We start from the raw sequence: 922,746 nt of genomic DNA, 5'->3' as shown, positions 1-922,746 counted from the left end.
ATGTACGCTCGCCTAACGCTTGCCCTGTTCCTGATTGTTAGCCTCGCGACGCTTCCCGGCTGCTGGAGCCGCAAAGAACTGAATGAGCTTGCCGTCGTCATGGCCCTCGGGATCGACCTTCACGAAGAAGGGTACGCCGTGTCCGCGCAGGTCATGAATCCGAGCGAAACCGGAACTCCAAAGGGGAATTCGTTGGGAAGCTCGCCCATCGTCACCTACAGATCGGTAGGGAAGACGATTCCGGATGCCCTTCAGCGGATGCTGAGCGTGGCGCCGCGCATGCTGTACCTGTCGCACATCCGGGTTCTGGTGTTCGGAGAAAAGCTCGCCCGCCGCGGGGTGAGCGACGCGCTCGATTTCATCTCCCGGAGCCATCAGCTGCGCACCGATTTTTTCATGCTGGTCGCCAAAAACGCCGAGGCATCGGACATCCTGGAAGTCGTTACGCCCTTCGAGCACGTTCCGGCAAGTTCCTTGTATACGTCCATTCTTATCTCTCACCGAAAATGGGCCGCGACCGGCAAGGTGACGTTGCAGCAGTTTGTGACGGAGCTCGAAAGGGGGGGCTCCAATCCCGTTTTGTCCGGGGTGCGGTTGCGCGGAAGCCTGGCTGACGGCGAGTCCGTGGACAATTTAAAAGAAGTAACGCCGAAAACGTTGATTCAGCATGCCGGATTGGCCGTCTTCAAGCGAGACCGGCTTGTCGGCTGGCTGGGCGAGCCTGCCAGCAAGGCGGTCAATTACCTGTTGAATGACGTGGAGTCCACGGCGGGATTCGTGGCTTGTCCGGGAGGGGGCGTCGTCGGTTACGCCGTGAGCCGCGCGAAAAGCAAGATCGATGTCGCGACCGGCAAGGACGGAAAGCCCGAATTTACCGTTAAGCTAAAGATCGAAGGAGATCTCAATACCGTGCAATGCAAGATCGATCTTCATCAGCCTTCCAGCATCGAGGAGATCGAAAAGCGGCTTGAGCTTAAATTTTCCGGCAATGTGGAAAATCATATCGAAGAAGCGCAAAAAAAGTACGGTTCCGACATTTTCGGCTTCGGCGAGGCGCTTCACCGCCAAAATCCGAAAGCGTGGAAACAGTATCGCGGCGATTGGGACGAGCGTTTCAAGTCGGTCAAGATCGGCGTAAGCGCCGACGTGAAGGTCCGGCGGACCGGCTCGATCGTCCAGCCGCTGAAACGGGAGATGAACAAACGGTGATCTGGAGCCTGATCCTGGTTCTGTTTTTGCTTGCGACTCCCGCATTGGAGTTGACCCGGTCAAGGAAAACCCGGTCGAAGCGGGATACCGCGGTTTTCTTTGCCGTATGGGGATTGGCGCTGGCGGCGGTGCTCGCGGATATGGCCGAATGGCCGGGATTAAGGCCCCTGGATTGGGTCCGCGCCGTCATGCAGCCGGTAAACGCCCTGATTTCATAAAGCACGGGAGCTGACGGGATGAACAAACATATGGAGATGACGGCAAGACAATTTTTTGTTTTAACGTTCGGCTTGACCATCGGCACATCCATTCTCGTGACGCCGGCCGGTTTGGCCCAGGGAGCGAGGGAGGATGCCTGGATCGCTTCTTTATGCAGCCTGGCGACCAATATCGTCATGGTTGCGCTGTATATCGCGCTGGCCCGGCTATATCCGGGAAAAACGATGTTCGAAATCAACGAAGCGGCGCTGGGCAAATGGCCGGGCAAAGCGTTGACGCTGCTGTATTTGTTCTATTTTCTCATTCTTACCGGCACGCTGCTCGGCAATCTGGGCTTTTTTCTGTCCACCGAAATGATGCCTGAAACGCCGATTGAGGCGATTCAGCTCCTGTTTTTGATTGCGGCCGTTATGTGCGCCCGCCTGGGAACGCTCATTTTGGCTCGGGTCGGCGAGCTGATGTTTCCGTGCATCGTCTTTTTCTTTCTCGTGCTCGTCGTGACGCTCGTTCCGCAAATCGAGTGGAATTATATCAAGCCGGTCATGGAGGACGGCTGGAAACCGGTCGTTAATGCCGGATTTCGCTCCGCGATGTTTCAGGAGCTGGTCGTGCTGCTGATGTTTTTTCCGCTGACCGGGGAGAAGAAGGGCGGGGAGAAAGCGTACTTGGGAGGAGCGCTTTCCGGCGGGCTCGCTCTCGGAATCATCGTGCTGCTTTGCGTGCTTGTCCTCGGCATCGAGCAGACGGAAAACAGCGCCTTTCCGGCCTATGCGCTGGCCAAGGCGATCAATGTAGGTAATTTTTTCCAGATGGTCGAAGGCATTTTGATTACCATTTGGATTTTGACGTTTTTCATTAAAATATCGCTGCTCTTTTTGTCCATCCTGAACGGATTGCGGACCCTGTTCGGCATGAAAGACCACAGCGTCCTGATCTATCCCTTGGCCGTCCTGTTTATCGTCGTCGCCTGGAATACTTATCTCAATACCGTTTATGTCGGGGAAATTATTCAAAAGGTATGGGCCGGATACTCGCTGTTTTATTTGCTGCTGTTTCCGTTCGTTCTGTATTTGGTCGGCCTCGTCCGGACGAAGCTTTCGAAGTCGGGAAGATCGTAAATTTGAACAAATATCCCGCAACAATTTAGTCGCGATTACAATAAACCTCACACAAAACTTTCAATCGCGCGCAAGAACGGATAAGATAGGATCATAATCACATTCGATGTCTTGTTTCATTACATCAATTCGCCTCCTGCGGTCTGCGATGAAAGGTATGATCTATATGAGTTTGGAAGCTTTGAACGAACGAGTCAAAAGCGATCTTTCCTATTTGGCTTTCGGAGGGGCGAACTGGGTCCATCCGCGTCGTCATTCCGACGGCCGCGTATATGACGTCGTGATCGTCGGCGGGGGACAAAGCGGCCTCGGCATCGCGTTCGGCCTGCTGCGCGAACGGGTTTCGAACATTCTCGTCATCGACGAAAACCCCGAAGGAACCGAAGGGCCGTGGGAAACGTACGCTCGGATGGTAACGCTTCGCACCCCGAAGCATTTGACCTCCATCGACCTCGGCATCCCGTCCTTGACGTTCCGCTCCTGGTGGGAAGCGCAGTTCGGCCCGGAGGGCTGGGAAGCGCTGGACAAAATTCCGCGCGGAGACTGGATGAATTATTTGCGCTGGTATCGGAAGGTGCTCGGACTGCCGGTTCTCAACGAAACCAAGCTGAACCTGATCGAACCCGTCGGAGAAGGGCTTCACCGCCTGCATGTCGAAGGCGCGGGCGCGCCGTCGGCATCGCTGCTTGCGCGCAAAGTCGTGCTGGCGACCGGCATCCAGGGCGGGGGGGAATGGCACGTGCCGTCTATGATTGCCGACCGTTTGCCGTCCCGCCTGTATGCCCATACCTCCAAAGCGATCGATTTCGCCGCGCTGAAAGGGAAAAAGATCGCCGTTCTCGGCGGCGGGGCATCGGCCTTCGACAATGCCAACTTCGCGCTGGCGGAAGGCGTGGGCGAGGCGCACGTTTTCGTTCGGCGCCAGGAGCTGCCGCGCATCAATCCGATCCGCCAAATGGAAGGCTCGGGCATGATCGAACGATTCCCGACGCTGTCGGATGCCGAAAAATATGCGGTTATTTCCCATTTTTTCAAGCATAATCAGCCGCCGACCAACGATACGTTCAACCGTGCGGCTTCCTGGCCGGGCTTCCGCCTTCACCTGGGCGCGCCTTGGCTGAATGTGGAAGAAGCGGGCGAGCAGGCCGTCGTCACGACGCCTCAAGGCAAGTTCGCGTTCGATTTTCTGATTATCAGCACCGGCTTGATGACCGATCCTGCGCTGCGTCCGGAACTCCGGCTGGTCGAAAGCCATATCGCGCGTTGGGGCGATCGTTACAAGGCTCCGGCGGAAACGGCCAATCCGTTGCTGGACGCCCATCCGTACCTCAGTCCGGGCTTTGCGTTTTTAAGCCGCGGCGAGGAAGGAAAGCCGCTGCTGCACGGCCTGTTCTCGTTCACGTATTCGGCGCTCGTCAGCTGCGGGGTATCCGCTTCGGCGCTTTCCGGCATGAGATACGCGATACCGAAAATCGTATCCGCGATCGCGGACCAGCTTTTCCTGGACGACCGAGACGCGATTTTAAGCCATTATTTCGCTTATAACGAACATGAGTTTGTCGGCGAATGGCCGCTACCGGAGCAGGCTTGACCGAATGGGCGCAAACGAAAATAGCGGATCGAGCTTTCGGAACACGGGGGAGAAGTCGGGGCTTCTATAACCCGAATTTCGGTACGGCTATTTCGCGAAGCGAAATCGAACGCGAATCGGAAGCTCCGGGAATAAGCTCCTCCTTTTCCGGGGAAACTCCCGACAAGCAAGATGGATGATGCTTGAAGCAGGAGGAGCGAAAATGGCCAGAAGAGGGTCCAGACGGCATGTCGTACCGGGAGCCGAGCAAGGGCTGCGGGAATTCAAGGCCGAAGTGATGAAGCGGGAAGGATACCGGGTCGATCCGAACCGTCCCGACGACGTCAAGTACGAAGTCGCCGATTCGCTGGGCGTTCCGCTGGAACCCGGCGGAAACGGGGAGCTGTCGACCGAATCGGTCGGAAACGTCGGCGGAAGAATCGGCGGCCCGATGGTGCGCGAGCTGATTCGGCTGGCCCAGGAGCAGCTTGCGAAGCGGTCGAAGGAGTAAGGCAAAGAGCATGGCGCGCAGCCGGGACAAGCGTCCGGGGAAGGCGCCATGCTTTTTTTAAATAGGGACGGGAAGTTAAACTTCACCGTGCGAAAGCGCTCTGGCAGCTTGCGTGGCATGAGAACGCCGCTCGCGTTATCCAATCTGAAGCCGGTTCGGCTCTTCGCGGGTCCAGTTGAGTCGTGATGACTCACCTCACCCCGCCATCCGCATGCAGCGTACGCAGTAGAGTAAAAATGACTCCTTTCATCGCCTCCGAGCGCACGCAAACGGTCCTGAGTCGTGTGCCGGTCGTCTTGTTGGCCAAGTAGCGCACCGGGTGCGCTACTTTCGCATCGCTGCTGCCAAACTCCCTCCATGTAACGCACTGGGTGCGCTACATTCGCCATGCCAGCGTGAAATGGCCTCCATGTAGCGCATTGGATGCGCTACATTCGCCATGCCAGCGCCAAATGGCCCCCATGTAGCGCACTGGGTGCGCTACATTCGCCATGCCAGCGCCAAATGGCCCCCATGTAGCGCACCGGGTGCGCTACATTCGCCATGCTAGCGCCAAATGGCCTCCATGTAGCGCACTGGGTGCACTACATTCGCCTTGCCTGCGCCAAACTCCCTCCATGTAACGCACTGGGTGCGCTACATTCGCCTCGCTGCTGCCAAACTCCCTCCATGTAACGCACTGGGTGCGCTACATTCGCCTCGCTGCTGCCAAACTCCCTCCATGTAACGCACTGGGTGCGCTAAATTCGCCATGCCAGCGCGAAATGGCCTCCATGTAGCGCATTGGATGCGCTACAATCGCCTTGTCTGCGCCAAACTCCCTCCATGTAGCGCACCCGGTACGCTACATTCGCATGGGCAGTGCCAGGCCAGCGTTAGCACCGGTCAGGGTTCGGCCGGTTTTTCTTCTTTTTCGGCAGATGCGCAGAGTTGTCGGCCAGCTTGTCCCCGAATTGATCCAGCCGGGAAGGGGAGGACGCCGGTCCGTCGTTATCCGGCTTGTTGTTGCGTCCCGTCATCGTCGTCACCTCGCTTTCGGTAAAAATGTCCGTCTCGGAGAGTTTTTCCAAAAAGCGTTCCATCATACCCGCACCCGCATTCGACCTTCAGGAGTAGGGGACGGCGGCAACCGCAAATGCTCCGGAAAGCAAGGACGAGCTGCGGCGAGAGTGCCCGGGCGGCCGGAGTTTCATCCTGATCCGCGGGATTAAAGCGACCGGCGCTTGAGCCCTTGCTCTGACGTTTCGACATCAATCGGTTTCGAACTCCCGGTTTTTTCTTGAGGATATACGCCGGGCCGTCCCGGAAGCCGAGTACGGCGGCTCCCGGGACGGCCCTTTGCTTACTCCCGATCTCGATAATGCTCGTCCACCGCATCGTAAAGCTTCGCCTGCTTCAAATAGCGCTTCGGCGCCAGAAAAGTGACGGTAATGACGCCGGGGTGGCGGCCGATTTCGATCGAGCCGGTAATCGTGGCCCGGTTCATGATTTCCGGAACCGTGACGTCGAACAGCTTGGCCGCGCGGGCGAGTCCGTTGTCGGTCGCTTCGTTCAACGATTTGCCCGTTCCGACGACGGACAGCGGGAGCGAGGTTTCCGTCTTCTTCAGCTTCCATTCCTTCGCGAGCGCTTCTGCCGCGAGCCGTTCCGCCGCGGTAAGGGGCTTCGCCGTATAGGGCAAATCCTCTACGTTCGGCAGCAAAATCGGTCCTTCCAGGTTCACGCCCTTCAGCACGCGAACCTGCAAATGGACGATTCCCGCGACGTCGGCCGTATGCCCGGCAATTTCGCCGTCGCCTTGCATCGCGTGCATATCGCCTAGGTAAACGCCGCCGCCGGGAACTTTGACCGGGCAAATGACGGTCGCGCCGGCGCGAACCCGGCTGATGTCCATATGCCCGTCCGTGCGATGCTCGTTCAGCTCGTCCTCGGTCACGGCATACGCATGCGGCGCGCCGACGAGAAACGAGCCGAAATCGCCGGCATTGTGCGAATCGGGCAGCGCCTTGGAGGGCGTCGTGCCCAACTGGCCCAAAAACGGCCTCATCCGGGCCACGACGCCGACGAGATCGTGCGGGGCGAACGTGACGATCGGGTTTTGCACCGAATGATCCGGCGTTCGCATATAGCGGCGGCCGTCCTCGGCAATCCGCTCGGCCGCTTCCTTCGGGAGCGTGACGCCGACCAGGCCGTCTTTATCGAAAGCAATCGTATAACCGTTCGTAAAAACGAAAGGCGTAATGTCGGAATCGCAGCCGGAGCAGCGCACCGCTTTCGGGCCGATGCCCTTGACGACCGTTTCCGGATGCAGGGTGCCGCACTCCGGGCATTTCACGGCGACGAAAGGATCGCCCAGAAACCGGCCTTCCACCGGCTTGTCGTTCCCCGACGAAGTGGCGATCGAGGTCACTTCGATCGATTTGATATGGATGACGATCGCGTCGCCGACCTCCGCCCCTTCGACATAGACGGGCTTCGTCACTTCGTGGCCGCCCTTCAGGCACGGCGTGATCATCGGGCCCCAGCATCCGGGAGCCGTGTTGGCGATGATGCGGCCTCCGTCCTTGACCGGGCCCAGCATTTCTTTTTCAGGGTCCAAAATGCCATCCGTGAAGGTGTTGACGAACAACGTTTCTACGGCTTGGTTCATGTATTCCGGCCTCCTGTTTATGAAATGTACCGCTTCGTTCATTATATAAGAAAAATTTGGCAGGGGATAGGCAGGATGATGCTGCTAATCGATTCAAAGGCATAGGACCTTGGTCGCGATGCGCCGAGCGGCATCTGCATATTTCCCCTCGGATTTCCTATTTTTCTCAAATATTTTTTCTTGTATGATTATGGAATGTATAGGAAAATGCCGAAATCCTCGGCCGATCACCATGAATTTTTTGGAGGGGCAACAATGAACAAAAGAAGACCGACGGCAAAAAAGGTTTGGATCGCTTCCATCGCTTTCGCGTTAAGCTTCGGTGCGGCTATTCCTTGCGCAACGGCGGCGGACGCGGATTTCATCGCCCGGATGACCGGACAATACGACGCGTTCGAGCAAAAGCATCGCGAAACCTACAATCGTTATCTCCAAGAAGAACGAAAATTGTACGATACGTATCACGCACAAATGACTGCGGTCTACGACAAGCTTTTGCGGCTGGCCCAAGAGGATTTGAACAACATGACGTCCGTTCTTGAAAACGATATCCGAAAGCTGAAACAAAGCTATGACGACAACATCGACGCGTTCCGGGCGTACGAGAGGGCGGCGGACAAGGACCGCGCGGGCGAGCCGATGGACCTGTACGAAGACGCGATGGATCCGAATCAAGCTGGAAGCCCGATGGACCTTTTTGAGGACAGCTTGAATCCCGATTCCGCGGGCGAAGCGACGGATTTGTACGACGACGAGCTCGATCCGAATTCGGCGGGCAGCGCCCTGGATCTGTACGAGGACGACGTGAACCCCAGTTCGGCCGGCGGCGTCATGGACGTTTTCGAAGACGTTTCGTCCGTCCATTCGGCCGGAAGCGTCATGGACCGTTACGAGGACGGAGACCTTTCCCTGGCCGAAGCGGAAAAGCTGATGGCCGAAGCGCTGGCCAAGGCGGAAGCCGATATGGGCAAGCGGATCGAAGAGACGAAAAAAGCGGTTCAAGCAAGGAAAAACGAGTCGCTGCGGGACATTCGCGATGCGTGGCTGAACGCGAAAAACTCGATTTTGCAGCAGCGCGAGAAAGCGATCGCCGAGGCGTCCTCCGCGCGGGAGAAGCTGACCGGAACGGGCATTCAATTCGAGCCGCTCGTTCCGGACGACTGGATTACGGTTGTCGTCGACGGCGATTTCATGATTTTCGAGCAGCCGCCGGCCGTCGTCAGCGGCAACACGCTCGTTCCGATGCGGGCGATTTTCGAAAAGCTCGGGGCCACCGTGGTCTGGAAAGCCGCGGATCGGTCGATCGCCGCCAAAAAAGGAGAGACGTCCATCTGGCTGCAGCTCGATAACGCGAACGCGAAAATCGGCGGCAGCGCCGCGAAGCTCGATGCGGCGCCGAGGACGATGAACGGCAGCACGATGGTCCCGCTCCGGTTCGTCAGCGAAGCGCTCGGCGCGAAGGTCGATTGGGACGAGACGCTGAAGACGATCGCGATTGCGTCCGCGTAGAAGGACTTCCATTACGAAGAACCGCCGGAACGGTCGATCCGGCGGCTCTTTCTTTTTTTTCGGTCATATCGCCGGGCCTGTACAAATAAAATGATGGAAAGGACGGAGCGCAATCGGCTAACGCAATAGAATTTTGAAAACGGGAACGAGAGGAGGGAGCGGGAATGGACCGGGAGGCTCCGGACATCGCCATACTGGGCATCGGCACGGCCGTTCCGAACTATCGGCTGGATCAATCTGACACTTCGCGAAGGTTGGCGGAGGCGCTGGGCGAAAATTCCGATCCGGCCCGCTGGGCCAAGCGAATATTCAGGCAATGCGGAGTGGAAACGCGCTATACGTGCGAACCGAACTTGCTCGAACCGGCATCTAGGTGCCGCTACTTTCCGCAAACGGGCGAGCCGGCTCCTTCGACCGCGGAACGGATGAAGACGTACAGGCGGGAAGCCGTGCCGCTCGGGCTTCAAGCGGCCAGGCAAGCGATGCTGGACGGCAGCGCGAAGGCATCCGAAATTACCCACCTGATTACGGTCAGCTGCACGGGGCAGTTTCTTCCCGGGCTGGATGCCGTTATTAGCCGGGAACTGGGACTTTCGCCGGAAACAAGCCGGATCCCGCTTACGTTTCTCGGATGCGCGGCCGGCTTGAAAGCCGTAGGGTTGTCGCTGCAGGTCGTCAGGGGGCAGCCGGACGCCAAAGTTTTGATCGTCTGCGTCGAGCTTTGCACGCTGCATATTCAGCCTTCCGCCGGGCGCGAGGCGTTGTACGCGGCTTCTTTTTTCGGCGACGGGGCATCCGCCTGCATCGTCGGTTGTCCCGGTCCGGACGACCGGGACGTTTTTCGGCTCGACGGCCATCGATCCGTTCTATTGCCGGAATATGCGGAGGAGATGGTATGGGAAGTCGGCGATTACGGGTTCGATCTGTACCTCTCCCCGGCGATTCCGAAGCGGATCGGCGGGTGGATTCCCGCGGAGATCGCGCGGTTTTGCGCCGGAGACGCCCGGCCCGAGCTGTGGGCGATTCATCCCGGGGGCCGCGGAATCGTCGACGCGCTGCAGGAGGCGCTGGAGCTTGACGACGGACAAACGGGGCCGAGCCGGACGGTTCTCCGTCAAAACGGCAACGTATCGTCCGCCACCATTTTATTCGTGCTTCGCGAGATGAAGCGGGAGTTAAAACGAAAAGAATCCCGCGCGAGGCCCGCGATCGGACTCGCCATGGCATTCGGTCCCGGCCTCGCGGCGGAAATGCTCAAATTCGCTTATGTGCCGTCCGTCATGCCGCAAGGCCAAGGCGCGGCGGCGGCCGGAGGCGCCCTTGCTTGACCGTTTGCGGCAGCGGGCCGAACGGCCCGAGCTGATGGACGATTTTTCGCGCGGAGGGACCGAACTGAGGGTCGCCCTGCGGCACCTTCGCAGGCTGAACCGGCTGTTCGGGGCCGCTTCGCCGACCCTGTACGGCGTCAGGCGATTATGGGAGGAAGCGGGCCGGCCGGGGCGCTGGACGCTGCTGGATATCGGGGCGGGCTCGGGGGATGTGAACCGCCGCCTGCTAAGGTGGGCGGATCAAAACCGGATCGACCTCCGGATCACGCTGGCGGACAGGACGGAGGAAGCCTGCGAGGAGGCAAGGCTTTTGTTTCGCCGCGAGCCGCGGGTGACGGCGATCAGAAGCGATTTGTTCGCTTTGCCGGAAGCTTGCGCCGACGTCGTCACCGGAACGCAGTTCGTCCATCATTTCGCGGCGAGCGAGCTTCCGCGAGTGGTCGGGCGCATGCTCAGGTCCGCCCGCTTCGGCGTCGCGATCAACGACATTCATCGGCACTGGATTCCGTGGACCGCGGTTTGGCTGGCGACGAGAATTGTGTCCGGCAACCGGTATATCCGAAATGACGGTCCGCTGTCGGTGGCAAAGGGCTTTCGACCGGAAGATTGGGACGAGCTCGGAGCGGAGCTGGGGATTTCCGGCGCGTTCTATTCCTGGCGGCCTTTGTTCCGCTATGCCGTCGTCATTCGCAAAAACGAAGCCGGAACCGGCAAACGGGGTTGAGAGAATGGAGCGCTTTCGGGATGTGGCCGTATTGGGGGCGGGGGTTGCCGGGAGCGCCGCCGCCAAAGCGTTGGCGGACAAGGGATGGGACACGCTCCTTCTCGACCGGCATTCGTTCCCGCGGCATAAGGTTTGCGGAGAATTTCTTTCGCCGGAAGCACAAGGAACGCTGCAGGCGTTGGGATTGTGGGACACCGTAACGCCGCTTCGGCCGAGCCCGATCGATCTTGCGCGCTTGGCCTTCGAACGCGGCCGCCCCGTGGAAATCCCGCTTCCCGGCAGCGCCTTCGGGATCAGCCGGCATGCGCTCGACTTCGCGCTTCACGCCGCGGCGCAAGCGTCGGGAGCGGAGGTGCGGACCGCGACGGCGGTGCTGTCCGTCGCTCCCCGCGAGGCGGGCTATGCGATCGAGACGAGGCAGGGGGGAAAGGTTGTCACGCATTACGCGCGGGCCGTCATCGCCGCGTGGGGGGGCCATCGCCGGCCGGAGCTGTTCGGCAATCGATCGGGGAAAACCGGAAATACCGCCTACATCGGCGTGAAGTCTCATTTTCAGGGAATCCCTTCGGAGCCGGCCGTCGAGCTCTATTTTTTTGCCGGAGGCTATTTGGGCATTTCCCCCGTTGAAGACGGGATCGTCAATGTGGCCGCGCTGCTCGAACGGAACGCGTTTCATGGAAAGGCGACGTCGATTCCCGGCTTGCTGGAAGCGGCAATCGGCCAAAACGCCAAGCTGCGGCAGAAGCTTGCCCGAGCCGTCCCGGTTCCCGGCGCGCAGGCGGCCGTCGCTCCGGTCGGGCTAGGCCGCAAGCCGGTTTGCTGGGACCGGATCCCCCACATCGGGGACGCTTCGTTCCTGCTTCCGCCGCTGTGCGGGGACGGCATGTCGATGGCGCTTCGTTCGGCCCAGCGATGCGTTTTCCAAGCCGACCGCTATTTGCGGGGGGAAATTTCGCTCTCCCGCTGGCGGAGCGAATACATATGCGCGATTCGGCGGGAATTCGGAGGGCCTTTGCGGTGGGGACGGCTGCTGCAATGGCTGGTGGGCGTGCCGGGCATGCCGCGGATGCTGCCTGCGATCGGACGTCTCGCGCCGAAGCTGGCGCAGAACACCTTTCGGGCGACCCGCTGGAAAGACAACGGATCGTAAGTCCGTCATTTCGTTGCGCGGGGGAGATCGGCCATGGGCGGTTGCCGGCTAGTCGTCGTTCCGTTTCGGCATCCGAAAGCCGTCATTCTGATCTGGCTGCTGCTTGCGGCCTTCTTCGGATGGAACGCCCAAAAGCTGCCCGAAGCGCTGAAAGACCACGGGCTGACTCCGAACGGAAGCCACGCCCGGGTGCAGCAATTATTGGAGGAGAACTTTCATATCGCGAAGGATCCGGTCATCGTCGTTTTCGAGAACCGGACGGATGCGCCGGAAGACGTCTTTCGCCGGTTTATCCGGCATGCGCTTTCGCGGCTGCAAGGGATCGACGGGCTGACGGAAACGGTATCCCCGCTCGACGGGGAAGGGATGCTCCGCGGAAACGTCGCATACGCGCTTCTGGTCTTTCGCCAGCCCGCCCATGAATTAAAGCCGGCGCTGGCGGAATTGCGAAGCCGCTTGCCGGCCGGCGGCGGCATGACGGCGGCGCTGACCGGCAAAGCCGTCGTCCAGGCGGACGTGAACCGGGCAAGCGAGCGCGATTTGCGAAAAGCGGAGCTCTTGGGCGTTCCGCTTGCTTTCCTCGTTCTTTGTTTCGCTTTCGGAGGAGCCGTCTCCGCGGCCGTTCCCGTCATCACGGGCGTCGTCGCGGTTGCCGTCGCGATGGGCATGACGGCCTGGATCGGGACCAAGCTCGAGCTGTCCAACTTCGTGCTCAATGTCATTCCGATGGCGGGACTCGCATTAAGCATCGATTTCGCGCTGATGCTCGTCAGCCGGTTCCGGGAGGAAGCGGCTCGGGCTTCGCCCGAACAGGCGTGGGCTCTAACTGCGAAAACGGCCGGGAGGGCCGTCGTCTATTCGGCGGCCGGCTTTTTTGTCGGCCTGTGCGGGACGCTGTTCATTCCCCTGCCGATGTTCCGAAGCGTCGCGGCGGGGGCGATGGCGGTACTCGGGGTCTCGGCGCTGCTTTCCTTCACCCTCGTTCCGGCTCTTCTTGCCTTGCTGCGGGCGCGAATCGCAGCCGAAGCCGGGAGGCCCGCCGGAAACGGGGAGCCGGCGGCGCTTTGGCGCGCGTGGCCGAGCTTCGTGCTGAGGCGGCCCGTCCGCATGGCGCTGCTCGCTTCGCTTGCGCTAGCCGGCTGCTTGCTGCCGTTAAGCGGCATGAGGGTCGCCGTTCCGGATGCCGCTTCCTTGCCGCGCGGCTACGACTCCCGAATCGCCGCCGAGATTTTCGAAGCGAATTTCGCTCCGCCGTCCGCTTCGCAAGTCTACTTCGTCGTGCAGGGGCGGGGCGACCGCTTGACCGAAGCGGAATGGCTGCAGGCGCAAGCGCTGGCGGAGCGCCTCGCGGCCGATCCGTTCGTTCGCCGGGTCGATTCGGTCTTTTCCCGCCAGGCTTCTCGGCCGTACGCGAACGGCAACCGGCTGCTTTTCTACGTGACCGTCGGCGGGGAACCGGCCTCCGGGGAAACGATGGACTGGCTCCGCAGCCGGGAACGGGACGGAGAGACGTCCGATATCCGGTACCTGATCGGAGGCGAAGCGAAGTATGAGCAGGAAGTGTACGATGCGATTTTCCGAAACCTGAAGCGCGCGCTGCTGTTTATTTTTGCCGCAAACTTCGTCGTCCTGTCCGCCGCGTTCCGCTCCGTCCTACTTCCGGCGAAAATGATCGGGATGAACCTGCTCAGCATCGGGGCTTCGTTCGGCATTTTGGCGTGGCTGTTCGAACGGGGGGCTTTCGGCATGGAGCCGGGTCCCGTCGCGATCATGATTCCCGTCTTTATATTCGGGCTCGTCTTCGGCATCAGCATGGATTACGGGGTGTTCCTCGTGTCGCGCATTTACGAGGAATATCGGCGAACGGGAAACAACGACGAGGCGATCCGGGTCGGTTTGGCCTCGACGGGCCGAATCATCACTTCGGCGGCGGCCATCATGATAGCGGTCACGGCGCCGTTCGCATCGGGCGACGTCGCGGGGGTCAAGCAGCTCGGGATCGGCATCGCGGCCGCGATTTTCATCGATGCGACCGTCATCCGGATGATCCTCGTCCCCGCCTTGATGAAATGGCTGGGCAAGTGGAATTGGTGGGCGCCGGGATAGTATACTACGGCTATGACTCTTATTTTTCATTTGGAGAAGCGATATGGGATTAAGGGAGCGGAAAAAAGAAGAAACGAGAAAGACGCTGCTGGAACAAGCGGGGGCGCTGTTCGCGGCCAAAGGCTACCAGAACGTCACCACGGCCGAAATCGCCCGGGAAGCGGGCATCGCGGAGGGCACGCTGTTCAATTATTTCCGGAACAAAGGCGAATTGTTCGTTGCGGCCGTCATGCCCGAGCCCGCCATCGAGACGTTTCGCGGCGCCGAATTGGAAGATCCCAGTCCTCGTCGGCTGGCCGCGGCCATCGTGGACATGCTGGACGGGGAGCTGTCCCGGTTCGAGCGCGTGGAGAAACGGATGCTGCAGGATTATTTTGCCATCGTATATGGCGGCGCTTTGGCGGAAAGCGCGGAGGCGCGGGCGGGGTTGTTCGCGGCGGACGAGCGGATGCTGGTTCGGGTGCGTTCGTTTCTGGAAGCCCAGAAACAGGCGTTTTCCGCGCGGATGGCGGGTTTCGATGCGGATCTGGCGGCGTCCTGCATCTTCGGCTGCGTCGTCACGCTGATGAATCAATACGTGCTGATCGAGGGGTATTCCTATGCGCAATTCAAGAAAACGATGTTCGACCAGATTTCGTTCATTTTGACGGGGCATGTGGCATCGCCGTAAGTGCCTGCCAAGCATCGCTGCGCCATTTTCGGCCGGCGGTGTTTTTTTTGTTCGGAAAATGCCGGATGACAGAAGCGAGTTCATCGAGTATACTCAAAATATGAGTGCACTCATAAATGTTGCAGTGAATCAGGGAAGGAGCGGGGAAAAGTGAAAAGCCGGGTTCGGATTGAATGGGAGTACGACGGGAAAACCGATTTCTCCTCCGGAACGGGGGCTTATCCGTCGGAGAAAGCGTTGGGGCTTCTTTCCGCGGCCGTGATCCCCTGTTTTTTGCTCTATCTGGCGCATTCGGGCGCGGTCGAATGGAACGCCTTGCAGCTCGCCGTCGCGCTCCTGCTCGCGTTTGACGTCGGCGGCGGCCTCGTTTCGAACGCGCTGAATTCGTGCAAGCGATTTTACCATACCCCGCCGAAGAAGAAGGAGGGCAAGCTCGGCTTTGTTTTGAAGCATCCGGTCCTGTTCAGCGTCTTCCACGTTCATCCCGTCGTCGCCGGTCTGCTGTTCGGGGAGCGGGACTGGACGTTCGGCCTGCTCTGGTACGGTCTGTTTCTGGCCTCCGTCGCCGCCGTGTTGCGAACGCCACTTTATTTGCAGCGTCCCGTCTCCATGCTGCTGATCATGCTGTCGTTTTTGGTCAACGCGTACTTGATCGAGCCGATCGCCGGCTTCGAATGGCTGATGCCGCTGTTGTTCATCAAAATCGTGTACGGCCATCTTGTCAGGGAAGAGCCTTACCGCAAGTAAGGAGGAAATGCCTTGAAAACAGTGCTCGTGGCCGGGGCGTCCGGCTATTTGGGGCGTTACGTGGTCCGCCGTTTTAAAGAAGAAGGTTATTGGGTCCGGGTGCTCGTCCGCGATCCCGCCCGCCTTAACGCGAGGGGGGCCCATTTGGAGCCGGCGATCGGGGAGGAAGCGGACGACGTCTTCGTCGGCGAGATTACGCGGCCCGAAACGCTTGCGGGCGTATGCGACGGCATCGACGTCGTCTTTTCTTCCGTCGGCATCACCCGTCAAAAAGACGGTCTCGCCTTCGACGACGTCGATTATCAAGGAAACGTCAACTTGCTCCGAGCCGCGCAACGAAGCCGAACCGCGACCCGGTTTCTGTTCGTTTCTGTTTACGAAGCTTCGCGAATGCTTCATCTGGACATCGTGAACGCTCGCGAACGTTTCGTTTCCGAATTGGCCGCCTCCGGCTTGTCTTATGCGGTGATAAGGCCTACCGGTTTTTACTCCGACCTTGCCGGGCTGCTTCGCATGGCGGAACGGGGCGTCGTCTTCCTGATCGGCGACGGCCGATATCGCCTGAATCCGATCCATGGGGCGGATCTGGCGGAGCTTGCTTTCCGGTCGGTCGGGCGCCCGGTCCGAATCGTTTCGCTGTCTCCGCGATTCGTACGCATCGCGCTCCGACTGCTGAAGCCGTTCCATAAAAGGCTGCACGGAACGCTTTCCTTTTTCGCGGAGGCGATGCAGATGGATCTGGTTGCCCCGAGGCATGGAAATTATCGGTTGAAACCGTATTTCGATCAGGTTAAGCTTGTCATGAGAGAGACGACCGAAGGGTCGGCCATCGAATCGGAAAAACGGGAGGAATCGAAAATGAAGACGATTAGCCGAATGATGGATCATCTGTATTGGGCGAACGGGCGCATGCTGGACGCGCTCGATGCGAGCAAGACCGAAAACAAAGACATTCTCAAGCTGGCCCGCCACGTTGCCGTCGCGGAGCAAGTATGGCTTTCCCGCCTGGAAGGGAGAGGCAGCACGCAGTATGCGTTATGGGAAGACGCGGAAGACGTGGCAACGCTGAAAAAGATGTTCGCGGAAAACGAAAAACAGTACAGACAATATATCGGCCGGCTCGAGGAGCGCAACCTGGACGAGATGGTCGAATACGCGAACCAGAGCGGCGTCCCGTTTCGAACTTCCGTCCGGGATATTTTGACGCAAGTCGCCCTGCACGGCCAATACCATCGCGGCCAAATCAACCGGGCGCTGAGAGGCGATTCGGCGGAGCCCGTCCAAGTGGATTTCATCACGTTCGCAAGGCTGGAGCAGTAGCAAGCCCGGTCCCGTCAGAAGGCTTGAAGGGCAACGAAAACGGATGCGATCATGACGATCAGTCCGCCCGCCTTGCACATGAAGTAATAAAAGTCGCTCGGTTCGGGATCGTTCACCCAAAGCCTTTAAGACAAGGAAAAAAGAATATCCTGCAATTTCCGGTAACGATAGCCGCACCGCCCGAAAATCAACAGAGCCAGCCCCAGGAACAAAAAGCCGGGCGAACCGGGCGCACGGTGATACTCTTATGTAAGTTTTGAAATCCGCACAGAAAAGTCGAAGCGCCGCATAGGGGGCTTCGACTTTTCTGTGCGGATTTCACTTTTTGCGCTGCAAGGCTTTACGGGTCCGATTGATGTTCGATTCGAATTGAACGTCGATGCGCGCATAGACGCCGTCAGGATTGCTTGCGGACCTGTCCGCATTCGAAGGGAAATTAAAAGCGGCAATCACGATATCGTTTCGGCCTCTGCGAAGGAAGCGGACGATATCGAACGATCTTCCCGGATTAAAAAATGAGGAATTGGACTGCGGGTTATCGATCGTGACGGCTCTTCCGTTAATGAAGACGATGGCGTAGTTGTCAACGGCCAGAAATAAGGTTGCGCTGTCTATTTCTTCGATATCCCTGTTGATCAGGAATCTTCTGGCGACCGCGGCCGCCGGTCCATTCGGGTCGTTTCGTCCCCAAACGTAGGATCCGCCTGCCTGCGGCGCTACCCATGCCGGGTTTCGATCGATTTGAAGCGCGTTTACCCAACTGCTATTTGTTTGGATAACGGTTCTCGTCTGCTTGACGACGGCGGGCTTTTGCGAATTCAACGATTTTTGGGCGGAGACCAGCATGCTGCTCACGCCGGAGGCGGAGATTCCGGTTCGTTTTGCGGGCGCTTGAACTTTTTTTCGCAGGGTTTGCCTGCTTTTTTCCGCGGTTTTTCCGACAGCTCGTTTGTACAAGTTTATCCCACTTCCCTTCAAGTTGTTCCTTATCATCAATATGAGACTAGCAGCCGTATGGAGAGGGACAAATGAAAGAGTCGAAATTCATCATTTTTCATGGCTATGGAGGGGAGCGTTTCTGCGGATGGGCAGGCCGACGAGAGCATCCGGAAGAAAAATAACGCGTTCGACAAGAAACCCTCTTGCTTCCATGCCCGAATCGCTTACAATAGAAGGGAATTCCGATGGGGAGAGGAGCGATAAGTACATGCAGTATACGTATCTCGGACGTTCGGGGCTCAAGGTCAGCAAGCTTTGCCTCGGCACGATGAATTTCGGGGCCGAAACCGACGAGAAGGAAGCGTTCCGGATTATGGACGCGGCGCTCGATTCGGGCATCAACTTTTTCGATACGGCCAACGGCTACGGAGGCGCCGGGCATCAGGGGCGGACGGAGGAAATTATCGGACGCTGGTTTGCCCAAGGCGGCGGACGCCGGGAAAAGGTCGTGCTCGCGACGAAGTTTTACGGCATCATGGGCGACGAAAACGACGGTCCGAACGACGAACGGGGACTGTCTGCGTATAAGCTTCGCCGTCATTTGGAAGGCTCGCTGCGCCGGCTCCGGACCGATCATGTCGAGCTATATCAAATGCATCACGTCGACCGCAACGTCTCCTGGGACGAAATTTGGGAGGCCTACGACGTCGCGCTGTACCAAGGCAAAATCGGATACGCGGGCTCGAGCAACTTCGCGGGCCGCGATCTCGTCAAGGCGCAATACGAAGCGGCGAAACGCAACAAACTAGGACTCGTGTCCGAGCAGCATAAATACAGTCTGCTGTGCCGGCTGCCCGAGCTGGAGGTTCTGCCGGCCGCCGAGGAGCTGGGCATCGGCGTCATCGCCTGGAGCCCGCTGGACGGCGGCTTGCTCGGAGGCAACGCGCTGCGGCCCCTTCCCGGATCCAACCGGTCGGGCAACCCGGACCGCGTGGCGAAGCACCGGCCGCAATTGGAAGCGTTCGAGAAGCTGGCGCGGGAATTCGGCGAAAGCGAGGCCAACATCGCGCTCGCCTGGACGCTGCTCCACCCGGCGATGACCGCCCCGATTATCGGGCCGCGGACGCAGGAGCAGCTGGAATCGGCGCTGAAAGTCGTCGACATCGAGCTGGATGCGCCGACGCTGGAACGGCTGGACGAAATTTTCCCCGGTCCCGGCGGCGAGGCGCCACAAGCCTACGCCTGGTAAACCGCGCAAAAGGCAGCTCGTTAAAAAAGCTTTCCCGAAATCGGCCTCCGCGCCGTCCGGGAAAGCTTTTTTGATCCCCGGGGATGCACTCCACCGCCATAACTTTCCCAATGCTCTTCAGCGAGGTGAAGAACTGTAAATTCCGCCAATGTAAAAAAAGACGATCTTGCAGCCGCCAAGGCCGCAAGACCGTCCTGCGTTCATACCGAGATTTCCGCCCACACCTCGTCATCGACATGCAGCGTAATTTGGGAAGAGTAGACGCGCTGGTTGTATTCCGTTTCCATATAGCGCATGATCGCTTCCTTCAAATTCGCTTCCACCAGAAACCGGCTGCGGCCCTGGATCCACGTCTCGGCCGTGAAGCCTTCGTGTTCTTCCCACGACAGCTCCACTTCAACGGCCGTAACGGGAACTTCGTACCGCTGCGCCATGTTCAGGCAAACGGCGTTTACGATCTCGTCCATCGTAATGCGCATTGCCAATTACCACCTGTTGGCGTCTTGCGGGCGGTGCTGCTCGTCGCGGCGCTTCCGGAAGTATACGAATGCGGCGCGGATCAAGGCGATCACCGCGACGATCGCGAGCACGTTGACGAGCAGTCCGAGGATTTCGCCGAAGAAGCCCATTCCGCCGAACAAGCCGCCGAACAGCAGGCCCGCGAGACCGCCGATCATCATGCCCTTCATGAAGCTGCCGCCGCTGAAAAAGCCGCCTTTTTGCGTCGCGGTCGAGCCGGCCGTCGTTCCGGACGACTTCGTTCCGGTTCCCGAGTTGCTGCTTTGCACGTTATCCTGGGCTTTGGAAGGCGTTTGCGAAAATGACTTCTTGCCGAACGATTTTCTCGCGGCGTCGGCCGAGTCGGCCGGAACCGTTACCGCGACCGTAAAGGCGAACAATCCGAGCACGAGCAAAAGTTTCTTCCACATGTAATGCGATTCCCCCTGCAAAAAGTGATAGTTGGTGTCATAATGGATATACGGATCATATCGTTCGCGGTTTCAAAAATAATAATTCGCGAAATGGATTTTCGAAGGAGCAAAACGAATGGCGAATTCCCGTTACCCGGAAGAATATATCGAATACCTGGCGGAATATTTCGGTTCGCGCGATTTTTTCGAATGCCATGAAATTATGGAGGAATATTGGAAAAAGACGCCCGATTCCGAATGGTCCGTCTGCTGGCTGGTGCTCATCCGCCTTGCCGTCGTCCAATATCATGCCCGAAGGGGGAACGGGGCGGGGGCGGCCAAGCTTCTTGCGAAAGCGTCCGGAGAAGTCCGTCCCGACCTGATGGACCGCCTGGGACTTGACGGCGCCGAACTTGAGCGGATGATCAAGGACAAGCTGACGGCATGGAGCGGCGGCGATGCGACCTATGAAGAATTCGAGCTGCCGATCGCGGACCCGGAGCTGCTGAGGCTCGTTCGCACCCGCTGCGAAGAGAAAGGCTGGGGCTGGGCGACGCCCCGGCAGCGCGTTCCGGACGACATCGTTCACCGCCACCTTCGGCGGGACCGCAGCGAAGTCGTTTCGGCTCGCGCCGCCGCGGCCGAGCTGAAGGCCGCAAAGCGAGAGAAGGGCGAATGAATCCGGCGAGCGGAGCGGATTCGAACGGCGGCGGATGCCGTCAGGCGGACGTTCGGGCGGCAATTCCGTTTCGTCCGCTCTTATCGGCATCCCCTTCGCTCAGCACGGCTTCCGCCGGCTCGGAAGCCGGGAGCGCGGCATTTTGTCGGCATCGCTAGCGGGTAGATCTGCGCTTTGTCGGCACCCGCAAGCGGGAGCGATCGACCGGCGCGAAGCTTCTGAACGAAGGGGATACCGATAAGGAGAAAAATACGCGTGAATGGGACCATGAACCATCGCCCCCCAAAAAAAGAACCCCCGCCTGAGAGGAGGGACCGAACGACGCCGCTGCGAGCCCGCAAACGCGGGTTGGGCGACGACGGTCCGGCAGGTCCGCTTCAAGCAAGGGGGATTAGGCTCCCTCCGATTGCCGCTCCAAATATTCGTACCCGTTCGTGACGAGCTCGAGCTTGCCCGTTGCCGGATGGATGATCAGCCCGTGAACGGGGGTGCCCGGCGGCAGCAGCGGGTGGTTGCGCACGATGCCCACGCTGTTTTCCACGCCTTCCCGCACGTTTTCGAAGCCTTGGAGCCAGCGGTTGAAGTCGACTCCGGAATGGCGCAGCGTCTGGATGACTTCCTTCGAAATGCCGCGTTCCTGCATATGGCCGACGACCCGGTTCGGATCGAGGCCGGTCATGCCGCAATCGTGGTGGCCGATGATGAACACTTCGTTGGCGTTCAGCTCGTAAAGCGCCACGAGCACGCTCCGCATGATGTTGCCGAACGGCGCCGTAATGATCGCGCCCGCGTTTTTGATGATTTTGGCGTCGCCGGAGTGCAGGTTCAGCGCGTTGGGCAGCAGCTCCGTCAGCCGGGCGTCCATGCAGGTGACGACGACGATCCGCTTGTCGCCCTGGCGGCCGGGCGTCAGCTTTTCGTAATTTTTTTGTTCGACAAACGCTTCATTGTAGGCCAAAACCTCTTCCAATCTCCGCATGCTCGCTCACCTTTCCTTTAAAAACATATTTCCTTCCTGCTTCCATTAAAACGTGTTTCGAACTTCTCTCCGGTCGACGACGGCAAGACGGTTCGTGTAAATTTGGCCGTCGCTCAGCAGCCGGAAGCGGCGTCCCGCGGCATCGTAATCCACTCGCATCCGTTCGTCGAAAAACACTTCGTGGCGTTTCTCGTACCAGACCCGGACGGGGCCTCCTTCGGCCTGCACGTCGTCCGCAAGCGGAGCTTCCACCGCCCACAAAGCGGGCACGCCGCTGACCGCGCAGCCGCAGCCTTCCGAGTCGTACACCAGCTTCCAAACGGGCCCCTCCGGCCCGAATTCGGCCCGCAACGCTTCCGCGGCTTCGGCGCTCCAATCGATCCTGATCATCGTTGTTTCTCCTCCCGCCGTGGCGTTTTTCCCAACCGTTCCCGCAGCCGATCGCTATGTTGATTATAGTTTTCCCGACGGGTATGATCAAGGGGGGATGACTCCAGTACGGAAAGGATGGACCGGGATGGATACGCCAAACATTCGTTCGGAAGAACTCAAACGTTTTTACGAATTGACCCGCAAGCTGAAGCAGTATGAGGAGATATTGGGAGTCGTCTATTGGGATATGCGGACGGGGGCTCCCCGCAAAGGAATCGGGCTGAGATCCGAAGCCGTCGGGACGCTGTCCTCCGACATGTTTCGGATCGCGACGTCGGACGAGATGGGCGAGCTGTTGGAGCGGTTGTCCGAGCCAGGTACATACGAAGCGTTGGAGGAAACGGACAGGCGGCTGGTCGAGGAAACGAAAAAGGAATTCGAGCGCAACCGCAAGCTGCCGCCCGAGCTGTACCGGGAATATGTCGTCTTGACGTCCCAAGCCGAATCGGCTTGGGAGGAAGCGAAGGAAAAGAACGATTTTCCGGGCTTTTCTCCGTATTTGGAGAAGATCATCGCGTTCAACCGCCAGTTTATCGAGCTGTGGGGCGCAAAAGGCACGCCCTACGATACGCTGCTGGACATGTACGAGCCCGGCATGACGACGGCGGAGCTGGACCGGTTGTTCGGCGAATTGAAGGCGCGGCTCGTGCCGCTGGCGGAGGCGATCGCGAGCGACGGAGTTCGCCCGGATACGTCGTTTCTGCGGGGAACGTTTCCGGTGGAGGCGCAAAAGCGGTTTAGCCTGTTCGTCCTGAAGGAAATGGGCTACGATTTCGGCGCCGGTCGGCTCGACGAAAGCGTCCATCCGTTCGCGACCGGCTTGAGCCCAGGGGACGTCCGCATCACGACGCGCTATTTGCCGCAGGACTTGACCAGCGCCTTGTTCGGAACGATCCACGAGGGAGGCCATGCGCTCTACGAGCAAAATATTTCGCCGCAGCTGGCGGGCACGCCGCTGGCCGGGGGCACGTCGATGGGCATCCACGAGTCGCAATCCCGCTTGTGGGAAAATATGGTCGGCCGCAGCCGCGAATTTTGGCGGCATTATCTTCCCGAGCTGCGCAGGCATTTTCCGGGACAGCTCGAAGGAACGGACGCCGAGGCGTTCTACCGCGGCATCAACGTCGTCGAGCCGTCGCTGATCCGGATCGAAGCGGACGAACTGACCTACAACCTGCATATCCTCATTCGGTACGAACTGGAAAAAATGCTGTTCAACGAAAACTTGCGCGTCGCCGATTTGCCGGAGGCGTGGAACGCGAAATACGCGGAGGCGCTCGGAATCCGCCCCGCGACCGATGCAGAGGGCGTCCTTCAGGACGTGCATTGGTCCGGCGGTTCGTTCGGCTATTTCCCTTCCTATTCGCTCGGAAACATGTATGCCGCCCAGATGATGAACGTCGCGCGGCGCGAGCTTCCGGACCTTGCGGCGAACATCGCCGCCGGCGAGCTTCTGCCGCTCAAAAGCTGGCTCGCGGAACGGGTATACCGGTTCGGCAGGCTGCTTCGGCCGTCCGAAATCATCGAGCGCATCAGCGGGGAAAAGCTGCAATCGAAGTACTTGTGCGACTATTTGGAAACGAAATACCGGGACATTTACCGTTTGTGAACCGATGTCCGAATCGGAGCGCTTCCGGCCGCCGCGCGGCGAAGCGTTCCTTTTTTCTTCAAAAAAGACCGTTCGAAAACCCGCCTTATCTACGAATCTTGGTCATGTCTTGGAAGCCGGGTCATACAATGAAAGTGAGGCCCGTATGCACGGATACTTTTTTGTCACTCTAGACGAATGTCCTGCATAGACTTAATTGACTTGAAACGTATGGAGGAGGTCTATCGAATGGCTATTGCGGATAAACGGCTGCAACGACGGGAAATCATCACGAAAGCAGTTTGCGGCAAAGGCCGGAAATTTCAGGCAGTTACCCACACCGTGACGCCGCCGCACCACCCTTCCAGCATTCTGGGGGCCTGGATCATCAACCATCAGTACGAAGCGGTCAAATCGGGGGACGGCATTGAAATCGTCGGTTCTTACGATGTGAACATCTGGTATTCCTACAGCAAAAACTCGCAAACCGACGTAGCCAAAGAAACGATCTCCTATGTAGAGCACGTTCCGCTCTCGTATGTGGATCCGAGGCACCGTTCGTCCACGGAGGAAGTGTCCGCCGAGGCGACGCAGGAGCCGAATTGCGTGGAAGCGACGATCAGCTCGAACGGCGCCTCGGTGCTCATTCGCGTGGAGCGCGAATTCGCCGTGGAAATGGTGGCCGAGACGAAAGTGGTCGTCGTCGTCGATCCGACCGGCTTCGAGGACGAAGACAAGGATGCCGACTTCGGACTTGCGGAAGGCGAATTCGACGATCTGGATTCGGATTTGCTGGAAGAAGACGATTTGTAAGCGGCCCGGGTCAGGGGCGGTACTTAATTCTATGCCTACGCGAGCGGATTGTCGAGGGCGGATGCCCGGTCGAAAAAAAATCGGCAGCCTATTTCGGGCGGCGCGGTCAGCGTTCGGCGTGCGGAAGAGAAGTTTCGGACGGCAGGAAACGCAACGCGTCGGGGTGCAATCGGGGAAGGGTCATCCGGTTTCGGCGTCGATTCGCCGACGGGACGGCCCTTCCCGCGCTTTTGGCGAAGGGGGAGACCGGTGAGCGGCGGCCAAGCGGAAGGGACGGTATGGCTGTGCGGAGCCCGGGGGACGGACGGCGGGCTGTCCGGCGCGGGCTTGCGCCCGTGGAAGCCGGGGGAGAAAGTCGGGCCTCGCGACGCCGTCATTCCGAACGGGGGGCGGGCTGCCTTTCCGGCCGGACAAGCGGAAGGAGCCTGGCTCTGGAACGCGAACGCCGAAAAGGCCGCGGCACTGGGGGCGGCGGAAACGGCCCGCAGGCTGGAGCGGGAAGGCTTCCGGACGGCGTTTTCCGATCGGAAGCCGCGGCCCGGAGCCGCCCGCGCTTCGGCCCGCGGCGGGGAGCTTCGGGGAGCGGACGCCGGCCTTGCACGGGCGGCGCGCGCGTTTGCCGTGACGGTGTTCGGGCTGCAAGCGGTCGAAATCGATCCCCGGCCGGAGGAAACGAAAGCGGGACGGGAGCTCGGGCGAAGGTTGGAACGGGCGTCCGCGCGGGCGCTCTACGCGCTGGGCCTCGATATGGGCACGGTCAAATGGGAGGTGGACGGCAGAGGCCGACAAGGCGCGGTCGTCGAAATCGGCCCCGCGCTGCGTCCCCGCGCGAAAGAGGCGGCGGCGCGGCTCGCCCATGCGGCGGCAAGCTTCGCGGAGGCGTGGCGCCGGGAGACGGGAGCGGGGGCATGCGCCGTGCTCGGGGCCGACCCCGAATTCGTGCTGTTGTCGCCGCGGGGGAAGCTGGTACCCGCGGCCCGTTTTTTCGCGCCGGGCGGCGCCGTCGGCTGCGACAGCGTCGTCATCGGCGGCGCGCTGCGCTGGCCGCTCGCCGAGCTCAGGCCCGCGCCGTCCGCGGAGCCGCGCGTACTCGCCGCGCGGCTGCGCAAGCTGCTCGCCGACGCGGCAAAACGAACGGCCGGCGCGGACGTGTCGTTCCGCGCCGGAGCCGCGCCCGCCCGCGGCGTTCCGCTCGGCGGGCACCTGCATTTCAGCGGCGTCGCGCTGACGGGCGAGCGGCTTCGCGCGCTCGACAACGCCGTCGCCTTGCCGCTGCGGCTGCTCGAGCCGCCGGAAGCCGGGCGGCGGCGGCCGCGGTACGGCGCGCTCGGCGATTTCCGCCCGAAGCCGCACGGCGGCTTCGAGTACCGCGTGCCGCCGAGCTGGCTCGTGTCGCCGCTGCTCGCGCGAGGCACGCTGGCGCTCGCCAAGGTGGCGGCCGAGCACTCCCGCGACCTTGCGCCGCATCGCCCGCTCGACGATGACGCGATGCGCGACGCCTTCTACTTCGGCGACCGGCCGATGCTGCTCGCCGGCTTCGAACGGGTCCGCCGCGCCGTCATGGCGACGAGCGGCTATGCCCGCTACAAGGACGATATCGATCCGCTGTTTCGCGCCATCGCCGCGGACAAACGGTGGGACGAAAGCGCCGACCTCCGGGACAAATGGAAAATCGCTCTTGCAGGCGGCAAGCATCCGCTCAAACCGGATCGGGTTCGATAGGTTCCGGCATGTTGCCGGTATAGACCGATCGGGGACGGAAGATGCGGTTGACGCGGGCCTGCTCCAGCAGGTGGGCCGTCCAGCCCGCCATTCTTGCCGCCGTAAACGTCGGGGTGAACAGTTCGGGCGGAAGCTTCAGGGCGCGCAAAATCGCGGCGGCGAAAAACTCCACGTTCGTATGCAGGCGGCGTCCGGGCTTGTATTCCGCGAGCAGGCGGACGGCGGTCTTCTCGACAAAAAGCGCCAGTTCGAACGACGCTTCCCGGCCGGTCAGCCGAAGCGTCGCTTCGCGCAGCGCTTCCGCGCGGGGATCGGTCGTCTTGTAGATCCGATGGCCGAAGCCCATCAGGCGGCCTCCGCTTTCGAGCACGCCGCGCATCCACGGCTCGGCGCGCTTCTTCGTCCCGATCGCCTCCAGCATGGCGACCACTTCGTACGGCGCTCCGCCGTGCAGCGGTCCGCCCATGGCGCCGATCGCGCCGCTGACGGCTGCGCCCATGCCCGCTTGCGTCGACAGGATGACGCGTCCGGCGAACGTCGAGGCGTTGAGCCCGTGCTCCATGCCGAGGACGAGATAAGCGTCCAGCGCGGCGGCATGCGCTTCCGCGGGCGCTTGTCCGGTCAGCATGCGCAAGTAGTTGGCGGCATGGCCGAGCCCGGGGTCGGGTTCGACTTCGGCGAGCCCCGCCGCTTTGCGCGCCCGGTACGCAATGATCGTCGGCACGACGGCCGTCAGCCGCTCGGCCTCGGCCGGCGACGGCGGCCATGCGCCGCCTTCCATGGCGCCGATCGCGGCGATGGCGGTTTGCAGCGCGCCCATCGGCCCGGCCGAATCGGGCAGCAGGTCGAGCAAACGCTTGACGGCGCCGGGAAGCGTCCGGCCAGCGGCCAGGCGTTTTTTCAGATCCGCTTCTTCCGCCGCATCGGGCAGCCTTCCGTTCCACAGCAAAAAGGCGACCTGCTCGAAGCTTTTGGAAACCGCCAGCTCCTTCGCCTCGTACCCGCGATAGACAAGCCGTCCGCGCTCTCCGTCGACCAGGGAAATGTCCGTTTCCGCCGCGACGATTCCTTCCAATCCGGTAACGCTGGCCATGTTTTGCCCACCTCTTTCATTTGAATTGATAACAGTATATTCGAAACGATCGATTCGAGGAATTTATAATTTTCTTTCTATGTTATAAATAAAATTTATCAAAAATCGCTTTCGCGGTTGCGTCCGGCGGCCTGAAGCGGATGTCCGTCTTTTTTGCTATAATAGATTCATATTTTTGAAACAATCAGGCGCGTGCTGGAGGTTCTCGATGGCAGGTTATACCCCGATGATGCAGCAATATTTGGCCGTCAAGGAGGAGGCGCGGGACGCGCTCCTGTTCTTCCGCCTCGGCGATTTTTACGAAATGTTTTTCGAGGACGCCCTGACGGCTTCGCGCGAGCTCGGCCTTACGCTGACGGGGCGCGGAGGCGGCCAGGAAGAGCGGATTCCGATGTGCGGCGTGCCCCATCATTCCGCCGAATCGTACATAGTCAAACTGGTGGAAAAAGGTTACAAGGTGGCCGTTTGCGAACAAATGGAAGATCCGGCCGTTACGAAAGGCATGGTCAAGCGGGAAATCGTCCGGATCGTCACGCCCGGCACCGTCATGGAAACGAAATCGCTCGGCGAAGGCGCGAACAATTTTCTGGTCGGGGCGGCCGAGGAAGACGGCCGCTTCGGGCTCGCGGCCTGCGATCTGACGACCGGCGAGATGTACGTCACTTCTTTTCCCGCCGGCAAGGAGAACATCCGCAACGAGCTGAACGTGTACCGTCCGCTCGAAGCGGTCGGGGACGCGGCCGCGATCGGGTCGATGCGCGGGGAAGCCGCGGCTTCGGGACGGAATTTGCTGTTCACGGAACGCGCCCTCGACGGGAAAGAGGACGAGCGGCTGCGCAGGCAGTTCCCGGAGGAGCAATGGGATCGCCACGAACGGGTGCGGCGGCTTGCGGTCGCGCGGCTGATCGCCTACCTGGGCGAAACGCAGAAGCGGTCGCTCGGCCACTTGCGCAAGATCAGGCCGTACGAGCAGCAGCAGTTCATGGCGCTGGACGCGTTTACGCGCCGCAATCTGGAATTGACCGAGACGGTGCGCGACCGCTCGCGCAAAGGCTCGCTTCTGTGGCTGCTCGACCAGACGAAGACGTCGATGGGGGCGCGCTTGCTCCGGCGCTGGATCGACCAGCCGCTGCTGGACCGGCGGATGCTGGACGAGCGGCTGGACGCGGTCGAAGCGCTGCACGGCAACTGGATGCTGCGCGCGGAATTGCGCGGGGAGCTGGCCGACGTCTACGATCTGGAGCGGCTCGTCGGCCGGATCGCTTACGGGACGGCGAACGCCCGCGACCTGAACGCGCTGAAGGCGTCGCTGCGGAAGGTTCCGCCGATTCGCGGGCTGTGCGGCCAGCTTTCGGGCGGGCCGCTCGCCCGGCTGGCCGACGCGATGGATCCTTGCGCGGAGCTCGCCGATGCGATCGCCGCCGCCATCGCCGACGAGCCGCCCGTCGCGCTGCGCGAAGGAGGCTTGATTCGCGCGGGCTTCGACGCCAAGCTCGACGAGCTGCGGGAGGCGAGCGTGAACGGCAAGAAGTGGATCGCGGAGCTCGAGCGCCGGGAGCGCGAAGCGACCGGCATCAAATCGCTGAAAATCGGCTTCAACAAAGTGTTCGGCTATTATCTCGAGGTGACGAAGGCGAATCTCGGCGCTTTGCCGGAAGGCCGGTACGAGCGCAAGCAGACGCTCGCGAACGCCGAACGGTTCGTCACGCCCGAACTGAAGGAAAAGGAAGCGCTCATCCTGGAAGCCGAAGACCGGATGATCGATCTCGAATACGAAATTTTCGTCTCGCTGCGCGACCGGATCGCCGCCGAAATTCCCCGCCTCCAGAAGCTGGCCGAGCAACTGGCCGCGCTGGACGCGCTGCAATCGCTGGCCGAGGTGAGCGCGGAACGCCGGTATGTGCGCCCGAAGTGGAACGACGGCTACGGCCTTCGCATTCGGGAAGGACGGCACCCGGTCGTCGAAGCGGTCGCCGAAGGGACGGCGTTTATCGCCAACGATTCGGCGCTTTCGGCTGAGGACGGATCGATCTTGCTCATTACGGGCCCCAACATGGCGGGCAAGAGCACGTACATGCGGCAGGTGGCGATGATTTCGATCATGGCCCAAATCGGCTGCTTCGTGCCGGCCAAGGAAGCGGAGCTGCCGCTGATCGACCGGATTTTCACCCGGATCGGGGCGGCGGACGACCTCGTCGGCGGGCAGAGCACGTTCATGGTCGAAATGAAGGATATCCAGGTGATGACCGAGCAGGCGACCGACCGCAGCCTCGTCATTATCGACGAGCTGGGCCGCGGAACGTCGACGGACGAGGGGGTGGCGATCGCGCAGGCGGTCATCGAGTACGTGCACGACGTCATCGGCTGCAAGGCGCTCGTCTCGACGCACTTTCACGAGCTGGCGCACCTGGAGCGAACGCTGCCCCGGCTGCGCAACGGCTGCATGGCCGTCAAGGAAAGCGAGGACGGCGTGACGTTTTTGCGCAAGCTCGTTCCCGGCGCGGCCGATTCCAGCTACGGCATCTATTGCGCGGAGCTGGCGGGACTCCCGGATTCGATTGTCTCGAGGGCGTATCATCTGCTCGAAGCGGGGGGTACCGCCAATTTGCCGGGCGCGCCGGCAAGAAGGCAAGCCGCGGCTTCGCTGGAGGCCGCCGCCGCGGGGAACGCCGAACGAGAGGCGGCCGAGAGCGGACAGGGCGAGACGGATGCGGCGGAACGGGAGAGCGGCATCCGCCCATCCGGCATCCGCGAGTCCGCGGCGCCGGCGTATTCGTCGCCGCCGGCCTTGGCAGCCGAGGACGCAGCATCGGCCGGCCCGGTGCAGCTGTCGATGTTCGCCGAGCCGGCTCCCCCGGCGGACAAACCGCGCAAGGCGCAAACGCACGGGGACAAAATTTTGGAAAAGCTTCGCAAGGTGGACGTCATGCGCCTCACGCCGCTGCAGGCGCTGGAATGGCTGAACGACGTCAAAAATCAATTGGTAGAGAGCGGGGATGCCTAATGAAACCGGTGACGCTTTGGCGCCGATTCGCGTCGCTGCTGCTCGCGGTCTCCTTGACCGCGGGGCCTTCGGCCGCCGCATTCGCGGAAAGCTCCGCGCAATCCGATGAAGTTCGCGAGCTGCTGGAGCAGTACCATTTAAGCAAGCCGGCGGATTCGACATTGGACGAAGCGGCCATCAAAGGCATGGTCGAATCGTTGAACGATCCTTACACGGAATACTTTACCCAGGAAGAATGGACGGCTTATTCCGGCAGCCTGGAGCAGAAATTCATCGGAATCGGCGTCAAACTCATCGAGGAAAAAGGAGCCGTCTACATCCAGGACGTGATCGGCGGCAGTCCCGCGGAGCAGGCCGGAATACGCGCCGGCGACAAAATCGTGTCCGTCGACGGCCGATCGGTCGCCGGCAAGACGTTCGCGGAAACGCAAAGCGAAATTCTCGGCGAGGAAGGCTCTAGCGTTTCGATCGGCATTACGCGTAGCTCCGGCTCGCACGAATTCACGATGGTCCGCAAGCCGGTGCAGCTGCCGACGGCGGCAGGCGTCTGGATGGGCGACGGGATCGGGTATTTGGATTTGGAGGGCTTTTCGTCGGATGCGTACGACAAGTTCGCGGCCGAGCTTGACAAGCTTGAGCGGCAGGGGATGAAAGGGCTTGTGATCGATCTGCGGGACAACGGCGGAGGCTACACCGATCAAGCGCAAAAAATCGCCGCCCTGTTTATCGAGAACGGGGTTTTGGCGCATATGATCGACCGGGAAGGCAACGACAAGGCGATGGTCGTGGAAGGAACGTCCAAAAGCTACCCGATCCGCGTTCTCGTCAACGGCAACAGCGCCAGCGCCTCGGAGCTGTTCGCGGCGGCGCTGCAGGATTACGGAATCGCGAAGCTGATCGGCACCCGCACGTACGGCAAAGGGGTCGTCCAGCAGATCATCCCCGTTTCGTCCGGCGGCGTGCTCAAGGTTACGGTGGAAGAATACTATACGCCCAAAGGCTACAAGGTGGACCGGAAGGGACTGGCGCCCGATACGGTCGTGGCGGGGGCGGCCGAACAGTTGATCGCGGGCTACCGTTCCGCGGGGGGCGGCTCGCTCGCGCTCGCGATCGGCGAGGGCTCGGTAACGGTGAATCGCGTGCGCATGGGACAACCTTCGGCGGCGATCCAACAGAGCGGCGTTTGGTACGTCGGCACGAAGCTCGCGGCGGCGATCGTCGGCGCGAGCGTGTCGTACGATTCCTCTTCGAAGACGGTGTTTTTTAAATCGGAAAACGCCTTGAACAAGGTCAAAACGAGCGATTCCCGGATGCGCAGCGAAGGCGGCGCCTCCTATATCGATGTCAGGCTTCTCGCCAAATGGTACTCCGGACTGACGTTTTCGGCCGCCGGCGGGGTGCTGAAGATCGGGTATAAAGGATAACGCGGAATAAGGGGGAGTACGGGATGGGAGTCATTCGGCTGTTGGACGATCATCTGGCGAATCAGATAGCCGCAGGCGAAGTGGTCGAAAGACCGTCCTCCGTGTTGAAGGAATTGATCGAAAACGCCGTCGACGCCGGAGCGACGACCGTCGACGTGACGGCGGAGGACGGGGGCCTGGCGCTGCTGCGGATCGCGGACAACGGCTCCGGCATTATGGCCGAGGATTTGCCGACGGCGTTCGAGCGCCACGCCACCAGCAAAATCGCAAGCGGCAAGGACCTGTTTCAAATCGCGACGCTCGGCTTCAGGGGCGAGGCGCTTCCGAGCATCGCGGCCGTCGCGAAAGTTCGCTGCGTCAGCGCGACGGATTCCGGCGGGCTCGGCCGGGTGCTGGAAATCGAAGGCGGAGCCGTCAAAAAGCACGAGGACGCCACGGCCCGGCAGGGGACGGACATGACCGTCCGGGAGCTGTTCTACAATACGCCTGCGCGGCTGAAATATATGAAGACGGTGCAGACGGAGCTCGGCCATCTGTCCGACGTCATGTACCGGCAGGCGCTCGCCAGGCCGGACATCGCGTTCACATTTACGCACAACGGTTCGGTTCTGCTCCGAACGCCGGGCAACGGCGATTTGCGGCAGGTGGTGGCCGCGATCTACGGCAATGCGGCAGCCAAAGCGATGGTGCCGCTTGCCGCCGAGCACCCCGACTATCGGCTGACGGGGCTCGCCGCGCTGCCCGTGGAAACCCGGGCGAACCGCAACGCCATCACGGTGCTCGTGAACGGACGCTACGTCCGCAGCGCCGCCGTTACGCAGCCGCTGCTGCAAGCGTACCATACGCTGCTGCCGATCAACCGTTTCCCGCTGGCGGTGCTTCATTTGCGGATGCATCCGTCCTTGCTGGACGTGAACGTCCATCCTTCGAAGCTGGAGGTCCGATTCAGCAAGGAAAGCGAGCTGCGCGCGTTCGTCGAGCAAGCGGTGCGCCAGGCGCTCGGCGAGCAGGCGTACATCCCGTCCGGCACGGCGGTGCGGCAGACGAAGACGCCCGCCTGGGTACAGGAGCAGCTGCGCTTCCGCGAAGCGCCAAGCGATCCGTCGCCGGCGTCGGGCGGCGAGTCCGGCGCATCCGGGGCCGCAGCGCCGAACGCGCCGGCAGCCGGCGGAACGGCCGCGGCGGAGGCCGCGACGCCGGACTTGGCGTCGCTCGCGCGCACCGCGCCGCCCGCCTTCGGCGGGAGCGCGATGTCCGCCCGCTACGCGGATGGCGCTTCGCCGGAGCCGCACATCCGCGAAACCGAAGCGGCCTCGTCCTATGAGGCCGCCGGGCAACCGGCGGACGGCGGCGGGCCCGAAGGCCGTCCGGAACCGGGCGCCGGCGGCAGCCGTCCGCGGGCGGCGCGGCCGGACGGAAGCGGCGCTTTCGGCGGCGAAATGCGGCAAGGCGCCTCCGCTGCTGCCCCGAGGCAAGCGGGGACCGGGGCCTTCTTCCCGGACGGGTCGGGCCGGCCGAAGGCGTCCGGACTTCCGGAACGGGTATGGGAAGCGGCCTACGCGGCGCCGAAGCGGGATCCGAAGGCGGAGTTTCCCGAGCTGCACTGGATCGGACAGCTGCACGGCACGTACATCGTCGCCCAGAACGAAACCGGCCTGTACCTGATCGATCAGCACGCCGCCCACGAGCGGATCAACTACGAATATTTTTTCGAGAAATTCGGCCGTCCCGAGGAGGCGAGCCAGGAGCTGCTGCTGCCGGTGACGCTTACGTTCGCGCCGGACGAATTCGCGGCGCTCCGGACCCGGTTGCACTTGTTCGAGCAAGTCGGGGTATATATGGAGGATTTCGGTGGGAATACCTTAATCATACGGGCGGTTCCCCACTGGTTCCCGGACGGGGACGAAGCGGACATCGTCCGCGAGATGGCCGAATGGGTGCTTCAGGAGCGGGGAGTCGACCTTCCGAAGCTTCGGGAAAAGGCGTCGATCCTCACGTCCTGCAAAGCGTCGATCAAGGCGAACCAGTCGCTGACGAGGGAGTCGGGGGAGGCGCTGTTGCGGCGTCTCGGCGACTGCAGGCAGCCGTACACGTGCCCGCACGGCCGGCCGATCGTCGTCAGCTTCACGACGTACGAGCTCGAGAAAATGTTTAAGCGGGTGATGTCGTGATCGTTACGACGGCCGAGCGGCCCGATCGGGAGATGATCGAGAGGGCAAGGCGGCTTGCCGGCGAATTTTCCTGCCGGTTCGCGCCGCGAAGGCGCGAGACGCTGGCCGGATTGCGGCGCAAATACGCCGACGCCCGGGACGGCGTGCTCGTCGCGGGCGCGGACGGCTTGCGCTTCGTCGCCGGCGACGCGCCCCCGCTGTTTTATCATCCGAGCATGGCGTTCATCCGCGTCAAGCGGTTGAGGGACGGCGGCACCGACGCGCTCGTCGAGGCCGCGAACGCGAAGGAAGGCGACGCGGTGCTGGATTGCACGGCCGGGCTCGGCGCGGATTCGCTGGTGCTGTCCTACGCCGTCGGCGAGAAGGGGCGCGTGACGGCGCTGGAGGCGTCGCGGCTGCTGCACGTCATCGTGCGCGAAGGCCTGCGCGAGTACGACAGCGAGCTGGCGGACGTCAACGCCGCGATGCGGCGGATCGACGCGGTGTGCGCCGACCATCTCGAATATATGTCGGCGATGCCCGACAAAAGCGTGGACATCGTCTATTTCGACCCGATGTTCACCGTGCCGGTGGAGGCCGCAAGCTCCCTTGCGCCGCTTCGGGCTTACGCCAAGGACGAGCCGCTCGCGGAGGAGGCGCTTCGCCAAGCCCGCCGGGTCGCCCGCAAGCGGATCGTCCTGAAGGAGCACCGCGAAAGCGGGCAATTCGCGCGGCTCGGCATCCGCCTCGTCCGGCCTTCCGGCGCCGCGATCGCATATGGAGTGATTTCGATTCATGACGAAAACGACTGACTCAACGACAAGCGGGAAACCAAGGCCCGGCAAGGATGAGAGGCTGCCGCTGCTGGCGCTCGTCGGCCCGACCGCCGTCGGCAAGACGGCGCTCAGCCTCGCGGTCGCCCGCGCCTTCGATTGCGAAATCATCAGCGGCGATTCGATGCAGGTGTACCGCGGAATGGACATCGGCACCGCAAAGCTGGAGCCCGAGCATCGCCAAGGGATCCCGCATCACATGATCGACATTCTCGATCCGGCCGATCCGTTTTCGGTCGCGGACTTTCAAGCGCGCTGCGAAGAGACGATCGCCGACATTCACGCGCGGGGCAAGCTGCCGTTTATCGTCGGGGGAACCGGCCTGTACGTCGAATCCGTTTGCTACGGGTACAGCTTCCGCGAGGAAGGCGGCGATGCCGAATTTCGGGAAAAAATGAGCCGCTGGGCCCAGGAGCACGGAGCCGACGCGCTACATCGCAAGCTTTTCGACGTCGATCCGGAAACCGCGGCCAAGCTTCATCCAAACGACGTGCGCCGGGTCGTCCGCGCCCTGGAAATCTATGAAACGACGGGCCGGCCGCTTTCCGAGCTGCAAAGCCAGCAGAGGGGCGACGATAAAGCTTCTCCCTACAAACTCTGCCTGATCGGGCTGACGATGGACCGGGCCGAGCTGTACCGGCGCATCGGCCTTCGGGTGGACGAAATGCTCGAGCAGGGACTTTTGGATGAGGTGAAGCGGCTGCTCGCGGCCGGCGTGCCGCGAAGCGCCGTGTCGATGCAGGCGCTCGGCTACAAGGAAATGGCGTCCTACCTGGCGGGGGAGCTGGACTACAAGGGAGCGGTGGAGCTGCTCAAGCGGGATACGCGCCGTTTTGCCAAACGCCAGCTGTCCTGGTTCCGACGGATGAAAGAGCTTGAATGGGTGAGTCTCGAGAAGGAAGAAAAAGACCGCAATCTTTTAACGGAGATTTGTGATATAATAGCAGGAAAGTTTCTCTGCGATCTTGAATATACTTGTCAATAATCTTTTATGGCGATGGGGGTTACCGGTAATGAACAAGTCCATTAATATCCAGGATACGTTTCTCAATCAATTGCGCAAAGACAGCGTCCCGGTCACGGTTTATTTGACCAACGGATTTCAAATCCGCGGCGTCGTGCGCGCCTTTGACAATTTCACGATCGTTATCGACAGCGAAGGCCGCCAACAAATGGTCTATAAGCACGCGATCAGCACGTTTATGCCGCAGCGCAACGTATCCCTCCAGCAGCAGGACACGGGTTCGGAAGCCTGAGCGGGCACCCCGTTCACGGCGGAAAATGAAACTTTTCGCCCCCACACTACGTCTAACCGAATAGACCGGCCACCGAGCAACCCCTTGGCGGGTTGCTCCTTCTTTTGGTCCGGCGGGAGAGAAAAATAGAGAAACCGACTGTTAAAAAGGGGGAAACGCACCATGAGCAAGACCGCACCGCCCGCGAAAAACACCAAGCGCTCCGGAAAGAAGGGAGCCAAGCAAAAGCGCAAAACCGGCTGGATCTGGCTGCTGTTCGTCCTTTTGTTTTTCGCCGTTTGCGCCGTCCTCGGCTATTTGCTCGTCATTTTGAACGGCGAACGGATTTTGAGCCAAAACATGAACAAGTTGAACGACATGGATAAAGCGACGATCATCGTCGACAGCAACGGCAACGAGCTGGATAAATTGTACGTTCTCGAAGGGAACCGGGAGTACGTCCCGATCAGCGAAATCCCGAAGCTGCTGCAGCAGGCGTTCGTCGCGACCGAGGACAAGCGCTTCTACGAGCACAGCGGCGTCGATCTGTTCGGCATCGGCCGGGCGCTCGTCAAGGATATCATCGCCCGCAGCGCGGTCGAGGGAGCGAGCACGATTACGCAGCAGCTCGCAAGGAACATTTTTTTGAACGCGGACAAGACGCTGTTCCGCAAAGGCACGGAAGCCTCGATCGCCCTGGCGCTCGAAAACCATAAATCGAAGGACGAGATTCTGGAGCTGTATTTGAACCGGATTTATTTCGGCAAAGGGCAATATGGCATCAAGACGGCCGCCAAATACTATTTCGGCGTCGACGATCTGAACGACCTGGAGCTGTGGCAAATCGCGACGCTGGCTGGAATGCCGAAAGCGCCGAACACGTACAACCCGGTGCGAAATCCGGAAAAATCGATGGAGCGCCGCGCCGTCGTCCTTACGCTCATGGAAGACCAGGGGATCATAACGGAGGCCGAGAAGCAGCAGGCGATGGCCGTCGAATACGATCCGAGCGTCGTGCCGGAGGACAGCTCCCAATACGCCGCGTTTCTCGATTATGTCGTCGAGGAAGCGCAGGACGTGCTGGGCAAAACCGAGGAAGAGCTGCTCACGGGCGGCTACACGATCAAAACGACGATCGATACGGCGGCCCAGACGGTCGTCGAGAAGGCGTTCTCCGACCCGGACAACTTCGAGGAGAGCGCGGACGACATCCCGATGCAGGGCGCGATGGTCATCATGAACCAGCACGACGGCTCGATCGTCGCGATGGCCGGCGGACGGGATTACAGCACGAAAAACCTGAACCGCGTCTACAGCAAGCGCCAGCCCGGCTCTTCGTTCAAGCCGATCGTGTCCTACGGCCCCGCGCTCGAAACCGGGGACTGGTACCCGTGGTCGACGCTGCGGGACGATAAAGTATGTTACGACAACGGCAAGTATTGCCCGACCGACTCCAACCGAAACAAGTACGTCGGCCCGATCAGCATGAAGGATGCGATCCGCGATTCCGTCAACCAGCCGGCCGTCTGGCTGCTGAACGAAATCGGCGTCGGCACCGGCGTCGAATTCGCCAAGAAGCTCGGCATCGAGCTCGGGGAAAACGACCGCAATCTGGCGATCGCGCTGGGGGGGCTTTCGGAAGGCGTCACGACCGTTCAGATGGCGAACGCGTATGCGGCGTTCGCGAACGGCGGCCTGCTGCAGACGCCGCACACCATTTCGGAAATTACCGATTCTTCCGGCGAGGTCGTTTACTCCATCGAAACGCCCGGCGACAACCGCGTCATGAGCGAGCAAACGGCTTACTACGTTCGCGAGCTTCTGGAAGGCGTCGTTTCGGGCGGCACCGGCAAAAGCGCGAAAGTGAGCGGACGCACCGTCGCCGGGAAAACGGGGACGACGCAGCTCGGCATCGAGGGGATCGATTCCGGCGGCAACCGCGACGTCTGGTTCGTCGGCTTCACGCCGGAGCTGACGGCCGCGGTGTGGATGGGCTACGACAAGACGGACGCGGAGCATTACGTGAAGAAAAGCAGCGGCCAGGCCGCTTCGCTCTTCTCCGAGGTCATGACGTCCGTGCTGAAAAATTACGAGAAAAAATCGTTCCCGGACGCCGGCGACGTCCAGGAGGAACCGAAAGGGCCGGACGCCGTGACCGGGCTTGCCGGTCAATACAATACGCAGAATGTCGCGGTCGAATTGACCTGGAGCCCGGTGGAAGGGGACAATATTACGTACAAGATTTACCGCAAGGAAGCGTCGGAAGCCTCCTTCGCGCTGTTGGCCGAATCGGCCGAGCCCGCCTTCGACGATTTTGCCATTTTGCCCGACAAGACGTACACGTATTACGTCAAAGCGTACTCTTCGGCGCTCGACGCGGAAGGGGCGCCTTCGACCGGCGTGAGCGTCACCGTGACGAGCGACCTCGAGCTGCCGCCTGAAAACGGCGAGGGCGAAGGGGAGCAGCTCCCGCCGGAGAATCCCGGCAACGGCAACGGCAATGGGAATGGCAATGGGAACGGGAACGGCCAAGGCGAAATCGGCAATGGCAACGGCGAAGGCAATGGAAATGGAAATGGCAACGGCAACGGTGAAGGCAATGGAAATGGCAACGGAAACGGTCAAGGCAACAACGGCAACGGCCAAGGAAACGGCAACGGAACCGGCGAGCAAGGAAACGAAGGCGGCGACGGAGCATGGGGAGATATCCCGATCGAATCCGAGGCGCCTGCGGACCCCGCGACCGTTTCTCCGCCGCCCGAACAGGGTACGGTACCGCTGAACGATTCGGAAGAAGCGTTGAACGTGCTGCCTTCGCCATAACGGATTTGAAGCCGGAGGTTGACGCGATTCGGGGGCAAGCGTTCGCTTGTTCCCTTTTTCTTGAGCAAAGGAGCAAAACGATGAGAGGTTTAAAAGTGGAGAACGAACGCGAACTGAACGATTGCAAAGCAATCCGCAAGGCCGTGTTCGTGGACGAACAAGGCGTTCCCGAACGGCTGGAATGGGACGAATACGACGAGAATCCGCAAGCGTGCCATCATTGGCTGGCCCTCGACGACGACGGCCGGCCGGCCGGTACCGCGCGCTGGCGCGAATACGAGCCGGGGACGGCCAAGCTTCAGCGAATTGCCGTCTTGCCCGCTTATCGCGGAAAGTCGGTCGGCCGGCTGCTGGTCTCTTCGATGGAGGAAGAGGCAAGAGCCCTCGGCTGCGCGAAGGCCGTGCTGGACGCCCAGTGTTCCGCCGAAATGTTTTACCGCAAGCTGGGGTATGCTACAATTTCCGGCGAGCCTTTTTACGACGCGGATATTTTGCATGTCCGGATGGAAAAAAGCCTCGTTTGACCAAGGCCGGAACGGCCGATTCGCTCCGTTTGCTGGTGACGGGAGGTAAGTTGTGGTAAGCTTTGTTTAAATCTGCTTACCGGGGACGAAGAAAGCCTATGAAACGAAAATTTTCCGACCGGGCCAACTGGCGCCGGATTTTAAAGAAGAGCTACGCCTGTTTTCCGCTCGACGAACCGCCGTTTCGCGGGTTTCTGACCCTGTACAAAATACACGAGCTGCGCGATCCGCTGTGGAAGGAATACAACGGCCGGCGCATGTGCATTGCGGACAAAGGGTATTTGTGGATGCAGCATTTTCCGCGCGGGGAGCATTACGTCGTGACGACGATGTTTGACGATAAAGGGCAAGTCGTCCAATGGTATATCGACGTTTGCAAAACCCAGGGCATGACCGACCAGCAGGTTCCCTGGTTCGACGATCTTTATCTGGACATCGTGGTGTTGCCGACGGGCGAGACGCTGCTGCTGGACGAAGACGAGCTGGAAGAAGCCCTCGACGACGGGCTGATCAGCGAACGCGATTCCGTCATGGCCCAAAGGACGGCCGACAGGCTGCTGACCTTGATCCGGCAGAAACGGTTTCCCTACTTCGACCTGAGCCGGCAGCACCGGACGACGATGCTGAAGCGTCTGGGCTGGGAGGCCGCGCAGCCGGAATGAACGAATCCGTTGACGTTCGCGGACCGCTTTCCCGAATGCGGCGAAAGCCGAGAGGAGGCAAACGCCGCCTGCTCCGCGTTTTGCTGCGCGTCTTTCTGCTTGGGGCGGCAGCTCTCGCGCTGTGGTGCCTCGCGTTGTTCGTCGTCATTTTCCGCTACGAGGGGCAGCCGGCGGCAGGAGCTCCGGCGAAGTCCGATACGGCGATCGTTCTCGGCGCCAGCCTGTGGAACGACGTGCCCAGTCCGGGGCTGGCGGAACGCCTGGATCATGCCTTCGAACTTTACCGGGCCGGAACGGTTCGGCATCTGCTGCTTACCGGCGGGCTCGGCTCCGGCGCAACGATTACCGAAGCCGAAGGAATGCGCAACTATTTGCTGGACAAGGGCGTTCCCGCGGAAGCGATGGAGCTGGAAACGAAATCGACCAACACCTACGAAAATTTGAAATTTTCCAAAAGCATCATGGAAGAGCGGGGCTGGAAAACGGCCGTCATCGTCACGCACCAATATCACGGTTCCCGGGCCGGCGATATCGCCGAATTTCTCGGGTACGATCCGGTTCAGGTCAGCGTGACCGAAAGCGAAGTGCTGCAAATGAGCTACCACCGCACCCGCGAAGTTCTCGCCTATACGAAATGGCTCGGCCAAAAATGGCTGTTGCATGGAGGGTGACCCGCCCGAATACATTGAAATAGCGGCGCAACAAGCCGACTATGGCGGGGGCGGAGGTAGTGCGTTTGAATACGAGAGCAGAAACGTCCGAAATTCGGCATTCGGCCGCGGCAAGGCCGTCCCGGCAAATCAACGTCGTCCTGCGAAAGCACGATTCGCTTGAGCCGGCAAGCGCGTTGGGCGCGGAAGCCGCGCGGGCGCTGCCGACCAGCGGACCGTGGCTGGAGTTTCAGAGAGAACTTGATGCGATGGTCGGCCTGGACAGCGTCAAAGAGCTCGTCTACGAAATTTACGCCCTGCTGCAAATCGCGCAATTTCGCGTGGACGCGGGGCTGCAAAATCCGGCTCACGTGTACCACATGATTTTCAAAGGAAACCCCGGCACGGGGAAAACGACGGTGGCGAGACTGCTCGCCAAGCTGTTTCAAGGGATGGGCCTGCTGACCAAAGGCCATCTGGTCGAGGTCGAACGCGCGGATCTGGTGGGCGAGTATATCGGCCACACCGCGCAGAAGACGCGCGACTTGGTCAAGAAGTCGCTAGGAGGCGTGCTGTTCGTCGACGAGGCGTACAGCCTGGCGCGCGGCGGGGAGAAAGACTTCGGCAAGGAAGCGATCGATACGCTCGTGAAGGCGATGGAGGATTACAAAAATCAATTTATTCTCATTTTGGCCGGGTATACGATGGAGATCGATATGTTTCTGATGACGAATCCGGGCTTGCCGTCGCGGTTCCCGATTCGGATCGAGTTTCCGGATTACTCCATCGATCAGCTCGTGCAAATCGCGGAAGGCATGGCCAAGCAGCGAGATTACGCCTGGATGCCGCAAACGCTGTTCAAGCTGAGACAGCTGATGGCCGCGGAAAAGCAGGAGTCGCCCTATCATTTCAGCAACGCGCGTTTCGTGCGCAATATGCTGGAGCGGGCGATCCGCAATCAGGCCGTTCGGCTGCTGAACCAATATCCGAACGGCTCGCCCGGCCGTCAGGAGCTGCTGTCGCTAAGGCCCGAGGATTTGCGCGCGGAGCCTTGAGACGGAAGCGGCGTTGACGCTGCCGCGAGCTTCCCGGCGAACGGGCTTTCGCCGGGACGGATATTCCGGCCCGATCGGAGAAGACGGCTAGTAAAAGGTCAAGACAGAAGGAAGTTGGGGGAATTCGATTTTAATGAAGCCGAGTACATATGAAACGGGCGCCGGAAGGCGGGAGCGGGCGCTGCTCGTCAGCCTGGTCACCGACGCCAGCGCTAGAAGCGGCTCCGATCCGGAGCAATCGCTTGCGGAATTGGTGAACTTGGCCGAAACCGCGGGCGTCGAAGTGTCCGGAACGATGATGCAATACCGCGACGTTCCCGACTCGAAATGGTTCGTCGGCAAGGGCAAGGCGGAGGAAATCAAGCGCCGGATCGCCGAGGAGAACATCGATACGGCGATATTCGATCAGGAGCTGACGGGCGCGCAGGTTCGCAATCTCGAGGATGCGCTGGATGCCAAGATCATCGACAGGACGCAGCTCATCCTCGATATTTTCGCCGGGCGGGCGAAGACGCGCGAGGGCATTTTGCAGGTGGAGCTGGCGCAGCTGACGTATTTGCTTCCGAGGCTTTCCGGCCACGGGAAAAATTTGTCCCGGCTCGGCGGCGGCATCGGCACGCGCGGACCCGGCGAAACGAAGCTGGAGACGGACCGGCGGCATATCCGCAACCGGATCGGCGAGCTGAAACGCCAACTGCAAGAGGTGACCGCGCACCGCGAACTGCATCGGGAAAGAAGGAAAAAAGCCGGCGTCGTGCAGATCGCGCTCGTCGGCTATACGAACGCCGGCAAATCGACGCTGCTCCGGCAGTTGACGAACGCCGACGTGCTGGCCGAGGACAAGCTGTTCGCGACGCTCGATCCGACGACGCGGACGCTGCGGCTCCCCGGCGGCAAAGAAGTGCTGCTGACCGATACGGTCGGTTTTATCCAGAATCTGCCCCACGATCTCGTCGCGGCGTTCCGGTCCACGCTGGAGGAAGCGAACGAAGCGGATTTGCTTCTTCATGTGGTTGACGCTTCATCGTCGATGCGGGACCGGCAGCGCGAAGTGGTGGAGCAGGTGCTCGCCGAATTGGGGGCGGCGGCAAAGCCGACTCTGCTCGTTTACAATAAAATCGACGCCGTATCGGCGAGCGATTTTCCGCTGCTGAGCGGCGGGGGCGACGCGCTTCGCATCAGCGCAATGGATCGGCGGGATTTGGACAGGCTGCTGATGAAGCTGGAAGACGCGCTGCCCGGCGACCGGTGCGTGTTGCGGATTCCCGCGTCGCGCGGCGACTTGGCGGCGCTTGCCTACCGGGTCGGCGACGTGAAGGAGCAGCGGACGGAAGACGATTGGCTGCTGCTCGACATTCGGCTGAATCATGCCGACATGGAAAAGTGGGGGCGCTTGTTGGAACCTTTTCGAGTGGACAACGTAGAAAAAGAGACTAACGAAAACCCGGTCGAACCCGGTTCGGACTAAAGATTGGAGAGCTTGTTAGCAATGGCACAATGGAATGGGCAATGGGACAGCCTGGAGAAGTCGGCGGAAGAGAAGGCCGCGGGGAAATTGAAGGAAATCGACGAAATCGCCCAGCGCAATCAGTGGAAGGTCATTCGGGCGTTTCAGCGGAACAAGGTGAGCGATTTTCATTTCGCATCGTCGACCGGGTACGGATATAACGACCGGGGGAGGGAATTGCTGGACGAAGTATACGCCGAGGCGTTCGGAGCGGAAGCCGCCCTCGTTCGCCCTCATTTCGTATCGGGAACCCATACGATCGGCATCGCCCTGTTCGGCGTTGTGCGTCCGCAGGACGAAATCGTGTTCGTGACGGGCAAGCCGTACGACACCCTCCACAAAGTGATCGGAAAGCCCGGGGACGGCACCGGCTCCCTTGCGGACTGGGGCGTCCGCTCGGTCGTCGCTCCGCTTCGGGAGGACGGGAGCGTGGATTGGGATGCCGTTCGCGCGTCCGTGACGGAGCGCACGAAAGTGTTCGCCATTCAGCGCTCGCGCGGCTACGATTGGCGGCCTTCCTTCACCGTCGCCGAGATCGGCGAGATGGTTCGGCAGTTGAAAGCGATCAAGCCGGACGCGATCGTCTTCGTCGACAATTGCTACGGCGAATTTACGGAGGACAAGGAGCCTCCCGAAGTCGGCGTCGATCTGATCGCCGGATCGCTGATCAAAAACCCTGGAGGCGGACTTGCGGCAAGCGGCGGCTACATCGCCGGACGGCGCGAGCTGGTCGAGCTGGCGGCTTACCGGTTGACCGCGCCCGGAATCGGGGGCGAAGTCGGCGCGATGCTCGGAACGACGCGATCGATTTTTCAAGGGTTGTACATGGCGCCGCTGCTCGTCAGCCAGGCGGTAAAGGGCAGCGTGTTCGCGGCGGCCGTGTTCGAATCGCTCGGGTTTGAGACGCATCCCGCCTGGAACGACGACCGGACCGACCTGATCCAGGCGATCCGCTTTACGTCCGCCGAGCATTTGATCGCATTCGTTCAGGCCATTCAGAAATCCGCGGCCGTGGATGCCCACGTCGTTCCCGAACCGTGGGACATGCCCGGATACGAGCACCCGGTCATTATGGCGGCCGGCACGTTCGTGCAGGGGGGCAGTCTTGAGCTTTCGGCGGACGCGCCGATCCGCGAACCTTACATTGCGTTTATGCAGGGCGGCCTAACGTACGCCCATGTCAAGCTGGCGGTCCATCAAGCGTTATCGGACTTGCGGGAACGCGGACTGCTCTGACCGGAATCGACACGAATCCGTCAATTTGCGAGAAGAAATTTACGCCTTAAACCTTACATTCCTTGACACGTATTTGTAATGAGGGTACAATGGAAGTGTTTACAAAATTTATGCTTGATGATGGAAGGTTGATGTTATGGCTGGGGACGAGATACGCAGGAATATGGCGCTGTTTCCGATCGGCATCGTCATGAAGCTGACGGACCTGACGGCCCGGCAAATCCGGTACTACGAACAACATGAATTGATTCAACCGGCCCGGACGGCAGGCAACCAACGAATGTTTTCTTTTAACGATGTCGAACGTCTGCTGGAAATCAAAGCGCTAATCGAGAAAGGCGTCAATATCGCCGGAATCAAGCAAGTGATGATCCCGGTAGGGGAAGACAGCGACGACAGAACGATCATAAACGAGCAAACCGAAGTCAAGCGGCGCGAGCTGTCGGATTCGCAGCTGCACCGCATGCTGAAGCAGCAGCTGATGCAGGGCAAGCGCCCGGGGCAGGTGTCGCTCATTCAGGGCGAGCTGTCGCGTTTTTTCAAGAACAAGTAAACGTCTTCCCGATCTGAGAATCCAGAATTTTTGAGGAGGTTCCCATGAGCTACACGCGCGAGGATATTTTGCGGATTGCCAAAGAAGAGAACGTTCGATTCATCCGCTTGCAATTTACCGATTTGATGGGAATTATCAAAAACGTCGAAATTCCCGTCAGCCAATTGGAGAAGGCGCTCGACAACAAGATGATGTTCGACGGCTCTTCGATCGAAGGCTATGTAAGAATCGAAGAGTCCGACATGTATTTGTACCCGGACCTGAGCACATGGGTCGTATTCCCTTGGGTGACGGAAGACAAAGTCGCCCGCCTTATTTGCGACGTATACATGCCGGACGGCACGCCGTTCGCGGGCGATCCGCGCGGCATTTTGAAACGGGTGCTGGAGGAAGCCGCCGAGATGGGCTTCACCGCGATGAACGTCGGCCCGGAGCCGGAATTTTTCCTGTTCCAGACCGACGAGAAAGGCAATCCGACGACCGAATTGAACGACCAGGGCGGTTATTTCGACCTCGCGCCGACCGATCTCGGCGAGAACTGCCGCCGCGATATCGTGCTGACGCTGGAGGAAATGGGCTTCGAGATCGAAGCTTCGCACCACGAGGTCGCCCCGGGCCAACACGAAATCGATTTTAAATACGCGGACGCGATCCGTGCGGCCGACCAGATCCAGACGTTCAAGTTAGTGGTCAAAACGATCGCGCGCCAGCACGGCCTGCATGCGACGTTCATGCCCAAGCCGTTATTCGGAATCAACGGTTCCGGCATGCACTGCCATCAATCGCTGTTTACCGGCAGCGAGAACGCGTTCTATGACGAAAACGACAAGCTGGGCCTGAGCACCGTCGCGCGCCAATACATGGCGGGCATCTTGCACCATGCTCGCGGACTGGCCGTCATTACGAATCCGACGATCAATTCGTACAAGCGCCTCGTTCCCGGATACGAAGCGCCGTGCTATGTCGCCTGGTCGGCGAGCAACCGCAGCCCGATGATCCGGATTCCGGCTTCCCGCGGACTCAGCACGCGCGTCGAGGTCCGCAATCCCGATCCGGCCGCCAACCCGTATTTGGCCCTGGCGGTCATGCTGAAGGCGGGCCTGGACGGCATCAAGCGGAAGCTGCCCCTTCCGGCGCCGGTCGACCGCAACATTTACGTTATGACCGACGAAGAGCGGATCGACGCCGGCATTCCAAGCCTCCCGGTCGACCTGCACGAAGCGCTGAACGAGCTGATGCGCGACGAAGTCATCTGCGACGCTCTCGGCGACCACGCGTTGAGCTATTTCTACGAGCTGAAAGCGATCGAATGGGACATGTACCGGACCCAAATTCACCAGTGGGAGCGGGACCAATATTTGATGACGTATTGAGAAACGAACGATGGAAATCCCTTGGCGCTTCGGCGCCGGGGGATTTTTTCGTGTACGGCCTCGGACGCATGATGTTCCGATCCAAGGCCATACTGATACGGAATCGTCGCCGCAAAGGCGGACAGGAGGGGATAGGATGAACACGCAGCGCGCATCGGAAATCGCCGAATCGCCGATCATGGCGAATGTGACGCTCGACGGAACTCCGGTTTACATCCAGCATGTCGACGAGGACACCGAAATGGCCCGCGTGTTCCCGCTGGACCATCCGGAGCGGGAATTGAGCGTGCCGGTCGGCGAGCTGGCGGAACAGCCGGCGGAGGAATAGGAACGCGCAATAAAGAGAGGCCGCTCGCCCGGCATCTGCATGCCGGGAGGGGCCTCTTTTTGCCGATCAGACTTTAATATCCAGCTTGCCGCCCAAATTCGGATCGAGGCTTTGGCTCGCCATTTGCACGAACATTTGGCCCTGGATTTCCGCCTGGTTTTTCGCCATCGCCAGCACTTGGATCCCCACCGATTGCTTGAGCGCGGATTGACTTAACGAGATCGATAGAGCTCCGACGTCCATTCGTTCCACCTCCCCCTGCATTCATTATCGGATGCGCTAAACAAAAGATGAAGTTTCTAACATGCATTTAACATTCGGATAACAATTCCATTCTTTTAAATGTCGGTTCGTTTTGCTAACATTAATTTAAAAAAAGCAAAGGATTTGTGCGGAACATGTCTCCCCCAACATTGGAAACAAGGGCCTATCAGGAACTTCGCCGGAGAATCATCGCGGCGGAATATTTGCCCGGCACGCTGCTCTCGGAAAACGATCTTGCCGAGCAGCTGCAAATGAGCCGGACGCCGATCAGGGCGGCGATTTCTTTGCTCGTGACGGAAGGGTTCGTCGAATCGTTTCGCGGGCGCGGGGTTATGGTCAAGGAAATTTCGTTTCGCGAATATGCGGAAATGATCGAAGTGCTCATTTCGATGCAGCTTTACGTCATCAACACGGCGGAAAGACGCGGGTTGACGTTCGACCTGCAGGCGCTCGGCAGCCATCTCGAGCGTCAAATCGAGGCGAAGGAAGCCAATGACGTCCCCGGCTATTACGAAAGCTTTCTGCTGTTTGTCGAAACGATCATTCGAACGATTCACAATCAGCACATGCTGGGCGTGCTCGAGCAGACGAGAGGCCGATTTTTATTCAAAATCATTTCCTATCGCAAGCAATTCCCGCAGCATAAGCCGAGCAAATCGCTGGAATCGAACCGGAAAGCGTACGAGGCGCTTGTCAGGGGAGATCTGGAAGCGGCCAAAGCGGCGATTTTGGAAATTTATACGGTGACTTATGAAAGTTTGATTATGAACGGAATTATATAAAGAGAACGACGGGCTTTTCGAAGCTCGTTTTTTATTTTTTTTCTATAAAATTTAACAAAAAGGAGTCGGTTCGTTAACACACAACTTACATACAACCTGCACACTGTTTATATGGCCAATATTGAAATTCGGAAAGGAAGCGTAACGAAAATGACGACCTCATTGGATCGCAAGCGCAACGAAATGTTTATTGACGAAAGCCGGTTCGCCACGGACAAGCGTCCGTGGTTCGGGCAATTGCCCGAAGGGTTGAACGGAAACTTCTCCTTCGCCGTTATGGGGGACCGCAGCGGCATGATGACCGCCGGAGTGTTCGAGCAAGCGCTGGAACTGCTGAAAGATTTGAGGCCGGATTTTGTCCTCTTTGTCGGGGACCTGGTGGAAGGCTACTGGAAGGACGCCGCGAAAGCGCGCGAAGAATGGGAGTATATCGACGGTCAAATCGCGGCGACCGGCTTGCCGTTCTTTCAGACGGTCGGCAACCACGATTACGGTACGCAGGCGATGGTCGACGTATGGCGCGAACGCAAAGGAGCGGATTACTACGCGTTTCGGGTCGGCGATACGCTTTTTCTGACGTTGAATACGGAAGATCCGTTCGAAGAGATGTCGGACGAGTTCATCGATCTGGTCAAGCGCGCGACGGAAAAGGTACATCGCGAGCCTGAGCGCACGCTGGACTATATGAAGGAGTTTTACGACGAAATCGTCAGCCGCCTGACCCCGGACCAATTGCAGGAGATGTCGAAAGTAGGTATCGGAATCGGCGACCGGCAGCTGGCGTTTTTCGAGAAAGTGCTGGCCGAAAATGAGGACGCAAGGCATACGTTCGTCAGCATGCACAAGCCGGGCTGGAAGTCGGATAGCCCGGAATTCGCCCGTATCGAATTGCTGCTGGGCGATCGGCCGTATACCGTTTTTGCCGGACATTTTCACTCGCTCGAGTTTTCGCGTCAGGACAACCGCACTTATATTCAGTTGGGCCGCACCGGAGCCGCCGCGCATGGAACCGAAAGAGCGGACGACAACCTCATGTTGTGGGTGAATGTTCGCGACGGCAACGTTTCCTATCGGGTCATGCATTTGGACGGGGTAACCGGCATCGAAGCTTACGCTCCTCGATCTCACGGGCATACAGAGGGATGACCGGATGGAGCCGGTCGATATCGGCTCCTGATTTCGAAAGACGCCTGCCGCTCGCGGTGGCATTGGCGACATGTATGCCGCCATGCCGGACAACGCATGCAAAAACACGCCCGATACGGGCGTGTTTTTGCATGTTATGACTTTGTAAACAAGCGGATGACATACGCGATCGCCGATAAAATGACGCTGATCAAAATGCAGGTGACGATCGGAAAATAGAAGCGGACGTTCCCTTTCTCGAACGATAGATCCCCGGGCAGCCTGCCCAGATTCAGGTACCGGCCCGCGACCATCCAGATCAGCCCGACGACGATGAGCAGAACGCCGGCGCCGATCAGCAGCTTCGGCATGGAATTCACAGCATCACCCATTCCCAGAAATTGGACCCCGCGATCGGATTCGGAACCCGGGCGGGAAAAGCCGGATAAGAGGATGAGGCCTTGGCGCGGGCTTGGCCGATCAATGGAAGTTGCGAATAAGCCCGACCACTTTCCCGAGGATGGTTACGTGCTTGAGCCGAAGCGGTTCCATCGTGCTGTTCTCCGGCTGAAGCCGGATATGGTCCTTCTCCTTGTAAAACGTCTTGACCGTCGCTTCGTCGTCCTCGGTCATCGCGACGACGATGTCGCCGTTGTTGGCTGTCTGCTGCTGGCGGACGATAACGTAATCGCCGTTGAAAATGCCCGCCTCGATCATACTCGAGCCGATGACCGACAGCATGAACACCGGCTGATCTCCCACCATATGAACCGGAAGGGGGTAATATTCCTCGATGTTCTCCGTGGCGGTAATCGGGACGCCGGCGGTCACTTTGCCGACGAGCGGAACGTGGCGCACCGAACGCGCGAACGGGTCGAACTTCTCCTCGTCGTCGCCAAGGATTTCGATGGCGCGAGGCTTGGTCGGATCGCGGCGGATCAGGCCCTTCTTCTCGAGGCGATCCAAATGGCCGTGCACGGTCGAACTGGAGGCGAGGCCGACGGCTTCGCCGATTTCGCGGACGGACGGCGGGTAGCCCTTGTCTCTTACTTCGTTCTTGATAAATTCCAAAATCGCTGTCTGGCGATTCGACATCTTCGACACGCCGAAGCCCTCCCCGAATGAAATAAGATCTCTTTAGTAAATAATAACATAGAACCGGAGTTCGCACAAACATTCGTTCTCCGGGAACAAATGTTCCGAAAAACGCTTGATTCAAACGTATGTTCGTGTTATTCTGTGATCAGAACAAACGTTTGGGGTGAGCTCGATGGTTCAAGTATGGGTAATGAATTCAACCAATAGCTCTGTACATAAGCGCAACCGGCATGCCGCAGGAGAAGGCTCTCGTCCGTCAACGGCGGCTCGTTCCTTCAAAGCGGCTAGAGTTCTGTTCTTTCTTTTTTCTTTCTTCGTTTTATTTGCCGGCTTCAGCTTGTTGCGCTCGTTTGCCGAACCGGAGTCGATTCCGGAAGCCTCGGCCGTCGAGAGGTCGGTTGTCGCTTCGTCCGGCGACACGCTTTGGTCTATTGCGTCGGATTTCAAGAAGGACGGGATGGATACCCGGGAAGCGGTCCATCGCATTATGAAGCGAAACGGCCTTTCGGCTTCCTCGATTGACGACGGGCAGAAATTGATCATACCTGCCGACGTCCTTCCATGAGTTTTGGAAACGGCGCGCGATCATATACGTATATCTTAAGGTCGGCCCGCAAACGAGGGCGGCCTTTTTCGATTGTCTTCGCCTTGACAGCGGACAAAGGAAAATGTCAAAGTATATAGAAGGATTAGCGGCACGGAAGGGGAGTGAACGCAAGATGCAGGAGCTGATCGCCAGAATTAACGAGCTGTCTCGAAAACATAAATCGGTCGGTTTGACGGAAGAGGAAAAAGTCGAACGCGATAAGCTGAGACGCCAGTATTTGGGCAACATCAGGCAACAGTTTCGACAGCAGCTGGACAGCATCGAATGGACCGACGAACCGCCGCCGCCCAAGCATTGACGCACGATTGGAAGCAGCCGAAGGAGGAGCCCGAATGTCCCGCTCATGGGAGAGAATGATCGAACGCAATCAGAAACAGGTAAACAAGCGCCGCAAAAAGGAAGGCAAGCAAGCGTTGACGGCAGCCGGTTCCAAAATCGAGAAATTCAAGGGACGGAGCTATTTCGCGCCGATTTTGCTGTTGCTTGTCGCGGCGTTTTTTATTGTCGTCTCCCAGCCGTGGTCGGACGCCTACGAGCAAAACGCGACGCTGTTTTGGCTGACGGTCGTCGCTTACGTTCTGCTTGCGTTGGTTTATTTTTTGCGTCGCCCTTATTTGTCGATCGCGAAGGATGCTTTGGAAACCCGGCGCTTTACGGGGTACAAGCGGTTGAAGCCGGCGGAAATCCGCAAAATCGTGCAGCAGCCCGGTTATATCATCGTTGAAACCGTGAAAGGCGGGAACTGGGTGTTTTCCCGTTTCAAAAACCTTTACCCGATCGAGGAAATGGGCGAACGCCTGCGGGAATATGCGATCGCGCACAAGATCGAATGGGAGCAACGCGAAACGGTCAAAGCGCAGAGCGATAAGGAGAAGTGGACCGGAAAATGACGATCAAAGCGGTACTGTTTGATTTGGACGATACGCTGCTGTGGGACGAGCGCAGCGTCAAAGAAGCGTTTGAAGCGACCGCAAGCTGCGGAGCGGAGCGCGCGGGCTTGACGGCCGACGCGCTGGAAGCGGTGGTCCGCGCCGAGGCGCGCGGACTTTACGAGAATTATGAAACGTATCCCTTTACCCAAATGATCGGCATCAATCCGTTCGAAGGCTTGTGGGGGAATTTCAGCGGCGGCGAGCACCCGATGTTCCGCAAGCTGCAAGGAATCGCGCCGGGCTACCGGCGGGACGCCTGGACCCGAGGGCTGGCCGCGCTCGGCGTCGATAACGCGGCGCTCGGCGCGGAACTGGGCGAGATGTTCGCGTCGGAGCGGCGCAAGCGTTCGCACATTTACGACGAGACGTTCGAGGTATTGGACGAGCTGAAAAAGTCGTACAAGCTTCTGCTGCTGACGAACGGATCGCCCGATCTGCAGCAGGAAAAACTGGACGGAGCTCCGGAGCTCGTTCCTTACTTCGACGAAATCGTCATTTCCGGAAACTTCGGCGAAGGCAAGCCTTCGCCCCGGTTGTTCGAATTCGCCCTCGGCCGGCTGGGCATCGAGAAGTCCGAAGGCGTTATGGTCGGCGACAAGCTGACGACGGATATTAAAGGGGCGAACGGCATCGGCATGACGTCGATCTGGATTAACCGCCACGGGACGACCCGGGACGACGAGATCGTGCCGGCGTATGAAATCGCCAGCCTGACGGAGCTCCCGAAGCTGCTCGAACGTCTGTCCTCTTAACGAAACGATGATTTGATCGAACGGATTCTTTCCGATCGCGAACAGAAAATCCCCGGCCGTCAAACCTTTGGTTTGAGCGGGCCGGGGATTCTTTCGATGTGCGGTTCTCTAAAGGTCGCAGCCGACCGGATTATTTTACGAATTCCGGATCCTGGAACGGGTGCGCGATCCAGCCTTCGGTTTCGATGAACAAACGCACGGCGACGACTTTGCGGGATTCCGTCAGCGTAAAGAAGTGCGGATTGCCTTCCGGAACGGAAATGACGTCGCCGGCCGTCAGAATGACGTCAAAGTAGCCGACGGAATCGTCGCCTTTGATGATGAAGATGCCTTCGCCCGCGGCGATGGCGCGAACTTCGTCTTCGGTGTGCGTGTGAACTTGCTCGAATTTTTTCAGCAATTCTTCGATGTTGGGCGTAGCGTCCGAGAGGGCGACGATGTCCCAGGTTTTGTAGCCGCGGCGGCCGGCCAGGTCGCGAATTTCGGCGTCGAACGTGGACAGGATTTCTTGCTTGTCCTCGTCGGTCAGGCTGAAATTTTCCCGCAGGCGTTCCGGCAGCTTGGACGGATCCCAGTGTTCGTACAGTACGCCTTGCTTCTCCAGGAAGGCGCCGACATTCGCTTCTCCTTCGATCAACTCGTTCGTATTGCGAACGCGAATTTTAGCCATGGTTAATTCCTTCTTTCCCCATAAGAATTAGAGTAATTGTATTATAAACCAAAGTTCGCCGCCTGTCGACGTGATACGAGCATCTTTCCGAGTTCATCCGATTCTGGTAGTATAAAGGTTAACGATTTTTTCAGATGGAGGAAAGTCGCCCAATTATGACTTTAACGTATATGAAGCCGTCTTTGCAAGAGGAGATGGCCAAGCGCATTTTGATACTCGACGGTGCCATGGGCACGATGATTCAACAGGAAAATCTCGGCCCGGAAGACTTCGGCGGCGAGGAGCTGGAAGGCTGCAACGAGATGCTCGTGCTTACGAGGCCGGACGTCATTGCCAAAATCCACGAGGCTTATTTGGCCGCGGGTTCGGATATTATCGAGACGAATACGTTCGGCGCGACCAGCGTCGTGCTCGCGGAATACGATATTCCCGAGAAAGCGCGGGAAATCAACCTGGCCGCGGCGAAAATCGCCAGAGAAGCTTGCGAACGCCATTCGACGCCGGACAAACCGCGTTACGTCGCGGGCGCGCTGGGACCGACGACGAAGACGTTGTCCGTCACGGGCGGCGTCACCTTTGAGCAGCTCGTCGCTTCCTACCGGGAGCAGACGGAAGCGCTGCTCGAAGGCGGCGTCGACGTGCTGCTGATCGAAACGTGCCAGGATACGCTTAACGTGAAGGCGGCCGGCATCGGCGTCAGGCAAGCGTTCGAAACCGCGGGACGCAAAGTTCCGGTCATGATCAGCGGCACGATCGAGCCGATGGGGACGACGCTGGCCGGCCAAAGCATCGAATCGTTCTACATTTCGCTGGAGCACCTCGATCCGATTTCCGTCGGCCTGAACTGCGCGACCGGCCCGGAATTTATGCGCGATCACATCCGGACGCTGGCGGGCATTGCCGACCGCGCGGTCAGCTGCTACCCGAATGCCGGACTCCCGGACGAAAACGGGCATTACCACGAGTCCCCGGAATCGCTCGCCAAAAAGCTCCGCGCGTTCGCCGAGCAGGGCTGGCTCAACGTCGCCGGCGGCTGCTGCGGCACGACGCCGGCCCACATCGCCGCCATGGCGGAAGCGATGAAGGACGTCGCGCCGCGCAAGCCCGAGGGCGCGCACGCTCCGGCCGTATCCGGCATCGAGACGGTATACGTGGAGGACGGCGGCAGGCCCTATATGGTCGGCGAACGGACGAACGTGCTGGGCTCGCGCAAGTTCAAGCGGCTCATCGCGGAAGGCAAGTACGAGGAAGCTTCCGAAATTGCCCGCGCCCAGGTGAAAAGCGGCGCGCAGGTGATCGACATTTGCGTGCAGGACCCGGACCGCGACGAAGCGGAGGACATGAAGCGTTTTCTCGAATTCGTCACGAAAAAGGTGAAAGCCCCGTTCATGGTCGACACGACCGACCCGGCGGTTATCGAGCTTGCGCTCAAGTACATTCAGGGCAAATCGATCATCAACTCGATCAACCTCGAAGACGGGGAAGAGAAATTCGAGAAGGTGATGCCGATCGTTCACCGGTACGGAGCGGCCGTCGTCGTCGGCACGATCGACGAGCGCGGCCAGGCGATCACCCGGGAAGACAAGCTTGAGGTGGCCGTCCGGTCCCGCGATTTGCTCGTGAACAAGTACGGCTTAAAGGAAGAGGACATCATTTTCGACCCGCTCGTGTTCCCCGTCGGGACGGGCGACGAGCAATATATCGGTTCCGCCAAGGAAACGATCGAAGGCATCCGGCTGATCAAGGAAGCGATGCCGAAATGCCATACGATTTTGGGCTTGAGCAACATCTCGTTCGGCTTGCCCGAGGCGGGCCGGGAAGTGCTCAATTCCGTTTTCCTCTACGAATGCACGAAAGCGGGCCTGGATTACGCGATCGTCAACACCGAGAAAGTCGAGCGCTACGCGTCCATCCCGGCGGAGGAGCGGCGGCTTGCGGAGGAACTTCTGTACAACACGAACGACGAGACGCTTGCGGCGTTCGTGGCGTCGTTTCGCGACAAAAAAGTCGAGAAAAAGGCGAAGGCCGAAAATTTGACCTTGGAGGAGCGCCTGGCCGGATACGTGGTGGAGGGGAGCAAGGACGGCCTGCTTGCCGATCTCGACCTGGCGCTGGCCAAGTACAGCCCGCTCGAGATCATTAACGGCCCGCTGATGGACGGCATGACGGAAGTCGGACGGCTGTTCAACAACAACGAGCTGATCGTGGCGGAAGTGCTCCAAAGCGCCGAAGTGATGAAGGCGTCCGTCGCTTATCTCGAGCCGCATATGGAAAAGGCCGATTCCGCCGTCAAAGGCAAAATCATGCTCGCCACGGTCAAAGGCGACGTTCACGATATCGGCAAAAACCTGGTCGAAATCATTCTTTCGAACAACGGGTACAAAATCGTCAACCTGGGCATCAAGGTGCCGCCGGAACAGCTGATCGAAGCCTACCGGGCCGAGAAGCCCGACGCGATCGGCCTTTCCGGCCTGCTCGTCAAGTCCGCCAAGCAGATGGTGCTCACCGCGCAGGATTTGCGCAATGCGGGCATCGACGCGCCGATTCTCGTCGGCGGGGCGGCGTTGACGCGGAAATTCACGAAAACGCGCATCGCCCCCGAGTACGACGGCATCGTGCTTTACGCCAAAGACGCGATGGACGGCCTGGATTTGGCCAACAAGCTGAGCAATCCGGAACAACGCGAGCAAATGGTGCAGGAGCATAAAGCCGCTTTGGCGACGCTGACGCTTGCGGACGAGGAGAAAAAAGAGCAGCCGGAGTTGACCCGGGCGCGGCGGTCCAACATTTCGCCGGATGCGCCGGTGTTCTCGCCGCCGGACTACGACCGGCATGTGCTGCGCGACTATCCGCTGTCCCACATTTTGCCGTACGTCAACCTGCAAATGCTGATGGGACATCACCTCGGACTCAAAGGGAACGTCGACGAGCTTCTCGCCAAAGGAGACGAAAAGGCGGTTCAACTGAAGGAAACGGTCGACGGCATCCTGCTGAATGCGGAAAAGGAAGGCTGGATGAAGCCCCAGGCGATGTACCGGTTTTTCCCGGCGCAATCGGAGGGCAACGACATCCTCGTTTACGATCCGGAAGACCGCTCGCGGATTTTGCACCGGTTCACGTTCCCGCGCCAAGCGGTGGAGCCCTATCTGTGTTTGTCCGACTTTTTGAAATCGGTCGAGAGCGGCATCATGGATTCGGTCGCCTTCATGGTCGTCACGGCCGGCCCGGGCGCGCGCGAGCAGGCCGAAGAGTGGAAAAAGAGCGGCGATTACTTGCGCTCCCATGCTCTTTCCGCGTCCGCGCTGGAAGTGGCGGAGGGGCTTGCGGAACGCGTACACCAGATCATCCGCGACTTGTGGGGATTCCCCGACCCGGCGGAAATGACGATGAAGCAGCGGTTCGGCGCGAGGTACCAGGGCATTCGGGTATCGTTCGGCTATCCGGCTTGTCCCGACCTGGAAGATCAAGGGCCGCTGTTCGCCTTAATGAAGCCGGAGGATATCGGCGTCGAGCTGACGGAAGGGTTCATGATGGAGCCGGAAGCTTCCGTCTCCGCCATGGTGTTCGCCCACCCGGAAGCGAAATATTTTAACGTCGATAAAAGTTAATGCCATAAAATAAATGCCCCGATCCCATGCCGCCGCGCGTTTCAGGCGCAGGCTGAGGATCGGGGGCTTTTTTTGGGGGCGGGCATAAATGGGGAGCGATTGCCCCTCGGGACGTTCGTTACTCGTCTCCGGCTTCCGCTTCGTCTTTAATTTCGCTGCGGTACCGCTCGATGCTGTTGCGCCGGCGCGCGTTTTTGTCGGAAATCGATTCGGCCTCTTCGGGGCTGATTTCTTCCGCGTGCTCAGCCAAATAATCCTCGGCATCCTCGAGATTGCCGATCGTATGTTGAACGGCTTCCTGCAAATGCTCCACGTTATCGGAACGGTCGTCCGGCTTTGCCATCGCTTGTGCATCCTCCCGTCGTGATGGTTTCGTTATCGATTCGGAAGCGGCTGCTTCCCGTCGATAGGATAACTAATGGCTTCGCGTTCTATGCGGAAAGAGCGGTCGGAGGAAACGATGTATCGTTCGATTCGGATGATAAGGAGCGCAGACGGCTAAGAAGGGGACTGGATGGACTGTTGGGCGGTAATGCGGACGCGTGGCGGCAAAGAAGGGGACTTACAGGGGCGGAAACGAGAGCGCTGGAGGGACATGAGGATCGTTTAAGCGTTTTCGGGATCGCGAGGGGATAAAACTTTTCCCGGGAAAGCGCAGGACCCGACATTCGGTGTCGGAATAGTCAGAAAATAGAGTTTTTTTATTCCCGCCTGCGGTCTTCTGTCGGCAAATTCGTTCGATTCGACAAAGCTTTATCCTCGCGGATGCGTTGCCGTGCGAACGTATATTCTGTACAATGGGAAATATCGAACGAACGGCGGGGGAGAAATCAACATGAATCCATGGACGGGGAAAGCGGCGACGGTGGAAGAGTGGCTGGACATGCTGCGAAGCCACCCGGAAATCATGGCGAACGTGACGCATTGGCATACGCAGCCGGCGAGGGAAGCGCGAACGGTTCCGTTTCCCGAGCGGCTTGCTCCGAAGCTGGAGCAAGCGCTGCGGAGCAAAGGAATCCATGAGCTGTACACGCATCAGGCGGCGGCTTACCGGGCGGTCCGGGAAGGGAAGCACGTCGTGACGGTCACGCCGACCGCGTCCGGCAAGACGCTGTGCTACAATTTGCCGGTGCTTCAGCATTTGCTGGCCGACGACAGCGTGCGGGCGCTGTACCTGTTTCCGACGAAGGCGCTCGCCCAGGATCAGGTCGCGGAGCTCCAGGAGCTGGCGAACCGGATGGAGGCGGACATCAAGACGCATACATACGACGGCGACACGCCGCCGACCGTCAGGCAGGCAATCCGCAACGCGGGACATATCGTCGTCACCAATCCCGACATGCTGCATTCGGCCATATTGCCGCATCATACGAAATGGGTCAAACTGTTCGAGAACGTGAAGTACATTGTCATCGACGAGCTTCACGCGTACCGGGGGGTGTTCGGCAGCCACGTCGCCAACGTCATTCGCCGGTTCAAGCGGATTTGCAAGTTTTACGGCAGCGATCCGCAGTTTTTGTGCGCCTCGGCGACGATCCGCAATCCGAAGGAGCACGCGGAACGGCTTGTCGGCGAGCCGGTCGAGCTCGTCGACGACAACGGGGCGCCGTCCGGCGAGAAGCATATGGTGTTTTATAATCCCCCGGTCGTCAATCGGCAGCTCGGCATCCGCAGATCGAGCGTGCTCGAATCCCAGCGGCTGGCCGCGCTGCTGCTGAAAAGCGGCATCCAGACGATCGTGTTCGCGCGCAGCCGGGTGAGAGTGGAAATCTTATTGACCTATTTGCAGGAACTGGTCAAAAGGGAGCTCGGACCGAAATCGATTCGCGGCTATCGCGGCGGCTACCTGCCCAAGCTCCGGCGGGAAATCGAGCACGGGCTGCGCACCGGCGAAATCCGGGGCGTCGTCAGCACGAACGCGCTGGAACTGGGCATCGACATCGGCCAGCTGCAGGCGTGCGTGCTGAACGGGTATCCCGGTTCGATCGCGAGCACGTGGCAGCAATCCGGGCGGGCGGGGCGCAGGCATACGAGCTCGGTCACGTTTCTGGTGGCCAGCAGCAACCCGCTCGATCAGTATTTGATCCAGAATCCGGATTATTTTTTGGGAAGGCCGCCGGAAGAGGCGCGCATTCATCCCGACAACCTGCTGATTTTGCTCGATCATGTCAAATGCGCCGCCTACGAGCTGCCGTTCGAGGCCGGCGACAAGTTCGGAGGCGAGAAGCTGACGGACCTGCTCGAATTTCTCGCCGAGGAGAAGGTGCTGCATCAAACGGGGGATCGCTGGTATTGGATGGAGCAGGCTTTTCCCGCCAACAATATATCGCTCCGGTCGGCCGCCCAGGAAAATTTCGTCATCATCGACATGACTGAAGGCCACAAGGTGATCGGCGAAGTCGACCGGTTCAGCGCCCCGACGCTTATTCACGAGGAAGCGATCTATTTGCACGAAGGCGTGCAGTACCAGGTCGAGAAGCTCGATTATCCGGAGAAAAAAGCGTACGTGCGCAAGGTCGACGTCGATTACTTCACGGACGCCAACATGGCGATCGAGCTGAAGGTCCTGCAAGTCGACCTGGAGCGCCGATCGGGCCGGCTCTTGCGCCAGTACGGGGAAGTGGCCGTCACGAGCCGCCCGACGATTTTCAAAAAAATCCGTATGCGCACGCATGAAAATATCGGCTCGGGCCCGATCCATTTGCCGGAGGAGAACCTGCACACGAGCGGCTACTGGTTTTCGTTCGCGGAAGAAGCCGAGGCGGGATTGTCCGCCAACGACATGCAGATGGCGCTGCTCGGACTCGCCAACGTGCTCGTGCATCTCGCTCCGCTTCATTTGATGTGCGACCCGCTCGACATTCGGGTCGTGCCGCAGGTGAAGGCGCTGCACTCGAAGCGGCCGACGATTTTTTTCTATGACCGGTACCCGGGAGGCATCGGCCTCAGCCAGCGGTTGTACGAGAAGCACGACGAGCTGCTTGCCGAAGCCGGGCGACTGATGGCCGGCTGCGGCTGCATGAGCGGTTGCCCGGCTTGCGTCGGGCCGATCGAGGAAGTCGGCTTGCTCGGCAAGGAGCTCGCGCAGAAGCTGCTCGCCCATGCGAAGGAAGGTGCGGCGACGTGAGCGGGGGACTGAGGGAGCGCCTGCTGCGGCTGCGCCCGCAATCGCCAGCCGCGGCGTCGACCGGGTCGGCCGCGGCGGCCGAAGCGTACGTGAGCGGGCGGCAAGCGGGAGCGGAAACATATGAAAGCGGACGGCAAGCGGAAGCGGAGGCTTTGCATCCCGCGTTCATCCGTCTTGGCGTGACGGAAGAGACCAACGCCCACGGCAGCTTTCTGCTGCGGAAAATCGAATACCCGCTGCATTTCCGCCACGGGCGCTACGCGCTCGGCGAGCTGCAGGCGAAAGCGCGCTACCTGGCGCCGGTGTCAGATCGGCAAAACAAACAGAACGAAGCGGTGCTCCATGGGCCGATCGAGCCGGAGCGGCTGCTTTTTCTCGACACCGAAACGACGGGGCTCGGCATCGGAGCCGGCAATGTCCCGTTCATGATCGGCATCGGCTGGATCGAACCGGATAGCGGGCGGTTCGTCGTGGAACAAACGCTCATCCGGCATCCCGGCGAGGAAAGGGCCATGCTCGCTTACTTGGCCGGGCGAATGGCGAACCGCACGCATCTGGCGACGTACAACGGGCGCACGTTCGATTGGCCGGTTCTCGTCAACCGGTTTATTTTGAACGGATGGAGGCGGACCGGTCCCGAGCCGGGCCATCTCGATTTTCTTCACCCTTCCCGGGCGCTGTGGCGCAATACGCTCGAATCGTGCCGACTAAGCCGGATCGAAGAGGAAAAACTAGAAATCGACAGGGGCGAGGACGTGCCGGGTTCGCTCGCTCCTGCTCTGTACATGCAGTTTTTGAACGACGGCGACGCCGATGGCTTGCAAGGGGTTTACCGGCATAACGAGCGGGACGTGCTGACGCTTGCGACGCTGGCCGTTCATTTCGGCGCGCTGCTGGCAGACGGGGAAGAGGAAGGCGCAGACGATTTCGAGGCGCCGGCCGGGGCCGAGGAGCTGTACCGGACGGCGGCATGGCTGGAAACGCACGGCGCCGCGAAAAAATCGGCCCGGCTGTACGCCCTGCTCGCCGCGAGCGAGGAACCGCAAACTGCCCGGTGGTGGCTCCCGGTCGCCGCCCATTACAAGCGCCTCGGCCGGTTCGACCTGGCCGTTCCGCTGTGGCGGCGGACCGCCGAACGCGCCGAGCGGGCCGCGATTCCGTCGTACGACGCCCATATCGAGCTGGCGATGCATTACGAGCATCGGCTTAAAGATTACGGAGGCGCTTTGGAGCTGGCCGAGCGGGCTCTTGATCTGGCGCTTCGCCGACCGCCTGCGGCGGGCGGCGCCGCCCGGAGCCGGCAGGAACGGGAAGAGCTGCAGCGGAGAATCGAGCGGCTCAGGCGAAAATCGGGGTTAAATCGGGGTTAAATTTAACGCCGTTCCCTTGTCATTTTCCCCGCAATCGGGGTATTGTAGGAAGAACGGACCGCGGTTCCCGATTTTTTCAGGTTAGGAGAGTCAGGCATCATGGAAGCATATCCGATTCGACCGCCGGAACGGACGCTCCCCAAGGCGCTGCTGTTCGATTTGGACGGCACCCTGTACAAAGGGGATACGCCGATCCCGGGAGCGGACAGGCTCATCGCGAAAATGGAGGAAATCGGCCTGCCTTGCTGGTTCGTCACGAACAATTCGACGCGAACGCCGGCACAGGTCGCGGACCATTTGAATAAAATGGGGATTCCGGCGTCTGCCGGCCAAGTCGTCACGTCGGCCCAGGCCGCGGCCGAATATGCCAAGCGGCATTATCCAGGCGCGCCGGTCTTTCTCGTCGGCGAGCACGGCATCCGGGAGGCGCTTCGGGAAGCCGGGCTGCGGCTGTTGGACGAAGCGGACGAGACGGATGCCCGGCTTGTCGTTCAAGGCATCGATCGCGCCCTCACGTTCGACCGGCTGACCGTCGCCGTGCGCCATTTGCTGCGCGGCGCGGCGTTTTTGCTGACCAACCCCGATCGGCTGCTCCCGATGGGCACCGGCTTGCTGCCGGGCGCGGGAAGCATTGCGGCGTTGCTCGAGGCGGCTTCCGGCACGAAGCCGACCGTCGTCGGCAAGCCTTCTCCGATCTTGATGGATTACGCCTTGGCCCGTGCCGGCGTATCCGCGGGGGACGCCTGGGTCATCGGCGACAACCCCCATACCGATATTGCCGCCGGAAAGGCGGCCGGCAGTCTGACCGTGCTCGTGCTGACAGGCTTGTGCTCGGAAGCGGATTGGAGAATCCGCTGCGAGGACGCGGACGTCAAGCCCGACGGCGTATGCGCCGGCCTCGATCAGCTGGCGGATTGGATAACGAACGATCGATAGTTTGGGCGGTCGCCGGCAGTTCGGAACGCTTCGTTCCGACGGGGACTACATACTTTTACAACATAAAGCAAAGGAATGACTTCAACATGCCGGAATGGCCGGAGATGGAAACTTATCGGCGATTGCTTTCGCCTCTCGTATGCGGTCAGACGATCGTGAACGTCGACGTCAACCGCGAAAAAACGATAAACGAACCCGAAGAAACGTTTCGCGGCGCTTTGACCGGCCGTAAAATCATGTTCGTGGAGCGTCGCGCCAAATACCTGCTGTTCCATTTGGACGACGGCAACCGGCTGCTGCTGCATCTGATGCTCGGCGGATATCTGGTTTACGGAACGGAAGCGGAAAAGGACGATTCCCGGTTCCAGGTCGTCTTTGCGCTCGAAGATGGCAACCGGTTGTTTTTCGGCGGGCTTCGGCTGGGGTTTCTTCACCGGATAACGGCCAAGGCGGCAATCGAGCAGTTTCGCGAGCTCGGCCCGGAGCCGTTCGATCCGCGGCTTACGGAAGAGGCGTTCGTTCTGAAGCTGGCCAAGAAGCGCGGCAAGCTGAAGCCGGCCCTCGTCGACCAGAAATGGCTCGCCGGCATCGGCAATTGCTATTCCGACGAAATTTGCTTCGAAGCCGGCGTCGTTCCGTTCGCCGACATTGCGTCCTTGACGGACGATACGAAACGCAACGTTTATCATGCGATGCGAAAAGTGCTGACGGAGGCTGCCGAAGAGGGCGGCTACATGGACAAAAAGCTGACCGCGAACGACACGCTGACCGGCGGCTACGACGATAAATGCAAGGTTTACGACCGCGAGGGAGAGCCGTGTCCCCGCTGCGGCGGCACGATTCAGCTTGCGACGATTTCCTCGCGCAAAATGTTTTACTGTCCGAGCTGCCAGGGGACGCATTGACGCATGTTTGTCGGCAGCCATGTGAGCACGAGGCGGGGATACCGGGAAGCGGCGCGAACGGCCGCGGCGATGGGCGGCAACGCCTTTCAGTATTTTCCGAAAAACCCGCGCAGCCTGCAGCTCAAAGCGTTTGACCGCGCCGAAGCGCAGCGCTGCGCGTTATGGTGCCGCGATAACGGGGTCGTTTCCGTCGCGCACGGCCCCTATCCGGTCAATCCGGCGGCGGACGGGGAGTCAGCGGAGCAGATGGCCCGCAGCACGCTGAACGATTTGGCGATCGCCGAGGCCTGCGGCTCGATCGGGGTCGTCGTTCATTTCGGCATGTATAAGGGTAAAGACCCTTTGCTCGGCTACACCCATATCATACAATGGTTAAACAAGGTTCTCGGGCAGTGGAACGGGACGGCAAAGGTGCTGCTGGAAAATTTGGCCGGCGACCACGGGGAGATGGGGACGACCCCGGAAGAGCTCGTTTCGGTCCGCAAGCTGTGCGAGCGGCCGGAAGCGATCGGATTTTGCCTCGATACGTGCCACTTGTTCGCAAGCGGCCACTGGCGCGGACCGGATTGGGACGAGTTCGTCGCCAGAGGCCGTGAGGCCGGATTCTGGGAACATCTTGCCGCGGTCCATTTGAACGATTCGCGATATCCGGCGGGCATGCGGCGGGATCGGCACGCGCGGATCGGCGAAGGGGAAATCGGCGCGGAGGGCTTTGCCAACCTGCTCCGGACGCCCGAAATCCGCCGGGTGCCGCTTCTGCTGGAGACGCCGGCGGACGAGGACGGAACGCACCGCAGGCAAATTGAGCGGGTACGAGAGCTGGCGATTGTGGGGGATACCGAATGATCAACGTGTTTTTGGACGACGTCCGGCCTTGTCCGAAAGGATTCGTCGCCGCCCGTTCGGCAGACGAGTGCTTGCTGCTCCTTGCCGAGGAGGACGTCAATTTGCTTTCGCTCGATTTTGAGCTCGGCTACGGCGAACCGAACGGGCTTGCGGTCGTGCAGGCGATGATCGCTCGCGCGATATACCCGAAGGAGGTCTACGTGCATTCCTCCAGCATGATGGGCAGGGCCCAAATGATCCGCGCGCTGCGCGAGGCCAAACCGCCAGCCGTCATCGTGCACGACGGCCCGATGCCGGCGTCCGTGCTCGAGGCAGCCGCGCGGCAAGCCGAGGGCGGAGCCGGGGCATGAAGGAATGGGACACGGCGTCATGGAGGAAGGAACTGGAAGCGGCGGAGGCTCCGTTCGCGCTTTTCGTGCATACGCCTCTTTGCGGAACCTGCTCGGTTGCCCGCCGGATGCTGGGCGTGGCCTGCGAGGTGCTTCCGGGATTGCCGATTGCCGCCGCGAACTTGAACGTCATGCCGGAATTGGCCGAACGGTTCCGCATTCAGAGCGTTCCTTGCCTGCTTCTATGGGAACGCAAAGGGGAAGTACGCAACGCGTACCGCTTCGGTTCGGTTCAGGAGCTGGTTGAGCTGCTCCGCCCGCTGCGGATCAAGGCGCTGTAAGAAGCAATGCCTGCTCCGCCGGTCAAGCCTTGGGCGGGCAGGCTTCTTCGGACCGCAACGCAATCGTACCTGGAATTGGGGAGAGGAAGGAAATAGATGATCGAACTTAAGCAGCTGACGCTTCGACGCGGCCAGAGGGATATTTTGCGGGGAGTCGACTTGACGGTCAAGGAAGGCGAGCAGTGGGTGCTGCTCGGACGCAACGGCTGCGGCAAAACGACGATGCTGGAAATGATCACCGGCTACATGTTTCCGACGACGGGGACGGTCGACGTGCTGGGCAACCGATACGGTCAGGTCGACGTTCGCGAAGTGCGAAAAAAGATCGGCTATATCGGGACGACGCTCATCGAGAAGCTGACGCTTCGCGATCCGCTGTGGGAAATCGTCGCAGGCGGGGCCAACGCCTATTTGCGCGTTTACGAGGCGGTGTCGGACGACGTGCGCGAGCGGGCGCGGGAAGAACTGGAGCGGGTCGGCCTCGCCCATCTGTCCGAGCAGCCGTTCGGGACGCTGTCGCAAGGAGAACGCAGGAAAGCGCTGCTTGCCCGCACGATGATGGCCGATCCGCGGCTGCTCATTTTGGACGAGCCCTGCGCCGGCCTCGATCTGTTCGAACGGGAAAAATTCCTCGACTCGCTGGAACGCTTGTCCCGCCGGAGCATGTCGATGCTGTACGTGACGCATCATATCGAAGAGATTACGCCGATGTTCACCCATGTGGCGTTAATGGCGAAAGGGCGCATCGTCGCTTCTGGGCGGAAGCGGGACGTGCTGACGACCGAGCTGCTGCGCATCGCCTACGATCTCGACGTCAAAGTCGATTGGCAAGACGAACGCCCCTGGATTCAGGTTGGAAAGGAACGTTAGGATGATGGATTTTATCGGAACGGCCAATCCCGGTTTCGCTCCTTACGCGATGGACGAGCTCAAGCGCAAGCATCCGGAGGTTGACGTTTCGGGAATCGCGCCGGGCGAGACGTTCCGGATCGGCTGCCCGAGCCGGACGCCGGACGAGTGGCTCGGGGAGCTCCGACGGGACGAGCCGATCTTTCTGCGGCATCTGTTTCCGGTCGAGGCGGAGTCGGCGCTGGGCGAAGACGCGGATTCGATCGCCGAAACGATGATCGGCTTCGCGGCTTCCTGCGCCGATCGCGTCCGTGGCGCGACCGTCGCCGTGCAGGTCCGCAAATCGCAGGACAGCCCGTTTCCGTTCGGCTCGGCCGAAGGCCGCGATTTGATGCGGCCGGCGCTCGAAGCGGCCGGAGCGGAAGTCGCCGCGCGGGATACTCGCTGGATCTTGTCCGTATACGCCTCGAAAAAGTCGCTTTACATGGGTTTGTCCGCTCCGGAGGATAATTTGTCCGACTGGCCGGGCGGCGCCGTTCGGTTCCGCCGGGAGGAGGGGCTGATCTCGCGCGCCGCCTTCAAGCTGCTGGAAGCGGAGCGGACGTTCGGGCTGCCGCTCGGACGTTTCTCCCGCGCGCTCGATCTGGGCGCCGCCCCCGGCGGCTGGACGTCGGTATTGCTGGAGCGGGGGCTTCACGTCACGGCGGTCGATCCGGCCGAAATGGCGGATTCGCTGGCGGGCCATCCGGGCCTTGCGCACTTGCGCCGCAATGCGGCCGAGCTGTCGTTTCCGCCCGGCGCGTTCGATTTGCTCGTAAGCGATATGAGCTGGGATCCCCGGCATACGTGCCGCATCGTTTCGGGCCTTGCGCCCGCGCTCGTTCCGGGGGGGGCGGCGATCGTGACGTTGAAGCTGATGCACCGCAAGCCTTTGCAGACGATTTCGCAGCTTGCGGAAGAATACGCGAAAACGTTCGACATCCGAAGGATCAAACAGTTGTTTCACAATCGCGAAGAAGTTACAATGTGGTTAAAACGCAGAGCATAACGGTTCATGCCGGGAAAGCATCCCGCGCCAGAAGCTCGGCGGCTTTGGAACGAAAGCCGGCCGCCAGCTTCGGGCGCGGTTTTTTTTGTCGATTTGGTGAACGCGAGCCGAATCGGTCAGGGCGGCGGACTTAAATTTGCCGGCCCGTTCGAAACTTATAACGATAGGGAGCGTCGAAAATGATGGCAGAACCTTTCGAACCGCAATCGACCGAACCGGACCGCCTGTTCGCCGAACGTTACCGGATCGTATCGCAAATCGGGCGCGGAGGGATGGGATCGGTCTATTTGGCGGAGGACCGGCGCCTGGACGGAAAGCTGAGAGCGCTCAAATTTACGCGCCCGCTGCCCGAGGAAAGGGAATGGTTCATCGCCGAAGCTCGCATGCTGGCGAGGCTCGAGCATCCGAATTTGCCGCGCATCGTCGATTATTTCCCGGCGGACGCCGGCAGCGAAGCCTGCATCGTCATGGATTATATCGCGGGAGAAACGCTCGAGGCGATATTGGCCGGGCACGGCTCGGGACTGCCGTTTCCGACGGTGCTCGGATGGATGGAGCAGCTTGGCTCGGTGCTCCGTTACCTCCATGCGCAAGAGCCTCCCGTCGTTTTCCGTGATTTGAAGCCGGCGAACGTTATCGTGGACGGACGGGGGCGGGCGGTTCTCGTCGATTTCGGCATCGCCAGGCATTACCGTCCCGAAGCCGCGTCGGATACGCTTCGCCTGGGGACGCCCTGGTTCGCCGCGCCCGAACAGCTGCGGGGCGGCCAGTCCGATTTCCGGACGGATCTTTACGGTCTCGGAGCGCTGGCCTACCATTTGCTGACCGGCGGGGATTACGCCATCCGCCGGCTGCCGGCCGACCGGATGAGGCTGCTGCGCGCGGCGGTTCCGCCCTTGTTCGCGGAATGGCTGGAGCGCCTGCTGGCCGACGATCCGCGGGAACGCCCCGAAAGCGCGGCGCAGGTGCTGAAGGAATTGAAGTCGTTTGCCCTCGATGCGGAAACGGGCAACCTTTCGGCTCGGGCCCGGGACGGCGTCGCCGTATGCGCCATCGTGTCCGCCTATCCGGGAGCGGGGGCGACGACCGCGGCGCTGGATTTGTCCGCCCGGTTGTCGGAGCTGGGCGCCTCCCATGCGCTTGTCGAATGTCCCGGCGGCGATCCGGAGCTGTTTCCGCGACTGGACGGCGGCAGGAGAATGCCGGGGCGGGCGGCGTTCGCGGATCCCGCCGGCGAGCGGCCGGTACGTCCCGCCTGGAGGGAGGGAACGGCGCATTATTTTCCTCTGCATCCGCGGCAAACGTCCGAAGCTCGGCCGGAGGAGGCTTTCGCCCACTGGCTTCGAAAGCTGGGGACTCCGATCGTCCTTGTGGACGTGTCCAGCCGCTGGGACTTCGCCGGCGCCTCCGATTGGCTGGTTCGGACCGCCGATTCCATTCTGCTGGTGGCCGACTGCATGCCCGCCAAATGGAGCGAACGCCGTCAGCAGGCATGCGCGAACCTTCAGGCGGCGGCTTCGGAGCGGGGCGTCTTTGCCGCCTGGATCGCCAATCGGGACCATTCGTTTCCCGCGCGGAAGGAGTGGCTCGGCCTGTTTCCGAAGCGGCCGTCCGTTTTCCTGCCGCAGCTCCCGGCGGAATCGGTCGTCCGTGCGATTTGGGACGGCGAACCGCGCGTGTCCGGAAGGCGGGAGGACGGCGAATGGGACGACCTGATCGCCAGGCTGTTTGCCCCGGAGCGAGCCGCGAAATCCCGCTGACCGGCCTTCCATTTTCGGCCAATTCGCCGTCAGCCGTCGAAGGATGGAGCCCGGCGTGTTACAATAAAGAATGCCGGCCATTTTGGCATGAATGTAAATATGCAGAAACAAGCGATAAATATATCCCACTTGGCTGCGAGGTGAAACGATGAGCGAGAACATTTTGATTATCGAAGACGAAGACAGCATCGCGCGCATCCTGGAGCTTGAACTCAAGCATGAAGGCTATGAAGTGAGCCGCGCCAACGACGGAAGAAAAGGCCTGGAAATGGCGATCGAGGGCGGCTGGGATCTCGTGCTTCTCGATGTCATGCTCCCCGGCCTCAACGGCATCGAGGTGCTGCGGCGCTTGAGACAAAACGATCATGCCGTTCCGGTCATTTTGCTGACGGCCCGGGATACCGTTCCGGACAAAGTGAGCGGCTTCGAACACGGAGCGAACGATTACGTGACGAAGCCGTTCGCGATGGAGGAATTGCTTGCCCGGGTGCGGAACCTGCTGCGGATTTTCAAGGCGTCCCGCGAAGGCGAAAGCGAAGACGTCATCAAGGTGTGCGACTTGACGATCGAACTGATTACCCGCAAAGTCACGCGCAAGGATCATGCGATCGATTTGACCCCGCGCGAGTTCGAACTGCTGCTCTACCTGGCCCGCTTCAAAAACGAGGAGAAAACGCGGGAAGAAATTTTGTCCGACGTTTGGGGTTACGAGTACATCGGGGATACGAACGTCGTCGACGTCTACATCCGTTACTTGCGGCAAAAAATGGACAAAGGATACCGGCATAAGCTGCTCCACACCGTTCGGGGAGTCGGCTATATGCTGAAGGAGCCGGACGCATGACGCTTCGTTCGCGGTTTACGCTTTTTACCGTATTCTGGTTTATTTTTATTTTGCTATTGTACAATATTTTCGTTTATTTTCTGGTCATTCGCGTGGCGACCCGCGGGGAGCTGCAGGTCATCGCGAACAAAACCGACCTCGTGGCGGAAACGCTCCGGAAAAACGACATGGCCGACCTGGAGGACCCGAAAGTACTCGGCGACATGTACAACTCCAACGAAATGATTCGCATCGTGACGAAGGAGCTGGAGGTCGTCAACCGAATCGGGGACCCCGAGCTGCTGACGATATCCCAGAACGTAAGCAATGTCATGCGCTCGGAAACGATTCGCCTGAACGGGCAGCGGGTGCTTTACGTGTCCGTGCCGCTGTACGAGCAGGGCGATTTCGTCGGCGTCGTCGAAGGGGCGCGGCGGCTGACCTCGCTGGACAGCTATTTGCAAATTTTGCTCGGCACGCTTAGCGTAACGAGCGTCGGCGCCATCGTGTTCGCGATTTTCGGAACGTACTGGTTCACCTCGCGCCTGACCGGCCCGATCGGTCAGATGGTGCAGACGATGCGGGAAATCGACCGAAGCGGCAAGCTGCACAAAGTCCAGATGGGGCGCGAGGAATCGCTCGAGCTCCAGCAGCTTATTCGCGCGTTCAATCAGATGATCGATCGGCTGGACCGGACGATCGAGCGGCAGAAGCAATTCGTGGCGGACGCTTCCCACGAACTGAAAACGCCGCTCACCGTCATCGGCAGCTATGCCGACATGCTGAAACGGTGGGGGCGCGACAACGCGGAAGTCCGGGACGAGGCCATCGAGGCGATCGCCGCGGAGACCGAGCGGCTGAAACGGCTGACAAGGTCGATGCTCGCGCTGGCGGAAGCCGATCAGGGCGAGTGGCTGAACAAGGAACGCTTTGAGCTTGTCGGCGTCGTCAGCGATCTGGCGGGCGTCCTCGGCACCGCGTTTCACCGCGACATTCGCGTCCACGCTTCGGCGTCGTCCGTGCAAATGGTCGGCGACAAGGAGAAAATCCGGCAAATTTTGCAGATCATCATCGACAACGCGATGAAGTACAGCAAAGAACCGATCGACGTGCGCATCCGCCATGAGCGGCATACCGTCAAGCTGGAAGTGACCGATTACGGAATCGGCATTCCGGAAAGCGAAATCCCGTTTTTGTTCGAACGGTTTTACCGCGTCGACGAAGCGCGTCACCGCTCTACGGGCGGCAGCGGGCTGGGCTTGTCCATCGCGAAGCGCATCATCGAATTGCACGAAGGGACGATCGAGGTATTCAGCAAATCCGGCAGCGGGACGACGATCGTTATCAAGCTGCCGCGACACGTGTAAAAACGTCATTCCCGGCGGCGGTTGCCGGGGAGGCGTTTTCTTTATTTGCGGCAAAAGGAAAAAGTTGCTCGGCGCCGCAATTGAACTATAATTAGGTACAGGAAAGGATGGGACCTTATGAAAATGAGAGTATCCGCCGTGCAGTTCGCGCTGCGGGACGTTCGGGACTGGAGCGAATTCGAGGAGCAAGTCAAGCATTACGTGCGCAACGCGTCGGAGTACGGCGCCGAATTCGTCCTGTTTCCGGAATTTATGACGACGCCGCTGCTGGCGATCGGCGATGAGACGGGAAACGGTCAGCCGATCGAACGATTGACGGAATATACGGACGCCTATACGCGGCTGTTCGAAGGGCTAGCCCGCGAATACGGCATGTACATCATCGCCGGCACGCACGTGACGAAGGCGGGCGAAAGCCTCCGCAATACCGCTTTTCTGTTCGCTCCCGACGGCACCGTGTTCAAACAGGACAAACTGCATATCACGCCGACCGAAAAGGAAGCCTGGAACGTTTCGCCCGGCGAAGGCGTGCAGGTGTTCGATACGCCGTTCGGCAAAATCGGCTTGCTCACCTGCTACGATATCGAATTTCCGGAAATCGTCCGGATCGTGCGGGCCAAGGGGGCCGACGTCGTGTTCTGCCCTTCCTGCACGGACGACCGGCACGGCTTTTACCGCGTTCGGTACTGCTGCCACGCGCGCGCCGTGGAAAACCAAATCTACATCGTAACGACGGGAACCGTCGGGTCGCTGAGACGCGTCGATTTTATGCGGGCCAATTACGGACAGGCGGCGATCATCGCCCCGAACGACATTCCGTTTCCGCCGGGCGGCATCGTCGCCGAAGGCGAAATCAACGCGGATATGCTGGTGACGGGCGATCTCGATCTGTCGCTGCTCGCCGGCGTCCGCGAGGCCGGTTCGGTGACGACGTGGCGGGACCGCCGGACGGATCTGTACGCCGATTGGAACTGACCGGTCGGGCGCCGCGTTTTTCAACGGAAAGGGGTTGATTTCCATGCGGAAAAAATGGATCGCGACCGACGGCGAAACGATGAAGCCCGCGCTCATCCGCAATTATGCGAAACCGGATTTTCACGCGTTGATCGAAGTGCAGGCGGCCAGCTTTCCGCCTCCTTTTCCGGCGGATTTATGGTGGAACGAGGAACAGCTGAGCGAGCACGTCTCGCGGTTTCCCGAAGGCGCATTGTGCGTGGAGATGGATGGAAGGATCGTCGGGTCGATGACGGCGCTCAGGCGCACGCTGCGGGACGAAGAACGCCACGATTGGGCGAGCGTCACGGACGAGGGCTACATTCGCAACCACGAACCGGACGGCGACACGCTTTACATCGTCGATATTTGCGTTGCCCCCGCTTACCGCAAGTTCGGGCTCGGCAAATGGCTCATGCAGTCGATGTATGAAACGGTCGTGTTTCTCGGATGCCGGAGGCTGCTGGGCGGCGGCCGCATGCCCGGGTATCGCGCGGTAGCGGACCGATGGACCCCGGAGCAGTACGTGGAGCAGGTCGCGCAGGGCCGCCTGAAGGATCCGGTGCTGACCTTTTTGCTGCGCTGCGGTCGAGTGCCCGTCGGAGTCGCGCATGAATATCTGGAAGATGAGGATTCGGCCAATTGCGCGGCGCTTATGGAATGGCGCAACCCATTTTGGAACGAATGAAGAAGGGATGAAAACGCTATGCTTACCTACTATCGGATTACATCGGCGGAAGACCCGGTTTTCGCCAAAATGCACGAATTGATGGGCAACGTGTTTCCCCCGGAGGAAGTGCTGGCGTTCGAGCTGTGGAAAGAGCCGCTGCAGGATCCTTCGATTCACGTTTATGCCGCGCTGCTGGACGGAGAGGTCGTCGGCGCGACGGAATACCGCTACCGGCCGGAATTTCGCGTGGCGATGGTCGATTTTACGATTATCGGGCGTTCCGGCCATGGCATCGGCCGGTTTTTGCTTACGGAGCGGGAGAAGGATCTGGCGCGGCTGCAGCGGGAATCCGGGACGCAGTCTCTCGGCACGTTCGCGGAAATTTACAACCCGTCGGAAGCGGAGACCGCAAAGCTTGCGTTCGGAGGCGTGCAGCCGATGCATCCGGCGGTGCGGCGCGAGGTGCTGTCGCATATCGGCTTCCGCAAGCTGGATTTCGACTACGTGCACCCGTCCTGGGATCACGAAGGCAAAGCGGTTCGCGGGCTCGATTTCTGCTTCCGGCCGGCCGACGATTCCGCGGAGTCGGTTCCGTCGTCGCTTGTCGCCGGATTTCTTCGCTGGTACTATTCGGCGCTGCCGAACAAGCCTCGGGAATGGACGGATATGGTCGCTTCGCTCGAGCGGACGGAACACGTCCGGCTGCTGCCGATTTAGGAGAAGAAGCGGATGAACATTACGTTTTTGGGCAACGGCGATTCGATGGGCACGCCGCGCGTCTATTGCGATTGCGACGTATGCGGCGAAGCCCGGACAACCGGGGACAACGTTCGCTTTCGTTCCGCCGTCTGGTTGGAATGCGAAGGCGAGTCGCCTCTTTTGCTCGATTGCGGTCCCGATTTCCGCGCCCAAATGGAGCGGCTCGGCGTTCGCCGGGTTACGCAGGGATTGATCACGCATGCGCACTTCGACCATATCGGCGGCCTTGTCGATTGGTCCGACATGTGCCGGTGGCGGGAAGAGACGGCGAAGCTGTTTGCGCCCGCCGAAGTGCTGGATGAAATCGTCCGGCGATTTCCGTGGCTCGGGGAGCGGCTCGACATGATCGCGAACGACGGGGGGATGACGTACGGAAGCTGGCGCATCACGCCGTGGAAAGTGAATCACGGGAAAAACGGCTTCGCCTACGCCTACCGGTTCGATCAACGCGAGACCGGCTATGCCTGGGCGTATTGCTCCGATTCGTTCGATCTTTCGCCAGCCGAGAAGGAGCCGCTGCGCGGTCTGTCCTTGCTCGTCTTGGGCACCAGCTTCTACGAGGAGCCGTTTCCCGCGGAAACCCGTTCGCTTTACGATGTGAAGGAAGGGTTGGATCTGGTGCGGGAAGTAGGGGCCGCGCAAGCGATCTTTACCCATTTGTCGCACGATATCGATGTCCGCCGGGACTACGGGCTGCCCGCTAACGTCCGGCTCGCCCTCGCGGGCTTGGCCGTTCGGGTCGGCTAGTCCCGGCTGCGGATTATAAGCAGCTTGCCGCTTGCGATCCGGATCGTGCCGTTGTCCTCGGCCAGCTTGTTGCTGATGCCAAGCGACATCCCGATCGCAAGCGTAGCGTTGTCCAGCGGATAGGCGAAGCCGTCGAGGGTGATGCCGGTTACGACAGGCGTCAGCGGCAGCAGCGATACATAAGGGTAGCGATCGTCCGCTTCGAGCCGTTCGACGCCGCCTGTCTCGGCTTCCAGCAAGCGAATTTCGTTGTTCGCGTCGGTCAATTTCGCATTGCAGCCGCAAGCCGCGGCCGTATTCAACAAATGAACGTTGGCCAGGCTGTGATCGAACCGGGTGCCGAGCCCCCCGATAATGACGACGTCGCGGAAGCCTCTTTTGATCGTCTCGCGCAACGCCAGTTCCGTATCGGTCCAGTCTTTGTCGATGGCGTCGAATTCGCGCGTCTCCCCGGCTGCGTCGCGGATCAGCTCCAGCTCCTCGGCGCCGACCGAATCGAAGTCGCCTAACGCCAGATGGGGCGGATACCCCCGTTTCGCCAAAAAAAGCGCCCCGCGATCCGCGCCGACCAAGTAATCGTTCGGACGGATGACGGAAATCGCCGAATCGTCAAGCGCGCCGCCCGTGAAAATAAGCGCGCGGGCAAACGTTTGTTTCGTCATGAAGCCGCAGTCCTCTCCTGCCGTTATCGATGTTGCTGCCGTTCATCCTTCAGTATAGCGCGTCTTCCCTTCGATCGCTAACCAAAATCCGTCATTGCCGGAGCGGAGAGTTAAAGGTACAATACTAGAGGTCGAGATTGTGAAAATCCGATAATTTTCACGCCTTTTTAGCTCGAATGTTTGTTTTTTCGACGGGTATTTGGTTGGAAATGACAATTTATGACTTTGGATTGTGCGTTTAGCGTTCACTATGCATCCGGCTGGAGGATGTCTCGGAGGGAAACGTCGCTTGGAAGACATGTTCTTTTTGTTCAGTTTCATCGGAACGATCGCCTTTGCGGTCAGCGGAGCGATCGTCGCCATGGAGGAGGAGTACGACATTCTCGGCGTGTTCGTGCTCGGGCTCGTGACGGCGTTCGGCGGCGGGGTCATACGCAATTTGCTTATCGGCATTCCGGTCACGACACTGTGGAGCCAGGGGTTGTTTTTGTGGACGGCCGCGATCGCCATTCTCGTCGCGTTCATGCTTCCCGAAATCTGGATTCGGCGGTGGCGCAAAAGCGAGGCTCTGTTCGATGCGATCGGGTTGGCCGCTTTTGCCATCCAGGGAGCGCTTTATGCCGAAAATGCGAATTTGCCGCTTAGCGCGGTCATGGTCGCGGCGATGCTGACGGGCATCGGGGGCGGCATGCTTCGCGACTTGATGGCGGGGAGGAAGCCGCTCGTTTTGCGCGACGAGATTTACGCGGTTTGGGCGCTGGCGGCCGGCTTTGCCATCGAGGTAGGGAAGCTTGGCGGCACGTGGGAATTGCTCGCGCTTTTTTTCGCGGTCGTGCTGCTCAGGATGCTGTCCGTGCAGTACCGCTGGAAGCTGCCGAGACGGAGCATTCGGGACGTTCACGGCTATTCGAAAGGATATGAAGCATGAAAAAATATCGCGTTTTATTCGTTTGCTTGGGCAACATCTGCCGCTCGCCGATGGCGGAAGCGGTGTTTCGCAGCCGGGTCGCGGCCGCGGGGCTGGACGATCGCATCGAGATCGATTCGGCCGGGACGGGGGACTGGCACGTAGGAAAGCCTCCCCACGAAGGAACGAGAAGGCTGCTTGACCGGCACGGCATCGGATACGACGGCATGCGGGCCAGGCAGCTGGCGCCGGAAGACGGCGGTCAATGGGATTTGATCGTCGCCATGGACGCCAGCAATGAGAGGAACATTCGGCAAATCGTCGGGGGATCGGCTTCGGCCGAGGTGATCCGCTTTATGTCCCTGCTCCCGGAGCGGGGGGTAACGGATGTGCCCGATCCGTACTATACCGGCAATTTCGAAGAGGTATACGAAATGGTGGATGCCGGATGCGAGCGGCTGCTGGAGCGGGTCAAAGACCGGCTCGCGGACGGATAGGGATTCGCGCGGCTCGATGCGCCGGACGTTGCAGGAAGACGGTCCGGCCGAACGGAGGGAAACCGCTCTTTGCGCCAGGATAGCCGGCGCGGAGGGCGGTTTTTTTCGTGTGCAGCCGGGAGAGCATGATCCATCGGTTAGTTTCCGGTGTTTCGTTTTCGCAAGGCGGCGATTGGTTGGATGAAATCCAGGTCTGTTGATTAACCACAAAATGGCAGAAAAAAGCCTACATATGCGCGTTCGGCCCGACGAAAGCGGCCAGCGCTTCCGGCAGCTCCGCCTGCCAAAATCCCCATTTGTGCTCGCCGTCTTTCTCGCGGTAATCGACGTAGGCGCCCCTGTCCCGCAACAGCCGGCTCGCTTCGCGATTCAGCGCGACGAAATCGAACGTTCCCGTGTCGGATTCGAACGCGGTTTCCTGCAAGCCCACCGTCATCCAGACGGCGAGGCCGTCCAGCTTGTCGTTATTGACGATTTCCGCGACGGATCCCGCATAATAAGCGCCGGAAAACGAAAGGACCCGGGCGAACAATTGAGGGTAACGCAGCGCAAGCGACAAGCTGACGGCCCCGCCCAGCGAATCTCCGGCAAGCACGCGCTCGTCCGGCGTCCTTCGCACGGATACGTTGCTTTCGACAAAGGGGAGCATTTCTTCGGCGAAAAAGCGGACGTACGCGTCGTTGCGCTCGCCTCCCGCCATATATTCGGAGGTGCGGATTTTTTTGTCGACATCCACGCCGACGACGACGAACGGCTCCCAGCCGTCGTCCAGGATCAGCTTTTGCGCGATTGTCGCGATTCGGCCGAATTGAAAGAAATCCTGACCGTCCTGGCAGTAGACGACGGGGTAGCTGAGCAGCTCCTGGTAGCCCGGCGGCAAATAGATGCGGATATCCCGGCTTCCTTCGGGCAAAATCCGGCTGGGCACTTCGTGTCTGACGATCGTTCGCTTGAATAAATGGGAGTCGTTCATTGCTGCAACCTTCCTTTCCATAATAGGCAACTCCGGGATCGGACGCCGCTCGCGCGAGTATGGCCGTCACGGCGTATGGGAACACCATAGGGAGGAGCGTCCTTTTTTGCGCGTTGGCGGCGCCGCCGGTTTTTTTGCGATTCAGAAAGGAGATGTACCTGTCCTTGTCTGAATTTTTTCCGATAAAACGACATTCTCCGTCCGAAGGAACGGCGAAGTCGATTTTACTTGCCGGACGAACCGTTCGCGATTCATGAAAATTCGTCATCGCGGTTTTTCGTTCCCGCCGTTTCGCAACCGTCGATTATTCCTGTAAGCACAACGGTTAAAGCTTGTTTGTATCATTTTGTTATAGTAATGAAAACAAACTGTACTACAAACATGAAACGAATAAAAAACAAGTAAAATCGGGGAAAAACGGCTTTTTTTCTTTGACCATCGACTCTAACAGAGCTATAATAATTCTATAACAGAAAGCCCTCTTCCACAATTCAAGACGAGGTGATCGATAATGAGTAAAGGTTCTCTGGACGCACCGGCTAAGCCGGGCCAAGCTCAAGCGCACGAGGTGCGGTCGGAAAATGTGATTCCACTGCAAATATTGTCTCCGGAAGGCGAAGTTGTCAACCCGGAACGTCTTCCCGATCTGTCCGACGATCAATTGAAGGAAATTATGTATCGCATGGTGTTTACCCGCACGTGGGACGACCGCGCGGTCAATCTGGGACGCCAAGGCCGTCTCGGGTTCTATGCGCCGGTATCCGGCCAAGAGGCGACGATGGTCGGCAGCGAATACGCGCTCGAGAAATCCGACTTCATCTGCCCGGGCTACCGCGACATGCCGCAGCTCGTCTGGCACGGACTTCCCTTGTACCAAGCGTTCCTCTATTCCCGCGGCCACCAGCACGGCGGCCAGATTCCGGAAGGCGTCAACGTCTTGATGCCGCAAATCATCATCGGCGCGCAAATTTTGCACGCGACCGGAATCGCGATGGGCTACAAGCTGAAAAACGAGAAAAACGTCGTCATCGCCTACACCGGCGACGGCGGTTCCTCGGAAGGCGATTTCTATGAAGGCCTGAACTTCGCGGGCTCCTTTAAACTCCCGGCTATTTATTTCGTTCAGAACAACGGCTACGCGATCACGACGCCTTACGCGAAGCAAACGGGCGCCCAATCGATCGCCCATAAAGCTTTGGCAGCCGGCATCCGCGGCGTGCAAGTGGACGGCATGGACGTGCTCGCCGTCATTTCCGCCGTGAAGGAAGCGGCCGACATCGCCCGCGAAGGCGGCGGCGCGACGCTGATCGAAGGCTTGACCTATCGTTTCCGTCCGCACTCGATGTCCGACGACGCCACCAAATACCGCACGAAGGACGAAGAAGCGGAATGGGCGCTCAAAGACCCGATCGTGCGTTTCGGCAAATACCTGGAAGCCAAAGGCCTCTGGTCCGAGGAAGACACCGCGCGCGTGAAAGAAGAAGCGAAGGCCGCGGTTGCCGAGCATATCAAGAAAGCCGAACAAACGGAGAAAATGACCGTCCCCGGCCTGATCGATTCGATGTTCGAGCAAACGCCGCCGAATCTGGAACAGCAAAAAGCGGATTTCCAATAAATCGTGACTAAGATGGGAGAGTTAGCAACATGGCTCAAATGACTATGATTGAAGCGATTAAAGACGCGATGCGGGTCGAGCTGAAGCGCGACCCGAACGTCGTCATTTTCGGCGAGGACGTCGGCCATGTCGGCGGCGTGTTCCGCGCCACGGAAGGCCTGCAAGCCGAATTCGGCGAAAATCGCGTGTTCGACACGCCGCTCGCGGAATCCGCCATCGGCGGTCTTGCGGTCGGTCTTTCCGTTCAAGGTTTCCGCCCGATCGCGGAAATCCAATTCGTCGGCTTTATTTTTGAAGCATTGGATCAAATGTTCGTCCAAGCGGCCCGTCTGCGCTATCGCTCCGGCGGACGCTACAACGCGCCGATCGTGTTCCGCACGCCGTTCGGCGGCGGCGTCAAGGCGGCGGAGCTGCATACCGACGCGCTTGAAGGGCTCGCCATGCAAACGCCGGGCATCAAGACTATCGTTCCTTCCAACCCGTACGACGCGAAAGGCCTGCTGATCTCCGCCATCCGGGAAAACGATCCGGTCTTTTTCATGGAGCACCTGAACTTGTACCGCGCGTTCCGCGACGAAGTGCCGGAAGGCGAGTACACCGTGCCGATCGGAAAGGCGAAAGTCGTCCGCGAAGGCAAGGATGTCACGATCATCGCGTACGGCCTGATGGTCCATACCGCTCTCAAAGCAGCGGCAGAACTGGAGAAAAACGGCGTGCAGGCGGAAGTGATCGACCTGCGGACGCTCATGCCGCTCGATATCGAAACGATCGTCGAATCGATCAAAAAGACGAACCGCGCGATCGTCGTGCAAGAAGCGCAAAAGTCGGCCGGCGCGGCCGCCGAGATCATCGCCCAAATCAACGAAAACGCGATTCTGCACCTGGAAGCGCCCGTGCTTCGGTGCGCGCCTCCGGACACGGTGTATCCGTTCGCGCAAATCGAGGACGTTTGGCTGCCGAACCCGGCCCGCATCGTCAAGACCGTCAATCAAGTGCTGCAGTTCTAATCGGACAGGAGGTTTTGCTTCGTGGCAAGATTCGAATACAAGTTCCCGGAGCTCGGCGAAGGGCTGCATGAAGGCGAAATCGTCAAAATGCTCATCTCCCCCGGCCAGACGGTAACGGATGAAGATATCATTATGGAAGTCCAAAACGACAAGGCGATCGTGGAGGTTCCCTGTCCGGTCAACGGCAAGGTGCTTGAAGTGCTCGCCAAAGACGGGCAAGTGATGCACGTCGGCGAAGTCGTCGCCGTCATCGAAGCCGAAGGCGATCTGCCGGAGGAAGCTTCCGCTCCGGACGACCACATCGGCGGCAACGCCTCGACGGGCGGCGCCGACACGCAAGGGCAGCCTGCTCAGGCTCCCGCAGCCGAACCCGCCGCTCCGGCCGCGGCTGCCGCGCAAGCGCCCGCCGCCGAGCCGAACAAGCTCGTGCTGGCGACGCCAAGCGTGCGCAAGCTCGCCCGCGAGAAGGGCGTCAACATCGCCGAAGTGAACGGCACCGGCAAAAACGGCCGCATCACCCGCGAGGACGTGCTCGGCTTTACCGGCGCGGCTCCGGCCGCGGCGCAAGGCGCGGAGGCGGCAGCTCCGGCTTCCGCTCCGGCAGCGAAAGCCGCCGTGCAGGCAGGCCCGGGCGTCGAGGAGCGCGTTCCGTTCAAGGGCATTCGCAAAGCGATCGCCAACGCCATGGTCAAATCCGTTTATACCGCTCCGCACGTCACGCTCATGGACGAAGTGGACGTTTCGGCGCTCGTCGCGCTGCGCAGCCGTTCCAAGCCGGTCGCCGAGAAGAAAGGCGTCAAGCTGACGTATCTGCCGTTCATCGTCAAGGCGCTCGTTGCCGCTTGCCGCGAGTTCCCGGCGCTGAACGCGATGATCGACGAGGCCGCGAACGAGATCGTCTACAAGAAGTACTACAATATCGGCATCGCCACCGACACGGACAACGGCTTGCTCGTGCCGGTCGTCTTCGACGCCGACCGCAAGAACATCTGGACGATCGCCAACGAAATCCGCGATCTGGCTACGCGCGGACGCGAAGGAAAGCTCGCTCCGAACGAGATGAAGGGCGGTACCATTTCGATTACGAACATCGGTTCAGCGGGCGGCATGTTCTTCACGCCGGTCATCAACTTCCCGGAAGTGGCGATTCTCGGCGTCGGGCGCATTTCCGAGAAGCCCGTCATCAAAAACGGCGAAATCGTTCCGGCATCCGTCATGGCCTTGTCGCTTAGCTTCGACCATCGGATTATCGACGGCGCGACCGCGCAAAATTTCTTGAACTACATCAAGCAGCTGCTCGCCGATCCCGAGCTGCTCGTTATGGAGGTATAACCATGGTAGTAGGAGACGCTTCTATCGATATCGACCTTCTCGTCATTGGCGCAGGACCCGGCGGGTACGTGGCCGCCATTCGCGCCGCGCAGCTCGGCCAGCAAGTCATCATCGCCGACAAGGCGAAATGGGGCGGCGTTTGCTTGAACGTCGGCTGCATCCCTTCGAAGGCGTTGATCAATTCCGCGCACCATTACGAAGAAATGCTGCACGCCGACAAGTACGGCCTGTCCGCAAGCCATGTCGCGGTCGACTTCGGCAAAGTGCAAGACTATAAAAACTCCGTCGTAAACAAAATGACGGGCGGCGTCGAAATGCTGCTCAAAGCGAACAAGGTTCAAATGTTCAATGGCGAAGTGATGTTCATCAACGAAAACGAAGCCCGGCTGTTCAACGACCAGGAATCGCCGCGCTACCGTTTCAAAAACTGCATCATCGCGACCGGCTCCCGTCCGATCGAGCTGAAGGCGTTCCCGTTCGGCGGCCGCATCCTGTCCTCGACGGAAGCCCTGTCGCTGCAAGAGCTGCCGAAGAGCCTCGTCGTCATCGGCGGCGGCTACATCGGCATCGAGCTCGGCCAAATGTACGCCAAATTCGGCACGCAAGTGACGATCCTCGAAGGCGCGGACACGATTCTGCCGGGCTTCGACAAGGACATGAGCCAGCTGGTCGTCAAGAAGCTGAAGAAAAACAACGTCGAAATCGTCAATGGAGCGCTTGCCAAGAGCGCCGAGCAAACCGACAAGGACATTACCGTCACGTACGAAGTGGGCGGAGAGACGAAGTCGGTTACGGCCGACTATCTGCTCGTAACGGTCGGCCGTCGTCCGAACACGGACGGAGAGCTCGGTCTTGACCTGATCAACATCAAAATGACCGACCGCGGCCTGATCGAAGTCGACGACCAATGCCGCACGAGCATCCCGCACATTTACGCGATCGGCGATATCGTGCCGGGCGCGGCGCTCGCGCACAAAGCTTCCTACGAAGCGAAGGTGGCCGCCGAAGCGATCGCGGGACTTCCGTCCAAAGTCGATTACAAATGCATCCCGGCCGTCGCGTTCTCCGATCCGGAATGCGCAAGCGTCGGCTACACGGAAAAAGAAGCGAAAGAAAAAGGCCTGAACGTCAAGACGAGCAAGTTCCCGTTCGGCGGCAACGGCCGCGCGGTAACCCTCGACGGCGCGGACGGTTTCATGAAGATCGTTTCCGATGCCGACACGGGTCTCGTGCTCGGCGCGCAAATCGCCGGCGTAGAGGCGTCCAACATCATCGCGGAGCTTGGCCTTGCGATCGAAATGGGCGCCACGGTCGAGGATATCGCGCTGACGATTCACGCGCACCCGACCCTCGGGGAAATTACGATGGATGCGGCCGAGCTCGCGCTCGGACACCCGATCCACACGGTCGCTCCCCGCAAATAAATGAACCTTTGACTCGTTCAAAACCGCCCGATCTTTACGGTTGGGCGGTTTTGCTGCACCTCAAGGAGGATTTCCGATGCATTTGCCCGCCAAAAAGATGAGTTCGTCCCGTTCCATTAAAACGAGGCTGGTTTTTCCCGGCGACACGAATTACCACGGCACGATGTTCGGCGGCTCGCTCATGCAGGACATCGACGAAATTTGCGTCATCGCGGCGATGCGCCATTGCGGAAGGAGAGTCGTCACAGCCTCGACGGACAGTCTCGACTTCATGTCGCCCGTGCGTATGGGCGAAGCGATCGAGCTGGAAGCGTTCGTTACGTGGACGCATCGCACCTCGATGGAGCTGTACTGCGTCGTGAGGGCGGAAAATTTGGAAACCGGCGAACGCAGAGTGACGGTCACCGCGTTCAGCACGTTCGTCGCGGTGGACGAGAACGGGAAGCCGGCCGAGGTGCCGGAGGTCGTTCCCGAAACGGAAGCGCAGCGCAAGCTTTTCGAGAGCGCGCCGGAGCGTTACGCGGCCCGAAAAATACGGAGGCAGCAGCGTTATTCGTCGACAGAAGACCGCAGAGAGTGATACAATTAGATATAAAACACAAAAAAGGTGTGTTCGGTTTGCGCAACTATTTGGAATTGCTGAAGGATATTCTCGAGAATGGAACGAAGAAGGAAGACCGGACGGGGACGGGGACGATCAGCGTGTTCGGGCGTCAGCTTCGTTTCGATCTGTCCGAAGGATTTCCGCTCGTGACGACGAAGCGCCTTCACCTGAAGTCGATCGTTCACGAGCTGCTTTGGTTTTTAAAAGGGGAAACGAACATTCGCTATCTGAAGGAGAACGGGGTCTCGATTTGGGACGAATGGGCGGACGAAAACGGCGATCTCGGACCGGTATACGGCTCGCAGTGGCGGGCGTGGGAAGCTCCCGACGGCCGGAAAATCGACCAGATCGCCAACGTGATCGAGGCGATCAAGCGCAATCCGGATTCCCGGCGGCATATCGTCAGCGCGTGGAACGTGGCGGAAATCGAGCAAATGAAGCTGCCGCCGTGCCATTTCGTCTTTCAATTTTACGTGGCGGGCGGCAAGCTGTCGTGCATGCTGACGATGCGCTCGGTCGATACGTTTTTAGGCCTTCCGTTCAACATCGCTTCGTACGCGCTGCTCACCCATATGGTGGCCCAGCAATGCGATCTGGAGCCCGGCGAATTCATCTGGTCCGGCGGAGACGTGCATATCTACAGCAATCACCTGGAGCAGGTGAAGCTTCAGCTCGAGCGGGAACCGTTCGAACTGCCGAAGCTCGTCATCAAGCGCAAGCCCGACAGCATTTTCGACTATGCGTTCGAGGATTTCGAATTCGTCGGCTACAAGCATCATCCTTCCATTAAAGCACCTGTCGCAGTTTAGGACCTTTATGGTATGATAGGACTATTGACTGATCAAAGGGGGTCGTGCGGATGTCCGTCACGTTGATTGCCGCCGTGGCCCGCAACGGGGTTATTGGCGCGGACAACGGTTTGCCATGGCGCCTGCCCGCGGACATGGCCTTTTTCGCGGCGCAGACGATGGGCAAGCCCGTGCTGATGGGCAGCCGCACGTTTCGTTCGCTAAAACGGCCGCTGAAAGGCCGGACGAACGTCGTTTTGTCGCGATCGATGGCGGAAGCGCCGGAGGGCTGCGTTCTCGTCCGGTCGATCGAGGAGGCGCTGAAGCGTTACGCCGGCGAACCGTTGATGGTCATCGGGGGAGAGGAAGTGTACCGACAGACGCTGGATCGGGCCGACCGGCTGCTTTTGACCGAAGTCGAAGCCGAGGTGGACGGGGATGCGTTTTTTCCCGAATTCGACAAGTCGGCATGGCGCCTCGTCTCCCGAACGCCGGTCGCCGCCGACGAGAAAAACGCCTGGCCGTTCGCGTTTTGCGAATACGTTCGCGCCGCCGATGAAAGCCTTTAAAGAAGAATAGTGCAAACTATTGAGAGGATAATCCATTCTGAGTCATCGGAATGTTTGATAGCATTTTCTATCAATAAGCAAAAAGATGAACTTGTGAACAATCGACAGATGGAGGAATAAATGATGTCGACGCCTACGGGTTTTATGGAATATAAAAGAGAGCTTCCGGGCGATCGCGATCCGCTAGAGCGCATTAAGGACTGGAACGAGTTCCACCGGATGTTCTCCGAAGATCAGCTTCGCACCCAAGGGGCCCGCTGCATGGACTGCGGAACCCCGTACTGTCATACCGGCATCGAGCTTGCGGGCAACGCTTCGGGCTGTCCGGTCAACAACCTCATTCCGGAATGGAACAACCTCGTGTATCGGGGATTGTGGAAGGAAGCTTACGAACGCCTTGCCAAGACGAACAACTTTCCGGAGTTTACGGGACGCGTCTGCCCGGCTCCGTGCGAAGGCTCCTGCACGGTCGGCCTGATCGGCGATCCGGTCACGATCAAGACGATCGAACAAGCCATTATCGACCGTGCGTTCGAGGAAGGCTGGGTCGTTCCGCAGCCGCCGAAGACGCGCACGGGCAAGAAGGTTGCCGTCGTCGGCTCCGGCCCGGCCGGCCTTGCCGCCGCGGCGCAACTGAACAAAGCCGGCCACACCGTAACCGTCTACGAACGGGCGGACCGCCTCGGCGGATTGCTCACCTACGGCATCCCGACGATGAAGCTGGAGAAGGATATCGTGCAGCGCCGCGTGGATTTGCTTGCCGCGGAAGGCATCACGTTCGTGACGAACACGGAAATCGGCAAAGACATTTCCTCGAAGCAACTGCTGGAGGAGTTCGATTCCGTCGTGCTGTGCGGCGGGGCGACCCGGGCTCGCGGTCTGGGGAACATCGAGGGCGCGGATCTGAAGGGCATCTACCCCGCAATGGATTACCTGAACTCGACGATCAAGAGCTATCTCGATACCGGCCTTGCCGAAGGCACGTACATTTCCGGCAAAGGCAAGCACGTCATCGTCATCGGCGGCGGCGACACGGGCACCGACTGCGTGGCCACCGCGCTCCGTCACGGCTGCGAAAGCGTCACCCAATTCGGCACCCATGCGAAGGCGCCGCTGACGCGCGATCAAGTGAACAACCCTTGGCCGCAATTCCCGAACGTGTACACGCTGGACTACGCGCACGAAGAAGCGAAAGCTTTGTACGGCGAAGATCCGCGGGCGTTCTCGGTGCTTACGAAGAAGTTCGTCGGCGACGAGAACGGCAACGTGAAGGAGCTTCACACCGTGCAAATCCGCCGCTACGTGGACGAGCAAGGCCGCAAAATTTACGAGGAAATCCCGGGCACCGAAAAAGTATGGCCGGCCGATCTCGTGCTTGTCGCCGTCGGCTTCGAAGGTCCGGAACGGACGATCATCGACGAGCTTGAGCTTGAAACGGACCGCCGCTCCAACGTGAAGGCTTCGTATGGTAAATACAAGACGAACGTCGACAAAGTGTTCGCCGCCGGCGACATGCGCCGCGGACAAAGCCTCATCGTGTGGGCGATCAACGAAGGCCGCGAAGCCGCTCGCGAAGTCGACAAGTATTTGATGGGATCGACGATGCTTCCGTAAGAAGACGGGAATCATAAACGGATTGACGGGGGTTGTTCCGGAGCGCTTCGGCCGCTCGCCGGAGCAGCCTCTTTATTTTGCGAAAGAGAGGCCTTCCAAGGTCCTAAATTGACCGTACCGTTTGAAGGGAGAAATCGGCATGATCCGTTACGGAGACGAAAGATTCCATGAATTGCGTTTCGCATCCTTCGAGCCGCGAGTCGAGCGCAGGGACGCGATGTGGGTGGATGTCGAGCTTCGGTTCAAGCTGGCCGAGGGGAGCGCCGTTCCGGACGATTTGATCGATCTTACGGCGCTCGTCATTTGCACGCACGGAGGCGATCCGATCCAAATCGTTCCGCAGGACGAAGGCATCGATTGCGAGTACCAGTTCACGGTTTTTGAAAAAGAACAGATCGAAGCTTTCGTGCGAAGCGGGCCGGTGCAGTCGGCGATCGCAAACGCGGTATCGGGCTGAAGGCGGCCGGGACCCGCTTCCCCCAAAACTTTCCTTTGTGGTACACTTGGACAAGGAGAGCCGAACGGAAGATGGGGGAAGGACGAAGATGGAAAGCTCAGCGCTGCTGTCGCCGACGGATGTTCGCGTTATCCGCCGTTATGTCCAAACCAAATACGAGCCTTTGCCCGGCAGCCGCAAGGCGGAGATCGTAGCGGACGCGGTTAGAAACGCCTTGTATCGACGGCTGCCCGATTTGCCCGAAGCGGTTCGCAAACGGCTCGCCGACGAGCTGATCCGGCGCTGCCTGGTGAAAGAGCGGCGCGAGGTCGGCCTGGAGGACGTGCTGGACGCTTGCGCCGAGATGCGGCCGCTCGGAGTCGATCTGGTCGGGCCGCTGTTGCGATGGGCGAACGAGCGCTCTCCGGGGCGCTGGAGCGCCGGGGAAATCGCCGCGAGAATAAGCGGCGGCGGGACGGCTTCTCCCGCGGCGGCGATGGAGCGGCCCGCGGCGCTGCCGGACGATCGGCGCGCGGCTTCTACGATCGGTTTTGCGGGAAGCCTGGCGCCCGAAGAGTCGGAACCGGCGGCTGTCGGGAGGAGGCTCTTTCCGCCGCGTCGGCAGGCGATCGGCGTTCTGTCGCTGCTTGCGCTGGCGGGAGGGCTTGCGGCGGGCACGATGATTTCGGTCGAAAGCCGGCAGGGGGCGGAACGGGCAAACGTGCCGGTTCCGGCTCCGGCCGAGACGGCGGCCGTCCAAACGCCGATCGAAGAAGACGCTGGCATGCCCGACTGGCTGACCTACGAAGAGTTCGATGCCGAAGCGGTCAAGCAATATTTGCGCGGCCGCGATTCGATGCTGGCGGACGAGCCTTATTTCGGAGCGATCGTGGAAAGCGCTCGCCGCTACGACGTGCATCCGCTGCTGCTGTTTGCGATTACCGGACAGGAGCAGGGCTTTGTGCCGAAATCGCACGAAAGGGCGGAGCGAATCGCCAATAATCCGTTTAACGTGTTTCACAGCTGGCAGGACTACAACACCGACATCGCGGATTCTTCCGCGATCGCCGCCAAGCTGATCGCCAAGCTGGGCAAGAGCAGGCCGGAGGGGGCCGAACCTTTTGCCTGGTTCAACCGTACGTACGCCGAAGATCCGAAGTGGTCGGACGGCGTTCGGCAAATTTTTGAAAAATTATCGGAATTATAAAAAGGAACCGGAGCGACTTCAGCCCGGTTCCTTCATTTTGACCAAGTAATTTCCGATGGCGGGAGGCACTTCGTTGAGCGAAGATAATGTAATAAACGCGCCTTGCGGCGAAGCTTCGATCGGGATGACGTTATAGGCCCACTCTTCTTCCCGCTTCAAATAAATCGAGTGAATGCCGCATTCGAGCGCCGGCATGACATCCGTTCGCAGCGAATTGCCGATCATCCAGGTGCGATCCAAATCGAATCTTCCGCTTTTGAGGATCGCGCGCAAAGCGGTCGTGTTCTTGTGCTGGCGAACGTAAATGCGGTCCTGAAAAAAGCGTTCGAGCCTCATTCGTTCGATTTTCCGGCGTTGAATCGCGGGCTCGCCCCCGGTATACAAATGAAGGCGATGTCCCTCCGCAATCAAAGTCTCCAGCGTTTCCTCCATATGCGGATAAGGCTCGACTTCGTGGTCGTAAACGCTGATTCCGAGCTGCCACAGCCATTGTTCGCGCTTGGCGTCGACGTCCACGCCATGCCGGCCGGCATAAAATCGGTACGTATCGACAAACGATTGCGGAAAGTGCTCGCTTTGGAAGCCGAGTACTTTGACTCCGGCGATATCGATTTCCGTATGCTTCTCGACAATGCTTTCCCTCGTCGCCCCGAACGGCGAAAACCATTCGAGCATCGCATCGGCGAATTGCTTCAACACTTCGTGAAAATATTTGTTGCAATAAATCAGCGTATCGTCCAGATCGAACAAAATGTTTTGCTTCATATTTTCGACTCCTTCAAACCAAACGTCGGATGTCTGGCTAATTCAGCATATCGATCCGCCTGACGGAAAGTGTCGGCGGGTCGACCGGGATGTATTCATTATCGCCTTGAATCGGGCGTTTGTAAATGAAGGGGAGGAGGCACACTACGTTGGTGCATGGTGAAATCATGCCAAAGAAGGGGAAACAGGAGGCGAATACGATGCCCAAAAATCGCAGCACGAAAGCAGACGACAGGCAAAATCTAGCGAATCGGAAGGAGGAAGCCGTTACGCCGAAATCGAACAAAATGTCGCGGCTTCCTCCGAACCTGAACCAAATCGACAAGAACGAAAATTCGTAGAGCGGCGTCGTCAAGCGTATTTGCGGATTTTGTCCTGAAGGTCTCTCCGGATGAAGGCCAGTCGCTGGCGCACATAAAAATCGTAACTGCCCCCGCTCAGCTCGCGGGGGTTTACCATGTGCCCGTTATCGTTGTCGACAATAATCAACTTCCCGTCGGAGTAAAATTTGAAGGTCAGATCTCGTGACGGGCGGGTTCCCCTCGAAGGCTCCAAATACCGGAAATGTTCGCAGGTTACCATCCATCATTCCACCTTTGCCCAAAAGGATACAGAACGGATGTTCTTGTTTTTATTATAGCAAACATTTGTTCGTATGGAAAGGCGTTCCGTAATGAAATAAACTAGATTTATAGAAAAAAGCGAAGCACCACTCGCGGCAGAAGGAGTCATGGCGGCAATGATTACGATCAAGGGCTTGTCCCGCAAGCTACCGCAAGGAAAAAAGGTGTTGGAAGGAATCCATGGTCAACTCGAGCCGGGAACGTTCCTGGCGATTGTCGGACCGAGCGGAAGCGGCAAGTCGTCGTTGCTTCGCTGTCTGGCGCTGCGCGATCCGTGGACAAGCGGCGAATATTGGTTCGACGGCCGAAACGTTGGCCAAAGCAACGCGATCGAAAAGTGGAAGCTGCGCAGGCAGATCGCGTTTTTGGAGCAGAAGCCGATATTGCACGAGAAAAAAACGGCGCTGAAAAACGTCCTGATCGGGGCGGTCGGTCAAGTGTCCGCGTTCCGGAGATTTACGGGCATGGTTCGCAACGACGATTACATGGGCGCGATGGAAACGCTGGAGACGGTCGGCTTGATCGACCGCGCGCATCAGCAGGCGGAAAAGCTGAGCGGCGGCGAACGCCAGCGGGTGGCGATCGCGAGGGCGATCACGCACGGGGCGAAGCTGCTCCTCGCCGACGAACCGGTGTCGGGACTGGATCCGCATTCGGCGGAGGATATTATGGCGCTGCTGCGGAAGCTCGCCAAAGAAAACGGAGCGACGATCGTAATGGCCTTGCACCGGCTGGAGCTGGCCGAAAAGTTCGCGGACGAAATTTGGGGGCTCAACGGCGGAAGGCAAGTGATCGAAGCGCGGGGACGCCGGCTGACCGCGGCGGAGAAGGCGAAGCTGTCTTGACGCCGGAAATTCGCCCGCTCTCGTTCGCAAGAGGAGATGGGCCTCGCGATTCGGCTGGAGGCGGAGCGCTTCCCTCCGGAAACGGCGGCGGCGCGGAGGCGTACCGGTGTCGATGGGAACGGTTTCATCAAGACGGACTTTGCTTTGCGGAAACCGGCGTCTTCGGCTGCCGCAGGGCGACGCACGCATGAAATGACGATGACGTTCGATGAAAAAAACGGACGCGCGCCTCCGCAATGGCGATGGCGCCCTTCCGGACATGCGCGCGTCGCGATTCGCCTTATTCGGCGGACGGCGGCGTCTCTTGCCCGGAAGCGTTGCCCGCGTCGTCCTGCCGGGCCAGGTCGTGCAGCGACGTTATCGGCCCGTGCGGATGCTGAGCTTGCTTGCGGCTTTTCCAGGCGCTCTCTTTTCTTCGTTTGGACGAAGTCAACCGTACCACCTCCCGGTCGTCGTGTTCGCTTGCGTACCTATCGTGGCACGCGGGACGGCCGCTTATACTTCAAGCGGAATTGGATGGAGGGAACGAAACGATATGTCGACGGCAACCGTCCGTTTTCCGCTGCTTTCGGTCAATGTTTCGCTGGCGGAAACCGGGGTATACAAAAATAAGGAAACGAAATCCGGCATTTTCAAAAAGGCGGTGAAAGGACCGACGCGGCTTGGCCTGACGGGACTTCAGGGCGACGAACAGGCCGATCTGGTCAACCACGGAGGACCCGACCGGGCGATTTGCGCGTATAGCCGCGCCCATTACGGACATTGGGAAAAGGTGCTTCGCCGCAAGCTCGACTACGGGGCGTTCGGGGAAAATTTCACGCTGGATCGCGTGACGGAAGCCGACGTTTGCATCGGGGACGTATACGCGCTCGGGGCCGTCAAGCTGCAGATCAGCCAGCCCCGCCAACCGTGCTGGAAGCTGGCGATGAAATGGGGGCTGGACGAGCTTCCCGCGCTCGTGCTGGAATCCGGAGCGACGGGGTTTTATTTTCGCGTGCTGGAGACGGGGGCGGTCGACGCCGGCGAGCTCGTGTTGCTCGATCGTCCGGAGCGCGCCGTGACGGTCTCCGAAGTGAACCGGATCATGTTTTTCGACAAAGGGAATGCCGAAGGCATTCGCCGGGTGCTTCAGGCGGATGCGCTGTCCCAGGGCTGGAAGGATAAATTGAGCGCCCGGCTGGGCAAGCTGAGCGGGGAGGGATGATATGTTTCGGGAGTGTACGGTCGTCGTTACCGGCGCGGCCGGCGGCATCGGCCGCCATCTGTCCCGGGCCTACGCGGAGCGCGGGGCAAACGTCGTGTTGGGCGATACGGAGGACAGCGGCGGAGCCGAGCTGGCGCGCGACATTGGGGCTTCCGGCGGCAGCGCGGCGTTCGTCGCCGGGGATTTGACCCGTCCGGAGACGGCGGCGGAATGGATGGACGCCGCGATCGCGGCGTTCGGGCGGATCGATATTTTGATCAACAACGCCGGAATCGGCATATGGAAATCGCCTTTGGAATTGGAGCTCGAAGAGTGGGACCGCGTGCTGCAGATTAATTTGCGCGGAACGTTTTTGTGCTCCCGCGAAGCGGCAAAGCGAATGAAGGAAGGCGGAAGGGGCGGCTCCATCGTCAACATTTGCTCCACGCGCCATGCGATGTCCGAAGCGAATTCGGAAGCTTACGCCGCCTCCAAAGGGGGGATCGCGTCGCTGACCCATGCGCTGGCCGTTTCGCTGGGACCCGACCGGATTCGCGTCAACGCCGTCAGCCCGGGCTGGATCGAAACCGGCGATTACGCGGCTCTGCGCGAACGGGATCATGAGCAGCATCCGGCCGGGCGGGTCGGAACGCCGGACGACATCGTCCGGGCTTGCTTTTATTTGACCGATCCGGCCAACGACTTCGTGACCGGCATCAATTTGACCGTCGACGGCGGGATGACGCGGAAAATGATTTACGAGCCGTAAAAAGGCGAAACGCGAGCGAGTTGCGCGGAAAGCAGGCAGCGGCGCGCAAGAAGGAGGAACCCGAAGTTGAACGAAACGTTATCCCTGCTGATGAACCACCGTTCGATACGCCAGTTTGCAAGCGATCCGATCGGCGAGGACAAGCTCCATGCCATCGTCGCGGCCGGCCAGATGGCTTCCAGCTCGAGCAACGTTCAGGCATACAGCGTCATTGCCGTCACCGAGCCCGGGCTGAAGCGCCGCCTGGCGGAGCTTGCCGGCAATCAGGCGTACGTCGAGCAGTGTCCGGCGTTTCTCGTCTGGTGCGCCGATTTGCACCGGCTTCATTATTGCGCCGAGCTTCACGCTCCGGGCGAGGCGACGTTCGAGGATTCGGCCGAGAACCTGCTGGTCGCGACGATCGACGCCGCGCTGGCGGCGCAAAACGCGGCGGTGGCTGCCGAATCGCTCGGGCTCGGCATCGTCTATATAGGCGGCATCCGCAATCGGATAGCGGAAGTGTCCGAGCTGCTCGGGCTTCCCGATCGGGTATACCCGGCATTCGGCATGTGCGTGGGCGTTCCCGCCCAAGAGCCGATGCTCCGGCCGCGTTTGCCGCTCGAGGCCGTCCTGCACCGCAACCGGTATGACGCGGGCAAAACGGCCGGGCAAGTGGAACGCTATGACGAAACGATGTCGGCTTATTTGCGGGAGCGGACGGGAGGCCGGCAGGATACGCCCTGGTCCAAGCAGATGGCGGACCGGCTCGCGAAGCCGACCCGGATGCATATGAAGCCGTTTCTGGAAGAGAAGGGATTTTTGCGACAATAACGGGGATAGACCGGGTTTGCCGTTCGCTGCGGGTCGGAATTTTTCTCTAGGCTAAGAGGTTTGGCGAACGATTTCGACCTGAACGGATAGAAGCTTCGTCGAGGCGCGCGGTGCGGCTTTCGGCCTCAATCGGAGCGTCGGCTCAAGCAAAACCTGCAAGTTCGCAGGAATTTTCCTCAGCCGGTCGAATTGCTTAAAGAGAATGCCGCATCCCCGGCTCTCAGCTTTGAGCAAGCCGCCGGCCTCAAGCTTCCGGCTTCGGGTCCCGCATGCCGAACGCACTCAGAAGCGCCAGGGCGCTCATCAAGGCGCCGTACAGGAACAGGTTGGCGATGCCGCCCGGCACGTCGTCGCCCGCGCGGCTCAGCAAACCGCCCATAATTGTCACCCCGACGGACGTGCCGATGTTGCGGACGAACATTTGCAGCGACGTGGATATCCCTTTGTCGTGAGGGCCGACGAACTGCTGCGCCCCGATCGTCGTGACCGTGAACAGCAGTCCGTAAGCGATCCCCTGCACGGTCATCGCGGTCGTCACGTAGGCAAAGCCGGCGCCTTCGCGAAGAAACAGCAGCATGACGCCGGAGACGACCAGAATCGCGTTGCCGATCACGATCAGGCGGCTGTAGCCGTACTTCAGCACCCATTTCCCGGCGGGGACCGCGGTCAGCATCCAGCCGGCGGACATTCCGAGCAGCGACAGTCCGCTGACAAAGATCGAATAGCCTTCGTCCTGCAGAAACAGCGGGACGAAGCTGGACGTGCCGAACAGAGCCGCGCAGGCGAGCAGAAGGTTGAAGGCCATCCACCGGATCGGCCTGATTTTGAACAAGGACAGCGGAACGACCGGAGACGGGTGCTTGCGCTCGAAGAAGAAAAACCAGGCCAGAAACCCGAGGCCGCAAACGGCGAAAACGAGCGCGAGGCTTGCCGGCTCGACGACCGTAACCGACAGCAGCAGGCTGACTCCGAGCGTAAACAACGCCGCGCCATAGACGTCGACGGACGCGCGTTTCGGCACGTAGCCTTCCTTGTAGGCGAACAGCAGCGCCCATGCGATCAGGCAAAGCGGAATGTTGATCCAAAAAATCCATCTCCAGCCGACGGTTTCCACGAACAGGCTGCCGACGAGCGGCGCGAGCACCGCAGACAATCCCCACATGCCCGTAAACAAAGCCTGAATTTTGCCGCGTTTCTCGACCGGGTACAAATCGCCGGCGATAATCATCGGAATCGGCGTAATCAGTCCGGCACCGATTCCTTGCACCGCCCGGTACAACACGAGCGACAGCATGCTGTCGGCGAAGCCGCAAAGCAGCGAACCGGCCAAAAAGACGAACAAGCCTACGCTATAGACCGTCTTGCGGCCGAACATATCCGAGATGCGGCCGGCAATCGGCGTCAACACGGTGCAGAAAATCATGTAAGAAGTAAAGGACCAGGCATAAAAGCTCATTCCGCCAAGCTCGTCGGCAATGGTCGGCATCGTCGTATTCGTAATCGTCGAATCCATCGAGGAAACGAGCATGGCGATGACTACGCTGGTCATGGCGGCCGTGCGGCTGGCGGGCCGGACGGTCGCCGAGCTGGTCGACATTTCCATTCCACTCCTTGCGGCAAACTATCAAATGTAGCTATTATAACAGTCCGGTATAGGTTAAGGAAGATGAACGCGGCGTTACGCCAAAAAATAAAGCGCTCCCTTTCTGGTTCCGACAGAAGCCGGGCAAGCAAAAAGATGCGATGCGGACCATAAAGATTTAATAAGTTGAATAAGGAGCGGCTAAAAGGAGGCGCTGACAAATGCCATACGTGCTGCGGAATCGCGTTAACGGAGAATTGTTGTCGCATGTGCGTCCGGGCGGGGAAGAAACCGCGCGATTGATGCTGTGGAGCGTTTTGCCGAATGAAGACGAGAAGCTGGAAGGACTGGAACGTTCGGGGAAAATCGCCCTGCTGCCGGAGAATAACGCGAGCAAGGGAAGGCATGCGGCCGAGTGGGAATTGGTGCAGGAAATCGGCCGTTGGCAGCCCGTCGAGCTGCGGGAGGAGCAAACGAAGCTTGCCGATGCGCTGCTGCTTGCCCGCAAGGGAAGAAGCGTGTATATGCGGAATGACGAACTTGTCGCCGAATAGGACGGCCGCCGAAAACATAATGCGGACGCCCTGGATATCCAGGGCGCCCGGGAACGAACGGGTCAAAGGCCATTCATGATCGTGTCGCGAAAAATAGTTAACGGGGTTAATGTTTTCGTTCCCAAGTCGCCCGCGAACACGGCGGCGATGTCGGCCTCGGGGACCAGGATCAGAAATTGTCCCGCGAAGCCTTGCGCGAACACGACGCGCGGACGGGTCTCTTGCTTGGCGCCGTCGGCGTCGATCCACCAATGATACCCGTACAAACCGTGCCGGCCCGTGGCGGGCAGGCGGGGAAGGGTGGACGTCTCGATCCACTCCCTTGAAACGACGAAGTCCCCTTGCCAGCATCCGCCGGCAAGCAGCAATTGTCCGATTTTCAGCAAGTCCGCCGGACGGAGCTTAAGGCCGAACCCGCCGATCGAAATGCCTTGGCGATCGGACGGCCAATCCCAGTCGTCGATGCCGAGCGGAGCGAACAAATGCCGGCCGGCATAGGCGGACGCCGTCATGCCCGTCGCTTTCTGGAGGACGGCGCTCAGCAGATGGGAGCATCCCGAATTGTAAATCATTTTTTTTCCGGGAGGGTCCGTCATTTTCGCGTCGAGAACGAAGCGGATCCAGTCCGTCTCATGCTCCCCCGGCGGCGGAAGGCTTCCCCACGCTCCGGCTTCCTTCCACTCCATGCCCGGCGACATGGACAGCAAATGCTCGAGCGTAATCGCCCTTTTATCGGGCGGGACGCCGTCGACGAAGTCGGAGAGTAGGGCGCCCAACGAAGGAAGCTCGCCCCGCTTTAGCGCGATGCCGATCAGCAGGGACAGCACGCTTTTGGTGACGGAATTGACTTTATGCGGCTCCCGCTCGAATTCGGGTTTGCGGTAATGCCGGTAAACGAGACGCCGATTCCGCAGCACGAGACAGGCATCGATTTTGACTTGGCGGATCCGGTAGTCCAGCTCGTCCAGCGCCGTCGGGCGCAGCGAATACATGTTGCCCATTCATCCCCCGCCTTGATTACAGGATTAAATCGCGAAAAGACGCCGGGCGTCCTGTCGGCTTGCGGTTAAACGTACATTCTTTTTTAATAATAGCTTATCGTTGGCATCACGTCCGTCTTTTTATGCTATAATGAGAGACAATGTACGCTTGCATCTGCAGCACTGCGGGAGGGAACAACTGATGATTCGGCGTTTTGTCATCGAGGCGGTCATGCTGGCCACGTACGGCCAACTGCTTCTGCCGAAACGTCCTGTCGAATACAGGATTCCATATTCAACGGTTATGGAGCTGTACGATATGAAGGACAGCCCGGAGCCGATCATGCCGGAGCCGGGAGACGACGAGTACGTCAAGGCCAGAATCGAAGAAATGATAAGCTATTTCGAAGATCCGTTCAACCGGAAAAAGCTCGAGCGAGCGCTGGTCGCGCCGTGGCGGGAAAGTCCGCCCCTGCCGATCAACGAGCACGTCACGCTCATTGTCGTCAACGCGGTGGAAAACATGCAATACGGAGAAATGCTGGACCCGATCGAAACCGAGCTCGTCCTAACTTCGTTGCGCTTGCAATGTCCGATTTTATCGGATCAGATCGAGTTTCAGGACAAAGTCATCCAGAACAGCATTCCGGTGCTGCTTTACGATATCGACGACTTTGAATTCGCGCTCGAGGAAGACGTTCCGAGTCCCGACGGAACTTTCAAATAAAGCGGGTATCCAGGAAGCTGCCGAAAGTTCCGGCGGCTTTTTTTTCGTTTCTAACCGTTTGTGTTCCACCGGCCGGAAGTATGATAAAATAAAGCGGATTCGATCTCAATTTGAGGAGGAACTCTCGTGCTGGTTTCGACGACGAATAGCGTGGAAGGTCACCGCATTACGAGTTATTACGGTCTTGTTACGGGCGAGGCGATTTTGGGCGCCAACATCGTCCGCGATTTTTTGGCTTCGATCACCGATGTGATCGGGGGCCGTTCGGGTACATACGAAAATAAATTGAAGGAAGCCCGCGACACGGCGATTTCCGAAATGGTGGCGGACGCCCAGCGGATGGGCGCGAACGCGATCGTCGGCGTCGATCTCGATTACGAGGTGATCCGCGACGGCATGCTGATGGTGACGGTCAGCGGAACCGCCGTGCTGGTGGAATAAGACGGAACAGGTCGGGGCGAAGGCGAACGGAGGCCGGGAACGGCCGCAGCCCGCGCATTAATTTCGCAGCGCAAGCAAATACTGGGACAAGACTTAGCGAAAAAGGCGGGTGCTTGTCCCATGTGTCAACGGTTTTCCTTAACGGCCGAATTGCCGGAGCTGAGCGCGAAATTCGGCATCGGCAGGGTGGAGAGCGAATATCGTCCGCGTTACAATATTTCGCCGACCCAGACGATCCCGATTATCGTCGAGGACGGCAGCGAGCGCGTGCTGTTCGACGCCAGGTGGGGCTTCATTCCCTACTGGTCCAAAGACGCCGTCAACGCGGACGGCCGGTCCGTCGGCGACCGGTCGATTTTCAAGCGCATCGTCAACAAACAGCGGTGCGTCATCCCGTGCAGCGGCTTCTACGGCTGGATGACAAGCGGAAAAGTGCGCCAGCCGGTCCGGTTCGTGTTTCGCGATCGGCGAACGTTCGCGGTTCCGGGATTTTACGAGGTGTGGCCGCGCGTTTACGAAGCCGAAATCCGCGCCTGCACGATGGTGACGACGGCGGCGAGCGGCATCGTGCAAGGCTATGCCGACCGGATGCCGGCATTGCTGGACGAAGACGGCATCGACGCATGGCTGAGCGAAGGGAACGTCGAGTACCGCAAGGTGTTTTCGGCGGTGCGGGAATTGTCCGAACGGGACTTGGACATGTATCCCGTAGGCGCTTTCGTGAACGATGCGGCGAACGAATCGCCGGCCTGCGCGGAGCCGATCCAGGCGGCGTTCGCGGCATTGCGCAGATGAATGACGAAGAGCCCCCGCAACGATCGTCCGCGCGGGGGCTCTTCATTGGCGAAGGGGAGAGAATGTTGGACAAGACCGTAAAGGTCGTTTTGTTGTCCGGCTTTTTGGGCAGCGGGAAAACGACGCTCCTGAAACGCCTGGTCGACGAGGCCGAAGCTAAGGGGCTGAGATCGGCCGTACTGATGAACGAGGCGGGGGACGTCAATTTGGACGGGCTGGCCGTGGACGCCTCCATCCCGATGGCGGAAATGCTCGGCGGCTGCATATGCTGCACGATACGCGCCGATGTCGGCGTGGAGCTGATGCAGCTCGCGAAGACGCACCGCCCGGATATCGTCTGGATCGAATCGACCGGCATCGCGCATCCGCTGGAAATTATGGATGCCGTATCGGACGCCTCCATGTACGAGAAAATCGAGCTTGCCGCTGTCGCGACGGTCGCGGATGCGCGTCATTTGCTGGACCGGGTTCGCATCGGCGGCGGCAAAACGCTGAAGCTGATGATCGAGCAAATTCGCGCCTCGACGCTGCTCGTGCTGAACAAGACGGATCTGATCGGCGAAGCGGAGCGGCTCGAACTGATCGATTGGCTTCGGGGCTGGAACGCGGATGCGGAAATCGTGCCGGCCGTCCGCTGCGATCTCGGGTTTTCGTTTATCGAAAAAGGACTCGGGGAAGGCGGGCGGGCGCACGGGCCGAATCCCGGCAAAGGCGGGGGCGCCGATCGGGACGAGCCCGAACGGGAACCCGGCCAACGCGAGCAGGACAGCGAGCATGACCTCACGCACGAACATGACCACGAGCACAAGCACGACCGCGATCATGCGCACGTTCACCATCATATCGGAGCGGCAACCTGTTATTTGGACGGACCGCTGGACAGCCATGCCTTCGAAAGCTGGCTTCGGGCGTTGCCCGACAACATTTACCGCGCCAAGGGAATCGTCACGTTTCGCGACACCGCCAGCCGGTTTTTATTTCAGTATGCGTACCGCGAGCTTGATTTTATGCGGATCACGCCGCAAAAGACGGTCCACGACGTGGCCGTCTTCATCGGCGAGGATATTCCGAAACGGGAGCTCGAACGGGAGCTTCGCCGTTTGGTCGAATCCTCGGGCGCATAAATGGTTAGCGTCGGCGGCTCGGCGTTCGGTTACAGGACGCGTCTTGCCGTCGTGTAGTGGTCGTCCCACCAGCCGGAATTCAGGTTCGAAATCGTCACGCCGGGCGAGCCGTACGTGTGCATAATTTTGCCGTTGCCGATATAGATGGCGACGTGGTGAACCGGCGAATAGAAGAAGACGAGGTCGCCGGGCTTCAAGTTGCTGCGGGAGACATATTTGCCGACCTTGGACTGCGCGTTGGACGTGCGCGGCAGCGTGATTCCTTGCAGGCCGTACAAGTACTTGGTGAACGACGAGCAGTCGAAGGAGCTCGTATTTCCGACTTTGGCGCCGAACTTGTACTTGACGCCGAGATATTGCTTGCCTTTGGAAATAATCTTGCTTGCCTTGCTCGTGGACGATACCGTCGCCGCGCTGGCTTTGGCGGGCGCCGCTTCGAGCGCTCCGGTGAACATCACCGAAAGGGCGATGCCGGTAGCGGCAATCGTTTTGAAAATCGCTTTATTCGTCATCATAGAGGGAACCTCCTGAGTCGTTGTTGTTTTGGACATGCTCCACTATATCACGTATTTCTTAACCACCATTTCCCTCTAAGAGATTCGAAGCTTGGCAGGACTGGATGAAACTCGGTTCATGAGAAAAACATAAGAAAATTTTCATTTTTGCCTGAAAATAAAAAAAGAAAGGGGGAGACCCTATGGAAGTCGAAATCATCGGCGCGGAATTGAAGCACGATGAAGTGCAGGGGTACGTGGGGCAGGTCCGCTTTTCCGTAAAAGGGCACAAGCAGCCGTACGAAATGACGCTGCAGAGCGACAAGGGAAGCGAGTGGAGTTATTCGCTGCTGTTTTTGAACGAGTCGGGGGACGAGGACGAAATCGTGGCGGTGGAGGACGAAATCGACCGCAACGACGAGTTGTTCGAGCGGCTCGTGGCGGCGGCCCAGGATGCCATGGCTTAACGGCTTTAAACGAAACCGGCCGCAGTCCGCGCTCCGTAACGGAGCCCGAACTGCGGCCGGCGACAAAAGCTTCGATTATTTGACGACCAGGACCGGAATTTTCGCGTGTTGGACGACGTTATGGCTGACGCTCCCCAGCACGAATTCGCGAATGGCGCCGAGTCCGCGGCTGCCGGTTACGATCAGATCGACCCCGTTTTGCTCGGCGAAATCGAGAAGGGTGCGCGATGGATCGCCTTGCAGCAGGTGATATTCGGCGGAAACGGCGTCGCCCGCGATTTCTTTCGCCGCTTCGAGCCGCCGGTACGACTCCTCTTCGTATTGCTCGGCCCAGGTTGGCGGAGCGGTGATGAGCATGTCTCCGGAATTCATGATCGGAAGCCTGTAGACGTGTACGACCGACAATTTGGAGCTTGCGGCTTTTGCCAATTCGATGGCATGCTCCAACGCTTTGCGGGAAAGATTCGACCCGTCGAATGCGGCTAAAATGTGAGTGTAGCCCATCGCAAACACCTCGTCGCTGGATTGGATTTTATGGCCTGCCTCTATATTAAACCACTTAAAATGAAAACGAAACGCAAAACGGGAGGACCCGCCTCCATTTCTCAAAAAATTCGCACAATTTTCTTCGAATATTCGGTTGATTTCCTGCGATTGGTAAGATAAAATAATTGATCCGTGTTCAAAGTCGCAGGGAGGGTCGAACATGTCGTCGGAATCGAGATTCATGGAAGAAGAGAAACGGCTTCGGGAAGTCCGCGGCCAAATCAGGGAACAGCTTAACGCCATCGGTCCGAAATATACGGGCAACGACTACACCGAGCAGGTGCTGGACGCGCACCGACAGGAACGCAAGGCGCGGCTGACCGTCAGCGATCGGGAACCTTACTTCGGGCGGCTCGATTTTCGCGAGGAAGGAAAGGACGGCCCGTTGCCGATCTACATCGGCAAATTCGGCGTCAGCGACGAAAAGACGCAGCAGCCGCTCGTCATCGATTGGCGGGCGCCGGTTTCCAGTCTGTTCTATTCGTTCGCCGGCGGCGATCCGCGGTTCAATACGAGTCGCCCGAAGGAACGATCGGCGGAACGGTTTCGTTGAAACGGAATTTGCTTATTCGCGAAGGCGAACTGCAGCGAGTCGTCGACAGCTATGCCGAAGGCCGGGACTTGGGCGGAGTGACGGACGAGTTTTTGCTGCATCGGCTAGGAGAAAGCAAGGACAACCGGCTGCGGGATATCGTATCGACGATCCAGCAGGAACAGGACGCCATTATTCGTACGGAAAAAAATAATCCGGCTCAAGCTGCTTTACCGCGGCAGGCTGACTCCGCTGATCGGGCCGGGTGAGGAATAGCCCGCGATTTGCTATAATCTTCTAGCGGATGATATCGATCAAAGGGGCCTAGTAACGATGAATTGGAGAATGCTGCTCTTTGCCGGCGGAATGCTGGCTGCCGTCGCTCTCGTCAATTTTTACATCGGGTGGCATTTATCGCTCTGGATCGCGGCGCTTTGGCCGGCGTTCGGCGAGGCGTCCGGATGGGCGACGGCCGCGTATTGGGCCGTCTTTTACGCGGTCGCCTTGTCCTATCTGGGCGCGCGGCTGCCGATTCGCCCGCGCTTCGTCGGCCGCGGGCTCAAAGTCGTCGGCTCCTACTACTTCGCCGTGATGGAATTTTCGCTCCTGCTGCTGCCGATCGCCGATCTCGGGGCGGCGGTTTTGCTTCTGGCGGACCGGTACGATCCGGCGTACGCGGCGTACGCCGGCACGGCGGTCTCCGCCGCGCTCGCGGCGCTGATGGCCAGAGGGTCATGGAACGCCTGGAATCCGATCGTTCGAACGTATGCGATGGAAGTGGACAAAGACGCGGGCGAATACGAAAGCGTGACGGTCGCCGTCGCCTCCGACCTGCACTTGGGCAACATCGTCGGCAACCGGCATCTGGACCGGCTGCTGCGGAAGATGGAGGAGATCAAGCCGGATCTCATCCTGCTGCCGGGCGACGTCATCGACGAAGACATCGAGCCGTTCGTCCGCAACGAAATGGACAAAAGGCTAAGCAGGCTCAAGGCGCCGCTCGGGACGTACGCGGTGCTCGGCAATCACGAGTACTACGGCGGACATATCGAGGAATACGCGCGGAGAATGGGCGAAATCGGCATCCCCGTTCTGCGCGACGAGACGGTGACGGTCGGCGGAGGCATTCAAATCGTCGGCCGGAAGGACAAAACCGCGGAAGCCGGGGGCGGACGGCTGCCCATCGCCCGGTTGACGGAAGGGCTCGACGCGGGAAGGCCGATCCTCGTCATGGATCACCAGCCGTACCAATACGAACAAGCCGCCGCGGCCGGCGTCGACGTGCTCGTATCGGGACATACGCACCGGGGGCAATTCGCTCCGAATCACTTCGTGACGCGCCGGTTGTTCGAATTGGACTGGGGGTATATGCGAAAAGGCAGGATGCACGCGGTCGTCTCATCCGGCTTCGGCACGTGGGGGCCGCCGATTCGGCTTGCCAGCCGATCCGAAATCGTCGAGCTGCGAATCCGCTTTACGGCCGTCAAGTAATAATAATCTGTTTGATTTGAATGTCCCGTTCCCGGGTCAAATCGATAAACCGGCCGTCTACCTGGACGAGCGGATGCTCTTCGTCGTGCGGGTTGCGGTAGACGACGACGCCTACGCTGTCATCGGTCAAGACGACCTGCTGGCCGACGATTTTATTCGTAATGTTCTGAATGAATACCGAGACGATATTCGGATTCAGTTCGCCGAACTGGCCGTTTTTCATCTGGGCGATAATGTCGTAAAACGGCACCGGTTCGTGGTATGGACGCTTGGAGGACATGGCGTGGAAAATATCCGCGACCGCGACGATGGAGCTGAAATAATCGACTTTTCCTTTCGTAAGGCCGAGCGGGTACCCTTTGCCGTCTTCGCGTTCGTGGTGTTGCAGGGCGGCGAGGGCGATGCGGGGATTCAGCCCTTTACGGTCCTTGAGCAGATCGTACCCGTAAATCGTATGTTTTTTGACTTCTTCGTACTCTTCCTTGGTCAACTTGCCGGGCTTGTTCAAAATTTCGGATGAAATCCGGACTTTGCCGATGTCGTGCAGCGTTCCCGCCATCGTCAGCATCGTCAGTTCGGGCCCTTCGATGCCGAGCCATTTGCCGATCAGGGCGGAAAGGATGCCCACCCCGATATTGTGCTGGTATGTATAATCGTCCTTGGCTTTGATCGTTTCGAACAATTCGAATACGTTGCCCGTTTCGGCGGCTTCCTGTACGATCGGGAGAACCTGCTTGCGAAATTCCGCGAGCGGAACGTCCCCGCTCATGCGAACCTCTTCGAACAGCAGCTTGGAAGCGGATACGGAATCGCTTACCAGTTGGGCGCAGCTTTTTTGGGGCGGTTTGGCCGGCGCGACAGCCGATGTGTACACGGACAGCAGATCGATTTTGTGGTTGATCAGCAGCTCTACAACTTCGAGGTTAATCGTCGTATTCGCGGGAACGATCGTAACGCCGTACGCGTTCACGACATCCTGGGTGAGGACTTGGCCTAGCAAGTGATTCACGATTCATCCCCCTTGACCGTCAAATGTAACGCCGCCTATATTTTACCATGTGGAGGGAAGAATTGTCGAATAATATCGAAAATGATACCGAAAAGCGGCGCGGAAACGAAATTTCCGGCGCCGCTTTTCGCGTCGAAGAGGATAGTTGCGGCGCTCAGCCGCGTTCGGGACCGGCAAGCCGGCTGACGGAGCGGCGGACGAGCAGCTGGGACGGAAGAACGATTTTTTTCCACGGTCCGGCCGATTCGCCTTCTTTGATCCGGTCGATCAGCAGCTGCATGCCGAGATAGCCGAACTGGTAGGCTTGCTGCGAGATGACGGTCAGAAACGGATCGATTTCCGCATAGGCGGCCCATTCGTCGAACGAAACGACCGACATGTCGTCGGGCAGCTTGCGGCCGCGGGCGGAGAGGGCGCGAATGACCTCGACGGCGAGCACGTTGTTGCCGGCGATGATCGCCGTAACGTCCGGCCGCAGCCGCCCCAGCCACTCCTCGATTTCCGTCAAGTCGCTGTGCGGCTCGAAGCTCGTCTCCAGCACGTCTTCCTCCTCGTATTCCAAATCGTGCAGTTTCAACGCTTCCCGGTAGCCTTCAAGGCGCTGCCTGGCCGTCGAAGCGGCGAGCGAACCGTTGATCATGGCGATCCGCCGGTGCCCCATGTCGGCCAAATGCCTGACGAGGGTCCGCGCGCCTTCCTTGCTGTCCCCGAGCACGATGTCGCTTTCGACGCCGGGAACCTCGCGGTCGAGCAGCACGAACGGAACGCGATGCTTGCGGAGCGCCTCCAGGTGGGGGAGGGAGGCGTCTCCCGCGGGCGCGACGAGTACGCCGTCCGCTCGCAGCTTCAGGATCGTTTCGATGTAATCCCGTTCCTTGCTCAATTTCTCGTCGCTGTTGCCGAACAGCAGCCGAAAGCCGTGCTTTTGGGCGACGTCCTCGGCGCCGCGCGCAAGCGTCGTGTAGAACGGGTTCGTAATATCGGTAATCAGCAGAAAAAGCATGTTCGTTTGCTGCAGCACGAGACTGCGCGCCATCTGGTTCGGGACGTACCCGAGCTCGTCCATGACGCGCTTTACTTTGGCCCGCGTTTTGTCGCTGATTCGGCCAGTGTTATTGATAACTCTCGAAACCGTCATCGCCGAGACGTTCGCTTTTTCCGCAATGTCATAAATCGTAACCATCGGAACTGCTCCTTCACGGACAAACGGACACAGGAATCGGCCTGACGTCCGCCATGCGGCGGGGCGAAAGGCTTATCCGGAAAAGCCCGGTTGCGTCCAAATGCATAGATCGGTCTTCAACTTTATTTTCATCTTACAAAAAAGGAGCATTGACAGCAAGACAATCCGTTGTTACTTTAGAGTTATCGATAACATAAACTCATGTTTTGGGGAGGCATTTTACATGACGGATTTCAGTTTTCGCTGGAAAAGCGGCTTTCCGAAAATCGGCATTCGCCCGACGATCGACGGAAGGCGCAGAGGCGTGCGCGAGTCGCTCGAAGATCAAACGATGAATATGGCGAAAGCGGTTGCAACCCTGCTGTCCGAACATTTGCGCTACCCGAACGGCCAGCCGGTGGAATGCGTCATCGCGGACGCGACGATCGGCGGCGTGGCGGAAGCGGCGCAGTGCGCAGAGAAATTCGCCCGCGAAGGCGTCGGCGTATCGATCACCGTAACGCCGTGCTGGTGTTACGGCACGGAAACGATGGACACGGATCCGGCCATTCCGAAAGCCGTTTGGGGCTTCAACGGAACGGAGCGTCCCGGCGCCGTTTACTTGGCCGCCATTTTGTCCGCCCATGCGCAGAAAGGGCTGCCGGCCTTCGGCATTTACGGCGAGCAGGTGCAGGATGCCGGAGATACGTCCGTGCCGGATGACGTCAGAGGCAAATTGCTCGCATTCGCCAAGGCGGGACTTGCCGTCGCCTATATGCGGGGCAAATCGTATTTGTCGATGGGCTCCGTGTCGATGGGAATCGCGGGCTCGATCGTGAACGATGCGTTCTTTCAGGAATATCTCGGCATGCGCAACGAATATATCGACATGTCGGAGTTCGTCCGCCGCATGAACGAAAATATTATCGATCCCGCGGAATACGAGAAAGCGTTTGCATGGGTGAAGGAGAACTGCGTCGAAGGTCCCGACAACAATCCGTCCCATCTTCAGCAATCCCGCGAGAAGAAGGATAAGGATTGGGAGACGGTCGTCAAGATGACCCAAATCGCCCGCGACCTGATGATCGGCAATCCGCGGCTGGCCGAGCTCGGCTTCGCCGAGGAGGCGCAAGGCCACAACGCGATCGTGTCGGGCTTCCAGGGGCAGCGTCAGTGGACCGATCACTTCCCGAACGGCGATTTTCTCGAAGCGATGCTGAACTCTTCCTTCGACTGGAACGGCATCCGCGCGCCGTTCATCGTCGCGACCGAAAACGACAGCCTGAACGGCGTCGTCATGCTGTTCGGCCATTTGCTGACGAATACGGCGCAGATTTTCTCCGACGTGCGGACGTACTGGAGCCCGGAATCGGTCGAACGGGTGACCGGCTATCGGCTCGAAGGCGCGGCGGCGGGCGGCATTTTGCACCTGATCAATTCCGGGTCGGCCGCGCTTGACGGCACGGGAGAGCAGTCGAAGGACGGCAAGCCGGCGATGAAGCCGTTCTGGGAAATTTCCGAGGAAGAAGCCGCGAATTGCCTGAAGGCGACCTCGTGGCGCCCGGCGTCAGTCGAATATTTCCGCGGGGGCGGTTATTCCTCCGACTTTCTGACGCGCGGCGGCATGCCGATGACGATGTCGCGCCTCAACATGGTCAAAGGCATCGGACCGGTGCTGCAAATCGCCGAGGGCTACTCGGTCGACCTTCCGCAGCACGTGCACGACACGCTCGACAAGCGGACGGATCCGACGTGGCCGTCGACCTGGTTCGCTCCGATTCTGACCGGGGCGGGCGCGTTCCGCAGCGTGTACGAAGTGATGAACAACTGGGGCGCCAATCACGGTTCGGTCAGCTTCGGCCATATCGGCGCGGACCTGATCACGCTCGCCTCCATGCTGCGGATCCCGGTCAGCATGCACAACGTCGCCGAGGAGCGCATCTTCCGCCCGCGGGCCTGGGGCCTGTTCGGCACGGCGGATTCGGAAGGCGCCGACTACCGCGCCTGCTCCAATTTCGGTCCGCTGTATAAATAAACGCATCGGAGGAACTTATGAGCGTCACGGACATTCGCAACGAACTGTGCAAATACGCGCGCAAAACGGTCGCGAACAAGCTGGTCGTCGGCCCCGGCGGCAATATCAGCGCGCGCTTCGAAGGTAAGATGTATTTGTCTCCGAGCGGCTTCGCGCTGGACGAAATCGCGCCGGAGCAGTGGGTAGAGGTGGACATCGCGACGGGCGACATCGCGGACATCGGCCTCAGGCCGTCGTCCGAAGTGCTGATGCACCTGTACGCGTACCGGCAAAATCCCCAAATCGGCGCCATCGTGCATACGCACCCGCCTTACTGCATCGCGTTCACGCTGGTGGAGCGGGAGCTGCCGGTCATGTTTCCCGACCAGGCCGCCTTGGTCGGAACGACCGCCTACGTGCCTTACGTGCTGCCGACGACGGATAAGCTGGCCGACGCGGTCGTCGCCAAGGTCGACGACTACAGCACGATTCTGCTCGGCAACCACGGGCTGGTGACGACCGGACGGAATTTGCGCGAAGCGTACTACCGGACGGAGGTCGTCGAGGAAAGCGCCAAAATCTATCTGATTTCAAGCGCCATCCGCGAGCCGAAGGCATTGACGGATGAGGAGTACAAGGAAATCGCGTCGCTCGAAAGCGAAGCGTACCGGATCGAATTGCTGCAGAAAATGAAATGACGGCCGACTGCGGCATATCCTGACGGGAGAGATGGACATGACAGCAGATTTTGAGAAGGCGGGGCTGCCGGAGGACGGCGCGGCGTCCGGACGGCCGGGGCCGAAAGCGACCGCGCTCGCCTTCGACCTCGGCGCGGGCAGCGGAAGGGCTTTGGTCGGAACGCTCGAAGCCGGGGAAGACGGGGCGGAGGCGCTCCGGGTGACGGAAATTCACCGTTTTCCGAACGAAGCGATTCGCATCGGCGAGCACCTGCACTGGGATATTCTGCGGCTTTTTCAGGAGATCAAGACGGGCATCCGGTTGGCGTTCCGGGACGGCTTTCGGCCGGAGACGCTGGGCATCGATACGTGGGGCGTCGACTTCGGGCTGCTCGACGCGAACGGCGAGCTGCTCGGAAATCCGTATCATTACCGCGACCCGCAGACGCAGGGCCTGATCGAGGAAGTCGTCTCGCTGATCGGCAAGGAGGAATTGTTCCGCCAGGGCGGGCTGCAATTCATGCCGTTCAACACCGTATACCAGCTTTACGCGATGAGCAAAGCCCGTTCGCCCAAGCTCGAAGCGGCCGAAACGCTGCTGCTCACGCCGGATTTGCTGCTCTACTGGCTGACGGGCGTCCGGATCTGCGAATTTACGATGGCGACGACGACGCAGCTGTTCCTCCCGCGGGAGCAGCGCTGGAACGTCGAGCTCATGCGCCGGCTCGGCATTCCGGAGCGCATTTTCCTTGCGCCGGTGCCGCCGGGCACGCGGGCGGGACGGCTGACCCCCGCGGTGAGCGAGGAGCTCGGCGTTCCCGCGATCGAGGCGATCGCCGTCGGCACGCACGATACGGAATCGGCGGTTGCCGCCGTTCCGGCAGGAGACGGGCCGTTCGCCTATATCGTGTGCGGAACGTGGTCGCTGCTCGGCACGGAGCTGGCCGAGCCGCTGCTCTCCGCCCGGACGATGGAGCTGGAGTTTTCCAACGAAGGCGGAGCGGGCGGCACGTACCAGCTGCTCAAAAACATTATGGGCTTGTGGATTTTGCAGGAATGCAAGCGCGAATGGGAAGAGGAAGGGAGCCGGACGACGTATCCGGAGCTGGTCGAAGCGGCCCGAAATGCCGAACCGTTTCGCAGCCTGATCGATCCGGACGACGCCGTCTTCTACGCGCCTCCCGATATGAACGAGGCCGTTCGCGATTTTTGCCGGACGACCGGACAGCCGGTTCCGCGAACGCCCGGGGAGACGGCGCGCTGCATTCTGGAAAGCCTGGCCATGCGCTACAGACAGGTGCTGGAACAGGCGGAGAGCTTGACCGGCGAATCGTATGCCGGCCTGCACATGGTCGGCGGCGGCATCCAGAACGAGCTTCTGTGCCAGTTCGCCGCGGACGCTCTCGGGCGGCCGGTTTGGGCCGGCCCGGTCGAAGCGAGCGCGATCGGCAACATGCTGCTGCAATTCATCGCGACGGGCAAATGCGCGAATTTGCGGGAAGCGCGGAGGCTTTCGGCCCGCTCGTTCCCGGTGCGGGTTTACGATCCGCAACGCGCCGAGCAATGGAACGCGGCCTATGAGCGGTATACGGCTCTGCAAGCGCCGCGGGCGTGACGATTGCCGTTCGCCCCGCCGAGACTCGCCGTTTTGGATCGGGCTTCCCGTTAACGAAAAGAAGGGGTTGTCTCCCGAGTCGCCGAAGCGACCCGTGACAACCCCCTCTTCTATTGACCGGAACGCCAACCGTTTCAGAGGGCGCGTTCGGCGAAATAATCCGCCAGTCCGTCGGCGATCGCTTTGACGGCGTTTCGCTGGTAGCTGTCCGTGCGCACGATTTCCTCGTCGTTCGGGTTGGAGAGAAACCCAAGCTCCAGCAGGGCGGCGGGGCGGTCGTTCTCGCGCAGCACGTGGTAATTGCCGAACGAAACGCCGTTGTTTTTCAAGCCGATGCCGTTCCCGAGGCGGTCGGCGATCGAGCGGGCGAGACGCTCGTCCTTGTCCGCATAATAAAAAGCGAGAGTTCCCGACGTCTTTTTTTGCGATGAATTATAGTGAATGCTGACAAAAGCATCCGCCTTGTTCGATTCGCTAACCGCGACTCGCTCCGACAGCTTCGGATTGCTGTCGTTCGACGTCCGCGTCATCAACACCTTCGCCCCGCGGGCGGCAAGCTCGTCCCGAAGCAGCTTGGCCGTCGTCAAGTTAAGCTCTTTCTCCACCGTTTCAAGCGTCGTGCCGATCATTCCGGGATCGCCGCCGCCATGGCCGGGATCGACGACGATCAGCTTGCCGCCGAGCTTGCCTCCGCCGCCGGCCGAAACGGTTGTCGGGGCGGCCTTCGGCGACGATCCGTCTCCGAGCTCGACGTAATCCTGCGATACCCAGCCGGAAGCTTGTCCGGACAGCCGGATGTTCAGCCAGCCGTCCTCGGCCGCAAGAACGGTCACGGCGTCTCCTAACGTCAGCCCGGCAATGACGGGATAGGACGTTCCCGGCCCTTCGCGAACCCGCAGCGAGTCGGCCGTTACCGTCCCTTGCCGCGCCTTGCCTTCCGTGCCTTCGGAGGAGGAGGCTTGCGACGTCTTTCCTTCCGCGGCGGCTCCGTCCGCCTTTTTCAAAAAATATCCCGCAGCCCAGCCCTCGATCTTGCCGGTCTCGATCCGGTACCATCCGTACGCTTCTTCCGTCACCTCGACCCGATCGCCCCGATTGGCGATGCCGACGATTTCGGCGTCCTTGTCCGCTTCGCCGCGAATGTTCAGGTTGTCGGCAAACACGATATATTCGCCCGCAACGTTCGCTTCTGCCGTTCGGAAGGCGGGGAGCATCAGCAGGAGGCAGAAAATGGCGATTCCCCAATATGTTTTTCGCATCAGCATCTCCTTGGTCGGTAAAATATAGTAGATTCGAAGTGCCAGATACATAGAGTATACCAGAGGAGCGCCATGTCTCGTTACCTCCTAAACTCCTGTTTTTATCCTGAAAATAATTGAAAGATTAGAGGCAAGCGGGCTTCTGGAGCAAATCGGAACGTTTACGTGCTTCGCCTTGCGAAAAAGTTTTGGGGAAAATTGGGGTAGAGGAGGGGGCGCTCAAGCGGAGGGAGCCTATGTTGGAATTTGTCCAATTAAGGGAGCGGAAAACGGGGTAACCGTTATCCAGAGTGGATTTTATCCAACGAAAAGCTTGGAATTCAGGTGAAAACGCCGATAAGGTCTCGCCAGATTGGACAAAATCCAACGAAGATGACGTATTTCGTGAAAAAGCCGGTTTTGATTGGACAAATTCCAACCAAGCTCCGCCAAACCCGGCACAACCCCTCTCGATCCGAACAACGCCGCACAACCCCGCACAACCCCGCACAACCCCGCACAATCAATCCCTCGGTTAGCTGCCGAAGCAAACGTTGCCGGAACGGATTTCAGCTATATATGTTACACTAATAAAATTATATATTGTGTCATAAATCGAAATATGTTATATCATATAAGAGAATAACCGTCCCGGGGAAGGAGAGGGAGCAAATCGAATTGACGTCAAGACAGCTGGAGATCGTCGAACTGGTCACCCGGCACGCTCCGATCACGGGAGAGCAAATTGCGGAGCTGCTCGGCGTCAGCCGACCGACGATTCGTTCCGATCTGTCCGTTCTGGTCATGCTCGGTCTCGTCGACGCCAAGCCGAAGGTCGGCTATTTTTTGGGCACGGCGGCGAAGCGGGAGCGGGGAGCCCAAGCCTCGTTCTTAAAATGGAAAGTAAAGGACCGGATGAGCCGGCCGGTCGTCATCCGCGACAACACGACGGTCAACGACGCCGTCATCAGCTTGTTCGTGGAAAATGTCGGGAGCCTGATGGTGATCGACGAGCAAGATACGCTCGTCGGCATGGTGTCGCCCAAAGATCTGCTCAAGTTCGCGATCGGCAACGCCAATGCCCCGACGATTCCGATCCGGATGGTGATGACGAAATTCGCGCAGCTCGTGACGGTCTCTCCCGAAGAGACGGTGCTCGAAGCCGCCCGAAAAATGATCGACCGCCAGGTCAATTGCTTGCCCGTCGTGCGGGCGAAGGACGGCGAAAGCGAAGGCGGCGGGCTGGAAGTGATCGGCCGGATTACGAAAACGAATATTACGCAGGCGATGGTCGAAATGGCCTCGGATCTTTAATCGGGTAGGGGGGAGAAGCGGTTGGCGCTGGACAGCCAAAAAATGATTTACGCCTGCTCGGATGCGCTGGGGGAAACGGCGGAAGCGGTCGCCAAGGCGACCGTTCGCCAATTCGCCACCGAAAGCGTGAAAATCAAGCGCTACGGCGGCATCAAGCATGAGGACGAAGTGAAGGGCATCATTCGCGAGGCGGCTCGAACCGGCGGCTTTATCGCCTATACGCTCGTGCAGCCCGAATTGCGCGAGACGATGAGGGAGGAAGCGATCCGGGCGGGCGTCAAAGCGATCGACGTGATGGGGCCGATGATGCAGGCTTTTATCGATACGTTTAACGATTCCCCCAAATATCAGCCCGGCTTGCTTCATGAAATGGACGATCATTATTATCGCAAAATCGAAGCGATCGAGTTTGCGGTCCGCTACGACGACGGGAAGGACGTGCGGGGACTGCAGCAGGCGCAGGTCGTGCTGGTCGGCGTTTCCCGCACCTCCAAGACGCCGCTTAGCATCTTTCTTGCGCATAAGGGCATCCGAACCGCAAACTATCCGATCACGCCGGAAGTGAAGCCTCCGGACGAATTGTTCGCGCCCGGCGACCGGCTGATCGTCGGCCTTACGATGAATCCCGAACGGCTGCTGAAAATCAGGACGGAACGGCTGCGGGCGCTCGGCCTGCCGGTGCACGCCCATTACGCTTCGCTGGATCGAATCGAACGGGAGCTGGCGTTCGCCGCGGCCTTGATGGAGCGTCTCGGCTGTCCGGTCATCGACGTGACCGAAAAGGCGATCGAAGAGACGGCCGGCCTTATTATGGAACGATTATCGGATAACGGATAACGGATACGGGGGGGTAAACGATGGAACGAGAACTGGCATTGGAAATCGTGCGCGTCACGGAGCTGGCCGCGCTTGCCTCCGCTCCCTGGATGGGGCGAGGCGATAAAAACGGGGCGGACGGCGCGGCGACCGCCGCGATGCGGGCGATGTTCGACACGGTGTCCGTCCGCGGCACGGTCGTCATCGGCGAAGGTGAGATGGACGAAGCGCCGATGCTCTATATCGGCGAGGAAGTCGGCAGCATGAACGGTCCCGAGGTCGACGTGGCGGTGGACCCGCTCGAAGGCACCGAAATCGTCGCGAAGGGCCTCAACAACGCGATGTCGGTCATCGCCGTCGCCAACAAGGGGCAATTGCTGCACGCCCCGGACATGTATATGGAAAAGCTGGCCGTAGGCCCGGAACTGGTAGGCAAGCTCAGCCTGAGCGACCCGATCGAAACGACGCTGCACAAGGCGGCCGCCGCCTTGGACAAGAAGGTGTCGGAGCTAACGGTCATGCTTCTCGACCGGCCGCGTCACGAGTCGCTCGTAAAGGCGCTGCGCAAAGTCGGCTTGCGGATCAAGTTTCTGTCGGACGGGGACGTGGCGGGAGCGATGGCCCCGGCGTTTCCCGAAGCCGGCATCGACTTGTACGTCGGGTCTGGAGGCGCGCCGGAGGGCGTGCTCGCCGCCGCGGCGCTGAAATGTTTGGGAGGCGAGCTGCAGGGAAGGCTGATGCCCGCCGACGGAAACGAATACGAGCGCTGCGTCCAAATGGGCATCGAAAATCCGTACCGGATTTTGACGATGGAGGATATGGTCGGCAGCGAAGACGTGATCTTCGCGGCGACCGGCGTCACGCCGGGCGAGTTTCTCGGCGGCGTGCGCTACATTTCGGGCGAAAGGGCCGAAACGCATTCGATCGTCATGCGCGCGAAGACGCGAACGATCCGTTTCGTCCGCTCTCTCCATTATTTGCCGAACAAGTCGCTGTTGGCGGCCATTCGATAAGCAAAGGACTCCGCAACCCGCTTGCCTTCGAATCGCCGATCGCAAAGAAGCCGTTCCCTTGACATGGAAGCTGCCGCGGTTCATCCGGGCAGCCTGAAAAGGGCGGCTTCTTTGCGCTGTCCGGTTTTCGCGGGAAAAGCCGGCGCGTGGCTTTAAAACGGCAAAGAGACCGAGGCGAAGGTTGAGAAGCTTCCTTCGGCCGGTCTCCTTGCCGTCAGTTTTCGAACTTGTATCCGACTCCCCAAACCGTTTTGATATGCTGCGGTTCTTTCGGATTGAGTTCCAGCTTTTTTCTTAAATTCGTAATATGGACGTCCATCGCCCGTTCATTGACGAAAGAATCGATCCCCCGGACGGCGTTGAGCAATTCCTCCCGGCTGAATACTCGTCCCGGGTGCTGGGTGAACAGCTTCATCATTTCGTACTCGGAAAAAGTCGTCTCGATCGGCTTGCCGTCCAACACGATCGTTCTGCGGTTGAAATCCAGCGAGATTCGCTCCTTGTGCGTCTCCGGTTTTCCCGCGTCCCGGTAAAAGGGAGACATGCGGCGCAGCACCGCCTGGATCCGCACCTTCAACTCCTGCATGCTGTAAGGCTTGCACAAGTAATCGTCCGCTCCGGCGCTGATCGCCTGAATGCGGTCGGTGACCGCGGTTCGCATCGACGTTACGATGATCGGAAGCTTGGAACGTTCGCGGAAAGCCGAGCAAAGATGCGTTCCTTCGGCGTCGGGAAGCATAAGATCGAGAATCAGCACGTCCGGCTCGAACCGGGACAGGGCGGCAAAGCCTTCGCCCGCGCTTTCCACGCGTTCCACTTCGAATTGTTCTTCGGACAAATACAGCGTCAACATCTCTCCGATGATCGGGTCATCTTCAACGACCAAAATCTTCGTCAACGGAAATCTCCACCCATACGAATTGTTAGATTAGCTAATACTTTTCTCAAACTTTGATATGGAGCGAAAAACCGCCTGCAAGCGCTCCTCCAGCTCCCGAATGTCCGCTTCGAACGTTTCGGGGCCGTCTGTTCGGCGCAACGCCGCTTCCAGCCGCGTGGCTGCGTCATAGACGTCGTCGGCCGCAAGATGACTCGACGATCCGCGCAGCGTATGAAGCTTTTGAGCGGCTTTCAAATAGTTTCCCGTTTCGATATCGGCTGCCAAAAGGTCCGCAATATTGGCATATCTTTCCCTGAATTTCCGCAGCAAATGCAAATAAACTTCTTGCCTTCCGTCGAGTCTCGCAAGCGCGGCGGCGACATGAAGTCCGTCCAGCGCGGGCAAGGAAACCGGAGGGCCGGCGGGAACGGCGCCGCTTCGCTCCGGCCCGCTCCATCCGAACCACCGGTTCAGGACGGCTTGCATCCGGTTGAGGTCAAGCGGCTTTGTCAGCACCTCCTGAACGCCCGCCGCCAGGCACTCTTCGTGCTGTTCCATCGAAGTGTCCGCGGTCAGGATGACGATCGGCGTCCCGTTCAGCCGTTCGTCGGCGCGAATGCGGCGAACCGTCGTCAAGCCGTCCATTTCCGGCATATGCAGATCCATGAGGATCAAATCGAACCGGCAGTTTTGCAGCAGCCGCAGCGCTTCCATTCCGCTTGCCGCGGCAACGACCGGACAGTTCAGCTTTTCAAGCATTTTCGAGGCGATCAATTGGCTGATATCGTGATCGTCCACGAGCAGCACGCCTTGCCGCGAACCCGGAGAAGAAGGGGGGAGCAAGGGGATTTCCGCTGCCGTTTCGGGCGTGGACTCGGGCAAAACGAGCTGCCGAATCGTCCGGTAAAGCAGATGCCTGTCCGCAGGCTTAACCAAGACGGCGTCGGGCTTGAACCCCTCTTCGAGCTTTAACAGCGCCTGGCGCCCATACAGCGTCGTATACGATACGATGAAGATGCCCCGCTCGCGGCACAGCCTGCGGATTGCGGTCCAGGCCGCAAACCCGCGCATTTGGTTCATTTCCATATCCAGAATGAGCAAGTCGTACGCCGAATTTCGAACGGCGGCAATCGCACCCTCCAGCGAGGCGACGCCGTCCGCGCTGCAAAATCGGGCCAAATCCGCGAGAAATCGCTCTCTTGCCGCCGCATGATCCTCAACGATGAGCACCCTGCAAGGCAGCTCGGGAAGCGGAACGGGCGAGATCCTCTCGGTCGCAAGGCGCAATCGGAAGCAAAACTCGGTGCCCGCCCCGGGTTCGCTTTTCGCTTCCAGTCGGCCGCCCATCAGCTCCACGACCGATTTGGCGATGACAAGACCCAGGCCCGTGCCTCCGTACTTGCGGCTGATCGATTTGTCGGATTGCTCGAAAGGTTCGAAAATTTTCGCCATTGTCTGCTCGGTCATGCCGATGCCCGTGTCTCGAACTTTGAAGCTGAGCTCGATTTCGGTTTCTTTATTTTCCTCCAGTTCGATGGAAAATTCGATTTCGCCGCGTTCGGTAAATTTGATGGAGTTGCCCAGCAAATTAAGCAGAACCTGCTCGATCCGCCCGGCATCTCCCACGATCGTGTCCGGAATGGCCGGATCGACGGTTACGAGCAGATCCACCGGTTTTTCACCGAGCAGCACGCGCGTCGTGCGGTTGATGCGATGAACGAAATCGTCGACGTTGAACGGCAGGCTTTCGATGGCCACCTTGCCCGCTTCCAGCTTGGAGAAATCGAGCAGATCGTTCAGCGTCCGCAGCAAATGCCGGGAGGAAGCGTCGATTTGATCCATGTATTCCCGATGCAATTCGGAAAGCTCCGAACGTTCGAACAAATCCGTCAAGCCTATAATCGCTTGCAACGGCGTTCGCAGCTCGTGGCCGACTCTCGCCAGCAAAATGCCCATATCGTGAATCGTCTCCGCGTTCGCTCCGGCGGAAAGGCCGGATTTCGCGGCGTCCAGCATTTCGGCTAAGTCGGCCGCGATCGCCGCGAAATAATTCGAACCGTCATGGATGCAAAGCTGGTCGACGAGCGTCATGACGAGGATCGCGTGATTGCCGTCGCCGTTTCGCACTTCAAGTCTGCCCGTCCAAAACCCGTTCAAGCGGGCTAGCCGCATTCCATGCAGCAGCGTTTCGTATTGCTCTTCGGACATAAGCCGCTGCAAGGAATGAGGGCGATGGCCTGCAATTCCCAGCATGTTTCTGCCGGCTTCGTTCACGAATAAAATCGATCCGTCGTCGCGAAACGCGGCGATCAATTGATGCGGAGAATCCGCATAGCTTGCCATTTTCGCCCGAATCGCCTGCCAATAACGAACCGCGCTTTCAAGCGGGTCCATTCTTTTTTTCAGGAATCGGCGGAGAAAAAAAATAAAACCGAGTTGGGCGGCGAGCGCCGCGACAATAACGACGGCATATCCCGGCCAACCGAATATCGCAAACAACAAACGTCCCGCGCCCCATCCGACGACCAGCAAAAACAGGGAGGAAGCCGGAACGAGAACCGCCACCATTGTAATGCGAATCGACCGCATCATGCAAATCCTCCATCGGAAGTATGAGAGAAACTAATACTTGTCAAACAACATTTCGGCAATTCATTTAATGCTTTGGCATTATGATAGAAAAGCATAAGCTTTGCGACACATATCGACAAGACCTTCGACAAAGGAATTTGATGGGAGCCGATCTACCGAATGGATGGAGAACGATGTGACTTGAAATCCGCAACGAACGTTTCAACGGGCAAAACCAAAACATCGTTAAGAAATGGGGACATCCAGATGCTAACCAGCACCTATGCCAGCAATTACCCAAGCTCGTTCTCAAGCAGCATCGTGACGGACGGCAATCACAAGACGACCACGCTGCTGAATCCGATTTTTTTATCGTTCGCGCGCAATAACAAGCTGACGCCCCGCGAAACGCAGGTCATGAAAGTGCTCGTTACCGAAGGCCTGCGGAACGACGATATTGCAGCGCTTTTACATATTTCGCCCAAAACGTTGAAAAACCACCTGGCCTGCATGATGAAAAAAACGCGCACTTCTTCGTCCCGGGAGCTGCAGGCGAAGTTTTTCAATTATGCGATGCAGGCGCTGATCACGAGCGGCTGAGCGTCAACCCCATGCTGCCGGCATCGGGTTGCGGCGGCGCCCCGCGAAGCTTCGTCGATGTTTCGGATCGGATCAAATGCCTTATGAGGCGTCTTTGCCGCAACGGCCCGTGCGGCGGAGCGCCTTTTTTCGTTGGGCTGCCTCTCCCGGAAGTCCACCCTTCCGGCGTCAACCGCGGCGCCATTCGGACTTGTGTTATAATGGAAGGGATGAAGGGAGTTCGAGGCGTCTTGATCGGACAACGACAATCGCCGCGCGGGCGATTCGCTCCGACGCCCTCCGGCTATTTGCACCTGGGCAACGCGGCCAGCGCGCTGCTGGCCTGGCTGCAAATCCGGTCCGAGCGCGGCACGTTTATTTTGCGGGTGGAGGATCTCGACAAGCCCCGCTGCAAGCCGGCGTACGCAGAGGCCCTGATCGACGATTTGAAGTGGCTCGGGCTCGACTGGGACGAGGGGCCGGACAAGGGAGGGCCTGACGCGCCCTACAGCCAGAGCGAGCGGGGAGAGCTATACGAGCTTGCGCTCGAGCGGCTGCAAGCGGACGGCTGGCTGTACCCGTGTTATTGCAGCCGTGCCGATCTGCTGTCGGCGGCCAGCGCGCCGCACGGCGTCGCGGCCGAGGGAGGCGCGTATCCGGGAACGTGCCGGAGACTCGGGCCCGAAGAACGGCAGGAACGGGCCCGCCGGAAAACGCCCTCGCTGCGCTTTGCGATGCCGGACCGGGAATTCCGCTTCGCGGACGGCATCGCCGGCTTGAGGGCGTTTCCGCCCGGCGCGGGAGGCGATTTCGTCGTCAAGCGCGCGGACGGCATCGTCGGCTATCAGCTTGCGGTCGTCGTCGACGACATCGCGATGAGCGTCACCGACGTGCTGCGCGGATGGGATTTGCTCGATTCGACCCCGCGCCAGCTCGCGCTGTACGAGGCGCTGGGCGCCAATCCCCCGCGGTTCGCGCACGGTCCGCTTTTGCTCGGGCCCGACGGCAGCCGGCTGTCGAAGCGGCACGGCTCGGTTACGCTCGCTTCGCTGCGGGAGCAGGGCGCGGCGCCGGAGAAAGTAACCGGTTTTCTGGCCTGGCTCGCCGGCGTCATCGACCGGCCCGAACCGGTTCGGCCTTGCGAGCTGACGGACGCTTTCGCGCTGGGGCGAATCCCGCGGGAAGCGGTTGCGCTGCCGGAACGCTGGCAGGAAAAATGGATATCGTCCTAAAGGACTTCGAAGGGGAATCGGCGTTTGAACATGGAAGATTGGAATCATTCGCGGCTTACGCGGCAGCTCGCGTTTTTGACGGAAATCGATAAAATCAAGACGGTGCTGCGCCGAACGCTGCTGCTGGACGGAAGCAGACGGGAAAACGACGCCGAACATTCGTGGCATATCGCGCTGATGGCGGCCGTGCTTATGGAGCATGCGGATGAGCCGAAGCCGGACTTGCCGCGGGTGATGACGATGCTGCTCGTGCACGATCTCGTCGAGATCGATGCCGGCGATACGTTTGCTTACGATTTTCAAGGCTTGAACGATAAAGCGGCCAAAGAACAGCGCGCCGCCGACCGCATCTTCGGCTTGCTGCCCGGCGACCAGGCCGAGACGTTTCGCGGACTGTGGCGCGAATTCGAGGACGGCGCGACGCCGGAGGCGAAGTATGCGGCCGCGCTCGACCGGATGCAGCCGGTCATTCACAACTATTTTACCGAAGGCCACAGCTGGCAGAAATACGGGGTTAACCGCTCCCAGGTGCTGAAACGGCTGGAGCCGGTCCGGGAGGCGTCCGCAACGCTGTGGGCGTTCATGAACGAGCTGGTCCGGCGGGCGGTCGACAAAGGGTATCTGAAAGGCGATCCGGAGACGGAGGGGGAATAGCATGCCGCATTTGATCGGGCGGAAGATCAGGCTGAGGGAGTACCGTCTGGAGGATCTCGTGCCGATTCGCCGCTGGGTGAACAATCCGGACGTGGTTCGGTATTTGTCGGACATTTTTTTGTTCCCGCATACGCTCGAAGACACCGAAGCTTATTTGCGCGCCAAGATGGAGCAGAACCGGGACGACAACCGCGGCTTCGTCATCGCCGACGCGGCGACCGAGCTGTTCATCGGGCAAATCAATCTGGACGGCATCGATTGGAAAAACCGTTACGCGAAAATCGGCATCGTCATCGGCTCCCCCGAGCATTGCGGCCAGGGCTTCGGAACCGAGGCGATGCGGCTGCTGATCGACTTTGCTTTCGACGAGCTGAATTTGAACCGGCTGGAGCTGGAAGTGTACGACTTCAACGAGCGCGCCCGCCGCTGCTACGCTTCTTGCGGCTTCAAGGAAGAGGGGCGGCTTCGGCAGCGCCAGTTCAAGGACGGGCGGTACGCGGATGTCATCCTGATGGGCCTGCTCCGGTCGGAACGGGTCGCCTGGGCGGACTGACCCTTTATTTGTAAACGTATTCCCGACTCTGTTATTCTTGTAATTGGAATCGAATCTAGCATTTATTCCAAGGAGGAGAATATCCATGGCTTTTACGCTTGCGATCGGTGATTCCGCCGTCGACTTCCGGCTCCCGGCAACCGACGGACGCACGTACTCCCTTCAGGATTTCGCCGATGCGAAAGGGCTCGTCGTGTTTTTCACCTGCAACCACTGTCCGTTCGTGATGGGGTCGAAGGAAGTGACGCGTGCCACGGCAGAGAAGTACGCTCCGCACGGCATCCGGTTCGTCGGCATCAATTCGAACAGCGTCAACACGAAGCCGGACGACTCGTTCGCCCACATGGTGGAGCTGATGAAGGAAGAAGCGTTTCCTTGGATTTATTTGCACGATGAGAGCCAGGCGGTCGCGAAAGCTTACGGCGCGCTTCGGACGCCGCATTTTTACGTGTTCGACGAGGACCGCAAGCTGATCTACACCGGCCGGGGCGTCGACCAGCCGCGCGACACGAGCAAGATGACCGTGAACGACCTGGACAACGCGCTCGCCGAATTCGTGCAAGGCAAACCCGTATCCGTGCCTTTGACGAACCCGATCGGCTGCAACGTGAAGTGGGACGGCCAGGACGAGCACTGGATGCCCGCCGAGGCGTGCGACCTGGTTTGACGGCGCGATCGGCCTTGACGTTTTTGCCAAGCTCCTTCGACGCTTCAACGGCGCGGGGGAGCTTTTGACGAACCGGCTTTTCTATGAATCTATGTTTGGCGAATCTATCGAACCTTCGGGAGCAATCGGGGAGAGACTTGAAAATGGTGAAGCTTTTGGGGAAAAGGGCGCTGGCGGCCGCGCTGGGAGCGGCCTTGTTCGGCACCTCGCTGGGGCTCGGGGCACCTGCCGCGGAAGCGGCGGGGAGCGCAGCATCCGCCGTCGAAATCCGGCTGGACGGCTATGCGCTGCCGTTCGATGCCGCGCCGAAATTCGTTCAGGGGACGACGCTGGTGCCTTTCCGCGCGATTGCTGAAGCGCTCGGCATCGACGTCGCTTGGGACGCCGCGGCGAAAACGGTGCTGGCGACCGGCATCGGAGCGGACGGCGCCGACGCGAAGGTGGTCCTTCGCGTCGGGAAGAAGACGGCGCAGGTAAACGGAGCGGAGGTCGCGCTCGGGGCCGCGCCGGCCGTGGAGCAGGGGAGAGTGCTGATCCCGCTCGCGTTTTTCAGCCGCCAGTTCGGCGCCGCGGTCGACTGGAATTCGGGCACGCGCGTCATCTCGATCGAGTCCCCTCGGCGGGAAATGCACGTGCAGGCTTTTTACGCGATTCGATCCTACGATCAGATCGCTCGGCTGGATACGCTCGACTCGGCGGCGTTCGGCTGGACCCGGATCAACGCCGACGGCGAGCTGGTGACGGACGGCGCCGACTTCTATTGGCCGGAAGCCGACGGCGACGTGACGCCCGAATCGATCGTGAGCCGCGTAAACGGCCAGTCTTCGGACGCCTACCTGATGGCTTTCGCGGTGGACGGACAGCGCGAATTGACGAAGGCGCTGACGGACGAAACGCTGCGGGCGCAATCGATCGAAAAGCTGGCCGCCCTCGCGAAGGAAGCCGGCTTCGGCGGCATTATGCTCGATTACGAGGGACTTGCGCTGACCGACGATCCCGCGACGGTGCGCAAGCAGCTTAACGATTACGTCAAGCTGCTGTCGGAGCGCGTCAAGGCGGACGGCCTCAAGATCGCCCTGGCGGTTCCGCCGCCGAACGGCTCCTATAAGGGCTACGATTACGGAACGCTGGCGAAGTACGCGGATCATCTCGTGTTGATGGCCTACGATTACGGCGCCAAGGGAAATCCGGACCCGATCGCGAAAATCGACGAGGCGATTCGCCTGACGACGGCCGCGGGCGTGCCCGAAAGCAAGCTGCTGCTCGGCGTGAACGTCTTCAACGAAAACGAGAACACGCTCGTGCCGATCGTCGGCCTGGCGAAGCGCTACGGCTTGAAGGGCGTGTCGTTCTGGAGGCTCGGGCTGATGTCGGAAGCCGAGATGGCTGCGATCGACCGGATCGTCGTTCGGGAAGGGGATTGACGGCATGCCTGTCGACGCCTTGCTGGCGACGTATTTTCCGGGCGGCGGCTGGAAGGCGGAAGCGGGGCTCGCGGGCTTGAACAATACGACGCGTTACGTAACCGTCGGCGGGCAGCGGCTGGTGCTGCGGATTTACGAAACGCACCGGGACGCGGGAAAAATCGCGTTCGAGCACGCCTTGCTGGCGGAATTGGCCACAAGGGACACGGCGTTCCGCGTGCCGGTTCCGCTTGCGCATCCGTCCGGCGCGACGTTCGCGAAGCTGGAGGACGGCAGCGGCCGCTTCGGCTGCCTGTTCCGCTATCTCGAAGGCGAGCGGCCGGACAGCGCGAACGGCCGGACGGCGGAAGCGGTCGGCGAGACGGTCGGCGAACTGAGCCTGAATCTGGCGGCCGTTCGCATCGATTTGCCGCCCCAATACCCGCCGTATTACGAGATGGATGCGGCGCATCCGTCCTGCCCGCAGGAGCGGATCGCGGCGTTTTGCGCCGCGCCGCCGCTCGCGTTTCGCGGGCAGCGGGCCGAGCTCATGCTGCTCGCGGAGCGGCTGCGGCAATTCCGCGCGGTCGCGCCCAAGCTGCGGGGGCTTCCGCATCAGCTCGTCCACGGCGACGTGAACGACTCGAATTTGCTGGCGGAGACCGGACGTCCCGACCGGATCGCGGCCGTGCTCGACTTCGAATTTTGCACGCGGGACGTTCGCGCGATGGAGCCTGCCGTCGTTCTGTCGGGACTGCTGGATACGGAAGGCGCGGCGGACGCCATGACGGCGTTTGCGGACGGCTTTCGCCGGCGCGTCCGGCTGCTGCCCGAGGAGGCGGAGGCGATTTTGCCGTTGGTCGAGCTGCGCAAGCTCGATGTGTTCGTGCATTTTCTCGGGCGGCGGCTGGACGGCGTGGACGGGGAGGAGACGCTCCGGCAGCAGATCGATTCCGCCGCGAACGGATTGAATTCGCTCCAACGCCGCGCCGGACAAGTGATCGCGTGCTGCCGCCGGCTCGTCGCGAACGGCGCGTGAGTTCGCACGGCCCACGGAAGGCGCCGCAAGGGCGGCGCCTGGTGCGGGCAAAATCGGCGTAACGATGCGAGGCCGCAAGTCGGGCCGGCATTCTCCGCTATTCCGCCGAACGCTGCCGGTCGATCGCTTCTTCCATCGTTTTGTCCGTCAGGTGCGCGTAAATTTGCGTCGTTTCGGGCGAAGCGTGGCCGAGCTGCTCCTGGGTTTTGTACAGATCGTTGCGCAAGTAATAATCCGTCGCGAACGAGTGCCGCAGCTTGTGGACGGACAAGTACGGCTTGCCGAACCGTTTGGCGTATTTGATGACCATTTCCTGAATGGCGCGCTTGGTCATGCGCGAGCCTTCTTTTTTGCCGTTCGCCACGGCGAGAAAAAGGGCTTTTTCCCGTTTGGGCGCCTTGTACCGCGTCTCCCGCTGCTGCAAATAGGCTTCCAGGTCGGCCACGGCTTCTTGCCGGAAATAGACCGGCGTTTTGAACGTGTCGTCGTTTTTGCCTTTGCGAAAGACGTGGGTCAGCTTCTTTTTCATATCCAAATCGTCGATATTCAGATTGACGACTTCGGACACCCGCAGCCCCGAATTGAGAATAAGGCTGACGATGCACGCATCTCTCGCGGCGTTCAGCTCATGCGCGTACAGCGCCTGTTTGTTGCCGGCCACGTCGGCCGCATAGTCATGCTTAATATAATGGATAAATTCCGCGATTTCTTCTTCCTGAAGCAGCTTGCCTTCCAGCTTGGCGGCCGTGTCCTTCGGCTTGTGCGCCCGCTTGATCGACACCTTGGCCATCACGTTGCGCTTCAGCAGCGGGTAGAAATTCTCGTCCTCCGCGATCTGGCTCAAATAATGGAACAAGGAGCGCAGCGACGAAAGCTTGCGGGAGATCGTCGTCCGGCTGTTCGCGTGCTCCTTCCGCGCGGCGAGAAACATGCGGTAGTTGTCGATGCTGTCCATATGCAGCTTCTCCAGGTCGAGCAGCGGGATGTCGGACATTTTCCCGGCGCTCGTCAAGCCCTCCGCCATCAGCCACGAAAAAAACGTTTCGTAATCCCGCACATACTCGAGCAGGGAGGAGGGGGACAGGTCGGGCAGCTTGTAGTTGACGAACTTCTCGACGTACCACGGCATCGAAGGAATGCGCCGGTCCAACTCTTCGCGGTCTTTCTTTTTCTGCAGATTCATAGGCTCTCCCATAGCGCTTGCAGCGCAAAATTGATTAGTTTACATAATTATTGTTATGTAGTTTAAAGTGGAGCATCGTGCCGGTTTTTCAGATGACAGTTATCAAGACTAGTATATCATGGGAGAAGCGGATCGGGCCTTAATTTAATGCCTTAAAAAATTAATAGTATAAATGATCTGGAATTCTCAAGAGCTTCCGTTCCTTGACGGAAACGGATGCGGCATCCCCTTCGGGCGGTGTAGGAGGAAGCTGGCGCGTCCCGGCAGAGGCTCCTATAATGAAGGTAACCGAACGGAACGAAAGGAGGGAGCGGGGATGGCCATCGTTCAAGTGACGATCGTTCCTCTCGGCACCGGGAGCACGAGCGTAAGCGAATATGTCGCGGCGGTGCAGCGAGTGCTGGAGGAAGCGGGCAGCCGCGTACGCTACCAGATGACGGCGATGAGCACGATTATCGAGGGGGAGCTCGACGAGCTTCTTTCCGTCGTCCGGCGGATGCACGAGGTGCCGTTCGAGCATGGCGCTTTGCGCGTTTCGACGACGCTGACGATCGACGACCGAAGGGATAAAGCCGGCTCGATCGAACAGAAGATGACGTCGGTCGAGCAAAAGCTGCGGGCGGAACGGAAGTAAGAAGCGCCGGCGGCGGAGCGCGCGCGACGGAGCGGCGCGGCCGCCGGCAAATTAAGTTTTGCTAAATCGAGCCGAATCTCGTAACATTCGCCGCGACGCGACGTCTAATAGTCGAGGCGTCGGAACGATGCTTGATTTTGTTGCCGAAAAATGGAGGATCGGGAGTGATGAACGTTCGCAGGCGGTTTTACAAAGGTTCGGTTTTATTGCTCGTTTTAGGTTTGCTGGGTTCCGGCTTGCTGGCGACCTCGGCCCGGGCGTCGAATTCGATCGCGATTTTCATGAACGGGAAAAAGCTGTCGAGCGACGTCGCGCCGTACATTGTCCCGAAAGAGAACGTGACGCTCGTGCCGCTGCGGGTCGTCAGCGAAGAGCTCGGCGCGGCCGTCGAATGGAACGCGGGAACCCGAACGGTCGCGATCCGGCTTGGACAAACGACGATCGCGATGCAAATGGGACAAAACCACGCGACGGTCAACGGCGGGAAAATCGCGCTGGATACGACCGTTCAGGCGAAACAGGGCCGGACGATGGTGCCGCTGCGTTTCGTCGGAGAACAGCTCGGGCTTACGGTGAACTGGGATTCGGCGACCCGCAGCATTTCGCTGTTTTCGGGCGCGGGAACGGGAGGACCGCCGGAAGGCGTGGTCGGCGCCTGGATTTCGACGGTTTACAATTTGGATTGGCCGTCGGCTTCGTCTTACGGGAACCCGACTCGACAAATGGATGAGTTTACAGCATTGCTCGACTCGCTGCAAGGGATGGGAATCAACACCGTATTCGTTCAGGTGCGGTCGGCGGGGGACGCGATGTATCCTTCGGCGCTCGCGCCCTGGTCCAAATCGCTCACCGGCTTTCAAGGGCTCGATCCGGGCTACGATCCTTTGGCGTATATGGTCGAGCAGACGCATCTTCGCGGCATGAAGTTCGAAGCTTGGTTCAATCCGTTCCGGGCGACGGTTGACGGCAATGCGGCGGCGCTGGCATCGAACCATGTCGTCCTTTCGAATCCGGAGTGGATCGTTCGCGCCGGAGGCAAAGATTATATCAACCCCGGCATTCCCGAAGCGCGGCAGCATATTATCGATGCAATTCTGGAAGTCGTGAACGGCTACGATATCGACGGCGTGCACCTCGACGATTATTTCTATCCGTCGGGGACGGCGTTTGCCGACGACGCGGCGTTCGCCGCCTATAACAGCGGCGGCTTCGCCGACAAAGGCGACTGGCGGCGCGACAATATCAACCGGTTCGTGCGCGATCTGGGCGAAGCGATCGAACAGGCGAAGCCGCAGGTCAAGTTCGGCATCAGCCCGTTCGGCGTTTGGCGCAACAAAAGCGCGGACCCGACCGGTTCCGACACGAGGGCGGGCGTATCCGCCTACGATGACATGTATGCCGACGTAAGAACGTGGATTCGCGAGGAATGGATCGATTACGTCGCTCCGCAAATTTACTGGAGTCTCTCGTTTTCCGCCGCGCGGTACGATATGTTGACCGACTGGTGGGCAAACGAGGTGAAGGGCACCGGCGTCGAGCTGTATATCGGCCACGCACCGTACAAGCTGGGCACGGCGGAGACGGGCTGGCAAACGGCGCAGGAAATCGTGAACCAACTGAAGTACAACGAAAACGTGCCGGAGGTTTCGGGGGATCTTTTCTTCAGCGCCAAGGATTTGATCAAAAATCCCCTTGGCGTGATCGAAGCGCTTCGGAACTATTATCAAACCGGGTAATGAAATCGATGGGCATCGGGGGAGCGGCGGCGCTCCCTTTTCAATCTGATCGCGCAAGTCGGAGGGATGAGCATGTCCGGTCGCAATCCGCTCACGAAGTCGCAATCGTCGGCATTGAAGCATATTGCGGCATGCGCCGAAGCCCGGAAACGGGATGCTTTGCAGACGATCGAGGAAATCCTTTATATGAGCGACATTCCTCGAAGCGCGTACGAAACCGCTCTCGCCAAGCTCCGAAAGCATGCGAGGATCGCGCTGCATTTTCACCCGGACAGGCTGGACAGCAGGATGATGACCGTTGCCGAAAGCCTGCTGGCGGAGGGGAAGTACAAGAGCCAATTCGAGACGAAACTATCGAACGGCAGCCTGACGGCTTTCCCGGGCGGCGAACGGGACCGGTGGGAGAACGACTTGTTCGAAGGCGCCTACCATTCGCAGGAACGGGCGGACGGGGAGCGGCCGAAATACGGGGCGCTCGATTTGACGCTGCGACCGGACGGACCGGCTTCGAGGTTCGGCTCCTGCTATTTTCTGCTGTCTCCGAAAGTTTCGCGGCGTAGCACCTACACTTATCTGGATTCGCACCAGAACCCGAAGGAAAAAGGCACGCTCGAGGAGTTGGACGACGTGATGGCCGCGCTGTTGAAGGACGCTTTTTTCGGGGAGTACGCCATCGGCGAAAAAAACGCGACGCCGCGCAAGCTGATCGAATTATGGTCGGCTCGCCTGGAAGAGCCGTTTCCCGAGCCTTCGATGGGCGCGGCGAATCGCAATCTGAACCATTATATTGAAGCGCAGGTTCACGGGGAAATCTCTTTGCGAGAAGACGCGGTGGCGCTCGTTGCCGATCCTTCGTTCAAAGGCACTCCCGTCGGGGGCACTCTGGAGCGTATCGGCGAGAAGTACGGCATCGATCTCTATTGGCATATGGGGTTCGTTCTGCCGGCAAGCGAGGTGCCGGGAGACTTCCGGGGGCCGGCGATGCCGTCGCTTGCCAGGCGCATTTCCCGCAACGGCCTGATCGACGCGAGCGCGATCGGAGCGGCCGCGGCGGATTTAAAGCGAAATCCGGAAGGGTGGAAGGATCGCGGGACCGAAGCGGAGGCGCTGCAGGAATTAAAACTGCTGTGGCATGTGCTGGTCCGGTACGGGAGACCGTTTCGGGAGTTTCATCGCGGTTGAAGTTTCGAGAGGCAGCGCAAAGCCGCGGAAGCGAATCTCTCCGCGGCTTCTTTTCGCAGTATAAAGGGGTCCATCCAACATTTTGACGAAAATATACTCTAAGGATTTTTCTATATAAAAAAGCCAACGTTTCTTATACTTAAGGAATCACCGACTATTTGAGGTTGATCTTATTTCCGATTCTTTTCTCTTTTATATTCTTGGTAATCCCCCTAGCCCTTGCAAAGTAGGGAGGGTTTGCTTCTTTTGGATGGAATCATTTGGATAGATTGAGGCTAATAAATTTCAAGGTTTCTTAGCGTACGCTTTCCGCGTTTTGTTGGCAATACCCCGGTTGACTGTCCAGGGCAAGGGGAGCGAAAACCCGTCCTCCTGCATATATCAAACATAGGGTAGCTACACCTCCTCGTATAATCAGTTTAGAAGCTCATCTCAAGCGAATTTCCAGTTGATCCGGACAACCGGAAACAGCTTAGATGAATTTCCATATGATGATCATCAACTCAGCGGCGGTGGTGGATGATGTAGCCGAACCCGTACCGCAGCCCGAAGGGCGAGGAACGGAAGTCGGGGAGGCGAAGCCTCTGTCCTCCATCTCTTCGGATCGATCCGGACGATTCGAAGAGCCCGCCGTTTGAGAAGCCCCTGGCTTCCTCATCCGCTAGTTTTTGCTTCACCCGTTTTATCCCCTTCTTTGGATGGGGAAGTCGGGGAAATCTCAAAAAACTGATTCACAATTTGTGCTCTAATCGCAGAATGGATTTGCCATTGCTGTTTCTTTGTCATGCGCTTTTCCACAACTGAATACATGCAGCGTTCGAATGCGAGAGGTCGCATGGCAAGCGAACGCCGCTTTACAACTCGGAACTGTCCGTGGAACAATGGGATCGACAAGCTTGATCTCGGGAGACTTCTTTCCCTCCGTGCAGACCGCAAGGTACTGCTTCAAAAGCCTGCTACCCGGATCCACCGCTCAGATTCTGACCGCTAGTTGCGCCCTCATGCGGGATGGGGGAGTAGCACCCCGCAATTGTCTTCCCCATGGGTGAGTGCTGATGACGAGGCTGCAGCAGGTGGTTTCCACGGGCACCCAGGTCCGAGTCCGGCTTGATTTTGTGTACAAGCACCCGAGGAGGTGAATCCCATGTCCCAAATGCTGATCGGTATAGACGTAAGCTTGCGTTCCCACCATGTACAATTCATGGCGGGGGACGGCCGGAAGCTGGCCTCTTTCTCCGTCACCAACGACCGACACGGGGCCGATACCCTCATTCGTCGGATGCTGGATACGGCGGCGGAAGTGGGGTGCCAAACGCTTCGCATCGGGATGGAGGCGACATCCAATCTTGGATGGCACCTGGCCCACTACTTAAAAGACCAACTCGCTCCTTATGAACCCAACGTTCAGGCTCAGGTTTACGTCTTGAATGCTCGTAAAGTGGCTCGGTTCAAGAAGGGCTATGATACCCTTCCCAAAACCGACCGCATTGATGCCTGGGTGATTGCAGACCATCTGCGTTTCGGACGACTGCCTCACGATATGAATGAAGTAGTCCAATACCAAGCCTTGCAGCGTCTGACTCGCACGCGCTTTCACCTCATCCACAGTATCAAGCGTGAAAAAGCGTATTTCCTGAATCAGGTGTTTCTGAAGTTCAGCGGGATGCGGATCGACAATCCGTTCTCGGACACTTTCGGCGCCACCAGTCTGGCTGTGATCCAAGAGCTGGATCCCGAACGCATCGCGGAGATGCCCATGGAAAAGCTGATTGAATTTCTTCAGGAGAAGGGCAAAAAACGTTTCGCCAATCCGCAAGAAATCGCGGAACTGTTGAAAAAGCTGGCCCGCTCTTCGTATCGGTTGGATAAAGCCATGAGTGATCCGGTCAATATCTCGTTGTCCGTCACCCTCAGCGTCATTAAGAACATGGAGGCTGAGGTCAAGAAACTGGATAGACAGATCGACAAGATCATGAAAGGCTTTCAGCAGACACTGACATCCGTCAAAGGCATCGGAGCCGTGTATGCAGCCGGAATCCTGGCCGAGATCGGTGATATTAGCCGATTTGATGATCACAACGCATTGGCCAAATTCGCCGGTCTGGTCTGGAACAAGTACCAGTCCGGAGATTTTGAAGCTGAAGATACCGAGCGCGTGATGACCGGCAACAAGTATCTGCGCTACTACTTGGTTGAAGCAGCAGATAAAGTTCGCAAATACGATTCGGAATACGAAGCGTTCTACCACAAGAAATTTAACGAAGTTACGAAACACCAGCACAAACGAGCACTCGTCCTTACCGCACGCAAATTGGTACGGTTGGTCTTCATGCTACTGAAGACCAAGAAACTGTACACACCACCGGAGAGGAGGAATTAAACCAGATTCCTGATTTTTTCTCCACTTCCATTAGACCCGCCCAAACAGTCGTCTGAAAATTCCGTCTATTGGCTGGGTCAGGTTTCGTATTGCCTTTTTTAGGCTCAAAACAGATTTTTCCCAAGTTTCCTTCCAATTTTCATTGATCAACCCCTTGACATTCCACCGCTAGGCTTTGTCATGGACCTTACCTTGTCTTGCCGAGAGCGAGACAAGGTCTTTTTTTGCCCATTTTCTGTGTATTTGATAGATGGACAAAAATTTATAGGTAGATTCGCCGTTTCCGAGTTAATAGCAGGCAAATATACTAAAGGGTAGTCAACTACCCCCATCAAAGGAGAGGATAGAAGTAATGACAAAGGAATTTAGAAAAAGAAAAACAACCTGCAAAAAAAAATCTTCCCAGCAAACAGCGTGTAGCTGTCATCGTAAAAAACACAAACACCGCAAGCCGCCTGTCAAAGTGACGATTTCCTTAGCCAAGGCGATCGACAAGGCGATTGCCAAAAGCCTTGCTAAAAACCTTGCTAAAAACCTTGCTAAAAACCAAGCTCATGCCATTAGTAATGCCACAAGCACAAATGATAACGACAGCGGATCCACCATTAACGATCAACTTACAAGCGAAAGTGGCGCTAAAAATCATTCGGAAAGCGACAGCGACTCGAAAATTTTCGAAAAAGTCGATAACCAAAGTACGGCAACGAACGCCACTAATACCGATAGTGACTCTACCATTAACGAAACGGTTAATTCCACCAGTGGTGCAACCAACACCAGTGATAACGATAGTTCGGCTACTGTCAATGACACATTAACAAGCACAAGCGGCTCGAACAATACCTCTAATACCGATAGTGACTCTACCATTAACGAAACGGTTAATTCCACCAGTGGTGCAACCAACACCAGTGATAATGATAGTTCGGCTACTGTCAATGACACATTAACAAGCACAAGCGGCTCGAACAATACCTCTAATACCGATAGTGACTCTACCATTAACGAAACGGTTAATTCCACCAGTGGTGCAACCAACAACAGTGATAATGATAGTTCGGCTACTGTCAATGACACATTAACAAGCACAAGCGGCTCGAACAATACCTCTAATACCGATAGTGACTCTACCATTAACGAAACGGTTAATTCCACCAGTGGTGCAACCAACAACAGTGATAATGATAGTTCGGCTACCGTGACCGATACATTAACCTCAACTAGCGGCTCGAACAACGCATCAGACGCCACCAGCACTTCGTCATCGGGTGATAGTACCTCCACCAATGGAGATAATACCTCCACCACAAGTAGTGGTCCTGCGGCCAACTCATCGGATACGGACGCCACCAGCAGCTCAGGTGATAGCACATCAACGAATGGTGATAATACGTCAACCACAACAAGTGGTCCTGCAACAAACTCATCGGATACAGATGCTACATCGAGTGCAGGTGACAGTTCCTCAACCACTGGCGATAATTCATCCACAACCAGTGCCACTGCCACCACAGGTGATAACACCTCTACGCCTACAGCAACAGCGTCGACAGGCGATAATACTACCACCAATACCTCCAATGCTGACAACTCTTCAACGAACGACAACGCAAGCACCGCCAACAGCACGTTAAACTCCACCAGCTGCGCCACCAACGAATCCACGAATACCAGTGAATCCAACAACACCTTTGACTACAACAGCGCCTTAGTGAGCACGGCAAACGGGTTAGCGAGCTCGGCAAACAACTCGGCAAACACCGTCTCCAATGGCAACAACTTCACCGTTGGCAATCAAATTCAAATTAGCGACAATTCCGTGCTTTTAGCCTTATTGCTTTTGTTTTGCAAATGCCGTACCTGCTGTAACTGTCAGCCTTCTAGCGGATCAACAAGCGGCTGTACCTGCGGCACGTCGGGGACGACGAATTTGGAAGGGATTATTTCCAAACTGCTCGATGATGAAAAAAATAAACAACAGCGCATTTTTGATATGTTAAACCAAAATAATTCAATCGCTTAAGGAGGCGTTTACCCATGCTTGAAAACAGTTCAAAAACCACGTTCACGATGTCTCGCAAAAACGGAGAAACCACACTTTCGGTGGCGATCAACAATGGCAGCGACGAAGAAAAAAATATTAACATGGTCGTCAAAGACAGTGCAAACGGCAATGTATTGCCAAGTGTGATCGATGGCACAGCCATCGACAACGGGGTGACGCTGGAACCTAAAGCAATCAAAAACATGGTGATTGATACCACAAACGCCATCGGGCAAATTCTCGTGGAAATGGCAGGTGCAGGGAGGATGACAATGCGTCAAAAAAGTTCGTCATCCGGTGGCAAAACAAGCAACATCATCGAATTGATATTAAAATAAAAAATATGCTTCGTGAAGTATCGCGCAGAAACGATTCCTATAGCGCGATTCGTTGCCGATTCATTTGCTGCACGAGTGTTTCCTCGGTTGCGCAAATCGTCTCTACGAACCATCATGAAGGAATGATCTCCTAATATTAAATGACCGCTAATTAAGATTAGCGGTCATTTGGTGTTTTCAAAGCATACACTTGATGTCCGCTAATGTTTCGGTTAAAATAAGAATATCATGTCCGCTAATGTAAGACAAGATTTGGAGGCTTTGCTAATGAGAGAAACACCGGGGATTTCGGAACAGGGCGATCAGACGATTCAGGACTTCATTCACGCTCTCACCACCCACGAAGATTTGAATCCCAAAACACTAAAAGAGTATGCAAGCGACCTAAAACATTTCATCGGCTGGTTTGAGACCGCCTACCACCAAGAGGAAGAGATTATATTTCGAATTGAAGATGTGGCTACTCCAACATTAACGCGATATAGGGAAGCAGCACAAAAAATAATGGAATTGAAACCGGCGACCATTAACCGGCGGCTTATTACCCTGAAACGTTTTTTTGAATGGGCCGTGTCAGAATCCAGGATTCGCCGCGACCCTTCGAAGCCGGTTAAATTGGTTCCGGAAGAAAAGGTAAGCCCCAGACAGATGACAGACAAAGAAGAAGCTGCTTTGGTTGCTGCGGCCGAGCATGGCGGTTCTCTTCGGGATCAGACGATTCTAATCGTGATGTTTCACACGGGCTTACGAAGCATGGAAGTGTGTGACTTGGCTCCCGGAGATATTCAAATCGGTAAACGTAGTGGTCAGCTTACGGTCCGATCCGGAAAACGAAATAAACAGAGGGAAGTTCCTTTGAACGCCACGTGTAGAGTTGCTTTAGAAAAATATCTGGCAGAACTCCCTCCGCACAGTCCTTTTCTGTTTCCATCTGAAAAGACCGGCGATCGATTAACCGAACGTGCTTTACGTCATTTAATTCAAAAATATATGAAAGCAGCCCGGCTCGAAGGATTGAGCGCCCACGATCTACGGCACCGGTTCGGCTATGTGATGGCAGAAAACACGCCGTTGCACCGCTTGGCGCAAATTATGGGACACGATAGTCTGGACACAACGATGATTTACGTCAAGGCAACCCGTGCGGATCTGCAAGCGGAAGTCGAAAAAATAGCTTGGCAATAGGGGGATGAAGTACGATGTACGCGAGAGTAAGGGAACTGCTAACTCCGGAGGAACGGCTGCATTATTTGCAGATACCGCCTGATCTTGGCGAATGGGAATTGGGCACTTATTTCACATTTACACAGCATGACCTTGAAATCATACAGCAGCGGCGAAGAGATTATAATCGACTCGGCTTTGCCGTGCAGCTGTGCGTACTTCGTTATCTCGGCTGGACACTTTCTGATACAAAAGAAGTGCCGGTTCAAATTCTTCGTCATATTGCAAAGCAAATCAATGCCGATGTGGAGTCTTTTGCATCTTACGGCGACCGAGAAGCAACGAAGTACGAGCATCTGGATGAGATCCGGAAAGAATATGGCTACCAGACATTCACCTTGAGCGAATATCGTTCTTTGTGCAAGCATCTATTTAGCCATGCAATGGCAAACGGCAATCCCTTACACCTGATTCAACTCGCACTCGAAGATTTACGTAAGCGTAAAATCATTCTCCCTTCAATGGCTACAATTGAAAGAGCCGTTTGGGAAACGCGCAAACGAACAGAAGAAAAAATATTCAAGCTGCTCAGCAGTTCACTGACAGAATTACAAATTGCTAAGCTGGATCGCGTCTTAACCACCATGCCGGAAAGTAGCAAAACCTACTTAGCATGGTTAAGGGAAATTCCAGGTACTAGCTCTCCGGATTCTTTTTTGAAGGTGATTGAAAAACTCGAATACTTACGCGACTTGCAGCTGCAAGTCGATACGAAAGGCATCCATCCGAACCGTCTACGTCAACTTTCTAAAATCGGTTCGCGTTACGAACCTCATTCTTTCAGACGTTTTAATGATCCGAAAAAGTACGCGATTTTAGTAGCGTACCTATTGGAACTAATTCAGGATTTGACAGACCTGGCTTTCGAGATTCATGACCGGCAGATTATGATACTGCTTTCCAAAGGGAGAAAGGCCCAAGAGGAACTTCAAAAGCAAAACGGTAAATCGATCAACGAAAAGGTTGTTCACTTTGCCGATCTTGGAGCCGCTCTTATTAAGGCCCGAAGCGAAGGCATTGATCCGTTTGTTGCTCTTGATGCCGTCATGCCGTGGGATCAGGTCGTCGCATCCGTGGAGGAAGCTAAACGGCTGGCGCGACCAGTTGATTACGACTACTTGGACTTGTTAGAAAAGAAATTCTATGCGCTCCGAAAATACACGCCAACGCTGCTAAAATCGTTGGAATTTCGGTCAACTAAGTCCGCAGAGCCGCTAATGAAGGCGGTCGATATCATCCGGGATATGAATGAAACCGGGAAGCGGAAGGTTCCGGAAGGCGCGCCGCTGAACTTCGTTTCGAACCGCTGGCAAAAGCACGTTTACGACGATGACGGAACGATCAACCGGCATTACTACGAAATGGCTGTCCTGACAGAGTTGCGGAATTACGTTCGTTCCGGGGACGTGTCCATAGTCGGAAGCCGTCAGCATAAGGATTTCGAGGAATACCTTGTTCCGAAAGCCGATTGGAATGGCATTGATCCTAACGCTACAAAGCTTGCCGTCAGTTTGTCCGCAAAGGAATATCTTGAAGAACGGATTGAAGCACTTCTTCAAAGATTAAATTGGGTTTCGGATCACATCGATGAGCTGGACGGAGTAAATTTGGAGAACGGGAAATTGCACATTGAGCGATTGGAGAAAGATGTTCCCGATGAATCCCGAAATTTCAGTCTTTCCCTCTATGAGCTGCTACCACGAATTAAGCTTACGGATCTGCTCATGGAAGTAGCCAACTGGACGAATTTTCATGAGCAGTTTATTCACGCTTCCAGTAACCGCGCTCCGAACGAGGAAGAAACAACAATCCTTATGGCTACCCTTATGGCAATGGGAACGAACATCGGGCTTACGAAGATGGCTGAAGCCACGCCGAGCATTTCATATCGGCAAATGGCCAATACAGCTCAATGGCGGCTGTACGAAGACGCGATGAATAAAGCGCAAGCTGTTCTTGTCAATTTTCATCATAAGCTGGCGCTGCCTTCATATTGGGGGAATGGCACTACCTCCTCATCTGATGGAATGCGCGTCCAGATCGGTGTATCGTCTCTTCACGCAGATGCGAATCCTCACTACGGGACCGGAAAAGGAGCAACGATATATCGCTTCGTGAGCGACCAGTTTTCCACGTTCTATACGAAAGTCATCAATACGAACGCTCGGGATGCCGTACACGTCATCGACGGTTTGCTCCACCACGAAACGGACTTGTCCATTGAGGAGCATTATACGGATACGGCCGGTTACACCGATCAAGTCTTTGGTTTAACGCATTTGCTTGGATTTCGCTTTGCGCCGCGCTTACGCGACTTGGCTGATTCCAAGCTCTACGCTATCGGAAAACCGTCCATTTTCCCTAAATTGGAGAAGCTGCTTCGCGGACAGATTAATACAAAGATCATTCAAGAGAACTACGACGATGTACTCCGGCTGGCTCACTCCATCCGGGAAGGAACCGTTTCAGCATCACTCATTATGGGGAAAATCGGTTCCTATGCAAGACAAAACAGCTTGGCTACCGCGCTGAGAGAAATGGGGCGTATCGAGAAAACGATCTTCATTCTGGATTACCTTTCGAGCGAGGCGCTGCGGAGAAAAATCCATCGGGGGTTGAACAAAGGAGAAGCCATGAACGCATTGGCCAGAGCGATCTTCTTCGGCAAACATGGCGAACTGCGGGAACGTGCGCTACAAGATCAGCTCCAACGGGCAAGTGCGTTGAACATTATCATCAATGCAATTAGCGTTTGGAATACCGTCTATCTCCAGCAGGCAACTGAACACCGCAAAAAGCAAGGTAAGCTTCAGGAAGAACTGCTAAATCACATTTCCCCCCTTGGATGGGAGCACATCAATTTTCTAGGTGAATACAAATTCAACTTCAAGCAGAATACGTCTCTCAACTCATTACGACCGCTGAAACAACAGGAAGGTGAGTGATCGGTAGTCCGGGCGGTGTAGCCCGGACTATTGGGCTTAGAGTAAGAAAAAACGCTAAGCCAGGTACATCCGAAGGCTTAGCGTATATTATCGTTAAAATGTTGGCGGTACCCCTATAAAGGTTATGGTTGACTGGACAGGCAATCGGCAAGCTGCTCGAACGTTCCCTCGAACCCTCTTCCGCCGAATCGCCGTTAAAGCGTGCCGGAAGCTTGCTTCAAAAGCCCGGACAGCGTGGCGAGGTCGGGGGAGTCGCCTTCCCGCAATTTGATCCACTTCCGTTCGGCTGGCCCATCGAATCCTTTCGGAAAGTCAATCCCGATTGCGTTCATGATCATGAACGCAATCGCGTCTTTGGAAGGAGAAATGATGGCTGCATAATGTCCGTTTTTCAGAAAGTGCGGCTTCTTGTACTGAATGCGTTCTTCGGCTTCCGGAATGGGAGGTTTTCAGGACCGGGGAGGTTCGGCTCCAGTTTGTCTTTCCGGACGCCAAAATGTTTACATAATATAAGTTATGAAAACTATTATTCGAACTCTTAAGTTATACTTAAGAAACTTTCGAATCTATCGCTTCGTCAATTCTACTTGTAGTATGATTTAGGGAATGGATGGAAACGAGAGGGGCGTCAAAAAGTGACAGTTGGCGGGAAAAGAAGGGCCGCAAGGCTCATTTGGTTCGGTCTGGCGCTCGCGTTGGCCGCGGCTGCGATCGCGGGGTTGCGTCCGGCGGCGGCGGCAGCGGCCGGGGAAGGCATTGAGATTACCGCGGAGGTCGGACTGGGCGGGATCGTGAAGGAAGGGAAGTGGACACGCCTGTCGATCACGGCCGTCAATGAAACGGATCGGGCTTTAAAAGGGGAGCTCGTTTTCTCGGTCGTTCAGCCGAACGGAGGCTACAATCAGAGCTTTTCCGTGCCGGCGGAGCTGCCGCAAGGAAGTCCGGTCGTACTGGAGCTGACCGTGCCGGGCACGAGCTACAACGAAAACAACAACAAGCTGGCGTTTCGGGAAGAGCGCTCGGGCGACGAAATCCCGCTGACGGGAAAATCCTTTCTGGTCGGATCCTCAACGGCCAACACCGTCGTCGGCGTCGTATCCCGGGATCCGGATACGCTCAATTTTTTGCCGATTCTCAATCAACGGGGCTACAGCCTGCAAGTCGTTCCGATCGAGGATCAAAAATTGGCGAATAACGCGATGCAGCTCGGCTCGTTCGATTTTCTCGTTTTGAACGATACGGCGACGGGCGGCTGGAGCGAAGACCGAATCGCGGCGGTTCGCACCTGGGTTCAAATGGGGGGCACGCTCGTCGTTTCGGGCGGCGCGGGCTACGCGAAAACGGCTGAAGCGTTCAAGGATATCGTTCCCGTCGCCGCGGATGGCACGGCGGCGCTTTCCTCCGCCGATTCGATCGTCCAGGGCGGAGACGGCAAGGCGCTGGATCTGGCGGGGCCCGTCACGGTTTCGACGGGTACGCTGCAAGCGGGCGCTACTTCGCTGTTGAATGAAGGCGAGATCATTGTCGCGGCGGAGAGAAAGTACGGAAAAGGGCGCATCGTCTACGCGGCGTTCGACCCTTCGCTTGAGCCGTTTGCTTCCTGGAGCGGAAATTCCGCGCTTTGGGCGCGGATGTTGAGCGGCTCGCTCACCTCGTATTTGCATCAAAACGTCAACGGTTTCGGCTATAGCAACGGTTATTGGGAAGTGGACAACGCGCTGAACGCGTTCCCTTCGCTGCGATCGCCGCAGTTCAACTTGCTGCTCGTCTTTTTTCTTATTTATATCGTGATCGTCGCCCCGGGCGTATTCCTGACGCTTAAGGCGGCGGACAGGCGGGAATGGGCCTGGTGGATCATTCCGGCGTTGTCGGTCGTTTCGAGTCTCGTCATTTATTCGATCGGGTCGGCCGACAAAAACCAGACGATGACGCACAGCTTGCGGACGATGGAGCTCGCGGGCGACGGCCGCGCCTTGCGCTCGGCCGACGTGGCGGTGTTCGCTCCCCGCGGAGGCACGGTGGAGGCCGGGTTCGAAGCCGATGTTACCGTTTTGCCGAATAGCGATGAAAGCGGCACCGGCAACATTTCGACCAATCGGATGAACCAGACCGCGCGAACCGAGCCGGACCGGGTAACGGCGGTTTGGAACCGCGTCGAGTATTCTTCCGTCCGGAAGGCGCGGCTGGAATACAACGAGGAATCGTCCGGCCACGGCCAATTCGACATCGCGGCGGAAGAGCTCGGGGCGAACCGGAAAATACGCGTGACGAACAATACGGAAGCCGATCTCAAGAAGGCGGCTTTGCTGGCGAACGGCAGAGTCTATTCCCTGGGGGATCTTGCGAAAGGAGAAGCCGCAGAGGCAACGGTGCCGACGTACTTACCTTCTTACGGCGTCTTTTACGATTACGGCTATCAAATGTTCCCTTTTACGGGAGGACGGGACGAGTATTCGCGGCATCGCGGCATGCTGAACGCCTACTTGCAGGAACAGGGCTCTTTCCGGCCGGTCATCGTCGGCTTCAGCGAGGATAGCGAGAGCTGGTTCGAGGTCAACGGAAAAGAAGTCAAGTCGGACAACCTGACGCTTTGGGTGCAGCCGTTCGAGCCGGATATCCCGGGAACGGGGGCGGCGACGATTCCTCCCGGCTCGATTTTGCCGGTGATGACAAGCCAATCGCTAGGCGAGTTTTCCTACGGTTCGGACGGCATGGTCGGATTGACGGACGGAAGCATCGAATTCGAATATCTCGTGCCCGGCGCGGCCGAAACCGAGTTCGAGGAGCTGACCGTGCATTTTTCGGACATGGGACAGGGCGGACAAATGGTTCTTTCGGTATGGAACGACGTAACGCAGCAATGGGATGAGATCGATCGAACGAGCAACTTGGTCCGGCTGCCGGAATCCGCGGATACGTATATGACGGCCGCGAACGCGGTCCGGATGAAGCTCGAGGTGACCGGTTCCGTTCATATCGCGCTGCCGGAGATCGGATTGAAAGGGAAGGTGAACTCGTAATGGAAACGTCTCTTGCGCAGAAGCCGTCCGCGGAAACGAAAGAGGTGCCGATGATCGAGACGCGGTCGTTGTCCAAGCAGTTCGGCAGCTTCCAGGCGCTGAAATCGCTCGATTTGACGATAGACAAGGGCACCGTATTTGGCTTCGTCGGTCCGAACGGAGCAGGCAAGTCGACGACGATGTCGATTTTGGCGACGCTGCTCGCGCCGACGTCGGGCACGGCCATGGTGGACGGGATCGACGTGACGGAGCACCCGAAGGAGGTCCGCAAAAAAATCGGCTACATGCCGGACTTTTTCGGCGTTTACGACAGCTTCAAGGCGACGGAGTATTTGCATTTTTACGGGGCCAGCTACGGCATCGGCAAGGCGGAGCGCAACAAGCTGATTCCGCAGCTGCTCGAACTGGTGAATCTCTCCGACAAAAAGGACGCTTACGTCGACACGCTTTCGCGGGGGATGAAGCAGCGCCTGTGCCTCGCCCGCTGCCTCGTGCACGACCCCGACCTGCTCATTCTCGACGAGCCCGCTTCGGGGCTCGATCCGCGGGCCCGGATCGAAATGCGCGAAATTTTGAAGGAACTGAAGGATATGGGGAAGACGATTATCATTTCCTCGCACATTTTGCCGGAACTCGCGGAAATGGTGGACGAGATCGGCGTCATCGAGCACGGGCAGCTGGTCGCGCACGGCAACGTTCAGGATATTCAAAGCCGGCTGCGGGTAAAACGGATTCTGACGATCCGCAGCGCGGGGCAGGACGAAGAGCTGGAAGCGGCGCTCAGGGACCGGCCGTTCGTGAATCGGATTTTCCGCGACGAAAAGGGCGTGCAGGTGCATTTCGGCGGCCAGGACGAGGAGCAGGCCGAGCTGCTGGCCGAGCTGATCGGCCGCGGCTTCCGCCTGATCGCCTTCAGCGAAGCGCAAACGAATCTCGAGGACGTCTTTCTGGAAATTACGAAGGGGAACGGGGGAGAAGCATGAGCGGCAAGCAAGCGGAGGCCAAAGCAGGGCGGAACCTGCGATCGCTGTTCGTCAACCCGGTGCTGAACAAGGAAATCATGCTGCGAATGCGTTCGCTGCGTTCGATGTGGGCGTTGTTTTTCTATTTGCTGGCGATCGGGATCGGCGCGCTCGGGTTCATCTATATCAACGAGATGGACGGAGGCGGCGGCTTCAATCCGAATACGAGCCGGACGATGTTCATGTTCATCAGCATCGCCCAGCTCGGGCTGATCGCCTTCATGGCGCCGGGACTTACGGCCGGCATCGTCAGCGGGGAGCGCGAGCGGCAAACGCTGAATTTGCTGCTGACGACGCAGCAGTCGTCGACGAACATTATCGTGAGCAAACTGGTCGCTTCGCTCGCTTTTATGGTGCTTATCGTGCTGGCGACGATGCCGGTGTACAGCATCGTGTTTCTGTACGGAGGCATCTCGCCGTCGCAGCTGCTGCTCGTGTTTCTCTTTTACTTGTTCACGATGGTCGTTCTCGGCTCGCTCGGCATCCTGTTTTCGACCTTGTTCAAACGAACGATGATTTCCGTCATCGTCTCCTACGGCGTCACGTTGTTCATTTTCGGAGGGACGGCGTTTCTGTATTTGATTGTGTTATCCATCATGCAAAACACGTACGGGAACGGGCAGACGGACTACGGCTGGATCGGGTACATCATGGGCTTAAATCCGGTGGCCGCCCTGTACAGCATTTTCGATTCGGAAATTTCGCGGTCGGTATTCATGGTTTATCGCTCCGGCGGCTTGAGCGGACAGGATGCCCCGATCCAGTTGTGGCAGCAATTCCTGATCGTGTATTCGATCGTTTCCATCGGGGCGGTGCTGCTTAGCATCCGGTATATCCGACCGATTTTAAAAAAGAAGCGCGCAGGCAGGTAATGTGTTGGAAGATTGGCAGGCTGTTAATGCGGTTAAATACATTCGATTAACCTCATTAATTATGTTGCGAGAAAAAAGCGAAAGCCTGCCGGGCAAGGAACGTTTTGGGAAAGTCTCAATTATGATTAATGTCATTAATTAAAGAAGCAAAGCGCGGGGAGGTGAAGAAATGGGCGAAGGCCGCAAGCTTTCGGAGCTGTTGAAGCGGGTTCGCTGGCGAATGTTGCGACTTCGCGCCGCTGCGGGCGGGGCGATCGGCTTGCTTGCGGGCAGCGGCGCAGGGGTCGTTCTCCTGCTCGCGGCACGGTTGGTGCCGATTCCGCATGCCGAGTGGATCGCCGCGGCGCTTATCGCCGCCGGCGCAATGACCGGCGCGGCCGTCCGCTTGGCGGGCGGCGTATCCGACCGCGAAGCGGCGCTTATGATGGATCGCGGACCGACGTCCGATGCCGTCGGAACGGCACTCGCGAATTTGCATAGCGAGCTTCCGATTGCCCGGCTGCAGCGCGAGGAAGCGGTGCGGCTCGCCGGCGAATACGTCGCGGGCTTGAAGACGAATTTGCCGGGACCGGGAAGACGCGGGGGCGCAAGGTTCGCCGCGCTGACGGGCGCATCCTGGCTTGTTCTGGCCGGTCTCCTCGCGATCCCGAATCCGATGGACGAGCGGATCGAAGCACGTTCGGCGGTAAATGAGGAGCTGGCTCGGCTGGATGAACAAGCGGATGAACTGGAGCAGCGGCTCGAGCAGCTGCCCGCATTGGAACCTGCCGCGAAGGACGGGCTGCTAAAGCCGCTGTCCGAGCTGCGCGAACAGTTGGGAAGGCTGGAAAGCCCGGCGGAAGCGCAACGCGAGCTGGAAGAGGCGAAGCGGGAGCTTGAACGGCTGGCGGCGGAGCTGAAGCTGCGGGAGACGCGGCTGAGCGAAATGGCCTCGCGAATGCAGGCGTCGCCGCAGCTCCGCGAGCTTGGGCAGGCGCTGGAGCGCCGCGACGCCGAAGCGGCTTCGGAGGCGATCGACGGGCTGCGCGGCGAACTGCGGCGGCTTAGCGAGCAGCAGAAGGCGGAGCTCGCCGAGCTTTTGCGCGAGCTGGCCGACGCGCTGCCCGAGGGAACGGAAGCCGATTCGGACGCAGCGTTGAAGGAAGCGCTGAACAAGGCGGCGGAGCAAGCCGCGAGCGGGGAGCCGGAGGGCACGGGAGCGGAAGACGCGCTTGCCGGGCTGGGCGAGGCGCTCGCTCGCGAGCTGACGGCGGAAGAGCTGGCGGCCCTCGCCCGGCAAATGGCCGGCGGACTTGGCGCAAGCTCCGCCGTGTTGGCCGATCAAGCAGGCGGCGCAGCGGCGGGAACCGGTTCCGCTTGGGCCGGGGCTTCGGGCACCGGCGACGCTTCGGGCGGCGCAAGCTCAACAGGCGCCGCGGGAAATCCGGGAGCCGGCGGCGAATCCGGCGGCGGGAGCGGCGAAGGAGAGGGAGCCGGCGCGAGCCCGGGCGCGGGAGGCAACTCCGGCGGCGGTTCGGAAGGCGAATCAGGTTCGGGTACGGGGGCTGGCTCGGGTTCCGGGGTCGGAAACGGCGCAGGGACAGGATCCGGAACAGGCTCGGGTTCAGGCTCCGGCAGCGGTGCAGGGACGGGATCCGGCTCGGGTTCAGGCTCCGGCAGCGGTACGGGGTCTGGCTCGGGTGCCGGCAGCGGGGCAGGAGCTGGAGGCGGTACGGGCGCGGGCTCCGGTTCGGGCGGACTTCAAGGCGGAACGGGAAGCGGCGGCCGTTCGCTCGTCACGACGCCCCGAGCGATGGAAGGGTCCGGCAACGCCGCGACGGACGGCGGTCCGTCCTCGGGCGGCCGGGTCACGGAGGGCGATACGTCGCCGATGCTGGATGGCGGAGCCCAAAGCTATGAGGAGGTCTACTCCAGCTACGCGACGGACGCCCGCAGGGCGCTGAACCGTTCGCAGCTGCCGGAATCGATGCAGCAGCGGGTGCGCGATTATTTTGAAGAAATTCAGCCGAATCGATAGATTTTAACTACATTAAATAAATGGCGGAGGGGTACGGATGATTCAATCCAAAGCGCAGGTGGAAGCGGCCGTCGAACGTTTCGAAACGCTCAGGCGGGAAGTGGGGCGGGTCATCGTCGGCCAGCAGGATGTCGTCGAGCAGCTGCTGTGGTGCGTCGTGGCCGGCGGACACGCCCTGCTGGAAGGAATTCCGGGCCTCGGCAAAACGATGCTTGTGCGTACGCTTGCCGATGCGCTCGAGCTGTCGTTTTCCCGCATCCAGTTTACGCCCGATCTGATGCCGACCGATATTACCGGCACCCAGCTCGTCGAATTCGGTCCGCAGGGCAGCGCTTCGTACCGGTTTCAACCGGGACCGATATTCGGCCACCTGGTGTTGGCGGACGAGATTAACCGGGCGACGCCGAAAACGCAGAGCGCCCTGCTCGAAGCGATGCAGGAGCGAACGGTGACGGCGGGCGGCGAGACGCGAAAGCTCCCGTCTCCTTTTTTTGTGCTGGCTACGCAAAATCCGGTCGAACAGGAAGGAACCTATCCGCTGCCGGAAGCGCAGTTGGACCGCTTTTTGCTGAAAATTCATGTCACCTACCCGACCCGGGAGGAGCTGAAGGAAATCGTCAGGCGCACGACTTCTTCCGAAAGCTACCGCGCCGACAAGGTTGTCGATTCCGCAACGATCGCCGAATTGCACGCTTTCTCCAAAGAGGTGCTCGTCTCCGACGAGGTGCTGGATTCGGCCATTCGCGCGATCATGTTCACGCATCCGACGGAGCCGGAAGCGCCGGAGCTCGTCCGCAGGTATGTCCGGTACGGTTCGGGACCGCGCGGCATCCAGGCGCTCATCTCCGTCGCCAAGGTGAGGGCTCTTGTAGAAGGGAGGCTTCACGTTTCCTGGCCGGATATTCGGGCGGTCGCGGTTCCGGCTTTGCGTCACCGGCTCGTACTCGGCTATGAGGGAGAGGCGGCGGGAATCGCCGCCGACGAAATCGTCGACGCCGTGCTGCAAGCGGCGGAGGCGCGGCGATGACGGGAGCGGAGCGGGGGGCTGGTGGATCGTTTTGGCTCGACCCGATGCTGCTTCGCAAGCTGGAGCAAATTTCCGTCGCATCGAAGGGCCGGACGCGCGGCACGATGCAAGGGAAACGGCGGTCTCGCGCGCTTGGAGGCTCCCAGGAGTTCGCGGACTACAGGCCGTACGCTCCCGGCGACGACATCCGGCGGCTGGATTGGAACGTGTACGGAAGAACCGGAAAGGCGTACATCCGCCAGTATTGGGACGAACAAGAAATGGCGGTTCGCCTGTATGTGGATGCGTCCGAATCGATGCGGTTCCGCTCGATCGGCGCGGCGGAAGGGGACTTGCCGTCGTCCGGGACGAAATGGGCGTACGCGCTTCGGCTCGCGGCATGCGTCGGGTACGCGGCGCTGGCCGGGGAGGATCGCGTGTCCGTCGCCCGTTTTACGGATTCGGTGGAATCGAGCCTGCCGCCGCTGCGGGGGAAGGGCTCCGCAAGCCGGCTTTTTGCGTATCTCGAAGGCGAGATGAGCGCGAAGCCGGCAGCGGCGGGCAGCGACGATTTGAGCGCAGCTTTTTTGGCGCCGGGCGTTTTGCCGCGGACTCCCGGACAAGTCTGGCTGCTAACGGACGGGATGTACGAGTTCGGAATCGATCGGACGCTGGACGCTTTCGCCGCGGCGGGACAGGAGGTTGCCTTCATCCAGGTGCTCGGCAAGGAGGAGCTGTCCCCGGCGTTGTCGGGCGAGCTGACGCTGATCGACGCCGAATCGGGGATCGCCAAGGAAGTCGCGATCGGCCCAAGCGTATTGAGGACTTACGAGGCCGCGCTCCGCGAACATAATGAATCGATTCGCCGGATGTGCGCCGAACGCGGTTTTGCCTATGTTCTCGTCGATACGTCCGTGCCGCTGGAACATACGGTCGCTTATGTGCTGCTGGCGCAAGGGTTGTTAAAAAGATAACCGCTTCGGCCGGTAATGGCTGATCCGTGTGCGCTTATTCAAGCGATGACTGTCTGAGCTGGAACCGGTAGACGCACGAGTTTTCGAGCGGTGATGGCCTTGCCGAACACTTAGCCCTGTGAGCTGTATAAGTGTTGACAGCTTGCACGAGAAGTGACTTTCGCAAGAGTTGTTTGAGCGATGATTGTGTTCGGGAGAACGGGTGATGACGTGGATATTGGGGATTGCGATGACAGGGGGCAGATTGTCGAGTTGGTTTGGCTGCCTGATTCCCCCTGGGGCGTCATTTAATTTATGGCGTTAATTGAATTTGCCGATAGTGCTATTGTTTTGTTTTTAAAGTCTCTTGTCGGTATCCCCTCTCCTCAGAAACGGTATTTTCCGGGATAGGGTGCCAGTCAAAACGGTCGCGCCGGGCCGTTATTCGGCTAAACCGAGTCCAAGTTCGCAAATAACGGTCGCTTGAAGCCGTTATCGAGGAGCGGAGGGCAGGATTGGACGGAAGGTAGGCAAATAACGGCAGCAACAGGCCGTTATTGATGCTCGAAAGGCGAGATTGGACGGATAGAATACCAATGGCGGCCGCCTCGAGCCGTTGTCGATGCGCGGAGGGCGGGATTGGATGGAAGGTAGGCAAATAACGGTTGCACCGGGCTGTTATCGATGCGCGAAAGGCGGATGACCTCGCCGGGACGGCAATAAACAAACGGGAAAGGGGGACGGGGCATGGGCTTTCAATCGCTGGCCGGGATTGGGTTCGCGGCTTCGCTGCCGCTGATCGTTCTCCTCTATTTGTTAAAACGGACATATGTCGATACGCCGGTTCCGAGCAGCCTGCTATGGAGGCGGGCGCTCCGGGAGCAGGAAGCGAACCGGCCGTGGCAAAAGCTGCGGCGCCGGCTGCTGCTGCTGCTTCAACTGCTGGCGGCGGCTCTCCTGACGCTTGCGCTGATGGGGCCGTACGCGTCGGGTACGAGCGGCTCGGCGCGGCCGGTTGCCGTCGTGCTGGATACCTCGGCCAGCATGACGGCCGTCTCGCCCGAGGGAGACGGCGCGCAATCGGCGCTGCAGCTTGCGAAGCTGCGAATCGCGGAGTGGCTCGCCGAGCAGCCGGGCGCGAGGCCGGTTACGCTGATCGCCGCGGGAGATCAGCCGGTCGTTCTCGCGTCCGCGCAAAGGGATCGCGAGGCGCTCGAAGCCGCGCTCGAGGCGGCGCGGCCGAATTACGGCCGCGCGGATCTGGCGGCGGCGCTGTCGCTTGCGGATGCGACGCTTCGCGGCGAGGCGGAAGGCGAAATCTGGCTGCTGACCGACGGCAAGGCAAGACAGCAAGTAGAGGCAAGCGCGGCCGGCGAGGTTACGGCGAACCCGCTTCGCGTGACGGAGATCGACAGCGGCCGGGCCAATGTGTCGATTGCGGCATTCGGCGTGCGCGGCGAAGCCGGAACGGACACGGCGGCCGCCGTCGTCACGCTGATGAACCGCGGGCTCGAGCCGTTAAGCGGCACGCTCGCCGTTCGCGCCGAGGGCGTTCCGGAGCCGGCCGAAGAGTCGGCGACGTTTGCACTGGAAGCGGGCGAGCAGCGATCCTTCCGCTTCGACCGGCTTCCCGCCGCCGAATTCTACATGGCGACGCTCGGCCGGATCGACGGCTACGCGGCGGACAATACGGCTTACGCTTTTTCCGCCGCGCAGGCCGCCGGCCGGGCGCTGCTGGTCGGCGAAGGCAATTTGTTTCTGGAGAAGGCGCTGCAGCTGGCGGGCGTTCAAGTCGTGCGCGCCGATCCGGCCGGCTTCGAACCCGACGGGACGATCGCGGACACTGTCGATTGGGTCGTGCTGGATGGAGCGGACGAGGAGACGCTTGCGTCGGATGAATGGCGGAAGCTGATCGGCTCGAAGCCGGTATGGCGAATCTGGTCGGCGGAAACGCCTCCCGCAGGCGGAGAAGCCGTCGCGCCGGCGAACGGGGAAGCCGAAGTCGGGGACCATCCGGTCGTCCGGTATTTAACGTTCGGCGACGTGCACATATCCCGGCTCGTCAAGCCGGCTCCCGGCTCGCCCGCATTCGGCGATCCCGTCGTGACATACGGGGGCGTTCCCGCCGTCTACGCGGGAATGACGGACGGGAAGCCGGGGCTCGTTTTTGCGTTCGGCTTGCAGGATTCGGATTTGCCGCTGCGGACGGAGTTTCCGATTCTGATCGCGCAGGCGTCGGAATGGATGGGCGGGGGATCTTCGGCGAATCTCGGGCAGGCCGTCGCCGGAAGCCAGCTCGACGTGCAATTCGTTTCCGAAGCGGCGGATGCCCGTTGGAAGGCGATAGCGGCGGAGGAGGGGGTTCCGACAACGGAGCAGGAGACGACGGCCATTGCAAGGACGCCCGAAGGGGGCTTGTCGGGCTTGCAAACGGCGCCGCCCGTTCCCGGCCTGTACCGGCTCTCCATCCTGGACGCCTCCGGGCGGGAGCTGGCCGGTCCGCTGCTTGCCGTCGCCGCGGATCCTGCCGAGAGCATGGCGGCTCATGGTTCGGAAACGGAAACGGGCGGACAGCCGGCAACGGAAAACGAGGCGCCTGCCGCAGCCGACGAAGTTGCGATTCTGGAGGACCGAACGTCGTTCGTTCCTTGGATTGCGGCCGTTCTGCTGCTCTTGCTTGCGCTGGAATGGGGGGTGTACCGACGTGGGACTGTCGTTTGATACGCCTTGGGCGCTGCTGCTGATGGTGCCGTGCGCGATTTTCGTATGGTGGACGATCCGGCACACCCCCCGGCTGACGGGAGGACGAAAGAAGCTGGCCGTTGCCGTCCGGGCGCTCATTCTCGCGCTGCTCGTCGCCGTTGCGTCCGGACTTTCGCCTTACTTGCGCATGGACCATCGCGCCGTCGTGTTCGTGGCCGACCGCTCGGCCAGCGTCGGAGAGGAAGAGCGGCTCGCCGGCTGGATCGGAGAGGCGCTTGCCGCCAAAGGCGACAGCGATCGCGCGGCCGTCGTCTCCTTCGGCTTGAACGCTTCGGTGGAGCGGACGCTGTCGGTCGACGAAACCGACGTCTTTTCGCTTCGGACCGAAGCGAACGATTCTTTTTCCAACATTGCGGGCGGTCTGCAGCTTGGTTCGGGCTTGCTTGGCGAAGGCGGCAAAATCGTGCTTTTGTCGGACGGGGAAGAGAATGTCGGCGACTTGCTCCGGCAGGGCGAGCTTTTGAAAAACCGGGGAATCGCCGTCGATGTCGTCGCGCTGCCGAAACGGGAGCTGAGGGATGCGGCGGTCGAGTCGCTTCGGGTGCCGGCGGATCTGAACGCGGGCGAAAAATTTTCATACGAAATTACGGTTTCCAGCACGTTCGCCGGCGAAGCGGAGCTTCGGCTGTACGAGGAAAATACGGAAAAATTCCGCAGCGTCGTCGCTCTCGAAACGGGGGAAAACCGCTTCGCGTTCCAGGATGTGGCCGAAACCCCCGGCTTGCATCGCTATCGGGCGGAAATTTACGCCGCCGGGGACGAGAGAGGCGAAAATAATGCGAACTACGCGTTCAGCCGCGTCGACGGCTTGCCGCGAGTGCTGATCGTCGAAGGAGAAGAAGGCACGTCCGGCAACATGGCGGGAGCGCTCGAGGCGTCGCTTATTCCGTACGATATCCTTTTGCCCGAACAGCTTCCGGCGGAGCTGGCCGATTACGCGAGGTACGACAGCATCGTGCTGAACAACGTGCCGGCGACGCGGATCGCGGAAGCGCCGATGATGCATCTCGGGGCGGCCGTCCGCGACTACGGAATCGGGCTGGTCATGGCCGGAGGCTCGGACAGCTACGGTCTTGGCGGCTATTACAAAACGGAAGTGGAACGGGCGCTTCCCGTTTACATGGATTTGAAGGGCAAGCGGCAAATGCCGTCTCTCGGCCTCATTCTCGTTATCGACAAGTCGGGCAGCATGGACGGCGGCAAGCTGGAGCTGGCGAAGGAAGCGGCGCTGCGCACGGTCGAGCTGCTGCGCGAGGACGACACGGTCGGCGTCATCGCCTTCGACGGCTCGCCTTGGTGGGTTCAGGAGCCGGTGAAGCTGACGGACCGGGATGCCGTCGCAAGCGTGATTCAAGGCATCCGGCCGGACGGCGGCACGGAAATTTATACGGCCGTAAGCAGCGCCTTGAGCCGAATGCTGGAGGTCGAGGCGCAGCGCAAGCATATTATTTTGCTGACGGACGGGCAGTCGGCGGGGAACGGGAGTTACTCCGCTTTGACGGATACGATGAACGATAACGGCATTACGATGTCGACGGTCGCCGTCGGCAACGGGGCCGATACGGCGCTGCTGGAACGGCTCGCCGGCGATGCGAACGGGCGCTACTATTTTACGAACGATCAAAGCACGATTCCGTCCATCTTCAGCCGGGAGACGACGCTGATGTCGCGGACGTACATCGTCGAAGATCGCTTCGTTCCCCGGCTCGGCAGGGCGGGCGATTGGGCTTCCGCTTTCGCCGGGGGCGTGCCGGCCGTCGACGCCTACGTCGCGACGACGGCCAAAGAGACGGCCGACGCCGTCTTGCTGACGCCGATGGGCGATCCGCTGCTCGCGCGCTGGCAGTACGGATCGGGCCGGAGCGTCGCCTGGACAAGCGACCTGAAAGGCGAATGGGCGGGCGAGTGGACGGGATGGGACCGTTTCCCGGACGTTTTTGCCCAATGGGTCAAATGGACGTTTCCGCAGTTTAACGGCGCTCCGTACGACGTGGAGGCCGATTGGCAGGGCGGAGAGGGCAGCGTCACGATCCGGGAAACGACCGCCTCGGCCGGGAGCGCGACGGAGCTGAACGCCGTGGTCACGGGGCCGGACGGCGAGCGGACGGAGCTGACGCCGCTGCCGGTCGCGCCGGGCGAGTATGCGGGCGGCTTGCCGCTGTCCGGTCCCGGCGTCTATATGATGCAAATTGGGAAAAACGGGGAAAGCGGCGGAACGACGAGCGGCTTCGTCATCCCATACGCTCCCGAATACCGGCTGACGGAGGGCGGCGGGGAGGACAAGCTGCGGCGGCTGGCGGAGCTGACGGGCGGGCGCGTGCTGGACGCGGCCGAACCCGGCGAAGCGTTCGCGGGCGAGCGGATCGCGCATCGCCGAACGATCGACATCGACCGGGCGCTGCTCGTCGCGGCGCTGCTGCTCTGGCTGCTCGATATCGCCGTGCGCCGCGTTTCGCTGCCGTGGGGCCGGGTTTCGGCCTGGCTGCGCGAACGGCTGCCTTTCGGGCGGGGCACGGTCGCCGGCGGGGCCGGGCCGGCGGCCGCGGATGCCGCGCTTGCCCGGCTGCAGGAGCGGAAAAGCCGCTCGCGCGCCTCCCGCTTCGGCGGGGCGGGAACGGGCGCGTCCGGCGCGCCGGCCTCGAACGGGTCCGCCCCGCAACCGTCCGCGGCGAAACCTTCCGCCGCCGGGTCCGCAACATCCGGACCGGCCGCGAGCCCCCCGCCCGAGCCGGAAGCCCCCGCTTCGGCCGCCGCGTCCGGTATCGCGGGCAAGAGCAAAAAGCCGTCGCCGCGGACGGAACCCGAACGGACGCCCGATCGCCGGACGCCGCCCCAAGCTCCCGCGCCGGACAACCCGGCGGCGGAAGAAGATGCGATGAGCCGGCTGCTCGCGGCCAAAAGGCGCAACCGGCGCTAACCTCGAACGAGAAGGCTTGAGAAGGCTTGAACCTGAATTTTTCGCGTACGGGATGGAGGTTGTCAGCTTGGGCTGGATCCGTATGACAAGCGATCAAATCGAGACGGAACACATTTGCTGCGCGCTTGGGACAAAATCGTACGAGCGCGCCGTAGCCGAGAAGAAGCAGTGGCTCAAAGACCGGATGGACGAAGGATTGGTTTTTTATCGCTTGGATGAACGCGCGAAAGTTTTTATCGAATATATGCCCGCCGAAAAGGCGTGGGTGCCGATTTGCGCGCCGAATTTCATGTACGTCCATTGTTTGTGGGTTTCCGGCAGGCATCAAAACAACGGGTATGCGAAGCAACTGCTGGACTACTGCAAAAACGACGCGATCGAGCGGGGGATGGATGGTATCGTCCATATCGTCTCGAACAAGAAGCTCCCTTTTTTAAGCGATAAAACGTTCTTCGAACATATGGGCTTCGAGGCCGTCGATCGGGCCGAACCCTATTTTCAATTAATGGCGTTAAGATGGAACGAACGGGCCGTCGTCCCCACCTTCAACAAACGGGCGCGGCTCTCAACGGATGACGAAGGCATCTCCGTCTACTACACGGCTCAGTGCCCGTTCGCCGTCGGCGTCCTCGAAGAACTGAGCAAAGTGGCGGCGGCAAGAAACGTTCCGTTTCAAGCGCATCGCATGACGAAGCGCGAAGAAGCGCAAAACGGGCCGACGATTTGGACGACGTTCGGCCTGTTTTACGACGGGAAATTCGTGACGCACGAAATCGTGAGTCCGAACAAGTTCGACCGGATGCTGACCCGGCTGATTGCGGAAAAGGGATAGTACCGACGAAGCATGATAGAGCAGGCCAAAATGAAAAGAGTCTCATCGAGTCGCTCGAAATGTTTGCTTGGAAAAACGCCCGGAAAGCCAACTGACCATGGCTTCCGGGCGTTCAACATTTAATGGGGTTAACGACCAATCGCCTGCTTACTCGTTCAAATACGTGTCGATCCGGTTGGCGAGCGCCCCGGAGACCGCTTCCGCCGTCTTGCTGCCGGAGAAGAAGGCGGCGGTTTCTTCGGCGATCATGCCCAGCACTTTCGGATCCCGGTTGCCGTACTTGCCGACGGAAGGAATGAAGTCGAGCACCTTTTGAATATCTTCATCGGTGATCGTCGGCTTGACTTCTCCGGATTCGTTGCGAAGCGTGATTTTCGGGCCGTCTTTCCCGCTTGCGCTTCCTTCAAGCAGCTGTCTGGTTTCGGTCAGCTTGGCGCTCAACGCGGCCTTGTTCACGGGAAAGTTCATCATCGCCTGATCGGCCTGCATTTCTTCGGAAAGCAGGAACTTGACGAAGGACCATGCCTCGTTTTTGACATGCGATTTGGCGTTCAGCCCGAGCACCTGGTTCGATTTGAACGGAATGCCTCCGCCGTCGCCCGTTCCGGGAGGCTGGAGCATGTTTTTTTGTCCGCTCATCGTAGGGACTAACAGAGCGTTCATCGGCGAATCCAGACTTTCGGAGGAGAAGGCCGTATTTTGCGCGCCCATCATGTCCGCCGTCGCCAGACCGTCGTCGTATAGCTTCTTGATCTTCTCCATGTACGCTTGGAATGCGGCTGCATCGAAGGAAGCGGAGCTTCCGTCCCGCTTGACCAATTGATCGTAGGTCGTTTCGACGAGGAAGGCGAGCAGCATCTCCGGCGACATTCTGGAAATTCCGTATTTCCCGTCGGCTTTCGTTTTGTTTAATAAATCGACGAATTGATCCCATGTCCATGTTTGTTGATCGAGACCGTTTTGCGTTAAAAACGCCTCGTCGCCGAGCATAACTTCCAGCGCGAAAGAGGTGGGGATGCCGTACCAGCCAGTATCGTCCGTAACGGCGCTTAAGACGTTCTCGTAATAGTCGGATTTCGCAAAGTCTGCATCCTGTTCGGCCAGTTCGTTCCAGTCGGCGAGCAGCCCCTTTTCCGCATACTTGTCGATAGGGAGATATTCCGCCGAGATGATGTCCGACGCCTGACCGGACATTATCGCCGTATTGACGCTGTTCGCGTATTTTTCGATGTCCTCCGCATTCGTTTCCGAACCCGCTTTCCATTCCTTCTTCACGATCATTTGATCCCCGCCGCTCGTATCCGCGGGCACGGTTTCGACGATTTGAACGTCGATGTCGGGGTGGGCGGCTTCGAAAAGCCGCTCCGCTTGCGTCAGAAATCGGTCCTTCGTCATGACGGACATCGTGACGACCGTTTTGCCGTCCGAGGTTTTCTGCGCGACGCCGGGGGCGGCCGGCGTTTCGCCCGCGTTCCCCGATTCGTTTCCGTTTTGCCGCTGTCCCGAGCATGCCGCGAGCGCGGCGCATAGCAGAAGAAGACCGATCGAATGCCAGCCTTTTGTCCGTTTTTTCATTTCGTTTCCTCCCTGTTTCAATCCTAAGTTTTAAGTTCAGGATGAATATCTGACGCGATCTCCGTCGCTGATCGGCTCGCTTGCGTCCGTTACGAAGCGCTCGTCCGGCATCAGCCCGTCGGCGACGACGGTGTCGCCGTTTTCATCCTTGACGGTCACATACGTTTTGCTGACGTAATGGGCGGCGCCGAGCGGTCCGTCTTTTTCCGTCAGGGTAAAGACATAATAGCCGTTGGTGTCGCTATGAAGCGCGGATTTCGGGATTTGCAGGCCGAAAGACGGGCTTTGGTTGCGGATCTCGACGGCGGCTTTCAGGCCCGGCGACAAGTCGGCGTCCTTGAGCCCGAACGTAATTCGCTTGTTGGCGTTGCCGTCGGCATCGGCCGCCGCGTCCTCGATGTTCGAGATGATCCCGTCGACGTTCCGCGGCGGCGTCTCGTCCAGCTGAACGGACACGCTGTCGCCGATGCGAAGCATGGAGGCTTCGTCGCTGTCGGCCGTAATGGAAAACGTATAGCCGGAGACGTCGTCGGCGACGGAGACGGCCGGCTGTCCGCGGTTAGCTGCGACGCCCTCGGAAACGTTGATCTCGGTCACGATGCCGTCGACGGGGGACTTCAGCGTGCGGCCTTCGTCGATCAGCTTTTTCAGGTCGTCGATTTCGCGCTCCAGCACCTGCATATCGAGCCGATGGATTTCGATGTCCCGTTTCAGGTTCTCGACGCCGGCTTCGTCGCCGCTCCGCAGCATCGTTTTCAATTGGTCCGTCATCTTGCTCAATTGCAGTTGCTTCTGTTTGTAGCGGGTCTGCTGGTCCTCGAGCGTTCGTTCGGTCGAAGCCGTGTCGAACTCGACGAGCGGATCGCCTTTTCGGACCCGGTCGTTTTTCTCGACCCGAATGTTCTCGACCGTCCAATCTCCCGAGGCGAATAGCTGCGCGACGTGCGCAGGCTCGAGAAAGCCGTCTCCCGTCACGATCAGGTCGAGACCGCCCGTGGCGGGCTTCTCGACGGACACTTTCGGCAGCGAAAGCCCCTGAATCGTGTTGGACAAAAACGTCAGCGCCAGCAAAGCCGCGAAAAAGAGGCCGATCGTCAGGCGAAGCGTCTTTTTGCGTCGTTCCGTTTGCAAGCGGTTCTCCTTTCTTCGGGCTACCCCTTGATTCCCGACATTTGAATGCCTTCCACCAGATGCTCTTCGCCGTACAGGAAAATGAGCACCATCGGCGTCATGTACAGCACCGACGAGGCGAACGCGACGCCTCCGGCGCCCTCCGCAATACTTGCCAAATATACGGACAGCGGCTGGCGAATCGGCTCCGTCAAAAACAGGAGCGGCTGTTCCACCATGTTCCAGTTGTCCACGAACGACAGCAGGAAAAGCGCGGCAATGCCGGGCTTCGCAAGCGGCAGGGCGATGCGGGCAAACGCGCGAATGGGGCCGGCGCCGTCGATTTTGGCCGCTTCGAGGTAAGGGGCGGGGACGCCGGCCATGAACTGCCGCATGAGAAACACGCCGAACGGCGCGAAGATGCCGGGCAGGACGATCGCGCCGTAGCCGCCGAGCAGGCCGAGTTTTTCCGCCACGAGGTAATTCGGGACAAGCGTGACCTGAAACGGCATGAGCATCGTGAGCAAGTAAACGAAAAACAGCTTGTCCCGGCCGGGAAAGGCGAGCTTGGCGAACGCGAATCCCGCCAGCGTGCCGACGACGGTTTGGCCGATCACGATCGGGAGCGTGAGCTTCGCCGAATTCCAGAAATGCAGCAGAAACTTCGGCCGCTTCAGCAGCACCTCTCCGAATTGCGAGAGCGTCGCGTTCTCCGGCACGAGGCGGATGGCGGCGTACTTGCGCGCGGCGGTCTGCTCCTCGCCGCTTAGCGCCTCGTAATGGCGGCCGATTTCCGCTTCGGACATGAAGGCGTTGGCGACGGTCAGCACGACGGGGAACAGCACGGCCAACGCGATCGCGAGCAGAAACGCCAGTTTCAGCGCCATGATCGGCTGCCGCAAAGCGGTTGCCATCATTCCGTCATCCCCCTTGAACGCGCCTCCAGCCGGAACAGCGCGTATATCGTCGCTCCGATCACGATCGCAAGCAAAACGGCCGCCGCCGTCAGCTTCGAATAATTCAGCGCCTGAAACATGTTGTTCATAAAGTGCTGCAGCGTGTAAAGGCTGTCGTGCGGATAGGCGCCGGCCACCAAATACGTTTCGCGGAACACTTTGAACGATTGGACGATGCTCATGACGACGACGAAAAAGGAGGTCGGCGCAAGGCCCGGCCAGGTGATATGCCGAAAGCGGCTCAGCCTGCCCGCGCCGTCGATCGAAGCCGCTTCGTACTGCTCCGCCGGAATGTTGGCGAGTCCCGCCAGAAACAGGACGAGGTTGTAGCCGGCGTTTTTCCAGAGAAATACGGCGAGCATGACGACGAACGCCCATCTCGTGTTCATCCAGTCGACCGGAGCGAATCCCCAATGGGCCAACAGCCCGTTCAGCGCCCCGTTCCAATGAAACAGCGTTTGCCACACCAGAATGACGGAGGCGACCGGGACGACGAGCGGCAGCAAAAACGCCGTTCGAAGCGGCTGCCGAAGCGGCATGTTCGCTTGAAGGAGCAAGGCAAGCCCGAGAGAAACCGCGAACAGCAAAGGGACGCCGACGCCGGCGAACGCCAGGGAGTTCGCGAACGCTTTGCGAAACGAATCGCTGGCCCATAGACTCCGGTAGTTCTCGAAGCCGGCGAAATTTCCGTTTGCGGGATTGTCGATTGCCGAATAATACGCGACCGAACCGAACGGAACGATGAAAAACAGCAGAAATCCGGCCAGTCCGGGAGCCAGAAACAGCAGCACGTACGGCGCGTCCCGCCGGTAATGTCGGCGAAGCCGGCTCAGGTTCATCTCCTCCTTCCTTCGGGCGGCTCCAGGCGCCCGGATGCATTTCGCTCATCATCATAGCCGCGCTATGTGACAGCCGTGTGACAGGCCGGGGCGTGACAAAGCCGAACGGCCCGTCTTACAATAAAGCTGCATCAAAAGCGGAACGGTTCGGGGAAGGGAAGGATGAGCTTGAAGCCGAAGGTGTTGATCGTCGAGGACGAACGGCGGATTCGGGAATTGATCGCCGATTATTTGGAGGAGGAAGGCCTGGGCTGGCGCGAATGCGCCCGCGGCGACAAGGCGTTGGAGGCGTTCCGGAAGGAAGCGCCCGATCTCGTGATTTTGGATATTTTGATGCCCGGGCTGGACGGGTATGACGTGTGCGAAGCGATTCGCGCCGAATCGGACGTGCCGATCGTGTTTCTGACGGCCAAGTCGGAAGAGGACGACAAGCTGCTCGGGTACGATCTCGGGGCCGACGATTATATGACGAAGCCGTTCAGCCCGAAGGTGCTGGCGGCGAAGGTGAAGGCGCTCTTGAAGCGGGCGGAGGCCGCGAAAAAAGCGGAAGGCGGGGGCGCGGCCGGCGAACGGCTGGATATGGGGGAACTGACGCTGGATGTGACCGCGAGGGAAGCGGCGCTTGAGGGCAAGCCGCTGACGCTTTCGCCCAAAGAGTTCGACCTGCTGCTGCATTTCGTCCGCAACCGCAACCGGGTGCTCAGCCGCGACATGCTGCTGAACGCGGTGTGGGGGTACGACTACGAGGGCGACATCCGGACGGTCGACACCCACGTGAAACGGCTGCGTCAGAAGCTGGGAGACCGCGCGGAGTGGATCGCGACGCTGAGGGGCAATGGGTACCGGATGAAGGTGACGCCGTGAATGCGGTCGTGAAAAACTGGAAGCACTCCGTCGCGCTCCGGCTGTTCGCCATTACGTTTCTGGTCGTCATGCTCATTCTTGGAGGACTGCTGCTGGTGCTTGCGGGAAGCTTTTCCTCGTTCTACGAGCGCCGCCAGATCAAGGACATCGCGGCGCAAATGAACGTCGTGCGGGACCGGTTCGTGTTGGAAGGCGCGGCGTTGTCCGGAGCGGGATTCCCCCCGTATTTCTTCGAGTTCGAGGACGATTACTATGCCACGATCGCCCTGGTGACGTTTGAAGAGGGCGGCATGCTCATTAGGCGAGGAAGACCGGCCGAAGAGGAGGCCGAAGCGATGGAGCCGGGCGTGTCGATATGGCCTTCCCTTCCGGGCTACGGTCCCGGGGAGGAAGATCGCCAATTCATGCTTGGCCTGCAGGAGTGGCGCCAGGATGAACAAGCGTTCGCCAAGGTCGTCCTGCAGGGGGAGACGCTGGTGTACCGCGCCAAGGGGATCGGGGAGAACCGGGCCGGGGCGGACCAGCTGATCGTCGTCGCCCCGGTCGCGGCCGAGGGACAGACCGTGAACGTGCTGTTCGCCGTATCATCGCTTCGGCCGGTCATCGGGGCGGCAAGCGTCATCCGCGACTTTTCCGGGTACGCGTTCGGCGTGGCGATCGTGCTCGTTCCGCTTCTCGCGTTCCTGTATGCGCACGTGCTGACGAAGCCGCTCCGCTCCTTGAACGAGCTGGCCGGGAGGCTCGCTTCGCTCGATTTTTCGCATCGCTTCCGGTGGCGCCGCAAGGACGAAATCGGCGAGCTTGCGCGGACGTTCGACTTTCTGGCGGATAACCTGGAGCGGGCGCTGTCGGAGCTGCACGAGGCGAACGCCAAGCTGCGCAAAGATATCGAGAGGGAGAAGCGGCTGGAGCGGATGCGGCGCGATTTCGTCGCCGGCGTTTCGCACGAGCTCAAGACGCCGCTCAGCCTGATCGGCGGCTATGCGGAAGGCTTGCGGGACAATATCGGGGACGGGGCGAAGCGGGAGCGCTATGCGGACGTCATCATGGAGGAGACTAGGCGCATGTCCGCGATCGTCGGCGATATGCTGGACTTGTCCCATCTCGAGGCCGGGCAGTACCGGTTGAAGCTGGAGACGTTCGATGCCGCGGAGCTGCTCGAGGAGGCGGCGGAACGGGCGGAAGCGCTCGGGGCGGAGCATGGCGTACGGGTGAGATTGGAGCTGACGGAAGATGCGGACGGCCGCATCGAAGTGGCGGCGGACCGGTTCCGGATCGGCCAGGTGCTGACCAATCTGGTGACGAATGCCGTTCGGCACGCGCCGGAAGGCGGAGCGGTAACGCTGACGGCTTTTCAGGCCGGCGGAGAATGGTTTTTCCGGGTTCACAACGAAGGCGAGCCCATACCGGAGGAGGAGCTGCCCCGCATTTGGACGCAATTTTACCGCGTCGACAAAGCGCGGGACCGCGAGAGCGGCGGAACCGGGATCGGGCTTGCCATCGTCAAGCAAATTCTCGATTTGCACGGCAGCCGTTACGGGGCGCGCAACGAGCGGGGCGGCGTGACGTTCGCGTTCTCGCTTCCTGCGGCGGCGGGCGCCCGACAGCCATAGCCGAGCGAAAGAGGCTGCTGACATGCCGGCATTTGCGGTAATCTTTCGCAATAGCGGCCTTTCTCGACCGTTATTTTGGTTGGGCGGGGCTTTCCGGCCTTGCACCGGCTAAGTAGCGGCCTCCAAAGTCCGTTATTTGTTCATGGAGGGAAATCTCGCAATAGCGGCTTCCCGTAACCGCAATGACATACGAGCACTCCTGCAAAGAGCAAAGTCGGTCCTTCAGGCGGTTCCGCAAATGCTTTTGTATGATATTTCACACAAAAATTCACCATTTACCCCTTCCGCGAAGGCATTTGTACGATTTATCATACAAAGTCAGCCCTTCAGGCGATCATGCACACAATTTTGTATGATATTTCATACAAAAAACCATTATTTATCGCTTTCAAAAAGATACTTGTATGATTTTTCATACAAAGTCGGCCCATCTGGCGGTTCTGTTTTTGCTTGGCAGGATCTTCTGGCTTCGGGAACGTCCGACCTCGACAAGACGCTGCCGGAATTTCTCGACAAGTTGAAAAAAGCGGGGGCCGAAAAGATCGTTGCCGAAAAGCAAAGGCAGCTGGACGAATGGAGAAAGACAAACGTCTGACGGATTTCGTTAAAAAGCGATTTGACACAGGCCGGGTTTTTCTAGTATCATAAATTCTATATTTTTGGGAAAGAGGTTTTTTGCGCGCCATGCATGATTCGGATGACCCTGACAGTAGCAACTGCGAGTCTGAGCGAAGCAACAGCGTTTTCTTGATGCGATGGAATAAGATTCAAGAAATAACAGGCATAACCTGCGTCCGCAAACCGGACGGCGGGTTATGCCTTTTCGTTTATTTCTTGGCTTAGAATAAATCAATCCGGGTTCAGGAGATGGGGGAAATGAGTTTCGGGAACACGAACTTATCGGTCCGAACGTTTCATGACGACGAAAAAAGCAAATGATTGAATTATAGCGGAGGGGGCGACATCTTTTGTTCGAATTATTGATCATCGTTGTTCTTATTTTGATTAACGCGTTTTTTGCCGCGTCGGAGATTGCGCTGATTTCGCTTAACGACAATAAAATTCGGCTGATGGCCAAGCAGGGCCATCGCAAAGCGAAGCGGATCGTCGGTTTGCTGGGCGAGCCGAGCCGATTTCTGGCGACGATTCAGATCGGCATCACGCTTGCCGGATTTTTCGCCAGCGCCTTTGCGGGCGAAAGCTTCGCGGGCGACCTGGCGGATTATTTGATCGGTCTGGGCGTCTCGATTTCCCCGGCCGTGTTGAGTACGATTTCGCTGATCGTCATCACGCTGGTACTCTCCTATTTTCAACTCGTTCTCGGGGAACTGGTGCCTAAACGCGTGGCGATGAAAAAAGCGGAAGCCATGGCCATGTTTGCGGCCGATACGCTATACGTTCTTTCGAAAATAACGGCTCCGTTCGTGAAGCTGCTGACGGCCTCGACCAATATGCTCGTCCGCTTGTTCGGCATCGATCCGAATGCCAACGACGAAGAGGTGTCCGAGGAAGAAATCCGGATGATGCTGGATACCGGAACGGAGCGGGGGACGATCCAGGCCAGCGAAAAGCTGATGATCAACAATATTTTCGATTTTGACAATATGACCGTGTCCGACATTATGACGCATCGGACCGACGTGCTGGCGATCCCGATCGATGCCGACCGGCAAACGGTGGCGGACCTGGCGGCGAACGAGCAATATACGCGCTATCCCGTATACGAGGAGTCCATTGACAACGTCATCGGCATTTTGCACATCAAGGACTTGATCCGCTACATGCGAAACGAAGACGATCGTCCGTGGAACTTGCTGGAGCTCGTGAATACCGCTTACTTCATTCCGGCATCGAAGAAGACGAACGTTCTGTTCGAAGAACTGCAGCAGAACCGCGTCCATATGGCGATTGTCGTCGACGAATACGGCGGCACGGCCGGGATCGTGACGATGGAGGATTTGCTGGAAGAGATCGTCGGCAATATTTACGACGAGCATGACGACGACGAGCTTGATTTCGAGGAGATCGAGGAAGGCAGCTATCTGTTCAGCGGCACGATGTCTCTCGACGATGCTCAGGATGTGCTTGGCATTCGCTTGCCGGTAGAGGAGTTCGATACGCTCGGCGGATTCATGGTCGGCCAGCTGAAGCGGATTCCGACCAATCAGGAGAAGCCGCAGTTCGATTACGGCGGCTATACGTTCGCCGTCCGCGAAGTCGGCCAGCGCCGGATCCGCAAGCTGGCGGCCTTCAGAATCGCCGGCGCGGCGGCTGGGAATGAGGCGGCGGCCGACGAAGGCGCCGGGCGCGAGGAGTAGCTTTTTGCGTAACAGGGCCGCGACACTGATCGATCCCAAATGGTCGAACGGCGTCGCGGCCCTGTTTTATTCGTTAGACCGTAACGTTCAAATAAGCGCCCATTCCGGTTCGTTCAACGATTTCGGCGAGAAATCCGCCGTTAATAGTTTACATAATAATAAATATGTATTATTAAAAAAACAATCGTCATTTGGTCGATACAATTGAGAAAGGGAATTTTTCAATTATCGAAACGGATTGCTTGAAGAAAAGTTCTCAGGAATATTTCATTGTGGCTAGGAAGATTTGAGGAGAGCTTCAAGGTATATAATCTTTTTCACAAAACCCGTATTTTATACATATGTCGGTATGTGTCGAAGGACTCCGACCAATTGCTTCTTTCTCGTATTTTTGTCTAATGACACAAATCACTCCCCAATGACCCCTCAATAAAGGGTTTGACACAAATGCGCCCTCAATCATATAGGTAAGCGTCAAATAGCCCCCACCTAGCGGTCGAGGTCCGCGGGGCGCTCTTTACCGACTACTGCGAGCATTCGTGAGAAAACTACATTTTACCGAGGGAGCGCAACAAAGGCCGCTGATCAATCCCATCGGCAGCCTCGTTTTCTTGGGTTATTAAGCTGTCGTACCCTTTACGGAGCAGTATTGCTGATCTGCTTTAGAAACCCGTTCTTTGAGGCTGTATCAATTAATTGCAATATCTCTAGACTTGCGGCGTAGTTAAACCTATACCATTGGTTTTCATTCCCTTCATAAATCAAAACTTCAGGATCCCCATCAACTGGTAGGGATCTAGCTAAAGAATAAATGTCAAAACGTTTGATGCTGTCCCCTTCTAGGTCTAAAAAGTCATATTGTCCAGCTTTATAGTAGTCACCAGAGTTGGGGAGACTACTCGGGGATAAATTAGAAGGTGCTTCAACCTTCTTGCCTTTGTTTTCTACAAAAATATTATATATTACTTCATTATAGCTATTCCCATTGATTTGATTTACTACGCTGCCCATAGTCAGGTAGTATTCTTGTTGCAATGCTTTCACCGTCACACCATCGATAATCAATGGCTTGGTTTCGACGGTTACTGCATTGTTACTATAACTGACATCGGAACCGAACGCCTCTGCAATAAAACGAAGCGGAACCATCGTGCGATTATTCTTTAGATAGGGTTTAGCATCAAACAGCACCGTTTTACCATTTATGACTGCCTTATTGCTATTCAGCTGTAAAATTACCTCCACATTGCTTTTTGTGAGCACGACTGCCGAATCCAACCAGTTGACCGTAGCTCCCAGATTTTCACTGATAACACGTAGAGGTACCATAGTTCGGTTATTCTTCATATCGGGACTTACATCGGAGGAAATGGCGATCGTTGTGGCATCGTCTTGATTTTTCATAAGTATTTTCACGGGTTCGGCGGCGTAAACGGATGATGCGAAGATCAGAAGGCATAGCGCGGCAACTGCAGAGATAAGCTTTTTCAAAACGTTCACTCCTTATCTGATGTATTTCTTATGGTTAGACGTTGAAGGTGTGGTTAAAGTTGTTGCGGCCTAAAGTACATCCACATCCTTTATTGAGCAAATCTGCCCTTTCGTATTATGAGGTCAGCCAGTTATTACTGGTTGATCCTTTTTTATTTAGGGTCGACGATTGTGGGTAGCCGGGTCGAACGTACCTGCCCGTGGGACCTGATCCCGTCAGCTATAATGTTCACCCCCTACTTGTTACTACCATGTTTGAGGCTGGTTGGGACTCAGATCCCGTACCTGGAGGAACACCGGTACCCATACATCGTCATTAATCCGCTGATCTCCAATCGATTAAGAAAAACAAATCTTCGCAAGGTGAAGACGGATGCCGCGGACGCTTACCTTCTAGGTGAATTGTATTACAAAGAGGAGTTTCAGAACTTTCGAAAAAGAGGAGTTCAACTGCTTAATTTGCGCTATTTAACACGTCAACACGAAGCCCTGTCGAACATGTGCGTCCAAACGAAATTGCAATTCCAAGCGGTCCAAGATCAGGTTTTTCCTGAATATAAGGGCGTGCTCGGAGCCATTTACTCTAAAGTATCGCTTCAGTTCTTAAGCCAGCTCCCCACTTCACAAATGGTTTTACAGACTGACGTGACACTGCTCAAATCCAGCATTTCCTCCCTGCTTTCTTCAAGGCGGGGGCGTTCTGACGCTTGGATTGATGAACGTGCTCAAAGGCTTCTGGAAGCGGCTAAAAAAAACCCGTTCAAACATACTATGTATTCGAGCCACCTTGTTAATTTAAGGATGCTTATAACCCTAATCCTTCAATACCAGGAGCATCTTGCTGAATTGGAACAGTGTCATCAGCCACTTTAATTGACGGTAGATTCGGAACCGCCAATGACGGTGGCTTTTTGCTTTCCTCACCGCCGTTTCGGAGACAATTATATTTCGCCTTTGTTTGTCGGCGTAAAAAAACTGCTCCGAAGAGCAGTTAGAACAGCGGTCGGACGCGGTACTTGGCATGTCGGTGGAGCCAGAACTTCGAATTTCCAAACTTCACGTACCAGTCCGTATCGAGCTCAAGGTTGGATGGCAAGAAGTGCTTTCCTACTTGAATCATCACGGCATCACCACAACGTAGCGAGCAAAGCAACTCTTCTCCATCGTACACGTTCCAACGCTCGGTATCTCCATGAAATCGTATCTCATTCATATTTGTCATCCCTCACTGTTCCTTAAATTCAGCTAGGATCCTCGTCACATGGACGGTATCAATCATTTTGTCTTTTCGCAGCACTGCATCCAGAAGCGCAGCGGTGCAGACGTTATTTATCTCTCGGCATATCCCCCGAGCATGCGCGTATATGGCGTCCATCGCTTCTGTCGTAAACACCGGCCCTGTATTTCCGGCAACCTCCAATTGGTGGGAGATGTAATCGCGGCACTCCTCGAGCGACAAGCCTTCCAAATGAAAACGCACGTTCATCCGCTGTGTAATCGGCTTGAAGATTCTCAGTTGCAACGTGGCCTGTAGTTCCGGCTGTCCAATGAGCAGCAGGGCAAGCGGCGAAATCGAGTCCATACGAAAATTCGTCAAAAAGCGTATTTCTTGCAGCATGTCTCCTGAAAGCAGGTGCGCTTCATCCACGACAATAACGGCGACCTTCTGCTGGTTCTCGTACAAATCCCATACGAGGTGCTGGAATTGCCGTTTGGCTTCGCTGCGCAGAAACTTGGGCGGCAAGCCGAAGTGGTGGAGGAGTTCACGGTAAAAGTCCCTTGGTTTCAGATTCGCATCCGACAGATAGATAAACCGGTACTTGTTCGGATCCAGTTGGTCTTTCAAGTAGCGAACGGCTGTCGACTTGCCGCAGCCAATTTCACCGGTGACGCAGCCAATCGAGCGAGTCATCACCATATACTGCATCCGTGCTACACATTCTTCGAATCGCTTGGAGCGGTGCAGATGCCGTGTTTCAATCTCCCGGGTGAACGGAACGCGCTCCCACCCGAAGAAACCACGAATCATGAGCGATTCACCTCTTTCATCGCTCGCGAAAGCGCAGCGCCTTGCGCTTCGCGGGTCTGCCGTTTCTGTTCTTCCACCAATAATTCCACATAGTTGAGGCCCGTCTTCGGCGGTTGCATGACGGCCTTCGGTTCATCCTGCTTCGGCCGGTTTTTCGGATCGCGGAGCTTCATTGGCTTCGCGTCTTCATAGCGCTGGCCGTCCTTCCACACCTGGATGACGGACAGGTCGTGCGGATCGAATCGCACCTGAATCTTCGAGCCGGCAAGCTCTGTCTGGACCTCGAATATCGTGCCCAGCAGCGAGATGCATCCCGTTTTGTCCACTTTGCGGGATTCCTCCAGCAAGAATACTTCTATGAGTTCATGCGGCGGCAACATGCGAATCGGGTGGTCGTCTTTTTGGTATCGGTCGACTGGGCGCTGCTTAAAGCTGTTGTGGACTTTCTGGTGGTAAGCAATCTCAAGCCACGCCGAGAAGAATCGATTCAAATCGTTAAGCGTCTGGATCTTCCCTTGTTCAATCAGGTCGTATGCCTCCGGCACAAAGCTCTGGTCGACAAATCGGAAGAACTTTTCTTGCTTCCCGCGTCCCATAGGACGTCCGGGGCGAGTATGCTTAAGCTCTGCCCCCAGTCGCCCGCAAATCCGCTCAAAATGGTGTGAAGAATAGATGGCGCCGTTATCGACATAGATCATTTCCGGCACTCCGTTCTTTAAAATCGCCTTCTTCAGGCAATCCTCCAGCCGGGCCACACGTTCCTCGAAATAGAACTGGCCATGCACAACGAAGCGAGAGTAATCGTCAATGAAAATAACCAGATAGGCCATGACCTTCTTGCCGGGCTTGTCCGGATGCGGAAGGTAAAGGGTATGCTGCACATCGCCTTGCCACATGCTATTTCGGTGCGTGGCTTCAAACCGGCGAAAGTGGCTCCACCCCGTATTCAGTAACGCTTTGCGCGTGACGCCGCGGCGGCGAAGCTGCTTGCTAAGCGTGCTTTCTTTCAGGGTGCCGGGGGCCACGAATGCCGCCAGTTCCAGAATCGCAATAATCTGCCTGACGCTTCGGCCGGGTTGCTCCTGCTTTAAGGCAATCGCTTTGGCAAGCACATCCTCGGGGATTTCCCTGGTCGTGAGTTTGTCTGCTCGGACGGAGGGCAACAGCGCCTCCCATCCGCCTTCGCGATACGCTTTTAAATATCGCTCAAGCGTTCGTAGACTAATTCTCCTTCGCTGTCCCGACGACGTTTCATACTCATGGCTTACAATTTCGCGCATCAACGCCATCTGTTCTCCGGGATCCAATTTGCGGCTAACCAGTGATGCAATTAAGCCATAACGGAAGTTGGCTTCTTGCTGCCTTGCTTGCTCATCCATGCTAAATCTCCTCTCCCTGTGGTCTATGAGAGTATCGCATAGACGCTAGAAGCCAGGGAGGGCGCATATTTTGTGGGATCAGGAGGGCAACTTGCCGTCCAGGCGATTTTTAAAGCAATTTTGGAGGCGATTTTCGTTTGCCTTGCTCCTTGGCGGTGGATGCTGAAGGGATTTATAAGCGTGATGCTACAGGTAACCTCGCATTTAGAAACGTCCAATAGCCCCGTCTGGATGCGCCAGCGGGGATGAATCGGGGTAACAGTTTGTCCAGCCAATCCAATGTATCCATTGGCGTTGGGTTCATCATGGTGGGGTAAAGGTGGAGCATATCCGTGTCGTCCCCCTGGGCTACGAGTTTCCCAGCAACCCATAGTGCTGCATCCGCTGCGCGGCGCAGATGTCTTGCCCACCAGCGTTTCAACGTACGGCGGCTATAACGCACGGCAGGAGTTGTTGTGCTTTCTGTCGTCTGCCGCCAAGAGAATCCCTTGTGCTTGCGCTTTAATGCCGCTTCTCGCACCCAAGTCGCATACCGGGCCCATGGAATCAGGAACTCCGGCAGGAGGGAGATTGTTATTCTACAGGTAGGACAATATCGACGGTAGATCGGGATCTGGATGACCTCATGCTTCGTCACAATTCCTCGCCAATAACGACCGTGTTTATGGAGAAGCCGACCGCAGTTTTCACAGCAGAGCTGGACGTCAGGAGATTGATTTCCGAATGTGCGTAAATAAGCCTTGCAAGAAAGGCCGAAATAAAGTATTTTTGACATGATGAAGTGAATGCTCCCGGGGATCCTCGCCAAAGGTTCGGGAGCATTTTCCTTTTTAATCGACAATAGCCTAATCCACCGTCATTGTACAGAAGGGATTAGGCTATTGTCGGCTGTTTATTCGGTTTGGCTCCGCCACACCGAATGGCGAATTCATGCCTTTTTCCCGCCATAAAGTCAGGCGGCGAACATAATAGACGGGCAGCTTTTGCATGAAACTCTAAAAGTCCGGTGATTTAGGTCAGTTGTAACCGTCTCTTCGGCATAAAAAAAGAGGAAAACAACCCAACCAGCGCCGAAATGAGCAGGTCCGACACTGCCTCCATCATCACGGATTTCGGTTTTGGACATGCCAAAACACCGGTTTGTGGTCGCTTTTTCTTAAACCGGCACAGTCTTTTCAGATTTTGAACGATGGCCGTGAGCACCGCCTGCTCTTGCATGCAGTCCAATCCACGGCTCCGTGCGCGGCCCAGGCCATGCGCGACTTTGCTTTCGGCAAACACATGCTCGCACCGCGTCCGCAACTTTTGCAGATGACGGTAAGAACCCATAAGCTGAATTCGTTTGGCTTTGTTTCGAATTTGGATTTCCCGGATTTTGGCCAGCCGTTTGCGTTGTTTCTCCGGATCGTTCGTTTGACGTTTCCAAGCAGGTACATCTTCCAGTGTCAGGTTGCGAAGCGAAACCAGGGGAACAATCCCTTGCTCGAACAACGCTTGCAGATAATCTGTCGTACCGTAGGCTTTATCGGCAGAAAGCGTCCGAATCCGGATTTGCGGATGGGCAAAACGGATCGCGAAGAGCTGCCGCAAGCTCGTTTCACGCTCAGCCGTTCCGGACGCGATGCTCGCTTGCGTAGACAGAATGACGCCGGATTTGATATCCGTCACATCATGCACCAAATACCGCAAATGCGCTTCCTGACCGTTGCTCTTTTTGTACAAGCGGGCATCCGGATCCGTTACGCTGCGGTGGGTCTTGTTCGAGAACGTTTTGCCATGAAAATCTTCATGCGTCGCTTCGTCTTCCAGCAGCCGCTCTTTTTGCGCGGGCGGTGCGGGCGGCTGTCGGTCATCATCGGAATCATGGGCGACACCACCGGTCTCTTCATCTTGCCGGGCGATGCGAGCCAAATAGTCTTCAATCGACTCCACCGGGGCCAGGGTGATTTCTTTCAAGCTGTGAATGGATGCGTTGGCCCGTACCTGGGTGCCGTCGACGCCGACATGCACATCGGGTTGGACCAGTCCCGCGGCGATGCACTGATCGACGACATGTTTCATCAGCTTCTCAAAAACACCGTGCGTTCGCCACAATTTCCGGGTCTTCACCAAGGTCGTCCGATCCGGCAGGGACGGCCGCGATGAGTCCGGGCGCACGACGGATTCGAAATCCAGTCCGCAAAACCACAAATAGCCCGCATGCATGGGCAACAGTTGATACAATTCCCGTTCGGAATGGTTGAACAAATACGAAAGCAGCATCAGTCGAACCATCCGCTCCGGGTCAGCCGCCGGGCGGCCGGTACGTTCCGTATATAGAGGCGCCACCCAATCATGAACGATGGAAAAATCAAGCGCTTCGTTCAGTTGGCGCAGGATGTGCTTTTTCGGCACGAGTTCATCCATATCCACGAATTGGAACATCTGAGGCTGGATAGCCGATGACTTGCGGGCTTTCATACCTAATCACTCTTTCGATAGTCGTGTTACGATATTAATTCGACAAAACCGTGATAAAAGCCTGCTTACGCGGACTTTATCACCGGACTTCTAAACTCCAACCATATTCCTGAATCCTGGATACTGTCCCAACTGAAGGCACGCGGCAAAAAGTTAGAGGACGTATTCTACGCCGTAAAAGGCAGCAACGGTCAACTTTATGTGGATGATTATAAGGATAATATTCGGCATCCAGTTGATGTGGAATAGTATTGATTATAAATAGCTACCTGAGATTCAACGTAATCAAATAATTATATTTTGCAGCGTGCTTTAGCTCATCCAATATGATACCATACACCGTATCTTTATAGATGCCAGCAGGCAATCCAAACCAGATGTTGCGGTATTTTTCCACCGCACCCAACTCCCCCATCAAGGCCCGCTGTAGACCCTCTATATAGGATTGCACCCGCTCATATTGCTCACTACTGATGCCTACAATTTCCTGTCCCGTCAAAGCCCGATACATCGCTCTATACATTTTATTGTGGCCGCGCTCATCGTTACGGATGCTTTCTATAATGGCCACCTGTTCTTTTGAGGGAGCCAGGTTGATCAATTCATCGTAGAACAACTCATCGTTACGCTCCCCTTGTACCGCTTCCTTTATCATTTGGACTGCTTTCGGAAATTCTGTGCTCCATATAGGCACAAAATCGACTCGCATATAGTATGGACTTCCCCAGTAAGAAGGCACTTGATACAATTTTGTCTCCTCCCAACGTCAGCTTATTGTTTATAGGAAAGTATATGAGCATCTGCCCATATCGGTTCCTAACATTAGGGGAAAATGACGTTCCGTGTACTTACAGGTTAAAATAACCGGTTGGGTCGAGTAACACGTTCTATATCAGCTTAGAGTAGAAATAACGCAAAGCCGGACATGATCACGGGGCTTAGCGTATATTTTCGTTAAAATGTTGGCGGAACCCCTCGAAGAAAACAACAAGCTCCGGGAAGCCATGTCACCCGAGAACCGGCGTTATTACGAGGACATGGTCGTTTATATCCGCAGCAGCCGTTTGCAGGAAGCCAAAAGCGAGGAGCTATTGCTTGAGATCGCCCAGCATTTGTCGGAAGCCCAAGCCCGGGGCCGGACGGCCCGGGACGTGTTCGGCGACGATCCGGAGGCCTATTGCAAGGAATTGGTCGCGCAGCTGCCTAAAATGAAGGGCTTGAGCGCGCTGCAATTCCATCTCGTCGTCCCCTGGATTACGCTGACCTGGTTCTTCTTCGTGCAGGCGGCGGCCGGATTCATCGCCATGTGGGTCGGAGGGCCGTCGGAGCGGATAACGCAAGTCGGGATATCCACGATCGTCATCATGGCCTGCAGCTCTTATATCCTGATCCATTCGTTGCTTTTTCGTCATCGGACTGGTTGGCGCGAAGCTGCTGCTTGCAAGCAAATAGTCCCGGGACCATCCGTCCGGTTCAAGCATCGGCTTCCGATCGCCCGTCTTCTGTCCGTTCGGCGAGCTTAGGCTTCCGGGGCGCCGGCTCGCCCCCTTCGGGACGACCGCTTCCATAGCGGGGACAACTGCACGAAGATCACGGCGAAGCCGGCCAGCAGCAGTCCGGACAGCTCGATCGCCGACAGGCTCCGATGAAAAACGAGCACATCCAGGGCTGCGACCTCCAGCAGCATCAGATTGTTGATGAGGCTGCTTTCGTAGGCCCGCAGCCGTTTTTGGCTCCACGTCCAAAGCGAGAAGGCGAACGCTCCGTTGATCGCCCCCAGCCATAACAGAATGCCCGCAAGCGGCCACGAGAAGCTCGGCACCCCTTCGAGCGCAAATCCGACGGTCAGCATGCCGGCGGCGCCTATGGCCATCGGCGCAAGGACCAGCTCTCCCGGCTGCGCCCTGCCCGTCTTCAGCAAATGTCTCGATAGCGCCAGATGGACCGCGTACCCGACGCAAGAGGCCAGAATCAAGAGGATGCCGCTGAAATGGCCCCCGCCAAAGTCCCATGGGTAATAAAACAGGACGATCCCCGCCATCGCGGCCGCGATGCCCAAAAACGACGAACGGCCACGAATTTCCCGTAGCCAAATCATGTCCAGCGCGACCAGGGCCGTCGTATTGCCGACTGCCAATACCATGCTCGTCTGCGTCGGCGTAACGAACATTTGGCCGGCGTACTGCAATCCTTGCGCCATCAGATAGCCGGTCGCGCCGAGCAGAATATAATGCGCGCTCCTTCCGCCGGCGCAGCCGGTCCTGACGCTTGCCGCGCCGTTCGCCGGCGCGACGCGATCGCGCGCGCCAGCAGCAGCGCGCCTGCCGACACCGCGTATCGGAGGCCGGCCAAGGTGAACGGTCCGACGCCGTGCTCGAACGCGAATTTGTTCAGAATATACGAGGTCGACCACAAGAGCGTGACCAGCACGGCCGCGCCGACAGCGATGACGTATCGATCTCTATGCCCTTCCGGCGAAGCGTTGGCAAGGCTGCCGGCGCGAACGCGATCCGGCGTGCTCATGGCCGCCTCATCGCTCCGTTCGAGGCGAGCCATTCCCCGATGCATGTCGCCGCCAGCGCCAGCGCCTGCCTGCGATGATCATGGGGCTCGACGACGTCCGGTCCGAGCTCGGCAATCGTGCGTCCGCCCGGCAACTCGAAGATGCGGGCATAGCCGTCCGCCCGGTCGCCGCGCGGAGCGAGCGCGATCCGTCCGCGCAGCTCGCCGCGGCCTGCCCAACTGCCGCCGTCGGGAAAACGGACGGCCACCGCGCTTACGAACGCTGCGCCGCGACGCGCAGGCTCGACGCCCGTCAGCCGCTCGAGCAGCAAGAGGCTGCGGTCGTCATCGCTCCCGGGGGCCCAGCGGGCCGTGCGGACGCCGGGCTGCCCGCCCAGCGCATCGACGCACAGCCCCGAGTCTTCGGCGACGACGATACGGTTCTCCGCTTCTGGAATGGCATGCGCCTTCAAAAGCGCGTTCGCCTCAAACGTATCTCCGTTTTCGTCCACGTCTTCCGCTTCGCCGGGGCGCAGAGGCCTGCTTTCGACGGACAAGCGGTCGAACCCTTGCGACAACCATCGCATTTTCTCCGGATTCCAAGTCGTCAGTACGATTTCCATGTTCTGCTCCTCCTGTTTCCATCCTTGCGTGAACGTTCGTCCACTCTCATTGTAGTTGGAAAAGGGGGAATAAAAAGTGTAAACTACTTTCGACAGATCTTCCCCTTTTTTTTAAACGGAGGTGCCTCCTTTGAGGCTGGCAGAGCATTTCTTCAAGCTGCGGCAACTATTCGGCGACCTGGAAGCAGGTCGAGCTCTCGAGACGACTTTGGATCAATTGGCCGACGTATGGCACTGCACCCCGCGCAACGTCAAGTGGATTCTCCGCCGCTTGAGCATGGCCGGCTGGATCGCCTGGTCTCCGGGGCGAGGGCGCGGCAACCGCTCCACGCTCGCGCTGACCGCCTCGGGATCGGATGTTGTGCTGCTGCTCGCGCAGGAAGCAACGGACAAGGGACGTTTGCAGGACGGGATTCGCCTGCTTGGCGAACACGGGGCCGGCGAAGACATGCGCGAGCGTTTTGCGCGCTGGCTGGAAGGACGGTTCGGCTACCATATCGACGCCGACGAGAACCGCCAGACCGACACGCTTCGTCTTCCCTTCTACCGCGCCATGCCCAATCTCGATCCGGCCTGGACGCTGCGCCGTACCGAGTGGCACATGGTCCGGCAAGCGTTCGATACGCTCGTCCGCCGCGGCGACGACGGCCAAACGGTTGTTCCCCATCTGGCTTATTACTGGGAATCCGACAGCACCGGGCGAATCTGGACGTTTTATTTGCGCAAAGGCGTGCTCTTCCACGACAAAACCGAGCTCCGCGCCGAAGATGCGCGGTACACCCTTGAGCGATTGACATCGGCGGAATTCGGAAGAACGGAATGGACGGAGCTGCCTTTGGCAGGGATGCGAACGATCGGCCCTTACGGTCTCGAGATCAGGCTGCGGCGGCCGTACTGGCTGTTGCCGCAGCTGCTCGCTTCGCCTCGCGCCTCGATCCTTCCCCGATCGGCGGCGCGGTCTCGGGAATTCGCCAGGCTTCCGGTCGGGAGCGGACCGTTTCGCGTAACGGAGAACGGCGACTCGCAGATCGTTCTCGAGGCGTTCCCCGCCTATTTCGCGGGCCGGGCCCAGCTCGACCGGGTCGAGCTGTGGATATTGCCGGAAACGAGCCATCGCCCGTCGGCCCTGACCGAGCTCGACGGGGAGACGATCCCGTATATTCACCCCTTTCAACTTCACGGGGGGAGCGGCCATCCGCCCGACATCGAACGGGTCGAGGCCGGCTGCACCTATTTGACCTTTCAGCGGAACAGACCGGGACCGCTGGAATCGGGCGAGTTTCGGAACTGGCTCATCCGCGCCGCCGATCCGAACCTGATGAACGCGGAGCTCGATCCCCGGAAGCATCGTCCGGCTCGCAGCTTTTTTCCCGAATGGAGCCTGATGGAGATGGAGATGGAGACGGAGCTTCGGAACGGCATGAAGCGTCGGACGGAGTTGGGGCCTCCCCCGATTTTCCCGGAGCGGCCGTTGCGGCTGCTGACCTACCGCATCCTGAACGATTCCCTTGAGCGAAACGCCCGCTGGCTGAGGGATCGATGCGCGGCCGCAGGGGTCAAACTCGAGGTCGAGGTACGGGACTATGAGGATTTTATTCGGCCCGAGGCGATCGATGAAGCGGATCTCGTCCTCGCCAACGCGGTCGCGGACGAAAATCCGGTCGTCTCCTTCCTGCGCCTCATGTACGACGACCGTCATGTCGTGCGCAGGCACCTCTCCTCCCCCGTTCGGGAGCGTCTGCATGCCAGGTTGCTGGAGGCAGAAGCCGAACCCGAACCCGGCGAACGCATCCGGCTTGTGCGGGAAATCGAACGGTGGCTGAGCGACGAAACGGCGCTGGCTTTCTTGTACCATTTGAAGCAGATGACCTATTTCGACGAGCGTCTGATCGGGGTGCAGGTCAATCCTTACGGTTGGGCGGATTTTTACCGATTGGCGCTGCGACCGTTCGCGTCAAGGCGATGATTCGTCGCTTCGATATTCCAGAATGTCCCCGGGTTGGCAATCCAGCGCTTTGCAAATGGCCTCCAGAGTCGAAAGCCGGATCGCTTTTGCCTTCCCGTTTTTCAATATCGAAAGGTTCGCCATCGTAATTCCGATCCGCTCCGAAAGCTCGGTTACGCTCATTTTCCTTTTCGCCAGCATCACGTCAATATTGATGATAATGGCCATATTTTTCACCTCAGACCGTTAGATCGTTCTCGGATTTGATATCGATGGCATTTTGCAGCAGCTTCTGAAGAACGGCGGCAAAGACGGCAATCACGATCGAACCGAACGTAATGACCAATCCGATCGCCACGATTCCCGGGGCGTCGTCTTGATCCGCCATGAGGTACAGGAACGGCAGGATGGCGACATACAAGATCGTGATGAGGATGGCGCAGCGTTTGATCGTTTTTAAGGCCTTGATGGATAAATCCGAGAACGCTTCGTTTTTGTCGATATAGGTTAAAAGCCGCAGAGCCTGATACAAGGCAACGAAAAACGGAATCGCCGAAACGTACATGCCGGTTATAGCGGGATACAGCCAATAAGCCGGAAAATAATCCGCCGTTTCATAAGCGAACCTGGGCAGCCCGAAGATGCACAAGGCAAGGACGGGGATGGCAATCAGAACAACGGCGATTTTCAAAAAAAGAGTTTCCGGTTTCATCAAAAACACCTCGCATCGGGAATGGTCCCTTTGAATGTAACACGAAATTTATCGATTTACAATAAATATTTATTCTTTATCGCTGATGCCTGGGAAAATTCAGTAAATTCTTCAGCCAAGCCTAAAAATTCGTCAAATGACAACGCTTTCAATTGTGCGATACTTCACTTGCATCCGAAATGGTTTGACGTTCCCGGTTGCCGCCTGGCCCTACTTTACCGCAAGAAGGTGGCGTTTGCGGCTTCCATCTACCTGAATTTCTTCACCCATCATTTTTGGATCGACGTTCGCTGGTGGCTGTCGGCCTTGGTGCTGGTCGTATTTTGGCGAACATGGGTGACCTACGAGGTCGGTAGTCGCCGCTACCGAATGCCGTTCGCCCTCTCTTTCGTGCTGATCGGCTTCTTTATTTGGATCGCGGAGAATGTCGCCACCTTTTTTCGCGCGTGGGAGTACCCGAATCAATCCGGCGCCTGGCGTCTCGTTCATTTCGGCAAGGTCAGTTCCTGGCTTCTTCTCGTCATCGTCGGCTTCCTGATCGTCGCCGCGTTGAAGCAGGTCAAGAAACAGCGCCCTGCGGCAGAACAGGAAAGCCGCGCTTCCTTTCTAAGAGGGTAGCTTCGTCGATGAGCGTGGTGCGGCGGAGCTTCTGGATTTGGTCTCGTTAGTTGCGATTGCAGCGACGGCTCATAAACTTCTCCGCATCGTACGGAAAAAAGAAAACCAGGCCTTCGTCGCCCGGCGGCCTGGTTTTCTCCCTCGCGGGAGGGAATCAGCGATCATTTTGCACTACACTGAAACCTTCTTGTAAAGGTTCCCGAAAAAAAATCCGCCCCGAACGCGGGACGGTTTTTCAAACAAAGCCGATCACAAATCCCCTAATGTGTTCGCCGTCAGAACGGACAAGTATGCACTCACAAGCCCCAATAGACTGAGAGTCGCGTACATCGCATCCGGATTCACCGAAATTTGAATCAGACCGAGCAAGGTTGGAAGCTGAATGATGGCGACGGCGAAAATGACCGTCGGGACGACCGCCCTCCGCCAAAGCCCGAAGCAAAATAGCGGAATCAGGGAAGCAAGAGCGACAACGAGGGAATGAATAATCGCCCGAAACGCATAGACCGCAATGTCGGCCAACGAGGGTTCCCCGGCAATCACGCCCAGCGCCCGATCGAGCGCGTAGGTTGCGATGCCGGCAAGCGCGAAAGAGATAACCGTGCAGATGAAAACCGCCGAAACGATAAACATCGCTTTCGCCGTGACCAGCCGCTTCCGGCTGATCGGGTATCCGAAGGAGAGCGCGATCGTTTTATTTTTATACTCTTCGATAAATACGTGATTGATAAGAGAAGCCCCGAACATAACAAACCCCATTTGAATCGGCAGCATCAGCGCCATGGCATTGGAATAGCTTTGGTTGAAATCGGCGGTCGGGAGGTCGGCAAATACGACTTTTAGAAAAAACGTCGGCAAAAACGTCAGGATCGCCCAATAAATGATCAATTCGCCGATGACTTTTTTTCGTTCCAATTTTCTCCATTCAAGCTCCATCAGCTTAATCAAGCCGATCTCCCCCTTGAATCCGATGATAAAAGTAATCTTCGAGCGTGCTCGTATGTTTCCGGATCTCCTCGACTTCAATCCCTTGCGTAATGAGCAGTTTTGAAATCTCGCCCGTGGACAAACTTGCGTCATAAATCCGGATTTTGTTGTCCTGTACGATTTTCAGATTTGAAAGCCGAAGGTGATGTTCGAGCAAATAAACCGATTTTTGCACGTTCGAGGCGACGATTTCAATATAATCGGTCCGCATCTGTCTAACATCCGGCATGGATACTTCGTCGGCCAATCGCCCGTGCCGAACGACGCCGATCCGGTCCGCCACCTGTTCGATTTCCCCCAGGATATGGCTGGAAAGAAGAAACGTAATGCCGTATTCCTTGTTCAGCGTTTGAATCAATTCTCTCATGTCTTTAATGCCGATCGGATCGAGGCCGTTGGTGGGCTCATCCAGGACGATCAGTTCCGGCTTCGTGATCGCGGCCCGCGCGATGCCCAGCCGCTGCTTCATGCCCAGCGAAAATTCCTTGACCTTCTGTTGTTCGACTCCGTTTAAATCGACCAGGCCCAGCGCATCGCGAATCGCCTTTTTGTCGTAAAAGCCTAAATATTCGCAGTGAAGCTCAAGATTTTGCATGGCCGTCAAGTGCTCGAAAAAGATCGGGTATTCGATAATGCTGCCGACCCGTTTCAACCCTTCTTTGGCGGTTTCGGCGAGTTTTTTTCCGAACAGCTCAATCTCTCCGGAAGTGGGCAGGACGAGTCCCGCGATCATTTTCATGATCGTCGTCTTCCCGGCGCCGTTCGGTCCGAGCAAACCGTAGATCTCGCCTTTTTTTACCCGAAGATTTACATTCGATACGATCGTTTTCCCTTTTGCTGTTTTCGTAAGTTCGTAAGTCCGAACGATGTCGCTCATGAGCCGAGCCTCCTGCGATTTCAATTCGTTTCTTTCGGTTAACTTTATCTTAATGCGGAGAATGAAGATTTTTCTTTCTCAATCCTTACATGTTTCTTACGAAAAAAGAGATGTTCGTCGGAACATCTCCCGGGCGTTTTTAAAAAGTCAATTGTTTAAATGTGCAGGTAAACGTCGTTTTCTCATGCGGCGAGCTGCTCAGCCGAATCGTCCCCTTCATTTGCTCCGTCAGGCGCTTGGTAATGCTGAGGCCGAGACCGCTTCCTTGGAACTGCGGGTTCCGGGCGTCATCCAACGTATAAAGTCTTTCGAATACGCGGTCCTGGTGCGCCTCGGTTATGCCTTTCCCCCGGTCCCAAACGTCGACGGCAACGAATTCCCCTTCTTCGCGAAGCGTCAAGCCAAAAACGCCCCCGTCGCTTCCGTACCGGATCGAATTGGAAATCAGATTGCCGAGAATTCGCTGCAGCGCGTGCTCGTTGCCGAGAATGTAGATGGGCCGTTCCGGGATTTCGAGCTCGACCTGAAGATTTTTCGAGACCAGCAGATCGTAAAACTCGAGCACGCTTTGCCGGCAGACTTCGTTGAGGGCTAGTTTGCTTAAAGGGATTTCGTAATCTTCCGATTCGATTTTGACAAGGTCGAAAAACTGATTGACCAAAGCAATCAGTCCGTTCACTTTCTCGTTCAGCCTCGACACGGTCTGCTTCTTTTCTTCTTCGCTCATCGGGATTTCCTGATTCAGTTTTTCCGCATACCCCAGAATGACGGTCAGGGGGGTTTTCAAATCGTGGGACATGTTGGAGATCATTTTCCGCAGACTGTCCTTCGTTCGGGCGTAATCCGCCATGATCTTCCGGTTGTGATCCAGCAAACGATTGATCTGGACGAGCAAAAGCCGAAGGTCGGCCTGGCCTGTTTGGAAAAGCACCTTCTCGGCCGTCTCCCGGTCCAGGATGTCGCCGATTTTATCCGTAATGTCCCGGAGGCGGCGGCTCCTTTTTTTTCCCGAAACCCATTGCCACCCGACGATTGCAGCCAAAACGCCGATGAGGACGTATAAAATGATCGCCATCGCCTACTCGCCCATTTTATATCCGATTCCCCAAACGGTCCGAATGTACCGGGGGTTCGACGGATCCTCTTCGATTTTTTCCCGAAGTCTCCGGATATGCACGTTAATGACGTTTTCATTCCCGTAATAATCGTCTTCCCAAATCAATTGATAAATTTGCTCCTTGGTGAACACTCTGCCCTGACGGGTCAGAAACAGCTTCATAATGTGAAATTCCTTGGATGTGAGCTGTACCGTTCGTCCCCCGACTTGCGCGGAAAACGCATGCATATCGAGAACGAGATCCTTGAACTGAAGCGTATGGACGGCCGGCTCGTTTTCCGGCCGGATATACTGCGTGGCCCTGCGGATGGCAGCCTGGACACGAGCGGTCAATTCGATCATGGAGAACGGCTTGCTTACATAATCGTCCGCGCCGAAGCCCAGTCCGAGCGCCTTGTCGAGATCGCTTCCTTTTGCCGAAATAATCAGGACGGGGACGACGCTCGTTTCCCGAATTCGTTTCAGCAAATCCATGCCGGTTACTTTGGGAAGCATCAAATCGAGCAGGATCAAATCGAATTTCTCCTGTTGAAAAAGAGCAGCGGCTTCCTCTCCGTCATGCGCCGTAAAAACGGCGTAGTTCTCCCGCTTCAAATGACTTTCGATCAACTGGCTGATCTCCCTGTCGTCCTCGGCAAGCAGTATTCGTTTCGGCATAAGTCAAGTTCCCCCAACGCAAGGCTTGTTAATGTTCGTCCTGTTTATTATACAGGCATTTTCCTGTCGCGGGGCGCGAGAGTATTTTGAAATTGAAGTTGAGAGTCCTTTTGTCTTATCGTGATTTCAAAAGGAGGGAGATCCAATGAAGTTTTTCCGGGGCCGTAAATTTCTCGCGGCGTTTACGCTCGCGATCGCGCTCAGCGCGGTTACGGCGGGGGCGGCCAGCGCGTTGCCGCGCCAGACGGCATCGACTTACTACCAGTGCTCGGGCTGGGGAGAGTGCTTGGAATTCGCATATTGGCATGCGTTTCTAAGGTAAAAACAAGAGAGGGCCGTTCCGGAGGCAAATATCGCAATCCGGGGAACGGCCCTCTTTACTCGGTTATCAAATCATGGGCTAAACGCTCAAAGCCTTTTTTCAGATAACGGTAATAAGTGCTTGGGGAAAGGCTGAGACGGGCAGCTACAACTTCGTGCTTGCCGATTTTTTGGATATAGGCGAGCCGGATAGCCTGCGCCAGAAGTTGGTCCTCCTCCGTCCCCCTGCTCATTTGCTCCAGGCCTTCCGACAGCGCTTTGCGGACTGCGGCGGCAACCGAGCCTTCCGTCAGGGCCATTTGCCTGATTTTGTTCGAGCCCTGCAGCGTGCGAAGGAGATGAGGTTCGAGTTCGAGAGCCTGAGAGTCGTTCAACGCTTTTTTTAGCAACACTGAAATTTCCTGTACGGAAACGGAACCTTTCGGGTTGTCCGAAAACAGCCGCTCGGTCAGCGGATCCGATAGCTCCCTCTCCCGCAAGTCGAGTTGATAAGCGCGCACGGGGGTCCCGTTCGTATAACGGGAATCCGCCCATGGCAGCCGCTGGAAACCGATTGAAGCATAAATATCCGCAAAATAGGCGATCGGCGTCAGAGTCGTAATCAATTTATCGGCCAGATTCAATAACAGGTACCGCAGGAGATAGCCGAAGATGGAGGGGTCGAAATCGGGAAGCTTGCATCCCAACCAGATCAGGTATTCCTTTTCCTGCAGCGGCGATTGAGAAAGATAGGCGCGAAAGATAGGGTTTTCTTGAAAAATCGATCGGGTTTCCGGTTTCAGCGGAACCAGAGCGTAAAACGCCGCAAGCCGGCCGTCCGCCCAAAAAACCGTAAAGGACGACGGTTCCGCTTCCCAGACCGCGCGAAAATAGCTTTCCTGATGCGTCTCGTCCGGCAAATAAGGCGGAATCGTGGAGGTCCAATCCCGATACATCTTCCCCATTGCGGGCAAATCCGTGTCGTCCGCCGCGCGCACCTCCACCTGAAAGCGTTCCCCCTGGCCGCGAAAGCCGTAATTGCGGAGAAGCTCGTTATCGTGCAAATAAAGCAGTTCGACCATCAGTTGTCTTTTTAGATCGGCCGGCGCCGCGGCAAGCCGTCTCTGCAGGAAGAATAAAGCTTTTCGCCGATACAGGTCGTAGGTTTCCGGAGCGCGGTTGCGCAAATCCGCTTTTATCCAATCCCTGACGGCATCGACGACGCTCCACCCCCCTTCGTCCGATAAGGAGACAAACGGCAAACCGGTAAATTCGCGGAAGGCTTCGTCCGGGATTTCCTGTCCCGCTACTTCTTCCAGCATCTCCTGATCGAAGCGCCAGAAAATGGAGGCCGCATCAAGCAACTGTTTTTCAAACGAGTTTTTCAGATCCTGCAAAAGGACGGTGCATAAGGACTGGATCATTTGCCTCTGCAAGGAACCTTCCCGAAGAACTTCCGGCCCGTTCCGCAAAACGGCATCGCAGGCAAGCGTCAGAGCCAAAGGAATTCCCTTGGAAAATCTCTCGATGGCATCGCGCGTTTCATGATCCTGAATGCCGCGAGATCGGGTATATCGATAAATCGCGCTGCGGTTTAACGGTCCCAGCTTGAGGTTGTATACGAGACCGGTCCAGCCCGGAGCCCGCAGCCATTCCCCTTCCAACGGATACCTTCCCGCCGTGCAGACGCGAACGCGAACGGAAAGCCGAGGAAGCCAGAAGTCGCGCAGCCATTTTTCAATCGGTTTGCATTCCTCGAACGAATCCAAAATCAAAACGAAGCCTTGCCGGGCAACGGCTTCCCGGTTCAGAACCTCCGCAAGAGCGGCGCCATCGTCGGCCGTTTCGGAAACGGGAAGCTCCCACCCTTTTTCGATCAGCCGCATGCGCAATCGGTTCAGAAAGTCATGGGGAGCATGCTGCTCCTCGCCGCCAATCCACACGGTCGCCTCGCCGGTTTCCCTAGCAAAGCTTCGAAGCAGACCGGTCTTCCCGATGCCGCCCGGCCCGTGCAAATGCACAAGCCGCCAATTTTCATGGTCGGCGGCTAGTTCTTTGCGCAGGAGCGCCAGCTCGCGCGAGCGTCCGACGAACCGTTCCTCTTCGTTCTTCATCATCACATCCCGAATGCGAACCATGATCCGGCCCCCAATTTTTCATCGTCAAATCCTTTAATGAACTTCGACGCAGGGGCTGGAAATCCTTGTTAGTTGAACCGGTTGCTCGACTGTTCAATTAAACCCGCCGTTTACGCGAATGGTCTGTCCCGTTATCCAGCGCGCTTTGTCGCTGACCAGCAGCTCGATCGCGTTCGCGATATCCTCCGGTTCCCCCAGCCGTCCGAACGCATTCATTCGGCGGTACGAGTCGATCAACGCCTCCGATTTTCCGTTCAGGAACAGCTCGGTCGACACTTGACCCGGCGCGATGCAATTGATGGTGATATCCTTGGGACCGAATTCCTTCGCCAATTGACGGGTCAACTGCTCGACCGCACCTTTCGTTGCGGCGTAGACGCTGTACGTCGGAAGCATCGCGCCCGATACGGAAGTCGAAAAATTGAGGATCGTGCCGCCTTCCGACATGCTCTTCATCGCTTGTTGGCAAGCGAAATAAGTCCCTTTCACATTGATCGCGAAATGCCGGTCGAACATTTCCTCCGTCACGTCCGCGAGAGCCGCGCATTCCATGATGCCGGCATTGTTGACCAGAATGTCCAAACGTCCGAATCGCTCGAGCGTTTCCGAGAACAACGCTTCGACTTCGCTCACTTTGCTCACATCCGCGCGGATGGCCGTCGCGACGCCGCCGAATCGTTCGATGGTTTTTACCGTCTCGCCCGCTTTTCCTTCATTCGAGGAATAATTGACGACGACCTTTGCGCCGGATTTCGCCAATTGGACGGCTGCCTGCCGCCCGATGCCCCGCGACGCTCCGGTGACGATAGCGACTTTTCCGTTTAAACTCATGTTTCTCTCTCCCTCAATAAATTAATCTTTTCTCCGTTTTTCTCGCATTTTCTCAGGATTTCAACTTTGACATCCGAGGCTCCCTTGGATAAGATTTGACGCGGAGCGAATATTTGGGATCGACCTGTTGGCGGGAATAGAGGTGGGGACCACCCCACTTTTTGAAAGCCGTATGGTCGCATATGGATCTCCTCATGTGCCCTTGCGGTTTACCCTCCCATATCTCCCTGGGTCGTTGCCCTTACATTCCTTCGTTCTACCTCTCAAGGGGTGGAGGCCAGGTTAGCTCCTTTACGGGGTCGTTGCCCTAATGGAATCGATTACTCCCAGCCTATCCGTGCTTCGTTTGTCAAAGATCAACATGTGTGTAAGCGATGAAACCAAAGTGAGTTATCCATCTGTGAATGAATTAAGCTGCCGCTTGCAATTGAGCCTCCCGATGGGGGCCGAGTACTTTGCTGACGTCATAGTTCTTCTGTTTACGGCCTAGCTCAAACATGACTCGAATGAGCTTGCTCGAAATCGCAATCATCGACTGCTTTTTTTTCAGCGGATTATCCCGGCGCGTCGTGGAGTACAGGTGCAGTGCGAGGAACGCCGGATTTGGGGCAAGCAAGGTCAGTGCAGACCGGTACAGCAAAGCCCGGAGACGACAACGACCTCGCTTGCTGATGGTCGTTTCCCCTTTGTGAAGCCCGGAGCTGTTTTCTCGCAGGCTGAGACCGGCGTGACGAACGATTTGCCTGCTGTGATCGTAGCCGCTCAAGTCTCCGACTTCCGCCAGGAATCCTGCCACAGTGATGAGGCCGATACACGGAATGCTCATCATGTGGGTGGCGCCCGGAATCTGTTCCACCAGATCCGCCACATGCTCCATCAGTTGTTCGATCTGCCTGCACAGCATGGCGTACTGTTCCAAATACATGGCTAGCTCATGTTTGGCCGCCGTAGCGCCTTCCGTGAGGCCGATGGACGTTTGGGCTTTCCGGTAGAGCAGTCCCGCTCTCTTGGGGCCCACAGCTCGTTTCACATCGTTCTTCTTCCAAGTCGCCACGACTGTCGTTTCGCCGGCGGAGACGACGTCTTGTGGCAGCGGAAAGTGTTGCAACGTAATGAGCGAGGCCTTGCCTTCCCAGTCTTTAAACACTTGCCTATATTCGGGAAAGAAGCGATCCAGCCAATTGTGGATTCTTCCTTTCACCCGATTCAAATCCCCGCATAGACGGTCACGCTGGTTCATCAGTACACGCAGGTCGGCGTAAACACCCTCCGGCAGCTGCGGCTGTGTATAGCGTCCGTCGATGACGAGTTTGGCGACGACCTTCGCATCTTTGATGTCGTTCTTGGTCGGCGAGTTGTCGTCGAGTTCCTTGCTTTTCTTGACGTGATGCGGATTCACGAGCACCACTTCGATGCTGCGCTGCTTCAGGAAGTGAAACAGCGGGAACCAGTAGTGCCCGGTGGGCTCTACGCCAAGTAGTACGTCCGTCAGTCCATGTTCTTGCTGGATGGATTCGGCCCAGGCCAACAAGTCCAGTAGGCCATTCTCGTCGTTCTGGAACAGGCAACGCTTACCGAGCTCAATGCCACGGTAGGTGAAGGCCCGAGCGACATGGTTGTGCTTCGCGATATCCGTCCCGATGACCAATGTTGTTTCAGAAATTCTCGAAATCCGTTGATTTTGCTTGCTCGATTGGTTAAACTTCATAGTGAGCGTCCTCCTCTTAATTAGGGCAGTGAATGTGCACCATTCCGAGACCCAGCATACAGGAGGCGCTTTTTGTTTTGCAAACCGCATTTTAATTCATTACAGGAATGGCTCCTTTGACGATCGATTTGCATCAAACGGCCCTCGACGGCCTCGTTCAATCGCTCGACGAGCTCCAGCAGCTCGAGCGGCTCATGGATGACGTAATCCGGACGCTCGCTTTCGTCGGCGGGCACGTGCGGATAACGCGGGGTCCAAGCGAGAAAAACCGAGGCGATGCCGAACGCCCGGGCGCCTTTGACGTCCCGGCTCAGGTTGTTGCCGACCATGACGATCCGGCCGTAGTCGGCCTCTCCGAGATCGAGCGCCCCGACGGCCGCCTTGAACATGCGGCGGTCGGGCTTGGTCGCCTTGATCGTCTCCGAGTAGATCATCGCGTCGAAATAATCGTAAATGCCGTTCTGCGTCAACGTATTTTTGAACGACTGAGCCGCCCCGTCCGCCACCAGCGCGAGCGTATAGCCTCTTTCGTAGAGCGTTCGGACCGTCTCCTTCGCTCCCGGAATCAGGTCCGCCCGCAGCACGATGCCGTTCTCGTCCTTCACTTCGCTGCCTTCGTCCACCAGCGTATCGCCGCAATCCAGAAACACGACGAGAGCCTTTTTCTCCCTCATTCCGCCGCCTCCTTTTTCGTTCCGATCGCGCCCGGAAGCGCAAGCTCCCCTGCATAATGACAAGCCGCTAAACGCTCCGGCATGATCTCCCGCAACGGCGGCGCCTCCCGCTCGCACCGTTCGGTCCGGAACGGACAGCGCGGGTGAAACGCGCAGCCGGAAGGCGGATCGGCCGGATTCGGCACCTCGCCTTCAAGCAGCAGCCGCTCGCGCGCAAGCTCCGGATCCGGCAGGGGCACCGCGGACAGGAGCGACTGCGTATACGGGTGCAGCGGACGCGCAAACAGCTCGTTTTTCGGCGCCAGCTCGACGATCCGGCCCAAATACATGACGGCCACCCGGTCGGACAAATGCTCCACGACGGACAGGTCGTGCGAAATGAATAAATAGGTCATGTTCAACTGTTCCCGCAAATCCTTCAGCAGATTGATGATTTGCGCCTGAATCGAAACGTCCAGCGCGGATACCGCCTCGTCGCAAACGACCAGCTTCGGCTCGGTGACGAGCGCCCGGGCGATGCCGATCCGCTGCCGCTGGCCGCCGGAAAAGGCGTGCGGGTAACGGCGCAAATATTGCGGATCGAGCCCGGTTTTCGCGGCGATCGCGGCCACGCGCTCCTCCAGCTCCCGGCGCCCCAGCCGGGCATTCGCCCGCAGCGGCTCGCTGATGATGTCGAAGACGGTCATCCGGGGATTGAGCGAGGAATACGGATCCTGAAAAATGAGCTGGAGCTCTTTGCGCAGCCGCTTGTACGTGCGCTTGTCCGCCGATAAAAAATCGACCGTCTCCCCTTCTTCCGGCGTGTACAGCACCCGGCCGGAGCTCGCTTCGAGCCCGCGGACGATGCAGCGTCCGAGCGTCGTCTTGCCGCAGCCCGATTCCCCGACGAGGCTGAACACTTCGCCCCGCCGGACCTCGAACGAAACGTCCGCCACCGCCCGAATCGGCGCATTTTTGCGCTTTCCCGGGTAAAGCTTCGTCATTCCTTCCACCTGAAGCAGCGTTTCAGCCATCCGATTCCATCTCCTTTGCCTCGCCGCCGGGGATGCGGCGCGCTTCGCCTTCCGAGCTCGCTTCGGCCGCCTCCGCCCCTCCGTATAGAAAGCAGCGGACCCGGTGCCGGTCGCCCGCGAGCGTTTCCGGGACGATATGCCGGTTGCAAAGCCCCTCGATCCGGTCCGGGCAGCGCTCGTAAAACCCGCACATCGGGGGGCGTCCGAGCGGCAGCGGCACCGTGCCTTCGATCGAGGCCAGCCGGCTCTCCCCGCCGCCGATCCTCGGAATCGAACGCAGCAGCCCCTTCGTGTACGGATGCTTCGGATCGCGGAACAGCTCGCGCACGGGCGCTCTCTCGACGATGCGTCCCAAGTACATGACCGCTACTTCGTCGGCGGTTTCCGCGACCACGCCAAGATCGTGCGTAATGAACAGGATCGCCATGCCCATTTCCCGCTGCAGCTGCTTCATCAGCTCGAGCACCTGCGCCTGAATCGTGACGTCGAGCGCCGTCGTCGGTTCGTCCGCGACGAGCAGCGCGGGCCGGCACGACAGCGCCATGGCGATCATGGCGCGCTGCCGCATGCCGCCGGAAAATTCATGCGGATATTGGCGAAACCGCTGCTCGGGCACGGAGATGCCGACGCGCCGCATCATGTCGAGCGCGATTTCTTTCGCTTCCTTGCGGCTGCGGGTACGGTGCAGCAGCACGTTCTCCATGATTTGATCCCCGACTGTATGCAGGGGCGAAAGCGCCGTCATCGGCTCCTGGAAAATCATCGACACCGTGCCGCCGCGCACGGCGCGCATTTCCTTGCCGTTCGGCTTCAGTTTCAGCAGATCGAAGCGGCCGGACGCGCCCGTTTCGCCTTCCGGCGCAAGCCAGATTTCTCCCTCCGTCTCGGCGTGCTTCGGAAACAGCGCCAGCAGCGCTTTGCCCGTCACGCTTTTGCCGCAGCCCGACTCGCCGACGAGCGCAAGCGTTCGCCCGCGGGGGATCGCAAGGTCGATCCCGTTCACCGCCTGCACGATGCCCGCCTCCGTCCGGAAGCCGACGCGCAGCCCCTTCACCTCGGCGGCCGGCAGGTCCGCACCGGGGGCCGCCCCTTCTTTCGTTACGCCGGCAGCTGCCGGTCTCGCCCGCGCCATTTGCGCCACCTCTTTTCCTTCGCTTTCCTGCCGCTTTCGTGGCTGTAAGGATCCGCCGCGTCGCGAAGCCCGTCCCCGAGAAAATTGAACGCCAACACCGTTACGATGACGAAGAGCACCGGAATCAGCTTCCAAGGATACAGCGCGACGTTTTCGATCTGCTGGGCTTCTTGCATCAGCACGCCCCAGCTCGTGGCGGGCGAACGGATGCCGAGCCCGAGAAAGCTCATCGCCGTCTCCCCGATGATCATGCCGGGAATGGCCAGCGTCGCCGCGACGACGAGATAGCTGATGAATCCGGGAACCAGATGGACGAAAATGATCTTCAGATCGCCGACGCCCGCGATTTTTGCCGCCGTGACGTAATCCTCGTTTCGCAGCGCGATGAATTTGCTGCGGACGACGCGGGCGAGTCCGGTCCATTCGATGAACGCCATGATGATCGTGATGTACACGAACATTTCGACCACCCCGACCCGGGGCGGAATCGCCGCGGCTAGCGCCATCCAGAGCGGCAGCGTCGGAAACGACCGGACGATGTCAATGAAGCGTTGAATGACCGCATCCGTGCGTCCGCCCGCGTAGCCCGATATGCCGCCGATCAGCAGGCCGAGCACGAAGCTGATCGCAACGCCGACCAGCGGCACGGTCAGCGATACCTGGCTTCCGAGGACGACGCGGGAGAACAAATCGCGCCCCATGCCGTCGGTGCCGAACAGAAACAGCCGGCCGGGCTCGTCGACTCCGAACAGGTGCACGTTCGTTTCGAACAGCCCGAGAAAGGAATAGCTTTCGCCGCGAACGAACAGCTTGATCGGGTACGTTTGCGACGGATCCTCGACGAACCGCTTGCGCAGCGTTTCCGGATCGCGCTCGGACTTCAAGCCGTAGACGAACGGCTGGAGATGAAACTTTCCTTCGGCATCGACGAACCGGATTTTCGTCGGCGCGCTGTTCATGTACTCGCTGCTGTAGCTCTCGAGCCCCTGCGGCGCGATGAAGTTGCCCAGCAGCGCCATCAGATAGAGCGCGGCCAGCACGATCAGGCTGATCCGGGCTAGCCGGTGACGTTTCAGCTCGCGGTACATCAGGCGCCAATGAGAGGCCGCCCGCTCCGGCTTCGCCGGCCTTTCTCCGCGCAGGAAGCGGCGGCGCGGCGCCGTTTTCGTCTCGACGCTCATGCCCCGGCCCCCTTCCGCTCGAGCCGGATCCTTGGATCAAGCCACGCCAGCAAAATATCCGAAACGAGCGTCCCGATCAGCGTAAAGACAGCCATCAACAGCAGCCAGCTGCCGGCCAGATACATGTCCTGGCTGAGCAGCGCCTTGTGCATGACCGGCCCCTGGGTAGGGAGATTCAGGACGATCGCGGTAATGGTCGAGCCGGTGAAAATCGTCGTCAGCGACCAGCCGAGCGTGCTGACGATCGGATTGATCGCGGCCCGCGCCGCGTATTTGAGCAGAATGCGCCGTTCCGGCAGCCCTTTGGCCCGAGCCGTCGCGATGTGGGGCTTCGACATCTCGTCGAGCATTTGGCCGCGCATGACGCGGATCAGCTCGCATGTATTGGAAGTTCCGATGACGATAACCGGAATGATCATGTGCTGAAACAGATCGGCCCACTTGGCGGCCGTCCACGGAGCGTCCGCGAATTCCGGCGAAAACAGGCCGAGCATCGGATCGCCCCACCACTTGAACGACAGGAACATCAGAATGATCGCAAACAGGAAGTTGGGCATCGCCATGCCGAGAAAGCCGATGCCGGTCGCCAAATAATCGAAAAAGGAATAGGGCTTCACCGCGCTCAAAATCCCGATCGGGATCGCGACGATGTACGTAAACAGCATCGACAGTACCGACACCAGCACCGTAATGCCCATGTACTGGCCGATGATGTCCGATACCGGACGATTGTAGCTGAGAGAATACCCGAAATCGCCTTCCGTGACGATCCCCCAAATCCATGTCCAATACTGCTCGTACCACGGCCGGTCCAGGCCGTACGACTCGCGGAGCAGCGCGAGCGCCCGCTCGTCCATGATTTCGCCGCTGGTCGCCATTTTGGCGGCGTAGCCGCTGACGAAGTCGCCCGGCGGCAGCTGGATGATGAAGAAAACGATCATGGACACGACGAACACGACGGGAACCATGACCAGCGTTCGGCGTGAAATGTAGCGAAGCATCGGGCCGATAACTCCTTCCGGAATTTCAATAAAAAGCCAGGGGGCGTTCGGTTCCGTTCTATCGGCTCCTTCGTCCCCCTGGCATTCGTCGTTGGTCAAGGTCCGGCTAACTCGGCCTCGGGATTACGACTCCAGGAAGAACTGAGCCGGATGCGCGTGTCCGAGTCCGCGGAATTCGTCCGAGCTGACGAGCGTCGGCACGTTCCGCAAATTGTTTTTCGCCACGACGAGCACCGGCGTCGGTCCCGTGTAGCCGATGACCCATTGGTTTTTCTGATGCAGCTTGACGATTTCGTCGGTCCACTTTTGCACTTCTTCTTTCGTCTTCGCGGCCTTTACCTTGTCCCAATGCTCGAGAATCTTGGCGATATCGCCTTCCGGCTTGACGCCTTCCTTCCCTTGCGAGGAGGTGTACAGCCCGTAGTGTCCGAACCACGGCGTGATGACGCGCAGCGGCACGAGCTCGTCCGGACGGAACGCCACGTTGACGATGCTTACCGTTTTGACGGCCACCGGGATTTTGTTGGCGTACTTCAGGTCGAAATACGAGCCCTGATCGACGATTTTCACGTCCGTTCTCAGGCCGATCGCCTCGTAATACTTGCGGATCAACTCGATAAATTTCTCGTTGTCAGCCGTATCTTCCTGATAAATCGTCAGCGTAAGCGCGGAACCGTCCGCAAACGTCCGATACTTGTTGGCGGAATCCCACTTCAGGCCGATTTCGTCTAGAAGCCGGGCGGCGCGCGCCGTGTCGTACTCCACCCACTGCTGCGCCCAGCCTTCCTGATAATTCGGCAGGCCTTCCGGCACCGAAGCCTGTCTCGGCTCGCCGAGTCCGTTCGTGATGATCTCCGACACTTCCGTGCGGTCGACCGCGACCGACAGCGCTTCGCGGAACCGGATGTCCTGGAACAGCTCGCGCAGCTTCGGATCCTCCGTCGTCTGGTTCAGCTGCACGCCCGTGCTGGACCAATTCGGCGTTGTCCACGGAATGACGCGGTAGCCGCCTTTTTGCTCGTTTTCTTTCAGCACCGTGAAGTCGGTAAAATCGAACGTCGTGATTTCGACGTTTCCGGCCATCGTTTCGAGCAGTTTATGGCTCTTGTCCTGCATTTTCGTCAACACGATGCGATCGATGTACGGCAGCTGGTTGCCTTCGGCGTCCGTCTTGAAATAATAAGGATTGCGCTCCATGATGAAGCGGTCGCTGTTCATGTCGTTTTTGGCGACCCAGGCGCGCAGCGTCGGGCGCTGCGAGTACAGCCAGTAGTAATAGCCCGTCCATACGCCGAAGTTTTTCAGGTCCTCGAAGCCGTATTCCTTCGCCTTCGCAAGCGCCGCCTGCTCGCCGATAAATTCCGGCAAAATCGTTTTGTAATAGTGGGCCGGCGCGAAAAACCATTTGTTGTCGATGGCCAGCCGCTCCAGGAACATGACGTTCGGGTGCTTGAACGTAACCTTGACCGTGTAATCGTCCACCTTGGTTACGTCCGCGCGCGCTTTTTCCCCGGTGACGGGGTCGACGGAATAATAGCAGTCGTAAAGCGCTTTGCCGAACGTTTCGGGAAGGAGCATATGCTCCCAGTAAAAGATCACGTCGTCGGCCGTGAACGGCACGCCGTCCGACCATTTCATCCCTTTGCGCAGGTAGATGAGATACTCCGTCGAGTCCGCGTTGACATCGTAGCCTTTGGCGACGTTCGGCTCGACGCCGGTCCCCTCCTTGTTGAAGCGGAACAGGGCCTCTTCCGTCGGCAGGCCGATCGACCATTTGTCGTCCGGTCCGTTCCAGGGGAAATTCCATTCGCCGCCGTACTGTCCGATTTTTTCGACGACCGGCTCCACCATAATGTCTTCCTTGGCCGGCAGCCGCTCGGCGACGTTCGCCAGCGTCCCCGCTTTCACCAGCTCCGCCAGCATCGGCGCTTCCTTGTAGTCTCCGGAGCCGGACGCTTGTCCGCTGCTCGAAGTCGGCGTCTGGGACGCCGCCGTTTCCGTTGCCGGCGCCTGCGTCCCGCTACCGTTCGTTGCCGTTTCGTTGCCCCCCGTGCACGCCGCAAGCAAAGCGATGACGAGCACCATGACCATACATCCGTAAGCCGACTTGAACCGCAAAGAAATCTCCCTCCGCTCTTTTAATGAAAACACTTCTATTTTCACGTCGGCTCGCTTCGTTTCATGAATCCGACGGGAAAATCGACCGAACCGGACCGCAGGAGGCCCTCTCTACGAGCTTGCTTTGGATGATCACTTGCTTGACGAGCTTTTCCTTGGCCTTCAGCTGTTCGATCAGCAGCTTGGCCGCCTCCTGCCCGAGCGTCTCGCCGTTCAATTCGATGCACGTCAGGGGCGGATTGAACTCGTTCGGATAGACGGTATCGTTGTTGAAGGCGATAACCGACACGTCGCGGGGGACCGCCAACCCCAGTTCGGACAATGCGCGGTACACGCCCAACGCGATCTGGTCCGTATCGGCGATGACGGCCGTAATCCGGGCAAAGCGCCGCAGGAATTTTACAGCCGTTTCGTAACCGTACTCGATCGAGCTGACCGCTTCGTCCCGAAAGACGGAAAATCGTTCGTCCGGCGCAAGCCCGCGCTTCTGAAAAGCCGCCTCGTAGCCGGCCCTGCGGTCCTGGCTGACAGTGTGCTGCTTGACCGCATTGATGAGCAAAATATTGCGGTGTCCCAGTTCGAGCAAATGGGCCGTCGCCGCTTCTGCCGCCATGACGTTGTCGTTGTTCACATAGGACAGGTTCGATTCGAATTTTTTCGGCGGCTTGCCGATGATCGTCATGATCCGCCCGCTTGCCGCGCGCTCTTCAATGCGCTTGTCCGACGTCGACGGGTCGAGAATGATCTCCCCGTCCGCCGGGTCGGAGGTCATCTGCGTCACCTGGTTTCGGAACTCGTCGGGCAGCGTGTCGATCAGCAGCCGATAGCCCTGCCGATTGCACTCTTTCAATACGCCGTTAAAAAACGAGAGATTGTACTGATTGAATTTCACCTTCCGGCCGTCCATCACCAGCCCGATGATCCGCGTTTCCTTCGTGACCATGCTTCTTGCGAAATAGTTCGGCCGGTAATTGAGCTCCCTGGCCGAATTCAGCACGCGCTCTCGCACGGCTTCGCTGATCGCTCGCTTGCCGCTGAACACGTTCGACACCGTGCTTTTAGAAACGCCTGCCACCTTTGCCACATCGTTCATATTAGGCATACTCTTTCCTCCGCTTCCCAATATGGATATTAAACTAGTTTTGTAAAACGAAGATTATAAAGGATGAAGACTTTTTTTAATTTTTCGTGTTGATCGGTCCGTTTTGTTAAACTAGTTTAACGAAAGTCCACCAGGGTTTAGAGATGATTCGTACTCAGCTCCCGGGCCGTATTTGGACCCGTTCAAACGAAATAACGGCCTCGCGAGGCCGTTATTTGTCGCCTTTCCCGATATTTCGCGAACAACGGTCTCTTGCGACCGTTAATTCAGTTCCCCGGCCGTTTCCCCGAGTGGCGAGTTCCGGGAACCATGTCGCTTTAACACGCCCAGACAAAAAAATCGTTTCACCTTCGCTCTCCTAATCGGTACGATTAAAGAGTATGATTCTCGTCGAGCGAATTCGCCAAAATGATGTAGATGATAAAGGAAACGGGCAAGGTCACGATGAAAATGAGCCGGATGCCGAATGAAGAAATGCCAAAGAATTCCGCGATTCCCCCGCAAACTCCTTGTATGGATTTGTTTCGGGAGGATCGCTTCAATTTGGTTTGCATCAAAGATATCTCCCCGCACTAGAAAATAGTTCATAGAAAAGAGTACGCTTGAATGATTAATCGAATGATTGTACGATATGTAAAATATTCGCTCCGCGCCCAGCCTTTCCTTCCCTTCTCGCCAGAAAAAAAGCCGCCGATTCGAGCCAGCAGCCGCAATGGTAATCCCTCTTCATTCTCCATCATCCGATTTGGCAAGCTTGCATTCGATAATCATGTTCGATCCCCCCTTAAAAGCATGGAAACCGATTCGATGACTTTTTGTTTGACCTCTGCCGATATAAGAGGACTCATCTTAATAGCGGCATCCTCCGTAATTTGGTGCGTTTCACTCTCCGACACGCGGCCCGGATACAAGGTGTTAGTACCGGTATTGAACGCCTCGCCAATCGGTGTACAAGAAACAAAGCATCCTTCACAGCCGAACTCGCGTCCCGTCCTCCAGCGGCTCTTCGCTCTCCACGACGATGCGGTCGAACTCCGACAGTCCGGAGACGACGGCAGCCGTTCGATCGTCCGCGCCGGATAGTTCGACATTTGCGCGCTCGGCGTAGTAAGCGTTGCCCAGCGGACCGGTTCGCTCCCGAATGACAAACGCATAGGCGCCGTCCCGATCCCATCGAAGCGCACGGCTGGAAACGAGCAGCGCGTCGCCTTCTTCCCCGGCGGCCAGCTCCAACCGAACGCGCTCCCCGCCTCGCAATGCCTCGTCCCTTACGACGATGCGCAGCAGTCGAATCTCCTCCGCAAGCGCCGCTTCCGTTCCCGTCCCCGAATCTGAAGGCGTTCAGCGCGCCGTTCCAATCGAAAACGATTTGCCAGACGGCGACGACGGAGGCGACCGGCACGACAAGCGGCAGGACGAAGGCGGTTTGCAGCCAGCGGCGAATTGCCGGACGCGAGTCGAGCAGCAGAGCGATCAGAAGCGACGCCGCGGTCAGTAACGGAACGCTGAGCCCGGCAAAAAGCAGCGTGTTGATCGCCGCCCGGCGAAACGAGCCGCTGTCCAGCACCTCCCGATAATGGGCGAACCCGACGAACCGTCCGCCTCCCGTCGGATCGACGAACGATTCGTACAAGCCCATCGCGAACGGAACCGCATAGAAAACCGAGAAGCCGGCAAGGCTGGGCGCAAGAAACAGCAGCGCCGCGACGCCGTCCCCGCGCGTTCGGAAGACGTCGAAATATCGCTTATTCATTGAGATAAGTCGTCACTTTGTTATGAATGAGCTTCGCCACGGCTTCTGCCGACTTCTGCCCGCTGAAAAAGGCGGGGAGTTCGCTAAACAGCGTCGATTCGATTTGGGGCGGAATGTCGGCTTTCGGATGCACCGCCCGGGCCAGCAGCTCGTCCAGAGCCGCGCGGTCGGCCTCCGTCACGGGAAACGTTTTGCCGGTCTCCGCGTCAGCCAGTTCCCCCGCCGCCACCAGCTCGTCGATCCGTTCCTCGTAGGCCGACTTGTTGATCGGAAACCCGTAGGCCTGTTTTTTTTCGTTCATCAGGAATTTCAGGAAGTCCCAAGCTTCCGCCTTGACGGACGAGTTCACGTTGATCGCCACGTTGTGAGCGGTGGAGAAAAATCCTCCCGGCGCCATGCCGTCCGCTTTCGGGTTCGCGTAAAACTTCGGATTCTTTTGGTAGACGGATTCGTTCAAGACGCGGAAATAATCTTCGACCGAAGAAAGGGTCATATCGATGAAGTACGATTTTTCGAAATTTCGCGCATCCAGCGTCAGCGCCTTATTCGTTTCCATGTCGCGGATCTGGTCGAGCAGCCCGACAAACAGCTCGCCTTCGAAATTCGCCTGCCGGTTCACTTCGTCCACCAGCGCCGGATAGTTGCTGCTGACCAGATCGTAGACCAGGTTTTCCGGCGCCTTGTAGACATAGCCGTATTCGTACTCCCCGGCCTCCGCCAATCGGCTTCCCGTCTCGCTGAATTGCGCCCAGTTCCAGCTTTGGTCGTCGAACGCGACCCCGGCTTTCTCGATCGCCTGCCGGTCGCCGATCAGTCCGTTCAGCATGAACGACAGAGGAATCGCGTACAGATTGCCGTCCGGATTCACATTGTCGAGAATGTTTGCAAAATACCGGTCGGCTTCGAACGTCGGATCGCCCGCGATCGCTTCGCTCAAGTTCAGCAGCAGACCTTTGCCCGCATACTGATCTGTCGGCAGCCAAGTCATGTCCAGCAGGTCCGGGCCTTGGCCCGCCAGCATCTCGGCCCCCGTCGTCATGCGGAACTGCTCCAGCAGCTTGCCGTCGAGGTCGTTCATCCCTTTGCGCAAATAGTTCACTTCGATCGTAATGTTCGGATGCAGCTCCTCATACTTCCGCTTTGCTTCCTCGTATACTTCGTTGTAGTCGTAAGCGGAAAAAACGACCGTTTTCTCTTCGTCCGTCGCAGGCGGTCCAATGGGTGCTTTTCCGGATCCGGCGCCGGACGGTTTCGGCGTCGCATTCGTTTCCCCGTTCGCCGCATTGGTCGAACCGGACGGCTTCAGGCTTTCTCCCCCGTTTCCGTTCCCGCTGCACGCGGCGGCGCTCAGGACAAGCAGGCAGCAGGCTAAAGCAAGCAATATCTTTCTCATCTCGGCAAATTCTCCTTCTCCTTTTGGACTGGATGATGTCATCATTGTAGCCGTCGGCCGTCAAGACCGAATGGAGACGAGATCAAGATCGGATAAAGATTCGAAAAAAAACGCCCCTCCCGGGGGCGCCTTCTCCGCTGCCGTTATTCCGCATGCATGTCCAGGTAAAAATAAAACGCGACGCCGTCTTCCGTATTCCCCGCGCCGTAAGGAACGCCATGCAGCTCGAGAATGTTCTTCGAGATGGCAAGTCCGAGCCCGCTGCCGCCTTCGGAACGTCGGCGGGACGAGTCCCCCCGATAAAAGCGGTCCCACACTTTATCCAGTTGTTCGTCCGGAATGCGGGCTCCCTTGTTTTCCACGCGCACGAGAACGCGCTCTCCTTCGCGAGCGACGAGGATGTCGATTCGCTCCTCTTCGGGCGTGTACTGGATGGCGTTGTTCAAAAAGTTGACCGCCACCTGCTCGATGAGCCGCTGGTTCGCCACCACGACGGCGGGCTCCAGGCTCGCCTTCAGGCGCAGCCGCTTTTCGGCGAGCTTCAGAGCCAACTGCTCGCAGACGGCTTCGACGGACTTTTCGATCGGGAACGGCTCCGTTTTCAACCGGTACGTGCCCGACTCGTACTTGGCCAGATCGAGCATGTCCGCGACGAGCAGGTCCATCTTGTCGACTTCCCGCTCGAGAGCGGCAAAGTAATAATCCCGCTTTTCGCCGGCTACTCCGTCCTTCAGGATCGAAAGGCAGCTCTTCATGACGCTTAGCGGCGTCTTCAGCTCGTGGGATACGCCGGAGATGAATTCCTTGCGCGTCGTTTCCAGCCGTTTCTCCTTTTCGATGTCCTCCTTCAACTGGCCGATGTGCGCTTGCAAGCTGCTAGACAACGTGTTGATGCTGAGGGACAGCTCCCCGATCTCGTCCCGCGAAGAAATCGGCACCGCGGCTGTAAAGTCGAGCTCCGCCAGCCGTTTCGTCGTCCGGTTGATGGCGAGCAGCGGCCGGGCGATTCGAATGGCGTGATAGAGGGCGACAAGCACGATGAGTACCGTCGCGAACGCGACGACATAGACATAATAATCCTCTACCATTCGCACCGCTTCGTCCACCGGCTGCAGCGAAACGAGCGCGACCAGGTACGCAGCTTCACCCCGGTCGTTCATCAAAGGTCGAACGAACCATTGATACCGGACGTCGTTCTGCTCGAAGTCCGTTGTCAGAGCGTCGGCTTTCATTTCTTCGCCAAGCAGCAGATCGACGCGGAACTCTTCGATTCGGTCCAGGAAAAGCTCATTGTCGCCCGGCGATTCGGATCCGTCTTCCGGAAGCTGCATCCGAACGTTGTCCACGATCGCCTTGGATGCCGTAAACTCGAATGGCGGCGGGGCTTTTTCCTCGGCATACCGCCGTTTATACTCCCCAACCAACTCATCGGTAAGGGACGCCAGCCGTTCGTCTTTCCAGCTTGCGCCCAGTTCCGGCGCTTCGAGCGCGATCGGCAGAAACAAACCTGTCCGCTTGATGCCCTGGATGATAATATACGTTCCCCGCGCAAGCGCCGAAATGTCCGCGTTCGCGCCGTCCTCCGGAACGAGGGCATCCAGCGGGACCCGGTACGGCGGCCCGTCCGGATCTTCGGCCAGCTTCGTCTCCAGGTACATCGTTTGACGCGGATTTCCATACTCGTCCAGCACGGTTGCCCAAACGCCATGGTTTAGATCGAGATTCCGCTCCAGCTTCGCGATGTCGGCCTCGTCGCCGACCGCGTACTTCTCCGCGAACGACCGCAGTTCCGCCTCGATGTCGGCGACTTTCCGGTTGATGTAGTATTCTTTGAAAAAAAGCGTTTGACCGACGTATATAACCGCTAGAATAAGAGAGCAAAGCGCGGTCGTCAGCCCGAACAGCTTCCAGACGATGCCGACCCTCATCGTTCGCCCCCAAACTTGTATCCGGCACGGACGACGGTTGCGATTAGCGACGATTTTTCCCCTAGCTTGGCTCGCAAATTGCGAATGTGCGTGTTGATCGTCCGGTCGTCCCCATCGTACTCGTATCCCCAAATTTTCCGAATGAGCTGCTCCCTTGTCACGACGATGCCGTGGTTTTGCATCAGATACGCGAGAATTTCGATTCCGTATGGGTCAGACCGATCAGATCGCCCTCCACCGTCACGGTCCGGGACGGAAAATGCAGATGCACGCCTTGCAGTCTCAAGGAGTCGCCCGCATAGGATGGGGCCCGAAGGCGCGCCCGGCTCTCGAGCAGCCGCTTCGCTCTCGCCAGCAGCACCGGCGGGCTGTACGGCTTCGTCACGTAGTCGTCGGCGCCGAGCTCGAAGCCGAGCAGCGTGTCGTCCTCGTCCGCGCGGGCCGTCAGCATGATGATCGGGACGTCCGACGTTTTGCAAATCCGCCGGCATACGGACCAGCCGTCCAGTCCGGGAAGCATGATATCGAGAATGATCAGATCGACCGCACGGTCGCGGCAGAGCGCCAACGCCTCGTTGCCGTCTCCGGTCTCCAGCGCTCCATAGCCTTCGCTGGCGAAATAATCTTTAAGGACTTCCCGCAAAATCGGTTCGTCTTCGACGATCAGAATCGTTTTTTCCGACATGTGCGCACCGCCTATAGTCGCATCGAATCCCGATGCCAAGTCTTCCCCCATTGTCGCCGTTAGGAAATGGCTCGTCAACTCCCGGGTTCTGTGCCTGCAAGGATGATAAGCGCGCATTTTGTGATGAACTGTTGACGATATTGTGCCTTTTTTCCGACCTCAATCGAGATATTCCTTTGTTACGATTATAACGCGAACGCGGACGGGAGCGCCCGAAAGCGCAATTAACGTCCCGGTCAATAAAATTGAAGGAGTGATTCCGATTGACGCTTCAAAAAATACGGTAACGGTTCAGATCGCGCTTTTCGACGGCTTTGATCTTCTGGATGCCATCGCGCCCTACGAGGTGTTTTGCGCCGCCGCGATGTATGCGGAAAACGCGTTCAGCGTGGAGTTCGTCACCGCCGAAGGACCGAGGCTCGTGACCAGCGGCATCAACGGGTTAAAAATCGAGGCGACCGGCGCATTGAACCCGGAACGCGCAGGCATCCTTCTCGTGCCGGGCGCTTCCGGCGACGTCGAAGGAGACGGCCCCGATTCGATCCCGGCCATTCTGGGTCGGGCCGCGAATACGGACTTGACGAGGCTGGTTGGGCAGGCGCTGGGGCAAAAAGACATCGTAGTCGCCACGGTATGCGGCGGTTCCCTGGTGTTGGCCATGGGAGGATTGCTGGAAGGCAGGCCTGCGGTAACGAACCGTCTGGGCATGGATTTGCTTGGAGCCGCCGGAGCGGTCCCCGTCCCGGCACGCGTCGTGGATGACGGCAACCTGGTTACCGGCGGCGGCGTCACTTCCGGGCTCGATGTCGGGCTTTACCTGGTGGAACGCGAGCTAGGCCCCAGAATCGCGCACGAGGTCGAACGGTTGTTCGAGTTTGAAAGGAGAGGGACCGTTTGGCGAAATGCCGGAATGGCGCCCGGGAGTTCGAAATTTTCGAATGACGGCGCCTCGAACACCGCATCGGAATCGACGGGTGAGATGGACGGCGTTCCGGATCGAAAAATCGGGCATCCGTCCGCTTTCGACGGGGATTGGGACACGACCGTCGTTACGCCGATCGGAAAGCTTCAGGTCAAGCTCTCGATCTCGGCAAGCGGCGGGTTGATTCGAGGCAAGGCAACGCAAGGAGGCGAAACGGTCGAATTTATAAGCCCCGAGTTTCAGGACGGAAAGCTTGTCTGGTCTCTTCGAATCGCGAAACCAATTCGCTTGAATCTGAGATTCGAAGTTGCGGTCGACGGAGACCGGATGACCGGAGTCGCCAAAGCCGGCATGCTGCCGGCATCCAAATTAACGGGAAAACGGATTTCCTAAACGGAAGGATCGGATCTGAAAATGAAAAAAATGTTTGGCTTGCTCTTGTCGATTACGCTTATGCTTAGCCTGGTCGCCCCTGCCGGAAGCGCAAAAACAAAAGAGGAACGGGATGCTCCGAAGGATGGAAGCCTGCATGTTCAAATCGTGCTTTTCGACGGGTTCGACCTGCTGGACGCATTGGCGCCCTATGAAGTTTTCGCCGCCGCCGGCATGTATTCGGGAGATGCGGTTACGGTGGAATTGGTATCCGCGGAGGGCAAGCGTTTCGTTCCGAGCGGTTTGAACGGTCCGTCCCTCGAAGCGCAAGCCGTATTGGATCCGAATCGTCCGGGGATTATTCTGGTACCGGGCGCTTCGGGCAAGCCGGCAGGAAATTCGGAAGATGCCATCCCGGCTATTTTAAAGCAGGCCTCGGAGACGGACTTGCCTAAACAGATGAAAAGGGCTCTCCACAATGAGGACGTCACCGTTGCTACCGTATGCGGTGGTTCCTTGCTGCTCGCGATGAAAGGGTTGTTGAAAGACAGATATGCGGTTACGAATCAGATCGGCATGACAGCGCTAGGAGCTCTCGGCGCCATTCCGGTAGAAGCGAGAGTCGTCGAAGACGGTCCTCGCCTCGTCAGCGGAGGCGGCGTCACTTCGGGACTCGATGTGTCCTTGTATTTGGTCGAACGCGAGTTAGGACCGCAAATCGCCAATGCCGTCGAGAAGTTGTTTGAATACGAGGCACGAGGAACGGTATGGAAAGCGGAAGGCATGGCGCCGATCGATTTTAACGCGAGTCAGTAAGCCCCTGAAGTAAAATAACAGGCCGGATTGGCAGCGGCCCTGCATTTTGGATCGCTGCCGATCGGGCGCTCGACGGCAGCGTTCAGGAGAAACGTCCGTGCCGCCGGCGAAGCGCTTTGAATAAATGTTATATTTAGGATATACTGGAGCCGACATGCGAAAACTTCGAATGTCGGCTCGCATTTCTTTTTTGCCTCAAAGCGTCGAGGAGCGAAATCGTTCAGATCGAATTCAAACGTACAAATTATAAATCTGCCTCAGCGTATAGGGGCGGTCCGGGTCGTGCTGGCCGTTTTTGCCGACGACCTTGACATAATAGGTATTGCTAAGGGAAGTCGTATAGTAGCCTACGTTTTCCGTCGACTCGGACGTCGCGGACGAGGAGACAAGGTTGAAGTTCGCATCGTACAGGTACAGATCGTAATCGGCGCCCTCCGGATTGACGAGCTGGAACAGCGTGAGCCGTCCGCCGGAAGCCTTGTAGTAATCCGCGTCCGTCGGCGTGGAGATATACGAGGTAATGTACCGGGAATACGGGAGGCTCGTTGCGGTCGAAAACGAGTCGTTCGGCTCGTAATTGTCCGCCGCGTATGCCGAGGTTGCGGATGCAAACGTGGCGGCAAGCACCGTCGCCAGCAGCAGGTTCCGTTTTTTCATCGTTCATCTCTCCTTATAAAACACAAATATTAGTCGCTTTTCTATTATATACTAATTCATAAGCAAATTGATAGATTGCAAAATCGGTTTTAGCGTTCTCAGCTGGTTCGGCATAGGGGGGGCGATTTGGTTTCACCGGATTCCGTCCGATCAAATGCAGCTCTTACAAAAACCTGCGAATCTGCATCCTTTTAAGCTGAATCGACCGGCAGAGGGTGAAATTCATGCGAATGCGCAGGCTTTGCCTGCGCAAACGTCCCGTTTTGGCCTGTTCGTACGAAAAAAAAGCATTTTCGCATGTTTGCTCCCGCGAGTCATCTGCGGTTCTTAGGAAAACCTTCATCATTGCAGGTCTTTCATCCGATCGCCTCTGATCCGCAAACAAAAAACACGCCTAGCCGGCGTGCTTTTCGAGTCGATTCCGCTTCGTCTACGTTCGGACGCCCCGGCTGCGCTGTTTCATTCGGTCCCGGTAATGCTTGGGCGTCAACTGCTCGTGCTTCTTGAAAATTTTGATGAAATAGCTCGTCGATTGATAGCCGATTCTCTCCGAAATTTCTTCCAGGCTGAGCGAAGATTGCAGCAGCATTTCCTTCGCTTTCTTCATCCGGCATTCCGTGACGTAATCGATAAAGTTGATGCCCAGCTCTTCCTTGAACAGCACGCTGAAATAGCTGGCGTTCAGGTGAACGCGGGCCGCCACGTCCTTGATCGGAAGCGCTTCGTGGATATGCTCGCGAATGTATTGAACCGCCTTTCCGATGGCGGCGTTGCCTGGCTCGTCCGAAATCGCCGCCTCCTCCCGCTCCCGGGCGGGCAGCCGATCATTCGGCAGCGGGATCGACAGCGCCTTCTCGACCGCCTGGACGAGCTGATCCTGCTGCACCGGCTTGAGCAAATAATCCGCAACCCCCAGCCGCAAGGCGCTGTGGGCATAATCGAATTCGGCGAATCCCGTCAGCATGATGCAGCGGATCGGATTATCGTCGCCGCGAAGCGCTTCCAGCAGCTGAATGCCGTCCATGACGGGCATCCGGATATCGGTCAGCAGCAAATCGTAATCGTTCGCGCGCAAGCGATTCAGCGCCTCGGCCCCGTTTTCGGCGCTGTCGATCACGCCCCGGCCGCCGCCCCATTCCTGAAGCGTAAAGGTGACGCCCAGCCTTGTATTCGGTTCATCTTCGACGACGAGAATCGACGGAAACTTCATGGCTTCTCCCCCTCGTTCGCCGGCAAGGTCAACGTTACCGTCGTCCCGCCGGCCTCCCTGCTCTCGATCCGCAGGCCGTACGGCTTTCCGTATTGCAGCTGCACCAGCTTGTGCACGTTGAAAATCCCGATGCCCCTGCCGTTCATCATCAGCTCCGTTTTCGTCTCCTTGCGCAGCCGGCCGCGAATCTCCTCCAGCCGTTCGGCGCTCATGCCGACGCCGTTATCCGCGATGACGACCGTTACGGTCTCCCCTTGCAAGGAAGCGGTTACCGTCACGAGTCCGCCCTGGCCGAGCGGTTCGATGCCGTGCACGATCGCGTTTTCCACCAGCGGTTGAACGGTCAGCTTCGGAATCCGGCAGGCGGCCGCGGCCGGATCGACCGCGATGTCCACAAGCAGGCGATCTTGCCAGCGGAGCTTCATCAGGTCCGCGTACCGTTTGACCTGTTCGATCTCCTCCGCTACCGTAACGCTGCCGTCGCCGCCGTGCCGGGAATGGATCGTGTAACGGAACAGCTCGGCAAGCCTGACGATGGAGCCGGACAGCTCCTTCTCTCCCTTGCGGATGTGGGCCCAATAGATGGAATCCAGCGTATTGAACAGGAAGTGCGGGTTGATCTGCGAATGAAGCGCCGTGATCTCGCTTTTGCTCTTCATCAGCTCGGTCTCGTACACCGATCGGATCAGGTGATTCATTTGCCGGACCATCTGGTTGTATTTCGTATTCAGCTGGTTGACCTCCCGGTTGAAATAAAGCTCCGGGTTCTCTCTCAGCGTCCCTTCCTTGCCTTGCTGCATGACGCGGGTCAGCTTCTGGATCGGACGCGTGATGAGCAGGGACAGCGAATACGACAGCAGGGCGAACAGCGCCGCGCACGCGAGGCTGGCCCACAGCATCACCTTCCGGATCAGCCGGATATCCTCCGTGACTACTTTTTTGGGGAGCATAATTTCCAGCCGCCAGTCGGTTTCCTTCACGTTTTTGCTCACGACGATGTAGTCCCGCCGTTTGGCCTCGTCGTCGGGCAGCTCTTGGGCCGCACCCGATTCGGCGGACAGGATCTGATCTTCCTCATCGAACAGAACCATGATGCTGCCCTTCAGCTTCGCCGCATCCCGGTCCTTGTCGATGAATTCGATCAGCGACGGCTTGACCCGGACGACCAGGTAGCCTCCCTTGGCATAATCCAGCTTCTCCAGCTTGACCTGTCTTATCGCCAGCAGGTACTCGGAGTTCTCCGGGTCGCGGGCCAGCCAGACCAAGGCGCCCGCCCGGTCGCTTTCATCGGCTTTCGCGACGATCCGGCTCCCCGCCCTGGCTTCTACGGTTTTATCCACGATCGGATAAATGCTGGAGCCGAGCGAAAACAGCTCCATATCCTGAATCGTTTCGGAGTAGACGATTTTGTCGTACAGGATGCGGCGGATTTTCATCCGTTCCTCGTATGTCGCCTCGCGGCCGTTCCGTTCCTCCAGGAGCCGTTCCTGTATTCGTTCGTCCATCGCCAGCTGCAGCGTCAGCACGTTGATTTCGCTAAGGAGAGATTCGAGGCGCCCGCTCATTTGGTCCGCGATCTCTTCGGCAAATTGGGCCGCGTTTCGCTTCTGCACGCCCGACAGCAGCGCATACAGGCTGCCGACGGCGACGAGCAGCACGATCGTCATCGCGACAATGAAGCCCACGAATATTTGTCCTCTTGTTTGATCCAGTCCCAATCGTTTGAGCAGACGCATCTTCTCCATGTTCCCTTAGCTAATCGCGGTTTGATCCGGGTAAATCATGATTTTGATGCTGGTGTCCTTCTGGGTGCGTGCCATCTCGACCGCCTCCCGGATGTCCTCCAGAGCGAAGCGGTGCGTAATGACCTTCTCCACGTCGAGCCTGGAGCCGGAAAGCGCCTGGATAGCCGCCGGATACGTATTGGCGTAACGGAACAACCCGCAGACGTCGAGTTCGGCGTCGATCAGATGGTTGATGTTCACTTCCAGCTTGTCTTTGGCCGGCATTCCGACAAGCACGACGCGTCCGCCCCGCCGGACGGTCGTGATCGCGTCTTCGATCGCCCGGCCGTTGCCGGACGTCTCCACCAGCACGTCGGCGCCGTGCCCGCCGGTCGCTTCGGCCAGCTTCAGCCCGACGTTTTCGCTGCTCGGATCGAACACGGCGGTTGCGCCCATCCGCAAGGCGAGCTCGCGGCGGAACGGCACGACGTCGGTCGCGTAAATTTCGTTTACGCCGTACATTTTGGCCGCTTGCACGGCGAGCAGGCCGATCGGTCCGAGTCCGGTGACCAGAACGCGGTCGGAGGGCTTCACCCTTCCCCGGTTCATCGCATGAATGCCGACCGAGAACGGCTCGATCAGCGCCCCTTCCTCGAAGCTCATCGAATCCGGCAGCTTGAACACGAAATCGCTGCGGATCGCCACGTATTCCGCCCACGCTCCGTCCACGGGAGGCGTCGCCATAAAGACGACGTCCGGGCACAGATTGTACCGGCCGGATTTGCAATAGCCGCAGCGGCCGCACGTGACGCCCGGCTCGACCGCGACGCGGTCTCCAGCCGCTACGTTCGTCACCTTGGCCCCGGTTTCGACCACGACGCCGGACAGCTCGTGACCGAGAATGAGCGGAGCCTCCACGACGTACCGGCCGATCTTGCCGTGCTCGTAATAATGAACGTCCGAACCGCAAATTCCGATGCAGAATACTTTCAGCAGCACCTCGTCCTCTTTGGGAACCGGAATCGGAACCCGTTTCACTTCGATGTCCAGCGGCCGATTAAGAACGGCCGCGTTCATGGTGTTGGCGCTCATCGTTTTTATCCCCTTCCCGTCTTAAACCGGCTGGCGTTCCGGCTCGCGATACGTGAAATAAGCAAAGTCCGCATGCTTGCCGGAACCGCTCAAATCCTGCGCGCAAATGCCAATGAACGCTCCGGTAAACCCTTGGTCGATCAAATAGCCGTCGATGATCGTCTCGGCGTTCTCGTCCGATATTTTTCCGGCATCCAGCACGGGACCGATGGGCGTCCAGTCGGTCCCGTCGGCGGAATAGTAGAACGCGAACTTTTCGCCATCCGCCTTGGCCATCAGATGAACCCGGCCCCAGCCTTCGACGGACACCGGCGCTTCCAGCGGCTCGTCGTAAACGCCCCGGTCGCTTGTCATCAGGCGCAAGCACCGTCCGGCGTCCTCGTCCCGGCTGATATGCAGGTAGTAGTAATTTTTATTGTTGTAATAGTAAATCAGGCCGGCCATTTGCTGATAGTGCTCGGGCTCGAATTCGACCGCCGTCTTCGCCTCCATGACGAACGATTGCTGACGGCGCGCCAACAGGCTCTGCCTGAAAGCCGAGTAAAGCGATTCTCCTCCCTTCAGGCGCAGAAAACCGGGACGCTCCCGCAGCGTCGCCCAATCCTCGCCGACCGGCCGGCGCAGCGACGCCAGGTGCATGCTCAGCTTGCCCAACGCGAACAGCTCCTCCCCGGGCTCTTCCCAGGGGTGCTCCGGCAGATCGGGCGCTTGTACCGTCACGTACGGGCTGTTGCCGCCTTCGGCCAGCCGCAGCCAGCCGTCCTCCGTCCACTCGACCCGCTGCAGCGCGGTCTCCCGTCCCAGATTGCACTGCATCGAAGGACGCAGCGGCCTGCCGCACAGGTGTGCAATATACCATTCGCCCCCTTGCGTCTCGACCAGGCTCGCATGGCCCGCTCGCTGCAGCTCCAGCTCCGGCTTGCCGGCGGAGGTGAGGAGCGGTCCTTGCGGATCGGCTTCGTACGGGCCGAACGGAGACCTGGAACGGGCCACCGTCGCGGCATGGCCGAACCTCGTCCCGCCTTCGGCGGTCAGCAGGTAGTAATAACCGCCGCGTTCGTACAAATGCGGCCCTTCGGTCAGGCCGAGCTCCGTCCCGCGGAAAATATTGCGGACGGGGCCGACCAGCTTCCGCTCGCGGACGGAATATTCCTGCATCGCGATGCCGCCGAACGGGTTTTTGCCCTTGCGGTGGTCCCACACCATGTTGAGCAGCCATTTTCGCCCGTCCGAGGCGTGGAACAGCGACGGGTCGAACCCGCTGCTGTTCAAATAAACCGGATCGGACCAAGGGCCGTGAATATCGGTCGCCGTCACGAGATAATTGTGCGTGTCCTTGAACGGCCCCAAGTGGCTTTTAACGTCCGTATAGACCAGGTAGAACACGCCGTCCGCATAGCTAAGGCACGGCGCCCAGATGCCGCCGGAGTCCGGATTGCCCAGCATTTGGAGCTGGCTGGGCCGCGTCAGCGGATGGCCCAGCAGCCGCCAGTGCCGGAGATCGCGGGAGTGGTGAATTTGCACGCCGGGAAACCACTCGAACGTTGAAGTGGCAATATAGTAATCGTCCTCGACCCTCAGGATGGACGGGTCGGGATTAAACCCGCGCAGAATCGGATTGCGGATAAGAGACATTGGCGTTACCTCCTCTATGAAGCTTTACTTGATGTCCGAGAGGATCGCCTGAATGTCGGCATCCTTGCTTCCGGCGATGGCGCCGACCGCGTTCAGGAACTGCTCGGCCCGTTTGGCGTCCAGTGTCTGATCGTAGTAGCCGAAGAAGCCTTCCAGGTTTTTGCTGATCGAGTCGTCGTAACGGAAAGCCAGCGGATGCATGTTGGCTTCGTCCAGGCCCGGATTTTTCATTGGGCTGATGTTCGCGCCTTCGTTGATGGCCTTCCGCTGCTCGGGGCTGGTCAGGAAACGGACCGCCTCGTAGGCCGCGTCCTGATTAGTGCCGGAGGAGATCGCCATGCCCGCGCCGAAGCCGCCGTGATAGACGTTGACGCTGCCCGTTCCGCCTTCGACCGCCGGGAAAGACACGAAGTCGACTTTTTCCGCAAAATCGTCGCCCAGGAACGCTTCCATCGCCCATTCGCCCTGCAGGTACATCGCCGCGCGCTCATTGGTGAACAAGGCTTCCGCCGCCGCATAATCGAGGCCCAGGAATCCGTTTACAAAAGCGTTGTGATCCACGGCCAGCTCCCTCAGCATTTGGCCCGCCTGCACGAAAGAATCGGTAGCGAAATCGGTTTCGCCCGCTTTCGCCTTCTCGAACGGCTCGGTTCCGCCGACGCGCTGCGCCAGATAAGCGAACCAGTGCAGCAGCGGCCAACGTTCCTTGCCGGCTACCGTGATCGGGGTAATGTTTTTGGCGTTCAATTGATCCACCACGTTCAGCAATTCCTCATACGTTGTCGGCGGGGTCAATTGATTTTGCTCGAAAATTTCTTTATTGTACCACAGGGATACGCCGCTGAACAGTACGGGAATGCCGTAGGTTTTGCCGTCGTACGTAAACGTCTCGAGTCCGCCCGGAAGCACGTTGTCCTTGAATTCGGCGTCCTGGTCCAAATACGGGGTCAAATCGCCCAGCAAATTGTTGCTCACGAGCGTATCGAACGTCTCGCCGCTCCAGTAAGCCAGAATGTCCGGAAGCTGGTTGCCGGCAATCGCGACCTTGACCTTCGTTTTCAACGCTTCATCCTCGAAAAACTCCGCCTTCACCTGAATGTCCGGGTGAGCGCCGTTGAATTCGGCAATCGACTTCTCGATGATTTCCCGGTTGCGGGTTTCCATGCTCCACATGGTCAATTGCGTCACGTTGTCCGGCGCGCTTTCCGCCGCATTTTGATTGCCGGCGCTGCTGCCGCAGCCCGCAACGATCCACATCGTAAGTGCGAGTAAAACGAGTGCTGCTTTTTTCATCGTTGTCCATTCTCCCTTTTGTTGATCTTTAACATATAGTCGATCCGGTGTCAATGACGCGGCGACGGCGGACGCCGCCCGGGGATGGCGACCCCGAACGGACGGCCTGCTTAAGCGCTCTCATTCAAGCGGGCGGAGAAACAAGCCATGCACAGCTTGTCTCCTGCATCGCTAGCCTTTGACGGAACCGGCCACTACCCCTTTTTGCACATACTTTTGAAGGAACATATACATCACGATGACCGGCGTCGTCGTCATGACGAGCGCGGCGCTGATCAGCGAATAATCCGCGCTGAAATTGCCTTTGAACATCATCAGTCCGAGCGGCAGCGTTTTCAGGGAATCCTGCGAAACCATAATCAGCGGGAAAATGAAATCGTTCATAATATTGAAGAACGAAAGAATCGTCACCGTGGCCAGAATCGGCTTGGCCAGAGGAAAATAAATTTTGAAAAACGACTGATAAAGGTTGCAGCCATCGACAAGCGCCGCTTCCTCCAGCTCCTTTGGCACCTCGGCGAAGAAGCCGTAGGCGAGAAACACCGCGATCGGCAAATTGAATCCGATGTACGGGAAAAACAACGCCCAGAACGTGTCGTACGTTCCCGTCTCGTTGGCGATCGCGAACAGCGGGATCAGCGTGCTGTGCACCGGAATCATCATGCCGAGCAGAAACGATCCGAGCAGCAGCTTAGAGCCTTTAAACGAACGCACTGCCAGATAAAAGCCGATCATTGTCGATACGATCAGCAGTCCGATCACCGAGAATACCGTAATATACAGGCTGTTGAACAAATAGCCGCTGATCCCTTCATTCCAGGCGTTCGCGAAATTCTCGAAGTTCCATTCCAACGGAAGCCCCCAAGGATTCGCAAAGTATTCCTTGTTGCTCTTGAAGGAGGACAGAACCATCCACACGAACGGATATCCCGTCAACACCAGGTGGAACAAAAAAATGAGATAAATGACCGTGCGGCTGAAGAGCTTGCCGCGGCGCGGCTTCCGCCGCGTCCGTACCGCGCCTTCCGCCGTTTGCCGGAGTTGAGCTTGCGCACTGCTCACATCCATTCTCCTCTCCTATTGGAATTTGGCGTTCCCTTTGCCGAGCGCCTTCGTAATGATCAGGGCAAGGAAGAGGCCGAATGCCAGCAAGAAGGTCGAAATCGTACTGCCGTAGCCGTAATCCATGAGCCGGAACGCGTTATTCATCATGTAGCTGGCCAGCACTTCGCTGGCATGGTTCGGTCCGCCGTTCGTCATGATGTAAATCAGGTCGAAGTATTTCAACGAATTGATGACGCAGTTCAGAACGGTGAAGGTAATGGCGGGCCAGATGAGCGGAATCCGAATCCGGAAAAAGATTCTCCACTCGCTCGCTCCCTCCACTCTCGCCGCTTCCAGCACTTCGTCGGAAATGTTTTGCAAGGCCGCGAAATAAACGACGATGTAGAAGCCGATAAACTGCCAGGCGACGACGGCGATGACGGAAAGGAGCGCCGTTTTTTCGTCTCCGAGCCAGGAGTGCGCCCAGCTTTCCAATCCGAGATTCACGAGCAGGCTGTTCAGCAGACCGAAATTCGGATCGTAAATTTGCCCCCACAAAATGCCGAGCACCGCGGTGGACAGCATGACCGGCGTGAAATAAACCGTTTTCAAAAAGTTTGAACCTTTAAGTCCGACACTGAGCAGCACGGCAAGCAGCAAGCCGACCGGCAGTTGGATCAGCAGCGCTCCCAACGTCAGATACAGCGAATTTTTGAGCGCCTGCCAGACGACGGGATCTTGCGCCAGCCTTAAATAATTGTCCCCTCCGGCAAACGCCATCGGCGATACGCCGTCCCAATGAAAAAAACTGTAGTACACGCTCATCAGGATCGGAATGACGATGATGCCCAGGAACACCGCCAACGCCGGACCCGTAAAGAAAAGCCCGCCTGCAAATCTGCTCCATCCTTTCTCTCGCATTGAATCTCTCCCCGCTGCTAAGATTGCGCTTTCAACGATCACATGGACTATCTTAGCAACAAATGCCCCGCTTGTTATGGAACGATGATTGGGAAAAATAAAACATCGATTGGAAACGCGTTCATGGATCGGATCTTGTCGGGCGCAGGGGCCCGCTCTGTCTTGACAACCGGCTGGCGTTATCGGATAATCCGACTGACGAACGTTCGTCATTCATTTTTGACGAAAAGAGGATATGCCATTGACGATCCATTCGATTAAAGCGGCCGCGCTGCAGCAGTTTGCGTTAAAAGGATACGAAGCCGCTTCGCTGGATAAAATCGCGCAGGAAGTCGGCATCAAGAAGCAATCGCTATATTCCCACTTCAAAAGCAAAAACGACCTGTTTTTGACCGTATTCGCGGAAGCCGTCGCACGGGAAACGGCGTTCGCCGACGATTATTTCGAGCGGACAAGCGCCGGAGGTTCCGACGGGGATCGGCTCTATCGCTTCATCGAACAGTTTAAGAGCCGCTATCAGGAGGATTTGAACCTGAGGCTGATTCTCTACTCGGGCTTCATGGTTCCGGATCAGCCGGCGGAACAGGTCGAGGATGCGGTGACCCGTTACTTCGAGCATCTGGCCCGAAAGGTTCGCGAGCGCATCCTTGGCGACCCGTCCATCGCGCCCGGAGTCCCGGTCGACACCGCCGTGTTCGCTTATATGAACATGCTCGAGGGGATGCTGGTCGAACTGATTTACGCGGGGACGACGACGTTCGATGCGCGTCTGCAGGCATCTTGGGACGTTTTTTGGCGGGGAATCCGCTAGAGAGCCCGCCTCTAAGGCGCGGGACGCAAATCCCGCGCCGAAGGGCGCTCGCCTTAATCGAAAGCCGCCAGCCATACATTCCGTTTTCCCCGCCGAATCAGCGCGAAGCGTCCGTGCATGCGCTCGTCCGGCCCGATGATGAAATTCGGATCCGTCACCCTTTTCCCGTTGATCGTCACGGCGCCGGCCCGGATTTCTTCCCTGGCTTGCCTTTTCGAAGGAACGGCCTTGGCGGCGATCAGCAAATCCAGCAACGCGATCGGATCGGAGCCGAACGTTGCCGACGGGATGTCCGCAAGCGCCCTTTCCCATTCTTCCGCGGTCAGCGCCGCGGGCTCCTCCCGAAACAGAACGCCTGATAGATTCCTGCACCTCTCCGCTTCCGCTTCTCCGTGCACGAGCTTCGTCACTTCGAAGGCAAGCATTCGCTGCGCCTCGCGCGCTTCCGGATTTGCGGCAGCCGCTCGTTCCCGTTCGATAATTTCCTCATGGCTCAGGAAAGTGAAATAGTTCAGGAAACGGATGACGTCCGCATCGTCGGTTTGGATCCAAAATTGGTAGAACTCGTATGGAGACGTCAGCTTGGGATCGAGCCAGACGGCTCCGCCGGCGGTCTTCCCGAACTTCGTCCCGTCGCTCTTCATGATCAACGGCATCGTTAACCCGTACGCGCGCTTGCCGCCGCCCAGCTTGTCGATCAGCCCCAAGCCTGCCGTAATATTTCCCCACTGATCGCTGCCGCCGATCTGCAAGCAGCAATCGTATTCCCGAAGAAGAAATTGAAAATCGTACGCCTGTAGCAGCATGTAACTCATTTCGGCAAAGGAAATGCCGTGCTGCAGCCGCGACTCGACCGTTTCTTTGCCAAGCATGTAGTTGACGGTGAAACGCGTGCCGATCTCCCTTAAAAACTCGACGACGTTGACGGAGGCGAACCAATCGTAATTATTGAATACCCGGGCCGGATGGGTTGCGGATTCGAAATCCAGAAACGTTGACAATTGTTCCCGGATGCTTTGCGTCCAATGCTCGACCGTTTCCTTGTTGTTGACCGGCCGTTCCGCCGATCGTCCCGTCGGGTCTCCGATCAGCCCCGTTGCGCCGCCGACAAGCGCAAACGGCGTATGGCCGGCGAGCTGAAACCGTTTCAACGTCAGGATCGGCAGCAAATGTCCGATGTGCAAGCTGCCCGCGGTCGGGTCAAATCCCGCGTACAAGCGGACGTTCCCATTGTCCAGCTTCGCTTTTAACCCTTCCCAATCGGTGCATTGATGTATCAATCCTCTGAACTGCAAATCGTCGATGAGGTTCATTCGTTCCCTCTCCTTTCGAAATCAAAAAAGCCGCTCCTCTAAAGGAGCGACTTCGATCGCGGTACCATCCTTTTTCGAAGATCCGTCGGACCTTCATCTTCATCACATAACGGCGTGTCCCGTCCTGTTCGGCAGGAAGCTCCGGGGTGTAATTCGCTAGCGCATGTTCGCCGATTCGCACCGATCATCGGCTCTCTGAAGAAGGGATGCGCCGCTTTGGAAACCCATCAACGCTTTTTCGAATATGAAGCTTACGAACGTTCGTAAGCCCAGTATGGCATACCGCCCTCGTTATGTCAACGCGCAAATTCCGACTTTGGCCGCGCTGCCGAGCATGTCCTATCCCATGCGTGATTAGGACCATTTTCCCGATTATGGGATCTTTACCGAAAACATTGCGATTTGTAATTCGGATTACAGACGAAAAATCTATCGGCCTTTACGATGGTAAAGGTTTTTTTATTCCACATCCAAAAGCAAGGGAGAATGCACGCACATGAAAACACGTACTCGCAAACTGATTTCCGCAGCCGCAGCCGCAGCGCTGTTGGCCGTACCGCTGACGGCAAAAGCCGCCGAAGCATCCGGGGCGGCCGCCGCCGATTCGCAGAGCCCTCCGACGAAGCTTGAAACCGAGGGCGACTTCGCCGCCCTGCAATTCGGCAAGAAAATATTCGTCCATGACAAGAATGGCCAGCTGTTCCAGACGAACGGCAAATACCATGACGGCGAACTGCTCGACCTGTTCGTACTGCCCTTCGGCCCCATGCAGGTGCCGTTCATTCTGGTCAACAACGACAATTCCGGCGCCTACAACGTCTACAGCGACCTGTGGCCGGAATTCGCGAAAGGCAAGGAGCAGGACACGATCGAGGAATATTACAGCGGCCGCGTGTTCAACAAGGCGAAATCGCTGATCTTCAGCAAAACGAAGCACCATTACGCGGCGCAAAAAGGAGACGAAGCGATCGCTTATACGGCCAACGATTTCGGCGACCTGACGAAAGGCTACCATGAATCGATCCGCATCAAAGGCAAGCTGCGCGGCCTCATCCTGTTCGATTGCTGCCCCTATCTCGTCGTCGAAGACGAGAACAAGCAGCTTATCGTCTACCATGCCGGCATGAACGGAGCGGAACAGGCCGGCACCATTGAAATCAAGGCATAACCGCTCGGTTCGGGCGCGGCGGTTTGCAGAACGGGCGGTACGACGATCACCATGCCGTTATCGTCCTTGTCCATGGTTGCGAGCGCTTCTTCCTCGGAGGATGTCAACTCGGCTTGAAAGGCGCTTGTTGCGTCAAAAATCGGACAGCCGCATTGCTGTCCTCCGAACTTTCGCTCACATCCTCCGCTCGGAGCTGGTCGATGCGCGCGGTCGCGCCGATGAAAGAGGAGGCCGAATTGCTCGGTGGTTAGACCGAACTTCTTCGTGTCCGTCGCGAACACTCGGTGATGGAGCGCGAATTTTGCAAACAAAAAATCCGCGGATTCCGCGGATTCTTCGTCTTATGTCAATCTGTGCAAGTTACGGTTGCTGCTCTCCCGGCCGCCTGGCTGATAAGGCATGCCCGGGAACGTATCGGAGAACACGAGACTCGTATCGCCGACCTGCAAATGCGCATGCATGACGCGATCCTTCACGTCGTCCGTCATTGGATGATTCGGATCCGCGGGCATATCCGGCCCTTATTTGGTCCTCACCAGCCGCAAGCTGTTGAGCGTCACGATCAGCGTCGCTCCCATGTCGGCGAGAATCGCCAACCATAGCGTCAGCCAGCCCGGCACGATCAGCGCTAACGCCAACAGCTTGATTCCCAGCGAAAACGCCACGTTTTGTTTAATTACCGCGAGCGTTTTTTTGCTTAAACGGATCGCGAAGGGAAGCTTTCGCAAATCGTCTGCCAGCAACGCGATGTCGGCGGTCTCGAGCGCTGCGTCCGTCCCCGCTCCGCCCATCGCGATGCCGACCGAGGAAGCGGCAAGCGCGGGCGCATCGTTTACGCCGTCGCCGACCATGGCTACGCTCGGGTAGCTCAGCCGCAGCTTCTTGATCATTTCAAGCTTTTCCTGGGGAAGCAATTCCGCTTGAACCTCCGCCACGCCCAATTGATTGCCGATCGATTTCGCCGTCGCTTCATTGTCGCCCGTCAACATGATCGTCTTTCGAATCCCCATCGAACGAAGCTCTTCGATGACGGCTTTGCTCGAATCCCGCACCGCGTCGGCCACCGCGAACAAGGCCATCACGGCTTGCTTCGTGCCCAGCGCCATCACGGTTTTTCCCTCGCTTTGCAGCGTTTGGATTCGCTCGCGCGCCGAGCCGGGAAACTCCGAGCCGAGCTCATCGAAAAGCTTGGGACTGCCCATATAATGCATCTGTCCGTTTACCAGCGCCTGGATGCCTTTGCCCGTTATCGAGCGGAAGCCGTCAACGGATAGCGGGCGTTCAATGCCCGCTTGAGCGGCTTTCCTCGCGATCGCCGACGCCAACGGATGCTGGGAGCCTTTTTCCATGCCGGCGGCAATCGCGAGCATCTCCCTTTCGTCTCTCCCGCCGAACGATTGCATGTCCGTTACTTCCGGGATTCCCTTGGTCAACGTGCCCGTTTTATCGAACGCCACCGCCGAAATGCGCCCTGCTTCCTCGAGATGGATGCCGCCTTTGATCAACACTCCGTTTCGGGCCGCATTGCCGATCGCGGTGACGATGGAAACGGGGGTGGAAATGACCAGGGCGCACGGACACCCCACCACAAGCAGCGACAGTCCGCGATAAATCCACTCTCCCCATTCTCCGGCGAACAACGGCGGAAAAACGGCGATTCCGATGGCCAGAGCCATGATCGCCGGCGTGTAATAGCGGGCGAACCGGTCTACGAACGCTTGCGACGGCGCCCGTTCGGCTTGCGCCTCTTCCACGAGGTGAATGATTTTGGAGATCGTCGTATCCTCGACGCGCTTCGTAACCTTGACCTCGAGCAAGCCTTCCCCGTTCAGCGTGCCGGCGAAGACTTCGTCGTCAACGTCCTTGGCTACGGGCACGGATTCTCCCGTAATCGCGGCCTGATCGACCGTCGACGTCCCTTTGACGACGACGCCGTCCATGGCGAGCTTTTGACCCGGCTTGACGATCATGACGTCCCCGACCCGGATATCCTCGACGCTCGCCGCCAACTCGGCGGAGCCGCGCCGGATCAGCGCTTCCTTGGGCGCAATATCCATTAACGCACGAATGGATTGACGCGCCTTTTGCATCGAAAAGCGCTCGAGCGCTTCGCTTACCGCAAAAAGCGCCACGACGACGGCGCCTTCCCCCCACTCTCCGATGCCGGCCGCGCCGACGATCGCCACCGTCATCAGCGTGTTCATGTCGAACTGGAGACGAAACAGATTTTTGATCCCTTTCCGAAAAAGCCCGTAACCGCCGACGAGAATCGCAACTCCGAAAACGAGCGCGGACAGCCGGCTTTCTTCCCCGTAAGCGAAGGCAAGAAGATATCCCGCGGCCGTCAAGAGGACCGAAAGCAGCACGTTCCCGTTCGTTTTCCAAAAAGGTTCTTTTTTCTCCGCGAACCGTTGTTTTTCCGGGACGACTTTCAGATGTTCAAACGCGCCGGCTTTTTCCAGCTCCTCTACGGTCGCGTTTCCGAATACCGTGATTTTGGACGCGCCGAAATTCACCTGGGCATCTGCAACGCCCGGCAAGCTTTTTACGTTTTTTTCAAAAATGCCGGCACAATTCGCACAGGTGAATCCTTGTACGCGGTAAACCTGTTTGTCTTCTTCCTCATGTTGTGGCATGCGCCGTCAACTCCTCGCTATGGGTTGAAGAAAGCAAAAGGATGTCACGTATATGATCGTCCTCCAGGGAGTAGAAAACCAGCTTCCCTTCCTTGCGGAATTTGGCCAATCCGAGCTGCCTTAGCATGCGCAGATGATGCGACGCCGTTGCCAGCGTGGAACCGATAATATGGGCCACGTCGCACACGCATAGTTCATCTTCCATGCACAGGGCGAACGCGATTTTCATGCGGGTCTCGTCCGCGAGCACTTTAAAGATCCTGACCATGCCCGGGATATCCTGCCGCTGGAGAGCATGTTGTACCTTTCGCACTTTCGGCTCGTCATAACAATAAATTTCGCAGCTGTCTTTCACTCGGCACCTCCGACACTCAAACGATGGCTTGATTATTGCGATCGTAACATAGCGATTATCTTTCAGTCAAAATCATTTGAATGATCGATTGAAAATCGGCAAAATAAAGCCGTCAAATGAATTGACGGCACTAAAGTTTAATGACATTAATATTTAAGGGATCGGTCTTTAACCCTCCAAATCTACGACAACCGCCAGCTCCTCCAGGTAAACGGGAGCGTTAAACCGAGGCGTGGAAAGGAAAACGGAATCGGTTTTCCTTACGTTAGAAAATGTCAGTTGATATCTGTGATCGCGGCCCTGGATGCGAATAGGCGTCCCCTTATCGAACGGCTTTCCCTTTTCGTCCTCAAGCCATATTTCATTCGCCTGCTCGAATAGGCGTTCTCCCTCGACTTCGTAAGTAAGCGTTAAGTTGTCGTCTTCGAATTTCTGATCTACGACGGTTACGGAACCAGCCTTCCCTTGGGATAACGTGATCGGCGTCCCCTTCCATTCTCCGTCTATTCGGGTCGTGGAATCGGAACCGACGAGATAGGGTGTGATCGTCAAGCTCTCAGGCACGGTTTCGAGCGGTTCGAAGTCATACACGAAATGTTTGTCATCCGAGGTTCCGCCGCCGTGACCGCCGATAGGCTGTAGAACGCGCCCCTGGTCATCCTGCACCTTGAATTCCCAAAACGGTGAATCCGTTCCGCGAAGCCGAAAGGAAAGTTTCGTTGAAGTCGGGTACAAAGCCATGTCCTCATATTCGACTTCGACATCGTTCCAGGTTCCGGTCTGGGCGATTGCGAACAATTGATTTTCGCCCTTGCGCTCGACGGGAATCTTGGCATAGATCGCGGCTTCGTCGCGAGACAAGATGCCAAGCGTAAAGACGTCGGGCAGCGGATCGTCCACATGAAGGCTTAACGTTCCCGCATACGTTCCGTCGTCCAATATTTTCGTGCTGGCTCCCCCGGAGAAGCTTGGCAGCCTTTTCCCGTCGACCGAGAACGTCACATCTTTTACGAATCCCATCGGATCCTTCGCATCGGCCGGCGCAATCAAGCCCAGGCTGATGCTCGAGCCGTCGTAAAGGCTCTCGGTAATCGTCATGGCATAATCATCGATTTGAATCTGCCGGCCCACGTTCGTCGTCAAATTCAATTGGCTTCCTCGTTTCGTGCCGACGTCGCCGACCAGCTCGAATACGGAGCCGATGACGGGAATCGATTTCATCGCCTCGGCAAATGCCGGAGACAGAGCCGTCAGTCCGAAGGAGAGAACCAGGACTGCCGCTGCCGCCGTCGTGCCGAATCGAAGCCCGAACGATTTTTTGCGAGTTCTTTTGAGCTGATCAAGCGTCAGATGAATACGCCGGTCGACTTGCTCGGGCAACGATGCGTTCACCAGGTGATTTAATTCCCGCTCCCATTTTTCCATGGATATCCCTCCTGCTTGCTCCAAATGCTGCGCGCATGCTCGCGAGCGCGGCGCAGCTGCGTTTTGATCGTGTTTTCGGGTTTTTGATAGATTTCGGCCAACTCTTTGATCGAGAGATCGTCGATGTGATAAAGCTTCAGGAGGATGCGGTCTTCCTCCGGGAGCGTCTTAAGCAGCTGCTCCAGCTCGACTTTTTCGAAGCCGCTCTCCTTTGCGGAAGGCGCCGTCCATTCGTCGAGCTCGATAACCTTTCGATGTTGCCGGAGAATTCGGTTGCACTCGTTGATGACGATCCGCAGCAGCCACGTTTTGAAGTAGGCCGGCTCCCGCAACGTTCGAATATTTTCAAAAGCTTTCAGAATCGCTTCCTGAATGGCGTCCGCGCAATCCGCATCGCTTGCAAGCAACGTCCTGGCCACCCGATACATGATGACTTTGTGCGCGCGAATCAAGTGCTCGAAGGCGTGAGGATGGCCTTTTGGGGCCTTTTTCACTTCCTTTGTCATGTCCATAATATCCCCCCCTCCGATCGGACGTATATTAGATGCGCAAATATGCGGCGCGGTTTCAAAATCATTATCTGAATTTCATCCGCCGAATGACTCTTTCGGGCCATAGCGCCGCCGCATCCGCAATGCTAAAATGAAGGCGATTCATCGCGGCCAAAACGTAATCCGGATTGAATCGGAAAAAGCCGAAGGTCCCGTCCAGCTCGTGCCCGGAACCTTCGGCTTCGGGTCAAGAGGGATTCCCGATGCGCAGGAGCTGTTGGATCGCGCCGAAATGATAGGCAACGTGCGCCGAGCTTGCGATCGCCTCGACCGTCGTTTTTTCGTCCCATTCCGTTTCGGCGGTCATCACATGATGCATCCATGAGTGAGCTTCATCTTGCAAACGCGCGATAAGACCCCGCCATTCCGGTTCCGTGACCGTTTGCAGTTCCCAGCTTTTTGCCCAATCCTCGTCCGCGAATAGAGCTTCCCCTCTCGACTTTCGATTCAACAGCTCCAGACTGAACCGGAGATGGTTTGCGTGAGCGGCGATGCTTGCGCGTCCGGGAATCCGGATGGCCGAAGCTTCGGCTCCGCTCAAACGTCTCAAGGAATCCAGCAAGCCGTTTCCCTTACCCGGATTCAGCACCCAGGTAAACCGGCCCTCCTCCGGACCGTCGATCAGCTCGGCCAGAAGTAAATGCAAGCTGCGTCGCACCCCGTTTTGTTCGCTCATGTTCGTTAATGCCCCTCCTCCGACGAAATTTGTGGAATACCTCATTTTATCATCCAATCCGCAAAAAACACGATCCCCCCGCCCTAATGGCGAAGAGATCGTGCCTTTATCGAAAAGCGTATTTCATTCCCGCGAGAACGTTCGGATCGAATTCCGGTCCCTTCCCTCCGGGTCAATGGAATAGAAGTCGATTGCGGATGCCGGAGGGGGCTCCGATTCGCTCCCGAACTTGCACGCCCTTGTTCCGAACGGCAAGGAGCTGTTCCGACAGCTCGCGGAACCACGCTTCGTCCTTCGTCGTCAGCGCCATGTCGATGAAGTTCAGGATGCTGCTTTCATCGTCCGCGGCGAACGCCGGCAGCGTACGGACGGCCCGGTTTTGAAGCGTCAAAAGCTTTCCGACGGCGGCTTCATGATCCGATTCCGTCACGAGAAGGCTCACCGTACCTTGTTCTATCTGCATCGAATCGATGAATCCGCGAACCAGCTCGCCTTGGCTCGTATGCCCCGACACCCAATCGCCAATTGCAAAGTTCATGATTGCCACCGCCTTTTGCCTGAAATTTTAAAAAACGGTCTTAATACTGTAATGATAATTATTACAGTACGAAAAGTCAAGCTTCGGCTTCTATCGGGAGCGCGAAGATGTCAGCATGGAAAATTGTTCGGCCAGGAAATGCGGCGAATAAGGCATGTCGTTGCGCAGCCAGGAAATGATCACGCCGATCAAAGCGGAGGAACCGAACCAGATTGCGATATCCCTTCGAACCGTCAACCCGGAAGCCAAAACGTCTTTCTCCGATTTTTCCAGTCTTTCCGTAATCATTTCAGACAGCAGCTTGGACAGCCGTTCCGTGAAAATCGGAAGACGCTTCGTGGCGAGAACGGCTTTGTAAAACTTCGCGTTATGGGCAATATGCTCCAGAAGCTCGACTAATGTCGCTTCCTTGCCTTCGGGAGAAGCCTCGGCGCTTTGGGATTTGCCGTGCAGAATCCGGCTGAAATCCTCGTTCATTTCATCCGCCAGCTTTTCCATCATGTCCGGTATGTCCCGATAATGAAGATAAAACGTAACGCGGTTGATCGTGGCGCGCTCCGCAAGCCGATTGACCGAAATTTTTTCCACGTCCATCTCCTGGAGCAATTCGACGAAGGCATCCCTCAGCAATTGGCGCGTGCGCAAGATGCGAGGATCGATACGAGTCGTTCGATTTTCCAATCGGATCCATCCCTTCTGCAGCAAACTACAATTTGCTCGAAAATGTCGTAAATCTGCCGCATAAACGACTGAAAGCGAAATCAAAATGGACTTCTTTACAGTCTGCGATAATCTGTCGCTTGTAAACCTGACGGGCCGGGAACTAAACTAATTTATGCAGTGTTAATTATACGACACTTTGTAAATCTAGTCTATGACTGAAGCGGAAGGAAGGATCAAGTTGAGTAAAGACGGCACGACAGCCCGCAGCGCGATCAAGAGGGGCCCTGTTTTGTTCGCCATGATTTTGGGCGCCTTTTTGGCTACGCTGAATCAAACGGTCATGACCGTTGCCATCCCGGAACTGATCGGAGAATTCAAGATTGCGGCGGCAACGGCCCAATGGTTGACGACCGGCTATATGCTGGTAAACGGAGTTTTGATCCCGATCACGGCGTACCTGATGCAGCGCTTTTCCACTCGCCAGCTTTTCCAGGCCTCGATGTGGATCTTTCTTGTCGGCACGATCGTATCCGCCTTGGCGACGAATTTCCCGGTCCTGTTGACGGGGCGCATGATCCAGGCAGCCGGCGCCGGCATCACTATGCCGCTGCTGATGAACGTCATTTTGACGATTTTTCCTCCCGAAAAGCGCGGCGCCGCAATGGGCATGGTCGGGTTGGCGATCATTTTCGCCCCGGCGATCGGACCGGTCGTTGCCGGTTACATTCTGGAAAGCTTTGCATGGGAAACGATGTTTTACGGGATGATTCCGTTAACGCTCATCGTCATCGTTTGCGGCATGATTTATTTGAAAAATGTATCAGAAAAGGGGCATACGAATCTCGATGTTCTCAGCGTCGTCTTCTCTACGGTCGGGTTCGGCGCTATGCTGTACGGCTTTAGCCGCGCCGGCAGCGAAGGATGGTCGAGCGCCGAGGTGATTTCGACGATCGCCGCGGGCGTTGCGGCGCTTGCCCTGTTCGCCTGGCGGCAGCTCGTTTCAAGCCATCCGCTGCTGGATCTGCGGGCCTTCAAATACAACATGTTCTCCTTGACGTCCGTCATTAACATTGCGGTTACGATGGTCATGTACGCGGATATGATGCTGCTCCCGCTGTACTTGCAAAACGCTCGCGGCTATACGGCCCTCGAGTCCGGTTTGCTCATGCTTCCCGGCGCGATCGTCATGGGTCTTCTCATGCCGGCCGCCGGCAAGCTGTTCGACCGATTCGGCGCCAAATGGCTGGCTGTGACCGGTCTACTCATCACGATCGTCACGACGATCGGTTTCATCGACTTGACGGAATCGACCAGCTATACGTATCTGGTGCTCATGTCGACAGGCCGCCGCATCGGCATGGCCCTGCTCCTGATGCCCATTCAGACGGCCGGGCTCAATCAACTGCCGTCCAGGCTGCATGCGCACGGCACCGCGATCTCCAATACGATTCGGCAAGTGGCCGGCGCTGTCGGCACCTCCCTGCTCGTCACGATTATGACGAACCGGACTCAAGCGCATTTAACCGACATGATGACCGCCGGGGGAACGGATGGCGCTTCGCAAGAGCGGATGACTCTGGACGCCACGATTCAAGGCATCAACGACTCGTATGTCGTCATTGTCGGATTCGGCGTCATCGCGCTTCTTCTTTCATTCTTTATTCGACGCGGGACGCAAGCTTCCGAAGATACGAACGATAGGAACGAAGCCGCGGTCAAGCGAACGGCAGCGGAATCCCGATAGCCTATGCTGGACGTACAATAAACAGGGAGCAGGAACCCGTTATACGGCTCCTGCTCCCTTCAATGTTTATAAGGATGCTTCCTCCGCTTTGTAAATGATCAGAATGGCGCTTCGCTGCGTCTCCGAATTCCGGTTAAATCTTTTGACGAAGGAACCGTAGCGTATATCTACGACCTGCTCGTCTTATTCGTATCCGAAAGAATGCTGCTTTACGGTGATCCAGTATTTTTCGCCGGGGCAGTCGATTTCCGTGCTGTATCCGGCTCTCGAGAGCAGAATTCGCTGGCCCACCGGAGACAAAAACGAAATGCGTCCCGAATAGGGGTCGACATCCATAGGCAGCACGATCGATAGCTGTTCGTCCATCCGATCCGTCTCGTTTCGGACGATTACGTTCGACCCGATCCACACCAAGGTATCCGGCCCCTCGCCGCTTGTTCCGTCAAGGCACCTTTTCGCATGCCGGCAGTACCTGTCCACGAAATCTTTGAGCGGGCGTTTGTCCCCGGAACTCGGCAAGGCGTTCAGCAGCTCGTTGATATTTTTATCGAAATAGTCCAGTTGGCTCGACAGGCTATCCCTGAAACGGTTCGTCAGACTATGGCTCATCGTAGATATGCCCCCCCATCTTCGTTGCCCGGTACTCAAAGTCCGTTATGATGCGTTTTTTCATCCCTATCGATCCTTTCCGCATTGTATAGAACGAAGACACCCCGCCCCGTTAGGCGAGATGCCTTCATTCGTTTAAGATATAACACACTTTCCAATATAATTCAACTATTCATATATTTACATTTAAAGGCAAACGACCTATTAAAAGTGGACGATCCCATTTATTAAGCCCTGATGCAAAGCGGTTCTGTTGGCGATCGTCGCATGGCTTGCCACGGTTTCACCAACACGGGCGAACGTCCATATCCTGTAGGAACGCAATAGCGAAGGAGAGGTTGGATGGTTAAACTGACGTTGGCCGAAGCGAAGCAGCTATTGGAAGTCTCGGAACGAAAAGCTCGGCAAATGGGATTAAAATCCGACATCGCGATCGTCGACGACGGAGGAAACCTGATCGCTTTTCATCGGATGGACAATGCCCGGATCGCGGGCATCGATATTGCTATCGGCAAAGCCTGGACCAGCGCGGCCATGCAGATGCCGACTGCCAATTTGGCCCAATCGGCGCTCCCGGGAGGAGCGACTTTCGGCATCAATACGACCAACCGGGGGAGGCTCGTCATTCTCGGCGGGGGAATTCCGCTCGTTCGCGACGGGGAAATCGCGGGCGGCATCGGCGTAAGCGGCGGAACGAGCGCCCAGGACGTCGAGGTCGCGAACGCAGCCGTTCAGATTTTCGAACAAGCGCGGTATACGGGACTTCCCTCCTACGCGAATGCATGGACGGGGTTTATGCAGCGCTCCCGCAATTAACGGAACGGACGGGAAAATGGAATGGAAAACGGCACATTTGCCGTTTTCTTTTTTTGTTCTAGACCGTCTCGTCTGCCGAACGGTGCTTCGGCATGCCGTCATCTCCGTTCAGCGGATAGCCCATCGCCTTCTGGATATAATAAGAAAAGTTTGGATAAGAAAGGCTTAGTGATGATATGTTTGTCAAACTGATTGCCGGGCTGTTTCGCCAATCGAAGAACGGCGGCAAACGGGAGAATAACGCGCCCTCCGTCCCCTTGCCGGAGAAAGCTCTGCTTGGCGTGCCGCTGCGCGCGGCTGTCGCCGCAGCCTGCGCCAAAATGGGCCAAAGCCCCGATTTTATCGCGAAGGAAATCGGGCGGGACGAAGAAGGAATGCCGCTGGCGGCCGTATTTTACATAGAAGGCCTTGTCGATGTGATGAAAATAAGCGAAACGATCGAAACGTTGGTCCGGGTCGCGTCCGGGGCGTCCGAAGCCCCCCGCTCTCCCGGCTTGCTTCGACAGAGACTGCTGGATCGGGTCCATTCCGGAGACACGGTCGCCGTTCCGACGGAAGAAGCGTTTTATTCGGCCGTTTTGGCCGGTTCGGCGGTCGTGCTCGTCGACGGATGCAGCGAAGCCTTTTCCGTCTCCGTTCAGGGCGGAGATAAACGAAGCATCGAAGAGCCGTCTTCGCAAACGGTCATTCGCGGGCCGAAGGAAGGCTTTACGGAGGTGTTGTCCACCAATCTGACGCAGGTTCGGCGCAGACTCCGGACGACGCAGCTGCGCATCGAACACCGAACCGTCGGCCGCTTCACCCGGACGCAAATCGCGATTGCGTACATCGAGGGCATCGCCAATCCGGCCGTGCTCGCGGAATTGCGCAAGCGGCTCGATGCCATCGACATCGACGGCGTTCTGGAAAGCGGGTACTTGGAGGAGCTGATTCAAGACCATACGTTTACGCCGTTTCCCACCATCTTAAATACCGAGCGGCCGGACGCCATCGCCGGTTACCTGCTGGAGGGCCATTGCGCGGTGCTGGTCGACGGCACGCCGTTCGCGCTCGTGCTTCCGGTCACGTTTTTCAAGTTTTTCCTGTCGAGCGAGGATTACTACCAGCGATACGATTTGATTACCTTTATCAGGGCGATTCGCTTCCTGTCCTTTTTCGTCAGCTTGCTGCTTCCATCGCTTTACGTCGCCATTACGACGTTTCAGCAGGAGATGCTGCCGACGACGCTGCTGATCAGTCTGGCCGCGCAGCGGGAAGGCGTTCCGCTTCCGGCTTTGCTCGAAGCGCTGCTCATGGAGCTGACGTTCGAGGTCATCCGCGAGGCCGGGGTGCGCATGCCGCGGGTCATCGGCCCCGCCATTTCGATCGTCGGCGCGCTCGTGCTGGGACAGGCCGCGGTCCAGGCCGGACTCGTCTCCGAGGCGATGGTCATCGTCGTCTCGTTTACGGCGATCGCCAACTTCGTCATCCCTTCCATCTCGATGGCGGCGTCCGTCCGGCTCATCCGTTTCGGCCTTATGCTGCTGGCCGGTTCCTTCGGGCTGTTCGGCGTCTTGGCGGGGTTGGTTCCGCTGCTGATCCATCTGGTTTCGCTGACGTCGTTCGGCATCCCCTATTTTCTCCCGGTCGCCCCGCTGTCGCTGCAAAATCTGAAGGATGTGTTCGTCCGCGTTCCCTGGAAAGCCATGCGAACGCGGCCGCAGCTGATCAGCGTCCTCAACCGAACGAGACAGCAAACCGGCGAATCGAACCGCAAGGAGAAAGACTGATGCCGAGATCCGTTACCCTGTTGTTGATGTGCGCCGCGTTCTGCCTTGTTCTTGCCGGGTGCTGGGACCGCAGGGAGCTGAACGAGCTCGGCATTACATCCGCCACCGGCATCGATTGGGCGGACGGGAAGTGGAATGTTACTTATCAGGTCGTCGTTCCCTCCGGCATGTGGTCCGGCGGAGGCGGCGGAGGCGGCGGAGGCACCACCCAATCGTCGGTCCACGTTTTCACGGCGGAAGGAAGGACCCTTTGCGAAGCTGCTAACAAGAGCAACCTGGAAATTCCCCGTCAACTCTACTTTGCGCACACCGATGCTATCGTCATCGGAAAAGCCGCCGCCGAACATGGCCTTTCGGAAGTGGTCGATTTATATTTGCGCAGCGTTCAGGCACGCGAGACGGTGATGATGGCGGTAACCGAGGGACGCGCCTCCGACATATTGAAGCTGTTCGTGCCGCTGGAAAAGCTTCCGGGAGACGCGTTAAATAAAATCATCTCGAAGGAGGAACTGAATTCCGGCTATTATCCGGCCGTCCGGGTGTTCGATTTTGCCCAAAGCCTGTATTCCGATTCGCGCGCGATCGGGGTTCCGGAACTCAATCTGATGGGCAAACGGGACGCCAAGTCCCGCAAAGAACTGTCCTCGCTGGAATCGTTCAAACAAACGCACAACGAATCCAAGCTCGGCCTGACGGGAGAGTCCGTCTTCAAGGACGGCCGCCGGATCGGTCGGCTTACGTTCAAGGAAAGCTACGGGATTTCCTGGCTGTCGGGCGACATCAAACAAAGCGCTCTTGCCGTCCCTTGTCCGTCCGGTTCCAATCGGGACGCCTTTTCCACCTTGCGGATCGATAAAGCCGAAACGAAAATAACCCCGCAGAAAAAACAGGACGGTTTTCGAATGCTTGTCCGGGTCAATGTAAGCGGCGAGGTGCTCGAGTCCGAATGCAAGCTCGATTTGACGAAAAACGAAGCCGTTCGCCAGCTTGGGAACGCAATCGAACGAGAGATCGAGGACATTATGGATACCGGGTGGAGCGCCGCCATGCGCATAAAGGCGGATTTGCCCGGATTTGCCGACAAAATCCACCGGAAATATCCGAACGATTGGAAGAAGCTGAAGGATCAATGGACCGAACAGTTTCCGAAGCTCGAGGTTCAACCGCACATACGCGTTTCCGTCATTCGCATCGGTCTGTCGCTGAAACCGTTAAAGCAGGACAGGGAAAACGCGAAAGGGTAAAAAGAAAGCCGGCAGAAGGAGGCCCAAAGGTGAACGGACAAAAAACGCGAATTTCCGAACTGGTCATCTGCTTCGTTTTGTTCGAGGTCGGCAGCACGACGCTGTTTCTGATGGGCCCCGAAGCCAAGCAGGACGCCTGGCTCGCCATGCTTGCCGCGGCGGCGGCCGGCTTCGTCCTGCTGATGCTGTACATGGCCATCTACCGGACCGACCCGGAGCGCGATTTGTTCGAGTTGTTCCGCCGCTATTGGGGCAAGTGGATCGGGACGGGAGCAGGTTTCGTTTTTGTCGGATACTTTGCTTACGAAGGTTCGCAAAACCTGAGAGACCTCGGCGAGATCGCCGCGCTTATCCTTCTCAATCGAACCCCGTTGTTCATCCTTCTGCTGATCACCGTGCTGGTTATCACCAACACGGTCCGTCTGGGAGCTCCCGTCCTGTTCAAGTTTAGTCTGGCGATTTTTCCGATCACGCTCGCAAGTTACCTGATTCTCATGCTGCTGCTGGCCGGTCTAGGACAGATCCGGATCGAAAACATGTTCCCCATGTTGGAGAACGGTTGGAAGCCGATTCTCGATGCCGCGTTTCCCGAAATCTTGTCGTTTCCGTTCGGGCAGGCCGTGCTGTTCCTCGTTTTTTTCCCGCTGGTCGCCAACTCGGTCCGAAAGGTCAAGAAATCCATGTATATCGCCTATGCTTCGATCGCCCTTTCGCTTACCGTCCTCAATCAGATCATCATTCTCGTGCTCGGACCGGGCATCGCCGCGAACTGTTCGCTTCCGCTGCTGCAAGCGGTGCAGTTGATCGAAGTGGGCAACGTTTTCGAGCGAATGGACATCATTTTCGTCCTGATTCTGTTTATCGGCCTGGGAACGAAACTGGCGGCGTTCAGTATCGGGGCGGCTGTCGGCCTGCGCCGGCTGACCCGCATGAACTATAAACTCGCGTCCGTTCTGGTCGGGGCCGCCGTATATGCCGCTTCCTTCCATTCGCCCAATTATACGCACCACATCTGGATGGGAAAACAGGTTTTATACGCGTATCCGATTTTCCACGCCGCCTTCCCTGTCTTGCTGTTTATCGTTATGCTGATCAGGCGCAGGAAGGCGACTTAACCGAATCGCGGACGGCCGCCGTCGATCGGGCCTTTTATAGCGATTTCCAGTCCTCCTCCGTCAAGTCCGCCATTACGGCCATCGCCGCCTTGCTTCCCGAAGCGGCGGCGAAAATCAATTGGGACGGCATGACATAGGCCGAATCGCCGGCCGCGTATACGCCGGCAGCGGTTGTCCGTCCCATCGCATCGGTTGCGATCCCTCCGTTTGCCGAAGTTTGGTAGCCCAGCGCTTTTTCGAAATTCGCATGCGGAAGCTGGACGGGATCGAGAAATCCTCCGCTTCGCTCCATATGCGTGCCATCCGCGAAATGCACCCGCTCCAGCAGGCCGTTCCGGCCGGAAAAAGCGGAGACGGGCGTATCCACGACCGGTATGTTTCGGGACGCGAGCTGCAGCCGCTGTTCGGCGTTCAACGCGCCGCTGCCGTTCGTGCATACGACCAGATCCCGGCTCCAATTCAACAGCAGCTTGACTTTATGGAACACGGACGGATTTTCGGAAACGACCGCAAGCGGCCGATCCCGCAGCTCCCAGCCATCGCAAAACGGGCAGTTGAACAGGCTTTTCCCGTAAAAGTCGCGAAGCCCCTCGATCTCCGGAAACACCTCTTTCAACCCGGCTGCCAATATCACCTTGCGAGCCTGCAAGCGCTCGCCCGACGAGGTTTCCACGACAAAGCCGTCCTCCGACTTCCGAATGTCGGTCGCCTCGGCCTGCCAAAGCCGAACCGACGGATAGCCAAGCACCTCCTCGTAAGCGATGCGCCGAAACTCGGCCGGCCGAATCCCGTCTCGCGTAATGAATCCGTGAGAGGCGTGCGTCACGCCGTTTCTCGGGCGGCCGCTGTCGAACAGCGCGACGCTCCGCCTCGCTCTTCCAAGCACCAGCGCCGCGTTCAATCCCGCGGGCCCGCCTCCGACAATCGCAACATCGTATTTCATAGGACCAATTCCTCCTTAACCGTCTTTTTCCTAATTATAGACTTATTGCATCCATAATAACCATAATAAAAATCGCCTGTCAAGTCGCTTCAGAACGAAAAATCCGGGCTGGATACCAGCCCGGGTAAGATAGGTTAATTGGAAGCCGATTGAACGGGAATCGTCATTTCCAGTTCCTCGTAGTAGGTTTTCGTACCGGAGACCGGATCGCCGTCCTTCGAACCGTCGATGCTCCAATCGGATTTCTTGGCCGTGTACGTATAGGGCCACTCTCCGCTGGATTGCGTTCGATCGACGCAAAAACAAAAACCCGCGGCACTCGCGGGTTGGAATCGGTTAATTTCGCTTGGAATCGCCTGTCGCCAATCTTCTTAACCGAGAACTTCCTTGATCCGGATATGATTCTCTTTGCTTAAATCGATAAAATCATGGTTGTCGAGCGCGACGAGCGGCTTCGTCGGAGAGTTCGCGTTGGTCAGGATAATCTTCCCTTTCCGGCCGTCCGACAACAGGACGTCGCAGCCGACCAGCGTCCCGAGAAGCGTATCCAGAAAGGTCATGCCGATCACGGAGTCGAACCGATCCTGAATTATGCCCCGATGGATCTCCTCGATGACCTGAAAAAACGAAAAAGCGGGCCGGTGCGGCCGTTCCGAGATCATGGCCATATACACGTCCGCCAGGGCGACGATTTTACTGAGCCGATCGATCTGGTTCCCCTTCAGACCGTTCGGATACCCGCTGCCGTCCTCCCTTTCGTGGTGCTGCAAGGCAACCCGTGCCGCGCGGGGGTCGACGTCGGACTGCTTCAGCAGCTCGTAGCCGAGGAGGGTGTGCTGTTTCATGATCTCGTACTCGTGATGTTCGAACCGGCCCGGCTTGTTGATCAGGGACGAGGGCAGTTTAACCGAACCGATGTCGTAGAGGACCGCCGCCGTCGTCAAAATCGCCAGCTCGGCGTCGTCCAGCCGAAGCCGCTTGCCGAGCGACGTGGCCAGGACGGCGACGCCGATGATTTGCTTGTAGCGAAAATCCCCTTGTTCCTTCAGTTCGGAGAAAACTTGGAATAAATTGTATTTCTTTGCGGTTTCATTAATGAACGGAATCACTTTTTCTTCGACATCGGCGACGGGGACGACGCCGTTGTTCCGGACGAAAAGCTCGATTTCGTACAAATATTTCTCTGTCCTTTTCGCTCTTTCGCGGGCAGCGGAAGGGACGGGATCCGCGGAAGCCGGCAGTTCGTCGGCCGCGGCCCTGACCTCGTCGATATGGATGTTGAAATTGGCCAGCTTGTCGATATGGCTTTCATGAAGGACGGTTCCTTCGGCGATCAATAACGTTCCTTTGTTATCGAAAATGCTGCTCGTCAATCGTTTTCCGATAAAAGCTTGGTACTCGTGCAAAGACATCGGGTCGGTTACCTCCAGTTTTCCGGCCGCGCCGGTTCGAAATCGCATTCCGCGTGTGGATGACAATCTGAAAATTATTACGGAAGATTCAGCGAAATCGATTACTTCATTCCGGAAAAATGAATCCGCAGCATTACTTAAATACGGACGGGGAACGAGGCGGGTGAATAACGAACTATTTGCCCGATACCGGTTTTTTAGGTATTTGGAAGGATAGAAAACGCCCTACTCGTCGCGGGCGCTCGCGGCCAGCCGGACCGCTTCCGCCCGATCGGCGACCTGCAGCTTGTTCAAAATATTCGTCACGTAGTTGGACACCGTCTTCAAGCTGATCTCCATTCGCCGGGAAATGTCCGCGTTGGACAGCCCGTCCGCCATCAGGCTCAGCACCTCTTTCTCCCGATACGTCAACTCGGGAAACCAATCGGCCCGGTGCGCGGGACGCGTCGCCATCTCGATCATCCGGTTCGCCACATCCTGGCTGAAGATCGCTTCGCCCGAAGCGACGACGCGAATGGCCCGCAAAATGTCGTCTTTGTCCGAATCCTTCAGGATGTAGCCTCTGGCGCCGGCTTTCATCGCCGTAAACACGGAAACGTCGTCCTTGAACATGGTCAGCAGCAGAATTTTGACGTCCCCGGCTTCGGCCTTGATGGCGGCGGTCGCCTCGATTCCGTTGCGGCTGGGCATGCGGATATCCATCAGCACCACGTCCGGCTTCAGCTCCAAGGCCATTACCACCGCCTCGTCCCCCGTCGTCGCTTCTCCGACGACAAGCATATCTTCGGCGCTTTCCAGCACGCTCCGGACGCCGTGCCGGAACATCGGATGATCGTCCGCGATCAGAATGCTAATGGTTGTCATGCGCCCCTCCCCGATAGGACATCGATTTCAGCGGCAGACGGGCCTCTATGCGAGTGCCGCCGCCGGCCAACTTTTCAATGACGCAAAAGCCTCCCAGCTCCGCTGCCCGCTCACGCAGCGAGGTCAAGCCGAGTCCGCCCTTTCCGTCCGTCCGGCCGATCCGCTCGGCGAGCCCGATCCCGTCGTCCGTTACTTCGACCGCTAGCTCGGGGTCCGGCTGCGCTTCAACGGCGATGCGAACGCGGCATTCGCTCGCTTGCGCATGCTTCACGACGTTGACGAGCGCCTCCGTCGCGATCCGGTAAGCGCCGACCTCGACGGCCGCCGGCAAAAGAGGAAGAGCTTCCGGACAATCGAGCGTCATCCTCAGCGGAGGCGCGTCGGTCAGCTCCCGCACCTTGCGGATGTTTTCCAATTGCTCCATCCGCTGACGAACGGCTCCGACCAGGCCCAATTCGTCGAGCGCGGCGGGGCGAAGATCGTAGACGATGGATCGGATTTCCTCGACCGTATCGCCGATATCCTTCTGAAACTGCTGCACAATTTCGATCGCCTTGTTCGGGTCCTTGCGAATCCAGTCGGCGACCAGCGAGGCCGTCAGCCGCATGGCGGCCAGCCGCGGCGCGATGTCGTCGTGCAGGTTCCGGCGCATCGTTCGCCTCTCCTCCTCCCTGGCGAAGATGAGCTGCTCCTTCGACTCCTGCAGGTCGGTCAGCAGCCTTCGGATATCCATCGACTGGCCGACGCTTTGCACGACGATGCCCGCCTGCCGGCACAAGGCCTCGATCAGCCGGCGGTCGGCATCGCCGAACGCCTCGCCCGGCGATCGGGCGGCCACCAGCAGCGTGCCGACCTCCTGGCCTCCGGCCGCAAGCGGGAATTCCGCGGTTTCCGCCTGCCCGTCTCCCCGCTGCGCCGCAAGGGACGGCGCGCCGTCGCGAACGATTCGGATGCCCGCGTAAGGGACGCGAAGCGAATCCTTGACGGTACGGACGACCGTGTCGAGCGCCTCTTCCGGAGTCACCGTCTCCTTGAGCCGGTTTCCGAGCCGGAACAAGACCGAGAAAGGATCGGACTGTTCGCCGTACATCATCCGGTTGACCAGGCGCTGGAGCCTTTCTTTCAGCGGCGCGAACAGGACGGCGACGACCCCGGCGGCGGCCAGCGAAAAAAACATGTTTTGTCCGGTTCGGAACAGAACGGACAAATACCACACGGTAAACGAGTACAATGCGACGATGCTCGCGCTCAGTCCGGCATAAACAATCGTGCGGCCCACGATCGGGTCGATGTCCCAAAGCCGTTTGCGCATGACCGAGATGCCTACCGTAATCGGTATCGGCAGCATGACCAGCTGGACGCCCAGATCGAGGACGAACATCCAGACGGAATCCTGCGTCTCGTAAAAATCCGTCCGCAGCAGCAGCGGCAGAAGCGAAACGACGACGAGGCCGGTTAGCGACAGCAGAAACCCGTATACGACCCATTTCGTCTGCTGGCGCTCGACCGCGTCCGCCGTCCGCCGATAGCGGACGAACCGGTCGAGGATGAGCAAGCCGTATTGCAGCACGAACCAGGTCAGCGTAACCCAGAACGGCCAACGGCCCCACGGCTCGTCCGGAAAAAAAACGGTCGTCAAACGGATAGCCGCCAGCGCGATGACCGCTCCCGCCACGAGCTTCGTCCCCGCTTTGCCGTTCGGAAACAGCAGCAGAAGCAGGATCAGCGATACGAACGACAGGCCTTCGGCCGCCGCGCCGAGCCATTCCCATTCTCTCCACTGCGTCCGAATCATCAATGAGGAAGGGAACGCGATCAGCGCCACCGAGGCCAGATAGGAGAACGGCTCTCGCGGCCGCTTGGCCAGAATAAGCAGGGCGACGGAACAATAGATCGCGAAGAAAATCAGAGCGATGGCGCAGTAAAGATAGGCAAAGCCTTCTTCCGTCAGGTTCAATCTCTCGAGCGCGTCCCAAGGCAGCGGCGTGATGGCGGCGTATTCGCAGGCCGTTCGGTGGCATTCGTCCCGCATGTAGGCGAAGTAGGTCGGAATTTTAGCCAAAAAAAGATACGCCACGGCGCCGTTGATTGCGAGCGACAGCCACCGAACGGCCGATAACCACCCTTCCGGATGGCTTCGGACGCCGGGGGGCGAATTCGGCCGAAGGCGCTCCCCGGCTTCAGTTTTCATAACATTCCCCTTTTACCGAATTTGCGCGGCTGGCGGCAGCGAGGCTTCCTTGCGAGCTTCCGCCAACCGCCACGCGGCCGCCGTATAAACGATGCCGAAGACGACAGCCGCAAGTCCGCCCCAAAGGCCCCAGCTGCCGGGATGGTTCGGAATCGTGATCGCGGCGGCGCCCATGAACGCGTACGTGATGCCGACCACGATGCCAAGCGTGCGGGAGCCGTTTCGTCCGCTGGCCGACAAGTAACCGCCGTACAGCAAATTAAGCGAAAGAGCGGTGACTTCTCCCCAGCGGAACTGCTGCACCGGATCCTGGAATTGCTGCACGACGCCTATGACCATGACGGGGAGCAGCCCCAGAAGCGCGATGCCGTTCAACAGGAGCAGCGGCCGGTTCAGGACGACAGGCTCCGAAGGGCGGAAAATCTCCCGACGCTGGCCGTACGTGCCGTACAGAACCAGGAGCACGACGGCGAACATCACGAAGACGAACGCGCTTTGCAGCGCAAGCGACGGGTCGGTCGCCGTCAGCGTCCCGAGAAAAATAAAATGCCCGACAAAGTAAAAGCGCAGCAGGACCGGCTTGCTCTGCGGATTTTTGAGCAGGGCGAGCAGCGTCAGGCTGAACAGGATGCCGATCAGCGCCCCGTGAGCGGCGGCGTGAAACCGAATTTCGTCGGGAAGCGGCGAAGAGGCCATAAAGCCTTGAACCCACGGCTCCAACCCTTCGGATAACCCCTGCAGCATGAATAATCCCCCTGCCGCAAACACGACGACGAAAAAACGGAACAGCACGGGGAGAACCTTTCCCCCGCTTTTTTCTGCTTTCATCTTACAACTCCTCCTCTGAATTTTACAAGATCGTTCGTTCGTTTTAACGATACGAAATCGCGGTTCCCGAACGATAGAGGAGGTTTCCCGGGAATCCGGGAATCCGGGAAGCGGGGCGGGAAACCGCGCTTCGGTCCCGAAACGCAAATAAAGCCCTTACGCTTCCCGTCGGGGAAGCGAAAGGGCGAAAAGCTGCCGCTGCGAAAGTCCTCATGCTTATTTAAAATTCGGGAAGCCGCGCTCATACTGCTTGGACAGATCGATTTTTTTCCGCAGCGCGGCCGCGGCCTCCAGCGTCCAATAAGGATTTCTCAGCATCCCTCTTCCGACGGCCACCAGGTCCGCGTCTTCGTTCCCGATCACGGAATTCGCCAGCGCCGGTTCGTCAAGCCTTCCGACCGCAATGACCGGAACGTCAAGAGCTTGCCTGACGGCTCTGGCCAACGGCACCTGATAGGCGACGTGCGTTCCCGGCCGGCCATCCGCGGCGATCGGACCTTCTCCCCCGGCGCTGACATGGAACAGATCGACTCCCGCTTCCCGGTACTCCTTCGAAAAGGCAATGCTTTCCTTAATGCCGTATCCGCCTTCCACGTACTCGGCCGCGGAAATTCTCATGAGGAGCGGCATGCTTTCGGGCATTTCGCTTTTCGCGGCGCAAATGACTTCTTTTCCGAACTTCGTCAGCTCTTTTCCGTAATCGTCCGTTCTTTTATTGGTTAAAGGCGAATGAAATTGATGAATCAGGTAGCCGTGGGCTCCATGAAGCTCGACCGCGTCGACGCCGGCCTGAACGGCTCGGCGCACCGCCTGGCGGAATTTGTTCACCATCTCTTGCACTTCGCCGGCGGAAAGCGCCCTCGGCGTTTTCGAACGCTCGTCGAACGGAATCGCCGACGGCGCGACGGGTTCGTCCGCATCCTCGGCCTTGCGTCCCGCATGCGCGATTTGGATGCCTACTTTCGCTCCGTACCGATGGCAAGCTTCCACGATGCGGGCGATCGCGGGAACCTGATCGTCCGACCATAAGCCCAAATCGTAGTCCGTAATCCGGCCGTCGGGTTCGACGTCCGTCATTTCGAAAATGATCAAGCCGGCGCCGCCGATGGCCCGGCTGACATAATGCGTATAATGCCAGTCCGTCGCGATTCCGTCCTTTTCGAATACCGAATATTGGCACATCGGCGGCATCACGACGCGGTTTTTTAACGATAATCCCTTAAGCTGATACGGGGTAAATAAATCTTTCATGGCCTGAGCTCCTCTTTTGCGATATAGGCGACGCCGTTTTTCGATACTATATCAGGTTTCAGCGCGAAACAGAAGGCAACCGGAGCCGCCGAAGCAAAGGGCCGGCCGCCGGCTCCTTCCGCCGGGCCGGCCGTCCCCGATAACAGACACTTTACGCTCGGTAGCAAGCTACTTGTTGTTGAGATTCCTCAATACGGGCTTTGCCATTTCTTTGCGGTCCTTCCCGGCCTTCTCCTTTGCCGCCTCGCCGTTCGGATTGCCGGATTTAAAGCGGGCCGCATCCATTCCGTCCATAATGTTCATAAGAACACCTCCTTCGGAGGGTAGTATTCTGTGGCCGGAGGAAAATCATTCGAGGCCCATTTCGCGATTTGCTTATCGCCGCTCGGGCGGGACATGCCGCTTTCCTTTTCGGTAGAACAGCGGCGGGTACCCGGTTACCGACTTGAACACTCTCCCGAAATGCGTCACGCTGCCGAAGCCCACCTTGCGGGCAATCAGATTGACCTTCATGGAGGATTGCTCGAGCAGCTTCTTTGCCTCCTTGATTCGGACGCTGTTCACGTACTCCACGAACGTAAAGCCGGTCGCTTCCTTAAAGAAGCGGCTCAAATAATACGGACTGACGTAAAACGTCTCCGCCAGCTGTTCGAGCGAAAGCTCCAGCATGTAATGGCCGTTGATGTACCGGACAACCTCGGAAATTCGATCGTGCATGGGGCTCGGAGACGCCGGCGGCTCCGCGACGTTCTGGGCGATTTGGCGGCAGCAAACGATGAGCAGCTGAAGAACAAGCGTTTGCGCGTAAATCTCGAAGCCCGCTCTACGTTCCCGAACTTCCTGAACGATGCCGCGAGCAAGCGCCTCGACGGCATGCCGCTCGTGCGGAGGCGATTTGACGATGACGTACTCCCTCTCGAACAAGGGCCGCAAATGTTCCCTATAGGCGCCGTTGACCACGGCCATATCGCGCTCATGAAGATTGACGACCAGCCGTTCGTGCTCGGGCAAGCTCGCGTCGGTCGTCCGATGCAAAATATTCGGTGCGATGATGATGATATCGCCCTCGCTTACGTCCATTGTCCGATCCTGGATAAAAAATCGCCGCTCGCCGGACAGCAGACAGAAGATTTCGAACGTGCCGTGAAAATGATCGGCCGGCATATGGTGCCGCAGCGCCTTCCGGTAGGATACCGAGAAGGTTCCTTGGCCGTTATCGTAGTGAAGATCCCCCATCCCGTTTCCGCCTTTCCTCCGTTTCGTTTCCATTATACACTCGTCCTCATTTACCGCAAGATATAAGAAGTTTTCGCTGTTTCTCGCAAATAATGTACATTTTCCGATGCTACTATAGAGGTAAACCAATGTGGGAGGATGGATTGAAATGGAAAATTCAGCCGCGAATGCCGGGGCAATGCCGCTCGAAACGACGACCCCGATCGGCTGGGCGGAAAAAGCCTGCGAAGCGTTGATGGCCAAATACGAGCCGGAGCAGCTCCCGCCCGACCGGTTCCACTATCATCAGGGTGTTTTTCTGTCCGGCATGGAAAAATGCTGGCGTCTTACCGCGAACGATCGCTATTACGAGTATTTGAAACGATGGGTAGACAGCCAGGTTCTCGAAGACGGCAGCATCAAAAAGCACAAGCCCGACGAGCTGGACGATATCCAGCCGGGCGTGCTCCTCTTCAACCTGTACGAGAAGACGGGAGACGAGAAGTACAAAAAAGCGCTGTATCGGCTCGTGCCCTTGTTGAAAACATGGAAAACCAATCCTTCGGGCGGGTTCTGGCATACAGAGCATAGCCCGAATCAAATGTGGCTGGACGGACTGTACATGGCCGGTCCGATCGCCGTGCAGTTCGCCAAAACGTTCGGGGAACCCGAATATTTCGACATGATGACCTTCCAGGCGCTCCTCATGGCGAAGCATACGAAAGATCCCCGCACCGGCTTGCTGTACCACGGCTGGGACGAGACGAAGGCGGCCGTTTGGGCGGATCCGGTTACGGGTCTGGCGCCGGAGTTCTGGGGGCGGGCGATCGGCTGGTACCCCGTCGCCTTGCTGGAAATGTTCGAATACTTGCCCGAGGACCACAAGGACAAGCCGGCGCTGGTCGCCATTCTGCAAGACCTTCTCATCGCCCTGACGAAATTCCAGGATGCTTCCGGCTTATGGTACCAGGTCGTCGACAAAGGCGACCGCCCGGACAATTGGCTGGAAAATTCCTGCACCGCCTTGTACGTTCATGCCATTGCCAAAGCCGTGCGCTTCGGCTATCTGGATGCCAAGTATTTGCAGTATGCCTGGAAGGGCTATCAGGGCGTGATCGACACGCTGAAGTTCGACGAGAACGGCAACCTGGTCATCGGCCAGATATGTATCGGCACGGGCATCGGGGACTATGCCCACTATATCGCCCGTCCGACGAGCGAGAACGATTTGCACGGCGCCGGCGCCTTTACCCTCATGTGCGCGGAAATGAGCTTGGCGAAAAAAACGGTTTAAGCTTCCCCATCGTCCTGAAAATCCAGACCGCCCACAGTCGGCTTGCGCGCCGATGCGGGCGGTTTCGTTGTTGGGAAACGCGTTTCATGCTCGGGGCGCGAACGAGGGCAGATCGGAACTTCGTATTGCAAAATGAACCAAGTGTCATTATTATTAAAATGGCACTTAGTTCATTTTTTAATTGCGGAAAGGAATCGACGATATGTCTCCCAAACTGACGGATCAACGAAAAGAGCGGAGAAACCTGCAAATCCTCGATGCAGCGAAGCGCGTCTTTGCGGAAAAAGGCTACGGGGCGGCGACGTTGCAGGATATCATCGAGGAGACCGGCATGAGCCGGGGCTGGATCTATTTGTATTACAAGTCCAAGGATGAGATTTTCGAAATACTGTTGGATCATTTGGACGCAGAGCATGAACGGCATCTGAAGGAGCTTACGGAATCGTCGGCGTCCGTGTGGGAAACGGTTGCCGCGCTCTATTCCGAGCAGTTGGAGGAGCTTCTGCATTCTTCCCATGGCGGATTATTTTCGGCCTTCTATGAGTATTTCATGATCGGCTGGCGCGACGAAACGCGGCGGGGAACGCTTTTGAAGCGCTATGAAAAGGGAATCTCGCGTTTTGCGAATCTGCTCGAAGCCGGCGTCGAGCGCGGAGAGTTCTCGCCCGTCACGGACATCGCGCACGTCGCCAGGCTTGCCGCTTCCTTTCAGGAAGGCATCATGACCCATTCCATTGCCGTCGGTCCCGACAAGGCGGACGCCCGGATGCAGTTCGATGCCCTGTTGCGCTATTTGAAAAGCTTGCTTCAACCCGGCTGCGACCAAAACCGCATTTAAGGGAGAGGGCAAAATGAAGACGCTTCTTCGCAATCCGACATATCGCAAGCTGTTGCTTGCGACATTCGCATCTCAACTGGGAACGGTCGTCGGAAATATGGCGTTCGCCTACTATCTGATTGACAGATACAGCGAACGGCCGTCGCTGGCCGCCACGGCGGAATTAATGTACTCGCTTCCCACATTGGCGGTGTTCTGGATCGTCGGCGTCATCGCGGACAGGTTCGACCGGAAGCGCATCGCCGTCTGGAGCGACTGGATCCGGGCGGGGCTGACCTTGCTGTTGCTGCTGTTCGTTCATTTCGACCTGCTATTCCTTTGTTTTGCAACGCTATTTTTGCGCAGCGCGATCTCGAAATTTTTCACTCCTGCGGAAATGGGACTGCTGCAAGGCAGCATCGATCCGGACCGGTACGTCCAAGCGTCCGGCCTTAATCAGCTGGTCATGGGAATGTTCATGCTTTTTGGCATGAGCTTGGGCGCGGCGGCTTATCATTTCCTCGGCATTAAAGGGGCGATCATCGTCGACGGGCTCAGCTTCCTGTTCTCCGGTTTGCTGCTTGCCCGGGGCAAATTCCCCGAGCAGGCCCGCATGCCCAACGGAAGAAGTCGATTCCGCGAACTGCGGCTATCGATGGTCATGAAAGATTTCGGGCAAAGCCTTCGTTATTTGGCCAGCCATCGACTGCTGCTTCTCTTGGTCGGCGGTTTTCTGTTTTTCGGCATCGTGAACGGAGTCTTCGCCGTGCTTCCTATCTTCGCTATGAAATACAAGCTAAGTCCGGATTTTTACGTCGTTCACTCTTCGCTCCTTACGGTCTTTTTGGGCATCGGCTATCTTCTGGGCAGTATCCTGAGCCCGCGTCTGATCCATCGCTTCTCCAGAGCGCCGATCCTCATTTCCTGTCTGTTCGCATCCGGCCTGCTCATCGGGGGAATGGGCTGGGCCGGGCGAATCGAAGTTTATTTCCTTCTCGTGACGCTGGCGGGAATCGTCGTCGCTCCCGTCAATATCGCGCTTGGCAGTTGGATGCCGGAGCTTGTTTCCCCGCAACAAATGGGGCGCGTCAACGCATTGATCGAACCGGTCATGATGCTGGGCCATTCGCTGGCCTTGGGCGGCATCGCCCTCGCCTTCCCGGCCTGGATTTCCGTAACCTGGCTGCACTGCATCCTGGCCTTATGCACTTTAGCGGTCGGCTTCTTCTATTGGGCCGCGCTCCTTCCGTTGGCGCACAGAGGCGTCAGGAGCAGAAATCCCGGATAATCTGCTCCTTCACCTTCTCCATCGGATATCCCGGATAAACGGTCATCAACAGCATGACGCCGTGCAGCGCCGAGGAAAAGTACAAGGAACGCAGCTTGGCATTTTCCGCCCCCATTTGTTCGAATATGTTGGACTGGGTTTCGAATTGCTTCGCCATTTCCCGGTTTAACATTTCGCTGTATTTGGATACAACCGCGTCTTCTTCGGGCTGCGTCTGCAGATGCAGGATGAACCGGTACGCTCTCGGGTTGTTCGCGATATGGCTCAACGCTCCGTCGACGATTCGAGCGAGCTGCTCTTCCGGCGAAGAAAGCGCGGACGCCGCTTCAATGACTCCGGCAATCTCGTCTATCCGAATCCGAACAATTTCGGCCAGCAGCCCCTCTTTCCCCTGAAAATAATTGTAAAGCAGCCCCTTGGAGACGCCTGCCCTCTTGGCGATATCCTCGATGGAAGCGGAGTGGTATCCCTTTTCCAGGAACACTTCCATCGCTGCAGCGCTTATCGTACTTTTGGCCTGTTGGCGAATCCGTTCGTTCTGCTCCCGGCTGCGCGGCATGAATTTCACTCCTGTCCTTCGGTCACGACGATAGTTCCTTTATTTTAGAAAAGAACGGATATGCGTGGCAAGTTGTTCGGGATGCGTCAAGGTCAGCATATGGTCCGCGCCCTCCACCTTCGCGAAGGCGACGGCAGGGATGCGCTTGAATTGTTTGGCCACGCCTTCCATATCGCTCCACTCGACCGTTCCGCGAACGAACAGCGTCGGACACGCGATTCGCTCCAACCGTTCCAGGGCCGGCGGCTGCGGCCATACGACTTCGAAGCTTCTCCACTCCGTAATCACTCGGGTCATGTATAGCGTATGCATTTCGATCAGGAAATCGCGGTACTCGCTCGCCATGACCGTACGGTAGATCGGGCCTTTCAATGAATATTCAACCATTTTTCCGACGTCGGGCGCGAGCGAATTGACCGAGCCCATCCAATCCGTGAATTCTTTGGAGTAAGGATACCCGGTCAAGGACGGCGCGATTGCGATCAGCCGCTCCACCCTCTCCGGGTGAGAAAGCGCGAAATTGACGGCCAATTCGCCCCCGATCGAATGACCCGCCAGCGCAACCCGCTCCAGCTTCAAATGGTCGAGCAGCCGCAGCAAATCGGCCACGAGGTTCATCGGCTGCTGCGGAGCCGGGGAACGGCCAATGCCTCGGCCGTCAAAGGTTACGACGCGATATGACCTTGCCAGAAGCGGGACGATCTCCAGCCATTCCCTGGAATCGACGCCCCCGCTGTGAATGAGGACGATGGCCGGTCCGCTTCCGAAGCTATGGTATTCTAAATGCTCCTCTCCGAAGGTTAAATGGAATCGCTGCGTATTCATTTTAATTTATGACTGAACGTCCGGTCAATATAATCGTTACCTTTAGTTTATTGCTTTCATAATTTAAGTGCACTATAATGACTCTATCACGAACGAGGAGTGATCCCATGCAAATCGAAATCTGGTCGGACTTCGCCTGTCCGTTTTGCTATATCGGCAAACGCCGCTTCGAGAAGGCGCTTGAGCAGTTCCCGCACCGCGATCAAGTCGACGTCGTCTACCGCAGCTTCGAGCTCGATCCGGACACTCCGAAGGAGCTCCCGTACGATGTCCATGACATGCTGTCAAAGAAATACGGCATGAGCCGCAGTCAAGCGATCGCGAACAATGCCAACGTCGGGCATCAAGCCGCCGAAGAAGGACTCGATTTTCAGTTCGACCGAATCGCGCTGACCAATACGTTCGACGCCCACCGGCTGAGCCATTTCGCCGGAAAGCACGGCAAACGCGCGGAGGTGACGGAGCTGCTCTTCAAGGGATATTTCACAGATGGAAGCAACTTGAGCGATCGCGATTACCTTCTCGAGGTAGCCGCGGCCGCAGGGCTGGACAGGCAGGAAGCGGCCGCCGTGCTGGCCGGCAGCCAGTATGCCGACGAAGTGCGCAACGACGAGGAAACGGCCGGCCGGCTCGGCGTTCGGGGCGTTCCGTTTTACGTCATGAATCGCAAATACGGCGTATCCGGCGCGCAACCGCTGAGCGTATTCGTTTCGGCGCTGCAGCAAGCGTGGGACGACAGCCAAACGATTCAAGTTGTCGAATCCGCCGACGGGTCGGCCTGCACGGACGATTCCTGCGCGATCGACGGAAAGTAACACCACAAGCCCTCCGTGATGACGGCAAGCCCGCCTGCACTTATCGCAGGCGGGCTTTTTTGGGCCGCCCCCTCTGCTCTGCCCGTCGACGCCGATCAAGCTTGAAGCAGACGGACCCGAAATCAGCGGAGAGCTGGTCCAACGGCGGCATCAAGCATCCGATTGCCGGCCGGGTACGGTTATTTCTTGCAACCGCGGAAATAATATCATGGTTAAAAAATTCGGGAGGTGACGAGATGTCCGAGCCGCAACCTCTGGCCGCGCACGAATCGCTGGAAATTCACGAGATGCTCAATTTCAAGACGCTCTGCCTGGCCAAGTCGAAGCTGATGCAGGGGCTGGTGTTCGATCGGGATTTGAAAGCGCTGATGGAGAAGGACGTCCGGCAATCGCTGCAAGCTATCGAAGCCCTGAAAGCCGTCTATGCCCGGGCGCCGTTTCAAACGGCCGTTCCCGAGAACCGCCCTACCCCTATCCTGAACGGAAGGTGAACGACATGAACGACGATTACTTGGATCCGATCAACTCGCTTCACATGCCGGAGCTGGCGGATATGACCTTCGCGACCGATTTTCTGATACGCGCGAAAGAAGGCGTCCGCAACGCCGCCTTTGCCCTGACCGAAGCGGTCTCGCCCGATGCGCGGAAGGTTTTGCGGGAACAGCTGCGCCAGGGTTTGGCGCTTCATCGGGAGATTACGGATCTGATGGTAAGCAAAAAGTGGTTTCACCCCTACGAGCTTGGCGAGCAGTACAAGCTTGACCAATTATCGGCCCAAAATACGGTCATGGTCGGCCGAATGCGCCTGTATCCCGAAGATACCTCGCGAAAAGGCATGTTCGACCGTACGCCCGACTCGTCCGGAGGATTCGACGCATGAAAGCCGTAACGTATCAAGGCATCAAAAACGTCGTCGTAAAAGAAGTCCCGGATCCCGAAATCCGGAAGCCGGACGATATGATCGTGCGGCTGACCAGCACCGCCATATGCGGCTCCGACCTGCATTTGATTCACGGCATGATCCCGAACCTCGAGGAGAACTATATCATCGGGCATGAGCCGATGGGAATCGTCGAGGAAGTCGGTCCCGGCGTCACGAAGCTGAAAAAAGGCGATCGCGTAATCATTCCGTTCACGATCGCCTGCGGGGAATGCGTCTATTGCAAAAGCCAGCTGGAGAGCCAATGCGACAATGCCAACGATAACGGCGAAATGGGCGCCTATTTCGGCTATTCCGGCAACACCGGCGGTTATCCGGGCGGGCAAGCCGAATTCTTAAGGGTGCCGTTCGCGAACTTCACTCACTTCAAAATTCCCGAAAACTGCGAAGCGCCCGACGAGAAACTGACCCTCATCGCCGACGTGATGCCCACGGCGTTCTGGAGCGTCGACAACGCCGGAGTCAAAGACGGCGACACCGTTATCGTGCTCGGCTGCGGCCCGATCGGCCTGATGGTTCAGAAATTTTGCTGGCTGAAGGGCGCGAAACGCGTCATCGCGGTCGATTACGTCGATTATCGGCTGCAGCACGCGAAGCGGACCAATCAGGTGGAAATCGTCAATTTCGAACGGCAGAGCAACATCGGCGGTTACTTGAAGGAAATGACCAAGGGCGGAGCCGATGTCGTCATCGACGCCGTCGGGATGGACGGCAAGATGAGCGACATGGAGTTTTTGGCAAGCGGGCTGAAGCTGCAGGGCGGTTCGCTCGGCGCGCTGGTCATCGCTTCCCAAGCCGTCCGCAAAGGCGGGACCATTCAGGTTACCGGCGTATACGGCGGACGGTACAACGGCTTTCCGCTAGGCGACATCATGCAGCGAAACGTCAATATCCGTTCCGGACAAGCTCCCGTCATCCACTACATGCCGCATATGTATGAATTGGTCGCGACCGGCAAAGTCGATCCGGGCGATATCGTGACGCACGTACTCCCGCTTGGCGAAGCGAGACACGGGTACGAAATTTTCGATACGAAAACGGACAACTGCATTAAAGTCATTTTGAAGCCGTAGACCGGTTTAACTTTCGATTCGGAGGAACACGCCATGGAATACGCATTGCACGAAACGTTGGAGACTCACGAAATCGCCGCATTCAAAACCCTCTGCCTGACGAAATCCAAAACGATGCAAATGCTGGTGAGCGACCCGGAGCTCAAGCAGTTGATGCAGCTGGATGCGGAGATTTCGACCCGGCAGCTGCGGGAGCTTGGCGCGATTTTGACGAAGGCCGGCGGACGGGAGGCGAACGCATGAACCCGATCATCGAGTATTTGACCGGAATGAACAAGCTGACCGATCAGGTGATCGCGATGGATTTGCTCGTTTCCGCGAAGAGCGGCGTCCGGAACTATGCGATGGCCGTCACGGAATCGGTTTCGCCCGAGATCCGGGAAACGCTGGCCCGGCACCTCGAGGAAGCGGTCGACATGCACGAACGGATCGCGAATTACATGATCGAGCGAGGGTGGTACCATCCACGGGAAGTAAGCGAGCAACTGCAATTGGATTTGAAAAACGCCGATACCGCTCTTTCGCTTCCTTGAACGGCATGGACGGGATTCCCCTCTAAAAGAGTCCAAGCAAGCCGCCCTTTCATTGCATAAATTAGAGCCAAGCTGTTTAACCCTGAACAAGGAGCTTTTATGCAATGAAAAACAAGAAAAAAAAGAAGCCCTCTCAGGCTTCTTCCGGACAGATCGGCCGCAGAATCGACAGCCAATTCAACGAATTGGAATTGCTGGACGAACTGTACAAGAAAACGAAAGAACCGGCCGGAAAGGAAAATCAATCTTCGCTGTCTCCGCAACAAAACGACGAGCCTTAGTCACGGAACAAAGACACTCCTTCCAACGCGAGCTTGTCCCCGTTCGCGGTTTCGGCGGCTTTTTCGATTTCCGTTCGCGGGTACAAATATCGCTCCGGCGCTTTCGTCTCCGGCTCCCTTACAAGCAGGCATACACGATATTTTTCAAACGCGGGTGAACGTAGGTTTCCTGGTTGTTCAGCATGTGCTGCGCGTACATGACGGTAAGCTGCGAATCCGGATCGATAATCGCCAGGCAACCGGCCGCGCCGCTCCAGCCGAATTCGCCGAGCGGGCTCAAGCTACCGCTTTCGGCCCTGGAAATATGGGTACGCACGCCCAGACCGAACCCGTAGCCCGCAAGCTGCACCCAGGCGTAATCTTCGCGCATGCTTTCGGTCAAATGATCCGCGCGCATCAGGTCCACCGCCGCGGGCGACAATATGCGCGCGCCGTTCGGGCCCGTTCCCCGATTCGTCAGCGCGTTCAGGAACAGAACGTAGTCGCTGACGGTCGACAGGAGCCCCGCCCCGCCGCTTTCGAATTCCGTCCCGATCCGGAAATCGTTCCCGTCCTTCCGCGCGGGCTTGCCGAGGACGTCGTCGTAACGGTACTGCGGCGCCAGGCGGCTTCGCTGCTCCTCCGTCAGATCGAAGCCCGTGTCGTTCATCCCGAGCGGTCCGGTCACTTCCTCCCGGATATACTGGCTGAATCGCCTTCCGTCCACCGCCTCGACGAGAGCGGCGAGCACGTCGTGGCACAAGCTGTAGTTCCAGCGGGTGCCCGGCTCGAACAGCAGCGGCTCCTTCGCGAGCGCAGCGGCAAATTCGCGGGCGGGCACCTTGCCGCCGGTGCGTTCCGCGGCTTCCCGGAGCGATGGCGATCCGAGGTCATACGAGAACCCGGCCGTCATGGCAAACAGATCGCGGACCTTGATCGGATTCCTCGCCTTTTCCAGAACGGTCGCCCCGTTCGGCAGCGTCTTCCGGACCGTCATTTCGGCATATTCCGGCAAATAAGCCGACAAGGGATCGTTCAGCAGCATCGCTCCCTTTTCGACCAATTGCAGCGCGGCTGCGCAGGTCATGATTTTTGTCAACGAATACAAATGAATGATCCGCCGGTCGTCGATCGGCGTTTTCTGTTCCAGATCCGCATAACCGTTGCGATAGCGAAAAACCGTTTCGTTGCGGTGCATGACGAGCACCTCCGCCCACGGAATGCGCCAATTCGTGATCCGGTCGATAAATTGCGATAACGGTTTGAAATCCATCGATATCCCGTCCTTTGCGCAGGTCAGAAGTTTCCTTTTTCATTATTGGTCAGTTGCGCCGTCATGGCAATAGTTTTGTTTCGGAACGGAAGCCCGGCGTCTCGCGCTTGTTACCGGAAATCCATTTGCTCGAAATCCATCTCGTCCATCAGCCTCCCGACGGCCTGCTGCCGCTCCCTGCCCATCTCCCGCAAGCAGCCGGAAAATCGCATTTGCCACTCCATCGGATGCCCGTTCTCCCGCGACAGAATGGACGGCAAATCCGCGGATTCGTCCCGCAATTGTTCATAGAAAACGATTTTCGCAAGCAAAGCCAGCTCCATATCGCCGAACGCCCTAAAAAGGGCGTCATATTCGTCCCCGTACAGGCAGTCCGCTTCCAGCAAATCGAGATAATCGTAAAAAGAATGAAAGCTCGACATGATCAGCCCGACTTTCTCTTCCTTCGTCTCGACGCGCGTCAGCTCATGCAGCAATTTTCTCAGCCGGACATCGCTCATCCGGTCCTTCGCGTCAAATGAAAGGACGATGGGCTTGGCCTCCGTTGCTCTCCAAGTTATCGCGACGGTCCGCAAGCTGCCGTGCTTTGCGGCATTTGCCGTCCGCTGAACGAGGCCCTCCGAGCAGACCTCCATATAGGCCTGCAATTGCGCGTGAATCGGCAGCTGCTCCCGGAGTCTCGCCATCGCGCCGGTGAATACGGCTCGGATTTGCGATTCGGCCGCATTCCCGAATTGCCGTTCCAACCGCTCGAATTGATTTTCGGAAATCCGGATTTCGCCTGCCCTTCCTCCGGCCAGAACCGAAAATATCGCATTGCCCAGCACGAGCTCGAAAATATTAAACAGCTCGATCCGATAATCGCTTCTGCAGACTCTCCCGTAGTTGGACAGCAACTCCAGCAGCTCCCGGCGATCGAACATCGCGCAAAACTCGGTTTCCAGCTTCAACCGTTCCAAATACTGCTTGATGTAGAACACGCCCTGGAGCCGCATGTCGTCGATCGCCAGCGGATAATCGATGCTGGCCATCGTATTGTGGGCGTCGAAGAGAATGCCGTATTTTCGGAGGAAAACGGGCAGGGACTCGTCGATGGTCATGTTGTAGGCGTCGACCGGCACCTCCAGCTTGCGAGCGGCGATTTCCTTGTATAACCGCTTCGCCGTTTCCAGAGTTTGGCCGACTTTTTCCACGCCCCGATCGTAAATAAGGCGGGTGTCGGCCGTTTTGAGCATTTCGATCGCCGCCTCCGGCTCCTCAAAATCGGACAAATACGCGTCTGCCGCATACAGGACGGAGGTCAGGAGGCTTTCGGCCGTTTCCGTCGCGACCGTCGTGCTTTCGCCCCGGGTATATTTTAAAATCAGCTCCTGCAAAATCCGCATGAACGCGTACTGGATGCGTTTCGCTTCTTCGCCGTTCAACCGCCCCGTACGCAAGCCTTCGTTCAATAGAGACAGCGTGTACGCATTCCGCTGCAGACGGGATTTGCGGATGCCGCCGCGAACCGTCAGCTCGCGTCCTTCGCTCAAATTCCCGGCGTCCAATCGTCATCTCCCCCTTCAAAAACGGATTCGCCTGCCTGCAGCTCCCTCCGGAACCGTTCGGCAAACTCCTCGAGTCTGCTTCTCAACAATTCAAGGGCTCCCTCGCATTCATCTTCGAACATTTCCTTCATAAGGGACAAAAGTTTCCTGTCGCCGATTCGGTCCTCCGTCTCGTTTTTCAACCAATAATAAACTTCTTGCAGCTCGTTCAACGTTTCGGCGTACTCTTCCTGCCGGATGAGCGAAGACGACGAGAAAAGCTCGATGAGCTCCTTGGCGGCTTCGATCCCCAACTCCACCCTTCCATAGCCGGACAACGCCCGGTTTCTCGCTTCCAGCATCGATTTAACGTCCTCCGGGGCGAGCGTTAGGCCGTATGTCTTCGTTGTCTCGTTCATTTCCAGCAATTCGTTCATTTCTTGCTCCTGCACGGACGCGATCAAGGAGTGGAATAGGCGGGACAGCTGCATGCGGCTAGCCTCCTTTTCGTGATGCTAAATTTAATCCTTGACAAAACAACTGCTTTGTGTTATAATATTTAATTAAATTCGATCAAAACAGTTTAAAACAAAACCTCCGTCCCTGTCAATGGGATCGGAGGATTTTTTCAGCTCTTGTTAAAATTCCCCAAGTCTGTTGGTCACGATTCCGGCCGGATCTTGCCGGATAATGCCCGACCTGCGAATGGCCGCCATGCAGCTCCAGAACAGGAACAGGGCGTTCACGGGATGGAGCGCGGAAAGCGCGCCGATACGCGAGGACAAGATCGCGGTCAGGAATAAGGCGATCACGATGCCGAACAGGCCAAGGCTTCTCCAAGCCAGTTCCTTCGGCAAGCGGCCCGTCCATGCGGCAAGGAGCATCAGCAGCGGAAGGAATGCGAAATATCGGGCAAAATCCGCGTGACGGCTCCAATGGGCAGGATCGGCGAAAAGCGCAAGCCCGGCCAACAAAACCTGTACCGCAATACTTGCCGCGAACAGCCAGGCGAAACCGATATAGGTTAATCGAGCCAGGTTACTCACGGTTTGCCCCCTCCCATCTCGGCAAAGCCGTCATCATCGTCTGGCGGAGGAAGCAGGATGGATCGGCCGATCGCGGCGGGCTCCGTTTCGCGAATCGGATAGATGCGCGGAGCCCGGGGAAGACGCAAGCGGGTATGATCGTGAAAAATTCGGGTGACCAACGCGCCTAGCGCCATCCCCTCCGCATCGTGCATCACGCTCCAGAAGCGTCTTTCGCGGTTTTCCGGCGCGCCCCAATGCTCTTCGGAATGAGGAAACGATCCCGGAAGTCTCGGACTCGGGACCAGTTTTGCCTCCCGACATTCGCTCATCAAGGGATTGAACAGCTTCATGCAGTACGCGCCGTAAGCGGAGTCTCCTCCCTTGGCATATGCGCGTTCGAATTCCGGCAGATTTCGCCGCCATATTTCTTCCCATTCGCGATCGATGCATCGTTGAAAATAAGCCGCAATCGCTTCGATCGCCCCCCCTTCGATCCCGATCGTTTCCGATAAACTCGTCATCGAACTTCCCTCCTTCGCTTATACGCGGTCATAGTCGGCTTTCCAATTCAGGACGGATCGCTTGATCGCATCCGGCGAAAGATTCTCTTTGAACGCCCTCTCGCACAGGGACGCAAATTCCTCTTCCGAAGCGAATCGCAGCGCGATAATTTGCTGCATCGTAAGCCGGGGGTCCAGCAGTTTGCCCGTTTGCACGAAGTGACGCAAATTTTGTTCCGCCCGGATGGCACGATCCTGCACTTTGCAAGCAAAAGATCGAGCCACGATCATCGTCATGACGGCGATAAGCGCCAGAACGGCTGCCATAAGCGCGAAAGTCAGCTTGTTCGCATCGCCGATCGACAGGAATAACAAAACGATCGAGGCGGCGAACGCGGCAAAACCGAGCGGCACCAGCACGAAATGAAAGGCGGGCATAAATCGGGTGTGATTCGCATAGCTCTGATTTTTCATAAAATCGCTCCTTATTCAGTTTGGGTGAGCACTCACTCATTTTGTTGTTTAAAAATAGCGCCTTTCCGTCAATCGCTTCATCTTGACATTCGGGTGAGCGCTCACTCATAATGAGCTTATACGGCAATTTTGCCGTTGTCAAGATCGTCGAGGTGAAAAAAATGGATTTTCGCGAAAAAATAGGCGCCGCCGCCGAACGCGTCATTCGCGAGCACGGGCTCGCCAAAACGACGACCAAACAAATCGCCAAAGCGGCGGGCTGCTCCGAAGGCTCTTTGTACAACTATTTCCGGGCCAAAGAGGACCTTTTCCTCCATGTGGTTCGCAATCAGCTTACGAATTTCATGGGCGTGCTGACCCGGCTTCCCGACCGAATCGGAAAAGGGTCCGTACAGGACAACCTGGAGGAAGTCGCCGCTGCCGGACTGGCCGATTTCCTTCATTCGATGCCGCTCCTTTGTTCCGTATTCTCGGAGACGTCGCTCTTGGACCGCCTCCGGGAAGGAATGACGGAACGGAACGAAGGACCACACCGGGCGAATGAGGCACTGGCTGCCTACTTGAGCGGCGAGCAGCGGCTGGGACGAATCCGCGCGGGCGTCGACCCGAAAGCGGCGGCCGATCTGCTGCTGGGCAGCTGTTTTCAACATGCGTTTCAGCTGCGTTTCATGGGCATGGAAAAATCGGAAGAAGAGCGGCGGCAGTACGTTCGCATGCGGGTGCGCGAGTTGACGCACGGAATCGAAGCCTAAGCGCAGCAATCCGCTTTAGGATAGGTCATCCTGTGAAGCGCCGGCTTGGCTCGCCGATCTTAATAAAAACGTAAGCTGCTCGTTCATATATTCCGGGCTGCGCGCAAAGCCGTCCTCGCTCCATTGAATGAGCAGTCCCATGATGGCGTTGGCCTGGTAGGCGATCACCAACGCGAGATCTTTTTCGTCCGTTTCATGGAACGAATTGCTTTCCCGCATCAAGCCCTTTATTTTCTCGAACAAAGAGTAGTAATACGACAGCGTGGATTTTTTATCGAATACGATTTCGTAAAACGGCTGGTATTTCTTCACATGATGGAAAATGCGAATTGTGGAGGGGTCGAGAGCCCTCGGAATCAAGCGGGAGACGTGCCGGTACGGCTCGTAATACGATTCCTCCAAATCTTTCAGCAAGTGCTTCAGATGCTCGTCAAACAGCGCCCCGACATCCGGATAGTGGAGGTAAAAGGTGCCCCTGTTCACTTTCGCCTCGCGGCAAAGGGCCGACACGGAAATCGACTCCAGCGCCTTCGATCGAAGCAGCGTCAGGAGAGCTTGATGCAGCGCTTTTTTCGTTTTGATGACTCTTAAATCGTTTTCATTCATCGTTTTATGCAACTCCCTGCCGGAACAATCGTTGCATGGTATTATAAATCGTTACGGGCAAAATGTAAAAAGGCTGCGGGCAGCTTGTCCGCCCGCAGCCTTGATTTGTTAAAAAAATCCCTCTTGCGCCGTCTCCCCTTGCGTCAGAAGCCCGCGGTCCAGCCCGCATCCGCGGTAATGACCGCCCCGTTCACGAAGCTCGATTCGTCGGACGCCAGGAACAACGCCACTTGCGCGATTTCCTCCGGCTGGCCGGCGCGCGGAATGACGCCTTGGGTCACCTTCGTGCGCGAAGCGCCGAACTCGTCCCAATTCGACATGGATGCCGAAATGTTCGTAATCGTCGCCCCCGGCGCGATCGCGTTGCAGCGGATGCCTTTTTGCGCGTACATGAAACCGGTGTTTTTCGTGATGCCGATGACGGCATGCTTGGAGGCCGTATAGGCAACGCCCGCGTGAGCGCCGCTGAAGCCGCCCGTCGAAGCCGTATTGACGATGACGCCTTTTCCTTTTTCGAGAAAAATCGGAATCGCTTTGCGGATCGCGCGCATGACGCCTTTCGTGTTGACGTCGAAAACCAGGTCCCACTTCTCGTCGTTCACGTCTCCGGCCGCCGCCATATTGTCCATAATGCCGGCATTGTTGACGAGAATGTCGAGCGTGCCGAATTCGTTGACGGCCGTATCGATCATGGCGTTAATATCTTCCAGTTTCCCGACGTTCGTTTTTATCGCGATCGCTTCGCCGCCGTTCGCTCTGATTCCGGATGCAACCGCTTCCGCACCTTCGAGATTAAGGTCGGAAACGACGACTTTGGCTCCCTCTTTCGCGTACAGCTCCGCAATCGCCTTGCCCATGCCCGATGCCGCGCCCGTTACAACCGCTACTTTTCCTTCCAAACGCATAACGATCCCTCCCCGAATTTTATTATACAGTTGTTCAATTAAATTATAGAAAAGAGAACGAGACTTTGTCAATTGACGATCCTGTTAACTTCTCACTAACAAAAGCTCCCCGCCCAAGGCGGAGAGCTTGATTATTTGTCAAATGATACGGTTTTTTAAAGTTCGATCGTTCGGGTTGCGGTATTTCGGCAAAACTCGCGGTCGTGCTCCACGAACAGCAGGGTCGGCCCGTAGTCGAGCAGCAGCTCTTCGATTTGCATGCGGGAGATGACGTCGATGAAATTCAGCGGTTCGTCCCAAACGTGCAGATGGGCGCGTTCGCAAAGACTTCTCGCGATCAGCACCTTTTTTTTCTGGCCGCCGCTGAAGGACGACATGTCTTTTTCGAATTGAACGCGAGCAAAATCCAGTTTGCGCAGAATCGACTTGAACAGACTCTCGTCGATCCCGTATTCTCTTGCGTAATCGGCAAGATTGCCTTTCAAGTCCGACGTATCCTGCGACACGTACGAAATTTTCAGCTGGCTCCCTCGCCGGAACGTACCGTCATACGCCAGGTCTTCGCCGCAAATCAGCTTGAGAAGGCTGGATTTTCCGGAGCCGTTTCGGCCTGACAGGGCGATTCGCTCGCCCTGCTCGATCGTAAAGCTGACATCGGAGCAAACGATCTTCTTGCCGTAACGAATCGACAGGCGGTCGAGCTCGACAAGCCGGCTTTTAGGGTACGCGAGCTGGGCAATCTTGAGGCTCTCGGAGGACTCTACGTTTTTAAGCAGCTTGGACTTTTCTTCGATCGCGGATTGCTGCCGGTGCTCCAGCGATTTCGATCGCTTCATCATTTTGGCGGCCTTGTGGCCGATATAGCCTTTGTCCGGCCGCAAGCCGCCGTTTCTTGTGCCGTTTTTCGTCTTTTCCACCGCGTCGGACCAATCGCTCGTGCGTCTCGCGGCCTCCGAAAGGCGTTTGATGTCTTTTTTCAGCTTTTCGTTTTCGGCGAGTTCGAACCGGTCCTGCCTTTGCTTATTTTCCCACCAGTCCGTAAAATTGCCCTTTTGAATGTCGATGTCGGTCTTGTTGATAGACAGGATGTGATCGACGCAATGATCGAGAAAGAAGCGATCGTGGGACACCAGAATAAAGCCGCGCTTGGCGTCGAGGTAATCGCCGACGAGCTTTCTGGCCTCCATATCCAGATGGTTGGTCGGCTCGTCGATGAGCAAAAAGCTGTTTTCTTTCAGGAACAAAGCCGCCAGCAGCACCTTCGTCTGCTCCCCGTTGGAAAGCGTATTGAAGGGCCGGTACAACACGTCCTCGGAAACCTTAAGCAGCGAAAGCTCGCGCATCAATTCCCAGTGGACGTAATCCGGGTAAACGTCGCCGATGACATCGATCGTCAGGTTGTCCTTATTGGCGACCGGATACGGGAAGTATTCGAAATCGACGCTTGCGGAAATGCTCCCGCCATACTCGTATTTGCCGAGCAGAAGGTTCAGGAACGTCGTCTTGCCTCTGCCGTTTCTCCCCGTGAATCCGAGCTTCCAGTCCGTATCGATCTGAAAGCTGACGTTTTCGAAAATGTTGTCGTAGCTGCCTTCGTAAGCAAATGTCAGGTTCGAAACCTGGATCAATGACATATAAATCGACCTCCGTTCGCGCAATTCAAAAAGCCGCAAGAAAGTTGCCTTTCTTACGGCTCAAATGGATGCAGCGAACCCGTCTGTCCCGAGGGGACCGGCGGAGGATCGACGCGATTGAGCGAAAAGAATAAGCAACCTTCTTGCATGACACGATAAAACGACGCTTCGCATGGCGCTAAGGCGTGTTCTTCGATCCGCAAGAAAAATCACATTATTCTCTTCAGCTCCCGTCGTTCAAATTAGGTACATCATACCATGCTCCGCGTTCGGGGGCAAGATCTTGCTCCGACGGGCCGGCCCGCCTTTTTGTCCGAACGCCCGTTTGGTTCGGCCTTCTCCGTCGGATTTCCCGCGGTCCGTTTCACCCCGCTCCGACCTTCTCCTGCCGGCCCTGGGAATGCTTATACAGCTCCTCGTAAATGCCGCCCCGCTTCAGCAGATCTTCGTGCGTCCCCTGCTCCGCGATCCGGCCTTTGCTCATGACGAGAATCCGGTCCGCTCCCATGATCGTGGACAGCCGGTGGGCGATGACCAGTGTCGTCCGGCCGACGGATACGCGCTCGAGCGCGTGCTGCACGAGCTGCTCCGTGTGCGAGTCCAGATTGGCCGTCGCCTCGTCCAGGATCAAAATTTTCGGCGCGTACAGAATGATGCGCGCGAAGGAGATGAGCTGCCGTTCGCCGGCGGACAGGCCGCTTCCCCGCTCCGACAGCTTCGTGTCGTAACCGTCCTTCATCTTCCGAATGACGGAGTCGGCGCCGATAAACTCGCAAGCGCGAACGACGTCCTCGCGCGAAAACCTTTCGTCGAACATCCGCACGTTGTCGAGCACCGTGCCGGAATACAAATACGGCTCCTGCTGCACAAGGCCGACCATCCGGTGCAGATCGCGCTGGGCCAGCCCGCGGATGTCGTGACCGTCGATCCGGACGCTGCCTTCGTTCACGTCGTAGAACCGGCACAGCAGGCTGATCATCGAGCTTTTGCCGGCGCCCGTCGTGCCGACGATGCCGATCATTTCGCCGGGACGAATATGCAGATCCAGCTCCTTGATGACCGGCGCTCCTCCGGGATAGGCGAACGTGACGCGATCGAAATCGATCTTTCCGGCGACATTGCCGATCTCGACTTTCGTCGGGACGGGCAAATCCCTGATTTCCGGCTGGATGGCGAAGATGTTCCAAATCCGGTTGATGGCGACGGTCGCGGATTGCAGCGTATTCCACTGCTGCGTGATGTTGTTGATCGGCTGGAAAAACATGCGGATATAGGTGATAAAAGCGTAAAGCACGCCGAACTCCAACGACCGGCCGAGCACGGCTTCCCCGCCGAGCCAAGTGACGAAGGCGATCGCCAAATTGTTCAACACTTCGTACGAGCGGTTGAAGAGCACGCTCGTGCGAATTTCCCGGACGTTCGCTTGGAAATACGAATCGTTTCGTTCGCGGAATTGCTTTTTTTGCTCCTTTTGCTGATGAAACACCTGGATCAGGTTCATGCCGGCCAGATTTTCGGCCACGAATGCGATCATTCGCGACAAGCGGGTCCGCGCCAGCTGATACGTCTTGCGCATATACGTCCGGAAGGCGACGGCGATGCCCGCGATGACCGGCAGAATAAGCAGGCAGTACAGCGTCAGCGTGGCATCCAGCTGAAACATCAGCGCCAGGATGAACAGCAGCGTAAGCCCGTCCCGGAACAGGCTGAGCAAGACCTGGTTGAAAAACTGGTTGATCGCCTCCGTATCGCTGGACACGTGCGTGATGAGGCTTCCGCTCGGGTTGCGGTCGAAGTAGGACATGGACAGCTTCGAAATATGCTCGAACAGCCGCTTGCGGATGCTGGCGACGATGCTTTGCCCCGCCTTTTGAAGCAGATTGTTTTGCAAGTAGGCGAAAAAAAAGGCCGAAAGCGACAGCGCGAAATAAATGCCGCAAATGACGAGCAGGCTCCGGTAATCGTTTTTCCCCGCCATCAAATTGTCGTCGATCGCGATTTTGACCAAATACGGCTGCATAAGCTCCGCCATGATCGCGATCAGCGTGCAGGCGATAAAACCGGCGAACGTCCGGCGATGTTCCCCGATATACCCGGATAAGGCGCGGAACGTGGAAATGTACTTCGGTTTTTCTTTGGGCTCGTTGAGATCGGCCTTCCGGTCCGTCTGCCAATTGTTAATTGCCTGTGCCATGCAGCCGCGTCCCCTCTTCCTGTATGTCATGGAGCGTCCGGTACAAGCCTTCCTTCGCCAGCAGCGCCGCGTGCGTCCCCCGCTGGACGATCGCGCCTTCGTCCAGCACGACAATCTCGTCGGCATGCTTCAGCGCGCTGATCCGGTGGGCGATCATGATCGTCGTCTTGCCTTTGCGGATCGCGCGGATCGTTTCCATGATTTCCGTCTCCGTCACGGCGTCGACCGCGCTGACGCTGTCGTCCAGGATGAGGATCGGCGCGTTTTTGATGATGCCGCGGGCCAGACTCGTGCGCTGCCGCTGGCCGCCGGAAAGCGTCACGCCGCGCTCGCCGAGCTTCGTCTCGAATTTGTCCGGAAATTCGACGATGTTATCGTACACCCTCGCTTGCTTCGCCGCGCGCTCGATGTCTTTCAGGTCGGAATCCCGCTTGTAAAACGCGATGTTTTCCCGAATGGTGGAGCTGAACAGGAAGCCGTCCTGCGGGACGTAGGCGATCCCTTCTCTCAGACTTTCGAGCGTCAGCTCCCGTACGTCCCGCTCGCCGTAGAAGACCGTTCCCGCCGGCGGATCGTACGTTCGCAGCAGCAGCTTCATCAGCGTCGATTTCCCGCTTCCGGTACGCCCCACGATGCCGAGCGTCGCGCCGGGCGGCACGGACAGCGAAATATTCCGCAGCGCCTGGCGGCTGCTTCCGCCGTCCTCCCCTTCTTCATAGGAGAACGACAGATCGCGAACCCGGATGCCCGAATCCGCGAAGTCGACGGCGACGGCATCGTCCGCTTCCCGAATTTCCGGCTTGCGGCTCAGCAGCTCGTTCAGCCGGTCGAGCGACGCGCGAGCCCGTTGAACGACGTTGATGACGTTGCCGATCTGCTGCAGCGGATTCATCAGCATCCGGATATACAGCGTAAGGGCGACAAAGCTCCCCAGCGAAATGCGCCCGGCGATCGTCAAATAGCCTCCGAACGCGAGCGCGACGATGAGGGAAGCCGCGCCGAGAAACGGGATCAGCGCCTGAAACAGGGCAGACACGCGCACCAGCTTGAGCTGGCGTTCGCGAATGCGGTCGACCGTCGCGCCGAACCGTTTTCGCATCGTCTCTTCCACCGCGAATTTCTTCGTGACGCGAATGCCGCCGAACTGTTCCTCGGCCGTCTCCGTCATCGTGCCGATCGCTTCCTGCACCTTCAGGGAACGCTTGCGGATTTTCGGTCCGACGATGACGACGATTACGGGAATCAGGAGAAGCGGAATCATGCAGGCCGCGACCAAATAGAACGGCACATCGCTGACCAGCAGCATGACGATCGTCGAAACGAGAAGAATCGAAGCTCCCGCCGTCTGGTTCACGCCCATCGAAATCGATTCCCGGACCGCCGTCACGTCGTTCATAAAGTAGCTGAGCAGCTTGCCGACCCCGTTGCGGGAATAAAAGCGCTCGCCGAGCTCCGTAAAATGGGCGTAAAGCCTTCGCCTGTTCATATACTCGAAAAATCGCCCCGTATACATGACCAAATATTGCGCCAGGCCGCCGATCAGAGCAAAGCCGACGCCGATGCCCAACAGCGTCCAGCTGTAGCGGGCAACGTCGCCGGCAGATAACAAACCGTCCTTCAACTCGTCGGTGAAATGGCCGAGCACGCGGGGAAATTGAACATTCAACACGTTGGCAACCGCATGCAGCGCGATCGACACGAGGTAGTAGGCCCAAGTTTTGCGGAAAAAATCGCGTAAAATCCGTTGTGAGTCCAAAACGCGCATCACTCCCCCGAACGAAATTGCGGACCGATTGAAAGCCCTTTACTCCCAACCATGACAATAAATTCTTTTGCGGGAACTGTAAAGTCTCCTCTCCCCGCATAATCGCGCAAAGCGGCCCCGGAAAGGCGAACCTCTTCGTCCTTTCATCCGCATGCTCAGTTTTTCGATCCATCGGCGCGGCGATGGCCCAGCGGGTTAAAAGGACCGATTCCATTGCCTCCTCTCCCTCCGCATCGTCATTGCCTCTTTTAACCCAATAACGCCCGCAGCAGCATCATCGAAATCATCCCGGCGACAACCGTCGCCAACAAGCTTCGCGTCAGCAAGGCGACCGCGATCGTCGGCAAAGCGGCGTACAGCTCCGGTCCGGGAGGGAACAGGGCCGGCTTCCCGTTTTCCAGGAACAGCTCCTGCCCGACCAAGGCCGCCATGACGGCGATCGGGACATATTTCAGCCAGGTCATCCCCCAATCGGGGATCCGGATGCGGCTTAGCAAAACGAGCGGGACGATTCTCGGAATAAACGTGACAATGGACGCCCCTGCGATCATGAGAAACACTTCCCATCTTATTTCCATTTTTCCACCGCCATTCCGATCGTTGAGGCTATGAGCGCAGCTATGATCACGCCGACGTTAGCCGAAAATGCCATGCTTGCTCCTGCGACAATGAGGATCGCGCTTACGGCGACGATCAAATCGATCGCGAGGTTTTTCCGGCTTGTCAACTGCAGGACCAACAACCCGATAAACATGGCGGACAAAGCAAAATCCAGCCCGAACTTTTCCGGATTTGCGATCCATCGCCCCAGAAAAGCTCCGGCCAACGTGGCCGCGATCCAATTCAGGTAAGCCGTCAGGTTCAGCCCGTGCATCCAACGCTCGCCGATCCGATTCGCGTCGGTCGCCCTTTGGATCGCGACTCCGAAGGTTTCGTCCGTGAGCAGCGCGCCGATCAGCATATTTTTCGCGGGAGTCAAATGCCGGAAATACGGCGACAACGCCGCGCTAAGCAGCAGGTGGCGAAGGTTGACGATGAATACCGTGAACACGATGACGGCTATGGAGCCGTTTGCCGCAACCATTCCGGCCGCGATAAATTGCGCCGATCCGGCATAAATCATAACGGACATTAGCGCGATCTCCGCGATGCCAAGACCCGATGTTTTGCCGACGACGCCGGCGGCGAACCCGATGCTCAAGTAACCCAACAAAGTAGGAAGACAATCTTTTGCGCCTTGAAGGAAGCTGTCCCTTCCGATTTCCTCGGCCTTTCCCGCCGAAGGATGGTTCTCCTGCATCGATGCGATTCCTTTCCGACGTTCTGGTGCGGTTTCTATTGTAAGAAGTTTGCGTTTTTTCGGCAACCGCGCGCCCTTTCGCGTTTGCGCGTTTCTCCCGATCGATGGTATGATTTAGCCTTGCACGATCTATTCTTTTATCCGAAAGGCGGCGATCCGACCGTGAGTCCGCGCATCGAGCTGTACGACGCTTCGAATTTCGGTTTTCCCGATTACGCCGTCGCGTTCCGCTCGCTGAATCCGGCTCTGAACGGCGGGGAACTTGAGCGGCTGCGTTCGCGGAAATGCCTTCTCGTTCCCAGCAGGCAAATCTATTTATCAAGCGAAATCGCGGCGCTTTCGCCGAGCTGGAATATACGGCGGTTTACGTCCGGCATTTGCCGCTGCGCCGGCGCCTGAGCTGGTCGGCGCTCGAAAAGCTGCTCGTCAAAGCCGGCGTGCCGCTCCTGCGAAAATACAAGCTTTAATCCGTTCCCGAACCGGAACCAGCCGAAATCGAACCGGGCACGGAAACAAACCACCCCCAAGACCGCTTGTCCCGGGGGTGATCATCCATTGCGCTAACTTTTATTCATTCTCGATCCATTGGAAATGGAAGCTGCCCTTCCGGTCGAGCCGCTCGAACGTATGCGCGCCGAAATAGTCGCGCTGCGCCTGCAGCAGGTTCGCCGGCAGCCGCTCCGTACGGTAGCTGTCATAGTACGCCAAGGCGGCGGCGAATGCCGGTACGGGAATGCCTCTCGTCACGGCGACCGAAATGACGTTTCTCCAGGCGTCCTGATAATCGCTCACGATGCCGCTGAAGTATTCGTCCAGGAGCAGGTTCTGCAGCTCCGGATCGCGGTCGTAGGCGTCCTTGATGTTTTGCAGGAACCTCGCGCGAATGATGCAGCCTCCGCGGAAAATCATCGCGATGTTGCCGTAGTTCAGGTTCCAGCCGTAGGCGTCGGACGCGGCCCGCATTTGTGCGAAGCCTTGCGCGTACGAGGCGATTTTGCTGGCGTACAGCGCTTTGCGGACGGCTTCGATAAAGTCCTGCCGATTTCCTTCGAAGCTCGCCGCCTTCGGTCCGGACAGCTTCTTGCTTGCCGCGACGCGCTCTTCCTTCATCGCGGAGATGAAGCGGGCGAATACGGATTCGGTGATAATGGAGAGCGGAACGCCCAAATCGAGGGCGCTTTGGCTCGTCCATTTTCCGGTTCCCTTTTGCCCCGCCGAGTCCAGGATGACGTCCACCATCGGCTTGCCCGTATCCGGGTCCGTCTTCGAGAAGATGTCCGCCGTGATTTCGATCAGATAGCTGTCGAGCTCGCCCTTGTTCCACTCGGTGAAAATTTCGTGCAGCTCGCTCGTGCTCAGGCCCAGCACATCTTTGAGCAAGTGGTACGCTTCGCCGATCAGCTGCATGTCGCCGTATTCGATGCCGTTGTGCACCATCTTGACGTAGTGCCCGGCGCCGTCTTCGCCGATGTAGGTCGAGCACGGATCGCCGTTCACCTTCGCCGAAATCGCGGTCAAAATCGGCTCGACGAGCTCATACGCGCTCTTCTGTCCGCCCGGCATGATCGCGGGACCGCGCAGCGCTCCCTCTTCGCCGCCGGATACGCCCGCCCCGATGAAGCGGAAGCCTTTCTCCTGCAGCTCTTTGTTGCGTCTTTGCGTATCCGGGAAGTACGCGTTGCCGCCGTCGATCAGGATGTCGCCCGGATCGAGGTAAGGCACGAGCTGGTTGATCGTGTCGTCCGTCGGCTGGCCGGCTTTGACCATGATCAGGATTTTGCGGGGCGTCTCGAGCGCCTGGACGAACTCTTCGACGCTGTACGTGCCGACGAAATTTTTCCCCTTCGCTTCTTCCAGCAGTTCGTTCGTCTTTTCCGGCGAACGGTTGTACACCGCCACGGAGAAGCCTTTGCTTTCGATGTTCAGGGCGAGGTTTTTGCCCATGACGGCAAGCCCTACCACGCCGATTTGCTGCTTGCTCATTGTCTCCCCTGCCTCCTATGCTTGTTTTCTCTGTTAGTTGAACAGCTTCTTATTGAACGGCCTTTTTCCAGTCGGCCGCGAATTTTTCGAGCCCTTGATCCGTAAGCGGGTGCTTCGAGAGCTGTTCGATGACGGAAAACGGAACGGTGGCGATATGCGCGCCGGCGAGCGCTACGCGGGTGACGTGATCCGGGTGGCGAACGGAAGCGGCGATAATTTGCGTATCCAGGTTATGAACGCGGAACAGTTCGGCTACGCGGGCGACGAGCTGCACGCCGTCTTCCGAAATGTCGTCCAGGCGGCCAAGGAACGGCGATACGTACGTAGCGCCGGCGCGGGCGGCCAGCAGCGCCTGGTTGACCGTAAAGATGAGCGTGACGTTCGTCTTGACGCCTTTTTTGGTCAAGTAGCGGCAGGCTTCGAGTCCGGCGAGCGTCATCGGGAGCTTGATCGTGATGTTTTTGTCGTTGTTGTTGATTTTGATCAGTTCGTTCGCTTGCGCGATCATGTCTTCCGCGGTCAGCGCGTCGGGCGTCACTTCGGCGGAAACCGATTCGACCTCCGGCACTTCCTTCAAAATCTCCTCGATGCGGTCCTCGAATTTGACGCCTTCCTTCGCCACCAGCGAAGGATTCGTCGTTACGCCGGACAATACGCCGATTTTGTACGCCTTTTTGATGTCTGCCAGGTTGGCGGAGTCAATAAAAAATTTCATTTTTCATGCCCTCCAATATATGGTTTGATTTTATTATAGCAATTCTTTGGCCAAGCTAACGACGTTGGCGACAGAGAAGCCGAAATATTCCATGACCGCGCCTCCCGGGCCGGATGCGCCGAACGTGTCGATCGACAGCACCTTTCCGCCCGGTCCCGCGTAGCGGTCCCAGCCGAGCGAAATGCCGGCTTCGATGGCGATCCGTTTCGTTGCGGAATCCGGCAGCACGCTTTGCTTGTAGGCTTCGGACTGGCGATCGAACAGCTCGCGGCTCGGCATGGCGACGACGCGTACGGAAACGTTATCCTTCTCGAGCTCCGCCTTGGCGTTCACGGCCAGGGACACTTCCGAGCCGGTCGCGATCAGAATGACGTCCGGTTGCCCGTTCGTTTCCGTCAGCACATAGCCGCCGTTGGCGACCTGGTCGCGGTTCGCTTTCGTTTGTTCGTAAACCGGCAGGTTTTGCCGGCTCAGAATGAGCGCGACCGGACCTTCCTTCTGCGTAAGCGCGTAAGCCCAGGCGCTCGCCGTCTCGTTGGCGTCGGACGGCCGGATGACCGTAAGTCCAGGAATCGTGCGGAGCGCGGCCAAATGCTCGACGGGCTCGTGCGTCGGACCGTCTTCCCCGACGGCGATCGAGTCGTGAGTGAACACGTAGACGACCGGCAGCTTCTGCAGCGCGGCAAGCCGGATCGAAGGCCGCAAGTAGTCGCTGAACACGAAGAACGTACTGACGAACGGGTTGACGCCGCCATGCAGCGCCATGCCGTTGCCGGCCGCGCCCATCGCATGTTCGCGGACGCCGAAGTAGACGTTGCGTCCGGCATAGGATTGGACGGCGAACGTGCTCTCTCCCTTGATGTCGGTCATCGTCGAGTGGGAAAGGTCGGCGCTTCCTCCGAAGATGGAAGGAACGGACTTGACGAAATGATTGATCGCTTCGCCGCTCGCGACGCGGGTCGAAATGCTTTTCGAGGTGTCGAATGTCAGGATGTCGGCCGTTTCGATCTTGACGTCCCCGGCGATCGCCGCCGCGAGTTCCTTGCCCTGCGACGGGTACTTGGCGGAATAGGCGGCGAACAGCTTGTTCCACTCTTCTTCCTTGGCTGCACCCTGCTGCTTCAGGCGGTCGAAATGCGCCCGGACTTCGCTCGGCACGGTGAACTCTTCCTCGTAAGGCCAGCCGTACACTTCCTTGGTCGCTTTGGCTTCCTCTTTGCCGAGCGGATTGCCGTGCACTTTGTTCGTGCCGGCCGCTTTGCTGCCGTATCCGATGATCGTGCGGACTTCGATGATCGTCGGCCGTTCCTTATTTTGCTTCGCGGCCGCGATCGCATTCGAGATCGCCGCGATATCGTTCCCGTCTTCGACCCGCAAGTAATGCCAATTTGCGGATTCGGCCCGTTTTTGCACGTTTTCGCTGAAGCTGAGGTTCAGCTCGCCGTCCAGCGAAATGTCGTTGGAATCGTACAGCACGATCAGCTTGTCGAGCTTCATATGGCCCGCCATCGACATCGCCTCGTAGGAGATGCCCTCCATCAGGCAGCCGTCGCCGACAAGCGCGTACGTATAATGATCGACGACCGGGAAGCCGTCCTGGTTGAATTTCGAAGCGAGATGAGCTTCGGCCATCGCCATCCCGACCGCCATGGCGATCCCCTGCCCCAGCGGACCCGTCGTGGCGTCGACGCCATCCGTATGCCCGTATTCGGGATGTCCCGGCGTGCGGCTGTTCAGCTTGCGGAACTGCTTCAGATCCTCGATCGAAACCTGGTACCCGAACAGGTGGAGAAGGCTGTACAGCAAAGCGGAACCGTGGCCCGCGGACAGAACGAACCGGTCGCGGTTGAACCATTTGGCATTGCCCGGATTGTGCTTCAAATGTTCGGACCAAAGGCTGTAAGCCATCGGGGCCGCGCCCATCGGCAGGCCCGGATGTCCGGAATTGGCGGCGTTGATGGCGTCGATCGACAGCGTGCGGATCGTATCGATCGCGAATTGATCAATGGTTTGCGTGGTAGGCATAGCGTTCTCCTTCGTTCGTTTCGGATTTTGGTTGCGGTTTGTCGTCAAACCACCAGCGGTTGCCGTCTTGGGCGAGAAGCTCGTCGGCCTCGGCGGGGCCGTAGCTGCCCGCTTCGTAAAGGCGAAGCGGCACGAGATTTTCTTCGAAGGCGTCCAGCACCGGTTGAACCCACTGCCACGACAGTTCGACCTCGTCCCAATGCGCGAAGAACGTGGAGTCGCCGTTCAATGCGTCTCCGATCAAGTTCTCGTAGGCTTCGGGAGAGTTCGCCTGGCTCGCGTGAAGGTCGACGTGGATCGGCTTGAACCCGCCGTTCGCCCCCGGCTCCTTCTCGTTGAGCTGCAGCGTAATGCCTTCGTTCGGCCCGATCTCGATGACGAGAAGATTGGGCGAAACGCCGTCTTCTTTTTTCGATCGGGCTTGTTGGACCGGTTCCTTGAACTCGACCACGATTCGCGTCGACTTCTCTTTCATCCGTTTCCCCGTCCGGATATAGAAAGGAACGCCTCGCCAGTCGTTGTTGTCGATTTGCAGCCGCGCGGCGATGAACGTATCGTTCAGGGATGAAGCCGCGATGCCCGGTTCGGACGTGTAGCCGGCGACCGGCTTGCCCGCGATGCTCCCCGCGGCGTATTGTCCGCGAACGAGGTGGGCGGCGACTTCCTCTTTCGGCACGGGGCGGAGCGCCTCCATCACTCTCTTTTTCTTGAAGCGCACCTTCTCGGAGCTGCTGTCGTGCGGAAGGTGAATCGCCGCCATCATGAGCAGCTGCAGCATATGATTTTGAAACATGTCCCGTACGGCGCCCACATGATCGTAATATCCCGCCCGTTCCTCGACGCCGACCGTTTCGTTGGCCGTAATCTGCACGTTTGAAATGTAGCGGTTGGTCCACAGCGCCTGGATGACCGGATTCGCCTGCTGAAGCGATTCGAGCCGCTGAACGACCGGCTTGCCGAGATAGTGGTCGATGCGGTAAATTTCTTCTTCCGCGAACGATTGGCTCAAATTCCGATTCAAATCCCGAGCCGATTGCAAATCGTGGCCGAACGGCTTCTCGATGACGAGACGTTTCCAGCCGCTCGTCGAGCCGAGTCCGCTGCTTTGGATGTTGGCGGCGATCGGTTCGAAAAATTCCGGTCCGACGGACAGATAGAACAAACGGTTTTGCGGCATGCCCAGCTCTTCTTCCCGTTGCTCCACGAGCGCCAGCAGCTTTTTGTAATCTTCTTCGCGGCCGATGTCCAGCACGCAGTACCGGAACGCCCGCAAAAAACGGTTCAGCGTATCGGCGTTGTCCGCTTTGCGGCGGGAAAAACGCTCGAGGGATTGCGCGACGCTCGTTTGGAAAAACTCGTCGGTCCATTCCCTTCTTCCGAGACCGACGACGGAGAACGTTTCCGGCAGCTTGCCGTCGACGAACAAATTATAAAGGGCGGGGTAAATTTTCCGTTTGGCCAAATCCCCGGTCGCCCCGAACAGTACGAAAGTAGTCGGTTCCATCCATCTTCACCTTCCTATCCCGAGATGCTGGTTTTTTTTTGTATTTTCACTATAATACAAATAACAGCCATACAAGTAATTAATATATTTCACAGGAGCTATAGACCACATTTATGGGAAACAACTACGAACTATATAAAGTGTTTTATTGGGCGGCGAAAACGGGAAGCTTGTCCCAGGCGGCCAAAGCGTTGTATTTGACCCAGCCGAGCGTCAGCCACGCGATCAAACAGCTGGAGGAAAGCTTCGGCGTCGCGTTGTTCTACCGCAATTCCAAAGGCGTCGAACTGACGCAGGAAGGCGCCGTCCTGTACTCCTATATCGAGCAGTCGCAAATTCTGATCACGCTCGCCGAGGAAAAAATGGCCGCCCTCAAAAACCTGGAGAGCGGCGAGCTGCGCATCGGCGGAAGCGACTCGTTGTTCAAGCATTATCTGCTTCCATATTTGGAAAGCTTTCACGAAAACCACCCTGGCGTCAAGCTGCATCTGCATCACGGCACGACGCCGGAGGTCATCACCTTCCTGAAAGAAGGCCGGATCGATCTGGGCGTCGTTCGCATGCCGATCATCGACCCTCAGCTCGACGTGAGGGAAAGCTTTCAACTGCAGGATTGCTTCGTCGCGGGGGCCCATTACGCCGAACTGAAGGACACGGTGCTGACGCTCGACATGCTGCTTCAGCATCCGATCATCCTGTTTTCCCGGAACAGCCGCGCCCGGATGACGATCACGGAAATTTTCCAAAGCTACGGGTATTCGATCAAGCCGGAGATCGAGGTCGGAAGCGTCGATTTGTTGATCGAGCTTGCGCGCAGAGGTCTCGGCATCTCTTACGTGACGCGGGAATTCGTGTCGAAGGAACTGGAGGAAGGCTCGCTGTTCGAAGTGAAATTGAACGTGCCGCTGCCTCCCTCCCACGTCGGGATTTTAACGATGCGGAACATGCCGCTCTCCAGCGCGGCAAGAGCTTTTGTCAAATTAGTTCAATGAGGTGCCGAACGCTGACCGAATAAACGCGACCTCTCCGATACGATCCTTCCTCTCGCGATTTGCGCCAAGCCCGCGAACCGATTCCCCGCCTCGTGACAATATAGAGATGAATGGCCATTCGGGAAGGAGAAGCGACTTGGATATTGATGAGTTGATCGAGCTTGTGGAGCTGCACGGCAAGTCGATTTACGGTTTTTGCCGCAAGCTGACGGGAAACAAAGAGGATGCGGACGATTTGTATCAGGAAACCTTTCTTAAGGCTGTGGAGCTGCGTCACAAGATAGATGCATCCCGCAATCCCAAAGCTTTTCTCATTTCGATCGCCATTCGGCTGCACAAAAATCATCGCCGCAAGCTTTCCTGGAGGCAAAAAATCGCCCCCGCTGCCGAGCTTGGCGATGCGGCCGACAAGATCGCTTCGTTCGCGAGCGAAACGACGCCGGAAGATGCCGTGCTGTCGCTTGAACAGCGCGCCATGCTTCAGGACGCCGCTCGCCGGCTGGACGACAAGCTGAAGCTTCCTCTTTACATGTACTACACGGCGGAAATGACCGTCGAGGAGATTTCTTCGGCGCTGAGAATTCCGCCGGGAACGGTAAAGAGCAGGCTGCACAAAGCCCGCAATACCATGAGAGAAGTATTGGAGGTCGATTCCCCGTGAAGGACGCGGATTGGGAACGAATGCTCAGCCAAGCCCTGGCTCCCGCAGCGGAGCCCGAAGAAGAGTTGAATCAAAGCATCATCCGACAATTACAAGAGCGCGGGCGGAGCAAGCCGAATGCCAAGAAAAGGTTATCCGCAGGTCTATTGGCTGCCGTATTGCTGCTCGTCCTGTCCGTTTCCGCTTATGCGGCGACTCGGCTCTTCAGCGCCGGGCAGGTTGCCGAGATGTTTGGCGATCGGCTGCTGGCGGATGCGTTTGAAAGCAAAGACGCTGTTCGGATCGAACGATCCATGGCTTCCGGAGACTACCATTTTACGCTGCACGGTCTCGTAACGGGGGCAGGTCTTTCCGAATTCAAGCATTTGTCGGAGGATCTCTACCCTGACCGGACCTATGCGGTCGTCTCCATAACCCGACAGGACGGCAAACCGATGCCGGATACCGACGATCCCGAATACGGCAAAGATCCGTTCTTCATTTCGCCGTTGGTTAAAGGCCTGAAGCCGTGGGAGGCGAACATCTTCTCGATGAACGGCGGATACAGCGAGGACGTGTTGGATGGCGTCATGTACAGACTTATTTCGTTAGACGAAGTGGAAATGTTCGCAGACAGAGGGGTGTATTTGGCGATCAGCAGCGGCTCCGCGTTTTACAGCAGCGAAGCGTTCCGCTATGACGAAAAAACGGGGGAAATCCACGCCAGAGAAGACTATCCCGGCGCTTCGCTGCTGTTCGAGCTCCCTCTCGATGCGGCAAAAGCGGACCGCGATAAAGCCGACGCTTATTTGGATTCGTTGTCGTCTCCATCGTCTTCGCATGATTCGGGAACTGAGGAAGAGTGGATAAAATGGATGCAAGAGCTGCGGGCCAAAATCCGCGACGGCGAGACGATCGGGCAGACCGTGCCCGGATCCGTAAAAGAAATGACCTACGACGATTCCGGAAAGATCGCGTATGCGTTTGGCGAACGAAGCGTCACGATGTCTCCCGAAGACTTGTTCGAGGAAGGCCAAATCGGATTCTCGGATAGACGGCTTCCCATCAGCGGAGGAATTGACAATACCTATGAGGCGGTGCTGTTTCACAGGGACGAAAACGGCGTGATAACCGGCAGAATCGTGATTTTGGGCGAAGGCTCGATCCCTGAATTTTAATTGACGCTGATTGTCGCGCAACTGATTGCCTTTCCCCCAAAATAGCCGGATCCCTCCATTCATCGTGCTCTAAGTCCGGGGTGCATGGTTGAATGGGAGGGATTCCGGTTATTTTTTTGCGAGATGCCCGGGCAAAAATTCTCTTGCCGCCTTCGGCTTGCGAAGCCTAATACCGGCTTCTCCTGCGGAAAAGCCGTACGACGAAATAAATGACGGCAATCCACAACGCGATGCTGATCAACGAAAGGAACGGAGCGCCGAGCGAAAATCCGGCAAACGGGTTAAACAGCCCGCCCAAAATCGTTCCCAACGCCAACCCGCCGAACAGCCCGCCGAAAAAGCCGCCGAAGCCGGTGCGCGGGGCCGGAGCCGGGGTCGTCCCCGTACGCGGCGGGTTTCGCGTCGCGTTGTCCGGCGTCGTGCGCCTCGGATTTCCGACTCCCGGATTGTAGCCGGTCCGAGGAGAACGGAAACTCCCCCCTCTTCGGTAAGGCTGTATCGTCGAATCGGAAATCGCCGAGTCCGTAAGCTCCGAACCGTGCCGAAGGACATGGGCTTCTCCGTAACCGACGCCTGCGGACAAGCCGGACATCAACGTCATCGCCATCAGCGCCACCAGCAGCTTCCTCATCTGTTCGCGTACACCTCCACCGGTAGCTTGCCCCTTTCGGGACGGAACATTCGGCTTCGATTCCGCAATCCGTAAGAAACGATGCGATCGCGTCTTTGATACACTGGGTTTATAAAAACGTCCAATTCCAGTTGAAAGGGTGTTCGATCATGGGCATTTTGAAGCCTTACATCATTTCGGAGGATGCGAGAGCGCAGGCCGATTTCTATTTGCGCTCGCTCGGCGGCGAGATCGTATCCGTCATTACGCACGGCGAAGCGATGGGAGCGGAAAACGAATTCAGGGACAAAGTGATGCACATGTGCCTGTCCGTTGCCGGCAGCAACTACATTTTCATGGCGGATGCGGTCGAGCCGTTCGCTCATGGGACCGGTCTTTATCTCTCGATCGAATACAAAACGGCGGCCGAAGCCGGCGAAGCGTTCGCAAAGCTGGCGGAAGGCGGCAAAGTGAAATATCCGTTCGAGCTGCAGCCGTTCGGCCTGTACTTAGGCGAGGCTACCGACCGGTACGGCGTGTCGTGGATGATTACCTCCGAGCCGAAAACGGAATAAGCCGATACGGTCCCGGTTCATGGCGGGCTGCGGTGGATATTGTCAATGAAAACCCGTTATTTCGCGATACTTTCTTGCTTTTGCGTAGCTGAGAAAGTTCAAAAAATCCCGAACGCAAGATGCGGCTCGGGATTTTTGGCGCTTTACGCGCCTTTCAATAATGCGGTTTATTTCGCCTGAATATAGCCTTCCGCCTTCAGCAGCTCGGCGATCAGAACCGCGCCGCCGGCCGCGCCGCGCAGCGTATTGTGCGAGAGGCCTACGAATTTGTAATCGTAGATGGAATCCTCGCGCAACCGGCCCGTCGAAACGCCCATGCCGCGCTCGATGTCGCGATCGAGCTTCGTTTGCGGCCGGTTCTCTTCCTCGAAATACGTGATGAACTGCTTCGGGGCGCTGGGCAGCCCCAGCTCCTGCGGCCGTCCTTTGAACTGTCGCCAGCGCGCGAGAATGTCTTCCTTCGAAGGCTTGTTCTCGAACGAAACGAAGACGGCGGCCATGTGCCCGTCCGTGACCGGGACGCGGATGCATTGCGTCGTAATGAGCGGCGAGTTCGCCTTGACGATTTCCCCGCCGTTCACGCTTCCCCAGATGCGCAGCGGCTCCTGTTCGCTTTTCTCTTCTTCGCCGCCGATATACGGGATGACATTGTCCAGCATTTCCGGCCAGTCGGCAAAGTTTTTGCCGGCTCCGGAAATCGCCTGGTACGTCGTGGCGACCACTTTCGTCGGCTTGTAATCGAGCAGCGCGTGAAGGGCCGGCACATAGCTTTGAATGGAGCAGTTCGGCTTGACGGCGATAAAGCCGGTCGAAGTGCCGAGCCGCCTTCTTTGGGCGGCAATGACGTCGAGGTGTCCCGGATTGATTTCCGGAATGACCATCGGCACGTCGGGCGTCCAGCGGTGAGCCGAGTTGTTGGAGACGACGGGCGTCCCGGTTTTGGCGTAGGCTTCCTCGAGCGCCTGAATCTCATTCTTTTTCATATCGACCGCGCAAAAAATAAAATCGACCCCGGAGGCGACCTCCTCCACCTTCGACGCGTCCTGAACGACGATCTTTTTGACGTCTTCCGGGATCGGAGTGCTCAGCTTCCATCTTCCCTGCACGGATTCCTCGTACGTTTTGCCCGCCGAGCCGGCGCTCGCCGCGATCGCCGCCACTTCAAACCAAGGGTGCTGATCGAGGAGCTGGACGAACCGCTGGCCGACCATGCCCGTACCTCCGACAATTCCGACCTTCAATTTTTCCCCCATATGCTATTCCTCCTGAAATCCGGTTTATTTCCCATGTCTTCTTCTATACCGTATGTTACTTGCGCCGCGATTTCCTTGGCAACAATAAAAAAATCCCACCCCCAAGACATTGGTCTCAGGGACGAGATTGGTTTCCCGCGGTACCACCCCAGATTCGCCGATACGTCGCCGCATCGGCCTCTTCGGGTACGGCATAACGTCGCCATGCTTATACCCTAGCTCTGTAACAGGAGCTCCTGTCGCACCATCCCCCGCTCTCGGGTTCCGATGCGCTGCTCGGAGGCTTTCTTCAATAAACGATTCTTTGCTCCTTTTCAGCTGCCGGAGCTCTCTGGGAAAGATTTCGCTTATCTACTCTTCTCTTCATCGCATTTCATATTGCGAATATAATATCAAATAATGACTGCGAGGTAAACCTCATTTCGCCATTTTTTACGGATTATTTCCGCAAAAACAACCGTTTGATCCGCTCCGCGAAATCCTGCAGGTTTCCGTTCGCCGGATCGAGGCGGTAATAGCCGTTTTTCACCGCTTCCAGCACCCAAAGCGGCAGCTTCTTTCCCTCCAGCAGCGGATAGACGTTGTCATATGCCCAAACGAGATGCTCCCATCGCTTGTCGTTTCCGTCCTTGACGTACTCGGATACGTCGAGCACTTTGCCGCGGCCGTCCTGGAGCAGCACGTTTTTCAAGTGGATGTCCCGCGGGTTGAGGCCCTTCTCCCGAACAAACGCTCTCGCCGCTTCGACGTCCTCGATCGCCTGCCGGGGGACCGGCACTCCGTAAAGCAAGCAGTCGTACAGCGTCAATCCGCTTTCGCGGCTGATCGCGACGTAACGCTCTCCCGCCCCGTAAAAGACGGGAAAATACGGGCTGCCGGCCAAGACCCGATACACCTCGATCTCCGCTTGCTTTTTGGGCAAAGCCTCCGCCGCATAGAGCTTGTAGGCAAAGGTCGGCATAGGCTCATAGACGAATACGGCGGCATCGGTTCCCACCCCGATGCACTGCAGGTCGTCGGACTCGCCTTCGATCGTGACCGGATCGTTCTCCCCGTTCTTGAACACTTCCATGCAATCCAGGGCGGTTTCGGCTTGCCTCCATCTCTCTTCGTTCATGAGCCACCTCGTTCGGTTCATTGCCGGATTCAGTACGATCGTACCACACTCCGGCTCAAATTGACACGGGCGGGCCCCATCGAAAAGCTGCCGGAAAACCGGCAGCCGATCGGTATCGTTTATCGGTTCAAATCGCGAATTCCCGGGCTGTGCTCGTTCGGCATTTCCGGCAGCTCCGGCACGGGAAATCCGGCCGGCGGTTCGGTAACCGCCATATTCCCGCCGTTGCGGCTGGGCGTTTCTCCTTGAATCACTTGGGCGATCAGGGTCGGGTCCAACCTGTAGTTGAACTGGACGTTATGGTAGCCGAGGTCGACGAACTTGCGGCATTCGGGATACTTGTTAATATCGTAATTCGGGATCGGGAACACGTTCCCCCACTCGACCCCCAGCGTTTCGAGCGCTTTGGCAAATACGTTCTGATGCGCGTTGTCGCGAACGATGAGAAAACCGAGCGTTTCGCGGAACGTTTTGTTCGTGCTCATCTCGTATATTCTCGTTTTTTGGAGAACTCCGGTCGACTCGAGAATGACGTTGTTCAGCATGTCGGCGATCAAATTTCCGTGACTGTAAACCCAGGATCCGTTCCACGGATACCCGCTGGCGTCGACCGGAAGCGATGCTTGCGCTCCGATGATGAAATGGTGGGGATTGGCGTGCTTGACCGCTTCGTCAAGGGGCGCGCCATCCGTACCCGAAGCGCCCGGCACGGGGTTTCCCGATCCGGTAAGCAGCTGGTTGATCGTATTCTGCACGAGCTCGACATGCGCGATTTCCTCAAGAAACACGCCCCGAAGCAAGTCGCGGAACTTTTTGTCCTTCCCTCTGAAGTTGGAGCTCTGGAAAAAATATTGCATCATCGTCCGCATTTCGCCGAACTGGCCGCCGAGCGTTTCCTGCAGCACTTTGGCCGCGGCCGGATCCGGATGATCGGGAACGATGATGTTGATCAATTCCTCTTTGTAATAGTACATCGTCAACACTCCTCGCGTAGTTGGAAACTGTGTTTACCTTTTCCGAATGACGCTTGGTTATGACGAATTCGGGCAAGTATCATTTTCCACACATAGCGTCGATGAAACTGGGACAAAAAAATGGGGTGAACGGTTCGACGCGCTCGATTCGGCAGCGAAACCCTTCAACGATCAGAAAAACGAGGAGCGAATCAGATGGGGATCTTAAGCGGCAACCCGAAGGACGAGCCGTTGCACTATGGAGAGGCGCACCAAATTTGGCAATTCTCCATGGCGGCGAAAGGGTGCGTTTCGTCTTACCGGGCGCTGAGCTATCATGCCGGCGATAAGGAATTGAAAGAAATTATCGGCGACGCGATCAACCAGGCCGAGCTGGAAGCGAGCGAATGCGACCGTATTTTGACCGCCAACGGCATCGCCCCGAGCCCGGGACTTCCCGACCGGCCGGAGGCGGCGCTGGAAGACATCCCGATCGGCGCCCGGTTTGGCGATATGGAAATCGCCCCGAAGCTCGCCGCGGACACGGCGGCCGGCCTTGTCGCCTGCAGCCAAATCATGGGCATGTCCATCCGCGAGGACGTCGGGGCGCTGTTCGCCAAGTACCACGCCACGAAAGCGGCGCTTGGGTTGAAAATTCTCCGGCTCAGCAAAAAGAAAGGCTGGCTCGTTCCGCCTCCCCTGCAGGTGAAACGGCCCGAAAACGAGCGCGAAGCCGTGCCGAATTAACCCTCAAAGAAAAAACGTCGGCGCAGCTTCGGCTCAAGTCCCGCAAAACGTCCGATAAGGCACGTTCGACGGCTCGGGCGGCGAACCAAACTCCGCCTGTTCGGGAGCGTGCGCGAACGGATCCGCAAGAGCGTCCAGAAGCCGCTGCATGACGCTGTAATCTCCGCGCTCCGCCGCGGCTTCGAGCGCCTCTTCGACCCGGTGGTTGCGCGGAATAACGGCCGGGTTGCTTTCGCGCATCAACCGATGCGCGGCATCCTTCGATTCCGGCTGCCGGCCCAGCCTTTCCCTCCACCGCTCCAGCCACGGGGCGAAATCCGCGTCTTTGCTCAAGGCCGATTTTTCCGTTTGATCGAATGTAAGCGAAAGGAACGTATTCGTGTAGTCGGCCCCGTTTTTTTGCATCATGCCGAGCAAGTCTTCGACAAGGTCTTCGTCTTGCGGCTCCTCGTTAAAAATCCCCAGCTTCGCTCTCATTCCGGCAAGCCAATGGCGCTTAAACGTTTCGAAATAATGCGACAGCGCCTCCTCGGCGATTTTGACGGCTTCGTCCTCGTCGTCGTGCAGCAGCGGAAGGAGCGATTCGGCAAATCTCGCAAGGTTCCATCCGGCGATGCGCGGCTGATTTCCGTACGCATAGCGGCCGTGAACGTCGATCGAGCTGAACACCGTCGCCGGATCGTAAGCATCCATGAAGGCGCAAGGGCCGTAGTCTATCGTTTCGCCGCTGACGGCCATATTGTCGGTGTTCATGACTCCGTGAATAAATCCGACGAGCTGCCATTTGGCAATCAGGTCGGCTTGCCGCCCGATCATCTTGCGCAGCAGGCAAAGATAGCGGTTTTCTCCGGCTTCCTCCGCCTCGTTTTCAACTTCCGGGTAATGCCTCTGAAGCGCATAGTCGGCCAGCGCCCGAAGCTCCGCCGCGGTTCCGAATTGCGCGGCGAATTGAAAGGTGCCCACGCGCAAATGGCTGGCGGCCACCCGGGTCGGGACGGCTCCGGGAAGCTCGGTTTCGCGGTAGACCGGCTCGCCCGTCGTCACCACCGCCAGGCTTCGCGTGGTCGGAATCCCCAGCGCGTGCATCGCTTCGCTGATGATATATTCGCGCAGCATCGGGCCGAGCGCCGCTCTGCCGTCGCCGCCGCGCGAGTACGGCGTTCGCCCGGAGCCCTTGAGCTGGATGTCGAACCGCTCCCCTTGCGGGGCGATCTGTTCGCCCAGCAGCAGGGCGCGGCCGTCCCCCAGCATGTTAAAATGCCCGAACTGATGTCCCGCGTAAGCCTGAGCCAGAGGCATGGCGCCTTCGGGAACCCGGTTGCCGGCATGCACGGCCACGCCTTCATCGCTTTCGAGCGCTTGGGCGTTCAGACCCAGCGACTCGGCCAGCGGCCGGTTCAGAATGGCCAGCTTGGGCGAACGAACGGGATCCGGTGCCTGTCTCGTAAAAAAGAGCTCCGGCAGTCGCGCGTAACTGTTATCGAAGTGCCATCCGGCATCGACCATGGCTTTTTTCTCCTTCATCGTGTCACCTTTTTCCTTCGTTTCATAAAGGCATTGCCCCTTGTAGGGTTTGCCAGCGCATCATTATTATACCCTTCCTCCGGTATAAAGGATGGAAAATGCGGGAAATTAAATCTAAAAAATTCGGATGGATGGCGGAGGGATGAACGCGTTGGATTTTTTCGAAAGTCAGCCGTCGCTCACGAACATGGAATGGGTTTTGAGAGGCATCGTCAGCTTCGTTTTTTTGCTTCTTGTTTCCAAAGCGATGGGGCAGCGTTCCATTTCGCAGCTGCGATTTCTCGATTTCATCATCGCTCTTACCCTAGGCAACATTATCGCCCACCCGCTTTCGGACGAGGAGTTGGAGCTGAAAGGATCGATGATCACAACCGTCGTCCTGATCGTACTCTATGTCGCGGCAACCTGGCTCGGTCTCAAATGGCCGTTGTTCAAGCGGTTTTTGGACCCGTCTCCTCTTACGCTCGTTCAAAACGGGAACATCCGCTTCCGGAACCTGTCCAAGGCGCGAATCTCCGTCGAGTTTTTGTTTTCGGAACTGAGAAAAGAAAAGGCGGAAGACATTCAAAAAGTGTCCCTGGCCGTTTGGGAGCCGGGCGGAACGATATCCGTTTTCAAGGATACGCCGTACCAGCCGGTCACGCCGGCGGATATGAAAGTCCAAACGCAGCCGTTCGAGATCACAAGGCCGATCGTCGTCGACGGGAAAATCGACCTGTCGCTGCTTCGCGAAATCGGGAAAGACGTTCCTTGGCTGCAAACCCAGATCGCTTCTTTTCACGTGCCTTTAAGCCAAATCAAATTGGCCACCGTGACGGGCGACAATAAAATTCGGGTTTTCCGCGACAAGCGGGTTTGAACCGGATCGCGCGAAATGCGTCCGTACAATCACACAAACCTCTTGGTGAATACCCTAAAAGGATTCCGTTTGGAACAATACGTTTAAAGGGTGTGTTTGTGTGGGAAAATTCGTCGGAAAACGAAGTCCGGCCGGATTTCCGAGACGTACGCCGTCCGCCCGAATCGGGCAAAGCTTCGAATACCGCGATCCGAAGTACGGATTCAGCCTCAGGCTTCCCGGCTGGTGGAGGGATTACATTAGCTTAAGAAGGGATACCCGTTTGTCCGACGCCGAATACGCCGTGCATTTTCTTTTCAAATATCAGGGAAAAACGTACGGCGAAGCGCTAAGCTTGCTTGTATTCCGGATGACCCGAAAGCAATGGGTCGAGCTGGGGTATGAGGATTCGCCCTTTTTCTTCCTTGCCGAGCGAAACGGCCGAATTTTTGCCTACACGGTTCCGGGGGAGCTGCCGAGCGAATTTCTCAACGAAACGTTGGACGACTACGATTACGTAAAATACGGAAGACCGATCGGCCTGCTGGTGCGCATGGTCGAGAAGGACGTCCCGAATATCGTCAAAACGCTGCGTTTCGACTCCAAGTAATGCAAGCCGGACCGAACCGGGGAAAGAAAAAAGCTCCCCCATATGGAGAAGCTTCTGGACGCGAACGTCGCGAAACATTCGTTTATTCATAAGGCCGGGCAAACTTGGCGATGAAGCGGTTCGGGTATTCGGACGGAAGCGCGCTCGCCCCGTCGAGCCGGTTCCAGATGTCATCCGGCATCGTCCACCCCGCGGCCCCCATGTTTTCGGCGAACTGTTCCAGCGTGCTGGCGCCGAAAATCGGCGACGTGATCCCTTTTCGCTGAAGCAGCCATCGGAGCGCGACTTGCGCGGGGGTCTTGTCCAATTCCCTGGCAGCCGCTTGAACGGCTTCCAGCACGGCGAAATTGCGTTCGGTCGCCCGCACGCCCCACGAGCTTTCGCCGATTTTGGCCGTCAAGCGCCCCGCTGTCGGCTCTTCCCTCGTATAGCGTCCGGTCAGAAAACCGCCGCCCAGCGGTGCCCAAGGGATGACCCCGACATTTTCTTCGAGGCAGAGCGACATCATTTCCCTGTCCATTTCGCGGCTTACGAGGCTGTACTGCGGCTGAATGGAGACGAACCGGACATAGCGGTTGGCGTCGCTGCAGGCGAGCGATTTCATCAACTGCCAGGCGAAAAAGTTGGAGCAGCCAATATAGCGGACTTTGCCCGCCGTCACCAGGTCGTCGAGAGCGCGAAGCGTCTCTTCGATCGGCGTCAAATGATCCCACACGTGAACCTGATACAAATCTATGTAATCCGTTTGAAGGCGCCGCAGGCTTTCTTCGACGCTCTGCAGGATGTGCTTGCGCGAGACTCCGCCCCCGTTCGGATGGTCCGCCGTCACCATGCGGACTTTCGTTGCCAGCACGATTTCCGAGCGCATGTCTTTAATCGCCTTGCCCACGATCTCCTCCGAGCGTCCGGCCACGTACACGTTCGCCGTATCCAGAAAATTGCCGCCCTGATCCTTGAACTGATGAATCATCCGAATCGAATCGCTTTCGCTCGTCGTATTTCCGAACGTCATCGTCCCGAGGCAAAGCTCCGACACGGCCAAGCCGCTTCGTCCAAGCATTTTGATTTTCATCGTGGTAACCCTCCTTAGGTTTCGAGTGCCGCTTCTATTGTCGCACGTTCGTTGCCGTACGTCCAATGCCGGCAAATCGAAAAGCGGCGCAGGCGGCGCGAAACGTTTTTAACCCGGCGGCCCAAGGCCATACTGAAAATAAATCGATTCCTAAGGAAGGTTGCCGTGATTCGAACCTTTGCCGTTTTTTCCGACGAACGATCCGAAGCCGGATTGCCGCTCGCGGATTTGCGCCGCCCCGACATTTCATGGTATTGGGTCGACTTCAACGCGCCGACGGAAGAAGAGGCCCTGGAGCTGGAGCGATTTTTCCGCTTTCATCCGCTCGCGATCGAGGATTGTTATCACATCCTCCAAAGGCCGAAGCTGGATCACTACGACGACGTTCATTTTTTCGTCCTGCACGCCCTCGAAGAACCGAAATTAAAGGCACAGGAAGTCGACATGTTCGTTGGCGAAAACTTTCTCGTTACGTTCCATATGAAAACGCACGTCGAGGCTGATCTTGCCTGGCAGCGGATGACCGAGCAGCGCGACTTGCAGCCGAAGGGCCCGATTTACGCGATGTATCTGTTGATCGACAAGCTGGTCGACCAGTATTTTCCCGCCGTCCATCATATCGAGGACGATCTCCTGGAGATCGAGACTAACGGCAGCGCACGGAATATTCAGAGGCTGATGAACGACGTTTTCGAAATCCGGGCCAAGCTGCTGAAACTGCGCCGCACGATCGTGCCGATGCGCGATCTGCTGTACCGGATCATCAATTCCGACCGGATTCCCGGCCTCAAGGAACAGCAAGCGTACTTTGCCGATATTTACGATCACCTGCTGAAGCTTTCCGAGATGATCGAGTCGAACCGCGACATGACTGCCGACATGCGGGACAGCTACCTGTCGGTCAATTCGAACCGGATGAATACGATCATGAAGACGCTGACGGTCATTACGACGATCTTCATGCCGCTGACGTTCATCGCCGGCATTTACGGCATGAATTTCGACTTCATGCCCGAATTGAGGTGGCGCTGGGGCTACTTCGCCATCCTGGCCGTCATGTTCGGGATCGGCTTCGGGATGTACGGCTGGTTCCGCCGGAAAAAATGGTTCGATTAAGCTCGTCTATCTCGCAGCGCGTCAGCCTTTGCCGTTCCATGCTTCCTCCAGCAGCTCTCCGTTTATGCCGGCGGCAGCCAGCATCCCCATCGAGGCGGCCATAATGGCCTGATACAGCTCCGTTGCCGCGTCGCCGGCGCTGTAGACGCCCGGCACGCTCGTTTTGCCGAAGCCGTCGACGACGACGCTGCCCGTTTCCGTCACGTCGCAGCCGAGCGCTCGCGGCAGGTCCGATCCGGCGGCCAGCTTCGGCGCGAAGAAAATGCCGGCGCACGGAACCGCCGAGCCGTCCTCCAGAACGACCTGTCGCACGAAGCCGTCGACCGATTCGATCCTCCGGATCGGCGAGTCGAATACGGCGACATCGTGCCGCTTCAGCTCCTCGCGCTGCTCCTCCGTCAGTTCGTCGGGCCCGTTCGTGCAAAGCGTTCGGCTGCTCGTCCATCCGGTTATCGTTTTGGCAAAATGCATGGCCCCGGCTCCCTTGGCAATGAAGACGAGCGGTTTATCCCGCAGTTCCCAGCCGTCGCAGTAAGGGCAAACGAAGGCGCTTTTGCCGTAGATGTCGGAAAGCCCTTCAATGTCCAAAGGCAAATCCTTCTTTCCTGTCGCGAACAGCAGCTTTTTGCTTTCGATCGTCGCCCCTCCGGCAGTCGCGATGCGAAAGCGGCCGTTTGTTCCCGTCACTTCGACTGCCGCGTCATCCATGAATCGCACGGACGGATAAGCGGCGATCTGCTCTCTCGCAATCCGCCGAAACTCGGCCGGCCGGGTGCCGTCCCGGGTAAGAAAACCGTGGATTTCGCCCGTTACCCGGTTTCTCGGTCGTCCTTCGTCCAAAACCAGAACGTTTTTCCTCGCTCTGCCCAGCACGAGCGCCGCGCTTAATCCGGCGGGTCCGCCGCCGATAATCGCCGTATCGAACATGGTTTCCATTTTAATCATCCTCCTGGATCTTTAATGTCCATAATTAGCGCGCAAGAAGGTCACGCCTTCTTGTTTGCCGCGTGAACGAAATGGGGGGCCGCCGAATCGAGCACCCATTGAATGGTGTGGCGCCGCAAATATTCGTTCATTTCCCGCTCCGCCCCGTTCATAACCTTCTTGACGAGACAGCCCTCGCCGAACGGCTTGTCCGGAATGCCGGCTTCCGCCGCTTCGGCATCGTCCTCGACATCCGCCGGATGGCGATGCGCATGCGCGTTCAGGCATTCGAACAGCTGCTGCCGGCCTTCGATCACTTGAACGACCTCGAGAAAGGTTATTCGGTCCGCGGCCTTCGCCAGCTCATAGCCTCCGCTCGCCCCCGTCACGGCACGCACGATCCCGTCCTGCCGCAGCTTGGACATGATTTTGGACAGGTAGCTTTCCGAGACGTCGAGAGCTGCCGCCAATTCCTTGATCCCCACATTGCGGCCGCGTTCCGCATAGGCCAAATAAATCAGGGCGTGCAGCGCGTAGCCCGTGCTTTTGGAAAATTGCATGCGTAAAGCCCCCTCATTCCACCATGACGACATTCAGCGCTATTATGGACTAACATTGTCCATTATACACCTGAACATCAACCTCCGCAATCGAAGCCGCCGCGGGCAAACCGCGGGTCGTTAATGTTCCTGGATCGCGTTCAAAAAGCTTCCGACGCTCGTTGTTCTCGCCGCGGTCGAACTGTAGAGAAACAGCACGTCGGTGATTTCCCGTTCCTTCGCGAAGTCGTTCAAATTTCCCTTGAACGTTCGGGGATCGATATAATAAACGGTTTCGAAATGCGGGAGCAAAAACGGGATGAACGCGTTGGCGTACGAGTCTTTGACGACAACGATCCGCTTGCCGTTCCGGTTGCCGGTTTCGATTTTCCCCCAAGGGAAATCTCCTCCGAGAAAAACCGCATAAAAGCCGGCCTCCTCGCCGGCATACTTGGGATCGACGACCCGGCGGTCCAGCGGCTGATCCTTCGTCGAATAAGCGGTATAAACGTATTCCCGCAACGGCGCGTAATAGGAGATCGCATCCGGGTTCGCCTTCAATTTCTCGCTGGACGTCGCCTTGAAGTCGCTGCCCAGAAAGCCTTCGATCACTCCCGCCGCATACTCTTCGAGAGCGACCGGCTCGTCATCGATCGCCTGCATAAACCGATCATAGGCGTAATAAGCGCCCAAAGCCGTCCAGTGATGGTCCGTGCGAAAATACAAATAATCGTCGCGATGCTTCTCCAAAGCGCCGTATGCGTCTATTCGGACAATGCCCGGATCCAGCATCCCGTCGACGCGGGCAAACGCGGCTTTCTGCGAATCGGACATTTCCCTGTATTTACGGCTCTCTACGAATTCCGCGGACGTAGGGGCAAGCAGACAGTAAACGTTGACGCCGGGATCGGCGGCAGCCTTGAAGCGGTTAAGCGCATCCGCGAACAGCTCCGCTGCGGCTGCGGAATAAGTAAACAAATGCACGGACCGATCGTCCAAAATCAAATAGCGAACCGAATCGACGACGACGATTTCGCCATCGCCTTCCCCGGCCGCTTCGCTTCCGCCGCTTTGTTCGTTCCGGTCTCCTTCTCCCGAATCGGTCCCGAACAAACCGGCGAGTCCGATCCCGGCAACGGCGAACAAGAATAGAGTAAGGACGAACAAGCCTCTATGCTTCATCATGCCCCTTCTTTCGGCGCAAATTCAAAACTATTAAAACATAGTATTCTCCAATTCTTTTGCGAATATGCCTTTCTATAAGTGATTGATAATATTATGAATTGATTATATAATGAAAGGCGAATATCTTCTTTCAAAACCGAAAAAGGAGGGAACCCGTTGGAAAATGCCGTTCGACCCTCGATTGAGGATATGGCCGACACGCTCAAGCTTCTCGCCGATAAAACCCGGCTGACGATCGTCGCCCTGCTGAAGGAGCGGGAAATGTGCGTTTGCGATATCGTCGACTTTTTGCAAACGACCCAGCCCAACGTCAGCCAGCACCTGAAGAAACTCAAGACCGGCGGAATCGTGAGCGAAACCCGGCGGAGCCAGTGGATTTATTATTCCTTGAACGCGGACGGAAAACCTTATCTACACGATCTCATCAAGCAGCTCCCGTCTTTGAAAATCCCGAATCCCGGATCCAATAACTGCTGTTAAGCCGGAGGAATCATGCTTATTGTCGCGATTGCAATTTTTCTCGTCACGCTCGTTTTTGTCATTTGGCAGCCGAAAGGTTTAAGCATCGGTTGGTCCGCCTCCGTCGGCGCCGTCATCGCCCTGCTGTTCGGCGTCGTTACCTTCGACGACGTTTGGGACGTGACCCGAATCGTCTGGAACGCGACGCTGGCGTTCGTCGCCATCATCCTGATCTCGCTCGTTTTGGACGAAATCGGATTTTTCGAATGGGCGGCGCTCCATATGGCGCGGTTCGCCCGAGGCAACGGGAATTTGATGTTCGTTTACGTCATTCTGCTCGGTGCGCTCGTTGCCGTCTTTTTCGCGAATGACGGCGCCGCCCTCATTTTGACGCCGATCGTCCTGGCGATGGTCCGGGCGCTGAAATTCGACGACAAAATGATTCTGCCTTTCATTATGGCCGGCGGCTTTATTTCGGACACCGCTTCCCTGCCGCTTGTCGTCAGCAATCTCGTCAACATCGTCTCCGCGGACTTTTTCGGCGTCGGGTTTGCGGAATATGCGAGCCGGATGATCGTTCCCGCCTTGTTCTCGATCGGCGCAAGTCTTGCCGTCCTGTTTCTCTTTTACCGGAAGAGCATTCCGAAGCGATACGACCTTTCGCAAGTAAAGCCGCCCAAAGACGCCATCAAGGACGTTCGCCTCTTCCGTATCTCCTGGATCGTGCTCGCCGTGCTGCTTGCCGGCTATATGGCCAGCGAATTCATTCGCGTGCCGGTCTCTTTCGTCGCAGGCGCCGCAGCGATCGTCTTTCTTTTTCTGGCAAGGCGAAGCCGGGAAATTCAGGCGTGGAAGCTGGTAAAAGGCGCTCCCTGGGCAATTGTCGTTTTTTCGATCGGGATGTATGTCGTCGTCTACGGACTGCGCAACGTCGGACTTACCGACGAGCTCGGCAAAGCGTTCGCCTGGGCCGGCGAGCAAGGCTTGTTTGCCGGCACGCTCGGGGCCGGGGCCATTGCCGCCGCGCTCTCTTCGGTCATGAACAACCTCCCGACGGTCATGATCAATGCTTTGGCCATCGAAGGCGCCGGCGCTTCGGGCACGCTCCGGGAAGCTTTTGTTTACGCCAATGTCATCGGCTCCGACCTTGGGCCGAAAATGACGCCGATCGGCTCGCTCGCGACGCTGCTCTGGCTGCACGTTCTCTCCAAAAAGGGCATCAAAATCACGTGGGGAGCCTATTTCAGGACAGGCATCCTGCTCACCGTTCCGGTCTTGTTCGTTACGTTAACCGGTCTTTATGTATGGCTTCGCCTCATCGGCTAAATCATCGGCGGACGAACCGCCAAAAGGAGCAAACCGCATGGAAACCAAACCGCTTGTTTATTTTTTGTGCACGGGCAATTCATGCCGCAGCCAGATGGCCGACGGATTTTTAAAAGCGCTTGGCGGCGGCCGTTACGAGGTCAGAAGCGCCGGCCTGGAAGCCCACGGGCTGAATCCCCGGGCCGTTCGGGCGATGAAGGAAGCCGGCATCGACATCAGCGGCCATACGTCGGACGTCATCGACCCGGATCTGCTCAATCGCGCGGCTTACGTCATTACCCTGTGCGGGCATGCCGACGAGCACTGCCCCGCCATCGCGAATCCGAACGCGATCAAATGGCATTGGGGATTCGACGATCCGGCGAAGGCGACCGGAACCGAAGATGAGATCATGGCGCAATTCCGCGGCGTTCGCGACGCGATTCGAGCGCGGATCGACTCTTTTCTTCAAGAAGGAAAATAATCCGAACAAGCAAAAGCCGCCGAGCCATTTCGGCGGCTTTCGATCGTTCGACGGTTATTCGGAGCGTCCCGTGACTGCCCGGACGAACTTTTCCAGAGCGTCGACATCCGTTATGTTGCCGTTGCAAGCGCTGGAGTTCACGCACAAATAGTTGCCGATCGCCTTGAAGTAATCCGGCGACGCGTTGGCCGGCTTCGCTTTGGCGATCGCCGTGAACAGGGCAACCTCTTCCTGGCGGTTGCACAAAAAGCAGGTTCCTTTTTTATGCGTGGGGGTCAATTTCCCTTCGATGCCGACAAGCTGTCCGTCAAGGCGGTAAACGAGGTAAAGCTTGTTCGACGAAATGTCGGTCCATCCCAAATAAGTGAGATAACGTTCGTCGACGGCTTCCCTGTCGGGGAGCTTCAGTTTTTTCGCTTTCGGGAACAGCTTGCGGAGCTGCGCGTCCGTCATTTGGTCGAACGGTTCGCGATAAGGCTCCAGCGAGCGCAAATAAGACTGCACGTCCTCCGACGTATAAACGTCCGCAACCTTCCCCAACGTTTGTTCTTGCGACGGCTCGAGCGCGTCCGGGAACGCCTCCTGAATTTTGTACATCACGTTGTTTCGCACCGACTCCACCACTTTCGGATCGGATACGGTGCTGCACGTTCGCTGCAGATGAACGGCCTGCTTCTTGATCAAGTTATATTGATGGTTTCTAATAAATGGTTGGCACATGCTTTACAGCCCCTTATTTTTAGTAGTGGAAATAAAATAAGGCGTGCAAAGCCGATTATTAGAAACGATAAAAAGCGGTATCGGGCGATGAAAGGAATGTTCAAGTCCGCCCCATGCAAAGTATCGCCCCTAAGTTCAGGCTTTGCACGAGTCGTTGCCGATTCCGGCAAAATGTTTTGCCATCCGTACCGACCTCCCTTGTTTGCCCATTATAAGGCAATCTCCGGTTTCGTCGCAATACCCCGAATAACGAAAGAGGACCCGACGCCGGGCCCTCTTTCGTTCAGCGGACGATCAGGCTTGTTTTTGCGGTACCGCTTCGCCCGCTTCTCCGCGCTCCCCTTTGAACCGGAGGAACAGCAAGAGACCGGTCAACAACACGACGATTCCGGAGCCGAAAAACCAAAGCTGCACGCCGTACCGGTCGACGATCGGTCCCGCGACCAGCAGCCCGACCGGCGAGGAGAGCAGCGTTACGCTGGTCACGAAGGAGAGCACGCGCCCGAGCATCTCCGGTTCGAACGCACGCTGGATCATCGCCATATAAGGACCGTTGAAAAACGGAGCCGCCGCCCCCATTAAAAACGAAAGCGCGAGGAAAACGAAAAATCCGTCCTTGCCGAGGACGCCGCCGAAAACGCACGTCAGGCCGATGGCAGCCAAACTCAGGCTCATATAGGTGCTGTCTTTCCATTTGGAAGCGGCGATGGACAGCAAGGCGCCGCCGAGAATCATCCCGATGCCGAACGCGGCTTCGACGATGCTCGCGCTGTATCCCCCGCGCTCGAAGTGCGACAACGTCATGAAAGGAAACAAAGTCGCAAGCGGCATGAACACGATGCCGAACACGGCGGTTATGACCGTAACGAACACGATCGGCTTCGCTTGCGCGAACGCCCTCCAACCGAGTTTGAACTCGTTCAGAAAGGACGGCGACGGTCCGGCTTCCGGTTTGGGCTGCCGAATTTGGACGAATAACAGCATCATATTCGCGATCAACGCGCCGAGGACGTCGAGAAACAATACGGCTCCTAGGGAAGTGGCCGAATAGACCGCGATTCCGAGCGCAGGGCCGATCACATTGGAAAAGGAGAATACCATTTGATGCCAGCCCGCCACCCGCGTCAGCTGTTCTTCGGGCGCGATGAGCGGAATGGCCGCTTGAAACGCGGGCGCGTGAAAGGCGGAAGCGGCGGAGCGGATCATAAGAATCGCATAAACGAATCCGACGCCCGGTTCGCCGAAATAGAAATAGAGGCCCAAAATCAAACTGAAAAGCGCAATGACGCCGTCGGCGGTCATCATCGTCCGTTTGCGGTTCCACCGGTCGAGCCAGACGCCGATAAAAGGGCCCAGCAGCGCCTGCGGCAAAAAGCCGGCCAGCCCGGCCATCATCAGAACTGCGGCCGAACCGGTCGTTTCCGTCAAATGCCAAATCATCGAAAATTGAACCATGGACGAGGTCAAAATCGAGAAGATTTGACCGCTGAAAATGAACGCGAACTTTTTTTTCCATTGAAGGTGCATGATATCGTCTCCTCATTCGTTTGGTTGTCAGTACACGCGAAAGCGCAATCCAAATGAACCCGTCCCCAATTTCCAAAAATTGGGCGAGTTTCACAAGTCGCTCGTCGCTTTACCGCAACCGCATCGAATGCGTCAACGATTACACCTCCTTAAATTCATAAATAGCCTCTCGGAATTAAAAACTCCGCACCGGCTTTGGCCCTTTGGCCAAGGTCTTTTATTGTTTCACCCCCAAAACAGGAGTGCGAACAAACATTCCTCTTGACATTTTCGAAACACCCCAATAATCGCCGAGAAGGCATTTTCTGCCTATCTCTTGAGAAATTGGGTGATCGTTTTGAAAGTTGTTTCTCGTTCTCACCAGGACTACTTGACTTTCGTAAGCAACCAACTTCGAAAGGAGTACGGCACACCGGAAGCGCTACTGTTTTTGCAGCACTTTTACAACGACCTGATCTTCTGGATCACGGCCATCGATCTGTCCGCCACCGCTTCCTTGATGCGTTCGGCTTACTCCTCCAATCCGAAAGGACGCAAGCCTCACGATCCCGCCGACATGCTCCGCTGCTTGCTCCTTATGACCAAGCTCGGGCTGAGCGTCGATGACGGAGTCGTCGCGCTGCGAACGACGCCGGTCTATGCCATTCTCTGCGGCTTTAAACCTGGTGAGACGCCGGGTGTCGGAACGTTCTACGACTTTTTCCCCCGGCTTTGGCGGGCATCCACTCCGCATAAGACCGGGCGCGTCAAACGCCGCTTGAAGAAGCCGCGGAAGAAGGGCAAAAAGAACGAAAAGCAAGAGCCCAAAAACCCCAAGATTACGGAGAAACTCGTCTCCCGCATCCTGCGCGAGGGCAAAATCCACTACGCCCCCAAGGAGCACGACCTGCTGCAACAGTTGTTCCAATCCCTGTTTGTCCTGCCTTCTGCGGCAAAAGGATTGCTTGGCGATACGAGCGCTTTCCGCGTCATCGGCGACGGATCTCCGGTTGAAACCGGCGCGCGTTCGTACGGCAAGTTCCTTTGCGATTGCCGCAAGTCGGGCAACTGGAAATGCTCCTGCAAACGGCAATTTTCCGATCCGGATGCCGATTGGGGCTGGGACAGCTATCGCGAGAAATATTACTACGGGCGTACGCTCTACATGTTCACCGCAGCCGACAGTCCTTACAATTTGCCCGTGTACCCGCGATTGTTTCGCGCCAGCCAACATGACTCGGTGTCATGGATCTGCGGCTACCGCGAGCTGCGTCACTGGTACTCGGACTGGAAGGTGGGAGAGGCGCTCCTGGATTCCGCCCACGACGCCCTCCCGATCTATACCATTCTGGTACATGATGATGTTTCCGCCACCATCGACCTGAATCACATTCGTTTCGGGCATACGGTATACAATGACATGAAATTTGGCTCCGATCCCGTTCCTGCCAGCCCCATTGGACGCATGATAGTCTGCTGGGTCCAGTGTTCGTGCCGACCGCGCCTCAACTGGCGCTGTCCCGCCAAAGTCGGCAAATGGGAATGCCCGACTCCCTGCTCGCCTTCCGATTATGGAAGAACCTTCTACACATCCACCGCGGATAACCCGCGCCTTTTTCCGCGCATCCGCCGCGACAGCAAGGAATGGAGAAAGCGTTATGCGCTGCGAACCGGCGTCGAACGCTGCATCAAGCGCCAGAAAGTCGATTACAGGCTGGAAGCTTCGCGCGGGCGCAGTTCCCGCCACTGGAACATTCGCGTGTACTTGATCGCCATGTGCCAGCATGCCGACGCGTGGCTGGAAGAAGCGAAGAAGCAGAAGCAGATCGCGTCTGTTGAACAATGGCTCAAAGAATTAACAGCCGCTTGATGCAAATTGGTTTGCATAGCATTTTTTAAAAAATGCCCTTTTGAGGGTTCTTTGGCATGCACATTCTTGAAATCAGCTTTCATACCTGCCATTTCATCGACATATCCGCCTCATTCACCCCTCATTCGGACTCAGAACCCTGCTTTATTTCCGAGCCTCTATTCATAAGCCATTATAACATAATTAAGCGAACGCGATATCCCCCAATAAAATCGCCTCTACGACCTCTCCGGCCGCGACTCCCGTTTTCGTCGGCGGGATGACGATCAGGCAATCGGCTTCCTTGAGCGATAGCATGGCGCTTGATTTATCCGGACCGACCGGTTCGACGTAATGAATTCCGTTTCGGCTGTACCAGCGGCCGCGGACGTAACGGGTGTAGCCGTTCGCTTTCATATAATCGGCGGCAAGAACCGCGGTAAAGGTCCGGCACGCTTCCGCCTTGCCGCCCTGCATGCCGGCCAGGACGGGACGGACGAACAGTTCGAACCCGACAAAGCAGGCGGAAGGGTTACCGGAAAGCCCGATCAGGAACTTGTCGCCCCATACGCCCGCACTGGTCGGACTGCCCGGCCTCATCGCGATTTTCGTAAAAAGGGTCGTTCCTTTCCATTTCAGAAAAAAATCCGCCATCCGATCGTAATCGCCGACGGAAACGCCGCCCGTCGTCACGATGAGATCGGCGTCCGAATGCAGCAACTCGCCGATCGTCCGTTCCGCCAGCGCGGAATCGTCGGGAATGGAGCCGGCGAGGCGAGGCTGCCCGCCGGCCGCGGCAATTTGCGCGGCGAGCATGTAGGCGTTGCTGTTCCGGATTTTTCCCGGCTGCAACGGCTCCTCGACGCGAAGCAATTCCGTTCCGGTCGAAACGACCGTCACGATCGGCTTGCGGAACACCTCCACCCGGGCGCAACCCAGCGCGGCCAAAATCGCCGCCTGCCCCGCTCCGATAACGGCGCCCGCTTCCAGCACCGGCGTGTCCGCGGCCGCCTCCTCGCCGATCGGGGTTATATTGGCTCCTTGCGCGATCGGCTTCCTTATGCGGACGACGGTCCGGCCCGCCCTTTCGATTTCCTCCGCCATTTCGAACATGATGACGGCGTCGGCGCCGTCCGGCACGATGCCGCCGGTCATGATGCGCGCTGCCGTGCCCGCCGCGATCGGACGGATCGGTTCTTGCCCGGCAGGGAGTCGTTCGACGACTTCCAACTCGACGGGCCGCCGCGGAGAAGCGTCCGCGACGTCCGCGAACCGAACGGCAAAGCCGTCCATGCCGGAACGCCGAAAATGAGGAAGCGGCTCGCTCGTCTTCACCGGTTCGGCGAGCCTTCGTCCGACGGCTTCCAGCAGTCCGACCCGCTCGGACGGAAGAAGACGAACCCGCCGCGTCAGCGCATCCCTTGCCTCCTCCACGGTCAACGTCTTTCGCTGGAATTTGGCGTTTTGGCGATTCCCTGACGTTTCCAATGCGCGTCCCCTTCCTCCGCTTGTTTTTCCTTTGCCATCGCGTCGACAGCGCCTTCTGCCGCTTGACGATTCCCCGTCACTCCGAATGCGAATCCCCTTAATGATACGCGCTCGGCTCCCGTAACGTTGCACTATCCCGCAACGGCGAGCATGCGCCCATATACCCAAATTCTAGATTTAGACAAAATTTGAGTGCCCGGCCATCCGCAATCTATTAAAATGTGATCATGCGGAATTCCCATCTAGGTTAGGAGAAATGCATCATGAACGAACGTCATGTGTCGATTTTGGGGACGGGCAAGTATTTGCCGCAAACCTGCGTAACTTCGGAAGAAATGGACGCGAGACTCGGCGTGAAGCCGGGCTGGACGCTTAAAAAAACGAACGTGGCGAAGCGTTATTTCGCCGGGGAGGAAACGGCGTCCCGAATGGGCGCAAAGGCGGCGGCCGCCGCCTTGGAAGCGGCAGGTCTGTCGTTTCGGGATATCGATTGCCTCGTCTGCACGAGCGGGACGTCCGAACAGCCGATCCCCTGCACGGCGGCGCTGATCCAATACGAGATGGGCCATGGCCGGTCGGGAACGCCAGCCTTCGATATCAACTCCACTTGCCTCAGCTTTGTCGCGGGGCTGGACGTCGTTTCGTATATGATCGAAGCCGGCCGCTACCGCAACGTGCTGCTCGTTTCGAGCGAGATTTCCTCCGCCGGGCTGAATTGGGACCAGAAGGAAAGCGCCGCGCTGTTCGGCGACGGGGCGGTTGCCGTCGTCGTCGGCCGCGCCGCGGAAGGCGGAACGTCGCGCATCGTCCATGCCGCGATGGAAACTTACGCCGACGGCGCGCGCCTCTCGGAAATCCGCGGCGGCGGCTCGAGGCTTCATGCGCTCAAGCAAGCCGATGCCTCCGCCGGCGATTACTTGTTTGATATGGACGGACCCGCCATCTTCCGGATGACGTCGAAGCTGATGCCGCCGTTTGTCGAGCGGTTCATGGCGGCGGCCGGCACCCGCCTGCAGGACATGAAGCTCATCGTTCCCCACCAGGGCAGCGCGATGGCGGTCCGGCTGCTGAGCCGCAAGCTCGGCATAGCCGACGAACAGCTGATGTCGATCACGGCGGAACACGGGAATACGATCGCCGCCTCCATTCCGATGGGGCTGCACGAAGCGATTGCGCAAAAGCGGATCCGGCGGGGCGACCGGGTGCTGCTGCTGGGCACGTCGGCCGGGCTGTCGCTGGGAGGAATGATTCTTGATTATTGACGGGACGAACACGCGCCGCCTGAACGTGCTCATTACCGGCGGCCGCGCGCCCGTCGCGCTGGAATGGGCGAGACGCTTCGCCGCTTGCGGGCATCGGGTGTTCGCCGCGGAAAGCGTCGATCGCTATCTGTGCCGCGTTTCCCGTTCGGTCGTCCGCAGCTATCGCGTGCCGAAGCCCAACGAAGACGAGGCGGGCTATCGGGAAGCGATCCGGTCGATCGTCAAGCGCGAAAGCATCGACCTTGCGGTCCCGACCTGCGAGGAAATTTTTCACCTGGCCAAATTCAAAACGGACCTCGAATCGGAGACGGGCTGCGCCGTTTTTTGCGAACCGATCGAAACGCTCGACCGTCTGCACAACAAGCGATCGTTCATCGAGCTCGCCGCCAGTCGCGGGGCGCAAGTCCCGTTCACCCGGCCGGTCGAATCGGACGAGCTGTTGGAGACGCTCGCGCAGGAGGAACGTTTCGGCTCCAAGCTCGTGCTCAAACCCGTCTATTCCCGATTCGGCGCCAACGTGCACATCGTCGAGCGTGCCAGGCTGAAGAGCCTGCTCCGAAACGCCGACCTTCGGCGGCTTATCGAGCCGTCGGCGTCATGGATAGCGCAGCAATATTTGGAAGGAGCTCCGCTATGCTCATACTCGGTCGCCCGCGCGGGGGTCGTGACCGCCCACGCTTCCTACGTTCCGGTCTATGCGGCGGGCCGCGGGGCCGGGATTTTTTTCAAAGCGGTCGAGGACGCCGACTTGCGCGAATGGGTGGCCCGCTTTGTCCGGGCGGAAAGCTTTACCGGGCAAATTTCGTTCGATTTCATTCGGACGCAGGACGGGACGCTATATCCGATCGAATGCAACCCGCGGGCGACGAGCGGCGTGCACCTGCTTCCGCGCGACGGCAGGCTTGTCGACGCGATCGCCGGGCCGGCCGGCGCGGGCGAAGCGCCGCTGCTCCCCGAACCGGACCGCACCTCGATGCTGGCGCTGGCCATGCTGCTGTTCGGAACGAAAGAGCTGCTCGCGCCGCGAAGATGGAAAGCTTGGACGGCGTCCTTCTTCGGCAGCCGGGATATCGTCTTCCGGCGCGACGATCCCGGGCCATTCTTCGAGCAGTTCCGCATCCTGCTGGAGACGGGTAAGACGGCCGCCGCGCGCAAGATTTCCCTATTGGAGGCTTCCACTATCGACATGGAATGGAACGGTGAACGATGAAGCGTGCTTTGATTACGGGAGCCACCGGGTTTCTCGGAAGGCGGCTTGCCGCCGCGCTGCTGGACCGGGGCTGGGAAGTTTCCGGCTTTGGACGAAACGAAGCGGTCGGCGCGGAGCTTGCGCAAGCGGGCGTGCGCTTCATCCGCGGAGATCTTGCCGATCCCCGGCAAGTCGCGGACGCATGCGCCGGCCGGCAAATCGTTTTTCATTGCGGAGCGCTCTCCTCCCCGTGGGGAGCGTATCGGGACTTTTACGCCGGCAATGTGGAAGGAACGCGAAACGTCGCGGCCGCCTGCCTCGCGCATCGGGTCGAACGGCTCGTTCACGTTTCCACGCCGAGCCTGTATTTCGATTATCGGGACCGCCTGAACATTCCCGAAAGCTCGCCCTTGCCTTCAAGGCCGGCCAATTGCTACGCCGCGACAAAACGGATGGCCGAGCAAATCGTTAACGAGGCGTTCGCGAGCGGCTTGCCGTCCGTCATCGTCAGGCCCCGGGCCATCTTCGGCCCGGGCGACCGGACGCTGCTGCCCAGGTTCATTCGCGCGAACGAGCAGGGCGGAATCCCGCTGTTCCGCGGCGGCAACATTCGGATGGACCTCACGTACGTCGACAACGTCGTGCACGCGCTGCTGCTTTGCGCGAGCGCGCCGGAGTCGGCGCTCGGGGCCGCCTATAACATCACGAATCGGGAGCCCGCGCTGTTTATCGACGTCTTGCGGCGGTTATTCGAGGCCCTCGGCAAGCCGCTTCGGCTAAGACCGTTGCCCTATCCCGTCGCATACGGACTGGCCGGCTTTCTGGAATGGAAGACCCGGCTTCTGCGGTCCGGCGCCGAACCGCCGCTTACCCGGTATTCGGTCGGGCTGCTCGGCAAGCATCAGACGCTGGATACGTCTCTCGCCGAAGAAAAGCTAGGCTATTCGCCCGTCGTCGGGCTGGAGGAAGGACTCGAACGTTATGCATCCTGGTGGAACCGAAACGAACGTCAATCAAACGAACGTCAATAAATCGAACTTCAAACAAGCACCCCTCAATCGAACGACCGTTACGCTGCGATTATTCGCGGCGGGGTATTGCGAGCATGCCGAATGGATCACGATTCGCGGCGGATCCCGGCGGAAGGCGCGGTTTCCGGCCGGATACGCCGTCATCGGGCATCCCGTCCACGGGCCGGTGCTGTTCGATACCGGCTACGCGAGACGCTTTCATGAACATACGTCCGCCTTTCCCTATTCGCTGTATGCGAAGGTTACGCCGGCTTTCATTGGGGAAGGCGACAGCGCCGTCCGGCAGTTGGCGGATGCGGGCATCCGCCCGGACGACGTGCGGCAGATCGTCGTCTCCCACTTTCACGCCGATCATATCGCGGGGTTGCGGGATTTCCCCCGCGCTCGCTACATCTGCGCCGAGTGGGCTTACGAGGCGGTCAAACCGCTGAAAGGGCTGAAAGCGGTCCTGCGCGGCTTCGTCCCTTCCCTGCTGCCGGGCGACTTCGAAGAGCGATGCCGGATGCTGCGGGAGGATGAGCGCGTTCGGCTGCCAGGCGGCTTTCCCTTCCCTGACGGCTACGATCTGTTCGGCGACGGGAGCGTCATCGCCGTCGACGTTTCCGGGCATGCGGAAGGCCAGCTCGGGCTGTTCGTGCGGACCGAACGAAGCGAGTATTTTTTGTGCGCGGACGCCGTTTGGTCGAGCCGGGCATTTCGGGAACATCGGCTGCCGCATCCCGCGGCCGGCCTGATCATGTCCGGCCGGAGCCGGTACAAGACGACGTTCCAAGCCGTCGTTCGGCTTCATCGCGACTATCCGCAATTCAGGATTATCCCTTCGCATTGCATGGAAGCATGGGAACGTTACATCCGGGGAGGGGAACCGCTGTGAAAGACAAGCTCGCCATCTTGCGGTCGTACGCGGCGACCCGATATTTACGGAAGTGGCGAAGCCGGGAGTCGTTTCTGCGCTGGCAGGAAAAACGGATCGTCCGCCATTTGGAAACGGTCCGCGCGCGCTCCGCTTTTTACGAAAAACTGTGGCGCGGAATTCCGACGGCCGAATGGAGAACGTTTCCGGCGATCGACAAAACCGCGATGATGGACCATTTCGACGAGCTTAATACGGTCGGCATACGCAAAGACGAAGCGTTCGAGCTGGCGATCGCCGCCGAAAAAAGCCGCGATTTCACCCCGGTGCTGAACGGAATCACGGTCGGCTTGTCGTCGGGAACTTCCGGCCATCGGGGGCTGTTTCTCGTCAGCGAGCGGGAGCGCTTTGCCTGGGCCGGGGCGGTGCTCGCCAAAGCGCTGCCCCGCTCCTTGCTCCATCGGGAGAAAATCGCGTTTTTCCTGCGCGCGGACAGCCGTTTGTACGGCTCCGTCGAAAGTTCCTCGATTCGGTTCGAATTTTTCGATCTGTACGAACCGATCGACCGGCACATCGCACGCCTGAACGCGTATCGGCCGACCCTTCTCGTCGGCCCGCCGTCGCTGCTGCGGATGCTGGCCGAAGCGGCCGCGGCCGGCACCCTTTCCGTCGCCCCGGCGAAAATCGTATCCGTCGCCGAGGTGCTGGATCCGCTCGACCGGCGCGTCGTCGAATCGGCCTTCGGGCAAACGCTGCACCAGGTTTACCAGTGCACAGAAGGCTTTCTCGCTTCCACATGCCCGTACGGCACGCTTCATTTTAACGAGGATATCGTCTGCATCGAGAAAGAGTACGTCGATCGTTCGCGCGGCAAATTCATTCCCGTCGTGACCGATTTTTCGAGGCTGGCCCAGCCGATCGTCCGCTACCGTCTGAACGATTTGATCACGGAACGGAAAAGCTGTCCCTGCGGCTCCCCGTTTGCCGCGATCGAAGCGATCGAAGGCCGAAGCGACGACCTGTTCTATCTGCCCTCGCGGGACGGGGCATCGCTCGTGCCGGTCTTTCCGGATCTGATTTCGCGCGCCGTCCTTGCGGCTACGGACGATTTGAGCGATTACAAGGTGATCCAGCAGGGCGAGAATCGGATTCTTCTAATGCTGAAAACGCCGACGGGCGTCCATTCGGACCCTGCGGCCGCCCAGGTTGCGGCTTCTCTTGGCGAGTTGTTCCGGAAGCTAGGATGCGCAGTCCCCGATCTCGAATTCGCGCCGTACCGTCCGCCGGAGCCGGGCGTCAAATTGCGGCGGGTCGAACGGGCCTGGCGCGTCCAAGGCCGGATTGGGCAGAGGATGAAACGTTAACGGGAGGAAACCATGAATCGAAAAGTCGTCTTGATCACCGGCGCTTCGAGCGGCTTCGGACTGCATGCCAGCCTTCGCTTCGCCGAACGGGGACATGAAGTCTTCGCCACGATGCGCAATCCGGAGACGAAGGGCGAGCTGCTGGACCAAGCGGCTCTGCTCGGCGTCGCGAGCCGAATCCACATCCTGCGGCTGGACGTTACCCGAACGGAGGACATCCGGTCGGTCATGCGGGAGATTGGAGAGCGATTCGGACGCCTCGACGTTCTCGTCAACAATGCGGGCTATGCGGTCGGCGGCATGGCCGAAGAGGTGCCGCTTTCCGACTGGCGCGCGCTGATGGAAACGAATTTTTTCGGCGTGATCGCCATGACCCAGGCCGCATTGCCGATCATGCGCAGCCAACGCCGCGGCACGATCCTGAACGTCGGCAGCATCAGCGGAAAAATCGGCATTCCCGGCTATGCGCCGTACTGCTCGTCCAAATTCGCGGTCGAAGGCTTCAGCGAATCGCTCCGGCATGAAGTGCGCGGCTTCGGCGTCGACGTCGTTCTCGTCGAGCCCGGCAGCTACAAAACCCCGATCTGGAACAAGGGCTTCGACCGCATCCGCGCGGCCCCTTCTTCCCCCTATCGGGACTTGCTCGATTCCGTGCTCGGTTATTCGCGGCGAACCGCGGAAGCCGCTCCCGATCCGGATCGGCTCGCGCGGAAAATCGTCGCCCTCGCCGAAAAAAAGTCCCCCTCCCTACGCTACGCTTACGGCAAGGGAGCAAAGCTTTCGCTGCTGGGCAAAGCGATCTTGCCGTGGAAATGGTTCGAGCGCGTGCTGGCGGCGGCGCTGCGCGCCGGGATGAACAAGCGCTGAGCGCCGCTTCCGGCATCGAACTTCCGGCGATCCGGGCTTCAACCCGGCAAAAACGCCGCGGGCTCGCCGCAATACGTCACGGTCAGCGCATGCATGGCCCTCGTGCAGGCGATGTACAGCAGGCTTCGATCCAATTCCGTCCGATAGGTAGCCGCATTCGCACCGGGAACGATCACCCGATCGAATTCAAGCCCTTTGGCCATATGGGCAAAGGTCACGACGATCCCGTCGTGGAAGCGCTCGCTGCCGAAATCGAGCAGCTTGATTTCTATCATAACGGGAAGCAGCCGTTCATTTTCCAACCTCGATTTGATCGGCAGCCCGCTTGACGCCCGATAAGCGTTCGCGATTTCCCCCTTCGGAATGCGCGTGCGGTCGACCTCGATGTCCTTGGGCGCAAAATAGCGCTCGGCGGCCAAGCGGATAAAATCGTCCAGTTCCGTCACGAAAATCGCGTTCGATTTGAATCTGATCCGTTCGATTCGCTTCGCGTCGTCCGATTCCAACAGATCCGCCGCCTGCTCGTTAAACGTCTGGAACCGGCAAATGCCTTTCAGTTCCGCCGCCGCGATGTCCTCCATGCCCGATTCCAGGATGCTTTCTTCGCCGAGCTCGGGCAAAACGTTTGAAATATAGTCGGAAAAAACCCGATTCGGGGAAATGATCATCATTTGACTCGATGAGATCGTGTCCTTGAACCGGTACAAAAGATACGCCATCCGGTGCAGGGCGACCGACGTTTTTCCCGACCCCGCGACTCCCTGAATGATCAAGCGTCGCGGCATTGCGGGCGATTAAGATGTTGAAGTCGGCCTCAGATGTTTTTGGTGATTGATTAATTACTAACTGCTAATCGAATGCTTGTTTTCCCCTTGCAAAGAACGAATCGTAGCGGCGATTCCGGTTTCGAAAGGGGTTGCCGGGATCGGTCCGACCAGCCGTTCGTATTTTTCCCCGCTCAACACGAGCGGCTCTTCGGTCAAGTACAGCATTTCAACGACTTCTTTCATGACCGGAACGGCCAAACCGAGCAAGGACAACCCGATCTTCCCCAGCGGGATGACCGGTTTCGTTGCGCCGCTTGCCGCTTGGGCGATGCGGACGATTTCCTTTCCGGATATCAGCCCTCCCCCCGGAATGTGCCAGTTCTGTCCGTAAGCCTCGCTTCTTCCGGCAAGCTCCGCGATCATCTTCGCCGCGTCAGGCAAGTAAACGAATTCCCGGGGAACGCGCATATTGCCGAAAAAAACGCCATCTTCCCCGCCGCGATCGCTTCGAGCGTCGAGCCCAAATAGGATGCCTCGTTTGCCGTCGGGCCATAATAATCCGGCAGCCGAACGATCATGACTTCGGCGCGGATCCATCGCTTGTCGAACAGCATTCGTTCGTACGCGAGCCGCACTTTTCCCTTTTTCGTATGCGGCTGCTTCGGGTGCTCCTCGGTCGCGCGGTTCATCCGTCTGCGGCCGTACGGATAGATGCCGTCGATCGCAACCACCTTCAACCCGAGCCCGTTTGCGGCTTCCATTACCGATTCGCCCAATGGAATCAGCTTGGCCGCCATTTCGTGATACGGCACGTTCGCGCAATGAAACAACACATCCGAGCCTGCCGCGGCGGCCGCGACGTCTTCCGGCCGGAAGGCGTCTCCTACGGACATTTGCAGATTTGCCGGATTGCCCAGCCGGTTCGCCAGGCGCTCCAGCTTCGACCGGGAACGGCCGAACGCGATCGTATGCACGCCCCGACAGACGAGCTCCTCCGTAACGGCGGCGCCCGTGCCGCCCGTCGCTCCGATGACGATTGCTGTTTTCATTTTAAATCGACCTCGCTTTTCAAATTAGTAATTGATCAATCACTTCCCTAAGTTCAAAATAACATCTTGTTAGTGATTAGTCAATAACTAATTTCGAGAGGGGGATTCCCCTTTCGCTCCCTCGGTACGATGCAGTTTACTCACGAATGCTCGCTTATTCGCAGGATTTCACCAGTGGATAAATCATAGCTTAGATGGGAAAAGACCAGAACCGTAAAGGTTGGCAGGCGAAACGTATGCGGGAACAGAAGGGGCGAACTTTCGCTCCTTCTTTGCTGTTTTGCTGCACGCTGCTCCACGTAACCTCCGGAAGCTTTCACTCCCATTTCTCGACGGGTCAATGCCCTTTCATTCCTTCGTTATGCCTGTCCAGAGGGTGGAGGCCGGTTATCCTAACGGTACGGGTCTGGGCCCTTTTGCTCAATGCAATCCGGTACTCCGTGCAATCTTGAGATCCTGCGAATAAGCCAGTTTTCGTGCCAATAGAGAAGCGTTTATGCAGCTTGGTTTATAGGAAGAGTTCGACCTGGATCATAAGCTTCCCCGCTCTGTGCCATGGCAACCAGGAGGCGAGCCAGCTTGCCGCAAAGCTTCATTACTGAACGCATCGGCTTCATGCTTTTCGTCTTTACATTCGCTTCGTGCTGTCGTTTAAACGCTTCATCGTTCAAGATGAGGGCCATGGTTGCCATGAACAGGGCATGCCGAAGTCTGGGTCGGCCCCGTTTGCTAATGGACATTTGGCCTTTCCACTTGCCAGAGCTCGCTTCAGCCAAGTTGAGGCCGGCATGCCGCAACAAAGCATTGCCATGTGCATACCCGCTGAGGTCGCCAGCTTCACCCAGAATGCCGGCGACTGACAGGTTGCTCATGCCCTTCATCGCCAGCAGCGGCTTGGCCAGCGGGATCCGAGTCAATGCAGCCGCCACTTCATCCTCGATTACTTGCAGCTGCTCCATAGCCAGATCATATTCGGCGAGCAGCTGTTGCAGATGAAGTTTGTAGGCTTTATCGGCATGCTTGGCACCGACTGAGCGCCTTGCCAGTGCTAGGAGTTCAGCAGCTCTCCGTTCTCCGCTGTGCCGTTTCATGACCGTCTTCCAGCCGTCGATTACCTGGCGGATGGTGAGCTTTTGCAGATCGGCAGGGGTAGGGAAGAGGCGTAGTGTGGCAAGCGATCCGGAGCCAATGAGGTGCTTGTATACCTGCCGGAGCTCAGGGAACACAATGTCAACCCAGCGGTGAATCTGGTTCTTGACGCTGACGAGACGATGGACAATGGTCTCCCGGTTTGCCATAAGCACACGCAGTTCCATGAACACTTCACCGGTTTCTTTGATGAAGGTGTAGTAGCCGTTTTTCACCATGTCGGCGATAACAAAGGCATCTTTGACGTCACTTTTGGAGGGCGTATTGTCGCGATTCTCCTTGTTCTTTTTGACGAGATGAGGATTTACCAGCACGACCTCGAGGCTTCGGTCTTTGAGCCAGGCAGCAAGGCTAAGCCAGTAGTGGCCGGTTGGTTCCATGCCGATGATGGTGTCGTTAAGTTGATGCGTCTTCTGCAGATCTTTCATCCACTGCAGCAGTTGATTGAAGCCGGCATCGTCATTAGAGAAGTGAAGAGGAGTGCCAAGCAGGATCCCACGGTAGTTAACTGCGCGCGCAACATGGGTTTGCTGGGCGATGTCGATGCCGACGACAATGTGCTGGGTTGAAATGCGTTCGAGCTGTTGATTTTGTTTGGCTTGAGCTTTAAACTTCAAGATAGAGCGACCTCCTCATGATGGCTAAAGGGCTATGACCCGTGACTACCCCATCGTACCGGAGTCGCTCGTTTTTGTGCAAAGCGCATAATTAACGCTCTACAGGAATCCTAACGGCAAGAGATGCGCAAGGCGTATCGTCGGCAAAAACGCGCGGAATGCCTCATCGCAAGAAACGCGCGGAGCGCATCGTCGGCAAGAAACACAAGAAGCATTCCTTCGTCGGCGTGTAGAACGAAAGTCTTATTCCCCTAATCCCTCTTTCAGCTCTGGCATATGCAAAGCCGCCGAAACGTTGCACAGCATCCCTCGGGCCAGAAACAGCATTGTCCGTTCCTCGGGATTCGGGATGCCCGCGCTTTGAAACGCGTTCAGCACCATGTTCCGCACCTCCCCGAATCCGTTGCGCATCGCCTTCCGGATCGACTCTTCCGGAATCGTTTGGGCTTGCATTTGCAGCAGCACCTCGTTCCGGTAAGCGTCCAAAATGTCCTCGTACGCCCGGATTAGGCCGGTTTCCAGCCGTTCCGGAGCGGCGGAGTCCACGACTTTGCGGAACGAGTCGATGACCCTCGTCCAGGAAACCTCCAGCGCGGTCAGCAGCAGCGCTTCCTTCGTCGCAAAAAATCGAAAAACGTACGGCTGCGAAATGTTGGCCCGTTCCGCGACCTGAGCGGTCGTCGCCCGGTAATAGCCGACTTCCGCGAAAACCTCGATCGCGGCCGAAATAATGTCGGAGCGGCGATTGACCGAAGTCGTTGCTTCTTTGGGCATGTTCGTTCCTCCTTTCGTTCTAGTTAGTGATTCATCAATTTCAGCATGCGCTGTCAGTATACTACGAACGGGATGTCGCCCGCAACGCTTCGTCCGCGCTCACGACTAAGGGCGGCCTCAAACCGCCATGGCTTTTTCGATAGAGCGGGCCGAAATCGGCCCGGATTCCGAAATAACGACGCCTTGAGGCCGTTATTGCCGGATTTTTCCCGCGCGGCGAGCAAATAACGGCGCCGCCGAGCCGTTAATTCGCGATAACGAGGCCGGAAACGGCCTGGTTTCGGGAAAAACGGTCACGCATGGGCGCTGCGAGGTCAAGGTTGTCATTCCTTGTTTATAGACAGAGGAGCCGTCCCTTCGGCCAATTTTGACCTTAGGAACAGCCCCTTGCCATGCGGTTATTGACCGTAGCCGAGCTCCTTCAGCTGCTCGACCGCGGATTCGACGAACTGATCGTACTTAAACGTGCTTTCAAGCGTTTCCAAAAACTTGTCGTAGTTGGCGAGGTCGTTTTTGCCGAAAACGAACTTGATCATTTCTTCTTCGATGTAGCGGTTGGCGTCGGCCGGGTTGTAGCCCGCCGGGCTTTGGACGAACCCGTCCAGCGTCTCCATGCGCGGGATCGCCGCTTCGAAATCGATATATTCGACGAGATCGGCGAACTTCGTTTTCAAATATTCCGTCTCCGGACGGCCCGAGAACTGGTACAGCCAGGTAAAGGTCGCTTCCTTGGAACCTTGCTCCGTAATGGCGACCGTATCGCCGTTCAGCGTAAAGTGGGTGCCTTCGATGCCGAACTGCACGAGCCGGTTGCCTTCCGGCGTCGACGTATAGTTGAACAGCTCCAATACTTTTTCAAGCTTCTCCGGCTCGTTCTCGAGCCGCTTCGGCACGACCCACAATCCGCCGGCTTCGCCGATGTTGATGGCTTTGCCGTACGCCTGGCCGTTCGGCCCTTTCGGCGGCGCCAGCTGGATCCATTCCGCTTCCGGGTTGGCGCCTTTCCACGCTTCCACCTCGGCCGGCTTCATGATTTGCGCCCATTCCGTATGAATGATGCCTACTTTGCCCTGGAACGCCTTGTCTTTGGCCATCGTGCCCTTGTTGCTGACCACTTCGGGGTCGACGACGCCCGCATCGAGGAACCGCTTGATCGCGGCGAGCGCATCCTTGAATTCCGGCTGGTAAAACGTATTCGCGACTTTGCCGTCACGGACGAAAAATTGCGAAACGTTGGAAATGTTCGTCACGCCGTATGCGCCGAAAATCGGATCGAACGCATCGAAATTGGTGCCCGTCAGACCGAACGTATCGTTTTTGCCGTTGCCGTCCGGATCTTTTTCTGTGAACGCTTTCGCTACCTCGAACAGTTCGTCGACCGTCGTTGGCGCGGCCAGACCGAGGTTGTCCAGCCAGTCCTTGCGAATCCAGTAGGTGTAAGCCAGCGCCTGGCCCGCCTTCGGCAGCGCGTATTGCTTGCCGTCGATTTTGCCTTTTTTGAGGACGTCTTCGCCGGCAAAGCTCGCATAGTCCGGCATTTTGTCCAGATAGGACGTCAGATCGAGCAGCGATCCGGCTTCGGCCAGCTTTTGCAGCTGCGGCTTGCCGGTCACCAGAAACACGTCGGGCAAATTGTTGGAAGCCGCGCGGACGTTAATCTGGTTCTCGTAGTCGCCCATATCGCCGACAAGCGTCATTTCGAGCGAGATGTTCAGCTTCTCGTCAAGCGCCTTTTTGATAAAGTCGTCGGTAGGAAGATTCGTGCCCCAGCTGATCTGGGCCGCTTCCAGCTTCACCTTTTCGGCGGATGCCGGCGAGGAAGCGCCTCCCTCTCCGGCGTTCGTTCCCGCGGCGTTTCCGCCGCCGTTGCCGCCGCCGCAGCCCGCGAGCGCAACCGCCAGCGCGGCCGCCGCAGCCCGCGAGCGCAACCGCCAGCGCGGCCGCCGTCAGCGCAACCAGTCTCTTTTTCATTTTCAACGTGTACCCCTTCTTTCGGTTTGATGTCCTTACTATGAATATACTCGTCCGCCTCGCGGCTTCCAAGTTTATCCCTTGATCGCGCCCAGCAGCATACCCTTCGTAAAGTGTTTCTGGATAAACGGATAGACGGCGATGATCGGCAGGCTTCCCGCGATGACGGCGGCCATCTGCATCGCGGCCGTAGGAACGGTCACCTCGGCTTGCAGCTCGCTGGATTGCGAAAGCAGCAGCATGTTGCGGATGACGACCTGCAGCGGATGAAGGTCCGAATCGGTAATGTACAGCACGGCGGAAAAAAAGGAGTTCCAGTGCCCGACCATGTAGAACAGGCCGACCGTCATGACGGACGGGACGGACAGCGGCAGCACGATCTGCCACAAAATCCGGAATTCCTTCGCCCCGTCGATCTTCGCGGACTCGAACAGCTCTTCCGGAAGATTTTCGAAAAAGCTTTTCATCACCAGCACGTTAAAGGTAGCGATCGCGCCGGGGACGATCAGCGACCACACCGTGTTCAAAATCCCCAGCGATTGGACGATCAGATAGGTCGGAATGAGACCTCCGTTGAACAGCATCGTCACGACGATGAACAGCAGGAAAAACGTGCGCCCCTTCAAATTGCGGCGGCTGAGCGGGTAGGCGGCGATCGTCGTCAACAGCAGGTTGACGATCGTGCCGACGACGGTGACGAACACCGTGACGAGCATGGACCGGCCCAGCGCGGGATCGGCGAAAATACGTTCGTACGCTTCGAAGGAGAGGCTGCGCGGAATGACCACGAAGCCTCCGTTCTTGACGACTTCGCTATAAGGCGTAAGCGACATCGAGACGACGTACAGCAGCGGGAAAATGGACATCAGGGCGACCGCGATCAGGATAGCGTAGACGAATCCGTTAAACACCCGGTCCGATTTGCCGGTTACCATATGCTTCCCCCCCATCTTTTCGCCAGCTTGTTCGCGCCGATAATAAGCACGAAGCCGATCGCGGATTTGAACAGGCCGACCGTCGTCGCGAGACTGAAGCTCATCTGTTCGAGCCCGGTCCGGTATACCCACGTATCGATGATGTCGCCTACCTCGTAAACGCGCGGATTGTAGAAAACGAAGATTTGCTCGAAGCCGGCGTCCATAATGCTGCCGATTTTCAAAATGAGCAGCAGCGTAATGACGTTGCGAATTCCCGGCAGCGTCACGTGCCAGATCATTCTCAGCCGGCTTGCTCCGTCCACTCTTGCCGCCTCGTAGAGCGTCGGGTCGATCGCGCTGATCGCCGCCAGATAGATGATGGCGCCCCAGCCGAGATCCTTCCAGATTTCCGTGGAGACGAGCACGGTCCGGAACCATTCGGTGGAATTCATGAACGGGATGGAGCCGCCGCCCGCTTCCGTGATCCACCGGTTGATCAGGCCGGTCGTTTCCGACAGGAACGCGATCGAAATGCCGTAAATGATGATCCAGGACAAAAAGTGCGGCATATAGCTAAGCGTCTGCACCCATCTTTTGAGCCAGCTGATCCGGCATTCGTGGAACAAAATGGCCAGCACGATCGACGGGAACATGCCGAACACGAGCTTGTACAGGCTGATCAGGAGCGTATTCGACAGCAGCTGCGAAAAATACGGCGATTCGAAAAACTGCTGAAAATACTTGTACCAGGGATCGGCCCACGGGCTGTTCAGGATGCCGTCCGTGAAATTGTAGTCCTTGAAGGAAATGATGACCCCGTACATCGGCAAGTATTTGAAAATAAAATACCAGACGAGACACGGGAGAAGCATCAGATAAAGCGCCTTCATTTGCCAGATGCCGGCCAGCTTCCTGCCGGCTTTGGTGCCGGAGGCCATCTGCGCCGGCGCCGCGATCTGCTGTTTCATAGCCTCAACTCGTTTCATCGTTATCGTTACCTTCATCATAACGAATCGGCGGAGCGGGCAATATCATCGTATCTGTGGGATTCCGTGCACGATTCTCACTTTGTTTTCGGTTTCTTTTTGCCGTATTCGATCGCAAACGTAGCCGGGAGCGGCGATTTGAAAAAGGCTTTGCCGGCCTTCGGACGGTATTCGGCTTTGAGCGGCACTCTATCGCCTGCGTCGTCCGGGAGACGGTATACGTTCACTTTGCCCGGGGCATCCCCTTTGTTCAGCTTGTAGGAAAGCGCGATGTCGACCGGCTTCGTCGCAAAAGCTTCGCCCCGTCCGTTCGTCAGTTCAATCCGGTACGTATCGCCCGTACGGACGACGCGAAGCTTTATCCGCGCTCCGTCGGCCGTGCCGCCGCGGACAAGCTCGCCCGCGGGCAAATCGATTTCGGCGATGCCGAGATCGAGGCTGACCCGGCAGGAGCAGGCTTTGCGTTGAAGCGGCTCCGCCGGCAAGTCGAGCGAGATGTCCGAGACGCCTTCCGGGATGGCTGCGGCGATCGCGATGTTTTTCTTTGGCGATGCCGAAGCCGCCTGGGCCACGATGTCCGGAGCCAGCCGAACGTACGCGGCGCCGTTGCCGTCGAGCCCCGGTTCGGCCCGGATGACGCCCTGGCGATAAACCGCCGGCGTATACGACGGCCCGGCTTCGAGCGTCAGCGTCCGGGACGACCGGTTGCCCGCGCGGTCGACGGCCTCGACGACGATCCGGTTCGTCCCTTCGGCGAGATGGACGGAAACGGCAAACCGGTTGCTCCAGCTTTCTTTGTAAGGGGTCTCCAGCTCGGTTCCATTGTGCGTCACCGTCAGCGATACGACTTCGTTCGCGCGGCCCCGAACGACGTAATCGCCGGCGGTTTCCGTTCCGTCCTCCCGATCGAACGCAATCGTAGGAGCCGACGAATCCGGAGCGTTCGCCGCGCCGGGGTGCGTCGCTCCGTAGCCGTCCCGCTCCGCGAGCGAAAATTTCACCGCGTCGGCGATCGTCGTATTGGAGCCGTTGGAGACGATTTTCACATAGCCGTCCGATCCCGCCTCCATCGGGTAGGTGCCGATGTAAACCCAGCGGTTGTCGTCCTGCGTCTGGTTCGCCCGAACGCTCGTGTCCGTTCCTTCCGCGTGGCCGATTTCCAGCGGTGCGGCGGTAACGCGGTCGGCCGAGGCGTTCCACAGCATATAGACGTTGTAATCGCCGGGCTCGGTAATGTAGGGCGTCCATTTGGCCCATTTGCCGGGCGTTTTGCCGTCGTGGTAATAGTTTGCCCCGTATCGGGAAGCGGAGTACGTGCTCGGCGTCCAGGGCGAATCCGACGTAAATCCGGCATCCAGGTTGTCGACGATGACGTCTACGCTCAGGTCCGGTTCGGTCGAAACGGCCAGCTCCTCCGAAGGCGCGGAAACGTTGCCCGCTTGGTCGACGGACTGGACCCGGTAATAATAGACGGTTCCCGCTTCGAGCCCGTTGCGGTCTTCGAACGCCGGCTCCGTCAGCAGCGACGCGATCCGGTTGGCGGCGGTCGGCTCGAAGCCGGGCGTTGCGCCCCGGTAAACATGGTAGCCGAGCAAATCGTCCGCCTCGACGGGAGACCACCCGAGCGAGATGCGGAACGCCGCCGTTTCCGTGGCCGCAAGTCCCGTCGGGGCTGCCGGCGGCTCGGCATCGACGGCCGAAGTCGTCGCCGAAACGGGTTCGCTCGGCGCCGAGACGTTGCCGGCCATGTCGATCGCCTGCACGCGGAACGAATACGGCGTTTCCGGCTGCAGCCCGGCTACGCTGAACGAGGTGCCGTACGTTTCCGCCACGGGGGCTCCGTTTTCGTCCAGCACCCGGTAGCCTTTCATGCCCGAATCCGCGTAGGCGGAAGCGTCCCAATGAAGGTCGACGGCATGCGGCGTCGTCTTGCCCGCCCGCAGGTTCGCCGGCGCGTTCGGGGGCGACGCGTCGTTTTCGTATTCCGGTTCGGGCAGCGGCTCGGCCAACGCGCCGTACAGAATGCCCGTACCGTTCGTGCCGACGTATACTCTTCCGTGCACTTGCCGGTCTCCGGTCATCGCGTTCGGGTCGTTCCCCGGAAACGGATTGTCGACGCTCGCCCTCGTCCACGTGACTCCCATGTCGTCGGAACGGTAGACGCCTTCTCCGTCGAAGCCGTCGACCGTGCCGTATACGAAAACGGCCGGATTGAGGCGGCCCGGCGCGTGCTTGCCGAAGCTGAACAGGAACGCCTGCCGAACGCCCGGAACTTTGCCGAACGATTCGCCGCCGTCGCTCGACCGGTACAGCCCTTGATCGTTCAAGCTTACCCAAACTTCGCCCATGACGCCCGGCGCGGCTTCCACCGTATGCCAGGCGGTCTGCTGCGCCGGCAGCGTCGAGACTTTTGCCCAGGTTCGGCCTCCGTCGGAGCTGCGGTAGAAGCTGCCGTTTTTTTCATAAACGTAAAACGTATCGCCCTGTACTTTATCGGCCGACAGAGGCTGATAATAGTTGCCGAAAATATGGTTGCCCGTCAGCAGTCCGGACGGCGCGCCGACCGCCTTCTGCCAGGTCGCGCCGCGGTCGGCCGTATAGTGGATATCGCCCATCTGCGGCACCCATACGATGACGTCGGGCGAGGTCGCCGACACCGCGACTTTGCCGCCTTGCGCTCCCTTGTAGGGCAGCGAGGCGAACGCCGTATAACTCGTGCCGCCGTCTTCCGAATAACCGCCCGAACCGGGATCCTCGCGGCCGTCTCCGTTCCAGCCGTACGTCCCGACGCGGACGACGAAGTTCGGGTCTCGCTGCTGCACGTCGATGCCGGTCGTCGTCAGCTCGTGGATGCCGTCCGTTCCCGTAAAGTAAGTGGAAGCCGGCACTTCGTCCAGCGATCGGTGATCGAACCCCCCCGTTGTCCGCAATGCCCGAATGGAGGATCGTTCCCCCGCCCGGCGGACTGACCAGATTGGCGACGTTCACGACCGTCTCCAACCCTTTCGCATCGTTGCGCCAAACGGTCGGCGTCGCATCGATATCCTCGGTCCGCCAGGGGTAATACCAGTCCGTCAGCCAGACCCGGCCGGGACGGAACGGGTCGAACGCCAGCGCCGACGTTGCCGACGACCAGTGCCAGTCGGGCATCCACGGCACGCGGATATCGCGTTCGTACGGCACCGTCTCCCACGTCGCGCCGCCGTCCTCGGACCGGTAAATCGGGTTGCCGTGGCTGTCGAGCTTGCGCGCCGCGATCAGCCGGTCCGGATTGGCGGGATCGATCGCGATGGAACCGAACGTTTTGCCCGTATCGGCGGCCGGCGTCCTGTCGGACCAAGCTCCGCTTTCATAGGCGGCAAGGCCGGCGCCATGCGCGACGTACAGCTTGCCGTTCGGGTCTACCGCCGCCCTGAGCGGCTGCGCTGGGCTGCCCGTCAGCAGCGTCCAGGTGTCGCCGTAATCCGAGCTGCGGTAAACGCCCGAATTGTGCACGCCCGCATAAATAACGGCGCTGCCTTCACCCGGCGAACCCGAAGACGGATCGAACAGGACGAACGTGACGCCGTGGGGCGAGCTGCCGGCGACCGGCAATCCCGCAACCCGGGTCCAACTGCCGGGCGCCGCCCCTTCCCCGCTGCGGAACAAACCGTCGTACCGCGATCCGAAAAAGACGACGGAGCCGTCGTTCGGATCGACTGCCAGCCGTTCCCCCGCGGTTCGGTTTCCGCCGTTCGCGGCCATGCGGACCTGGGCTCCGTTCGCGTTAAGGCCGGTGGCGGTCCAGGTTTCGCCCCGATCCGTCGATTTGTAAATGTCGCTTGGCCGCAAATAATCGTACTTGCCCAGCGCCGCATAGACGACGTCCGGATCGGTCGGATCGATCGCGATGCTTTCGCCGCCGTACAGATTGATCTGGCTGCGATCCGCCCAACCGACAAGCTGTTTCCAGCTTGCGGTTGTCTCGTTCCATCGGTAGATGCCGCCGACATCGGTGCGGATGTAGACGAGATCGGGTTCGGTCGGGTGAACAACGATCCCCGTAACATAGCCGCCTCCCCCGATCGGAACGCCGCCCCAGCTGTAGGTTCCCGTTTCCTCCTGGGCATAGGCCGCTTCCGCTGTCGCATCGGATGCGGCTCTCGCCGCCGGCGAGAACGCCGAAAGCAGCAGCAACAGGGCGATTCCCGCCGCCAGCAACCTTCGCGCTTTGTTCCTCCCCCATGCTTGTTCTAGCACAAAAACAACCCCTTTTTCCCCATATTCGGCGCTTGCCCGATCATAAAAACCACTCCTTTATCGCAGTTTGTGAAGCGCTTTCATAAATCAATTGCATCGTATCAAATGAATTCGCTCGATAAAATCAACAAATCTTCGTTCCGGCATGCAGATTTCATCTGTCTGCGGCTACGGCGCCTGCGGTTGCGGAGTCTTCGGATGCGCTGTAAGTGTTCCTACATATTTGTGTCGTCCGCTGCGTCCGAGTTTCATTCAATCCGAAGAGACTTCAGATTCGTGCGGTCTCCTGACGCGATTGTATGCCATTCGACACTTTCCCGCTTCCCCGCTTCGTTAGTCCATGTATCCCTTTGAAAAAAGCGAAAGGACTGCCGATCGGCAAAAAAGTTCTGCCAATCGTTCAGTCCCTTGACTTGATAATTTCAGCCCCTGAATCCCCTTCTTGCCCGCCAAACCCACCGTTAACCCGCCATGTAGTCCGTCCGGTACCCTTCTTGCCTTTCAAACCAAACCCATCGCCAATCCGCCATTGCGTCCATTCAGCCCCCGGCCCGGCCTGGCCCCGGCCCCCGTCAAAGCCCGACGCCGCTCCCGGACCCGGACGTTTCGCGCTTGCGGACCGTCCGGTGCTCGTTCGGCGTCGCTCCCGTCCAGCGCTTGAAAATTTTGAAGAAGTAGCTCGGATTCGAAAACCCGCAGCGCTCGGCGATTTCGGCCACCGCAAGCTCCGTCTCCTCCAAGTAAAACTTCGCTTCCTCCACCCGCAGCCGCTGCAAATAGTTGATGAACGTGTCGCCCGTTTTTTTCTTGAACAGGCTGCTCAAGTAATTTTCGTCCATGTTGACGTGCTGGGCCATTGCTTGCAGCGAAATTTCCTGGTCGTAATGCTGCTGAACATAACGGAGGATGGCGTTGATTTCGGGATGGTCGGTTTCGACCGGGTTTTGCCGTCCGCTGCCTTTGGCGTACCGCCGCATCCGGCCGTCCAGCTCTCGCAGCAGCGCGTCGTGCCGGACGCAAGCCATTAGCGCCGCGGTATCTTCCTGCGGCTTGCGGCTGATTCTCGCGAACAATTTGTCCAGCCGCTCCGCCGTTTCCTTGGCCAGCACCATCGGCAGCGCCCGCTCGGCCATATACGCCCATAAGCCGGCGAGCAGCTCCGCGCATTCGGCGATCGCGTGACGCTCGTAGGCCCGAACGACGGGCTGTTCGACCTCCCAGGGCACGCCCGGCATGTTCCACTCCGCGCCGTCCGTTTCTGCGCCGCCGCCGGTCGGTCGGCTATAATAAAAACGATCGAGCCAGCGGAGATTGGCCAGCCATTTCGCCTCGATCTCTTCCCCGCTCGCGCTGCGGCAGATGACCGGAAGCTGCCGGTCGGGCAGCTTCCGCAGCTCCGGCTGCGCCCCCCCGCTCCACCGGATGAACAGCGTCGTCTGCCCCATATGGGCAAACGAATGGACAAGCTCCCCGTTGCCGGGCGATACGCCGAGCAACGCGCAGAAGCGCTCGCAGCCGAACGGCTCGGACCCGCTCAGCGCAGTGGCGATCGTCAGCCGGCCGCCGTTCCAGCCATGCCGCTTCAGCTCCTCCAGCTTCTCGCGCTCATAGCCGCTCAGCTCCTTGCCGAGCATGTCGCGCCACAAATACCCGATCCGGCTGCCGATCGAGTCCCACAGCGCGCGTTCCTGCTGGCGCGCGATTTTGTCGAGCTCCGCCTTCGCCTTGCCGAGCGCGCCGATCAGCTGGTCGTCTTCCATCGACAGCTTGAGAATGTACCCGCTTGCGCCATGCTCGAGCGCCGCGCGCGCATACTCGAATTCGCCCGCGCACGTCAGCATGATGAACCGGGCTTCGCTGCCTTCGGCGCGGGCCGTCTTCAGCAGTTCGATTCCGTCCATATACGGCATGAAAATATCGGTAACGACGATATCCGGGTCGAGCTCCTTCATTTTCTCCAACGCTTCCTGGCCGTGCGACGCTTCCCCGGCGATCGTGAACCCGTGTTCCTCCCAAGGGATGGCGTTCCGGATCGAACGGCGGACGAACGGCTCGTCTTCAACGAGCAGAATTTTCCACATCGGGCTTCACCTCCATGTCGTAGGGGGAAGAGATGAGCAGGGGCATTTCCAGCACGACCAACGTGCCCTGCTCCAGCGGAAACAGCGAAAGAGACGACCGGTCCTTGAACAGCAGCTCCAGTCGGGCGCGCAAATTGCTGAGGCCGATCCCCTTCCGTTTGCGCCCGGATTTCGGTTTTTCGCCGCCCAGCCCTTGCCCGTTGTCCCGGATTTCGATCCGAAGCTGCCGTTCCCGGCGCGCGGCGGAGATGCGAATGGCGCCTCCGTCCTTCATATGCACCAGGCCATGGTAAATGGCGTTTTCCACAAGCGGCTGCAGGCTAAGCTTCGGCACGAGCGCATATTGCAGCTCTTCGTCGATTTCGTACTCGGTCTTGAAGCTGTGGTCGTACCGGAACGATTGAATGTACGCGTAAGCTTTGACCAGCTCGATCTCTTCTTTCAAATGGACCAGGTCGACTTCGCTGTTCAAACTCGATTCCAGCAGACGGCCGAGATTTTGGCAAATTTCGGACGTGGCGAGATCGCCGTGGTTGCGGGCGTTCCACTTGATCGTGTTCAATGTATTGAGCAGAAAATGAGGATTCATCTGGGACATGAGCATTTGAAAATGAAACGCCTCCTTCTGCCGTTCCTCCGTCCGAAGCCGGGAGATGAGGCCCTTGATGTCGCCGATCATCCCGTTGAACGCCTTGGCCAGCACCAGAAGCTCGCCCTTGAATCGGTGCTCGGGAATGCGGACGTCGAGATCCCGGTCGACCAGCTCCTTCATCGTTCGCTGGAGCGCGCGAAGCGGCCTGACGATGGAGGAAACGATCGCGTAGGTAACGCCGATAAACAAGACGACGGTGAGCGAAAAGGAAACGATCACCTCGCTTCTCATCGCGCGGAGATTGCCGGAGAGCGCCTCGAGCGGGAAGCGGGTGACGAGCGTCCAGTCCAGATTGGGCAAATAAATGCCGTTATAAATAAACTGGCTGTTCTCGTCCGTCGCATGGCGGTAAGGATCGTTCGCGAACAGCTCCCGCATGCCGAGAAGCTGCGCTGTCGCGCGATCGTCCTGCGGCAGCAATATCGGCTGCCTGTCGCCGTCGAACAAATAGTACGTCTGCTTGACCTGAAAGCCGTTCGTCATCGACTGAAGCCAGGTCCGGATATCGAGAGTGATGCGCAAATAGCCGAACGTGTCCCCGTCTACCGTCGTCAGTTTGGCGAACAGCGAGTAAAGCTCCGATTGCGGAAAAAGATCCGCCAGCAGGTCGCGCGACTCGTGAACGGCCCACATGTACGATTGACCGGTGTCGGACAGCGTCGCATACTCCGGCTGCCCCGTAATGTCCGAGACGGACACGAAGCGCTCGGGCTCCCCCTCCTCGGTCGTCGTATAGACATGGCCATATTGGTCGGCCAGCGTAATGTGGACCGGGGTAAGCGCGTTCATCAACCGCTGCTTCAGCGCGAGCAGCCGGTTGGCGATTTGCAGATCCCGGTCCGTATCCGCAAGCTCGCCCGGCGAGGACAGCATCGCGATCAGCTCGGGATCCCGCTCCAATTGCAGCATGCCTCCCAGAACGCCGATTCGCAAGTTTTCCATTCCGTTTTTGATCGAATCGAGTTGGGCGGCGTTTTGCTGCGAGATATTCGATTCCATCGCCGTTTCCAGCTGGCTGATGTTTCGGAGCTGCAGAAATGCGGAAGGAACGAGCACGAACAAAAGGATCGAGACGAACAGCCGATTTTTGATGCTTGCCGGCCAAAGCGACCTCCATGCCTTCATGCCGCGACCTCCCGAACATTCATGATATGGGCAGTTTACCACAGAAAGCCCCGAGACCGGAACATGCCGCCCCCGACATGGGAGGGCGGCAAATCGGCCGTTATCGGCTTTCGGGAGCGTAACAGCGAATTTCGCTTACCGCGGCCGATGGATCGCCGTTAGTGGCATAGACGACGATCCTTAGCCGGGAAGCGAAAACACCGTTCGGAAAATCGTGCGCCCGGCGCTGCCGGAAATTGTCGCGGACGCGGACGAGCTCGCGCCATTCCCCGTTCGCGTAAGCTTCGACAGCATATTCCTTCGGGCATTGCGGATCGCGATAAAATGGCGGATACCCGTGATATTCCCGAAACAGATGCCCGGGGAACGCAAGCTCCACCCGTCCGATCCGGCGGGGCGTTTCCCACTGCAATCCGATCCATTGCGGCAGCGGCCGGGCGGGATCGGAGCGCCACGCGTTCGTGAAATCGTAGGGGCGGGCGACGCCGGACAAGACGTTGGATGCCCCGTAGGACGGCTGCGGCGGATCGATCCGGAAGCTGAGCGTCCCCCCGTCGCGATAGCGGCGCATCCGGCCGGCTCCCATCTCGAACGCCGAGACGTGGCCCGGCAAAATCGTTCCGGCCATATGCCATTCGACATTCGGATTGGCCATCAGATCCAGTCTGACATAGGTGCCGGGGACAAGCCCGTCGTCGGCGCCGATCATGACCGGCCACTCGATCCAGACCTTGTTCCCCGGCGGCACGTCGAGCGTCGCCGTCGCCAGCGGAGGATAGGGTTCGGCGCGGTAATCCCAAATATGGTCGACCGGCACAAGCGCCGCCTCCACCTTCTGCACGCTGTCCGTTCCGTTGCTGAGGCAAACGGCCAGCGCGTGAATTTCTTCCGCGCCGACGGCGATCCATTGCCCGCGGCGGCAGGTCAGCGGTTCCGCCGTTTCTTCGAGGGCAAACGGACGGAACCCGCCGGTTCGGTCGGAGCTTTCGGGCCCGACTCCGTAAACGCTTGCCGCGCTGCTCGCCTCGGCATGGGCGACGCGTGCCATATCGCCCGGATCCTCGTTTCGGACGTTCGGCAAGAAGCAGCCGTCGCGCAGCAGCCGCTGCTGCACTTCCGTCATGCAGGCATCCGGCACGTCGGCGACGCCGATGCCGTTTCGGAGCGCGAACGCCGCCGCCGTGCCCGCCGCTTGTCCCATCAGCGCCGTCGTCGCCATGACCCGCACCGTGCCGAGGGCCGCATGGGAGACGCTGACGTTGCGTCCGGCCGTCAGCAAATTGTCGACGTCCTTCGGAATCATAATCCGCAGCGGAATGCCGTACGGCCCGCAATAGCTTTTGATCGCGTAATCGCTTGTTTCGGAATAGCCTTCCGCGCTCGCCGGCTCCGCCGTCGGCGCCAGCAGTCCGCCCGCCGTGTGCAAATCGATGAACCAGCCGCCGTAGGCGATCTCGTCAGGGAATACCGTCTTGTTCGCCGGATCGTGTTCGGTCATGAAGTAGCGGCCGATAATGCGGCGGCTTTCCCGTTCGCCCGGCACCTGGCCGATCCAGTCGAGCGCGTAATTCGCCGCTTTTTCCTTCAGCTCCGGGTCGCGGTTTTTGATCCAGTCCCAAATGCCGAGCGTATGCCGCGTAAGCTCGTGCCGAATTTGCTCGTTGTCGTAAATCGTGTTCCACGGCACGCCGATTTCGATCCACCAGTAGCCGGAGACGAGGTCGTAAAAATGCCGGCCCTGCTTGTAAAAATAGGCGGGATCCTCGTGCTTGACCGCCCACTCCGGCGCGCGGAACGGAACCGGACGGCCCATATCTTTCGCCCGGAAATGAATGGAGCTGCCCATCGTATCCTTGCTCGCCCGCGAGGGCGCGTGCGGTTCGCCGAATTCGTCGCGGCCCTCGGTCCCCCATCGCCATTCGCACCCGGCCTTATCGGCGACGACGCCGTCCCCGGTGCTGTCGATAAACACTTTGCCTTGGACAGTCAGCTCCGTCTCGGCGCCGGCGATTTTGACTTTGACGGCGCTAATCTTGCGCGGACCGTCCATGACGACTTCCGTCACCGTCGAGTTCAAGTGAAACGCCAAATTCGGCGTCGACATCGCCATATCGTACATCGTCATGTCCCATACGCTGTTCGTCCAGCCGTTTTCGCGCACTTTTTCGTGATTGGCGGCGCGTTCCTCCGCCAGCAGCTCCGAAATGATGCCCGTTTCTCTTGCGTAAGCATGAAACTGGGCCGCCCCGTGCGGCGTCACCCGAATTTCCGACGAACTGTTCCCTCCGAACACCGGCCGGTCTTGAATGATGCAGGTGTTCATCCCCTGCCTGGCCGCCGCCACCGCCGCGCAAAACCCCGCCAAACCGCCGCCGCACACGACGACGTCGTACTGCTCCTTTATCGAAACGCTCACGCCGATACCTCCAATGGCTTTCATCGTGCTTCTATTGTAAAAATCGCCGGCTTGAAGGTCGATGAACATATCTTGGGGAAGCAGTGAACATATCCGCTTGCTTCATGCGGCCGCGCTCGGCGGATGGAGAAGTCGGGGCCTGTTTATTCGGGCCGATCCAGCGAAAAAATTTCGCCTAACTTCCCGTAGCTGTTGCCGGCCAGGCGGCTGACCGGCTGCAGCCCCCGCGCGTCGATACGCCCGTCCTGCAGCAGCCCGTCGTCCACGTGGAAGCAAACGACGCGTCCGATCAGCAAATCGCAGGCCGGCTCCTCCTCCGTTCCGCCCAGCGGATAAGCATGCTCCAGCACGCATTCCATGCGGATTTTCGCCTCGGCGACGCCCGGAACGATCACCTTCTCGCTCGGGACCGCCGTCAAGCCCGCGAACGGAAGCTCGCTTTCCTCCGCGGGCAGGTTCGCCGCAGCTTGGTTGGCCGCCTCGACGTTGGCTTCGTCCGTAATATGCACGACAAACGCGCCGGCGGCAATCGCATGGCTCGCGGTATGCTTGGGCCGGCCGTTTTTTCGTTGGACGGATACCGAAATCATCGGCGGGTTGGCCGTTACGATGTTGAAATAGCTGAACGGCGCGGCATTCACGACGCCCGCTTCGGACAACGTCGTCACCAGCGCGATCGGCCTTGGCAAAATGCTGCCGATCAACAGCTTGTAATTGTCGCGCTCGCTTTGTTCCGACGGATCGATAATCGCCATAGTTGAGCCTCCTGTTTTTTCGGTTTGACGCGTCATTGCTTATCCGCATCCAGAACGCGGACGGAGAACGGCGTAAGACTTTGTTCGATTCGGGCGCGATTCGCTTCGAACCAGGCCGGCAGCATCAGCTTTTCGCCAACGTCTCCCGCGGCTCGTCCTTTGCGAAACCCGGCGGATCGGTCGCGATATTTGCAGAGGCGAAAATTCATTTTTTCCGTAACCATTTGCCCGCGCCGCAATATGCTATAGACAAATGACTATTTTTATTGGAGGTTGCCCGATGGATCGCGGATTTTTTCCCGGCGGAGGTTTCGGCCGCCCCTTCTTTCGTCCGTTCCCGCACCCGTTTTTCCCGAACCGTTTCCTGTTTCCCTTTTTCTTCTTTTCCCCGTTTTTCTTTCCGTTTTTCCGAGACGGCAGCTCGGACGACATGGTCTACGCGCAGCATCAGACGCAGCCCGGGGATTCGCTCGCCTCGATCGGGCACAAGTACAACATGCCGCAAGCCATCCTGGAGGAAGCCAACCCGCATCTCTCCGATCCGAACCAATTGAGAGCCGGCGAGATGGTGTACATTCCCCGCATTTCCAACATGGTTTGTCAAAAAACGTATTCGGAAATGACTACGGCCGCCGCCCCGCAGCAGAAGATGTAATCCCCTCGGCCGTACAGCCGGACAATCGAAAGGGATGTTGCGGATGCGATTCCGCTTCATCCCTTTTTTTCCGTATCGCGAAGTTGACGCAGCCTGATCGCCTCGTCCCTTTGCCAGCTCCCGGTCCCGAACGATATAATATTTAAGGAAAGCTATTAATAGAAGATCGACAAGGGGATTCGGAATGAAGCTGTACCGATTGGACGCATCCGCCAAAAGAGAATGGGTGATTTCATCCTTGCTGCTCTTTGTTTTCGTGTTTATATTCGCCAGGTTCGCGGACGAATTGGCGGAGAACGGCTTGACCCGTTTTGACCTGTCCATTATCGAGCGGGTACAGGGAATGACGGCTCCGGAGCTAACCGCTATAATGAAAGTGTTGACGTCGCTGGGCTCAACGGCGGCCGTGGTCCTGCTCCTTCTTCTTCTCGTCGTTTTCCTGCTGCGGCAAAAAAAGCGACGGGAAGCCTTGTTCCTGGTCGTTGCCGCCGGCGGAGGCGGACTTTTCAACTTGCTGCTCAAGCGGACTTTCGAACGTCCGAGACCGGATATCCAGCGATTGATTGAAATCACCGGGTACAGCTTTCCGAGCGGACATTCCATGATTGCCGTCATCTTCTATGGAATGCTGGGGATTTTCTGCTCCATGTACGTAAAGTCGGGATTTTTAAAAATCTTCATCGGCGGCATGGCGATTGTCCTGATTTTGATGATCGGCCTGAGCCGGGTCTATTTAGGCGTGCACTATCCCAGCGACGTCATCGCGGGCTTCGCCGCCGGCGGGGCCTGGCTGTTGATCTGTCTTATGGGCTGGCGAACGGTTATGAACGTTCAATTTCACGATAGAGATTGAAGGGGAACCGATTTTCCTCTTACCTTGCGAACGAACGACGGTGAAACTCCCCGATCCAGCGGAACAACGTTTCTCCTCTATCGCTTACGCGCCAATCGGCGACTAAAGGCAAATACATGGCGCGATACGTTTCGGGAACCCAAATGTACTTATGAACGTAATCGGTCAAGACGAATCCGCAGCGCTGCCAAAAACGGATTCGGGCTTCGTTTTCCGCGCCGGGTTCCGCTTCCGCCTCGAGAATGATCGCTTGAAACCGCTTCTCCGATCGGGCCCAGTCGGCAATATTCCGCACGAACCGGCTCCCGATCCCGCGCTCCCGTTTCGCTTCCGCCACCGCCAAATAGTCGATGAGCAGCGCGTTCCCTTGCGGTATGTTGCCTGTCATGGCCATCGCCGCCACTTCGGTTTCCGTGCTTTCCGTATGCAAATAACTTAGTCGCCGTTCGAACATCGCCCGAATGACGGCATCCGGTTTCCGGCTAGGAAACGCCTCCCGATAGATCCGCAAAGCCGCTTCGCCGTGAGGCGCTTCCAACCTGTCGAATGTGCTGAATATCATCGCGACCGCTCCTTGGGCTTGCTCTTGCCGGATCGACGCCCCCTCTCCCAGCTAAGTATGTTCCTCCCACCGGCACGGTTCTATTCCGAACTCGGTAAATATCGCCTCGAACGACGAGTCCTCCGGACTGCAAGCGTAAACGCCGAACCGGATCGCTTCGCCCCCTTCAAGCAATCGGAAAATGCGCATCTGCCGGTAATTCGTCCCGTCGTATGAGGCTTCAATGAGATAATCGCTTCGCCGGCGGCTGACCCGATAAAAAATCGAACGGATGCCGGCAGGAATGTCCGTCGTGGCCCAATCCGAGTACCCCCGATTCGTGACGACGCTGCCGAGCCGTTGGAACGTCTCGTTTTCATATTCGGTCGAGGCTTTGAACCAGTTGTCGCTGTCTAGGTACACCAAAATGCCGCATTGGTCGTATCGTCTTTTGCTCTCGAACTCCGTCTTGACCGAAAACGTAAAAAACGGGTCCGTCGTCTCGGTCAGCAGGGCAGGCGCGTTATCGTTTTGAAAGCCGTAGTACGTGCGCTGCCATAAATCGGTGCGCGGCTCGGTCCGAAGGACGACTCGGCCGGGATCGAACTGATACGTTTGCGGCTCGTTAAGCCAGCGGAATTGATCGATTTTCATTTTCCCTCCAAGTTCCGGTTCCGGGTTCATTTCTCTACAATAACCAAAGACAAAGAAGCGTTGTTTCCTCCGTTGCTCATCGCTCTTTGACTGACGACTTTCCACCCGTCCGCCAAATACTGGTTCAGCTCATCGAGATTGTTTTTCTTCTCGGTCAAAAAATAGACAATGATGGCTTTCTGCATGATTTTACCTCTTTCATCCCTTAAGTTTCGAGGCGAAAAGCACTTCCATTATACCATGGGTTACATCGGCTGGTAATATAAAGAAACCTGCGCCCCTGAGTCTGCAAAATCGCCCCCATCAGGCCTTTCTCTATGCGCTTTTGTGTGATTTTTCATACAAGAACCCTTCATTTGCCGCTTTTATGATGATATTTGTACGATTTATCATACAAAGTCGGCCCGTCAGACGGTTCCGCATACATTTTTGTATGATATTTCGTATAAATCTGTCTGCGGGACCGTACCGCCCCTCATATCAAGGCTTCTTTGAGTTGTGACTTTCATCACATGAATCGGATATTTTGCGCACTAAAATAGAAATCAAAAATTCGGGATTGGAGGACACACAAATGAAGACGGAATGGATGTCGAACCTGCTCTCCATCGGCGAAAGCGTGGGAAAGACGGCTTCGGTAGGCGGTCATCTGATTGCAGACAAGATAAGCGTTTATGGCTTCTTCGTCGTCTGCCTTTTATTCGTGGGCTGCTTTCTGACGGTTCCGGCGCTAATCTACGAGAAATATTACAAAGTCGATTCTTTAAAAAAGCTCCCCCTGCCCTGCTTCCAGGACAAGGGGAGCCGAAGCGCCGCTAACGAGTTATCGTTTCATCATGTGTCTACGGCCTGCCCATACGCCGAGGGCGATCAGCCCGAAACCCGCCAAATAGAACGGATAGCGGCTTGCTTCGCCGGTTTTCGGAAGCGTCTTGACCGGATTATCCGATGTCGGAGCTTGCGTTTCCGGTTCGCCTCCGCCGAGCGGCAATTCCTCCTCTTCGATTTCGACGACAGGCTCTTGATCGGGCTCCGGAACGTCCGTCGAAGGCGTGTCAGGTAATGTCGGTTCGCCTTTCGGGATCTCTTCATCCGGTACTTCCACTTCTTCGGTTGGCGTCCCTGGTTGAGTTGTCTGCGGCTGCTCCGGATTGTTGTCCGTCGGAACCGGTATTTCCGGAACCGATGGACCGCTTGGAGTTTCGGGATTCTCCGATCCGTTATCCGGATTTTCTGATCCGTTATCGGGATTCTCCGATCCACCATCTGGATTATCCGATCCGTCATCCGGATTTTCCGATCCACCATCTGGATTTTCCGCTCCGTCATCCGGATTCTCCGTTCCATCATCGGGATTCTCCGATCCGTTGTCCGGATTTTCGGGTTCGGAAGGCTCGCCAGGGTCAACCGGCTCTTCCTTGCGGTTCGTAACAATTAGTTTCTTCACATGTCCTTGGCTTACGATACTGGAGTCGATCGTTACGTTTCGCTCAGCCTGCTCGATCGTATAGCCTTCCGGAGCTTCCAGCTCCTTCAAAATATAATCGTCGTACAGCAGCTTCGTAAACAGGATTTTGCCGTCGGCATCCGTCGTTTTGACGATCGCCGCCCGCTTGCCCGCCGCATCGTAAAGTGCGAACTTCGCTCCCGAAAGCGGCTTCGCCGGATCGTCCTGATCGACCTTCGTCACTTCCAGGCTGCCCGTGACGCCGCCGCCCGAACCGGAGCCGGAGGAAGTGCGGACAATGATCTCTTCCGTCGTTTCCCTGAGCTCGGTCTTCAGCTGATCTCCTTCGAGCGCCACCTTATTTTGCACGGTTTCTTTATCTCCGGCGGTAATAAACGATTGGTATTCCAAAATATAGGCCGTGGAGATGTCTTCCGCGAACCTCAATTCAAACGTCTCTTGATCTCCGTCAAGCCTGGAGATGGTCAACGCATAGTCCTTCCCTTTCGTCAACTCTTCGGCTTTGACCGCATCGCCGTTTGCGCCGATTTCGGTAGCGTACAGGCGGAACGAATCCTCGATCAAAACCTGATTCGCGCTTGGATAGTCGATGATTCTGGCGTTGGAAATATGCGACTGGCCTTCATTGATACGAATCGACCAATCGATTTTGCTTCCGTTTTGTCCGCCGCTTTTCGTCACATATTCGCCGCCGTGGGGAACCGTCACGCTGGCATTCCATGTCGCCGTTTTATCGCTGCCATTCCACAGCTCGGCAGTATTATCGATATTTTTGACAATCAACGTACCCTGCAGCGATGTTTTGAACTCTATCCAGTAGGCGGATGAGATCGGGCGGGTAAAATGAATGGACAGCCGGTTGCCGTTCGCTTCGGACGGTTCCGTCACCTCGTACAGGTTAGCCGGTACTTCAACGTCCTTGGCAACGCCATTGCGTCCTCCCGTCAGTTTCATCTCATACACCTTGACCGAATCCGGAACAAGCTTCTGATTCTGTTTCAGAACATCCGTTACGATTGCATCGGCAATCGGATCGAGATTGTAGTTCAACTTGATGTTCCACGTAATTTCCTTTTCGACCGGATTGTAGCTGCCGTCTTTGCCGCCGTTATTTTTCGTATATTCGTCAGCGGAAAAACTTGCGCTCCGTTCGATCGGTCCTTTCTCCACGCCGTTTTCAAGCCACGTCATCGAAGCTTTGTTGATAAAATTCCCATTCTTGTTCTTCAGCCAGCCGATGTTAAACTTCGTTTCATACTCGATCGTATACGTGGTGTCGATGGTTTTGGCGAACTTGATGACAAAGCCGGCGCGCACTTGATCGTATTCCACTTTATAATCGCTCGATGGAACGGTTTTCCCGTCGGCTTTTACGATCACCGAATTCGGAACGAATTCGAGACCGTTATTCGGGAACGTATCCGTAATTACCACGTTGTCCATGCTGTATTTGCTTCCGTCCGGCTTTTTATCGCCGTTGACCGTAATTTGCCACTTCGCCGTTTTATCGGCGAAATTGACATTCGAGACGCCTTTCGCCAACGCGCGGCTTGTTGGGCCGGGGTTGTCGCTTCTTTGGACGATTCGCCCGAAACGACTTTATTTTTGACCTGCTGGCCTTCGGCGCTCAATCGATCGACCGGCTTCGTTTGGTAAACGATCGTATACGGCGAATCGATATCCTGGTTGAACTGAAGTTTGAACCCGTTCGTGCCCGTCGCTTCGGCCATATAATCATCCGCAGAAAGCAAATCTTTGGCATTCGTCGAATTCCCTTTATACACCTTCAGCGAATCGGCAATCCACGTATGAATCGAATTGAATTCATCCGTGATGACCGCTTGGTCTTTCGGAATCTGTTTTTCGTTGAAGTTGTATTTCACCGTCCAAGTGACGATTCCGGTATCTTTATCTTCGCGATACGATTTGGTCAAAAATTCTCCGCGATCCACCGTTACCGATGCGGTCGCTTTCGCTTCTTCCCTGTCATCGCCGGACAGAACGGCGGTATTTTCAAACTTCACCTTGCCCGACGGCCCGTCGGTCAGCTTCGTCGAGAAACGAATCTCATACGCCTTGCCGATCGTCTCATCCGCGAACGCAAGCTCAAGTTTGGCGCCGTTATTCGTAGCGACCGTAACCTTGCTGTCCTCTACCTTGTCGCCAAGGAGCGTCGATCCGTCTCCGTTCACTTGCAAGTGATAAACCTCGACAGAACCGTCGATAAGCTCCAGACCCTCTGGCATTGCATCGGTGACGACCGCATGTTTGATTTTGTCAAGCGTCGTATTGATCTTGACGGTCCAGTTTATCTGATTTTTGCCGACCGCATTTCCTTGCTTTTCGATCAGCTTTCCGCCCTGCGGCTTCAGGCGAACGATTACGGTCTGCTCGCCGCTTCTTACGGGAATGGCGATTATGATTTCCGTGCTGCCTTTAATGAGTTCCTTCCTGAATTCCGTGCGAATTTCCAGCTTGCCGCTTACGTTGGAATGGTTCTCCACGTAATCGTTGAAGGTCATGACGACCTTTCCGTTCCGATCGACCGTAAATCGGCCTACCTCGCCTTGATCGGAAACGAGCGGTTCGTTAATGTCGGTAAAAATTTCAAACTGCGTCGGCAGCTCGAAGGTAAACGTATCCCCGGCCTTGTAGCCGTGTCCGTTCGGAAGCTCCCATTCGTAGCTGAGATTGACAGCTGCGCCGATATCCAAACTGCTGTCCGGATGATACACGGCATCGATCACGGAACCGTTCGTATCGGTTAACACAACTTTTGTTAAAATATTATCCGAATGAACGACTGGCGATGTCGGGTTATAGACGCTATACGTCACACCATATACGGATTCCTGCACGCTTGCCGCAGCATGGGTCGTCCAGGCCGATGCGCCAAGCAGCGTTTGGAACAGGAGCAACAGGGCCACAGCGAATGCACTTGCTTTTTTCTTCATAGTCTCTCCCTCGTCCTCTTCATCACCCTCATACTATTGGTTCCGATCTTGCCTTTCCGTGCGCAAATCGCACCATGCACCCATCGGACGGTACCGATAAGGGACCATCGAGCTCATCACCTCCGCCATTTCCTATTGGCGCGACTCCTTGCGCTTGATAGTTTTTCAGAACCAAATGGGCTTTCGCCATTGTAGCACCAGAAACTGTACATTTTCTAAACAAATCCAAATAAGCCTTGGACTAGAGTCCAAAGCTTGATTTCCTGCAAGATTAAATTTGAAATAACAGCAAGTCCAAAAAAACAAAAAAAGCGTCTTCGTTCGGTAGCTGGCTGCCATTGACATCACGTCATGAAGGCCCTATAGCTTTGCGTCCTTGCCTTTCGACAAGTTTGCCGTTATCGTGAGTAGCTTTGTGAACTTATCATATCAAAAATCCAGGCTTCTATCAAGTAAAAAATCCCATTCTTTATTTCCGCCAAAACGTCGGACAGTCCGCCTTATCCAAAATATTGAATTCAATGAATTTCTCAAGCAGAGAGAAATCAACCGGACTCCCCCACGGAATACGGACCAACTCGTTGGTGTGATCGTAGCCGGACTGGACAATTTCATCCGAAAAATGCTGCATCCCTGCCCGTTCGGGGGCGACGGCCAAATGACGTTTGGAAACGCTGAAGCCAATAATAAAGGTGTCGTGATCGGTAAACATAGGCTGATTCCACGCCAGTTTGGGCGCTAAATTCGGAAATTTTTTCGTTACCCAAGCCAAAACCTCTTCCGTTCGGGCCCGATGTTCCGGATTATCGATGCGCGCTAAATATTTTGCGAAAACTTCCATGTCGTTCCCTCCTTCTTTTGATTCCTCACTCGTCCTTCATTTTATTCAATTTCAATTCCTTTAGCAAAAGATCGAGACGAGCAATGATTCGTTCTTGATTTTCAATTTGTTTTTTATGCAGCATATAGGTGCTGCCACTTCATAAATGGTTCTTAAACTCTTGCGGCGTCATCCCGTACTGGGATTTGAACAGTTTAATAAAATACTGCGGTTTCTGATAGCCGACTTCGTGCGCAATTTGACTGATTTTCAAATCCTTGTGCTTCAACAATTGTACCGCTTTTTCCATTCGCAGGCGAAGGACGTAGTTGGAGAAGTTCTCTCCGGCCTCCTGCTTGAATAAGTTGGATACGTATACGGGATGCAGGTGGACATGATCGGCTACCGCTTGAAGGGTGATCTCCTTTATATTCCCTTGGATGAATCGGCGAATCCGTTGCATCAAGTCGGAACGTATATTGTCCGAATAGTTGTCGCTGTACGCTTTGATTTGTACATAGCTGCCGAAAGCCCATTCCTTCAAAGGTTCCACGCTCCAGCTTGCATCGATTTTCAGCATCTTCTCGATGTCTCTGCCAAATACATCAAAAATCCGTTTGCCTTTTTTGTGCAAATAATAGGAGTATGCTTGCAGCAACGCAACATAGATTTCAACCCCGTATTCGCGGGCGCCGCCGCCTGCTCCTTCGAGCTCGTCGAATATCCGGCTCAGCTTGTTCTCGAATGCCGTCCACTGCTCGATTTCGATTAACTCCATTAACGTTTGGGAACGGTAAAGCTCCGTAAACGGCCGAATGTCGAACGCTTCTTTCTTTTGCGTTACTTGAAAAAAACTTTCCGTCTGGTAGCCGATATAATCGGTATAGATCGATAATGCGGAGTGGTACATGGACAGGATGTCTTTTGGAAACTCCCCCCAATTGCTTTGGACAATGGACACTTTCGATTTTAAATATAATTTGATTTGATGCTGGGAGAGCCGGGCCAGGTCCTCAATTATAACGGCGGAGCGATCGGGATCCGATTGTTCGATTTGTTTCGATTGTACCAGGAAAATCAAATAATCGTACGAATCTTTGCAATAGATCACATGAAATTGACTCGAAAATACTTCTTCTACAATGTTAAACATGGCATATTCGATCAACGAGAGGCTGTACAGATCCGTATTCGAGTTATCCTCCTCCACTCTCATGCATAAGAGGATGGCTTCCCTTTCGGCTTGAATGGGCAGCTCGACCAGCTGGATCTTGTCCTTCAAAACGGATAGGGGGTAATTTTTGCCGGACAGCAAATCGAACAAGAACATCTCTCTTAATTTGGGCAAGCTTTCTTTGAACCGGTAATAAAATTTTTGCTGATTCAGGAGCGCATTTCCTTCTTCCGTAATCTTGTTTATAATATGGCGAAGCGTTTTTTCCAAGTCCTCGTTCGATACCGGCTTCAGTAAATAATCGCATACTTGCTGCTGGATGGCTTCCTTCGCATATTGAAATTCATCATATCCGGTTAAAATAACCGCCTTTGTGTTTTTCCATTTCTCATTTATTCGAGCGATTAATTCGAGTCCGGTCATTCCGTTCATTTGGATATCCGTGACCACAATATCAACGGAACGGTAATTTAGCAGCTCCAGGGCCTCCTCGCCGGAATAGGCTTTGTAGACATTAGAGACCCCCATTAGCTCCCACGGAAGCCCGATCGCCAGACTGTCAACCAAGTGCGTGTGATCGTCCACGATCAAGATTTCGTACATTTTTGTTCCTCCTTCGTCAAGACACGTCTTCCATATCGCTCCAACATAATGCTGCGCAAAGTCCGCCCAATTTCGATTTGCTCAACCGCAATCCCGAGCCGCTGCCATACATTAAACGCAGACGTTGATGAACGTTTTTCAGCCCGGATTCCACTTCTTCGTTATTCGTATAAATTTTCTTTCTCATCGACTCGATAAAGGAATGATCAACCCCCGCGCCCGTATCCTCGACCGCTATATGGTTCATGCGTTCTTCCCTCCAGCATCGGATTCGAATCATTCCGTATTCCGATTGATTTTTGAACGCATGGAGGATTACATTTTCAACAAGCGGCTGTACAATCAACCGTGGAACCCATATATCTTCCATCTGCGGCTCGGTCTCGGTCTGGAATTCAAAATCGTCTCTCAGCATGCAATGGATTTCCAGATAAAAACTCACCAAGTCCAGTTCCTCTTTCAGCCGCACCATCTTGTTCCCCGTTTTGGTCGTATACCGATAGTACTTGCTCAAGTTCATGGTCATCGAAATGGCGGCTCTGTTTTCATTCAACTCGATCATGCTTTTGATGTAAGCCAGCGTATTGTAGAGAAAGTGCGGGTTGATCTGCGATTGCAACTGCTTCAGCGTCGCTTCCTTCGACCGGAGCTGTTCTTTATAAACATTCTCAATCAACTCCTCGATTTTGGACGCCATGGAATTGAATCTTTCATAAAGAAAACGGTACTCCCCTTTGGGCTTGTCTTCCATGCGAATGGAATAAATCCCCTTCTCAATCAAATTCATGTTCCGAATCAGTTTCCGGAATGGAATCTGAATATTGCGATACATGACAAAGGCAAGATAGGCCCCCATAAACAGAAGCATGCCGCTTATCGCATAAAACATCATCCGGTTTCGGCTGATCGGCGCCATAATTTGACTGATGGGCACATAATCAACCAAATACCAGCCTAATGAATCCAGTTTTTGATAGTGGACCTGAAATCTCGTATTGTCGGATTTAAGCAACAAATATCCGCTATCCGTCGAAGAATCAAGCCCCTTGAGATCGGGAAGAAATTCGTCAATCTGATCAAAATTAACGGAATAATTGTAAATAGGATCCTCTTCCGGATGGTACAGAAAGGGATCCCCCGAACCGTTCGCTTTAAATTCGGTTAAAGCGCTGCGCAAGGCGGCCACGCCGAACTTAAGCACGACTCTCATATGCGCCTCGCCCGATTCCGCAGCGTTATCCGGATAAGACAAGATTTCCATGAAATAATCCTCATGGGGATCGGAATAGTATTGCCAAAACGTATCCTGTGCGGGAAGTTTATTTGGAAGCGCATTCAAACTGGAACTGCTTTTAATGACGTTTCCGGTACGAGGGTAGACGACCGCGATGACGGCTTTCCAATCGCCATAACCGGCAAGCCGATTAATTTCCTCCGAGACGGTTCGGTTGATTCTATATTTATTCAAAACATCGTCAAGCAAATCGGGATACGCTAAATTGCGAACATCCGTACTTTCATACAACATTTTCTGATAGGTATCGAATTGGAAAAACAGCTGATCCAGTTGGCTTGCGAACGTTTCGATCTGATATCGCTTCACTTTAATAATTTCGTCAGTCAATACGCCCGTGCTTGTTCGATTCGATACCACAAACAGGAGCAAAATCGGGATAAGCAAAATAAACAAAGTAGCGATCAGTTTCGTGAATATGCTGAATCTGCTCAAGATCGAATCGTCCTCTCAAAATCGGGCTCGGCATCTAATGTTGGAGTCGGAATTCCGAGTACTGTTTTTTTAATTCGTCAAAGACAAGGTCAAAGCCTGCCTTTTTGAGAGCTGCGATGGCATCTTCATAATATTGTTCATAGCTGGCCAAGCCAAAATTGATGGGCTCGAATTTTTCCTTGTAAACCGCCATGACCTGCGCGATCTCATTTTTGACGGGCGCCTCGTTAAAATGAAACCCGAACAGCTTGGAAATGCGGGAGTTCTCGTCATTCGTCAGCATATCCTGGATGATGTCATCCTCTACGCCGGCAGGCGGGATAAAATAGTCCTTGTTTCGCCACATCCATTCGTAAATGAACTGGTCATTCGTCAAAAACTCGATTTTCCCTTGTTCCAGTTCGTAGTCCTTTCCCTCAACCCCGTAAATAATGAAACGATAATTTTCTTTGCTGCGCAGAATCCAATTCATAAACATCATCGCGCGTTCGGGATTTTCCGACGCAGCCGTAATCATAAAGGCTTCATTGCTGGGGGTCGTAATGAACTTGGGCTTTTCCTTGGCCAGATAATACTCCCGAAGCCTGGCATTCGGATCGGCGTTCCGTGCCGTTTGCAGGTTCTCCATCGCCCTGGAGACCGCACCTACGCGAAAAAGGAGCTTTCCCGCATTTTCCTGATCGATCTTCGCCGCCGGATTGCCTACCAGATTCTGGTCAATTATGCCCTTCTCCACCCATGACTCGCGTAATTGAGCCACCTTTTTGTATAAATCGGACTCCACATAACTCAGCATTTCCCCGGAATCTTCATCCAACATAAATAACATTCGCTCATCCAACGAGGAGTAGTTTCGATCCGTTAACTCGCGCCACAACATTTCATGCCCTCGGTCGGTTTCCAAATACCCGTAATAACTTGGATCGATGGCGTGCATCCTTTCAAAAAACCGTTCCAAATCGGCAATTGTGTTTACCTCCGACATGCCGACCTTCTCCAGCAAATCCTGGCGAACCATAACGGAGGAGAATTTCCCGGCGGACGTAAAGGCTTGAGACGGTATCGCCCAAAGCTTCCCGTCGATCCGGTTCTGCTCGAAGTTTTCTTCGGGAATCTGTTCGACGAGATCCCGCCCATATTGGTCGAGAAGCTTGTCTAACGGCTGAATATAACCTTTCGTGTGATAAACGGAGACGAATGGCGCGCCGTACCAGAACAAATCGTAATCTCCTCCGGTCGACAAGGCCAGTTCCAGTTTTTGCTGGTAATTGGACCACGGAATATAAGTCAATTCAAGCTTCATATTTAAATCTTGCTTAAGCCGATCATTCAATTCATTCTCGACGAAGTCCGCCATTCGAGCCGACTGATCGCCTGGCATAATCACCTTCAAAGCGACAAATGATTCCGGCACGTCTCCCTCCGGCCGATCCGCGCCGTCGGCATTGTCGAATCGAGGCGAATCGGACAAGTCGGGGCCGATATATTTACTGTACAGGACGTACGTCAGAGACATGAAAAGTATCGCAACCATGCCCATGACGGCAGGTTTCATCAGCGCTGCCTCCTTTACGATAGAGCCTCTAGCTAGCCTACACCCATTCTACCAAAGCGCGCTGCCGCCATGAAGGTGCCTGCCATAAGACAGGAACAGGAGCACATGCATTTGAATGTCATGTGCCCCGATCTCATCCACCATTCGGGTATCCCGATTTACCCTTTATGCGCACTGAAGGCGACGCCTTCGATAAACTGCTTTTGAAAGATAAAAAAGAGGACGATCATCGGAACGACCGCCATGAAGGCTCCTGCCATCAATACCGGGTAATCGGTCCCAAACATGGAAACGAGTGTCGCGATGCCTGACGACAAGGTCATCTTCTCGGGCGAGCTGTTAATGATGAGCGGCCATTGCAGCTCGTTCCATGCCCACTGCAGTTGAATAATGACAATGGCGACTAAAGCCGACCTGACTAAAGGAAGCATAATATGCCAATAAATTTGAAATGGATTGCAGCCGTCCAACACGGCCGCTTCTTCCAATTCTTTAGATATGGACAAGAAAAATTGCCTTAAAAGAAAGGTAGCAAACGGGCTGATCAACGAGGTAATCCAAAGCGCAGTAACCGTATTGACCAGGCCCAAGTCGCTCATCATCATATATTGCGGCGTATAAAAAACAGGATTGGGCACCATCATGACCGACAGAATCGCGACAAAAAGAATCGAACTTCCCGGAAACCTGATCCGGGCGAAGGCATATGCCGCCATCGAGCTAAAGATGACCGGAAACACGGTCTTCATGAAAGCCGTGAACACGGTATTCAAATAGTAATATGGAAATTCCGATTGCTTGATCGCCTCGATATATCCCCTTAAGCTGGGGGCCTCGGGAAAATAACGGATCGGAATTTGCGTGGCTTCCGTCGTTGTCTTCAGCGAAGTGAGCACCATCCATACAAAGGGTACGAGCATGGCGACGGCGCTGATGATCAGAATGATATGAACGATCAAGTTGATCTTCCTCGCCGATGAGATGCGCATTTCGGTCACCCCCTTCCTTATTCGTAAACGACCCATTTTTTCTGAAAAGCAAATTGAATCCCCGTCAGCAAAAGGTTAATCAACAGCAAGACATTAATAATCGCGGCGCCATAATTGGGATTAAAATAAACGAAGCTGTTTTGGTAATACGCATAGACAAGCGAGCGAACGGATGGAAGCGCTACGTTCGTCTTTCCGATAATCAGATAGATGGAGTCGAAAATTTGCGTCGCTCCGATCAAAAGGATGATGCTCGTGAAAAAAAGCGTCGGCGTCAGCATGGGAACGGTAATATAGCGAAATTTGTTGAATCTTCGGGCGCCATCGATTTCCGCCGCTTCATAAAGCGCTTTAGGTATCCCTTGCAAGCCCGCGAGAATCAGCAGCATATTCAAGCCGATCGCCCCCCATACGCCGACGATCACCAACACGAACATGGCATAACGGGGATCGGACAGCCAGGCTACGCGGGTTCCCAAAATATGATTGACAAGCCCGAAGTCCTGAGCGAACAAGACGACCCAAACCATCGCCGCCGCTGCGGGCATCGTGACTTGAGGCAAGAAAAAAACGACACGGTAAACGGACAAGGCTTTGATCTTCGTATTCAGCAGGACGGCGAAAAATGTAGAGAGCGCAAGCGTAAGCGGCACAAACAGTACAACATAGTACAAGGTGTTGCGGAGATTCTGCCAAAACTCTTCGTCATGAAACAACTTCGCATAGTTGTCTAATCCAACCCAATACGTTTCGAGCCCGAAATTCTCCGACCGCTGAAAGCCCAGCAAAATCGATTGGACAACCGGCCATCCCCAGAAAACCAGTGTGCCTATAAGGGTCGGCGCGATCATGAAATAGGCCCACGCATACCTGCTTCTAGAATTCATCTGACCACTCCCTATCAAGGGAGACGTTCCCGATCGTCAAGAACGTCCCCCGAATCCCTTTCATTTGAACAGTTGGCTTATTTCGTTTCGGCTATCGCTTGATTCATCATCTCCGCGACCTTTTTCGCGGCTTCCTCTACCGGGATGGCTCCGCCCCATGCTTGCGACATAATCTCGGGTTCTTTCGCAAACCATACCGGGTACGACTTGGAACCGCTCGGATACGGAATCGCATCGGCGACTTGATCGGTGAACACTTTGAGATTCAAATGCGGTTTCGAAGTCAGCCACGCTTCTTGAGTGCCGTTGAATGCCGGAATGGCCGCGCCCATTTCCGCCGTGATTTCCGCTGCTCTTTGGGAACCGAGGAACTTGAGGAACAGCCAGGCTTCTTCCTTGTTCTTTCCGGCCGCGGACATGACGTTGCCCAAGCCGTTAATGATGTTGCCTCTTTTCACCTTGCCCATAGGCAATTTCGCCCAATCCCATTTTCCCTTGATAATTTCGCTGCCGTCTATATCGCTGATCCGCCAGGACCCGTCAAAGATCATCGCTAATTTTCCGGACTTGAACATCTCGGTTGCTTCCGTATCCGTCATTTGCTGGTGGGTCGGAGAAGCGCCGTCGAGAATCATTTGATACCGGGCTTGCAGAGCTTCGATCGAAGCCGGTTCGTCGTACCCCGACTTGCTCATATCGTCGGACAAAATACTCCCGCCATTCGCCAGCATATCGTTCCAATAACCGGTTTGCGTGTCCAGTTTCGCGCCAAAGCCGTAGATGCCTTTGTCCGGCTGGCTCAATTGCTTGGCAACCTCGGCAAGCTTCGCGTAATCCCACGTGTCGTCCGGATACGGAATATGGGCTTGATCGAACAGCTCTTTGTTGTACGCCAAACCGATTGTGTCGAAATCTTTGGGCACGCCGTAGTTTTCGCCGTTCAGCGTGTAGATGGAAGCAAGGTCTGCCGCATAATTGCTCAGATCGATTTCCCCGGCCTGCACCTTGTTCGTGATCGGTTCGAGGAAATTGCCCGTCGCATATTTGACAAATTGACCTCCGTGCATCCAAAAAACATCGGGCAACGTCCCTGCCGGAGCCGCAGCGGACATTTTGGTCCAATAATCGCCCCACGGGATGACTTCGACTTTGATCTCGATATGCGGATTTTCGGCCGTGAACTCCTTCGCAATCGCTTCCATTGCCGGCTGCTGAATTTTATCCCAAATGGCATAGGTAAGCGTTACATTCTTTTGGGGCTCCTCCGCCGTTCCCCCTGCGCTGTTGTTTGGACCCTTGTCCGATGCGTTGTTCGAACCGCCGCTGCATGCAGCGGCAACCAAAGCAAAAGCGATGAAGACAACCGCAAACACGAATGAAAACTTGTTTCGTTTTACCATTTGACATCCCCCTAGAAAATTGATTAAGGAAAATTTTTGCGTAAACTATGGAGCAAGAAGACGCTTTTCCTCTTTACAAGCTTATTTTAATCGAAGGTTAAAACCGTTTTAAATGCCTCATTTTTAAGATCGAATGCCTAATTGTTAAGATAAAAAAGATTTGCTTTTAAAGATAAATCCATCCATAATAACAGTAAATAATTGCGCAAATTATTTTCATCACATGACTTAGGAGTGTCTGCCATGACGATCACGACATTGGAAAGAAAGCCCGGAGAATTCTGGTGGGGAGGCGTTATAAACGAAGGGCATTTGATGCCTTTTGGCAGCCGTCCGCATTCGCGCGATTTGCGTTTGACGGATGACAATCAAGCGTCCCCTTTGCTGCTCTCCAATCGGGGAAGGTATATTTGGAGCGAAGAGCCGTTTGCCTTTTCATTTAACGAGAACACCCTTACGATCGATCACAAACAGGACATACGGATTGAAGACGGACATGAAACCCTTCAAGGCGCTTACCGGCATGCAAGCCATGCGCATTTCCCCCCTTCCGGCATTACGCCTGACGAACTGGCCTTTGTAGCGCCGCAATATTGCACTTGGGTCGAAATGTTTTACGAACCGACGCAGGAGAAGCTCCTCGATTACGCAAGGTCCATCCTTCGGAACGGCTTTCCCCCGGGCGTGATCATCATCGACGATAATTGGATGCAGGACTATGGAACCTGGGACTTCGACAAGCATCGATTTCCCGACCCCGCCGGGATGATCGATGCTTTGCACGAATTAGGGTTTAAAATCATGCTCTGGGTATGCCCGTATGTGAGTCCCGACAGCATCAAATTCCGGCAATTGCGCGATCTTGGGCTCTTGATGAAGCATGCGGACGGCACTCCTGTCCTGAGAAGATGGTGGAACGGGTACAGTGCGGTCGTTGACTACACGAGCACGGAAGGATCCGCATGGTTCAAGCAGCAGTTAGACAGGCTGATCGAACGATACGGGGTCGACGGATTCAAGTTGGACGCGGGAGAACCCCTGTTGCCCGATCTGACGAATGACGTTGCGGAGGACGTCGCATGGTCGCGCCCTGTCCGCCCGATGGAGGATTGCGAATGCTATGCTCGTTTGGGAATCGGCTACGCGCTTAGCGAATTGCGCATGTGCTGGAAACTCGGAGGACAGCCGCTCATCCAGCGGCAACGCGATAAAACGCACACATGGGATGCGACCGGACTGGGGGGCTTAATCCCCAACGCAATCGCCCAGGGCCTGCTGGGATATGCCTTCAATTGTCCCGACATGGTTGGCGGAGGGATGGATGGCGACATTAATTCGCCCGATTTCCGTTTTGATTCCGAACTTTTTATCCGTTACGTTCAATGCTCGGCTTTATTTCCCGTGATGCAGTTTTCCATGGCGCCATGGCGAGTTTTGACCGGCGACGAATTGTCCTGGTGCATGGACGCCGTACGAATTCGAACGGAATTAGGCCCTCTGCTCTTCGAGCTTGCAAACCAAGCCGCGAAAGATGGACTTCCGATCCTGCGCAGTCTGGAATTCGTTTTTCCTCATCAAGGCTTCCATTCCGTTCAGGATCAATTCATGGTTGGCGAATCCATTCTGGTTGCCCCGGTCTTGGATAAGGGACAGACGACTCGAACGATCCAATTTCCGGAAGGCCGATGGCAGGGGGATGACGGAAGCGTAGTCGAGGGGCCCATCCGGGTCGAAGTCAAGGCTCCTCTTTCCCGGTTGCCATGGTTTAAAAAAATTCAATAACGGAAAACGGACGTTTATCCACCCTGGCAGAAGATGAAGACCGGCCCGCAGGCCGGTCTTGTTTGACGTTTCATACGCCATTATTCGAAACGAATCTCATCGATCCAGATCGAACTGTTCCCTCCATGCCAGAATGACATCGACAATTGTCCGGGGTTGCTGCGATTTACGCCGTTCGATGCCAAATCAATTTCAATATCTTTGTAGCCGGTCGTTATCGTATCTCCGCTGAAAGCCGCCAGGGTTTGCGTCACTCCGCCGATCGTGAGCTGGACATGATTTTGCTCGCCGCCATTTGCGCCTTTGATGCGAATCACCATCTTCGAGTAGCTCGCGATGCTCTGGTTGATATCGGAGCCGAACCATCCGTTGTTGTTGTATTGAAGCTTCAACGCCCCCGATTCGATGACGCCTGCATCGTTTGCAAACCCGTTGGCGCCTGCCCATATGCCGAGATCGTTGGCTCCCGGCCAGCCCGGCGAGTTGTCGAAGTTGTCCAGCAGCAAGCCGTTCGTTCCGCCGCCTCCCGAGATGCCGCCGTCATATGGAGTTTGAGTCAGGCTATACGAAAGCGTATTGTCCGATTTCAGATTATCGAAAGGACCTATGTTCTGATCGGCGGGATCCATGCCGATTCCCACTTTTCCGAGCGGCGTTCGCCCGCCTGTGTAATAATTGGTGTTGGCAAATCTGGCGCTTGGCTTGTAGCCGTAAGGGTCAAGAATGGAAAGTGCCAAGGTGTAGGTTCCCGCCGGCATATTCGAAGGAATGGTAAACGCGCCGGAAACTTGATGAACGGCTGGCGCTTGATTATATTGACGTGTCGAGCTGTTCCAATCGTCGCCCGGCATCCAATTCCGAATGTCCACGTTGTCGAAAAGTCCCTTCCAAGCTACCGTGCGATCGCTGCGCAGTAAACTGGCTTCTACAGGCCAGTCATAATAGAACGGAGCCGATCCTTTGTTCGCAACTTGAAAGGATACGTTCATCGTTCCGCCTGGCTCCACGCTGCCGGAAAATGTCGCCTGGTTGATGACGAATCGATATCCGAATTCCTTCTGCATCAACGCAGCTCCCTGCGAGACGGCGGGATTTCCGGCATCGTACAGATCGATCCAACCAAGACTGGTTGTGTGCGTCTTTTTGATCCAATCGATAACATAGTTCCGATGGATCGGATCGCTTAAGGTGTCATTCGGAGAATCGCCGGGCTGGATATGCTTCTGTCCCCAATCGTAGGCAACTTCGCCGCCGTTGATTTGCGTTCTCCAGACATCTCTTGCAACAATGCCTTCCCCTCCTGCCAGATCGTCGATCAAGGCGAAAGAATCCCACAGAAACCCGAAGTCATAATTCTGGAACGTTTCGGGATACCTTACCTGAACTTTCTTGTTTTGAAAAGCTTGCGATGCAGCGTCGCCTAATGCTGTCTGAAAGCTTGGCGGGATGCGATCGGTCCCGTCGGCAAGCGTATCCGGCCAAATATGATGCTCTCCCCAATTCCCCCACAATCCCAGCTCGATATAGGCGACTCGGGGATCGTTATCCCAAGCTTGACCAAGCTTCTGGATGAAGGCCGCCAGACGATTCTTCAAGACATCCGTCGTCCATTGCGTCGTCACGTCGCCGTGAGGGACGCCTTGCGGCCAATACTCTCCTCCGTTCGGGTATACGATGAAAACGCGAGGAATCACCTTTTTATTCTGGCTTTCGATTCCTGCCCAGGCCGCGTTGCTCCAATCCTTGATCTTCTGAACGGAGTCCGACGCCGCGTTTTCCAAATCCGTGTATTTGATATAGTGCTTGAACACAGTTCCATACTCATGATTCGAAAATCCGGTGTCATTCATGAAGCGGGTAGGCCTGAATCCCTTGAAGGGATTTTTGAAAGCCTCTTGCGTTTCCGTTAAATGAACGGTGATCGAACCGACAGCGGCTGACGCCTTATCAAGAAACGGCACCCCAAGCGAACCTCCCGTCAGCAGCCCAAACGACAATAACACCGCAATCGCTTTCAAAAATGGTGCAGACCTTTTCATCAACGTCCCTCCCATAATGGTGATTGCTGCGCAAATTTATTGCGCAATTCATTTGCGCTATCAGTATAGTCTACCTCCGCTCGCTTCGTCAATCCAAATTATGACGATTCCCGCAAGCGCAAGTTGAAAAACGCAAAATAGCCGTCCTCAGCTTGGCGGAACAGCTGAAGGACGGCTTGTCGGATCGATTCGCGGAGCACCTTGCCCTACGCTTTTGAGCATGATTCCCGCTCAATCAGCTCGGTCTTAAGGCTGATGTGTACTTCTGAAATGTTTTGGTTCGCAATCAATTCCGTCAGAACCTTTGCGATGATCGAGCTAATATCGTATCTGAACCTTCGGACTGTGGTTAACGGCGGAACCATGAACTCCGACAGCTTTAAATCGTCGAAACCGACCAAGGAGACATCCTTCGGAATCCGAACGTTCAGGTCGGCCAATCCCTTCATGGCCCCGAAAGCAATGATGTCGTTAAACGTAAAAATGGCCGTTATGGACGGCTGCTCGCTCATCAATTGCTTTACCGCCTCGTATCCATGGGCAGGATCGAATGCCCCCATGACGACATTGGTGTCGATCCATGGCATGTTCAAATCGCGAAATGCGTCTTTGCACCCGTCCAGCCGGTTTAAATTCACCAGATGATTCCGGGGCCCCGCGATGATTCCGATTTTCCGATGACCCAATCCATGCAGATATCGAATCACCTCATAAGCGCCCTTGCGGTTATCGTAGTCGATATAGTTGTGACCGGACTTATAGGTTCGTCCATTCGTAAGCACGTACGGAATTCCGCGTCTGTCAAATTCTTCGAATATTTTGTCATTGACGAATGGGTCGAAAACGATGGCTGCGTCCGCTTTCTCCTCGTTTAAGAGCTTATAAGCCGGAGACGACTGCAGGTCGGAGTGATGCTTCGCAATTTGAACTTGATGACCGTACGCTTCGAGTTCTTCCTTCAAATGAGTCAGGTCCGCAGAGGTAGACGGGTCATTATCGACGAAATCGTGATTGCCCGGAACGATGACGACGATCTTATAGGATATGCCCGCCAGCTTAGAGGGAGCGACACCCGGTTTTAAATGCTCATTCGCAATTTCCAATACTTTTCGGCGGGTCTCCTCGCTGAAATTGCCCTGATTGTTGATGATCCTGGACACCGTGCTGATCGAGACATTTGCCTTTTTTGCGATTTCTTTCAGTTTGATTTGCGCTCCCTCCAATCCATGCGCAATTTTTTGCACAACAATGAAATTATAGCGTTTATGAACGTTCCCAGTCAATTTGCATGGCCAAGCTACTTCACGATCCTTACCGGGCAGTGCGCCCGTTTCGCCACCTTATGGCTGACGCTGCCGAGCACGGGCTTACAAATAGCTTATCGCTATCCCGCCCGCCGCGCCCGCAAGCACGACCGTCCACGGCGGGAGCTTCCAGCAAGCGAGCATCACAAACAAGATGACCGCCAAAACGAAATCGGCCGGTTTCCATATGGCCGTCGTCCATAGCGGATCGTACAAGGCCCCCAGCAAAATGCCGACTACCGCCGCGTTGACCCCCGCAAGCGCGCCTTGCGCTCTCGGATGGTTGCGCAGCCCGTTCCAGAACGGCAGCGTGCCGACGACGAGCAGAAATGCCGGCAAAAAGATCGCGAGCGTCGCCACGATCGCCCCCGCCACGCCCGCGGTCGCGGCCCCGACGTAGCTCGCGAACGTAAAGAGCGGCCCCGGCACTGCCTGCGCGGCCCCGTACCCGGCCATGAAGTCCTCCTTGCCGATCCAGCCGAGCGGTACGACCTCCCGTTCCAGCAAAGGAAGCACGACATGGCCGCCGCCGAACACGAGCGAGCCGGACCGGTAGAAGACGTCCGTCATCGCGAGCCATCCCGACTCCCCTCCCGTCGCGTTCCTCCATAGCGGCAGCGCGACCAGCAAGCCGAAAAACAAGACCAGGCAAATCACGGATACGCCGCGGCTGATGGCAATCGGAAAACCTTCCCCCGGCTCCTGCTTTTTGTCGCGATAGAGCCGCAAGCCCGCGCCGGCAGCCGCGATCATCGCAAGCAGTTGGCCGTAGACGGTCGGCCATAGCAGCGTGACGACAACGGCAAACGCGACGATGGCCGCTCGTTCGCGATCCGGAGCGAGCTTCTGCGCCATGCCGAGAACGGCATGCGCGACGATGGCGACCGCGACGATTTTAAGGCCGTGAATCCATCCGGAACCGCCGACATCGAAGCCTTGCAGCAGCAGGGCGAATAACGTTAACGCCACGACGGAAGGCAGCGTAAAGCCTAACCATGCGGCGATCCCTCCCGGCAACCCCGCCCGGACGATGCCGATTCCGATGCCGACCTGGCTGCTGGCTGGACCGGGAAGGAATTGGCAAAGAGCGACCAGGTCGGCATAGCTCCGCTCGTCCATCCATTTGCGGCGGCGAACGTATTCATTGTGAAAATAACCGAGATGCGCGATCGGACCGCCGAAGGAGGTCAGGCCGAGCTTTGCCGAGACGCCCAATACTTCGAGAAGAGCGGCGATTTTTCCCCTCTTGGCGTTCCGGGTAACCGGCTGCCGTTTGTCAGTCGTCACAGGGTTAACTCTCCTTTGCCGTTTAGCATCTGTTTTTGTCAATAGAGGATTGCCTTGTAAACGTTCTTTTGCTATAGTGAAGGACCGAACCTTCATGTTTTCAGGGAGGCCGACCGAATTGCGAGTCTACAAACCGATCGAAATCGCGAAAGAGCTGGGCATCAGCACAAGCGCTTTGCGCCATTACGAATCATGGGGCATCGTCCCGGCCCCCGCCCGCGCCGCCAACGGATACCGGATTTATACGGACGTGCACCTCGCCTATTTTCGCTGCTTGCGAACGATGTTTCCCGGATTCGGCGTCGCCGTCGCGTGCGAGGCGCTCCGCTGCATCCAAAGGGCCGATATCGACGCTGCCTTCTGGCTCGTCAACAAGGAGCAAGCGAAACTGCAGCAGGAAAAAGCAGCGGCTGACCAGACGCTCGAGCTTCTGCAAAACCTGGAGCTTTCCCCGATTTCCAAAAAAAAGCCGAAAAACAGCATGACGATCGGCGAAGCGGCCGCCTTCGCGGGCGTCACGACGTCAGCGATTCGCCACTGGGAAAAAGAAGGCCTGCTCGAGCCCGCGCGCGATCCGGACAACGGCTATCGGCTGTTCGCCCCGGCGCACATTCGCAAAATATTGCTCATCCGCACCCTGCGGAACACCGTCTACTTCTTGCAGCATATGAAAGAGATCGTCCAAGCCGTCGATCGCCAAGGGATCGAACAGGCGAAAAAATTGACGGGAGACGCGATTCGCAGCATCCACGACCGCAACCGTTTGCAGTTTGACGGCGTACGCCGGCTGGTCGAGCTATGCAAACTCCTTGAGCTTATGTAGCCGAAACGAGTCCTTTTTTGCCCGTCCTCCTCCTTAAGAATGTTCCTTATACAATTACAATACTATATTCCGCAAAAGGAAAAAATAAAAAAACGGCCCTCTCGCGAAAGCCGTTCGAAAGATCGTCCAGCATGGCGACCGAAATGCCGCCTCAGGTCGCCGACTTCATGAGCGGGGTTCCCCTCAGGACGAAACGATGGAACACCCATTCGGCAACCGCGATCAGAATCGAAATCAACGCGATCGCTCCGACCGTCAACCGCCAGTCGAACAAATAGCTGAGCAAACCCAAATATACGGCGGTCAGCACGCCGTCCATCAGCGAAGCCAACGTATTGTTCGTATTCCGCAAAATGAGCTGGTCGCCGACAAACCAGGAAATGACCGTAAGGCCGGTCGCCGCGACGAGCGCCGTCCATAACCCGACATTCGAGTAATAATACAACAGGAGCGTAACGATAATCCCGTTCAGCACCCATTTCATCAAAAATTTCATGGAATATAAACCTCCTTCCTGTTTTGGAGTATACCCTCGGACCGGGTATTTGCTATTACTTTTTCCCAATTCGGCATAAAAAAACCGAGCTTTGCGGCTCGGCGGCATCCTTATTCGATTTTTTACATGCATTCCCCGGAAATCTCGACGTCATCGTTCCGAATAACGACGTCCGAATAGCCGGACAAGCTTTCGGTATACCCGCAGACGGTTCGGGTTTCGTCGTAACGGAGAAGCTTCGAAACGGCTTCAAAACGTCCGCGATCGTCATGCCGACAACGACGACGGCGAAAATCGCGGCCAGCCCGATCCCTGCGGCCAGCGCGGCGGTTCTTTTACGGACGGTCATGAAATCTCCCTCTCCCGGAAAATCGGAAAAAACCCAGTATTCTATAGACGCCGAAACAGCGAAATAGTTGCCGAATTCGCCGAAAATCCCTCGGAAAGCCGAAAACCCGCAGCTTGTTCATAAAAAGAAAACGGCCCGGCATACTAGCATCATCCGTATTCGGGAGGGTTTTCGGTGCGCATCCACAAGGTCGATTGTTTTCCTTTGTTTTACCGGCTTCCGAAGCCGTACGGCGACGCGAACGGGATCAAAGCCTACAGGTCCAGCTTTCTCGTCCGGTTGACGAGCGATAGCGGCGTCGAAGGCTGGGGGGAATGCTCCGATTGGCTGCCCGCGCTGCAGGCCGGGTTCCGGGAGCGGATTATCCCGTATCTGACCGGGAAACCGGTCGCCGACCGGGCCGAATGGATCCGGACGATCGCGAAATGGCACGCCCGCGCGGCGGCGGCGGTTAGCATGGCCGCGACGGAAATGGTCGCCAAGTCGTGCGGAATTTCCGTTTGCGAGCTGTGGGGCGGCAAGCTCCGGGACAAAGTGCCGGTGTACGCATCGTTTCAATCGTATTCGGAGGACGAAGATTGGGAAGCCGTTTCCCTGCGCGCGGTGGAAGCCGCGATAAACGAAGGGTTTCCGAGATTGAAACTTAAGATCGGGGGGAAAACCGTCGCCGCCGACCAGCGGCATATTCGCAAGGTTCAGGCCCTGCTGCAGGAAAAATCGGAGCTGGCTCTGGACGCCAACGGAAGCTATGACGTTTCCGCGACGCTGCAATGGCAATTCTTGCTCGAAACATGGCCGAATATGCTCTGGCTCGAAGAACCGATTCCGGCCAAGCACCCCGCGGATTACCGGATGTTGCGGCAGCGGCTTCGGATCCCGATCGCCGGCGGCGAAAATGTCAAAGCGCCTGCCGATTACATTCCTTTGTTAACCGGGCAGGCGCTTGATATCGTAACGCCCGATCCCCTCCACCTTTCGGGAATCGATCGCTTTCGGGAAGCCGGCTTGCTGGCGCGAAGCTTCGGGCTCCGCGTTTCCCCGCATGCGTACGACGGCGTGTTGTCCCGGCTTTACGCCCTTTTCGCCCAGGCATGCCTTGCTCCGTGGAGCAAAATGGGATCGGACAGCATCGAGCCCGTCGAATGGGACGTCATGGACAACCCTTTTTCCCGATTGCTGGATCTAAAACCGAACCGGGGGGGAAATCGCCTTGCCGTCCGGCGCGGGAATCGGCGCCGAGCTCGATCTGGAGCTGATTCGACATTATCAGTGGGATGGAAGCGGCTACGGCTTTTGAGAAAGAAGGCTTGCGATCGCCCGTTCCACCTCCTCCGGACCGTTGGCATGATTGTACAGGCCCAGAAAGGCGCTGGTAGCTTCCGGGCGGCCGGCGATCAGGCGATTGACCGCTTGCTGCTCGGGCGTCGGAGGTCCTTTTATGCGTTCAACGCCTCGGTCACGGCTTGCCTGATCGTCGTGTATCCGTCCCCGATCAATTGCTTCAGGTCCCGGGACGCATGACCGAACTGCCCGTCCTCGATCGCCTTGTACACGACGTGCACCATGAATCCGGCCATTCCCTCCGGCACGCCGGCGCCCGTCATCGACCTGACGGCTTCCTCCGGAGAGACGGCGCGGTGCTTAACCGGTTTGCCGGCGACGTCGGAAACGACGGCCGCAAACTCGTCGTACGTAAAAGGCTCAGGAGCCGTCAGCTCCAGCACCCGGTTTTCGAATCCGTCCCCGGCAAGCACGGTCGCCGCGGCCAGCGCCAGATCGTTCCGGGTCGCGTAGTTCATCTTGCCGTTCGGCGCCGAGGTCACGATTTCCCCGCTCGCGGCGATCCCCTTCAACCCTTCGTTGACGAGGATTTCCAAATAAAAGCCGTTGCGCAAAAACGTAAACGGGATGCCCGTCGTCCGAATCATGTATTCGGTCGCGAGGTGCACGTTTTCGAGTCCGAGCTTCATCTTTTCGGCAAACGCGATGCCGGTATAGGCGATATGGCCCACTTTGGCGTTGCGGGCCGCTTCCACGACGCTCGCGTGCTGGCGGATGCGCAGCGTATTGTCCATGGAAGGCCCCGAAACGAACAGCAGCTTTTCGATGCCGGCAAACGCTTCGGCCAGCGTCTCGGGCCGATCGTAATCCCCGGTTCGGATTTCGATCCCCAGTTCGCGAAGAGCTCCCGCGTTTTCCGGGCTCCGCACGATTCCGACGATATTGCCGGCCGCAACTCCCTTGCTTAACAGATGGCGTATCGTCAAACCGCCCAATTGACCGGTCGCGCCGGTAATCGCCATTTTGCCCATATGCGATCCCTTCCTTATCATTATTTACATACTTACTTTTTGTAATTAATGATAAGGGCGGGCGAACTAAAAGTCAAGCTGCGTCCTCTCTTCCGCCCGGATAGTGGGTTATTACGCTTTTCGCGCCTCGGCCGGGAACTGTCCGCGATAGGCGTTCGGCGTCATGCCCGTAAATCGCTTGAACATTTTGATGAAGTAGTTGTCGTTTTCGTACCCGACCTGAAGCCCGATTTCGGATACGGGCAGGCGCGATTGCTCCAAACGCCGTTTCGCTTCCGCGATCCGCAGCTGATGGAGGTAATAAATAATGTTCGTGCCGGTCTTTTTCTTGAACAGGGTGCTGATGTACTTTTCGTCCATCGAAACATGGTTGGCCAGCGTTTTCAAAGAGATGAACGACCGGTAATTTTCCTTCATGTACAAAAGCAGCTTGTCGACCTCCTGATGACCGGTATCCGCCCGCAGCAGCGCAACGCTTTCGGACTGTCCCGGCGCCGCCGGCTCCCGTCCGTCTTCCGCCGCTTGCCCTGCGCTCGCTTCCTGTCCTTCGGTACCGACCGCAACGCCGATCGCTTCGCGCCGTCCGTCCGCGAGCCGTTTTCTCAATTCCGCGTCCACCTTGACGAGCGCGTCCACGAGCGATTGCACGTTCATGGAAAGCTTCAATATATAATTGGACGCCCCGTACTCCATCGCTTGGCGCACGTATTCGAAATCGCCGAGGCAGGACAACATGATAAAACGGCTGTCGATGTCGGCCTCCCGCGCGCGCTTCAGCACGTCCACGCCGTTCATTTTCGGCATTAAAATATCGCAGATGACCAGATCGGGCCTCCTCTGCTCGAGAAAAGCGAACGCCTCTTCGCCGTTTCCCGCTTCGCCGACGACGTCGAAGCCGAGGCTCTGCCAGTCGACGATTCTTCTCACCGATTCGCGAACGAATATTTCATCCTCCACGAGCAGCACGCTCCACATGCTTCCCCCTCCCTCCGTTCCTATGCCCCTCGATCGAATTATAGCATGAGGGCCTCCATTTCGGCCGTAATCCCATTCGGCGCGGAGCTATCGTACCATGTCAGCTTCGGCGGGGACAGTAACAAATTCTTGTTTCGGATAGAACGATTTCCGGAATTTTTCGCAAGGCGCGGTTTGAATAGAACATTTTCCTCATTTAAGGGTTCCCTCCGCGATAAACTCCGCCTTTCCGTCAGACTCGCTCCGGTACGGCTTAGACAAGAGCAGAGGCATATAAAACCGGACACGCGTGCCTTGCTCAAGCGGCATGATTTCCAGTCCCGAGCTTCCTTTGAACAGCAGCTCCAGCCTTTCCCGCAAATTGGCGATGCCGATGCCGGGTCTTTTGCGCTCGGGTTTATCGTCCTTGACCCTGCTTCCGGCCGAAATCCCCGCCCCGTTATCTTCCACTTCCAAGACGAGCTTGCCGTCCCGGGACAGCGTCCGGATCGTAATGAGGCCCTTTCGGTCGATTTCCATCAATCCGTGCTGAATGCTGTTCTCGACGAGCGGCTGCAGGCTCAGCTTCGGAATCAAGGCGAATTCCAGGCCCGGCTCCGTTTCGTAACGGACATCGAATTGCTGCTTGTAGCGGAAGTTCTGAATGTAAAGATAGGACTCGATCAACTGCAGCTCCTCCCGGACGTGGATCAGCTCCAGCTCCGAATTCAGCCCCGCCTCCAGCAGCTTGCCCAGGCTCACGCATATTTCCGCGATGTTCGGCTGATTTTCCACGAGGGCCAGCCACTTGATCGTATTCAGCGTATTCAGCAAAAAATGCGGATTCGTCTGCGACAGCAGCACCTGAAACCGGACGGCCTCTTTCTTGCGTTCCTCCGCTTTCAGCTGCCGGACCAGTTCCTCCGTATCCTCCATCATCCGGTTGAACGCGCGCGTCAGTTCCAGCACCTCCCCGCGGCGGTTCGTCTCGGGCAGCTTCACGCGGAAACGCCGGTCGACGGCGCCTGCCATTCTCCGCTGGAGGTGCTGAAGCGGTTTCGTGATCGCCGACGAAATCAATAGCGTAATCGTGATAAAAGCGAGCGTCAGCGATAGCGACACGGTAAAAAAAGACTGCTTCAGCCGGTCGACTTCCGCGTACGTAATTTCGAGCGGAACCTGCTTGATCAGCACTTTGTCCAGCCGGGGAAGCTTCGCGTAGACGTTCAGATTGCCGCCGGACACGTAGTATCCCTGTTCGTCCGGCGCGGAAAACCCGGCCAGCCGCTCGCCGCTTTCCGTTCGTCCCAGCTTGCTGTCGGCCAGGATCGTTCCGTCCGCATCCAGCAGCAAATACGTCTCCTGCAGAAATTGCGTGGACAGGCGAAACCATTCGTACATGTCGACGCTGACGCGCAGAACGGCATAGGGCGCGTTGCCGCGATTTTTGAGCGTTGCCGCGTAAGACAGAAGCTGCGGACTGCGCGACATGTCCCTGCTCGTATAATTCGGTTCCCAATTCCAGACGTAGGCTTTCGGCTGATTCAGCGCCTCCGCAAACCAGGCTTCCCTGGACGTTCGTTCGTAGGACAAGCGCTGAAGCGGCGGGTACGACGCATATACGTTGCCTTTGAAATCCGCGATTGTGTAATAGACCGGCGAAAGACTGATGAACAGGCTGTTCGTGATCGATTTGAATTTGGTATCGATCAGGTAAACCCGCTCCAGGCTGTCGTACCGTTCGGGGTATTGCAGCACGGAAGCCGCCGAATCGTCCTGCTCGACGAGGATGACGGTTTTGTAGACGACGTTCAAAAAATCCTCCAGCGACTGGTTCAACGTCAGCATCGAATCCAGGCTTTGATCGGCCGTCTGCTTGCGCAGCACCTCCTCCACCCGGTTGAAATTGGACAGGTTCAACAGCGTATGCGGGAACAAGATGAAGACGACAAACGCCAGAAACAGGCGGTTTCGGAGCGTCTTGGGCAGCCAGGCCGACGGCTTCAGGCTGCCGAGCAGATTACGAACGGGCATCGGGAAAACACTCCTCTGGCAGAGCTCGGGCAGAGCCGGCCTTGGCCGGTTTTTTCCAGCATAATACGGAGTCGGCTCGCTCGTCTATCGAAAAACCGGCCCTCCCGCGAACGAATGTCCGCGAATGGGCCGGCCGGATCCGAACGACGGCCGAAGCTTCAGCCCTTGACGGCCGTGCCCGACAAGCCTTGAATGATGAACTTCTGCGCGATGAAAAACACGACCAGCATCGGCAGGATGCCGGCGGACGCGGCCGCCATCATTCCGTTGTAATCGACGTTGTATTCGAGAATGAAATTTTGCAGCCCCAGCGGCACCGTATACAGCTCCCGGCTGATCAGAAAGACGAGGGCGTTCTCGAAATCGTTCCAATGCCAGGAAAAATCGATGACGGCCAGCGTGGCCAGAGCGGGCTTGGCAAGCGGGAGCATCATCTGCAAAAAGATCCGCGCGTGGCCGGCTCCGTCGATATAGGCGGATTCGGAAATTTCGTTCGGAATGGAAAGGAAAAACTGCCTCATCATGAAGACGCCGAAAATCGTGATCATGCCGGGCAAAATCAGCGCCCAATGCGTGTTGAAAATGCCCAGCCATTTAAAGATGATGAATTTCGGGACAAACAGCACCTGAGGGGGAATCATCATCATCGCGATATAGAAAACGAACAGCGTGTCCCTTCCCTTGAACGTCACCTTCGTAAAGCCGTAAGCCGCAAGCGCGGACAGCACGGTCGCGCCAATTGTGCTGGTCAACGAAACCTTGAGCGAGTTCAAATAATAGGGCACGAAGCTGGCCGAGCCGGTCCATATTTTCTGATGGTGCTCCCATACGGGATTTGCCGGAATCCAGGAAATCGGGAAATCGAACACTTCCGAAGGCGATTTGAACGAGGTGGAAATCATCCATGCGAACGGCAGCACCGTCAGGATGGCGAAGAAGAGCATGATCAGCGTGATCGCTCCTTTTTTCGCTTTTCGCCATGCCTGCTTTTTCGCCTCCGAGGCGACCTGATCGCGGCCGGAAGCGGCGGCGAATCCGGTTTTCGTTTGCATCGTCGGGCCTCCTCTCTCTTTAGTAATGCACCCATTTTTTTTGACCGAACCACTGGATCGCCGTGATGACGAGGATGACCGCGAACAACGCCCAGGAAACGGCGGCCGCATAGCCGATCTCGTAATAGCGGAACGCCGTCTTGTACACGTACAGCGACAGAATGAGCGAGCTGCTGCCCGGACCTCCCTGCGTCAGCGCTTCGAAAATGCCGAACGTTTTGATGGACATGATCAGTCCGGTCACGAGCAGCATGAACGTGGTGGGACTGACGAGCGGAAGCATGATGCGGAACACGACCTGGCGTCTTCGGGCCCCGTCCATTTTCGCCGCCTCCAGCAGCTCCGGCGAGATTTCCTGAAGCGCCGCCAAATAGATGATCATATTGTAGCCGAGCATGAACCAGATCCAGATAATGTCGATGGCCGCCATGACCGAATCCGGCGACGTCAGCCAGCCCGGAGGATTTTCGATTCCGATGCTTCTCAGCAGCCCGTTGATTGGCCCCAGCTTCGGCTGGAACAGCAGCATCCAGACGAAGGCGACGGCAACGCCGTTCGTAATGTAGGGCAAAAAATACAACGCCCGCAGCAGCGATTTCAAATAGACCGAACGGTTGAGCACGACCGCCACGAGGAACGCTAACGCGATGGAAACGGGAACGCTCGCCAGAAACAGCGCCGTATTGGCGAGCGACGTATAAAACTGCTCGTCATGGAGCAGCCGCTTGATGTTGTCGAACCCGACAAAATGAAACACGGGGCTTGCGAACTGCCAGTCCGTGAACATCAGCACGGCCGATACGGCGGCCGGGATGACGAAGAACAGGACCACGCCGAGCAGATTCGGCGCAATGAACGCGGAACCGACCCAAAACTGTTTTTTGCGCATGGTTTTTCGCTCCAATCCCGAAGCGAAGGGCAGAGGATCCCCAGCCGGTCCGCCAGCGACGGCATGTTCCGGACCTTGACGAGCCCCTGCCCCTCCCTTCTTATGATCCGTTTTGCTTCAAAAATTCGTTATGGCGTCTGGCGATGTCCGCGAGCGTCGTTTGGACGTCCTTCTTGCCCGTAAAGAAATTCTCGTATTCTTCCTGCCGCAAATCCATGACCTGCTGCGGGAGGGAGCGCGAATATTTGACGTCGTCGTTAAACAGCACGCGCTTCAGCGACTCCTGGTCGTACGTATCGGCGTTTTCGCCCAGCAGCAGCTTCATCGTATCGTCGGCATCGACCGCCTTGGAAGCCGGAAGCCGTCCGCCGGGAACCATCGGGAGCATGCCGCCGTCCGCATACCACTTCAAAAACGTCCATGCCGCGTCCTTATGCTTGGAATTCGCGTTGATTGAAATCGCGTCCCCGGTGCCGCCTCGCGTCACGTAATCGGCCGGGTCCTCCGCAAGCCGCGGAACGGGCGCGAAAGCGATTTTGAACGTTCGCGGATTGTCCTTCATATTGTTCGAGCTGCGGAAAATCCACGTTCCGGCGTTCAGCATGGCGGCTTCGCCGCTTAGAAACACCGTGTCCACCGGCATTTTGGACGTCACCTGCTCCGCGTAAGGCACGGTCGTCCAGCCGTCGTCCATCATCGACTTCAGCGTTTCCATCCATTCGCCGTAAAGCGGGTGATCCATATGGGACGTTCCGTCGGCCTTCGTATAGCCGAACTTCATCGACACCGAGTCGAGCGGATCCGGGAACGGCTCCGTATGCTGAACCAGCCCATAGCGCTTGTCGCCTTTCAACTTTTCCGCATACGCTTTCATCTCCTGCCACGTCCATTCCTCCGGCAGCGGCAGGCCCGCTTCGTCCAGCAATTCCTTGTTGAACCAGACGAAGAAATTGCTTTTTACGGTCGGCATTCCGTAATACTTGTCGTCGATTTTCCATTCGCCGGCTCCGGGGATGTTCTCGTCGATGTCGTAATCGGAATAAGCGCTCAAATCCAGAGCGAACCCGGCGTCGACCCGGCGCTGAAGCAGCGTCTTGGAGTAGCTGACGAACAAATCCGCGTCCTGTCCCGTGGCGAGCGCCGTATCGAGCTTCAGATTGCCGGCGTCGTCGTTGACGAACCGCTCGTACTTGACCTGAACGTTCGGATTTTCGGCGTTCCAGGCGTCGACGACCGCTTGCGGACCGGACTCCGCCGGCACGCCCCCCCACATCGTCAGCGTAATTTTCTCGTCCGGATTAGCCGAAGACGCCGCCGGCGTGCCGGACGCATTCGCCGAGCCGTTCGTCGTCCCCATGCCCGTCGAGCAGCCCGCGAGCGCCGTTCCCATCATGACCGCCGCGAGCAGCGCCGCCATCTTTTTCTTGAGCAACGATATCCCCTCCGTCAATTGCGTATGTTTCATTCGCATCTCTACTGTACCACCCGTCCGGCGGACCGGTAACGAAGGATTTCTTCTATTGAGTAGAACGATGTCGCGAGCTTGCGCGGGTCGATCGCACGATTTCCATTTTCGCGCCCTCGCCGATTCCCTAATACGGACAAAAAAAAGAAGAAAGGGCTCACCCTTTCTTCCTCTTGTTGGCGAAGCTGAAGCCGATGGCGGCAACGAGCAGCAGAGCGGCGGCGCCGAGAATCCAGACGGACAAATCCGATGCGTTGCCCCCGCTTGATGCGGCGTTCTCTCCGCCTGCCTCCGGGCTTGGAGAAAGCTGCGCCTCCGATGACGGCGACGCCTCGGATGCGGCCGGCGATTCCACGGCGTCGCCTTGCTCGGGAGCGGTCGCAGTCGGGACCGCCGATTCCGCGGCAGTGTCCTCCGTTGCAACCGGCGATTCCGGGGGAGCCGCGATGCGCACTTCAAACGAAGATTCCCCTTTGATCGCGTGCCCGTCCGCCCCGATGATGTGCCATTGCACCGAATACGTTCCGTTTCGCGCGAGCGGCTGCTCGAATACGCCCGTTATCGTCTCGCCGTTCGCCCCGGTTTCCTTGAACGGCTGTTCCGCGCCCGACGCATCCGTCACTTTCAAACTGACAAGCTCGACCGTCGTATTGACAGCAACCGAAACTTCCGGCAGCGGGGCCTCGACGACCTCGGCATCTCCCGGGACGACCGTTTCCGCGGTCGAGTGGGCAAAAACGAAGGCCGGAAACGCGAATAACCCGATAAGCAGCAACCACGAAACCGCGTTAAAGCGACTTTTCACGAAATTCCCTCCTTGTTCGAAACCATAGAATAACACACCCGCATCGTTTGCGAATGACCCTTTCGGGCTATAGCCGCAAAAAAAGAACCGCCGCAGCGGTTCTTTCGCCAGTTTGGAGATGCGCTTTTAAATCACGGGCTTTTGCGCGGACGGGTCCGTCTTTCTCGGCGCCCAGCTCTGAATGCCGTTGTCCTCGATAATGCCGATGCCGACGTCGACGATGTCCGATTCGAGCAGCAAGCTGTCCCGCACTTTGAATTTGATGTCGTCGGCATCCGCCAGCGTCATGCCTTTTTTCAGCTCGAGCATCGCTTCCACATGATAATAGCGGCCTTCCTGAAGAATGCGCATCGACGGGATATCCGTCACTTCGGGATGGGAAAAAATGATTTTCGACACTTTGTCCTCGACCTCGGGCGGCGCGGCGACGCCGATCAGGCCGACCATGTTGTCGTAGCCCACTTTAAAGGCGACGAGAAACATCAAGCAGCCGATCAAAATGGAAGAAATGCCGTCAAGCAGCGCGAAGTTCGTAAGCGAGGTGACGACGACCGCGATCAGCGCCAGCAGCGCCCCCGACGTCGCGACAAGATCTTCGTAAAACACGAGACGCGTCGGCGGCGCCGCGCGCCCGACGTTGCGAAACGCGGTCGGAACGATCGCCATCCCTTTCGCATGGCTCTGGGATTCGTGGACGATCTCCTTCATCGCCTTGAACAAAATAAAGCCGTCGATCAGAATCGCGATGAGCAAAACGATAAAATTCAGCCAAAAACCGTGAGATTCGGTCGGCGGATGGGCCAGCAAATGCAAGCCTTCGTGAATCGTCTCGTAAGCCATGATCGTCACGACGACGACGGCGACCATGCAGAACAAATTGATGACGCGGCCGAAGCCGGTCGGAAAGCGCTTGGTCGGCTTTTTCTCCGCGAGCACGCTGCCGGCGAAGACGAACGCCTGGTTGATCGCGTCGGCGATCGAATGCATCATCGAAGCGAACATCGCTCCGCTTCCGGTCATCGCGGCCGCGATCCCTTTTACAATAGACAATCCGGCATTTCCGAGCGCGGCCGCTCCGGATGACGTATTCCCCTTTTTGACCAGTTGCCAAAAGCCTTCCTTTTTCCCGTCCGAGTTCATGGCGAAGCTTCCTCCCGATGGTAAGTTGCGATTAGTATTTGCTGTTGAACTCCAATTCATCAGAAATGATTTTCTTTACATTCCAGCTTTTTCTTTTCGCCAAAAGTCGACCGATTTCCTGCCGGCTCGAACCGATAATTTCCACGGCGGGTTCGGATCGTCACCCCCTCCGGGAAGCCGAAGTATATTAACTTTGAGGTGAGGATCGATGAGAGTTACCGAACGCCGGTTGGCCGAACATACGGCCTACGAAACGCCGTATTTCGTCATCGAGGCGGAACGCGGCGGCCCCGCGTTTCTCATTACGGCGGGGATTCACGGCAATGAAAGAGCAAGCGTACGCGCGGCGGAAAAGCTGACGCGAATGTTCGGCGACGGCACTCTCCATTTGCGAAGGGGAACGCTCCTGATTGTTCCCGTTGCGAACCGAAAAGCCTACCGCGAACGAGTTCGCGGCGTTCCGGACCTGAACCGCCGGTTTCCGCGCCGGCGCGGCGAGTCCGCAAGCCATCCGCTGGCCGCCGCCATCTTTCGTTTGGCCAAGCGCGCGAAGCCGCGCTGGGTTCTCGATCTTCACGAGGCGAACGGACTTTCCAGCCTCGATCCGCGGCGAATCGGGCAATGCCTGCTTACCGATCCCGATAATCGGGCCGTTCCCGCCGTAAAACGAATCGTCCGGAACGCGAACCGCGCGATTTCCCGCAAGAAAAACCGCTTCACCGTTCGATTGCGCGAAAAGCCCGGCTCTTCGCGCACCGCCGCCGCACGTCTGCTGCGCGCAAGAGCCGTTACGGTCGAGACCTCGTGGGACCTCCCGTTTTCCTCCCGCGTGAACTACCAGACGGACATGGTCCGGCAATTTTTATCCGAGGCGGGCATGTGCTGACCCACCGGACCGACAGCCGCTTGCGAGCTTCACTTCGGGAGGCGGGAATAGGATTTTCGTTTATGCAGCGAAACGGACCGGTAGGAGGAGGCAAGCCGTTTCCGCTTCGATTCCGTCAGGCCGGAGACGCCCGTATGAAGGCTGACGTTGAGCGCCTTGCGAAATTCGAAAGACCCGGGGTAACGGGAGGCGACGAAATTGCCGTACGTCTCGAATTCGGAGAATGCGAACGGGCGCTTCAGATCCATGCTTTTTAAAATCGCAGCGTACCACCGGTCTTTATGCCTGTGCTCGATCGTTTTTTTCAAATGCGCGACTTTTTCTTTATCGAACAGCATGTAGTGCGTGACGAACGACTTGCGCGAAACCGGATCGCCGCCCATCAGCTTGCGGTACGTGCGAAAATATTCCGGCTGGCTCCAGTTGCGGTAATAAAAGATCGTCCTCCCGTCCGGGGTCCGAAACGCATGGGGTCGAATGAGCACGGTATCCGCGTCGATGACGAGATAATACTTGCTCGCCCCCAGTCGGTCGCTGCCCAGCTTGAGCAGCTGCTGAAACAGCCATCCGGAGCGTTCCCAGCGAGCGGATCTGTACCGAATGTCCTTTTTGGCGATCGGAAGGACGGCGTTCTCATGGACGAAGGCGCAGTTTTTGCGGGCGCACAAAGCGCGCATTCGTTTCGTATCCGGCGCGATGATCATGAATTTGCCGATCGGATGCTTGACCATCCTCCTCACGCTGTCGATCACATGCGGAAGCGTCCCCAGATCCTTTTCGATCGCGGGTATGATTACGTCGATTGTCGAAAGCTTCATTCTCTCATCTCCGGTGGCTTTAGGATTTTGCAATATCCTATGTCGCCTCCGGCCGCGCGTTCATGCCTTTGCTTCGGCAAGCGGAACATTTTCGCGGCAGCGGCTTCGGCACGAACATTCCATGCGGTCGGCCAAGACGGCCGCGCCCGGCTTCTGTTTTACGCGACCGCAAAAAGGGGAATAAAAACAATGGGACAACCGAAGCTGTTTCCGCTCGCGCGAGCGAAAAACGAGGAGGCTTGACGATGGCAGCGCGTTTTGAAAACAAAGTCGTTTTGATCACGGGAGGCGGCTCCGGCCTGGGGCGCGCATCCGCGATCGAAGTCGCGAAGGAAGGCGCCAAGCTGGCGCTGGTCGACGTCAACATGGAAGCGCTGGAAGCAAGCAAGGCGCTGATCGGGGAGCAGGCGGAACAGACGGACGTGCTCCTGCTGAAAGCGGACGTTTCGGACGAGGAAGCCGTCAAAGGATACGTGCGGGAGACGATGAGCCGCTTCGGCCGGATCGACGGCTTTTTCAACAATGCCGGGATCGAAGGAAAACAGGCGCCGACCGAGAACTACGACAGCGCGATATTTTCCAAAGTGATCGACATCAATCTGAAAGGCGTGTTTTACGGGATGAAGCACGTCCTGCCCGTCATGAAGAAACAGGGCAAAGGCTTCATCGTCAACACCTCTTCGGTCGGCGGGATCCGGGCCGTCATGAATCAAGTCGCATACGGGGCGAGCAAGCATGCCGTCGCCGGCATGACCAAGGACGCCGCGATCGAGTACGCGGAGCACGGCATCAGCGTCAACGCGATCGCCCCCGGCGCGATTTTAACCGATATGGTCATAAATTCCTTCAAGCAAATCGATCCGGACGACTGGCAGGGCGCTTCCCGGGAATTCGTCAAGGACAATCCGGCCAAGCGCCTGGGCGACCCGCTGGAGGTCGCGCGGCTCGTCGCGTTCCTGCTGTCCGGCGAAGCCCCGTTCCTGAACGGCGCGATCATTCCGATCGACGGCGGCCAGTCCGCCAAATATTGACGAACGCCGCAAACGCAACGTCGCGCCGGCACGCCCGTGGAATTAGAAAACCGCCAGCGGAAACTGACGGTTTGAGCGGTGTATTAATCGCCAAATTCGACATTATGATACACTTGCTGAACGTCTTCCAAATCTTCGAGCGTGTCGATCAGCTTCTCGAATTGGGCCAACGATTCGGCCGGCAGCTCGACGTACGTTTGCGGCAGCATCGTCAGCTCCGCGACGGTAAACTCCGTAATCCCGGCGTTTTTAAACGCTTCCTGAACCGCATGGAATTGATCCGGATCGGCGTAGACGATCGCCGTGTCTTCTTCCTCGATGACGTCGCGCGCATCGACATCCGCTTCCAGCAAAATTTCAATCGCCTCGTCGGCCGACTTGCCGTTCACTCCGATGACGGCCGTATCGTCGAACATATAAGAGACCGATCCGTTAACGCCCATGTTGCCTCCGTTTTTGTTGAAGGCGGAGCGAACGTCCGCGGCCGTCCGGTTCACGTTGTTCGTCAGCGCGTCGACGATGACCATCGAGCCGTTCGGACCGAAGCCTTCGTAACGAAGCTCGACGTAGTTTTCGTCGGAGGCTCCTTTGGCCTTTTCCAGCGCGCGGTCGATAATCGCCCGCGGGACGTTGTACGTTTTGGCCCTTTCGAGCACGACCTTCAGCGCGCGGTTCGCTTCCGGGTCGGGCTCGCCCTTGCGCGCCGCCACGTAAATTTCAATGCCGAATTTCGCGTAAACCCGGCTCGTATTCGCATCTTTCGACGCTTTTTTCTCTTTGATATTATTCCATTTGCGTCCCATTCTCGGATCCTGCCTTCTCTTAATTTTACTTTTCCCATTATACAACAAAGAAGCCGGGAGGGCGACAAGCTCCCGGCAATCGAACGCGTCTACGGCTCAAACTGCTTTTGCAACTCCTGGCTGAGTCCGTTCAGCCGCTTGATCTCGTGATCGACCTCCATCGCCGCTTGAATCAAGATGTCGCTTTTCGCGGACAACTCGTCCATCGCCGATATCCCTTGTTCGATCACCGACGCGATCTGGTTCATCTCGCCGGTAACCGCGGACGAACCGTTATTGACGGCGGTTATCGTCTCGTAAACGGTCGAGATAAACTGCCGCAGCCGCTCGATCAACTGCCGGATTTCCCGAAAATCGTCCGCGAACTCCATGATAAACGCGCTGGATTGGCGAACCGCCGCCTGTCCTCGTTCGACCAGCGAAAAGTTGAACCGGCTTTCATCCTGAACGGAGGTCAGCATGTCCTGGATTTCGTCGGCCGCGCGGCGACTTTGATCGGAAAGCTTCCGGATTTCGTCCGCCACCACGTTGAATCCCCGGCCGTGCTCGCCCGCTCTCGCCGCCTCGATCGTGGCGTTCAAGGCAAGCAAATTCGTTTGCTCGGCGACCTCTTGAATAAGCCCGATCATGCTTTGCGCCCGAACGACCGATTGCTTCAAGGCGTTCATCGATTCGAAAATTTCGGCCATCGACCGGAGCACCTCTTCGTTTTGCGCCTGCAGCCGAACGACCTTCTCATGGCTTTCCGCCGCCGCCTCCTCCGTCGCCGCCGCGTTTCTTCGCATTTCCTCCGATGAATCGATCGCGTTTTGAATGGAACGGTTAATCGTATCCAGGCTGGTCTCGATCTGCTCGACCGACAAAATCTGGTTTCCCAAGCCCCCGATCACTTCTTCGAACGCGGCCATCATCTCCCGGTTTATCCGCACGTTCGAATCGGACTTTCCCGTCACGATTTCCGACGAAGCGCGAATGTGGTCCGACAAGCCCTCGACCTGCCGGATCAGGCGGCTCCGGCTTTCTTCATGCCGCCTTTTCTCCTCTTCCAGCTGGGCCGTAATGGTTTGCTTCGACCGGATTTGCAGCATCGTGGCGCTCGACGTCAGAATAAGAAATCCCGCATGGACGACCAGCATCAAAAAAGGATAGGAATCGGTCCCGAACACGAGCCGCGGCGCGAAAAAAAAGCCCCAAACATGCTGAACGGCGAACAGGGCGGTCATCATCGAAACGAGCTTGATATTTTCAAAGTAGGCGACGGCGGCGATCACCATAAAGATGGAGAAGTGGAATTCGACTCCGCCGCCGCTCCCGCTGATCATCGAGATGCTGGAAAACGTCAGCGACAACGTAATGACAAGCGGCAGCAAACGATGGTCCCGATTGCGCAAAAAAAGGAACACGCCCCATCCTAAAACAAGCATGGAAACGATTAAGAGCGCGTATTGTCCCCCGGCCGGTCCCGGAGCGGCCGTAGCCTCTCCGTGGCCCGTTCCGTGCCGGAACGGATCCATCGTTTGCGCGAAAATGAAGATCGCCGCGTTGATCGCCGCGGCGGCGAAGGCCAATTGAAGCATCAAGCGATTTTTTTTGTCTTGCATGAAAATGGGTTCTTCCTCTCGTTGAAGTCGGTGTGTCGCTCTATTAAAGAGGATACAATGCCCATCTGAAATATTTTTGAAAAAAAGAAACCGCCCTTTCGTCGGGCGGTTTCCGATGCTCGCGGCGACTCACGGGAACAGGTCCGTTACCGCTCCCTTGGCCGCGGAAGACACGAGCTTCGCGTATTTGGCCAATGCGCCGGAGGACGCTTTCAGCGGCGGCGCGCACCAGGCGTCAGCCCGACGTTCCAGCTCCTCTTCCGAAACCTCGAACGAAAGTTTCTGCGTTTCGCTGTCGATCGTTACAATATCGCCCTCTTGAAGCAGCGCGATCGGACCGCCGTCTTGCGCTTCCGGAGCGATGTGGCCGACGACGAAGCCGTGCGACCCGCCCGAAAATCTTCCGTCGGTCAGCAGCGCGACTTCGCCGCCCAGGCCTTTGCCGACGATCATGGCCGTCACGGAAAGCATTTCGGGCATCCCCGGGCCGCCCTTCGGTCCGCAATAGCGGATGACCAGCACGTCGCCTTTGCGGATTTTGTCTGCGACGATCGCTTCCGTCGCCGCTTCCTCGCTGTCGAACACCCGTGCGGGTCCGGAAAATCGCGTCCTCTTCATCCCGGACATTTTCGCGATCGCGCCTTCCGGCGCCAGGTTCCCCCGGAGCACGACGAGCGGCCCCGTCGGCTTCAGCGGCCGCTCGAACGGCTGAATGATCGCCTGCTCATCGCTCAGCGGCGCCGCGTCCGCCAAATTTTCCGCCAGCGTTTTCCCCGTCACCGTAAGGCATTCGCCGTGAAGCAAGCCTTTCTCCAGCAGCAGCTTCATGACGCCGGGCACGCCGCCGACGTCGTTCAGGTCTTGCATCGCGTATTTGCCGCTCGGCTTCAAATCGGCCAGATGCGGAACTTTGACCCGGATGCGCTCGAAATCGTCGTACGTCAAATCCACCCCGACCGAATGCGCGATGGCGATCAAATGCAGAAAAGCGTTGGTCGAACCGCCGAGCGCCATGACGACGGCGATCGCGTTTTCGAACGCTTTTTTCGTCATGATATCCTTCGGATAAATCCCTTTTTCGAGCAGTCGGAGCACGGTTTTCCCGGCTTCCTCGCATTCCGCCGCTTTATTCGGGGAAATGGCGGGAGCCGAGGACGAACCGGGCAGGCTCATGCCCATCGCTTCCGCGGCCGCGGCCATCGTATTCGCCGTATACATGCCCCCGCAGGAACCGGGACCTGGACAAGCGCTGCATTCGACTTTGTGCAGCTCGTCCTCCGTCATTTTGCCGTCGTGATATTTTCCGACCGCTTCGAACGCGGTGACGATATCGACCTTCCGTCCGTCCATATTTCCGGGCTGAATCGTTCCTCCGTACACGTAGACGGCCGGCAAATTCAGGCGGCCGATCGCCATCAGGCAAGCCGGCGTATTTTTGTCGCAGCCGCCGATCGCCACCACGCCGTCGAAACGCTCCGCGTTCGTCACGATTTCGATCGAGTCCGCGATCGCTTCCCGGCTCGGCAGCGAGAAGCTCATCCCCGCGTGCCCCATCGAAATGCCGTCGGACACCGTTATCGTATTGAAAATAAGAGGAGCGCCCCCGGCCAGCCTTGCCCCTTCCTTCGCGCGCTTCGCCAAATCGTCGATGTGCATGTTGCAGGGCGTCACTTCGCTCCATGTGCTGGCAATGCCGATCATCGGCTTCCGAAAGTCCTCGTCCCCGAACCCGACGGCCCGAAGCATCGCGCGGTTCGGAACCCGGTTGACGCCTTCGCTGATCACCTTGCTGCGAATCCGCAAATCTGGATTTTCAGTCATTTTATTCATCCTTTCCGCTTTAGATTAGCGCGTGCAGCTCGTGCATCGGACGGATCAGGTTTTGCTTCATCATGCCGGATGCCAGCCCGGAATCCCGCTTTTCGAGCGCGGATATAATCGCGGCATGCTCTTCCACCGATGCCTGCGTCGCCGTCACGGGCTGCTTGAGGAACACGTACTTGAATCTGCGAATGTGAATTTGCAGCGATGCGCTGTAGGATGCGACGTACGGATTGTCCGACGCGTCCACGACGACGTTATGGAACTGCTCGTCGAATTCCATCGCCTGATAAGGCCGTTCGCTTTCGATCGCCTCCGCGAACCGGGCGTTGAGCTCCTTCAACGTCTCGATCTGTTCCGGCACGATCAGACGGGCCGCATCCTCGGCCGCCAGCGCGTGCAGCGCCGCAAGCGTCGGATACAGCTTGAATATATCTTCCTTCTCGATGCTCGTGACGCGCGTTTCCTTGCCGGGAAACATGGCGACCAGGCCTTGCACTTCCAGCAGCTGAAGCGCCTCCCGGATCGGCGTCCGGCTGACCGCCAGCGATTCCGCAAGCTCCGCATCGATCAGCTTTTCCCCCGGACCGAGCGTCCCGTCGATAATCCAGCGCTGGATTTGGGAAAACGCGCGTTCCTTGGCCGACATTCGAATCGGCGACGAAAAATTGGGCGGGATCGGCATTTGGATCCTCCTTTTCGAATTTGTTATATGCAATATATCGCATACATATATTGATTTCAATAGTTTTTTTCCGAGTTTACTCCATTGCGTGCCTCTGTTTGCGTTTGGATGCTTGAAATGAGTCACCGCGACTCAACTGGATTCAACTGGATCGCGCGAGAGCAGCAAAACTCCTTTAGGAAGACGAAGAACTTATCCATTCAGATAGGCAGCACAAAGCCCGCCAGGCTTCGCCTGACGGGCTCGCAATTTTTAACCTATTCCCGCATTTCCGGCAGCGGCGTCCGTTACATGAGAAACGTACCGATGACGATCGACGTCCCGATGATGATCGACCTCAGAAGTTGGGCGACGGCCAAATTACCTTTGGCGATTTCGTCGCAAACTTTGAATTTCGGCGTCAGGAAATCGAAAATCAAATAGACGAGGCATTGAATGACGATGCCGACTCCGGACCAGACGATCATGGCGAGCCAGTCGTCCGAGCCGAAGGACACCATCGCGACGATGATGCAAAGCCCGAGAAGCTTGCTTCCCATGTACAGCCCTGCCGCTTCGTTGCCTTTGGCGATTTCCTCGCCGTCGTCGAACCGGGTCAGCTTGCCGAACGCGAACGCTCCGACCAGCAGCACGATCAGAAGAATGCCGATCCCGATCGCCACGTTCAATAAATCGATTCCAAAATCTTTCATCCCACAGTTCCTCCCTTATGGATAATCGCCGGACAGTAATACGCCATATCCCCCGTAATTTTGCCGCCAACCCGGGGCAGCAGCCCGCAATAGCGCCCGCCGACGACAAACGCCCCCGTCAGCAAATAGCCGGTATACGGCCCGTCCTCCGTCTCGATCGTAAGCTCCTGCATCGGAAATAGCCGCTGGTACATTTTCGGCTGGCGCTCGTAATATTGCCGCGTTTCCGGCGTCTCGCCGTCTTCGGCGCCCCACTCGTCCAGAAGGAGGCGCCCCGCGTCGTCATACAGGGCCGTCCCTTTGCCTTCGCGTCCCCAATACCCTTTGGCGACGTAGGGCGTTCCCGTCCGAACGAAAAGCGTATTCTCGTAATATGCGGGGAGCAAATACGTTTCGATCGTCTTCGCGTCTTTGGCATCGAACAGCTGAAATCCGCAGTACGCTTCGGTTTCGTCCCGGCGTTCGTACAACGACCAGATCAAAGCCATGAATCCTTTGCTCTGCGTTATAATGCTCTGAGCCGGATTGATCAGTCCGAGCTTGCCCAACTCGACCAGCTTCAGCAAATGGCGGCCGACCGGTTCCCCCGTTGCCTCCTCGGTATCGTGAACGAGATATTCGAGCGGGTACAGCCGGTACAAGATCGAAATTCGCTCGCCGTTCAAATAAAGGCCGTCGCCCGGCACGATTTCCAGCTCCTCCAGGGGAGCGTACGCCGTGCGATAACCCGCTTCGCCGACCGCGTTCCGCACGTACTCGACGTTGATCCGATCCTCCAGATGCCAGCCGTAGCTGGAAAAAACGATCAGCCCGTCGAGGCCGTTCGAGCGGTAGTGTTCGATAAGCTCTGCAAAAGCGGTCCGTATTGCCGATCGCATCCCGCCGGACGTCGCGGGATGCGGCGAATGCCGCTTCGCCAGCTCGCACGCCAAATAAGCCGTTTCCGGGACGCCTGTCGGCGTATCCGTATTGTTTTCGATGCATTTCATTCCCGCCTCGTTCACGATCCAGTCCTGGCGAGACAGGCCGTGAAACGGAACCTCCACCCGGGCTGCGGCGAGCAGCGCGGGATGAAGGCCGAGGTACGTTTTCAAAAAGGAATCGGGCAAAAAACGCTGGGCGAACCGCATCGCTTTCCAAAACACGTTGTCGACGCTCTCGGCCGCCGCGCGAATCGCTTCGACCTCCGTCTCCCCGTAATGAACGAAGGACGGCACGCAGTACTCCTTGCCGTACATCCGGTGGTAGGGAACGGCATCCGCAAGCTCGTCCCGGAACACTTCATCGTGGGAAAGTCCGATTCGGCTTATCCGGTTTATCCGACTCATGCGGCCTAGCCTCCCGAACTGCTCGTACCGCCGCTGCCGAAGCCTTTGAAGGCGCTTTTCTTGGACTTGGAGCCGTAATAATAGCCGCTGCCGCCGTCATCGTCCTCGCACACTTCATAATCGTCGTCGCAGTCGTCCGCCAGCGAGCCGCATCCCGTCAAGGCGACCGGAACGCTGAGCAGCAGCGCGAACGTAAGCATTTTCGTCCCGTTTCCCGCTCCTTTTCGAGATTCGTTTTCCCCGGCAGAGGCATGCAAAGATTCTGCCCTATCCTTCATCGGACGATGTCCTCCTTCATATAAAAGACAACCTTGTTTCGGTCCGCGTCAAAAACGGAATAAATCGTTTCGTGCGTGCGGCCGTTAGCGACGACATAATGGTCCAGCAGCAGCCGGGCGATTTCGAGCGGGTCTTCCGGCGCCGCGACGGGCTCCCCGCGGCGGAACCTGCGCCCGTCCCAATGCAGAAATTCGGCTTCGGGAGCAGGCTCGGTGTCGCAATGCTCCGACAGCGGCGGCTCGATTTGCGGCCCGTACTTCTCCAGCTCGCGACCTTCGAACGGCTTGACGTAAATCGTATGCAGCCGTCCTTCTTCGGACTCGTGCGAGGAGTGCTCGAACAGCCGATTTCGCAGCACGGTCGCGTTGACCAGTTTTCGCATGAACAGGTCGTCGCTTCCGACCGGCAGCTCCAGCAAATCCCGGACGACTCTCTCTTCCGCGTTCGACCATTCGCAATAGCGCAGCATGCGGACGATGGACATCGTTAGCGCGCTCCTTCCGTCATTTTTCGGTAAACTTCCGTATCGCAAACAACGCATAGCCTTGCATCATAATCGGCCGATAACTCGAGAATCCATACTAATTATACGACAAGCAATAAATCCGTTAGCTTTAAATTTTTATAAAATCGACAAAAAACTCCCGCCTTCTTCGGAAGGCGGGAGCGTTCGCGCCGGTCCCTTAACCGGCAATATATCATTTGTTGTGTCCAGCATGTCGGGCCGCTTACCCGCCAAACGTCCGGCCGATCCGGCTCAGCGCCTCGTCCAGGATGCTTCGCGGACAGCCATAGTTAAGCCGCATAAAGCCTTCCCCTCCTTCGCCGAAAATCGGGCCGGGGCTAAGCAGCACCTTCGCTTCCTGCTTCATCCTTTGCTCCAGTTGCTTGTCGTCGCCCGACAGATCCCGGAAGTCGAGCCAAGCCAAATAGCCGCCTTCCGGCTTGAGGTAACGGACGGACGGCAGCGTCCGGGCCAATTCCTCCGCGATTCGCTGCGCGTTTCCGTCCAGGTAAAGAAGCAGCTCGTCGAGCCACTGCTCCCCTTCCGGAGAATAGGCCGCCGCCGTCGCCGTCAATCCGAGCACGTTCGCTCCCCCTACGTGGAACAAATTCAGCTGCTTGTCCAGCTTCTTTTTCAGCTCGGGATTCGGAATGATCAGGTTGGAGGTTTGCAGGCCCGGCACGTTGAACGTTTTGCTTGGCGCCGTGCAAACGATCGACAGCTCCGCGTATTCCTCGCCGAGCGACGCAAACGGAATGTGCCGCGAGCCCGGCAAAATCAGATCGCCGTGAATTTCGTCGGAGACGACGACAATGCCGTGTCTGCGGCAGATGTCGCCGACCTGGCGAAGCTCCTCTTCTTTCCAAACGCGGCCGACCGGATTGTGCGGACTGCACAAGATCAGCAGCTTCGTTTCCGGGTCGGCCGCCTTGCGCTCCAAATCCGCCAAGTCCATGCGGTAGTAGCCGTTTTCCGAAACGAGCCGGTTGTTGAACAATTTCCGGCCGTGGCTTTCGACCGCCTCGCGGAAGGGCCCGTAAACGGGCTCCTGAATGATGACGCCTTCTCCCGGCTCCGTAAGCGCCAATACGAGAAAATTGAGCGCGGGCACGATCCCCGGCGTGATCGTGATCCAATCCTTTTGAATGCTCCACCCATGGCGTTTCCGATGCCAGTAAATAACCGCGTCGTAGTAGGCCGAATCGGCGAACGGATAGCCGAACACGCCGTGGGCGACCCGCTCCTGCAGCGCGGTCCGAACCGCCTCCGGCGCGGCAAAATCCATATCCGCCACCCACATCGGCAGCGTGCCGTCCGCTTTTATGAACGAGAGAAATTCCGGGTCCCATTTGACCGACCTCGTGCCTTCCCGCGGGATGATTCGATCGAATTGTTCCTTCATGATGCGATCCTCCTATGTCTCGAATAAAATCGTCCCGGTCAATGACAAATCGTAGCCGGAAATGGCTCCCAGCTCCTGTCTGAAGGCGCCCGACCGCAAAATCGAAAGCAAGGCTGCGATCCGGGACTCGTTTTCGGGCGTTTTTAACGCGACCAGATCGTAACGTTCCCGGATGAGCGGAATGAAGTCGACCTGCCCGACGATCGCCGCGGCCTTCTCCGCCCCTACGCCGACATCCGCATCGCCGGAGGCGACTTTGCCGGCGACGCCGATGTGATTCGTCTGCTCGTCGCCGTATCCGGCAACCGCGCCCGGCGAAATGCCGCGAAGCCGAAGCTGCTCGTCCAGCAGCACCCGGGCTCCCGAGCCCTTTTCCCGGTTGGCGATCCGCAGCCCGGGCCGCCCAAGGTCGTCCCAATTCTCGATCTTGAGCGGATTTCCGGCCCGTACGTAAAAGCCTGCGTTTCGGACGAGCAGATGGACGACGATATAAGAAAACCCGGTCAAAATTTTGCGGATGTAAGGCAAATTGTATTCGCCCGTATCGCCGTCCAGCAGGTGCGTGCTGACGATGTCCGCTTCTCCGCGGTACATCGCGATCAGGCTGTCCAGACTCCCGGCGTAAGAGCGCAACGGACGGCCGAATTCGCCGCTCTTTTCCAAATAGTTGGCCAAAATATCGAGACTGACGTCCTGCCCCGTAATGACGAACGGACGACCGGCCGCGCTCGCCGCCGGAATCGAACGGGCGGCGTTGTCGGGAGAAGGCTGAACGCTTCCGCTCATTTTCCCTTTCGCCTTCCGTTTGTACGCCTCCAGATCCGAAGCGTCCACTCTCATCTGCTTGCCGACTTTATAGGAAGGCAGCTCGCCTTTTTTGATGAGATCGTATACGGTGAGCTTGGAGATTTTGAGCAGCTTCGCCACTTCTTCCGTCGTGTAGGATGTGTCGCTTGTCATCGGAACGCCCCTTTGCCGAAACCTCGATAAATCCCATTTTACCATATTTACAGGATCAAAGAACGGAAGATATAATATCATCAATTATAACTAAATATAACTAAACATCACTTTGGAGGGCATTTCATGTTCAATTTCGTTAAAAACGGTTCCGCTCTTTGCGCTCTTCTCGCCTTCGGGCTGCTTGCCGCCTGCGGCTCGAATGCGAACACGGCCGGCCCGAACGAACCCGCAGCCGAATCTTCCGCTTCTTCCGCCGAAGCATCCGGAAAAACCGTCGAGCTCACCGTTTCCGCCGCCGCGAGCCTGACCGACGCGCTTTCCGACATCGAGCGATCGTTCGAAGCCGCGCACCCGAACATCCGCATCGGCTTCAACTTCGGCGCATCCGGCGCGCTGCAGCAGCAAGTCGAGCATGGCGCTCCGGCCGATCTGTTTTTCTCCGCCGCCGCCAAAAACATGCAGGCGCTCGTGGACGGCGGCTATATCGAAGCCGACCGGCAAACCGATCTGCTCGCGAATTCGCTCGTCGTCATCGTGCCTGCGGACGGGACGGCGACCGTCGCGCAAGAAAGCGATCTGACGCGGGACGCGATCAAGAAAATCGCCGTCGGCATTCCGGAAAGCGTGCCGGCCGGCAGCTACGCCAAGGAAGCGCTGACGCGCGCAGCGCTATGGGACGAGCTGCAGCCGAAGCTGGTGCAGGCCAAGGACGTGCGTCAAGTTTTGCAGTACGTGGAAACGGGAAATGCGGATGCGGGCTTCGTCTACCGGACCGACGCCATCGGCTCGGAAAGCGCCCGGATCGCCTTCGAAGTCGATCCGGACGCTTATTCCGCGATCCGCTATCCGGTCGGCATCGTCAAGACGACGAAGCATGCCGCCGAGGCGGAACTGCTATACGATTACCTGCTGTCCCCGGAGGCCGGCGAAATTTTCGAAAGCTACGGATTTGCCGCGGCAGGGCGGCCGTAGCCGATGATCGATTGGCAAGCCTTCTGGGAGCCGGTGCGCCTTTCGCTGCAGGTGGCGCTCCTGTCCGGCATCGCCGCTCTCGTCCTCGGCACCGCCGCCGCCTGGCGGATGGCCGGAGCAACGTTTTTCGGCAAAAGCCTGCTGGAAACGGCGTTCATGCTTCCGCTCGTGCTGCCTCCCACCGTCGTCGGCTTCATCCTGCTCGTCGTGCTGGGGCGTAGAAGCCCGATCGGGAAAGGGATCGAATGGCTGGCTTCGGCCCCGCTTCTGTTTACATGGTGGGCGGCGGTCGTCGCTTCCGTCATCGTCGCGTTTCCGCTAGTTTATCAAACGATGAAAACCGGTTTTTCCTCGATCGAACCCGAGCTCGAGGATGCCGCGCGCTCGGCCGGCGCCGGCGAGTGGCAGGTTTTTCGCTACATTACGCTTCCGCTCGCCTTCCGGTCCCTGCTGACCGCGTTTATATTAGGGTTCTCGCGGGCGCTCGGCGAATTCGGCGCGACGCTCATGATCGCCGGCAACATTCCCGGCAAAACGCAAACCGTGCCGACCGCCATCTATGTCGCCGTCGATTCCGGCAACACCGCGATGGCCTGGGCATGGTCGGTCGCGATCGTCGCGATTTCCTATGTCATGTTGCTGCTGGCGGGCAGAAAAACGCGATAACGCACCCGGCTCTGCGAAAGGCAGCGCGCGGGTGCGTTTTTTCTTGAGACTGTCCTTTAAGGCGGCGAAGCTGTTTTTACTTCGGCTTACGTGTTTTTCCGAAATACCGGTTTTGCGGTCGTCCCGCGCTGGGGCAGGAAAAAATCGCGTTCGACGTCCCCCGCCGCCAGGGGCCGGCTGTAGTAATAACCCTGGATTTTCCGGCAATCGTTGGCGGTCAATATATCGAGCTGGTCCTTCGTCTCGATGCCTTCGGCGATGACTTCCATGTTCAGGTTTTGCGCCATCGAAATGATCGTCGCGACGATCGCTTTGTCTTTATTGTTGAACGTGATGTCGCGAATGAAGGAGCGGTCGATTTTGACTTTATGAATCGGCAATTGCTTCAAATAACTGAGCGAGCTGTACCCCGTTCCGAAATCGTCCAAGCTGATCCGCACGCCGATTTCCGTCAGCTCGTTCAGGATTTCAATCGTTATTGAAGGGTTCATCATCATGCTTTCCGTGATTTCCAGCTCCAGATACCGGGGTTCAAGCCGGGTTTCCTCCAAAATCTGCCGGATGTAGGTCGTCAAATGCGGCTGATGAAATTGCTGCGAAGACAAATTGACCGATACGGGAATGAGAGGCCCCCCCCGCATTGTGCCATTCCTTCATTTGCCTGCACGCCTCGCGAAGCACCCAGGTGCCGATCTCGTAGATCATGCCCGTTTCTTCGGCAATGGGGATAAACTGTCCCGGCGACACGACCCCTTTGACCGGATGCATCCATCGCACCAGCGCTTCGACGCCGATCATCGCGTCGTCCTCGGTGCGGATTTGCGGCTGGTAGTGAAGCGACAGCTCTTTTCGTTCGAGCGCCTTGCGCAAATCGGCTTCGATTTCGACCCGCGATTGCAGTTGCGAGTTCAGCTCGGACGAGAAAAAGCGGAAGCCGTTTTTCCCGCGGTTTTTGACCTCGTACATCGCCATATCCGCGTTTTTCAGCAATTGAACCGCATCGGTTCCGTGATCGGGGTACAACGCGATCCCGATGCTGGCCGTCACGTAAAAATCGTTGTCCTTCAGACGGTACGGAAGGCCGAGCGCAGCCACGATCCGCTCCGCCAGCTCCTGCATCTGCTCGATCCGATGGCCGTCGAACAGCAGCGTAAATTCGTCGCCGCCCATTCGGGCAAGAGTAGCCTCGAACCCGTCCATGCAGCGTTGAATCCGTCCGCACACATCCTTAAGCAGCTGATCGCCGTACGTATGGCCGAGCGAGTCATTGATCAATTTGAACCGGTCGATATCCAGGACCATGATGGCAAAGCCGGTCTGTTGCGCCATTGCCGAATCGATCCTTTGCGCAAGCAAGCGGTCGAACATCCGGCGGTTGGGCAAACCCGTCAGCTCGTCATGATAGGCCAGGTGATAAATTTGCTCCTTGGCCCGCTTTTCCGTCGTAATGTCCCGGAACATAATGTAGATTCCCGCCGCCTGATCGTCGACCGCGATCGGGACGTTGCTCACGCTGAGCTCCAGCCTTCGCCCATCGCCGCGCACGATGGCGGTTTCCGTATTGAACGAGCCCCCCCGGAAGGCCTGTTCGAACAGCTTCGCCAGTTTGTCGCGTTCCTCCTCCGGCGCGATGGAGAGAAGCACGGAGGCCGGCTTATTGTAAAAATAAGACGGCTTCATTCCGGTAATGGCGGAAGCTGCCGGATTGAATTCGACGATCTTCCCCTCCATATTGACGAAAATAACGCCCTCTTGCGTATTCTCGTAAAGCGATTTGTAGCGTTTCTCGCTGCGCTTCACTTCCGAGTCTTTGCGGGCGAACCGGTTGGAGATGACGATTCCGCCAAGCGACAGACCGAGGGTCAAAATCGTACCGGCGACGATGACGTAGGCCAGCAATTGCTGATCGAGCACCATCCCCGAAGCGAGCGCCGACTTTTCCCCGTGTTCGAAACGGGCGGCCGCCATCCCCGTATAATGCATGCCGACGACCGCCGCGCCCATAATAAGGCCGCTGCCGGCTTTTTTCCAGCTGTCGCGCTTCCCCTGTCCTTGCCGGAAATAGAACGCCAGCCACAGCGCCGCGTACGACGCGGCCAGCGCGATCGCGATGGAAGCCGCGAACAGCAGCGGATCGTAGGTGATATCGATGAGCATGGCGCTCATTCCGATATAATGCATCGCCGTTATGCCGGATGCCAGCAGCGTTCCGCCGACGAACAATTTGCCGAGCGACAGGCTGCCCGTACCGACGACGTACAGAGCGATAAAGGACGCCGCGATCGCGGCCAACACGGACACGAACACGAGCCACAAATCGTAGGCGACCGGAACGGGAAGCGAGAAAGCCAGCATACCGACGAAGTGCATCGACCAGATGCCCATGCCCATGGCGACGGCTCCGAAAAACAGCCATAACCCCCGTACTTTTCCCTTCGTCGCGTTGATTTTCCCGGCCAGATCCAACACGGTAAACGAGGCCATGACGGCGACAATGTAGGAAAAAATAACAAGCGCGGAACGTGCTCCATCTTTTACTTCCTCTCTCGAACCGTGCTGGCGGATAAAGTCGAATGTTGTCCTTCATTGATCTAACTTCTTCTGACAAGGCAATTCAATAGGTCTTTGGACCTTATTGTACATGACGTTAATGAAACATTTCTGAAACGTTCGATGGGCAAACCCGCTCCCCGACCGATACGAAGGGGATTCCGCATTGTGCTTGCTTGCGGAAAACAAAAAAGGAGCCGCGCCGATCGGCTCTCGTTCTTTGGCCGATTGGCGCAGCTCCGCATTCCGATCCGGCCGCAAAACAGCGGCAGGACCGCTCTCCCGGCATCGCGATTTGTCCCCCGCCAGCTCTGCCGGATTAAAGCGGTCTTTTCGGCTTTCGCGAACGGACAATCCTTCGATCGGCTAAAAATTCAACGCAGGCCTCCCCAGGCCTCCGACTTCATTCGCCCGCTACGGCCGGGCGGAAGTGCCGTCGGGCAGCCTCGCCAGCGTCCAGTCCGGCAGCCGGTTGACGCACGGATATTGCGCCGCGAGCGCTTCGTCGATGTCGACGCCGAGGCCCGGCTTGTCGTTCGGATAGGCGTATCCGTCCCGAAGCTCCGGACAGCCGGGGAACACTTCCCGGATCCGGTCGGAAAAGCCGTACCATTCCTGCACGCCGAAATTCGGAACGCACAAGTCCAGATGAAGGTTCGCCGCATGGCCGACCGGCGAGACGTCCCCGGGACCGTGCCACGCCGTGCGCACGCCGAACGCCTCGCCGAGCGCGGCCAGCTTGCGGGCCGGCGTCAGTCCGCCGATCGCGCTGATATGCGCGCGGATGAAATCGATCAGCGAACCGGAGATGAGCGGCGTCCATTCGCGCGGGTGGGTGAACAGCTCGCCCATCGCGATCGGCGTCGCGCTCTGGCCGCGTATGGCGGCGAACCCGTCCAGCTGCTCGGGCGAAAGCGGATCCTCGAGGAAAAAGAGCCGGTACGGCTCGAGCTGCTTGGCAAGCCGCACCGCTTCGATCGGCGGGACGCGCTCGTGAACGTCGTGAAGCAACTCGACCTCGAAGCCGATGGAAGCGCGCAAATGGTCGAACAGCCGGGGAACGCTCCGCGCGTACGCGTCCGGGTCGTAATACGCGCCGGGAAGCGCGCCGGCGGGCGAGCGGATCGTCTGGCCGCGCCCGCCGTAGCCGCCAAGCTGGCAGCGAACGTAGCGAACCCCTTGCTCCATGAATTTCCTCGCGTTCTCTTCGACTTCCCGTTCGTCCCGTCCGTCCGCGTGCCGGTAGACGGCCGCCGCTTCGCGGCATTTCCCCCCGAGCAGCTCGTACACGGGCATTCCTGCGCGCTTCCCTTTTATATCCCACAGCGCCATATCGACGCCCGACAGCGCGTTGTTCAGCACGGGACCGTTGCGCCAATACGAGCTGACCATCGCCGTCTGCCAGATGTCCTCGATTCGCTGCGGATCCTTCCCGATCAAAAACGGCTTCAAATAGTGCTCGACCGCATTCGCCACCGTCAAATACCGCTGGGTGAACGTCGCGCAGCCGAGCCCGTAAAGCCCCGGCTCCGACGTTTCGATTTTGACGACGACCAGATTGATCCCTTCGGGCGCGGTCAAAATCGTTTTCACGTCGCGGATCGTAATCTCTCCCATATCCTGTGCGTCCTCCTCTTCCGATCTTAATCGGCGAACGGCCGGCCCCAGCCGTAGCCGGCTTCCGGCGACACGTCCTCGGGCATGCCGGGGACGATCAGCCCGCCGTCCACCCGCAGCGTCGTTCCGGTCACGTAGGCGGCCTGCTCCGAAGCGAGCCACGCGCACGCTTCGCCGATGTCGGCCGTCGTTCCGGTCCGGCCGAGCGGAATTTTCCGGCCGATCGCCTCGTACCAGCGTCGGACGTCTTCCCCCTCCCGGGAGGCCGTCGCCCCGGGCGCGACGCAGTTGACCCGGATGCCGTACGGCGCCAGATCGAGCGCCGCCGATTGGCTTGCCCGGGTCAGGCCCGCCTTCGTCGCGCCGTATACCGCGTCGCCCGGGTGCGCGCGCTCCGCCCGCGTCGAGGTGATATTGACGATGCTTCCCCGAATGCCCCGCTCGACCATATGCGCCGCGGCGGCCTGCATCGCCAGCAGCGGCGCCCGCAAGTTCAAATGAACGAGGCGGTCGAATTCGCCGGGGGTAAGCTTTCGCACGTCGGAAAACCGTGAAACGCCGGCGTTGTTGACGAGAACGTCGAGCCGTCCGAGCTCGCGGACCGCCTCTCCGACGAGCGCGGACGGGGCCGCCGCTTCGGTCAGATCGCACGGCCGAACGAAGCACGTTCGGCCGAATTCGTTCCGAATCCTGGCCGCAACGGCATTCGCCTGGTCCTCTTCCCCGAAATGGCTGATCGCGATGTCGTAACCGCGCGAAGCGAACGCGAGCGCGACGCCTTTGCCGATCCCGACCGCTCCGCCCGTGACCAGCGCCGTCTTCGCCGTCTTCGATTCGTTCATCCGGTCGATCCCTTCCTTTCGTTCATGCGAACGGTCCCTTCCATTCCTTCGGAGCGCGCCCCGCAGGGCGCGCTCCGGTTCCGCCTTAAGGCTGCCTCTCGAGCCGGATCGCTTTGAACAGTCCGCCGTCCTTGCTTCCGCCGATGCCGCCTCCCCATTCGATCCAGCCTTTCCTACCCTGCACGTCGTTGTCGTTTACGAGAAAGGAAAAGCCGAGCAGTCCGTCTTCCGGCAAAGCCGGCGCCAGCTCCGTCCACGGAAGAGCCAGCTCGTAAACCGTTTCCTTCGTTTCCTCGTTTCGCGTCACGGCGATCCGCGCGTTTTCGACAAGTCCGACGTGCAGTCCTTCGTCCGCAATCCAGCGGTAAAGCTGCGGACCGCTTCCGGTCAGCGCCATCCCGTATTCGAACCATTTTCCCCGTTCGCCCGGCATCCCTTGGGAGACGGCAAACTGAATGCTGTCGCCCTGCCACATCGTTTCGCCCGCCGCGGTTTGCGAGAAGACATCGTCGCGGACGGAGGCGGACAAGTAGAAGTTTTCGTCGTCCCACGTGCCCCAAATGTTCCCGCTCAAATCGTCCGCGCCGGCGTAGCCGTTCATCTCTACCTCGCCTTCGCCCGCGAGGTCGATCGGCGCGACGGCGGCAAAGTCGTCTAGCTGGCCGTCCACGTTGACGGCGCGCAAGGGGAACGGCTTCATGTCTTCCTCCGCGGCGAGCCGAATTTTTCCTTCGAACGCAGAGGAAGGCGCATTCGCGAAATTCAGCTTCAACTGCACGCCGTACGTCTCGCCCGCCGGGAGCGCGGGCACGGGCAAATCCGTTCCTCCCGCCGCGCCGGCCGGGATCGGAACGGATAAGGCTTCCGTTCCCGACCGCTCGCCGATTCGCCATTCGATGCCGCTCATCTCGATCGGCTCGTCAAGCGAATTCGCGACGTTCAGCCGAAGCTTATCCTGACCGTCGACCCGCACATGCTTGACCGCAAGCCTCACCGGGTTCGCGATCTCGACCTCCGTCCGAAGCTTGCCGACCTTGTTCCCGTTCCGGACGATATACCCCGTCACCGTTTTCGTTTGCGGGGTATCCCGTCCCGGGACCGTGAAATCCAAAACGGCCGTCTCGTGCGGCATGACGTCGATGTCGTAGACGGCGCCTTCCACCGAAAGCTGCGCCTGAATCCGCCCGCGGGGCGGCTCCGAATTGTCGACGGCGAGCGACACCGCCAGCGGCGCTCCCGTCGCCGACAGGCTTCCGGTCAGGGCGAACTTGCTTCCTTCCGAGATGGAGCCGATCGCCCCTTCGATATAGACCGGAGATTCGGTCAGCGTCAAATAGACGTACCCGTTCAGCGGATATAGCGTATCCTCCGTCCCCATCAAATCGGTCACCTTAACCGGCGCGTCCGTTTCGATTTTCGCCTGCTTCGGCTCCGTCGACCAGACGACGCGGGCGGCTCCGACAGCCCCTTCGAACAAATAGCTGTGGATCCCTTCGCCGATCGGCTCCCGATGGGAGAACGCCTTGCCCGTCAACTGCCGGGTCATCGTCGCATAGGAGACGTATGCCGGCTTGGGCGCGTATTTGCCCTTCGGATCCTCCGCATTGCGCACGATGCCGAAGTTGTGCTCGTTATACGTTTCGTTCACTCCGTCGTTCATAAAGTCGTACCAGAACAGCTTCTCGACGCCGGACGCCAGCGCTACGACGTGGCTGCGGACGATATACTCCGCCTGCCGGCTTTCGCTGACGCCTCTCGCGTCCGCCTGCGTCGGCCAGCCGATTTCCGTAATCCAGATCGGCTTCGGCCGGCCGCCGTTATACTCCATGATGAGCGCCTGCAGGTCGGCGAGCGCATCCGCCAGACCTTCCGGAGCGCCCGGATACCGGTACGGATGGACCGAAACGACATCCATATAGTCCAAACCGCCGCGGCTGAAGACGTCCTCCAGCCAGTTCAGCGGGATGCCCGCGGTCGCCGCGCCGGCGACCGTAACTTCCGGCCGGGCCGCCTTGATCGTCTCGTACGTCTTTTTCAACAATTCGTAATAATGTTCCGGCTTCGAATCGGCCGGCCCGTCGCCGCGGTCGCCGAAGCCGATATTGAATTCGTTATAGACCTCGACCCATTCGATTTGCTCCTCGAAATGCTCCGCGACCGCCCGTCCGTAATTCGCGTAACCTTCTCTTCCTTCGTCGGAATACGGCGTGCTGTTGTTGTCGTAGAACGGATTTTCATACGTGAGGACGATGAGCGGCTTGATGGCGTTCGCTTCCGCGCCGGCCATATACGTTTCGAATTTGCCCGCGAACGCATACGTCCCTTTCGGCTTCTCCACCGATCCCCAGTACATTTCGTCACGGATGTTTTTCGTCCCCGCTTTTTGCAGCAGCGGAAGGAGATCGGGGTTCCAGGACTGCCCGAAGTGCGTCGCCATGCCGAACGGCGAATCCGGGACCGCGCCAAGATCGAACGGGGGCAGAACGGCAAGGGAAGTCGTCGCTTCCCGGAACGGGTTTCCGCCGCGCAGCGCCGTCACGTTCACCGTATAGTACCCGCTCTCGAGCCCCGCAAGCGCAATGTTCGCGTAACCGCCGCCGGTCGGATCGGTTTGTACGGATACCGGATTGCCCCAATAATCGTAGACGGCCGACACGACCGAATCGCCCGATGTCAGCGCGCGCAGCGAGACCGGCTCGCCGACGGCGAAGACGTTGCCCGGGCGATCCTGCTGGAGTTCCAGATCGGGCACCGTCGCGGTCATGACGACGTCGTCAAACCGAATGACGCCGCTGTTCTTTCCTCCCGTCAATGCGGAACGGTCGAAAACGAAGGAAATCTGCTTGGCGGGCGAATGCCATACGCCGTCGTTCGCGCCTCCCCAGTGGCTGTATTGCGTCCCGCCGTCGAACACGCTTATGGATATGCGCTGCCAGTCGGATGTAGACTGCAAGGAGATTCGCTGCTGATGCACCTGTCCGGTCGCATCCGTCATCCGAAACCCCAGCCGGCTGACATCGGACGTTTTGACCCAGAACGACAGCTCCAGCGCTTCGTAAGCCGGAAGCGTCCGGGTAAGCGCGACGTAGTTGCCGCCGCCTGCGAAGTTCCCGGTCAGCTTGCCCGAGCGCGCTCCGGAACGAAAGGATGCCGGGTCGCGGACGAAGTCGCCCTGCGCCCCGGGAAATTCCGAACCGAGCGACAGCGTCCAGCCTTCCTCGGCCTCGAAACCGCCGAAGACGACCTCCCTCGTCAAGGTTTCGGCGCTGGCTCCGACCGTGGCCGGGCCGAACGACCCTATTGAAGCGAATACGAAGAAGGAGACAAGCAACATCGCGATTTTTTTCGTTCGAGCCGCCATTCTTGTCCATTCTCCTCTCGAAATTCTCAAAATGGTATCGATTGGATTCGATTCGCTAGCTTCAACCCCGGATGCCGCTGAATGTAAAGCCCTGCATGATGTATTTTTGAAAAACGAGAAACAGGATCGCGGGCGGGATGATGGCGTACGTCAGCGCGATAAACTGCACGTCGAGCGGAGCCGCCGATTTGAGATTGAAAATCGCGACGATCACCGTCCACATGCCGCTGTCCTTCAGCACCATATACGGCCAGAAAAAATCGGCCCATGCCGCGTTGACCGTAAAAATCGTAATCGCCATCATGACCGGAACGCTTAACGGCACGACGATCCGGAAAAAAATCGCCAGCCTCGTGCACCCGTCGATTTTCGCCGCGTCGATGAGCGCCTGCGGGATGCCCTCGAAGAATCCTTTGAAAATGATCGCGTAGAAAGCGTTCGCCCCCGCCATCATCCACAACGGGAGAAACGAGTCGGTCAGATTGCCGAGCAGCGGAAAATCGATAATGGTTTTGAATATCGGCACCATGCCGAGCGTATTGGGCAGCAGCATCGTCCACAGGACGAGCACGAACACGAATCTGCTGCCCGCCGGCTTCAACACGGCCAGAAAATACCCCAGCAGCCCGTTGAACAAGACGGAGAAGACGACCGTGCCGGCCGTAAGAAGAAGCGTGTTGGCGTACAGCCGGGCAAAATTCAGCTCTCTCCACGTATCCGCCAGCTTGTCGAGCTGGAACGTGCGGGGAATCAAGGTCGGCGGAATCGCGAAAAACTCCTTGATATCCTTGACGCTCGAAGCGAAAATCCAGAGCGGCGGAAGCAGACAGACGAGCGAAATGATCGCCAGCGCCGCGAGCAAAAGCGCGTACAGCAGCCTGATGCCGGGCCGTTTGTAGTCCAGCTTGCCGATGATGCCGACGAAGTCGCGCGATTTCATGTCGGCCCCCTTTCTAGTCCTCGTTCGACCGCTTGTTGATCCGGAAGTAGACGGCCGTCAGCGCGGCCAGAATGACGAAGGTGATGACCCCGACCGCAAGCGATCTTCCGGCTTCGAAGTAGCGGAACGCGTAGTGGTAGCTCGTCAGCATGAGCGACATCGACGCATTGTTCGGCCCGCCCTCCGTCATCGTCAGCGGTTCGTACAGCACTTGGAACACGCCGATGATTTGCAAAATGAACATGATCCCGATGATGTGCGAAATTTGCGGGATCGTAATATGGCGAAGCCGTTTGCGGATGCCCGCGCCGTCGATGGCGGATGCCTCGTACAGCTCGTGATTGACGCCTTGCAGGCTGGCAAGGTACAGGATGACCGTCCCCCCGAACGCCCGCCACGTCATCGTCACGATAATGAGCGGGATCGTCAGCGAGGAATTTTGCAGCCATTGCGACATCGGCAGCCCGAGCGCGTCGAGCAGCATGTTCAACAGCCCCCCGGGACCCGGATCGAACAGAAACATCCACAGCAGCGCCGCGGCCACTCCCGGCACCATGCCGGGGAAGTAGACCGCGAACTTGAAAAAGGATTGCATGTGCTTCATTTCGTTGATCATGACCGCCACGGCGATCGGCACGAGAAAACCGATGACGAGCGACCAGAACACGTAAAGAAACGTATTGACCAGCGTCTGCTGAAAAACGGAATTGCTGACGACGTCGATATAATTTTGCAATCCGTTGAAGCGGACGGCGTTGTACCCTTTCGTTTCGAAAAAAGACAGGGCGAAGCCGGAGACGATCGGCTGCCAATGAAAGACGACGAAGAAGAACAGGCTGGGCGCGATCAGCAGCCACGAGGGGACGTCCCGATGAAGCCATCGTTTCCAGCCTGCCGCAGCTTTGGCCGTTTTCACGGCCGCCGCCGCCCTGATGCCGGGTTGCGCGCTCATGCCCGATCAACCCTTCGCTTTGTCGAGATAATCCCGCTGGAAGTCGGCGACCGCCGCGTCGAGCAGTGCTTTCGGATCGGCGTTTTCGTCGGTCAGCACCGCCTGTACGACCGCGTCCAGCGTTTTGTACAGCTCCTGGGCGTTGACCGGCTCTTCCGGGCGAATCGTGACGCCTTCGTTCTTCATATAGTCGGACCAAAGATCGAGATTGACGTTTTTGTGCTTTTGCCGAATCGCGTCCTCCGCCTGAACTCTTTCTTCGTTGATCCAGGCCTGCATGCCGTGCGGCCCGACGATCCGGTTCAGCTTCCGGTCGGCGGTCAGCGACTCCTCGAGCCCTTTCAACGATTCTTCGCTCGCCTCGGGCGAAACGCCCTTGATTTTCAGCCACTTGAAACCCGCTTCGATCTGCTCCGGCGTGCTGTTGTTCGCGAACATGAACAGACTTCCGCCGGTCAGGGACACCCTGCCCCCAGGTCCGGCCGGAACGGCGGAGACGGCCAGATTGTCCTTGTTCATTTTGTAGTCGTTGATCGGGTTGTTCATCCAGTCGGACGTACCGAACGCCATCGCGACCTGATCCGTTCCAAACAGGCGGTACATGTCGTTGACGTCGACGAGAACGTTGTCGGGCAGCACGTCATATTTCCATTTCAAGTCCTTCATATATTGCAGCGCCGCCACCGCTTCCGGGCTGTTGAACACCGCCTGCCACTTGCCGTCCACCTGCTTTTCGAACTCGGCCCCGAACGACCAGGCGATCGTCATGAACTGCCAGCCGCCCTGGTTGTTTTTGGTCGGGAAGAAAAAGCCCGCCTTGCCGGTTTTGTCCTTGATGATTTTGGCCGTTTCGGCCAGCTCTTCGTATGTCCGCGGGAATTTGGGCACGCCTTTGTCGTCCAGCAATCCCGCCTCCCGGAACAGGTTGACGTTGTACCACATGCCCATGTAGTAACCGCTTACCGGAACGCCGTATATTTTGCCGTCTTTTTTGACCAGCTCGAGCATCGCCGGGTTGAGCGCCTCCGTATAGCCCAGCCGATCCATATACTCGGTAATATCCGCCGCGTACCCGGCGTTCATGATTTTGGGAGGCTCCGTAAACCACGTGCCGAACAGGTTCGGCAACTGGCCGCTTTCGGCCTTCGGCAAAAACGTGTTCGTGTCGTAAGTGAAATTTTCCGTTTTCATCGATATGTCCGGATTTTCCGCCTCGAATTTCGCCTTCCACTGCTCGAACTGCTCCAGCCGCTGATCCTGCGGTTTCGGCCAATCCCCGTTGTGAAACACGATTTCCTTCGCTTCCTGCCTGCCTCCCGTTCCGGAAGCCGACGGCAAGGCCGATCCGTCCGTTCCGCCGTTTCCCGCGCTTCCTCCTCCGCAGGCGGATAAGGCAACCGTCATCGCCGCTCCCAAAGCCAGCCATCTCCATGTTTTCATGCCTGTCGTTTTCCCTCCCCAAACCGATTTCTTGCTCGCAACGTTGCTAAGTAAATGTTAGCGTTTACATTCGAGAATGAACATACGGGAAAACTGCAAAAAGGTTTAAAATGGTGCTGCGTTTCCTGTTATAATCGAAGTGCTTGAGCAAGCGCTTTCAGGGAGGCGGAAAACGTCATGTTCAAAAAGTTTTCTCGGCGGATCGCGCTCATTACGATCGTTTCCGTTTCCGCTTTTACGGCGGTCGTCGGAGCGCTCGCGTACGAATGGGCGAAGCGGACGGTCGTTTCCGAGTTTGCGGCGATTTCGGCGAACTCTTTTCAAAGCTCGTTCGAGCTGCTTGAGCAATTTTTGAACGCGACCGGCGAAACGGCCAAAATGATCGCCAACAATCCGAACCTGGCCGTTGCCGTCGGCAGCCCGAACGCGTTCGGCGAAGCGTCCCTCCTGCTCGACAGCCTCGCGTACGGCGCCGACTTGAACATTCTCGGCATATCGCTCTACCGGCCGGACGGAACCGTTTACGCGATGAGCGGAATGTCGAATTTCCCCCCGTTCGAGCAATTGGCGGCGGAAACGGCCGTCCGGCGGTTTCTGGACGATCCGGACCTCCAGACGATGTGGGTTTCCCGGTACCGAAACCTTGCTTCCTACTACAACTACCGTTATGTCGAGAACGGTACATTCAGCTTGCTGCTCAAAGGGGCGTCGGTCCGGGAAGCGATGACGGGAACGGTCATGGTGTTCGATCTGGAAACCGTCGCGCTGTTCGACTTTTTCGTCACAAACAATGCCCTTTTCTCGCAAAACCGGTTATTCCTCGTTCGCGACGGTTCCGACATCGTCCGATACGCCTCGGGTCCCGGCGAGGAAGCGATCGAGGCGGACGATTTGCGGCGGCTGAACGAAAGCCCGGGCGGGCGCTTTGTTTCGATAGGCGGCGACCGGCTCATCCTGCACGAAACGATTCTCGGCTCCAATACGAAAATCGTCGCGGCCGTCCCGCTGACCGGCTCGCTCTCCCGCCTCGAGCCGCTGAAAGGAGCGGTACTCCTTCTGGGACTCGTCTCCGCCGCCGGGGCCGTTGCGGCGGCCATTTGGCTTAGGGCGAGCATCGTCCGGCCGTTGAACCAGCTCTACCTGAAAATGAAATCGCTCAAATGACCGCGGCGGCCTTGCGCGGGCGCTCCTCTTCGCCGCATTTCGCCTTCACCTTGACCAGCGAAACGGTGCCGCTGCCGGGGGCGCTGCGGATTTCGACCCCGTAGCCCGCGCCGTACTCCAGCCGAATCCGCTCGTTCACGCTGCGAATGCCGTACCCCCCGCCCTTGTATCGGGCCGGCCTGCTTTCGTCGTCCAGCTCGCGGACGTCGAACCCCGCGCCGTCGTCGCTTACTTCGAACAGCAGCTGATCCCCTTCGCGATACCCTTTGACGACGATGTTGCCGCTTCCCCTCTTGCGGCTGACGCCGTGCTTGATCGCGTTTTCGACGAGCGGCTGGATGATGATTTTCAGCAGCCGGAGCGGAAGAATGTCCTCGGCGATCTCGTACCGGACCGCGAACTTTTGCGGGAAGCGCTGCGCTTCGATGGCGACATAGCTTTTCACGATGCCGATTTCCTCCTCGACCGCGATGTACCGATCCCCTTTATGCAGGCTGAGCCGATAAAAATGGGCGAGCGCGATGACCATTTTTTCGATTTCGCTTTGGCGGTGAATTTTGGCCAGCCAGCCGATCGCATCGAGCGTATTGTACAAAAAGTGCGGATTGATCTGGGCTTGAAGCGCGATCAGCTCCATCTCCCGCTGCCGGTCCTTTTCCTCGTTGTTGCGCGCGATCAGTTCCCGGATGCGGACGACCATGTCGTTAAAGCTGTCTTCCAGCGTCCGCAGCTCGTCTTTCGGATTCCGGTACGGCGCGACATAGTCGGCCGTCCCGGCAAATTGCACGATCCGCCGGTTCATCCGCCGGATCGGCCGCAAAATACCCTTGGCCGCATAAAGCGAAATCGCCACCGCGAGGCCGATCGCGGCGATTTGCAGCAGCAGCGAATACTGCTTGATTTTATTGACGTTCGCCAGCAGCTTTTCGTCGGAGACGATGCTGACGATTTTCCAGTCCAGCCCCAAATTGCGAAAGCTGCCTTCCAGCGGGTAGACGGCGACAATCGAAGGGCTGCCGACGAATTCCGCTTTTTTGAAGCTTTGCCCCGCCTTCATCGCAAGCATTTGCTTATCGAACAAGGTCGTGCCGACTTTGCCGTCATCCGGGTAGGACAGCACGTATTCGTCGTCGGCCACGAGAAACGAATACCCGTGGTCTTCCACGATAACCTTTTTCAGCACGTTCCGAATCGCGCTCTCGCGGATATAAACGACCAAATAGCCGATGTTTTGGCCGGTATAGAAGCTCTGGTATTTTCGCCCCAACTGCAAATAGGCTTCGCCGCCGGCGTCCTTCCGGATTTCTCCCCAAACCGGAGTCTGCGACCGTTCGATTTCGTTCAAGTACGATCGATCCGGGAGTCCGACGCCCGATTGCCCGGAATACGGGTAAAATCGGCCGTCCTTCGTCGCGATGACGACTTCGCCGACGATTTCGTCGTCGATGGCCATCGTGTCCAGGATCGCCGCCAGCTTCGTCCGGGCCGCTTCGCTCTCCTGCCTCCCGCTTTCCGCCGTATCGTAAATTTCATCCTCCGTCAGCAGTCGGACGGAAAGCATATGGACCTGGTTGAATAAAAACTCGAGGCTGGACTCGGTTTTTTCCTGGTTGATTTTTACGTATTCGTACATAAAGTCTTCGACGATCGCTTGCACGGCCGTTCGGGAAATTTGAAAAACGAACATGGAAGAGGCGAGAAAGCAGACGAGGAGCAGCCAGAAAATTCGGCTGCGGACGTTCATGGAACCCAGCTTGAGCATGGCCGCCCCTCCGTTCAATCGTAAAAGGAATTTTTGATATAATCCCGCGGGGTCGAATTCGTATGTCTCTTGAACAGCTGGCTGAAGTAGCGCGGGTCCCGGATACCGACCCGTTCGCACACTTCGTACGTTTTATACCGTCCGCTCCGAAGCAGCTCCTTCGCTTTTTCGATGCGGCATTCGGTAATGTAATCGTTTACAGTTTTGGACGTGGCGTCTTTGAACGCGTGCATCAAATAGGAAGGACTGACGTAAACCTCGTCGGCGATGCGCCTTACCGAAAGATCTTCCGCAAAGTGCGACTCGATGTAGCGTTTCGCGTCTTCCACGGCTTTCACGCCGCTGGCCGTCTTGCGGTTCCGCAGCGCTTTCAGCAGAACGGCGAGATCGCCGAGCAGCTTCTGCCGGCTGAACCTTTCGGACAAACGCTCCTTGCGGATCGTTTCCCCTAGCTTGCAAACGGCGGCGATAAACTTGTCGTTTTCGACCGGTTTGAGCATGTAATCCGAGGCGCCGTGCGCGATCGCGCCTTTGGCGTATTGAAAATCGTCGTAGCCGCTAAGCACGATGATTTTGGAGCCGATTCCGCGCGCCCGCAGCCGTTCCATAAAGCCGAGGCCGTCCAGAAACGGCATGCTCATGTCGGTAACGATAATGTCCGGCCGATGCCTTTCGGCCAGTTCAAGCCCGGTTTCGCCGTCCTCCGCTTCCCCGATCAGCTCGAAGCCGTGCCGCGGCCAGTCGATCGTCGTGCGCAGGCCGTACCGGACCAAATACTCGTCGTCGACGACTAAAATTTTCATCCGATCTTGCTCTCGCGCGTTCACCCGTCCCCCTCCTTTCCGAATTCCGCTTTCTATTCTAGATACTCGCTTAAAACCCTTTTTCAGTCAATACGAACCGAACAAAAAACCCGGCGCGTATAGCCGGGGTCGATCTTCCTTGCGGGACCGTTCTGTCGTCATCCGAACCAGAAGCTGATATAGAGCATCATAAGCAGCCCGAATATAAACGAATACGTCGAAGGCCGCTCGAACCCGTGGCCATGGCTTTCGGGGATGAGTTCCTTGTAAGCGATAAACAGCATCGCTCCCGCGGCGAAAGCGAGTCCGCCGCCGATCATGCTTTCGACGTAGCTGGCCGTAAAATAGCCGGCAACGGCGGAAACGGCCTCCATCAATCCGGTCAAGACCACAATCAGAAAGGACTTCAGCTTGCTTGCGTTCGAACTGATGAGAAACACGGCCAAAATGAGTCCTTCGGGAATGTTTTGCGCGCCGATCGAAATCGCGACCATCGGCCCGAGCCCCGCGTTCTCGCTGGCGTAGCTGAATCCCGTGCTCAGCCCTTCCGGAATGTTATGGATGAACAAGGCGATAATGACGAGCAACGACTTCGAGTCGAAGGACTGAATGCGCGATTCGTTCTCCACGTCGATGTGCGGGATGTTTTTCTCGATCAGGTCGAGAACGATAATGCCGAGAAGCAGGCCGACGGTCAACGCCGCGATTCCCGATTCCTCGATCGCCTGCGGCATCAGGCCGAACGTCGAAGCGGAGACCATGATTCCCGCCGTGAAGGCCACGAGGATGTCCTTCCATTTTTCCGACAGCTTGCGGATGAAAAAGATCGGCGCGGCACCGAGCACCGTTGCCATAGCTGAAATAATACTTCCGATCAAAGCCGACGCCACAACGAAGCTCCTCTCCTTGCAAAAGATCGTCTCGATGGCATTATACCAGTTATTCCCGCGGCTTCAAATAACGTTGCCGCCGTTTTTTCCGCCGCGGTCGGAAACGAAAAACCGCCATGCGTTTGCACGACGGTTCGGTTCGGATTCGGATTTACTTCTTGTTCGCTTCCGTCCGCTCGACGATCATATCAACGAACAGGTCGATCTGTTCGGTAATCGCGATCGGGTCGTAGCGGTAAAACGTATCGAAGTCGTTCATGAACAAATGATTGTTTTTGACGGCGTCCAGGTTGCTCCACACCGCCGATGCCTGCAGATTTTCGAGCGCCTCGCCCTTCTTTTCCGGATCGTAAACGGTCAGGAACATGTAATCCGCCGCATACTCCGGCAGAAGCTCCATGGAAAGCTGCAGCGTCTGATTGTCGTTGCTGTTCTTTTCCGGCATCTTCAGCTTCAGGGCGTTGTACAGCGCCTGTCCGCCGCGGCCCGCGTTGTCCCCGAACGTCCACAGCTCGCCTTTGTCGGTCAGCTCGTAAATGCCGAACGTCGCATTCTCGTCGACGACGCCTTTCAGCCTTTCGCGCCCTTCCGCCGCTCGTTTCTCGAACTCCGCGATGAACGCCTCCGCTTTGTCGGGCGCGCCGACGAGATCGCCGAACAATTCGACGGTTTCGTAAATATTCGTCGCGGTTCCGTATGGAATATGGACGGTCGGCGCGATTTTGGACAACGCTTCGTAACTGTCGTCGTACATGACGACGATCAAGTCCGGCTGAAGCTCCAGCACCTTCTCCACGTTCGTCGGATAACCGACGTCCTGCGTGTTCGCCAGCAAATCCTTCAAAAACGGATTGTCGAACGCGGTCGGCTCGACGCCGATGACGTTTGCTCCGACTGCCAGCAGCTCGCCGCCGTAATAATCGGTAACGATGCGCTGCGGCTTGGCCGGAATTTCGACGACGCCCTTATCGGTCTCGTAGCTGCGGGTGCCTTCCGCTGCGGCGGATGCCGAAGGAATCGCCGTTTCTTCCGCCGCCTGCGATGGCGACGCCGAAGCCGTCGCCGAAGCGCCCGGAGACGCCGGCGAATTGCCGTTGCCCGTTCCTCCGCATGCCGATACGACGAAGGATAACGACAGCAGGATGGCACCCAGGACGAATGCCGGTTTTCTTTTTGCCAACTTGTGAACCCTCCCACCATTCTCGCAATGATTCGATGATCATTTCCGACTTATAGATAATGATAATCATTGTCAATTAGGAATATAGCAAACGATGCGAGCCGCTGTCAATAAAATAGAGCCGCTCCGCCGCTTGAAATTCAAAGCGCGATACGGCAAAATATTTGTATAGCGTCGGCAAACGAACGGCAGAATAATCCTGTTTTCGGAAGCAGACCCGTATAAAGGAGATATGAACGTGTCGAACGAAGAAATCATTTTAACCCCGGAAGGGCTCGCCAAGCTGGAACAGGAATTGGAGGAATTGAAAACCGTCAAGCGCAAGGAGCTGGCCGAACGGATCAAAATCGCGCTCAGTTACGGAGACTTGAAGGAAAATTTCGAATACCATTCGGCCAAGAACGATCAGGCTTTTGTCGAGACCCGCATCCTCACCGTCGAAAAGATGCTGAAGCACGCCCGCGTCGTGCAAAATTCGGATTCGTCCAGCGTACAGGTCGGATCCGTTGTCGTGCTGTACGATGAGGAATTCGACGAAAACATCGAATACAAAATCGTCGGCCCCTCCGAAGCGGACGTCGCCGAGCAGAAGATCTCCTACGAGAGCCCGGTCGGAAAAGCGCTGATGAACAAAACCGTCGGCGACGTCGTCCATGTGGACGCTCCGATGGGGGTCATCACCTACAAGGTGCTGGAGATCAAGGCGAACGCCTGACGCCCGAATGACAGCGCTTCTCCGTCCGGCTTTCGAACTTATAGCTTTTTAAAGTCGCCCTGCATGATTTTGCTGACCAGGCCGCTCCATTTCGGATTGGCCGGGCAGTATTTTTTTGCGATTTTTTCGATCGTCGTCAGTCCTTTTCCCATGTAGCTTTTGGAAATCAGCTGCCCGAATTTTTTCACGCTGTCCCCTTTCGTCTCGAAGCTGAAAGCGCTTTTGCTCTCGGAACCGCTGACGGCGTTCAACCCGAACAAATTGTTTTTCTTCTTTGCCAGATTGCTTTTGCCGTTGCCGCTTTCCAGCTTCATGACCGCAATCGTGAAAAACGCGTTGATTCCGTACTCTTCTTCGATTTCCAAAATCACTTCTTCCAGATCGTAGTCGGCCAGGGCCGTCCCTTCGAAAATCGTCTCGATATGGCGCACGGTCAAACCCGATTTCGATTTCACCTTATGGGTCGGTTTGGCGGGCTCCGCGGGAGGCGACTCGGGTTCCGAAAGCGAAGTCTTGGGTTCCGCGGACGTTTCGGGTTCCGCGGACGTCTCGGGCCGCGGCGGCGCGGCGGCCAGGGCGTCCGCAGCCGCGGCCGCCGGCTCGCTTTTTTCCGGTTCGGCCGGCGTGGCGTATTCGCCGTAGACGTAGCCGCCCGTTTGCAGCAGCAGCCATCCGTTGTCCGTCGTCTTGACGACCTGTACGAGATCGCCTTTTTTAAGGACGTTTATGATTTTTGACGTTGAATATGCGTTCGCGCGAACATTGAGGAAATACGCGGTCACTTCGTATGTAGGAAGAGAAATTCGGGGCGGTTCCGCAGCGGGGTTCGGATCGGAGCGGACGGCGTCGGCGGGCCGTTGAGCGGTCGGTTGGGCTGTCGGTTGAACGGCCGGTTTCGCCTGCACGGGCCCGGGCGGCTCGGCCGTCGAAGAGGATCCCTCTTTCGCCGGCAGCGTGACGGCGAAGCCGAAGGCGGCGGGCAGCACCCCCGCGCCGGTCAGGGCAGGCGATCGGCCGTTCGGCGAACCGGTTTTGCCGACGGTCGGCGCCGCGGCCAAATTATCGGAATGAAGGAAAAAGGCTCCAACTAACAAGATTAAGGTTAACGTAAGCACACTTACAGACAAATAAGCGTTCTTTGTCATTCGCATGCTGCACCTCTTTCTCGGTTTATTGTGAAGCGTCTTTTATTAGGATTGATTGTACATACTCACGGTTAAAAAGCTTGTCAAACGATCAGAAAGGATCGATTGTTTATTTGTCGAAAGCCTATAAATGAGAAGATCTTCATTTAGAACACAAAAAAACCGCTTTTCAGCGGTTTTTTTGAAAACGATGAACGAAATTGCGGAACTTTAGAAGCCGACGGCGGCTTTTTCGGCGTTGGCGATGCCTTCGGCGACGATCGCTTCCGCTTTGTCCGGCATTTGGTTGTGGCCTTCGACGATGACGTTCGTGAAATCGGTGACGCCGAAGAACATCATAATGTTGCGCACATAGTTCAAAGACATTTCGGCGGCCGCTGAAGGACCTTCGGAATAAATGCCTCCCCTTGCGTTAAGCAGCGCGACTTTTTTGTCCGGAATGAGGCCGACCGGGCCTTGCTCCGTATACTTGAACGTTTTGCCCGCTTGGTAAATGTAGTCGATGTACGTGTGCAGAACGGCCGGAATCGTCAAGTTCCAAAGCGGGAAGCCGAAAACGACTTTGTCCGCGGCGAGAAATTGATCGATATATTTGCCCGCTACCTCGACGGCCGCTTGCTCCGCCGGCGTCAGTTCCATCCCTCGTGCAGCCTTGAAATTCCCGCTGATCATATCCGAGTTCATGTACGGCAGTTCTTCTTTAAACAGGTCGAGTTCGATGATCGTATCTTCCGGATGGCTTTTCCGGTAGCTGTCCAGAAACGCGTGATACAGCTTCACGCTGACGGCTTGTTCGATCGGCCGGTCGTTTGCTTTTACGAACAATACGGTACTCATAAATCGTTCCCTCCAACATCCCTAATCTTTTTATTTGTTACTTTCTTTATTTTATATAGTTCGTTGCCGCCGTTCATCGGAAATTAGACCGAAAATAGGCGCAAAAAAAAATCCGCCGAAGGCGGAGGACCGGTCTTACGACCAAGGTCTGAGACGGTCGTATTCGTTTGTGCGCTATTCCCTGTCGCCGAGCTTTTGCACCGCATAGAGCGCCGCCTGCGTCCGGTCCGCGAGCTGAAGCTTGCTCAAAATGCTGCTGACATGGGTTTTGACCGTTTTTTCGGCGACGACCAAATCCCGCGCGATTTCTTTATTGCTCAAGCCTTTCGTCAGCAGGCGCAGCACTTCCGTTTCTCTCGGCGTGAGCGTTTCGATCGCCTCGCGGCTTTGAAGCTCGGTCATCGGGGCAAGCCCGGGCGACAGTTGGGAAAGAAGCGCTTCGGCGATGTCGGGATGCAGCTGGATATTTCCTTTATACGCGCTTCGGATCGCTTCGGCCAGCTGGTCGGGCTCCGCGTCCTTCAGCATGTAGCCGACCGCTCCCGTCCGCAGCGCGGGCACGATGTGGCTGCGATCAGAAAAGCTGGTCAGGACGAGCACCTTTATTTCCGGATGCCGCTCCCCGATGATGGAGCTGGCCTCGATTCCGTCCATTACCGGCATGTTCAAATCCATGAGCACGATATCCGGCCGCAGCTGCTCGGCCTTTTCCACCGCTTCCTGCCCGTTCTGCGCTTCCCCGACGATTTCGAAGTCGGGCTGCATGTTCAAAAAGAAAGAAATGCCCTTCAAGACGATCTGATGATCGTCGGCGAGTAAAATTTTGATTTTCACCGTTGCTCCCTTTCTTCGATGCACTTCGCTTCAATGACGTTGACGGGAATGGTCACTTTGACGACCGTCGGCTTGCCTTCCGCGCTTTCAATCGAAAGTTCCCCGCCGAGCGCTTCCGCCCGTTCGCGCATCGACCTCATGCCGAGCGAGTATCCTCCGGGTGTCTTATGCGGGACGAACCCTTTGCCCTTGTCCATAATTTCCATCGTGGCGGATCGCTCCGACTTTTTTAGCCGAATGTAAGCGGCGTTCGCTCCCGAATGTTTTTTGACGTTGTTGAGCGCTTCCTGCCCGATGCGCCAAAGCGCCTCCTCGATCGATCGGGGCAGCGATTTGACGCCCTCCGCCCGCTCGTACACGATCAGGTCGATTTCCTGTCCGTACCGCTTCAACGCCGGCAGCAGCCCGTTCTCCAGACCGGCCGGATGAAGCTGCCAGATGAGCGCCCGCATTTCCTTCAGCACGTCCTGAGACAAATGCCGGATTTCCTGCAGCGACTGCAAGACGACCGGCTCCCGATCGCCGAGCACCGTTTCCGCTCCCTTCGCGAGAAACGAAAGCGAGAACACCTTCTGCATGACCGAATCGTGCAAATCGCGCGCGACGCGGTTTCGCTCTTCCATGCGCGCGAGCTCGCTGCGTTCCTCGTACAGGCGCAAATTTTCCACGCTTAGCGTAAAATGGTCGCCGAGCGAATACATGAAATCTTTGTGGCACTCGTCGAATTGGCGCGGATTCGGACTGCCGATGAACAGGACGCCAAGCGAATGATTTCGGATGCGAAGCGGAATCGCGGCGGCCGACGCGAACGGGGGGATTCCCCCGTCAATCGCTCCGCTTTCGGCCGCACTGCCGTTTTCCGGGAGGACGACGAGCCGGTTGTCGAGGTAAGCCTCGTGGACCGGTCCGGCCAATTCCGCGGGCAAAGGCGTCCAGCCGGCTTTGGCCCTGGCGTCCGCATATTGCGCATGCAGCGCAAGCTGCCGGCCTTCGGCGAGAAATAGCGACACGTGGGCCCAGCCGAACGTTTTCCCGATAATGTTGACCGCCTGCGCCGGAAGCTCGCGGATATCCTGGATGGAGTGAAATTCCTGAATGACGTCGCCAAGCTTCGCGTACAAATACGCGCTCCGCTCTTGCGCCTGATACAGCCGGATCCGCTTGATGGCGGTTCCGATCTGCAGCGCGACCGCCTCCAGCAGGGACAGCTCGCGCTTCGAGAACCGTTCTTTTCCCGCTTCCGCGACATTGAGCACGCCGAACCGGTCTTCCCCCGCGACGAGAGGAACGGTCGCGTGATGCGATACGCCGGCCGTATCGCCGAGCTTGTGCTCCACCGCGTAGGCGATGCGCGAACATTCGATAATGTTTACCGCGCGATGCAGCCGGTTTTGCCGGAACCGCTCCATGCACCAGCATTCGTCTCCGCACATGACCGCCCTTCCGTCGGCTTCGAGGGCGGGCGGGAGATGGCGGGCGGCCGCGCAGCCGTCGTTGCGGACGTCGTCGAGCAAAAAAATCCAGCCCGTCGAAAAACTCGTCACCTTCAACAGCTTGTCCAGCGCTTCGTTCAGCATATGATCCATATCGTTGGTCGTATTGATCAGTTCGGCGATTTCCTTGAGCGCCGCCAGCTCGTTTTCGCGTATTTCTCCGGTCATGCCGCGCACTCCCCCCTTGCCTGGCGTTTTAATCAAGGAGCTCCTTGACGACGTTCGGAGGTTGGCGGCCGCCGAGCGCGGCGACCAGATTTTCGGCGGCGAGCCGGGCCATGTCCGTTCTCGTGCTTTGCGTAGCCGAGCCGATGTGCGGCAGCAGCACGGCGTTGGGAAGCTTCGTCAGCGGATGGCTGTCCGATATCGGTTCTTCCTGATAGACGTCGAGCCCCGCCGCATAAATCCGGCGGTCGCGCAGCGCTTCGAACAGCGCTTGCTCGTCAACGGTTTCGCCGCGGGACGCGTTGACGAAGACGGCCGTTTTTTTCATGAGGTCGAATTCATTTTTCCCGATCAAATGGCGCGTATCCGCCGTAAGCGGCGTCATCAGCACGATAAAATCGGCTTCCGCAAGCAGCTCCTCCATTGTCCGGTACCGCGCGCCCAGCTCCGCCTCCGCATCGGGCTTGCGGGTACGGTTATAATAAAGGACGTTCATGCCGAAGCCCCATTTGCCTCTCCGCGCCACCGCTTCGCCGATCCTCCCCATTCCGATAATGCCGAGGGTGCGGTGATGGACGTCGAGTCCGAACAGGCTCGAGCCGTCGGCCGGCGACCATCGTCCCGCCCGAATCCGGGCGTCCAAATCGGCAAACCGCCGCGCGGCGGCCAGCATGAGGCCGAAGATCAGATCGGCGACCGTTTCGTCGAGGACGCCTGGCGTATTGGTTCCGACGATGCCCCGCCTCTTCATTTCGCCGATGTCGAAGTTGTTGTACCCGACGCCGATGTTGCTGATCGCCTTAAGGTTCGGCGCATGATCGAGCTTTTCCCGGGTGATTTTATCGGACGTTGTCGTCAACAGGCCGTCGGCTTCCGCTAGCCGCCGCAAATATTGTTCCTCGGGAATGGGAACGGAATCGTTCCACATGAAATAATCGCAATGCTCCGCTATGTAAGTTTCGACCTCGGGCGGGACCGCCCTGGGAATAAAAACGCGAGGCTTCAATCCGATCAGCTCCTCCGAATAGGCTCCTGTTTCGTTCGACTCTAATGTACCGCTCGGGCGGCCGTTTCGCAAGCCGGGAGGCGGATGTCCGTGGACTCGGCCGATCGCGTATAGTAAAATGTTCTTCACAGCGGATAACAAATTTTGGGAACGCTCGCATCCAAACGGGGGGGGGGGGGTTAAACGGTGCAAGCGCACGAGATCATGGTCGCCCGCGTCTATAAAGCGAAGGAAACGGACTCCGTCCGCTCCGTCATCGAGAAGTTCATCGAGTTCCGTATCGGCGGGATGCCCGTCGTGAACGAGCGGAACGAAATCGTCGCCTACATTAGCGACGGGGACATCATGCGCTATTTGGGCCGAAACCGCAATTCGATCAGCGACTTCGTCTATGCTTACGCAACGTTCAACGGCTTTGCGGACAGCTTCGACGACCGCACCCGAAGCCTGCTCGAAACGAACGTCATGGCCATCGCCCGCAAAAAGGTCATAACGGTGGCCTGGGACGAGGAAATCGAAAATATCGCGGCGATTCTGGGGAAAAAGCAAATCAAAAAAGTGCCCGTCGAACGCAAAGGGGCGCTGGTCGGCATCATCAGCCGCGGCGACGTCATTCGCCATGTGTTCAAGCCTTGAAGAGCCGCCGCGCGTTCTGGCGATCGCGAGCGGCTCCGGGAGCTTAATCCGGCTCCGCGCCGGCTTGCTCATCTTTCCAGGAACGGATGCGGACGGCCGCCGTTTTGAAATCGGGCATTTTGCAAAACGGGTCGAGCAGCGGATTCGTCGCTTTGTTGACGTTTTGGACGGAGCCCCAGTGCATCGGGACGAACACGGTATCCTCCCGGATGTCCCGCGTCACGCGGCCGCGGACGACGAAGCTCCCCCGGGGGGACTCCACGCGCACAAGTTCTCCGTCCGTCACCCGATACTTGCGCGCCGTCTCCGGATGGATTTCCATGACGTTTTCCAATTCGCGCGCCGCCAGCGTCGGACTTCTTCTCGTTTGCACGCCGGTCAAGTAATGCGAGAGCAGGCGCCCGTTCGTGAGCGTGATCGGAAACTCCTCGCTCGTGCGTTCTCCTTCGGGGCGGTGATCGACCGGGATGAAGACAGCCTTGCCGTCCGCATGGGCAAACGTATGTTCGAACAGCCGCCCCGTGCCGGGATGGTCGGTCGACGGACAAGGCCAGTAAATCCCTTCCTCCCGGCGCAGCCGTTCGTACGTAATGCCGTAATAATCGGCGATGCCGCCCTTGCTTGCGAGCCGCAATTCGTCGAAGATGTCCTCGGCGCTTACGTACGAGAACAAATCCCCTTTGCCGAGCAGCTCCGCCAGCCGGCAAAGCACCCGCCAATCGTCCCGGGCTTCCCCAGGGGCCGGTCGGCCGGGTTCGCGCAGCAGAACGCGGCCTTCCAGATTGGTCAACGTGCCTGCGTTCTCGAGAAACGACGTGACCGGCAGCAGCTCGCTTCCGAGCTCCGGCGGCGTCAAGACGAACGCTTCGCCGGACGCGCTCGCCCGAGCCGAGCCTGTTCTGACGCGCAGGCCGGGCGAACGATCCCCGTTCGCCCGGGTAACGCTAGACAGGCCGGCCGGCGCGAAAGCCGCTTTTTCCAATTCGATATAATAGCGGAGCGCGCCGCGGCAAGTCGGACATCCGGACGGCCGCTTCCAGCCCAGCGCCGCCATCGCTTCTTCCGCGCTGTCGAACGTTTCCGCCCGAACCGCCTCCTTGATCGCGGCATGCCCCATGTCCGCGCACCCGCAGACGGCGGGCTCCGGCGTCCCGCCGCCGCCCGGGCCGGCGGCTTCGGCCAGCCGGATCAGCGCGGCGACGAGCGGCCGGCAGCCGCCGCAAGAACCGGAAGCCTTGGTTTTGTCGCGCACCTGCTCCACGGTTTTGGCGCCATCCTCCCGAATCGAGCACAGGATGGCGCCTTTCGAAACGCCGTTGCAGGCGCAGACGGCCCCCGAATCCGGCATCGCTTGCGCCGCCTCCAGCGAGCCGTCCGCTTCGGCCGGCTTCTCCTGGCTCAGCACCGAAACGGACGCGCCGCGCTTCAGCAAATCGAGCAGCCGCGGACCGTCCGACGCGTCTCCGTACAAAATAGCTCCGGCCACCTTTCCGCCGATCGACGTCACCTTCCGGTAGGTGCCGCGAACGCCGTCGTACGCCTGGTAGGCCGTCTCCGCTTCCTGCTCCCCGATGAGGCCGGCCGAAAACATTTCGACTCCCGATACTTTCAGCTGCGCGAACGGGATCGAGCCGGCATACGGCTCCGTCGGAAGCCCGCACAGCGTTCTGGCGAGCACCTTCCCCTGCTCGTAAAGCGGGCTGACAAGTCCGTACACGATGCCGCGGTGCTCCGCGCATTCGCCTACCGCGTATACGTCCTGGACGTTCGTCTGCAAATAATCGTTCACGACGATGGCCCGGTGCGTCGCGATGCCGCTTTTTTCCGCCACCGCGACGTTCGGGCGAATGCCGACGGCCACGACGATCAAATCCGCCGCCAGCTTCGTCCCGTCGGAGAACAGCAGGCCTTCCGCCTTTTTGCGCCCGGCAACCTTGACCGTCTGCTTTCCGAGCAAAAAACGCATGCCCTGGCTTTCCAGCTCTTTGCGCAGCATTTCCGCGGAAACGCGGTCGAGCTGTCGGTTCATTAAATAAGAAGCGTTATGGACCACGTCGACCTGCATGCCCAAATTGAGCAAGCCGCGGGCGGCTTCCAGGCCGAGCAAGCCCCCGCCGATGACCGCGGCCTTCGTTCCCCGCTTCGCCGACTCCTTGATCGCGTCGCAATCGTCGATCGTCCGGAATCCCGTCACTCCCGGCTTGTCGATGCCCGGAATCGGCGGAATGAACGCGGTCGAGCCGGTCGCGACGATAAGCCGGTCGTACGGAACGGTCATGCCCGATTCCGTTCGGACGCGCCTCTCGGAAACCAGAATCCGCTCCACCGTCTCGCCGGCGTGCAGCCGGATGCCGTTCTCTTCGTACCACGACCAATCGTTTAAAATAATTTCGCCGTTCGACGCGCTGCCCTGCAGCACTTTGGACAGCAGGATGCGATTGTAGTTCGGTCTCGGCTCGCTGCCGAAAACGGTGATCTCGTAAGCGTCCGGGGACAGCCGGACGATCTCCTCCACGCATTTGATCCCGGCCATTCCGTTGCCGATGACGACCAGTTTGTTTTTCTCCAACGTCCTTCCCCTCCCTATCGCCGGGTTTTCTACGGGTTTTCTATCTGTTCAAACGCAGCACGCGCACGCGTTCGCCACGTTCCGCGCCGCGGCCTCCGGCCGGAATCAAAGCCAGCGCATTGGCGTCGGCGAAGGCGGCCATGTTGCCGGATTTGTCGTTTCCGAGCGGCGCCACGAGGCAATTGTCTCCGAATATCTCGGCCCGGCAGCGAATATAGCGCGGATAAGGCGACGGTTTGGCGACGGGATCCAACAATTGTCCGACCGTCCATTCGTTCATGTAATCGGTTCGTCCGGTGCGGCTGACGACAAACGGCTTGAGCAGCAGCTCCATGCCGGCGAAGCAAGCCGACGGATTGCCCGACAGGCAGATCACCCGCTTTTCTCTGTAAGCGTACGCCGAGGTCGGCGTTCCCGGCCGCATCGCCACCTTCGTAAAAAGCGGCGACGCGCCGATTCGGTTCAGCGCCCGGGCGGCATGGTCGTACTTGCCGACTGAAATGCCCCCGGTCGTCACGACGATATCCGCTTTGCGCAGCGCCTGTTCGAGGCCGTGCGCAATCGCCTCCGGATCGTCCGGCAGCGGCTCGCGCCGGGTGACCGAAGCGCCGAGCTCCTTCAGCCGCGCTTCCAGCATGAACCCGTTCGCATCGTAAATCCGGTACGGGGTCGGCGGCTGATCCGGCCCGATCAGCTCGTCGCCGATCGGCAAAACGACCGCCTTCGGCTTCGCGTAAGCCTGCACTTCCGTGCAGCCGAAGGCGGCAAGGAGGCCGATCTCCTTGGCTCCGAGCGGCGTGCCCCTGGTCAGCACCGTCTTGCCCTTCGGGATGTCCTCCCCGGCTTCGGCGACATGTTTGCCTTCCGGCGAAGCCCGGTCCACGCGGATCGTCCCGTTCGCGTCGTCTCCGGATTCCAGGACGACCGTCTCTTGCATGACGACGGTGTCGTACTCGTCGGGAACCGGCGCGCCGGTGAATACCCGAAGCGCGTTTCCGGCGCCGGCGCCGATATTTCCGTCGTTGCCCGCATCGTCGCCCGCCTTGATTTCGCGCACGACGGAGAGCCGCGCGGGACGCTCCGGCGTCGCCGATGCGATCGACGCGGCCCGGACGGCGTATCCGTCCATGGCCGCCCTCCGGTACGGAGGCATCGGGAACGGACTGCGAAATTCTTCCGCCAGCACTCTTCCGGAAGCTTCTTCGATCGGCACAGGCTCCGATAGCGGAACGTGCGAAACGGAGCATAACAGGTCAAGCGCCTGCTCGACCGTAACATGAAGTGTAAGCATCTGTATCGTATTGGACATGGTCAGCGCCTCCCATCCTGTCTTCTGAACATAAAAAGCCCGTCCTATATCGCATAGGAGCGGGCTTCGTTGCCGGATCGGACGGCACCTCGTTGTGCCGATCGCTTATTTAACTATAAATATAACATATAGGAAACCCGTTCGATTTGTCAATATAAATGACACCCGATCGCGTGAAAAGTCCGCAAAGATTTTTTCGGTTTTTTTGTGATATGTGCAGGTCATATATATTGACACGGTGTTGACGCATCCCTATAATACGAATTGGATCACAATGCTGTGACCGACGATAACCCGGCGAACACAATGAAGTGTCGCCTTGGCAATGGAGCCGCTGCTGTCCGAACGGACGGCTTGCGGCTTTTTGCGTTTTCAACTTATAAAACGAGGAGAGAAACGGTATGGAGAGAAACGGATTTTGGAAAAGCGGTCATAAGCCTTCCTTGTTCAGCGCGTTTTTGTATTTCGATGTAAGCTTCATGATCTGGGTGCTGATCGGCCCGCTCGCCGTCATCATGATGAACGATTATCCGATGAGCGCCGTGCAAAAAGCGAACCTGGTCGCGCTTCCCGTATTGGGAGGCTCCATTCTTCGGCTGCTGTTCGGTTTCCTGACGGACTACATCGGGCCGAAGCGGACCGCGCAATTCGGGATGCTCGCCTCGATGGTGCCGCTCGTATGGGGCTGGCAGTTCGTCGACTCGCTTGGCGAGCTGTACGTCGTCGCGATCCTGCTCGGCTTCGCCGGCGCGTCGTTCGCGGCCGCATTGCCGCTCGCGAGCCGCTGGTATCCGCCGCAGTACCAAGGGCTTGCGATGGGAATCGCGGGCGCGGGCAACAGCGGAACCGTCTTCTCGACCTTGTTCGCCAACCGTCTGGCGCAGCATTACGGCGGCTGGGAAGTCGTCTTCGGCCTGGCGCTTATCCCGATCGTCCTCGTCTTCCTGATCTTTACGTTCATCGCCAAAGAGAGCCCGAATCAGCCGGCCCCGAAAAAAATGTCCGAATACGCGAACATCCTCAAAAAGAGAGATACGTGGATTTTCTGCGCGCTCTACAGCGTGACGTTCGGCGGGTTTGTCGGCATGTCCAACTACTTGACGATCTTTTTCAACGAACAATACGGACTTTCCGCGGTGCGGGCCGCCGACTTTACGACCGTTTGCGTCATCGCCGGCAGCCTCTTCCGCCCGGTCGGAGGCTTTCTGTCCGATAAAATCGGCGGGATCCGCATGCTGATGTTCCTGTACGCGGGAGCCGGCATTATGCTCGCCAGCGTGTCTTCCCTCCCTCCGCTGGCCGTCGTCATCGTCCTGCTGTTCATCGGCATGATGTGTCTGGGCGCCGGCAACGGCTCCGTGTTCCAGCTCGTGCCGCAGCGGTTCGCCGACGAGATCGGCCTCATTACCGGAATCGTCGGCGCGGCCGGCGGCGTGGGCGGCTACCTGCTGCCGCTCGTGCTCGGCAGCCTTTACGAGGCAACCGGTTCCTATACGCCGGGCTTCCTCATTCTCAGCGGCATCGCCTTCGCCTGCCTGCTCATGCTGCTCATCGTCCAGGGCGCCTGGAAACGCGCCTGGATCGGCGAAGGCGGCAAGGCGAAAGTCGAGGCGGCGGGTTGACCGTCCCGCGATACGTCAGCTTTCATGACAAAAGCGACAAAAGGCTGTTCCCGATTCGGACGATCGTCCGATCGGAAACAGCCTTTTCGATAGGCGGCCCGCTATCGCATGCAACCGCGATTCGCGTCAGCCGAGCAAACTTCTGATGTCGTCCTCGATTTCCGCCGGCGTCACCTGCGGATCGATGCGCTTCACGACTTCGCCGTTGCGGTCGATCAAAAATTTCGCGAAATTCCATTTGATGTCGAATTGCTCGGCCGGGCCCCGGCTGGTCAGATAGGCGAACAGCGGATGCGCGTTGTCACCGATCACTTCGACCTTGTCGAACATCGGGAACGTCACGCCGTAGTTGAGCGTGCAGAAGGCCTCGATTTTATCCGCGGTTTCCGGCTCCTGCTCCTTGAATTGATTGCACGGGAAGCCGAGCACGACAAGTCCCTCGTCCTTGAACTGCTCGTACAGCTTTTGCAGTCCTTCGTACTGCGGCGTCAGGCCGCATTTGCTCGCCGTGTTGACGATCAGCAGCGCCTTTCCCTTGTACTCCGCCAGCGTCGTTTCCTTGCCGCGAATCGTCGTAACCGTAAAATCGTATATCGACATGTCGAATCCGCCTTTCCCCTTATAAATTGAAGGACCCGCTTGGGCAGGTCCCGGCATGAACATTCAGGCGACGCTTGCGGTCATTCGGCCGGAGGCGTAAACGAGCGGGAAGCGAATTCGCTGTCCATCATGAAGAAAGCGTTGCTGTCTTTGTCGATCCGTTTCAGCTTCTGGATGATGTTGTCGAACAGCGCTTCCTCTTCCACCTGTTCGTCGATGAACCATTTGAGGAAATACATCGTCGCGTGCTCGCGTTCGTTCAGGGCGATGTCGGCCAAATGGTAAAACTTCTTCGTATTCGCCTGCTCGTGCGCATAACCGTGCTCGAACACGTCGAGCATCGAGTCGTACTCGTTCTTCGGTTCCGGCAGGGCGGCGAGCGTGGCGCGGCGTCCGCGGTCGTTCAGGAACTTGTATATTTTCATGGCATGGAACCGTTCTTCTTCCGCTTGCACGATGAAAAAGTTGGCGAAGCCGTCCAGACTTTCCCCGGAGCAATATGCGGCCATGGCCAAGTACACATGCGCTGAATAAAATTCGAAGTTCATTTGTTCGTTTAGTGCTTTCGCCAGTTCGTCATTCATCGCCTATGCACCTCTGATCAGTGGAATAGCTCTAGTTTAGCATATCCCGGTTCATTGCAACATCCATTATTTCCAAGTCAGCGGGATTCGATGAGCTCCGTTAACCGTTCCGTCAAAAGTTCGGGCGTCGGGGCGCTGACGATGCCGGATTTGACGAGCGCGAAGCATTCCCGCTTGCACGTCTTGCAGTTGCCGAGGCAGTCTTTCTTTTTCATTTCGATTTCGGCGTACGCGCCTTTCAACCGCTTGTAGACGGGCTTCGTCCCGTTTTTGAAATTCCGCTCGCAAAATTTGATTTTTTTCATGCTTCGCACCCCTCGAGCCCATCGGCTGATGATCACCACCTAAATGATAATGATAATCAGTCACTCCGTCAATAGCGGACGGGCCGGCGCGATTCGACCGTATGTTCCCGGGATTTCGAACATAGGTTGGAATTGAAGCCCACAGCGAATTCAAGCCGGACGGAGGTGCCGCGGCCGCCGTGAAAAAAATCGTTTTTCCCTTGCTTTTGCTGCTCGCCGTCGCCGGATTTGCCGTTTACCGCTCCTCCCTTGCCCCGCCCGCTTCCGCTGCGAACGCCGCGTTCGAAAACGACAAGCTGAGCCTGAATATGACAAAAGCGCAGACGGAAGTCCGCGCCATGGAGGCGGTCGCTTTCGAAATCCGGATTTCCGATCTGCAAAACGGACCGGTCGGCGGCGAAGCGGCGGATTTGCAGGTGCGGTTGTCGATGCCCGGCATGTTTTGCGGGATTTTGCCCGCCGAAGTGACGGAAACGCGGCCCGGCGTTTACGTTGCAAGCGGCATGCCCGTCATGCGCGGGGAGTGGCAGGCCGAGGCCGTCTATCGATCGGACGGCGAAACGATCCGGCTCCGGCTTCCTTTCAAAGCCGCGTAAGGATTTATGCGGGCGGGAGCGGAGCGAGACGGCAGAAGACGACCGGCCCCGCCCCGTCTTCTCCCGTCACCAGATCCACGGGTGGATCGAAGGAATCCATCCGTTCGCGCTCATGCCCTTCATGATCGACAGGATGCCCATGACCGCGGCCAGCGCCGTCCCGGCTTTCCGCATCGCCCGGCGCCATTTCCGGCCGATGCCTCCGGCCGAAAGCCCGGTCAGCAGCAAGACGGGAAACGTCGCAAGCCCGAACGTCAGCATGACCAGAAAGCCTTCCGCCCACGAGCCGGAGGCGGCCGCGTTCATTTGCATCGCGTACGTCAGGCCGCACGGCAGCAGACCGAGCAGCAGCCCGGTCAAAAAAACGCCCGTCAGCTCGAAGCGCAGCCGCAAGCGGGCGAAAGCGCCGAGCGCCGCGTCGTGGCCCGGCACGGTCCGGCGATGGAGCGGCAGCGTAAAGCGGCGAAACGTCCACAGCAGAATGAGCGCGCCGCCGAGCATGCTGGCGATGCCCTGAACGCCGACGAGCCCGCCCGCCAGATTGACGAAAGAACCGGCCGCCCCCATCGCCGCGCCGAGCAGCGAATACGTCGCCACCCTTCCGGCGTTGTACGCGAGGATCGCCTTCAGCGGGGATCCTTTGGCGTTCAGCGCGAAGGAGGAGACGATGCCTCCGCACATGGCGAAGCAGTGGGGAGCGCCCATGATGCCGGAAAGGGCGGCAAGCGCAAACGTATCAGCCGACATGGGCATCGCGCCGCCGCCCCCCTTCCTTGAACCGATGCAGCCGCAAGGCGTTGCCGACGACGAGAAGCGAGCTCGCGGACATGCCGATGCAGGCCATGCGAGGGTCCATGAAGCCGAACGCGGCGATCGGGACGGCCGCCAGATTGTAGACGACGGCGAGCATCAGGTTTTGCCGGATGTTTCGGATCGTGCGGCGGCTGATCGCGATCGCCCGCGCGATGCCGGTCAGCTTGTTTCGGAGCAGGACGACGTCGCCGGCCTGCATGGCGGCGTCCGTCCCTCCGCCCATCGCGATCCCGATATCGGCGGCGGCAAGCGCGGCCGCGTCGTTCATGCCGTCGCCGATCATCGCGACCGTGCGCCCCTCGCGCTGAAGGCTCCGGACCAGCTCCAGCTTCCGCTCCGGCTGCACGCCCGCGAACAGGCGGTCGATCCCCGCACGGTCCGCGATGTAACGCGCAGTTTGCTCCTGGTCCCCCGTCACCATCCACACGTCGGCCGACCGCCTCAGCAGCCTCACGGCTTCCGACGCCTCCGGCCGCAAGCGGTCGGCCAGCTCCAGCGCGCCTTCGAGCCTCCCGTCCGCCGCGACGTAAAGCACGGTCGTTCCGTTCCTCGGAACGGCGTCGGCATAACCGCTCATCCGAACGCCCTGCGACTTCAGCCATCCGTAGCTGCCCACGCATACCTTTTTTCCTTCGACGATTCCCGCGACGCCGCCCGCCACCGTTTCGGCGACGCGTTCGGCGGGCGGAACGACGAGCCGGTTCCGGAACGCGGCTTGAACGACGGCCTGCGCGAGCGGGTGCGCCGAAGCCTGCTCGACGGCCGCAGCCGTCCGCAGCAGATGCATTTCTTTGCCGGGAGCGCTCCGGACGGCGGCGAGCGTCGGCTTGCCTTCCGTCAGCGTGCCGGTCTTGTCGAGCAGGACATGGTCGACATGCTGCAGCGTCTCCAGCGCCCGGCCTTCCTTGAACAAAATGCCGGACTTCGCCGCGATTCCCGATCCGACGAGAATCGAAAGCGGCGTGGAAAGTCCCAGCGCGCACGGGCACGCAATGATGAGCACGGCGAGCGCATGCTGCAGCGCAAGCGCGTGGGAGACGTTCCCCGGCGCCGGAAGCGCGATCCAGGCGAAGAACGTCAATGCGGCGCATACGAGCATCGCAGGCACGAAATAAGCCGCCACGCGGTCCACCTTCCGCGCGATGAGCGGCTTCGAATTTTGCGCTTCCTCGACCAGATCGATCATTCGCGACAGCCGGCTGCCGTCCGTCCCGCTGACGGCTTCGACCGTCAAATCTCCGTTCGCGTTTCTTGTGCCGCTGTATACGCGGTCGCCGGCATTTTTGACGACCGTCGCGCTTTCCCCCGTCAGCAGCGACTCGTCGACGTCGGCCCGGCCCGAGACGACGATGCCGTCCGCGGGAATCCACTCTCCGGTCCGGACCGATACCTTCGTTCCTTTTCGCAGCGTTTCGGCAGGCACCCACTGCTCCTCGTCCGTATCCGCCAGACGGACAAGACGCACCTGCAAGTCGTAGAGCGCGTTCAAATCTTTCAGCGCCCGGCCTTTGGCGACCGCTTCCAGCAGCTTGCCGAGCAGCAGAAACGTCAAAATCATCGCGATCGTATCGAAATAGACGGGGAGATGGCCGGCATGTCGGCCGGCTTCCGCCAGCGGATAACGAAACAGTTGGTAATGACTGTAAAAATAGGCCGCGGATGCGCTGAGGGAAACGAGAACGTCCATATTCGCCGAGCGCCCTTTCAGCGCCTGATAGGCGCCGTTATAGAACGGATAGCCGACGCCGAACAGCAGCGCCGTCGCCACGATCCATTGAAAGACGGGCGATTGGAACAGCGGCGGCACCCAGACACCGCCCTCCCCGGCGATATGGCCGAGCATCGCCCACAGAAGCGGAACGGACAACGCCGCCGACAAGGCGAAGCGGCGCAAGTAAGAGCGGACTTCCGCCCGCGAACGCGCGGCCGGGTGAGCGCGGCCGTCGATCGCTCCGTAGCCCAGCTGCTCGATGCGGCCGTAAATCGCCTTCAGCTTCGTTTGCTTCGGTTCGTACTGAATCAGCGCCTGCGCCAATGCCAGATTGACCGAGACCTGCTCGATGCCGTCCATCCTGCGGAGCGCTTTTTCGATGCGGGTCGAACAAGCCGCGCACGTCATGCCCGTGATGTAAAGACGGGTCGTCGCCATGGGTATCTCCCTCCCTATCCATACATTGTATGGACAAAGGGCGGGCGGCAGAATGAAAACCGGCGGACGGATTTTATGTGCCGAACCGTTTGCGGTAGCCGCATTTGCGGCAAAGCTCCTCCACCGCTTCCCTGCGCGAGAAGCCGTCGACGATCCGCTTGGCGCGCTTGCTTTCGACGATGTCGGAGAACGGCTGCACGTGGATGTTGCCCAGGTTGATGACGCCCTCTCCGTCCAGACAGCACGGAACGACCGTGCCGTCGACGAGAATGCCCGCCTGGTTGCGCATGCCGTAACAAAAGCCTTTGCCGTCGTCCTCCTCGGCGTTCAGGTCGGGCCAGTCGAATTCGATATCCGGATTCAAATAAAGCCGGTCGGCGATTTTGATCCCTTTTCCCGGTTCCACTTTCTCTTCGATGCGGTAATCGAGGCCGAACTCCCGCTCGACGATCGAGAGAACGGCCCGGTTGCGGGCCCGTTCCGCATGGGTCGCGTTGTCCGGGTGCAAATTCCACAGCCGAAGCGAAACGATCATCTCCGTTTGCGCAAGCGCCTCCTTCGCGAACGACAGAACGCCGCGAACGTATCCTTCTTTGTCGGTCGACCCCGGATGTCCGTCAAAGCTGTGCAGCGAAACGTTCATTTGGCGGATCGCCGGCTTTCCGAGCAGCTTGTGCTTCGTTTTCGGCAGCAGCGTTCCGTTCGTCGTAATATTCACCTTGAAGCCGCGCTCGTGGCTGATGTCGAGCAGCTCGTCGATTTTGGGGTGCATGAGCGGTTCGCCCTTCAGATGAAAATAAATCGAGTCGGCATACGGCTTGATTTGCTCCAATCGGTGAACGAACGCGTCCGTTTTGATAAAATTCGCCTGCCGTTTCGTCTGCGGGCAGAACGTGCAGGCCAAGTTGCACACGCTCGTAATTTCGATGTAAAATTTTTTGAATTTTTTCATTCCGCTCCAGCTCCCATTTGTGACGCTTAGCCTTCGACCTCGCAGTCGTACGTGCAACGAAATCTCTCGACGCCGGGATATTTCTCTCCCAGACTTTCGATGGCGAAGCCGACGCTGCGATAAAAGTCGACCGCATCCGCGTCCGTTTCGGCCACAATCGCCCGCGGGTTTTTCAGCCCGATCAAGGACAGCAAAATCGCGGTCCCGTACCCTTTTCCCCGTCGTTCCGGAAGTACGGCGATATGCCCGAGAAGCAGCTCTCCCGTCCCGTTCATCCGAAATCCGGCGATGCCTGCCAGTTCGTCGTCCTTGTAAAAGCCCGTCAGCTCCATGCTTTCGTCGTTCCGATAGGCTCGCGCGATTTCCTCCGCATCGTCGTAGGCCGCCAGCTCGAGCAAGTCGCGAACCCGCGGCTCGTCCAGCCTGGATTTGATATCGATCAGCATTCGCATAATCTCCGATTCTCGTATTAGACTCGCGCCGGACGATCTTCCGCCCGGCCCGCTCCGTTACCATTATACCTCATCGCGAACTTTTGAAAAAAACAAACAAAATTATAATTTTTACGCCTCGCCGCCCGCCTGCCGCAAGACGTATCATAGGGATGTTCGATGATAGCGCTTGCCGGACCGGCGGCGTTTCCGGAGGTGATGGATCATAAGCTCCCAACCTGTCGTTTTTGTAAGCGATGCGGACAGCGATTCCGGAAAAGCGGTGTTTCTCCGTTTTGCCCGGGAAGGCGCGCGTCTCGTTTTGAACAGCCGCTCGTCGGGAGCGGCCATCGGCGCGGAGCTGGAGGCCGCGCGGGAGCAAGGGGCCGACGTCTGCGTGGTCGACGGGGATTTGAGCGATGGCGCGGAAGTCGAGCGCGTCCTGCGGCTGGCGGAACGGGAATCGGGACCGATCGGCGTGTTCGTTCACAATCCGGATCTGCTTATTCCCGCGGCGGTGGAGACTTGTGCCGAAGAGATTTTTCTGGACGTGATGAACGCCAACGCCAAAAGCGCCTTCCTTTGCGTACAAGCCGTCGGCAAGCGGATGGCGGCCCGCGAAGCCGGCGCGATCGTGCTGGTAACGTCGGTTCATGCCGAAAAGCCGACCGGTTCTTCGTTTGCGTACAGCGCGTCCAAAGGAGCCGTGAAGATGCTCGCCAAGGAAGCGGCCGTCTTTCTCGGCCGCTTCGGCATTACCGTCAATACCGTCGAACCGGGCGCGATGGAGGGCGACGGCAGCAGGTTTCGCAGCTCCGTTTCGGCGCTGTACGAGGATTACGAATATAAAGTGCCGAATGCCGTCCCAGGCGCCTGGGAGGAGCTCGCTCACGTCGTTTCGTTCCTCGCGTCGGATCGCGCCCGCTTTGTGAACGGTACCGACATTCGCCTGGACGGCGGTTTTCTGCTTCACTATATGGACCATAAAATGAAACGGCCGAAATGAGGTGACCCCGCATGCTCCTGACAGGTAAAACGGCGCTCGTCACCGGAGCGGGAACGGGCATCGGCCGGGGCATCGCGATCGAACTGGCGCGGCGCGGCGCCAAGGTGGCCGTCCACTACAACGCCAGCGAGACCGGAGCGCTCGAGACGCTGCGGCAAATTCAAAGCGCTGGCGGCGAAGGGCTGACGGTCCGGGCCGACGTCGCGGAGAAAGCGGATATCGGCCGCATGGTCGAAATCGTCGAGGACGGCCTCGGCACCGTCGATATTCTGGTGAACAACGCCGCTCTTCAGCTGAACTATGACCTGTTCCGGCACGACGAAACGACGTACGACCGGTTGATGAACATTAATTTGAAAGGCTACTGGCAGTGCATGCAGGCGGTGGTCCCCGGCATGAAGCGCAAGGGACGCGGACGCATTATCCTGATTTCTTCGGTCCATGCCAAACGCCCGACCGATTTCGATCCCGTTTACGCGATGACCAAGGGCGGCATCCGGATGCTCGGCAGGGAAAGCGCGATCGAGCTCGCCCGGTACGGCATAACGGTCAATGCGATCGAGCCCGGCGCCGTCGACGTCGGAAAATACGAAGTTCCCGCCGGGCTGACGCCGGAAGAAAGAGCGAGCCGAGAGCGCAGGCATCTGATCAAATTCCCGCTCGGCCGGGGCGGTTTGCCCGCCGACGTGGCGAAGCTGGCTTGCTTTATCGCGTCGGACGAAAGCGATTATTTGAACGGGGCCGCCATCCGTCTTGACGGCGGCAGCATGCTGCTTTAAATAACTTTACGGGAGTGAACGAATTGGCGAACAATCCGTCGTACGAGGAAACGCTGGCCCATGTCCGCACCCATTCCAGCCCTTCGCAGCTGCGCATCACCGATATCCGGTTTACGGATATCGTCGGGGCCCCGTTCCACAGCAGCCTGATCAAGGTGTACACGAACCAGGGGCTCGTCGGATTCGGCGAAGTGCGCGACAACGCGGACAAAGTGTACGCGCTCATGCTGAAAAGCCGGCTGCTCGGCGAAAATCCCTGCAACATCGACAAGCTGTTCCGGCGCATCAAGCAGTTCGGCGGGCACGCCCGGCAAGGGGGAGGCGTCAGCGGCCTGGAGATCGCCCTTTGGGATCTGGCCGGCAAAGCGTACGGCATCCCGATCTACCAAATGCTCGGCGGCAAATTCCGCGACCGGATCCGCATGTACTGCGATACGGCCGTAACGGGCAGGGACACCGGCAAAGCGATGGGCCAAGCGCTGAAGAAACGGCTGGAGGACGGCTTTACGTTTTTGAAAATGGATCTGGGCATCGGCCAAATCATCGACGAACCGGGCACGCTCAACGCCCCGCTCGGCTTCCTGGAGGAAATGCGGGAGCTGTCGCGCAAACGGTACCGGATGCAGGCCGACAGCCGATCGGAGGAAGAAAACCGGGAGATCGTCAATCGTCACTACGATATTTACAACATCCCCCACCCTTTTACCGGCATTCACGTGACGGAAAAAGGACTCGACATGCTGGAGCAGTACGTCGCCGACGTTCGGGACATTATCGGTTATCAGGTTCCGCTCGCGATCGATCATTTCGGCCATATCGGGCTCGAAGACTGCATCAAGCTGGGCCGAAGAGTCGACAAGTTCAACCTCGCCTGGATGGAAGACATGATTCCGTGGCAATATACCGAGCAATATGCCCGCCTTTCGCGCGCGATGACGACGCCGATCTGCACGGGGGAAGATATTTATTTGAAGGAAAATTTCCGGCCGCTGCTCGAAGCGGGAGGCGTTTCCGTCATTCATCCCGACGTCCTGACGGCCGGCGGCATTCTCGAGACGAAAAAAATCGGCGACATGGCGCAGGATTACGGCGTCGCGATGGCCATTCACATGGCCGAAAGCCCGATCGCCTGCCTCGCCGCCGCCCATGTCGCCGCCGCGACGGAAAATTTCCTCGCGCTGGAATACCACTCCTGCGAGGTCGACTGGTGGGACGACATTATCGTCAGCGGCAAGCTGCCGAACAAGCTCGTCCAGAACGGCTTTATGACGATCGTCGACGCGCCCGGCCTCGGCATCGACGATTTGAACGACGAGGTGCTGGCCGCTCACCTGCATCCCAGCAACGCCGCCGTCTGGGAGTCCACGGACGAGTGGAACGACCACTACTCGAACGACCGGCTGTGGAGCTGAGCCGAATGAAGCCGCAGAAAGAGGGCAGGCGCGCCGCGCCTGCCCTCTTTTTCGAATATGACGCCCTTTTCGTTAGGACATCGTGATCCGAATCTTGCCTTCCTTCTGCAGCCAATCGACCTTCGCTCCGAGAGACTCGCTTATGAAGCGAAGCGGCAGGTAGGAGGTTCCGCTCGTGCCGAACGGATCGTTCTGCAGCTTGACGGGCGATCCGTTCAAGGCGGCGGTTCCGTCTTTTAAGTTCAATTGTACCGTCACGGATGAGGTTTGTTCGGTTGCGGCCCGCTCGAGAGTCGCGATTTTGTTCGTTTCGTCCCATGAAATTTTCGCTCCGAGCTTCTCGAAGACGGAACGAAGCGGAACGAAGGCTTGCCCGTTGCGGGTGATGACCCCGTTTGCAAGCGCGATCGATTCTCCGTTGAGGACGACTTCGACCGGCGGTTGGACTTGAACGGGCGTCAAATATTCGAACTCGTAATCGCCGACGCCGAGATTGGCGTTTTTATTGAGCCCCCATCCCCATAACGTGCCGTCGGTCTTCTGCATGAGAAGATGCTTCGAAGCCGGCTTCAAGCTGCTTACGTCCGTCGCGATCAGCTTGAACTCGGCATTGGCCGGCAAATTCTCGAGCTCGATGGACGTCTCGTAGACTTTGCCCGATTCGGTTAGAGCGAAAAGGGAGCGATTCGAAACGAAGGCCTCTTTCACGTTGTCGATCCCCGTTAACCGGATGGGCGCGGGCTGCTTGTTCAAAGTAGAACGAAATTTTAGAAATTCTTTAGCGAAGCAACGGTTTCCCAGGACGAGAAAAAGCCCGGCCTCCAAGCCGGACTTCCCGCATCCATGCGAACTTTCCGCTAATTTTCGGCGTATGATGCCGCCGCGGCCCGGTCGGCGACCGTTCGGCCTTACGACTGCGCATTGACGGATGCGTCCGCCGCCGCCGCCGCCCGTTCTTTCGACGCCGCCTCCATCAGCCCCGTAATGTACCCGACGCCGAACAGCCGCCCGAGCAGCTCGTAGCCGGGATTGGCGTTGTCCTCCCCCTCCATCGTCGGAACGTGGTCCGGACGCGCCGGCCCGTCGTATCCGACCTCGTAATATGTTCGCATTGCTTCGAGCATGTCGGTTTTCCCGTCGTCGTGGAACGTTTCCTCGAACTTTTCCGCCGTGCCGCGGACGTCGCGGAAGTGCACGAAAAACAGCTTGTTTTGTCCCGCGAATCTGCGAATGACCGACGGGATGTCCTCTCCCGCCGTCGCGAGCGTTCCCTGGCATAACGTAATCCCGTTGCACTCGCTCGGCACGAGGCGAATCGCCCGTTCGAGCGCGTCGGCGCTCCGTAAAATGCGCCCCACGCCGCGGATCGGAGAAATCGGCGGATCGTCGGGATGGAGCGCAAGCTTGACGCCCGCCGCTTCCGCGACCGGCACGATCTGCTCCATAAAATAGTGCAGGTTTTCCCACAGCAGCGACTCCGGCACGAGACCGGCCTCGGTCAGCGGAGCGTTCGCCATGAGGCTGTGATCGTAGCTGGAGACGAGCGCGCCTCCCCTCGTCCGGGTCGTCGTCGAAGTCCGGAACCAGTTGAACTGCGCCATAAAGTTGTAGCACAGGACGGGAATGCCGACGGCGCCCATATTGGCGACGAATTCCTTGAACGTTTCGATTTCCCGGTCGCGCCCTTCGGTTCCGAGCTTGATATGATTGCTCGGCGGCATCGATTCGATGACGGCGAGCGCAAGACCGAAGTCCGCGAATCGCTGCTTCATGCGAAGCAGCGGCATCAAATCCCACGGCTGTTCGGTTTTCTCGTCCCGCGCCAAGCCCGACACCGCGTAATTGACGTTCATTTGCTTCGCCAGATGCCAAAGGCGGTCCGGCTTGGAACCCATGAATTCGGCCAGCTTCATCCCGTATTCTCCTCCTTTTGACCGCAGCTAGGTACGGAAGTCAAGTCTTATCCCGCGAACCGGCGAGAGCCGGCTCGCTCGCTCAGCCTCCCGCTTTCGCGGCCAGCTCCTTGCCCATTTTGTCGATCTTTTCGAACGCTTCCTCGATCGATTGCTGGCCGAACGTGACCGCGTCCATTTCTTTTTTGTACGTGTCTACCCACTCCGAGAACCCCGCGGCCGGCGAATAGAACGGCAGCGCCTTGTCGACGGACAGATCGTACAGCTCCTTGCCGAGCTTATCCTTCGCTTCCATCGTCGGCTCGAGTTCCTTGTACACCTCCGGATTGATCGGAATGCCGCGCGTCAGCCCGAGCGCTTTTCCGGCTTCCGGATCCGTGATGAACCATTTGACGAACTTTTTCGCCTCGTCCATGTTTTTGGAGTTCGCGCTGACGCTAAGGAAAATCGTCGACTGCGCCCAGCCGCCGCCGGCCGGTCCCGTCGGCATGTTGACGACGCCGACCTTGCCCGGCATCAGCTGCTCCAGCGCGCTGACCGAACCGGTCGTCGCTCCGCGGGTCATGACCGTGCCGGATGCCATCGGGTCGGCCTGCGGATCGTTTTCCAGAAAGGCCGCCGATTTGTCGGCCGGCGGGACGATGCCGTTTTTCCGGAACTCATCGTACGTTCCGTAAAACTCCATGAACAACTCGCGGTCAAGCGTAAACGTCTTGCCTCCGTCCGACATGATCGGAGGTTTGCCCATCGCCGTCTGATAGTAGTTGAAGCCGTCCCACGTCGTCGTGTCGCCGATCGGATACTTGCCTTCGGGAAGCTTCGCCTTCGCGTCCTCCGCCCACCGGAAAAACTCGTCGTACGTCCAGTCTTTATGCGGCAGCGGAATGCCGTACTGCGCCAGCTCCTCCTTGTTGTACGCCATCCCTTGCGAGTTCAGGCTGAGCGGGATGCCGTACAGCTTGCCGTCGATTTTCATGTTTTCGATGACGCCCGGATCGACGATTCCGCTTAAATCCACGTCCGTCAAATCCGCCAGCTGCCCCCTGGATACGTACTCCTGAATATAGGCCGCATCCATTTGCAGGACGTCGGGAATCGTCTTCGAGGCGGCCAGCGTCGGCAGCTTTTGCCAATAGGCTTCCCACGCCATGAATTCGGGCTTGAAGGCGACGTCCGGGAATTGCTTGCCGTAAATGTCCAGCGCCTGCTTCGTCGCCTCATGCCGCGCGTCCGTTCCCCACCACATGATGCCGAGCGTCGTCTTCCCGCCTTCAGCGCCGTCTCCGCTTGAGCTCGAATTGCCCCCGTTTCCGCCGCTGCAGGCCGACAGCGCAAGCAGCAAAGCGGCCAGCAGCGCCGCAAGCGAAAAACTGACTTTTTTCCTCATCCTATCGCTCCCCTTTCAATAATGGTAAAACCCGTTCCCTTCCCGGCCGAAGGCTCTCCGAACCGGACCGGTTCCTGCTACCCCTTCAAGCCTGTCGTCGCGATCCCTTCGACGAAGTGCTTTTGCGCGAACAGGAAGATCAGCGCCGACGGGACGACGGACAAAAGCGACATCGCCAGCAGCTGGCCCCACTGAATTTCGAATTGGTCGATGAACATGCGAAGCGCAAGACCAACGGTGAATTTTTCCACCGAGCTGAGGTACAGCACCTGGGAGAAGAAATCGTCCCAGCTCCAAATGAAGGTAAAGATGGCGACGGTGACGAGCGCGGGCTTGATAAGCGGAAACACGATGCGGAAGAAAATGCCGTATACCGAAGCCCCGTCGATTTTGGCCGCTTCGTCCAAATCCCGCGGAATGCCGCGAATGAACTGGACGAGCAAGAAAACGAAGAACGCCCCCCCGCCGAAAAAATGCGGAACGACCAGCGGCACGTAGCTGTCGACGAAGCCCAGATTGTTGAACAAAATATATTGCGGCACGACGGTCACTTGTCCGGGAAGCATCATCGTCAGCAGCAGGATCGAAAACCAGAAGCCTCTCAGCTTGAACTCCAGCCGCCCGAAGCCGTAGGCGACGACGGCCGCCGTCAGAACGCCGCCCGCGACGTTGAAGAGCTCCATCAACAGCGTGTTGCCGAAAAAATGAGCGAACGTAAAGTCGCCGGAAAAATGCCACCCTTTGCTGTAGTTCTCCCACATCGGCGTCTTCGGCCACAGCGAGGGCGAGCTGAGCTCCTCGGTTTTTTTCAACGAAGCTCCGACCCACCAGATGACCGGATACAGCATGATCAACGAAAAGACGGTCAGCCAAACGTGATTCAGCAGCCGGGATTTGCGCGAGCTCATTTGGGCCTCCCCCCCTCCGATTCGTAGAACACCCAGTAGCGGGAAGCGAAGAAATTGATCATCGTCAGCAGGGCGACGATCGTAAGCAGGATCCAGGCCAGCGCCGACGCGTAGCCCATCTGGTAATGCTTGAACGCCTTCTCGTACAGAAACAGCGCGTACATATAGGTGGAGTTGACAGGACCGCCCTTCGTAATGATGAACGCCGAGGTGAACGTCTGGAAGGAGCCGATTACGCCCAGGATAAGGTTGAAAAACATGACGGGCGACAGCATCGGAAGGGTGATGTTCCAAAATTTGCGGAGCTTGCCCGCCCCGTCGACGGAGGCCGATTCGTACAATTCCTGCGGAATTTGCTTGAGTCCGGCCAGAAAAATGACCATCGTGGAGCCGAATTGCCACGTATTGAGCAGAATGAGCGTTCCGAGCGAGGTGCTCGGATTCGAGATCCAGCCGATCCCCTCGATGCCGAACCAGGCCAGCACCTGGTTGATGTACCCGTCCAGGCCGAACATATTGCGCCAAAGCGCCGCGACCGCGATGCTTCCGCCGATGAGCGACGGGAAATAAATCGCCGTGCGGTACGCGTTCATTCCCCGCAGGCTTTTGCTCAGCGCCATCGCGACCAGCAGCGAAAAGATCAGCTTCAGCGGAACGGAAAACAGCACGAACAGAAACGTCACGCTCAGCGATTTCGTAAACGTCGAGTCGTCGGTGAGGATGCTGCGGTAATTGTCCAATCCGGTCCAAACCGGATCCTCGAGCAGCGAGTATTCCGTGAACGACAGGTAAAACGACTGCGCGATCGGCCATAGCGTAAGCAAAAGAAAGCCGATCAGCCAGGGCGAGATGAAAATGTAGCCTGCCGCGTTCGTCTCCCTGCTCCGCCGCTTGCGCCGAAGTCCCCCCGTCCGCATGTCCCCGCGTATCGCATCCGTTCGATTGGCCATGCATTCGCTCCTCCTTCCTTGCGGCCCGCAACCTGGCGATTGCGGTGTAAACTCACTTTAACGAAAGCGATTTCATAAATGAAGGAGACGAATTTACGAAATTGTTTGATTTTTTTGGAGCGCTTTCATCGGGCGTCCGCGAACGGTTTCGAGACCGCATCCGAGGTGGGATTATTTATAGCAGGACGAAAATATAGCGAAAAATCGTCTCATCGACAAAACGCGATTTCTCCCTAACAATAGGGGTAAGCAACCGGCTGCAGGCTCCAGTTACCAATCCGGAAATGAGGTGCGAACATGAAATTCGATCATGCCGAAGATATTGTGCAATTGACGCCTCTGTGGACGGGCGAGAGGTTTCCGAACGGAAGGCCGAAAGTGCCGGACGACATCCTGAGACGAATTCGCAAAATTACGCTTGAAGAAGCTTGGGGCCCTTTATGGCACCGGGGCTATGCGTTCCAATTCGAAGGCGATTTCAAAATCGTCCACCCCGATCGAATCATGGTCGGCCGGGCCGTTACCGCCGTCATGGTTCCCAAACGTCCCGATCTGCACGAAACGCTGCTGAAGTACGGACACGAGCAGGAGGGCCGCCGGGGCTTTTTCAATCAATGGGTCATCGATTCCTTGACGGAAGACGATGTCGTCGTCGTTGACATGTTCGACAAAATTCATATGGGCACCTATGTCGGCGGCAACCTGTCCACGGCGATTTCGACGCGCACCAAGCGCGGGGGAGCCGTCATCTGGGGAGGCATCCGGGACAACCAGCAGGTCGTCTCCATTCCCGACATCAACATTTATTACCGGGGCAGCGATCCGACGGCGATCGGCGACGTGACGATGGTCGGCATGAACGTTCCGACCCGCATCGGCAAAGCGATCTGCCTGCCGGGCGACGTCGTGCTCGGCACGCCCGCGGGCGTCATCTTTATTCCGCCGCATCTCGCGGAGCTGACGGTCGTCCAGGCGGAAAAGTCGCAGGTAAGAGACGTCTTCGGCTTCGTCCGGCTGAAGGAAGGCGTCTACTCGACCGCCCAGATCGACGCTTCGTGGACGACGGCCATCTGGAACGACTTCGTCGAGTGGTTCCGGACCGACGAAGCGGCGGCGGACTACCGCCACTTGACGTGGGACGCGGAGCTCGAAGACGCCCGCAAGCAGGAAAGGGACGGGCCGCAAAGCGACGTTCGCCTGTAGCCGCTTCTCCCCCGCCTTTTGCGATCAGATCATTAAAAGGACTTCGGCGCCCGCCTTGGGCAAAAGCCGAAGTCCCTGCTTTTATGCCCGCTTTCCGGCCATCTACTTTGCCGCGGATTCCCGGTACTCGCTGGGGGAAACGCCGACCTTCTTTTTGAAAATTTGGCTGAAGTACCGCGAGTCGTGATAGCCCACCTTCTCCGCCACCTCGTAATTTTTGTAATGCGTGGACGCCAGCATCTCCTTCGCCTTTCCGATCCGGATGTCGGTCAAATGCTCGATAAACGTTTTGCCCGTATTCGCCTTGAACAGCAGGCTCAAATAGGCCGGCGTCATGTACACCTTCCGGGCGATGCTCTGCAGGGAAGCGCTGCCGTACTCCGATTCCATATAATGCAGCGATTTCTTGATGATGCTGCGGTGGCTTTCCTTCTGGTTCGGGAGCGTAAATTCCCACAGTCCCTGCAGAAATTGACTTACGTACCGCTTCATTTCGTCCAGCGTTTCCAGGCGGATGACGGACAAAATGTCCGAAGAGTGATAAGCGCTTGCATCCTTTTCGTCGGCCAGCATCCGTTTCTCGATCCCGAGCAGCAGCCGGATCGTCCATTCGTACAAGCTTTCGATATCCAGATAACGGTTCTGCAGCACGCTCTCGTAGCAATGCTCCACCGCTTCCTCGATTTCCTCGTGGGACACCGCCGCTTTCAACGTATCGTACAGCGTTTTCTCCACGATCTCCGGATCGCTGCGGACCGGCTCGAACGGCCGGAGGTTGTTGGCGTACAGCACTTGGCCGGTCCCTTTGTAAAATTTGTAGCGAAGGGCCGTCGAAGCCTGCCCGTACGATTGATGCACGTCCCCGAGCTGGCCGCAGGGCCGGCCGACGCCGATATTGACCGAGCAACCGAAACGGTCGGAGAGCTTTCGCTGCAGCTTTTCCAGCATCTCCGACTTCGTCCAGGAGAACAGCAGCGCGACCCGGTCCTCATCGTCGACGAACGCGACGCTCCCGGCGCACGCTTCCTGCTGCACGGCATCTCTCGCCGCTTCGGCCCGCGGCCTTGCGCCCGTTCCCTCTTCCCGCTTCGCGACGGGCTCCACCAGCGCGACGGCCGGGAACGTGAAATAGGGGTTTACGGACAGGCGGGACATCTTCTCCTGAAGGTCCGCCTTCGGCCTCAGCCGGCCCGACACGAGCTCGCGCAAAAACCGTTCCCTCACCCAGGTCATCGCCAAATCGTCGTTGTACAACATGAATTCACTCCGCATGCTCTTTTCCCCTTTGATAAGGCTTCGAACGAGCCGTGGCGTCAATCCAGATGAATGATCTTGTACGAGTGCATATGTTCGACAAATGCTTTTTCCGCCGTTTCCGGGTTTCCCGACTTCAAGGCGTCAATGAGCAGGCGATGCCAATCGGCCAGCCCGTCGGTCGTATAATAGCGGTTGGATATCGCCATGAACCGCATGATCTTCGTTCGCATATCGTTCCACAGCCCGAGTATCGCCTGATTGTCGCAGCGCCGGTAAAAAAAGCCGTGAAACTCCATATCGAGCTCGAGGATTCGCAGCGTATCCCGCATTTTGTTGGCGTCGTCCATGCCGGAAACGGTCCGTTCCAAAAACGCGTAGTCGCCGTCCGTCATCCGCGGCATCGTCTCCCGCACCGCAAAGCCTTCGATAATTTCCCGCAAGACGAAAAGATCCCGGATTTCCTTGGACGTAATATCCGAAACGACGGACCCCTTGTTCGGAACGCCGTTGATGAGCCCTTCCTGCTTCAGCCGTTCGAGCGCTTCGCGGACGGGCGCCTGGCTGACCCGGAATTTGCGGGCGATGTCCAGCACGATAAGCCGGGAGCCGGGCTGAAGCTCGCCCGCGAGAATCCCTTGCTTCAACCATAAATAAATGTGCTCGCTGATCGAGTGCATCGAGAGATTCGGTTCCTGTTCAGCCATCGGTTCAACCGCTCCATTCCGAAGCATTATCGATTATCGATAATCGATAACGTGCCGCAAGATTTGTAACCGCTTTAAATTTAATCGTCACCTCGTTTCGCGTTGCGTCGTTACCTGCTTTTGATTTCATTATATGGAGCTCGGCCGGAATCGGCAACCGATTATTTTGCAAGAAAATGGCGAAACGGCGGTTTCCCGGCAAGCCTTTCCGTTGTCGACCCGCCCGAAGTTCGCCGTGCGCCTTCGCTTGCGATTTGCAACCCGAACGCGCGTCCCCCGTAAAAAAACGTGAAGAGATCGCGGCCTGCGGCCGCCGATCGCCGGAATTGGTTTTGCGAAATGGCAGCGCTATAATAGGAAACAAGGCTTGTTCGCAAATCGACAGGGGGCAAAGAAACTCGCAATGGAAACGCAACGCGTCTGGTCGGAGAAGCTCCGATCGTTTTTGTTCAACAGCAAATTTGTCGGATTTCTGTTTGTTTTGCTGCTCGTCGGGTTGAACATTCTCGTTTTGAGCAAAATTTCCTATGTGTTCCACCCGATCGAAGTGCTGTTCAAAACCGTGGCTCTGCCGCTGCTGCTGACGACCGTCGTTTATTACCTGCTCAATCCGATCATCGACTATTTGGAAAAACGGAACGTCAAACGAATTTATAGCATCTTGGCGTTATACCTGCTGATCGCCGGCATCATTACGCTCGCCGTCACGGCCGTCATCCCGCTTGTCCGCCAGCAAATCGCCAGTCTGGCGTCCAACTTCCCCCATTATTTCGAGCAATTCCGATTGCAGATCGAAGAGTGGCTGGGAAGCGACTTTTTCGAAGGCATCCAGGAAACGCTCAACTTCGATCCGGCCCAACTGACCGCCAACATTTCCGAGCGGGCCAGCTCCATTTTGAACAATACGTGGTCGAGCGTCGGCGGCATCGTCGGGACGATCACGGAAGTCGTTTTGTCGATCGTCACCGTGCCGTTCATTCTGTTTTATTTGCTGAAGGACCGCAAAAAATTGACCCCGTTCGCGCTCGGCTTTGTCCCGACGAAGCTGCGGGACCGGTTTTTGACCGTCATGCTCGAAATGAACCATCAAATCAGCTCGTACATCCGCGGACAGATCATCGTCAGCTTTTGCATCGGCTGTCTGCTGTACATCGGTTATCTGATTATCGGGCTCGATTATTCGCTTACGCTGGCCATCGTGGCGGCCTGCACGAGCATCGTGCCATACCTCGGGCCCGCGATCACCATTACGCCGGCGCTCATCGTCGCGCTCGTCACCTCTCCGATCATGCTCGTCAAGATGATCGTCGTCTGGACGGTCGTGCAGCTCGTCGAGGGCAAGTTCATTTCGCCGCAAATTATGGGCAAGACGCTTAACATCCATCCGATCACGATCATTTTCGTCATTTTGACGGCGGGCAATTTGTTTGGCGTTCTCGGCGTCATTTTGGCGGTTCCCGGATACGCCGTGCTCAAAATCGTCGCCACCCATCTGTTTCGCTGGTTCAAAGCGCGCTCGGGGCTTTACGAGTCGGAAACCGCGAACCGCTAGCGCCGAATCCGCCTCCCCTGCGCGTCCGAGGCCGGCATTTCCCTTTGCCCGAACGTTCCGTTCGCGGGGGATGCCGGCCTTTTTGCCGCCTTGCGACCCATCTCCGCCGACCGGCCGCCAGTTCGTCGTTATCGGGCTTGAAGGGATGAATGGCGCTTCCCGCTCATGAGGGGATCGTCCCCGAGAAGGCGCCCGACTGCCGCATTTTCTCCAAATGCTTGATCGTCGGCGTAAGGTTGGCGAAAAAATACGCCTCGCGCAGTCTTCTCGAAGGAGCGCTGTTTCGCAAATACGCCGAGCCTCCGCCATGCAGCATGTCCGCCTGAACGGCCCGAAGCGCCAAATACGCCGTCTTCAATCGAAGGCCGAGCAACTCCTGGACGACGTCTCCCGATTCCGGACGTTCCGTCGATGCGAGCCGGTACGTTTGCTCCCTCAGCTCCCGCAGCTCGTCTTCGAGCGTTTCCGGCTGCTCCCGGAGAAACCGGTTGCAGCCGCGCTGCTTGTCCCGAACCCGCTCCATCGAGCGGATCGAGGCGTCGATCACGCCCAGGCCCAGCGGTATTTGGTACAGGATGAAAAGCGGGCGAATCCGGGCGACGAAGGCGTCGGCCTCCTCCGCGACGATCCAGCTTCGCGGCGCGAGCACGCCGGAAAATTCGCACGCAAAGGTGGCGCTCCCGTTCAAGCCGAGATAGCCGATTCTCTCCGTGCGCTTCAGCCCTTCGGCGGCGCAAGGGACGAAGGCCATCACGCGCCGGCTGTCCCCGAGCGACGCGACGACGCCGAACCAATGATCGTCCGCCAAATTCGAAACCATAGGCAGCGTGCCGCTCAGCCTGTACCCTCCTTCGGCGACTTCCGCTTGCAAAATCAACTTGTCCATGCCGGCGTAGAACTTCATCGGATTGGACAGCCCGGTTCCGCCGAGCAGCTTTCCGTTTTCCAATTCCGGAAGCAGCCGCTGCCTTAAAAACTCGTTGCCGGACCCGCGCACGTACGTCAAGGCCGCCAAATGGCACCACAGGTTGAAGCCGGTCGTCATGCATATTTTGGAGGTTTCCTCAACCAGACGAACGCCGCGGGCGCGGATTTCGCCCGGCGAAGCGTCCCGGGAATCCAGCAGACCGGCCGCCCCGAGCGACTTCAAATAATCGGCGGGATAAAACGACTCCGCGTCGATCCGTTTCACATGCGGCGCCAAATGCTCCCGAATCAGCGCATCGACGACGTTTTTTCGCCTTTCGTCCGCCGAAACCGTCTTTTCCGACGCAGCCAATGACGTTCCTCCTTTCGTCGCAACGTTTTTTAATCGACTCTCGACGGCTTCGATTGGAGCGCGGTGATGGCGTCGATCGGCGTTTGCACCGCGTTTCTCGCCCTGACGACCGCCGCCTCGTCCGGAGCCCGATAGAAGCAAAGACACTTGGACATGTCTTCGCATACGTACGTACGCGAGAACGTCACCTCGGGCACTTCGGCATAATGAACCGAATTCCGTTTTTTGCGCTCCAAATACTGCTCCATCGTCAAATCCTCCGGAATGTTCCATTCGACCAAATAATCGATCCCGTCCGGCTGCCGTTTGACCGCTTCCAGCTCGCTGCCGACCAGGCGCACCGGCTTCAGCAGCGCGACGGGGACGCCGGCCCGCTCAAAAACGGCTTCGACGGGTGCGCCCTCCCTGCCCTCGCCGGCTTCCAAAATCAAAAACGATCTGCCGAAGTCCCGGGCAACCTGCACCTCGACGATGCGGACGCCGGCCGCGCCCGCTTCCTGTTCCAGCCTCGCAAGCGAGGTTTTCAAGCTTTGCTCGTTTCTCTCGGAATCGCCGAACACGGATTCGATCAAATAAAGGGACATAGGGATTCTCTCCTTTTGAAAAAATGAATGGCAATCGAACAAAGAAAGGCGAAATCGACAACGCCGCTTAATGCGACTATAATTTACTTAGTATAAAAAGTTAACTCTGTATCCCTGCGAAACAAGCCCATTGGAGGTCCGCATGAAAGAAAGATACGATCTGCCCTGCAATATCGCCCAATCGCTGAACGTCATCGGAGACCGCTGGACGCTGCTCATCATTCATGAAATTTTGGTCGGCCGCTCGACCTTCAACGAAATCAAGAAAGCGCTGGACGGCCTCTCGTCCAAGCTGCTGTCCGACCGGCTTAAATATTTGGAGGAACAGGGGCTCGTCGAATCCGCCCTCTATTCCGACCACCCGCCTCGTTACCGGTACAGCCTGACCCCGAGCGGCAAAGATCTGGACGACGTTTTTTACGCCCTGATCGTCTGGGGAAAACGGCATTTGCAAAAATGTTATAAAAAGCTGACTCACCGCTCCTGCGGCCACGAGGTTCGGGTATCGTACCGGTGCGACCACTGCGGGCGGGAAGTCGAAAAGGCGGATTTGGCCGTCGTAAATTTGGCACCCGGGGAACGCGGTCCGGCGGCCGACGCTTAAGCTTGCGTCCGGGCGGGCGCTCCCCACAGCCTTTCGACCCGGCGTTCGAACACGCGGACGCCTCGGTCGAGCAGCAAGCCGCACGCGCCGATGCAGACGATACCCGCCAGCACGAGATCCAGGCGGAGGGTATTGCGGCTGTCGATAATGAGAAAACCGAGTCCGGACTGGGAACCGACCATCTCCCCGGATACGAGAAAAATCCAGGAGGTGCCGATCGCGATATGCAAGCCGTTCGCGATGGACGGGAACGCGGCGGGGAATATGATTTTGGTCAGCAGCGGCCGGCCGCCGATTCCGAAGTTTGCCGCCATTTTCAAATAGCTTCCGTCCACTTTGCGAATGCCCGAAACGGTGGATAACAGAACCGGGAAAAACCCGGCCAAAAAGATAATGACGATCGCGGGCGCATTGCCGATGCCGAACCACAGCACGATAAACGGGGACCAGGCGATCGGCGAAATCGGCCGGACGAGCTGAACGACCGGATCGATCATGGCCCACAGCAAGCGCGTCCTTCCGAGGGCAAGGCCAAGCGCGATGCCCGCGGCCGATGCGGAGAGGTAGCCCGCCGCGAACCGGAGCAGGCTGACTTTCAAATGCGCGAACAGCGCTCCGCTGGCGGCGAGCTCGCCCAGTCCCCGAAGCACGTCCAGCGGGGCCGGGAGCAGCGATTTTTCATAATTTCCGATCCAGACCGCGAGCTGCCAGACGAGCAGAAGAACGAGCGAGCCGATGAGCGCGCAGAAGGATTTACGAATCGGCTTCATGTTCCTGCAGCGCCTTGTCAATGAAGGAATTGTCGACGAAGTCGGCGAAAGCCGGCGGATTCTCGAACAGCTTCATTTCCGTCAAAACCTGCCTCAGCTCCTCGTACGTCCGCTCGTCGAGCTTCAAATCGTCGTAGGAAATCCACTCCAGCGACAAGTCGAGCACGTTTTCGTCGACGTTCATGTATTTCGAGAACGTTTCCTTCACTTGCTCGTCTTTATGCTCGGCCGCCTCTCCCGCTTCCACATATTGTTTGACGAGCTGCTGCACCGCCTCCGGATCGTCCTCGATCAGATCGTTTCGAAGCACGAGGGCGCAGCAGATCGAATCCGGCCACAACTCCCCCGATTGATGAAGCACCTTGCCCGTTCCGCTGGCGACGGACCTGGCGCCGAACGGCTCCGCCACGACGTAGCCGCTGATTCTCCTCTCCGCCAGCGCGGCGGGCATCTCGGCCGGGGGCAGCTCGACGACCTGTACGTCCTCGAACGTCAACCCCGCCTTCTTCAACGTTTGATAAAGCAAAATGTTATGCGTCGAATATTCGTGCGGGATCGCGAAGCTTTTCCCTTTCAAATCGGCCGCGCTTCGAATGTCCGGCGAAGCGACGACGACGTTGCCGTCCTTATGCCCGAGGGCTACCGCCTTCAGGTCGATTCCCTGATCTTTCGCCAGCATCGCCAATTCGACCAGCACCGACGCTCCGTCGATGTTGCCGGTGTTCAGGGCGTCCATCAATTCCGGCCAGGAGCCGAATTTGACGAGCTGCAGCTCGAAGTTGCCGTATCCGTGCTTTCCGAGCTCCTCTTCTATGTACAGCGGCGCCGCGTGCGTAATCGGCAAGTAGCCGATCTTGATCGTCCGCTTCGCCCCCGTCCCCGCTTCCTTCGCTTCTTCCGAGGCGCCGCAGCCGCTCAAGGCGGCAAAGGCGAACAGGGAAATCGCCGCCGCGAGCGCGATTGTCCGTAAAAACTTCACTCTCGCATCCTCCCGTCAAATCGTAAATTCTTCTTTCGAGCCGGAACCCGCAAGCCGAAACTGCTCCAAAATCCGTTTGCGGTACAGTTGAAACTCTCCGTGTCCGCGGTCTCTCGGCTTGGCCGCCGGAATGCGCAGCTCCAGCCGGATGCCTCCCGGCTCCGTCCCGAGGAGCAGGATCCGGTCGGACAAATAAACCGCTTCGTCGATGTCGTGCGTCACCAGAATCATCGTTACGTTCTCCCGCCGCTGAATGCTCAGCAGCTCATCCTGCAAGTAATAGCGGGTAAACGTATCGAGCGCCGCGAACGGCTCGTCGAGCAGCAGCACGCGCGGCCGCACGGCCAAGGCGCGAGCGAGCGCCACCCGCTGCTTCATCCCTCCGGACAGCTGGGACGGAAACAGGCCGGCTTTGTCCTGCAGATGAACCAGCTTGAGATAATCGAGCGCTCTCTCCCGCCGTTCGGACGCGCCGAGCTTGAGCGGCTCTAGACCCAGCTCTACGTTTCCGAGAACCGACCGCCAAGGCAGCAGGCCGTAATCCTGGAACATCATCACCGCCTGCCGCACCGGCCGTTCCACCGGCCGGCCATCGAGCCGGATCGTGCCTTCGTCGGGCAGCTCGAAGCCTCCCAGCAGGTTGAGCAGCGTGCTTTTTCCGCAGCCGCTCGGTCCGAGCACCGATACGAATTCGCCCTGTCGGATGCGAAACGTCACGCCGTCCAGCACCGTCTGCCTGCCGCCTTGATGGCCGTAGCTTTTGGAAATGCGGTCGGCCTCTACCGCGATCGGAGCGTTCGAACTCAACGTGCAACCCCCTTTCCACTAATTCATATAATAATAATCGGAATTAAAGTTATAATAATATACTATGTATTAAAAAGAAACCTTCTATTTGCAAAAAAACGTTGAGACTATCTCTCATTTGTATGATAGGAAGGAGCTTCAGTGGATTTTGTCCAATCAAAATCGGTTTTTCCGCAACGATTTCAAGCTTCAGTGGATTTCGTCCAATCTAGCGAGGCCGATTCGTCCGTGTTGTTCGAAATGGGCATTTTTCGTTGGAGAAAATCCACTCTGGATCGCAATTTCCCCGTTTTTCGCTCTGCCGATTGGATAAAATCCATCATAAGCTACCCCTATGCCGAGTCTTCCCCTTGCCCAATGGTTCCCGTCCTAGCCTTCCCGCTGCCATTGCCTAAAAAACGCGCCTGAAGGCGTCCTAGGAAATGCAGATCACCCGAATGTACTCACCCGGCATGCGACCGTTTGCGTTTCGAAAGTTGTGATTTGAGTCGCCACGACTCAACTGTGCCGTTAGCGCGCGCGCCGAGGCGGCGAGATGAGTCATTTTTACTCAACTGCGTACAACTATTTGCGTTTGGTGGGTCGAGATGAGTCGCCACGACTCAACTGTGCACCACGGCTCCATCGGATCCGCATGGGCCAGTCCGGTTTCCGGATCGGATGTGGACATGTCGGAAGGTAGGTTCCGCGCTACCCTGGCGGGCGCCGTACTCCGCAAGCTTGCCTGCGCGCTTTCGCACGGCGAAGAATTTAAGCTTCCCTTCATTCTAAAAATCTTTCTAAAAAAATCGCCCTCCCCGAGGCACAACCGCTGCCGCCGGAAGGGCGATTCCCGCTTAATTCCGTTCCCGAACCTCCACCGCGTCCTTGTAGTCGTCCCGCACGCTCTTCTCCCACATCGGCACGCCGGTCCGATAGGCGGCTCGCCCGTTCAAATGCCCCGCGATCGGCGACGTGACGAACACGAAGACGATGCCGAGCAGGATTTTCGCGCTTACGTGCTCCAAATAAAACATGAAATACAGAAACACGCCGAACAGCACGAACAGCACGCCGAGCGTCGCGCTTTTCGTCGCCGCGTGCGAGCGCAAATAGACGTCGGGCAGCCGGATGAGCCCGAACGCGCTGAGCAGGCAAAACAACGCCCCGACCAGGATCAGCAAGCCGATCGACAGCTCACCGAGCGCTTTCATCGTTTCCATGCTCGATCACCTTCCCTCTTTCCATATATCGGGCAAACGCCGTCGTGCCGATAAACGTCAAAATGCCGATGACGAGTATCGTGTCCATATACGTTTGCGTGCGGTATTGAACGCACAGAACCGCCACGACGGCCAGCAGGTTGATGCCGATCGCGTCGAGCGCCGCGATGCGGTCGGGCATCGATGGACCTTTCAGCAGCCGGTACAGGCAGCCGAGCATGGCAAGCGACAGGATGACGAGGGATGCGTTAAGCAGCTGCTCGAACATTACCGCGTCACCTCCATGATCGCTTTTTCGAAGGTGTGCCGGATTTGTCCGGACATTTCCTCCGCGTCTCCGATATCCATCGCGTGAATGTAGAGCGTTCCGCCGTCGGGGGAAACGTCAAGCGTCAGCGTGCCGGGCGTCAGGCAAATGAGGCAGGACAGCACGGTCACTTCCCAATCGCTTTTCAGCGACGTTTCGTAGGCGAAAATACCCGGCCGGACGTTCAGCTTCGGACGAAGAACCGCCCGAACGACCGCGAAGCTGGAGACGAAAAGCTCTTTCAAAAACAGCGCAAGCAGCTTGACGACCGCCCAAAGTTTGATTAAATAAAAATCGTTCGGCCAAAAGCGGCGGAAGACGAATATAATCGCCGCTCCGAGCGCGTATCCGATCATAAACCGCGAAGCCGAGCCGTCGTCGTGAAGAAACATCCATAAAAAAGCGAGGATCAAATTAAGCAAAATTTGCATGGCCATGGCCGGTCACCCCCTCAAAACGGCGTCGATATACACTTCCGGCCGACTTAGCACGTATCCGGCTTCGGCTACGTACGACAGCACCCATTCCGAGCCGAGTCCGATCGCGACGACGAGCGCAAAAAGCCCCGCCGCGGCGCCCGCGCTCCACCGCAGGCCGATCTTCTCCGGCGCCGCCGCCGGCATTTTCCCCCAAAAGGCGTGCCGGAACACGTTCATTAACGAGTATAGCACGACAAAGCTGGAAGCGAGTCCGATGGCGGACAGCGCATACGCGCCTTCGGAAAAGCCGCTGCGAAGGATCATCGCCTTTCCCGCGAAGCCGCTTAACGGCGGAACGCCGACGAGCGCCAGGGCCGTTGCGAAAAACATCCATCCCAGCAGCGGGTAGCGCCCGATCAGGCCGCCCATTTCCTTCAGCTTTTCGGTGCCCGCGGCGGCCGCGATCATGCCCCCGAGCAGAAACAGCAGCGCTTTGGCGACCATATCGTGCATCAGGTAAAACGCGACGCCCCCCAGCGCCTCCTCCGTCGCGACGGAGACGCCGAAGCCGATGAACCCGACGGCGATGACGACGTTATAATTGAGCACCCGGCTCACGTCCCGGTAGGCGATTGCGCCGATGCTGCCCAATATCATTGTGGCGCCGGCCATCCACCCGATCAGAGAATGCGAAATCGCAGGTTCGTGGTAAAAAATAAGCGTAAACGTGCGAATGATGGCGTACAGGCCGACTTTCGTGAGCAAGGCGGCGAACACCGCGCGCACGGCCGTCGGCGGCGCGGCATACGAGCCCGGCAGCCAGAAAAACAGAAACAGTCCCGCTTTTAACGAAAACACGAGCAGGAACATGACGGCAATGACGTTGAGGATGCCCCCTTGCCCGCTCTCCGCCACCCGCTCCGCCAAATGCGCCATGTTCAGCGTTCCGACGCTCGCGTACAGGTAAGCGACGGCGGCCACGAACAAGGTGGAGGACAAAATATTGATCAAAATGTACTTCAACGTTTCCCGAAGCTGCCGCTTGGTCCCTCCCAGCACGATCAGCGCGTAGGAAGAAATGAGCATCACTTCGAAGCAGACGAACAGGTTGAAGATGTCTCCGGTCAGAAACGAACCGTAAACGCCGACGAGCAAAAACTGAAAGACGGGGTGAAAATAATTTCGTTCCCGGCTTTCCCCGACGCTGCGGAACGAAAAGAGCAAACAAACGAAGCCGATGACCGCCGTCGTCAACACGAGCAGCGCGGCCAGCATGTCGGCAACGAAAACGATGCCGTACGGCGGCGCCCACCCGCCCATGTCCAGCGTTTGAATGCCTTTTTCCCGCACCTGAACGACGATCAGGCAGGCGACCGCGATATTCGCCAAAGCGCCGATCGCGCCGACGAATCGCTGCCAAACGATGCGGTCCTTCAGAAAAATGAGCGCGACTGCCGTACACAAAGGGAGAAGAAGCGGCATGACGAGCAGGTTATTCATCCTCTTTCCCCCTCAGCTGTTCCATATCGTCGGTCCCCAGCGTCTGATACGACCGATAAGCGAGCACGAAAAAAAACGCGGTGACGCCGAAGCTGATGACGATCGAAGTCAAAATGAGCGCCTGCGGCAGCGGATCGATATACGCCTTCGCCTTTTCGCCGAGCAGCGGCGCCGCTCCCGTTTTCAGCCCGGCCATCGTCATCAGCAGCAAATGCACGCTGTGCGTAAGCAGGGACGTGCCCAGAACGATGCGGAGCAGGCTTTTGGACAAAATGAGATAAACGCCGACGGCAAACAAAATGCCGATGCTTAAAGCCATCAACCCTTCCATTCCGGGTCATCCCTCCCAATCGTAAGCAAAATCGTCATCGTCACCCCGACAACGGCGAGGTAGACGCCAAGATCGAACAGCACGGCCGTCGCGAGCTCCGTTTCCCCCATGATCGGCAGGTGAAAATAGCCGAAGGCATGGCTTAAAAACGGCGCTCCGAACGCAAAGGAACCGATCCCGGTCAAAAACGCGATCGCCAGTCCCGTCGCCGTCAGCTTGCGGAAATCGACCGGCATCATCAGCCGGAAGGAATCCATGCCGAACGCGATCGCGGTCAGCAGCAGCGCCGAAGCGGTCATGAGCGCGCCGATAAAGCCGCCGCCCGGAGCGTTGTGGCCGGCGAAGAACAAGTACAGCGAGAACGCGACGATCAGGAAGACGACCACTCTGGAAATCGTTCGCAGCAGCACGTCGTTGCTCCTGCCTTGCGCCCGGACGCTTGGCGCCGCATGCGCCGCCGGCAGCCTCGGCAAATCCGGATCGAGCCTGAGCTTGACCAACGCGTAAATGCCGAGCGAGGCAATGCCCAGCACCGTAATTTCAAGCATCGTATCGAAGCCTCTGAAATCGACCAGAATGACGTTGACGATGTTTTTGCCGCCGGCCAGCCGGTAGCTTTCGTCCACGAAATAGTCCGCGATCGTCCGAAAGGAGCCGCTCCCGCTCGCGCCCAGCGCGATCAGCGTGACGATGGCGCCCGAGCCCGCCGCGATCAGAAAATTGGTCAGCTTGAAGGGCAGCTTGACGACCTCTTTTTTCAATTTCGGCAGATGATAGAAACAGAGCAGGAACAACGCAACCGACACCGTCTCGACGATCAGCTGCGTCAGCGCCAAATCCGGCGCGCGGAACATGATGAACAGCAGCGTGACGATATAGCCGACCGCGCCGGTCAGGATGATCGCCATCAGGCGCGAGCTCGCGAACGGAACCGCGATCGCCGACACCGCCATGACCAGGACGACGGCCGCTTCGTAAAACGAAACATCGGCATAGTGCTCCGTGCGAAACCGGATATCGCCGGTCAGCAGGAGGGCCGTCCCGAGCGACAAAATAAAAAACAGGAAAATGTAGATTAGATAGTGCCGGACGGACCCCGTCATATAGAGGTTCGTCAAGCGGGAAGACAGCTTCTCCGCCCCGCTCAGGCTCCCGTCGTACAACCGGTTCAGCACGCCGGCCCCTCCCCTTGCCTTCTCGAGGACGCCCAGGCGGCCGTGCAGCGCATACAGCGCCGAACCCGCCAGCACGACCCCGATCGTCATCCATACTTCCGTCGTCCAGCCATGCCAGAAGTGGATCGAGACGTGAAAATGCTCTCCGGGCGCAAGCAAATCCGGAAGAACGGCCCCCATGGCCGGCTCGATCAACGAGGCGGACAGCAAATTCGGAAACAAGCCGAAAATGACCGCGCAGGAAGCCAGGACGACCGGCGGGACGAGCATGCCGAGCGGGGCTTCGTGCGGTTTTTTGCTCAGTTTGTCAAACTGCGGTTTGCCGGCGAACGTCCGCCAGAGCACGATCATGCTGTAGACGAACGTAAATACGCTTGCGACCCAGGCGACGACGGGAAAAATCGCCCCCCACGAGTCCAGGCTCCACAGGTTCAGGCTGGCGATATTCAATACCGCCGTAAAAAACATCTCCTTGCTCAAAAAACCGTTGAACGGAGGCAGCCCGGCCATCGAAAACGCCCCGATCAGCGCGACCGAGAACGTTACCGGCATGATCCGCATCAGCCCGCCGAGCTTGCGCAAATCGCGGGTTCCCGTCTCGTGGTCGACGATGCCGACGACCATGAACAGCGCGCCTTTGAACGTCGCGTGATTGATCAGATGGAAAACCGCCGCCGTCGTCGCTTTCGCGTAAAGGAGCGAATCGCTCGTGCCCGCAAAATAAGCCGCAGCCGAGCCCAGACCGAACAAGCTCATGATCAGGCCGAGCTGGCTGATCGTCGAATAGGCCAGCATCGCCTTCAAATCCGTTTGCCGGACCGCCTTGACCGATCCGAATACGAGCGTGGTCAAGCCGATTCCCGATACGAGCCAAAACCAGGCGTCTTCGCCGGAAAAAACGGGACTTAGCCTCGCGACCAAATAAATGCCCGCCTTCACCATCGTGGCGGAGTGCAAGTAGGCGCTGACCGGCGTCGGCGCTTCCATGGCGTCCGGAAGCCAGATATGGAACGGAAACTGCGCGGATTTCGTGAACGCGCCCAGCAAAATCAGCAGCATGGCCGGGATGAACAGCGCCTGACCGGCGATGTCGTCCGCCATGGCGATCGTTTCCCGGATGCTGAACGTACCGGTCATCGCATACAGCAGCAGGAAGCCGGCGAACATCGCGAGACCGCCGAAAACGGTAATCAGCATCGATTTTTGCGCGCCGTAGACCGACTTTTCCCGCTCCTGCCAAAACGCGATCAGCAAAAACGAGGAAATGCTCGTCAATTCCCAAAAGCCGTAAAGCACCATCATGTTGTCCGACAGCACGACCCCGAGCATGGCGCCCATGAACAGAAGCAAATAGACGTAGAACGGGCGAATCGCTTCTTTCTTTTTATCCAAATAAAAAATCGAGTACAGGACGACGAGCGATCCGATGCCGGTTATGAGCAGCGAGAACAGGAAGCCCAATCCGTCCATGTAAACGGCGAAGTCGATGCCGAGGGACGGAATCCATTCGGCCGTCGAAGCAAGCGCCTTCCCGTCCCGGACATCGGACGAAAACCCGAGAAAATACGCAAACAACAGCACGGGCAGCGGAAAAACGAGCCACCCCGCATGCAGGCGGGGCAGCAGCCTGGAGATCCAAGCCGAGATCGGCGCCCAAATAAAAGGTAAGATGATAGCTACGTGCAGCAGCGTCAAGCCGCTTCCCTCCCTTTGCAGTCCAACTTTTTCCTACTGTTCAGCTTTTCCAAAACCCGGTCTTCAAACCCTTCCACCGCCTTCCGAAACGTAAAGCCGAAAAAACAGAAAAGGAGCCCGCTGGTGGCAGGCTCCTCCGAAAAAACATGTTCAATTGATCCATATTATATCGATGGCTCGAAAAAATGTAAAGGAATTTTTAGTCAGGACGTATGCGACCGCTCGTCGCTGGCAAACCCTTTTCCTATAGGAAAGGAGTGATCCTGGCGTGCGAACTCGCGATAAGGCGTATATTTGCTTGACCCTCTTTCTGCTGCTGCTGGCGCTTGGCTGGGCGCTTGACGCCCGGCTGGCGAAGTCGAAGCCGTCTGCCGAAGGACGCTATACGATCCGGTCGGTCGGAACGACGCAAACGGTGCCGGGAGGAAAAGAGCCTTTCGGGGCGCGGGAATATATCCGCATCATCGGTTGGGAAGACGACTAACGCACGTCCGGCCCGGGATTCCGGATCGCCCGCGATGCCGCGAACGCGACTTTTTCAGGCCGGCCAATCCGGCCCGCGCCGCTTCCGCTACCCGGGCAGGCTTTCCTTAGCGGCCGAAGACGCCTTCAGAATGGAGGTCAGCACGCCCGGAAACCGCGCTTCCAGATCGTCCGTCCGCAGCGACAGAAAGTGCTGCGTCCCTTGAACGCGAATGTTGAGCACGCCGGCTTCGCGAAGAATCCGGACATGGTGCGACATCGTCGACTTGGCCACAGGCTGATCGAACGAGCCGCACGGCCGCTCCCCGCATTCCGCCACGTCGGTCACGAGCCTCATCCGGTTCGGGTCGCTAAGCGCCGCAAGCACCGCCGTCAGTTGAATGTCCTCCCGTTTCGGGTGGAATAAAATTTTCATTTGTCTTCCCCCTCTCCAGGTTGGACTGATGATTGAATTATACCACAACTCGTGTTATGTTTTTAATGTTCGATAAACATAGAACTTAAACGGATACGAGGAGAAACCATGAAAACCGAAATCAGCTCCGCTATGCCGCCCGCGGACGCCGAGCCGTCCTTGCTGCGCGAGAAGGTCGTCGTTCCGCTGTTGGGCCTCATTCTCGTCCTGGTCATCATGAACACGATGATGTTCAATTTGGCGCTGCCCGTCGTGACCGAACAATTCGCCCTTTCTTCTTCCGCGGCCTCCTGGATCGTCACCGGCTACTCGATCGTGTTCGCGATTTCTTCGATTACCTACAGCCGGCTATCCGATCTCGTTCCGATTCGTTATCTGCTCTCCTTCGGGCTCCTCTGCCTCGGCGGCGCATCGATCGCGGGCTTTTTGAGCCATGACTTCGTCATCCTGCTTTGCGCGCGCATCGTGCAGGCGGCGGGAGCCGGCTCCGTGATGAGCCTCGCCATCGTGCTCATCAGCCGGTACGTCCCGCTGTCGCGCAGAGGCAAGGCGATGGCCCTCATTTCCTCCGCCGCTTCGCTCGGCTTGGGTCTCGGTCCGGTCGTCGGGGGAGCGATCACCCAATTTTGGGGCTGGAACGATCTGTTTCTCGTCACCGGCTGCTCGCTTCTGCTCATCCCGGTCGTCTTCCGCCTTCTCCCCGAGGAGCCCTTCGTCAAAGGCTCCTTCGACTGGCCGGGCGCGCTTCTGATCGGCATCGGCTCGACGGGCTTGCTCCTCTTTTTGACCGGCGGCAGCTTCGTCGCTTTGGCGGCGGGAATCGTCGGGCTGTTCGCGTTTTGGCTTCGGATCCGCTCCGCCGCCGAACCGTTCGTGCAGCCCGCCTTGCTTCGCAACAAACGTTATTTGCTGCTGGGCTCGCTCGGCCTGTTCGCCTATATCAACAGCTTCGCCTTGCTGTTTCTGCTGCCCCAACTGCTCGCGCACCTGTACGGCTTAAAGCCGGGGATATCCGGGCTGATCGTATTCCCCGGAGCGTTCGTCTCGATGCTGGCCTCGAACGCGATCGGCAAAGGGATCGACCGGTACGGCAACGGCCTGCTGCTTCGCGTCGCCCCCTGGCCGATCGCCGTTTCGGGGCTGCTGTTCGCCTTGTTTGCCGATCAATCCTATTTTGCCGTCATGTTCATTTACATGCTTATGATCGTCGGCTTTTCCGCTCTCAACGCGAGCGTCTCCAACGAGATGTCCCGCATTCTTCCCGCCGCCAACATCGGAGCCGGGATGGGGCTGTTTCAATTGATCCAGTTTTTCAGCGGCGCGTTCAGCGTCGCCGTGTGCGGAAGCTTCCTGGCCGCGCGGGAACGGTTTCCGCTGGCCGACACGTACGCGCTCATCTTTTGGGGATTGATGGGCATCGGCCTGTTGTCCGTTCTCTGTTCGTTCGTTTATTTAGGGTCCAATCGCGGAAGCAGGGCGGACGGCGTGGCGGGATAAGCATCATCCGGACGAAAAGGCAATCGAACTTGCGATCGGCTGCAACAAATCGCGAACGGAGCTCGTTTAAAACACAAAAGCAGGAAATCATCAGACAAGGAGTGAAATCAGCATGAAAAAAAGCTTGATTTGGCTGTTGTCCGCACTGCTGGTCGTGGCGCTGTCTCCGTCCGTCTTCGCTTTCTCGGATACTTCGTCGTCCAAGCACGCCGACAAAATCAACGCCCTGAAAGAGAAAGGCGTCATCAGCGGGGTCGGCAAAGACAAATTCGATCCCGACGGAGAGCTGTCGTACGCCGCCGGAATCTCGATGATCAACAAAGGCCTGGACATCAGCCTCGCCCGCTTCCTGTTCGTCAAAGCTCCGCTCGCCAGCGACTACTTTACGAACGTGCCGGACGACGCCTGGTATTCGGACGCGTTTATCGTCGCGCACATCAACGGCCTGGAAATTCCGCAGGACGTCAAGCCGGATCAATCGATGACGCGCGAGCAGTTCGCCCATCATCTGTTCCTCGGCATGGAAGCGAACGGAGCCCACGCCTATCCGGAGCCGTACATTCTGATCGACGACGAAGCCGACGTCAATCCGAGCTACATGAACAGCATTCAAAAGCTGCTCATTTCGAACGTCGCCTCCCTGGAAGACGGCAAATTCAATCCGAAAGCGCCGATTACGCGCGGCGAAGCGGCCGAATGGCTGTACAACGCCATGGAATTCGTCCAAAATACGCCGCAGGTCGATCCGAACCCGGAGGAGCCCGATCCGTTGGCCGACTACAAGCTCGAGGTCAAGCCCGTTAACGAGAGCGTGTCCGAAGTGACGGTCAAAGCGACGGCCCCGCATCCGGGCTATGGCCTTCGAATCGTCTCGATTCAATTCGAAGGCGACCAGGCCATCGTCTTTACGGAACCGGTATGGCCCGATCCGGAGATGATGTATCCGCAAGTCCTGACGGAAATCAGCGCCGTCACGTACGTGGACGCCAAGCTCAAGCCGGTGCTCCCGCAGGATGCCGTATCGTCGCCGTCCGACGGCGAAGCTTCCGAATCATCCGCATCCGCATCCGTTTCCTCTTAAGCGAATCAACGATAAAAAAGGCCGGGGCCGTCCCTACAGGTCGAATTTGACCTATGGGACGGCCCCTTCCGTACATGCTCATTTGCTCGCAGCTTACGATACTTCGCCCATAACGGCCTCCGCAGGCCGATATTTCGGATGACGGTTCCTTTCCGGCCTCAGCCGGGAGTCCCGTTCAGCCGAAGGCCGCCCGACGGGCAAAATTCGTCGTTGCCGCCGACTCCCGCGCCGCAGTCGGGGCATCGTTCCAGGCTATCCGCGGCCAAGGCGCCCGCATCGTCCCCGCTGCCGCGTTGCAAAGACGAACCCCATCGGAAAGCCCCCTTTGTCCGCGTTAACGCACCTTACGGAAAATGAACCGACTTTCGGCGTTTCTTTCGCCTTTTTCCGGCCATCCACAAGGCGGCTGCCGCGATGACGGCGCCGGCGGCCCCCGCCCAAATCCATCCGTTGCGAAGCTTCTCTTCTTCCACCGGCATCGCCGCGGCGGCGGCTTCCGTATTTTGCAGCGCGTGGACCTGCTTTTTGACGGGCGTCAAGGTCCCCACCGCTTGCTCGCCGAATTCGGTATCGAGCAGGACGCTCCCTTGCGCGTCGACCCGAAAGGACGGAAGGGCGCCGATCGGCATCAGCGCGCGGATTTCCTCCTCCGCCCGCCATTCGTACGTCTCGTCCCCGATCTCCTCGGTATGCGTCTCGCCGGCGGCGAGCAACGGCGCGGATTCGAAGGCCGCAAAACCGTAATCAAACAGCGCCGTCATATCCGCATAGGCGTTTTTGTTGCTTGGCGCCTTCAGGACGACTCCGATCAATTGCTCGTCTCCCCGGGTCGCGGAAGAAACGAGCGTATTCCCGGCGGCCGTCGTATACCCGTTTTTAATCCCCGTCGCGCCTTCGTACGTCGTCAGCAAACGATTGTGGTTGTAGAGCTCGGACTTCCACTCCAGTCCGTCCCACGGCATTTGAACGGTCGAGACGATTTCGCGGAACGTTTCGTTCTGCATGGCGTAACGCGCGATTCGGGCCATATCGGCGGCAGTTGTCACCTGATTCGGATCGGGAAGGCCGGACGGGTTGACGAAAAAAGTATCCGAAACGCCGACCGTGTTCGTCGCGAAATCGTTCATGCGCTCGGCAAATTCGGCTTTCGAGCCGTCGATATGCTCCGCGATCGCGGTGGCGGCGTCGTTGCCGGAATTGAGCATCATCGCGTAAAGCATAAGCTCCATCGATTTTTGCTCGCCTTCGGACAAATACACGCGCGTGCCGTCCTCGTATCTCGCTTCCCTGGATACGGTTACCGTTTCGTCCAGCCGGGACGTTTCCAGCGCGACGATGGCGGTTACGATTTTCGTGATGCTTGCGGGATACAGCCGCGCGCGTTCGTTTTTGGCGAATAGCACCCGGCCCGATTGCTGATCGATCAAAATCGCGGACTCCGAAGCGATGTTGGCCGGAGCCTCCGGGGGAGCTTCGGCTTCCAGGATCTCCGCCACCGTGACGGACGGCGCCGAGGAAGGGGCGATGGTTCCGTTTTCCGCGGCAGTCGCGGCCTGAAATCCATGCGCAGACGGAAAGGACAACAATAGCGAAACGGCAACGAAGATTTTCGGCAATAGACGCATCGGTCGGTTATCTTCCCCTTTGCTTCCTCCAGTTTCCCCTTTTTCTTATTTTTCTATCGTAACCGAATTCGCATCAAGCGGCAAAGCAAATGCTTGGAATGAACTCCCAATTTCAGCCAGAACGCCCAGCACCCCTTCGAAAGGTCAGGGATGTTGATGGCCGTGCGGGTGAGGCGCGTGGTTCTCGTCCGCGAACGTGACGGACAATTCGGCGTAAAAAACGCCCTTCTGGACTTGAATTTGCTGATGAAGCGATCGCAGCTCGGAAAGCTTGCCGCGCACGACGACGACTTCGAGGCATTGCGCGTGATTCAGATGGACATGCATCGTCGAGATGATGCTGTGGTGAAATTGATGCTGAAGCTCCATCAAAACCATCGGCAGCTCGCTGACATGATGATCGTAAACCATGACGATCGTGCCCGCGACAAATTCTTCGGAATGAAGCTTCGCCGGCTCCAGCAGCGCTTTTCTGGCGAGGTCGCGGATTGCCTCCGACCGGTTCGTGTATCCCTGCTGCTCGATGTAGCGATCGAATTGCTCGATCAGCGGCGCCGGAAAGGAGACGCCGAACCGGGTCAATTCTTCTTTTTCAGCCATGTTCGCACCCTGCCGTTCCATTAAACGTTTCCTGTTACTTGTGCCGCAAATGCTGCAGCGTCGCGTGAAACATCTCTTCGATATGCGCGTCGTCGAGCGAGTAATACACCGTTTTGCCGTCTTTCCTTCTTTTCACCATGCGGATATTGCGCAAGTAGCGAAGCTGATGGGAGACGGCGGATTGATTCATGTCCAGCAGGACGGACAAATCGTGCACGCACAGCTCCTTCTGCATCAAGGCGTCGATCATGCGCACCCGGGTCGGATCGCTAAGCGCCTTGAACCATTCGGCCAGTTCGCCCGCGGACGACTCGCTGAGCATTCGCGAGCGGACGTGCTGCAGATCGGCGACGGTCCCTTCGCACGGCTCTTCGCAATTTGCGACTGCTTGTGGCTCCACTGCGCATCATCCTTCTCCTCAATCTGTCGATGTCGACATTATAACAAAACATCGGCCAAATAAAAAAGACCGCGGTAGCGGTCGCAAGCCTTCCCGGCTTTGCCGACTCCCCCGCGGGGGCGGGAGAGCCGAAAACCGATCAAAATTCGTAGCCGTTCATCCGAAGATGAGCGTGATACATGTCGATCGCGGAAGGATGGTCCTCCTTCGATATCCACTGCTCCGCTTTCCATACGCCCGATTGCTTGAACGCCCGGGGACAATGGATAAAAATTTCTTCCGTCTCGACGACGACCGCCATGCCGGTCGTTTTGCCGGTCCACTGCTGGCTTTCGATAAACGCCTCGTTCCGCGTAATGACCGCCCGGCCGTTAATCCGCAGCACTTCGTCAAAGCCCGGAATAAGAAAGATCATGCCGACCTGCGGGTTTTCGATTATGTTCAAAAGCGAGTCCGTCCGGCGATTGCCGGGCCGGTCCGGAAACGCCAGATGGCGTTCGTCGAGTACTTTGACGAACCCCGGCTTATCGCCGCGCGGCGTAACGTCGGCGCGACGGCTCCCGTTCGAAGTCGCCAGAAAAAACAGCGGAGACAGCTTCAGATAGTTCTCGACATGATCTTCGATGACGCTTACCGTTTTTTTGACGATCGCTTCGTGCGGTGCCTCGATCCGTTCCCGGATTTGCTCCGCCGTCGCGATCGTATCGTTCATCCAAGCAGGCGTCGCCGACATTCCCGCCCCTCCCCCTTTCATTTTAAAGCCGACGCGCCTGAAGCGATCCGGGCTTCCGGCGGCGCCGGAGCCGCGGCACGGGGGCGCGGGTCAGCTTTTCGGCCGGGCTTTGACCTTGTTTTGGACCGGCGGCAGATGCTTCATGCTCCGCAGCATCGGCCCTCCGCACAGCGGACACGCTTGCTGCAGGGCCGCGAACTCTTCGCGAACCCAGGCTTTGCATTCCGCGTTTTTGCATTTCCATATTTTCGTCGGCTTCAACGCCGCTTTCGTCTCTTCGCTTGCTGCCAATCTAGAGTTCATCCTTCCTTAAAAAAAATAAAACCCGCGCCGCTTGGGTGCGGGTTTTATCCGTGTAGCGCCGGCCGGACAAACACTGCCGGCCGGTATTTTTCGCCCGTTCGATTACTTGGAGAAAATATCCGTCAGCACCGGAACGATTTGCGACTTGCGGGAAACGACGCCCTTCAGCAAAGCGCGGTTGTTTTCCAGCTTCACGTTGTACGCTTCCTCGACTTTGGAGGCGGACTTGCCCAGCGCGATGCCGACGGAATCGTTGTTCAGAATGTCGGTGACAACGAACAGGAACAGGTCGAGACCTTTTTCCGCGATGATCGCGTTCAGCGCGTCTTCCAGCTCCGCTTGGCGGGAAAGAACGTCGTTCGTGTCGACGGCGTTCACTTGCGCGATTTCGACTTTGGCGCTGCCCATGGAAAATTCCTTCGCGTCCAGCGAGATGAGCTGCGGAATCGTCTTGTCGCTCAGGTCGGCGCCGGCTTTCAGCATGTCCAGGCCGTATTGGTCGGCGTCCACGCCCGCAATGGCGGCAAGCTCGCGAGCCGCGGCGACGTCCTGCGGCGTGCAGGTCGGCGACTTGAACAGCAGCGTGTCCGAAATGATGGCGGACAGCATGAGGCCGGCGACATTGGCGTCGATGGCGACGTCGTTTTCTTTGTATAGTTTGTTCAAAATCGTAGCCGTGCATCCGACCGGCTCGGCGCGGTAGTAAAGCGGGCCGCTCGTTTCGAAGTTGGCGATGCGATGATGGTCGATGACTTCCGTTACGCGCACTTGATCGATGTCGGACGCGCTTTGCTGGCGTTCGTTATGGTCGACCAGAATGACTTCTTTCGTTTCGTTTGCGACCGTTTCCACTTGGCGCGGAGCGGCGGTATTGAATTTGTCGAGCGCGAATTGCGTTTCGGCGCCGACGGCACCCAAGCGAACCGCTTCAACGTCGAAACCCAGCTTCTTCTTCAGTTCGGCATACGCGATCGCAGAGCAGATCGTGTCGGTGTCCGGGTTTTTGTGCCCGAAAATTAGAACTTTCCCCATCTTCATACTCCTCTTTTCGAATGTTCGGCAAAAAAAGTATACCCCAGATCGCCCGTCGCAGGCAAGCGAATCAACCGTTTTCAACGGCAATACGTACAGGTTGTGCGAATAAACTTGTAACGGGGTGAATGCGATGGCGCTTATTGAATTGGACCGCGTCGGAAGGCGGTATCGCGTCGGCGGCGAAATCGTGAAAGCTCTCGACGGCGTCAGCCTGACGATCGAAAAAGGCGAATTCGTCGCCGTTACCGGACCTTCCGGCTCCGGCAAATCGACGCTGATGAACATTATCGGCTGTCTGGACGTTCCGGACGAAGGAACCTACCGTCTCGAAGGAAAAAACGTCTCCTCTCTCCCGTTCGACAAGCTGGCCGAAGTCCGCAACCGCAGCATCGGTTTCGTTTTTCAGCAGTTCAACTTGCTTCCCCGCCTGACGGCTTTCGCCAATGTGGAGCTTCCGCTTATTTACCGCGGCTTGGACAGCAAAACGAGAAAACAGGCGGTGCTCCGGGCCCTTGAAGCGGTGGGGCTGTCGGACCGCAAGCACCATCGTCCCGCGGAGCTGCCTTCCGGCCAGCAGCAGCGCATCGCGCTCGCGAGGGCGCTCGCCGGGAATCCGTCGCTGCTGCTCGCGGACGAACCGACCGGCTCTCTGGACGAAAAAGCGAAGCTGGACGTGCTTTTGCTGCTGTCGGCGCTGCACGAGCGGGGCCATACGATCGTGCTGATCACGCACGACCCGGACGTCGCCGCGTTCGCCCGGCGGGAAATCCCGATCGCGGACGGCAAAATCGCGCCCGATTCGGCCGAAGCGCTTCGCCCATAGGGGCAGGAAAGGTCAATCGGGAGAGGGACCGAGCGGAATTCGGTATGACGAATACTCCTCGATGATATGTTCCCCCTGCGCATACACCCACCGGAAACGAAACCGGTCCCCTTCGTATCCCGTTCGCTTGCGAATATCCGGGACGACGACCGTTTCCAGATGCTCCAGCAAATTGCGCTGCAAATCGGCGATTCGCCGTTCGTTTTCCTCGTTTCGCTTCTCGGCCTCGCGCTCGTTTTCCGAAGTTTGCAAATAGTACATGACGCCGACTTCCTTGTCCGTCAGCGTTTCCGGGAGCGGCGCCCCCGAACCCCGAAACACTTCCCGGACGGTGTCGAGCCAATCCTTGTACAAATCGATCGTGACGTTGACCATCTCTTCCTCCTTTTGGCGGTTTACGATTTTCGGGCGATCGCAAACTCGTCAAGCAGCTTTCCGTCCGCGTCGTATGCCCGGTAAACGAGGCGTTCGGCGTCGACCGTCACGCCCGCGAACATTGGCCGTCCGTTTTGAAAGTGGACCGCATGATAAAATTGATCGTCTTTTTTCTCGTTGAACTTTCCTCCGGAAGCGTTCGGCGTCACGTAAACCGTTCCCTCCCCTTCGGAAACGACTTCATTGCCCTTGAGCGGATACGAACGCGAATATTCGTGATTATGCCCTTGCAGCACCAAATCGACGCCGTGCTTGTCGAAAATCGGGACCCACTTCTTGACGATCGACTTGGTCTGGTTTCCTCCGTAAGCCGGACGGTGAATCGCGACGATCTTCCACGGCTTTTCGCTCGCGGCCAGATCCCGATCCAGCCATTCCGCCTGCTCGTCCTTGTTCGACTCCGAATTCAGCATCGTAAAATGAACGGGACCGTAGTCGAACGAGTAATTCGTGCCCGGAATCGAGTTCCCGGCTCCGTTGCGCGGCAAATGGAAATGAGCGAGAAAGCGGTCCGCCTTTCCGTCCGTTTCGTCATGATTGCCGGTAACCGGCATGAGCGGGATCGAGGCGAGCCACCGCTTCGCTTCGCCGAAAAACGCGTCCCATGCCGTTTCGTCCTCCGGATTTTCGGTCAAATCCCCGTTATGTACGATCAGCTTCGCATCGGGGAACGTCTCCATCGCCTTGTCGAGCGTCCGTCCCCACAGCTTGAAATCGGCCGGCGTCTCGCCTTGCGAATCCGCAACGTGGATAAACGTAAACGATTTCTCGTTGTCGGCTTCGGTTACAAACGCGGCCGGCTCGCTCCACCCGCCCTCTTCGCCGGTTCCCACGCGGTACATATAGACGGTACCGGGCTTCAGTCCCGCCGCCGCCGCTTTGTTCGAGGTTTGCGTTTGACCGTCCCCGACCTCCACTTGCTCGGTCGTACCGCGAAAAGTCAGCGCATTCGCTTCTTCGAACGCCGCGGTTTCCGTTCCTTCGACGATTTGAACGACGGAGGAGGCCGAAGGGTCGGCCGAAAACCAGGAAAACCCGCGGGTTGTCGCGGCATCGCCGACGATCGTCGTTCCGATCGATTTCGTGACGTTCGCGGCGTTCCGAGGCGGTCCCTGCTCTTGTTCCTGCCCGTGTCCCTGCCGCCATTGCAAACCGATCGCGGCGGCCAGGAGAAGCGAAGCCGCCCCCAGCACAATGGCTTGAAGCTTTCGCATCAGAACGACTCCAAAAACCGCTTGCAATCCTCCATCTGGTCCGGCGCCGCATGCTCCATGACGATATCGACGCCCGGCTTGGAAGCCTCAAGCAGTTCCATGTACAGCTTATAATTCATTTGGCCGTGCCCGGGAGGAGCCTCGATCAACTTTCCGTTCGGCTCCAAACGCCGATCTTTGGCATGACAGGCGATAATCCTGTCGCCGAGCAGCCGGAACGCTTCCGCGATCACCTCGTCCTGCCGGTCGAAATTGGCCGCATTCAGCAGGTTTCCGGGATCCAGCACGACGCCGATGTTGCGGGACGGCACTTCGCCCAGCATCCGGCTCAATTGGCCGGCCGTCGCGACAAGATGGCGGTTGGCCGCTTCCAGCCCGACATAGACGCCCCACCGTTCCGCTTCCTCGGCCAATTCGGCCAGCGTTTCCCGCATCGCGGTCCAATCCCGGTCCGCGTACTCTTCGCCCGGATTGACGCCGGTTTCGAAGGCGACCGTCGGACAGCCGAAATCCCTTGCGTGGCGAAGCAGCTCCTTGAACCGGGTTACATTCAGCCGGCGTTGTTCTTCGTCGCGCTCGAACATATGCAGGTAGCAGCCGAGAACGGAAATTCGGACGCCGTTGCGCTCGAACGCCTCGCCGATCGTCTGCGCGAGCCCGGGGCTTAAGCGGCCGGGACGGCTGAAATCGTAATCCTGAATTGCTTTCCATAAAGCAAGCTGAACGTGTTTGAACCCGTATTGGCCGACCTTGGCCGCAAGCTCCCGGTACGGAAGGCAGCCGAACAGATGCGCCAAAACGCCGATCGATCGATCCGTCATTTTTCGCTTCCTCCTGTTTTCGAATTTCGATTTTGGGGAATATATAGTCAGATGTATTGTCATTATACAAGAAGCACGGTCCCTCCCGCTTCCCGTTCGCCGGATTTTCCGGATTTTTAACCAATTCGGACGTTTTTTTGAACGAAGAGGTCCCGACAGGTTGACGACAATTCAGTATCGTGTTATATTTATATCAGGATTTAGATTAAGTTTAAATTTAAAAAAATGAGGAGGAATCGTTCATGTCGAACGTCGCATCCGTACTGAACCAACAAGTTGCCAATTGGACCGTTATGTATACGAAACTGCATCAATACCACTGGTTTGTCAAAGGCCCTCATTTCTTTACGCTGCACGAGAAATTCGAGGAGCTGTACAATGAAGCCTCCGCGCATCTGGACGAGCTTGCGGAACGCTTGCTTGCCATCGGCGAACGTCCGGTCTCGACGCTGTCGGAAAGCTTGAAGCTGGCATCGGTGAAAGAAGGCGCCGGGAAGGAAAGTCCCGAAGAAATGGTTGCCGCCATCGCAAGCGACTTCGCTTCGATCCGGGACGAACTTCAAAAAGGGATCGAAATCGCGGACAAAGCGAAGGACGAAGTGACGAGCGATATGCTGCTTGGCATTCAAACCGGATTGGAAAAGCATATCTGGATGCTGAACGCCTTCCTCGGCAAAGACGTCAAAACGCCGGTCCACGCCTGATCGCGATCCGGATTTACGCCGAAAAGCAAGCTTCCCGCCCGCTACTTGCGCGGTTGCGGGAGGCTTTTCTTCCTTATTTATATTTTTGCCAATCCATCTTGCTGTTGTTCAGCAAAAATTCGAAGTCGTTTTCAAGCCGCTTCAGTTCCGCGCGCCTTGCTTCTTCCTCGCGCTTCTTCTTTTCCTCGGCGGTCTTGCGTCCTTCTTCCTTCAACGCCTCGGCATGAGCCTTCAGCTTGCCCAGCGTTCCTTCGTCGAGCAGGTCGCGAAGCGTCGCCGGTTTGTCGGTTGCGGCGGGCTGCGCTTGCCGCTGCCGTTTTTTTGTTGCCATAATCGATGATCCTCCATTCCGGGCCGTAATGCCGATTACGTCTTCAGCCGCTGGCGCTTGCGGTAATGAACCGCGAAAAATACGGCCGTGAGCACGATGCAGAACGCCGTATAGGAGCCGATTAACGCCCACGTGCTGACGCCGGGCATCAAAATGGACGAGCTGATAATGCCGAACAGCCAAATATGGGACAAGTTCCCGACGATGGAAGAAATCCAGTAGGCGCCCGGCTTGACCGCCGAGATCGAGGCCAAAAACGTGATCAAATTGTTCGGCATGATCGGCAGCGTGCGCAAAAAGATAATCGCCCAAACGCCGTACTCTTCCACGTATTTCGTCCATTTTTCGTACTTTTTCAGCTTTTGCTCCATTTTGCGGTTAAACCACTCGCCCAAAATCGATTTGCAAAGATAATAGACCGCGACGGCCGAGACCGTGCCCGCCAGCCAGCTCATCAGCATGCCGTTGACCAGGCCCAGGCCCGAAATGTGAAGCATGATGATCGTCGTAAACGGAAAAAGCCCAAGCAAGCCTTGAATGGCGGCAAGCGGAATCGTCAGGACGAGCAAATAAAAACCTTCGAGCTGCGTCGCGTCAAGCAGTTGTTCGATCCAAGCGTTAATCGTTTCCCCCACTTCGTCCACTCCAGTTTCCGTCTGTCTTGGCGCTTGCTATCCTATTATATATCAATATACGGATTGCTGCTTACGATTTGACAGACTCGCTGACGAGTTCCGCATAGGCTTTCGCCCCGTCGGGCTTCAGGTGAACCCCGTCCGGATAAAAATAATCGTCCCGGTTCCGGCTCGCCGCGTTCCAATCGAGCAGGATGACGTTGTCGCGGCTTTCGGCCGCCTTTTCGAGCGTGGCGTTCACGTTGTCCTGCCATTTGCGCGGGACCCTCGTGTTGATCAGCAAAATTTGTTCCGCTTCGTCCAGCGAATCGAGCAGACGGTCAAGCTGTTTCTCGGAAAACAACCCGTTCGTGCCGAGCTCGATGACGACCCGGCTGCCGAGCGTTCCGGCTTCCTTCATCTCCTCGATCAATTCAGGGGCGTCGTAAAGCTGCCGTCCTTTCAAGCCGTCTACGCGGATGCCGGGCAGCATCTCCTCGAGGAAGGGCTGGACGGCAAGAATGACCGAATCGCCGATGACGGTGATGCCTTCTCCCGAGACGGCGTTATTTGGGCCGTCCGCCCCGGGGGACGCCGAAGGCGAAGGGGACGGCTCGCTTCCGGGTCCGGTCTGGCCGGACGGCTCGCCCGCCGGCGCCGTTCCGGCGGAAGGCGCCGCCAAGTTCGTTCCGCTCGGCCCCGCGGGCTTCGTCGATCCGCCCGATGCCGATCCGCCGGGAACGGAATGGGCGTATTCGGCTTTCTCCGGCGTCCCCTGCTGCCCGTTCGACCCGGCGATTCCCGTTTGCGGCGCGGCGACTTCGACCGCATTGCCGGATACGCTCGCGAACATGACGCCGAGCAGCAGCGCGGAGCCGAAGCCGACGGCAATCGGCTTGCGCCTCCGGGCCTTGGCGACTTCCGGCGTTTCGGAGACCGCAGCCGCTGCCCGGCGACGCCTCCATGCGCCGGAACGGATCGGTTCCTCGACGAAGCGCCAGGACAAAACGGCGAGCCCGAACGTCAGCGCGAGCTGCAGCGCCATCAAGCCGTAGTCCGTCCCCCCCGTATGGACGGAGGGAGACGTCAGCGCAAAAACCGGGTAATGCCACAAATAAATGCCGTACGAGCGCACGCCGATCCAGCGCAGCGGCCTCGCTCCGAGCAGGCGGCCAAGGCGTCCGTCCGGATGGGCGACGGCCGCAATGACGCCGACCGTGGCGGCGGCGAGCAGCAGAAATCCGCCGGGATACAGCGACGCGTCGTATTCCCCGACCCGCCAAATCATAACGAGCGCGACGGCCAGGCCGGCGATTCCCGCCGCATCGAGCCCGGCAACGCCGCGTCCGCGCACGATTTCGGGCAGCTTCGCGCTCGGCAGCAAGAGCGCCGCCGCCGCGCCGATCAGCATGCCGAAGGAGCGCGTATCCGTGCCGTAATAAACGCGGCTCGGATCGGCGCCCGGCACGTAGAGGAGCCCCATCGCCAGCGCCGACAGCAAAGCGCCCGCGAGGGCGACCGCGGCAACCGCTCCCCTGCGCTTGACGAATTTCAGGGCAAGCGCGACGACAAGCGGCCAAATGACGTAGAACTGCTCCTCCACCGCCAGCGACCATAAATGGCCGAACGGCGAAGGCGGACCGAAGCTTTCGAAGTAGGAAACATCGTGATAAACGAGCCACCAGTTGTTGACATATAAAAGCGCGGACGCCAGGTCGCCGGCGTGGAGCGATAAGCGATGGCCGTCCGTGAACAAGAGCCATAGAGACACGGCCGCAAGCATCGTCAGCATGGCCGGCAGCAGCCTGCGCGCGCGCCGGAGCCAAAAATCCGCGAGCCGGATTCGGCCGTGCGTTTGCCGATCGTTGATCAAAATATCGGTAATCAAATAACCGGAAAGAACAAAAAACATTTCGACGCCCAAAAAACCGCCCTGGGCTCCGGGCAAACCAAAGTGATAGGCGATGACGGCCAGGACGGCAACCGCCCTGAGTCCGTCCAGACCCGGTATGTACCGGTAATTGCGGTGTGAGGGTTTCGGCATACCCGCGTTCTCCTTGCTGCAGTAAATTCATGTGAGGCGACTTGCAAAATCCATTACCATTGTATTCGCGTTCTTCCGGTTTAAAGCCGCTTGCAAGCTGTCGCTCTTTCCTCCTTCCGACGCCCGTTCGGCGTTTTTTCGCTTCCTCGTATTAGACGACGCAGCCCCGCTTCCCGTTACATAAAAAACAAAGAAAAAAGTCGCTTTTTGCGACTTTTTCGCGGCATTATTCGGATCGCTTCCGTTCGTAAAAAACGTGTCTCGCCCCCAGGCGGCCCCCTTCGATTTCCATCACTCCGAACGAGTAGGCCGGCTGCCTTCTTTTGTCCGTCGGCGACCCGGGATTGAACACGAGCAGACCGTTCTTCTCCTTCAAAACCGGGATGTGGGAGTGTCCGTAAACGACGGCTTGGACGTCCTCTCCTTTGAACGCGTTCAGGGCGTTCGTTTCGGTATCGGTTCTGGCCCCCGGCCCGTGGCCGTGCACGAGGCCGAGCGCGACCGGACCGAAGCGGACGATTTTCCGGTATCCGAGCCGCTTGACGATGTCCGGCCCGTCGTTGTTCCCCGCTACGCCGTAAACGGGCGCAAACGCCCCCAGCTCCCCGATCAGCTTCGGATCCGTCCAATCCCCGGCGTGCAGGACGGCATCCGCCCGCTTCAGCTCCCGTTCCAGCGGCTCCGGCAGCTTTTTGGCCATTCGGGGCATATGGGTATCCGCGACGATGACGATTTTCAGCTTAATCTCCTCCCTTCGGCGACTCGAAAGGCAAGTTCGTCGGCTCCTTCCATTAGTATATGTAAACAGAAAGAAGCGAGCAAAATTAGGCAAAAATACAAAACGACGATAACAATCGTAAAAATCGTTGAATGCGTAAGGTATCCCGTGTATATTAATTCGAGTGGCAATCGAAATCGATTTATTTCTTTCGTTTTGCAATCCAAAACCGAACGGAGATGACGATATGGCTCAACAGGAAAAAAACGTCCCGCCCCGGCCGGCCGAAATCGACGACACCGACCGGCAAATCATCGCCGCTTTGCATAAAAACGGCAGAATCTCCTACACCGATTTGGCCAAAGAAATCGGCTTATCCCGCGTCGCGGTTCAGACGCGAATCAACGCGCTGCTCGAAAGCGGCGTCATCGAACGGTTTACCGCGGTCATCAATCCGGCCAAAATCGGCATCCGGGTGTCCGCTTTTTTTAACGTCGAGGTCGAACCGAAATATTTGCACGAGGTCGCGGACGAATTGGCGGACGATCCGGCCGTTACGAGTCTTTACCATATGACGGGCCCGAGCAAGCTCCATATGCACGGACTGTTTGCCGACAACGCGGAGATGGAATCGTTTTTGAAGGATAAGCTGTACAAAATGCCCGGCATCACGAGCGTCGACTGCCAGGTGCTGATCACGCGTTACAAGAGCAGAATGGGAATGAGGCTGTAGCATGGAAAAGCAAACGAACGAAAAGCCCGGCTCTTACGGGCAGCTCGCGTGGGCGATGGCGAAAACCGGGGTGCTGGGCTACGGGGGCGGACCGTCGGTCATCCCGCTTATCCGGTACGAAGCCGTCACTCACTATAAATGGATGGACGACGACGAATTCGGCGAAGTGCTGGCCATCGCCAACGCCTTGCCCGGGCCGATCGCCACGAAAATGGGCGCGTATTTGGGCTACCGCATCCGGGGAACGCTCGGCGCGATCGTCGGCGTCCTGGCCCATATTTTGCCTTCGTGCATCGCGATGGTCGCCTTGCTGTCCGCCGTCCAGGTGCTGAGCGAATCCCCGATCGTCCAGGGAATGATCGGCGCGGTGACGCCCGTCATCGCCGTCATGCTCGGGGAGATGGCCTACCAGTTCGGAGAAAAAGCCGTGAAGGGGCTGGGCATCCCGCTCGGCATCGGGTTTTTCGTCCTGGCGTTCGTTCTCTTGCAAGGGGTCGACCTGCATCCGGCGATCGTCATCGCGCTGTTTCTCGCTTACGGGACCGTCCACTTCCGGTTAAGGGCATGGTTCAAAAAGAAACGAAAACCCGCATCCGAACGCGAAACCGACGCCGGATCTTAAATCGAAGGAGCGCTTGGCATGGATCTCATCAACCTCATCGTCGGATTTTTTATCGCGAACGTGCTCGGATACGGGGGCGGACCGGCTTCCATCCCGCTCATGTATCAGGAGATCGTCAATCATTACCGCTGGTCCACCGATCATGAATTTTCCAATATTTTGGCGCTGGGCAACGCCCTGCCCGGGCCGATCGCCACGAAAATCGCCGCCTTCGTCGGATTTGACGTTTCCGGCGTCGCCGGCGCGTTCGCCGCCTTGGCCGCGACGGTCGTCCCGTCGGCCGCGGCATTGATCGTGCTGCTCAAGGTCATTCAAAGGTACCGCCAATCGAACGTCGTCAAAGGATTGACGCTGCTCGTCCAACCGGTCATCGCGATCATGATGCTGCTGCTCACGTACGAAATGGGCGAAAGCTCCATCCAGAATATCGGCGTTTGGCAATCGCTCGGCATCGCGGCCGTCGCCTTCTGGGCGATGATCGTCAAAAAAATCCACCCGGCCGTCGTCATCGTCGCGGCATTCGCGTACGGCGGCATCGTGCTCCCGCTCGTTTGACGCGCCGAGCCGACTTCCGTTGGAAACCGAAAGGCCGTCCCTCGTCATGGAAGATGACGGGGACGGCCGTTTCGTTTGTCCTTCGCTTCATGAAAAACGCAGTTCGTAGGTTCGGCCGGCTTCCGTCGCGAACTCGGTTATGCCGCCGGAGGACCGGCTCGTCTTGACCGTTTCGCCGCCGCAGCTGACCGCGAACGGGCGCGCTTCGGCGATCCGGCAGAGCGCGCCGGCAAGGGAAGCGATGCGGGCGGTCGCCACGCGTCCGTTTTTCCAGGCGAAGCCGACTTCGAAGCCTCCTCGCGCCCGCATCCCTTCGACGCTCCCGTCGGCCCAAGCCTTCGGAAGCGCGGGCAACAGCCGGACGATGCCGCCGTGCGATTGCAGCAGCATCTCGGCGATGCCGGCGGTCGCGCCGAAGTTGCCGTCGATTTGAAACGGCGGATGGGCGTCGAGCAGGTTCGGGTACACGCCGCCGCCGACGAAGCGAATGCCGTCCCTCTCCTCCGCCGGACGAAGCAGGTTCGCGATCAGGGCGAGCGCGCGCTCGCCGTCGCCGAATCTTGCCCACAGCGCGATTTTCCATGCCAGACTCCAGCCCGTCCCGTCGTCGCCTCGGCGCTCCAGCGCCGTCTTCGCCGCCGCGAACAGCGACGGATCGGATTCTTCGGTCATACTGTCGCCCGGATAAACGCCGTACAAATGCGACACGTGACGATGATGCTCGTCTTCGTCGCCGTAATCGCGCAGCCATTCCTGAAGCTGCCCGCGGCGTCCGATTCGCGGAGGCGGAAGCCTGCCGATCGTCTCCTTCCACTGCCGGCGAAGCTCCTCGTCCGTGTCGAGAATTTCGGACGCCGCGATACAATGGGCCAGCAGTTCGGAGATGAGCAGCATATCCATGGTCGCGGCTTCGCCGAGCGCCCGTACGCTGCCGTCCTCGGTCACGTAGCGATGCTCCGGAGACGTCGAAGGCGACGTCACAAGGAAGCCCCGTCCGTCCTCGACTAGCCAGTCCAGGCAAAACAGCGACGCTTCCTTCAGGATCGGATAAGCGAAGTCGCGCAAATACGCGCGATCCGGCCGAAACTCGTAATGCTCCCACAAATGCCGGCACAGCCACACGCCGCCCATCGGCCAATTCGCCCATAGCGGATTGCCGTGCCCGTAATCGCCGGGAGGGGCGGATTGGCGCCACAAATCGGAGTTGTGGTGGGCGACCCAGCCCCGGCAGCCGTAATTGACGGAGGCGGTCCGCGCTCCGTTTGCCGCGAGTTCCCCGATAAAACGCAGCAGCGGCTCGTGGCACTCGGGAAGCGCGCACGTCTCCGCGGGCCAATAATTCATTTGCGCGTTGATGTTCAGCGTGTAATTGCAGCTCCATACCGGGCGGACCTCATGGCTCCATATCCCCTGCAAATTCATCGGCTGCGTTCCGGGTCTGGAGCCGGCGATCATCAGGTAGCGCCCGTATTGGAACAGCAGCTCGACCAGCCCGGGGTCGGCCGCCCCGCGCTCCGCGATGAGCCGGTCGGTCGTCAGGCCGCGGGCCGGCTCCTCCCGCGGCTGCGGCTTGACGGCCGGCGGCGGAATTTCGCCCGGTTCCGCTTCGGATAGCGGCGGCATGGACGCCCCGTCCGCCGGCAAGCCGCCGACCGCTTCCGATGCCGGGGCCAGCTTCAGCGACACCCGGCCGAACAGCTCGGCATGATCGGCCTCATGCGCCGCGCGAAGCTGCTCGAACGACTTGTCCGCCGCGCGCGCCAAGTCGAAAGCGACGGCGGCTCCCGGGTCGCGGCCCTCCGTGCCGGGACAGCGGTCGCAGCCGTCGAAGCTGGTCGCCGCGGCCAGCAGCAGGACGGCTTCCGTCGCGCGCTCGACATGCGCGCCGTTCGCATCGACGCGGACCGCCGCCTCGGGTCCCGTCGCGCGAATCCGCAGCCGGCATTCGAAGCGCATCGCCTTCGTCGTTTCCGGATAGCCGTAGCGCACCGGGTCGTCCGTCGGATAGTAGCTCGGATCGACGTTTTCCGGGCAATAGCCGCGCAGCGCGAGGTCGTTCCCTTCGGCGCTGGCTTCCGCCCGGAGCAGGCTGTCGAGCGACGCCTTGAACGAGACGGCTCCGTCCCGGCTGGCGCGGATTCGCATGACCAGCAGCCCGTCGGGATGGGAAACGAACGTCTCGCGTTCGTATTCCGTCTTGCCGATCCGATACCTAACGGATGCGATTCCTTGGGCGATATCCAGCTCGCGCGCGTAGCTTTCTGTTTGATGCCCGTGCCGAAACGTCAGGCGAAGCTCGCCGAGCGGCATGTACGTTTGCGTATACGGTCCCATCGTCGCCTCTTTGCTTAACCGTTCCGCTTCTTCTCCTTTGCCCGCCGCGATGAGCCTCCTCATTTCGGGCCACGCTTCCTTCGCCTTCGGGTTGTTCCAGTCCCGCGGATACCCCGACCAGAGCGTATCCTCATTCAGCGTCAGCGTCTCCCGCTCCACGCCGCCGAACACCATCGCCCCGATTCGCCCGTTGCCGACGGGCAGCGCTTCGTTCCATACGGCCGCCGCTTTGTCGTAACGCAGCTTCATCGGACGGCGAGCCCCGATTCCCGCAAAATTTCGTCGATCGTCACGTAGCGCCCGTCCTCCGCCATGCTGCGCTCCATCGCCAGCATCAGCGCAAGCGTGCGAACCGCTTCGGCCGCGTCCGGCAGCGCGGGTTTCCCTTCGTCCAGGCAGTCCGCGAAATACTCGATATAATTTTGATACTCCCCCGCATGGTGGCTTTTGCCTTCGAAACGGAAATAGTAATCGTGCTTTTCCTCGATCGAAACCGTCCGCGTGCCTTCCCCGGCAAAATGCGTATGGTAGCTCAAATTGGAATACTCCGCCCGGGTTACGCCCTTCGTGCCGCGGATGACGCAGCCGATCGAGGGCTCGACATGCTGCCCCAGCGTCGGCATCGTGTAGTTCCCCGAAACCTGGGCAATGCGGCCCTGCTCGTCGCGCAGCAGAAACCGCAGCGAATCCCACGCTTCGATGCCGTAAGATCTGCTGTTTTCGCTAACGCGCCCGAAGCCCATCGCGCCGGTCACGCCCGGCAAATACCACCGCACGAGATCGACCGCGTGAATCATGAAATTGTACATCCAGCTGAACCCTTTTTTCCGGCTCCAGGCTTTGTCGAGAAACCAGCGCGCGTCGGTGATGTAATGGGCTTCCACCGTTTCGACGTCCCCGTGCCGCCCCGTCTCGAAATCTTTGCGCTGCAGGATCATCGGCTCGAAAAAGCGCGAGCTCTGCCCGACGAACACCTGCTTCCCGCTGCGCCGCCGCAGCTCGAGAAGCTCGGCCGCCCCTTCCAGCGACGGCAGCAGCGGCTTCGTGCACACGACGTGCTTGCCCGCTTCCAGCGCCTGGCATGCATGCGTAAAATGCAGCTGGTCCGGCGTATAGATGGCGATCGCATCGATGGCGGGATCGGCCAGCAATTCTTGGTAGCTCGTCGTCCACGCGGAGAAACCGAACTCCTTCTCGCGCGTCCGGCACAGCTCCTCGTTCAAGTCGCACGCCTTCTTGAGCGTCCAGCGATCGCTCTGCAGCGCCGCCGACATAATGCTGCGCCCCTCCCCGAGCCCGATGACGCCGAGATTGTATACTTTGGCGGATGTCATGCTTGTATCGCCCTCCTCTTTTGCTTATATCCAGTTTAACGGATCGCGTCCCCGCAAACTTCTCCGAACGGCCGAAAAAAGTTGCACTTTTGTCCGCTCGCATACTCCCGGCTCTCAGCGCGAGCCGAGACGACAACCGAGATGACAGCGGTTCGGGCAATCGCCGCGCAAGTAAAGCGCCTTACGTCGTCCTCGAAAAGGGCGGGGTTGAGCGGGATTGAGCGGGGTTGAGCGGGGTTGAGCGGGATTGAGCGGGATTGAGCGGGATTGAGCGGGATTGAGCGGGATGACGCAGCGCTCGGCGATGCTTGGTTGGATTTTGTCCAATCAAAACCGGTTTTTTCACGGAACACGTCATCTTCGTTGGATTTTGTCCAATCTGGCGCGTTTTTTTCCGCGTTTTCACCCAAATTCCATGTTCCTCATTGGATAAATTCCACTCTAGACCACGGTTTCCCTGTTTTCCGCTCCCTTGATTGGACGAAATCCAACGTAGGCTCCCTCCGCTTTCCTACCGCTTGGGTGGCTCCCCCTCTCCCCATAATTCTCCATACAACTCTTTAGTACGGTGAAGACCTTAAACTTTCCGATACGCCAAGAGAACCGGCAAATGGCGCGGACAGCGCTTTTTAACGCCTCCCGACGACAAAAAAATCTCGCCATCTCCCACGCCCCCTCCAGTCGCTCCTTATCCTTTTTTGGCGCTTATCTTCGGTATCCCTTTGACTCAGACCGCCCTCCAGTTTCAGAATCCCCGCTTGCTCTCTTAACACGAAGGTTGCGTTTCATGAGCCCCGGTTGCTTTTTGAAACGTTGGATTTTTCTTCCAAACTATAGTCGATATCCCCTTCGCTTAGCAATAGGAAAGTCGGAAGAAGATGCACAACAAGGAACTCAAATTACCGCACCAGGCATCGGATCTTGACACCTCCAATTAGTTCTGTTGTCCGAATGATACTGGGCGGGAAACCGGCGCTAAAGCGCACAATGCGCAAAATGACTGAGCGAGCGGGATACCGACGTCGCGAAAAAAACGCAACGCCGCCCCGGAGCGCATCTAGCGATAACGGGCGGCGGCGGCCGGACGCAGCATGCGCGAGACGGCCTACTTACTTCAAAAACAGCTCAATGACCGGCACGCAGGCGGCCGGTTTTTTCACGGGCAGCTGCAGCGTCAGCGTTCCCGCTTTCCTTCCCTCGTTAAAGGCGCCAGCCTCCATCGTCATTTCCCGTTCGCCCTCGAGCATCCGGATTTCCGAGGCGTCGTTCAGCAGTTGGGCGTACTCGGCCAATCCCGCAAATCCGTACAGATGCAGATGCTTGAAAGGCCAGCTGAACAAGTGAATGTACAGCCGCTTTTTCTCGGGATGGAACGTATACCGACAGTCCGGCGGACAATAAAGCGATTCGGGAGCGGCGGTGCAGCCGTAAATCGATCGGCTGTGCAGCCGCATCCAGGCCCCGATCCCCTTCAGGCGGTCGACCGCTCGCTCGTCGATTTCCCCCCTTCCGTTAGGCCCGACGTTCAGGAGCAGGTTGCCGCCTTTGGCGACCGTATCGATCAGCATTTTGACCAGCGTGTCGACGCTTTTCCACGATTCCTCGTCGCGGTAGTAGCCCCACGAGCCGCTGAACGTATGGCAAGCTTCCCATACGACGCGGCGACCGTTCACCTGAATCCATTCCCGCGGCTGATACTGCTCCGGCGTCGTAATGTCTCCCGGAATTTGCAGCCGGTCGTTAAGCAAAATATCGGGACGGGGCGACCGGATCGTCTCGACGAGCCGCTCGCTCTGCCATTCGTCTTTCCCCTTCCCGGCAAAGCCTTCCTCGGCCGGAATGGAAAAGTCGAAGAACATCAGGTCGATCGGCCCGTACCCGGTCAGCAGTTCTTTCGTTTGTCCGTGCAGGTAGTCTACGTATCGGTGCCAGTCGCGCTCGCGGCTTTGCGCCGCGAATTCGGCATCGTAGCGCTGCGGGTGCTTCACGTCGACGGTGTAATGCGGGTGGTGCCAGTCGAGCAGCGAATAATAAAGGCCCGTCCTTAAGCCCCGTTCGCGAAAGGCGTCCAGCATCGGCCGCAGCACGTCCCTTCCGGCGGGCGTACGGGTCGCTTTGTATTCCGTCAATTGCGAGTCCCACAAGCAGAAGCCTTCATGGTGCTTGGCCGTCGCCACCATGTATTTCATGCCCGCGTCGCTGGCAAGCTGCGCCCATAAGCCGGGATCGTACAAATCGGGATCGAAGCGCTTGAAATAGGTTTCGTACTGCTCGTTGCTCAAAAACTCGCGCGAACGCATCCACTCGTGCCTCGCTCCGAGCGAGTACAGGCCCCAGTGGATGAACATGCCGAAACGGTCGTGCGTGTACCAGCTCGAATCCCCCCGGGTAGGGGCTACCGTATCTTGCGGATTATCCAATCGGATTGTGGTCAAAAAGATCAGCCTCCTTCGAAGCGCGTTACGCCTCCAGCAAACCCTCTAGCCAAACAAGAAGAGAAACCCGTCCGAAGCCGCAACCCTAGCCGAACGGCATCGAACGGGGTGAAGCCGCTACCCAAGCCGAACGGCATCGAACGGGGCGAAGCCGCAACCCAAGCCAAGCGGCCTCGAACGGCGCGAAGCCTGCTTTCATTCGATCGTCTGCCACTATTGTCCCGCTTAGGGCTCGAACAACCAATCGAGCGTGTCCACGCCGGCCGAAGCGTCCGCATCCCGGGGCGACAGCGGCTCCTCCGCCGGGATGACGCCGGCGACGAGATAGGCGCCCGGCCCGAAATCGAGCGCATGGCGGCCTTCCTCGTAAAGAAACGCATGCACGTTGACCGAAGGATGGAAGAACACCTTCAATCCGTTTGCGATCACCGGCGCGAGTCCGCCGCGCGCGTCGGCGTGCGTGTTCACTTCCAGGCTGGGCACCTGCAGCCACTGGGAATCGCCCGAGCGGAAGTAGCCGATGAGGATGCGCGCGGGCTCCTTCAACTCGAGCTCGATTCGCATTCCCTCCTTGCTCGCGCGCTCGCGGGAGAACCGGATGCCGGTCAGCCCGGCCAGCTCTTCCGCGACGAAAGACGCGAACACGCCGCCGTCCGTAAACAGCCGTTCGTCCTTCCGCAGCGTATAGGTTTCGGCATCCGCCGACAGAAGCTCGAACGCCGCCTGCCGATACGGCGCGATCGCCGCCTGTCCCGCCGCGTCCGCGATCGCCTTCGGCAGCTTCCCCTCCCGAAGCTCCCGCAAACGGGCCGCGAAATTCGCGTACTCGGCCTCGTAGCGCGGCAGGCAATCCCGCCAGTGGCCGAATTTTTCGCCGTCGGGAAACGGCACCTTCCGCTGCGGCGTTTGCATGCTGTTCGCGTACAAATACGTGCGTTCCGTCAGCTCGGCGAGCTTCCGGTACGCTTCCAGGCTGCGCCGGAAATCCGGCTCCGCTTCCGCCAGCGCTTCAGCATGCTTCGCGAAGCCTCCTTCGGCCGCAAGCCGCTTGTACGCCAGAATGCGAATCGCCGCGCGAACCTTGTGCGTATAGGCTTGCGTCATCCAGGCGATCGCCTCGATATCGGACGCAAGCCGCCCGAACTCGTCCCGGCCGCGCTCGACGAACCGTTCCGCAGACCGGATCGCCCGGAGCGCCCGCTTCGCATGCTCGTCGGCGGCGTCCGCGATATCGGGCGGCGTTTCGCCGATATGCGGCTGCCCGTTCGCTTCGCGCTCGTCATAGACGTCGAGCCGCTCGCCCTGCGGCGCCTGATCCTCCCACAGCTCCCGCCACGGGCTGTAGCGGGCCGGATTGACGAGCTGGCTCATCGTCATGCCGAGGCTCATCGTCTGCCGGTTGCCTTCCGTAATGCCGAACCTCCGCAGCAGCTTCGGCGCGATTTCTCCCGCTTCCTCATAGGCGTCCAGAATCGCTTCCCCCGCCTCGCGGCTGCCGTAGCGCTCCTGCAGCCGCCCGATCCAGTACGAGCGCTCCAGCTTCGGGTCGCGGTCGGGATTCCAGGCGTAGCGGAACCATGCGGCAAACCAGATCCAGTCGCGGTCGATCTGCTTCAGCCTCGGGTTCGTTTTGTCCGGCGAATACGGCCAATCCCAGAAAAACAGCGGATACAGATGGATGCCGTTCGCGTGAAGCCGGTACTTGGCCGCCTGAACGGATTTTTGAATAAAATCGGGAGAACCGTATCGGAACGGCTCCAAATTCGCCAATATGTGCACGTTGAACAAGTGGACGGAGCCGAGCGAGGCCAAATGCCGGTGCACGCCCTGCCATTTGCCACGCGGCGTATACGTCGTCAGGGACTCGCCGTTGTACTTCGCCTCGGTGAATAAATTCGGGTATTGCGGAATCGCCTCGGCCATTACTTTTTCCGCGGGGATGGCGTGCGCCCGGACGATGATCGGCGGAGGCTCCTTGCGCCCCAACGACTTTAAGCCGTCCTTGACCCCGGCCAATATCGTTTCGTTGAACCATTCGACGCCGTAAACCGCTCCCTGCAGCGCCTCGCCCAGGCAAACCATCAATCCGACGTTCGGGTATTCGCGGATGAAGGCGGAGATGGAACGGATGTAATAGTCGCTCGTCAGCGGCAGCGGCTTCGGCTGATGAAGGTCGAGGCCGTGATGGCGCGCGAACGGCAACGGGATGTGAATGTTGTAAAATTTGAGCACGAGCCAGATGCCCCGGCGGTCGCATTCTTCGGCGAGCCAGCGGACCGTCTCGGCGTTCAGGCTGAACTCCTCCTCCGTCACTTCCAGCGCTTCGGGATATTCCGCAAGCCGCACGAGCGAGGAAAACGGATGGCCGGACCAGACGTACACGACGTTGCAGCGATACTCGAACAGCCGGTCCAAATAGGCGAGCCACATCCCCCGGTCGTAAAACCACGGGAACCGGCCGGGCGTGATCGGGTACTCGTACGTTTGCCGGGGCGGCTCCAGCTTCGTCAACTGCAAAGGCACGACGGGGCCGCGCAGCTTCATGGCCGGACCGTCTCCGTACGCGAGATTGCGCGGAAGCTCGCCCGCCTGCCCGATCCGGTCGGCCAGCTCCTGGCAGCCGTAGAGCGCGCCGGTATCGCCGCCTCCCGCGACCGCGATCAGCTCGCCGGGCAAGGAAGCGAGATAAAACCCTTCGGCGCCCGGCGGATCGGTATGGTACAGCAGCACGTCGCTTTCCTCCAGCTCGCGGAGAAACGGATGCTCCCCGCGGACGCCGACGACGATTTTCGGCCCCGGAATGCCGCGGTACGCCGCGAGCGTCCACGAGCCGTGCTCCCGGACCTCGCAGCCGATTCCTTGCAGCGAGCGCTTCAGCAGCTCCGCGCCGAAGCGCTCTCTTTTTCCCGCCGTTTCCGAGACGGACAAATGAACGGTTTTCATGACGGTACGATTCCCCCTGACGCTCGGTTGGGTCTATTCCTGCAAATATTTTTGGAAAATTTCCGTCGCTTCCCGAAGACCCGACTTTTCCAGATCGCTCAAATACCGGTTCCATTCGGCGTCCTTCGCGACGTCGACGATGCCCATGACGGCTTTCGTGGCGAACTGGTAGGCGATATCCTCCAGCGCGCTCATCGTCGTATTGACGACTTGCTGCTCTTCCTCGCTCAGCGGAGCGCTTTTCGGATCGACGTTGTAGATGCCGGCCAGTTCGTTCATCGCTTCCTGCTTTTTGGCGAACGTCGCGTCGGATTTCAGCACCTCTTCGCTTTGCTTGATAAACCAGTCGAACCCGTATTCCTCCGCGACCTTTTGCCGGTTCAACCCTTCCTTGTAAACGATATTGCCGTCCTTGCGCTCATAAGTAACGTTCTCGATGCCCATATGGTGGAACAGCTGCCCTTCCGGCGTCGCGCTCCATTCGATATATTCGAACAGCTTGTCGAGCTTCTCCGGCTGATCGGCCAGCTTGCTGCTGAAGATCGGCCCGAACAGCGCGAAGTTGGCCGGCTTGAACTCGAGCGCGGGCAAGTCGCCCGCCGTCGGCAGCGCGCGAGTATATTCCCACCGGCCGCCGGGAATGTCCGTCAGCGCGTACGCAGGATCGACGGTATGGCTCGCCCATTGGAAATCGAGCAGCACTTTGCCGGTTAGCCGCTTCGTCACCCACTGGTCCTGCGTCAACGTCGCGAACTCTTTTTCGATCAAGCCTTCCTTGTAAAGGCCGGCCAAATAGGCGAGCATGCTCCGGTGCTTATCCGTCGCCATGTTCCAGACGACCGCGCCGCCCGCGTCCGGGTCGTTCCAGAAGCCCCGCGTCTGCGCGTTGTTCGGATTGCGGAACGACTGGCGGAAGCCGTTCATCAAATTTTGGATGCCCGAGGTGCCGGTCCCGCCGCGCACGCCGATGCCGACCGATTCCGGGTACGCCTCCTTCAGCTTCCGCAGCGCTTCGCGCAGCTCATCGAGCGTCTTCGGAAACTCCGCGATGCCCGCCCGGTCGAAAGCGTCCTTGCGGAAAATCCACGTCATCGGATCGTTCGTCGCCAGGCTCGGCAGCATGTAAAGCTTCCCGTCCGTGCCGGCGAAATCGAGCATCATCGCCCAATCCTCGTCCGTGAACAGCTTCCGGTAATTCGGCAGCTTGTCGATGTAATCGCCGATCGGCAGCAGGTAGCCGGCCGACGCCCACTTTTTGACGCTGGACGGGCTGTTCATGTTCGGAATGAATTCCGGATATTCGCCGGAAGCGAACATGACGTTATATTTTTCCAGGCCGGCCGAAAGCGGAATCGCTTCGAAGTCCCAGTCCATGCCGAACCGTTCCTCGACCTGCTTCACGTACTCGTTCGGGATTTCGTTCGGCGCGTATTTCGGCATGCCGGTTACCGAAATTTCGATCGCGGCCGGCGCGGACGATCCTGGAGCCGCGCTCCCGGAATCCGCCGGCTTGCCCGCGTCGTTCGAGCCGGCGCATCCGGCCATGAAAGTCGAAAGCATAAGCGTGCCCGCAAGCGCGCCCCGGGTCCATTTGCGTACGGTCATTTTCTTCATCCCCCCGCATCGAATGATGCCGTTCCAAGCCCCGGCGCTCCAGAAAAGCAACGCCGGCTCCCGGGACGGCGAAAAAGCCGATCTAGCCTTTGAGCGAGCCGATCATCATCCCTTTGACGAAATACTTTTGGATAAAAGGGTAAACGGCCAGCATCGGCACGATCGAAACGATCAATGTGGCGTACTGCACGCTCTCCGGCGTCAGCCTGGTCCCGTAATCCTCGGCGAGCGCTGCGTTGCCCTGCGCGGCAAGCTGTTCGGCGAGCGTGTTTTGCAAAACGATCTCCCTTAAAATAAGCTGCAGCGGGTATTTGTCGTAGCTGCGGAAGTAAAGCATGGCGGAAAAATAGGAGTTCCAGTGCGACACCGCGTAAAAAAGCGCGATCGTCGCGACGCCCGCCATCGACAAGGGCAGCACGATCCGCAGCAGCGACTGCCATTCGCCGCAGCCGTCCAGCTTCGCGGCCTCCTCCAGCTCCGCCGGGAAATGGCGGAAAAACGAGATCATAATGATCAGCCACCAGGAGCTGATGAGCGCGGGGACGGTGACCGCCCACACCGTGTTCATCATGCCGAGCGACTTGACGAGCAAAAACTGCGGAATGAGCCCGCCGGTGAAAAACATCGGCAGCACCGCCATCGTCATGAAAAACGGACGAAACAGCAAATCCCGCTTGGCAAGCGCATAGGCGGCCGCCGTCGTGAACGCGACGTTCATCGCCGTGCCGACGGCCGTAATGACGACCGAATTCAGAAACGCCTTCGGAATATGGGCGTTTTCGAACAGAATCGTCCGATACGCCTCCAGGCTGAACGAGGACGGCAGAAGGCCGACCTTTCCGCGCACGATCGCGTCGGGATCGCTGAACGACACGGCGGCGATATGCACGAGCGGCAGCAGCGTCGCGAGCAGCACGAGGATCATCGTCAGGTGCACGACGGCGTCGAGCACCTTCGAACCGAATCCGGCGTCTTTTACCATAGGCTTTCGTCCGCCACCTTTCGGGCAATGGCGTTCGCCGTGACCAGAAACGCGATGTTGACGGCGGCATTGAACAGATCGACCGCGGCGCCGAAGCTGAAATCGAGCTCGATCAAGCCGCGACGGTACACGTAAGTCGAAAAGACGTCGGCCGTTTCGTAGGTGAGCGAGTTATACATCAAAATGATTTTTTCCGCGCCGACGCTGAGCACCCCCGACATGTTCAAAATGAGCGTGATGACGACGACCGGCTTGATCGCGGGCAGCGTGATGTGCCACATTTGCCGAAGCCGCGACGCTCCGTCGATGACGGCCGACTCGTATTGCTCGGCGTCCACTTTGGAGAGCGCGGCCAGGTAGATGACCGCACCCATCCCCATCCCCGTCCAAATGCCGGAGCCGACGAACAAAAACCGAAACCATTCGGGCATCGCGAAAAAGTAGATCGGTTCCAGACCGAACCTGGCGAGCAGCTGGTTGACGATCCCCGTGCTCGGCGACAGCGCGACCTTCATCATGCCGACGACGGCGACGATGGACAGAAAATACGGCAGGTAGCTTACGGTTTGCACGAAGCTTTTGTAGAAACGGCGCTTCAGCTCGTTCAGCAGCAGCGCGAATAGAATCGGCACCGGAAACCCGAACAGCAGCGAATAAAAGCCGAGCAAAAACGTATTCCGCAGCAAGCGGCCGAAATGCGGGCCGCCGATAAACGCCCGAAAGTGGTCGAGTCCCAGCGGGCCGGCCCACGGCGAATGCAGGATGTTGGCGAGAAAGCTCTGGCCTTCCTGCAGGCGGAAGTTTTTGAACGCGATCAGCACTCCGTACATCGGGACGTATGAAAACAAAATGAAGTAAGCGACGGCCGGCAGCAGCAGAAGCAGCAGCAGCCTTTGCTTTTTCGCTTTGCGCGCGATTCCCGCGAAGCCGAACGCGTTCGGCGCCGTCCGGAGCGCGCGCGGCGGGGCGGTGGCGTTATTCAATCGATGTCGACCTCCTCCTTGACGGCAGCCGTGCGGCGGCATCTCCGCGGCGTCTGCTTCGAATGTAATAGGGCAGGCTGAAAACGGAAAGGCAAAATGACAGCGCTATCATTTCAACCTTAGCCCCGTTTCTTCTCCGCCGTAAAGGATCAGTTGTTTCAGGGCACGCTTTTTTTTGCCGCGGCCCTTGAAGCCGCGCGGCGCCTGGCTTTTTTCCGCTGTCCGGGCGGGCGGCCGGACCTTTGATCGCAGGCGCGCATTCGTTCGCGGACGGCCTTCCGCGGCGGCCCCGCCCGCCGGACCGGCCATCGCCCGGGCCGGTCATCCTTCGAGCCGGGCCTCCTGCGCTTTCCGGAACGCCGTCGGCTGCGTGCCGAACGCCCGCTTGAACGCCCGGCGAAACGATTTGTCGCTTCCGTAACCGACGCGGACGGCGATCTCCCGGATCGCCAGCTCCGAATCGCGCAGCAGCCCGCAAGCCTGTTCCAGGCGGAGCCGCTCCAAATAGTCCGAAAACGTAGCCCCCATCTGCTCCTTGAAAAAGGTCGACACGTAGCTTTCCGACTGCTTGAATTCGCCCGCCAGCTCGCTCAGGCTCAAATTGCTGTCGTTGCAGCGGGCGGCGATATAAGCTTTCATCCGTTCGAACGTTTCCCGGTAGCGCTCGTTTTTTTGGTTTTCCAGATGCTCGCACAGCCGGAAAAAGGTTTGTTTCAGCTGCGCGAAGGCGTCCTCCCGTCCGCCCGTTTCCCCGGCGACGCCGTCCGGCTCGGCCGCGATCGGTTCCAAGCCCGAGCGGAACCGGATTTGTTCGGACAGCTTTTCGAGCGTGCCGCGCATCTCCTGCAGCAGCTGTTTCTTGCGGATCGGACTGAGCCGGCGCAGTTGAAAATTTTGATGCTCGAAGTGCTCGAACAGGCGGGCGAGCGCCTCCGTATCCCCCGACCGGACCGTATGGATCAGCTTCGTTTCCAAATCGAGCGGATAGTAGTAATGGTTCGAGTTGCGGCTGAACGAGTCATAGCGGGTAAGCTGCTGCGGCAACCCGGGCTCCTGGTAATCCAGCGCCTGGCACGCCTCGTTCCAGGATCGCCACAGGTCCATCGGACCGGCGTACGTCCGGCCGACTCCGATCGACGTCGGCGCTTCGCATTCGTGCAGCAGCCGCTCTTGAACGTTCCGAAGCCGCTCCTCCCACCCGCGCAAAAACGCTTCCCTTCCTTCGCTGCCGGCCGTCACGATCAGGGCAAGCGTCTCGCCGCCCGGATCGTGAACGTAGGCGCCGCCCTCCAGCGCCTCCTCCAGCGCGGCGCGCGCTTTCCGCTTCGTTTCCGGCAGCGGCGCGACGGAATCGGCCCGTTCGTCCGCGGAAAATTCGCCGCCGCGAAGCTTGACGGCGACGGCGAGCGCCGTCCCCTCGCGGAGCTCGAGCTCGCTGCCGGCCAGCCGCGCGTTCAACTCGTCCCGGCTGTTGAATCCCGATTTCAGCAGCCGCTCGAAAAAAGCCTCCTGCAGCAGCGGGAGCTGGCGATTCATCCGCACGTTGAGCCGCTGGTGGCTGTTTTTCATTTGGCTGACGGCCGACTTCAGCATTTCCATTTCGTTCGGCTTCCGCCGCCGCTCCTTGTCCCTGGCCCCGAAATCCTTGATCGATTCCAAAAGCTCCACGATCGGCTTGCTGTTCCGGTACGCGAACAGAAGCGCGATCACGCAGCCGGCGCTTCCGGCCAGAAGCAGAACGACGAGATTGATCCGCTTGATGTAGTCCGCCTTGGACAGGACGGTTTCGGCCGGAACGCCCGCCGCGTACGTCCACCCGTTCGTCGCGGAACGCGTGTTGCTGACGAACATGTTTTGGCCGTTCATTTTAAGGAATTGATACCGCGCCCGGTCCTCCGCTTCGAAAGCCACCGGCCGAACGGGTCCGGTCCCCCGGCTTGCCGAGGCGATGAGCCGGTTTTCCTCGTCCACGATGTAGGCGAACGATCCGGGCTGAACAAGCAGCCGGCTGAACATGGAGGCGACCGTCTTCTCCTCCATGAGAATGACGACCGCGCCGTCGATGCGGCTGCTGTAGCCGGGCGGCAGCGCCCCTACGTACGCGATGTAATTGCCGTCCGCACGCAGGCCGGCCACGTTTTCCAGGCGCGCGTACCGGTTGACGTCCCCCTCCCGAAGCGTCCGTTCCAGCCACAACCCGAGCGGCTCGGCGCCGATCCGCATCGGGTGCTCGGCCGCGCGCTCCACGTAGTCTTTGGATACGACCGACCCGCTTTTTCGCATATAGACGAAAACGTCCGAAAAATATTTATTCGTCGACAGCTTGCTCAGCTCGTTTTTCAGCTGGGAAAAACGGTAAATCGTATCGGCAGACCATTCCGGCCCCGCGTTCGACATCAGCATGAGCATGTCGGTGTTGAGCGAGACGAGCGAAACGACGTCGCGAATCTCCAGCAGCAGCTGGTTCATGTTTTGCTCGCTTTGCTGAAGCACGGCCGCATTCAAGGTGACCGCGTCCTCCCGCAGCACTTCGATCGTTCTTTCGTAAGCGTACAACCCGATCGACAGCGGAATGACGAGGATGAAAAAATAGGAAAGCAAAAACTTGGCGAACACTCTCCCTTTCCCGATCGCCACGACCGGTTTCGCGTAGATCATCGGCCTATCCCCCCGTTTACCGAGCGCAAGCGAATGCGGCGGATTCGCGCAGCCTTCGTGCAATCGCTTACATTTTAATTCGCTCTAATCGTACCGTTCCCTCCCTCCGCGGTCAAGAGAACGGGCCGGACCGGCCGCGCGCCGAAACAAATGGGTGCCGGACAAAAAATTGTACCCTGGCCGCTTGCGGATTCGCCTCTTTGCGCGTGAGCGGGCCCATCGAACGAAAAACCGGCCCGGACGGCGGATTCGCTCCGCCGTTCGAGCCGGTCCTCTGCCGGCAGCCGCGCGATTCGTCCGATCGCCCGGACGGCTCTATTTTTTCAAAATGCCCAAATACGCCTGCCAGGGCCCGACGTCGGCCCGGTATCGTTCCGCCATCACCCGAACGATCTGCGCGATATGCGTCAAATCGTGAACGACCCACGCGGAGAGAAGCTCCCGCAGCTTCACGGGGCCGAACTCGGGATGCATGCCGGTTAATTCGAGTCGCAAACCGGGATCGGCCAGCGATTTGAGCTTGGCGATATTTTGCGCCCGAATCGCTTTCAGCTCCGCCAGTTTCTCCCCGATCGGCCGGTTGGCGTCTTCCTTCAAGTGGGCGAACCGGTCGAACGGAGGAAACGGCTTGCGATCCCCTTCCCTCACGATCCATTCCAGCCGCGGCATCCAGTTCGTTTTTTCCGCTTCGATCAGATGGCCGATCACTTCGGAGACGTTCCACGTTCCTACGCCTTCGTTGCACTCCAGCCAGCCGTCCGATAATCCGGACAAAAAAGCTTCAAGCGTCGGCGGCGTACGCTCCAGCACTTCGATCGCTTCTTCCGGCTTCATCGTCAAATTCATCGCGCCGCTCCTTTCATCCGGGAACATCAAAATCGCGGGCGTTCGGCGGCAACTGCCGGACGCGCTTCAAATAGGCGGTTACGCGCCGGTCGTCCTCCTCGGGATACTCGAAGCCCAGATCCCCCGCGACGTGGACCGCCGTCCGGCGAAACAGCTCGCCCGCGGCAAAGAGCGCGTTCCAGACGCTCTCGTAGCTGCCGTCCGCATAGGTGGCCATCAGTGTCCGCCAGCTGGGCTCGGGCAAATAGTTTTCCAAATATTTTCCGTTTTTGCCCGCGCTGACGGCGAATCCCGTTCCGATGCCCGCTTGCCATTCCAGCATTTTGATTAGCATCGGCCGGACGTAACGGTTCAAATGCTCCTGCGCGTACAGCATCTCTTTGCGCCATAAGCCTTTGGCCACATAGGTCGACACCCACCAAAACTCGTTGCAGCAATCGGCGAACCATTCGGCGGTCGGACGTTTGACCCAATAGTCTTCGTCGGTCGGAGCCGGAAGCTCGGGAAACCGTCCGTCCTTGTCGAGCAGCACTTTCATCAGCTTGTCTTCCTTGCAGTAGGCTTCGACCTCTTCGACGGGAATGAGCGTCAGGTCGATCCGGTTGCCGTCGGCGAACAGCATCAGGTAAGAAAACCGCGCGCCGAGCTCCGGGGGAAACATGCACATATCCTCGGGCATCTGCAAAATGATCCGCTCCCCGAAAACGTCGATCCAGCCGGGGTTCCGCAAGTAGGATTCCATCTCCGTCACGTGGTAGGAAATATCGTAGTCCTGGAAAAGGTCCCGGGGCGCGTTCGGGTTCGTCCGCGATCCTTCCATCGTCACGGCACGGACGCGCTCGTCGCTTTTGGCATAATCGAGGATCAGGTCCAGCATTTCGTTTTCCGTTCGCATTTTCGATTCAACCTCCGTTTTTATTTTTTCGGGCGTTAGAAGGCGATTCGGAGGTCCACGGATGCGAGCCGCAAAAACGAAGGTTCGGGCCCGGCGTTACAACTTGTTCCACTTTTTCTTCATGCGCGCTCTCCCCTTTCCCTTTCAGAATACAAGACTCCCGTCGGAAGCACAATGCATGCCGGGGAGCGATTGCGGCGCAAGCCGCGCGGCGGCATGTCATGGCCGCCGGACGCGAAGATTGCCTTTTCCCGGAAACGCATGTATAATGACAAAGCAAACAAACGTTCTCATTCATCTTTTAACAACATTGGTTCGTTTTTGGAGGCATTATGAAAGGTTCGACTCATCTCGCCGTCGGCGCCGGCATCGGACTCGCGGCATCGCTCGTCTACCCGTTCCGGCCGGAAGACGCCCTGCTTTACGTCGCCGTATCCGCGTTTTCCGCGCTTGCCGCCGATCTCGACGGCAACAACCTGCTGAGCGCCAAGCTCGGCAAAGCGACCGGCTTTATCCGCGAATGCGCCTTGTGGGGAGGGGCCGCGGCCGTCGGTTACTTTGCCTGGTCTTATTTCGCCTGGGGCGTCCTATATCCGAAGCCCGCGGCCGCCGCGGTCGCCGCGCTGCTCCTGGGCCTGCTGATGAAGCAGGGCTTCATGCGCAATCTGCTCGTCAGCCTGATCGGAGTCGGACTCGTCTATTCGGGATGGAACGATCAGCTATACGGGATGATGGGACTGGGCGTCTTCGTCGCCTGGGCGCCCTGGTTGAATCACCGGGGGCTGACGCACACCGTCTGGGCGGTCGTCGCCTGGGGCTTTATCGGGCGCGCCTTCGAGAACGAGCTGGGCATCCAGGGGCTGACCAACTTCGCGGTCGCGGGCTACGTTTCGCACTTGCTGCTGGATACGATGACGCCGAGCGGCGTCAAGCTGCTGTATCCGCTCACGAAGAAGACGTTCAAGGTTCCGTTTTGACGCCGACAAGCGCAGCTAGCCCTTTCGCTCCGAACAGCCGCCGGATTGCGGGTTTCCGGCGGTTTCGTTATGGCCGCTTTCGGCAGTGCGTTAAATCGTCACGCCTTTTCTGGTAGGATGTAGGAATAGAAGGCAAAGGCCGGTTTAATTACAAAAAATAGGTCTTGCCTTTAAGGAGGTAACATGAAAGATTGCCTATCACCGAAAGAAGAAGCGTCGCTTAAAGTGAAACGGTGGCCGAAAAACACCATAGCGGCGGGGCGTCGTCATACCGTCGGGCTTAAATCGGACGGCACTTTGGTGGCTGCGGGCAATAATGAATTTGGCCAATGCAATGTAAACGACTGGAGCGAAATGGCGGCGGTTGCGGCGGGTTGCGCTCATACGCTCGGCCTTAAATCAGACGGCACGGTAGCGGCTGCGGGCGACAATGAATTTGGCCAATGCGATGTCAGCGGCTGGCGCGGCATCCGGCTGCCCGGCAACTAGTTTTTCGACGCGCCGACCGTCCCGAGCAAAAAACGGCAGACCAAGGCGCAACGCCTCGATCTGCCGTATCTTTTTTTACTGCTCGCTTCGTTGGACGCCAAGTCCGATCGTCACGATCTCGCAACCGCCGACGGCGAGCTGCAGCTTGCCCGGCTTATCCGTCTCGAGCGGTTGGACGCGCTCCTCCAAAATATTGCTCTTGTAAGCTTCCGCAACCGGGATATTCGCGTTCAATTCAAGCGATTCCGCTTCGCCGCTCAGGTTGTACCAGCGCAGCATAACGTCTCCCGTCGCCTCGCTAAGCTTGAGCGAGGAAAACGCCAGCTTGTCGCCCGACCAGCGCAGCGGCTCGTACACAGGCGCGACGGCGCCTTCGTGCAACCCGGTTTGGCGAACCGTCCACGGCACCTGGAACTGGTATGCACGCTCGTATGCGCCGGAGGCGACGCCGTCCCCGTCGTGCGGAATGAGCATAAGCCGTGCCGTATGCTTGCCGAGGCATTGCGCCTCCGGCGTCGGGAACAGGCCCCAGTCGCCCAGCTCGCCGACCGAGCGCAGCAAGGTCACCGCGATCGTGTTGCGGCCGTCGCGCAAAACCTCGTATTCGTTCAGGCCGAGGTTGGCCACCGTAAGGCCGGCGCCGCTCTCCGCGACATCCGCGAACGCCTGCTGGTGCTGGGTATAACTCGGATTTTCCCACTCCGGCGCCGGAACGTTGTCCCGGACCGCCACCTCGAACATCGAGTCCGCGCGATGCAACGCCGCCGCAAGGTCCGTCGGAAACAGCATCCGGACGCGATGGTCCTTTGCGCGATTGTCGAAGGAGGATTCGATTTCCAGCCCCTTCGCCGACCGTTCGAGCGTAAGGACCGTGCGGATCGACAGCCGCACCGTCTCCTTCGAGCGGCCGCTTTTGCGGTGCGGATAGTACACCAGCTCCCGCTGCTCCGCCTCCAGCCGCTCGTCCGCCGAAGCCGGAATGTCCCAGTCGTGGACGATTTCAATGCGCGCGCGATATTCCGTATTTTCGACGACGGAAATGCGGGCCGGCAGCCCCTTCGTCGTTTGCGCCGGCACTCCGTCCGGCTGTTTGAACATGTACTCGTTGCCGATATCGCCGACATCCTCGTAAACGCCGAGATCGCGGAAGACGCGGCCCGTCGTTTTGTCGGTCAGCGCAAACGAGCCGTCGTCCGAAACTTCGGCTTTCAGGAAGCCGTTTTCGAGCACGCGTTCACCGGAAACGAGCGATGCCGGCGCCCCGGTTCCAGCGGCGGCCGATGAAGCGCCGGACGACGGACGCAGCCATGCGTACGTTTTCCAGCCGAGCGCGGGAACGTCGGCCGCCTCGAATGTGAGCGCCACCCGCCGGCAAAAATACGGCTGCCGGAACTTGTCGTCCGGCAAATCGTAGCCGAACTGCAAGCCGAGGTCCCGGACGGTGCAGGCGACCGCCGCGCCGTCCGCGTCCACAAGCGTCCGGCCGGACAGGTCGACCGCCTTCATGCGCTCGGCCGCTTCCTCGAGCGTATAGCCTTCGCGGAAGTACAGCCGCTCCGCGTCGAGCTCGATCGTGACGACGCCCGTGCGCGCCGTTCCCGTCGTATTGAACGCGACGACGGGCCGCGCCTCCGCGCCGAAGCGGGCGAAGCCGGACGTGTCGATCCGGTCCGCGATCGCGGAAGCGCTGGCGTCGGCAATGCTTTCCGCGACGTGGCGGCTTTTGTCGAAGCGGGTCACCATTTCGCGGTGCACCTCGTCGACGCTGCAGCCGCAAATGCTGTCGTGCGGATGGTTCTGCATCAGCGTTTTCCACGCGTACGTGAACAGGTGGTGCGGATAGCTCGCCCCGTGCAGGGACGCGATCGTCGCCAGCGGCTCCGCCACTTTTTCCAGCATCGCCTGGCCCAGCTGATTCATTTGCTTCAGATATACGCGCGCCGACGCGGTATTGACGAGCGTCCCCCAGCCGTCCGTGCGCTGGCTGCGCAGCTCTCCGTGCACCGAAGACAGCTCCCGGTCGATCGCGCCTTCGAGCGCCCGGACATAATCGGGAAAATTCGAATGAACGAATTCCACGTCCGGGTACAGCCGCTTCGCCGTTTCGATCGCCTCCGGCAGATCGAGCTGGATCGGCTGATGATCGCAGCCGTTCATGAACAGCAGCTCGCCGGTGGACGCGTACTTTTCCGCATCCGCCAGCTTGCGCTCCCAGTACGCTTTCGCTTCCGCCTCGTCCGCGGGCACCTCGTTGCCGTTCGAATACCAGTTCGCGAACAAAATGCCGAGCACCTTCGAGCCGTCCGGGCCGACCCACAGCAATTCGGAAAACGAAGACTCGTAGCCGCCGTCGGACACGGTGTTGTTGAAGCCCGTCGGCTTGACGCCGCGCCCGAAAAACACGTTGCCGATTCCCGCCTGCCGCATCAGCTGGGGCGTCTGTCCCGTCAGGCCGAACGTGTCCGGGTAATAGCCGATTTTGGCCGGCTGGCCGTAGCGCCGCGCGTCCTGGTGGCCGATCTGCATATTGCGGACGTTGGCTTCGCCGCTTGTCAGGAACGCATCCTGCAAAATGTACCACGGCCCGATAATGAGCCGCCCTTCGCGGATGTATGCCTCCAGCCGTTCCTTTTGCTCCGGACGAACCTGCAGGTAATCCTCCAAAATAATCGTCTGGCCGTCGAGATAAAAGCTCCGGTACCCCGGGTCCACGTCCAGCTTATCCAGCAGGACGTCGATCAGCTCGACGAGCCGGACGTGATGCTTCTCGTAGGGCAAGTACCACTCCCTGTCCCAGTGGGTGTGGGAGATGATGTGCGCCGTTTTTTTGGGGCTCATCTTGTCGTCTCCTTCCATGCGGTCAAAAATCGAACGTGCGAATTTCCACTTCTTCGGGGCGATAGACGGCGGTCACCCGGCCGGTCCGATCCGTCGCGAACAGCACCGAGCGTTCCTTCTCCAGCTTGAACGCATACGCGGCGCCGGCGTCCCGATCCCCGATTTCGATCTCGGCGTCCCAGGCGGCTTCGGATACGAAAACGAACAGATGGCCCTGCTCGAAACTCAGCTTCCGCCCGTAAACGCCCGGCTCGTCTCCGCCTTTGCGCCATTCGAGCGGCGCGGCGATTCCGGCCGCTTCGGCGGCGTGCCGGTACAGCTCGGCAACCGTTTCGGCCCGGTCGTTCAGCTCGACCGGCAGCGGGCACCAGATGAGCTTCCCGCTTCCGACGGCAACCTCCCGCAATTCGTCCGCGCCCGCGCCGCTTCCGTCCGCCGTCGGCCGCGTTTCCTTGACCAGCTCGGCGATCCGCCGGCGGCCGAACGAACCCGGCAGCCGCTTCCCGCCCAAGACGAGCCGCTCTCCCCGCGTCACGTTGCCGGCCTCGGCCGCGCCGAGCAGGCCGTCCAGCCGCGCGGAATCCCGCCAGTACGCGTCCAGCCCGAGCGGCCCGGTCGCGAGCAGCGTCGCTCCGGTTTCGCCGACGATGCGCAGCAGCTTCGCGAGCGCTTCGTCGTCCATATTATGCGGACTGGGCAAGACGATGAGCTTGGCCGGATTTGCGGCCAGATCGTCCAGATGATATTCGGAAGCGCCGCGGAACGGCAGCCTCAGCTCGTATGCGAGCGAGCGCGTCGCCCGCGTCGTGGCATCGTAAGCAAGCTTGCGGTTGGAAAAGTCGTTCGAATACGGGAAGACGACCGCGATCTCCTCCAGCTTGCGGCCCGCGAACAGCGGGCGGATGCCGCCCATGAACCGGCCGAAATCGTACGAAACGTCCGCCTCCGGCTTTTCCGTTCCGTCCGCGCGCAGCGCGCCGATATGCGACTCGTTCGCATTGTCCATATAAAAATTCGTGTTCCAGATCCATTGAATCGCCCCGGAGCCGCCCGTCGCGAACGCATAGGCGTATTTGCGCTCCAGCAAATTGCGCAGCTCCGCTTCCGTTCGCTTGGCCCGACCGTCCGGCTTTTCCACGTACATGATGCCGGTTTCCTGCACGAGATTCGGCTTGTCCGCCGTCTTCGCGAAAATGCCGTCCCACAGCAGATCGTCGTTCAGCCACCAGGTGTGGACCGTCGTATAGTCGACCGCTTCCCCGTAGAAAAACGGAGACGGACGCTGGGCTCCGAGCGCTTCGTCCTGGCCGACGGTCACCAGGTGGTCGGGGCAGAGCTCCCGAATCGCGCCGCGCAGTTCCGACGCCCACCGGTTGTGCATGTCCATCGAGAACAGGCAGTAATCGAGCCAGCGGGTGCCTTTTTTGCCGGAATGGATGTCCTGCACGCTGAAGTTGATCTCTTCGGCCTCCGGCGGTACGGCCGACGCGAAATCCGGAAGCTGCTCCGGCGTCATGTTCCATTTTTCCTGCAGCGCCGCAATCGAACCGTGCCGCCTCTCAAGCCATTCGCCGAACGCCTTGCGCTCGAACGGATCCCGCGCCGAACGTGGACCGTCGGAGAAAATACGCGGCGGATCGAACATCGACGGCTCGTTGATCAAATCCCAGTCGACGTGCGTCGTGGCCGCGTGGCGCGAGACGATCGAACGGATAAACCGCTTTTGCGCCTCGACGCTGCGCGGGTCTAGATACGGATTCGTTCCTTCCCACGTCTCCGGCGTAAACGAGAAAAACGTAAACGTTACGTGCAGCTCGTGCCTCGCCGCGGTCAGCAGGAACGCATCGATCGCGCGCAGCGCTTCCTCGGAGGCGTGGCCGTCGGCCAGCATGATGTGGCGGTAAGCCGTCCAGATGCCGGTGCGGATCCAGTTGATGCCCGCTTTTTTCATTTGCGCCATGTCCCGGTCCCAGACGTCCGCGTTCGGAAGCTGCAAAAATTTGCGCGCCACGTCGCTCGTCATGTACGTCATGCCCACGACCGGCAGCGGAACCCCGTCCTGGACGAAATAATCGCGCCCGGCCTGGATCGGCTTCCCTTGCGCCAGCAGCGCGGCGTCGTGTCCCCAGAACGCCTGGCGCAGAACGCGGCGTTCGCCGGACGGCGACGTCGCCTCGCACGCGACGCGGTAAAGACCGGCCCCGATCTCGAACGGCAGAGTCAGACGGATGAAGTTCAACTCGCCGGTGACGTCCGCTTCAAGGCTCTGCGTCCATTCCGGTTCGGCGGCTCCTTCGCGCCGCACCGTCAGCTCGAAGCGCCACGTCTCCCGCTCCGCGCGCGGAAGCGGTCCGCCCAGCCGCTGCGTTTGCAGCGTCAGCGCGGCGCGCTCGCCCGCCGAATAGGACGCGTAGTTGGGCTTCAGCCACAGCTCCGTCGCGCCGCGGGCCGCGAACGCCGTCCACCGCTTGAGCGCCTTGACGCTTTCCGCCCCCGCCGGAAGCGGCTGGCCGACGAACAGCCAGCGGCTTCCCTTGAAGGGGCCGCCGACGTTTTCCCAGAGGACGGCCGGAGCCGAACGCTCGCGCCCGTCCGCGGAAATGCCTTTCAGCAGCGGATAAATCCGGGTGTCCATCGGGCCTCCCGAGCCCATCTGGTCGGGGTGGTCGCTGCTTTTTGTCACGTGCGGCACCAGGTTCCACGCTTCCTTGAGCGGCACCAGCCCCTCGTCGCCCCGCAGCAGCGGAATGCACTCGCTCGAGACGCAGGTTGCGACGATTTCCCCGTCAACTCGCAGCGCTTCGTGAATATGCAGCTGCTGATGGTAGCCGGTTTGCTCGGGTTCCGCGATCCACCGTCCCTCTTGCAGACGGACCGGGCGCTTGAACGGCGCGCCCCCTACGCTGACGAGGCCGCCGCCGCGCCGAGCAAAGCCCAGAATCGATGGCCAGGCGTCCTTCGGAAAAAACGGAGCGTGCAGGTTGACGAAAACGCCGCCCTCCCCGAGAGCGTCAAGCGCCTGCGCCAGTTCGCCCGCGGCGACGACGCTGCCGAATTCGCCGAGCTGCACGGCTTCGGCCTCCGTCCAGGCGCCGCTTGACGGAAAGCCGGGATCGAACAAAATAACGACGCGGGCCGGCAAACTCGATACGACGGATTCAAGGCTCATAGCAAACCGTCCTTCATCGCTTTATACACGAGCTGCGAGAACAGGCTGTTGGACCAGGCGAACCACGAGCGGGTAAACACGTTCGGATCGTCGGCGTGGAACCCTTCGTGCATGAAGCCGGTATCCGCGTCGGTCGCCTCCAGCATCGCGATCATCTCCAGCTTTTCCTCGGCTGTCGTCGCCGTCAGCCCCTGCATCGACAGCGCCATATGCCAAATGTAGTCCGGCGGCGTATGGGGGCTTCCGATGCCTTTTGCGGCCGCGCCTTCGTAATAGAACGGATTTTCCTTGCTCAGGGCGAAGCGGCGCGTATTTTGATAGATCGGATCGTCCGCGGACACGTATCCGAGGTACGGAATGGACATCAGCCCCGGCGTGCCGGCGTCGTCCATCAGGCAGTAATTGCCGTAGCCGTCGGTTTCGTACGCGTAGATCGGGCCGAATTCGGGATGCCGGTAAATGCCGTACAGCCGGATCCCGTGGTCGATGTCCTGCTCCAGCTCCTTCAGCTCGCGAAGGAATTCAAGATCGCGGAACACCCACTCGGCAAACTCCTGCATATGGCGCAAGGCGACGACCGCGAACATGTTGCCCGGAATGTTGTAGTGGAAATCGCACGCGTCGTCGCTCGAACGGAAGCCCGACCACACCATTCCCGTATAGTTGACCGGCATGCCGAGCCCGTTGTTGCGCAGCGAGTCGGTCGGAATGCCGTTGTTGCGGGTAAAACGGTACGGCGACAGCTCGAAGTGCCGCTGCTCGGTTTTAAACAGCTCGTAAATCGTGCGCATCGCGGCTTTGAAGCCGGCGTCGAAAATGTCCGTGCGCTCCGTTTCCTTCCAATATAAGTAGGCAAGCCGCATCGAGAAGCAGAGCGAGTCGATTTCGAACTTGCGCTCCCACACCCACGGCGACATTTCGGTTTCGTCCGTCGTATTCCAGTGCCAGTCGTTGGCCGATTCGTTGAACGCATTCGCGTACGGATCGATTTGAATGTAGGCGACATGCCGCTTGATCAGGCCGGCGATAATGCGCTGCAAATCCGGATCGTTCTTGGCCAAAGGCACGTAATGAACGACCTGCTCGACCGAATCGCGCAGCCACGAGGCCGGAATATCGCCGGTGATGACGAACGTCGTGCCGTCGTCCAGCAGCTTCGTCGTCGTTTCCAGCGTGTTCGGGAAGCAGTTTTTGAACAGCTTCAGCAGTTTGGGCCGATGCGCCAGTTTTTCTTCGGCTTCGGCGAGCACCGCCTGTACCGCTTGCGGCAGCTCGAGCTTGGGGATCGGAATTTTCGGGAGTCTGAATTGTTCCATGTTCGGGTAGGCTCCTTTATCGTTTCGTTCTGTTCCGCGCCGGGACAAGCGGCCGCCCCTCCTCGGCCTTTCGGGCGAAGGGAGAGCGACCTTTGCTTGCGGCGCCATGCGAATGTTGATTTCAAGCTTTCAAGCGAACGGCATCGTTCGCATGTCCTGTGTCATTGCGACTGCCTCGGACCTGACAATCGGCAGGTCCTCTCGGCCGATATTTGCCGGTGGGCCGCGTCGCCGGGCCGATTAACGGCACGTTGACGCCGTTATTCGCCTGCAGGCCGCGTCCCCGGGCCGATTAACGTCGCCTTGCGGCCGTTAATTCAAAGCGATTCGGCAGCGGAGCGCCGGAACCGCGGATGCGGCGGTTGGCCCCTGCCCCGGCGGGAGCGCGAGCCGGGAAGGTTACACTCCCGCAGCCAGCTTCACCGTCTTGATCTCGAACGGACGGAAAGCGAGCTCGATGGCTCCGTCCGTCAACGCCAGCTCCTTCAGCTCGTCCTCGAGCGCGTTGGACACGAACGCTTTGCGGACCGGCTGCGGCCAACCGATCGTTACCCGTTCGCGGCCTCCGGCGGATTCGTACAGTCGGAGGATAATGCCGCCGCCGTCTTCCGACGGTTTGACCGTGTCGAGCACGACATGGTTTGCCTGGAAGCGAATGAACGAGGCCGCGCCCGGCAGCGCGAACGATCCGGGCACCGGCCCGCCCTCGACGCATGCGGCCGCCGCGTTCAGCTCCGCCGCCTTGCGAACCGTGTGCGCCCCGCGCCAGTCGCCTTCGTGCGGGTAGAGCGAATACGTGAACTCGTGCTTGCCGAGATCCGCGGTGTCGTCCGGCCATTTCGGCGCGCGCAGCAGCGACAGACGGATCGTCGAGCCTTGAATGTCGTAGCCGTATTTGCAATCGTTCAGCAGGCTGACGCCATAACCCGCTTCGGAGACGTCGGCGAACCGGTGGCCGCACACCTCGAACTGCGCCTGCTCCCAGCTCGTATTGCGATGGGTCGGCCGCTCCAGCGCCCCGAACGGAATTTCGTACGTCGCCTTGTCGGTCACGACATCGATCGGAAAGCCGACCTTAAGCAGCTTGTGCGCCTCGTTCCAGTCGACTTCCGTCCGGAAGTCGATCCGCTTGTCTCCATGGTACAAAATCAGGTCCTGCCGGATTTCGGATCGGTGCAGCTTCCAGCGGAAGCGAAGCACGTCCTTGACTTTCCCCCGGAGCATGACGCGCTTTTCCAGCAGCACCGCGTCTCCCGCCGGCTGAAGTTCGTATCGGTCATCGATGTCCCAGGCATCCCAAAGCGTCGGACGGTCGTGATAGAAATGGAACCGGTTGGCCGCTTCGCCCGGCTTGACGATCTCGCGGCCGGCTTCCTTGTCGTAAAGGCTCGCGATTTCCCCGCGTTCGTTAAAGACGAGCTTGTAGCGCCCCGTCTCCCAAGCGTCTCCCAGTTCTTCCGGACCTTCCGGACCTTCCGGACCTTCCAGCCCTTGCAACCTTTCCGGTTCTTTCCACTCTTTGATTTCGTCCGGCACTACAGCCACGCCCAGCCCGGACGGCTCGGACGGCGCACCCGCCAGGCCGCCGACCGAAGCGTTTGCTTCCCGCTCGGCCGAATCCGCGGCGGAGCTTGCCGGGCGCAGCCAGATCGTCTTGCAGCCGAACGCCGGAACGGCGGGAACTCGGATCGAAACGCGGCACTCGCGGCCTTCGGAATCCGCCGAGCCCGAAACGCCGCCGTCGATGCCGCCGGAGTCCGCCCCGTTCGGCCCGGACGTTGCCATAACGTCCGCGGCAAGCATGCGGCCATCCGCGTCGTATGCCGCGATCCCGGCTCGTTCGCCGCGCCGAATGCCTGCCGTTGCCGCTGGCAGCTCGACGACGATGTCGCGTTCCCAGCCGAGGCTGTTGAACACGACGAACGACCTGCCGCCATCCCCGCGAATGACCGGCTGCTCCGGCGACGCCGCATCCGTCCGTCCGGCCAGCGCGGCCAGAACGGTGTCGCACGCCGCGCGGCCCTTTTCGAATACGTCCTTGTATTCCTTTTCCGAAGTCTCGTACGTCTCCGTAATCGCCGAACCCGGAATAATATCGTGGAACTGGTTTTGCAAAATCAGCTTCCAGCCGTCATGCAGCAGCCCGCGCAGCTCCAGATCCCGCTCGGCCGAAAGCCGCGGCAGCGCCAGCGACTGCCACAGCTCCGCCTCGCGGTACAGCGACTCCGCCTTGCGGTTGCTTCGCTTGTTCCGCGCATGCGTCGTATAGGTCCCGCGATGCAGCTCCAGATACAGGTCGCCGCGCCATTCGGGCAGCTTCGGCGCGCGTTCCGCGATTCCCGCGAAAAACGCCGCCGCCGTTCCGTAACGGCTTTCCGGCTGGCCGACCATCAGCTCCGCGCGGTCGATGAATTCCAGCATTTCGCGCGTCACCCCGCCGCCGCCGTCGCCGTGGCCGTACAGCAGCATCTGCTCGGGGTGAGCCGCTTTTTGCCGGTACGACTGCCAATGCTCGTGGATATCCTTCGGCAGCGTATGCTCGTTGACGCCGTGGTTCAAATAGGACAAAATCGGCGTGCCGTCGATGCCGACCCAATGGAACAAATCGTGCGGAAACACGTTCGTGTCGTTCCAGCCGAGCTTCGTCGTCATAAAGTATTCGATCCCGCCGTGCTTCAAAATTTGCGGCAGCGAAGCGCAGTACCCGAACGTATCCGGCAGCCATTCGATTCGCGACGTTACGCCGAATTCATTCCGGTAAAACGCTTGCCCGTACAGCATTTGCCGGACGAGCGACTCGCCGCTCGGAATGTTTAAATCCGGCTCCACCCACATGCCCCCGACGAGCTCCCAGCGGCCTTCGGCAACCCGTTCTTTCACCCGTTCGAACAGTTCGGGATCGTGCCGCTTCAAAAACTCGAACAGCAGCGGTTGGCTTTGCGCGTATTTGAATTCCGGATACTCCCGCATGAGCGCGTCGACCGTCGAGAACGTCCGGCTCGTCTTGCGGACCGTTTCCCGCATCGGCCACAGCCAGGCGATGTCGATGTGGGATTGTCCGATCATTCGCATCGTGCCTTCGGCGTTGCCGCCAGTCTGCCGAACCCGATCCTTCAGTTCCGTTTCGATCCGGGAGACGGCCGACCCTTCCGCGATCGCATCCGCCTCCAAGCCGACGTAAGCATCCATCGCCGCTAGCAGCGCTTCGAGCAGCCGAACCCGCCGAAAATCCGTCTCCGGCAGCAGCACGGCCGAATCGCGCGCGACGATCGCCGCGTACATGAGGCTTTGCACCGCCCGGTTCGGGCGAACGAGCTCGCTGCGGATCGACGCGATCGGCGGCTGAATGACCGCCTGGGAATTAAGCGGATCGACCGGCTCCGGCACCGGATCGAACAATTCGATTTCCAGCTCCGGATGCGTGCCGATCCGTTCCAGATCCAGCGTCACGTATGCGTGATTGCGATCGAGTCCCTGATAGGACTTCCCGTTCGCCCGCAGCAGCCCTTCGCCGCCGGATTCGAACAAGAGGCCGACCCGGCCGTCTTCCGCGTACCCGGACAAATCCGGAGTCGCGCGAAAATAATAGGTCGTTCCCTGCACGCTCGGAAAATGGTCAAGCCCCTGTCCTTCCGGATAGGGGGCGGTATTTTCGTATTGTCCGGGGAGGACGTAGGTCGTGCGCACGATTTCCCACGACCGGAACGCCTCCCTAGTCAGCCATTGCGCCTCGGACATTTCGCGTATCCATCGTTTGAGGCGTTCCAGTTGCAGCTCCAACCGTTCCATCGTCACGCGTCCTTTCGCACCGTCAATTCCGCGCTGATCGTTTCCTTGACGTTTTTCCCCGCATGGATGCGGAATAGCCCCGGCTCGACGACCGGACGATAGTCGAGGCCGATAAATTCAAGCTGTGCCGGTCCTACCGTAAACGTTACCGTTTTCGTTTCGCCCGGCTTCAGCGCGATTTTGGCAAAGCCTTTCAATTCTTTCTCGGGCCGCGTCACGGAGCTCGCCGCATCGGAGACGTACAGCTGCACGACTTCCATGCCTTCGCGTCGGCCCGTATTCGTAACATCGACCGTCACCGTCGCGGACCCGTCCGGCGTTATGACGCTCGGCTCGACCGTCAGGCGCGAATAATCGAACTCCGTGTAGCTAAGGCCGAAGCCGAACGGGTACCGCGGCTGCGAGTCGTCCTCCAGGTAACGCTTGCCCCGCGAGCGTTTGCCGTTGTAGTACACCGGAAGCTGGCCGACCGATTTCGGAATCGAAACGGTCAAGCGGCCGGACGGATTGACGTCGCCGAACAAAATGTCGGCCACCGCCCGGCCGCCCTCCTGCCCCGGATACCAGGCTTCGAGAATCGCATCCGCGTGCTCGTCCACCCACGGCTCGGCGATCGGCCGGCCGTTGATATAGACGACGACGAGCGGCTTGCCGAGCGCTTTAAGCTCCTGCATCAGCTCCAGCTGAACGCCGGACAGCCCCAGCGTCATCCGATCGATGCCTTCCCCGCAATCCATGTCGTTCCACGGGTTGTCGCTCACCTTGGACGCTCCGGTCTTCAGGTCGATCGTTCCTTCGCCGAAGTCGCGGGCGCTCGAACCCCCGGCGACCATGACGACGACGTCCGCCGCCTTGGCCGCGGCCAGCGCGGACGGGAACCCTTCGCGGTCGTCGCCCTTGATCCGGCAGCCCGGCGCGTACAGCACGCGCTCCGGCTCGCCGGCGAACCGCTCGCGGATGCCCGCCAGCACGGTGGACACTTGTCCTTGCGGCTGGGGCGACGTGTAATCGCCGAGCTGGTTGTAGCCCTGATCGGCGTTCGGGCCGATGACGGCGATTTTCCCGAGCTTCGGCGACAGCGGGAGCGTCGCGCTTTCGTTTTTCAGCAAAATGACGCCTTCGGCCGCCATTTGCCGCGCGAGCCCGGCATGCTCCTCGCACCCGATGACCTCGGCCGCCCGGGCCGCGTCCGCGTAAGGACGCTCGAACAGGCCGAGCCGGAATTTCAGCCTCAGCACGCGGCGAACGGCCTCGTCGAGCTTGCTTTCGGACAGCTTGCCCTGCCGCACCGCATCGGCCAGATGATTGCCGAACATGACGCCGGACATTTCCATGTCGATGCCCGCTTCCAGGGCGGCAACCGCCGCGCTCAGGCCGTCTTCGGCCGTGTCGTGTCCGCCCGCCAGCATGTCGATCGCGCCGCAATCGGTGATGACCATGCCGTCGAAGCCCCATTGTCCCCGCAGCACGTCGTCCAGCAGTTCCCGATTTACCGTGCACGGCACGCCGTCGATTTCGTTATAGGCCGGCATGACCGACTGCGCGCCCGCCTCGACCGCTTTGCGGAACGGGTACAAATCGACTTCCAGCAGCTCCCGCCAGCCCATATGAACGGGACCGGCGTTCCGTCCGCCTTCCGAGCTTCCGTAACCGACGAAATGCTTCAGCGTCACCGCCACGCTGTCGTCCCTGTCCAGCCCTTCGCCGTGCATGCCTTCGACCGCGGCGACCGCAAGCTCCCCGATCAAAAACGGATCCTCGCCGAAGCATTCCTCCGTCCGGCCCCAGCGGGGGTCGCGGACGACGTCGAGCACCGGCGAATACGTGACGGCTCCGCCTTGCGCCCGCGTCTCCAGGGCGACGGCGCGGCACATGCGGCGGTACAGCTCCACGTTCCAGGCGCTGCCGATCAGCAGCGGCACCGGGAACACGGTCGCGCCGATCGCCATATGGCCGTGCGAGCACTCTTCCCCGATCAACAGCGGGATGCCGAGCCGCGAATGCTCGATCGCATAGCGCTGAATGGCGTTGACGGCCTCTGCGCCCTGCGCGGGGGAAAGTCCCGTTTCCAGCGTGACGCCGGTCCACGGATCCGCACGCAGCATGCCGTACAAAGAGCCGACGCCGCCCTGGCGGATTTGCTCTTTGAACGTTTCGGTCAATTCGATTTTCCCGTCTTTGGACGTATACGTCTGCCAGCCGAACGGCTGGACGAGCTGGCCGACCTTTTCTTCCAAGGTCATCAGCCCGAGCAGGCTTTCGACCCGCTCTTCGACGGGCCTCGCCGGATCTTTGTAAGCCACTGACATTCACCCTACCCTCTATATAGATGAAGGAAAAATTTCCGATGCCCGTCCCGCTTCCAGGCCCGCTTCGTTACTCTTTCACGGAGCCGACCGTCAAGCCTTGGACGAAATAGCGTTGGAAAAACGGATAAGCGAAAATGATCGGAACCGTGGCCAGCACGACCATCGCCATGCGGGCCGTATCCTGCGGCATGTTCTGCATCACTTCGAGGCTGATCGAGCTGTTGGCCGAATTTTGCTGAATGAACGACATGCTCGATTCGATCCGCATCAGCATTGACTGCAACGGCACCTTGTTCGGATCGTCGATATAGAGCAGCGCGTTGAACCAGTCGTTCCAGTAGCCCAGCGTGCTGAACAGGCCGATCGTGGCGAGACCCGGAAGCGACAACGGCAAGACGAGGCGGTAAAAAATTTTGAACTCCCCGGCGCCGTCGATTTTTCCGGATTCGACGATCGCGTCGGGGACGCTTGTCATGTAGAACGTTCGCAAAATCATAATATAAAAAGCGTTCATCGCCAGCGGCCAAATCAGCGCCCACAAGCTGTCCTTGAGGCCGAGAACTTGCGTCACGATGATATAGGTTGGAATCATCCCCCCGCTGAACAGCATCGTAAATACCGCGAACAGGGAGAAAAACCGCCGATAGGCGAAGCTTTTACGCGAGATGGCATACGAATAAAGGGCGATCATAAGCAGGCTGAGCAGCGTTCCGACGACGGTGACCAGGATGGTCACGCCGTACGACTTGAGCAGCATGTCCCCCGTTTCGAACACGTACTTGTACGCTCCGAGGCTCCATTTTTCCGGAAACAACCGATAGCCGTTCGTGGCCAGCGTTTTTTCGTCGGTAAAGGAAATGATGACGACAAACAAAAATGGAAATACGCACAAAATGGCAAATATGGCGGCGACGGTATTGAGAACCGCGTTCCAGCCCGGGGTCAATTGATGGAAATCCCGTTTTTTCTTCGCTTTTGCGGCCATGAGCGATCACTCCTTTCGAAAGCGGATTAGAACAGCGCGCTGTCTTTATCGATTTTGCGCACGATGAAGTTGGACACCATTACGAGCACAAAGCCGACGACCGACTGATACAGACCCGCAGCCGTGCTCATGCCGATTTCGCCCGTCGTCTTCAAACCGCGATATACATAGGTGTCGATAACGTTGGTCACGGAGTACAGCGTTCCGGAATCCCGCGGCACGCTGTAGAACAAGCCGAAGTCCGCGTAAAAGATTTTCCCGACCGCAAGCAGCGTCATGATGATGATGATCGGCTTCAGCAGCGGAAGCGTAATGTTGCGGACCTGCTGCCACTTGTTCGCCCCGTCGATCATCGCCGCTTCGTACAGCGATCGGTCGATCCCCATGATGGAGGCCAGGTAGACGACGCTGTTGTAGCCGACGGACTTCCACAAACTGACGAAAACGAGAATGTACGGCCAATATTTCGGCTCGTTGTACCATCCGATCGTCTCGACCCCGAAATAGCCCAGAATATGGTTAAGCAGCCCGCGGTCCATGCTGAGGAAGCTGAACGCGAAATAACCGACGATAACCCACGACAGGAAGTAGGGCAAAAACATCCCCGTCTGATACAATTTGGCCATTTTTTTGTTTACGATTTCGGACAAAATGATGGCCATCGCCACCGAAAATACGAGCCCCAAAAAGATAAACGCGATATTGTAAAGCAGCGTATTGCGCGTTATCGTAAACGCCGCGTCCGTGCTGAACAGAAACCGGAAATTGTCCCAGCCGACGTTTTCGCTGTTGAACAGACTGTGCCAGAAGCCTTCCCTGCTGAAGCGGTATTCCTTGAATGCGGCCACGGTGCCGATCAGCGGCATGTAGGAAAAAAACAAAAACCACGCGGCGCCGGGCAGAACCATCAGCAGCATCACCCGATTGCGGAAAAGCGTTCGAAAAAACGAGCCGCCCATAACGTCAACGCTCCTCTCCTCGTATCATGTTAAAAAAGACCGGGCGAGCCTTCACCCGCCCGATCTTTTCGCTAGACGACTGCGTTCGATTACTTGTTTTCGGCTACCCATGCGTCAAGCTGCGCTTGCGCTTCCGCAAGGACTTTGTCCATGCCGGCTTCTTTGAATTTCTCGATCGCGATCGGCAAGTATTCGTTCGGATCGACCGTGCCGGTCATGAGCGATGCCCAGTATTGTTCCTTGACGTTTTGAATGGACGCCATTTCGGTCGCCACTTTCGTGCTGTCGAAGTTGAAGCCGAGAATCGGGGACGCCACGCCTTCGGCGTTGAACTTCTTGAATTCGTCCCACTTGTTGTCCGGATCGTTTTCGTTCAGGTACAGAAGCATGTTGTTGCCGAGCGAGTAGGACGGCATGTCGTAGTTTTTCGCGGCGTCCAGATTTTTCATCCGGTTTTCGCCGACTTTTTCGTAGTGCGTGCCTTCGATGCCGGAATCGACCATGTTGCGCAGGACCGGATCCGTATTGAGCAGGTTCAGGAACTCCATCGCTTTTTCCGGATGTTCGGAGTTGGCGGAAATCGCCATGATCGAGCCTTGAACGGACGTGTTCGTAATGATCGCGTCGCTGGCCGGCGTCGAAACGACCGGGTAGCCGTACGTTGCGGACCACTGGTTGTCGGCGAGCGGCTGCGTTTGCGCGCGGTCGACGAGCCAGTTGCCGGACAGCGTCAGATCTTGCGTCGAACCGACGGTTGCGGCTTCGGGCGAAATGTAGCCCGCTTGGTAGTATTTGCGCATCGTGGCCAGCGCTTGTTTCATTTCTTCCGTTTCGAGGATATTGACGACTTTGTAGTCGGTCGTATCCAGCTTGACGGCCATCGGAAGGTTCGTTACGAGATAGTCGTACGGAACGTAAGGAACGTGGTTTTTGTCCATGCCGAACGGCGTGACGTTCGGTTCGTTTTCCTTGATCGTCTTGAGCAGCGGCTCGAGGCTTTCAAGCGAGCGGACGTTCGAGATATCCAGGTTGTACTTGTCCAGAAGCGTTTTGTTGAAACGCCATACTTCCTGCTGCGGAAGCTCCTTGTTGGCCGGAATGCCGTAGTTGTGGCCGTCGACCTTCGAGCCTTCGAGGAAGCCCGGATCGATCGTGTCGACGATGCCTTGGCCGTATTGCGTAAGTAGATCGTCGATTTGGAGGAACGCGCCCTTGCGGACGTTCTGCACGTAATCGAAGCCGCCGGCGGCGGTGAAGATGATGTCCATCGGTTCGCCGGAAGCGACGTTGACTTGCATTTTTTGCGTGTAGTCGCCCCAATCGATTTGTTTCATCGTAATCGTCGCGTTGATTTTTTCCTTCGTGTACTCGCTTACTTTTTCCATGACGGCATCCACGTCTTTTTGCGGCGTTCCGATCGTGTACCAGATCAATTCGACGGTTTCTTCGGAACCGCCGGCGGAACCCGACGCGCTGCCTGCGCTCTCGCCGTTGTCGTTGCCGCCGCAGGCGCTAAGCACAAGCGAAAGCGACATCAGCGAGGCGAGCAAAAGCCCGAACCTTTTTTTCGTTTTGCTCATCTTTTTCCGTCTCCCCCTCAGGTGAAGTAATTTAATGACAATTTAACTGTAATTCATGAAAGCATTTTCAAATAGAAGACAAACTTAAGATATGCTGTTTAAACTAAAGAAAAAGACTGCAGCGAGTGCAGTCGAATTAATCTTCCGTTAACGTTGCCTTAAAGCAAAGCCTTGAATTCCGTCGGAGAGATGCCCACATATTTTTTAAACTGCTTGTAAAAATAGCCGGTTTCCCAGTATCCCACCATCCGGGCGATTTCATGCACTTTATGATGGGTCGTTTTGAGCAGCTCCTTCGCTTTTTCGATGCGGTATTTGTTGATGTATTCCGTAAACGACTCGCTCGTCTCCTTGCTGAACAGCTGCCCCAAATAGACGGGGTGGATATGAAACTGCGCGCCGAGCGTCTTCAGCGACAGCTCGTCGGCGTAGCGCTCGTGAATCGCGTTCAGCACCTGGAGCACGACCGGGCTGCGGACGTCGCGAACGAGCGAATCGACGCAGCGCCGCGCGACCTGGATGACCGCTTCCGCCAGCCCGGCGATTTCGGCCGCGTCCCCTACGCTTTCGAATGCGGTGGCGAACAGCTCCGGCTCCTCCGTCCGTTTGATGCTTTGCAGCTCCATTTTGAAACGGACGATCAGTTCGACGGCAAGCTCCTTCAAATACGACGGCGTCACGCCCTCGCTTTCCCGGAGCCGGTTGAAGTCCTCGTTGATTTTCTCCGCCAGCCCTTCCCCGTCCTTCGCGACGAGCAGCTTGGCGTAATTCGGCCAGTCGATCGGGAACTCCCCGGCCGCGGTCTGCCGGAACGCGCGCGGATCCCCGTAATCGATCCAGTCCCAATCCGGATAGACGAGGAAAAATTCCTGGGCTTTTTTCGCTTCGGCATAGCTTTCCGAGGCGGCGGCCGAAGGGTGGATTTTTCCCGAAGACAGCCGAAAATCCGGCAGCTCGCCCGGCTGATCGGACCGGAGCCCGGACAGCGCCCGAAGGAGCGGCTGCTTGTCGGCATTCCCGTCGCCGTACCCCGCGAGCAGAACGATGTCCCCGTCCATATCGCGGAATACGATCCCCGTCTCCTCGCCGGACGCCGCGTTTTTTACCCGGCCGAACAATCGCTCGGCTTCCTCCGGACGATCCGAACCGGCGCGCAGAACGACAGCAGCCGCATAGGGCGACCGAAGATGAATGCCGAGCATTTCCGCGCGCTCCCTGAATTCCGCCTCCGCCATCGTGCCGGTCAGCCAGCGGTAAAGCGTGTTGTCTTTAATCAACTGAATGCCGTAATCGTGAAAAAGCGTCTCCGTCCTCAGGCTGTTCAGCTTCAGCACCGTATTGCTCAGCGTTTCCTTCAGTTCGCCGACGTTGATCGGCTTCAGCAAATAATTTTCGATGCCGAGCTTCATCCCTTCGCGCAAAAAATCGAAATCGCTGTACGCGCTCAAAACGATCACCTTCAGCCCGGGGAGGCGCCGCCTGGCGGCGGCGATCAGCTCCAGCCCGTTCATGACCGGCATCGAAATGTCGGTAATAAGGATGTCGGCCGGCGTTCGCTCCAGCGCGTCAAGCGCGAGGCGCCCGTTCTCCGCGTGGCCGACGATTTCGAGCCCGAGCGCGGCCCAGTCGATCATGTCGTACAAGCCTTCGATTATAAACGGCTCGTCGTCCGCCAAAAATACGTTAAGCATCGTGAATGACCCCCTCTTCCGCTTGCGGGAGACGGACGGTTACCGTCGTCCCCTCGCCCGGCTCGCTTTCGATGTCCACGCCGTACGGCTGGCCGTGCACGAGATTCAGACGCGCGTGCACGCTGCGCAGGCCGAACGACCCTTCCGTTTCCTCGGCAACGGATAGCCGATCCCGGATTTCGGCCAGCTTGTCCGGTTCGATCCCTTTGCCGTTGTCTTCGACGGTAACGCGAATGTCGCCGCCTTCCGGCCGGACGCGGATCGCGAGAAAGTTGTCCTCTCTTGCGGGATCGATCCCGTGGACGATATAGTTTTCCACGATCGGCTGCAGCGCGAGCCGCATGACCGGAACGCCCGAAAGCTCGGGCGGGCAATCGATCTCGTAGGCGAATTTGTTTTTGTAGCGGATGCGAAACAGCTCCAGATAGAGCCGGCACGCCTCCAGCTCGCTTTGCATCGTGCTTTGCCGCTTCGGGTTGACCAGATTTTTGAACAGGACGGACAGGCTGTAGATCATTTCCGCCGCGTCGCTGTCGCCTTGGGAAAACGCGCGCATGCGGATGACTTCCAGCGTATTGTACAAAAAGTGCGGATTCACCCTTGCCTGCAGCGCCGCAAGCTCCGCGTGCTTTTGATTGATTTCGGCCTTGTACACTTTGTCGATGTACTGGTTCAGCTCGTCGAGCATCGCGTTGAAGCTTTTGGAAATTTGGCCGAGCTCGTCTTCCCGGGTTTCGTCGATGCGGGCGTTCAGGTCGCCGTTTTTGACCTTGCGCGTAAACCGGATAATTTCGTTCGTTCGCTTGGCGAAGTTCATGATGAACAGCGACGGAATGAGCGTCGCCACCGCGATGCAAATGAAGCTGATCAAAAGGATCGTGTTGCGCGTTCCGACGTAGGAAACCGCCATCTCCTCGCGGGTCGCTTCCCCGACGATCGCGTATCCGCCCTCGCCGGAGGACAATTTGTTCGTGTACACGTCGCCTTCGATATGTTGTCCGTCCAGCACGGCCGTCGATTCGCCGGATTCGGGCTCGAGCTTCAAGCCGTACCTGGCTCCCGCCGAATCGTAAAACACACGCCCGTTCGCATCCCGAACGTGAATCGTGCCTTTCATTTCGGGATAGCCGGCAAGCGCGCTTGCGATTTGCTCCGAGTCGAAATAAACGAGCAGCTGGCCGATATTTTTCAGCGTTTGCTTGTCGTTGATCGGAACCCGCACCGCGAACATCCGGGGATCGTCGCGGCCGATCGCTTTGCTTACCCAGTAATTCGGCGCCGTGACGTTTCGCGATTCCGCCGCCATCACGTCGGGGATGTACGATCGCGCCATGTTCGTGACGACGAGCTTGAACCGTCTGTTATCGTCAAGAGAATACAGCACCTGCCGATCCGAGCTGTACAGCACGATGTTGCGGATGGAGCTGTCCGAATCGATCCGCCCGAGAAAATAGTCGAGGGCGCTCCCCAATTCGCTCGTCTCTTCCGCCGTAAATTGATCCAGCTGGAATTTCACGTACTCTTCGTAGGAATTCAACAAAAAAATGCTCAACTCCGCCGACAGGCTGTCGCTGCGGTAGATGTCGTTCATCATCGCCTGGACGGATTCGACCTTCCCTCCGATGTAGCGGTTTACGCTGTCCATCGCCCGGGTCTGATTGTCCAGTTCCCTCCGGACGGCCGTCTGGGCCGCGTTCCGGTACATCAAATAGGAAAAGGTGATGATCGTCACGATCGTGATGACCGAAAAGAGCAGGATGATTTTGAGAAAGAGGTTGTTTTTGAAGTACTTGCGGTAAACGGCGCCGATGTCCATGATGCGGGCTCCTTCTGTCGAATGAGGCTATTATAACATATCGGCGGGTTTGCGTTAGCAGCGGGGGGCGTTGCGCGGGATCGATAGATTCCGCGGATATCGGTTGCGGCCGGCAATCGCATTGCAAGCCCGGATCGGCACCGCATTCCCGATCTGCCGGCTTCATGGATGCGTTGCAGTCGGGAGGCCATGTTCGTTTACATAAAAAAAACCGCCAAGTCCGGCGGTTGCGAGCGTACTTTTGGATGATTTTTCGTACAAAATCCCTCTTCCTGCCGCTTTCGCGACGACATTTGTACGTTTTTTCATACAAAATCGCCGCGTTTGTGGATTAATCGAACGTTTTTGGATGATTTTTCGTACAAAATCCCTCTACCGGCCGCTTTCGCGATGACTTTTATACGTTTTTTCATACAAAATCGCCGCGTTTGTAGATTAATCGAACGTTTTTGGATGATTTTTCGTACAAAATCCCTCTACCGGCCGCTTTCGCGACGACATTTGTACGTTTTTTCATACAAAATCGCCGCGTTTGTGGATTAATCGAACGATTTTGGATGATTTTTCGTCCGCTCCGCTCCGCTTTCGTGCTTAAAAACGGCTGATTTGCAAGCGGGCATTGCAGCCGGAAGGCCACCTATGTTTTTCGTACGCGGCCTCCCGAGATCGCTCACTTCAAAAACAGCTCGATCACCGGCACGCAAGGCTCCGGCTTCTTCACCGGGAGCTGAAGCGTGAGCGTATCCGCCGGACGGCCTTCGTCGAACGCCCCCGCTTCCATCGTCATCTGCTGTTCGCCCTGCACCATTCGCACTTCCGAAGCGTCGTTCAGCAGCTGCGCGTACTCGACCTTGCCCGAAAAGCCGGACAGGTGTACATGCTTGAACGGCCAGCTAAACAGGTGCAAATAGAGCCGATTCGTGTCCGGATTGTACGTAAACCGGCAATCGTCCGGACATTGCCACTCCTCCGGAGCGGCGGTGCAGCCGTAGATCGAACGGCCGTGCGCGCGCATCCAGGCGCCGATGCCCCGCAGCCGTTCGACTGCCCGCCTATCGAACTCGCCGCGCCCCGTCGGACCGACGTTGAGCAGCAGGTTCCCGCCCTTGGCAACGGTATCGATCAGCATTTTCACGAGCATGTCAACGCTTTTCCACGATTCCTCGTCGCGGTAATAGCCCCACGAGCCGCTGAACGTATGGCAAGCTTCCCATACGACGCGGCGACCGTTCACCTGAATCCATTCCCGCGGCTGATACTGCTCCGGCGTCGTAATGTCTCCCGGAATTTGCAGCCGGTCGTTGAGCAGAATATCGGGACGGAGCGACCGGATCAGCTCGACGAGCCGCTCGCTCTGCCATTCGTCTTTCCCCTTCCCGGCAAAACCTTCCTCGGCCGGAATGGAAAAATCGAAGAACATCAGGTCGATCGGCCCGTACCCGGTCAGCAGCTCCCGCGTTTGGCCGAACATGTACTCGACGTATTTGGAGAAATCCCGCTTTTGGCTTGCCGCCGCGAACGCCGGATCGTACCGGAGCGGATGCTTCACGTCGACGGTGTAATGCGGATGATGCCAATCCAGCAGCGAATAATAAAGGCCCGTCCGAATGCCGCGCTCGCGGAAGGCATCCAGCATCGGCCGCAGCACGTCCCGGCCGGCGGGCGTGTTCGTCGCCTTATAGTCGGTGAGCTGCGAATCCCACAGGCAAAAACCTTCGTGATGCTTCGCGGTGACGACCATATATTTCATGCCCGCATCCGCGGCGAGCTGCGCCCATAAATCCGGATCGTACAAATCGGGATCGAAGTAGCGCATATACTTGTCGTACTTCTCGTCGCTCAAAAATTCGCGGGACCGCATCCACTCGTGCCGGGCGCCGAGCGAGTAAAGCCCCCAATGAATAAACATGCCGAAGCGGCTTTGCGTATACCAGTCCGTACGATTCGTTCCCATAAGCAGATTGCCTCCTAGTTTCGATTCCGTCCAAGAATAAGAGCTCCGGCATCCGTTAGCGCGCCTCCGACCCGTCCCATTTGCCGATCCGACCGCCCGATCTTCGCCAATCGGTCAGCCCGTCGCCCGATCCGCGCGAGCCCGGTTCCGGAATTCCCGCGGCGACATCCCGCGATGCTCTTTGAAATGCTTGTTGAAATACGCGAGCGACCGGTAGCCGCATTCGAACGCGATGTCGGTGACCGGCAGGCTCGTCGTCTGCAGCAGATGCGCGGCGATCTGCATGCGCAGCCGCTGGATGAACCGGTTCGGCGAAAGGCCGACCGTCTGCCGGAACGCCGCGTAAAAGCCGGTCCTCCCTTTGCCGCAAAGATCGATCAGCCGCTGCATCTCGATCTCCCCGGTCACGTTGCGCAAAATATATTCCACGGCCGCGACGACGCCGTCATCGACATCCGTCCCGGCCCCGGAGGCCTCCTTCCCTTTTTCCAGCGCGTACCGATAGACCTGAACGAGAATGTCGACCAGATGCTTGAACTGGCTCGCCTCCCAGCCGGGAAGCCGCCTCTCCTGCTCTTCGCACGCCGCTTTCGCGGACGCCTGAATGCCGCGGGCATACGCCGACGAAGCCGGAATCAGCGGCGAGACGCGGCCGGAATAAAACGGGTACAGCAGCCGATGCCCGTCCGGAAGGAGCCGGACGACGGACGGCGAGAACAGCGCCATCAGCCAGCGGATCGGCTTGCCCGCCTCCGCCGCCAGGTTGTAGTGCGGCTCGCACGGCCGGAACAGAAAGACGTCCCCCGGCTTGCCCTCGTAATGCCGGTCCGACAGCTGAAAGCGGGCGTCATTTTCCAGCAACACGTTCAGCTCCAGCAGCTCGTGCATGTGCAGCTCGTGCTCGGTATCGCCGTCGACGCGCAGCTCGAACTTCCATTCGCGGTCCTGTTTCAAGTCATGGTACAGCAAATGCCTCACCCTTTGACCGAGCCGCTGGTCATGCCCGAAATGATATATTTCTGGCCGAGCAAATAAATGAGGATCACCGGCAGCGTCGTCAGCACGATATCCGCCGAGACGAGATTCCAGTTCACCTGGAACCGGCCGAAAAAGTTGTAGACGGCGAGCGTCATCGGCCATTTGTCCGAGTTGTTCAGGTAATAGAGCGGCAGCACGAAATCGCTCCAGCAATTCATGAAGTTCAAAATGCAAACCGTCACGAGCACCGGGGTGAGCAGCGGAATCGCGATGGAGCCGAACAGCCGGAACGGCGAGCAGCCGTCAACGATGCCCGCTTCGTCAAGCTCCCGGGGAACCGTGCCGACGAAGCCGTAGATGAGAAACACGCTGAACGGAATCGCCATGACCGACAGAAGGACGATAATGCCGATTTGCGTATTGATCAGCTGCGTCCACTGCATCACCTTCGTCAGCGTCACGTAGTTGACCGGCATCGCGATGCCCATGATCAAAAAAAAGTACATCGCCCGGTTGAGCCTCGTCGCATTCCGCGAAAAAATGTAGGCGGCGACGGAAGCGAGCGCCACGCTGAGCAGCGTGGAGGCGACCGCGTACAGCAAGCTGTTGAAAAAGGAGGAAATCAGCTTGCCCTCTTCGATGACGACCGCATAGTTGCTCCAATGCAGCTCGGTCGGAAGCTTGATGCTCATCGTATTGGCCTGCACGCGGTCCTTCAGGGAATTGACGAGAATGAGCGCGAACGGCACGAACATGATCAGGCTGAGCGCCCACGCGAATACGTTTCGCAAAACGGAGAGGATCGTTTTCCCTTTCATCCTTCGTTCTCCTCCTTCGCCATCAGCCGAATGACGAAATAGCCGGCGATCGTCATGAACAGGAACAGTACCGACGACAGCGCCGTGCCGACGCCGTACCGTCCAAGCGAAAACTCTTTGAAAATCGTCGTATACAAGACGTCCGTCGCATAGCCGGGCCCGCCGTTCGTGAGCACGTAGACGACCTCGAACACCTTCAGCCCGTGCAGCAAATTGAGTACCGTCGTGACGACGAGCGCCGGCATGAGCAGCGGCAAGGTGACGTGGACGAACTTTTGCCAGACGTTTGCGCCGTCGATCGCCGCCGCTTCGTAATACGTGCGGGAGATCGACTGCAGGCCCGCGAGCAAAATGATCATAATGTAGCCGACGCCCTTCCACACGTCGACGCCGATGATCGATTTGAACGCCCAGTTCACGTCGACAAGCCATTTTTGCGCCATGAAATCAAGCCCGATCGCCCGCAGCGTCTCGTTCAGCAAGCCCGTGGCCGGATTCAGCACCGACTTGAAGATGAGGCCGACGACCAGCATCGGCACGACCGCCGGCAGAAACAGCATGACGCGGTGAAAGCCCTTCATCCGGATGCCGTCGTTCAGCGCCATTGCGAACAGCAGGCCGAGCACCGTTTTCAAAATGACGGTAAAAAACGTGAATTTCAGCGTGTTGTACACGAAGCTCATATAGTTCTCATCGGCGGAAAACAGCTTCTTGAAATTGTCTACGCCGATGAAGTTGATTTCGCTCGAATAGCTGTTCCAGTCGGTAAACGAATAGTAGAAGCCCATCAATCCCGGAACGATAAAAAAGACCAAATACAAGCCAAGGGTTGCCCACGTATAATAAAACGGGTACATTTTGCTCTTGATCATGCCCTCTCTCCCCACTCGCGAGTTTTGAATCGCCCGTATGCCGTCCGCTCCCGCAAAACGTCTTCGCCGTCCGCGAAGGGACGGCGAAGAGCGAAACGGCGATTCCCTGCTGCCCGATCAATTCGCCCAAGCCGGGTCTCCGGCCACTTTCGCCATGTCCTCCCTGCGCTTGTCGATGCTTTTCAGCACGTCGACGGGTTCCATCGAGCCCCCGAACATGGCGGCGATGTCTTTGCCGATGTCCATCCATTGCGGATTGACGTAATTGACGAAATTTTGGATGTCCGTCCCTTTTTCCGGGTACGTTTCGAACAGTTTTTTTTGCTCCTCGGTATATTTGTCCGTAAGGCCCGAGAAGTTCAGATTGGAAACCGTATCGTCGTTGTCCAGCATGTATTGGAGGTTTTCTTGCTTCGCGAGAAAGGCGAAGTATTGCTTCGCTTCCTCGATGTGCTTGGAGCCGGAATAAATGAATTTGCTCGGCCCGCCCGGATTGATGTAATAAATCCGATTGTCCGCGAGCGGGATGACGAAATAGCCGAAGTCTTCCGGCGATAGGTCCGGATTCGCTTCCGCAATGTCGAAGACGAGGCTCTGGTTGGCGAGCGCCATCGCGTATTCGCCGCTGGCCAGCTTGTTGGCCGTATCGGCGCCCGTATCCGAGAACGTGTTATCGCCGAAGAAATTCAGGTCGTACATTTCTTTAAGCTGCGCGAGCGCCGTTTCCATCGTTTTGTCGTCGGCGAACTTTTTCTTGTTCGCGTTCAGGTCGTCATACAGGTTCGGCGTCGTCTTGTCGTATTGCGGTCCCGGCTCCGCGAACCACAGCACGTGATGCCAGCCGTCCGCGATCGGCTCGTAAATCGGCGTGATGCCGGCTTCCTGGATTTTCAGCGAAAGCTGCTTGAACTCCTCGTACGTCTTCGGGATTTCGAGCCCGAGGTCGGCGAAGATTTTTTTGTTGTACACGAGCACGAAGCTGGAATACGTATCCCAAATCGTAAGCGCATACACTTTTCCGTTAAGCGAAAGCTGCTCGAGCGTAAGCGGATCCTCGCGCTGCGTCCATTCCTCGCCGGTCAGGTCGACCGCGTTCTGCTCGACGTTGTAATTCAGTTTAATTTCGCTGTACCCGCTTTGGCCTCCGAAAATGTCCGGGCCTTCCTTGGCGTTCAGCTTCGTTTTCAGCACGTTGAAATATTGATCCGAAGGAATGATCTGATAGTCGATATGAATGCCCGTTTCTTCCTCGAATTTTTTGGCGAGCTCCATTTCGGCATCCTTGATCCAGCCCTGGCTGGCCATATACGTCAGCGTGACGTCCTTCTTCCCGCCGGACGAACCGGAAGACGTCCCGCCGGATGCCGACGGCGAACCCGAAGCGCCGGAACCCCCGCCGCCGCACCCGGCGATCAGCGCGACGCTAAGCGCAAGCGCGGTCAAACCGAAAAACGATTTTTTCACCTTGATTCTCCCCTTTAGGTCGGTATGAATTTACGAATCCGCTTTCAATCGCGCCGGCGTTTTCGCGATGCCTTTCGCTCGGCCTCGCCCGGCGGATTGCCTTCATTATAGACGGAGCCTGCGGCCGCTCCAATGGAGAAAACGGTTTCATTTTTTGTGTTTATTTAACCGCCGGCCGCCGGCCTCTCCGAAAAGTCTTTGACAAACGCGGCTCCCCTCATCACAATGGAATTGTAAGCGATATCAATGGAGTGGACAACATGCGCCGAAACATGCGGAATATCCAGACCGTTTTGTTTTCCACCTATACGCTGATCATCGTGCTCGTTTTCGCGGTTTTGATCGGCTGGTTTTATCTGTGGGCATCCGAAACGCTTCGGCGCAACGCCACCGATTCCATCGACAGCATCGGAGGCTCGATGCGGGATCAGATCGATTCGGAACTGCGCAAGATGAACGACGTCTCGCTTAACGTCATGTATTCCAATCTGGTCAAGGATCATTTCCGCAAATATTTGTCTTACGCGGAAGGCGGCGCCCCGCAGGACGAAAACGAGTTTGCAAGCCCGTCCAGGGAAGTGGAAAGCGCCAAGGAGCTGGCCGATATTTTGACGGCGGCGATCGGGCCTTCGCGGCCGGTGGAGCAGCTTTATTTGTACGATTTCGAGGGCGTCGTTTACGGCAACGGCTTCGACAACGGGGAACGGCGCTACGACCCGGAAACGAAAGACTGGTTCGCGGCCGTCCTGAACAATGCGGAAGGAAAGTACCTCCATCCCCCCGTTTTGGACGAGGACATGTCCAAATTCATTTCGTCGCGGGAACCGCAGTATTCGGTATCGTTGTTCCGGCTGTTTTACGACCATTACAATTCCCCGATCGGCATCGTCGAAGTGAAGCAGTACTACAATAAAATATTCAAAAGCGTCCTCGACTACGAAAGCGGCGGCGGCTCGCACGACGAAGTGCTCGTTTTCGACCGGAACGGCAACGTGCTTTATCCGCTCGACGCCTCGCCGTCCCGATTCGAGCCCTATATCGAACTCGTTTCCGGTTTCGGGGAATCGGGCGGCGCGGATCGGCATCTCGGCTTTCGCAATCCGGACACCGGCGACCGCGAGCTGCTATCCCTCCACCGTTCGGAATTTTCCGGCTGGAGCACCGTGTTCATCGTCTCGGAAAAGCGGCTGCTGCAGCCGCTCACCGCGTTCGCGAAGCAGACCGTGCCGATCGCCTTCCTGATCTTGCTGTTCGCGATCGTTCTCTCTTACGTTGCAGCCCGCAAAATCACGTTCCCCATTTTGAAAATCCATCGCATGATCCGCAATATCCGCTTGGACGATCTCGGCGCCGGGCGCTTCGCGAATCGGGAGCTGAACAGCGGGCTGAACGAGCTGGACCAGCTTCACCAGGCGTTCGTCCATATGAACATCCGATTGAAGCAGTCGATGGACGACCTGCTGCTCGCGCAGTCCCAGGAGCTTCAATCCCGGCTGGTCGCTCTTCAGGCTCAGATGAACCCGCATTTTCTGTACAACACGCTGACGACGATCGGCGTCATGGCCGAGGAGAACATGAACGGACAAATCGTCGCCATGTCGGAGGCGATGGCCGATATGCTCCGCTATATCACGTCCGACGAATCGGAAGTCCCTTTTGCGGCCGAACTCGAGCATACGCGCATGTACGGAGATATTCACCGGATTCGCCACGGCGGCAAGCTGGAGCTGGTCCTGGAAGCGGAGCAAAGCCTGATGGCCGTTCGCATCCCGAAGCTGATCGTGCAGCCGCTCGTCGAAAATTCGCTCAAGCACGCGGCCAAGCGGCAGCCGCCGTGGATCGTTCGGGTTTCGGGGGAAGGCGACGCGAGAAAATGGGTCGTCCGGGTCGCCGACAACGGCCCCGGCTTCAGCGAGGAAAGTCTGGCCAAGCTGCGCGAAAAGATGGAGGAAACCGGACGGACGGGCACCGTTCCGGCTTTGAAATTAGACGGCATGGGGTTGCTGAGCGTATACTTCCGGCTAAGATTGAGCTACGGAAAAGAAGCGGTTTTTTCGATCGAAAATCGAGCCGAGGGCGGGGCGACGGTCACGATCGGCCGCATGCCGCCCACGGATTAAATCGGTTCGAACGCGGGAGGGAAAAAAATGAACGAAGCTTCGCCCGTGCGGATCGTCGTCGCCGAAGACGAAGAGCTGATCCGCAACCATCTGGTCAAAAAAATAACGGCGCTGGACCCGTCCCTGCACGTCGTATGCGCGGCCGAGGACGGGAAGGAAGCGCTCGAGTTCGTCGAGCGCCGTTCCGCCGATCTCGTGCTCACGGACATCCGGATGCCGGTCATGGACGGCATCGAGCTTATTCGCGCGCTTCATCTGAAATATCCGCACGTCCGCACGATGATTGCGACCGGCTTCGCCGAATTCGAATACGCGAGGCAGGCGATGCGGTACGGCGCCTCGGAATATTTGCTGAAGCCGATCAAGCCGGCCGAGCTGAAAAACGCCCTCGCGGCGGCGGCGGCGGCCATTCGCGGACAGCGGAGCGCGGACGCGCGCAGCCTCGAAGGGCTGTCCGCCCGGGACGGCGGTCCCGAGGAAATCGTCCGGCTCGTGCAGGCGTTTCTGCGCGAAAATTATACGAAGGATTTAAGCCTCGAGGAAATCTCCCGGAACTTTAACTTTACGCCGGCCTACCTCAGCAAAATTTTCTTGAAGCATGCCGGCGAGCCCCCCTCCAGGTACGTCATTTCGCTGCGGATCAACGAGGCGAAGCACCTGCTGTCCCGGCAGCGGCACTTGTCGATCCGGGAGGTCGGCGAACGGGTGGGGTACGCGGACCCGTATTATTTCAGCCGCATTTTCAAGCAGGTGACCGGCGTCTCGCCGAAGGACTTTGCCAAGTAGCGAGCCGTGTTGCGGCTAGCCGCGCGGCAAACGAATTTTCGGATGCCTCAGCATCCCCTCGTCGGTCCATTCGCGCCCGGTAACCTCGGTTTTGAACGGCTCCCGCAGCCAGACGATGTCGATTTTCCTCAAATCCTTCGGCAGCGGGATCGGCGGCGGAACGTTTCCCTCCGCAGGCGCAAGGCCGGCCAGCCATTCCTTGTTCCTGCCGTCCAGCCCGGACGAAACGCGGCCGACGTAACGGCCTTCCCGGCACATGACCAGGCTGGAAATGCGGCCTTCCTTGCGGGTGATGCCGACGATTTCCGCTTCGAACCGGATTTCGGTTTTCGTTTTCAGCCAATCGTTATGCTTTTTCCCGATCCGATACGGAGAGGCCAGCCGCTTGCTGACGACGCCCTCCCATTCGTTCGCCTCCACCCAGGCCCACAGTTTTTTCCCGTCCGCGAACAGCTCCGTCGTGAATAAGGGCGGCGGCCAGCGCTCCGCAAGCCGCGCCAGTTTTTCGTTTCGTTCGGCGAACGGCCGGGACCGCCAATCTTCCCCGTCCAGCTCGAGCAAATCGAATACGATATACTGAACCGGGAGCTTGCCGGAACGATCCTTCCGGTTCGCCATTTTGCCCGCCCGCTGCTGCATGAGCTGGAAGCTCGGTTTTCCCGTACGCGGATCCATGACGACCGCTTCCCCGTCCAGCACGCAGGAGACGTTTAAGCCGGCGAGGGCCTCCGCGACTTCCGCATAAACGTCGGTGATTTGCGCCATATGTTTGGAATACAGCTTGACCTGCCCGCTTCGAACGGAGGCGATCAGCCGGTACCCGTCCCATTTCAATTGGTGGCCCCATTCGCTCCCTTCCGGGACTCGCCCGGTCAGAATCGGGGACATCGGTTCGAACGACGAAAATTGGATCATGAGCCGCGCCGCAGATTCGCTTGCCTCTGCCGCTACGCACACCGCCTTTGAGCGCACGGGCGCCCGTACATTTAGTCTATTGCCTATTTATTGACGAATTGTCGAGTAAACATAAGCGGAAAAATACAACGCGATCCGGTTCTTGGCAGGGCGGGCAGGAGTTTGCGAGGATTTGGGCGAACGTATGATACGGGAGGAGGAAGATCAGGATGAAATTGGACCGGTTCCGTCTTTCATCGGCAATCGCTTTGATCCTCATTTTCGGAGGAGGGTTCGCGATCCGCTACTTTCGAACGCGGGAAATCGCGGCCGAGTATGCCGCCGTTTGCGCGGTCGGCTTCGTTTTGCTGGCCGTTTCGCTCGCACGGAGAAGAAGAAAAGAAAGCAAAAAAACGCCTGACGGCGTTGAGGGGCGATAACGCGAAGACAGCGATTCGATAGCGATGAAGCATAAAACCGGTCTCCCTTCTACGCGTTGAGCGTACGCGAGGGGAAGCCGGGGGGCGGCGAGGGATCGGCGAGCCTACAATGGATTTTGTCCAACCAAAACCGGCTTTTTCGCGAAACTCGCCAGCCCCGTTGGATTTTGTCCAATCTAGCAAAGCTTTTTCGGAGATTTTGCCTTATTTCCAAGCTGCTCGTTGGAAAAAATCCACTCTAGGATCGAGGTTTCTCCATAACCCGCTCCTCCGATTGGATAAAATCCAACATAGAACCCGCCGCTTGAGCGCGTTACCCTGCAGGCCCACTCGCCGCACTGCGAATTCCGGCCGACCGCTCGTCACGGCTCCCGCTTCGTCCACGTCGTCCGCATGTAGCCGAGCCGCATGCCGGCCCGTTCCATATTGCGGTGGCTGGCGGACAAGAACGCGCATTGGCCGACGGCCAGGGTGCAGCCCCGTTCGGCCGCGGCCGCCAACCGATGCAGCAGCAGACGGCGATGGATGCCTCGCCCGCGAAACTCCGGCAGCGTCGCCGCGAACGTAAACGAAGCGGTGCCTTCCGCTTCGTGCATAACGGCAGCCGCTGCCGGCGCTCCGTCCCAATAGGCCAGGTAAAACGTCCAGCCCGGACGGGCATGAAGCACCCGATTATTGGCGGCTACATGCGGGATGCCGTTGTCCGGAAGCCCGAACGCCCGGCAATGGATCGTCGCATACGTTTCGAAGTCGTCTGACCGAGTTCGACGATAAGCAGCGGATCGGCCGCGGAATCCATGGCCCCGGTACCGAAACCATTCCGGGAATCGGCTTCGAAATCCCCGGCCGCAGCGACCAAACCGGTTCCGAGCCCATACATCGAAGCATGAAATCCCGACGGATAAAGTCCGCGCCCGGCAAGCGCCTTGAGCAAGTCCGGGCCGATCAATCCGGGAACGATTTCAAACTGAACGTTCCGGTCCCGCTCGCGATAAAAAGCCGCGATCTCGTCCAGCCTCGCCGCATCCTCGTCGCGGAGCCCTTTTACCGTATTGAAAGAAGGCCATGGCATCGTTCGGCTGTACAGGCAGACCGCCCCTCCGATCCGGGCGATCTCCACGCCTTCCGGATTGCCGGGCCGTTCTTTGATGGCCGTCATCCGGTCGGTCGCGAAGGCGATTTCCGACCGTTCGATTTCCCGAACGATTCGCTCGTTAAGCGGCGCTTCCACTGGCATGGGCATCCCCGCTCCCGTCCTCCCTGGGTTTAATGTTCCCGGCGCGCGATTTCGGCGATGGTAGCAAGGGCGACGTCGATTTCCCGATTGACCGCCTCGCGAACGAGATCCTTATGCGGATCGTAGCCGTCGTCCGTCTTCGTCGCATCCCCGTCCAGCGCGACGATCGCTCCCGCGCGCGCTCCGCGCAAGGAGGCTACGACGTACAGCGCGGAAATTTCCATTTCGACCGCAAGCGCGCCCGCCCGTTTGTATTTCTCGAGCGGCAGCTCCTCCACGCCGGAGTAAAACGCGTCGACCGTCACCGTAATCCCTTTGCCGACCGGTCCGCCCCGTTGGACGGCCTTTTCGTGCAAAAGGTCGGCAATCGTGCCGTCCGCGACGGCCGGGTACGCCAGCGGAACCAACTGTCTCGTCAAGCCTTCCTCGCGGACGGCCGCCGTGCTGACGATCAGGCTCCCCGCCGGATAATCCGCCGTCAGGGTGCCCGCGGTTCCGACCCGGATGAGCGTCCGGACGCCGGCCTGGATCAGCTCCTCGAAGCAGACCGCCGCGCCCGCCGCGCCGACGCCGTGGCTCGTTACGGCGATGCGGACGCCTTCGAATTCCCCGACGAACGTCCGGTATTCCCTTGCGAAAGCAAGCTCTACGGCGTCGGTCAGCTTGCGGGAGATCGCTTCCGCGCGGAACGGATCTCCGCATACGATCGCATAGGCCGGCAAATCCGCCGGATCGACTTGCAAAATAGGCAGCTTCATCTGGTTGTCCAAACTCCTTTTGCGATTATAAATTCGTTACAATGCGCTTTCCCTATTGACGAGATTACCAGGTTTGCCCCGCTTCGTTCAAGCTTATCGCGCTCCTTTCGCATCACTGAAAAAACCGGATGTGCCGGATTTGCGTTCCGAGCCGGTCCAGCCTTTTTTTCCATCTGTGCCTCGTATCCGGCGCCAGCTCGAGTCCGGCCATCCCCGCGATCCGCTCCGCGACCTGCTCGATCGTACGCCCTTCGGTGTCCAGATGGCATCGAAACGCTTCGTGGGCGAGCCCTTCCGCGCACCGGTCGATTTGGCGCGCCGCCCACGAACGGCCGCCTTCCCCCCGGCTTCGGAGCCGTTTGAGCAGCGTTTCCCGCGAAGCGCAAAGCGCGAAATGTTGAACCGTCTCACCGTCCGTTCGGAGGCGGCCGACGATTTCCTCGAAATAAGTCCGATTGACGATCGTCATCGGCACGATAACGGCGCCGGAATGACGGACGGCGATGGAAGACAGCATTTTATAATTGAATTCCCGCCATAGCGGATCGTCCTGAAAATCGTCCGTTTGCAGCGATCGCGGCATGTTTTTGCGCAAAAAATACCCGACATTTTCCGGATCGTACAGATAGCTGCCCGGCATTCTTCGCTGCAGCTCGTGCGCCGTCTGGGTTTTCCCCGAACCGAAAGCGCCGTTGATCCAGACAATCATCCATGATGCCTCCCCGCGCCATAATTTCCGGCCTTTTCCTATGCCGTCTATTGTATCATACTTTCGGAACGCGGGTTGCCCGAATCCGGGCCGGGTCAGTGTCAAGCTAGCGTGGGCAGTCATTTAAGATGCCTGGAACGCGAACCCCGAAGGAACCTCTTCCTTGTAAGCGCTTTGCTTCGTTCTTTCATCAAACACAAGTGATTTGTCAGAATTTTTTGCCGTTATCCGCGAAGTGCTTTGAGTGCCATACCCGTTGTGCTGCTTTGCTTCGGTCCTTGCAGCATGCGAATCATTCCAGCGATACAACCCTTGACCGGTTGCGTCACGTTCTTGAGCAATTGCCGCATGTTTATCGACTGCTGCGGCGTTGCCTGCTTACTCGCTTGTCCTTCAACCGTTCTTACCACCGTGCCCGCTTCTTGAATCCTCATCATCGTCCTCAGCATCGCCCTGACGCCTCGCTCACCCCAACTGTACCCGCCACGCTTCGTCCGCTTGGCGAATATACGCATCTGCGATTCCGCGCTTCCCATCGGGCGCATACCGCTTGTGTCGATCCCCTTCGCCTGGAGTGTTTTTCGGTAGTCGTCCAAATGCTTCTCATGCCGCTTTAGAAATCTTTTATACGGCTTCCAATCCTTCCGGTTCTCTTCCGCTATCTCTTGCTCCGCCACGCTTTCCGGGACCGCCATAAGCGCGGCTGCATCCTGTTTGGCCAAAGACCGTCTCACGGTCTCCCACACCTGCGGCAAATGACCATCAAAGCGTTTCAAATCGCGCGCCACTTGAAAGCGGTCCAGCATGTACAGACATTGGTGAAAGTAGGATGTACATTCACCAATCCACGCCGCGCCGTCTCCGTTCACCACAAGCCACGTGTTCTCGTCGATTTCGTAACGCTCCACCAGAAAGTCCCCGAACCCTTCCCAGAAGTCGCCGCCGCTCGTATGCAGGTAATGCTGTTTGTTCTTCAGCTGTACCCGCTTGCCGTTCTTCTCCCAGCCTTCGTGTACGACTGCAATTGCGTTCTCCATCCCGCGCTTTTTGCTCCGCTGCAGCTTCGTGTACAGCCCATCCACTTCCACGAACAGCACGCGGGCAGCGCGCCGTTTCACCGCTGGCATCGGCTGTTGCGCACGCTCCATCAGTTTTTCCCTGATCGCTTGGTGGCTCAGCACATTGTAGCCCAAAAGCTGCTCCAGCCTCTTTGCGCTGTCCCGGTACGACGGTCCTTGGCTTGCGAATGCGATTGCTGTCTCTTCCAAATGCGGACTGACTTTCCCGCGCCCTTCGAATTGCAACAGCTGATCCAGCAGATACACGTGTTTGCCGCTTCTACGGTCACAGTACAATCTCCGCTTAAAGCGCACATTCCCGAACACTGTGTTGACGCTTGTTTCACGCTCGTCCTTTACTCGATAACGCTCTCGGTCCCGTTGCTCCAGGATCTGCTGATCCAGCGCCTCCAGTACCTGCTTCATCGCACGAGCGAATTCCTCCTGCATTTTCCGGAAAATCCATTGCTCAATCTCTTTCATCGTCGGCATTGTTGTGGTAAAGTGGCTCACAGGAGCTTCCTCCTTCTTGGTGTGTTGTGCGCAAACATCACTTTACCAAGGGAGAAGCTCTTTTTCTATATCCGCTTTTTCCAATTCCTACACCCACAGAGATTTTACACTATCCCGGGCCGGACCTCATGAAGGACGCTTGATCTCACCCATTCCGATTATTCCGTTCCGCCTTTTTCGGCCGCAATCTCCTCGTCCAGCTGCTGTTGTCCCCTTTCTTGCACCGATTTCAGCGCTTCCTCCAACGTTTGGGTGCCCGCGCGCACCTTCGCGATCTCTTGGTTCACAATGCTGTCAAGCTGGCTCGCGAATCCCTTCGGGACGCGGCTGAAGTCCTTGCCGAGCTCGTTCAAATTGGGACGTTGGCTGTACAAAGCCTCGACATGCTTGCCGTCAACGTTCCAAATGTATTGGGTTCGCGTCGGCAGCATATACGGCACCGTTCTGGATCTGAGCCTCGCCATTTCGTCGCTGTTGACGAACTTGACCAACTGCCACGCGGCCTGCGGATAGGGCGACTTCGCGTTTACGGTGTAAATCTCCGAATAATACGTAAAGGAAGAAGATTCCCGGTTCCTCGCGTCCGACGGCGGAGTGACGATGTCCCAGTCCGGCTTGAAATCCGAACCCTGCTTCATCTCCGCCGGCCGGATCACATTGTTGATATAATAGGAATAATCGATCGCCATCGCGCTTTTTCCTTGTATAAACGGATCTTCCTCATTCGCGGAAGCCGGCGGGGCCAGCGCCCCGGTTCGATAAGCGTCGACAAGCATGCCTGCCAGTTTGCTTACGGAAGGCGTAACGGCGGTTACGGTTAGCGTCGTCGGATTAAAAAGCTGAACGTCGTGACTTGACGCCATCAGGCTCGTCAAAAATCCGGCATCCAAGGAAGAGTACAGCCCGAAAATGTCTTCGCCAAGCCCTGCGAACCGGCTCGCCAGCTGGAACAGTTCCTCCCATGTCATATTGTCCGTCGGGTAGGGGATACTGTAGCGGTCGAACACCTTTTTGTTATAGTAGATTGCCAAATTCAAATAGAACGGAGGAAGTCCGTACAGTCGGCCGCCGCCTTGCTGCTTGAGCGCCTCGACGATCCCGGGATGCATCCGATCCAGATCGAAACGGTCATCCGTAATCAGGTTGTGCAGGTCGTATAGCGCGCCTTTTTCATAGAGCAGATTGAAATCGGCGGGAAGAAGCGCCATCACGTCCTGCTCCTGTTCCGCTACGGTCTGGACGATATCGCGGCCCTCGTACGGCACGAATTCGATCGTCATATTGGGATGTTGAATAAGGAAAAGCTCGCCGTATTCGCGCATAAAAAAGTCCTCGGAAGACACCATGACCTTCAGCGTCGCCTCTTTTTTCCACTCGCCGTCAAACGTCGCCTCGTTCCCGGAACCGGTGCAGCCGGTTAGCGCCGGAAGGAGGCATAGGATGAGCAACATGCTTCTATTGCGCTTTCTCGTCATGTTCCTGCTTCGCCTCCCAGCCGGAATGCCGATACCCGCGCGATTGAGCGCTGAACATTCGCGAATAATCCCCGTTTTGTTTCATTAGACTTTCATGCGTCCCTTGCTCCGCGATTTTCCCGTCCTTCATGACGACAATCAGATCGGCGCGAACGCAGCTTCCCAGCCGATGGGAGATCATCAGGCTGGTTTTTCCTTCGGCAAGCATCGAAAATCGCTCGAACAGGGCCGCTTCCGACAACGGATCCAGCGCCGAGGTCGGTTCGCCGTAAACGACGATTTCGGCATAAGTGTTAAAAAAGGATCGGCCCAACGCCACCTTCTGCCACTGCCCCTGCGACAGTTCCTGCCCTCCCTCGTATTCCGGCGCCAGGTCCGTATCGAATCGCGACGGCAGCTTTTCTACGACGGTCAGTGCTCCCGATTGCGCCGCCGCCGCTTCCAATTTCGAGCGATCGTTCATTTCGTCGATATGCCCGAACCCGATATTCTCCCTGACCGTCAACGGAAAATGCACGAAATCCTGGAATACGGCGCTGATTTTGTCCGTGTAGCCCGGAATCTCCGAGATCGGCGTACCGTTCCAGTACACGCATCCTTCCTGGGGTTCGTACAGGCCCAGCAAACATTTGATCAACGTGCTTTTCCCTGCGCCGTTGGGTCCCACGATCGCCACTCGCTGCCCCGGCTCGATGCGCAACGATACCTCTTTCAAGATCCAGTCTTCGCGGCCGGGATAGCGGAAGCTGACTCCGCTGACGGTAAGCCCTGCCCAATCCTGATGTTCCGGCAGCGGCTCCGTTTTTTGGCCTTTGGCGGTCCTTTCCTCTCGCAAAACGAGAAAATCGAAAAGCTCGTTAGCAAATAATGCGCTTTCATAAATATTGGCCAGATGAACCGCCACAATGGAAACTTGGTTTTTGGCCGTGTTGACGGCCTGCGTCAGCGCAACGAACTGTCCCAGCAGCAGCTTTCCCTGACTCGCCAACACAACAAGATATCCCGCCGAAAAAACGATGGCCAGATGGGACAGAAGCTCGGCGTACATGACGAAAAACAAGCCTGATTTTTCGAGCTCCTTCTGTTCATTGGCATTTTTCCAAAAGTATCGGCTCCACTTTTCCGTCATATAGGCATACAAGCCGAAAAGCTTCATTTCTTTGGCCGATTCTCTGCGCGTAATCAATCTCATCAAATCGTTCATTCTGCGGTTCGTTGCGGTCTGCCCGAGCAACTGGCGGTAACGGAGCTTGCCCAGGCGAAGCTGAACGAGAAAACCGGGTACGGTCAGCACGACGATACCGATGCCCAGAAGAGGGTGAAGGTCGACCACAGCAGAAACACGAGCGAGAAAATCGTGACAAAGCCTTGGAACAATTGGAACAGATGATCCAATATGTTTAAACCTCGGCCGGCCATCCCCTGAGAGACCCGCTGAAGCCGATCGTAGTACGAGGGATCTTCGTAATAGATGAAGGGCAGTTTTTGGCATTTTTCGGCAATCAACAGATCGGCCTTGTACTGCACTTTCTGCTTCAGCTTCAGCAGCCAAACCTGGCTGACGGCTTTGATCCATTGTTGAACCGCGAACGCCAGCGTTTGAAGTCCCAACCACATCGCGGCAAGGCGCAGTTGGGACGCGTCGCCCCCGACCAGGCGGGCTACGGCGTCAACAAGCTGCTGGGTCAACAGAATCTGACCGGCCGGCAGCAGAGATTCCAGAATGCGAACGGACAGGAGAAGCGAAAATGCGGTCCCGTCCGTCTTCCAAATAAAAGGAATCAAACGTGCGAGCAGATTCGTAAAAACCCGATTGCGGTTTTCGCCCTTATACATGTTCCTTGAAAGCCGCTAAGCCGCGAGCTTCCATGCTCCCTTTGCGATCAGCGTCTTTACGTGTTCTTCCGTATTCACGATTCCTTTGGCTCGCACGAGGCCACCTGCCTGCGAGCTCGCTTCCGGCTTTAACGTAATTCACAATTCGTTCGACCGAGGCCGAGAACCGCCCGGCGGCCGAATTAACGGCCCCGAGACGCCGTTATTTGCCGTTTTTCTCGCATGGAGAGCAATCAGACAAAGAAGGCTGTCCCCCAAGCCTTTTCGACCTTTCGGGACAGCCTAATGGATTAACCCCTATGAACGAAATAACCAAAGGCGCCTATCTCTTCGCCAGCTTCGCGCACCGCCTCGCATACTCGCGCGGCGTCTGCCCCGGCACGCGGGAGACGGCGAACGCGCCCAGCCGGTTAAAGGCGTCCTCGAGCGCGCGCTGCAGCGATTCGGCGGCCGGCTTGTCTCGCACGGTCCACACCGCCACCGGCCGATCGGCCACCCATGAAGGCTGCGCTTCCAACGCGGCGAGCAGCCGCTGCGCGGATGCCGACATCTCGCCGAATCGCGTTGTCGCGACGATGACGATGAGCCGCGGGCACGCCTGCTCGCATACGTCAAGCAGCTCGTCTTCGCGCTCGACCGTTTTCAGCTCCAGGCCATGCCCTACGCCGAGCCCTTCCAGCAGCTCCTCGATTTCCGCCCTTCCCCGCTCCCAAGCGTCCGGCGGCATCAGCACGAACGCGCGTCCTTCGATTCGCTCCGTTTCGCTCAGCGCGACACCCCTGCGGTTCGTTTCCTCGCGCGGCAGCACGCCGTACAGCGTCAGCTTGATCATCTGATCGACGAGCAGTCCTTGCAGTTCCTCATACGTGCCGTCAAGAGCGAGCTCCTCCCGCAAATCTTCCACGCCGCGGAAATAAAACTGGTTCATCATGCCCCAGATCAAATGAAGCAGCACCCGCTCGTTAACGTATTCGTGAAGGACGCCGGCCCGTTTCCAGCCGGCCAGCATTCCGGATTTTCGCTCGGTATCCGTCGTCCAGTCGGCAGACGCGTATTTGGAAAACAAATCCCCGCCTTCGATCGCTTCCCGCTGATAGATTTTGTACAGGTTGGGGAGTTTGCACTTCAGTTCGAAATGCTCCTTGATATATTTCCGAAGCAGCTTCTCGGGGTCGTCGTCCGTCAGCTCGATGTCCCGGACGTACGATTCCCATTGCCGGAACAGTCGGGTGACGACTTCCTCGTAAAGCTTTTCCTTCGAATCGAAATAATAGTGGATCGACGCCTGATTGACTCCCGCCTTGATCGCGATTTCGCTCATCCGGCTTCCCGCGAAGCCGTTCCGGACGAATATCTCCTCGGCCGCGTTCAAAATGCGCTCCTGCGCCGTCGCTTTCGCCTCTTCCGCGCTTATCGTTTCCGCCATCAGGCCGCCTCCTCCGTCCCGACTGCCGTTTCCCGAGGTCTTGCCTCAAGGATTCAGCGCGTTTCGTTTCGTTCCCATTTTACGTTTTGCCGGTTGAAAAAGAAAGACGCCCGCAAGCACGCGGGCTCTACTCGACCAAGCGGTTGCAAACGAGCCAGGCGGTCGTTCCGTACACGACGGCGGCGTCAACCATATCGTCGACCGTCGGGCGGAACCGTTTCGGTCCGTACGTGACCGCAGGGATTCCATACATGTTGAAAACATTATGATCGCGCCACATGCTGGAATAAATCGAATGGGCGATCGGCGTTTCCCCTCTGCCGGCCGAGAAGCTCGCCCGGCTGAACGCTCGGTGCAGTCCGGCCGCTTCGGTCGCGTCGGCTTCGAAGCCTTTCCGGAACACGATCGGCTCGACGCGACCTTCGAAGCCTTCCGACCGCAACAGCCGCTCCAGCTCCCGCTGGGCGTCCGCGATCGTCTGGACGGGCGTCAGCGTCAATTCGACGTAAACGGAGCATACCTCGCTGCCGCCGCCCATCAGGTGAGGATCCCCGCCGCGGATGGCGCCGATCTGCACCTTGGGCACGGCCGTGCCGCCGGGAGAACGGTAGATGTTCCGCTTCTCGAAGTCGACGCACCAGCGCTGAAGCGCTTCGATGAAAGGAGCCACCTTCACGAGCGGGCTCGGATGCCGCCGCAGCTCCTCCGGATGCTCCAGCAGCGGCGTGAACACGTCTTCTCCGTAAAGATCGATGCGCATATTCGCGTGTCCGGACGACACCCAGGAGATGCCGAAGTCCGTTCCCTCGGCGGCGACCGCGAAATCCGGAGCGACCCCTCCGTGCGTCATCATGAACTGGGCGCCGATTTCCTTCCCGAGAAACTGCGGCCCCCGAAACTCCTCCACGTGCTCCGGGCCGATCTCCGCCGGGCAAGCGGTCAAATACAGCGTGCCCGCCATCGAAAGGCCCGCCCGCTTCAGCGCTTTGGCGCCGATCAAAAAGCACGACATCGGCCCCCGGTCGTTCTCGACCGGCCTGCCCGAGAAAACGCCGTTTTCCAGCTTCGCCTGCAGCCATTCCGGCTTGTCGGCCGAGCCGGGCCGATATTTCCAGCGATCCGATTCGTTATATTGAGGAGCCTCCGTATCCAGATGGCTCGTAAACAACAGATTGCGCCCGTTCAACGGATCGTCCCCGCCGCAGCGGCCGATAACGTTGAACCGGTCCGGCACCATGCCGACCCGTTTCGGGGCGAACGACTCCTTTTGCATCCACTCGTACACGAAATCTCCGGCCGCTTTCTCGTAACCGGCGAGGCTCGGAATGTTGCCGAGCTCCAAAATGAGATCGATCAGCTCCTGCCGATCGATCGCCGACCGGATTCGCTCCGCAGCCTCGCGAATCTCGGCGTCGGAAACGCGGCTGCCCGACTTAGCGATGATCATGTATACCTCCCCGTTGTTCGTTCTCCCAGCTCCAGAGCGCTTGCTCCGTCGAAACGACGGTCGCGAAATTAAGCGCCATCGACTTGAGCGAGGCGTCGTGCAGGTCCCGCTCGTAAGCGGCGCAGGCATCGGAGACGACGAACGTCTCGTAATCCCGCATGAACCCGTCCCGGACCGTCGATTCCACGCAGCACTCGGTCGTAAACCCGGCTGCGACGAGCTTTCGGATCCCCTTGCTTCGGAGCAAAAGCTCCAAATTCGTCCCGACAAAAGCGCTGTATCGCTGTTTGGTCACCTGCAAATCGCCCGCAGCCGGAAAAATGCGGTAATAGGCCGCCCCTTCCGTCCCGCTTCGGCATACCGCCGCGGCGGAGGCGTCGATGCCCTGCCGCCCGTACCATTCGAGCATCGCCGGAGAATCGGTGTCGGGCGAGGTGACGAGCGCGACGAACACGACCGGCATCCCGGCTCCGCGGGCGGCCGCCGCGAGCCGCTCGATCCGGTCCGCGGCGGCATCGATTGCGGACAGGTCCGCCCCCCAGGCGGCCATTTTGCCGTCCGGCGAGCAGAAGTCGCGCTGGACGTCGATCAGAACAAGCGCCGTCTCCCGCAGCGGCACGACCGTCTTCTCGCTCACGCAAGATTCCTCCTCCGAATATGTCACAGACTTCCCTTTATTGCCTTATGTGCCGCAAGCCGCCCGGCGCGGCGTCAGCTTCCCCTGTTCGCCCGCAGCTCCGGCAGCACCCGTTCGCCGAAAAACCGCATATCCGCATCGTAATCGGGGAACGTCAGCATCATGCCGTCCAGCTCGGCCGTTTCGATAATCGTCCGGATTTTGGCGACGATCGTCGCCGCCGAACCGGAAATCGGCTCCGACATGAACGCCGTGCGGGCTCTCGCCGCAATCGACGTCTCCTTGCCGTCGACCGCCATGCCATAGCTTTCGAGCAGCCCGACGATAGCCTCGCGGTCGACGCCTGCCTCGTACCGCTTCATCCGCGCTTCCGCTTCCGCGTCGGTTTCGCCGGGATAAATGCCGAACATCGCGTACGTTTTGATCGGCTTGTCCCGCTCCCGCGCCATTTCCTTCGCGCGCTTGCTTACCTGGGCCAGCTCTTCGACGTCCTTGCCGCCGATGAAGCAGGCGTCCCCTTCCTCGATCGTAAAGCCCATCCCCTTTTCCGATTGGCCCGCGCAAATGATCGAAGGCCTCGGCTTCTGCACCGGCTTCGGATTCGACATGCAATCGGTCAGTTGATAGAACGTCCCTTGATGATCGACGCGCTCTTCGCTCCACAGCCGCTTGACGACCTGCATCCATTCGCGCGCGAGATCGTAACGCGCGTCGTGATCGAGGTGTTCCGGCCACATGCCCATCTGCGAAAATTCCTTGGAAAACGACCCCGACACCACGTTCATGCCGACCCGTCCGTTGCTGATCTGGTCGAGGGTGGCGAACATTTTGGCGGCGACGGCGGGATGGAACAGCAGCGTATGCACCGTCGCGTACACTTTGACCCGCTTCGTCGCCTCGGCCAGTCCCGCCATCATCGTCATCGATTCGAGCGAAGTTCCCCAATGGTTCGTCCGCCCGCCGTAGCCGCGCCATTTGGCCATCGACATAATGAAGTCGAGACCGATTTCTTCCGCGAGCACGGCCGCATTGCGGTTTTGCTCATAGCTTCCTTCCACCTTGGGCGTCGTGTCCGAGATGATCCAGCCGCCGTTCGAAATCGGAAGAAACACGCCAAAATCGATTTGATTGTAGTCGATGCCGCTCATTGTTCATCACTCCATGAATAAAGTCTGTTTGCCGCGACGTTTAGGGCCAGATCAGCTCGCCGTCCGCGTAAATCGAATCGATGTACGCATTGTCCATCACTTGTTCCAGCGGCAATGCCTTCGGGATCACCTTCGCCTGGACGAGCATGTCGATTTCCCGCTGCCACTGCTCGTCGGTCTGCACGGCGACGCCCTGCCCGGCGGGTAGATGGTCCGCGATCAGGCTGCTTTCGACCGTCCACCGGTTCGTTTCCGCCGCAACGTCATAGCCGGTTTCGGAATGCGACGCCATCCTCTCGATCGCCTCGTCCGGATTTTCCAGCACCCATTCGTGCGCTTTGGACAGCGCTCTTAGGAAATCCTCGACGGCCGTCGGATGCGCTTCTGCGAATTCGGAGTTCACCGCCACGACGCCGAACGACGTCTCGCCGCCGAAGTCGCCCGGATCGATCAGCCGCGTTTTGTAGCCTTCCTTCTCCATAATATATGGCTCGTTCGTTTTAAATACGGTTAATGCGTCCAGATCGTTTCCAGCCAAAATCCTCGGGTCGTAGCCGACGGATACGGCTTTGATATCCGTTACGTCGAGTCCGTCCGCCGCCAGCATCGTGACGACCCAGGGAGGAATCGCCCCCTTGTACCCCAGCGTCTTGCCCGCCAGGTCCTTCGGGCTTTGAATGTCCGAATCCTCCATCACCATAATCGCATTGACGCCGACGGAGCCGAAGGTGGCGACGCCCTTGATTCCCGCTCCGCTCGCGACCGACTGGATGACAAGACTCGGATTGCCCGCGCTCGAGATTTGCGCCTGCCCCGCCGCGAGATATTTCATCCCTTCCGAATCGAGTCCCGGCTGAACGTCCACGTCAAGCCCAAGCTCCTCGAAATACCCTAGATCCCGGGCGACGACGGCTTGCACGTCCGGCGACGAAGCCGCATAAAAATAGCCGGTCGTATACGTAATTTTGCCCGCCTTTTGATTTTCGGCCTTGCGGGCCTCCCAGTCGATGCCGGAACCGGCCGTTCCGGCGGGAGAAGCGCTGGCCGGAGGCGACGCGGCGGCCGAAGCGGACGGCGACGCGGCCGTATTCCCGTTTCCGCAGGAAGCGAGCAGCAGAATGGCCGCCATCGTCAAGACGGACCTATACGCAAGTTTTTTCTTTGCTTTCATCAGCATATTTATCGACTCCCGTCCTCTTTTACCGGCTCCACGCCAGCACTTTTTTCTCGATGGCGCCGACGATCGCCGTCAGCAGAATGCCCATCGCCGCAAGCATCATGATCGCCGCGAACACCTTGACCGTCTGCATGTAATTGCCGAACATCATGACGACGTTGCCCAAGCCTTCGCTGGAGCCGCTCCATTCCGCCACGACCGCTCCGATGACGCTGAGGCTGATGCAGGTTTTGGCCGCGGAGAACAAATAAGGAAGACTGCCCGGCAAACGAAGCTTGAAAAAGATTTCCCGCTTGCCGGCGCACAGGGAACGCATATAGTCGTAACGGTTCGGATCGACCGCCCTGAACCCGGTTATGGAATTGACCAGCATCGGGAAAAACGTGATAATCGCCGCGATCAGCACCTTCGGCAGCGCCCCGAAGCCGAACCAGATGATCAGCAGCGGCGCGATCGCCACGACCGGCGTCACGCTGGCCAGCACCGCCAGCGGCAGCAGCATTCGCTCAAGCGCCGGAGAATGGGCCAATACGACGCCGAACAGCAAGGCGACCCCCGCTCCGAGCGAAAAACCGGCGACCGCTTCGTACAAGGTGACCATCGCATGATCAACGTAAAAGCCGAATTCGGAAAACAAGGCGCGGAACACAGCCGACGGGGCCGGAAGCGTAAGCGGGTCGACCCCGAATAAGCGGACGAAGCTTTCCCATAAGACGAAAAACCCGACAAAGGCGACAAGGGGCAGTCTGCTGCGGGCCCACCAATCCTTGATTAACGGATTCAGCCGCGTTTTCGCTAACGTTCCCTCTCGGCTCGACGACGATTGAGCTCTGCCGAACACGCTCGTTCTGATCGCCATTTTGCTTATGCCCACCTCTCCTTGAGCAAATGTTTGATTTGCCGGACATAATCGAAAAACGCGTCCGATTCTTCCAGCTCCTGCGTGCGCGGCCTCGGCAGCCGAATATCGACGATTTCGGTAATCCGGCCCGGCCGGCTCGTCATGACGACGACTCGATCCGACAGGAAGACGGCTTCCGGAATGCTGTGGGTGACGAAGACGACCGTCTTCTTATGCTGCTCCCAAATGTCCATCAGTTGATGGCGGATCATTTCCCGCGTAATTTCATCCAGCGCCGAAAACGGTTCGTCCATGAGCAAAATCGGCGCGCCGGAAGCGAACGCCCTGACGATGCCGACTCGCTGCTGCATTCCCCCCGACAATTCCCGCGGATAAGCCGTCAGAAAATCGCCGAGGCCGACGGAGGCGAGCCACTCCGCCGCTTCCCGTTCGTCGTAGGACGCCCCGCCTCCTTTCTTCCGGTTCACTTCGAACGGCAGGCGCATGTTTTCGATGACCGTCCGCCACGGAAACAGCGCCGGCGATTGCGGAACGAATCCGAACCGCTTGTCGGATTGCGCTTGCTTCGGCGTCAGCCCTCCGACCGAAAGCCGTCCCTCGTCCGCCGTTTCCAGGCCGCCGATCATTCGCAGCAGCGTCGATTTGCCGCATCCGCTCGGCCCGATCAGACTGACGAACGTGCCTTCCTCCAGGCTCAGCGCGACATCGCGCAGCGCCTCCGTCGTTTGTCCGCGCCTAACATACCGTTTGGAAATTCGGTCCGCCGTTATGTACGACAACGGAAACCACCGCCTTTCGAGCAATTTTCGACTTTAATCATCCGATTTAAAAATTTAGTTATTTATTTTTATCATTCAGTTAAATCTGTATCCAATTTACCACCGCCGACATTGTGAGTCAATAAATATTACATATATTTTTCATAATATCGAAATTTTCAGACATAACAACAATCACCCAAGGATTATAAGGCCAAATATGTGCGTTTTCATAACATATAAATTACATTTCAACGGTTTTGATCGTTTATCACCCCGAGATCGTGCCGCCGCAGCTGCTCAGCAGCATTTTGTCGGCCCGCGACGGCGTTCCCTTCCCCGTGTTGATGGAAGCGCTGGTGATGGAGGTCATTTTCGAGGGGCTGCGCGAGGCGAGCATCCGCATGCCCCGTTCGATCGGCTCGGCGATCAGCATCGTCGGCGCGCTCGTTATCGGGGAATCGGCCGTTCAGGCGGGGATCATCTCTTCGCCGGCCGTCATCGTCGTCGCCGGAACCGCCATCGCCTCGTTTACGATTCCGTCCGTTTCGTTATCGGGCGCGATCCGGATTTTACGGTTCGGCATGCTGTTCCTCGCGTCCTTGCTGGGGTTGTACGGCATCATGATCGGATTGTTTCTGATGGCCATTCACCTGTCGGCGCTGTCGTCGATCGGCGTACCCTATTTGAAGCCGTTTGCCCCGGGGACCGGAAGAGCGCTGGAAAAAACGATTTTCCGCATCCCGTGGTCGCAGGCAAAAAAAGGGGGAAAATAACGCGCAATCCTCCGCGAAAGGAGATGTCCGGCATGTCTTTCTTCGCAAAAGCCGTGCTCTGCTTGCTCCTCCTTTTGCCGCTTGGCGGCTGCTGGAGCGAAATCGATCCCGACCAGATCACCGTCGTTTCGGCAATCGGACTCGACCCGGCGGAAAACGGCAACATTGCGGTAACCGTCCAATTGATGAATCCGACGCTGCCGATCGCGGCGGGCGGCGGCAATCAACAGCGCAGGCCGTTCGCCATTTACTCTGCGAATGGCAAGACGATCCAGGACGCGGTCGAGCTGATTCAGCTGGCTGCGAAAAAAAGCCTGTTTTTCCCGCAAACCCAAGTCGTGCTCATCGGGGAGACGCTCGCCCGCCGCGGGTTGGACGATTATTTGGATTTTTTCTGGAGAGAGGAAAATCAGAACTTCAACAGCTGGACCCTCGTCTCCAGGCTTCCCGCCAAGCAGATGCTTGAAAACGCGTCGGAGTTGAAGGCCGTGCCGGCCGAAGAGTGGAAAGCGTTCCTGCGCGGAAAATGGGGGAGGCCGCAAAATGTCGCCATGCAAATGTACCAGTTTTTGCCGCGTCTGAACCAGGTCGGCTTCCAGGCCGTCTCGGCCGGCATCGGGCCCGCCCCGAATCCGAGCAAGAAAGGGTTGATGGAAATCGGCGACGCCGCGGTATTTCGGAACGACCGGATGGTCGGCTGGCTCACCGAAGACGAAAGCCAGATCGTCAACTGGCTGGCGGGCACCTCCTCCAAGGGCAGGTTCCTGATCGTCGCCGATGGAGAAGCGGCCAGCATGGCGATGAGCTCCATCCGGGTTCGCGTCTTCCCGGTCTTTCGGGAGGATCGGATCCTTTTCAAAATTCGGCTGAAGGGGGCGGCGGAGCTCAAAACGTCGACGATGCCGATAAACCTGGCCAAAGACAGGGGAAAGCTAAAAAAGCTGCTCGACGAGCAGCTGACGGAAGCGATCGAAAAAACGGTCGACAAGACGTTCAAGACGTACAAAAGCGATATTTTCGGATTCGGCGAGGTGATCCATAGGCGCCACCCGGGCAAATGGAGAACGCTGAAGCCGCAATGGAACGAACAACTGGAGTCGGTCGAAGCGGAAATCGAGGTTTCTTTTCGGATCGAAAGAGCCGGCTTGCTCAAATAGCGGGCAATAGCAGGCGGAAGAGGACAAAAGAGGATGAATCCAAAAAAAATTAACGGTTATCAGTTTTTCTTTATCATCTTCGTTTCCATCACCTCCCTGACTTTCTTTTCGGTCCCGAGCCAGCTCGCGGACAAGGTCGGCCAGGACCTTTGGCTTTCGATGGCCATCGGCACGCTGATCGACGTTTATGTCGCGTTCTTGCTTTACCGGCTGGGAATGAAATATCCCGGGGAGTCGATGATCGAATATACGGTCTCCATCCTGGGACCGATCGGAAAAACGGTCGGCTTGCTGTTTATTCTTTTTTTCACCGGAGTCAGCATTACGGCCATTTGGATCTACAGCGAATTTTTGTCTAATACGCTGCTGCCGAACACTCCGCTCGTCGTCTTCTCGCTCACGTTGACGTTATGTTCGGGATGGGCCGCCTTCAAGGGCATCGAGACGATCGCCCGAATCAGCCAGTTGATCGGGTTCGTTATTCTGGCCTCTTCCCTCGTTCTGTTCGCAAGCTCGATTCCCTTGCTTCAGTTGAAAAACCTGTTGCCGCAGTTCGAATACGGTGCGGGACCCGCTCTCAGAGGAGCCGTATATCCGGGAAGCTGGTTCGGCATTTGCATTATGATGGGCATGCTGATGCCTCATCTGAACAAACCCGAAAAAACGTTCAAAATGAAGGTTCGCGCGGTCGTGCTCGGGGCGGTCGTCATGACGTTGTATTTGCTGTACAGCATTTCCGTTATGGGGCCTGATATGGCGACAAGGGTCGAAAATCCGATTTACATTTTTACTCGGCTTACCCACTTCATCATCTTCGAAAGGATCGAGGTGCTGACGCTGCTCATTTTCGTATCGGGTTCGTTCATCACGTTCTCGACTTTGTATTATTCGATCGCCGAAGGCTGCGCCAAGCTGTTCGGAACCCGCAGGCATGCCGGATGGATTTACGCGTTTTCCCCTTTGTTCGTCGGGTGCGTGTTTTTCCCGTTCATGTTCAGCCACGGGTTTATGGAACCTTACCTCGAGTTCTGGTTTCCGCGGGTGGCCCTCGCCCTCGAAGGCGGGGTCACCACGCTGCTGTTTCTGCTGTCCTTTTTCCGCCCTTCGGACGGCAAACGTCATGCCGGGACATAGGCGGCCGAATCGGGGAATAACGGCGGTCAAGCGTTCAGCTCCAACACGCTGCCGTCAACCGGGTTGACGACATATTCGCTTTTTTCCCCGTTTTCGTCGACGAGAAAATAATACCCTTTCGCCACGAACGGATTTCCGGAATTGGCCAGGCTGAACGTCCGTTTGTCCGATTCCAGCACCGCGATTCCGGAAGCGCCCGCCGATTGTACCTGATCCCGAACGAGCGCCTTCGCTTCGTCATGCGAATACGCGGGAAAATACGCCCACAGCAAAGCCGGAGCGAGCAAAACGAGAAAGCGGTTTCTCCTTTCTCCGTCCGATTAAGCGCAAGCTTTTATTCTCCGTATACGAGGCCCGCAAGCCGCAAAACGGTGTCATCCGTCAACGGCTCGGAATTGTCGAACTCAACGACCGAGCCTGCCGGCAGCCTCCATTTCACCTCCCGTTTTGCGAGCGACGTCTTGAACTTTTCCCAGTTTTCAAGCTTCCAACGATCCAAAACCGAGTCCCTTCCCTCGATTCGGCGGCGGTAATCGTTTTCGTACCGCAAGTAAACGAAAACGACTTTGACGTCCACGTCCCGCGTCGAAGCGCCGATCCGGGCAAGCTCCCGGTCCAGCCACGCCGGATCCTCGACCTCTTTCGTAAACGGGCCGATCACGATCGCGTCCGTTCCGATTTCCAGATTATCGAGCGCCGCATTCATCGTCAGACGATAGCCCAAATCCCGACATAGCGCCTTGTATTCGGGCGAATCCCGGTCGTTCGGATCGAGGCCCGCCAGCTTCATCAGCGCCTCCGAAGCGGGCCGCGACAACGAGTCCATATCCAGCACCGCGGCCGGATGCCGCTTGGCCAGCGCCTTGGCGAGCGTCGTCTTGCCGGCTCCCGCACCGCCCAGAAAAAAGATCAGTTTCCGCATAGTCGCCTCCGAAAACGTTTCTTGAATCGTCTTTCGACTTGGCCGCCGTTCGCCCGATCCGTCCATGTCTCGGCCGAGTCTGCCGTCCGTCTTCTGCTCCGTCCGCGACCGCTTTCGTGCCAAGCTGCGGCCGAGTCTTCTGCCATTGTAGCATATTTTTCCCGCGGCAGCTTCGCGCCCTTTCGCCCGGACGACCGTTATGGCTCCGCCCCTGGAATCGCCGACGAATTAACGGAGATCGCGCCCTCTTAAAGCTGCCGCCCGACCGTCATTTTCCCGTTCTCTTCCCGCACTTCGATAAAAATCGGACGCTCGTCCGGCGTCTTGTTCGGCGTATGGAGCGTCAGGACGAGCTTGCCCTCGAACGTGCGGAACGCCATGCCGTGACCGCCGTCGTTCCGGTACAGCGGTTCGTCCTCGTGCGTCCAAGGCCCCGTCACCCGGCCCGACTCGGACCTTGCGAGGCCGAGAGCGTACGTGTTGTCGATAAAGCCGGCCCACAGCATGCACAACGCGCCGGAAGCGCCGCGGAACAAATAAGGGCCGTCCGTCACGTAATTGTCCCGGTTCGGGAACCGCGGCGACACGTACGGCGTCGTCCACGGCGCTTCCGAGGCGCGAAACAGGACGACAGGCTCCGAAACCGCTCGCTTCAAGTCCTTGTCAAGCCGGACCGCGCACACTTCGCCGTCGGTTACCTGCTGCCATTCGTGGCAGAATACCATCCACGGCCGATGCTCCTCGTCGACGAACAGGCTGCCGTCCAGCGAGCTCCAGGGCTCCGGCGTAATCGGCCCGTCGCTGTTGAGCGCGAACGGCCCGAGCAGCCTGTCCGAAGACAGCGCCGCCGTCCCGAGCAGGCCGTTATCCTTTCTCCGGAACGTAGCGAACATATAGTAACGGCCGCCGTAGGCGTACACCTCGGGCGCCCAGAAATTCGTGTCCGAAAAGAAGTCCTCGTCCGGGCGAAACACCGGGAACGGTCCTTCCCAATGCTGCAAATCGTCGCTCCGGTACGCGTCGAAGCCCGTTCCTTTCCCCCAAATATTCGCATCGGTGCTGCCGAACAAATAATACTTTCCCTCTTCGGGCACGGGGACCACGAACGGGTCCCGGATTTGCACGTCCCGGCTTTTCTTCATTCCGGTTTCCTCCCCCGCATAGGGCTATTTGTAAGTCGGATATACGATGCCGATGTCGGAGGCGCGCTCGAACGCACCGGCCGCGAAGTCGAGGCGCTCGTTTCCGTTGACGGCAAACGGAAGCTCCCGTCCCCCTACCCGGATCGTCCCTTCCACCTTCCGCACGCTCATGCCGACGATGCCGGTCAATTCCCCGCCGCGGTTCGCGATCACCCGGATGCCGCTCGGAAACCGCATGTACGGCTCGCCCGCCCGGTAAATTTCCGAACCTTCCCTCGTGTTGATCAGCTCGTAGGCGACGCCGTCGATATTCCGTCCGTACGCCGTTTCGCCGGCAATGTCCTCGCCATGATCCATCGCGTACGGCGTAAGCCCCGTAAACCATACTTCCCCGTCCGGCCGCGGGAGAATGCCGCACAGCCGCTCCACATAATCCAGAAGGCAAAGAATCGACGGCGAGTACGCCTCGGTAAAGCCTTCGTTGCCGGTCCACGGACTGACCGTTTGCGCAAACCGGGTCGCCTTCGCGAACGAGGACAAAATCGGCTGCATGACCCAGGTCAGCTCCACGTGGCGGCCGTGAAACTCGAACGCGTGAGGGGTCCGGATCAGGCTGAGAAAATTCGACGTTCCGGCCCAGGTGTTGTAGCCGGAATTCGGGTCGAAGCGAGGATCGTCCATCGCGATCGACGTAAACGGGTATTTGGCGAAAAATTTGCTCGTGTTGAGCAAATAGCGGCGCAGCATGTCGTCGAAAAACGCCCGCTCGCCGACTTCGCACGCGAGCACCCGCAGCAGAACGTCGGATTGAACCCGGACGAATTCGTCGTTGCGATCCCGATCGTAAAAAAAACGGTCCTCTTCGTCGAAGCAGTAACGGAACAGGCTGGCGAGGCTCGATTCGGCCTTCTTCCTCCACCCGTCTCCGGACTGCCCCAGTTCTTCCGCCATTCGCGCCAAATAGAGCCGCTGGCAATAGACGTTAGCCGTCAAGTCCGGCGCCAGAAAGGGCAAAATCGGCGAATCGGGATCGCACTTCGTCGCGTCGTTCAAATGCGGCGTATCCGGCGCGTGCCAGAAGCGCGGCGACAGATCGTGTCCGGTGTCGAACGCGCTGAACGCTTCGACGCAGCCCGTGCCGCGAGTATCCCGGCAAGCGGCAAGCCAGGCATCGTAGCGAACCATCGCTTCGTACATCGGCTTCAGAAACGATTTGTCCCGGCCGTGGAGGGCGTAATGGTTCCAGACGCTCCGCGCGAGCGGCGTCACCAGCTGGATTTGCCGGTACGCCGGCCCGTGCTCGGTCACCTTGTAAGGCAGCATGCCGTCCTCCCGCTGATGAACGGCGAACGACCGGTAGGTCGATTCCGTTACGGAAGGAACGAACCGGGACAGCAGCTCCGCATTGATCGTTCCGGTGCTCTCCAGCCAGCAGCCGAGATAAATGCCGCCCTCGTGCAGGATCGGCTCTTCGCCGCCGGTCGGCACGATGCAGTCGAGCAAGGCGCGAAGCGCCGAGGCGTACACGCCTTCCAGCTTGCCCGAGGAGGCGACGAATTTGACGCCGGATTCGCGCCATTGCCGGAGAACCTTCTCATCCGAAGGTTTTTTCGGCGGACCCGCCTTTTCATCGACCGTCCATTTCCGCAGCTTCTCCAAAAGCACTTCGTTGTTCATCCTGTCGCCCCTCTTTCGATAAAAATTGCGTTTGGCGCATGGCGCGAAGCGTAAAACAGACTGCCGCGGGGCAGCCTGTTTTCGCGAGCCGGGCTACGCGTGCCGGCCTACTGATTGTTGTTGAAAATTTTGACCGTGCCGTTGTAAAAATCTTTCACCGCGTCTTCCACGCTTTTGCGTCCGAAGCCGATTTCATAGAGCGTCGATTCCGCCAGCTTCGAATATTCGGAGAAGCCCGGAGGGTTGTAGCTGACGGCGAACGGCTCCGTTTTCGCCGCTTCCGACACGCGGCTCGTGTAGTCGTATACGATTTTGTCCACGTCGCTCGCTTTCCCCTCGAGCAGCTCGCGGTTTTTGGACGTAACCGGCACCCCGCGGTCGTTTCCGAGAATTAACGCGACTTCCGGATCGTTGATGAAAAAGTCGATGAACGTCGCCACTTCCTTCGGATGCTTCGTGTTCACGTAGCCCGACAGCCCTTGGCTCGATTCGAACACGACCCCCGTTCCTTTCGGGCCGCGAGGCAATTGGACCATGACCAGTTCGTCCTGCGTCAAATTTTGGTGTGCGGCCAGCTGGTTGGAAGGAATGAGGCTCATCGCCGCCTTGCCCGTCACGATCAGAGACTTGCTCGTGTCGCCCGGGGGGTTCGACACCTGGGTTTCCGCCGGAACGATCCCGCCCGCTTTGGACGTTTCGTCCCAATATTGAAACCATTTGAGCGCATCCGCCTCCTCGAATCCGAGCGTGCCTTTTTCCATGTCGTACAGCTGCTTCCCGTTTTGCTTCAGCCCGATGTCCAGGCCGTCGACCGCATAGTTATAAGACCCGTAATACCCTTTGCCCAGCTTGTCGGAAATTTCCTTGCTGATGCGCGCGAAATCGTCCCAGTTCCAGCCATCCTGCGGCAGCTCGACGCCGGCTTTTTCGAACATCGTCTTGTTGACGACGACCCCGCGGGCGTTCGCTCCGGCGGAAATATGGACAAGCTTGCCGCCGAGCGTCCCGTACTCGATCATCGATTGATCCATGTCCGACAGGTCCAGTTCATTGCCGACATAAGGTCCAAGGTCAAGCAGCACGTCCTTGATGGCATAATCGGAGACGTTGCCGCCTAGGAAAAAAACGTCGGGTGCCGTGCCGGATGCCAGCTGCGTGTTCAGCTTGTCGAAATAGCCGGTCGACGGCGCGAACTCTCCGGTCACTTTGATGGTCGGATATTTTTCCTGAAAGAGCTTGAGCGCCTCGTTCGTAATGTCCGCGCGCTTCTGATCCCCCCACCACATGACGCGAAGCTCGACCTGTTCGCCGCTGCCGGACGAGCCGGCAGGCGAGCTTTCCCCGCCCGCGTTATCCGAACCGGCAGCGCCGCCCGAACCGCCGCTTCCCGTGCCTCCCGAGCAGGCCGTGACGACGGCCATCATGGCGGTCAGCAAAAAAATGAACCATTTGTTTTTCATGTTGCATCTCCCCCCAGAAAAATATCATGAAGTGAAGCCGCTTACAACCCTTATCCTACGATAAGGCGTACGAAAGTGAAATTTCATTCCTTCGGGTGTTCGCTTATATTTTTTTCGGATTCCATCTTCCCCGGACGATGCCGGTTTATTTCAAGCCCGTCGTCGCGATTCCGTCGAGGAAATAGCGCTGGAAAATCAGGAAGATCAGCGTAATCGGCACGAGCGACAGCGTGGACATCGCCAGCAGCGCGCCCCAGTCGGATTGGCCCGACGGATCGAACAGCGACCGGATGCCAAGCTGCACCGTAAACAGATCGATCTTGCTGAGGTAGATCATCTGGCTGAAAAAGTCGTCCCACGACCAGATGAAGGTAAAAATCGCGGCCGAAATCAATGCCGGGACGAGCAGCGGCAGCACGATCCGGAAGTAGATTTGCCACATGCCGCAGCCGTCGATCGTCGCGCTTTCGTCCAGTTCCCGCGGGATGCCGCGGATGAACTGCACCATCATCAGGATGAAAAACGAGTCGTGCGCCAGCCATTTCGGCAAAATCAGCGGATAATAGGTATTGATCCATTGCAACTGGTCGTAAATGATGTACTGCGGAATAAGAGTAACGTGGTACGGCAGCATGATCGTGACCAGCATAAGCGCGAACCATATTTTCCGGAACTTGAAATGAAGGCGGGCGAACGCGAACGCCGCGAGCGAGCAGGTGATGACGTTTCCGAGCACGCTCATGATCGAGATGATCCACGAATTCGTGAAAAACCGGCCGAACGAAATGCCCTGCAGGCCCTTCCATCCGTTCGCGTAATTGTCCAGCGTAAAAGCCGACGGCCAAAGTCCCGGCTCGGAAAAAATGAGCTGATTCGGCTTGAACGAGCTGCTGACAAGCCAAAGCACCGGATACAGCATGAGTATGCCGAGCAAAATAATGAACGTATGTTTGACGGCCGCGGTCGTCGCTCGTTTTGTGTGCATGCCTGGTTACCTCCCATCCTTGCTGTCGCCGTAAAAGACCCAATACTTCGAGGTCGCGAACACGACGGCCGTGAAAAGGCCGACGATGATCAGCATGATCCATGCGAGCGCGGACGCATAGCCCATATCGAAGAACGAGAACCCTTTCAGGTAAAGATACAGCGTATAAAACATCGTCGCATCGAGCGGTCCGCCCCGCCCGTCGCCGATGACGTAAGCCGGCGTGAACGCCTGGAACGAGTTGATGATGCTCATGACCAGGTTGAAAAACAGGACCGGCGAAAGCATCGGAAGCGTGATTTTGAAAAACTGGCGGACTTTCCCCGCCCCGTCCACCTGCGAGGCTTCGTACAGATCGGCCGGAATTTGCTTCAGGCCGGCGAGAAAGATGACCATCGCCGAGCCGAATTGCCAGATCGACAGCGTAACGATTGTATAAACGATGTAATCGGGATGGGAAATCCACGACGGCCCCTCGATGCCGAAAAAGCCGAGGAATTTGTTGACGAGTCCGTTACCGTCGAAAATCTGTCTCCAGACGATCGCGATCGCGACGCTTCCCCCGAGCAGCGACGGAATATAATAAACCGTCCGGTAGATCCCGAGCGCGCGAATGCCCTTGTTCAGCAGCATCGCCACCGCGAGCGCGAACGCGAGGCGGAGCGGAACGGACAGAAACACGTACTTGAACGTCAGGAACAAGGAATTTTTAAACGTTTGGTCTTCGCTGAAGATTTCGACGTAGTTGGAAAATCCGATCCATTGCGGCGGGCTGAGCAGGTTGTACTTGGTCATCGAAAAGTAAAGCGATCCAAGCATCGGACCCAGCGTCAGGCAGAAAAAACCGATCAGCCACGGCAGCAAAAACGTGTAGGCCGTCAGATTGTGTTCGCCGGACAACGACCGGCGTTTTTTTCGCATCGCAAAGCTCCCCCTCTTATGATGTGTACATCCATCATAAAAGGGGGAGCTTTCGTTATGAATTCTATTTTTTCGGGTGTTCGCTATCAATTTTTACGGATGTCCGCTGCCGGTATTCGGACGGCGTCATCCCGTGCATCCGCTTGAACTTCGAGCTGAAATAGCTGGCGTTGGAAAAACCGGTCAGCTCCGCGATGTCCCACAGGCTGAGCGTCGTTTCCTCGAGCAGGCGAGTCGCCTGCTCCATCCGCACCTCGTTCAAATACTGGATGAACGATTTTCCGACCTTCGCTTTGAACATTTCGGAAAAATAAGACGAATTGTAGTTGAATTTCTCGGCGATCATCGTCAGGTTGAGATCGTACATGTAATTGTCGTCAATGAATTTTCGCGCCGCGTCGATATACGGCGAATCGGCTTCGCCGTGTTCGCTTCGAAGCCGGTCGGCGATTCGCCGGGCCAGCCGGACGAGGAAGCGCGTCCCCTTATCCGCCGTGTCGAAGCCGAGCGCCATTTCGGGCCGAAGCCACAGCTGTTCGCCGCTGTCGAGCGGAACGCGGGCTTCGCAGGCGATCGGCTCGATCAGCAAATACAGCTGAAAGATCGCCTTCACGAACCGGGCCCGGGAAGCGGACAACGCGTCCTGCAGCTCGCGGCGGACCGCCTGCTCGAACGCTTCCGTCTCGCCTCGCTGAAGAAAGCGTTCGATCACCTTGACCCGATCTTCCGGCAAAGCGGCCTGCGAGACGGACAGCCGGACATCTTCGGGAAGCTCGTTCCCGTGCAGGCTCCAGGCGAGAAGCGCAGCCATGTAACCTTCCTTCCACTGCTTGAAGCCGGTTGCGGGCTGCCCGACGCCGACCGTCAGCTCGAAACCGAGAAACAGCTTGACGTTGGCGCGCATCGCTTCCGCAAACCGCTCCCGCTTCTCGTCGTCGTCCGGCATGACGAAATGCATCAGCCCCGGATAGTTGGCGTCGCGGAACGGGAGCGCGGACGGATGGAAGTTGTCCGCGGTTTCCCGGCAAATCGCGTCCAAAGGCAGCCGGAACTTGTCCGGCGTCCGGTCCGCCGAACCCCCCGCCTCCGCCTCCCGCAGCCCGACCGTCAAGAACCTCACCGTCATTCCGTCCCACGAATCGAGCTCGAACAGCCTCGCCCGCTCCCGGATAAGACGGATCGAATCGAGCTCGTCCCTGACCAGATGTACGATGAAGTGCTCCTTCATTTCCTTGTAATATTGCGACAGCCGCCAGCGGATCGTGGCCGCCTGGTCTTCCTGCCGGCGCTCGTCGTCAAGCTCTCCCTTCACCTTGACGAGCGCTTCCGTGAGCTCGTCCCGGGCGACGGGTTTAAGCAAGTAGTTGCGCGCCCGGCTCCGGATGGCGGCTCTCGCGTAATGGAAATCCTCGTAGCCGGTGACGACGATCAGGCGCAAAGCCGAATGCTGCTCATGGCAGGCATCCAGGAACGAAACTCCGTCCATCAGCGGCATATTCATATCCGTCAGAACGACGTCGACCGCTTCGCTTCCCAGCCGCTCAAGCGCTTCCCGGCCGTTGGAAGCCTCGCAATCGACCCGAAACCCCAACGCCTCCCAATTCACCTTCAATTTCAAGCCTTGACGAATTTCCGGCTCGTCATCGACGATCATCACTCGATACATCGCTTGATTCCTCCTGCGCGGGCAAAATAAGTTCGATCGACGTTCCCTCGCCTTCCGCCGAATCGATGCGGACCTCGAACAGCTCTCCGTAGTACAGCCGGCAGCGGGCCAAAACGTTGCCGAGGCCGATCTGTCCGCTGCGGCTCGCCAAAATCGTGTCCAGTTGCGCGGTAGCGGACTGCTCGAGCAGCTTCCGCCGCCGCTCCTCCGGCATTCCCGAGCCGTTGTCGGCGACCTTGAGCGTCAGCTTGCCTTCCGCGCGCCGGACGGAAATGGCCACGACCGCGTCCGGTCGATGGAGGAAGCTGAATTTGACGGCATTTTCGATCAACGGCTGCAAAATGAATTTGACGATTTGAACCCGTTCCAAGCTCCCTTCCTCGTTCAGCCGAATGGCCAGCCGGTCGCCGAACCGGACCTGCAGGATCGTCATGTAGTATCGCGTGTATTTGATCTCTTCCTTCAGCGGAATAAGATCGTCGCTGATCTTCAGCGAAAACCGCATCATTTTGCCGAGCGATTCGATGACCTGCAAGGTGTCGTCCTCCCGCTTCTGCATCGTCAGACTGCTCATCAGCTCCATCGTATTGAACAAAAAATGCGGATTGATCTGCATGAGCAGCGCTTTGTACTCGGCCTGCTGTCGCAGCAGTTTCAGCTCGAACTCCGTTTTGATGTGTTGCTGCAGCTGCACGACCGATTTGCGAAACGTCGTCGTCGCAAAGCCGACCTCGTTGCGAACGCCGTCCTCGGGCGGCAAGCGGCTCAGCGCGTTGTCGAAATCGCCGCGCTGCACGTGGCGCATCGCCTGAACGAGGCGAGACAAAGGCTTCGTAATGCCATGCGACAGCCAGGTCGCCAGAAGCAAGGAAAGGATAAGCAGCAAGGTCGCGATTAACAAAATCGTGCCGCGCAGCTTGAACAATTGGGCGTACAAATCCTGTTCCGACACGAAGCCGACCAGCATCCAGTTCGGATTGGTCAACTTCTTGTAAACGAGGATATCCGTATGGCCTCCGTCTTCCTTCAGGTAGACGACTCCTTGCGCGCCCCCTCCGCCGCGGATGCTATCCACCTCCTCCAGCATGTCCGCCTCCGGCGCGTAATCGTCCTGGGACAGCATCGGCATTCCTTGCCGATCGAGCAAATAAATGGCTCCTCTTTCGCCGAGGTGAATGCGATCGAGCGGCTCCAGAAAATAATCCGCGCTCACGTTCACTTTCATAAAGCTGTTCGTGGTCGAAGGAAAAAACGAACCGATCGGCATAAGCATGCTGACGACCGGATTCGGGTTGTTGTTCCGCAGCTCGGCGGCATCCCGATGAGCCGGCACCCAATACTCGTCATTTTCGATAAAATTGAGAAACCAATTTTCCTTCAGGAACGAAGCGTCGTTCACGATTTGATTCCCGCTGCCGATCCATGTGCCTTCCAGACGGTAGACCGTGACGGACGAAACGCTCGAATAACTGTTCGTCGTTCGCATCAAAAACTGGCTCATCTGATAGTTGGCCACGTTCTTTTCGGCCGGCGTCGAGGCCGGATCGGAAACGACGGCATCCCATTCTTTCGTGATGTCGCTGTTGAAGACGATGGATGCCAGATCGTAAATTTGCGTCTGCACCATATCGATATACGAACCATACTCGTCCATCTTCTCGAGCGCGGAAGATTCGATATAAGACCGGATAATCGAGCGGGACTGATTAAAAAGCAAAACGGACAACGTTCCGAAAGAGAGAACGAAAAGGAGGACGAAGATGGCGATCAGGCGGCTTTTGAGCGAGTAGAACATGGCGTTTCCCTTCCCGGCGGCGCCGCCGGCTTGTTTGAATCCATTTTATGCCCTCGGTCGCGCCCGTTCAAGGCTCGCGAAAAAAGACCGTTGTATTCCGCCCGCGATCCGATATAATAATGATAATGATTATCGTTGTTTATTTCGTTTGCGAGGAGACGGTTCCATGAGCTTGCTGTTGCCCCTTGCCACCGTTGCGCTGGTCGCCGTCGGCTCTTTCTGCCTGTTCATGGCGATCGAGCATGACCGGAAAACGGAACGATGGCTCGCCGACAAAAAAGCGTAGGCCCGCCCGAATCCGGGCGGACCTCCGAGCGTTCCCTGCTTTTGCAGTCTTGCCGCTTTCCGCGGCCTCTATCGTTAGTTCGCCTCTCCCTTGAACCGCAGCAAACGAAGCCCGTTCAGAATGACAAGAATCGTGCTCCCTTCATGTCCGACGACGCCGAGCGGAAGCGCTAGCTCCTGGAAGAAGTTTGCCGCAAGCAGCAGCGCGATGACCGCCAGCGCGAACGTCATATTTTGCTTGACGACGGTCAGCGTCCGCCTGCCCAGCGCGATCGCGCCGGACAATTTCCGCAAATCGTTTTGCAGCAGCACGACGTTCGCCGTTTCGAGCGCCGCGTCGCTCCCGCCCGCTCCCATCGCGATGCCGACCGTCGCCGTCGCAAGCGCCGGGGCGTCGTTCACGCCGTCGCCGACCATTGCCACATTGCCGTACGACTCTTTTAATTCCTTGATTTTGGCCGTTTTGTCTTCCGGCAGCAAGTCGGCGTAAACCAGGTCGATGCCGGCCTCCTTCGCGATCGCTTCGGCCGTCGCTTGCCGGTCGCCGGTCAGCATCGCGATTTTGACGCCCTGCCGTTTGAGCGCGGCAATCGCCGTTTTCGCCTCCGGCCGGATTTCATCCCTCAGCGCGATAATGCCTGCCGCCCCTAGCGAATGCTGAAGCACCGCGATCGTTTTGCCTTCCCGCTCCAGACGGCGAATATGCTCCAGCAGCGGCTCCGTGGCGAATCGTTCGTCCAGGTAGGCCGGCTTGCCGATTTTCCACGTTTCGCCAAGCAGCTCCGCCTTCAGTCCCCAGCCGGCCTCCGCTTGAAAGCCGGTCGGTCTCGTCAGCTTAAGGCCCCGCTCCTTGGCCGCCTCGACGATCGCCTTGGCCAGCGGATGCTCGGACAAGCTTTCCAACGACGCCGCCGTTTGCAGCAGCTCGTTTTCGTCGCCGTCCCGCAGCGCGATCAAATCCGTCACGACCGGCCGGCCCGCCGTCAGCGTGCCCGTTTTATCGAAAGCGACGACTTTCGTGCGCGCCAGATTTTCCAGATGGGCGCCGCCTTTGAACAGCAGGCCCTTTCTTGCGCTGCTGGAGATGGCCGACAAGACGGCCGGCATGATGGAGGCGACCAGGGCGCAGGGCGAAGCCACGACAAGGAACACCATCGCCTTGTACAACGACTGCTCCCAGGACCAGTTCAACAGCAACGGCGGCAGCGCGATCAAAAGCGCGCAAAGCAGAATGATCGCTCTTGCGTAGATGCGCTCGAAGCGTTCCATAAACAGCTGCGAAACCGGCTTTTCGCTTTCCGCTTCCTGCACGAGACGCACGATCCGGGAAAACAGCGTCGCCTCCCCGGGCCGGGTCACTTCCACAACGAGCGCCCCCTGCCCGTTAAGCGTTCCGGCATACACCTCGTCGCCGGCTTCTTTGTCGGCGGGAATCGATTCTCCCGTAATCGATGCCTGATTGACGGCCGAGGCTCCCTCGCGAACGATGCCGTCGGCGGGAATGCGTTCGCCCGGTCTGACGATGACGGCATCGCCGGCTTCGAGCTCTCCGACGCCGACCGTTTCCTCCGCCCCGCCGCGAATGACGACGGCCGTTTCCGGCTTTAATTTCATCAGCGACGTAATATCCCGGCGGCTCCGGTCCATCGTGTACGTCTCCAGCGCTCCGCTCAGCGAAAAAATGAAGATAAGCACCGCCCCTTCCGTCCAATAGCCGATGCCGGCCGCTCCGATCGCGGCGACGATCATGAGCAGGTTGACGTCCAGATCGCGCTCGTAGACAAGCGTTTGAAGCCCTTCCTTCGCTTTCGCGAATCCGCCTACGGCGAAGGCGAGGCAGTACAGCGCCACCGCCGCGCCATGCGACACCCCGTCGAGCGACCAGGCGACCGCGATCAGCAAGCCGCTGGCCAGCGCCGCGATCCCTTCCCCGTATCGTCTAAAAACGGCCGCGGCCGAATGGCGCACCGATTTCGTTTGCCGCAGCCCGCTTCGTTCCGCGTATTCTTTCGTTGCCTGTGTCGATGTAACCATGCCGTTTCCCTCCCGTTGAGAATGAGTTCCATTATTGAGGCCCTTAAAATGCCGAATGCTGCTCCGGCGAGGGAGCAGCATTCGAAAATAGAACCTATGGAGAAGCGTATCCGCTCCTTTGTTTAGAATTATTATAATTTAGTATTTAATAAAAGTAAATGGGTCCCCGAAAATCTAGGCGCCGGCTCGACGGTTCCTTTTCCGTTCAACCCTGAACGACAGCCGCGATCAGCAGGATCCAGCCCGCAATAAACGAAAGACCCCCGATCGGCGTGATCGCGCCGAGCTTCTTGACGCCGGTGAGGCTCATCGCGTAAAGGCTGCCGCTGAACAGCACGATACCGGCGAACAGAAGCCAACCCGATGTCAAAACAAGATCGCTCTCGATCATTCCGCCCGAGAGAACGCCGATGAGCAGCAGCCCGAGTCCATGGGCGATGTGGTACTGCACGCCGATCTGATAAATCGCCAGCATTTCCGGCGACAGCCTTTTTTTCAGCGCATGCCCGCCGAACGCTCCGAGAATAACCGCCAGCGCCATCATGATTCCGCCAAGCAGCAATAACGTTTGCATCAATAAATCCTCCCCCGCTTTTACTCGCTTCGCCCGCCGCCCCCGTCCAGCAGCCATTCGCCGGCAATGCCCGGCGTCGTCATTTGGACGGGATCCAGGATGATGTCGATCTCCTCTTTGGTCAACAGATGCCGCTCCAAAATAATGTCCTGCACCCTCATGCCGGTTTTGATCGCTTCCTTCACGATTCCCGCCGCCACTTCATAGCCCAGATGCGGATTTAACGCCGTGACGATGCCGAAGCTGTCATGCACGTATCGCTCGCAGCGCTCGCGGTTTGCTTCCATTCCCTCGAGCGCGAAGCGAATGAACACGTCGACCGCGTTTCGCAAAATTTTGAGCGATTGCAGCAAATTGAAGGCAAGCACCGGCCCCATCACGTTCAGTTCGAACTGGCCCGCTTCCGAGGCGAGGCAAATCGTATGATCGTTGCCGATAATTTGAAAAGCGGCCTGGTTCACGACCTCGGCCATGACCGGATTGACCTTGCCCGGCATGATCGAGGAGCCCGGCTGCCTAGCCGGAAGCTGGATTTCGCTTAAGCCCGTCCGCGGGCCCGAAGCCATCAGCCGCAGGTCGTTGCATATTTTCGAAAGATTGACGGCGCAAACCTTCAACGAAGCCGACAACTCCGTGTAAGCATCCGTATTTTGCGTCGCGTCCATCAAATCGTCGGCGGCCTTCACCGGGACGCCCAGCTCTTCGGCCAACAGCCGCACCACTTCGCTTATGTATTCCGGCTTCGCGTTGAGTCCGGTGCCGACAGCCGTCGCCCCCATATTAACGGCGAGCAGCGTATCCGCCGAACGTCCGATTCGCCCGATGTCCCGTCCGATTACGGCCGCGTAAGCTCCGAACTGCTGTCCCATGCGGATCGGCACGGCATCCTGCAGATGCGTCCTTCCCATTTTAATGACGTCATTGAATGCAATCGCTTTATCGCCGAACGCGTTCCGCAACTGTCGGAGCGTATCCAGCAATTCCTGCGTCAGCCGGTAAGCCGAAAGCCGAATCGCGGTCGGAATGGCATCGTTCGTCGATTGGGACATATTGACGTGATTGTTCGGACTGCAGTAAAAATATTCGCCCTTCGAACGGCCGAGCAGCTCCAGCGCCCGATTGGCCAGCACCTCGTTCATGTTCATATTGATGGACGTGCCCGCCCCGCCTTGAATCGAATCCACGATGAACTGATCCGCCAAACCGCCTTGCGCCACTTCGTCCGCCGCTTTGACGATCGCCTCGGCAATCGGCTCGCGCAGCATATGCGTCGAAGCGTTCGCTTTCGCGGCCGCTTTTTTGACGAGCGCAAGCGTTCGGATCAGCTCGGGATGGACCGGAACGCCGGTAATCGGGAAATTTTCGACCGCCCGCAGCGTTTGAATGCCGTAATATGCGGACTGGGGGACGCTTTTCTCCCCGAGGAAATCCTTTTCGATCCGAAATTCCAATGCCAGTTCCTCCTCAATCGGTCAGATCGGTCAACTCCATAAGTCCCGTCCCGTATATTATACCCGACGCGGATTCGAGTTGAACGGATTTCTTCCGTTTTCTTCCCTGTCGGGCGGAATAACATCGAAAAATGGAAAAAATCGCCGCTTCACGTGAAACAATGCTCTCGGATTTTCATTTGCGCTTGCCGAAGCAAAAAGGCCGCCCCTGCCTTGTCGGCGAAAGGACAGCCTCTTGAAAGGACTTCGCTTATACGACGTCGTAGCCCTGATCTTCGATCGCGTTCTTGATCGCATCAAGCGATACTTTCGCTTCGTCGAAGTCGACGGCGACGGAATGGGCCGCCAAGTCGACTTTTGCACTGGCGCCAAGCTTTTTGACGGCGCCCTCGACCGCATTGACGCAGTGGGAGCAGGACATGCCTTCTACTTTCAACGTAACGCTGGACATCGGGAATGCCTCCTTTATTTTAGCGATTTCTGAACGGTAAATCCTACTTGCCGGGCCCTATAATCCCGCGGATTCGCCCTAGCTCTTTTACTTTAATATACCCCCTGGGGGTATGTCAAGCAAGTTTAATCCCTTTCGTAAATCGACCCCGAACGGCTCGCGTAAAACTCCGAATAAACCTTCTCGGCGTAGGCGTCCGTCATCCCGGCTATGTAGTCGGCGGCAAGACGTTCCCACGGCCAATGTTCCCGGTGCTGCTCGTAGCTTTCCAGCCAATCGGGGGGAATAATCAATTTGCCCGTTTCAAAATCCTTGAAGCTGTCCCACAGCCTTCGGATCATAATATCGCTCCGCTTATGCAGCCTTTGAACGCGAAAATCTTTAATCAACGTCACCCAGGCGAGTTTTTTCAAAATTTCCATCGTCCGGAGCAGCTCGAGGTCCTCTTGCCCTTCGCGGACGAACGTGACCCGCTTCCATCCGGTGGCCGGATCGTCGATGATGCCGACCTGGTTCGCGAACTTCCGCACCCAGCGGGCTTTCATTTCCCGGCGCGTGCGCGACGGCTCGCGTCCCAGCTCCACGAAGATTTGCTCCCATTGCAGCCAGTATTGGTTCAGCACCCGCTTCACCATTTCGGTCAAATCGACTTGCTCCCAGAACATGCCGGAATTTCCCCGGTCTTCGACGATTTCCTGCGTTACGGCCGCAACCAGCTTGTCATCCTCGAACAGATGGCGGTTCATCGGAATTTTGCCGGCCCGGATGCCGTCCTCCAGATCGTGCGTGGAATAGGCGATGTCGTCGCACAAATCCATGAGCTGGGCTTCCAGCGTCGCGACTCCGACGGGCATCTCCCATAAGTCCCGCAAATACCCGATGCCTTCCCATTCCGACTTGTAAACCCCTTTAATGCGGCCGGGTTCGTCGATGCAGAACGGGTATTTGTTGATGCCGAGCAGCACCGACGCGGTCAAATCAAGCCCGCTGTCGCTGCCCGCCCGCTTCTCCAAAAACATGAGAATGCGGTAATTTTGCGCGTTCCCTTCGTATTTGAGGCCGTGCTCTTGCATCAGGACGTCGTTCAAAATTTCCTCGCCCTTGTGGCCGAACGGCGGATGTCCCAAATCGTGCGCGAGCGCGGCGCACTCCACCACCTCAGGGTCAAGCATGAGGCCTGGATGCTCCTTTTTCGCCAAAAAGGGATAGCTTTTGCCCAGTCTCCTTGCCACTTCGCGGGCGATTTGCGATACTTCGAGCGAATGGGTCAGCCTCGTGCGGTAGTAATCTCCCGAACCCGCTCCGAACACCTGCGACTTGCCCTGCAGCCGCCGGAACGCGGGAGATTGGACAAGCCTCGCGTAATCCTTTTCATATTCGTCCCGGTCATCGCCGGAATGGATGTTTTCCGTGTCGAACAACCTTAGCTTGCGAACGTTCATGTTCGCCCACCTCATCTCTTGCTGTTTCTCATATTGTATCTATTTTAACGAGAAGTTGTCATCGTGTCAGGCTTCCTCACAAAAAAATGTGTTCTCTCCGGCAGCGGCTTCCCGCCTCATCTCGGTCCGATATCCCTTTCGCTCAGACGCATACGCTTTGCTATTGAGCACATCGATGAAAACGCGAAGAAAATCCGCGACACGGAATTCAACCGCAAAGCGTTCAAGCGATTGCGGCCGGTTTTCGGAGCAGCTTCAAAATGGCTTGCTGCCGTATTCGGAGGGATCGGCAGCAAGCAACTGCAAGCGTATTTGGAGCATTTTTTCTCCAAGTGGAACCGGCGCGGGAAGCCGTTATTTTTCGAGTTGCTAGGCGACTGTGCCTCCAAATCCACGATTATGTATGACTTATACCGGACATATTGCAACTTTTTAGGGATATTCGGATTTTATGGCAGATCTCGCCTTTGTCATCGTGACTCTAAATCGGAATTCGAAGCATCCATCCATTTTTCCCCCCACTTGCGCATTTGAAGGAGTATTGACCTGTACTCTTTTCCTTTTTCGGTCAAAGAGTATTCTACGCTTACAGGGATTGTCGGAATAACTTGACGATTTACGATCTTATGATGCTCCAAATGTCGCAGGATATCTGTTAAAGATTTGATGCTGATGTTGCCCAAATTTCTACGCAACTGATTGAAACGCTGCGAACCGTAATATAAGTGAGATATAACTCCAAACGCCCATTTGCTGCCTATAACTCTCAACGCTTCGTTTACGGCAAGGAGACATTTTTGTTCATCGTTTCGATTCAATTTAACACACCTGCCAAAACGAACTCTAGGTTTGGAATTGGAAAGGGAACTTTGGCAGAAGCTACAAAACCGGATGTCCCCATAAAGCTAATAGCCGTAGATGACATCGGGGCAAGAAGGTTACGAAGTAGATTTTCCGACATTGCGCAACCTTCACCCCGGACTTATGAATTTCGACACTTGGCTGGAGAAGAAGGGCAAAGCGATGTTCGAAGTCCTTTTCGTGGACGACTGAGCGAACGGGATAGCCAAGACAAGCGATTCATTTCACGATCCGGCTCGAAAGAATATCGAAAGATGAAAAAAAGGACGGCGCGACTCGCTCGCGCCGCCCGACCGGACAAAAGTTGCGCTGCCCGGTCACACATATTTGGTCAAAATGCTCTCCACATGCTCCAGATGCAAGCGCATCGATTCCCCCGCCGCGGCGGCATCGCGGCGTGCGACGGCATCGTAGATTGCCGAGTGCTCGCGGAACAGCCGTTCGGCGACGGAGCGGTTGGCGTAAAGCTCGACGCGCCGGATTTCCCGAATCGCCTGCTCCAATTGGCCCGTGATCGACTCGAACAGACGCAGCAAGATGCTGTTGTGCGCCGCCCCCGCCAGCGCCAGGTGGAATTGCAAATCGGTTCGCTCGCCATCGAGGTCGTCGCCGATCGTCTGTTCCATCTCGCGCACGATGGCCGACAATTGCCGCAAATCGGCATCCGTACGCTTGTCCGCGGCGAGCCGGGCGTTGGAGACTTCCAGCGACTGGCGCGCCTCCAGCAGCTCGAGGAGCGTGGAGCGGTTCAGGCGAAGCGAATCGAGCTCGGGCAGCCGGATGTCCGAAGACGCGGCGGACAAGCGGCTGCTGATGACGCGACAGCCTCCTCCCTGCCGGATTTCGATCAGCCCCATCGCTTTAAGCGCGCTCAATGCTTCCCGGGTCGTCGAGCGGCCGACGCCGAAGCGCTCCGACATCTCCTTGGTGGAAGGCAGCTTGTCTCCGATCTTCAGCTTGCCTTCGAGAATCTGGTTTTTGAGCTGCTCCGTAATCTCTTCATAGTGGTTGCGCTTGGTGAGCGGAGTGACTTCCACCGGCGGCGACCCTCCCTTTCCCGCGAGAATTCAATTTTCGTGCGATCGATCAGCCTACGATCAACGCATAAACGATGCCCGGGCCGTGAACCCCGATCGTCAAGTCGTTTTCGATATCCGACGAACGGCTCGGCCCGGAAATGAAATGAATGCCGGCCGGCAGGTTTTCCCGTCCCGCCCGGTCGAACTCGACCAGAATTTCGCCCAGTCTCGTTTTCAACCGCTGCGCCGGGATGACGATCATCAAGACGGTCGGCAGCAGCGACACCGAGCGGCCCTTATCCTTCGACGACAGCACGGTGACCGAACCGGTATAGGCCGCCGCGTAGTCGGCCATGACGACCCCGAAGTCCGCTTCGGCCGAGCGCGCCTTCCAGTGCGTCTCCGAATCGGTATTCCAAACGGAGACGACGGCGTCCGGGAGCGCCTCTTCGAGATGAAGCGAGGCGAGCTCCGGCTCGTTCTGGCGCACGATATAGCGCGCCCCCATTTCGGATGCTTTCGCCGCGATGAAAGCGCGGGCGTCGTCCATTCCGGCGAGCCGGGCCACATGCCCGCCCACGCTGCGCCAGTTCTCGGAAAATCGCTCGATCCGCTCATCCAGGCTCCATTCGAATTCGTTCCAGAAGTCCGGAGCTCCGCGGAACGGGTGCTTCGGAGCTTCCGTCACGCGCGGTCGCTTCAGCTTCTGCGCGATTCCGTTCATGAACGCTTCCTGCTTGGCGCGGGACTCCGCTTCGAGCCTGGCCAGCCATTCTTTATCGGTCTCAGCCATGTACGTGCCCCCCCTTGCCGTGTTCGCGCTCCTTGACAATTCGTTCCATCCGGCTGCGCATTTCCGGATTCATTTCCTTCAAGCCGCTGCGAATTTCCTCGTCCAGCGTCGCGAAGCGCTGCCGGAACGATTGCTTGGGCAGGCTCGGCGTCACCCGGTACGAGTTCCATCCCTTCAGCGGACCGAGCTTCGTCCGGATGCTGCCGTCCCGCACGACCAGCTTCTGGCCGAGCTTGCCCATGCCGAGCACGGCGCGGAACCGCTTGGCGTTGCCCATCACCTGCGCAAAGCCCTTCATGCCGGCGCTTTCCAGCTTGTTGCCGTGACCGCTCTCGACTTTGCGGCGGCGCAGGTAGATAAGCATTTCGTGGAGCGGAATTTTGACGGGACACGCTTCGTAGCAGGCGCCGCACAAGCTCGAGGCGTTCGCGATGTCGTCCCATTCGGCGACGTTTTTGTTCAATGCCGGCGTCAGCACGGCGCCGATCGGCCCGCTGTACGTTCCGCCGTAAGCGTGGCCGCCGATGTGCCGGTATACCGGGCAGGCATTGAGGCACGCCCCGCAGCGGATGCAGTTGAGCAGCTCCTGGAATTCGGGATCGCCGAGCTGCAGCGAGCGGCCGTTGTCCACGATAATGATGTGCATTTCGTCCGGGCCGTCCGCATCCGCCTCGCGGCGCGGGCCGGTAATGCCGGACATGTACATCGTCAGCTTTTGGCCGGTTGCGGAACGGGGCAAAAGCGTCGCCATCACTTCGAGGTCCCGGAAGGAAGGGATAATCCGTTCCATGCCCATGAGCGTGATTTGCGTCTTCGGCAGCGTCGTGACCATGCGCGCGTTGCCCTCGTTCTCGAACAGCACCATCGAACCGGTCTCGGCGATCGCGAAGTTGCAGCCGGTCATGCCGATATCCGCCTCGAGAAAGCTTTCGCGCAGCTTTTTGCGCACGAAGCCGGCGAGCACGGTCGTGTCCGCCTCCAGCTTCTCCCCCGCCACCTCGGAGAGCAGATCGGCGATCTGGTGACGGTTTTTGTGAATGGCGGGAATGACGATGTGGGACGGCGTTTCGCCGGCCAGTTGGATGATATACTCGCCGAGGTCCGTCTCGATCGCTTCGACGCCGATTTTCTCGAGCGCATGGTTCAGATGCAGTTCCTCGGATACCATCGATTTCGATTTGACGACCGTTTTGGCCTTTTTGCGCTCGGCGATGTCCAGGGCGATGCGGACGGCGTCCGCGCCCGTTTCCGCGAAATGCACGTGTACCCCGTTGGCCCGGGCATTATTGACGAACATATTCAAATAGTAATCCAGGTGAGCGATCGTATGCAAACGGATCTGCCGTCCGCGTTCCCGCCACTCGTCCCAATTGCCGTGATCGGCGGAGGCGTTCTTCTTCCCGTTGCGAAGCCGTTCGGTCGTAAATTTGACCGCCTTGCGCAAAAATTCGTCGTTCAGCGCAAGCTCCGCCCTTGCCTTGACCGTTTTCGGTTGCGATGCCGTCGCATGGCTCATATGAGGTTCGCTCCTTCCGCGAGAAGTTCCGCCAGATGCATGACCCGCACCGGTTCGTTGCGGTAACGCAAGTTGCCGGCGATATTCAGCAAGCAAGCCATATCGAGGCCGACCAGCACTTCGGCTTCCGTCTCTTTCACGTGGTCGACCTTCTCCGACACCATCGCTCCGGATATGTCCGCCATTTTCACGGCGAACGTCCCCCCGAAGCCGCAGCAGTCCTCGGCTAACGGCAGCGGGACGAATTCGAGCCCTTTGACGTTTTTCATCAATTCCATCGGTTCGTCCTTGATGCCGAGCAACCGGCTGCCGTGACAGGAGGGATGGTACGTAACCTTGCGCGGGAATTCGGCCCCGACGTCGGTCACGCCCAGCACCTGCACGAGAAATTGCGTGAATTCGTACGATTTGCTTTGCAGCTTTCGCGAGCGCTCCAGCATGACCGGATCGTTCTCGAACAATTTCGGATAATGATGGATCATGCCGGTACAGGAGCCGGACGGGGCGATGACGAAATCGCTGTCCTCGAATGCGTCGAGAATCGTCCGCGCCGAAGCCCGCGCTTCGTCCCAATAGCCGCTGTTGAAGGCGGGCTGGCCGCAGCAGGTTTGAATCGTCGGGAATTCGAGCCTTACGCCGTACTGCGCAAGCACCCGAATCATCGCTTCCCCGACCCGCGGATAGATGGCGTCGCTCAGGCAAGTGATGAACATGGAAACTTTCATGTCAGTCGCGCTCCCCATTTGGTTTTATAATCTTATTATCAGGTTGTCAGACAACTTTGGCAAGCAAAATTTTCGCGCGCAAAGTTTGACGCCCGTTAACAAACAACCTTTATAATAAGAAAATAGCGCTGAAGGAGGCGAGCAAGACATGAAAAAAATTGCGGTATTTTGCGGGTCGAGCATGGGCGCGTCCGAAGCATACGCGAGCGGCGCCCGGGAGCTTGGCAAGGAGCTGGCCCGGCGCGGGCTCTCGCTCGTATACGGCGGCGCGAACGTCGGCTTGATGGGCGCCGTCGCCAATTCCGTGCTTTCGGAAGGCGGAGAGGCGATCGGCATTTTGCCCGGATTTCTAAAAAATCGGGAAATCGCCCATCCCCTGCTGTCCGAGCTCGTCATCGTCGATTCCATGCACGAACGGAAGGCCAAAATGGCCGAACTCGCGGACGGGTTTATCGTATTGCCCGGCGGCGCGGGTACGATGGACGAATTTTTCGAAATTTTCACGTGGCTCCAGCTCGGCCTGCACGCCAAGCCTTGCGGGCTGCTTAACGTCAACCGGTATTTCGATCCTCTGATCGCCCTGATCGCTCATATGGCGGACGAGAACTTTTTGCAGGAAAAATACCGCACCGCCGTTCTGGTCGACGAAGATCCGGGCGAGCTGCTGAACCGGTTCGCGACCTATGGGGCGCCGGACGTCAAAACGTACGATTTGGCCCGGCGCGCTTGACTTGACGATTCAGGACGTCATCCTGCCGGCCGCGGGGATGGCGAACACGTCCGGACTGAACCCCGCATGCTGCTTGAACTGCTTGACGAAGACGGCCAGGTCGGCATAGCCGACGCTTTGCGCGGCTTCGCTTATGCTGCATCCGGTCGTGGCGAGCAGCTCTTCGGCCCGTTTGATGCGTCTTTGCACCAGAAAATCCGTCGGCTTTACGCCGGCATATTGCTGAAACAGCCTGGAAAACTCCTTCGTCCTCATGCCGTGAAGGCTTGCCAAATCGTTCAGGGTGAACGGCTCGCCGTAACGGTCCCGGATAAATTGAATCGCCTGTTCCATCATGCTGCGGTTCTCCCGGTCTTCTTTCAGCCGGTTGCCGTTGATCAGCTCTTGCAGGATGCTGTAAAACAGCTCCTTCGACCGGAAGGCTGCCGCCGGCCCCGGGATTCCCGCCGTATGATGCAGCTTGCGAAGCAGATCGACGAGCCTCGCGTTCGTCCCCGTCTCGATCGGAAACGGCGTTTCCGCAAGCGATTTGTCCCGGGATTTATCGTCCCGGTTCGAATAGTAGACGGCGCAATATTCGAAATCCATCGACCGTCCGGATGGAGCTCGAAACAAGCCCCTTGCGCGTAAAGTTCCGCCTCTCCCCGCAGCGTGAAAAGGAAAAAAGACCCCGAACCGGGACGTCCCCGCAGCTCGCTGCAGTGTTTGTCCGCCGGAAGAACGTGCTTGTACACGCCGTCGATGTCGATCGAAGCCCGGGTAAACCGCGCGGCCAACTCATTCCAATCGTTTGCCATTATGTAAATTCACCTCTTATGCTCGTTTGTCGTATCCCTATAATAAATGATAATGATTCTCATTGTCAAATAAAATCGCTCGGATTTTCCCTCGTTTTTTTCGCGCAGCGCATCCGCAAACGGCAAAAAGACGCTCCCGCACATCGATGTGCGAGAGCGCCGCCGCGCTTGCCGGATGAACCGCTGCTATACCGTTTTCACCGATATTCCTCGATCGGTTATCATCTGCTGCATGTCTTTCGGCATTCGGCGGTCGGTAACGATCGAAGCGATCGCATCCAAATCCGCGACGTGGGCGAACGCCTGGCTGCCGAACTTGCTGGAATCGGCCAGCAAAATCACTTCGTCTGCCATGCCGATCATTTTGCTCTTGATCCTCGCCTGCAGTTCGTTCGATTCGCTGACGCCGCGTTCCAGATGGACGCCCTTGCACGACAAAAACGCCTTGCCTACGTGATAGGCGTCGAGAGAACGCTCCGCAAGCGGACCGACATACGAAAGCGAGCCGTGCGCAAGCTGCCCGCCGGTCGAAATGACGACGATCTTTTCCTTCGCCGCAAGCTCGAGGGCAACCTTGATCGAATTGGTCAGCACGGTCAGCGGAATATCCGGCAGCTGCGCCGCCATATACCATGCCGTAGAGCTGGCGTCGAGCAAAATCCGGTCCTTCGGACGGATCAACTCGATCGCCGCCTCGGCGATTCGTTTCTTCTCTTCCGCGTTCAGGATTTCCCGTTCCGCGTAAGGCACCTCCGGCGGCTGCTGCTGATCCTTGACGCTAACCGCTCCGCCGTGCGTGCGGCGCAATCGGCCGGCCAGCTCCAAGCGGTCCAAGTCCCGGCGAATCGTCTCCTCCGTCACTTGGCACAGCTCGCTCAGCTCGGCAACCCGGATGCTTCCTCGCTCGTTTACCAGCTGAACAATGTACTCGTAGCGTTCCGCGACCAGCATAGCCTACCTCTTTTCGTCCTCATTTCGTCGTTTCGATTCGCACGTCAATTCGCGCGCGCAAGTCCGGTCGCGCGCAAAAAGCGGCCGTACGCGTCTTCCCAATGCTCCCGTTGCTGCGGCTCGTACGTCGTCACCGGGAACGATTCGCGAATAACCTTCCGCGCCTCCCAAATGTCGGAAAACTGTCCTTGAGCGATCCACTGAACGGCCAGGTTGCCGATGGCGCTGCCTTCGGCCGGTCCCGCCCAGACGGGCTTGCCGATCGCGTTCGCGGACCATTGGCAGAGCAGCGCATTCTGGATGCCGCCGCCGACCATGTGCAAGCCGTTGAACCGCTGGCCGCTCAGCCGCTCGGTCATCTCGAGCACGTACCGGTATTTCAGCGCCAGGCTTTCCAGAATGCAGCGAACGACGGCTCCCGCGTCCTCGGGCGCTTGCTGTCCGGTTTTCGCGCAGTAGGCGCGAATGCGTCCCGGCATGTCTCCCGGCGGGAGAAACGCGTCGTCGTCCGGATCGATGAACGCCGCGAACGCCGGAGCCGCTCCCGCGAGCTGCACGAGCTCCGGGAACGAATAGGAAATGCCCGACCGCTCCCATTCCCGGCGCGTTTCGTTCAAAATCCACAGGCCCATGATGTTTTTGAGCAGCCGGTACGTGCCGCCGACGCCGCCCTCGTTCGTAAAATTCAGCTCCCGGGCCAGATCGTTTATGACGGGCTTCTCCACTTCCGTCCCCATCAGCGACCACGTTCCGCAACTGAGATACGCGAACGATCGGTCGAGCGCCGGAACCGCCGCGACGGCCGAGCCGGTATCGTGCTCGGCGACCGCGTAAACCGGCACCGGCTCGATGCCGAGCTCCTCGCACAGCGAAGGCAGCAGCGAGCCGACCCGCGTTCCCGGCTGCACGATTTCGCCGAACCATTGTTCCGGCAGGCCGAGCTTGCCGATCAGCTCCCGGTCCCAATCGCCTTTCAGCGGATTGTACAGCTGCGTCGTCGTCGCGTTGGAAAACTCGTTGAACCGCTCGCCGGTCAGGAAGTAGCGCAGCAGGTCCGGAATCATCAGGAAGCGCTTCGCTTCGCGCAGGATCGGGTTCTCGTCCCGCTTGAGCGCGAACAGCTGGAAAATCGAATTGAACGTTAAAAACTGAATTCCGGTCCGGTTGAAAATTTCGGCCGAAGGGATTTGCTCGAACAGCTGCTCCATCGCCCCTTCGGTGTGCCGGTCGCGGTAGTTGTACGGGTTGCCCAGCAATTCGCCGTTCGCGCCGATAAACCCGAAGTCGACCGCCCAGGTGTCGATGCCGAGACTTTGCAGGGCGATGCCCTTGTTTTTCGCTTTGAGCAGTCCCGTCTTCATCTCATGGTACAACCTAAGCACGTCCCAGTGCAAACGTCCCCCGACTTGCACGGGGTCGTTCGGGAAACGGTGCAACTCTTCCGTCTCGATCGAACGGTCGGTCAGCCGGCCGAGCAGCGCCCTGCCGCTGCTCGCGCCGAGATCATAGGCGAGTGTGCTCGTCAACTGGCATCATCCTTGATTGAAAAGTACGTCCGATTAGCGCTTGAGCAGCACTTCCTGCTCGTAGGCTTTGATTTCCGCAAGCCACTCCTCGCGAACCGGAACGCCCGATTTTTCGCAGTAGTAATCCCATACGGCGCCGAACGGATACGTCTTGAACTCCTCGGTCAGCGCGAGGCGCGTCGTGTAGTCGCCTTCGAGCTCCGCTTTTTTCAGCGCTTCGACCGGCTCCAGCATCGCGCGCAGCAGCGCCTTGATCGTGTTGCGGGTGCCGATGACCCAGGCGGCGACGCGGTTGATGCTGGCATCGAAGAAATCGAGCCCGATGTGCGTTTTGCCGAGCAGATCGCCGCGAATCAGCTCCTTGCCGATATCCAGCAGCTCGTCGTCCAGCGTGACGACGTGGTCGCTGTCCCAGCGCACCGGGCGGCTGACGTGCAGCAGAATGCCTTCCGCGAACAGCGACAGCGCCGACAGCTTGTTCGAAATCACTTCGGTCGGATGGAAATGGCCGGCGTCCAGGCAGATCAGCTTGTTATTCGTCAAGCCGTAGCCCATGTAAAACTCGTGAGAGCCGACGGTGTACGCTTCCGCGCCAAGGCCGAACACTTTGCTTTCGACCGCGTCGAGGTTGTGGGCAGGGTTCAGCTCCTCGGCGAACACTTCGTCCAGCGCATCCTTCAGGCGCTGCCGCGGCGCCAGGCGGTCCGCCGGCGTGTCTTTGTAGCCGTCCGGCACCCAGACGTTCGTGACGCACGTTTGGCCCAATTGCTCGCCGAAATAGGCTCCGATTTTGCGCGAGGCCTTGCAGTGGTCGATCCAGAACTTGCGGATTTTCGGATCGGCGTGGCTCAGCGTAAAGCCGTCCTTCGAATTTTCGTGAGAGAAGCAGGTCGGGTTGAAGTCGAGGCCGAGGCCTTGCTCCTTCGCCCAGGTCACCCATTTTTCGAAATGCTTCGGCTCGAGTCGGTCCAGTTCGACCTTTTCGTCCGTATCCGCGTAAATCGCGTGAAGATTGACCTTGTGCTTGCCGGGAATCAAAGAGAACGCTTTCTCCAAATCGGCGCGAAGCTCCTCGGGCGTGCGGGCGGCTCCCGGATAGTTGCCGGTTACCGCGATGCCGCCGGTCAGCTCCTGATCCTTGTTCAAAAAACCGCGAACGTCGTCGCCTTGCCAGCAGTGCATGGAAATTTTGATTTCGGAAAGCTTGGCGAGCGCCGCGTCCACGTCGATCCCGTGCTTGGCGTAAAGCTGTTTCGCCTCTTCGTAGCTTTTTTGTACGTTGGAAGACATCGAATTACTCCCTTCGGGCGAGCCCCTTAGTCTGACCTCGAATTATTTGACCGGGTAGGCGACGACGGACATGAGAGCGTTCTCGGCCTGCGTCGCATCCAATCGGCTGTATTGAACGATGACCGGTATGTCGCTGCGCACCTCGATCGCATACGGAACGCCGACCGGGATCGGCGTTCCGTTTTTGACCAGGGACGAGGTGCGGATATGCTTCGTGCGTCTTGGCGGAACGACGACGAGAATGTCTTCCATCGGGTCGCGGTCTTCGAAAAAAATCGTGAAGTTGATCAGCGCTTCTTCCGAGGACACGTTCAGCACGCAGACGGATTCGTGGCTTTCGAGCGATCCCGCGCTTGTCGGCGGAATGTAGCCGTCGGGAATGATCCAGTGCTTTTCGCCTTTCGCTTGCGGCATACCGCAAGACCTCCCTTATGCATAATAATGGCGATTATCTCGTGAACGCCGCCGGCACGCCGCCGTCGATCGTCAGCATGCAGCCCGTCGTTTTCGCCGATTTCGAGGAGGCGAAAAACGCGACGCCCTCCGCGATATCGCGCGGATAAATGTTGACGAGCAGCGTCGTGCGCTTGCGGTAGTACTCTTCCAGCTGGTCCGGCTCGATGCCGTACGCCGCGGCGCGTTCGTTGCGCCAGTTGCTGTTCCAGATGGCGGAGCCTTGCAAAATCGCGTCCGGCAAAATCGTGTTGACGCGAATGCCGAACTCGCCGCCCTCGGCCGCGATGCAGCGGGCCAGATGCGCTTCCAGCGCTTTCGCGGAGCTGTAGGCGGTGACGTTTTTGCCGGCGTAAACGGAGTTCTTCGAGCCGATGAACACCATGCTGCCGCCGATAGCCTGCTCCTTCATCAGCTTGAACGCCTCGCGGGCAACGAGGAAGTAGCCCGTGCCGAGCACGTTCATGTTCAGGCTCCATTCCTTGAGCGACGTTTCGTCGAACGGGCTGGACGTCGCGAGGCCGGCGTTGTTGACGATGATGTCGACGCCGCCGTAAGCAAGAGCCGTTTGCGCGTAAGCGGCCTGGACCGCTTCCTCGCTCGTGACGTCCATTTTGACGGCGATCGCGCGGTTTTCGCCGTATTTCGCGTTGATTTCGGCCGCGACCTTCTCCCCGCCTTCAAGGTTCAGGTCGGCCAGCACGACGTGCGCGCCTTCCGACACGAGACGGCGGGCCGTTTCGCTGCCGATGCCGCCCGCGCCGCCCGTAATGAACGCGACCTGGCGGGAGAATTCGGCTTCCGGCGGAGCGAGGGACAGCTTGTAAAGCTCGAGCGGCCAGTATTCGACGTTGTAGGATTCGTTTTCGCTGAGCGAGACGAAGTTGCCCAGCGCCGTCGCGCCGCGCATGACCGCAATCGCGCGGTGGTAGAGCGCGCCGCTTACCTGGGACATCGCCCAGCTCTTGCCCGTGTTGATCATGCCGACGCCCGGAATCAGGATGACGCGAGGAGCGGCTTCGAACATGACGTCGCCTTCGTTTTTGTTGCGTTCAAAGTACGCCTTGTACTGCTCTTTGTATGCGGCGATGCTTTCTTTCAGAATTTGTTTCAGGCCTTCGACGTCGTCCGCGTCAGGCGTCCAGTCGACGAACAGCGGCACGACCTTCGTGTGCACGAGGTGGTCCGGGCAAGCGGCGCCGACCTGCGACAGCTTCGGGGAATCGTGGCCGCCGACGAAAGCGAGCACGTCGTCCGCGTCGTCGAACGACAGGATCATTTTTTTCGCGTCGCTGACCGCGCCGCGAATCGTCGGCATCACTTGCGCCGCGATCGAGCGGCGGACGTCGGCCGGCAGCGGGGCATGCTTTGCGCCGCCGAACAGCTTCGCCTCATTGACGCGCGCTTCGATAAACGCTTCGGCTTCGCTGATGATTTTGATCGTTTGCGCATATGCTTCTTCGGACGTTTCGCCCCAGGTGACAAGGCCGTGTTTCTCCATCAGGACGAGCTCGGCTTTCGGGTTGGCCAGCACGCCTTCCGCGATCATCTTGGACAGCGTGAAGCCCGGGCGCACGTAAGGAACCCAGACGAAGCGGTCGCCGAAAATTTCCTTGGCCAGCTCTTTGCCGTTATCCGCGCAGCAGAGGCTGATGATCGAATCCGGATGCGTATGGTCGACGTGCTTGAACGGCAGGAACGCGTGCAGCAGCGTTTCGATCGAAGCGCGAGGATGCTTGGCGTCGATCATGCAGTTCGCCAGATAAGCCACCATTTCTTCGTCGCTCATCTCGTCGCGCTCGAACAACGGACGGATGTCGTCCATGCGCAGGCCGGTGAAATTGCCCGCTTTCATCGAGGCAAGGTCGGAGCCGCTGCCTTTGACGTACATGACTTCGACGTCGCGGCCGCGGAAATCCTTCACGATCGTCTTGGCCGACGTGTTGCCGCCGCCCCAGTTGCAAACGCGGCGATCCGCGCCGATGATGTTCGAGCGGTAAACGAGCTGGTCCAGTCCGCTTTGAAGCTCGGCTGCTTTAGAAGAGTCCCACAAGCTTTGTACCATGTTGAGAAAACCTCCGAATGTTGGTTTTGTTTTTGCTTGTTTCGATTATATCATCTTTGTTTATTTTTGAATATGAGATTTCAAACAAAAACAAAAATAAAACCGCCGATTCGAATGCCGGCGGTTTCGGTTGTTGCACGTTTCGGTTTGTCAAATCCCGTCCACGATTCGCACGGCCCGGCGGGCGGCTTGCCGAAGCAGCTCGTCTTCGTCGATCGTCAGCAGCTTCCGGCCGCGCATCAGCAGCTTGCCGTTCACGATCGTCGTGTCCGCGTCCGCCCCGCAGGCGCCGTACGCCAGCAGCGATTCGAGCCGGTGGACCGGCTGAAGACGGGGCTTGCGCATGTCGATCAGGATCAGGTCCGCCTTTTTACCCTTCTCCAGCGTCCCGACGCTCCCGTCGATCCGAAGCAGCCTCGCTCCCTCGATCGTGCCCATGCGCAAAGCCTGCCGCGCCGGAAGCTTGGTCGGGTCGCCGTAATCCAGCTTTTGCAGCCAGGAGGCGGCCTTGATCTGTTCGAACATGTCGACGCTCGTCGCGCTGCCCGCCCCGTCCGTGCCGAGCCCGACGACGACGCCCTGATGCCGGAGCTCCGTCACCGGGGCGATGCCGCAGCCCAGCTTCAGATTGCTGACCGGGTTGTGCGCAACCCCGCCGCGCATGCCCGCGAGCAGCCGCACGTCCTTCCGGCTCAAATGGACGCCGTGCGCGAGCAGTACGTGAGCCCGGTCGAACATGCCCGCATGCGCCAAATATTCGGTCGGCGTCAAGCCGTAGCGGTCGCGGATTTTGACCGTCTCTTCCTTCGTTTCCGCCAAATGGATATGGATTGGCACGCCCGTTTCCTCGGCAAGCCTGATGACGCGGGACAGCGGTTCCGGCGGACACATGTACGGCGAGTGCGGGCCGAGCATCGTCGTGATTCTCCCCTCCGCCTTGCCCGACCAGCGTTCGATCAATTCCAGCGCTTCCGCCATCCTCCGGCCCCCGTCGTCCTCGGCGAATACGAGCCCTCTCGTCAGCGAAGCCCGGATTCCGGTCTCCTCCACGGCAAACGCGATTTCGTCCATATGAATGTACATGTCGGCGAAAGCGGTCGTTCCCGATTTGATCATTTCGGCAATGCCGAGCTTCGCTCCCCAATAAATGTCCTCCGGCGTCATTCTCGCTTCGGCCGGAAGCATTTTTCGATCCAGCCATTCCATCAGCTTGAGATCGTCGGAAAAGCCTCTCAGCAGGCTCATCGGCGAATGCTGGTGAGCGTTGACCAGGCCCGGCATCGCCGCCATCCCGTCCGCCGGGATGACCTCATCCGCGGCCGCGTCGATGGCGAATCCGATTTCCGCGATCGAATCCCCTTCGATCAGGATATCTCCGACAAACGGTTCCTCCTCCTTCATCGTCACGATCGTCGCTTGCTTGATCAGCGTTCGCATGCGCGTTCACCCTCCTTCATCGTCACGATCGTCGCTTGCTTGATCAGCGTTCGCATGCGCGTTCACCCTCCGTTTTTTTGATCGTCGAACCCTTTCCCATCGTGCACCCTTCCCTGACGCGAATGTCAAGAGGCCGCTGCGGCGCGGGCCGCATTCACGCAACGGAACGGCCGAAAGACGCCCGCCTGGCGCTTTGCGTTTACGCAGCGGAATAGGCAAGGAACGGCCGCACGGCCCTTTACTTTCACGTAAGGTGAAGGTTTACAATAAGAAGAAGAAACGGAAGGTGAATGCCGGTGAAAATAAAGGAAGCGGCGGAAAAGCTGCGCATAACGCCGAGAGCGATCCGCTTTTACGAGGAAAAGGGGCTTATCGCGCCGGCAAAGGATGAGGACACCCGATACCGCGAATTCGGCGAACAGGATATTTGGCGGCTGCAGACGATCGTCTCGCTCCGGGAATCCGGCATGTCCGTCGAGGACATGAAAGCCGTGCTGGACAAAATGGAAGAACTCGGCAGCGAGGAGCTGCCCTATTATTTGGAGCTGCAGCGGTCCGCTTTGTTCGCCAAATGGCTGGAGATCAAGCAAATGATCGAGACGACCGACGACATGATCCGCATCGTCCGGGAACGGAAAACGCTGCCGCTGGACGACATTTTCAGGCTGGCGGAAGGTTCCCGGCGTCTGCGGGAGCACCGCAGCCGTTGGACCGACAAGTGGAACTTCGACCGGCTCGCGGCCGGCCACGACGAGCGGGTGCGAATCGACGCCGATACGTACCGGGATTATGAAACGGCGCTTCAATCGGTCGTCGAATGGATGAATCCGGCCGCGGGCGAACGGGGGCTCGACGTCGGCACGGGAACGGGAAATCTGGCCGGCAAGCTGGCGGAACGGGGCGCCGATATGGCCGGAGTCGACCAGTCCAAAGAGATGCTGAAAATTTGCCGCCGGAAGTTTCCCGCCATGGAGACGAGGCTCGGCAATTTCCTCGCCCTCCCTTTTCTCGACGAAAAATTCGATTTTATCGCGTCCAGCTTTGCGTTTCACCATCTGGAAAGCGATCAGCAGCGGCTTGCGGTCAAAGAAATGCGCCGCGTGCTGAAGCCGCACGGGCGCATTTGCATCGCGGATTTAATGACGGCGGAGCCGGAAGTCCGGCGAAAATCCGGCAAAACCGAAAACGGGGCCGACCTCGTCTCGCTTCCCGGCCTTCTCCTCCTGTTCGCCGATTTCGGCTTCAAAGTCCGGTACCGGCGCTTGAACGAGCGGCTGTTTCTCGTCTGCGCGGAATAACGAATGGGCACGCGGGACGAACGCAACGCTTTCGGTTGTCGGCTCCTATTTCTCGACGCAAACATAAAAGCTTTGAATGATCGAGCAGGGTTGGCCGGCCTCGTTCGCAAACGACCGCCTTTCGATCTCGCTCGCGATTTTCCTCGCGGCGGAGCGGGCGAAGAAGGACAAGTCCCAGGCGGGACGCTCGACTTTGCTCAGCGGCAAATTTCGCGAAATGCGCTCGATCACGCCCGTATCGACGCCTTGGAGATGCTCCTTTTTGTGAGGATCCGCATAGGCCCCGGATTCGCGGAACTGCTTGTAAAGCGGGTCGTAATGGTGAAGGTAGTGATTGCCGTCGAAATTCAATATTCGGCCTCCGGGCTTCAGCACGCGCAGCCATTCCGCATAGGCGCGTTCGGGAAATTCAAGGTTCCACGTCAGATTCCTCGAGACGATGTAATCGAAGCTGTTATCCTCAAAAGCGAGCTGCTGGGCGTCCATTCGCCGAAGATCGATGGCGACGCGCTCGGCTTCCGCGTTTTTTGCCGCGTGTTCGAGCATCTTTTCGGTATAATCGACGGCGGTGACGTCGTGCCCCTCCTTCGCCAGCAAAATCGCCAAAAAGCCCGGGCCGCACCCGACATCCAGGCATTTGAGCTTTTCCTTCCGCGGGGCGTGCTGCCGAAGCGCCGCAAGCCAGTGGTCTTTCGCGTCGGTTCGCAGCTGCTCCAGGTTGGCGAGGGAAAAACCTTCCGCCCGCTCGTTCCAATACGACTTGATCTTTTCCAGTTCCATCCCGCATCTCCTTTGTTTTATGCCGAAACGATCGCCTTACAGCGGCGCGACCGGCACGACGTTCAAGTAGCCCAGCGACGTTTTCTCGACGCTGACCTTGACGTTATAAACGCTTTGCAACACTTCGGGAACCAGCACGTTTTCCGGCGTGTCGTGCGCTTTGACGCGGGCCTCGTCCAGCAGAAGCATCCGGTCGCTGTATCTTGACGCCAGCATCAAATCGTGAACGACGAAAATCGTAATCGCCCCCGTTTTCCTCGTATACTCCTTTGCCAAATCCATGACGATCAGCTGATGCCGCAAATCGAGCGCGCTCGTCGGCTCGTCGAGCAGCAGCACCCTCGGCCTCGATACGAAGGACTGGGCCATCGACACGAGCTGTTTTTGCCCGCCGCTCAGATGGTTGAACGGACGTCGGCTCAATTCGGACAGGTTCAGCTCCTCCAGAACCCGGGCAACGCTGGCGATCTGCTCCTCGGCGACCCGCCAGCGCAAATTTTTCACCAAGCCCAGCAACACCATCTCGAACACCGTCAATCTCGTGCTCGCCGATCCGATCTGCGGCAAATAGGCAATGTCCGTCGGCGGGTAGACCGTATCGGCTTCGTCATCCGCCAGACGAACGGTTCCGCCGCTTTTCACCTGCCCCGCGATCGCTTTGATGAAGGTCGTCTTGCCGACGCCGTTCCGGCCGATGACCGCCGTCATTTGACCGCCGTGAAACGTCGCGGAGATTCGGTTTAATATTCGCCGGTCCGCATATTGCGCGCTTAAGTTGTCTACGGTTAATTTCAGCATCGCTCAGTCTCTCTTCCTCAAAATGAGTATAAACAGGAACGGCACGCCGACGATCGAAGTAATGATTCCGACCGGCAGCATCGAGCCGGCCGACAGCAGCTTGGAGACGATCGATGACAGCAGCATCAGCATGCCCCCGAACAGCATGGAAAGAGGCAGCAGAAACCGTTGGTCGTCTCCGGACAGCAGGCGGGCGCAATGCGGAACGACCAGCCCGACGAAGGCGACGGTCCCGATGAACGAGACGGCCCCCGAGATGAGCACGGCGCTGATGACAAACACCGAAAAACGCAGCCTCTCGACGTTGACGCCCAGGCTTTCCGCCTTCTCTTCCCCGGCCGAAAGCGCCGTAAGCCTCCAGGAACGCCGCATCAAGGCAATGGAGCAAACGAGCAGAAACGCCGCGCTGACCGCGACGCTTGTCCAGGTCGAACGCGCCAAATTCCCGAACCTCCAGCCGGAGATGATTTGCGCGATTTCGGGCGAGGCGCGATACTGCAAAAATTGCTGCAGCGCGGTAAAAAAGAAGTTCATCATAATGCCGGTTAAAATCAGCGTCATCGTCGACATGCCGCGGAACTTGCCCATGTAATAAATGCAGACGGAAACGAGCAGGGCAAACAAAAACGCCAGCAAGGAGGTCCCCAGCCACAATTGCCCCGCGATCGCAAAGCCCGTCGTGATCGAGATCGCCGCGCCGAAGCTCGCGCTCGCCGTAATCCCGAACGTATAGGGGCTGGCCAGCGGATTGTTCGTAATCGTCTGCAGCTGGAGCCCCGCCACTCCCAACGACGCCCCAACGAATACGCACGTCAGCGTCATCGGCAGCCGAATATCCCAGACGACGACTTTCGCAACGCCTTCGCCGTTCGGACCGGCCGCCAAAGCCTTCAACAGGTCGGCGAACGCCATGTTCGACGATCCCGCCGCGAGGTCAAACCCAAGCGCGAGCGCAAAGGCGAATGCCGAAATCAGGACGGCCATCATCCTTCTTCGGTTCAAGCCCGCGTATCCATTCGATTTTTCGGTCACATGCCAGCCCTTCATTCCTCATATTTGGTTATCCGCCCTATAGGACCGACTATCGCAAACGAATCATGAACGTTCCGTCATCGTTCAGCTCCGGAAGGTATTTCTCGTAATAGTCGTGCATCGACTTCGCCGGATCGATATCCGCAAACGCTTCGGGATATAGCGCCTTGGCGATATACTGGGTAAACGCATAATCGATCATATTGCGCAGGCTGCCGTGATCGACGCCGTAAACTTCTCCGTTTTTGACGGCTTTCAAGTCCTTCCATTCCGGTCTCGAAGCGAATCCGGCCAGCCGCTCTTGCGCCGTCGCTTCGTCGACCGCAAATCCCATTCGCATCTGGTCCCCGCCGCTGTCGTCCGACCAAATCGACCCGCCGATAAAGATAACGTCGGGGTTCGAAGCGATTACGAACTCTTTGTCCAGAACGCCGTAGCCCCCGTCGATCCCCGCTCCCATATTGTCGGCGCCGACGTTGTGAACGATCGCGCCCCAGAGCATCGAGTCGCTGTAGCTGTTGCCGTATTCGCCTACGCCCTTGTTTCCGAGCTCCACGTAAACCTTTTTCCCCTTTTGCTCTTCGGGGAGCGCGGCGATCCGCTCGTTTACCTGCTCGATCGCGCCAATATAAGCTTCGTTCTGCTCCTCGGCAACTTGTTCCCTGCCCAGCAGCAGCCCTAGAATTTCCGTGCTCTTCGTATGATTTTCCAGCTTTTGCGCATGGTAATCCAGGACGACGACGGCGATTCCCGCCTGTTCGAACGTCGCGATTTGCGGATTGTTTTCCGCGTATTGCGACAGGTTCATCAGCAGGACGTCGGGTTCGAGCGAAACGATTTTCTCCGCGTTCAGCACGTCGTCGTGATACCCGCCGATGCTGACGATATCGCCGCTTTTCATCCGCGGAAACGCGTCGGTAAATACCTTGTACTCGCCGTACCGCGTATCTTCCCAGCCGTCGAACGTCATTCCGACGACCTTGTCCAGGCTTTCCGCGCCGCCCACCATCATAAAATTGGCGATATAGTTGGCGACGATGAACGTTTCCGGCGGCTTGTCCAGCCGAACCTCCCTGCCCGCAACGTCCGTAAAGACGATCGCAGCCGAACCGTTAACCGCAGACGGATCGCTTGCTTGCGCGGAATCGCTCGCTTGCGAGGGACCGTTAACCGTTTGGCTCGAACACCCCGCCGCAAGCATGAGCGCAACAAACGCCATTGCGACAAGCCTCGTCATGCTATTGCGTATCTTTCCCATTTGCGTGATTCCCCACCTGTCCAACCGATTTTCGTAACACATTTTTTCTATATTGTAACACTAACGAAGCTTCCGGCAACTTATTTTTGCGAAAACCTAGTAAAAACGTCTTCGCCGTTCTGGGAGACAGAGAATGTCGTTTTTATCGGAGAAACTTATCCATTCTGAATCGCGAAAAAAACGCGCCGTGCTCCTTCGGAGACGCGCGTCGGGATAAATCCTGCTTTATGAAGCGAGATGATTCCATGTTGCGTTCAGCCACTCGGCGAACCGTTCCTCTTCCTCGAATTGCGGATAATGGGCGGATTTTTCGAATAAAACGAATTGCTTCTCGGGGGCCTCCAAGCGGTCGAAGTAATGTTTGGCCGCACTTGCGGAAGTCATATAATCGTATTTCCCCATAACGAAATATAAGGGAATATCCAATTGGCGAACGATTCCGGTAATGTTGTTCCCCGCTTCCTCCTCAAGCAGCCTTTCTTGGGTGACGGCAACGCCGCGCAAATATCGAACGACATCGAGCAAATTATACTCGGGATTGAACAGAAAGCCCGTATAGTAGTCCCTGTTGTCGTCGATAAGCCTTGCCGCGCCGCCGTATTTTCGAACCAGATCCCTCGGCGTGCGTTCTTCTCCGCTCTCGATCGCGCTCCTCAGCCGTTCCAGCCGTTCCGCGTCTTTCGCGTTGCCGGCGAGTCCGGCCTGCCCGATCGTATAATTCAGGCTGTCCAGCTCGCTCTCCACCGTGTCGGCCACCTGGCCGATCCCGATATAAGCGGCATATTTGTCGGGCGCTTCGGCAGCCGCCTGCAGCGAAATGTTCGTTCCGAAGGAGTGGCCGACCAGCAGCACTTTCTCTTGTCCAAGCTTCTCCCGGACGTAATCGGTCAACGCCAGCAAATCGTCTACGAGCAGTTCCGCCGTCACGTTCGAATAATCCTCGAAAAAATGGTACGACTTCCCGCTTCCCCGCTGGTCGTAATGAACGATCGTAAAATCGTCTTCAAGCAAATCCTGGTACTTTCTTACATAAGGAATCTCGGAGCAGCCCGGGCCGCCGTGAACGAAGATGACGACCGGGTTGCTTCTGTCCGTTCCCCGGATCATCACCTCATGCCCGGCTCCGTTAATCGGGACTTGGCCTAAGAAATGGATGCTGTCGGCGCCTTTGATCCGGGGCGTCCACGTCGGGAACACAAATCCGGCGGCGATAACGAGAAATAGAAGCAGGGCGGCGATCTTCCATCGTTTCTTCTTTTTGCTGTTCACTCGCGTCGTTTTCCCTTACTTCCGCTTGTTCCGCATGGCGCGCAGCAGCTTCGGGTTGCCCTCCTTGCCCTCGTTCTCGAGCCAGTTTTGGTACTCGGGAGATTCCGCCCCGAACAAAAGGGCGATCCGGCCTTCGGCGTCGTAATGGACGCCCCAGCCGAATTTTTTAGGCAGCATCGACGCCCGGAGGCACGGATGCGACTTGCCGAACAGCTCGTCCCATATTAGTCTGCGATCCGCCGCCGCTTTGTCTTCCGGAATTCCCTTGTGCCGGACGTGAACCTCGAACAGCAGCTCCTCGTGGGTGAAGCGGTAAGGATTCGCCGACAGCAGCTCGTATTGAATGACGTGCGCCGGCTTTGTTTCTTTCGCGCTTTGCGGGACGATACCGGCTTCAGCCGGGCAATCCTCCGAAATGAGAATCAGCGTGTCCTTGTAACTCAACCGATCTCCCTCCTTTGGCGCCAGTATACCAAATCGCGGCAAAAACTCAAGCATAGCGGGCTGAGTTGAGTCGCCACGACTCAAATGGATCGTTAGCGCGCGTGCGCAGGCCGTGAAATGAGTAAATTTTACCCAACTGCGTGCGGCTGTTTACGTTTGGCGGGCTGAGATGAGTCGCCACGACTCAAATGGATCGTTCGCGCGCGTGCGCAGGCCGTGAGATGAGTAAATTTTACCCAAATGAGGGGGAATATCGCTAGAGGGGGAGTATCGCTGATCTATATTCCTGCTATCCGAACAATGCGATTGTGCCCGCATGCCTGCTCGTACATGTTCACAGATTTAAAAAATAACGGCCGGTTGGTTCCGACCGTTATTCGCTAAGTCCCCGGTAGCGCGAAGACAAATGGTATCGTTGAATAGCCTACACGCGCATTGCAATCCGCCGCTGTTCGCCTCCGGCTACATTGCCGACCCGCTCGTTGCGATTCGCCGCTGTTCGCCTCGGCTGCATAGCCGGCTCGCGCGTTGCGATCGGCTGCTTTTCCCCGCCGCTTTGCCCCGCCTTGCCCTGGAGTCTGCCCACACGCAGTCACCGTTTCTCACACCTCCTGGTGTGGTTATCACGGCGCACCCTCCCCAGACAGCCCCCCCGCGTAGGATCGTCGGCGGCGTCAGATGTGTATAAGAGCCACCCCCCCGGCCGCTCTCAGCCGTCCCGTTACGAACGGAACTTCCGCAAAAATTGAACCGCCTGGGCGATGTCCGCCTCCGGTTTCGCTCCGACTTCCCGCTCGATCGTCAAATAGCCGCCGTAGCCGATATCCTGAAGCGCCCGGATATAGTTCGGCCAATCCACGCCGCCCTCGCCCAGCGGCACTTCGCGGAACGCCGAACCGGATTCGGCCTCCTCGGCGATTTTGTCGTGGTCGAGCTTTTCGTAGCCGAGCGCGCCGTACACTTCGCGGGGATCGATCGGACGGAAGCGGACGCCGTCCTTGGCATGGGTATGCACGATGTAATCCTTCAACGTGTAAACGCCCTGCACCGGATCGTCCCCCGTCACCATCACCATGTTGGCCGGATCGAAATTGACCGACACGCCTTTGGAGCCGAGTTTATCCAGGAAGCTTTTCAGATGGGCCGACGTTTCCGGCCCCGTTTCGATCGCGAAATAGGCGTTCATGCTCGTCGCGTATTCACTCAACTCGCGGCAGGCGGTCAGCATCGAATGGTACACTTCGCCGTTTTCGTCTTCCGGCACGATGCCGATATGCGTCGTGACCACGTTCGTTCCCAGCTCGACCGCCAGGTCCAAAATCCGTTTCGACTTCTCGACTTTCGCCGGATTTTCCCGCTTGTCCTGGAACCCGTGCCCGGCCAGATCGCCGACGAGCGCGGAAATGTCGAGCCCGAGCGATTCGATGTACGCCTTCCATTCCTTGCGCGCGGCCGGGCTTAAGTTATCGGGATCCATCTCGCCCGACACGGCGTAAATTTGCACGCCTTCCGCCCCGACCTGCTTCGCTTTGACGAGCCCTTCGCGCACGCCGACGCGGAAGCTGTCGACGATGACGCCGATTTTGTTGTTCATTTGGACGCCTCCTCCGTTTCGCTCCACATTTTCTTCAAGTTGGCAAGCCCGATGCGGGAACCGAGCTTGCAGTCCTCCATCCCTTCGAACTCCAGCGACAAATAGCCGTCATAACCGGATTCGCGAATGATCGACAACACGTCCGGCAGGTCGATGTCGCCGTTGCCCGCGATCGCGCCGCGCAAATAATGCCCGTGGGCCGTCTTGAACCAGCCCTCGCCGGGATTGCCCCGCGTTTTCGGCCGCCAGTAAAAATCTTTGATGTGCACCATCGAGGCGTAGCCGATGTTTTTTCGGACGGCGACGGACGGCTGCTCGTCCGCGCACATGAAGTTTCCGACATCGAGCGTCGTTTTGAAATTCGGACGGTCGACCGCGTGGATGAGCGCCTGCACCCGGTCGCTCGCTTGCGTGAAATAGCCGTGGTTTTCGACGCTCGTCGTGATGCCGAAGCCTGCGGCATATTCCGCGATCCGGCGGCAGGCTTCCGCAACCCGCGGCAGCTCGCCCAAAAAATTGCGGATCGACAAATCGTCGGACGAAGCCGCGTCGTGCCGCATCAGCTTCACGCCGAGACGGCGCGCGATGTCGACTTCTTTTTTCACCCGGTCGATTTCCGCCTCGAACGCATCGTCCGACAAGCCGCAGAAGTTGGCGCCGATCGCGTAATTGGACAGCTCGATGCCGCTTGCTGCCGCCTGGCTCCGAATCGCCTCGATCAGCTCCGGGTTGTCCGTCAGCGAAAAGCCGACCGGCACGATTTCCGCATGCTCCCCGCCGATTTCCGCGATGTAGGCGATCGCTTCGGGAACGGTCAGCTCGCCCGCGCGAATCGCGCCGAACAGACTGTACGTGCTTACGCCGATTTTCATAGCCGGATCTCCTCTTTGCGCTCGGACGATTCGTACACCGCGTTCAATATTTTCATCATTTCGACGCCGTCCTCGATCGGGCTGATCGGCTGGCGTCCCTCTCTCACGCATTCGACGAAATGGTCGATCTCGCTTTGGAACGCGCCTGCGAAGTCGAAGCTTTTGTGGTCGGTTTGCGGTACAATGTTCAAAATCGTATCGTTCTTTTCCGTCACCATGACGATTTCCGGATCGATTTCGAAGCCGCCTTTATCGCCGTAGAGCTTGACGGAGGCTTCGTTCGATTTGGCGTGAAGCGCGAAGCTGACGTCCACCTGGAGGCTTGCGCCGTTTTCGAACCGGATCAGCGCGCTGGCCAGATCCTCGACCGTGTTGAAGGCCGGATCCCAATCCGCGGCCTTGTAATGCGACAGGCTGGTGACGTTCGCGCGGTTGCCGAGCTTGTGGTACGTGTTGCCGCTGACGGTAATCGGCTTCGGCTTGCCCATCATGTACCAGCACAGGTCGATCATGTGCACGCCGATGTCGATGAGCGGCCCCCCGCCCGAACGCGAGCGGTCCGCGAACCAGCCGCCCGGGTTGCCGTGCCGGCGCAGCGCGGAAGCTTTGGCGTAATAAATTTCGCCGAACTCTCCCTGCTCGACGAATTTGCGCAGCATTTGCGCGTTCGGGTCGTAACGGCGAACGTAGCCGACCATCAGCAGCTTGCCCGTCTCCCGGACCGCCTCCTGGATGCGCAGCGCTTCCTCTACCGTCGTCGACACGGGCTTTTCGACCAATACGTGCTTGCCCGCCCGCAGCGCCGCGATCGCGATCTCGGCGTGCGTATTGTTCCAGGTGCAAATGCTGACCGCGTCGATATCGGGATCGGCAAGCAGCTCCTTATAATCGCTGTAGCTTTTGGCGGCTCCGAATTGCTCCGCTTTTTTCTTGGCGCGTTCGGCGTTCAGGTCGCATACCGCGATAAGCTCCGCGCCCGGGTTGCGCGTGTAGGATTGCAGGTGCGAATCGGAAATCGAGCCCGTTCCGATGACCGCGACTTTGACCGTTTTCATAGCTTCCCATTCTCCTCTGCTGGGTATTGGCCAACTGATTTGATATTATGAGATGAGAGAGCCGGTCAGCCATGAACCGGATTGCGCTTTATTTGGACGATTGTGCGATTTGCGAGCGAGGTGACCGTCATGAGAAGACCCGCGGCGCTGCTGGAGCCGATGGATATGCCCGACCCCCATTTTCCGATCAAGGTCCACTTTTCGGCTTCGTTTCGGACCGGTCAGCTGTTGTTTCCGAACCATTGGCACAAGCATATCGAAATTTTGTACTGCGTTGCCGGCAAAGCGCACATCGAATGCAATTCCGTGCCGCTCGCGATGGAGGCCGGCGACGTGATCGTCATCAACAGCAACGATTTGCACAGCGGAACGTGCCTGTCCGACGATTTGGCCTATTACGCGCTGATCGCGGACCCGATTTTGCTGCAAAGCCCGACGCCGGACGCGGCCGAGTCCAAATACATCTCTTCCGTCGCCGACAATCGCCTGCTGTTTCGGCACAGCAGCTCGTGCAGCGAGGAAATCGGCGGCCTGATCGTCGCGATCGTGGGCGAACTGCGCGGGCGCGAGATGGGCTTCGAGCTTTCGGTCAAGTCGCATCTGTACCGGATTTTGACGCTGCTGATCCGCCGCGACGTGGCGCAGGTGCTGACGGAAAACGAAGACCGTCTCCGGACCAAAAATCTCGAACGCCTCGCCCCGGTGCTGGCCTATATGGAGACGCATTATGCCGACCCGCTCCACGTCCATATGCTGGCCGGCATGGCGGGACTTAGCCGGTACCACTTCGGGCGGCTGTTCAAGGCGGTTACCGGCCGGACGATTACCGAATACATTGCCTGGATTCGCCTCAGCAACGCGGAGCAGCTCCTTCGCAATACGACGCAGACGATTTCGGAAATCGCGGAAATGACCGGTTTTCACGACATCTATTACTTCAGCCGCATGTTCAAAAAAATGAACGGCCTGCCGCCGACCGAATGGCGCAAGATGGCCGCGGAAACGGATTTGGGACAGGTTACAGCACCGCCACCGCCCTGACCGGAGAGCCGTCCCCGTTCTCGATCGCGAGCGGAAAGCCGTAAAACATGAAATCCGTCTCCTCCGGAAGCCGCTCCAAATTCGCAAGCGACGTGTACGTGACGATGCCGGCGCCGAGCAGTGCCCGCTCCAGCTCCTCGGTCAGCTCCCCGCCGACGAACGGCGGGCGAAGCCGCGCCAGCCCTTCGAAAAGCCCGACCCCGATCTCTTCCTTGAAAAAAAGCCCCCCATCCCGCGGCCAGGCTCCGTCCGGACGCACGACTTGCGCCTTGCCGAAAAACCGTTCGAGCGGCATGCGGTCGATCGGCGTGCCTCCCGCGTGCATGTGGGAAAACGCGTCGACATGCGTGCCCGTATGCGTGCCGAGCGTCATTTGCCTCAGTTCCCAGCCGTGGCTCTCCCTCGTTCGGACGATTCGCACCTCCACCTCCGGATCGCCGGGATACACCGGCATGCCCGACCGGATCGGAATCGATAAATCGATAACGGCCATCGTTCTCGTCTCCTTCTCAAGCTGCGTGAACTTCATTAAGCTTCATTTTACAATCGCCGCCCGGCCGTTGCAGCCGTTTTCCCGCAATTTCGTTGAGTTTTCGCCCTTTGCCGATCTATAATGTTAAAAGCTGCGCGTATGAATCTCATATTCTCGAAAAAGGTGTGCAAGTAGATGAGCATTTTAACGGTCAAAAATTTGTCCCACGGCTTCGGCGACCGCGCGATCTTCAACGACGTCTCGTTCCGCCTGCTGAAGGGCGAGCACGTCGGGCTGATCGGCGCCAACGGCGAAGGCAAATCGACGTTCATGAACACGGTCATGGGCAAGCTCGAACCCGACGCCGGCAAAATCGAATGGGCGAAAAACGTCCGGGTCGGCTACCTCGACCAGCATTCCGTGCTGCAAAAAGGGATGACGATCCGCGACGTTCTGAAAAGCGCCTTCCGGTATTTGACGGACCTGGAAGCGCAGATGAACGAAATGTACGAGAAAATGGGCGCCGCCTCCCCCGAGGAGCTGGAGGCGCTGCTGGAAGAGGTCGGGACGATCCAGGATCTGCTGACGAACAACGACTTCTACATGATCGACGCGAAGGTCGAGGAAGTGGCGAAGGGCCTGGGCCTGAACGATATCGGGCTCGACCGGGACGTGCACGACCTCAGCGGCGGCCAGCGGACGAAGGTGCTGCTCGCGAAGCTGTTGCTGGAAAAGCCCGACATCCTGCTGCTCGACGAACCGACCAACTACCTGGACGAAGCGCACATCGAATGGCTGAAGCGGTATTTGCAGGCTTACGAAAACGCGTTTATCCTCATTTCGCACGACATTCCTTTTTTGAACAGCGTCGTCAACCTGATTTATCATATGGAAAATCAGGAGCTGAACCGGTACGTCGGCGACTACGACACGTTCCTGCAGCAGCACGAGGCCAAAAAGCAGCAGCTGGAATCGGCCTACAAGCGCCAGCAGCAGGAAATCGCCGATTTGAAGGATTTCGTCGCGCGCAACAAGGCTCGCGTCTCGACGCGCAACATGGCGATGTCCCGGCAGAAGAAGCTGGACAGCATGGAGATCATCGAGCTCGCCAAGGAAAAGCCGAAGCCCCAGTTTCAGTTCAAGGAGGGCCGGACGTCCGGGCGGTTTATTTTCGAGGCGAAAAGCCTTGTCATCGGCTATGACGAGCCGCTGTGCCGTCCGATCGACCTCGCCATGGAGCGCGGCCAGAAAATCGCCGTCGTCGGCGCGAACGGCATCGGCAAAACGACGCTGCTGCGCAGCCTGCTCGGAGAAATTCCGGCTTTGTCCGGCTCCGTCGAGCGCGGCGACAACTTGCTCGTCGGCTATTTCGAGCAGGAGATGAAGAGCGGAACCGACATGACGTGCATCGAGGCGGTGTGGGACGAATTCCCGGCGATGTCGCAATTCGAGGTGCGCGCCGCTCTCGCCAAGTGCGGGCTGACGACGAAGCATATCGAAAGCAAGATTTCCGTTCTCAGCGGCGGCGAAAAAGCGAAGGTCCGGCTGTGCAAGCTCATCAACCGGGAGACGAACGTGCTCGTCCTCGACGAACCGACCAACCATCTCGACGTCGACGCGAAGGAAGAGCTGAAGCGCGCCCTGCGCGCTTATAAAGGAAGCGTTCTGCTCATCAGCCACGAGCCGGAATTTTACCGGGATGTCGCGACCGACGTCTGGAACTGCGAGTCGTGGACGACGAAGGTGTTCTGAAGCGCGGAAAAAGCCCCGGCAGCATGAACCGCCGGGACTTTGATTTAAATTGCGCGGCACGTAAATGTCGGCGCGGCAATCGAACGGATTTCGAGCCGATCGCGCGCCCGCTTAAAACGCCGGCACGACCGCGACGCCGTACTTCTCCTCGATGAACGCTTTGACCTCGGGCGACGTCAGAGCCGCGTCGAGTTTACGGATCGCTTCTTCGTTCTCGTCCCCGCTTCTGACGACGATGACGTTGGCGTACGGGGAATCTGCATCCTCGCGGAACAGCGCCGCGTTCGGATCGATGCCGGCTTCCAGGACGAGGTTCGTGTTGATGACCGCCCCGTCAAGGTCCGGCAGCACGCGCGGCAGCGCGGCGGAATCGACTTCGCGGAATTTCAGGTTTTTCGGATTGTCGACGATGTCTTTCGGGGTCGCCTCGTACGTCGTCAACCCTTCCTTTAGCTTGATCAGCCCTTGCTTCTCCAGCAGCACCAGTGCCCGGTATTCGTTGGACGGATTGTTCGGAATGCCGATTTCGGCCCCGTCCCGCAACTCGTCCTTCGATTGGGCCTTTTCCGAATAAAAACCGATCGGCTCGACGTGCACCTTCGTCGTGACGGCAAAATCGTAGCCTTGCTCATTCTTGACGGAATCCAAATACGGAACATGCTGAAAATAGTTCGCGTCGATCTGGCCGTCCTTCAGCGCGGGGTTCAATTGGCCTTCGTCGTCGAACACGACGATTTCCAGCTCGACGCCTTGTTCTTTCAGAACCGGCTTCACGAATTCCAGGATTTCCGCATGGGGAACCGGCGCCGCTCCTACCTTCAAAACCGCGGGTTCGGCCGGCGTTTCGGACGAAGCCGGGGTCTCGGATGCTCCGGACGAAGACGAGCCGCTCGGCGAAGGCGAGGCGGATTCGGTCGCGGGGGCCGAAGGCGAAGCGGACGAATCGCCATTGCCGGCACCGCAGGCCGAAATCAACACCGCCATTAACAAAACAAGCGCTGGGACGAAAAACCGTTTTTTCTTGGACATACGTTCCTCTCCTGTCTTTTATCGTAATATGTAAAGCCAAGCGCGTTGCCGAAATCGATCATTCGCTACTCCTGTTTGAACCTTCGGCGCTGGATCGACTTTGCCGTCCAGTCCCCGGTCCATTGGACGATCTGAACGAGCAAAATAATGACGATGACCGTCGCAAACAAAACATCCTCGCGGAACCGCTGGTACCCGAACCGCACCGCCAGGCTGCCGAGGCCCCCGGCCCCGATCGCGCCCGCGACGGCCGTAAACTCGGTGATCGCGATCACCGCGATCGTCATCCCCCGCACGAGCGCCGGCAGCGCTTCGGGAATGAGCACCCGGAATATAATCGCGAGCGGAGATGCGCCGACGGACTTCGCCGCTTCGATTTTGCCCGCTTCCACTTCCTTGAGCGAATTTTCGATAATGCGCGCGAGAAACGGCGCGGCGCCGATCGAAAGCGAGACGATCGCCGCCGTCGGGCCCAGCGTCGTGCCGATCAACAGCCTCGACAGCGGCAGCAGCAAAATGATCAAAATGATGAACGGCAGCGAACGCACCGTGTTGATGACCGTGCCCGCGACCTTGTGCAGGACGGGCAGCGGCATAATGCCTCCCTTTTCGGTCGCGACCAGGACGATCCCGAGCAGCAGCCCGAGAGCGGTCGCGAACAGCGAAGACCAGAACACCATGTACAGCGTTTCGGTCAAACCTTCCCTCAGCAAGCCCGGCAAATCTTCCCTCATGTCGCCGCCCGCCGCTCTTCCGCCGGAAATCGGCTTCCGTTAACCATTTGCGCGATGCCGACAAAGCGCCGTGCCGTTTCGCTTTCGGGGCTCGCGAACAGCTTGTCGACGGTGCCGGTCTCGACGATTTTCCCCCGTTCGATCACCGCCATCCGGTTGCAAATGTGCTGAAGCACGTCGAGCTCGTGCGTGATCAGCACGATCGTGAGATGAAGCTGGCGGTTGATCCGCTTCAGCAGCTCCAGGATCGAAAACGTCGTTTCCGGATCGAGCGCCGACGTCGCCTCGTCGCAAAGCAGAACGTCGGGATCGTTTGCCAGCGCTCTGGCGATGCCCACCCGCTGCTTCTGCCCGCCGCTGAGCTGGGCCGGATACGCTTTTTCCTTGTCCGAAAGCTGGACGAGCTCCAGAAGCTCCCGCACGCGCCGCCTGATTTTTTCCTTGGAATGACCCGCCACGACGAGCGGAAACGCGATATTCTCGTATACCGTCCTGGCGTCGAGAAGGTTGAACTGCTGAAAAATCATGCCGATTTTTTGTCGGGCCAGCCGCAGTGCTTTCCCGTTCAGTCTCGTAATCTCCTGCCCGCCGATCGCGACGCTTCCGGAATCCGGCTCCTCCAGCCGGTTCAGGCAGCGGATCAGCGTCGACTTCCCCGCGCCGCTCGCGCCGATGATTCCGTAAATATCGCCCTTGCGCACGTGCAGATCGATGCCGTCCAAAGCCGTGAACCGGCCTTGCGGCGTTTTGTACGTTTTGCTGAGCCGCTCGACGACAATCATGCATGCCCACTTCCTTTCCCTGAGATTTCAAGCAAAACGAAAAAAACCAAGCTTTATCGTCCGCAGGCGGCAAACGATCGCTCAGTTTCCAGTTCGTCTGGTCAACTTTTAAAATAAACTATTCCAATGGTTTTAATATACTTTAATTCACTTCCCTGATTCTGTCAATGTCTTTTCAAAGCAATCAAGTTTAATTATACTTTTCCAATAAAATAACTTATATTTAAGGAGCGGAACCTTTTACCGGGAGTTTAAAAGCAAAGTGGCCGCCGCCGGACGGGATCCGGACCGGGTTTACGTTTTGCAAGGAATTTCCCCGATTATCGGCGGCACCGATGCCGAGGCCCGGGCGGAAAGGGAGCGGCTGGAGGCGCTGATCCCCGAGGCGACGGGCCTGAGCTTTTTGTCCGATTATTTCCCCGGCGTCGACTTTGAGGGCCTGACCCTGGACGACCGGGCCAAAGACGCGGGACTGGACCGGCTGGAGCTGGACAAATCCGATTACCGCAAACACCGGCCCGTCATCGCGAGAGATAACCCGACGCTCCGCGAAGTCTACTCCCTGCTTACCGGTTCCTTCAGCGACGACGGGCTCGTCGGCACGCCGGAGAAAATCGCGGATACGCTCGAGCGCTGGTTCGCCGAACGGGCGGCCGACGGTTTCATGCTGATAGCGCCGTCCCTTCCCGGCGGCCTGGAACGATTCGTCGACGGCGTCGTGCCGATCCTGCAGCGGCGCGGCCTGTTCCGGACGGAGTACGAAGGCGCCACCTTGCGCGAGCATTTGGGGCTCCCCGTCCCCGAAAACCGTTACGCCCGGCAACCTCGCGCGGAAAGCCGGAAATAGCGCAAGCGACCGAATCGCGAAAGCAATAACGGCCTCTCGCGACCGTTCATTCGGCCGGGCCGTTCCCGGTCTCGCTCGAACACGAAAAAACCGCGTTTTCCAAAACCGGAAAACGCGGCTCGCGGGCGGGTCAAGAGACCGCCTTCGATTTCTTTTTGCACTCTTTGCGGGTACATGTTTTATAATGGCCGGTAAAATCGAGTCGGTGATCGGTTACTTTGAAGCCGTATTCGCGCTCCAGCCGCTGCTCGAGATCGAGCAGCCAATCCTCCTTGATCTCCTGCAGGGAACCGCATTCGGCGCAGATTAAATGGTGATGCATATGCTCGTGGTCGTCGCTGCGCAAATCGAAGCGGACGGCGCCGTCGCCGAAATTCATTTTCTCGACGATGTGCAGCTCCGCCAGCAGCTCCAGCGTCCGGTACACCGTGGCGAGCCCGATATCCGAGTACTTTTCCTTTACGAGCATGAACACGTCTTCCGCCGTCAGATGATCCCGTTCGTTTTCAAGCAGCACCCGGACGGTCGCTTCGCGTTGGCGGGTCATCTTGTACCCGTTGCTCGCCAATCGGCAATTAATCGAATCCAGCTGTTCCGTGATCGTCAACACAAGCGCCTCTCTTCTATAAATAGCTAAGCTTAGCAGACTTTTATTTAGAATAATTCTAATCTTAACGCAAACTTTGTCTGAAAGCAAAGGATTTCATCAAAATGAAGTCCGGCGAGGATCGGGCTCCCGGGTCGGCCCGCCATAAAACGGAAAAAAGCGCCCCATCTTCCGGTTCCCCGGAAAATGAAGCGCCCCGACTTAAGCAGGCCATAGGTTTGTCCTTCTCGCATGTTCGCCGCGCGCGAGCGTTTTCGCCCGCGCCGTTTACGCCAAAATTTCCTCGATCCGCTCCAGGACGTCCGCGGACAGCGCGACGCCCGATGCCGCCGCGTTTTCCTTCACCTGCTCCGGGCGGCTCGCCCCGACGAGCGCGCTGGCCACGTTCGGCTGGCGCAAAATCCATGCCAGAGCGAGCTGCCCGACCGTAATGCCGAGCTCCGAAGCGATTTCGCCGAGCCTGCGCACTTTCGCGATTTTTTCATCCGTGATATGCTTCCGCATATGGTCGAGTTTGGCCGCGCGGCTGTCTTGGGGCACGCTGTCCGCGGACGCGTATTTTCCCGTCAGCAGTCCTTGCGCGAGCGGCGAGAAAACGACCTGGCCGATGCCCTTCCGCTCGCCGAGCGGGATGATTTCCTTTTCGATGTACCGCTGGAACATGTTGTAAACCGGCTGGTTGACGACGATCCGGTCCAGCAGGTACCGGTCCGCGACCGTCAGCGCCTCGGCCATTTGCGCGGCCGTCCACTCGCTGACGCCGACGTAGAGCACCTTCCCCTGCCTTACGAGGTCGTCCAATGCGCGAAGGGTTTCTTCGAGCGGCGTCTCCGGGTCGAAGCGGTGGCAATAGTAAATGTCCACGTAATCGGTGCCCAGGCGCTTCAGGCTGGCATGGCATTGTTCGGTCACATGCTTGCGGGACAGGCCGCGGTCGTTCGGACCGTCGCCCATCGGCCAGAACACCTTGGTCGCCAGCACGTACGATTCGCGCGGATACGCCCGCAGCGTCTCGCCGACGACCAGCTCGGCTTGTCCTCTTTCATAAACGTTGGCCGTATCGAAAAAATTAATGCCGAGATCGTAAGCCGTCTCGATCGATTTCACCGCGTTTTCCTTTTCGACGTAGCCTCCGTAAGTCAGCCAGCTTCCCAGGCTGATTTCGCTCACCTTCAGGCCCGTACCGCCCATTTTCCGATAGTTCATCTTGCAACCGCCTCCTTGAATGGGGTCGAAGCCGCTCCGAACGTTGCCAGCTTCGCCGGACATTCCTTGCCGGAACCGCTTTTATTGTAATGGATTGCGATATACAATTAAAAGTAGTGAATTATTTTTCATTAAATTATACCCAGTATATATGCTATACTTTGTATACCAAGGAGGGTTTGGCGATGAATGCGAGCAATTATATTCCGAAAGTCCCGGTCGATTACGAATGCAACATTGAAAAAACGCTCGACGTGCTTGGCGGGAAATGGGCCTTTCTCGTCCTGCGCGAGCTGTTCGGAGGAACGAAGCGATTCGGCGAGCTGCAGCGCAGCATCCCGGCCGTAAGTCCCCGCGCGCTCACCAGCACGCTGCGCCATATGGAGGAAAAGGGCGTGCTGGAACGACGCGTGTTTCCTACCGTACCGGTTACGGTCGAGTATACGCTTACGCCCAAGGGGCAGGATCTGCACCATATCGTAAAAGAAATGAAGCTCTGGGCGGCAAAGTGGACCTAGAGACCGGCCGCCCGCAAACGTTCGGGAGCTCCCGCGACAAACGAAACGCGCCGCGCGCTTCGGGTCCGATCCGCCGATCGGCCGCAAAGCTGCGCTGCGCGTTTCGTTTAAGAGCCGGCGACCTAGCCGATTCCGCTATGCCTCGCTTCCTCGATCACCTCGATGAGCCGGTCGGGATAGTTCGTATGAACGCCGTCCGCTCCCCACCTTACCGCCTTGCTCATGTTCACCTGGTAATTTACCGTGTACGGGTACACCAACAAGCCCGCGTTTTTGACCTTCTGCACGTAGGAACCGCTGAGCTTTTCGAAGTTGGCGCCGATGCCGTTCGCGTATTGCTTGATTTCCTCCAGCGAAGAACTCGAGATATACGCCGGCGCGTTGTACCACAGCAGTTGGAACAGCAGAATTTCTTCGTTCAGGGAACGCAGCTTGGACAGGCTGGCTTTGCTGAACGATTGCACCGCGACGTGGCGGCTTAACTTGTATTCCTCGACGAGCTCGATCAGCTGCTCCTCCATGCCGGGATAAACCGTCGGGGACTTCGTCTCCAGCAGGTAGTTCGCATCGTTGCCGAACGTTTCGAAAATTTCCCGCAGCGTCGGCACCTTTTCGCCCGCGTATTCTTCCCTCGCGTACATCGGATGGGTTTGGTTGAACCAGGAGCCGGCATCGAGCTGCCGGATTTCCTCCAATGTCAAATTTCGCACGCGGCCGGTCCCGTCCGTCGTCCGGTTGACCGTTTCGTCGTGCATGGCGACAAGATGCCCGTCCTTCGTCATTTGCAAATCGATTTCCAAATAATCCGCGTTCATGCGAACCGCCGTCCGGTAAGCCGCAAGCGTATTTTCCGGCGCGTATCCCGAAGCCCCCCGGTGCGCGATCGTCGCCACCTTGCGATCCGGCGAAAACAGTTCCATCAAGACGTCGCGGCTTGCGGACCACGACATCAGGAGCGCGATGATCGCGGCGACCAGAAGCAGATGAAGCGTGTAAAAGTAAAGCGTCGTAATCTCCCGTTTGCGCAACTTGAGCCCTCCCGTCATCCCCTGGTGTCCTTGCCGAAGGGAGCCGGCGTTTCAAGCTGGAGGCGCTTTCGTGGTCTCCCCTCGTCCCGAGAGCTTTCTTTGAATCCGCTTTACTTGCTTGTAAGCATCGTATTCAATCGAGGCCGCAATGCTGCCTTGCCTCTCGGAAAACATACAATGAGTCATTATTTCATTATGTCCAAAACCTGTCAAGAGTCGCCGGCATTCGACAGATACGCACGCTGCTTATTACCTCGGAGACCGAAAAAAGAAACGCACGCGATCGGATTGACAATGTAAATGAGAATTGTTATCATTAAATTCGCCTTTATACCATAAAAAAAGGTCTGTCACGACCTGAAGGGGAGCAACCAATTTGTCGCACGCAAAGAAAAAAATCGGTTGGATCGCAACCAGCTTGATCGCCCTGTCGCTGATGCTCGCCGCCTGCGGAGGCGGCAATTCCAATAACGCCGCCGGTTCGCCGAGCGCTTCCGCCGGCGCCAGCCCGTCCGCGGAGCAGACCGCAAGCCCGTCCGCATCGGCTGCGGCTTCGACTGACGCCAGCGCCGAACGAACGCTGACGGACGGCCTCGGCAACGAAGTGACGGTCCCGGCGAACCCGGAACGCATTATCGCCTCTTACCTGGAAGACCACCTGGTCGCCCTCGGCGTAAAGCCGGTCGCCCAATGGTCGGTGGCAAACGGCATTCAGGATTATTTGCAGGGTGAGCTGGAGGGGATTCCGACGATCGCCTTCGATCTTCCCTACGAAGCGGTTGCAAGCTTTACGCCCGATTTGATCATCGTCGGCTCGTCCGGCCTGGTCGAAGGCGACAAGTACGGCCAATATTCGAAAATCGCCCCGACGTTCGTCCTCGGGGACGAAATCAACAACGATTGGCGGCAAGCGCTGCTGAAAATCGGCGAAGTGCTGGGCAAAAGCGACGAAGCGCAAAAAGCGCTGGACGATTACGATGCCAAAGCGAAAGACGCCAAGGAGAAGCTGCAGCAAGCGGTCGCTTCCGAATCGGCCGCCGTCCTGTGGCTGACGAACAAGCAATTTTACGTCGTCAGCGAATCGCAATCCAGCGGCGCCGTTCTATACGGCGATTTGGGCCTGACGGTGCCGGAAGTCGTCAAGGAAATTTCGGCCGCCGGCAGCGCCAGCTGGAACTCCATTTCGCTGGAAAAGCTGGCCGAACTGGACGCGGATCACATTTTCCTGATCAACAGCGACGTGGCGTCGGGCTCCGAAGCGCTTCAGGACCCGATTTGGCAAAGCATCCCCGCCGTCAAGAACGGCAACGTATACGAATTCGACAGCAAGGAGAGCTGGCTTTACTCGGGCGCGATCGCCAACGGGCAAATGATCGACAACGTGCTGGCCAGCCTGGTCAACTAAAGACGCGCATGCAGCGAAGCAATCCTTCCGGCCGCTTTCGGCCGGGGGGATTGTTTTTTTGCGGCGATCGGCGATTGGGGCTTCACGGACGGCGCGAAGTTCGTTACATTAAGAAGACGCGAAGCAAACGCTTTAATAAGTCGCAACCGGAGGTTTTGTCCGATGTCTTCCCCCGTTACGCCGTCTCGCCGGGACGCGCTGCCCGGCCGGCCGGCCGCCGTTCCCGGCGCGGGGAGCGCTCGCGCCGCGCTCCCGTTCAAGCCGGTTGCCCGCCGGCATCATCTCCTGTTCGCCGCGGCGACCGTTTTATATTGGATGACCATGTACGTTTATGTACCGATTCTGACTCCGTTTCTGCAGGATCGGGGCTTGTCGATGGGCTGGATCGGCTTCATCGTCGGCAGCTACGGCCTGTCCCAGATGCTCATCCGGTTTCCGCTCGGCGTCTATTCCGACCGAATGAGCCGGCGCAAGCCGTTTTTGATTGCCGGAATGCTGGCGGGACTCGTCGGAAGCGCCCTGTTTCTCGTCGGAGACGCCTGGCAGGGGCCGCTGGCCGGCAGGCTCGTGCTCGGCATATGCGCCTCTTCCTGGGTCGCCTATTCGGTGCTTTACGCTTCGTACTATCCGCCCGAACAGTCCACCAAGGCGATGAGCACGATCAGCTTTCTCACCGTCGTCGGCCAGCTGGCCGGCATGACGGCAAGCGGCTGGCTCGCATCCGCAGGCGGCTGGGAAACGGCGTTTTTGACCGGCATCGGCCTTGCCGCCGCCGGGATGCTCGCCGCCGCATGCGTGTTCGAGCCGCCGTCACCAAGCCGCGCCGCGTTGCCCGCGGCTGCGAAGGAAGCGCGAACGGCAGCGCCCGGCGGCGCCCGCCGCAGCGTCCGGAAGATCGTAACGTCCTCGCCGCTGCTGATCGAAGTGTCGCTGCTGTCGCTGCTCGTTCACTGCATTTTATTCATTACGATGTTCGGCTTTACCCCGCTTCAGGCCGTTGCGCTCGGAGCGTCGGAAGTCGAGCTTACGTGGCTTGTCGTCGCCTTCATGGTGCCGCATGCGCTCGTTTCGCTCTGGAGCGGCCGGTTGCTCGCGCCCCGCTTCGGCGAACGAAACGTCATTATCGCCGGTTTCATCCTCAGCGCCGCCTGCTCCGCCGCGATTCCGCTTTGCGCCTCGCTTCCGTCGCTGCTGGCGACTCAGGCCGTGAACGGAGCCGCGCAGGCGATGGTCATTCCGCTGCTGCTCGGCCTTGCCATTCGCGACTATCCGTCGTCCGAACGGGCGACCGCAATGGGCTTCTACCAATCCGTCTATTCTATCGGCATGTTTGCGGGCCCTTATGTCGCGGGCTGGTTCAACAATGCCGGCGGTCTTCGCGCCGGGTTTTGGTTTGCCGGCGCCATCGGGCTGGCCGCGGCCGCAATCGCATTGATCGGAGCGAAACGCCGCCGCTAGCCGGACGGACGGAGGCCGCGCCGACGAATGCCGAATGGCCCTCCTCGATCGGCGGGCTTACATGCCGAATGGCCGGCGTACCGCCCACCAGACGAGAAGGGCGACGGTCGCGGCCGCAGCCAAGAGCAGCAGCGTGTCCCGCCGGGCCCAGCGCAGCGTCGGCCATACCGCGGGGTACGGCCTTCGTCCGACGCCTCGGCTTTCGAGCGCCAGCGCCGCCTGATCGCCATGCCGGAAAAGCGCCGTCAGAAAAGGCATGGAAATGTGAATCAGCCGGCCCGCCGCGTTTTTGAGCGATAAGCGGGCAGTTTTCCCCCTCGCGATCGCGAGCCGCTCGAACCGCTCCCACTCTCCGAGCAAAACCGGAATGAACCGCATAAGCAGCGTAACGGTCAAAATCGCGTTCTGCGAGCGCAAGCCGAGCCTTCCTTTTCTTGCCGCGAGCTGCTCCAGCGATTTGCGCAGCCGAAGCGGCGTCATGACGAGCGGCAGCCCCAAACCGAGCAGCATGACGAGCAGCGTGCGGCTCATCGAATGCAGCGTGGCAAGCATCGTTTCCGGGTGAATGCCTTTGGCTCCCCCGGCTCCCGCGGCCGCGATCAAGGACGCCGCGACGGAAAACGCCATGAAAGCGGCGATCGTTCCCCGCCACCTGCGCAAAGGAATTTGGCCCCACGCGATGGCCGTCAGCACGATCGCGGCCGCCATTCCGAGTCCCGCCCAATCCCGAAGCATGAAAATCGCCGCGGATAACAGCAAATAAGAAAGCCATACCGCCCGCGGGTCGAAGCGCGCGAGCCGAGGCGGCTCGTCCATGCCGTCATCCCGGGCGGACCGGTGACGCGCCGGCTGCGAATCCGCTTCGGAAGCGGCAGTTTCGCGCGCGGCCGCTTCGGGCAGGCCGGCGTCCGCCGCCGCATCTCCGGGCGGCCGATCCGGCACGAGCTCGTCGGCCAGCGCCGCCGCGTCCAGCAGCGATTCCGGCCGAAGCCCCCGCTTCAGCCAATCGCCCGCGAGCATCAGCCACGGCGGCGTTTCCATGCCCGCTTCCCGCCACAGCTCGGGACGGGCGAGAAGCTCGTCGCGGCCGCACAGCCTGGCCTCGCCCGACGGCGCGAGCAGCAGCGCCCGATCGGCCAGCGGCAGCGCCCATTCGCTGTCGTGCGAGACGAGCACGACGCCGCGCCCCGATCGCGCCTCGCGGCGCAGCCGCTCCGCGAGCAGCGCATGCCCTTCCGCGTCCAGGCCCGCGGTCGGTTCGTCCAGCAGCAGCCACGGCGCGGGGACGGCGAGCAGACAAGCGATCGCAAGCCTTCGGCGCTCGCCGCCGCTCATGCGAAACGGATCGCGGGTCAGCCACGCGCGATTCCAGCCTACCGCTTCGAGCGCCTCCTCCTGCCGCTCGAGCTTATCCTCCGCCGGCAGCCCGTAAGGCTTCAGCGCAAATTCCAGCTCTTCGGCCGCCGTCCGGGCGAACAGCTGCTCTTCCGGCGCCTGGCTCGCGTAGGCATACGCTTTTAACGCCCGATCGTTTCGAATCGGACGGCCGCGCCAATCGCTTATCCACAGCTCCGATTCGCCGAAACTTATGCGCCAATCCTGCGGCGGCCTCAAGCCGGCCAGCTGTTCCAGCCAGTACGATTTGCCGGCGCCGTTCGGTCCGAAGACGGCCGTTATCGTTCCTCGATGGAACTCAAGCCGGGTGTCCCCGCGCGTTACCGTCAAATCCGTTCGTTTCGATTCCGCTGCCGACATGTCACGCCTCCGCCCTTTTCGGCCGCAGCCGCGTCCTGCGCCAATCCTCCGCCGTTACCGGCAGAGGCGGGAACAGCTTGCCGGAACGGCACAGCTCCCGCGCAAGCCGGGCCTGATAGGGAAGCCGAAGTCCGACCTGCTCGCAGGGCGATAGGCTTTGCGCATATTCATCCCGACCGTACAAAAACTGCCGCACGTCCCCGTCGAAGCGGATTCGCCCGTCCGCGAAAGCGACGACGCGCTCCCCCGGCTCCAGCTCCTCCAGGCGCTGCGTAACCCAGACGATCGCCGCGCCGCGCTCGCGAAGCCGGCCGGCGAACGAGCGAGCCCGGCGCCGGGCGCCGTCGTCCAGCATGGAGGTCGCCTCGTCGAATACGACAAGCTCCGGATTCCCGACGCAAGCGGCGGCGATCGCCGCCATTTGGCGCTGGCCGCCGGACAGCCGGCTCCATGGGCGGTCGGCCGCTTCGCTCAAGCCCGCCGCCTCCAGCATCGCTTCCGCCTGCACGTCGGTTACGGACGGCGTCATTCCCTGCCATTCGAGGGCGAACCTCAATTCCTCCCGGGGCGTTTGCCCGAATAGCTGCGCGTCGGGCTGCTGCATGACATAGGCTGCCGGATTATCCCCTGCGAAACCGCGCTCGACCGTTCCCGCGACGTTCCCCGCCGGCAAACCGGCAATCAGCCGCGCCGCCGTCGATTTGCCGGAACCGTTCACGCCCACGATCGTAAGCCACTCCCCTTTGGCGATCGACAAGTTCAGATCGGCAACGATCGTCTTCGTCTCTCCCTCTTCGTCCGCTCCGTAAACGGTCACCTCGATCAGGCGCAGCGGCAGGCTCGTTTTTTCCTCATTCATCTAAAATTCCTCTTCCCAAGCGAAATTTCCCATGGTAAAATGCGAAATGTTAACCAATATCCAAAATACAGGTTAACATTTCGAGAGGGGTTTTGACAATGACGAATTTACCCGATTCGGCGGGATCCCCGAATCCGTCTCCGGTTGCTTCCGGTCCGTCGCAGCAAATCAGAGGGATCGTTTACACGGCTTTGTTCGCCGCCTTGTTCATCGCCTTCAGCTTCGTGCAGATTCCGCTTGGCTTTACGCCGGTCCCGATTACGCTTCAAGCGCTTGCGGTCATGCTCGCGGGAGGTTTGCTCGGCGCCAGATACGGCTTTTGGAGCATTGCCATCGTCGTCCTGCTGACGGCCGCCGGACTTCCCTTGCTGCAAGGCCGGGGCGGGCTCGCGACCGTGTTCGGCCCGACGGGGGGCTTTATCTGGATGTTCCCGGTATCCGCGCTTTTGATCGGCCTGGCGAGCGACCGGCTGTTTCGCGGTGTCACCCGGCCCGGCCCGAAGCGAGTTGCCGCGCTTGCGGCTTCGATCGTCCTGTTCGGCATCGCGTTCGCGTACCTAACGGGCGTGCCCTGGCTCGCCTACAAAGCCGACACGTCCCTTGCCCGAGCAATGGTGCTTGGCTGCTACCCGTACCTTGCCGGCGATTTCATCAAAGCGGCCGTGGCGACGGTCGTTATCGTCCTGCTTCGTCCGAAGCTCCCTCGGCTGCGTTGACGTCTTGGGTCCCGGTCGCGCCTTGAGGGGTGCCTTGAGGGGCGCCTCGGGAACTATGTTCCCTTTTGCGGCCTTATTCTCGATATCCCCTTCCCTCAGGAAAGCCGAACCTATTTAAAAGTACCCGAATAATGGGATGAAGAGCGGATGCAACGGGTTCTGCAAAACGGTCGCGATCCGCAGACAGACTGAGCCAGCGGGATACCGGAAACAGCGTCGCGATCCGCAGACAGACTGAGCCAACGGGATACCGGAAGCAGCGTCGCGATTCGCAGACTGCTTATTCATAAAAAGCGGCGCCTCCGAACTAATCGGAAACGCCGCTTTCTTCGTTGTTATTTGGACTTTTTCTTGGCGGCGGAACGCCCCTGCTTTTTCGGGTCGTCGGGTTTCGGAGCCCGCGTCTGCGAGTTGGGGATGCCTTCGGTCATCGCGCCAGACCTCCTTGGCGAATTGGCGTCCGGTTTCGGACGGCAAGCTTAGCTTGCGGCCGCCCGCGCCCGATTATTCGGACGGTCTTAACAACCGCCTAGTCGCAAAATTCGGGATCTTCCGCCCGGGCCGCAGCTTCGACGTCCAGCTTTTCCGCGACCGAATCGCGGATAATGCTGACGATCGATTGCAGCAAATAGTTGACGTCGGTCTGGCTTTGCTGGAATTGCTGCACGATCGGCATTTCGTCGAGCTCGTCCTGCAGCTCTTCGATTTCCTTTTCAATCTTGGCGGCCATCGCTTCGTTTTTGAACGTGTTTTGGAAGGCGACCAGTTCCTTCTGCTTTTTCTTGATTTTCGCGATCAAGCCTTGAACCTTCTCGTGGCTTTGAATTCGCTTTTCCGCTTGCTGGTACAAGGCAACTTCCTCGGTCGTCGTGATCAGCTGCGCGAGTTCTCTCGCTCTGGCCAAAATATCCTCGCGCACGATCAGTTCCCGGTTATCGAACTCGGGGATCGCTTGGCCGTCCTCATGAAAACAGCCGCAGTCGTCTTGATGCTGATGGTCGTGCGCATGCTCGGTTGCCGACATATTCGATATTCCTCCTGAAATTGGCGATTAGGCTCCGTGCGACAAAGCGGCAGGGGCCGGAGCTTCGGTCGCTTCCCCGCGAATATACCACGTTTGAGGCTGCGTAACTTTGACCTGCACGAACTGGCCGATCCACTCTTGCGAACCTTCGAAATGAATCAGCTTGTTCGAGCGCGTCCGGCCGGACAGAACGCCGGCGTTGTTTTTGCTGATGCCTTCCACGAGCACTTCCACCGTTTCGCCCTGCAGCAGCCGGTTACTCTCCAGGCTAAGCTCGGCGATGAGCGCGTTGAGGCGTTCCAGACGCTTTTGCTTCACTTCGTACGGAACGTTGTCCTCCATGCCGGCGGCCGGCGTTCCTTCCCGAGGGGAATAAATAAACGTAAACGCCGAAGCGAATTTCGCTTCGCGGACAAGCGTCAGCGTTTCCTCGAACTGCTCCTCGGTCTCGCCGGGAAACCCGACGATAATGTCGGTCGTCAGGACGACGTTCGGGATGGCCGTCCGGATTTTGCGGACGAGCTCCAAAAAAAGCCCGCGATCGTATTTGCGGCTCATCCGCTTCAGCACTTCGCTGCTGCCCGACTGCACCGGCAGGTGAATGTGCTCGACCAGGTTCCCGCCTTTGGCCAGCACCTCGATCAAATGATCGTCGAAATCCCGCGGATGGGACGTCGTAAAGCGGATGCGCGGGATATCGATTTTCCGGATATCGTCCATCAGGTCGCCGAAGCGATAGCTGCGGTCCGTAAAATCTTTGCCGTACGCATTGACGTTCTGCCCAAGCAGCGTAATTTCCTTGAAGCCTTGCCGCGCAAGCTCCCGCACTTCGGCGATGACGTCTTCCGGCAGCCGGCTGCGCTCCTTGCCCCGGGTATACGGAACGATGCAGTACGTGCAGAACTTGTCGCAGCCGTACATGATGTTGACCCATGCCCGGAGTCCCTCGCGCTTTTTCGGCAAATTCTCGATGATGTCGCCTTCCTTGGACCATACTTCGACGACCATTTCTTTGTTGAAATAGGCATCCTGCAGCAGGTGCGGCAGCCGGTGGATGTTGTGGGTGCCGAAAATCAGATCGACATGCGCATGCTTTTCCATAATTCGGCCGACGACGGAAGCCTCCTGGGACATGCAGCCGCACACGCCGAGAAGGAGTCCGGGTCTTTCCAGCTTCAGCGATTTCAGATGGCCCAGCTCGCCGAACACCTTATCCTCCGCGTTTTCGCGGATGGCGCACGTGTTCAGCAAAATGACGTCCGCTTCTTTCCGTTCGGTCGTTGCGACGAAGCCCATCTCTTCGAACAGGCCGCGCATCACCTCGGTGTCGTGCTCGTTCATTTGGCAGCCGTACGTGTAGATCAAATATTTTTTGCCGTGGCCGAGCGTCCGCAGTTCGTCCGGTACGGCTTGCTCGTAATGGACCCGAATTTCTTCCTTGCCGCGCTTCTTCTCGTCTTTGTAAGACGGAACGGAATTGATCGTGATTTCCCGGCCCTTGATCCGGTAGGTCGTCTTGCCGTCCCCTTCCTTGACGATCTTCGCATCGGAGAAGTTGAAATATTTGGAGTAATCTTTCTCTTGCGACATGGTGCGTTCACATCCTTTAGGTCAGACTCTATATCAAGAAACGAAAAGCGTTTGATTCATAAAGTACATTACGAAATTATATCACAACGGAACGCATGAATCTATGGAGGTTGTCATGGCAAAAAGAAAACCCTCCCCTGGTTCGGGAGGGCCTTTCGTTTCTCGGGATCAGCCGACGATTTCGGCCGTGTCGCCCGTCTTGACGCCGGCGGCGTTGCCTTCGTCGGTGTCGATATGCATGTCGAGTGCGAAAGCGTCCGAGACGCGGGCGATGACCTGCTCGAACACGACGCCTCGCTCGCCTCCGACGCGAACTTTCAGCAGTTGCTTGTCCGCGATGCCCCATTTCGCCGCGTCCGACGTGTGGAAATGAATATGGCGGGCCGCCACGATGACGCCCTGGTCCACGGTCACTTCGCCAGCCGGCCCGACGATGCGGATGCCAGGCGTTCCTTCGATGTTGCCGGATTCCCGCACCGGAGGGTTAAGCCCGAGCGCGAAAGCGTCCGTACGAGACACTTCTAGCTGCGTCGCCTTGCGGGCCGGCCCCAGGATGCGCACTTTGGGAAAGGAGCCTTTCGGGCCGTATACGGCCACCGTTTCGTTCGCGGCGAATTGTCCCGGCTGGCTTAGCGGCTTCATCTCGGTCAAGCCTGCTCCCTCGCCGAACAGGATGGCCACATGCTCCTGCGATAAGTGAATATGGCGGGCCGAAACGCCGACCGGCACTTGTTTGGTTTCGCTCATTCGTATCTCCGCCTTTGCCTGATGGAATCATGTCCTTTTCACCCAATATTATACCTTATCCCCCGCCTGCAGGCACACGCGATCGCCCGTCCGGCGCGGCTGAAACCGCCATCATTCGGGCGCCGCCACGAATTTGTCGATTTATTCTTATCAAAAAACGTTTATCCGCCCGGCCCGGCTTGGGGGGCCGCGAGAGCGGATAAACGTTTTGCCTAAAAATGATTATTTGAATTCCGCGACCAGCTTGTCGAATTCGTCCTTCGACAGGCGCAGGTCCTGTTTGGCCAGCGCGTCCTGCTTGAAGCCGACAGCCATATCCTCGTACGATTTGCGCGTCGTATCCTGATAAATAAGTCCCGTCAGCATGCCGCCGGTTTCCATGATTTTCGTCATCGCCGCGATCCGGTTGGACGGATCGTAGTCCTCGAATTGCTCCAGGTTGACGACGTTTTCCTTGAACCAGTCGTAGGTGTTGATTTTGTTGAACGTCACGCACGGGCTGAACACGTTGATCAGCGAAAAGCCCTTATGCCGCATTCCCGCTTCGATGAGCGAGGTCAGCTGCTTGAGATCGCTCGAAAACGACTGCGCCACGAACGTCGCGCCGGCGGACAGGGCGATTTCGAGCGGCGACAGCGTCGATTCGATCGACCCTTCCGGCGTCGATTTCGTCTTGAAGCCTTCGGCGCTGCGCGGCGAAGTTTGGCCCTTGGTCAACCCGTAAATCTGGTTGTCCATGACGATATACGTGATGTCCAGGTTGCGGCGAATGGCATGGACGGTATGCCCCATGCCGATGGCGAAACCGTCGCCGTCGCCGCCCGACGCGATGACCGTAAGCTCGCGGTTGGCGAGCTTGACGCCCTGCGCGATCGGCAACGCGCGGCCGTGAATGCCGTGCAGGCCGTACGCGTTGATGTAGCCGGAAATCCGGCCCGAGCAGCCGATGCCGGAAATGACCGCGAGCTGCTCCGGCTCGAGGCCCACGTTGGCCGCTGCCCGCTGGATCGCCGCTTGCACGGAGAAATCGCCGCAGCCCGGGCACCAGTTCGGCTTGATGTTGTTGCGAAACTCTTTGAACGTTGCCATCTCAGACCAACTCCTTGCAAGCTTTTTCGATTTCGGCGGGCAAAAACGGCGTTCCGTCGTATTTCAGCAGGCTTTCGATCTTGTCGTGATAGCCTGCGTTCAGTTTGATCAGCGAAGCGAGCTGACCGGTGGCGTTGTTTTCCAGCACGACCGCTTTCCGCGCTTTCGCCAAATACGGCTCCAGCAGGTCGGCCGGGAACGGATGCATCTGGCGTACGGTGACGTGGTTCGTCTTGATGCCTTGTTCGGCAAGGCGGGCGCGGGCTTCGTCGATCGTGCCGCCGGTCGAGCCCATACCGATAATGAGCAGGTCCGGCTCTTCGACCGTGCTGTCGGCCTTGATCGCGTCGGTAACCCGCAAATCCTTGATTTTTCCGAGGCGTTTTTCCATCATTCGCTTCCGGTTCGCGGCGGATTCCGACGGCCGGCCTTCCTGGTCGTGCTCGACGCCCGTCACGTGGTGGATGCCGTTTTTGGCTCCGGGCAGGACGCGCGGCGAAATGCCGTCCTCGGTAAATTCGTAGCGTTTGAACATTTTATGCTGTTCCAGCGGCGGCAGTTCGTCCGCGATCAGCTTTCCGCGCTCGATTTGGATGCGTTCGTAATCGAGCGGCTCGCACGATTGCTTGCCGAGCGAAAGCTGCAGGTCGGTCGCGACGATGACCGGCACCTGGTATTGCTCCGCCAGGTTGAACGCTTCGATCATATCGTAAAAGCACTCTTCGATCGTGCTCGGCGCGATGACGACTTTCGGGATTTCCCCGTGCGTTCCGTAAATAAGGGCGTGAATATCGGACTGCTCCTGCTTCGTCGGCAAGCCGGTGGAAGGTCCGCCGCGCTGCGTATCGATGATGACGAGCGGCGTTTCGGTCATGCCCGAAAGACCGATCGCCTCCATCATCAACGACAGGCCGGGTCCGGCCGAAGCGGTCATCGTCCGGACGCCGCCGTAGTTCGCGCCGATCGCCATCGTGACCGCGGCGATTTCGTCTTCCGTCTGGATGACCGTGCCGCCGAATTTCGGCAGCTTTTTGATCAAATATTCCATAATTTCCGAAGCCGGCGTAATCGGGTATGCCGACATCAGCCGGCAGCCGCCCGCGATGGCTCCGAGGCCGAGCGCCTCGTTGCCGATCATGAACAGCTTCTGCTTCCCGTCGGCCTCTTCCAGCCGGAATTCCTCGAGCGGGCCGCCGGCCTGCTCCAGGACGAATTCCGCCCCGCGCTTGACCGCTTCGATATTTTTCTCGACGACGGCCGGGCCTTTTCTTCCGAACTCTTCTTCCACCGCCTTGTTGAACACTTCCAAAGGAAGGCCCAGCAGCGCCCAGGAGGCCCCGGAGGCCACCATGTTCTTCATCAGGGAGGTGCCGAGCTCTTCGGCGATCGCCGTAATCGGAACCGCGAACAGCCGGGCGTCGATGCCTTCCGGCAACGCCGGCGAAAACTTCGCGTCCGCGACGACGACGCCGCCGGCGCGCAGTTCATGGGCGTTCAGATCGATGCTTTCCTGGTCGAACGCGACCAAAATATCCAAATCGTCCGAAATCGCGCGAATCGGAGTCGTGCTGATCCGGATTTTGTTGTTGGTATGTCCGCCTTTAATACGTGAGGAAAAGTGACGGTAGCCGTAAAGATAATAGCCCAGCCGGTTCAGCGAAGTCGAGAAAATACGGTCCGTACTTTCCACGCCTTCCCCCTGCTGGCCGCCAATTTTCCATGACAATTGACTGATCACGTTTGTCCATCTCCTCTTAATCTCTGCTTCGACCTGTGCGCTTCCGCTATGAAAACGAATCCTATTTATAAAATAAAGATTAAAGCTTTTGTTTAACCCATGTAAATTTTATGATTGCATTCCCCAAAAAGCAAGCTTTTATGCCTAAATCAACTGATAACGATTTCTGATAAAAACGTTCCGCTTCCATTATGAATTCATTTCGATGTGATTACTGGGGAAGATATTTGCGCAAAAAACGCACCGCGTTCTCGCCGAGCATTCCCCGGACGATCGGCTCCGGGTACCGCTTGAGCAGCGCATCCGCGAGCGACGGGTAGTGGCCGGGCTGCGACAGCCCATGGACATGGCGTTCGATGCCGTCGAAATCCGATCCGAACGCCAGATGCCGTTCACCCCCGAGAGAACAAACGTGTTCGACATGCCGGAGCACATCGTCGACGGACGCAGGCTCCCGATCCGACAAAAACCAGGGGACGAACGTCAGTCCGACGATTCCGTCCGCCCGAAATATCGCCGCAAGCTGAGCGTCGGTCAAATTCCGGGAATGCTCTCTCACCGCCCGAACGTTGGAGTGGGAAGCGAAAAACGGACGGCTTGAAAGTTCCGCCACGTCCCAGAAGCCCCGTTCCGACATATGCGACACATCGATCAAAATCCCCATCGATTCGCATTCGTTCACCAGCCTTTTTCCGGCGCGGGTCAGTCCTCCGCCGCGAGGTTCCATCGCGCCGTCGCATGCCCAGTTCGCCCAATTCCACGTCGGCCCAAGCAGCCGAAGCCCGAGCAAATGCAGCAGCCTCAGGCACCACCACTGCTCCCTCAGCCCGTCGGCTCCTTCCAGCGACAGCAGAGCGCCGGTTTGGCCTCCATCCCAAGCCGCCTGCAGATCGCCCGCCGTGCGGATCAGCCTGATTCCTTTTTCCGACAGCACCTTCGACCAAAACAGCTCCGCTTCCCGCAGCACCGTTTCCGGATCCTTCGGGCCGTCTTCGGGCAAATAAATCGCGAACGCTTGGAGCGACACCTCGCCTTCGCGGAGACGGTCCGCCGTCACGTCCAGCTTTCCTCCGGACGGTTCCCGAAAAGACAGCTCCGGATGCTTCAGCATTTTGAATAAAACGTCGCAGTGCAAGTCCGCCGCTTTCATCCTGCTCGTCCCCCCTGGCGTAAAACGTAAGGCCGTTCGATAGACCGTTTCCCCATCCCCCGTTTACAGATAGCCGCTTTCAATCGTCCGTTAACACAAAAAACCTGTCCTCCCCTTCCAACCTCATGACAAGAAGAGCCATCTGGGCCGGACAGTTCGAGAACAGGTTCACTATCGCTTTGCGTTTCGTTTAACGAGGTTCCACGATTAACTTGATCGCCGTGCGATCTTCTCCGTCAATGACAATATCGGTAAAAGCCGGGATGCAAATCAAATCCACCCCGCTCGGCGCCACAAACCCCCGGGCGATCGCGACTGCTTTTATCGCTTGGTTCAGCGCTCCAGCGCCAATCGCTTGCAGTTCGGCATTGCCTCTTTCGCGGAGCACACCCGCCAAAGCGCCTGCAACAGAGTTTGGATTGGATTTTGCAGAAACCTTTAATACTTCCATGACCAGTTCCTCCTCGGGGATCAAAGGATGGGCCCACTAACGGATACTTATTCGGTGAGGGCCTCGTTAATTCCTGCTTCCAAGGAGAAAATGGCCGGCAAATCGCAAAAAATTCTGATATTTTTAGGCGGATAAAGCGGGTATTTCGCCGCTTGACAGCCAAAACACCCGTCTCTATCCGCGCGTTGTCAGGTTGCGATCCAGGAGTCCTCGTCTACCCGGATCGTTTTGATGCTCGTCGCCTTGCCGGTCGCATCGTCCAGTTCGACAAATACGCCGTGCAAATGCCATTTCCCTTCCGCAACCTGAAATCGGGAAGGCAGGCCCGTCTTGAATTTGCGCAGCACGCCTTCCTTCTCCATGCCGAGCACGCCGTCCCGCGGTCCGGTCATGCCCGCATCCGTCAAGTAAGCGGTGCCGCCGGGCAAAATCCGGTCGTCGTTCGTCTGGACATGGGTGTGCGTGCCCACGACAAGCGAAGCTCGGCCATCCAAATGCCAGCCCATCGCGATTTTTTCGCTCGTCGCCTCGGCATGGAAATCGACCAGGATGCACTTCGTTTTTTTGCGAAGCTCGTCGATAATATCGTCCGCCGCCCGGAACGGGCAATCCGAAGGAGGCAGGAAGGTGCGGCCGATCAAATTGACGATCCCGAGCTCCTTGTTTCCGACTTTGATCAGGGCATAGCCGACTCCGGGCGTTTCCGGAGGCAAATTGGCGGGACGAACCATCCGCGGCTCGTCGTCGATAAACTCGAAAATTTCCCGATTGTCCCACGTATGGTTGCCCATTGTGATGCCGTGAACGCCCCAATCGAACAATTCTCGCGTTATGGCGGCGTTAATGCCGCGGCCGCCGGCGGCGTTTTCCCCGTTGGCGATGACGATATGCGGCTGATATTTGTCCTTGATCCAGGGCAGCAGCCGTTTGACCGTTTCCCGTCCGACGCTTCCGACAATATCCCCGATAAAAACCACTTTCATGAAAACACCTTCCCTTACGCTGACCGCAAATAATGGATCGCCCGTACGCAAAACGCGAACGGCCGCCAGAAAGGCAAGAAGTGGCCGCTAAGCCGCAGCCACTTCTTCAGCCTTCCCGAAACTTATTTCGCGTACTCCACTGCCCGGGTTTCGCGGATGACCGTAACCTTGATGTGGCCCGGATAATCCAGTTCTCCCTCGATTTTCTTCGTAATGTCGCGGGCCAGGCGGAACGCCTCCGCGTCGTCGACTTTTTCCGGTTGAACCATCACGCGAACTTCGCGTCCGGCCTGAATCGCGTACGATTTCTCGACGCCGTCGAACGATTCGGAAATTTCCTCGAGCTTTTCCAGACGTTTGATATACGTCTCGAGCGTCTCTCTTCTCGCTCCGGGACGCGCCGCGCTGAGCGCATCGGCAGCCCCGACGAGCATCGCGATAACCGAAGTCGCTTCGCAATCTCCATGGTGGGAAGCGATGCTGTTGATGACAACGGGATGCTCCTTGTACTTCTTCGCCAATTCCTCGCCGATCTCGACATGCGAGCCTTCCACTTCATGATCGAGCGCCTTGCCGATATCGTGCAGCAAGCCGGCGCGTTTGGCGAGAGTAACGTCTTCTCCGAGCTCCGCCGCCATCAGTCCCGATAAATAAGCGACTTCCATCGAGTGCTTCAGCACGTTTTGTCCATAACTTGTCCGGAACTTCAGTCTTCCCAAAATTTTGATCAAATCCGGATGGAGACCGTGCACGCCTACCTCGAACGTAGCCTGTTCGCCGTATTCGCGAATTCGTTCGTCCACTTCTTTGCGGGATTTTTCCACCATCTCTTCGATGCGGGCCGGGTGGATTCTTCCGTCGGCCACCAGCTTCTCAAGCGACGTGCGGGCAATCTCGCGGCGAATCGGATCGAATCCGGACAAAATGACAGCTTCCGGCGTATCGTCGATAATGAGGTCGATCCCGGTGAGCGTCTCCAGAGCCCGAATGTTGCGGCCCTCGCGTCCGATGATGCGTCCCTTCATTTCCTCGTTCGGCAATGCGACGACCGATACGGTCGTTTCCGCCACATGGTCCGCGGCGCAACGCTGAATGGCGAGCGAAATGATGTCGCGGGCGCGTTTGTCGGCTTCTTCCTTCGCCTGCTGTTCGATATCTTTGATCAGTTGAGCGGTTTCATGACGGACCTCCTGCTCGACAGTCGTCAAAATGAGCTGCTTCGCGTCGTCCATCGTCAAGTTCGAAATCCGTTCCAGTTCGCTGATCTGCTGCTTATGAAGCGTCTCGATCTCTTCCTGCGTTTCCTCGATTCGTTTCTCCTTGTTGGCGACCTGTTCCTCTTTGCGTTCCAACGCTTCGAGCTTGCGGTCCAGCGACTCTTCCTTTTGCACAAGCCGCCGTTCCTGACGCCCGATTTCGTTGCGGCGATCGCGAATGTCGCGCTCGGCCTCGTTTCGGAGCTTGTGCACCTCGTCTTTGGCTTCCAGTACCGTTTCTTTGCGGATTGCTTCCGCTTCTTTGCGGGCGTTCTCCACGATTTGCAGAGCCGCCTGTTCGGCACTGGAAATCTTGGCTTCCGCAATGGACTTGCGAACAACATAACCGATCCCAAAGAAAAGCGCGCCAACAACGATGACGATCAAGACCCAGATCCAGTCCTGCATGGTCTTTCACCTCCTCGTTGTATCACCAAGGCAAACGCTTGGGACACGTATAAAATTGTGTGCCGGCTTTCAAACCGATCCATTTCGCTGTTGCGGGCAAAACGGGCAGCTTCCCTAGTCCGGCAAGCCCCGCCCTGCCGTAGACGATTGCGGGCAGCGGGCCTTGCGTCCTGCGCCGACCCGAATCGTAAAAAGTCGAAAAAACAAGTTCCGAATCGTTTTTTTGGAAGGAAAAAAGGTTCGGAAGGGAAGATGGAATACAGGAACATTGTATCTTTTGTGAAAATGGATTGTCAAGCAAAGCATATCCGCTGTCAGTGTCAAGCTAGCGTGGGCAGTCATTTAAGATGCCTGGAACGCGAACCCCGAAGGAACCTCTTCCTTGTAAGCGCTTTGCTTCGTTCTTTCATCAAACACAAGTGATTTGTCAGAATTTTTTGCCGTTATCCGCGAAGTGCTTTGAGTGCCATACCCGTTGTGCTGCTTTGCTTCGGTCCTTGCAGCATGCGAATCATTCCAGCGATACAACCCTTGACCGGTTGCGTCACGTTCTTGAGCAATTGCCGCATGTTTATCGACTGCTGCGGCGTTGCCTGCTTACTCGCTTGTCCTTCAACCGTTCTTACCACCGTGCCCGCTTCTTGAATCCTCATCATCGTCCTCAGCATCGCCCTGACGCCTCGCTCACTCCAACTGTACCCGCCACGCTTCGTCCGCTTGGCGAATATACGCATCTGCGATTCCGCGCTTCCCATCGGGCGCATACCGCTTGTCTCGCTCCCCTTCGCTTGGAGTGTTTTTGGATAGTCTTCAAACTCCTTCTCAGCCCGCTTAAGAAATCTTTTATCCGGCTCCCATCCCTCCCGGTTCTCTCCCGCTATCTCTTCCTCCGACCCCCCTTCCAGGACCGCCATAAGCGCGGCTGCATCCTGTTTGGCCAAAGACCGTCTCACGGTCTCCCACACCTGCGGCAAATGACCAACAAAGCGTTTCAAATCACGCGCCACATGAAAGCGGTCCAGCATGTACAGACATTGGTGAAAGTAGGATGTACATTCCCCGATCCACGCCGCGCCGTCTCCGTTCACCACAAGCCACGTGTTCTCGTCGATTTCGTAACGCTCCACCAGAAAGTCCCCGAACCCTTCCCAGAAGTCGCCGCCGCTCGTATGCAGGTAATGCTGTTTGTTCTTCAGCTGTACCCGCTTGCCGTTCTTCTCCCAGCCTTCGTGTACGACTGCAATTGCGTTCTCCATCCCGCGCTTTTTGCTCCGCTGCAGCTTCGTGTACAACCCATCCACTTCCACGAACAGCACGCGGGCAGCGCGCCGTTTCACCGCTGGCATCGGCTGTTGCGCACGCTCCATCAGTTTTTCCCTGATCGCTTGGTGGCTCAGCACATTGTAGCCCAAAAGCTGCTCCAGCCTCTTTGCGCTGTCCCGGTACGACGGTCCTTGGCTTGCGAATGCGATTGCTGTCTCTTCCAAATGCGGACTGACTTTCCCGCGCCCTTCGAATTGCAACAGCTGATCCAGCAGATACACGTGTTTGCCGCTTCTACGGTCACAGTACAATCTCCGCTTAAAGCGCACATTCCCGAACACTGTGTTGACGCTTGTTTCACGCTCGTCCTTTACTCGATAACGCTCTCGGTCCCGTTGCTCCAGGATCTGCTGATCCAGCGCCTCCAGTACCTGCTTCATCGCACGAGCGAATTCCTCCTGCATTTTCCGGAAAATCCATTGCTCAATCTCTTTCATCGTCGGCATTGTTGTGGTAAAGTGGCTCACAGGAGCTTCCTCCTTCTTGGTGTGTTGTGCGCAAACATCACTTTACCAAGGGAGAAGCTCTTTTTCTATATCCGCTTTTTCCAATTCCTACACCCACAGAGATTTTACACTATCATATCCGCTTCCGAAGCTTGGCGCATGCCCTATTCGAAGTACTCGTCCCAGTCGTCTTCTTCCCGTCCGTCCCGCGCTTCGTCCTCGTCAATGACCCGGCCGGCCGCATCGCGCGCGATCCCGGCGGGGAACCCTCGCCTTTGCAGCATTCCCATCAGCTTGTACCGGCGCTCCCGCAGGCTTTCTCCTTTAACGTTAGGCCAGCGCTTCTTTGCGAGGGCATATGCGGCCTGCCGCTCCGCTTCGCCGTCGAGTTCTTCGATCGCGTCGTCCGCTTCGCGCTTCGTCACGCCGCGGCGCAGCAGCTCCTGGCGGACAAGGCGGCTGCCTTTGCGCTGGGAGACCACTTTTTGCTCCGCGTAGCGCTTGGCGTATGCGGCGTCGTCGACGATCCGGTAAGAGGCCAGCCTGTCCAAGCAACCCGCGATCGCTTCGGCGGACAGTCCTTTTCGCTTCAGCGCGACGGCGATTTCCCGTTTCGTCCGCGGCTTCCGGTCGAGCATCCCGAGCGCCGCCCTATACGCCTCCTCGGTTTCCTGCTCTTGTCTCAGCGCCTTCAGCTCCCGGACGTTCAGCCGTTTGCCCGGGAGCAGACGCCAGGCCACGAGCGTGTCCTCGTGGATGGCGACCGTTTCCGTCCTGGGTTCGCCTTGCGCTCCCGGTTCGGCTTCGCTTTCGGCCTCCCGTTCCGCCGTCGATTCGTCCGCTTCGCGATCCGTCGACGAATCGGTCTCACCCGCGCTCGTCCGGAACGTGATCCGGTACATCGCTTTTTTCTTCGGATCCTTCTCGATCGAAACGATAACCGCTCCGAAACGCTCCTCTTCGTTCATGATCGGCATCGCCCCCGTCCAAAATAATGAAAGGACATCCGCTCGCGGCGAATGTCCCGGTAACTGCCTGTCCCTGCTGCAAGGCGTCGAATTCCGCCTTCTATTCGAGTTCCGCGAATTCCGTATCCTCGAGTTCGTCTTCCTCCTGGCTGCCGCCTTGGCTTATCGCCGTCGAAATCGCGTCCGAGCTAAGCGTAAGGCTGCGGATTTGACGCTCGATGTCCGCGCTGATCTCCGGATGATCTTTCAAAAATTGCTTCGCGTTCTCCCGGCCCTGGCCGAGCCGCTCGCCGTTGAAGGAAAACCAGGCCCCGCTCTTCTGCACGATATCCAGCTCCGTGCCGATGTCGACGATGCTGCCTTCCTTGGAAATGCCTTCGCCGTACATGATGTCGACCTCGGCCTGCTTGAACGGCGGAGCGACTTTGTTCTTGACGACCTTGATGCGGGTCCGGTTGCCGACCACGTCGTTGCCTTGCTTGATCGAATCGATCCGGCGAACGTCCAGTCGCACGCTGGCATAGAACTTGAGGGCTCGTCCGCCCGGCGTCGTCTCCGGATTGCCGAACATGACGCCGACCTTTTCCCGCAATTGGTTAATGAAGATTGCGATGGACTTCGACTTGCTGATCGCCCCGGACAGCTTGCGCATCGCCTGGGACATGAGCCGGGCCTGAAGGCCGACGAACGAATCGCCCATATCTCCCTCGATTTCCGCCTTCGGCACGAGCGCCGCGACCGAGTCGACGACGATAATGTCGACGGCGCCGCTGCGCACGAGAGCTTCGGCGATTTCAAGCGCCTGCTCCCCGGTATCCGGCTGACTGAGCAGCAGCTCGTCGATGTTGACGCCGAGATTCCGGGCGTAAATCGGGTCCAGCGCGTGCTCGGCGTCGATGAACGCGGCCTGGCCGCCCGCTCTCTGCACTTCCGCAATCGCATGGAGCGCTACGGTCGTCTTACCCGAAGATTCCGGGCCGTATACTTCGATAATTCTCCCGCGCGGGAATCCCCCGATTCCGAGCGCGATATCCAAAGCCAACGCGCCGCTGGGGTACGATTCTACCTGGAGCTGCGCTTGCTCGCCCAATTTCATGATCGATCCTTTGCCAAATTGCTTCTCAATCTGGCGCAATGCCATCTCTAGTGCGGCGCGACGATCGGACAACACACCCACATCCTTATCATTATGATAGTTTTATCATACCTGTTTTTGCTTCCGTTGCCAAGCTTTTTACGAACATTCGTTCTGTTTTTGTTGCAAAAAAGAACCGCAGCAAAGTATTCTTCGCTACGGTTCTTCCGCAACTTTCAATCAAACTTTACCACAGGGACGTAAAGATGACAAGCCTTTTATGAAGAATTTGTCGTAAAAAGGCGAAAAAAACGGAGCGGTCAATCCCGCCCCGTCAGTGCCAGCCACAATCTGTACAGCGTTCGCTTGGAAGCCCGGAGGCGAATGCCCTCGCGATCTCCGGCCAGCTGGATCCGCTCCGTCTTCGTCGGCTTTCCCCGCTCCGCAAGCCCGATATACACGAGGCCGACGGGCTTGCCCTCGGAGCCGGCCGGTCCGGCTACGCCCGTTACCGACAGCGCCAGGTCGGTATCGGCCGCCGCCCGCATCCCTTCGGCCATCGCCGCCGCCGTCTCGGCGCTGACGGCGCCCGGCGCGCCGTCGCCCTCCAGCAGCGAGAGCGGCACGCCGAGCAGCTTGCGCTTCACGTCGTTCGTGTAGCTGACGACGCCGCCGGAAAACACGTCCGCGCTTCCCGGCACCGCCGTCAGCATCGTCGCGATCATGCCGCCGGTGCAGCTCTCGGCGACCGACAACGTGCGCCGCTGCGACGCCAGCAGCCGGATGACGGCCTCTTCCAGCGTGATGTCTTCTTCCGCGTAAAGATAGCGGTCCGCGCGCCGCCGGATTTCCTGAAGCGTCGGCTCCATCCGGCGGGCCGCTTCCTCGGCATCCGCGGATTTGGTCGAAACCCGGATCGCGACCTCCCCTTCTTTCGCGTAAGGCGCGATGGTCGGATCGGTCTGTTCGCGAATCAGATCGATGAATAAGTCCTCAAGCGCCGACTCCCCGATGCCGCTGAATTTCAGCATCGTCGAATGCAGCGCCGCGCTGTCGCCGAGCAGCTCCCGCAGCCAGGCGGAGGCGTCGTTTTCGAACATCGGCTTCATTTCCCGGGGAGGCCCCGGCAGCAGCAAGTAATGCTTGCCGCCTGCCGACAGCGCGTTCCCGACGGCGAGCCCCGTATCGTTGCGCAGCGGGACGGCCCCTTCGATCAGCATCGCCTGCCGGCGGTTGCTTTCCACGAACGCCGTTCCCCGCCCGGAAAACATCTCTTCGATCTTCCGCATCGTCGGCTCGTGCAAATGAATGGGAAGGCCGAGGAAAGCGGCAAGCGCATCCCGGGTCAAATCGTCCAGCGTCGGCCCGAGCCCCCCCGTAAACACAAGCAGGTCCGCGCGCCCGCACGCCGTCTCGATCGCGCGGCGAATGCGCGCTTCGTTGTCCCCGACCACCGTCTGGTAATAAACGTCCACGCCCAGCTCCGCCAATCCTTGCGAAAGAAATTTCGCGTTCGTATTGACGATTTGGCCGAGCAGAAGCTCCGTGCCTACCGCAATGATTTCCGCTTTCATCCGTTGCGCCGCACCTCTTTGTCCGATCCGGATTTGACGGCTTCGGGCGACGATTTGTCCGCCGCCGGAATGAACAGGTTTTTGTTCTTGACGAAATAATCGATGCCCGAATATACGGTGATCAACACCGCGGCCCATACGATGATCGTATCGACGGGAATATGTAAAAACACGAACGGGAAATTGTTAAGCAGCAAAACGACGATCATGGCGATCTGGGTCGCGGTTTTCCATTTTCCCCATTTGCTTGCCGCCAGCACGACCCCTTCGAGCACCGCGATTTGCCGCAAACCCGTGACCGCCCATTCCCTGGCGATAATGAAAATGGCGACCCAGGCGTCCAGCATGCCCATCTCGACGAGCGAAATCAGAACGGCCGCGACCAGGATCTTGTCCGCAAGCGGGTCGAGCAGCTTTCCGAGATTGGTGACGATTTTGCGCTTTCTCGCGATGTAGCCGTCAAGCCCGTCGGTGCTGGCCGCGATAATGAACAGCAGCAAGGCGAAAATCTGATTGTACGGAATGGAAAAGGTTCCGATCGTCAGCGAGGGAACGTCCAGCCTGACCAGCAGGAAGAACGCCACAATCGGCACGAGAAATATCCGCGCCAGCGTAATCTGGTTGGCCAGGTTCAAGCCCTTTCCCCCTCCTTGTTTCTATGCGTGAAGCCTGAATATAGCGAGATGCCTTCCGCGATCATCGTGTCTTCCCCCATCAGTCGTTTCCGTACTTCTTCCAATTCGAACTCAGTATAAACGAAGCCGCAAAAGCTGTCAAAATGCCTGAGCGCCCGGGCGGAGCCTTCGTTCACCGGTAATTGACGAATTGAAGTTCGAGCGAAAGATCGGCGCCGCGCAGCAAGGTCATGACGGCCTGCAAATCGTCCTTGCTTTTGCCGGTGACCCGCAATTGATCGCCCTGGATCTGGCTTTTCACTTTCAGTTTGGAATCGCGGATCAGCACGTTGATCTTCTTCGCGTTTTCCTGGTCGATACCCGTCTTCAGCGCCACCGTTTGCCGTACGGTTCCGCCCGAAGCGGGCTCGACTTTGCCGTAATCCAAATTGCGGATCGGAACGCCCCGCTTGATCAGCTTCGACTGCAAAATGTCGATAACGCTTTTGAGCTTGTAGTCGTCGTCGGAGGAAATGACGAGGGACTCCCCTTCCAGCTTGATGCCGCTTTTGCTGCCTTTGAAATCGAACCGGGTTTCGATTTCCTTGAGCGCCTGCGTTACCGCGTTGTTTACTTCCTGCATATCGACCTTGGACACGATGTCGAACGAATATTCGGATGCCATTGTACCGTCTTCCTTTCATAAAGTGCCTGAACTTTGGTTCCTATTATAGCAGTTTTTGCTTACGAACCCAAAACAAAAGAGCCCTTTTGCGAAAGGGCCCTTCGTTCGATTGGCCGATGCGGCCTTCAGCGCGCCCGAGCAGGCGCACGGAACATGTCCAAAATGCCGAGCGCGATCCAGGCAAGCCCGTGTCCGAGGATACCATAACCCCAAGCGCTCGGCGTCATAAACCAGCCGATCAGGCTTACCACAACGCCGATAGCAATTACGATCCAGCTCGTTGCCATCCTGTAACCTCCGCGATTCGATATTTCCTGCATAAGTATCATAACCGCGGAGGTCGCCGCTCATTCCTCGCCGGCGGTTTCGCCGGCAACGGGCGTAAATACGAATTTGCGGGAACCGGACGCTTCTTCGTCGTCCACCGCGACGCCGTCGATCGTAATCGAGGCATTCACGGCGTGAGCGACGTTGACGTACAGGGGGCCCGTCAAATCGAACGTCAGCTTCTCGTCCGTTTTGGGCGTTCCGTTATAAACGTACTTGCCCTTGCTGTTGTTCTCCTGAACGCCGACCCAGCTCGTCCCGGACAACGTGATCGTTATGACGGGCGTGCCGCTCGACGATACGTCGTAATAGGAGGTCGTCCCCGATTGTTTCGTAAGCGTCAGCGCCGTTTCGGGCGAAGGCGACGAGGAAGGAGCGACGCTCGGACTGCCTTCCGGTTCTTCGGCCGGCGAGCCGCCGGCCGAAGAAGAAGGCGACGCCGGCGGCGAAGACGGCAGCGTCGTTTCCGACGTAATATCGGTCGAGTTGTCCCTTTCCTCCGCATCGTCTCCCGGATTTTGCACGAGATAAAAATACAGCAAAGCGGCGATCAGCAAAGGGAAAAGCCAAAGCACCGAATTGACCGCAAGCTTGCCCCATTTGTCGTTATGCTGAACGGATCGGCTTCTGGGCTTGAGCATCGGCTCGCTGGCGACCGTCTCCGGGGACGGAGCTTGAGGCAATTCTTTATGATATAAACGGAGCACTTCTTCCGCATCGAGCCCGACCGTCTCCGCATAAGTTTTGACGAATGCGCGTACGTAAAACGACCCGGGAAGAACTTTGTAGTCCCCCGTCTCGATAGCGTCCAAGTATCGTTTGCGGATTTTGGTCGCTTCCTGTATATCGTCAAGCGTAAGCCCCCGCTGCTCCCTCGCTTTGCGCAGAAGCAGTCCCAAATCCGACATGATGTCACCTCCGTCAATGATCTAATGGATGCCGAAAAAATTATAACCTTTAAAAGCCGTCATCGAAACCGGCGGTCGTAAAGTTTTCGTATGTAATTTCTTCTTCCGGCGTGTTCCTGAGCTCGATGATGCTGTCGAACACGTCGTAATCGAAATCGGATTCCCGAACGAAAATATCCGGATGCTCGATCACCTTGGTCGAGGGCATCGCCATAATATCCTGCAGCAGGCTGTAATGCTTCTCGTTCGAACGTATCGTGCTTACGATTCCGTCGATAATAAAGACGTTGTTCGGATTCGTTTCCTCTTCCGACAGCTGGCTGCGCACCGTTTGGCGAAGCAGGGTGGACGATACGAACGTCCAGCGCTTGTTGGCGCAGACGCTTCCCGCGATGATGGATTCCGTTTTGCCTACGCGCGGCATGCCGCGCAAACCAATCGTCTGGTTGCCGTCCCGCTTGAACAATTCCCCGAGAAAATCGACCAAAAGTCCGAGCTCGTCCCGCGTAAACCGGAACGTTCTCCCGTCGGAAGAATCCCGTTCGATATACCGGCCGTGGCGGATCGCCAAAATATCGGTCAGGCGCGGAGGGCGCAGCGTAAGCAGCGTAATATTTTCCACTTTGGCGAGCATTCGCCCGAGCAGTTCGATCTTTTCGTCGTCGTCCGTTTGCAAAAGGAGGCCGCGGGTGCGGTCTTCGACGCCGTTGATCGTGATGATATTGACTTCAAGCATCCCTAATAATGAGGCCAAATCGCCTAAAAGGCCGGGACGGTTTTTATGAATTTTATATTCCATGTACCATTGTTTCTTTTCCATTGTGCACCTCATCCGCCGGTAAAAAAGTCGACCCCGACTTCTTCCTTGCCTACTTTGTATTCTACAAGACTCGCCATTCTCCTGCAAAAAAATCGGGAAATATTCCGTCTAAAGTCCTAATTTTCGGTTTGCAAGTCCAAACGGCCCCGCCGAAAATCAAGCGGAGCCGTCTGAGCTGCGGCGCAGTTCAAGAAAGCAGGATCATGTTCGTTTAGCTGTGCTCGGCGAGCTTGACCATCAAGCGGGCCATCGTTTTGCGTTCCGATTCGTCCCCGATGTCCCACAGTTCCTTCAGAACGCGTTCCTCGTCGTTTTGGGGATCGACTTTATTTTCCAGAAACTCGCCGATTTCGAAAGCGAGCTTCGTAATGGCTTCTTCGCTGATCCCCATCTTTTTGGCGGCTTCGACACGGTCACCCAAAAACTTTTTCCACGTTTCGAAATTGCTCAATACGGTCGACATCGCGCAGCCTCCTGTGAAGTGGAATGAATGCTACAACGAATAATATGTCCATCGCCCGTGCGCCGTATTCGCAGAAGGCCGCCGCGCAAACTTGTCAAATCATCCAGCCGCCGGAAAGGCCGATCACCTGGCCGGTCACATAACCCGCGTCGTCGGAAACGAGAAAACGTACCGCGTCCGCCACTTCTTCGGGCCTGGCCAGCCTTCCGAGCGGAATTTCGCCGATCAGGCCGGCTTTCTCCTCGGGGGTAAGCGCCGCCAGCATATCCGTTTCCACGGCGCCCGGGGCGACCGCGTTGACCGTGACCCCGGATCCCGCCATCTCCTTGGCCAATGCTTTCGTAAAGCTGTTGAGTCCGCCCTTGGCGGCGGAATAGGCGATTTCGCCGGCGGCGCCCGTCAGCCCCCAAATGCTTGAGAGGAACACCATCCGGCCTTGCCGGTTCCACGTCATGGCGGGACCGAACAGCTTCGCCAGCCAGTAAGCCGATTTCAAATGAACGTTGAACAAATCGTCCCAAGCTTCTTCATCCGTATCGTCCAAGAGGCGATAATAAGCGGTGCCGGCGCAATGAATTAAAATATCCGGTTCCAGCGACCGGCGGTCCAGTTCGCCTTTGAGCCGCTTGAGCGCTTCGCCCGAACGGACGTCCGCCTGCACGGCGAACGAATCCGTTCCGCTTAAGGACCGGCATTGCTCGGCCACTTGCTCCGCCAATTCCAACGCGGAATGGCAGTGCACGATTACCCGGGCTCCGTCGGCCGCGAGCCTTCTTGCGACCGCCGCCCCGATCCCCCGGGAGGCCCCGGTGACCAAAGCCGTTCGCGAAGAACTGAACGCTTGCGCGGAAGCTGCGAACGTCAAGTCGTTTCGCTCCGGACGACGCATACGGCGAGACGGTCCGCCTGCACGTGCTCGCGCAAACGGGCCTCGATGTCGGCCAGCGTCAGGCTTTCGTACAGGCCGACCAATTCGAACAAATCGCCGCCGCTCATGCGGTATCGCGTAAATTCGTTGGCGATCGCCTCGGGGCTGTTCAGCATTCGCAAATAGGAGCCGATCCGCTTGCGTCTGGCCCGCTCGAACACCGCTTCGGGAATCCCGGAAGAAGCCGCGGCTTCGAGCGCGCCGGTCACTTTGGAAACCAGGGCGTCCGGATCTTTCGTATCGCCGCCGATGGCCGAAAACGCGTAGCCCGGTCCGGCGTTGAATTCGTGGCCGAAACCGTCGGAAATGAGATTTTCCTCGTAAAGCTCCTGGTACAGGGGAGAACTGGAGCCGAGCAAAATATCGAACATCAGCCTGGCCGCCAATTCCCTGCGGACCGCCTCGCTGCCGTCTCTCGGCTTGGGCGCTTCTTTGTACCCGAACAAGCATTTGGGCAACGAAACCGGAAGGCGGATTTCGTTCCGCTTCTCCCGCACCGTCAGCGGTTCCGTTTCGAAAAACCGTTCGATCTCGCCGGCTTTGGCGAACGTTTTGGCCGCTTGATTGGCTTTGACGAACGCCATCGTCGCTTCCGCGTCGACTCCGCCGACGACGAACAGCGTCATGTTGGACGGATGGTAGAACGTTCGGTAGCAGTCGTACAGCATTTCCTTCGTAATCGAACGAACGGAAGCTTCCGTTCCGGCAATGTCGATGTGAACCGGATGGACGTTGTACAGCGCCTCGATCAGCCCGTAATAGACGCGCCAATCCGGATTGTCCCGGTACATGTTGATTTCCTGGACGATTATGCCCTTTTCCTTCTCGACGTTCGCATCCGTAAAATAGGGATTCTGGACAAAATCCAGCAGCGTCCCCAGATTCGCCTGAACATGGTCCGTCGCGCTGAACAAATAGACCGTGCGCTCGAAGCTCGTAAAGGCGTTGGCCGACGCCCCCTGCGAAGCGAACGTAGCGAAAATGTCGCCTTCGGGCTCTTCGAACATTTTATGCTCGAGAAAATGGGCGATGCCGTCCGGCACGCGCAAAATTTCTCCGCCGGGCGGGCGAAAATGATTGTCCACGCTGCCGTAGCGGGTCGTAAAGGTGGCGTACGTTTTCGTAAAGCCCGGCTTCGGCAGCACGAATACGTCGAGGCCGTTGTCCAGCTTTTCGTAATGAAGCGTTTCCTGAAGGTTGGCGTATTGTTTGACGGCCATTTCAATCCCCCCCTTTTCGGTCCCGCAAAAAGTAAATCGTGTCGAGCTCGACGGTTTGCGCGACCTCCGCCACCTGATCGGGGGTTACCGCATCGATTCGTTCAAGCAGACCGGCGTTCGTGCGCTCGGTTCCGGAGAGAACGTTGTTGAAATCGAACGAAATGCGCTCGAAGGCGGAGTCCTGCAGCTCGCGCAGCTGATTGGCCAGCATCGCTTTCGTCCGTCGCATGTCGTCTTCGCCGATTTCGCCGCGGCGCATCGAAGCGAGCTGCTCCTGGATAATGCCGAGCGCCTTCTCGTAGTTGGCGATTTCGATTCCCGATTGAATCGTCAGCAACCCTTTGTGCCCGTCGAGGCGGGAGGAGGCGTAATAAGCGAGGCTTGCCTTTTCCCGGACGTTGACGAACAGCTTCGAATGCGGGAACGCCCCGAGCAGCCCGTTGTACATGAGCAAGGACGGGTAGCGTTCGTCCCCGTAAGAAAGCCCCGTCCGAAGTCCCAGGTTCAGCTTCCCTTGCCCGACGTCCAGCCGTTCGACGATTGTTTGCGGTTCGGGTCGGGCCCGCGTCAGCCGAGGCGGAGAATACGCGGGGGGAGCCCCGCCGGTCAGCCTGAACGCCGCTTGCGCCAGCTTCCCGACTTCCTCAAGCGTCGTATCGCCCGATACGTACAAATCGAATGCCGCTTCGTCAAGCCAGCGTTCGTACTCGCCGTAAAGCGCTCTGGCATCGATACCGTCCAGCGCCTCCTTGCGCCCCAGGGCAAGCAGGCGGTACGGTTCGTCCTTGCACATCTCCTCGACGCAGCGCTCGGCGGCGTAACGGATTTTATCGTTGATGATCGCTTCGATCCGTTTGCGGACCGTCGTTTTCTCCGCTTCCACGTAACGCGAACGAAAATGCCCGGCTTCCAGCGCGGGCGTCGTAACCGCTTCTCCGAGGAAATCGATCGCTTCCTTGAGCAGCGGTTCGGAAGAGGACACGAAGCGATCGTTGATGATATCCAGCTTGAACTGGACGATCTGATAATCGCCGCGTTTGTAAATGTCGAAGCCGAAGCCCGCCCCGTAAAGTTCGTCCAGCCGTTCCCGGAACGAGATCGTCTCTGGATATTTCGCCGTGCCCCGGCGCAGGACGAATGGAGCGAGCGCGACCGGCGTTACCCTCGATTCCGTCAGCGGAATGCCGACGAACAACGTCAATGCGAAGGTTTTGAACCGTTTGGTCGGCAACACGTGCAAGCGCAGCCGGCCCAAGCTTCCCCGCTGGAAAGTTTCCGTAGACAAGGCATCCTACCCCTTTGGCTCAATTCCGATTCAGCCCCATTCTAACCGATGGCCAACCCGGAAGCAAATGGTTTCCAGCGATGTTTCCGTCTTTACCGGCAAAAGATATGCCTGCCGATCGTTTTGTACTGCGGCCGGGTCCAAATCCACTTGGACGTCGCGGTTACGGGATTGAAATAATACAGGCATCCGTCGGTCGGATCCCACCCGCTGAGCGCGTCTTTGACGGCTTTCGCCGCGGTTTCGTTCGGCGTTAAATAAATTTGTCCGTCGGCCACTGCCGTAAACGCGCCCGGCTGAAAGATGACGCCCGACACCGTATTCGGAAATTCCGACGCGCGAACGCGGTTCAAAATGACCGCGGCCACCGCGACCTGCCCTTCGTACGGCTCGCCGCGGGCTTCGCCGTAAACGGCGTTGGCCATAATTTTCAAATCGCTTGCGGACAAGCCCAAATTGTTGGAAGCGGGAAGATCGTTCTCGGCGGCCGCCTGGCCTCCCCCGCCTCCCGCGGCATTCCCCGCGTTTCCGCCCCCGGCTCCCGGCGGCAGCTCGTCGGCCGTCGGCTTCCAGTTTTTCGTCGCTTCCCACAGCTTCAGCTTCGTTTTCGCGCCGACGACGCCGTCGGCCTTCATCCCGAATTTCCATTGGAACCATTTGACGGAATTCAGCGTGGCGGAACCGAATTGTCCGTCGACCTTGCCGTTGTAATAGCCGAGAAACTTCAGCCGGCCTTGCAATTCGTATACGTCCTTGCCGGACGAGCCTTGCTTCAGAATCGTATTGCCGAACGTTTCCAGCGTATCGTTCGAGCTTTCCAGCGTATACAGCCCGAGCAGGCCGAGAACGAGGCAAAGCGATACAATTACCAGACGATAGCCCATGACTTGTGTCACGCCTTTCCCAGTCAATTGATGCGGCTCGCTAACAAACAGCCGTGTTCATTGTCTCTAGTATGAGAAAGGGGACCCCCGGTTATACGCCTTTTTCCTGACGAGGTTTTCATTGAAAAAAAGACAAAAAACCCGCGGCGGGAGCCGCGGGCGGGGCGTTGCAAATTCGGCTTCAGGAGGAAGCCCGGTTGTTCATTTGGTACTGTTCCAGGCTCGTCAGCACTTCGCGCGGTTTGCTTCCTTCGTAAGGGCCGACGATGCCTTTGGCTTCCATATAGTCGATCAGCCTCGCCGCGCGCGTATAGCCGATTCGCATGCGCCGCTGAAGGAGCGAGACGGAAGCTTGCTTTGCCTCGAGGACGATCGAAACCGCCTGGTCGAACAGCTCGTCGGCGACCTCCTGGGCTTCGCTTTCCGATTCTTCTCCGACCTCGGGCACGAGCTCCTCGTCGTATTCGGCTTCCGCCTGGCCGCGGACATGGGAGACGACGGCCTCCACCTCGGAATCCGACAGAAACGCGCCCTGCACCCGGATCGGCTTCGACGATCCCATCGGGAGAAACAGCATGTCTCCCCGTCCGAGCAGCTTTTCCGCGCCGACCATGTCCAGGATCGTCCGCGAATCGACCTGCGACGAAACGCCGAACGCGATCCGGCTCGGAATGTTCGCCTTGATGACGCCGGTAATGACGTCGACCGAAGGGCGCTGCGTGGCGATGATGAGATGGATGCCGGCGGCGCGGGCCATCTGCGCCAGCCGCATGATGGCGTCCTCCACGTCGCCGGCGGCGACCATCATCAAATCGGCGAGCTCGTCCACGATGACGACGTAGTACGGAAGCACGCCGTCGGGATTGCCTCCGTTCGTCATCAGCGTGTTGTAGCCCTCGATGTTGCGGGTGCCGGACTTGGAAAACTTCTCGTATCTCTTTTCCATTTCGACGACGACTTTTTTGAGCGCGAGCGCCGCCCTGCGCGGATCGGTGACGACCGGCGCGAGCAAGTGCGGAATGCCGTTGTACACGTTCAGCTCGACCATTTTCGGGTCGATCATCAAAAACTTCACTTCGTCGGGCTTCGCCTTGTACAGGATGCTGGCGATGATCCCGTTGATGCATACCGATTTGCCCGAACCCGTCGCGCCGGCGACGAGCAAGTGGGGCATTCGCGCCAGGTTGCCGACGATCGGGGTGCCGGAAATGTCGCGGCCGAAGGCAATCGACAGCCTGCTCTGCGCGTCCCGAAATTCCTGCGTTTCCAGCACTTCGCGCAGCGTGACGACGCTCACTTCCGAATTCGGCACCTCGATGCCGATCGCGGATTTGCCCGGAATCGGCGCCTCCATGCGGATATCCTTGGCGGCAAGCGCCAGCGCGATGTCGTCCGTCAAATTGACGATGCGGCTGACTTTGACGCCTACGTCCGGCTGCAGCTCGTAGCGGGTAACGGCCGGGCCGCGCGCGACGTCCAGCACTTTCGCCCTGACGCCGAAGCTTTCCAGCGTGGCTTCGAGCTTGCGGGCGGTGTCGCGCGTATCCGCCGAGCTGCCGCCCCTTCCGCCGCCCTGCGGCTTGTTCAGCAGATGAAGAGGCGGGATGCGGTACGGCTTTTTCGGTTTATGTATCGGTTTCGGCGCCGCGGCTCCGGCCTCTCCCGCCGAATTCCCCGATCCTTCCGCCGCCGCTTGCGAGCCTTGGTCGGCCTCTTCGGGCGAAGGCGTCATGATTTCGCCGGTTTCGGGATCGATCGGCGGATAAGCTTCGTCTTCCGAAACGTACGCTTTCTCCCCGAAGGAGCCGAGGCGGTCGTTTTCGCCTTCTTCGTACCGTTCCTCGTCGTACGAATCCTGCATCCAGGCCGGACTTTCCGCGTCCTCGCCGTCCTCGTCGTCCCAGCGATCGTCTTCCGCGGGCATCGGCTCCCGGACGGCGTTCGGAACCGGCTCCTGCTTGAACGCAGGCTCCCCGTCCGAAAACAGGCGGCTTACGGATTCGTCGGGCTCGCGCGCGGACGAGGAGTTTCGTTTCGCGTGGATATTGACTTTCGGACCGGCGGCCGGATACACGATCGGCTCGTCGTCCTCCTCCGCGTCGAACGCCTCCTTGTCCTCTCCCCCGTGAAACACTTGAAAAAACACCGATTTCTTTCCTTGCTTCGGTTCGAGCGGCGGCTCGCCGTCAAGCGGATCTTCCGCCATCGCCATCGGGACGGCCGGTTTCTTTTTCTTCTCTTTGACCGGAACGGCTTTGGCGCGCAGCGCCTTCGCTCCGGACGAGAAGCGGGTCGCCAGCCGCGGAGCGATCCGCTGCAGGAACGTTTTGACGGCTTTCAGCATGTCCACGTAGGAACGGTTCGTGACGAGCATGATCGCGATGGCGAATTCGATCAGCAGGACGAACTTCGAGCCGTAATAGCCGAACAGCCAGTACAGGATCGAATATTGCAAGGCGCCAAGCAAGCCCCCGCCGACATCCTTTTCCCAAATGCGGACTTCGGGCTCGATCGGGGCTTGCCAAATTTGCTCGTACAGCTGGCTCATCGACTGGCTCATAATCGTCGAGGGACTGACCGCGTCCAGCGGATCGAGCCGGGCGTCGACGAAGCCCATCGCGCTCCAGAGCGCAAAAGCGAGCGACAGGAGCACGACCCCGGTACGCCGGGACGTCCAGCCCTTCGGCCACTTTCGCTTGATCATGACATGCAAACCCAGCCAAATGCCGACGAGGGCGATCAAAAAATAAAACTGCCCAAGCAAATAGGCGAACAGCTTGGACAAGGAACGCCCTCCCGCCGCTTCTCCGTACAGAGCGATGACCGAGAGCGTAATCAGGACAATGCCGTAAATTTCGTACTTTAAGGTCGCTCCGAACGAGGCCTTCTTGCGTTTGCGCTTGGCCAAGTTTGCCACCTCCCGGTACACCATTATATCACAGTTGTCCGGAGGTTTCAGTCGTACCGGAGAAGGAACCTTCCGTTTGCTTGCCCGCGGCGCCCGCGCCGAAATGGATCGTTTGGCCCGGCGCGAGCTCCGGTCTCAAGTAAGCGTCGAGCGGAGCCGACACGAGCCGCACGATTCGCCCGATGCCGGGGGCGACCGGGGCGACAAGCATCGTCATTCCGCCGAACGCCACCTCCACCATAGGTTCGCGGGCGCTGTCGAATCCTTCGAGCACCCGCTCGGCCGGCATGCACGTATACAGAATCACTGCACCGCCCCTCCTTCCTGCTGCCGCAGGGCGATGTTTTCCGCGATCCGGCGCTTCAATTCCTTCAACGCGCTGCCGATGCCGCCGATTTCGTCGATCAGGCCGTTGCGCACCGCCTCGGTTCCGACGATCGTCGTCCCGATATCCCGCGTCAGCTCCCCCGTTCTGAACATCAGCTCTTTGAACGTTTCTTCCGGTATCCGGGAATGCTTCGTGACGAAGCGGACGACGCGCTCCTGCATTTTTTCCAAATATTCGAACGTTTGCGGAACTCCGATAATAAGGCCGTTCAGCCGGATCGGATGAATCGTCATCGTCGCCGTTTCCGCAATGAACGTGTAATCGGCCGACACGGCGATCGGCACTCCGATCGAATGGCCGCCGCCGAGCACGACGGCTACTTTAGGCTTCGACAGGGACGCGATCATTTCGGCGATGGCCAATCCCGCCTCCACGTCTCCCCCGACCGTATTCAGCACGATCAAAATGCCTTCGATTTTGGGGCTTTGTTCCGCGGCGACGAGTTGCGGAATGATATGCTCGTATTTCGTCGTCTTGTTTTGCGGCGGCAGCATCAGATGTCCCTCCACCTGTCCGATGATGGTCAGGCAAAAGACGTTCGATTCGGGAGCGGGCACCGTCGTTTGCCCGAGCTGCACGACGTTGTCGACCGGTTGAGGCGGACGGTTCTCCGGGCCCGGGACGGGCTGTTCGGCCTTCGTTTCCGCCGTTTCATTCTGGCTCATAGCTTGCCTCCTTAAGCCGCGCAGTCAGGCGCGGCTTGACATAGTATGGGCTTAAGGAAACCGAATATGCGGGGAAAAACGCGCAAATCCCCTTGCCTTGGAAGGCAAGGGGATGTGTGGTTTGAGTGTGGGTCACGCGTCCATTATACTTCCATAATGATCGGGAGAATCATCGGTCTTCTTCTTGTTTGTTCATACAGGAAACGTCCGAGCGCTTCCTTGACGTTCGTTTTGAGCGATGCCCATTCGTTTACGTTTTCGTTCATCAGCTTTTGCAGCGTGCCGGAAACGATTCGATTCGCTTCCTCGAGCAAGCCTTCGGATTCCCGGACGTAGACGAAGCCGCGGGAAATGATATCCGGGCCCGACAGAATCGAGCCGTCCTGCTTGGACAACGTAACGACGACGACGAGAATGCCGTCCTGGGACAAAAGCTTGCGGTCGCGAAGGACGATATTGCCTACGTCGCCTACCCCGAGACCGTCGATCAAGACGTTGCCCGAAGGAATTTTCGCGCCTTTCCGCGCCGCGCCGTTCTGGATTTCGACCGTATCCCCGATATCGAGCAGGAAGATGTTCTCCTTCTCGATGCCGACCGATTCGCCGAGCAAGGCGTGATGCTTCAGCATCCGGTACTCCCCGTGAACCGGGATGAAATATTTCGGGCGAATGAGGTTGAGCATCAGCTTCAGCTCTTCCTGGCTGCCGTGGCCGGATACGTGCACGCCGGATACGGAGCCGGGCCCGTAAATGACGGACGCGCCCAAACGCATCAGTTCGTCGACCGTGCGGCCGACATATTTCTCGTTCCCCGGGATCGGCGTCGCCGAGATGACGACGGTGTCTCCCGGCATGATATCCACTTTGCGGTGGGTGGAGCGGGCCATGCGGGTCAAGGCGGACATCGGTTCGCCCTGGCTGCCGGTCGACAAAATGACGACGCGGTCCGCCGGCAGCTTGTTCACCTCTTCCGGTTCGATCAGCATGCCTTCCGGAATTTCCAGATAGCCGAGCTCCGAAGCGATCGAAACGACGTTGACCATGCTTCTTCCGATGACGGCCATTTTCCGGCGGGTTTCCATCGCCGCGTTGATCACCTGCTGAATCCGGTGCACGTTCGAGGCGAAGGTCGCCACGACGACGCGCTGTTTGGATCTGCGGAAAATTTCCTCCAGTTCCTTGCCGATGCTGCTCTCCGACGGCGTAAACCCCGGACGTTCCGCATTCGTGCTGTCCGACAGCAGCGCGACGACGCCGCGGTTGCCGATTTCGGCCATCCGTTGCAGATCCGCATATTGCCCGTTAACCGGCGTATGGTCGAACTTGAAGTCTCCGGTGTGGACGACGACGCCCTCCGGCGTATCGAGACACACGCCGACCGAATCCGGAATGCTGTGATTCGTCCGGAAAAAGCTCGCCTTGATCGTGCCGAACTGCAATTCGGATTCCGCGGTGATGACATGGCGCTTGGTTTCTCCCAGCAAGCCGGCTTCCTTCAGCTTGTTCTCGACGAGCCCCAACGTAAGCCGCGTCCCGTAGATCGGGATATTCAAATGCTTCAGGACGTACGGCAAGCCGCCGATATGGTCTTCGTGTCCGTGAGTAAGCAGGATCGCCCGCACTTTGTCGCGATTCTCGGTCAAGTACGAAATATCCGGTATGACGACATCGATGCCCAGCATTTCCTCTTCGGGAAATTTCAGGCCCGCATCGACGATGACGATGTCGTTTCCGTGCTGGATGCCGTACATGTTTTTGCCGATTTCGCCGACGCCGCCCAGTGCGAAAATAAGTAATTTGTCTTGGTTGTTCTTCTTAGACAAGTCTGGTACCTCCTACGTTAAGTCGACGATCCCGCTCATTATGGAATTGTCAAGTTGCAAAAAATTAATAGCCGCACCCATTCACTCACCAATATTATACATGATGCGATTTGAGGAATTCAAGGCAGCTTCTTCGCCCGATAATCCTGTCGGCTCCTATTGTTCCCTCAAGCCGCTTTGCCGATGCTTCCTCTTTCGCGACGGCTCGGATTCTCGTCCGGCTCCTCGGTTACCCCCCGATCAGCCGATCAGCTTGCGGATAAAATCCAGTTCCGGGTCGGTCACGTCGACGAGCGGAAGCCTTACGCCGCCGACCGGCAGCCCCTTCATTCGGAGCGCCGCCTTGACCGCGACCGGATTCGGCACCGAATGAGGACAATGGAACAATCCCTTGAATACCGGGTAGCAGCTGGCGTTGATTTTCGCCGCGTCGGCCGTGCGGCCTTCCGTGTAGGCTTCGATCAGCCGCTTCATCTCGGCCCCGATAATGTGGCTGGCCACGCTGATGATGCCGTAGCCGCCTACTGCAAGAGCCGGAAGCGTCACCGCGTCGTCTCCGCTGTATACGACGAACGATTCCGGCGCGCCGGCGACGATTTCGGTCATTTGCTCCACGGAAGCGCATTCCTTCGTGGCGACGATGTTTTGGATTTGGGCCAGCCGAAGCGTCGTCTCCGTCGACAGGCTGACGCCTGTCCGTCCGGGAACGTTATAGAGCACGACGGGAAGCGAGGTCGCTTCCGCAATCGCCTTGAAGTGCCGGTACATGCCTTCCTGGCTCGGCTTGTTATAATACGGGGCGACGAGCAGGACGCCGTCGACTCCCGCTTGCTCCGCCATTTTCGTGAGATGAATCGAATGGCGCGTATCGTTGCTGCCCGTTCCGGCGATAATCTTGCAGCGGCCCGCCGCGCGCTCGACGGCGAAGCGGAACAGGTCTTCCTTTTCCCGATCGGTCAACGTCGGGGACTCTCCCGTCGTTCCGCAGACGACTAGGCTGTCCGATTTCTGCTCCTCGATGAGATAATCGATCAGGCTGCCCGCAACCTCCCAATCGATTTCCAGTTGTTCGTCGAACGGCGTCACCATCGCCGTAATTAACCGACCAAAGCACATATTGCTTTTTCCTCCTCCGGTTTGCGGTAAAAAATCGGCCTCGGTCCGCATTCGTCCAAAAGGCGGAAACGCCGGCGCTCAAGAAACGAGATGCAGACCGAAAACCGTATGCAGCGCTTGCAGGGCAAGAGCCATATCTTCTTCAGCCACCAACACCCAAATCGTCGTATTGGAGTCTGCAGATTGCAAAATTGGGATGCTTTCTTCCGTCAACGCTTCCACGATGCGCGCCATGACGCCGGGTTCGCCGTTCATGCCGCCGCCGATCACCGCCACTTTGGCGCAATCGGGCCGGATTTTGGGCGAGAAGCCCATGTCCCCGAGCAAACGCTTCGCGCGTTCGCTGTCCGAACCGGCGACGGTATACACGACGGCCGCCGGCGTCACGTTGATAAAATCGACGCTGATGCCGTTCGCCGCCATCGCCCGGAAAATGCGGACCTGTACATCCGGAGGACTGTTCAGCGTCTCGATCGACAGCTGGGTCACCCCGCGCACGTGGGCCAGTCCGGTAACGGTCCTGTCGCTCCAATCCTTCCGGCCGCGCACCTGGTCGGCATGGGTGACGAGCGTCCCTTCCCCGTCGGAAAAAGTCGAGCGGACCCGAATGGGGATGCCCGCTCGCATGGCGATTTCCACGGCACGGGGATGAATGACTTTGGCTCCATTATAGGCCATATTGCAAATTTCGTCATAGCTTACAACGGAAAGCTGTCTCGCCTGCGCGACCAGCCGCGGATCGGCGGTCAGGATCCCTTCGACATCCGTATAAATGTCGACGACGGACGCGGAAAGCGCGGCGCCGATCGCCGTCGCCGTCGTATCGCTGCCGCCGCGCCCGAGCGTCGTGGTTTCGCCGTCCTCGGTTATCCCTTGAAAGCCCGCGACGATGACGACGCGGCCGTCGTGCAGATGCCGGAACATCGCGGACGGATCGATCCGCTCGATTCGGGCCGCGCCGAACCGTCCATCCGTCAAAATGCCCGCCTGCCCGCCGGTCAGCACCGTGCTCGAAATGCCCGACGCGTTAAGCAAACTGCACAAAGTCGCCGCGGAAATAATCTCTCCGCAGCTTAGCAAAAGGTCCTTTTCCCGCTTCGGAAGCGCGTCCCCGTTGCGGCCGATCCAGTCGAGCAGCGTATCGGTCGCGTAAGGCTCTCCTTTGCGGCCCATGGCGGAAACGACGACGACAAGCTGCTTGCCGTCCGCCCGTTCCCGCAATATATGGCGGAGGACGTTGCGTCGACCTTCCTCGTCTGACAGCGACGTCCCTCCGAATTTTTGCACCATGATCATGACGCAAACCTTCCTCCGTCACCAGAATGGGAATGCCGCGAGCTGGCGAAGGCGAGCTGAGTCCGACAAATGGCGCGTATTAAATTCATTTCAAGCATACAGGAAACGCTCGATCAGCATAGGCTGCAGCTGCTTCCCCTGCAAAGCCGCCTCGCATGCTTCCATGGCAAGATCCATTCGCGCCACTAGCGAATTCGGCTTCGTCTGCGGATTGTCCTGCCCGAACGGAACGAAATAGATGTTCTTCGCCACGAGCAGTTTCGCGATATTGGCAGCGTTGAGCCCCAGGCCGTCGTTTGTCGAAATCGCCAAAACGACGGGACGGCCGTTGCGCATCTGCGCCTTGGCCGCCATCAGCACGGGGCTGTCGGTCATTGCGTTTGCCAGTTTGCTCGTCGTGTTGCCCGTGCAAGGCGAGATCAGCAAAACGTCGATCCGCTTGCTCGGACCGAGCGGCTCCGCATCCACGATGGAAGCGATCAGCTCGTTTCCGGTTATGTTCCGTAATTCCGTCTGCCAGTGCTCCGACGTTCCGAATCTCGTATCGGTCGTCATAATCGACGGAGACAAGATCGGAACGACATTCGCCCCCGCGTCGATGAAACGCTGGATTTGCGGGACGACTTCCGGCAACGTGCAATGAGATCCGGTCAATGCGTAACCTAACGTGATTCCCTGCCAATTCATGGCTGCTCCCCCCGTAGTCGGCTGTCCTCCAGAATCATCTGGATTAGCCCGTTCGCGATAATGCGTCCGGCCGTTTTCGGAGCCACGATTCCCGGCAATCCCGGAGCCAGCAGCGCTTTGACGCCGCGCTTCTCGGCGAAACGGAAATCGGTTCCGCCGGGCTTCGATGCCAGATCGATAATCACGGAATGCAGGGGGAGTCGGGAGATCACCTGCGCTGTGATTATCATATTCGGAATTGTATTAAAAATCAAGTCGCAGCCTTCGGCCTGGCGGGCCAGATCGCTTACGTGAAAAGGCTCGAACCCCATCTCGAAAGCCCGGGCGAACGTCTCCTCGCGACGGACGCCGGCTTTGACTTTGGCCCCCACTCCTTGCAGCGTCCTCGCCATCGTCAGCCCGGTCCGGCCCAGACCGAGCACGATGCAGGAGGAGCCGTGAATCGTAATGTCGGTATTTTGAATCGCCATCATCAAGGCGCCTTCCGCCGTCGGAATCGAATTGTAAATGGCCACGTCGTCCCGTTCGAACAGTTCGACCAGGCCGATTCGGTGCTTTTCGCACAATTTTCGCAAAAAAGGCTTTGCCATCCCGGCATAAACTTTGCTCCGATCCGGCAATTCCTCCAAATAGGCGTCGGACAGCTTCATTTCCCGATCGGTAAAAATCGCCGCGATCGTGCCGTCGTCTTCGGTACCGACCGCGGGCAGCAGCAAAGCGTCGGCCGTCTTCAGCAGTTCCGGCGTCCAATCCGCTTTGGAGACTCCCGGAAACGGCGTATCCAGCCTGTCAAATCCGGCGATCGAAACGGTCGCGTCGAGCTCCGTCAGTTTTTGGATCACTTCCAGCTGCCTCGCGTCTCCGCCTGCCAGAACGACGTGCACACCCGTAAGCATGCCGCCTCCCTCCTTCCGCTTTCCTTCACACAAGACATCATATGCAGCCGCCTAAAGCCGGGTGCCTGAGGACGGAGAGAGCCGGAACGTTTCGCGGATAAGCAAAAAACCTTCCGATCCGCCTGCGGCGAACGAGAAGGTTTTCGTTTCGTTTTCGGTCGCGTTCAACGTCCGCGGAATTTTTGCACGTGGGCGCGGGCGGCGTCCACGTTCTCGACCCGGTTGCGGCTCCATTCGAGCAAAATCCGGTCGATATACCGGAAATGCAGCTTGCCCGCGAACACGGCTTCCTTGAGCGCGAACAAAATCAATTCGGCCGGATAGCCGTCCTGATCGATCCAGTTCGCGATCGTTTCGCACTCCATCGGAGTAAGCGGCCGGCCGAATTCCTGCTCGAATACGCTGAACAGGTCGGTCTGGGCGCGCCCGTTGACCGGCACGCCCGGGAAAGCTTCCGGCAAGCTCCCGGACGGCCGCGCTTCCTCCGGCCGCTCCTGTTCCGATCCGGCTCTCGGCGGCAGTTCCCCGTCCGCGAGCAACTCGCCGATCCGGCGAAACAGCCCTGCCAGGTTGTAACGCTCCGATTGGACCCCGGTCAACGGGTCGATTACCTCGTCGATGCCGACATAGCCGAGCCGCATCAGCTTTTGCATCGTTTTCCCGGCTTCCGCCTGGGAAATGCCGAGACGTTGCTGAAGCTGCTCCATCGTCGGAAAATCGTTTTGCTCCAATTGCCGGTAGGCCAGCAACTGGATCACCAGCATGCATTCCGTATCGGTCAAGTTCAGAACCCGGTAGCTTCGCAACAACGCGTACGGCAAGCTTACCGCTCCGTCCATATAAGCTTCCGCCAGCCCGAGGGCCAGCGCAGCGCGTTCGCTCATTCAAGCCTTCTCCTCTCCGAACGTATGCCGTGCCGACGCGGCCTTACTCCTTGGCTTCGGCGGCCGTTTTCTGTACGAGACGGTACGTGTCCCGCGCGATAAGCAGCTCCTCGTTGGTCGGCACGACGAGCGCTTCTACCTTGGAACCGTCCTTCGTGATTCGGCGAGCCTGGCTCGAGCGGACTTTATTGCGCTCCTCGTCGAGCTCCAGGCCGAGAAACGTCAAGCCTTCGCAAACTTTTTTGCGGAGGATGTCGGAATTTTCCCCGACTCCGGCCGTAAACAGAACCGCGTCCAGGCCGTTCATCGCCGCGGCGTATGCGCCGATGTATTTGCGGATGCGGTAGGCGTACATATCGAACGCAAGCTTGGCGGATTCGTTCCCTTCGCTCATCGCCTGGACCACTTCGCGCATGTCGCTGCTGACGCCGGATACGGCGAGCAAGCCGCTGTGCTTATTGAGCATCGAATTGACTTCGTTCAGCGTAAGATCTTCTTTATTGATCGTAAACGGAACGATGGCCGGATCCAAATCCCCGCTCCGCGTTCCCATCATCAGCCCCTCGAGCGGCGTCATGCCCATGCTCGTATCGTACGACTTGCCGTGCAGAATCGCGGTGCAGCTGGCCCCGTTTCCGATATGGCAGCTGACGAGCTTCAAGCTTTCGAGCGGACGCTCCAAAAATTCGGCGGCCATCTTGCTGACGTAATCGTGCGATGTTCCGTGAAAGCCGTAGCGGCGAATTTTGTGTTTGCGGTACAGCACGGTCGGAATCGCGTACAAGTACGAGGTCGCCGGCATCGTCTGATGGAAAGCCGTATCGAACACGACCGCCTGCGGAATGTCCGGCAGATTGGCTTCCACCGCGACGATCCCCATCATGTGGGCCGGATTGTGCAGCGGAGCCAAATCGAACAGCTTGCGGATTTCGAGCTTGACGTTCGAATCGATCAGCACGGACTCGTGGAACGTTTCGCCGCCGTGAACGACCCGGTGCCCGACGGCCTGAATCTCGCCCACGTTGCTCAATACGCCGAACTTGCGATGCGTCAGCATGTCGAGCACCTTCCGGACGGCAACCGTATGCTCTAAAATTTCGCTGACTTCCCGCACTTCCGGCTGCCCTTCCACTTCATGCGTCAGAATCGAGGAATCCATCCCGATTCTTTCGACGAGTCCTTTCGCCAAAACCGACTCTTTCGACATGTCGTAAAGCTGATATTTCAACGAAGAGCTTCCGGCGTTAATGACAAGGATGTTCATAGTATCCGGTCACCGTCCTTATCGTAAGTAAAAAAACCGGTGCCCGTCTTCACGCCGAGCTGTCCCGCCCGCACTTTCTTTTTCAGCAAAATCGAAGGGCGATACTTGAGCTCGCCGTATTCGCGAAACATCCGGTCCAGCGCCGCGAGCACCGAATCGAGCCCGAAGCGGTCGGCCATCTCCAGCGGGCCGTGCTGGAACTGATAGCCGATCCGCATCGCGCTGTCGATATCCTCGGCCGAAGCGACCCCTTCCTCCAGCAAATGCAGCGCTTCGTTAATAAGAAGACAAATGAGCCGGGTCGTGACGAAACCGGGAGACTCGTAAACCATGACCCCTTTTTTGTTCAATACGTTTTCGATAAAATCTTTGGTCTTCCGGTACGTGTCGTCGGACGTTTGCAAACCGAGAATGATTTCCACGACGTCGACGCGAATGGCCGGATAGACGAAGTGCATGCCGATGACCCGCTCCGGGCGGCGCGTCGCTCCGGCGAGCTCCGTCAGGCTAAGCGTAGACGTGTTGCTCGCCATGACCGTTTCTTCCGGCAAAATGCCGTCGAGCTGCGCGAACACGGCGCGTTTGCTCTCCAAATCCTCGCTGATTGTTTCGATGATCAGGTCGCAATCGGCCAGGTGTTCCAATGAAGGCTCCGTATGTATGCGATTCAGGATCAATTTTTTCTCGGCTTGCGTAATGGCCCAGCGCTCGATTTGCCGGTCCAGGCTCATTTCGATTCCGTTCAGCGCGTTTTGCAGGCGCTCGGGCGTTTTTTCCGCCAAATGGACGTCCAATCCTTTGGCGGCGAGCATTTCCGCGATGCTCTGGCCCATCGTACCGGCTCCAACCACTCCAACGTTGCGAAACATAACGTATGTCCCTCCAACCGATCCGCGTAACTTTCTCTCTGTTCGCTTGCGAATTCTATACTATCTTAACATACCAGGGGTGCAGCCGAAACCGACGATCTCGTGGCAATTCCGTTAACCGCTTTGTCACAAATCAACGGATTTTCCCGGCCAGCTTGCCAAGTTCGTTCAGAAACGCTTCATTATCTTCCTCGCTGCCGACGGAAATTCGCGCATAATCGGGAAATCCCCAGCCCCGGCCGGAGCGGATGACGATGCCCCGCTTCATCAATTCCTCGTAAATCGCGTCCGCCTCTGGCCCGAACCGAACCCAAACGAAATTGCTCATGCTCGGAACGAAGGAAATGCCAAGGGCCTCGAACCCGGCGTACAACTGCCTGCGCCCGGCCCCGTTCGCCGCGATCGAAGCCTGTACGAACGCTTCGTCCCCGAGCGCTGCGACCGCCGCGGCTTGAGCCAGCGCGTTGACGTTGAACGGTTCTTTCACCTGGAGCAGCGTACGGATCACGTCCGCGGGAGCGGCGCCGAAGCCGATGCGGATGCCGGCAAGGCCGTAAATTTTCGAAAAAGTTTGCAGCACGATGACCGGAAAGCCTTCTTTGACGAATTCCAGTCCGTTCGTATAGTCCGGCGCGTCGGCGAATGGATGGTAAGCCGCATCGAGGACAACCAGCACCCGGGGCGGAAGCTTTGCCAGCAAGTCGCGCAGCCGGTCTTTTTTCAAATAAGTGCCCGTCGGATTGCTGGGCGAACATAAATAAACGATTTTCGTTTTATCCGTTACGGCGGCGAGCAGCCGATCGATGTCGTACTGCCAATGTTCGTCCAACGGTACCTTGACCGTATTCGCCTCCATCAACGTCGCGCCGAATTCGTACTCGCTGAACACCGGCTGCGGAACGACGATTTCGTCGCCCGGATTCAAGTAAGCCTCGGAAACGAGCGTAATGAGCTCGTCTCCGCCGTTCGAAACGATCAGGCATTCTTTCTCCAGGCCGTAATGGGACGAGAGCTCCTCGACGAGCGCCGAGGCCCGATTGTCCGGGTAACGGTGAATTTCCGGCAGCATTCGCCGGATAGCCTCGAGCGCCTTCGGGGAAGGACCGAGCGGGTTTTCGTTCGAGGCCAGCTTGATGACTTTTTCCAATCCGTATTCTTTTTGCACTTCCCAAATCGGTTTGCCCGGCGTGTACGGAGTCATGCGCTTCAGCGTTTCGCGCGCCGCGATTGCGTGTTTTTGCAAAATAGTTCATCCTCTCTGTCGCTTTAATACATCAATCATGTGATACATTAATACTTTAACTTAGTAAATCACTAATGGCGTGGTTGGCGTATCCGCATGATTGCGGAGGATTTGCGCGAGGTTTTCTGAAGGCTTGCGGAGGCTTGCGGAGGCTTGCGGAGGCTTGCGGAGGCTTGCGGAGGTTTGCACGGGCTAGGCGATGCTTCGTTGGATTTCGTCCAATCAAAATCGGCATTTTCGCGGAACTTGCTGCCTTCGTTGGATTTTGTCCAATCTGGCGAGGCCTTTTCGGAGATTTTACCCGAAATCCCCGTTTCCCGTTGGATAAAATCCACTCTAGGCCAAGGTTTTTTCGTTTTTCGCTCCGTAGAGTGGATAAAATCCAACATAGGCGACCGTCGCCGAACAACTGCGCTGCCGCCGGACAGCGCAAATCACGAGGCGAAAAAAAAACTACGACGGCACAATTAACTAACTCACATAATTTGATCCCATTGTGCCTCCAGTTTCTCTAGAAAAGCGATGGGCTGGCGGTTAAATCTTCTACGCTGAACGCTTTCGGATAGCCGCCGGTCCCATCGTGCTTTGCGCGTTGCATATTTTTCATAGCCCACCGTTCTTAAACGGGCGATGATGTGTTTTTGTCGAAGTGCATCGTCTACAAGTACAATCATTTCTCCATTACGCACAATGTAGCTGTTCCAATTGCGTAGCCCAGTAATTCGGCGATGAACAGCCTTCATTCGGCGGAAAAACTGTTCCAGATCGTTGTTCGTACGAGGGATGTGGTAGTGATCGTAACTAGTGAACAGTCCCTTCCAGAAGCCGCGAGAGTAGTAGTACAGTGGTCACCATAGGGGCATCCTGTTCATCGATGTAAGTCTGTTCAGCCACCCGAGCAATTGGGTCATTTCCCACTCAACCGTTTCGCTCGTCTTGTCTTCGTCTGGCGCCAAGGTAGCCGCGATATGGGCTAGCGGTGTAGCCCAGCGAACGACAGACGCATATCTGGTAGCCTGCTCATCAAGTTTGCTGAAAATTCTGACCAGACCTTGGAGGAGATGAGGCTCTTTTTTTAGTCAAGCACCGCGCAAGCGACGCCTGTATGGCTTGAGCTCGTTCATAAATAAGCATCCCGGGCAATTTGAGCGGCGGTTCCCCGTCCTCCAGAAGCAGAGCGCGAACCGCAGCGACATAACCTTTTGCAACCTGCGCTTCGCTTGCAATGGTTTCCGCCCTAACACATGAAGTGTCTGTGGCTACGCCTTCGTTTGCTTGAGCAGCTTCCACGGCATTCTTCTCAACTTGCTCGATCTTCCTTTCGACTTCCCGCAAGCCGCGCATGCTCTTCTTTAGCTCCATCTTGAGTTTGCGATCCGCATCTACAACAGGTTTGGCAATATCTTTAAGGTAGTGGTACTGGGATACGGCACATCCGGCAGAAGCGTTTCGAATGCCTGACGAATGGAAACTTGTCCGTCACTGACGATTCCGACGACGGGGAAGCCCAACTCAATAATTGGCTCGATGAGGCTGCGTAATTCGCCAGCGGCTCCGCTTTTCATGTTCTGAGCCGCCAAAACTGTGCCACTGAACACCTCTCGAATGACATAGAGCATCTCATTTCCTTTTTCCGGCTGGACGCCGTCCATGGAGAGAATGATGCCGCCATTTTGTGCCGTGGTTTCCGCCAAGCTTTGTCTTACATGCTCGTCAAGACTGGCCGCCAGCAGGGTTTGATAGCGTTCATAGAGTGTTTGCGCATATCGCTCACTAGCTACAATCCCGCGCTCGTTTAGCAACTCTGCAATCTCTTTACACGTGCGGTGCTGCTTAAAACGCAACTCCCCAACGAGGCCGAGCACATCGTAGCCATAAGAAGAATACTTCATGCTCAGCATTTCGGCTTCCGCTGATTTATAGGCTACGCCTGTGTGAACGCAGCTTGCATTAGGACACATGTAGGCCATGCTCCAGGCATGAATAACACCAGTTAGTGTAGTGATTTTTTTGTTCCAGGCGGTATGGGATCGCTTAAGCTTGACCCCGCAATGCGGGCAGTTAGTCAACTCGGGTCGGAAATAGATTTTCGGCGCGGCGCCGAGGCGATTTTTCGAAAGCATAAGGGCACACTCCAACTTATTTTGTGTCCCTTATGTATTCGACATCCTCCAGGAAAATCCTGTTAGTTAATTATGCTGTCGTAGAAAAAAAGGGCTCTGCCCTAAAGGCAAAGCCATCCAATTCCAAGCGCAATCCGCCATGCGTCCTAACCTTCGCGCGAATTGCGATTTCGCCAAGTTCCGCGCTTCGCCGAGCTTCCGTTCAGTTCCCGCTCGGTTCAATTTCCGTTTCGGCTCGGCTTCGTTCCGTTCGGCTTCGGCTCGGCTCAGCTCCGTTCGGCTTCGGCTCGGCTCAGCTCCGTTCGGCTTCGGCTCGGCTCAGCTCCGTTCGGTTTCGGCTCGGCTTCGCTCCGTCCGGCTTCGGCTCGGCTCCGTTCCGTTCGGCTTCGGCTCGGCTCCGCTCCGTTCGGCTTCGGCTCGGCTTCTGCCAAACTCAGTTCAGCTCCGATCCGGCGCGCCGCCGTCTGCGAGAATGTCCGCCACCCGCTGCTTCCAGGACTCTACGTAGCTTTCCGACGCCGCCCACTGCACCATGACGACGGATTCCGTCGGCGCGAGCGCAAGAGTCACGGACTGACCGCTTTTCTGCTTGTAAGGATAAACGTCGATTTCGTTCGGCAGCACGACGGCGAGCACATCCTCCCGCGGAGAGGTAAAGGCGTCTTCGGCCTTCGGCTCGATTTGCCGAATCTGCTCCCAGGACAGCGCAAGCTCGTCGCTCTGAACGACTGTTTCCGGCAGCGCGACGGCGATTTCCTCGGAGGTATCGGCATCGACCGGACGGAGCGACTCCGATCCGGCGAATCCGACCGCTACCCATTGCCCGGGCTCCCTGACGATCGACCATTGCACCGTGCGCGATAGGGCCGGCTCTTTTTCCGCGGTCGGCACGCTTTGCGCCACGTCTTCGAATGCGGCAAACGGTTCGAGACTCGGCTCGAATACGGTTTGCAAATTCGCGGTCAGCTGCTCCACGTTTTTGACGAAGAAATATTCGTCCGCTTCCGCGTCCCGTTCGGGCGAAAGCACCCGCTTCGACAGCGATACGTACTGATTGCCGGCGTACAGAAGTTTCTCCACGACGGCTTCCCTGGCCGTAACGGACGAAGCAATCGCCTCCGAAGCGGCCGTTCCTTCCGCCTTGTAAGCTCGCAGCAGCTGCGAATCCGAACCCTCTGCGGGTTGAATCGCTTCGATTTTCCAAAAATCCTGTCTGTACGGCATCAGAATGCCGTCTCCCTCCGCCACGACTTCCAGCTTGTTTTCCTCCGGCGCGACGAGCACGGTCCGGTATGAGCTGGCGCCATCTCCGTTCTCGTCGTTGCGAATGCCGATCAACAGCGCGGAGGCAATCGTTTCGTTATTCGCCGCCAACGCTTCGACGGGTTCGCCGGAAGCGCTGACGGAAGCGGTCGGCGAGGCTTGGTCGACGCTGCGCAAATCGGAGCCGTTCCACAGTCCGATCCCCGCGGCGACGAGAACGACCGCGGCCAAAGCCGCGCCTGCGCCCTTCCACCCGAAACGAATTCCTTCCTTCCGGTTGCGCGCGGGGCCGTCCAGCCGTTCCTCGATACGGCGCCGCAAACGTTCGTCAAAGCCGTGCCTTCTCAGCGGATCGCCAGCCAACTGTTGTTCGAGCTCTTTATCGATCAGATCCATGGCCAAGTCGTCCCTTCATCTTCGATAGTTTCCGGCGGGCGTGGAACATGCGCGATTTTACCGTTCCTTCGGTAACGCCGAGCATGTCCGCGATTTCCTTCAGCGACATTTGATGATGAGCGTATAAAATAAGGACTTCGCGATATTTGACGGGAAGCTCCAGCACGAGCTTCCATATTTCGCTGGAGGCCAGCTGTTCGAGCGCATCGTGCTCGGCGGATAACCGGACGCCGGCGGAATCGCCGATCCGGTCCGTGAGCGTCACCTTCCGCAGGAAAGCCGACCGCTTGAAATCGATCGCCGTATTGCGCGTAATGGTGAGCAGCCACGTCTTGACGGACGAATCGCTGCGGAAGGCGTGCAGGTTTTTGTATACTTTGATGAAAACTTCCTGCGTGATATCGTCCGCCATATCCCATTTTCGCGTAATGCTGAAGGCGTAGTTCCATACTTCCTTGCCGTAAGCGCTCATCAGCTCGTTCAACAGCGCTTTGCGGTCCTCGGATTCGGTCATGTATTTTAAATAATCGAAATTCGCTTCGGAGTTCAAGCCTTCCACCTCTTTATTCGACGATCCGGCAAGCGCACAAGTTTAAAGATTTCATAAAAAAGATCGCTGCCCGGCAAAAACGGCTTCGCCGCCCTTAGGGACAAGGAATGTCGTTTTTAAAACGGGCCCGTTCGAACCTTTTACTATGCTAACATATTTCAGGTCCGGTTTCTTCTTTATCATCGAAAAAGCAGAAAGGGACGCCCCTCCGGTCTCGATGACCTTTTGGGACGCCCCTTGCCAGGCGTCAGGCTGCCTGCTTCAACTGCTCTCTCAACTGCTCGCCGGAGAGCGTTTCCTCCCGAATCAGCACGGCCAGCAGCCGTTTGAACGTTTCAAGATGGCCGCGGAGCAGCTCGCGAGTCCGTTCGGTCAGCTCTCCGAGAATGACCGCGTTCTCCTGCGACCATTGCTCCGTCGTCACGGCTTGCGGGTGGACGATGCCGAGCCCCGACATGCCGGATTCGATCAATGTGCGGACGATGTTCGTCGCCTGCTCGAAATCGCCTTTCGAGCCCGTGCTCCGGCCTCCGTAATTCAACTCTTCGGCAACGGCGCCGCCGAGCGCGATCATAATCTGATCCTCGAGCGTTTCTTTCGTGTACAAATAGCTGTCCTTCGCCGGATGATGGCGGACGTAGCCGAGCGCGCCGCCCCTCGGCGTCAGCGACACCTGCGCCACGCTGCCGGGACGCACCGTTTCGGCCACGATGGCGTGACCGAGCTCGTGAATCGCCACGCGCTCGCGTTCCTCGCGCGTCGTTTCGCGGTCCATCCGCTCGCCCATCATCACCTTGTCGATCGCTTTGCCGAAATGAGCAGCTTCCAGCTTCTCGCTCTCTTCTCTCATCGCGTAGATCGCCGCCTCGTTCATGACGCTTTCCAGCTGCGCGCCGGAAAAGCCGAACGTCTCCTCGGCGATTTTGGCGAGCGACACTTCCCCGGCAATCGGCTTGTTGCGGGCGTGCAGCCGCAAAATGTGCTCGCGCCCTTTACGGTCCGGCATATCGACCTGAATATGCCGGTCGAACCGCCCCGGCCGGAGCAGCGCGGGATCGAGCAGCTCCTTGCGGTTGGTCGCAGCGATGAGCAGAACCCGCGGCTTTTCGTCGCCCTGAATGCCGTCCATCTCCGTCAGCAGCTGATTGAGCGTCTGGTCGTATTCCCGCTGCTGCCCGCCGTCGCGCTTGCCGCCGATGCCGTCGATCTCGTCGATGAAGATGATCGCGGATTCCCGCTTCCGTTTGGCCGCAAGCCGTCTCGCTTCCTGGAACAAGTCCCGGATGCGCCCCGCGCCGACCCCGACGTACATCTCGACGAATTCGCTGCCCGAAGCGGACATGAACGCCGAATGCGTGTGCTGCGCGGCCGCCTTGGCGAGCAGCGTTTTGCCCGTGCCGGGGGGACCGGTCAGCAAAATGCCCTTCAGCGGGCGAATGCCCAGCTTTTCGACCTGCTCGCTTCGCACGAGAAATTCGAGCGCTTCGACCAATTCTCGTTTGGCTTGCTCCTGCCCGCCGATATCGTCGAACGTCAGCGCCTCCGGCTCGCGCGCGGGCGTCTTGCGCGTCGCCGCCCCCATCGCCACGCCTCCGCGCCCTTTCGCGACCAGCATCAGCCCGCCGACGAGACAAACGCCCATCAGCAGCGGCAGCGCGGGAATCCCCGCGTAGATCAAAAATACGACAAGCACGGGCAAAAAGCCGAGCGCGATTTCTTTTCCGTAATTTCGCAAATTACGCATTCGGCCACACCCCAAACTTGGCCGGCTGGCGAGGCAGGATGACGAATTTCGCGTCGTCTCCGCTGCGAAGCGTAATATAAACGTTGTTGTCGTCCATTTCGGTAGCCGTTTCGAGATTCGGATATCGTTCCGCCAGCGACGCCATCGCGTCGCGAACGTCCGAATACTGCCCTTTATCCATCGCTTCGGCGACGTCGAACAGCGCCTGGCTCCAAATATGCTCCAGATCGTCGTTCGTTCCGCCGTCCACGACGAATTGCAGCGTCTTCGACCCGATCGACGATGCGCCCTGCTCGGTCACCTTTTTGTACACCTCGGCCAAATTCGCGTCCGCGGCCAGGCCGACCTTGAGCGTAACGTCGTTTCCGCTCATGCTCGACTCGGCGGACTCCACGCCCGGCACCGATTCCGCGATCCGGTCCAAAGGCTGCTCCACCCCGTAGTGCCGGTAACCGTACCAACCGCCAAACAACAAAACCGCGGACAACGCGGCCGTCGTGACCGTCGGTCCTATTTTCAATTTCATGCCGCAATGTCCTCCTTGCTCTTATTTTTATGATCATCGGATATACCATTTGTACATCAATGAGTATATCATATTTCGATAGATTCATCGTCAGCTAATCGTTGGCAGCGATCCCAGCCGAACGCGCAAAAAAAGCCTTCGGGCTCCTCGATAAGAGCCTGAAGGCTTTGCGTGCGGCGCGTTTCTTCGTTCGGAACGTTTCAACCGGCCGTGCGGCCCGGCAGTTCGTACGTTTTCAGCTTGGCACCGTCCTCGAACGCGTAAAAATCGATCGCCTGCCGTTCCGTCTCCGGATCGGCAACATAACGAATTTCCCAAGCCGGCCGATCCTGAAACCAGCCGGGAAGGATGCGGACGATTTTCGCGCCGGGACGCTCGGAAGCGAACCGCTGCTCGGCCTGGTCCTGCGACAAGCCGTTGGCCAGGGCATCGTTCGCCGCCCCCGACTCCCGCACCCATACGATCCGGGCGACGCCTTCCGCGTCCTTGCCGATGACGACCCAAACCGTTTCCTCCCAAACATGCTTGACGGCCGAATCGATCGAAGTCAGGCCCGCTTCCGTTTTGGCGAGTTCGATCGCTTCCGCCTCGTCCCTGCGGTAATCGGCATCGGCGTTGCGGACCGTCATCACGAGCAGAAGCAGGAGCAGGAGAACGAAGCTTACGGTCAGCACAATCCAGCGAAGCGGCGAGATCCGGGCCGATCTCCGGTAATGGTCGCTGCGGCTCACCGTCACGCACGCAGCCTTTCGAAGCAGCGCTGCGCCTCGCGGCGAATCCGTTCGACGTCGAGCGTGAGCAGCTCCCGATTGCGCATCAGCTGGCGGCCGTCCACCCACATATGGGCGACGTCGGCGCCGGAAGCGGCGTAAACGAGATGGGAAACGTAATCGGTAGCCGGAACGAAGTGAGCCTTTTCGATGGATACGGCGATGAAATCCGCTTTAAGTCCCGGCTTCAGCATGCCCGTTACCCCTTCGAGCCCGATCGCCTTCGCGCCGTACGACGTGCCGAGGCGAAGCGCCTCCGCGGCGGGAACGACCGTCGGCACCTTCGAGACGCCTTTGTGAAGAAGCGCGGCCATCCGGATCTCTTCGAAAAGGTCGAGATTGTTGTTGCTTGCGGCCCCGTCGGTGCCGAGCGATACCGTCACCCCGGCCCGCAGCAGCTCCGGAACGCGGGCGACGCCGCTGGCCAGCTTCAAATTGCTTACCGGGTTGTGCGACACCGCCACGTTGCGATTAGCGAGCAGCGCGATTTCCTCGTCGGTCAGATGCACGGCGTGGGCGACGAGAGCAGGCCGCGAAAACAGGCCGAGACGGTCCAGATGCTCGACCGGGCGAACGCCGTAGTCGCGGACGTTTTGCTCGACTTCCGCTTCGGTCTCGGACATGTGCGTATGTAGCGGAAGTCCGAGTTCGTGAGCGGCGGCGACGATCTTTTCAATGTAATCCGGCGGGCAGGTATATGGCGCATGCGGAGACATCATCACCTGAATCCGGCCGTCCGCTTCTCCGTGCCAATCTTTGGCGAACCCGACAGCGTTGTCCAGCTTGGCCTGCTGAACGTCGGGAGGGCACAGTCCGATCACGCCCCGCGTAAGACTAGCCCGCAGCCCGGAGTCCCTGACGACTTCCGCCACCCGGTCCATATGGTCGTACATGTCCACGAACGTCGTCGTGCCGCTCAAAATCATTTCCGCCGCGGCCAGCGAAGTGCCCCAGTAAACGTCGTCGCCCGTGAATTTCGCTTCCATCGGCCACATATGATTTTGCAGCCAGTCCTGCAAATTCAGGTCGTCCGCGAGCCCTCGAAGCAGCGTCATCGCCGCGTGGCCGTGCGTGTTGATGAGACCGGGCATAAAAAGATGGCCGCGTCCGTCGATCGTCTCTTCCGCCGTCCGTTTTTCCTTCTCCGGCGCGGCTCCGTCGCCGATCGCCGCGATCGCGGTTCCTTCGACCGCCATCCAGCCGTTCACGACCGGCCGCTGCGGATCCATCGTAATCAAAATTGCGTTCTCGATCAGCCAACGTTTCATGGTTCACGATTCCCCTCATCGGTTTGATTTTCTTCGTCGCGGTTCATGTAATATGCCAGGCTGAACAGATCCGCGGTAAAATCGGACTGATGCAGCCGCGTGTCGGGCGGCGTGCGAATGACGGTCGGGGCGAAATTGAGGATGCCCCGGATGCCGGCGGCGACGAACTGGTCGGCGACGTTTTGCGCCTCGGACGCCGGCACCGTAATGATGCCGATCGTAATGTTTTTCTCCTTGACGGTTTCGTTTAATTTTTCCATCGGGAGAATCGTCAAATTGTTGATCGTCTTTCCGATTTGCGAAGGCTCGCGGTCGAAAACGGCGGTGATTTTCATGTTTTCTTTCAAATACATATTGTAATTGCAAAGCGCCCGTCCGAGATTGCCCGTTCCGACAAGGGCGACGAAAAGCGGCCGGTCGAGCTTCAAAATGTGGCGGATTTTTTCGATCAAATATGGAACGTTATACCCGACTCCCTTGCGGCCGAAGTCGCCGAAATAAGCGAGGTCTTTGCGAATTTGGGCCGGATTGAGGTCCAGCTTTTCGCCCAAATCCTGCGACGACACCGTCTGAACGTCGCTTCTGTGCAGTTCGTCCAAATAGCGCAAGTAGATCGGCAAGCGCCGGACAACGACTTCGGAAATTTTATCCTGCTTCATCCGATTCCCCCCTGTCTGCTTATGATAGAATGACCGCTATTCGTGCGCCTGCCCGAGCCAATCGCGGATTCGCCCGACAAGCCCGGAGGCCGGCAAATGCTCCATTTTCGGCCCGGGCAGCGAATATAAAAAGTGCTTGCCGTAATTCGTTTCCAGCACGCGCGTATCGTACAGGATGACAATGCCTTTGTCGCTGGTCGTCCGGACGAGACGGCCGAACCCTTGCTTGAACCGAATGACCGCCTGGGGCAGCGACAGCTTCATGAACGGATTTTTCCGTTCGGCCGCCAGGCGCTCCGATTTGGCCTCGGCTACCGGATGGTTCGGCGGCTGGAAGGGGAGCCTTACGATCGCGAGGCACGTCAGCGCGTCTCCCGGGATGTCGACGCCCTCCCAGAAGCTGCTCGTGCCGAGCAGCACGGACGAGGGCTGCTCCCGGAACTGCCGGGTCAGGCCGCTGCGGCTGCTGCCGTCGATCCCTTGCCCGAGCACTTCGATGCCGGCGGGAGCCAGCAGATCCTTCAGCGGGCCGTGCACCGCTTTAAGCATTCGGTACGAAGTGAAAAGAACGAGCATGCGGCCGCCCGTCGCGCGGGCGACGTCCGCCAGCGAACCGATCAGCGCCTCGGTGAACCGATCCTCCCCGTCGCGCCCCCGGATGTTCGGAAAATCGCGGGGAATGAGCACGAGCGATTGCTCCCGGTAGTTGAACGGGGACGGAAGCTGGGCCGTCATCAGCTTTCCGGCTTTGTCCGCTTGCGTCAAGCCGAGCTGCTCGGTGACGTAATGAAACGATTTGTCGACGGTCAGCGTGGCGGAAGTCATCACGACGCTCGATTTGCGGTCGAAAATGTATTCCTTCAACTTTCCGCTGACGTCGGCCGGAACGCCGTACATCGAGACGGACCGGCTGCGGTATTGCGTTTGCCCTTCAAGCCAGTATACGAAATCCGGATCCGCAAGCGTGACGAACGATTGCAGCTCCGCCTTCACGGCCGCCAAATCCTTGACCGCGCCGTTCAGGTCGGTGAGCAGGCTTTGCAGCGGAAGCTCGTCCGCCCGTTCCCGAATGTCCGGGAGCATTTTTTCGAGCGGTTTGATCAAATCCGACAGCAGCTGAATGACATTGCGGCCGTCGGTCTGGGCCGCCTCCCACTCGTCGGGGAGCTGATCCGGCTTGATCCGGTACGACAAGCTTCCCGTCTCGTCGGAGGCCGAAAGCTTCGCCAGCATGGCGAACAGGCGATCCGTCCAGCGTTCCCAGCTTTCGCGGATGTCCTGAATTTTCGGAACGGCCTCTTCCAGTTTTTCCGTCCAGGCTTGGGCGTCTTTGTCCGGATCGGAAGCGAGCTGCCCGATCAGCTGCGGGAGCAATCCGGTCCGGGCGTCCTTCATGAGCCGGTATAACGGATTTTGCAGCGACCCGTAAGCCGTTTTCTGGCCGAGATGGTGGCTCGCCACTTCCTCCAGATGATGGGCCTCGTCCACGATCAGCTGGCTGTACGCGGGGAGAAGCCGGTTTTCCGCGCGCAGGTCGGTAAACAGCATCGCGTGATTCGTAATGATCAAATCCGCTTTGCCGGCCTCGTTGCGCGACCGGTGGTAAAAGCATTTGCGAAACCACGGGCAGCTTCGATTCAGGCAGGAATCCGCGTCGCTCGCGACCGCGGTCCACTCGTCTTTCGCGCGGCCGTTCAAATTCAGCTCCTCCGCCTCGCCGCGTTCGGTATCCGCCAGCCAGACCGTCATCTGAGCGCGGACGACCGCTTCTTCCTTGCTCATGGCGTATTCGGGAATTTGCAGCTGCTGCTCGAATTTGCGCAGGCATAAATAATTGCTTCGGCCCTTGAAGACGGCCGCCTTGAACGGCACCGGAAGCACCTGCTGCAAAAGCGGCAAATCCCGTTGGCGCAGCTGCTCCTGCAATTGGATCGTATGGGTGCTGACCATGATTTTTTTTGATTCTTTCAATCCATAATAGAGAGCAGGAATCAAATATCCGAGCGATTTTCCGGTGCCGGTTCCCGCCTCGACGAGCAGGTGGGCGTCTTTTTCCAAGGCGTCCAGCACTTGCCCGAACATGATTTCCTGGCCGGTTCTGGGCTCGTAAGTCGGCAGCAGTTCGCGAAGCTTGCCCTGAATCGCTTCCAAAAATCCGGCAAAGCCCGCTTCCTCGGCAAGGCCGGTCGCCCGCTCCGCATTTTCGGACTCCGGTTCGGCTTTTCCCGTTTCGTCGTCGAGCCAATCCTTTACGCGAAGCGCGAATTGCCGGTAATATTCGTACTCTTGTTCGTCCGGGGCGAAAACGGCCTCCCTCGCGGCGGCGATTTCGGCCAGCAGCCAGCCGGTATCGCTTTGCTCGCGATCGAACAGCGCGGCCACCCTTTGCAGCGTCAGAAGCGGAATCGACTTCAACCGTTCCAGGCAGCGCACGAACAAGTCCGCCGTAGCCGAAGCGTCGCTGTCCGCTTGATGGGGGCGATCGTGATTCAATTCCAGTTGAAGCGTCAACGCGGAAAGCCGGTACGAAGGCATCGTGGGGAAAGCGATTTTGGCCAGGTCGAGCGTGTCGAGCATTCTTCCGGAAAAAGGCAAATAGCCGCATCGATCGAGAGCGGCTTGCAAAAAAGCGGCGTCGAAGCCGACGTTGTGCGCGACCAATACCGCATCCTCGAGCAGCGGCACGATTTGCGGCAGCGCCTCGTCGATTCCCGGAGCGTCGGCAACGAGCGCGTCGTCGATCCCGGTCAGCCGGCTGATCCATTCCGGAATCGGCTTTTCCGGCTTTACGAGGGAGGAAAAGGTCCGCAGGACCTTCCCCGCCTCGTCGATCACCACGATGCCGGCCTGGATGATTTCGTCTTTATCGGATGAAGTTCCCGTCGTTTCAAAATCGAGAACGGCAAAGTTCATGCCTGACTTCCTTTCGGTGGCTTTAAGCCGATTCGCAAAACAACTCGCCCGGTTTTCAAGCCTGAACGAGGGCGTGCAATTCCCCGCAGCCGAATTGAAGCTCCAGTTGACCCGAATGGCTTTGGCACGATTCCAGATTGCGGCGCGGCTCTTCGAACGAAGGGTCCGACTCCACCGCTTTGGCAAAATAAAGCTGCGCCTGCTGCAAATTCGCATGGACGGCCTGAACGCAGCCGAGCGCATTATAGGCGACGGCCCTCAGCTTCGCATTGTCGGCAATGGCCGCCACGAGCTGAAAATGGCGCTGCGCTTCGTTGAACTGCTGCAAGTACATGCGGCACATCGCCAGCAGCACCCGCGCGCCGATCAGCTCGGGACGCAGGATCAGCGTTTCCTCGAAGCAGCTTGCGCCTTTGTCGTACATCTGCAGCTTGAAATAACCTTGCCCCATGACGAAGGGCTCGCAAATGTCCGCGTGGGCGGCCGAAGCCGCGGCCTGTTCCTTCAGTTCCCGGTAAACCGCCATTTTGTCCTCGAATTGCAGCCATGATTCAATCATATCATCACTGAGCGACTTTAACACGTCCCATTGCTGATCCAGGCTTTTCTTTTCGGCGACGGAAGCTTGCGGATAACGGCGAATAAGTTCGTCAAGCGTTTCGTTCAAGGCTTCAAACCATTGTCGAATCATTTTCGTCCCCTCCTGCCGCAATCGGGTTTCACCCTCATTCTGCGTTCCGGAGGGGGGTTTCATACGCGTTACAGGACGGTCGAATGAGGTTCTTCCCCCATCATTCGGACCAGGCGATTGTTCTCGTCCACGAGGGCCACCTTCGGTTCGTGGCGCTTCGCCTCTTCGTCGGTCATGTAGCCGTAGGCGATGATGATGACCGTATCGCCGGGCTGGACGAGGCGGGCGGCGGCCCCGTTCAGGCAGACGACTCCCGAGCCGCGGGGACCGGATATCGCGTACGTTTCGAAGCGCGCTCCGTTATGGTTGTTGACGATCTGGACCTTCTCGTCCGGCAAAATGTCGACGGCATCCATCAAGTCCCGGTCGATCGTAATGCTGCCGACATAATTCAAGTTCGCTTCCGTAACGGTCGCGCGGTGGATTTTGGACTTCATCATTTGCCGCAGCATTCAGGACCGCTCCTTTCGTGGTCGTTCGAGTAAAACGTTGTCGATGAGCCGCGTTTTGCCGAACCGCACGGCGAGGGCGACGAGAATCCGCTCTTCCGCCCGGTTCAAAGGCAAATCTTCGGAAAAAGGCTCCAGGTCCGGGTAGGATACGGCTTCGACGTAATCGATATCCGCCAGCGGCTGCGTCCCCAGCCGGCGCTTGATGCGGTCGACCAGCTCGGGAGCCGTGGCTCCGCTTTCGGCCCATTCCGGAACCAGCTTCAACGTTTGCGATAAAATAAGGGCTTGACGCCGTTCCTCTTCGTTTAAGTATACGTTGCGCGAGCTCAGCGCCAGGCCGTCCGGCGCGCGGACGATCGGGCAAGGCACGATTTCGGCGGCAAGGTTCAAATCTTCCGCCATTCGGGAAACGACCGCCACCTGCTGGGCGTCCTTCAATCCGAAATAAGCGCGGTCGGGCGCGACGATGTTCAGCAGCTTGGCGACGACCGCGGCCACGCCGTCGAAATGCCCCGGCCGGCTTGCGCCGCACAGGCGCTCCGTTACGCCGCGAACCGAAACGGCCGTTCGCATCGGCCGGGGATACATCTCCTCGACCGAAGGCATAAAGATCACGTTCGCGCCCGCTTCCGCCGCGACGGTTCTGTCCCGCTCTTCGTCGCGGGGGTACCGTTCGAAATCCTCGTTCGGCCCGAATTGCAGCGGGTTGACGAAAATGCTGATCACGGTCAGCCCGTTTTCTTCCGCGGACCTTCGGATCAGGCTCGCATGCCCTTCGTGCAAATAGCCCATCGTCGGCACGAAGCCGACGGTTCCGGGCTCGCCCGCACGGCCGCGGTATTCGGCGATTTTCCGCTTCAGTTCGGCGATCGTGCGAACGACCTCCGGCGATGCCGCAACGGCATGGTTCATTGCGAATTCCCCCCGTACAACGAATTGGTCAGCGGCTGTGCCGTTTGCGGGCCGGGTTGAAAGGCGTGACCCTCTTCGGGGAACCGCTCGCCCTTCACGTCGCCGACATAGTCCGCGATCGCCGCGCGAATCGTTTCGCCGACGTCGGCATACGTTTTGACGAAGCGTTTGTCGCGAATATTCGAACCGTAGCGGATCAGATCGTGATACACGAGCACCTGTCCGTCGCATCCGCGTCCCGCGCCGATGCCGATGATCGGAATGTCGAGCGAGCGGGAAATTTCGGAGGCGAGCGGCTCGGTGACCAGCTCCAGCACGATGCCGAAAACGCCCGCGTCCCGGAGCGCCCTGGCGTCGGCCTTCAGCTTTTCGGCTTCTTCCGCTCCCTTGCCCTGGACCTTGTAACCGCCGATTTGCAGGACGGATTGGGGGGTCAAGCCCAGATGTCCCAGCACCGGGATGCCGGCTGCGACGAGCGTGCGCACTTCGTCCGCCAGATCCGCTCCGCCTTCGATTTTGACGGCGTGGGCCCCGCCTTCCTGCATGATCCGGGCGGCGTTGCGAAGCGTCGCTGCGCTTCCGAGACGGTACGTCGCAAACGGCATGTCGGTAACGATCATCGTATTCGGCGCGCCGCGAACGACCGCGCGCGTATGATAAATCATATCTTCAAGCGTGACGGGCACCGTCGTTTCATAGCCGAGCACGACGTTGCCGAGCGAATCGCCGACGAGAATCATATCGACTCCGGCTTCTTCGGCGAGCCGGGCGGAAGGATAGTCGTAAGCGGTCAGCATCGCGACCTTCGTTCCTTCTCTTTTCATTGTTCGCAAACGAGGCAAAGTTAATGGCTGTTTCATCGCGTGAAGCGCCTCCTCTTTTGGCCCGGACAAACAAAAAAACCTTCATTTGCCCGTGAGCAAAGAAAGGTTTCCATTCAGCAGGAACGCGCGCTTCACGTCCTTCTGTCTCGGTCCTTTCGGCTCAGAGCAGAATCCGCCGCGAAATGATCACGGTTATTCGTTTGTCCTTGAAAGCCTTGCGCAAGTGCGATTCGCGAACGGCGATAACGCCTTGCCGCTTCATTATAACAGACCGTTCTTCCGGCGTCCACGTTTTCCCGCCCGCCTCTTGTCGCGCAAGTCCGGCAGGCGGGACACGTTAGCCTTCCCGCCAAGGATTGATTTCCGCCGAATAGACCGTTTCGATCGAGCCGTCGGGCAATTCCACCCGAAGCCCTCCCATGTCGCTCAAGCCGCGCGGAACGCCTTCGATGACGCCCTTGGGCGTATGCAGGACGGCGGGGCGGTTCAAATTGACCGAACGCGCTTCCCACAGCGCGCGAATCGGTTCGAACCCTTCCTGCAAGTACAGCTCGTACAGGTTTTCGAATTCTTGGAGAGTGCAGGCGATCAGCTCCGCCCGGTCGACCGGGCGGCCGGCGGCCATTTTGAGCGAAACGGCTTTGCCCGCGACCTCCTCGGGATAATCCTCCCGTTCCAGGTTGACCGAAACCCCGATCCCGACGACGATATACCGAACGCGTTCGTCCTCGGTCGCCGACTCCAGCAAAATCCCGCTGATCTTCCGCCCGTCCACGAGCAAATCGTTCGGCCATTTGATGCCGATCGAAAGCGGCACGACGGCGGAGATCGCCCGGCTGAGCGCGACCGCCGCCAGCAGCGTCAGCTGCGGGGTCGCCTGCATCGGAAGCCGCGGCCGGAGCAGCAAGCTCATCCAGATGCCCTTGCCCGCCGGCGACACCCAGGAGCGGCCCATTCGTCCCCGGCCCGCCGTTTGCTGCTCGGCAATGACGAGGGTCCCTTCGGGAGCGCCTTCTTCCGCGAGCTTGCGCATGACATCCTGCGTCGAGTGCACGCTCTCCAGCAAGTGGAGGACCCGGCCGAACGAACGCGTCTTCATTCGCCCGGCGAGCTCCGCCTGCGACAGCCTTTCCGGCCGTCCCGCAAGCCGGTAGCCGAGCCGGGGCACCGCCTCGATCCGGAACCCTTCCGCTTCCAGCTTGCGGACCTGCTTCCAGACGGCGGTGCGGCTGACGCCGAGGCGGCGGCTGATTTCTTCGCCCGAAACATAGGCGTTCGGTTCGGCCGATTCCAGCAAAGCTAACAAAGACGTTGGTTTCATTTCGTTCCTTCTTTCGAATCCCGATTTCCGCCGATATCCCCTTCGACGGCGGCGGCCTCCGCAAGCAGCGCGTCCCGCTCGTTCGGCAGCCGGCCAAGCGCGACGGCCTCAAGCAGCCGCCGCAGCGTCTTCGCGACCCAGGGGCCCGGTTTTTTGCCGACGGCCTCCGCCACTTCGTCGCCTCTGACGGCGAGCCCTCCGATCGCGGTCGCGGCCATTCGGCCCAGCCAATCCCGGGCCCGTTCGGCAAACCCGGGTTCAAGCGATCCGAGCGCCGCTTCGGGACAAGCCGCCGCCAGCGCGAGCCAATCTTCCGCGGCGGGACGGCCGAATTCGAGCACCGCCAGCGTCCAGCTCCGGCGCAGCTGCTCCCGGACCGGCCCATTAACGTCCGTTCTTTCCGTCTCCCCAAGCTCGTCCGTCCGGGAAGGGGCGGTCTTCGCCGCGTTCGCGTCCGCCGCAAGCCTCCGGCTCAGGCCGACGACAGCCGCGACCCGGGCGCCCCGCTTGACGCCGAGACATAGCGAGCGAAAAACCGCTTCCGCTTCGTCCGGCGCGGCCCCGCCGCCAAGAAGCAGCGCGCACCATCGAAGATCGGGGTCCGCCAGCCGCTTCAGGCCGGAGGCCCCGCCGCCGGTTCCGCCTGGCGGCAGCGCTGCCGACGGCGGCAGCGGCTCGCGGGCGAACCGGAGAAGCCCGCTTTCGGCCAGCAGCGCGAACGCGCGGTCGGGATCGCTTCCGGCCATGATTTTGTCCAGTTCCGTTCCGACCCGCTCCATTGCGATATGCCGAAGCCGTTCCCGCTGTCCGAGCAGTCCGTCCCACGTCTTGGGCGCGAACTCGAATCCGAATTCCGCCGCGAACCGGATGCCGCGCAGCAGCCGGAGCGCGTCTTCGGAGAACCGTTCCGCCGCCTCGCCGACCGTGCGGACGATTCCTCGCCGCAAATCCGCGGCGCCCCCGAACGGGTCGACCGTCGCGCCGTCTCTTCCCCATGCGATGGCGTTAATCGTGAAGTCCCGGCGCGCCAGGTCCTCCTCGACATTTCCGACGAACGACACCTTGTCTGGCCGGCGGGAATCGGTGTATTTGCCTTCCCGCCGGTACGTCGTCACTTCGAACGAGTGCCCCTCGTCCCGTACCGTTACCGTGCCGTGGGCGAGTCCGGTCGGAATCGCGTTCGGGAACATCGCGATAACCTGCTCCGGCGTCGCCGAGGTGGCGATATCGATGTCGTGCAGCTTGCGGCCGAGCAGCCGGTCGCGCACGCAGCCGCCCACCAGATAGGCGGTATGGCCGGCCGATTCGAAGCGGGCGAGCAGCCTCAACGCCGCGGCCCAGGCAATAGGATCCGTATCGGTCAAGCTGCCGCCCTCCCCGTCAAGGCGCCAAGCAAACCGGAAGCTCGAGCTCCTTGGGAATGCCTAAAACCTTGTAATAAATATTTTCGTATTGGGCGGTGATTTTATCGTTGCAAAATTCCGTTCTGGCCCGCGTCAGGCAAGCTTCCCTGAATTCGGCGTACAGCTTTTCGTCGGTCAACAGCCGCAAGGCGTTCTCCGCCATTTCCGCGGTGTTGCCGATAGCGGACAGAAATCCCGTCTTCCCGCTTAACACCAGCTCCGGGATGCCGCCTGCCGCCGAGCCGATCGTCGGAACGCCGCAAGCCATCGCCTCCAGCGCCACGAGCCCGAAGCTTTCTTTTTCCGAAGGGAGCAGCATCAGATCGGCAAGCGAAATGACTTGCGCGACGTCGTCCTGCTTGCCCAGGTAGCAAACCCGATGGCTCAAGCCCATCGCGTCGATTTTCGCCTGAATTTTCGGCAAATCCGGACCTTCGCCGACAAGCAGCAGCTTCGCCTTCGTTTTCTCGTTCACCCTGGCGAAAATGTCCACGACGTCGCAGGCCCGCTTTACCGGCCGGAAATTGGAAATGTGCATTAAAATTTTTTCGCCGGGCTCCGCATAATCCGCCCTCATGTCCGAAACGTCCCGCGGGTAATACACCCGTTTGTCCACGAAATTGTACGTCAGCTCGATCGGCCTTGCGATGTCGAGAAGCTCGCGCGTTTCCCGAATCAAATCCCCGCTGACCGCCGTGACCGCATCGCTGTTTTGAATGCCGAACCGGATCAGATCCTTGAGCGACTCGTCCTGGGCCAGCACCGTAATGTCCGTTCCGTGAAGCGTGGTGACGACCTTGAGCCGGTCGCCGGACATTTGCTTCGCCAAATAAGCGCACAAAGCATGAGGAACGGCATAATGAACGTGAAGCAGGTCAAGCTGCTGAAGCTGCGCGACCTGGTGCATTTTGCTGGCCAGCGAAAGGTCGTAGGGAGGATAGCGAAACACGTAATAATCGGTAACTTCCACTTCATGATAATAAATGTTGCGCTGGAACTTGCCCAAGCGGAATGGCACGCTGTGCGTAATGAAATGAATTTCGTGGCCCTTCTCCGCGAGCAGCTTGCCGAGTTCGGTCGCCACGACGCCGGAACCCCCGAGCGATGGATAACAGGTGATGCCGATTTTGAGCGGCCGATCCATTCCCTCTCCTCCTTTCTACATCCTATTCCCCGAATGCTTGCTTTCTTGACACAAACGAATCCGCTGCCGCGGCGTCAAAAACGATCCAGGCTTATCGGCCCTTTCGCGATGAAGCCTTCCGCAAAAACGAATTTGCGGGCTTGTCCGAACAGCTTGTCCCGCGCCGCCACGTTGTCGAGGTACCCCATCGTCAGCGGAGTCGGCACCCAGTCGCGCAAATCTCCGGCAGGCTCGAATTGCGAACGGTACGCCCGCAGCGCCTCCATTTTGCGTTCGTGCACGTCGGTGACGTCGACGACGAATTGGGGAGCATGCATATCGTTGATAAAATAATAATACAGCATGTCCACCGTCCACGCGGCTTGCTCCGGCATGTAGCGGCGCAGCTTGGCGTTGAACGCCGCTTCCTCCACCATACGGCTGCACATGACGTGGTCCGGATGGCGGTCCGCGAAATAGGGCGCGAAGACGACGCGCGGACGATACCGGCGAATGGCCGCCACGATTTTGCCGACTTGCGAGGAATCGCTTGCCGAAAGCCCGCGATCGGGCAGCTCGAGATTGTCCCGGACGGCGAGGCCGAGAACGGCCGTCGCGGCATCCGCCTCCCGCTTGCGGGTCGCTACGTCGCCGTTCGAGCTCATTTCGGCTCGCGTCAAATCGACGATGCCCGTTCTCTGCCCGCTTGCCGCCGCTTTGATCAGCGTGCCGCCCATTCCGATTTCGACATCGTCGGGGTGCGCGCCGAACGCCAGCAAATCAAGGCCGAATTCCGTACGTTCGCTCATTCTTCCAGTCCCGGCTTGTATTTGTGCACAAGCTCGCGCCACGCGAAGTCGCCGCGCTCCAGCGATTTGACGAGCAGCTCGGCCGTCGCGACGTTCGTCGCGACCGGAATGCCCTGCACGTCGCACAGGCGAAGCAGCGCGATAATGTCCGGCTCGTGCGGCTGGGCCATCAGCGGATCCCGCAAAAAGATGATGAGATCCATCTCGTTTTGCGCCACCAGCGCTCCGATTTGCTGGTCGCCGCCGAGCGGACCGGACATGAACCGGTGCACGTTAAGCGACGTGTTTTCCATAATGCGGGTGCCCGTCGTTCCGGTCGCATACAGCTTGTGCGGCTTGAGCACATGCTCGTAGGCGATCGTGAAGTTGACCATTTCGTCTTTTTTTCGGTCGTGGGCTATCAATGCGATTTGCATCATCGTCCGTTCCCCTCCACGTTCGATCGGTTTAAATTACTCTATAAATTAGTCGAGAAAATGCTCGAAGCCGTACACGAGTCCGGTTACGGTCATCACTTTTTTGATCGCGGCGTTGACGCCGGGCATGTACCCGGACCGCTCGTACGAGTCATGGCGGATTTTCAGCGTTTGGCCGTGGCCGCCGAAGATGACCTCCTGCTGGGCGAATACGCCCGGAAGACGGACGCTATGTATTCGAAACCCGTTGTAATAACCGCCTCTTGCGCCTTCGATCGTTTCCTCCTCGTTCGGATTGCCCTGGCGAAGCTCCTGCCTCGTCTGCGCGATCCATTCCGCCGTCTTGATCGAAGTGCCGGAAGGCGCGTCCAGCTTCTGATCGCCATGGTATTCGATAATTTCCACGTGAGGCATATATTTGGCCGCCATCGCGGAAAATTTCATCATGAGAATCGCTCCGATGGAGAAATTGGGCGCGATCAGTCCGCCAATGCCCTTCTCCGCGCACAGCTTGTCCAACTGTTCGATTTGCTCGGGCGTGAACCCGGTCGTCCCCACGACGGGACGAACGCCGTGCCTGATGCAAGCCTCGGTATGGGGAACCGCCGATTTCGGGTTCGTAAAGTCGACCAGAACGTCGGGCTTGGCCGCCTCCAGCGCTTCGTCCAGCCGGTCCGTCACGAAGACGCCGGTGTCGGGCTTGCCGACCAGCGCACCGGCGTCAACCCCCGCGGAAGACCTGCTTATCGCCGCCACCAGCTGCAGTTCCTGATCTTCAAGCACCATTTTGACGACTTCCCGGCCCATCCGGCCGGCGCTTCCTGCTACCGCTACTTTAATCCGTTGCGACATTCCGTTCACCTGTCCCTTTTCCTATGATTGCGAAAGTACGTTAGCTTCAAATTGCGGCGGCGTTCCGCCTTGACGAGGTCAAGCCATTTTTTCGCCTCTTCGTGCTGCGGGTGAAGCTGGAGCGTTTCTTGCAGCGCTTGGAGCGAACGTTCCAAATCGCCTTGCAAACGGTAGGCGATGCCGAGCAGAAGAAACGATTCCGCATCCAAAGGATCGAGCCTCGTTGCGTCGTTCAGCAGCCCGATCGCAAGCTCCGTCGCCGGAGGCTGCCGCTCGAGCAGCGCTTTGGCCTCGCTCGTCAGTTGTCTTGCTTCCAGCGTTTGCACATAATAAAGATAAACCGTCGCTTCAGGGTCCAACTCCGCCGCCCGCTTCGCATGGCGGATGGCGACATCGAGCTTTCCGCTTCTCGACAGCGTGACCGAAGCTTTATAATGATAGGATGCATTGTCCGGCTCCAGTTCAACCGCGCGAAGAAACCAGGCTGCGGCGGCTTCGAAGTCTCCGCGAAGTATCGCCTCGTACGCCTGCCCGACGCAACTTTCCCCATTCATGGCCGATCATCCCTCCTCATCTCGGAAAGGGGATGATACAGCATATGAAGCTTACGGAGCGTCGGTGTCCTTCTTTGTCCAGCGGTCGGCATCGCGGGTATTGAATTTATGCATGACCTTGTCGTGCGCTTCCGTCAGGTCGATGCCGAGCGAATTGGCGAAGCAGAGCACGATGAACAGGACGTCGGCGAGCTCCATCTCGATGGAATTTTCCGCCTCGTCCGGTTTTTTGGGCTTTTCTCCGTAAAGATGGTTCACTTCCCGCGCAAGCTCTCCGGCCTCCTCCGTCAAACGGGCGAGCAAGGCGAGCGGGGAAAAATAGCCTTCTTTAAACTGCGAAATATAGGCGTCCACTTCGCGCTGGATATCGGCGAGGGTCTTTTGGGCCAGCGGCTTGCCGGCGATGCGCGATTCTCCCATAAAACCGGTTCCTTTCCGTCGCAAGCTTCGGCTTGCTTGTCATTATGGACTGCTGCTCGAAAAAAGTCGAGGAAACGAATCCTTCGACTTATCCCTATGTTAGCTTAAGACGGATTCAAAAACAAACCAAATTTTTGGCGGAGGGACGGCTTGTGAACAACAAACGCTTGGAAGATTCGGTCCGATCCTGGCTCGTTCTGATTGCGGGAACGGCCATTTACGCCTTCGGGCTGGAGTACTTCATTTTGCCCAACCGGCTGATGGAAGGCGGCGTGACGGGAATCGCGGTGCTGCTGCACTATGCGGCAGGTTGGCCGACCGGGCTGTCCACCCTGCTCATCAACCTGCCGCTGTTCCTCATCGGCTGGCGTCAGCTCGGCAAAAGCGCGATGGTCTTCACGGTCGGCGGCACCGTGCTCCTGTCCTTGTTTTTATGGATATGGGAGCGCGTCATCGCGCTCGGGTGGATTCGGCCGTTCGCGACGGAGTACGACTTTTTTCTCGTCGCGCTGTATGCCGGGGTTACGCTCGGAGCCGGGCTCGGCCTCGTCTTCCGGTCGGGGGGCACGACCGGCGGGGTCGATATCATCGCCCGGATCGTGCAGCGGTGGCGGGGATTCAGCATCGGGCAAATCATTTTGGCGATGGATATCGTCATCATCGGCGCCTCGTTGTTTTTCATTCCGAAGGAGCGGGTTCTCTATACGCTCGTCAGCGTTTTTATCGCCTCCAAGGTGATCGACTTTATCCAGGAAGGGGCGTATTCGGCCAAGGCGTTCACCGTGCTGTGCAAATCGCCGGAGCAGCTCGCCAAGACGATCGCCAGGGAACTGGACCGGGGCGTCACGCTCATGCCCGCCGTCGGCGGCTATTCGGGCGAGCCGAAAACGATGCTGTACTGCGTCGTCAGCCGCTTCGAAATCCGCAAATTAAAAAGCCTCGTCCGCCAGCATGACAGACAGGCTTTTATCGTGATCAGCGACGTGCATGACGTGCTCGGCGAAGGCTTCCGGGAAGGCGAAGAAGCGACTTGAACCAACGGTCGGCCGCGTCCTTGCGCTCCCGGTCCGAACCGTAATTCGGATGCGAGCGGTCGAAACGGAACCGCCTCCATCCGGCCCAGGTCAATATCGCCACGATGATCGAGCCCAGCGTCGCGCTGAACCCCCAGGGAGGAGGCACGACCGCCGGGACGGTCGCGGGCCGCTCCCCTTCGGGCGGGAACAATCCCTCCATCGCTTCCCGCAAAGGCGGAATCAGCTCCCCGAGCAGCTTCGGGTCGGGCGTCTCCGACCGCAACAGCCGGTCCGCGTAGCGAATGACCGCATCCCCCCGCTCGACGACGTAAGGCTCTCTTTGCAGCGCGACCGCCGTCCGAATGAGCCGGTAATGATCCGCCAGGCCGTTCCATGCCGCTTGCGCTTCCTTCGTTACGCGCCCCGGGCTTGCGCCAAGCTCTCGTTCCAATACGCTTACGTCTTCCCGCAGCACCGGACGATATTGAAGCCACAGCGGCTTTCGCGGCTCGGCAAGGGCATCCGCCGCAAGCCGCAATTCCGCCGCAGATGTCTGAATCCGTTTGGCGTCTTGCGAGACGGCGGCCATCGCCCGCTTCATCTTGGCGACGCTGTCGGCGAGCGCCTGGATCCCCTCCGCCGTGGCGATCGCCGTCATCGGCAATTTTCGCAGCCGAAGTTCCGCTTCCTGCAGCGAACGGGCGGCGGCAAGCCTGTCCCCTTCGCCTACCGCCTTGTACAGCGCTTCGGCCGCGTTTCGGAACGCCTTCACCGCCTGATCGTCGGCGGCCCGAGCGGTCGAAGAAGCGTCAGCGCCGGCGGACCGTTCGGGAGCGTCGCCTGCGGCTTTCGCGCCGGCGGCCGCCGAAAAGAGCAGTACGGCCGCCAGCGCCAGCAGCGGCATGAGCCGAAGCCCGCACATATGAAGGAATCGGGACCATCTGCCGTTTCGTCTTTGACGGCGGCGATTCCGATTTGTCGATAACGAATCAGCGCAAACCATGGACATCCCCCTCCTGCCTTACCTTATGAGGGGATGTCCACGCTTAGAACCGGTTCGAATCCGCCGAAGCCGGGATGCCGCGAATCGTATCGAGATAGCGAAACAGGCCGCCGGCCATGACGCTGAAGGCGGTCAACAGGAACGTAAACAGGGCGACTTCCTGCAAATAAGCGGGATCGAGCTGCCTCGGCAAATAAGGGTAAACGCCGTACCCGTAGTCGACGGTGTCGTTCAAAAACGTCCAGAACGCCGCCGCGCCGAGCGCCCATCCGCCGAACCGGAAAAACCGGGCGTACGCGCATGCGCAGACGGCCATCGCGGTATGGGACGCGACGAGCATCCAGTCTTGCCAGACGAGCTGGTCGCCGAGCGCCGCTCCCGCGAAAATGACGGCCGTCGCCCAAATGCCGTATTTGATCGACGTGACGACCGCCAGCGCTTCGACGATGGCGCGAACGCCGCCCCAAAATCCGCCGCCCGTCGGTTTCGGCCGCAGCCAAAGCCACAAAACGGCGATCGCGAAAAACAGCGACGCCGTCGGGCTGTCCGGCACGAACGGAAGCTGCCACAACGGATGCGTTTCCCACGTGTCCTGGAGCTGTCCCCCGTACCAGATATAACCGTAAACCGTGCCGGGAACGTAAAAAATCATCAGCAGCGTCAGCGTCGTCGGGTGCAGCAAACATCCCCGGGACAAAAACCATTTCCAGCTCATGCCTTGTCTCCTCTCGATTGAAACGACGCGCCGAAACGCTTCGAATCGTTGCAAAAGACCTGACCGTTTCCGGTCAGGTCTGCTCGTGGTTCGTCTTTATTCCGCCGCTTCGGCCTTCTGCGTCGAAAGCCAGGTGGCGATTTGGTCGATTTGGTCCGCGGTAAGCGTTCCGCCGTTCTCTTGCCCGAACGCCGGCATCGCGCCTTCGCCCGCGCCGTTCGTGATGATGTCGACGAGCTCTTCCTTCGACATCGTGTCGCCGATGCCGCGAAGCGACGGCGCGCCTCCGCCTTCGAGCTCCGCGCCGTGGCAGGCGATGCATTGCGCTTCCTGCATGATGCTGAACGCGGGATCGTCGGGATTGACGAGCGCCACGACGTTCTCCTTGCCGGCGATAAAACGCCCCTTGCCCTGTTCGATCGATTCGCGCGATTTCTCCTCGCGTTCGATATGCTCGGGGACGACGCCGTTTTTCTCGAGTTCATGCTGGTAGTGATCCCAGGATACCCAGGTCAGGTATACGCAGGCGACCAGCGAAACGATCATCAGCGAGGAAGCGATCGGACGGCGGTAGAAGCGGCGCTCCTTGCCGGTATCGAGAAACGGCGCGAGGAGCAGAGCTCCGAACGCGATCCCCGGAATCCCGATCGTGCCGAGCACGATGTAGCTTTCGGATGCATAATGATACTTGAGCAGCTGGTAAATAAACAGAAAGTACCAGTCCGGCATCGGGATGAACGATCCGTTCATCGGATCCGCCGGGTAACCGAGCGGAGCCGGATGAGCGATCGTCAGAACGAGAAAGCCGACCAGAACGACGACGCCGGCCATCCATTCCTTGAGCAGGAAGTTCGGGATGAACGCTTCGGACTTTCCGGGGAAAGCCGTATAGTCCGGAGGCGTCTGAAAGCCCTTGCCCTTGCGAATGCGGGAATCGCCGATATAAACGACTTTTTCATCGGATTTGGATCCGTGTCCGTGTGCCATAAGCTTGCCACTCCCCTCTTTCTTACAGCGGCCCGGAGATGCCCTGTTTTCGAATCATGAAGAAGTGCGCAGCTAGCAGCGTAAGCAGCAGGCCCGGCAGGAAGAAGACGTGGATCGCGAAGAAACGCGTGAGCGTTTGCGCGCCGACGATCGTGCCCCCAGCCAGCAACTCCTTGATGTACCCGCCGATCCAAGGAACCGAACCGGCGATTTCCATGCCGACCTTGGTCGCGAAGTACGCCTTGTTGTCCCACGGCAGCAAATAGCCCGTGAAGCCAAGGCCCAGCATGACGAAGAAAATGAGCATTCCGACGACCCAGTTCATTTCGCGCGGCGCTTTGTAAGAACCGGTGAAAAATACGCGAAGGGTATGTAGGAACATCATAACGATAACCAGACTCGCTCCCCAGTGGTGCATGCCCCGGACGATCGCGCCGAAGGCTACCTGATGCTGGAGGTAATCGACGCTGTAGTAAGCGTTGATAATGTCCGGCACATAATACATGGTCAGAAACATCCCCGAAAGGATTTGGATGACGGTAATGAAGAACGTCAATCCGCCGAAGCAATAGACGAATGCGGAGAAGTGATGCGCCGGGTTGACGTGCTCCGGCACCTCGTGGTCCGCGATATCGCGCCACAACGGCGTAACGTCGAGACGCTCGTCAATCCAGTTATACATGCTTTTAAACATGGGACGAAACGCCCTCCTTCTACGTGCGCGTATTCGATACTAGCGGTCCGAGGTACACCCACCCGTTTTCGATCTTGACCTCGTACTCGTCGAGCGCCTTGGGCGCTACCGCCAGATTTTTGCCGTCTTTCGTATACCGTGCCCCGTGACAAGGACAGTGATATTCGTCCGGCTTCTCCGTGCCCCAGCTGATCGTGCACCCCAAGTGCTTGCACACCGGCGACAGCGCAAAGATCTTGTTGTCGTTGCCTTTCGCGATGTACGCTTCCAACTGCGGATCGCTCTCGTACCATCCGTCCACCTGATGGATCTTGAACGAAATCTTTTGCGGATCCTGCGTCACCTTGGCTTCTTCGACGACCTTCACGAAGCCGGTTTCCGTTTTCTTCTGGAGAAGCGGATCGACGGCGAAACGAAGCATCGGAAGGATGGCGCCGCCGGCCATAAATGCGGTCGCGCCGCCCAGCGTATAGGACAGAAATTGACGTCTTGTCATTTCCTGGCGTTTGATCGGCTTATGCGCGGCCTCGTGCTGCTCGTTATGTTCCATTGTTCTACCCCCTTTGCCCACCAATGTCGCTGTCCACCATGGACATTGCCTTACTGTTCACAAGACATAATTTATAATAGTACACGCATATGGGGGCGTCAACAATTGCCAAGACGAATAACCGGCTTGTGTGAAAACGCAGGTCAAAAATGTTTCAAATTTGTCACATTTGTCGGACTTGTGGAGACGGTAATTGGTATTCCCCAAACGTGGAAAATTATGCGTCTTTCCACAGGGCTGCGACCGGCCTGCAGATCGCTTCCGCATCGGGCCTCTCTTCCGGACGGGCGGGCTGAACGAGCAAATCGGCCGAGGCCGGCAATGCCTTCAGCAAGCCCGCCGTTCCGGAAACGACCACGACGAAGCGGAAGCCGGCGGCCTTAAGCGCATCGCAGCGCCGCTCCAGAAGCTCCCCGTCGGCCGACGCTTCCGCGTCGAAATAATGATACGCGGGCAGCGTGACGGCCCGGCCTTTGAACGCCGTTTCGAGCGGGGACAGCCAGTCCCCGACGGCCGCCGCCTTGTCCGTCATTTCCGCCGGCGTCTCCCTTCCGGTAAGGCCGGTTACCGGGAGCAGGCATGTATCGAAGTACATTTGCAGCCCCGGCCAGGTAAGCGAATCGAATTCACTGAATTTCATGCCGTGCATTCTTCCTTTGCATAACGTTTTAGAGCAGCGAGCCGAAAAAGGTCATGATCTTTTCGTCGATTCCCGGCAGGCCCTCGTGCCCGAAATCCGGATAGACCGCCAGCTGCTTGGGGGCCGTAATTTTGTTGTAGGCCGCGAATTGAGTCGAAGGCGGCGTAATCGAATCCATCAGCCCGACCGCCATCAGCACGTCCCCGCGGATCCGCGAAGCGAGATGCTGGACGTCGATGTAGCCGAGCCGCTCGAAAAATTCGTTCTCCCGCTCATGCAGCGGATCGAACAGACGGAAATACGTTTTGAGCTCTTCGTAGGCGTCCTTGGCCAGGTCCATCTCCCAAACGCGCCGATAATCGCTCAAAAACGGATAGATCGGCGCGAGCTTGGCGATCCGCGGCTCCAGCGCCGCGCACGCGAGCGTCAGCCCTCCGCCTTGGGACGCTCCCATCGCGGCGACGCGGCCGCCGTCCACTTCCGGCAATTCCATGACGATGCCGGCAAGCTGCGCCGCATCCAGAAAAACATGACGGAACAGCAGGTTGTCCGGATCGTCGTCGACCCCGCGGATAATATGGCCCCGCAGCGTATTTCCCTTGACGCCTCCCGCATCCTCGGACTGCCCGCCCTGGCCGCGCACGTCCATCGCCGCGACGGAAAAGCCCAACGCGGCGTAGCCGAGCTTGGATACCCAATCTCCGGCATGTCCCGAATAGCCGTGGAATTGAACGACGGCGGGGTGCGGCGAGGGCGCGTTTTTCGGCCTTGCGTACTTGGCATGGATTCGGGCACCGCGAACGCCCGTAAAGTAAAGATCGAAGCATTCGGCAAAAGGCACTTGAAAGCGGGCCGGGACCAGCTTCAATTGAGGGTCCGTCGCGCGCATTTCGGCGAGCGCCCGGTCCCAATAGGCGTCAAAATCGGAAGGCTTCGGATTTCTCCCTTCGTACGCCTGCAATTGGCTTAGCGGCATGTCGAGCAGCGGCAAGTTCGTTCATTCCTTCCTCTTATTTAACGGTAAAATCCTCCTTTCTTCATCCTACTGCAAATTCCGCCCGCAGAAAAGCGTTTTCTTTTTCGAAACAAACAACCTCCCGATCCGCCGCGCGTGGCGGCGGCCGGGAGGTCGGGCCGTATCGGGAAAGCTGGAAGGATCGTCCGTCGGCATTACGGTTGAATTGCCTTCAATTCGTCAGTCAGGCGCCGAAACGATTCGGCATCCCCTTGGACAAGCGCCGCGTCAATTGCCTCGTAGATTTTTGCCATCCGGTATTTTCGCAGCGCTTCGTCAAGGACCATCTCCGCCTCCAACCCGAGCATTGTCTCATAGGCGATTTTCATGTCCATCGGTTGCACCTCCAAAATCCGGCGATAGGGCTCTATCTGTCGGCTCCCCTTAAAGCATATTCATCGCTGCCGTCTCCGTTCAGGTCAATAGCCCCTTGCCGATCCTCGATATTGGTTAAATCTAAACCTTTTCTTTCATCGCGCTTTTTCCGATAGGCGTCAGCCGAACGAGCGGCACCCCGTCGTTCGTCTCTCCCCACCGCAGCAGGCCCAGATGCATCATCATTTTCAAAATCCGCAAGTGCAGCACGTCTTCCGCCGTATCGTAATAGTAGGGACGAACGAGCGGAAGCAGCACGGACGCGAGCGATGCCGTCGTCGTCCAATCCGCCGCCAGACGCATCGTCCATTGGGCCAAAGGCAGCACGTTCGGAATCGGCCCCCGGTAGCTCCGCAGCCAGAAACGATACATCTCCGCCGGTTCGATCGGCCGTCCGCCGCCCGCCGCAAGCTGCCCCGCCTCCGTTAATTCCAGTCTCTCCCCGCTTTCCCTTACCCAATTTTCCTGGCAGCAAAAATCGTAGAGAAGCGAGAATCGCTCGGGATATTCCCGAAAACGGCGCCCGTACCCGAATCGCCAAGCGGTTTTTCCCGGCAAAGCTTCCGTTACGGACAAAGACTCGAGCAGCTGTCCGAGCTGCCTTTTGTACAGATAGCCTTCCGAGGTCAGCAAAATGTCGTGATCGCGCACGTAGCGCAAAAACAGAACGGCATCCTCGCATAGCAGGTTCCGCTCGTCCCGGTAGACGCCGGGCTCTTCGCGGACGTCCAGCCGATTGCGAAACCGCTCGTCCAGAACGTCGGCAAGCCGGCTTTTGACGTCTTCCGGCACCTGGAACATGTAACGGGTATGCTGCGTAAAACCGTTGAACAGCCATCCGAACCGCTTGAACCTGGCGATTGCCTGCCGGGCCGAATGATCGGGTTCGGGAGGCGCCTCGCTCGCCGCTTTCCCTTTTCGGCGGCCGCTTCCGGATTTCGAAGCGCGCCCTTTCGGCGCCGGAGCCGTCTTGACAGCCGCGGGTTCCGCCGCCGGCACGGACGCCCGGGCATTCGTATCGGATGCCGTCCACAAAGCCCTGGCCGTCAAATCTTCCAGGCTGTACAGCTCCCTGGGCTCGAACAGAAGCGAATTCAGAAGCCGCAAGTCTTCCTCGCTCATTCCGTCCACCCTTTGCGCGATTGCATCCCGTCTTTGCGCCGTCGACAAAATCGATTGGATCAACTCGTGCTTCGAGTGGCTGCTCGTTTCGCAGCCATACGTTTCGGCAATGCGCGTCAATTGCTCGATGTCGGCATAGGTGAGCATATCCGCTAAATTCATCGGCATTCCCCGTTTCCGGAGGATTTATATGCCATTATCGGTGGATTTCGCGCCGTTTAAACGTCCGGCCAACAAAAAACGAGCGGCAGCCCGAAAGCCGCTCGCTCGTTATTCATGGAAATCGTCGCGCAAATGAGCCGTACAATTGTGAAGCAGGGGAATCCATCCGTCCTCCCGCCTCTCCAGAACGGTCAAGGACAAATTCGCGATATGGCCGTCGCCGGCGTCCGCGATCAGCGTCTGCAGCATTTGCGCCAAAAAGCTGCCGTGCGTCACGACCAACCAATTCTCGCCAGGGTGGCTCGCGGTAAACTGCTCGACGAACGCAAGGCCGCGTTCGCGGACGCTGCCGTCCGTCTCCTGATCGGGAACGCGCCTGCGCCAGTCGGGCCCCCAGCGTTCGATCCGTTCGGCCTCCGTCGTGCCTTCGGCTTGGCCGAAGCTTCTTTCCTTCAGGCGAGGGTCGGTCAAAAAGGGAATGCCAAGCCGGTCGGACAAAATCTGCCCGGTTTTGGCGGCGCGTTTCAAATCGCTGCTGACGACGCCGTTCCACAAGCCTTTCTCCCGGAGCAGCCGGTCCGCCAGCCTTTGGGCTTGCATCTCTCCGACGGCGCTAAGCGGAATGTCCGTCGTGCCTTGAATTTTCCCGGCCTTGTTCCAGGCGGTAAGCCCGTGCCGTACCCAACCCATCCGCATGCAGGCGTTCATGTCCGCACCCTCGTGAACCAGTTCAGCACCAGAAGCGTCATGACGACGCCGAGCAGCGACAGAGCGATCCAATATTCGGGATAGGCGGGCGATGCGTGAAGCACGATCGGGTCGCTCAAGCTTGCCACCGGCACGTCGACGGACAAGCGGGAACCCGGGCTGGCGACGGAAAACGCGGAGGCCGTTTCCATGACGCCCGTCCTGCCGGTATCGGAAGACATCATGCGATCCGCGAGCACGTACAGAAACCCGCAGGCGAACACGGCCAGCAGGGAGGCAAGCAATCCGGCGACCCGGATGCGGAACGCCCTTCCGAATGCGTAAGAGCGCTGCACGGCGGGCATGAACCAATTTTGCTCGGCGTAAATCCGGTTCATGACGTTGCGGTTCATTTCCTCGAGGTTAACCGATTTTTCCAAATAATTCTCGAATTCCTCGTCCATCGGCAGCGACCGGATCAGGCTGGCGCTTTCCTCCCAGAGTCGATATTCCTCGAAGCAGCAGGCGCAAGAGCTTAAATGCTCCTCGACCTGGCGCCGCTCCGATTCGGAGGCGGATCCTTCGCAGTAATCGCTGAATTTCAATCGTATCAGATCGCACCCGGTCTTCATCGCGATTTCATCTCCTCAATATCCTTCAGCAGAACCGGCTCGCTAAAATAAGATTCCATTTGCGTCTTGACGCTGGCCCTGGCCCGAAAGAGCAACGATTTGACGGCGCTCACCGTCTGTCCCAATATGCCCGCGATTTCTTGATAGTCCATGCCTTCGTACTCGCGTAGAATGAGAGCGGAACGCTGCTTCTCCGGCAAATTGTTGATCGCTTCCCGCACCTTCAACACTTTCTCGTTTCGCAAAAGAGCCATTTCCGGGGTCGCCTCCGGAGGAGCGGCGGGTATGTATGCGGAGTCGTCCAGCGACATGTGGGTGGCCTTCTGCTTCCGAAGCTCGCTCAGAACGGTGTTTCGCGCGATCGTATACAGCCAGGTCGCGAACGAAGCGTCCACTTCCCGAAACGAGTGCAAGCTGCGGTACGCTTTGTAAAACGTTTCGGAGCACAAGTCTTCCGCGAGCAGCTCCAGCTTGGCGCTGCGCAGCATATGGTATATAAATGAAAGAATCTTCTTCTGGTAACGCGTCATTAATTCCGAATAAAGTTCAACGTTTCCGTCCTTGATTTCCCGAATCAGTTGCGAATCGGTCATCGACCCTGCGAGCCTCCCCTCTTGTGCAGGGATTCGCTTGCAGCCGGCTTATACCAATATACCGGCCATAAACGAAAAAGTTGCGCGAAGCGCGCATCTTCCACACAACCCCATTATTTTACATAGGCTATTTGCTATTGTAACACACCGCGAAGAGCGCAAAGCTTAAAAAATTCTAAAAATGCTTTTTTGGCGAATGGAACCGATTCGAGGTCCTTGAAGCGAATGTCGCAATAAAAATTTCGAAAACGCTTCAAAAATAATGAAAACGCTTATTGACAAAATGAAAACGGATACATATAATAAAAGTACAGTATGGTTTCTCTCCACTCCTATCCAATATCTGAGCGTTCGACGTAACGCTCGCGCCACTCCTTGAGTGGCGTTTTTTGTTTGTGATCCAATGGGCGGCCTTATGACGCATGCCGTGATTCCGAATATCCCGGGTAATGCGGGAAGCGCAATAGAAAAGTTATTCCTTAACCATAAAACGTTCGCAAGCCTTGATTTGTTGCACGATTTTTTTCGTTGGCAATTGGATCTTCTCGACGGTATGATTTCACACCCTGTAATGGGATGGAACGCGACCGAAGTCTCGAATACGTCGGGCTTGCGTCACGATTATGCGTTATTCGCGTTCAGACTTCCTCCGCTCGCGAACGGGGATTACGGGCAATTGTACGAGAGAAGGCAGCGACTGGCACTTGGCCGTATTCCTGGCGAGGATTCGAACGAGGGTAATGCAGGAATGGGCAGGAGTATGCGGGATTGGACGGAGGATGCAGGATTGGCCGGGGATGACGCAAATGGGTTCGCCTAAGCTTGGTTGGATTTTATCCAACCTAATTCGGCTTTTTTGAGATACATTTCGGCTTCGTTGGATTTTGTCCAATCTGGCGAGGCCTTATTAGCGTTTTTGTCCAAATTCCGAGTCCCTCATTGGATATAATCCACTCTAGGCAACGATTTCCTCGTTTTCCGCTCCCTTGATTGGACGAAATCCAACATAGGCCTCCCTCCGCTTGGATGCTCCTTCCTTCGCTTGGACGGTCCCCCTCCGAATCCCTCCGCTTGAACGCCCCCTCCGCCTTCCCTTAAGGCTCCCGCATACGCCTCTTAAGGACGCGAAGGACTTAAACTTATCCCATACGACAGAAAAAGCGGCCCGCCCGAATCTCCCCGATCCGGAGGCGGCGCCGCTTATTTTCAGAAAAACACTTCATGCCCAAGCGATCGAAGCAGTCCGACCGCTCGGTCGAGATCGTCCTGCTGCCGGAACGACAGGCGCAATACGCCGGGAACGTCCTCGCGGCTCTCGATGATATGCAGATTGCTCAGATTGATTTTCTCCTGGCCGAGCTCGGTCGCGATTTTGCCGATGATTCCCGGCTGGTCGGGAACGTTGACATAGCATTCGTGCAGCGAAGAAATCATGCCCTTGCGCCGTTCGGGAAGCTGGTTGCGAAACGCCCCGGCGCTGCGGAACTGTTCCGCTACTCCGTCTCCGTCCCCGGCTTCGAGCAGCGCCGCGAACTTGTCGATGCCAAGCCGCCAATCGTCCAGCAGCTTCAACAGCACTTCCTTGTTGTTGAGCAAAATATCGCGCCAGATCGTCGGATCGCTCGAAGCGATGCGGGTAATGTCGCGGAAGCCGCCCGCCGCCAGGCTGCGGTACAGATCGTTCGAATCGTTGTAGGCGGCGATCTGGTTCACGAGCGCAACCGCAATAATATGCGGCAAATGGCTGATGGCGCCGACAATGTCGTCGTGCATCTTGGAGTCCGTTTTCACGATTTTCGCCCGGGTCCAGCGCAGCAGCTCCTCCAGCCGTTCCAGCGCCCCGCTCGGCGTCCGATCCGTTGGCGTCAACACGTAGTAGGCGTTCTCGAACAGGTCGGGCGACGCCGCCTCGACGCCGCTGCGCTCCGATCCGGCCATCGGATGGCCGCCGATGAAAGCCGCGCCGCCAAGCTCAAGCCGCTCGGCGAACGCGACGACGGACGCCTTCGTGCTGCCGACGTCGGTGATGACGCAGCCGGGCTTCAGCGGCAGCTTCGCCAACTGTTCGATATAATCGTTCAGGCGTCCGACCGGCACGCACAGAAAAATAAAGTCCGCATCCGCAGCCGCTTCGGCGATCGACGTCGTGCCGACGTCGACCACTCCGAGCCGCTCGTATTTTCGAACCGAAGCCGGGTTGATCGAATGTCCGACGATTTCATACCCCGGCTTTCCCTTCCAGCACAGCGCAAGCGAGCCCCCGATCAGTCCGACGCCGAAAACGGCGATGCGGATTTTCGGCGGGGCGGTTGTTTCCCCTTGTTGGATAAAGCCGTCGAGATCCGCCGCCATTCGCTACACCCGCGCCCCGAATTGTTGGAGAACGGTTTCCAGCGCGGCGACGACTTTCGCGTTTTGCTCGGCGCTGCCTACGGTTATGCGCAGGTGCGTCGGATATTTCTTGTGGCCGGCGCGAACGATAATCCCTTTGCGCAGCAGCGCGTCGAACACCTCGCCTGCCGGGTGCCCCACATCGACCATAATAAAGTTGCCGTAAGCGGGAAACGCGGACAGACCCAGCCGGTCGAATTCCGACCGCAGGTAAGCGAGCCCTTCCTTGTTGGCCTTCCGGCAGCCGTCGATGAACGCTTGGTCCTGCAGCGCCGCGAGCGCGGCGGCTTGCCCGAATCGCGACGTGTTGAACGGTTCGCGCACCTGGTTGATCGAACGGATCACCTCCGCGCGTCCGATGCCGTATCCGATGCGAAGCGAAGCCAGCCCGTAAATTTTCGAGAACGTGCGAAGCAGCACGAGGTTGGGATACTTTTTCAGCAGGGCGAGGCCGTCCGGGAATTCCGGATCGTCGATATATTCGCAGTACGCTTCGTCCAGCACGACCATGACGCTTTGCGGCACTTTGGACAAAAACCATTCGACTTCGTCCTGGGTGACGATCGTTCCGGTCGGGTTGTTCGGGTTGCAGATCCAGACGATTTTCGTCTTGTCGTTCACTTTGTCGAGCATCGCTTTCAGATCGTGCGTGCCTTCGCGAAGCGGGACCTCGACGAACACGCCGTTTTCGATCTCGACGTTGTGCTTGTATTGCGGGAACGTCTGATCGGCCGCGATCGTCTCGTCCCCCGGAAGCAGAAACGCGCGGGCGATCATCAGAATCACTTCGTCCGAACCGCAGCCGAGAATGATTTGATCCGGGTCGACGTTCAAATATTGGGCCAGGGCGGCGGTCAGCTCCACGGCTGCCCCGTCCGGATAAATGCTGATGTTGCCCAGCTCGTTTTTAATCGCTTCGAGCGCCGCCGGCGAGCTGCCGAACGGGTTTTCGTTGGAAGCGAGCTTGATGACTTCGGTCAGTCCAAGCTCGCGCTTGACTTCTTCGACAGGCTTGCCGGGCTGGTAAACCGGCAAATGGACGATATTCGGTTTGGGTTGCATCGGGGTTCCTCCTGATTTCCGCTTTTGTGACATTGAAAAAGAGCGCTGCGCGCTCCGACGTGCGATATGCTTCTATTTTGACACATTGCGCAACCCCTGTACAGATGCCAAGGGGGGAATCGGCCGCTCCGAAATTCGGCCGGCCGGATCGAAAATCGGGCCTGCGCCGACTGCGCAAGCCCGATTCGTTTCTTCTATTTCCGCAGCGAGGCGACTCAGCTCCGCGGCTTCAAGCCGGCGATGAACGCCTGCACGGCTTCCAGTCCTTCGCGGCGCTTGCCGGCTTCCGCAGCCGTCAGCAGCGGCAGCGCTTCTTCCACTTTGCGGACGATGGCGCTGCCGACAATGACGCCGTCGCACGACGACGACAGCTGCTCCACCTGCTCGCGGGACGAGATGCCGAAGCCGACGCAGATCGGCACGTTTGCCGCGCCCCGCACCGTCGCCAGAAACTTGTCGATCCCCGAATAAAATTCCGACCGGACGCCGGTAACGCCGAGCGAGGAAACGCAGTAGACGAAGCCGCGAGCCCGCGCCGCAATGCGCTCGACCCGGGCGTCCGACGTCGGCGCGACGAGCGGAATGAGATGAATGCCGGCCGCCTCCGCCTTTTGCCTCGTTTCCTCGTCCTCTTCGAGCGGCAAATCCGGAATGATGACGCCGCTGAAATCGTTCGCCTTCAACTGCTCGAAGAAGCGGTCGAGGCCGAATTGCAGCACCGGGTTGAAATAAGTAAACAGAATGAAGGGCATGCCGACGCCGCGTTCGCGCGCCTTCGCCGCGACGGACATGCAGTCGGCGAGGGAAACGCTGTGCCTCAGGGCCCGCTCCGAAGCCCGCTGGATGACCGGACCGTCGGCCAGCGGATCGGAGTACGGGACGCCGAGCTCGATCATATGCGCGCCGGCCGCTTCCGCCGCCTGGACGAGGGAGACGGACGTTTCGAGGTCCGGATCTCCCATCGTCAGAAACGGAATGATCGCCGTCTCGCCTTTCGCCTTCAGTTCGGCGAACACAGCGTCGATGGCGTTCGTCGTCGCTACGCTCACGATTCGGCACCTCCCAGGTACTGCATGATCGATTCTACGTCTTTGTCTCCCCGTCCGGATAGGCTGACGACGATCGTTTCGTCCTTGCCCATCGTCGGAGCCAGCTTCAGCGTATGCGCGACTGCATGCGCGGATTCCAGCGCCGGAATGATGCCTTCCAGCCTGGACAGCAGCTGGAGCGCTTCGAGCGCCTCGGCGTCGGTAATCGGCACGTATTCGGCGCGGTTCGTATCCTTCAGGTACGAATGCTCCGGCCCGATGCCGGGATAGTCCAGCCCCGCCGAAATCGAGTGCGCGGGCAGCACCTGGCCGCCTTCGTCCTGCAGCACGTAGCTCATCGAGCCTTGGAAAACGCCCGGCCGCCCCTTGGTCATCGTCGCCGCGTGTTCCTCGGTGTCGACCCCGCGCCCGGCCGCCTCGACCCCGATCAGGCGAACGGACGCATCGTCCACGAACGGGTGGAAGATGCCCATCGCGTTGCTGCCGCCGCCGACCGCCGCCACGATCGCGTCGGGCAGACGGCCCTCGGTTTCGAGCATCTGGTCCTTCGTTTCCAGCCCGATGACGCGCTGAAAATCGCGCACCATCATCGGATACGGGTGCGGTCCCGTCACGGATCCGAGAATGTAATACGTATCGTCCACATGGCTGACCCAATAGCGCAGCGTTTCGTTGCACGCGTCCTTGAGCGTCCGCGTTCCGCTTGTGACGGGGACGACTTCCGAACCGAGCAACTGCATCCGGAATACGTTGAGCTGCTGGCGCTTCGTGTCTTCCTCGCCCATGAACACCTTGCACTCGAGACCGAGCAGCGCCGCGACGGTCGCAGAAGCGACTCCGTGCTGGCCGGCTCCGGTTTCGGCGATGATTTTTTTCTTGCCCATCCGTTTGGCCAGCAGCGCCTGTCCGATCGTATTGTTGATCTTATGGGCTCCGGTGTGGTTCAAATCCTCGCGTTTCAAATACACCTTCGCTCCGCCGAGATGCTGCGTCAGCCGTTCCGCATAATAGAGCGGGGTCGGGCGCCCGGAATACTGCTTCAGCAAATACCGAAGCTCCTCGAGAAACTCCGGATCGTCCTTGTAGCGATGATAGGCCTCTTCAAGCTCGAACAGCGCGTTCATCAGCGTTTCCGGCACGTAGCGTCCGCCGAACGAACCGAAACGTCCGGCGCTGTCCGGCACCTGCGTTTGCGTCATGATCTAAAGTTTCACCCTTTCCGCGAATGCGGCGATTTTGTCGTTGTCCTTCGCGCCGTCCGTCTCCACGCCGCTGGAAATATCCACGCCGTCGGGCAGAGCCGTCGCAAGCAAATCCTTCACGTTATCGGGCGTGAGTCCGCCCGCGACAAACAGCTTCAGGCCGTTATCGGCCGCCTTCTTCCGATAGGCGGGAATAAGATCCCAACGGAACGGCCGCCCCGTGCCTCCTCCCGCCGTGTCGAGCAATACCGCGGATACGGCTCCGCGATAGGCGTCGAGCCGGTCCGGCCCCGCCGTCTCCGCGCCGCCGCGCCAGGCCTCGCCGGAGGCGGGAGCGGGAGCTCGGGCCGAGGCGCTTTCCTTGCCGCCGCCGGCACCCGCTTCCGCGCCGTCGCCCGGCTCGTCGACCGGGAGCGCGCGCCACACCTCGACGCCGAACCGCTCCGCCACCTCGCGGCACAGCTCCGGCGACTCCGAGCCGTGCAGCTGCACGACGTCGAGCCGCACCTCCGCCATGACGGCCGCGATTTCCTCCGGCGACGGATCGACGAACACGCCGGCGATCCGAGGCGGCAATCCGCCGGCCATGCGCGTGCGGCGGGCTTCCGCGGCAAGGCGCGCCGCCTGCGCGGCGGTCACCCGCCGCCGGCTCGGGGCGAAAACGAACCCGATGTAATCGACGGGAAGTCCGTTCATCCCGCGCAGCGTCGCTTCTTCCCGGATGCCGCATATTTTGACGAGGGGCGCCGCCGCGGGAGCGTCTTCGCGAACCGGGCCGCTCACTTGGCCGCGCCCCCGTTCGTCACGGGTCCCAGCAAGGCGAGCACGCCTTCGCCCGGATCTTCCTGCCTCATGAAATGCTCGCCGACAAGCACCGCCTGGGCGCCCGCCCCGCGAACGAACGCGATATCGTCCGGCGTTGAAATGGCGCTTTCGCTAACCGCGACGACGTTCGGCGGGAGCAGCGCGATGAGCCTCTCCGTCACGGCAAGATCCGTCTTGAACGTGCGCAAATCGCGGTTGTTCACGCCGATGAGCGTCGCCTTGCCGATGTCCAGCACCGTCTCCAGCTCTTCCCCGTCGTGCACTTCCACGAGCACGTCCAACCCGAGAGCGCGGGCGAGGTCGTGAAAATCGGCAAGCTGGCGTTTCGTCAATATTGCCGCGATCAGCAAAATCGCGTCGGCGCCAACGAGGCGCGCTTCGTATATTTGCCTCTCGTCGATCGTAAAGTCCTTGCGCAGCAGCGGCACGCTTACCGCTTCGCGCACCTGCGCCAAATAATCGTTCGAGCCTTGAAAATACTCGACGTCGGTAAGCACGGAGATGCAATCCGTCCCGGCCGTTTCGTACATGCGGGCCAGCTTCGCCGGATCGAAATCGGGGCGAATGAGCCCTTTGGAAGGACTTGCCTTCTTCACCTCGGCGATGAGGCCGACGGAACGGCGCCGATTCTCCGATCTTAACGCTTTTTCAAAGCCGCGGCAAGCGGGAAGTTCCGAAATGGCGCGTTCCGCTTCCGCCAGCGCGAGCGTTTCGCGCAGCAGTTCGACCTCGTTTTTTTTCGTTTCGACTATTCGATCAAGAAACATGGCTCACTTCTCCCGTCGTCGCAATCCATTGCTCCAGTTTCGCTTGGGCTTTGCCCGAATCGATCGTTTCCGCCGCCGCCCGAACGCCGTCTGCAAGCGAATCGGCGCGCCCCGCCACATAGATGCAGGCCCCCGCGTTGAGCAGCACGACATCGCGGTAGGCGCTCCGTTCCCCGCCGAGCACCCGGCGGATGATCGCGGCGTTTTCCCGCGCGTCTCCGCCCTTCACTTCGCTGAGCGGCACCGTCTTCAGCCCCAGCTGCTCGGGGGTAATATCGTACGTGGTCACGGTTCCGTCCTTCAGCTCGGATACTTGCGTCGGCGCCGAAATGCTGATTTCGTCGAGTCCGTCATGGCTCCCGACGACGAGCGCCCGAACAAGTCCGAGACGCTCCAGCACGCGGGCGACCGTTTCCGTGCGCGAGCGGTCGTACAAGCCCATCAGCTGCCGGTCCGCGCCGGCCGGATTGGCCAGCGGGCCGAGCATGTTGAAAATCGTCCGCACGCCCAGCTCCTTCCGCGGAACCGCGGCATGCTTGAGCGCCGGGTGGAACGCCTGCGCGAACATAAAGCAAATCCCCGTCCGTTCGAGGCACTCGGCGGCCTGCTCCGGCGTCAGTCCGATCTGAACGCCGAGCGCCTCCAGCACGTCGGCGCTGCCGGCTTTGCCGGACATGGCGCGGTTGCCGTGCTTCGCCACGCGGACGCCGGCCGCCGCCGCAATGACGGCGGACGACGTGGAAATGTTGAATTTATGAATGCCGGAACCCCCCGTTCCGCACGTATCGAGCAAATCGCGGCTTTCCGCGCGGACCCGGCTGGCGAATGTGCGCATCGCTTCGGCAAAGCCGGTAATTTCGTCGACCGTTTCGCCTTTCATCCGCAGCGCGACGACCAGACCGGCGATTTGAGCCGGCGTCGCTTCGCCTTTCATGATGAGGCTCATCACCTCGCGCGCTTCGCCAAGCGTCAAATCCCCGCCGCCCACGACCCGGGCGAGCGCGAGCGGCATCGAAATCGCTTGCGTGTTCGTCTCCATCTTTTCGCCCTCCAAGATTCAATCGTAGTCGAGATTGGTGCGGCGGTCGTACGCCGCGGCAGCCAGCTTCCGGGCCGGAGCCGGCGCGAACACCGCCTCCGCCGCGCGAATCGCCTTGAGCATGCCTTTCGCCTTGTTGACCGTCTCTTCGTATTCCTTCTCCGGCACGGAATCCCACACGATGCCCGCCCCGGCTTGGACGTAAGCTTTGCCATGCTTGAAAATGATCGTCCGGATCGTGATGCAGGTGTCGAGATTGCCCGAAAAGCCCAGGTAGCCGATCGCGCCGGCATAGGCTCCTCGCGCCTCGTTTTCCAGTTCGGCGATAATTTCCATCGCCCTCAGCTTCGGGGCGCCGGATACGGTACCGGCCGGCAGGCACGACAGGAAGGCGTCGAAAAAATCTTTATCCTTGGCAAGCTTGCCGGTCACGTTGGACACGATGTGCATGACATGGGAGTATCGCTCGATTTCCATGTAGGCGTCGCATTTGACGCTGCCGAATTCGGATACGCGGCCCAAATCGTTGCGGCCCAGATCGACGAGCATGACGTGTTCGGCCCGCTCCTTCTCGTCCGCGAGAAGCTCCCGCTCCAGCGCCTCGTCTTCCTCCGGCGTTTTGCCCCGCGGTCTCGTTCCGGCGATCGGGCGCGTCTCCACGCGGCCGCCGTCGACTTTGACGAGCAGCTCCGGCGACGTGCCGACGATGACCTCTTCGCCCAGCTTCAGCACGTACATGTACGGAGAAGGGTTCATCGTCCGCAGCATCCGGTATACCTGGAGCGGATCGACTTCGGTTTCGATATGGAACCGCTGGGAGAGCACCGTCTGGAAAATATCGCCCGCGCGGATGTATTCCTTCGCTTTCTCGACGTTTGCGATAAACTGCTCCCGGGTCAAATTGGAGCGGATGTCGCCAAGCTCCGGATCGGACGGAGGCGTCCCGGTCGGGGCCGGCGACGAAAGCGCCGGCTGCCTTAAACGAGCGATCATCTCGTCGAGTCCCGCGCAAGCGTCGTCGTAAGCCGCCTCGATTTGCGCATCCGACGCCCCTTGGGGAACATGCACGTTGCCGATGACGAGCACCTGCTGCTTGAAATGATCGAACACGACGATCCGGTCGCAGAACATGAAGTGCATGTCGTCCATCTCCAGGTCGTCCACGCGATGCGAAGGCAGCTTGCGTTCGTAATACTGCAGCAAATCGTAGCCGAAGAAGCCGATCGCGCCTCCCGTAAACGGAGGCAGTTCGGGCAGCGCGGGAGAGCGGTACGCCCGCAGTCTCTCTCGCAGCAGCTGCAGCGGGTTATCGGACGCAAACGATTCGGTCCGGCCGCCCTCCTCCAACGTAACCTTGTTTTTTTTCAGCTTCAGCGTCAAAAAGGGATCGGTTCCGATAAACGAATACCTCGCCCATTTAATGCCGCCCTCCACGCTTTCGAGCAAAAAAGCTCTGCGGTCCCGGCTCAATTGCTGAAAAACGCGAATCGGCGTTTCGGTATCGGCCAACAGGCGTCTGGCGACCGGAATGACGTTGTACTCGCTTGCGAGGCGAATGACCTGCTTCAGTTCCTGCGCGCGCTGCTCCATTTCTTTTTCTCCCCTTTCCAAGCTTTCGTCCGGCAAAGCCGGCCGAAGCTCGCTAATGGCCGTTCGTCAAAGCTAGAGTGAAGGACTGAAATAAATTCAGCCCCTCCTCATCAAACCGTACGTGAGGTTTTCCCTCATACGGCTTTCCGATGTTCGTCATTCATGTGCGTGCGACTTACAAAAGCGTCTTGAGTCCATACATTTGGCAGAGCAACTTAACCTCATTTCCAGAACTGCGCCAGCGACTACGCTGGCGCTTCTTTGCGTACCACTTCGTTAGCCTTGTGCGGATGTACCCATCTAACTTTGTCATCCATTTGGAACTGTATGGCGTCGAATAGTAGTTCTTCCAGCCTTGGATTCTCAGGTTGAGCCAGTCCACATGTTCTTGGAACGAAACGTGCCGCATTTTCGGCGGCGCGAGTCGTTCTTTAACGACTTCCCGAATGTGTTTCTCTGCTTTAACACAGAGCCATTGTTGCGTCGTATAGTACACGCGGTTCTGCCCCGTTTCTGCTTTCGTCTTCCGGTGGTGCATGCCGAGGTCGTCACACCCTGCTTCCCCCGTCCATGTTCCCTCACACCGCGTCTCTCCCGGATGCAAAGTCAGTTCCAGACGCTCCATTATCGCTTGAATGAGTTTGTACCCATGGAGCGCATCTTTCTTTGTCTTGCACACGACGACAAAGTAGTCTGCGTACCGCGTGAGTTCCCCGGCCTCTTTGCCATGCTTTTCCCACAATCGGTCGAAGTAGTTCAGGTAGATGTTCGCCAGTAGCGGCGAGATCGCCCCGCCCTGCGGCGTTCCCAGATCGGAACGTCTGACCGTTCCTTCCTCCGTCACTCCTACTCCGAGCCATTGCCGAATGAGCTTGAGAATGCGTCTGTCGCTGATTCGCATTTCTACCAGTTTCATGAGCTTCTCTTGGTTAATGTTGTCGAAGTAGCCTTGGATGTCGACGTCGACCACCCAATTGCCTTTGCGGTTGCAGGCTTTACGGATTCGCTCCAGCGCTTGTTTTGCGCCTCGCTTCGGTCGAAAGCCAAACGAGCATTCCTGAAAATCGGCTTCAAAGATCGGTTCCACTATGAGTTTCGTTGCCATTTGCACGACGCGGTCCCTTACCGTTGGAATGCCGAGCGGGCGTTTCCGTCCGTCTTTCTTCGGAATGTAGTGACGGCGCACGGGCTGGGGGCGGTAGGACTTCTTCTGGAGCCGTTCTCGGCATTCCGCTACGAATCGGTCTTCACCCATCTTCGCTATATCTGCCAAGGTTTCACCGTCGATGCCTGCCGCTCCTTTGTTTGCCCGTACTCTCCGCCACGCTTCCTGTAGCACATCCAATCGATGGACTTTGTCGTACAGTGCATGGAACTTTCTGCTCTTGCTCGTCTTGGCCGCATGACCTAGCTTCTCTTGGAGTTGTTGAACTTTTTCTGTTGGTGTCGTTAGCCTTCTGGCATTCACTCACTCGTACCTCCTTGTGAAGCTTGAACAAAGCAGGGCGCCTTCCCTCCCGCAGGTTGTGTTGTCCTGCGTTCCCCGGTACTATTCGCCCCTCGGACTCCCTTCCTGCAGACGGATCACTTCACCTTTTGGCTTATAGAGCGTCTCTTTACGGTTTCGAAAAAAAAAATCTCCGTGCAGGGGAGGGTCTCCCCAGTTCACTGCATCCTCTTTCATCCCATGCCGATCCCTCTACGCCGGAGGATTCTTCGCTGACGCTCCAAGTTCTTATCAGCTTCCATGGCCTTCGCCCATGCTCGCGGGGCTCGGCTTCCTCTTTTCCCTCTTGCGAGGCCTTTTTGACGACGCGGCAGGATTCACTTTATGTTACGGCCTGACATGTTGCTCGCCCTGTCTCCGACAGGTACTTTCGTCGATACGCTTCTACGCACAGCTTTCGCCATACGCAGGTATCCTAGCTACACAGGGGCTTGGCCCCTCCTGTGACCGGACTTTCACCGGCTAGAAGATGCGTGCTTAGCTGGGCACGCCGAGCATGAAAAAAGCATCTCCGCTTCGCAGAGATGCATCCGTAGACAAGGGTATATGAGGGCTTGAAATCCGCCATGCCCGGTTCCGGACATACGGCCGCCACTCCTTGCCGACTACGAAGCGAAAATCGTCCGATTCCCGTTCGCCGGCAACTCCGCTCATCTCGTCTCTGCTCGTCGTTCATGGACTTTCGCGTAAGTTTTCGTCCCTGCGGCCGAAGGTTCCGCGCCAAGTCATACCATCACTATAGCATTGCGCGCCGCTTGCGTCAACGGATCAGCCCTTCGATTCGGCCAGATCCGGCCTGAGCGCCTGCGCCCTTCCCAAATACACATGATGAATTTCCGACTGCGGAACGTCCGTATTGACGTGAACCATCAGCCGGATGCATTTTTCCAGGCCGCCCTTGACCGGAATTTCCACCGAGCACATGAGCGGAACGTATTCCCAGCCTTCCAGCATGCGGATCGCCTTCGCCGGAAACGCCGTATCCAAATCCTGCGTCACGGTGACGAAAATGCTGCAAATATCCTCGGGAGCCGTCCCGTTCGCCTCGACGATCGCTCTCAGCAGCTCAAGCGTGGCGTCCAAAATCGGCTGCGTTTCGTTCGTTTCGACCGTAATCGCGCCTCTGATTCCCCTTACGCTCATCTTCGTACGGATTCTCCTTTCAAGCTTTCCACGATTTCGCGGACCCAGACGGCCGGGACGTCGTTGCGGATTTCGACCGTTCCGATCGCCGTCGGCACGACGAACACCATGTTTCCTTCGCTGAACTTTTTGTCGTGCATCATCACCGCCATGATCGCGTCGGTGTCGTAAGCTTCCGGAATCCGCACCGGCAGGCCGAACTTGCGCATGAGCGATTCCGTCTCCGTCTCGATGCTCGCCTCATATCCGAACTTTGCGGCAAGACGGGCGGAACCGACCATGCCGATCGCGATCGCCTCGCCGTGCAGCAGCTCGCCATAACCCGCTACCGCTTCGAGCGCATGGCCGATCGTATGGCCGAGATTGAGAATGGCGCGCAAATCGTTTTCCCGCTCGTCCTTCGACACAACAATCGATTTGACGCGGCAGCCTTCGTAAAGCGCGCGTCCGAGCGCGTCCGGCTCCAGCCTCATCAAACGCTCGGCGTTGTCGCCGCACCAGCGCGCGAACTCCGCGTCCCAGATCAGCCCGTGCTTGACGACTTCCGCATAGCCGGCGCTCACTTCCCGCGCCGGAAGGCTGACGAGCGTGTCCAGATCGTACAGGACGAAATCCGGCTGATGGAAGGCGCCGATAATATTTTTCGCCAGGCGGTGATTGACCGCCACTTTTCCGCCGACGCTGCTGTCGTGCGCCAGAATCGTCGTCGGCATTTGCACGAAGCGGACCCCTCTCATATACGAGGCCGCAACGAACCCGGCAAGATCGCCGACGACCCCGCCCCCGAGCGCGACGACCGTCGACTTGCGGTCGAGTCCCGCTTCGAGAGCCGCCGTAATCAGATCGTCGAAAGCCGTCAGCGATTTGGACTTCTCGCCCGAAGGCACGACGGCTCTAGCGACCGCATACCCCGACTCGCGCAGCGATTGTTCCACCGTGCCGGCGTACAAATGTTCCACCGCGGCGTCCGTCACGAGCAAAATCGGCGATTTCGCCGGAAAGCCCCGCTCCTTGAACAACGTTCCGGATTGCCGGAGAAGCCCGCTTCCGATCAGGATCGGATACGATCTGTCGCCAAGCTCCACCTTCAGCTCCCGAATTCCCGTCTCCCCCGCCATTAGTACTCCGCCACCTGTTCCAAGTAGCGGTCGTAATTCGCCCGGATTTCCTCCATCGAATCGCCGCCGAATTTCTCGAGGAACGCTTTGGCGACTTCCCAGGCGACGACGCTTTCCATGACGACGCTCGCCGCCGGAACCGCGCACGCGTCCGAACGCTCGACCTGGGCCGTAAACGGTTCCTTCGTGTCGATATCGACGCTTTGCAGCGGCTTGTACAGCGTCGGAATCGGCTTCATGACGCCGCGCACGACGATCGGCTCCCCGTTCGTCATCCCGCCCTCGAAGCCGCCGAGCCGGTTGGAAGCCCGGTAATAGCCGCGCTCCGGCGAATACATGATTTCATCGTGCACCTGCGAGCCCGGAAGATTGGCTGCCTCGAAGCCGATGCCGAACTCCACGCCCTTGAACGCGTTGATGGAGACGACCGCTTGCGCGATCCGCCCGTCCAGCTTGCGGTCCCACTGAACGTGGCTGCCCAGGCCGACCGGAAGTCCCGCCACGATGCATTCGACGACGCCGCCGATCGAATCGCCGTCGGCCTTCGTTTTGTCGATCAGCTCGATCATCCGCTGCTCGGATTCCGCGTCCGCGACGCGAACCGGCGATTGCTCCGTCCGCTCGATCAGCTCGTCGATCGGCATTTCCGGCAGCGGGGCGCGGATGCCGCCGATGGAAACGACGCGGCCGGCGACCTTGATGCCGAATTGCGCGAGCAGCTGGCGCGCCACCGCGCCGACCGCGACGCGGGCCGCCGTCTCGCGCGCACTGGACCGCTCCAGCACGTTGCGCAGGTCTTTCAGATTGTATTTCAAACCGCCGTTCAAATCCGCATGCCCCGGACGCGGACGGTGAACCCGGCGCTTCGTTTCGTCGCTGCCTTCGATCGGCTCGATGTTCATGACAGCCGTCCAATGCTTCCAGTCGTTGTTCGCAACGACAAGCGCGACCGGCGCCCCGGTCGTTTTGCCGTGGCGGACGCCTCCTACGATTTGAGCTTCGTCCTTTTCGATTTGCATTCTCCGCCCGCGGCCGTGGCCCTTCTGCCGGCGCTGCAGTTGAAAATTAAGCGCTTCGAAATCCAGTTCCAAATTGCTGGGCAATCCTTCGATTATGGCGGTAAGCTGCGGACCGTGCGTTTCCCCCGCGGTCAAATAACGTAAACTCAACTGTAGTGACCTCCTAAAATTCAATCGAGCCGCACCCCGGTTCCTTGCACCGCCGGCAATCGCTCGTAATGGCGTCCTGTAAACGTCTTTGCTCATTATAGTACAGCCCCGAAGAATTTGACAAGAAAACAGCCCGTCACGTGCGGACGGGCTGCTGCTTGGCGATATCGGGACGGCTCTGCGGCGTCTCGCGCAAAAAACCGATCAATGCCACGTTGTCGAGGCCGAGAATTTGCGCGCATTCCTGCGAAGATATCAAGCGGCGGCGATAAGCTTCGATCACTTTGCGCTTGTCCATGAATCCCTCCGGGACGTTAGGTTATCCATAGTATCGCGCGCCGCCCCCAAGCTCATACGGAACGGCGGTAGAAAAACGTCTCCGACGTTTCGAGCCCGTACTGCCCCGGGGAAAAAATTTGCTCGGTGCTCCCGACGAACAGCAGTCCTCCGGGCTTGAGCGCCTGAGCGAACCTCCTGTACAAATCCTGCTTCGCCTCTTCCGTAAAATAAATCATGACGTTGCGGCAGACGATCAGATCGTAATTGTCGCCGAACCGGTCGAGCAGCAGGTTCTGCTTCTGAAAGCGGACCGCCTTTTTCAGGCGGTCGCTCACGTGATAAGCCCCGTCCGCCTCCCGGAAATAGTTCCGGACGAATTCCGGAGGCACGTCCCTTAGCGACCGTTCCAAATAAACGCCGGCCTTCGCCTTCGCCAGCACCCCGTCGTCGATGTCCGTCGCCAGCACGCTGGACGCATCCAGCGCGCGAAGCGAATCGAGAATCATGGCGATCGTATACGGCTCTTCGCCGGTCGAACAAGCCGCGCTCCAAATACTCAAACGGGGATTGTTCTTCAGCATGGCCGGCAAAAACTTGTCCTTCAGCACCTGCCAGCGATTCGGATTGCGCCAAAACTCGGAAACGTTGATCGTCATCCGGTCCAAAAACTCGTTGTGAAGCCTGTTGTCGCTCATGAGCGCCTTGAAATAGGAAGCGAAGTCCAGAAAGCCGTGCTTGAGCCGCAGCGTCGTCAATCTCCTGCGCATTTGCGTCTCTTTGTATTGAGACAAATCGATCGATGTCGCTTTCCGGATGTCGGCCACAAAGCGGGCAAAATCTTCGTCCTCCGCAGACCGAGGCGCCTTGCTTGTCCCCCATTCAGTCATGCCCGTTCATACTCTCCCCGCGTGGATGCCGTCAAATCCAGATTTGAACGGCTTTCTCGTATGTAGCAAGCTCGCTTTCGGCGAAAAAAATGCCGATTTCCCGTTCCGCGCTCGCAACCGAATCGGAGCCGTGAACGAGATTGTAATTCGTATGTAAGGCAAAGTCCCCCCGAATCGTCCCCGGGGCCGCTTCCAGCCCGTTCGTCTTGCCGATCAGCTGCCTGGCGGCCGATACCGCCTGATCGCCTTCCCATACCATGGCGAACACCGGTCCCGAGGTGATAAACTCGATAAGCCGCGCGTAAAAATCTTTGCCCACGTGCTCCGCGTAATGGCGGGCCGCCAGCTCCGGCGTCACCTGCATCAGCTTGGCTCCGACGAGCTTCAATCCCTTTCTCTCCAAACGTCCGACGATTTCGCCGATGAGTCCTCGCTGCACGCCGTCGGGCTTGACCATCACATATGTCCGTTCCATGACGCTATTTCCCTCCCCGGAATCCGTCTTGAAAAGAGTTTACCATATTTTCAATATTTTCGCTCGGCCGCGAACTTCGCGATATCGGCCAGATTTTTTTTGGCCGGGATGTCCGGAATCGCCTCCAGCGCTTTTAACGCTTTGGCGATAAAGCGATCCGCAAGCCGCTCCGCTTCCCGGATGCCGCCGCTTGCGCGGACGAGCTTCACCGCTTGCTTCGAGTCGGCTTCGTTCTCGCTTTGCCGGATCCGTTCGATTTCCCGAAGCAAGGCCGGGCGGATGTCCGGTTCCTGCAGCGCGTACATGACCGGCAGCGTGATGTTTCCCTGACGCAAATCGCTTCCCGGCGGCTTGCCGATCGTTTTTTCCGTACCGCACAAATCCAGCAAATCGTCCGTAATCTGGTAAGCCATCCCCACCTGGTACCCGAAACGGTACAGCGCGCCGCTCACTTCCTTCGAAGCGCCCGCCGCGATCGCCCCCAACTGGCAGCTGATCGCGATGAGCAGCGCCGTCTTGCGGCGAATGCGGAGCAAGTAGTTGCGGACGGTTTGCTCCGTGTTGAAAAAATCGCGGATTTGCTCCATTTCCCCGATGCACATCTGCACGATCGCCGAAGATAAAATCTGGTGAATCCGCGGGTCGTTCAATTCGCTTGCCACGACGAGCGCCTTGCCGTTAATGTAATCGCCCGTGTACATCGCGATCCGGTTGTCCCATTTCGCTTTGACGGTCGGCTGCCCCCGCCTTGTCTCGGCGTCGTCGATGACATCGTCGTGCACGAGCGACGCCATATGGATCAATTCCAGCGAAGCCGCCACGTATTTCAGCCGGTCTAGCGAATAGTCGCCGAACTTCCCCCCGAGCAGGACGAAAACCGGACGCAGCCGCTTGCCGCCGGCCTTCAGCAGATGCTGGGCCGATTCGTTCAGAAGCGGCATCTCCGAGGCGACGCTTTGGGCGAGCGTGTCTTCGATCGCGTTCAGGTCTTTTCTCATCGCTGCGTACAGCTGCATTAATTTCATAAATTCACCCTTGGTATCGGATACCGGCCGCGTCGGCCGAAACGGATTCGGACCATTCGGACAGCGTCACCGCCTTGTCCATCAGGCCGAGCTCCTTCGCGTAACGAAAATAGAGCTGAAGTCCCGCCCGCTGCGAAGCGGAGAAATCATGGCTCAATCCGTCGAAATAACCTTTCCAGTACGTTTCGTCTCCGCCGATGCGGAGGACGGCCTCTGCGATCAGCTGCTCCGGCCGCCGCGCCGCGAGCTCCTTCGCACGAACGAATTCGCGGTAGATATCGCGAACGGCTTCCGGGTTGGCCGCCGCGGCATCCCGGCGGACCGCCCAAACCGCATACGTCATCCAATGGCCGGTCCGCTCCCGCCACATTTCCCCCAAATCCATGACCTGGTAGCCATGGTTCTGCCACGAGGCGCGGATCGCGTGATCGCCGATGAGCAGCGCGGCGTCCGCCTCTTTCATCATTTCCTCAAGCGAAGGCTCCGCCGTTTCGTATGTCGGTCGGCCTCCGTAAAATTTCTCGACGATGATTTTCAACAAATTTACGGTCGTCGCCGAAGTCGTCGTCAGCGCGATCCTTCCGTTCAGCGCCTGGGCGAGAGGTTTTTTCAGGAACAACAGCAGCGATTGCACCCGGCCCAGGGAACTGACGGACAGATCGGGCAGCAGCCAGTAATCGTCGGCGGACAAGCCGAACGCGAACGAGGAAACGGCGGAAATATCGATCTCGCCCTCGCGCAGCTTCCGGTTCAGCTCCGCCGGCATGGCGCGCACCGTTTCGATTTCGCCATTCAGCCGCGCCGGATCGAAATAATGAAACACCGGCCACACGTTGGCGTAATCGATGCGGCCTACGCGAAGCGGGCGGCGGGCGTTATTCATCGGCCTCTCCCCACCTTTTGAACAGATGGTGCGGAATCCCCATGCCGTCCAGCACCTTGCCCACCATGAACCTGACCGCGTCCTCGAGCGTTTGCGGCCCGTAATAGAACGCCGGCATCGCCGGCACGATCCGCACCCCGAGACGCGCAAGCTTCAGCATGTTTTCCAGATGGATCGCGTGCAAAGGCGTCTCGCGGGGCACCAGGTGAAGCGGCCGCCCTTCCTTGAGCATGACGTCGGCGGCGCGAGCCAGCAAATTGTCCGACGACCCGTGCGCGATCGCCGACAGCGTCCCCATCGAGCACGGCACGACGACCATGCCTTCGACGCGGAACGATCCGCTTGCGATCGAAGCCCCGATATCGGACGGGGGATGGAACGTCAGCCGCGGGTCGCCTTCTTCGACTCCGAGTCCCCGATATAGCGATTCTTTGCGCTTCGTCGCGTTCCAGCCGAGCTCTTCCTTGAGCACCCGCCACCCCGCCTCGGAAATGACGACGTGCAAATGATAGCCCGAAGCGAGAAGCTCGCGGCAAAGCGTCACCGCGTAAATCGCCCCGCTCGCTCCGGTAATTCCGACGACCCAGCGACGCGCGCCTTCCCCGTGTTCGGCCCTTACCATGCGCGCACCACCACGAGATCGACGAAGGTGAAGACGAACATCACCATGCTGAGGACGCTGTTCATCGTAAAGAACGCCTTGTTAAGCTTGCTCAGGTCGTTCGGGCTGACGATGCGGTGCTCGTAGACGAGCAGCGCCCCGGCGACGACGATTCCGGCCAAGTACCACCAGCTCAAATCCGTCAGCGCGATCAGCGCCGCGAAGCCCGCGAACGTCAGGAGATGCAAAAAACGCGCGAACCGCAGCCCGCCGGCGATGCCGAAACGGGCGGGAATGGAGTGGAGCTTTTCCTTGCGGTCGAACTCCATGTCCTGGCAGGCGTAAATGATATCGAATCCCGCCGTCCAGCACGCCACGGACAAATACAGCACGATAGCCGGCAGCGAAATCGTTCCGGTCACCGCCACCCATCCGCCGAGCGGAGCCAGGCCGAGCGTCAAGCCGAGAAATAAATGGCAAGCCCAGGTGAATCGTTTCGTATAGGAATAAAAAACGGTCATGAAGACGGCGATCGGCATAAGCTTGACCGCGAGGCTGTTGAGCTGGGATGCGGCCCAGAACAGCAAGACGAACGAAATGACGATGAAAACGAGGACTTCGGCCGATTTCAGCAAGCCGGCCGGAATCGCCCGATTGGCCGTTCGGGGATTGCGCGCGTCGATCGCTTTGTCGATGACGCGGTTCAGCCCCATGGCGGCCGAACGAGCCCCCACCATCGCGAGCAGTATCCATCCGCATTGGGCCCACGTCGGCAGCGCGCCGTTTTCGGTGACGGCGCCGAGAATCGTTCCGATGTAAGCGAACGGAAGCACGAACAGCGTGTGCTCGATTTTGATCATTTCAAGGAAGATGCGAATTTTGCGGATCATGGATGTTCGTTCCCTTTCGTGCCGATATGAAGCGCCGCGATGCCGAAGGTCAGCGGGTAAACGCGCACGTTGCGCGTGCCGGCTTCGCGGAACATCTCGGCAAGCGCCTGCATATCGGGAAATGTCGCGAGCGACTCGGGCAGCCAACGGTACTGCTCGTAGCGTTTCGCGATCCACTTGCCAAGCAGCGGAAGCAGCTTTTCGAAGTAGAAAAAATAAATGCCTTTGAACGGTTGCTTTTCGGGCTTCGACAGCTCCAGGCAGACGATTTTTCCGCCCGGCTTCACGACCCGCCTCATCTCTTTCAGAACTTGCATGTAATCGGGCACGTTCCGAAGGCCGAAGCCGATCGTCACGTAATCGAACGAATCGTCGGGAAAAGGAAGGGACATCGCGTTGCCCTGGATCAGCTCGATCTGCTTGTCCAGCCCGAGCTTCTTCACTTTCGCCCGCCCGATTTCCAGCATGTTGTTGCTGAAGTCGAGCCCGACGGTGCGGCCGGTGCCGCTCGCTTGCGCCAGCGCGATCGTCCAGTCGCACGTGCCGCAGCACAGGTCGAGCGAGGTCTCGCCGGGCTTCAGCGCGAGTTTGCGCATCGTGAACTTGCGCCACGATTTGTGCCTGCGGAAGCTCAATATATCGTTCATTCTATCGTACTGAGGCGCGATGCTCTCGAATACGGAATGGACATGGTTTTGTTTGGACTCGGCATCCATTCGGTTCACCCCAATTCGGTAGCTGCTGCGGATACGGGCGCCGCCGCCCGGAAAAACGGGGCGACCAGCGGAGCCAATTCCTGCGCGAGTTTGTCGGAAGGCATCCGCGCCAGCAGGCTCTGCAATTGCATCGCCGTTTGATGCAGCATGCCGGAAAGCTTTTCGGATACCGAATATTTGACCATGAGCTGGCGGAGAAGGCCGGCGTCCTCCCGCTTCTCCTCGAGCGCCCGTCTATCCTCGTCGGCGCCTTCCTCCAGCACGTGCCAAAACCCCCAGCTGCCGCTCAGGTCGGTCGGTTTCTCCAGCTTGCCAAGCTCCTGCAGAAGCAGCTCGCAGCGGCTGAACCGGTCCATGATTTCCGGCCACAGCCGTTCGTACAGGCCGGTCATCAGATGGTTAAACGACAAAAACAAGCCGGATTTCAATTCCGCCCCGTGAGTCAAATACTCTTCCGCGTTCAGCTTCATCTGTCTCATCTTCGCGTAGAACCCGATTTTGATCCGGTTCAGCTCGCAAATCGCATCCCCGATCCGGCGAATCATATCGACCTGGCCGGCCTGGGCGAGCAAATGGTAAAAGCGGCCGCTGAAATAATCGCCCGCAAGCACCTTAAGCTGCCTCGCGCGCATAACAAGCAATCCGCCGCGTTCCGCGGCGGATTCGTTCTCCACCAGATCGTGCGTGTCGAGTCCCATCTGCGCGAGCGAGGCGACGATCGCGAGCAGTTCCCTGTGCTGCGCGCTCTCCGCTTGGTACGCAAGCATCGCATGGAGCAAACGGATCCGCGCTTCCGGAAATTCCGGCAGCTCGGTATGGATCTGGATCATATCGTATTCCATATATTTCCCGGCCATTTGTGCCAATCGGTTACGTGTCATCGTTTATGCCTCCGAGCATCCGCAGCAAACCATTCGTTCTCTTAAATTTCATCTATTATAACATACCTGCCGTTCCCCCGCATAACTGCATGGCAGGTTTCATTCATTTGTAATATTTCCAGCCCAGCGTTTTCCATCCGTCGTCCAGGAAAGCCTCAGCTTCTCCGTCCAGGCGGGCGCGCGTTCCCCTGCCGCCTCGCGGTCCAGCCCGGCAAGATCCGAAGCGGTCCAGTCGCCGGCGCGCGAATCGGCGGATACGAGCAGCGTTCGGCCGCGTTCGTCTTCCCGGAAAAACCGGAGCAGCACCTGGCGGACATTCGGCATGCGCTCGAAAGACAAGCCGACGATTTGCCGGACGTCGTTCCACAGCCGCTCCGGCCGATCCGACTCCGGCGAAAGCGTCAAATCGACGGAAAGGATGCCGTTCTCCCAGATGACCCGAGTCAAACGGTTGGCAAACGGAAGCTTGATAAACGCATCCACGATCGTATCGTCCGACATTTTCGAGACGCGAATCGGCGTAAACACGGCCGCGCTTTCCCCGGCGTCCCGGGCCAAAGGCTCCCGCGCCGCGAATTGTCCAAGCGCGACCGCCAAAACGAATCCAAACGCGGCAAGTCCAAGCCACGCTCGCAGAAAGCTCAACGCCATCCCTCCCCTTGCCGCGATGTTGTCCCATTCTCATTGTACATCGCGAAAGGAGAAGCTATGACAGAGAGATCTGTCAAACGTCGGTTTCGACCACTCCGTACTTGGTCATGACCGTCGCTTTGCCGCGAATTTTGATCGCGGACGTATGATCGGTAAATTGCGCGATCAGCACTTCGCCGCGGTCCAGCTTTTCCGTATGATGGAACCGGGTATCCTGGCCTCGGGTAAGGCCGATCACGTTGACGCCGTTTTCCTTGGCTTTGACTACGATGTATTCTCCTTGAGCGGGAACAGACTCCATCTTCCCTTCCCCTCCCTTTTCTTTAGCTATTCTTTATCTTTCTATCATGTCCCATGATGAGGGATGCGTTTCTCTCTGTCAAACAAAAACTGCCTTTCCGCGAAGCCCGCGAAAAAGCAGTTCTGTGTAAGTATGTCATGGTCGGAGTAGCGGGATTTGAACCCACGACCTCACCCACCCCAAGGGTGCGCGCTACCAGTCTGCGCTATACCCCGAAAGAATACGAGAGTGATTATAGCACAGGACATCGGCTTTTCGCAACCCTGAAACCATCACAAAACTAAGCAAAAGCCGAATTTTTATTTGATGCCTTCTTTGAGCGCTTTCCCCGGCTTGAATGCGGGAATTTTTCCTGCCGGAATTTCGATTTCTACGCCGGTCTGCGGATTGCGCCCCTTGCGGGCGGAACGTTCGCGCACCTCAAAATTGCCAAAGCCGACGAGCTGGACCTTGTCTCCCTTTTGGAGCGCTTCCGAGATGACATCGAATACGGCGTCAACCGCTTGGGTTGCATCCTTCTTGGACAGATCGGCCAGTTCGGATACTTTGGCGATCAGTTCGGTTTTGTTCATGCTTTCACCTCCCCGGGCGGATACTGGCCTGTTAACTGTTTATCCGTTTCATCAGAAATTATACACACAACGGCGGCGAAGTTTCAAGCGGGACGCGAAGTTCGGCGTTCGGCGGCGTCGCGCCCCTTGCGCGGATCAGGATTTTCGCCGGGTCAGGTGAATGAAGGTGACGGCAAGCGCCAGCACGAGCACGCCGCCCTTGACGATGTCCGTCGCGTAATATTGCACGTTCAGCATCGTCAGGCCGTTGATCAAAATGCCGGTCAGCACCGCCCCGACGAACGTGCCGATGATATTGGGCCGGCCCGCGCCGAAAACGGAATAACCGACGAACACGGCGGCGACCGCCTCCATCAGCAGCGGGGCTCCGGCGTCGATCTGGCCGCTGCCGACGCGGGAGGCGAACAGGATGCCGCCGATCGCGGCGAACACGCCGGAGGCGACGTATGCCCACATCCGCACGCGTTTCACCTTGAGGCCGGACAGGCGCGCCGCCTCTTCGTTTCCGCCCGTCATGATCAGCTGCCTGCCCCAGCGGGTATATTTGAAAAACAGGTGCGCCGCCGCGACGGCAACGATCATGAGAATGACCGGAAACGGGACGCCGAGCAGCTTGCCTTGCCCGATCCACAAAAACGAGTCGTACATTTTGCCCGGGGCTTTCGAGCCGTCGGTCAGCTGCATGTTGTTGTAAATGGAGTAGCCCTTCGTATACGTCCGGTGAAGACCGCTGATGATGTACATGACCGCGAGCGTCGCAAGCAAATCCGGAATCCGGATTTTGACGATGAGCAGCGAATTGAGCAGACCGACGGCCGCGCCGACGAGCAGCGGAATCACGATGACGAGCACGAGCGGCATTTCGTACCAGATCATGAGCGTGGCGGTGACGACCGTAGAAAGCGACACCGTCGAACCGACGGACAGGTCGAAGCCGTCCACCATAAGCGAAATCGTCACCCCGATGGCGACGAACGTGACGATCGAGATCGACCGGAGAATGTCGGTCAAATTCGAATAGGTGAAGAAATATTGATTGTAAAGCGAGAAAAACAGCAAAATGACGCCGATGAAAATAAGCGCCCCGTATTTGAACGAAAAATCCAGCACCTTGTTTTTCACTTTCATTCCTCCTGGCCGCCGCTGGCATAATAAAGCAAGTCTTCCTGAGTCGCCTCTCCGCGGGCGAATTGTTTCGCGATGCGCCCGTCGCACATGACGAGTATGCGGTCGGCAAGGCCGAGCGCTTCGGCAAATTCGCAGGTCAAGTACAGCACCCCTTTGCCCTGAAGAGCCAAATCGCCGATGATATTGAAAATGTCCCGCTTCGCGCCGACGTCCACCCCTTTCGTCGGCTCGTCCAGCACGAACAGCTCGGCATCGGTTTGAAGCCATTTGCCGATGACGACTTTTTGCTGATTGCCGCCGCTGAGCGTGCCCGTCAATTGGGACGGAGAGCTCGCCTTGATGCCGAGCCGTCCGATAAGGCCGTCGGCATAGTTCCGTTCGACCGCCGGGGAAAGGACGCCCAGACGGCTGATCGTACGCAGCACCGGAAGGCTCAGGTTGCGCAGCACCGACTCTTTCACGAGAATGCCTTCCTTGCGCCGCTCCTCCGGAACGAGAACGATGCCGTCCCGAAAGGCCGCGGCGGGCGAAGACAAGTCCACCGGCTTGCCGTTCATTTCGACGCGGCCTTCGTCGGCCGGATCGGCGCCGAACAGCAGGCGCGACAGTTCCGTCTTTCCGGCCCCGACGAGCCCGACGATCGCGACGATTTCGCCCCTGCGGACGTCGAAGTTCACGCCGCGCACCCTTCGCCCGGCCGCAAGCCCCTTGACCTCGAGCAGCCTTTCGCCGATGGCGGCTTCGCGCTTCGGATATTCCTCTTCGAAGCTTCGGCCGAGCATCGCCCGGATGACGTCGGGAGGCGCAAGCTTGTCCGTCTTCTCGGTGACGATCATCCGGCCGTCCCGCATGACCGAAATGCGGTCGCACATGCGGAACACTTCGGGCAGCCGGTGCGAAATGAAAATGACCGCGATCCCCGCGGACTTGAGCCGGTTCATGATGACGAACAGCCGCTCGGCCTCTTCGATGCTCAGCGGAGCGGTAGGCTCGTCCAAAATGACGACCTTCGCCTCCTCCACCAGCACCCGCGCGATCAGGACGAGCTGCTTCTCGGCGAGGCTGAGCTCGCCGGCCCGCTTGCGCGCGGGAATATCCAGCCCCAGCTGGCGCATCGTGCTCTCGGCAGCGTCGAACATGCCGCTCCATTTGACGAACGCTCCGCCGCGCGAGGAAGCCAGCCTGTCCAGGTAAATGTTTTCGGCCACCGTCATATGGGCAACGAGGGACGTATCGACCTCTTGGTAAACGCAGTGAATGCCCGCCGCTTTCGCATCGGCGGGGGATCCGACCGAAAGCTTCTCTCCGTTCAGCTCGATGCTGCCGTCATCCGCTTCGTACGCGCCGGACAGCACCTTCATCAGCGTGCTTTTGCCCGCGCCGTTCGCGCCGAGCAGCGCGTGAATTTCGCCGCCTTGCACGCTGAAATCGACCGATGCCAGCGCCGGAACGCCGGAAAACGATTTGGAGATGCGTTTCATTTCAAGCCCGCTTCGCTTAGACACTCGTAATTCCCCTCCTTCTCATGGTCCGGACAGCAGGAAACGGCGCGGAAAAATTCCGCGCCGGCTCCGAATGAGCAACTTCTGCAATTATGCGCCTACGGATTGCTCGAGCTGCTTCAGGTAATCCGTGTTCCCGGTTTCGGTTTGGCCCCATTCCGGGATATACTCGGAAAGCTCCGCCGTCGTCACCTGCTTGTCCTTCGGCAGCGCGTCGCGGCTCACGTATACCGGCTCCAGCTCGACGCGGGCATCGGTCGTGTCGCCGTGCAGCTTTTGATACAAGTAGCGGACTTGCACGACGCCGATCGAGCTCGGATCGACCGCCGCGCTGCCGACCCAAGCGCCGTCCTGGTCTTGGATCAGGGCCAGGTCCTCGTCCGTCAGGTCGATGCCGTACAGCTTGATTTCCGTGCGTCCCGCTTGCTTGATCGCCGTAGCCGCGCCCTTGGCGAATTCGTCCCAAGCGGCCCAGACGGCGGTGATGCTGCCTTTTTCCGGATTTTGCTTCAATACCGCTTCCATTTGCGTTTGCGCGTTCAATTGGGCGTTTTCGAATTGGCCGAAGCCGGAAATTTCCTTGATGTCCGGATTGGCGGCCAAAAATTCCGCGTATGCGGACTGACGGCGTTCCATCGGCGCGAAGCCGGCCACCCAAATTTTGACGATGTTGCCCTTGCCGCCCGCGTCCTTGGCGAGCTGTTCCAACGTTTTTTGCGCGAGCAGCTTGTCGTTCTGCGCGACGCTGGTGACGCCTTCGACTTCCAGGCCGGCGTCGAACTCCACGACCGGAATGCCTGCCGCAACCGCCTTCTGCACGCCGGCGCCGAGCGCCTCCGCATTGCCGTGGTCGATCAGGATGCCGTCGAACTTCTGGTTCACCGCGTTGTCCAGGTTGGAAGCCATGACGTTCAGATCGCCGTTTGCGTTGAATACGGTCAATTCGCCGCCGTATTTCGCGACTTGGCTTTTGACGCCGTCGACGTATTGAGCGGAAAACGTGCCTTGCATAAATTGCATGACGAGCGCGATTTTTTTGCCTTTCAGCGCTTCGACGTCGGCGGGCAGCGCTTCGGCCGAGCCGGACGGCGATGCGGATTCGGAAGGCGATGCCGCGGGCGAAGATGCCGAAGGGCTGGCGCCTCCGTTCGAGTTGCCTTGGCTGCCGCAAGCGGTTAGCGCCAGCACGAGCGCCATGGCCAGCGCAATCCATGCGCTATAACGAGTTTTGGTTTTCATTTCGTTTGTTCCTCCCCCAAGAAAGTCCGAGTACTCTAGTTTGCAATAGTTACTATATCCTCTATTACCAACTATGTCAATCGGTTTTATATAAATTATCGAATGACAACTAACAATATCCGATTTTATGAGAATTTTGTCGAAGTTTCAATAGTTTTGTCTAAAATCGCGAATTACGCGGCTATAGGGGCGGCTGCCTTTCGCCCGTGATCGTCACCTTCAACTGCCTTCGCATTTTTCCCGTCCTCGCCACCTTCTTCTCGTGCCCCCTTCAACAGCCGTACTCGCCACCTTCTCCCGTCCCCGCCTTCCTCTCCCCCCGCCCCGTAGATGAGCTCGATACGGCGTTCCCGGCACAGGGCACGCTTTTGCAATACTCTGCTATTAGACCCGCTCGAACCGAAACAACGGCTCTGCTGTCCGCAAGATTCCCGAAATGCCGCCTTCGCAATGCCCCCACTGCCTTGATTTATCCAGCTCAGGGTGCCTACAGTGGATTTTATCCAATCAAAACCGGCTTTTTCGTGAAACGTTTTGTCTACGTTGGATTTCGTCCAATCGGGGGAGCCGATTTCATTCATTTCCGGTCGAAATGGTCGTTTCTCGTTGGATAAAATCCACTGTAGATCGAATATACTTCGTTATTCGCTTCGCCGATTGGACAAAATCCACTATACATGCAATAAACCTAACGCGAAATCCAGTACCGAGTTGGTTTGTCATTATTATTTCCTTTGACCTAATATTTTACATGTCGTTTGGATGGGGAGAGGAAAAACGAGCAACAGGGGAGGAATCGCAGAAAAAATTGCCAAAAAAAGGTTTGGATCCAAATGGTTTCGTTACGGGACTAGAATCTTCACAACCTCACGTTCATTTTTGCCTCTGCCAGGTTGAATCCGAGGGACGGTCTTGGCTTGTTTTCGCTTTTGCCTTCCCCGACTGGTTCGTTCCGTAGGTTTATTCAAGATGGCGACGAACCGCTTCCACGGGTATTGGCTGTAATGACGCAAATAACGAACAAAGTTAAACAGGGTCAACTTGTTCGGCGTTTGCCGATGCACGAGCTGGCACAACAGATAGCTAATGACGCCCAGATACAACTGAGCCCATACGGCATTCGGATCATGGTTGTGAAAGGTGATCGTCGTCAGGTGTTGCTTGATCCACTTAAAAAACAACTCAATTTGCCATCTGCAGCGATAGACTTCCCCTACGTCCGCGGCGCTAAGATCGAAGCGGTTGGTCAGCAGCCTGTAGGTCCGACCCTTCTCGTCCTGGAACTCCACCAAGCGAAACGGCCGATGGGTTTTCGTCTTCTTGTCGTAGATCGTGACGGTTGCATCCCGCAGGATCGGCGTGTCGGCCTTCACAGGGTGCTCCTGCAATACCGTGAACGTGTTGGTCGTTTTAAGTCGGGCCACAAAGGTAATGCCGTCTTTCGCCCATGCACAAAAGCGCGTGTAATTCACGTAGCCCCGGTCCAAAATGTAGGTCAGATCCTTGCGTGTCACGAGCTCATCAACCGCCATCTGATCAGAGACCCCAACCGTGGACAAGACGATCCGGTCCGGAAAGGGATTTTCTTCGTCCAAGCATAGCAGCCGAGTGTGCATCTTCACCCCCTTGGTTCGATCCTGATAAAAGGCCCAATCGCCAAACACAAACGGAAGAAGGAAACTGCTTGAATCGATAGGGGCCAGTTTACCCAAATGACCAACTCCCTTGGCGCCTGGCATCAGTTGTTGCAGTCGGGAGGCTAATCGATTGAAGATGCACTGCAAGTATTCCAAGGGCAGTTTCGCCAGCTTTCGATTCAGCGTCGAGGCATGAACGGAAGACACGCCAGTCAGTTCTTGAAGATAGGGATCGGTAGCCAAATGGAGCTGAATATCTTCCAAGGTCCTTCGCTGTTGAATTTCCCCCTCGATACATAACAGGATGGCCGCGGTGATCGTCAATTTCTTCGCATAGCGATCCGCCAAAGGAAGTTTTCCCATATGGAGCTTAAGTTCTTTTAAACACTTGCGCATAACCGTTTTTTGGTGTATATTGCCCATGGGTTAGTTCTCCTTTGTAGGGAAATGGGCAATTTTGTCTGCTTCCTCTACATTAGGAGACTTTTTTTATTTTGGCTAGCTTCATGTCAGGTTTTTTGCATACGTAGTGGATAAAATCCAACATAGGTTTCAACGCGCAAGTTTCAAGCGGCTTAATGGTTCCTGTCCGGGTTTTCCGCTCCAGCGGCTTTCCATCCTTCGGCCGAGCGGAACCGGCGCGGCAAGCAAACCGTGTAATTTAAATGCGGTGAATCTGGCATAGACCGTTAGGATTACAGCGGCGTTCGTACGGAGGGCGGAGAGGAGTCATTTTGACTCAAGTACGTAAAGCCGGTTGCGGTTGGCGGGGCAAGTTGTGTCACCATGCCTCAACCGGGCCGCGGTGGGCAGGGCTGACTCCCGAAGCGGATGGGGGTGTTGCCGGAGAACGTTCCCGCAGCGCGAGCGGCGCGCGCCTGTGCCCGCAAGCTTGCCCGGGCGCTATCGCACGGTTGAGAATTGAATCAAAAAACCGCGCAAAGGTCTCCCTCCGCGCGGTTCAAAACATCGTATGGGGTTCGGTTTACAGAATAATGGCGATCAGGCCGCCCGAGCCTTCGTTGATGATCCTGCCGAGCGTCTCCTGCAGCTTGTAGCGCGCGTTGTCCGGCATCATCGCGATTTTGCCCTGAATGCCTTCGCGCACGATCGAGTGCAAGGAACGTCCGAACATGTCCGATTCCCATATTTTGATCGGATCCTTTTCGAAATCCTGAATGAGGTAGCGGACCAGCTCCTCGCTCTGCTTCTCGGTGCCGATGATCGGCGCGAATTCGGATTCGACGTCGACGCGGATCATGTGAATCGACGGCGCCGTCGCCTTCAGCCGGACGCCGAAGCGGGAGCCCTGGCGGATAAGCTCTGGCTCGTCGAGCGCCATTTCCGCCAGCGAAGGAGCCGCGATGCCGTAGCCGGTCGTCTTGACCATCTCGAGCGCTTCCGCGAAGCGGTCGTACTCCCGTTTGGCGTGCGCGAAGCTCATCATCAGCTGCAGCAAATGGTCTTTGCCGCGAATTTCGACGCCGACGACCTCCTGCAAAATTTTATCGTACAGCTCGTCGGGGGCGAACAGGTCGATCTCGGCTACCCCTTGGCCCATATTGATGCCGCTGAGCCCCGCCCGGCCGATAAAATCGTATTCCATAAACTGCGAGACGACGCGGTCGACGTCCCTCAGCCGGCGAATGTCCTTGACCGTCTCCCGAACGGAATTTTCGTAGCTGGCGCGCAGCCAGTGCTTCTCGTTCAGCACCATGACCCAGCTCGGCAGGTTGACGTTCACTTCGTGCACCGGGAATTCGTACAGCACTTCCCTCAGCACGCTCATGACCTCTTCCTCGCCCATCGTGGCGGCGCTGAGCGCGATGACCGGAATGTCGTATTTGATCGACAGCTCGCTGCGAAGGGACTGCACTTCCTCGCTGCGCGGCCGGGTCGAGTTGACCACCATGACGAATGGCTTGCCGACTTCCTTGAGCTCCTGGACGACCCGTTCCTCCGCTTCGATATAGGCGCTGCGGGGAATTTCCGCGACCGTTCCGTCGGTCGTCAGGACGACGCCGAGCGTGGAATGCTCCTGGATGACCTTGCGCGTCCCGATTTCGGCCGCTTCCTGAAACGGTATCGCGTCCTCGAACCAGGGCGTCGTAATCATCCGCGGGCCGTTTTCGTCTTCGAAGCCTTTCGCCCCTTCGACGGTATAGCCGACGCAATCCACGAGCCGGACGTTGACCTCCAGCCCTTCCGCCACTTTGATCTGAACGGCATTGTTCGGAACGAATTTCGGTTCCGTCGTCATAATCGTACGGCCCGCCGCGCTTTGCGGAAGCTCGTCGATCGCGCGGACGCGATCCGCTTCGTGCGTAATGTTAGGCAGCACCACGGTTTCCACAAACCGCTTGATGAAGGTCGATTTGCCTGTCCGGACGGCGCCGACGACCCCGAGGTAGATATCTCCGCCCGTGCGTTCGGCGATATCCTTGAAAATGTCCACTTTTTCCACTTCGATTCCCTCCCCTGCTTAATCGCGAAGCCTGCGTGAATCCGTCAGCGCGACGGAACTCGTACACGAACTTGGACTAGTAAAATAGTATGTGGGAAAATTCCGTTTATGACGGCTGAACAAAAAATTCGTGCGCAACGCAAACTCCTTAAGTCGCGCTCGTTCCCCCATGATTGTATGTATTCCGGGCAACGCGTATGTCGCCGTACGCAAAAAAACGCCCTCCGAAAAATCGGAGAGCGGCAAGCTTCGTTTTGCTAGACTTGTTCGCGCGTCGCCTGAGGCGCGCCTTCCACCCATTTGTAGACGGGGGATTTGACCGGGACGTAATAAGAGGCTTCCGCCAGCAAGCGGCGAAGATCGTCGTACGTACCGGGATCGGTTTCCGATTTGGCGGCGGCGGTCGCGATGTCGGCTCCGTAGTCGAGGTACACCGTCCCTTGTTCGTCCGTCAGGAAGGCGAGGCTTTGCCCGGAAAACATGCTGCGAATATCCGGCTCGCCGGTCCCGAGCTTGGCAAAATCCAGCACGTAAAACCCGGGATACAGCTGTTCGCCCAGCGGGACCTCTCCGCCGCGCTTGCTGACGTATTCGTCTACTTTTTTCTGTACGTCCGACGCGCTCTGGTAAACGGTCAAATCGAGCAGCTTGACGGTCGGATCGGTTTCTTCGTCGATAAGGAGAAACTGGTCCTTGCCGCCGTTTTCGAAGGCGACCCGAGGAATGCTTCCCAAATAGTCCATTCGCTGCAGCTTGGCCAAATCCACTTTGTATTTCTCGTAGATCGGCACCGTCTCGTCCGCCGTCACGATCGGCAGCAGGCCGGTCGAAGCCTGATACCGGTCCACCGCGTCCTGCACCGCATTCACCGCTTCGCGGGCCGAAGCGCTGCCGCCAGGCGTGTGGTCGTCCGGATACAAACATCCCCCGAGCGACAGCAGAACAAGGGCTGCCAATCCGCAGGCTGCCGCGCGCCGCAAGAGCCCGATCCGTTTCCCAAACGAAATCCTCATCGTCTTCCCCCTACGTTTCACCACAAATCTTCCTCCGCCTGTTCGGCCAATTTTTTGCGTATGGCCGCCTTGAGCGGATCCTCGGGCACCTGCACGACGGCATCCCGGAGCAGTCTGGCCTGGCAGGCCAAACGCGTTCCCTGCCCTGCAAGCGGTCCCAATTTCCGCAGCTCCGCCGCCGTCGGCTCGCTCAAACCGGACCGGTTCGCTTCGTCGACGGAAACCTTGCACATCAAACAGCCGGCCACGCCGCCGCAGCGGGTCCGAACGTTCGCCCGCGCCTTGCGCGCCGCTTCCAGGACCGTCGTGCCGGCACGGACTTTGACCGATTGGCCGTCGGGCAGAAACACGGCGTTAACGAATTCGCGGCGCGTCATCGGCGCGATCCCCCTTCTCGCCGATTCCGGCCAATCGCCGCGCTTCCTCGGCGACGTCGGAGGCCAACCGGTTGCGTTCGAGCAAACGGCGAAGCCCCGCGAGATGCGCCTCCGGATTCGCGCGGATAAGCCCCGCGACCGTCTCCACCCGATCGTAGCGCTCCCGCAGCAAATTAAAGAGCAGCTCGTGCCCGAGCGGAGCGAGCGCCAGTTCTCCCGCCGCAAGCCGCACCCGATCGCTCATCGGATACAAAATGGCGGCGACTTCCGTATTGTAAACCGAGTTTCTCGAGCCGACGCGAAACGCTCCGACCAGCTCCACCGTCGTTCCCATCAGATCGTAATGGGACAGGACGGAACGGTAGCGGCCCGTCCGATCCTCGGTCGGACGGTCGAGCGCCGCCTCGCTCAGACGGCGATGCAAAACGGGAATATCCTGCGCGTCCGCGTAAATATCCAAATCTCTCGGCGGACGTCCCAATTCCGCCCCGCGCATCGCAAGCGCCGCGCTGCCGCCCACAATCCAGCGTACGCCGCAGTCTCTCGTCAATTCGGCCAACCGTTCCGCGGCGAGTTCCAGATTCGGCGTTAGCAAGGCATTCCCTTCTTTCCGGATGCGAAATTCAAAAATAAGTCCGATTCACCGCCGCGATCGTGCCGGCGCGTTCGATGACGGCCTGGCACCCGAGGCGGTAGCCTTCCTCCAGCTCTTCCGGATCCAAACGGTTCCATTCCGCGTCGTTCGGCTCGGCAAGCAACTCCCGGCCTTCCTTGACGAGACAGCGGCAGCGCGCGCACGTTCCTCGCGAACAATTGAATTGCCAATCGACGCCGAGCTTGACGGCGGCTTCGAGCAGCGTCGAGCCGACCGGCGGCTCGGCCGTTCGGGTGAGGGTTCGTCCGGTTAACGTCAGCATGCCTGACCCTCCAATTCTCAAAAAACATTTTAAATGATGGAAAAGAGTCCGAAAATCATCCCCAGCATCAACACCGCGAAGGAAACAAGGGACAGGACGAAACGGATAATGCCCTTCGTTTTGGCGCGGGCGAACATAATGAGAATGGCCGAGACGATCATCAGGCCGATTCCGACAAACGATACCCACATTTTCGTCATTGGATCCATGTGCGCCGTTCCTTTCCGATTAACCCTACAAAACGGTAAATATTATAACATTTTAACGAGGAAAAATAAAACCGGGCCTTAGCACGAAAAAAGCCAACCGGATCGGAAACCCGACCGGCTGGCCCGTTCATTCGCGGACGATCGTCACTTGAACACTTTCACGCGCTGCTCGAGCGGCTGGAATTCTTTTTCCCCGGGGGCTGCCAGCGGCTTCCCGAACGGCATTTGCGCAATGAGCTTCCAGCTGTCCGGAAGGTTCCACGTCCGTTTCACTTCGTCGTCGATAATCGGGTTGTAGTGCTGCAAAGACGCCCCGAGCCCTTCGGCTTCCAGGCTTGTCCAAACGACAAACTGGTGCATCGCGGAAGCGTGCTCGGACCAAACCGGAAAATTGTCCTTGTACAGGGCAAATTGCTGCTGAAGCTGCCTGACGACCTCCTGGTCCTCGAAAAACAGCACCGTTCCGTGTCCGTTGCGAAAAGAGTCCATCTTTTCCTTCGTCGACTGGAATTTGCTCTCGTCGCCGACGATGCCCCGCAAGACGTTCTCCGTCATGTCCCACAATTTGTCATGCTGCGCCCCGAGCAGCAGCACGATCCGGGTGCTCTGGGAGTTGAATGCCGAAGGCGTATGCTTGACCGCTTCTTCGATCAGCTGATGGATCCGCTCGTCGGAAACGGGCGATTCCTTGCCGATCGCGTAATAGGAGCGCCTCGCCTTGACGGCCGTCAAAAAATCGGCTGCCGTTGCCGTATGGGACATAAGATCCGCTACCTCCTGTCGGTTGAATGACCGTCATCGGCCCGCGATCCGTTCCCGGGCCGATCGATTTCATTTTTCCCGCCGATGCGGGCGCTATTCGGAAAAAAAAGAACCTCGTTCTTCCAAGGAAGAGGAGGTTCCCGCAGCGGCCGGGCGACTACTTTTTCATCATCATTTTCATGAGGCTTTCCAGATTATCCAATTTCATTCCGCTTTTTTTGACGGCGGAAATAATTTCGCGGGTCGTTTCTTCCGAAACCGGCACGCCGGCCATCGCCGAAACCTGCTTGACGAGCTGCCGGATCTGCGCCTCGCTTTGCAGCGTATTCGGCGTTACGTGGCTTGCGATTTTTTTGATCGACGATTCGGAAATCGCTTTGCCGGTTTTTTTGTTGACAGTATTCAAAATATCTTTGGAAATTTTCTTGTCCATCGTTTCCCTCCTCCGGATCTTCTGCAATGTATCCTATGAGGAGAGGAGGAAAACGGTGAGGGCTTGGGGCGCCAGCCTTCTATGCATCCGCTAATTGCGTTGTTCGTCCCCTTCGGATGCCGACAGGGCGGCCGGCTCGATTTCGTGCGTGCGGACCCGGCCCATCAAGGCGCCGACCGCCTCTTCGGGCGCCTTCCCCTCGAACAGCACCTTGTACAGTTCGCGCGTAATCGGCATCTCCACGCCGTAACGCTGCGCCAGCCGGAATGCCGCCTTCGTCGTTCGCACGCCTTCGACGACCATTCCCATGCGCTCCAGCACCTCTTCCAGCCGAAGGCCTTGCGCGAGCATCGAACCGGCCCGCCAATTGCGGCTGTGCTTGCTCGTGCAAGTGACGATCAAATCGCCGACGCCGGCCAGGCCGGCAAACGTGAGCGCCTTTGCGCCCATCGCCTCGCCGAGCCGGCCGATTTCGGCGAGTCCGCGGGTAATGAGCGCCGCCTTGGCGTTGTCGCCGAAGCCGAGTCCGTCGGAAAGCCCCGCCCCGAGCGCGATGATGTTTTTGATGGCGCCGGCCGTCTCCACGCCGACGATATCCGGATTCGTATAGACGCGGAAATAGTTGTCGTTCATGAACAAATCCTGGGCTTGCTCCGCGCGCTCCTTCGAGCGGGAGGCGACGACCACCGTCGTCGGATGGCGCTCGATCACTTCCTCCGCGTGGCTCGGTCCCGACAGCACGACGATTTGTTCCTCCGGACGGCCAAGCTCTTCGGCGATGACGGTCGACATGCGCTTGAGCGTTTCCCCTTCGAAGCCCTTCGTCGCATGGACGACAAGCGCGTCCGGTCGAATATGTAAAGCGGCATCGGCCGCTACCTGGCGCATCGCGGCCGAGGGCGCGACGAACAAAACCGCTTCCGCGTCCTTCAGCGCTATCGCCATGTCCGAGGTTGCCGTCATCGATTCGGGCAGCTGCGCCTCCGGCAAATACTTGCGGTTGCGGTGCGATTCGCGAATTTCGGCGGCTTGCTCCTCGCTCCTCGTCCATAGCGTAACGGAGCGGCCGTTGTCGGCCAGCACGCGGGCCAGCGCCGTCCCCCAACTGCCGGCAACCAGCACGGCAACCGATTTAGGCGCCATGGGGCTCCTCCTTTTTGCTTCCGAGCTTGTTTTCCGTGCCGTTCAGCAGCTTGACGATGTTTTTGCGGTGGCGGAAGATCGCCAGCACCGCCACGATGACCGCCCCCCAGACGACGGACCGGTCGAATCCGCCGATCGCGGCGATGATCGGCAGCAACGCCGCGAACAGCATCGAGCCAAGCGAGACGTAGCGAGTGGCGGCGATCACGGCGATCGCGACCGCTCCCGCGATCAGCGACGGCACGAGGGCGAGCGTCGCCATCGCGCCGATCGTCGTCGCGATTCCTTTGCCGCCTTTGAACTTGAAAAACACGGGCCAATTGTGACCGGCAATGGCGGCCAGGCCGCTCGCGACCGGCAGCCAGCCGTACTCGTCCCCCATCAGCGCGCGGCCGATGAACACGGCGGCGACGCCCTTGGCGATATCGAGAACGAACACCGCGATGCCGGGTCCTTTGCCGAGAACCCGCAGCGTATTGGTGGCGCCGGCATTGCCGCTTCCGTGGTCGCGGATATCGATTTTGCGCAGCCATTTCGCCACGAGAATGCTGAACGAAATCGATCCTAACAAGTAACTGACGACTATCGCTGCGATTACACCCGACACTTCCGTCTCCCCTATTCCTGATCGGACTTGCGGCGAGTGTAGATCCTAAGCGGGGTCCCCTCGAACTCGAATGCAGCCCGAATTTTGTTTTCCAAATACCGCTCGTAAGAAAAATGCATCAATTCCGGATCGTTCACGAACACGAGCAGCGTCGGCGGCTTGACCGACACCTGCGTCGCATAGTTGACGCGAAGGCGGCGGCCCTTGTCGGTCGGCGGCGGCGTTACCGCGACGGCATCCGCGACGATGTCGTTCAAGACGTGCGTCGGAATCCGCATCGCATGCTGTTCGGCGACGCGGTCGATGACCGGAAACAGGCGATGCAAGCGCTGCTTGGTAAGCGCCGACAAAAAGACGATCGGCGCGTAATGCATGAAAAGAAAATGATCGCGCAGCGCGTTCGTGAACTGCTGCATCGTTTTGTCGTCTTTTTCCACCGCGTCCCACTTGTTGACGACGAACACGGAGGCTTTGCCGAGTTCGTGCGCATATCCTGCGATATGCTTGTCCTGCTCGATGATGCCTTCCTCGGCATTGATGACGATAAGCGCGACGTCCGCCCGCTCGATCGCCTTCATCGAGCGCATGACGCTGTATTTCTCCGTCGTTTCGTACACTTTGCCGCGCTTGCGCATGCCGGCGGTGTCGATCAGGACGTACTTCTGGCCGTCCTTCTCGAACGGCGTATCGATCGCGTCCCGGGTCGTTCCCGCCACGTCGCTGACGATGACTCTTTCTTCTCCCAAAATCGCGTTGACGAGCGACGACTTGCCTACGTTCGGCCGTCCGATCAGCGCGACCTTGATGACGTCGTCGTCGTAATGCTCGTCCTCCTTCGCCGGCAGCTTGGACACCGCCGCATCGAGCAAATCGCCGATGCCGATGCCGTGAGCGCCGGATACCGCCACCGGATCTCCGAAGCCTAGCGCGTAAAATTCGTATATATCGTCCATGCGCTGAAAATTGTCCACTTTGTTAACCGCGATCACGACGGGCTTGCCCGATCGAAACAGCATTTGGGCCACATCTTCGTCGGCATTGGTCAGCCCGGACTTGGCATCGACCATAAAGACGATCACGTCGGCTTCTTCGATCGCAAGTTCCGCCTGCATGCGGATCAGCCTCAGCAGGCCGTCTTCGCCGTCGATTTCGATACCGCCCGTATCGATGACGCTGAAAGCGACGCCGTTCCATTCGGCCGTTCCGTATATCCGGTCGCGCGTTACTCCCGGTTTGTCTTCCACTATTGCCAGCCGGTCGCCGATTATCCGGTTGAAAATCGTCGATTTGCCTACGTTCGGCCGACCCACGATGGCGATGACGGGTCTTGCCATTCAAGTTCACTCCTCAAAATTGGTAACCTCGATACACTCAGCCTACATCATAACAAAAATATTTCGCCTTGGCTAACGGTTATTCCGCGCCAAGCCCGTCAATTTCGGTCCACGATAATGATCAAATCCTCATGAAGCTGATGGGCCGCGCAATCGAGCACCTTTTCGAGCAAATTGGCCAGTGTCTGCAGCTTCTCGCGGTCCGGCGTCCAGAAGATCGGAGCGCCTCCCGCCGTTTCCTCCTTCCGCGTCGTGACGATCGCGCTGATTCTAGCCATGCTGCACGCTCCCTTTTCGGCGATTCGCTTCCGTCGGCATCCGGACGGCCGCTTCGAGCAGCGGCACTCCGGTCACGGCCTTCATCGCTTTCTCCGGATCGCGCTCCCTCGGCAAAACGAGGAGCCCGAGCTGGCCCGTCGGCAGCCTGAGCTTCGCGAGCGGCAGCAAAGCCGGATCCCCGTCGTCCCTGTAGACGCCGAGCCGGGTCGACACATCGTGCAAAATCGCCTGCCGCTGTCCCAAATTCGCGAGCGTCACCTTCGCATCGTCCGATTTCGGCGATATGAGAAAGCCGATGCCCTGCTCCGCGATAATCCGGCGATTGTCATTTAGGCCGACGTTCATCATATAGACTTCCCCCACATACAGGTTCGGTCCGTCCAGCTTGATGTCGGCAAGCTCGATGTCGGCGACATCCTTGAGCGTCTTCCCGTTCCGAAACCGGAGCATGAGCGCCAAATAGAGCAAACCGACGATAATGCCGGTCCACCATGCCGCAACGTTTACCGCCAAACTCGTCAAAAAAGCGGCCAAAATCGACAAATAGTTTCTTCCTTCGAACACGACGGCTATGCCTTCGATGTAAGCCGCGCCCCGGGGCACGAGCTCCAGCTCGTCAATCGCCGTCAGCGTGTTCCGCTCCATATTCCGCACTTCCCGGAACTGCTGGGCGGCAAGCGCCAAAAACGTTATCGCGGTATAGTCTTTGTCGAGCAGGGCCGGCACCGCGACCGCTCCCAGCGCGCCGGCAATGAGTCCGAGCGCCGAATGAATGATGCGTCCGTGCGGGTAGGCCGGATATTGGCGGTAATCGCTTCGGAGCATAACAAACCGGGACAACACGCCGAACAAGGTGCCCAAACCGACTCCGAACAACGCGATATTATCGCGGATCCAATGCAACATCAAACCTTTTCTCCTCCTTCGTCCCAACCGTCCGGGTTTTCCCGCCCGCCGAAGCGGTTCGATAAAAACCTTAAAACGAGCGAGAGCGATCTTGCCGCAAAAACGGATAGCCACCACGGGTGAATCCCGACCGATCCGGCCGCGTCCGAATGCTGAAACCACGTTTGCCCGAACAAACCCGACATGGCGAGCGAAGCGGCCAGGCAGCCCAGGAATACCGCCGCAAGCTGCTCGACGGCGGTACCGAGCATCGTCGCGGCGACAATCCCGGCGGCGACGGCCGCAAGCGAAAACGCGTCGAATTTCTCCCCCTTCGACATCGACGCCAAGCTGAAGAGAAACAGCACGGCCGCCGCGATAAACATCGCCGCCGCAAGGCTCATCCACCTCTGATCCGCATCCATCAGGCCAAATAAAGCGAGCGCAAACATGACCGTCCACCCAAACGAGCCGTTCAACGAAAATCCGTCAGGGACCATCCATGCCGCCGCGCAGGCGAACGGCCAGCCGGCCAAATACAGGCCGGCCCAGCGGCCGGGCACCCCTTCCGCCAATTCGTTCCGCCAGCCGCTCCACCATAAAACCGATGCGATGAGCCAGCCGATTCCCGCCGCAAACCAAACAGGCATATGGAAAACTCCTTCCCTGCTTTCCTGCCGTTAGTATGCTCTGAAAATAACGGCGAGCCTTCGCCTTTCGGACCCGAAAGACAAAAAACCGCCCCGAGGCAGTTTCCTGCTTCGGGACGGTTATGGATTGGGGACAACTTCTTATTTGAATTTGCTCAGCTTGTCGCCGAACTTCTCGCCGAGCGTAAAGCTCATGCTTTCCGGAGCCGGGAGGTTCGACTCTTGCTTCGGAGCGCGGGGAGCGCGCTCTTCGCGAGGCGGCGCTTCTTCCGTTTCCTTGATGGAAAGGGAGACGCGTTTCTCGGCAGGGTTGAAGTCCAGCACTTTCGCTTGCACTTCCTGGCCTTCTTTCAGCACTTCGAACGGAGTCGCGATATGGCGGTGCGCGATTTGCGAGATGTGCACGAGGCCTTCGACTCCCGGCGCGATTTCAACGAACGCGCCGAAGCTGACAAGGCGCTTGACGACGCCGGTTACGATGTCGCCGGTGTTGAATTTGCCGGCGGCGCTTTCCCACGGACCCGGTTGGGCGGCCTTGATGCTCAGGCTGATTTTGCCGATCGACGGATCGACTTTAAGCACTTTGACTTTGACCGATTGGCCTTCGGAAACGACGTCGGCCGGATGGGCGACGTGCGTCCAGGCGATCTCGGATACGTGAACGAGGCCGTCGATGCCGCCGATATCCACGAACGCGCCGAACGGCGTCAGGCGTTGAACGGTTCCTTCGATCACTTGGCCCGGTTCGAGGGAAGCCATGATTTGCTGCTTCTTTTCCTCGTATTCCGCTTCCAGAACGTCCTTCTGGGACAAGATGACCTTGTTGTTTTCGCGGTCTAGCTCCTTCACTTTAACGCGAAGGGCGCGGCCTTTGTAGCCGCTGAAATCTTCGACGAAGTGACGCTCGACCATCGAAGCCGGGATGAAGCCGCGAACGCCCACGTCGGCGACAAGGCCGCCCTTGACGACGTCGGCGACCGTCACTTCGAACGCTTCGCCGCTATCGAATTTGGCTTGCAGTTCGTCCCATGCGCGGGCGCTGTCGATTTGGCGTTTGGAGAGGACCAGCTTCTCCTTGTCGTCGTCGATGCTGACGACTTTCGCCTCGACTTCCTGGCCGATTTGCACGGCGTCGGATGCGTTATCCAATTGAACGGAAGACAGTTCCCGCAGCGGAATGACTCCGTCGTATTTATATCCAAGGCTTACGAAAGCTTGGTTATCATCGATTTTAACGACGGTTCCTTTCACGGTATCGCCTTTTTTCAAGGATACGATGTTCTCAAGCGCATCCTGGCTGACCGTTTCGGCGGCCGCCGTTTCCTGGACATTCAGTTCTTCAGACATGAAAATACCTCCTCAGTTCTACCACAGCTTTATTTAAACCCGCAGGTTTGGCGGTGTTTAAATCGATCCCATCTCTAATCTTAAACCAAATGACGGCTGTAAAAAAGGGCGTTCGAAAGATAATCGATATAAGTGCCGGCAAATCGTCTTGCTTGCCCGTTATCGCGGCCGTCCGGTCGAAGCCATTTCGCGGATTCGCGACATCATGTCCTCCGTGGCGGCTTCCATGTCCACGCCCGCTGCCGCCGACGCTTTCAAGTCGATCGGAGTCCCGTAAACGGCGATCATCTTCCGGAACAGGCGATAATTGCCGATGAGGGCGACGGGAACGATTTTCGCGTCGGACCGAAGCGCCATTGTCACGGCTCCCCGCTTGCCCATCCCGATATCTTCGTTGCGGGTTCCTTGCGGGAAAATGGCCATGACGCGGCCGTCCTGCAGCAAATCGATCGCGTTCCGGATCGCTTCCTTGCTCACGCCGCCGCGTTTGACGGGAAATGCGCCCAGCTTGCGAATGAGCCCTCCGAACAGCGGAATTCCGAACAGCTCCGACTTCGCCATAAAATGGATCTGTCTCGGAACCGCGATCCCGAGCGCGATCGGATCCATGACGCTCTTGTGATTGCTCGCCAGAATGACGGGACCTTCGAGCGGAACGTTGCCGATCCCCCGCGCTTCGAAACGGTAAAGCGCCGCGAACAGAACTCGAAGCAACGCCCGACTGAACCGGTATAACATCCTTTACTTCTCCCCCGCGGAAATGGTTCTTGAAGCCTTAAGCCCCCATTCGACGATCTCGTCCACGACTTCCTCGATCGATCGCCCGGTGGAATCTATGTACCTGGCGTCGAGCGCCTGAACGAGCGGAGCGAATTCGCGTTCGCGGTCCATTCGGTCGCGTTCGGAAATTTCATGCTCCAGTTGGTCCAAGGTGACTAGCGGAGCTTCGCCCATCTCGCGGTAACGCCTGAGCGCCCGCTCTCTCGGAGAAGCGGTGAGAAACACTTTAAGCTCTGCGTCGGGCAGCACATGCGTGCCGATATCCCTTCCATCCATGACAACGCCTTTGGATTTGGCCATTTGCCGCTGAAGATCCGCCATTCGAAGCCGGACCGCCTCGATGGCCGAAACCCGCGAAACGTTGCGGTTGACTTCCAGGGAGCGGATTTGCGAGGTGATGTCCTCTCCGTCGGCCAGCACCCGCTGTCCTCCGTCGCCGGGAAGCAGTACGATATCCAAACGCTCCGCGAGCTCCCCGATCCGCTTCGAATCGTCAGGCGAGAGCCCCTGTCGCAAGGCGATAAAGGTAACCGCTCTGTACATGGCTCCGGTGTCCACATAAATATATCGCATCCGGTCGGCGACCAGTCTGGCAACCGTGCTCTTGCCGGCGCCGGCGGGACCGTCTATCGCGATGTTGATGGGAAACGTCGAATGTGGATTCATGGGGTATGAAAGGTCCTCCTACTCAACACAACCGTAAGAAAAAAGCAGCAGGCGCGGCCTGCTTGCATTCGAGAAAATTATACCACACCCCTTTGGCAGATGCAAAAAAAGCATGCCGCAAAAAGGCGTCAACGGGTATGGTAAACGATTCCTTCATGCGATTCCGCTCCCGAGAGAAAGTGCCGGACGGAAGGGATTTGCAGCAGGAGCTGGGCGACCAGCAGCGCCGCGGCCAGCGCGGCCGCCGTCCTCAGCAAGCCCCGCTCGATGCGGCTCGTCCACCGGATAAAAGCCGTTTTTTCGTTCGGGCGTTCGTTCATGAGATCATTCCTTGCGAAAATCCAGCTGCCTTTCGAAACAGTAGCGGATGATTTTCTGCCGTTCCGAATCCTGGATATCGTTGAATTTGACCATCGCTTTCAGATGGTTCGGCTCCTCCGGCACGACGCGCACGACTTCGGCTTCGAAGCTGGCGTGCGAAACCGTTCCGGAACGGTACGGGATCAGCAGCCAGCCCGTGAGCTTCATTTCCGGCGTGAGCGGAAATTTCCGTTCGCAACGAAAGGACAATCCGCCGCCCCCGACGTCTTCCGTCAGCGCGGTGAACCGGATTTTGTCGCCGATGCGGATGGCGGTTTCCAATTGGGCTTCGACCCGGAGAAAGCTTCGGCGCTGATCTTTGGAAATTTCCTGCGGGTCGGGCTTGCGGATCGCGACGAGCATGACGGCGTCCTTGCGAAAGCCGGTCACCTTCGAAACGAACTGATGCCTGACCCCATCGGCCGTAAAGTAGAACAGCCGCAGCTCCTCGCCGATTTCCGCCCGGTACAGCTTTCTCGTCTCTTCCACGAGCGGAATTTCGATAAACAGCGCCCGTTCGTCGGCATCGGCGAGCCGGGAGCGCAGGGTAACGGTTCCGCTTTCGGCGCCTTCGGCCGACGCAGGATGAATGAATATCGTCTGGTTGATTTTCGGGAGCACCCTGACCCCTCCATGGGCGATTTGATGAAAGGCGAAATATACCTTTCGATTATACCACGCCGCGGAAGATTAGGTACGCCTCCTCGCGAAAAAAGCCGCCTGCCGCGCGCGTCGCGGCAGACAGCTTCCCGAACCGGAGCCGATTATTTCAAAATCGCTTTTGCCGAATCGGGCAACATTTCGATTTCCTCTTCGATACCAGTATCGGCATTCATGTAAATCCGATACCTGCTTCCGTTGATTTTGCCCGTAAATTCGTGGCAGAGCACTTGCTTTTCTTCTTCGTTCTCGATGACGGCCAAATGATGGTCCTGAACCTCGAAGTCCGGGTGAAGCCCTTTTCGCGCTTCCTCCATCTTCATCTTCGGCTTGCTCGCGGAGAGCGTCTTGCCGGCGAATACGTGGTCCGCGGCCTGCAACCCTACCGTCTCGCCGTTGTCGAGAGCCACCCGCACCGTGACCTTGTCCGGGTAGACGCGGACGCCGTCCTTTTCGCCTACGAACGTGAACACCGCCACATGATCGTACTCGTCGTAAGTGACCGGGGTCATGCCTTCGTAGCCGTGGCTTTCCAAAAACTTGGCGGCCTGCGCCTTGGCCCCGGCCGTGTCGAGATTGCGCTCCTTGACGGTTCGCGTGTTCATGAACCAGAGCAGCTCGCCGCCCTTGCGGGTATAATCCAGTTCGACGTTGCCGCCTTCCGCGGTTTTCATGCGCACCGAATACGTCTGCATATCGGTGTTTTTGCCGTTTTCCGTAACGGTCATCTCATGCCCGCCCCCCGATTGAACGGTCATTCCGGCAAACTCCAGCGCCTTTTGCCTGATTTGCTCTTCGCTGGCGTCGGGCTTTCCGGACAGCGCCGCCATCGTCTTCTTCCGGTCGGCGGACATCGACGACGGTCCCCAGTCGTTTTCCGGGTACGCGGCGATTTTTTTGTCGACCGCCTTGAAGCCGTCGATAATCGTATTGTCGTGAGGCTCGTCCTTGCTCGCCATCGCGACTTCCACGTCCATCCACCGCAGGCGGTCCGTCAAGACGGCCTCCCTCATTTTGCCGAGGTCGTTATTGATGTCTTCCGCTTTCGCATAAAGGGACTTCATCGTCTTCATTTCATCGTCGGAAAGCGGCTGCTTGGCCAAATCCCGGACGGCGGTCCGATAGGCGAAATCGGAAATTCGCGAAAGAAATTGTTCGGCTTTGTTGAACGGCAGCAGCGCGAGCGGAAGCTGATTGATTTCGTTTTGCGCCTCGCTCGTCAGACGCCAGACGTTCACGAGGCTTTTTCGCTGTATTCCTTGCGATGCGGACGATACAGCCAGCGATTGCCCGAGCTCGTCGTGCAGCTTTCCCATATGATTGGTCAAGTCGTGAAACGCGCGTTGGTACTGGTTTTCCGCTTTGATTAAAACCGCGTTTTTTTCCTGATGTTCCTGATATCCCCACAACAGCGCCCCGACGAACAAAAGCGCGGCGATCGGAAACAGAACGGAGCTAAGTCGAGCATACATGCAAAAGCCGACCCCTTTCTTTCCCAGACTACTTAGTGGCGTTAGTGTGGGACAAAGAGATCGGCTTTATGCACGGAATTTGCTTGCGGGCGCTTAAAGCATTTGCTTGCGGGCGCTTAAAGCGCCGCCTATTCCTCGGAAATGTCGAAATCGTTCGCGTTGTTGCATATGCATTGCTTGAAGCCGGTATCGACGCGGCCCCGTTCCCTGCGCCCTCTCAGGACGAATTTTTCGCCGCATTGCTTGCAGCGGATGACTACTTTGACCCGTACCGCCGTCATGAACCTCGCGTCCACTCCTCATCTGATATTGTCATTCAGAGTATGGACGGGTCGAGAACGTTTTAACCTCGTCGTCCCGTTTCAGGATGCCGAACGGCGAGCGGGCGTTGGCCCGATTGACGCTGCGGATGCCGCCGAACCACAAAATGAACATGAACGGCGCGAAAATCCAGATCCACGAACGGGACACGGTCAGCATCAAAAAGTCGTAAAGCCCGTGCAAAAACCAGGGCAGCAAAAACGCCATCCACAGATGAAGCCGGGTTCGGGCCCCGTGGGAAAATTTGGCTCGGCCGAGCGAATAGCCCATGAACACCCCGAACAAGGCGTGACCGGACACGGGCAGCAGCGCGCGCACGAGCAGCGTGCCGAACGTCACCGGCTCGAGGAAGGCGTAGAGCACGTTTTCCAGCGTCGCGAAGCCGAGCGACACGGCGGTCGAGTATACGATGCCGTCGTAAGGCTCGTCAAACTCGGTATGATTGTAAATGATATGGTACAAAACGAACCATTTGAAAAACTCTTCGACGGCCGAAGTGACGATGAAAGAGAACGTAAAAGGCGATTCTCCCAGCCAGATCATGAGCGCGCGCTGCACGATCATGATCGGCAGCACGATCAGGATGCCGGTCAGAAACAGCTTGAGCACCATCGATAACGGTTCCGAATCGTAGCGGTCTTTCCAGTAAAAATAGGCAAGCAAAGCGATTCCTGGCGCGACAGCCGCGGCGACCAGCGAGAAAATCGTCACCTTACGTCCTCCCTCCCTTCGTTGTAACCATTATACAACGTCCTTCGGATTCAAGCACCCGCTTGGGAAAAGGTTCCGAAATATTTAATCGAAATTTAAACAAAAAAGGATATTGTCCAAATAACGTAGCCGTCATTCGGGCAATATCCGTCATTTTCCGCATGCAACGATTTGCAAAGCAAGACAAGGGGCTTCATGTTTAGGCAAAATGCTCCGCCAACGTCTTGACCGCTTCGGAAGCGATGACCAGTTGGCCGTATTCCTCGAGCACCGCCGGCGTAACCGTGGACGCTTCTCCGTATTCAGCCAGCACGGCGATCAAGGCTTGGTAGGCGCCGTTCTCCCAGCCGGCAGGGTCGAAGCAAAGCACCCAGTCCTTCTGGTAACGGTACATCCGGCCTTCGTCGGTCAGCCGTCCGCTGAGCGTTTTGGCGGCATCGATGACGTGCTCGATGTCGCGGAAACGATATATGATGGCTTCGCTCTGTTCGAGCGTCACTTCCATTTCGTAAACGTCTTCGTCCAATTCTTCCTCGGGGGACGAATCCGCATCCCGATCGAGCTTTCCGCGGGTGACGATGACGACCATGCCTTGAGCCGGCATCGCGAACACTTCGACCGCCAGCGGTCCCGAAGCGTCGAATCCAAGCTCGTTGTACGCCTGATCCATCATCTCGCTGAATAGTTCGTGCACTTTCGGAATTTCTCGCCACATATCTTCCTTTTGAATTCCGCGTTCGGTCAAATCGTCAAACGTAAGGAAAATCCTAATCTTGTCTTGGCTTAGCCGCTCCATCCTCATGACAGGATCCTCCTTCCCCCACCGATGGGTGATAACAGCGTATGTTGTGGCATATAATGTGTGCTTGAAATGCGTTTTACAACATGTTATCACTTCTTCACATGAAATGCACTAGGAAAAAGCACCGAAACGCAAAAAAAACGGCGCTTTTCTCCCGCTTCGGAAGAGAAAGCGCCGCTCTCGTTTCGAGGTTGCGTCAATTGGGATGCTTGGCGTTTTCTTCGAGGATTTTATCGACTTGCCGCTTGACCTCCGAGTCTTGGGACGCCAGCTTCGCGACATGGCCGAGACCCTCGTTTTCCCCGCGCTCACGGGATTGGTCTTTGCCGCTCCAGCCGCGCTCGCCGCCCGTCCCCATCGAAAACAGCCGTCCGAGCGCCTCGCCCTTCATTTCGCCCGCCCTGCGCTTCAGGCTTTCGCCGGCCGTTCCGGCCATCGCCATCATGCGTCCGTTGCGCTGCATCAGCATGACGACCGCCGCTCCGGCCAAACCTCCGACAATGAAAGAACCGATTTTCACATTATTCCCTCCTGATGCCCTATTTGCTGCCCGCTTATCGGGTATTGACGGGTATAGTGTGGCTCGCGGCGCCCCGGGTCATGCTCCCTCAAAATCAGGAAGCGAAAGGCCTCGTCATTCTCCGTAATATTGCCTCCCCATCCAAAACATAAAAACGACCAGGCCCGTAAACAGAACGACGAGCGCCCGGTAAAACCAGCGCGAGTAGCCCCTCGAAGCCCGTTCGTGAACGCCGGCGCGCGGCGGCAATCCCGTCTCCGGAATGCCGGACAGCTCGGCCGTTCTGGCGATCGCCGCTTCCAGTTCTTCGAGCGTCCGCGGCTCTTCGTTCTCCGGTTTCTCTTCCTCCGTCTCAAGCGCGATCCGCTTGGCTTCTTTGTAGCGCGTCCATACCGAAGAATGGTCGCTTTCTTTCATTTCTGCTCTTCCTTCCGAAAACGAATGATCAACCCCATGGCGAAGTCAAAAAGGAAATGCGTCGCGATCGGCGCCCAAAGCGTGCCGGTAAAATCGTACAGCAATCCGATGCCGTAGCTGATCCCGAAAACCATGCCGGTCGGAATCCAGTGCCGCAAATACCGGACGTGAATGGCCGCGAACAAGATGCTGGTCCAATAGGGCCCGATCGAATGCTGGATCGCTCCCCGAAACAGCAGCTCCTCGCATACGGCAACGATAAACGAGATGAGGGCGATGTGCCAGACCGCGCGCTTTCGGAAAATTTTTTCGTTTACGCCCCCGTCGTCCATCGCCTCCTCCGGAACCCAGCGCGAGATGCCGATGTCGAAGGCGACGATGACGGCCGCAAGCCCGGCCGCCCAGCCGGCGAATTCGAAACTGTCAGGAATTGCAAATAAATTAATCGCGTTTCTGCCCTGCAAAATCACCCATATGAAACCGATAATAAGAGTAAGAAGTTGGGTCAAGTACAAATTGACGAGCAGCATGTTGTCGTCGAGCTCGTCGACGGTCACCTTGCGTATTTTAATGTTGCGAATGTCGAATTTTTTCATAATACCTCTAAGGTTATCGAATTGGGATATGTTCAAGCGCCGTTTATTTTTTTATACTTGACCTACGCGGCTTGCGCCGACTCAAATTTTGCTAAAACATGTCGTTAAAGGAGTATCCGATGGAGAAACGTCTAACTCGCACCGACCTCATGCTTGCACTTGGATTTATCTTTTTGCTTATCGTCGCGGTAGGAGCGTTCTTCTACGGGGTAAAGATCGGCACCGAGCGAACCGAAGCGCGTTTCGAAAGCGGCGGCGAAACCGCGGCCGTCCGGCAGGTTTCCGCCAACGCCTACCAGCAGCAAGACCTCGTATCCTTTTATCATACCGTATTTTTGCCTTATCGTGAATTCATAACGGAGTGGACGACGGCCAAGCAGAAGTGGCTGTCCGATCCGACGGCGGATCGTTCCGCGTCCCTGAAGGAACTGGCAAAATCCGCCAACCAAAAATACGACGCGGCGAAAGTCGCTTATATCCCGCCGGTATCGCCGCTTTTGCAGGATGCTCAAGTCGCCTACCTCAAAAGCCTCAAGCTGTTCGCGACCGGCTTTGAGGCGAAGGCCTCCGAAGCGAACGAAGGGCCCGCCACCGCCCTGCTGAACGCTCTCGCATCCGACGCGTACTATACGCAAGCGCTCGAGCAAGGCTTGTCCGCCCAGGAAAACTATTACGAATCCATGCTCCGCTGGGCGGCCACCGTCGATCCCGACATCGACGCCGAAAGCGAGCTCGATACGATGGTGGATTTGGCGCGATGGCAGACGCTGCCGCTCGTCCGCCGCAACTTGTTGACCGCGGAATTTCTGGCCGATCAGCGCGAGCTCAGCGACTATATGCCGCACGATTTGACCGCGCGAATCGACGCGTTCATCGCCTCCGGCCAAGCCGGCAAAATGAAGCTGAAATCGATGGGTGCCGTCGGCGAGCTGCTGACGCAAACCGACGCCGTTCGCGACGGCGACTTTCTCCAGTTGAAGAACCGCTTCTACGGCGGGCAATTGCTTCCGCAGCTGCCCTTCTTTTTCCCGGACAAGTAGATTTACGTTCCCTTTCACCTTTTTGTTTCAGTTTGACCGTTGCATTTGGCTGTCCGATTGCTTTAAAATAAGAAAGGCTTTTCGAAGTGACCTTGCGGAGTTCACCCTCATCGCACCGTTCGGCCGCTTGCACGCGGGCGGAGGACTGATTGAGGGTGTTTTCAATATTGCAAACAACGAACCTAGGGGGATTCACATGTTTAAAGTGTTGGTATCGGACCCGATCAGCGACTTGGGCATCTCGCAACTGGTCGAGGCTGTCGACATCGCCGTCGACAAGAAGACCGGACTTAGCGAAGACGAGCTTGCCGCGATTATCGGCGAGTACGACGCCCTCCTCGTCCGCAGCCAAACCCGCGTCACCGAACGCATTATGACCGCCGGCAAAAGGCTGAAAGTCATCGGCCGCGCGGGCGTAGGCGTCGACAATATCGATCTGGAAGCCGCCACCAAACGCGGCATTATCGTCATTAACGCGCCGGACGGCAACACGATCACGACGTGCGAGCACACGTTCGCCATGATGATGGCCCTGGCCCGCCATATTCCTCAAGCTTATTTGAAAACGGTCGGCGGCGTATGGGACCGCAAATCGTTCGTCGGCGTGGAATTGCGCAACAAGGTGCTCGGCGTGCTCGGCATGGGCCGCATCGGCAGCGAAGTGGCCGCGCGGGCGAAAGCGTTCGGCATGACCGTTCTCGGCTACGATCCGTTCCTGACCGAAGAACGCGCCCAAAAAATGGGCGTCAAGCTGGCTTCCGTCGACGAAGTGATCAAAAACGCCGATTTCATTACCGTTCATACGCCGCTGACGCCGGAAACCCGCCATATGATCGGCAAAGCGCAGTTCGCGGTCATGAAGCCGGGCATGCGGATCGTCAACTGCGCGCGCGGCGGCATTATCGACGAAGCCGCGCTCGTGGAGGCGATCGACGCCGGGATCGTCGCCGGGGCGGCGTTCGACGTCTTCGAAGAAGAACCGCCGAAGCCGGAGCATCCTTTCCTGTCCCATCCGAAAATTATCGTCACGCCGCATCTCGGCGCTTCGACCGTCGAAGCCCAGGAGAACGTGGCGATCGACGTTTCGGAGCAGCTCCTGCACATTTTGCGGGGCGAACCGTACAAAAACGCCGTCAACATGCCTCCGGTTCCCGCCGACGTCCTGGCGAAGCTGGAGCCGTATTTCTCGCTCGGCCGCAAGCTCGGCAGCTTTGCCGCTCAAATGACCGAAGGCCCGGTGAAGGAAATTGTCGTCGGCTACGCGGGCGAGCTCGCCGACGTCGATACGCAGCAGCTTACCCGGTATATCGTGCAGGGCGTATTGTCCTACCACCTCGGAGCCGAGCAAGTAAATGCGGTCAACGCGATGCATCTCGCCAAAAAGCGCGAAGTCAACATCGTCGTCAACCAATCGTCGGCCAGCAAAGGCTTTACGAATCTCGTCACCGTTACGCTGCGTTCGGCCAAGGAAGAGCGCATGGTCGCCGGCGCCCTGCTGAACGGATTCGGCGCCCGAATCACGCAAATCGACAAATATCCGGTGGACGTCGAGCCGCAAGGCCACCATGTCCTGATATCGCACCATGACAAGCCGGGCATTATCGGCCGGGTAGGCACGCTTCTCGGGACGAACGACATCAACATCGCCACGATGCAGGTCGGCCGGAAAGACGTCGGCGGCGCCGCGATCATGGTGCTCGGCGTCGACAAAGCCGTGCCGAAAGAAGTGCTCGCGCAATTGGAAAGCTTGCCGGATCTCGTCAAAGCGAAAGAAGTGCAATTGCTCTAATCGACGGAACGAAGGGGCCGTCCCGAAAGGTCGACATGGACCTGAGGGACGACCCCTTTTCGTTCAAGGAGCGCGATTCGCCGGCCGGTTATCCCTTTTCGGCCGCCTGCCGCCGGCGTTCTGCCGCAACGGCGTTGCCCGCAGGCCGCTCCGCCCGTCCGGCCACCAGAAAGACGATGCCGAATTGCAAAATCGACGACGCGACCAGGACGACGGGCAGCGCGGCCGATTCCGGGTTGTCGGCGAACGAGATCAGCCCGAAAATGGAGATGACGCGTCCGATGTTGAGGAACAATTCGCGAATGACGACCGATTCGATTCGGAACTGTCGTTTGAGCGGCAAAAAGTCCATAAGCCGGTAATAATAGACGTTCAAGGAATTGACGGTCAGCGGATTGAAGACGGAAAACACGATCATAAAGATCAGCACCGTCCACCAGCTGATGTCGATCAGCAGAACGCACGCGGCTCCGGTGGACATCAAAGTGGACCAGAACACGTCCTGTCTCGCGCGGTCGTGCGATTTTCGGCGGGAGACGAAGAATGCGGTTCCAATCGTAATGAGAGCGAAAAACACCGTCAGCAGACCGACCCGATCCTCCCGGCCATAGGTTTGATAAAGCAAGATGTTCGGAAGGAAAAGCATGATGCCTTGAAACAGGCCGAGGATGAAATAGCCGAACAACGAGTTCAGCCACAGCCGGTTCCGCTTCATCATTTCGCCGGCGTAATTCAAATAATACGTGCGGTGGCGCATTTTCAGCGCTCCGATCTTCAAACTGAACATCGAAGCCAGGGCGAACATGACGAACGCTATCGCGAACGTGACGATGTAGCCCTGCAGTCCTTCGAATTGGCCGATCAGGTATCCGGCCAGCGCCGGCCCCGCGAGGCCGGCCGTATTGAACACGATCAGGTTCAAGCCGAGAAAGCGTCCCCGATTCCGCTCGCTCGTCACGTCGTACATCAGGACAAGGTACCCGACCCAATAAAACCCGAGAGCGGTGCCGTTGAACAGCGCGAACAGAGGATAATAGGCCGCTACCTGCTCCCGCGCGAAAATGACGCCCAAATAAAAGACGGCAATGAGCATAATGCCGATCCGGTACGTCACCATCCGGTCTTTTTTCTTGGCGATGTAGCCGCCGGCCGCGAATGCGAGCGGAGTAATCCCGTAGACGAGCACGTTGAACATGCCGTTTACCCATAAATCCTCCGTCAGCCGCCACAAGTACAAGTTCAAGAAAAGCCCCGACATGGACGCGCCGAATTGGAAGCAGCCATGAATAAACAAGGTGACGAACGCTTCCGGCGCAAGCGTATGCGCTCCGCCCGTTCTCGAGCCTTTCAGACGTTCTTTCCACTCCCGAAGAAGTCCCACCGAAAGTTCCCCCATCGTCTGCGAGCTGCGTCGCCAGTTCGCCGTTTATGGACGTGCCGTTTTTCCCGCCGTTTTGGAAGCGCCGCCGATCGGCAGCGTGATCGTAAACGTCGTCCCGCTCCCCGGCTTGCTTTGGGCGCGAATTTTTCCATGATGCGCTTCGACCAGCGTTTTGACGATGAACAGTCCCAGGCCGGTGCCGCCGCTCGATTCGCGTTTGCGAGCCTTGTCGGCTTTGTAAAACCTCTCGAAAATATACGGCAAATCGTCGGAGTGTATGCCCTCTCCTTCATCCTGCACGACAAGCTCGAGCTGGGGACCGCCCTGCGTTTCCAGCTTTCTGGCCGTCAGCCGGATTTCGGCCCCTTCGGGCGTATGCCGGATCGCGTTGTCGAGCAAATTGGTCAGTACCTGCTCCAGCCGGTCCCGATCCGCCGACTCCAGCACGAGGGGCTCATCATCCGTCGATTTCGTCAGGGCAATCCCTTTCTCCTTCGCCAGGACGGCAAATTTGCGGTATACCCTGCCCAGCAGCTCGCCCATGTCGAGCCGCTCGAAATGCAAGTCCATATGGCCGGCTTCCATGCGGGCAAGATCGAGCAAGTCTTTCACGAGCCGTCCCATGCGGAGCGATTCGTCATGAATGACTTGCGTCATCTCGCGGCGTTCCTCCGGCGAACCTGCAATGTCGTCGAGCAGCGCTTCGCTATAGCCTTGAACCATCGACAACGGCGTGCGAATTTCGTGGGAGACGTTGGCGACGAAATCGTTGCGGAATTTTTCCAGCCGATGTTCCTCGGTCACGTTGCGCAGCACCGCCACCACGCCGCGGACGCCGCTGGTCGAAGCAAGCGGCGTCATCGCCACCGACCAGACCTCGTTTTGGACGTTCAGCTTCGCCGTCGTCTCCTTGCCGCTGGAAATGACTTCGCGGTACGCTTCGAGCAGCGGCTCGGGAACGCGCCCCGGCTTCGGCAGGTCGTCTTCCTCCCACCCGTAGGCGTTCCATTCCTCGAGCAGGCTTTGGCCCTGGGGATTGGTCAAAATGACGCCGCCGTCCGCGTTGAAGGAAATGACCGCGTCGGTCATGCTGCGCAGCACGCTGCTCAGATGATCCCGCTCGTGCTCCAGGATGCGGATGAGCGAGTCGATCTCGGAGGCCATTTGATTAAACGTATTGGCCAAATCCCCGATTTCGTCCGTCGAACGGATGGCGACCCGAACGGTGTAATCCCCTTGCGCGATCTGGTCGGCGGCTTCTTTCATTTCGCGAAGCGGCTGCGTGATTTTCGTCAGGAGAAAAAAAGCGAAAAAGGTTGTCAGCAAAAAACCGACAGCCCCCGCCGCTACGAACAAATGCTTTACTTTTACCGAATTTTCGAACGTCAAATCGATATATTGAAGAAGGAACAATCCGATGGTGCTTATGACGACGGCGACAAGCCCCATCATCGTCAGCCACAATTTTCCGACTACCGTTCTCCATATCGCCATCGTCTACTTGGAAACCTCCAGCTTGTAGCCGACGCCCCAAACCGTCGTGATCATCGCCGCCGCTTCGGTCGACACCCGGTTCAGCTTTTCGCGGAGACGCTTCACGTGCGTGTCCACCGTCCGCAAATCGCCGAAGAAATCGTAATTCCACACATCCTTCAGCAGCTCCTCGCGCGAGAACACTTTATCGGGAGAACTGGCCAAATAATGCAGCAGTTCGTATTCCTTGGGCGTCAAATTGACTTCCTGGCCCCCCGCCGTCACCCGGTGCGCGTCATGCTCGATGACGAGGTGGGGGAACACGATATTGTTGCTGGCGTTCAGTTCCTTGGACAAAAACGCCGTCGCGGAAGAACGGCGCAAAATCGCCTTGATGCGGAAAATGACTTCGCGCGGGCTGAACGGCTTCACGACGTAATCGTCCGCGCCGACCTCAAACCCCTGCACCCGGTTGACTTCCTCCCCTTTGGCCGTCAGCATGACGACCGGGGTCGCCTTGCTTTGACGCAGGCGGGTGCATACTTCGATGCCGTCGATGCCGGGCAGCATCAAGTCCAGCACGATCAGATCGTAATTATCCTGAAGCGCTTTGCGCAAAGCCGTTTCCCCGTCTTCCGCTTCGTCCACGGAGTACCCTTCTTTTTCCAAATACATTTTGAGCAAACGGCGAATCCGTTCCTCATCGTCTACGACCAAAATCCGGTTGCCGGCTTGGTTTGCCATATGCAATCCCCTCCATTCTTAGGATGTCCCTCGGCCTTCTCTTACACGCCCGCGTAGGAGTGCAAGCCGGCGATGACGAGATTGACGCCAATCAGCGTAAAGAGGACGACGATAAAACCGATCACCGCCAGCCACGCCGAACGCGTTCCCTGCCAGCCGCGCGAAAGACGCAGGTGAAGATAGGCGCTGTAGAACAGCCAAGTAATCAAGGCCCATACTTCTTTCGGATCCCAGCCCCAGAACCGGGACCAGGCGATCTGCGCCCAGATCATCGCAAAGATGAGCGCCCCGAGCGTAAATACCGGGAAGCCGATCGCGATCGCCCGGTACGCGATTTCGTCGAGGTCGTCCGGATCGATCCCTTCCAAATGCGGCCGGATGACGGCCGCGATCGGCTTGCGGGCGATCAGTCGAATCAGGGCGTACAAGATCAGCCCGCTGAGGATCGACCAGATGATCGTGTTCAGCTTGCGGCCGGCGTTCACGCCGTTCATCCACGACGGAGCCTCGAACAACGGCTTGTCCATGCCGATGAAGCTGTCCATTTCCAGCGTTTCGCTATTGTACGGGGCGACGATCGGCGGAAGCGTATACTCGACCCTTTCCACCGTCGTCTGTTCCTGGCCGGCATCGTCGATCCGGAACTTTTCCTGGCTGAACTGGGCTTCGTACCCCGCCGCGCGGAAGCCGAATACCGAGACGAGAAAGCCGATCACGATGACGATAAAAACGAGCACCAGCTCGGTCCACTTCTGCGAGCGGCGAGCCGCCTTGTCGGTGCGCGAATAGTCGAGCACGCGGATCAAATGCACGAGGGCGGCCGCGAAGCCGACCGCGAAAAACGCTTCGCCCAGCGCCGCCGTCGTCACGTGGATCGACAGCCAGATCGAATTCAGCGCCGGGATGAGCGGCTGTACCTCGGAAGGGAACACCGAAGCGTAAGCGATAATGATGACGACAAGCGGAAGCGCGAAAGCGCCCAGCATAACTTTGCGGTAAATCAAATATACAATAATGAAGGCAAGCATGATCGCCATGCCGAGGAAGGTCATGAACTCGTACATATTGCTCGTCGGAATGTGCCCCGCGCCCTTCCAGCGCGTAAAGAAAAAGGCGAGGTGGGCGATCCAGCCGACGACGGCCAGGATAAATCCGATCTTCCCCCAACGCTTCACGTGGGCTTCCGGAGCGCGGTTGCTCCATTTTTTTCCGGCTACCGCCACCGCATAGACGATAAATGAGGCGCAGTACAGAAAAAAGGCGGCCAAAAAGGCATTTTCACTAAAAGCAAGCCATTGGTTCAACGTTAATTCCTCCTGTTATCCAGCGCTTTCGGATCGACCTTGATGCCGGTTTTGCCGAGCGCGGCGGCCACTTCCGCCCGGATGCCGTACGTGTTTTTGTTCGTGTGCGCGCCGATCGTAAGCTTGTCGCCGTCGTCGATCCGGAGCCAGATCCGGCGGTGCTGCCAGTAGAAGCCCATAACGAGCCCGATCATCGAAATGGCGGCCCCTACCCAAATAAACGGCATCGCGCGATCCACGCGCACGTTCAGGGTCGAATTGTACAGCGAAAACTCGACGTTTTGCATGTCGCCCACTTCGAACGAAAAACGGCCGGTATTGGTGCCGAGCTTTCGGAAGCTTTCGTTCAGCTGGCTTTGCAGCGTCTTGTTGTCCGCCGACGGCAGCGGGAAATACATATACATTTCGCCGTCCGGCGCGATGCCGGGTCCCGTCACGACAAACACGAAGGCGGGATTGATCGTTTCGCGCGATTTCGTCATCGGGCGGTTGTACTCGTCCAGGCCGAAATCGGGAAAAAGATTGCTCAACTTCAGCGTATAGGGCCCGGCCTCGTAAGTCAACGGAGGATTGGTCATCGGAAGCTCGAACGGGCCGTACGTTTCGCCGGTTTGCGTATCGATCAGCTTCGGCTTGACCGAAAGGAGCCGGATCCGCTCGTCGTAGTTGTACTGGTACAGCTTCAACCCTTCGTAAGATAGCGGGCTGTTCACCTGGATGTCGTGCTGCGCCACCTGCGTCAGCACCGGCTCTTTGACCGGATCGTCGCAGTCCGCCGTGCATTCGTACAGCGTCGCCTTCGTTTCGTACAGCTTCGCCCTTAGCGTGCCCTTCAGCCTTTCGGGAAGCTCGTCGTCCGTGTAGTACTCGACCGTGAATTTCTCGTTCTTGACGTAGTATTGCGTGTTCGGAATTTGCTTGATCTGCCCTTCGTCGAGCGAGACGTACGCGTCCATATGCCAGGCCGGAACGGCCCGTCCCAGCACCGCCAGCAAAAACACGATAAGGCCGATATGGTTGATGTAAGGCCCCCAGCGGCTGAACCGGTTCTTCTCGGCGAGCAGCGCCGTTCCGTCGTTCGGATCCACCCAAACCCGGTAGCGCTTTCGCTTCAGTTCCCTCTGAAACCTCTGCATCCACTCGCCGGCGTCGATCTCGAGCGTCGTTTCGAATGCGGTCTGCTGGCGCTTCAGAAACGTCATATGCTTGCGCACCTGCTGCTTGGACAGCGCCTTGTAAAGCGGAAGGACGCGGTCGAGGCTGCAAACGACGAGCGACGTGCCGATCATGACGAGCAGGCCGATGAACCACCACGATTCATACGTTCGGGACAATCCGAGAAATTGATAAATCGCGCCCCACGTTCCGTATGTATCCTTATAATACTGCGCCGGATCGTACAGATTGACGAACGAGCTTTCCTGCGGATAAATCGTGCCCAGCGCCGCGCCGATCAGCGTAATGACGATCAGCCAGACGGCGATTTTGACGGAGGAAAAAAAGTTCCAGATCCGGTCGATCCAGGACGGGTTCGACTTTTGCGAGCGGCGGGCGACGCCGTCGTACCGCATCTCCAGCGGACTGTCCAGCGGCAAGTCTTCGACAAGCGGCTTGCCGCAAGCTTCGCAAAGCACCGTTCCCGTCGGATTTTGATGTCCGCATTCGCATTTCGTATTTTGAAACAATGAAGCTTATGCCTCCTTGCAAGGAGCCTGGGCGGCTAGAACAGCCGTTCGACCCTCTCTTCGATAAATGCTTCGCTCATCGGCCCGCCGATGGCGATTTCTTCGATGGTGCCGTCCGATCCGATAAAAAACGTGGTCGGATATTCCCGCAAGCCGTACAGGCGTTCGATTTTGCGATTTTTGTCGAGCAGGATGGGAAAATTCACGCCGACGCTTTGCGCGAAGCTGCGAACGCTCACCCTGTCTTCGCTCAGGTTGATGCCGACGACCTGGAGCCCCTGGTCCTGCCACTTTTCGTACACCTTCTGCAGGTCGGGCATTTCGTTGCGGCACGGAGGACAAAACGTTCCCCAGAAATTCAGCACGAGCGGCTTGCCTTTATAATCGTCCAAGGAATGCGTCTCCCCGGACAAATCCGCGAGCGTAAATTCGGGCGCCCCTTGGCCGGTTTCGAGCACTTCGGACGTTTTGAAAAAAGATTGCCCGATCGCGTATCCGCCGATCGCGACGACGAAGGCGAGGATGATATACTGGATGGGCTTCCGGTAACGCTTCAATGATTTCACCGCCGTATTTCCGTTTTTTTTCGCGTAAAACCTTCGACTTGATTATAACGAAAATACCGGGGCCGCAGGCAAGCGCCCGGACCTCCGGTTATGAACATTGTGTGACGTAAATCACTCCGCCCGGTTCGCGTCTTCCGCCCCGTCCGCGGCCTCCGTCAGCAGCCGGACTTCCTCGCCGGACAGCTTGCGGTATTTGCCCCGCTGCAAATTGTCGAGCGCGAGTCCCCCGAACGAAATGCGCTTGAGCCGGATGACGGGGTGATGGATCGCCTCGAACATCCGCCGCACCTGCCGGTTGCGCCCCTCGCGGATCGTAATGCGGATGGTGGCCTGCTTTTTGTCGGGGTCCACGTCGTGGTATTCGACGTCGGCCGGCGCGGTCATCCCGTCCTCCAGCTTGATGCCCCGCTTCAGCTTGTCCAGCGCGTCGCCGTGCGGCACCCGCTCCACGGTGGCCAAATACGTCTTCGGGACGTGGTGCCGCGGGTGCATCAGCTTATGCGCCAGCTCGCCGTCGTTCGTGAGCAGGAGCAGGCCCTCCGTATCGAAATCGAGCCGTCCCACCGGATAGACCCGCTCGTTGACGCCTTTCAGGTAGTCCGTCACGACGGGGCGCCCTTTCGGATCGTTGACGCTCGTGATGACGCCTTTAGGCTTGTTGAACATCAAATAAATCTTTCGTTCGGAGCGGATCCGCTTTCCGTTCACCGCGATATCGTCCTTGGCGGGGTCGGCTTTCACGCCGAGCTCGGTCACGACTTCCCCGTTGACCGTCACTTTCCCCTCTTTTATCAGTTCCTCGCATTTGCGCCTCGAGGCGACGCCGGCATTCGCGAGTACTTTTTGCAATCGTTCCAATGATGTTCACCTCATCCTTCATCATACATGGACGAAAGGTTTAAAACAACAACAAGCATGCGGCGACGGCGGCGAAAAAACCGACGACGTCCGAAAACAGGCCGACCTTGAGGGCGTAGCCGGAACGCCGGATGCCGATGGCGCCGAAGTAGACGGTCAGCACGTAAAGCGTCGTATCGGTGCTCCCTTGAATGGTCGACGCGATGCGGGCGATCATCGAATCCGGGCCGAACTCCTTGATCAGGTCGGTCGTGTAGGCAAGGGCGCCCGCTCCGGTAATCGGCCGCAGCAGACCGAGCGGCAGCACGTCGCCGGGGACGCCGATCCGTTCGAAAAACGGGCGGACGAGGCCGACGAGGGCGTCAAGCGCTCCCGAAGCGCGGAACATGCTGATCGCAGTCAGCATGCCGACCAGATGGGGGATGATGCCGATCGCGGTTTGAAAGCCGTCCTTCGCCCCGTCGACGAACGTCTCGTAAACGGGCACTTTCCGAAACGCGGCATAAAGCGGAATGAAGACGATGAGCATCGGAATCGCCCAGGCGGACAAAGCGTGAAGAAAGGAGAGCATCGATCACCCTCCTTTCGTTTCCGCCTCGGCCGGACCCAAGCGAAGCGGCGGCGCTTTTCGGTTGCGGCTCCGGTACCATCGGTCGGCGGCGATCGCAGCCCCGGTCGAGACGATCGTGGCAAGCAGCGTCGACGAGATAATGTCCGCGGGATGAGCGGAGCCGAAATTCATCCGGATCGCGATCAGCGTCGTCGGCACGAGCGTGATGCTGGCCGTATTGAGGGCAAGCAGCGTGCACATCGCGGGCGTGGCCGTGTCGGGACGGGGATTGAGCTTCTGCAGCTCCTGCATCGCCCGAATCCCCATCGGCGTTGCGGCATTGCCGAGTCCGAGCAGGTTAGCGCTCATATTCGAAAGGATAAAGCCGAAGGCGGGGTGGTTGTTGGGCACGTCCGGAAACAGCCAGCGCACGGCGGGAGCGACCGCTCGCGAAAGCAGGCCGACCAGCCCGGCCGATTCGGCGATGCGCATCATGCCGAGCCAGAACACCATGATGCTGATCAGCCCGAAGCAAACGGTAACGCCCGTCTGCGCTCCCGTGAATACCGCCTCCGTCACCTGCTGAACGCGGCCGTTGACGGCGGCGTAGCCGACGCTGAACACGATCATGCCGAGCCAAATCCCGTTGACCAATTGAACCGCCCTCCCCCAAAATCAAAAATCAGTCATGGCTTGCCTCTGTCAGGCCGATCGTTCCGATCGTCCGGTCGCCGATCCGGAAGATCAGCTTGCCGCGATACCCGAACGCATAATCCAGGCTTGTCGAAGCGGCCGGCGCGAAATGCGCTTTCAGCTGCTCCCGCTCTCCCTGCGCGAGAGGATAAGCGAATTCGGTCATCGCGATATAAGGATAGCCCGCGAAAGGTTCTCCCTTCCCTATAATTCGCTGCAGCGGATAACGGGCGAATCCGTAATCGAGCATGTTTCGGTGGTCGAGCCAATCGTCCCGATCGTTCAGCGTTACCGCGACGAGCTGCTGGCCGTTTTTCGTGGCGGAACTGACGAGGCAGCGCAGCGCTTTTTTCGTATAGCCCGTTTTGACGCCGTCCGCGCCTTCGTACTGAAACAGCATTTTATTTTTGTTGACCCACTTGTAATCCCATGGATCGTACGGATTCGGAGCCGTCTTGACCTTCGTTCGGACGATTTCCCGAAACAAATCGTTATGCAGCGCGTAAGCGGCAAGCTTGGCCAAATCGTTCGCGGTCGAATAATGGCCGTCCTGGTCCAGCCCGCTCGGATTCGCGAAACGGGTGCGGTCCAGCCCGAGCTCTTCCGCTTTGCGATTCATCAAAAAAACGAACCCTTCCACGCTTCCGCCCACATGCTCGGCAATCGCCATGGCCGCGTCGTTGCCGGACCGAAGCATGAGGCCGTATAGCATATCGGCCAGCTTCATTTTTTCCCCGGCTTTCAGATAGATGGAGGAACCTTCTTTGCCGGCGGCGCGTTTGCTCACGGTGACGACGCCGCTCGGATCTCCATGCTCGATCGCGACGATCGCGGTCATGATTTTCGTCAGGCTCGCGATTCGCATTGGCTCGTCGCCGCGGTGATCGTACAGCAGGCGCCCGGATCGGACGTCGATCAGCGCCGCCGCTTGGGCGTGCGTCGACGGGCGGCCGACGGCTCCCGGGCCGTGCGGCTGCGAGGACGAGGCGTACGCGCGGGAAACGTGAAACGCGGGCGGAACGAGCGCGAGGCATCCGCCGAACAAGGCGATTATCGCGTAGCGGGTTATGGATGCTGCGGCGTGCTTCATGTTGTGCCTCCTGATTCAAAATATGTCGGCATGTCCAAAAGTATGTCCGCTCTCATGCGAAATGAAAAACCGGCCAAATCGGCCGGTTTCCCTCTTGCTGCCATAGGCCAGTTCGTTTCGGGCTACATCAGATCCGGAGACGGAGAGCGAATGGCGATATTTTCGTTCCCTTCGCGTTGCGGACCCGTTTTGATCAAGCCCTGGAGTTTTTCGACCCAGGCCGGTGCCGCATCGATCAGCCTTTCGAGCAGATGGGTCTGATTGTCCAGGGGAACGATTTTGACTCCTTGCACGCCGACGACCAGAAACGCGATCGGCGTGATCGAAACGCCGCCGCCGCTGCCCCCGCCGAACGGAAGCGCGACGGACGCGCGGTGCGCGTCGGACGGGCTGCCGCCGGCGCCCGCGCTATCGGTTTCGTCGGCCGCCTGAAATTCGCTGCCCCCGGCCGCGAATCCGAACCCGACTTTGGAAATCGGCATAATGACGCTGCCGTCCGGCGTTTGGACCGGCTCGCCGACGATGGTGTTGACGTCCACCATTTCCTTGATATTTTCCATTGCCGTTTGCATAAGGCCTTTAATCGGATGCTCGGACATCGTGACACTCCTTTTCTTTTTCGCATTCTACGCGGTTTCATTTTGCTACAACGCCGAGCTTTTTATTCGCCGGCCGTCGGCTGGCCGGACGCTAAGAACCGGGAGCCGCGCGCCACGATCGCACCGTCTTCGCGATTCGCAGGGCGCCGGTTCCGAATTTGGCCAACTCGACGAACGCATCGCCGAATCGGAGACGAAAATCCGCTTCCCAGACGATCGAAAGTTCCTCGCCGGAATAATTGGGCTTCACGCTGCCGTGGGGATGGGTTTTAAGCGCGACGAAATGACCCGTCAGGGCGGCCGCGCAGCCGAGAACCGACCAGGCAAGCCCGGCTGCGGTCCCGGTCAGCGCCGCGTCGCCCAGCCCGATCTCGATGTCGAGACGCCACCTCGTGCATTCCACCTTGCGCAGCAATTTTCGAACCCTTTTTTTGAAATGGAAAACGTTGCCGAGCAATGTTCGGTACCTTTTCATAAACCGAGAAGCGCCGCGCATGCCGATCCGCTTGGTCGTTCGTTTCTTGCGCCGGATCAGGCCTGCTTCCTCTTTTCCCCTTTGCCGATAGACGATATCGAAACCTTTGATCATGATCGAAGGAATGGCCGTCTGGATCCGGACAAGCCCGAACAACGCTCTCGCGATGACGACCAGCTGGTCGAAATGGCCGCTGCGCGAATAACGGATCCGAATTCTGATGGACGAAGCCCATACGGCAATCGCCAATGCCAACACGCATCCGATCGCCAAGAAATGCCAAAAAGCCATACGTTCCCCGCCGCCTTTCGTGTGGGAATAGTATGGCCTTTTCCGGTTTCGGTTCATACGGCTGGAACCGATTCAATTCGTTTCCAATGCCCGGTTCAGATCGTCCATCGTCAGCTGGCGGCCTTCGATCCGGTCGAACAACAGCTTCGTGCGCTCCTCCAGCTCGTCGTCTCCCTCGGCTACGAGCGGGTCGGGAAGATGCTGGAGATCCGGCAGTCCGAAATAGTCGAGAAAAGCTTTGGTCGTGCCGTACAGGATCGGCCTTCCGATCGCGTCGGCGCGCCCGACTTCCTCGATCAAGTCCTTCGCGACGAGCGTATGGATCGGCCGATCGGATTTGACCCCGCGGATTTCCTCGATTTCGACGCGGGTGATCGGCTGGCGGTAGGCCACGATGGACAGCGTCTCCAAAGCGGCCTGGGACAGGGCGGTCCTGGCGGGCGAGTAGGCCAGCTTTTCGAGATACGGCGCGTGCTCCGGAGCCGTCGTCAGCCTGAATCCTCCCGCCACCTCGGCAATGCGCAGTCCGCGATTGTCGCGAACGTAATCGCTTTGCAGGTCGCGAAGAACGTCAAGCACGACGTCCGCGTTCATTTCGACGACTTCCGCCATCGCTTTGGCGCTGAGGCCGTCTTCTCCCGCTACGAACAGGAGCCCCTCAAGTACCGACCTCAATGTCGAATAGTCCATCGTCGCCCTCCCTTCCCGTCCAACTGACGACAATATCGTCAAACAGCTTGTTCTGATGGCAAAGCACCCAGCGACGTTTCATCAATTCCAGAATCGCGAGAAAAGTCGCCACGATTTCATTGCGGTCGAACCGGTCTCCGACCAGTTGGGAAAACAGCACTTTGCCTTCCCCTTCGGCCGCTTTGCGCTTGAGCGCGTCCATGATATCGCGGATCCGGTCCTTGACGGAAATTTCGTCGCGGGCAATCGAGGCGACGCGATTGCGGCCGGCCTCCCTCCGCAGCGCCCTGCGGAAGGCCCGGACGAGATCGTCCACGTGCAAGCCTTCCACGGGATTGATTTGAACGTCGCGAACGTACGGGGACAAATCGGCCGGCTCGCGCGTGAATACCCGGCTTCGCTCCAGTTCGTGCTCGCGAAGCTGGCTCGCGGCCGCTTTGAATTTCCGGTATTCCAGCAGCTTGCGGATCAGTTCCTCGCGGGGATCTTCCCCGTCGTCGTCCATCGTGACCCAGGGCTCTTCCGTCGCCGGAGGCTTGGGCAACAGCTGTCTGCTCTTCATGGAGAGCAGGGTGGCGGCCATGACCAGAAACTCGCTGGTCACGTCCAGCTCCAGCTCCTGCATCGCTTCCAAATATTCGATATATTGATCCGTTATTTCGCTGATGGAAATGTCCTGAATGTCGATTTCCGCTTTGTCGATCAAATGCAGAAGCAGATCGAGCGGTCCTTCGAACGTTTCCAGCTTGTAAAGCACCGTCACGCCGCCAAGTCACCCTTTCTGCGGAGCGCAAACCGAGCGGCTTGCGCCGACCGCGCGAGCCGCGGCCGCGATCGTCCGCTCAGCCTTTCAGCGCCCGCGTAAGATTGGCCATTTCGATCGCCGTCGTGGCCGCTTCCCAGCCTTTGTTGCCTGCTTTCGTGCCGGCCCTTTCGACCGCTTGCTCGATGCTGTCGGTCGTCAGCACGCCGAAAATCGTCGGCACGCCCGTTTTCAGTGCGGTCGCGGCCACGCCTTTGGCCACTTCGTTCGAAACGAAATCGAAATGCGGCGTGGAACCGCGAATGACGGCCCCGAGCGTGACGACCGCGTCGTACTTGCCGCTTTCGGCCATTTTCTGCGCGACGAGCGGAATTTCGAACGCGCCCGGCACCCAGGCGATTTCAACCTCGTCCTCTTGCGCGCCGTGGCGTTTGAACGCGTCCAGCGCCCCGCTGAGCAGTCTCGTCGAAATAAATTCGTTGAAACGGCCGACGACGACCCCATATTTTAAACCGGTGGAAATCAGATTGCCTTCATATACGACTGCCATATTATTATTCATCCTTTCTTCGGCGTCAAGCCCGGAATTTGTTCGTTTTGTTCGATGACGTTCAAGGGTTCGGTCCGGCGGCCTTCCTCCGGGAAAGAAAACAGATGGCCGAGCTTATCTTGCTTCGTATGCAAATAGCGGGCGTTGTCTTCGTTTTCCGGCATTTGGATCGGGACGCGCTCGACGACGCTCAGGCCGTAGCCTTCCAAGCCTTTGATCTTGCGCGGATTGTTCGTCAGCAGCCGGATTCGGCGGACGCCGATGTCTTTCAGGATTTGCGCTCCGATGCCGTAATCCCGCAAATCCGGGGCGAAGCCCAATTTGATATTCGCTTCGACCGTGTCCAATCCTTCTTCCTGCAGCTTGTACGCCCGGAGCTTGTTCAAAAGCCCGATGCCGCGGCCTTCCTGACGCATATACAATAACACGCCGGAGCCCGCTTCATCAATTTGCCTGAGCGCCGCTTCGAGCTGCGGCCCGCAGTCGCAGCGGTGCGAATGGAAGACGTCGCCCGTCAAGCACTCGGAATGGACGCGAACGAGGGTCGGCGCCGAACCGTCGATGTCCCCCTTAACCAAGGCGACGTGCTCCTTGTAGTCGACGACGTTCGTATACCCGATCGCCCGGAATTCTCCGAAATCGGTCGGCAGCCGAATTTCCACTTCGCGTTTGACCAGCTTTTCCTTCTCGTTGCGATAGCGGATCAAATCCTGGATCGTCACGAGCTTCAGGCCGTGGCGCTTCGTGAACTCGATCAGATCCGGCAGGCGGGCCATCGTCCCGTCTTCCTTGATGACCTCGCAAATGACCGCGGCCGGGTACGTGCCGCACAAGCGCGCGAGGTCGACGGCCGCTTCCGTATGGCCCGCCCGGCGCAGGACGCCGCCGTTTTTGGCGATCAGCGGAAACATGTGGCCGGGCCTGCGGAAGCTGGCGGGGCCGGAAGCCGGATCGATGAGCGCCTTGACCGTCTCCGCGCGCTCGAACGCCGAAATGCCGGTCGTCGTCGCGACGGCATCCACGGACACGGTAAACGCGGTGCCGTGGTAATCCGTATTGTGCTGGACCATCGGCGGCAAATCGAGCTGCTCCGCGCGCTCCTCCGTAATCGGCACGCATACGAGGCCTCGGCCCTCGGTAATCATGAAGTTGATGATTTCGGGGGTCGCTTTGTCCGCCAGCGCGATCAAATCGCCCTCGTTTTCGCGATCTTCGTCGTCCACGACGACGATCGCCTTGCCTTGCAGCAAATCCTGCATCGCTTCTTCTATCGTATGGAAGTTGAAGGCGTCCATCCTGTTGTCCTCCTCTGTTCTCGCGCTAACTTAAATCCGATTGCCGGGATGCCCGATTGTCCGAACGGTTGACCGAATGCCGATTTATTCGAATCTCGGTTATGCGAATGCCGGTTGTCGGAATCTCGGTTGTCCGGGTGCCCGTTTGTCCGGATCTCGGTTGTTCGGATCTCGGCTGTCCGGGTGCCGGTTATGCCGGTTGCCCGGATACTCGAATGTCCGGCAGCCGATCATCAAAATCCGTTTTCGCGCAGCATCGCTTCCGTCAAGCCTCTGCCGGCCGCCCCGGGGACAGCCGTGCCCGCAGGCGGTTCGCCGAACCGCTGCCTGAGCAAATGATCGACGTATTTGCCCAAAATGTCGCACTCGACATTGACCGTGTCGCCCGGCTTCCTGAACTGGATCGCCGTTTCCTTCAGCGTATGGGGAATGATGGAAACGGTAATCGTTCCGGCGCCGTCGTCGACCGATACGATCGTCAGGCTCGTGCCGTCGATCGTAATCGAACCTTTCGGCACCGATTGGCGGACCAATTCCGGACTGTGCGGCTTGATCGCGAAAACGATCGCGTTCGCTTCCGCCCGGCGGGAGACGACCGTTGCCGTGCCGTCCACGTGCCCTTGCACGATGTGTCCGCCGAATCGCCCCCCGGCAAGCATCGCCCGTTCCAGGTTGACCGGATCGCCGGGCTTCAGTTCGTGCAAGGTCGAGCGTCGAAACGTTTCCGGCATGACGTCCGCGTCGAACGAAGATCCGTCGAACGAAATGACCGTGAGACACACCCCGTTGACGGCGATGCTGTCTCCGAGGCGCGCGCCTTCCAGCACCTTGGCGGCGGCGACCGTCAGCACCATCGCCTCACCGCGCCGCTGCACGCGCCGCAGCGTTCCGATTTCTTCGATAAGTCCCGTGAACATGTCCGTTCCTCCTTCCTAGAGCCTCGGCTTGGCGGGATAACCGCTGACGCACCAATCGTCCCCGTAACGCTCGATTTCAATCCGCTCGATCGAAAGCGCCTCTTCCATTCGTTCGGGACCGGTAAAGGCAAACGCCGGCGGAGCGTCACCGCCGACCAGCTTCGGCGCGTAGAACAGCATGATCTTGTCGACGAGGCCGGCCTCGACGAGCGCGCCGTTCAGCGCGCCGCCTCCTTCCACGAGCAGCGAGGCGATATCCCTGCGGCCGAGTTCCGCAAGCGCGGCGGCGAGATCGACCTTCGGTCCCTCGCCGCACGCGATTACTTCCGCTCCCCGCTGCCTGAGCGACCGGGCCCGATTTTCGTCCGCGCCCGCCGTCGTCAGCACGATCGTCCGCGCCTCGCCGTTCAGCACGCGGGCCGAGTCGGGCAGGCGAAGCTGCGAATCGACCACGATCCGAATCGGATGAAGGCCGGGAACGCCGAGCCGCGTCGTCAATTCCGGGTCGTCCGCGAGCACCGTCCCGATGCCGACCATGATGCCGTTGTTCCGATGGCGGAGCGCATGAACCGCTTCCCGGGCCGCCGGCCCGGTAATCCATTTGCTGTGCCCTTCCCGCGTCGCGATTTTGCCGTCCATCGTCACCGCCGTCTTGATCGTGACGAACGGCAAGCCGGTAACGATGTACTTGTTGAACGCTTCGTTCAGCTTCTCGGCCTCGGCTTTGAGCACGCCGACTTTCACCTCGATGCCGCTCTCGCGGAGCCGGGCCAGCCCCCTGCCCGCCACGAGCGGGTTCGGATCGGCCGTCGCGACGACGACGCGGGCCACGCCCTCGCGAATGAGGCGCTCGCAACAGGGCGGCGTCCGGCCGTGGTGGCTGCACGGCTCGAGCGTCACGTATGCGGTGGAGCCCTTCGCGTCCTCTCCCGCCATGTTGAGCGCGTGCACCTCGGCATGGGCTTCTCCCCTGCGCAGGTGGGCGCCGATGCCGACGACGCGTCCGTTATTGACGACGACGCAGCCGACCATCGGATTGACTTCCGTCTGGCCGGCGGCGGAAGCGGCCGTATTCAGCGCAAGCCGCATGTAAAATTCGTCGTTGATGATGTCCATTTGCCTCCCACGCTCCCGACGCCGAAATAAAAACAAAAAAACCCGGAGCGGCAAGCCCCGGGGGTGGTTACACAGCGTTATCCGACCGAAAAATCGCTTCGTCCAAAGGCAAACAAGTCCCAAGCTCGCTCGCATGCGAGACAAGCGGACAACGAAGACAACCGACGCGGCGCGAAACGATGGCCGGCCCCGAATCGCGTCTTCCGCAGAAGTCTTGACTCGAACAAACCGATCCCGAACTCGCCGTACCGAAAGACGAATCGATGCGCGCAACATGGTCCCATGTGAAAAATGGTACATGCCAAGTCGCTTAAACGATAACCTGTTTGCGATTATCGTTGAAAAAGCGTTAGCGCCTGATTAGCGCAAGCGCCGCTCGTTCGCTTTCCTGTCGATTGGATGCCTAAAGACGCGGCCCGGCCGCGCTGCGCTTCCTTCTCCCATCCAGACTGTTACTGTCGGTCCCGGATTCGCACCGGGTCCACCGCATCACGCCCGCCGGTTATCCGGTAGCTGCGATGACGGGTCACGGACTGACGACGGCGGCGTCCGCTTAGCGGCCTGCGCGTTCCGTCGATCACCGCCGGTGGGGAATTGCACCCCGCCCCGAAGGTAAGTCGCTGATTGAAAGAAAGTTTACCACTCGCCTGCATAAATTGCAAGCCAAAAAAAGGCTGCCCCTCCGCAGCCGCCAAGCGCCCCCGCGCTGGCCATTGGGCGGTCCCCCATTAGGACAGGCTTTGCGCAGTTACATGATTCGGCGCCATCGGGCTCCCGGCGCCAACGTTAAGGGGCGCCGCACGAACGACGCCTTTTCGTCCGGAACCCCGGAACGCGTGACCTACGTTGGATTTTATTTCGCAAGCGCCGTTCTCCCCAATCGCTCCGCACCGTTTCGCCGATTACTAGCCTAAGTTGGACTTGATCCCGACTAAAAGCACCGTTTTCGCCGATCGAACCGCACCGTTTTCGTTAATCGCTCCGCCCGCGTTGGATTTCATCCAACCAAAAGCGCCGTTTTCCCCAATCGCTCTCCCTACGTTGGATTTTATCCAATCGGATGACGCCTTGTCCGTCCATTTCGCCCGAAATGCCCTTTTTCGTTGGATAAAATCCAGCGTAGACAGCGCGTTTCCCGATTTTCGCTTCGCTGGTTGGACAAAATCCAACGCAGCTCGTCAAGCGGTTCATATTCCCCCGGTAACGGTTTTAACAAATTTTTAGTTGTAGGCGCCTAAACGTAAGATGACGGGAGTGTACGAAAAATCATACAAATGCGTATATATAACCGCCTGACGGGGCGATTTTGTACGATAAATCGCGCGGCCTCATGAAACGACCATCAGCCCGTGCAATCAGCCCCGCAATTCAGCCCGCGCCCACGCCGAAGAAGCCGTCCGCGCGTGAGGCCCGAATGCGGGACCTCCCGAAGCGAACCGCTTCCTTGACGCGATTTACGCCCCTTCGCCGACGCGAACGGTTTCCATTTTGTCGCGGCCTTTGAACGCGTCGACATGCTCCATGCCGGACGTCACCTTGCCGAATACGGTGTGCACGCCGTCCAGGTGCGGCTGCGGCGCATACGCGATGTAGAACTGGCTGCCCCCGGTGTTCGGGCCGCGGTGCGCCATCGCGAGCGCTCCACGCTCGTGCTTGTTCGGGTTGATTTCGCACGGAATCTCGTAGCCGGGCCCGCCGGTTCCGTTGCCGTTCGGGCAGCCGCCCTGGGCGACGAACCCGGGAATGACGCGGTGGAACGTCAGGCCGTCGTAAAATCCGGAGTTCGCGAGCTTTTCGAAGTTCGCCACCGTTCCGGGAGCGTCCTTCTCGAACAGTTCGATGACGACTTCCTTGCCGTCCTCAAGCTTGATAACCGCTTGCTTTGCCATATTCGATTCATCCTCTCGTCTGTCGATCGCCCGGTCCGGGCATTACTTGGCCACAGCTTGCTTGCGTAGACGCTCGGGAATGATGTCGTTGCCGACGATATTGTCGAACGATTCGCGGGATACGACCAGATCGGCCTGTCCGTCGCGCACGAACACGACCGCGGGACGGCGGATCCGGTTGTAATTGCTGGCCATTGCATAATTGTACGCTCCCGTGCAAAATACGGCAAGCAGGTCGCCCTGACGGACAGCCGGAAGCTTCAGGTCCCAGATGAGCATGTCGCCGCTTTCGCAGCATTTGCCGGCGACGGATACGACTTCGTCGGCGGCGTCGTTGCAGCGGTTGGCGAGCACGGCCTCGTATTTGGATTCGTACAGCGCCGGACGCGGATTGTCGGTCATCCCGCCGTCGACGGCGATATATTTGCGCACGCCGGGAATGTCCTTGCTCGTTCCGACGGTGTAAAGCGTCGTTCCGGCGTCGCCGACGATGCTGCGGCCCGGTTCGACCCAAATTTCCGGCAGCGGATAATCGTTTTCCCTGAAATGGGTAATGATCGCATCGGTGATGGCTTTGACGTACGTTGCCACCGGAAGCGGCTTATCCCCTTCGACATAGCGGATGCCGAAGCCGCCGCCCAGGTTGATGACCGGGAACGTGACGCCGAACTTCTCGCGGACTTCGACGGAGAACGCCGCGACCTTCTCGACGGCCATGCGGAAGCCTTCGACTTCGAAAATTTGCGAGCCGATGTGGGAGTGCACGCCGAGCAGCTTGAGCTGCGGCTGTTTCAGCGCTTCCTCGACCGCGCGCAGCGCGGTGCCGTTGCCGACGTCGAAGCCGAACTTCGAATCCTGCTGGCCCGTCGAAATATAATCGTGCGTATGGGCTTCGACCCCCGGCGTGACGCGGAGCAGGATGTTTACTTGCTTGTCCTTTTCCGCGGCGATGGCGTTCAGCATTGCCAGCTCGACGAAGTTGTCGACGACAAAGCAGCCGATTCCCGCGTCCAGCCCCATTTCGATTTCTTCCGGCGTTTTGTTGTTGCCGTGGAAATGGATGCGCTCCGCGGGAAAGCCCGCCTGCAGCGCCGTGTACAGTTCACCGTCGGAGACGACGTCGAGACTCATGCCCTCTTCCTCGGCCACCCGGCACATCGCCATGACGCAAAACGCCTTGGACGCGTAGGCGACCTGAAAGCGCAGGCCCGTCGCTTTAAACGCTTCGACATATTCTCTCGCGCGCTGGCGGACGAGCGCTTCGTCCACGATATACAGCGGCGTTCCGAACCGCTTGGCCAAATCCGTAACGTCGCAGCCTCCGATTTCCAGATGGCCCAAGTCGTTGATACGGCTCGTTCCGTGCAAATACATTTGGAATTTCCCCTTTGACAAATAAATTCGGATAAACGGTTCGGTCGCAAGACGGCCGCATCCGGTAATTGCGCATGTTACTTAGAGTATATCCGAAACCGTCTCCCGGGGAAATGGAGGATTTGCCACATCATTTGCATTCGTCCGCCTTGCGGGTCCGCCTGCGCGCGTCCGTCCCGCCGCTTCCACAACTTTCGGCGCCGCCTTATACCGGCTGCTTGCTGTTGTCTCTGGACCGGTTGATCGACGGGCGGAACTTGCTTCTCGGAATCGGCCTTCTGAAAATGACGCCGATCAGGGCATTTGCGTTGAACGGCACCAACGGCCACATGAAAGGAGCGTTGAACGACCGCATGAGCGCCAGCCAGACGAAGATGACCGTGGAGCCCACGACAAACCCTTCGGCGTTGAACAAAAAAGTGGCGACCAGCAGCACGAGCCTGACGATCCGGTTGGCGAAGCCGAGCTCGTAGCTTGGGGTGGCGAACATGCCGACCGCCGCCACGGCCATGTACAATATGACTTCGTTAACGAACAATCCGGTCTGCACCGCGATATCGCCGATCAGAATGGCGGAGATCAGGGACATCGCCGTCACGAGCGGCGCGGGCGTGTGCACCGAAGCGAGCCGCAGCAGATCGAGGCCGAGCTCGACCAAAATAAACTGCAAAATGAGCGGCAGATCGCCCTTTTCGTTCACGCCGATAAACCACAGCCACTCCGGCCGAAGCTGCGGATTTTGCGCGTACAAGAACCAAAGGGGGAGCAAAAACACCGAAGCCAGCATCCCGAAAAAACGCACCCACCGCAAATAGGTGCCGATGGTCGGACTTTGGCGGTTTTCCTCGGCATGCTGGATCAGATCGAAATACGTGGTGGGCAGCAGCATGATGCTCGGCGACGTGTCGACGATGACGGTGACGCTGCCGTCAAGCAAATGCGCGGCCACGACGTCCGGACGCTCCGAGTAGCGCACGAGCGGAAACGGATTCCAGCCCGTTTTGACCGTCATTTCTTCCAACTGCTTGTCGGCCAGCGGAATGCCATCGATGTTCACCGCCTGGATTTTGTCGCGAACGGATTCGACCAGCTTGCGGTCGGCAATGTCCTCGATATAGCCGATCGCGACGTCGGTCTGCGTTCGCGTGCCGACTTTCAGGATCTCGAACCGCAACTTCGGATCGCGCAGCCTGCGTCGAATAAGCGCGACGTTGACGAGCAGCGTTTCGACGAACCCGTCCCTGCTGCCGCGCACCACCTTCTCCAGCGCCGGCTCTTCCGGATTTCGATTCGGATACTGCTTCGCGTCGATGAGCAGAACGGTATCCTCTCCGTCCACGTAAAACGCGGAATTGCCCATCATGACGTCGTTGATCATTTCGGACATCGATTGCGACTTGCGGACCTGGACCGCCGGCAAATAATAGGTAAAGAACGATTCGAGCGCGTCATGGCTTAACGATTGCGGCTCGAGGAACGTCAGGCGCTTGACGATTTCCGTAAGCGACGGATCCTTCGTCAGCGAGCTGATAAAAAGTAGGGCCGTTTCGCGATCCCCGAACGTCATTTGCCTTACTTGCACGTCAAAATTGAATTCGAGGCCGATCCGTTCGCGCAGCTTGTCCATCCACTCGTCCATACGCGGAGGGATTCGGTCTTCGGGCGGGACCTCGTTTTCATGATGCTGACGAAGCGCCGGCCTGTCTTCTTCCTTCGCTTCCTCGCGCTTCTCGCGGCGCAGCATCTGCTCGATCGTCTTCGGTTTTTTGATGGCGGAAAACTCGTGCTCCGAGTCGCCCGGCCCGCCGCCGCGGGATTCGGGAGGCCGAGGCTCGCGGTCGAGATTCATGGGGCCGTGTTCGGTCGTTTCCATGGCTATTCGCTCCTTCTTGCGTTATTCGGGCTGCAGCAGCAGCCAATCGACGATGGATCCCGCCACCTTTCCGAGAACCATCGCCATCAGCAGCGCGAACAGATACCGGTCCAATCGAAGGCGTTTGGCAAAAATGGGGATGACGTTCAGCACCTCCGTGAGCGCGGCCGCCATCATGCCGACGAAAATTCCGCTAAGCAAGGACGGCACGAACAAAACCGCCGCCGGCAGCGGCGTCTCCCAGTGAAACAGATCGGCGGCGCACCAAAACAGCGTTCCCGACAGGAGGGCGGATTCGAACACGATCGAGCGCCTGTAGGCGCGAGTCAGCTGCACGAGCCGGGGAACGACGTCGAGTACGATCAAAAGCGCGACAAACGCGCTTCCGACCGCAACGCCGCCGGCCAATCCCGCTACGGCCAGTCCGACTCCGCCCCAAAGCTCACGCATCCGGCTTGCCTCCCCCGGCTTCGTGTTTTTTCCGGTATTCTTCCGTAATGACGTAATGGTTCACGTTCTCCTGGTACATGAACATTTCCACCTCGAGCGGATTCGGCTCGTCGTTGAGCCGCCGCTTGAACAGACGGTTGAAAAACAGCAGCATGCCGAGTCCGAGCCCGATCGAATAAGGGATTTGGAACAGCCACGGGTGCCATTCCCTCCGGCCGGTCATCAGCTCCGTTATCCGCTTTTGGACTTCCGGCATATCCACGTCCGCGTGAAAGTTGATGATCGTCATGCCCGAGCCGAAAAAAAGCACGAGCCAGGCGGCGACGAGCAGCGCGCGCCGCGGCCGGATCGTCCCTCGTTCGGCCACCTCGACCAACACGTGCGGCGCTCCGAACGCTTCCACGAGCATGTCCGGCATCGCGTCGCGGATTTTGCGGACGATTTGCAGCATGTCGATGACGATCAGGCTGCCGTCTTCCGGCTTGACGGTCCAAACCGGAAGGGCGGCGAGCTTCCGTTTCGCCGCCTCTCCCGTCTCCAGCGCCGCAATGCTTCCGAGCGTGATGACCGCCTTCGGGGGTACGACGACGCGCCGCCGCAAACGCAAATATACCGTATTGTCCACCGGGCGCCCCCTCCCTTCCCATGCTTTCGAAATCCGGCTGCCGCTTCGGAGCCGCCGCTGGCATATCCTGTAGTATGAGACGAATGCGGCCAAAAAAAACGCCGGGAACGGCAAGCGTCTTCGCGCTTCGCCGTTCCCGGCGTTCGCCCGTCACTGGGCGATCTGATTTTTGATGTTTTGCAATATTTTTTTCTCCAGCCGGCTGACCTGCACCTGCGAAATGCCGAGCCGGCTTGCGACCTCGGACTGCGTCTGGTCGCGGAAGTACCGCAAAAACACGATGAGCCGTTCCCTGTCGCTCAGGCTCTGAATGGCCTGCGTAAGCGCCATTTTGTCGAACCACTTCTCCTGGGACTCGTCGGCGATCTGGTCCATCAGCGTGATCGGATCGCCGTCGTTTTCGAACACCGTTTCGTGGATCGAGGTCGGCGGCTTGTTCGCTTCCTGCGCGAAGACGATATCTTCGGGCGTCGACCCGATTTCGTCGGCGACCTCGCCGATCGTCGGCTGGCGACCGAGCCGCTTGGACAGCTCGTCCTTCGCCTTGCGGATGCGGTTCGCCATTTCCTTCAGCGACCGGCTCACCTTCAGCGTCCCGTCGTCCCGCAAAAATCGCTGGATTTCCCCGATAATCATCGGCACGGCGTACGTCGAAAACTTGACGTCATACCCGAGATCGAACTTGTCGACCGATTTCAGCAGGCCGATGCACCCGATTTGAAACAGATCCTCGGAATCGTACCCCCGTCCGGAAAACCGCTGAACGACGGACCAGACGAGCCGAATATTGTTTGACACCAGCGTTTCCCTCGCCGCGCTGTCTCCGGATTGGCTCAGCGCAATCAGGCGCTTCACTTCCGCATCGTCCAAATATCCCGGCGGCGACGTTCGCTTCGCTTCCAATTCCATGCTTCCAACCCCTGCCGCGCGGATTTAATTGTAGAGCGCTTTTTTGGATTCGATGCGTTTCTTCATCCACAGCCGCGTGCCTTTGCCCTGCTCGCTCGCCACTTCGAATTCGTCCATGAAGTTTTCGATGATCGTGAAGCCCATGCCCGACCTTTCCAGCTCGGGGCGCGAAGTGTACAAAGGCTGGCGCGCCAGATCGATATCTTCGATGCCGCGCCCTTCGTCGCTGACCGTAATCGCGACGGTGTCGGCCTCGATCTCCGCTTCGACGCGAACGACTCCGGTCGGCTCGTTTTCATAGCCGTGAATGATCGCGTTCGTGACCGCTTCGGAAACGACCGTCTTGATGTCGTTCAGCTGCTCCATCGTCGGATCCAGTTGCGACACGAAGGCGGCGACCGCGACTCTCGCAAACGCTTCGTTCTCGGAACGACTGGCAAACGATAGCTTCATAAAATTGGCTGCGCTCATGATACGACCTCCAGACTGGCGAGTGCCGAGCGTTCCGTGTCGTAGAAGGAGATAATTTTGAACAACCCCGACAGCTCGAACAACCGTTTGACGTTCGCGTGCGTGTCGCATACGACCATTTTGCCCCCGCGGCTTTTCACCAGCTTGTAGCGCCCCAGGATGACGCCGAGTCCGGAACTGTCCATAAACTGCAAATCTCGCAAACTGAGCAAAACATGATCGCAGCGTCCGCGCAAAATCGCATCCTCCATTTTAAACCGGACGATATCCGCGGTATGATGATCCAGCTCGCCTCTCAAGCGAACGATGAGCACGTTGCGGTGCTGCTCCAGCTCCACTTGCAAACTCATGCCGATTCTCCTCCCACCTTAACATGACCGTCTCCTGCTTCCCGGCTCTATTCTCCCAATTCTACGGCCGCGAGCCGCATTCCTGCCCCCCGACAAAACTAGAAAAAGCCCCCGTTTACCCGACAAAATACGGCAAAGAGGCGTTGGCGGCCGGGAGCCGGAATCGCCTTCGGGAAGGGCCATGCCGGCATCATTCGAACGCCGCAAAACCGGCTGCGCCCCCAACCCGGAGGCGCACCCGGTCCCATCCGCTATTCGTTCATAAACAGCTTGCCGGCCGATCGCTTGAACAGCGTCCACAATCCCGCGCGTCCGACGGATTCGGGAGCTTCGACCGGGAATTCGCTCATCACTTCGTCGCCGCGGTAGACGATGATTTTGCCGACCTGCTGCCCGGCTTCGACCGGAGCGGTCACCTTGTCGTACAGCACCAGCTCGTGGCGGATGTTGCGGCCGGCGTCGCCCTTGCGCACGAGCACGCTGTACGAACGGTCGGCCACGAGCGGCACCTTCGCGGTCTCTCCCTTTTCGACCTGGAGGGTTCCGATGGCGTCGCCCTTTTTGTAAATCGGCACGTTCGTAAATTGCGCGAAGGCGTAGTCGAACATTTTGGACACTTCCGCGTTGCGCGTTTTCGTATCCGGCTCGCCCAACACGACGGCGATCAGGCGCATGTTGTCGCGCCGCGCCGTTGCCGACAGGCAGTATTTCGCCTCGCCCGTGAAGCCGGTCTTCAGGCCGTCCGCCCCGTGGTAAAACCGGACGAGCTTGTTCGTGTTGACGAGCCAGAACGGTTTGGGCGATTCCTTGCGCAAGTAATCCTGATACATTCCGGTGTATTTCGTAATGCCTTCGTGCTTAAGCAGTTCGCGGGACATGATGGCGATGTCGCGGGCCGAAGAAGCGTGACCCGGCGACGGGAGGCCGTTGCAGTTGACGAAATGGGTATTCGTCATCCCGAGCTCCTTGGCTTTCTCGTTCATCATCTTGACGAACTCTTCCTCGGTGCCGGCCAGCTTTTCCGCGAGCGCGACCGAGGCGTCGTTGCCGGAAGCGAGCGCCACCCCTTTCAGCATCTCCTCCACCGTCATCTGTTCGCCCGGCTCCAGAAAAATCTGCGAACCGCCCATCGAGGCGGCATATTCGCTCGTCTGCACGGGATCCGACAGCTTCAGCTGCCCTTCGTCGATCGCTTCCATGACCAGCAGCATCGTCATGATCTTCGTGATGCTGGCGGGCGGCAGCTGCTCCTGGCTGTTCTTTTCGAAAATGACGGTTCCGCTGTCCGCGTCCATCAGTATGGCGGAACGGGCGGAGCTCGCGAGCTGCGCCTGGGGCGGATTCGCGCCCGGTTTGCTCTCTTCGGCCAGCGCCTGCTGCGGCCCGACCGCGAAAACAGCCGTCGTCATCGACAACAAGCCGGCCGTCAGCAAACGAGTCCAAGGGCGATTGCGAAAAACGTTCATGTCGATTCGTTCCCCTCCGGAAATGGCGGTTTGGTAGCGTTATCGCTGCTTCCAACCAGTCTGCCCCGAGGCCGAACAAAATATTCCCAACCTTTCCGGTTATTCGATTTCCGCGAACATCTCGGCCAAACGGATTTTCCGGCCGGTTTTCGAGCTTTCGAGCGCTCCCAGCACCATCGCCATGCTTTGAATGTTGTCCCTGCAATCCGTGGCGGAGCGGCGGCCGGCGGCAAGCGAGGCGAACATCTCGTCCAGGCAGCCGTTATGGAACGTTCGGCCGCCCTCCGTCACCGGCGCGTCGACGCGCCGGCGATTTTTGTGAAAGCTGCCGGATGCGTCGACCAGCTCGACCGTCTCGGCGAACGGGGCATCGTTCCCGTTCCAGATTGCGGTGCCTCTTTCCCCCATGATGCGCCACTCCGCTTCCCACGACGTCGGAACGCCTTCCGCGCACCAGGAGCCCCGATAGCAAAACACGGTGCCGTCCGACATTTCGAAAATGCAAACCGCCGCCGCGCTTCCCTCGTACCACGATCCGGGGGGATTGAACTCCTGGCAATAGACCGTTACCGGATCCGAGCCTAGAATGAAGCGGGCCTGGTCGAACGTGTGGATCGCCATATCGAGCAGGAGCGGACTTTCCATCGCTTCGCGAAAGCCGCCGAAATGCGGCCCGAGAAAAAAATCGGCGCACGCGAATCCGGGCCGCCCGATCGTCCCGGAGGCGATCAGCTCCCGGTAGGCGCGGATGCGCGGATCGTAGCGGCGGTTTTGCATGACGGCATGAAAGCGTCCGGTTTCGTCCGCTTTTTTGACGATGTCCGCGCATTCCGCAAGCGTAGCGGCGAGAGGCTTCTCGGCCATCACGTCGCAGCCGAGCGACATCGCCGTCGTCGCGATCCGGTGATGGGTCGCCGGCACCGTGACGTCGAACAGCAAATTGGCGCCGGACTCGCTTGCCGCCAGGCCGAGATCGGCGTAGACGCCGCACGCAAGGCCGTAACGGTCGGCCATCGCCTGCGCGAGCTCCGGCTTGATATCGATGAGAGCGACGATTTCGGCATCCTCGCGGCCGAGCGCGTGCTCCACCCATGTCCTCGCCATGCTGCCGCAGCCGGCGACGGCGATCCGAAAACGCTTTTTCGACATTTTTGCGCACCCCGTTTATAATGGATTTACTCGGAATTCACTTCGATTATAGCCGGGTAAGCAAGCGTTTTCTCTATTCAATCTTGGCTGAAAACAGACGAATCTTGTGCGGAGGGAACTTGCGATGACCTATCCGATCAACTTGCGGGAAAACACCGTCCTGCCGGACAAGAGCTACCCCGTCAATTTTTTTGCGAACCGTCCTCTCGCCGGGGCCGGGCAAGGCGTGCTGTACTTGCATTGGCACGAGCATATCGAAATCATCGTCATGAAAAAAGGTTCCGCGCTGTTTCTCATCGACAGCCTTCCGTTCGAAGCCGATGCGGGCGATGCGCTCGTCGTGCCGTCCGGAAGCCTGCATGTCGGCTACAACCGGTCCGACCTCCCCGTCGAATACGTCTCGATCGTCGCAAGCCCCGCCCTGTTCGGCGATTCGGCCCGCGATCCGGTCTTCGAGGCCTTCGTCAAGCCGTTCCTGGAAGGACAGATTTCCTTTGCGATGAAGCTGGACGGCCTCGACCCGGAAAACGCGCGGCTGATCGCGCTCCTTGACGATGCGATCGCCGAATTCAAAAGCAAGCGGCTGGCCTATCAGCTCGTCGTCAAAAACGATTTGCTGCTCGTTTTTGCGCTTCTGTCCCGTTCGCTTCTTCCCGCCGCTCCCGCGCGAAACGCAGCCGAACCTACTTTTCGCAACCGCGACCGGTTCAAATCGCTGCTCGCCCGCATGGAATCGAACCCTTCCGAAAAACTGACCGTCGAGCAGGCGGCCGGACTCGTTAATCTCAACATTTATCACTTTTGCAAACAGTTCAAAAAATTGACCGGCCGGACCTTCATCGATTACTCGAACCTGCTGCGGATGAACGAAGCGCTGCGGCTGCTGCGGCAGAGCGACCTGACGGTGACCGAAATCGCCGAAAGCGTCGGATGCGGCAATCCGAACTATTTTACGAAGCTGTTCAAGCAATATTTCGGGCATACGCCCTCGCAGGCGAGAAAGCGGGAGCTGCCTTAATCGGCCGGGGCTGCCAATGGTTCGATCGGCTTATTCGGGCGTTTCTCCCGATATCAAAGGATCTCTTGGGAAACGGGGTGATCGTTCGGATGAAAATGAAAGAGGTTCTGGCTTTGATCGGATTTGCGGCGCTTCTGTGCGTAGCCGTGGCGTTGCCGTCCGCCGACACAAAAGCTTCAGGAGAAGCCACGTTGATGGACGAATTACGGGCAGGCACCGCGCATATCCGGCATGAGGAACCGATGTTTGCGCAAATGAAGGACAAGGAAGTCGTTCAGGCCATCGTGGACAGCTGGGACCGGAGCGAAGCGATCTTGCGAAGGCATTGGGACCGCGAGCTCACCGCCGAAAACGGCTGGCAGCGGATCAACAGCGCGGACGCGGGCATCGAGTTTACGAATTTTTTGACCCAGAAGGAGGCTTTTTCGTTCAATGCGGCATTTATGGGGAAAGCGCATCGGGCCGCCTTGCAGGTCGGGGATTTTTGGCCGGCGCTGCTGCTGAACAAAGAGGAAGGCAAAGCGGTCCTCTTCTGGGAACGCAAAGACGGAACCGCCGTCGCGGTCACGCTTCTGACCAGGGAAAACGAGGACGGAAGCCGGGATTGGTACGAAAAGGGGCCGGCAGAGGAAGTTGCGGCCGCGCCTTGAGCGTCATTCCGCGCCGAGCCGCCCCCATGTAGCACACCGGGTGCACTTCTTGACCGCATTCCCCGCCGAACTGCCCCCATGTAGCGCACCGGGTGCACTTCTTGACCGCAATCCGCGCCGAGCCGCCCCCATGCAGCGCACCGGGTGCACTTCTTGACCGCATTCCCCGCCGAACTGCCCCCATGTAGCGCACCGGGTGCACTTCTTGACCGCAATCCGCGCCGAGCCGCCCCCATGCAGCGCACCGGGTGCACTTCTTGACCGCATTCCCCGCCGAACTGCCCCCATGTAGCGCACCGGGTGCACTTCTTGACCGCAATCCGCGCCGAGCCGCCCCCATGCAGCGCACCGGGTGCACTTCTTGACCGCATTCCGCGTCGAACTGCCCCCATGCAGCGCACCGGGTGCACTTCTTGACCGCATTCCCCGCCGAACTGCCCCCATGCAGCGCACCGGGTGCACTTCTTGACCGCATTCCCCGCCGAACTGCCCCCATGCAGCGCACCGGGTGCACTTCTTGACCGCATTTCCCGCCGGCTTTCTCTCATTGGCCATCCGATTTGGCACTATGCGTTTTAATCCGTTCCGAGCAATTCATGCAAAGAAACCTGGCGCGAACTGTCAAGCAGCAAAGCGCGCGTGCCGTCGGCTCCAATTCGGCCGAGGCACGCGCCGCTCGTCTACGAGACGATCTCGTAGATGAGCGGATTCGCGCCCGGCGCCGCGCTCTCGATGCGGTAAGCCGCGGCCAGCTGCCGCGCGAGCTCGTCCGCGCCTTTGTCGTTGCGAACGTGCAGCAGCGCCAGCGTATCGCCGCCGCGCACGCGATCGCCGCGCTTGCGAACGAGCTCGACGCCGACGGCGTGGTCGATCCGATCGTCCTTGGCGGCCCGGCCCGCGCCCAGGCGCATCGCCGCGAGCCCGACGCTTTCCGCGTCGATGCCGTGCACGTACCCGTCCGCCGCCGCCGCCACGGGCACGAGCAGCCCGGCCTGCGGCAGCAGCTCGTCCGGCCGTTCGACGACCGCCGGGTCGCCGCCTTGCGCGGCGACGAGCTCGGCGAACTTCCGCAGCGCCGCCCCGGAGGCGATCGCCTCCTCCAGCATGCGGCGCGCCTCCGCCGCATCGCTCGCCTTGCCGCCGAGCGCGACCATGTGCCCGCCAAGCTCAAGGCACAGCTCGCGCAAGTCGTCCGGCCCCTCGCCGGCGAGCACGTCGATCGCCTCCCGAACCTCCATCGCGTTGCCGATGGCGCGGCCCAGCGGCTGATCCATGTCGGTGATCGCCGCAACCGTGCGCCGCCCGACCTCCCGGCCGATGGCGACCATCGCCTGCGCAAGCGCCTTCGCTTCTTCCGCCGTCTTCATGAACGCCCCGCTGCCGAATTTGACGTCGAGCAAAATCGCGTCGGCTCCGGCCGCGATTTTTTTGCTCATGACGGAGCTGGCGATAAGCGGAATCGACTCGACCGTTCCGGTTACGTCGCGCAGCGCGTACAGCTTCTTGTCCGCCGGGGCGATGTTGCCGCTCTGGCCGATGACGGAGACGCCGATCTCGTTCACCTGCGCAAAAAAACGCTCGCGCGGAAGCTCCGTCCGAAACCCGAGCATCGACTCCAGCTTGTCGATCGTTCCGCCGGTATGGCCGAGCCCTCGGCCGCTCATTTTCGCGACCGGCACCCCGCAGGCGGCAACGAGAGGCGCCAGGATCAGCGTCGTTTTATCGCCTACTCCTCCGGTGCTGTGCTTGTCCACCTTGATGCCGCGTATGCCGGACAAATCGACGCGATCGCCCGAATCGGCCATCGCCAGCGTAAGGATTGCCGTTTCTCTTGCGGTCATTCCCGCAAAGCAGACCGCCATCAGCCAGGCGGACGTCTGATAATCGGGGATCTCGCCGGAGACGACGCCATCGACCACAAACCGGACTTCCTCCGCGGACAGCTCCGCTCCCGATCTTTTTTTTCGGATAACATCCACCATGCGCATGCTTGTCCGCCTCCTTTCGTGCCATCGTGATTGGCTTATTCAACATTTAACGCAGAGGGAAGTTTACGTCCTTAGGCGGGCGGGCATATGAAAATTGCAGCCTCGGCAAAGGCCCGACGGAACCCGAAAAATGCAGCTGCGGCCTGCCCCCTGCGGAAACGGAATCGGCGGCTCTGGCTATACGTCCGTCGAAAGCCCGAATTTGCATTTTTCCCAACACGCCCGCCGATACCCCAAATTTACAGCTTCGGCAGCAAGGCGAGCACGAGCTGAATGAATTTCGCCTTGACTTTATCGGTCGTTTCCATGACTTCGTCGTGCGACAGGGGCTGATCGAGAATGCCCGCCGCCATGTTGCTGATGCACGAAATGCCGATAACCTCCAACCCCGAGTGCCGCGCGACGATCACCTCGGGAACCGTCGACATCCCGACCGCGTCGGCCCCGAGCGCGCGCAGCATGCGGATTTCCGCCGGCGTCTCGTAGTTGGGACCGAGCATGCCGGCATAGACGCCCTCCTGTACCGGGATGTTCAGCGCGGCCGCCGTTTCCTTCGCGATCCCGCGGAGACGGCGGGCGTATGCATCGGACATGTCCGGAAAGCGCACGCCGAGGGAGTTGTCGTTCGGACCGGCCAGCGGATTGCGGCCGGTCAGATTAAGATGGTCGGAAATGATCATCAAATCGCCAGGCTCATAGTTCAGGTTCACCCCGCCGGCCGCGTTCGTCACGAGCAGCGTCCTCGCTCCCAGCTCCTTCATGACGCGCACCGGAAGCGCGGTCCGCTCCGGTTCGTACCCTTCGTACATATGAAACCGCCCCCGCATCAAAGCGACGGCGCGCCCCTGCAGCTTCCCGACGACAAGCTCGCCGGCATGGCCCTCCACGGTCGAATCCGGAAAATGCGGAATGTCCCGGTACGGAATCGTCACCGCATCCTCCATGTCTTCTCCGATAACGGCAAGGCCCGATCCGAGAATGAGGCCGATTTCCGGACTCAGCGGGGTAAGCGATGCGATGTAGGCCGCCGATTCGTCGATAACGGCCTTGGTGGACTCGTTCATCCGACTGTTCCCTCCTTCAATGTCCGCTTAACGGATCTCGTTCAAAAAGCTGGTTCCGTTTGCCGGAGCCGCAACGCCGAAATTTTCGGCGATCGTGGCGGCCAGGTCGGCGAACGTCCGGCGAGTGCCGATGCTGCCGGGCGCCGCCGCGCGCGGACTGTAGGCCAGCAGCGGGACGTATTCCCGCGTATGGTCCGTTCCCGAATGCACGGGATCGTTGCCGTGATCGGCCGTGACGACGAGCAGATCGTCGTCTCCGAGCGACCGGAGCAGCGAGGGAACCGCGCGGTCGAATTCCTCCAGCGCGCGGGCGTAGCCTTCGGGATCGCGGCGGTGGCCGTAAAGCGAATCGAAGTCGACCAGGTTCGTAAACAGCAAGCCGTGAAACTCTTTGGCCAGCTCGCGGACCGTCGCGGCGATGCCGTCTTCGTTGCTTTTCGTCGGAATCGCTTTGACGATGCCTTCCCCGCTGAAAATATCGTTGATTTTGCCGACCGCGATGACGTCCCGGCCGCCGTTCTTAAGCGCGTTCAGCACCGTCGGCTGCGGCGGCTTGACCGCATAGTCGTGCCGGTTCGGCGTTCGCACGTACGCTCCCCGCTTGCCGACATACGGCCGAGCGATGACCCGGCCTACGGCGTACGGTTCGTGCATCGTCAGCCTGCGCGCCGTCCGGCAGGCGCTGTACAGCTCGTCCAACGGAATGACGTCCTCGTGGGCCGCAATTTGAAATACGCTGTCGGCCGACGTATAGACGATCCACGAACCGCTGCGAATTTGCTCGTCGGCAAGCTCGTCCAAAATCTCCGTCCCCGAAGCCGCCCGGTTTCCGATGACCGTCCTCCCCGTTTCGGCTTCGAATTTGGAAATGAGCTCGTCCGGGAAGCCGTTCGGAAACGTCCGGAACGGGGTGTCGATCTTGAGCCCCATAAGCTCCCAATGCCCCGTCATCGTATCTTTTCCTTTCGAAATTTCCGCCATTTTGCCGTAGCTTGCCAGCGGCCGGGGCTCCGGCTCCCAATCGGCGATCGGAGCGATATTGGCGAGCCCAAGCTTGCGAAGGTTCGGCAGCCGCAAATCCGGAACGCGAGCGGCGATATGGCCCAGCGTGTGCGCTCCCGCGTCTCCGTAAGCGGAAGCGTCCGGCAGTTCCCCGATTCCTACGCTGTCGAGTACGATAACCGCAATGCGCCGAAAAGTCATTCCTGTTTACCTCCTTATTCGACTGCCGTCGGCTCTTGGATGAGCGCGATCGTATTCTTCCTTGATCCGGATTTTCGCCGGAGGCCGATAAAATTGCGTCGTCGCCGGGTCGGCATGCCCCATCATTTCCTGCACGGCGCGCAGATCCGCCCCTCCGGCCAGCAAATGCGCCGCGAACGAATGCCGGAGCGTATGCGGCGTGAGCTCGACCGGGATCGAGGCTTCGGCCGCGAGCTTTTTGATCGTTTTCCAGCAGCCTTGCCTCGTCATCCGGCTCCCCAGCCGGTTGACGAACAAGGCGCGTTCCGTCGAGTTTTCGGACAGCAGCCTGGGCCGCGCTTCCCGCATATAGCGCGAGACCCATTCCGCGCAGACGGACCCGATCGGCACCATTCGCTCCTTGCCGCCCGGACCGGTGCAGATCAAAAAACCGAGCTCCGTCTTGACATGCTCCACATTCAGCGCGAGCAATTCGGACACTCTCAAGCCGCAAGCATAGAGCACCTCCAGCATCGCCCGGTCGCGGACGCCGGCGGGATGGTCGGTTCGGGGCGCATCGAGCAGCTTTTCCACCTGTTGCTCCGAAAGGACCTGCGGCGCTTTTCGTTCCGGTTTGGGCGCTTCGAGCGACAATGCCGGGTTTTCCGCGATTTTTTTCTGAAGCAGCAAATATTGAAAAAAAGCCCGGATCGACACGATTCTTCGGGACAGCGTCGCATTGGAGCGGGCTTGTCCCCGAAGGCTTTGCAAATAGCCCGACAAATGGTAGGACCTGATGTCGCGAACGTCGGCCGCCCCCAGCGCTTCCAGCGAACCGATAAAATCGTTCAAATCCCGGCGATACCCGTCGAGCGTGTTTGCGGCCAGCCCCTTTCCTGCTTGCAAATATTCGATAAAAGCATCGAGATCGCTTCGCATCGCGTTATCCTTTCTATTTTCATGGCGGCCCAATTGCTTTTATTCCACATTCCGGAACGGAATCCTTCCCGCCGGCTATTCCCCAAGCCAAAAAAACAGCTTCAACCGTTCCAGCGGCGACGTTTCCTTCCCGGGCTCGCCCGTCATAAACACCTTCACCGCTTCTCCCTCCGGCACTTTGTACGGGTCGACCGGGTCGAGCCAGACGCGCATCCAGCCGAAAGCGTAGTGCACAAGCACGGTAAGCGCAAGAAAAACGAGCGTGAATTGCAGCCGATCCCTCCATTTTCCGAGCTGCCGGTTCAATTCGGTTCTCCCCTTCCGTTTGTCCTAGTAAAACGTTATGTTTCCGGAAATCGGACTAGACCAGGGCGTTCTTCGCAAAAAAACGGCCACGGCGCCAGGGCGGTCGGCACGCGGCGGCACGCCGGCCCATACATTGCATAAGAAAGCCAAACCATTCCGAGTCGGAGATCAGGGAGAGTTGCATTTGATGAAGCCGGTCGAGCAAGTGCTTACGGGCTGCGTCCGCCCAAAATCGACGCGATATACCGAACGGAGAATCGTCGTGCTCCGAAAAAACGCCGACTATCGCAAATGCTTGCGGCAGTTGGCGGCTTCCGGCATTCAGCCGGTGAAAACCGTTTCCGGCGCGCGGCTCATTTGCTGTTACGCGGACAAACGGCAAAAATGGAAAGAGCTTCGAAACCATCCGATGGTCGCCTACGTGGAAAAAGACGAAAAAGTTTCGGCGCACGGAAGCTCCGTTTGGCTTCGATCGCGTCCGGATCGCCCGTCCTCGCCGAAACGGTCCCGGAATAAAATCCCGTGGAACGTTTGCCGGGTGGAATCCCCGGAGGTTTGGAGCCAAACGCGCGGAGAAACGATCAAACTGGCCGTCATCGATACCGGAATCGCTCCCCATCCCGATCTTCGCATCGCGGGCGGAGTCAATACGATGGGCGGCACGTCGTACAAGGACGACAACGGCCACGGCACCCATGTCGCCGGCATCGCCGCGGCCACCGGCAACGTCCGGATATTCGGAAACGCCCCGAACGTTCGGCTGTATGCGGTCAAAGCCCTGGATCGGCGCGGCGACGGGTTCGTTTCCGATATTGCGGAAGGGATCGACTGGTGCATCGCGAACGGCATCCGGGTGATCAACATGAGCTTCGGCCTGCCAAGCGACAACCGGACGCTGCGGGAAGCCGTGAAGCGGGCGAGAAAACGCGGCATCGTCATGGTCGCCTCGGCCGGCAACGAAGATTCCGCAACCGGAGAGGTCGATTATCCCGCGCGATACGCGGAGACGATCGCCGTCGCGGCCACGACGCGAAGCAACCGAATCGCTTCCTTTTCCAGCCGGGGAGCCGGAATCGACGTCTCCGCTCCGGGCGTCAACATTTTGTCCACGTATCTTTACCATACGTACGTTCGCATGTCCGGCACGTCCATGTCCGCGCCGCACGTGTCCGGAGCCGCCGCCTTGCTGCGGGCGCTGCGCCCGAAGCTCGGGCCGGCCGCCGTCTCGCGGCTGATCCGGGCGTCGGCCCGCCGGCTTCCCGGATTCGCGCCGATCGCAGCCGGATCGGGCCTGCTGCAGACGGCCAAAGCGGCCGCCATCGCTCGCCGCCGCGCCGCCTGTTCGCCGCGGAACGCCGGGCCGCCCGGGAAAGCGGCAACCAAGTGAGCCGGGCGCAAGCCCGAGACTCAACCGCGCGGATTGGCCGCCTTCATTTTTTTCAGCAGATTCGTCGCTTCGCGGTGCAGCGCGAACACGTCCTCCAGCGGGATGCCGAATTTGCGGACGATCGCCTCCGGAATGCCGCAGGCGTCTTCCCGCAGCCGGTTCCCTCGTTCCGTCAACGCGATATACACGTTGCGCTCGTCCTCGCCGTCCCGGGTTCGGGTGACGAGTCCCTGGGCTTCCAATTTTTTGAGCAGGGGGGTCAGCGTTCCCGAATCCAGGAGCAGCCGGCTCCCCAATTGTTTGACGCTGACCCGGTCCTCTTCCCACAGCGCCAGCATCGTGACGTACTGCGTGTACGTCAGTCCGAGCTCCTTGAGCAGCGGCGCGTACAGCTTCGTAATCTCCCGCGAACAAGCGTATATCGCAAAGCACAGCTGATTGTCGAGCTTCAAATGTTCTTCCCGTTCCATAAGGCGCCTCCTTTTCGAAGCAAACAAGGTTTGCGGATCGAGCTTCGCAAAGCCGATTTTCGGCCCTTGACTTTCCAATTAAATTTTATACAATTTAATTGTATCATATTTTTCGGAGGTGACAACGTGTCCATATACGATTTCGAAGTCGAAACGATCCAGGGCAAGCGAGAGAAGCTGGCGGACTATGAAGGCAAAGTGCTGTTGATCGTCAATACGGCCACCAAATGCGGATTCGCCCCGCAGTTTCAAGGCTTGCAGCGGCTGCACGAGACCTACGCGGACAAAGGCCTCGCCGTTCTCGGCTTTCCGAGCAACCAGTTCGCGAATCAGGAGCCCGGAGACAACTCGGATATTTTGCAGGCTTGCCAGATCAACCACGGCGTGACTTTCCCGTTGTTCGCCAAAATCGACGTAAACGGACCCGAGGCTCACCCGCTGTACCGCTACTTGACAAAAGAAGCCCCCGGCTTCCTCGGGAGCAAGGCGATCAAATGGAACTTCACCAAGTTTCTCATCGACCGCCAAGGCCGGATCGTCGGGCGTTTCCCGCCGACCGCGAAGCCCGAGCAAATCGAAAGCCGCATTCAAAAGCTGTTATAGCCGCCGAACGCCCTCGTCCCGGCTCCTTCGCCGCAAATGAAAAGGGATGCCGCGCCCGCGCCTGTCGCGCTCCGCAGCATCCCCCGGCCGCTACGCTCCGGACGACACTTTGTCTTCCGGGCTGCCGCCCGTTTCCTGTTCTTTTTCAATGGCGTTGCACTTGGCGCAAATGCCCTGGAAATCCAGACGGTGGTCCAGAACCGTAAAGTTGTACTCGTTCTCCAGCCGTTCTTCCAGCGGCGTCAGCCAGTCGTCCATAATTTCCGACATGGACCCGCATTTGACGCAAATCAAGTGATGGTGATGGTGCTTGTTCGTCTCCGCGCGCAAATCGTAGCGGGCAACCCCGTCGCCGAAATTCAGCTTTTCAACGATGTGCATTTCGCTTAACAGTTCAAGGGTTCGGTATACCGTGGCGAGACCGATCTCCGGCGCGATATCCTTGACGAGCATGAACACGTCTTCCGCGCTGAGATGGTCTTCTTCGTTCTCAAGGAGCACCCGGACTGTCGCTTCCCGCTGCGGAGTCAGTTTGTAGCCCTGCGATTGCAGTTGTTGCTTCACTTTCTCGATTCGGGCTTCCATCGTCTCTCCCCCTACAGCCGAACGGCGCACTTGTTTCCATTATAGGGGGAGGTCCTTCACGAAGTCAAACATCGGCCGCGGCCGGGACGACCAGCTCGAGCAGCATCGGGGACAAGTACGCTTCGTACGCCGCCGCGCACCCAAGCAGGAGCAGCATGACGAACGCGACGGCCGAATGCTGCAAAAAAGGCGGCAGCAGCTTGCCTTTTTTCCGGAACAGCCTTTCCCGCACGATATAGTAGGCAAAGCGGGAAGCCGATACGCTGGCGATCATGAACGCGGGAACGACGACGGCGTTTTGCGGCGCCACCGCGGCGAGCGAAACGAGTACTCCTTCCCACTCGAGCTGTCTGACGAACAGGCCGACCGCGAAGCCGATCAGCATGCCTTTCATGAAATCGAGCGCCAGCACGAGCGGCAGGCCGATGACGGACAAGCCGAGCAGCCAGATCAATCCCATCCATTTGAAATACAACGCAAATCGGCTCCAGAACGCCTCGCTCGATTGCAAGGACAACGGGTCGCCCGCGGAAGACAAATAAACGCCAAGCTCGTCGGCCAATTCCTGCTGCTGCTCGAAGGTGAGAGCGTTCACGAGCATCACGCCGAAAATAGCGCCGCAAAGCATGACAACGCCGATAAAAACGTACAGGTTCAGGTTGTCCCGCGCCGACAGACTCCAAGTACGAACGCTCACCGCATGCCCCCTCCCCGTCCGGCCAAGCTCCGTTTCGGTGATTATGTGTATGCCGGACAAGTCGGGTTTATTCGCCTTGCTTGATTTTGCCGTAAGCGCCGCCGGCGCCGGCGGCAAGCGCGAGATCGCCCGTCCGCGCCTTGACGATGAGAGATGCCAGCGCCTCTCCCGCGACGGCGGAGAGATCCGGATAGGGGACGAGGTGCAGCACGTTCATTTCCGAGCCGAAAGCATGGAGCAGCTTATCGAGCATGCGAGGGCCGAGTCCCGGAAAAAAAGAAAGCGGCACCTGACGGCGGTACGGGGGCCGCCCGGACAGCCGGAACGGCCGCTCGCGGTCGGCGAGCCGTTCGATTCGTCCGGAGACGCCCCGGACGAGCCGCTTGCTCCCGCAATCGGGGCAAACGTCCGCCTCTTCTTCGTGCGGCCGGAACGCCCGGCCGCACGCGGCGCACTGCGTGCCGTGGTACTTGCCGAGCAGCGGATGCAGCCCGATATTGGCCGTAATCCGCCGTCCTTGCTCGCCCGACAGCGCCTTGGCCCATTCGTCGAACGACGGCTCCTTCAGCAGCAGCTCGTTGCATTCCCTGCCGATCATCCGGGCCGAATGGGCGTCCGAATTCGTCAAAAACGGGTAGCGATCCAGCTCGGACAACCGGCTCGCCATGTCGCTGTCGGCGCTCAAGCCCAGCTCGACGGCGGCGATGCCGTCCGGCTCGAGCCTCGCGTCCAGCCGGTCGGCCGAGCAGCCCAGCAACCCGCGATGCGGCGTAAACGCATGCGCGGGCACCAGCTTGCCGCCCCGCGCGAGCACCTCCGCCTGCACCTCCCGGGCCGTCGTCCGGATGCGCTGGGAGCTCAGCCGGACGTTGGCCATTCGCGGCCGCATCCATTCCGTCCACCGCTTCATCGCTTCGAACGTCGGCAGGTAGGCCAGCAGGTGGAACGGCCCGCCTCCGGGCTCCCGGATTTCCAGCTCGCAGCCGAGCAAAATGACCGTCCGCCGATAGCGGATCCCGCCCCCGGCAATCTCCTCCATCTCCCCCTCGTCCAAAAGACGGGCGATATCGTCCTGCACGGGCGGAGAGTGGCCGTCGATGACGCCGACCAGCTCGACGCCCTTCCGTTCCGACGCTTCCTCCGCGATGGAACGGAACGTCAACTTCCGGCTGGCGCTGATTTTGACCGCTTCGCCGGACTCGCTGCTGCCGATATGCACGTGCAAATCGGCGAACACCCTTCTCAGCTCTTCCACTAGAACGTCCCGGTCAATGTCTTCAGGCGCCACAGCTGCACGGCCATCAGCGTTTTGGCGTCATAGATCCGGCCTTCGCGAATATATTGCTCCGCCTGCTCCAGCGTAATCGACTCGCAGGTGAGAAACTCTTCGTCGTCGAGATGGACGTCGCCCGGCTCCAGCTCGTCGGCGAAATACAGGTGAATAATCTCGTCCGCGAAGCCCGGGGAAGTGGAAAAGGTATGCAAATGGACGAGCGATTTCGCCCGGTATCCGGTTTCTTCCTCGAGCTCGCGAAGGGCGGCCTGCTCCGGCTCCTCGCCCGCGTCCAGCTTGCCGGCCGGAATTTCGACCTGGACAAGGTCGAGCGGCTTGCGGTATTGCTCGACGACGAGCAGCTTGCCGTCCAGCAGGGCTATGACGGCGACCGCGCCCGGATGGCGGATGATCTCCCGGGTGGCCGTTCCTCCGTCCGGCAGCCGTACCGTATCTACCTGCAAAGAGATGATTTTCCCCTCGAAAATCGGCTTCGTTTCGATCGTTTGTTCGTAAAAAGGATGCTTGCTTGCGTCCGTCGGATTCATTCGGTCGGGTTCCTCCTGTCATGAAAAAACGTAAAGCCGCATACCTTCAACATAAAGGCATGTCCGACGGAATGCAAGTCCGCCGCCAACGAGGACAAGGAGGAATCGCCATGTTGAAGCGCTACGTTTCGCAAGATCGCGTGCAGTGGACGGGAAAAGCCTGGGAGGTCCGCTACGCCCTTCGCCGGGCGAAACGGCAAAGCGGCGGAGACGTCCGGCTGGCGGACTGGCTCGCCGAGTCGGCCAAAGCCGCCAAACGCTAGACAGCCCGGATCGCCGGCGGCCTGAAGCCGGGAATGGAGACGCGAAGCCGGGTTCCGGAATTCCCCCACGGCCGCTTACCGGGTGCTCGTCAAGGAAGCGATACGTACCCGAACATCGCGGCATCCGGAGAGGTCGGGTGCCGGCTGCCGCCCTTCGGCTCCATCGTCAGCGCGATCGCTTCCCACAGCTCGGGCCGAACTCCCCTGCTGTACAAATGGGCATGGTTATTGTTGAACTCCAGCACGCCCAAATTGGCCAATTTTCCGCGCACAAGCGCCCACGCCTGCACGTCCAGCTTGTCGGAAGGGAGCATTCCGTCCAGCAGCAAAAACAGCTCCTGCGTCCGCACGTTGATCCATACCGTCTGCGTCGTTCCCGACGCAAGCGAAACGTTCGCAGCGTCCGATCCGGCCCCGAGCCGGTACATCACCGTATCCGGCCGGCTCATCACCGCTTCGCCGACAGGCACATGCTCTTTCGCGTAGCGCTGCGATTCGAGCAGAACCCGATCGCCGTCGGGCGTTTGCAGCAAGGCGATCGCGCCGGCCAGCAAGGCGAACGCCAGCCCGGCGGTGACGCCGGCCGCGCGCCAACGCTTCCCTTTCCGCCTCGTTTTCTCTTTCAGGCCGCGCCAGACGACATGCGCCTGCAAATGCCGCTTCCGCCACGTGCGCAGCTTCGGCCGGCTCTCCTCCGCATCGTCCCGGGCCGCCCGCCGCAGGAGGCCGCTCCACTGTTCGCTCGCTTTCGCGCAATCCGGGCAAGCTTCGCGATGGCGCAGCAGCTCGCTCGCGGCCATCGGGTCAAGGCGGCCCGAATGGTAATCAATCCATTTTTCCTCCGGCACTCCGCATTTCCGCAGTTCCATCGCCCGGCCTCCTTTCCGCTTCCGCCCAGCCCATTTTCACGAGCGCCCGCCTTAAATGATGAAGCCCGTAACGCATTCGCGACTTGACCGTCCCGAGCGGAACCTTCCAGGCTTCCGCCAGCTCGCTTTGGCTCCTCGAGGCGAAATACGCTTCGGCCAGCGCTCTCCGCTGCAAGCCCGGCAGCTCCTGGAGCGCTTTGCGCAGCGCTTCGCCCTCCAGCTTGGACAAGACCGCTTCCTCCGGCGAGCGGCTCGATCCGGAAGCCCGGCCGGCTTCCAGGTCCTCGCGCTCCGTCAGCAGCAGCTTCTTGTTGCGGCGAAGCCGGTCCAGGCAGCGGCTTTTCGTCTGCACGGCAAGCCACGCTTCGACCGAGCCGCGTCCCGGATCGAATTTTTCCGGATGCGAAATGACGGCGAGAAGCACGTCGTGGCATACGTCCTCCGCCTCCATCCGGTCCCCGAGCAACTGGCGCGCGATCGGCAGGATCAAGGGGACGGCCGACTCGTAAAACCGCTCGAACGCTTGCAGCGAGCCGCCGTTCATTTCCTCCAGGCATTGAGCCAATTCGGACGCCGAACCTTTCGTAAACGTTCCCATTTTGCTCCTCCGTATTTTCGGTATCCCTTATTTCATTCATATCAAAAACGAAATCCGTTGAAAACGATCCCGAGCCGTTTTTTACGTTTTTTTAAGCTCGTTTTAAGCAAATTTTTATCCTTTTTTTCGCCCAAAACGTAAATCCGTTCGCTTTCCTGGCGCGTAGATCCGATGAAAAAAAACAATATCCTCAGGAGGGTCCAAAGCGATGATCAAAGCATGGAAAGCAAGAACGAAACGGCTGACGGCAGCCGTGCTGCTGTTAAGCCTCGGGCTGCTTGCCGTATCCGGCCCGGCCTTCGCGTCCTCGGTCTACACGCCGTATACGAGCCTGTCCGCGGCGCCCGGCGAAACGGTATCCTACAGCGTCGATCTGATCAACGACAGCGGCTCGATCATGACCGCCGACCTTTCGCTCGACAAGGGCGGCACGAGCTGGGCGACGGAGCTGACCGCGGGCGGGCATCCGATCAGTCAGATCGCCGTCAAGCCGGGGGAGCAGCAGACGGTCAATCTGTCGGTTACCGTCCCCTACGAAGTAAACAAGGGCGCTTATACGTTCAGGCTCAACGCGGGAAGCTTCGGCGCGCTGAGTCTTAAAATCAACGTCTCCGAGCAGGGCTCCTACAAATCGGAGCTCACGACCGACCAGGTGAACATGCAGGGGACTTCCGATTCCACCTTCACCTACAGCCTGACGCTGAACAACCGGACGGCGAACAAGCAAAACTATGCGCTCGCGGCCGAAACGCCGGCCGGCTGGTCCGCCGTATTTTCGGTCAACAGCAACAACGTCACCGCCGTCGAAATCGAGCCGAATTCCTCGTCGTCCATTACCCTGACCGTCACTCCGTCCGAAAGCGCGACGGCCGAAACGTACCAGATTCCCGTCCGGGCGACGAACAACAGCACGACCGCGGAAGCGACGCTGGAGGCGGTCATTACCGGAACGTACGACCTGCAGCTGACGACGTCGGACGAACGCCTGAGCACGGATTTGACGGCGGGCGGTTCCCGCAACCTGGAAATGGTCGTCCGCAACACCGGCACGTCGGACCTGAGCGACATCAGCCTGACGGCGACGACGCCGACGGATTGGGAAGTGACGTTCGAGCCGAAAACGATTCCCGCGCTCAAGGCGGGCGAATCCGTTCCGGTCACGGCGACGATCAAATCGACGGACAGCTCGCTCGCCGGAGACTACGTGGTCGGCATGACCGCCCAGGCGGCGGAAAAATCGTCGGACGCCACGATCCGGGTGACCGTCGAAACTTCGGTGCTGTGGGGCTGGATCGGGGTGCTCATCATCCTTGCGGTGCTCGCCGGCATTTACGGCCTGTTCCGTAAATACGGGAGGCGGTAACCGGTGATGGAATCGGTCATCGAACTCAAGGAGCTGACGAAAAAATACGGCGAATTCACGGCCGTCGACAGGCTGAACCTGACGATACGGCCGGGCGAAATTTTCGGCCTGCTCGGACCGAACGGCGCCGGCAAGACGACGACGATTCTGATGATGCTCGGCCTCGCCGAACCGGACGCGGGGACGGCGACCGTCTGCGGCGTCGACGCCACGCGGCAGCCGATGCAGGTTAAACGGCGGGTCGGGTACATGCCCGACGACGTCGGCTTTTACGAGGACCGCACCGGCCTGGACAATCTCGTCTACACGGCGCGGCTGAACCGGGTCCCCGAGCCGGAAGCGCGCAAGCGGGCGCTTGAGCTGCTCGATCGGGTAGGCTTGGCCGCGGCCGCGCGCAAAAAAGTCGGCGCGTATTCCCGGGGGATGCGGCAGCGGCTCGGGCTTGCTGACGTGCTGATCAAAAAGCCGGAAGTGATCATTCTGGACGAGCCGACTCTCGGCATCGACCCGGAAGGGGTTCGGGAGCTGCTCGTGCTCATCCGGGATTTGAGCCGCAACGAAGGGCTCACCGTGCTGCTCTCCTCCCACCACCTCCATCAGGTGCAGCAAATTTGCGACCGCGTCGGCATTTTCGTCAAAGGCCGGCTGATCGCCGTCGGCGACCTGGACGAATTGGCCCTGCAGTTGGAGACCAAGGCCAACTATAAAGTAGAGCTGGACCTGGAAGGCTGGAACGAAGAGACGGAAAAAGCGCTCGCCGGCGTCGATTCGGTGCTGGAGGTCGAGCGTACCGAATCCGACGCGCTGAAAAGCGGCGGCCAAACGGGGGAGAAATCGGATATCGCGACCGTTCGCGTCATCAGCAGCAAGGACGTCACGCCGCTTTTGGCCGCGGCGGCCATCGGCCAAGGGGCCGCCCTGCACGGACTGCGCCCGGTGCGGTACGGGCTTGACGACATTTATCATCGTTATTTCGAAGGAGGCGGAAAGCCGTGAACGCATGGATCGAAAAGCTTCGGTCGACCTGGGGCGAACGGTTCCGCTTGCGGCCCGCCGGCGGAGAAGCGGCCGAAGGAGCGGCGCAGGCTGCCGTTCGCGCGCCCTCGCCGTTCTGGGTCATGGTGCAGAAAGAATTCGGGGACCACATACGGAGCTGGCGCTTCATCATCCTGATGTCGATCGTGACGCTCGCGTGTTTCGGCTCCATCTATACGGCCGTAACCGCCCTGAAAAGCGGTTCGGCGGCCTCGGCCGGAAGCGACACGTTTCTGTTTCTGCGCATGTTCACCGAGTCGGACGGATCGCTGCCCAACTTTTTGACGTTTATGTCGTTTTTGGCGCCGCTCATCGGCATCGCGATCGGCTTTGACGCCGTCAATTCCGAACGAAACAAGGGAACGCTCGGGCGCCTGCTGTCGCAGCCGATCTATCGCGACGATTTTCTGATCGCCAAGTTCGTCGCCGGGCTGCTGCTCATCGCGGTCGTCATTTTCTCGCTCGGCTTTCTCGTCATGGGCATGGGGCTGTTTACGATCGGCTATCCGCCGACGCCCGAGGAATTTTGGCGCGTCGTCGTCATGCTGGTCATGACGATCGTCTATGTCGGCTGGTGGCTGAACCTGTCGATCTTTTTCTCGGCGCGGTTCCGCCAGGCGGCGACCTCGGCGCTTTCCGGGATTGCGGTCTGGATCTTTTTTCTCGTGTTCTACAGTATGATCGTCAATCTCGTCGGCAATCTCCTCATCTCTTCCGACATGGCGGACGTGCAGTCGTACATCGACGCGCAAAGCAACCTGACGCTGCTGTCGCGGCTGTCTCCCTCGTATTTGTTCCAGGAGGCGACCTCGACCCTGCTGTATCCGGACGTCCGGACGCTCAATCCGTTCGTGACGCAGGATCAGGCCTATCTCGCCGTCAACGCGCCGCTTTCGTTCGGCCAGAGCCTGCTGCTCGTATGGCCGCAGGTGACGGCGCTCGTCGCGGAAACGGCGCTTATCTTCGCCGTTTCCTACGTGACGTTCATGCGGCAGGAAGTCCGCTCGCGCTCCTGATGCGGGCGGCCGCAAACGAACCGCCCTCCGGCTGCCGCCTGGCGAGCCGGAGGGCTTTTTTGGGGGAATGGGAGGACTCGGCGCATCGGAGATAACCTTTGTTGGAATTTATCCGATTAATAAATGCCGGTTTCGATTGGACAAATTCCACTGAAGCTGCGCCAACTCCACGCTCGCCGATGACGAAGCTCCGCCAACAAAAACGCGCCGCCGGAGCTTCCTCCGGCGGCGCGTTGATGCTATCGGTTATCATCCGTTCCACAGCATGAGCAGCACGACGACCGCGATAATGCCGAGGATATAAATCCCTCCGAGACGAAGCCATTTCCGGCCGGTTTGCTGGAAATAACGGGGATCCTCTTCCCGATTGCTCTTCGACTGGCCGATGACGATCGTCGCCGCCAGACCGATCGCGATAATCGCGACTCCCGCGGCCAATAACCACCCCATCCTGATCACCGCCAACTTGTCATTTCGTTCGCGAAGCAATTCCATTATAAATGACTTGCGCCTTCCGCGCACCAGCCATTCGCGAACGCCGGGCCCGTCCATCGGGATGAACGCCGGAGCCGCGTGCATCGGCTCGATCGCTTCACTCGACCGAATAAATCCGCGCTTCGTGCGGACGAAGCGTCGCGGGAAGCCCGGACTGCCCGACGTCCGCCGGATAATTGGCGAGCAGCAGCCGCACGTTCGCGCCGCGCAGCCTTGCCGGCCATTCGAGAGGGCTCGGCTCGTCCGAGTGGTTCAGCGCGATCAGCCAGGTCGTCCCCCCCAGCGTGCGCGTGTATACGTACAGCCGCTCGTCGTCCATCCATTCGGGAAGCTCCGCGAAGTCTCCGTACCCCATGACGTCGTTCTCCTTGCGGAGCCGGATCAGCTGTTGATAATACCGGTAGACCGAATCCGGGGCCGCCAAATCCTTGGTCGCATTAAGGTCCCGGTAGTTCGGATTGACGCGGATCCACGGCGTGCCGGTCGTAAAGCCGGCGTTCGGCGAATCGTCCCATTGCATCGGCGTCCGGGAATTGTCGCGGCTGAGCGGCTGCAGGCTCCGCAGCGCTTCCTGCGGATCGGCGCCGCCCCCGACGAGCTCCGCGTACTTGTTTTTCATCGCGATGTCGTCATATTCCTCGATCGAGCCGAAGCGCACGCCGGTCATCCCGATTTCCTCGCCCTGATAAATATAGGGTACGCCGGGCAGCGTGTGCAGCATCGTCGCGAGCAGCTTGGCGGACTGGACGCGGTAAGGCCCGTCGTTGCCGTAACGGCTCACCTGGCGCGTATGGTCGTGGTTGTTCAAAAACTGCGAGTTCGTGCCTTTTCCCCAAAGTCCTTCGTACCATCGGCGCTGAATCCGCTTGAAGCGGAGCATGTCCCATTCCGGCATTTCGTCGCAAATTTCGAAGTGGAAAAGCATGTTCAGCTCGCCCCGGTCTTCCCCGACGAACTTCAGCCCCTCCTCCGGGGTCACGAACGCGGCTTCGCCGACCGTGACGATATCGTAACGGGCGAACGTCCGCTCGTTCATCTCGCGCAAATAATCGTGCAGCCCGGGGTTGTTCGTCAAATACCGGATATCCGCGGGGTTTTCCGCGTCGGGAAACCCGTCGGGCTTGGCCAGCAGCGCGATCGCGTCCAGCCGGAAGCCGTCGATTCCCTTGTCCAGCCAAAACCTCATCGTCCGGTAAATTTCCTCGCGCAGCTCGGGGTTGCGCCAGTTCAAATCCGGCTGCTCGGAGGCGAACGAGTGAAAATAGTACTGCTCCGTCCGCTCGTCCCACGTCCAGGCCGACGGAGAGAAGTAGGAGCGCCAGTTGTTCGGCGCCCCGCCGTCCTTCGGATCCTTCCATATATACCAATCCCGCTTCGGATTGTCGCGGGACGAGCGCGACTCGACGAACCACGGATGCCGATCCGACGTATGATTGACGACCATGTCCATCATCAGCTTCATTCCGCGCCGGTGCGTCTCGCGAAGCAGCCGCTCCCACGTCTCCATCGTGCCGGCCTTTGCCATGACGGTTTCGTAATTCGAAATGTCGTAGCCGTTGTCCCGGTCGGGCGATTCGTACACCGGGTTCAGCCAGACGATATCGACGCCCAAGTCCCGGATATGGTCGAGCTTGCGGATCACCCCTTCGAGGTCGCCGCAGCCGTCGCCGTCCGAATCGTAAAAGCTTCTCCAATACACCTGATACACGACCGCTTTTTTCCACCATGCCTGGTTTGCGGCTGCCGCCATAGGTTCAACCCCCGTTCGTTTCTTTGGATGTCTTGGCGGGCGATCGCTTATTTTACCGCGCCGGCGGCAATGCCCTTAATGATGTATTTTTGCGCGAACATATAGAAAATGACGACCGGAATAATCGTCAGCGTCAGCCCGGCCATCGCGAGATTCCACTGAATCGTAAATTCGCCGAAGAAATAGAACGTCGACAGCGGAATCGTCCTCAAGCCTTTGTCCGACAGCGTCAGCGAAGGCAGCAAATAATCGTTCCACATGGCGATGACGTCGAGAATCGCGACGGTGATCGTGATCGTTTTGAGCATCGGAAACACGATCCGCCAGAACACGCCGAATTTGCTGCAGCCGTCGAGCGTGGCCGCTTCCTCCAGCGCGACCGGCACCGACTTGATGAAGCCGTGGTACAGAAACACCGCCATGCTGGCGTGAAAGCCGACGTTCATGAAAATCAGGCCGCCGTGCGTGTTCAGCATCGGGATGTGAAGGTGGGTGCGGATCCAGTCCATCACCTGCATCAGCGGCATCATCAACGTTTGGAACGGAATGAGCATTGTCGAAACGAAGACGAGAAAAATGACGCGGCTCAAGGCGTTGTCGGTCCGCACGAGCATCCAAGCCGTCATCGAGGCGAGGACGACGACGAACAGGACCGACACGAGCGTCACGAACAGCGAGTTGCCGAAAGCGGTAAAAAAGTTCATCTTGTCCATCGCTTCCGCATAGTACTCGAAGCTGAAGGAGGACGGGAGCGCAAGGGCGTTCTTGTACAGCTCCGCCCGGTTTTTGAACGAGTTGACGAGCATGATGTAGATCGGCGACAGGAAGGCCAGCGACAAAAGGACAAGCAGCGCTCCGAGCGCCGTGCGGCTTGTTGTCTTCATCAGAACTGGACCTCCCTTTTCTTCGTGATGATGACCTGCGTCAGCGTGACGGCCGCCACCAGGACGAAAAAGACGATCGCTTTCGCCTGTCCGAGCCCGTAATTGCCGTAGCCGAAAATTTCGTTGTAAATGTTCATCGCGAACAGCTCCGTCGCGTTGTTCGGCCCGCCCTTCGTCAGCGACAGGTTGACGTCGAATATTTTGAAGGCGCCCGACAGCGTCAGGAACAAGCATATCGTAAAGGAGGGCATCAGCAGCGGGAAGATGATTTTCGTCAGCCGGTGCCACAAATTCGCCCCGTCGACTTTGGCGGCTTCGTTCAGTTCGTCGGGAATGCCTTGTATGCCCGCGATGTACACCACCATCGTATAGCCCGCCATCTGCCACGTAAAGACGATCACCATCGCGTACAGCGCGAACTGCGGGTGAATGAGCCAATTAAAGAAAACCGATTCCATGCCCGTCTTTTCCCCGATGAACTTGAACGCGTCCGTAAAAATGAACTGCCAGATGTAGCCGAGAATAAGGCCGCCGATCAGGTTCGGCATGAAAAACATCGTTCGCGCCGCGTTGCCGCCGCGCAGCTTCGACGTAACGAGCAGCGAAAAGACGAGTCCGAGCAGGTTGACGAGCACGAGCGCCAGCACCGTAAATTCGATCGTCCGCCAAGCCGAAGTCAGAAAGCGCTCGTCGCGAAGCAGGTCGGCATAGTTGGCGAAGCCGACGAACACCTTCGGATTGGCGGGAATGCCGTCCCAACTGACGAAGGAATAGGCGATCCCGATAAAAAACGGAATGATGACCACGGTCGTAAAAACGATCAGCAGCGGCAGCGTAAACAGCGCGTACCAGGCTCTTTCTTTGCGTTTTCGTGTCGTCACATCGATTCACCGCTTTCCGGATGATAAAACGAAAACCTAACCCGTAAGGCGGCGTTAGGTTCTCGCGGGTAACGCTTGCAGCCGAAGCCGATTATTTGGCGCCTTTCGCCCACGCGGCGTCGAGGTTGGCCAGGAACTGCTCGCCGGTCATGTCCTTGTTCAGGAAAAATTCCTGCGCGGCCGGAGCCAAATCGTTGACGATGATCCCTTGCGGGAAGTAGTTCATCGCCCATGGAATCGTTTCACCGCTGTTCGTCGCTTCGTAAACCGCCTGTGACAGCGGATCGAGATTTTCCGCTTCGATGTTGGTCATCGCCGGGATGAACTTGAATTCGTTCACGATCGCGTTTTTGCCCGTTTCGCTCGTGAACATCCAGTTCAGGAACGCGTTGGCGGCCTTGATTTGATCCGCGCTCGCCTTGGCGTTGACAACCCAGTTGCTGGCGACGCCGACGGCGATTTTGTCGTTGCCGGAAAGCGGAAGCGCCGTCATGCCGATGTCGAAGCCGAGGTCGCCGAAGTCCGCAAGCATGCCGTAGCTCCAGTTGCCTTGATGAACCATGGCCGTTTCGCCGACGGCGAAGTCGCCCATCTGGGTGTCGTATTTCACTTCGAGCGGATTTTCCGCGTTGGCGCGAATCGCCTCCAAGAATCGGGCGAATTCCTGGAACTCCTTCGTGTCGGCCATCTTGACCTCGCCGTTGTTCAGCTTGGCGATGAAATCCTGCGGATCGGCCTGCAGCGCGAACGGCGTGTTCATGATGTGGCCGATGAGGAAGTAAGCTTCCTGGGACAGGCTGATGCCGTTTTTGCCTTCCGCCTTGAATTTCTCCAGCAGCTGCGTGAACGAAGCCAGGTCCGTCATTTGCTGCGGATCGACCAGACTCTTGTTGTAGACGAGCCCGAAGCCTTCCACCCCGTAAGGAACGCCGACGACTTTGTCGCCATCCTTGAGCGCCATGTCGGGCGCGATGTTTTTCGCATAGTCTTCATTGCTCAGATCCGCGAAATAAGACTTGAACTTTTCCGCCTCTTCCCCGGTGGCGACGCTGAACACGGTCGGCCCTTCGCCCGCCGTCAGCTTGGCCTGCAGCTGCGTCGCGTAAGCGTCGCCGGCCGAGCCCCACACTTCCACTTCGTTTCCGGTTTCTTCCTTATATTTCTCTGCTAGCGCTTCCAAAGGCTCGGCAATTTCGACCTTCGATTGGAACAGCGAGATTTTCACCTGCTTTTCGGCGGCGCCGCCCGGCGACGCCTCGGGAGACGACGTGCTGGAAGCGGTCGGAGAACCGGCTCCCGCATTCCCGTTCGACGAGCCCCCGCAAGCGCTCAAAACTCCGATCATGGCCGACACGGTTAGTAAAATTATCGATCTTTTTACTTTCCTCATCTGGTCTTCCCCCTCGTTTTTAGTGAATGGAGTAAAACTTTATTAAAATACGCTTTACACCCCCATCATATGCAAACATTAAAGCGCTGTCAACCGGTTTTGGTAGCGTTATCAGTAAATTTTAAGTAAAATATTTAGTAAAACATAGATTAGTCAATAAATTTTGTTCGCAAAATTACCGCGTCGTTTTTCGCCACTTGATGCCTGCGCCGATTTTGAACGGCATCGTGCTTTCCGTCCCCTGAATCATTTCGAGCAGTTTCTTCGCCGCCAGGTAGCCGCTTTCGTAGCGCGGAATCGAAATCGTCGTCAGCCCGGCGACGGCGGCCGTTTCCGAATCGTCGAAGCCGGTCACCGCCACGTCTTCCGGCACGCGGACGCCGTTTTCCTCGAACGCCCGGATCGCGCCCAATGCCATATTGTCGCTCGCGCAGACGAGCATTTCCGGCAAATCGTTGCTGAGCAGCATCAGCTTGGCCGCCTGATAGCCGCTGTTTTCGCGGTAGTTGCCGTGATAGTAATGCTTCTGGTCGAAGGCGATCCCGTTTTTTGCAAGCGTTTCCACAAGGGCGGCGAACCGCTCCTTGTTATCGAGCGTAAAACTGTGTCCCCCGATGAAGCCGAATTTGCGGTAGCCTTTGTCGACGAGGGCCTGCACCATCTCGCACATGATCGGATAGTTGTCCACGATGACGCTTTTGGCGTTGACCCGGTCGCTTTCGAGAATCCGGTCCATCATCACGACGGGCATGCCGGGACCGGCCGCGGAAACGAGCGCCTCGTCCGTCATGCTTCCGTCGAGGATGATCGCTCCGCTCGCAAAACTCGGCCGCAGGAAGCTTTCGCTGGACGAATGGGTGCAGATAATAAAATCGTACCCGTTTTCCGTCAGGCAATCGCTCAGCCCCTGAATGATTTTCAAATAAAAATCGCGGTCGAAATCGCTGTATATGAACACGATCGTGCGGCTCGCCCCCGCCCGTCCCTTTTTCGCCTCCGCCGCGGGGCTGTAACCGTATTCGGCGCAAATTCGAAGAACCTTTTCCCGCGTCTCCTTCCCCACGTTTTTGCGTCCGTTGAGCACGTTGGAAACGGTGGAAATCGACACCTCCGCCATTTTGGCGATTTCCTTCAGTCCGACCATTTCGGCGACCTCCAATAAAACGTTTTAATAATTTAACTATAACAACGGTTTATTTTTTTGTAAATTTTACTTTTGTGGAAAATGGCGAATTTTCTTAAGCGATTGCGGCAAAGTTTGTTTCGAGGGGGGAAGCGAATTTCGAGTTCGCCGCATCATCGTTCGCTTGGGCGCGACAATTTCGGCGATTTTGGGGTTGGCTTGCTCGGAAGTTTTTCAATAAAAAGAACTCCTGAACGGGATGACGTTGGGTTCGTCGAAGCTTGGTTGGATTTTGTCCAATCAAAACCGGTATTTTCACGAAATACGTTATCTTCGCTGGATTTTGTCCAATCTGGCGAGGCCTTTTCCGCGTTTTTGCCCAAATTTCATGCTTCTCGTTGGATAAAATCCACTCTGGACAACGGTTTCCCCGTTTTCTGCTCCCTCGATTGGACAAAATCCAACATAAGTTCCCTGCGCTTGGACTGCCCCCTCCTCATCCCCTAATTTTCTACAAAACTCTTTAGCTAGATAAAGACTTGAATTTTCCGACTATGCCAAAAAACCATCCGAGTCGGGTGGCGGAATACCTTCTCTTCCCGTCCGTCGACCGCCGACATGCAGCGGTACGCCGGTGCCGGGACGTCTGCCCACGGACCGCCGACATGCAGCGGTACGCCGGTGCCGGAGCATCCGTGCGCAAGGGGCCCGGCTGTATCGCGCACGGTACAAGCCAGAGCCCCGCGTGACGTCAAGACCGGCCGCGCTCTCGGGCCATCTCCTGCGCGATGAGATGTCAAGCCCGGCCGCGTTCGGCCATCTCCTGCACGATGGCAAGCACGAGCTCGGTCGTCAGGACGAGATTGTCGGCCTTGATTTGTTCCTTCGTCGTATGAATGTTCTCGTATCCGACGGCGAGATTGACGGTCGGCACGCCTTTGCCGTTGAAAATATTGGCGTCGCTGCCGCCGCCCGATTTGAACGTTCTCGGCTCGAGGCCGATCCGGCCGATCGCCGCTTTGGCGACCTGCACGACCTCGTCGTCTTCGCCGAACGAGAACGACGGGTAAATGATTTCGCTCGAAAACTCGGCCTCGGCGAGAAACTCCCGGGCGGCCGATTCCACCGCCTCGCGCATCGCCGCCACTTGCCGGTCGAGCTTCGCCGAATCGATGCTTCGCGCTTCCGCGTCGATTCGCACGTAGTCGCAGACGATATTGGTCGGCCCGCCTCCGGCGAAACGGCCGATGTTGGCCGTCGTTTCCTTGTCGATCCGGCCGAGCGGCATCCGGGAAATCGCCTTGGACGCAACTTGGATCGCGCTGATCCCGTCTTCCGGATTGACGCCGGCATGCGCGGATTTCCCTCGGATCGCGAAGACGATCTTCGCCTGCGACGGCGCCGCCGCCGCGATATCCCCGATCTTGCCGTTGGAATCGAGCGCGAAGCCGATTTTGCCCCGGAGCCGTTCCGCGTTCATCGCTCTCGCTCCGACCAATCCGGACTCTTCTCCGACCGTGATGACGAACTGGATCGGTCCGTGGGCTATTTCTTGTTCCCGGATGACGCGCAGCGCTTCGAGCATAGCCGCAAGTCCGGCCTTGTCGTCGCTGCCGAGAATCGTCGTGCCGTCGCTGCGGATATACCCGTCCTCGTCCAAACGCGGCTTGACGCCGCGTCCGGGCGTGACCGTATCCATATGCGAAGTGAACAGCAGCGCCGGCGCCGATTCGAGCCCCGGCGAGGCCGGCAGCCAGGCGAACAGGTTGCCCGCCCCGTGCCCGGTCGCCTCCCGCGCGTCGTCTTCGGTCACTTCGCAGCCGAGGGCGGCGAATTTATCGCGCAGCTCGCGGCTGATTTCCTGTTCGAATCCGGTCTCGCTGTCGATTTGGACAAGCTCCATAAATTCGGCGATAAGCCGTTCCCGCTGCACCATTCGTATTCCTCCCGCTCGCCTTGGATCTTCATTTGCGTTACAATATACAGGATGGCCGCGCAGCTTATGCGCTTGAAAGACGATTCAACTCGAAAAGGAGGATCGCCCATGAACAACAAACGGCTGTTCAAGATTATCGTCTACGTCATGCTTTTCGCCATGGTCGCCTCGACCGTGCTGATGTCCGTCGGCACGTTGATCGGCTGATTCGCTTCGTCATAGCCGAACACGCGGATAAAATGCGGCAGCAGCCGCCGGCCGATCTCGTGCACCTCGTACTCTTGTCCCGTCAAGGCTTCCAGCGATGTGACGCCGAATTCGCTGATCCCGCACGGCACGATGCTCTGGAAGCCTTCCGCCTCCACCTGCCGCTTGACGTTAAAGGCAAACCCGTGGCTCGTCACGAAACCTCTGCGCGTTTTGGCCCGGTTGAACTTGACGCCGATCGCGGCGATTTTTTCGTCTCCGACCCATACTCCCGTGTACTCCGGCTTTCGCCCGCCCGTTATGCCGAACTCCGCCAACAGCCCGATAATCGCCTCTTCCAGGCTCCGCAAATAAGCGTGCAGGTCGAGACCGACCGCATCTAGATAGAGCAGCGGATACCCGACGAGCTGTCCCGGCCCGTGGTACGTGATGTCTCCGCCGCGGTCGATTTGATAAACGCCGATCCCCCGCCGTTCCAATTCCTCGGGCCCGATCAGCAAATGCTCCGGATGCCGGTCCGAACCGAGCGTGTAGGTAGGCGGATGCTCGAGCAGCAGCAGCGTATCCCCGATCCGCTCCCGGTCGATCTCTCGAACGAGCCGCTTCTGGAACTCCCATGCTTCCCCGTAATCGACTCGCGTAACGAACGCGGCTGTCAACGTTTTCATCCTGTGTGCGCCTCCCGTTTGCGGCTTGCCCCCGATACGGCCAAGGACCGCGCCGCCGGCTTGTCGGCAGGCTCGCTTTCCGAACCCCCGATCGGCCGGCGGGCAGTCCTTCGCTTTTCGACTAAAACGGCAGCTTCGTCTTTGCCTTTTCCCGCATGGTTCTCGTTCAATACAGCTTCGTATTCTTGTCGTAGCTTTCCAGATTGGCTTTGACCCGCTGGTGGAATTTTCCGCAAATGACCCCGTCCAAAATCCGGTGGTCGAACGACAGGCACAAATTGACCATGGAGCGGATGCCGATCATGTCGTTCAGGACGACCGGGCGCTTGACGATCGTTTCGAACGTCAATATCGCCGCCTGAGGGTAGTTGATAATCGGCACGGACTGCACCGATCCGAACGTGCCGGTGTTGTTGACGGTAAACGTGCCGCCCTGCAGGTCGGCCAGCTTCAGCTTGTTTTCGCGCGTCCGGCGCGCCAGGTCGTGGATCTCGTGAGCCAGGCCGACGATGTTTTTCTGATCGGCGTTGCGAATGACCGGCGTCAGCACCGAGTCCTCGGTTCCGACCGCAAGCGAGATGTTAATATCCCGTTTGACGATGATTTTATCGTCCGCCCAAACCGAGTTCATAATCGGGAACTCCTTGAGCGCTCCGACGACCGCTTTGATCAGGAACGGCATGTACGTAAGGTTGATGCCCTCCTGCTCCCGGAAATCGTCCTTCAAAAGATTGCGAAGCTCGACAAGATGCGTAATGTCGACTTCGACCATCGTCCAGGCGTGCGGAATTTCGCTCACGCTTTGGCGCATGTTTTTGGCGATCGTTTTGCGGATCGGCGTGACGTCGATGTAATACTCGCGGCCCGGCCCGACCTTGCCTTCGACCTCGACCGTCGGCATTCGGGCAGCGTCGGCGGCGGGTTCCGGGCGACTCGGCCGGGCGGGGGCTGCCGACGGCTCGGGAGCAGGCCGTCCGGCGGACGGCGCCGGCGAAGCGGCGAAGCCTCCCGTCTGGACGGCCTGCAGCACGTCCTTGCGCGTAATGCGCCCCCCGAGCCCGGTGCCGTTCACCCGGCTCAAGTCAAGCCCATGCTCGGCCGCAAGCCGTTGAACGGCCGGCGAATAGCGCCCGCGCATCGGCGCGCCCGGGTCGAACGCCGCCGCCGGAGCCGGGATCGCCGCGCCCGGACGGGCGGAAGCGGGCGCCGCGGGAACGGAAGGAGCGGCGCTTCCTTCCGCCCGCTCAGGAACGCCGTCCGCTTCGGCCGCCGAATCGGCTTCCGTTTCGATCAAGCCGATCGGAGAGCCGACGGCGACTTCCTCGCCCTCTCCCACGAGCTTTTTGACGAGCACGCCGGCAATCGTCGCCGGCAGCTCGGCGTTTACTTTATCCGTTTGAATTTCGCACAGCGGCTCGTACATTTCCACCCGGTCGCCCGGCTCCTTGAGCCAACGGTCGATCGTAGCCGACACCAGCGACTCGGCCAGCTGCGGCATGATGATTTCCGCGATTTTTTTTGCCATGTGCGCCGTTCACTCCTCTCCGGCATATTGGGATTCGTCGTTCAATACGGTCAATAGCGGGCAAGCTCCAGCATGGCGGCCTTCAGCTTTTCCTTATTGAGCAAAAAATGCTTCTCCCCGGGCGGATTGATCGGCATCGCGGGAACATCCGGCCCGCACACCCGGCGAATCGGGGCGTCGAGATCGTACAGCATTTCCTCCGCGATCATCGCGGCCACCTCGGCTCCGATGCCCCCCGTTTTGTTGTCTTCGTGAACGATCAGCACCTTGCCGGTACGAGCCGCCGCCTCGAGAATGCCCTCGCGGTCGAGCGGCTGCAGCGTGCGCAAATCGAGAATGTGGCAGGAGACGCCTTCCTCGCGCTCCAGCTCCTCGGCCGCGGCCATCGCGAAATGCAGCGGCATGCTGTACCCGATCACGGTAATATCGTCCCCTTCGCGCAAAACGTTCGATTTGCCGATCGGAACGGTGTACTCCCCTTCGGGAACCTCGTCGCTGATGAGGCGGTAGCATTTTTTATTTTCGAAAAACAGCACCGGGTCGGGATCGCGGATGGCCGACAACAGCAGCCCTTTGGCGTCGTACGCGGTTGCCGGGGCGACGATTTTGAGACCCGGCGTTCCGAAAAACACCGATTCCGGACATTGCGAGTGGTACAGCCCTCCGAAGATGCCGCCGCCGATCGGAGCCCGAATGACGATCGGGCAGTCCCAGTCGTTGTTCGAGCGGTAGCGGATTTTGGCGGCTTCGCTGATGATCTGGTTCGTCGCCGGGAACATGAAGTCCGAATACTGCATTTCGGCGACCGGCCGGAGTCCCGCCATCGCCGCGCCGATCGCGACGCCGGCGATCGCGGACTCCGCCAATGGCGTATCGAGCGCGCGCAATTCGCCGAACTGCTGCTGCAGTCCTTTGGTCGCGTTGAATACGCCGCCTTTGAGCCCGACGTCCTCGCCCAGGACGAAAACGCGGTCGTCGCGCTCCATCTCTTCCTTCATCGCCGTGCGAATCGCTTCGATATATTCGATAACCGGCATCTTAACGCCCTCCCCTCGCTTCCGGCTGCTCCGCGTAAACGTGCCGGAACGCCTCCTCCGTCGATTGAAACGGCGCCCGCTCCGCGTACGCCAGCGATTCGTCGAGTTCCTTGCGGATGCGCGCCTGCAGCTCGTCTTCCCGCTCGTCGGACCACAATCCGATTTCCGTCAAATAATTGCGGAAGGCCGGGATGCCGTCTTGATCCCGGTGCAGGTCGACCTCTTCCTTCGTCCGGTAATCCATGTCGTTGTCTGTCGTGGAGTGAGGCGTAATCCGGTAGGTCATCACTTCGATCAGCGTCGGTCCTTCCCCGCGAATCGCCCGTTCGTGCGCTTCCTTGAATACGCGGTACACTTCGAGCGCGTCGCTGCCGTCCACGCGAACGCCGGGAAAGCCGTAGCCGATCGCGCGATCGCAAATGCGGCCGGCCGACTGCTTGGCGAAGGGCACGGAAATCGCATAGCCGTTGTTTTCGCAAACGAAAATAACCGGTAGGTTATGCACGCCCGCGAAGTTGCAGCCTTCGTGGAAGTCCCCCTGGTTGCTCGAGCCTTCGCCGAACGAAACGAGCGCCACGGAGCTTTCGCCGCGGTACTTCGCCGCGTACGCAAATCCGACCGCGTGCGGCACCTGCGTCGTCACGGGGCTGGAGCCCGTCACGATGCGAAGCCGCTTGCAGCCGAAGTGGCCGGGCATCTGGCGGCCGGCGCTGTTCGGATCCTCCGCCTTGGCGAACAAGGAAAGAAACAGCTCCCTGACGGTCATCCCGACCGACAGCACGAAACCGTAATCCCGGTAATAGGGCAAAAACCAGTCTTTTTCGAGATCCATCGCGAACGCCATCGCCACTTGGGACGGCTCCTGATGAATGCCGGAAATATGAAAATTGACTTTTCCCGCGCGTCGCAGCAATTGGCTTCTTTCGTCAAAACGGCGTGCCAGCATCATCTTCTCGTACATGTCGACGACTTGCCGATCCGACAGGCCAAGCTCGGCATGACGCGAGTTGTGCCGAACGGCTCCCGATTGGGTCATAGCTCGTCCCTCCTGGCTAACACTTAGTTTTATAACCTGGTCTTAATACTTGAATCTAAAACCTATTATACTCCCCTTCCCGGCAAAAAGAAACGTCCAACCCGCGGACATGGCTCAAGGATGCCCGATCGCCGCAGGTTGGCCGTATGCAAGTCGTTATGCGTGTCCGGCGCCGCCGCCCAGCGCGGCCGTCACTTCGGCCAGCGCTTCCGACAGCGTCGGGTGGGGATGAATCGAGCGGGCGATCTCCCACGGGACGGCGTCGAGCAGCTTCGCAAGCGACGCTTCCGCGATCAGCTCGGTCGCATGCGCGCCGACGAGATGAACGCCGAGCAGGTCGCCCGTCGCCCGGTCGGCCACCACCTTGGCGAAGCCTTCGGTCTCGCCGTGAACGAGCGCCTTGCCGAGCACGCGCAGCGGGACGCGCGCAGTCTTCACGTCGAAGCCGCGCTCCTTCGCCGCGGCTTCGGTCCAGCCGATCGCCGCCGCTTCCGGCCGCGAATAGACGCAGCGCGGAATGTCGCGATCCGCCGACCGGACGGCCGGCACCGGCGCGCCGAGCAAATGATCGACCGCGACCGCCGCTTCGTGCATGGCCGCATGCGCAAGCTGCACGCCGCCGATGCAGTCGCCGATCGCGTAAATATGGCGCTCGCCGGTCTGCAGCGTCAGCGGATCGACCGCAACGAAGCCGCCGGCCGTTTTGATGTCGGTGTTTTCGAAGCCGATGCCTTCGACGTTGCCCTGGCGGCCGACCGAAACGAGCATGCGCTGCGCGGCGAGCGGCGATTTGCCGGACGGCGACTCGATTTCGCACGCGACTTCGCCTTCTCCGATCCGGACGGAGGACGCATCCAGCTTGACTCCCGTATGAATCTCGACGCCGCGCCTTTCGAGCGCCTTCCGGATTTCGGACGAGATCTCCTTGTCCTCGCCGGGCAGCAGCCGCTCCGCCGTTTCGACCACCGCGACCTTGCTTCCGAAATCGCTCAGCATCGAAGCCCATTCCACGCCGATGACGCCGCCTCCGACGATGATGACCGATTCCGGGAAGCTTTCCCAGGCAAGCGCTTCGTCGCTCGTCACGATCGCTTGGCCGTCGTAGGGAATGCCTTCGAGCCTTCGCGGCCTCGAGCCGGTCGCCACGATCAAATGACGCGGCACGACCGTCTCCGACTCGCCGTTCGCCAGCTCCACGAAGACCGATCCGCTGCTCGGCGAAAAGATCGACGGCCCCATGATCCGTCCGCTGCCGCTCAGCACCTGAATCCGGTGTTGTTTCATCAGCGCCTCGAGTCCGCGGTGCAGCTGGTCGACAATGCCGGCTTTGCGCGAGATGACGGCCGGCCAATCGACGGCGACTCCCTCCTGCGGCACCATGATTCCGTAGGATGCGGCGGCGCGAATCGTCGCAAACACCTCCGCGCTCCGCAATAAAGCTTTCGAAGGGATGCACCCCCGATGCAAGCAGGTGCCTCCCAGCTTGTCCCGCTCGATCAGGACGACGCTTCGTCCCGCCTGCGCGGCTCTGATCGCCGCCGTATATCCCCCCGGTCCGCCGCCCAAAACGGCGACATCAACCTCTATTGGCATCGTATTATCCTCCGATCGATACTGGCTTGTCCGTCATCGCGACGTTATGTAAGTCCGTCTACTATTGTACCTGTTTTTGCTTGTCCAGTCGATTTGCCGGGCGGCCGTCCCTTTCATCCCCTTTCAGCTTTTCGTGGACAGAATCCGGCAAAATCGGTATGATAGGAGAAGTGGAAGGAGGGATGTCCGGTGAGACTCGTTATTTCCCGCCTAATCGCCATTTTACTCCTAGTCGTGCCGGGTTTGGCAGCGGCGTACGGATTTTTGCTTATGAAGGACGCATTGTACGAATATTTCGTTCAGCTCGGTGACGTGCAAATGCAGGACCCGCGCTTTGAATGGCTCTCGTTCGCATTCGGATTCATTTTATTTTTTGCGGGCGTCGGTTTTATCGGAGGCTGGATTTTTTTCCGCGACCGCAAGCATAAATACGTAGCTCCCCGCTTCATGCCGAAGCGCCCGCGGCCGACCAAGCCGTCCGGGCCCGATTCCGGCGGAACGGCGGAATAATTTCGCGAATAACGCTTGAAGGCTCCCGTTGCCGGATTCCGGCAGGGAGCCTTCTTTCGTGTCCGTCAGCGGACTTCCGTCCGCCCGCCTTGCGCCTTCGCTTTCCGGTACTCGGACGGCGTGCAGTCGTATAAGGAGCGGAACAGTTTGCTAAAATAGCTAAAGTTGTCGAATCCCGCTTCCGCCGCCGCCTCGCCCACCGTCGCGTCCGAATCGGACAATCGCCGGGCCGCGTAGCGCAGGCGAAAATGGTTGACGTATTCGACCGGGGTCCTTCGCATGTACGTCTTGAAGACGCGGCAAAAATGGCCTTCGCTCATGCCCGCCGCTTCCGCGAGCTCGCGGACGGTCAGCTTGCGGCCGAAGTTCGTCTCGACGAATTTGAGCGCTTCCTTCAGCCGTTCCAGCGTCCGGGCTTCCGACGGCGCTTCCGTCTCGCGCGAAACCGAAACGCCGGCCGACCAGAATTCGGCCAGCAGCAAATATAGCTCGCCGGTTATTTTCATCTCGCGGGCCGGGTCGGCCGATTCGAACAGCTCGAACATCCGTTCCAGGCGCCCGACCGCCCGCTCGCCCCATTCGGTCCCTTTGCCGAAATGCGGAGGAAGCGCGAGCCTGCCTCGCTGCAAATGCTGCAGGAACCGGGCCGTTTCCCCTTCGCGGCCGCCGATCAGCATCCCCGGATCGAAGACGATGGCCGTATAGGTGCAAGCCGAATCCTCGGCGGGGTAGCCGCCGTGAATTTCGCCGCCCGGCACGAATATCGCATCCCCGGCCTGCAGCTCGTACTCGGAGGCGCCGATTTGGAATATGGCCCGACCGCTCTCGACGGCGAGAAATTCCGTTTCTTCGTGCCAATGATTTTCCAGGATCGGATGCCCCGCCGGCAGTTCCATCCGGTACACGCCGACCGGAAAATCCTGCGTCCCGTGCCTCCGATTTTCCCGAAGATGGGTCAAATCCATTTCATCACTTCCAATATATCAGAATCGTGTTAAATGAAAACGTAATAGTGCAAGATTTCTTGCGTTTTAATCAGTATAATGACAGTGTAAACGATCAAGCGAGCTGCGACAAGAAAGGATGAATTCCGATGAAATTCAGCAACGGCTACTGGATGACCCGCGAAGGGTATCAAGTGCTGAGTCCTTACGAAATACACGACGTCCAAGTCGGCACGAACAGGATTACCGTCTTCGCTACGTTCAGGCACCTCGAACACCGGGGCAACACGTTGAACGAGCCGCTCATGACGATGGAATTTTCGTCGCCGGCCAAGGACATGATCCGCGCCCGGTTTTACCGACACAAAGGCCAAAAACGCGGCACCCCGGATTCCTTTCCGCTGCTGCTCGAAGGCAACGCTCCCGTCGAAATCGAAAACACCGACGAAGCCGTCAGCCTGACGAGCGGAGACACGACAGTAACGATTACGAAAAAACACCCCGTCTCCATTCGGTATACGCACAAAGGACGCTTCCTGACGGGCAGCGGCACCCGATTGACCGCATTCGTCAAAGCGGACGACGGACATCATCATTTCCGCGAGCAGTTGAACTTAAGCGTCGGCGAAACGGTATACGGGCTCGGCGAACGCTTCTCCGCCTTCGTCAAAAACGGCCAGGTCGTCGACATTTGGAACGAGGACGGGGGCACCGCTTCGGAACAAGCGTACAAAAACATTCCGTTCTACGTGACGAACCGCGGCTACGGCGTTTTTGTCAATCACCCGGAAAAGGTGTCGTTCGAGGTCGCGTCGGAAAAAGTGTCGAAAACGCAGTTCAGCGTTCCCGGCGAAATGCTGGAATATTTCCTGATCGGCGGCGATTCGCTGAAAACGGTGCTCGGCAATTATACGGCTTTGACGGGCAAGCCGGCGCTTCCGCCTTCCTGGTCGTTCGGCCTGTGGCTGACGACGTCGTTCACGACCAATTACGACGAAGCGACCGTCAACAGCTTTATCGACGGCATGGCCGAACGAGACATTCCGCTTGCGGTGTTCCATTTCGACTGCTTCTGGATGAAGGAATACGAATGGTGCAACTTCGAGTGGGACGAGCGCGTCTTCCCCGATCCGAAAGGCATGCTGGAGCGGCTCAAAGCGAAGGGGCTTAAAATCTGCGTATGGATCAACCCGTATATCGGGCAGCGTTCCCCGCTGTTCGACGAAGGGATGAAGCACGGCTACCTGCTGAAACGTCCGGACGGCAGCGTATGGCAATGGGACATGTGGCAGTACGGCATGGGCATCGTCGATTTCACGAATCCGGACGCCTGCAAATGGTTCGGCGACAAGCTGCGCGCGCTGGTGGACATGGGCGTCGATTCGTTCAAAACCGACTTCGGCGAGCGCATTCCGACGGACGTCGTTTACCATGACGGCTCCGATCCGATGCAAATGCACAACTACTACACGCAGCTGTACAATAAAGTGGTGTTCGAGGTGCTGGAAGAAAAGCTCGGCAAAGGCCAGGCGGCCTTGTTCGCCCGATCGGCGACGGCCGGCGGCCAGCAGTTCCCGGTTCACTGGGGCGGCGACTGCGAGGCGACGTACGAGTCGATGGCGGAAACGCTGCGCGGCGGTCTTTCGCTCGGCCTGTCCGGCTTCGGCTTCTGGAGCCACGACATCGGCGGGTTCGAGCAAAGCGCGCCGGCGGACCTGTACAAGCGCTGGGTCGCCTTCGGCCTGCTGTCCAGCCACAGCCGCCTGCACGGAAGCAGCTCGTACCGCGTTCCGTGGCTGTTCGACGAGGAAGCGGTCGATGTCCTGCGTCACTTTACGAAGCTGAAGCTGCGCCTGATGCCCTACCTGTTCGGCCAGGCGGTGCAATCGACGAAGCTGGGCTTGCCGATGATGCGCGCCATGCTGCTCGAATTCGGCGACGACCGGACGAGCGATTATTTGGACCGTCAATATATGCTCGGAGACTCGCTCCTCGTCGCTCCGATTTTCAACGAGGAAGGCGCATCTTCCTATTACCTGCCCAAAGGAACGTGGACCCACTTCCTGACGGGGGAAAAAGTCGAAGGCGGCTCCTGGCGCAACGAAACGTACGATTACTTCGGGCTTCCGCTGTTCGCGAAGGCCGGCTCGATCGTCGCGGTCGGCAGCGAAGACGGCCGTCCGGATTACGACTACGCGGCAGGCGTGACGTTTCACCTGTTCGAGCTTGCCGACGGCGCAACCGCCTCCGCCGTCGTGCCGGACGCTAGCGGCAATACGGCGCTGACCGTCACCGCTTCCCGCAGCGGCAGCCGCATCGACGTGCGCGCCGAAGGCGACACTCGCGACTGGAACGTGCTGCTGCGCGGCATTTCCTCGGTCGAAAGCACCTCGGGCGGCACGGCCGAAACGACGGCGGAAGGCGTCCGCATCGCGGCCGGCGGCTCGTCGCTGTCGATTCAGCTGTAAGGAAGAGAGACGCAAAGAGGCCGAACCCCTGGCAGACGATTCCTGCCGGGGTTCGGCCTCTTCGCTTTGCATTACGCTTCGTTTCGCAACATGCTCCCGTAGCGCGGCTTCCCTCGCGCTCGACGCCCCTATTCCGCCGTCCTCTCCTCCAGCACCCGCTTGAGCTTCCGCAGCTCTTCTTCGGCCGTCTCCACGCCGTTCAGAAATTGCTCATGCGTCATGTCCGGCTGCTGGAACACGGTTACCATCACCGCGCACCCGTCGGGCCCTCTCGGCAGCACGCGCATCGGGTTCAGCGTTTTCCGCGCGGCCTCTTTTCCGTTCAACGGAACGACCCAATGATCCAGCACGCCGCTCTCGTTCCGCCCGGCAAAGCGGACGGCGGCTTCCCCTTCCGGCGTATCCGCAATCCATTCGTTTCCGGACTTGCGAAGCGATCGGAAAAAAGCGGGGGCCCACAACGGAAAATTGCCCGGATCGGACAAAAAATCGTAAGCGAGCGGAAACGAACATTCCGCAGGTTGAATCAGCGTTTTGGAACGCAAAACCGGTATCGCCATCGGCACCTCTCCTTGTCCCGACTTCTCCCTTCCTTTTCATTTTATGGGTACGCTCAGCTTCGTATGATCGGTCATTCCGGCATATTCGGCGGCGGCAACGAGCGGCGATTCGCCGTAAAAGCGCTTGAATTCGCGGATCATGTGCGCCTGATCGGAGTAGCCGAAATCCGCCGCCAGCCGGGAACCGTTCGCGATGCGCCCGTTTCGTACAACGGTCAACACGTTCTGGAAGCGGACGATTTCGGAAAATTTTTTCGGGCCGAGGCCGATCCACCGGTCGAACACCCGGTTCAACTGCCGGGCGCTGACCGTTTCCGCCTTGGCCAATTCGCTCACGCTGCCGCATCCCTTGGCAACGAAAATCCGATACAGCGCGTTCGAAACGAGGCTGTCGTCGGGACGCCCGTTTTTCTCCAGCCTGCTCATTAGAAAACGGTCTGCGACTTCGGCTTGCCTTTCGAATGAAGGCTGCGCGAACAGGCGCTCCGCAACCGTGCCGGCTCCGCCGGGGAGCAGCTCGTCCAGGCTGAATGCCCGCCCGGCAAATTCGGCCAGCGAGGCTTTCAGCAGCGGATAAGCGCCTCCCGGGAAAAACCGGATGCCGAAGCTGCGGACAGGGCGATCGTCATGCTCGATCGCGAACGGTTCGTCGTATATGCCGCAATACCGGACGTTTACCCGGTTCGCCCCGGCATCGCATGCGAAAATAAAGTCCGAGCAGCCGTCCGGCACCACCCGGTCGATCCCCTTGCGGGCGGCAAGCGGCGCCGTCTCCCGATACGGTTCCGCAGGCTCGGAAGTCCAGTAGCAGGATACGTATGGGCGCAGCGGCGCGGCGGGCAGCCGCTCCGCATAACGATAGGAAGCGACTCTGCCGCTTGCCTGGATCGGGCGAAACAGCGCGTGCAATTCCATGCTCATCCGGCGGCACCTCCCTTTCTTCCCATTATACCCGCTTGAGCGCGGGAACGCAGGATCGCGCAGGAGCAAGCGGGTTTGCTAGGCGAATAACTTCCGCATTCCGAAAAAAACCTTTACGGCCGCAGGCCGCAAAGGCAATAACGCGCAAGTCATTTCTGCTTCGCTCTGGAGAGCAGGTAAAGAAAGTAAGGAGCCCCGATGACCGCCACGACGATGCCGGTCGGAATTTCCGACGGCTGAAGGATGACCCGGCCGATCGTGTCGGCGACGAGCAGCAGCAGGCCGCCGGTAAGCGCGGATGCCGGAACGAGCACCTCGTGCCGCGATCCGACGAGCCGCCTGGCCAGGTGCGGCCCGATTAGGCCGATGAAGCTGATGCCGCCGCCGACGGCGACGCACGACCCGGCCAGCGCGACGGCTGCCAAGAGCAGCAGCAGCCGTTCCCTGCCGACGGGCGTGCCGAGCCCGGTGGCGAGCTGCTCGCCTAGGCTAAGGACGTTAAGCGTTCTGGACTTGTAGAGAATGAACGGGAACAGCACGGCGATCCACGGCAGCAGCGCCAGCACGTACTTCCACGTTGTTCCCCAAATGCTCCCGGCCATCCAAACTTGCACAAACTGATATTCGTTCGGATCCAGCCGAATCGTCAAGATAATCATCGCCGCCTGGATGGCCGCCGCGATCGCGATCCCGACGAGCACCATCCGCATCGGGGATATGCCTTCGTTTTTTTTGTAGGAGAGCAGCATGAGCAGCCCGGCCGTCGCGAACGCCCCGACCAGCGCCAGCACCGGGAGCAAAAAGACGGGCGCCGCTTCGTTCATCGGATAAAAGGAAACGAACAGGACGACCATCAGCCCGGCACCGGAATTGATGCCGAGAATGCCCGGGTCCGCGAGCGGATTGCGCGTAATGCCTTGCAGCACGCATCCGGCCAACGCCAGACCCGCGCCGACCAGGATCGAGACGACGATGCGCGGCAGCCGAAAATCGAAAAGAATCAGATTTTGCTGCTCGGTTCCGTAGCCGAACAGCGTTTTGAAGACGTCGATCGGGGAAAGGCGCGTGTAACCGGTGTTCATGCTAACGACAAAAGCGATGACGATTAGCACGGCCAACACGATAATGATCGTCCAGGAGCGGGCCGTCTTTCTGCCTTTCGCTTTTTGCAACGATGCGGTGCTCACGTCGTCTCCCTCCTCATGCGGCGAATCAAATACAGGAAGAACGGAACGCCGATGACCGCAATAAGCGCCCCTACCGGCGTTTCGAAGCCGGGACGGACCATTCTCGCCGCGATATCGGCGAAAACCATCAGCAGAGCACCGAGCACGGCCGAGCACGGAATGATCCAGCGGTAGTTGGCGCCGACGAGCATGCGCGAAATGTGCGGAATGACAAGTCCGACGAAACTGATGCCGCCCACGGTGGCGACCGATGCGCCGGCCAAAACGAGGACGAGCACGGAGCCGAAAAATTTGACCCAGGCGGTCCGCACGCCGAGTCCAGACGCAACCTCGTCCCCGAGACTAAGCAGCGTAATCGAGCGCGACAAAATAAAGGCTCCGATCAGTCCGACTCCGATCCAGGGCACCATAACCTCGACCTGGGACCACTTCGTCCCGGACACGCCGCCCGCGTACCAGAACGCGAGCTCTTGCCCGATTTTGAAATGGATCGAAATGCCCTCGCTGAGCGCGACGAGCAGCGCCGTGATCGCCGACCCTGCCAGAGCGAGCCGGACCGGAGACATGCCCCCTCTGCCCGCCGAACTGATGCCGAACACGAGCACCGTTCCGAGCGCGGCGCCCAGAAACGAAAACAGCGTCACCTGGCCGAACGCCATTCCCGGAAAAAACGCGAAGCAGATCGCCAGCGCGAAAGCGGCTCCCGCATTGATGCCGAGCAAGCTCGGATCGCCCAGCGGATTGCGGGTCATCCCCTGCATGATCGCGCCCGACACGGCGAACGCTGCGCCGACGAAAGCGCCGACGATCGCGCGGGGCATCCGCAGTTCGCGGATGATTTGATGCTGGGTCAAGTCTCCGTTGAAGCGGAATACCGCTTCCCAGACGGTTGCCAGCTTGATGTCCGCGGCGCCGACCGAAATGGACAGCGCAAGCGCGAAGGCAAGGGCCGCCACGCCGCCGATCAGGATGATCGTGGCGGTAAGCGGCCGCGAACGCACCTTCGGCGCTTCTTGCGGCACGGGATCGATGGATGATGTCATGAGCGTGAGAACCTGCCTTATTCGAATTAAGTGAGTCGGATACGGAATTCCGGCTTTCAGTTCAAGGTGCCGAACTGGGCCCGATGCAAACGGCTGTAGATGCCTCCGGCCGACACGAGCTCCTCGTGCCTGCCCTGCTCGCCGATGCCGTCCTCGGTCACGACCACGATGCGGTCGGCGTTTTTGATCGTGGCGAGACGGTGGGCGATGACGAGCGTCGTTCGCCCTTGCGACAATTCCGCCAACGATTGCTGAATGGCCGCTTCCGTTTCCGTATCGAGCGCGGACGTCGCCTCGTCCAGGATGAGGATCGGCGGATTTTTCAGGAACATTCTGGCGATCGCGAGCCGCTGCTTTTGGCCTCCGGACAGCTTGACGCCCCGCTCGCCGATGACCGTCGCCAGCCCTTCGGGCTGGGCCGCGATAAACTCGTCCAGCTTCGCCCGGCGCGCGGCTTCCCAAATTTCTTCGTCGGACGCGGTCAGCTTGCCGTACGCGATATTTTCCCGGATCGTGCCGGCAAACAGGAACACGTCCTGCTGGACGATGCCGATTTGGCGGCGCAGCGACTCCAGCTTGATCCCTTTGATGTCCATTCCGTCGATCGAGATCGTGCCGGAGTCCGCCTCGTAAAATCGGGGCAGCAGGCTGCAAAGCGTCGTTTTTCCGGCGCCGGACGGACCGACGAAGGCGACCGTTTCGCCCGGACGGATCGTCAGGTCGACGTTTCGCAAAATCGGCGAGTGCCGCTCATAGCCGAACGACACGTTTTGAAAACGGATGTGCCCTTTCAAATAATCGACCGCGACCGCGTCGGGCGCGTCCGCGATATCCGGCGCGGTATTCAACAGCTCCACGTATCGCTTGAAGCCGGCAAAGCCTTTCGGATAGCTTTCGATGACGGCGTTGATTTTTTCGATCGGGCGAAACAGGACGTTGACGAGCAAAATGAACGCCATGAATTCGCCGTACTGCAAATCGTCGTTGAATACGAACCAGGCGCCGCAGATCATGACGAACAGCGTCACGAGCCTCATCAGCATATAGCTGAGCGAGCTGTTTTTGCCCATGATTTTATAAGCGATCAATTTGGCGGTACGATAGCGCTCATTGTTGACGGCGAACAGTTCCTTCTCGTATTTTTCGTTGGAGAAGGCCTGCACGACGCGAATGCCGCCGATGTTGTCCTCGACCCGCGCGTTGAAGTCGGCCATGTCCGTGAACATGCGGCGGAACGCCTTCGTCATTTTCGCATTGAAATAAACCGCCAGCACGATCATGAACGGCACCGTGACAAACGTCAGCAAAGCCAGCTCCGGATGGATGTTCAGCATGAGCGCGAACGCGCCGGCAAGCGTCATCACCGCGATGAAGAGGTCTTCCGGACCGTGATGGGCGACTTCGCCGATTTCGTTCAGATCGTTGGTCATTCTCGACAGCAAATGCCCCGTCTTATTGTTGTCGAAAAAACGGAACGACAATTTTTGAATGTGGTTGAACAACGTTTTGCGCATGTCCCGTTCGATGTTGATGCCGAGCATATGTCCCCAATACGCAACGACGAAGTTTAGTACCGTATTGATCGCATAAACGGCCAGCAGCCCGGCGCAAGCCCACAGAATCAGCTCCCAATCCTTGCTCGGCAGCAAATCGTCGACGACCCGGTTGACGGCAAGCGGAAACCCGAGCTCGAGCAGCGCGGCGATGACGGCGCAAGAAAAATCGAAAAAAAACAACGCTTTGTAAGGGCGATAATAGGAAAAAAACTTGCGAACCAACTACGAGGCACCCCCGAGATTCAATCGATTATGTATGAAGCGTCATGCGGCTAACGTCCTCCGATCGCCAAAAATGAGAATGGTTATCAATTGCATTCTATTGTACCGCATTCCCCGCCTCCTATCAACGGTCATTTACGATACTTGGATCGCGTGAAAACAATAAAAACGCCTCCGGCGGGTTTTCCCGCCTGGAGGCGCATTCTCGCGTATCCTCGAAGCCGTTATTCCGTTGCGCCGCTTGCGGCCGGGGATTCGGTTTCGGCGCCTGCGGCCGGGGATTCCGTTCCCGCGCTTGCCGAAGGCGCCGTTTCGGCCGCCGTCGCGTCTTCGCCGGTCAAAAGATTTTTGTATGCGGCGTCTTTCTTTGCCTGCTCGTACCATTCGTTGAAGCCTTCGTTCGCCTTGGCGTCCAGGTAAGCCGCCTTGACCTTGTCATGAACCTCTTCATAAGCCGGAACGGACGCTTCCTGCTTGTCGGTCACTTTTATAATGTGGAACCCGTTCGGAGATTCGACGACGCCGCTCAATTCTCCTACGTTCAGGGCGAATGCGGCCGTTTCGAACGGTTCGTTCATGACGCCTCTTCCGAAAAAGCCGAGATCTCCGCCGCTGTCCTTGGAGCCGGGATCCAGCGATTTTTCCTGGGCGAGCGTCGCGAAGTCGGCGCCTTCCTTCAACTGCTTGAGCACCGCTTCCGCTTCTTCCTTCGTGTCCAGCAAAATGTGCGAAGCCTTCACTTGTTCCTCGGTACCGAAAGAAGCTTGGTTTTCTTCGTAATACGCCTTCAAATCCTCGTCGCTGGGAGCCAGTTTCTCTTCGAAAATGCCGCGGAGCAGCAGTTGCGGACGAATCGCCTGCTCCTTGTAGTCTTCAAGCGTTAGATTACTGTATGCGAGCGCCTGCTCGAACTCCTCGTCGGTCGTAAAACCGTTTTGCTGCTTGATCTCCTCGATCGCCGCATCGTACTCCGCATCGGCTACTTCCACGCCGGCCTTCTCCGCTTCGTACTCGAACAGCCTGAGCAGCATGTATTGATCCAAAATTTGACCGGCTTGCGTTTCGCCCCCGATTTGCTTGACGATTTCATCGTAGAGCTCGGTTTTCGTCACCTGCTCGCCGCCAACCTCGCCCACCGCTTCGCTGGCTTCGCTTTCGCCCGCTCCGCCGAGGGAGGTGATGACCAGCGCGATCAGCGCGATTGCCGTAATGATCCACGGCAGAACCGAATTGACGCTCGCGCCGGATTTTTTCGCTGTCGGCGCGATTGGCGCGGCGACCGGCTTGTCCGGTTCCCCGCCGTTTTGTTGCCGTTGACCCTGTTCCTTTTCCAAATCGCTCATCCTTCAAAAATCCTCCTTGTATGAAATAAGCCTATTGGTCTACTATAACAAATTGTCGCGGATTTTCCTTAATATAACCTAAAAATCGCAAAAAAAACGGTCTCCGGCCGGCGCTCCCGATTAAGTCGGAGACGAGGCGAGCCATCCGCGCGAAAAAGGACCTCGCCCCCCGATGCCTCGCAGGGATGAGGTCCTTTCATTCCTCTTTTATTCTTTTAGCTCACCTTATGCTCGATGCGCAGCTTGTCGGCCACCATGGCGATGAATTCGCTGTTCGTTGGCTTTGATTTGCTGATATTGATCGTATAGCCGAACAGATGGCTGATGCTGTCAATGTTGCCGCGCGTCCAGGCGACTTCGATCGCGTGGCGAATCGCGCGTTCGACGCGGGACGGCGTCGTTTTGAATTTTTCGGCGATCGCCGGGTACAGCGTCTTCGTAATCGCGCCGAGGATTTCGATGTTGTTGTACACCATCGTAATCGCTTCGCGCAAATATTGATACCCTTTAATATGAGCGGGTACGCCGATTTCGTGAATGATGCTCGTAATGTTGGCGTCGAGGTTTTTCGGTTTGCCGATCGGCACGATGTTCGAACGCGCCACGCTGGCGATCGAGGACGTCGATACCGGAGCCGAGACGGCCGAATATCCGGCCAGTTGACGAATTCGATTGGCGAGCACATCCATGTCGAACGGTTTTAATATGTAGTAGGAAGCCCCAAGTTGAACCGCTCGCTGCGTGATGTTCTCCTGCCCAAACGCCGTAAGCATAATAATCTTCGGCATCGGAGACAAATTCATATCCCGAAGCTTTTCAAGCACGCCTAGTCCGTCCAAGTGCGGCATGATGATATCGAGAATCATCACATCGGGTACGAGACGATTTTCTTCCAATTGGCGGATGACTTCTTCTCCGTTGTACGCCACCCCGATGACCGTCATGTCATCCTGCTCTTCAATGTAATCGGACAACAAATTCGTAAATTCTCGGTTGTCGTCAGCCAGAAATACTTCGATCCGCTGCAAGGTTGGTCCTCCCTTATCTACATTTAGGTTAGTGTTGCTCTGTGTATCCAAATTCGACACGACCACTTTGAATCCTTCTTGATTAGAATTTTTTTCTTTATTTTTTATCCGAGATGCTCTATAATGAAGTTTTGTGCCAAATGACGTCTTTTTTCGAACTTTTTCGACAAAAGTTCCTGCTTCTCCCAATAACGCAAACATCCAAGGCGTTAAACCGCCTTAGATGTTGTTTGGTTCGGTTGCAGGACGATGCCGGCGTCTTGCAGCATCCATTCGATATAACAGCCGTATCCCGAAGTCGGATCGTTAACGAATACGTGGGTTACCGCTCCGACCAGTTTTCCTTTTTGAATAATCGGGCTTCCGCTCATCCCTTGCACGATCCCGCCCGTTCGTTCGAGCAGCCGCGGGTCGGTAATTCGGATGACCATGCCTTTCGTTGCAGGCGACGTTTGTTTGGCGACATGAACGATCTGAATGTTGAACTTCTCCACTTTTTGTCCGTTGACGACCGTTAAAATTTCCGCCGGACCTTCCTCGACTTCCTCGGCGAAAGCAACCGGCACCGGCTTCTGATGAAGGCCGTGATCGGGAAGTTCGCGCATTTTGCCGAAAATGCCGAACGATGTGTTGCGTTCCACGCTTCCCAGCGTTTTTCCTTCTTTTACGAAGTTGGCCCTCTTTTCGCCCGGTTCGCCGTTCTGGCTTTTGGAAATCGACAGCACATTCGATTGCAAAATTTGACCGTCGCCGACGACGATCGGCGTTTGGGTATCCATGTCCGTGATGACATGGCCCAGCGCTCCGTACACGCCTTGATCCGGCGCATAAAACGTAAGCGTTCCGACGCCGGCGGCCGAATTCCGGATGTAAAGCCCGAGCCTCCACACCTTGTCCTCCAAATCGAACGCCGGCTTAAGCTGCGTGCGGAAACGGCTTTTGCCCCTTTGGACGACAAGATCGAGCGGCACGTTGCTTTTGCCGGCTTGTTCGGCCAGCGCCGCCACCTTCGAAACGTCGTTTAACGGCTGCCCGTTGATCTCGACAATCAGATCGCCGAGCCGAAGCTTCGCTTCCTCGCCGGGAGACATCCGGGTTTCCGGGCTCGTGCGGATCAAATGATGTCCGACGACCATGATGCCCGCGGATTTGACTTTGACTCCGATCGTTTGCCCGCCAGGAACGACGCGCAAATCGGGCACGACCTGCAGCTTAACCGTCTTAAACGGGATTTTGCCGAACAACCGGAGCTTCAGTTTCGTGACTCCGCTGTTTTTGGACTCGATCGATAACGGTTTGTTCAAATCGACAGGGAAATGCTCCCGATTCGCGCCGTTGACGACCGCCACCTGAGGATCCAGGCTCCCTTGGGCATGGACGGGCATGGCGTAATGAAGCCGCTTCGATTGGCCCTCGAACAGGCGGAGCTCGTCAGGAAAAGCGGCATAATGCCGAATCGGACCCGAGGAAGCGGCTAGACAAAGAAATAAAACGAGAACGATGCCGATTTTGCGTCGTATGGAGGCTGTTCGGTTCAAATTCTCACGCTCCCTTACAGTCTTTCCGGCATTTCGATCAGCCGGCAACGTAACTATAAGGTAACCGTGCCCCCCTGCTTTTATGTTCCCAAAAAGCTTCCTAAACCTTTAAATTTTCGCGCCGTTACGCGTTTTTTAGGCGTTTAGCCAGCGCCAGCATTTCCTGAGCGTGGTGACGGGTTTTTGCCGTTACTTCCACTCCGCCGAGCATTCGGGCTAGTTCCTCCACCCGTTCCTGGCTGGAAAGCTCGCGCACGGCCGTTGCCGTTCTTCCGTTGTCGGTAATGCTTTTGGCGATTTCGTACTGATAATCGGCCATGCATGCCACCTGGGGCAGATGGGTGATCGAAAAAACCTGGCAATGCTTCGCAAGCAGCGACAATTTCTCCGCGACGGCTTGAGCGGCACGGCCGCTTACGCCCGTATCGACTTCGTCGAAAACGAGCACCGGAATCCGGTCGATGCGGGCGAAAATCGCTTTGAGGGCGAGCATGACGCGGGACATTTCCCCGCCGGAAGCGATTTTGGACAACGGCTTGGGCGGCTCCCCCGGGTTCGTCGACAGCAAAAACTCGGCGCTGTCGGCACCCGTGGCGTCAAACGGAACAGGCTCCAGCTTGACTTCGAATATCGCCCGCTCCATTTGCAAATCGCGTAGCTCCTGAACGATGATCGCCGACAGCTTGTTCGCCGCGTTTCTTCGGATGGAGGTCAGCCGATCGGCAAGCTGCGACAGCTCGCGCTCGAGCTTTTCTTGTTCGTCCGCAAGCTGCTGAAGCCGTTCGTCGCGATTTTCCAGCTTGTCCGTTTCGGCTTGGATTCGTTTCCGGTAGGCCAGAATATCTTCGATCGTTTCCCCGTATTTGCGTTTCAATCCGCTCAGCAAATTCAGCCGCTCTTCGATAAAGGCGAGCCGTTCCGGATTGAATTCGATTTGGTCGCGGTACCCGCGCAATTGATACGCCGCGTCTTCCGCGCCGTAATAGGCCGATTGCAGCTGCTCCACGAGCGGACCGATTTTCGCCGGATCGACTTTGACGATGTCCTCGAGCCGCGCGATCGCCCGCGAAAGGACGGCAAGCCCCTTGGAACCGTAAAGCAAATCGTAGGCTTCCGATACGGAATCCGCCAGCTTTTCCGCATGGCTTAGTTTGCGTTTCTCGTCGGCCAGGGATTCGTCTTCACCCGGCATAAGCCGGGCTTCTTCGATTTCTTCCAATTGGTACCGGTACAGGTCGAGCATTTGCATTTGCTGGCGGGACGATTCCTCGAGCTCCTTGCGCTCGCGCTCGATTTGCCGGAATCGCCGGTACTTGTCGGCGTAGGCGTTTTTGTCGGGGACGATTTCGTCTCCCGCGTATTGATCCAGCCACTCGAGATGCCGATCCGTTCGCAGCAGCGATTGGTGCTCGTGCTGCCCGTGGATATTGACCAGATGCTCGCCGACTTCCCGCAGCATCGACAGCGTCGCGCTTTGGCCGTTCAGCCGCGCGGAAGATTTGCCGTGCAGCAAAATTTCCCTGCGAATCAACAGCATTTCGCGCGGATTCGCGTCGATTCCGAATCGGTTCAGCGTCGCCCATACCGGATGATTTTCCGGCAAGTCGAAGCTTGCCTCGATGACCGCGCGGTCGCGCCCGTGCCGAATCATGTCCGCCGAACTTCTTCCCCCGGCGATAAGCCCCATCGCATCGATGACCATCGATTTACCGGCGCCCGTTTCTCCCGTCAACACGTGAAATCCGCGATGAAACCCTACGGTAACCTGTTCGATTACCGCCAAATTGCGAATAGACAGCTCCCGAAGCATTGCCTTGCGGCCTCCCCTCTTTTGCTGACGCCTGCGCTTTTATTGCATCATTTCATGGATCCGCTTGACCATCACGGGTCCCTGCTCCTTCGACTTGCAGATCAATAGCGTCGTATCGTCGCCACCGATCGAGCCCAGCACCTCCGGCCAGTCCATGCCGTCGATCAACGCGGCGATCGTGTTGGCCGTTCCCGGCAGGCAGCGGACGACTACCAAATTTTCGGCGGCATCGGCCTGAACGAAATGGTCGAGCAGCGCCCGCTTCAGCTTCAGCGCAGGATTGAACCGCTGATCCTGCGGCATCGAATATTTATATCGGCCGTCTTCGAGGGGCACTTTGATCAGCTGCATTTCCTTGATGTCGCGGGAAACGGTCGCCTGTGTCACATGAACGCCTTCGTTGCGCAGCGCTTCGACCAATTCCTCCTGCGTTTCGATTTCCCGCTTGCCGATCATTTCCCGAATTTGCCGTTGTCGTTGAACTTTCATTCCTTGTCATCCTCCACTTTAAATCGCACCGTACGCACGGTCCGTTCTTTGGGATCGGCAACGATAATCCCCGCGCTTTCCGGAAACAGCAGAGCATAAGGCAGCAGACGCTCCCTGAGCCCGCTGGCGCTCCACTCGGTCGGCTTTCGGGGCCGTTCGAGCTTGACTAAATAGTATTGTTGATCCTTTTTGGCCAAATAATCGAAATAAAGGCGCGTAGGCTGCGAAGGAAAGTCGTCGACGGTCACGCGAAGCGGAATGCGATGCTTGCCGGACAACACCTCGTAACCGTGCTCTTCCAGCAGCGTTACCGCATCGGCCGGTTCCACTTCTCCCGCATGCGCGAGCTTCCGAAGCCTGGCGCTGGGCGGCTCTAACAGCCACAAATGCAGCCGCCTCGCCAGCCACCAGACCAGCAGCCCCGCAACCGTCAAAAACAACAGCCAATCGCCGAACCGCTCCACGATCGCTCCCCCTCCGCATCGAACGTCGGCGTTATCGATTGTCGAGTTCCTGGAGGTTCGCCGCATCTAATCGTAGTTCGCGCCGCAAGCCCTGAATTCCTTTTTTCCGCGAAGGAACGCAAAAACGGAGCATGCCCGCGAGAAACCGGTTATTCGATCCGGCCGTTCTTCGGCAGCTCCGGGACAGATGTTCCCTTGCTTATTTCGTGCTAAGATCAACCTTTGCGGTGAAAAGCGTTCGAGGCCTCGTCCACGACCGAGCGAACGAGCGACGGAACGGAATCCGGAGAACTTTCGTCCTCTAACGTTTCCGAAGCGTTCGCTTCAAGCCGCCAATAGGCCAAAAATTCGATGTTGCCTTCGCCCCCGGTAATCGGGGAATAGGTCAGCCCTTGCAGCCGAAATCCAAGCCTCTCCGCGTGAGCCAGCACTTCGATCAGCACCGATTCGTGAACGCCCGGATCCCGGACAACGCCGGATTTGCCTACTTGCTCGCGGCCCGCCTCGAATTGGGGCTTGATGAGCGCGACCGTCCCGCCGCCGGACTGAAACAGCTCGGCCAGCGTCGGCAAAATCAGCTTCAGCGAGATGAACGAAACGTCGATCGTCGCAAATGCCGGCGCCGGCCCGTCCAGCTGGTCCGCGGTCATATGACGGAAATTCGTCCGTTCCATGACCCGGACCCGCTCGTCCTGGCGCAGCGACCAGTCCAGTTGGTTGTACCCGACATCCACCGCGTAGACGAATGCCGCGCCGTTCTGAAGCGCGCAATCGGTAAACCCTCCGGTGGAGGCGCCGATGTCGAGCATAACCGCATCCTTCAAATCGAGCCCGAAAAATCGGATCGCTTTCTCGAGCTTGAGCCCCCCGCGGCTGACATACGGATGGGGCGCTCCTTTGACGACGATGGCGGCGTCGCGCGGCACCTTCGTCCCCGCCTTGTCGACGCGCTCCGTGCCGACTTGAACGAGCCCCGCCATAATCGCCGCCTTCGCCTTTTCGCGACTTTCGAAATAGCCTAACTCCACAAGCAAAACGTCGAGCCGTTCCTTGACGGGTACGTTCATCACGTCGCTCTCTGGCGCTTGCGGACGACGCGCTTGCGCAGCTCCTGCGCGACGTTTTCGGGCGTCAGCCCGACTTCGGCCCGCTGTTCCTTGATCGTCGCGTGCTCGATGAAACGGTCGGGAACGCCGAGCATGCCCACCGAGATGTGCTGCTGGCCCGCCAATGCGTAAAACTCGAGAATGGCGCCGCCCAGTCCCCCTTGCTCCGATCCCTCTTCGAGCACGAGCAGCGGGATGTTTTCCTTGGCCAAGGAGAGCAGCATCTCCTCGTCCAGCGGTTTGACGAAGCGGGCGTTCACGACCCGGGCCTGAATGCCTTCGCGCTTCAGCAGTTCCGCGGCTTCTTCCGCGACTTGAACCATCGGGCCGATCGCGATGATGGCGGCGTAATCCCCGTCGCGAACCGTTTCCCAGCTGCCGATCGGGATCGGCCGAAGCTCCGGATCCATCGGGACGCCAAGTCCGTTGATCCTCGGATAACGGACGGCGATCGGGCCGTCCTCGTATTCGACCGCGGTCTTGAGCATGTGCCGCAGCTCATTCTCGTCCTTCGGCATCATGATGACCATATTCGGAATATGCCGCAAGAATGCGATATCGTACACGCCTTGGTGCGTCTCCCCGTCTGCGCCGACAAAGCCGGCCCGGTCGATCGCGAACACCACGTTCAGTTTCTGGCGGCAAATATCGTGCACTACCTGGTCATAGGCGCGCTGCAGGAACGTCGAATAGACGGCGAATACCGGCTTCATGCCTTCCAGCGCCATGGCTGCGGCCATCGTGGCGGCATGTTGCTCCGCGATGCCGACGTCGAACATCCGGTTCGGGAAGCGTTCCGCGAACCCGAGCAATCCGGAACCTCCCGGCATGGCCGGGGTAATCGCCACGATGCGGTCGTCCCGCTCCGCGAGTTCGATCAGCGTTTTGCCGAAGACGTCCGTATAAACGGGAGGTCCGACCGACTTGACGACTTGTCCGGATTCGATCTTGTACGGCGTGATGCCGTGCCATTTGAACGAATCCGCTTCCGCGGGCGAATATCCTTTGCCCTTGATCGTCAGGATGTGAATGAGAACCGGACCGTTCACCTTCTCGGCTTGATGGAACGCCTCGACCAGCTTCTCGATATCGTGGCCGTCGACCGGCCCGAAATATTTGAGCCCGAATTCCTCGAACAGCATGCCCGGGACAACCAAATATTTCAGGCTGTCCTTGAGCCGTTCGGCCGTCTTGGCCAGCTTGCCGCCGATGGCGGGAATTTTGCGGACGAGCGTTTCGAATTCGTCCTTCGCTTTGCGATAGGTTTTGTCGGAACGGACCTTGCCCAAGTAGTTGTGCAGAGCGCCTACGTTCGGCGCGATCGACATCTCGTTGTCGTTCAGGACGACGATCAGATTGCGCTTCTCGTGACCGATATGGTTCATCGCTTCGAGCGCCATGCCCCCGGTCAGCGCGCCGTCCCCGATCACGGCGATCACTTTGTTGCTTTCGCCCTTCAAGTCGCGCGCAAGAGCCATGCCGGCCGCGGCCGACAGCGAAGTGCTGCTGTGCCCGGCTTCCCATACGTCATGCTCGCTTTCGGAACGCTTGACGAAGCCGCACAGGCCGTCCTTCTGGCGCAGCGTGCCGAAGCGGTCTTTGCGGCCGGTTAAAATTTTATGAACGTAGGCCTGATGGCCGACGTCGAAAATGAATTTGTCCCGCGGGCTGTCGTACAAATAATGGAGCGCGAGCGTCAATTCGACGACGCCCAAATTCGGCGCGAGATGCCCGCCGGTCGCGGATAAATTTTCGATTAAAAACTGGCGGATTTCTTGCGCCAACTGAGGCAGCTCGGCTAAGGAAAGCTGCTTAAGATCAGATGGGCTGTCGATACGGTCGAGCAGCAATGGAGTTCCCCGCTTTCCCGGATAAGTCCGTGTACGTTACAAAATTTGATATCATTATAACACATGCGGCAGACAAATGCCCAATACGGGGCCAAGCTTGGCAGATCTTGACGAAATGCGGACGCAAGCCCCCGCGACGGTCCGCTGCGGTTATGGTATCCCATTCCATACGTTTAACCGTGAAAATCGTTCCGGGATTTTGCTGCAAGGCGAAGTGTTTATTTGTACGGGTTGAATACTTCGGTTCGGAAACTTTAATTCAAGATTGGCGCGAGGATCCGGCCCGGTTTCTAGTTCGCAAGTTGGGGTGGAAGTTTGTGTATCCTCAAAGGTTCGAAAGGGTTCCGGGTGAATTCGGCGTGAGTTCGGCGATTGCACGCAAAAACGATCACCTGCCGTTTTCCGCCCCCGACTGGCGTTAGCCGTCAAAGGCAAGGATCCTCATCCATGGGCGCTCGGCACGGCCAAAAAAAAGACCGCCCCGGCGCGTCGACAACGTCGACATCCGCTCGCCGGGCAGTCCGGATAAAGCGCAAATTCTTTTAAACCGGTGCAACGGCTAGTGATCCCGATTCATGATGGAGCGCGCGATGCCGGCCAGCAATTCCGGCTTGGCAAAACCCGCGGCCATTACCGCCTCGATCGCCTCTTCCGTAAGACGGGACACGCGCTCCCGGCTCGCGTCCAGCCCAAGCAGAAACGGGTACGTCACTTTGCCTTGGCGCTCATCGCTTTTCAGCGGTTTGCCCAGTTTCCCCTCGTCGCCGATCACGTCCAAAATATCGTCCTGAATTTGGAAGGCGAGGCCGATATTGCGGCCGAACAGCTCGAGCGCCGCCAGCTTGTCGGCTTCCGCTTCGGCCGCGTGCCCCCCCGCCCGCAACGAAAACGCGATCAGGTCGCTTGTCTTGTGCAAATGGATCGACTCGAGCTCCTCGAGCGAGGTGATTCCCTGCTCTCCCAGCATATCGCTCGCTTGGCCGCCGACCATGCCCGAAAGTCCCGCAAACCGGGCCAGCTCCGAAACGACGGCGAGCGCCCGGTCTGCCGGAACGCCCAAAGAAGCCGCCTGCGAAGCGACGAAGAAGGCGTGCGTCAGCAACCCGTCGCCGGCGAGAATCGCCATCGCCTCTCCGAACACTTTGTGGTTGGTCGGACGTCCGCGGCGAAAATCGTCGTTATCCATCGCCGGCAAGTCGTCGTGAATGAGCGAGTAGGTGTGGATCATTTCGACGGCGACGGCAAACGGCATCGCCCTGGCGTGGATCCCCTCGTCGCCGCCGACGCTTTCCGCCGACGCCAAAACCAATATCGGCCGCAGGCGCTTGCCCCCGGCTTCCAGCGAGTAAACGGCCGCGTCCCTCAGCGGGGCCGGAATGCGCCATTCGGCCGGTATCGCTTCGCGAAGCCGTTCTTCGACGCGTTCTCGCAAAGCCTTGATATACGCTTCGATGTTGCCAGATACCGTCACTTCCGCTACTCTCCTTTATCCGCTTCGGCCTCGCCCTGCAAAGGCGCGAACGGCTTGCGCTGAAATCCGGTTTCGTCCTCCATCAGCATTTCGATCCTTTTTTCCACTTGTTCGAGCTTCTGCCCGCAAAGCCTGGACAATGCGATTCCCTGCTGATAAAGCTCGATGGCGGTTTCCAGCGGGACGTCCGAATGCTCGAGGCGGGCCACGATTTCCTCCAGCTTCTCCATCGCTTCCTCGAAGGAAATAGCCTGCGCGGCATCCGCGCTCGCCGCCGTTTCCGCGCCTGCCGTTTCCCGTTCCGGTTTAAGGCTCATTCCCGACTCCCTCCTCCTGCAATCCCCATACTTGGCAATCCAGCGTTCCGTCCGCCAAGCGGACTTTGACCCGGTCTCCCGGCTGAACTTCCTCTATCGAACGAATGATAGCTTCTTCCTGTTCGTCATAGACGAGACTGTAGCCTCTGCCCATAATTTTGAGCGGGCTGAGCGCGTCAAGCTGGCGAACGAGCGCGCCGAAGCCGCTTTGCCGTTCGCGCAGCACGCTTCGCATCGACTGCGACAGCCTGGCCGCAGCCGCATCGGCCCGCTTGCGCGCGAACGACGCTTGCGCCCGCGGGCTTGCGGCCGACAACCGGCCCGCCAGCCGCGCAAGCCGCTCTTGCGACCGGGCGAATCGCCCCTCGGCGCGGAACTGCAGCCGATCCCGCAGCCGGTCGAGCCGTTCGGCCTGCGAGAGCAACGCCCGCTTCGGCTGCAAAAAATACGGCGACTTGGCCGCGCGCTGCCAGCGTTCCCGCGAATGGACAAGCTTAAAGCGCAGCGATTTGTCCATTCGCCGCCGCAGCGACTCGATCGTCTGGCGCAGCTCCGCCGCGTGCGGAACCGCGAGCTCCGCGGCCGCGGTCGGCGTCGGCGCGCGCAAATCGGCGACGAAGTCGGCGATCGTGAAATCCGTTTCGTGGCCGACCGCCGAAATGACGGGAATGGCCGACGCGCGAATGGCTCGGGCGACGATTTCCTCGTTGAACGCCCAAAGCTCTTCGAGCGATCCGCCCCCGCGGCCCACGATCAGGACGTCGGCCTCGCCGAGACGATTCATCGCCTCGATCGCCTGCACGATCGAGGCCGCCGCCGCCTTCCCCTGGACCGATGCCGGATAGAGAAGCACCGGGACGGACGCGAACCGCCTTTGCAGGGTAATGATAATATCCCGCACCGCCGCCCCCGTCGGCGACGTAATAACGCCGATCGCTTTCGGGTATCGGGGAATCGGCCGCTTGACCGCCTCGGAAAACAAGCCTTCCTCGCCAAGCTTCCGCTTCAACTGCTCGAAAGCGAGATAAAGGCTGCCGACGCCGTCCGGCTGCATCGCCGTAACGTAAAACTGGTACTGGCCGTCCCGCTCGAAGACGGACACCCCGCCTCTCGCCAGCACCTTCATGCCGTCCTTCGGCCGGAAGGGCAGCCGCTGATTGTACGAGCCGAACATGATGCTTTTCAGTCTGCCGCTTTCGTCCTTGAGCGTAAAGTACATATGTCCGCTCGAATGATGGGTGAAATTCGAGATTTCCCCCCGGATCCATATATCCTGAAGCTTGGCGTCTCCTTCCAGCTTCAGCTTGATGTACCGGTTCACATCGCGGATGCTCAGCACGCGCGAAGGCTCCAAACGCGCCGCCTCCTCTCCTTGGCTTCGAACGCGACCGTTTGCGTCTGTATTTCGTTTACTTGGCTTTGCCCAATGCCGCTTTCAGCGTATTTTTCATCAGCATCGTAATCGTCATCGGCCCGACGCCTCCCGGAACCGGCGTAATCCAGCCCGCAACTTCGGAAGCTTCGGCAAAATCCACGTCGCCGCACAGCTTGCCGTCAGGCAGCCGGTTGACGCCGACGTCGATCACGACGGCTCCGGGCTTGATCCAGTCGCCTTTGACCAGCTTCGGAACGCCGACCGCCGCCACGACGATATCGGCTTGGCGGGAAACTTCCGCCAGATTCGGCGTGCGCGAATGGCAAATCGTCACCGTCGCATGCTCCCGAAGCAGCAGGAGCGAAACCGGCTTGCCCACGATGTTGCTGCGTCCGATGACGACCGCATGCTTGCCGGCGGGAGAGTTGCCCGTCCGCTTCAGCAGCTCGATAACGCCCGCCGGCGTGCAAGGCAGCAAGGCGTCGTCTCCGATGACCATATTGCCGACGCTGACCGGATGAAAGCCGTCCACGTCCTTTTCGACCGCGATCGCGTCGATGACCGCCTTCTCCTTGATATGCTTCGGCAGCGGCAGCTGCACGAGAATGCCGTGCACGCTGTCTTGGGCGTTCAACCGGCCGATCAGCTCCAGCAATTCCGCTTGCGAGGTCTCCGCGGAAAGGCGGTGCACCTCGGAATAAAAGCCGAGATCTTCGCAAGCTTTCGCCTTATTGCGAACGTAAACCTGGGACGCCGGATCTTCCCCGACCAGAATGACGGCAAGCCCCGGTTGAATGCCCGAACTTTTCAGCTTTGTGACTTCGTCTTTGATTTCCGCCCGGATTTGGTCGGAAATTTTTTTGCCTTCGATCAGCTTTGCGCTCATTGCGGTTCCTCCTCGCCATTCGTTTCGAATTCGGGCTTCGGATCTTTTGCGGATTCCGGCTTTCCGCCCCCCGTCTCGCGCAGCATGCGTCCGAGCACGCCGTTGACGAATTTGCCGGATTCGTCCGTGCCGAAGCGCTTCGCCAGCTCGATCGCTTCGTTTACGACAACCTTCGGAGGCACTTCCTTCCGGTGGGCGAGCTCGAAAGCCGCAAGCCGCAAAATCTGGCGGTCCACCCGCGACAGGCGATCCACCTGCCATCCGGTCAAATACCGGGCCAGCGAGCGGTCGATTTCTTCCCGGTGGGCCGTAACGCCCTTTACCAGCTCGCGGGTAAACCCGTCGACCGCGCCGACGTCTTCGACGTTCGCGCCGATTTCGTTTTCTTCGCGCGCTTCCGTCAGAACGGTCTCCACCGCGGCCTGCGCGTCCACGCCGTTCATTTCCATCTGGTACAGGCTCTGCACCGCAATTTCCCTTGCCAATCTGCGCTTCATGAATCCTCCCGCTTCGACAACTTGTTTTTTGGGCCAACCGAAATAGCATTCAGAAAAAACGACGAGCCGTCCCGCCCGATCCCGAAACGGGATGGCGGCGCGAGGCGCCGCTTCGGGCAAGAAGGCTTCACGGCTTGCGAATCAGCGCGGCCACGGCCACCGATCGGACATCCAGGAGACCAGCCGGTCCCACGGCAGCAGAGGGCCCCGCTTCTTGTCTTTGTTATATCCGATTCCATATCCCAAACCGACAAGCAATATACAAAACAGCATATCCCAAAATCCGCTAATTAAATAGATGACCGCGCAAAAAAGTCCCGCCAAAATGCCAAGCGCCCGTCCTCCGTAGGCTTCCAGCCATTCTTTCCACATGGGCGGCCGTCCCCCTATTCCACTCGGCTTTTATACGTGGTCGGCGACTGCGTCACGTTGGCGATAAAGACGGAAACCTCGGAAACGGGAATTCCGGTCGTCTGCTCCAAATGTTCGGATACGGCTTTTTGCATTTCTTCGGATATCGAAGGAATGGAGTTTTCCCCGTCGACGAAAGCGCGGATCATGATTTGCAGGCCGGATTCGGAAGCGCGGACCCGCGCGCGCAAATCCTTGACGCCCCGGGAACGGGATGCGGCCTTGAGCGCCAAATTCTCGATCGTCTCGACCGAAATGCGAATATCTCCGTGCTCGGTGCGCTGAGTGATCGACTCGGACGAGCCGCCGGTGCGCCGAAACGAAACGACGAACAGCCGGAAGCTGATCAAAAACAGCACGACGCCGACCGCGATGACCGATGCCTGAACCGCCCGGTAGCCTCCCGCGGCCTCCTCGACGAACTGCTTCAGCCATTCCGTATCGAAGCCGCCCAGCGCGACGACGACGGCGATTACGGAAGCGGCGCCCACCGCCAGCGTGTATAAAAATAACAGCAGCCTGTCCAGCATTCTAATCAACGACAGTCTCCTCCAGTCTCGACGCGCGTATGCCCCGCCTTACGAAAAGGCGCCGAAGCTCGGCCTCCCCCTGGGTTCGGCCGCTACGGCGCCGTCATCCGCATTCCGGTAATCGCTTACCTCAGGGAATCCCGGGGGGCGCTATCGGACACGCGCATGCGAATCGTCTTCTTCCGGTTTCTCCGGAGTTTTGAAATGAACGTCGTGAATATGTACATTCACTTCCACCACGTTCAGCCCCGTCATCGTTTCGATCGAACGCTTGACGTTGCGCTGAATTTCAGCCGCGATTTCGGGAATGCGCCTGCCATATTCGACGACGATATTGACGTCGACCGCCGCTTCGCGCTGGCCGACTTCGACTTTCACGCCTTTGGACAAATTTTTGCGTCCGAGAAGTTCCGCAATTCCGGAGGAGATACCGCCGCTCATTCCGGCAACGCCTTCCACTTCGACCGTCGCGAGACCGGCGATCACCTCGATGACTTCCGGCGCGATTTGAATGGTACCCATTTCCGTGCGTTCGTAATCGGTCACCAATGTTTCCATTCGTGAATCCACCTCCTTCAAAATGGTACGGCTCTTCGCCCAAGCATCGGCTGTCAGAGGCGCCGGCAGCCCTCGGCATGGCGGCTGGGCCGTCATGCCGGATTGGGCCATGCACCTCTTTATTATTCATACTATAGCATTGCGCGTTGATTATGACAAACCGGGATCATAGATATCGTGTTCTTCGAGAAACTTGATATCGAACGTGCCTTTTTGGAACAGGGGATGATCCAGCAGCTTCAGATGAAAAGGGATCGTCGTTTTGACCCCTTCCACGAAAAACTCCGCGAGGGCCCTCCGTCCGCGAGCGATCGCTTCGCCGCGCGTCGGCGCCCAGACGATCAGCTTCGCGATCATCGAATCGTAATGCGGCGAGATCGTGTAGTGGGTGTAAGCGCCGCTGTCCACGCGCACGCCGGGACCGCCGGGCGGCAAATAAAAGCCGACGCGCCCCGGAGACGGCATGAAATTGCGTTCCGGATCTTCCGCATTGATCCGGAATTCGAACGCCCAACCGTCCCATTTGACGTCTTCCTGCGCAAAGGAAAGAGGCGCTCCTTCCGCGACCGAGATCATTTCCTTGATCAGGTCGACGCCCGTGATCATTTCGGTGACGGGGTGTTCGACCTGGATGCGGGTATTCATTTCCATAAAATAAAATTGGCCGTCGGGACCCAGCAAAAACTCGATCGTGCCCGCGCCGCAATAGTCGACGGCTTTGGCCGCCCGTACGGCGGCTTGCCCCATCCGTTCGCGGAGGGCCGGCGTCATGACCGGGCACGGCGCTTCCTCGACGAGCTTCTGGCGCCGGCGCTGCACCGAGCAGTCCCGTTCGCCGAGGTGAACGACGTTGCCGTGCTTGTCGGCGATGACCTGAATTTCGACGTGCTTCATGCCGGTCAAATATTTCTCGAGATAGACGCCGGAATTGCCGAACGCCTTCTGGGCTTCCTGCTGGGCGGTCGTAATCTCGCGAACGAGCATTTCTTCGTCGTCCGCAAGGCGAATGCCGCGTCCGCCGCCACCGGCCGTCGCCTTGATGATGACCGGATACCCGATCTCGCGCGCTACCCGGACGGCTTCGTCCAGATCCTCGACCAGGCCGTCGGAACCCGGGATGACCGGAACGTCGGCCTCCTTCATCGTCTGCTTCGCCACGGACTTGTCGCCCATCCGACTGATCGCTTCGGCGGAAGGGCCGATGAACGTGATGTTGCAGCTTTCGCAAATATCCGCGAAGTCGGCGTTCTCCGACAGGAAGCCGTAGCCCGGATGAATCGCGTCGCATTCCGTCAGCGTAGCCACGCTCATAATGTTGGTCAAGTTCAAATAGCTGTCTTTGGAGGCCGTCGGACCGATGCAGTACGCTTCGTCGGCCAAGCGGACGTGCAGCGATTCGCGGTCGGCTTCGGAATAGACCGCGACGGTCGAAATTCCGAGCTCCCGGCACGCCCGGATAATGCGGACGGCAATCTCGCCGCGGTTGGCCACCAAAATTTTATGGATTTTCAAAACAGGAGATCCCCCTTCGTTGATACCAGTTGACGCTCGAAAGCCGGAAATCCTTTATTCCGGTCTGACGAGGAACAGCGGTTGGCCGTACTCGACCAATTGTCCGTTCTCTACCAGAATCTCGACGATCTCGCCTTTCACTTCCGCTTCCAGCGGATTCATCAGCTTCATCGCTTCCAAAATGCAAACGACCGTCTTCTCGGTCACCTTGTCGCCGGCATTGACGAAGCTCGGGGCATCGGGAGAAGGAGCCCGATAGAACGTTCCCACCATCGGGGAAACGATCTTGTGCAGGCCTTCGCGTTCGGAAGACTCGCTCTTGGGCGCTTCCGGGGAAGCCGCCGCTTGGGCGGGCGCCGCGGCCGGCGCGGATGCCGCCGCGGGCAAGTATGTATGTGCCGCCGGAGCCGTTTGCACGTTGACGACTTCGGTCCGGCCCGGTTTGCGAATGGCGAGCCTTGCCCCTTCGTTTTCGATTTCCAGCTCTTGAACGGACGTTTGATCCACCAATTTGATCAGTTCTTTGATTTCGCTAAGTTTAAACATTGTCTCGGACACTCCTTGGTTCGGGGTTCCTTTGCAGGCCATGCTTGTTCGTTCCCATAACGAAGTTATTATATCACATTCGACTGAAATGGAAAGAGTCCGGCCTTATGGCCGAACTCTTTGCCGCAGCGCGCCGTTCGTTCAAGGAATGTATTGCACGGTCAGCCTGTCGGGCGAAACCTCCAGCTCCTTCATGGCAAGCTCGACGATGGTTACGGCTTCGTCCTTCTCCAGCTTGTCGGCCTGAACAACCACCTTGTAGTTGCTTTCTTCCTCTTCCACGACGACGTTGCCGTAGGTGGCGACCAACTTTTCCTCCAGGGAAGTCATCCGCTCTTCGATCGCGTCGAGCCGGCTCAGCTCCTCCATCGCGGACTGGGCTTCCTCGGGCGTCGTGTTTTTGCTGTCGGCGATAATCGCGTTCAGCCGTTCCTGCTCTTGCGAGTAATTTTCCAATCTTTCAAGCGCGATCCGATCGATATATTCCCTGCCGCCCAAATTGTTGTTCATTCCGTTCAGCACGGCTTCGTCCTCCGGACCGCCCGTTTCGGGTTCCGCCGCCGACTCTTCGCCCGCGCTTCCCGCTTCCGGCGACGGCTCGCTCCCGGAAGCCGGATCGCCGGATTCGGAAGGCTCTTCGGCGCCCGTTTGCGAATCGGGAGAGGCGGACGGGGAGGCCCCGGCTTCGGTTTCATCGCCGTATGCTCCGTCGACCTGCGTGATTTCCACGCCGCTTCCGGGATCCGCCTGGGCATACCCGCCGGCCTGGTCGGCCGTCTGTCCGGCCGGATTGACGTCCTCCGTAAACAGGTAGTATGCCGACAGAATGACCATCAAACTGAGCATCGACACCAGCCAAATCGTTTGCCTTTTGTTGTTCATGCTCTCCTTGCCTCCTTGGATTTTGGGCTTTTTTTGAACCGCCCCGGATGGGCTGCGTTATTCGATTGTGCGTTTATTTCGTCTCCTTATTGCTTGCGCGGAACGACCGATATCCGGTGGATCGGGACGTCCAGTCCCCGGGAAACCGCTTCGGCGATCAGCTTGTGCACGGTGGCGTTTTCCCCGCCTTTGGCTACGATCAGCACGCCCCGGACGCGAGGCTTGATTTTCTTGACCACGATCGGCGTCTGGCTGCCCGACACTTCGTACAGGACGACCTGGCCGTCCCTCGTCACGTCGGTAATGTGCCGCTTGGCCCCGTTGCGGTCGGACTCTTCGGTAATCGTCGACGTATCCCGTTCGTTCTGCTGAACGACCGTCTCCTCCGTCGATTCCACGGTAACCATCACGTCCGCCGTCCCGACGCCGACCATGTTTTCGAGCATCTCCTTCAGCCGGGTTTCCAGCGTCGTTTCGATTTCGACGAACGGATCGTCGACCCGGGCCGCTCCCGCGGTCATCGTCTGCTGCTCGGGCGAATCGTTGTCGCCCAGCGGAGCGTAATCTTTGTCGCCCGACGGATCGATCGTCTTCACGTTGAGGAGATTGGCGACGAGAATGAGGGCGGCTCCGATGAGCCCAATCAGCACGAGCCAGCGGAACGCCTTGACCCGGCGCGGTCCTCCCGGTCCTCCTCCGATGAACGTTTCCAACTGCTGCAGCCATTTTGCCATGGAACACCCCCTTATCCCGAATTTCCGCCGCCGGCCTCCGTCACGACCGCGATGCGGTCGGCCGAAACCCCCCACCGCGCGGCGAGCTGCGCGGCAATCTTTTGCCTCGTCCGGCTGTCGGCCTCCGATTCGCCCTCAAGCCGTTCCGGGGAAGCTTGTTCCGGTTCGACGCCCGCTCCGTTTTCGGCGAAGACGGGCAACTCGTCCGTCCCGATCCGGACGTCGACGGGCGCTACCGGCTCCACTTCCGCAATGCCTCTGCCCGGCGACGATGCCGGGCCGGCAGGCTCGGCGGGGGCGGCGAGAACGAGCGTTATCCCCGCAACCCGCTGCCCTTCCGGCGTCGTTTCGACGTCCACCTCCACCCGGCGGACGTCCACCCCTTGTTCCCGTTCCACTTCGCGCTCGATCTCCCCGGCAAGCCGATCCGTCGCGAGCGTTGCCGCCCGCTCCGCCCACACCGCCTGCAGCCGCTCGCCGTCTTCCCGGATGCGGGCCAGCTCGTCCGCCGACGACTCCGGCGAGCGGCTTGCCGATTCGATCCCCATCGCCAGCCGTTCCCCGAAATCGCCGCGTATCCATTGCAGGAGCGGCGTCACCATCGTCAGCAGAATGAACAATCCCGCGACGAGCCGGACATAGCGCTGCATCACCCGGTTCGGCAACAGAAGGTCGGCGAGCGAAGCGAGCAGCACGACGGCGATGATTTGCTGAAGCCACTTGGCCAGCGCGTCGATCATGCGTTCACCTCCCGCGTCGTCAGCGCAGCATCACCGAAGCGTTGCCCGCCGTCAAAATAATCGTCACGGCAAGGAAGAACATCAGCCCGACCGAAGCCAGCGCGGCAAAGACGTAAATGAGCGTTTTCCCGATCGTTTGCAGGCAGCCCGCGATCGGCGAGTCCCCGAGCGGCTGCAAAACGGCTGCCGACAAGTTGTAAATCAGCGCCAGCGTCAAAATCTTGATCGCCGGGAACGCGCACAGAAAGAGCAAAATGATGACTCCCGTAAGTCCGACCGCGTTTTTGACGAGCAGGCTGGCCGACAAAACGGTATCCGCCGCGTCGGAAAACATTCTGCCGACGACGGGCACGAAATTTCCCGTGACGAACTTGGTCGTCTTGAGCACGATCCCGTCCGCCACCGCCCCGGTCGCCCCCTGAACCGAAAGAACGCCGAGAAACAACGTGAGCAGGATGCCCAGCATGCTGACGCTGACGCTGCGAAGCAAATTGGCGAGCTGCGTCACCTTGTACCGGTCCGACACGGCGCTGGCCAAATGCAGGACGGCGGAAAAGAACAGCAGCGGAAAGACGACCAGGTGAATGAGCGTGCCGATCGAGTGAATCATGAACACGATCAGCGGATGCATGACCGCGACGGTCGTGACCCCTCCCGAACCGGCAAGCAGCGTCAGCAGCAGCGGGACCATCGCCAGCATGAACTGCACCATGCCGCTGATCGCTTCCTCCGCGTAGGCCGTGGCGCTGCGGAAGCTGTTGACGGCGATGATGAGGAGCACGATGTACGCGATCGAATAGGCGACCCGGCTGACCGCGTTCCGCTCGAACGCGTTTTGCATCGTTTCCAGGATCATCGCGAACACGGCGAGCAGCACGATCGTCACGACGAGCTTGCCGCTGTACAGCAGCTCGTGAAGGAAGTACCGCGCGAGTCCTCCGAGCGCTTGGGAAACGCTCCAGGGCTTCCCTTCCGGAAACATCATTTGGCTGAGTTCCGGTATTTGTCCTTCCGGAAAGTAGCCGCCGTATTCGCGCCCCAGCTTGTTCCAAAATTGCTCGATCTGGCTCATGTCGACGTCCCCGGACTGCTGAACGGCGAGCTCCCCCGCCAACTCGCCCGCATCCGGTTGACCGGAAACCTCTTGCCGCCCTTCGGCCGCCGGCGCCGCGGAGTAGGCGAGCCTGTCCGTTCCGGCCCGCTCCCCGGCGGAAGGAGGCGGTTCGGAAGATGCGAACGCCTGCGCGGCATGCGGCAAAAACGACAGCGCCAATGCCGAGAGCAGCAGCGCCAGCTGCGCCCAGGCCGAGTTTTTTGCTAGAAGCGCCCGGTTTCGCATCGTTCCCCCCCGTTCCCGTTCCTCCTCAAGCCGGCAACAGGTTCAAGACCGTCTCGATCAAAACGCCGATGATCGGCACCGCCATGACCAGGATCAATATTTTGCCGGCGAATTCGATTTTGGACGCCACGCTTTCGAGTCCGGCGTCGCGCACGATTTGCGCGCCGAATTCCGCGATATAGGCGATGCCGATAATTTTGAGCATCGTCTTCAGGTACACCGACGAAATGCCGGACCGATCCGCCAAATCCTCGAGCACCGACACGACGCCTTCGATTTTTCCGATCATCGTCAGGAAGATGGCGACGCCGACGAACGCCGCCAGCAAAAAGGCGAACATCGGCTTCTGTTCCCGTATGACCAGAATGAGGATGGTCGCCAGCAGTCCGATGCCTACAATTTGAAGGATATCCAGCGTCCTCACCCGCTCGTTCCCGCTTCGCGCTACTGAAACAGGAATATCGTCTTGATCTCCTGGAACAAGTCGTTCAGCATTCTGACAACCATAAACAGCACGACGACAAATCCGATCACCGTCACCCAATGCGCCATATCTTCCTTGCCCATCTGTTTAAGCACGGTATGGATCATGGCTACGATAATGCCGATCCCGGCAATCTGAAAAATGGTGCTGACATCGATGTTCATGACTAACGGCCTCCCTGCTTACAGCATCAGGATAACGACCAGGGCCGCCCCAAGCACTCCCAGATTGCGGCTAAGCTTCTCGTAGCGCTGCTGGTCTTCCCGTGCCGAAGCCTCTTCCGTCTGCAGCTGCAGCACCGCCAAACGCATATGCTTGAGCTGATCTTCCCGCCCGCTGCCGCCGAGCGACGCTCCGAGCCGGAGCATCGCTTCCTTCTCTCCCGCCCGCATCGCCGTTTTCGGCCAGCCCTCGTGAATCGAGCTTTCCCAGCATTGCTGCACCGTCGCCCCGGTCCCGTCCCGCAAGCGCTCCGAAGCGCCGGCGAACAAAGCCGCCAGGGGCGGCGGGTGAAGAAGCGAGGAAATGCGGTCGAGCGCGTCCGGCAGCGGCGTCTGCCCGTAGCCGATTTCCGTCTCCAGCCTTTGCATCGCATGCAGCAGCTGGCGGATCTGGCGCGGACGTTCGGCGAACTTGGCCGCCTGAAGAAAACCGAGCAACGTTCCGGCAAACAGCACGAGCGCCGCTCCGACAAGCTTAAGCATGTTCCGCCTCCCGTCCGGCATCTTCCGCACGGGACGGAGAGCGGATGCTCGGAAACGGCCGCGGGACTCCGCCCCCGCCGCCCGGCGATCCCGCCGCCGAACCGGACCGCGTTTCCTCCGTTTCGGGCGGCGCGTCGCGCGGCGAAGCGCGAGAACGCGTTCCGCCGCCGCGCCATTTCTCGTCCGCGTCGCGGTCGGAATAGACGAGGTGCCGCACGTTGTCGCCCTGGCGGGACAACAGCACATAAGCGCCGAACACGCGGTCCCGGGCGAGCTCCGACAGCACCGGGCGCATGAGCACGTCGTCGAGGCCGGCCGCGTGGGCCGTGGCGATCACCCTTACGCCCGCGTGAAGCGCTTCGCGCAGCGCGTACGCATCCTCGCCGCGCCCGATTTCGTCGACGACGATCACTTCGGGAGACATCGAGCGAATCATCATCATGATGCCTTCGGCCTTCGGGCAGGCATCGAGCACGTCGGTGCGGGGGCCCAGATCGAACGTCGGGATTCCTCTTTCGCTGGCGGCGATTTCCGACCGCTCGTCCACGATCCCGACTTTCCGTCCCCCCCAGCCCGCCGCTTGCGGATGCCCCCATTCCCCGGAGCTGACCGCTCGGGCCATATCGCGAAGAAGCGTCGTTTTGCCGTGCTGCGGCGGGGACACGATCAGCGTATGCTTGACCGTCCGGGCGGCTTGATCGAGCAAGCCGGGCAGGACGGCCGCCGCGCAGCCGACGCGAGGACGAGCTATGCGCACGTTAAAGCCCGCGATGTCTTTGACCTGGCGGACCGCGCCGCCTTCCGTGACGGTTCTTCCGACGAGGCCGATCCGGTGCCCTCCCGAAACGGTCACGTATCCGCGGCGAAGCTCCTCCTCCACGGCATAAAGCGAATGATTCGTTATCGTTTCGAGCAATGCCCTGCATTGGTCCCGATCCGGCTTATAGGCGGATTTGAAATCGCCGGTTACCGAACCGTCGGACCGGACGAAGCCGTAGCGCCCTCCATAACCGATTTCCAGCGGACGATTTTCCCGAATCCGGATTTCCTCCAATGTCCCGGCGATCGCTTGCGGCAGGCCGGCCAAAAGGCTTCGCAAAACGGAAGGCATCAGGTCCAACCAGTTGGGCGCCATCAGGGAATCCCCCCTTTTTTCGAGACGTTGTCCATTTCTGATTCATATGTATGCTTGTACGAGGCGATTATGTCATCTTGTCCGCATTTCGCCGCGTCCGCCGCTACTTTTTGAGAACGCCGACGAGCAGGCAGGCGACGCCCGCGGTCACCCAGATGAAACGGCCCGGGGACAGCTTATCCGAAATGCCCACCAGCCCGATCGTCGTCGTCGCGACCAGAACGAGCGGCCCGACCAGGGCCAGCATCGAATTGACGACGAGCGCCTTCTGCACGTCGTTCAGCTTCAGCATGACGAGCGCGGCCGTGAGTTCGATACTTCCGGAAAGAAGGCGCAAAATCGCCATTCCGAACACCGTTTTATCCATGAACCGATCGTCTCCTTCCGGCAAGAGATTGTCCTTTTTTGTACTATATGCGCCGCCTGCGCCAAACAGGACAACCTTCGGGCAAATTCGGCGGCCGAAGCGAAAGTCGAGGGACACCCGCCTACGCCGGGCCGCATATATTGCTCTTGCAAGGAAGTCGCGCCATGCGCCGCCGCGCCCCCGCAAGGGGAAACGAACGGCGGCAACCTCAACCTTTCCAACAAGGAGAGCTGCTTATGAAATCGACGATCGGCTCGCCGTGGCATCCGCGCCTCACGGACCCGAGCGACAGCCGCGAAGTCAAACCCCGGACCTCGGGTCTGACGATGGTCATCGACAAAGGGCTGGGCCCCCATGCCTTTCAAGACCTGCTGACGACTTCGTCCGGCTACTTCGACCTTCTCAAATTCGGCTTCGGCACCTCGTCTTTGTACCCGTCTCCCCTGCTCAGGGAAAAGCTCGCGCAGGCGAAAAACGCCGGCATCGCCGCGTTTCCCGGGGGGACGCTGCTGGAAGCCGCGTTTCGGCTGCGCGTCGTGCCGAATTTTTTCCGCTCGGTGCTGGAACTGGGCTTTGACGGCGTCGAAATATCGGACGGAACCGTTCATTTGAAGCGTTCGGAACGGGACGAATTGATTCGGGAAGCCGGCTTGCTCGGGCTTCGGGTGTTTACGGAGTACGGCAAAAAAACGCACGGAGCCCGTCTCGATATCGACGATCTGTGCAGAACCTTCGAACGGGATTTGAATTGCGGGGCGGAATTGGTCACGGTCGAGGCGCGCGAATCCGGCCAAGGCGTCGGCCTGTTCGACGACGACGGGGCCTGCCGCGAGGACGAAATGGAGCTCGTTTTGAAACGAATACCGGACCGTACGAAGCTGATGTGGGAAGCGCCGCAAAAGGATCAGCAGGCCGCGCTGCTCCGCATCGCGGGGCCGGATGTCAACCTGGGCAACGTTCAGCCTCAGGAGGCGTTTGCGCTCGAAACGATGAGGCGGGGGCTTCGTTCGGATACGTTCGGCTTGCACCGCGTCATTTCGGATTACGTCATTTAAACCGCCAAAGCCCCGGCTGCCGTTCTAGTGCCGGGGCTTGTTCCATATTCCTATTATAACGGAACCAAATTGAAATGAAGCCGGGAGCGTGGCGAACGTTGAACGGAGATATCGTACTGGTTGCTCTAATCATTATCGGATTGATAGGCCGTTCTCCGATCATTGCGACGGCGGCGTGCTTTTTGCTGATCATCAAGCTCGTCCATTTGCAGCGGTTTTTGCCTTCGATCGAGCGGCGGGGCCTCGAGCTCGGGCTGCTTTTCCTGACGATGGCCGTGCTCGTGCCGTTCGCGTCCGGCCGCGTGCAGGTAAAGGACGTCATCAGTCCGTTCACGACCTGGACAGGCTGGGTGGCGCTGATCGGCGGGGCGCTCGCGACCTACTTGAACGCCAAAGGGCTCGATTTGCTCAAAATCGATCCCCAATTGATCGTGGGGCTTGTCATCGGCTCCATTTTCGGCATCATCTTCTTGCGCGGCATCCCCGTCGGTCCGCTCATGGCGGCCGGCCTCACCGCTTTGTTCCTGAAGCTGTTCCAATTTTTCGCGGAAAAATAGCGGCCACGGCACGCTGTACTTAACGTTCCGCGATATCCGAGCTGCCGTCGTTTTCGCCTGAATCCGGATCGAAAAAAGCCCCTCGAGACGTTGGCCTCGGAGGGGCTTGCTCATGCCGTCGCCCATTAACGGCGTTCCTGCGGGCCGCCGACGAAGGCGGTCGTCGCCGCATCGAGACCGTAGGCGGTGTGAAGCGCGCGCACGACCTCCTGCAGCGAATCCGCGGAAATGACGCACGAGCATTTGATTTCCGACGTGCTGACCATCTTAATGCTGACGCCGAGGCCGGCGATCACTTCGAACATTTTGGCCGCGACTCCGGGATTGGACACCATGCCCGCTCCGACGATGGACACTTTTACGAGCCCCTCTTCGAACGTCGCTTCGCGGTACGGGACGTTTTCGCGGATGTTTTCGATCACTTGAATCGCTTTGGCCCGATCGCCGGTCGAGACCGAAAAGGCGAAATCGGCCTTGCCGTCCTGCACGCCGCTTTGCACGATGATGTCCACGTCGATGCCTTCGGACGCCAGCGCGCCGAATACGTTGGCAAGCACGCCGGGAACGTCTTCCACTCCCAAAATGCTGATTCTCGCCACGTTTTTGTCGAATGCGATGCCGCTTACGACGACTCCTTGCTCCATTGCCGCTTCCTCCCTCACCAACGTGCCTTCGTTCTGCGTGAAGCTGGATCTTACGACCAGGTTCACTTTGTTGTGCTTTGCGTATTCCACGGCGCGGGGATGAAGCACGGCAGCCCCCAAGTGCGCCAGTTCGAGCATTTCGTCATAGGAAATTACATCCAGCTTGCGCGCGTTTTTGACGATGCGCGGGTCGGTGGAATAAATGCCGTCGACGTCGGTATAGATTTCGCAAACGTCCGCTTCGAGCGCCGCGGCCAAAGCGACGGCCGTCGTATCGGAGCCGCCGCGCCCCAGCGTCGTGATCTCGCCGTCTTCGGTCATCCCCTGGAAGCCCGCCACGATGACGATTTCCCCCTGATCGAGCGCCGCGTGAACCCGGGTAGGCTTAATGTCCAAAATTCGCGCCTTTCCGTGAACGGCCTCGGTAACGAAGCCCGCCTGCCAGCCCGTGAAGGATTTGGCCGCGTGCCCGAGTTTATGAATGGTCATCGCCAGCAGCGCAACGGAGATCTGCTCGCCGGTCGTCAGCAGCATATCCATTTCCCGCGCGGGCGGCGAATCGTTTAATTCCTTCGATTTGTCGATCAAGTCGTCCGTCGTGTCTCCCATGGCGGAAACGACGACGACGACGCGGTGGTCCTGCAGCTTTTTATCCACGATCCGCTGCGCCACTCGCTGCATCCGTTCCGTCGTGCCCACGGAACTGCCGCCGAATTTCATTACGAATAACGACAACTCGCCTTCACTCCTCAAAAAGACATCAGTTGCATACAGCAGTATATTATAGCATAAGTTCAAATGCCCATAAATGAAAAAAAATCCTTGCTTCGCGGCGCGCGCGGCGCGGGAAGCAAGGATCGGCCCGGCCGTCAGGCGCGGGAAATGTATTTGCCTTCGCGGGTGTCGATCAGCAGCACGTCGCCTTCGTTGATGAAAAGCGGCACTTGAACGTTGAGCCCGGTTTCGAGCTTGGCGTTCTTCGTCGCGCCGGTCGCCGTGTTGCCCTTGATGCCCGGCTCGGTTTCGACGACCTTCAGATCGACGTTGTTGGGCAAGTTGATGCCGATGATTTCGCCTTGGTAGCTGGCGATGTTGACGGTCATGTTTTCTTTCAGGAAATTGATTTCCCACTCGAGCTGCTTCTTGTCGAGGGTAAATTGGTCGTACGTTTCGTTGTCCATGAACGTATACTCGTTGCCCGAGTTGTACAGGTATTGCACGGCGCGGTTTTCCACGTGGGCGCGCGCTACGTTTTCGCCTGCGCGGAACGTTTTTTCGATGACGTTGCCGTTGCGCAGATTTTTCAGCTTGGAGCGGACGAAGGCCGCGCCTTTGCCGGGCTTGACGTGCTGGAAGTCGATAACCGTGCACAAATCGCCATCCACTTCGATCGTCAGACCGGTTTTGAAGTCGTTAACCGAAATCACTGTAAAAATTCCCTCCTGTGGAAACGTGCTCCCCTAATCCAGAACGATAAGCTCCTTCGGGGAATGTGTAAGTATTTTAATCCCGGTATCGGTAACGACGACATCGTCTTCGATCCGAACGCCTCCGAAGCCGGGCACGTAAATGCCGGGTTCGACGGTGACAATCATGCCGGGGGTTAAAACCGTATCGTCCGTTCGGGACAGCCGGGGAGATTCGTGAATCTCCATGCCGAGCCCGTGTCCGGTGCCATGTCCGAAATGGTCACCATAACCATACCTCGTGATGATATCTCTCGTCAAGGCGTCTCCTTCCTTGCCGGTGAGGCCGGGACGGAGATGCTCGAGCGCGTAAAGCTGGGCTTCGAGCACGATATCGTAAATTTCCTTCTGCTTGTCGGAAGGCTGACCGACGACGACGGTGCGGGTCAGGTCGGAGCAATAGCCTTTGTAATAGGCTCCGAAATCGAGGGTGACGAATTCGCCCTTCCCGATGACGCGGTCGCTCGCGACGCCATGAGGCAGCGCCGACCGCGGGCCCGATGCGACGATCGTATCGAAGGATGTCGAGGTCGCGCCGTGCTTCCTCATAAAAAATTCCAGCTCCAGCGCGACGGCCGCCTCGGTCGCGCCGGGCTTGATGAAATTCAAAATATGGGCAAACGCCCGGTCCGCCAAGTCGGCCGCTTCCTGGATGACGGCGACCTCCTGCTCGTCCTTGACGATGCGGAGCTGCTCCAGAATCGCCCCCGCCGCCGCGATTTCGGCCGGCTTCAGCTTGTCTTTCATCGCCGCATAGGCGGCGAAGGATACGTGTTTGTCTTCGAAGAGCAGGCGCGCGACGCCCCACTGGCCGAGCAACTCCGCGACCGTCTCGTAGACGTCCGGGGCGTGCTCCACGATTTCGAAGCCGACGGCCTGCATCGGCGCCTGGTCGCGATAGCGGAAATCGGTCAGCAGCGCGGCTTTGTCGCTTGTTACGAGCACGACGCCCGAAGTTCCCGTGAACCCCGTCAAGTAGCGCCGGTTGACGGCGTTCGTGACCAGGATCGCCTCTTCCCCTTTGTCCTTGAGCAAGGCGCGAAGCCTGGCTACCCGCGTATTCGGCATCTCGTTTCCCCCATTCGATTTAATGAGCGATTCCCAAATGTTCGCACAAGGCGAGCAGGCCCAATTCGTAGCCGTACGCGCCGAAGCCGGCGATTTGCCCGAGCGCGACCGGGGCCGTCAGCGAAACGTGACGGAACGCTTCCCGCTTGTGAATATTCGAAATGTGCACTTCCACGACCGGCAGCCCGACGGCGGCGAGGCCGTCGCGCAACGCATAGCTCGTGTGCGTATAAGCTCCCGGATTGATGATGATTCCGTCGTGCTTGCCGAATGCGGCATGGATTTCGTCGAGCAGCGCCCCTTCGTGATTCGACTGAAAAAACGCCAGCCCGACGCCCAGCTTGGCGCCGAGCTCGCGCAGCTTCGCCTCGATCTCTTGCAGCGTTCCCGAACCGTAAATGCCGGGTTCGCGGACGCCGAGCATATTGAGATTCGGCCCGTTTAGCACCAGAATGCTGGACATGTCCGTTCTCCTCCGATTATGTAGTCCGCTCCGATTCACTCGCTTATTTTATCATAACCGGAGGAGCGGCGACCAGCGGAATTACGAAAAGGACGGCTCGCGCCCGGATTGGGGGTTTCCTTTTTCGTCCGGCTCCCGGCCCGCTTCGTCGTGATATTCGAACGCGATGCTGTAGCCGATGAACAAGCCCCATGCCACATAAATGCACAATTCGGAAATCAGGCTCTTCCAGCCGATCTCGCGCGCCGGGAGCGTGGCCCCGCTCATCGGGCCGACCGCGAAAAACAGCGCGGCCCACCATGCCGCCCCGTAAACGATACCCGGCCACGGCCCCCGCAACGCTCTCAGCAAGAGCCAATAGACGAAACCGGCCAACGCCGACATCAGCATAAACAGCAGCAGCCCGCCCCATTGCCAGTACCAGTGGCCCAGCGCGGCTCTGCGAACCCACGGATCGGCCAAAAAAGCTTGCGGAACGTCGGTGAATTTCAGGGCGACGACAAGCCAGCGTATCAACCCCCAGATGAATCCCGCGTACAGTCCGATGAGCGTCGAGTAGACCGCCGGGTGAAGCGAACGGGGCTTTTCGGCGCTCTTGCGCGCCTCGCTATTGCCTCCGTCGGTGCGTTCCTTTCTAGTCGGATCGCGATCGTCCGCCATTTTCGCGCCCCCTTCGAGCTTTTTTTCCGTTAGTATGGACCGGCGGACGCCGGCATAACCGGAAAAGCGAACGCGCCCGTTTCCTGTGGCATTGATTCGGGTTATCCTGTAAAATAAAGCATAGCTTGATAAAGCGCATCGAAAACAAAGAAGGTGAAGAGCGTTGGCACAGCAACCGGTTACCGCTTACGGAGGACAGGCCGTGATCGAAGGCGTCATGTTTCAGGGCAAACACGTGAACGTCACCGCCGTTCGCCGCAAAAACCAGGAGATCGATTTTTACGAAGTACCCCGAGGTGCTACGCCGAATATCGTAAAGTGGTTAAAAAAAATCCCGTTCGTCCGCGGCGTGGTCGGCCTGATCGAATCGTCGGCGAAGGGGTCCCAGCATTTGAACTTTTCCGCCGAAGCGTATGCGGAAGACGAAACGACGCCGGAGGATGCGGCCAAATCCTCCAAGGAAAAGGAAAAATGGAGCCTTACGATGGTGCTGGGAGTCGCCGTCGTCGGCGTCCTTTCGTTCGTTTTCGGAAAGCTGATTTTCACATCGGTTCCCGCGTTTTTGGAAAGCCTGTTATTCGAGTGGGCTTTCGACAACAAGATTGCGCATAATATTCTCGAAGGCGTGATCAAAATTGCGCTGCTCCTGTTCTATCTCTGGATCATCTCCAAGACGCCCATGATCAAGCGTCTGTTCCAGTATCACGGAGCCGAGCACAAAGTCATCACGGCGTACGAGGCCGAGCTCGAGCTCACCGTCGAAAACGTCCAAAAAATGAGCCGGCTGCATTATCGCTGCGGCAGCAGCTTTATTATTTTTACGGTCATCGTCGGCGTCGTCATTTATTCCTTCCCGATCTTCACTTGGGAGACGATCTGGGACCGCATCTGGATCCGCATCGCCTTGCTCCCGGTCGTGCTCGGCGTTTCCTACGAAGTGCTCAGACTGACCAACGCGGTTCGCGACATTCCGGTGCTGCGGTTTCTCGGATATCCGGGCCTGTGGCTTCAACTGCTGACGACGAAGGAACCTTCCGACGACCAGGTCGCGGTGTCCATCGCTTCCTTTAACCGTATGAGAGAGCTGGAACGCCAATATAATCCTGTATAAAGGTGCGCGCATGAGCCGATCCGCGACACCATATCACAAGGAGTGATCGCATGCGCAAACGTTTCGGTCCCATTCATTTTTTCCTGTTGGCCCTCATGCTCATCGGGCTGACGAGCTGGCTGCTCAACGGGCTGAATTCGCGCCAGCTGCTCACTCCGCTAATCATCGTCGCCATCGTCTTCCTGCTCTACAAGTTTCCGCCTTCCCGCTGGTCATCCAAAAGGTCGGAAAAAGCGCGTTACCGCGAGGCGGCGATGAGAAGCCAGCGGAGGCATGCGAGCCGCCCGACGGGCAAAACGAAACGCAAATCGTTTCCGTTCAAAGTGATCGAAGGCAGCAAAAACCGCGACGACGAACCTCGACCGCCCTATCATTGAAACCAAAAGCCGATCTATCGTGCAGCGGCAGCGCTGACGAACGGATCGGCTTTTGCATTTGTTCATCTGGCGGAAAAACGGATTAGAACGCCCCCGGCCCGCTCTTCCTGCGGCGAGCCGCGGCTTCCGGCCGGCCGCAGCATTCCGGTTTTGCGGTCCCACTGCTCGAAAAACCGTTCTCCCGCGGCGAGGCCGGACAGATACAGCCGCTCGCTCTCCTCGGCCGACAGATGAAAATCGGTCGTCCCGATGCCGAGCGTCGGAATTTTGATCGTCCGGATCGCATTGTACCGCTCGATATAGCGCTCGTCGTGCGCGCTCAGCATCGTTTCGAACATCGCCTGAAGCATCGACAACGGACCGCCGATCGTTCTGGGCTTGGCCTCGCTCCGCCCGACCATCTGAAAGCCGATGACCGGCCGCCCGTTTTCCTCGGCTTCCCGATCGAACAGCCACAGCGGAAAATTGCTCAGCAACCCCCCGTCCACGACGCATACCGTCCGAACCGCCTTCGCTATTCGCCGCCGCCTTCTCTCTCCCGTCCCCTCGGGTCTTAGCGGAAGCAGCACCGGCTCGAAAAAAAACGGAATGCTCGCGCTCATCCGCACCGCCCGCGCCACTTCGAACCGCTCCGGATCGAGCCCGTATTCGGAAAGATCGTCCGGCAGCACCATCAGCCGGCCGTTCGTGATGTCGGAGGCGACGATTTTCAGCTTCCCCTTTTCCAGATCGCCGAACGTGACGACCCCCTTTTGCCGCAGCAGGTTGCGAATCCATCGCTCGAGCGCGTCGCCGGAATACAGCCCCTTTTTGAACAGCAGCCTTAAAGCCGGCCCGACCAGAGGCAGGGCGAACGCTTTCGATCTTCGCAAAAAAGAGGCGAACGGCGCGGATTCGATGATGAGCTTCATCTCCGCGGCGGTGTAACCGGTTGCGACAAGCGAAGCGACGATGCTTCCGGAAGACGTTCCCGCCACGCGATCCAGTTCCACCCCGTTCAGCTCGGCGGCACGCACCGCGCCGACAAGCGAGATCCCCTTGACGCCCCCTCCTTCAAATACACCGTTTGCTTTTATCCGTCTCCCCCCCCCCCGTCGCCAGTCTCCCGAAATCCAGCTTATGCGGCGGGCGGCGAGATGGGACTGCGAAACCGTGGGCAGGTCTTTAAAAAACAAAAAGCGGCTCCGAGGGGCGCGCTCTTTGCCTTGTTATTCGGTATCCAATTCCGCCTGAATGCGCCGCAGTTCGGCGACGCGATTTTCGTCCCGGCGAAAATATTCGACCAGCGTTTCGATGCATGTTATGGAGTCCCAGCTCAAATGGTGCTCGATTCCTTCGACATCGCGGTAAATATTTTCTTCCTGCACGCCGATCGTCTGAAGGAACGATTCGAGAAGATGATGACGATCCACTAGCCGCTTGCCGATCTTTTTGCCCTTGTTCGTCAGAACGAGTCCGCGATACTTTTCGTAAATCAGGTAATTGTCCTTGTCCAGCTTCTGGATCATCTTCGTCACCGAGGATGGATGCACTTCCAATCCTTCGGCTATGTCCGAAACGCGCGCATACCCCTTCTCGTCGATCAGACGGTAAATGCGTTCCAAATAATCTTCCATGCTTGGGGTCGGCACCGCGTAGTCCCCTTTCCGACGTTTTGCTCTTAAGTATCATACACCGGAGCGGGGGGAAGGGGCAAGCTCGACAAGCGCCGAATCCCCGTCCCCGGCGTATGGAAGCCGCATTTTAGAAGCACACTTTGTTCTACGGAAGGAGGAGATTAAACGTTGAGCACCGATATAAACACGTCCCGCCGAACGCCGAAGGAAACCGCGATTTTCGTGCCGGAGCTCGTTTATTTCGAGCCTGCCGCGCTCGACTATCCGAAAGGCAAGCGGATTTGGGAATGGGTCAAAGAACGCGGCCTGCCGCACCGGACGACCTCGTCGCACAACCGGATTACCGGCCTGCCCGGCGAAACGGAGCTGGAGCAGTACAAAATCGCGAAACGAACGCTGGTCGTAGGCGTCCGCAAAACGCTGAAGTTCGATACGTCGTTGCCATCGGCGGAATATGCGCTGCCTCTTTCCACCGGCTGTATGGGGCACTGCCATTATTGTTACTTGCAGACGACGCTCGGCGCAAAGCCTTACGTGAGGGTTTACGTCAACACGGAGGAAATATTGGGAGCGGCCCGAAGCTATATCGAAGAGCGGGCTCCCGAAATCACCCGCTTCGAGGCTGCGTGCACGTCCGATCCGGTCGGGCTCGAACATATAACCGGATCGCTCGCGGAAACGATCGAATTCATGGCGAAGCAGCCGCTGGGACGGCTCCGGTTCGTGACGAAATACCACCATGTCGATCCGCTTCTCGGTTTGACCCACAACGGACGCACGCGAATCCGTTTCAGCGTCAATTCGGATTACGTCATCCGGAACTTCGAACCGGCGACGTCCCGCTTCGAGGAGCGCATCCGGGCGGCCGGCCGCATCGCAAGAACCGGCTACCCGCTAGGCTTCATCATCGCTCCGATTATTTGGTATGACGGCTGGGAAAACGGATACGCGGAATTGCTCGAGAGGCTCGCGGCCGAGCTGCCCCCCGAAGCGAACGACGATCTCACGTTCGAGCTTATTCAGCACAGGTTTACGAAGACGGCGAAATCGACGATCGAAAAGCGATATCCGAAAACGAAGCTGGAAATGGACGAGGCGATTCGGAAGAAAAAATGGGGCCGCTACGGCCGGCACAAATACGTGTATCCCGACGAGAAGGCCGAAGCGTTGAGAGAATATTTAACCGAGCGGATTTTCGCTGCGTTTCCCGCCGCGAAAATCGAATATTTTACCTGACGGCGGCGGCTAGAACAGCATCCATTCCGGCGTAATGCTGTTGAGCCAGATCGTAATGTAAGTCATTCGGTCGGTAAACAGCAACACGCCCATGACGAGCATCAAAGCCCCGCCGATCTTCATCAGCCGTCCCGAATAGCGAACAATCCACTTCGTCGAACCGATAAAAAAGGCAAGCACGAAAAACGGCACGCCGAAACCGAGCGAGTATGCGGCGGTCATTTGCAGCCACGTGCCCGGCTGACTTCCGGCGAGCAGCAAAATCGAGGACAGAATCGGGCCGACGCAGGGCGACCAGCCGGCCGAAAAGCCGACGCCGAAGATGAACGAGCCCAAATAGCCGGCCGGCCGCCAGCTGACGTTCATCTTGCGTTCCTTCATCAGGAGGCGCGGCTGAAAAATGCCGAGCAGGAACAGCCCCATCAGCACGATCAAAATCGCCGAAATCTGGCGGATCAAATCCTGGTATTCGCGAAATGCCGCCGCGAACGCGTTGGCCGTATAGCTGAGCGTAAAAAAGACGAGCGAAAAACCCAATATGAAAAAGAACGTATGGGACATCGTTTTCAGCCGCACTTCGCGGCTCGTGTCGGTTTTCAGCTCCGTGACGGATATGCCGGTAATATAAGATAAGTACGAGGGATAAAGAGGCAAGCAGCAGGGAGATATAAACGAGGCGATCCCCCCGGCGAATGCGATCCCGATGTTCAATTCGTTCAAGCCGACCTCTCCTTTGCCTAGAGTCCGCAGCCGTTCCCCTGCACGCTGATTTTACCTATTGTCGGCAAAACGAGCAACGCCGGTCGTGTAGGAGTATAGCCGCCGCCGCATAGGATGTCAAGCGGCAAGGGACCGATTCGCCGGCGGACGAGAGTCCGCGGGAAGGATCGGTCCCTTTGTTCGGTTCAGCCGGAATTCGTCCCGGGCTTTTATTTGACGATCGCGCCGTTCGGCATGCCTTCCGGCACGGTGGCGAGCGTAAGCTTCTCGCCCTCCGAGGCAGCGAGGATCATGCCGTGCGACCATTCCCCGCGCAGCTTGACCGCCTTCAGGTTCGTCACGCAAATCACCTTGCGTCCGACGAGTTCCTCCGGCTTGTAATGCTTTGCGATGCCCGAGACGACCTGCCGCGTTTCGAAGCCGAGATCGAGCTGAAGCTTCAGCAGCTTGTCGGCTTTCGGCACCGGCTCGCACGCGACGACCTGCGCCACGCGCAGCTCGACCTTCGCGAAATCGTCGATCCCGATTTCGTCCTTGCGGTCCGCCGGCGGCGCTGCGGGCTCCGCTGCCGGTGCCGGGGCCGCTTCGGCGGCCGGGGCGGCCTTGGCGCCGCCTCCCATCGCCCCGGCGATCCAGGCGATCTCTTCGGCCATTTCGAGACGCGGGAACAGCGGTTCGCCCTTGGCGACGCGCGTGCCGGACGGGATTCCTCCGCCGAAATCGCTCAGGCTGTCCCAAGCCGTCGCCTGCCCCTCCGCAAGTCCGAGCTGCTCCCATATTTTGCGCGGAGTATGCGTAAGGAACGGCTGCAGGAGGATGGATACGATCCGCAGGCTTTCCGCCAGGTGCGCCATGACCGACGCCAGTTCCGGTTTCGCCGCTTCGTCCTTCGCCAGCGCCCAGGGCTTCGTTTCGTCGATATATTTGTTCGTCCGTCCGACCAATCCCCAGATGGCCGCGAGCGCGACGGAAAACTCCATCTCTTCCATCGCCGCTTCCACCTTCGCCACCGTCTCCGCCGCCGCTTGCTCAAGCTCGCCGTCGAAGGCTGTTGTTTTGCCGGCGTAGTCCGGCACGATGCCTTCGAAATATTTTTCGACCATGGCGACCGTCCGGTTCAGCAAGTTGCCCAAATCGTTCGCCAGATCGTAATTGATCCGCTCGACGAAGTTGTCGGGCGTGAACGTGCCGTCAGCGCCGAACGGCACCTCGCGCAGCAGGTAGTAGCGGAGCGCGTCGAGGCCGTAGCGGTCGATCAGCGTCACCGGATCGACGACGTTGCCTTTGGATTTGGACATTTTGCCGTCCTTCATGAGCAGCCAGCCGTGCGCGAACACTTTTTTCGGCAGCGGCAGCCCGAGCGCCATCAGCATGATCGGCCAGTAAATCGTATGGAAGCGGACGATTTCCTTGCCGACCAGGTGGACATCGGCCGGCCAGAACGTCCGGTACAGCTCGTCGTCCTCCGAGCCGTAGCCGAGCGCCGTGATGTAGTTGGACAAGGCGTCGATCCAGACGTAGACGACGTGCTTCGGATCCCCTTTGACGGGCACGCCCCAGTCGAACGTCGTCCGCGACACGGCCAGGTCCTCGAGCCCCGGCTTGATGAAGTTGTTGATCATTTCGTTTCGCCGCGATTCCGGCTGGATAAAGCCCGGATTTTCCTCGTAATACTTCAGCAGCCTGTCGGCGTATTTGCTCATCCGGAAAAAATAGCTTTCTTCCTTGACCAGCTCGACCGGATGGCCGCTGTCCGGACTTTTCGCGGCGACGATGTCGCCCTGCTCGTTGCGCTGGATGTCCACCAATTGCGTTTCGGTATAATACGTTTCGTCCGGAATGCTGTACCAGCCTTCGTACTCGCCTTTGTAAATATCGCCCTGGCGAAGCAGCTGGTCGAAAATTCGCTGCACGACATCCTTGTGCCTGGGCTCGGTCGTCCGAATGAAATCGTCGTTCGAAATTTCCAGCTTCCGCCACAGCTCCTGAATGCCGGACACGATTCCGTCAACGAACTCCTGCGGCGTTTTCCCGGCTTCCGCGGCTTTCCGCTGGATTTTTTGCCCGTGCTCGTCGGTTCCGGTCAAATACCGCACCCGGTACCCTCGCAAGCGCTTGTAACGCGCCATGGCGTCGCCCGCGACGGTCGTGTAGGCATGCCCGATGTGCAGCTTGTCGCTCGGATAATAAATCGGAGTCGTTAGGTAATACGTCTTCCTGTCATCCGTCATGAAACGTTCATCTCCTTTGAAATCGGTCGATCGCCGGGGCCCCGGAAAACACAAAAGCCCCCGTCCGCATGGGACGGGAGCGCGCGCTCACGTGGTACCACCCAATTTCCCCCAACGCCTTGCAGAAGCATACGGGGCTCGTGCCTGCCGAACCGATCGGCAGTCCGTTAACGCCGGAACCGCGTCGCCCCCTTACCGCGCCCCGGCCGAATACGGCCGCGCGGCTCGAAAGCGATTCCTCCAGGACCATTTTCCGCAGGCGTCGTGCGCCGGTTCCCAGCTGCTCCGGCTCTCTGTGGCAGACCGCTCAGTCGTACTTATCCCTTCGACGGAAATATGCAAGTTATGCTATTGGCCCCAATATACCGAACTCGGAACCCGAATGTCAAGCGGTTACGGCGTGTTGCCCGTCGCGGAAGACCGCGATCCGCCCTTCGGAGGGACGGGATCGATGCCGCCGGGGTGAAACGGATGGCATTTGCAGATTCTCTTGACGCTTAGCCACGTTCCTTTGACCGCGCCGTGGGTTTCCAGCGCTTCCAGCGCGTACTGGGAACAGGTCGGATAAAACCGGCAAGTGGGCGGCTTCAAGGGCGAAATGAACTTCCGGTAAAAGACGACAGGTGCTTGCAAAGCCCGGCGCATCATTTCTCCCGCCTCCTCTCTATCCGCAGTTTCGTTTTTATTCATCATGAACCATCGGACTCGGCAAAGTCAATGCCGCGACCGGCGAAACGGATTTCGGGCAAGCGGGCGGCCGCCCGCAACGACGACAAAGCCGCCCCTCGACGGGCGGCTTTGAAAACGAAACGCGGCACGATTATTTGATCGGAATAAAGAGCAAATTCATCGGCAGATAAGAGCCGAGCGCCGTAATGAACGAGATTTCGACGACTTCGTCGTAAGGCCCCGTCCGGTACAGAACGGCGGCTTCGTTCGGATTTTTGAGCATGCTGTTGTTCGCTACGATAACGTCCGTCCCGTTGATCTGGAACGCCCCCGAATATTCGCCCCCGCGGCCGTTGGCCGCGATCAGCGTATTCGCTTTGACCGTTACGACCGTGTGATAGACGACGCCGTAGTTGCCCCAGTTGTTCTCGTAGACGCCGTTCAGCATGTCGCGGCCGATGAGCGACGGGTCGTGATTGTTGTCTCCGAACAAAATGCGCTGCGGCTCGGTGCCGAGCACCGTCGAAATTTGGAAGTCGCGGTCCGCGCCGAAAAACGTCCCGCGAATATGCTTCGTATCGCGATTGAGGACGGGAAGCGTCGGCAGCGCCTCAAGCGGCTCGCGGTTTTCCTTGATGGCGACCAGCGTAAATTTCACCGAAGCCGAGGTGCTGAGATCCGCGTACGCGGAATAGGTTTGGCCGGGTTTGAGAACGGAGCTTCCGATCTCCGGGATCATCACTCTCGTTTCGCCCGGAGCGAGCGTCGTCGTCGAGGACTCCCCGATTTTCGCGGAATCCAAATACCGGATCGCCGCCTGCTTGCCCGTCCACGAGCCGTAAATGTCCGGCCCCGCCTTGCCGAACGCTCCCGTGTTGACGAGCACCGGGTAGTCGTTTTCATTGGTCGCGATCAAATAAATTTTCATGCGGTCCGCGGATTTGTTCATATGGTACAGGAACAGCCGGAAATCCCCGTTCATCGTGTCGCGGTACAGGACGCCTTCCCGGTCCATCTCCTCCGGGCTGTTGGAAGCGATCAGCGTACGGTCGGAAACGTTGTACGTGTACGGAACGGCGGCAAAGCTCAGCACGGATTGCCCGTCGATCGGATACTTGTCGCCGGCCGGCGTAAACCGTTGGTAGAACTGCTCCTCGGTATACATGACTTCATCGGTGACCGTAATGGTCTTCACATCCTGGGACATCAGCCCGTGCCGGTCCGTTACCCAAAGCGAGATCGTCTTTTCGCCGGGGGTGAAAAAGGCCGCTTTGTTGTTGTCCCAGGCGGTTTCCGCGATCGCGTTCTCATCGTCGGTGGACAAATCGGTATACTTGATCGGTTCGCCGATTTTGTAGACGGTTTTGTCCGTCGTGAAGGAGGCGACCGGGGGCTGGTTTTCCGGGAGGACGGTAATCGTCACCGAATACGGTTCGCTCCAGTTGCCTTCGTAGTCTTGGACGGATCTCGTTACGGTATAAATGCCCGGCTCGGCGAAGACCGGCTGATTGCCTTCCCAATGCTCTCCCGCGATATTTTCCGGGTTGTCGGATTCGCTCGTATAGTTGACCGTCGTCTGGTTCGCGTAAATGACGTCCGGGGTCACCTTGAAATTGGCGGTCGGCGCCGTGCTCCAGGCAAGCGTCAATTGACCTTGGGACGCCGAAAGCGTCGAGCCCGTCGCGTTCGCCCAGGCGCGGACCGGAATCATCGTCGAGCCGTTGCTTGCGTAGGGCTTGCCGGCGGCGCTTTTCGCTTCGCCGTTGATTTTGTAAGTGGTCGAGCCCGCTTTGAACCGGATTTCCGTGTCGTTCAGCTTCGCGACGGATTCCTTGGTGACGCTGTCGTAACTGACTTTGTACCCGTAGCGCGCCGCCATCATGCTGAACGCGGCGTACGTGACGCCGGCCTTGATGACGGTCGGTTGGGCGGCCGTGTATGTAGTTCCGTTGAACGATACGTCCGTTGTGTCCGTGTAAAGAATTAGCGTATTTCCTCCGGCAGCGGCGCCTTCGGCCCCGGCAAGCGGAACGGCCGACAGGGCCAGCGATGCCGAAACAAGCAGGGAAAGCATTTTCTTCTTCATAATCCGCAATAACTCCTTTGGTTCGATTCGATGGCGATAACGAATAGGCATTAAAAAAGAAACGTTGTTGATGTAGACGAACGAACCCGCAAAAAGTTGCGATGCCGGCCGGAAAGAAAAATCCGCCAGCAGACTCTGGCAATCTTCTTCTATCGAATGTCTTTCAGCCTTCCGCCCTTCCCCGCGCGCACATGAAAGAAGCCCTCCGGCTTGGCAATAGCCGGAAAGCTCCGGACAGCGCCGCCCGTCCATAGGCATTCGGACCCGGGCGGGAAATCCCCGTCAGGCGAACCAGCGGTCCACGACGAGGACCATGACGACAAACGACAACGCCGAGCCCGCAAGGTAAAGTCCGCCCCGACGGTTGCGTTTTTGAAAAAAGCTGACCACGCCCAGACTCAGCAACGAGCCGACAAGCAGGATAAACAAAACTCCCGTTACGAAAAGCCCGAACGAAACATAGGATACGTCCGTTATTTCCACTATTCCGATCCTCCCTGGCACGTCTTCGGTCCGTCCCGGCCCATGCTCCCGTCGCGGACGCCTTAAGCTCGATTATAACGGTTCATTCGCGGATGAACAATTCCACTTCGTCGCGTTGCGGCGGGCGCCGCCGGAACCGCACCTGCAGCTTTCCCTCATTCCAGTCGGCCTTTCCGGATCGCGGCAGAACGAGCGCGGGCAATTTTACCGCATGTTTCCGGCCGTTCGGCAGTCCGGTCAATTTGACCCGGTCCGGGGCGGCGAACAAACGAACGTCTTTGAGGGCGGCATTCGCGGGCAGCCAAATTCGAACCGTCACAAATTTGTCGTTTTTCGACACATCCGTCCGCAGCGTTTCTTTTTTTTCCATTCCGGTTCCCGCGTTCGTGCCCGTTCCCGCGTCCGCGCCCGTTCGCGCTTTCCGCAACACCGATTGGATATAGTCGTTCAGCCACGAGCCGTCATTGGCTTTGTCCCATTGTTCGGCCAGCTTCCAGGGCAAATCTTTTCCGAGCCACTTTTGGATTTCCTTAAAATCCGGGAGCGGGCCGCTATCAAAAAAGGAACTCATCGTCTTCCCTCCAAACGCGGAGCCTCCAGTCATCCTATGCCCGGCTCGACGTCTCCGTTCCAGACTGCTTGTCCATGAACCCATGGGCATTCGCCTTCATACAATGCAGCATGATCCCTGCAAAGGAGTCGTTGCGCCCATGCCATCCATCGTCGGAGCCGTTAAAATTTTGAGCGTCGGCTCGGGAGCGATCGTGCAGTTCGGGGATAACCTGCAAAACAGCCCGTCCAGCAATTCCAAGTCGTACGCGGGGGCCGGATCGTTCGTCACCGGCGACCTGTCGCGGACGAACAACGCCATCAGCGCAACCAATACGAATGACGAGGACATTCAGGACTCCAGCGAAAATACGGTCGGCGGAAACAGCGGTGTCGCAACATGATCCAGTGGAATGTTCATCAGCAAATCACGATTCAGCAGCTGCGCGTGGATGCCGTCACGAACTCCTCGGTTTTGCAAATCGGCAGCGCGGGCAGCATTCAATCGCTTTCGCAGCTGTACAATACGGGCGGATATACCGGCCCTGCCGCTCCGTTGGGCGAAGCGGGCGAGGGGGCGCAGGAGATTTCGTTCGTCCCGCTTCCGAATCCAAGCTAGCGACAGCGAGCTTTTGACAGCGTCGGGTCAGGAGATCAGTGGGGGGCAAAGGAGGAAGGAACATGACGAACTTTTGGTACGGCCCCTCCCCCGCCCAATGGCAAGCGTGCGTTCAGCATATCCGCAATCTGGAGCAGCGGCTGGAGGAGCTTCGCAATCAGCTTCAAGCCATGCAAAACGAAATGCAGGAGCTGAAAAAAACGCCGCCGGTCCATGTGGAGTATCATTTCGATCAATTGAAAGTTTCCCGGCTGGACGGAACGCTGAACATCGGGTTATCGCCCCAGGGCATGCAAGCCCCGGAATCGTTCGACGTATCGGCGCCCGGCATGTGGACGGCGCCCGCAAACGGAGGCGACGCGGAGGACGAACAAATCCGCGCCCTGCAGAGAGAAGCCGCTACTTACATGGACAGCGAGGCGCCGGCGATGCTCGACGAACTATCGGATCGCATGGGAGTTCCGCTTGACGGCGCGCACCGGAAATTGATCGTGAAAGACATCAAGTCGCAACTGAATCCGAGGGTCCATTATTACGCGAAAAACGTTCGGTATCCCGCAAACGGAACCGATGCGGAGAAGCAAGGCTGGAAGGATTCGGTCATGCAAAAAACGAAACGCGATATCGAAGCGGCGATATCCGCCTATTTGAACGGGATGAATGGAAAAAGCGAAAGCAAGGGGGATGAGACGGAATGACGCCAAGCATGGAAATGAACGTGCGAAACGGTCCGGTGACGGTCGGATCGATCCGCGTCGTCGGCATTTCCAGTTCCTCCTCGCTGCTAGTCGGGGATACCGAATCGCTGACGCTGTACTCCTATTTCGACACGCCGCCCGAATCCGTCATCGTCGGCCCTCTCGCGCCGCTGCCCGCGCTCCCCGAAGAGGAAACCGAATGATCGCGTGCCGCACCTCGGTCGTCAAGCGCGTCTTCGTCAACACCGTCTCGCAGGCGGGAATCGTCCAATTCGGAGATACGAAACGGCAGTCGGATCAGCGCAACCGGGGTATTGCCGTTCAGCGGGCCGTGCCGAATTTCGAAGGCGACGAAGTGAAGTTTGCTTCTTACCCGCTTTTTTTCCTGCCGCGGCCCAAGCCCGGCGAACCGCTTGACGTCGCCGTTACGACCGCATCGGATGACGGGGCGATTCGCGTCGGCCGCGTTTCCGTGCTTGGCGTCTCCACGTCCTCCATCTTTCGCGTAGGGTGCGGGGGACCTCATGACGCGTTGGCGCGCGTTTTGCACATCCGGCATTTCAACGACCGGGTCATCCGCTGATTTTCGAAGCAAGGACGTTCCGACCGGTGCAAACGCACAGGTCGCCGTCCGCCTGCCGCATATGCTGACATTGTGATACGCCATCACACACACTAATGCGGGAGGTTATCGCTATGGGTTACCCGGTTGCAGGAGCAGGTTACGGCCAAGGATATGGCGGCATGGGAGCAGCTGCATTCGCCCTCGTTCTGTTTATTTTGCTCGTCATCATCCTTCGCGCCTGCTGGTAAGCGGCTCATCATAATCCGTCCGTTCGACGGCCGACAGCCTTGCCGAATGCATCCGGCAAGGCTGTCGGCCGTCGTCGTTTTCAACCCGTTCCCGCTCCTCCGGGCGTGATGTGGCACAGCTTGAGCGATAATTGCAGTTGAAGCCGGTCCTCCGGATCGTCCAACGAAATGCCGAGAATGTTCTGAATTTTCTCGAGCCGGTAGACGACCGTGTTGTAGTGCGCGTACAACTTCTCCGACGTCAGCTTAATGTTGCCGTTGCAGCGGAAAAACATCTCCAGCGTTTCCACGAGCCGTCCCCCGCCGCGCTTGTCGGCATGCTGAAGCGGAATCGAAAAGCGCTGCAAAAATTGATCCCGTTCCTCGCTCGAAGGAATCAAATAAAGCAGGGAATAGACGCCAAGCCGGTCGTAAGTCACGATATTCCCGTCCAGTCCGCAAACGTCCGCCGCCTGCCTCGCCCTCCTGGCCTGGGACAAGCTTGCCGACAGCTGTTCCGGACGTTCCGCCGGGCGGCCCGCGAACAATCGAAGGCTTTCTTCCCCGAGAAGCTGCCGCAATTCGTCATGCAGCCGCTGCAGCACGCCCGATTCCGTTATATCGGCTCGCGCTTCGAGCCGGCCCGTATCGGGCACCGGCACGATCAGCACCAGGTCGGCTCCGACCGGCGCCGACAAGACGGAATCCGCCGCCTGCAGGCGTTCCGAGCGAATTTTCCGCGCCATTTCCCTAAGCTTCTCCTGGGACTGCTCCCCTTCGCCGAATCCCGCGAGCACGGCGCACAACGGCGTCTCCTCCGGCAGCGAGCAGCCGCACACCTCCGCCCGAAGCTTCCAGTCTTGCTCGGAAACGAGCTTGCCCGACAGCCAATCCTGGAGAAACTGGTCGACGTACTTCCCCTCCACCTCGCGAACCGCCTCCACGTTCGCCAGTTCGAGACCCGTCAGCGACGCGAGCCGGTCGACCGTCACGACGTCAAGCGGCTGAATTTCCCGGTTGCGTTCCAAAAGCACGAGGCATGCCGGCTTGAAGCGGCTGGCCGGCACCGGACTCGCGTATACCCGGCAGACATTCTGCATCAGCGTAAAGCCGCCGCTTGACAGCTTCCCGGCATGACGGCCCGCCAGCATTTGCACGAAGGGCCATACTTCGACCGCATCGGCGCTTCGCAAGCTTTCGGAAAGCCATGGCTTATCCTGATCCCTGACGATTGCAACGGGATTGCCGAGCATATTTTCCATCGCGTCCAAAAAGGCATACAGCCCGTTTCCGTCCAGAAGCAGGCGTGTCATATGGTGAATTCGGCCCTGCAATTCGGTCAACTGAACCGATTCCTGCGCGAGCAGCCGTTCCATGACCGATCGAACCAAATCCGAAAAGGACAAGGCGTACGGCAATTCGACGATCGGCAATCCATGTATGGCCGCTTCCTCGGCGACTTCCTTCGGCAGCTCGCCGGAAGGGCGATCCGGTTTGAACCCGATGGCGGCGCAACCGCGTTGAACGAGGTCCGGGATCATCTGCCGGAAACGGTCCGACTGTTCGCGCAGCATCGCTCCGCCGGCAAGAAGCAGCTCGCCCATGCGAACCCGAGGCGAGACGTCCGCCGTTTCCAGCAAGCTGATCCGGGTAATCGCGGCGGATACGCCCCTTTCCCCGGCGATTAGCTTCGCCTGCTTAAGCAGCGGCAGCATGAGCAATTCTTTGACGGTCAACGAGGCATGTTCCGGTTTGCTGCCGGATGCGGTTTCCTTTCGAGGCATTGCGGCCATCCCTGTCCCTCCTGTGCGTGCATAGACCCAGTTTTAAATAAACCGACACACTAGCTCCCCCCAGCGCTTCGATTTCTCTGTGTCATTAATCGTAACACAAAAACGGGATATTCTTTTTTTCTCTATCTTAATGTAATATTTTATAACATATTTGTTGAAATGTCTTCAAAATATTGCGCATAAGCCGGTATAAATTTCGGAATCGCAACAAAAAAAAACCGGCCACCCCAAAGGGTGACCGGAAATGACGTTACGATATCTATCGTTTACGCCGGCTCTGCGGCGTTTCCGCAGCTCGGACAGAACCTGGCCTCCGCCGCCAACGGTTCGCCGCACCGGGCGCAACGTTTCTCCGTCTCGACGGAAAGGACTTCCTGCGCCGGCCCGGCATCGGCCGGCTCGATCTCGTCTTCGCGCGCTTCTTCCAAGGGGAGCGCGGCCTGCTCCCGCTCCGGCGACGCGTCGACCACTTCGGCGGCCGCATGAACCGGCTCTTCGAATTTCCGCCCGCACGCCGGGCAAAACTTCGTGTCGAACTCGACTTTCTGTCCGCATTCGCACTCCTTTTCGTTGCGGAGCTCGCGAATGCGGTCTTCGAGCGCGCTTATTTCCCTGCGGATGCCTACGATCGCCTCGCAGATCGGGATGATCGACTGCTCCGCCTTGGACAGATCCTTCTCGAGGTAGGCGCCGAACACCGCCTCGCCGATCGCGGCCTGTTTCTTGTCGATTTCTTTTCGTTTGTTGGCGATTTGCGTATGCAGCTTTGTAATTTCAACCGTTTGCTGAGCCTTTTCCGTCGCGGTGGATACCCCTTTGCTCACGGTTTCGGTAATTTTTTTGAATATGCTCATCGTGAACGCCTCCTAGCTTTTTCTTATTATCTCATACGAAAGCCCGCTCGTCATGGTTCCGCAAGCCGGATTTTCAAGCCTTTCCCTTCCGGTAGTCGGTAGGCGTGACGCCGTACTGCCGCTTGAACGATTTGGAAAAATAAAGCGGATCCGCATAGCCGACGGCGGCCGCGACTTCCTCGACCGTGAGCGGCTCGCGCAGCAGCGCCCGCGAGCGCTCCAGTCGCAGTTTCTGCAAATAGCGGACGGGCGGCATCCCGAACTGTTGGCGGAACAGCTTGGACAAATGGGTCCGGTGGTAGCCCAATTCCTTCGCCATCCGTTCGATCGTGATCGGCTGCCCCAACTGCGCCTGAAGCCAGAGAGCCGCCCGCTCGGCCTCCCGCGCCTGGACGCCCGATTTCCCGACTCCATCGGCAGACGGCCGATTCTCCCCGTTCGCTTCCGCCCACGAGGCAAAGGCCAGCCGCAGCCAGCCTTCCGCCTCGAGATCGGCGGCAGCCCCGCCCCGCCGGAAGGCGCTCTCGGCCGAGGCCAGCGGCGCCAGCGGCGCCTCGTCCTTCTGCCGAATGACCGGGCGGGCCGGGGAGATGCCGGCGCGCCGCAGCCAGCCGGGAAGCGCGGGTCCCCGGAAGGCGATCCAGCGGTACTTCCATGGGGTTTCCGAATCGGAACGGTACGAGTGAATAACGCCGGGAAGGATGAAAAATGAATCGCCGGGCCCCAGCTCGTATTCGTTCTCCCCGCAACGGAAATAGCCCTTGCCTTCCTCGACGACATGCACAAGCGCATAATCCAGCACCTGGGGACCCAGGCGGTGATCCGGTTTCGTTTGCGACACGCCGGAAAACAGGACGGTCATCTCCCCGTTTTCGCCCGGATGAGGATTGACGGCTATTCGCTCCGAAAAGGGTTTCACTGGCCCATCGCCTCCGCTCACGTGACTACAAAATTCCATATAGACATCGCTTCCATCCATATCCGAAACGAGGCTTATTCCTCTATTCTAGAACGCAGAAGGCCTTCTAACAAGCGAAAAATCCGAAAGGGTGTCGATCATGTCCAAAATCGCTTTTCTCGGTGCGGGGAGCACCGTTTTCGCCAAAAATGTACTGGGAGACTGTTTGCAGACTCCGTCGCTTCAAGGCTTTGAAATCGCGCTATTCGACATCGACGCCGAGCGGCTGTCCGACTCGGAGCAAATGTTGAACAACCTGAAAGCTTCCGTCGGCAGCACCTGCGTCATCAAGGCGTACGGCGACCGGCGCGAGGCGCTGCGCGGAGCCAAATACGTCGTCAACGCGATTCAGGTCGGCGGATACGACCCGTGCACGATTACCGACTTCGAAGTTCCGAAGAAATACGGCCTGCGTCAAACGATCGCCGATACGGTCGGCATCGGCGGCATTTTCCGCAACCTTCGCACGATCCCGGTCATGCTCGATTTCGCGCGGGATATTCAGGACGTCTGCCCGGATGCGTTGTTTTTGAACTATACGAATCCGATGGCCGTGCTGACGAACGCGATGATTACCCTCGGCGGCGTCCGAACGGTCGGCCTGTGCCACAGCGTGCAGGTGTGCGTCCCGCATCTGTTCGAGGCGCTCGGACTTTCGACGGAAGGCGTCAAAACGAAGATCGCCGGCATCAATCATATGGCGTGGCTGCTCGAAGCGACCAAGGACGGCGTGGACTTGTATCCGGAGATCAAGCGCAGGGCGGCCGAAAAGCAAAAGGAAAAGCATCACGATATGGTCCGTTTCGAACTGATGCTGCGTTTCGGCTACTACGTCACGGAATCGTCGGAGCACAACGCCGAGTACCATCCTTATTTTATCAAGCGCAATTACCCCGAATTGATCGAACGCTTCAACATTCCGCTTGACGAATATCCGCGCCGCTGCGTCGAGCAGATCGCCAAATGGAAGGACATGCGCGAATCGCTCGTCAACGACCGCAATCTGACGCATGAAAGGTCGCACGAATACGCTTCCTATATTTTCGAAGCGATGGAAACGAACGTCCCGTTCAAAATCGGCGGCAACGTCATGAACACGGGGCTCATTACAAACCTGCCGAAGGAAGCTTGCGTCGAAGTGCCGTGCCTGGTCGACACGAGCGGAATCAACCCGACCTATATCGGCGATCTTCCGCCGCAATTGGCCGCCCTTAACCGGACGAACATCAACACGCAGCTGTTGACGCTGGAAGCCGCCCGTACCGGCAAGAAGGAGCATATTTACCACGCGGCCATGCTGGATCCGCATACGTCGGCCGAGCTGTCGATCGACGATATCGTTTCGCTTTGCGACGATTTGATCGAAGCGCACGGCAACTGGCTTCCCGCCTTCCGTTGAGCCCGCCCGAAAAAAGCGCCGCCCCGTTGCCTCTCGGGCATCGCGGACGGCGCTTCTCTTTTATGGCTTAAGACGACGCTTCGATTCTCGAAACGCGGCTTACGGTTCGTTCCCGCCGGCCGGCTCCGGATCGGGCCTCGCGCTTTTGGGCGTTTGCATCGTCAACGAGCCTAGACCGTACAGCGACAAGTAAACGATCAGAATGAGCATGCCGAACAAGAGGGTGAAAATCGCTCCGCGATGATCGAGGCCTCCCAGCACGCCTTCGATCAGGCGAAACGGGCTAAAAAGAACGTCCCAGCTGTTCAGGCGGACGACCCTGCCGAGATAAACCCCGAATCCGCCCAGAAACGACGTCGCGAATATAAACGCCCAGCCCGCGACGGGACCGCCGTAATGGCGAATCATGTGGTGAAACTGACGCATGGACAAATAACCGAGCAGCAACCCAGCCCAGGAAAATATAAAAAAGACGACGAGATCGTACCAGACGAGCAGCGACTCGTTGATTTTCGACCAAATGTAATTCGGGTCGGCGATCAGATGGATAAGATCTGTCGTCAAATAGGGCGCATTCGGATAAAACAGCAGCCAGACGATCGCCAACAGGAAAAACGCGAAGCCGGGCTTGTCGCTTCTCCTCCGTCTTTCCAGGCTCATGGTCGCCATCGAAACGAACAGCGGAATCCACGCCAAAAACAAGTTCCACAGCAGAAAACGATGTTTGATGAAATCCAGTTCCAATTGATTGGCCCGTACGATCAGCAGCAGCAGGCAAAGAAACGAAGTGCCCGTCAACACGAGCAAAATGGGGGTGCCCAATGCCCCTCCGATCGACGCATGGCGCGTTTGGCGGCTCATCGGCGCGCACCTCCTTTTTCAGCTTCATCCCGGTATCATATCATACTTGATATCCTGGAAAAAAGTTGCGGCAAAACGGAACGCCGTCCGAATTGACCGGGAAAAAGATGATGCGGGGAGACGTTGACTCTCGTTACGCCCTTTCGTTCCGGCGCTTCCGCCGAACGGATCGTGTGCTAGAATGTAACCGAATTCACTAGAATTCATTAGTCGGTATATATTGCTTTTCCAATCGATAGCCAAAAAGCTGAAGGAGCGTGTTCGCCTTGTTCAAGCTGTCCGTATTTACCGTGGCAACTCCCGATCTGGAGCCGGCCGAGCTGTGCGCCGTTGCCCGAGCCGCCGGAATCCAGGGCGTCGAATGGAGATGCAAAGAAACGCCTCCGGAACGAATCGCCGAGCCGCCTTCGTTCTGGGGCAACAACCGCTGTACGATCCCGCCGGACGCTTCGGAGGAGCAGGCGACGCGCATTCGCGACCTGGCATCGGCCAGCGGCCTGACGAATCTCGCCCTCGTACCGTATTTGACGTGCGGGGATGTCGAGGAGACCGAAGCGAGATTCCGTCTCGCCGCATCTCTCGGGTGCGGCATGGTCCGCATCGGGGTGCCCGCCTATAACGAGCGGGTCCGCTATCCGGAACAACTGGAGGCGGCGTATGCCTACATGGATCAGGTGGACGAGCTGGCCCGCGATTACGGCGTCAAAGCGCTCGTCGAGACGCATCACGGTACGATCGCGGCGAGCGCGTCGGCGGCTTGGCGCCTCGTATCCCGATACTCGCCGGAACGTTTCGGGGTGCTGTACGATCCCGGCAACATGATTCACGAAGGAATGGAAGAATGGCGGCTTGGCGTCGAGGTTCTCGGCCCCTATCTTGCTCATGTGCACGTCAAAAATGCCGCCTGGGCGCAAGTCGCGCTCTCGGAGAGCGGCGAAACTATGCCCTTTGCGGCCGCCGCCTCCGGCGACGAAGCCGAACCCGATCCGCTCGCGCCGGCAGAATGGAAATGCGACTGGTGGCCGATCGCAAGCGGTATCGTCCCGTGGAAGCGCGTGCTGTCCGCGCTGAAATCCGTCGGCTACGACGGCTGGCTTGGCGTCGAGGATTTTAGCCGAACGTACGGCTCGCGCGAGCTGCTTCAAACCTTCGTTCGGCAAATCCGCGCCTGGGAAGAGGAACGATCGTAAGCGACCCGGGAGCTGCACATTCCGCATACACGGTTCCGGATCTTTGCAAATCGATCTTTGCCAAATAGGCGTCGAGAGCCGAAAGGATCTGATATGCCGTCTGTATTCCCGGTTCAGTCCTTGAGTCAGGGACTGCGCGTGTCAACCGATGGGCTGGGGGCTTTGCGCAAGTCCCCTTGAAGCACTTGCCGATAGTAGCCGAGAAGCTGCTCGGAGGGCTCGTCCCAGCCTACATGGCTCGCAAGTTCGGCGGCGCCGCGCGAAATTCGTTGCCGCAAATCGGCGTCGCCCGCGAGCCGATCGACCGCCTCCTTCATGCCTCCCGGCCGGTCCGCATCAAACAGCACGCCCGTTACTCCGTCTTCGATCTGCTCGCACGTCGGGCCGCTGCGGCCGGCTACGACCGGAAGCCCGGACGCCATCGCTTCCAGGATGACGAGACCGAGCGTTTCGGTCGTGGACGGAAAAACGAAAAGGTCGGCCGAAGCGTAAGCTTGCGCCAGCTCCTCTCCGTGCATGAACCCGGCAAACACCGCATTCGTCCCTTGAAAATAGCGCTCCAAATAAGGACGATGCGGTCCGTCGCCGACAAGGGCAAGGCATGTGCCCGGGGAGCTTGCGAGCACTTCCCGAATCCGTTCGATGCCTTTTTCGGCGGCGAGCCTGCCGACATAGAGCAGGATGGTCGAAGCCGGCTTTCCTCCGGACAGGCGCAGACGCATGCTGTCCTTCCGATGCTGCGGCCCGAACCGCGCCGTGTCGACGCCTCGTTTCCACAATCGGACGCTGCGGAATTTTTGCGCGATCAGCTCCTCCTGCACGGATTTGGAGGTGCACAAATTGAGGTCGGCGCGGTTGTGAAGCAGGCGAAGCCACGTCCACAAGATCGGCTTCAGAAACGGAAGCCGGTAATAATCGGCGTATTTCGGGATTTGCGTATGGTAAGAGGCGACCAAAGGCAAGCGCAGCTTGCGGCCATAATAAATTCCCGCCACCCCCAACACGGCCGGGTTCACGACATGCAGCAGGTCTGGCTGAATTCGGCGCAGGATGGCGCCGACCCGGCGGCTGGGCATCGCCAGCTCCTTGTCGGGATACAAAAAGAAGGGACGGGCGGGAATGCCTTCGACTTTTATGCCGTCATATTCGCTTATCCCAAGGTCGGGCGCGATGACCGTAATCTGATTCCCCTGATCCCGAAGCCAGCGGACGGTCGCGAGGAGACGGGTCACGATGCCATCCGTCGAGGGGAGGAACGTTTCGGTCACGATGGCGATCTTCATCCGCGCTTCCTCCTTTCGCTATTTCCAGGTTACTTTGGGCAGAACGTTTTCCGTCAGCACGCGGTCCTTATGCTTGATAGCCGTTTGTAAAATGTCGAGCAGCGCTTCGTCCGTCAGCAGATGGGGCTCGAGACCCAAATCCTTCAACTTCGTGTTTTTCGCGAAATAGTAATGTTTCTCTTTCTCGACGCGCGGATTGTCCAAATGGACGATGCGGCTGTTCAAGCCTTCCCGCTCCGCAACCCTCCGTACCTTCTCCGCAAGGTCCAACACGGAAAATTCCTCCGTGAATTGGTTGAACACCCTGAATTCGCCGCTTTCCGCGGGATTTTCAGCCGTAATCTCGATACAGCGGATCGTATCGCGAATGTTCAGAAACCCACGCGTTTGGCCGCCTTCGCCGTAAACGGTCAAATCGTGGCCGATGGCGGCTTGAATAAGGAATCGGTTAAGCGCGGTGCCGAACACCCCATCATAGTCTAGACGATTGACCAGCAGAGGATCCATCAGCGTTTCGTCGGTATGCAGTCCGTAAACGACCCCCTGGTTCAAATCGGTTGCCCTCAGCCCCCAAACCCGGCAGGCGAACATCAAATTGTGGCTGTCGTGAACTTTGGAAAGGTGGTACATGGAACCCGGCTGTTTCGGGTAGGGCAGGACATCTTCCCTGCCGTTATGAACGATCCGAATGTAGCCCTCCTCGATATCGATGTTGGGCGTTCCGTATTCCCCCATCGTTCCGAGCTTGATCAGATGGCAGTCCGGCACGACCTCCTTGATCCCATAGATGACGTTAAGCGTGCCTACCACGTTGTTCACTTGGGTAAATACGGCGTGTTCCCGGTCGATCATCGAATAGGGGGCGGAACGCTGTTCCGCGAAATGCACGAACGCTTCGGGCCGGGTTTGCGCAAGTACCGTTCTTAAAAAGTCATAATGATTCAAATCCCCTATGTACAATTGAATTTCCCGCCCGGTAAGCTCTTTCCAGCGGGCGATCCGGTCCTCGAGCGAGGCGATCGGCGTCAGCGAATTCGAACGAAGCTCCTCGTCCCATTTGCGGCGAACGAGGCTGTCGACGATCGTGACTTCATGTCCCTTTCGGGATAAATAAAGGGCGGTAGGCCAACCGCAAAATCCGTCTCCGCCTGCGACGACGATTCTCATGTACGCAAAAACCTCCCAGGGAATCTGAATAATAGTGAACGTCCATCATTAGCGTAACATTCGATTATTAAATGCAGATGAAATCAGGCGGAACGGCGTTCTGAACGTTTGAGACTTCGGATATCAAGTTTCGATTCGAAGCCGCTCCAACCGATAGTCTTCGACGAACACGGCGTCTCGGTTGTCTCCCGTCAGATAGCTTATTAGTTGAGGCGCAATATTGGGGATAAGCAAAACGGAATCCAGCTCCGTGACGGGAACCCACTTTACCGCGGACTGAAGCGGGTCCGGCAGCGGCGGCAGCTTTGGCTCCGAGCCTTCTTTCAGAGCGCATTCGAAAATGAGATGGAGACCATGTTTTTCATCGCGCCCGTAATCGCCGGACTGCTTATGCGGAGCCATTTCGTACACGAGCGCAAGCCGCCCAACCTCCACTTCCGCGGTCGTTTCTTCCCGTATTTCCCGCGCGACGCCTTCGACGATCGTTTCCCCCGGCTCCAGTCCTCCTCCCGGCAAATTATAATGAACGCCGTTATCGTCGTATTCGACCAGCAAGACGGCATCCTTTTTGACGATCAATCCCGTACAGCGAATTCTGACATGCGGCAATTTAGCACCTTCTAACTTATCCACATCGGTTGAGAACGGGACGTCAAGACGATTTGAACGGAGAATCCGCCAAATATTCGTTCGCTTGGCGAATAGACGCTTTCACAACGGTCAGCGTTTCGGAATTACGGACGACTTCCTCGTATATGGCGTCCTGCTTACGCTCGATACGGTCAAGACGCATATCCATACTGTCCAGTCGCGTGTCCACGCTGTCTAAACGCATATCCATACTGTCCAGTCGCGTGTCCACGCTGTCTAAACGCATATCCATACTGTCCAGTCGCGTGTCCACACTGTCTAGACGCATATCCATGCTATCCAGTCGCGTGTCCACGCTGTCTAAACGCATATCCATGCTATCCAGTCGCGTGTCCACGCTGTCTAAACGCATATCCATGCTATCCAGTCGCGTGTCCACGCTGTCTAAACGCATATCCATCTCATCGAAACGTCGATAAACTTCTCCGCGAAAGGATGTTATGTCCTCTTCCATCGAAATCATGCGACTTTCCATCGAATTCATGCGACTTTCCATCGAATTCATGCGGCTGTCCATCGAAACGAATTGGCTATTCATCGTTTCCATGCTGCAGTCGAGCGAATCCATCCGGCCGCCCAGCTTTTTCACTTCGTCTAGCACCTGGATCAGCAAGTGTTCCAACCGGATCCCCCCTATTCGGAATACAAGGACTTCTTCGCTCCGCGGCTTTTGACAACAAAAGCACCCCAGCAAAGCAACACGCCGCGTGTTTGGCTTTGTAAGGGTGCTTCCCGAACATCTTTTCCTATATTATGATGAACCTTCGTTTTTTTGTCAATGCGGATTTAGGCGGTTCGATTTAGCGTCCCAAAGCGCTATTTTCCGGTTCGCGCGGCCAGGACGCATTGCCGGACGATTTGCTCGTCGGTCATCGAGCTCATTTCCGCGTACCGAATCGTCGTTTCGTTGACCAATTTTTCGGTATCGTTTTGACCGATCAGCACTTTGGCAAGCTTGGATAAAAATTTCCGTTTAGCGTACACGCGTACTGCCAGCGTACGCTGCCTTCCGTCCCAAATGACCCGCACGAGTTTGTCCGTGCCGTCAAATACGGCGTAACGCGTATCGGAAAGTTGGGGCTGATGCTGCTGTTTCGTTTTTTGAAAACCTTGCGGAGCGAGCTCCGAACCGATTTCCTGCAAGATAAGCTCGAACAAGGGCTCTGTCATTACGAAATCACCTTTCGTCTCTATGCGTTACATATGCATTCATCTAATCAGTTAGCCGTACGTTCAAGCACGGCTTTGTTTCCGACCATGTTCGGCGTTAATCCCAATTTTCTCAGTCGTACGTACACTTGATCGTTCACGGAAAATAAGTCCGCGCCATTGTAATACGAGTAAGAGCAATGAAGCGTTTCAGGCCTCGCGTCCGGCAAAGAGAACGTATAAGCGCTTCCCTCCTGACTCAGGTAGCTGTAGAAAACTTTGGCTCGAATATAATATTCGCCATCCAGCAGCGGAAGCGGATACGGGATTTCATTGTTCGGGTAAACTTCAAAATGAGGCGAGTCGACGGAAAAGGCCGGGGATTTATGCAAGATCGCGAGCAGTTGGCTCGTTGTGAAAGGAATATGCAGCGCCTGATTGTGCAACGGTTCGACCAGCTTGATGATTCTGGATAATGCCAGCAGCGTTAGGCAGCAAAATAGTCCCCCGAAGATCAAGACCAAATTTTTGCCCGCCAATCCCAATAACAGACCGAAGCCTAGCAAAACGAAGCCCATTACGTTTAAAGCGCTTCTCAACCATCCCGCCCCCAGCTTTTATCGTCTTTTCCGAAGTACTTTTATCCATAGCAATCGGATCGAATAATAGATAACGAAAAACAGGAAAAACCAAAGGGCAAATCTCCCCCAATCGAACGGCCGGTTCCACGCGATCACAACGCGGCCGGAAAGTTGGGTTATCTCTTCATAATCATAAAACAAGCCCGGCTTATAGGATTTTGTCAAAAGATATCCGCGTATGGCCAAGCAAACCGCCAATAGGACGACAGCCAAAACCGAGACGATCGCCGATTCGAACATCAGCTTCACTTCTTTTCTCATGACCGCCAACCCCCTCCACTCTCGCACGTTTGCAGGCTAGCGGACCCGGGACGTTATCCGGACGCCAAAAAATCGAGCAACTGGCCGATATGATCGATTTTGCCGTCCGGTTCGACGCCGGCTTCCCTCATTTTGGCGATATCGGTCCCATACGCGACAAACCGGATGCCCGCCTCCTGCGCCCCCTTGCCGTCGATCCAGGAGTCGCCGACGGAAATCCACTCCGAAGCCGGTATATCCGGATAACTTTCGAGAACGTAGACAAAACCGTCGGGCGACGGCTTCAGCATGGCCATTCGTTCCCGGCCCGCAACGAGATCGAAAAAAGAGAGAATGCCGTTTTCGGCCAATGCGGCACGCGCCGCTTCCTCCGAGTTGTTCGTGACGACCGTCAAACGATAGCAGCCGACGAGTCCGTTGAGCAGTTCCCTGACGCCCGGCTCCAATTCGGCGCCGGCCATCCCCTTCACCTCGTGCTTCCTGACGATCGCCCAGGTTTCCTCTTCCAGTTCTTTCGTCAACCGGCCCGTCTGACGAGCCTGCCGAATTAGCGTCGAAGACGTCTCCCGCTGGAACGCACAATCCTCGTCCAGAAGCCGGTGGCCGGCCAAAAAAGCGTAAATCTCCCGCTTCATCTCCGGAAAATCGATGGCCGAGCGAAGCAGCGTATTGTCCATATCGAACATAATGCCTTTTATCCGATGCATGGTGTCTCCTTGCGATCCGAGATCCGGTTTTTTTCCATCCTTGTCCTTTATCATAGCATAATCGGGACCTGGAAAAACGGGAGAGTTTCATCTTCAAAGTAAAAAGGCCAGCCGGATATCCGGATGACCCCGATTCAAGCGAATCATTTTCGCAAGTAGCCTAGTGCTTTACATATTTCCCATAGTCGGGTACGGCGACCGAATCGAATTCCTCGGCCAATTTTCGCAGACTCTCTGCCAGTCGCTCGCCTTCCATCGGCATGCCGTGACCGGCAATGGCCGATTGCGGTTGAAGATCCCGCAGCTTGCGCACGGATTGGCGGGCAGCCTCCCAATCGGTCGTCAAATATCTTGGGGGGCCGCTCATGTCCGGCTGCTGTGTAAATACGTTCAAGAGCGAATCCTGGCGAACCGTCACGAACGCGTCTCCCGCGACCAAAGCGCGGTCCCGCTCCCGGAACAGCGAGATATGCCCCGGCGTATGACCGGGAGTATGAATCCATCGCCACTCCGGAAGCACGGGAATCGATCCGTCCATCGGCAGGTTTTCGACCCGGGTTCCCAGATTTACGGGTTCTACGGGAAAAAGAGAGGACAGCTTGGCGACCAGCCCGCCTTCGACGGCCGGATCGGGCGGAGGGTACGATTGCCGTCCCGTCAAAAAAGGCATTTCCAGTTCATGCGCATAAACCGGAACATCCCACTCGTCGAGCAGTTCGACGATCGCGCCGACATGATCGAAATGGCCATGGGTCAAAACGATCCCTTGCGGCTTGGCGTTTTCCCCGAATCGCCGTTGGCAGGCCGCCCGAATTTGGGCCGCCGATTGCGGCATTCCCGCATCCGCCAGCACCCACTCGCCGCCCGGCTTCCCGATGAAAACGACGTTGACGATCTGGACCGTTTCGCAAAACAGATCCGGCCCGACCTCCAGGCCCGTTCCGTTTTTTATAGACGTAAAAGGCAAAAAGCGGTAGTCCTCGCCGTATGACATTTCCTTATCCATTTATGTTTCCCCCTTTTGCAGCCCTTCCCCGTTCGCTCGGGTCCGCAAACGATTTTCGCCCGTTTATCGTCCCCTTTCGCTCCGGTTGTTATCCTTTCCGGATCGACAATAAATTGGAAGGAGTTTCGAAAAGGCTGCGATACATAAGTGAGCGAAAAAGACGAAATCTTAATGCAAGGAACAAATAAAAACAAGTAGGTGGAGACGACAGATGAACAAAAAGGTGGCAAGCGGCCTGATGGTGGCCGGTATTTCCCTGATGCTGACGGTTCCTGCAGTCGCGGAAGGAACGACTCATTCGATGGGCACCAACGGCACGATGACTAGACCGGGAGTCCATGGTACCTACACGGGAACCGGAACCGGCGCGGGAACGGTCGTTCCGAATACCGGCTATACCGGCACGACCGTGCCGGGCAACGGCTATACGACCAGAGGGACGACGAACGGCACGGCGAACGACGGCTTTGCGAACGGCGGAAATTACCGGACGAGAGCTGCCGCAAACCGCGCCGGGAACAACTGGGGATGGCTTGGTTTGCTCGGATTGTTCGGCTTGCTCGGCATGCGCAGCCGCAATCCCGAGCGGGATCGCACGTAAACGTCAATCAATAACGGATGAAAGAACACCTCCCGATCCGTCGATTCGGGGGGTGTTCTTGCGAAAAACAAGGAGGATCGTGATGACGAAACGGATTTTTCCGTTGCTTGTGTCGGCTGCGATTTTTTTCGGTTTTCCGCCGGCATCGTCGCTTCATGCGCAAAGTTCCGAAACGCGTGCGGCAAGCGTTGCGTTGAGCGTGCGCACAAGTCCCGAAGCCGCATTCGCGACCCGGCTCGAACTGAGCGATCGCGATTTAGCCGAAGCGCTGAAGCATGCGGCCGCCGCGGAAACGGAATTTGCTCCGCTTTTAACGGACGTTTATGTAGAGACGGAAGTTTCGCTTCCGATGGCGTTGCGTTTGGACATAACCGGAAATTTATGGAGCGATGCCGAAGGAAAGCGGTTCCTCCTTCCGGAGAAATGGTCGGACAAGCTGCGCAACGAAGCCCTGAAGCTTCGGCAACGCCACTACGGCGAGCTTCTTTCATGGGAAGAAGCCAAATCGTTCTTCCCGCTTAAGAGCACTTTTCAAGTTCGGGACGCGGAAACCGGTTTGACGTTTCGGGTTCAACGCCGCGCCGGACGAACGCATGCAGACGTACAGCCTTTGACCAGGGAAGACACGGCCGTCATGAAAAAAATATATCAAAACCGCTGGAGCTGGAAACGGAAAGCCGTCATCGTCTCCGCGAACGGCCGAAATGTCGCAGCTTCGATGAACGGCATGCCGCACGGCGGCGACGGCATTCCCGAAAACGGCTTTTCCGGCCATTTCTGCATCCATTTTTTGCACAGCACGACGCATCGGTCCGACTCCCCTGACCCTCCCACCAATTGATGATTCTCAAAGCCGCTGGGCGGTTGCGGCCGTATTTCGAATCGTCCGGGCCCGCCTTGCTTGCCCAAAGCATGATCGAGGCGGCGAACCATCGGGAAGCGGAAATCGTCCGGCTTCTGACCAAGGGAATGCCGAAGGAACGCTCTTCGTCCCTCATTCGGGAATTGAATGCCGTGACCGCCATTCGGACGGAGGACGCCGGGCCGAAGGAGACGGAAGACGGCGCGCTGAACGCCTGTGCCGAATGGAAAGCCGTCGTGTACCGCAATCGCGAAAAATCGGACCTCGTGTTCCGTTTCGCCTATTTCCGGCAGTCGCCGTTATCGCCTTGGCGCCTGCGGGAGATGACCGCGGATCCCGCCTAATGACTCGCAATCTTCCGGTTCCCGGCGGGCTTCTCTTGCTTGATCTCTTCAGGCAACCGCTCGGAAATTCCAGGCACTTCTCGCGGCGAATATTCGATTTCGTCGGAGGAGTATACCGTGACGAAAACCCGGCCCCCTCCCGTAAAGGTACGAATCAGAACCGGCTGATTGTACGGATTGAGGAAAACGAAGTCCGGTCCGCCCCAGCTAACCGTGGCATCCCGACCGGGCGGCACGTAGGGGACGTTCCGGCTATGCGAATAGCGTTTGACAATCGTAAGTCCCGCCCGGTCGATCGCATTAAACAGCGTGGAGGATACTTGACAAATGCCGCCGCCGATCCCTTCCGACAATTCGCCCCGCACGATAATCGGCGCGGGCAAATATCCTCTCGAGATCGTGCGAATGCCGACGGCCCGATTGAAGGAAAACGTCTCCCCCGGGAACACGACTGTGTTGTTGATCGCTTTGGAGGCCAGGCCGATGTTGTGGGACCGGTTTTTGTTTCGCGAATTAAAATAGGTGACGTAGTGGCCGATCGGCTTCTCTCGAAGCGGCGCCAGCAGCTCGCTGTCGACCCGCGGATAAACCGCCGTCCGCGGCACTTCGATCGAGGGAGATCCGCTGCCGAAGAGCGAATCGTAAAATTTTTCGGCAAATCGGTTGCGATCCAGCCTGTAACCGACTTTTTCCGGCACAATTTGCCCGCTCTCGCCGATCGTGGCATTTTGCGGCCGTTCGTAGACGCGCTCGTGCAGACGTTCAAGCAGCCGCTCGAATTTTTCCGGGTCGACGATTGGCAGGGCGGGCAATAATTCGTAGTCGGCACGCTTGACGTTTTCCACGATTTGTTCCTTGTACCGGATCGAGAAACTGTCGGGAAGCGGCGCGGAAAGCAGGAGCAGCGCCCAGGATATCGTTAACCATTTCAATTTCGGATAGCACCTTTCGTTAGGATAATCACAACGATACGGTTTCCCAAACGGCTGCCTTCCATTCATTTCCCTTTTATTTACGCCCTCGTTCGACCAAATTGATCCCGACTCCCATGCAAATGACGGCAAACAGCAGAAGCTTGGAAACCGGGGGAAACAGGTCCCATCCGCTTTCATCGTACAGGACAATTCCGAGCAAGGCATCCATGGCATGGCTCATCGGAAAAAACCGGGCCACCAGCAAAATGAAGTCGTTCGTAAGCGTTCCCGGCGGCATATAGGCACCGCTAATCAGCGGGATGACCGGAATGATGGACGGATACAGCATATTGAAATGTTCGGGCGTTTTGGTGAATCCGGTAAACAGCAGCGCCAGGGCGACGACAGCGAAGACAAAAACCGCCGTCACGAAAAGCAGCATCCCGAAATTGTCGCCCAGATCGAAACCGAATCCGTATAAGAAAATAAGGTAGACGATCAGAATTTGCGCGAATCCGATCATAAACGCATACAGCAAATGCCCCATATACATTTCCGTTTTCGTCGTCGGGGAAAGAATCATCCGGTTCCATATGCCGGACGTTTTTTCCGAATTGACCGCATTGATTTTAAAGCCGACGGTAAACATGGACAAAAACAAGGCAAAGGCGAACATCAGCTGCATGCTCATATCGTAGCTCGCGATTTCGTCTCCTTCCGGATTGGCGGCCTGAAGAAAGAGCGGCGGACGCTCCATATACGCGGCGACATCCTCTCGGAATCGTTCGGGCTGATCCGTACGTTCCGCGGCTTCCCGCAGCTGCAGTTCCTGCCGGAAGACGGCATTCGCGTGCTGTTCGACCGTCTGGACATTATAGTCTTCGATGGCTGCAACGATCCGGAAATCGTTCCGCATCAGCGCGACCGCCACCGTCGAACGTCCTTCGCGAACTTTATTTCTCGCTTGCTTCTCGTCCTCCAGGACGAACTCGAACGCCTCGCTTTCGTTCAACCGGTCGATCCACGCCGCAGCCTCGTCCTCGGATATTCCGTCCGCGGCGAATACGTCCACTTTCAATTTGCTCTCCGCATTCATGCCGAACAGCAGGACGGCCAATACGCTTAAGCCGATAAAAAGCAACAGCAGATAAGGGGAACGTTTCTCCTTCATCCATTGCGACAACAGGACGGGAACCATTAAATCCGCCCCCTTTTCGGAAATAGAAGCAAACCCGCCGCGATCGCGACGACGGAAAACAAGATAAGCTGCAGAAGCGGGATGGCGATAACGGATATCGCTTCTTGTTGGACCCATTGAATGAAAACGGCTAAAGACAACCCGTTCGGCGTCCATTCCCCGACATCCCGAAGCCAGTCCGGCAGAATATAGACGGGGACGAAGCTGCCCCCGATCGTTCCGGTCACCATGATGACGATGATCATCGCTCCGTTCGCCGACGATTCCTTGTACCGGAAAGCCAACGCGGTAAAAACGGCGGACAACGAGGCGATGCTGAAGCAAAAGACGAGCGCGATCGTCGCCATGCCAAGCCAGAACTGCGGCGAGCGGCCGGGGAACAGGCGGAGCGCGAAATGGCAGAGCGCGAAAACGGCCGTCATTTGAAGAAGAGACATGACGAAGGTCGAACCGATCTTGCCGGCCAAATAGCGGAACGGCGGACTGCCACTCAGCAAAATCCGTTGGAACACGCGCTCCCTTTTTTCCGTAATGGCTTTCGTTGCCGTCGTCATCGCCACGAACAAGGCAAAAACGATCGTAATGGACAGCGAGTAATATTGAAACGAAGTGATCATTTGAAAGCCTTCGATCGTTTCCCTGCCACCGACGGAGACGGGAACATCGGGAGCCCCGGCCCCGGCATGATCGGCAGAGGCGTGGCTTAACGCCAGTTCGAAGTTCAACGTCTTCATGAAGCCTTCGACGATATCCCGCAGTACGTCGACTTCAAGCGAGGAATCCGCCGCCGTCAGCGCAAGGGGCATGGCTTCGCCTTCGCCGAGCAGCATCCGGTTCAGCGCAGCCAGCGTATAGCCCTCGGGAATCGTAAGGATCGCGGATATTTCGTTGTCCTCCAATTGCCGGGCAGCCGTCTCCGCATCCGATTCGGTCGTCTTTACGAATTGTCCGACTTCTTCCCCTTCGAGCAGCTGCATGAGCAGCATGGCCGGCTGCAGCTGCTCCGCCCGAGCGGCAAGAGCGCCCGCCTCCTCTTCCGCAAGCCGCGATGACGCCAGCGAATCCCGGAACTGCCGCAAGCCCGCTTCCTCGTCGTCTTCCCGGACGATCGCGACGTCCATGTCGAGCGATTCGGCGCCGTTTTCGACCCAGTTCGGCAGCGCAAGGCTCAAAACGACGATCAGCACGATCGGCAGCAGAAGCGAGAGCGCCATCTCTTTTCGGTCCCGCCAGTACACCAGAAAATCCTTTTTGAGGAAAGGCAGCATTCCGTCTCCCCCTTCAGTCTCTCAGCGTACGGCCCGTCAGATGAAGAAACACATCCTCAAGGCTAGGCGTTTGAATATGAATGTTGACGATCTGGACTTGCAGCCGTTCCGCTGCCTGAACGACGGCCGACAGCACGCTGCGCTGCTTCGACACGATCAGCTTCAGGCCGGATTCCGTTTCCTCGACCTGTCGGACGGACTCCAGCGCTTGCAGCTCCCTGACCAGCTCCGGACTCGGCGCGTTCAATTGAACGAGCAGCGTATCTTCGCCGGATAAAATGCCCTGCAGTTCTTTGCGCGTTCCGGAAGCGATAATCCGACCGTTGTCCATAATGTACATCCGGTTGCAAAGCTGCTCCACTTCCTCCATGTAATGGCTCGTGTACAAAACGGTCGTTCCTTTTTCCCGATTGAGCAAACGGACCATATCCAAAATATGATTGCGGGACTGGGGATCGATGCCGACCGTCGGTTCGTCCATAATGACGATTTGCGGTTCGTGAAGCAGCGCGGCGGCGATGTTGATCCGGCGCTTCATCCCTCCGGAATACGATTTGATCAGCTCCTTCTGCCGTTCGCGCAACCCGACCAGCTCGAGCGTTTCCTGAATTTTCGAGTCCAATGCCGGTCCTTTAAGTTTGTAGATCAAACCGAAAAACTTCAAATTTTCGTAAGCGCTCAGCTCTTCGTACAAGGCGATTTCCTGCGGCACGACGCCCAGCACTTTGCGCAGCTCCTGCGGGTGCTTGAGGACGCTTCTTCCGTTCAGGCGCACGTCGCCCTCGGTCGGCCGCAGCAGCGAAGCGATCATCGAAATCGTCGTCGACTTTCCCGCTCCGTTCGGGCCCAGCAAGCCGACCGACTCCCCTCTGTCCAAAAACAAGCTGACGTCGTCCACCACAGTCTTTCCTTTGAATACTTTGCGAAGCTCAACCGTTTCGAGCATGTTCGGCAGCCATCCTTTCTTTCCATGGATCTTCGATTATGGTTTAAAGATACAAGAAAAAAGACAGTGCGCTCACTGTCTTCCGTCACTTCATTTATGGCAAACCATGACTGGAGTCATGGTCAAACGATTTGATTCCGAATCGCGTAAATGGCAAGCTGCGTCCGATCCCGCAAATTCAGCTTGTCGATGATTTGGCTCACATGGTTTTTGACCGTTCCGATCGAAAGCCCGAGCTCGTTTGCGATTTCCCGGTTGCTTCTTCCTTCCCCGACAAGCCGGACGATCATCAGCTCGCGCGGCGTGATCGACGGGTCGACGGCCGGTTCGTCTTGCCCTTTCAGCAGGCGCGGGATCACTTTGGCCGCAACTTCCTCCTGCAGCGAAAGCCCGCCCAACAGACAGCTTCGGATCGAACGGATGAGCGCTTCCGGTTCCGCATCCTTCAGCATGTAGCCGTCCACCCCGTTTTTTAACGCTTCGAACGCATATTGGTCGTCATTGAACGTCGTCAGCATCAGCACTTTGGTGCGGGGCCAGCGCGACCGGATCGCACGCAGCGCCTCCAATCCGTTCATTTCCGGCATTCGGATATCGAGAACGGCGATCTCGAACGCTTGCTTCTCGCATAAAGCGATCGCTTCCTTTCCGTTCCCGGCCTCTCCGGTCACTTTCAGCTCCGGGTCGGTTTCGATCATCATTTTCAAGCCTTGCCTGACCATCGCCTGATCTTCGGCGAGCAAAATCCGGATCACGAATTCTCCTCCTGTTCCGGCGTGTTGGCCGCAATAAGCGGCAATGTGCCTCTGACGACGAACAAACGATCGTACGCCGCGATTTCCAGTTTTCCTCCGGCCTGTTCGATCCGCTCCCGCATCGACCGCAGGCCGAAGCCCTCCTTGACCGGATCGGCGACAGCCCGTTGATTCGACACTTCAAATCGGAAAATGCTTCCTCCGGGGGCTTCGAAAAGAATTCGGGCTTCCCTTTCGTTCCCGTGTCTCATCGCGTTCGTCAACGCCTCCTGCACAGCGCGATAGATCGCGGCGGATTGCGCGTTCCCAAGGGGAGCCGAAAGCGCGCCGTTCCGCACCGTAAACTGAATGCGCATAAAGCTTTCGGCCTCGAGCCTGCGGATCAAGCCCAATATCGCTGGCAAGCCGCCCGGTTCCTGCTGCTTCAACGCTTTGACCGCGTTTCTCGTTTCCTCCAGGCTTTCTTTGGCCAGTCCTTTCAACTGCGTCAGCATCTCTCGGGTTTCCCCGCCGGACTTCAACCGGTAAACCTCAAGCTGCATAAGCAAGGCGCTCAGCTTGTGTCCGACGGAATCGTGGATTTCCCGTCCGACATAAGCCCGTTCCTCCTGCCTGGCCGCTTCTTCATCCGAAATCAGCCTGCGCTTCAACCGCCGGTATTCGCTTAGCAGCGCTTCGCCGCGCGCGGCCGTCTCCTCCCGCTCGGAAAGCAAAACGCGAAATTGGATCAGAGCGACAGCGGAAATCGCCGTAAATAAAACGAGAAAGAGGAGCGGCAGGCTCGGATAACCGGCCAAAACCGGCAAAAACGCTGCCAGGACGGCAAAAGCGCCCGCGACCGCCGCCCCGGCGGACTTCAGGCTGTATGCCGCATGGCCGACAAGCAGTGCGAACAAGATGAGCGGGTACGGATTCGGAGGACCGTCGGCTGCGGGCCAGAGCGCGACGGCGGCGAGCAAAGCCGCAAGGCTCGTTGCGAACGTCAACAGCGCCGGCCTTTCCCGAATTAACGGCAAAAGAAAGTAAACGGCAAAAAACATGGCGCTCAGCAGCAAGCGCCATGCGATCTCGCGTTCTAGCGGATAAATGTGCAGCATCGCCCCCAGCCACGCCGCGATCAAGAAAATCAGCCAAAGCCAATACGAACGCATTTTTCCTCCCGTGGGCTTGCGGCAAGCTTCTGCCCGCCTCGACGTATGGTTTCGACGCGGCCCGGGCGGGTTCCTGCTTCCTTGCCCTGATTATGAAAACGGGGAGCGTACCGGGTGACGGCCGGTTACCAAATCGTCAGCTTTTTCTCCGCGGGAGTGCGCGGTTTCGGATTCGGCGCCTTGTCGAAGTATCCGATATGCAAAATGCCGACGATTTGTTCTCCTTCCTTGACGCCAAGGCCTTCGCGGAAAACGGGAGAGCGGATGAACTCGAAGGTCGTCCAGGTCATGCCAAGCCTTCGCTCCCACCCGAGCAGCTGCATGTTCTGCATCAGGCAGCAGACGGCCGCGAAATTCTCCTCCCGCTTATGTTCGTTTTTCTCCTCCTTCATCACGACCACCAGGCTGGCGGGAATTTCGGCCATCTTCTTCTTCATCAATTCCTTTAATTTCGCCGGAAGCAGCTTCATCCGCATCATATTGCCGGAAGCGTTCACCGCCAAATCGGCCAGCCTTTCCCGCCCTTCCGGGCTTTCGATCAAAATAAACCGCCAAGGCTCCCGAAGCCCGTGATTCGGCGCCCATACCGCATCGTTCAGCAATTCCAGAATCAGCTCTCGGGATACCGGCAGCCGGTTGAACGAGCGGATGCTCCTTCTCTCCCTTACGGTTTGCGCGACGCTCATCGGTTTTTCGCCCCTTTCGGCAATGGATTGGCGTTCCAATGCGAAATCATCGTCTGGAAAAATTTCAAAATCGTATGCAGTTCCGTTTCCGAAAACGAATTCAAGGACCGCAAAAATTTGCTTTCTTGGATTCCGTGCAACGTCTCGTGCAATTCGAGGACTTCCTTGCCTTTCGGGGTTAGGCTGAAGTACACCTCTTTCTTGTTGTCGTTAAGCCGGCTGCGTTTGATAAATCCTTCCTCAAGGAGCTTGGCGCTGATTTTCGTAATGCTCGCTTTCGACAAATTCAATTTTCCGGCAACGGACGTGTTGTTGATCGGCTCGTTGTTGCCAATGCAGTCGATGACATGGATGCTGGTCAAATTGTTCGGGAACGCGGTCAGATTCAATTCCCGCGCTTTATCGGCGAACTCGCGAAATTCGACTTCCATGCGCTGTTCGTTCAGATGCATAAAATGAATAAACTGGCCGTATATCAGTTGCCTGAGCGTTAGATCCGCTTCCATTAGGGGTCACCCGCTTAAAAAATATTTTGTTTATAAATTAACAATATTTACGAACGGGATTCAAATCATAAAAATTAAATCAAGCTTAATCAAATAATTTTTTTGTTAACTTGTTAATAAACATAGCACGATCTTGCCGGAAAATCAATATTGGCGAGCACAGGTTCATTTCCGTTCAGGCTCGTTCCAGTTTTCCTTGATTTGTTCCGCGTTCTTTTTCAGCCAGTCCTTCTCCGAAGCGACTAAATACGCGATGCCGACGATCAAGGACGCGATGCTCGCGATAAGGGGACCGTTTCCGATATAGCCTAACATTGCCCGGAACATCTCGTAGCTCCAGCTTGACGCGTTCGAACCGAATATCGCAGCGCTAATATAGCGAATTCCGTACAGGAAAGCGGCGATACAGATGAAAACGACCCCGGCTGTTCTTCGTTGCATCGTTCTCCTCCTCTTCCTTCACCCCGACAATTCCATCCGCAACCTGATCATATCCCGGCAATGAATGCCGTTCTCGTAAATGTCTTGCGCATAATTCCGCACGAAAAATCGACGTCGACGCCGACGATTCGAAAGCCGCAGCTTTGATAGAGCTTCAGTTGCCAAAAGCTTGAATTGCCCGTTCCGATTTCCAGCGCGGTCGCTTGACGGCTCTTTGCTTCCCTTATGGCCGCTTGAACCAGTTGCCTTCCGATTCCTTGGCCTTGCCGAGACTCCTTGACGGCCACGTTGACGATTTCCATCGTCCGGGGGCGCGTATGAATCAAGACGACTTCGCCGACAAGTTCGTCGTCCAAATAAGCCCCGTAACCGTACCCTCGGCCGACGTATTCGTTCACGAGCTCCCGGGACGGATCGGCCAGCAGCAGAAGATCGTACGGAATTTCGTTCGGGTCCTCCAATAATTCAATGGTTAAGTTCATGTGTTGCCGCTCCCCCGCTTCGATCGCAGATCATCCCCTATTATAACCCATATCATGGAAAAAGGGACCCCTCCGATCGGCGGCATTGCCCGCCGATCGGAGGGGTCCCTTTTAAAAATATTCGTTTTCCTACTTCGCCGCCGCGAGCTTCTCCCGCTTCTGCAAGTACTTGCATACGGTGCTCACGTAAGTCGCGTGCGACCAGGTGAGCGGCGCCACCGACAGCGGCGAGCCGTCGTGCGGGTGCAGCTGCTCCGGCAAGTTGCCGCCCGGCAGCGTATGCTTCGTGACCTTCTCGAGCGTCGCTTTCGGCGGTTCCAGATCCGCCAGCGTTTGGGCCGTCGCGATCTGGAAGTTGGCGACCCAAAGCGTGCAGATGATCCACGGGTTGCCAGGCACCTTCTCCACGTCGCCGCTCTGTTGGAAGTAGTAGTCGTTCGTATAGCGGGCGATGCCGCCCACTTCCGTCTGCACGGCGAGGCCTTGCGCGATCGCGCCCATCGTGCGGACGACCCGGTCGTCGTCGGCCGGCAGCACGCCGAATTCGAACAGGCCGAACAGGCTGCTTTCCAGCGTCATGTCCTTCACCCACTGGCCGTCCCGCTGCACGAGCCCCCGCGCGAACCGGCCGGCATCTTCGTCCCACAGGTGGGCGATCATCCCCGCCTTCATGCGCTCGGCCACGCTGCGGTAACGGTCGCTTCGCTCGTAATCGCCGAACAGGTCGGCGAAGTACGACGCCGCCATCAGACCGCCGTAGACGGACGCGGTCGTATACGTCCAAATGCCGTAGCGCTCCTCCCACAAATCATAGCTGGGCAGCGGAAGACCGAGCGTCGGCTCGATAAAATCGCACAGGAACGAGGCGGCCATGCGAACGAGCGTCGGATACAGCGCCTGGGGAAGCTCGATTTCCCCTTGGCGCTCGTAATCTTTCCACAGCGCATAAAGCACCAGCGCCGTCTCGTCCTCCTGAATCGGCAACCGGGGGCTGCCCTGCACGACGTAAGGATGCCAGCTGGAACCGACCGTTCCGTCCGGATTGTATTTGTGGTACAGATAGCCTTCCGGGGAAAGCGCCCGGTTGCAGAAATCGAAAAACGGGGCGATCGTCCCGTGATACCCGGCCAGCGACATCGCATCCGCGATCAGGGCGCCGTCGCGCGGCCACATGTAGCTGTAATGGTCGCGGTTGTACTGCAGAATGTCGGTATCGTTGGCCGCCAGAATCGCGCCCCGCTCGTCGATTTGCGTCCGTACGATCAGGAGGCTGTGCTTATACAGCTGAACGACGGAAGCGGGCAAATCCCCGAAATCCGCGTCGGCTTTGGCAAGCCAGTGATTCCAGTAAATGACGATGCGGCTGAGCAGCTTTTCCGGATGGCTTTCCTGAACGTATTGATCGAGCCGTTTCACCTCTTCCAAATCGCTGCCCACCGACATCCAGTAATAAAAGGTGCTTTCGCCGCCGGCCGCCAGTTCCGCCCGCAAGCTGATCGTGCTGTCGACCGACCCTTGCGCGATCGCATTGCCCATCAATTCGCCGTCCTCGGCGTCCCTCCACGTGCCCTCCGCCGAGTGAAATCGTTTGATGCCGGTCGTAAACTGATAAATGCCGCCGCCTTGCGACCGTCCGTTGAACATGAAATAGGACGATCTTTTGTAATGGAACACCGTCCGGTTCGCCGGGAAAAAAGCCGCCGTATCGCCGACTTCGCTGTCGTCGATCATCAGGTCCTGGTGGAAAAACACCCGGACGTCCTTCGGCTCTTCCGTCAAATTCCGCACGACGACCCGCTTCATGTAGATGCATTCGCGCTGGTGAATGCCGTCGTTGATATGTAGCTCGATCCCGAGTTCCTCGTTCCGGGCGGACACGTTCGTGACGAGGGAATTTTCGATGTAGCCCAGTTCGATCCGCCAGGACGGATCGTCGAGCCAGGAAAATTTGCCGCCGCACCAAATGCCGAACCGGCACGGATGGCCGCCGGTATGATTCAGCTGTCCGACGAACGGGAAATAAATATCCCGGATGAAGCAGCTTTTGTCCAGATTAACTAAAATTTTGCCGTTGCCGATGACAAGATGTCGAGCCATTAGGCATCCCCTTCCTTTATATCGCAAGCTCGCGGTACAGGCGCTCGTACGCTTTGGCGGACGTCTCCCAGCCGTAGTCCTGCTTCGTGCCGTTTTTGACGATTTTTTCCCAGACTGCATGATCCTTGTAAAAGGCAAGCGCCCGGCGGACGGTAAACAGCAAGTCGCCCGACGATGCCGGCCCGAAGCTGAATCCGTTGCCCGTATCGGCAAATTCGTTGTACGATTCGACGGTGTCGCGAAGTCCGCCCGTTTCCCGCACGATCGGCACGGTCAAATACCGGAGCGAAATAAGCTGGCTCAACCCGCACGGCTCGAATCGGGACGGCATGAGAAACATGTCGGCGGCCGCGTAAATCCGGCGGGCGAGCCCTTCGTTGAACCCGTACCAGACGAACAATTTGTCCCGATGCCGCTCCATCGCGCCGCGCAGCATGCCCTCGATCTGCGGATCCCCCGAGCCGAGCACGAACATCTGCACGTTCTCTTCCAGCAGTTCCGGCAGCGCTTCGCCGACCAGGTCGAAGCCTTTCTGGCTGACAAGTCGCGACACGATGCCGATCATCGGAACGTTCTCGTCCTCGGGAAGCCCGAATTCGCGCTGCAGGTCGATTTTGTTTTTGCGTTTTTTGGCGAGGGAATGACGGTACGGAACCGGAACGTTCGGATCGTTCATCGGATCGTAGCTCTCCGTGTCGATGCCGTTGACGATCCCCGTCAAATCGCCCGATCGCTGACGCAGGACGCCCTCCAGCTTTTCTCCGTATTCCTCCGTTTGAATTTCCTTCGCGTACGTCGGGCTGACCGTCGTCAGCTTGTCCGCGAAGCGGAGTCCCGCTTTCATGCAGCTGCCCGCTCCGTAAAATTCCAGGCCGTCCTCGCCGAACAGCTCGTCGCCGGCGGACAGCAAATCTTTGAGCCATTCGCGCGAGAACACGCCCTGATACTGCAGGTTATGAATCGTAAACACGGTCCTTATTTTGCGGATTGCGGGATCGTAGGCGTACCGGGTTCGCAGCAGCATCGGGAGCAGCCCCGTCTGCCAGTCGTGACAGTGCACGATCTCGGGCAGCGCGTCCGTCCGCAAAAGCGTTTCCGCCGCCGCCAGGCAAAAAAACGCGAACCGTTCCGCTTCCTGCTCGCCGTACCCGTACAAATAATGCCTTTTGAAATAATATTCGTTGTCGATCAGCAGGAACCGCACCCCGTCGGCGAACGTCTCCAGCACTCCGCAGTATTGCGAACGCCAACCGACTTGAACGCGGAACGTATCGAGCGTCCGGGCTTCCTTCGTATACTTCTCGGGAATGGCGCCGTACTTGGGCAGCACCACCGTCACGTTCACCCCCAGCTTCGCCAGCGCCTTCGGCAGCGCGCCGACGACGTCGGCGAGTCCCCCGGTTTTGACCATCGGCACCGCCTCCGAAGCCGCAAACCAGACGTTCATCGAACCCCTCCGTTTTTAAATGACGTTTCGCTTCACCGCCAGAAACGGCATGTCGGCCGAACCTTTAAGCTGCTGCTGCTTCCGAATTTCCACCTCTTTGTCCAAAATGCAATTTTCGATCGTGCCGTCCTCGCGGACGACGCCGTTTTGCATGACGATGCTGTTGCGGACGACCGCCCCCTTGCGCACCTTGACTCCCCGAAACAAAATGCTGTTGCGGACCTCGCCTTCGATTTCGCAGCCATTCGCGACGAGGGACTGTACGACTGTGGACCCGTCCCGGTAGCGGGTCGGGGGTTCGTCCTTTACCTTCGTGAATACGGGCCCCGGTTCGAAAAACAGCTCCCTCCACACCTTCTGGTCGAGCAGCTCCATATTGTGCCGGTAGTAGGCCGGGATGCTGTTCACGACGCCGAGGTAACCTTCGTGCATATACGCCTCGACCCGCAGCTCCCCGAGCCGGGACAAAACCGCATGGCGGACGAAATGGTCCTTGCCCTGGGCAAGCGACGTCTCGACCAGATCGACGAGAAGCTCCTTGCGAAGCACGTACATTTCCATCGATACGATATCGCTGGCGAGCCGGCCGAAATGATCCTGCATTTCCGCGATTCGGCCGTCCGGGTCGAGCCGCGCCTTGCGCGTCAGTCCGGTCGTCGCGTTCGGCCAGCGCTTGCAGACGACGGTGACGTCGGCGCCGCGTTCCCGATGCTGCTCGAGCACGAGCGAAAAATCGATGTTGCATACCATATGGCTGCGCGTGATGACGACGTAATCGTGCTCGCTGCGCCGGAAATAATCCCGGTGGCGCCAAAAATGGTACAGATCGCCTTTGCCGAAATCGGTCTGGTTTTCCATCGCCGGCGGAAGGACGAACAGCCCTTTTTGCTTGCGGTGCAAATCCCAGTTGCTGCCGGAGCCGAGATGGTCCATCAGCGAGCGGAATTTCGTATGGGCAAATACCGATACGTTGGAAATGCCCGAATTGACCATCGAGGAAAGCACGAAATCGATCAGCCGGTAGCGGCCGCCGAACGGCACGGTCGCCAGGCAGCGGCCTGCGGTCAGCGCCCCCATTTCCTCCGTTTCGTGAATCAGGTTGATGATGCCCATCAGCGGCAGCTTCACAGCGGATTCGCCTCCTCCAGCGGAATTTCCGGCACGATATGGTCATAGCTCGCGACGACGGCGATATGCTCGGAATCGACGCTTCCGACCCGGCAGCCGGAGCCTACGATCGCGTTCTCGCCGACGATGGCGCGAACGATTCGCGCGCCGGGCTCGATGACCGCGCCGGGCATAATGACCGAGTCTTCGATGAAGCTCCCCTTCCCCGCTTTCACTCCGTGAAACAAAACCGAGCGGTTGATCCTGCCTTCCACGACGCAGCCTTCGTTGATCAGCGAATTGGTTACCGACGCTTCGGGAGACAAATACTGCGCTGGCTGGTTGGGGCTTACCGAGTAAATCCGCCAGGAGCGATCGTTCAAATCCAGCGCGGGGGAACCCTCCAGCAAGTTCATATTCGCTTCCCACAAGCTCTCGATCGTGCCGACATCCTTCCAGTATCCGTCGAACCGGTACGAAAACAGCCTCGCCTCTTCCCCCAGCAGCTTGGGGATGATGTCTTTCCCGAAATCGTTGGAAGACATCTTGTCTTCGTCGTCCCGAAGCAGCGCATCGCGGAGAACCGGCCAGGAAAACATGTACACGCCCATGGATGCGAGATTGCTTTTCGGCTGTTTCGGTTTCTCTTCGAATTCAAGCACTTTGCCGTCCTCGTCGACGTTCAGAATGCCAAACCGGCTCGCGTCCGCCCACGGTACGGATATGACGGCGATCGTCGCGTCCGCGCGATTCGCCTTGTGGGCTTCGAGCAGGAGTTCGTAATTCATTTTGTAAATGTGGTCTCCGGAAATGATGAGCACGTATTCGGGATCGTACCGTTCGATAAAGCCGATGTTTTGAAAAATGGCGTTGGCCGTTCCTTTGTACCAGGAACCGCCTTTCTGGCGAACGTACGGCGGCAGCACGTGCATACCCCCGTCCCGCCGGTCGAGTCCCCACGGACTGCCGATGCCGAGGTGTCGATTCAGCACGAGCGGCTGGTATTGGGTGAGCACGCCGACCGTTTCGATGCCCGAATTGACGCAATTGCTGAGGGTAAAATCGATAATCCGGTACTTCCCTCCGAAGTGGACGGCCGGTTTGGCCAAATCCTTCGTCAGCACGCCCAGCCTTCGGCCTTCTCCTCCCGCGAGCAGCATGGCGATACATTCGTTGCGGCGCATATGAACGACTCCTCTCTCTAAACGAAGCTTCCGTGCTTCCGACGGGGTTTGTTACTCGACGGCGATCGGTTCCGGCTCCAACAGCAAAAACGACAGCGGAGGAACGGGAAGCTCCAGGCTGAACGATTGTCCGTGCATGGGCTTGCGCTCCGCCTTGCTTTGCCGCGGCAGCTTGCGGCCGAAGCCGCCGTAATCGGGGACGTCGCTGTTCAAAATGATTCGGTACACCGTCCCGTAGGGTACGCCTATGCGAAAAGCGGGGTAATTCATGCGGGAAAAATTGCATACGCAGACGAGATGCCGCCTCGCGTCGGCGCCGCGGCGAACGTATGTCAACATCGACTGCGGCGCATTGTCCGGGTCGATCCAGCGAAACCCGTCCGGATGGTGATCCGATTCCCACAAAACGGATTCCGAGCCGTACAGCGCGTTCAAATCGCGAACGAAGCGCCTCAGCCCGTCGTGAAGCGGGTATTTCAGCAGCATCCAGTCCAGTTCCCCGGCGTCCTTCCATTCGTCGAACTGGCCGAACTCGCCGCCCATGAACAGCAGCTTTTTGCCGGGGTGGGTCATCCAATAACCGTAATACAGACGCAAATTCGCGAACTTCTCTTCGTAGGTGCCGGGCATCTTGTTCAGCAAGGAGCGTTTTCCGTGCACGACCTCGTCATGCGACAGAGGGAGCACGAAATTTTCGGAGTAGGCGTACAAAAGCGAAAAGGTCAAAAGCGAGTGAACGGCGGGCCGGCGGTCGGGATCGGTTTGCATGTATTTCAGCGAATCGTTCATCCAGCCCATATTCCATTTGTAATTGAATCCGAGGCCGCCCATGTAGGTAGGAGAAGTAACGCCGGGCCAGGCGGAGGAATCTTCGGCGATCATCAACGCGTTCGGAAAGTACCGGAACACGGTTTCGTTCAATTTGCGCAAAAAGTCGAGCGCGTCCAGATGCTCGGTGCCGCCCCTGCGGTTATAGGCGCGCATTTCCTCGGGCTTGTCGAAGTGAAGATCGATCATGCTGGCCACGGCATCGACCCTGAGGCCGTCGATATGAAACACTTCAAGCCAATACAGCGCATTGGAAATAAGAAAGCTTTGCACTTCGGGCTTGCCGAAATCGAAGGCGAGCGTGCCCCACAGCGGCTTTTCCGCCACCCGCCAGTCTTCCGGCTCGAACTGGGGCGTTCCGTCGAAAAGCCGCAAGCCGTGATCGTCCTTGCAGAAGTGGCCGGGCACCCAGTCGAGCAGCACGCCGATGCCGCGAAGGTGACAGCGGTCGACAAGCCGCTTCAATCCGTCCGGCGGGCCGTAGCGGCTCGTCGGGGCGAAATAGCCCGTCGCCTGGTAGCCCCAGGATTGATCCAGCGGATGCTCGGCAAGCGGCAGAATTTCGATATGGGTATACCCCATCTCCAGCACGTAATCGACCAATTCGTCCGCAAGCTCGTCGTAGGTGCGAAATCGTTCGGGGGCGTCCGACCTCCAACTTCCGAGATGAACTTCGTAAATGAGCATCGGCTTGTCGTAGGGCGCCCGCGCGCGGCTTCCTTCCATCCAGGCCCGGTCCCTCCATTCGTACCCGTCAAGCCCGGCGACGACGGAAGCCGTCGAAGGGCGCGTCTCGCAGCGGAAGGCGAACGGGTCGGATTTAAGCCGCAATTGCCCGTCAGCGCCGACGATTTCGAACTTATACAGCATCCCTTCCTTCAGACCGGGGATGAAACCGTTCCACACTCCTGTCGTTCCCGCCGGCTGAAGCCGATGATTCGCCCCGTTCCATCCGTTGAACTCGCCCGCGACCCGGACTTCGCGCGCCCTTGGAGCCCAAACCGTAAAACGTACGCCGGAAGCTCCTTCGTATTCATCCATATGTGCGCCGAATGTCCGGTACGCATGAAATAATTGGCCGCGGTTGAACAAATACAAAATGTCGGAAGAAACCCGGGGAGAAAACATGGTCATGCCGGAGATCACCTCCTTCGTAGGGGAAAGGCATAGGCAAAAAGGAATGCGGAAGTTATTTTTCTGTCAATTTTCCTTACAATTCACACATATGTTACATTTATTATAAAGGAAATATCGCTAGTTTTCATCCGAATTTTCAAAAAAATTTTTCGTTTTTTCCATAAAAAAAGCTCCCGACGGGAGCTTCTCATTTCCGGCGGCAAAACCGGACGGATTTATTTGAAAAAGGCGACCTGCCCTTGCAGATCGGACGATTTGGCGCGCAGCGATTCGGACGACGCCGCGATTTCCTGCATGACCGCCGTCTGCTCCTGCGAAGCCGAGGACACTTCCCGGGCTCCGGAGCGAATGGCGTCCGCCACCTGCGCGACATTGCGCGCCTCTCCGAGCACGCCCTCGACCTGTTCGGTCTGGCTGGCCAGCCGGGCGGCGATCGCGTTGACGATTTCGCTTACCCGTTCCGCTTCCTTGGCGACCGATTCGAGCGAGTCGGCCGAAGCCTGCCCGCGTTTGAACCCTTGCTCGGCTACGATCGTCTGCTGCTGAATGTGCATGACCGCGTTTCCGACTTCCGTCTGAATTTGCGCGATCAGCTGGCGGATATCCTTGACCGCGCTGCCGCTCTGCTCGGCCAGCTTTTTGACCGCTTGCGCGACGACGACGAAGCCTTTTCCTTCCTCGCCCGCCCGCGCCGCTTCGATGGACGCGTTCAGCGCGAGCAGGTTGGTTTGCTCGGCGAAATCCCCGACGACGTTCGAAATCGAGCCGATTTTGTCGGCGTGCTCGTCCAGCCTTCTGACGACTTCAAGCGCTTCCCGATTCAATTCCGACAACTGCTGCATGCCGACCACCATCGACTGAAACACCTTTTCGCTCTCCTCGACCGAACGGTTCATGACCAGGGCGCGATCGCGGGCGTCCGAAGCCTGATCATTGATCTCGGCCGCCGTTTGCGAAAGCTCCTCGACGGAAGAACGCATCGTCTCGGCGGATTGATGCTGGCGCACCGTCCCGTCCGTGATCGTCTCCGCCTGTTGGGAAATCTGCTCGATTTGCAGCGCGGCTTCCCCTATCGCCGATTGCAAGTCCGCCACGTGCCGGTCCGTCGATTGCGAATTTTCCCGGATGCCGTTAATAATCGAAACGAGCTGCTTGAGCATGTCATCGAACGCCTGGCTCAGCATCGACAGCTCGTCGCGGGTCCGTCCGACCGCAACGTGCACGCGCAAATTCCCCTCGGCCGCTTCCCGGGCCGCCGCCGTCAGCGACAGCAGCGGCTTCAGCAGCCACTTGGAGAAAAAGAATCCGAACAGCCCGGTCCAGAACACCCCGACGATCAAGGTCAGAAAGACAAACAGCCCTTCGGGAAGAAAATCGAACCATTCCCTGAGCACAAGCAGAAAAAAGGCGCTTGTCATATACGTAATGCCGGATACGGTCGTAATGCCGATGACCATTTTTTTCACGATTCCGAAGCGAACCTTCATGACGTCTTTCCCCCGTTGAATTTTGTAGAATAATCCTAAAGAACTAGTTCCCAATCTGTACCTATATTCTCTTACTGCCCTATTATTCCTGTTGTCGAAATTGTGACATTTTTAACAGGAGCGAGGCAATAAGGAGCGCTTCCTTCTCCATCATACTTCGTCTCCGAATTTTGTCTGTGATGCATATCACACCGGGGCCAGCCGTCTCTCCCCAGGTTTTAGATAATCGACAAATTTCGACCTAAATCAACTTGTCCCCTCCCCTGTGGTCGAGCCTACTTTGCGAGTCGGACTTCTGGCGCAATGCGGGCGAAGCTTCGGTGGATTTTGTCCACGTTGCTCGTTGGATAAAATCCACTGTCGACCGTGGCATTCCCGTTTTTCGCTTCTTCGATTGGATAAATTCCAATATAGGCACGCGTGACGGAGGCATGTAAGCGGCATTGTAAAGCACCGTATTGCGGGTGATCCTCCAGGCCCAGGCCGTATCCGTACTGAACAAATACTTGAAGTTATCCAGTCCGGCCCATTCGCTTCCGAAAATTCCGAGGTCGTACCGGTAATTTTTGAAGGCGATGACGAGACCGACCATCGGCAAATAAGCGAAGATCAGCTTGTACAAAACGCCGGGAAGCGATAACAGCAGCAACTCCCGGTTGCTCTTCAAATGCTTAAGCTCTCTTCCGATGAACGATTTCGCTTTCTTTTCGGAAAGCGGCGGATCCGCTTCCGTTCCGATGCTTCGGCCGCTGTTGCCGCGCCAAGCATAAGATGCCTTTTTCATTTCGAATGCCCTTCCTTTCCCGCCTCGCTCTTTCCGGCTTGCACGACTAACGATAGCGCAACGGGCGCCGCAAGAGGTACTGTACATATGCAGGATTCCTGTATCCGGCGGTTGTACGTATCCCAGAATCCTGCAAGAGGCGCCGTTCGGGGCAAAAAAAGAGGCCGGCCGGCAAACCCGGCGGGCCTTCGTTACGTGTTGCGGTCTATAGCGAATTTCAAGCGGTATTCTTTCGGCGTCACGCCGTACCTGCGCTTGAACAGCCGATAGAAATAGCTTTCGTTGCCGAATCCGACCCTCTCCATGATTTCCGCGACCATCAGATCCTGCTGCTCCAGCAGAAGCCTCGCCTGGGCAAGACGGGTCGCGTTGATCCGGTCGACGACCGACTCCCCTTCCTGGGATTTGTACACTTGACCCAGGTAGACCGAATTCATTTTGAGCATATCGGCGATTTTTTGCACGTTCAGATCCGGGTCCGAGTAATGCTTTTCGATAATTTCCCGAATCGTATCGGAAAGCAGCTTGTTTTTATCTTCCTTTCCGCTTTGCATTTGCTCGAACACTTCGCGGATGACGGCCAGCAGCACCTCGCGCACCTCGTCCAGCGTTTCGGTGCCGATCAGCCTGCGGTTGATCGCGCGAAGATCGACGGATATCGGATGCAGATGATAATGGTTCATCTCCCCGAGCGTGTTGCTGAGCGTCACGCCCATATGAAGCAAGGCGGAAAACATATTTTCGAAGCTGAACGTTCCGATCAGCCGCTCCAGCGCTCGATCGCCTCCGACGTTCGCTCCCGGTCTCCGCTCTTCAAGCCGTCGACCAGCTGCTTCTCCAGCTCCTGCGGAATGCGGAATTGCTCGTTCCGCTCGTTGTCTTCGACCCTCTCCGGTTCGATAATCGATCCGTGACCCGCGATCATCCGGTAATCCGCCAGACGCAGCGCCTGTCCGTAGTGGGCGGTAATTTCGCGGTAATGACCGAACGGCCGGCTTAAAGCGACAGTGAACGAAATCCGGTAAAAGTTCCGGATCGTCCTCTGCAGTTCGCCGAACCGCTCCGCAAGGCCCGCGAGCCCGTTCTCCTCCCGGCTGCTGACGATAAACGCCAGATGGCCGTTTTTCATGTCCGCGTACTCGCAGCCGTTTTCGCGGCGCAGCAGTTCTTCTCCGATATTGGCTATGGCGAAGTGGAACAGCGACTCGGCGCCGGCTCCCGAAGCCGCCGACAGCTCCTCCCTGCGATCGAGCCGGACGACCGCGAGCCGCAGCACCCCCGACGGAACGATGTCGATTCCGTACTGCTCCCTGTTTTGCGAAAATTCGGCTTCGGGCACGGCATCGCTCCCGCCGAGCAGGCTGCGCAAATGATAAACCTTGGCGATGTTCCGCCTGGACGCTTGATCTCGCTCCATGCCCTTTAGCTTGTCGAGCATGTCGACGTAGTTGGCCGCGATAAGCGTCAACTCGTCCTTCGCCTGCGGAACCTCCCGCTGATCCTCGCGAATAAGGTTGAGAAGCTGTCCGACCGGCCGGTATAACCGCAGAGAGAAATAAAAGGACAGCAAAACGGCGAACAGCACGACGGACACCGTCACCCCGATCTCCGTCCATTTCAACTGCCGGACATGGCCGAGCACCGCATCGTAATCCCGCAGGCTGATGATTTGCCAGTTGTTCATCCCATTGCTTAAGTACGCGACCTTATATTTCTTGCCCTCGAACCGATACATAAAATCGCCGAGCGTGCCGGAGGAATTCTCGATCCGCGGCAGCAGCTCGTCCTTGAGCTGCAACTGCGCGGGCGGCATTCGGCCGTTCGAAATGAGGACGTTGCCTTCCCCGTCGGTCACGAAGAGCACGTCGTCCTCCCGCTCCGCCAGTTTGTTAAGCGCTTCCACATTGTCCACCATCCATCCGGGCTTCACGGTCAGCACGAGAACGCTGCCGTTAACGGAGCCCAGCGAAGGACCGTCGTACAGAAAAAAAGCGAAAACGTCGATGCCTTCGTTCCCGCCGGCCAAATCGAGCGGAATGAGCTGCAGCTTCGGCACGTCCGGGTGAGAGGCCATATAGTCGCTTAACGCGGAATACAGCTGGTTGTTGTCCATTTCGTGATTGAGCGAGGAGAAAAACCGGCTCTGCGCCGGATTATAAAACGCGACGGCATGCAGATAAGGCGATTCCGCGACGGTTCGATCCAGGCGGTCGATTTTCAGCAGGCTTTGGCGATAGTCCGAGCCGGCCTTCAACGCGATGAGTTCGTCGTCGTTGTAAAGCGAAACCGCCAAGTCCTTGACGATCCCGTTCATGTTTTCGATGTTGTAATGGATCTGTGAGCAGCTTGCGGTCGGCTTCGTTCTGCATCTCCACGATTTTGCCGCGGGCGTTGACGTTGAGCAGGTAAGACGTCACCGCGAGCGTTGCGACGATCAACATGAAGCCGAGCAGAATCCGCTGCAAAAATTTGCGCGTGCGGAGCAATCGGAACGCGTTCATGAGGCTTTCTCTCCCGGACTCTCGTGTGCCCTTACTATAATCGTTCTTTCCTTTTACTGTCAATGTCAGGAGCCGAAGTCATAACCACCGGCTTAGCCGGTGGCTTCCATCAGCCCTATAAGGGCATGTTACAAGCAAGCGCCTCTAAGGCGCTCTGAAGATCTGCCAACCGCGTGTTACCTCAGGCTAGCCCCTGGAAAGGGGCCTCTTTATACGCCCTTTTTCACCGACTCACCCGTAAACGGGTCGATCAGTTCCTTCATCGTGAGTTGTTCGTAGTTCTTGTCCTCTGTTCGTTGATTCCGAATGTATTCGGCGATAACCTTTTTGTTTCGTCCCACCGTATCGACGTAGTACCCTCTACACCAAAACTGTCGATTGCCGTAGCGGTACTTCATATTCGCAAATTTATCGAAGATCGTCAGTGAACTTTTTCCCTTTAAGTATTCCATAAACTCGGACACGCTTAGCTTCGGCGGAATACTCACGTGCATGTGGATGTGATCCGGACATGCTTCAGCTTCGAGAATTTCTACCCCTTTTCGCTCACATAACTCCCGGATGATTTTTCCGATTTCCCTTTTTAATTTCCCATAGATCACTTGCCGCCGATACTTCGGGGCAAATACGATATGATATTTACAGTTCCATTTCGTGTGTGCTAGACTGCTCTTGTCCATCCCTTGTCCTCCATTGATGTTTGGTAGCGGTTGGCAGACCGGCTCCCATATTATCATTGAAGGTCAAGGGATGACTACTCATAGCTATAAGCTTTCCTGAACCCCCAGTCGAACTGGGGGTTTTCTTATACAAAGAAAGGGCCGGACGAGAACGTTCGTCCGGCCGCGCAACGTCCGCGTCAATTTCGTCCGTAATAAAGCTTGCGGTTCGCGATATCGACGAGATAAAGAATATCGACGCCGTTCGCGTTCCGCTCGACGGCAAGCCGCTCGATCGGCTTGCCGGGAGCGATCGAAACCGCGCTCCAGCCGGTGCCGCCCGACTGAACCGCCATAAACGCGCGGTCCGTTCCGCTAGTCTTCGCGTAATAAACCCTTGCCTGCGAGCCGGTCCACGTAACGTCCAGCGCCGCTCTCGTTTCGGATTCGTCATAGACGGTTTGCAAATTCCAAGCCCCTCCGGCGCGCGTCGCAAGCTTGACCGAGAACGTGCCGCTGCCTTCCTCCCGGTACCTGTACGCAATGACCGGTTGATTCGAAGAGTCGACGGTCAGCTTGGCGCTCTGCACGCCAGGGCCTCCCGGATCGCTCCCGCTTTGCACGTAAGCTTCGCTTGCCGCCAGCGGTTGAACGATATCCGCCGCGGAAAGCGGTACGGGCACCGATACGGGGGTGCCGTCGGCCTTGGAAAACGTTCCGGTCGCCGGGCTGTACTTGAGATAAGACAGCTCATGGCGAAGGGCGCTTGCCGCAAAATGCGACCATTCGAACAGGAGGTGCAGATCGCCGTTCGAATCGAAAGCCAGATCGTCCGGGTACACGGAGCGGTTCAGCGTCGACGCGACGACCGCGATCTGGCTCCATTCGGACGCCGCATTGTCCCAACGGAAAAGCACGCCGTTGCGTTTGCCGGCCGGGTCCTGAGAGGCCCGGACAAGCAAGTAAAGGTCTCCGTTGGGAGCGGTCTTCACGATCGGATACGTAATCTTCATGTTCGGGTCGGGCATGTCGGCCGAATGGTTTTGCGGCGGACCCCCGACCGTATCCGAACGGAAATAACGCCACTCGTTGTCGTGCATCGAGGCGAACACGTGGAACCGGCCGTTGCCGTCCCTCGCGATCGAAGGCTGGTTATGGCCGTTGTCGTCGACGTATTCGGCGACGGCGGTTCCATTCATCACCGGAATATTCGACCAAGCGCCCGTCCCGTCCCTTCTCGCGATATAAACTTTGTGCGTGCCGGCCGCGCTCCCCGGCGCGTTATAGGCCATATAGGCGTACTCGAGTCCGGTTCCGTACGTCGCGAGCGGCGACCACCAGCCCGCCTGATTGCTGGAGTCCATCGCGTAAGGAACCTCGGTCAGCGCCGCGGCGGCGCTTCCGGTGCCGGCCGGCGTCAGCGAGGCCAGCAGGATTGCCGCCGCCCAAACTCTTAAAGCTCTCTTCCACTTCATGCCCAGTCGCCTCCTGCGAACGAATGACTTTCCATCAGTGCTTGCGTCTGCGAGATTTGCGTCTGCGAGATTTCCGCAGCCAGATTCGATAAAGCGGTTACATAAAAGCGGATTTCAATCGGCGCCGCAATCATCGTACCATGGCGAATCGGGCCCGGGCATGAACGATTTCTTGTTGTTCATAGAACGAAATCGTGCATGTTCGTGCCGGTTGGAGCCGCGATAGAACGATTTCTCGGCCGCTCTCCGCTCGCAAGCGCATTGTTCCGGCTCGGCACCGGAGCGGATTAGATTAAAGGCCATCTTTTCAAATGGCCCTTTCGGGGTCTGTCAATAATTCTGTGTAAACTCCTATATAGGAATCTCCCCCGAGGGGGAAATAGGCCCATCAAGGTAAGTGTTGCCCGATCCTGTCGGGAAAGAAGACGGAGAGTTGCAAAAGCATCTGCCCCCAGTTTTGGACACGGCCCGTCCATTTCCGTGTGACGTCCATGGTGACCAGGTAGAGCATTTTAATCAGCGGATACTTGGCACCCCACGTCTCTTCAAAGCGATCCAGCTCGACCAGCGCCATGTCCTCGGTAGCCTTTGTAGATCGGCTTTAGGTCTGCTGTGACCTTTTTCAGATCCTTGTAGGAAACGTACCGAGTAGAGTTGCGGATCTTGTGGATGATACATTTTTGAATCTCTGTCTGGGGATAGCAGGCGGAGATGGCTTGGGAGAAGCCGTTGAAGTTGTCGACACAGGTGATGAGAATATCCTGAACGCCGCGGTTCTTGAGGTCGTTTAGCACGCTCAGCCAGAACTTCGCCGACTCGTTCTCGCCGATCTACATGCCCAGCACATCCTTGTTGCCGTCCAGATCTTTGCCAATGACCATGTATATGACCATGTATGCAGCTTTGTTCGACGAACGGTATGTACCGGTCATGCTCCTCTCCATTGGGAAGGCTAAAGAAGAGGGGCATGAATCTGTGCGCTTGCCTAGTGAGCAAATTACCTTTTGGCGCTAATATGAGTTCGCATTTCCCATAAAACCTAGAGTCGGACCGAGTAACCGGTCCGATCTCCTCATCTATTATGCCAATCTTATGTCAAATCTTCTCAATACGCCTAGGACTTCCTCGACCTCCTTCACTTAGGATTCGGCCACTGCATCATAAATTATTTGGATTCTTCCGTATATCGCTTGAAATTGTTCATAATCGCTTGCCAGCCCGCCTGCTGAAAATCAACGGGGTGACTACTTTCGGCGTCGAAGGTTTCAATGACCTTCGTTGTCTCGCCTTGATCGACGAACGTAATCTCTACCTTACGGCCATCTCCCAGAGTGTAAGATATCGTCTTATGAAGCTCAACTTCATCATAAACTCCGCCAAAATCAAAGCCCATGCTGCCATCCTTCGCTTCCATTCTGGTTACGAACTTTCCGCCGACTCGCAAATCATTTTCCGCATGTGGCGCATGCCAGTCTTCAGAAGCCTGATTCCACTTCATAATGTGCTCCGGCTCGGTCCAAGAGCTCCATACTTTTGCTACAGGGGCTTGAACGACGGCCTCTACCGTTACTTTGATTGGGTTGCTTGTTTCCATTGTGAATGACACCTCTCTAAGGGTATTTTTTTGTCTCTCCCTTATATAGACGAAATCCAATTGCTAAATTCATCGGACTAATTGTTCCGGAAGCCCCAATCGAGAAAATAATTTTGTGTTTATGAAATTTTGAACATGTCGTATGCGACTATCCTTCACTTCAATCACGTGGATTCCCCAAGGCACCAGAACAGATCCATCCTTGCTCGGCATATACTGTGCCAAAGCCGGATAACCGCCATTCACTATGGTCGGCAAAAATTTAGACCCTTCGCAATGCCAGCGCGTAAGCGTAAAGAACTTGAACAAGTCGTCTTGGCCGCTTATCCACATAGGGAATGGAGGCATAGACATACAACCTTCTTCATGGAACAGCGACACAAGCGCGTTAATGTCAAATTGTTCGAAGGCCTCCACATACCGGGAGAGGAGATCCGGATCGGGGTCCGCATCCATCCTGCTGATCTCGTCGGAACGAAGCTGCGTCCGGTCCATCGTCTCTCTGGCACGCTGCAAAGCACTGTTCACCGCCGCCGGCGACATCCTTAAAGTTTCCGCGATTTGTTTGGAGGACCATTCAAAAACATCCTTCAAAATAAGAACCGCCCGTTGACGAGGCGGCAAGGCCTGTAAGAGGGCGATAAAACAGAGCTGAAGGGTATCCCTGCGAACGAGAATATCCTCAGGGTTTCCGCCAAAATCAGGTGAATGCCAAATCCAGGCCGATTCCGGCAGCGTCTCGCTCGGCGTGACAATGGATACCGCCGGATCGGATAGGTCAACGGGAAGAACCCGGCGCTTGGCCTGCCTCAGCTTGTCCAGACATAAGTTCGACGCGATACGGTAGATCCATGTTTTAATGGATGCTTCCTGCCTGAACACGTCCCAGCTTTGCCAAGCTCGAATGTACGTTTCCTGAACAGCATCGTCCGCATCATCGATGGAACCAAGCATTCGGTAGCAAAACGATGTTAACCCCGGCTTATAGCTCTCAAATAGCTTCATATCAAAAGCTGCTCCGCTCATCTTGACCTCCTCTGACCGATACTCGGAATCGTTCTCCTCCCATCATAATCGAAGCGTCCGGATGCCTCAATCCATCATTCGCAAGAGGGCGGGGAATAATGGTCGGGCGCATAGTTAAAAATGGTCAATGTTTATGTGCCAGAATATTGACAAGCTTACCAAAAGGATCGCGCACATAAAATCTCCGAACACCCCAAGGCTCGTCCACAAGCCCATATTCTACCGAAAATCCCGCATTCCTCATTCGTTCAAACGCAGCGTCGACATCATCAACTTCAATCGATAGATCAGGTGTAGCCGTATCGGAGCCCCCCTGTGAAGCAAAACTAATTTGAATGCTCATCTCCTCATTTGAACCATAGGTTCGAATCCACCCATGATCCATTAACAATTCAAGACCGAGCACGTCATGGTAAAAGCGTTCGGCTTCCGCGATTTCTTTCGTATTTATATTGGCAACGATTCGTTTGACCTTCATTTCAATCCTCTTTTCTTTATGTAGCGTGAGTAGTATTGTCACATCCCACTCTTTACGAACCATCCATATTAGACACTCCAAGTGCGTTGAGTACCTCGCCATCCGAGAAATGTTGCCGGACCGAGCCACCCGCCGATGCCCCGCAGCCTACTCCAGCATCTTAGCGCGGTGATGGCTTTATTTTTGCCAAATAAAAAGCCGGACAGAGACGATCTCCATCCGGCCATGCTACCCGATTATCTCTGATGGTTCCAAACGACGTGGCCCCATTTCAGCTCGTTGCGGAACTGGCGCGTGTTCGTGTTTTTGTCGATGACGACGGCCTCGATTCCGAACAAATCGGCGAGATCCAGCATCTGCTCGGTCGACAGCGTTTGGGAGTACACCGTATGGTGGGCGCCCCCCGCCAAAATCCACGCTTCCACGCCGGTTTCCAGCGATGGCTCGACCTTCCATAGAACGCGGGCTACCGGAAGCTTCGGCATTTCCTTCTCGACCTCGACGCCGACGACCTCGTTGACGATCATCCGGAAACGGCTGCCCAAATCGATGACGGAGACGTTGATCGCGTCGCCGGCCTGACCGTCGAACACGAGGCGGGCCGGGTCGGCTTTGCCGCCGATGCCGAGCGGATGAACCTCGATGCGCGGCCTGGATTTGGCGAGCGTCGGGCAAACTTCGAGCATGTGGGAGCCGAGCACCATTTCATTGCCGGGCTCCAGATGATACGTATAATCCTCCATAAAGGCCGTGCGGACGTTGCCGGACGCGATTTTGAGCAAACGCGTCAGCGCGGCCGTCTTCCAGTCGCCCTCGCCCGCAAACCCGTAGCCCTGCTCCATCAACCGCTGCGCCGCCAGTCCCGGCAACTGCTCCAGCCCGTGCAAATCTTCGAACGTCGTCGTGAACGCCGTGAACCCGCCATCCTCCAAAAATCGCTTAATGGCGATTTCCAGCTTTGCCTGATAGGCGATCGCGTCGCGAACGGGACCGGCCGCGCGTCCTTCGGGCACGATTTCGTAGCGCTCCTCGTACTCGCTCATCAGCTTGCCGACTTCTTCGTCCGTCACAGCATCGACCAAGGCCACGAGATCGCCGACGCCATGCGTATTGACCGACCAGCCGAATTTGATTTCCGCCTCGACCTTGTCGCCTTCGGTAACGGCTACCTGCCGCATGTTGTCCCCGAAGCGAACCACTTTCAGCGTGCGGCTTTCATTGTAGGCGACCGCGATGCGCGTCCATGCGCCGATTCGGGAGCGTACCGTTTGATCCTGCCAAAAGCCGACGACGATTTTGCGGGAAATGCCGAGACGCGCTCCGATGAAGCCGTATTCCCTGTCGCCGTGGGCGGCCTGGTTCGTATTCATAAAATCCATGTCGATCGAATCCCACGGAATATCGCGATTGTACTGCGTATGCAGGTGAAGCAGCGGCTTGCGCAGCTCGGTCAAGCCTCCGATCCACATTTTGGCCGGGGAAAACGTGTGCATCCACGTGATGATGCCCGCGCAGGTTTCATCGGCGTTCGCCGCCATGCAAAGCTTGCGGATTTCCTCCGGCGTCGTGACGACAGGCCTGAATTCGATCGGATAAGGAATTCCGGCGTCCGCGTTCAAACTTTCCGCAATCTCCCTGGAATGCGCATTGACTTCGTCGAGCGTTTCGGGCCCGTAAAGATGCTGGCTTCCGGTCACGAACCAAAATACATACGGTTTCACTTGTACCATCATGCACCCTCCTGGAAAGAGAACGTTTTTAACTTGTACGTACATCCTTCAACCTCAAGTTTACTCCCTATCTTTTGATTATTCAAGACATGTTTTCGTTTTCATTATGTGAAAAATTGCAGCTGCTTTCATTTCTTTCGTTCGACTTGTACTTACAACAAAAGCCTCGCGGCCGCTGTTTTTTGCGGGCTTAGCGTACGGGGGGATGGAAAAAAACAAAGGCCCCGTCTCCGCCGCGGGCGGAAAACGGGGCCGGACTGAATCCAAACTTAAAACGGCGGCAAGTTGTCCAGGTTGTTGTCTTCGCGCCCGTCCGGATCCGAACGCAGATGCTCGTCGCCGTCGCGTCCTTTGAACACGTTGACGTTGGCGATCAAGCCTTCCTTGGCCATTTGCTGGGCTTGCTTGTAATCGACGACTTGTCCGGAGGACAGCTGAAGCTGAACGATATCTCCGTCGCCGTTTTTGCGGACGGCGACGACTTGCTGAGCGTTTCCTTCCATTTTGCAAACACCTCCCGATGGAGATAGCTTGCGTAAGCCATGGAAGGATTATGCATCCGCAAGCCGTTCGTTCACGGCTGCGGCCGGCCGCTCATCCGGAAGGCGAACTCGTACGTACGATTGGCGAATAGCGTATATTCCGGCTGCGTGCGGGAGCCCCAGCTGTCGTCGCCGCCGACGCCCATTTGCTTGTACTGCACCCGAACGACGGTCTTCTCCGGCTCCGGCAGCAAATGGAAATGATCGTACGCTTCGAGCTCGATCGGCGCGTACGGGCTCGCGTTCCATTCGAACGTCGGCAAGCCCTCGATTCGCAGTCCGAATCCGGTTTCGTCCGTAACAGAAGCGTGCCGCACGTCCGTCTTGTTGCCGTGTTCCTGCGGCCGAAGGTAGGGAACGACCTGTCCGGACACCGTTCCCGAATACAGACCGAGCTTCGCGCCGGCGCGGCGGTCCCAATAGTTTTCGTGCGGTCCCCGGCCATACCAGCTCAAGCGGTCGAACGCCGTTTCCATCTCCCACATGATGCCGATTTCCGGAATTTCCGGCAGCCCTTCGCCGGGTTCGAGCTTCATCCGGATTTCCAGCGTTCCGGCGCCGTTCATCGCATACGCGATCGTACAGTACGAAACGGGGGTTGTAGGCAGTTCGTAGCGCACGGTTATGGTATAGCTGCCGCCTCCGGCCGGGCCGCCTTCGAATGCAAGCAATCGGCGTTCCGCGCCCGCTTCCCGCCAAACCGCGCTGCGCTCGTGCAGCTTGCTTCCCCTGTCGTTGTCCGTCATCGCGCGCCAAAAATTCGGAGCGACCTCCGACCGCAGCAATTCTCGCCCGTCCACCCGGTACGAGACCAGATTGCCGCTTGCATGGTCAAACGTCGCCGCGATGCGGCCGTTCGACAGCGTCAGCTTGCCGTCCTTCTCGGCAGCTTGGGGAGGGTTTCCTTCCGCGGCGGCCGAGCTTCCGAACGCAGCTCCGTCGCGAGCCGGCAGAACGAATTGCCCGAACGCAACTTCGTGTCCCGCGTTCGCCCATGGCGTGTCTCGGTTCAGGCAGGCGCTTATGGTCAACGCGTATTCGGCCGAAGCGCCGGTCGCCATTTCGCAGGCTGCCGCCAAATCGAGCTCCGCCGTTTCGCCGGGTTTGGCGGCAGCCGAAAACGAGCCGTCCGCGATCTTTTCTCCGTTTGCCGTTACGATCCAGACGAATTCGAATTCCGCCAGATCGGTGAACAGGTACCCGTTCGCGGCTTCGAACCGGCCGGTCCGCAAATCCGCCGCCCGAAAACGAATCGATTGATAGCAGGCTTTTACTTCAAGCAGCTTGGGCGATACGGACCGGTCCGCGAAAACGAGCCCGTTCCCGCAAAAATTCCCGTCGTGCGGAGATTCTCCAAAATCGCCGCCATAGGCGAAATACGGCCGTCCCTCCGCATCCTTCGTCCGAATCGCCTGATCGACCCAATCCCAAATGAAGCCGCCCTGAAGGATCGGATATTTTTCGAACAGGTCGGTGTACAAATGAAGCCCGCCGCTGGAATTGCCCATCGCATGGCTGTATTCGCATAAAATGAACGGCTTTTTGTCCGGCCGCGGTTCCAGCGCATAGGCTTCGACCGCCTGCGGGCGGGTGTACATCTGGCTTTCGATGTCGGAAGCGGCTTCCGACTTCCGGCAGTGAAACACGCCTTCGTAATGGACGATTCGGGACGGATCCCTTTCGCGAAGAAAGTCGTGCATCCGGATAAAATTGTCCCCGCCCCACGATTCGTTGCCCAGCGACCAAATCACGACGGACGGGTGGTTTTTGTCCCGTTGAAACATCGAATTGCAGCGGTCGAGCACGTTGGCCGTCCATTCGGGCTTGCTCGCCGGGACGGTATCGCCTTCGTCCTCCGCTTTTTGCCCGTAGCGCCAGCTGCCGTGGGTCTCGAGATTCGTTTCGTCGATGACGTAAAGCCCGTACTCGTCGCACAATTCGTACCAGCGCGTATCGTTCGGATAGTGGGAAGTCCGCACCGCGTTAATGTTATGCGACTTCATCAGCCGAATATCCGTCAGCATGTCTTCCGGCGAAGGAACACGGCCCGCGTCGCAGGAAAATTCGTGGCGGTTCACGCCTTTGAACAAAACCCGCTGCCCGTTGATCTTCATCAAACCGTCCTTGATTTCAAAGCGTCGGAATCCGATTTTGCAGCTCGCCAGCTGCAGCGTCGCTCCCGAGTCATCCTTCAATTCGAGCACGAGCGTGTACAAATTCGGCTTCTCCGCGCTCCATTGCAGCGGGCTTTTCACCTTTGCGGAGCCGAATGCCGTCGCGGTGCCGTTCCCGTTATCAAAAGCCTTCGTCTCGTCAAGCGAGGCTTCAAGCTTCAGCGGCTCGGCCCACACGGGCTCCCGGCCGGCGTACAGCTGCGCTTCGACGGTCGCCGTTCCGCTCCGGCCGAAATAATTCGCCAGCGCCACGTTCAGCTTCAGCAGCCCGTCCCGATAATCGTCGTCCAAAGCGCCTTCCGCGAAAAAGTCATAGATGTGAACAGGCGGCGCGGTATACAGATAAACGTCGCGGAAAATGCCGCTCAGCCGCCAAAAATCCTGATCCTCCAGCCAGCTCGCGTCGCACCACCGGTACACTTCCACCGCCAGCTTGTTTTCTCCGCGAACAAGGTAAGGCGTCAAGTCGAATTCCGCCGGAGTGAACGTGTCTTCGCTGTATCCGACCAGCTCCCCGTTTACCCAAACGTAAAATGCCGATTCGACGCCCTGAAAGCTGATGAAAACCGGCTGATGGTCCCACGCTTCCGGAACCGTGAACGTCCGCACGTACGAGCCGACCGGATTGTATTTCGTCGGCGCTTGCGGCGGAAGCAGCTCCTCCCGATGAACCCACGGGTACGTAATGTTCGTGTACTGCGGGTAATCGTAGCCATGAAGCTGCCAATGGGACGGCACGGGAATATCCGCCCAGTCCCCGTGATCGAAGTCCCGTTCGTAAAAATTCGCGATGCGGGCGTCCGGATTTTCCGCCCAGGCGAATTTCCACGTGCCGTTCAGGGACAAGCGGCCGGTCGTCTCGTACCGTCTGCCCGACAGCGCCGCCTCCAGCGAATCGTATGATGCGAACGCGGCATGGGCGGCCAGCCGGTTCAGTTGAAAAATTTCCGGATTCCGGTTCCACTCGGGGTATCCGTTCGCCGGCGGCGAATAGACGAATTTCGACGGTGCGCCTTTAACACTGGGCATTTTATCGTTTCCTCTCCTTGTTCCCTTGGTTGTCGCTACCCGAGCGGACGGACGGCGTACGTCTGGCCGGGGGCCGCTTCGAACATGACCTTCGTGCCGTTCGAAGCTTTCGTTTCAACCGGCCGCCCGTTGACGGATTCGATGACGACCGGCATGGCGGCGTCGATCGTGTACGTGCCGCCGGCCGGCGATACCAGCTTCGCCTCCGAAAGCTTTCCCTGCTCCCACCGGATGGCGATTTCCGCCCCTCCTCTGGCGCGGAGTCCCCGGACGAAGCCTTCCGGCCATGCGTCCGGAAGCGACGGCAGCAAGCGGATGCAGCCGCCGTGGGACTGCAGCAGCATTTCGGCAATGCCCGCCGTAGCGGCGAAGTTGCCGTCGATTTGGAACGGCGGATGCGCGTCGAACAAATTCGGGTAGACGCCGCCGCCCTGGCTGTGCTCGTCGTTCTCGCGAACAAGGGTAAGCAAATTCGACAGCAGCCGGCGGGACCGGTTGCCGTCGCCGAACCGCGCCCAAAGGCCGATTTTCCAGCCGAGGCTCCAGCCCGTTCCGCCGTCGCCGCGGCGTTCGAGCGAGCGTCGGGCCGCGGCGAACAGCTCGGGCTCCGCTTCCCCGGTCAGCTGCCGGCCGGGATAGACGCCGAACAAATGGGAGACGTGACGGTGATGCACGTCCTCGTCCTCGAAGTCGCGCGACCACTCCTGAAGCTGCCCGTGCTTTCCGATCTGCAGCGGGAGCAGGCGCTCCCGGGCGGCAAGCAGCTCGCGGAGGAACGCTTCGTCTTCCCCGAGCGCCTCGGAAGCTTCGATGCAGTTGGTGAACAAGTCCCAAAGCAGCGACAAATCCATCGTTGCCGCGGGACTAAGGCTGGCCAGCTCGCCCGAAGGAGCGACGAATCGGTGCTCCGGCGAAGTCGACGGGGACGTGATCAAATGGCCGTTGCCGTCTTCGATCAGCCAATCGAGACCGAACAGCGCCGCTTCCTTCATGATCGGGTACGCCCGGTCGCGCAGCCACTCCTTGTCGCCACCGAAAGCGTAATGCTCCCAAAGATGCTGGCAAAGCCAGGCTCCCGCCATCGGCCAGAACGCCCACGAAGGGTCGCCGTGCCCGAAAGCGCCGACCGGCGCCGACTGGCACCAGATGTCGGTATTGTGGTGCGCCGCCCAGCCCCGCGCGCCGTAATTGACGCGGGCCGTTTCCGCCCCGTTCGCCGCGAGATTGCCGATCAGGTCGAGCAGCGGTTCGTGGCATTCGGCGAGATTGCACGTTTCGGCCGGCCAATAATTCATCTCGGCGTTGATGTTCAGCGTCCAGTTGCTGCTCCAGGGGGCGCGGGTGTGCTCGTTCCAGATTCCCTGCAGGTTGGCCGGAAGCGTGCCCGGCCGGGAGCTGGCGATCATCAGGTAGCGCCCGTACTGGAATATCAGCTCCGCAAGCCCCGGATCCGCCAGGCCGTCTCCGTACCGCTCGACGCGCTTGTCGGTCGCGAGGTTTTCCGGATCGGCAAGCGCGTCCGTCTCCTTCGGCGCTCCGAGCCGAAGCTCCACCCGGTCGAACAGCGACCGGTAGTCCTCGATATGCGCGCTGCGCAGCGCTTCGTAGGATTTGCCCAGGGCGGCGTCCAGCCAGGCCGATGCTTTCGCGTCCGGGTCGACGCCTTCCCGTCCGGGGGAGCGGTCGAACCCGTTGTAGCTGGTCGCCGCGCTGAAAATCAACGTGGCGCCCGACGCGTTCCGCACGCGCAAGCCGTCCGGATCGGCGCTGAAGTCGCCGTCGTCGAGCGCGGCCGCCAAATAACCGGCAAAGCGCATGCCGTCGGTCGCGTCGGGCTCCCCGTATGCGAACGACCGGTCGCTGTGGTAATAGTTCGGGTCCGCGTTTTCCGGCGCCTGGCCGCGCAGGACAAGCCGCGTTCCTTCCGCCCGGACGTACGACCGCAGCGGGCTGTCCAGCTTGGCCGTAAAGTTCAGCGTTCCCGGGCGCTTTGCCGTCAGGCGGACGACGAGCACCTGGTCCGGGCAGGAAGCGAACGCCTCCCGGACGTACTCCGCCTCTCCGACCCGGTATTCCGTCCGCGCGATCGCCTCGCCGATATCGAGGCTGCGCTTGTACGGATGCCCCACGTTCCCATGTTCGAAGTGAAGCGTCAAATTGCCGAGCGGCAAATAACTTTGCGCATACGGCCCCAGCATTTCTTTTCGGCACAGCGCGTCCGCTTCCTCGTATTTCTCCTCCGCGAGCAGACGCCGGATTTCCGGCAGCGCTTCGCGGGCGCGCGGGTTGTTGCCGGCCTTCGGGCTTCCCGACCAGAGCGTATCCTCGTTCAGTTGAAGACGCTCGCTTTCCACGCCTCCGAACACCATCGCGCCCAGCCGGCCGTTGCCGATCGGCAGCGCCTCGGTCCAAACCTTTGCCGGCGAAAAATAGTGCAAGTTCAAGCGAAAACGCCCCTTTCTCAAACCGTCTCGATAATCATGACGCCTCTGCCGGGTACCGCAACGTTGCCTTGCGCGGCCTGGCCGGACAGCAGGTCCGTCCCGCTTCGGCCGCCCAGATCGACCGCCGATGCCTCCGGGTTATGGTTCAAGAGGAACAAATACGATTTCTCGCCTTTGACGCGCAGCGTCGCCTCGACGCCGGCGGGCGCCTTCACCAGCGGCTCGATGCCTTTTTCCGCGCACAGGTTGGACAAAAAGTCTTTCATGAACCGCTCGTCCGGGCTCGTCGCCACGTACCAGGCCTGCCCATTGCCGAAGCGGTTGACGGTCAGCGCCGGCATGCCTTTGTAGAAATCGTCGCCGTATTCAGCCAGCACCTCGGCGCCTTCCGAATGGATCAGATCGCACAGCAGGCCGCATTCGTACGTTCCGTTCAGCGCGCCGCGCTCCCCTTTCATGACGACCTGATTGACGGTGCCCGGGAACAGGGCATCGATTTCTTCCGCCCAGATGCCGAGCACTTTGCGCAGTTCGCCCGGGTAGCCGCCGAGCGTCACCAGATCGTTCTCGTTGACGATGCCGCTGAAGAACGTCGTCACGAACGTTCCGCCCGCCTCGACGAACGCTTCGATTTTCGCGGCATAGCCGGTTTTCACCATGTACAGCACCGGAGCGATGACGATATCGTAGCCGCTTAGGTCGGCTTCGACCCCGATCATGTCGGCCGGGATGCCGAGCTTGTACAGCGCGTCGTAATATTTGTGCGCTTCGTCCACGTACTTCAGGGCGACGGTCGGCCCGCTCGTCAGCTCGGTCGCCCACCGGTTTTCCCAATCGTACACGATCGCGACCTTCGCCGCGACGCGGGAATCGAGCAGCTTGTCTCCGAGCTGCTGCAGTTCGCGGCCCAGCTCCGCGCATTCGCGGAAGACGCGCGTATGCTCGTGGCCCACGTGCTCGATCACCGCTCCGTGGTATTTCTCGCACGCCCCGATCGAGCGGCGGAGCTGGAAGAACATGACCGTATCGGCGCCCCGGGCCACCGCCTGATAGCTCCACAGTCGCATGACGCCCGGGCGCTTGAGCGCGTTGTACGCCTGCCAGTTTTGCTGGCTCGGCGTTTGCTCCATCAGCATGAACGGCTGCCCGTGCTTCAGGCCGCGCATCAAATCGTGCGTCATCGCGGTAAAGCTGGGCGGCGTGTCGAGCGCGGGATAGTTGTCCCAGGACACGACATCCATGTATTTCGCCCACTCGAAATAGTTCAGTTCCGGATAAAAGCCCATCAGGTTCGTCGTTACCGGAACGTCGGGCGTGTATTTTTTGATCTCTTCGTATTCGATTCGATAGCATTCGAGCAGCGCGTCCGATTGGAAACGGCGATAGTCGAGCGAAATGCCCTGGAAATTGGTCCGGTTGCCGTTCCATTCCTCGCTGAGCGCGTTGGGGGCGACGATTTCGTCCCAATCGTAAAACGTATGGCCCCAGAACCGCGTATTCCACGCCTTGTTCAGCTTGTCGAGCGTGCCGTACCGCTTTTGCAGCCAGACGCGGAATTGGGCTTCGCACAGATCGCAATAGCAGTAGCCGCCGTACTCGTTCGACACGTGCCAGATCAGCAGCGCGGGATGATCCTTGTACCGGCGGGCCAGCTCGCCGGCGATCAGGCGCGAGTAGTGACGGTAAACCGGACTGCTCGGACACGAGTTGTGGCGGCCGCCGAATTTGCGTTTCCGGCCGTTATAGTCGACGCGCAGCACCTCGGGATATTTTTTGGCCATCCATGCCGGATGCGCGCCGGTGCTCGTCGCCAGACATACGCCCACTCCGTTGGCGTGCAGCCGCTCGATCGTTTCGTCCAGCCACTCGAAATGGTAAACGTCCTCGCTCGGCTGATTCAAGGCCCACGAAAAAACGTTGATCGTCGCGACGTCGATGCCCGCCAGTTTGAACATGCGATCGTCCTCGGCCCATGTATCCGCTTCCCACTGTTCCGGATTATAGTCTCCCCCGTACCAGATTTTCGGCAATTTATCGTTGATCATCGTCGGCACTCCTTTTGGCATATAAAGATATCCCTATTTTAAGGCATGGCCGAGTACGGTAAAATATAATCATCTGTTAAGACGGTATAAGAAAATTACAACATCGTGAAAAATTAACGAGGTGCCGCGCATGCGCAGATTCGCGTTCACTCCCGGCGGGGAACAAACGCTGCCGTTATTCGTGGAAACGATCGGAATCGTCATCGAGAGGAAAATGGTGCGGACCGAGGGGTATCCGTTTTTTCATTGGCTGCAGACGACCCGCGGCGAGGGATCGTTCACCGTCAACGGGTCAACGTTCGCCTTGCCCGTAAACAGCGGAGTGCTGCTGTATGCCGGCACTCCGCATCAATACGAAGCCAGCACGGAATTGTGGGAGACCGCTTATTTGACGTTCGGCGGGCCCAGCGTTGCCGAAATGCTGCATACGCTGAAGCTGCAGGAGGGCGTTCCGGTCCGCTGGGACGCGGACGCGCCGTTGACCGGCCTGCTTCGGGACATGCTCGACCGCCTGGAGACGGAGCCGGACTTGTTCGGCCTGAACGCTTCCGCCGACGCCTACCGTTTCCTCATCGCTTTGCGCCATTACGGCCGTTTCGACAACCGGACCGACATCGCGCACGGCTCCGAACGGCTGCGTCCGCTGCTGGAATGGCTGGAGCTTCACTATGCTGACGCGGAGATCGGGCTCGCGGAAATGTCCGGAGTGCTGGACGTTCCCGTCAGCACGCTGAATTTGTGGTTTCATCATACGTTCGGCCTTTCGCCGTACGCCTATCTCGTTCAGCTCCGGCTGCGCAAGGCGAAGGAGCTGCTGATCGGCGCAAGCGACGTTACCGTGAAGGAGATCGCCGAGCGCGTCGGGTTCCGGGACGCGAGCCATTTCGTGGCGACGTTTCGCCGCAAGACGGGACTGCCGCCCCGGCAGTTCCGGAGGTTGTACGAATAAGTCCGGCTTCAAGCCGATCGGCCGCCTGCGCCATTTGCACAAGCAGCCGATGGTTTGCCGTTTCCTGAAAAAGATATAATGAACTTATCAAACGTTTGGGAAGTGAACGCGTTGACATCCGCTGCCAACCAGAGCCGCCGACAGCGGCGAACGAAAGACGCCCTGAAAAAGGCATTCACCGAGCTGATCCTGGCCGAAAACGAAAGTCGTTCGATTACGGTTTCGGAAATTGCCGGACGCGCGGATTTGAATCGCGCAACGTTCTATGCTCACTATACGGATAAGAACGATATTCTAAATGAACTGTACGAAGATGGCATCGAAGGTCTCGCTCAAGCGCTGCGAGAACCGTACCGGAATGTGCAGCGGGTCGGGCTGAACGGCATCGTGCCATCGACGGTTCGATTGTTTGAATATATCGAACAGCGGCGGGATCTGTTTACCGCTCTCGACCTTTTGCCCGAATCTCCGAACTTGTACGAACGACTCGAAAGCTTGTTTTGGTTCGTTTTTACGGAGGAAATCGTCTTTCACCGGGATGACCCAAGCAACGAAATCAATTACGAGCTCCTCTTAAGCTATCAAATTCATGCCACGCTCGGAATGATCAAATTCTGGATTCGCAATCGTTTCAAATATACTGCCCGCTACATGTACGAACAGCTTACTGCGATTACGCTGAACAGGCCGACGTCTCTCATCGTCAAAAATGGATCGGAACGCGTTACTGCGCCCCCAGGCCTCCGTCGATAACGAATTCCGATCCGGTGCAATAGCTGGACTCATCCGACGCCAAAAAAAGGACCAATTCGGAGACCTCATCCGAACGACCCACCCGGCGGATCGGAAAGCTGGCTTCCAGTTCGGGACTAATTAGCTCTTCCGTCATCGGAGTGCGGATAAAACCGGGATGGACGGAGTTGACCCGGATGCCGTATTCGCCCAGCTCGAGGGCCGCCGCTTTCGTCATGCCCCGAACGGCGAATTTGGAGGCCGTGTAGGCCACTTTCTTGTACGCGCCGACCATTCCGGCAAGCGAGGATATATTGACAATGGAGCCGCCCCCGGCTTTTCGCATCGAGGGAATGACGCAGCGCATTCCGAGAAAAACGGACACCTGATTTACGTCGATCACTTTGCGGAACGTTTCCTCTGAAGCCTCTTCAAGATTCGCCGCCGGCACGTCGATCCCCGCGTTATTTACCAGCACGTTGACCGGCCCGAAAGCGTTCTCGGCCTTTTCCATGACCGTTTGCCATTCGTTGGCCTTCGTTACGTCATGCTTGATAAACAGGGTGGAGGAACCGAGCTCGGTTTGAAGCTTTTGTCCGTCCTGCTCCAAAATGTCCGTAAATACGACTTTCGCGCCTTCCGAAACGAGTTTTCGGACATGCGCGGCTCCCATGCCTCGCGCCGCTCCGGTGACGATCGCCACTTTTCCTTCCAATCTTGCCATGTTTGTCCCCTCTCCTTTTTGCCGAAAAATAGATCCCGATTACTTCAAAATAGTACGCCTTAAAGTAAGCGATTTCAATGAACAAAACGCTTCGCATCTGTTCGTTTTCCCACAAACGCGGCTCGGTTTGGCGGAGTTCGTTCGTTCCCGCAACAAATTAGCGGGTTGCGTCGCCCGCTTGGTTTTCGGACGACTCGCACGCCTCCTCTTCTCGTGCAGAGCAAACCTCCGCAAGACTTCAACAAATTTAATATGCAGCTCTTATGTATAATGTAATTATTACGGTAAAGGAAACTGATATAACGGTCTTATCGTTCGCGGCGGGCGGACTTTTATGTTTGCTCCATATCGAAAAAAAGGCGCGCGGCTTCCGCATGATCGCTTCGTACCGCGCGCCCTATCTTCTACCAAACCCATTCCGGTCAGCGGGTCGTTTCTCTCCCGCCCGACAGAAAACGTTCGACCTCGCTCAGCTTCGGAAGCCCTTCCCAATCGCCGCGATACTGCGTCGCCAAAGCGCCCATCAGATTGGCCCGGGCAAGGGCGGCCTTCAGGTTCCGCTCGTCGTCGCTGGAATCGAGGTTCAGCCACGACGACAAAAAGCCCGCCGCGAAAGCGTCGCCCGCGCCGACCGTATCGATCACGCGGCTGACCGCATGCGGCGCGACCCGCGCGGCGGCGAGCGGCGTAAAGCCGATCGACCCGCGTTCGCCCAGCTTGAGCACGACCACCTTCGCGCCCAGCCCGATAAAGTGCGCGCCGTACGCCTCCTCGGTCATTTCGCCCGCCAAAAACTCGGCCTCCTCGAGGCCGGGAAGAAAGATGTCGCAGAGCGGGATGAGCGACAGCAGCGCGGCGCGCGCCTCTTCCTCGCTCCACAGCTTGCGCCGCAAATTGGGATCGAACGAAATCGTCAGCCCCATCTTGCGGGCTTCGATCATCGCGGCGCGCACCGCGTTCGCCGTTTCCGGCCCAAGCGCCGGCGTAATGCCCGTGACGTGCAGGTGGCGCGCGTTTTCGAACCAGCGGGACTCCACATGGTCCGGCGTCAGGCGGCTGACCGCGGACCCTTTGCGGTAATAATATACGTTCGGATCGCCGTAGCCTTTGAATTCCTTGAAGTAGACGGACGTCGGATACGCCGGATCGCGCTCGGCCAGCGACACGTCGACGCCTTCTCCCGCGAGCGTCGAGACGATAAGATCGCCGAACGGGTCGGCCCCGAGCCGGCTGATCCAGCGCACGTTAAGTCCCAGGCGCGACAGCCCGATGGCGACGTTCGATTCCGCGCCGGCGATCGAGCGCGTGAACAAGGGAGCGTAAGCGAGCGGGCCTTCGCTCATCGGCTGAAGCAGCACCATGCTTTCGCCGATCGTGACAACGTCCGCCGGTTGAAGTCCCTTCATCGTCACTTCGCTCCCTTGACCTCGGCGACGAACGATTGCGCCAGCTTCGTCAGTTCCTCGAACTTGCCTTCTGCGACGAGCTGCTTGTTAACCAGGTTGCCGCCCAGTCCGACCCCGACGGCGCCCGTTTCCAGCACGCTGCGAATATTTTGCAGGTTGACGCCGCCGGTCGCGATCATCGGGATGTGGTCCAGCGGCGCGCGGATTTCCTTCAAGTAATTGACGCCGAGCGAGCCGAGCGGAAACACTTTGACGGCGGATGCGCCCGCCTTGTAAGCGCGCACGATTTCCGACGGGGTCATCGTTCCCGGCCAAACATCGACGCCCTGCTCCACGCCGTAATAAACGACTTCCTCGTCCAGGTTCGGGGAAATGATATACTCCGCGCCGGCCGCGACCGCTTCCTTCGCCTGTCCGATATCGAGCACCGTGCCCGCGCCGATCCGCATGCGCCCCTCATATTGCTCGCGGAACCGCGAGATCATGCCGATCGCCCCTTCGGTGTTCAGCGTAACCTCGAGAAAGACGATGCCGCCGTCGGCCAGCGCCTTCGCCGTCGCGTCGCCGTCCTTTGCGGAAATGCCGCGAATGATGGCGACGATCTTTTCCTCCGATAAAGCCTGCAACAATTTGGATGACATAAGAGCTCCTTTCGGCCAAGCCTTAAGGTTACAGCTCGACCATCGCTTTAATGACTTTGGATTCGGGCTTCAGCCAATGTTCGAATTGCCCGATCATGTCCGCAAACGGCGCCCGGTGCGTGATGTAGCGCTCCGCGCTCGCGCCTCCGGATTTAACCGCTTCCACGACAGCGTCGAAATCTTCGGACGTCGCGTTTCGGCTGCCCATCAGCGTCAATTCCCGCTTGTGGAACTCCGGATCGGAAAACGCAATATCGGCTTTGACCAGTCCTACGAATACCAGTTTACCACCATGCGCCGCCCATTGAAAAGAATTCGTCATCGACCGGGCGTTTCCGGTCGCGTCGAACACGACCGTCGGCATATCGCCGCCCGTCCATTCCCGCAGCTTGTCGCCGGGCGCGTCGAGCGCGTTGACGAGATGATCGGCCTTCGCCCAGTCGCCGGCGAACGCCAGCCGCTCCTCGTTTACGTCCATCGCGATCACGTTGGCTCCGCGAGACTTGGCGAACGCCATGACGCCGAGCCCGATCGGCCCGCCGCCGACGACGAGCGCCGTTTCGCCCGCTTCGAGCGCGGACCTGCGCACGGCGTGCGCTCCGATTGCCAGCGGCTCCAGCACGGCGGCCTGATCGAGCGTTAGCCCGTTCGCGCGGATCAGATGCGTGACCGGAAGCGCCACGCGCTCCCGCATGCCCCCGTCGATATGCACCCCGAGCACCTTCATGTCGACGCAGCAATTCGGCCGCCCTCGCCGGCAGGCAATGCAGGCGCCGCAGTGCATGTACGGGATGACGCTCACCTGATCGCCGGGCACAAGCCCTTTGTCGTTTTTCCCGATTTCCTCCACGATCCCCGCCAGCTCATGGCCGAGAATGCGCGGATAGGAAAAAAACGGCTGATTGCCTTTGTAAGCATGCATATCCGTGCCGCAAATGCCGACCCGGCGGATGCGGACGATCGCTTCGCCCTCGCCTCGCACAGGTTCCGGCAAGTCGATCCGTTCCAGACGATCCGGCCGTTCGCAAACGATGCCTTTCATGTTCATCCCCCCGCTCACGTCCTGATGTTCCGATTGTATTCGGGCCTTCCGCTCGGCCACGTCTGATCCGCGACCGGCTTCAACATATCCAGCACTTCCCCCAGCAGCTCCTCGTCCGGCGGCTCGTCCGTCCATCTGGCGTTGTTGCGGATGTTCGCCGGATTCGCCGTGCTGACGAGCGTCGTCGGAACGCGTTCGTTCGCCGTCGAAAACTGCACTGCAAGCTTCGCGATGTCCGCGCCCTTCTCCGCGCAAAACTCCGCCGCGCGCCGGCAAACCGCCTTCAGCTCGGGCGAGGCCGGGTGCCATTCCGGCGTCCCCCGCGCGCTCAGCAGCCCCATGGACAGCGGCGAGGCGTTGACGAGTCCGATTCCGCGCTCCTCCAGCAGCGGAAGCAGGCCCAGCAGCGTCGTGTCGTTCATCGAGTAATGGCAGTAAGAGAGAACGACATCCATTTCGGCCTGCGGAACGATCGTCTCGAACAGCTCGATCGGCAAGCCGCTAATGCCGTAATAACGGATTTTTCCCTGTTCCTTGAGCTTCGCGAGCGCCGGCAGCGCCTCCTGCAGAATGACAGCCTGCGGAACGAACTCGATATCGTGCAAAAACATCAGATCCACGTAGTCCGTATTCAGCCGCCGAAGGCTCTCCTCCAGGCTGCTCGCGATGCGCTCCCCGGAAAAATCGAACGCATCGGCGCCGTAGCGCCCCGCCTTCGTCGAGAGCAGAAACCGGTCGCGCGGGAGCTCCTTTATCGCTTTTCCAAGCACCGTTTCGGCTTTCGTCAGGCCGTAGTATGGCGAAACGTCGATATAATTGATCCCTTCCTCGAGCGCGGCGAACACCGTCCTGATCGCTTCGGCTTCGCTCGTCTCGCGAAACACGGAGCCGAGCGACGAAGCGCCGAAAGACAGCGCGGATACATCCAGTCCGGTGCGGCCCAGCTTGCGGTATTTCATTCGGTTCAGCCTCCCGTATCCAGTTTGTAAAATGCCGCGGCGTTGCCGCCGAACAGCTTCGCCCGCTGGCGCTCGCCCCATTCCCCGGGCAGCGCGCGGACGAGCACTTCCATGACCTCGTCGTATTCGGCCGCCAGCAGGCACACCGGCCAATCGCTCCCGAACATGACCCGGTTCTCGCCGAAGCAATCAATGGCATGGCGAATATAAGGCACGAATTGCTCCGGCTTCCAGGCGCGGTGCTCCGCCTCCGTCACCATCCCCGACAGCTTGCAGTACAAGTTCGGAAAAGAGGCCAGCCTGCGCATTTGCCCCGCCCAGGGCTCCATCGCCCCCGCCGCGATGTTCGGCTTGGCGATATGATCGACGACGCCGCGAAGCCCCGGCACCTTCTCGATGAGCCGAATGACCGGTTCCAGTTGCCCGGAGACGAGCAGCAGATCGACCGGCACGTCCCGCTTTTCGAACGTCTTCAGCCGCTCGACGAACGCCGGCTCCAGAATGCGGCTCGCGTCCGGCATGTCCTGGATCATGATCCGGAAGCCGACGAATTTGGGATGGCGGGCGAACCGATCGTAATGCACGAAGCATCGATCATCCGCCAGATCGAGCCAGCCGACGACGCCGAGGATGGAGTCGCTTCCGTCCGCCAGCGACAATAGATAATCCGTCTCCGCTAGCGTCGGCGCGGCTTGAACGAGAATCGTCCCGTCCAGCCCGTGCTTCCGCAGCGAAGGAAGCAAATTACCGGGCAGAAAATCCCGGTACAGCAGGGGGATGTCCGGCGTAATCCAGCCATAGTCGCCCCGATCGATTTTCCAATAGTGCTGATGCGCGTCGATTCGCAACGTTTCCTTCCCCTTCCCGGGCGCAAGCCGCCCTCGATTCGTTGGCCTATCCAATCGCTTGACGTGTTGATGTAAACGCTATACCTTTACTTTACCAGCAATTTTAAACAAAAAAAGAACCGATTCTTGCAAAAATATACTGTTTTTTGATACCGTCTAGCTATACGATCCTGATCAGAAAGGACGACCGCCGATGAAGCCGTTGCGCAAGCGTTTCGACGCCTCGCCGGCATTCCCTTTTTCCTTCGTCTACCGGGATACGAAAACCGAACAAAGCGAGCTTCCGGATCATTTGCACGATTGGTACGAGCTCGTATACGTGCATAGCGGAAAGGGCTCTTTTTTTATCGACCGGGAAATTTACGATATGGGGGCGGGGGATTTGTTCGCCATTCCGGGCAACACCATTCATCGGGCTTTTCCGGACCGCGCGGACCCCGTCACGTCGACCGCCGTTTTCTTCGGCGCGGCCGCCCTGCAGCAGCCTTCGCTCGGAGAATCGTTCTCTTATTTGCGGTGCTTCGAATTATGCCGGAAAAACAAAAGCTTCAAGCTGGTTTTGCCGCAGCGTTTTCTGCAGACGGTCGAGCCGGCGCTTGCGAGCATCCATGGCGAGCTGAACGCCAGGGAACCCGGGTACCGCCATGCCGTCATGCTTCATCTGCAGTCGCTTTTGCTCGGCATCGACCGCGCCGTCGGCCGGGATCCGGGCGCGCCCGAGCCGCTGCCGACGGTCGGTCCCGCCTGGCTGAAGGACGCGCTGCTGCACATCGACCGGCGCTTCGCCGAGCCGATCGGCCTGGCCGAGCTGGCCGAGCGCGCCGCCGTCAGCCCGGCCCATTTCAGCCGCTTGTTCAAGCGCCTCGTCGGCATGAACGTCACCGAATTTATCGCGACCAAACGGATCATCCGCGCGATGGACTTGCTGGCCGACGGTGAGCTGGGCATATCCGTCGTCGCCGAAAGCTGCGGCTTCGAAAGCATGCCGCATTTTCACCGGACGTTCAAACGGATCGCCGGCATGACGCCGGCGGCCTACCGCAAAAATCGCTCCGGGTAACCGAATTGCGTCCGATACCCGCGCCCGCCCGCGGCATAGAGGGGCCGAAACGATCGCTGGCGAACGTATAGTGGATTTTATCCAATAAAAATCGGCTTTTTCCGTGGGCCGTGCTGCTTACGTTGGATTTCTTCCAACCGAATGCAGTCTTTTTTGCGTAAATGTTTCGAAGCTCCCTTCCTCTGTGGATAAAATCCACTCTAGCAAGCCTTTTTCCCGGTTTCCGCTTCGCCGGATGGACGAAATCCAGCGAAGGCGGGGGAGCCTTACCTAGTCAGGAGCCGGTTTCCAGACCAATAGGCAAGCCCGCCGGCAAAAGACTCGGTTTGCCGGCGGGCTTGCCTTTTTAACTGTCAAGTTGTTAGCCTATGCGTTCGCCGCTGCCGAAGCATCGGCCGCGCCGGCGGAATCCTCGCCGGAAGCCGGCGGGGCATCCGTCCCCTGCGGCTGTCCCGGACCGCCGCCGCCTCCCATGCCGCCGCCGAAGGCTCCGAGCCGGATCGAGGAAGCCTCCTGCGTCCCCTCGGCGAGCCAAATCGTCAGCACGTCGCCTTCTTTCAGGTCGGCCAGCGCCGCGTCCGTCGTCGCCATCTCGTTGTTTTCGAACGACGTTTGCCGAATGACGGTCGCATCGGTAACGGTGATGTCGACGGTTTCCTCCGTGAACATCTCGTCCATGCTCACCCCGCCCGGCGGCCTGCCGCTCCCGCCGTCTCCCGGCTGCGCGCTGCCATCGCCGCCCGGCGACGGCGCAGCCCCATTCGACGTCTCCGCGTCCCCGCTCGGGGGCCGCGCCGCGCCGTCCTGCCCTTCGCTGCCGCCGCTACGCATTCCGCCGCGGCCGCCTCCCGTTTGCGACGGATCGATTTGCGACTTGTATACGGTGATCGTATTGCCGCTGACGCTTTTGATTTTGCCGATCAGATCCGCCGCATTCCCGTTCTCGTCGGTCATCCCGAAGCCGCCCCCGGGTCCCCCTGCCGGGCTTGTCCGCCACCGTCCGCCGTCTGCGCTTGTTCCGTCTGGGCGGCGGCGCCCGCCGCCGCGGATTCGCCGGCCGCGCCGGACTCGTCCGACCCGCAGCCCGCGAGCATGGCCATCGCCAGAAACCCGCCCAGAAGCAAATGCCATTTTTTCATCCGGATCATCCCTCCCGCTTTTCGCTATTCGAAAGTTACCACGGGAAAATGAACGGAGCGTGAACGGAATCTGAGGAACGGATTAATTTTCGGCTGCATTCAACGGGAAATCGCGCTTAACGTAGCAAAAAGTCCCCGAAACCGGCCAAGCCGGACGTTCGGGGACTTGCAAATGCCTGGTCAGACCGCGCTTGCACGCACTCTTCCGGCAAACTGGCTGTTATAAAGCTCCGCGTAAAATCCGCCTTCCGCCAGCAGCTCTTCGTGCGTTCCCTGCTCGATGACGGTTCCCTTGTTCATGACGAGGATCAAGTCCGCGTCGCGAATCGTGGACAGCCGGTGGGCGATGACGAAGCTCGTTCGGCCGTTCATCAAATGGTTCATCGCCTTCTGAATGAGAACTTCCGTCCGCGTGTCGACGCTGCTCGTCGCTTCGTCGAGAATCAGAATCGACGGATCGGCCAAAATCGCCCGCGCGATCGTCAGCAGCTGCTTCTGCCCTTGCGAAATGTTGGAGGCTTCCTCGTTCAGCACCGTGTCGTAGCCGTCCGGCAGCGTCCGGATGAAATGGTCCGCATGCGCGGCCGCGGCCGCCTCGACCACCTCGGCTTCGGTGGCGTTCTTCCGCCCGTATGCGATATTGTCGCGAATCGTTCCGTTAAACAGCCACGTGTCCTGCAGCACCATGCCGAACATGCCGCGCAAATCCGCCCGGGACAAGCGGGTAATGTCCGTCCCGTCGACCGTGATCGATCCGCCGTTCAGCTCGTAGAAGCGCATGAGCAGGTTGACCAGCGTCGTTTTGCCCGCGCCGGTCGGTCCGACGATCGCCACCGTTTGCCCGCTTTTGACGTCGATGTTCATATTTTCAATAAGCGGCTTATCCTCGCTGTAGCCGAAGCGGACGTCACGGAACGCCACGTTCCCTTTCGGCGCCGCGAGCCGGGCCGGAGCCGCCGCTTCCGCCGTCTCCTCCGGCTCGTCGAGCAGCTCGAACACCCGCTCCGCCGAAGCGATCGTCGATTGGATAATGTTCGCGATATTGGCCGTTTGCGTAATCGGCATCGTGAACTGTCTGGCGTATTGGATGAAAGCTTGAATATCCCCGACGCTGATCGATCGTTGGATGACGAGGACGCCCCCGACGACGCAGATGAACACGTAGCCGATGTTGCCGATCAACGTCATGAGCGGCATGATGATTCCCGAAACGAATTGGGCTCTCCAGCTCGCTTCGTCCAGCTTGTCGTTCACTTCCTCGAAACGGGCGATCGATTGGCGTTCGCGTCCGTATGCCTTGACGACCGCATGCCCGGTGTACATTTCTTCCACATGCCCGTTCAGCTCGCCCAAATGCGCCTGCTGGGCTTTGAAATACGTTTGCGACCGTTTCGCGATCATGCCGATGACAATGAAGCTCAACGGGAGCGTCAGGACAAGAATCAGCGTAAGAAGCGGACTGATCGTCAGCATCATGACGATGACGCCGACCAGCGTCACGATCGACGTGATCAGCTGCGTCAGGCTTTGCTGCAGCGTATTGCTGATGTTGTCCACGTCGTTGACGACGCGGCTCAAAATATCGCCGTTCGTCCGCGAATCGTAAAATTTCAGCGGCAGCTTCTCCAGCTTTTCGTTCACGTCGTTGCGCAGCTTGTAAACCGTTTTTTGCGCCACTCCCGCCATCAAGTATTGCTGGAAAAAACCGAAAAGGGAGCTTACGACATACAAGCCCGCCAACGTCATGATGATGACCCAAATGCCTTGAAAGTCGATGCCGGATCCCGACATGAATCCTTCGAACAGCTTGTCGGTCGCCTGGCCCATAATTTTCGGACTTAAAATGGAAAAGACTGTGCTGATGATCGCCGTTACGAGTACGGCCAGCAGTTTGAAGCGGTGGGGCCGCAAATAGCCGACAAGACGCCTGAACGTCGCTTTGAAATTTTTCGGCTTCTGGACCGGAATCCCCGCCATGCCCGGCCCGCCGGGGCCGCCCGGTCCCGGCGGTCTCGGAGGCATTCCGGCTTGCGTCCGGTTCGGTTCCTTGCTCACGCGATCTCCTCCTCCGAAAGCTGCGACGATACGATTTCCCGGTAAACGTCGCTGCTTGCCATCAGTTCGCCGTGCGTGCCGATTCCGGCGATTTTCCCCTCATCCAGCACGATAATCCGGTCGGCGTCCATGACCGTGCTCACCCGCTGGGCGACGATGATGACCGTCGCGTCGGCCGTTTCGCCGCGCAGCGCCGCCCGCAGCTTGGCGTCCGTTTTGTAGTCGAGCGCCGAAAAGCTGTCGTCGAACAAGTAGACGTTCGGCTTGCGCACGAGCGCCCGGGCGATCGACAGCCGCTGCTTCTGCCCGCCGGACACGTTCGTGCCGCCCTGGGCGAGCGTCGAATCGAACCCTTCCGGCATCGCCGAGACGAAATCGAGCGCCTGCGCCACTTCGGCGGCCTTTCGAATTTCCTCGTCCGTCGCATCCTCTTTGCCGTAGCGAATATTATCCGCGATCGTCCCGGTAAACAGAACCGCCTTCTGCGGAACGAGCGCGATCCGCTGCCGGAGCTGTTCCTGCGTCCAGTCGCGGACATCGATCCCGTCGACCCGGACGGAGCCGCTGTCGACGTCGTAGAACCGGGGGATGAGATGAATGAGCGTCGATTTCCCGGAGCCGGTGCCGCCGATAATGGCCGTCACCTCGCCCCGCTTCGCCGTAAACGTAAGGCCCTCGACGGCCGGCTGCTCGGCTCCCGGGTAGCTGAACGCGACGTTGTCGAACTCCACCGTTCCCCGTTCCGTCGGCGCGTTGGCCTTCTCCGACCGATTCGTGACGGTCGGCTCCATGTTCAGCACCTCGTCGATGCGAACGGCCGATGCCGAAGCCCGCGGCACCATGACGAACATCATGGAGAACATGAGCAGCGAGAACATGATTTGCATCGCGTATTGGATAAAAGCCATCAAGTCGCCGACGCCCATATCCCCGCTGCCGACGCGCAGGCCCCCGAACCAGACGATCGAAATCGACGAAAAATTCATGATCAGCATCATCAGCGGCATCATGACGGCCATGATCTGATTGACTTTGATCGCCGTATCCGTCAAGTCGCGATTCGCTTCCTTGAACCGTTCTTTCTCGTGTCCGGTCCGGTTGAAGGCGCGAATGACCCGGATGCCCGTCAACCCTTCGCGGAGCACGAGATTAAGCCGGTCGAGCTTCGTCTGAATCGCCTTGAAATAAGGCATGCCTTTGCGCGCGATCAGAAAAATCGCGAGCGCGAGCACCGGCAGCGCCACGAGCAGCACAAGCGTCAGCTTCGCGTCCTTCGACAGCGCCATGATGATTCCGCCGATGCACATCATCGGGGCCATCACCATCAGACGCAGCATCATCATCAGCACCTGCTGAACCTGGTTGATGTCGTTGGTCGTGCGGGTGATCAGCGAAGCCGTGCCGATTCTGTCGAACTCCTCCAGCGAGAAGTTTTCGACGTGCTTGAACACCTTGGCCCGGACGATCTTGCCGTAGCCCGACGAAATTTTCGCCGAAAAATAGCTCGCCATGATCGAAACGAACGTTCCGACAATCGTTACGGCCAGCATGAAGCCGCCCATCCGCCAAATGTAAGGCGTATTCTCCCCGACGACGCCGTTGTTGACGATGTCGGACATCAGGGTGGGCAAGTACAGCTCGCCCAACGACTGAAGCAATACGAGCGCCATGACGAGCGCGACGCCCCAACGGTAGGGCTTTAAAAACCGGAAAAGCTTTACCATCGATCGACCATCTCCAATGTCTTTTCCTTTTGACCGTTCATAGCGCAAACTATAGAACGCTATTGTGAACTGAATATGAACCGTGATTCGGGCGCGAGCGAAAGCTTACTTCAAAGCCCCGTGCAAAATAAGATCCGTCAACTGCTTCGACGTGACGACCGGAAGTCCGCTGTTCGAGCCTCCGGTGCGGCCGATCGACAGCACGATGGCGAGCACCGCGCTTGCCATTTCGGCGACCGGAAGGCGCAAGCGCGGTTCGTCCGGCTCCAAAATTTTGCACACGGAGGCGTGAATGACTTTATACCGTTCAAACCATCTTCGCTGCAGTTCTTCGGCTCGCGGCCCGGGAACCTTCGGACCGGACGGAGAAGCCAGACGGATCGCGTTCAGGATCGCCCCCGTTCTTTCCGAATGGTCCCGCATCGTTTCGATAAGCTTCGTCAAGCGCTCCTCCAAGCCGGCTTCCAGGTCGATTGCCTCCAATTCAATCGCGATATGCTCCGGTTTGGTCGCTTCTTCCAGGCTTGCCTCCAACACCTCTTGCTTGTCGGCGAAGGCCCGGAAGATAGTCGGCTCGCTGATCCCGGCGGCCCGGGCGATCTGCAGCGTCGTGACGCTCGGCCCTACCTCTTTCAGCAGCCGAAGCGTCGTTTGAACGATCATCGCTCTCCGGTCCTGGAGATTCATGCCTTTGGCCCGTTTGCGCGACGGTGGAGTATTGTTCGTATCCATGCGATCATTATAAATAGTGAGGACTCACTACGTCAATGGCATTTTTATATGGAAAAACAAATAGACTGCCCGAACATCGCGCTCCGTTCGGACAGTCTTTGATTCGCTACGCCGGCGCCCGCCGTCAGTTCAATACGCGATCGATCAGCCCGTAGCCCATCGCTTCTTCGGCGGTCATGTAATAATCGCGGTCCGTATCCTTCTCGATTTTTTCGAGCGGTTGGCCCGTTCTCCCGGAAAGGATCCTGTTCAGGCGGTCGCGCGTTTTGAGAATGTTCTCCGCGTGAATGGCGATGTCGGACGCCTGGCCGCGCACGCCGCCGCCGCTCACCCACGGCTGGTGAATCATCACTTCGGCGTTCGGCAGCGCGATGCGCTTGCCGTCCGCGCCCGCCGCCAGCAGCAAGGCGCCGAACGATGCCGCCATCCCGACGCAGATCGTCGATACGGCCGGCTTGATATATTGCATCGTATCGTAGATGGCGAGGCCGGCCGTCGTGGATCCGCCGGGGCAATTGATGTACATATGGATGTCTTTGTCCGGATCCTCCGCCGCGAGAAACAGCAGTTGGGCGATGATCGCATTGGCCGTTTGGTCGTCGATCGCCGAGCCGAGAAACACAATGCGGTCCTTCAATAGCCGGGAGTAAATGTCATAGGACCGTTCTCCGCGGCTCGTTTGCTCGACGACGACTGGAATGTAACTCATGATCGGGCACCTCCTGAAATGAATTGGTCATTTGGGAAAAACCTTGGAACGGAACGGTCGCCAAACGGGCGGCCGGCTTAAGCCGCGCAGCGCAGTTCCGCGTTCGGGTGCGCGGGAAGCGGCTGCGCCCCCCCAAAGCCCGACGAGGCGATACGGATGACGACCGCTCCCTCCGGCAGGCCGGCGGAATCGGTCAGCGGCACGAGGCGAACGGTCGCCTCCCCGCTTGCCGGCGGTTCGCGCAGCGGGAGCGGAGCGCCGGCGTTTCCTTCGCCCCGCTTGCCGCCGCGGCCGTCCCGGCGCGTCTCCCATACGACGATCGGCCTTTCGCTTTTTTGTTTCGTTTCCTTTTCCTTGGCCGGACTGTTTTCACTCATCGCGTTCTCCTCCTTGTTTGACTTCCGGATAAACGGCCAATACGGCGCGAAAGGCTTCGCCCCCCGCATCCGGCGAAGCCGCCCGGTACCGCTCCGCCACTTCCCGCACCGCTTGCGCGTAATCGCGCAAAAACGCGGCCCTCGTCTTCTCGTCCGGAAGCGCCACTTCCGTCTCCAGCACCGCGCTCGGCACCTGCTCCCGCGAATCCGACGCCTCCATCAGCGCCATCGCGTCCCTGCGGATTCGCTCCGCCGCGTTGACGAGCTGCCTCAGCGCTCCCTGATCCTTCATCCGCCGCGTCAAATGCTCCGGCCAGCCGAACGTGTCGGGAATGACGTACGTGCGCGCGACGGCTTGGTACATGACCTCGATCAAATTGCGCACCTGCCTCGATCCGCTTCGGCGCACGAGCCCGACCTTTTCCAGCCCTTTCAGATGGTAGTTTACCTTTTGCGCCGATTCGCCGAGCTTGCGGCCGATTTCCGAAGCGGAGCCCGGCTCCTCGAGCAACCGCAACATTTCGGCCCGCAGCGGGTTGAGCAGCGCCAGCGCCTGCTCGGGCGTCTCCAACCGGTACACGTCCATGATCTCCTGGCTCTTCATTCGATTCACCTAAAAATTTATTTTTACGTAAACCAATTTTATTACGTGAAACTCTTCATGTCAAGCAATCCGGATGCCGAAAACGGCCCGATTTGTTCTCCGCCTCCCGCTGGCGTAAAATAGAAGTCGTGATCATCTTCGCGTAAGGAGGATACCGTCTTGCTGTTCATCGACAACGGCAACAGCCATGACCCCGCGTTTAACCTCGCTCTTGAGGAATATACGCTGCGGAAGCTGCCGGCCGAGCATGATTATTTGCTTTTCTATATTAACGAGCCGTCCATCATTATCGGCAAAAACCAGAACACGGCCGAAGAAGTGAACGCGGAATACGTCGAAAAGAACGGCATCCATGTCGTCCGCCGGCTCTCCGGAGGAGGGGCGGTCTACCACGATCTCGGCAATTTGAACTTCAGCTTCATCACCCGGGACGACGGGGATTCGTTCCACAACTTCCGCAAGTTCACCGCCCCGGTCGTCGCCGCCCTTCAGAAGCTCGGCGTCGAAGCCGAATTGTCCGGCCGCAACGACCTGCAGGTCGGCGAACGCAAAATTTCCGGAAACGCCCAGTTTTCCACCCGCGGCCGCATGTTCAGCCACGGCACGCTTTTGTTCGATTCCCGCATGGAAAACGTGGCCTCGGCCTTGAAGCCGAATCCGCTCAAATTCGAATCGAAAGCGACCAAGTCGGTGCGCAGCCGGGTCGCCAACATCGCCGAATTTTTGCCGGAGCCGATGACGATCGACCGGTTTAAGGAATTCCTGTTGACGTCCATTTTCGAAGGCCGGGAAGTTCGGCGCTACATATTGACCGAGGAAGACTGGGCCGGCGTCAAGGCGCTGGCCGACGAGCGTTACCGCAACTGGGATTGGAATTACGGCCTGTCCCCGGCATCCAACGTCCGCCAAATGAAACGGCTGGCCGCCGGCACGTTCGACGTCAGGTTGAACGTCGAGAAAGGCCTTATCGCCGAAGCATCCATCTACGGCGACTTTTTCGGGCGGGGAGAAGTGTCCGACGTGACGAGCAAGCTGATCGGCGTTCGCTACGAACGAGAGGCGATCGAAAAGGCGCTTGAAGGCGTGGACCTTGCCTTCTATTTCGGTCCTGTCGACCGGGAAGAATGGCTGGGCCTGCTTATATAAATAAGGCAAACCCCGATTGGAGGAACGAACAAATGAGTGGAAGCATTCAAGACACGATCGTACTGAACAATGGCGTGCGCATGCCCCGCCTGGGGCTCGGCGTATGGAAAGTAACCGAGCCGGGGGACGCGCGGCGCGCGATTCATGCCGCCGTGGAAACCGGCTACCGCAGCATCGACACGGCCCGCATTTACAATAACGAAAGCGACGTCGGCGAGGCGATCCGCACCTGCGGCATCTCCCGGGACGAGCTGTTTATTACCACCAAAATATGGAACGAGGATCAAGGCTACGACACGACGCTGGCCGCGTTCGAGCAAAGCCGCAAACGCCTCGGCATCGACACGGTCGATCTGCTGCTGATCCACTGGCCGGGCAAAGACAAATTCGTCGACACGTGGCGCGCGTTCGAGAAGCTGTACCGCGACGGCTATGTCCGCGCGATCGGCGTCAGCAATTTCCACGTTCATCACCTGGAGACGCTGCGCCAAGCGAGCGAGACGGTGCCCGCCGTCAACCAGGTGGAGTTCCATCCCCTTCTGACGCAAAAGGAATTGCTCGCCTACGCGAAGCAGAACGGCATCCAGCTCGAAGCCTGGAGTCCGCTCATGCAGGGCAATCTGGACCAGCCCGTCCTCGCGGAAATCGCGGCCAAATATGGCAAGACGCCGGCGCAAGTCGTGCTTCGCTGGGACTTGCAGCACGACGTCGTCACGATCCCGAAATCGATCACCCCGTCGAGGATCGCCGAGAACGCCGACATTTTCGATTTCGAGCTGAGCGCGGAGGACATGGAGCGGATCGACGGCTTGAACCGGAACCGCCGCTTCGGCTCGAATCCGGACGAGTTTTTGTTCTAAAGCGAGTCAGGCGGTTTCTTGGCGGGGACCGGCGGTTTCTTGGCGGGGACCGGCGGTTTCTTGGCCGGGATCGGCGGATTGCCTGACGATATCAACCTTTAAAGTTTGGGTCTGTATAGGTAGGCGCGATAGCGAAGCTACAGTGGATTTTGTCCAATCTACACCGGCTTTTGCGCGAAAAGGGTCTGGCCTCGCTGGATTTTATCCAATCTGGCGAGGCCATTTCGTTCTTTTCGCCCGAAACGGCTGTTTTTCGTTGGATAAAATCCACTCTAGACCAAATAAGCATCGATTCTCGTTTCGTTGATGGGATGAAATCCAATATAAGCAGCCCATGCTGCCCAACGTTTACCCAACTGCGTGCGGCTGTGCGAGCATCACGGGTCAAAATGAGTAGTCACGACTCATCTGAACCGCTGCCAGTCGTGCGGAGGAGCTGAGATGGGTCATTTTTACTCAACTGCGCGCGGCTGTGCGAGCATCACGGGTCTAAATGAGTAGTCACGACTCATCTGAACCGCTGCCAGTCGTGCGGAGGAGCTGAGATAAGTCATTTTTACTCAACTGCGTGCGGCTGTGCGAGCATCACGGGTCTAAATGAGTAGTCACGACTCATCTGGATCGTTGCCGGGCGTGCGGAGGAGCTGAGATGAGTCATTTTTACCCAACTAAGCGCGGCTGAACGAGCACCACGGGTCAAGATGAGTCTCCTCGACTCAACCGGGCGAGACTGCAATAGAAAAACGGCCTTTCGCGGGCCGTTAATTTAGTTCTCCTCCGACAACGGAAGCGAAAGCCCCGCCTTGACCATCGTGCTTCGCATCCGCTCGGGAAGCGGGGCGCGAAATTCCCTGCCGTCCGGCAGAACGATCCGCCAGGCGTGCAGAAGCTGGTGGTTCACCCCCGCAAACGGCCGCCCCCCGTATTTGACGTCGCCCAGCAGCGAATGCCCGATGCTTTGCAGGTGGGCCCGAATCTGATGGGTGCGTCCGCTGACCAGCTCGATTTCCAGCAGCGTGCAGCCTTTGCCGTGCTGCAGCGCGCGATAATGCGTCGTGGCGCTCTTTTCCTGGGGGCCTTGCCGCGGTCCTTGCTGCGGTCCTTGCTGCGGGCCTTGCTGCGGGCCTTGCTCCGCGCTTCCGCCCCCTGCCGCGCTTCCGATCGCGCCGTTGCCGCCGCCGTCCCCTTCCGGGCTTCCGCCGGCATCTCCGACGACGCGCGTCCGATTGCCCTTCTCGTCGCGAACGAGACTGCCGGTTAACGTTCCTTCCCCTTGCAGCCGGCCTTCGGCGATCGTCAAATAATATTTTTGCAGCTCGTGCTTCTGAATCCATTGGTTCAGCCGGTGCAGCATGCCCGCCGTTTTGCCGACGAGGACGAGACCGCTCGTGTTCCGGTCCAGACGGTTGGCCGTCGCCGGCATGAACAGCGCGCTGTCCAGCCCTCCCTTCCGGTACAAATACGCGTGCACGCGGTTGATGAGCGAATCCTTCTGGTCCGGACGGTCCGGGTGCGTAAGCACGCCCGCAGGCTTCGCAACGACCAGCAGCTCGTCGTCCTCGAAGACGACGTCGATGTTGGCGTTGACGCCGACGTATTTCGGCTTCGGCTGCCCGGCGGAAGCTTCCTTGAATGACGCGTCTTCCATATAAAGCGTCAATTCGTCTCCAGCCGCGAGCTCGTAGTTTTGTTTTTTGCGTTTTCCGTTGATTTTGACCTTGCCCTGGTCGATCATTTTATAAATTTGACCCAGCGGAATATTCGGCATGAGCTGCCGCAAATAGCGGTGCAGCCGCTTGCCGCTTTCCGACGGGGATACCGTGCGCGTAATCATCGCCTCGTCAACACTCCCTGAACGTTGTCCCGCCATCGCGGCGGATCCTTTCAAGCGTAACAATCGGCGGCCGCAAGTTCAACCCCCTCGTCCAGACAACCGCAACAATTCATAGCGGCCGGCCCGGAAGCTCATCCTAACCGGGCAAAAAATCGCAATCCGTTCATTGACACCATATAATTGCACCATATATAATTGCTATAGCAACTAAATGACTGGGCAGGTGAAATCACGCATGACGCTTGACGACTCCATCGGTTTTATCATCAACCAGACCGGACGCCGGCTGACTCAACTGCTCTCTTTGCGGTTCGCTCCCTATGACGTGACGACCGAGCAATGGTCGGTGCTGGCCCGCCTCAACGAGCAGGAAGCGATCACCCAGAAAGAGCTTGCGTTCCGGGTCGGGAAGGACCAGACGAACGTCACTCGCATTCTGGATCAGTTGGAGCGCAAGAAGCTCGTCGTCCGGACGGCCAATCCCGAGGATCGCCGCTCCTTCCTGCCGCAAATTACGGACGAAGGGAAACGGCTGTACGAAGAACTGTGCCCGATCGAGCGGGAAACGGTCCGAATCGCGACCGCCGGACTTTCGCCCGGCGAATTGAACGAACTGAATCGCCTTCTCGGGCAGATCGAAACGAACACGAATAACCGGCTGCGTCAAATGAACGAAAGCTAGAAGAGGCGAAAAAATGAAGCAAAAATTATGGACGAAAGACTTTCTCAGCATCTGCTTTAGCAGCTTTTTTATTTTCATTACGTTTTATTCTCTTTCCGCAACCCTCCCGACGTTCGTTACCGACGAACTGGGCGGGGATCAGCAGCAGGCGGGCTGGGCGATGACCGCTTTCGTCATCGCCGCGGTTATCATGCGGCCGTTTGCCGGACGCTGGCTTGACGGTTCGAAGCGCCGCACGGTGCTCCTGCTGTCCATCGCGCTGTTCATGGCGTCGATGTTCGCCTATTCGGCCGTCGCCGGCTTCGGCCTCCTGCTGCTGCTCCGCTTTGTCCACGGCCTCAGCTTCGGCGTCGCCACCACGGGCAACGGAGCCGTCGCGATCGAGCTCGTGCCCAAAGAACGAAAAGGGGAAGGGATGGGCTATTACACGCTGGCGATGAATTTGGCGATGGTGCTCGGTCCGTTTCTCGGCTTGCTGATCGTCGAGCACAGCGGGTACAATCTTTTGTTCGTCGTCTTTTCCGTCCTGGCCGCGCTCGGGATGGTTCTCGGCTTCGTCGCCAACATTCCGAAGCCCCGGCCCGCGCCCGCGGGGGCCGCTCCCGCCTTTTCCAAATGGCATTGGAGAAGCTTCGTCGAGCCGAAAGCCATTCCGATCGCGATAACGTCCATGCTGATGGCGTTTGCCTATGCCGGCATTCTGACGTTCGTGCCGGTATATGCCAAAGAGATCGGCATGAGCTCCGTCGCCAGCTATTACTTTGTCGTCTACGCGGTGATGATCGTCCTCTCCCGTCCTTTTACCGGCAAATTGTTCGATAAAATCAGCACGCATTATCTTGTCTATCCGACGATTTTGCTGTATGCGGTCGGTCTTGTCGTCCTGTCGGCGGCGAATAATCCGTTTGTTTTTCTGCTGTCCGCCGCTTTAATCGGACTCGGCTTCGGCACGATGGCGCCGATCCTGCAAACGATCGCCGTTCAAGCGTCCCCGGCCCACCGGACGGCGATGGCCACCGGCACCTATTTTATTTTCTTCGACGGCGGCGTCGGCATCGGGTCCGTCGTTTTGGGAAGCATCGCCGCTTCGGCCGGCAACAGGAGAATGTATCTGGCGTCCGCGGCGGTCGTAGCTTGCGGCGCTCTCGTCTATTATTTCCTGACTCACCGCAAAGCCCGCCTTGCCGACCGGACGAACCGTCCGGCGAAAGGGTGAACCGCGGCGGATCGCATACGGCAAGCGGGGTTCCGGCTTTTATCGTGCGGGAGCCCCGCTTGCTATATTTCCGCTCCCGAACATGATACAATCGGTACGATCGGGAATGCTTCAATGCAGGGAGGCGACGGATCGTGGACTGGTTTCAATCGATCGCGAACGAACGCATTATCGAAGCCCAAAGAAAGGGCGAATTCGACGATTTGCCGGGCAAGGGAAAGCCCCTCCCCCCGGACGAGCTCGCTTCGGTGCCGGAAGAGCTCCGCATGGGGTTCCGGCTGCTCAAAAACGCGGGCGCGCTTCCGCCGGAAATGGAGCTGCGCAAGGAGATGGTTACGCTCGAAGACCTGCTCCGGTGCTGCCGCGACGATAACGAGCGCGCCGAGCTGCGCGGCCGGCTTGCCGAAAAGCGGTTCCGCTACCGGATGATGATGGAGCAGCGCGGCTGGAGCGGAATCGGAGCGTTCGGCGAGTACGAGGACCGCATCGAGCGGAAGCTTGCGGGCGAAGCCGAACCGGCCGAGGCGCGAAATTTCGAGCCGAAATCGGAAAAGCAGCCAAAAAAATAGGCGGATTTCCCCCCGAAAAGGGGGTTAACTTTTGGTCTAAATGTGTTATAATGAAAGCGCTACCAAGCACACTTTCTGAAGGGGGTCTTGGAAAGATGGACGTAGCTATGAGCAGGTACGAGGTCATCGAGCCCAAAAGGGACACGCTCTACTTCCGGGTCGGTTCGCACGGTCTCATCAGCTTTCACGGACGCAATTACAATATAAAGAAGCGAATGTCCGCGGAACAGCGCAACGAATTGATGCGGGATGCCGATTTTCTCCGCGTCGGTTCCGACTGTTACGTGAATTTGAATAAAATTTCGACGATCGCGGACGATTACTTGTATTTCGGCGACCAAGGCGCCGGCTGCAAACGCTTGCCCGTTTCCAAACGCAAGCAGCAGATCATCCGCCAGCTGCTCCGCGAACGTTCCTCCCGGCCGCTCCCCCTTTAACGGGTTCCGCATCCCCTTCCGTCTCCGCTTCGGCGGCGCGGAAGGGGATTTTCGTTTTCCTTCGTTTGCACGCCCGCCCGTATCGGAGTATATTCAAGTTAACGACAGGAAGAGAGGTATACGCCTATGTTGTATCGCCATTTGGGACAAAGCGGCCTGAAGGTTTCCGCGCTCGGGCTGGGCACGAACGCGTTCGGCAAGCGCGCCGATCGGAGCGCCTCCGTGCGGATCGTCCGCGAATCGCTCGATCGCGGCATGAATTTTATCGACACGGCCAACATTTACGCGGGAACCGCATCCGAAAGCATCATCGGCGAAGCGCTGGAAGGCCGGAGATCCGAAGCCGTGCTTGCCACGAAGGCGGGCCTTGTGTTCGGGCCCGGCCCGAACGACCGCGGCTCCTCCCGCTTTCATCTGATGCGGCAGCTCGAGGAAAGCCTGAAGCGGCTCCGGACCGATTATGTCGACCTTTATCAGATCCATACGTTCGATCCGGCCACTCCGCTCGAGGAAACTTTGCGGACGCTCGACGACATGGTCCGTTCCGGCAAAGTCCGCTATATCGGCGCCTCCAACTATGCGGCCTGGGAATTGATGAAGGCGGTCGGCATCAGCGACCGGCTCGGACTGAACCGCTTCGTTTCGGTACAGACCAGCTATTCGCTCGCCGACCGCACGCCCGAACGCGAGCTGGTGCCGCTCTCTCTCGATCAGGGCATCGGCATCATCCCTTACTTTCCGCTCGCGGGCGGCATACTCACCGGCAAATACGAGGGCGACAATCCGAAGCCGGCCGGTTCGCGGGCCGATACGGATCCGAGCTTCGGCCGCTTTTTCAAAGACGACGGCAGATTGGAACTCGGCCAAAAGGTCGCCCGGCTCGCCGAAGAAGCGGGCGTTACGCCCGGCGCGCTCTCGATCGCCTGGCTGATGCGCCGGCCGGCCGTCTCCACCGTCATCGTCGGGGCGACGCGAACCGAACAGCTGCTGGAAAACTTGCAAAGCGTTTCCCTGGAGCTGCCGGACGACGTTGCGGGCAAGCTGGACGAAATGAGCGATCCGTACCGCAACGGCGAATCGTTCGCCGTCTATCGCCTGCCGAATTAACGGGAGGCATCGGGATAACCGGAGCTGCGCGTGGCTGGCGGCTCCGGTTTTTCGTTTTCGGTCCCGGGAACGGCCCCTGCTTCGCAAGAAAAATCAAACGGAACCGTCCGTTCGGGTGCTAAGCTTGGTTCAAGCGAAAGGCAGGTGAAAAAAAGAAGAACCGATGATCTACAACGATCACGCGGAGGCGATCGGACGCGCGCTCCGATACGTGGAAGCGAATTTGCAGGAAGACCTCCGCCTGGACGAACTGGCAAGCCGATCCGCTTTTTCGCCTTATCACTTTCATCGGCTTTTTCAGCAGCACGTCGGCATGACGCCGGCCGAATACGTGCGCAAACGAAGGCTCGCAAGCGCGGCGGGCGAGCTTTTAACGACCGGCCGGCGCATTTTGGAAATCGCGCTCGATTATCGGTTCGATTCCCAGGAGACGTTCACGCGCGCATTCAAGAAACAGTACCGAATGACCCCGGGCAGGTACCGGACCTACGTCATGGCCATTATGGAACAAACAAACCGGAAAGGGGAAATCCGAATGAACGAAACGACCGCAACCGATTTTGCACAGGAACCGAAAGGGTGGATCATGAGCGGAAGCCACCCTGCGAGCTATGAAATGGGCATCGACCGCAAATCCGCGCACCAGGGACAAGCGTCGGGGTATTTGCAATCCCGCGGCGAATCGGCCGACGGCTTCAGCACGATGATGCAAATGTTCAAGGCGGATGCGTATCGCGCCAAGCGACTCCGGCTGTCCGGCTTTCTCAAGACCGAAAACGTCGCCGGGTGGTGCGGCCTGTGGATGCGGATCGACGGCAAGGATCAGGAGATGCTGGGCTTCGACAACATGGGCAATCGCCCCATCAAAGGAACGACGGCCTGGACCCATTGCTCCGTCGTGCTCGACGTGCCGCGCGACAGCGTGGCGATCGCCTTCGGCATCCTTTTGTGCGGGCCGGGAAAAGCGTGGGCGGATACGCTCCGCTTCGACGTCGTCGACGAGTCGGTGCCGACGACGGGCGCGTCCGAAGAGGAAGAGCTGCCGGACGAGCCGGTCAATTTGAATTTCGAATAACCGCCGCCGGAAAGGCAAAGGCTCGCCCCGCGGACAGACGGTTCTGTCGGCAAGGCGAGCCTTCTTCGTTCAAGTGCCGGTATAAACGAGGCCGATGACGATCGTGACGGTCACGATGCTGAATAACGTGGAAAAAAAGACGGCCTGCGAAGAAAACTCCTTCTCGTTGTCGAACTCGACCGCAAGCAGAACGCTGCTTAGCGAGGTCGGGACGGCTGACGACACGATGAGCGCGGAAGCGGTCAGCGCGTCCAGCCCGAGCGGCAGCGTAATCAGCCAGGCCAACGCCGGGCCGGCCGCCAGCCGGAGAAGCGCGGACAAGCCGACATCGAGCGCAAGCGTTCGTTGAAACGACCACTTCATGCTGCCCAGTTGGACGCCGAGCGTAAGCAGCGCCGTGCCGATGAACGCGTCGGCTAAATAGCCGACCGAGGTGTCGACAAAGCCGGGCAGCGGCACCTGGAAGCCGCGCAGCGCGAGCGCGACCGGAATGACGTAAATGACCGGCATGCCGATAATGATTTTGACGATTTTCCGCCAGTCCGCCTTGTGCGCGTTGACGTTGTAGATGCCGTACGTATTCGGCACAAGCGACTGCACGACCATGACCAAAATCTGAATCGCCAGCGTATGCGGATTGCCCGCGAACGCGAGCTGGTTGATCGGAATGCCGTAATTCGCGCTGTTGTAGAACAGGACGCTGTTGCGCATCGCGCTCCTCATGCCGCCTTTGTGCCCTCGAAGCCGCACGACGATCTCGACGAGCGCGTACTGGGCGGCGAAAAACAGGAAACAGAACAGCATGACGGTTCCGAACTGACGCGTCGAGATTTCCGTCGTATACAGCAGTTGAAACATGACCCCCGGGGAAAATACGTAAAAATTCAGCTTCGACAACGTCCGGATATCGAGCGAGAACAAGCGCTGCATGACCGCTCCGATCAAAATCATGATCGACAGCGGCAAAACGTTGTTCCATAGAATCGTGAAAAAAAGAGTCATCGTCTCTCCTTACAAAATTGGCGATAGCAGCCGCGTCACCGATTCGCGAATTTTATGCAGGCGCGGCCTGTTCAAGTGTTCCTCCTCCGTCAGTTCGCGGCAAAACGCCATATCCTCCTCGAACGTCCGCTTCAGCTGTTCCGCCACGCCCCGATCGAATATAAACGCGTTCGATTCGAAGTTAAGCTTAAAGCTGCGGATATCGAAATTGGCCGTCCCCACCGTCGCCGCCTTGCCGTCGATGACGAGCGCTTTGGCATGCAAAAAACCTTTGCCGTACAGCAGGCAGTGCACCCCGAGCGAAAGCAAATCGCCGAGGTAGGACCGGCTTGCCCAGTACACCATTTTGTGATCGGGCTCGGCCGGAATCATGATCTTCACGTCCACGCCGGACAGGGCGGCGAGACGGATGGCGTTCAGCAGGCTTTCGTCGGGAATGAAATACGGCGTTTGAATCCAGACGGACTCCTTGGCGAGATGGATCATCCGGATATAGCCGTTTTTGATTTGTTCCATCTCCTGGTCCGGACCGCTCGACACGATCTGCATGCCGACTTCCCCGTCTCCGGTGAAATTAGGAAAATAAGGATCTCCCTCGAACATCCGTCCCGAAGCCAGGTTCCAGTCGAGCAAAAATTGCGATTGCATCTGTTTGACGGCGGAGCCCTGCAAGCGCAAGTGCGTGTCGCGCCAAAAGCCGTATCTCGCCACCAGGCCCAAATATTCGTCGCCGACGTTGATTCCGCCGATATATCCGACCTTCCCGTCGATAATCGCCATTTTGCGGTGATTGCGGTAATTGACCCGGAAGTTCAAATATGGGATGCGAGACGGAAAAAAAGCCGCAACCTCTCCGCCCTCCCTTTCCAGCGGCTCGAAAAAACGGGAGTGCAGCCGGTGACTGCCGACCGGATCGTACAAGAAGCGAACGGCCACGCCTTCGGCTGCCTTGCGGGCCAGGCAATCGAGCAGCTTGCGCCCGATTCCGTCGTCGTGCACGATGTAGTACATCAAATGGATGTGATGCTTCGCGGTTTCCAGCTCCCCTAGCAGCGCCTCGAATTTGGACGTGCCTTCGGTAAAAATCCGGACGTCGTTGTCCTGCGTGTAGAGCGACATCGCGCTGGAAAGGTTCATATAAATGAGATCGTCGTACTCGGCCGCCGTTTCATCGTTGTATACCAGCTTGTGCTGCCGGAACTGCTTCCGCTGGCGTTCGATAATGCCGCGGAAGCGCTCCTCGGTTTCTTTTTTGATTTTGTACATTTTCAGCCGGCTCAAATTTTGGCCGAACAGCAGGTATAGCGGAAACCCGACGACGGGCAAAAAAAGCAAAACCATCAGCCATGCCCAAGTAACCCCGACATTGCGCCGCTCGAAAAAAATGACGCCGATCGCAAGAATGAGGTTGGCAAGCAAAACGATATAGGAAATGTTTTGCGTAATGGAAGAAAGCGACATAGATGAAACCTCTGCGGGTTATTTTTGCTTGCCCTGCTCCGTCGTTAAGCCAAATCCTCGATTTTGCCCGCGATCGGCGTCCTTTCCTTGGCCGGCGGCGTCTCGGAGGGATAGCCGATGCCGAACATGCCGATGACGTCGTCCCCTTCCGCCACGCCGAGAATGCCCCGGCCGCGCGGCGATGCGCCGATCGACGACCAGAACGCGCCGGCTCCGGCGTCGTGCGCGGCGAGCAGGAAGTTTTGCACGAAGCAGGCCGTCGCCATGACGTGCTCGTCGCGGTCCATCGGCGTCGGCGCCCCTTTGGAGATGACGGCGATCACGATCGGCGCTTCGTTGAAGTTCGTCTTGTGATTGATTTCCGCGCGGGTCTTGGGCCCGACGAATTTGATTTCCCACGGTTCGGTCATCCGATGGTTCGGCGCGTAGCTTGCCGCCTCCAGCCAGCTAACGACCAGCTCCCGATCCAGCGGATCGGGCTTAAAGCTTTTGATATTTCTTCGCGTCTTGATGGCTTCCAGTGTTTGCATATTGGCGAAACTCTCCTTTTTTCGTAATTGATAAACGGGCAATCGGCTGCTCAGGCGTCAGGCAGAGGCTCGGGGAACACGTCGCCGAGATCGATCGACAGGCGCGGGATCGCGTCGGATACGAGCGTATCGCTCTCGGTCAGCGTTCCCGTAAAGCGATAGGTCCGATCCTCCGGCACGAACCGGTCGACCGTCCGGTACGTCGGGTCGGCCAGCCAGTATTCCTGATGCGGGTACTCGGGCGAAGATAGAAAATCGTAGCGGACGCCGCCGATAATTTCAAAGCGTTCGTCCCGGAAATCTGCCATGACGCCACCTCGACCGCTTCATAATGCTTCCATTATAGCATATCGGAACGAGTGGGAGCCTCGCCCGTCGCAATTTGTCGGGAGGCGGTCTTACGGTTCGTTCCCGAAACCAAGTTTGGCCCCGAGCAACCCGACGGATAGGACTTGGACAAACAGGCCGGACCGTTAGGAAGCCGCCGAAAAGGGAATCAATGAGAATAAGTTTCGCATAAAACGCTTGCCCGCGAGCCTTCCCGTATGTAAAATCTACAAGGATAATGCAACTTCATGGCGAAAAACTGGAGGCTTCAACGAATGAAACGTACGATCGGGGTTCATGAAAGACCGCCTGCGGGCCAGAGCCTGATGCTCAGCTTGCAGCACTTGTTCGCGATGTTCGGTTCGACGGTGCTCGTCCCGACCTATCTTGGCGTCGATCCGGCCGTTTGCCTGCTGATGAACGGGATCGGCACGCTTTTGTATTTGTGGGTTTGCCAGGGGAAAATTCCGGCCTACCTCGGCTCAAGCTTCGCCTTTCTCGCGCCGGCCGGAGCGGTTATCGGCTCGCATGCCTCGCTCGAAGCGGGCTATGCGGCGGCGCTGGGCGGCTTTATCGCAGCCGGCGTCGTGTTTACGCTGATCGCCCTGATCGTGCAGGTAGCCGGCACCGGCTGGATCAACGTCGTGTTCCCGCCCGCCGCGATGGGCGCCATCATCGTCGTCATCGGCCTCGAGCTCATTCCGACCGCGGCGGGCATGGCCGGCTGGATCGCGAACGGAAGCGCCGACTGGAAGCCCGATTCCGATTCGATCATCCTGTCCGTCGCGACGCTGCTCGTCACGGTGCTCGGCTCCGTGCTGTTCCGCGGCTTTTTCCGCATCATTCCGATTTTGATCGGCATTGTCGCCGGTTACGTGCTCGCTTACCTGATGGGCGAAACGAAGATGGACGCCGTCGCGGCCGCTTCCTGGTTCGACACGCCGACCTTCACGATGCCGACTCTCGAATGGACCGCGATTTTGACGATCGTTCCGGCGGCGCTCGTCGTCGTGGCCGAGCATATCGGGCATTTGATCGTGACGGGCAACATCGTCGACAAGGATTTGTCCAAGGACCCGGGTCTCCACCGCTCCATGCTGGGCAACGGCATTTCGACGATGATATCCGGCTTTGTCGGCTCCACGCCGAACACGACGTACGGGGAAAACATCGGCGTGCTGGCGATCACCCGCGTCTACTCCACGTTCGTCATCGGGGGCGCTGCGGTCATCGCGATCGCGCTGTCGTTCCTCGGCAAATTTTCCGCGCTCATCGCCAACATTCCGGTGCCGGTCATGGGCGGCGTTTCCTTGCTGCTGTTCGGCGTCATCGCCGCGTCCGGCTTCCGGATGCTCGTCGAGTCCAAGGTGGACTACAGCAAGCCGACGAACCTGTTTTTGACGACCGTCGTCCTTGTCACGGGGCTGAGCGGCGTCAAAATCACGGCCGGCGATTTCTCCCTTTCCGGCATGGCGCTGGCCACCGTCGTCGCCATCCTGCTCAGCCTGCTGTTCAAAGTGTTCGAAATCGCCCGGCTGTCCAACGACGAGGAAGCTTCCGGCGGCCATTGACGCGCGCAGCATAACCATTTCGAGGTGAATCCGCATGTTCGTCGGAATTTCCGCCAGGCAGACGCAGGCAAGCGAGAGCGCGATCAAGCAGAAGCGCCGAACGAAAATCAAGCAGGTCGCCGAGAGGCTGTTCATCCGGCAAGGGATCCACGAAACGTCGATGCAGCAGATTGCCGATGAGCTGGGCATGGGCCGAAGGACGATTTACCATTACTACAATACGAAAGAGGAAATCGCCATCGACATCCAGCAGGATTTTCTCGGGCGGCTTCAGGCGGTGGACGGGCTGGACGACGTCTTGCAAACGCCCAAGGCCGGATTCGGGAAAACGGAAGCGATGCTGGAGCTCGTGCTCGACCATTATTTGCGGCACATTTCGGAAATCGAATACTTGAACGAATTCGACCGCGTCTTCAAAAACGCCGAAAGCTACGAGTTCACGACGCCCGAGCTCGAGCAATACGGAGTGTACCGTTTACTGCATGCGGCGCTGAATGCCGGCATCGCGGACGGAAGCATCCGGCCGATGACGGAGCGGGAGGTGAGCGGCGCGATTTTGACGATTAACCACGCCCTGTTCGCTCTCATTACCCGAATCGTCGGCAGACGGGAAATTTTCAAGCAAACGTACGATTACGATTTGAAGGATATCCGCATGCTCGTCAACCTGATCGCATACGGATTAAAAAACGGATAGCATTTTGGCGCAACGTGTGCAATTTATAATTGACACATGTTGTGCCATTTTTGTATATTGAAATCGGATACAGTTTGATTTCATGATGAGATGCGGAGGTTGAACGATGGACATCGAAGCTTTGATCGGCAGCATGACGGCGGAGGAAAAAATCCGCCTGCTCGCCGGCGCCTCTTTCTGGAGCACGAACGCGATCGAAAGGCTCGGCATTCCTTCTATCGTGCTGACGGACGGCCCGCACGGCTTGCGCCTCAGCGCTTCCGACGAGACCGGGGATATTTTATCGAACACGAAGCCGGCGACGGCGTTTCCGATCGAGGCGGCCATGGCGGCGACATGGAACGAAGAGCTGATCGGGGAAGCGGGACGGGCGATGGCCGAGGAGTGTCAGCACTACGGCGTCGGCATTTTGCTCGGGCCGGGCGTCAACGGCAAGCGCTCTCCGCTCGGCGGACGCAATTTCGAATATTATTCGGAAGACCCCTATTTGAGCGGCCGCATGGGTGCCGCCTTCGTCAAAGGCGTGCAGTCCGGCGGCGTCGGGACGTCCGTCAAGCACTTTGTCGCGAACGAGCAGGAAACGAACCGGATGGTCGTCAGCACCGAAGCGGACGAACGCACGCTGCGGGAGCTGTACCTGCTGCCGTTCGAGATGATCGTCAAGGAAGCGAAGCCGTGGACGATCATGTGCTCTTACAACAAATTGAACGGCACGCAAATGGCGAATAACGACGAATATTTGAACGGAATCCTGAAAAACGAGTGGGGCTTCGAAGGTCTCGTCATGTCCGACTGGGGCGCCGTCGGCGACAAAGTCGCTTCGGTCCGGTACGGCCTCGACCTCGAGATGCCGGGTCCAGGGGCGCGGGACGCCGAAGTGCTGGAAGCGTACCGGAACGGCCTCGTTACGGACGAGCAGCTTGACGATCATGTGCGCCGCGTGCTGGGCGTCATTCGCCAAGCGATCGAAGCGAGGCGCGACGTGCCGGCGCTCGAGACGGAGAAGCATCACGAGCTCGCCCGCAAGGTTGCCGAGGAAGCGATCGTCCTGCTCAAAAACGACGGCGGCCTGCTGCCGCTCCGAAAGCGGGCTAACGTCGCCGTGCTCGGGCGGTTCGCCGAAATGCCCAGGTTTCAAGGGGGCGGCAGCTCCCATATGAATCCGGCCAAGCTCGATATCCCGCTTGACGCGTTGTCCGCCTTCGCAAATACGGTCTACGGCGCGGGCTACACGGACGAATCGATCGACGAGGAGCTGATCGAGGAAGCGAAGGAGCTGGCGAAGGGCAAGGACGCCGTCATCGTGTTCGTCGGCACCACGGAAAAAATCGAAAGCGAAGGCTACGACCGCGCGGATCTGAATTTGCCGGCCAGCCACTTGCGCCTGATCGAAGCGGCAGCCGGCGTCAACCCGAACGTCGTCGTCGTCAACCATAGCGGCTCCGCGATCGACGTCGGCCCGTTCGAAAGCCTGGCGAGGGCGATCGTACACGCGTGGCTCCCGGGCCAGGCGGGAGGCTCCGCGATCGCGAACGTGCTGTTCGGCGAAACGAACCCGTCCGGCAAGCTGACCGAAACGTTTCCGCTCGCGCTGGAGCACAATCCGTCGTACCTGAGTTTCCCGGGCCATATTCGCAAGGTTCATTATAACGAGGGCATCTTTGTCGGTTACCGTTATTACGATGCGAAGAAGCTGGACGTCCGGTATCCGTTCGGCTACGGCCTCAGCTACTCGCGCTTCGACTATTCGCGCCTCGAGCTTTCCGCGGCCGATCTGACGAACGGCGAGCTTCTGCGGGTCAAGTTTGACGTGACGAACCGGGGAGACCGTGCCGGCAAAGAAATCGCCCAGGTGTACGTAAGGGACGTTTTGTCTTCGGTCGCCAAACCCGAGAAAGAGCTGAAAGGCTTCGCCAAAGTGGAACTGGCGCCGGGAGAGACGAAAACGGTGGAAATCGAGCTGGACGAACGCGCTTTTGCCCACTACTGCGAGCATCTCGGCCGCTTCGCCGTCGAATCCGGCGATTTCGCGATTCTCGTCGGCGCGTCCTCCCGCGACATCCGGTTGTCCGCGCAGGTCGCGTTCCGGTCGGAAGACGATATTCGCGAGCCGCTGACGTCCGATCACAGCCTGAAGGAATGGCTGGAGGACGAACGCTATTCCGCCCGGACCAAGCAAGCTTTTGCGGGCATGAACTTGAACGACGACAGCCCGATTTTCCCGATTTTGCTCGGCATGCCCCTCCAAAAACTGGAGATCATGATGCCGAATCTGAAGGCGTTCGTCTCCGAGCTTTCGGAGGGATAAGGCCTAATCGCCTGCAGCCTGCGTTCCCGGGACGACGGCACTCCTCTTTCGAAATCGAGTAGGAGGAGGCGCCTAGCCTCCGTCCTCTCACACCACCGTACATGCGGGTCCGCATACGGCGGTTCCCAAAGGTTAACAAAGTGCTAAATAACGAGTAAGCAAACTTTTCAGCCCTTTCGCTTCCCAGTAGGAAGTCGGGAGGGCATTATTTGTGTTTCGAGACATTTCCCAAGCACCGCGTCTGGAGTTAGCCATGACAAAACACGCCCATTCTGGGACGCCGAGTGCTCGAAGCTCACGGATTCGAGTACGTACACGTTTCCATTGCTTCCATAAGCACATACGCAGTCTGCGGCGAGTCCACTGGTCGAGTTTCTCGCAGTGTCCCTTTGCCGATGCTAGTCGGAAATAGCCAATCCAGCCGATGAGATAGCGGTTTAATTGCATAATCCGGTTTCCCATAGACATCGACCGCGAACGGTTCGTCAGCTCTCGTACCTTCTCTTTAAACCGCGAAATGGTCTGTGGGGCTAACCGAATCGTCGCCTTTTTATCCCACAGGAAACTGAATCCGAGGAACTTACGGTTCCAAGGACGATCTACTGCGCTTTTCTCTCGATTCACTTTCAGTTTCAGCTTTCCTTCTACGAAGCGCGTTACCGACTCCATGACGCGTTCGCCTGCACGTTTACTGGCAACGAAAATATTGCAGTCGTCCGCATAGCGGACAAATCGCAATCCTCGTTTTGTCAGCTCTTTGTCCAAGTCGTCCAGTAGAATGTTCGCTAAAAGCGGGCTCAGAGGTCCCCCTTGCGGCGTTCCCTCTCCCGTCTTTTCGAACACCCCATTCGCCATAACCCCAGCATTAAGATAGGCGCGAATGAGCTTTAGGACACGCTTGTCCGTCACTTTCCTTGCTACTCTTGCCATGAGCATGTCGTGGTTGATTCGGTCAAAGAACTTCGCTAAGTCCATGTCTACCACCCATCGAAAACCTTCCTGGATGTAGTGCTGAGCTTGCTTTACCGCGTCATGCGCTCGCTTTCCGGGGCGAAAGCCGTAGCTACGCCTCGAGAAGTCCGCATCGAAGATCGGATTCATCACTTGTAGAAGGGCTTGTTGAAGAAAGCGGTCCATCACGGTCGGGATGCCAAGCAGCCTCACGCCGCCTCCGGGCTTGGGGATTTCCACTCGTTTGACGGGCATGGGTCTGTAGGTTCCCGCGAGGAGTTCGGTTTTCACCGTTTCCCAGTGTGTTTTCAGGTAAGCTTGTAGATTCGCTACCGTTACACTGTCCACACCGCGCGCCCCTCCGTTCTGCACCACTCGCTTGTAGGCGAGCCTAAGGTTATCTCCTTTGAGCATTCGTTCTAACAAGTCGTTATTCGCTTCGCGAGAGGAAGGGGCGACTTGTGCCGTCGTAGAACTCGGCGCTTCGGCATACCCTGACGGCTTCACCGCTTCTCTTTGCCGCAAGCTCTCTTGCGAGATATTCTGCTGTCTTTGCTCCTCGTGCGAACGCATCGGTTTCCTCTCTCCTTTCGGTTCAGCCCTTCCGGTTTCCGGCGTCCCGTACTCCCGTACTATGGCCTCTGCTGACTCCTGCGGATTCAGCACAGCCTTCCGACTGTGGTTACGAAGTAACTTCGCATTTTCCGCAGGTCTCCCCAGATAAGAACGTCATCTTTCTGCCCGCAACCACCCAAGTTTACAGGGAAAGCCCTTGGCGACTTTGGATTTCGTCATGTGTAGGTGACTCATCCGACTAACCCTGCCTCAAATTGAGTTCGTGTACCTTGGCTCGTGCATTTGCCTCCAGCTTCCTTCAGATTCCGCCTCGCGGCTGACACCCTTGCTCTTGGCTAACGGTAGGCGTTCGCCAGCCCCCGTTCGGGACTTTCACCCTAGAGATGACGCCCATGCTGGGCGTACTACGGCAAAGCCGCCGGACCCCCAAGGTCCCGGCGGCTTTTTTTTCGCGTCAATTCCCTCCGATCCGGCATGCGGTACGTTTTTCCCCAATTCGCCTAAGCTCGCCGGCTCAGTCGTTCCGGCCGTCGCCAAGCATCTCCATCAGCGCCGCGGGCAGCTTCATTTGCCGATTGCCCAGCATCAGCTTGCCCAGTTCGGCCAGGTCGTCGTCGGCCTGCACTTCCTTGATGAGCTCGATTTCCTTATGCAGCCGCTCCATCTTCCGATCCAGCGCGGTCGCGGAATCCGCCGCCTCCTTCAGCTCCCGAAGCAGCCGGGCGGGCACCTCCTGATTGTACTTGTAAAAAATTTTATGCTCCAGGCTCGCCCAGAAGTCCATGGCGATCGTCCGGATTTGCACTTCTACGCATACGTTTTCCCGACGGTCGGACATGAACACCGGCACTTCGACGAGCATGTGAAGGCTTTGATAGCCGTTCGGCTTCGGTTCCTTGATGTAATCCTTGATTTGGATAATGGTCAAATCGCTTTGATTTTGCAGCATATCGCCGATCCGATAAATATCGGAAATAAAAGAGCAGGTAATGCGGATGCCCGCGATATCCTTGATCCGCTCCCGGATGCTCGCGAAGGACAAGTCGCAGCCTTTGCGGGCGACCTTTTTGATCAGGCTTTCCGGGGATTTCAGCCGGGATTTCATATGTTCGATCGGATTGTAATCGTGAAGCATCTGAAATTCTTCCTGCAAAATTTCGAGCTTCGTTTCCATTTCGCTCAGCGCGAATTTATACATCATTAAAAAACGGGTAATCTCGGTTTTAAACTGCTTGAACTGTTCGACCTGAATCGCGCTCATAAAGCCGCTCCTTTCATTTGCCCCACCTGTCGGCCTCCTTCTATTGTCTCTTCCCGGCCGGCAAATTTCAAGTTTGGGCGCGGGCCGGGGCGCCGCGGCCGAAGCCGGGCGTCGCCCCGGCCGCGCGCGGAAAGGGGATGACCGTCTCGGGCATCCCCTTTTCAGCGTTCGTTCAATGCGCATCGGCTGCGCTTGTTACATTCCCATAATATGGTATCCCGAATCGACATGAAGCACTTCGCCGGTAATGCCGCGGGACAGGTCGCTCAGCAGGAACATCGTCGCGTCGCCGACTTCGTCCTGGTCGACGTTTTTGCGCAGGGGCGCCTTTTCCTCGATCGTCGACATAATATCATTGAAGCCCGATACGGCTTTGGCGGCCAGCGTCCGGATCGGTCCGGCGGAAACCGCGTTCACGCGAATGCCGTCCTTGCCGAGGTCTTCGGCCAAGTAGCGGACGCTCGCCTCAAGCGCAGCCTTGGCCACGCCCATGACGTTGTAGTTTTTGACGACGCGCTCGGCGCCGATGTAAGTTTGCGTGACGATGCCGCCGCCTTCCGTCATGATCTTCCGCGCTTCGCGGGCCACCGCCACGAGCGAGTAGGAGCTGGCGTTTTGCGCGAGCAGATAGCCTTCCCTCGTCGTGTTGACGTATTCCCCTTTCAGCTCGTCCTTGTCGGAGAACGCGAGGGAGTGCACGACGCCGTGAACCGTCCCGACCTTCTCGCCGATTTCCGCGAACGCGCCCGCGACGCTTTCGTCGTCCAGCACGTCGCAGCGCACCTTCAGCAGCGGCTCGATGCTTTGCTCGGCCAGCAGCTCCGTCAATTTATCCAGCGAACGATCCTGCCGGTATGTAAAAACCAGTTTTGCTCCTTGTTTATGCAGAGATTTGGCGATTCCCCAGCCGATGCTCCGTTTGTTGGCGACGCCCATGACTACGATCACTTTGTTTTCCAGTAAATTTGACAAGAAAGTCCCTCCTAATCGAACTCGTCCGAGACAACGGAAACGGCAGCCTGCACGGCACTGTTTCTCGCAAGTTCTATATTAAAGCAAACGATCGCAAAGTTCCACCGCCCCGACCGAAGGACCAAAGCCGCTTGCTATCCGATTTGTGGTAAAATGAGGAGCAAATGCCGCGAACAGCGCGCGAGCGGGAGGTCGTTCGAAAATGGGAAAGCAATTTCCGTCCATGCTGCCCGAGCATATCGCCTTTATCCGAAAACAGCATCTCTTTTTCGTCGGATCGGCCCCTTTATCCCCTGACGGCCATGTCAATCTCTCGCCCAAAGGGTACGATACGTTTCGGGTTATATCCGATAGCCAGGCAGCGTATCTCGACGTAACCGGAAGCGGGAACGAGACGAGCGCGCACCTTCGGGAAAACGGACGCGTCACGATCATGTTTTGCGCGTTCGAAGGGCCTCCGAACATTTTGCGGCTGTACGGCACCGGGACCGTCGTGCTGCCCGGCTCCGAGCGGTGGGATACGCTGTACGGGCATTTTAGTCCGGTTCCCGGAGCGCGGCAAATCATCGCGATCGACGTGCATAAGGTGCAAACCTCGTGCGGCTTCGCCGTTCCATTTATGACTTACGAAAAAGAACGGGACACGCTTGAGAGGTGGGCGGAGCAAAAAGGCGAGGAAGGCCTGACGGCTTACCGCCGGGAGAAAAACGCGAAAAGCATCGACGGCCTGCCGACGCCGCTCGGCCTGCTGCCGCGCGAGTAACGAAAGCTTGGGAGCAACGAAGCCGCGGCACCTTAAGCGGATTTCGAAACTTTCGGAGCAATCGACCCGAACCGAATTTCCCTTGCAGATTCGTGCATGAACTGCACGGATAGCGCGTGTCGGTCGAGCTATATTGAACTTGGAGGGGATCAACGCGAATGGATTGGGTCGACCGAATGAACGAGGCGATTCGCTATATCGAAGATCATATTACGGAAAAAATCGATTACGAACGGGCGGCGAAAGCCGCATGCTGCTCCGTTTACCATTTTCAACGCATGTTTTCGTTCATGACGGACGTTCCCTTGTCGGAGTACGTTAGACGGCGGCGGCTCACATTGGCTGCCTTCGAGCTTCAGAACGGCAACGTTAAAGTCGTCGATGTCGCGCTCAAGTTCGGCTACGACTCGCCCGAAGCTTTCGCCCGGGCGTTCCAGGCCCTGCACGGCACGACGCCGAGCGCGGCCCGAACCGCCGGGACGAAGCTCAAAGCCTATCCGCCGATCTCCTTCCAAATCTCGATCAAAGGGGTTTCGGAAATGAACTATCGAATCGAAGAAATGAAAGGCTTTTCCGTCGTGGGGGTGCAGGAAAAGGTTCCTACGAACGGCGCTTTCGACGTCGTACCCGCTCTCTGGGCCGGCGCCGCCCGCGAGGGACTGTTCGGGCGTCTGTGGGACCTGCGGGCGACCGGTCTCCCGCTGAGGGGAATTCTCGGCGTTTGCGCGGACGGCGACCACGGCAACAGCGAGGAATTCCATTACATCCTGTCGATCGTGTCGGAATCCGCTCCTCCGGAGGGGATGGTCAAGCGGGACTTCCCGGCGGCAACCTGGGCCGTCTTCGAAGCGGAAGGCGGGCCCGAAGGCATTGCGGGGTTATGGAAGCGGCTGTACGCCGAATGGGTGCCGACCTCCGGCTACGATCTTGCTTATTTGCCCGCCGTCGAATGCTATTTGCCCCCGGAAGAAAACAAAAACGAATTGTGGGTCGCCGTCGTCAAAAAGTAACGGCGGAGGGAGCCGGCAAGCAGCGAGGAGAACGAAAAAATGAAGCTTGGAATCTTGGATCAGGCCCCGCTTTCGAAAGGCATGGAGCCGCGGCAGGCGCTCGAGCGGGCGTTGAAGCTCGCTCAGGCCGGGGAGCGGTTCGGCTATTCGCGCTTCTGGATGGCCGAGCACCATCACCTGGGGGGCCTCGCATGCTCCGCGCCGGAAATCATGCTCGCCTACATCGGCGCGCAAACGAAGGCGATCCGCCTCGGAGCCGGCGCGATTTTGCTGCCGTATTACCGGCCCTACAAGGTCGCGGAAACGTTCAACATGCTGGCCGCCCTGTTTCCGGGCCGCGTCGACCTCGGCGTGGCCCGGTCGCCGGGCGGCGCGGCGGAAGCGTCGACGGCGCTGTCGGACCGCTACCTGGAACAGGTATGGAAGCTCCCGGAGGCGTTCGAGGAGCTGCTTCATTTCCTCTTTCGCGATTTTCCGGAAGACCATCCGCATGCCGCCCTGGATGCCGACCCGCTGCCGCCGGCGCCTCCCGAGCCCTGGGTTCTCGGCACCAGCGAGAAAAGCGCCCTGCTGGCCGCCCGTATGGGCGTCGCGTACGCCTATGGGCATTTTATGAACGAAGAAAATGCATTCCGCGCGCTCGACGCTTATCGAAGCCAGTTCCGGCCCGTCCGACAGCTGAAGGAGCCTTACGCGCTGCTGGCCGTTTCGGCCGTGTGCGCCGACACGGAGGCGAAGGCTCGCGAAGTGGCGGCAAGCCCGTACATATGGCGGCTTCGATCGGCGGACGGCACGGCCGGAGAAGGCTTGCCTTCGACGGAAGAAGCGAGGCGGGAAGCCGAGGCCCGGAATATCGACCTGGACGCCCGGGTCGGCAAAACGATGATCGTCGGCTCCCCCGACGACGTGCGGCAGCGGCTCGAAAGCCTGCACGCCGCCTACCGGCCCGACGAGCTGATGATTTTGTCCTACGCGTACGAATTCGAGGACAGGCTCCGCTCGTACGAGCTGATCGCCCGGGAAATGAGGGCGGGAGCGGATTGACGTCCGCCCTCCCGCCCGACGGGCTCCCTCCCGCAGCCAATCCCGCTCGCTTGCGCGCCGCCACCGCCGATTGCCCGCCATGTAGCGCACCGGGTGCACTACTTGCGTGCCGCCAATGCCGATTTCCGCCATGTAGTGCACTGGATGCACTACATGCGCCTCGCCACCGCCGATTGCCCGCCATGTAGCGCACCGGGTGCACTACTTGCGCCTCGCCACCGCCGATTGCCCGCCATGTAGCGCACCGGGTGCACTACTTGCGCCTCGCCACCCCCATTTTTCCACCATGTAGTGCACTGGATGCACTACATGCGCCTCGCCACCGCCGATTGCCCGCCATGTAGCGCACCGGGTGCACTACTTGCGCCTCGCCACCGTCGATTGCCCGCCATGTAGCGCACCGGGTGCACTACTTGCGCCTCGCCACCGTCGATTGCCCGCCATGTAGCGCACCGGGTGCACTACTTGCGCCTCGCCACCGCCGATTGCCCGCCATGTAGCGCACCGGGCGCACTACTTGCGCCTCGCCACCGCCGATTGCCCGCCATGTAGCGCACCGGGTGCACTACTTGCGCCTCGCCACCGCCGATTGCCCGTCATGTAGCGCACCGGGTGCACTACTTGCGCCTCGCCACCGCCGATTGCCCGTTGGAGTTGTCAAAAAAAGTGCAGTTTGAAAACACCCTCATACAGAACTCCCGTTACTAAGCTGCTTGTGACAGCATTCTTTCGCGATAAATAGATGGAGGCCAGCCCCCTGGATTAGAGGTGTAGATCCGCCGTCTGTTGTAGTAAACCATGATATATCTGAAGATGATTGATTTAATATAGGCCATCGGATAGCGCTCCGTGTTGATCTTGTATAGCTTCTCTTTCTTTAGCGTAGCAAAAAAGCTTTCCATCCTTGCGTTATCATAGCAACGCCCCGTGCCGCTCATGCTTTGAATGGCGCCACGTCTAGCCAAACTCTCCCGGAAAGCATGGCTTGTGAATTGGCTGCCACGATCGCTGTGATAAATCATTCCGCGAGCATTTCTTGTTTTACAGGCGTTCTCAAAGGCTTGGATGCAGAGCTCTTTGCGCATGTTGTCGTCCATGGCGAGACCCACAATCTCTCCGTTGAAACAATCCAGTACAGCGGACAGATAGAGCTTGCCGTCTGAACAAGGGACTTCGGTGATATCCGATAACCACTTTTGGTTGGGGGCTGAGGCTCTGAAGTCTCCCTGGATCAGGTTCTCGCTCTTTTGAGCTGCGGCATCCTCGCGTGTAATGCCATTTGGATGACGCTTGGCTTTCTTCAGCAGGCCGTGTTTCTTCATGATTCGATAGACGGTGCTGTAGCTGGTCTTGATATCTATTTGTGACAGCGCCAGTAGAATACGCTGGACACCGTAATTGCTGTTGTCTTCATGTTCCCCGATGATTTCTTTGATATTGACCAGAAGGCGTTGCTGCCGCTCCTGTTTGGGAGTGGGCTTCAGGCTACGATAAAAGCCCGATTCGCTGATAGCAAGTACATCGCACATCTTCTTGACGGTCCATCGACCCCGTCGTTCGCGGATGTAAGCATAGAGCTGGCATGCCTTTACCGCTTCCGGTCTTTTGCGAAAAAACCGAGTGCGTCCTTGAGAATTTCATTCGCGCGGCGCAACTCGCCTATTTCTCTTTCTAATTCGATTTCACGCGCAGTTTTATCGGCAGATGCATAAGCCCGTCCGCTCCCGATATGCGCTCCGTCGCCGTGCAAGGTTCTTTGCTTTCTCCACCCCTGCAAGGTATAGTAGGCAACCCCTAATTGCTCGGCGGCGTTCTTTGTTCCGATCTCATCGCTCAGCCTTACTGCTTCTTCTTTGAATGCTTTGTCGTACCGATTCATTGTCCCTCGTCCCCTCGTCAGCTTTCATTTTATTTCATACGAGGGTGTTTTTCGACTGCATTTTTATCGTAGCACTCCACGTCATGTAGCGCACCGGGTGCACTACTTGCGCCTCGCCCGCCGCCGATTTTCTCCAAACGCCGCTAACCGTACAAGTAGGCCGTCTAGTACCCTACTTGCTATTCAAACTCACCGCTATTTCGCCGTGCAGTCCAGTCCAGTCCAATCCCCTTCTTTGGCTCCATAGCCTCAATCAAACCAACATGCAGTCCAACCAATCCCCTTCTTGGCCATCCGAACAAACCCTAGCCCGTCCCGGCGGCTACAAAACCGTCTCCAGCCACGACCAGGCCGTCTCCAGCGTCAGCTCCAGATTGGACCGGCCGCTCGGGCCGACGAACGGCGGCCGTTCGCGAAAATAGTCCGCGTGGCCGCCGACGATCGGCAGCGCCCTGCTGTGCGCCGGCGCAAACTTGTCCGCCGTCCACGACGGCAGGCGGCGCGGCCTTGCGGTCCAGCCGCCGAACGAGCCCAGCCGGCTGACGCGGTCGGCCGGACGGAACGAGCCTCCGGACGGCGCTTCGGCCCCCGCGGCGTACATATAGAGCACGTACGGCAGCATCGCCTCCGGAATGCGGCAGCGAGGCGAGCCGATCATGACGACCGGGCTCGGCTCCCCGCCTTCCAGCGCTTGCAGCCGCTGCGCGGCCTGCAAGCCGGCAAGCCCTCCGGCGCTGTGGCCGACCAGCAGCGTCCGCGTCCCTTGTTCCCGACCTTCGCCAAGCAGAAGGTCCAGCACGCGCCGCCCGCCGATCGAGCGCTCGGGGCGCCTGGCGCCTGCGCCGATGTCGCGGCGGATTTCCCACAGCTGCGGCACGACGGCGCGGCTCCAATCCCCGTACGGAAACAGCAGCCGCGAGCGAACGGATCGCCCCGACGCTTCGAGCCGTCCGTGCAGCGCGACCCGGAAGCCTTCCATAAAAAGCGGCGCCGTCCGCAGGCCCGCCAGCAAATAAAGCCTGACCTCACGCATCGGCCGCGGAAGCGAAGCGTTCGGCTTCGACAATCCTTTCCAGATCGCTCGGATGGCTGGACCGGAACCATTTCACGAGCAGCGGCGGGTCGATGTCGCTCAGCGACGCGATGGCCATTTTATGATGCATCGTGACCGCCCCTTCCGAACTTCCGATCAACTCGTAGGCGTAACGGTCGGCCGCCGCTTCCGCCTGCCTCGACACCAGATTGGTCACGGGCAGCGAAACGAACGACAGCGCCGAAAGAAGCAGCAAAACGAGCGGAAGCGCGGCGATGTCGCCCGGCTTCCGGATGCCGAGCGCGTTCCCCCACCTACGGACGATCCATTCGTACAGGCGGCTGCCGAGCCACAACAGGACCAGCGACGACCCGACGGCTCCGACGGCGCTCCATTCCAGATGATGCATGACGTAATGCCCGATCTCGTGCGCGACGATGATCAGGATTTCGTCCTCGTCCAGCTTCGTCAGCATCGTATCCCAGAGGACGATCCGCAGCGAAGAACCGATCCCGTTCACGTAGGCGTTGATCGCGTTCGTTTTCTCGGACATGTTCGCTTCGTACACGCGGTCGGTCGGAACGCCCGCATGCTCCGCCAGCTCCAGAATCCGGCCCTCCAGATGCGCATCGGACAAACGCGAAAATTGATTGTACAGCGGATCGATGACAACCGGCTGCACGTACATCATGAACAGCGTAAACGGGATCGAAAGCAGCCAGAGCCGCAGCCACCAGCGGCCGCCCCGCGAAATGAACCCGAACGCCACCGCGGTAACCGCCAGCATCGTGACATAGCCGACCCCGAATTCGACCAGCTTGTCCCGGATCCAGTCCGGCACCGGCTGGGTCGAGATGCCGTACGATTTCGAGACGGCGAAGCTGAATATCCACAGCGGCAAATAGAGCAAAAACGCGGCCGCGTCCACGAGCAGCACGAACAGCGGGAACCGGATCCACCCCGGCAGCCGGGTGCGGTCGAGCTTATCCTTCCAGCCGCGAACGGCTCCGCCCAGAAGCAGAACGAAATAAATCAGCCACTCCCAAGGGCCGCTCATAAAAAAAATCCAGTTTCGCGCGGCGTTCAGTTCCGCGCTTTCGCGCAGCTGATCGGCGGTAAAAAACGTGCCGGGATCCGCCGCCGTTCCCCGATACGCCTCGGGCACCTCGTTCGGCGACGTATGCCAGACGTAAACGGCCATCGCCAGCGCGTAAACGGCAACCGCAATGACGCCAGCCCGGATAAGTGCTTTTGTACGCATGACCCTCTCCCTCCAATAATACACATATTATATCCAAATTCAGGGCGGTGAGGAAAACGGGTATGGCAACGTACGCCATCATCTTAAGCGGTTTTCTCGGGAGCGGCAAGACGACGCTGCTCGTTCGTCTGCTTCGGGAAGCGAAGGCGCGCGGCTTGAAGCCGGGCATTCTGATCAATGAATTGGGGAAAAACGACGTGGACGGACTCGCCGCCGGCGACCATACCGACGGCACGATCGAAAAGCTGCTGGACGGCTGCGTCTGCTGCGATAAAAAAAGCGAGCTCGAAAGCGCGCTGCTGACGCTTCTGGCTGCCCGCCCGGACGTTCTGTTCATCGAGCTGTCGGGGGTCGCCGATCCGCAGGAAATCGCGGACGCGCTGGCGAGCCCGCGCCTGCGCGAGCGCGTCGCAATCCGGCGTACGGTGACGATGCTGGACGCCGAGCATACGCTCGATTACAACAATCTGTTCCTGTCGGACCGCCGGCTCGTCCGGACGCTTCGCCGCCAGATCGAAGGCGCGGACCTTCTCGTCGTCAACAAGACGGATCTGGCCTCGCCGCGAAAGTTGGAGAAGATCGAGCCCTTCGTACGCCGGCTGAACGGCAAGGCCGAGCTTGTCCATGCCGTGCGCGGCGAAATCGCGCTCGCCCCGCTGCTGGACGGCATCGCCCCGACCGGCGAAGCGAATCGGCCGCGCAGCCTCCCGGTGCTGAGCGGCTATCCCGAACGGCAGCCGGCTCGCGCGCACGATCATCGCCCGGAACATTCCGGCTCTTACGGGCGGCTCCGCGCCTCCACGCTGACGATAACCGGGGAACGCCGGTTCGACCGGGAACGGGTGGAGTCGTTTCTTCGCCGCTGGGAGGACCGACTCGTCCGCGCTAAAGGTTACATTCCCGCCGCAGACGACGGTTCCATGCAATTTTTGCAATACGCCGGCAAACGCTTCGAATGGGAACGTTCGAGCTACCCCGGCACGCCTTATCTGGTCGTCATCGGGGTGGATATGGACGAGAAGCGGCTGGCCGCCGAGTGGAACGAACTGGGGGCGGCGGCAACCTGACCCCGTCGTCCCCCCGGACAGCCTGCCCGGGCCGTTCTGCTTGCCTCAGGCAGACCGCCTGATCTTCCGCTTGCCTCGGGCGGTCGGCTTTGCGTTCCGCTTTCCGGCGCCCGATCCATGCGGGCACGCCGCTCGTCCGCCGTCTTGTCACCCCTTGTTCCCGCCCGGCAGCCGAACATTCAACTCATCGGTAAACCATAAGCGATAGATCAGCCCGCTCAGCAGCATGCTCATGACCGCGGCCGAACACGAAAAAGCGAACACGATCAAAATCTGGTACCGTACCGCCTCGACCGGATCGGCGCCCGCGACGATCATCCCCGTCATCATGCCCGGCAACTGCACCAGGCCGACCGTTTTCATGCCGTCGATCGTCGGGATCATACTGAATTTGACCGCTTGTTTCAAACGAATCCGGATCGCCTGCCGGGCCGTCGCCCCCAGGGAAAGCAGCGTCTCGATTTCCGCCCGGTGCGACTCGACCTCCCGGTTCAGGTGGTTGACGAACAGCCCCGCCACGATCATCGCGTTGCCGATGGCCATGCCGCTTAACGGAATTACGTAGGGTTTGCTGAACGATACTTTACCCGAAATTCAGGCTGAGGCGTCGGCGGAGCAGGATGGCAAATAGGAAGCCAAAAAGAACGCGCAGCCTGCGTTCCAGGTTCATCACCAGCAGTTGCAGCGTGATGGCGGACAGGCTCGTCTGCGCGAGACGCGCGCGAATACGGCCAAGCCCATATTTGCGCTTGCCTTCTCCAAATTTACCTTCGATGGCGTTGCGTTCGCCGGCATCCCGTTTGTCCTGGTTCCGTTGCTCGTTCGTCGAACCGTCCTTCCGCGGCCGTCCTAAAGCCGGACCGCTGAGCCGAATGCCATGCTGCTTGCAGAAGTTCCGGTTCTCGCGTGTGCGATAGATTTGATCCGCCTGCACGACGGCCGGATAATAGCCGAGGCGTCGGCGGTAGTTCTCGATCGTCTCGATGAGCGTGGTACTCTCGTTGAAGTTGTCCCAGGACGCCCGATCCAGGAATGCGTAGCCCTTCGTCATGCTGACGGCGAGCTTCGCACCGAACTCTACCCGCGCCTTCGCTTTCCCGCGCACGATCGGCCTTACATGCGGCTGATGGATGCTCACGATCCGGCCGTCGATCTGGTGCGATCGCCTCTGGTACATGTGAAGCTGCTGACGGTACAGTTCCTGAATCACCAGTAGATCGCGATACGCTTTGCGGCTCAAACGCGTAAGCGGCTGCGTCTTCACTTGCTCGGCGATGATGGCAAGGTTCCGTCCCACAAATCCCAGTTGCCGGCGGATCGCGCGGCGGATCACCTTCGGTCCCGGCCGGCGCTGCTTGGATACCGCCAGAAACTGCTTTCGCGCTTTCTCCCGGTAGGTACGCGGTTTCGCCGTTTGTCCGATCACCCGTTCATGCAGCGTATCGATGATCGCTTCGAGTTTCTCCCGCGCTTCGTTCAACAGATTCAGATCGGTCGGATACGCTACATCCGCTGGCGCGCAGGTGGCGTCCGCCAGCATCGTTCCTTGATTCGGTTGCTCCGGCGCTTCCGACACGGCGGCGGAAGCCTCCGCCTCATAAACATCCCGTTCGGTCGCTTCAAGTGGCGCTGCCCTTTCAACGGTCTGCGCCGTAGCAGACCGTTGCGCGGTCGATTCCATCGGCGTGTCTCCGAACATCACTTGTTGCTCGATCTTGGCCGTGTCCGTCGTTTGATGAGGCGCCTTCCGCTTGCGTTTCCCGCCGCCGCTTATGCCGGGACCATCGTTGTCATCGTCTTTCGTTTCATTCGCGCCTTCGATGGCGACGATCTCGTTCAGCTCGGCCAGCACGTCTGTCAGACGCTTACGGAAATGCGTCATCATCGAAGGATGAAACGGCGGCTTCATTGTGAAGCCGGACAGACCGATGAAGTATTGCATGTAGGGATTTTCGCTGATCGACTCCACCGTCTCTCTGTCGGTCAGTTGCATGCGCTCCTGAATGAGGAGCGCGCCGAGCCCCGTTCGCAGACTGATCGTTTGTTGGCCGCGAAAGGTGTTTTTGAAGAACTGACCGTATTTCTGCTCCGCCGCCGCCCACGGCACCAATCGCGCCAACCGGACCCAGCGATTCTCTTCGTCCAGCTTTCCGCCGAAGGGCAGAAAGAAATCGCCGGGCAGGAGCAATTGATTTTCGAGGTGCGCGGTCGGCTTGAACATTTTCGTCACTCCATCTGCAAGGGTTTTGGGCTGCTTTCGAACATTTCCTTTGCATATGATTTCGACAAATCGGCCTCAAAATCCTTGTGGTTATGCGGTTTTTGTCGGTTTTTCAAGCGTTCAGCAAGCCCTACGTACTGAGCCGTCGCGTCGACGATGCCGAGCCCGAGCAATACCGCCATGAGCAAGCCTTCGGTCATCGCGATCGCGAGGGCGATGCGCCAGAAGACGCCGCGCACGCCCTTGCCTCTTTTGGCCGCGTTATGCGAAGCGATGACGATCATGAGCGCGATGATGAGAACGAGCAGCAGCGGATGCTCCGCTTGAAAAACGAATTGCAGAATATAGCCTACCGCCAGCAGTTGAACGGCGGCCCTTACGGTGCCAACCGCGATATCCCGCTCCAGGCCGAGCTTTTTCCATGCCGAGACGAGCATCGTCACGATGACGAACAATAGCGTGAAGCTTAGCGCGGTTATCGTCATCGTCCTTCCCCCGTTTTCCCCGAGCTCGCGAACATGCGTCCTTCCGCCGTCCGGGGCTCGCGGAAAAACGATTCCGTCGGCGCGTCCTCCAGCAGCGTGCCGCCCGCCATAAACCAGGTTCTCTGACTGACCGTTCTCGCCTGCTCCAAATCGTGCGTTACCCAAACAAGAGCGGTCCCTTCCCGGCGATTCCAATCCTGAAGCGCCAGCTCTACGTTCTCTCTGCCGCTTCGGTCCAGCGAAGCCGTAATTTCATCCAGCAGCAGCGCCTTCGGCCGCAGCAGCAGCGAACGGATCAGCGAAACGCGCTGCTTCTCCCCACCGGACAGATCCGAGGCTTGCTTGCGGACGTCCAGCTCGCCAAGCCCCATCCGGTCCAGCAGCCGTCCGGCAAGCCCGCGATCGTACGGCGTGCCGTGCAGCATGCTGACGGTCCGCAAATTGTCCTCGACGGTCCCCGGCAGCATGACGGCATGCTGGGCCACGTAACCGACGTTTTTTCGCCATATACGGGGATCGACGGCGCGGGCGGACGTCCCGTTCAGCAGCAGCTCTCCCGCGTCCATGACGTCGAGCCTGGCGAGAATGCGCAGCAGCGTGCTTTTTCCCTGGCCGGACACGCCGAGCAGCGCAATGCGATCCGCCGGTTCGACGGCCGCCGACACCCGGTCGAACAGAAGCCTTTTCTCGTCGCCTTCGCCGGGTCCCGCGAAACTTTTTCGCAAATTCCGAAACTCCAACAGGTTATGCACCGCAGTTCCTCCAGCCCTGGCGAAACCGATAACCGGACTTGAGGCACGGTTACGGCTCGTCGTTTTTCAGAAAAGGTTGGACCGAATCCAGCAATTCGTCCATATTCTCGATCAGCGGCGAATGTCCCGCGTTCAAGTGCCGGACCTCCGCCCGTTTGCCGTATTTCTTCAAATCGTCGACAATCTCCCGCGTCATTTGCTCGGTCGTCATGAGATCGTTTTTTCCCCACAGCACAAGGATCGGACATTCGATATTCCGGATTTCCCCGGTGCCTTCCGCAACTCCGTTTCCCTCGTCCCCGATGTTGAACCGGTTGGCCGCGTAGGCGACGTCGATCATGTTGCGCTGGTTGAAAATCTCTTCGACATACCGGTCGAACCGGCTTTCTTCCGGCTGTTTATCGCGATAGAGCAGTTGGGACAGCGCCGTTTTGAAAAACGGTTTATTCCTTTTGCGGGCCGCTTTGACAAGAAGCTGCATCCCTTTGTCGCTTGCGATTTCTTTTCTCGTTTTCAGGCGCTTTCGGCTTTTGTCGGATTTAAGCGCAGGATAGCCGCGCGTCGACATGGACGCGAGCAAAATCAATTTCCGGACCCGGTCCGGATAACGGGCCGCAAACTGCATGGCGACTCCTCCCCCGTTCGACCACCCCATCAGATGAAACGTCCGGATGTCCAATCGGTCGACGAACAGCTTCACATCCTCCGCGAAGTCTTCTATGCTTTCGATCGGTTTATGGTAGGAGGAGCCGCCATAGCCGCGCAAATCGACGGCGTAAATTTTATAGGCCGCATCCAGCCGTTCCATCAACACGTCCCAATTCAGGGAAGAAGCCATATTTCCGTGCAGGAGAAGCAGAGGCGTCTCCCCGCCCTCTCTCTCCCGATAGGCCATCGTTTCTCCGTTGGGCAAAGCCAGTTCCTTCAATACGATCTGCATAAGTTCTCTCCTTCTTGTTCGCGGGTTGTCTTTCGGCTGCGTCCAAAGCCCCGGCGGTTCTTTTCCATTAAAACATATAACGCCGGGCAAAGAAAAAACCTCCTTTCCGAAATTCGGACAGGAGGCCTTCGTTTCCTTCAACGCGTTATTTACAAAATGACTTCGTCCGACGGCGCCGCGATCTCGTCAGCGCGGTCCGGCGCGGACCGGCGGGCGGATTCCTTCTCCAGCTGCCTCCGATACGCCCAATGGTTCGTCGGGCCGTGTCCCCGTCCGATTTCAATGCCGTCTTCGATGGCCGCCTGGATGAACGCCTTCGCTTGCCGCGACGCCTCCTCGACGCCCAGCCCGGAGGCGAGCCCCGCCGCCAGCGCGGCCGAGAAGGTGCAGCCGGTGCCGTGCGTGTTCGCGGTGGCGATCCGGTTCCCGGCCAATTCGGTAAAATCGCGCCCGTCGAACAGCAAGTCGACCGCCATCTCCCCTTCGTCATGCCCGCCTTTTATGATGACATACCGCGCTCCGAATCCCGACAAACGCTTGGCCGCTTCCCTTTTGTCCGTTTGGCTTCGGATGTTCAGGCCGACCAGCTTTTCCGCCTCGGGAATGTTCGGGGTCACGACCATCGTCAGCGGCAGCAGCCTTTCCGTCAAGGCGCGGACCGCATCCTCCCGCAGCAGCTCCGCTCCGCCTTTGGCGATCATGACCGGGTCGACGACGACCCGCTTCCAGCCGAACCCCCGAATCGTCTCCGCCACGACGCGAATGATTTCGCTGCTGAACAGCATGCCCGTCTTGACCGCGTCGACGCCGATATCGGTGCCGACCGCCTCGATCTGCTTGACGATCGCCTCTACGGTCAGCGGATAGACCGCCTGCACGCCGGTCGTGTTTTGCGCCGTTATCGACGTCAGGGCCGACATGCCGTACACGCCCAGCTCCTGAAACGTTTTGAGGTCCGCCTGGATACCTGCCCCGCCGCCGCTGTCCGAGCCGGCGATCGTCAGCGCCCGTCCGATCCGAGCTTTGCTAGCCATATGTCCGTCTCCTCTCGCATGGAATTAACGCCGGCATAACGTTGAAACCGATTCGGCAAAAAGGCGCGGCAAAACGTTTCCGGCGATTTGCCGTCCGCATAATCCGCGGCGAGTTTGGCCGTCGCCGGGCTCAGCAAGATGCCGTTGCGGTAATGGCCCGCCGCGAACAGGACGCGCCCCGATTCGTCCAGCGGCCCGATCAGCGGCATCCCGTCCTGCGTCGAAGGGCGAAGGCCGGCCCACCGATGAAAGGGCGTCATCCGTTCCAAAAACGGAAACAGCTGCTTGTTCCATTTGGCCAGCCGTTCGATGCCCCTCTCCGTCACCGACGCGTCGAACCCCGCGACATCTTCGGAAGCCCCGCATACGAGCGTGTCGTTTTCCTTGGCCACCAAATAGCCCTGATTGCCGAACACCATGTGCTCGACCAGCTTGGCCCCCGTCGGCGCGGGCTTGGCTTCGTACGCGCAGATTTGCCCGCGAATCGGGTAAATCGGGATGGGGATGCCGAACGTTTCCGCCAGCCGGCCGGCCCAGGCCCCGGAGCAAACGAGCAGCCGGTCGCCGCCGAACGTTCGGCCGTCCGCGCTCTTCAGGGCGATTTCTCCCTCCCATTGCGCCACGCTTACTTCGCCGAGCCGTTCATGGATGTCGACGCCCGCGTTTCGGCAAGCCCGCTCCAACGCGCGCACGTAATCCGGCGCATACAGGTGGCTTTCCTCCGGCGTGTGCAGAGCGGCAATCGCCTTTCGCGACAGCAGCGGCTCCAGCAGCATTAGCGATTTCCCTTCCACGATCGTTCCGGAGGAGCCGTGCTCCCGCTGCCAGCGCAGCCTGCTCTGCAGCCCGAGCAGATCGGCCTCGTGGAAAGCGACATAAAGGCTGCCGGAATTCGTATATTCGAACGTCAGGCCGGAAAGCCGCCTGACCTCCGATTGCCATTCCGGGTACAAGCGCAGGCTTTCCAGGCACAACCGAAAAAACGGATCGGGGCTTTCCGGGTTTTCGCTGTACGGGGCCAGCATGCCGGCCGCCGCGCCGGAAGCCTGGCCGCCGCATCGGTTCATCTCCAGCACCGTCGCCCGGTGACCGCGGCGGCTAAGCTCCAGCGCGCACGATAAGCCGATGACGCCTCCGCCGAGAATGACCACGCGTTCGCTCATCCGTTTTTCGCCCCTTTCTCTTTCACTTCAGCGTCCATTCGCCGAGTCCGCTGCTGGCCGACGCGTATTTTTTCTTCTCGATCCGCCCCGACAAGTAGGACAGCCGTCCGGCCTCGATGGCCAGCTTCATCGCCAGCGCCATGCCGGCCGGGTCCTTCGCTTTCGCGACCGGCGTATTCATGAGCACCCCGGAAACGCCGAGCTCCATCGCCTGCGCGACGTCGCTCGCCGAGCCGAGTCCGGCGTCGACGATAATCGGCACCTTCGCTTCCTCGACGATCAGTCCGAGATGATACGGATTGAGAAGGCCGAGTCCCGTCCCGATCGGAGCCGCGCCCGGCATGACCGCCGCCGCCCCCGCTTCTTCGAGGCGCTTGCACAGGACGGGATCGTCGGACGTATAGGGAAGAACGGTAAACCCCTCTTTGACGAGAAGCTCCGTCGCCTTCAACGTTTCGATCGGATCGGGAAGCAGCGTGCGCTCGTTCGCGCTGATCTCGACCTTGATCCAGTCGCTCAACCCCGACGCGCGGGCAAGCCTCGCGATCCGAACCGCTTCCTCCGCGGTTCTCGCCCCCGACGTGTTGGGCAAATACGTAAAGCCCTCCTCCTGCACGTGCTGCAAAATCGAATCGTCCTCCGGCGATTCCAGATTGATGCGCCGAATGGCAAAGGTCAGCACCTCGGCCCCGGACGCCCGGATCGCTTCCCGCTGCACGTGCGGATTCGGGAACAGCCCGGTCCCGATAAAAAAGCGGGAAGACAGGCGGCGTCCCCCGATCTTGAGAGCGTCGTCTTTCACTCGGTTCAGCCTCCTCCTACGAAATGAACGATTTCGATGACCATCTTCTCGCGAACCGGCTCGTCGGCCCACTGCCCTTCGGTCAGCACCCTGCCGTCCGCCTCGACGACGACGGGCTTGCCCGCCAATCCGTAAAATTCGATAACGTCCAAAATCGTTCGCGCCTCAAGCCGCCGGTTTTGCCCGTTAACGACCAGTTCCATGCGCCTTCCTCCCCTGCTCGATTTTGCGGATGAACGCCCGGCACGTGCCCGTCACGTCCGGGCTGCCGACGATTTCGCTGACCGCGCAAATCCGCGTCGCCCCGGCCCGCAAAACCTCGTCCACGTTGTGCAGCTTGATGCCTCCGATCGCCACGAACGGAATGCGGATTCGCCGCGCGACTTCGCTCACGTAGCTCACCGTGACGGGGGCGACGACATCGGCTTTCGTCTTCGTCGGGAACACCGGGCCGACGCCGATATAATCCGCTCCGTCCCGCTCCGCCCGCAGCGCTTCCTCGATCGCATGGGTGGAAATGCCGATGATTTTATTGCCCATTCTTTTTCTCGCTTCGCCAAGCGGAAGATCGCCCTGGCCGAGATGAACCCCGTCGGCGTCCGCTTCCAGCGCCACGTCGAGATGGTCGTTCACAATAAACGTGACGCCGTGCCTGCGGGTCAGCTCCCGCAGCGCTTTCGCCTTGCGGAGCAGCTCCTCCTTGCCGCTTGTCTTGTCGCGCAGCTGAAGGATATCGACGCCGCCCGCTATCGCTTCCTCCATCACGTCGAGCAGCTCCCGGCCCGGATGGAACTCTTCCCCGGTAATCGCGTACAAGCGAAAGTCCTTCATCTTCGTTCGCCTCCTACATTCCGATATAGCGGGCATACAGCGTCCGCGCGCGCGCGAAATCGTCGGTTCCTTGCACGAGCACGCGCCCGTCGGGAAACAGCACCAGCCGCTCGCCTTCCGGAAGCTCCGCCCGCAGCAAATACGGGTTTGCCTTTACTTTGACCGCCGCGGGCTCCAGCCGCTTGCGCCACGTTTCCAGATCGAGCGGTCCCGCCCCCGCGATCTGGACCGATTCCCGCCCGCACAGAGAAAGCATCGCGTCCTGCGCCTCCGGGTCGAGAGCGGGATATTCCTTGCGTCCGCAGCAGGGGCAGTTCGGCGCCGGCTGCCCGAGCTTCATCTCGAAATGATGATTGTCCCACAAGTCGAACGTCACGAGGCTGCGTCTGACTTGCTCGCGCGCGCCGACGAGAACCTTCATCGCTTCCGCCGCCTGGTACGAAGCGACCATGTCGACGACCGGCGCGATGACGCCGACCGTATCGCAAGTCTGCCCGCCCGAATCCGCCGACTGGATAAAGCATCTCAGACACGGGGTCGCCCCGGGCACGAGCATCGCGCTCATTCCGCGGGAGCTGACCGCCCCGCCGTAGGCAAACGGGATGCCCAGCTTGAAGCAGGCGTCGTTGAGCAAAAAGCGGGTTTGAAAATTGTCCGTTCCGTCCAGCACGAGGTCGATGCCCGCCAGCAGCTCGCCGATGTTGCGGGCGGTTGCGTCGGCGACGACGGGCTCCAGGCGAACGTCCGAATTGATGCGGCGAAGCTTCGCCTCGGCGGCGATCGCTTTCGGATAGCCGTTTGCCGCGTCGTCCTCGTCGAACAGCATTTGCCGCTGCAAATTGCTGATTTCGACGTAGTCCCGGTCGACGAACCGCACCAGGCCGACGCCGGCCCGAACCATGTGATTGGCAAGCACGGTGCCCAGCGCGCCCATGCCGACGATGCACACCGCGCTGTTTTTCAGCCTTTCCTGTCCTGCCTCGCCGATCGGGGCAAATCTCGTTTGCCTGGAATAGCGTTCGTCCGCCATATTCGATCCCTTCCTTTTATTTATTCAAGCCGCACGAAAGCCTCTTCGGCTTCGATCGGCTTGCTCAGATGGCCTTGCTGCGAAAGCCAATCGATCACGGCCTGCCACGCTTCCGCGGACTGGCTGCCGAACGGCTCTTGACCAGCATCCATCAACGGAAGCAAAATGTCCAGACTTTCGCGCTCGATTTCGGGATCGAGGGGGAAATCGGCGCTTTCCTCCGCGAGCAGCGCTTCGAGCGCCTCGTCGGGATGGCCGGCGACATACGCCTGTCCTTTCGCGGCGGCCTCCAGGAATCTTTTGATCGCGTCCTTGTTTTTCTTCGCGCCTTCCTCGCTCGCGGTCAGCACCAGCTCGTAATAGTCGGGCACGCCGTAATCGGCCGGATCGAAGGCGAGCAGCTTGACGCCTTCTTTTTCGAGGAGCAGCTTCTCGTGATTGATGTAGCCGCCGACGATCGCGTCCACCCTTCCCGTCGTCATCGCCGGAATCAGGTCCCATCCGATGTCGACGAAGGTCAGCCCGGAAGGGTCGCCGCCGTCGGAAGCCACCATCGTTTCGACGAGCGATTCGTCCAGCGGTATCGAAGGATAGCCGATTTTTTTGCCGGCCAGATCCTTCGGGCTGTTCGCCCCCGCCGATTCCAGCACGAACAGCCGGTTCAGCGGATGCCGGACGATCGACGCGACCGAGACGACCGGAATGTCCTCCGATCGGGAAATCGCGACCTGCATCTGGTAGCTGATCGCCAGGTCCGCTTTGCCCGCGGCCACCAGCTTCAGCGCGTCGTTCGTGTCCGCCGGCGTCTGCAGCTTGACGTCAAGTCCGGCTTCCTCGAAATACCCCTGCTCCTTGGCGGCGAATAAAAACGAGTGGACCGCATTCGGATACCAATCGAGCAGGACCGTCAATTCGGCGGGTTTGGCCTCCCCGGACGGCGAGTCGGGAGCGGCCTGCCGCGGCGCGCCGCCGCATCCGTTCAGGACGAGAAGCGCCGCCGCGAGCGCGGCGAACAGCCGAAGCTTTTTCATCGATACGTTCATGTTACAAAGTCCCCTTTTTTATGATTCGATTCGCTTCATGTTTGCGATTTTCCGGCGTTTCCCGGGCTTCTGCCGGCCAGAATCGCCCGCTCCGCCGCCTGTGCGGCCAAAAACAGCAGCACGCCCATGAGCGACAGCAGCAGCACGCCGGAAAACACGGCTTCCCCCCGAAGCATGTTGGAGGCCCGTTTCGTGTACATGCCGAGCCCCGCCTCGCCGCCGAGCCATTCGCCGAGCGTCGCGCCGCCGACGCTGATCGTCGCCGCCATTTTCAGGCCCGTGAGAAACCCCGGCAGCGCGGACGGAAGCTTCCATTTCATAAACAAGTCGCGCTTGCCCGCTCCCATCGTCCGCATCAGCTCGCCGATTTCCGGGTCGGCCGAGCGGAACCCGTCCGCCGTATTGACCGCGATCGGGAAAAAGGTGAACAAAATGACGACCGCCACCTTGCTCCAGACGTCGTAGCCGAACCACATGACCATAATCGGCGACAGGGCGATGATCGGGACGGTTTGGGACGCGACGATGAGCGGGTAAAGCGTTTTTTTCGCCACTTTCGAGCTTTCGATCCATACCGCCGAAATCGTGCCGAACAGGATCGACCATCCGAGGCCGAGCAGCGCTTCTCCGACCGTGACCGCGAAATGGGCGCCGAGCAGCCGGCGATTTTCCCATGCGGACGCGAGGACGTCCGACAGCCGCGGGATGATGTAATGGGGGACGCCGAACAACGGCGGCCCGATTTCCCACAAGGCGGCGAGCAGCAGCGCGAACAGCGCGACCGGCGCTGCCGAAGCGAGCTTGCGCATTATCGCTCTCCCCCCTTCCTGCCGCCCGTTCCAACCGCGGCGCCCGCGCCCGCGCCGAGCAGCGACAGCACCCGGCGCTTCAGTCCGATGAACGCCTCGTCCATGACGGCGTCGTACGAGCGGGGGCGGGGCAATCCGACCTCGACCTGCGCCAGCGCGGTAATCGGAGCCTTCGCCGCAACCAGCACCCGGTCGGACAATAGCAGCGCTTCGTCCACGTCATGCGTAATGAACAGCACCGTTTTCCGGTCGCGTTCCCAAACCTGAAGCAGCCATTCCTGCATGGCGACCCGTGTCATCGCGTCGAGCGCGCTGAACGGCTCGTCCAGCAAAAGCGGCTCCCCGCCGCCGAGCATCGCGCGCAAAAACGACACTCGCTGGCGCATTCCGCCGGACAGCTCGTGCACCCGCCTGCTTTCGGTCCCCTCCAGCCCGAACGCCGGCAGCAGCTCGAGCGCTCTCCGCCTGGCTTCCCGCTTGGGCGCGCCCTGCAGCTCCAGGCCGAGCGCGGCGTTGTCCAGCACCGACCGCCACGGCATTAAGCCATCTCGCTGCGGCATATAGCCGACCCGGCCGAGCCGTCCAAGCGAGGCGTTCCTTGAAGCTGCGGCGTTCCCGAAAGCGGCGCTTCCGGCTCGAACGTTCCCGGATCGGGCGCTCCCGGTTCTGCCGCTATCGGCTTCGGGACGTTCGATTCCGCCTCTGCCTGCACTCGCGCCGCCCAGGACGATCGCGCCCGCATGCGGCTCCAGCAAACCCGCGATCAGCCGAAACAGCGTCGTTTTGCCCATTCCGCTCGGCATGACGAAGGAGACGAACTCGCCCTCCCGCACCTCGAAATCCAGCCCCTCGAACAGAGGCGGCGCCCCGGCAAAGCCGTAGGTCAGCCCGCGCACGGTCAAGGCGGCGCTCATACCGGCCACACCTCCTGCCGATACGCCATGTCCCAAAACAAATACTCGAACTTCGACGTCACGACGAACCGCTCCGTCAGCACCTCTAGTTCCCGCTCCGGCAGCCCTTCGGCGAGCCGGTCGATCAGGCCGATGCACCAATCGGCCAGTTCGCCGAATTCCGCGGAGCCGTACATAAGTATCCATTCGCGATAAAGCGGATGGTCCAGCGCGCCGGGCGCCGCGGCGAACGCGCGGCCGATCTCGCGGTAGCTCCACATGCAGGGCAGCAGCGCGGCCGTCAGCTCCGCCAGCGACCCCTGGGCCGCCGCGTCCAGCATGTACTTCGTATAGGCGATCGTCGTCGGCGTCGGCACCGTCGCCTCCAGCTCTTCCCTGGAAATGCCGAACCGCTCGGCGTATCGGCGGTGGAGCTCCATTTCCACGTTCAGGGTCGAATGGAACAGCTCCGCGAATTTCGCCATCGTCCCGACGTCCCGCGCTTTGGCGCCTCCGAGGGCGAACATTTTGGCATAATCGATCAAATAGACGTAATCCTGCTTCAAATAGAACATAAAGCGCTTCGGGTCGAGCGTGCCGTCCCTCATCTCCGTCAGGAACGGGTGCTGGTGGCTCGACTCCCAGATCGGCCTCGCGGCCTCGTACAGGCGCTTGCTAAAGGGGAAGGGGTTACTCGGCATCGGCGCCGCACCTCCCCTCCGGCGATGGCCGCTTCGGCCGATTGCACCAGTCCGCGATAAATCCGATCATCACTTTCGCGTAATCGACCAGTTCGCGAAGCGCCACGCTTTCGTTTACCGCATGCGCGTGTTCCAGCCTTCCCGGACCGTAAATGACGGTCGGGATGCCCGCCCGGCCCAGCCAGCCCGCGTCGGTAACGCTCGGACTCATGCCGGTTTCGGGCGGCGCTCCGAGCGTCTTCGCGTGGCCGGCAACGAGCGCGCGGTAACCGGGATGCGCCGGGTCCGGCTCCAGCGACGGAAAAATTTCGCCGCGCTCCTCGAGCATCGATCTTCCGCCCCAGCGGAAGACCGGGGGGTGCCGGCGAAGCCAAGGGTCCGCCTCGGCCGCGCGGAGCAGAAATTGCTCGACCTCCGCCGCGACCGCCTCATGGTCCTCGCCGGGATAAAAATGGACCGTGATCCAGAGAGCGCACCGGTCCGCGATAAAGGCGGCGTTGCGTCCGCCTTCGATGACCGCCGGATTGATCGTGCTCGCGCCCGCCGGGAATCCGGGATAACGTTTCGTGACGGCCCAGTGGCGCTCCAGTTCCTGAAGCGCGCCGATCAGCTTCGCCATTTTCTCGATCGCGCTCGCTCCGAACTCGCCTCCCCCCGCATGAATAAGCCGTCTTCGCATGCCGTCGTGCCAGGTGACCGGACTTTCCACCGTCACCCAGCCGGTGATGACGCCGCCTTGGCCCTGAACGGCCATGCCGCTCGTATCGGCCACGACCGCAAAATCCGCCCGGCACCCGCGTTCCGCGCAAGCTCGCGTGCCCGCTTCCCCGGCTTCTTCGCCGATTACAGACTGAAACAGCAGGTCGCCCTTGAGCTCGACGCCGGCCTCCGCCAGCAGCCTGACCGCGAACAGCAGCGCGGCCAGCCCTCCCTTCATATCGGCGCATCCCCTGCCGTACGCTCGACCGTCCTCGAGAACGAGCCGGAACGGGTCGTGCCGCCATTCGCGATCGTCCCCGACCTCGGCCACGTCGACGTGGCCGTTCAGCAGCAGGCTCATGTACGCGCCGCTCTCCGTGCCCCGCCTTAGCGCCGTCACGTTCGGGTCGCCGGGATAGACGTCCCACAGCTCCGTTTCGAAGCCGCAAGCCTCGAGCTGCCCCGCGATAAACCGCTGGGCCTCCTCCGTATTGCGCGCCGGAGGGCTGACGGTCGGAAACGCGACCAGCCGCTCGAGCAGCCCGAACAACTCGTCCTGCCGTTTTTCCGCTTCTTGCTGCAGCTTTTCGATGATTTTTTCGAGAGAATTGCGGGCCGGATCCGGGATCGGATGCGGAGTGCTAGCCCGAATAGAATCTTGATTCCGGGTACGAGTCTGGATGGGACCCCGGGTGTTATTCCGGATGGGATTCCGGGCGAAACCCGGGTTCGAATTCCGGACGGAATTCGGAATGGAATGTCGGATGATCACGTTCGATTGCGCTCCCCTTTCGGAGCTGGCCGCAGAGCCGGACAACAAAAAAACCATTCGAGAAATACACGAATGGTTAAGATTCGATACATTCTCTACGCCAGCATTACCTGGTTCAGATTAAACGGTCAGGAACATAACGGTTCCAATCTCAGCCGGACTACATCCAGCCCCCGCAGTCATATGAAATTAAAAACAATATAGCTTAAACGGCGGAATTTGGCAAGCATCGAGAATCTTCCGGATCGCTGCCGAGTATTCCGCGGGCAAATCGGGTAAACTGAAAATGTCGAACAATAATGATTGTTCGAAGGCGAAAGGAGGCCGTTAACGGTGAGTGTGGAAGCAAAGGGACACGAGATTCCGGAACAAGTGCCCGGACTTAGCGAAGAGCAAGTGATTCAAAGTTTTCTTGCCAGATACGACCGCCCGAATACCGTCCGAAATTACGGACGGGCGCTTTCCCGATTCCGGTCCTTTATCGGCGACAAGAGGCTGGGAGAAGTCACCTGGTACGATCTGGAGCGCTATAAAGCGTCGCTGCTGCCCGAAACGGCGGTTCGCAAGCAACTGTCGCCTTCGACCGTCGCAAGTTTGCTCGCCCCTATTCGCGCTTTCTACAAATGGGGGAGCTCTCCCAACATCGCGTTGTTCGCTTTCAACCCGGCGTCCGGAATCCGTTTGCCCAAAGTCCAGGTGACGAGCGGCCATCATTTTTTGACGCGACGGGAACTGACAAGCCTGCTGCAGCATTTGCGGGAAAAGGACGTCAGGGGATGGATCATGACGCTGTATATGGTGATTCTGGGACTGCGCGTGTCGGAGCTGATCCAGATCCGATGGGAAGATTTTATGACGGATCCGGCGGAAACGAACGTCTGGTTGACCGTCGTCAACGGGAAAGGAGGGAAAAGCAGGCGGGTGAAGGTGCCGGATTCGCTTTGGAAGCTGCATAACGATATGTTCGTTCGGAAGCGCATGAAATTCTGTCGGAACGCGGCCGCCGACAGTCGGCGCGTGTTCCCGATCTCCGGCCGGCAAGTGGAACGGATCATAAGGAAAGCGTGCCGGGAATGCGGAATTCAGAAGAGGGTGACGCCGCACTGGCTTCGCCATACGAACGCGACGCTTGCGCTGCTGAACGGCGCTTCTCTTTAGCAGGTTCAGCATACGCTCGGCCATGCGCAAATCAATACAACGCAAAGATATTTACATACGGTAGAGCTAATGAAAAAAACCGCCCCGGATTTTGTAGCCGAAAGCATGCAGAATATGTTAGGGCAAGCATTGTCTTGAAGCTCAAAGTAGGATATAATGCTGATCAATAGGTATAAAGACGCAGAAAAATGTCGAACAATCATTATTGTTCGACATCCCCCGCTCGAACTTCGCAAATGCCGATCTGAGAACAGGAAGTGATCGTCTTCGTGAGAAACATGCTTAACACGGGCCTCTTGACGTTGGGCCGACAATTTGATTCCGTCACCTTCTCGCACAGCTTGCGGGTAGGCATGCTGGCGCACGCGATGGCCGAGGAACTGGACATGCCGGCGCAAGACCGGCACCGGTTTACGCTCGCGTGCTGTTTTCACGACGTCGGCAAGCTGCTCGTTCCGCAAGCGATTTTGTCCAAGCCGTTTGCGCTGGACGAGGCAGAGCGCGCGATGCTCCAGGCCCATCCCGTGCTTGGAATCCGGCTCGTCCGCAAACTCGGCTGGCGCGACCGACGGATGATCGACACCGTTCGGTCCCACCACGAACGATGGGACGGCGGCGGTTACCCCGACGGGCTGGCCGGCGAGCGCATTCCCCAGTGGGCGCGAATGTGCGCGGTGGCCGACGCTTTCGACGCGATGGTTCAGCCCCGCTCCTACAACCGGGTCAGATCGATCCGGGAAGCCCGGGAGGAGCTGTATCGGCAGCAAAGCGTGCATTTTGACGGTACCTATGTAGATTTATTCCTGAAAATTCCGGAGCCCGCGATTCATCGCATTCAAAACCTGAACTAAATTCCAGCACAAGGCAGGGTCTCGTCCATGAAACAAACGGCGACACATACCGCTCTTCCCGGCCAAACGTTGGCCAAATCGGTCGTGAACAAAGACGGAATGGTGATCTTGAGCGCGGGAACGGAGCTTACCGAGCAGTTCATCCGCCGGCTGAAAAAGCTCGGCATTTCGGACATTTTCGTCCGCCGGGAGGAGGCCGCTCCCCCGGCATCGGGCCGTTCGCCCGAGCCTTACCCGCAACCGTTTGCCCGCAGGCAAAGCATGGAGGCTTCCGGAATGGCCGTGAAAAAAACGATGAACGATCTGAAGGAAAATCAATCGGTTCAAAAGCGGTTGTCCGTCCCGTCGCTTGGTTATCGTTTTTCCGGTCTTTATCGGAAGCTGCTTGACGAGGCAGCAGGGCATCCCTATATCATGAGCCAGCTGGTTCGGCTTCACCAGAAGGATCCGTTCTTGTTCGAGCATACGATGCACGTGTCCGTCTTTGCGACGATCGTCGGATTCGCGAACCGTTATTCCGAGCAGCAACTTTACGATCTGTTCGTTTCTTCCCTGCTGTTCGACATCGGCATGCTGAACGTTCCCGACCGGCTGTACAGGAAAGCCGGACGACTGACTGCGGCGGAAAGGGAGCGAATCGAATACCATACGATCGACGGCCATCAGATGCTGGCCGCCCGTTCCGATCTTCCCCGCGCGGCCGCAGCGTGCGCCCTGCAGCATCACGAACGGTTCGACGGTTCCGGATACCCGTTCCGAATCCGGAAAAACGAACTTCACGAGTTCCCGCAAATTATCGGGATCGCCGATCTTTACGACGCGCTCGTCTCCAAGCGCCACTACCGGAATCCCTTTACCCCGGGCGACGCGATTGAATTTTTGTTGGGGTCGGGAGACCGGCTTTTCGATCTTTCGTTCGTGCAATTGTTTGTGCGCCACGTTTCCATCTATCCGCTCGGAAGCCGGGTGCTGCTCAACAGCGGGCAAATAGCGGTCATCGAAGCGGTCGACCCCTCCTTCGTTCAACGCCCCGTTGTCAAAGTCATTCAGGAGCCCGACGGCAAGCCGGCGAAATATCCATACGAAATCGATTTGAAAAGCCGACTGGAAGTCGTCATCGCCGATGTCCTCCCCTAGCTGTTTTGCATTTTCGTATGTTCCGTCAAATCCGGAAGCCAAAATGAAACTTAAAACATGTCTATATTACCTATATTCTTCCCATATAACAACAAAATTTGAGACTTTCGGCCCAATTGCAACCTCTAAATTCGGAGGGACTCCAGAAGCATGCTTAAGCGGCAGCGGGCTGCCTGAACAACTTCTCGAGCCGTCCCGTCCATGCAGGAGGCCTGCTGCATGGGCAGCCTGTGCTGCCATGCCGCTAACGTAAAAAAAGCCGTCCCACCCGGCAGTGTTGCCTGCCGGTGGAACAGCTCTTTTCCGCAAAGTAAATTCGGCGCCCCTGAAACACCTGAAACACCTGAAACACCTGAAGCACCTGCACTAGCACTGTAACAGCACTATACTAACACCTGCAGCGCCAAAAGCAGCATCTACGCCAGCCCCCCGCAGCAGCGCCTGCAAGGAACACTACAAAAACGCCGCCAGAAGCCGGTCGAGCGCCCGGTCCGCGTCGACATCCACGCAGAAGCGGACATTCCGGCCGACGGACGGGGTCCCCCGGCGGTCGGCGACGACCATCCCCGCGGTGTGCTCCCCGCCGCATTCGATCGCCGCCTTCATCGTGCGCATCGTCACGAGGCTCGGATCGACCGCCACGAGCAGCGCGAGCGGATCGTGGACCGGACACGCGCCGATCCAGCGGTCGACCTGTTGATAGAACGCGAAATAATAGCTGAGCGCCGTTTGCAGGTAATCGATTAGCGCTTTGTTTTCCGGCCGCGCGTACCGGGCCAGCCGATCGAGATGGCCGACCGTCAGCTTCGTCTTCGTCGTGACGTCGAGCCCGACGGCCGTCAGGGCGAAATCCGCCGCGAAGACGCGCGCGGCCGCCTCCGGATCGCCGGCGAAATTCGCTTCGCACGCGGGCGTTACGTTGCCGGGCGCGAACACCGTCCCGCCCATCATGACGACCTCTTTGAATTTGCCGCAAATGGACGGATCCTTCTCCAGCGCCAGCGCCAGATTCGTCAGTCTCCCCAGCGTCACGAGCGTCAGCTCGCCCGGGCATTCATTGGCCTTGCGCACGATGAAATCCGCTGCCGATTCCGCCAGCTCCCGCTGCCCGGAAGCCGGAAGCTCGGCGTCGCCGATGCCGTTGCGCCCGTGCACCTCCACGACCGCTCCGTCCCATTTCCGGCTGAGCGGTCCGGCCGCCCCGGCGGCGACGGGCACTTCATAGCCCGGAGCCGCAAGCCGAATAAGCCGAAGCGTATTGTCCGTCGCCTGCTTCACGTCCGTGTTCCCGAAGCCGGTCGTAATCCCTTCGACGCGAATGTCCTTCGATTTGAGCGCATGCAAAATCGCGATCGAATCGTCGATGCCGGTATCGGCATCGATCAGCAAACGCGTTACATCCCTCATGGCGCAAACGCCTCCTTTTCGCAAATGGTCAACGACGGCGCCGCGAAGGTTTCAATCATAGCCCAAGTTAGGGCGTCCCCTCCGCGATGCGTGCCGTCTCTTCCTTTTCGAGCAGCGCCCCTTGCAGCTTCAGCTGCTCCAACCGGTAAAACGTCTCCAGAACGACCTTGATTTCCTTGTCCCACGCTTCGACGAGCTTGTCGTTCGTCGACTCGTAAATGACCTCGCCGGTCACGAGATTGCCGGATACGCCGCAGATGCACGCCGCGCGCAGCTTGCGCAAATGCGCGATCGTGAACAGCGCGGACGCCTCCATCTCGATGTTTTGCACGCCGAGCTTGCTCAGCTTCTCGATCCATTCCCGCGTTTCGCCGTAGAAGGCGTCGTCCGTCGCGCTGATGCCGACGTGCACCTTGTAGTCGAACTCCGCGCTCAGCTCGCGCGCCGTCCGGATGAGCAGATCGTTCAGCTCGTAATCGGGCACGGCCGGGAAGACGTCGGGCACGTAAAAACGCGACGTGCCTTCGTTTTTCATCGCGCCCGTCGTCACGAGCAGGTCCCCGATCGCGATTCCCGGCTGAACGGCCGCCGAGCTCCCGATGCGCACGAACGTTTTGCCCCCGATGTTGGCGAGCTCCTCCACGGCGATGGCGGTCGACGGACAGCCCATGCCGGTGGATGTTACCGAAATTTTAACCCCTTTATAAAAACCTGTAAACGTACGGTGCTCGCGGTTATTCGCCACAAGCTCCGCGTCGTCCAAATATTTGGCGACCATGTCGCTGCGGGCCGGATCGCCCGGGAGCATGACGTATTCGCCGATATCGCCGGGCGACAGCTTGATGTGATACTGCTTCCGGCCGAGCGTCGTTTCCGCTTTGTCCAAAATGTTCGACACCTTCGATTCCCCGCTTTCAATGCAGTTTGGTAAAATGCTTCCCGACGGCGGCCGGGGCTTTGGCGTTTTTGTACGTGAAAATGAGGACGATCAGCGTGGCGACGTACGGAATCGATTCGATGACCTGCGACGGAACGCTGAAGCCCTGCATGCTGATTTGCAGCGCCATGACATAGCCGAAAAACAGCGAGGCGAGCAGCGAGCCGATCGGCGACCAGCGCCCGAAGACAAGCACCGCAAGCGCGATATAGCCGCGGCCGGCCGACATGTTTTTGGTAAACACGTTCAGCATGCCGATCGACAAATACGCTCCGGCCAGTCCCACCAGCGCGCAGCCGACGATAACCCCGAGGTATTTGTACCGCATGACCGGAACGCCCAGCGATTCGGCGGCGGCCGGATTTTCCCCGACGGAGCGGAACCGCAGCCCGATTTTCGTATGGCGCAAAAAGAAGTGAACCGCGGCCGCGATGCCGAAGCCGATCAGCGTCAGGTAGCTCATATTGTGAAAAACCGGTCCTATAATCGGCACGCCTTCCAGCCGATTGCCCAGCGTCCCGATCGACTCGACCGTCGGCGACTGGCCTTTGTTGCCGAAAATCATTTCGAGCAGAAACACGGTCAGGCTCGTGGCCAAAATGTTGATCGCGACGCCGCTGATGACATGGTCGGAACGAAACGCGATGCTGACGACGGCATGCAGCGCTCCGAGCAGCAGCCCCGTGGCGACGGAAGCGAGCACGCCGATCCACGGATTGTGCGTGTAATAGGTCGCCAGCACGGCGACGAACGCGCCGGACAGCATGATGCCCTCAAGCCCGACGTTGACGACGCCGACGCGCTCGTTCAGCAAGCCCCCGATCGCCGCGATAAACAGCGGCGTCGCAATGGACAGCGTGAGCACCAAAATATTCGCCGACAAAAAGCTATCCAAGCGCGCGCCCCCCTTTCCTGCGCAGCGCGAGCTTTCCGAGGAATTGCGCCGAGGCGATGACGACGATGATGAGCGCCTGCAAAATCGGGCCGAATTCCCGCGGGACGTCGACCATCAGCGACATAGAGGAGGCCCCGTTTTCCAAAATGCCGAACAGCAGCGCGGCCGGAAGGACGCCGAGCGGATGATTGCGGCCGAGCAGAGCGACGGCGATGACGGTAAAGCCGTAGCCGTTCGAAAAGTTTTGCATGAAACGCTGGTAGACGCCGAGCGTCCGCTCCGCTCCCATCAGGCCCGCCAGCGCCCCGCTGACCATGATCGAGATCAGCAGCACTTTTTTGCTGTCGATGCCGGCAAATCGCGCGGCGATGCCGTTTATGCCGTTTACCCGGAGGCTGTACCCCCACGGCGTCCGGTACAGAAACACGTAGAGGAGCACGGCGCAGGCAACCGCGACGAAAAGGCCCGCGTTCAGCTTCGACGGCGGATTTAAAAAGGCGAGCGCCGCCGATTCGTCGATTTTCGGCGTTTGCGCGACCGCGCCCGGTTCCAGAAACCAGTGTACGGTCAAATAGCCGGTCAACGCATACGCGACGTAGTTCATCATGACCGTGGAAATGACTTCGTTGACGCCGACCCGGACTTTGAGTAGTCCCGGCGCGACCGTCCACAGCATTCCCCCCAGCATCCCCGCCAACACGCACAGCGTCACATGGACAAAAGCCGGCAGGCCGTGAAAGCTGAAGCCGACGATCGCCGCCGCAAGCGCCCCGACGTACATCTGGCCTTCGATGCCGATGTTGAACATCCCCGCCTTGGAGGCCAGGGCGAAAGCCAGGCCTCCGATGATATAGGGGGTCGCGCGCTCCAGCGTATCCGACATGGCGGACGCGTCGCCGAGCGCCCCTTGGAACAAAGCTTTGTACGCTTCCCAGGGATTGACGCCGATCGCCGCGATGATCGCCGCCCCGAGCAGCAGAGCGATCGCCACGGCGACGACCGACGGAACCGTCTCCCGCAGCAGCTTGCCCGGCCAATGTTTACCCATGGGCGCGTCCCTCCTTTTCGTTGTCTGCGGATATGCCCGCCATCATCAAGCCGATCTGCTCCTTCGTGAAGTCGGAGGGCTTGCCGAAGCCGATCAGCCGGCCGCCGCACAGCACGCCGATCCGATCGGACAGGGACAGCACTTCCTCGAGCTCCTGGGAGACGAGCAGCACGGCCGCGCCGCGCTTTCGCTGCCGCAGCAGGTTTTCGTAAATGTACTCGATCGAGCCGATATCGACGCCGCGCGTCGGCTGCACGGCGACGATCAGCTTCGGCTGCGTGACGAGCTCGCGCCCGATGATGAGCTTCTGCTGATTGCCGCCCGACAGGCTCGTCATTCGCGCCTCGTCCGAAGGCGTTTTGACCCGATAGCCCTCGACGATGCCGCGCGTCCATTCCCGAATGCGTCCGGCCGATAAAAACATCCCTTTGCGCAGCAGGCGGCTGCGATGATAGCCCAAATAGGCGTTGTCGCGAACCGAAAATTCGGTGATGAGTCCCTCCTTCAGCCGATCCGACGCGATGAAGCCGATCGACAAGCGCCGGAAATCGGTCGGCAGCCGGTTGGTCCGCTCTACCCCATCCAGCATCAACTGGCCGCCCGTCATTTTCCGAATCCCCAAAATGCCTTCGACCAGCGCTTCCTGCCCGTTGCCCGCAATGCCGATAATGCCGAAAATTTCGCCTTCCCGGATCGTAAGCGAAACCCCGTCGACACCTTGCTCGAACGCCTTCGTCCTTACCGTTATCTCCCGCAGTTCGAGGATCGGCTTGCCCGCATCCGCTTCCGGCTCTTTCGCCGCTTCAAGCAGCACGTCTCTTCCGACCATGCTGGAAGCGAGGCTTCGTTCGTCGACTTCGCCGATATTCCATGTCCCGACGGAGCGGCCGTCGCGGATGACGGTGACCCGGTCCGCGACTTCCAGCACCTCTTTCAGTTTGTGGGAGATAAAGACGACCGAGCAGCCGTCGCGCTTCAAATCGCGCATGATGGCGAATAAACTCTCGGTTTCCTGCGGGGTCAGAACGGCGGTAGGCTCGTCCAGCACGATGATGCGCGCCCGCTTGTACAAAATTTTGACGATTTCGATGCGCTGCTGCACGCCGACGGAAAGCTTCGACACCTCGGCGTTCAAATCCAGATCGAGTCGATAGCTGCGGCAGATGTCCCGCACGGCCTCCCGGCCCTGTTTCTTTTTCAAGCGCAGCAAAGCCTGCGGCTCGGCGCCGAGCAAAATGTTTTCCAGCGCGGTAAACGCTTCGACAAGCATGAAATGCTGGTGCAAAATGCCGACGCCTTTGTCGATCGCTTCCTTGGCCGAACCGAATTCGACCTTTTCGCCGTACAGCCGGATTTCTCCCTCGTCGGGCCGGAGCAGCCCGCCGAGCTGCTTCACCAGCGTCGATTTGCCGGCGCCGTTCTCGCCGCAAATCGCATGAATTTCCCCCTGCCCGACGGTTATGTCGATGCCGTCGTTCGCTTTGACGCTGCCGAAATGCTTTTTCAACCCTTGAATCGCCAAGGCGTGGTTCATCGTTCCTCGACTCCTTCAGCTTATTGCGCCGTGATGTCGATGACTTCGATCTCTCCGGTCATGATGTTTTGCTGGATTTCGCTAAGCTTGCCGATGTTCTCGGAACCGATGATGTCCTTCGTATACTTCATCTCGGTAAGGCCGATGCCGTTGTTGCTCAGACCGTATTCCTGCAGGCCGGCTTCGAAATGGCCGCCGACGAAACGGCTGATCGTGTCGTAAACGGCGGTATCCACGCGCTTGAGCATCGAGGTGAGGACAAGGCCTTGGGCCATGTCGTCCTGGTCGGAGTTGATGCCGAACGCGTATTTGTTCTGCTCTTTCGCCGCTTCGAACAGTCCGGTTCCGGAGCCGCCCGCGACCGGGTAAATGATGTCGACGTTTTGCGAGTACATGCTGAGCGCGATGTTTTTCATTTTGCCGGGGTCGTTGAACGCGCTGTTGTCCGAGCCGATCGGCTGGTTCAGCACTTCGATGTCCGGATTGACGTATTTGGCGCCTTGCTCGTACGCGGCCGTAAACCGATTCAGGAACGGCACGTCCATCGCCGGAATCGTGCCGATCTTGTTCGTTTCCGTCATCATGGCGGCGAGCGCGCCGACGAGGAACGAGCCTTCATGCTCTTTGAACATCAGAGAGCGAACATTCGGCAGATCGACCGCCGCGTCGATGACGGCGAATTTTTTGTCCGGATATTCGTTTGCCACCGCCGTCAGCGGCTCGACCATATCGAAGCCGACGGCGAAAATCAGCTCGTTGCCGGCCTTCGCGAGATCGCGCAGCAGCCCTTCCGCCGCCGCCAGATCGCCCGGCTCGACGACCTTCAGGTCGATGCCGAAATCCGTGGCCGCGCTTTGTGCGCCTTCGTTCGCCAAATCGTTGAACGATTTGTCCCCGAGACCGGCCGTTCCCGTCAGCAATCCGACCTTGACGGGCTCGCCGCCGCTGCCCGGGCTCGACGGACTCGCCGAGGCGGACGGGCCGGCGCCGCCGCTCGCTTCGGAAGAAGCGCCCGAGCCGGCGTTGCCGTTCGAACCGCAAGCCGCAAGAGAAAAAGCCATCGCCGAAATCAACAGAGTATTTGCAATTTTCAGTTTTAATTTCATGGGTAAAGTCCTCCTTCTGGTCTGCATGTTTTTTAAAAACGGATTAATTTTTGAACGGCTTGTAATAATTCACGCCGGAATGCCTGGCCGCAACCTCCACCATGCGGGCGGCGGCGCTTTGCGCGGCGGCGGCGAGCCGGCGTTCGTCGATGTTGACGAGCTTTCCGTCCTTGACGACGACTTTTCCTCCGACGACGGTCGTGTCGACGTTTTGCCCGATTCCGGTTACGACCGGCAAAGCGGTGTCGTCGAACAGCGCCCCCGCGAAGTCAAGCCGGCCGGAGTCGATCATGAACAAATCCGCGGCCTTGCCGACTTCGAGCGAGCCGATCGCGTCTTCCCACCCCAGCACCCTCGACGATCCCACCGTTCCGAGCCATAGGCTTTGTTCCGCGGTCGGACCGTTATTGCCGGAGTTCAGCTTGTGCAGCAGATAGGCTTGCCGGACCTCGCCCAGCAAATTCGAGGAATCGTTGGAGGCGGAGCCGTCCACTCCGAGCCCGACGTTCACGCCGGCTTTCAGCATGTCCATCAGCGGAAAAACGCCGGACGACAGCTTCATGTTGCTGCTCGGACAATGCGCGACGCCGCAGCCGCACAAGCCCATGCGGTGAATTTCGTCCCGATCGAAATGGATGCCGTGCGCATACCAGACGTCGCTTCCCGTCCAGCCGGTTTTCTCCATGTATTCCAGCGGACGGAGCCCTTTGCTTTGCAGGCAAAATTGTTCTTCGTCCTTCGTCTCGGCCAGATGGGTGTGCAGCCGGACGCCGTAGCTTCGGGCGAGCGCCGCCGATTCCCGCAGCAGATCCTCGGACACCGAAAACGGCGAGCACGGCGCGACCCCGACGCGCAGCATCGAAAACTTCGAGGCGTCGTGATACGTCGCGATCACGCGCTGCGTGTCTTTCAGAATGACGTCCATCTTCTGGGTCACTTCGTCGGGCGGCAGGCCTCCCTGCGATTTTCCCAAATCCATGGAGCCCCTTGTCGGGAAAAACCGGATGCCCAGCTCCCCCGCCGCGCGAATTTCCTCGTCGATCAGTTCGCCGGTTATCGCGTTCGGAAAGCAGTAAAAATGATCGGAAGCGGTCGTGCAACCGGTTTTCAGCAGCTCGCCGAGGCCGACCATGGCGCTCAGGTAGACATCCTCCGGACGCATGTGGCGCCAGATGTCGTACAGCGTGATCAGCCAGTCGAACAGCTCGACGTCCTGCGCCCGCGGGATATTGCGCGTAAACGTCTGGTAGAGGTGATGATGCGTGTTGACGAGGCCCGGGTATACGATTTTCCCCGTCGCGTCGATCACCGTATCCGCATCCTCGTAAGGAATGTCCCGGCCGATCGCCTTGATTTCCTGACCGTCCGCGAACAGGCTTCCTCCCGGGTGGGTGCTGCGTTCCGCATCCATCGTAATGATGTTGCGCGCGTTTTTGATGAGTAGAGTCGCCATTTCCATCTCCTTGTGGATTTCGGTTCCGTTCTGCAAAAAGCCCTTTTTCGCGATACGTTTCCTTACATAAGCACCCCGCTCCTTTGATTCCGTTGCCCGCGAGCATCGGAGCGAAAACGCCCGAGTCGCCAAAAACGGACAACAAAAAAACCTAGCCGCGAGCGCAACGTCCACATTCCAGGACATTGCGTTCGTAGTTAGGTTTTTACGGATCCTAGTAGAGCCCCCGAACCGATTATCAGGGTTATACGAACTGCTTATTCAATTGTGTTGAATTTAGTTGTAGTATAATCAACCCGAAAATCAATGTCAATAATGTTCACGCACAAAATGTCGAAGGGAAAGAATTTTCTGAGATTTCCCCTTATTATGTAAGGTTTATGATATGTGTTATTTGTGGTTTTTTTCTAATTTTTCAACCTCTCGATGAGCGCGATGCGGCGGAACCCGAGGGAGCTTGGTGTTGTCCGAAGGGACTTCGGTGTTGTCCGAAGGGACTTCGGTGTTGTCCGAAGGGACTTCGGTGTTGTCCGAAGGGACTTCGGTGTTGTCCGAAGGGACTTCGGTGTTGTCCGAAGGGACTTCGGTGTTGTCCGACAGGGCTTCGTTGGATTTTGTCCAATCAAAACCGGCAATTTCGCGAAACGCTCGGTCTTCGTTGGATTTTGTCCAACCGAGCAGGGCCATTTCGTCCGTTTCAGCCGATATGCCCGTTCCTCGTTGGATAAAATCCACTCTAGATCCGCTTTTCCTCGTTTTTCATTCCGCCCGTTGGAAAAAATCCAACATAGGCTCCTCTTTCAGACGCTAGTCGTCTATTCGAACCTCTTTCTCAGCCACCGCATCGCCAGGTCGACC

General features: G+C 58.4%; 880 protein-coding genes, 1 tRNA gene, 13 pseudogenes, 4 riboswitches and 2 other annotated features (1 of these 900 only partly in view). Of the genes and pseudogenes, 261 read left to right on the top strand and 633 right to left on the bottom strand.

The window, feature by feature from the left end:
* The 5 genes from B7E11_RS24440 (at position 1) to B7E11_RS24420 (ending at position 4,627) form a co-directional block, all read left to right on the top strand.
* Positions 1-1,209: a Ger(x)C family spore germination protein gene (locus B7E11_RS24440; protein WP_080839697.1), complete on the top strand. Its 1,209-nt coding sequence runs from the start codon at positions 1-3 to the stop codon at positions 1,207-1,209.
* The gene (locus tag B7E11_RS24435) at positions 1,206-1,427 is read left to right on the top strand and encodes a hypothetical protein (RefSeq protein WP_080839695.1); all 222 of its coding nucleotides are present in this window, start codon (positions 1,206-1,208) and stop codon (positions 1,425-1,427) included. The genes B7E11_RS24440 and B7E11_RS24435 overlap by 4 nt, the downstream gene beginning before the upstream one ends.
* Before the next feature lie 18 nt (positions 1,428-1,445).
* Positions 1,446-2,546 carry a GerAB/ArcD/ProY family transporter gene (locus B7E11_RS24430; RefSeq protein ID WP_080839693.1) on the top strand — a complete coding sequence of 367 codons (1,101 nt, stop codon included), beginning with the start codon at positions 1,446-1,448 and terminating at the stop codon, positions 2,544-2,546.
* Positions 2,547-2,712: 166 nt separating this feature from the next.
* Complete coding sequence (locus tag B7E11_RS24425) at positions 2,713-4,137, top strand: flavin-containing monooxygenase (RefSeq protein WP_080840994.1); 1,425 nt, start codon at positions 2,713-2,715, stop codon at positions 4,135-4,137.
* 202 nt (positions 4,138-4,339) lie between these two features.
* Positions 4,340-4,627: an alpha/beta-type small acid-soluble spore protein gene (locus B7E11_RS24420; protein ID WP_080839691.1), complete on the top strand. Its 288-nt coding sequence runs from the start codon at positions 4,340-4,342 to the stop codon at positions 4,625-4,627.
* 875 nt (positions 4,628-5,502) lie between these two features.
* Here the strand turns inward: B7E11_RS24420 and B7E11_RS24415 are convergent.
* A complete protein-coding gene (locus tag B7E11_RS24415) occupies positions 5,503-5,709 on the bottom strand; it encodes a hypothetical protein (protein ID WP_139787302.1) in 207 nt (68 codons plus the stop codon).
* A gap of 260 nt (positions 5,710-5,969) precedes the next feature.
* Entirely contained in the window at positions 5,970-7,277 is a 1,308-nt protein-coding gene (locus B7E11_RS24410; protein ID WP_139787301.1) for an acetamidase/formamidase family protein, read from the bottom strand.
* Between the two features lie 255 nt (positions 7,278-7,532).
* On the opposite strand from B7E11_RS24410, the gene B7E11_RS24405 reads away from it, so the two are divergent.
* From B7E11_RS24405 to B7E11_RS30000, 8 genes are all read left to right on the top strand, one after another.
* The gene (locus B7E11_RS24405; RefSeq protein WP_176220883.1) at positions 7,533-8,786 is read left to right on the top strand and encodes a copper amine oxidase N-terminal domain-containing protein; all 1,254 of its coding nucleotides are present in this window, start codon (positions 7,533-7,535) and stop codon (positions 8,784-8,786) included.
* A 164-nt stretch (positions 8,787-8,950) separates the two neighbouring features.
* Positions 8,951-10,114 (top strand): type III polyketide synthase, encoded by a 1,164-nt coding sequence (locus tag B7E11_RS24400; RefSeq protein WP_080839686.1) that lies wholly within the window; start codon positions 8,951-8,953, stop codon positions 10,112-10,114.
* The gene (locus B7E11_RS24395; RefSeq protein WP_139787300.1) at positions 10,107-10,838 is read left to right on the top strand and encodes a methyltransferase domain-containing protein; all 732 of its coding nucleotides are present in this window, start codon (positions 10,107-10,109) and stop codon (positions 10,836-10,838) included. The genes B7E11_RS24400 and B7E11_RS24395 overlap by 8 nt, the downstream gene beginning before the upstream one ends.
* Positions 10,839-10,842: 4 nt before the next feature.
* Entirely contained in the window at positions 10,843-11,988 is a 1,146-nt protein-coding gene (locus B7E11_RS24390; RefSeq protein ID WP_080839682.1) for an NAD(P)/FAD-dependent oxidoreductase, read from the top strand.
* Positions 11,989-12,021: 33 nt separating this feature from the next.
* A complete protein-coding gene (locus B7E11_RS24385) occupies positions 12,022-14,094 on the top strand; it encodes an MMPL family transporter (protein ID WP_080839680.1) in 2,073 nt (690 codons plus the stop codon).
* A 43-nt stretch (positions 14,095-14,137) separates the two neighbouring features.
* Positions 14,138-14,764: a TetR/AcrR family transcriptional regulator gene (locus B7E11_RS24380; protein ID WP_080839678.1), complete on the top strand. Its 627-nt coding sequence runs from the start codon at positions 14,138-14,140 to the stop codon at positions 14,762-14,764.
* 150 nt (positions 14,765-14,914) lie between these two features.
* Entirely contained in the window at positions 14,915-15,511 is a 597-nt protein-coding gene (locus B7E11_RS24375; protein ID WP_080839677.1) for a hypothetical protein, read from the top strand.
* 21 nt (positions 15,512-15,532) lie between these two features.
* A complete protein-coding gene (locus B7E11_RS30000) occupies positions 15,533-16,831 on the top strand; it encodes a DinB family protein (RefSeq protein ID WP_245809868.1) in 1,299 nt (432 codons plus the stop codon).
* A gap of 14 nt (positions 16,832-16,845) precedes the next feature.
* On the opposite strand, the gene B7E11_RS31135 is transcribed toward B7E11_RS30000, so the two are convergent.
* Together B7E11_RS31135 and B7E11_RS24365 are read right to left on the bottom strand one after the other, a co-directional pair.
* Positions 16,846-16,947, bottom strand: a complete 102-nt coding sequence (locus tag B7E11_RS31135) for a DUF6199 family natural product biosynthesis protein (RefSeq protein ID WP_483862435.1) — start codon at positions 16,945-16,947, stop codon at positions 16,846-16,848.
* 202 nt (positions 16,948-17,149) lie between these two features.
* Positions 17,150-17,677: a hypothetical protein gene (locus tag B7E11_RS24365; protein WP_245809867.1), complete on the bottom strand. Its 528-nt coding sequence runs from the start codon at positions 17,675-17,677 to the stop codon at positions 17,150-17,152.
* 361 nt (positions 17,678-18,038) lie between these two features.
* On the opposite strand from B7E11_RS24365, the gene B7E11_RS24360 reads away from it, so the two are divergent.
* Positions 18,039-19,019, top strand: coding sequence for an aldo/keto reductase (locus B7E11_RS24360; RefSeq protein ID WP_080839672.1), 981 nt, complete (start codon positions 18,039-18,041; stop codon positions 19,017-19,019).
* A 200-nt stretch (positions 19,020-19,219) separates the two neighbouring features.
* Here B7E11_RS24360 and B7E11_RS24355 read toward each other — a convergent pair whose 3' ends face one another.
* Together B7E11_RS24355 and B7E11_RS24350 are read right to left on the bottom strand one after the other, a co-directional pair.
* Positions 19,220-19,498, bottom strand: coding sequence for a DUF2653 family protein (locus B7E11_RS24355; protein ID WP_080839670.1), 279 nt, complete (start codon positions 19,496-19,498; stop codon positions 19,220-19,222).
* 6 nt (positions 19,499-19,504) lie between these two features.
* On the bottom strand, positions 19,505-19,948 hold the full coding sequence (locus B7E11_RS24350; protein WP_080839668.1) for a hypothetical protein: 444 nt from the start codon (positions 19,946-19,948) through the stop codon (positions 19,505-19,507).
* A gap of 118 nt (positions 19,949-20,066) precedes the next feature.
* Here B7E11_RS24350 and B7E11_RS24345 point away from each other — a divergent pair, with 118 nt between their 5' ends.
* On the top strand, positions 20,067-20,609 hold the full coding sequence (locus B7E11_RS24345) for a DUF309 domain-containing protein (RefSeq protein ID WP_080839666.1): 543 nt from the start codon (positions 20,067-20,069) through the stop codon (positions 20,607-20,609).
* Positions 20,610-21,000: 391 nt separating this feature from the next.
* On the opposite strand, the gene B7E11_RS24340 is transcribed toward B7E11_RS24345, so the two are convergent.
* Positions 21,001-21,588: a beta-class carbonic anhydrase gene (locus tag B7E11_RS24340; RefSeq protein WP_080839664.1), complete on the bottom strand. Its 588-nt coding sequence runs from the start codon at positions 21,586-21,588 to the stop codon at positions 21,001-21,003.
* A gap of 45 nt (positions 21,589-21,633) precedes the next feature.
* Entirely contained in the window at positions 21,634-21,978 is a 345-nt protein-coding gene (locus B7E11_RS24335) for an iron-sulfur cluster biosynthesis family protein (RefSeq protein WP_139787299.1), read from the bottom strand.
* 127 nt (positions 21,979-22,105) lie between these two features.
* Between B7E11_RS24335 and B7E11_RS24330 the strand changes: the two genes are divergently transcribed.
* The 3 genes from B7E11_RS24330 (at position 22,106) to B7E11_RS24315 (ending at position 26,143) form a co-directional block, all read left to right on the top strand.
* Positions 22,106-23,629, top strand: coding sequence for a carboxypeptidase M32 (locus B7E11_RS24330; protein ID WP_080839662.1), 1,524 nt, complete (start codon positions 22,106-22,108; stop codon positions 23,627-23,629).
* A gap of 228 nt (positions 23,630-23,857) precedes the next feature.
* Entirely contained in the window at positions 23,858-24,421 is a 564-nt protein-coding gene (locus tag B7E11_RS24325; RefSeq protein WP_080839660.1) for an outer spore coat protein CotE, read from the top strand.
* Between the two features lie 249 nt (positions 24,422-24,670).
* Complete coding sequence (locus tag B7E11_RS24315) at positions 24,671-26,143, top strand: putative amidoligase domain-containing protein (RefSeq protein ID WP_080839656.1); 1,473 nt, start codon at positions 24,671-24,673, stop codon at positions 26,141-26,143.
* Here B7E11_RS24315 and B7E11_RS24310 read toward each other — a convergent pair.
* Entirely contained in the window at positions 26,121-27,236 is a 1,116-nt protein-coding gene (locus tag B7E11_RS24310; protein WP_080839654.1) for a citrate synthase/methylcitrate synthase, read from the bottom strand. The two genes, B7E11_RS24315 and B7E11_RS24310, sit on opposite strands and share 23 nt — an antisense overlap.
* A gap of 208 nt (positions 27,237-27,444) precedes the next feature.
* On the opposite strand from B7E11_RS24310, the gene mutS reads away from it, so the two are divergent.
* From mutS to B7E11_RS24230, 16 genes are all read left to right on the top strand, one after another.
* The gene (gene mutS, locus B7E11_RS24305; protein ID WP_080839652.1) at positions 27,445-30,240 is read left to right on the top strand and encodes a DNA mismatch repair protein MutS; all 2,796 of its coding nucleotides are present in this window, start codon (positions 27,445-27,447) and stop codon (positions 30,238-30,240) included.
* Positions 30,240-31,664, top strand: coding sequence for a S41 family peptidase (locus B7E11_RS24300; RefSeq protein WP_176220882.1), 1,425 nt, complete (start codon positions 30,240-30,242; stop codon positions 31,662-31,664). The genes mutS and B7E11_RS24300 overlap by 1 nt, the downstream gene beginning before the upstream one ends.
* Positions 31,665-31,687: 23 nt before the next feature.
* A complete protein-coding gene (mutL, locus tag B7E11_RS24295; protein WP_080839647.1) occupies positions 31,688-33,835 on the top strand; it encodes a DNA mismatch repair endonuclease MutL in 2,148 nt (715 codons plus the stop codon).
* Positions 33,832-34,626: a class I SAM-dependent methyltransferase gene (locus B7E11_RS24290; protein WP_080839644.1), complete on the top strand. Its 795-nt coding sequence runs from the start codon at positions 33,832-33,834 to the stop codon at positions 34,624-34,626. Before mutL ends, B7E11_RS24290 begins: the two co-directional genes overlap by 4 nt.
* The gene (miaA, locus tag B7E11_RS24285) at positions 34,610-35,632 is read left to right on the top strand and encodes a tRNA (adenosine(37)-N6)-dimethylallyltransferase MiaA (RefSeq protein ID WP_080839641.1); all 1,023 of its coding nucleotides are present in this window, start codon (positions 34,610-34,612) and stop codon (positions 35,630-35,632) included. The genes B7E11_RS24290 and miaA overlap by 17 nt, the downstream gene beginning before the upstream one ends.
* A gap of 28 nt (positions 35,633-35,660) precedes the next feature.
* A complete protein-coding gene (hfq, locus tag B7E11_RS24280) occupies positions 35,661-35,903 on the top strand; it encodes an RNA chaperone Hfq (protein WP_080839638.1) in 243 nt (80 codons plus the stop codon).
* 162 nt (positions 35,904-36,065) lie between these two features.
* On the top strand, positions 36,066-38,705 hold the full coding sequence (locus B7E11_RS24275) for a transglycosylase domain-containing protein (protein WP_080839636.1): 2,640 nt from the start codon (positions 36,066-36,068) through the stop codon (positions 38,703-38,705).
* 80 nt (positions 38,706-38,785) lie between these two features.
* Positions 38,786-39,229, top strand: a complete 444-nt coding sequence (locus B7E11_RS24270; RefSeq protein WP_080839635.1) for a GNAT family N-acetyltransferase — start codon at positions 38,786-38,788, stop codon at positions 39,227-39,229.
* 98 nt (positions 39,230-39,327) lie between these two features.
* Positions 39,328-39,891 carry a ribonuclease FAU-1 family protein gene (locus tag B7E11_RS24265; RefSeq protein ID WP_080839633.1) on the top strand — a complete coding sequence of 188 codons (564 nt, stop codon included), beginning with the start codon at positions 39,328-39,330 and terminating at the stop codon, positions 39,889-39,891.
* Entirely contained in the window at positions 39,888-40,562 is a 675-nt protein-coding gene (locus B7E11_RS24260) for a YdcF family protein (RefSeq protein ID WP_245809814.1), read from the top strand. Before B7E11_RS24265 ends, B7E11_RS24260 begins: the two co-directional genes overlap by 4 nt.
* Before the next feature lie 65 nt (positions 40,563-40,627).
* Complete coding sequence (locus B7E11_RS24255; RefSeq protein WP_240353382.1) at positions 40,628-41,596, top strand: AAA family ATPase; 969 nt, start codon at positions 40,628-40,630, stop codon at positions 41,594-41,596.
* Positions 41,597-41,729: 133 nt separating this feature from the next.
* The gene (hflX, locus tag B7E11_RS24250) at positions 41,730-43,064 is read left to right on the top strand and encodes a GTPase HflX (RefSeq protein ID WP_080839630.1); all 1,335 of its coding nucleotides are present in this window, start codon (positions 41,730-41,732) and stop codon (positions 43,062-43,064) included.
* 21 nt (positions 43,065-43,085) lie between these two features.
* Positions 43,086-44,339, top strand: a complete 1,254-nt coding sequence (locus B7E11_RS24245) for a methionine gamma-lyase family protein (RefSeq protein WP_080839628.1) — start codon at positions 43,086-43,088, stop codon at positions 44,337-44,339.
* A gap of 136 nt (positions 44,340-44,475) precedes the next feature.
* Positions 44,476-44,892: a MerR family transcriptional regulator gene (locus B7E11_RS24240; RefSeq protein ID WP_080839627.1), complete on the top strand. Its 417-nt coding sequence runs from the start codon at positions 44,476-44,478 to the stop codon at positions 44,890-44,892.
* Between the two features lie 44 nt (positions 44,893-44,936).
* Positions 44,937-46,265, top strand: a complete 1,329-nt coding sequence (gene glnA, locus B7E11_RS24235) for a type I glutamate--ammonia ligase (protein ID WP_080839625.1) — start codon at positions 44,937-44,939, stop codon at positions 46,263-46,265.
* 136 nt (positions 46,266-46,401) lie between these two features.
* Positions 46,402-46,593 (top strand): H-type small acid-soluble spore protein, encoded by a 192-nt coding sequence (locus B7E11_RS24230; RefSeq protein WP_080839623.1) that lies wholly within the window; start codon positions 46,402-46,404, stop codon positions 46,591-46,593.
* Positions 46,594-46,659: 66 nt separating this feature from the next.
* On the opposite strand, the gene B7E11_RS24225 is transcribed toward B7E11_RS24230, so the two are convergent.
* A complete protein-coding gene (locus tag B7E11_RS24225; RefSeq protein WP_080839621.1) occupies positions 46,660-46,836 on the bottom strand; it encodes a YjfB family protein in 177 nt (58 codons plus the stop codon).
* A gap of 155 nt (positions 46,837-46,991) precedes the next feature.
* On the opposite strand from B7E11_RS24225, the gene B7E11_RS24220 reads away from it, so the two are divergent.
* Both B7E11_RS24220 and B7E11_RS24215 read left to right on the top strand, forming a co-directional pair.
* Complete coding sequence (locus tag B7E11_RS24220) at positions 46,992-47,639, top strand: GntR family transcriptional regulator (protein ID WP_080839619.1); 648 nt, start codon at positions 46,992-46,994, stop codon at positions 47,637-47,639.
* Positions 47,640-47,789: 150 nt separating this feature from the next.
* Entirely contained in the window at positions 47,790-48,785 is a 996-nt protein-coding gene (locus B7E11_RS24215) for a metallophosphoesterase family protein (RefSeq protein ID WP_176220881.1), read from the top strand.
* A 134-nt stretch (positions 48,786-48,919) separates the two neighbouring features.
* Here the strand turns inward: B7E11_RS24215 and B7E11_RS24210 are convergent, their stop codons facing one another.
* A complete protein-coding gene (locus B7E11_RS24210) occupies positions 48,920-49,144 on the bottom strand; it encodes a DUF2905 domain-containing protein (protein WP_080839616.1) in 225 nt (74 codons plus the stop codon).
* A 100-nt stretch (positions 49,145-49,244) separates the two neighbouring features.
* Complete coding sequence (gene lexA, locus B7E11_RS24205; protein WP_080839614.1) at positions 49,245-49,868, bottom strand: transcriptional repressor LexA; 624 nt, start codon at positions 49,866-49,868, stop codon at positions 49,245-49,247.
* A gap of 713 nt (positions 49,869-50,581) precedes the next feature.
* Here lexA and B7E11_RS24195 point away from each other — a divergent pair.
* The 3 genes from B7E11_RS24195 to B7E11_RS24185 are packed head-to-tail and all read left to right on the top strand — an operon-like array spanning position 50,582 to position 52,153.
* Entirely contained in the window at positions 50,582-50,767 is a 186-nt protein-coding gene (locus B7E11_RS24195) for a DUF896 domain-containing protein (RefSeq protein ID WP_080839611.1), read from the top strand.
* 34 nt (positions 50,768-50,801) lie between these two features.
* Positions 50,802-51,359: a hypothetical protein gene (locus B7E11_RS24190; RefSeq protein ID WP_080839609.1), complete on the top strand. Its 558-nt coding sequence runs from the start codon at positions 50,802-50,804 to the stop codon at positions 51,357-51,359.
* Positions 51,356-52,153 carry an HAD family hydrolase gene (locus B7E11_RS24185; protein WP_080839607.1) on the top strand — a complete coding sequence of 266 codons (798 nt, stop codon included), beginning with the start codon at positions 51,356-51,358 and terminating at the stop codon, positions 52,151-52,153. The genes B7E11_RS24190 and B7E11_RS24185 overlap by 4 nt, the downstream gene beginning before the upstream one ends.
* A gap of 130 nt (positions 52,154-52,283) precedes the next feature.
* On the opposite strand, the gene B7E11_RS24180 is transcribed toward B7E11_RS24185, so the two are convergent.
* Entirely contained in the window at positions 52,284-52,823 is a 540-nt protein-coding gene (locus B7E11_RS24180) for a 1,2-dihydroxy-3-keto-5-methylthiopentene dioxygenase (RefSeq protein WP_080839605.1), read from the bottom strand.
* A gap of 155 nt (positions 52,824-52,978) precedes the next feature.
* Between B7E11_RS24180 and metH the strand changes: the two genes are divergently transcribed.
* Complete coding sequence (metH, locus tag B7E11_RS24175) at positions 52,979-56,431, top strand: methionine synthase (protein WP_245809813.1); 3,453 nt, start codon at positions 52,979-52,981, stop codon at positions 56,429-56,431.
* Between the two features lie 118 nt (positions 56,432-56,549).
* On the opposite strand, the gene tlp is transcribed toward metH, so the two are convergent.
* Positions 56,550-56,774: a small acid-soluble spore protein Tlp gene (gene tlp, locus B7E11_RS24170; protein ID WP_080839601.1), complete on the bottom strand. Its 225-nt coding sequence runs from the start codon at positions 56,772-56,774 to the stop codon at positions 56,550-56,552.
* A gap of 492 nt (positions 56,775-57,266) precedes the next feature.
* Between tlp and B7E11_RS24165 the strand changes: the two genes are divergently transcribed.
* From B7E11_RS24165 to B7E11_RS24090, 16 genes are all read left to right on the top strand, one after another.
* Complete coding sequence (locus B7E11_RS24165) at positions 57,267-59,558, top strand: DEAD/DEAH box helicase (protein ID WP_080840988.1); 2,292 nt, start codon at positions 57,267-57,269, stop codon at positions 59,556-59,558.
* A complete protein-coding gene (locus B7E11_RS24160; RefSeq protein WP_176220879.1) occupies positions 59,555-60,928 on the top strand; it encodes a ribonuclease H-like domain-containing protein in 1,374 nt (457 codons plus the stop codon). The genes B7E11_RS24165 and B7E11_RS24160 overlap by 4 nt, the downstream gene beginning before the upstream one ends.
* 99 nt (positions 60,929-61,027) lie before the next feature.
* A complete protein-coding gene (locus B7E11_RS24155) occupies positions 61,028-61,864 on the top strand; it encodes an HAD-IIA family hydrolase (protein WP_080839597.1) in 837 nt (278 codons plus the stop codon).
* Between the two features lie 86 nt (positions 61,865-61,950).
* A complete protein-coding gene (gene mutM / locus B7E11_RS24150; RefSeq protein ID WP_080839595.1) occupies positions 61,951-62,769 on the top strand; it encodes a bifunctional DNA-formamidopyrimidine glycosylase/DNA-(apurinic or apyrimidinic site) lyase in 819 nt (272 codons plus the stop codon).
* Positions 62,770-62,772: 3 nt separating this feature from the next.
* Positions 62,773-63,615 carry a deoxyribonuclease IV gene (locus B7E11_RS24145; protein WP_080839593.1) on the top strand — a complete coding sequence of 281 codons (843 nt, stop codon included), beginning with the start codon at positions 62,773-62,775 and terminating at the stop codon, positions 63,613-63,615.
* Positions 63,612-63,965, top strand: coding sequence for a cyclic-phosphate processing receiver domain-containing protein (locus B7E11_RS24140; RefSeq protein ID WP_080839591.1), 354 nt, complete (start codon positions 63,612-63,614; stop codon positions 63,963-63,965). Before B7E11_RS24145 ends, B7E11_RS24140 begins: the two co-directional genes overlap by 4 nt.
* Complete coding sequence (locus B7E11_RS24135) at positions 63,962-64,285, top strand: thioredoxin family protein (protein ID WP_080839589.1); 324 nt, start codon at positions 63,962-63,964, stop codon at positions 64,283-64,285. The genes B7E11_RS24140 and B7E11_RS24135 overlap by 4 nt, the downstream gene beginning before the upstream one ends.
* A 96-nt stretch (positions 64,286-64,381) precedes the next feature.
* Positions 64,382-65,155 carry an ABC transporter ATP-binding protein gene (locus tag B7E11_RS24130; RefSeq protein ID WP_080839588.1) on the top strand — a complete coding sequence of 258 codons (774 nt, stop codon included), beginning with the start codon at positions 64,382-64,384 and terminating at the stop codon, positions 65,153-65,155.
* A 4-nt stretch (positions 65,156-65,159) separates the two neighbouring features.
* Positions 65,160-66,182 (top strand): 23S rRNA (cytidine(2498)-2'-O)-methyltransferase RlmM, encoded by a 1,023-nt coding sequence (locus tag B7E11_RS24125; RefSeq protein WP_245809812.1) that lies wholly within the window; start codon positions 65,160-65,162, stop codon positions 66,180-66,182.
* Positions 66,183-66,361: 179 nt separating this feature from the next.
* A complete protein-coding gene (locus B7E11_RS24120) occupies positions 66,362-67,942 on the top strand; it encodes a serine/threonine-protein kinase (RefSeq protein WP_080839585.1) in 1,581 nt (526 codons plus the stop codon).
* A 148-nt stretch (positions 67,943-68,090) separates the two neighbouring features.
* A complete protein-coding gene (locus B7E11_RS24115) occupies positions 68,091-68,786 on the top strand; it encodes a response regulator transcription factor (protein ID WP_080839584.1) in 696 nt (231 codons plus the stop codon).
* Complete coding sequence (locus tag B7E11_RS24110; RefSeq protein WP_080839583.1) at positions 68,783-70,132, top strand: sensor histidine kinase; 1,350 nt, start codon at positions 68,783-68,785, stop codon at positions 70,130-70,132. Before B7E11_RS24115 ends, B7E11_RS24110 begins: the two co-directional genes overlap by 4 nt.
* Before the next feature lie 117 nt (positions 70,133-70,249).
* Positions 70,250-71,107 (top strand): carbon-nitrogen hydrolase family protein, encoded by an 858-nt coding sequence (locus B7E11_RS24105; RefSeq protein ID WP_080839582.1) that lies wholly within the window; start codon positions 70,250-70,252, stop codon positions 71,105-71,107.
* A 43-nt stretch (positions 71,108-71,150) separates the two neighbouring features.
* A complete protein-coding gene (locus tag B7E11_RS24100; RefSeq protein ID WP_080839580.1) occupies positions 71,151-71,813 on the top strand; it encodes a GNAT family N-acetyltransferase in 663 nt (220 codons plus the stop codon).
* An 18-nt stretch (positions 71,814-71,831) separates the two neighbouring features.
* Positions 71,832-72,512: a GNAT family N-acetyltransferase gene (locus B7E11_RS24095; RefSeq protein WP_080839578.1), complete on the top strand. Its 681-nt coding sequence runs from the start codon at positions 71,832-71,834 to the stop codon at positions 72,510-72,512.
* Between the two features lie 12 nt (positions 72,513-72,524).
* Positions 72,525-73,301, top strand: a complete 777-nt coding sequence (locus B7E11_RS24090; protein ID WP_080839576.1) for an MBL fold metallo-hydrolase — start codon at positions 72,525-72,527, stop codon at positions 73,299-73,301.
* On the opposite strand, the gene B7E11_RS24085 is transcribed toward B7E11_RS24090, so the two are convergent.
* A complete protein-coding gene (locus B7E11_RS24085; protein ID WP_080839574.1) occupies positions 73,298-73,963 on the bottom strand; it encodes a thiamine diphosphokinase in 666 nt (221 codons plus the stop codon). The two genes, B7E11_RS24090 and B7E11_RS24085, sit on opposite strands and share 4 nt — an antisense overlap.
* A gap of 298 nt (positions 73,964-74,261) precedes the next feature.
* Between B7E11_RS24085 and B7E11_RS24080 the strand changes: the two genes are divergently transcribed.
* Together B7E11_RS24080 and B7E11_RS24075 are read left to right on the top strand one after the other, a co-directional pair.
* Positions 74,262-74,891, top strand: a complete 630-nt coding sequence (locus B7E11_RS24080; protein WP_080840986.1) for a trimeric intracellular cation channel family protein — start codon at positions 74,262-74,264, stop codon at positions 74,889-74,891.
* Complete coding sequence (locus B7E11_RS24075; protein ID WP_080839573.1) at positions 74,888-75,367, top strand: low molecular weight protein-tyrosine-phosphatase; 480 nt, start codon at positions 74,888-74,890, stop codon at positions 75,365-75,367. Before B7E11_RS24080 ends, B7E11_RS24075 begins: the two co-directional genes overlap by 4 nt.
* A 226-nt stretch (positions 75,368-75,593) precedes the next feature.
* On the opposite strand, the gene B7E11_RS24070 is transcribed toward B7E11_RS24075, so the two are convergent.
* A complete protein-coding gene (locus B7E11_RS24070) occupies positions 75,594-76,340 on the bottom strand; it encodes an alpha/beta hydrolase (RefSeq protein WP_080839571.1) in 747 nt (248 codons plus the stop codon).
* A 511-nt stretch (positions 76,341-76,851) separates the two neighbouring features.
* On the opposite strand from B7E11_RS24070, the gene pdhA reads away from it, so the two are divergent.
* From pdhA to B7E11_RS24020, 10 genes are all read left to right on the top strand, one after another.
* Positions 76,852-77,955, top strand: a complete 1,104-nt coding sequence (gene pdhA, locus B7E11_RS24065; protein WP_080839569.1) for a pyruvate dehydrogenase (acetyl-transferring) E1 component subunit alpha — start codon at positions 76,852-76,854, stop codon at positions 77,953-77,955.
* Positions 77,956-77,984: 29 nt separating this feature from the next.
* Complete coding sequence (locus B7E11_RS24060; RefSeq protein WP_080839567.1) at positions 77,985-78,962, top strand: alpha-ketoacid dehydrogenase subunit beta; 978 nt, start codon at positions 77,985-77,987, stop codon at positions 78,960-78,962.
* Between the two features lie 21 nt (positions 78,963-78,983).
* Entirely contained in the window at positions 78,984-80,294 is a 1,311-nt protein-coding gene (locus B7E11_RS24055) for a dihydrolipoamide acetyltransferase family protein (protein ID WP_080839565.1), read from the top strand.
* 2 nt (positions 80,295-80,296) lie between these two features.
* Positions 80,297-81,718 (top strand): dihydrolipoyl dehydrogenase, encoded by a 1,422-nt coding sequence (gene lpdA, locus B7E11_RS24050; RefSeq protein WP_080839563.1) that lies wholly within the window; start codon positions 80,297-80,299, stop codon positions 81,716-81,718.
* Between the two features lie 76 nt (positions 81,719-81,794).
* Entirely contained in the window at positions 81,795-82,298 is a 504-nt protein-coding gene (locus tag B7E11_RS24045; RefSeq protein WP_176220878.1) for an acyl-CoA thioesterase, read from the top strand.
* A 38-nt stretch (positions 82,299-82,336) separates the two neighbouring features.
* Positions 82,337-83,131 (top strand): thymidylate synthase, encoded by a 795-nt coding sequence (gene thyA / locus B7E11_RS24040; RefSeq protein WP_080839561.1) that lies wholly within the window; start codon positions 82,337-82,339, stop codon positions 83,129-83,131.
* A gap of 50 nt (positions 83,132-83,181) precedes the next feature.
* Entirely contained in the window at positions 83,182-83,679 is a 498-nt protein-coding gene (locus tag B7E11_RS24035; RefSeq protein WP_080839559.1) for a dihydrofolate reductase, read from the top strand.
* Between the two features lie 123 nt (positions 83,680-83,802).
* Complete coding sequence (locus B7E11_RS24030; RefSeq protein ID WP_080839558.1) at positions 83,803-85,293, top strand: glutamate synthase subunit beta; 1,491 nt, start codon at positions 83,803-83,805, stop codon at positions 85,291-85,293.
* 139 nt (positions 85,294-85,432) lie between these two features.
* On the top strand, positions 85,433-85,750 hold the full coding sequence (locus tag B7E11_RS24025; protein ID WP_080839556.1) for a hypothetical protein: 318 nt from the start codon (positions 85,433-85,435) through the stop codon (positions 85,748-85,750).
* An 88-nt stretch (positions 85,751-85,838) separates the two neighbouring features.
* Positions 85,839-86,936 carry a serine/threonine-protein kinase gene (locus B7E11_RS24020; protein ID WP_080839554.1) on the top strand — a complete coding sequence of 366 codons (1,098 nt, stop codon included), beginning with the start codon at positions 85,839-85,841 and terminating at the stop codon, positions 86,934-86,936.
* A gap of 18 nt (positions 86,937-86,954) precedes the next feature.
* On the opposite strand, the gene B7E11_RS24015 is transcribed toward B7E11_RS24020, so the two are convergent.
* Positions 86,955-87,701, bottom strand: coding sequence for an HAD family hydrolase (locus B7E11_RS24015; RefSeq protein WP_080839552.1), 747 nt, complete (start codon positions 87,699-87,701; stop codon positions 86,955-86,957).
* Positions 87,702-87,901: 200 nt separating this feature from the next.
* Here B7E11_RS24015 and B7E11_RS29790 point away from each other — a divergent pair, with 200 nt between their 5' ends.
* Positions 87,902-88,042 carry a hypothetical protein gene (locus B7E11_RS29790; RefSeq protein ID WP_176220877.1) on the top strand — a complete coding sequence of 47 codons (141 nt, stop codon included), beginning with the start codon at positions 87,902-87,904 and terminating at the stop codon, positions 88,040-88,042.
* Positions 88,043-88,440: 398 nt separating this feature from the next.
* Positions 88,441-89,169, top strand: coding sequence for a phosphonate ABC transporter ATP-binding protein (locus B7E11_RS24005; protein WP_080839549.1), 729 nt, complete (start codon positions 88,441-88,443; stop codon positions 89,167-89,169).
* A gap of 280 nt (positions 89,170-89,449) precedes the next feature.
* Here B7E11_RS24005 and B7E11_RS29785 read toward each other — a convergent pair whose 3' ends face one another.
* Complete coding sequence (locus B7E11_RS29785; protein ID WP_176220876.1) at positions 89,450-89,602, bottom strand: DUF6254 family protein; 153 nt, start codon at positions 89,600-89,602, stop codon at positions 89,450-89,452.
* Between the two features lie 102 nt (positions 89,603-89,704).
* Here B7E11_RS29785 and B7E11_RS23995 point away from each other — a divergent pair, with 102 nt between their 5' ends.
* The 3 genes from B7E11_RS23995 to nfsA all read left to right on the top strand — a co-directional run bounded on the left by B7E11_RS23995 (position 89,705) and on the right by nfsA (position 91,931).
* Positions 89,705-90,373, top strand: a complete 669-nt coding sequence (locus B7E11_RS23995; RefSeq protein WP_176220875.1) for an MOSC domain-containing protein — start codon at positions 89,705-89,707, stop codon at positions 90,371-90,373.
* Between the two features lies 1 nt (position 90,374).
* The gene (locus tag B7E11_RS23990; protein WP_080839543.1) at positions 90,375-91,121 is read left to right on the top strand and encodes an SDR family NAD(P)-dependent oxidoreductase; all 747 of its coding nucleotides are present in this window, start codon (positions 90,375-90,377) and stop codon (positions 91,119-91,121) included.
* 66 nt (positions 91,122-91,187) lie between these two features.
* Positions 91,188-91,931, top strand: a complete 744-nt coding sequence (gene nfsA / locus B7E11_RS23985) for an oxygen-insensitive NADPH nitroreductase (protein WP_080839542.1) — start codon at positions 91,188-91,190, stop codon at positions 91,929-91,931.
* Between the two features lie 244 nt (positions 91,932-92,175).
* Here nfsA and B7E11_RS23975 read toward each other — a convergent pair whose 3' ends face one another.
* Positions 92,176-93,528 carry an MFS transporter gene (locus B7E11_RS23975; RefSeq protein WP_139787297.1) on the bottom strand — a complete coding sequence of 451 codons (1,353 nt, stop codon included), beginning with the start codon at positions 93,526-93,528 and terminating at the stop codon, positions 92,176-92,178.
* Between the two features lie 206 nt (positions 93,529-93,734).
* Between B7E11_RS23975 and B7E11_RS23970 the strand changes: the two genes are divergently transcribed.
* Entirely contained in the window at positions 93,735-94,067 is a 333-nt protein-coding gene (locus tag B7E11_RS23970; RefSeq protein WP_080839536.1) for a hypothetical protein, read from the top strand.
* A gap of 62 nt (positions 94,068-94,129) precedes the next feature.
* Here B7E11_RS23970 and B7E11_RS23965 read toward each other — a convergent pair whose 3' ends face one another.
* Positions 94,130-95,068, bottom strand: coding sequence for a serine hydrolase domain-containing protein (locus B7E11_RS23965; RefSeq protein ID WP_080839534.1), 939 nt, complete (start codon positions 95,066-95,068; stop codon positions 94,130-94,132).
* A gap of 181 nt (positions 95,069-95,249) precedes the next feature.
* Here B7E11_RS23965 and B7E11_RS23960 point away from each other — a divergent pair, with 181 nt between their 5' ends.
* The 4 genes from B7E11_RS23960 to B7E11_RS23945 all read left to right on the top strand — a co-directional run bounded on the left by B7E11_RS23960 (position 95,250) and on the right by B7E11_RS23945 (position 98,134).
* Positions 95,250-95,774: an ADP-heptose synthase gene (locus B7E11_RS23960; protein WP_080839532.1), complete on the top strand. Its 525-nt coding sequence runs from the start codon at positions 95,250-95,252 to the stop codon at positions 95,772-95,774.
* A 126-nt stretch (positions 95,775-95,900) separates the two neighbouring features.
* Entirely contained in the window at positions 95,901-96,215 is a 315-nt protein-coding gene (locus tag B7E11_RS23955) for a YbjQ family protein (protein ID WP_080839530.1), read from the top strand.
* 120 nt (positions 96,216-96,335) lie between these two features.
* Entirely contained in the window at positions 96,336-97,010 is a 675-nt protein-coding gene (locus tag B7E11_RS23950) for an SOS response-associated peptidase (protein ID WP_080839528.1), read from the top strand.
* 62 nt (positions 97,011-97,072) lie between these two features.
* Complete coding sequence (locus tag B7E11_RS23945) at positions 97,073-98,134, top strand: CobW family GTP-binding protein (RefSeq protein WP_080839526.1); 1,062 nt, start codon at positions 97,073-97,075, stop codon at positions 98,132-98,134.
* A 29-nt stretch (positions 98,135-98,163) separates the two neighbouring features.
* Here the strand turns inward: B7E11_RS23945 and B7E11_RS23940 are convergent, their stop codons facing one another.
* A complete protein-coding gene (locus tag B7E11_RS23940; RefSeq protein ID WP_420830653.1) occupies positions 98,164-98,649 on the bottom strand; it encodes a C40 family peptidase in 486 nt (161 codons plus the stop codon).
* Between the two features lie 182 nt (positions 98,650-98,831).
* Between B7E11_RS23940 and B7E11_RS23935 the strand changes: the two genes are divergently transcribed.
* Complete coding sequence (locus B7E11_RS23935; RefSeq protein ID WP_080839525.1) at positions 98,832-99,095, top strand: hypothetical protein; 264 nt, start codon at positions 98,832-98,834, stop codon at positions 99,093-99,095.
* Positions 99,096-99,170: 75 nt separating this feature from the next.
* Here B7E11_RS23935 and B7E11_RS23930 read toward each other — a convergent pair whose 3' ends face one another.
* Positions 99,171-99,599 carry a universal stress protein gene (locus B7E11_RS23930; RefSeq protein ID WP_080839523.1) on the bottom strand — a complete coding sequence of 143 codons (429 nt, stop codon included), beginning with the start codon at positions 99,597-99,599 and terminating at the stop codon, positions 99,171-99,173.
* Between the two features lie 202 nt (positions 99,600-99,801).
* On the opposite strand from B7E11_RS23930, the gene B7E11_RS23925 reads away from it, so the two are divergent.
* From B7E11_RS23925 to B7E11_RS23915, 3 genes are all read left to right on the top strand, one after another.
* On the top strand, positions 99,802-100,194 hold the full coding sequence (locus B7E11_RS23925) for a hypothetical protein (RefSeq protein ID WP_080839522.1): 393 nt from the start codon (positions 99,802-99,804) through the stop codon (positions 100,192-100,194).
* On the top strand, positions 100,191-100,442 hold the full coding sequence (locus tag B7E11_RS29780; protein ID WP_080839520.1) for a hypothetical protein: 252 nt from the start codon (positions 100,191-100,193) through the stop codon (positions 100,440-100,442). Before B7E11_RS23925 ends, B7E11_RS29780 begins: the two co-directional genes overlap by 4 nt.
* A 64-nt stretch (positions 100,443-100,506) precedes the next feature.
* Positions 100,507-101,664, top strand: a complete 1,158-nt coding sequence (locus B7E11_RS23915; RefSeq protein WP_080839518.1) for a metallophosphoesterase — start codon at positions 100,507-100,509, stop codon at positions 101,662-101,664.
* Here the strand turns inward: B7E11_RS23915 and B7E11_RS23910 are convergent.
* Together B7E11_RS23910 and B7E11_RS23905 are read right to left on the bottom strand one after the other, a co-directional pair.
* The gene (locus B7E11_RS23910) at positions 101,657-102,673 is read right to left on the bottom strand and encodes an HD-GYP domain-containing protein (protein WP_080839514.1); all 1,017 of its coding nucleotides are present in this window, start codon (positions 102,671-102,673) and stop codon (positions 101,657-101,659) included. The two genes, B7E11_RS23915 and B7E11_RS23910, sit on opposite strands and share 8 nt — an antisense overlap.
* A gap of 154 nt (positions 102,674-102,827) precedes the next feature.
* Entirely contained in the window at positions 102,828-103,856 is a 1,029-nt protein-coding gene (locus tag B7E11_RS23905; protein ID WP_080839512.1) for a LacI family DNA-binding transcriptional regulator, read from the bottom strand.
* 223 nt (positions 103,857-104,079) lie between these two features.
* Between B7E11_RS23905 and B7E11_RS23900 the strand changes: the two genes are divergently transcribed.
* From B7E11_RS23900 to B7E11_RS23890, 3 genes are read left to right on the top strand one after another with little or no spacing between them, the layout of a single operon-like run.
* A complete protein-coding gene (locus tag B7E11_RS23900; protein ID WP_080839510.1) occupies positions 104,080-105,870 on the top strand; it encodes an L-fucose isomerase in 1,791 nt (596 codons plus the stop codon).
* A gap of 17 nt (positions 105,871-105,887) precedes the next feature.
* Positions 105,888-106,547: a class II aldolase/adducin family protein gene (locus B7E11_RS23895; protein WP_080839507.1), complete on the top strand. Its 660-nt coding sequence runs from the start codon at positions 105,888-105,890 to the stop codon at positions 106,545-106,547.
* Positions 106,548-106,584: 37 nt separating this feature from the next.
* Positions 106,585-108,141 carry a rhamnulokinase gene (locus B7E11_RS23890; RefSeq protein WP_080839503.1) on the top strand — a complete coding sequence of 519 codons (1,557 nt, stop codon included), beginning with the start codon at positions 106,585-106,587 and terminating at the stop codon, positions 108,139-108,141.
* Positions 108,142-108,275: 134 nt separating this feature from the next.
* Here B7E11_RS23890 and B7E11_RS23885 read toward each other — a convergent pair whose 3' ends face one another.
* Positions 108,276-109,400 carry an N-acetylmuramoyl-L-alanine amidase family protein gene (locus B7E11_RS23885; RefSeq protein WP_080840977.1) on the bottom strand — a complete coding sequence of 375 codons (1,125 nt, stop codon included), beginning with the start codon at positions 109,398-109,400 and terminating at the stop codon, positions 108,276-108,278.
* 651 nt (positions 109,401-110,051) lie between these two features.
* Between B7E11_RS23885 and B7E11_RS23880 the strand changes: the two genes are divergently transcribed.
* Genes B7E11_RS23880 through glpX form a run of 3 tightly spaced genes read left to right on the top strand, consistent with a single transcriptional unit; the run spans position 110,052 to position 112,522 of the window.
* Entirely contained in the window at positions 110,052-110,693 is a 642-nt protein-coding gene (locus tag B7E11_RS23880; RefSeq protein ID WP_245809866.1) for a helix-turn-helix transcriptional regulator, read from the top strand.
* Between the two features lie 21 nt (positions 110,694-110,714).
* Complete coding sequence (locus B7E11_RS23875; protein WP_245809811.1) at positions 110,715-111,530, top strand: pyruvate, water dikinase regulatory protein; 816 nt, start codon at positions 110,715-110,717, stop codon at positions 111,528-111,530.
* A 20-nt stretch (positions 111,531-111,550) separates the two neighbouring features.
* Positions 111,551-112,522: a class II fructose-bisphosphatase gene (glpX, locus tag B7E11_RS23870; RefSeq protein WP_080839501.1), complete on the top strand. Its 972-nt coding sequence runs from the start codon at positions 111,551-111,553 to the stop codon at positions 112,520-112,522.
* A 214-nt stretch (positions 112,523-112,736) separates the two neighbouring features.
* Here the strand turns inward: glpX and B7E11_RS23865 are convergent, their stop codons facing one another.
* Entirely contained in the window at positions 112,737-113,420 is a 684-nt protein-coding gene (locus B7E11_RS23865) for a response regulator transcription factor (protein WP_080839499.1), read from the bottom strand.
* A gap of 30 nt (positions 113,421-113,450) precedes the next feature.
* Positions 113,451-115,994 carry a response regulator gene (locus B7E11_RS23860; RefSeq protein WP_080839498.1) on the bottom strand — a complete coding sequence of 848 codons (2,544 nt, stop codon included), beginning with the start codon at positions 115,992-115,994 and terminating at the stop codon, positions 113,451-113,453.
* 246 nt (positions 115,995-116,240) lie between these two features.
* Between B7E11_RS23860 and B7E11_RS23855 the strand changes: the two genes are divergently transcribed.
* From B7E11_RS23855 to B7E11_RS23825, 7 genes are all read left to right on the top strand, one after another.
* On the top strand, positions 116,241-116,573 hold the full coding sequence (locus B7E11_RS23855) for a helix-turn-helix transcriptional regulator (RefSeq protein ID WP_176220874.1): 333 nt from the start codon (positions 116,241-116,243) through the stop codon (positions 116,571-116,573).
* Positions 116,574-116,803: 230 nt separating this feature from the next.
* Positions 116,804-117,784, top strand: a complete 981-nt coding sequence (gene gluQRS, locus B7E11_RS23850; protein WP_245809810.1) for a tRNA glutamyl-Q(34) synthetase GluQRS — start codon at positions 116,804-116,806, stop codon at positions 117,782-117,784.
* 30 nt (positions 117,785-117,814) lie between these two features.
* Entirely contained in the window at positions 117,815-118,438 is a 624-nt protein-coding gene (locus B7E11_RS23845) for an HD domain-containing protein (RefSeq protein ID WP_080840971.1), read from the top strand.
* A gap of 1 nt (position 118,439) precedes the next feature.
* Positions 118,440-118,991 carry a GNAT family N-acetyltransferase gene (locus tag B7E11_RS23840; protein ID WP_080839494.1) on the top strand — a complete coding sequence of 184 codons (552 nt, stop codon included), beginning with the start codon at positions 118,440-118,442 and terminating at the stop codon, positions 118,989-118,991.
* A gap of 85 nt (positions 118,992-119,076) precedes the next feature.
* A complete protein-coding gene (locus tag B7E11_RS23835; RefSeq protein ID WP_080839492.1) occupies positions 119,077-119,658 on the top strand; it encodes a thioredoxin family protein in 582 nt (193 codons plus the stop codon).
* 143 nt (positions 119,659-119,801) lie between these two features.
* On the top strand, positions 119,802-121,082 hold the full coding sequence (locus B7E11_RS23830; protein WP_176220873.1) for a stalk domain-containing protein: 1,281 nt from the start codon (positions 119,802-119,804) through the stop codon (positions 121,080-121,082).
* A gap of 4 nt (positions 121,083-121,086) precedes the next feature.
* Positions 121,087-122,100, top strand: a complete 1,014-nt coding sequence (locus B7E11_RS23825) for a phosphotransferase (RefSeq protein WP_080839488.1) — start codon at positions 121,087-121,089, stop codon at positions 122,098-122,100.
* 97 nt (positions 122,101-122,197) lie between these two features.
* Here B7E11_RS23825 and xerS read toward each other — a convergent pair whose 3' ends face one another.
* Positions 122,198-123,283 (bottom strand): tyrosine recombinase XerS, encoded by a 1,086-nt coding sequence (gene xerS / locus B7E11_RS23820; protein ID WP_080839486.1) that lies wholly within the window; start codon positions 123,281-123,283, stop codon positions 122,198-122,200.
* 316 nt (positions 123,284-123,599) lie between these two features.
* Between xerS and B7E11_RS23815 the strand changes: the two genes are divergently transcribed.
* The 8 genes from B7E11_RS23815 to B7E11_RS23780 all read left to right on the top strand — a co-directional run bounded on the left by B7E11_RS23815 (position 123,600) and on the right by B7E11_RS23780 (position 135,766).
* Positions 123,600-123,917, top strand: a complete 318-nt coding sequence (locus tag B7E11_RS23815; protein ID WP_080839484.1) for an MTH1187 family thiamine-binding protein — start codon at positions 123,600-123,602, stop codon at positions 123,915-123,917.
* A gap of 167 nt (positions 123,918-124,084) precedes the next feature.
* Positions 124,085-125,653, top strand: a complete 1,569-nt coding sequence (locus B7E11_RS23810; protein WP_080839482.1) for a family 10 glycosylhydrolase — start codon at positions 124,085-124,087, stop codon at positions 125,651-125,653.
* Positions 125,654-125,725: 72 nt separating this feature from the next.
* The gene (locus B7E11_RS23805) at positions 125,726-126,835 is read left to right on the top strand and encodes a DUF3626 domain-containing protein (RefSeq protein ID WP_139787295.1); all 1,110 of its coding nucleotides are present in this window, start codon (positions 125,726-125,728) and stop codon (positions 126,833-126,835) included.
* 1,144 nt (positions 126,836-127,979) lie between these two features.
* Positions 127,980-129,215, top strand: a complete 1,236-nt coding sequence (locus B7E11_RS23800; protein ID WP_080839479.1) for an IS110 family RNA-guided transposase — start codon at positions 127,980-127,982, stop codon at positions 129,213-129,215.
* Positions 129,216-129,567: 352 nt separating this feature from the next.
* Positions 129,568-131,238, top strand: coding sequence for a serine-rich family protein (locus B7E11_RS29190; RefSeq protein WP_139787294.1), 1,671 nt, complete (start codon positions 129,568-129,570; stop codon positions 131,236-131,238).
* Between the two features lie 14 nt (positions 131,239-131,252).
* The gene (locus B7E11_RS23790) at positions 131,253-131,597 is read left to right on the top strand and encodes a hypothetical protein (RefSeq protein ID WP_006211803.1); all 345 of its coding nucleotides are present in this window, start codon (positions 131,253-131,255) and stop codon (positions 131,595-131,597) included.
* 267 nt (positions 131,598-131,864) lie between these two features.
* Positions 131,865-132,782, top strand: coding sequence for a tyrosine-type recombinase/integrase (locus B7E11_RS23785; protein WP_006211804.1), 918 nt, complete (start codon positions 131,865-131,867; stop codon positions 132,780-132,782).
* Positions 132,783-132,796: 14 nt separating this feature from the next.
* The gene (locus tag B7E11_RS23780) at positions 132,797-135,766 is read left to right on the top strand and encodes a Tn3 family transposase (protein ID WP_028598545.1); all 2,970 of its coding nucleotides are present in this window, start codon (positions 132,797-132,799) and stop codon (positions 135,764-135,766) included.
* Between the two features lie 194 nt (positions 135,767-135,960).
* On the opposite strand, the pseudogene B7E11_RS23775 reads toward B7E11_RS23780, so the two are convergent.
* Positions 135,961-136,206, bottom strand: a pseudogene (locus B7E11_RS23775) (DUF1801 domain-containing protein); the annotation flags it as partial.
* Positions 136,207-136,401: 195 nt separating this feature from the next.
* Here B7E11_RS23775 and B7E11_RS23770 point away from each other — a divergent pair.
* The 9 genes from B7E11_RS23770 (at position 136,402) to B7E11_RS23730 (ending at position 151,168) form a co-directional block, all read left to right on the top strand.
* Positions 136,402-138,786, top strand: a complete 2,385-nt coding sequence (locus B7E11_RS23770; RefSeq protein WP_080839475.1) for a DUF4350 domain-containing protein — start codon at positions 136,402-136,404, stop codon at positions 138,784-138,786.
* 50 nt (positions 138,787-138,836) lie between these two features.
* Complete coding sequence (locus B7E11_RS23765) at positions 138,837-139,769, top strand: ABC transporter ATP-binding protein (protein ID WP_080840969.1); 933 nt, start codon at positions 138,837-138,839, stop codon at positions 139,767-139,769.
* Positions 139,766-140,680, top strand: a complete 915-nt coding sequence (locus tag B7E11_RS23760) for an ABC transporter permease (protein ID WP_080839474.1) — start codon at positions 139,766-139,768, stop codon at positions 140,678-140,680. Before B7E11_RS23765 ends, B7E11_RS23760 begins: the two co-directional genes overlap by 4 nt.
* A 169-nt stretch (positions 140,681-140,849) precedes the next feature.
* Positions 140,850-142,697 (top strand): hypothetical protein, encoded by a 1,848-nt coding sequence (locus tag B7E11_RS23755; protein ID WP_080839472.1) that lies wholly within the window; start codon positions 140,850-140,852, stop codon positions 142,695-142,697.
* A gap of 37 nt (positions 142,698-142,734) precedes the next feature.
* Positions 142,735-143,724: an AAA family ATPase gene (locus B7E11_RS23750; RefSeq protein ID WP_080839470.1), complete on the top strand. Its 990-nt coding sequence runs from the start codon at positions 142,735-142,737 to the stop codon at positions 143,722-143,724.
* Positions 143,721-144,677, top strand: a complete 957-nt coding sequence (locus B7E11_RS23745) for a DUF58 domain-containing protein (RefSeq protein WP_080839468.1) — start codon at positions 143,721-143,723, stop codon at positions 144,675-144,677. Before B7E11_RS23750 ends, B7E11_RS23745 begins: the two co-directional genes overlap by 4 nt.
* Before the next feature lie 726 nt (positions 144,678-145,403).
* Positions 145,404-147,377 carry a vWA domain-containing protein gene (locus tag B7E11_RS23740; RefSeq protein ID WP_080839466.1) on the top strand — a complete coding sequence of 658 codons (1,974 nt, stop codon included), beginning with the start codon at positions 145,404-145,406 and terminating at the stop codon, positions 147,375-147,377.
* Positions 147,361-150,336 (top strand): VWA domain-containing protein, encoded by a 2,976-nt coding sequence (locus B7E11_RS23735; protein WP_080839464.1) that lies wholly within the window; start codon positions 147,361-147,363, stop codon positions 150,334-150,336. The genes B7E11_RS23740 and B7E11_RS23735 overlap by 17 nt, the downstream gene beginning before the upstream one ends.
* A gap of 67 nt (positions 150,337-150,403) precedes the next feature.
* Positions 150,404-151,168, top strand: a complete 765-nt coding sequence (locus B7E11_RS23730; RefSeq protein ID WP_080839462.1) for a GNAT family N-acetyltransferase — start codon at positions 150,404-150,406, stop codon at positions 151,166-151,168.
* Between the two features lie 147 nt (positions 151,169-151,315).
* On the opposite strand, the gene B7E11_RS23725 is transcribed toward B7E11_RS23730, so the two are convergent.
* The 4 genes from B7E11_RS23725 to B7E11_RS23710 are packed head-to-tail and all read right to left on the bottom strand — an operon-like array spanning position 151,316 to position 155,648.
* On the bottom strand, positions 151,316-152,743 hold the full coding sequence (locus B7E11_RS23725; RefSeq protein WP_080839461.1) for an ABC transporter substrate-binding protein: 1,428 nt from the start codon (positions 152,741-152,743) through the stop codon (positions 151,316-151,318).
* Between the two features lie 36 nt (positions 152,744-152,779).
* Entirely contained in the window at positions 152,780-153,874 is a 1,095-nt protein-coding gene (locus tag B7E11_RS23720) for an efflux RND transporter periplasmic adaptor subunit (protein WP_080839459.1), read from the bottom strand.
* A 20-nt stretch (positions 153,875-153,894) separates the two neighbouring features.
* Positions 153,895-154,770, bottom strand: coding sequence for a carbohydrate ABC transporter permease (locus tag B7E11_RS23715; RefSeq protein ID WP_245809809.1), 876 nt, complete (start codon positions 154,768-154,770; stop codon positions 153,895-153,897).
* A complete protein-coding gene (locus B7E11_RS23710; protein ID WP_080839457.1) occupies positions 154,767-155,648 on the bottom strand; it encodes a carbohydrate ABC transporter permease in 882 nt (293 codons plus the stop codon). Before B7E11_RS23710 ends, B7E11_RS23715 begins: the two co-directional genes overlap by 4 nt.
* Before the next feature lie 162 nt (positions 155,649-155,810).
* On the opposite strand from B7E11_RS23710, the gene B7E11_RS23705 reads away from it, so the two are divergent.
* From B7E11_RS23705 to B7E11_RS23690, 4 genes are all read left to right on the top strand, one after another.
* The gene (locus tag B7E11_RS23705; RefSeq protein ID WP_080839455.1) at positions 155,811-156,512 is read left to right on the top strand and encodes a response regulator transcription factor; all 702 of its coding nucleotides are present in this window, start codon (positions 155,811-155,813) and stop codon (positions 156,510-156,512) included.
* Entirely contained in the window at positions 156,509-158,125 is a 1,617-nt protein-coding gene (locus B7E11_RS23700) for a sensor histidine kinase (RefSeq protein WP_080839454.1), read from the top strand. The genes B7E11_RS23705 and B7E11_RS23700 overlap by 4 nt, the downstream gene beginning before the upstream one ends.
* Positions 158,126-158,363: 238 nt before the next feature.
* A complete protein-coding gene (locus tag B7E11_RS23695; RefSeq protein WP_139787293.1) occupies positions 158,364-158,720 on the top strand; it encodes a DUF3502 domain-containing protein in 357 nt (118 codons plus the stop codon).
* A gap of 373 nt (positions 158,721-159,093) precedes the next feature.
* A complete protein-coding gene (locus B7E11_RS23690; protein WP_080839450.1) occupies positions 159,094-160,443 on the top strand; it encodes a hemolysin family protein in 1,350 nt (449 codons plus the stop codon).
* Positions 160,444-161,079: 636 nt separating this feature from the next.
* Here the strand turns inward: B7E11_RS23690 and B7E11_RS23685 are convergent.
* Positions 161,080-161,943: a copper amine oxidase N-terminal domain-containing protein gene (locus B7E11_RS23685; protein ID WP_338026313.1), complete on the bottom strand. Its 864-nt coding sequence runs from the start codon at positions 161,941-161,943 to the stop codon at positions 161,080-161,082.
* 267 nt (positions 161,944-162,210) lie between these two features.
* Between B7E11_RS23685 and B7E11_RS23680 the strand changes: the two are divergent.
* Positions 162,211-162,789, top strand: a pseudogene (locus B7E11_RS23680) (IS110 family transposase); the annotation flags it as partial.
* Between the two features lie 136 nt (positions 162,790-162,925).
* Here B7E11_RS23680 and B7E11_RS31045 read toward each other — a convergent pair.
* From B7E11_RS31045 to B7E11_RS23655, 6 genes are all read right to left on the bottom strand, one after another.
* A complete protein-coding gene (locus B7E11_RS31045; protein WP_176220599.1) occupies positions 162,926-163,147 on the bottom strand; it encodes a DUF5348 domain-containing protein in 222 nt (73 codons plus the stop codon).
* A 12-nt stretch (positions 163,148-163,159) separates the two neighbouring features.
* A complete protein-coding gene (locus tag B7E11_RS23670; protein ID WP_080839446.1) occupies positions 163,160-163,963 on the bottom strand; it encodes an ExeA family protein in 804 nt (267 codons plus the stop codon).
* The gene (locus B7E11_RS23665; RefSeq protein ID WP_080832306.1) at positions 163,960-165,342 is read right to left on the bottom strand and encodes a DDE-type integrase/transposase/recombinase; all 1,383 of its coding nucleotides are present in this window, start codon (positions 165,340-165,342) and stop codon (positions 163,960-163,962) included. The genes B7E11_RS23670 and B7E11_RS23665 overlap by 4 nt, the downstream gene beginning before the upstream one ends.
* 172 nt (positions 165,343-165,514) lie before the next feature.
* Positions 165,515-166,117 (bottom strand): DUF6431 domain-containing protein, encoded by a 603-nt coding sequence (locus tag B7E11_RS31040; RefSeq protein ID WP_420830679.1) that lies wholly within the window; start codon positions 166,115-166,117, stop codon positions 165,515-165,517.
* 236 nt (positions 166,118-166,353) lie between these two features.
* Entirely contained in the window at positions 166,354-167,802 is a 1,449-nt protein-coding gene (locus B7E11_RS23660; protein WP_080839445.1) for a transposase, read from the bottom strand.
* A 265-nt stretch (positions 167,803-168,067) separates the two neighbouring features.
* Entirely contained in the window at positions 168,068-168,541 is a 474-nt protein-coding gene (locus B7E11_RS23655; RefSeq protein ID WP_245809865.1) for a ferritin-like domain-containing protein, read from the bottom strand.
* Between the two features lie 265 nt (positions 168,542-168,806).
* On the opposite strand from B7E11_RS23655, the gene B7E11_RS23650 reads away from it, so the two are divergent.
* Positions 168,807-169,325, top strand: coding sequence for a DUF1129 family protein (locus tag B7E11_RS23650; protein WP_240353374.1), 519 nt, complete (start codon positions 168,807-168,809; stop codon positions 169,323-169,325).
* On the opposite strand, the gene B7E11_RS23645 is transcribed toward B7E11_RS23650, so the two are convergent.
* The 3 genes from B7E11_RS23645 to B7E11_RS23640 are packed head-to-tail and all read right to left on the bottom strand — an operon-like array spanning position 169,322 to position 170,927.
* Entirely contained in the window at positions 169,322-170,002 is a 681-nt protein-coding gene (locus B7E11_RS23645) for a DMT family transporter (protein WP_245809808.1), read from the bottom strand. The genes B7E11_RS23650 and B7E11_RS23645 overlap by 4 nt on opposite strands.
* On the bottom strand, positions 170,002-170,325 hold the full coding sequence (locus B7E11_RS30455) for a hypothetical protein (RefSeq protein ID WP_245809807.1): 324 nt from the start codon (positions 170,323-170,325) through the stop codon (positions 170,002-170,004). Before B7E11_RS30455 ends, B7E11_RS23645 begins: the two co-directional genes overlap by 1 nt.
* The gene (locus B7E11_RS23640; protein ID WP_080839437.1) at positions 170,322-170,927 is read right to left on the bottom strand and encodes a non-canonical purine NTP pyrophosphatase; all 606 of its coding nucleotides are present in this window, start codon (positions 170,925-170,927) and stop codon (positions 170,322-170,324) included. Before B7E11_RS23640 ends, B7E11_RS30455 begins: the two co-directional genes overlap by 4 nt.
* Positions 170,928-171,057: 130 nt before the next feature.
* Between B7E11_RS23640 and B7E11_RS23635 the strand changes: the two genes are divergently transcribed.
* Positions 171,058-172,893, top strand: coding sequence for an ABC transporter substrate-binding protein (locus B7E11_RS23635; protein WP_176220872.1), 1,836 nt, complete (start codon positions 171,058-171,060; stop codon positions 172,891-172,893).
* Here B7E11_RS23635 and B7E11_RS23630 read toward each other — a convergent pair.
* Positions 172,882-173,100, bottom strand: coding sequence for a helix-turn-helix domain-containing protein (locus B7E11_RS23630; RefSeq protein ID WP_080839434.1), 219 nt, complete (start codon positions 173,098-173,100; stop codon positions 172,882-172,884). The genes B7E11_RS23635 and B7E11_RS23630 overlap by 12 nt on opposite strands.
* Positions 173,101-173,110: 10 nt before the next feature.
* Positions 173,111-173,584 carry a DUF2975 domain-containing protein gene (locus B7E11_RS23625; RefSeq protein ID WP_080839432.1) on the bottom strand — a complete coding sequence of 158 codons (474 nt, stop codon included), beginning with the start codon at positions 173,582-173,584 and terminating at the stop codon, positions 173,111-173,113.
* Between the two features lie 205 nt (positions 173,585-173,789).
* On the opposite strand from B7E11_RS23625, the pseudogene B7E11_RS23620 reads away from it, so the two are divergent.
* Positions 173,790-174,202 (top strand): annotated as a pseudogene (locus B7E11_RS23620) (DUF817 family protein); the annotation flags it as partial.
* Between the two features lie 249 nt (positions 174,203-174,451).
* On the opposite strand, the gene B7E11_RS23615 reads toward B7E11_RS23620, so the two are convergent.
* From B7E11_RS23615 to B7E11_RS23600, 4 genes are all read right to left on the bottom strand, one after another.
* On the bottom strand, positions 174,452-175,150 hold the full coding sequence (locus tag B7E11_RS23615; RefSeq protein ID WP_080839430.1) for an ABC transporter permease: 699 nt from the start codon (positions 175,148-175,150) through the stop codon (positions 174,452-174,454).
* Positions 175,143-176,066 carry an ABC transporter ATP-binding protein gene (locus B7E11_RS23610; protein ID WP_080839428.1) on the bottom strand — a complete coding sequence of 308 codons (924 nt, stop codon included), beginning with the start codon at positions 176,064-176,066 and terminating at the stop codon, positions 175,143-175,145. The genes B7E11_RS23615 and B7E11_RS23610 overlap by 8 nt, the downstream gene beginning before the upstream one ends.
* 139 nt (positions 176,067-176,205) lie before the next feature.
* Positions 176,206-177,141: a sensor histidine kinase gene (locus tag B7E11_RS23605; RefSeq protein WP_080839425.1), complete on the bottom strand. Its 936-nt coding sequence runs from the start codon at positions 177,139-177,141 to the stop codon at positions 176,206-176,208.
* Between the two features lie 3 nt (positions 177,142-177,144).
* Positions 177,145-177,840 (bottom strand): response regulator transcription factor, encoded by a 696-nt coding sequence (locus tag B7E11_RS23600; protein WP_080839423.1) that lies wholly within the window; start codon positions 177,838-177,840, stop codon positions 177,145-177,147.
* Positions 177,841-177,985: 145 nt separating this feature from the next.
* On the opposite strand from B7E11_RS23600, the gene B7E11_RS29770 reads away from it, so the two are divergent.
* Positions 177,986-178,162: a hypothetical protein gene (locus tag B7E11_RS29770; RefSeq protein ID WP_176220871.1), complete on the top strand. Its 177-nt coding sequence runs from the start codon at positions 177,986-177,988 to the stop codon at positions 178,160-178,162.
* 55 nt (positions 178,163-178,217) lie between these two features.
* On the opposite strand, the gene B7E11_RS23595 is transcribed toward B7E11_RS29770, so the two are convergent.
* The 12 genes from B7E11_RS23595 to B7E11_RS23535 all read right to left on the bottom strand — a co-directional run bounded on the left by B7E11_RS23595 (position 178,218) and on the right by B7E11_RS23535 (position 192,271).
* A complete protein-coding gene (locus B7E11_RS23595; protein ID WP_080839421.1) occupies positions 178,218-180,278 on the bottom strand; it encodes an AAA family ATPase in 2,061 nt (686 codons plus the stop codon).
* 93 nt (positions 180,279-180,371) lie between these two features.
* On the bottom strand, positions 180,372-181,109 hold the full coding sequence (locus tag B7E11_RS23590) for an SDR family oxidoreductase (RefSeq protein ID WP_080839419.1): 738 nt from the start codon (positions 181,107-181,109) through the stop codon (positions 180,372-180,374).
* Between the two features lie 409 nt (positions 181,110-181,518).
* Positions 181,519-182,817: an IS110 family RNA-guided transposase gene (locus tag B7E11_RS23585; protein ID WP_080839418.1), complete on the bottom strand. Its 1,299-nt coding sequence runs from the start codon at positions 182,815-182,817 to the stop codon at positions 181,519-181,521.
* Positions 182,818-182,837: 20 nt separating this feature from the next.
* On the bottom strand, positions 182,838-183,491 hold the full coding sequence (locus B7E11_RS23580) for an HAD family hydrolase (RefSeq protein ID WP_080839416.1): 654 nt from the start codon (positions 183,489-183,491) through the stop codon (positions 182,838-182,840).
* Positions 183,488-184,504 carry an ABC transporter ATP-binding protein gene (locus B7E11_RS23575; protein WP_080839414.1) on the bottom strand — a complete coding sequence of 339 codons (1,017 nt, stop codon included), beginning with the start codon at positions 184,502-184,504 and terminating at the stop codon, positions 183,488-183,490. Before B7E11_RS23575 ends, B7E11_RS23580 begins: the two co-directional genes overlap by 4 nt.
* On the bottom strand, positions 184,497-185,636 hold the full coding sequence (locus tag B7E11_RS23570) for an ABC transporter ATP-binding protein (protein WP_080839413.1): 1,140 nt from the start codon (positions 185,634-185,636) through the stop codon (positions 184,497-184,499). Before B7E11_RS23570 ends, B7E11_RS23575 begins: the two co-directional genes overlap by 8 nt.
* The gene (locus B7E11_RS23565; RefSeq protein WP_080839411.1) at positions 185,603-186,817 is read right to left on the bottom strand and encodes an ABC transporter permease; all 1,215 of its coding nucleotides are present in this window, start codon (positions 186,815-186,817) and stop codon (positions 185,603-185,605) included. Before B7E11_RS23565 ends, B7E11_RS23570 begins: the two co-directional genes overlap by 34 nt.
* A complete protein-coding gene (locus B7E11_RS23560; protein ID WP_080840967.1) occupies positions 186,814-187,818 on the bottom strand; it encodes an ABC transporter permease in 1,005 nt (334 codons plus the stop codon). The genes B7E11_RS23565 and B7E11_RS23560 overlap by 4 nt, the downstream gene beginning before the upstream one ends.
* A gap of 123 nt (positions 187,819-187,941) precedes the next feature.
* A complete protein-coding gene (locus B7E11_RS23555) occupies positions 187,942-189,936 on the bottom strand; it encodes an ABC transporter substrate-binding protein (RefSeq protein ID WP_240353371.1) in 1,995 nt (664 codons plus the stop codon).
* A gap of 61 nt (positions 189,937-189,997) precedes the next feature.
* Positions 189,998-191,029, bottom strand: a complete 1,032-nt coding sequence (locus tag B7E11_RS23550) for a LacI family DNA-binding transcriptional regulator (protein WP_245809806.1) — start codon at positions 191,027-191,029, stop codon at positions 189,998-190,000.
* Between the two features lie 380 nt (positions 191,030-191,409).
* Positions 191,410-191,592, bottom strand: coding sequence for a PspC domain-containing protein (locus tag B7E11_RS23545; RefSeq protein ID WP_080839407.1), 183 nt, complete (start codon positions 191,590-191,592; stop codon positions 191,410-191,412).
* Between the two features lie 415 nt (positions 191,593-192,007).
* Positions 192,008-192,271, bottom strand: a complete 264-nt coding sequence (locus B7E11_RS23535) for an efflux RND transporter periplasmic adaptor subunit (RefSeq protein ID WP_080839405.1) — start codon at positions 192,269-192,271, stop codon at positions 192,008-192,010.
* Between the two features lie 23 nt (positions 192,272-192,294).
* Between B7E11_RS23535 and B7E11_RS23530 the strand changes: the two genes are divergently transcribed.
* Complete coding sequence (locus tag B7E11_RS23530) at positions 192,295-192,615, top strand: hypothetical protein (RefSeq protein WP_080839403.1); 321 nt, start codon at positions 192,295-192,297, stop codon at positions 192,613-192,615.
* A gap of 168 nt (positions 192,616-192,783) precedes the next feature.
* Here the strand turns inward: B7E11_RS23530 and B7E11_RS23520 are convergent, their stop codons facing one another.
* The 3 genes and pseudogenes from B7E11_RS23520 to B7E11_RS23510 form a co-directional block, all read right to left on the bottom strand.
* Positions 192,784-194,184: an ABC transporter substrate-binding protein gene (locus B7E11_RS23520; RefSeq protein WP_176220870.1), complete on the bottom strand. Its 1,401-nt coding sequence runs from the start codon at positions 194,182-194,184 to the stop codon at positions 192,784-192,786.
* Positions 194,185-194,327: 143 nt separating this feature from the next.
* A complete protein-coding gene (locus B7E11_RS23515) occupies positions 194,328-196,112 on the bottom strand; it encodes a sensor histidine kinase (RefSeq protein ID WP_080839398.1) in 1,785 nt (594 codons plus the stop codon).
* Positions 196,109-196,797: pseudogene (locus B7E11_RS23510) on the bottom strand (response regulator transcription factor). The gene B7E11_RS23515 and the pseudogene B7E11_RS23510 overlap by 4 nt, the downstream one beginning before the upstream one ends.
* A 253-nt stretch (positions 196,798-197,050) precedes the next feature.
* On the opposite strand from B7E11_RS23510, the gene B7E11_RS23505 reads away from it, so the two are divergent.
* Both B7E11_RS23505 and B7E11_RS23500 read left to right on the top strand, forming a co-directional pair.
* Positions 197,051-198,112, top strand: a complete 1,062-nt coding sequence (locus B7E11_RS23505; RefSeq protein WP_245809805.1) for a DJ-1/PfpI family protein — start codon at positions 197,051-197,053, stop codon at positions 198,110-198,112.
* Between the two features lie 21 nt (positions 198,113-198,133).
* The gene (locus tag B7E11_RS23500) at positions 198,134-198,907 is read left to right on the top strand and encodes a DJ-1/PfpI family protein (protein WP_080839396.1); all 774 of its coding nucleotides are present in this window, start codon (positions 198,134-198,136) and stop codon (positions 198,905-198,907) included.
* 231 nt (positions 198,908-199,138) lie between these two features.
* On the opposite strand, the gene B7E11_RS23495 is transcribed toward B7E11_RS23500, so the two are convergent.
* The 8 genes from B7E11_RS23495 to B7E11_RS23455 all read right to left on the bottom strand — a co-directional run bounded on the left by B7E11_RS23495 (position 199,139) and on the right by B7E11_RS23455 (position 208,483).
* Positions 199,139-199,564, bottom strand: a complete 426-nt coding sequence (locus tag B7E11_RS23495) for a hypothetical protein (RefSeq protein WP_080839393.1) — start codon at positions 199,562-199,564, stop codon at positions 199,139-199,141.
* 430 nt (positions 199,565-199,994) lie between these two features.
* The gene (locus B7E11_RS23485) at positions 199,995-200,774 is read right to left on the bottom strand and encodes a response regulator transcription factor (protein WP_080839390.1); all 780 of its coding nucleotides are present in this window, start codon (positions 200,772-200,774) and stop codon (positions 199,995-199,997) included.
* Complete coding sequence (locus B7E11_RS23480) at positions 200,771-202,459, bottom strand: sensor histidine kinase (protein ID WP_176220869.1); 1,689 nt, start codon at positions 202,457-202,459, stop codon at positions 200,771-200,773. Before B7E11_RS23480 ends, B7E11_RS23485 begins: the two co-directional genes overlap by 4 nt.
* Before the next feature lie 66 nt (positions 202,460-202,525).
* On the bottom strand, positions 202,526-203,590 hold the full coding sequence (locus tag B7E11_RS23475) for an NAD(P)-dependent alcohol dehydrogenase (protein ID WP_080839387.1): 1,065 nt from the start codon (positions 203,588-203,590) through the stop codon (positions 202,526-202,528).
* Positions 203,591-203,611: 21 nt separating this feature from the next.
* Positions 203,612-205,225: a glycoside hydrolase family 43 protein gene (locus B7E11_RS23470; RefSeq protein ID WP_080839386.1), complete on the bottom strand. Its 1,614-nt coding sequence runs from the start codon at positions 205,223-205,225 to the stop codon at positions 203,612-203,614.
* 24 nt (positions 205,226-205,249) lie between these two features.
* Complete coding sequence (locus B7E11_RS23465; protein ID WP_080839384.1) at positions 205,250-206,518, bottom strand: ABC transporter substrate-binding protein; 1,269 nt, start codon at positions 206,516-206,518, stop codon at positions 205,250-205,252.
* Positions 206,519-206,689: 171 nt separating this feature from the next.
* Positions 206,690-207,580 carry a carbohydrate ABC transporter permease gene (locus tag B7E11_RS23460; protein ID WP_176220868.1) on the bottom strand — a complete coding sequence of 297 codons (891 nt, stop codon included), beginning with the start codon at positions 207,578-207,580 and terminating at the stop codon, positions 206,690-206,692.
* Positions 207,581-207,595: 15 nt separating this feature from the next.
* Positions 207,596-208,483: a carbohydrate ABC transporter permease gene (locus B7E11_RS23455; RefSeq protein WP_080839380.1), complete on the bottom strand. Its 888-nt coding sequence runs from the start codon at positions 208,481-208,483 to the stop codon at positions 207,596-207,598.
* A gap of 241 nt (positions 208,484-208,724) precedes the next feature.
* Here B7E11_RS23455 and B7E11_RS23450 point away from each other — a divergent pair, with 241 nt between their 5' ends.
* Entirely contained in the window at positions 208,725-209,294 is a 570-nt protein-coding gene (locus B7E11_RS23450; RefSeq protein ID WP_080839379.1) for a TetR/AcrR family transcriptional regulator, read from the top strand.
* A 53-nt stretch (positions 209,295-209,347) separates the two neighbouring features.
* On the opposite strand, the gene tyrS is transcribed toward B7E11_RS23450, so the two are convergent.
* The gene (gene tyrS / locus B7E11_RS23445) at positions 209,348-210,607 is read right to left on the bottom strand and encodes a tyrosine--tRNA ligase (protein WP_080839377.1); all 1,260 of its coding nucleotides are present in this window, start codon (positions 210,605-210,607) and stop codon (positions 209,348-209,350) included.
* 39 nt (positions 210,608-210,646) lie between these two features.
* Positions 210,647-210,847 (bottom strand) — a binding site (T-box leader).
* 256 nt (positions 210,848-211,103) lie between these two features.
* Here tyrS and B7E11_RS23440 point away from each other — a divergent pair.
* A complete protein-coding gene (locus B7E11_RS23440) occupies positions 211,104-211,775 on the top strand; it encodes a hypothetical protein (protein ID WP_080839375.1) in 672 nt (223 codons plus the stop codon).
* Positions 211,776-212,296: 521 nt separating this feature from the next.
* Here B7E11_RS23440 and B7E11_RS23435 read toward each other — a convergent pair.
* The 7 genes from B7E11_RS23435 to B7E11_RS23405 all read right to left on the bottom strand — a co-directional run bounded on the left by B7E11_RS23435 (position 212,297) and on the right by B7E11_RS23405 (position 218,637).
* A complete protein-coding gene (locus B7E11_RS23435; RefSeq protein ID WP_080839373.1) occupies positions 212,297-214,411 on the bottom strand; it encodes a heavy metal translocating P-type ATPase in 2,115 nt (704 codons plus the stop codon).
* Positions 214,398-214,766 carry an ArsR/SmtB family transcription factor gene (locus B7E11_RS23430; protein WP_139787291.1) on the bottom strand — a complete coding sequence of 123 codons (369 nt, stop codon included), beginning with the start codon at positions 214,764-214,766 and terminating at the stop codon, positions 214,398-214,400. The genes B7E11_RS23435 and B7E11_RS23430 overlap by 14 nt, the downstream gene beginning before the upstream one ends.
* Positions 214,767-214,934: 168 nt before the next feature.
* Entirely contained in the window at positions 214,935-216,191 is a 1,257-nt protein-coding gene (locus B7E11_RS23425) for a DUF4179 domain-containing protein (RefSeq protein WP_080839371.1), read from the bottom strand.
* Positions 216,167-216,703 (bottom strand): RNA polymerase sigma factor, encoded by a 537-nt coding sequence (locus B7E11_RS23420; RefSeq protein WP_080839370.1) that lies wholly within the window; start codon positions 216,701-216,703, stop codon positions 216,167-216,169. The genes B7E11_RS23425 and B7E11_RS23420 overlap by 25 nt, the downstream gene beginning before the upstream one ends.
* A gap of 226 nt (positions 216,704-216,929) precedes the next feature.
* Positions 216,930-217,418 (bottom strand): DinB family protein, encoded by a 489-nt coding sequence (locus B7E11_RS23415; protein ID WP_080839368.1) that lies wholly within the window; start codon positions 217,416-217,418, stop codon positions 216,930-216,932.
* A gap of 172 nt (positions 217,419-217,590) precedes the next feature.
* On the bottom strand, positions 217,591-217,956 hold the full coding sequence (locus B7E11_RS23410) for an IDEAL domain-containing protein (protein WP_080839367.1): 366 nt from the start codon (positions 217,954-217,956) through the stop codon (positions 217,591-217,593).
* Positions 217,957-218,046: 90 nt separating this feature from the next.
* Positions 218,047-218,637, bottom strand: coding sequence for a TetR/AcrR family transcriptional regulator (locus B7E11_RS23405; protein WP_080839365.1), 591 nt, complete (start codon positions 218,635-218,637; stop codon positions 218,047-218,049).
* Between the two features lie 280 nt (positions 218,638-218,917).
* Here B7E11_RS23405 and B7E11_RS23400 point away from each other — a divergent pair, with 280 nt between their 5' ends.
* On the top strand, positions 218,918-220,363 hold the full coding sequence (locus tag B7E11_RS23400; RefSeq protein ID WP_240353791.1) for a DHA2 family efflux MFS transporter permease subunit: 1,446 nt from the start codon (positions 218,918-218,920) through the stop codon (positions 220,361-220,363).
* Positions 220,364-220,546: 183 nt separating this feature from the next.
* Here the strand turns inward: B7E11_RS23400 and B7E11_RS23395 are convergent, their stop codons facing one another.
* A complete protein-coding gene (locus tag B7E11_RS23395; RefSeq protein ID WP_080839362.1) occupies positions 220,547-220,972 on the bottom strand; it encodes a GreA/GreB family elongation factor in 426 nt (141 codons plus the stop codon).
* A gap of 342 nt (positions 220,973-221,314) precedes the next feature.
* On the opposite strand from B7E11_RS23395, the gene B7E11_RS23390 reads away from it, so the two are divergent.
* The 4 genes from B7E11_RS23390 to B7E11_RS23375 all read left to right on the top strand — a co-directional run bounded on the left by B7E11_RS23390 (position 221,315) and on the right by B7E11_RS23375 (position 225,916).
* Positions 221,315-221,788: a GlcG/HbpS family heme-binding protein gene (locus tag B7E11_RS23390; RefSeq protein WP_080839361.1), complete on the top strand. Its 474-nt coding sequence runs from the start codon at positions 221,315-221,317 to the stop codon at positions 221,786-221,788.
* Positions 221,789-221,964: 176 nt separating this feature from the next.
* Positions 221,965-223,557: a spore germination protein gene (locus B7E11_RS23385; protein ID WP_080839359.1), complete on the top strand. Its 1,593-nt coding sequence runs from the start codon at positions 221,965-221,967 to the stop codon at positions 223,555-223,557.
* Complete coding sequence (locus tag B7E11_RS23380) at positions 223,557-224,801, top strand: Ger(x)C family spore germination protein (RefSeq protein ID WP_080839358.1); 1,245 nt, start codon at positions 223,557-223,559, stop codon at positions 224,799-224,801. The genes B7E11_RS23385 and B7E11_RS23380 overlap by 1 nt, the downstream gene beginning before the upstream one ends.
* 29 nt (positions 224,802-224,830) lie before the next feature.
* The gene (locus B7E11_RS23375; protein WP_245809804.1) at positions 224,831-225,916 is read left to right on the top strand and encodes a GerAB/ArcD/ProY family transporter; all 1,086 of its coding nucleotides are present in this window, start codon (positions 224,831-224,833) and stop codon (positions 225,914-225,916) included.
* A 34-nt stretch (positions 225,917-225,950) separates the two neighbouring features.
* On the opposite strand, the gene B7E11_RS23370 is transcribed toward B7E11_RS23375, so the two are convergent.
* The 8 genes from B7E11_RS23370 to B7E11_RS23340 all read right to left on the bottom strand — a co-directional run bounded on the left by B7E11_RS23370 (position 225,951) and on the right by B7E11_RS23340 (position 234,674).
* On the bottom strand, positions 225,951-226,859 hold the full coding sequence (locus tag B7E11_RS23370; protein ID WP_080839354.1) for an NAD(P)/FAD-dependent oxidoreductase: 909 nt from the start codon (positions 226,857-226,859) through the stop codon (positions 225,951-225,953).
* A gap of 371 nt (positions 226,860-227,230) precedes the next feature.
* On the bottom strand, positions 227,231-228,271 hold the full coding sequence (locus B7E11_RS23365; RefSeq protein WP_080839352.1) for an HD-GYP domain-containing protein: 1,041 nt from the start codon (positions 228,269-228,271) through the stop codon (positions 227,231-227,233).
* Between the two features lie 225 nt (positions 228,272-228,496).
* On the bottom strand, positions 228,497-229,135 hold the full coding sequence (locus B7E11_RS23360; protein WP_080839351.1) for a response regulator: 639 nt from the start codon (positions 229,133-229,135) through the stop codon (positions 228,497-228,499).
* Positions 229,122-231,326 carry a GAF domain-containing sensor histidine kinase gene (locus B7E11_RS23355; RefSeq protein ID WP_080839350.1) on the bottom strand — a complete coding sequence of 735 codons (2,205 nt, stop codon included), beginning with the start codon at positions 231,324-231,326 and terminating at the stop codon, positions 229,122-229,124. Before B7E11_RS23355 ends, B7E11_RS23360 begins: the two co-directional genes overlap by 14 nt.
* Before the next feature lie 12 nt (positions 231,327-231,338).
* A complete protein-coding gene (locus B7E11_RS23350; protein ID WP_080839348.1) occupies positions 231,339-232,154 on the bottom strand; it encodes a hypothetical protein in 816 nt (271 codons plus the stop codon).
* A 216-nt stretch (positions 232,155-232,370) separates the two neighbouring features.
* Complete coding sequence (locus tag B7E11_RS23345) at positions 232,371-233,405, bottom strand: NADH:flavin oxidoreductase/NADH oxidase (protein WP_080839346.1); 1,035 nt, start codon at positions 233,403-233,405, stop codon at positions 232,371-232,373.
* A gap of 168 nt (positions 233,406-233,573) precedes the next feature.
* A complete protein-coding gene (locus B7E11_RS30695; RefSeq protein WP_275901479.1) occupies positions 233,574-233,708 on the bottom strand; it encodes a hypothetical protein in 135 nt (44 codons plus the stop codon).
* Between the two features lie 72 nt (positions 233,709-233,780).
* Entirely contained in the window at positions 233,781-234,674 is an 894-nt protein-coding gene (locus B7E11_RS23340) for an AraC family transcriptional regulator (RefSeq protein WP_338026310.1), read from the bottom strand.
* Between the two features lie 115 nt (positions 234,675-234,789).
* On the opposite strand from B7E11_RS23340, the gene B7E11_RS23335 reads away from it, so the two are divergent.
* From B7E11_RS23335 to B7E11_RS23325, 3 genes are all read left to right on the top strand, one after another.
* Entirely contained in the window at positions 234,790-235,914 is a 1,125-nt protein-coding gene (locus B7E11_RS23335; protein WP_245809803.1) for a glycoside hydrolase family 88/105 protein, read from the top strand.
* 202 nt (positions 235,915-236,116) lie between these two features.
* Positions 236,117-236,752 carry a TetR/AcrR family transcriptional regulator gene (locus B7E11_RS23330; RefSeq protein ID WP_080839344.1) on the top strand — a complete coding sequence of 212 codons (636 nt, stop codon included), beginning with the start codon at positions 236,117-236,119 and terminating at the stop codon, positions 236,750-236,752.
* 13 nt (positions 236,753-236,765) lie between these two features.
* A complete protein-coding gene (locus B7E11_RS23325) occupies positions 236,766-238,019 on the top strand; it encodes an MFS transporter (RefSeq protein ID WP_080839342.1) in 1,254 nt (417 codons plus the stop codon).
* Here B7E11_RS23325 and B7E11_RS23320 read toward each other — a convergent pair.
* Positions 237,997-238,578 (bottom strand): TetR/AcrR family transcriptional regulator, encoded by a 582-nt coding sequence (locus tag B7E11_RS23320; RefSeq protein ID WP_080839340.1) that lies wholly within the window; start codon positions 238,576-238,578, stop codon positions 237,997-237,999. The genes B7E11_RS23325 and B7E11_RS23320 overlap by 23 nt on opposite strands.
* A gap of 39 nt (positions 238,579-238,617) precedes the next feature.
* Positions 238,618-239,403: an alpha/beta fold hydrolase gene (locus B7E11_RS23315; RefSeq protein ID WP_080839338.1), complete on the bottom strand. Its 786-nt coding sequence runs from the start codon at positions 239,401-239,403 to the stop codon at positions 238,618-238,620.
* 107 nt (positions 239,404-239,510) lie between these two features.
* Here B7E11_RS23315 and B7E11_RS23310 point away from each other — a divergent pair, with 107 nt between their 5' ends.
* From B7E11_RS23310 to B7E11_RS29765, 7 genes are all read left to right on the top strand, one after another.
* Positions 239,511-240,218: a DsbA family oxidoreductase gene (locus B7E11_RS23310; RefSeq protein ID WP_080839337.1), complete on the top strand. Its 708-nt coding sequence runs from the start codon at positions 239,511-239,513 to the stop codon at positions 240,216-240,218.
* 236 nt (positions 240,219-240,454) lie between these two features.
* Positions 240,455-240,709, top strand: coding sequence for a spore gernimation protein GerQ (locus tag B7E11_RS23305; RefSeq protein ID WP_080839335.1), 255 nt, complete (start codon positions 240,455-240,457; stop codon positions 240,707-240,709).
* Between the two features lie 5 nt (positions 240,710-240,714).
* Positions 240,715-241,098, top strand: coding sequence for a spore coat protein (locus B7E11_RS23300; RefSeq protein ID WP_080839334.1), 384 nt, complete (start codon positions 240,715-240,717; stop codon positions 241,096-241,098).
* Positions 241,095-242,231 carry a zinc-dependent alcohol dehydrogenase gene (locus B7E11_RS23295; RefSeq protein ID WP_080839332.1) on the top strand — a complete coding sequence of 379 codons (1,137 nt, stop codon included), beginning with the start codon at positions 241,095-241,097 and terminating at the stop codon, positions 242,229-242,231. The genes B7E11_RS23300 and B7E11_RS23295 overlap by 4 nt, the downstream gene beginning before the upstream one ends.
* Before the next feature lie 33 nt (positions 242,232-242,264).
* Positions 242,265-242,474 (top strand): hypothetical protein, encoded by a 210-nt coding sequence (locus tag B7E11_RS23290; protein ID WP_080839331.1) that lies wholly within the window; start codon positions 242,265-242,267, stop codon positions 242,472-242,474.
* A complete protein-coding gene (locus tag B7E11_RS23285; RefSeq protein ID WP_080839329.1) occupies positions 242,471-242,764 on the top strand; it encodes a spore coat protein in 294 nt (97 codons plus the stop codon). The genes B7E11_RS23290 and B7E11_RS23285 overlap by 4 nt, the downstream gene beginning before the upstream one ends.
* 104 nt (positions 242,765-242,868) lie before the next feature.
* On the top strand, positions 242,869-243,045 hold the full coding sequence (locus B7E11_RS29765) for a hypothetical protein (RefSeq protein WP_176220867.1): 177 nt from the start codon (positions 242,869-242,871) through the stop codon (positions 243,043-243,045).
* 118 nt (positions 243,046-243,163) lie between these two features.
* Here B7E11_RS29765 and B7E11_RS23280 read toward each other — a convergent pair whose 3' ends face one another.
* The 6 genes from B7E11_RS23280 to B7E11_RS23255 form a co-directional block, all read right to left on the bottom strand.
* Positions 243,164-244,297, bottom strand: coding sequence for a serine hydrolase domain-containing protein (locus B7E11_RS23280; RefSeq protein WP_080839328.1), 1,134 nt, complete (start codon positions 244,295-244,297; stop codon positions 243,164-243,166).
* A 110-nt stretch (positions 244,298-244,407) separates the two neighbouring features.
* Positions 244,408-245,844 (bottom strand): DUF6179 domain-containing protein, encoded by a 1,437-nt coding sequence (locus B7E11_RS23275; RefSeq protein ID WP_080839326.1) that lies wholly within the window; start codon positions 245,842-245,844, stop codon positions 244,408-244,410.
* Complete coding sequence (locus B7E11_RS23270; protein ID WP_080839324.1) at positions 245,826-246,314, bottom strand: DUF6323 family protein; 489 nt, start codon at positions 246,312-246,314, stop codon at positions 245,826-245,828. Before B7E11_RS23270 ends, B7E11_RS23275 begins: the two co-directional genes overlap by 19 nt.
* Positions 246,315-246,461: 147 nt before the next feature.
* Positions 246,462-246,869, bottom strand: coding sequence for a DUF6220 domain-containing protein (locus B7E11_RS29760; protein WP_080839323.1), 408 nt, complete (start codon positions 246,867-246,869; stop codon positions 246,462-246,464).
* A complete protein-coding gene (locus B7E11_RS23260; protein ID WP_080839321.1) occupies positions 246,866-247,372 on the bottom strand; it encodes a DUF6022 family protein in 507 nt (168 codons plus the stop codon). The genes B7E11_RS29760 and B7E11_RS23260 overlap by 4 nt, the downstream gene beginning before the upstream one ends.
* 18 nt (positions 247,373-247,390) lie before the next feature.
* Positions 247,391-247,825, bottom strand: coding sequence for a DUF6526 family protein (locus tag B7E11_RS23255; RefSeq protein WP_080839319.1), 435 nt, complete (start codon positions 247,823-247,825; stop codon positions 247,391-247,393).
* Between the two features lie 161 nt (positions 247,826-247,986).
* On the opposite strand from B7E11_RS23255, the gene B7E11_RS23250 reads away from it, so the two are divergent.
* Positions 247,987-248,577 carry a TetR/AcrR family transcriptional regulator gene (locus B7E11_RS23250; protein ID WP_080840958.1) on the top strand — a complete coding sequence of 197 codons (591 nt, stop codon included), beginning with the start codon at positions 247,987-247,989 and terminating at the stop codon, positions 248,575-248,577.
* A 15-nt stretch (positions 248,578-248,592) separates the two neighbouring features.
* On the opposite strand, the gene B7E11_RS23245 is transcribed toward B7E11_RS23250, so the two are convergent.
* The 7 genes from B7E11_RS23245 to B7E11_RS23215 all read right to left on the bottom strand — a co-directional run bounded on the left by B7E11_RS23245 (position 248,593) and on the right by B7E11_RS23215 (position 256,981).
* Positions 248,593-249,183 (bottom strand): TetR/AcrR family transcriptional regulator, encoded by a 591-nt coding sequence (locus tag B7E11_RS23245; RefSeq protein ID WP_080839317.1) that lies wholly within the window; start codon positions 249,181-249,183, stop codon positions 248,593-248,595.
* 143 nt (positions 249,184-249,326) lie between these two features.
* Positions 249,327-250,088 (bottom strand): SDR family oxidoreductase, encoded by a 762-nt coding sequence (locus tag B7E11_RS23240; protein ID WP_080839315.1) that lies wholly within the window; start codon positions 250,086-250,088, stop codon positions 249,327-249,329.
* 155 nt (positions 250,089-250,243) lie between these two features.
* Positions 250,244-251,722, bottom strand: a complete 1,479-nt coding sequence (locus B7E11_RS23235; RefSeq protein ID WP_080839313.1) for an Lsa family ABC-F type ribosomal protection protein — start codon at positions 251,720-251,722, stop codon at positions 250,244-250,246.
* A gap of 364 nt (positions 251,723-252,086) precedes the next feature.
* Positions 252,087-253,916 carry an ABC transporter ATP-binding protein gene (locus tag B7E11_RS23230; protein WP_080839311.1) on the bottom strand — a complete coding sequence of 610 codons (1,830 nt, stop codon included), beginning with the start codon at positions 253,914-253,916 and terminating at the stop codon, positions 252,087-252,089.
* Positions 253,900-255,672: an ABC transporter ATP-binding protein gene (locus tag B7E11_RS23225; RefSeq protein ID WP_080840957.1), complete on the bottom strand. Its 1,773-nt coding sequence runs from the start codon at positions 255,670-255,672 to the stop codon at positions 253,900-253,902. The genes B7E11_RS23230 and B7E11_RS23225 overlap by 17 nt, the downstream gene beginning before the upstream one ends.
* A 257-nt stretch (positions 255,673-255,929) precedes the next feature.
* A complete protein-coding gene (locus B7E11_RS23220) occupies positions 255,930-256,259 on the bottom strand; it encodes an AzlD domain-containing protein (RefSeq protein ID WP_080839309.1) in 330 nt (109 codons plus the stop codon).
* Positions 256,250-256,981: an AzlC family ABC transporter permease gene (locus tag B7E11_RS23215; RefSeq protein ID WP_080839307.1), complete on the bottom strand. Its 732-nt coding sequence runs from the start codon at positions 256,979-256,981 to the stop codon at positions 256,250-256,252. Before B7E11_RS23215 ends, B7E11_RS23220 begins: the two co-directional genes overlap by 10 nt.
* A 162-nt stretch (positions 256,982-257,143) precedes the next feature.
* Here B7E11_RS23215 and B7E11_RS29175 point away from each other — a divergent pair, with 162 nt between their 5' ends.
* Positions 257,144-257,380: a hypothetical protein gene (locus B7E11_RS29175; RefSeq protein ID WP_139787290.1), complete on the top strand. Its 237-nt coding sequence runs from the start codon at positions 257,144-257,146 to the stop codon at positions 257,378-257,380.
* A 168-nt stretch (positions 257,381-257,548) separates the two neighbouring features.
* On the opposite strand, the gene gndA is transcribed toward B7E11_RS29175, so the two are convergent.
* Genes gndA through zwf form a run of 4 tightly spaced genes read right to left on the bottom strand, consistent with a single transcriptional unit; the run spans position 257,549 to position 263,208 of the window.
* Positions 257,549-258,964, bottom strand: coding sequence for an NADP-dependent phosphogluconate dehydrogenase (gndA, locus tag B7E11_RS23205; protein WP_080839303.1), 1,416 nt, complete (start codon positions 258,962-258,964; stop codon positions 257,549-257,551).
* A gap of 49 nt (positions 258,965-259,013) precedes the next feature.
* Entirely contained in the window at positions 259,014-259,679 is a 666-nt protein-coding gene (gene fsa / locus B7E11_RS23200; protein ID WP_080839301.1) for a fructose-6-phosphate aldolase, read from the bottom strand.
* 33 nt (positions 259,680-259,712) lie between these two features.
* Positions 259,713-261,704 (bottom strand): transketolase, encoded by a 1,992-nt coding sequence (tkt, locus tag B7E11_RS23195; protein WP_080839300.1) that lies wholly within the window; start codon positions 261,702-261,704, stop codon positions 259,713-259,715.
* Positions 261,682-263,208: a glucose-6-phosphate dehydrogenase gene (zwf, locus tag B7E11_RS23190; protein WP_080839298.1), complete on the bottom strand. Its 1,527-nt coding sequence runs from the start codon at positions 263,206-263,208 to the stop codon at positions 261,682-261,684. The genes tkt and zwf overlap by 23 nt, the downstream gene beginning before the upstream one ends.
* Positions 263,209-263,321: 113 nt before the next feature.
* Between zwf and B7E11_RS23185 the strand changes: the two genes are divergently transcribed.
* The 3 genes from B7E11_RS23185 (at position 263,322) to B7E11_RS23175 (ending at position 266,018) form a co-directional block, all read left to right on the top strand.
* Complete coding sequence (locus tag B7E11_RS23185; protein WP_080839296.1) at positions 263,322-264,200, top strand: LysR family transcriptional regulator; 879 nt, start codon at positions 263,322-263,324, stop codon at positions 264,198-264,200.
* 136 nt (positions 264,201-264,336) lie between these two features.
* A complete protein-coding gene (locus B7E11_RS23180) occupies positions 264,337-264,861 on the top strand; it encodes an RNA polymerase sigma factor (protein WP_080839294.1) in 525 nt (174 codons plus the stop codon).
* Positions 264,858-266,018, top strand: coding sequence for a hypothetical protein (locus B7E11_RS23175; RefSeq protein ID WP_080839292.1), 1,161 nt, complete (start codon positions 264,858-264,860; stop codon positions 266,016-266,018). Before B7E11_RS23180 ends, B7E11_RS23175 begins: the two co-directional genes overlap by 4 nt.
* A gap of 166 nt (positions 266,019-266,184) precedes the next feature.
* On the opposite strand, the gene B7E11_RS23170 is transcribed toward B7E11_RS23175, so the two are convergent.
* Positions 266,185-266,649, bottom strand: a complete 465-nt coding sequence (locus B7E11_RS23170) for a hypothetical protein (RefSeq protein ID WP_080839290.1) — start codon at positions 266,647-266,649, stop codon at positions 266,185-266,187.
* A gap of 149 nt (positions 266,650-266,798) precedes the next feature.
* Between B7E11_RS23170 and B7E11_RS23165 the strand changes: the two genes are divergently transcribed.
* A complete protein-coding gene (locus B7E11_RS23165) occupies positions 266,799-267,203 on the top strand; it encodes a VOC family protein (protein WP_080839288.1) in 405 nt (134 codons plus the stop codon).
* A 167-nt stretch (positions 267,204-267,370) separates the two neighbouring features.
* Here B7E11_RS23165 and asd read toward each other — a convergent pair whose 3' ends face one another.
* From asd to B7E11_RS23150, 3 genes are all read right to left on the bottom strand, one after another.
* On the bottom strand, positions 267,371-268,456 hold the full coding sequence (asd, locus tag B7E11_RS23160) for an aspartate-semialdehyde dehydrogenase (protein WP_080839286.1): 1,086 nt from the start codon (positions 268,454-268,456) through the stop codon (positions 267,371-267,373).
* 114 nt (positions 268,457-268,570) lie between these two features.
* Positions 268,571-268,832: a binding site (T-box leader), on the bottom strand.
* Between the two features lie 63 nt (positions 268,833-268,895).
* Positions 268,896-269,573: a serine/threonine protein kinase gene (locus B7E11_RS23155; RefSeq protein WP_080839284.1), complete on the bottom strand. Its 678-nt coding sequence runs from the start codon at positions 269,571-269,573 to the stop codon at positions 268,896-268,898.
* A 119-nt stretch (positions 269,574-269,692) separates the two neighbouring features.
* Positions 269,693-270,547 carry a manganese catalase family protein gene (locus B7E11_RS23150; RefSeq protein ID WP_080839282.1) on the bottom strand — a complete coding sequence of 285 codons (855 nt, stop codon included), beginning with the start codon at positions 270,545-270,547 and terminating at the stop codon, positions 269,693-269,695.
* A gap of 195 nt (positions 270,548-270,742) precedes the next feature.
* Between B7E11_RS23150 and B7E11_RS23145 the strand changes: the two genes are divergently transcribed.
* Positions 270,743-271,273: a DUF3231 family protein gene (locus B7E11_RS23145; RefSeq protein ID WP_080839281.1), complete on the top strand. Its 531-nt coding sequence runs from the start codon at positions 270,743-270,745 to the stop codon at positions 271,271-271,273.
* Positions 271,274-271,306: 33 nt separating this feature from the next.
* On the opposite strand, the gene B7E11_RS23140 is transcribed toward B7E11_RS23145, so the two are convergent.
* Positions 271,307-272,797, bottom strand: a complete 1,491-nt coding sequence (locus B7E11_RS23140) for a protein adenylyltransferase SelO (protein ID WP_080839279.1) — start codon at positions 272,795-272,797, stop codon at positions 271,307-271,309.
* Between the two features lie 151 nt (positions 272,798-272,948).
* On the opposite strand from B7E11_RS23140, the gene B7E11_RS23135 reads away from it, so the two are divergent.
* Positions 272,949-273,656 (top strand): DUF421 domain-containing protein, encoded by a 708-nt coding sequence (locus tag B7E11_RS23135; RefSeq protein ID WP_080840955.1) that lies wholly within the window; start codon positions 272,949-272,951, stop codon positions 273,654-273,656.
* Positions 273,657-273,756: 100 nt separating this feature from the next.
* On the top strand, positions 273,757-274,245 hold the full coding sequence (locus B7E11_RS23130) for a hypothetical protein (RefSeq protein WP_080839277.1): 489 nt from the start codon (positions 273,757-273,759) through the stop codon (positions 274,243-274,245).
* 82 nt (positions 274,246-274,327) lie between these two features.
* Here B7E11_RS23130 and B7E11_RS23125 read toward each other — a convergent pair whose 3' ends face one another.
* Positions 274,328-275,317 carry an aldo/keto reductase gene (locus B7E11_RS23125; protein ID WP_080839275.1) on the bottom strand — a complete coding sequence of 330 codons (990 nt, stop codon included), beginning with the start codon at positions 275,315-275,317 and terminating at the stop codon, positions 274,328-274,330.
* Between the two features lie 165 nt (positions 275,318-275,482).
* Here B7E11_RS23125 and corA point away from each other — a divergent pair, with 165 nt between their 5' ends.
* Complete coding sequence (corA, locus tag B7E11_RS23120; protein WP_080839273.1) at positions 275,483-276,433, top strand: magnesium/cobalt transporter CorA; 951 nt, start codon at positions 275,483-275,485, stop codon at positions 276,431-276,433.
* A gap of 21 nt (positions 276,434-276,454) precedes the next feature.
* Here corA and B7E11_RS23115 read toward each other — a convergent pair whose 3' ends face one another.
* The 3 genes from B7E11_RS23115 to B7E11_RS23105 form a co-directional block, all read right to left on the bottom strand.
* Positions 276,455-277,369, bottom strand: coding sequence for an NAD(P)/FAD-dependent oxidoreductase (locus B7E11_RS23115; RefSeq protein ID WP_080839271.1), 915 nt, complete (start codon positions 277,367-277,369; stop codon positions 276,455-276,457).
* Positions 277,370-277,419: 50 nt separating this feature from the next.
* Positions 277,420-277,917 (bottom strand): RrF2 family transcriptional regulator, encoded by a 498-nt coding sequence (locus tag B7E11_RS23110; protein ID WP_080839270.1) that lies wholly within the window; start codon positions 277,915-277,917, stop codon positions 277,420-277,422.
* Positions 277,918-278,037: 120 nt separating this feature from the next.
* On the bottom strand, positions 278,038-279,081 hold the full coding sequence (locus B7E11_RS23105; RefSeq protein ID WP_080839267.1) for a DHHW family protein: 1,044 nt from the start codon (positions 279,079-279,081) through the stop codon (positions 278,038-278,040).
* A gap of 189 nt (positions 279,082-279,270) precedes the next feature.
* Here B7E11_RS23105 and B7E11_RS23100 point away from each other — a divergent pair, with 189 nt between their 5' ends.
* The 3 genes from B7E11_RS23100 to arsC are packed head-to-tail and all read left to right on the top strand — an operon-like array spanning position 279,271 to position 281,329.
* Complete coding sequence (locus B7E11_RS23100) at positions 279,271-279,561, top strand: ArsR/SmtB family transcription factor (protein WP_080840952.1); 291 nt, start codon at positions 279,271-279,273, stop codon at positions 279,559-279,561.
* A gap of 12 nt (positions 279,562-279,573) precedes the next feature.
* The gene (locus B7E11_RS23095; RefSeq protein ID WP_080839265.1) at positions 279,574-280,866 is read left to right on the top strand and encodes an arsenic transporter; all 1,293 of its coding nucleotides are present in this window, start codon (positions 279,574-279,576) and stop codon (positions 280,864-280,866) included.
* 37 nt (positions 280,867-280,903) lie between these two features.
* Entirely contained in the window at positions 280,904-281,329 is a 426-nt protein-coding gene (gene arsC, locus B7E11_RS23090) for an arsenate reductase (thioredoxin) (protein WP_080839263.1), read from the top strand.
* A gap of 54 nt (positions 281,330-281,383) precedes the next feature.
* On the opposite strand, the gene B7E11_RS23085 is transcribed toward arsC, so the two are convergent.
* A complete protein-coding gene (locus B7E11_RS23085) occupies positions 281,384-282,049 on the bottom strand; it encodes a FusB/FusC family EF-G-binding protein (RefSeq protein WP_080839261.1) in 666 nt (221 codons plus the stop codon).
* A gap of 294 nt (positions 282,050-282,343) precedes the next feature.
* Positions 282,344-283,576, bottom strand: coding sequence for an MFS transporter (locus B7E11_RS23080; RefSeq protein ID WP_080839259.1), 1,233 nt, complete (start codon positions 283,574-283,576; stop codon positions 282,344-282,346).
* A gap of 328 nt (positions 283,577-283,904) precedes the next feature.
* On the opposite strand from B7E11_RS23080, the gene B7E11_RS23075 reads away from it, so the two are divergent.
* A complete protein-coding gene (locus B7E11_RS23075) occupies positions 283,905-285,425 on the top strand; it encodes a transposase (protein ID WP_245809802.1) in 1,521 nt (506 codons plus the stop codon).
* 183 nt (positions 285,426-285,608) lie between these two features.
* On the opposite strand, the gene B7E11_RS23070 is transcribed toward B7E11_RS23075, so the two are convergent.
* Positions 285,609-286,892: a molybdopterin molybdotransferase MoeA gene (locus tag B7E11_RS23070; RefSeq protein ID WP_080839256.1), complete on the bottom strand. Its 1,284-nt coding sequence runs from the start codon at positions 286,890-286,892 to the stop codon at positions 285,609-285,611.
* Between the two features lie 263 nt (positions 286,893-287,155).
* Here B7E11_RS23070 and B7E11_RS23065 point away from each other — a divergent pair, with 263 nt between their 5' ends.
* The 6 genes from B7E11_RS23065 to B7E11_RS23040 are packed head-to-tail and all read left to right on the top strand — an operon-like array spanning position 287,156 to position 293,458.
* A complete protein-coding gene (locus tag B7E11_RS23065; protein ID WP_080839254.1) occupies positions 287,156-288,154 on the top strand; it encodes a beta-ketoacyl-ACP synthase III in 999 nt (332 codons plus the stop codon).
* Positions 288,144-289,364 carry an ATP-grasp domain-containing protein gene (locus tag B7E11_RS23060; RefSeq protein WP_080839252.1) on the top strand — a complete coding sequence of 407 codons (1,221 nt, stop codon included), beginning with the start codon at positions 288,144-288,146 and terminating at the stop codon, positions 289,362-289,364. The genes B7E11_RS23065 and B7E11_RS23060 overlap by 11 nt, the downstream gene beginning before the upstream one ends.
* Positions 289,361-290,374 carry an NAD-dependent epimerase/dehydratase family protein gene (locus B7E11_RS23055; protein ID WP_080839249.1) on the top strand — a complete coding sequence of 338 codons (1,014 nt, stop codon included), beginning with the start codon at positions 289,361-289,363 and terminating at the stop codon, positions 290,372-290,374. Before B7E11_RS23060 ends, B7E11_RS23055 begins: the two co-directional genes overlap by 4 nt.
* The gene (locus B7E11_RS23050) at positions 290,325-291,248 is read left to right on the top strand and encodes an MBL fold metallo-hydrolase (protein ID WP_080839248.1); all 924 of its coding nucleotides are present in this window, start codon (positions 290,325-290,327) and stop codon (positions 291,246-291,248) included. Before B7E11_RS23055 ends, B7E11_RS23050 begins: the two co-directional genes overlap by 50 nt.
* Positions 291,245-292,591, top strand: a complete 1,347-nt coding sequence (locus B7E11_RS23045; protein WP_245809801.1) for a F390 synthetase-related protein — start codon at positions 291,245-291,247, stop codon at positions 292,589-292,591. Before B7E11_RS23050 ends, B7E11_RS23045 begins: the two co-directional genes overlap by 4 nt.
* A 12-nt stretch (positions 292,592-292,603) precedes the next feature.
* Positions 292,604-293,458: an SDR family oxidoreductase gene (locus B7E11_RS23040; protein ID WP_080839245.1), complete on the top strand. Its 855-nt coding sequence runs from the start codon at positions 292,604-292,606 to the stop codon at positions 293,456-293,458.
* A 38-nt stretch (positions 293,459-293,496) separates the two neighbouring features.
* Here B7E11_RS23040 and B7E11_RS23035 read toward each other — a convergent pair whose 3' ends face one another.
* From B7E11_RS23035 to B7E11_RS29170, 14 genes and pseudogenes are all read right to left on the bottom strand, one after another.
* A complete protein-coding gene (locus B7E11_RS23035; RefSeq protein ID WP_245809800.1) occupies positions 293,497-294,231 on the bottom strand; it encodes an ATP-binding domain-containing protein in 735 nt (244 codons plus the stop codon).
* 69 nt (positions 294,232-294,300) lie between these two features.
* Positions 294,301-295,274 (bottom strand): annotated as a pseudogene (locus B7E11_RS23030) (NAD-dependent epimerase/dehydratase family protein).
* A 494-nt stretch (positions 295,275-295,768) separates the two neighbouring features.
* The gene (locus B7E11_RS23025) at positions 295,769-297,040 is read right to left on the bottom strand and encodes an IS110 family RNA-guided transposase (RefSeq protein WP_080839240.1); all 1,272 of its coding nucleotides are present in this window, start codon (positions 297,038-297,040) and stop codon (positions 295,769-295,771) included.
* 243 nt (positions 297,041-297,283) lie between these two features.
* On the bottom strand, positions 297,284-297,814 hold the full coding sequence (locus tag B7E11_RS23020; RefSeq protein ID WP_080839239.1) for a TetR/AcrR family transcriptional regulator: 531 nt from the start codon (positions 297,812-297,814) through the stop codon (positions 297,284-297,286).
* A 398-nt stretch (positions 297,815-298,212) separates the two neighbouring features.
* Positions 298,213-299,742: an extracellular solute-binding protein gene (locus B7E11_RS23015; RefSeq protein WP_080839237.1), complete on the bottom strand. Its 1,530-nt coding sequence runs from the start codon at positions 299,740-299,742 to the stop codon at positions 298,213-298,215.
* Positions 299,743-299,859: 117 nt separating this feature from the next.
* On the bottom strand, positions 299,860-300,720 hold the full coding sequence (locus B7E11_RS23010) for a carbohydrate ABC transporter permease (RefSeq protein WP_080839235.1): 861 nt from the start codon (positions 300,718-300,720) through the stop codon (positions 299,860-299,862).
* Positions 300,714-301,640 carry an ABC transporter permease gene (locus tag B7E11_RS23005; RefSeq protein ID WP_245809864.1) on the bottom strand — a complete coding sequence of 309 codons (927 nt, stop codon included), beginning with the start codon at positions 301,638-301,640 and terminating at the stop codon, positions 300,714-300,716. Before B7E11_RS23005 ends, B7E11_RS23010 begins: the two co-directional genes overlap by 7 nt.
* A gap of 125 nt (positions 301,641-301,765) precedes the next feature.
* Positions 301,766-303,769: a golvesin C-terminal-like domain-containing protein gene (locus tag B7E11_RS23000; RefSeq protein WP_240353785.1), complete on the bottom strand. Its 2,004-nt coding sequence runs from the start codon at positions 303,767-303,769 to the stop codon at positions 301,766-301,768.
* A gap of 409 nt (positions 303,770-304,178) precedes the next feature.
* Positions 304,179-305,927: a WD40/YVTN/BNR-like repeat-containing protein gene (locus B7E11_RS30450; RefSeq protein ID WP_245809799.1), complete on the bottom strand. Its 1,749-nt coding sequence runs from the start codon at positions 305,925-305,927 to the stop codon at positions 304,179-304,181.
* A gap of 572 nt (positions 305,928-306,499) precedes the next feature.
* Complete coding sequence (locus B7E11_RS29755; protein WP_176220866.1) at positions 306,500-308,008, bottom strand: response regulator transcription factor; 1,509 nt, start codon at positions 308,006-308,008, stop codon at positions 306,500-306,502.
* Positions 307,986-309,785: a sensor histidine kinase gene (locus B7E11_RS22990; RefSeq protein WP_080839229.1), complete on the bottom strand. Its 1,800-nt coding sequence runs from the start codon at positions 309,783-309,785 to the stop codon at positions 307,986-307,988. Before B7E11_RS22990 ends, B7E11_RS29755 begins: the two co-directional genes overlap by 23 nt.
* A 100-nt stretch (positions 309,786-309,885) precedes the next feature.
* On the bottom strand, positions 309,886-312,201 hold the full coding sequence (locus tag B7E11_RS22985; RefSeq protein WP_245809798.1) for an FAD-dependent oxidoreductase: 2,316 nt from the start codon (positions 312,199-312,201) through the stop codon (positions 309,886-309,888).
* A 143-nt stretch (positions 312,202-312,344) separates the two neighbouring features.
* Positions 312,345-312,956 carry a flavin reductase family protein gene (locus B7E11_RS22980; RefSeq protein WP_080839227.1) on the bottom strand — a complete coding sequence of 204 codons (612 nt, stop codon included), beginning with the start codon at positions 312,954-312,956 and terminating at the stop codon, positions 312,345-312,347.
* A gap of 32 nt (positions 312,957-312,988) precedes the next feature.
* Positions 312,989-313,143 (bottom strand): annotated as a pseudogene (locus tag B7E11_RS29170) (ring-cleaving dioxygenase); the annotation flags it as partial.
* A 93-nt stretch (positions 313,144-313,236) separates the two neighbouring features.
* Between B7E11_RS29170 and B7E11_RS22975 the strand changes: the two are divergent.
* Together B7E11_RS22975 and B7E11_RS22970 are read left to right on the top strand one after the other, a co-directional pair.
* Entirely contained in the window at positions 313,237-313,611 is a 375-nt protein-coding gene (locus B7E11_RS22975) for a LysM peptidoglycan-binding domain-containing protein (protein WP_080839225.1), read from the top strand.
* A 184-nt stretch (positions 313,612-313,795) separates the two neighbouring features.
* Positions 313,796-314,464, top strand: coding sequence for a phosphatase PAP2 family protein (locus B7E11_RS22970; RefSeq protein WP_080839223.1), 669 nt, complete (start codon positions 313,796-313,798; stop codon positions 314,462-314,464).
* A 19-nt stretch (positions 314,465-314,483) separates the two neighbouring features.
* Here the strand turns inward: B7E11_RS22970 and B7E11_RS22965 are convergent, their stop codons facing one another.
* The 12 genes from B7E11_RS22965 to B7E11_RS22920 form a co-directional block, all read right to left on the bottom strand.
* A complete protein-coding gene (locus tag B7E11_RS22965) occupies positions 314,484-315,026 on the bottom strand; it encodes a GNAT family N-acetyltransferase (protein ID WP_080839221.1) in 543 nt (180 codons plus the stop codon).
* Positions 315,027-315,077: 51 nt separating this feature from the next.
* The gene (locus tag B7E11_RS22960; protein WP_080840946.1) at positions 315,078-315,659 is read right to left on the bottom strand and encodes a DUF1349 domain-containing protein; all 582 of its coding nucleotides are present in this window, start codon (positions 315,657-315,659) and stop codon (positions 315,078-315,080) included.
* Positions 315,660-315,685: 26 nt separating this feature from the next.
* On the bottom strand, positions 315,686-315,844 hold the full coding sequence (locus tag B7E11_RS29750; protein WP_176220864.1) for a hypothetical protein: 159 nt from the start codon (positions 315,842-315,844) through the stop codon (positions 315,686-315,688).
* A 638-nt stretch (positions 315,845-316,482) separates the two neighbouring features.
* Complete coding sequence (locus B7E11_RS30445) at positions 316,483-318,570, bottom strand: LPXTG cell wall anchor domain-containing protein (protein ID WP_245809797.1); 2,088 nt, start codon at positions 318,568-318,570, stop codon at positions 316,483-316,485.
* Positions 318,555-320,081: a collagen binding domain-containing protein gene (locus B7E11_RS30440; protein WP_245809796.1), complete on the bottom strand. Its 1,527-nt coding sequence runs from the start codon at positions 320,079-320,081 to the stop codon at positions 318,555-318,557. The genes B7E11_RS30445 and B7E11_RS30440 overlap by 16 nt, the downstream gene beginning before the upstream one ends.
* Before the next feature lie 320 nt (positions 320,082-320,401).
* Positions 320,402-320,488: riboswitch (cyclic di-GMP riboswitch) on the bottom strand.
* A gap of 62 nt (positions 320,489-320,550) precedes the next feature.
* Entirely contained in the window at positions 320,551-320,922 is a 372-nt protein-coding gene (locus B7E11_RS22950; RefSeq protein WP_080839219.1) for an iron chaperone, read from the bottom strand.
* A gap of 139 nt (positions 320,923-321,061) precedes the next feature.
* Complete coding sequence (locus tag B7E11_RS22945) at positions 321,062-322,678, bottom strand: response regulator transcription factor (RefSeq protein WP_080839217.1); 1,617 nt, start codon at positions 322,676-322,678, stop codon at positions 321,062-321,064.
* A gap of 16 nt (positions 322,679-322,694) precedes the next feature.
* Positions 322,695-324,407, bottom strand: coding sequence for a sensor histidine kinase (locus B7E11_RS22940; RefSeq protein ID WP_080839215.1), 1,713 nt, complete (start codon positions 324,405-324,407; stop codon positions 322,695-322,697).
* A gap of 34 nt (positions 324,408-324,441) precedes the next feature.
* Positions 324,442-325,962 (bottom strand): ABC transporter substrate-binding protein, encoded by a 1,521-nt coding sequence (locus B7E11_RS22935; protein WP_080839213.1) that lies wholly within the window; start codon positions 325,960-325,962, stop codon positions 324,442-324,444.
* Between the two features lie 158 nt (positions 325,963-326,120).
* Entirely contained in the window at positions 326,121-326,951 is an 831-nt protein-coding gene (locus tag B7E11_RS22930; protein WP_080839212.1) for a carbohydrate ABC transporter permease, read from the bottom strand.
* A 17-nt stretch (positions 326,952-326,968) separates the two neighbouring features.
* Complete coding sequence (locus B7E11_RS22925) at positions 326,969-327,838, bottom strand: carbohydrate ABC transporter permease (protein WP_080839210.1); 870 nt, start codon at positions 327,836-327,838, stop codon at positions 326,969-326,971.
* A gap of 77 nt (positions 327,839-327,915) precedes the next feature.
* Positions 327,916-329,238: an ABC transporter substrate-binding protein gene (locus B7E11_RS22920; RefSeq protein ID WP_080839209.1), complete on the bottom strand. Its 1,323-nt coding sequence runs from the start codon at positions 329,236-329,238 to the stop codon at positions 327,916-327,918.
* 243 nt (positions 329,239-329,481) lie between these two features.
* Between B7E11_RS22920 and B7E11_RS22915 the strand changes: the two genes are divergently transcribed.
* Positions 329,482-331,020 carry a glycoside hydrolase family 31 protein gene (locus tag B7E11_RS22915; protein ID WP_080839208.1) on the top strand — a complete coding sequence of 513 codons (1,539 nt, stop codon included), beginning with the start codon at positions 329,482-329,484 and terminating at the stop codon, positions 331,018-331,020.
* Positions 331,021-331,100: 80 nt separating this feature from the next.
* Here the strand turns inward: B7E11_RS22915 and B7E11_RS22910 are convergent, their stop codons facing one another.
* The 4 genes from B7E11_RS22910 to chrA (B7E11_RS22900) all read right to left on the bottom strand — a co-directional run bounded on the left by B7E11_RS22910 (position 331,101) and on the right by chrA (B7E11_RS22900) (position 335,650).
* Positions 331,101-333,059, bottom strand: coding sequence for a DUF4832 domain-containing protein (locus B7E11_RS22910; RefSeq protein ID WP_176220863.1), 1,959 nt, complete (start codon positions 333,057-333,059; stop codon positions 331,101-331,103).
* Between the two features lie 206 nt (positions 333,060-333,265).
* Positions 333,266-334,303 carry a LacI family DNA-binding transcriptional regulator gene (locus tag B7E11_RS22905; RefSeq protein ID WP_139787287.1) on the bottom strand — a complete coding sequence of 346 codons (1,038 nt, stop codon included), beginning with the start codon at positions 334,301-334,303 and terminating at the stop codon, positions 333,266-333,268.
* Positions 334,304-334,356: 53 nt separating this feature from the next.
* Positions 334,357-334,422 carry a universal stress protein gene (locus B7E11_RS30815; protein ID WP_338026363.1) on the bottom strand — a complete coding sequence of 22 codons (66 nt, stop codon included), beginning with the start codon at positions 334,420-334,422 and terminating at the stop codon, positions 334,357-334,359.
* Between the two features lie 4 nt (positions 334,423-334,426).
* Positions 334,427-335,650 carry a chromate efflux transporter gene (chrA, locus tag B7E11_RS22900; protein WP_245809795.1) on the bottom strand — a complete coding sequence of 408 codons (1,224 nt, stop codon included), beginning with the start codon at positions 335,648-335,650 and terminating at the stop codon, positions 334,427-334,429.
* Between the two features lie 118 nt (positions 335,651-335,768).
* Here chrA (B7E11_RS22900) and B7E11_RS22895 point away from each other — a divergent pair, with 118 nt between their 5' ends.
* Positions 335,769-336,473 carry a MerR family transcriptional regulator gene (locus B7E11_RS22895; protein WP_139787286.1) on the top strand — a complete coding sequence of 235 codons (705 nt, stop codon included), beginning with the start codon at positions 335,769-335,771 and terminating at the stop codon, positions 336,471-336,473.
* 151 nt (positions 336,474-336,624) lie between these two features.
* On the opposite strand, the gene B7E11_RS22890 is transcribed toward B7E11_RS22895, so the two are convergent.
* Both B7E11_RS22890 and B7E11_RS29745 read right to left on the bottom strand, forming a co-directional pair.
* Complete coding sequence (locus tag B7E11_RS22890) at positions 336,625-336,969, bottom strand: DUF2512 family protein (RefSeq protein ID WP_176220862.1); 345 nt, start codon at positions 336,967-336,969, stop codon at positions 336,625-336,627.
* A 55-nt stretch (positions 336,970-337,024) separates the two neighbouring features.
* Positions 337,025-337,318, bottom strand: a complete 294-nt coding sequence (locus tag B7E11_RS29745; RefSeq protein WP_176220861.1) for a hypothetical protein — start codon at positions 337,316-337,318, stop codon at positions 337,025-337,027.
* A gap of 174 nt (positions 337,319-337,492) precedes the next feature.
* Here B7E11_RS29745 and B7E11_RS22885 point away from each other — a divergent pair.
* A pseudogene (locus B7E11_RS22885) lies at positions 337,493-338,615 on the top strand (mandelate racemase/muconate lactonizing enzyme family protein).
* A 139-nt stretch (positions 338,616-338,754) separates the two neighbouring features.
* Here B7E11_RS22885 and B7E11_RS22880 read toward each other — a convergent pair.
* From B7E11_RS22880 to B7E11_RS22845, 8 genes are all read right to left on the bottom strand, one after another.
* Positions 338,755-339,630: an SDR family oxidoreductase gene (locus tag B7E11_RS22880; protein WP_080839199.1), complete on the bottom strand. Its 876-nt coding sequence runs from the start codon at positions 339,628-339,630 to the stop codon at positions 338,755-338,757.
* 111 nt (positions 339,631-339,741) lie between these two features.
* Positions 339,742-340,605 (bottom strand): response regulator, encoded by an 864-nt coding sequence (locus B7E11_RS22875; protein ID WP_080839197.1) that lies wholly within the window; start codon positions 340,603-340,605, stop codon positions 339,742-339,744.
* A gap of 192 nt (positions 340,606-340,797) precedes the next feature.
* On the bottom strand, positions 340,798-342,618 hold the full coding sequence (locus B7E11_RS22870; protein ID WP_080839194.1) for a cache domain-containing sensor histidine kinase: 1,821 nt from the start codon (positions 342,616-342,618) through the stop codon (positions 340,798-340,800).
* 158 nt (positions 342,619-342,776) lie between these two features.
* Positions 342,777-343,670, bottom strand: a complete 894-nt coding sequence (locus tag B7E11_RS22865) for a carbohydrate ABC transporter permease (protein ID WP_080839191.1) — start codon at positions 343,668-343,670, stop codon at positions 342,777-342,779.
* A gap of 19 nt (positions 343,671-343,689) precedes the next feature.
* Complete coding sequence (locus B7E11_RS22860) at positions 343,690-344,559, bottom strand: carbohydrate ABC transporter permease (RefSeq protein WP_080839189.1); 870 nt, start codon at positions 344,557-344,559, stop codon at positions 343,690-343,692.
* Positions 344,560-344,659: 100 nt separating this feature from the next.
* Positions 344,660-345,991: an ABC transporter substrate-binding protein gene (locus tag B7E11_RS22855; RefSeq protein ID WP_245809794.1), complete on the bottom strand. Its 1,332-nt coding sequence runs from the start codon at positions 345,989-345,991 to the stop codon at positions 344,660-344,662.
* A gap of 190 nt (positions 345,992-346,181) precedes the next feature.
* Positions 346,182-346,829 (bottom strand): copper resistance CopC family protein, encoded by a 648-nt coding sequence (locus B7E11_RS22850; protein WP_176220860.1) that lies wholly within the window; start codon positions 346,827-346,829, stop codon positions 346,182-346,184.
* A gap of 126 nt (positions 346,830-346,955) precedes the next feature.
* A complete protein-coding gene (locus tag B7E11_RS22845; protein WP_080839182.1) occupies positions 346,956-347,969 on the bottom strand; it encodes a cation diffusion facilitator family transporter in 1,014 nt (337 codons plus the stop codon).
* Between the two features lie 208 nt (positions 347,970-348,177).
* Here B7E11_RS22845 and B7E11_RS22840 point away from each other — a divergent pair, with 208 nt between their 5' ends.
* Positions 348,178-348,855: a succinylglutamate desuccinylase/aspartoacylase family protein gene (locus B7E11_RS22840; RefSeq protein WP_080839181.1), complete on the top strand. Its 678-nt coding sequence runs from the start codon at positions 348,178-348,180 to the stop codon at positions 348,853-348,855.
* 29 nt (positions 348,856-348,884) lie between these two features.
* Here B7E11_RS22840 and B7E11_RS22835 read toward each other — a convergent pair whose 3' ends face one another.
* Complete coding sequence (locus tag B7E11_RS22835) at positions 348,885-349,673, bottom strand: DUF6492 family protein (RefSeq protein ID WP_080839179.1); 789 nt, start codon at positions 349,671-349,673, stop codon at positions 348,885-348,887.
* A 245-nt stretch (positions 349,674-349,918) separates the two neighbouring features.
* On the opposite strand from B7E11_RS22835, the gene B7E11_RS22825 reads away from it, so the two are divergent.
* Positions 349,919-350,704, top strand: a complete 786-nt coding sequence (locus B7E11_RS22825) for a glucose 1-dehydrogenase (protein WP_080839176.1) — start codon at positions 349,919-349,921, stop codon at positions 350,702-350,704.
* Positions 350,705-350,787: 83 nt separating this feature from the next.
* Here B7E11_RS22825 and B7E11_RS22820 read toward each other — a convergent pair whose 3' ends face one another.
* The 10 genes from B7E11_RS22820 to B7E11_RS22775 all read right to left on the bottom strand — a co-directional run bounded on the left by B7E11_RS22820 (position 350,788) and on the right by B7E11_RS22775 (position 360,780).
* Positions 350,788-351,507, bottom strand: a complete 720-nt coding sequence (locus B7E11_RS22820; protein WP_080839174.1) for a YebC/PmpR family DNA-binding transcriptional regulator — start codon at positions 351,505-351,507, stop codon at positions 350,788-350,790.
* An 89-nt stretch (positions 351,508-351,596) separates the two neighbouring features.
* A complete protein-coding gene (locus tag B7E11_RS22815) occupies positions 351,597-353,108 on the bottom strand; it encodes a methyl-accepting chemotaxis protein (protein WP_080839173.1) in 1,512 nt (503 codons plus the stop codon).
* A gap of 129 nt (positions 353,109-353,237) precedes the next feature.
* Entirely contained in the window at positions 353,238-354,929 is a 1,692-nt protein-coding gene (ilvD, locus tag B7E11_RS22810; protein WP_080839171.1) for a dihydroxy-acid dehydratase, read from the bottom strand.
* A gap of 19 nt (positions 354,930-354,948) precedes the next feature.
* Positions 354,949-355,614, bottom strand: a complete 666-nt coding sequence (locus B7E11_RS22805; RefSeq protein WP_080839169.1) for a GntR family transcriptional regulator — start codon at positions 355,612-355,614, stop codon at positions 354,949-354,951.
* A gap of 287 nt (positions 355,615-355,901) precedes the next feature.
* Positions 355,902-356,306, bottom strand: coding sequence for a DUF350 domain-containing protein (locus B7E11_RS22800; protein WP_080839167.1), 405 nt, complete (start codon positions 356,304-356,306; stop codon positions 355,902-355,904).
* Positions 356,303-357,634: a glutathionylspermidine synthase family protein gene (locus tag B7E11_RS22795; RefSeq protein WP_080839165.1), complete on the bottom strand. Its 1,332-nt coding sequence runs from the start codon at positions 357,632-357,634 to the stop codon at positions 356,303-356,305. Before B7E11_RS22795 ends, B7E11_RS22800 begins: the two co-directional genes overlap by 4 nt.
* A gap of 5 nt (positions 357,635-357,639) precedes the next feature.
* Complete coding sequence (locus B7E11_RS22790; RefSeq protein ID WP_240353387.1) at positions 357,640-357,912, bottom strand: hypothetical protein; 273 nt, start codon at positions 357,910-357,912, stop codon at positions 357,640-357,642.
* Positions 357,909-358,397 (bottom strand): hypothetical protein, encoded by a 489-nt coding sequence (locus B7E11_RS22785; protein ID WP_080839163.1) that lies wholly within the window; start codon positions 358,395-358,397, stop codon positions 357,909-357,911. Before B7E11_RS22785 ends, B7E11_RS22790 begins: the two co-directional genes overlap by 4 nt.
* Positions 358,398-358,641: 244 nt before the next feature.
* The gene (locus B7E11_RS22780) at positions 358,642-359,820 is read right to left on the bottom strand and encodes a MalY/PatB family protein (RefSeq protein WP_080839161.1); all 1,179 of its coding nucleotides are present in this window, start codon (positions 359,818-359,820) and stop codon (positions 358,642-358,644) included.
* A gap of 12 nt (positions 359,821-359,832) precedes the next feature.
* Positions 359,833-360,780: a substrate-binding domain-containing protein gene (locus B7E11_RS22775; RefSeq protein WP_080839160.1), complete on the bottom strand. Its 948-nt coding sequence runs from the start codon at positions 360,778-360,780 to the stop codon at positions 359,833-359,835.
* 126 nt (positions 360,781-360,906) lie between these two features.
* Between B7E11_RS22775 and modA the strand changes: the two genes are divergently transcribed.
* Both modA and modB read left to right on the top strand, forming a co-directional pair.
* A complete protein-coding gene (gene modA, locus B7E11_RS22770) occupies positions 360,907-361,755 on the top strand; it encodes a molybdate ABC transporter substrate-binding protein (RefSeq protein WP_080839158.1) in 849 nt (282 codons plus the stop codon).
* A gap of 3 nt (positions 361,756-361,758) precedes the next feature.
* The gene (gene modB / locus B7E11_RS22765) at positions 361,759-362,421 is read left to right on the top strand and encodes a molybdate ABC transporter permease subunit (RefSeq protein WP_080839156.1); all 663 of its coding nucleotides are present in this window, start codon (positions 361,759-361,761) and stop codon (positions 362,419-362,421) included.
* Between the two features lie 86 nt (positions 362,422-362,507).
* Here the strand turns inward: modB and B7E11_RS22760 are convergent.
* The 7 genes and pseudogenes from B7E11_RS22760 to B7E11_RS22725 all read right to left on the bottom strand — a co-directional run bounded on the left by B7E11_RS22760 (position 362,508) and on the right by B7E11_RS22725 (position 374,123).
* A pseudogene (locus tag B7E11_RS22760) lies at positions 362,508-364,776 on the bottom strand (putative bifunctional diguanylate cyclase/phosphodiesterase).
* A 609-nt stretch (positions 364,777-365,385) separates the two neighbouring features.
* Positions 365,386-366,588 (bottom strand): enolase C-terminal domain-like protein, encoded by a 1,203-nt coding sequence (locus tag B7E11_RS22750; RefSeq protein ID WP_080839154.1) that lies wholly within the window; start codon positions 366,586-366,588, stop codon positions 365,386-365,388.
* A 26-nt stretch (positions 366,589-366,614) separates the two neighbouring features.
* Positions 366,615-367,430, bottom strand: a complete 816-nt coding sequence (locus B7E11_RS22745; RefSeq protein WP_080839153.1) for an SDR family NAD(P)-dependent oxidoreductase — start codon at positions 367,428-367,430, stop codon at positions 366,615-366,617.
* Positions 367,431-367,515: 85 nt separating this feature from the next.
* The gene (locus tag B7E11_RS22740; protein ID WP_080839152.1) at positions 367,516-370,791 is read right to left on the bottom strand and encodes a sugar-binding protein; all 3,276 of its coding nucleotides are present in this window, start codon (positions 370,789-370,791) and stop codon (positions 367,516-367,518) included.
* Positions 370,792-370,852: 61 nt separating this feature from the next.
* Entirely contained in the window at positions 370,853-371,731 is an 879-nt protein-coding gene (locus tag B7E11_RS22735; protein WP_080839150.1) for a carbohydrate ABC transporter permease, read from the bottom strand.
* Between the two features lie 13 nt (positions 371,732-371,744).
* Complete coding sequence (locus B7E11_RS22730) at positions 371,745-372,683, bottom strand: carbohydrate ABC transporter permease (protein ID WP_080839149.1); 939 nt, start codon at positions 372,681-372,683, stop codon at positions 371,745-371,747.
* A gap of 6 nt (positions 372,684-372,689) precedes the next feature.
* On the bottom strand, positions 372,690-374,123 hold the full coding sequence (locus tag B7E11_RS22725) for an ABC transporter substrate-binding protein (protein WP_080839148.1): 1,434 nt from the start codon (positions 374,121-374,123) through the stop codon (positions 372,690-372,692).
* Positions 374,124-374,300: 177 nt separating this feature from the next.
* On the opposite strand from B7E11_RS22725, the gene B7E11_RS22720 reads away from it, so the two are divergent.
* Complete coding sequence (locus B7E11_RS22720; protein ID WP_080839146.1) at positions 374,301-375,287, top strand: sensor histidine kinase; 987 nt, start codon at positions 374,301-374,303, stop codon at positions 375,285-375,287.
* Here B7E11_RS22720 and B7E11_RS22715 read toward each other — a convergent pair.
* From B7E11_RS22715 to B7E11_RS22700, 4 genes are all read right to left on the bottom strand, one after another.
* The gene (locus tag B7E11_RS22715; protein WP_080839145.1) at positions 375,280-377,049 is read right to left on the bottom strand and encodes a sensor histidine kinase; all 1,770 of its coding nucleotides are present in this window, start codon (positions 377,047-377,049) and stop codon (positions 375,280-375,282) included. The genes B7E11_RS22720 and B7E11_RS22715 overlap by 8 nt on opposite strands.
* Positions 377,050-377,063: 14 nt before the next feature.
* Entirely contained in the window at positions 377,064-377,876 is an 813-nt protein-coding gene (locus tag B7E11_RS22710; RefSeq protein WP_080839142.1) for a response regulator transcription factor, read from the bottom strand.
* Positions 377,877-378,010: 134 nt separating this feature from the next.
* A complete protein-coding gene (locus tag B7E11_RS22705; RefSeq protein ID WP_080839140.1) occupies positions 378,011-378,742 on the bottom strand; it encodes a ZIP family metal transporter in 732 nt (243 codons plus the stop codon).
* Positions 378,743-378,893: 151 nt separating this feature from the next.
* Positions 378,894-379,922 carry an iron-hydroxamate ABC transporter substrate-binding protein gene (locus B7E11_RS22700; RefSeq protein ID WP_080839138.1) on the bottom strand — a complete coding sequence of 343 codons (1,029 nt, stop codon included), beginning with the start codon at positions 379,920-379,922 and terminating at the stop codon, positions 378,894-378,896.
* Between the two features lie 238 nt (positions 379,923-380,160).
* Here B7E11_RS22700 and greA point away from each other — a divergent pair, with 238 nt between their 5' ends.
* Positions 380,161-380,637, top strand: coding sequence for a transcription elongation factor GreA (gene greA, locus B7E11_RS22695; RefSeq protein WP_080840943.1), 477 nt, complete (start codon positions 380,161-380,163; stop codon positions 380,635-380,637).
* A gap of 38 nt (positions 380,638-380,675) precedes the next feature.
* Here the strand turns inward: greA and B7E11_RS22690 are convergent, their stop codons facing one another.
* The 5 genes from B7E11_RS22690 to B7E11_RS22670 all read right to left on the bottom strand — a co-directional run bounded on the left by B7E11_RS22690 (position 380,676) and on the right by B7E11_RS22670 (position 386,117).
* Positions 380,676-381,788 (bottom strand): glucosaminidase domain-containing protein, encoded by a 1,113-nt coding sequence (locus B7E11_RS22690; RefSeq protein WP_080839137.1) that lies wholly within the window; start codon positions 381,786-381,788, stop codon positions 380,676-380,678.
* A gap of 204 nt (positions 381,789-381,992) precedes the next feature.
* Positions 381,993-382,619 carry an FMN-dependent NADH-azoreductase gene (locus B7E11_RS22685; RefSeq protein ID WP_080839136.1) on the bottom strand — a complete coding sequence of 209 codons (627 nt, stop codon included), beginning with the start codon at positions 382,617-382,619 and terminating at the stop codon, positions 381,993-381,995.
* 174 nt (positions 382,620-382,793) lie between these two features.
* Positions 382,794-383,453 (bottom strand): response regulator, encoded by a 660-nt coding sequence (locus B7E11_RS22680; RefSeq protein ID WP_080839134.1) that lies wholly within the window; start codon positions 383,451-383,453, stop codon positions 382,794-382,796.
* A complete protein-coding gene (locus B7E11_RS22675; protein ID WP_080839132.1) occupies positions 383,450-385,114 on the bottom strand; it encodes a GAF domain-containing sensor histidine kinase in 1,665 nt (554 codons plus the stop codon). The genes B7E11_RS22680 and B7E11_RS22675 overlap by 4 nt, the downstream gene beginning before the upstream one ends.
* A 28-nt stretch (positions 385,115-385,142) precedes the next feature.
* Complete coding sequence (locus tag B7E11_RS22670; protein WP_080839130.1) at positions 385,143-386,117, bottom strand: 2-hydroxyacid dehydrogenase; 975 nt, start codon at positions 386,115-386,117, stop codon at positions 385,143-385,145.
* A 186-nt stretch (positions 386,118-386,303) separates the two neighbouring features.
* Here B7E11_RS22670 and B7E11_RS22665 point away from each other — a divergent pair, with 186 nt between their 5' ends.
* Positions 386,304-386,753, top strand: coding sequence for a CBS domain-containing protein (locus B7E11_RS22665; RefSeq protein WP_080839128.1), 450 nt, complete (start codon positions 386,304-386,306; stop codon positions 386,751-386,753).
* A gap of 43 nt (positions 386,754-386,796) precedes the next feature.
* Here B7E11_RS22665 and nirB read toward each other — a convergent pair whose 3' ends face one another.
* Positions 386,797-389,322 carry a nitrite reductase large subunit NirB gene (nirB, locus tag B7E11_RS30690; protein WP_281256523.1) on the bottom strand — a complete coding sequence of 842 codons (2,526 nt, stop codon included), beginning with the start codon at positions 389,320-389,322 and terminating at the stop codon, positions 386,797-386,799.
* Between the two features lie 40 nt (positions 389,323-389,362).
* Positions 389,363-390,631 (bottom strand): molybdopterin molybdotransferase MoeA, encoded by a 1,269-nt coding sequence (locus B7E11_RS22655; protein ID WP_080839127.1) that lies wholly within the window; start codon positions 390,629-390,631, stop codon positions 389,363-389,365.
* 401 nt (positions 390,632-391,032) lie between these two features.
* On the opposite strand from B7E11_RS22655, the gene B7E11_RS22650 reads away from it, so the two are divergent.
* Complete coding sequence (locus B7E11_RS22650; RefSeq protein WP_080839125.1) at positions 391,033-392,253, top strand: nitrate/nitrite transporter; 1,221 nt, start codon at positions 391,033-391,035, stop codon at positions 392,251-392,253.
* Between the two features lie 126 nt (positions 392,254-392,379).
* Here the strand turns inward: B7E11_RS22650 and B7E11_RS22645 are convergent, their stop codons facing one another.
* The 3 genes from B7E11_RS22645 to B7E11_RS22635 all read right to left on the bottom strand — a co-directional run bounded on the left by B7E11_RS22645 (position 392,380) and on the right by B7E11_RS22635 (position 393,742).
* On the bottom strand, positions 392,380-392,853 hold the full coding sequence (locus tag B7E11_RS22645; RefSeq protein ID WP_080839123.1) for a glutathione peroxidase: 474 nt from the start codon (positions 392,851-392,853) through the stop codon (positions 392,380-392,382).
* An 80-nt stretch (positions 392,854-392,933) separates the two neighbouring features.
* Positions 392,934-393,437, bottom strand: a complete 504-nt coding sequence (locus B7E11_RS22640) for a ferritin (RefSeq protein WP_080839122.1) — start codon at positions 393,435-393,437, stop codon at positions 392,934-392,936.
* 77 nt (positions 393,438-393,514) lie between these two features.
* A complete protein-coding gene (locus tag B7E11_RS22635; RefSeq protein WP_080839120.1) occupies positions 393,515-393,742 on the bottom strand; it encodes a DUF1450 domain-containing protein in 228 nt (75 codons plus the stop codon).
* Between the two features lie 179 nt (positions 393,743-393,921).
* On the opposite strand from B7E11_RS22635, the gene B7E11_RS22630 reads away from it, so the two are divergent.
* The gene (locus tag B7E11_RS22630) at positions 393,922-394,338 is read left to right on the top strand and encodes a hypothetical protein (protein ID WP_080839118.1); all 417 of its coding nucleotides are present in this window, start codon (positions 393,922-393,924) and stop codon (positions 394,336-394,338) included.
* Between the two features lie 66 nt (positions 394,339-394,404).
* Here B7E11_RS22630 and B7E11_RS22625 read toward each other — a convergent pair whose 3' ends face one another.
* The 4 genes from B7E11_RS22625 to B7E11_RS22610 form a co-directional block, all read right to left on the bottom strand.
* Positions 394,405-395,091, bottom strand: coding sequence for a sulfite exporter TauE/SafE family protein (locus tag B7E11_RS22625; protein ID WP_080839116.1), 687 nt, complete (start codon positions 395,089-395,091; stop codon positions 394,405-394,407).
* Positions 395,075-397,300, bottom strand: coding sequence for a heavy metal translocating P-type ATPase (locus tag B7E11_RS22620; RefSeq protein WP_080839114.1), 2,226 nt, complete (start codon positions 397,298-397,300; stop codon positions 395,075-395,077). Before B7E11_RS22620 ends, B7E11_RS22625 begins: the two co-directional genes overlap by 17 nt.
* 73 nt (positions 397,301-397,373) lie before the next feature.
* Positions 397,374-398,252 carry a radical SAM/SPASM domain-containing protein gene (locus B7E11_RS22615; protein WP_080839112.1) on the bottom strand — a complete coding sequence of 293 codons (879 nt, stop codon included), beginning with the start codon at positions 398,250-398,252 and terminating at the stop codon, positions 397,374-397,376.
* 26 nt (positions 398,253-398,278) lie between these two features.
* Complete coding sequence (locus B7E11_RS22610; RefSeq protein ID WP_080839110.1) at positions 398,279-398,698, bottom strand: GNAT family N-acetyltransferase; 420 nt, start codon at positions 398,696-398,698, stop codon at positions 398,279-398,281.
* A gap of 208 nt (positions 398,699-398,906) precedes the next feature.
* Here B7E11_RS22610 and B7E11_RS22605 point away from each other — a divergent pair, with 208 nt between their 5' ends.
* The 3 genes from B7E11_RS22605 to B7E11_RS22595 are packed head-to-tail and all read left to right on the top strand — an operon-like array spanning position 398,907 to position 401,880.
* Entirely contained in the window at positions 398,907-399,689 is a 783-nt protein-coding gene (locus tag B7E11_RS22605; RefSeq protein WP_080839108.1) for an SDR family NAD(P)-dependent oxidoreductase, read from the top strand.
* Positions 399,690-399,700: 11 nt separating this feature from the next.
* Entirely contained in the window at positions 399,701-400,468 is a 768-nt protein-coding gene (locus B7E11_RS22600) for an SDR family NAD(P)-dependent oxidoreductase (RefSeq protein WP_080839104.1), read from the top strand.
* 23 nt (positions 400,469-400,491) lie between these two features.
* Positions 400,492-401,880: a mandelate racemase/muconate lactonizing enzyme family protein gene (locus B7E11_RS22595; RefSeq protein ID WP_080839102.1), complete on the top strand. Its 1,389-nt coding sequence runs from the start codon at positions 400,492-400,494 to the stop codon at positions 401,878-401,880.
* A gap of 72 nt (positions 401,881-401,952) precedes the next feature.
* Here the strand turns inward: B7E11_RS22595 and B7E11_RS22590 are convergent, their stop codons facing one another.
* The 5 genes from B7E11_RS22590 to B7E11_RS22570 all read right to left on the bottom strand — a co-directional run bounded on the left by B7E11_RS22590 (position 401,953) and on the right by B7E11_RS22570 (position 407,005).
* Positions 401,953-402,588, bottom strand: a complete 636-nt coding sequence (locus B7E11_RS22590) for a copper amine oxidase N-terminal domain-containing protein (protein ID WP_139787285.1) — start codon at positions 402,586-402,588, stop codon at positions 401,953-401,955.
* A 200-nt stretch (positions 402,589-402,788) separates the two neighbouring features.
* Complete coding sequence (locus B7E11_RS22585; RefSeq protein ID WP_080839098.1) at positions 402,789-403,793, bottom strand: mannonate dehydratase; 1,005 nt, start codon at positions 403,791-403,793, stop codon at positions 402,789-402,791.
* An 82-nt stretch (positions 403,794-403,875) separates the two neighbouring features.
* Entirely contained in the window at positions 403,876-405,180 is a 1,305-nt protein-coding gene (locus tag B7E11_RS22580; RefSeq protein WP_080839097.1) for an ABC transporter substrate-binding protein, read from the bottom strand.
* A gap of 77 nt (positions 405,181-405,257) precedes the next feature.
* On the bottom strand, positions 405,258-406,088 hold the full coding sequence (locus B7E11_RS22575) for a carbohydrate ABC transporter permease (protein ID WP_080839096.1): 831 nt from the start codon (positions 406,086-406,088) through the stop codon (positions 405,258-405,260).
* Positions 406,085-407,005 carry a carbohydrate ABC transporter permease gene (locus B7E11_RS22570; RefSeq protein WP_245809862.1) on the bottom strand — a complete coding sequence of 307 codons (921 nt, stop codon included), beginning with the start codon at positions 407,003-407,005 and terminating at the stop codon, positions 406,085-406,087. Before B7E11_RS22570 ends, B7E11_RS22575 begins: the two co-directional genes overlap by 4 nt.
* 330 nt (positions 407,006-407,335) lie before the next feature.
* On the opposite strand from B7E11_RS22570, the gene B7E11_RS22565 reads away from it, so the two are divergent.
* Entirely contained in the window at positions 407,336-408,241 is a 906-nt protein-coding gene (locus B7E11_RS22565; protein ID WP_080839093.1) for an RraA family protein, read from the top strand.
* Positions 408,242-408,343: 102 nt separating this feature from the next.
* On the opposite strand, the gene B7E11_RS22560 is transcribed toward B7E11_RS22565, so the two are convergent.
* Positions 408,344-409,513 (bottom strand): helix-turn-helix domain-containing protein, encoded by a 1,170-nt coding sequence (locus B7E11_RS22560; RefSeq protein WP_080839091.1) that lies wholly within the window; start codon positions 409,511-409,513, stop codon positions 408,344-408,346.
* A 41-nt stretch (positions 409,514-409,554) separates the two neighbouring features.
* On the bottom strand, positions 409,555-410,202 hold the full coding sequence (locus B7E11_RS22555; RefSeq protein WP_080839089.1) for a GntR family transcriptional regulator: 648 nt from the start codon (positions 410,200-410,202) through the stop codon (positions 409,555-409,557).
* Between the two features lie 403 nt (positions 410,203-410,605).
* Here B7E11_RS22555 and B7E11_RS22550 point away from each other — a divergent pair, with 403 nt between their 5' ends.
* The gene (locus tag B7E11_RS22550) at positions 410,606-411,754 is read left to right on the top strand and encodes an AI-2E family transporter (protein ID WP_080839087.1); all 1,149 of its coding nucleotides are present in this window, start codon (positions 410,606-410,608) and stop codon (positions 411,752-411,754) included.
* A gap of 163 nt (positions 411,755-411,917) precedes the next feature.
* On the opposite strand, the gene B7E11_RS22545 is transcribed toward B7E11_RS22550, so the two are convergent.
* A complete protein-coding gene (locus tag B7E11_RS22545) occupies positions 411,918-413,033 on the bottom strand; it encodes an acyl-CoA dehydrogenase family protein (protein ID WP_080839085.1) in 1,116 nt (371 codons plus the stop codon).
* A 29-nt stretch (positions 413,034-413,062) separates the two neighbouring features.
* Positions 413,063-413,617, bottom strand: coding sequence for a DUF4242 domain-containing protein (locus B7E11_RS22540; protein WP_080839083.1), 555 nt, complete (start codon positions 413,615-413,617; stop codon positions 413,063-413,065).
* A 142-nt stretch (positions 413,618-413,759) separates the two neighbouring features.
* Between B7E11_RS22540 and B7E11_RS22535 the strand changes: the two genes are divergently transcribed.
* Positions 413,760-414,221 carry a winged helix-turn-helix transcriptional regulator gene (locus tag B7E11_RS22535; protein WP_080839081.1) on the top strand — a complete coding sequence of 154 codons (462 nt, stop codon included), beginning with the start codon at positions 413,760-413,762 and terminating at the stop codon, positions 414,219-414,221.
* On the opposite strand, the gene B7E11_RS22530 is transcribed toward B7E11_RS22535, so the two are convergent.
* From B7E11_RS22530 to B7E11_RS22490, 9 genes are all read right to left on the bottom strand, one after another.
* Complete coding sequence (locus tag B7E11_RS22530) at positions 414,218-414,991, bottom strand: ABC transporter permease (protein WP_080839079.1); 774 nt, start codon at positions 414,989-414,991, stop codon at positions 414,218-414,220. The genes B7E11_RS22535 and B7E11_RS22530 overlap by 4 nt on opposite strands.
* Positions 414,975-415,970 carry an ABC transporter substrate-binding protein gene (locus B7E11_RS22525; protein ID WP_080839077.1) on the bottom strand — a complete coding sequence of 332 codons (996 nt, stop codon included), beginning with the start codon at positions 415,968-415,970 and terminating at the stop codon, positions 414,975-414,977. Before B7E11_RS22525 ends, B7E11_RS22530 begins: the two co-directional genes overlap by 17 nt.
* Before the next feature lie 15 nt (positions 415,971-415,985).
* Entirely contained in the window at positions 415,986-416,777 is a 792-nt protein-coding gene (locus B7E11_RS22520) for an ABC transporter ATP-binding protein (RefSeq protein ID WP_080839075.1), read from the bottom strand.
* Between the two features lie 836 nt (positions 416,778-417,613).
* A complete protein-coding gene (gene mnhG, locus B7E11_RS22515; RefSeq protein ID WP_080839073.1) occupies positions 417,614-417,970 on the bottom strand; it encodes a monovalent cation/H(+) antiporter subunit G in 357 nt (118 codons plus the stop codon).
* The gene (locus tag B7E11_RS22510) at positions 417,954-418,247 is read right to left on the bottom strand and encodes a Na(+)/H(+) antiporter subunit F1 (protein ID WP_080839071.1); all 294 of its coding nucleotides are present in this window, start codon (positions 418,245-418,247) and stop codon (positions 417,954-417,956) included. Before B7E11_RS22510 ends, mnhG begins: the two co-directional genes overlap by 17 nt.
* Positions 418,247-418,723, bottom strand: coding sequence for a Na+/H+ antiporter subunit E (locus B7E11_RS22505; RefSeq protein ID WP_080839069.1), 477 nt, complete (start codon positions 418,721-418,723; stop codon positions 418,247-418,249). The genes B7E11_RS22510 and B7E11_RS22505 overlap by 1 nt, the downstream gene beginning before the upstream one ends.
* Before the next feature lie 6 nt (positions 418,724-418,729).
* Complete coding sequence (locus tag B7E11_RS22500; protein ID WP_080839067.1) at positions 418,730-420,205, bottom strand: Na+/H+ antiporter subunit D; 1,476 nt, start codon at positions 420,203-420,205, stop codon at positions 418,730-418,732.
* Entirely contained in the window at positions 420,198-420,536 is a 339-nt protein-coding gene (locus B7E11_RS22495; protein ID WP_080839065.1) for a Na(+)/H(+) antiporter subunit C, read from the bottom strand. The genes B7E11_RS22500 and B7E11_RS22495 overlap by 8 nt, the downstream gene beginning before the upstream one ends.
* Positions 420,524-423,406, bottom strand: a complete 2,883-nt coding sequence (locus B7E11_RS22490) for a Na+/H+ antiporter subunit A (RefSeq protein ID WP_080839063.1) — start codon at positions 423,404-423,406, stop codon at positions 420,524-420,526. Before B7E11_RS22490 ends, B7E11_RS22495 begins: the two co-directional genes overlap by 13 nt.
* Positions 423,407-423,674: 268 nt before the next feature.
* On the opposite strand from B7E11_RS22490, the gene B7E11_RS22485 reads away from it, so the two are divergent.
* Positions 423,675-423,890 carry a hypothetical protein gene (locus B7E11_RS22485; protein WP_080839061.1) on the top strand — a complete coding sequence of 72 codons (216 nt, stop codon included), beginning with the start codon at positions 423,675-423,677 and terminating at the stop codon, positions 423,888-423,890.
* An 87-nt stretch (positions 423,891-423,977) separates the two neighbouring features.
* Here the strand turns inward: B7E11_RS22485 and B7E11_RS22480 are convergent, their stop codons facing one another.
* On the bottom strand, positions 423,978-424,304 hold the full coding sequence (locus B7E11_RS22480; RefSeq protein ID WP_080839060.1) for an ArsR/SmtB family transcription factor: 327 nt from the start codon (positions 424,302-424,304) through the stop codon (positions 423,978-423,980).
* 108 nt (positions 424,305-424,412) lie between these two features.
* On the opposite strand from B7E11_RS22480, the gene B7E11_RS22475 reads away from it, so the two are divergent.
* Positions 424,413-425,801, top strand: a complete 1,389-nt coding sequence (locus tag B7E11_RS22475; RefSeq protein ID WP_080839058.1) for an MFS transporter — start codon at positions 424,413-424,415, stop codon at positions 425,799-425,801.
* 112 nt (positions 425,802-425,913) lie between these two features.
* On the top strand, positions 425,914-426,882 hold the full coding sequence (locus tag B7E11_RS22470) for an S-layer homology domain-containing protein (protein ID WP_080839057.1): 969 nt from the start codon (positions 425,914-425,916) through the stop codon (positions 426,880-426,882).
* A gap of 158 nt (positions 426,883-427,040) precedes the next feature.
* Here B7E11_RS22470 and B7E11_RS29740 read toward each other — a convergent pair whose 3' ends face one another.
* From B7E11_RS29740 to B7E11_RS22440, 7 genes are all read right to left on the bottom strand, one after another.
* Positions 427,041-427,181 carry a hypothetical protein gene (locus tag B7E11_RS29740; protein WP_176220859.1) on the bottom strand — a complete coding sequence of 47 codons (141 nt, stop codon included), beginning with the start codon at positions 427,179-427,181 and terminating at the stop codon, positions 427,041-427,043.
* Positions 427,182-427,226: 45 nt separating this feature from the next.
* Complete coding sequence (locus B7E11_RS22465) at positions 427,227-428,507, bottom strand: D-alanyl-D-alanine carboxypeptidase family protein (protein WP_080839055.1); 1,281 nt, start codon at positions 428,505-428,507, stop codon at positions 427,227-427,229.
* A gap of 144 nt (positions 428,508-428,651) precedes the next feature.
* Complete coding sequence (gene nikR, locus B7E11_RS22460) at positions 428,652-429,107, bottom strand: nickel-responsive transcriptional regulator NikR (protein ID WP_080840942.1); 456 nt, start codon at positions 429,105-429,107, stop codon at positions 428,652-428,654.
* A gap of 34 nt (positions 429,108-429,141) precedes the next feature.
* Positions 429,142-429,507 carry an ArsR/SmtB family transcription factor gene (locus B7E11_RS22455; protein WP_245809792.1) on the bottom strand — a complete coding sequence of 122 codons (366 nt, stop codon included), beginning with the start codon at positions 429,505-429,507 and terminating at the stop codon, positions 429,142-429,144.
* A gap of 139 nt (positions 429,508-429,646) precedes the next feature.
* Positions 429,647-430,240, bottom strand: a complete 594-nt coding sequence (locus tag B7E11_RS22450; RefSeq protein WP_240353390.1) for an MSMEG_1061 family FMN-dependent PPOX-type flavoprotein — start codon at positions 430,238-430,240, stop codon at positions 429,647-429,649.
* Between the two features lie 90 nt (positions 430,241-430,330).
* Positions 430,331-430,531: a cold-inducible protein YdjO-related protein gene (locus B7E11_RS22445; protein ID WP_240353391.1), complete on the bottom strand. Its 201-nt coding sequence runs from the start codon at positions 430,529-430,531 to the stop codon at positions 430,331-430,333.
* Positions 430,532-430,645: 114 nt separating this feature from the next.
* A complete protein-coding gene (locus B7E11_RS22440) occupies positions 430,646-431,575 on the bottom strand; it encodes a manganese-dependent inorganic pyrophosphatase (RefSeq protein WP_080839051.1) in 930 nt (309 codons plus the stop codon).
* Between the two features lie 133 nt (positions 431,576-431,708).
* On the opposite strand from B7E11_RS22440, the gene B7E11_RS22435 reads away from it, so the two are divergent.
* Positions 431,709-432,401: an ABC transporter ATP-binding protein gene (locus B7E11_RS22435; protein WP_080839049.1), complete on the top strand. Its 693-nt coding sequence runs from the start codon at positions 431,709-431,711 to the stop codon at positions 432,399-432,401.
* 12 nt (positions 432,402-432,413) lie between these two features.
* On the opposite strand, the gene B7E11_RS22430 is transcribed toward B7E11_RS22435, so the two are convergent.
* From B7E11_RS22430 to B7E11_RS22420, 3 genes are read right to left on the bottom strand one after another with little or no spacing between them, the layout of a single operon-like run.
* Complete coding sequence (locus B7E11_RS22430; protein ID WP_080839047.1) at positions 432,414-432,776, bottom strand: hypothetical protein; 363 nt, start codon at positions 432,774-432,776, stop codon at positions 432,414-432,416.
* 20 nt (positions 432,777-432,796) lie between these two features.
* The gene (locus B7E11_RS22425) at positions 432,797-434,050 is read right to left on the bottom strand and encodes a purple acid phosphatase family protein (protein ID WP_080839045.1); all 1,254 of its coding nucleotides are present in this window, start codon (positions 434,048-434,050) and stop codon (positions 432,797-432,799) included.
* Positions 434,050-434,871 (bottom strand): sugar phosphate isomerase/epimerase family protein, encoded by an 822-nt coding sequence (locus tag B7E11_RS22420; protein ID WP_080839043.1) that lies wholly within the window; start codon positions 434,869-434,871, stop codon positions 434,050-434,052. Before B7E11_RS22420 ends, B7E11_RS22425 begins: the two co-directional genes overlap by 1 nt.
* Positions 434,872-435,113: 242 nt before the next feature.
* Between B7E11_RS22420 and B7E11_RS22415 the strand changes: the two genes are divergently transcribed.
* Positions 435,114-435,575, top strand: coding sequence for a Dps family protein (locus tag B7E11_RS22415; RefSeq protein ID WP_080839041.1), 462 nt, complete (start codon positions 435,114-435,116; stop codon positions 435,573-435,575).
* Between the two features lie 73 nt (positions 435,576-435,648).
* On the opposite strand, the gene B7E11_RS22410 is transcribed toward B7E11_RS22415, so the two are convergent.
* From B7E11_RS22410 to B7E11_RS22395, 4 genes are all read right to left on the bottom strand, one after another.
* Entirely contained in the window at positions 435,649-435,906 is a 258-nt protein-coding gene (locus B7E11_RS22410; protein WP_080839038.1) for a YqkE family protein, read from the bottom strand.
* Positions 435,907-435,941: 35 nt separating this feature from the next.
* Positions 435,942-436,541 carry a TVP38/TMEM64 family protein gene (locus B7E11_RS22405; RefSeq protein ID WP_080839036.1) on the bottom strand — a complete coding sequence of 200 codons (600 nt, stop codon included), beginning with the start codon at positions 436,539-436,541 and terminating at the stop codon, positions 435,942-435,944.
* A gap of 70 nt (positions 436,542-436,611) precedes the next feature.
* Positions 436,612-438,564, bottom strand: coding sequence for an acyltransferase family protein (locus B7E11_RS22400; protein WP_080839035.1), 1,953 nt, complete (start codon positions 438,562-438,564; stop codon positions 436,612-436,614).
* Positions 438,565-438,790: 226 nt separating this feature from the next.
* On the bottom strand, positions 438,791-439,303 hold the full coding sequence (locus B7E11_RS22395; protein WP_080840939.1) for a metallophosphoesterase family protein: 513 nt from the start codon (positions 439,301-439,303) through the stop codon (positions 438,791-438,793).
* Between the two features lie 226 nt (positions 439,304-439,529).
* On the opposite strand from B7E11_RS22395, the gene chrS reads away from it, so the two are divergent.
* The 3 genes from chrS to chrA (B7E11_RS22380) are packed head-to-tail and all read left to right on the top strand — an operon-like array spanning position 439,530 to position 441,192.
* On the top strand, positions 439,530-440,015 hold the full coding sequence (chrS, locus tag B7E11_RS22390) for a chromate efflux transcriptional regulator ChrS (RefSeq protein ID WP_080839033.1): 486 nt from the start codon (positions 439,530-439,532) through the stop codon (positions 440,013-440,015).
* A 1-nt stretch (position 440,016) separates the two neighbouring features.
* On the top strand, positions 440,017-440,637 hold the full coding sequence (gene chrB / locus B7E11_RS22385) for a chromate efflux transporter ChrB (RefSeq protein WP_080839032.1): 621 nt from the start codon (positions 440,017-440,019) through the stop codon (positions 440,635-440,637).
* 18 nt (positions 440,638-440,655) lie between these two features.
* On the top strand, positions 440,656-441,192 hold the full coding sequence (gene chrA, locus B7E11_RS22380) for a chromate efflux transporter ChrA (protein WP_080839031.1): 537 nt from the start codon (positions 440,656-440,658) through the stop codon (positions 441,190-441,192).
* Positions 441,193-441,279: 87 nt separating this feature from the next.
* On the opposite strand, the gene B7E11_RS22375 is transcribed toward chrA (B7E11_RS22380), so the two are convergent.
* From B7E11_RS22375 to B7E11_RS22320, 11 genes are all read right to left on the bottom strand, one after another.
* Positions 441,280-443,775: a glycoside hydrolase family 95 protein gene (locus tag B7E11_RS22375; protein ID WP_080839029.1), complete on the bottom strand. Its 2,496-nt coding sequence runs from the start codon at positions 443,773-443,775 to the stop codon at positions 441,280-441,282.
* Positions 443,772-444,860, bottom strand: coding sequence for a Gfo/Idh/MocA family protein (locus B7E11_RS22370; protein WP_080839027.1), 1,089 nt, complete (start codon positions 444,858-444,860; stop codon positions 443,772-443,774). The genes B7E11_RS22375 and B7E11_RS22370 overlap by 4 nt, the downstream gene beginning before the upstream one ends.
* 35 nt (positions 444,861-444,895) lie before the next feature.
* Positions 444,896-445,270: a hypothetical protein gene (locus B7E11_RS29160; protein WP_139787284.1), complete on the bottom strand. Its 375-nt coding sequence runs from the start codon at positions 445,268-445,270 to the stop codon at positions 444,896-444,898.
* 699 nt (positions 445,271-445,969) lie between these two features.
* Positions 445,970-447,295, bottom strand: a complete 1,326-nt coding sequence (locus B7E11_RS22360) for an alpha-L-fucosidase (RefSeq protein WP_080839023.1) — start codon at positions 447,293-447,295, stop codon at positions 445,970-445,972.
* A gap of 225 nt (positions 447,296-447,520) precedes the next feature.
* A complete protein-coding gene (locus B7E11_RS22355; RefSeq protein WP_080839022.1) occupies positions 447,521-450,238 on the bottom strand; it encodes a hypothetical protein in 2,718 nt (905 codons plus the stop codon).
* A 33-nt stretch (positions 450,239-450,271) separates the two neighbouring features.
* A complete protein-coding gene (locus B7E11_RS22350; protein ID WP_176220858.1) occupies positions 450,272-451,843 on the bottom strand; it encodes an extracellular solute-binding protein in 1,572 nt (523 codons plus the stop codon).
* 91 nt (positions 451,844-451,934) lie between these two features.
* A complete protein-coding gene (locus B7E11_RS22345) occupies positions 451,935-452,834 on the bottom strand; it encodes a carbohydrate ABC transporter permease (protein WP_080839018.1) in 900 nt (299 codons plus the stop codon).
* Complete coding sequence (locus tag B7E11_RS22340; RefSeq protein WP_240353395.1) at positions 452,828-453,817, bottom strand: ABC transporter permease; 990 nt, start codon at positions 453,815-453,817, stop codon at positions 452,828-452,830. The genes B7E11_RS22345 and B7E11_RS22340 overlap by 7 nt, the downstream gene beginning before the upstream one ends.
* A 321-nt stretch (positions 453,818-454,138) precedes the next feature.
* Positions 454,139-456,475, bottom strand: a complete 2,337-nt coding sequence (locus B7E11_RS22330) for a helix-turn-helix domain-containing protein (protein ID WP_080839011.1) — start codon at positions 456,473-456,475, stop codon at positions 454,139-454,141.
* A 315-nt stretch (positions 456,476-456,790) separates the two neighbouring features.
* Complete coding sequence (locus B7E11_RS22325) at positions 456,791-457,321, bottom strand: DinB family protein (RefSeq protein ID WP_080839009.1); 531 nt, start codon at positions 457,319-457,321, stop codon at positions 456,791-456,793.
* 13 nt (positions 457,322-457,334) lie between these two features.
* Positions 457,335-458,216 carry an aminoglycoside 6-adenylyltransferase gene (locus B7E11_RS22320; protein ID WP_080839007.1) on the bottom strand — a complete coding sequence of 294 codons (882 nt, stop codon included), beginning with the start codon at positions 458,214-458,216 and terminating at the stop codon, positions 457,335-457,337.
* Between the two features lie 332 nt (positions 458,217-458,548).
* Here B7E11_RS22320 and B7E11_RS22315 point away from each other — a divergent pair, with 332 nt between their 5' ends.
* Positions 458,549-459,193: a metal-dependent hydrolase gene (locus tag B7E11_RS22315; RefSeq protein WP_080839004.1), complete on the top strand. Its 645-nt coding sequence runs from the start codon at positions 458,549-458,551 to the stop codon at positions 459,191-459,193.
* A 249-nt stretch (positions 459,194-459,442) separates the two neighbouring features.
* Positions 459,443-459,682, top strand: a pseudogene (locus tag B7E11_RS22310) (chromosome condensation regulator); the annotation flags it as partial.
* Positions 459,683-459,757: 75 nt separating this feature from the next.
* Here B7E11_RS22310 and B7E11_RS22305 read toward each other — a convergent pair.
* From B7E11_RS22305 to B7E11_RS22235, 15 genes are all read right to left on the bottom strand, one after another.
* Positions 459,758-462,520 carry an alpha-mannosidase gene (locus B7E11_RS22305; protein WP_080838999.1) on the bottom strand — a complete coding sequence of 921 codons (2,763 nt, stop codon included), beginning with the start codon at positions 462,518-462,520 and terminating at the stop codon, positions 459,758-459,760.
* A gap of 22 nt (positions 462,521-462,542) precedes the next feature.
* Entirely contained in the window at positions 462,543-465,689 is a 3,147-nt protein-coding gene (locus tag B7E11_RS22300; RefSeq protein ID WP_080838997.1) for an alpha-amylase family protein, read from the bottom strand.
* Positions 465,686-467,005, bottom strand: a complete 1,320-nt coding sequence (locus B7E11_RS22295; RefSeq protein WP_080840938.1) for a glycoside hydrolase family 125 protein — start codon at positions 467,003-467,005, stop codon at positions 465,686-465,688. The genes B7E11_RS22300 and B7E11_RS22295 overlap by 4 nt, the downstream gene beginning before the upstream one ends.
* 399 nt (positions 467,006-467,404) lie before the next feature.
* Positions 467,405-470,773 (bottom strand): alpha-mannosidase, encoded by a 3,369-nt coding sequence (locus B7E11_RS22290; protein ID WP_080840937.1) that lies wholly within the window; start codon positions 470,771-470,773, stop codon positions 467,405-467,407.
* A 23-nt stretch (positions 470,774-470,796) separates the two neighbouring features.
* A complete protein-coding gene (locus B7E11_RS22285; RefSeq protein ID WP_176220857.1) occupies positions 470,797-473,103 on the bottom strand; it encodes a glycoside hydrolase family 3 N-terminal domain-containing protein in 2,307 nt (768 codons plus the stop codon).
* A 67-nt stretch (positions 473,104-473,170) separates the two neighbouring features.
* Entirely contained in the window at positions 473,171-474,088 is a 918-nt protein-coding gene (locus B7E11_RS22280; protein WP_080838993.1) for a carbohydrate ABC transporter permease, read from the bottom strand.
* Positions 474,089-474,114: 26 nt separating this feature from the next.
* Positions 474,115-475,047, bottom strand: a complete 933-nt coding sequence (locus B7E11_RS22275; protein WP_080838992.1) for an ABC transporter permease — start codon at positions 475,045-475,047, stop codon at positions 474,115-474,117.
* Between the two features lie 89 nt (positions 475,048-475,136).
* The gene (locus B7E11_RS22270) at positions 475,137-476,627 is read right to left on the bottom strand and encodes an ABC transporter substrate-binding protein (protein ID WP_080838991.1); all 1,491 of its coding nucleotides are present in this window, start codon (positions 476,625-476,627) and stop codon (positions 475,137-475,139) included.
* 158 nt (positions 476,628-476,785) lie between these two features.
* The gene (locus tag B7E11_RS22265) at positions 476,786-478,318 is read right to left on the bottom strand and encodes a response regulator transcription factor (protein ID WP_080838990.1); all 1,533 of its coding nucleotides are present in this window, start codon (positions 478,316-478,318) and stop codon (positions 476,786-476,788) included.
* On the bottom strand, positions 478,311-480,134 hold the full coding sequence (locus B7E11_RS22260) for a sensor histidine kinase (protein ID WP_080838989.1): 1,824 nt from the start codon (positions 480,132-480,134) through the stop codon (positions 478,311-478,313). The genes B7E11_RS22265 and B7E11_RS22260 overlap by 8 nt, the downstream gene beginning before the upstream one ends.
* Before the next feature lie 670 nt (positions 480,135-480,804).
* On the bottom strand, positions 480,805-482,088 hold the full coding sequence (locus B7E11_RS22255) for an alpha-L-fucosidase (RefSeq protein WP_080838987.1): 1,284 nt from the start codon (positions 482,086-482,088) through the stop codon (positions 480,805-480,807).
* Between the two features lie 114 nt (positions 482,089-482,202).
* Positions 482,203-483,057, bottom strand: a complete 855-nt coding sequence (locus B7E11_RS22250; protein WP_080838985.1) for an AraC family transcriptional regulator — start codon at positions 483,055-483,057, stop codon at positions 482,203-482,205.
* Positions 483,058-483,062: 5 nt separating this feature from the next.
* A complete protein-coding gene (locus B7E11_RS22245; protein WP_080838983.1) occupies positions 483,063-483,884 on the bottom strand; it encodes a carbohydrate ABC transporter permease in 822 nt (273 codons plus the stop codon).
* Positions 483,881-484,756: a carbohydrate ABC transporter permease gene (locus B7E11_RS22240; RefSeq protein ID WP_080838981.1), complete on the bottom strand. Its 876-nt coding sequence runs from the start codon at positions 484,754-484,756 to the stop codon at positions 483,881-483,883. The genes B7E11_RS22245 and B7E11_RS22240 overlap by 4 nt, the downstream gene beginning before the upstream one ends.
* Before the next feature lie 117 nt (positions 484,757-484,873).
* On the bottom strand, positions 484,874-486,220 hold the full coding sequence (locus B7E11_RS22235; RefSeq protein WP_080838979.1) for an ABC transporter substrate-binding protein: 1,347 nt from the start codon (positions 486,218-486,220) through the stop codon (positions 484,874-484,876).
* Between the two features lie 260 nt (positions 486,221-486,480).
* Between B7E11_RS22235 and B7E11_RS22230 the strand changes: the two genes are divergently transcribed.
* The gene (locus B7E11_RS22230; RefSeq protein WP_080838978.1) at positions 486,481-488,340 is read left to right on the top strand and encodes a cache domain-containing sensor histidine kinase; all 1,860 of its coding nucleotides are present in this window, start codon (positions 486,481-486,483) and stop codon (positions 488,338-488,340) included.
* A gap of 27 nt (positions 488,341-488,367) precedes the next feature.
* Positions 488,368-489,126 carry a response regulator transcription factor gene (locus tag B7E11_RS22225; RefSeq protein ID WP_080838976.1) on the top strand — a complete coding sequence of 253 codons (759 nt, stop codon included), beginning with the start codon at positions 488,368-488,370 and terminating at the stop codon, positions 489,124-489,126.
* Between the two features lie 15 nt (positions 489,127-489,141).
* Here B7E11_RS22225 and B7E11_RS22220 read toward each other — a convergent pair whose 3' ends face one another.
* Positions 489,142-490,041: an ATP-dependent DNA ligase gene (locus B7E11_RS22220; RefSeq protein ID WP_080838974.1), complete on the bottom strand. Its 900-nt coding sequence runs from the start codon at positions 490,039-490,041 to the stop codon at positions 489,142-489,144.
* 209 nt (positions 490,042-490,250) lie between these two features.
* On the opposite strand from B7E11_RS22220, the gene B7E11_RS22215 reads away from it, so the two are divergent.
* A complete protein-coding gene (locus B7E11_RS22215) occupies positions 490,251-490,460 on the top strand; it encodes a hypothetical protein (RefSeq protein ID WP_080838972.1) in 210 nt (69 codons plus the stop codon).
* 362 nt (positions 490,461-490,822) lie between these two features.
* On the opposite strand, the gene B7E11_RS29155 is transcribed toward B7E11_RS22215, so the two are convergent.
* The 15 genes from B7E11_RS29155 to B7E11_RS22140 form a co-directional block, all read right to left on the bottom strand.
* Positions 490,823-491,128 carry a GNAT family N-acetyltransferase gene (locus B7E11_RS29155; protein WP_080838970.1) on the bottom strand — a complete coding sequence of 102 codons (306 nt, stop codon included), beginning with the start codon at positions 491,126-491,128 and terminating at the stop codon, positions 490,823-490,825.
* A 14-nt stretch (positions 491,129-491,142) separates the two neighbouring features.
* Positions 491,143-491,697, bottom strand: coding sequence for a hypothetical protein (locus tag B7E11_RS30430; protein ID WP_245809791.1), 555 nt, complete (start codon positions 491,695-491,697; stop codon positions 491,143-491,145).
* 29 nt (positions 491,698-491,726) lie between these two features.
* On the bottom strand, positions 491,727-492,455 hold the full coding sequence (locus B7E11_RS22200) for a nucleoside phosphorylase (protein WP_080838965.1): 729 nt from the start codon (positions 492,453-492,455) through the stop codon (positions 491,727-491,729).
* Positions 492,456-492,567: 112 nt separating this feature from the next.
* Complete coding sequence (locus B7E11_RS22195; RefSeq protein WP_080838962.1) at positions 492,568-493,164, bottom strand: AAA family ATPase; 597 nt, start codon at positions 493,162-493,164, stop codon at positions 492,568-492,570.
* Between the two features lie 224 nt (positions 493,165-493,388).
* Positions 493,389-494,735, bottom strand: coding sequence for an ISLre2 family transposase (locus B7E11_RS22190; RefSeq protein ID WP_080838960.1), 1,347 nt, complete (start codon positions 494,733-494,735; stop codon positions 493,389-493,391).
* A 158-nt stretch (positions 494,736-494,893) separates the two neighbouring features.
* Positions 494,894-496,210: an ABC transporter substrate-binding protein gene (locus B7E11_RS22185; protein ID WP_080838958.1), complete on the bottom strand. Its 1,317-nt coding sequence runs from the start codon at positions 496,208-496,210 to the stop codon at positions 494,894-494,896.
* Positions 496,191-497,543 carry an ABC transporter ATP-binding protein gene (locus tag B7E11_RS22180; protein WP_176220856.1) on the bottom strand — a complete coding sequence of 451 codons (1,353 nt, stop codon included), beginning with the start codon at positions 497,541-497,543 and terminating at the stop codon, positions 496,191-496,193. The genes B7E11_RS22185 and B7E11_RS22180 overlap by 20 nt, the downstream gene beginning before the upstream one ends.
* Positions 497,498-498,046, bottom strand: a complete 549-nt coding sequence (locus B7E11_RS29735; protein ID WP_176220855.1) for an ABC transporter ATP-binding protein — start codon at positions 498,044-498,046, stop codon at positions 497,498-497,500. The genes B7E11_RS22180 and B7E11_RS29735 overlap by 46 nt, the downstream gene beginning before the upstream one ends.
* Positions 498,047-498,368: 322 nt before the next feature.
* Positions 498,369-499,472, bottom strand: a complete 1,104-nt coding sequence (locus B7E11_RS22170) for a TetR/AcrR family transcriptional regulator (RefSeq protein ID WP_080838951.1) — start codon at positions 499,470-499,472, stop codon at positions 498,369-498,371.
* A 127-nt stretch (positions 499,473-499,599) separates the two neighbouring features.
* Positions 499,600-500,919 (bottom strand): zinc-binding metallopeptidase family protein, encoded by a 1,320-nt coding sequence (locus B7E11_RS22165; protein ID WP_080838949.1) that lies wholly within the window; start codon positions 500,917-500,919, stop codon positions 499,600-499,602.
* Positions 500,906-501,556 carry a cysteine hydrolase family protein gene (locus B7E11_RS22160; protein ID WP_213084150.1) on the bottom strand — a complete coding sequence of 217 codons (651 nt, stop codon included), beginning with the start codon at positions 501,554-501,556 and terminating at the stop codon, positions 500,906-500,908. The genes B7E11_RS22165 and B7E11_RS22160 overlap by 14 nt, the downstream gene beginning before the upstream one ends.
* 74 nt (positions 501,557-501,630) lie before the next feature.
* A complete protein-coding gene (locus B7E11_RS22155; RefSeq protein WP_080838945.1) occupies positions 501,631-502,704 on the bottom strand; it encodes an LLM class flavin-dependent oxidoreductase in 1,074 nt (357 codons plus the stop codon).
* Between the two features lie 40 nt (positions 502,705-502,744).
* Positions 502,745-503,881, bottom strand: coding sequence for an ABC transporter substrate-binding protein (locus tag B7E11_RS22150; protein ID WP_080838943.1), 1,137 nt, complete (start codon positions 503,879-503,881; stop codon positions 502,745-502,747).
* A 22-nt stretch (positions 503,882-503,903) separates the two neighbouring features.
* Positions 503,904-504,740 (bottom strand): ABC transporter permease, encoded by an 837-nt coding sequence (locus B7E11_RS22145; protein ID WP_080838941.1) that lies wholly within the window; start codon positions 504,738-504,740, stop codon positions 503,904-503,906.
* Between the two features lie 5 nt (positions 504,741-504,745).
* Positions 504,746-505,522, bottom strand: a complete 777-nt coding sequence (locus B7E11_RS22140; RefSeq protein WP_080838939.1) for an ABC transporter ATP-binding protein — start codon at positions 505,520-505,522, stop codon at positions 504,746-504,748.
* A gap of 239 nt (positions 505,523-505,761) precedes the next feature.
* Here B7E11_RS22140 and B7E11_RS22135 point away from each other — a divergent pair, with 239 nt between their 5' ends.
* From B7E11_RS22135 to B7E11_RS22125, 3 genes are read left to right on the top strand one after another with little or no spacing between them, the layout of a single operon-like run.
* A complete protein-coding gene (locus B7E11_RS22135; protein WP_245809790.1) occupies positions 505,762-506,277 on the top strand; it encodes a spore germination protein in 516 nt (171 codons plus the stop codon).
* A gap of 32 nt (positions 506,278-506,309) precedes the next feature.
* Entirely contained in the window at positions 506,310-507,434 is a 1,125-nt protein-coding gene (locus B7E11_RS22130; RefSeq protein WP_176220854.1) for a Ger(x)C family spore germination protein, read from the top strand.
* 33 nt (positions 507,435-507,467) lie between these two features.
* Complete coding sequence (locus tag B7E11_RS22125) at positions 507,468-508,568, top strand: GerAB/ArcD/ProY family transporter (protein ID WP_080838933.1); 1,101 nt, start codon at positions 507,468-507,470, stop codon at positions 508,566-508,568.
* A 26-nt stretch (positions 508,569-508,594) separates the two neighbouring features.
* Here the strand turns inward: B7E11_RS22125 and B7E11_RS22120 are convergent, their stop codons facing one another.
* The 14 genes from B7E11_RS22120 to B7E11_RS22055 form a co-directional block, all read right to left on the bottom strand.
* Entirely contained in the window at positions 508,595-508,855 is a 261-nt protein-coding gene (locus tag B7E11_RS22120; RefSeq protein WP_080838931.1) for a hypothetical protein, read from the bottom strand.
* A gap of 47 nt (positions 508,856-508,902) precedes the next feature.
* Positions 508,903-509,490 (bottom strand): P-loop nucleotide/nucleoside kinase family protein, encoded by a 588-nt coding sequence (locus tag B7E11_RS22115; RefSeq protein ID WP_080840936.1) that lies wholly within the window; start codon positions 509,488-509,490, stop codon positions 508,903-508,905.
* Between the two features lie 248 nt (positions 509,491-509,738).
* Positions 509,739-510,632 carry a glycoside hydrolase family 43 protein gene (locus tag B7E11_RS22110; RefSeq protein ID WP_080838929.1) on the bottom strand — a complete coding sequence of 298 codons (894 nt, stop codon included), beginning with the start codon at positions 510,630-510,632 and terminating at the stop codon, positions 509,739-509,741.
* Between the two features lie 24 nt (positions 510,633-510,656).
* Positions 510,657-512,309 carry an MGH1-like glycoside hydrolase domain-containing protein gene (locus B7E11_RS22105; RefSeq protein ID WP_080838927.1) on the bottom strand — a complete coding sequence of 551 codons (1,653 nt, stop codon included), beginning with the start codon at positions 512,307-512,309 and terminating at the stop codon, positions 510,657-510,659.
* Between the two features lie 107 nt (positions 512,310-512,416).
* A complete protein-coding gene (locus B7E11_RS22100; RefSeq protein ID WP_080838925.1) occupies positions 512,417-513,769 on the bottom strand; it encodes an ABC transporter substrate-binding protein in 1,353 nt (450 codons plus the stop codon).
* A 145-nt stretch (positions 513,770-513,914) separates the two neighbouring features.
* Positions 513,915-514,754 (bottom strand): carbohydrate ABC transporter permease, encoded by an 840-nt coding sequence (locus B7E11_RS22095; protein ID WP_080838923.1) that lies wholly within the window; start codon positions 514,752-514,754, stop codon positions 513,915-513,917.
* A gap of 6 nt (positions 514,755-514,760) precedes the next feature.
* Positions 514,761-515,675 (bottom strand): carbohydrate ABC transporter permease, encoded by a 915-nt coding sequence (locus B7E11_RS22090; protein WP_080838921.1) that lies wholly within the window; start codon positions 515,673-515,675, stop codon positions 514,761-514,763.
* Positions 515,676-515,739: 64 nt separating this feature from the next.
* Entirely contained in the window at positions 515,740-517,341 is a 1,602-nt protein-coding gene (locus tag B7E11_RS22085) for a response regulator transcription factor (protein ID WP_080838919.1), read from the bottom strand.
* Positions 517,316-519,136, bottom strand: coding sequence for a sensor histidine kinase (locus B7E11_RS22080; protein ID WP_080838917.1), 1,821 nt, complete (start codon positions 519,134-519,136; stop codon positions 517,316-517,318). The genes B7E11_RS22085 and B7E11_RS22080 overlap by 26 nt, the downstream gene beginning before the upstream one ends.
* A gap of 360 nt (positions 519,137-519,496) precedes the next feature.
* Entirely contained in the window at positions 519,497-521,455 is a 1,959-nt protein-coding gene (locus B7E11_RS22075) for a heavy metal translocating P-type ATPase (RefSeq protein ID WP_080838915.1), read from the bottom strand.
* A 205-nt stretch (positions 521,456-521,660) separates the two neighbouring features.
* On the bottom strand, positions 521,661-522,029 hold the full coding sequence (locus tag B7E11_RS22070; protein WP_080838914.1) for a DUF423 domain-containing protein: 369 nt from the start codon (positions 522,027-522,029) through the stop codon (positions 521,661-521,663).
* Between the two features lie 20 nt (positions 522,030-522,049).
* On the bottom strand, positions 522,050-523,480 hold the full coding sequence (gene aspA, locus B7E11_RS22065; RefSeq protein WP_240353396.1) for an aspartate ammonia-lyase: 1,431 nt from the start codon (positions 523,478-523,480) through the stop codon (positions 522,050-522,052).
* Positions 523,481-523,730: 250 nt separating this feature from the next.
* On the bottom strand, positions 523,731-523,931 hold the full coding sequence (gene copZ, locus B7E11_RS22060) for a copper chaperone CopZ (RefSeq protein WP_080838908.1): 201 nt from the start codon (positions 523,929-523,931) through the stop codon (positions 523,731-523,733).
* A 125-nt stretch (positions 523,932-524,056) separates the two neighbouring features.
* On the bottom strand, positions 524,057-525,373 hold the full coding sequence (locus B7E11_RS22055; protein WP_080838905.1) for a deoxyguanosinetriphosphate triphosphohydrolase family protein: 1,317 nt from the start codon (positions 525,371-525,373) through the stop codon (positions 524,057-524,059).
* 63 nt (positions 525,374-525,436) lie between these two features.
* Here B7E11_RS22055 and B7E11_RS29730 point away from each other — a divergent pair, with 63 nt between their 5' ends.
* The gene (locus tag B7E11_RS29730; protein WP_176220746.1) at positions 525,437-525,907 is read left to right on the top strand and encodes a hypothetical protein; all 471 of its coding nucleotides are present in this window, start codon (positions 525,437-525,439) and stop codon (positions 525,905-525,907) included.
* On the opposite strand, the gene B7E11_RS22050 is transcribed toward B7E11_RS29730, so the two are convergent.
* The 5 genes from B7E11_RS22050 to B7E11_RS22030 form a co-directional block, all read right to left on the bottom strand.
* Complete coding sequence (locus B7E11_RS22050; RefSeq protein WP_342744494.1) at positions 525,844-526,143, bottom strand: winged helix-turn-helix transcriptional regulator; 300 nt, start codon at positions 526,141-526,143, stop codon at positions 525,844-525,846. The two genes, B7E11_RS29730 and B7E11_RS22050, sit on opposite strands and share 64 nt — an antisense overlap.
* Positions 526,144-526,551: 408 nt before the next feature.
* Positions 526,552-527,271: a FadR/GntR family transcriptional regulator gene (locus tag B7E11_RS22045; RefSeq protein WP_080838900.1), complete on the bottom strand. Its 720-nt coding sequence runs from the start codon at positions 527,269-527,271 to the stop codon at positions 526,552-526,554.
* Between the two features lie 49 nt (positions 527,272-527,320).
* Positions 527,321-528,046, bottom strand: a complete 726-nt coding sequence (locus B7E11_RS22040; protein WP_080838898.1) for a LutC/YkgG family protein — start codon at positions 528,044-528,046, stop codon at positions 527,321-527,323.
* A complete protein-coding gene (locus tag B7E11_RS22035) occupies positions 528,039-529,562 on the bottom strand; it encodes a LutB/LldF family L-lactate oxidation iron-sulfur protein (protein WP_080838896.1) in 1,524 nt (507 codons plus the stop codon). Before B7E11_RS22035 ends, B7E11_RS22040 begins: the two co-directional genes overlap by 8 nt.
* A complete protein-coding gene (locus tag B7E11_RS22030; protein WP_080838895.1) occupies positions 529,559-530,287 on the bottom strand; it encodes a (Fe-S)-binding protein in 729 nt (242 codons plus the stop codon). The genes B7E11_RS22035 and B7E11_RS22030 overlap by 4 nt, the downstream gene beginning before the upstream one ends.
* A gap of 148 nt (positions 530,288-530,435) precedes the next feature.
* On the opposite strand from B7E11_RS22030, the gene B7E11_RS22025 reads away from it, so the two are divergent.
* Entirely contained in the window at positions 530,436-531,017 is a 582-nt protein-coding gene (locus B7E11_RS22025; RefSeq protein WP_080838893.1) for an LOG family protein, read from the top strand.
* A gap of 9 nt (positions 531,018-531,026) precedes the next feature.
* Here the strand turns inward: B7E11_RS22025 and B7E11_RS22020 are convergent, their stop codons facing one another.
* The 7 genes from B7E11_RS22020 to B7E11_RS21990 form a co-directional block, all read right to left on the bottom strand.
* Positions 531,027-531,605 (bottom strand): helix-turn-helix domain-containing protein, encoded by a 579-nt coding sequence (locus B7E11_RS22020; protein ID WP_080838890.1) that lies wholly within the window; start codon positions 531,603-531,605, stop codon positions 531,027-531,029.
* A 395-nt stretch (positions 531,606-532,000) separates the two neighbouring features.
* A complete protein-coding gene (locus B7E11_RS22015; protein ID WP_080838888.1) occupies positions 532,001-532,765 on the bottom strand; it encodes a DeoR/GlpR family DNA-binding transcription regulator in 765 nt (254 codons plus the stop codon).
* A gap of 44 nt (positions 532,766-532,809) precedes the next feature.
* Complete coding sequence (locus B7E11_RS22010; RefSeq protein WP_080838886.1) at positions 532,810-534,291, bottom strand: rhamnulokinase; 1,482 nt, start codon at positions 534,289-534,291, stop codon at positions 532,810-532,812.
* A 33-nt stretch (positions 534,292-534,324) separates the two neighbouring features.
* Positions 534,325-535,581, bottom strand: a complete 1,257-nt coding sequence (gene rhaA / locus B7E11_RS22005) for an L-rhamnose isomerase (RefSeq protein WP_080838884.1) — start codon at positions 535,579-535,581, stop codon at positions 534,325-534,327.
* A 42-nt stretch (positions 535,582-535,623) separates the two neighbouring features.
* Positions 535,624-535,995, bottom strand: coding sequence for a sensory rhodopsin transducer (locus B7E11_RS22000; protein WP_080838882.1), 372 nt, complete (start codon positions 535,993-535,995; stop codon positions 535,624-535,626).
* A 34-nt stretch (positions 535,996-536,029) separates the two neighbouring features.
* The gene (locus tag B7E11_RS21995; protein WP_080838880.1) at positions 536,030-538,099 is read right to left on the bottom strand and encodes a bifunctional aldolase/short-chain dehydrogenase; all 2,070 of its coding nucleotides are present in this window, start codon (positions 538,097-538,099) and stop codon (positions 536,030-536,032) included.
* Between the two features lie 150 nt (positions 538,100-538,249).
* Complete coding sequence (locus tag B7E11_RS21990; RefSeq protein ID WP_080838878.1) at positions 538,250-539,536, bottom strand: amidohydrolase; 1,287 nt, start codon at positions 539,534-539,536, stop codon at positions 538,250-538,252.
* A gap of 296 nt (positions 539,537-539,832) precedes the next feature.
* Here B7E11_RS21990 and B7E11_RS21985 point away from each other — a divergent pair, with 296 nt between their 5' ends.
* A complete protein-coding gene (locus tag B7E11_RS21985) occupies positions 539,833-540,834 on the top strand; it encodes a MerR family transcriptional regulator (protein WP_080840935.1) in 1,002 nt (333 codons plus the stop codon).
* 45 nt (positions 540,835-540,879) lie between these two features.
* Here the strand turns inward: B7E11_RS21985 and B7E11_RS21980 are convergent, their stop codons facing one another.
* The 9 genes from B7E11_RS21980 to B7E11_RS21940 form a co-directional block, all read right to left on the bottom strand.
* Entirely contained in the window at positions 540,880-541,614 is a 735-nt protein-coding gene (locus tag B7E11_RS21980; protein WP_080838876.1) for a class I SAM-dependent methyltransferase, read from the bottom strand.
* Between the two features lie 36 nt (positions 541,615-541,650).
* Positions 541,651-542,412: an ABC transporter ATP-binding protein gene (locus B7E11_RS21975; protein WP_080838875.1), complete on the bottom strand. Its 762-nt coding sequence runs from the start codon at positions 542,410-542,412 to the stop codon at positions 541,651-541,653.
* 3 nt (positions 542,413-542,415) lie between these two features.
* Positions 542,416-543,444, bottom strand: a complete 1,029-nt coding sequence (locus B7E11_RS21970) for a FecCD family ABC transporter permease (protein ID WP_213084149.1) — start codon at positions 543,442-543,444, stop codon at positions 542,416-542,418.
* Positions 543,445-543,493: 49 nt separating this feature from the next.
* Entirely contained in the window at positions 543,494-544,663 is a 1,170-nt protein-coding gene (locus B7E11_RS21965; protein WP_213084148.1) for an ABC transporter substrate-binding protein, read from the bottom strand.
* A gap of 264 nt (positions 544,664-544,927) precedes the next feature.
* The gene (locus B7E11_RS21960; RefSeq protein WP_139787281.1) at positions 544,928-545,971 is read right to left on the bottom strand and encodes an alpha/beta fold hydrolase; all 1,044 of its coding nucleotides are present in this window, start codon (positions 545,969-545,971) and stop codon (positions 544,928-544,930) included.
* Positions 545,972-545,986: 15 nt separating this feature from the next.
* Positions 545,987-546,415, bottom strand: coding sequence for a DUF6157 family protein (locus B7E11_RS21955; protein WP_080838871.1), 429 nt, complete (start codon positions 546,413-546,415; stop codon positions 545,987-545,989).
* Positions 546,416-547,136: 721 nt separating this feature from the next.
* A complete protein-coding gene (locus B7E11_RS21950) occupies positions 547,137-548,009 on the bottom strand; it encodes a sugar phosphate isomerase/epimerase family protein (protein WP_080838868.1) in 873 nt (290 codons plus the stop codon).
* Complete coding sequence (locus tag B7E11_RS21945; RefSeq protein WP_080838867.1) at positions 548,006-548,881, bottom strand: sugar phosphate isomerase/epimerase family protein; 876 nt, start codon at positions 548,879-548,881, stop codon at positions 548,006-548,008. The genes B7E11_RS21950 and B7E11_RS21945 overlap by 4 nt, the downstream gene beginning before the upstream one ends.
* The gene (locus tag B7E11_RS21940; RefSeq protein WP_080838865.1) at positions 548,878-549,936 is read right to left on the bottom strand and encodes a Gfo/Idh/MocA family protein; all 1,059 of its coding nucleotides are present in this window, start codon (positions 549,934-549,936) and stop codon (positions 548,878-548,880) included. Before B7E11_RS21940 ends, B7E11_RS21945 begins: the two co-directional genes overlap by 4 nt.
* Positions 549,937-550,065: 129 nt before the next feature.
* Here B7E11_RS21940 and B7E11_RS21935 point away from each other — a divergent pair, with 129 nt between their 5' ends.
* Positions 550,066-550,977 carry an AraC family transcriptional regulator gene (locus tag B7E11_RS21935; protein ID WP_080838863.1) on the top strand — a complete coding sequence of 304 codons (912 nt, stop codon included), beginning with the start codon at positions 550,066-550,068 and terminating at the stop codon, positions 550,975-550,977.
* On the opposite strand, the gene B7E11_RS21930 is transcribed toward B7E11_RS21935, so the two are convergent.
* Positions 550,955-551,470: a cyclase family protein gene (locus B7E11_RS21930; RefSeq protein WP_080838861.1), complete on the bottom strand. Its 516-nt coding sequence runs from the start codon at positions 551,468-551,470 to the stop codon at positions 550,955-550,957. The two genes, B7E11_RS21935 and B7E11_RS21930, sit on opposite strands and share 23 nt — an antisense overlap.
* Positions 551,471-551,644: 174 nt before the next feature.
* On the opposite strand from B7E11_RS21930, the gene B7E11_RS21925 reads away from it, so the two are divergent.
* A complete protein-coding gene (locus B7E11_RS21925) occupies positions 551,645-553,201 on the top strand; it encodes an ABC-F family ATP-binding cassette domain-containing protein (RefSeq protein ID WP_080838860.1) in 1,557 nt (518 codons plus the stop codon).
* A gap of 111 nt (positions 553,202-553,312) precedes the next feature.
* Here B7E11_RS21925 and B7E11_RS21920 read toward each other — a convergent pair whose 3' ends face one another.
* The 3 genes from B7E11_RS21920 to B7E11_RS21910 all read right to left on the bottom strand — a co-directional run bounded on the left by B7E11_RS21920 (position 553,313) and on the right by B7E11_RS21910 (position 555,746).
* Complete coding sequence (locus B7E11_RS21920; protein WP_080838858.1) at positions 553,313-554,230, bottom strand: MetQ/NlpA family ABC transporter substrate-binding protein; 918 nt, start codon at positions 554,228-554,230, stop codon at positions 553,313-553,315.
* A 65-nt stretch (positions 554,231-554,295) separates the two neighbouring features.
* On the bottom strand, positions 554,296-554,964 hold the full coding sequence (locus B7E11_RS21915) for a methionine ABC transporter permease (protein ID WP_080838856.1): 669 nt from the start codon (positions 554,962-554,964) through the stop codon (positions 554,296-554,298).
* A complete protein-coding gene (locus B7E11_RS21910; protein WP_080838854.1) occupies positions 554,961-555,746 on the bottom strand; it encodes a methionine ABC transporter ATP-binding protein in 786 nt (261 codons plus the stop codon). The genes B7E11_RS21915 and B7E11_RS21910 overlap by 4 nt, the downstream gene beginning before the upstream one ends.
* Before the next feature lie 262 nt (positions 555,747-556,008).
* On the opposite strand from B7E11_RS21910, the gene B7E11_RS21905 reads away from it, so the two are divergent.
* Positions 556,009-556,593 (top strand): LLM class oxidoreductase, encoded by a 585-nt coding sequence (locus tag B7E11_RS21905; protein WP_139787280.1) that lies wholly within the window; start codon positions 556,009-556,011, stop codon positions 556,591-556,593.
* A gap of 130 nt (positions 556,594-556,723) precedes the next feature.
* Here B7E11_RS21905 and fur (B7E11_RS21900) read toward each other — a convergent pair whose 3' ends face one another.
* Both fur (B7E11_RS21900) and B7E11_RS21895 read right to left on the bottom strand, forming a co-directional pair.
* A complete protein-coding gene (fur, locus tag B7E11_RS21900) occupies positions 556,724-557,200 on the bottom strand; it encodes a ferric iron uptake transcriptional regulator (RefSeq protein ID WP_080838852.1) in 477 nt (158 codons plus the stop codon).
* 267 nt (positions 557,201-557,467) lie between these two features.
* Complete coding sequence (locus tag B7E11_RS21895; protein WP_080838850.1) at positions 557,468-558,406, bottom strand: aldo/keto reductase family protein; 939 nt, start codon at positions 558,404-558,406, stop codon at positions 557,468-557,470.
* A gap of 185 nt (positions 558,407-558,591) precedes the next feature.
* On the opposite strand from B7E11_RS21895, the gene B7E11_RS21890 reads away from it, so the two are divergent.
* On the top strand, positions 558,592-558,924 hold the full coding sequence (locus tag B7E11_RS21890; RefSeq protein ID WP_080838848.1) for a winged helix-turn-helix transcriptional regulator: 333 nt from the start codon (positions 558,592-558,594) through the stop codon (positions 558,922-558,924).
* 122 nt (positions 558,925-559,046) lie between these two features.
* Here B7E11_RS21890 and B7E11_RS21885 read toward each other — a convergent pair whose 3' ends face one another.
* Positions 559,047-559,952 carry a glycerophosphodiester phosphodiesterase gene (locus B7E11_RS21885; protein ID WP_139787278.1) on the bottom strand — a complete coding sequence of 302 codons (906 nt, stop codon included), beginning with the start codon at positions 559,950-559,952 and terminating at the stop codon, positions 559,047-559,049.
* A gap of 376 nt (positions 559,953-560,328) precedes the next feature.
* On the opposite strand from B7E11_RS21885, the gene B7E11_RS21880 reads away from it, so the two are divergent.
* Positions 560,329-561,357 (top strand): iron-hydroxamate ABC transporter substrate-binding protein, encoded by a 1,029-nt coding sequence (locus B7E11_RS21880; protein ID WP_245809789.1) that lies wholly within the window; start codon positions 560,329-560,331, stop codon positions 561,355-561,357.
* A 162-nt stretch (positions 561,358-561,519) separates the two neighbouring features.
* On the top strand, positions 561,520-562,815 hold the full coding sequence (locus B7E11_RS21875) for an MFS transporter (protein WP_080838843.1): 1,296 nt from the start codon (positions 561,520-561,522) through the stop codon (positions 562,813-562,815).
* A 57-nt stretch (positions 562,816-562,872) separates the two neighbouring features.
* Here B7E11_RS21875 and B7E11_RS21870 read toward each other — a convergent pair whose 3' ends face one another.
* Entirely contained in the window at positions 562,873-564,570 is a 1,698-nt protein-coding gene (locus tag B7E11_RS21870) for an ATP-binding cassette domain-containing protein (protein WP_080838841.1), read from the bottom strand.
* Position 564,571: 1 nt separating this feature from the next.
* On the bottom strand, positions 564,572-565,429 hold the full coding sequence (locus tag B7E11_RS21865; protein WP_080838839.1) for an energy-coupling factor ABC transporter ATP-binding protein: 858 nt from the start codon (positions 565,427-565,429) through the stop codon (positions 564,572-564,574).
* A gap of 98 nt (positions 565,430-565,527) precedes the next feature.
* Between B7E11_RS21865 and B7E11_RS21860 the strand changes: the two genes are divergently transcribed.
* Complete coding sequence (locus tag B7E11_RS21860) at positions 565,528-566,145, top strand: biotin transporter BioY (RefSeq protein ID WP_080838837.1); 618 nt, start codon at positions 565,528-565,530, stop codon at positions 566,143-566,145.
* 529 nt (positions 566,146-566,674) lie between these two features.
* Here B7E11_RS21860 and B7E11_RS21855 read toward each other — a convergent pair.
* The 58 genes from B7E11_RS21855 to B7E11_RS21585 form a co-directional block, all read right to left on the bottom strand.
* A complete protein-coding gene (locus tag B7E11_RS21855; RefSeq protein ID WP_080838835.1) occupies positions 566,675-567,169 on the bottom strand; it encodes a YlbF/YmcA family competence regulator in 495 nt (164 codons plus the stop codon).
* Positions 567,170-567,196: 27 nt separating this feature from the next.
* Positions 567,197-568,759, bottom strand: coding sequence for a tRNA (N6-isopentenyl adenosine(37)-C2)-methylthiotransferase MiaB (miaB, locus tag B7E11_RS21850; RefSeq protein ID WP_080838834.1), 1,563 nt, complete (start codon positions 568,757-568,759; stop codon positions 567,197-567,199).
* 168 nt (positions 568,760-568,927) lie between these two features.
* On the bottom strand, positions 568,928-569,506 hold the full coding sequence (gene pduL, locus B7E11_RS21845; protein ID WP_080838831.1) for a phosphate propanoyltransferase: 579 nt from the start codon (positions 569,504-569,506) through the stop codon (positions 568,928-568,930).
* Between the two features lie 222 nt (positions 569,507-569,728).
* On the bottom strand, positions 569,729-570,595 hold the full coding sequence (locus B7E11_RS21840; protein ID WP_080838830.1) for a 2-oxoacid:ferredoxin oxidoreductase subunit beta: 867 nt from the start codon (positions 570,593-570,595) through the stop codon (positions 569,729-569,731).
* A 1-nt stretch (position 570,596) separates the two neighbouring features.
* Complete coding sequence (locus tag B7E11_RS21835) at positions 570,597-572,333, bottom strand: 2-oxoacid:acceptor oxidoreductase subunit alpha (RefSeq protein ID WP_080838829.1); 1,737 nt, start codon at positions 572,331-572,333, stop codon at positions 570,597-570,599.
* A gap of 211 nt (positions 572,334-572,544) precedes the next feature.
* The gene (locus B7E11_RS21830; RefSeq protein WP_080838828.1) at positions 572,545-573,483 is read right to left on the bottom strand and encodes a dipeptidase; all 939 of its coding nucleotides are present in this window, start codon (positions 573,481-573,483) and stop codon (positions 572,545-572,547) included.
* 190 nt (positions 573,484-573,673) lie between these two features.
* Complete coding sequence (locus tag B7E11_RS21825; protein ID WP_019005392.1) at positions 573,674-573,934, bottom strand: stage V sporulation protein S; 261 nt, start codon at positions 573,932-573,934, stop codon at positions 573,674-573,676.
* Between the two features lie 188 nt (positions 573,935-574,122).
* Positions 574,123-574,917: a TIGR00282 family metallophosphoesterase gene (locus tag B7E11_RS21820; RefSeq protein WP_080838826.1), complete on the bottom strand. Its 795-nt coding sequence runs from the start codon at positions 574,915-574,917 to the stop codon at positions 574,123-574,125.
* Between the two features lie 122 nt (positions 574,918-575,039).
* Positions 575,040-576,581, bottom strand: a complete 1,542-nt coding sequence (gene rny / locus B7E11_RS21815; protein ID WP_080838825.1) for a ribonuclease Y — start codon at positions 576,579-576,581, stop codon at positions 575,040-575,042.
* A gap of 443 nt (positions 576,582-577,024) precedes the next feature.
* On the bottom strand, positions 577,025-578,371 hold the full coding sequence (locus tag B7E11_RS21810) for an ISLre2 family transposase (protein ID WP_080838824.1): 1,347 nt from the start codon (positions 578,369-578,371) through the stop codon (positions 577,025-577,027).
* A gap of 143 nt (positions 578,372-578,514) precedes the next feature.
* Positions 578,515-579,318 (bottom strand): regulatory protein RecX, encoded by an 804-nt coding sequence (locus B7E11_RS21805; RefSeq protein WP_176220853.1) that lies wholly within the window; start codon positions 579,316-579,318, stop codon positions 578,515-578,517.
* Between the two features lie 100 nt (positions 579,319-579,418).
* Positions 579,419-580,486, bottom strand: coding sequence for a recombinase RecA (recA, locus tag B7E11_RS21800; protein WP_080838818.1), 1,068 nt, complete (start codon positions 580,484-580,486; stop codon positions 579,419-579,421).
* Positions 580,487-580,713: 227 nt separating this feature from the next.
* Positions 580,714-581,967, bottom strand: coding sequence for a competence/damage-inducible protein A (locus B7E11_RS21795; protein ID WP_080838817.1), 1,254 nt, complete (start codon positions 581,965-581,967; stop codon positions 580,714-580,716).
* Positions 581,964-582,602, bottom strand: a complete 639-nt coding sequence (gene pgsA, locus B7E11_RS21790; RefSeq protein ID WP_080838815.1) for a CDP-diacylglycerol--glycerol-3-phosphate 3-phosphatidyltransferase — start codon at positions 582,600-582,602, stop codon at positions 581,964-581,966. Before pgsA ends, B7E11_RS21795 begins: the two co-directional genes overlap by 4 nt.
* A 172-nt stretch (positions 582,603-582,774) precedes the next feature.
* A complete protein-coding gene (locus B7E11_RS21785) occupies positions 582,775-583,266 on the bottom strand; it encodes a YajQ family cyclic di-GMP-binding protein (RefSeq protein WP_080838813.1) in 492 nt (163 codons plus the stop codon).
* A 125-nt stretch (positions 583,267-583,391) separates the two neighbouring features.
* Complete coding sequence (locus B7E11_RS29725; protein WP_176220852.1) at positions 583,392-583,553, bottom strand: hypothetical protein; 162 nt, start codon at positions 583,551-583,553, stop codon at positions 583,392-583,394.
* Between the two features lie 60 nt (positions 583,554-583,613).
* Positions 583,614-584,501 (bottom strand): helix-turn-helix domain-containing protein, encoded by an 888-nt coding sequence (locus tag B7E11_RS21780; protein ID WP_080838812.1) that lies wholly within the window; start codon positions 584,499-584,501, stop codon positions 583,614-583,616.
* A 49-nt stretch (positions 584,502-584,550) separates the two neighbouring features.
* The gene (locus B7E11_RS21775; RefSeq protein ID WP_139787277.1) at positions 584,551-585,321 is read right to left on the bottom strand and encodes a DUF3388 domain-containing protein; all 771 of its coding nucleotides are present in this window, start codon (positions 585,319-585,321) and stop codon (positions 584,551-584,553) included.
* 211 nt (positions 585,322-585,532) lie between these two features.
* Positions 585,533-585,784 carry a DUF3243 domain-containing protein gene (locus tag B7E11_RS21770; RefSeq protein WP_080838809.1) on the bottom strand — a complete coding sequence of 84 codons (252 nt, stop codon included), beginning with the start codon at positions 585,782-585,784 and terminating at the stop codon, positions 585,533-585,535.
* A 94-nt stretch (positions 585,785-585,878) separates the two neighbouring features.
* Complete coding sequence (gene ymfI, locus B7E11_RS21765; protein ID WP_245809788.1) at positions 585,879-586,649, bottom strand: elongation factor P 5-aminopentanone reductase; 771 nt, start codon at positions 586,647-586,649, stop codon at positions 585,879-585,881.
* On the bottom strand, positions 586,646-587,932 hold the full coding sequence (gene yfmH / locus B7E11_RS21760) for an EF-P 5-aminopentanol modification-associated protein YfmH (RefSeq protein WP_080838804.1): 1,287 nt from the start codon (positions 587,930-587,932) through the stop codon (positions 586,646-586,648). Before yfmH ends, ymfI begins: the two co-directional genes overlap by 4 nt.
* 1 nt (position 587,933) lies before the next feature.
* A complete protein-coding gene (gene yfmF / locus B7E11_RS21755) occupies positions 587,934-589,217 on the bottom strand; it encodes an EF-P 5-aminopentanol modification-associated protein YfmF (RefSeq protein ID WP_080838803.1) in 1,284 nt (427 codons plus the stop codon).
* A 92-nt stretch (positions 589,218-589,309) separates the two neighbouring features.
* Positions 589,310-590,101 (bottom strand): spore cortex-lytic enzyme, encoded by a 792-nt coding sequence (gene sleB, locus B7E11_RS21750; RefSeq protein WP_080838802.1) that lies wholly within the window; start codon positions 590,099-590,101, stop codon positions 589,310-589,312.
* Positions 590,102-590,282: 181 nt separating this feature from the next.
* Positions 590,283-593,009 carry an FtsK/SpoIIIE family DNA translocase gene (locus tag B7E11_RS21745; protein WP_080838801.1) on the bottom strand — a complete coding sequence of 909 codons (2,727 nt, stop codon included), beginning with the start codon at positions 593,007-593,009 and terminating at the stop codon, positions 590,283-590,285.
* Between the two features lie 28 nt (positions 593,010-593,037).
* A complete protein-coding gene (locus B7E11_RS21740; protein WP_080838800.1) occupies positions 593,038-593,316 on the bottom strand; it encodes a YlzJ-like family protein in 279 nt (92 codons plus the stop codon).
* Positions 593,313-594,062 carry a ClpP family protease gene (locus B7E11_RS21735; protein ID WP_080838798.1) on the bottom strand — a complete coding sequence of 250 codons (750 nt, stop codon included), beginning with the start codon at positions 594,060-594,062 and terminating at the stop codon, positions 593,313-593,315. Before B7E11_RS21735 ends, B7E11_RS21740 begins: the two co-directional genes overlap by 4 nt.
* A gap of 143 nt (positions 594,063-594,205) precedes the next feature.
* Complete coding sequence (locus B7E11_RS21730) at positions 594,206-595,885, bottom strand: ribonuclease J (protein WP_080838797.1); 1,680 nt, start codon at positions 595,883-595,885, stop codon at positions 594,206-594,208.
* Positions 595,886-596,125: 240 nt separating this feature from the next.
* A complete protein-coding gene (dapA, locus tag B7E11_RS21725) occupies positions 596,126-597,001 on the bottom strand; it encodes a 4-hydroxy-tetrahydrodipicolinate synthase (RefSeq protein WP_080838795.1) in 876 nt (291 codons plus the stop codon).
* A 78-nt stretch (positions 597,002-597,079) separates the two neighbouring features.
* Positions 597,080-598,297, bottom strand: a complete 1,218-nt coding sequence (gene dapG, locus B7E11_RS21720) for an aspartate kinase (protein WP_080838793.1) — start codon at positions 598,295-598,297, stop codon at positions 597,080-597,082.
* A 90-nt stretch (positions 598,298-598,387) separates the two neighbouring features.
* On the bottom strand, positions 598,388-598,984 hold the full coding sequence (locus tag B7E11_RS21715; protein ID WP_080838791.1) for a dipicolinate synthase subunit B: 597 nt from the start codon (positions 598,982-598,984) through the stop codon (positions 598,388-598,390).
* Positions 598,981-599,880 (bottom strand): dipicolinate synthase subunit DpsA, encoded by a 900-nt coding sequence (gene dpsA, locus B7E11_RS21710; RefSeq protein WP_080838789.1) that lies wholly within the window; start codon positions 599,878-599,880, stop codon positions 598,981-598,983. Before dpsA ends, B7E11_RS21715 begins: the two co-directional genes overlap by 4 nt.
* Positions 599,881-600,044: 164 nt before the next feature.
* Positions 600,045-600,764 carry a DnaD domain-containing protein gene (locus B7E11_RS21705; protein ID WP_080838787.1) on the bottom strand — a complete coding sequence of 240 codons (720 nt, stop codon included), beginning with the start codon at positions 600,762-600,764 and terminating at the stop codon, positions 600,045-600,047.
* Positions 600,765-600,807: 43 nt separating this feature from the next.
* The gene (locus tag B7E11_RS21700; RefSeq protein WP_080838785.1) at positions 600,808-602,028 is read right to left on the bottom strand and encodes an acetate kinase; all 1,221 of its coding nucleotides are present in this window, start codon (positions 602,026-602,028) and stop codon (positions 600,808-600,810) included.
* On the bottom strand, positions 602,025-602,897 hold the full coding sequence (locus B7E11_RS21695; protein ID WP_080838784.1) for a 3-hydroxyacyl-CoA dehydrogenase family protein: 873 nt from the start codon (positions 602,895-602,897) through the stop codon (positions 602,025-602,027). The genes B7E11_RS21700 and B7E11_RS21695 overlap by 4 nt, the downstream gene beginning before the upstream one ends.
* A gap of 133 nt (positions 602,898-603,030) precedes the next feature.
* Positions 603,031-604,143: a histidinol-phosphate transaminase gene (hisC, locus tag B7E11_RS21690; RefSeq protein ID WP_420830696.1), complete on the bottom strand. Its 1,113-nt coding sequence runs from the start codon at positions 604,141-604,143 to the stop codon at positions 603,031-603,033.
* Positions 604,144-605,163: 1,020 nt separating this feature from the next.
* Positions 605,164-605,502 (bottom strand): hypothetical protein, encoded by a 339-nt coding sequence (locus B7E11_RS30425; protein WP_240353220.1) that lies wholly within the window; start codon positions 605,500-605,502, stop codon positions 605,164-605,166.
* 20 nt (positions 605,503-605,522) lie between these two features.
* Positions 605,523-606,263 (bottom strand): transposase, encoded by a 741-nt coding sequence (locus B7E11_RS21685; protein WP_240353221.1) that lies wholly within the window; start codon positions 606,261-606,263, stop codon positions 605,523-605,525.
* Positions 606,264-606,529: 266 nt separating this feature from the next.
* Positions 606,530-606,694, bottom strand: a complete 165-nt coding sequence (locus tag B7E11_RS29720; RefSeq protein ID WP_176220850.1) for a hypothetical protein — start codon at positions 606,692-606,694, stop codon at positions 606,530-606,532.
* Between the two features lie 7 nt (positions 606,695-606,701).
* Positions 606,702-607,922 (bottom strand): hypothetical protein, encoded by a 1,221-nt coding sequence (locus B7E11_RS21680; protein WP_139787276.1) that lies wholly within the window; start codon positions 607,920-607,922, stop codon positions 606,702-606,704.
* Positions 607,906-608,472: an RNA polymerase sigma factor gene (locus B7E11_RS21675; RefSeq protein ID WP_176220849.1), complete on the bottom strand. Its 567-nt coding sequence runs from the start codon at positions 608,470-608,472 to the stop codon at positions 607,906-607,908. The genes B7E11_RS21680 and B7E11_RS21675 overlap by 17 nt, the downstream gene beginning before the upstream one ends.
* 247 nt (positions 608,473-608,719) lie before the next feature.
* On the bottom strand, positions 608,720-610,207 hold the full coding sequence (locus B7E11_RS21670) for an AAA family ATPase (protein WP_176220951.1): 1,488 nt from the start codon (positions 610,205-610,207) through the stop codon (positions 608,720-608,722).
* A 1-nt stretch (position 610,208) separates the two neighbouring features.
* Positions 610,209-610,742, bottom strand: coding sequence for a hypothetical protein (locus B7E11_RS21665; protein WP_080838777.1), 534 nt, complete (start codon positions 610,740-610,742; stop codon positions 610,209-610,211).
* 200 nt (positions 610,743-610,942) lie between these two features.
* Positions 610,943-611,479, bottom strand: coding sequence for a cell wall elongation regulator TseB-like domain-containing protein (locus B7E11_RS21660; RefSeq protein WP_080838775.1), 537 nt, complete (start codon positions 611,477-611,479; stop codon positions 610,943-610,945).
* Entirely contained in the window at positions 611,476-612,780 is a 1,305-nt protein-coding gene (locus tag B7E11_RS21655) for an amidohydrolase (protein WP_080838773.1), read from the bottom strand. Before B7E11_RS21655 ends, B7E11_RS21660 begins: the two co-directional genes overlap by 4 nt.
* On the bottom strand, positions 612,777-613,439 hold the full coding sequence (locus B7E11_RS21650; RefSeq protein WP_080838771.1) for a redox-sensing transcriptional repressor Rex: 663 nt from the start codon (positions 613,437-613,439) through the stop codon (positions 612,777-612,779). The genes B7E11_RS21655 and B7E11_RS21650 overlap by 4 nt, the downstream gene beginning before the upstream one ends.
* A 36-nt stretch (positions 613,440-613,475) precedes the next feature.
* Positions 613,476-616,352, bottom strand: a complete 2,877-nt coding sequence (gene dinG / locus B7E11_RS21645; RefSeq protein ID WP_080838769.1) for an ATP-dependent DNA helicase DinG — start codon at positions 616,350-616,352, stop codon at positions 613,476-613,478.
* Positions 616,353-616,407: 55 nt separating this feature from the next.
* Positions 616,408-617,043, bottom strand: a complete 636-nt coding sequence (locus B7E11_RS21640; protein WP_080838768.1) for a tetratricopeptide repeat protein — start codon at positions 617,041-617,043, stop codon at positions 616,408-616,410.
* 68 nt (positions 617,044-617,111) lie between these two features.
* Positions 617,112-617,495, bottom strand: coding sequence for an aspartate 1-decarboxylase (panD, locus tag B7E11_RS21635; RefSeq protein WP_080838766.1), 384 nt, complete (start codon positions 617,493-617,495; stop codon positions 617,112-617,114).
* Positions 617,496-618,407, bottom strand: coding sequence for a pantoate--beta-alanine ligase (panC, locus tag B7E11_RS21630; RefSeq protein WP_080838765.1), 912 nt, complete (start codon positions 618,405-618,407; stop codon positions 617,496-617,498).
* Positions 618,404-619,267, bottom strand: coding sequence for a 3-methyl-2-oxobutanoate hydroxymethyltransferase (panB, locus tag B7E11_RS21625; RefSeq protein WP_080838764.1), 864 nt, complete (start codon positions 619,265-619,267; stop codon positions 618,404-618,406). The genes panC and panB overlap by 4 nt, the downstream gene beginning before the upstream one ends.
* A gap of 301 nt (positions 619,268-619,568) precedes the next feature.
* A complete protein-coding gene (locus B7E11_RS21620; protein WP_080838763.1) occupies positions 619,569-620,552 on the bottom strand; it encodes a biotin--[acetyl-CoA-carboxylase] ligase in 984 nt (327 codons plus the stop codon).
* Positions 620,549-621,916 carry a CCA tRNA nucleotidyltransferase gene (locus B7E11_RS21615; protein WP_080838761.1) on the bottom strand — a complete coding sequence of 456 codons (1,368 nt, stop codon included), beginning with the start codon at positions 621,914-621,916 and terminating at the stop codon, positions 620,549-620,551. The genes B7E11_RS21620 and B7E11_RS21615 overlap by 4 nt, the downstream gene beginning before the upstream one ends.
* Before the next feature lie 16 nt (positions 621,917-621,932).
* Positions 621,933-623,099: an N-acetyl-alpha-D-glucosaminyl L-malate synthase BshA gene (gene bshA / locus B7E11_RS21610; RefSeq protein WP_080838759.1), complete on the bottom strand. Its 1,167-nt coding sequence runs from the start codon at positions 623,097-623,099 to the stop codon at positions 621,933-621,935.
* 74 nt (positions 623,100-623,173) lie between these two features.
* Entirely contained in the window at positions 623,174-623,887 is a 714-nt protein-coding gene (gene bshB1 / locus B7E11_RS21605; RefSeq protein ID WP_080838757.1) for a bacillithiol biosynthesis deacetylase BshB1, read from the bottom strand.
* On the bottom strand, positions 623,884-624,306 hold the full coding sequence (gene mgsA / locus B7E11_RS21600) for a methylglyoxal synthase (protein WP_080838755.1): 423 nt from the start codon (positions 624,304-624,306) through the stop codon (positions 623,884-623,886). The genes bshB1 and mgsA overlap by 4 nt, the downstream gene beginning before the upstream one ends.
* A gap of 45 nt (positions 624,307-624,351) precedes the next feature.
* A complete protein-coding gene (gene dapB / locus B7E11_RS21595; RefSeq protein ID WP_080840929.1) occupies positions 624,352-625,155 on the bottom strand; it encodes a 4-hydroxy-tetrahydrodipicolinate reductase in 804 nt (267 codons plus the stop codon).
* Positions 625,156-625,160: 5 nt separating this feature from the next.
* Positions 625,161-625,709, bottom strand: coding sequence for a tetratricopeptide repeat protein (locus B7E11_RS21590; RefSeq protein WP_080838753.1), 549 nt, complete (start codon positions 625,707-625,709; stop codon positions 625,161-625,163).
* A gap of 51 nt (positions 625,710-625,760) precedes the next feature.
* Positions 625,761-626,129 (bottom strand): nucleotide pyrophosphohydrolase, encoded by a 369-nt coding sequence (locus B7E11_RS21585; RefSeq protein ID WP_080838751.1) that lies wholly within the window; start codon positions 626,127-626,129, stop codon positions 625,761-625,763.
* 152 nt (positions 626,130-626,281) lie between these two features.
* On the opposite strand from B7E11_RS21585, the gene B7E11_RS21580 reads away from it, so the two are divergent.
* Positions 626,282-627,163, top strand: coding sequence for a YitT family protein (locus B7E11_RS21580; RefSeq protein ID WP_245809787.1), 882 nt, complete (start codon positions 626,282-626,284; stop codon positions 627,161-627,163).
* On the opposite strand, the gene B7E11_RS21575 is transcribed toward B7E11_RS21580, so the two are convergent.
* The 12 genes from B7E11_RS21575 to B7E11_RS21520 all read right to left on the bottom strand — a co-directional run bounded on the left by B7E11_RS21575 (position 627,105) and on the right by B7E11_RS21520 (position 636,320).
* Positions 627,105-628,049: a sporulation protein YpjB gene (locus B7E11_RS21575; protein ID WP_176220848.1), complete on the bottom strand. Its 945-nt coding sequence runs from the start codon at positions 628,047-628,049 to the stop codon at positions 627,105-627,107. The two genes, B7E11_RS21580 and B7E11_RS21575, sit on opposite strands and share 59 nt — an antisense overlap.
* Before the next feature lie 142 nt (positions 628,050-628,191).
* Positions 628,192-628,863 (bottom strand): DUF1405 domain-containing protein, encoded by a 672-nt coding sequence (locus B7E11_RS21570; RefSeq protein WP_080838747.1) that lies wholly within the window; start codon positions 628,861-628,863, stop codon positions 628,192-628,194.
* Positions 628,864-628,959: 96 nt separating this feature from the next.
* A complete protein-coding gene (locus tag B7E11_RS21565) occupies positions 628,960-629,850 on the bottom strand; it encodes a menaquinol-cytochrome c reductase cytochrome b/c subunit (protein WP_080838745.1) in 891 nt (296 codons plus the stop codon).
* A 22-nt stretch (positions 629,851-629,872) separates the two neighbouring features.
* Positions 629,873-630,544, bottom strand: a complete 672-nt coding sequence (gene qcrB / locus B7E11_RS21560) for a menaquinol-cytochrome c reductase cytochrome b subunit (protein ID WP_080838743.1) — start codon at positions 630,542-630,544, stop codon at positions 629,873-629,875.
* 19 nt (positions 630,545-630,563) lie between these two features.
* Complete coding sequence (locus tag B7E11_RS21555; RefSeq protein WP_080838741.1) at positions 630,564-631,094, bottom strand: Rieske (2Fe-2S) protein; 531 nt, start codon at positions 631,092-631,094, stop codon at positions 630,564-630,566.
* Positions 631,095-631,311: 217 nt separating this feature from the next.
* On the bottom strand, positions 631,312-631,734 hold the full coding sequence (locus B7E11_RS21550; RefSeq protein WP_176220847.1) for a DUF2487 family protein: 423 nt from the start codon (positions 631,732-631,734) through the stop codon (positions 631,312-631,314).
* 28 nt (positions 631,735-631,762) lie between these two features.
* Entirely contained in the window at positions 631,763-632,725 is a 963-nt protein-coding gene (locus B7E11_RS21545; RefSeq protein WP_080838733.1) for an acetylxylan esterase, read from the bottom strand.
* Between the two features lie 179 nt (positions 632,726-632,904).
* Positions 632,905-633,084 carry an IDEAL domain-containing protein gene (locus tag B7E11_RS21540; RefSeq protein WP_080838730.1) on the bottom strand — a complete coding sequence of 60 codons (180 nt, stop codon included), beginning with the start codon at positions 633,082-633,084 and terminating at the stop codon, positions 632,905-632,907.
* Between the two features lie 121 nt (positions 633,085-633,205).
* A complete protein-coding gene (locus tag B7E11_RS21535; RefSeq protein ID WP_139787275.1) occupies positions 633,206-634,408 on the bottom strand; it encodes a hypothetical protein in 1,203 nt (400 codons plus the stop codon).
* Positions 634,409-634,516: 108 nt separating this feature from the next.
* Complete coding sequence (locus tag B7E11_RS21530; protein ID WP_245809786.1) at positions 634,517-635,116, bottom strand: histidine phosphatase family protein; 600 nt, start codon at positions 635,114-635,116, stop codon at positions 634,517-634,519.
* Entirely contained in the window at positions 635,113-635,727 is a 615-nt protein-coding gene (locus tag B7E11_RS21525; RefSeq protein WP_080838725.1) for a zf-HC2 domain-containing protein, read from the bottom strand. The genes B7E11_RS21530 and B7E11_RS21525 overlap by 4 nt, the downstream gene beginning before the upstream one ends.
* The gene (locus B7E11_RS21520; RefSeq protein ID WP_080838723.1) at positions 635,724-636,320 is read right to left on the bottom strand and encodes an RNA polymerase sigma factor; all 597 of its coding nucleotides are present in this window, start codon (positions 636,318-636,320) and stop codon (positions 635,724-635,726) included. The genes B7E11_RS21525 and B7E11_RS21520 overlap by 4 nt, the downstream gene beginning before the upstream one ends.
* Before the next feature lie 415 nt (positions 636,321-636,735).
* On the opposite strand from B7E11_RS21520, the gene B7E11_RS21515 reads away from it, so the two are divergent.
* Positions 636,736-637,140, top strand: a complete 405-nt coding sequence (locus tag B7E11_RS21515) for a hypothetical protein (RefSeq protein WP_080838721.1) — start codon at positions 636,736-636,738, stop codon at positions 637,138-637,140.
* A gap of 386 nt (positions 637,141-637,526) precedes the next feature.
* Here B7E11_RS21515 and B7E11_RS21510 read toward each other — a convergent pair whose 3' ends face one another.
* From B7E11_RS21510 to B7E11_RS21245, 55 genes are all read right to left on the bottom strand, one after another.
* Entirely contained in the window at positions 637,527-638,672 is a 1,146-nt protein-coding gene (locus B7E11_RS21510; RefSeq protein ID WP_080838720.1) for a prephenate dehydrogenase, read from the bottom strand.
* 3 nt (positions 638,673-638,675) lie between these two features.
* Positions 638,676-639,773: a histidinol-phosphate transaminase gene (gene hisC, locus B7E11_RS21505; protein WP_080838718.1), complete on the bottom strand. Its 1,098-nt coding sequence runs from the start codon at positions 639,771-639,773 to the stop codon at positions 638,676-638,678.
* 215 nt (positions 639,774-639,988) lie between these two features.
* Positions 639,989-640,822, bottom strand: coding sequence for a tryptophan synthase subunit alpha (gene trpA / locus B7E11_RS21500; protein ID WP_080838716.1), 834 nt, complete (start codon positions 640,820-640,822; stop codon positions 639,989-639,991).
* Positions 640,819-642,021: a tryptophan synthase subunit beta gene (trpB, locus tag B7E11_RS21495; protein ID WP_080838715.1), complete on the bottom strand. Its 1,203-nt coding sequence runs from the start codon at positions 642,019-642,021 to the stop codon at positions 640,819-640,821. Before trpB ends, trpA begins: the two co-directional genes overlap by 4 nt.
* Positions 642,022-642,024: 3 nt before the next feature.
* On the bottom strand, positions 642,025-642,807 hold the full coding sequence (locus tag B7E11_RS21490) for a phosphoribosylanthranilate isomerase (protein ID WP_281256516.1): 783 nt from the start codon (positions 642,805-642,807) through the stop codon (positions 642,025-642,027).
* A complete protein-coding gene (gene trpC / locus B7E11_RS21485; protein ID WP_080838713.1) occupies positions 642,804-643,616 on the bottom strand; it encodes an indole-3-glycerol phosphate synthase TrpC in 813 nt (270 codons plus the stop codon). Before trpC ends, B7E11_RS21490 begins: the two co-directional genes overlap by 4 nt.
* Complete coding sequence (trpD, locus tag B7E11_RS21480; RefSeq protein WP_080838711.1) at positions 643,606-644,655, bottom strand: anthranilate phosphoribosyltransferase; 1,050 nt, start codon at positions 644,653-644,655, stop codon at positions 643,606-643,608. Before trpD ends, trpC begins: the two co-directional genes overlap by 11 nt.
* 18 nt (positions 644,656-644,673) lie before the next feature.
* Complete coding sequence (trpE, locus tag B7E11_RS21475; RefSeq protein WP_080838710.1) at positions 644,674-646,245, bottom strand: anthranilate synthase component I; 1,572 nt, start codon at positions 646,243-646,245, stop codon at positions 644,674-644,676.
* Positions 646,246-646,420: 175 nt separating this feature from the next.
* Positions 646,421-647,713 (bottom strand): group II intron reverse transcriptase/maturase, encoded by a 1,293-nt coding sequence (gene ltrA / locus B7E11_RS21470; RefSeq protein ID WP_080838708.1) that lies wholly within the window; start codon positions 647,711-647,713, stop codon positions 646,421-646,423.
* Between the two features lie 807 nt (positions 647,714-648,520).
* Positions 648,521-648,895: a chorismate mutase gene (gene aroH / locus B7E11_RS21465; protein WP_080838706.1), complete on the bottom strand. Its 375-nt coding sequence runs from the start codon at positions 648,893-648,895 to the stop codon at positions 648,521-648,523.
* Complete coding sequence (gene aroB, locus B7E11_RS21460) at positions 648,892-650,013, bottom strand: 3-dehydroquinate synthase (RefSeq protein WP_080838704.1); 1,122 nt, start codon at positions 650,011-650,013, stop codon at positions 648,892-648,894. Before aroB ends, aroH begins: the two co-directional genes overlap by 4 nt.
* Positions 650,013-651,182: a chorismate synthase gene (aroC, locus tag B7E11_RS21455; protein WP_080838703.1), complete on the bottom strand. Its 1,170-nt coding sequence runs from the start codon at positions 651,180-651,182 to the stop codon at positions 650,013-650,015. The genes aroB and aroC overlap by 1 nt, the downstream gene beginning before the upstream one ends.
* A 136-nt stretch (positions 651,183-651,318) precedes the next feature.
* Complete coding sequence (locus B7E11_RS29715) at positions 651,319-651,480, bottom strand: hypothetical protein (protein ID WP_176220846.1); 162 nt, start codon at positions 651,478-651,480, stop codon at positions 651,319-651,321.
* Between the two features lie 52 nt (positions 651,481-651,532).
* A complete protein-coding gene (locus B7E11_RS21450) occupies positions 651,533-652,348 on the bottom strand; it encodes a CheR family methyltransferase (protein ID WP_080838701.1) in 816 nt (271 codons plus the stop codon).
* A gap of 31 nt (positions 652,349-652,379) precedes the next feature.
* Positions 652,380-652,823 carry a nucleoside-diphosphate kinase gene (gene ndk, locus B7E11_RS21445; protein ID WP_080838700.1) on the bottom strand — a complete coding sequence of 148 codons (444 nt, stop codon included), beginning with the start codon at positions 652,821-652,823 and terminating at the stop codon, positions 652,380-652,382.
* Between the two features lie 50 nt (positions 652,824-652,873).
* Complete coding sequence (locus tag B7E11_RS21440; protein ID WP_080838698.1) at positions 652,874-653,848, bottom strand: polyprenyl synthetase family protein; 975 nt, start codon at positions 653,846-653,848, stop codon at positions 652,874-652,876.
* A gap of 4 nt (positions 653,849-653,852) precedes the next feature.
* Complete coding sequence (locus B7E11_RS21435) at positions 653,853-654,731, bottom strand: menaquinone biosynthesis protein (protein ID WP_080838697.1); 879 nt, start codon at positions 654,729-654,731, stop codon at positions 653,853-653,855.
* Positions 654,724-655,353, bottom strand: a complete 630-nt coding sequence (locus B7E11_RS21430; protein WP_080838695.1) for a UbiX family flavin prenyltransferase — start codon at positions 655,351-655,353, stop codon at positions 654,724-654,726. The genes B7E11_RS21435 and B7E11_RS21430 overlap by 8 nt, the downstream gene beginning before the upstream one ends.
* Positions 655,347-656,222 (bottom strand): UbiA-like polyprenyltransferase, encoded by an 876-nt coding sequence (locus B7E11_RS21425; protein ID WP_080838693.1) that lies wholly within the window; start codon positions 656,220-656,222, stop codon positions 655,347-655,349. The genes B7E11_RS21430 and B7E11_RS21425 overlap by 7 nt, the downstream gene beginning before the upstream one ends.
* Positions 656,219-656,938 (bottom strand): demethylmenaquinone methyltransferase, encoded by a 720-nt coding sequence (locus B7E11_RS21420; RefSeq protein ID WP_080838690.1) that lies wholly within the window; start codon positions 656,936-656,938, stop codon positions 656,219-656,221. Before B7E11_RS21420 ends, B7E11_RS21425 begins: the two co-directional genes overlap by 4 nt.
* 5 nt (positions 656,939-656,943) lie before the next feature.
* Positions 656,944-657,819 (bottom strand): heptaprenyl diphosphate synthase component 1, encoded by an 876-nt coding sequence (locus B7E11_RS21415; protein WP_080838687.1) that lies wholly within the window; start codon positions 657,817-657,819, stop codon positions 656,944-656,946.
* Positions 657,820-657,918: 99 nt separating this feature from the next.
* On the bottom strand, positions 657,919-658,464 hold the full coding sequence (locus B7E11_RS21410) for a hypothetical protein (RefSeq protein ID WP_139787274.1): 546 nt from the start codon (positions 658,462-658,464) through the stop codon (positions 657,919-657,921).
* Positions 658,465-658,543: 79 nt separating this feature from the next.
* Positions 658,544-658,771 carry a trp RNA-binding attenuation protein MtrB gene (gene mtrB / locus B7E11_RS21405; RefSeq protein WP_080838682.1) on the bottom strand — a complete coding sequence of 76 codons (228 nt, stop codon included), beginning with the start codon at positions 658,769-658,771 and terminating at the stop codon, positions 658,544-658,546.
* Between the two features lie 138 nt (positions 658,772-658,909).
* Positions 658,910-658,986: transfer RNA gene (locus tag B7E11_RS21400), tRNA-Pro, on the bottom strand.
* Positions 658,987-659,070: 84 nt separating this feature from the next.
* Positions 659,071-659,343 carry an HU family DNA-binding protein gene (locus B7E11_RS21395; protein ID WP_080838679.1) on the bottom strand — a complete coding sequence of 91 codons (273 nt, stop codon included), beginning with the start codon at positions 659,341-659,343 and terminating at the stop codon, positions 659,071-659,073.
* Positions 659,344-659,478: 135 nt separating this feature from the next.
* Positions 659,479-660,465 (bottom strand): ABC transporter permease, encoded by a 987-nt coding sequence (locus B7E11_RS21390; RefSeq protein WP_176220845.1) that lies wholly within the window; start codon positions 660,463-660,465, stop codon positions 659,479-659,481.
* A gap of 2 nt (positions 660,466-660,467) precedes the next feature.
* Entirely contained in the window at positions 660,468-661,952 is a 1,485-nt protein-coding gene (locus B7E11_RS21385) for a sugar ABC transporter ATP-binding protein (RefSeq protein ID WP_080838672.1), read from the bottom strand.
* A gap of 111 nt (positions 661,953-662,063) precedes the next feature.
* On the bottom strand, positions 662,064-663,212 hold the full coding sequence (locus B7E11_RS21380) for a sugar ABC transporter substrate-binding protein (RefSeq protein ID WP_080838670.1): 1,149 nt from the start codon (positions 663,210-663,212) through the stop codon (positions 662,064-662,066).
* 842 nt (positions 663,213-664,054) lie between these two features.
* Complete coding sequence (locus B7E11_RS21370; protein WP_080838664.1) at positions 664,055-665,272, bottom strand: IS4 family transposase; 1,218 nt, start codon at positions 665,270-665,272, stop codon at positions 664,055-664,057.
* Positions 665,273-665,834: 562 nt separating this feature from the next.
* Positions 665,835-667,313, bottom strand: coding sequence for a stage IV sporulation protein A (gene spoIVA, locus B7E11_RS21365; RefSeq protein ID WP_080838661.1), 1,479 nt, complete (start codon positions 667,311-667,313; stop codon positions 665,835-665,837).
* Positions 667,314-667,570: 257 nt separating this feature from the next.
* Positions 667,571-668,326 (bottom strand): DUF3939 domain-containing protein, encoded by a 756-nt coding sequence (locus tag B7E11_RS21360; protein ID WP_080838660.1) that lies wholly within the window; start codon positions 668,324-668,326, stop codon positions 667,571-667,573.
* A 17-nt stretch (positions 668,327-668,343) separates the two neighbouring features.
* Complete coding sequence (locus tag B7E11_RS21355; protein WP_080838658.1) at positions 668,344-668,703, bottom strand: 2Fe-2S iron-sulfur cluster-binding protein; 360 nt, start codon at positions 668,701-668,703, stop codon at positions 668,344-668,346.
* The gene (locus B7E11_RS21350) at positions 668,681-669,298 is read right to left on the bottom strand and encodes a nucleotidyltransferase domain-containing protein (protein WP_080838654.1); all 618 of its coding nucleotides are present in this window, start codon (positions 669,296-669,298) and stop codon (positions 668,681-668,683) included. Before B7E11_RS21350 ends, B7E11_RS21355 begins: the two co-directional genes overlap by 23 nt.
* Positions 669,299-669,326: 28 nt before the next feature.
* The gene (locus B7E11_RS21345) at positions 669,327-669,620 is read right to left on the bottom strand and encodes a 2Fe-2S iron-sulfur cluster-binding protein (RefSeq protein WP_080838653.1); all 294 of its coding nucleotides are present in this window, start codon (positions 669,618-669,620) and stop codon (positions 669,327-669,329) included.
* A gap of 29 nt (positions 669,621-669,649) precedes the next feature.
* Positions 669,650-669,829: a DUF2768 family protein gene (locus B7E11_RS21340; protein ID WP_080838651.1), complete on the bottom strand. Its 180-nt coding sequence runs from the start codon at positions 669,827-669,829 to the stop codon at positions 669,650-669,652.
* 144 nt (positions 669,830-669,973) lie between these two features.
* The gene (locus B7E11_RS21335) at positions 669,974-670,591 is read right to left on the bottom strand and encodes a nitroreductase family protein (protein ID WP_080838649.1); all 618 of its coding nucleotides are present in this window, start codon (positions 670,589-670,591) and stop codon (positions 669,974-669,976) included.
* 157 nt (positions 670,592-670,748) lie between these two features.
* Positions 670,749-671,024: a stage VI sporulation protein F gene (locus B7E11_RS21330; RefSeq protein ID WP_080838647.1), complete on the bottom strand. Its 276-nt coding sequence runs from the start codon at positions 671,022-671,024 to the stop codon at positions 670,749-670,751.
* Between the two features lie 90 nt (positions 671,025-671,114).
* Complete coding sequence (locus tag B7E11_RS21325) at positions 671,115-672,167, bottom strand: NAD(P)H-dependent glycerol-3-phosphate dehydrogenase (RefSeq protein WP_080838646.1); 1,053 nt, start codon at positions 672,165-672,167, stop codon at positions 671,115-671,117.
* Positions 672,157-672,774, bottom strand: a complete 618-nt coding sequence (plsY, locus tag B7E11_RS21320) for a glycerol-3-phosphate 1-O-acyltransferase PlsY (RefSeq protein ID WP_080838644.1) — start codon at positions 672,772-672,774, stop codon at positions 672,157-672,159. The genes B7E11_RS21325 and plsY overlap by 11 nt, the downstream gene beginning before the upstream one ends.
* Before the next feature lie 11 nt (positions 672,775-672,785).
* The gene (der, locus tag B7E11_RS21315) at positions 672,786-674,108 is read right to left on the bottom strand and encodes a ribosome biogenesis GTPase Der (protein ID WP_080838641.1); all 1,323 of its coding nucleotides are present in this window, start codon (positions 674,106-674,108) and stop codon (positions 672,786-672,788) included.
* Between the two features lie 98 nt (positions 674,109-674,206).
* Positions 674,207-674,386: a capping complex subunit for YIEGIA gene (locus B7E11_RS21310; protein WP_080838638.1), complete on the bottom strand. Its 180-nt coding sequence runs from the start codon at positions 674,384-674,386 to the stop codon at positions 674,207-674,209.
* Positions 674,379-675,293, bottom strand: coding sequence for a YIEGIA family protein (locus B7E11_RS21305; protein ID WP_080838635.1), 915 nt, complete (start codon positions 675,291-675,293; stop codon positions 674,379-674,381). Before B7E11_RS21305 ends, B7E11_RS21310 begins: the two co-directional genes overlap by 8 nt.
* Positions 675,293-675,922, bottom strand: a complete 630-nt coding sequence (locus tag B7E11_RS21300) for a hypothetical protein (RefSeq protein WP_080838632.1) — start codon at positions 675,920-675,922, stop codon at positions 675,293-675,295. The genes B7E11_RS21305 and B7E11_RS21300 overlap by 1 nt, the downstream gene beginning before the upstream one ends.
* A gap of 141 nt (positions 675,923-676,063) precedes the next feature.
* Complete coding sequence (gene rpsA / locus B7E11_RS21295; protein ID WP_080838629.1) at positions 676,064-677,269, bottom strand: 30S ribosomal protein S1; 1,206 nt, start codon at positions 677,267-677,269, stop codon at positions 676,064-676,066.
* A gap of 159 nt (positions 677,270-677,428) precedes the next feature.
* Entirely contained in the window at positions 677,429-678,007 is a 579-nt protein-coding gene (locus tag B7E11_RS21290; protein ID WP_080838626.1) for a lysophospholipid acyltransferase family protein, read from the bottom strand.
* Positions 678,008-678,010: 3 nt separating this feature from the next.
* On the bottom strand, positions 678,011-678,715 hold the full coding sequence (gene cmk, locus B7E11_RS21285) for a (d)CMP kinase (protein WP_080838622.1): 705 nt from the start codon (positions 678,713-678,715) through the stop codon (positions 678,011-678,013).
* Between the two features lie 128 nt (positions 678,716-678,843).
* Positions 678,844-679,035: a hypothetical protein gene (locus B7E11_RS21280; RefSeq protein ID WP_080838619.1), complete on the bottom strand. Its 192-nt coding sequence runs from the start codon at positions 679,033-679,035 to the stop codon at positions 678,844-678,846.
* 4 nt (positions 679,036-679,039) lie between these two features.
* Positions 679,040-679,696 (bottom strand): flagellar brake protein, encoded by a 657-nt coding sequence (locus B7E11_RS21275; RefSeq protein WP_080838615.1) that lies wholly within the window; start codon positions 679,694-679,696, stop codon positions 679,040-679,042.
* 143 nt (positions 679,697-679,839) lie between these two features.
* On the bottom strand, positions 679,840-681,207 hold the full coding sequence (gene ypeB, locus B7E11_RS21270; RefSeq protein WP_080838612.1) for a germination protein YpeB: 1,368 nt from the start codon (positions 681,205-681,207) through the stop codon (positions 679,840-679,842).
* A gap of 128 nt (positions 681,208-681,335) precedes the next feature.
* A complete protein-coding gene (locus B7E11_RS29710; protein ID WP_176220844.1) occupies positions 681,336-681,488 on the bottom strand; it encodes a hypothetical protein in 153 nt (50 codons plus the stop codon).
* A 31-nt stretch (positions 681,489-681,519) separates the two neighbouring features.
* Positions 681,520-682,239: a glutamic-type intramembrane protease PrsW gene (gene prsW, locus B7E11_RS21265; protein WP_080838610.1), complete on the bottom strand. Its 720-nt coding sequence runs from the start codon at positions 682,237-682,239 to the stop codon at positions 681,520-681,522.
* Between the two features lie 199 nt (positions 682,240-682,438).
* Positions 682,439-683,041, bottom strand: a complete 603-nt coding sequence (locus B7E11_RS21260; RefSeq protein ID WP_080838606.1) for a genetic competence negative regulator — start codon at positions 683,039-683,041, stop codon at positions 682,439-682,441.
* A 196-nt stretch (positions 683,042-683,237) separates the two neighbouring features.
* On the bottom strand, positions 683,238-683,561 hold the full coding sequence (locus B7E11_RS21255; protein WP_080838605.1) for a hypothetical protein: 324 nt from the start codon (positions 683,559-683,561) through the stop codon (positions 683,238-683,240).
* A 114-nt stretch (positions 683,562-683,675) separates the two neighbouring features.
* Positions 683,676-683,978 carry a hypothetical protein gene (locus B7E11_RS21250; protein WP_080838602.1) on the bottom strand — a complete coding sequence of 101 codons (303 nt, stop codon included), beginning with the start codon at positions 683,976-683,978 and terminating at the stop codon, positions 683,676-683,678.
* Positions 683,975-684,574, bottom strand: coding sequence for a CPBP family intramembrane glutamic endopeptidase (locus B7E11_RS21245; RefSeq protein WP_080838599.1), 600 nt, complete (start codon positions 684,572-684,574; stop codon positions 683,975-683,977). The genes B7E11_RS21250 and B7E11_RS21245 overlap by 4 nt, the downstream gene beginning before the upstream one ends.
* Positions 684,575-684,693: 119 nt before the next feature.
* Here B7E11_RS21245 and B7E11_RS21240 point away from each other — a divergent pair, with 119 nt between their 5' ends.
* Both B7E11_RS21240 and serA read left to right on the top strand, forming a co-directional pair.
* Positions 684,694-685,614, top strand: coding sequence for a hypothetical protein (locus B7E11_RS21240; protein ID WP_139787273.1), 921 nt, complete (start codon positions 684,694-684,696; stop codon positions 685,612-685,614).
* A gap of 196 nt (positions 685,615-685,810) precedes the next feature.
* The gene (gene serA / locus B7E11_RS21235; protein WP_080838593.1) at positions 685,811-687,403 is read left to right on the top strand and encodes a phosphoglycerate dehydrogenase; all 1,593 of its coding nucleotides are present in this window, start codon (positions 685,811-685,813) and stop codon (positions 687,401-687,403) included.
* 88 nt (positions 687,404-687,491) lie between these two features.
* Here serA and B7E11_RS21230 read toward each other — a convergent pair whose 3' ends face one another.
* The 28 genes from B7E11_RS21230 to B7E11_RS21090 all read right to left on the bottom strand — a co-directional run bounded on the left by B7E11_RS21230 (position 687,492) and on the right by B7E11_RS21090 (position 714,999).
* Positions 687,492-688,784 (bottom strand): MFS transporter, encoded by a 1,293-nt coding sequence (locus tag B7E11_RS21230; RefSeq protein ID WP_245809785.1) that lies wholly within the window; start codon positions 688,782-688,784, stop codon positions 687,492-687,494.
* A gap of 45 nt (positions 688,785-688,829) precedes the next feature.
* Positions 688,830-690,278, bottom strand: coding sequence for a HAMP domain-containing sensor histidine kinase (locus B7E11_RS21225; RefSeq protein ID WP_080838588.1), 1,449 nt, complete (start codon positions 690,276-690,278; stop codon positions 688,830-688,832).
* A 3-nt stretch (positions 690,279-690,281) separates the two neighbouring features.
* Positions 690,282-691,001, bottom strand: a complete 720-nt coding sequence (locus tag B7E11_RS21220) for a response regulator transcription factor (protein WP_080838585.1) — start codon at positions 690,999-691,001, stop codon at positions 690,282-690,284.
* 41 nt (positions 691,002-691,042) lie between these two features.
* Positions 691,043-692,305: a cytochrome c biogenesis protein CcsA gene (gene ccsA, locus B7E11_RS21215; protein ID WP_080838582.1), complete on the bottom strand. Its 1,263-nt coding sequence runs from the start codon at positions 692,303-692,305 to the stop codon at positions 691,043-691,045.
* Between the two features lie 2 nt (positions 692,306-692,307).
* Positions 692,308-693,990 (bottom strand): cytochrome c biogenesis protein ResB, encoded by a 1,683-nt coding sequence (gene resB, locus B7E11_RS21210; RefSeq protein ID WP_080838580.1) that lies wholly within the window; start codon positions 693,988-693,990, stop codon positions 692,308-692,310.
* Positions 693,991-694,025: 35 nt separating this feature from the next.
* Positions 694,026-694,556: a redoxin domain-containing protein gene (locus B7E11_RS21205; protein ID WP_245809784.1), complete on the bottom strand. Its 531-nt coding sequence runs from the start codon at positions 694,554-694,556 to the stop codon at positions 694,026-694,028.
* A gap of 111 nt (positions 694,557-694,667) precedes the next feature.
* The gene (locus B7E11_RS21200) at positions 694,668-695,414 is read right to left on the bottom strand and encodes a pseudouridine synthase (protein ID WP_080838575.1); all 747 of its coding nucleotides are present in this window, start codon (positions 695,412-695,414) and stop codon (positions 694,668-694,670) included.
* Positions 695,415-695,454: 40 nt separating this feature from the next.
* Positions 695,455-695,985, bottom strand: a complete 531-nt coding sequence (locus B7E11_RS21195) for a spore maturation protein (RefSeq protein WP_080838572.1) — start codon at positions 695,983-695,985, stop codon at positions 695,455-695,457.
* Positions 695,986-695,988: 3 nt separating this feature from the next.
* Positions 695,989-696,618, bottom strand: coding sequence for a nucleoside recognition domain-containing protein (locus tag B7E11_RS21190; RefSeq protein WP_080838569.1), 630 nt, complete (start codon positions 696,616-696,618; stop codon positions 695,989-695,991).
* Between the two features lie 28 nt (positions 696,619-696,646).
* Positions 696,647-697,747 carry a D-alanyl-D-alanine carboxypeptidase family protein gene (locus tag B7E11_RS21185; protein WP_080838567.1) on the bottom strand — a complete coding sequence of 367 codons (1,101 nt, stop codon included), beginning with the start codon at positions 697,745-697,747 and terminating at the stop codon, positions 696,647-696,649.
* Positions 697,748-697,869: 122 nt separating this feature from the next.
* Positions 697,870-698,346, bottom strand: coding sequence for a GerW family sporulation protein (gene ytfJ, locus B7E11_RS21180; protein ID WP_080838564.1), 477 nt, complete (start codon positions 698,344-698,346; stop codon positions 697,870-697,872).
* 91 nt (positions 698,347-698,437) lie between these two features.
* On the bottom strand, positions 698,438-699,112 hold the full coding sequence (locus tag B7E11_RS21175) for a DUF2953 domain-containing protein (protein WP_176220843.1): 675 nt from the start codon (positions 699,110-699,112) through the stop codon (positions 698,438-698,440).
* 72 nt (positions 699,113-699,184) lie between these two features.
* Complete coding sequence (gene scpB, locus B7E11_RS21170; RefSeq protein ID WP_080838558.1) at positions 699,185-699,802, bottom strand: SMC-Scp complex subunit ScpB; 618 nt, start codon at positions 699,800-699,802, stop codon at positions 699,185-699,187.
* A complete protein-coding gene (locus B7E11_RS21165) occupies positions 699,771-700,565 on the bottom strand; it encodes a segregation and condensation protein A (protein WP_080838556.1) in 795 nt (264 codons plus the stop codon). The genes scpB and B7E11_RS21165 overlap by 32 nt, the downstream gene beginning before the upstream one ends.
* A 79-nt stretch (positions 700,566-700,644) precedes the next feature.
* Positions 700,645-701,115 carry a 6,7-dimethyl-8-ribityllumazine synthase gene (ribH, locus tag B7E11_RS21160; RefSeq protein ID WP_080838553.1) on the bottom strand — a complete coding sequence of 157 codons (471 nt, stop codon included), beginning with the start codon at positions 701,113-701,115 and terminating at the stop codon, positions 700,645-700,647.
* 8 nt (positions 701,116-701,123) lie between these two features.
* Positions 701,124-702,410, bottom strand: coding sequence for a bifunctional 3,4-dihydroxy-2-butanone-4-phosphate synthase/GTP cyclohydrolase II (locus B7E11_RS21155; protein ID WP_080838551.1), 1,287 nt, complete (start codon positions 702,408-702,410; stop codon positions 701,124-701,126).
* Between the two features lie 233 nt (positions 702,411-702,643).
* Positions 702,644-703,327: a riboflavin synthase gene (gene ribE / locus B7E11_RS21150; RefSeq protein ID WP_080838548.1), complete on the bottom strand. Its 684-nt coding sequence runs from the start codon at positions 703,325-703,327 to the stop codon at positions 702,644-702,646.
* A gap of 15 nt (positions 703,328-703,342) precedes the next feature.
* On the bottom strand, positions 703,343-704,443 hold the full coding sequence (gene ribD / locus B7E11_RS21145; protein WP_080838545.1) for a bifunctional diaminohydroxyphosphoribosylaminopyrimidine deaminase/5-amino-6-(5-phosphoribosylamino)uracil reductase RibD: 1,101 nt from the start codon (positions 704,441-704,443) through the stop codon (positions 703,343-703,345).
* Between the two features lie 428 nt (positions 704,444-704,871).
* A riboswitch (FMN riboswitch) is annotated at positions 704,872-705,061 on the bottom strand.
* Positions 705,062-705,897: 836 nt separating this feature from the next.
* Positions 705,898-706,332 (bottom strand): peptidylprolyl isomerase, encoded by a 435-nt coding sequence (locus B7E11_RS21135; protein WP_080838539.1) that lies wholly within the window; start codon positions 706,330-706,332, stop codon positions 705,898-705,900.
* Between the two features lie 42 nt (positions 706,333-706,374).
* Positions 706,375-707,706 carry a diaminopimelate decarboxylase gene (lysA, locus tag B7E11_RS21130; RefSeq protein ID WP_080838536.1) on the bottom strand — a complete coding sequence of 444 codons (1,332 nt, stop codon included), beginning with the start codon at positions 707,704-707,706 and terminating at the stop codon, positions 706,375-706,377.
* Positions 707,707-707,911: 205 nt separating this feature from the next.
* Positions 707,912-709,579 (bottom strand): spore germination protein, encoded by a 1,668-nt coding sequence (locus tag B7E11_RS21125; protein WP_139787272.1) that lies wholly within the window; start codon positions 709,577-709,579, stop codon positions 707,912-707,914.
* 21 nt (positions 709,580-709,600) lie between these two features.
* Positions 709,601-710,029 carry a stage V sporulation protein AB gene (locus B7E11_RS21120; protein WP_080838533.1) on the bottom strand — a complete coding sequence of 143 codons (429 nt, stop codon included), beginning with the start codon at positions 710,027-710,029 and terminating at the stop codon, positions 709,601-709,603.
* Complete coding sequence (locus tag B7E11_RS21115) at positions 710,022-710,654, bottom strand: stage V sporulation protein AA (RefSeq protein WP_080838530.1); 633 nt, start codon at positions 710,652-710,654, stop codon at positions 710,022-710,024. The genes B7E11_RS21120 and B7E11_RS21115 overlap by 8 nt, the downstream gene beginning before the upstream one ends.
* A gap of 150 nt (positions 710,655-710,804) precedes the next feature.
* Positions 710,805-711,563, bottom strand: a complete 759-nt coding sequence (sigF, locus tag B7E11_RS21110) for an RNA polymerase sporulation sigma factor SigF (RefSeq protein ID WP_080838528.1) — start codon at positions 711,561-711,563, stop codon at positions 710,805-710,807.
* A gap of 24 nt (positions 711,564-711,587) precedes the next feature.
* Entirely contained in the window at positions 711,588-712,034 is a 447-nt protein-coding gene (gene spoIIAB / locus B7E11_RS21105) for an anti-sigma F factor (RefSeq protein WP_080838525.1), read from the bottom strand.
* A complete protein-coding gene (spoIIAA, locus tag B7E11_RS21100; RefSeq protein ID WP_080838522.1) occupies positions 712,031-712,384 on the bottom strand; it encodes an anti-sigma F factor antagonist in 354 nt (117 codons plus the stop codon). The genes spoIIAB and spoIIAA overlap by 4 nt, the downstream gene beginning before the upstream one ends.
* Positions 712,385-712,635: 251 nt before the next feature.
* On the bottom strand, positions 712,636-713,850 hold the full coding sequence (locus tag B7E11_RS21095; protein ID WP_080838519.1) for a D-alanyl-D-alanine carboxypeptidase family protein: 1,215 nt from the start codon (positions 713,848-713,850) through the stop codon (positions 712,636-712,638).
* A 99-nt stretch (positions 713,851-713,949) separates the two neighbouring features.
* Positions 713,950-714,999 (bottom strand): Gfo/Idh/MocA family protein, encoded by a 1,050-nt coding sequence (locus B7E11_RS21090; protein ID WP_080838516.1) that lies wholly within the window; start codon positions 714,997-714,999, stop codon positions 713,950-713,952.
* Between the two features lie 124 nt (positions 715,000-715,123).
* Between B7E11_RS21090 and B7E11_RS21085 the strand changes: the two genes are divergently transcribed.
* Positions 715,124-716,017 (top strand): helix-turn-helix transcriptional regulator, encoded by an 894-nt coding sequence (locus tag B7E11_RS21085; protein WP_080838514.1) that lies wholly within the window; start codon positions 715,124-715,126, stop codon positions 716,015-716,017.
* A gap of 89 nt (positions 716,018-716,106) precedes the next feature.
* Positions 716,107-716,667 carry a hypothetical protein gene (locus B7E11_RS21080; RefSeq protein WP_080838512.1) on the top strand — a complete coding sequence of 187 codons (561 nt, stop codon included), beginning with the start codon at positions 716,107-716,109 and terminating at the stop codon, positions 716,665-716,667.
* A 680-nt stretch (positions 716,668-717,347) separates the two neighbouring features.
* On the opposite strand, the gene B7E11_RS21075 is transcribed toward B7E11_RS21080, so the two are convergent.
* The 5 genes from B7E11_RS21075 to B7E11_RS21055 all read right to left on the bottom strand — a co-directional run bounded on the left by B7E11_RS21075 (position 717,348) and on the right by B7E11_RS21055 (position 722,146).
* On the bottom strand, positions 717,348-718,655 hold the full coding sequence (locus B7E11_RS21075) for a pyrimidine-nucleoside phosphorylase (protein WP_080838509.1): 1,308 nt from the start codon (positions 718,653-718,655) through the stop codon (positions 717,348-717,350).
* Positions 718,656-718,894: 239 nt separating this feature from the next.
* Positions 718,895-719,719, bottom strand: coding sequence for a purine-nucleoside phosphorylase (locus B7E11_RS21070; protein WP_080838507.1), 825 nt, complete (start codon positions 719,717-719,719; stop codon positions 718,895-718,897).
* Between the two features lie 27 nt (positions 719,720-719,746).
* Positions 719,747-720,922 (bottom strand): phosphopentomutase, encoded by a 1,176-nt coding sequence (locus B7E11_RS21065; protein WP_080838504.1) that lies wholly within the window; start codon positions 720,920-720,922, stop codon positions 719,747-719,749.
* Between the two features lie 6 nt (positions 720,923-720,928).
* Positions 720,929-721,840, bottom strand: coding sequence for a site-specific tyrosine recombinase XerD (xerD, locus tag B7E11_RS21060; protein WP_080838501.1), 912 nt, complete (start codon positions 721,838-721,840; stop codon positions 720,929-720,931).
* A gap of 75 nt (positions 721,841-721,915) precedes the next feature.
* Positions 721,916-722,146 (bottom strand): DUF4227 family protein, encoded by a 231-nt coding sequence (locus tag B7E11_RS21055; protein WP_080838498.1) that lies wholly within the window; start codon positions 722,144-722,146, stop codon positions 721,916-721,918.
* Positions 722,147-722,333: 187 nt separating this feature from the next.
* On the opposite strand from B7E11_RS21055, the gene B7E11_RS21050 reads away from it, so the two are divergent.
* Positions 722,334-723,533, top strand: coding sequence for a S8 family peptidase (locus B7E11_RS21050; protein ID WP_245809861.1), 1,200 nt, complete (start codon positions 722,334-722,336; stop codon positions 723,531-723,533).
* A 20-nt stretch (positions 723,534-723,553) separates the two neighbouring features.
* Here the strand turns inward: B7E11_RS21050 and B7E11_RS21045 are convergent, their stop codons facing one another.
* Entirely contained in the window at positions 723,554-724,003 is a 450-nt protein-coding gene (locus B7E11_RS21045; RefSeq protein WP_080838492.1) for a MarR family winged helix-turn-helix transcriptional regulator, read from the bottom strand.
* A gap of 126 nt (positions 724,004-724,129) precedes the next feature.
* Here B7E11_RS21045 and B7E11_RS21040 point away from each other — a divergent pair, with 126 nt between their 5' ends.
* A complete protein-coding gene (locus tag B7E11_RS21040) occupies positions 724,130-724,606 on the top strand; it encodes a glutathione peroxidase (protein WP_080838490.1) in 477 nt (158 codons plus the stop codon).
* Positions 724,607-724,696: 90 nt separating this feature from the next.
* On the opposite strand, the gene fur (B7E11_RS21035) is transcribed toward B7E11_RS21040, so the two are convergent.
* From fur (B7E11_RS21035) to B7E11_RS21020, 4 genes are all read right to left on the bottom strand, one after another.
* Positions 724,697-725,191, bottom strand: a complete 495-nt coding sequence (fur, locus tag B7E11_RS21035; RefSeq protein WP_080838487.1) for a ferric iron uptake transcriptional regulator — start codon at positions 725,189-725,191, stop codon at positions 724,697-724,699.
* Positions 725,192-725,255: 64 nt separating this feature from the next.
* Complete coding sequence (spoIIM, locus tag B7E11_RS21030) at positions 725,256-725,888, bottom strand: stage II sporulation protein M (protein WP_080838484.1); 633 nt, start codon at positions 725,886-725,888, stop codon at positions 725,256-725,258.
* 67 nt (positions 725,889-725,955) lie between these two features.
* Positions 725,956-727,176 (bottom strand): endonuclease Q family protein, encoded by a 1,221-nt coding sequence (locus B7E11_RS21025; RefSeq protein WP_245809783.1) that lies wholly within the window; start codon positions 727,174-727,176, stop codon positions 725,956-725,958.
* Positions 727,143-727,709, bottom strand: a complete 567-nt coding sequence (locus B7E11_RS21020) for an NUDIX hydrolase (protein ID WP_080838479.1) — start codon at positions 727,707-727,709, stop codon at positions 727,143-727,145. Before B7E11_RS21020 ends, B7E11_RS21025 begins: the two co-directional genes overlap by 34 nt.
* A 110-nt stretch (positions 727,710-727,819) precedes the next feature.
* On the opposite strand from B7E11_RS21020, the gene B7E11_RS29705 reads away from it, so the two are divergent.
* On the top strand, positions 727,820-727,972 hold the full coding sequence (locus tag B7E11_RS29705; protein WP_176220841.1) for a hypothetical protein: 153 nt from the start codon (positions 727,820-727,822) through the stop codon (positions 727,970-727,972).
* Between the two features lie 89 nt (positions 727,973-728,061).
* Here B7E11_RS29705 and B7E11_RS21015 read toward each other — a convergent pair whose 3' ends face one another.
* Both B7E11_RS21015 and B7E11_RS21010 read right to left on the bottom strand, forming a co-directional pair.
* The gene (locus B7E11_RS21015) at positions 728,062-728,841 is read right to left on the bottom strand and encodes an anti-sigma factor (protein ID WP_080838475.1); all 780 of its coding nucleotides are present in this window, start codon (positions 728,839-728,841) and stop codon (positions 728,062-728,064) included.
* Entirely contained in the window at positions 728,798-729,439 is a 642-nt protein-coding gene (locus tag B7E11_RS21010; RefSeq protein WP_080838472.1) for an RNA polymerase sigma factor, read from the bottom strand. The genes B7E11_RS21015 and B7E11_RS21010 overlap by 44 nt, the downstream gene beginning before the upstream one ends.
* A gap of 208 nt (positions 729,440-729,647) precedes the next feature.
* Here B7E11_RS21010 and B7E11_RS21005 point away from each other — a divergent pair, with 208 nt between their 5' ends.
* The 3 genes from B7E11_RS21005 to B7E11_RS20995 are packed head-to-tail and all read left to right on the top strand — an operon-like array spanning position 729,648 to position 732,853.
* Positions 729,648-730,802 carry a COG1470 family protein gene (locus B7E11_RS21005; RefSeq protein ID WP_080838469.1) on the top strand — a complete coding sequence of 385 codons (1,155 nt, stop codon included), beginning with the start codon at positions 729,648-729,650 and terminating at the stop codon, positions 730,800-730,802.
* Between the two features lie 6 nt (positions 730,803-730,808).
* Positions 730,809-731,798: an ABC transporter ATP-binding protein gene (locus B7E11_RS21000; protein ID WP_080838466.1), complete on the top strand. Its 990-nt coding sequence runs from the start codon at positions 730,809-730,811 to the stop codon at positions 731,796-731,798.
* Positions 731,795-732,853, top strand: coding sequence for an ABC transporter permease (locus B7E11_RS20995; protein ID WP_139787271.1), 1,059 nt, complete (start codon positions 731,795-731,797; stop codon positions 732,851-732,853). Before B7E11_RS21000 ends, B7E11_RS20995 begins: the two co-directional genes overlap by 4 nt.
* Before the next feature lie 249 nt (positions 732,854-733,102).
* Here B7E11_RS20995 and B7E11_RS29150 read toward each other — a convergent pair whose 3' ends face one another.
* From B7E11_RS29150 to B7E11_RS20960, 8 genes are all read right to left on the bottom strand, one after another.
* Positions 733,103-733,303: a hypothetical protein gene (locus tag B7E11_RS29150; RefSeq protein ID WP_139787270.1), complete on the bottom strand. Its 201-nt coding sequence runs from the start codon at positions 733,301-733,303 to the stop codon at positions 733,103-733,105.
* A 142-nt stretch (positions 733,304-733,445) separates the two neighbouring features.
* Positions 733,446-735,098: a glycoside hydrolase family 13 protein gene (locus tag B7E11_RS20985; protein ID WP_080838459.1), complete on the bottom strand. Its 1,653-nt coding sequence runs from the start codon at positions 735,096-735,098 to the stop codon at positions 733,446-733,448.
* Positions 735,099-735,145: 47 nt separating this feature from the next.
* The gene (locus B7E11_RS20980) at positions 735,146-735,982 is read right to left on the bottom strand and encodes a carbohydrate ABC transporter permease (RefSeq protein WP_080838457.1); all 837 of its coding nucleotides are present in this window, start codon (positions 735,980-735,982) and stop codon (positions 735,146-735,148) included.
* Complete coding sequence (locus B7E11_RS20975; protein ID WP_080838454.1) at positions 735,982-736,863, bottom strand: carbohydrate ABC transporter permease; 882 nt, start codon at positions 736,861-736,863, stop codon at positions 735,982-735,984. Before B7E11_RS20975 ends, B7E11_RS20980 begins: the two co-directional genes overlap by 1 nt.
* 91 nt (positions 736,864-736,954) lie before the next feature.
* Positions 736,955-738,253, bottom strand: a complete 1,299-nt coding sequence (locus B7E11_RS20970; protein WP_080838451.1) for a sugar ABC transporter substrate-binding protein — start codon at positions 738,251-738,253, stop codon at positions 736,955-736,957.
* Between the two features lie 175 nt (positions 738,254-738,428).
* A complete protein-coding gene (locus B7E11_RS20965; RefSeq protein ID WP_080838448.1) occupies positions 738,429-739,397 on the bottom strand; it encodes a LacI family DNA-binding transcriptional regulator in 969 nt (322 codons plus the stop codon).
* A gap of 152 nt (positions 739,398-739,549) precedes the next feature.
* Positions 739,550-739,759 (bottom strand): hypothetical protein, encoded by a 210-nt coding sequence (locus B7E11_RS29145; protein ID WP_139787269.1) that lies wholly within the window; start codon positions 739,757-739,759, stop codon positions 739,550-739,552.
* 413 nt (positions 739,760-740,172) lie between these two features.
* Entirely contained in the window at positions 740,173-741,312 is a 1,140-nt protein-coding gene (locus B7E11_RS20960) for a M20/M25/M40 family metallo-hydrolase (protein WP_080838445.1), read from the bottom strand.
* 51 nt (positions 741,313-741,363) lie between these two features.
* Here B7E11_RS20960 and prli42 point away from each other — a divergent pair, with 51 nt between their 5' ends.
* Positions 741,364-741,519 (top strand): stressosome-associated protein Prli42, encoded by a 156-nt coding sequence (gene prli42 / locus B7E11_RS31035; RefSeq protein WP_425430072.1) that lies wholly within the window; start codon positions 741,364-741,366, stop codon positions 741,517-741,519.
* Here the strand turns inward: prli42 and lipB are convergent.
* The 5 genes from lipB to lpdA (B7E11_RS20935) form a co-directional block, all read right to left on the bottom strand.
* Positions 741,453-742,187, bottom strand: a complete 735-nt coding sequence (gene lipB / locus B7E11_RS20955) for a lipoyl(octanoyl) transferase LipB (protein WP_080838441.1) — start codon at positions 742,185-742,187, stop codon at positions 741,453-741,455. The genes prli42 and lipB overlap by 67 nt on opposite strands.
* A gap of 166 nt (positions 742,188-742,353) precedes the next feature.
* Positions 742,354-743,712, bottom strand: a complete 1,359-nt coding sequence (locus tag B7E11_RS20950; RefSeq protein ID WP_080838437.1) for a dihydrolipoamide acetyltransferase family protein — start codon at positions 743,710-743,712, stop codon at positions 742,354-742,356.
* A 50-nt stretch (positions 743,713-743,762) separates the two neighbouring features.
* Positions 743,763-744,749: an alpha-ketoacid dehydrogenase subunit beta gene (locus B7E11_RS20945; RefSeq protein WP_080838434.1), complete on the bottom strand. Its 987-nt coding sequence runs from the start codon at positions 744,747-744,749 to the stop codon at positions 743,763-743,765.
* A 1-nt stretch (position 744,750) separates the two neighbouring features.
* Complete coding sequence (locus B7E11_RS20940; RefSeq protein ID WP_080838429.1) at positions 744,751-745,785, bottom strand: thiamine pyrophosphate-dependent dehydrogenase E1 component subunit alpha; 1,035 nt, start codon at positions 745,783-745,785, stop codon at positions 744,751-744,753.
* Between the two features lie 156 nt (positions 745,786-745,941).
* Complete coding sequence (gene lpdA, locus B7E11_RS20935; RefSeq protein ID WP_080838424.1) at positions 745,942-747,378, bottom strand: dihydrolipoyl dehydrogenase; 1,437 nt, start codon at positions 747,376-747,378, stop codon at positions 745,942-745,944.
* Between the two features lie 189 nt (positions 747,379-747,567).
* On the opposite strand from lpdA (B7E11_RS20935), the gene B7E11_RS20930 reads away from it, so the two are divergent.
* Positions 747,568-747,888 (top strand): DUF2627 domain-containing protein, encoded by a 321-nt coding sequence (locus B7E11_RS20930; RefSeq protein ID WP_080838421.1) that lies wholly within the window; start codon positions 747,568-747,570, stop codon positions 747,886-747,888.
* A 65-nt stretch (positions 747,889-747,953) separates the two neighbouring features.
* On the opposite strand, the gene B7E11_RS20925 is transcribed toward B7E11_RS20930, so the two are convergent.
* Positions 747,954-748,853 carry an AraC family transcriptional regulator gene (locus B7E11_RS20925; protein WP_080838418.1) on the bottom strand — a complete coding sequence of 300 codons (900 nt, stop codon included), beginning with the start codon at positions 748,851-748,853 and terminating at the stop codon, positions 747,954-747,956.
* A gap of 128 nt (positions 748,854-748,981) precedes the next feature.
* On the opposite strand from B7E11_RS20925, the gene yicI reads away from it, so the two are divergent.
* A complete protein-coding gene (gene yicI, locus B7E11_RS20920; protein ID WP_080838414.1) occupies positions 748,982-751,300 on the top strand; it encodes an alpha-xylosidase in 2,319 nt (772 codons plus the stop codon).
* A gap of 128 nt (positions 751,301-751,428) precedes the next feature.
* On the opposite strand, the gene B7E11_RS20915 is transcribed toward yicI, so the two are convergent.
* The 32 genes from B7E11_RS20915 to B7E11_RS20760 form a co-directional block, all read right to left on the bottom strand.
* On the bottom strand, positions 751,429-751,860 hold the full coding sequence (locus B7E11_RS20915) for a hypothetical protein (protein ID WP_080838411.1): 432 nt from the start codon (positions 751,858-751,860) through the stop codon (positions 751,429-751,431).
* Positions 751,861-751,896: 36 nt separating this feature from the next.
* Positions 751,897-752,781 (bottom strand): helix-turn-helix domain-containing protein, encoded by an 885-nt coding sequence (locus tag B7E11_RS20910; protein WP_080838408.1) that lies wholly within the window; start codon positions 752,779-752,781, stop codon positions 751,897-751,899.
* Positions 752,782-752,930: 149 nt separating this feature from the next.
* Positions 752,931-753,953 carry a FecCD family ABC transporter permease gene (locus tag B7E11_RS20905; protein WP_240353845.1) on the bottom strand — a complete coding sequence of 341 codons (1,023 nt, stop codon included), beginning with the start codon at positions 753,951-753,953 and terminating at the stop codon, positions 752,931-752,933.
* 11 nt (positions 753,954-753,964) lie between these two features.
* Entirely contained in the window at positions 753,965-755,011 is a 1,047-nt protein-coding gene (locus tag B7E11_RS20900; protein WP_080838402.1) for a FecCD family ABC transporter permease, read from the bottom strand.
* 56 nt (positions 755,012-755,067) lie between these two features.
* On the bottom strand, positions 755,068-756,789 hold the full coding sequence (locus B7E11_RS20895) for an ABC transporter ATP-binding protein (RefSeq protein WP_080838400.1): 1,722 nt from the start codon (positions 756,787-756,789) through the stop codon (positions 755,068-755,070).
* Between the two features lie 224 nt (positions 756,790-757,013).
* Entirely contained in the window at positions 757,014-758,132 is a 1,119-nt protein-coding gene (locus B7E11_RS20890) for a peptidylprolyl isomerase (protein ID WP_080838397.1), read from the bottom strand.
* Between the two features lie 215 nt (positions 758,133-758,347).
* Positions 758,348-759,160: a sporulation transcription factor Spo0A gene (gene spo0A / locus B7E11_RS20885; RefSeq protein ID WP_080838394.1), complete on the bottom strand. Its 813-nt coding sequence runs from the start codon at positions 759,158-759,160 to the stop codon at positions 758,348-758,350.
* A 209-nt stretch (positions 759,161-759,369) separates the two neighbouring features.
* Complete coding sequence (spoIVB, locus tag B7E11_RS20880; protein WP_080838392.1) at positions 759,370-760,698, bottom strand: SpoIVB peptidase; 1,329 nt, start codon at positions 760,696-760,698, stop codon at positions 759,370-759,372.
* 124 nt (positions 760,699-760,822) lie between these two features.
* Complete coding sequence (gene recN / locus B7E11_RS20875) at positions 760,823-762,508, bottom strand: DNA repair protein RecN (RefSeq protein WP_080838390.1); 1,686 nt, start codon at positions 762,506-762,508, stop codon at positions 760,823-760,825.
* A gap of 39 nt (positions 762,509-762,547) precedes the next feature.
* On the bottom strand, positions 762,548-762,997 hold the full coding sequence (gene ahrC / locus B7E11_RS20870) for a transcriptional regulator AhrC/ArgR (protein ID WP_080838388.1): 450 nt from the start codon (positions 762,995-762,997) through the stop codon (positions 762,548-762,550).
* Positions 762,994-763,461: a hypothetical protein gene (locus tag B7E11_RS20865; RefSeq protein ID WP_080838385.1), complete on the bottom strand. Its 468-nt coding sequence runs from the start codon at positions 763,459-763,461 to the stop codon at positions 762,994-762,996. Before B7E11_RS20865 ends, ahrC begins: the two co-directional genes overlap by 4 nt.
* Positions 763,462-763,676: 215 nt before the next feature.
* Positions 763,677-764,528 (bottom strand): TlyA family RNA methyltransferase, encoded by an 852-nt coding sequence (locus tag B7E11_RS20860; protein WP_080838383.1) that lies wholly within the window; start codon positions 764,526-764,528, stop codon positions 763,677-763,679.
* Positions 764,528-766,417: a 1-deoxy-D-xylulose-5-phosphate synthase gene (gene dxs / locus B7E11_RS20855; RefSeq protein WP_080838380.1), complete on the bottom strand. Its 1,890-nt coding sequence runs from the start codon at positions 766,415-766,417 to the stop codon at positions 764,528-764,530. The genes B7E11_RS20860 and dxs overlap by 1 nt, the downstream gene beginning before the upstream one ends.
* A 559-nt stretch (positions 766,418-766,976) precedes the next feature.
* Positions 766,977-767,888 carry a polyprenyl synthetase family protein gene (locus tag B7E11_RS20850; RefSeq protein ID WP_080838379.1) on the bottom strand — a complete coding sequence of 304 codons (912 nt, stop codon included), beginning with the start codon at positions 767,886-767,888 and terminating at the stop codon, positions 766,977-766,979.
* 5 nt (positions 767,889-767,893) lie between these two features.
* Positions 767,894-768,205, bottom strand: coding sequence for an exodeoxyribonuclease VII small subunit (xseB, locus tag B7E11_RS20845; RefSeq protein ID WP_080838376.1), 312 nt, complete (start codon positions 768,203-768,205; stop codon positions 767,894-767,896).
* Entirely contained in the window at positions 768,195-769,559 is a 1,365-nt protein-coding gene (gene xseA / locus B7E11_RS20840) for an exodeoxyribonuclease VII large subunit (protein WP_080838373.1), read from the bottom strand. The genes xseB and xseA overlap by 11 nt, the downstream gene beginning before the upstream one ends.
* 55 nt (positions 769,560-769,614) lie before the next feature.
* The gene (folD, locus tag B7E11_RS20835) at positions 769,615-770,466 is read right to left on the bottom strand and encodes a bifunctional methylenetetrahydrofolate dehydrogenase/methenyltetrahydrofolate cyclohydrolase FolD (protein WP_080838372.1); all 852 of its coding nucleotides are present in this window, start codon (positions 770,464-770,466) and stop codon (positions 769,615-769,617) included.
* Entirely contained in the window at positions 770,463-770,963 is a 501-nt protein-coding gene (gene nusB, locus B7E11_RS20830; RefSeq protein WP_080840923.1) for a transcription antitermination factor NusB, read from the bottom strand. Before nusB ends, folD begins: the two co-directional genes overlap by 4 nt.
* A gap of 141 nt (positions 770,964-771,104) precedes the next feature.
* Entirely contained in the window at positions 771,105-771,335 is a 231-nt protein-coding gene (locus B7E11_RS20825; RefSeq protein WP_080838370.1) for a DUF2273 domain-containing protein, read from the bottom strand.
* Positions 771,336-771,349: 14 nt separating this feature from the next.
* Complete coding sequence (gene amaP / locus B7E11_RS20820) at positions 771,350-771,913, bottom strand: alkaline shock response membrane anchor protein AmaP (RefSeq protein WP_080838367.1); 564 nt, start codon at positions 771,911-771,913, stop codon at positions 771,350-771,352.
* A 141-nt stretch (positions 771,914-772,054) separates the two neighbouring features.
* Positions 772,055-772,462: an Asp23/Gls24 family envelope stress response protein gene (locus tag B7E11_RS20815; RefSeq protein WP_080838365.1), complete on the bottom strand. Its 408-nt coding sequence runs from the start codon at positions 772,460-772,462 to the stop codon at positions 772,055-772,057.
* Positions 772,463-772,612: 150 nt separating this feature from the next.
* On the bottom strand, positions 772,613-773,974 hold the full coding sequence (gene accC / locus B7E11_RS20810) for an acetyl-CoA carboxylase biotin carboxylase subunit (RefSeq protein ID WP_080838362.1): 1,362 nt from the start codon (positions 773,972-773,974) through the stop codon (positions 772,613-772,615).
* 54 nt (positions 773,975-774,028) lie between these two features.
* Positions 774,029-774,520: an acetyl-CoA carboxylase biotin carboxyl carrier protein gene (gene accB / locus B7E11_RS20805; protein ID WP_080838359.1), complete on the bottom strand. Its 492-nt coding sequence runs from the start codon at positions 774,518-774,520 to the stop codon at positions 774,029-774,031.
* A gap of 141 nt (positions 774,521-774,661) precedes the next feature.
* Positions 774,662-775,402 (bottom strand): SpoIIIAH-like family protein, encoded by a 741-nt coding sequence (locus B7E11_RS20800; RefSeq protein WP_080838356.1) that lies wholly within the window; start codon positions 775,400-775,402, stop codon positions 774,662-774,664.
* An 86-nt stretch (positions 775,403-775,488) separates the two neighbouring features.
* Positions 775,489-776,136, bottom strand: coding sequence for a stage III sporulation protein AG (spoIIIAG, locus tag B7E11_RS20795; RefSeq protein WP_080838353.1), 648 nt, complete (start codon positions 776,134-776,136; stop codon positions 775,489-775,491).
* Positions 776,137-776,147: 11 nt separating this feature from the next.
* Positions 776,148-776,876, bottom strand: coding sequence for a stage III sporulation protein AF (gene spoIIIAF / locus B7E11_RS20790; RefSeq protein ID WP_080838350.1), 729 nt, complete (start codon positions 776,874-776,876; stop codon positions 776,148-776,150).
* A 19-nt stretch (positions 776,877-776,895) separates the two neighbouring features.
* Entirely contained in the window at positions 776,896-778,215 is a 1,320-nt protein-coding gene (gene spoIIIAE, locus B7E11_RS20785; RefSeq protein ID WP_080838347.1) for a stage III sporulation protein AE, read from the bottom strand.
* 25 nt (positions 778,216-778,240) lie between these two features.
* Positions 778,241-778,630, bottom strand: coding sequence for a stage III sporulation protein AD (spoIIIAD, locus tag B7E11_RS20780; RefSeq protein WP_080840922.1), 390 nt, complete (start codon positions 778,628-778,630; stop codon positions 778,241-778,243).
* A 29-nt stretch (positions 778,631-778,659) separates the two neighbouring features.
* On the bottom strand, positions 778,660-778,863 hold the full coding sequence (spoIIIAC, locus tag B7E11_RS20775; RefSeq protein WP_080838344.1) for a stage III sporulation protein AC: 204 nt from the start codon (positions 778,861-778,863) through the stop codon (positions 778,660-778,662).
* Positions 778,864-778,881: 18 nt separating this feature from the next.
* A complete protein-coding gene (spoIIIAB, locus tag B7E11_RS20770) occupies positions 778,882-779,403 on the bottom strand; it encodes a stage III sporulation protein SpoIIIAB (protein WP_080838341.1) in 522 nt (173 codons plus the stop codon).
* Positions 779,396-780,538, bottom strand: a complete 1,143-nt coding sequence (gene spoIIIAA / locus B7E11_RS20765; RefSeq protein ID WP_080838338.1) for a stage III sporulation protein AA — start codon at positions 780,536-780,538, stop codon at positions 779,396-779,398. Before spoIIIAA ends, spoIIIAB begins: the two co-directional genes overlap by 8 nt.
* A 103-nt stretch (positions 780,539-780,641) precedes the next feature.
* The gene (locus B7E11_RS20760) at positions 780,642-780,905 is read right to left on the bottom strand and encodes a YqhV family protein (RefSeq protein ID WP_080838336.1); all 264 of its coding nucleotides are present in this window, start codon (positions 780,903-780,905) and stop codon (positions 780,642-780,644) included.
* Between the two features lie 236 nt (positions 780,906-781,141).
* Between B7E11_RS20760 and comA the strand changes: the two genes are divergently transcribed.
* Together comA and B7E11_RS20750 are read left to right on the top strand one after the other, a co-directional pair.
* Positions 781,142-781,960: a phosphosulfolactate synthase gene (gene comA, locus B7E11_RS20755; protein WP_080838334.1), complete on the top strand. Its 819-nt coding sequence runs from the start codon at positions 781,142-781,144 to the stop codon at positions 781,958-781,960.
* 98 nt (positions 781,961-782,058) lie between these two features.
* Entirely contained in the window at positions 782,059-782,517 is a 459-nt protein-coding gene (locus B7E11_RS20750) for a DUF441 domain-containing protein (protein ID WP_080840921.1), read from the top strand.
* 125 nt (positions 782,518-782,642) lie between these two features.
* On the opposite strand, the gene B7E11_RS20745 is transcribed toward B7E11_RS20750, so the two are convergent.
* The 5 genes from B7E11_RS20745 to B7E11_RS20725 all read right to left on the bottom strand — a co-directional run bounded on the left by B7E11_RS20745 (position 782,643) and on the right by B7E11_RS20725 (position 786,818).
* Positions 782,643-783,896, bottom strand: coding sequence for an aspartate kinase (locus B7E11_RS20745; RefSeq protein ID WP_080838331.1), 1,254 nt, complete (start codon positions 783,894-783,896; stop codon positions 782,643-782,645).
* A 134-nt stretch (positions 783,897-784,030) separates the two neighbouring features.
* The gene (gene efp / locus B7E11_RS20740) at positions 784,031-784,588 is read right to left on the bottom strand and encodes an elongation factor P (RefSeq protein WP_080838328.1); all 558 of its coding nucleotides are present in this window, start codon (positions 784,586-784,588) and stop codon (positions 784,031-784,033) included.
* A gap of 33 nt (positions 784,589-784,621) precedes the next feature.
* Complete coding sequence (locus B7E11_RS20735; protein WP_080838325.1) at positions 784,622-785,695, bottom strand: M24 family metallopeptidase; 1,074 nt, start codon at positions 785,693-785,695, stop codon at positions 784,622-784,624.
* A 19-nt stretch (positions 785,696-785,714) separates the two neighbouring features.
* On the bottom strand, positions 785,715-786,158 hold the full coding sequence (aroQ, locus tag B7E11_RS20730) for a type II 3-dehydroquinate dehydratase (RefSeq protein ID WP_080838322.1): 444 nt from the start codon (positions 786,156-786,158) through the stop codon (positions 785,715-785,717).
* An 81-nt stretch (positions 786,159-786,239) separates the two neighbouring features.
* Positions 786,240-786,818 (bottom strand): YqhR family membrane protein, encoded by a 579-nt coding sequence (locus tag B7E11_RS20725; RefSeq protein WP_080838320.1) that lies wholly within the window; start codon positions 786,816-786,818, stop codon positions 786,240-786,242.
* Between the two features lie 217 nt (positions 786,819-787,035).
* Between B7E11_RS20725 and B7E11_RS20720 the strand changes: the two genes are divergently transcribed.
* Together B7E11_RS20720 and B7E11_RS20715 are read left to right on the top strand one after the other, a co-directional pair.
* Positions 787,036-787,929 carry a DUF1385 domain-containing protein gene (locus tag B7E11_RS20720; RefSeq protein WP_080840920.1) on the top strand — a complete coding sequence of 298 codons (894 nt, stop codon included), beginning with the start codon at positions 787,036-787,038 and terminating at the stop codon, positions 787,927-787,929.
* Positions 787,930-787,979: 50 nt separating this feature from the next.
* Complete coding sequence (locus B7E11_RS20715) at positions 787,980-788,306, top strand: hypothetical protein (RefSeq protein ID WP_080838318.1); 327 nt, start codon at positions 787,980-787,982, stop codon at positions 788,304-788,306.
* 62 nt (positions 788,307-788,368) lie between these two features.
* Here the strand turns inward: B7E11_RS20715 and B7E11_RS20710 are convergent, their stop codons facing one another.
* Together B7E11_RS20710 and mntR are read right to left on the bottom strand one after the other, a co-directional pair.
* Positions 788,369-789,382 (bottom strand): patatin-like phospholipase family protein, encoded by a 1,014-nt coding sequence (locus B7E11_RS20710; protein WP_080840919.1) that lies wholly within the window; start codon positions 789,380-789,382, stop codon positions 788,369-788,371.
* A gap of 132 nt (positions 789,383-789,514) precedes the next feature.
* The gene (mntR, locus tag B7E11_RS20705; protein ID WP_080838315.1) at positions 789,515-789,937 is read right to left on the bottom strand and encodes a transcriptional regulator MntR; all 423 of its coding nucleotides are present in this window, start codon (positions 789,935-789,937) and stop codon (positions 789,515-789,517) included.
* A 165-nt stretch (positions 789,938-790,102) separates the two neighbouring features.
* On the opposite strand from mntR, the gene splB reads away from it, so the two are divergent.
* Positions 790,103-791,158, top strand: a complete 1,056-nt coding sequence (splB, locus tag B7E11_RS20700; protein WP_176220950.1) for a spore photoproduct lyase — start codon at positions 790,103-790,105, stop codon at positions 791,156-791,158.
* 9 nt (positions 791,159-791,167) lie between these two features.
* On the opposite strand, the gene B7E11_RS20695 is transcribed toward splB, so the two are convergent.
* The 6 genes from B7E11_RS20695 to B7E11_RS20665 all read right to left on the bottom strand — a co-directional run bounded on the left by B7E11_RS20695 (position 791,168) and on the right by B7E11_RS20665 (position 797,918).
* On the bottom strand, positions 791,168-791,878 hold the full coding sequence (locus tag B7E11_RS20695) for a cytochrome c biogenesis CcdA family protein (RefSeq protein ID WP_080838308.1): 711 nt from the start codon (positions 791,876-791,878) through the stop codon (positions 791,168-791,170).
* Positions 791,879-792,087: 209 nt separating this feature from the next.
* Complete coding sequence (gene metG / locus B7E11_RS20690) at positions 792,088-794,109, bottom strand: methionine--tRNA ligase (RefSeq protein WP_080838305.1); 2,022 nt, start codon at positions 794,107-794,109, stop codon at positions 792,088-792,090.
* Between the two features lie 393 nt (positions 794,110-794,502).
* Entirely contained in the window at positions 794,503-794,754 is a 252-nt protein-coding gene (gene yidD, locus B7E11_RS20680; RefSeq protein ID WP_205433093.1) for a membrane protein insertion efficiency factor YidD, read from the bottom strand.
* 175 nt (positions 794,755-794,929) lie between these two features.
* Complete coding sequence (locus B7E11_RS20675; RefSeq protein ID WP_176220840.1) at positions 794,930-796,864, bottom strand: copper amine oxidase N-terminal domain-containing protein; 1,935 nt, start codon at positions 796,862-796,864, stop codon at positions 794,930-794,932.
* Positions 796,865-797,146: 282 nt separating this feature from the next.
* Complete coding sequence (locus B7E11_RS20670) at positions 797,147-797,347, bottom strand: hypothetical protein (RefSeq protein ID WP_080838297.1); 201 nt, start codon at positions 797,345-797,347, stop codon at positions 797,147-797,149.
* Positions 797,348-797,429: 82 nt separating this feature from the next.
* The gene (locus B7E11_RS20665) at positions 797,430-797,918 is read right to left on the bottom strand and encodes a hypothetical protein (RefSeq protein WP_080838294.1); all 489 of its coding nucleotides are present in this window, start codon (positions 797,916-797,918) and stop codon (positions 797,430-797,432) included.
* 139 nt (positions 797,919-798,057) lie between these two features.
* Here B7E11_RS20665 and B7E11_RS20660 point away from each other — a divergent pair, with 139 nt between their 5' ends.
* From B7E11_RS20660 to B7E11_RS20640, 6 genes are all read left to right on the top strand, one after another.
* Positions 798,058-798,300, top strand: coding sequence for a spore germination protein (locus tag B7E11_RS20660; protein WP_080838292.1), 243 nt, complete (start codon positions 798,058-798,060; stop codon positions 798,298-798,300).
* The gene (locus B7E11_RS20655; protein WP_139787363.1) at positions 798,300-798,515 is read left to right on the top strand and encodes a spore germination protein GerPB; all 216 of its coding nucleotides are present in this window, start codon (positions 798,300-798,302) and stop codon (positions 798,513-798,515) included. The genes B7E11_RS20660 and B7E11_RS20655 overlap by 1 nt, the downstream gene beginning before the upstream one ends.
* A gap of 62 nt (positions 798,516-798,577) precedes the next feature.
* Positions 798,578-799,213 (top strand): spore germination protein GerPC, encoded by a 636-nt coding sequence (gene gerPC, locus B7E11_RS20650; RefSeq protein WP_080838287.1) that lies wholly within the window; start codon positions 798,578-798,580, stop codon positions 799,211-799,213.
* Complete coding sequence (locus B7E11_RS29140) at positions 799,210-799,416, top strand: spore gernimation protein GerPD (protein ID WP_275901487.1); 207 nt, start codon at positions 799,210-799,212, stop codon at positions 799,414-799,416. The genes gerPC and B7E11_RS29140 overlap by 4 nt, the downstream gene beginning before the upstream one ends.
* Entirely contained in the window at positions 799,413-799,796 is a 384-nt protein-coding gene (locus B7E11_RS29135; RefSeq protein ID WP_139787268.1) for a spore germination protein GerPE, read from the top strand. Before B7E11_RS29140 ends, B7E11_RS29135 begins: the two co-directional genes overlap by 4 nt.
* 113 nt (positions 799,797-799,909) lie before the next feature.
* Entirely contained in the window at positions 799,910-800,026 is a 117-nt protein-coding gene (locus B7E11_RS20640; RefSeq protein ID WP_080838281.1) for a sporulation protein YjcZ, read from the top strand.
* Positions 800,027-800,106: 80 nt separating this feature from the next.
* Here B7E11_RS20640 and B7E11_RS20635 read toward each other — a convergent pair whose 3' ends face one another.
* From B7E11_RS20635 to B7E11_RS20625, 3 genes are all read right to left on the bottom strand, one after another.
* On the bottom strand, positions 800,107-801,798 hold the full coding sequence (locus B7E11_RS20635; RefSeq protein WP_080838278.1) for a PucR family transcriptional regulator: 1,692 nt from the start codon (positions 801,796-801,798) through the stop codon (positions 800,107-800,109).
* A gap of 266 nt (positions 801,799-802,064) precedes the next feature.
* A complete protein-coding gene (locus tag B7E11_RS20630; RefSeq protein WP_080838275.1) occupies positions 802,065-802,652 on the bottom strand; it encodes a zinc ribbon domain-containing protein in 588 nt (195 codons plus the stop codon).
* A 73-nt stretch (positions 802,653-802,725) separates the two neighbouring features.
* The gene (locus tag B7E11_RS20625) at positions 802,726-803,571 is read right to left on the bottom strand and encodes an AraC family transcriptional regulator (protein WP_245809782.1); all 846 of its coding nucleotides are present in this window, start codon (positions 803,569-803,571) and stop codon (positions 802,726-802,728) included.
* 139 nt (positions 803,572-803,710) lie between these two features.
* Between B7E11_RS20625 and melA the strand changes: the two genes are divergently transcribed.
* Positions 803,711-805,009, top strand: coding sequence for an alpha-glucosidase/alpha-galactosidase (gene melA / locus B7E11_RS20620; RefSeq protein WP_080840917.1), 1,299 nt, complete (start codon positions 803,711-803,713; stop codon positions 805,007-805,009).
* 99 nt (positions 805,010-805,108) lie between these two features.
* Here the strand turns inward: melA and B7E11_RS20615 are convergent, their stop codons facing one another.
* Positions 805,109-805,870 carry a DUF1361 domain-containing protein gene (locus B7E11_RS20615; RefSeq protein ID WP_080838269.1) on the bottom strand — a complete coding sequence of 254 codons (762 nt, stop codon included), beginning with the start codon at positions 805,868-805,870 and terminating at the stop codon, positions 805,109-805,111.
* Positions 805,871-806,136: 266 nt separating this feature from the next.
* Here B7E11_RS20615 and B7E11_RS20610 point away from each other — a divergent pair, with 266 nt between their 5' ends.
* On the top strand, positions 806,137-807,060 hold the full coding sequence (locus B7E11_RS20610) for a sugar phosphate isomerase/epimerase family protein (RefSeq protein WP_080838266.1): 924 nt from the start codon (positions 806,137-806,139) through the stop codon (positions 807,058-807,060).
* A 125-nt stretch (positions 807,061-807,185) separates the two neighbouring features.
* Here B7E11_RS20610 and B7E11_RS20605 read toward each other — a convergent pair whose 3' ends face one another.
* The 9 genes from B7E11_RS20605 to B7E11_RS20565 all read right to left on the bottom strand — a co-directional run bounded on the left by B7E11_RS20605 (position 807,186) and on the right by B7E11_RS20565 (position 813,925).
* Positions 807,186-808,343: a glycosyltransferase family 4 protein gene (locus tag B7E11_RS20605; RefSeq protein ID WP_080838263.1), complete on the bottom strand. Its 1,158-nt coding sequence runs from the start codon at positions 808,341-808,343 to the stop codon at positions 807,186-807,188.
* An 18-nt stretch (positions 808,344-808,361) separates the two neighbouring features.
* Positions 808,362-809,510, bottom strand: a complete 1,149-nt coding sequence (locus B7E11_RS20600) for an NAD-dependent epimerase/dehydratase family protein (RefSeq protein WP_080838261.1) — start codon at positions 809,508-809,510, stop codon at positions 808,362-808,364.
* 123 nt (positions 809,511-809,633) lie between these two features.
* Positions 809,634-810,119 carry an NUDIX domain-containing protein gene (locus B7E11_RS20595; RefSeq protein ID WP_080838258.1) on the bottom strand — a complete coding sequence of 162 codons (486 nt, stop codon included), beginning with the start codon at positions 810,117-810,119 and terminating at the stop codon, positions 809,634-809,636.
* Positions 810,120-810,162: 43 nt separating this feature from the next.
* Positions 810,163-810,783 (bottom strand): hypothetical protein, encoded by a 621-nt coding sequence (locus tag B7E11_RS20590; RefSeq protein WP_080838256.1) that lies wholly within the window; start codon positions 810,781-810,783, stop codon positions 810,163-810,165.
* 194 nt (positions 810,784-810,977) lie between these two features.
* Positions 810,978-811,331 carry a hypothetical protein gene (locus tag B7E11_RS20585; RefSeq protein ID WP_080838253.1) on the bottom strand — a complete coding sequence of 118 codons (354 nt, stop codon included), beginning with the start codon at positions 811,329-811,331 and terminating at the stop codon, positions 810,978-810,980.
* A gap of 47 nt (positions 811,332-811,378) precedes the next feature.
* The gene (locus tag B7E11_RS20580; protein ID WP_080838251.1) at positions 811,379-811,888 is read right to left on the bottom strand and encodes a hypothetical protein; all 510 of its coding nucleotides are present in this window, start codon (positions 811,886-811,888) and stop codon (positions 811,379-811,381) included.
* A 39-nt stretch (positions 811,889-811,927) separates the two neighbouring features.
* Positions 811,928-812,212 carry a hypothetical protein gene (locus B7E11_RS20575; protein WP_080838248.1) on the bottom strand — a complete coding sequence of 95 codons (285 nt, stop codon included), beginning with the start codon at positions 812,210-812,212 and terminating at the stop codon, positions 811,928-811,930.
* A 53-nt stretch (positions 812,213-812,265) separates the two neighbouring features.
* A complete protein-coding gene (locus B7E11_RS20570; protein WP_080838246.1) occupies positions 812,266-812,919 on the bottom strand; it encodes an HAD family hydrolase in 654 nt (217 codons plus the stop codon).
* Positions 812,920-813,079: 160 nt separating this feature from the next.
* Positions 813,080-813,925 carry an MBL fold metallo-hydrolase gene (locus B7E11_RS20565; RefSeq protein WP_080838243.1) on the bottom strand — a complete coding sequence of 282 codons (846 nt, stop codon included), beginning with the start codon at positions 813,923-813,925 and terminating at the stop codon, positions 813,080-813,082.
* 211 nt (positions 813,926-814,136) lie between these two features.
* Here B7E11_RS20565 and B7E11_RS20560 point away from each other — a divergent pair, with 211 nt between their 5' ends.
* The 3 genes from B7E11_RS20560 (at position 814,137) to B7E11_RS20550 (ending at position 815,732) form a co-directional block, all read left to right on the top strand.
* A complete protein-coding gene (locus B7E11_RS20560; protein ID WP_080838241.1) occupies positions 814,137-814,526 on the top strand; it encodes a WGxxGxxG family protein in 390 nt (129 codons plus the stop codon).
* Positions 814,527-814,608: 82 nt separating this feature from the next.
* Positions 814,609-815,367, top strand: a complete 759-nt coding sequence (locus B7E11_RS20555) for a hypothetical protein (protein WP_080838238.1) — start codon at positions 814,609-814,611, stop codon at positions 815,365-815,367.
* A gap of 23 nt (positions 815,368-815,390) precedes the next feature.
* Complete coding sequence (locus B7E11_RS20550) at positions 815,391-815,732, top strand: hypothetical protein (protein WP_080838235.1); 342 nt, start codon at positions 815,391-815,393, stop codon at positions 815,730-815,732.
* On the opposite strand, the gene B7E11_RS20545 is transcribed toward B7E11_RS20550, so the two are convergent.
* From B7E11_RS20545 to B7E11_RS20445, 22 genes and pseudogenes are all read right to left on the bottom strand, one after another.
* A complete protein-coding gene (locus tag B7E11_RS20545; RefSeq protein WP_080838232.1) occupies positions 815,729-816,664 on the bottom strand; it encodes a VanW family protein in 936 nt (311 codons plus the stop codon). The two genes, B7E11_RS20550 and B7E11_RS20545, sit on opposite strands and share 4 nt — an antisense overlap.
* Positions 816,665-816,740: 76 nt before the next feature.
* Positions 816,741-817,844 carry an ABC transporter permease gene (locus tag B7E11_RS20540; protein WP_176220838.1) on the bottom strand — a complete coding sequence of 368 codons (1,104 nt, stop codon included), beginning with the start codon at positions 817,842-817,844 and terminating at the stop codon, positions 816,741-816,743.
* On the bottom strand, positions 817,844-819,112 hold the full coding sequence (locus tag B7E11_RS20535) for an ABC transporter permease (RefSeq protein ID WP_080838226.1): 1,269 nt from the start codon (positions 819,110-819,112) through the stop codon (positions 817,844-817,846). The genes B7E11_RS20540 and B7E11_RS20535 overlap by 1 nt, the downstream gene beginning before the upstream one ends.
* A 13-nt stretch (positions 819,113-819,125) precedes the next feature.
* A complete protein-coding gene (locus tag B7E11_RS20530) occupies positions 819,126-820,058 on the bottom strand; it encodes an ABC transporter ATP-binding protein (protein WP_080838224.1) in 933 nt (310 codons plus the stop codon).
* 122 nt (positions 820,059-820,180) lie between these two features.
* Positions 820,181-820,813: a response regulator gene (locus tag B7E11_RS20525; RefSeq protein ID WP_080838221.1), complete on the bottom strand. Its 633-nt coding sequence runs from the start codon at positions 820,811-820,813 to the stop codon at positions 820,181-820,183.
* Complete coding sequence (locus B7E11_RS20520) at positions 820,810-821,964, bottom strand: sensor histidine kinase (protein ID WP_080838218.1); 1,155 nt, start codon at positions 821,962-821,964, stop codon at positions 820,810-820,812. The genes B7E11_RS20525 and B7E11_RS20520 overlap by 4 nt, the downstream gene beginning before the upstream one ends.
* A gap of 125 nt (positions 821,965-822,089) precedes the next feature.
* On the bottom strand, positions 822,090-822,650 hold the full coding sequence (locus B7E11_RS20515) for a nitroreductase family protein (RefSeq protein ID WP_080838216.1): 561 nt from the start codon (positions 822,648-822,650) through the stop codon (positions 822,090-822,092).
* On the bottom strand, positions 822,647-823,156 hold the full coding sequence (locus B7E11_RS20510; protein ID WP_080838214.1) for a MarR family transcriptional regulator: 510 nt from the start codon (positions 823,154-823,156) through the stop codon (positions 822,647-822,649). The genes B7E11_RS20515 and B7E11_RS20510 overlap by 4 nt, the downstream gene beginning before the upstream one ends.
* A 165-nt stretch (positions 823,157-823,321) precedes the next feature.
* Positions 823,322-823,597, bottom strand: coding sequence for a hypothetical protein (locus B7E11_RS20505; protein ID WP_080838211.1), 276 nt, complete (start codon positions 823,595-823,597; stop codon positions 823,322-823,324).
* Positions 823,598-823,615: 18 nt separating this feature from the next.
* Positions 823,616-824,079: pseudogene (locus tag B7E11_RS20500) on the bottom strand (GNAT family N-acetyltransferase).
* Positions 824,080-824,208: 129 nt separating this feature from the next.
* Positions 824,209-826,176 carry a glycoside hydrolase family 15 protein gene (locus B7E11_RS20495; RefSeq protein WP_080838209.1) on the bottom strand — a complete coding sequence of 656 codons (1,968 nt, stop codon included), beginning with the start codon at positions 826,174-826,176 and terminating at the stop codon, positions 824,209-824,211.
* Positions 826,177-826,192: 16 nt separating this feature from the next.
* Positions 826,193-827,623, bottom strand: a complete 1,431-nt coding sequence (glgA, locus tag B7E11_RS20490) for a glycogen synthase GlgA (RefSeq protein ID WP_080838206.1) — start codon at positions 827,621-827,623, stop codon at positions 826,193-826,195.
* A gap of 15 nt (positions 827,624-827,638) precedes the next feature.
* On the bottom strand, positions 827,639-828,751 hold the full coding sequence (gene glgD / locus B7E11_RS20485; protein ID WP_176220837.1) for a glucose-1-phosphate adenylyltransferase subunit GlgD: 1,113 nt from the start codon (positions 828,749-828,751) through the stop codon (positions 827,639-827,641).
* Positions 828,748-829,914 carry a glucose-1-phosphate adenylyltransferase gene (locus tag B7E11_RS20480; RefSeq protein ID WP_080838203.1) on the bottom strand — a complete coding sequence of 389 codons (1,167 nt, stop codon included), beginning with the start codon at positions 829,912-829,914 and terminating at the stop codon, positions 828,748-828,750. Before B7E11_RS20480 ends, glgD begins: the two co-directional genes overlap by 4 nt.
* Before the next feature lie 51 nt (positions 829,915-829,965).
* On the bottom strand, positions 829,966-831,870 hold the full coding sequence (gene glgB / locus B7E11_RS20475) for a 1,4-alpha-glucan branching protein GlgB (protein WP_139787361.1): 1,905 nt from the start codon (positions 831,868-831,870) through the stop codon (positions 829,966-829,968).
* A 224-nt stretch (positions 831,871-832,094) separates the two neighbouring features.
* Positions 832,095-833,366 carry a methyl-accepting chemotaxis protein gene (locus B7E11_RS20470; protein ID WP_080838199.1) on the bottom strand — a complete coding sequence of 424 codons (1,272 nt, stop codon included), beginning with the start codon at positions 833,364-833,366 and terminating at the stop codon, positions 832,095-832,097.
* A 241-nt stretch (positions 833,367-833,607) separates the two neighbouring features.
* Positions 833,608-834,150, bottom strand: coding sequence for a hypothetical protein (locus B7E11_RS20465; RefSeq protein WP_342744483.1), 543 nt, complete (start codon positions 834,148-834,150; stop codon positions 833,608-833,610).
* A gap of 191 nt (positions 834,151-834,341) precedes the next feature.
* Positions 834,342-834,887, bottom strand: a complete 546-nt coding sequence (locus B7E11_RS30420; protein ID WP_245809781.1) for a helix-turn-helix transcriptional regulator — start codon at positions 834,885-834,887, stop codon at positions 834,342-834,344.
* A 23-nt stretch (positions 834,888-834,910) separates the two neighbouring features.
* Positions 834,911-836,464 (bottom strand): sensor histidine kinase, encoded by a 1,554-nt coding sequence (locus B7E11_RS20460; protein WP_245809780.1) that lies wholly within the window; start codon positions 836,462-836,464, stop codon positions 834,911-834,913.
* 396 nt (positions 836,465-836,860) lie between these two features.
* Entirely contained in the window at positions 836,861-837,331 is a 471-nt protein-coding gene (gene tnpA, locus B7E11_RS20455) for an IS200/IS605 family transposase (protein WP_080838197.1), read from the bottom strand.
* A 179-nt stretch (positions 837,332-837,510) separates the two neighbouring features.
* Complete coding sequence (locus tag B7E11_RS20450) at positions 837,511-838,785, bottom strand: BNR-4 repeat-containing protein (protein ID WP_080838194.1); 1,275 nt, start codon at positions 838,783-838,785, stop codon at positions 837,511-837,513.
* Between the two features lie 388 nt (positions 838,786-839,173).
* Positions 839,174-839,693: pseudogene (locus B7E11_RS20445) on the bottom strand (IS256 family transposase); the annotation flags it as partial.
* A 4-nt stretch (positions 839,694-839,697) separates the two neighbouring features.
* On the opposite strand from B7E11_RS20445, the pseudogene B7E11_RS30415 reads away from it, so the two are divergent.
* A pseudogene (locus B7E11_RS30415) lies at positions 839,698-839,799 on the top strand (nitroreductase family protein); the annotation flags it as partial.
* 151 nt (positions 839,800-839,950) lie between these two features.
* Here the strand turns inward: B7E11_RS30415 and B7E11_RS20440 are convergent.
* The 8 genes from B7E11_RS20440 to B7E11_RS20405 all read right to left on the bottom strand — a co-directional run bounded on the left by B7E11_RS20440 (position 839,951) and on the right by B7E11_RS20405 (position 851,847).
* Positions 839,951-840,379 carry an SRPBCC family protein gene (locus B7E11_RS20440; RefSeq protein ID WP_080838191.1) on the bottom strand — a complete coding sequence of 143 codons (429 nt, stop codon included), beginning with the start codon at positions 840,377-840,379 and terminating at the stop codon, positions 839,951-839,953.
* A gap of 69 nt (positions 840,380-840,448) precedes the next feature.
* Positions 840,449-841,405, bottom strand: a complete 957-nt coding sequence (locus tag B7E11_RS20435) for a sigma-70 family RNA polymerase sigma factor (RefSeq protein ID WP_080838188.1) — start codon at positions 841,403-841,405, stop codon at positions 840,449-840,451.
* A 124-nt stretch (positions 841,406-841,529) separates the two neighbouring features.
* Positions 841,530-841,883, bottom strand: coding sequence for a VOC family protein (locus B7E11_RS20430; protein WP_080840915.1), 354 nt, complete (start codon positions 841,881-841,883; stop codon positions 841,530-841,532).
* Between the two features lie 236 nt (positions 841,884-842,119).
* Entirely contained in the window at positions 842,120-843,613 is a 1,494-nt protein-coding gene (araA, locus tag B7E11_RS20425) for an L-arabinose isomerase (RefSeq protein WP_080838186.1), read from the bottom strand.
* Positions 843,614-843,882: 269 nt separating this feature from the next.
* Positions 843,883-844,116, bottom strand: a complete 234-nt coding sequence (locus B7E11_RS20420; protein ID WP_080838183.1) for a DUF3892 domain-containing protein — start codon at positions 844,114-844,116, stop codon at positions 843,883-843,885.
* A 71-nt stretch (positions 844,117-844,187) separates the two neighbouring features.
* Complete coding sequence (gene lacZ / locus B7E11_RS20415) at positions 844,188-847,358, bottom strand: beta-galactosidase, LacZ type (protein WP_080838180.1); 3,171 nt, start codon at positions 847,356-847,358, stop codon at positions 844,188-844,190.
* A gap of 35 nt (positions 847,359-847,393) precedes the next feature.
* The gene (locus tag B7E11_RS20410; RefSeq protein ID WP_080838177.1) at positions 847,394-849,802 is read right to left on the bottom strand and encodes a glycoside hydrolase family 95 protein; all 2,409 of its coding nucleotides are present in this window, start codon (positions 849,800-849,802) and stop codon (positions 847,394-847,396) included.
* A gap of 17 nt (positions 849,803-849,819) precedes the next feature.
* Positions 849,820-851,847, bottom strand: a complete 2,028-nt coding sequence (locus B7E11_RS20405; RefSeq protein WP_080838174.1) for a beta-galactosidase — start codon at positions 851,845-851,847, stop codon at positions 849,820-849,822.
* A gap of 130 nt (positions 851,848-851,977) precedes the next feature.
* Here B7E11_RS20405 and B7E11_RS20400 point away from each other — a divergent pair, with 130 nt between their 5' ends.
* Both B7E11_RS20400 and B7E11_RS20395 read left to right on the top strand, forming a co-directional pair.
* Entirely contained in the window at positions 851,978-852,796 is an 819-nt protein-coding gene (locus tag B7E11_RS20400) for a helix-turn-helix domain-containing protein (protein ID WP_080838171.1), read from the top strand.
* A 111-nt stretch (positions 852,797-852,907) separates the two neighbouring features.
* The gene (locus tag B7E11_RS20395; RefSeq protein WP_213084147.1) at positions 852,908-853,549 is read left to right on the top strand and encodes a TetR/AcrR family transcriptional regulator; all 642 of its coding nucleotides are present in this window, start codon (positions 852,908-852,910) and stop codon (positions 853,547-853,549) included.
* Here the strand turns inward: B7E11_RS20395 and B7E11_RS20390 are convergent.
* The 6 genes from B7E11_RS20390 to B7E11_RS20365 form a co-directional block, all read right to left on the bottom strand.
* Positions 853,521-854,252, bottom strand: a complete 732-nt coding sequence (locus tag B7E11_RS20390; protein ID WP_080838167.1) for a glucose 1-dehydrogenase — start codon at positions 854,250-854,252, stop codon at positions 853,521-853,523. The genes B7E11_RS20395 and B7E11_RS20390 overlap by 29 nt on opposite strands.
* Before the next feature lie 422 nt (positions 854,253-854,674).
* On the bottom strand, positions 854,675-855,658 hold the full coding sequence (locus B7E11_RS20385; RefSeq protein ID WP_080838164.1) for a sugar kinase: 984 nt from the start codon (positions 855,656-855,658) through the stop codon (positions 854,675-854,677).
* Between the two features lie 2 nt (positions 855,659-855,660).
* The gene (locus tag B7E11_RS20380) at positions 855,661-856,299 is read right to left on the bottom strand and encodes a bifunctional 4-hydroxy-2-oxoglutarate aldolase/2-dehydro-3-deoxy-phosphogluconate aldolase (RefSeq protein ID WP_080838162.1); all 639 of its coding nucleotides are present in this window, start codon (positions 856,297-856,299) and stop codon (positions 855,661-855,663) included.
* A 28-nt stretch (positions 856,300-856,327) separates the two neighbouring features.
* The gene (locus B7E11_RS20375) at positions 856,328-857,341 is read right to left on the bottom strand and encodes a zinc-binding alcohol dehydrogenase family protein (protein WP_080838159.1); all 1,014 of its coding nucleotides are present in this window, start codon (positions 857,339-857,341) and stop codon (positions 856,328-856,330) included.
* A gap of 14 nt (positions 857,342-857,355) precedes the next feature.
* Positions 857,356-858,300, bottom strand: coding sequence for an aldo/keto reductase (locus tag B7E11_RS20370; RefSeq protein ID WP_080838156.1), 945 nt, complete (start codon positions 858,298-858,300; stop codon positions 857,356-857,358).
* Positions 858,301-858,305: 5 nt separating this feature from the next.
* Entirely contained in the window at positions 858,306-859,148 is an 843-nt protein-coding gene (locus tag B7E11_RS20365) for an amidohydrolase family protein (RefSeq protein ID WP_080838153.1), read from the bottom strand.
* Between the two features lie 193 nt (positions 859,149-859,341).
* Here B7E11_RS20365 and B7E11_RS20360 point away from each other — a divergent pair, with 193 nt between their 5' ends.
* Entirely contained in the window at positions 859,342-860,208 is an 867-nt protein-coding gene (locus B7E11_RS20360; RefSeq protein ID WP_080838151.1) for an AraC family transcriptional regulator, read from the top strand.
* A gap of 366 nt (positions 860,209-860,574) precedes the next feature.
* On the opposite strand, the gene B7E11_RS20355 is transcribed toward B7E11_RS20360, so the two are convergent.
* From B7E11_RS20355 to B7E11_RS20320, 8 genes are all read right to left on the bottom strand, one after another.
* Positions 860,575-861,162: a hypothetical protein gene (locus B7E11_RS20355; RefSeq protein ID WP_080838148.1), complete on the bottom strand. Its 588-nt coding sequence runs from the start codon at positions 861,160-861,162 to the stop codon at positions 860,575-860,577.
* Positions 861,159-861,347 carry a hypothetical protein gene (locus B7E11_RS20350; RefSeq protein ID WP_080838144.1) on the bottom strand — a complete coding sequence of 63 codons (189 nt, stop codon included), beginning with the start codon at positions 861,345-861,347 and terminating at the stop codon, positions 861,159-861,161. The genes B7E11_RS20355 and B7E11_RS20350 overlap by 4 nt, the downstream gene beginning before the upstream one ends.
* A 180-nt stretch (positions 861,348-861,527) precedes the next feature.
* Positions 861,528-863,369 (bottom strand): ABC transporter ATP-binding protein, encoded by a 1,842-nt coding sequence (locus tag B7E11_RS20345; RefSeq protein WP_080840914.1) that lies wholly within the window; start codon positions 863,367-863,369, stop codon positions 861,528-861,530.
* A gap of 29 nt (positions 863,370-863,398) precedes the next feature.
* Positions 863,399-865,126, bottom strand: a complete 1,728-nt coding sequence (locus B7E11_RS20340; RefSeq protein WP_080838142.1) for an ABC transporter ATP-binding protein — start codon at positions 865,124-865,126, stop codon at positions 863,399-863,401.
* Between the two features lie 105 nt (positions 865,127-865,231).
* Positions 865,232-865,789: a TetR/AcrR family transcriptional regulator gene (locus B7E11_RS20335; RefSeq protein ID WP_176220836.1), complete on the bottom strand. Its 558-nt coding sequence runs from the start codon at positions 865,787-865,789 to the stop codon at positions 865,232-865,234.
* A gap of 193 nt (positions 865,790-865,982) precedes the next feature.
* The gene (gene clpP, locus B7E11_RS20330; protein WP_080838136.1) at positions 865,983-866,567 is read right to left on the bottom strand and encodes an ATP-dependent Clp endopeptidase proteolytic subunit ClpP; all 585 of its coding nucleotides are present in this window, start codon (positions 866,565-866,567) and stop codon (positions 865,983-865,985) included.
* A gap of 77 nt (positions 866,568-866,644) precedes the next feature.
* Positions 866,645-866,944, bottom strand: a complete 300-nt coding sequence (locus B7E11_RS20325; RefSeq protein ID WP_080838132.1) for a hypothetical protein — start codon at positions 866,942-866,944, stop codon at positions 866,645-866,647.
* A complete protein-coding gene (locus B7E11_RS20320; RefSeq protein WP_080838130.1) occupies positions 866,937-867,548 on the bottom strand; it encodes an ArsR/SmtB family transcription factor in 612 nt (203 codons plus the stop codon). The genes B7E11_RS20325 and B7E11_RS20320 overlap by 8 nt, the downstream gene beginning before the upstream one ends.
* Positions 867,549-867,707: 159 nt before the next feature.
* Here B7E11_RS20320 and lplA point away from each other — a divergent pair, with 159 nt between their 5' ends.
* Positions 867,708-868,694: a lipoate--protein ligase gene (lplA, locus tag B7E11_RS20315; RefSeq protein ID WP_080838127.1), complete on the top strand. Its 987-nt coding sequence runs from the start codon at positions 867,708-867,710 to the stop codon at positions 868,692-868,694.
* A 32-nt stretch (positions 868,695-868,726) separates the two neighbouring features.
* Positions 868,727-869,554: an aldo/keto reductase gene (locus B7E11_RS20310; protein WP_080838124.1), complete on the top strand. Its 828-nt coding sequence runs from the start codon at positions 868,727-868,729 to the stop codon at positions 869,552-869,554.
* Positions 869,555-870,320: 766 nt separating this feature from the next.
* On the opposite strand, the gene B7E11_RS20305 is transcribed toward B7E11_RS20310, so the two are convergent.
* Positions 870,321-871,388 carry an RluA family pseudouridine synthase gene (locus B7E11_RS20305; protein WP_176220835.1) on the bottom strand — a complete coding sequence of 356 codons (1,068 nt, stop codon included), beginning with the start codon at positions 871,386-871,388 and terminating at the stop codon, positions 870,321-870,323.
* Between the two features lie 235 nt (positions 871,389-871,623).
* Here B7E11_RS20305 and B7E11_RS20300 point away from each other — a divergent pair, with 235 nt between their 5' ends.
* The 6 genes from B7E11_RS20300 to B7E11_RS20275 all read left to right on the top strand — a co-directional run bounded on the left by B7E11_RS20300 (position 871,624) and on the right by B7E11_RS20275 (position 876,474).
* A complete protein-coding gene (locus B7E11_RS20300) occupies positions 871,624-872,070 on the top strand; it encodes a MarR family winged helix-turn-helix transcriptional regulator (protein WP_176220834.1) in 447 nt (148 codons plus the stop codon).
* 13 nt (positions 872,071-872,083) lie between these two features.
* Positions 872,084-873,286, top strand: a complete 1,203-nt coding sequence (locus B7E11_RS20295; protein ID WP_080838116.1) for an MFS transporter — start codon at positions 872,084-872,086, stop codon at positions 873,284-873,286.
* 134 nt (positions 873,287-873,420) lie between these two features.
* Entirely contained in the window at positions 873,421-873,855 is a 435-nt protein-coding gene (locus tag B7E11_RS20290) for a DnaJ family domain-containing protein (protein WP_080838113.1), read from the top strand.
* A gap of 95 nt (positions 873,856-873,950) precedes the next feature.
* Positions 873,951-874,292 carry a LytTR family transcriptional regulator DNA-binding domain-containing protein gene (locus B7E11_RS20285; protein ID WP_080838110.1) on the top strand — a complete coding sequence of 114 codons (342 nt, stop codon included), beginning with the start codon at positions 873,951-873,953 and terminating at the stop codon, positions 874,290-874,292.
* A gap of 126 nt (positions 874,293-874,418) precedes the next feature.
* The gene (locus tag B7E11_RS20280; protein ID WP_080838107.1) at positions 874,419-875,399 is read left to right on the top strand and encodes an aldo/keto reductase; all 981 of its coding nucleotides are present in this window, start codon (positions 874,419-874,421) and stop codon (positions 875,397-875,399) included.
* Between the two features lie 163 nt (positions 875,400-875,562).
* Positions 875,563-876,474, top strand: a complete 912-nt coding sequence (locus tag B7E11_RS20275) for a helix-turn-helix domain-containing protein (RefSeq protein ID WP_080838104.1) — start codon at positions 875,563-875,565, stop codon at positions 876,472-876,474.
* Positions 876,475-876,543: 69 nt separating this feature from the next.
* Here B7E11_RS20275 and B7E11_RS20270 read toward each other — a convergent pair whose 3' ends face one another.
* The 4 genes from B7E11_RS20270 to B7E11_RS20255 are packed head-to-tail and all read right to left on the bottom strand — an operon-like array spanning position 876,544 to position 879,775.
* Entirely contained in the window at positions 876,544-877,476 is a 933-nt protein-coding gene (locus tag B7E11_RS20270) for an AEC family transporter (RefSeq protein ID WP_080838102.1), read from the bottom strand.
* Between the two features lie 9 nt (positions 877,477-877,485).
* On the bottom strand, positions 877,486-878,937 hold the full coding sequence (cls, locus tag B7E11_RS20265) for a cardiolipin synthase (protein ID WP_080838099.1): 1,452 nt from the start codon (positions 878,935-878,937) through the stop codon (positions 877,486-877,488).
* A gap of 44 nt (positions 878,938-878,981) precedes the next feature.
* Positions 878,982-879,467 (bottom strand): nitroreductase family protein, encoded by a 486-nt coding sequence (locus B7E11_RS20260; protein WP_080838095.1) that lies wholly within the window; start codon positions 879,465-879,467, stop codon positions 878,982-878,984.
* A 50-nt stretch (positions 879,468-879,517) separates the two neighbouring features.
* A complete protein-coding gene (locus tag B7E11_RS20255; protein WP_080838092.1) occupies positions 879,518-879,775 on the bottom strand; it encodes a PDDEXK family nuclease in 258 nt (85 codons plus the stop codon).
* Positions 879,776-880,069: 294 nt separating this feature from the next.
* Between B7E11_RS20255 and uraA the strand changes: the two genes are divergently transcribed.
* The 3 genes from uraA (at position 880,070) to B7E11_RS20240 (ending at position 884,370) form a co-directional block, all read left to right on the top strand.
* Positions 880,070-881,365, top strand: a complete 1,296-nt coding sequence (uraA, locus tag B7E11_RS20250; RefSeq protein ID WP_080838089.1) for a uracil permease — start codon at positions 880,070-880,072, stop codon at positions 881,363-881,365.
* A gap of 34 nt (positions 881,366-881,399) precedes the next feature.
* Positions 881,400-882,062, top strand: coding sequence for a TetR/AcrR family transcriptional regulator (locus B7E11_RS20245; protein WP_080838086.1), 663 nt, complete (start codon positions 881,400-881,402; stop codon positions 882,060-882,062).
* Between the two features lie 106 nt (positions 882,063-882,168).
* A complete protein-coding gene (locus B7E11_RS20240) occupies positions 882,169-884,370 on the top strand; it encodes a glycoside hydrolase family 3 C-terminal domain-containing protein (RefSeq protein ID WP_080838083.1) in 2,202 nt (733 codons plus the stop codon).
* Between the two features lie 132 nt (positions 884,371-884,502).
* Here the strand turns inward: B7E11_RS20240 and ltrA (B7E11_RS20235) are convergent, their stop codons facing one another.
* The 3 genes from ltrA (B7E11_RS20235) to fabI form a co-directional block, all read right to left on the bottom strand.
* Entirely contained in the window at positions 884,503-885,894 is a 1,392-nt protein-coding gene (gene ltrA, locus B7E11_RS20235; RefSeq protein ID WP_080838080.1) for a group II intron reverse transcriptase/maturase, read from the bottom strand.
* 517 nt (positions 885,895-886,411) lie between these two features.
* Complete coding sequence (locus B7E11_RS20230) at positions 886,412-887,158, bottom strand: GTP pyrophosphokinase (protein WP_080838077.1); 747 nt, start codon at positions 887,156-887,158, stop codon at positions 886,412-886,414.
* A 195-nt stretch (positions 887,159-887,353) separates the two neighbouring features.
* Positions 887,354-888,130 carry an enoyl-ACP reductase FabI gene (gene fabI / locus B7E11_RS20225; protein ID WP_080838073.1) on the bottom strand — a complete coding sequence of 259 codons (777 nt, stop codon included), beginning with the start codon at positions 888,128-888,130 and terminating at the stop codon, positions 887,354-887,356.
* Between the two features lie 202 nt (positions 888,131-888,332).
* On the opposite strand from fabI, the gene B7E11_RS20220 reads away from it, so the two are divergent.
* The 3 genes from B7E11_RS20220 (at position 888,333) to B7E11_RS20210 (ending at position 890,947) form a co-directional block, all read left to right on the top strand.
* A complete protein-coding gene (locus B7E11_RS20220) occupies positions 888,333-888,893 on the top strand; it encodes a pyridoxamine 5'-phosphate oxidase family protein (protein ID WP_080838070.1) in 561 nt (186 codons plus the stop codon).
* A 158-nt stretch (positions 888,894-889,051) separates the two neighbouring features.
* The gene (locus B7E11_RS20215) at positions 889,052-889,903 is read left to right on the top strand and encodes an AraC family transcriptional regulator (protein WP_080838064.1); all 852 of its coding nucleotides are present in this window, start codon (positions 889,052-889,054) and stop codon (positions 889,901-889,903) included.
* A gap of 39 nt (positions 889,904-889,942) precedes the next feature.
* A complete protein-coding gene (locus B7E11_RS20210) occupies positions 889,943-890,947 on the top strand; it encodes an LLM class flavin-dependent oxidoreductase (protein WP_080838061.1) in 1,005 nt (334 codons plus the stop codon).
* A 704-nt stretch (positions 890,948-891,651) separates the two neighbouring features.
* Here B7E11_RS20210 and B7E11_RS20205 read toward each other — a convergent pair.
* The 4 genes from B7E11_RS20205 to B7E11_RS20190 form a co-directional block, all read right to left on the bottom strand.
* Positions 891,652-892,512, bottom strand: a complete 861-nt coding sequence (locus tag B7E11_RS20205) for an IS3 family transposase (protein WP_139787266.1) — start codon at positions 892,510-892,512, stop codon at positions 891,652-891,654.
* 23 nt (positions 892,513-892,535) lie between these two features.
* Positions 892,536-892,826 (bottom strand): transposase, encoded by a 291-nt coding sequence (locus tag B7E11_RS20200; RefSeq protein WP_080831696.1) that lies wholly within the window; start codon positions 892,824-892,826, stop codon positions 892,536-892,538.
* Between the two features lie 322 nt (positions 892,827-893,148).
* The gene (locus tag B7E11_RS20195) at positions 893,149-893,892 is read right to left on the bottom strand and encodes a hypothetical protein (RefSeq protein ID WP_080838058.1); all 744 of its coding nucleotides are present in this window, start codon (positions 893,890-893,892) and stop codon (positions 893,149-893,151) included.
* Positions 893,852-895,120, bottom strand: coding sequence for a M48 family metallopeptidase (locus B7E11_RS20190; RefSeq protein ID WP_080838056.1), 1,269 nt, complete (start codon positions 895,118-895,120; stop codon positions 893,852-893,854). Before B7E11_RS20190 ends, B7E11_RS20195 begins: the two co-directional genes overlap by 41 nt.
* 62 nt (positions 895,121-895,182) lie before the next feature.
* Here B7E11_RS20190 and B7E11_RS20185 point away from each other — a divergent pair, with 62 nt between their 5' ends.
* Positions 895,183-896,187 (top strand): CobW family GTP-binding protein, encoded by a 1,005-nt coding sequence (locus B7E11_RS20185; protein ID WP_080838053.1) that lies wholly within the window; start codon positions 895,183-895,185, stop codon positions 896,185-896,187.
* Between the two features lie 147 nt (positions 896,188-896,334).
* Here B7E11_RS20185 and B7E11_RS20180 read toward each other — a convergent pair.
* From B7E11_RS20180 to B7E11_RS20105, 16 genes and pseudogenes are all read right to left on the bottom strand, one after another.
* Positions 896,335-896,751 (bottom strand): annotated as a pseudogene (locus B7E11_RS20180) (ABC transporter permease); the annotation flags it as partial.
* A 19-nt stretch (positions 896,752-896,770) separates the two neighbouring features.
* Complete coding sequence (locus tag B7E11_RS20175) at positions 896,771-898,408, bottom strand: IS5 family transposase (protein ID WP_080838048.1); 1,638 nt, start codon at positions 898,406-898,408, stop codon at positions 896,771-896,773.
* A 5-nt stretch (positions 898,409-898,413) separates the two neighbouring features.
* Entirely contained in the window at positions 898,414-898,893 is a 480-nt protein-coding gene (locus tag B7E11_RS20170; RefSeq protein WP_080838045.1) for an ABC transporter permease, read from the bottom strand.
* Positions 898,890-899,645 carry an ABC transporter ATP-binding protein gene (locus tag B7E11_RS20165; RefSeq protein ID WP_342744482.1) on the bottom strand — a complete coding sequence of 252 codons (756 nt, stop codon included), beginning with the start codon at positions 899,643-899,645 and terminating at the stop codon, positions 898,890-898,892. Before B7E11_RS20165 ends, B7E11_RS20170 begins: the two co-directional genes overlap by 4 nt.
* A 49-nt stretch (positions 899,646-899,694) precedes the next feature.
* Positions 899,695-900,585 (bottom strand): intracellular short-chain-length polyhydroxyalkanoate depolymerase, encoded by an 891-nt coding sequence (phaZ, locus tag B7E11_RS20160; RefSeq protein WP_080838042.1) that lies wholly within the window; start codon positions 900,583-900,585, stop codon positions 899,695-899,697.
* Between the two features lie 149 nt (positions 900,586-900,734).
* Positions 900,735-901,619, bottom strand: a complete 885-nt coding sequence (thiD, locus tag B7E11_RS20155) for a bifunctional hydroxymethylpyrimidine kinase/phosphomethylpyrimidine kinase (RefSeq protein ID WP_080840912.1) — start codon at positions 901,617-901,619, stop codon at positions 900,735-900,737.
* A complete protein-coding gene (thiO, locus tag B7E11_RS20150) occupies positions 901,586-902,782 on the bottom strand; it encodes a glycine oxidase ThiO (RefSeq protein WP_080838039.1) in 1,197 nt (398 codons plus the stop codon). Before thiO ends, thiD begins: the two co-directional genes overlap by 34 nt.
* Positions 902,783-902,804: 22 nt before the next feature.
* Positions 902,805-903,584, bottom strand: a complete 780-nt coding sequence (locus B7E11_RS20145; RefSeq protein WP_080838037.1) for a thiazole synthase — start codon at positions 903,582-903,584, stop codon at positions 902,805-902,807.
* A gap of 5 nt (positions 903,585-903,589) precedes the next feature.
* Positions 903,590-903,787, bottom strand: a complete 198-nt coding sequence (gene thiS, locus B7E11_RS20140) for a sulfur carrier protein ThiS (RefSeq protein ID WP_080838034.1) — start codon at positions 903,785-903,787, stop codon at positions 903,590-903,592.
* A complete protein-coding gene (thiE, locus tag B7E11_RS20135; RefSeq protein WP_080838030.1) occupies positions 903,771-904,415 on the bottom strand; it encodes a thiamine phosphate synthase in 645 nt (214 codons plus the stop codon). The genes thiS and thiE overlap by 17 nt, the downstream gene beginning before the upstream one ends.
* Before the next feature lie 13 nt (positions 904,416-904,428).
* Positions 904,429-905,445 (bottom strand): ThiF family adenylyltransferase, encoded by a 1,017-nt coding sequence (locus B7E11_RS20130; RefSeq protein WP_080838027.1) that lies wholly within the window; start codon positions 905,443-905,445, stop codon positions 904,429-904,431.
* 20 nt (positions 905,446-905,465) lie between these two features.
* The gene (locus tag B7E11_RS20125; RefSeq protein WP_139787265.1) at positions 905,466-906,488 is read right to left on the bottom strand and encodes an ABC transporter substrate-binding protein; all 1,023 of its coding nucleotides are present in this window, start codon (positions 906,486-906,488) and stop codon (positions 905,466-905,468) included.
* Between the two features lie 35 nt (positions 906,489-906,523).
* A complete protein-coding gene (locus B7E11_RS20120; RefSeq protein WP_245809779.1) occupies positions 906,524-907,297 on the bottom strand; it encodes an ABC transporter permease in 774 nt (257 codons plus the stop codon).
* Positions 907,297-908,211: an ABC transporter ATP-binding protein gene (locus B7E11_RS20115; RefSeq protein WP_080838021.1), complete on the bottom strand. Its 915-nt coding sequence runs from the start codon at positions 908,209-908,211 to the stop codon at positions 907,297-907,299. The genes B7E11_RS20120 and B7E11_RS20115 overlap by 1 nt, the downstream gene beginning before the upstream one ends.
* Positions 908,208-908,891: a thiaminase II gene (gene tenA, locus B7E11_RS20110; protein ID WP_080838018.1), complete on the bottom strand. Its 684-nt coding sequence runs from the start codon at positions 908,889-908,891 to the stop codon at positions 908,208-908,210. Before tenA ends, B7E11_RS20115 begins: the two co-directional genes overlap by 4 nt.
* Positions 908,881-910,185 carry an acetylornithine deacetylase gene (locus B7E11_RS20105; RefSeq protein ID WP_176220948.1) on the bottom strand — a complete coding sequence of 435 codons (1,305 nt, stop codon included), beginning with the start codon at positions 910,183-910,185 and terminating at the stop codon, positions 908,881-908,883. Before B7E11_RS20105 ends, tenA begins: the two co-directional genes overlap by 11 nt.
* A gap of 252 nt (positions 910,186-910,437) precedes the next feature.
* Positions 910,438-910,549, bottom strand: a riboswitch (TPP riboswitch).
* Positions 910,550-910,695: 146 nt separating this feature from the next.
* On the opposite strand from B7E11_RS20105, the gene B7E11_RS20100 reads away from it, so the two are divergent.
* The 4 genes from B7E11_RS20100 (at position 910,696) to B7E11_RS29700 (ending at position 913,886) form a co-directional block, all read left to right on the top strand.
* Positions 910,696-911,520, top strand: coding sequence for a tyrosine-type recombinase/integrase (locus B7E11_RS20100; RefSeq protein WP_245809778.1), 825 nt, complete (start codon positions 910,696-910,698; stop codon positions 911,518-911,520).
* A gap of 278 nt (positions 911,521-911,798) precedes the next feature.
* A complete protein-coding gene (locus B7E11_RS20095; protein ID WP_240353856.1) occupies positions 911,799-912,371 on the top strand; it encodes an HD-GYP domain-containing protein in 573 nt (190 codons plus the stop codon).
* Positions 912,372-912,398: 27 nt separating this feature from the next.
* Positions 912,399-913,508 carry an HD-GYP domain-containing protein gene (locus B7E11_RS20090; protein ID WP_080838011.1) on the top strand — a complete coding sequence of 370 codons (1,110 nt, stop codon included), beginning with the start codon at positions 912,399-912,401 and terminating at the stop codon, positions 913,506-913,508.
* Positions 913,509-913,727: 219 nt separating this feature from the next.
* Positions 913,728-913,886 carry a hypothetical protein gene (locus tag B7E11_RS29700; RefSeq protein WP_176220833.1) on the top strand — a complete coding sequence of 53 codons (159 nt, stop codon included), beginning with the start codon at positions 913,728-913,730 and terminating at the stop codon, positions 913,884-913,886.
* A 75-nt stretch (positions 913,887-913,961) separates the two neighbouring features.
* On the opposite strand, the gene B7E11_RS20085 is transcribed toward B7E11_RS29700, so the two are convergent.
* From B7E11_RS20085 to B7E11_RS20045, 9 genes are all read right to left on the bottom strand, one after another.
* The gene (locus tag B7E11_RS20085; RefSeq protein WP_080838009.1) at positions 913,962-914,915 is read right to left on the bottom strand and encodes a nucleoside hydrolase; all 954 of its coding nucleotides are present in this window, start codon (positions 914,913-914,915) and stop codon (positions 913,962-913,964) included.
* A gap of 67 nt (positions 914,916-914,982) precedes the next feature.
* The gene (locus B7E11_RS20080; RefSeq protein ID WP_213084146.1) at positions 914,983-915,813 is read right to left on the bottom strand and encodes a nucleoside phosphorylase; all 831 of its coding nucleotides are present in this window, start codon (positions 915,811-915,813) and stop codon (positions 914,983-914,985) included.
* A gap of 16 nt (positions 915,814-915,829) precedes the next feature.
* Positions 915,830-916,747 carry an ABC transporter permease gene (locus tag B7E11_RS20075; protein ID WP_080838006.1) on the bottom strand — a complete coding sequence of 306 codons (918 nt, stop codon included), beginning with the start codon at positions 916,745-916,747 and terminating at the stop codon, positions 915,830-915,832.
* On the bottom strand, positions 916,740-917,795 hold the full coding sequence (locus B7E11_RS20070) for an ABC transporter permease (protein WP_080838005.1): 1,056 nt from the start codon (positions 917,793-917,795) through the stop codon (positions 916,740-916,742). Before B7E11_RS20070 ends, B7E11_RS20075 begins: the two co-directional genes overlap by 8 nt.
* A complete protein-coding gene (locus tag B7E11_RS20065) occupies positions 917,788-919,329 on the bottom strand; it encodes an ABC transporter ATP-binding protein (protein WP_080838002.1) in 1,542 nt (513 codons plus the stop codon). Before B7E11_RS20065 ends, B7E11_RS20070 begins: the two co-directional genes overlap by 8 nt.
* A gap of 20 nt (positions 919,330-919,349) precedes the next feature.
* Complete coding sequence (locus B7E11_RS20060; protein WP_176220832.1) at positions 919,350-920,435, bottom strand: BMP family lipoprotein; 1,086 nt, start codon at positions 920,433-920,435, stop codon at positions 919,350-919,352.
* Between the two features lie 43 nt (positions 920,436-920,478).
* Positions 920,479-921,888, bottom strand: coding sequence for an 8-oxoguanine deaminase (locus tag B7E11_RS20055; RefSeq protein ID WP_080840908.1), 1,410 nt, complete (start codon positions 921,886-921,888; stop codon positions 920,479-920,481).
* A gap of 174 nt (positions 921,889-922,062) precedes the next feature.
* Positions 922,063-922,160: riboswitch (purine riboswitch) on the bottom strand.
* Positions 922,161-922,278: 118 nt separating this feature from the next.
* Positions 922,279-922,623 (bottom strand): hypothetical protein, encoded by a 345-nt coding sequence (locus tag B7E11_RS20050; RefSeq protein ID WP_080837994.1) that lies wholly within the window; start codon positions 922,621-922,623, stop codon positions 922,279-922,281.
* Between the two features lie 80 nt (positions 922,624-922,703).
* On the bottom strand, positions 922,704-922,746 hold the 3' portion of the coding sequence (locus B7E11_RS20045; protein WP_080837990.1) for an alpha/beta hydrolase. 860 nt of this gene lie beyond the right edge of the window; 43 of the gene's 903 nt are visible here — the last part of the coding sequence; its start codon lies beyond the right edge, outside the window — the gene reads right to left on this strand; its stop codon occupies positions 922,704-922,706.

It is taken from the genome of Cohnella massiliensis (assembly GCF_900169535.1).
In the GTDB taxonomy this organism is placed as follows: Bacteria; Bacillota; Bacilli; order Paenibacillales; family Paenibacillaceae; genus Cohnella; species Cohnella algarum.
Note: the sequence above shows the minus strand (reverse complement) of the source record. Positions and strands in the feature narration are given on the sequence as shown.

Bases quoted from the DNA above. Each gene is read 5' to 3' on its own strand.
- B7E11_RS24440 (WP_080839697.1), top strand. From the start codon at position 1: ATGTACGCTCGCCTAACGCTTGCCCTGTTCCTGATTGTTAGCCTCGCG.
- B7E11_RS24430 (WP_080839693.1), top strand. From the start codon at position 1,446: ATGAACAAACATATGGAGATGACGGCAAGACAATTTTTTGTTTTAACG.
- B7E11_RS24425 (WP_080840994.1), top strand. From the start codon at position 2,713: ATGAGTTTGGAAGCTTTGAACGAACGAGTCAAAAGCGATCTTTCCTAT.
- B7E11_RS24420 (WP_080839691.1), top strand. From the start codon at position 4,340: ATGGCCAGAAGAGGGTCCAGACGGCATGTCGTACCGGGAGCCGAGCAA.
- B7E11_RS24415 (WP_139787302.1), bottom strand. From the start codon at position 5,709: ATGGAACGCTTTTTGGAAAAACTCTCCGAGACGGACATTTTTACCGAA.
- B7E11_RS24410 (WP_139787301.1), bottom strand. From the start codon at position 7,277: ATGAACCAAGCCGTAGAAACGTTGTTCGTCAACACCTTCACGGATGGC.
- B7E11_RS24405 (WP_176220883.1), top strand. From the start codon at position 7,533: ATGAACAAAAGAAGACCGACGGCAAAAAAGGTTTGGATCGCTTCCATC.
- B7E11_RS24400 (WP_080839686.1), top strand. From the start codon at position 8,951: ATGGACCGGGAGGCTCCGGACATCGCCATACTGGGCATCGGCACGGCC.
- B7E11_RS24390 (WP_080839682.1), top strand. From the start codon at position 10,843: ATGGAGCGCTTTCGGGATGTGGCCGTATTGGGGGCGGGGGTTGCCGGG.
- B7E11_RS24385 (WP_080839680.1), top strand. From the start codon at position 12,022: ATGGGCGGTTGCCGGCTAGTCGTCGTTCCGTTTCGGCATCCGAAAGCC.
- B7E11_RS24380 (WP_080839678.1), top strand. From the start codon at position 14,138: ATGGGATTAAGGGAGCGGAAAAAAGAAGAAACGAGAAAGACGCTGCTG.
- B7E11_RS24365 (WP_245809867.1), bottom strand. From the start codon at position 17,677: ATGCTGGTCTCCGCCCAAAAATCGTTGAATTCGCAAAAGCCCGCCGTC.
- B7E11_RS24360 (WP_080839672.1), top strand. From the start codon at position 18,039: ATGCAGTATACGTATCTCGGACGTTCGGGGCTCAAGGTCAGCAAGCTT.
- B7E11_RS24355 (WP_080839670.1), bottom strand. From the start codon at position 19,498: ATGCGCATTACGATGGACGAGATCGTAAACGCCGTTTGCCTGAACATG.
- B7E11_RS24350 (WP_080839668.1), bottom strand. From the start codon at position 19,948: ATGTGGAAGAAACTTTTGCTCGTGCTCGGATTGTTCGCCTTTACGGTC.
- B7E11_RS24345 (WP_080839666.1), top strand. From the start codon at position 20,067: ATGGCGAATTCCCGTTACCCGGAAGAATATATCGAATACCTGGCGGAA.
- B7E11_RS24340 (WP_080839664.1), bottom strand. From the start codon at position 21,588: ATGCGGAGATTGGAAGAGGTTTTGGCCTACAATGAAGCGTTTGTCGAA.
- B7E11_RS24335 (WP_139787299.1), bottom strand. From the start codon at position 21,978: ATGATCAGGATCGATTGGAGCGCCGAAGCCGCGGAAGCGTTGCGGGCC.
- B7E11_RS24330 (WP_080839662.1), top strand. From the start codon at position 22,106: ATGGATACGCCAAACATTCGTTCGGAAGAACTCAAACGTTTTTACGAA.
- B7E11_RS24325 (WP_080839660.1), top strand. From the start codon at position 23,858: ATGGCTATTGCGGATAAACGGCTGCAACGACGGGAAATCATCACGAAA.
- B7E11_RS24310 (WP_080839654.1), bottom strand. From the start codon at position 27,236: ATGGCCAGCGTTACCGGATTGGAAGGAATCGTCGCGGCGGAAACGGAC.
- mutS (WP_080839652.1), top strand. From the start codon at position 27,445: ATGGCAGGTTATACCCCGATGATGCAGCAATATTTGGCCGTCAAGGAG.
- B7E11_RS24300 (WP_176220882.1), top strand. From the start codon at position 30,240: ATGAAACCGGTGACGCTTTGGCGCCGATTCGCGTCGCTGCTGCTCGCG.
- mutL (WP_080839647.1), top strand. From the start codon at position 31,688: ATGGGAGTCATTCGGCTGTTGGACGATCATCTGGCGAATCAGATAGCC.
- miaA (WP_080839641.1), top strand. From the start codon at position 34,610: ATGACGAAAACGACTGACTCAACGACAAGCGGGAAACCAAGGCCCGGC.
- hfq (WP_080839638.1), top strand. From the start codon at position 35,661: ATGAACAAGTCCATTAATATCCAGGATACGTTTCTCAATCAATTGCGC.
- B7E11_RS24275 (WP_080839636.1), top strand. From the start codon at position 36,066: ATGAGCAAGACCGCACCGCCCGCGAAAAACACCAAGCGCTCCGGAAAG.
- B7E11_RS24270 (WP_080839635.1), top strand. From the start codon at position 38,786: ATGAGAGGTTTAAAAGTGGAGAACGAACGCGAACTGAACGATTGCAAA.
- B7E11_RS24265 (WP_080839633.1), top strand. From the start codon at position 39,328: ATGAAACGAAAATTTTCCGACCGGGCCAACTGGCGCCGGATTTTAAAG.
- B7E11_RS24260 (WP_245809814.1), top strand. From the start codon at position 39,888: ATGAACGAATCCGTTGACGTTCGCGGACCGCTTTCCCGAATGCGGCGA.
- hflX (WP_080839630.1), top strand. From the start codon at position 41,730: ATGAAGCCGAGTACATATGAAACGGGCGCCGGAAGGCGGGAGCGGGCG.
- B7E11_RS24245 (WP_080839628.1), top strand. From the start codon at position 43,086: ATGGCACAATGGAATGGGCAATGGGACAGCCTGGAGAAGTCGGCGGAA.
- B7E11_RS24240 (WP_080839627.1), top strand. From the start codon at position 44,476: ATGGCTGGGGACGAGATACGCAGGAATATGGCGCTGTTTCCGATCGGC.
- glnA (WP_080839625.1), top strand. From the start codon at position 44,937: ATGAGCTACACGCGCGAGGATATTTTGCGGATTGCCAAAGAAGAGAAC.
- B7E11_RS24230 (WP_080839623.1), top strand. From the start codon at position 46,402: ATGAACACGCAGCGCGCATCGGAAATCGCCGAATCGCCGATCATGGCG.
- B7E11_RS24225 (WP_080839621.1), bottom strand. From the start codon at position 46,836: ATGGACGTCGGAGCTCTATCGATCTCGTTAAGTCAATCCGCGCTCAAG.
- B7E11_RS24220 (WP_080839619.1), top strand. From the start codon at position 46,992: ATGTCTCCCCCAACATTGGAAACAAGGGCCTATCAGGAACTTCGCCGG.
- B7E11_RS24215 (WP_176220881.1), top strand. From the start codon at position 47,790: ATGACGACCTCATTGGATCGCAAGCGCAACGAAATGTTTATTGACGAA.
- B7E11_RS24195 (WP_080839611.1), top strand. From the start codon at position 50,582: ATGCAGGAGCTGATCGCCAGAATTAACGAGCTGTCTCGAAAACATAAA.
- B7E11_RS24190 (WP_080839609.1), top strand. From the start codon at position 50,802: ATGTCCCGCTCATGGGAGAGAATGATCGAACGCAATCAGAAACAGGTA.
- B7E11_RS24185 (WP_080839607.1), top strand. From the start codon at position 51,356: ATGACGATCAAAGCGGTACTGTTTGATTTGGACGATACGCTGCTGTGG.
- B7E11_RS24180 (WP_080839605.1), bottom strand. From the start codon at position 52,823: ATGGCTAAAATTCGCGTTCGCAATACGAACGAGTTGATCGAAGGAGAA.
- metH (WP_245809813.1), top strand. From the start codon at position 52,979: ATGACTTTAACGTATATGAAGCCGTCTTTGCAAGAGGAGATGGCCAAG.
- tlp (WP_080839601.1), bottom strand. From the start codon at position 56,774: ATGGCAAAGCCGGACGACCGTTCCGATAACGTGGAGCATTTGCAGGAA.
- B7E11_RS24165 (WP_080840988.1), top strand. From the start codon at position 57,267: ATGAATCCATGGACGGGGAAAGCGGCGACGGTGGAAGAGTGGCTGGAC.
- B7E11_RS24155 (WP_080839597.1), top strand. From the start codon at position 61,028: ATGGAAGCATATCCGATTCGACCGCCGGAACGGACGCTCCCCAAGGCG.
- mutM (WP_080839595.1), top strand. From the start codon at position 61,951: ATGCCGGAATGGCCGGAGATGGAAACTTATCGGCGATTGCTTTCGCCT.
- B7E11_RS24145 (WP_080839593.1), top strand. From the start codon at position 62,773: ATGTTTGTCGGCAGCCATGTGAGCACGAGGCGGGGATACCGGGAAGCG.
- B7E11_RS24140 (WP_080839591.1), top strand. From the start codon at position 63,612: ATGATCAACGTGTTTTTGGACGACGTCCGGCCTTGTCCGAAAGGATTC.
- B7E11_RS24135 (WP_080839589.1), top strand. From the start codon at position 63,962: ATGAAGGAATGGGACACGGCGTCATGGAGGAAGGAACTGGAAGCGGCG.
- B7E11_RS24130 (WP_080839588.1), top strand. From the start codon at position 64,382: ATGATCGAACTTAAGCAGCTGACGCTTCGACGCGGCCAGAGGGATATT.
- B7E11_RS24125 (WP_245809812.1), top strand. From the start codon at position 65,160: ATGGATTTTATCGGAACGGCCAATCCCGGTTTCGCTCCTTACGCGATG.
- B7E11_RS24120 (WP_080839585.1), top strand. From the start codon at position 66,362: ATGATGGCAGAACCTTTCGAACCGCAATCGACCGAACCGGACCGCCTG.
- B7E11_RS24115 (WP_080839584.1), top strand. From the start codon at position 68,091: ATGAGCGAGAACATTTTGATTATCGAAGACGAAGACAGCATCGCGCGC.
- B7E11_RS24110 (WP_080839583.1), top strand. From the start codon at position 68,783: ATGACGCTTCGTTCGCGGTTTACGCTTTTTACCGTATTCTGGTTTATT.
- B7E11_RS24105 (WP_080839582.1), top strand. From the start codon at position 70,250: ATGAAAATGAGAGTATCCGCCGTGCAGTTCGCGCTGCGGGACGTTCGG.
- B7E11_RS24100 (WP_080839580.1), top strand. From the start codon at position 71,151: ATGCGGAAAAAATGGATCGCGACCGACGGCGAAACGATGAAGCCCGCG.
- B7E11_RS24095 (WP_080839578.1), top strand. From the start codon at position 71,832: ATGCTTACCTACTATCGGATTACATCGGCGGAAGACCCGGTTTTCGCC.
- B7E11_RS24090 (WP_080839576.1), top strand. From the start codon at position 72,525: ATGAACATTACGTTTTTGGGCAACGGCGATTCGATGGGCACGCCGCGC.
- B7E11_RS24085 (WP_080839574.1), bottom strand. From the start codon at position 73,963: ATGACGAAACAAACGTTTGCCCGCGCGCTTATTTTCACGGGCGGCGCG.
- B7E11_RS24080 (WP_080840986.1), top strand. From the start codon at position 74,262: ATGTTCTTTTTGTTCAGTTTCATCGGAACGATCGCCTTTGCGGTCAGC.
- B7E11_RS24075 (WP_080839573.1), top strand. From the start codon at position 74,888: ATGAAAAAATATCGCGTTTTATTCGTTTGCTTGGGCAACATCTGCCGC.
- B7E11_RS24070 (WP_080839571.1), bottom strand. From the start codon at position 76,340: ATGAACGACTCCCATTTATTCAAGCGAACGATCGTCAGACACGAAGTG.
- pdhA (WP_080839569.1), top strand. From the start codon at position 76,852: ATGAGTAAAGGTTCTCTGGACGCACCGGCTAAGCCGGGCCAAGCTCAA.
- B7E11_RS24060 (WP_080839567.1), top strand. From the start codon at position 77,985: ATGGCTCAAATGACTATGATTGAAGCGATTAAAGACGCGATGCGGGTC.
- lpdA (WP_080839563.1), top strand. From the start codon at position 80,297: ATGGTAGTAGGAGACGCTTCTATCGATATCGACCTTCTCGTCATTGGC.
- B7E11_RS24045 (WP_176220878.1), top strand. From the start codon at position 81,795: ATGCATTTGCCCGCCAAAAAGATGAGTTCGTCCCGTTCCATTAAAACG.
- B7E11_RS24035 (WP_080839559.1), top strand. From the start codon at position 83,182: ATGTCCGTCACGTTGATTGCCGCCGTGGCCCGCAACGGGGTTATTGGC.
- B7E11_RS24030 (WP_080839558.1), top strand. From the start codon at position 83,803: ATGTCGACGCCTACGGGTTTTATGGAATATAAAAGAGAGCTTCCGGGC.
- B7E11_RS24025 (WP_080839556.1), top strand. From the start codon at position 85,433: ATGATCCGTTACGGAGACGAAAGATTCCATGAATTGCGTTTCGCATCC.
- B7E11_RS24020 (WP_080839554.1), top strand. From the start codon at position 85,839: ATGGAAAGCTCAGCGCTGCTGTCGCCGACGGATGTTCGCGTTATCCGC.
- B7E11_RS24015 (WP_080839552.1), bottom strand. From the start codon at position 87,701: ATGAAGCAAAACATTTTGTTCGATCTGGACGATACGCTGATTTATTGC.
- B7E11_RS29790 (WP_176220877.1), top strand. From the start codon at position 87,902: ATGCCCAAAAATCGCAGCACGAAAGCAGACGACAGGCAAAATCTAGCG.
- B7E11_RS24005 (WP_080839549.1), top strand. From the start codon at position 88,441: ATGATTACGATCAAGGGCTTGTCCCGCAAGCTACCGCAAGGAAAAAAG.
- B7E11_RS23995 (WP_176220875.1), top strand. From the start codon at position 89,705: ATGTCGACGGCAACCGTCCGTTTTCCGCTGCTTTCGGTCAATGTTTCG.
- B7E11_RS23990 (WP_080839543.1), top strand. From the start codon at position 90,375: ATGTTTCGGGAGTGTACGGTCGTCGTTACCGGCGCGGCCGGCGGCATC.
- B7E11_RS23975 (WP_139787297.1), bottom strand. From the start codon at position 93,528: ATGTCGACCAGCTCGGCGACCGTCCGGCCCGCCAGCCGCACGGCCGCC.
- B7E11_RS23970 (WP_080839536.1), top strand. From the start codon at position 93,735: ATGCCATACGTGCTGCGGAATCGCGTTAACGGAGAATTGTTGTCGCAT.
- B7E11_RS23965 (WP_080839534.1), bottom strand. From the start codon at position 95,068: ATGGGCAACATGTATTCGCTGCGCCCGACGGCGCTGGACGAGCTGGAC.
- B7E11_RS23960 (WP_080839532.1), top strand. From the start codon at position 95,250: ATGATTCGGCGTTTTGTCATCGAGGCGGTCATGCTGGCCACGTACGGC.
- B7E11_RS23950 (WP_080839528.1), top strand. From the start codon at position 96,336: ATGTGTCAACGGTTTTCCTTAACGGCCGAATTGCCGGAGCTGAGCGCG.
- B7E11_RS23945 (WP_080839526.1), top strand. From the start codon at position 97,073: ATGTTGGACAAGACCGTAAAGGTCGTTTTGTTGTCCGGCTTTTTGGGC.
- B7E11_RS23940 (WP_420830653.1), bottom strand. From the start codon at position 98,649: ATGATGACGAATAAAGCGATTTTCAAAACGATTGCCGCTACCGGCATC.
- B7E11_RS23935 (WP_080839525.1), top strand. From the start codon at position 98,832: ATGGAAGTCGAAATCATCGGCGCGGAATTGAAGCACGATGAAGTGCAG.
- B7E11_RS23930 (WP_080839523.1), bottom strand. From the start codon at position 99,599: ATGGGCTACACTCACATTTTAGCCGCATTCGACGGGTCGAATCTTTCC.
- B7E11_RS23925 (WP_080839522.1), top strand. From the start codon at position 99,802: ATGTCGTCGGAATCGAGATTCATGGAAGAAGAGAAACGGCTTCGGGAA.
- B7E11_RS23915 (WP_080839518.1), top strand. From the start codon at position 100,507: ATGAATTGGAGAATGCTGCTCTTTGCCGGCGGAATGCTGGCTGCCGTC.
- B7E11_RS23905 (WP_080839512.1), bottom strand. From the start codon at position 103,856: ATGGTTACGATTTATGACATTGCGGAAAAAGCGAACGTCTCGGCGATG.
- B7E11_RS23900 (WP_080839510.1), top strand. From the start codon at position 104,080: ATGACGGATTTCAGTTTTCGCTGGAAAAGCGGCTTTCCGAAAATCGGC.
- B7E11_RS23895 (WP_080839507.1), top strand. From the start codon at position 105,888: ATGAGCGTCACGGACATTCGCAACGAACTGTGCAAATACGCGCGCAAA.
- B7E11_RS23890 (WP_080839503.1), top strand. From the start codon at position 106,585: ATGACAGCAGATTTTGAGAAGGCGGGGCTGCCGGAGGACGGCGCGGCG.
- B7E11_RS23885 (WP_080840977.1), bottom strand. From the start codon at position 109,400: ATGCGAAAAACATATTGGGGAATCGCCATTTTCTGCCTCCTGCTGATG.
- glpX (WP_080839501.1), top strand. From the start codon at position 111,551: ATGGAACGAGAACTGGCATTGGAAATCGTGCGCGTCACGGAGCTGGCC.
- B7E11_RS23860 (WP_080839498.1), bottom strand. From the start codon at position 115,994: ATGATGCGGTCGATTCGCATTACAATGGTGGCGGTTCTCGTTCCGGCT.
- B7E11_RS23855 (WP_176220874.1), top strand. From the start codon at position 116,241: ATGCTAACCAGCACCTATGCCAGCAATTACCCAAGCTCGTTCTCAAGC.
- B7E11_RS23845 (WP_080840971.1), top strand. From the start codon at position 117,815: ATGGAAGATTGGAATCATTCGCGGCTTACGCGGCAGCTCGCGTTTTTG.
- B7E11_RS23840 (WP_080839494.1), top strand. From the start codon at position 118,440: ATGCCGCATTTGATCGGGCGGAAGATCAGGCTGAGGGAGTACCGTCTG.
- B7E11_RS23835 (WP_080839492.1), top strand. From the start codon at position 119,077: ATGGCTTTTACGCTTGCGATCGGTGATTCCGCCGTCGACTTCCGGCTC.
- B7E11_RS23830 (WP_176220873.1), top strand. From the start codon at position 119,802: ATGGTGAAGCTTTTGGGGAAAAGGGCGCTGGCGGCCGCGCTGGGAGCG.
- B7E11_RS23825 (WP_080839488.1), top strand. From the start codon at position 121,087: ATGCCTGTCGACGCCTTGCTGGCGACGTATTTTCCGGGCGGCGGCTGG.
- xerS (WP_080839486.1), bottom strand. From the start codon at position 123,283: ATGAATCTGCAGAAAAAGAAAGACCGCGAAGAGTTGGACCGGCGCATT.
- B7E11_RS23815 (WP_080839484.1), top strand. From the start codon at position 123,600: ATGGCCATCGTTCAAGTGACGATCGTTCCTCTCGGCACCGGGAGCACG.
- B7E11_RS23810 (WP_080839482.1), top strand. From the start codon at position 124,085: ATGAACGTTCGCAGGCGGTTTTACAAAGGTTCGGTTTTATTGCTCGTT.
- B7E11_RS23805 (WP_139787295.1), top strand. From the start codon at position 125,726: ATGTCCGGTCGCAATCCGCTCACGAAGTCGCAATCGTCGGCATTGAAG.
- B7E11_RS23800 (WP_080839479.1), top strand. From the start codon at position 127,980: ATGTCCCAAATGCTGATCGGTATAGACGTAAGCTTGCGTTCCCACCAT.
- B7E11_RS29190 (WP_139787294.1), top strand. From the start codon at position 129,568: ATGACAAAGGAATTTAGAAAAAGAAAAACAACCTGCAAAAAAAAATCT.
- B7E11_RS23790 (WP_006211803.1), top strand. From the start codon at position 131,253: ATGCTTGAAAACAGTTCAAAAACCACGTTCACGATGTCTCGCAAAAAC.
- B7E11_RS23785 (WP_006211804.1), top strand. From the start codon at position 131,865: ATGAGAGAAACACCGGGGATTTCGGAACAGGGCGATCAGACGATTCAG.
- B7E11_RS23780 (WP_028598545.1), top strand. From the start codon at position 132,797: ATGTACGCGAGAGTAAGGGAACTGCTAACTCCGGAGGAACGGCTGCAT.
- B7E11_RS23765 (WP_080840969.1), top strand. From the start codon at position 138,837: ATGATCGAGACGCGGTCGTTGTCCAAGCAGTTCGGCAGCTTCCAGGCG.
- B7E11_RS23760 (WP_080839474.1), top strand. From the start codon at position 139,766: ATGAGCGGCAAGCAAGCGGAGGCCAAAGCAGGGCGGAACCTGCGATCG.
- B7E11_RS23755 (WP_080839472.1), top strand. From the start codon at position 140,850: ATGGGCGAAGGCCGCAAGCTTTCGGAGCTGTTGAAGCGGGTTCGCTGG.
- B7E11_RS23750 (WP_080839470.1), top strand. From the start codon at position 142,735: ATGATTCAATCCAAAGCGCAGGTGGAAGCGGCCGTCGAACGTTTCGAA.
- B7E11_RS23745 (WP_080839468.1), top strand. From the start codon at position 143,721: ATGACGGGAGCGGAGCGGGGGGCTGGTGGATCGTTTTGGCTCGACCCG.
- B7E11_RS23740 (WP_080839466.1), top strand. From the start codon at position 145,404: ATGGGCTTTCAATCGCTGGCCGGGATTGGGTTCGCGGCTTCGCTGCCG.
- B7E11_RS23725 (WP_080839461.1), bottom strand. From the start codon at position 152,743: ATGAAAAAACGGACAAAAGGCTGGCATTCGATCGGTCTTCTTCTGCTA.
- B7E11_RS23715 (WP_245809809.1), bottom strand. From the start codon at position 154,770: ATGATGGCAACCGCTTTGCGGCAGCCGATCATGGCGCTGAAACTGGCG.
- B7E11_RS23710 (WP_080839457.1), bottom strand. From the start codon at position 155,648: ATGAACCTGAGCCGGCTTCGCCGACATTACCGGCGGGACGCGCCGTAC.
- B7E11_RS23705 (WP_080839455.1), top strand. From the start codon at position 155,811: ATGAGCTTGAAGCCGAAGGTGTTGATCGTCGAGGACGAACGGCGGATT.
- B7E11_RS23695 (WP_139787293.1), top strand. From the start codon at position 158,364: ATGCTTTTGTATGATATTTCACACAAAAATTCACCATTTACCCCTTCC.
- B7E11_RS31045 (WP_176220599.1), bottom strand. From the start codon at position 163,147: ATGAATGAGATACGATTTCATGGAGATACCGAGCGTTGGAACGTGTAC.
- B7E11_RS23670 (WP_080839446.1), bottom strand. From the start codon at position 163,963: ATGATTCGTGGTTTCTTCGGGTGGGAGCGCGTTCCGTTCACCCGGGAG.
- B7E11_RS23665 (WP_080832306.1), bottom strand. From the start codon at position 165,342: ATGGATGAGCAAGCAAGGCAGCAAGAAGCCAACTTCCGTTATGGCTTA.
- B7E11_RS31040 (WP_420830679.1), bottom strand. From the start codon at position 166,117: ATGTCAAAAATACTTTATTTCGGCCTTTCTTGCAAGGCTTATTTACGC.
- B7E11_RS23660 (WP_080839445.1), bottom strand. From the start codon at position 167,802: ATGAAAGCCCGCAAGTCATCGGCTATCCAGCCTCAGATGTTCCAATTC.
- B7E11_RS23650 (WP_240353374.1), top strand. From the start codon at position 168,807: ATGTCACCCGAGAACCGGCGTTATTACGAGGACATGGTCGTTTATATC.
- B7E11_RS23645 (WP_245809808.1), bottom strand. From the start codon at position 170,002: ATGGCGCAAGGATTGCAGTACGCCGGCCAAATGTTCGTTACGCCGACG.
- B7E11_RS30455 (WP_245809807.1), bottom strand. From the start codon at position 170,325: ATGAGCACGCCGGATCGCGTTCGCGCCGGCAGCCTTGCCAACGCTTCG.
- B7E11_RS23640 (WP_080839437.1), bottom strand. From the start codon at position 170,927: ATGGAAATCGTACTGACGACTTGGAATCCGGAGAAAATGCGATGGTTG.
- B7E11_RS23630 (WP_080839434.1), bottom strand. From the start codon at position 173,100: ATGGCCATTATCATCAATATTGACGTGATGCTGGCGAAAAGGAAAATG.
- B7E11_RS23625 (WP_080839432.1), bottom strand. From the start codon at position 173,584: ATGAAACCGGAAACTCTTTTTTTGAAAATCGCCGTTGTTCTGATTGCC.
- B7E11_RS23610 (WP_080839428.1), bottom strand. From the start codon at position 176,066: ATGAGCGACATCGTTCGGACTTACGAACTTACGAAAACAGCAAAAGGG.
- B7E11_RS23605 (WP_080839425.1), bottom strand. From the start codon at position 177,141: ATGGCGATCATTTTATACGTCCTCATCGGCGTTTTGGCTGCAATCGTC.
- B7E11_RS23600 (WP_080839423.1), bottom strand. From the start codon at position 177,840: ATGCCGAAACGAATACTGCTTGCCGAGGACGACAGGGAGATCAGCCAG.
- B7E11_RS29770 (WP_176220871.1), top strand. From the start codon at position 177,986: ATGAAGTTTTTCCGGGGCCGTAAATTTCTCGCGGCGTTTACGCTCGCG.
- B7E11_RS23595 (WP_080839421.1), bottom strand. From the start codon at position 180,278: ATGGTTCGCATTCGGGATGTGATGATGAAGAACGAAGAGGAACGGTTC.
- B7E11_RS23590 (WP_080839419.1), bottom strand. From the start codon at position 181,109: ATGAGTTTAAACGGAAAAGTCGCTATCGTCACCGGAGCGTCGCGGGGC.
- B7E11_RS23585 (WP_080839418.1), bottom strand. From the start codon at position 182,817: ATGAAGTTTAACCAATCGAGCAAGCAAAATCAACGGATTTCGAGAATT.
- B7E11_RS23580 (WP_080839416.1), bottom strand. From the start codon at position 183,491: ATGAGGGAGAAAAAGGCTCTCGTCGTGTTTCTGGATTGCGGCGATACG.
- B7E11_RS23575 (WP_080839414.1), bottom strand. From the start codon at position 184,504: ATGGCTGAAACGCTGCTTCAGGTGGAAGGAATGACGAAGCTTTACCCG.
- B7E11_RS23570 (WP_080839413.1), bottom strand. From the start codon at position 185,636: ATGGCGCGGGCGAGACCGGCAGCTGCCGGCGTAACGAAAGAAGGGGCG.
- B7E11_RS23565 (WP_080839411.1), bottom strand. From the start codon at position 186,817: ATGAGCGTCGAGACGAAAACGGCGCCGCGCCGCCGCTTCCTGCGCGGA.
- B7E11_RS23560 (WP_080840967.1), bottom strand. From the start codon at position 187,818: ATGCTTCGCTACATTTCACGCCGAACGCTGGTCATGGTTCCCGTCGTG.
- B7E11_RS23550 (WP_245809806.1), bottom strand. From the start codon at position 191,029: ATGAACGATGTGGCAAAGGTGGCAGGCGTTTCTAAAAGCACGGTGTCG.
- B7E11_RS23545 (WP_080839407.1), bottom strand. From the start codon at position 191,592: ATGCAAACCAAATTGAAGCGATCCTCCCGAAACAAATCCATACAAGGA.
- B7E11_RS23530 (WP_080839403.1), top strand. From the start codon at position 192,295: ATGCCTCGTCCCTTACGACGATGCGCAGCAGTCGAATCTCCTCCGCAA.
- B7E11_RS23520 (WP_176220870.1), bottom strand. From the start codon at position 194,184: ATGAGAAAGATATTGCTTGCTTTAGCCTGCTGCCTGCTTGTCCTGAGC.
- B7E11_RS23515 (WP_080839398.1), bottom strand. From the start codon at position 196,112: ATGAGGGTCGGCATCGTCTGGAAGCTGTTCGGGCTGACGACCGCGCTT.
- B7E11_RS23500 (WP_080839396.1), top strand. From the start codon at position 198,134: ATGAAAAAAATGTTTGGCTTGCTCTTGTCGATTACGCTTATGCTTAGC.
- B7E11_RS23495 (WP_080839393.1), bottom strand. From the start codon at position 199,564: ATGAAAAAACGGAACCTGCTGCTGGCGACGGTGCTTGCCGCCACGTTT.
- B7E11_RS23485 (WP_080839390.1), bottom strand. From the start codon at position 200,774: ATGAAGTTTCCGTCGATTCTCGTCGTCGAAGATGAACCGAATACAAGG.
- B7E11_RS23475 (WP_080839387.1), bottom strand. From the start codon at position 203,590: ATGAGCGCCAACACCATGAACGCGGCCGTTCTTAATCGGCCGCTGGAC.
- B7E11_RS23470 (WP_080839386.1), bottom strand. From the start codon at position 205,225: ATGTCTCTTATCCGCAATCCGATTCTGCGCGGGTTTAATCCCGACCCG.
- B7E11_RS23465 (WP_080839384.1), bottom strand. From the start codon at position 206,518: ATGAAAAAAGCAGCACTCGTTTTACTCGCACTTACGATGTGGATCGTT.
- B7E11_RS23455 (WP_080839380.1), bottom strand. From the start codon at position 208,483: ATGCGAGAGAAAGGATGGAGCAGATTTGCAGGCGGGCTTTTCTTTACG.
- tyrS (WP_080839377.1), bottom strand. From the start codon at position 210,607: ATGAACCTCATCGACGATTTGCAGTTCAGAGGATTGATACATCAATGC.
- B7E11_RS23440 (WP_080839375.1), top strand. From the start codon at position 211,104: ATGAAAACACGTACTCGCAAACTGATTTCCGCAGCCGCAGCCGCAGCG.
- B7E11_RS23435 (WP_080839373.1), bottom strand. From the start codon at position 214,411: ATGCCACAACATGAGGAAGAAGACAAACAGGTTTACCGCGTACAAGGA.
- B7E11_RS23425 (WP_080839371.1), bottom strand. From the start codon at position 216,191: ATGGAAAAATGGGAGCGGGAATTAAATCACCTGGTGAACGCATCGTTG.
- B7E11_RS23420 (WP_080839370.1), bottom strand. From the start codon at position 216,703: ATGGACATGACAAAGGAAGTGAAAAAGGCCCCAAAAGGCCATCCTCAC.
- B7E11_RS23415 (WP_080839368.1), bottom strand. From the start codon at position 217,418: ATGAGCGAACAAAACGGGGTGCGACGCAGCTTGCATTTACTTCTGGCC.
- B7E11_RS23410 (WP_080839367.1), bottom strand. From the start codon at position 217,956: ATGAACTTTGCAATTGGCGATTGGGTGTCGGGGCATACGAGCCAAGGC.
- B7E11_RS23400 (WP_240353791.1), top strand. From the start codon at position 218,918: ATGATTTTGGGCGCCTTTTTGGCTACGCTGAATCAAACGGTCATGACC.
- B7E11_RS23395 (WP_080839362.1), bottom strand. From the start codon at position 220,972: ATGAGCCATAGTCTGACGAACCGTTTCAGGGATAGCCTGTCGAGCCAA.
- B7E11_RS23390 (WP_080839361.1), top strand. From the start codon at position 221,315: ATGGTTAAACTGACGTTGGCCGAAGCGAAGCAGCTATTGGAAGTCTCG.
- B7E11_RS23385 (WP_080839359.1), top strand. From the start codon at position 221,965: ATGTTTGTCAAACTGATTGCCGGGCTGTTTCGCCAATCGAAGAACGGC.
- B7E11_RS23380 (WP_080839358.1), top strand. From the start codon at position 223,557: ATGCCGAGATCCGTTACCCTGTTGTTGATGTGCGCCGCGTTCTGCCTT.
- B7E11_RS23370 (WP_080839354.1), bottom strand. From the start codon at position 226,859: ATGAAATACGATGTTGCGATTGTCGGAGGCGGGCCCGCGGGATTGAAC.
- B7E11_RS23365 (WP_080839352.1), bottom strand. From the start codon at position 228,271: ATGTCTTTGCACGAGTACCAAGCTTTTATCGGAAAACGATTGACGAGC.
- B7E11_RS23360 (WP_080839351.1), bottom strand. From the start codon at position 229,135: ATGACAACCATTAGCATTCTGATCGCGGACGATCATCCGATGTTCCGG.
- B7E11_RS23355 (WP_080839350.1), bottom strand. From the start codon at position 231,326: ATGAAAACTGAAGCCGGGGAGCGCCTTCGGCCGAATTCGCCCCCCGGC.
- B7E11_RS23350 (WP_080839348.1), bottom strand. From the start codon at position 232,154: ATGAAAGCAGAAAAAAGCGGGGGAAAGGTTCTCCCCGTGCTGTTCCGT.
- B7E11_RS23345 (WP_080839346.1), bottom strand. From the start codon at position 233,405: ATGAAAGATTTATTTACCCCGTATCAGCTTAAGGGATTATCGTTAAAA.
- B7E11_RS30695 (WP_275901479.1), bottom strand. From the start codon at position 233,708: ATGAACATTATGGACGGAATGGATGCGGCCCGCTTTAAATCCGGCAAT.
- B7E11_RS23340 (WP_338026310.1), bottom strand. From the start codon at position 234,674: ATGGAAACGAAACGGAGGAAAGGCGGAAACGGGATGGGGGATCTTCAC.
- B7E11_RS23335 (WP_245809803.1), top strand. From the start codon at position 234,790: ATGGAAAATTCAGCCGCGAATGCCGGGGCAATGCCGCTCGAAACGACG.
- B7E11_RS23330 (WP_080839344.1), top strand. From the start codon at position 236,117: ATGTCTCCCAAACTGACGGATCAACGAAAAGAGCGGAGAAACCTGCAA.
- B7E11_RS23325 (WP_080839342.1), top strand. From the start codon at position 236,766: ATGAAGACGCTTCTTCGCAATCCGACATATCGCAAGCTGTTGCTTGCG.
- B7E11_RS23320 (WP_080839340.1), bottom strand. From the start codon at position 238,578: ATGCCGCGCAGCCGGGAGCAGAACGAACGGATTCGCCAACAGGCCAAA.
- B7E11_RS23315 (WP_080839338.1), bottom strand. From the start codon at position 239,403: ATGAATACGCAGCGATTCCATTTAACCTTCGGAGAGGAGCATTTAGAA.
- B7E11_RS23310 (WP_080839337.1), top strand. From the start codon at position 239,511: ATGCAAATCGAAATCTGGTCGGACTTCGCCTGTCCGTTTTGCTATATC.
- B7E11_RS23305 (WP_080839335.1), top strand. From the start codon at position 240,455: ATGTCCGAGCCGCAACCTCTGGCCGCGCACGAATCGCTGGAAATTCAC.
- B7E11_RS23300 (WP_080839334.1), top strand. From the start codon at position 240,715: ATGAACGACGATTACTTGGATCCGATCAACTCGCTTCACATGCCGGAG.
- B7E11_RS23295 (WP_080839332.1), top strand. From the start codon at position 241,095: ATGAAAGCCGTAACGTATCAAGGCATCAAAAACGTCGTCGTAAAAGAA.
- B7E11_RS23290 (WP_080839331.1), top strand. From the start codon at position 242,265: ATGGAATACGCATTGCACGAAACGTTGGAGACTCACGAAATCGCCGCA.
- B7E11_RS23285 (WP_080839329.1), top strand. From the start codon at position 242,471: ATGAACCCGATCATCGAGTATTTGACCGGAATGAACAAGCTGACCGAT.
- B7E11_RS29765 (WP_176220867.1), top strand. From the start codon at position 242,869: ATGAAAAACAAGAAAAAAAAGAAGCCCTCTCAGGCTTCTTCCGGACAG.
- B7E11_RS23280 (WP_080839328.1), bottom strand. From the start codon at position 244,297: ATGGATTTCAAACCGTTATCGCAATTTATCGACCGGATCACGAATTGG.
- B7E11_RS23270 (WP_080839324.1), bottom strand. From the start codon at position 246,314: ATGCAGCTGTCCCGCCTATTCCACTCCTTGATCGCGTCCGTGCAGGAG.
- B7E11_RS23260 (WP_080839321.1), bottom strand. From the start codon at position 247,372: ATGACGAGTTTATCGGAAACGATCGGGATCGAAGGGGGGGCGATCGAA.
- B7E11_RS23255 (WP_080839319.1), bottom strand. From the start codon at position 247,825: ATGAAAAATCAGAGCTATGCGAATCACACCCGATTTATGCCCGCCTTT.
- B7E11_RS23250 (WP_080840958.1), top strand. From the start codon at position 247,987: ATGGATTTTCGCGAAAAAATAGGCGCCGCCGCCGAACGCGTCATTCGC.
- B7E11_RS23245 (WP_080839317.1), bottom strand. From the start codon at position 249,183: ATGAATGAAAACGATTTAAGAGTCATCAAAACGAAAAAAGCGCTGCAT.
- B7E11_RS23240 (WP_080839315.1), bottom strand. From the start codon at position 250,088: ATGCGTTTGGAAGGAAAAGTAGCGGTTGTAACGGGCGCGGCATCGGGC.
- B7E11_RS23235 (WP_080839313.1), bottom strand. From the start codon at position 251,722: ATGTCATTGATCCAGGTTTCGAACCTGACATTTGCTTACGAAGGCAGC.
- B7E11_RS23230 (WP_080839311.1), bottom strand. From the start codon at position 253,916: ATGGCACAGGCAATTAACAATTGGCAGACGGACCGGAAGGCCGATCTC.
- B7E11_RS23220 (WP_080839309.1), bottom strand. From the start codon at position 256,259: ATGGAAATAAGATGGGAAGTGTTTCTCATGATCGCAGGGGCGTCCATT.
- B7E11_RS23215 (WP_080839307.1), bottom strand. From the start codon at position 256,981: ATGCAGGAGAACCATCCTTCGGCGGGAAAGGCCGAGGAAATCGGAAGG.
- gndA (WP_080839303.1), bottom strand. From the start codon at position 258,964: ATGAGCAAGCAGCAAATCGGCGTGGTAGGGCTTGCCGTCATGGGCAAA.
- fsa (WP_080839301.1), bottom strand. From the start codon at position 259,679: ATGAAATTTTTTATTGACTCCGCCAACCTGGCAGACATCAAAAAGGCG.
- tkt (WP_080839300.1), bottom strand. From the start codon at position 261,704: ATGCCTACCACGCAAACCATTGATCAATTCGCGATCGATACGATCCGC.
- zwf (WP_080839298.1), bottom strand. From the start codon at position 263,208: ATGGAACCGACTACTTTCGTACTGTTCGGGGCGACCGGGGATTTGGCC.
- B7E11_RS23185 (WP_080839296.1), top strand. From the start codon at position 263,322: ATGGGAAACAACTACGAACTATATAAAGTGTTTTATTGGGCGGCGAAA.
- B7E11_RS23170 (WP_080839290.1), bottom strand. From the start codon at position 266,649: ATGAGGAAGCTGCTGGTGGCGCTGATGGCGATGACGTTGATGTCCGGC.
- B7E11_RS23165 (WP_080839288.1), top strand. From the start codon at position 266,799: ATGGGCATTTTGAAGCCTTACATCATTTCGGAGGATGCGAGAGCGCAG.
- asd (WP_080839286.1), bottom strand. From the start codon at position 268,456: ATGGGGGAAAAATTGAAGGTCGGAATTGTCGGAGGTACGGGCATGGTC.
- B7E11_RS23155 (WP_080839284.1), bottom strand. From the start codon at position 269,573: ATGAACGAAGAGAGATGGAGGCAAGCCGAAACCGCCCTGGATTGCATG.
- B7E11_RS23150 (WP_080839282.1), bottom strand. From the start codon at position 270,547: ATGTACTATTACAAAGAGGAATTGATCAACATCATCGTTCCCGATCAT.
- B7E11_RS23145 (WP_080839281.1), top strand. From the start codon at position 270,743: ATGGGGATCTTAAGCGGCAACCCGAAGGACGAGCCGTTGCACTATGGA.
- B7E11_RS23140 (WP_080839279.1), bottom strand. From the start codon at position 272,797: ATGAAGGAGAAAAAAGCCATGGTCGATGCCGGATGGCACTTCGATAAC.
- B7E11_RS23125 (WP_080839275.1), bottom strand. From the start codon at position 275,317: ATGAAAATCAAAATGCTTGGACGAAGCGGCTTGGCCGTGTCGGAGCTT.
- B7E11_RS23115 (WP_080839271.1), bottom strand. From the start codon at position 277,369: ATGGAAACCATGTTCGATACGGCGATTATCGGCGGCGGACCCGCCGGA.
- B7E11_RS23110 (WP_080839270.1), bottom strand. From the start codon at position 277,917: ATGCAATTTTCCAAAAGCACGGGCTACGCGCTGCACGCCCTGATTTAT.
- B7E11_RS23105 (WP_080839267.1), bottom strand. From the start codon at position 279,081: ATGATGAAGCATAGAGGCTTGTTCGTCCTTACTCTATTCTTGTTCGCC.
- B7E11_RS23100 (WP_080840952.1), top strand. From the start codon at position 279,271: ATGGCCGACACGCTCAAGCTTCTCGCCGATAAAACCCGGCTGACGATC.
- B7E11_RS23095 (WP_080839265.1), top strand. From the start codon at position 279,574: ATGCTTATTGTCGCGATTGCAATTTTTCTCGTCACGCTCGTTTTTGTC.
- arsC (WP_080839263.1), top strand. From the start codon at position 280,904: ATGGAAACCAAACCGCTTGTTTATTTTTTGTGCACGGGCAATTCATGC.
- B7E11_RS23085 (WP_080839261.1), bottom strand. From the start codon at position 282,049: ATGTGCCAACCATTTATTAGAAACCATCAATATAACTTGATCAAGAAG.
- B7E11_RS23080 (WP_080839259.1), bottom strand. From the start codon at position 283,576: ATGCACCTTCAATGGAAAAAAAAGTTCGCGTTCATTTTCAGCGGTCAA.
- B7E11_RS23065 (WP_080839254.1), top strand. From the start codon at position 287,156: ATGAACGAACGTCATGTGTCGATTTTGGGGACGGGCAAGTATTTGCCG.
- B7E11_RS23055 (WP_080839249.1), top strand. From the start codon at position 289,361: ATGAAGCGTGCTTTGATTACGGGAGCCACCGGGTTTCTCGGAAGGCGG.
- B7E11_RS23050 (WP_080839248.1), top strand. From the start codon at position 290,325: ATGCATCCTGGTGGAACCGAAACGAACGTCAATCAAACGAACGTCAAT.
- B7E11_RS23040 (WP_080839245.1), top strand. From the start codon at position 292,604: ATGAATCGAAAAGTCGTCTTGATCACCGGCGCTTCGAGCGGCTTCGGA.
- B7E11_RS23020 (WP_080839239.1), bottom strand. From the start codon at position 297,814: ATGCCCAAAGAAGCAACGACTTCGGTCAATCGCCGCTCCGACATTATT.
- B7E11_RS23010 (WP_080839235.1), bottom strand. From the start codon at position 300,720: ATGGTAACCGGCAAATCGGACCGGGTGTTTAACGGATTCGTCTACGCT.
- B7E11_RS23005 (WP_245809864.1), bottom strand. From the start codon at position 301,640: ATGGCCTCCGGCACCAAAGCCGGCAGGAAGCTGGCCGGCATCTGGCAA.
- B7E11_RS23000 (WP_240353785.1), bottom strand. From the start codon at position 303,769: ATGACCGGAGACCGGCAAGTGCACGGAAGAGTATACGTCGGCACGAAC.
- B7E11_RS29755 (WP_176220866.1), bottom strand. From the start codon at position 308,008: ATGTGGAAAATTCTGCTCGTTGAAGACGAGCCGTTCGTCCGCCGTTCG.
- B7E11_RS22990 (WP_080839229.1), bottom strand. From the start codon at position 309,785: ATGAAGGCATGGAGGTCGCTTTGGCCGGCAAGCATCAAAAATCGGCTG.
- B7E11_RS22980 (WP_080839227.1), bottom strand. From the start codon at position 312,956: ATGGCGATTATCGATCCGTCGGAACAAAGCGAGCGCGACAATTACAAG.
- B7E11_RS22975 (WP_080839225.1), top strand. From the start codon at position 313,237: ATGGATCGCGGATTTTTTCCCGGCGGAGGTTTCGGCCGCCCCTTCTTT.
- B7E11_RS22970 (WP_080839223.1), top strand. From the start codon at position 313,796: ATGAAGCTGTACCGATTGGACGCATCCGCCAAAAGAGAATGGGTGATT.
- B7E11_RS22965 (WP_080839221.1), bottom strand. From the start codon at position 315,026: ATGATATTCAGCACATTCGACAGGTTGGAAGCGCCTCACGGCGAAGCG.
- B7E11_RS22960 (WP_080840946.1), bottom strand. From the start codon at position 315,659: ATGAAAATCGATCAATTCCGCTGGCTTAACGAGCCGCAAACGTATCAG.
- B7E11_RS29750 (WP_176220864.1), bottom strand. From the start codon at position 315,844: ATGCAGAAAGCCATCATTGTCTATTTTTTGACCGAGAAGAAAAACAAT.
- B7E11_RS30445 (WP_245809797.1), bottom strand. From the start codon at position 318,570: ATGGACAACGTGGTAATTACGGATACGTTCCCGAATAACGGTCTCGAA.
- B7E11_RS30440 (WP_245809796.1), bottom strand. From the start codon at position 320,081: ATGAAGAAAAAAGCAAGTGCATTCGCTGTGGCCCTGTTGCTCCTGTTC.
- B7E11_RS22950 (WP_080839219.1), bottom strand. From the start codon at position 320,922: ATGGAAGTTTTCGCAAAATATTTAGCGCGCATCGATAATCCGGAACAT.
- B7E11_RS22945 (WP_080839217.1), bottom strand. From the start codon at position 322,678: ATGTACGAAATCTTGATCGTGGACGATCACACGCACTTGGTTGACAGT.
- B7E11_RS22935 (WP_080839213.1), bottom strand. From the start codon at position 325,962: ATGAAACCTGCCGTCATGGGCATGGTTGCGATACTTTTCATGTCTCTG.
- B7E11_RS22930 (WP_080839212.1), bottom strand. From the start codon at position 326,951: ATGCGCATCTCATCGGCGAGGAAGATCAACTTGATCGTTCATATCATT.
- B7E11_RS22925 (WP_080839210.1), bottom strand. From the start codon at position 327,838: ATGAATTCTAGAAGCAGGTATGCGTGGGCCTATTTCATGATCGCGCCG.
- B7E11_RS22920 (WP_080839209.1), bottom strand. From the start codon at position 329,238: ATGGTAAAACGAAACAAGTTTTCATTCGTGTTTGCGGTTGTCTTCATC.
- B7E11_RS22915 (WP_080839208.1), top strand. From the start codon at position 329,482: ATGACGATCACGACATTGGAAAGAAAGCCCGGAGAATTCTGGTGGGGA.
- B7E11_RS22910 (WP_176220863.1), bottom strand. From the start codon at position 333,059: ATGAAAAGGTCTGCACCATTTTTGAAAGCGATTGCGGTGTTATTGTCG.
- B7E11_RS22890 (WP_176220862.1), bottom strand. From the start codon at position 336,969: ATGAAATTTTTGATGAAATGGGTGCTGAACGGGATTATCGTTACGCTC.
- B7E11_RS29745 (WP_176220861.1), bottom strand. From the start codon at position 337,318: ATGACCGTCCGTAAAAGAACCGCCGCGCTGGCCGCAGGGATCGGGCTG.
- B7E11_RS22880 (WP_080839199.1), bottom strand. From the start codon at position 339,630: ATGGGCAAAATGGCGATTACCGGCGCGACCGGTCAATTGGGCGGTTTG.
- B7E11_RS22875 (WP_080839197.1), bottom strand. From the start codon at position 340,605: ATGTGGAGCGTGCTGCTCGTGGAGGATGAAATATTCGTTCGCGAATCG.
- B7E11_RS22870 (WP_080839194.1), bottom strand. From the start codon at position 342,618: ATGCCCGTTCGTAATCTGCTCGGCAGCCTGAAGCCGTCGGCCTGGCTG.
- B7E11_RS22865 (WP_080839191.1), bottom strand. From the start codon at position 343,670: ATGCAAACGAAAACCGGATTCGCCGCCGCTTCCGGCCGCGATCAGGTC.
- B7E11_RS22860 (WP_080839189.1), bottom strand. From the start codon at position 344,559: ATGCGCAAAAAACAGTTTTGGGTCGGTTCCGCGTTCATTGCGCCGAAT.
- B7E11_RS22845 (WP_080839182.1), bottom strand. From the start codon at position 347,969: ATGAACTCGGACGGGAAAAAGGAAGGCTTTTGGCAACTGGTCAAAAAG.
- B7E11_RS22840 (WP_080839181.1), top strand. From the start codon at position 348,178: ATGAGAGTTACCGAACGCCGGTTGGCCGAACATACGGCCTACGAAACG.
- B7E11_RS22835 (WP_080839179.1), bottom strand. From the start codon at position 349,673: ATGAAGCTTTCGACAATCGACGTAATCATACCCGCGATCGAAAAGGAT.
- B7E11_RS22825 (WP_080839176.1), top strand. From the start codon at position 349,919: ATGGCAGCGCGTTTTGAAAACAAAGTCGTTTTGATCACGGGAGGCGGC.
- B7E11_RS22820 (WP_080839174.1), bottom strand. From the start codon at position 351,507: ATGGGACGCAAATGGAATAATATCAAAGAGAAAAAAGCGTCGAAAGAT.
- B7E11_RS22815 (WP_080839173.1), bottom strand. From the start codon at position 353,108: ATGCAAGACAAAAAAAATCGCTTGATGCTTCAATTGGCCTTCGCCGCC.
- ilvD (WP_080839171.1), bottom strand. From the start codon at position 354,929: ATGACTGAAAATCCAGATTTGCGGATTCGCAGCAAGGTGATCAGCGAA.
- B7E11_RS22805 (WP_080839169.1), bottom strand. From the start codon at position 355,614: ATGCCGATCCCGCCCAATTTTTCGTCGCCGATTCGAATGTCGGCCAAG.
- B7E11_RS22800 (WP_080839167.1), bottom strand. From the start codon at position 356,306: ATGAAAGATTTTGGAATCGATTTATTGAACGTGGCGATCGGGATCGGC.
- B7E11_RS22795 (WP_080839165.1), bottom strand. From the start codon at position 357,634: ATGAGTCGGATAAACCGGATAAGCCGAATCGGACTTTCCCACGATGAA.
- B7E11_RS22790 (WP_240353387.1), bottom strand. From the start codon at position 357,912: ATGAAGGATAGGGCAGAATCTTTGCATGCCTCTGCCGGGGAAAACGAA.
- B7E11_RS22785 (WP_080839163.1), bottom strand. From the start codon at position 358,397: ATGTCCATCGTCCGCATGCTGCGCTATTGCGAATGGTCGAACGCGGAA.
- B7E11_RS22780 (WP_080839161.1), bottom strand. From the start codon at position 359,820: ATGAAGGAACAATTCGATCGAATCATCCCGCGGGAAGGCACGAGGTCG.
- B7E11_RS22775 (WP_080839160.1), bottom strand. From the start codon at position 360,780: ATGACAAGCGACACATCCTACACGACGGAAGAAGTGGCGAAGCTGCTC.
- modA (WP_080839158.1), top strand. From the start codon at position 360,907: ATGTTCAATTTCGTTAAAAACGGTTCCGCTCTTTGCGCTCTTCTCGCC.
- modB (WP_080839156.1), top strand. From the start codon at position 361,759: ATGATCGATTGGCAAGCCTTCTGGGAGCCGGTGCGCCTTTCGCTGCAG.
- B7E11_RS22750 (WP_080839154.1), bottom strand. From the start codon at position 366,588: ATGGGAGAGATTACGATCCGCGACGTGAAAACGATTTTGACCGCGCCC.
- B7E11_RS22745 (WP_080839153.1), bottom strand. From the start codon at position 367,430: ATGAACGAATCGAAGACGGCGAAGACGGCGCTGGTCACGGGCGGAGCG.
- B7E11_RS22740 (WP_080839152.1), bottom strand. From the start codon at position 370,791: ATGGCGGCTCGAACGAAAAAAATCGCGATGTTGCTTGTCTCCTTCTTC.
- B7E11_RS22735 (WP_080839150.1), bottom strand. From the start codon at position 371,731: ATGAAATCGCGCGACTTCGTCGGCATCATCGGCAAGCTGGACTACAAA.
- B7E11_RS22730 (WP_080839149.1), bottom strand. From the start codon at position 372,683: ATGAGCGCGCAACCCGGCATCAGGGCGGCGGCGGCCGTGAAAACGGCC.
- B7E11_RS22725 (WP_080839148.1), bottom strand. From the start codon at position 374,123: ATGAAAACATGGAGATGGCTGGCTTTGGGAGCGGCGATGACGGTTGCC.
- B7E11_RS22720 (WP_080839146.1), top strand. From the start codon at position 374,301: ATGTTCAAAAAGTTTTCTCGGCGGATCGCGCTCATTACGATCGTTTCC.
- B7E11_RS22715 (WP_080839145.1), bottom strand. From the start codon at position 377,049: ATGCTCAAGCTGGGTTCCATGAACGTCCGCAGCCGAATTTTCTGGCTG.
- B7E11_RS22690 (WP_080839137.1), bottom strand. From the start codon at position 381,788: ATGCGAATGACAAAGAACGCTTATTTGTCTGTAAGTGTGCTTACGTTA.
- B7E11_RS22685 (WP_080839136.1), bottom strand. From the start codon at position 382,619: ATGAGTACCGTATTGTTCGTAAAAGCAAACGACCGGCCGATCGAACAA.
- B7E11_RS22675 (WP_080839132.1), bottom strand. From the start codon at position 385,114: ATGACCGGAGAAATACGCGAAAACGAGCTGGCGGCGCTCAAGGAAATC.
- B7E11_RS22655 (WP_080839127.1), bottom strand. From the start codon at position 390,631: ATGTCCAATACGATACAGATGCTTACACTTCATGTTACGGTCGAGCAG.
- B7E11_RS22650 (WP_080839125.1), top strand. From the start codon at position 391,033: ATGGAGAGAAACGGATTTTGGAAAAGCGGTCATAAGCCTTCCTTGTTC.
- B7E11_RS22645 (WP_080839123.1), bottom strand. From the start codon at position 392,853: ATGTCGATATACGATTTTACGGTTACGACGATTCGCGGCAAGGAAACG.
- B7E11_RS22640 (WP_080839122.1), bottom strand. From the start codon at position 393,437: ATGAATGACGAACTGGCGAAAGCACTAAACGAACAAATGAACTTCGAA.
- B7E11_RS22635 (WP_080839120.1), bottom strand. From the start codon at position 393,742: ATGAAAAAAATCAAATTTTGCGAGCGGAATTTCAAAAACGGGACGAAG.
- B7E11_RS22625 (WP_080839116.1), bottom strand. From the start codon at position 395,091: ATGCCCATGTCGGCTGATACGTTTGCGCTTGCCGCCCTTTCCGGCATC.
- B7E11_RS22620 (WP_080839114.1), bottom strand. From the start codon at position 397,300: ATGGCGACGACCCGTCTTTACATCACGGGCATGACGTGCGCGGCTTGT.
- B7E11_RS22615 (WP_080839112.1), bottom strand. From the start codon at position 398,252: ATGAAAAAATTCAAAAAATTTTACATCGAAATTACGAGCGTGTGCAAC.
- B7E11_RS22610 (WP_080839110.1), bottom strand. From the start codon at position 398,698: ATGCTGATCGATATCAAATCCAGGCTGGACGAGCCGCGGGTTCGCGAC.
- B7E11_RS22600 (WP_080839104.1), top strand. From the start codon at position 399,701: ATGCTCCTGACAGGTAAAACGGCGCTCGTCACCGGAGCGGGAACGGGC.
- B7E11_RS22585 (WP_080839098.1), bottom strand. From the start codon at position 403,793: ATGAAGCTGGCCGAATTCATGGGTTCCAAGCCGGACCGCCTTTGGCAT.
- B7E11_RS22580 (WP_080839097.1), bottom strand. From the start codon at position 405,180: ATGAGGAAAAAAGTCAGTTTTTCGCTTGCGGCGCTGCTGGCCGCTTTG.
- B7E11_RS22575 (WP_080839096.1), bottom strand. From the start codon at position 406,088: ATGAGCTCGCGCAAATCCCGGCTGCTGAATCACGTTTGGCTGACCGTC.
- B7E11_RS22570 (WP_245809862.1), bottom strand. From the start codon at position 407,005: ATGCGGACGGGGGGACTTCGGCGCAAGCGGCGGAGCAGGGAGACGAAC.
- B7E11_RS22565 (WP_080839093.1), top strand. From the start codon at position 407,336: ATGAAATTCGATCATGCCGAAGATATTGTGCAATTGACGCCTCTGTGG.
- B7E11_RS22560 (WP_080839091.1), bottom strand. From the start codon at position 409,513: ATGCGGAGTGAATTCATGTTGTACAACGACGATTTGGCGATGACCTGG.
- B7E11_RS22555 (WP_080839089.1), bottom strand. From the start codon at position 410,202: ATGGCTGAACAGGAACCGAATCTCTCGATGCACTCGATCAGCGAGCAC.
- B7E11_RS22550 (WP_080839087.1), top strand. From the start codon at position 410,606: ATGGAAACGCAACGCGTCTGGTCGGAGAAGCTCCGATCGTTTTTGTTC.
- B7E11_RS22540 (WP_080839083.1), bottom strand. From the start codon at position 413,617: ATGTCCCTTTATTTGATCGAATCCGTGTTCGGCGATTCCGAGAGAAAC.
- B7E11_RS22535 (WP_080839081.1), top strand. From the start codon at position 413,760: ATGAAAGAAAGATACGATCTGCCCTGCAATATCGCCCAATCGCTGAAC.
- B7E11_RS22530 (WP_080839079.1), bottom strand. From the start codon at position 414,991: ATGAAGCCGATTCGTAAATCCTTCTGCGCGCTCATCGGCTCGCTCGTT.
- mnhG (WP_080839073.1), bottom strand. From the start codon at position 417,970: ATGAAAGCGCTCGGTGAGCTGTCGATCGGCTTGCTGATCCTGGTCGGG.
- B7E11_RS22510 (WP_080839071.1), bottom strand. From the start codon at position 418,247: ATGTTCGAGCAGCTGCTTAACGCATCCCTCGTCATCCTGTCGCTTGCC.
- B7E11_RS22505 (WP_080839069.1), bottom strand. From the start codon at position 418,723: ATGGCCATGCAAATTTTGCTTAATTTGATCCTCGCTTTTTTATGGATG.
- B7E11_RS22500 (WP_080839067.1), bottom strand. From the start codon at position 420,205: ATGAATAACCTGCTCGTCATGCCGCTTCTTCTCCCTTTGTGTACGGCA.
- B7E11_RS22495 (WP_080839065.1), bottom strand. From the start codon at position 420,536: ATGGAAGGGTTGATGGCTTTAAGCATCGGCATTTTGTTTGCCGTCGGC.
- B7E11_RS22480 (WP_080839060.1), bottom strand. From the start codon at position 424,304: ATGAAAATTTTATTCCACCCGAAACGGGAGGACATTCAACTGACGGCG.
- B7E11_RS22475 (WP_080839058.1), top strand. From the start codon at position 424,413: ATGAAAACCGAAATCAGCTCCGCTATGCCGCCCGCGGACGCCGAGCCG.
- B7E11_RS22470 (WP_080839057.1), top strand. From the start codon at position 425,914: ATGAAAAAAAGCTTGATTTGGCTGTTGTCCGCACTGCTGGTCGTGGCG.
- B7E11_RS22465 (WP_080839055.1), bottom strand. From the start codon at position 428,507: ATGCGTCTATTGCCGAAAATCTTCGTTGCCGTTTCGCTATTGTTGTCC.
- nikR (WP_080840942.1), bottom strand. From the start codon at position 429,107: ATGGCTGAAAAAGAAGAATTGACCCGGTTCGGCGTCTCCTTTCCGGCG.
- B7E11_RS22450 (WP_240353390.1), bottom strand. From the start codon at position 430,240: ATGTCGGCGACGCCTGCTTGGATGAACGATACGATCGCGACGGCGGAG.
- B7E11_RS22440 (WP_080839051.1), bottom strand. From the start codon at position 431,575: ATGGGGAAAGTTCTAATTTTCGGGCACAAAAACCCGGACACCGACACG.
- B7E11_RS22435 (WP_080839049.1), top strand. From the start codon at position 431,709: ATGGCGCTTATTGAATTGGACCGCGTCGGAAGGCGGTATCGCGTCGGC.
- B7E11_RS22430 (WP_080839047.1), bottom strand. From the start codon at position 432,776: ATGGTCAACGTCACGATCGATTTGTACAAGGATTGGCTCGACACCGTC.
- B7E11_RS22425 (WP_080839045.1), bottom strand. From the start codon at position 434,050: ATGCGAAAGCTTCAAGCCATTGTGCTGGGGGCGGCTTCGCTTCTCCTG.
- B7E11_RS22420 (WP_080839043.1), bottom strand. From the start codon at position 434,871: ATGACGGATCGATCGATCGGCGTTTTGGCGCATCTGTTCGGCTGCCTT.
- B7E11_RS22415 (WP_080839041.1), top strand. From the start codon at position 435,114: ATGTCGAACGTCGCATCCGTACTGAACCAACAAGTTGCCAATTGGACC.
- B7E11_RS22410 (WP_080839038.1), bottom strand. From the start codon at position 435,906: ATGGCAACAAAAAAACGGCAGCGGCAAGCGCAGCCCGCCGCAACCGAC.
- B7E11_RS22400 (WP_080839035.1), bottom strand. From the start codon at position 438,564: ATGCCGAAACCCTCACACCGCAATTACCGGTACATACCGGGTCTGGAC.
- chrS (WP_080839033.1), top strand. From the start codon at position 439,530: ATGGCTCAACAGGAAAAAAACGTCCCGCCCCGGCCGGCCGAAATCGAC.
- chrB (WP_080839032.1), top strand. From the start codon at position 440,017: ATGGAAAAGCAAACGAACGAAAAGCCCGGCTCTTACGGGCAGCTCGCG.
- chrA (WP_080839031.1), top strand. From the start codon at position 440,656: ATGGATCTCATCAACCTCATCGTCGGATTTTTTATCGCGAACGTGCTC.
- B7E11_RS22375 (WP_080839029.1), bottom strand. From the start codon at position 443,775: ATGAAGCTGCGTTACGACAAAGCGGCGGCCGTATGGAACGAAGCGCTG.
- B7E11_RS22370 (WP_080839027.1), bottom strand. From the start codon at position 444,860: ATGACATCCGCCAAAGTATACAATCTCGGCGTCATCGGGCTCGGGGAG.
- B7E11_RS22355 (WP_080839022.1), bottom strand. From the start codon at position 450,238: ATGAAAACCGTTCATTTGTCCGTCTCGGAAACGGCGGGAAAAAGAGAG.
- B7E11_RS22350 (WP_176220858.1), bottom strand. From the start codon at position 451,843: ATGACCGTACGCAAATGGACCCGGGGCGCGCTTGCGGGCACGCTTATG.
- B7E11_RS22345 (WP_080839018.1), bottom strand. From the start codon at position 452,834: ATGGTAAAAGACGCCGGATTCGGTTCGAAGGTGCTCGACGCCGTCGTG.
- B7E11_RS22330 (WP_080839011.1), bottom strand. From the start codon at position 456,475: ATGATCTACGCGAAACCGGTCGTGGCGATCGGGAAAGGGAGAGTGTTC.
- B7E11_RS22325 (WP_080839009.1), bottom strand. From the start codon at position 457,321: ATGAATTTGACGATGAAGCCGGAAGAAGCGATCGAAGTGCTGGAGCGT.
- B7E11_RS22320 (WP_080839007.1), bottom strand. From the start codon at position 458,216: ATGCGAACGGAAAACGAAATGCTGGACCTGATCCTCGATTATGCCAAA.
- B7E11_RS22315 (WP_080839004.1), top strand. From the start codon at position 458,549: ATGAAAGGTTCGACTCATCTCGCCGTCGGCGCCGGCATCGGACTCGCG.
- B7E11_RS22305 (WP_080838999.1), bottom strand. From the start codon at position 462,520: ATGAGCCCCAAAAAAACGGCGCACATCATCTCCCACACCCACTGGGAC.
- B7E11_RS22300 (WP_080838997.1), bottom strand. From the start codon at position 465,689: ATGAGCCTTGAATCCGTCGTATCGAGTTTGCCGGCCCGCGTCGTTATT.
- B7E11_RS22295 (WP_080840938.1), bottom strand. From the start codon at position 467,005: ATGGAACAATTCAGACTCCCGAAAATTCCGATCCCCAAGCTCGAGCTG.
- B7E11_RS22285 (WP_176220857.1), bottom strand. From the start codon at position 473,103: ATGTCAGTGGCTTACAAAGATCCGGCGAGGCCCGTCGAAGAGCGGGTC.
- B7E11_RS22280 (WP_080838993.1), bottom strand. From the start codon at position 474,088: ATGGCCGCAAAAGCGAAGAAAAAACGGGATTTCCATCAATTGACCCCG.
- B7E11_RS22275 (WP_080838992.1), bottom strand. From the start codon at position 475,047: ATGGGCGGCTCGTTTTTTCGAACGCTTTTCCGCAATCGGGTGATGCTG.
- B7E11_RS22270 (WP_080838991.1), bottom strand. From the start codon at position 476,627: ATGAGCAAAACGAAAAAAAGGTTCGGGCTTTTGCTCGCCTCGCTGATG.
- B7E11_RS22265 (WP_080838990.1), bottom strand. From the start codon at position 478,318: ATGCTTAACGTATTTTTGGCGGACGACGAGCCGTTTATAATCGAAGGC.
- B7E11_RS22260 (WP_080838989.1), bottom strand. From the start codon at position 480,134: ATGGACATCGGCGCCGTTTACCGCAAGTACTTCAAAAACAACCTCTTT.
- B7E11_RS22255 (WP_080838987.1), bottom strand. From the start codon at position 482,088: ATGGGAACGAATCGTACGGACTGGTATACGCAAAGCCGCTTCGGCATG.
- B7E11_RS22245 (WP_080838983.1), bottom strand. From the start codon at position 483,884: ATGAAAGGGAAAACGATCCTCTCCGTTTTGCGAAACGTATTCGCGTGG.
- B7E11_RS22240 (WP_080838981.1), bottom strand. From the start codon at position 484,756: ATGATCAAGAGCAAAATGTACCCGTTTTATTATACGTGGGCAACCCTT.
- B7E11_RS22230 (WP_080838978.1), top strand. From the start codon at position 486,481: ATGCGCCGAAACATGCGGAATATCCAGACCGTTTTGTTTTCCACCTAT.
- B7E11_RS22225 (WP_080838976.1), top strand. From the start codon at position 488,368: ATGAACGAAGCTTCGCCCGTGCGGATCGTCGTCGCCGAAGACGAAGAG.
- B7E11_RS22220 (WP_080838974.1), bottom strand. From the start codon at position 490,041: ATGATCCAATTTTCGTCGTTCGAACCGATGTCCCCGATTCTGACCGGG.
- B7E11_RS22215 (WP_080838972.1), top strand. From the start codon at position 490,251: ATGAAATTGGACCGGTTCCGTCTTTCATCGGCAATCGCTTTGATCCTC.
- B7E11_RS30430 (WP_245809791.1), bottom strand. From the start codon at position 491,697: ATGCCAGTGGAAGCGCCGCTTAACGAGCGAATCGTTCGGGAAATCGAA.
- B7E11_RS22200 (WP_080838965.1), bottom strand. From the start codon at position 492,455: ATGAAGCTGCCTATTTTGCAAGTCGATCCGGCGGATTTGCCGGCCTAT.
- B7E11_RS22195 (WP_080838962.1), bottom strand. From the start codon at position 493,164: ATGATTGTCTGGATCAACGGCGCTTTCGGTTCGGGGAAAACCCAGACG.
- B7E11_RS22185 (WP_080838958.1), bottom strand. From the start codon at position 496,210: ATGACGAGAAAGCGCAATAGAAGCATGTTGCTCATCCTATGCCTCCTT.
- B7E11_RS29735 (WP_176220855.1), bottom strand. From the start codon at position 498,046: ATGTATAAGGGCGAAAACCGCAATCGGGTTTTTACGAATCTGCTCGCA.
- B7E11_RS22170 (WP_080838951.1), bottom strand. From the start codon at position 499,472: ATGGCGGAAACGATAAGCGCGGAAGAGGCGAAAGCGACGGCGCAGGAG.
- B7E11_RS22165 (WP_080838949.1), bottom strand. From the start codon at position 500,919: ATGATCATCGCTAAGTCGGGCAGCCGCGTTTCCGACGCCGAGATTCGC.
- B7E11_RS22155 (WP_080838945.1), bottom strand. From the start codon at position 502,704: ATGAGCGGCATCGACTACAATCAAATCGATTTTGGCGTGTTTCTTCCG.
- B7E11_RS22150 (WP_080838943.1), bottom strand. From the start codon at position 503,881: ATGCTGATGAAAGCAAAGAAAAAACTTGCGTATAGGTCCGTCTTGACG.
- B7E11_RS22145 (WP_080838941.1), bottom strand. From the start codon at position 504,740: ATGGCGATCAGAACGAGCGTGTTCGGCAGAGCTCAATCGTCGTCGAGC.
- B7E11_RS22130 (WP_176220854.1), top strand. From the start codon at position 506,310: ATGTCTTTCTTCGCAAAAGCCGTGCTCTGCTTGCTCCTCCTTTTGCCG.
- B7E11_RS22125 (WP_080838933.1), top strand. From the start codon at position 507,468: ATGAATCCAAAAAAAATTAACGGTTATCAGTTTTTCTTTATCATCTTC.
- B7E11_RS22115 (WP_080840936.1), bottom strand. From the start codon at position 509,490: ATGCGGAAACTGATCTTTTTTCTGGGCGGTGCGGGAGCCGGCAAGACG.
- B7E11_RS22110 (WP_080838929.1), bottom strand. From the start codon at position 510,632: ATGAAGAAAAGCCGGGACGTGCAAATCCGGGACCCGTTCGTGGTCCCC.
- B7E11_RS22105 (WP_080838927.1), bottom strand. From the start codon at position 512,309: ATGAACAACGAAGTGCTTTTGGAGAAGCTGCGGAAATGGACGGTCGAT.
- B7E11_RS22100 (WP_080838925.1), bottom strand. From the start codon at position 513,769: ATGAAAAACAAATGGTTCATTTTTTTGCTGACCGCCATGATGGCCGTC.
- B7E11_RS22095 (WP_080838923.1), bottom strand. From the start codon at position 514,754: ATGCACACAAAACGAGCGACGACCGCGGCCGTCAAACATACGTTCATT.
- B7E11_RS22090 (WP_080838921.1), bottom strand. From the start codon at position 515,675: ATGCGAAAAAAACGCCGGTCGTTGTCCGGCGAACACAATCTGACGGCC.
- B7E11_RS22085 (WP_080838919.1), bottom strand. From the start codon at position 517,341: ATGTATCGAGTGATGATCGTCGATGACGAGCCGGAAATTCGTCAAGGC.
- B7E11_RS22080 (WP_080838917.1), bottom strand. From the start codon at position 519,136: ATGTTCTACTCGCTCAAAAGCCGCCTGATCGCCATCTTCGTCCTCCTT.
- B7E11_RS22075 (WP_080838915.1), bottom strand. From the start codon at position 521,455: ATGGTTACATCGACACAGGCAACGAAAGAATACGCGGAACGAAGCGGG.
- B7E11_RS22070 (WP_080838914.1), bottom strand. From the start codon at position 522,029: ATGCAAACGTTATTGCTGCTTGGCGGAATCATGATGGCGCTGGCGGTT.
- copZ (WP_080838908.1), bottom strand. From the start codon at position 523,931: ATGTCCAGCGTTACGTTGAAAGTAGAAGGCATGTCCTGCTCCCACTGC.
- B7E11_RS22055 (WP_080838905.1), bottom strand. From the start codon at position 525,373: ATGAACGTTCGCAAGCTAAGGTTGTTCGACACGGAAAACATCCATTCC.
- B7E11_RS22040 (WP_080838898.1), bottom strand. From the start codon at position 528,046: ATGGCTGAGACCGATAAAGAATGGCTGGCCAGGCTCGAAGCGGAGTCC.
- B7E11_RS22035 (WP_080838896.1), bottom strand. From the start codon at position 529,562: ATGAGCCATGCGACGGCATCGCAACCGAAAACGGTCAAGGCAAGGGCG.
- B7E11_RS22030 (WP_080838895.1), bottom strand. From the start codon at position 530,287: ATGAAAGTTTCCATGTTCATCACTTGCCTGAGCGACGCCATCTATCCG.
- B7E11_RS22025 (WP_080838893.1), top strand. From the start codon at position 530,436: ATGAAAAAAATTGCGGTATTTTGCGGGTCGAGCATGGGCGCGTCCGAA.
- B7E11_RS22020 (WP_080838890.1), bottom strand. From the start codon at position 531,605: ATGGATTTCGAATATTGCGCCGTCTACTATTCGAACCGGGACGATAAA.
- B7E11_RS22015 (WP_080838888.1), bottom strand. From the start codon at position 532,765: ATGCTGGTCGCGGAACGCTACGAGTACATTGTTCAGCTGGTAAACGAG.
- rhaA (WP_080838884.1), bottom strand. From the start codon at position 535,581: ATGTCTTCCAACGTACAAAAAAGCTACGAAGAGGCGAAACAGCTTTAC.
- B7E11_RS22000 (WP_080838882.1), bottom strand. From the start codon at position 535,995: ATGCCGCAAGCGAAAGGCGAAAAGCACTGGATCATTCCCGACGGCTAC.
- B7E11_RS21995 (WP_080838880.1), bottom strand. From the start codon at position 538,099: ATGGTACAAAGCTTGTGGGACTCTTCTAAAGCAGCCGAGCTTCAAAGC.
- B7E11_RS21990 (WP_080838878.1), bottom strand. From the start codon at position 539,536: ATGCGAACGCTGATCAAGCAAGCGACGATCGTGACGATGAAGGAGGAG.
- B7E11_RS21980 (WP_080838876.1), bottom strand. From the start codon at position 541,614: ATGGAACTGGAAAAGATCAAGTCGTATTGGAACGAGCGGGCGGAAGGT.
- B7E11_RS21975 (WP_080838875.1), bottom strand. From the start codon at position 542,412: ATGCTGAAATTAACCGTAGACAACTTAAGCGCGCAATATGCGGACCGG.
- B7E11_RS21965 (WP_213084148.1), bottom strand. From the start codon at position 544,663: ATGGCGTTTGTTGCGCTCATGCTTGCGGCGGGGTGTTCGAGCCAAACG.
- B7E11_RS21950 (WP_080838868.1), bottom strand. From the start codon at position 548,009: ATGAACAACAAAATCGGCGTCATCGTCGACAGCTTCCGCGTCGGCGTG.
- B7E11_RS21945 (WP_080838867.1), bottom strand. From the start codon at position 548,881: ATGAAAATCGGCGTAAGCACGTACAGTCTGTTCGGCGCGATTCGCGCG.
- B7E11_RS21940 (WP_080838865.1), bottom strand. From the start codon at position 549,936: ATGAAAACGGTCAAAGTCGCGGTCATCGGAACGGGCTCGATTTCCGAT.
- B7E11_RS21935 (WP_080838863.1), top strand. From the start codon at position 550,066: ATGAGAAGACCCGCGGCGCTGCTGGAGCCGATGGATATGCCCGACCCC.
- B7E11_RS21930 (WP_080838861.1), bottom strand. From the start codon at position 551,470: ATGGCCGTTATCGATTTATCGATTCCGATCCGGTCGGGCATGCCGGTG.
- B7E11_RS21925 (WP_080838860.1), top strand. From the start codon at position 551,645: ATGAGCATTTTAACGGTCAAAAATTTGTCCCACGGCTTCGGCGACCGC.
- B7E11_RS21920 (WP_080838858.1), bottom strand. From the start codon at position 554,230: ATGTCCAAGAAAAAACGGTTTTTCGTCCCAGCGCTTGTTTTGTTAATG.
- B7E11_RS21915 (WP_080838856.1), bottom strand. From the start codon at position 554,964: ATGAGGGAAGATTTGCCGGGCTTGCTGAGGGAAGGTTTGACCGAAACG.
- B7E11_RS21910 (WP_080838854.1), bottom strand. From the start codon at position 555,746: ATGATTGTCGTCGAGCGGCTCAGCAAAACGTACAAAACGCCGCAAGGC.
- B7E11_RS21895 (WP_080838850.1), bottom strand. From the start codon at position 558,406: ATGAACTATCGGAAAATGGGCGGTACGGGCCTGAAGGTGAGCGAAATC.
- B7E11_RS21890 (WP_080838848.1), top strand. From the start codon at position 558,592: ATGAATGCGAGCAATTATATTCCGAAAGTCCCGGTCGATTACGAATGC.
- B7E11_RS21875 (WP_080838843.1), top strand. From the start codon at position 561,520: ATGTCTTCCCCCGTTACGCCGTCTCGCCGGGACGCGCTGCCCGGCCGG.
- B7E11_RS21870 (WP_080838841.1), bottom strand. From the start codon at position 564,570: ATGTCGGCAGCGGAATCGAAACGAACGGATTTGACGGTAACGCGCGGG.
- B7E11_RS21865 (WP_080838839.1), bottom strand. From the start codon at position 565,429: ATGAATGAGGAAAAAACGAGCCTGCCGCTGCGCCTGATCGAGGTGACC.
- B7E11_RS21860 (WP_080838837.1), top strand. From the start codon at position 565,528: ATGACGAATTTACCCGATTCGGCGGGATCCCCGAATCCGTCTCCGGTT.
- B7E11_RS21855 (WP_080838835.1), bottom strand. From the start codon at position 567,169: ATGTCGGCAACCGAGCATGCGCACGACCATCAGCATCAAGACGACTGC.
- miaB (WP_080838834.1), bottom strand. From the start codon at position 568,759: ATGTCGCAAGAGAAAGATTACTCCAAATATTTCAACTTCTCCGATGCG.
- pduL (WP_080838831.1), bottom strand. From the start codon at position 569,506: ATGAGCGAAACCAAACAAGTGCCGGTCGGCGTTTCGGCCCGCCATATT.
- B7E11_RS21840 (WP_080838830.1), bottom strand. From the start codon at position 570,595: ATGGCAACGTTCAAAGAGTTTCGCAACAACATCAAGCCGAACTGGTGC.
- B7E11_RS21830 (WP_080838828.1), bottom strand. From the start codon at position 573,483: ATGAAAGCGGCGGACTTGCACTGCGACGTTTTATTCAAAATGCTGAAG.
- B7E11_RS21825 (WP_019005392.1), bottom strand. From the start codon at position 573,934: ATGGAAGTATTAAAGGTTTCTGCAAAATCCAATCCAAACTCTGTTGCA.
- B7E11_RS21820 (WP_080838826.1), bottom strand. From the start codon at position 574,917: ATGAAAGTGGTTTTTATCGGGGATATTGTCGGAAGCGTCGGACGGGAA.
- rny (WP_080838825.1), bottom strand. From the start codon at position 576,581: ATGCAGGACTGGATCTGGGTCTTGATCGTCATCGTTGTTGGCGCGCTT.
- B7E11_RS21805 (WP_176220853.1), bottom strand. From the start codon at position 579,318: ATGAACGAAGAGGAGCGTTTCGGAGCGGTTATCGTTTCGATCGAGAAG.
- B7E11_RS21795 (WP_080838817.1), bottom strand. From the start codon at position 581,967: ATGAAAGCGGAAATCATTGCGGTAGGCACGGAGCTTCTGCTCGGCCAA.
- B7E11_RS21785 (WP_080838813.1), bottom strand. From the start codon at position 583,266: ATGGCATCCGAATATTCGTTCGACATCGTGTCCAAGGTCGATATGCAG.
- B7E11_RS29725 (WP_176220852.1), bottom strand. From the start codon at position 583,553: ATGGCAACGAGCTGGATCGTAATTGCTATCGGCGTTGTGGTAAGCCTG.
- B7E11_RS21780 (WP_080838812.1), bottom strand. From the start codon at position 584,501: ATGTCGGATTTGGGACTGCTTCTGCGCAAAGCGAGGGAGCAGCGGGGG.
- B7E11_RS21775 (WP_139787277.1), bottom strand. From the start codon at position 585,321: ATGGAAAAGAAACAATGGTACATGGAATATAAAATTCATAAAAACCGT.
- B7E11_RS21770 (WP_080838809.1), bottom strand. From the start codon at position 585,784: ATGTCGACCGTATTGAGCAATTTCGAAACGTGGAAAAAGTTTTTGGGT.
- yfmH (WP_080838804.1), bottom strand. From the start codon at position 587,932: ATGGCCGTCAAACAATACGCCAACCTTCAGGAAACGCTTCATTACGAA.
- sleB (WP_080838802.1), bottom strand. From the start codon at position 590,101: ATGGGCTATCGTCTGGTAATTGTATCGCTTTGCCTCGTTCTCGGCCTG.
- B7E11_RS21735 (WP_080838798.1), bottom strand. From the start codon at position 594,062: ATGAGCCAGAATGAAACGGCGGAAACGAAGGCCGAACAGCCCGTCCCG.
- dapA (WP_080838795.1), bottom strand. From the start codon at position 597,001: ATGTGCTTTGGTCGGTTAATTACGGCGATGGTGACGCCGTTCGACGAA.
- dapG (WP_080838793.1), bottom strand. From the start codon at position 598,297: ATGATCATGGTGCAAAAATTCGGAGGGACGTCGCTGTCAGACGAGGAA.
- B7E11_RS21715 (WP_080838791.1), bottom strand. From the start codon at position 598,984: ATGAATTGGCAGGGAATCACGTTAGGTTACGCATTGACCGGATCTCAT.
- dpsA (WP_080838789.1), bottom strand. From the start codon at position 599,880: ATGCTTACGGGTGTGCACGTCGTTCTGGCAGGCGGAGACGCGAGGCAG.
- B7E11_RS21705 (WP_080838787.1), bottom strand. From the start codon at position 600,764: ATGAGCGAACGCGCTGCGCTGGCCCTCGGGCTGGCGGAAGCTTATATG.
- B7E11_RS21700 (WP_080838785.1), bottom strand. From the start codon at position 602,028: ATGAACATCCTTGTCATTAACGCCGGAAGCTCTTCGTTGAAATATCAG.
- B7E11_RS21695 (WP_080838784.1), bottom strand. From the start codon at position 602,897: ATGTTTCGCAACGTTGGAGTGGTTGGAGCCGGTACGATGGGCCAGAGC.
- B7E11_RS30425 (WP_240353220.1), bottom strand. From the start codon at position 605,502: ATGGAGCTAAAGAAGAGCATGCGCGGCTTGCGGGAAGTCGAAAGGAAG.
- B7E11_RS21685 (WP_240353221.1), bottom strand. From the start codon at position 606,263: ATGCTTTCGAAAAATCGCCTCGGCGCCGCGCCGAAAATCTATTTCCGA.
- B7E11_RS21680 (WP_139787276.1), bottom strand. From the start codon at position 607,922: ATGGATCTGATCGATAAAGAGCTCGAACAACAGTTGGCTGGCGATCCG.
- B7E11_RS21665 (WP_080838777.1), bottom strand. From the start codon at position 610,742: ATGAAATTGAAAATAGGACCGACGGTCACGACGGCCGCGTTGTCCGCG.
- B7E11_RS21655 (WP_080838773.1), bottom strand. From the start codon at position 612,780: ATGAAACGTTGGCTGATCGAGAACGCAATTTTGATTACGATGGATCCG.
- B7E11_RS21650 (WP_080838771.1), bottom strand. From the start codon at position 613,439: ATGAAGCAGGATAAAATTTCCGAAGTCGTTGTCCGGCGCTTGCCGATC.
- dinG (WP_080838769.1), bottom strand. From the start codon at position 616,352: ATGAACTTTGCCGTTCTCGATTTTGAAACGACGGGAACTTCATCCGAT.
- B7E11_RS21640 (WP_080838768.1), bottom strand. From the start codon at position 617,043: ATGATTCGACAATGGTTTGAAGCCTTGAACGAAACGCTTGACGAACTT.
- panD (WP_080838766.1), bottom strand. From the start codon at position 617,495: ATGCTGCGGCAAATGATGAAGTCCAAAATCCACCGCGCGACCGTTACG.
- panC (WP_080838765.1), bottom strand. From the start codon at position 618,407: ATGAACCATGCCGTTGCGGCATCGCCGGAGGTCGTTCGCACGATCGCC.
- panB (WP_080838764.1), bottom strand. From the start codon at position 619,267: ATGAAACAGCCATTAACTTTGCCTCGTTTGCGAACAATGAAAAGAGAA.
- B7E11_RS21620 (WP_080838763.1), bottom strand. From the start codon at position 620,552: ATGAAACCAACGTCTTTGTTAGCTTTGCTGGAATCGGCCGAACCGAAC.
- bshA (WP_080838759.1), bottom strand. From the start codon at position 623,099: ATGGATCGGCCGCTCAAAATCGGCATCACCTGTTATCCATCGCTCGGG.
- bshB1 (WP_080838757.1), bottom strand. From the start codon at position 623,887: ATGAGCGAACGTACGGAATTCGGCCTTGATTTGCTGGCGTTCGGCGCG.
- mgsA (WP_080838755.1), bottom strand. From the start codon at position 624,306: ATGATGCAAATCGCATTGATAGCCCACGACCGAAAAAAAGACGAAATG.
- dapB (WP_080840929.1), bottom strand. From the start codon at position 625,155: ATGTCGCAACGGATTAAAGTAGCGGTAGCAGGAAGCGCCGGCCGGATG.
- B7E11_RS21590 (WP_080838753.1), bottom strand. From the start codon at position 625,709: ATGAATGGGGAAAGTTGCGTCGGGCAGGCGTACGAGGCGATACTTCGC.
- B7E11_RS21585 (WP_080838751.1), bottom strand. From the start codon at position 626,129: ATGGGAGAATCGCGCATCGCCGGCAAGCCGCTGGCCCAAAAGACCCTC.
- B7E11_RS21575 (WP_176220848.1), bottom strand. From the start codon at position 628,049: ATGCCGCTGCTGGCGCTGGCGGCCGTACTGCTCTTTTCGGCGGCCGCC.
- B7E11_RS21570 (WP_080838747.1), bottom strand. From the start codon at position 628,863: ATGAGCTGGAAATGGTTTTTGTCCCGGGGATGTTTGCTGCACCCGACG.
- B7E11_RS21565 (WP_080838745.1), bottom strand. From the start codon at position 629,850: ATGGCACACGGACACGGATCCAAATCCGATGAAAAAGTCGTTTATATC.
- qcrB (WP_080838743.1), bottom strand. From the start codon at position 630,544: ATGTTTAAAAGCATGTATAACTGGATTGACGAGCGTCTCGACGTTACG.
- B7E11_RS21555 (WP_080838741.1), bottom strand. From the start codon at position 631,094: ATGGAACATAACGAGCAGCACGAGGCCGCGCATAAGCCGATCAAACGC.
- B7E11_RS21550 (WP_176220847.1), bottom strand. From the start codon at position 631,734: ATGAAATTCAGTGAATTCGATTCGCTTACCTGGCCGGGGCTGCAAATG.
- B7E11_RS21540 (WP_080838730.1), bottom strand. From the start codon at position 633,084: ATGGACATGAAAATCGCCTATGAGACAATGCTCGGGTTGGAGGCGGAG.
- B7E11_RS21535 (WP_139787275.1), bottom strand. From the start codon at position 634,408: ATGAATTTAGCGGATATGCTCACCTATGCCGACATCGAGCAATTGACG.
- B7E11_RS21530 (WP_245809786.1), bottom strand. From the start codon at position 635,116: ATGAACGCCTGCATGCGGATGGGTTGGGTACGGCACGGGCTTACCGCC.
- B7E11_RS21525 (WP_080838725.1), bottom strand. From the start codon at position 635,727: ATGAAGACCGGGTGCGATCTGATACGATTGAAATTCAGCGATTACTGC.
- B7E11_RS21520 (WP_080838723.1), bottom strand. From the start codon at position 636,320: ATGACCGATTCGCAACTGATTCGGGAAATCAAGGACGGAAACGTTGAA.
- B7E11_RS21515 (WP_080838721.1), top strand. From the start codon at position 636,736: ATGACGCATGCCGTGATTCCGAATATCCCGGGTAATGCGGGAAGCGCA.
- B7E11_RS21510 (WP_080838720.1), bottom strand. From the start codon at position 638,672: ATGGCGGCGGATCTCGACGGCTTTATCCAACAAGGGGAAACAACCGCC.
- hisC (WP_080838718.1), bottom strand. From the start codon at position 639,773: ATGCAACCCAAACCGAATATCGTCCATTTGCCGGTTTACCAGCCCGGC.
- trpB (WP_080838715.1), bottom strand. From the start codon at position 642,021: ATGACGCAAACGCAGGTGCCGGACAGCGCCGGACGTTTCGGTTCGTTC.
- trpC (WP_080838713.1), bottom strand. From the start codon at position 643,616: ATGTTTCTTGATCGAATAGTCGAAACGAAAAAAAACGAGGTCGAACTG.
- trpD (WP_080838711.1), bottom strand. From the start codon at position 644,655: ATGGAGACGAACACGCAAGCGATTTCGATGCCGCTCGCGCTCGCCCGG.
- trpE (WP_080838710.1), bottom strand. From the start codon at position 646,245: ATGGAGCAGCGCGCGCAGGAACTGAAGCAGGTCATTCGCCTCGCAAGC.
- aroH (WP_080838706.1), bottom strand. From the start codon at position 648,895: ATGAGCGTAAGGGGAATCAGAGGCGCGATTACGGTCGAAACGAACGAA.
- aroB (WP_080838704.1), bottom strand. From the start codon at position 650,013: ATGGCGGGGGAGACGGGAATTCGGGAGCTGAAGGTGGAGCTTGGCGAC.
- B7E11_RS29715 (WP_176220846.1), bottom strand. From the start codon at position 651,480: ATGGACAAGCGCAAAGTGATCGAAGCTTATCGCCGCCGCTTGATATCT.
- B7E11_RS21450 (WP_080838701.1), bottom strand. From the start codon at position 652,348: ATGACTGAATGGGGGACAAGCAAGGCGCCTCGGTCTGCGGAGGACGAA.
- ndk (WP_080838700.1), bottom strand. From the start codon at position 652,823: ATGGAACGGACATATGTGATGGTCAAGCCCGACGGCGTGCAGCGAGGA.
- B7E11_RS21440 (WP_080838698.1), bottom strand. From the start codon at position 653,848: ATGAAATTAATGCAGCTGTACGCAGCGATGAGAAAAGACCTGAACGCG.
- B7E11_RS21435 (WP_080838697.1), bottom strand. From the start codon at position 654,731: ATGAATAACGCCCGCCGCCCGCTTCGCGTAGGCCGCATCGATTACGCC.
- B7E11_RS21430 (WP_080838695.1), bottom strand. From the start codon at position 655,353: ATGGTAAGGGCCGAACACGGGGAAGGCGCGCGTCGCTGGGTCGTCGGA.
- B7E11_RS21425 (WP_080838693.1), bottom strand. From the start codon at position 656,222: ATGATCCGCAAAATTCGCATCTTCCTTGAAATGATCAAAATCGAGCAC.
- B7E11_RS21420 (WP_080838690.1), bottom strand. From the start codon at position 656,938: ATGGATGCCGAGTCCAAACAAAACCATGTCCATTCCGTATTCGAGAGC.
- B7E11_RS21415 (WP_080838687.1), bottom strand. From the start codon at position 657,819: ATGACACGTAACCGATTGGCACAAATGGCCGGGAAATATATGGAATAC.
- mtrB (WP_080838682.1), bottom strand. From the start codon at position 658,771: ATGGAGTCTGTTCCCGCTCAAGGAGAATACATCGTAGTCAAAGCCAAG.
- B7E11_RS21395 (WP_080838679.1), bottom strand. From the start codon at position 659,343: ATGAACAAAACCGAACTGATCGCCAAAGTATCCGAACTGGCCGATCTG.
- B7E11_RS21385 (WP_080838672.1), bottom strand. From the start codon at position 661,952: ATGAAACGCATCTCCAAATCGTTTTCCGGCGTTCCGGCGCTGGCATCG.
- B7E11_RS21380 (WP_080838670.1), bottom strand. From the start codon at position 663,212: ATGAAAACCAAAACTCGTTATAGCGCATGGATTGCGCTGGCCATGGCG.
- B7E11_RS21370 (WP_080838664.1), bottom strand. From the start codon at position 665,272: ATGGGCAATATACACCAAAAAACGGTTATGCGCAAGTGTTTAAAAGAA.
- B7E11_RS21360 (WP_080838660.1), bottom strand. From the start codon at position 668,326: ATGAGGATTTCGTTTGGGAAACGGATCGGGCTCTTGCGGCGCGCGGCA.
- B7E11_RS21355 (WP_080838658.1), bottom strand. From the start codon at position 668,703: ATGACGCGCCGCGAATTCGTTAACGCCGTGTTTCTGCCCGACGGCCAA.
- B7E11_RS21345 (WP_080838653.1), bottom strand. From the start codon at position 669,620: ATGCTGACGTTAACCGGACGAACCCTCACCCGAACGGCCGAGCCGCCG.
- B7E11_RS21340 (WP_080838651.1), bottom strand. From the start codon at position 669,829: ATGGATCCAATGACGAAAATGTGGGTATCGTTTGTCGGAATCGGCCTG.
- B7E11_RS21335 (WP_080838649.1), bottom strand. From the start codon at position 670,591: ATGTCCCATACGGCAACGGCAGCCGATTTTTTGACGGCCGTCAAGGCG.
- B7E11_RS21330 (WP_080838647.1), bottom strand. From the start codon at position 671,024: ATGGACAAGAAAATTTCCAAAGATATTTTGAATACTGTCAACAAAAAA.
- B7E11_RS21325 (WP_080838646.1), bottom strand. From the start codon at position 672,167: ATGGCGCCTAAATCGGTTGCCGTGCTGGTTGCCGGCAGTTGGGGGACG.
- der (WP_080838641.1), bottom strand. From the start codon at position 674,108: ATGGCAAGACCCGTCATCGCCATCGTGGGTCGGCCGAACGTAGGCAAA.
- B7E11_RS21310 (WP_080838638.1), bottom strand. From the start codon at position 674,386: ATGGCTAGAATCAGCGCGATCGTCACGACGCGGAAGGAGGAAACGGCG.
- B7E11_RS21305 (WP_080838635.1), bottom strand. From the start codon at position 675,293: ATGTTGCATTGGATCCGCGATAATATCGCGTTGTTCGGAGTCGGTTTG.
- B7E11_RS21300 (WP_080838632.1), bottom strand. From the start codon at position 675,922: ATGCCTGTTTGGTTTGCGGCGGGAATCGGCTGGCTCATCGCATCGGTT.
- rpsA (WP_080838629.1), bottom strand. From the start codon at position 677,269: ATGTCTGAAGAACTGAATGTCCAGGAAACGGCGGCCGCCGAAACGGTC.
- B7E11_RS21290 (WP_080838626.1), bottom strand. From the start codon at position 678,007: ATGTTATACCGGTTCAGTCGGGCGTTGCTTCGAGTTCTGTTCGCGGCG.
- cmk (WP_080838622.1), bottom strand. From the start codon at position 678,715: ATGAATCCACATTCGACGTTTCCCATCAACATCGCGATAGACGGTCCC.
- B7E11_RS21280 (WP_080838619.1), bottom strand. From the start codon at position 679,035: ATGAACGAACGCCCGAACGAAAAAACGGCTTTTATCCGGTGGACGAGC.
- ypeB (WP_080838612.1), bottom strand. From the start codon at position 681,207: ATGTATGCTCGACTTAGCTCCGTTCTGTTTCCGATCGCCGCGCTTTTG.
- B7E11_RS29710 (WP_176220844.1), bottom strand. From the start codon at position 681,488: ATGACGGCGGTACGGGTCAAAGTAGTCATCCGCTGCAAGCAATGCGGC.
- B7E11_RS21260 (WP_080838606.1), bottom strand. From the start codon at position 683,041: ATGAGGATGGAGCGGCTAAGCCAAGACAAGATTAGGATTTTCCTTACG.
- B7E11_RS21250 (WP_080838602.1), bottom strand. From the start codon at position 683,978: ATGAAAGAAAGCGACCATTCTTCGGTATGGACGCGCTACAAAGAAGCC.
- B7E11_RS21245 (WP_080838599.1), bottom strand. From the start codon at position 684,574: ATGAAAAAATTCGACATTCGCAACATTAAAATACGCAAGGTGACCGTC.
- B7E11_RS21240 (WP_139787273.1), top strand. From the start codon at position 684,694: ATGGAGAAACGTCTAACTCGCACCGACCTCATGCTTGCACTTGGATTT.
- serA (WP_080838593.1), top strand. From the start codon at position 685,811: ATGTTTAAAGTGTTGGTATCGGACCCGATCAGCGACTTGGGCATCTCG.
- B7E11_RS21225 (WP_080838588.1), bottom strand. From the start codon at position 690,278: ATGGCGATATGGAGAACGGTAGTCGGAAAATTGTGGCTGACGATGATG.
- B7E11_RS21220 (WP_080838585.1), bottom strand. From the start codon at position 691,001: ATGGCAAACCAAGCCGGCAACCGGATTTTGGTCGTAGACGATGAGGAA.
- B7E11_RS21195 (WP_080838572.1), bottom strand. From the start codon at position 695,985: ATGCTCTCCTTTCTTCACGCTTTGTCCGCCTGGGCGATTCCGATGCTC.
- B7E11_RS21185 (WP_080838567.1), bottom strand. From the start codon at position 697,747: ATGAAGCACGCCGCAGCATCCATAACCCGCTACGCGATAATCGCCTTG.
- ytfJ (WP_080838564.1), bottom strand. From the start codon at position 698,346: ATGTCCGAGCATCCGATTAAAGGCCTTATGCAAACGGCAATGGAAAAT.
- B7E11_RS21175 (WP_176220843.1), bottom strand. From the start codon at position 699,112: ATGGCTTTTTGGCATTTCTTGGCGATCGGATGCGTGTTGGCATTGGCG.
- scpB (WP_080838558.1), bottom strand. From the start codon at position 699,802: ATGGACTATTCGACATTGAGGTCGGTACTTGAGGGGCTCCTGTTCGTA.
- ribH (WP_080838553.1), bottom strand. From the start codon at position 701,115: ATGGCAGTCGTATATGAAGGCAATCTGATTTCCACCGGTTTAAAATAT.
- B7E11_RS21155 (WP_080838551.1), bottom strand. From the start codon at position 702,410: ATGGACGCCTTCAACTTCCATACGATAGAAGAAGCGATGCAGGATTTG.
- ribE (WP_080838548.1), bottom strand. From the start codon at position 703,327: ATGTTCACGGGACTTATCGAAGAAATCGGAACGCTGCGGCGCGTGCAG.
- ribD (WP_080838545.1), bottom strand. From the start codon at position 704,443: ATGGACATCATCAACGACGAATTTTACATGCGGCTTGCGCTGAATACG.
- B7E11_RS21135 (WP_080838539.1), bottom strand. From the start codon at position 706,332: ATGGCAAAGCAAGCGGTTATCAAGCTTGAGGACGGCAAGGAAGTCGTC.
- lysA (WP_080838536.1), bottom strand. From the start codon at position 707,706: ATGTATTTGCACGGAACGAGCCGTATCAACGACTTGGGCCATCTGGAA.
- B7E11_RS21125 (WP_139787272.1), bottom strand. From the start codon at position 709,579: ATGGAAACGACCGAACACGGCCCCATGAATCTCGACCGCGAGCCTCGG.
- B7E11_RS21120 (WP_080838533.1), bottom strand. From the start codon at position 710,029: ATGCGTGAGCTTTGGGGCGGAGTCGGACTGGCCGTAGCGGGATTGGCC.
- sigF (WP_080838528.1), bottom strand. From the start codon at position 711,563: ATGGAATTGGAAGCGAAGCGAACGTCGCCGCCGGGATATTTGGACGAT.
- spoIIAB (WP_080838525.1), bottom strand. From the start codon at position 712,034: ATGAGCGCAGCCAATTTTATGAAGCTATCGTTTGCCAGTCGTTCCGAG.
- spoIIAA (WP_080838522.1), bottom strand. From the start codon at position 712,384: ATGAGTTTGCAAGTGGAGCTGGAGCAGCACCGCAACGTGCTCATCGTT.
- B7E11_RS21095 (WP_080838519.1), bottom strand. From the start codon at position 713,850: ATGAACGTTTTTCGCAATCGCCCTTGGACTCGTTTGCTGACGGCCGGC.
- B7E11_RS21090 (WP_080838516.1), bottom strand. From the start codon at position 714,999: ATGTCGAAAAAGCGTTTTCGGATCGCCGTCGCCGGCTGCGGCAGCATG.
- B7E11_RS21085 (WP_080838514.1), top strand. From the start codon at position 715,124: ATGACCTATCCGATCAACTTGCGGGAAAACACCGTCCTGCCGGACAAG.
- B7E11_RS21080 (WP_080838512.1), top strand. From the start codon at position 716,107: ATGAAAATGAAAGAGGTTCTGGCTTTGATCGGATTTGCGGCGCTTCTG.
- B7E11_RS21075 (WP_080838509.1), bottom strand. From the start codon at position 718,655: ATGCGCATGGTGGATGTTATCCGAAAAAAAAGATCGGGAGCGGAGCTG.
- B7E11_RS21070 (WP_080838507.1), bottom strand. From the start codon at position 719,719: ATGAACGAGTCCACCAAGGCCGTTATCGACGAATCGGCGGCCTACATC.
- B7E11_RS21065 (WP_080838504.1), bottom strand. From the start codon at position 720,922: ATGACTTTTCGGCGCATTGCGGTTATCGTACTCGACAGCGTAGGAATC.
- xerD (WP_080838501.1), bottom strand. From the start codon at position 721,840: ATGCGAAGCGATCTCGATGCTTTTATCGAATATTTGCAAGCAGGAAAG.
- B7E11_RS21050 (WP_245809861.1), top strand. From the start codon at position 722,334: ATGAAGCCGGTCGAGCAAGTGCTTACGGGCTGCGTCCGCCCAAAATCG.
- B7E11_RS21045 (WP_080838492.1), bottom strand. From the start codon at position 724,003: ATGGAACGGGAAGAACATTTGAAGCTCGACAATCAGCTGTGCTTTGCG.
- fur (WP_080838487.1), bottom strand. From the start codon at position 725,191: ATGGAAGCCCGAATCGAGAAAGTGAAGCAACAACTGCAATCGCAGGGC.
- B7E11_RS21020 (WP_080838479.1), bottom strand. From the start codon at position 727,709: ATGAATCCGACGGACGCAAGCAAGCATCCTTTTTACGAACAAACGATC.
- B7E11_RS29705 (WP_176220841.1), top strand. From the start codon at position 727,820: ATGTTGAAGCGCTACGTTTCGCAAGATCGCGTGCAGTGGACGGGAAAA.
- B7E11_RS21015 (WP_080838475.1), bottom strand. From the start codon at position 728,841: ATGGAACTGCGGAAATGCGGAGTGCCGGAGGAAAAATGGATTGATTAC.
- B7E11_RS21010 (WP_080838472.1), bottom strand. From the start codon at position 729,439: ATGGGAACGTTTACGAAAGGTTCGGCGTCCGAATTGGCTCAATGCCTG.
- B7E11_RS21005 (WP_080838469.1), top strand. From the start codon at position 729,648: ATGATCAAAGCATGGAAAGCAAGAACGAAACGGCTGACGGCAGCCGTG.
- B7E11_RS21000 (WP_080838466.1), top strand. From the start codon at position 730,809: ATGGAATCGGTCATCGAACTCAAGGAGCTGACGAAAAAATACGGCGAA.
- B7E11_RS29150 (WP_139787270.1), bottom strand. From the start codon at position 733,303: ATGGGGTGGTTATTGGCCGCGGGAGTCGCGATTATCGCGATCGGTCTG.
- B7E11_RS20985 (WP_080838459.1), bottom strand. From the start codon at position 735,098: ATGGCGGCAGCCGCAAACCAGGCATGGTGGAAAAAAGCGGTCGTGTAT.
- B7E11_RS20980 (WP_080838457.1), bottom strand. From the start codon at position 735,982: ATGAAGACAACAAGCCGCACGGCGCTCGGAGCGCTGCTTGTCCTTTTG.
- B7E11_RS20970 (WP_080838451.1), bottom strand. From the start codon at position 738,253: ATGAGGAAAGTAAAAAGATCGATAATTTTACTAACCGTGTCGGCCATG.
- B7E11_RS20965 (WP_080838448.1), bottom strand. From the start codon at position 739,397: ATGGTCGGACTGAAGGAAATCGCCAAAATGGCGGAGGTGTCGATTTCC.
- B7E11_RS20960 (WP_080838445.1), bottom strand. From the start codon at position 741,312: ATGGTGCAGCGGGAACGGCTTATCGCCGAATTTATGGAGCTTGTCCAA.
- prli42 (WP_425430072.1), top strand. From the start codon at position 741,364: ATGGCCGCGCAGCTTATGCGCTTGAAAGACGATTCAACTCGAAAAGGA.
- lipB (WP_080838441.1), bottom strand. From the start codon at position 742,187: ATGAAAACGTTGACAGCCGCGTTCGTTACGCGAGTCGATTACGGGGAA.
- B7E11_RS20950 (WP_080838437.1), bottom strand. From the start codon at position 743,712: ATGGCAAAAAAAATCGCGGAAATCATCATGCCGCAGCTGGCCGAGTCG.
- B7E11_RS20945 (WP_080838434.1), bottom strand. From the start codon at position 744,749: ATGCCGGTTATCGAATATATCGAAGCGATTCGCACGGCGATGAAGGAA.
- B7E11_RS20940 (WP_080838429.1), bottom strand. From the start codon at position 745,785: ATGACCCAATCGGGAGCCGTTCGGCACAACTCGCGTCATGCCGAGCTT.
- lpdA (WP_080838424.1), bottom strand. From the start codon at position 747,378: ATGCCAATAGAGGTTGATGTCGCCGTTTTGGGCGGCGGACCGGGGGGA.
- B7E11_RS20925 (WP_080838418.1), bottom strand. From the start codon at position 748,853: ATGGATTTGACCCATCTTCGGGAAAATCGGAGGCACGGGACGCAGGAT.
- yicI (WP_080838414.1), top strand. From the start codon at position 748,982: ATGAAATTCAGCAACGGCTACTGGATGACCCGCGAAGGGTATCAAGTG.
- B7E11_RS20915 (WP_080838411.1), bottom strand. From the start codon at position 751,860: ATGGCGATACCGGTTTTGCGTTCCAAAACGCTGATTCAACCTGCGGAA.
- B7E11_RS20910 (WP_080838408.1), bottom strand. From the start codon at position 752,781: ATGAGCATGGAATTGCACGCGCTGTTTCGCCCGATCCAGGCAAGCGGC.
- B7E11_RS20900 (WP_080838402.1), bottom strand. From the start codon at position 755,011: ATGACATCATCCATCGATCCCGTGCCGCAAGAAGCGCCGAAGGTGCGT.
- B7E11_RS20890 (WP_080838397.1), bottom strand. From the start codon at position 758,132: ATGAGCGATTTGGAAAAGGAACAGGGTCAACGGCAACAAAACGGCGGG.
- recN (WP_080838390.1), bottom strand. From the start codon at position 762,508: ATGCTTCGGGAGCTGTCTATTCGCAATTTGGCGGTAATCGAACAGGTT.
- ahrC (WP_080838388.1), bottom strand. From the start codon at position 762,997: ATGAAAGTTCAACGACAACGGCAAATTCGGGAAATGATCGGCAAGCGG.
- B7E11_RS20860 (WP_080838383.1), bottom strand. From the start codon at position 764,528: ATGAACGTACCCGTCAAGGAACGGCTCGACGTTTTGCTTGTGGAGTTA.
- xseB (WP_080838376.1), bottom strand. From the start codon at position 768,205: ATGAGCCTTAAACCGGAACGGGAAACGGCAGGCGCGGAAACGGCGGCG.
- folD (WP_080838372.1), bottom strand. From the start codon at position 770,466: ATGAGCGCAAAGCTGATCGAAGGCAAAAAAATTTCCGACCAAATCCGG.
- nusB (WP_080840923.1), bottom strand. From the start codon at position 770,963: ATGAAGCGCAGATTGGCAAGGGAAATTGCGGTGCAGAGCCTGTACCAG.
- B7E11_RS20825 (WP_080838370.1), bottom strand. From the start codon at position 771,335: ATGTGGAAAGAATGGCTGGAAGCCTACGGAGGACGGGCGCTTGGCATT.
- B7E11_RS20815 (WP_080838365.1), bottom strand. From the start codon at position 772,462: ATGGAAACATTGGTGACCGATTACGAACGCACGGAAATGGGTACCATT.
- accB (WP_080838359.1), bottom strand. From the start codon at position 774,520: ATGTTTAAACTTAGCGAAATCAAAGAACTGATCAAATTGGTGGATCAA.
- B7E11_RS20800 (WP_080838356.1), bottom strand. From the start codon at position 775,402: ATGAACAACAAAAGGCAAACGATTTGGCTGGTGTCGATGCTCAGTTTG.
- spoIIIAG (WP_080838353.1), bottom strand. From the start codon at position 776,136: ATGGCAAAATGGCTGCAGCAGTTGGAAACGTTCATCGGAGGAGGACCG.
- spoIIIAF (WP_080838350.1), bottom strand. From the start codon at position 776,876: ATGATCGACGCGCTGGCCAAGTGGCTTCAGCAAATCATCGCCGTCGTG.
- spoIIIAE (WP_080838347.1), bottom strand. From the start codon at position 778,215: ATGCGAAACCGGGCGCTTCTAGCAAAAAACTCGGCCTGGGCGCAGCTG.
- spoIIIAC (WP_080838344.1), bottom strand. From the start codon at position 778,863: ATGAACATCGATGTCAGCACCATTTTTCAGATTGCCGGGATCGGCATT.
- spoIIIAB (WP_080838341.1), bottom strand. From the start codon at position 779,403: ATGCTTAAGCTTGTCGGAGCGGCGCTCGTGCTGTTTGCCGGAACGTTG.
- spoIIIAA (WP_080838338.1), bottom strand. From the start codon at position 780,538: ATGGCGCCCAACTGGTTGGACCTGATGCCTTCCGTTTTGCGAAGCCTT.
- B7E11_RS20760 (WP_080838336.1), bottom strand. From the start codon at position 780,905: ATGGATAAAACGGTGTTCGGAATGGCGATTTTGCGCCTTCTTTCCGGA.
- comA (WP_080838334.1), top strand. From the start codon at position 781,142: ATGAAATCGACGATCGGCTCGCCGTGGCATCCGCGCCTCACGGACCCG.
- B7E11_RS20735 (WP_080838325.1), bottom strand. From the start codon at position 785,695: ATGCCGAATACGCGGGTAGCCAGGCTTCGCGCCTTGCTCAAGGACAAA.
- aroQ (WP_080838322.1), bottom strand. From the start codon at position 786,158: ATGTCCAGCATTCTGGTGCTAAACGGGCCGAATCTCAATATGCTCGGC.
- B7E11_RS20725 (WP_080838320.1), bottom strand. From the start codon at position 786,818: ATGGCGGACGATCGCGATCCGACTAGAAAGGAACGCACCGACGGAGGC.
- B7E11_RS20720 (WP_080840920.1), top strand. From the start codon at position 787,036: ATGTTTCAGGGCAAACACGTGAACGTCACCGCCGTTCGCCGCAAAAAC.
- B7E11_RS20715 (WP_080838318.1), top strand. From the start codon at position 787,980: ATGCGCAAACGTTTCGGTCCCATTCATTTTTTCCTGTTGGCCCTCATG.
- metG (WP_080838305.1), bottom strand. From the start codon at position 794,109: ATGACGGATGACAGGAAGACGTATTACCTAACGACTCCGATTTATTAT.
- yidD (WP_205433093.1), bottom strand. From the start codon at position 794,754: ATGCGCCGGGCTTTGCAAGCACCTGTCGTCTTTTACCGGAAGTTCATT.
- B7E11_RS20675 (WP_176220840.1), bottom strand. From the start codon at position 796,864: ATGAAGAAGAAAATGCTTTCCCTGCTTGTTTCGGCATCGCTGGCCCTG.
- B7E11_RS20665 (WP_080838294.1), bottom strand. From the start codon at position 797,918: ATGAGTTCCTTTTTTGATAGCGGCCCGCTCCCGGATTTTAAGGAAATC.
- B7E11_RS20660 (WP_080838292.1), top strand. From the start codon at position 798,058: ATGCCATCCATCGTCGGAGCCGTTAAAATTTTGAGCGTCGGCTCGGGA.
- gerPC (WP_080838287.1), top strand. From the start codon at position 798,578: ATGACGAACTTTTGGTACGGCCCCTCCCCCGCCCAATGGCAAGCGTGC.
- B7E11_RS29140 (WP_275901487.1), top strand. From the start codon at position 799,210: ATGACGCCAAGCATGGAAATGAACGTGCGAAACGGTCCGGTGACGGTC.
- B7E11_RS29135 (WP_139787268.1), top strand. From the start codon at position 799,413: ATGATCGCGTGCCGCACCTCGGTCGTCAAGCGCGTCTTCGTCAACACC.
- B7E11_RS20640 (WP_080838281.1), top strand. From the start codon at position 799,910: ATGGGTTACCCGGTTGCAGGAGCAGGTTACGGCCAAGGATATGGCGGC.
- B7E11_RS20635 (WP_080838278.1), bottom strand. From the start codon at position 801,798: ATGGCCGCAATGCCTCGAAAGGAAACCGCATCCGGCAGCAAACCGGAA.
- B7E11_RS20630 (WP_080838275.1), bottom strand. From the start codon at position 802,652: ATGAGCATATTCAAAAAAATTACCGAAACCGTGAGCAAAGGGGTATCC.
- melA (WP_080840917.1), top strand. From the start codon at position 803,711: ATGTCCAAAATCGCTTTTCTCGGTGCGGGGAGCACCGTTTTCGCCAAA.
- B7E11_RS20615 (WP_080838269.1), bottom strand. From the start codon at position 805,870: ATGAGCCGCCAAACGCGCCATGCGTCGATCGGAGGGGCATTGGGCACC.
- B7E11_RS20605 (WP_080838263.1), bottom strand. From the start codon at position 808,343: ATGAAGATCGCCATCGTGACCGAAACGTTCCTCCCCTCGACGGATGGC.
- B7E11_RS20600 (WP_080838261.1), bottom strand. From the start codon at position 809,510: ATGAGAATCGTCGTCGCAGGCGGAGACGGATTTTGCGGTTGGCCTACC.
- B7E11_RS20585 (WP_080838253.1), bottom strand. From the start codon at position 811,331: ATGACAGAGCCCTTGTTCGAGCTTATCTTGCAGGAAATCGGTTCGGAG.
- B7E11_RS20580 (WP_080838251.1), bottom strand. From the start codon at position 811,888: ATGGGCTTCGTTTTGCTAGGCTTCGGTCTGTTATTGGGATTGGCGGGC.
- B7E11_RS20575 (WP_080838248.1), bottom strand. From the start codon at position 812,212: ATGAGAAAAGAAGTGAAGCTGATGTTCGAATCGGCGATCGTCTCGGTT.
- B7E11_RS20570 (WP_080838246.1), bottom strand. From the start codon at position 812,919: ATGCATCGGATAAAAGGCATTATGTTCGATATGGACAATACGCTGCTT.
- B7E11_RS20565 (WP_080838243.1), bottom strand. From the start codon at position 813,925: ATGGATAAGGAAATGTCATACGGCGAGGACTACCGCTTTTTGCCTTTT.
- B7E11_RS20560 (WP_080838241.1), top strand. From the start codon at position 814,137: ATGAACAAAAAGGTGGCAAGCGGCCTGATGGTGGCCGGTATTTCCCTG.
- B7E11_RS20555 (WP_080838238.1), top strand. From the start codon at position 814,609: ATGACGAAACGGATTTTTCCGTTGCTTGTGTCGGCTGCGATTTTTTTC.
- B7E11_RS20540 (WP_176220838.1), bottom strand. From the start codon at position 817,844: ATGGTTCCCGTCCTGTTGTCGCAATGGATGAAGGAGAAACGTTCCCCT.
- B7E11_RS20535 (WP_080838226.1), bottom strand. From the start codon at position 819,112: ATGCTGCCTTTCCTCAAAAAGGATTTTCTGGTGTACTGGCGGGACCGA.
- B7E11_RS20530 (WP_080838224.1), bottom strand. From the start codon at position 820,058: ATGCTCGAAACGGTTGAGCTTCGCAAAGTATTCAAAGGAAAGACTGTG.
- B7E11_RS20520 (WP_080838218.1), bottom strand. From the start codon at position 821,964: ATGCGTTCGTATTGGCTTTGGCTGATTTTCTTGATCGCGGCGTGGCTG.
- B7E11_RS20515 (WP_080838216.1), bottom strand. From the start codon at position 822,650: ATGAGCGTCGCGCAAACCGTAAGGGAGAGAAGGAGCATCCGCTCGTTC.
- B7E11_RS20510 (WP_080838214.1), bottom strand. From the start codon at position 823,156: ATGGAAGCGGATCTAACGCTCAGGCAACTGATATACGGCCAGTTTATT.
- B7E11_RS20505 (WP_080838211.1), bottom strand. From the start codon at position 823,597: ATGCAACGAAGAACAGCCGGGGTCGTTTTCATCTGTATCGCCGCTTTC.
- B7E11_RS20495 (WP_080838209.1), bottom strand. From the start codon at position 826,176: ATGGCTCGACATCTTGTCATCGGCAACGGCAAAATTTTAGTTAATCTG.
- glgA (WP_080838206.1), bottom strand. From the start codon at position 827,623: ATGAACGTCTGGTTTGCGGCTTCGGAGGCGGTGCCGATGGTCAAAACC.
- B7E11_RS20480 (WP_080838203.1), bottom strand. From the start codon at position 829,914: ATGCGCCGCAACGAATGTATCGCCATGCTGCTCGCGGGAGGAGAAGGC.
- glgB (WP_139787361.1), bottom strand. From the start codon at position 831,870: ATGTTTTCTCCCCGGGTTTCTTCCGACATTTTGTATTTGTTCAACCGC.
- B7E11_RS20470 (WP_080838199.1), bottom strand. From the start codon at position 833,366: ATGAAGGTTCGCTTCGGAATCGTGAAAAAAATGGTCATCGGCATTACG.
- B7E11_RS20465 (WP_342744483.1), bottom strand. From the start codon at position 834,150: ATGAAAAAGGCATCTTATGCTTGGCGCGGCAACAGCGGCCGAAGCATC.
- B7E11_RS30420 (WP_245809781.1), bottom strand. From the start codon at position 834,887: ATGTTTTCCGCCTTGCTTCATATGGGCGTGACGCTCAGCAACACGCTC.
- B7E11_RS20460 (WP_245809780.1), bottom strand. From the start codon at position 836,464: ATGAACGGGATCGTCAAGGACTTGGCGGTTTCGCTTTACAACGACGAC.
- tnpA (WP_080838197.1), bottom strand. From the start codon at position 837,331: ATGGACAAGAGCAGTCTAGCACACACGAAATGGAACTGTAAATATCAT.
- B7E11_RS20450 (WP_080838194.1), bottom strand. From the start codon at position 838,785: ATGAAGTGGAAGAGAGCTTTAAGAGTTTGGGCGGCGGCAATCCTGCTG.
- B7E11_RS20440 (WP_080838191.1), bottom strand. From the start codon at position 840,379: ATGGAAACAAGCAACCCAATCAAAGTAACGGTAGAGGCCGTCGTTCAA.
- B7E11_RS20435 (WP_080838188.1), bottom strand. From the start codon at position 841,405: ATGAGCGGAGCAGCTTTTGATATGAAGCTATTTGAGAGCTATAAGCCG.
- B7E11_RS20430 (WP_080840915.1), bottom strand. From the start codon at position 841,883: ATGAAGGTCAAACGAATCGTTGCCAATATAAATACGAAAGAAATCGCG.
- araA (WP_080838186.1), bottom strand. From the start codon at position 843,613: ATGGTACAAGTGAAACCGTATGTATTTTGGTTCGTGACCGGAAGCCAG.
- B7E11_RS20420 (WP_080838183.1), bottom strand. From the start codon at position 844,116: ATGGAAGGAAACGCTCAGCAAGTCGTCGCCGTCCGCAAAAACGGCGAC.
- lacZ (WP_080838180.1), bottom strand. From the start codon at position 847,358: ATGCCCAGTGTTAAAGGCGCACCGTCGAAATTCGTCTATTCGCCGCCG.
- B7E11_RS20405 (WP_080838174.1), bottom strand. From the start codon at position 851,847: ATGATCAACGATAAATTGCCGAAAATCTGGTACGGGGGAGACTATAAT.
- B7E11_RS20400 (WP_080838171.1), top strand. From the start codon at position 851,978: ATGCGCAGATTCGCGTTCACTCCCGGCGGGGAACAAACGCTGCCGTTA.
- B7E11_RS20390 (WP_080838167.1), bottom strand. From the start codon at position 854,252: ATGGCAAGATTGGAAGGAAAAGTGGCGATCGTCACCGGAGCGGCGCGA.
- B7E11_RS20385 (WP_080838164.1), bottom strand. From the start codon at position 855,658: ATGAAGGGACTTCAACCGGCGGACGTTGTCACGATCGGCGAAAGCATG.
- B7E11_RS20380 (WP_080838162.1), bottom strand. From the start codon at position 856,299: ATGTCATCCAAATTGTTGCAGGCTTTATCGGAGGAAAAGATCGTCGCC.
- B7E11_RS20375 (WP_080838159.1), bottom strand. From the start codon at position 857,341: ATGAAAGGCATCGTTTGCGAACGGCCGGATCGTCTGGAACGGATCGAC.
- B7E11_RS20370 (WP_080838156.1), bottom strand. From the start codon at position 858,300: ATGAAATACCGCAAGCTGGGCCGCACCGGACTGGATGTATCCGCGCTG.
- B7E11_RS20360 (WP_080838151.1), top strand. From the start codon at position 859,342: ATGAAGCCGTTGCGCAAGCGTTTCGACGCCTCGCCGGCATTCCCTTTT.
- B7E11_RS20355 (WP_080838148.1), bottom strand. From the start codon at position 861,162: ATGACCGACGAGAACGGGAATGCGGCGGATCTGATCGGCAAAATCAAA.
- B7E11_RS20350 (WP_080838144.1), bottom strand. From the start codon at position 861,347: ATGAAAAAATGGCATTTGCTTCTGGGCGGGTTTCTGGCGATGGCCATG.
- B7E11_RS20345 (WP_080840914.1), bottom strand. From the start codon at position 863,369: ATGCCTCCGAGACCGCCGGGACCGGGCGGCCCCGGCGGGCCGGGCATG.
- B7E11_RS20340 (WP_080838142.1), bottom strand. From the start codon at position 865,126: ATGGTAAAGCTTTTCCGGTTTTTAAAGCCCTACCGTTGGGGCGTCGCG.
- B7E11_RS20335 (WP_176220836.1), bottom strand. From the start codon at position 865,789: ATGATCGTTCAAACGACGCTTCGGCTGCTGAAAGAGGTAGGGCCGAGC.
- clpP (WP_080838136.1), bottom strand. From the start codon at position 866,567: ATGAGTTACATTCCAGTCGTCGTCGAGCAAACGAGCCGCGGAGAACGG.
- B7E11_RS20325 (WP_080838132.1), bottom strand. From the start codon at position 866,944: ATGAGTGAAAACAGTCCGGCCAAGGAAAAGGAAACGAAACAAAAAAGC.
- B7E11_RS20320 (WP_080838130.1), bottom strand. From the start codon at position 867,548: ATGAAGAGCCAGGAGATCATGGACGTGTACCGGTTGGAGACGCCCGAG.
- B7E11_RS20310 (WP_080838124.1), top strand. From the start codon at position 868,727: ATGAGTGGAAGCATTCAAGACACGATCGTACTGAACAATGGCGTGCGC.
- B7E11_RS20305 (WP_176220835.1), bottom strand. From the start codon at position 871,388: ATGATTACGCGCACGGTATCCCCGTCGGAAAGCGGCAAGCGGCTGCAC.
- B7E11_RS20300 (WP_176220834.1), top strand. From the start codon at position 871,624: ATGACGCTTGACGACTCCATCGGTTTTATCATCAACCAGACCGGACGC.
- B7E11_RS20295 (WP_080838116.1), top strand. From the start codon at position 872,084: ATGAAGCAAAAATTATGGACGAAAGACTTTCTCAGCATCTGCTTTAGC.
- B7E11_RS20285 (WP_080838110.1), top strand. From the start codon at position 873,951: ATGGACGTAGCTATGAGCAGGTACGAGGTCATCGAGCCCAAAAGGGAC.
- B7E11_RS20280 (WP_080838107.1), top strand. From the start codon at position 874,419: ATGTTGTATCGCCATTTGGGACAAAGCGGCCTGAAGGTTTCCGCGCTC.
- B7E11_RS20275 (WP_080838104.1), top strand. From the start codon at position 875,563: ATGATCTACAACGATCACGCGGAGGCGATCGGACGCGCGCTCCGATAC.
- B7E11_RS20270 (WP_080838102.1), bottom strand. From the start codon at position 877,476: ATGACTCTTTTTTTCACGATTCTATGGAACAACGTTTTGCCGCTGTCG.
- cls (WP_080838099.1), bottom strand. From the start codon at position 878,937: ATGTCGCTTTCTTCCATTACGCAAAACATTTCCTATATCGTTTTGCTT.
- B7E11_RS20260 (WP_080838095.1), bottom strand. From the start codon at position 879,467: ATGCAAACACTGGAAGCCATCAAGACGCGAAGAAATATCAAAAGCTTT.
- B7E11_RS20255 (WP_080838092.1), bottom strand. From the start codon at position 879,775: ATGGCAGATTTCCGGGACGAACGCTTTGAAATTATCGGCGGCGTCCGC.
- uraA (WP_080838089.1), top strand. From the start codon at position 880,070: ATGAAACGTACGATCGGGGTTCATGAAAGACCGCCTGCGGGCCAGAGC.
- B7E11_RS20245 (WP_080838086.1), top strand. From the start codon at position 881,400: ATGTTCGTCGGAATTTCCGCCAGGCAGACGCAGGCAAGCGAGAGCGCG.
- B7E11_RS20240 (WP_080838083.1), top strand. From the start codon at position 882,169: ATGGACATCGAAGCTTTGATCGGCAGCATGACGGCGGAGGAAAAAATC.
- ltrA (WP_080838080.1), bottom strand. From the start codon at position 885,894: ATGCGTTCGCACGAGGAGCAAAGACAGCAGAATATCTCGCAAGAGAGC.
- B7E11_RS20230 (WP_080838077.1), bottom strand. From the start codon at position 887,158: ATGAGCGCGATTCAGGTCGAACAGTTCAAGCAGTTTAAAACCGAGATT.
- B7E11_RS20220 (WP_080838070.1), top strand. From the start codon at position 888,333: ATGGGAAAGCAATTTCCGTCCATGCTGCCCGAGCATATCGCCTTTATC.
- B7E11_RS20215 (WP_080838064.1), top strand. From the start codon at position 889,052: ATGGATTGGGTCGACCGAATGAACGAGGCGATTCGCTATATCGAAGAT.
- B7E11_RS20210 (WP_080838061.1), top strand. From the start codon at position 889,943: ATGAAGCTTGGAATCTTGGATCAGGCCCCGCTTTCGAAAGGCATGGAG.
- B7E11_RS20200 (WP_080831696.1), bottom strand. From the start codon at position 892,826: ATGAATCGGTACGACAAAGCATTCAAAGAAGAAGCAGTAAGGCTGAGC.
- B7E11_RS20190 (WP_080838056.1), bottom strand. From the start codon at position 895,120: ATGCGTACAAAAGCACTTATCCGGGCTGGCGTCATTGCGGTTGCCGTT.
- B7E11_RS20185 (WP_080838053.1), top strand. From the start codon at position 895,183: ATGGCAACGTACGCCATCATCTTAAGCGGTTTTCTCGGGAGCGGCAAG.
- B7E11_RS20175 (WP_080838048.1), bottom strand. From the start codon at position 898,408: ATGTTCAAGCCGACCGCGCACCTCGAAAATCAATTGCTCCTGCCCGGC.
- B7E11_RS20170 (WP_080838045.1), bottom strand. From the start codon at position 898,893: ATGACGATAACCGCGCTAAGCTTCACGCTATTGTTCGTCATCGTGACG.
- phaZ (WP_080838042.1), bottom strand. From the start codon at position 900,585: ATGCAGATCGTATTGAAGGAACTGGCTTTGCCCAACGGAGAAACGATG.
- thiD (WP_080840912.1), bottom strand. From the start codon at position 901,619: ATGGCTAGCAAAGCTCGGATCGGACGGGCGCTGACGATCGCCGGCTCG.
- thiO (WP_080838039.1), bottom strand. From the start codon at position 902,782: ATGAGCGAACGCGTGGTCATTCTCGGCGGAGGCGTCATCGGCTTATCG.
- thiS (WP_080838034.1), bottom strand. From the start codon at position 903,787: ATGGAACTGGTCGTTAACGGGCAAAACCGGCGGCTTGAGGCGCGAACG.
- thiE (WP_080838030.1), bottom strand. From the start codon at position 904,415: ATGAAGGACTTTCGCTTGTACGCGATTACCGGGGAAGAGTTCCATCCG.
- B7E11_RS20130 (WP_080838027.1), bottom strand. From the start codon at position 905,445: ATGGCGGACGAACGCTATTCCAGGCAAACGAGATTTGCCCCGATCGGC.
- B7E11_RS20125 (WP_139787265.1), bottom strand. From the start codon at position 906,488: ATGAACGTATCGATGAAAAAGCTTCGGCTGTTCGCCGCGCTCGCGGCG.
- B7E11_RS20120 (WP_245809779.1), bottom strand. From the start codon at position 907,297: ATGCGCAAGCTCGCTTCGGCAGCGCCGGTCGCGCTGTTCGCGCTGCTG.
- B7E11_RS20115 (WP_080838021.1), bottom strand. From the start codon at position 908,211: ATGAGCGCCGCCTTGACCGTGCGCGGGCTGACCTACGGCTTTGCCGGG.
- tenA (WP_080838018.1), bottom strand. From the start codon at position 908,891: ATGCCGAGTAACCCCTTCCCCTTTAGCAAGCGCCTGTACGAGGCCGCG.
- B7E11_RS20095 (WP_240353856.1), top strand. From the start codon at position 911,799: ATGCTTAACACGGGCCTCTTGACGTTGGGCCGACAATTTGATTCCGTC.
- B7E11_RS20090 (WP_080838011.1), top strand. From the start codon at position 912,399: ATGAAACAAACGGCGACACATACCGCTCTTCCCGGCCAAACGTTGGCC.
- B7E11_RS29700 (WP_176220833.1), top strand. From the start codon at position 913,728: ATGGGCAGCCTGTGCTGCCATGCCGCTAACGTAAAAAAAGCCGTCCCA.
- B7E11_RS20085 (WP_080838009.1), bottom strand. From the start codon at position 914,915: ATGAGGGATGTAACGCGTTTGCTGATCGATGCCGATACCGGCATCGAC.
- B7E11_RS20070 (WP_080838005.1), bottom strand. From the start codon at position 917,795: ATGGGTAAACATTGGCCGGGCAAGCTGCTGCGGGAGACGGTTCCGTCG.
- B7E11_RS20065 (WP_080838002.1), bottom strand. From the start codon at position 919,329: ATGAACCACGCCTTGGCGATTCAAGGGTTGAAAAAGCATTTCGGCAGC.
- B7E11_RS20060 (WP_176220832.1), bottom strand. From the start codon at position 920,435: ATGAAATTAAAACTGAAAATTGCAAATACTCTGTTGATTTCGGCGATG.
- B7E11_RS20055 (WP_080840908.1), bottom strand. From the start codon at position 921,888: ATGGCGACTCTACTCATCAAAAACGCGCGCAACATCATTACGATGGAT.